General features: G+C 62.8%; 644 protein-coding genes, 8 tRNA genes, 2 rRNA genes, 10 pseudogenes and 2 riboswitches (2 of these 666 running past the window's edge). Of the genes and pseudogenes, 321 read left to right on the plus strand and 343 right to left on the minus strand.

Annotation, left to right across the window (positions count from 1 at the left end):
• The 3 genes from BLW25_RS10395 to BLW25_RS10405 all read right to left on the minus strand — a co-directional run.
• Nucleotides 1–424 carry the 5' portion of a carbohydrate ABC transporter permease gene (locus BLW25_RS10395; RefSeq protein ID WP_092898798.1) on the minus strand. 443 nt of this gene lie to the left of the window's left edge, so 424 of the gene's 867 nt are visible here — the first part of the coding sequence; the start codon lies at nt 422–424; the stop codon falls past the left edge of the window.
• 1 nt (nt 425) lies between these two features.
• Nucleotides 426–1,322, minus strand: coding sequence for a carbohydrate ABC transporter permease (locus BLW25_RS10400; RefSeq protein WP_092898800.1), 897 nt, complete (start codon nt 1,320–1,322; stop codon nt 426–428).
• Nucleotides 1,323–1,410: 88 nt separating this feature from the next.
• Nucleotides 1,411–2,721 carry an ABC transporter substrate-binding protein gene (locus BLW25_RS10405; protein ID WP_092898802.1) on the minus strand — a complete coding sequence of 437 codons (1,311 nt, stop codon included), beginning with the start codon at nt 2,719–2,721 and terminating at the stop codon, nt 1,411–1,413.
• Nucleotides 2,722–2,907: 186 nt separating this feature from the next.
• Here BLW25_RS10405 and BLW25_RS10410 point away from each other — a divergent pair, with 186 nt between their 5' ends.
• Both BLW25_RS10410 and BLW25_RS10415 read left to right on the plus strand, forming a co-directional pair.
• Nucleotides 2,908–3,750, plus strand: coding sequence for an amidohydrolase family protein (locus BLW25_RS10410; RefSeq protein ID WP_092898804.1), 843 nt, complete (start codon nt 2,908–2,910; stop codon nt 3,748–3,750).
• A 184-nt stretch (nt 3,751–3,934) separates the two neighbouring features.
• Nucleotides 3,935–4,480 (plus strand): GNAT family N-acetyltransferase, encoded by a 546-nt coding sequence (locus tag BLW25_RS10415; RefSeq protein WP_092901866.1) that lies wholly within the window; start codon nt 3,935–3,937, stop codon nt 4,478–4,480.
• A gap of 118 nt (nt 4,481–4,598) precedes the next feature.
• On the opposite strand, the gene dhbA is transcribed toward BLW25_RS10415, so the two are convergent.
• The 5 genes from dhbA to BLW25_RS10445 all read right to left on the minus strand — a co-directional run bounded on the left by dhbA (nt 4,599) and on the right by BLW25_RS10445 (nt 10,113).
• On the minus strand, nt 4,599–5,360 hold the full coding sequence (gene dhbA, locus BLW25_RS10420; RefSeq protein WP_092898806.1) for a 2,3-dihydro-2,3-dihydroxybenzoate dehydrogenase: 762 nt from the start codon (nt 5,358–5,360) through the stop codon (nt 4,599–4,601).
• 1 nt (nt 5,361) lies between these two features.
• Nucleotides 5,362–6,015, minus strand: a complete 654-nt coding sequence (locus BLW25_RS10425; protein WP_092898808.1) for an isochorismatase family protein — start codon at nt 6,013–6,015, stop codon at nt 5,362–5,364.
• A gap of 3 nt (nt 6,016–6,018) precedes the next feature.
• Nucleotides 6,019–7,203 (minus strand): isochorismate synthase, encoded by a 1,185-nt coding sequence (locus BLW25_RS10430; RefSeq protein ID WP_216279350.1) that lies wholly within the window; start codon nt 7,201–7,203, stop codon nt 6,019–6,021.
• A gap of 193 nt (nt 7,204–7,396) precedes the next feature.
• Nucleotides 7,397–8,962: a DHA2 family efflux MFS transporter permease subunit gene (locus BLW25_RS10440; RefSeq protein WP_092898812.1), complete on the minus strand. Its 1,566-nt coding sequence runs from the start codon at nt 8,960–8,962 to the stop codon at nt 7,397–7,399.
• The gene (locus BLW25_RS10445) at nt 8,962–10,113 is read right to left on the minus strand and encodes an HlyD family secretion protein (RefSeq protein WP_092898814.1); all 1,152 of its coding nucleotides are present in this window, start codon (nt 10,111–10,113) and stop codon (nt 8,962–8,964) included. Before BLW25_RS10445 ends, BLW25_RS10440 begins: the two co-directional genes overlap by 1 nt.
• 116 nt (nt 10,114–10,229) lie before the next feature.
• Between BLW25_RS10445 and BLW25_RS10450 the strand changes: the two genes are divergently transcribed.
• The 3 genes from BLW25_RS10450 to BLW25_RS10460 all read left to right on the plus strand — a co-directional run bounded on the left by BLW25_RS10450 (nt 10,230) and on the right by BLW25_RS10460 (nt 13,557).
• A complete protein-coding gene (locus BLW25_RS10450) occupies nt 10,230–10,931 on the plus strand; it encodes a TetR/AcrR family transcriptional regulator (protein ID WP_092898816.1) in 702 nt (233 codons plus the stop codon).
• Between the two features lie 211 nt (nt 10,932–11,142).
• Nucleotides 11,143–12,660: an aldehyde dehydrogenase (NADP(+)) gene (locus BLW25_RS10455; protein WP_092898818.1), complete on the plus strand. Its 1,518-nt coding sequence runs from the start codon at nt 11,143–11,145 to the stop codon at nt 12,658–12,660.
• A gap of 207 nt (nt 12,661–12,867) precedes the next feature.
• Nucleotides 12,868–13,557 (plus strand): class I SAM-dependent methyltransferase, encoded by a 690-nt coding sequence (locus tag BLW25_RS10460; RefSeq protein WP_253188356.1) that lies wholly within the window; start codon nt 12,868–12,870, stop codon nt 13,555–13,557.
• Nucleotides 13,558–13,564: 7 nt separating this feature from the next.
• On the opposite strand, the gene BLW25_RS10465 is transcribed toward BLW25_RS10460, so the two are convergent.
• On the minus strand, nt 13,565–14,686 hold the full coding sequence (locus BLW25_RS10465; RefSeq protein ID WP_092901875.1) for an NADH:flavin oxidoreductase: 1,122 nt from the start codon (nt 14,684–14,686) through the stop codon (nt 13,565–13,567).
• Nucleotides 14,687–14,874: 188 nt separating this feature from the next.
• On the opposite strand from BLW25_RS10465, the gene BLW25_RS10470 reads away from it, so the two are divergent.
• Complete coding sequence (locus tag BLW25_RS10470; protein WP_290438671.1) at nt 14,875–15,417, plus strand: TetR/AcrR family transcriptional regulator; 543 nt, start codon at nt 14,875–14,877, stop codon at nt 15,415–15,417.
• Between the two features lie 6 nt (nt 15,418–15,423).
• On the opposite strand, the gene argE is transcribed toward BLW25_RS10470, so the two are convergent.
• The 17 genes from argE to BLW25_RS10555 form a co-directional block, all read right to left on the minus strand.
• A complete protein-coding gene (gene argE / locus BLW25_RS10475; protein ID WP_092898822.1) occupies nt 15,424–16,599 on the minus strand; it encodes an acetylornithine deacetylase in 1,176 nt (391 codons plus the stop codon).
• A gap of 115 nt (nt 16,600–16,714) precedes the next feature.
• Nucleotides 16,715–17,389, minus strand: a complete 675-nt coding sequence (locus tag BLW25_RS10480; RefSeq protein WP_092898824.1) for a DUF1028 domain-containing protein — start codon at nt 17,387–17,389, stop codon at nt 16,715–16,717.
• A gap of 4 nt (nt 17,390–17,393) precedes the next feature.
• Complete coding sequence (locus BLW25_RS10485) at nt 17,394–17,816, minus strand: RidA family protein (protein ID WP_092898826.1); 423 nt, start codon at nt 17,814–17,816, stop codon at nt 17,394–17,396.
• Between the two features lie 145 nt (nt 17,817–17,961).
• Nucleotides 17,962–19,560: a GMC family oxidoreductase gene (locus BLW25_RS10490; protein WP_092898828.1), complete on the minus strand. Its 1,599-nt coding sequence runs from the start codon at nt 19,558–19,560 to the stop codon at nt 17,962–17,964.
• Complete coding sequence (locus tag BLW25_RS10495; RefSeq protein WP_092898830.1) at nt 19,560–21,203, minus strand: amidohydrolase; 1,644 nt, start codon at nt 21,201–21,203, stop codon at nt 19,560–19,562. Before BLW25_RS10495 ends, BLW25_RS10490 begins: the two co-directional genes overlap by 1 nt.
• A gap of 62 nt (nt 21,204–21,265) precedes the next feature.
• Complete coding sequence (locus tag BLW25_RS10500) at nt 21,266–22,282, minus strand: extracellular solute-binding protein (RefSeq protein WP_092898832.1); 1,017 nt, start codon at nt 22,280–22,282, stop codon at nt 21,266–21,268.
• 29 nt (nt 22,283–22,311) lie between these two features.
• Nucleotides 22,312–23,112, minus strand: coding sequence for an ABC transporter permease (locus BLW25_RS10505; RefSeq protein WP_092898834.1), 801 nt, complete (start codon nt 23,110–23,112; stop codon nt 22,312–22,314).
• A complete protein-coding gene (locus BLW25_RS10510) occupies nt 23,109–24,002 on the minus strand; it encodes an ABC transporter permease (protein WP_092898836.1) in 894 nt (297 codons plus the stop codon). Before BLW25_RS10510 ends, BLW25_RS10505 begins: the two co-directional genes overlap by 4 nt.
• On the minus strand, nt 23,999–25,084 hold the full coding sequence (locus tag BLW25_RS10515) for an ABC transporter ATP-binding protein (RefSeq protein WP_290438672.1): 1,086 nt from the start codon (nt 25,082–25,084) through the stop codon (nt 23,999–24,001). The genes BLW25_RS10510 and BLW25_RS10515 overlap by 4 nt, the downstream gene beginning before the upstream one ends.
• Before the next feature lie 10 nt (nt 25,085–25,094).
• Nucleotides 25,095–27,176, minus strand: coding sequence for an oxidoreductase (locus BLW25_RS10520; RefSeq protein WP_253188362.1), 2,082 nt, complete (start codon nt 27,174–27,176; stop codon nt 25,095–25,097).
• Nucleotides 27,177–27,500: 324 nt separating this feature from the next.
• Entirely contained in the window at nt 27,501–28,991 is a 1,491-nt protein-coding gene (locus BLW25_RS10525; protein WP_092898842.1) for an aldehyde dehydrogenase, read from the minus strand.
• 13 nt (nt 28,992–29,004) lie between these two features.
• Nucleotides 29,005–29,952, minus strand: a complete 948-nt coding sequence (locus BLW25_RS10530) for a LysR family transcriptional regulator (RefSeq protein ID WP_092898844.1) — start codon at nt 29,950–29,952, stop codon at nt 29,005–29,007.
• A gap of 113 nt (nt 29,953–30,065) precedes the next feature.
• Nucleotides 30,066–31,490 carry an aspartate ammonia-lyase gene (locus BLW25_RS10535; protein ID WP_092898846.1) on the minus strand — a complete coding sequence of 475 codons (1,425 nt, stop codon included), beginning with the start codon at nt 31,488–31,490 and terminating at the stop codon, nt 30,066–30,068.
• A gap of 70 nt (nt 31,491–31,560) precedes the next feature.
• Nucleotides 31,561–32,805: a flavin-containing monooxygenase gene (locus BLW25_RS10540; RefSeq protein WP_092898848.1), complete on the minus strand. Its 1,245-nt coding sequence runs from the start codon at nt 32,803–32,805 to the stop codon at nt 31,561–31,563.
• Between the two features lie 181 nt (nt 32,806–32,986).
• The gene (gene hemC / locus BLW25_RS10545; protein WP_092898850.1) at nt 32,987–33,937 is read right to left on the minus strand and encodes a hydroxymethylbilane synthase; all 951 of its coding nucleotides are present in this window, start codon (nt 33,935–33,937) and stop codon (nt 32,987–32,989) included.
• 130 nt (nt 33,938–34,067) lie between these two features.
• The gene (locus BLW25_RS10550; RefSeq protein WP_092898852.1) at nt 34,068–34,616 is read right to left on the minus strand and encodes a hypothetical protein; all 549 of its coding nucleotides are present in this window, start codon (nt 34,614–34,616) and stop codon (nt 34,068–34,070) included.
• An 84-nt stretch (nt 34,617–34,700) separates the two neighbouring features.
• Nucleotides 34,701–36,056, minus strand: coding sequence for an NAD(P)-dependent oxidoreductase (locus BLW25_RS10555; RefSeq protein WP_092898854.1), 1,356 nt, complete (start codon nt 36,054–36,056; stop codon nt 34,701–34,703).
• A 362-nt stretch (nt 36,057–36,418) separates the two neighbouring features.
• Between BLW25_RS10555 and BLW25_RS10560 the strand changes: the two genes are divergently transcribed.
• The 7 genes from BLW25_RS10560 to BLW25_RS10590 are packed head-to-tail and all read left to right on the plus strand — an operon-like array spanning nt 36,419 to nt 43,146.
• Entirely contained in the window at nt 36,419–36,979 is a 561-nt protein-coding gene (locus BLW25_RS10560) for an NAD(P)H-dependent oxidoreductase (RefSeq protein ID WP_092898856.1), read from the plus strand.
• 55 nt (nt 36,980–37,034) lie between these two features.
• Nucleotides 37,035–38,126 carry a dimethylsulfone monooxygenase SfnG gene (sfnG, locus tag BLW25_RS10565; RefSeq protein ID WP_092898858.1) on the plus strand — a complete coding sequence of 364 codons (1,092 nt, stop codon included), beginning with the start codon at nt 37,035–37,037 and terminating at the stop codon, nt 38,124–38,126.
• A 27-nt stretch (nt 38,127–38,153) separates the two neighbouring features.
• The gene (locus BLW25_RS10570; protein ID WP_092898860.1) at nt 38,154–39,029 is read left to right on the plus strand and encodes an ABC transporter ATP-binding protein; all 876 of its coding nucleotides are present in this window, start codon (nt 38,154–38,156) and stop codon (nt 39,027–39,029) included.
• Nucleotides 39,026–39,925, plus strand: coding sequence for a branched-chain amino acid ABC transporter permease (locus BLW25_RS10575; RefSeq protein ID WP_216279352.1), 900 nt, complete (start codon nt 39,026–39,028; stop codon nt 39,923–39,925). The genes BLW25_RS10570 and BLW25_RS10575 overlap by 4 nt, the downstream gene beginning before the upstream one ends.
• Before the next feature lie 3 nt (nt 39,926–39,928).
• Nucleotides 39,929–40,966, plus strand: a complete 1,038-nt coding sequence (locus BLW25_RS10580) for a branched-chain amino acid ABC transporter permease (RefSeq protein ID WP_092898864.1) — start codon at nt 39,929–39,931, stop codon at nt 40,964–40,966.
• A 35-nt stretch (nt 40,967–41,001) separates the two neighbouring features.
• Nucleotides 41,002–42,339 carry an ABC transporter substrate-binding protein gene (locus BLW25_RS10585; protein ID WP_092898866.1) on the plus strand — a complete coding sequence of 446 codons (1,338 nt, stop codon included), beginning with the start codon at nt 41,002–41,004 and terminating at the stop codon, nt 42,337–42,339.
• A gap of 51 nt (nt 42,340–42,390) precedes the next feature.
• The gene (locus BLW25_RS10590) at nt 42,391–43,146 is read left to right on the plus strand and encodes an ABC transporter ATP-binding protein (protein ID WP_092898868.1); all 756 of its coding nucleotides are present in this window, start codon (nt 42,391–42,393) and stop codon (nt 43,144–43,146) included.
• Nucleotides 43,147–43,378: 232 nt separating this feature from the next.
• Here the strand turns inward: BLW25_RS10590 and BLW25_RS10595 are convergent, their stop codons facing one another.
• Nucleotides 43,379–46,168 (minus strand): bifunctional aconitate hydratase 2/2-methylisocitrate dehydratase, encoded by a 2,790-nt coding sequence (locus BLW25_RS10595; RefSeq protein WP_092898870.1) that lies wholly within the window; start codon nt 46,166–46,168, stop codon nt 43,379–43,381.
• 300 nt (nt 46,169–46,468) lie between these two features.
• Between BLW25_RS10595 and BLW25_RS10600 the strand changes: the two genes are divergently transcribed.
• From BLW25_RS10600 to BLW25_RS10635, 8 genes are all read left to right on the plus strand, one after another.
• Nucleotides 46,469–47,761 (plus strand): 3-deoxy-D-manno-octulosonic acid transferase, encoded by a 1,293-nt coding sequence (locus BLW25_RS10600; protein ID WP_092898871.1) that lies wholly within the window; start codon nt 46,469–46,471, stop codon nt 47,759–47,761.
• Nucleotides 47,758–49,122: a 3-deoxy-D-manno-octulosonic acid transferase gene (locus BLW25_RS10605; protein ID WP_092898873.1), complete on the plus strand. Its 1,365-nt coding sequence runs from the start codon at nt 47,758–47,760 to the stop codon at nt 49,120–49,122. Before BLW25_RS10600 ends, BLW25_RS10605 begins: the two co-directional genes overlap by 4 nt.
• 170 nt (nt 49,123–49,292) lie before the next feature.
• Nucleotides 49,293–49,628: a c-type cytochrome gene (locus tag BLW25_RS10610; RefSeq protein ID WP_216279353.1), complete on the plus strand. Its 336-nt coding sequence runs from the start codon at nt 49,293–49,295 to the stop codon at nt 49,626–49,628.
• A complete protein-coding gene (locus BLW25_RS10615) occupies nt 49,625–50,905 on the plus strand; it encodes an NAD(P)/FAD-dependent oxidoreductase (RefSeq protein WP_092898876.1) in 1,281 nt (426 codons plus the stop codon). The genes BLW25_RS10610 and BLW25_RS10615 overlap by 4 nt, the downstream gene beginning before the upstream one ends.
• A gap of 27 nt (nt 50,906–50,932) precedes the next feature.
• The gene (locus tag BLW25_RS10620) at nt 50,933–51,967 is read left to right on the plus strand and encodes a YeeE/YedE family protein (RefSeq protein ID WP_092898878.1); all 1,035 of its coding nucleotides are present in this window, start codon (nt 50,933–50,935) and stop codon (nt 51,965–51,967) included.
• Nucleotides 51,964–53,310: an FAD-dependent oxidoreductase gene (locus BLW25_RS10625; RefSeq protein WP_253188364.1), complete on the plus strand. Its 1,347-nt coding sequence runs from the start codon at nt 51,964–51,966 to the stop codon at nt 53,308–53,310. The genes BLW25_RS10620 and BLW25_RS10625 overlap by 4 nt, the downstream gene beginning before the upstream one ends.
• A complete protein-coding gene (locus tag BLW25_RS10630; protein ID WP_216279354.1) occupies nt 53,294–53,779 on the plus strand; it encodes a thiosulfate oxidation carrier protein SoxY in 486 nt (161 codons plus the stop codon). Before BLW25_RS10625 ends, BLW25_RS10630 begins: the two co-directional genes overlap by 17 nt.
• A gap of 13 nt (nt 53,780–53,792) precedes the next feature.
• Nucleotides 53,793–54,119: a thiosulfate oxidation carrier complex protein SoxZ gene (locus tag BLW25_RS10635; protein ID WP_092898880.1), complete on the plus strand. Its 327-nt coding sequence runs from the start codon at nt 53,793–53,795 to the stop codon at nt 54,117–54,119.
• Between the two features lie 84 nt (nt 54,120–54,203).
• Here the strand turns inward: BLW25_RS10635 and BLW25_RS10640 are convergent, their stop codons facing one another.
• Nucleotides 54,204–54,575 carry an HIT domain-containing protein gene (locus tag BLW25_RS10640; RefSeq protein ID WP_092898882.1) on the minus strand — a complete coding sequence of 124 codons (372 nt, stop codon included), beginning with the start codon at nt 54,573–54,575 and terminating at the stop codon, nt 54,204–54,206.
• A 33-nt stretch (nt 54,576–54,608) separates the two neighbouring features.
• On the minus strand, nt 54,609–56,186 hold the full coding sequence (locus BLW25_RS10645; RefSeq protein WP_092898884.1) for a DUF5928 domain-containing protein: 1,578 nt from the start codon (nt 56,184–56,186) through the stop codon (nt 54,609–54,611).
• Between the two features lie 225 nt (nt 56,187–56,411).
• Here BLW25_RS10645 and BLW25_RS10650 point away from each other — a divergent pair, with 225 nt between their 5' ends.
• A complete protein-coding gene (locus tag BLW25_RS10650; protein WP_092898886.1) occupies nt 56,412–57,230 on the plus strand; it encodes a sulfotransferase family protein in 819 nt (272 codons plus the stop codon).
• A gap of 279 nt (nt 57,231–57,509) precedes the next feature.
• On the opposite strand, the gene BLW25_RS10655 is transcribed toward BLW25_RS10650, so the two are convergent.
• A complete protein-coding gene (locus tag BLW25_RS10655) occupies nt 57,510–58,745 on the minus strand; it encodes a urate hydroxylase PuuD (protein WP_092898888.1) in 1,236 nt (411 codons plus the stop codon).
• Between the two features lie 136 nt (nt 58,746–58,881).
• On the opposite strand from BLW25_RS10655, the gene BLW25_RS10660 reads away from it, so the two are divergent.
• A complete protein-coding gene (locus BLW25_RS10660) occupies nt 58,882–59,817 on the plus strand; it encodes a LysR family transcriptional regulator (protein ID WP_092898890.1) in 936 nt (311 codons plus the stop codon).
• Nucleotides 59,818–59,901: 84 nt separating this feature from the next.
• On the opposite strand, the gene BLW25_RS10665 is transcribed toward BLW25_RS10660, so the two are convergent.
• A complete protein-coding gene (locus BLW25_RS10665; protein WP_092898892.1) occupies nt 59,902–61,416 on the minus strand; it encodes a DUF2125 domain-containing protein in 1,515 nt (504 codons plus the stop codon).
• A gap of 159 nt (nt 61,417–61,575) precedes the next feature.
• A complete protein-coding gene (gene uraH, locus BLW25_RS10670) occupies nt 61,576–61,932 on the minus strand; it encodes a hydroxyisourate hydrolase (protein ID WP_092898894.1) in 357 nt (118 codons plus the stop codon).
• Between the two features lie 172 nt (nt 61,933–62,104).
• Between uraH and puuE the strand changes: the two genes are divergently transcribed.
• The 3 genes from puuE (at nt 62,105) to BLW25_RS10685 (ending at nt 64,973) form a co-directional block, all read left to right on the plus strand.
• Nucleotides 62,105–63,520, plus strand: coding sequence for an allantoinase PuuE (puuE, locus tag BLW25_RS10675; RefSeq protein WP_092898896.1), 1,416 nt, complete (start codon nt 62,105–62,107; stop codon nt 63,518–63,520).
• A complete protein-coding gene (locus tag BLW25_RS10680) occupies nt 63,517–64,371 on the plus strand; it encodes a bifunctional allantoicase/(S)-ureidoglycine aminohydrolase (RefSeq protein ID WP_092898898.1) in 855 nt (284 codons plus the stop codon). The genes puuE and BLW25_RS10680 overlap by 4 nt, the downstream gene beginning before the upstream one ends.
• Nucleotides 64,372–64,460: 89 nt before the next feature.
• Nucleotides 64,461–64,973 carry an ureidoglycolate lyase gene (locus BLW25_RS10685; RefSeq protein WP_092898900.1) on the plus strand — a complete coding sequence of 171 codons (513 nt, stop codon included), beginning with the start codon at nt 64,461–64,463 and terminating at the stop codon, nt 64,971–64,973.
• Nucleotides 64,974–64,986: 13 nt separating this feature from the next.
• Here the strand turns inward: BLW25_RS10685 and hisG are convergent, their stop codons facing one another.
• Genes hisG through hisS form a run of 3 tightly spaced genes read right to left on the minus strand, consistent with a single transcriptional unit; the run spans nt 64,987 to nt 68,281 of the window.
• Nucleotides 64,987–65,694 (minus strand): ATP phosphoribosyltransferase, encoded by a 708-nt coding sequence (gene hisG / locus BLW25_RS10690; RefSeq protein WP_092898902.1) that lies wholly within the window; start codon nt 65,692–65,694, stop codon nt 64,987–64,989.
• Nucleotides 65,691–66,800: an ATP phosphoribosyltransferase regulatory subunit gene (locus tag BLW25_RS10695; protein WP_253188366.1), complete on the minus strand. Its 1,110-nt coding sequence runs from the start codon at nt 66,798–66,800 to the stop codon at nt 65,691–65,693. Before BLW25_RS10695 ends, hisG begins: the two co-directional genes overlap by 4 nt.
• Nucleotides 66,797–68,281, minus strand: a complete 1,485-nt coding sequence (gene hisS / locus BLW25_RS10700) for a histidine--tRNA ligase (protein ID WP_092898904.1) — start codon at nt 68,279–68,281, stop codon at nt 66,797–66,799. The genes BLW25_RS10695 and hisS overlap by 4 nt, the downstream gene beginning before the upstream one ends.
• Before the next feature lie 104 nt (nt 68,282–68,385).
• On the opposite strand from hisS, the gene BLW25_RS10705 reads away from it, so the two are divergent.
• Complete coding sequence (locus tag BLW25_RS10705; RefSeq protein ID WP_092898906.1) at nt 68,386–68,601, plus strand: SlyX family protein; 216 nt, start codon at nt 68,386–68,388, stop codon at nt 68,599–68,601.
• Nucleotides 68,602–68,698: 97 nt separating this feature from the next.
• Here BLW25_RS10705 and dnaE read toward each other — a convergent pair whose 3' ends face one another.
• Nucleotides 68,699–72,187 carry a DNA polymerase III subunit alpha gene (gene dnaE, locus BLW25_RS10710; protein WP_092898908.1) on the minus strand — a complete coding sequence of 1,163 codons (3,489 nt, stop codon included), beginning with the start codon at nt 72,185–72,187 and terminating at the stop codon, nt 68,699–68,701.
• 256 nt (nt 72,188–72,443) lie between these two features.
• Between dnaE and xdhA the strand changes: the two genes are divergently transcribed.
• The 10 genes and pseudogenes from xdhA (at nt 72,444) to BLW25_RS10760 (ending at nt 85,215) form a co-directional block, all read left to right on the plus strand.
• Nucleotides 72,444–73,850, plus strand: a complete 1,407-nt coding sequence (gene xdhA / locus BLW25_RS10715; RefSeq protein WP_092898910.1) for a xanthine dehydrogenase small subunit — start codon at nt 72,444–72,446, stop codon at nt 73,848–73,850.
• Nucleotides 73,847–76,225: a xanthine dehydrogenase molybdopterin binding subunit gene (gene xdhB, locus BLW25_RS10720; RefSeq protein ID WP_092898912.1), complete on the plus strand. Its 2,379-nt coding sequence runs from the start codon at nt 73,847–73,849 to the stop codon at nt 76,223–76,225. Before xdhA ends, xdhB begins: the two co-directional genes overlap by 4 nt.
• Entirely contained in the window at nt 76,218–77,207 is a 990-nt protein-coding gene (gene xdhC, locus BLW25_RS10725) for a xanthine dehydrogenase accessory protein XdhC (protein ID WP_092898914.1), read from the plus strand. Before xdhB ends, xdhC begins: the two co-directional genes overlap by 8 nt.
• The gene (locus BLW25_RS10730; protein ID WP_092898916.1) at nt 77,188–78,720 is read left to right on the plus strand and encodes an ABC transporter ATP-binding protein; all 1,533 of its coding nucleotides are present in this window, start codon (nt 77,188–77,190) and stop codon (nt 78,718–78,720) included. The genes xdhC and BLW25_RS10730 overlap by 20 nt, the downstream gene beginning before the upstream one ends.
• A gap of 96 nt (nt 78,721–78,816) precedes the next feature.
• Nucleotides 78,817–79,911, plus strand: a complete 1,095-nt coding sequence (locus tag BLW25_RS10735) for an ABC transporter permease (RefSeq protein WP_092898918.1) — start codon at nt 78,817–78,819, stop codon at nt 79,909–79,911.
• Complete coding sequence (locus BLW25_RS10740) at nt 79,908–80,837, plus strand: ABC transporter permease (protein ID WP_092898920.1); 930 nt, start codon at nt 79,908–79,910, stop codon at nt 80,835–80,837. The genes BLW25_RS10735 and BLW25_RS10740 overlap by 4 nt, the downstream gene beginning before the upstream one ends.
• Nucleotides 80,838–80,887: 50 nt before the next feature.
• A complete protein-coding gene (locus tag BLW25_RS10745) occupies nt 80,888–81,985 on the plus strand; it encodes a BMP family ABC transporter substrate-binding protein (protein WP_092898922.1) in 1,098 nt (365 codons plus the stop codon).
• A 165-nt stretch (nt 81,986–82,150) separates the two neighbouring features.
• Nucleotides 82,151–83,931, plus strand: a pseudogene (gene aspS / locus BLW25_RS10750) (aspartate--tRNA ligase).
• Nucleotides 83,931–84,383, plus strand: a complete 453-nt coding sequence (locus BLW25_RS10755; RefSeq protein WP_171909525.1) for a DUF1993 family protein — start codon at nt 83,931–83,933, stop codon at nt 84,381–84,383. Before aspS ends, BLW25_RS10755 begins: the two are co-directional and overlap by 1 nt.
• A gap of 100 nt (nt 84,384–84,483) precedes the next feature.
• On the plus strand, nt 84,484–85,215 hold the full coding sequence (locus tag BLW25_RS10760; protein WP_092898926.1) for a GNAT family N-acetyltransferase: 732 nt from the start codon (nt 84,484–84,486) through the stop codon (nt 85,213–85,215).
• 359 nt (nt 85,216–85,574) lie between these two features.
• Here the strand turns inward: BLW25_RS10760 and BLW25_RS10765 are convergent, their stop codons facing one another.
• Nucleotides 85,575–86,327: a response regulator gene (locus BLW25_RS10765; protein WP_092898928.1), complete on the minus strand. Its 753-nt coding sequence runs from the start codon at nt 86,325–86,327 to the stop codon at nt 85,575–85,577.
• Between the two features lie 159 nt (nt 86,328–86,486).
• Here BLW25_RS10765 and mce point away from each other — a divergent pair, with 159 nt between their 5' ends.
• Together mce and BLW25_RS10775 are read left to right on the plus strand one after the other, a co-directional pair.
• Nucleotides 86,487–86,891 carry a methylmalonyl-CoA epimerase gene (mce, locus tag BLW25_RS10770; protein WP_092901888.1) on the plus strand — a complete coding sequence of 135 codons (405 nt, stop codon included), beginning with the start codon at nt 86,487–86,489 and terminating at the stop codon, nt 86,889–86,891.
• Nucleotides 86,888–87,184 (plus strand): DUF1467 family protein, encoded by a 297-nt coding sequence (locus BLW25_RS10775; RefSeq protein WP_092898930.1) that lies wholly within the window; start codon nt 86,888–86,890, stop codon nt 87,182–87,184. Before mce ends, BLW25_RS10775 begins: the two co-directional genes overlap by 4 nt.
• A gap of 123 nt (nt 87,185–87,307) precedes the next feature.
• Here the strand turns inward: BLW25_RS10775 and BLW25_RS10780 are convergent, their stop codons facing one another.
• The 8 genes from BLW25_RS10780 to BLW25_RS10815 form a co-directional block, all read right to left on the minus strand.
• Entirely contained in the window at nt 87,308–87,892 is a 585-nt protein-coding gene (locus tag BLW25_RS10780) for a nitroreductase family protein (protein WP_092901891.1), read from the minus strand.
• A gap of 120 nt (nt 87,893–88,012) precedes the next feature.
• Nucleotides 88,013–88,582, minus strand: coding sequence for a methylated-DNA--[protein]-cysteine S-methyltransferase (locus BLW25_RS10785; RefSeq protein ID WP_092898932.1), 570 nt, complete (start codon nt 88,580–88,582; stop codon nt 88,013–88,015).
• Nucleotides 88,569–89,330 (minus strand): 2OG-Fe(II) oxygenase, encoded by a 762-nt coding sequence (locus BLW25_RS10790; RefSeq protein ID WP_216279355.1) that lies wholly within the window; start codon nt 89,328–89,330, stop codon nt 88,569–88,571. Before BLW25_RS10790 ends, BLW25_RS10785 begins: the two co-directional genes overlap by 14 nt.
• On the minus strand, nt 89,327–90,412 hold the full coding sequence (ada, locus tag BLW25_RS10795) for a bifunctional DNA-binding transcriptional regulator/O6-methylguanine-DNA methyltransferase Ada (RefSeq protein ID WP_290438673.1): 1,086 nt from the start codon (nt 90,410–90,412) through the stop codon (nt 89,327–89,329). Before ada ends, BLW25_RS10790 begins: the two co-directional genes overlap by 4 nt.
• Nucleotides 90,413–90,904: 492 nt before the next feature.
• Nucleotides 90,905–90,981: transfer RNA gene (locus tag BLW25_RS10800), tRNA-Arg, on the minus strand.
• 92 nt (nt 90,982–91,073) lie between these two features.
• On the minus strand, nt 91,074–93,083 hold the full coding sequence (locus BLW25_RS10805) for a M3 family metallopeptidase (RefSeq protein ID WP_092898936.1): 2,010 nt from the start codon (nt 93,081–93,083) through the stop codon (nt 91,074–91,076).
• Between the two features lie 107 nt (nt 93,084–93,190).
• Nucleotides 93,191–94,015 (minus strand): amino acid ABC transporter permease, encoded by an 825-nt coding sequence (locus tag BLW25_RS10810; protein ID WP_092898938.1) that lies wholly within the window; start codon nt 94,013–94,015, stop codon nt 93,191–93,193.
• Nucleotides 94,016–94,035: 20 nt separating this feature from the next.
• Nucleotides 94,036–94,842 (minus strand): transporter substrate-binding domain-containing protein, encoded by an 807-nt coding sequence (locus BLW25_RS10815; protein WP_394328432.1) that lies wholly within the window; start codon nt 94,840–94,842, stop codon nt 94,036–94,038.
• Nucleotides 94,843–95,021: 179 nt separating this feature from the next.
• On the opposite strand from BLW25_RS10815, the gene BLW25_RS10820 reads away from it, so the two are divergent.
• Nucleotides 95,022–95,615: a 5-formyltetrahydrofolate cyclo-ligase gene (locus BLW25_RS10820; RefSeq protein ID WP_092901896.1), complete on the plus strand. Its 594-nt coding sequence runs from the start codon at nt 95,022–95,024 to the stop codon at nt 95,613–95,615.
• Nucleotides 95,616–95,621: 6 nt separating this feature from the next.
• On the opposite strand, the gene BLW25_RS10825 is transcribed toward BLW25_RS10820, so the two are convergent.
• Nucleotides 95,622–96,653: a HesA/MoeB/ThiF family protein gene (locus BLW25_RS10825; protein WP_092898942.1), complete on the minus strand. Its 1,032-nt coding sequence runs from the start codon at nt 96,651–96,653 to the stop codon at nt 95,622–95,624.
• A gap of 58 nt (nt 96,654–96,711) precedes the next feature.
• The gene (gene dut, locus BLW25_RS10830) at nt 96,712–97,200 is read right to left on the minus strand and encodes a dUTP diphosphatase (RefSeq protein WP_092898944.1); all 489 of its coding nucleotides are present in this window, start codon (nt 97,198–97,200) and stop codon (nt 96,712–96,714) included.
• Between the two features lie 99 nt (nt 97,201–97,299).
• Here dut and BLW25_RS10835 point away from each other — a divergent pair, with 99 nt between their 5' ends.
• Nucleotides 97,300–98,169, plus strand: coding sequence for an oxygenase MpaB family protein (locus BLW25_RS10835; protein ID WP_216279356.1), 870 nt, complete (start codon nt 97,300–97,302; stop codon nt 98,167–98,169).
• 21 nt (nt 98,170–98,190) lie between these two features.
• Here BLW25_RS10835 and ychF read toward each other — a convergent pair whose 3' ends face one another.
• Entirely contained in the window at nt 98,191–99,288 is a 1,098-nt protein-coding gene (gene ychF / locus BLW25_RS10840; protein WP_092898946.1) for a redox-regulated ATPase YchF, read from the minus strand.
• A gap of 213 nt (nt 99,289–99,501) precedes the next feature.
• On the opposite strand from ychF, the gene trpA reads away from it, so the two are divergent.
• On the plus strand, nt 99,502–100,293 hold the full coding sequence (trpA, locus tag BLW25_RS10845) for a tryptophan synthase subunit alpha (RefSeq protein ID WP_092901902.1): 792 nt from the start codon (nt 99,502–99,504) through the stop codon (nt 100,291–100,293).
• Nucleotides 100,294–100,626: 333 nt separating this feature from the next.
• On the opposite strand, the gene BLW25_RS10850 is transcribed toward trpA, so the two are convergent.
• The gene (locus BLW25_RS10850; protein WP_092898948.1) at nt 100,627–101,559 is read right to left on the minus strand and encodes a DMT family transporter; all 933 of its coding nucleotides are present in this window, start codon (nt 101,557–101,559) and stop codon (nt 100,627–100,629) included.
• A 124-nt stretch (nt 101,560–101,683) separates the two neighbouring features.
• On the opposite strand from BLW25_RS10850, the gene ade reads away from it, so the two are divergent.
• The 7 genes from ade (at nt 101,684) to BLW25_RS10885 (ending at nt 109,268) form a co-directional block, all read left to right on the plus strand.
• The gene (ade, locus tag BLW25_RS10855; RefSeq protein WP_092898950.1) at nt 101,684–103,396 is read left to right on the plus strand and encodes an adenine deaminase; all 1,713 of its coding nucleotides are present in this window, start codon (nt 101,684–101,686) and stop codon (nt 103,394–103,396) included.
• On the plus strand, nt 103,393–103,827 hold the full coding sequence (gene arsC / locus BLW25_RS10860; protein ID WP_092898952.1) for an arsenate reductase (glutaredoxin): 435 nt from the start codon (nt 103,393–103,395) through the stop codon (nt 103,825–103,827). Before ade ends, arsC begins: the two co-directional genes overlap by 4 nt.
• Nucleotides 103,824–104,462: a GDSL-type esterase/lipase family protein gene (locus BLW25_RS10865; RefSeq protein WP_092898954.1), complete on the plus strand. Its 639-nt coding sequence runs from the start codon at nt 103,824–103,826 to the stop codon at nt 104,460–104,462. The genes arsC and BLW25_RS10865 overlap by 4 nt, the downstream gene beginning before the upstream one ends.
• Nucleotides 104,463–104,534: 72 nt before the next feature.
• Nucleotides 104,535–105,221, plus strand: a complete 687-nt coding sequence (locus BLW25_RS10870) for a CbiX/SirB N-terminal domain-containing protein (RefSeq protein ID WP_092901905.1) — start codon at nt 104,535–104,537, stop codon at nt 105,219–105,221.
• An 11-nt stretch (nt 105,222–105,232) separates the two neighbouring features.
• Complete coding sequence (locus tag BLW25_RS10875; RefSeq protein ID WP_092898956.1) at nt 105,233–106,396, plus strand: alpha-hydroxy acid oxidase; 1,164 nt, start codon at nt 105,233–105,235, stop codon at nt 106,394–106,396.
• A 70-nt stretch (nt 106,397–106,466) separates the two neighbouring features.
• Nucleotides 106,467–107,867, plus strand: coding sequence for an aspartate aminotransferase family protein (locus BLW25_RS10880; protein WP_092898958.1), 1,401 nt, complete (start codon nt 106,467–106,469; stop codon nt 107,865–107,867).
• Nucleotides 107,868–107,879: 12 nt separating this feature from the next.
• A complete protein-coding gene (locus BLW25_RS10885; protein WP_092898960.1) occupies nt 107,880–109,268 on the plus strand; it encodes a glutamine synthetase family protein in 1,389 nt (462 codons plus the stop codon).
• A 167-nt stretch (nt 109,269–109,435) separates the two neighbouring features.
• On the opposite strand, the gene BLW25_RS10890 is transcribed toward BLW25_RS10885, so the two are convergent.
• Together BLW25_RS10890 and BLW25_RS10895 are read right to left on the minus strand one after the other, a co-directional pair.
• Nucleotides 109,436–109,759 (minus strand): YnfA family protein, encoded by a 324-nt coding sequence (locus BLW25_RS10890; protein WP_092898962.1) that lies wholly within the window; start codon nt 109,757–109,759, stop codon nt 109,436–109,438.
• The gene (locus BLW25_RS10895) at nt 109,756–111,420 is read right to left on the minus strand and encodes an NAD+ synthase (protein ID WP_092901907.1); all 1,665 of its coding nucleotides are present in this window, start codon (nt 111,418–111,420) and stop codon (nt 109,756–109,758) included. Before BLW25_RS10895 ends, BLW25_RS10890 begins: the two co-directional genes overlap by 4 nt.
• Nucleotides 111,421–111,571: 151 nt before the next feature.
• Here BLW25_RS10895 and BLW25_RS10900 point away from each other — a divergent pair, with 151 nt between their 5' ends.
• The 10 genes from BLW25_RS10900 to BLW25_RS10945 all read left to right on the plus strand — a co-directional run bounded on the left by BLW25_RS10900 (nt 111,572) and on the right by BLW25_RS10945 (nt 125,101).
• Nucleotides 111,572–113,011, plus strand: a complete 1,440-nt coding sequence (locus BLW25_RS10900; RefSeq protein ID WP_092898964.1) for a 2-isopropylmalate synthase — start codon at nt 111,572–111,574, stop codon at nt 113,009–113,011.
• A gap of 434 nt (nt 113,012–113,445) precedes the next feature.
• The gene (locus tag BLW25_RS10905; protein ID WP_092898966.1) at nt 113,446–115,035 is read left to right on the plus strand and encodes a 2-isopropylmalate synthase; all 1,590 of its coding nucleotides are present in this window, start codon (nt 113,446–113,448) and stop codon (nt 115,033–115,035) included.
• 432 nt (nt 115,036–115,467) lie between these two features.
• Nucleotides 115,468–116,505 (plus strand): rod shape-determining protein, encoded by a 1,038-nt coding sequence (locus BLW25_RS10910; RefSeq protein ID WP_092898968.1) that lies wholly within the window; start codon nt 115,468–115,470, stop codon nt 116,503–116,505.
• Nucleotides 116,506–116,588: 83 nt separating this feature from the next.
• Entirely contained in the window at nt 116,589–117,587 is a 999-nt protein-coding gene (mreC, locus tag BLW25_RS10915; RefSeq protein ID WP_092898970.1) for a rod shape-determining protein MreC, read from the plus strand.
• Nucleotides 117,588–117,595: 8 nt separating this feature from the next.
• Nucleotides 117,596–118,123 (plus strand): hypothetical protein, encoded by a 528-nt coding sequence (locus tag BLW25_RS10920; RefSeq protein WP_249498315.1) that lies wholly within the window; start codon nt 117,596–117,598, stop codon nt 118,121–118,123.
• Between the two features lie 12 nt (nt 118,124–118,135).
• Nucleotides 118,136–120,082: a penicillin-binding protein 2 gene (gene mrdA, locus BLW25_RS10925; RefSeq protein WP_092898974.1), complete on the plus strand. Its 1,947-nt coding sequence runs from the start codon at nt 118,136–118,138 to the stop codon at nt 120,080–120,082.
• Nucleotides 120,083–120,086: 4 nt separating this feature from the next.
• Nucleotides 120,087–121,226, plus strand: coding sequence for a rod shape-determining protein RodA (gene rodA, locus BLW25_RS10930; protein WP_092898976.1), 1,140 nt, complete (start codon nt 120,087–120,089; stop codon nt 121,224–121,226).
• Nucleotides 121,227–121,368: 142 nt separating this feature from the next.
• Nucleotides 121,369–122,295, plus strand: a complete 927-nt coding sequence (locus BLW25_RS10935) for a 2-hydroxyacid dehydrogenase (protein ID WP_092898978.1) — start codon at nt 121,369–121,371, stop codon at nt 122,293–122,295.
• A gap of 56 nt (nt 122,296–122,351) precedes the next feature.
• Nucleotides 122,352–122,765 (plus strand): CopD family protein, encoded by a 414-nt coding sequence (locus BLW25_RS10940; RefSeq protein WP_092898980.1) that lies wholly within the window; start codon nt 122,352–122,354, stop codon nt 122,763–122,765.
• Nucleotides 122,766–123,546: 781 nt separating this feature from the next.
• Nucleotides 123,547–123,759: riboswitch (cobalamin riboswitch) on the plus strand.
• 103 nt (nt 123,760–123,862) lie between these two features.
• Nucleotides 123,863–125,101 (plus strand): aromatic ring-hydroxylating oxygenase subunit alpha, encoded by a 1,239-nt coding sequence (locus BLW25_RS10945; RefSeq protein WP_216279357.1) that lies wholly within the window; start codon nt 123,863–123,865, stop codon nt 125,099–125,101.
• Between the two features lie 115 nt (nt 125,102–125,216).
• Here BLW25_RS10945 and BLW25_RS10950 read toward each other — a convergent pair whose 3' ends face one another.
• From BLW25_RS10950 to BLW25_RS10965, 4 genes are read right to left on the minus strand one after another with little or no spacing between them, the layout of a single operon-like run.
• Complete coding sequence (locus BLW25_RS10950; RefSeq protein WP_092901913.1) at nt 125,217–127,331, minus strand: hypothetical protein; 2,115 nt, start codon at nt 127,329–127,331, stop codon at nt 125,217–125,219.
• An 8-nt stretch (nt 127,332–127,339) separates the two neighbouring features.
• A complete protein-coding gene (locus tag BLW25_RS10955) occupies nt 127,340–130,183 on the minus strand; it encodes a DUF4159 domain-containing protein (protein ID WP_092898982.1) in 2,844 nt (947 codons plus the stop codon).
• Entirely contained in the window at nt 130,183–131,064 is an 882-nt protein-coding gene (locus BLW25_RS10960; protein ID WP_253188373.1) for a DUF58 domain-containing protein, read from the minus strand. The genes BLW25_RS10955 and BLW25_RS10960 overlap by 1 nt, the downstream gene beginning before the upstream one ends.
• Nucleotides 131,061–132,077: an AAA family ATPase gene (locus BLW25_RS10965; RefSeq protein WP_092898984.1), complete on the minus strand. Its 1,017-nt coding sequence runs from the start codon at nt 132,075–132,077 to the stop codon at nt 131,061–131,063. The genes BLW25_RS10960 and BLW25_RS10965 overlap by 4 nt, the downstream gene beginning before the upstream one ends.
• Before the next feature lie 612 nt (nt 132,078–132,689).
• Here BLW25_RS10965 and BLW25_RS10970 point away from each other — a divergent pair.
• Nucleotides 132,690–134,381, plus strand: coding sequence for a hypothetical protein (locus tag BLW25_RS10970; RefSeq protein WP_092898986.1), 1,692 nt, complete (start codon nt 132,690–132,692; stop codon nt 134,379–134,381).
• A 209-nt stretch (nt 134,382–134,590) separates the two neighbouring features.
• Here BLW25_RS10970 and BLW25_RS10980 read toward each other — a convergent pair whose 3' ends face one another.
• Nucleotides 134,591–135,685, minus strand: coding sequence for a DUF6538 domain-containing protein (locus tag BLW25_RS10980; RefSeq protein WP_092898990.1), 1,095 nt, complete (start codon nt 135,683–135,685; stop codon nt 134,591–134,593).
• A 227-nt stretch (nt 135,686–135,912) separates the two neighbouring features.
• Between BLW25_RS10980 and BLW25_RS10985 the strand changes: the two genes are divergently transcribed.
• Together BLW25_RS10985 and BLW25_RS10990 are read left to right on the plus strand one after the other, a co-directional pair.
• On the plus strand, nt 135,913–136,515 hold the full coding sequence (locus BLW25_RS10985; RefSeq protein ID WP_092898992.1) for a DUF1285 domain-containing protein: 603 nt from the start codon (nt 135,913–135,915) through the stop codon (nt 136,513–136,515).
• A 9-nt stretch (nt 136,516–136,524) separates the two neighbouring features.
• Entirely contained in the window at nt 136,525–137,298 is a 774-nt protein-coding gene (locus BLW25_RS10990; protein WP_092898994.1) for a hydroxypyruvate isomerase family protein, read from the plus strand.
• Nucleotides 137,299–137,340: 42 nt separating this feature from the next.
• Here the strand turns inward: BLW25_RS10990 and irrA are convergent, their stop codons facing one another.
• On the minus strand, nt 137,341–137,796 hold the full coding sequence (gene irrA / locus BLW25_RS10995) for an iron response transcriptional regulator IrrA (RefSeq protein WP_092901920.1): 456 nt from the start codon (nt 137,794–137,796) through the stop codon (nt 137,341–137,343).
• 280 nt (nt 137,797–138,076) lie between these two features.
• Between irrA and fabA the strand changes: the two genes are divergently transcribed.
• From fabA to BLW25_RS11030, 6 genes are all read left to right on the plus strand, one after another.
• Entirely contained in the window at nt 138,077–138,586 is a 510-nt protein-coding gene (gene fabA, locus BLW25_RS11000; RefSeq protein WP_092898996.1) for a bifunctional 3-hydroxydecanoyl-ACP dehydratase/trans-2-decenoyl-ACP isomerase, read from the plus strand.
• Between the two features lie 24 nt (nt 138,587–138,610).
• Nucleotides 138,611–139,840, plus strand: coding sequence for a beta-ketoacyl-ACP synthase I (gene fabB / locus BLW25_RS11005; RefSeq protein ID WP_092898998.1), 1,230 nt, complete (start codon nt 138,611–138,613; stop codon nt 139,838–139,840).
• A 23-nt stretch (nt 139,841–139,863) separates the two neighbouring features.
• Complete coding sequence (locus BLW25_RS11010; RefSeq protein ID WP_092899000.1) at nt 139,864–140,652, plus strand: enoyl-ACP reductase FabI; 789 nt, start codon at nt 139,864–139,866, stop codon at nt 140,650–140,652.
• 596 nt (nt 140,653–141,248) lie between these two features.
• Nucleotides 141,249–141,446 (plus strand): hypothetical protein, encoded by a 198-nt coding sequence (locus BLW25_RS11020; RefSeq protein ID WP_092899004.1) that lies wholly within the window; start codon nt 141,249–141,251, stop codon nt 141,444–141,446.
• A gap of 158 nt (nt 141,447–141,604) precedes the next feature.
• Nucleotides 141,605–142,798 (plus strand): Fic family protein, encoded by a 1,194-nt coding sequence (locus tag BLW25_RS11025; RefSeq protein ID WP_253188383.1) that lies wholly within the window; start codon nt 141,605–141,607, stop codon nt 142,796–142,798.
• Between the two features lie 172 nt (nt 142,799–142,970).
• Complete coding sequence (locus BLW25_RS11030; RefSeq protein ID WP_092899006.1) at nt 142,971–146,273, plus strand: DEAD/DEAH box helicase; 3,303 nt, start codon at nt 142,971–142,973, stop codon at nt 146,271–146,273.
• A 67-nt stretch (nt 146,274–146,340) separates the two neighbouring features.
• Here the strand turns inward: BLW25_RS11030 and istB (BLW25_RS11035) are convergent, their stop codons facing one another.
• Nucleotides 146,341–147,135 carry an IS21-like element helper ATPase IstB gene (istB, locus tag BLW25_RS11035; protein WP_092899009.1) on the minus strand — a complete coding sequence of 265 codons (795 nt, stop codon included), beginning with the start codon at nt 147,133–147,135 and terminating at the stop codon, nt 146,341–146,343.
• Entirely contained in the window at nt 147,125–148,645 is a 1,521-nt protein-coding gene (istA, locus tag BLW25_RS11040) for an IS21 family transposase (RefSeq protein WP_143040494.1), read from the minus strand. The genes istB (BLW25_RS11035) and istA (BLW25_RS11040) overlap by 11 nt, the downstream gene beginning before the upstream one ends.
• Nucleotides 148,646–148,697: 52 nt before the next feature.
• Between istA (BLW25_RS11040) and BLW25_RS11045 the strand changes: the two genes are divergently transcribed.
• From BLW25_RS11045 to BLW25_RS11065, 5 genes and pseudogenes are all read left to right on the plus strand, one after another.
• Entirely contained in the window at nt 148,698–149,735 is a 1,038-nt protein-coding gene (locus tag BLW25_RS11045; protein ID WP_143040495.1) for a hypothetical protein, read from the plus strand.
• A complete protein-coding gene (locus BLW25_RS11050) occupies nt 149,732–150,502 on the plus strand; it encodes an HNH endonuclease (RefSeq protein ID WP_092899015.1) in 771 nt (256 codons plus the stop codon). Before BLW25_RS11045 ends, BLW25_RS11050 begins: the two co-directional genes overlap by 4 nt.
• Before the next feature lie 213 nt (nt 150,503–150,715).
• Nucleotides 150,716–150,937 carry a TniQ family protein gene (locus BLW25_RS25330; RefSeq protein ID WP_366268278.1) on the plus strand — a complete coding sequence of 74 codons (222 nt, stop codon included), beginning with the start codon at nt 150,716–150,718 and terminating at the stop codon, nt 150,935–150,937.
• A 77-nt stretch (nt 150,938–151,014) separates the two neighbouring features.
• A pseudogene (locus tag BLW25_RS11060) lies at nt 151,015–152,162 on the plus strand (IS3 family transposase).
• A gap of 129 nt (nt 152,163–152,291) precedes the next feature.
• Nucleotides 152,292–153,347, plus strand: a complete 1,056-nt coding sequence (locus BLW25_RS11065; protein ID WP_092899019.1) for a hypothetical protein — start codon at nt 152,292–152,294, stop codon at nt 153,345–153,347.
• Nucleotides 153,348–153,498: 151 nt separating this feature from the next.
• Here BLW25_RS11065 and BLW25_RS11070 read toward each other — a convergent pair.
• A tRNA-Arg gene (locus tag BLW25_RS11070) sits at nt 153,499–153,575 on the minus strand.
• 367 nt (nt 153,576–153,942) lie between these two features.
• A pseudogene (locus tag BLW25_RS11075) lies at nt 153,943–154,554 on the minus strand (IS3 family transposase); the annotation flags it as partial.
• Between the two features lie 553 nt (nt 154,555–155,107).
• Here BLW25_RS11075 and BLW25_RS11080 point away from each other — a divergent pair.
• The 12 genes from BLW25_RS11080 to BLW25_RS11135 all read left to right on the plus strand — a co-directional run bounded on the left by BLW25_RS11080 (nt 155,108) and on the right by BLW25_RS11135 (nt 162,269).
• Nucleotides 155,108–155,806 carry an ArsR/SmtB family transcription factor gene (locus BLW25_RS11080; protein ID WP_092899021.1) on the plus strand — a complete coding sequence of 233 codons (699 nt, stop codon included), beginning with the start codon at nt 155,108–155,110 and terminating at the stop codon, nt 155,804–155,806.
• Nucleotides 155,803–156,237 (plus strand): PaaI family thioesterase, encoded by a 435-nt coding sequence (locus BLW25_RS11085; RefSeq protein ID WP_092899023.1) that lies wholly within the window; start codon nt 155,803–155,805, stop codon nt 156,235–156,237. Before BLW25_RS11080 ends, BLW25_RS11085 begins: the two co-directional genes overlap by 4 nt.
• Nucleotides 156,238–156,314: 77 nt before the next feature.
• Nucleotides 156,315–156,611 (plus strand): transposase, encoded by a 297-nt coding sequence (locus tag BLW25_RS11090; protein WP_092895859.1) that lies wholly within the window; start codon nt 156,315–156,317, stop codon nt 156,609–156,611.
• Nucleotides 156,612–156,619: 8 nt separating this feature from the next.
• The gene (locus BLW25_RS11095; RefSeq protein ID WP_092899025.1) at nt 156,620–157,288 is read left to right on the plus strand and encodes a DDE-type integrase/transposase/recombinase; all 669 of its coding nucleotides are present in this window, start codon (nt 156,620–156,622) and stop codon (nt 157,286–157,288) included.
• 122 nt (nt 157,289–157,410) lie between these two features.
• Nucleotides 157,411–157,734: a hypothetical protein gene (locus tag BLW25_RS11100; RefSeq protein ID WP_143040496.1), complete on the plus strand. Its 324-nt coding sequence runs from the start codon at nt 157,411–157,413 to the stop codon at nt 157,732–157,734.
• A gap of 79 nt (nt 157,735–157,813) precedes the next feature.
• Nucleotides 157,814–158,401 carry a hypothetical protein gene (locus BLW25_RS11105; protein WP_092899029.1) on the plus strand — a complete coding sequence of 196 codons (588 nt, stop codon included), beginning with the start codon at nt 157,814–157,816 and terminating at the stop codon, nt 158,399–158,401.
• Nucleotides 158,402–158,405: 4 nt separating this feature from the next.
• Nucleotides 158,406–158,624, plus strand: coding sequence for a hypothetical protein (locus tag BLW25_RS11110; protein ID WP_092899031.1), 219 nt, complete (start codon nt 158,406–158,408; stop codon nt 158,622–158,624).
• Between the two features lie 2 nt (nt 158,625–158,626).
• Nucleotides 158,627–159,244: a head maturation protease, ClpP-related gene (locus tag BLW25_RS11115; protein ID WP_092899033.1), complete on the plus strand. Its 618-nt coding sequence runs from the start codon at nt 158,627–158,629 to the stop codon at nt 159,242–159,244.
• Nucleotides 159,234–160,706: a phage major capsid protein gene (locus tag BLW25_RS11120; protein ID WP_092899035.1), complete on the plus strand. Its 1,473-nt coding sequence runs from the start codon at nt 159,234–159,236 to the stop codon at nt 160,704–160,706. Before BLW25_RS11115 ends, BLW25_RS11120 begins: the two co-directional genes overlap by 11 nt.
• Nucleotides 160,707–160,901: 195 nt before the next feature.
• The gene (locus tag BLW25_RS11125; RefSeq protein WP_092899037.1) at nt 160,902–161,108 is read left to right on the plus strand and encodes a hypothetical protein; all 207 of its coding nucleotides are present in this window, start codon (nt 160,902–160,904) and stop codon (nt 161,106–161,108) included.
• Nucleotides 161,102–162,106: a tyrosine-type recombinase/integrase gene (locus BLW25_RS11130; protein WP_092899039.1), complete on the plus strand. Its 1,005-nt coding sequence runs from the start codon at nt 161,102–161,104 to the stop codon at nt 162,104–162,106. Before BLW25_RS11125 ends, BLW25_RS11130 begins: the two co-directional genes overlap by 7 nt.
• Nucleotides 162,107–162,193: 87 nt before the next feature.
• Nucleotides 162,194–162,269: transfer RNA gene (locus tag BLW25_RS11135), tRNA-Trp, on the plus strand.
• Nucleotides 162,270–162,582: 313 nt separating this feature from the next.
• Here the strand turns inward: BLW25_RS11135 and BLW25_RS11140 are convergent.
• The gene (locus BLW25_RS11140; RefSeq protein ID WP_143040497.1) at nt 162,583–162,918 is read right to left on the minus strand and encodes a hypothetical protein; all 336 of its coding nucleotides are present in this window, start codon (nt 162,916–162,918) and stop codon (nt 162,583–162,585) included.
• Between the two features lie 770 nt (nt 162,919–163,688).
• Nucleotides 163,689–164,063, minus strand: a complete 375-nt coding sequence (locus tag BLW25_RS11150) for a hypothetical protein (protein ID WP_092899044.1) — start codon at nt 164,061–164,063, stop codon at nt 163,689–163,691.
• A 380-nt stretch (nt 164,064–164,443) separates the two neighbouring features.
• Between BLW25_RS11150 and BLW25_RS11155 the strand changes: the two genes are divergently transcribed.
• Nucleotides 164,444–165,508: a hypothetical protein gene (locus BLW25_RS11155; RefSeq protein ID WP_253188384.1), complete on the plus strand. Its 1,065-nt coding sequence runs from the start codon at nt 164,444–164,446 to the stop codon at nt 165,506–165,508.
• Nucleotides 165,509–165,672: 164 nt separating this feature from the next.
• Nucleotides 165,673–167,721: a catalase gene (locus BLW25_RS11160; RefSeq protein WP_092899046.1), complete on the plus strand. Its 2,049-nt coding sequence runs from the start codon at nt 165,673–165,675 to the stop codon at nt 167,719–167,721.
• A gap of 78 nt (nt 167,722–167,799) precedes the next feature.
• Here the strand turns inward: BLW25_RS11160 and BLW25_RS11165 are convergent, their stop codons facing one another.
• A complete protein-coding gene (locus BLW25_RS11165) occupies nt 167,800–168,090 on the minus strand; it encodes a hypothetical protein (protein ID WP_092899048.1) in 291 nt (96 codons plus the stop codon).
• A 149-nt stretch (nt 168,091–168,239) separates the two neighbouring features.
• Here BLW25_RS11165 and BLW25_RS11170 point away from each other — a divergent pair, with 149 nt between their 5' ends.
• Together BLW25_RS11170 and BLW25_RS11175 are read left to right on the plus strand one after the other, a co-directional pair.
• Entirely contained in the window at nt 168,240–169,469 is a 1,230-nt protein-coding gene (locus BLW25_RS11170) for an NAD(P)/FAD-dependent oxidoreductase (RefSeq protein WP_092899050.1), read from the plus strand.
• Between the two features lie 201 nt (nt 169,470–169,670).
• Nucleotides 169,671–169,922 carry a GlsB/YeaQ/YmgE family stress response membrane protein gene (locus BLW25_RS11175; RefSeq protein WP_092899052.1) on the plus strand — a complete coding sequence of 84 codons (252 nt, stop codon included), beginning with the start codon at nt 169,671–169,673 and terminating at the stop codon, nt 169,920–169,922.
• A gap of 45 nt (nt 169,923–169,967) precedes the next feature.
• Here the strand turns inward: BLW25_RS11175 and BLW25_RS11180 are convergent, their stop codons facing one another.
• Nucleotides 169,968–170,456 carry a ferritin-like domain-containing protein gene (locus tag BLW25_RS11180; RefSeq protein WP_092899054.1) on the minus strand — a complete coding sequence of 163 codons (489 nt, stop codon included), beginning with the start codon at nt 170,454–170,456 and terminating at the stop codon, nt 169,968–169,970.
• 62 nt (nt 170,457–170,518) lie between these two features.
• On the minus strand, nt 170,519–170,815 hold the full coding sequence (locus tag BLW25_RS11185) for a PRC-barrel domain-containing protein (protein ID WP_092899056.1): 297 nt from the start codon (nt 170,813–170,815) through the stop codon (nt 170,519–170,521).
• 182 nt (nt 170,816–170,997) lie between these two features.
• Here BLW25_RS11185 and BLW25_RS11190 point away from each other — a divergent pair, with 182 nt between their 5' ends.
• Together BLW25_RS11190 and BLW25_RS25515 are read left to right on the plus strand one after the other, a co-directional pair.
• Nucleotides 170,998–171,825 carry a transglutaminase-like domain-containing protein gene (locus BLW25_RS11190; RefSeq protein WP_394328433.1) on the plus strand — a complete coding sequence of 276 codons (828 nt, stop codon included), beginning with the start codon at nt 170,998–171,000 and terminating at the stop codon, nt 171,823–171,825.
• 90 nt (nt 171,826–171,915) lie between these two features.
• On the plus strand, nt 171,916–172,194 hold the full coding sequence (locus tag BLW25_RS25515; protein ID WP_092899058.1) for a hypothetical protein: 279 nt from the start codon (nt 171,916–171,918) through the stop codon (nt 172,192–172,194).
• 78 nt (nt 172,195–172,272) lie between these two features.
• Here BLW25_RS25515 and BLW25_RS11200 read toward each other — a convergent pair whose 3' ends face one another.
• From BLW25_RS11200 to BLW25_RS11235, 10 genes are all read right to left on the minus strand, one after another.
• On the minus strand, nt 172,273–174,723 hold the full coding sequence (locus BLW25_RS11200; RefSeq protein WP_092899060.1) for a GcvT family protein: 2,451 nt from the start codon (nt 174,721–174,723) through the stop codon (nt 172,273–172,275).
• Nucleotides 174,724–174,731: 8 nt separating this feature from the next.
• The gene (locus BLW25_RS11205) at nt 174,732–175,733 is read right to left on the minus strand and encodes an arginase family protein (RefSeq protein WP_092899062.1); all 1,002 of its coding nucleotides are present in this window, start codon (nt 175,731–175,733) and stop codon (nt 174,732–174,734) included.
• A gap of 64 nt (nt 175,734–175,797) precedes the next feature.
• Nucleotides 175,798–176,520 (minus strand): amino acid ABC transporter ATP-binding protein, encoded by a 723-nt coding sequence (locus tag BLW25_RS11210; RefSeq protein WP_092899064.1) that lies wholly within the window; start codon nt 176,518–176,520, stop codon nt 175,798–175,800.
• A 3-nt stretch (nt 176,521–176,523) separates the two neighbouring features.
• Complete coding sequence (locus BLW25_RS24660) at nt 176,524–177,249, minus strand: amino acid ABC transporter permease (protein WP_216279358.1); 726 nt, start codon at nt 177,247–177,249, stop codon at nt 176,524–176,526.
• Nucleotides 177,250–177,267: 18 nt separating this feature from the next.
• Complete coding sequence (locus tag BLW25_RS24665) at nt 177,268–178,101, minus strand: transporter substrate-binding domain-containing protein (RefSeq protein WP_216279359.1); 834 nt, start codon at nt 178,099–178,101, stop codon at nt 177,268–177,270.
• A 108-nt stretch (nt 178,102–178,209) separates the two neighbouring features.
• Nucleotides 178,210–178,821, minus strand: a complete 612-nt coding sequence (locus BLW25_RS11220) for a cupin domain-containing protein (protein WP_092899066.1) — start codon at nt 178,819–178,821, stop codon at nt 178,210–178,212.
• A 350-nt stretch (nt 178,822–179,171) separates the two neighbouring features.
• Nucleotides 179,172–180,458: a type II restriction endonuclease gene (locus tag BLW25_RS11225; RefSeq protein WP_092899068.1), complete on the minus strand. Its 1,287-nt coding sequence runs from the start codon at nt 180,456–180,458 to the stop codon at nt 179,172–179,174.
• Nucleotides 180,398–180,781: a PDDEXK family nuclease gene (locus BLW25_RS25335; RefSeq protein ID WP_366268280.1), complete on the minus strand. Its 384-nt coding sequence runs from the start codon at nt 180,779–180,781 to the stop codon at nt 180,398–180,400. Before BLW25_RS25335 ends, BLW25_RS11225 begins: the two co-directional genes overlap by 61 nt.
• Nucleotides 180,669–181,022, minus strand: coding sequence for a hypothetical protein (locus tag BLW25_RS24945; RefSeq protein ID WP_253188386.1), 354 nt, complete (start codon nt 181,020–181,022; stop codon nt 180,669–180,671). The genes BLW25_RS25335 and BLW25_RS24945 overlap by 113 nt, the downstream gene beginning before the upstream one ends.
• 116 nt (nt 181,023–181,138) lie before the next feature.
• A tRNA-Gly gene (locus tag BLW25_RS11235) sits at nt 181,139–181,212 on the minus strand.
• Between the two features lie 168 nt (nt 181,213–181,380).
• On the opposite strand from BLW25_RS11235, the gene BLW25_RS11240 reads away from it, so the two are divergent.
• Both BLW25_RS11240 and BLW25_RS11245 read left to right on the plus strand, forming a co-directional pair.
• Complete coding sequence (locus BLW25_RS11240) at nt 181,381–181,719, plus strand: DUF952 domain-containing protein (RefSeq protein WP_092899072.1); 339 nt, start codon at nt 181,381–181,383, stop codon at nt 181,717–181,719.
• 10 nt (nt 181,720–181,729) lie between these two features.
• Nucleotides 181,730–182,791 (plus strand): quinone-dependent dihydroorotate dehydrogenase, encoded by a 1,062-nt coding sequence (locus BLW25_RS11245; RefSeq protein WP_092899075.1) that lies wholly within the window; start codon nt 181,730–181,732, stop codon nt 182,789–182,791.
• Between the two features lie 77 nt (nt 182,792–182,868).
• On the opposite strand, the gene BLW25_RS11250 is transcribed toward BLW25_RS11245, so the two are convergent.
• Together BLW25_RS11250 and BLW25_RS11255 are read right to left on the minus strand one after the other, a co-directional pair.
• The gene (locus BLW25_RS11250) at nt 182,869–183,654 is read right to left on the minus strand and encodes a YdcF family protein (RefSeq protein ID WP_092899077.1); all 786 of its coding nucleotides are present in this window, start codon (nt 183,652–183,654) and stop codon (nt 182,869–182,871) included.
• 38 nt (nt 183,655–183,692) lie between these two features.
• Nucleotides 183,693–184,331, minus strand: a complete 639-nt coding sequence (locus BLW25_RS11255; protein ID WP_092899079.1) for a TetR/AcrR family transcriptional regulator — start codon at nt 184,329–184,331, stop codon at nt 183,693–183,695.
• A gap of 122 nt (nt 184,332–184,453) precedes the next feature.
• On the opposite strand from BLW25_RS11255, the gene hpbA reads away from it, so the two are divergent.
• Nucleotides 184,454–186,490 (plus strand): N-methyl-L-proline N-demethylase HpbA, encoded by a 2,037-nt coding sequence (gene hpbA, locus BLW25_RS11260; RefSeq protein ID WP_092899081.1) that lies wholly within the window; start codon nt 184,454–184,456, stop codon nt 186,488–186,490.
• A gap of 576 nt (nt 186,491–187,066) precedes the next feature.
• Here hpbA and BLW25_RS11265 read toward each other — a convergent pair.
• From BLW25_RS11265 to rlmB, 5 genes are all read right to left on the minus strand, one after another.
• Nucleotides 187,067–187,303: an Lrp/AsnC ligand binding domain-containing protein gene (locus BLW25_RS11265; protein WP_092899083.1), complete on the minus strand. Its 237-nt coding sequence runs from the start codon at nt 187,301–187,303 to the stop codon at nt 187,067–187,069.
• 130 nt (nt 187,304–187,433) lie between these two features.
• Nucleotides 187,434–188,975, minus strand: coding sequence for an ATP-dependent DNA helicase (locus BLW25_RS11270; protein ID WP_092899085.1), 1,542 nt, complete (start codon nt 188,973–188,975; stop codon nt 187,434–187,436).
• Nucleotides 188,976–189,098: 123 nt separating this feature from the next.
• Complete coding sequence (locus BLW25_RS24360) at nt 189,099–189,275, minus strand: hypothetical protein (RefSeq protein ID WP_171909529.1); 177 nt, start codon at nt 189,273–189,275, stop codon at nt 189,099–189,101.
• A 179-nt stretch (nt 189,276–189,454) separates the two neighbouring features.
• Nucleotides 189,455–190,747 (minus strand): crotonyl-CoA carboxylase/reductase, encoded by a 1,293-nt coding sequence (ccrA, locus tag BLW25_RS11275; protein WP_092899087.1) that lies wholly within the window; start codon nt 190,745–190,747, stop codon nt 189,455–189,457.
• Between the two features lie 415 nt (nt 190,748–191,162).
• Nucleotides 191,163–191,939, minus strand: coding sequence for a 23S rRNA (guanosine(2251)-2'-O)-methyltransferase RlmB (gene rlmB / locus BLW25_RS11280; RefSeq protein ID WP_092901932.1), 777 nt, complete (start codon nt 191,937–191,939; stop codon nt 191,163–191,165).
• Nucleotides 191,940–192,129: 190 nt separating this feature from the next.
• Here rlmB and BLW25_RS11285 point away from each other — a divergent pair.
• The 4 genes from BLW25_RS11285 to istB (BLW25_RS11300) all read left to right on the plus strand — a co-directional run bounded on the left by BLW25_RS11285 (nt 192,130) and on the right by istB (BLW25_RS11300) (nt 195,047).
• Nucleotides 192,130–192,213 (plus strand) — tRNA-Tyr (locus tag BLW25_RS11285).
• A 136-nt stretch (nt 192,214–192,349) separates the two neighbouring features.
• Nucleotides 192,350–192,634 carry a DUF6538 domain-containing protein gene (locus BLW25_RS11290; RefSeq protein WP_092899089.1) on the plus strand — a complete coding sequence of 95 codons (285 nt, stop codon included), beginning with the start codon at nt 192,350–192,352 and terminating at the stop codon, nt 192,632–192,634.
• Between the two features lie 108 nt (nt 192,635–192,742).
• Nucleotides 192,743–194,263, plus strand: a complete 1,521-nt coding sequence (gene istA / locus BLW25_RS11295; protein ID WP_143040494.1) for an IS21 family transposase — start codon at nt 192,743–192,745, stop codon at nt 194,261–194,263.
• Nucleotides 194,253–195,047, plus strand: coding sequence for an IS21-like element helper ATPase IstB (istB, locus tag BLW25_RS11300; protein WP_092899009.1), 795 nt, complete (start codon nt 194,253–194,255; stop codon nt 195,045–195,047). Before istA (BLW25_RS11295) ends, istB (BLW25_RS11300) begins: the two co-directional genes overlap by 11 nt.
• 50 nt (nt 195,048–195,097) lie before the next feature.
• On the opposite strand, the gene BLW25_RS11305 is transcribed toward istB (BLW25_RS11300), so the two are convergent.
• Complete coding sequence (locus BLW25_RS11305; protein ID WP_092899091.1) at nt 195,098–195,367, minus strand: ParA family protein; 270 nt, start codon at nt 195,365–195,367, stop codon at nt 195,098–195,100.
• 412 nt (nt 195,368–195,779) lie between these two features.
• Here BLW25_RS11305 and BLW25_RS24365 point away from each other — a divergent pair, with 412 nt between their 5' ends.
• Nucleotides 195,780–196,082, plus strand: coding sequence for a hypothetical protein (locus BLW25_RS24365; protein ID WP_171909530.1), 303 nt, complete (start codon nt 195,780–195,782; stop codon nt 196,080–196,082).
• A gap of 70 nt (nt 196,083–196,152) precedes the next feature.
• Here the strand turns inward: BLW25_RS24365 and fsa are convergent, their stop codons facing one another.
• Nucleotides 196,153–196,806: a fructose-6-phosphate aldolase gene (gene fsa, locus BLW25_RS11315; RefSeq protein WP_092899093.1), complete on the minus strand. Its 654-nt coding sequence runs from the start codon at nt 196,804–196,806 to the stop codon at nt 196,153–196,155.
• A gap of 122 nt (nt 196,807–196,928) precedes the next feature.
• Here fsa and BLW25_RS11320 point away from each other — a divergent pair, with 122 nt between their 5' ends.
• The 4 genes from BLW25_RS11320 to BLW25_RS11335 all read left to right on the plus strand — a co-directional run bounded on the left by BLW25_RS11320 (nt 196,929) and on the right by BLW25_RS11335 (nt 201,705).
• A complete protein-coding gene (locus BLW25_RS11320; protein ID WP_092901936.1) occupies nt 196,929–199,118 on the plus strand; it encodes a primosomal protein N' in 2,190 nt (729 codons plus the stop codon).
• Nucleotides 199,119–199,284: 166 nt separating this feature from the next.
• Nucleotides 199,285–199,995, plus strand: a complete 711-nt coding sequence (locus BLW25_RS11325; protein ID WP_092901939.1) for a DUF484 family protein — start codon at nt 199,285–199,287, stop codon at nt 199,993–199,995.
• Entirely contained in the window at nt 199,992–200,954 is a 963-nt protein-coding gene (locus BLW25_RS11330; protein ID WP_092899095.1) for a tyrosine recombinase XerC, read from the plus strand. Before BLW25_RS11325 ends, BLW25_RS11330 begins: the two co-directional genes overlap by 4 nt.
• 46 nt (nt 200,955–201,000) lie before the next feature.
• The gene (locus BLW25_RS11335) at nt 201,001–201,705 is read left to right on the plus strand and encodes a CDP-alcohol phosphatidyltransferase family protein (protein ID WP_171909531.1); all 705 of its coding nucleotides are present in this window, start codon (nt 201,001–201,003) and stop codon (nt 201,703–201,705) included.
• 145 nt (nt 201,706–201,850) lie between these two features.
• Here the strand turns inward: BLW25_RS11335 and BLW25_RS11340 are convergent, their stop codons facing one another.
• From BLW25_RS11340 to BLW25_RS11355, 4 genes are all read right to left on the minus strand, one after another.
• Complete coding sequence (locus BLW25_RS11340; RefSeq protein WP_092899097.1) at nt 201,851–202,687, minus strand: DMT family transporter; 837 nt, start codon at nt 202,685–202,687, stop codon at nt 201,851–201,853.
• A 67-nt stretch (nt 202,688–202,754) separates the two neighbouring features.
• On the minus strand, nt 202,755–203,201 hold the full coding sequence (locus tag BLW25_RS11345; protein WP_092899099.1) for a methylated-DNA--[protein]-cysteine S-methyltransferase: 447 nt from the start codon (nt 203,199–203,201) through the stop codon (nt 202,755–202,757).
• Complete coding sequence (locus tag BLW25_RS11350) at nt 203,198–203,803, minus strand: DUF1176 domain-containing protein (protein ID WP_092899101.1); 606 nt, start codon at nt 203,801–203,803, stop codon at nt 203,198–203,200. The genes BLW25_RS11345 and BLW25_RS11350 overlap by 4 nt, the downstream gene beginning before the upstream one ends.
• A gap of 87 nt (nt 203,804–203,890) precedes the next feature.
• Nucleotides 203,891–204,820, minus strand: coding sequence for a LysR family transcriptional regulator (locus BLW25_RS11355; RefSeq protein WP_092899103.1), 930 nt, complete (start codon nt 204,818–204,820; stop codon nt 203,891–203,893).
• Between the two features lie 102 nt (nt 204,821–204,922).
• Between BLW25_RS11355 and BLW25_RS11360 the strand changes: the two genes are divergently transcribed.
• Nucleotides 204,923–205,126, plus strand: a complete 204-nt coding sequence (locus tag BLW25_RS11360; RefSeq protein WP_171909532.1) for a YjiS-like domain-containing protein — start codon at nt 204,923–204,925, stop codon at nt 205,124–205,126.
• A 115-nt stretch (nt 205,127–205,241) separates the two neighbouring features.
• Here the strand turns inward: BLW25_RS11360 and BLW25_RS11365 are convergent, their stop codons facing one another.
• Nucleotides 205,242–205,829 (minus strand): hypothetical protein, encoded by a 588-nt coding sequence (locus BLW25_RS11365; protein WP_092899107.1) that lies wholly within the window; start codon nt 205,827–205,829, stop codon nt 205,242–205,244.
• A gap of 359 nt (nt 205,830–206,188) precedes the next feature.
• The gene (ileS, locus tag BLW25_RS11370; protein WP_092899109.1) at nt 206,189–209,128 is read right to left on the minus strand and encodes an isoleucine--tRNA ligase; all 2,940 of its coding nucleotides are present in this window, start codon (nt 209,126–209,128) and stop codon (nt 206,189–206,191) included.
• Between the two features lie 217 nt (nt 209,129–209,345).
• Here ileS and BLW25_RS11375 point away from each other — a divergent pair, with 217 nt between their 5' ends.
• From BLW25_RS11375 to BLW25_RS11385, 3 genes are all read left to right on the plus strand, one after another.
• Entirely contained in the window at nt 209,346–210,560 is a 1,215-nt protein-coding gene (locus BLW25_RS11375) for an FAD-dependent oxidoreductase (protein WP_092901945.1), read from the plus strand.
• Nucleotides 210,561–210,622: 62 nt separating this feature from the next.
• Nucleotides 210,623–211,000 (plus strand): DUF2237 family protein, encoded by a 378-nt coding sequence (locus tag BLW25_RS11380; protein WP_092901948.1) that lies wholly within the window; start codon nt 210,623–210,625, stop codon nt 210,998–211,000.
• 42 nt (nt 211,001–211,042) lie between these two features.
• Nucleotides 211,043–211,432: a group III truncated hemoglobin gene (locus tag BLW25_RS11385; RefSeq protein ID WP_092899111.1), complete on the plus strand. Its 390-nt coding sequence runs from the start codon at nt 211,043–211,045 to the stop codon at nt 211,430–211,432.
• A 9-nt stretch (nt 211,433–211,441) separates the two neighbouring features.
• Here the strand turns inward: BLW25_RS11385 and BLW25_RS11390 are convergent, their stop codons facing one another.
• Together BLW25_RS11390 and trpB are read right to left on the minus strand one after the other, a co-directional pair.
• A complete protein-coding gene (locus tag BLW25_RS11390; RefSeq protein ID WP_092899113.1) occupies nt 211,442–211,777 on the minus strand; it encodes a lysozyme inhibitor LprI family protein in 336 nt (111 codons plus the stop codon).
• Nucleotides 211,774–213,006 (minus strand): tryptophan synthase subunit beta, encoded by a 1,233-nt coding sequence (gene trpB / locus BLW25_RS11395; protein WP_092899115.1) that lies wholly within the window; start codon nt 213,004–213,006, stop codon nt 211,774–211,776. Before trpB ends, BLW25_RS11390 begins: the two co-directional genes overlap by 4 nt.
• A gap of 135 nt (nt 213,007–213,141) precedes the next feature.
• Between trpB and BLW25_RS11400 the strand changes: the two genes are divergently transcribed.
• The 6 genes from BLW25_RS11400 (at nt 213,142) to BLW25_RS11420 (ending at nt 218,656) form a co-directional block, all read left to right on the plus strand.
• Nucleotides 213,142–213,756, plus strand: coding sequence for a (d)CMP kinase (locus tag BLW25_RS11400; protein ID WP_092899117.1), 615 nt, complete (start codon nt 213,142–213,144; stop codon nt 213,754–213,756).
• Nucleotides 213,757–214,069: 313 nt separating this feature from the next.
• A complete protein-coding gene (locus BLW25_RS24370) occupies nt 214,070–214,222 on the plus strand; it encodes a hypothetical protein (RefSeq protein ID WP_171909533.1) in 153 nt (50 codons plus the stop codon).
• 978 nt (nt 214,223–215,200) lie between these two features.
• Nucleotides 215,201–216,901 carry a 30S ribosomal protein S1 gene (gene rpsA, locus BLW25_RS11405; RefSeq protein ID WP_290438707.1) on the plus strand — a complete coding sequence of 567 codons (1,701 nt, stop codon included), beginning with the start codon at nt 215,201–215,203 and terminating at the stop codon, nt 216,899–216,901.
• Nucleotides 216,902–217,241: 340 nt separating this feature from the next.
• Nucleotides 217,242–217,523 carry an integration host factor subunit beta gene (gene ihfB, locus BLW25_RS11410; RefSeq protein ID WP_092899121.1) on the plus strand — a complete coding sequence of 94 codons (282 nt, stop codon included), beginning with the start codon at nt 217,242–217,244 and terminating at the stop codon, nt 217,521–217,523.
• A 99-nt stretch (nt 217,524–217,622) separates the two neighbouring features.
• Nucleotides 217,623–217,985 (plus strand): lipopolysaccharide assembly protein LapA domain-containing protein, encoded by a 363-nt coding sequence (locus BLW25_RS11415; protein ID WP_092899123.1) that lies wholly within the window; start codon nt 217,623–217,625, stop codon nt 217,983–217,985.
• Nucleotides 217,982–218,656, plus strand: a complete 675-nt coding sequence (locus BLW25_RS11420) for a phosphoribosylanthranilate isomerase (RefSeq protein ID WP_092899125.1) — start codon at nt 217,982–217,984, stop codon at nt 218,654–218,656. Before BLW25_RS11415 ends, BLW25_RS11420 begins: the two co-directional genes overlap by 4 nt.
• Nucleotides 218,657–218,736: 80 nt before the next feature.
• Here the strand turns inward: BLW25_RS11420 and BLW25_RS11425 are convergent, their stop codons facing one another.
• The 5 genes from BLW25_RS11425 to BLW25_RS11445 form a co-directional block, all read right to left on the minus strand.
• On the minus strand, nt 218,737–219,297 hold the full coding sequence (locus BLW25_RS11425) for a F0F1 ATP synthase subunit B (protein WP_092899126.1): 561 nt from the start codon (nt 219,295–219,297) through the stop codon (nt 218,737–218,739).
• Nucleotides 219,298–219,301: 4 nt separating this feature from the next.
• Nucleotides 219,302–219,853 carry a F0F1 ATP synthase subunit B' gene (locus tag BLW25_RS11430; RefSeq protein ID WP_092899128.1) on the minus strand — a complete coding sequence of 184 codons (552 nt, stop codon included), beginning with the start codon at nt 219,851–219,853 and terminating at the stop codon, nt 219,302–219,304.
• An 86-nt stretch (nt 219,854–219,939) separates the two neighbouring features.
• Nucleotides 219,940–220,176: a F0F1 ATP synthase subunit C gene (locus tag BLW25_RS11435; protein ID WP_092899130.1), complete on the minus strand. Its 237-nt coding sequence runs from the start codon at nt 220,174–220,176 to the stop codon at nt 219,940–219,942.
• Nucleotides 220,177–220,237: 61 nt separating this feature from the next.
• On the minus strand, nt 220,238–220,948 hold the full coding sequence (locus BLW25_RS11440; RefSeq protein WP_092901952.1) for a F0F1 ATP synthase subunit A: 711 nt from the start codon (nt 220,946–220,948) through the stop codon (nt 220,238–220,240).
• A gap of 53 nt (nt 220,949–221,001) precedes the next feature.
• Complete coding sequence (locus tag BLW25_RS11445; RefSeq protein WP_092899132.1) at nt 221,002–221,370, minus strand: AtpZ/AtpI family protein; 369 nt, start codon at nt 221,368–221,370, stop codon at nt 221,002–221,004.
• A 239-nt stretch (nt 221,371–221,609) separates the two neighbouring features.
• On the opposite strand from BLW25_RS11445, the gene BLW25_RS11450 reads away from it, so the two are divergent.
• Both BLW25_RS11450 and BLW25_RS24375 read left to right on the plus strand, forming a co-directional pair.
• Nucleotides 221,610–221,990, plus strand: a complete 381-nt coding sequence (locus tag BLW25_RS11450) for an ArsR/SmtB family transcription factor (protein ID WP_092899134.1) — start codon at nt 221,610–221,612, stop codon at nt 221,988–221,990.
• A 556-nt stretch (nt 221,991–222,546) separates the two neighbouring features.
• Nucleotides 222,547–222,714: a hypothetical protein gene (locus BLW25_RS24375; protein ID WP_171909534.1), complete on the plus strand. Its 168-nt coding sequence runs from the start codon at nt 222,547–222,549 to the stop codon at nt 222,712–222,714.
• On the opposite strand, the gene BLW25_RS11455 is transcribed toward BLW25_RS24375, so the two are convergent.
• Nucleotides 222,683–223,492 carry a division plane positioning ATPase MipZ gene (locus BLW25_RS11455; protein WP_092899136.1) on the minus strand — a complete coding sequence of 270 codons (810 nt, stop codon included), beginning with the start codon at nt 223,490–223,492 and terminating at the stop codon, nt 222,683–222,685. The two genes, BLW25_RS24375 and BLW25_RS11455, sit on opposite strands and share 32 nt — an antisense overlap.
• 354 nt (nt 223,493–223,846) lie before the next feature.
• On the opposite strand from BLW25_RS11455, the gene BLW25_RS11460 reads away from it, so the two are divergent.
• Entirely contained in the window at nt 223,847–224,026 is a 180-nt protein-coding gene (locus BLW25_RS11460; RefSeq protein WP_092899138.1) for a hypothetical protein, read from the plus strand.
• 7 nt (nt 224,027–224,033) lie between these two features.
• On the opposite strand, the gene rpmE is transcribed toward BLW25_RS11460, so the two are convergent.
• The 15 genes from rpmE to argB all read right to left on the minus strand — a co-directional run bounded on the left by rpmE (nt 224,034) and on the right by argB (nt 235,220).
• A complete protein-coding gene (gene rpmE, locus BLW25_RS11465) occupies nt 224,034–224,255 on the minus strand; it encodes a 50S ribosomal protein L31 (protein WP_092899140.1) in 222 nt (73 codons plus the stop codon).
• Nucleotides 224,256–224,266: 11 nt separating this feature from the next.
• The gene (gene rplS, locus BLW25_RS11470; protein WP_092899142.1) at nt 224,267–224,641 is read right to left on the minus strand and encodes a 50S ribosomal protein L19; all 375 of its coding nucleotides are present in this window, start codon (nt 224,639–224,641) and stop codon (nt 224,267–224,269) included.
• Nucleotides 224,642–225,049: 408 nt separating this feature from the next.
• On the minus strand, nt 225,050–225,916 hold the full coding sequence (gene trmD / locus BLW25_RS11475; protein WP_092899144.1) for a tRNA (guanosine(37)-N1)-methyltransferase TrmD: 867 nt from the start codon (nt 225,914–225,916) through the stop codon (nt 225,050–225,052).
• Nucleotides 225,917–226,039: 123 nt separating this feature from the next.
• Nucleotides 226,040–227,047 (minus strand): hypothetical protein, encoded by a 1,008-nt coding sequence (locus BLW25_RS11480; RefSeq protein WP_143040499.1) that lies wholly within the window; start codon nt 227,045–227,047, stop codon nt 226,040–226,042.
• 392 nt (nt 227,048–227,439) lie between these two features.
• Complete coding sequence (gene rimM, locus BLW25_RS11485) at nt 227,440–227,946, minus strand: ribosome maturation factor RimM (protein ID WP_092899148.1); 507 nt, start codon at nt 227,944–227,946, stop codon at nt 227,440–227,442.
• A 56-nt stretch (nt 227,947–228,002) separates the two neighbouring features.
• Nucleotides 228,003–228,362, minus strand: coding sequence for a 30S ribosomal protein S16 (gene rpsP / locus BLW25_RS11490; protein WP_092899150.1), 360 nt, complete (start codon nt 228,360–228,362; stop codon nt 228,003–228,005).
• A 43-nt stretch (nt 228,363–228,405) separates the two neighbouring features.
• Nucleotides 228,406–228,702, minus strand: coding sequence for a chorismate mutase (locus tag BLW25_RS11495; protein WP_092899152.1), 297 nt, complete (start codon nt 228,700–228,702; stop codon nt 228,406–228,408).
• A complete protein-coding gene (locus BLW25_RS11500; RefSeq protein ID WP_092899154.1) occupies nt 228,695–229,234 on the minus strand; it encodes a GNAT family N-acetyltransferase in 540 nt (179 codons plus the stop codon). The genes BLW25_RS11495 and BLW25_RS11500 overlap by 8 nt, the downstream gene beginning before the upstream one ends.
• The gene (locus BLW25_RS11505; RefSeq protein ID WP_092899156.1) at nt 229,231–229,749 is read right to left on the minus strand and encodes a GNAT family N-acetyltransferase; all 519 of its coding nucleotides are present in this window, start codon (nt 229,747–229,749) and stop codon (nt 229,231–229,233) included. The genes BLW25_RS11500 and BLW25_RS11505 overlap by 4 nt, the downstream gene beginning before the upstream one ends.
• Nucleotides 229,746–230,285, minus strand: coding sequence for a GNAT family N-acetyltransferase (locus BLW25_RS11510; protein WP_253188388.1), 540 nt, complete (start codon nt 230,283–230,285; stop codon nt 229,746–229,748). The genes BLW25_RS11505 and BLW25_RS11510 overlap by 4 nt, the downstream gene beginning before the upstream one ends.
• The gene (gene ffh, locus BLW25_RS11515) at nt 230,282–231,805 is read right to left on the minus strand and encodes a signal recognition particle protein (RefSeq protein ID WP_092899158.1); all 1,524 of its coding nucleotides are present in this window, start codon (nt 231,803–231,805) and stop codon (nt 230,282–230,284) included. Before ffh ends, BLW25_RS11510 begins: the two co-directional genes overlap by 4 nt.
• A 208-nt stretch (nt 231,806–232,013) precedes the next feature.
• The gene (locus tag BLW25_RS11520) at nt 232,014–232,964 is read right to left on the minus strand and encodes an aldo/keto reductase (protein WP_092899160.1); all 951 of its coding nucleotides are present in this window, start codon (nt 232,962–232,964) and stop codon (nt 232,014–232,016) included.
• 87 nt (nt 232,965–233,051) lie between these two features.
• A complete protein-coding gene (locus BLW25_RS11525; protein ID WP_092899162.1) occupies nt 233,052–233,555 on the minus strand; it encodes a SixA phosphatase family protein in 504 nt (167 codons plus the stop codon).
• Nucleotides 233,552–234,214: a ferredoxin gene (locus BLW25_RS11530; RefSeq protein ID WP_092899164.1), complete on the minus strand. Its 663-nt coding sequence runs from the start codon at nt 234,212–234,214 to the stop codon at nt 233,552–233,554. The genes BLW25_RS11525 and BLW25_RS11530 overlap by 4 nt, the downstream gene beginning before the upstream one ends.
• A 124-nt stretch (nt 234,215–234,338) precedes the next feature.
• Nucleotides 234,339–235,220 carry an acetylglutamate kinase gene (argB, locus tag BLW25_RS11535; RefSeq protein ID WP_092901958.1) on the minus strand — a complete coding sequence of 294 codons (882 nt, stop codon included), beginning with the start codon at nt 235,218–235,220 and terminating at the stop codon, nt 234,339–234,341.
• A 189-nt stretch (nt 235,221–235,409) separates the two neighbouring features.
• On the opposite strand from argB, the gene BLW25_RS11540 reads away from it, so the two are divergent.
• On the plus strand, nt 235,410–236,039 hold the full coding sequence (locus BLW25_RS11540; protein ID WP_092899166.1) for a TetR/AcrR family transcriptional regulator: 630 nt from the start codon (nt 235,410–235,412) through the stop codon (nt 236,037–236,039).
• Nucleotides 236,040–236,053: 14 nt separating this feature from the next.
• Here the strand turns inward: BLW25_RS11540 and BLW25_RS11545 are convergent, their stop codons facing one another.
• From BLW25_RS11545 to rplO, 20 genes are all read right to left on the minus strand, one after another.
• Nucleotides 236,054–236,830 carry an ABC transporter permease gene (locus BLW25_RS11545; protein ID WP_092899168.1) on the minus strand — a complete coding sequence of 259 codons (777 nt, stop codon included), beginning with the start codon at nt 236,828–236,830 and terminating at the stop codon, nt 236,054–236,056.
• A complete protein-coding gene (locus BLW25_RS11550) occupies nt 236,830–237,555 on the minus strand; it encodes an ABC transporter permease (protein WP_092899170.1) in 726 nt (241 codons plus the stop codon). The genes BLW25_RS11545 and BLW25_RS11550 overlap by 1 nt, the downstream gene beginning before the upstream one ends.
• A 25-nt stretch (nt 237,556–237,580) precedes the next feature.
• The gene (locus tag BLW25_RS11555) at nt 237,581–238,357 is read right to left on the minus strand and encodes a transporter substrate-binding domain-containing protein (RefSeq protein WP_092899172.1); all 777 of its coding nucleotides are present in this window, start codon (nt 238,355–238,357) and stop codon (nt 237,581–237,583) included.
• Between the two features lie 25 nt (nt 238,358–238,382).
• Nucleotides 238,383–239,144 carry an ABC transporter ATP-binding protein gene (locus BLW25_RS11560; protein ID WP_092899174.1) on the minus strand — a complete coding sequence of 254 codons (762 nt, stop codon included), beginning with the start codon at nt 239,142–239,144 and terminating at the stop codon, nt 238,383–238,385.
• A gap of 56 nt (nt 239,145–239,200) precedes the next feature.
• Nucleotides 239,201–239,983 carry an alpha/beta fold hydrolase gene (locus tag BLW25_RS11565; RefSeq protein WP_092899176.1) on the minus strand — a complete coding sequence of 261 codons (783 nt, stop codon included), beginning with the start codon at nt 239,981–239,983 and terminating at the stop codon, nt 239,201–239,203.
• Nucleotides 239,984–239,986: 3 nt separating this feature from the next.
• On the minus strand, nt 239,987–240,205 hold the full coding sequence (locus tag BLW25_RS11570) for a 4-oxalocrotonate tautomerase (RefSeq protein ID WP_290438708.1): 219 nt from the start codon (nt 240,203–240,205) through the stop codon (nt 239,987–239,989).
• On the minus strand, nt 240,202–241,230 hold the full coding sequence (locus BLW25_RS11575; RefSeq protein ID WP_092899181.1) for an LLM class flavin-dependent oxidoreductase: 1,029 nt from the start codon (nt 241,228–241,230) through the stop codon (nt 240,202–240,204). The genes BLW25_RS11570 and BLW25_RS11575 overlap by 4 nt, the downstream gene beginning before the upstream one ends.
• Nucleotides 241,231–241,416: 186 nt before the next feature.
• On the minus strand, nt 241,417–242,067 hold the full coding sequence (gene yihA, locus BLW25_RS11580) for a ribosome biogenesis GTP-binding protein YihA/YsxC (RefSeq protein ID WP_092899183.1): 651 nt from the start codon (nt 242,065–242,067) through the stop codon (nt 241,417–241,419).
• Nucleotides 242,064–242,825, minus strand: coding sequence for an MOSC domain-containing protein (locus tag BLW25_RS11585; protein ID WP_092899185.1), 762 nt, complete (start codon nt 242,823–242,825; stop codon nt 242,064–242,066). The genes yihA and BLW25_RS11585 overlap by 4 nt, the downstream gene beginning before the upstream one ends.
• Nucleotides 242,822–244,702 carry a membrane protein insertase YidC gene (gene yidC, locus BLW25_RS11590; protein WP_092901961.1) on the minus strand — a complete coding sequence of 627 codons (1,881 nt, stop codon included), beginning with the start codon at nt 244,700–244,702 and terminating at the stop codon, nt 242,822–242,824. Before yidC ends, BLW25_RS11585 begins: the two co-directional genes overlap by 4 nt.
• A gap of 160 nt (nt 244,703–244,862) precedes the next feature.
• On the minus strand, nt 244,863–246,401 hold the full coding sequence (locus tag BLW25_RS11595; RefSeq protein WP_092901964.1) for a putative bifunctional diguanylate cyclase/phosphodiesterase: 1,539 nt from the start codon (nt 246,399–246,401) through the stop codon (nt 244,863–244,865).
• 69 nt (nt 246,402–246,470) lie between these two features.
• On the minus strand, nt 246,471–247,343 hold the full coding sequence (ttcA, locus tag BLW25_RS11600; protein ID WP_092899187.1) for a tRNA 2-thiocytidine(32) synthetase TtcA: 873 nt from the start codon (nt 247,341–247,343) through the stop codon (nt 246,471–246,473).
• A gap of 400 nt (nt 247,344–247,743) precedes the next feature.
• Complete coding sequence (locus BLW25_RS11605; RefSeq protein WP_092899189.1) at nt 247,744–249,060, minus strand: replication-associated recombination protein A; 1,317 nt, start codon at nt 249,058–249,060, stop codon at nt 247,744–247,746.
• Nucleotides 249,061–249,422: 362 nt separating this feature from the next.
• Complete coding sequence (rplQ, locus tag BLW25_RS11610) at nt 249,423–249,833, minus strand: 50S ribosomal protein L17 (RefSeq protein ID WP_092899191.1); 411 nt, start codon at nt 249,831–249,833, stop codon at nt 249,423–249,425.
• Nucleotides 249,834–250,003: 170 nt separating this feature from the next.
• The gene (locus BLW25_RS11615; protein ID WP_092899193.1) at nt 250,004–251,020 is read right to left on the minus strand and encodes a DNA-directed RNA polymerase subunit alpha; all 1,017 of its coding nucleotides are present in this window, start codon (nt 251,018–251,020) and stop codon (nt 250,004–250,006) included.
• Between the two features lie 144 nt (nt 251,021–251,164).
• Nucleotides 251,165–251,563, minus strand: coding sequence for a 30S ribosomal protein S11 (gene rpsK, locus BLW25_RS11620; RefSeq protein WP_092899195.1), 399 nt, complete (start codon nt 251,561–251,563; stop codon nt 251,165–251,167).
• A gap of 15 nt (nt 251,564–251,578) precedes the next feature.
• On the minus strand, nt 251,579–251,947 hold the full coding sequence (gene rpsM, locus BLW25_RS11625; RefSeq protein ID WP_092899197.1) for a 30S ribosomal protein S13: 369 nt from the start codon (nt 251,945–251,947) through the stop codon (nt 251,579–251,581).
• 179 nt (nt 251,948–252,126) lie between these two features.
• A complete protein-coding gene (locus tag BLW25_RS11630) occupies nt 252,127–252,714 on the minus strand; it encodes an adenylate kinase (protein WP_092899199.1) in 588 nt (195 codons plus the stop codon).
• Between the two features lie 62 nt (nt 252,715–252,776).
• The gene (gene secY, locus BLW25_RS11635; RefSeq protein ID WP_092899201.1) at nt 252,777–254,135 is read right to left on the minus strand and encodes a preprotein translocase subunit SecY; all 1,359 of its coding nucleotides are present in this window, start codon (nt 254,133–254,135) and stop codon (nt 252,777–252,779) included.
• A gap of 115 nt (nt 254,136–254,250) precedes the next feature.
• Nucleotides 254,251–254,724 carry a 50S ribosomal protein L15 gene (gene rplO / locus BLW25_RS11640; protein ID WP_092899203.1) on the minus strand — a complete coding sequence of 158 codons (474 nt, stop codon included), beginning with the start codon at nt 254,722–254,724 and terminating at the stop codon, nt 254,251–254,253.
• A 223-nt stretch (nt 254,725–254,947) separates the two neighbouring features.
• Here rplO and BLW25_RS11645 point away from each other — a divergent pair, with 223 nt between their 5' ends.
• The gene (locus BLW25_RS11645; protein WP_092899205.1) at nt 254,948–255,439 is read left to right on the plus strand and encodes an energy transducer TonB; all 492 of its coding nucleotides are present in this window, start codon (nt 254,948–254,950) and stop codon (nt 255,437–255,439) included.
• 1 nt (nt 255,440) lies between these two features.
• On the opposite strand, the gene BLW25_RS11650 is transcribed toward BLW25_RS11645, so the two are convergent.
• The 12 genes from BLW25_RS11650 to rpmC form a co-directional block, all read right to left on the minus strand.
• Nucleotides 255,441–256,421 carry a glycosyltransferase family protein gene (locus tag BLW25_RS11650; RefSeq protein ID WP_092899207.1) on the minus strand — a complete coding sequence of 327 codons (981 nt, stop codon included), beginning with the start codon at nt 256,419–256,421 and terminating at the stop codon, nt 255,441–255,443.
• Between the two features lie 101 nt (nt 256,422–256,522).
• Nucleotides 256,523–256,714: a 50S ribosomal protein L30 gene (gene rpmD, locus BLW25_RS11655; RefSeq protein WP_092899209.1), complete on the minus strand. Its 192-nt coding sequence runs from the start codon at nt 256,712–256,714 to the stop codon at nt 256,523–256,525.
• A 5-nt stretch (nt 256,715–256,719) separates the two neighbouring features.
• A complete protein-coding gene (gene rpsE / locus BLW25_RS11660) occupies nt 256,720–257,280 on the minus strand; it encodes a 30S ribosomal protein S5 (protein ID WP_092899211.1) in 561 nt (186 codons plus the stop codon).
• Nucleotides 257,281–257,436: 156 nt separating this feature from the next.
• Nucleotides 257,437–257,796: a 50S ribosomal protein L18 gene (rplR, locus tag BLW25_RS11665; protein WP_092899213.1), complete on the minus strand. Its 360-nt coding sequence runs from the start codon at nt 257,794–257,796 to the stop codon at nt 257,437–257,439.
• Between the two features lie 11 nt (nt 257,797–257,807).
• Complete coding sequence (gene rplF, locus BLW25_RS11670) at nt 257,808–258,341, minus strand: 50S ribosomal protein L6 (RefSeq protein WP_092899215.1); 534 nt, start codon at nt 258,339–258,341, stop codon at nt 257,808–257,810.
• A gap of 10 nt (nt 258,342–258,351) precedes the next feature.
• Complete coding sequence (gene rpsH / locus BLW25_RS11675) at nt 258,352–258,750, minus strand: 30S ribosomal protein S8 (RefSeq protein WP_092899217.1); 399 nt, start codon at nt 258,748–258,750, stop codon at nt 258,352–258,354.
• 12 nt (nt 258,751–258,762) lie between these two features.
• Complete coding sequence (gene rpsN, locus BLW25_RS11680) at nt 258,763–259,068, minus strand: 30S ribosomal protein S14 (protein ID WP_092899219.1); 306 nt, start codon at nt 259,066–259,068, stop codon at nt 258,763–258,765.
• 18 nt (nt 259,069–259,086) lie between these two features.
• Nucleotides 259,087–259,647, minus strand: a complete 561-nt coding sequence (gene rplE, locus BLW25_RS11685) for a 50S ribosomal protein L5 (protein ID WP_092899221.1) — start codon at nt 259,645–259,647, stop codon at nt 259,087–259,089.
• Nucleotides 259,647–259,952 carry a 50S ribosomal protein L24 gene (gene rplX / locus BLW25_RS11690; protein WP_092899223.1) on the minus strand — a complete coding sequence of 102 codons (306 nt, stop codon included), beginning with the start codon at nt 259,950–259,952 and terminating at the stop codon, nt 259,647–259,649. Before rplX ends, rplE begins: the two co-directional genes overlap by 1 nt.
• 1 nt (nt 259,953) lies before the next feature.
• Entirely contained in the window at nt 259,954–260,322 is a 369-nt protein-coding gene (gene rplN / locus BLW25_RS11695) for a 50S ribosomal protein L14 (protein WP_013066055.1), read from the minus strand.
• Between the two features lie 88 nt (nt 260,323–260,410).
• Complete coding sequence (rpsQ, locus tag BLW25_RS11700) at nt 260,411–260,644, minus strand: 30S ribosomal protein S17 (RefSeq protein WP_092899225.1); 234 nt, start codon at nt 260,642–260,644, stop codon at nt 260,411–260,413.
• Between the two features lie 11 nt (nt 260,645–260,655).
• Entirely contained in the window at nt 260,656–260,856 is a 201-nt protein-coding gene (gene rpmC / locus BLW25_RS11705) for a 50S ribosomal protein L29 (RefSeq protein ID WP_092899227.1), read from the minus strand.
• Nucleotides 260,857–261,205: 349 nt separating this feature from the next.
• Here rpmC and BLW25_RS11710 point away from each other — a divergent pair, with 349 nt between their 5' ends.
• Complete coding sequence (locus tag BLW25_RS11710; RefSeq protein WP_092899230.1) at nt 261,206–261,550, plus strand: COG4315 family predicted lipoprotein; 345 nt, start codon at nt 261,206–261,208, stop codon at nt 261,548–261,550.
• A gap of 97 nt (nt 261,551–261,647) precedes the next feature.
• Here the strand turns inward: BLW25_RS11710 and rplP are convergent, their stop codons facing one another.
• The 13 genes from rplP to BLW25_RS11775 all read right to left on the minus strand — a co-directional run bounded on the left by rplP (nt 261,648) and on the right by BLW25_RS11775 (nt 272,080).
• Nucleotides 261,648–262,061, minus strand: a complete 414-nt coding sequence (gene rplP / locus BLW25_RS11715; RefSeq protein ID WP_092899232.1) for a 50S ribosomal protein L16 — start codon at nt 262,059–262,061, stop codon at nt 261,648–261,650.
• Nucleotides 262,062–262,074: 13 nt separating this feature from the next.
• Nucleotides 262,075–262,800 carry a 30S ribosomal protein S3 gene (gene rpsC / locus BLW25_RS11720; RefSeq protein ID WP_092899234.1) on the minus strand — a complete coding sequence of 242 codons (726 nt, stop codon included), beginning with the start codon at nt 262,798–262,800 and terminating at the stop codon, nt 262,075–262,077.
• Nucleotides 262,800–263,180: a 50S ribosomal protein L22 gene (gene rplV, locus BLW25_RS11725; RefSeq protein ID WP_092899236.1), complete on the minus strand. Its 381-nt coding sequence runs from the start codon at nt 263,178–263,180 to the stop codon at nt 262,800–262,802. Before rplV ends, rpsC begins: the two co-directional genes overlap by 1 nt.
• Nucleotides 263,181–263,183: 3 nt before the next feature.
• Nucleotides 263,184–263,462, minus strand: coding sequence for a 30S ribosomal protein S19 (rpsS, locus tag BLW25_RS11730; protein ID WP_092899238.1), 279 nt, complete (start codon nt 263,460–263,462; stop codon nt 263,184–263,186).
• A gap of 3 nt (nt 263,463–263,465) precedes the next feature.
• The gene (rplB, locus tag BLW25_RS11735) at nt 263,466–264,305 is read right to left on the minus strand and encodes a 50S ribosomal protein L2 (RefSeq protein ID WP_092899240.1); all 840 of its coding nucleotides are present in this window, start codon (nt 264,303–264,305) and stop codon (nt 263,466–263,468) included.
• A 252-nt stretch (nt 264,306–264,557) separates the two neighbouring features.
• A complete protein-coding gene (locus BLW25_RS11740) occupies nt 264,558–265,070 on the minus strand; it encodes a hypothetical protein (protein ID WP_092899242.1) in 513 nt (170 codons plus the stop codon).
• A gap of 279 nt (nt 265,071–265,349) precedes the next feature.
• A complete protein-coding gene (locus BLW25_RS11745) occupies nt 265,350–265,646 on the minus strand; it encodes a 50S ribosomal protein L23 (protein WP_092899244.1) in 297 nt (98 codons plus the stop codon).
• Nucleotides 265,643–266,263, minus strand: coding sequence for a 50S ribosomal protein L4 (rplD, locus tag BLW25_RS11750; RefSeq protein ID WP_092899246.1), 621 nt, complete (start codon nt 266,261–266,263; stop codon nt 265,643–265,645). The genes BLW25_RS11745 and rplD overlap by 4 nt, the downstream gene beginning before the upstream one ends.
• Nucleotides 266,260–266,985, minus strand: a complete 726-nt coding sequence (gene rplC, locus BLW25_RS11755) for a 50S ribosomal protein L3 (protein WP_092899248.1) — start codon at nt 266,983–266,985, stop codon at nt 266,260–266,262. Before rplC ends, rplD begins: the two co-directional genes overlap by 4 nt.
• Nucleotides 266,986–266,995: 10 nt before the next feature.
• Nucleotides 266,996–267,304, minus strand: a complete 309-nt coding sequence (rpsJ, locus tag BLW25_RS11760) for a 30S ribosomal protein S10 (protein ID WP_092899250.1) — start codon at nt 267,302–267,304, stop codon at nt 266,996–266,998.
• Between the two features lie 332 nt (nt 267,305–267,636).
• The gene (tuf, locus tag BLW25_RS11765; protein WP_092899252.1) at nt 267,637–268,812 is read right to left on the minus strand and encodes an elongation factor Tu; all 1,176 of its coding nucleotides are present in this window, start codon (nt 268,810–268,812) and stop codon (nt 267,637–267,639) included.
• 117 nt (nt 268,813–268,929) lie between these two features.
• Complete coding sequence (locus tag BLW25_RS11770; RefSeq protein WP_253188394.1) at nt 268,930–269,634, minus strand: hypothetical protein; 705 nt, start codon at nt 269,632–269,634, stop codon at nt 268,930–268,932.
• Between the two features lie 139 nt (nt 269,635–269,773).
• A complete protein-coding gene (locus tag BLW25_RS11775; RefSeq protein ID WP_092899254.1) occupies nt 269,774–272,080 on the minus strand; it encodes a DNA topoisomerase IV subunit A in 2,307 nt (768 codons plus the stop codon).
• A gap of 152 nt (nt 272,081–272,232) precedes the next feature.
• Between BLW25_RS11775 and BLW25_RS11780 the strand changes: the two genes are divergently transcribed.
• The 7 genes from BLW25_RS11780 to BLW25_RS11810 all read left to right on the plus strand — a co-directional run bounded on the left by BLW25_RS11780 (nt 272,233) and on the right by BLW25_RS11810 (nt 277,651).
• Complete coding sequence (locus tag BLW25_RS11780) at nt 272,233–272,937, plus strand: SH3 domain-containing protein (RefSeq protein WP_171909536.1); 705 nt, start codon at nt 272,233–272,235, stop codon at nt 272,935–272,937.
• Nucleotides 272,938–273,037: 100 nt separating this feature from the next.
• The gene (locus BLW25_RS11785) at nt 273,038–273,865 is read left to right on the plus strand and encodes an SDR family NAD(P)-dependent oxidoreductase (RefSeq protein WP_092899258.1); all 828 of its coding nucleotides are present in this window, start codon (nt 273,038–273,040) and stop codon (nt 273,863–273,865) included.
• Nucleotides 273,866–273,958: 93 nt separating this feature from the next.
• Entirely contained in the window at nt 273,959–274,165 is a 207-nt protein-coding gene (locus tag BLW25_RS11790; RefSeq protein WP_092899260.1) for a twin transmembrane helix small protein, read from the plus strand.
• 33 nt (nt 274,166–274,198) lie between these two features.
• Complete coding sequence (locus BLW25_RS11795) at nt 274,199–274,801, plus strand: cob(I)yrinic acid a,c-diamide adenosyltransferase (protein WP_092899262.1); 603 nt, start codon at nt 274,199–274,201, stop codon at nt 274,799–274,801.
• Nucleotides 274,802–274,964: 163 nt separating this feature from the next.
• Complete coding sequence (locus BLW25_RS11800; protein ID WP_092901969.1) at nt 274,965–275,726, plus strand: electron transfer flavoprotein subunit beta/FixA family protein; 762 nt, start codon at nt 274,965–274,967, stop codon at nt 275,724–275,726.
• A complete protein-coding gene (locus BLW25_RS11805; RefSeq protein WP_092899264.1) occupies nt 275,726–276,637 on the plus strand; it encodes an electron transfer flavoprotein subunit alpha/FixB family protein in 912 nt (303 codons plus the stop codon). The genes BLW25_RS11800 and BLW25_RS11805 overlap by 1 nt, the downstream gene beginning before the upstream one ends.
• A gap of 138 nt (nt 276,638–276,775) precedes the next feature.
• Nucleotides 276,776–277,651 carry a 3-hydroxybutyryl-CoA dehydrogenase gene (locus tag BLW25_RS11810; protein WP_092899266.1) on the plus strand — a complete coding sequence of 292 codons (876 nt, stop codon included), beginning with the start codon at nt 276,776–276,778 and terminating at the stop codon, nt 277,649–277,651.
• 19 nt (nt 277,652–277,670) lie between these two features.
• Here the strand turns inward: BLW25_RS11810 and BLW25_RS11815 are convergent, their stop codons facing one another.
• From BLW25_RS11815 to BLW25_RS11880, 14 genes are all read right to left on the minus strand, one after another.
• Nucleotides 277,671–279,128: a mannitol dehydrogenase family protein gene (locus BLW25_RS11815; protein ID WP_092899268.1), complete on the minus strand. Its 1,458-nt coding sequence runs from the start codon at nt 279,126–279,128 to the stop codon at nt 277,671–277,673.
• A complete protein-coding gene (locus tag BLW25_RS11820) occupies nt 279,128–280,123 on the minus strand; it encodes an ABC transporter ATP-binding protein (RefSeq protein WP_092899270.1) in 996 nt (331 codons plus the stop codon). The genes BLW25_RS11815 and BLW25_RS11820 overlap by 1 nt, the downstream gene beginning before the upstream one ends.
• 8 nt (nt 280,124–280,131) lie before the next feature.
• Entirely contained in the window at nt 280,132–280,962 is an 831-nt protein-coding gene (locus BLW25_RS11825) for a carbohydrate ABC transporter permease (RefSeq protein ID WP_092899272.1), read from the minus strand.
• A 3-nt stretch (nt 280,963–280,965) separates the two neighbouring features.
• Nucleotides 280,966–281,838 carry a carbohydrate ABC transporter permease gene (locus BLW25_RS11830; RefSeq protein ID WP_092899274.1) on the minus strand — a complete coding sequence of 291 codons (873 nt, stop codon included), beginning with the start codon at nt 281,836–281,838 and terminating at the stop codon, nt 280,966–280,968.
• 81 nt (nt 281,839–281,919) lie between these two features.
• Nucleotides 281,920–283,233: an ABC transporter substrate-binding protein gene (locus BLW25_RS11835; RefSeq protein ID WP_092899276.1), complete on the minus strand. Its 1,314-nt coding sequence runs from the start codon at nt 283,231–283,233 to the stop codon at nt 281,920–281,922.
• 130 nt (nt 283,234–283,363) lie between these two features.
• Nucleotides 283,364–284,320, minus strand: a complete 957-nt coding sequence (locus BLW25_RS11840) for a sugar-binding transcriptional regulator (protein WP_092899278.1) — start codon at nt 284,318–284,320, stop codon at nt 283,364–283,366.
• A 10-nt stretch (nt 284,321–284,330) separates the two neighbouring features.
• Nucleotides 284,331–285,008 (minus strand): HAD family hydrolase, encoded by a 678-nt coding sequence (locus tag BLW25_RS11845; RefSeq protein ID WP_092901972.1) that lies wholly within the window; start codon nt 285,006–285,008, stop codon nt 284,331–284,333.
• A 78-nt stretch (nt 285,009–285,086) separates the two neighbouring features.
• The gene (locus BLW25_RS11850; RefSeq protein ID WP_253188396.1) at nt 285,087–285,965 is read right to left on the minus strand and encodes a lysophospholipid acyltransferase family protein; all 879 of its coding nucleotides are present in this window, start codon (nt 285,963–285,965) and stop codon (nt 285,087–285,089) included.
• Between the two features lie 74 nt (nt 285,966–286,039).
• Nucleotides 286,040–286,303 carry an HPr family phosphocarrier protein gene (locus tag BLW25_RS11855; RefSeq protein WP_249499169.1) on the minus strand — a complete coding sequence of 88 codons (264 nt, stop codon included), beginning with the start codon at nt 286,301–286,303 and terminating at the stop codon, nt 286,040–286,042.
• A 27-nt stretch (nt 286,304–286,330) separates the two neighbouring features.
• Nucleotides 286,331–286,726, minus strand: coding sequence for a PTS sugar transporter subunit IIA (locus BLW25_RS11860; RefSeq protein ID WP_092899282.1), 396 nt, complete (start codon nt 286,724–286,726; stop codon nt 286,331–286,333).
• A complete protein-coding gene (rapZ, locus tag BLW25_RS11865) occupies nt 286,723–287,661 on the minus strand; it encodes an RNase adapter RapZ (protein ID WP_092899284.1) in 939 nt (312 codons plus the stop codon). Before rapZ ends, BLW25_RS11860 begins: the two co-directional genes overlap by 4 nt.
• Nucleotides 287,662–287,664: 3 nt before the next feature.
• The gene (locus BLW25_RS11870) at nt 287,665–288,090 is read right to left on the minus strand and encodes an HPr kinase/phosphorylase (protein WP_253188398.1); all 426 of its coding nucleotides are present in this window, start codon (nt 288,088–288,090) and stop codon (nt 287,665–287,667) included.
• A gap of 4 nt (nt 288,091–288,094) precedes the next feature.
• The gene (locus BLW25_RS11875; RefSeq protein WP_092899288.1) at nt 288,095–289,837 is read right to left on the minus strand and encodes a sensor histidine kinase; all 1,743 of its coding nucleotides are present in this window, start codon (nt 289,835–289,837) and stop codon (nt 288,095–288,097) included.
• The gene (locus tag BLW25_RS11880) at nt 289,834–290,535 is read right to left on the minus strand and encodes a response regulator transcription factor (RefSeq protein WP_092899290.1); all 702 of its coding nucleotides are present in this window, start codon (nt 290,533–290,535) and stop codon (nt 289,834–289,836) included. The genes BLW25_RS11875 and BLW25_RS11880 overlap by 4 nt, the downstream gene beginning before the upstream one ends.
• Nucleotides 290,536–290,882: 347 nt before the next feature.
• Between BLW25_RS11880 and BLW25_RS11885 the strand changes: the two genes are divergently transcribed.
• Entirely contained in the window at nt 290,883–292,478 is a 1,596-nt protein-coding gene (locus BLW25_RS11885) for a phosphoenolpyruvate carboxykinase (RefSeq protein WP_092899292.1), read from the plus strand.
• 64 nt (nt 292,479–292,542) lie between these two features.
• On the opposite strand, the gene BLW25_RS11890 is transcribed toward BLW25_RS11885, so the two are convergent.
• The 6 genes from BLW25_RS11890 to BLW25_RS11915 form a co-directional block, all read right to left on the minus strand.
• Nucleotides 292,543–294,144, minus strand: coding sequence for a 5-guanidino-2-oxopentanoate decarboxylase (locus BLW25_RS11890; protein ID WP_253188399.1), 1,602 nt, complete (start codon nt 294,142–294,144; stop codon nt 292,543–292,545).
• A gap of 10 nt (nt 294,145–294,154) precedes the next feature.
• Nucleotides 294,155–294,964 carry an ABC transporter permease gene (locus tag BLW25_RS11895; protein ID WP_092899294.1) on the minus strand — a complete coding sequence of 270 codons (810 nt, stop codon included), beginning with the start codon at nt 294,962–294,964 and terminating at the stop codon, nt 294,155–294,157.
• Complete coding sequence (locus tag BLW25_RS11900; protein ID WP_092899295.1) at nt 294,961–295,773, minus strand: ABC transporter permease; 813 nt, start codon at nt 295,771–295,773, stop codon at nt 294,961–294,963. Before BLW25_RS11900 ends, BLW25_RS11895 begins: the two co-directional genes overlap by 4 nt.
• Before the next feature lie 69 nt (nt 295,774–295,842).
• Nucleotides 295,843–296,955, minus strand: a complete 1,113-nt coding sequence (locus BLW25_RS11905) for an ABC transporter substrate-binding protein (RefSeq protein WP_092899297.1) — start codon at nt 296,953–296,955, stop codon at nt 295,843–295,845.
• A 75-nt stretch (nt 296,956–297,030) separates the two neighbouring features.
• Nucleotides 297,031–298,059, minus strand: coding sequence for an ABC transporter ATP-binding protein (locus BLW25_RS11910; protein WP_249499176.1), 1,029 nt, complete (start codon nt 298,057–298,059; stop codon nt 297,031–297,033).
• A gap of 172 nt (nt 298,060–298,231) precedes the next feature.
• Nucleotides 298,232–299,116, minus strand: a complete 885-nt coding sequence (locus BLW25_RS11915) for a LysR substrate-binding domain-containing protein (RefSeq protein WP_092901980.1) — start codon at nt 299,114–299,116, stop codon at nt 298,232–298,234.
• 181 nt (nt 299,117–299,297) lie between these two features.
• On the opposite strand from BLW25_RS11915, the gene BLW25_RS11920 reads away from it, so the two are divergent.
• Nucleotides 299,298–300,881 carry a zinc-binding metallopeptidase family protein gene (locus BLW25_RS11920; RefSeq protein WP_092899300.1) on the plus strand — a complete coding sequence of 528 codons (1,584 nt, stop codon included), beginning with the start codon at nt 299,298–299,300 and terminating at the stop codon, nt 300,879–300,881.
• A gap of 17 nt (nt 300,882–300,898) precedes the next feature.
• Nucleotides 300,899–301,822 (plus strand): dimethylarginine dimethylaminohydrolase family protein, encoded by a 924-nt coding sequence (locus BLW25_RS11925; protein ID WP_092899302.1) that lies wholly within the window; start codon nt 300,899–300,901, stop codon nt 301,820–301,822.
• Between the two features lie 174 nt (nt 301,823–301,996).
• On the opposite strand, the gene moaB is transcribed toward BLW25_RS11925, so the two are convergent.
• The 4 genes from moaB to BLW25_RS11945 are packed head-to-tail and all read right to left on the minus strand — an operon-like array spanning nt 301,997 to nt 304,493.
• Complete coding sequence (gene moaB / locus BLW25_RS11930; protein ID WP_092899304.1) at nt 301,997–302,527, minus strand: molybdenum cofactor biosynthesis protein B; 531 nt, start codon at nt 302,525–302,527, stop codon at nt 301,997–301,999.
• Complete coding sequence (locus BLW25_RS11935; RefSeq protein ID WP_092899306.1) at nt 302,524–303,153, minus strand: LysE family translocator; 630 nt, start codon at nt 303,151–303,153, stop codon at nt 302,524–302,526. The genes moaB and BLW25_RS11935 overlap by 4 nt, the downstream gene beginning before the upstream one ends.
• 45 nt (nt 303,154–303,198) lie before the next feature.
• Complete coding sequence (locus BLW25_RS11940) at nt 303,199–303,561, minus strand: hypothetical protein (RefSeq protein WP_143040500.1); 363 nt, start codon at nt 303,559–303,561, stop codon at nt 303,199–303,201.
• Nucleotides 303,558–304,493 carry a uracil-DNA glycosylase gene (locus tag BLW25_RS11945; RefSeq protein ID WP_253188401.1) on the minus strand — a complete coding sequence of 312 codons (936 nt, stop codon included), beginning with the start codon at nt 304,491–304,493 and terminating at the stop codon, nt 303,558–303,560. The genes BLW25_RS11940 and BLW25_RS11945 overlap by 4 nt, the downstream gene beginning before the upstream one ends.
• A gap of 92 nt (nt 304,494–304,585) precedes the next feature.
• Here BLW25_RS11945 and BLW25_RS11950 point away from each other — a divergent pair, with 92 nt between their 5' ends.
• The 8 genes from BLW25_RS11950 (at nt 304,586) to BLW25_RS11980 (ending at nt 309,728) form a co-directional block, all read left to right on the plus strand.
• Nucleotides 304,586–305,548: an aspartate carbamoyltransferase catalytic subunit gene (locus tag BLW25_RS11950; RefSeq protein ID WP_092899310.1), complete on the plus strand. Its 963-nt coding sequence runs from the start codon at nt 304,586–304,588 to the stop codon at nt 305,546–305,548.
• Nucleotides 305,549–305,557: 9 nt separating this feature from the next.
• Nucleotides 305,558–306,103 carry a hypothetical protein gene (locus BLW25_RS11955; RefSeq protein ID WP_092899312.1) on the plus strand — a complete coding sequence of 182 codons (546 nt, stop codon included), beginning with the start codon at nt 305,558–305,560 and terminating at the stop codon, nt 306,101–306,103.
• Nucleotides 306,100–306,225 carry a hypothetical protein gene (locus BLW25_RS25240; protein ID WP_283176111.1) on the plus strand — a complete coding sequence of 42 codons (126 nt, stop codon included), beginning with the start codon at nt 306,100–306,102 and terminating at the stop codon, nt 306,223–306,225. Before BLW25_RS11955 ends, BLW25_RS25240 begins: the two co-directional genes overlap by 4 nt.
• A gap of 3 nt (nt 306,226–306,228) precedes the next feature.
• On the plus strand, nt 306,229–306,843 hold the full coding sequence (locus tag BLW25_RS11960) for a hypothetical protein (RefSeq protein WP_092899314.1): 615 nt from the start codon (nt 306,229–306,231) through the stop codon (nt 306,841–306,843).
• The gene (locus BLW25_RS11965) at nt 306,840–307,202 is read left to right on the plus strand and encodes a hypothetical protein (protein WP_092899316.1); all 363 of its coding nucleotides are present in this window, start codon (nt 306,840–306,842) and stop codon (nt 307,200–307,202) included. The genes BLW25_RS11960 and BLW25_RS11965 overlap by 4 nt, the downstream gene beginning before the upstream one ends.
• Nucleotides 307,199–308,476: a dihydroorotase gene (pyrC, locus tag BLW25_RS11970; protein WP_092899318.1), complete on the plus strand. Its 1,278-nt coding sequence runs from the start codon at nt 307,199–307,201 to the stop codon at nt 308,474–308,476. Before BLW25_RS11965 ends, pyrC begins: the two co-directional genes overlap by 4 nt.
• 64 nt (nt 308,477–308,540) lie before the next feature.
• Entirely contained in the window at nt 308,541–309,191 is a 651-nt protein-coding gene (plsY, locus tag BLW25_RS11975) for a glycerol-3-phosphate 1-O-acyltransferase PlsY (protein ID WP_092899320.1), read from the plus strand.
• Nucleotides 309,192–309,197: 6 nt separating this feature from the next.
• Nucleotides 309,198–309,728 (plus strand): NYN domain-containing protein, encoded by a 531-nt coding sequence (locus BLW25_RS11980; protein ID WP_092899322.1) that lies wholly within the window; start codon nt 309,198–309,200, stop codon nt 309,726–309,728.
• A 12-nt stretch (nt 309,729–309,740) separates the two neighbouring features.
• Here BLW25_RS11980 and BLW25_RS11985 read toward each other — a convergent pair whose 3' ends face one another.
• The 3 genes from BLW25_RS11985 to BLW25_RS11995 form a co-directional block, all read right to left on the minus strand.
• Nucleotides 309,741–311,087, minus strand: coding sequence for a glutamate--cysteine ligase (locus BLW25_RS11985; protein ID WP_092899323.1), 1,347 nt, complete (start codon nt 311,085–311,087; stop codon nt 309,741–309,743).
• 143 nt (nt 311,088–311,230) lie between these two features.
• Entirely contained in the window at nt 311,231–311,776 is a 546-nt protein-coding gene (locus BLW25_RS11990) for a hypothetical protein (RefSeq protein ID WP_092899325.1), read from the minus strand.
• Nucleotides 311,773–312,498 (minus strand): 16S rRNA (uracil(1498)-N(3))-methyltransferase, encoded by a 726-nt coding sequence (locus BLW25_RS11995; RefSeq protein WP_092899327.1) that lies wholly within the window; start codon nt 312,496–312,498, stop codon nt 311,773–311,775. Before BLW25_RS11995 ends, BLW25_RS11990 begins: the two co-directional genes overlap by 4 nt.
• A 141-nt stretch (nt 312,499–312,639) precedes the next feature.
• Between BLW25_RS11995 and ubiA the strand changes: the two genes are divergently transcribed.
• The 5 genes from ubiA (at nt 312,640) to BLW25_RS12020 (ending at nt 318,820) form a co-directional block, all read left to right on the plus strand.
• A complete protein-coding gene (gene ubiA, locus BLW25_RS12000; RefSeq protein WP_394328447.1) occupies nt 312,640–313,569 on the plus strand; it encodes a 4-hydroxybenzoate octaprenyltransferase in 930 nt (309 codons plus the stop codon).
• 102 nt (nt 313,570–313,671) lie between these two features.
• Nucleotides 313,672–315,888, plus strand: a complete 2,217-nt coding sequence (locus BLW25_RS12005) for an OmpA family protein (RefSeq protein WP_253188403.1) — start codon at nt 313,672–313,674, stop codon at nt 315,886–315,888.
• A gap of 72 nt (nt 315,889–315,960) precedes the next feature.
• Nucleotides 315,961–316,290 carry a hypothetical protein gene (locus tag BLW25_RS12010; RefSeq protein ID WP_092899331.1) on the plus strand — a complete coding sequence of 110 codons (330 nt, stop codon included), beginning with the start codon at nt 315,961–315,963 and terminating at the stop codon, nt 316,288–316,290.
• 230 nt (nt 316,291–316,520) lie between these two features.
• On the plus strand, nt 316,521–317,999 hold the full coding sequence (locus tag BLW25_RS12015) for an NAD-dependent succinate-semialdehyde dehydrogenase (RefSeq protein WP_092899333.1): 1,479 nt from the start codon (nt 316,521–316,523) through the stop codon (nt 317,997–317,999).
• A gap of 272 nt (nt 318,000–318,271) precedes the next feature.
• On the plus strand, nt 318,272–318,820 hold the full coding sequence (locus tag BLW25_RS12020) for a peptidoglycan-binding domain-containing protein (protein ID WP_092899335.1): 549 nt from the start codon (nt 318,272–318,274) through the stop codon (nt 318,818–318,820).
• 418 nt (nt 318,821–319,238) lie between these two features.
• On the opposite strand, the gene BLW25_RS12025 is transcribed toward BLW25_RS12020, so the two are convergent.
• Nucleotides 319,239–319,655 carry a hypothetical protein gene (locus BLW25_RS12025; RefSeq protein ID WP_171909537.1) on the minus strand — a complete coding sequence of 139 codons (417 nt, stop codon included), beginning with the start codon at nt 319,653–319,655 and terminating at the stop codon, nt 319,239–319,241.
• Nucleotides 319,621–320,511 carry a hypothetical protein gene (locus tag BLW25_RS12030; protein WP_092899339.1) on the minus strand — a complete coding sequence of 297 codons (891 nt, stop codon included), beginning with the start codon at nt 320,509–320,511 and terminating at the stop codon, nt 319,621–319,623. The genes BLW25_RS12025 and BLW25_RS12030 overlap by 35 nt, the downstream gene beginning before the upstream one ends.
• Before the next feature lie 204 nt (nt 320,512–320,715).
• Here BLW25_RS12030 and BLW25_RS12035 point away from each other — a divergent pair, with 204 nt between their 5' ends.
• Entirely contained in the window at nt 320,716–321,255 is a 540-nt protein-coding gene (locus tag BLW25_RS12035; RefSeq protein WP_092901990.1) for an RNA polymerase sigma factor, read from the plus strand.
• Nucleotides 321,252–323,381 carry a vWA domain-containing protein gene (locus BLW25_RS12040; RefSeq protein ID WP_092899341.1) on the plus strand — a complete coding sequence of 710 codons (2,130 nt, stop codon included), beginning with the start codon at nt 321,252–321,254 and terminating at the stop codon, nt 323,379–323,381. The genes BLW25_RS12035 and BLW25_RS12040 overlap by 4 nt, the downstream gene beginning before the upstream one ends.
• A 72-nt stretch (nt 323,382–323,453) precedes the next feature.
• On the opposite strand, the gene dacB is transcribed toward BLW25_RS12040, so the two are convergent.
• On the minus strand, nt 323,454–324,944 hold the full coding sequence (dacB, locus tag BLW25_RS12045; protein WP_253188410.1) for a D-alanyl-D-alanine carboxypeptidase/D-alanyl-D-alanine endopeptidase: 1,491 nt from the start codon (nt 324,942–324,944) through the stop codon (nt 323,454–323,456).
• A gap of 128 nt (nt 324,945–325,072) precedes the next feature.
• Nucleotides 325,073–326,578, minus strand: a complete 1,506-nt coding sequence (gene betC / locus BLW25_RS12050; RefSeq protein WP_092901993.1) for a choline-sulfatase — start codon at nt 326,576–326,578, stop codon at nt 325,073–325,075.
• A 666-nt stretch (nt 326,579–327,244) separates the two neighbouring features.
• Here betC and BLW25_RS12055 point away from each other — a divergent pair.
• The 4 genes from BLW25_RS12055 to BLW25_RS12070 are packed head-to-tail and all read left to right on the plus strand — an operon-like array spanning nt 327,245 to nt 332,271.
• Nucleotides 327,245–328,831, plus strand: a complete 1,587-nt coding sequence (locus tag BLW25_RS12055) for an ABC transporter substrate-binding protein (RefSeq protein ID WP_092899346.1) — start codon at nt 327,245–327,247, stop codon at nt 328,829–328,831.
• A 10-nt stretch (nt 328,832–328,841) separates the two neighbouring features.
• Nucleotides 328,842–329,798 carry an ABC transporter permease gene (locus BLW25_RS12060; RefSeq protein WP_092899348.1) on the plus strand — a complete coding sequence of 319 codons (957 nt, stop codon included), beginning with the start codon at nt 328,842–328,844 and terminating at the stop codon, nt 329,796–329,798.
• Entirely contained in the window at nt 329,795–330,607 is an 813-nt protein-coding gene (locus tag BLW25_RS12065) for an ABC transporter permease (RefSeq protein ID WP_092899350.1), read from the plus strand. Before BLW25_RS12060 ends, BLW25_RS12065 begins: the two co-directional genes overlap by 4 nt.
• Complete coding sequence (locus tag BLW25_RS12070; protein WP_092899352.1) at nt 330,604–332,271, plus strand: ABC transporter ATP-binding protein; 1,668 nt, start codon at nt 330,604–330,606, stop codon at nt 332,269–332,271. The genes BLW25_RS12065 and BLW25_RS12070 overlap by 4 nt, the downstream gene beginning before the upstream one ends.
• 48 nt (nt 332,272–332,319) lie before the next feature.
• Here BLW25_RS12070 and BLW25_RS12075 read toward each other — a convergent pair whose 3' ends face one another.
• Nucleotides 332,320–333,066: a class II aldolase and adducin N-terminal domain-containing protein gene (locus BLW25_RS12075; RefSeq protein ID WP_092899354.1), complete on the minus strand. Its 747-nt coding sequence runs from the start codon at nt 333,064–333,066 to the stop codon at nt 332,320–332,322.
• A gap of 198 nt (nt 333,067–333,264) precedes the next feature.
• Between BLW25_RS12075 and BLW25_RS12080 the strand changes: the two genes are divergently transcribed.
• On the plus strand, nt 333,265–333,696 hold the full coding sequence (locus BLW25_RS12080; RefSeq protein ID WP_092899356.1) for a hypothetical protein: 432 nt from the start codon (nt 333,265–333,267) through the stop codon (nt 333,694–333,696).
• 101 nt (nt 333,697–333,797) lie between these two features.
• Here BLW25_RS12080 and BLW25_RS12085 read toward each other — a convergent pair whose 3' ends face one another.
• Both BLW25_RS12085 and BLW25_RS12090 read right to left on the minus strand, forming a co-directional pair.
• On the minus strand, nt 333,798–334,004 hold the full coding sequence (locus BLW25_RS12085; RefSeq protein WP_092899358.1) for a cold-shock protein: 207 nt from the start codon (nt 334,002–334,004) through the stop codon (nt 333,798–333,800).
• Nucleotides 334,005–334,804: 800 nt separating this feature from the next.
• Nucleotides 334,805–335,830 (minus strand): alpha/beta hydrolase, encoded by a 1,026-nt coding sequence (locus tag BLW25_RS12090; RefSeq protein ID WP_092899360.1) that lies wholly within the window; start codon nt 335,828–335,830, stop codon nt 334,805–334,807.
• Between the two features lie 290 nt (nt 335,831–336,120).
• On the opposite strand from BLW25_RS12090, the gene ettA reads away from it, so the two are divergent.
• Both ettA and BLW25_RS12105 read left to right on the plus strand, forming a co-directional pair.
• The gene (ettA, locus tag BLW25_RS12095) at nt 336,121–337,779 is read left to right on the plus strand and encodes an energy-dependent translational throttle protein EttA (RefSeq protein ID WP_092899362.1); all 1,659 of its coding nucleotides are present in this window, start codon (nt 336,121–336,123) and stop codon (nt 337,777–337,779) included.
• A gap of 690 nt (nt 337,780–338,469) precedes the next feature.
• A tRNA-Ala gene (locus BLW25_RS12105) sits at nt 338,470–338,545 on the plus strand.
• A gap of 859 nt (nt 338,546–339,404) precedes the next feature.
• Here the strand turns inward: BLW25_RS12105 and BLW25_RS12115 are convergent.
• Nucleotides 339,405–340,451 (minus strand): YaaC family protein, encoded by a 1,047-nt coding sequence (locus BLW25_RS12115; protein WP_092899368.1) that lies wholly within the window; start codon nt 340,449–340,451, stop codon nt 339,405–339,407.
• A 126-nt stretch (nt 340,452–340,577) separates the two neighbouring features.
• Nucleotides 340,578–341,939: a P-loop NTPase fold protein gene (locus BLW25_RS12120; protein ID WP_092899370.1), complete on the minus strand. Its 1,362-nt coding sequence runs from the start codon at nt 341,937–341,939 to the stop codon at nt 340,578–340,580.
• A gap of 203 nt (nt 341,940–342,142) precedes the next feature.
• Between BLW25_RS12120 and BLW25_RS25340 the strand changes: the two genes are divergently transcribed.
• A complete protein-coding gene (locus tag BLW25_RS25340) occupies nt 342,143–342,751 on the plus strand; it encodes a PrpF domain-containing protein (protein WP_092899372.1) in 609 nt (202 codons plus the stop codon).
• Between the two features lie 95 nt (nt 342,752–342,846).
• Here BLW25_RS25340 and BLW25_RS24385 read toward each other — a convergent pair whose 3' ends face one another.
• Both BLW25_RS24385 and BLW25_RS23970 read right to left on the minus strand, forming a co-directional pair.
• Nucleotides 342,847–343,017 carry a hypothetical protein gene (locus BLW25_RS24385; protein ID WP_171909539.1) on the minus strand — a complete coding sequence of 57 codons (171 nt, stop codon included), beginning with the start codon at nt 343,015–343,017 and terminating at the stop codon, nt 342,847–342,849.
• 273 nt (nt 343,018–343,290) lie between these two features.
• A complete protein-coding gene (locus BLW25_RS23970; RefSeq protein ID WP_143040501.1) occupies nt 343,291–344,286 on the minus strand; it encodes a hypothetical protein in 996 nt (331 codons plus the stop codon).
• A gap of 247 nt (nt 344,287–344,533) precedes the next feature.
• Here BLW25_RS23970 and BLW25_RS12130 point away from each other — a divergent pair.
• The 5 genes and pseudogenes from BLW25_RS12130 to BLW25_RS12150 all read left to right on the plus strand — a co-directional run bounded on the left by BLW25_RS12130 (nt 344,534) and on the right by BLW25_RS12150 (nt 350,381).
• Nucleotides 344,534–345,303, plus strand: a pseudogene (locus tag BLW25_RS12130) (IS5 family transposase).
• 511 nt (nt 345,304–345,814) lie between these two features.
• On the plus strand, nt 345,815–347,026 hold the full coding sequence (locus BLW25_RS12135) for a nucleotidyltransferase domain-containing protein (RefSeq protein WP_092899374.1): 1,212 nt from the start codon (nt 345,815–345,817) through the stop codon (nt 347,024–347,026).
• Nucleotides 347,023–348,741: a ThiF family adenylyltransferase gene (locus tag BLW25_RS12140; RefSeq protein WP_092899376.1), complete on the plus strand. Its 1,719-nt coding sequence runs from the start codon at nt 347,023–347,025 to the stop codon at nt 348,739–348,741. The genes BLW25_RS12135 and BLW25_RS12140 overlap by 4 nt, the downstream gene beginning before the upstream one ends.
• Nucleotides 348,722–349,213 (plus strand): M67 family metallopeptidase, encoded by a 492-nt coding sequence (locus BLW25_RS12145; RefSeq protein ID WP_092899378.1) that lies wholly within the window; start codon nt 348,722–348,724, stop codon nt 349,211–349,213. Before BLW25_RS12140 ends, BLW25_RS12145 begins: the two co-directional genes overlap by 20 nt.
• A gap of 37 nt (nt 349,214–349,250) precedes the next feature.
• Complete coding sequence (locus tag BLW25_RS12150; protein ID WP_092899380.1) at nt 349,251–350,381, plus strand: SAVED domain-containing protein; 1,131 nt, start codon at nt 349,251–349,253, stop codon at nt 350,379–350,381.
• A gap of 418 nt (nt 350,382–350,799) precedes the next feature.
• On the opposite strand, the gene BLW25_RS23975 is transcribed toward BLW25_RS12150, so the two are convergent.
• The 3 genes from BLW25_RS23975 to BLW25_RS12170 are packed head-to-tail and all read right to left on the minus strand — an operon-like array spanning nt 350,800 to nt 354,014.
• Nucleotides 350,800–351,714 (minus strand): hypothetical protein, encoded by a 915-nt coding sequence (locus BLW25_RS23975; RefSeq protein ID WP_143040502.1) that lies wholly within the window; start codon nt 351,712–351,714, stop codon nt 350,800–350,802.
• Between the two features lies 1 nt (nt 351,715).
• Nucleotides 351,716–352,834, minus strand: a complete 1,119-nt coding sequence (locus BLW25_RS12165) for a DUF3696 domain-containing protein (RefSeq protein WP_092899386.1) — start codon at nt 352,832–352,834, stop codon at nt 351,716–351,718.
• The gene (locus BLW25_RS12170; RefSeq protein WP_092899388.1) at nt 352,827–354,014 is read right to left on the minus strand and encodes a DUF262 domain-containing protein; all 1,188 of its coding nucleotides are present in this window, start codon (nt 354,012–354,014) and stop codon (nt 352,827–352,829) included. The genes BLW25_RS12165 and BLW25_RS12170 overlap by 8 nt, the downstream gene beginning before the upstream one ends.
• Nucleotides 354,015–354,362: 348 nt before the next feature.
• Between BLW25_RS12170 and BLW25_RS24675 the strand changes: the two genes are divergently transcribed.
• Nucleotides 354,363–354,893 (plus strand): hypothetical protein, encoded by a 531-nt coding sequence (locus BLW25_RS24675; RefSeq protein ID WP_143040503.1) that lies wholly within the window; start codon nt 354,363–354,365, stop codon nt 354,891–354,893.
• A 102-nt stretch (nt 354,894–354,995) separates the two neighbouring features.
• On the opposite strand, the gene BLW25_RS12180 is transcribed toward BLW25_RS24675, so the two are convergent.
• Nucleotides 354,996–355,409, minus strand: a complete 414-nt coding sequence (locus BLW25_RS12180; RefSeq protein WP_143040504.1) for a hypothetical protein — start codon at nt 355,407–355,409, stop codon at nt 354,996–354,998.
• 276 nt (nt 355,410–355,685) lie between these two features.
• Here BLW25_RS12180 and BLW25_RS12185 point away from each other — a divergent pair, with 276 nt between their 5' ends.
• From BLW25_RS12185 to BLW25_RS12205, 5 genes are all read left to right on the plus strand, one after another.
• A complete protein-coding gene (locus tag BLW25_RS12185; protein ID WP_092899394.1) occupies nt 355,686–355,922 on the plus strand; it encodes a helix-turn-helix domain-containing protein in 237 nt (78 codons plus the stop codon).
• Nucleotides 355,923–356,141: 219 nt separating this feature from the next.
• Nucleotides 356,142–356,642, plus strand: a complete 501-nt coding sequence (locus tag BLW25_RS12190; protein WP_253188412.1) for a Tn7 transposase TnsA N-terminal domain-containing protein — start codon at nt 356,142–356,144, stop codon at nt 356,640–356,642.
• A complete protein-coding gene (locus BLW25_RS12195; protein ID WP_092899396.1) occupies nt 356,639–358,789 on the plus strand; it encodes a Mu transposase C-terminal domain-containing protein in 2,151 nt (716 codons plus the stop codon). Before BLW25_RS12190 ends, BLW25_RS12195 begins: the two co-directional genes overlap by 4 nt.
• Before the next feature lie 2 nt (nt 358,790–358,791).
• Entirely contained in the window at nt 358,792–359,739 is a 948-nt protein-coding gene (locus BLW25_RS12200; RefSeq protein ID WP_092899398.1) for a TniB family NTP-binding protein, read from the plus strand.
• Nucleotides 359,739–361,520, plus strand: coding sequence for a TniQ family protein (locus tag BLW25_RS12205; protein WP_171909540.1), 1,782 nt, complete (start codon nt 359,739–359,741; stop codon nt 361,518–361,520). The genes BLW25_RS12200 and BLW25_RS12205 overlap by 1 nt, the downstream gene beginning before the upstream one ends.
• Nucleotides 361,521–362,293: 773 nt before the next feature.
• Here BLW25_RS12205 and BLW25_RS12210 read toward each other — a convergent pair.
• The 3 genes and pseudogenes from BLW25_RS12210 to BLW25_RS24395 all read right to left on the minus strand — a co-directional run.
• Nucleotides 362,294–362,696, minus strand: a pseudogene (locus BLW25_RS12210) (transposase); the annotation flags it as partial.
• A complete protein-coding gene (locus BLW25_RS12215; RefSeq protein ID WP_092899402.1) occupies nt 362,681–362,995 on the minus strand; it encodes a restriction endonuclease in 315 nt (104 codons plus the stop codon). The pseudogene BLW25_RS12210 and the gene BLW25_RS12215, both read right to left, overlap by 16 nt.
• Complete coding sequence (locus BLW25_RS24395) at nt 362,992–363,129, minus strand: hypothetical protein (RefSeq protein WP_171909541.1); 138 nt, start codon at nt 363,127–363,129, stop codon at nt 362,992–362,994. Before BLW25_RS24395 ends, BLW25_RS12215 begins: the two co-directional genes overlap by 4 nt.
• Nucleotides 363,130–363,377: 248 nt before the next feature.
• Between BLW25_RS24395 and BLW25_RS25345 the strand changes: the two genes are divergently transcribed.
• A complete protein-coding gene (locus BLW25_RS25345; protein ID WP_366268283.1) occupies nt 363,378–363,722 on the plus strand; it encodes a Mu transposase C-terminal domain-containing protein in 345 nt (114 codons plus the stop codon).
• Here the strand turns inward: BLW25_RS25345 and BLW25_RS12230 are convergent.
• The 6 genes from BLW25_RS12230 to BLW25_RS12255 all read right to left on the minus strand — a co-directional run bounded on the left by BLW25_RS12230 (nt 363,613) and on the right by BLW25_RS12255 (nt 370,673).
• The gene (locus BLW25_RS12230) at nt 363,613–364,416 is read right to left on the minus strand and encodes a carnitinyl-CoA dehydratase (RefSeq protein WP_171909542.1); all 804 of its coding nucleotides are present in this window, start codon (nt 364,414–364,416) and stop codon (nt 363,613–363,615) included. The two genes, BLW25_RS25345 and BLW25_RS12230, sit on opposite strands and share 110 nt — an antisense overlap.
• Nucleotides 364,416–366,407, minus strand: coding sequence for an acetate--CoA ligase family protein (locus BLW25_RS12235; RefSeq protein ID WP_092899408.1), 1,992 nt, complete (start codon nt 366,405–366,407; stop codon nt 364,416–364,418). The genes BLW25_RS12230 and BLW25_RS12235 overlap by 1 nt, the downstream gene beginning before the upstream one ends.
• 294 nt (nt 366,408–366,701) lie before the next feature.
• The gene (locus BLW25_RS12240; RefSeq protein WP_092899410.1) at nt 366,702–367,016 is read right to left on the minus strand and encodes an Rdx family protein; all 315 of its coding nucleotides are present in this window, start codon (nt 367,014–367,016) and stop codon (nt 366,702–366,704) included.
• A complete protein-coding gene (locus BLW25_RS12245; RefSeq protein ID WP_092899412.1) occupies nt 367,017–368,180 on the minus strand; it encodes an acyl-CoA dehydrogenase family protein in 1,164 nt (387 codons plus the stop codon). It lies immediately after the preceding gene.
• Nucleotides 368,181–368,184: 4 nt separating this feature from the next.
• Nucleotides 368,185–369,651: a carnitine 3-dehydrogenase gene (locus BLW25_RS12250; protein WP_092899414.1), complete on the minus strand. Its 1,467-nt coding sequence runs from the start codon at nt 369,649–369,651 to the stop codon at nt 368,185–368,187.
• Between the two features lie 107 nt (nt 369,652–369,758).
• Nucleotides 369,759–370,673: a 3-dehydrocarnitine:acetyl-CoA trimethylamine transferase BcoG gene (locus BLW25_RS12255; protein WP_092899416.1), complete on the minus strand. Its 915-nt coding sequence runs from the start codon at nt 370,671–370,673 to the stop codon at nt 369,759–369,761.
• A 20-nt stretch (nt 370,674–370,693) separates the two neighbouring features.
• Between BLW25_RS12255 and BLW25_RS12260 the strand changes: the two genes are divergently transcribed.
• From BLW25_RS12260 to serA, 3 genes are all read left to right on the plus strand, one after another.
• A complete protein-coding gene (locus tag BLW25_RS12260) occupies nt 370,694–371,740 on the plus strand; it encodes a GlxA family transcriptional regulator (RefSeq protein WP_249497480.1) in 1,047 nt (348 codons plus the stop codon).
• Nucleotides 371,741–371,853: 113 nt separating this feature from the next.
• The gene (locus BLW25_RS12265; protein WP_092899418.1) at nt 371,854–373,008 is read left to right on the plus strand and encodes a phosphoserine transaminase; all 1,155 of its coding nucleotides are present in this window, start codon (nt 371,854–371,856) and stop codon (nt 373,006–373,008) included.
• 76 nt (nt 373,009–373,084) lie between these two features.
• Nucleotides 373,085–374,680, plus strand: coding sequence for a phosphoglycerate dehydrogenase (serA, locus tag BLW25_RS12270; RefSeq protein ID WP_092899420.1), 1,596 nt, complete (start codon nt 373,085–373,087; stop codon nt 374,678–374,680).
• Between the two features lie 139 nt (nt 374,681–374,819).
• On the opposite strand, the gene gndA is transcribed toward serA, so the two are convergent.
• Nucleotides 374,820–376,229 (minus strand): NADP-dependent phosphogluconate dehydrogenase, encoded by a 1,410-nt coding sequence (gene gndA / locus BLW25_RS12275; protein ID WP_092899422.1) that lies wholly within the window; start codon nt 376,227–376,229, stop codon nt 374,820–374,822.
• A 185-nt stretch (nt 376,230–376,414) separates the two neighbouring features.
• On the opposite strand from gndA, the gene BLW25_RS12280 reads away from it, so the two are divergent.
• Nucleotides 376,415–377,152, plus strand: a complete 738-nt coding sequence (locus tag BLW25_RS12280; RefSeq protein ID WP_092899424.1) for a metallophosphoesterase — start codon at nt 376,415–376,417, stop codon at nt 377,150–377,152.
• Nucleotides 377,153–377,317: 165 nt separating this feature from the next.
• On the opposite strand, the gene pbpC is transcribed toward BLW25_RS12280, so the two are convergent.
• The gene (gene pbpC / locus BLW25_RS12285) at nt 377,318–379,372 is read right to left on the minus strand and encodes a penicillin-binding protein 1C (RefSeq protein WP_092899426.1); all 2,055 of its coding nucleotides are present in this window, start codon (nt 379,370–379,372) and stop codon (nt 377,318–377,320) included.
• A gap of 14 nt (nt 379,373–379,386) precedes the next feature.
• Nucleotides 379,387–384,849 carry an alpha-2-macroglobulin family protein gene (locus tag BLW25_RS12290; protein ID WP_092899429.1) on the minus strand — a complete coding sequence of 1,821 codons (5,463 nt, stop codon included), beginning with the start codon at nt 384,847–384,849 and terminating at the stop codon, nt 379,387–379,389.
• Nucleotides 384,850–385,729: 880 nt separating this feature from the next.
• Here BLW25_RS12290 and BLW25_RS12295 point away from each other — a divergent pair.
• The 5 genes and pseudogenes from BLW25_RS12295 to BLW25_RS24955 form a co-directional block, all read left to right on the plus strand.
• Nucleotides 385,730–387,610 (plus strand): response regulator, encoded by a 1,881-nt coding sequence (locus BLW25_RS12295; RefSeq protein WP_092899431.1) that lies wholly within the window; start codon nt 385,730–385,732, stop codon nt 387,608–387,610.
• A 346-nt stretch (nt 387,611–387,956) separates the two neighbouring features.
• The gene (locus tag BLW25_RS12300; protein WP_092899433.1) at nt 387,957–388,382 is read left to right on the plus strand and encodes a MerR family transcriptional regulator; all 426 of its coding nucleotides are present in this window, start codon (nt 387,957–387,959) and stop codon (nt 388,380–388,382) included.
• A 50-nt stretch (nt 388,383–388,432) separates the two neighbouring features.
• Nucleotides 388,433–390,208, plus strand: coding sequence for an acyl-CoA dehydrogenase C-terminal domain-containing protein (locus BLW25_RS12305; RefSeq protein ID WP_092899435.1), 1,776 nt, complete (start codon nt 388,433–388,435; stop codon nt 390,206–390,208).
• Nucleotides 390,209–390,237: 29 nt separating this feature from the next.
• The gene (locus BLW25_RS12310; protein ID WP_092899437.1) at nt 390,238–390,450 is read left to right on the plus strand and encodes a hypothetical protein; all 213 of its coding nucleotides are present in this window, start codon (nt 390,238–390,240) and stop codon (nt 390,448–390,450) included.
• Nucleotides 390,451–390,734: 284 nt separating this feature from the next.
• Nucleotides 390,735–390,842: pseudogene (locus tag BLW25_RS24955) on the plus strand (IS5/IS1182 family transposase); the annotation flags it as partial.
• Nucleotides 390,843–390,851: 9 nt separating this feature from the next.
• Here the strand turns inward: BLW25_RS24955 and BLW25_RS12315 are convergent.
• Nucleotides 390,852–391,742: a LysR family transcriptional regulator gene (locus BLW25_RS12315; protein WP_092899439.1), complete on the minus strand. Its 891-nt coding sequence runs from the start codon at nt 391,740–391,742 to the stop codon at nt 390,852–390,854.
• 166 nt (nt 391,743–391,908) lie between these two features.
• Here BLW25_RS12315 and BLW25_RS12320 point away from each other — a divergent pair, with 166 nt between their 5' ends.
• From BLW25_RS12320 to pnp, 5 genes and pseudogenes are all read left to right on the plus strand, one after another.
• Complete coding sequence (locus BLW25_RS12320) at nt 391,909–392,805, plus strand: DMT family transporter (protein WP_092899441.1); 897 nt, start codon at nt 391,909–391,911, stop codon at nt 392,803–392,805.
• Nucleotides 392,806–393,338: 533 nt separating this feature from the next.
• Complete coding sequence (locus BLW25_RS24400) at nt 393,339–393,509, plus strand: hypothetical protein (RefSeq protein WP_171909543.1); 171 nt, start codon at nt 393,339–393,341, stop codon at nt 393,507–393,509.
• A gap of 1,353 nt (nt 393,510–394,862) precedes the next feature.
• Nucleotides 394,863–395,312, plus strand: a pseudogene (locus tag BLW25_RS12325) (formylglycine-generating enzyme family protein); the annotation flags it as partial.
• A 112-nt stretch (nt 395,313–395,424) separates the two neighbouring features.
• A complete protein-coding gene (locus BLW25_RS12330) occupies nt 395,425–396,441 on the plus strand; it encodes a hypothetical protein (protein WP_092899445.1) in 1,017 nt (338 codons plus the stop codon).
• A 180-nt stretch (nt 396,442–396,621) separates the two neighbouring features.
• Nucleotides 396,622–398,760: a polyribonucleotide nucleotidyltransferase gene (gene pnp, locus BLW25_RS12335; protein WP_092899447.1), complete on the plus strand. Its 2,139-nt coding sequence runs from the start codon at nt 396,622–396,624 to the stop codon at nt 398,758–398,760.
• A gap of 62 nt (nt 398,761–398,822) precedes the next feature.
• On the opposite strand, the gene BLW25_RS12340 is transcribed toward pnp, so the two are convergent.
• From BLW25_RS12340 to rpsO, 9 genes are all read right to left on the minus strand, one after another.
• The gene (locus BLW25_RS12340) at nt 398,823–399,476 is read right to left on the minus strand and encodes a hypothetical protein (protein WP_092899449.1); all 654 of its coding nucleotides are present in this window, start codon (nt 399,474–399,476) and stop codon (nt 398,823–398,825) included.
• Between the two features lie 112 nt (nt 399,477–399,588).
• Nucleotides 399,589–399,888, minus strand: coding sequence for a monovalent cation/H(+) antiporter subunit G (mnhG, locus tag BLW25_RS12345; RefSeq protein WP_092899451.1), 300 nt, complete (start codon nt 399,886–399,888; stop codon nt 399,589–399,591).
• Nucleotides 399,881–400,165 carry an MrpF/PhaF family protein gene (locus BLW25_RS12350; RefSeq protein ID WP_253188419.1) on the minus strand — a complete coding sequence of 95 codons (285 nt, stop codon included), beginning with the start codon at nt 400,163–400,165 and terminating at the stop codon, nt 399,881–399,883. The genes mnhG (BLW25_RS12345) and BLW25_RS12350 overlap by 8 nt, the downstream gene beginning before the upstream one ends.
• An 8-nt stretch (nt 400,166–400,173) precedes the next feature.
• Complete coding sequence (locus tag BLW25_RS12355; RefSeq protein ID WP_092899455.1) at nt 400,174–400,524, minus strand: Na+/H+ antiporter subunit E; 351 nt, start codon at nt 400,522–400,524, stop codon at nt 400,174–400,176.
• A complete protein-coding gene (locus BLW25_RS12360; protein WP_092899457.1) occupies nt 400,521–402,020 on the minus strand; it encodes a Na+/H+ antiporter subunit D in 1,500 nt (499 codons plus the stop codon). Before BLW25_RS12360 ends, BLW25_RS12355 begins: the two co-directional genes overlap by 4 nt.
• A complete protein-coding gene (locus tag BLW25_RS12365; protein WP_092899459.1) occupies nt 402,017–402,385 on the minus strand; it encodes a Na+/H+ antiporter subunit C in 369 nt (122 codons plus the stop codon). The genes BLW25_RS12360 and BLW25_RS12365 overlap by 4 nt, the downstream gene beginning before the upstream one ends.
• On the minus strand, nt 402,385–402,798 hold the full coding sequence (locus BLW25_RS12370) for an MnhB domain-containing protein (RefSeq protein WP_092899461.1): 414 nt from the start codon (nt 402,796–402,798) through the stop codon (nt 402,385–402,387). Before BLW25_RS12370 ends, BLW25_RS12365 begins: the two co-directional genes overlap by 1 nt.
• The gene (mbhE, locus tag BLW25_RS12375) at nt 402,795–405,014 is read right to left on the minus strand and encodes a hydrogen gas-evolving membrane-bound hydrogenase subunit E (RefSeq protein ID WP_092899463.1); all 2,220 of its coding nucleotides are present in this window, start codon (nt 405,012–405,014) and stop codon (nt 402,795–402,797) included. The genes BLW25_RS12370 and mbhE overlap by 4 nt, the downstream gene beginning before the upstream one ends.
• A gap of 202 nt (nt 405,015–405,216) precedes the next feature.
• On the minus strand, nt 405,217–405,486 hold the full coding sequence (gene rpsO, locus BLW25_RS12380) for a 30S ribosomal protein S15 (RefSeq protein WP_092899465.1): 270 nt from the start codon (nt 405,484–405,486) through the stop codon (nt 405,217–405,219).
• Between the two features lie 378 nt (nt 405,487–405,864).
• Here rpsO and BLW25_RS12385 point away from each other — a divergent pair, with 378 nt between their 5' ends.
• On the plus strand, nt 405,865–407,112 hold the full coding sequence (locus BLW25_RS12385) for a calcium-binding protein (RefSeq protein WP_092899467.1): 1,248 nt from the start codon (nt 405,865–405,867) through the stop codon (nt 407,110–407,112).
• A 113-nt stretch (nt 407,113–407,225) separates the two neighbouring features.
• On the opposite strand, the gene truB is transcribed toward BLW25_RS12385, so the two are convergent.
• Genes truB through rbfA form a run of 3 tightly spaced genes read right to left on the minus strand, consistent with a single transcriptional unit; the run spans nt 407,226 to nt 409,306 of the window.
• Nucleotides 407,226–408,128 (minus strand): tRNA pseudouridine(55) synthase TruB, encoded by a 903-nt coding sequence (truB, locus tag BLW25_RS12390; RefSeq protein ID WP_092899469.1) that lies wholly within the window; start codon nt 408,126–408,128, stop codon nt 407,226–407,228.
• 3 nt (nt 408,129–408,131) lie between these two features.
• On the minus strand, nt 408,132–408,878 hold the full coding sequence (locus BLW25_RS12395) for a phosphodiester glycosidase family protein (RefSeq protein WP_253188426.1): 747 nt from the start codon (nt 408,876–408,878) through the stop codon (nt 408,132–408,134).
• Nucleotides 408,875–409,306, minus strand: a complete 432-nt coding sequence (gene rbfA, locus BLW25_RS12400; protein ID WP_249497459.1) for a 30S ribosome-binding factor RbfA — start codon at nt 409,304–409,306, stop codon at nt 408,875–408,877. The genes BLW25_RS12395 and rbfA overlap by 4 nt, the downstream gene beginning before the upstream one ends.
• A gap of 99 nt (nt 409,307–409,405) precedes the next feature.
• On the opposite strand from rbfA, the gene dapB reads away from it, so the two are divergent.
• A complete protein-coding gene (gene dapB / locus BLW25_RS12405; RefSeq protein WP_092899473.1) occupies nt 409,406–410,215 on the plus strand; it encodes a 4-hydroxy-tetrahydrodipicolinate reductase in 810 nt (269 codons plus the stop codon).
• Between the two features lie 121 nt (nt 410,216–410,336).
• Here the strand turns inward: dapB and BLW25_RS12410 are convergent, their stop codons facing one another.
• Nucleotides 410,337–410,525 (minus strand): DUF1674 domain-containing protein, encoded by a 189-nt coding sequence (locus tag BLW25_RS12410; RefSeq protein WP_092899475.1) that lies wholly within the window; start codon nt 410,523–410,525, stop codon nt 410,337–410,339.
• A 67-nt stretch (nt 410,526–410,592) separates the two neighbouring features.
• On the opposite strand from BLW25_RS12410, the gene BLW25_RS12415 reads away from it, so the two are divergent.
• Nucleotides 410,593–411,825 carry an RsmB/NOP family class I SAM-dependent RNA methyltransferase gene (locus BLW25_RS12415; protein ID WP_092899477.1) on the plus strand — a complete coding sequence of 411 codons (1,233 nt, stop codon included), beginning with the start codon at nt 410,593–410,595 and terminating at the stop codon, nt 411,823–411,825.
• Nucleotides 411,826–411,910: 85 nt separating this feature from the next.
• On the opposite strand, the gene BLW25_RS12420 is transcribed toward BLW25_RS12415, so the two are convergent.
• From BLW25_RS12420 to BLW25_RS12435, 4 genes are all read right to left on the minus strand, one after another.
• Nucleotides 411,911–412,114 (minus strand): Trm112 family protein, encoded by a 204-nt coding sequence (locus tag BLW25_RS12420; protein ID WP_092899478.1) that lies wholly within the window; start codon nt 412,112–412,114, stop codon nt 411,911–411,913.
• Nucleotides 412,111–412,752, minus strand: a complete 642-nt coding sequence (locus BLW25_RS12425; RefSeq protein ID WP_092899480.1) for an LON peptidase substrate-binding domain-containing protein — start codon at nt 412,750–412,752, stop codon at nt 412,111–412,113. Before BLW25_RS12425 ends, BLW25_RS12420 begins: the two co-directional genes overlap by 4 nt.
• Before the next feature lies 1 nt (nt 412,753).
• Entirely contained in the window at nt 412,754–413,671 is a 918-nt protein-coding gene (locus BLW25_RS12430; protein ID WP_092899482.1) for a thioredoxin family protein, read from the minus strand.
• 95 nt (nt 413,672–413,766) lie between these two features.
• Entirely contained in the window at nt 413,767–414,348 is a 582-nt protein-coding gene (locus BLW25_RS12435) for a DNA-3-methyladenine glycosylase I (protein ID WP_092899484.1), read from the minus strand.
• Between the two features lie 104 nt (nt 414,349–414,452).
• Between BLW25_RS12435 and BLW25_RS12440 the strand changes: the two genes are divergently transcribed.
• From BLW25_RS12440 to BLW25_RS12455, 4 genes are all read left to right on the plus strand, one after another.
• On the plus strand, nt 414,453–415,310 hold the full coding sequence (locus tag BLW25_RS12440; protein ID WP_092899486.1) for an EAL domain-containing protein: 858 nt from the start codon (nt 414,453–414,455) through the stop codon (nt 415,308–415,310).
• Between the two features lie 133 nt (nt 415,311–415,443).
• Nucleotides 415,444–416,619, plus strand: coding sequence for an acetyl-CoA C-acetyltransferase (locus BLW25_RS12445; RefSeq protein ID WP_092899488.1), 1,176 nt, complete (start codon nt 415,444–415,446; stop codon nt 416,617–416,619).
• Nucleotides 416,620–416,815: 196 nt separating this feature from the next.
• Nucleotides 416,816–417,541 (plus strand): beta-ketoacyl-ACP reductase, encoded by a 726-nt coding sequence (locus tag BLW25_RS12450; protein ID WP_092899490.1) that lies wholly within the window; start codon nt 416,816–416,818, stop codon nt 417,539–417,541.
• A 141-nt stretch (nt 417,542–417,682) separates the two neighbouring features.
• Complete coding sequence (locus tag BLW25_RS12455; RefSeq protein WP_092899492.1) at nt 417,683–418,534, plus strand: aromatic amino acid exporter YddG; 852 nt, start codon at nt 417,683–417,685, stop codon at nt 418,532–418,534.
• Nucleotides 418,535–418,580: 46 nt separating this feature from the next.
• On the opposite strand, the gene BLW25_RS12460 is transcribed toward BLW25_RS12455, so the two are convergent.
• The 3 genes from BLW25_RS12460 to BLW25_RS12470 form a co-directional block, all read right to left on the minus strand.
• Nucleotides 418,581–418,751 carry a YdcH family protein gene (locus BLW25_RS12460; protein WP_092899494.1) on the minus strand — a complete coding sequence of 57 codons (171 nt, stop codon included), beginning with the start codon at nt 418,749–418,751 and terminating at the stop codon, nt 418,581–418,583.
• A 108-nt stretch (nt 418,752–418,859) separates the two neighbouring features.
• A complete protein-coding gene (locus tag BLW25_RS12465; RefSeq protein ID WP_092899496.1) occupies nt 418,860–419,630 on the minus strand; it encodes a tRNA1(Val) (adenine(37)-N6)-methyltransferase in 771 nt (256 codons plus the stop codon).
• A complete protein-coding gene (locus BLW25_RS12470; RefSeq protein ID WP_092899498.1) occupies nt 419,627–419,842 on the minus strand; it encodes a putative signal transducing protein in 216 nt (71 codons plus the stop codon). Before BLW25_RS12470 ends, BLW25_RS12465 begins: the two co-directional genes overlap by 4 nt.
• A gap of 81 nt (nt 419,843–419,923) precedes the next feature.
• On the opposite strand from BLW25_RS12470, the gene BLW25_RS12475 reads away from it, so the two are divergent.
• On the plus strand, nt 419,924–420,943 hold the full coding sequence (locus tag BLW25_RS12475) for a polyprenyl synthetase family protein (RefSeq protein ID WP_092902009.1): 1,020 nt from the start codon (nt 419,924–419,926) through the stop codon (nt 420,941–420,943).
• Nucleotides 420,944–421,020: 77 nt separating this feature from the next.
• Nucleotides 421,021–422,109 (plus strand): helix-turn-helix transcriptional regulator, encoded by a 1,089-nt coding sequence (locus BLW25_RS12480; protein ID WP_092899500.1) that lies wholly within the window; start codon nt 421,021–421,023, stop codon nt 422,107–422,109.
• A 214-nt stretch (nt 422,110–422,323) separates the two neighbouring features.
• On the opposite strand, the gene modC is transcribed toward BLW25_RS12480, so the two are convergent.
• The 5 genes from modC to BLW25_RS12505 form a co-directional block, all read right to left on the minus strand.
• Nucleotides 422,324–423,418, minus strand: a complete 1,095-nt coding sequence (gene modC / locus BLW25_RS12485; protein ID WP_092899502.1) for a molybdenum ABC transporter ATP-binding protein — start codon at nt 423,416–423,418, stop codon at nt 422,324–422,326.
• Nucleotides 423,415–424,113 (minus strand): molybdate ABC transporter permease subunit, encoded by a 699-nt coding sequence (modB, locus tag BLW25_RS12490; protein ID WP_092899504.1) that lies wholly within the window; start codon nt 424,111–424,113, stop codon nt 423,415–423,417. The genes modC and modB overlap by 4 nt, the downstream gene beginning before the upstream one ends.
• A gap of 24 nt (nt 424,114–424,137) precedes the next feature.
• Complete coding sequence (gene modA, locus BLW25_RS12495; RefSeq protein WP_092899506.1) at nt 424,138–424,920, minus strand: molybdate ABC transporter substrate-binding protein; 783 nt, start codon at nt 424,918–424,920, stop codon at nt 424,138–424,140.
• A 101-nt stretch (nt 424,921–425,021) separates the two neighbouring features.
• The gene (locus BLW25_RS12500; protein ID WP_253188428.1) at nt 425,022–425,366 is read right to left on the minus strand and encodes a winged helix-turn-helix domain-containing protein; all 345 of its coding nucleotides are present in this window, start codon (nt 425,364–425,366) and stop codon (nt 425,022–425,024) included.
• A gap of 40 nt (nt 425,367–425,406) precedes the next feature.
• The gene (locus BLW25_RS12505) at nt 425,407–426,291 is read right to left on the minus strand and encodes a bestrophin family protein (protein WP_092899508.1); all 885 of its coding nucleotides are present in this window, start codon (nt 426,289–426,291) and stop codon (nt 425,407–425,409) included.
• Nucleotides 426,292–426,596: 305 nt separating this feature from the next.
• Here BLW25_RS12505 and BLW25_RS12510 point away from each other — a divergent pair, with 305 nt between their 5' ends.
• Nucleotides 426,597–427,559: a GAF domain-containing protein gene (locus BLW25_RS12510; protein ID WP_092899510.1), complete on the plus strand. Its 963-nt coding sequence runs from the start codon at nt 426,597–426,599 to the stop codon at nt 427,557–427,559.
• A gap of 194 nt (nt 427,560–427,753) precedes the next feature.
• Nucleotides 427,754–429,271 (plus strand): acetaldehyde dehydrogenase ExaC, encoded by a 1,518-nt coding sequence (locus BLW25_RS12515; protein WP_092899512.1) that lies wholly within the window; start codon nt 427,754–427,756, stop codon nt 429,269–429,271.
• 163 nt (nt 429,272–429,434) lie between these two features.
• Here the strand turns inward: BLW25_RS12515 and BLW25_RS12520 are convergent, their stop codons facing one another.
• Nucleotides 429,435–430,853, minus strand: a complete 1,419-nt coding sequence (locus BLW25_RS12520) for an amidase (protein ID WP_092899514.1) — start codon at nt 430,851–430,853, stop codon at nt 429,435–429,437.
• A gap of 155 nt (nt 430,854–431,008) precedes the next feature.
• On the opposite strand from BLW25_RS12520, the gene dapF reads away from it, so the two are divergent.
• The 3 genes from dapF to BLW25_RS12535 all read left to right on the plus strand — a co-directional run bounded on the left by dapF (nt 431,009) and on the right by BLW25_RS12535 (nt 434,383).
• The gene (gene dapF, locus BLW25_RS12525) at nt 431,009–431,863 is read left to right on the plus strand and encodes a diaminopimelate epimerase (protein WP_092902015.1); all 855 of its coding nucleotides are present in this window, start codon (nt 431,009–431,011) and stop codon (nt 431,861–431,863) included.
• Nucleotides 431,860–433,134: a tRNA (N(6)-L-threonylcarbamoyladenosine(37)-C(2))-methylthiotransferase MtaB gene (gene mtaB, locus BLW25_RS12530; RefSeq protein ID WP_092899516.1), complete on the plus strand. Its 1,275-nt coding sequence runs from the start codon at nt 431,860–431,862 to the stop codon at nt 433,132–433,134. The genes dapF and mtaB overlap by 4 nt, the downstream gene beginning before the upstream one ends.
• Before the next feature lie 151 nt (nt 433,135–433,285).
• Nucleotides 433,286–434,383, plus strand: coding sequence for a hypothetical protein (locus BLW25_RS12535; protein WP_092899519.1), 1,098 nt, complete (start codon nt 433,286–433,288; stop codon nt 434,381–434,383).
• 152 nt (nt 434,384–434,535) lie between these two features.
• Here BLW25_RS12535 and BLW25_RS12540 read toward each other — a convergent pair whose 3' ends face one another.
• Nucleotides 434,536–435,573: a LacI family DNA-binding transcriptional regulator gene (locus BLW25_RS12540; RefSeq protein ID WP_290438683.1), complete on the minus strand. Its 1,038-nt coding sequence runs from the start codon at nt 435,571–435,573 to the stop codon at nt 434,536–434,538.
• A 275-nt stretch (nt 435,574–435,848) separates the two neighbouring features.
• On the minus strand, nt 435,849–436,448 hold the full coding sequence (locus BLW25_RS12545; RefSeq protein WP_092899523.1) for a helix-turn-helix domain-containing protein: 600 nt from the start codon (nt 436,446–436,448) through the stop codon (nt 435,849–435,851).
• A 99-nt stretch (nt 436,449–436,547) separates the two neighbouring features.
• On the opposite strand from BLW25_RS12545, the gene BLW25_RS12550 reads away from it, so the two are divergent.
• Nucleotides 436,548–438,506: an oxidoreductase gene (locus BLW25_RS12550; RefSeq protein WP_092899525.1), complete on the plus strand. Its 1,959-nt coding sequence runs from the start codon at nt 436,548–436,550 to the stop codon at nt 438,504–438,506.
• Between the two features lie 49 nt (nt 438,507–438,555).
• On the opposite strand, the gene eutH is transcribed toward BLW25_RS12550, so the two are convergent.
• From eutH to BLW25_RS12565, 3 genes are all read right to left on the minus strand, one after another.
• The gene (gene eutH, locus BLW25_RS12555; protein WP_092899527.1) at nt 438,556–439,752 is read right to left on the minus strand and encodes an ethanolamine utilization protein EutH; all 1,197 of its coding nucleotides are present in this window, start codon (nt 439,750–439,752) and stop codon (nt 438,556–438,558) included.
• Between the two features lie 72 nt (nt 439,753–439,824).
• Nucleotides 439,825–442,281, minus strand: a complete 2,457-nt coding sequence (locus BLW25_RS12560; RefSeq protein WP_092899529.1) for a GcvT family protein — start codon at nt 442,279–442,281, stop codon at nt 439,825–439,827.
• The gene (locus BLW25_RS12565; RefSeq protein WP_092899531.1) at nt 442,281–443,189 is read right to left on the minus strand and encodes a phosphotransferase family protein; all 909 of its coding nucleotides are present in this window, start codon (nt 443,187–443,189) and stop codon (nt 442,281–442,283) included. Before BLW25_RS12565 ends, BLW25_RS12560 begins: the two co-directional genes overlap by 1 nt.
• Nucleotides 443,190–443,353: 164 nt before the next feature.
• On the opposite strand from BLW25_RS12565, the gene BLW25_RS12570 reads away from it, so the two are divergent.
• Complete coding sequence (locus BLW25_RS12570) at nt 443,354–444,115, plus strand: DeoR/GlpR family DNA-binding transcription regulator (RefSeq protein WP_092899533.1); 762 nt, start codon at nt 443,354–443,356, stop codon at nt 444,113–444,115.
• Between the two features lie 15 nt (nt 444,116–444,130).
• Here BLW25_RS12570 and BLW25_RS12575 read toward each other — a convergent pair whose 3' ends face one another.
• Both BLW25_RS12575 and BLW25_RS12580 read right to left on the minus strand, forming a co-directional pair.
• Nucleotides 444,131–445,318, minus strand: a complete 1,188-nt coding sequence (locus BLW25_RS12575; RefSeq protein WP_092899534.1) for an ABC transporter substrate-binding protein — start codon at nt 445,316–445,318, stop codon at nt 444,131–444,133.
• On the minus strand, nt 445,315–446,364 hold the full coding sequence (locus BLW25_RS12580; RefSeq protein ID WP_171909544.1) for a GntR family transcriptional regulator: 1,050 nt from the start codon (nt 446,362–446,364) through the stop codon (nt 445,315–445,317). The genes BLW25_RS12575 and BLW25_RS12580 overlap by 4 nt, the downstream gene beginning before the upstream one ends.
• 267 nt (nt 446,365–446,631) lie before the next feature.
• Between BLW25_RS12580 and BLW25_RS12585 the strand changes: the two genes are divergently transcribed.
• The 7 genes from BLW25_RS12585 (at nt 446,632) to BLW25_RS12615 (ending at nt 453,039) form a co-directional block, all read left to right on the plus strand.
• Nucleotides 446,632–447,921 carry an ABC transporter substrate-binding protein gene (locus BLW25_RS12585; protein WP_394328434.1) on the plus strand — a complete coding sequence of 430 codons (1,290 nt, stop codon included), beginning with the start codon at nt 446,632–446,634 and terminating at the stop codon, nt 447,919–447,921.
• A gap of 51 nt (nt 447,922–447,972) precedes the next feature.
• Complete coding sequence (locus tag BLW25_RS12590) at nt 447,973–448,845, plus strand: ABC transporter permease (protein WP_092899540.1); 873 nt, start codon at nt 447,973–447,975, stop codon at nt 448,843–448,845.
• Between the two features lie 7 nt (nt 448,846–448,852).
• Nucleotides 448,853–449,680: an ABC transporter permease gene (locus BLW25_RS12595; RefSeq protein ID WP_092899542.1), complete on the plus strand. Its 828-nt coding sequence runs from the start codon at nt 448,853–448,855 to the stop codon at nt 449,678–449,680.
• Between the two features lie 11 nt (nt 449,681–449,691).
• Nucleotides 449,692–450,807 (plus strand): ABC transporter ATP-binding protein, encoded by a 1,116-nt coding sequence (locus BLW25_RS12600; RefSeq protein ID WP_092899544.1) that lies wholly within the window; start codon nt 449,692–449,694, stop codon nt 450,805–450,807.
• A gap of 26 nt (nt 450,808–450,833) precedes the next feature.
• A complete protein-coding gene (locus BLW25_RS12605; RefSeq protein ID WP_092899546.1) occupies nt 450,834–451,736 on the plus strand; it encodes a polysaccharide deacetylase family protein in 903 nt (300 codons plus the stop codon).
• Nucleotides 451,737–451,823: 87 nt separating this feature from the next.
• Nucleotides 451,824–452,042, plus strand: coding sequence for a hypothetical protein (locus BLW25_RS12610; protein ID WP_253188429.1), 219 nt, complete (start codon nt 451,824–451,826; stop codon nt 452,040–452,042).
• On the plus strand, nt 452,035–453,039 hold the full coding sequence (locus tag BLW25_RS12615; protein ID WP_092899550.1) for a CobW family GTP-binding protein: 1,005 nt from the start codon (nt 452,035–452,037) through the stop codon (nt 453,037–453,039). The genes BLW25_RS12610 and BLW25_RS12615 overlap by 8 nt, the downstream gene beginning before the upstream one ends.
• Here BLW25_RS12615 and BLW25_RS12620 read toward each other — a convergent pair.
• From BLW25_RS12620 to proS, 5 genes are all read right to left on the minus strand, one after another.
• The gene (locus tag BLW25_RS12620; protein ID WP_216279363.1) at nt 453,016–454,011 is read right to left on the minus strand and encodes a lysylphosphatidylglycerol synthase domain-containing protein; all 996 of its coding nucleotides are present in this window, start codon (nt 454,009–454,011) and stop codon (nt 453,016–453,018) included. The genes BLW25_RS12615 and BLW25_RS12620 overlap by 24 nt on opposite strands.
• A gap of 287 nt (nt 454,012–454,298) precedes the next feature.
• Nucleotides 454,299–454,973 (minus strand): ABC transporter ATP-binding protein, encoded by a 675-nt coding sequence (locus BLW25_RS12625; RefSeq protein ID WP_092899554.1) that lies wholly within the window; start codon nt 454,971–454,973, stop codon nt 454,299–454,301.
• Complete coding sequence (locus tag BLW25_RS12630) at nt 454,966–456,252, minus strand: lipoprotein-releasing ABC transporter permease subunit (protein WP_092902018.1); 1,287 nt, start codon at nt 456,250–456,252, stop codon at nt 454,966–454,968. The genes BLW25_RS12625 and BLW25_RS12630 overlap by 8 nt, the downstream gene beginning before the upstream one ends.
• A gap of 87 nt (nt 456,253–456,339) precedes the next feature.
• Nucleotides 456,340–457,614, minus strand: a complete 1,275-nt coding sequence (locus tag BLW25_RS12635) for a glycosyltransferase (RefSeq protein ID WP_092899556.1) — start codon at nt 457,612–457,614, stop codon at nt 456,340–456,342.
• A gap of 66 nt (nt 457,615–457,680) precedes the next feature.
• Nucleotides 457,681–459,021: a proline--tRNA ligase gene (gene proS / locus BLW25_RS12640; RefSeq protein ID WP_092899558.1), complete on the minus strand. Its 1,341-nt coding sequence runs from the start codon at nt 459,019–459,021 to the stop codon at nt 457,681–457,683.
• 914 nt (nt 459,022–459,935) lie between these two features.
• Between proS and BLW25_RS12650 the strand changes: the two genes are divergently transcribed.
• From BLW25_RS12650 to BLW25_RS12720, 15 genes are all read left to right on the plus strand, one after another.
• The gene (locus BLW25_RS12650) at nt 459,936–461,075 is read left to right on the plus strand and encodes an AI-2E family transporter (protein ID WP_092899562.1); all 1,140 of its coding nucleotides are present in this window, start codon (nt 459,936–459,938) and stop codon (nt 461,073–461,075) included.
• Nucleotides 461,072–461,761: a P-loop NTPase family protein gene (locus BLW25_RS12655; RefSeq protein ID WP_092899564.1), complete on the plus strand. Its 690-nt coding sequence runs from the start codon at nt 461,072–461,074 to the stop codon at nt 461,759–461,761. Before BLW25_RS12650 ends, BLW25_RS12655 begins: the two co-directional genes overlap by 4 nt.
• 95 nt (nt 461,762–461,856) lie before the next feature.
• Nucleotides 461,857–464,067, plus strand: a complete 2,211-nt coding sequence (locus tag BLW25_RS12660; protein ID WP_092899566.1) for an RNA degradosome polyphosphate kinase — start codon at nt 461,857–461,859, stop codon at nt 464,065–464,067.
• An 87-nt stretch (nt 464,068–464,154) separates the two neighbouring features.
• Nucleotides 464,155–465,723, plus strand: coding sequence for a Ppx/GppA family phosphatase (locus tag BLW25_RS12665; protein WP_092899568.1), 1,569 nt, complete (start codon nt 464,155–464,157; stop codon nt 465,721–465,723).
• A 3-nt stretch (nt 465,724–465,726) separates the two neighbouring features.
• Complete coding sequence (locus BLW25_RS12670) at nt 465,727–466,254, plus strand: GNAT family N-acetyltransferase (RefSeq protein ID WP_092899570.1); 528 nt, start codon at nt 465,727–465,729, stop codon at nt 466,252–466,254.
• Between the two features lie 100 nt (nt 466,255–466,354).
• Nucleotides 466,355–467,068: a molecular chaperone DjiA gene (locus tag BLW25_RS12675; RefSeq protein ID WP_092899572.1), complete on the plus strand. Its 714-nt coding sequence runs from the start codon at nt 466,355–466,357 to the stop codon at nt 467,066–467,068.
• Between the two features lie 3 nt (nt 467,069–467,071).
• Nucleotides 467,072–468,154, plus strand: coding sequence for an endonuclease/exonuclease/phosphatase family protein (locus BLW25_RS12680; RefSeq protein WP_092899574.1), 1,083 nt, complete (start codon nt 467,072–467,074; stop codon nt 468,152–468,154).
• A 105-nt stretch (nt 468,155–468,259) separates the two neighbouring features.
• Nucleotides 468,260–468,814, plus strand: a complete 555-nt coding sequence (locus BLW25_RS12685; protein WP_092899576.1) for a hypothetical protein — start codon at nt 468,260–468,262, stop codon at nt 468,812–468,814.
• 45 nt (nt 468,815–468,859) lie between these two features.
• Entirely contained in the window at nt 468,860–469,447 is a 588-nt protein-coding gene (locus BLW25_RS23985) for a hypothetical protein (protein WP_143040506.1), read from the plus strand.
• Between the two features lie 27 nt (nt 469,448–469,474).
• The gene (locus BLW25_RS25245; protein ID WP_092899580.1) at nt 469,475–473,047 is read left to right on the plus strand and encodes a M10 family metallopeptidase C-terminal domain-containing protein; all 3,573 of its coding nucleotides are present in this window, start codon (nt 469,475–469,477) and stop codon (nt 473,045–473,047) included.
• Between the two features lie 366 nt (nt 473,048–473,413).
• Nucleotides 473,414–474,721 carry a nucleotide sugar dehydrogenase gene (locus BLW25_RS12700; protein WP_092899582.1) on the plus strand — a complete coding sequence of 436 codons (1,308 nt, stop codon included), beginning with the start codon at nt 473,414–473,416 and terminating at the stop codon, nt 474,719–474,721.
• A gap of 10 nt (nt 474,722–474,731) precedes the next feature.
• On the plus strand, nt 474,732–475,703 hold the full coding sequence (locus BLW25_RS12705) for a Gfo/Idh/MocA family protein (RefSeq protein ID WP_092899584.1): 972 nt from the start codon (nt 474,732–474,734) through the stop codon (nt 475,701–475,703).
• A 1-nt stretch (nt 475,704) separates the two neighbouring features.
• Complete coding sequence (locus BLW25_RS12710) at nt 475,705–476,610, plus strand: DapH/DapD/GlmU-related protein (RefSeq protein ID WP_092899586.1); 906 nt, start codon at nt 475,705–475,707, stop codon at nt 476,608–476,610.
• A gap of 13 nt (nt 476,611–476,623) precedes the next feature.
• On the plus strand, nt 476,624–477,742 hold the full coding sequence (locus BLW25_RS12715) for a DegT/DnrJ/EryC1/StrS family aminotransferase (protein WP_092899588.1): 1,119 nt from the start codon (nt 476,624–476,626) through the stop codon (nt 477,740–477,742).
• Between the two features lie 43 nt (nt 477,743–477,785).
• Nucleotides 477,786–480,938 (plus strand): FkbM family methyltransferase, encoded by a 3,153-nt coding sequence (locus tag BLW25_RS12720; RefSeq protein ID WP_171909545.1) that lies wholly within the window; start codon nt 477,786–477,788, stop codon nt 480,936–480,938.
• Between the two features lie 505 nt (nt 480,939–481,443).
• On the opposite strand, the gene BLW25_RS12725 is transcribed toward BLW25_RS12720, so the two are convergent.
• The 3 genes from BLW25_RS12725 to BLW25_RS12735 form a co-directional block, all read right to left on the minus strand.
• Entirely contained in the window at nt 481,444–482,349 is a 906-nt protein-coding gene (locus BLW25_RS12725) for a glycosyltransferase family 2 protein (protein WP_171909546.1), read from the minus strand.
• A 68-nt stretch (nt 482,350–482,417) separates the two neighbouring features.
• Nucleotides 482,418–483,086, minus strand: coding sequence for an ABC transporter ATP-binding protein (locus tag BLW25_RS12730; protein ID WP_092899593.1), 669 nt, complete (start codon nt 483,084–483,086; stop codon nt 482,418–482,420).
• Nucleotides 483,083–484,390 carry a sugar transporter gene (locus tag BLW25_RS12735; protein WP_171909547.1) on the minus strand — a complete coding sequence of 436 codons (1,308 nt, stop codon included), beginning with the start codon at nt 484,388–484,390 and terminating at the stop codon, nt 483,083–483,085. Before BLW25_RS12735 ends, BLW25_RS12730 begins: the two co-directional genes overlap by 4 nt.
• A 120-nt stretch (nt 484,391–484,510) precedes the next feature.
• Here BLW25_RS12735 and BLW25_RS12740 point away from each other — a divergent pair, with 120 nt between their 5' ends.
• The 3 genes from BLW25_RS12740 to BLW25_RS12750 all read left to right on the plus strand — a co-directional run bounded on the left by BLW25_RS12740 (nt 484,511) and on the right by BLW25_RS12750 (nt 487,620).
• Nucleotides 484,511–485,350 (plus strand): ABC transporter permease, encoded by an 840-nt coding sequence (locus BLW25_RS12740; protein WP_171909548.1) that lies wholly within the window; start codon nt 484,511–484,513, stop codon nt 485,348–485,350.
• Between the two features lie 407 nt (nt 485,351–485,757).
• Nucleotides 485,758–486,801 carry a glycosyltransferase family 4 protein gene (locus BLW25_RS12745; protein WP_366268099.1) on the plus strand — a complete coding sequence of 348 codons (1,044 nt, stop codon included), beginning with the start codon at nt 485,758–485,760 and terminating at the stop codon, nt 486,799–486,801.
• Nucleotides 486,802–486,888: 87 nt separating this feature from the next.
• Nucleotides 486,889–487,620, plus strand: a complete 732-nt coding sequence (locus BLW25_RS12750; RefSeq protein ID WP_092899601.1) for a DUF6270 domain-containing protein — start codon at nt 486,889–486,891, stop codon at nt 487,618–487,620.
• Nucleotides 487,621–487,631: 11 nt separating this feature from the next.
• Here the strand turns inward: BLW25_RS12750 and BLW25_RS24985 are convergent, their stop codons facing one another.
• The gene (locus BLW25_RS24985; protein WP_092899603.1) at nt 487,632–491,312 is read right to left on the minus strand and encodes a calcium-binding protein; all 3,681 of its coding nucleotides are present in this window, start codon (nt 491,310–491,312) and stop codon (nt 487,632–487,634) included.
• 251 nt (nt 491,313–491,563) lie between these two features.
• Between BLW25_RS24985 and BLW25_RS12760 the strand changes: the two genes are divergently transcribed.
• Nucleotides 491,564–492,496: a glycosyltransferase gene (locus tag BLW25_RS12760; RefSeq protein ID WP_092899605.1), complete on the plus strand. Its 933-nt coding sequence runs from the start codon at nt 491,564–491,566 to the stop codon at nt 492,494–492,496.
• Here the strand turns inward: BLW25_RS12760 and BLW25_RS12765 are convergent.
• The 3 genes from BLW25_RS12765 to BLW25_RS12775 all read right to left on the minus strand — a co-directional run bounded on the left by BLW25_RS12765 (nt 492,493) and on the right by BLW25_RS12775 (nt 495,247).
• Nucleotides 492,493–493,542, minus strand: coding sequence for a DUF2793 domain-containing protein (locus BLW25_RS12765; RefSeq protein ID WP_171909549.1), 1,050 nt, complete (start codon nt 493,540–493,542; stop codon nt 492,493–492,495). The two genes, BLW25_RS12760 and BLW25_RS12765, sit on opposite strands and share 4 nt — an antisense overlap.
• 166 nt (nt 493,543–493,708) lie before the next feature.
• A complete protein-coding gene (locus BLW25_RS12770; protein ID WP_253188430.1) occupies nt 493,709–494,623 on the minus strand; it encodes a DMT family transporter in 915 nt (304 codons plus the stop codon).
• A gap of 21 nt (nt 494,624–494,644) precedes the next feature.
• A complete protein-coding gene (locus tag BLW25_RS12775; protein WP_092899609.1) occupies nt 494,645–495,247 on the minus strand; it encodes a LysE/ArgO family amino acid transporter in 603 nt (200 codons plus the stop codon).
• A 95-nt stretch (nt 495,248–495,342) separates the two neighbouring features.
• On the opposite strand from BLW25_RS12775, the gene BLW25_RS12780 reads away from it, so the two are divergent.
• On the plus strand, nt 495,343–496,230 hold the full coding sequence (locus BLW25_RS12780) for a LysR family transcriptional regulator ArgP (protein ID WP_092899611.1): 888 nt from the start codon (nt 495,343–495,345) through the stop codon (nt 496,228–496,230).
• A gap of 7 nt (nt 496,231–496,237) precedes the next feature.
• On the opposite strand, the gene BLW25_RS12785 is transcribed toward BLW25_RS12780, so the two are convergent.
• The 4 genes from BLW25_RS12785 to BLW25_RS12800 all read right to left on the minus strand — a co-directional run bounded on the left by BLW25_RS12785 (nt 496,238) and on the right by BLW25_RS12800 (nt 501,037).
• The gene (locus BLW25_RS12785; protein ID WP_092899613.1) at nt 496,238–497,197 is read right to left on the minus strand and encodes a lysophospholipid acyltransferase family protein; all 960 of its coding nucleotides are present in this window, start codon (nt 497,195–497,197) and stop codon (nt 496,238–496,240) included.
• Between the two features lie 162 nt (nt 497,198–497,359).
• Nucleotides 497,360–498,100, minus strand: a complete 741-nt coding sequence (locus BLW25_RS12790) for a YebC/PmpR family DNA-binding transcriptional regulator (RefSeq protein ID WP_092899615.1) — start codon at nt 498,098–498,100, stop codon at nt 497,360–497,362.
• A gap of 128 nt (nt 498,101–498,228) precedes the next feature.
• Nucleotides 498,229–500,007 (minus strand): SLC13 family permease, encoded by a 1,779-nt coding sequence (locus BLW25_RS12795; protein WP_092902025.1) that lies wholly within the window; start codon nt 500,005–500,007, stop codon nt 498,229–498,231.
• Between the two features lie 217 nt (nt 500,008–500,224).
• Complete coding sequence (locus tag BLW25_RS12800; protein WP_092899617.1) at nt 500,225–501,037, minus strand: TIGR00282 family metallophosphoesterase; 813 nt, start codon at nt 501,035–501,037, stop codon at nt 500,225–500,227.
• 138 nt (nt 501,038–501,175) lie between these two features.
• Here BLW25_RS12800 and BLW25_RS12805 point away from each other — a divergent pair, with 138 nt between their 5' ends.
• From BLW25_RS12805 to BLW25_RS12870, 14 genes are all read left to right on the plus strand, one after another.
• Nucleotides 501,176–501,823, plus strand: a complete 648-nt coding sequence (locus BLW25_RS12805; RefSeq protein WP_092899619.1) for a hypothetical protein — start codon at nt 501,176–501,178, stop codon at nt 501,821–501,823.
• Entirely contained in the window at nt 501,816–502,214 is a 399-nt protein-coding gene (gene ybgC, locus BLW25_RS12810) for a tol-pal system-associated acyl-CoA thioesterase (protein ID WP_092899621.1), read from the plus strand. Before BLW25_RS12805 ends, ybgC begins: the two co-directional genes overlap by 8 nt.
• Before the next feature lie 136 nt (nt 502,215–502,350).
• Nucleotides 502,351–503,049: a protein TolQ gene (gene tolQ, locus BLW25_RS12815; protein ID WP_092899623.1), complete on the plus strand. Its 699-nt coding sequence runs from the start codon at nt 502,351–502,353 to the stop codon at nt 503,047–503,049.
• Between the two features lie 3 nt (nt 503,050–503,052).
• Nucleotides 503,053–503,529 (plus strand): ExbD/TolR family protein, encoded by a 477-nt coding sequence (locus BLW25_RS12820; protein ID WP_092899625.1) that lies wholly within the window; start codon nt 503,053–503,055, stop codon nt 503,527–503,529.
• A gap of 14 nt (nt 503,530–503,543) precedes the next feature.
• Nucleotides 503,544–504,824 carry a hypothetical protein gene (locus BLW25_RS12825; protein ID WP_092899627.1) on the plus strand — a complete coding sequence of 427 codons (1,281 nt, stop codon included), beginning with the start codon at nt 503,544–503,546 and terminating at the stop codon, nt 504,822–504,824.
• Complete coding sequence (locus tag BLW25_RS12830; protein ID WP_092899629.1) at nt 504,824–505,315, plus strand: hypothetical protein; 492 nt, start codon at nt 504,824–504,826, stop codon at nt 505,313–505,315. The genes BLW25_RS12825 and BLW25_RS12830 overlap by 1 nt, the downstream gene beginning before the upstream one ends.
• A gap of 130 nt (nt 505,316–505,445) precedes the next feature.
• Nucleotides 505,446–506,777, plus strand: coding sequence for a Tol-Pal system beta propeller repeat protein TolB (gene tolB, locus BLW25_RS12835; protein WP_092899631.1), 1,332 nt, complete (start codon nt 505,446–505,448; stop codon nt 506,775–506,777).
• Nucleotides 506,778–506,896: 119 nt separating this feature from the next.
• Nucleotides 506,897–507,433 carry a peptidoglycan-associated lipoprotein Pal gene (pal, locus tag BLW25_RS12840; RefSeq protein WP_092899633.1) on the plus strand — a complete coding sequence of 179 codons (537 nt, stop codon included), beginning with the start codon at nt 506,897–506,899 and terminating at the stop codon, nt 507,431–507,433.
• Nucleotide 507,434: 1 nt separating this feature from the next.
• Nucleotides 507,435–508,259, plus strand: a complete 825-nt coding sequence (gene ybgF / locus BLW25_RS12845) for a tol-pal system protein YbgF (protein WP_253188432.1) — start codon at nt 507,435–507,437, stop codon at nt 508,257–508,259.
• Nucleotides 508,250–509,542 carry a tRNA lysidine(34) synthetase TilS gene (gene tilS, locus BLW25_RS12850; RefSeq protein WP_171909550.1) on the plus strand — a complete coding sequence of 431 codons (1,293 nt, stop codon included), beginning with the start codon at nt 508,250–508,252 and terminating at the stop codon, nt 509,540–509,542. Before ybgF ends, tilS begins: the two co-directional genes overlap by 10 nt.
• 81 nt (nt 509,543–509,623) lie before the next feature.
• Entirely contained in the window at nt 509,624–511,531 is a 1,908-nt protein-coding gene (gene ftsH, locus BLW25_RS12855) for an ATP-dependent zinc metalloprotease FtsH (RefSeq protein ID WP_092902031.1), read from the plus strand.
• A 160-nt stretch (nt 511,532–511,691) separates the two neighbouring features.
• Complete coding sequence (locus tag BLW25_RS12860) at nt 511,692–513,983, plus strand: NADP-dependent malic enzyme (protein ID WP_092899637.1); 2,292 nt, start codon at nt 511,692–511,694, stop codon at nt 513,981–513,983.
• Between the two features lie 251 nt (nt 513,984–514,234).
• A complete protein-coding gene (locus BLW25_RS12865) occupies nt 514,235–516,124 on the plus strand; it encodes a propionyl-CoA synthetase (RefSeq protein ID WP_092899639.1) in 1,890 nt (629 codons plus the stop codon).
• A 264-nt stretch (nt 516,125–516,388) separates the two neighbouring features.
• Entirely contained in the window at nt 516,389–517,852 is a 1,464-nt protein-coding gene (locus BLW25_RS12870; RefSeq protein WP_092899641.1) for a sigma-54-dependent transcriptional regulator, read from the plus strand.
• Nucleotides 517,853–517,874: 22 nt separating this feature from the next.
• Here the strand turns inward: BLW25_RS12870 and BLW25_RS12875 are convergent, their stop codons facing one another.
• On the minus strand, nt 517,875–518,639 hold the full coding sequence (locus BLW25_RS12875) for an NAD kinase (RefSeq protein ID WP_092899643.1): 765 nt from the start codon (nt 518,637–518,639) through the stop codon (nt 517,875–517,877).
• A 296-nt stretch (nt 518,640–518,935) separates the two neighbouring features.
• Here BLW25_RS12875 and glyA point away from each other — a divergent pair, with 296 nt between their 5' ends.
• Nucleotides 518,936–520,231 carry a serine hydroxymethyltransferase gene (glyA, locus tag BLW25_RS12880; RefSeq protein WP_092899645.1) on the plus strand — a complete coding sequence of 432 codons (1,296 nt, stop codon included), beginning with the start codon at nt 518,936–518,938 and terminating at the stop codon, nt 520,229–520,231.
• Nucleotides 520,232–520,303: 72 nt separating this feature from the next.
• Here glyA and BLW25_RS24440 read toward each other — a convergent pair whose 3' ends face one another.
• From BLW25_RS24440 to BLW25_RS12900, 4 genes are all read right to left on the minus strand, one after another.
• Nucleotides 520,304–520,453 carry a hypothetical protein gene (locus tag BLW25_RS24440; RefSeq protein ID WP_092899647.1) on the minus strand — a complete coding sequence of 50 codons (150 nt, stop codon included), beginning with the start codon at nt 520,451–520,453 and terminating at the stop codon, nt 520,304–520,306.
• 122 nt (nt 520,454–520,575) lie between these two features.
• Complete coding sequence (locus BLW25_RS12890; protein WP_092899649.1) at nt 520,576–520,974, minus strand: (deoxy)nucleoside triphosphate pyrophosphohydrolase; 399 nt, start codon at nt 520,972–520,974, stop codon at nt 520,576–520,578.
• Nucleotides 520,975–521,045: 71 nt separating this feature from the next.
• Nucleotides 521,046–522,416 carry a bifunctional glutamate N-acetyltransferase/amino-acid acetyltransferase ArgJ gene (argJ, locus tag BLW25_RS12895; protein ID WP_092899651.1) on the minus strand — a complete coding sequence of 457 codons (1,371 nt, stop codon included), beginning with the start codon at nt 522,414–522,416 and terminating at the stop codon, nt 521,046–521,048.
• Between the two features lie 16 nt (nt 522,417–522,432).
• Nucleotides 522,433–523,290 carry a peptidylprolyl isomerase gene (locus BLW25_RS12900; protein ID WP_092899653.1) on the minus strand — a complete coding sequence of 286 codons (858 nt, stop codon included), beginning with the start codon at nt 523,288–523,290 and terminating at the stop codon, nt 522,433–522,435.
• Nucleotides 523,291–523,475: 185 nt separating this feature from the next.
• Here BLW25_RS12900 and secA point away from each other — a divergent pair, with 185 nt between their 5' ends.
• On the plus strand, nt 523,476–526,202 hold the full coding sequence (secA, locus tag BLW25_RS12905) for a preprotein translocase subunit SecA (protein WP_092899655.1): 2,727 nt from the start codon (nt 523,476–523,478) through the stop codon (nt 526,200–526,202).
• A 627-nt stretch (nt 526,203–526,829) separates the two neighbouring features.
• Nucleotides 526,830–528,362 (plus strand): phosphate ABC transporter substrate-binding/OmpA family protein, encoded by a 1,533-nt coding sequence (locus BLW25_RS12915; RefSeq protein WP_092899659.1) that lies wholly within the window; start codon nt 526,830–526,832, stop codon nt 528,360–528,362.
• Here the strand turns inward: BLW25_RS12915 and radC are convergent, their stop codons facing one another.
• The 5 genes and pseudogenes from radC to BLW25_RS12940 all read right to left on the minus strand — a co-directional run bounded on the left by radC (nt 528,363) and on the right by BLW25_RS12940 (nt 534,136).
• Entirely contained in the window at nt 528,363–529,139 is a 777-nt protein-coding gene (radC, locus tag BLW25_RS12920) for a RadC family protein (protein ID WP_092899661.1), read from the minus strand.
• Nucleotides 529,140–529,277: 138 nt separating this feature from the next.
• Entirely contained in the window at nt 529,278–530,435 is a 1,158-nt protein-coding gene (gene dnaJ, locus BLW25_RS12925) for a molecular chaperone DnaJ (RefSeq protein ID WP_092899663.1), read from the minus strand.
• Nucleotides 530,436–530,504: 69 nt separating this feature from the next.
• Nucleotides 530,505–532,421: pseudogene (gene dnaK, locus BLW25_RS12930) on the minus strand (molecular chaperone DnaK); the annotation flags it as partial.
• A gap of 213 nt (nt 532,422–532,634) precedes the next feature.
• Complete coding sequence (locus BLW25_RS12935; protein WP_092899666.1) at nt 532,635–533,315, minus strand: SH3 domain-containing protein; 681 nt, start codon at nt 533,313–533,315, stop codon at nt 532,635–532,637.
• A complete protein-coding gene (locus tag BLW25_RS12940; RefSeq protein ID WP_092899668.1) occupies nt 533,312–534,136 on the minus strand; it encodes an ABC transporter permease in 825 nt (274 codons plus the stop codon). The genes BLW25_RS12935 and BLW25_RS12940 overlap by 4 nt, the downstream gene beginning before the upstream one ends.
• Before the next feature lie 231 nt (nt 534,137–534,367).
• Between BLW25_RS12940 and cysQ the strand changes: the two genes are divergently transcribed.
• The 23 genes from cysQ (at nt 534,368) to BLW25_RS13065 (ending at nt 559,435) form a co-directional block, all read left to right on the plus strand.
• On the plus strand, nt 534,368–535,171 hold the full coding sequence (gene cysQ / locus BLW25_RS12945; protein WP_092899670.1) for a 3'(2'),5'-bisphosphate nucleotidase CysQ: 804 nt from the start codon (nt 534,368–534,370) through the stop codon (nt 535,169–535,171).
• Nucleotides 535,172–535,350: 179 nt separating this feature from the next.
• Nucleotides 535,351–536,250, plus strand: a complete 900-nt coding sequence (gene galU / locus BLW25_RS12950) for a UTP--glucose-1-phosphate uridylyltransferase GalU (RefSeq protein ID WP_092899672.1) — start codon at nt 535,351–535,353, stop codon at nt 536,248–536,250.
• 4 nt (nt 536,251–536,254) lie between these two features.
• Nucleotides 536,255–537,334, plus strand: coding sequence for a glycosyltransferase family 2 protein (locus BLW25_RS12955; protein ID WP_092899674.1), 1,080 nt, complete (start codon nt 536,255–536,257; stop codon nt 537,332–537,334).
• A gap of 229 nt (nt 537,335–537,563) precedes the next feature.
• A complete protein-coding gene (locus BLW25_RS12960) occupies nt 537,564–538,574 on the plus strand; it encodes a glycosyltransferase family 2 protein (RefSeq protein ID WP_092899676.1) in 1,011 nt (336 codons plus the stop codon).
• A 59-nt stretch (nt 538,575–538,633) separates the two neighbouring features.
• Nucleotides 538,634–540,313, plus strand: coding sequence for a DUF5927 domain-containing protein (locus BLW25_RS12965; RefSeq protein WP_092902034.1), 1,680 nt, complete (start codon nt 538,634–538,636; stop codon nt 540,311–540,313).
• Between the two features lie 6 nt (nt 540,314–540,319).
• A complete protein-coding gene (locus BLW25_RS12970; protein ID WP_092899678.1) occupies nt 540,320–541,735 on the plus strand; it encodes a sulfotransferase family 2 domain-containing protein in 1,416 nt (471 codons plus the stop codon).
• 122 nt (nt 541,736–541,857) lie between these two features.
• Nucleotides 541,858–542,472, plus strand: a complete 615-nt coding sequence (locus BLW25_RS12975) for a ribonuclease D (protein WP_092902037.1) — start codon at nt 541,858–541,860, stop codon at nt 542,470–542,472.
• Nucleotides 542,453–543,436 carry a KpsF/GutQ family sugar-phosphate isomerase gene (locus BLW25_RS12980; protein ID WP_092899680.1) on the plus strand — a complete coding sequence of 328 codons (984 nt, stop codon included), beginning with the start codon at nt 542,453–542,455 and terminating at the stop codon, nt 543,434–543,436. Before BLW25_RS12975 ends, BLW25_RS12980 begins: the two co-directional genes overlap by 20 nt.
• Nucleotides 543,437–543,449: 13 nt before the next feature.
• Nucleotides 543,450–544,082 (plus strand): LPS export ABC transporter periplasmic protein LptC, encoded by a 633-nt coding sequence (gene lptC, locus BLW25_RS12985; protein WP_092899682.1) that lies wholly within the window; start codon nt 543,450–543,452, stop codon nt 544,080–544,082.
• Nucleotides 544,079–544,594, plus strand: coding sequence for an LptA/OstA family protein (locus BLW25_RS12990; RefSeq protein ID WP_092899684.1), 516 nt, complete (start codon nt 544,079–544,081; stop codon nt 544,592–544,594). Before lptC ends, BLW25_RS12990 begins: the two co-directional genes overlap by 4 nt.
• Nucleotides 544,594–545,370, plus strand: coding sequence for an LPS export ABC transporter ATP-binding protein (gene lptB / locus BLW25_RS12995; RefSeq protein WP_092899686.1), 777 nt, complete (start codon nt 544,594–544,596; stop codon nt 545,368–545,370). The genes BLW25_RS12990 and lptB overlap by 1 nt, the downstream gene beginning before the upstream one ends.
• 255 nt (nt 545,371–545,625) lie before the next feature.
• Nucleotides 545,626–546,201, plus strand: coding sequence for a ribosome hibernation-promoting factor, HPF/YfiA family (gene hpf, locus BLW25_RS13000; protein WP_092899688.1), 576 nt, complete (start codon nt 545,626–545,628; stop codon nt 546,199–546,201).
• Nucleotides 546,202–546,247: 46 nt separating this feature from the next.
• Nucleotides 546,248–546,712: a PTS sugar transporter subunit IIA gene (locus tag BLW25_RS13005; RefSeq protein WP_092899690.1), complete on the plus strand. Its 465-nt coding sequence runs from the start codon at nt 546,248–546,250 to the stop codon at nt 546,710–546,712.
• Nucleotides 546,713–548,610: 1,898 nt separating this feature from the next.
• Nucleotides 548,611–551,514 carry a monovalent cation/H+ antiporter subunit A gene (locus BLW25_RS13020; RefSeq protein WP_092899696.1) on the plus strand — a complete coding sequence of 968 codons (2,904 nt, stop codon included), beginning with the start codon at nt 548,611–548,613 and terminating at the stop codon, nt 551,512–551,514.
• On the plus strand, nt 551,514–551,873 hold the full coding sequence (locus BLW25_RS13025; RefSeq protein WP_092899698.1) for a Na+/H+ antiporter subunit C: 360 nt from the start codon (nt 551,514–551,516) through the stop codon (nt 551,871–551,873). Before BLW25_RS13020 ends, BLW25_RS13025 begins: the two co-directional genes overlap by 1 nt.
• Nucleotides 551,870–553,498, plus strand: a complete 1,629-nt coding sequence (locus BLW25_RS13030) for a monovalent cation/H+ antiporter subunit D (RefSeq protein ID WP_092899700.1) — start codon at nt 551,870–551,872, stop codon at nt 553,496–553,498. Before BLW25_RS13025 ends, BLW25_RS13030 begins: the two co-directional genes overlap by 4 nt.
• A complete protein-coding gene (locus BLW25_RS13035) occupies nt 553,495–553,986 on the plus strand; it encodes a Na+/H+ antiporter subunit E (protein ID WP_092899702.1) in 492 nt (163 codons plus the stop codon). The genes BLW25_RS13030 and BLW25_RS13035 overlap by 4 nt, the downstream gene beginning before the upstream one ends.
• Nucleotides 553,983–554,264: a K+/H+ antiporter subunit F gene (locus tag BLW25_RS13040; protein ID WP_092899704.1), complete on the plus strand. Its 282-nt coding sequence runs from the start codon at nt 553,983–553,985 to the stop codon at nt 554,262–554,264. Before BLW25_RS13035 ends, BLW25_RS13040 begins: the two co-directional genes overlap by 4 nt.
• Nucleotides 554,261–554,692, plus strand: coding sequence for a monovalent cation/H(+) antiporter subunit G (gene mnhG / locus BLW25_RS13045; protein ID WP_092899706.1), 432 nt, complete (start codon nt 554,261–554,263; stop codon nt 554,690–554,692). Before BLW25_RS13040 ends, mnhG (BLW25_RS13045) begins: the two co-directional genes overlap by 4 nt.
• A gap of 736 nt (nt 554,693–555,428) precedes the next feature.
• The gene (locus tag BLW25_RS13050) at nt 555,429–556,547 is read left to right on the plus strand and encodes an extracellular solute-binding protein (RefSeq protein WP_092899708.1); all 1,119 of its coding nucleotides are present in this window, start codon (nt 555,429–555,431) and stop codon (nt 556,545–556,547) included.
• Between the two features lie 79 nt (nt 556,548–556,626).
• Nucleotides 556,627–557,709 (plus strand): ABC transporter ATP-binding protein, encoded by a 1,083-nt coding sequence (locus BLW25_RS13055; RefSeq protein ID WP_092899710.1) that lies wholly within the window; start codon nt 556,627–556,629, stop codon nt 557,707–557,709.
• Entirely contained in the window at nt 557,706–558,587 is an 882-nt protein-coding gene (locus BLW25_RS13060) for an ABC transporter permease (RefSeq protein ID WP_092899712.1), read from the plus strand. Before BLW25_RS13055 ends, BLW25_RS13060 begins: the two co-directional genes overlap by 4 nt.
• The gene (locus BLW25_RS13065; RefSeq protein ID WP_253188434.1) at nt 558,584–559,435 is read left to right on the plus strand and encodes an ABC transporter permease; all 852 of its coding nucleotides are present in this window, start codon (nt 558,584–558,586) and stop codon (nt 559,433–559,435) included. Before BLW25_RS13060 ends, BLW25_RS13065 begins: the two co-directional genes overlap by 4 nt.
• Nucleotides 559,436–559,860: 425 nt before the next feature.
• Here the strand turns inward: BLW25_RS13065 and coaBC are convergent, their stop codons facing one another.
• Nucleotides 559,861–561,054 carry a bifunctional phosphopantothenoylcysteine decarboxylase/phosphopantothenate--cysteine ligase CoaBC gene (gene coaBC / locus BLW25_RS13070; protein WP_092899714.1) on the minus strand — a complete coding sequence of 398 codons (1,194 nt, stop codon included), beginning with the start codon at nt 561,052–561,054 and terminating at the stop codon, nt 559,861–559,863.
• A 99-nt stretch (nt 561,055–561,153) separates the two neighbouring features.
• Here coaBC and cobU point away from each other — a divergent pair, with 99 nt between their 5' ends.
• The 4 genes from cobU (at nt 561,154) to BLW25_RS13090 (ending at nt 564,805) form a co-directional block, all read left to right on the plus strand.
• Nucleotides 561,154–561,693, plus strand: a complete 540-nt coding sequence (gene cobU, locus BLW25_RS13075) for a bifunctional adenosylcobinamide kinase/adenosylcobinamide-phosphate guanylyltransferase (protein WP_092902043.1) — start codon at nt 561,154–561,156, stop codon at nt 561,691–561,693.
• Nucleotides 561,690–562,250 (plus strand): histidine phosphatase family protein, encoded by a 561-nt coding sequence (locus BLW25_RS13080; RefSeq protein WP_092899716.1) that lies wholly within the window; start codon nt 561,690–561,692, stop codon nt 562,248–562,250. The genes cobU and BLW25_RS13080 overlap by 4 nt, the downstream gene beginning before the upstream one ends.
• 72 nt (nt 562,251–562,322) lie before the next feature.
• Nucleotides 562,323–563,204 carry a glutathione S-transferase gene (locus BLW25_RS13085; RefSeq protein ID WP_092899718.1) on the plus strand — a complete coding sequence of 294 codons (882 nt, stop codon included), beginning with the start codon at nt 562,323–562,325 and terminating at the stop codon, nt 563,202–563,204.
• A gap of 92 nt (nt 563,205–563,296) precedes the next feature.
• Nucleotides 563,297–564,805 carry a YifB family Mg chelatase-like AAA ATPase gene (locus BLW25_RS13090; RefSeq protein WP_092899720.1) on the plus strand — a complete coding sequence of 503 codons (1,509 nt, stop codon included), beginning with the start codon at nt 563,297–563,299 and terminating at the stop codon, nt 564,803–564,805.
• Between the two features lie 2 nt (nt 564,806–564,807).
• Here BLW25_RS13090 and gshB read toward each other — a convergent pair whose 3' ends face one another.
• The 3 genes from gshB to rsmI all read right to left on the minus strand — a co-directional run bounded on the left by gshB (nt 564,808) and on the right by rsmI (nt 567,091).
• Nucleotides 564,808–565,752, minus strand: a complete 945-nt coding sequence (gene gshB / locus BLW25_RS13095; RefSeq protein ID WP_092899722.1) for a glutathione synthase — start codon at nt 565,750–565,752, stop codon at nt 564,808–564,810.
• An 84-nt stretch (nt 565,753–565,836) separates the two neighbouring features.
• Nucleotides 565,837–566,253: a YraN family protein gene (locus BLW25_RS13100; RefSeq protein WP_092899724.1), complete on the minus strand. Its 417-nt coding sequence runs from the start codon at nt 566,251–566,253 to the stop codon at nt 565,837–565,839.
• A 13-nt stretch (nt 566,254–566,266) separates the two neighbouring features.
• Nucleotides 566,267–567,091 (minus strand): 16S rRNA (cytidine(1402)-2'-O)-methyltransferase, encoded by an 825-nt coding sequence (gene rsmI, locus BLW25_RS13105; protein ID WP_253188554.1) that lies wholly within the window; start codon nt 567,089–567,091, stop codon nt 566,267–566,269.
• 168 nt (nt 567,092–567,259) lie between these two features.
• Here rsmI and BLW25_RS13110 point away from each other — a divergent pair, with 168 nt between their 5' ends.
• Genes BLW25_RS13110 through murJ form a run of 3 tightly spaced genes read left to right on the plus strand, consistent with a single transcriptional unit; the run spans nt 567,260 to nt 572,853 of the window.
• Nucleotides 567,260–568,432, plus strand: a complete 1,173-nt coding sequence (locus BLW25_RS13110; RefSeq protein WP_092899728.1) for a penicillin-binding protein activator — start codon at nt 567,260–567,262, stop codon at nt 568,430–568,432.
• Nucleotides 568,392–571,265: a [protein-PII] uridylyltransferase gene (locus tag BLW25_RS13115; RefSeq protein WP_092899730.1), complete on the plus strand. Its 2,874-nt coding sequence runs from the start codon at nt 568,392–568,394 to the stop codon at nt 571,263–571,265. Before BLW25_RS13110 ends, BLW25_RS13115 begins: the two co-directional genes overlap by 41 nt.
• Nucleotides 571,266–571,302: 37 nt before the next feature.
• Nucleotides 571,303–572,853, plus strand: coding sequence for a murein biosynthesis integral membrane protein MurJ (gene murJ / locus BLW25_RS13120; protein WP_092899732.1), 1,551 nt, complete (start codon nt 571,303–571,305; stop codon nt 572,851–572,853).
• Nucleotides 572,854–572,856: 3 nt separating this feature from the next.
• Here murJ and BLW25_RS13125 read toward each other — a convergent pair whose 3' ends face one another.
• Both BLW25_RS13125 and BLW25_RS13130 read right to left on the minus strand, forming a co-directional pair.
• Nucleotides 572,857–573,702, minus strand: coding sequence for an EamA family transporter (locus BLW25_RS13125; protein ID WP_092899734.1), 846 nt, complete (start codon nt 573,700–573,702; stop codon nt 572,857–572,859).
• A gap of 106 nt (nt 573,703–573,808) precedes the next feature.
• Nucleotides 573,809–574,498: a rhomboid family intramembrane serine protease gene (locus BLW25_RS13130; protein ID WP_092899736.1), complete on the minus strand. Its 690-nt coding sequence runs from the start codon at nt 574,496–574,498 to the stop codon at nt 573,809–573,811.
• A gap of 89 nt (nt 574,499–574,587) precedes the next feature.
• Here BLW25_RS13130 and trpS point away from each other — a divergent pair, with 89 nt between their 5' ends.
• The 6 genes from trpS to BLW25_RS13160 all read left to right on the plus strand — a co-directional run bounded on the left by trpS (nt 574,588) and on the right by BLW25_RS13160 (nt 580,505).
• Complete coding sequence (trpS, locus tag BLW25_RS13135; protein WP_092899738.1) at nt 574,588–575,649, plus strand: tryptophan--tRNA ligase; 1,062 nt, start codon at nt 574,588–574,590, stop codon at nt 575,647–575,649.
• Between the two features lie 359 nt (nt 575,650–576,008).
• Entirely contained in the window at nt 576,009–576,272 is a 264-nt protein-coding gene (locus tag BLW25_RS13140; RefSeq protein WP_143040511.1) for a hypothetical protein, read from the plus strand.
• 215 nt (nt 576,273–576,487) lie between these two features.
• A complete protein-coding gene (locus BLW25_RS13145; RefSeq protein ID WP_092899742.1) occupies nt 576,488–576,991 on the plus strand; it encodes a type III secretion system chaperone family protein in 504 nt (167 codons plus the stop codon).
• Nucleotides 576,992–577,024: 33 nt separating this feature from the next.
• The gene (gene proC, locus BLW25_RS13150; RefSeq protein WP_092899744.1) at nt 577,025–577,837 is read left to right on the plus strand and encodes a pyrroline-5-carboxylate reductase; all 813 of its coding nucleotides are present in this window, start codon (nt 577,025–577,027) and stop codon (nt 577,835–577,837) included.
• A gap of 8 nt (nt 577,838–577,845) precedes the next feature.
• Nucleotides 577,846–578,187: a tRNA-binding protein gene (locus BLW25_RS13155; RefSeq protein ID WP_092899746.1), complete on the plus strand. Its 342-nt coding sequence runs from the start codon at nt 577,846–577,848 to the stop codon at nt 578,185–578,187.
• 98 nt (nt 578,188–578,285) lie between these two features.
• Entirely contained in the window at nt 578,286–580,505 is a 2,220-nt protein-coding gene (locus BLW25_RS13160; RefSeq protein WP_092899748.1) for a heavy metal translocating P-type ATPase, read from the plus strand.
• 192 nt (nt 580,506–580,697) lie between these two features.
• On the opposite strand, the gene BLW25_RS13165 is transcribed toward BLW25_RS13160, so the two are convergent.
• Nucleotides 580,698–581,717 carry a phosphotransferase enzyme family protein gene (locus tag BLW25_RS13165; protein WP_216279365.1) on the minus strand — a complete coding sequence of 340 codons (1,020 nt, stop codon included), beginning with the start codon at nt 581,715–581,717 and terminating at the stop codon, nt 580,698–580,700.
• Between the two features lie 129 nt (nt 581,718–581,846).
• On the opposite strand from BLW25_RS13165, the pseudogene BLW25_RS13170 reads away from it, so the two are divergent.
• A pseudogene (locus BLW25_RS13170) lies at nt 581,847–582,528 on the plus strand (transposase).
• A gap of 105 nt (nt 582,529–582,633) precedes the next feature.
• Here BLW25_RS13170 and BLW25_RS13175 read toward each other — a convergent pair.
• Together BLW25_RS13175 and BLW25_RS23990 are read right to left on the minus strand one after the other, a co-directional pair.
• Nucleotides 582,634–583,509 carry an MBL fold metallo-hydrolase gene (locus BLW25_RS13175; protein WP_171909551.1) on the minus strand — a complete coding sequence of 292 codons (876 nt, stop codon included), beginning with the start codon at nt 583,507–583,509 and terminating at the stop codon, nt 582,634–582,636.
• A gap of 446 nt (nt 583,510–583,955) precedes the next feature.
• Nucleotides 583,956–584,198 (minus strand): beta/alpha barrel domain-containing protein, encoded by a 243-nt coding sequence (locus BLW25_RS23990; protein ID WP_171909552.1) that lies wholly within the window; start codon nt 584,196–584,198, stop codon nt 583,956–583,958.
• 318 nt (nt 584,199–584,516) lie between these two features.
• Between BLW25_RS23990 and BLW25_RS13190 the strand changes: the two genes are divergently transcribed.
• Nucleotides 584,517–585,980: a hypothetical protein gene (locus tag BLW25_RS13190; protein ID WP_092899756.1), complete on the plus strand. Its 1,464-nt coding sequence runs from the start codon at nt 584,517–584,519 to the stop codon at nt 585,978–585,980.
• Nucleotides 585,981–586,057: 77 nt separating this feature from the next.
• Here BLW25_RS13190 and BLW25_RS13195 read toward each other — a convergent pair whose 3' ends face one another.
• On the minus strand, nt 586,058–586,552 hold the full coding sequence (locus BLW25_RS13195) for a hypothetical protein (protein ID WP_092899758.1): 495 nt from the start codon (nt 586,550–586,552) through the stop codon (nt 586,058–586,060).
• Between the two features lie 207 nt (nt 586,553–586,759).
• Between BLW25_RS13195 and mtgA the strand changes: the two genes are divergently transcribed.
• The 6 genes from mtgA (at nt 586,760) to BLW25_RS13225 (ending at nt 590,846) form a co-directional block, all read left to right on the plus strand.
• Nucleotides 586,760–587,536: a monofunctional biosynthetic peptidoglycan transglycosylase gene (mtgA, locus tag BLW25_RS13200; protein ID WP_092899760.1), complete on the plus strand. Its 777-nt coding sequence runs from the start codon at nt 586,760–586,762 to the stop codon at nt 587,534–587,536.
• A gap of 86 nt (nt 587,537–587,622) precedes the next feature.
• Nucleotides 587,623–588,288, plus strand: a complete 666-nt coding sequence (locus BLW25_RS13205) for an FtsZ-binding protein FzlA (RefSeq protein WP_092899762.1) — start codon at nt 587,623–587,625, stop codon at nt 588,286–588,288.
• Nucleotides 588,289–588,339: 51 nt separating this feature from the next.
• Complete coding sequence (gene queG, locus BLW25_RS13210) at nt 588,340–589,398, plus strand: tRNA epoxyqueuosine(34) reductase QueG (protein ID WP_092899764.1); 1,059 nt, start codon at nt 588,340–588,342, stop codon at nt 589,396–589,398.
• Between the two features lie 120 nt (nt 589,399–589,518).
• A complete protein-coding gene (locus tag BLW25_RS13215; protein ID WP_092899766.1) occupies nt 589,519–589,698 on the plus strand; it encodes a hypothetical protein in 180 nt (59 codons plus the stop codon).
• A 66-nt stretch (nt 589,699–589,764) separates the two neighbouring features.
• Nucleotides 589,765–590,193 (plus strand): organic hydroperoxide resistance protein, encoded by a 429-nt coding sequence (locus BLW25_RS13220; protein ID WP_092899768.1) that lies wholly within the window; start codon nt 589,765–589,767, stop codon nt 590,191–590,193.
• A gap of 212 nt (nt 590,194–590,405) precedes the next feature.
• Nucleotides 590,406–590,846: a glyoxalase superfamily protein gene (locus BLW25_RS13225; RefSeq protein WP_092899770.1), complete on the plus strand. Its 441-nt coding sequence runs from the start codon at nt 590,406–590,408 to the stop codon at nt 590,844–590,846.
• A gap of 223 nt (nt 590,847–591,069) precedes the next feature.
• Here the strand turns inward: BLW25_RS13225 and BLW25_RS13230 are convergent, their stop codons facing one another.
• Nucleotides 591,070–591,936, minus strand: coding sequence for a branched-chain amino acid aminotransferase (locus BLW25_RS13230; protein ID WP_092902049.1), 867 nt, complete (start codon nt 591,934–591,936; stop codon nt 591,070–591,072).
• Between the two features lie 144 nt (nt 591,937–592,080).
• Between BLW25_RS13230 and BLW25_RS13235 the strand changes: the two genes are divergently transcribed.
• From BLW25_RS13235 to dxs, 6 genes are read left to right on the plus strand one after another with little or no spacing between them, the layout of a single operon-like run.
• Nucleotides 592,081–592,608: a MarR family winged helix-turn-helix transcriptional regulator gene (locus BLW25_RS13235; RefSeq protein WP_092899772.1), complete on the plus strand. Its 528-nt coding sequence runs from the start codon at nt 592,081–592,083 to the stop codon at nt 592,606–592,608.
• Between the two features lie 24 nt (nt 592,609–592,632).
• Nucleotides 592,633–593,346 (plus strand): response regulator, encoded by a 714-nt coding sequence (locus BLW25_RS13240; RefSeq protein ID WP_092899774.1) that lies wholly within the window; start codon nt 592,633–592,635, stop codon nt 593,344–593,346.
• Nucleotides 593,347–593,405: 59 nt separating this feature from the next.
• Nucleotides 593,406–594,320, plus strand: coding sequence for a histone deacetylase family protein (locus BLW25_RS13245; RefSeq protein WP_092899776.1), 915 nt, complete (start codon nt 593,406–593,408; stop codon nt 594,318–594,320).
• Nucleotides 594,317–594,556 (plus strand): exodeoxyribonuclease VII small subunit, encoded by a 240-nt coding sequence (locus BLW25_RS13250; RefSeq protein WP_092899778.1) that lies wholly within the window; start codon nt 594,317–594,319, stop codon nt 594,554–594,556. Before BLW25_RS13245 ends, BLW25_RS13250 begins: the two co-directional genes overlap by 4 nt.
• The gene (locus BLW25_RS13255) at nt 594,553–595,422 is read left to right on the plus strand and encodes a polyprenyl synthetase family protein (protein WP_253188436.1); all 870 of its coding nucleotides are present in this window, start codon (nt 594,553–594,555) and stop codon (nt 595,420–595,422) included. The genes BLW25_RS13250 and BLW25_RS13255 overlap by 4 nt, the downstream gene beginning before the upstream one ends.
• Nucleotides 595,423–595,457: 35 nt before the next feature.
• Nucleotides 595,458–597,365 (plus strand): 1-deoxy-D-xylulose-5-phosphate synthase, encoded by a 1,908-nt coding sequence (gene dxs / locus BLW25_RS13260; RefSeq protein ID WP_092899780.1) that lies wholly within the window; start codon nt 595,458–595,460, stop codon nt 597,363–597,365.
• A gap of 84 nt (nt 597,366–597,449) precedes the next feature.
• On the opposite strand, the gene lpxK is transcribed toward dxs, so the two are convergent.
• Genes lpxK through BLW25_RS13275 form a run of 3 tightly spaced genes read right to left on the minus strand, consistent with a single transcriptional unit; the run spans nt 597,450 to nt 599,893 of the window.
• Nucleotides 597,450–598,445: a tetraacyldisaccharide 4'-kinase gene (gene lpxK / locus BLW25_RS13265; RefSeq protein WP_092899782.1), complete on the minus strand. Its 996-nt coding sequence runs from the start codon at nt 598,443–598,445 to the stop codon at nt 597,450–597,452.
• Nucleotides 598,445–599,650, minus strand: coding sequence for a 3-deoxy-D-manno-octulosonic acid transferase (locus BLW25_RS13270; protein WP_092899783.1), 1,206 nt, complete (start codon nt 599,648–599,650; stop codon nt 598,445–598,447). The genes lpxK and BLW25_RS13270 overlap by 1 nt, the downstream gene beginning before the upstream one ends.
• A gap of 3 nt (nt 599,651–599,653) precedes the next feature.
• On the minus strand, nt 599,654–599,893 hold the full coding sequence (locus BLW25_RS13275; RefSeq protein WP_092899785.1) for a DUF4170 domain-containing protein: 240 nt from the start codon (nt 599,891–599,893) through the stop codon (nt 599,654–599,656).
• A gap of 216 nt (nt 599,894–600,109) precedes the next feature.
• Here BLW25_RS13275 and BLW25_RS13280 point away from each other — a divergent pair, with 216 nt between their 5' ends.
• From BLW25_RS13280 to BLW25_RS13290, 3 genes are read left to right on the plus strand one after another with little or no spacing between them, the layout of a single operon-like run.
• Entirely contained in the window at nt 600,110–600,988 is an 879-nt protein-coding gene (locus BLW25_RS13280; protein WP_092899787.1) for an SPFH domain-containing protein, read from the plus strand.
• Nucleotides 600,988–601,266: an NfeD family protein gene (locus tag BLW25_RS13285; RefSeq protein ID WP_092899789.1), complete on the plus strand. Its 279-nt coding sequence runs from the start codon at nt 600,988–600,990 to the stop codon at nt 601,264–601,266. Before BLW25_RS13280 ends, BLW25_RS13285 begins: the two co-directional genes overlap by 1 nt.
• 7 nt (nt 601,267–601,273) lie before the next feature.
• Entirely contained in the window at nt 601,274–601,711 is a 438-nt protein-coding gene (locus BLW25_RS13290) for an NUDIX domain-containing protein (RefSeq protein ID WP_092899791.1), read from the plus strand.
• A 20-nt stretch (nt 601,712–601,731) separates the two neighbouring features.
• On the opposite strand, the gene BLW25_RS13295 is transcribed toward BLW25_RS13290, so the two are convergent.
• The 4 genes from BLW25_RS13295 to BLW25_RS13310 form a co-directional block, all read right to left on the minus strand.
• Nucleotides 601,732–602,532 carry a 3'(2'),5'-bisphosphate nucleotidase CysQ gene (locus tag BLW25_RS13295; RefSeq protein ID WP_092899793.1) on the minus strand — a complete coding sequence of 267 codons (801 nt, stop codon included), beginning with the start codon at nt 602,530–602,532 and terminating at the stop codon, nt 601,732–601,734.
• Nucleotide 602,533: 1 nt separating this feature from the next.
• On the minus strand, nt 602,534–603,880 hold the full coding sequence (locus BLW25_RS13300; RefSeq protein WP_092899795.1) for a TldD/PmbA family protein: 1,347 nt from the start codon (nt 603,878–603,880) through the stop codon (nt 602,534–602,536).
• A gap of 95 nt (nt 603,881–603,975) precedes the next feature.
• Entirely contained in the window at nt 603,976–605,577 is a 1,602-nt protein-coding gene (locus tag BLW25_RS13305) for a DUF2125 domain-containing protein (RefSeq protein WP_092899797.1), read from the minus strand.
• A gap of 64 nt (nt 605,578–605,641) precedes the next feature.
• Nucleotides 605,642–607,180 carry a DUF2125 domain-containing protein gene (locus BLW25_RS13310; protein ID WP_171909555.1) on the minus strand — a complete coding sequence of 513 codons (1,539 nt, stop codon included), beginning with the start codon at nt 607,178–607,180 and terminating at the stop codon, nt 605,642–605,644.
• Nucleotides 607,181–607,319: 139 nt separating this feature from the next.
• On the opposite strand from BLW25_RS13310, the gene BLW25_RS13315 reads away from it, so the two are divergent.
• Entirely contained in the window at nt 607,320–607,934 is a 615-nt protein-coding gene (locus BLW25_RS13315; protein ID WP_092899801.1) for an enoyl-CoA hydratase/isomerase family protein, read from the plus strand.
• Nucleotides 607,935–607,941: 7 nt separating this feature from the next.
• Here BLW25_RS13315 and BLW25_RS13320 read toward each other — a convergent pair whose 3' ends face one another.
• On the minus strand, nt 607,942–608,631 hold the full coding sequence (locus tag BLW25_RS13320) for a TetR/AcrR family transcriptional regulator (protein WP_092899803.1): 690 nt from the start codon (nt 608,629–608,631) through the stop codon (nt 607,942–607,944).
• 201 nt (nt 608,632–608,832) lie between these two features.
• On the opposite strand from BLW25_RS13320, the gene BLW25_RS13325 reads away from it, so the two are divergent.
• The 7 genes from BLW25_RS13325 (at nt 608,833) to BLW25_RS13355 (ending at nt 617,164) form a co-directional block, all read left to right on the plus strand.
• Entirely contained in the window at nt 608,833–611,088 is a 2,256-nt protein-coding gene (locus BLW25_RS13325) for a TonB-dependent receptor (protein ID WP_092899805.1), read from the plus strand.
• 87 nt (nt 611,089–611,175) lie between these two features.
• Nucleotides 611,176–612,120 (plus strand): ABC transporter permease, encoded by a 945-nt coding sequence (locus tag BLW25_RS13330; RefSeq protein ID WP_092899807.1) that lies wholly within the window; start codon nt 611,176–611,178, stop codon nt 612,118–612,120.
• Nucleotides 612,117–613,058, plus strand: coding sequence for an iron chelate uptake ABC transporter family permease subunit (locus BLW25_RS13335; RefSeq protein WP_092899809.1), 942 nt, complete (start codon nt 612,117–612,119; stop codon nt 613,056–613,058). Before BLW25_RS13330 ends, BLW25_RS13335 begins: the two co-directional genes overlap by 4 nt.
• Nucleotides 613,055–613,849, plus strand: coding sequence for an iron ABC transporter ATP-binding protein (locus BLW25_RS13340; protein WP_290438689.1), 795 nt, complete (start codon nt 613,055–613,057; stop codon nt 613,847–613,849). Before BLW25_RS13335 ends, BLW25_RS13340 begins: the two co-directional genes overlap by 4 nt.
• Nucleotides 613,846–614,802, plus strand: coding sequence for a siderophore ABC transporter substrate-binding protein (locus BLW25_RS13345; protein WP_092899811.1), 957 nt, complete (start codon nt 613,846–613,848; stop codon nt 614,800–614,802). The genes BLW25_RS13340 and BLW25_RS13345 overlap by 4 nt, the downstream gene beginning before the upstream one ends.
• A gap of 107 nt (nt 614,803–614,909) precedes the next feature.
• The gene (locus tag BLW25_RS13350) at nt 614,910–615,932 is read left to right on the plus strand and encodes a YncE family protein (RefSeq protein ID WP_092899813.1); all 1,023 of its coding nucleotides are present in this window, start codon (nt 614,910–614,912) and stop codon (nt 615,930–615,932) included.
• A gap of 80 nt (nt 615,933–616,012) precedes the next feature.
• Nucleotides 616,013–617,164 carry a TIGR03862 family flavoprotein gene (locus BLW25_RS13355; RefSeq protein WP_092899815.1) on the plus strand — a complete coding sequence of 384 codons (1,152 nt, stop codon included), beginning with the start codon at nt 616,013–616,015 and terminating at the stop codon, nt 617,162–617,164.
• A gap of 169 nt (nt 617,165–617,333) precedes the next feature.
• Here the strand turns inward: BLW25_RS13355 and pheS are convergent, their stop codons facing one another.
• The 6 genes from pheS to pyk form a co-directional block, all read right to left on the minus strand.
• Nucleotides 617,334–618,413, minus strand: coding sequence for a phenylalanine--tRNA ligase subunit alpha (gene pheS, locus BLW25_RS13360; protein ID WP_092899817.1), 1,080 nt, complete (start codon nt 618,411–618,413; stop codon nt 617,334–617,336).
• A 116-nt stretch (nt 618,414–618,529) separates the two neighbouring features.
• Nucleotides 618,530–618,928 (minus strand): hypothetical protein, encoded by a 399-nt coding sequence (locus BLW25_RS13365; protein WP_092899819.1) that lies wholly within the window; start codon nt 618,926–618,928, stop codon nt 618,530–618,532.
• Between the two features lie 161 nt (nt 618,929–619,089).
• Nucleotides 619,090–619,452: a 50S ribosomal protein L20 gene (gene rplT / locus BLW25_RS13370; RefSeq protein WP_092899821.1), complete on the minus strand. Its 363-nt coding sequence runs from the start codon at nt 619,450–619,452 to the stop codon at nt 619,090–619,092.
• 12 nt (nt 619,453–619,464) lie between these two features.
• Entirely contained in the window at nt 619,465–619,665 is a 201-nt protein-coding gene (rpmI, locus tag BLW25_RS13375) for a 50S ribosomal protein L35 (RefSeq protein WP_092899823.1), read from the minus strand.
• Nucleotides 619,666–619,810: 145 nt separating this feature from the next.
• Complete coding sequence (locus BLW25_RS13380; RefSeq protein WP_092899825.1) at nt 619,811–620,035, minus strand: hypothetical protein; 225 nt, start codon at nt 620,033–620,035, stop codon at nt 619,811–619,813.
• A 36-nt stretch (nt 620,036–620,071) separates the two neighbouring features.
• Entirely contained in the window at nt 620,072–621,520 is a 1,449-nt protein-coding gene (gene pyk / locus BLW25_RS13385) for a pyruvate kinase (protein ID WP_092899827.1), read from the minus strand.
• 189 nt (nt 621,521–621,709) lie between these two features.
• Between pyk and BLW25_RS13390 the strand changes: the two genes are divergently transcribed.
• The 3 genes from BLW25_RS13390 to BLW25_RS13400 all read left to right on the plus strand — a co-directional run bounded on the left by BLW25_RS13390 (nt 621,710) and on the right by BLW25_RS13400 (nt 623,969).
• On the plus strand, nt 621,710–622,477 hold the full coding sequence (locus BLW25_RS13390) for an N-formylglutamate amidohydrolase (protein ID WP_092899829.1): 768 nt from the start codon (nt 621,710–621,712) through the stop codon (nt 622,475–622,477).
• The gene (locus BLW25_RS13395; protein ID WP_092899831.1) at nt 622,470–622,802 is read left to right on the plus strand and encodes a DUF1244 domain-containing protein; all 333 of its coding nucleotides are present in this window, start codon (nt 622,470–622,472) and stop codon (nt 622,800–622,802) included. The genes BLW25_RS13390 and BLW25_RS13395 overlap by 8 nt, the downstream gene beginning before the upstream one ends.
• A gap of 162 nt (nt 622,803–622,964) precedes the next feature.
• Nucleotides 622,965–623,969: a calcium-binding protein gene (locus BLW25_RS13400; protein ID WP_092899833.1), complete on the plus strand. Its 1,005-nt coding sequence runs from the start codon at nt 622,965–622,967 to the stop codon at nt 623,967–623,969.
• A gap of 94 nt (nt 623,970–624,063) precedes the next feature.
• Here BLW25_RS13400 and BLW25_RS13405 read toward each other — a convergent pair whose 3' ends face one another.
• Together BLW25_RS13405 and dgcA are read right to left on the minus strand one after the other, a co-directional pair.
• A complete protein-coding gene (locus BLW25_RS13405) occupies nt 624,064–624,921 on the minus strand; it encodes a D-amino-acid transaminase (RefSeq protein ID WP_092899835.1) in 858 nt (285 codons plus the stop codon).
• 4 nt (nt 624,922–624,925) lie between these two features.
• Nucleotides 624,926–625,888 carry an N-acetyl-D-Glu racemase DgcA gene (gene dgcA / locus BLW25_RS13410; RefSeq protein ID WP_092899837.1) on the minus strand — a complete coding sequence of 321 codons (963 nt, stop codon included), beginning with the start codon at nt 625,886–625,888 and terminating at the stop codon, nt 624,926–624,928.
• A 176-nt stretch (nt 625,889–626,064) separates the two neighbouring features.
• Here dgcA and BLW25_RS13415 point away from each other — a divergent pair, with 176 nt between their 5' ends.
• From BLW25_RS13415 to BLW25_RS13425, 3 genes are all read left to right on the plus strand, one after another.
• Entirely contained in the window at nt 626,065–627,024 is a 960-nt protein-coding gene (locus BLW25_RS13415; protein ID WP_092899839.1) for an L-malyl-CoA/beta-methylmalyl-CoA lyase, read from the plus strand.
• A gap of 430 nt (nt 627,025–627,454) precedes the next feature.
• Complete coding sequence (locus BLW25_RS13420; protein WP_092899841.1) at nt 627,455–628,414, plus strand: acetyl-CoA carboxylase carboxyltransferase subunit alpha; 960 nt, start codon at nt 627,455–627,457, stop codon at nt 628,412–628,414.
• A 162-nt stretch (nt 628,415–628,576) separates the two neighbouring features.
• Complete coding sequence (locus tag BLW25_RS13425) at nt 628,577–629,599, plus strand: Hint domain-containing protein (RefSeq protein WP_092899843.1); 1,023 nt, start codon at nt 628,577–628,579, stop codon at nt 629,597–629,599.
• An 18-nt stretch (nt 629,600–629,617) separates the two neighbouring features.
• On the opposite strand, the gene BLW25_RS13430 is transcribed toward BLW25_RS13425, so the two are convergent.
• From BLW25_RS13430 to BLW25_RS13440, 3 genes are read right to left on the minus strand one after another with little or no spacing between them, the layout of a single operon-like run.
• Nucleotides 629,618–630,367 carry a lysophospholipid acyltransferase family protein gene (locus BLW25_RS13430; RefSeq protein WP_092899845.1) on the minus strand — a complete coding sequence of 250 codons (750 nt, stop codon included), beginning with the start codon at nt 630,365–630,367 and terminating at the stop codon, nt 629,618–629,620.
• Nucleotides 630,364–631,236 (minus strand): cell division protein FtsX, encoded by an 873-nt coding sequence (locus tag BLW25_RS13435; protein WP_092902058.1) that lies wholly within the window; start codon nt 631,234–631,236, stop codon nt 630,364–630,366. Before BLW25_RS13435 ends, BLW25_RS13430 begins: the two co-directional genes overlap by 4 nt.
• A gap of 35 nt (nt 631,237–631,271) precedes the next feature.
• Complete coding sequence (locus BLW25_RS13440) at nt 631,272–631,943, minus strand: cell division ATP-binding protein FtsE (protein ID WP_092899847.1); 672 nt, start codon at nt 631,941–631,943, stop codon at nt 631,272–631,274.
• 199 nt (nt 631,944–632,142) lie between these two features.
• Here BLW25_RS13440 and BLW25_RS25350 point away from each other — a divergent pair.
• Both BLW25_RS25350 and BLW25_RS13445 read left to right on the plus strand, forming a co-directional pair.
• A pseudogene (locus BLW25_RS25350) lies at nt 632,143–632,238 on the plus strand (zinc-ribbon domain-containing protein); the annotation flags it as partial.
• A gap of 243 nt (nt 632,239–632,481) precedes the next feature.
• Nucleotides 632,482–633,138 (plus strand): hypothetical protein, encoded by a 657-nt coding sequence (locus BLW25_RS13445; protein ID WP_253188438.1) that lies wholly within the window; start codon nt 632,482–632,484, stop codon nt 633,136–633,138.
• 95 nt (nt 633,139–633,233) lie between these two features.
• Here BLW25_RS13445 and BLW25_RS13450 read toward each other — a convergent pair whose 3' ends face one another.
• The 5 genes from BLW25_RS13450 to argH form a co-directional block, all read right to left on the minus strand.
• Nucleotides 633,234–635,750, minus strand: coding sequence for a DUF4175 domain-containing protein (locus BLW25_RS13450; protein ID WP_092899851.1), 2,517 nt, complete (start codon nt 635,748–635,750; stop codon nt 633,234–633,236).
• Nucleotides 635,751–635,792: 42 nt separating this feature from the next.
• Nucleotides 635,793–637,067 (minus strand): diaminopimelate decarboxylase, encoded by a 1,275-nt coding sequence (lysA, locus tag BLW25_RS13455; protein ID WP_092902061.1) that lies wholly within the window; start codon nt 637,065–637,067, stop codon nt 635,793–635,795.
• Between the two features lie 87 nt (nt 637,068–637,154).
• Nucleotides 637,155–637,391 (minus strand): hypothetical protein, encoded by a 237-nt coding sequence (locus tag BLW25_RS13460; protein ID WP_092899853.1) that lies wholly within the window; start codon nt 637,389–637,391, stop codon nt 637,155–637,157.
• A gap of 1 nt (nt 637,392) precedes the next feature.
• Nucleotides 637,393–637,524: a porin gene (locus BLW25_RS23995; RefSeq protein ID WP_143040514.1), complete on the minus strand. Its 132-nt coding sequence runs from the start codon at nt 637,522–637,524 to the stop codon at nt 637,393–637,395.
• A 27-nt stretch (nt 637,525–637,551) separates the two neighbouring features.
• The gene (gene argH / locus BLW25_RS13465) at nt 637,552–638,955 is read right to left on the minus strand and encodes an argininosuccinate lyase (RefSeq protein WP_092899855.1); all 1,404 of its coding nucleotides are present in this window, start codon (nt 638,953–638,955) and stop codon (nt 637,552–637,554) included.
• Nucleotides 638,956–638,980: 25 nt separating this feature from the next.
• Here argH and BLW25_RS13470 point away from each other — a divergent pair, with 25 nt between their 5' ends.
• Complete coding sequence (locus tag BLW25_RS13470; protein ID WP_092902064.1) at nt 638,981–639,550, plus strand: TlpA family protein disulfide reductase; 570 nt, start codon at nt 638,981–638,983, stop codon at nt 639,548–639,550.
• Between the two features lie 94 nt (nt 639,551–639,644).
• On the opposite strand, the gene BLW25_RS13475 is transcribed toward BLW25_RS13470, so the two are convergent.
• Nucleotides 639,645–640,433, minus strand: coding sequence for an exodeoxyribonuclease III (locus BLW25_RS13475; protein WP_092899857.1), 789 nt, complete (start codon nt 640,431–640,433; stop codon nt 639,645–639,647).
• 476 nt (nt 640,434–640,909) lie between these two features.
• The gene (locus BLW25_RS13480) at nt 640,910–641,596 is read right to left on the minus strand and encodes a response regulator transcription factor (RefSeq protein ID WP_092899859.1); all 687 of its coding nucleotides are present in this window, start codon (nt 641,594–641,596) and stop codon (nt 640,910–640,912) included.
• A 155-nt stretch (nt 641,597–641,751) separates the two neighbouring features.
• Here BLW25_RS13480 and ribA point away from each other — a divergent pair, with 155 nt between their 5' ends.
• Together ribA and BLW25_RS13490 are read left to right on the plus strand one after the other, a co-directional pair.
• Nucleotides 641,752–642,864 (plus strand): GTP cyclohydrolase II, encoded by a 1,113-nt coding sequence (ribA, locus tag BLW25_RS13485; protein ID WP_092899861.1) that lies wholly within the window; start codon nt 641,752–641,754, stop codon nt 642,862–642,864.
• 29 nt (nt 642,865–642,893) lie between these two features.
• Nucleotides 642,894–643,385, plus strand: coding sequence for a L,D-transpeptidase family protein (locus BLW25_RS13490; RefSeq protein ID WP_253188440.1), 492 nt, complete (start codon nt 642,894–642,896; stop codon nt 643,383–643,385).
• Here the strand turns inward: BLW25_RS13490 and BLW25_RS13495 are convergent.
• Both BLW25_RS13495 and BLW25_RS13500 read right to left on the minus strand, forming a co-directional pair.
• The gene (locus BLW25_RS13495; RefSeq protein ID WP_092899863.1) at nt 643,373–644,029 is read right to left on the minus strand and encodes a YggS family pyridoxal phosphate-dependent enzyme; all 657 of its coding nucleotides are present in this window, start codon (nt 644,027–644,029) and stop codon (nt 643,373–643,375) included. The two genes, BLW25_RS13490 and BLW25_RS13495, sit on opposite strands and share 13 nt — an antisense overlap.
• 122 nt (nt 644,030–644,151) lie before the next feature.
• Complete coding sequence (locus BLW25_RS13500) at nt 644,152–645,147, minus strand: porin (RefSeq protein WP_092899865.1); 996 nt, start codon at nt 645,145–645,147, stop codon at nt 644,152–644,154.
• 350 nt (nt 645,148–645,497) lie between these two features.
• Here BLW25_RS13500 and BLW25_RS13505 point away from each other — a divergent pair, with 350 nt between their 5' ends.
• On the plus strand, nt 645,498–646,016 hold the full coding sequence (locus tag BLW25_RS13505; RefSeq protein WP_092899867.1) for a DUF3576 domain-containing protein: 519 nt from the start codon (nt 645,498–645,500) through the stop codon (nt 646,014–646,016).
• A gap of 94 nt (nt 646,017–646,110) precedes the next feature.
• Here the strand turns inward: BLW25_RS13505 and holA are convergent, their stop codons facing one another.
• From holA to hslV, 9 genes are all read right to left on the minus strand, one after another.
• Nucleotides 646,111–647,127 (minus strand): DNA polymerase III subunit delta, encoded by a 1,017-nt coding sequence (gene holA, locus BLW25_RS13510; protein WP_092899869.1) that lies wholly within the window; start codon nt 647,125–647,127, stop codon nt 646,111–646,113.
• A complete protein-coding gene (lptE, locus tag BLW25_RS13515; RefSeq protein ID WP_253188442.1) occupies nt 647,127–647,648 on the minus strand; it encodes an LPS assembly lipoprotein LptE in 522 nt (173 codons plus the stop codon). The genes holA and lptE overlap by 1 nt, the downstream gene beginning before the upstream one ends.
• Nucleotides 647,649–647,669: 21 nt before the next feature.
• Nucleotides 647,670–650,228 carry a leucine--tRNA ligase gene (gene leuS / locus BLW25_RS13520; protein ID WP_092899871.1) on the minus strand — a complete coding sequence of 853 codons (2,559 nt, stop codon included), beginning with the start codon at nt 650,226–650,228 and terminating at the stop codon, nt 647,670–647,672.
• Between the two features lie 61 nt (nt 650,229–650,289).
• Entirely contained in the window at nt 650,290–650,703 is a 414-nt protein-coding gene (locus BLW25_RS13525) for a GNAT family N-acetyltransferase (RefSeq protein WP_092902073.1), read from the minus strand.
• Nucleotides 650,703–651,857, minus strand: a complete 1,155-nt coding sequence (dapE, locus tag BLW25_RS13530; RefSeq protein ID WP_092899873.1) for a succinyl-diaminopimelate desuccinylase — start codon at nt 651,855–651,857, stop codon at nt 650,703–650,705. The genes BLW25_RS13525 and dapE overlap by 1 nt, the downstream gene beginning before the upstream one ends.
• 64 nt (nt 651,858–651,921) lie before the next feature.
• Complete coding sequence (locus tag BLW25_RS13535; RefSeq protein ID WP_092899875.1) at nt 651,922–653,061, minus strand: alpha/beta hydrolase; 1,140 nt, start codon at nt 653,059–653,061, stop codon at nt 651,922–651,924.
• A 142-nt stretch (nt 653,062–653,203) separates the two neighbouring features.
• The gene (gene hslU, locus BLW25_RS13540) at nt 653,204–654,502 is read right to left on the minus strand and encodes an ATP-dependent protease ATPase subunit HslU (RefSeq protein ID WP_092899877.1); all 1,299 of its coding nucleotides are present in this window, start codon (nt 654,500–654,502) and stop codon (nt 653,204–653,206) included.
• Nucleotides 654,499–655,572, minus strand: coding sequence for a hypothetical protein (locus BLW25_RS13545; RefSeq protein WP_092899879.1), 1,074 nt, complete (start codon nt 655,570–655,572; stop codon nt 654,499–654,501). Before BLW25_RS13545 ends, hslU begins: the two co-directional genes overlap by 4 nt.
• A complete protein-coding gene (hslV, locus tag BLW25_RS13550) occupies nt 655,569–656,126 on the minus strand; it encodes an ATP-dependent protease subunit HslV (protein WP_092899881.1) in 558 nt (185 codons plus the stop codon). Before hslV ends, BLW25_RS13545 begins: the two co-directional genes overlap by 4 nt.
• A gap of 325 nt (nt 656,127–656,451) precedes the next feature.
• On the opposite strand from hslV, the gene BLW25_RS13555 reads away from it, so the two are divergent.
• Nucleotides 656,452–657,150, plus strand: coding sequence for a spermidine synthase (locus tag BLW25_RS13555; RefSeq protein WP_092902076.1), 699 nt, complete (start codon nt 656,452–656,454; stop codon nt 657,148–657,150).
• A gap of 49 nt (nt 657,151–657,199) precedes the next feature.
• Here BLW25_RS13555 and trxA read toward each other — a convergent pair whose 3' ends face one another.
• The 7 genes from trxA to aroC form a co-directional block, all read right to left on the minus strand.
• Nucleotides 657,200–657,526 carry a thioredoxin gene (gene trxA / locus BLW25_RS13560; protein WP_092899883.1) on the minus strand — a complete coding sequence of 109 codons (327 nt, stop codon included), beginning with the start codon at nt 657,524–657,526 and terminating at the stop codon, nt 657,200–657,202.
• Nucleotides 657,527–657,602: 76 nt separating this feature from the next.
• Complete coding sequence (gene addA / locus BLW25_RS13565) at nt 657,603–660,914, minus strand: double-strand break repair helicase AddA (RefSeq protein WP_092899885.1); 3,312 nt, start codon at nt 660,912–660,914, stop codon at nt 657,603–657,605.
• Nucleotides 660,911–663,820 (minus strand): double-strand break repair protein AddB, encoded by a 2,910-nt coding sequence (addB, locus tag BLW25_RS13570; RefSeq protein ID WP_253188444.1) that lies wholly within the window; start codon nt 663,818–663,820, stop codon nt 660,911–660,913. Before addB ends, addA begins: the two co-directional genes overlap by 4 nt.
• Nucleotides 663,821–663,843: 23 nt before the next feature.
• The gene (locus tag BLW25_RS13575) at nt 663,844–664,557 is read right to left on the minus strand and encodes a nucleotidyltransferase family protein (protein WP_092899889.1); all 714 of its coding nucleotides are present in this window, start codon (nt 664,555–664,557) and stop codon (nt 663,844–663,846) included.
• A complete protein-coding gene (locus BLW25_RS13580; protein WP_092899891.1) occupies nt 664,536–665,534 on the minus strand; it encodes an aminoglycoside phosphotransferase family protein in 999 nt (332 codons plus the stop codon). Before BLW25_RS13580 ends, BLW25_RS13575 begins: the two co-directional genes overlap by 22 nt.
• Entirely contained in the window at nt 665,531–665,983 is a 453-nt protein-coding gene (gene tsaE / locus BLW25_RS13585; protein WP_253188449.1) for a tRNA (adenosine(37)-N6)-threonylcarbamoyltransferase complex ATPase subunit type 1 TsaE, read from the minus strand. The genes BLW25_RS13580 and tsaE overlap by 4 nt, the downstream gene beginning before the upstream one ends.
• A 41-nt stretch (nt 665,984–666,024) precedes the next feature.
• Nucleotides 666,025–667,125, minus strand: a complete 1,101-nt coding sequence (gene aroC / locus BLW25_RS13590; RefSeq protein WP_092899895.1) for a chorismate synthase — start codon at nt 667,123–667,125, stop codon at nt 666,025–666,027.
• Between the two features lie 307 nt (nt 667,126–667,432).
• Between aroC and BLW25_RS13595 the strand changes: the two genes are divergently transcribed.
• The 4 genes from BLW25_RS13595 (at nt 667,433) to BLW25_RS13610 (ending at nt 671,900) form a co-directional block, all read left to right on the plus strand.
• Entirely contained in the window at nt 667,433–668,455 is a 1,023-nt protein-coding gene (locus BLW25_RS13595; RefSeq protein WP_092899897.1) for a TerC family protein, read from the plus strand.
• Nucleotides 668,456–668,591: 136 nt separating this feature from the next.
• A riboswitch (TPP riboswitch) is annotated at nt 668,592–668,692 on the plus strand.
• Between the two features lie 46 nt (nt 668,693–668,738).
• The gene (gene thiB, locus BLW25_RS13600) at nt 668,739–669,713 is read left to right on the plus strand and encodes a thiamine ABC transporter substrate binding subunit (RefSeq protein WP_092902078.1); all 975 of its coding nucleotides are present in this window, start codon (nt 668,739–668,741) and stop codon (nt 669,711–669,713) included.
• Nucleotides 669,689–671,215, plus strand: a complete 1,527-nt coding sequence (locus BLW25_RS13605) for a thiamine/thiamine pyrophosphate ABC transporter permease ThiP (RefSeq protein ID WP_092899899.1) — start codon at nt 669,689–669,691, stop codon at nt 671,213–671,215. Before thiB ends, BLW25_RS13605 begins: the two co-directional genes overlap by 25 nt.
• Nucleotides 671,199–671,900, plus strand: a complete 702-nt coding sequence (locus BLW25_RS13610; RefSeq protein WP_092899901.1) for a thiamine ABC transporter ATP-binding protein — start codon at nt 671,199–671,201, stop codon at nt 671,898–671,900. Before BLW25_RS13605 ends, BLW25_RS13610 begins: the two co-directional genes overlap by 17 nt.
• 63 nt (nt 671,901–671,963) lie before the next feature.
• Here BLW25_RS13610 and BLW25_RS13615 read toward each other — a convergent pair whose 3' ends face one another.
• The 7 genes from BLW25_RS13615 to BLW25_RS13645 form a co-directional block, all read right to left on the minus strand.
• Complete coding sequence (locus BLW25_RS13615; RefSeq protein ID WP_092899903.1) at nt 671,964–672,755, minus strand: cytochrome c1; 792 nt, start codon at nt 672,753–672,755, stop codon at nt 671,964–671,966.
• Nucleotides 672,756–672,775: 20 nt separating this feature from the next.
• Nucleotides 672,776–674,089, minus strand: a complete 1,314-nt coding sequence (gene petB, locus BLW25_RS13620; protein WP_092899905.1) for a cytochrome b — start codon at nt 674,087–674,089, stop codon at nt 672,776–672,778.
• Nucleotides 674,090–674,099: 10 nt separating this feature from the next.
• On the minus strand, nt 674,100–674,666 hold the full coding sequence (petA, locus tag BLW25_RS13625) for a ubiquinol-cytochrome c reductase iron-sulfur subunit (RefSeq protein WP_092899907.1): 567 nt from the start codon (nt 674,664–674,666) through the stop codon (nt 674,100–674,102).
• 193 nt (nt 674,667–674,859) lie between these two features.
• Nucleotides 674,860–675,513 (minus strand): glutathione S-transferase family protein, encoded by a 654-nt coding sequence (locus BLW25_RS13630; RefSeq protein ID WP_394328435.1) that lies wholly within the window; start codon nt 675,511–675,513, stop codon nt 674,860–674,862.
• Nucleotides 675,510–675,812 carry a hypothetical protein gene (locus BLW25_RS13635; RefSeq protein ID WP_092902081.1) on the minus strand — a complete coding sequence of 101 codons (303 nt, stop codon included), beginning with the start codon at nt 675,810–675,812 and terminating at the stop codon, nt 675,510–675,512. The genes BLW25_RS13630 and BLW25_RS13635 overlap by 4 nt, the downstream gene beginning before the upstream one ends.
• Nucleotides 675,813–675,973: 161 nt before the next feature.
• Entirely contained in the window at nt 675,974–676,099 is a 126-nt protein-coding gene (ykgO, locus tag BLW25_RS13640; protein WP_092899911.1) for a type B 50S ribosomal protein L36, read from the minus strand.
• Nucleotides 676,100–676,176: 77 nt separating this feature from the next.
• Nucleotides 676,177–676,251: transfer RNA gene (locus BLW25_RS13645), tRNA-Val, on the minus strand.
• A gap of 229 nt (nt 676,252–676,480) precedes the next feature.
• On the opposite strand from BLW25_RS13645, the gene BLW25_RS13650 reads away from it, so the two are divergent.
• Nucleotides 676,481–677,377: an N-formylglutamate amidohydrolase gene (locus tag BLW25_RS13650; RefSeq protein ID WP_394328436.1), complete on the plus strand. Its 897-nt coding sequence runs from the start codon at nt 676,481–676,483 to the stop codon at nt 677,375–677,377.
• A 115-nt stretch (nt 677,378–677,492) separates the two neighbouring features.
• Here BLW25_RS13650 and BLW25_RS13655 read toward each other — a convergent pair whose 3' ends face one another.
• The 3 genes from BLW25_RS13655 to BLW25_RS13665 form a co-directional block, all read right to left on the minus strand.
• Nucleotides 677,493–677,810 carry an H-NS histone family protein gene (locus tag BLW25_RS13655; RefSeq protein ID WP_092899913.1) on the minus strand — a complete coding sequence of 106 codons (318 nt, stop codon included), beginning with the start codon at nt 677,808–677,810 and terminating at the stop codon, nt 677,493–677,495.
• A 67-nt stretch (nt 677,811–677,877) separates the two neighbouring features.
• Nucleotides 677,878–678,432 carry an ActR/PrrA/RegA family redox response regulator transcription factor gene (locus BLW25_RS13660; protein ID WP_092899915.1) on the minus strand — a complete coding sequence of 185 codons (555 nt, stop codon included), beginning with the start codon at nt 678,430–678,432 and terminating at the stop codon, nt 677,878–677,880.
• Nucleotides 678,433–678,529: 97 nt separating this feature from the next.
• Nucleotides 678,530–679,153, minus strand: a complete 624-nt coding sequence (locus BLW25_RS13665) for an SCO family protein (RefSeq protein ID WP_092902087.1) — start codon at nt 679,151–679,153, stop codon at nt 678,530–678,532.
• A gap of 127 nt (nt 679,154–679,280) precedes the next feature.
• Here BLW25_RS13665 and regB point away from each other — a divergent pair, with 127 nt between their 5' ends.
• Nucleotides 679,281–680,669: a sensor histidine kinase RegB gene (gene regB / locus BLW25_RS13670; RefSeq protein ID WP_092899917.1), complete on the plus strand. Its 1,389-nt coding sequence runs from the start codon at nt 679,281–679,283 to the stop codon at nt 680,667–680,669.
• An 84-nt stretch (nt 680,670–680,753) separates the two neighbouring features.
• On the plus strand, nt 680,754–682,394 hold the full coding sequence (locus BLW25_RS13675; RefSeq protein ID WP_253188457.1) for a PAS domain-containing protein: 1,641 nt from the start codon (nt 680,754–680,756) through the stop codon (nt 682,392–682,394).
• 607 nt (nt 682,395–683,001) lie between these two features.
• Here BLW25_RS13675 and BLW25_RS13680 read toward each other — a convergent pair.
• Both BLW25_RS13680 and BLW25_RS13685 read right to left on the minus strand, forming a co-directional pair.
• Nucleotides 683,002–683,874 (minus strand): DUF481 domain-containing protein, encoded by an 873-nt coding sequence (locus BLW25_RS13680; protein ID WP_092899921.1) that lies wholly within the window; start codon nt 683,872–683,874, stop codon nt 683,002–683,004.
• A 212-nt stretch (nt 683,875–684,086) separates the two neighbouring features.
• Complete coding sequence (locus BLW25_RS13685; protein WP_349306278.1) at nt 684,087–685,025, minus strand: LysR family transcriptional regulator; 939 nt, start codon at nt 685,023–685,025, stop codon at nt 684,087–684,089.
• A gap of 190 nt (nt 685,026–685,215) precedes the next feature.
• Here BLW25_RS13685 and BLW25_RS13690 point away from each other — a divergent pair, with 190 nt between their 5' ends.
• Together BLW25_RS13690 and BLW25_RS13695 are read left to right on the plus strand one after the other, a co-directional pair.
• The gene (locus tag BLW25_RS13690) at nt 685,216–685,542 is read left to right on the plus strand and encodes a hypothetical protein (protein WP_092899925.1); all 327 of its coding nucleotides are present in this window, start codon (nt 685,216–685,218) and stop codon (nt 685,540–685,542) included.
• A 68-nt stretch (nt 685,543–685,610) separates the two neighbouring features.
• Nucleotides 685,611–685,910, plus strand: a complete 300-nt coding sequence (locus BLW25_RS13695; protein ID WP_092899927.1) for an SH3 domain-containing protein — start codon at nt 685,611–685,613, stop codon at nt 685,908–685,910.
• Between the two features lie 324 nt (nt 685,911–686,234).
• Here BLW25_RS13695 and BLW25_RS13700 read toward each other — a convergent pair.
• From BLW25_RS13700 to BLW25_RS13710, 3 genes are all read right to left on the minus strand, one after another.
• A tRNA-Met gene (locus BLW25_RS13700) sits at nt 686,235–686,311 on the minus strand.
• An 81-nt stretch (nt 686,312–686,392) separates the two neighbouring features.
• Nucleotides 686,393–686,507: ribosomal RNA gene (rrf, locus tag BLW25_RS13705) — 5S ribosomal RNA — on the minus strand.
• A 126-nt stretch (nt 686,508–686,633) separates the two neighbouring features.
• Nucleotides 686,634–688,673 (minus strand): 23S ribosomal RNA (locus BLW25_RS13710) (it continues 797 nt past the right edge of the window).

Below are 688,673 nucleotides of genomic sequence, written 5' to 3' on the forward strand. Positions count from 1 at the left end.
CGAAGATGATGAACACCGGCAGCGACAGCGCCACGCCCGGCACCGCGCGGGTGGCCATCAGCATGACAAAAGTCATGCCCTTGCCTTTGAACTTATAGCGGGCAAAGGCGTAGCCCCCCGCCATCCCCACCAGGAGCGCGATCACGGTCGAGGTGACCGAGATGATCAGCGAGTTCGTAAAATAGGTCCAGACCGGGATGCCACCCTGCCCCGCGCCGCCGAACATGGCGCGGTAATGATCAAGGTTCAGCTCATTCGGGATCCAGACCGGCGGCTTCGCCATGATCTCGACCGTCGGGCGGAAAGAGTTGAGCACCACCCAGAGGCCGGGAATGCAGATCACGCACATCGCAAGGAAGAGGCCGATGAAATGGCCGGTCTTCAACAGACGTTTGCGCAGACGGTGTTGCGAGGCGGATGCCATATCAGTCCCCCATGCCCAGCTCACGCCGCGCGCGTTGCAGCTTGAGGAAGAAGTAAACGGTGAAGGCAATCGAGAGCAGGATCGCGATATAGCCCATCGCATTCGCATACCCCATGCGGGCATCGACATAGCCGGTGCGCCCGATCATGGTCCATAACAGCTCGGTCCGTTTGGCCGGGCCGCCGCCGGTCATCACCTGCACGATGTCATAGGCGCGGGCGACGTCGAGCGAGCGGATCGCCATGGCGATATAGATGAAGGGCATCAGGAAGGGCAAAGTCACATAGCGAAAGCTCTGCCAGGGTGTGCAGCCATCGACTTTCGCGGCTTCCAGCGGATCCTGCGGCAGGGCGAAAAGGCCCGCAAGGATCAGGATCGCGAAGACAGAGGTGCTCATCCAGACTTCGGCACAGATGATCGCGAAGAGCGCCAGGTTGCCATCAACCAGCCAGGGGATCGCGGTCGAGGCAAGCCCCATGGATTGCAGCGCGTTGTTCACGAGGCCAACGTTGTCGTTGAAGATGAACTTGAACATGAAGCCCACCAGAATGGGCGAGAACATCATCGGGAACATCATCATGGTGCGCAAAGTGCGCTGGCCACGCCGCACCTTCGCCACCATCAGCGCAAGGCCAAGGCCCAGGAGCATCTCAAGGTTCAGCGCGATGGTCAGCAAAAGGACCGTGCGCCCGAAGGCCTTCCAGAACCCCGGATCGGTCAGCGCCTTCTCATAGTTGAAGGGGAAGTTGATCTTCCACAGCGTCTCGGGACGGGTCAGGTGATAGGGCGTGAAACTGGAATACAGAGACAGCAAAAGCGGCACCAGCACCACCGCCGCCAGGATCAGGAAGGCGGGCATGAGCAGGAGAAGCCAGGGTGGAAGCTTGGCGCGGGTCATGGTTTTTCCGGGCTGAGCGTCCCATCGCGGGGACTGTTATAAAATGCGGGCGGCACCCCTCAGGCGCCGCCCGCAAGGAGAGTTCGGATCAGTAGACGCCGTTTTCCTGCATCAGCTCGTCAACCGCATTCGAGGCATCTTCCAGCGCCTGGTCCACTGTCTTGTCGCCAAGGATCGCGGCCTGCAGTTCCGGGAAGATCAGGTTGCCGGATTCGATCCAGTAAGGCGTCGGTGGCACCGGGAAAGCGGTCAGCGCCGTTTCCTGGAAGGCGGCAAGAACCTCGGACTTGTAGGGATCGTCCTTGGCCTGCTCGATGATGTAATCCCAGACCGCGGTGCGCGACGGCAGCGGGCCGGGCGCGGATTCCAGCTTCTGGCTGTCTTCATTGGTCAGGAAATCGACCAGCGAGGCTGCGGCCTCTTTATTGGCGCAGGTTTCGGTGACCGAGAAGCCGTGGAAGCCGGACCAGCCGGTCCGCACCCCTGCCGAGCCTTTCGGGGCCGGAGCAACTCCGACATTGCCCGCGACTTTCGAGGCCGCAGGATCATTGAAAAAGCCCGACCAGCCCGGCCAGTCGAGATTCAGCGCGATGGTGCCCGAAGCAAACCCGTTTCCGAGATCGTCCCAGAGATAGTTGGTGGTGCCCGGAGGAACCGCACCGGCCTTGTAGAGATCGACGAACCATTGCAGCGATTCTTTGCCTGCATCCGAGTTGAAGGCGGGCGACCAGTCATCATTGAATATCTTACCGCCATTGGCGACGATCAGCTCATAGAAACGGCCATTGATCGCCTCATCCTTGCCCGCATATTGCGTGCCATAGAAATTCGGCGGATCGGCAAAGAATTCGGCCTGTTCGCGGAACTGATCCCAGGTTTCGGGCGGGGCAAGATCATAGCCGTATTTCGCCTTGAAGGCCTCGGCTTTGGCCGGATCGGCATAGAGCGATTTCTGGTAATAAAGCGCCGAGACATCGAATTGCGCCCGCGGCAGCATCACCAGTTTGCCCCCGATGGTGGCGGCGGTGATATTGGCCGGCACGAAGCCTGCGATCGCATCTGCGGCGATCAGCGGCGTCAGATCAGTGAACAGGTTCGGATATTGCGAGGCAAAGGACGAATGGTTCGACCCCACGCACCAGCCGGTGGTCCCGGCGGCGATATCGGCCTTGTATTCTTTATCCAGCTCGAAATGGTTTTTCTGACTGATGATTTTGACCGTGGCCCCGGTCGCTTTTTCCCAGTCGGCAATGCGGCTGTAAAGCGCCTCATATTGCTGGCCTCCGATCAGCTTGGCCTCGACCGTGACGCCGGCGAATTCGCCCTCGGCCATGGCAGCCGGTGCGAAACCGAAGCCTGCGAGCAGTGCCAGTACAGAACCGGCCCCGAATCCCTTCATGGTATCTCCTCCCGTTATGATGTCCCCGGGCCGCCTCCAGCAGCCATACGATTTCATATTCAGAACATCTTTTCATAGTTAAACGTGACATGCCAGAGTGAGTCAAGTAACACTGTCGCACTTGCGCCGGATTCCGTCGCATGAAGACCCCGGGCGCCGCCGCGCGACGCGGAAGAGGAGGAAACGATGATCTTCGACACCCATCTTCACCTGCTGGACCGCAGCCGGCTCTGCTATCCCTGGCTCACGGGGGCACCGGCGCTGGACCGCGACTGGAGCTATTCCGATTATGAGACCGTGGCGCGGCGCAGCGGCATCACCGATGTGCTGCATATGGAAGTCGATGTGGCCGAGGATCAGATCGGGGCCGAAACCGCTTTCGTCGCGGATCTGATGGCGCGGCCCGACAGCCTGATCCGGGGCGCGATCTCTTCGGCACGGCCCGAGGCTGCGGGCTTCGCCGCCTGGCTTGACGCCCGGGACCGGCGGGTGGTCAGGGGGATCCGCCGCGTGTTGCATGTGATGCCCGATGATCTGTCTGAGCAAAGCCTCTTTCGCGAGAATATCCGTCGTCTTGGCCCCGCCGGCCTGCCCTTTGATCTGTGCCTTCTGGCGCGGCAATTGCCGCTGGGCGCGCACCTCGCAGATGCGGCGCCGGAAACCATATTCGTGCTCGACCATTGCGGCGTTCCCGATATCGCGGGCGGCGCCTTTGCCCCTTGGGCGGCGGCGATCACCGATCTGGCCCGGCGGCCGAATGTGATGATCAAACTCTCGGGCATCACGGCCTATGGCCCGCCAGACTGGAGCCTCGCGACCCTCACCCCCTGGGTCGATCATGTGCTGGAAACCTTCGGCCCGGCGCGGATGGTCTGGGGGTCGGACAGCCCGGTCTGCACACTGCAATCGGGGCTGGCGGAATGGGTTGCGGCAAGCCAGGCCCTGCTTGCTGGGCTGAGCGGGGCAGAACGCCACGCGATCCTTGCCGGCAATGCGCGGCAGATCTGGATGTCAGACAGCGGCAAATAAGACCCCGCTTTCGGGAACCCTGCTGCCCTTCCATTCTGCCTTCCTCCCCTCAGCAACGATCCGCCCCGACAATCCAGATCGCGGCCTGAACCGGAGTGGAACACAGTGCATCTGATTTTGCCCGGTGGCCGTGATCATGTCATTCGGCTATGCCACTGGCAGGACCTTAAAGAGCGATGAGCAAATGACTTCCGGCCTTGCCACCAGGACATTCGACACAAAGCGTTTCACGATGCGGGCGCTTGTGCGCTCCGATACGGCCGCTCTTTACGGGACGCTTTCTGACGAAGCCCAGTGCCGATACATGTCGCAGCCGCATTTCACCTCTCCGGAGGCCCTGGCCGACTGGCTGACAGACAGCGAATGGCCCGGACGGACATGGGTGGCCATAGACAAGACAGATGGCACGCTCGCTGGTCGCTTTGTCGCCTTCCCGGGGCGCGACGCGGGGGTGCTTGAGCTGGGCTATATCACTATAGCAGAGCGTCAGGGGCATGGTGTCGCGACAGAATGCGTGACGGCGCTGGTGGATCACCTCTTCTCCGAGGGGGACTATCGCCGCCTCTATGCGGAAATTGACGCCGAAAACGAAGCCTCGGTGCGGCTCATTGAACGTCTCGGCTTCACCCGCGAAGCTTACCTGCGTCAGCACGAAGTCACGCATAAAGGCCTGTGCGACCTGGTGATATACGGGCTTTTGCGCGATGAATGGACCGGCGCGGTAAAATAAGCCGCGACCAGCCATGGCCCGACCGGGCTTTCGCGCAGCACGGGGTCAAAGCGCCCATATTCAGGCTTTGCCCCCGGAACAGAGTGTTGCGCGAAAGTCAGTGATCCGGCCGCAGGCGTCAGGCCTGTTGTGTGGCGCCGCCATCCACATAGAGATCGGCCATGGTGACGTGACCTGCCTGATCTGACAGCAGGAACATCACCGCATTGGCGACATCATCGGGCTCGGCGATCTTGCCAAGCGGGATGCCGGGTTTGAACTGCTCCTGGATGCCCGCAATCACCCGGGCCTCGCCGCTGGCATCGGCCCACATGCCGGTCTGCATCGGCGTGCGGGTCGAACCCGGCGCGACGATATTGCAGCGGATGCCGAGCGGCGCGAGCTCCATCCCGAGCGTGCGCATATACATCGTCGCGGCCGCCTTTGACGCGGCATAGGCCGCCATGCCATAGCGCGGCACCCCGGCGGCGTTTGACGAGACCGCGACCAGCGCGCCCTCGCCCCTTGGCCCCATCACCCGCGCCAGCGCGCGCGTGAGGTGGAACACGCCGTCAGTATTCACGGAAAACACCCGCCGCCAGTCGGCATCGGAGGTCTCGGTCACGAGGCCGGTCGCCAGCACCCCGGCAACCGAAATCCCGAACCGCACCGGGCCGTGCCGGGCTTCGGTTTCGGCGACCAGCCGTCCGACGGCGGTGGCATCCGCGACATCAAGCGAAAGGCAGCTGAGCCCCGGCTGCGCCGGCAGATCGGGCGCCGCAAGATCCGTCGCCACCACCCGCGCCCCGGCATCAAGCAAAAGCTGCACCACCGCGCGGCCAATGCCGCCGCCCGCGCCCGTCACCAGCGCAAGCGCGCCCTCAAACCCCGTGAGCCGCATCCTATGCCCCTTTTCCCGAGGTGATCGCCGCAATCAGCGTTTCGGTGTCCTGCACCACGCCACAGCGCCCCGCCACCCATTTCAGGGCCATGTCATGGTCCTCGCGGCTGAAATCCGCAAGCGCATCGGCAGCCATGAAGGGTTCGATATCACGCTGGAAGGCTTCGCCTGCGGTCATCATACAGCCGATATGGGCATAGACGCCGCAGATGATCAGCTGGTCCCGCCCCCGGACCCGCATCAGCTGCTCAAGGTTCGAACGCTGAAAGGCCGAATAGCGGTGTTTGACCAGCACGAAATCCCGGTCTTCGGGCGCAAGTTCCGGGATGATCGCCTGATGGTCGGGCTCTGCCGACATGCCAGGCCCCCAGAGATCGGCCTGAAGGCCACGGTCGCGGCGGTCCTGATTGCCGTGCTGCGCAGTATAGAAAACCGGAAGACCGGCGGCACGGGCGGCGGTGGCGAGTTTTGCTATATTGGCGATGGCGGGCGCAATCGGGCTCTCCCCCGGCGCATAGGGACGCAGGAAATAGCGCTGCATGTCATGGATCAGAAGCGCCGCACGGGCGGGCACCAGCTGCCAGGGCCCGCGCGAGGGCGGGATCTCCGCGCCATACGGCAGCGGATAGGGTGCAATCTGCGGCAGGCCGGCCATGGTTCAGTCCCCGATGATGATCTCGCCGTCCTGCCCGAAAGCAGCCAGCATTGCCAGAAATTTGGCATGGGTTTCGGCCTCTTCGGCCTGAGGATCAGAGCCGCGCACGATGCCCGCGCCGGCGTAAAGCCGCGCCTCGTTGCCTTCGATCCCGGCGCAGCGCAGCGCAAGATACCAGCACCCGTCGCCACCCGCCTCAAGCCAGCCGACCGCGCCAGCATAAAAGCCCCGCGCATAGCCCTCAAGTCCGGGGATCGCCGCGTCGGCCGCGTCGCGCGGCAGGCCGCAAACGGCGGGCGTCGGATGCAGCGCGGCCAGAAGCGTTGCGCAAGGGGTGGAGGCGTCGCGCAGTACACCCTCGATCCGGGTGCCCAGATGCCACATCCGCGCGGTCGCGCTGAGCGTCACACCCTCGGGGGCGGCAAGGCGCGCACAGAATGGCGCCAGCGTATCCAGCACCATTTCCGCCGCCATCGCATGTTCGCGCAGGTCTTTGTCGGATCGCAAAAGCGCCTCGCCCGCCGCACGGTCGCGCGCCGGGTCTGCCGCGCGCCGCGCCGATCCCGCCAGCGGATGCGAGGCCACAAGGCCCCCGCGTTTTTCCACAAGCAATTCCGGCGTGGCCCCGATCAGCCGATGCGGCACCCCGGCCTGACGTGGGGGCAGCGGAACAGAGAACAGCGTCGCCAACCCGTCCTGGCGCAGCATCTGCAACAAAAGCCCGGGGTCATGCGGACGCTCTGACGTCAGCACCAGGCTGCGCGAGAGCACGATTTTCGAGAATTCCCCTTCGGAAATGCGCCTGACCGCCGCCGCGACCGCCTCGCGGTACTGACGCGGAGAAGGCTCGGCCCGGATCCGCATCCCGGCCTGCGGCGCGACCATCGCGACCGGCGCCGCCGGCATGTCGAGCACCGAACCGGGCTGGAACAGGCAATCCGTCGCCTCGCGATCATAGGGCAGCGCTCCGGCCAGCAGCTTCGGCCCGTCATGACCGGCGGCAAAAAACGCCTCAGACCGCGCAGGCAGGCTCACCAGCGGCCCTGGCGGCAGATGGCGCCGCGCGGGGCCAAGCGCCATTGTATGGCGCGGGCCGGAAATCAGGAAATCAGCCGTATCTCCGGCGGGCGTCGCACCAGCGGGGCTGGTTGCGTCACGAATGGCAGCAGTACGGGCGGTGACAGTCATCAGGCGATCTCGCATCAGCTTGGCCGCGACAGGGCGGCGATCCGGATCGCTTGGGCAGCATTTCCGGAGAAAAGCTGCACCTGGCTGACGTCTCTTACGTGTTCCGGCCCGCCTTCCGTCGCGCCAAAGCCACAAAATGTCAAGTTTTCGCGCGAGGCGGCCTGCGGGGCTCGCCCAAAGGTGAAGGCGGCGGTCAATGCCCGCCCCCGCCTCCCCCTCCGGCCCGGGCCGGAGGCCGCATCGCCAGCGCCATGACGGCAAGCCCCATAAATAGGAAGGTCAGCAGCGTGAAAATGTCGATGAAGGACATGATCGCCGCCTGGCCCGCCACTTTCCCCGCCATCTGCGCCAGCGCGCCATCCGGGTTCAGCCCATTGGCGACAAGGTTCTGACGCATCATCTCAAGCTGGCGCAGCGCCTCGGGATTGGCCCAGTTCACCGCCTCGTCAAGCCGCGCCGTGTGCAGCGCGCGCCGGTCGGTCAGGATGGTGTTGATCATCGCAAGACCCACGGCGCCGCCGAGGTTGCGCATCAGGTTGTAAAGCCCCGAGGCGGATTTCATCTTGGCCGGCGGCAGCGTGCCAAGTGCCAGGTTGTTGATCGGCACCATGCAGATCATCAGCGAGATCCCCCGCAGCACCTGCGGCCAGAAAAGCTCGTTGAAATCCCAGTCGGCGGTCATATGGGTCAGCATCCAGGACGAGGTGCCAAAGCCGATAAAGCCCAGAAGCAGCATGACCCGCAGGTCGATCTTTGATCCCAGAAACCCCGCCAGCGGCGCGGTCATGAACATCGCAAGGCCAGACACAAATACTGTCTCGCCGATCATCAGACTGTCATAGCCCCGGACCGAAGACAGGTAGAGCGGGTAGAGATAGGTCATGCCGTAAAGGCCGATCCCCATCACAAAGGAAAACACCGACCCAACCGCGAAATTCGTGTTGGTAAAGGCCGAGAAATCGACCACCGGCTCGTCGCGGGTAAAAGCCCGCCAGAAGGTGGTGATACCGCCCACGACCATCACCACGAAAAGGATCGCGACCGCCTCGTCCTGGAACCAGTCATTGTTCGGGCCTTCCTCCAGCACATATTCCATCGCACCGAGGAACGCGGCCAGCGCCACCAGCCCGGTCCAGTCGAATTTCTGGAACAAAGACCAGTCGGGCTCGTCGAAATCCACGAGCGCAAGCACGCCAAGCGTCACCGCGATCCCGGCGGGGACATTGACGAGGAACAGCCAGTGCCAGGACAGCGCATGGCTCAGATAGCCGCCCACGGTCGGGCCGACGGTCGGCGCAAGCGTCGCTACAAGCCCGATCATCGGCGAAACGATATTGCGTTTCGAGGGCGGGAAAATGGTGAAAGCCGCCGCGAAGACCGATGGGATCATGCCGCCACCCAGGAAGCCCTGCACGCCACGCCACAGGATCATTTCATTGATCGAGCCTGATGTCGCACAAAGGAACGATGCGGCCGTGAACCCCGCCGCCGACAAAGCAAACAGATAACGTGTCGACATCATCCGCCCGAGGAACCCGGACAGCGGGATCATGATCACTTCGGCGATCAGATAAGAGGTCTGCACCCAGGAGATTTCATCCGACGAGGCCCCGAGCCCGGCCTGGATCTCGGGCAGCGAGGCCGAGACGATCTGGATGTCGAGGATGGCCATGAACATCCCGAAGACCATGACCAGAAACGCCGCGACCCGGCGCGGCGTCATCTCCGGCTCTGCCGGGATTGCGATGGGGGCGGACATCACTCGGCTCCGGCGACTGCGGTTTCCTGCGGCCCGGTGCGGGTGTCGATCGCGATCTCAACCGAAAGCCCGGCGCGCAGGCCCGGGGTGCCTTCGGGCAGTTCGATCCGGACCGGCACGCGCTGCACGATCTTGGTGAAATTACCGGTGGCATTATTGGCCGGCAGCAGCGAGAAAACCGCCCCCGTGGCAGGCGCGAGCGAGACCACGCGGCCCTCGACCTCATGCCCGTCCAGCGCGTCGATGCCCACCTTCACGCTCTGGCCAACGCGGATCCCGGCCAGTTGGGTTTCCTTCAGATTGGCTTCGACATAAAGCCCGTGATCAGGGATCACCGCCGCCAGTTTTGCTCCGGCGCTGACCAGCTCACCCTGTTTGATCGCGATATTCGCCACTGTGCCGTCAAAGGGCGCGCGCATCAAGGTGAAATCCAGATCGCGCTGCACCTGGGCCACGCCCAGTTCCAGCTCGCGCCGGGTCGAGGCGGTCTCGGTCCGCTGCGCTTTCAGCACCTCGACCTGGGCTTTCGCACCGGCAATCGCGGCGACGGCAGAGGTACGGCTGGCCTCAGCCGTTGCCAGCGCCTCATTCGCCTTGTCGAGATCGGCCTGGCTGCTGACCCGGCGTTCCGCGAGGCCGCGCACCCGTTCGGCATTGCTTTTCGCCGCCGTCAGCACGGCGTCAGAGGCCACGCGCTGCGCCTCGGCCTGGGTGACAGTGCTTTCGGCCGCCTCGATCTGCGCGTCGATCCGGGCAAGCGTCGCGGTCAGCTCGGTCAGCCGGACCTCGGATTGCTCCAGCGAGATGCGGTAATCGCCATCATCGATACGGAACAGCACATCGCCCATTTTCACATGCTGATTGGATGCGACTGCAATCTCCGAGACGTAACCGGTGATCTTGGACGAAATCAGCGAGAGATCGGCCTGGACATAGGCGTCATCGGTCGTGACCATAAATCGCCCGTTGGTCCACCAGGACCAGCCCTCATAGCCGCCGGCGAGCAATGCGATCAGCGCCAGCCCGCCCAGCACATATTTCTTGCGCCCGCCCTTTGGCGCTGCGGCAGGAGGCGTCACAGGAAGAACCGGCGAGGGCGCAACAGGCGCAATTTCCGGCTGATTGGTTTCGGGACGTTCGTGACGGGACATGATCGACTCACCCGGCTGAATTTCATTGAACCCAACGGTTCGATGCGCTCAGATAATCCTGTCTTTCGCAAATTTCAATATTCCATCGAACCGCACGGTTCGATTATATTGCCGCCATGAGCAGCCCCACGCCCCCCTCGCCCGCTTCCCCGCCGCCGCGCGCAAAACGCCATGCCGCCGGGACCGATCCGCGCAAACGCGACCAGATCCTCGCAGGCGCCTGGGAAGAATTCCGCGCCCATGGCTTTGACGCCACCACGATGAATGGCATCTGCCGCGCGGCTGCGGTCTCGAAGGGCACGCTCTATGTCTATTTCCAGGGCAAAGAGGATCTTTTCGTTGCCCTTGTCGAACAGCAGCGCGACCGGCTGACGGGCCAGCTTGGCTTTGCGCTTTCCGGCCCCGGGGATGTCGCAAGCCGCCTTACCGCCTATGCGGTGGCGCTGGTGCAGGTGCTGACTTCGGATGAGATGCTGCGCGCCCAGCGGATTGTTGTTGCCGTGGCCGAGCGGATGCCCGATCTGGCCCAGCGGTTCTACGATGCGGGCGGGCGGCATGTGCTGGGGCGGCTCGGGCGCTGGCTGGCCGAGGCCTCTGCCGCCGGGGTGCTGGCCATCCCCGACCCGCCCCGCGCCGCGCAGCAGTTCAGCGAGCTTGCCATGGCCGGGGTCTGGCGCCAGCGCCTGTTCGGTGTGCTGCGCGAACAGCCGGAGCAAAGCGTGATCGACGCCCTCGCCGCCGATGCGGTGCGGGTCTTCCTGGCCGCCTATGCCGGAACGGCACCGCATGACAGCTGGGACGGCGCGCCTGGCTTCTGAGCCGTGCTCCGACCATCCCGCAAGTGGCGCCGCAGCCCAAAGCGTACCAGCCGCCGGTCACCGGTGCACGGGCCAGAGCGGGCCCAGAGCGGGGCCTGTCATTCTGACGTCAGCTTCTGTATACATACTGTCGGCAAATAGCGGCGCGACCTGCTCCGGCCCTGGCCGGGGCCAATCCGGGCGCTCCGCTGCGATCTGGAGAGAGGCTTAAATGACGTATACCCCACATGGCAAACATCTGATCGCTGGCGAATGGGTCTCGGGTTCCGGCACCTTCCGTTCGGAACCGGCATATGGCCCGGCCTTCGATTTCGCACTTGGCACTGTGGCGCTGGTGGACCGCGCGGCCCAGGCCGCCGAAGAGGCCTTCTGGTCCTATGGCTGGTCCTCGCGCGAAAGCCGTGCGGTGTTTCTTGAAACCATCGCCGATGAGATCGAGGCCCGCGCCGAAGCCATCACCGAAATCGGCTCGTCTGAAACCGGCCTGCCGACGGCCCGCCTCCAGGGGGAACGTGGCCGCACCACCGGCCAGCTGCGGCTTTTCGCAAACCATATCCGCCAAGGCGACTATCTCGACCGCCGCCATGATGTGGCTTTGCCCGAGCGTCAGCCGCTGCCGCGCCCCGATCTGCGGCTGATCGAGCGGCCGATCGGGCCGGTCGCGGTCTTCGGCGCCTCGAATTTCCCGCTGGCCTTCTCGACCGCCGGCGGCGACACGGCTGCGGCGCTTGCCGCGGGTTGCCCGGTCGTGGTGAAGGGCCATTCCGCCCATCCCGGCACCGGCGAGATCATCGCCGAAGCTGTTCATGCCGCCATCGCGAAATGCGGTGTGCATCCCGGCGTGTTCAGCCTGATCCAGGGCGGCAATCGCGAGGTTGGCGCGGCGGTTGTGCAGCATCCGCTGATAAGGGCGGTCGGCTTCACCGGCAGCCTCGCAGGGGGGCGCGCGCTGTTTGACCTTTGCGCCCAACGCCCCGAGCCGATCCCCTTCTTCGGCGAGCTGGGCTCGGTGAACCCGATGTTCGTGCTGCCCGAAGCTGCGAAAGCCCGCGCCGAAGCGCTCGGCACCGCCTGGGCGGGATCGCTCACCATGGGCGCGGGGCAGTTCTGCACCAATCCCGGCATTGCCGTGGTGATCGACGGGCCGGATGCCGACCGCCTTGTCGGCGCGATGAAAGAGGCGCTGGCGAAAACCGGTCCGCAGACCATGCTGACCCCCGGCATCGCGAAAGCTTACCGCGATGGCCAGGCCCGGCTCCGGAGCCGCAACACCGTCAAGCCGGTCTATGAAACCGTGTCCGAGGGCCGCGAAGCCTCGCCCAATCTTTACGAGACGCGCGGCGAGCAGTTCCTCGCCGATCACGCGCTGTCGGAAGAAGTCTTCGGCCCGCTGGGTCTGGTGGTGCGGGTCGCCTCGTTTGAGGAAATGCGGCGCCTCGCGCGTGGCTTCGAGGGCCAGCTGACCGCGACCATCCACATGGATGCGGGCGATACCGAAGCGGCGCGCAGCCTGCTTCCGGTACTGGAGCGCAAGGCGGGCCGCGTGCTGTTCAACGGCTTCCCGACCGGGGTCGAAGTGGCCGATGCCATGGTTCATGGCGGGCCCTACCCGGCCTCGACCAATTTCGGAGCCACTTCTGTCGGCACCCTGTCGATCCGCCGCTTCCTGCGCCCTGTCTCCTGGCAGAACCTTCCCGAAGCGCTGCTGCCTGACGATCTCGGGGCCTGAAAACGCGCCTGGGCCACAGCTGGCCCAGGCTGATATCCGATCCCGGTCCGCCAGCGCGGGCCGGGATTTTTCACGCTGCCACCCGCGACAGGCCTGTGAACCCGCTGCGGTTGCCTGCCTGGCCCCGGATCCGAGCGACAGACCAGGGTGCCGCTTGACGCCGATCACCGTCGGACTACGCTGCCCTGACCTTAAGGGGAAACCACCGTGACCAAAGCCGCAAATGATGCCCCCTTCCGGGATCCGGGCCTGACCCGCTCTTACGCAGAAACCACGCCGGGCCGGGTGCCGGGATTTCACGATCTGCACCGGATGGCACTGATCCTTCTGTCGCAATCAGCGCCGGCCGAGGCGCGTATGCTGATCCTCGGCGCCGGGGGCGGGCTGGAGCTGCTGGCCTTTGCCCGTGCGCGCCCGCGCTGGTCCTTTCTGGGCCTTGACCCGTCCGAACCGATGCTGACCGAAGCCGCCGCACTTCTCGGCCCATTGGCGGCACAGGTCGACCTGCAACAGGGCGTCATCACCGACGCGCCCGCCGGTCCCTATGACGGGGCCACATGCCTGCTGGTGCTGCATTTCCTGGACCGGGCAGCGCGGCTTGCCACCCTGACCGCGCTGCGCCAGCGGCTGAAACCCGGCGCCGCCCTGATCATCGCGCATCACAGCCACCCCGAAGGCGAGGCGGAGGACTGGCTGACCCGCTCGGCTCTGTTCGCGCAGGGGGATGCTGCAGATCCTGCCCAGGCCGCCGCTTCGGCCCGGGTCATGGCGGAACGGCTGACGCTTCTCACCCGGGCCGAAGAGGAGGCGCTGCTTTGCGAGGCCGGTTTCACCGCCCCCGCCCTGTTTTATGCCGGACTGTCCTTCCGGGGCTGGGTCGCCCGCGCCCCGGAGTAACGCCGCCTCAGACCAGTTCCTTCATCGCTTCGCCCGAGAAGCCCCGAAGATCGTCAAAACGACCGGCCTCGACCTTGGCCGCCCAGTCCGGATCAGCCAGCAGCACCCGGCCCACGGCGACCAGGTCGAACTCGTCCCGCGCCATCCGCTCCAGAAGATTGCTGATCGGTGCCGCAGCCGAGCCCTGCCCCCGGAACGCACCGAAGAATTCCGTATCGAGGCCCACGGAGCCGACCGAAATTGTCGCCGCCCCGGTCAGCTTTTTCGCCCAGCCGGCAAAGTTCAGCCCGTTATCGCCATCAAGTTCGGGGAATTCCGGCACCCAGACCCGGCGCTGCGAGCAATGGAGGATATCCACCCCTGCCTCGACCAGCGGCGCAAGCCAGGCGGTCATCTCATCGGGTGTCGTGGCGAGGCGCGCATCGTAATTTTGCTGTTTCCACTGACTGACGCGCAGGATCAGCGGGAAGTCGGGGCCGACCGCCGCACGTACCGCACGCACCGCCTCCGCCGCAAAGCGCGAGCGCTCTGCGATGGTCGCGCCGCCATAGCCATCCTCGCGCTTATTGGTGCCGTCCCAGAAGAACTGGTCGATCAGATAGCCATGTGCGCCATGCAGCTCGACCGAGTCAAAGCCCAGCCGTTTCGCATCCGCCGCCGCGCGGGCAAAGGCCGCGACCGTATCGGCGATGTCTTCCTCGGTCATCACCACACCGCGCGGCTCCTCCGGCCCGACAAGACCCGAGGGGCTTTCAACCGGCGCCTCCGGCTCCCATTTGCCGGCGCGGGTCGATCCGGTATGCCAGATCTGCGGGGCGATCCTGCCGCCCGCGCCATGAACCGCATCCGCCACGCCCTTCCAGCCCGCCAGTGCCGCCTCGCCATGGAAGAACGGGATGCCGTAATGATTGCGCGAGGCCGGGCGGTCGATCACCGTACCCTCGGTCAGGATCAGCCCGACATCCCCCGCCGCGCGCCTGCGGTAATATTCGGCATTGGCCGGGCCGGGAATGCCCTCGGGTGCCATGCAGCGCGTCATCGGCGCCATCACGATGCGGTTCTTCAGCGTCAGCGTTTTCAGTGAAAAGGGGCGAAACAGCGCTTCGGTCGATTGCGGTTCAGTGGTCATCATCGGGTTCCGGATCTGGGGTGCCGCGCCCTGAAAGGGGACCGGCGAAAGGTTGGGCAGGTTGTCATGGCCGCGTAAGCGGAATATAAACATGACAGCCATCATGTTTGATTATTCATGATGACGGTCATGTATTTTGTCAACCAGGAAACCGACAAGGGGCGCCAATGAAGGTCAGTCGTGCGCAAATGGCTGAAAACAGGTCCAGAATCCTGGACGCGGCCTGCCGCATGTTTCAGCAAAAGGGCTTTGACGGCGTGACACTGGCCGAAGTGATGAAAGCCGCCGGCCTGACCCATGGCGCGTTTTACGGCCATTTCCGGTCAAAAGAGGATCTGATCGCGCAGATCCTGCAGCACCGTTGCGAGAAGATGCGCGAAACGCGGCCCAGCCTCGAAAGCTTTCTCGACAGCTATCTGTCGCCCGGGGCCTGCACCGACCCGGCGCGCGGCTGCCATATCCCGGCGCTCGCCCCGGCGCTTGGGCCGGATATGGTGCATCACTCGCCCGAAGCGCGCGCGGCGCTGACGGAAAGCATCCGCGTTCAGATCGACCGGCTGGGCGCCGCCTTCCCCGAAACTGCCCCAGGCGAGCAACGCCGCGCCGCGATCAGGACATGGGCTGCGATGGTGGGCGCGCTGTTGCTGGCAAAGGCCAGTGACGACCCCGATCTTGCGACCGAGATCCTGAGTGAGGTGCGGGGGGGGATCGTCTCCGGCAGCACGATCTGAAACGGGTCAGAGACCGCCCTGCCGCAGCCGCAGGACCAGTGATTCCAGCATCGCGTCACAGGCGGCAAGCTGGTCCCGGCTGACATATTCATCGGGCTTGTGGCCCTGGTCCATCGAGCCCGGGCCACAGATCAGCACCGGCAGACCCAGCGCCTGATCGAAAAGCCCGCCTTCGGTGCCAAACGCCACTTTGATCAGCCCGGCCCCGGGCTCCAACAGCCTCCGGAGCCAGGCCACCGCCGGACTGTCTTGCGGGGTATCAAGGCCGGGATAGCCCGAGACCTCGTCAATCGCGATCCGCGCGGTGGGAAAGCGGTTGCCGTGGCGGGCCGCGATCTGGTCGGCAGCGCGGCGGATATCGGCGAGAATCAGGTCGGGGTCATCGGCGGCTATATTGCGGATCTCGAAATCGATCTCACAGAGGTTCGGCACGATGTTCAGCGCGGTGCCCCCCTGCATCACACCGGCATGGATGGTCGAATAGGGAATGTCGTAATCCGGGTCCTGCGCGCCGGTCTCACGCAGCTGCGCCTGGGCCGCGTCAAGCGCCAGGATGAACTCCGCCCCCAGATGCAGCGCGTTCAGCGCCTTTGGCGCCAGCGCCGAATGGCCCTCGACTCCGTGGCAACAGGCTTTCAGCCCGCGTTTGCCCTTATGGCCGGTGGCGATCTGCATCGAAGTCGGCTCGCCGATGATGCACAGCGCCGCCCGGTCCGCGCGCCCCGCCAGCGCGTCGATCAGCGAGCGCACACCGATACAGCCGATTTCCTCGTCATAAGACAGCGCCAGGTGCAGCGGCACCGCAAGGGGGCCGCGCGCCGCGAGCAGGGCCGCGCGGATCGCGCTTGCGACAAAGCCTTTCATATCGGCTGTGCCGCGCCCGTAAAGCCGGCCCTCAGCCTCGGTCAGTGTAAACGGGTCCATCGTCCAGGCCTGGCCCGCAACCGGGACCACATCAGTATGGCCCGAAAGAATAACGCCCCCCGGCCCCTCCGGCCCGATCGTTGCCCAGAGATTGGCGCGGCTGCCATCGGGGGCGGCAAAACGTTCGATCCGCGCGCCGGCGGGCGCCAGCAGCGCCTCGACATAATCCAGCAGCGCGAGGTTCGGCTGGCGTGACAGTGTCGGCTCGGCAATCAGCCGGGCGAGAATATCAGTGGTTTCGGGGATCACATCAGACATCTGGCAGGGTCCGGCAAGGGCAGAAGCAGCGGTCGGGGAAGCGGGAGCCATTGTCCCCGACCGCCCTCAGAGAAAGCAGGGCGCCTCCCCGAAAGCAAGTATCCCGGATCTCCCGTCACGGGTCTCCGGGCACGCCGTAACCGGGCGCGGCCGAAGGGTTCAGCGCACGGGTGACATAGGCCTCCATCTCGGGTTGCCAGCGCGCCCATAGCGCGGCGCATTCGGCAATCGGGTCGCCCTCGGTCCAGTCGATGCGCAGATCCGCGACATTCCAGGACACTTTATCGACCATGACAAGGCCCATCGAATGTACCGGGCCTTCCTCGCCTCCGGCCTCCATCGCAGCGCGCATGGCGCCGAGCAGCCGGTCGCCGAGATGCCCCTTTGCCGCGGTGAAAGCCGCAACCATCGTGGCGGGAATGCTGTCAGAAGACAGCATATTGCCCGCAGCCACCACACCCTCACCCCGCGCCGAAGCGTGACGTCCAAGGGTACGTGCACCGGAATGGCTGGCAGTGCCGCCGGTCCGGTCAACCAGCGCGAGCTGGCGGTAGTCGATATGCGGCGCCTCTGCCATAAGTTGCGCCAGCGCCTCTGCGGCTGAAAGACCGGCGGCCATCAGGTCCAACCCTTTCGGCCCCAGTGACGGGTCGGTGATGTTCTGGGTCGAAACCGCCCCCACCCCGGCCCGGACATGGGCGCAGCGCGCCGCGACCGAAGGCGAGGACGAACTGACCGCGATCCCGAACATGCCGGTATCAGCGCAGCGGGCCGAGATGGAGAAGGTCATGGGATTATGCCTCGTCCGGGATAACGGCAGTGGCCTCGATCTCGACCAGCCATTCCGGGCGGGCCAGGGCCGAAACCACGAGACCGGTCGAGACCGGGAAGACCCCCTTCAGATATTCCCCCATCACATTATAGACCGCCTCGCGGTAGCGGATATCGATCAGATAGATCACCACGCGGCAGATATGGGTCAGATCCGAGCCGGATTCCTCCAGCAGCATCTTGATGTTTTCCATCGCCTTGCGCGCCTGGCCGGCCACATCACCGATGCAGACGCTTTCGCGGGTGTCGAGGTCCTGGCCGATCTGGCCGCGCACGAACACGGTCGCCCCGCGCGCCACAACGGCCTGGCAGAGGTCGTTGTTCAGCTTTTGCTCGGGATAGGTTTCTTTGGTGTTGAAGGGGCGGATCCGCGTGTGGACGGGCATGTCATGCTCCTGAAGGGTAAAGCCTTGGCCAAGATGTAGCGCGCTTGCCCCGGCCAGGGGATGAATATTTGTTGACCCTGTGTTTCAGCGAAACCTATGCCGCAGGCGTCCCCCGCCGCACCGGCGGCAGGGGCCCCGCGACGTGCTATGCGGCAAGGATCGCTCTTGCTGCCTTTTCGCCGATCATCTGGCTGGGCGCATTGGTATTGCCGCCGATCAGCGTCGGCATGACCGAGGCATCGGCGACGCGCAGCCCCTCGATCCCATGCACCTTCATCGAGACCGGATCGACCACCGCCATCGCATCCACCCCCATCTTCGCAGTGCCGACCGGGTGATAGACGGTCAGCGCCTCGGCGCGAAGGTAGGCGAGGATCTCGTCATCGGTGACGACGCCTGGCCCGGGCAGGATCTCGCGGCCCTGAAGGCTTGCCATCGGGGCGGCGCCAAAGATCCGGCGCGAGAGTTTGATCCCTTCGACCAGCACGCGCGCATCACGGAAATCGCTGAAGAAGCGGTGATCGATCTCATGCGTGATCTCATCGCCCTGGCGGCGCAGCCGGATCTCGCCGACCGAACGCGGGCGCAGGACGCAGGTGTGAACGGCGAAACCATGGCCCCATTCGACCAGCCGGCCGCGATGGCTGCGATAGCCGGGGACGAAATGGAACTGCACATCCGGCAGGTCATCCTCGGCCAGAGGCGTGCGGCCAAAGCCGCCTGCGACCACGTAATTCGTGGACAGCATCCCCTTGCGGTTTGCGGCGAAGCGGAAGGGCGCGGCCAGCAGTTTCAACGAGTTGCGCAGTGAAAAGCCCAGCGTCCTGGTCGAATCTGATCGCACCGTGATCATGCCGTCGACATGGTCTCGCAGGTTCTGACCTACACCGGCCAGGTCATGGACCACGTCCACCCCCTGCCCCTGCAAGGCGGCGCCGGGCCCGATCCCCGATGCCATCAGCGCCATCGGTGTGCCAATCGCTCCGGTCGAGAGCACGACCTCCCCCCGGCAATGGATGATCTCGCGGGAACCGCCACGCGTGACCTCGACCCCGGTGACGCGGCGGTCCTGCAGGATCAGGCGCTTCAGATCGGTGCCGGTCATGATGGTGAGGTTCGGGCGGCTCCGTACCGGCTCAAGATAGGCATTATAGGCGGAAAACCGGATGCCGTTCTTCTGCGTCACATCATAGATGCCAAGGCCGAGCTGGCTGTCACCGTTGAAATCCTGGTTGCGCGGCAGGCCGATCGTCTCGCCCGCGCGGATGTAATCCTCGCAAACCGGGTTCGGATCTTTCGGGCGGGCCACGATCAGCTCGCCTTTGGTGCCATGCAGACGCGGATCCTGGCCGACCTGGTTCTGCTCGAGATGTTTAAACAGCGGCAGAACATCCGACCAGGACCAGCCCTGACAGCCAAGCGCCGCCCATTCATCGTAATCCGCAGCAGCGCCCCGGATATAAAGCATCGAATTCAGCGAAGAGGATCCGCCCAGCATCCGCCCCCGGTTGACCGGAATATTGCGGTTGTTCAGCTCGGGCTGCTTCACGCCGGTATAGCCGTAGTCAAAGCGCTTGCGGCCATACATCGCAAGGATTCCGGCCGGCACTTTCACGCGGATATCGCGATCGGAGCCGCCGGATTCGATCACCAGCACCGAGGTTTTCGGATTGGCAGAAAGCCGGTTCGCCAGCACACAGCCCGCCGCCCCGGCCCCGATGACGATATAGTCGAAAGCATCCATCAAAGGGCTCCATATGTGATTTTGCCGGCGCAGATCGTCAGCGCGACAGAGGCTGCGGTCTCGCTGTCGGCGAGGCCTTCCAGGCTGCCATCGATCAGCACCAGATCGGCGTCAAAGCCGGGAACCAGCCGCCCGGCGCGGTTTTCCGCGAAATCGGCATGCGCGCCGCCGGTCGTGTAGGCGGCGAGGCAGTCGTCAAGGCTGACGCGCTGATCGGGCAGATCCGCGCGCCAGGGCTTACGCGTCAGCGCGCAATGGATCGCGTAAAGCGGCGAGAGCGGCGAGACCGGCCAGTCCGTGCCAAAGGCCAGAGGCACATCGCGGGCAAGAACCATCGCCCAGGGAAAGGCGGTGGGCCAGCGCGCCGCGCCCATAATGGTGATCGTGGGCTCCAGCGGCAGGCCCGCCGAACCCGGCGGATGCACCGGCTGCATCGAGGCGGTGATGCCCAGCGGGCCGAGCCGGTCAAGGTCTGCAGGCGTGATCGTGTCGATATGTTCGATCCGGTGACGCGCGTCGCGCGGGCCATTGGCGGCGCGCGCCGCCTCATAGCCATCGATCACAGCGCGCACCGCGCCATCGCCCACCGCATGGGTGGTGATCTGCAGCCCCCTCCGGTCAGCCTCGACACAGATCGCGTTGAACTGATCCAGCGGGATCAGCGGCTCGGATCGGAAGCCGGGACGGTCGGGATAATCGGTAACCGTCAGCGCGGTCCAGGTATCAAACACCCCGTCCATGAACAGCTTTATGCGGGCAAATGACAGCCACCCCGGCACTTCCGGTCCGAATTCATCCAGCAGGTCAATACCCCCGACCCCGTCTTTCGCCTCGAGCATCAAAGGCAGGCTGACCCTGACCGGCATCTCGCCCGCCAGCGCCAGATCGCGCATCAGACCGGCCTGCCAGGCATTGCCATCCATATTCACCGCGCGCGTGATGCCATGGCAGGCGCAGTAATCGCCTGCCGCGCGGATCACCGCCCGGTCATGGTCGCGCGCGCCCTCGCCTTCGGCGCCGGTCATGCGGTAATCCATCGCATCGCGCCCTTGCAGGCGAGAGAGCATCTTCACCCGGTTCATCGCAGCAAATTCGCGCAATTCACCACTGGCCAGCCCGTCTGCGCCCATCACCACCTCGGATCCCGGTCCGAGATCGGCGCCATTGAGGATCCCTGCCAGTTCCAGCGCCTTTGTATTGGCCCAGGCACAATGCAGATCGGTCGCAATCAGGCAGAGCGGACGGTCACTGACAATCCGGTCGAGGATATGGCGATCAGGCCTTTCTTCGCCAAAAATCACATAATTCACCGCATAGCCGAACAGGATGTCATTCCCGGGCTGGCGGGTCGCGAAGTCCAGAAGCGCATCCCGTACCGGATCGAACCCGAAAAGCTCGCCCATATTCAGCATCGAAAGCGAGGCGCCACCCATCATCAGATGCAGATGGCTTTCGATGAAGCCGGGCATCAGTTCGCGCCCGGCGGCGTCGATCACCCGGGTCGCCGGGCCGATATACGCGCGGATCGCGCTGTCATCCCCAAGCGCCAGGATCACACCATCCGCCACCGCAATCGCGGTGGTGCCGGGGACGGCAAAAAGCGGGCGCAGGCGCGCGTTCAGGATCACCAGATCGGCGGTCATCGGTCTCTCCGGCAGAATGGGAAAAAGGGGCCGGGATTGCGCCCGGCCCTCGTCTGAGCAGCTTATTGCAGCAGCTGGGTCCAGACCCGGTTCACCAGATCCTGCGCCGCGGGCGAGCAGGTGCGCGAGAATTCAACCGGCACTTCCGGGTAAAGTTCGGGCGCTTTTTCCTTGGTATAGACGACCTTATCCGCGACCAGCGTCATCGGCGAGGAATGGGCGTAGAAGTTCATCTGCTCGGTCGCATTTTCCGGCTCTGACATGAATTCGATGAACTTGATCGCATTCTCGCGGTTCGGGGCGCCATTCGGGATCACCATCGAGTCAATCCAGCCCACCAGGCCCTCTTTCGGCAGCGCATAGGCGAAAGGCGCGCCATTGACGCGGGCCTTCAGCTCTTCGCCATCCCACCAGAAATGCGCCGCAACCTCGCCCGAGGCCAGACGGCTTGCGATATTATCCGAGGAATAGGCCGCGACCGAGGGCTTTTGCGCCGCCAGCAGATCATAGACCTTCTTCATCTCATCAGCATTTTCCGAGCAGAACGGCACACCGAGGTAAAGCTGTGCCGCACCGACCACCTCATCGGGATAGGATAGCATGGCGATTTTGCCGGCCAGCGGCGCTTCAGGCTCAAAGAAATAGCTCAGACTGTCGAGCGGGCCGGTATATTCATTGGTGTTGACCGCGAAGCCGGCTGTGCCATAGGCGACCGGGATCGAATAGGCCTGGGTCTCGTCCCACCACTGGTTCTTCCAGCGCGGGTCGATCAGCTCATAGGCTTTCAGCGTGTTCGCGCCGTAATCCTGGATCAGCCCCTCATCGATCATGATGCGCAGGAAATGCTGCGAGGGGGTCGAAACGTCATAGCCCGAAGACCCGGCCTGAAGCTTTGTCAGCAGATCCTCGTTCGAGGTATAGCCGTCGACATTGACTTTGACGTCATATTCTTTCGCGAATTTTTCAATCAGCTCAGGGGAAAAGCTTTCCGACCAGACATAAAGGTTCAGCTGGCCTGCGGCATTGGCAGCAGTCGCGGCGCAAAGCGCGATGACAGAGGCAGTGACGAGTTTTTTCATTGTAATTTCCCTTGTTGGTTTGTCTTTTTTCAGGTGTTTTTTGTGCCCCGCCCGGCGACGAGCAGCGCAATTGTGGCAAGGATCAGAGAGGCCAGGATCATCAGCGTGCCGATGGCGTTCAGCTCGGGCGAGGTGCCGGCGCGGATCAGCGAGAAGATATAGACCGGCAAAGTGGTGGTGCCGCCCGAGGCCAGCATGTTCGAGGTGATGAAATCATCCATTGAGATCAGGAAGGCGAGCATCGCGCCGGAAAACACCCCCGGAAAGATCAGCGGCAGCGTCACCCGGCGAAAGGTGGTCCAGCGGCTGGCATAGAGATCCGCGCTGGCCTCTTCGAAATCCAGCGACATGCCCTGAAGCCGCGCCCGTATCGGCAGAAAGGCAAAGGGCGTGCAAAAGGCCGAATGGGCGAGGATCAGTTTCAGAAGCCCGTTTTGCAGCCCGACCAGCGAGAACAGGATCAGGCTCGCCACAGCCAGCACGATTTCGGGCAGCAAAAGCGGCAGGTTCACCACCGTCTCGGACAGGCGCCGGAACCGCACATTCTTGCCCCGGATGATCGCGAGCGCCGCCATCAGCGCCACGGTTGTTGCGACCGCCGTCGCAATCAGCGCCACCAGAACCGAGGTTTTCAGCGCATTCATCAAGGGGCCGTTGTTCAGCGCGGCCACATACCAGTCGAGCGAAAATCCGGTCCAGACACCGGCGATCCGGTTGGCGTTGAAGGAATAGATCACCACGACCAGAAGCGGCAGATAGAGCCAGACGAAGAAGACAATCGTCAGAAGACCAAAGCCCGGATAGCGTTTGACATCATGATGGCGGCTCATGCGCGTGCCTCCATCCCGGCGGTCCGGCCTGCGGCGCGAAGCGCGGTGAAGATCAGGAACAGCATCACCAGACCCATCAGCACCATCGCGATCGCAGCACCAAACGGCCAGTTGCGCCCTCCCCCGAATTGCAGCTGGATCAATGATCCCATCATCATCTGCTTGCCACCGCCCATCAATGTGGGTTCCAGCACCGCGCCAAGCGCAGGCACAAAGACAAGGATCGCGCCCGAGACAATGCCCGGGGCCGTCAGCGGCAGGATCACGCGGCGGAAGGTGGTCAGGCGGTTCCCGTGCAGATCATGCGAGGCCTCGATCAGCGTCAGGTCGAGTTTCTCGATCGAGGCATAGATCGGCAGCACCATCAGCGGCATACAGGTATAGACCATCGCCACCAGCGTCGCGGTATCGTTGAACATGAAACTGGTCCCGGGGGCGAGACCGAAGGTTTCAAGGAACCGCGGCAGCGGACCGTCTTTTCCCAGAATGATCATCCAGGCATAGACCCGCAGGATCATCGAAACCCAGAAGGGCAGCGTCACCAGATAGACCAGCAGCGCACGCATCCCCGGCGTCTGGCGCGAGATATACCAGGCGACCGGCAGCGCGAAAACCAGACAGATCAGCGTCGTAAGCCCCGCAAGCAGATAGGTCCGCCCGATGATCAGAAGGTATTGCGGCGTGAATTCCAGTTCGCCCGACCAGCCCTCGTTAAAGAGGATCTGGCTGTAGCCCGACAGGTTGAAATCCCAGGTGAACCCGCCATGCGAGCCGCGTGTCGCCACCGAGACGGCGGCGATGATCAGGATCGGCAGGATCAGCGCGAAGCCCATCAGCGCCCAGGCCGGCAAAAGCCCCCAGAAAGGCAGATTATTGGCAAGCCGCCTCATGATGCCAGCACCCGCACGGAGGCCGGCAGGAAGCCGATGGTGACATCGTCCCCTGTCCCGACCAGATCGCCCTGGCGCGACGCATTGCGGCGCGAGGCGCGCAAGGACACGCCCCCGGCCTCAAGCGTGTAATGGGTGAAGCCGCCCATGTAATTCTGGCTGATAACCTTTGCCGGAAGGGTGATCCCCTGCGCCTGGTCGCCAAGATTGATCTTTTCGGGCCGGATCGACAGCGTCGCGCGGCCGGCCTGCAGCCGGGCGGTCGCCGGTGCCTCGAAAATGCCAAGCGGTGACCGGACAGTCGCCAGGCCCTCGCGCGTCTCCAGCACATCGACATCAAGGAAATTGGTTTCGCCCACGAAATCCGCCACAAAGCGGTTCACCGGCTCTTCATAAATCGCGGTGGGCGTGCCGATCTGCTGCACCTCGCCCGCGCCAAGGACCGCGATCCGGTCCGACATATCGAGCGCCTCTTCCTGGTCATGGGTGACAAAGACAAAGGTGATGCCGGTATCGCGCTGCAGATTGCGCAGCTCATCGCGCATCGCCTGGCGCAGTTTCAGATCCAGCGCGGACAAGGGCTCGTCCAGCAACAGGATCTCCGGCTCGGGCGCCAGCGCCCGGGCCAGGGCCACACGCTGCCGCTGCCCGCCGGACAGCTGGCCGGGCTTGCGGCCCGCCATTGCCGACATATGGACGCGTTCCAGCATCTCGCCCGCGCGCGCGCGGATCTTAGCCCGTGCCCAGCCAAGGTTTTCAAGGCCGTAGGCGACGTTCTGCTCCAGCGTCATATGCGGGAACAGGGCGTAAGACTGGAACACCGTATTCACCCGGCGCTTATGCGGCGGGATCTGCGTCACCTCGCGCCCATGCAGCAGGATCGCGCCCTGATCGGGGCTTTCAAACCCTGCAAGCATCCGCAAAAGCGTGGTCTTGCCGCAGCCCGACGGCCCGAGCATGGTGAAAAACTCGTTCTCGCCAATGTCGAAACTGACCGATTTCAGCGCCTGGTAGGTGCCGAAATGCTTCGAGACGCCCCGAACCTCAACGGCCTTGTCCGAAACGGCCTTATCCTTGTGCATCACCATTCCTTCAGAGCGGTTCGAGTTCGGTAACTTCGCGGCGGAACGGCAGCGCGTCGCCGATATCGGAGGTGTCGAGCTCGCGGGCATAGCGGTGGCCGGCATAGGTCGCCCAGGCGATAGGCGCGGGCGCCGCCGCATCGCCGATCAGTTTGACCGACCGGATACCGGCATCGGCCCATTCGGCCTCGCGCGCGATAAGGTCGTTGTAAAGCGCATCATCGCCAAGGCGCGAGGCGACCATCACAACGGCATCGGCCGCGAGCTCGCGGCGATGGTCGGTATAGCTGCAATTGACCTCGACCGCGCCGGCGCGCACCGCCGTCATGCCGGTGTTCAGCCGGATCTCAACACCGAGCTCCACCAGCCGCAGATGGATCGCCCCCTGTTCCAGCGTGTTGCGCGTCCAGTCCGACACATAGGCCGAGGGCGTGACCAGGATCACCTTCGCGCCCGCTTTCGCCATCACCTCGGCCATGACGCCGCCCATGTAATAATGATCATCATCATAAACGACGACCGTCCTGCCGCTCAGATCGGCGGGATGTTTCCCCGCCATCACATCATCAGGTGTCCAGACGGGCATGGCCGCATCAATCGCCATCGGCACCACATGCTGACGCGCGACACCATCGGCCCGCCAATGTGCCCCGGTCGCGATACAGATGTTCTGGAAGCCGAATTCAAGGATCTCGGCCGCGCCCAGACGGCTGTCGAAATAGGTCTCGACATTCGGGCGCTGGCTGATCTGGTATTGCCGGTAATCGACCACGCGGCCCCAGGCAGAAAGCCCCGGCAGCAGGCGTTCGCGCGCGACACGGCCGCCAAGGGTCGTGGTCGCCTCGGCCATGGCGACGTCATAGCCCCGCAGGGACAGCGCGCGGGCGGCCTCCAGCCCGGCAGGGCCGGAGCCGACGATCAGCACGGTCGAGCTGTCGCCTTTGGCGTTCATCTTCTCGGGATGCCAGCCCTTGCGCCATTCTTCCATAAAGGTCGGGTTCTGGGTGCAGCGCGAGATCGACATCGTCATATCGCCGGTGATGCAGATATTGCAGCCGATACATTCGCGGATATCCTCGACCCGCCCCTCGTCAATCTTTTTCGGGATGAACGGATCGGCAATCGAGGGCCGCGCGCAGCCGATGAAATCAAGAACGCCCTGGCGGATCATCCGCGCCATCACATCCGGCGAGGTGAAGCGGCCCACGCCGACCACGGGTTTCGAGGACAGCTCGCGGATGCCGGAGACCAGCACCTCCTGCGCGGCTTCCTCTTTGAAGCGCGAAGGGCCAGAACAATCCTCCCATGCCCCCTGAGCCAGATCCCAGAGATCGGGAAGATCGCCGTTCAGTTCGACGAATTCGCGCACCTCGGCATTGGAAAAGCCAAGATTTCCAATCTGTTCGTCAAGGCTGACGCGCATGGTGATCGCCATCGTGTCACCCACGGCATCGCGGATATCCGCGACCACTTCGCGGGCAAAGCGCGAGCGGTTTTCCAGGCTGCCGCCATATTCATCGCTGCGCTGATTGGTGGCACGCGACAGGAAATGCTGGAAAATGCCGAAGCCATGCGCGCCGTAAAGGCAGATCAGGTCAAAGCCGGCAAGTTTCGAACGTTTCGCGGCATTGACGAACCAGCGCCTGAGATCGGTGATGTCGGATTTCGACAGCGCGCGCGCCGAGACCGGGTCATTCGTGAAGGTGCGGATCGGCATGGCCGAGGGCGCCAGAGGCACCTCTTTGGTGTAGAAATTCGGGCCATTGATCCCGGAATAGGCCAGCTGGATCCCCGCCAGCGCGCCATGGGTTTTCATCGCATCCGACATCCGGCGAAGCCCCGGAATGTCTTTGTCTTCCCAAAGCCTTAACTCGATGAAAGGGGTGATTTCCGAACTGTGATGCATCTCGGTCTGTTCGGTGAAAATGACCCCCCAGCCGCCTTCAGCCTTAATGCCACGCATGGCCGCAGCAGCAGATGGATCGCGGTAGCCGCCCCCATTGCAATGTGGCACCTGGTAAAAGCGGTTCTTCGCCACAAGAGGGCCAATGGCCAGCGGCTCGAACAGGATATCATATTTCGGGTCGCGCATCTGGGGACATCCTTGATGCAGGGTCAGGGGGAAAAGCGGGATCTGCCCCATAGGATTGCCGGGGCCTGGCCTGGTAAATGATGGGTTTCGGAAGCCTTGCTTAGACTGCGCCTAATCAGCACCTCACCGGGGCGGGATGCCTGGGCATAGCGCGGTTCCAGACAGCGGAAAACAATACCAATCATAAGAAAACAAACAAGAATTCGCAGGATTGCGACGTTTCAGGCTCGCAAGCGGTTCGGCCCCGCCGCAAGAGGGGATGCGACGGGGGAACGGGCCGGAACCAGGCCGCCCGGCCTGCGCCCGAAAAAGAGGCTTAGCTGCTTAGTATTTGATCCAGATTGTTTTCAGCGCCGAATATTTGTCAAAGCTGTGCAAGGACAGATCCCGGCCGAATCCCGATTGTTTCATACCGCCAAAGGGCGTCATCGCGGAAAGCGCATCCACCGTATTGACTGATACCGTCCCCGCATGGAGGCCATCCGACACTGACAGGGCCCGGCTCAGATCCCGGGTCCAGACCGAGGCCGCGAGGCCATATTCGCTGTCATTGGCGATCTTCAGCGCCTCTTCCTCGCTGTCAAACGGTGTCACGGCCAGGACCGGGCCGAAGACCTCTTCCTTCGCGATCCGGGCGTCAGGCGAAACATCGGCAAAGATCGTGGCGCCGATATAGCAATCCGATCCGTCACGGGTCTCGCGGTCCCCGCCATGCACCAACCGCGCCTCGGCCTTGCCGATCTCGATATATTGCGCGACCTTGTCGGCATGGGCTTTTTCCACCAGCGGCCCCATGCGGGTGGCCAGATCCAGCGGGTCGCCCAGCGGCCAGGCGGCTGTGGCCGCGATCAGCTTTTCGGTGAATTCCTCCTGCACCGAGCGCGCGACGAGGATGCGGGAATTGGCAGAACAGACCTCGCCCGAATTGAACAGGATCCCGAAGGCCGCCATCGTCGCGGCCTGGTCCAGATCGGCATCGGCGAAGATCAGGTTCGGCGATTTGCCTCCGGTCTCCAGCCAGACCTGTTTCATATTGCTTTGGGCGGCATAGTTCATGAACCGCTTGCCGGTCGCGGTCGATCCGGTGAAGACCAGCGCATCGACATCGCCGTGCAGGCCAAGCGCCTGGCCTGCCTCGACGCCGTAACCCGGAACCACATTCAGCACCCCGTCAGGCAGCCCGGCCTCAGAAGCAAGTTCGGCAAGGAACAAAGCCGACAAAGGCGATTGTTCGGCCGGTTTCAGCACCACGGAGTTCCCCATGGCCAGTGCGGGTGCGAGTTTCCAGGTCGCCATATCGAGCGGGAAGTTCCACGGCACCACCGCCCCGATCACGCCCAGGGGCGCGCGCCGGATCAGAGCCAGATCGCGGCCTCCCGTGGGCGCGACCTCGTCATAAAGCTTGTCGATGGCCTCGGCATGCCACTGGAAGAAATGCGCCGATCCGGGAACGTCGATGGTCGAGCTGTCACCGATGGGCTTGCCCATATCCAGCGTTTCCAGCAGCGCCAGTTCCGCGACATTCTCGCGGATCAGGCCTGCGAGCTTCAGCAGCACCTCTTTGCGTGCCGAAGGCGTCTGACGCGACCAGCGCCCGTCGTCAAAGGCCCGCCGTGCCGCCGTCACCGCAAGGTCAATATCCGCCGCCATGCCGCGCGACACTTCGGTCAGCACGGTGCCATTCGCAGGGTTCACCGTGGCAAACCGCCCGCCCGCCTGTGCATCCCGGAACGCCCCGTCAATATAAAGCTGGTTGCGAAAGCGAAGCGCGCCGGCACGGGCGCGCCATTCGGCGGAGGTGGCGGGAAGGGTCATGGTCTTGCTCCTGTCAGGTCTCGGGCGGCACCGAGAGGCGGCGAATTCCGGGATGCACCCCGTCTTTCAGCTTCTCGCTGCAAAATTCGATGAAACGGCGCACGGTCAGCGATTTCGCCGCGTCGCGCATGGTGATGATCCCGAGCCGCATCGGGCGCGGATTGCCGCTCAGCGGGATGTCGATCAGCCGCCCGCCATCCAGCGCCAGATCAATCGCGGGCCGGATATTGGCGATGGAATAGCCGAAGCGATTGGCCACCAGGGCCCGCATCACCCAGATGTCACGGGTCCGCTCGACGATATTGGGGCTGCACCCGGCCTCGCGGAACAGCGAGATGAAATAGCTGGCACTATAGGGCAGATCGAGGAGGATCATCGGGTGTTCAGCCAGATCCTCAAGGCTGACACTGTCACGATCCGCCAGCGGATGGCCCTCGTGCAGGACCGCATGAGGCGGCAGCGCGCCCAGCTCGTGGAACTCCATATCCGACGGGATATCAAGGTCATAGCTCAGCGCGAGGTCAAAGCGCGCCAGCCGCAGGCCTTCGATGATACCCGCATGATCCAGCTCGTTCTGGGCGAATTCCACCTCGGGATAGCTTTCGCAGAAGGTGCGACGCAACGCGGGGATCACGACCTGCGCAAAGGTCATCAGGCAGGCGACATGCAAGGGCCCGCGCACCTGCCCCGTCACCTCATTTGAAAGCGCGTTGAGCGCGGCCGCCTCGGTCAGGATGCGGCGCGCCTGTTCGACAAAGCTGCGCCCGGCCTGGGTCAGCGACAGCCCATGCGCGTGGCGGCGCACGAAAAGCGTGATGCGGAATTCGCGCTCCAGCTGCGAGATGGCCGCCGAAACCGAGGGCGCCGAGACATTCACCCGCTCTGCCGCCTCGGTGACCGAGCCATAATCCCCCACCGCCACCAGATATTCCAGCTGTCTGAGCGTGAACCTGAGCGCCATCCCTGCCCCTTTCCGATCCCCTGTTGCCGGCGGAGCATAGACCAGACAGGGGCCCGACCGCGAGACTTGCGCGGGCCCGGTGGCTGAAACTTTGACGGGGCGCGCGCCAGAGCTCATCCCCCCCTCACCTGCGGTGAGATCAGGGGCCGAGAGGGCCGGGTCAGGTGTTCCGGGCTGAGGATCGTGGCCAACAGCGCCTCGGGCAAGAGCCCGCGCTCCAGCGCAAGCTCGCAGACGCCCCGGCCCGAGGCAAAGGCCTCGCGCGCCAGCTCGGTCGCGTTTTCATAGCCAATATAGGGGTTCAGCGCAGTGACGATGCCGATGGATTGCGTCACCGACTGCGCCAGCGCCGCGCGATTGGCGGTGATGCCCGTGATGCAATGCGCGCGCAGGGTCTCACATCCCGCCGTCAGATGGCGGATCGAGCGCGAGATGGTACAGGCGATCACCGGCTCAAAGGCATTCAGCTGCAACTGCCCGGCCTCGGCCGCCATGGTGATCGTGATGTCATTGCCGATCACCCCGAACGCGATCTGATTCACCACTTCGGGAATCACCGGATTGACCTTGCCGGGCATGATCGACGACCCGGCCTGGCGGGCGGGAAGGTTGATTTCATTTAACCCCGCACGGGGGCCAGAGGATAAAAGCCTGAGATCGTTGCAGGTTTTAGACAGCTTCACCGCCACCCGCTTCAACACGCCCGAGACCTGAACAAAGACGCCGCAATCCTGGGTCGCCTCGATCAGGTCGGGCGCGTTGATCAGCGGAATGCCGGTCAGCGCCTCAAGACGGGCGCGGGCCCGTGCGGCATAATCGGGATGGGCGGTCAGGCCCGTGCCGACGGCTGTCGCGCCAAGGTTGATCTCACATAACAGCGCGCGGGCCTCGCAAAGCCGCGCCTCGTCTTCGGCCAGCATGGTGGCGAAGGCGCCGAATTCCTGACCCAGGGTCATCGGGACCGCTTCCTGAAGCTGGGTGCGGCCCATCTTGAGGATATCGCTGAACTCCGCTGCTTTGGCCGCGAAAGCCTGCCGCAGATCCGCCATCGCGGTCAGAAGCCGGCCAATCGCCGTCCAGGTCGCCAGCCGCAGCGCGGTCGGATAGACGTCATTGGTACTTTGGCCCAGATTGACATGCTCATTCGGGTGCAGATGCGCGTAATCGCCTTTCGTCCGGCCCATCAGTTCCAGCGCGCGATTGGCGATGACCTCATTCGCGTTCATATTGGTCGAGGTACCGGCCCCGCCCTGCATCTGATCGACCAGGAACTGATCGCGCAGCGCGCCCGCCATGATCTCACGGCAGGCGGCGATGATCGCGGCGGCATGGGGCCCCTGCAGCAGGCCAAGATCGCGATTGGCCTCGGCCGCGGCCAGTTTGATCGCGGCCAGCGCATGGATCAGATCGCCCTCTTCGCCGATCACCCGGCCCGAGATCGCGAAATTCTCACGCGCCCGCAGGGTATGGATGCCCCAATAGGCCGCACCCGGCACCTCGCGCGGGCCAAGCAGATCCTGTTCGATGCGGACGGTCATTGCGGCTCCGGCAAGCGGGGTCAGTCCCGGGCGACGACCCGCCCGGGGGGATGTTACGGCAAGGCCTAGATCAGGCCGGAACCGCCTGCTCTGCCGCGATATGACCGGCAAGCCGGTCAGCATCATGCCAGACCCCCCAGATGAAAGAGGAGCCGCGCATCGACAGCCAGGGCAGACCGAGGAAGTAAAGCCCCGGCACCGCCGAGACGCCGCCTGAATGCGCCGGGCGACCGCGTTCATCGAAGATGTCGGCCTTGATCCAGCTGAAATCCAGCGCATAGCCAGTGGCCCAGAGGATCGTGGTGATACCCTCTTTCGCCAGATCCAGCGCCAGCACGGGATCGGTGAGGCAGGCAGGATCCGCGCCGATCAGATGCGCCTCGGGTTCCTCGGGCAAATCGAGGCCCTGGCTTGCCACATGGGCATCGGCCTGCTGCAAAAGGCCGAGGTAATTCGCATCGCCCTGCGCCACATTCTTCGCCAGATCGGGCGCGAAATGCATCACGCCATTCTCATAGCGCGCGGTCATCCCGACAAGCCCCATGCCTTCATTCGCAAGGCGGCGGAAATCGACGGTCTGCCCCCCCCGCGCGCCGCTGACCGCGATGGTCACATGTTCGGTGCCGGGTGTGGGCGTGGTCGTGTCCCAGATACCAAGTGCGCCCAGCCACCAGACGAAATCCTTGCCGCGATAGCGCCGCGGCGGGCGGTCATGCGCCCCGACCGAGAGCCAGACTTTGCGGCCCGCGCGCCGCAGCTCATCGGCGATCTGCACCCCCGAAGACCCGGCACCGACCACAAGCACGCCGCCTTCGGGCAGCTGATCGGGGTTCTTATAGCCATGCGAATGCAGCTGATGCAGACCGGCACTCGCGGGCACCACCGGCGGGATCACCGGTTTCTGGAACGCGCCGGTGGCCGCCACAACATTCTGCGCCTCGATCACGCCTTCGGAGGTCTCGACCCGGAAACCCGTCTCAAGCGGCTGAACAGAAGTGACCGTCACGCCGCAGCGCACCGGCGAGTTGTTTTGCGCGACGCAGGCCTCGAAATAGGCCGCAACCCGGTCGTGATGGGCAAAAGCGTCGGGGTCGAGCTCCTCGAAGGTCAGCGTCGGGAAACGGTCATGCCAGACCGGGCCATTGGCCACCAGCGAATCCCACCGCGCCGTGCGCCAGCTTTCCGCGATGCGGTTCTTTTCCACCACCAGATGCGACAGGCCGCGCCGGCCCAGATGCTCGCTCATCGCGACACCGGCCTGGCCGGCCCCGATCACGAGAGTATCGACTTTTTCGACAGACGTTTCGGCGGACATTTCGGCTTCCTCACGCGGAAAGTGACAGAGGGTGACCGCCGGATCGGCCGGTCGCCTGAGGAAATGATGCCGCTGAAAAACCTGATTTGCCTATGAGCGTTTCTTGCAGCCCTGATTAGGGCGGCGCTAAGCCGCATCTTCGCGGCCGGTCACAGGAGGATGTCCGGAAGAGAGGGCGGCCTCAGCCGCAGGGGCGTTTCCAGTCGAAAAAGCCCGGACCAGCGCGGCCCAGCAGATCACGCGCAAGCCGCGCGCCAAGCGCTGCGGCCTCTGCGGCGGGGCAGCTGCCCTCGACCGAGATGCGCTCGGCGCCATTGGTGCGCAGGATCTCGCCGCGGAAATGGAGCACATCATCGCTCAGCCGTGCGAGGCCCGCGATCGGGGTCTGGCAGCTCCCTTCCAGCGTCCCGAGAAAGCTGCGTTCGCAGGCCATTTCACGTTCACAGACCGGATCATGCAGCGGCATCAGCAGATCGCGCACCCAGAGATCGCCCTTGCGGCGCTGGACCGACAGCGCGCCCTGACCGATGGCGGGCAGCATCTCTTCCGTCCCGATCACCGTCCAGTCCTGCGCGGAGATCCCAAGCCGGTTCAGTCCCGCCAATGCGAGGAAGGTGCAATCCGCAAGGCCCTGCTCAAGTTTGGAAAGCCGCGACTGCACATTGCCCCGGAAATTCACGATGCGCAGATCGGGGCGCACGAACAATGTCTGCGCGCCACGCCGCATGCTGGATGTGCCGACCGAGGCACCCTGAGGCAATTCCGCAAGGCTGCGATACTTATGCGACACCAGCACATCACGCGGGTCTTCGCGCGGCAGGAAGATATCCGAGACCAGCCCCTCAGGCTCGGCCACCGCCATATCCTTCACACAATGGACCGCAAGGTCGATGCGGCCATCCAGCAGCGCCTCTTCCAGTTCCTTGGTGAAAAGACCTTTGCCGCCGATCTCTTTCAGCAACTTGTCGAGCACCCGGTCAGCCGTGGTTTTGATCACCACGATCTCGAAGGCCTCGACCGGCAGACCATGCTCTGCGCGCAGCCAGTCCCGGGTCTGGAATGCCTGTGCCAGCGCCAGCGGCGATCCGCGCGTGCCGATACGAAGGGGAGTGCTGGCGTCAGGCTGTCTCATGGGGCTTCCGATAGGCTGGCAAAGCTGCGCTGGCAACTGGAATCAGTCTCAGACGGCCAGATTGACGCGACGCGATTTGTCGCAGCTGGCGGCGGTTTCTGCGGGGCTCAGGACGATGGTCCCGGCGGGATCAGTGCGGGGTCGGGGCGGCCGCGCGCATGCGGCCCGCTTCGCTGTCATGGTCGATCAGATTGCGCATCAGCATGACGCCCCCCATGAACTCGACTCCGCCGGCCATGGAATCCATGATCACCTTGACCGTCTCATCGGCGCCGATCGCATTGCCGTCCAACGCGATTTCCGACGGCAGTTCCACCACGCCAAGCGTGGTCATCGTCTTATAGGCCTGGCTCAGATGCGGACAGGACCATTCCATATGCATGGTCAGCGGGCATTTGATGAAAAGGCCGGGCTTTGTGTGCCAGAGCTTCAGCTCGTTGCGGTCCTCCAGCGCGAAGGACAGTTCCACCGCGCTGTTAAGGCGGAATTCCTGCTGGAAGATGCGCCGCGCCACCTGTTCACAGCCCGCAAGCAGCGCGTCGAAATCGGTGGCGTCAAGCGGCTGCACCACGTCACCGCTGCCATTGCCGGTATAATGGACCCGCAATTCCCGTCCGCCATCGGCCGCCGTCACGATCTTCGCCGAGGTGATCGAAAGGTTGTAAGACTGGACTGACATGGCGGAATCCCTGATATGCGTGCGCTCAATATAGGCTGTGACGCGGCGTCTCACAACGGTTTCTCCAGGGATTTACCCGCGCCCTCAGCCTTTCCAGGGGCCGGCCAGACCCTCCTCACGCATCAGCCTGGCAAGCCTGTTCGCGGCCAGCATCAGAGCCTCGCCCGACAGCGCACCGGCTTCCGCCCCTGCAAGGGCATCGGCCAGTTCCCGCGCCGCAGCCGGAAGCCCGCCTTTCGCAAACCGCGCCAGATCCTGCGGTGTTACGCCCCCCAGCCCCGCAGGGGTCAGCGGGCCGCCATCGCTGTAGCCTTCGGGCAGATCGCCCTTCAGATTGCGCACCACCCCGGTCGAAATCGCATCAAGCAGCTGATCCGCCGCCTGGATCGCACCCACAACCCGGGTCGGGTGGTCGGTATCCGCCGCCGCATGCGGCAAGAGCGAAAGCTTTGCGCCATGCCGCTCCACAAGACCCAGATAGGGCGCCATCGGGCCCGAAAGCACGCCCGCCGCATCGACGAAGAGATCCGCATCAATCGCCGCGAACCCGACCTGCCCGGCGCTCAGCGCGCTCTCCAGCGCCGCGATATCGACCAGCTCGCCCCGGTCATAGTTCAGAAGCACCGCCCCCGGCGCCAGCGCCGCCAGCACCGCCTCATTGATCAGCCCCGCATTCGCGAACCCGTCAGGCCCCTTCGGCCCAAGGCCGAGATGGACCGACAGAGCATCCGCCCCGTGCGCGGCCTCTTGCGGGGTGGCGGCATAGTGAAAGCCCTCGCTTTCGATCCAGATCCGGTGGCGCGGGCGAGCATGGATCACCACCTCCATCCCGAAGGCGCGGGCCAGCAGCGCCACTTCACGCCCGATATTGCCATAGCCGATCACCGCGAGGCGCTGGCCCTCGAGTTTGCGCGTCGGGTAGCGCAGGAGGTCGCGCCCGGTATCGAAACGGCCCGCCACCACAAGGTCATGCAAGGCCCCGACCGGCAGATCGGGGCGCTGGCCGAGCAGCGCTTTCATCACCATCTGCGCCGTGGCGCGGGCATTGATCCCGGGCGTATTCATCAAAGGCGCAACGCCGCCCAGCCCGTCGCCGCCACCCCAGCTTGCCGACCCCATATTGCCGGTTCCGGTGCCGATCCTGACGCCACCAAGGTCAAAGCGCGTCTCGGCCGGCAGGAAGGTCGCCGCGGCGATCACCGCATCATAAAGCCCGTCACCGGCCTCGGCGATCAGTTCCTCCCGGGTCGAGAGATGCGGCAGGTAGAAAAAGGTCGCCCGCCCCTCATCGGGCTGCACTCCGCGTGCCGAACCGATGTGAAACCGCCCGCCCCGGCTTTCGACATGGGCGCGAAACCCTGACGCATCGGGCGCTCCGGCCGCATCAAACGCCAGGCCGACGAGGTCGGCCACGAGGATTTTCGGGCTGTTGCGGTCCATCGGTCAGTCCTTCGTACAGGAGGGGCGTCTTGTTTTTGCGGTCTCGGCCCATGACAGAGCCGGGTCAGGGCATGGCTGCAAGCGTTTTTTTCACCCCTGCGCTGCGCCAGCGGCGAATAAAAATCCCCGCCGAAGCGCAATATGTTTTCCCCCCGCGGTCGGAGCAGCAGAGCAGAACAACCTCCCCTTCCTGCCAGGGCGAGGAATGAACCGGCTGTTTTTGACCATATGGTCTGAATTCCGGAGTAATGCCCTTGGCTCCTGGCGAAAGAAACCCACTGCGGTTTGGCCGAATTTGGAATGGCACAGGGCGGTATTCGGGCCTTATCACGACGGTACTTGTCGGGATTGAGGAAAGCTGTATGTCCGAACTTCATATCGTGGGTCTTGCGGGGAATATCACCGCGCCGTCGAAAACGCGTGCGCTGGTCGGGCAGGCGCTGGATCTGGCCGGGGCCGGGCTGCAGGCGCGCACAACCCTGTTCGAGATCGCCGATTTCGGCGAGGATCTGGGCCGGGCGCGGCGCGCCGATGACCTCAGCCCGCAGGCGCGGCACAATCTCGATACGCTTTTGCAGGCCGATGCGCTGATCGTTGCGACCCCGATCTACAAGGGCTCTTATCCCGGCCTTTTCAAACATCTGATCGACCTGATCGACCCGGCCGCGCTGCTCCGCAAGCCGGTGCTGATCGCCGCGACCGGCGGGGGCGAGAAACATGCGCTGGCGGTGGAACATCAGCTGCGGCCGTTATTTGCCTTTTTCGAGGCCCGCGTGCTCTCGACCGCCGTGCATGTCTCGGACCGCGATTTCAGCGAGGGGCGGCTGGTATCGGACCCGGCGCTGAACCGGCTCGCCCGCGCCATTGACGAATTCAGCACGATTTTCCCCGGCGCCGCGCGGATCCGCGCCGCCGCCGAATAACCCGTCTCGCCGGATAACCCGTTTCACAGGACAACCCGTTTCACAGGGGCTGCATATGACCTCCGATCCCGTCAAATTCGCCTATTGGGTGCCCAATGTATCGGGCGGCCTCGTGATCTCGGATATCGAACAGCGCACCAGCTGGACGCCGGAATATAACCGCAGACTGGCGCAGATCGCCGAAGCGGCAGGCTTTGACTATGCGCTGAGCCAGATCCGCTTTACCGCAGGATATGGCGCTGAAAATCAACATGAATCCGTCTCGTTCAGCCAGGATCTTCTGGCCCGTACCGAACGGCTGAAGGTGATCGCGGCGCTGCTTCCCGGCCCCTGGAACCCGGCGCTGGCGGCAAAGCAAATCGCCACGATCAGCCATCTCTCGGGCGGGCGGATCGCGGTCAATGTGGTCTCGGGCTGGTTCCGGGGCGAATTCGCGGCGATCGGCGAGCCCTGGCTGGATCATGATGAGCGCTACCGGAGATCCGAGGAATTCATCCGGGCGCTGCGCGGTATCTGGAGCGAGGAGAGCTTTACCTTCCGGGGCGATTTCTACCGCTTCAGCGACTATAGCCTGAAGCCCAAACCCGTTGATCCGCAACCGGAAATCTTCCAGGGCGGTTCGTCACGCGCGGCGCGGGATATGGCGGCACGGGTCTCGGACTGGTATTTCACCAATGGCAATACGCCAGAGGGGCTGCGTACCCAGGTCGAGGATATCCGCACGAAAGCGGCGGCGAACGGGCATAAGGTGAAGGTCGGCATCAACGCCTTCGCCATCGTGCGCGAGACCGAAGCCGAGGCGCAGGCAGTGCTGCAGGAGATCATCGCGAAGGCCAATCCCGAAGCCGTCAGGGGCTTTGCCGGACAGGTGGTGAATGCCGGCCGCGCCAGCCCCGAGGGCGAGGGCAACTGGGCGAAATCCTCCTTCGAGGATCTCGTACAATATAATGACGGCTTCCGCTCGAACCTGATCGGCACGCCCGACCAGGTCGCCGAACGCATCGTCGGCCTGAAAGAGGCCGGCGCAGACCTCATCCTTCTCGGCTTCCTGCATTTCCAGGAGGAGGTCGACTATTTCGGAAAACACGTCCTCCCCCGCGTGCGCGACATCGAAGCCCGCAAAAAACAAACCTTCGCTGCCGAATAAAGCAGCGCCTGCCCTCCGGAGACAGATATGACAGGCCTTGCCCTGAGCGAGCCGGCCCTGCAGCCGGAGCGGCGCAGCTTTGCGTCCCGGATCGCGCCCTCGGGGCCGGTCACGGCCAGCACCACGCCGGCCCTGCAGCTGAGCGGCATCTCGCTGGCCTTTGGCGGTATCCGCGCGCTGAAAGACGTGTCCTTCGATGTGCGCCCCGGCGAGATCCGGGCGGTGATCGGGCCGAATGGAGCGGGAAAATCCTCGCTGGTCAATGTCATCAGCGGGCTGTACCGCGCCGATAACGGCCGGATCGGGATCGGCGGCGAAAGCTTTGCCCATGTTCCGCCGGGGCGGTTGCCGGGCCTTGAGGTGGCGCGGAGCTTTCAGAATCTTGCACTGTTTCCGGGGCTGAGCGTGGCCGAAAACATCGCCTCCGGCCTTGTTTTCCGCAGGCGCGCCTTTGCCTGGCTGCCCTTCTTTCCGGCCTCACGGCGCGAGGGTCGGGAGACTGCGGCCCGGGTGCGTGAAATCGCGGCCTTCCTGGGCCTTGAGGCGCATCTGCCGCGCCTGGTTTCAACCCTGCCCTTCGGCTTGCAAAAACAGGTGGAACTGGCCCGCGCCATGATCGCAGATCCGCGGCTTTTGCTGCTGGATGAGCCGATGGCCGGGCTGACCGGCACCGAGAAAGCCGCGATGGCCGCCCATATCCGCGCCATCCGCGACCGGCTTGGTCTGTCTGTGATCCTGATCGAACATGATATCGCCGTCGTGATGGGGCTTTCCGACCGTATCGTCGTGCTCGACCATGGCGAGGTGATCGCCGATGGCAGCCCCGATGAGGTGCGCCGCGACCCCGAGGTGATCCGGGCCTATCTCGGCAGCGATGCCGCGCCGCTGGCGGGGGCGGCATGATGGACTGGTATGAATTTCTCTTCGTGATCGAGGTTGCGGTGGGCGGCCTGTTGTCTGGGGTGATGTACAGCCTTGTCGCCATCGGTTTCGTGCTGATTTACAAAACCTCGGGCGTGCTGAATTTCGCGCAAGGGGCGATGGTGCTGTTCGCGGCACTGACCTTCGTGAGCCTGGTCGAGCGCGGGGTGCCCTTTGCCTTTGCCCTTGTGATCACGCTTTTGATCATGGGGCTGCTGGGGCTGGCGATTGAGCGCGCGGTGCTGCGCCCGCTGGCCAATCGCCCGCCAATGACCCTGTTCATGGCGACGCTGGGGCTGGCCTGGGTGATCGAAGGGGGCGCGCAACTGATCTGGGGCACCCAGGTCCATGCACTGGATCTTGGCATCTCGAATGCGCCCTTCGAGATCGGCGGCATCTTCATCTCGAATTTCGACCTGGTGGCGGCGGCTATTGCGCTGGCGCTGGTCGTGGCGCTGACGAGCTTTTTCCGCTTCACCCGCACCGGGCTGTCTTTCCGCGCCGTGGCCGATGACACTTTCGCCGCCATCGCCATCGGGCTGAAACTGAACCGTATCCAGGCGGCGGTCTGGACCGCAGCCGGCGTGGTCGCGCTGGTCGCCGGCCTTCTCTGGGGCGCGCGGCTCGGGGTGCAGTTCTCGCTGTCGCTCGTCGTGCTGAAAGCGCTGCCGGTGCTGGTGCTGGGCGGGTTCGACTCGGTCCCCGGCGCGATTGTCGCCGGGCTGATCATCGGCGCTTCCGAGAAACTGGCCGAGGTCTATCTTGGCCCCTATGTCGGAGGTGGGATCGAGGGCTGGTTCGCCTATGTCGTGGCGCTTGCGGTGCTGCTGATCCGGCCACAGGGCCTGTTCGGCCGCAAGATCACCGAGAGGTTCTGACCCATGTCCCTCGCGGTTACGGCGCCCGCGCGCGCCCTTTTCACCGGACAGAGACTGTCGGTCCTGGCCCTTTTGGCCCTGGCTTTCCTTGGCGTGCCGGCCTTCGCCTCGCCCTGGACGATCGAAGCGATCCTGCTGCCGTTTCTGGCGCTCTCGCTGGCGGGTCTGGGGCTAAATCTGCTCACGGGCTATGCGGGTCAGGTCTCGCTGGGGTCAGCTGCCTTCATGGCGGTCGGTGCCTATGCCGCGTTCAACATCCAGCTGCGGCTTGGCCTGCCTTTGCCACTGACCTTCCTGTTCGCCGCGACCACGGCGGCGGCGGTGGGGGTGATCTTCGGCCTGCCATCCCTGCGGCTCAGGGGCTTTTACCTCGCCGTCTCGACCCTGGCGGCACAGTTCTTCATCCAGTGGCTCTTCAACAAATTCGGCTGGTTTTCGAATTACAGCGCCTCGGGCGTGATCTCGGCCCCCGTTCTCAGCTTCGCCGGCATCACCTTTGATACCCGCGAGAGCCGCTACCTGCTGGCGCTGACCACCGTCACCCTCATCACCATCCTTGTTCATCGCCTGGTGAACGGCCCGGCCCGCATCAACCTGATTGCCGTGCGCGACAATGAGACCGCCGCGAAGGTGATCGGCGTCCCGGTTCTGCGCACCAAACTCGCCGCCTTCGCGCTGTCATCCGCGATTATCGGCGTCGCGGGGGTTCTCTGGTCCTTCACCTATCTGCGGACCATCGAGCCCGAGGGCTTCAACCTCGACCGGTCCTTCCAGATCCTCTTCATCGCGATCATCGGCGGGCTGGCGACCATTCGCGGCGCTTTCCTTGGCGCCGGACTGATCGTGGTCTTTCCGCTGCTGCTCTCACGCGGCTCGGCCTGGATCTTTGACGGCGGGCTGGATGCCGGCTCGGTCCAGCTGACGCAGCGCATCCTCCTTGGTGCAACGATCATCACCTTCCTGATCCTCGAGCCAAACGGCCTCTCCTCCATTCTCGACCGGGTCACCACCCGGATCAGAAGCCTCATGGGCCGCACCTGAGCCGCGCGCCCTTCCCCTTTCAAACCGGAGCAATCATGTCCTTTTTCCGTCGCCTCGCGCCTGCCCTTCTGGCCGCAACCATCCTGACGGGTGCTATTGCCCCCGCCCATGCCGATGAGCAGTTCTTCCCGCTGCAATCCTACCGCGTCGGCCCCTATGCCGCCGGCGGCACCGGGTTTTTCGGCGGCTTCATCGACTATCTGACGCTGATCAATGACCGCGACGGCGGCGTGAATGGTGTGAAACTGACCTGGGCCGAGGGCGAGACCGAATATGAGGTCGAAAAAGGCGTCGAGGTCTATCAGCGCCTGAAATCCACCCCCGGCATCGCCGCCTGGAACCCGCTTTCGGTCGGCATCGCCTATGCGATGATCGACGGCGTGACCGAAGACAAGGTGCCGCTTCTGACCATCAACCATGGCCGCACCGATACAACCGATGGCCGGGTCTTTCCTTATGTCTTCCCGCTTCTGCTGAACCCCTATTCGGAAAGCTCGGGGATCATCAATTACATCGCCGCGAAGGAAGGCGGGGCAGAGGCACTGAAGGGCAAGAAGATCGTCGTCCTTTATCACGGCTCGCCCTATGGCAAGGAAACCATCCCGATCTATGAGCTGCTGGCCGAGAAATACGGCTTTCAGCTGATCCAGATCGAAGTGCCGCATCCGGGATCGGAGCAACAGGCGCAATGGCTGCAGATCCGCCGCGAACGCCCGGATTACGTGGTGCTGCGCGGCTGGGGTGTGATGAACCCGGTGGCGCTGACCACCGCACAGCGCAACGGTTTCCCGGCTGACAGGATCATCGGCAATGTCTGGTCGAATTCCGAAGAAGACGTGCTTCCGGCGGGTGAGGCCGCGATTGGCTATACCGCCATCACCACCCAGGCCTCGGGCCAGGAATATCCGGTGCTGAAAGAGGTGATCGCCGGGGTCTATGACAAAGGCCAGGGCAACCTGTCAGACAAGGCGCGCATCGGTTCGGTCTACCACAATCTCGGCATCGTCAACGGCATCCTGAATGTCGAGGCGATCCGCATCGCCCAGGCCAAATTCGGCAACCGCACCCTGACCGGCGACGAGGTCCGCTGGGGGTTTGAACATCTCCGACTGTCCCCCGAACGCGTGAAGGAACTTGGCGCCGAAGGGCTGTTCCATTCGATCAACGTCACCTGGGACAATCACGAGGGCGAAGGCTACGTCACCTTCCAGCAATGGAATGGCAAGAAATGGAACGTGGTCTCTGACTGGATCGCGCCGGACTGGGCCTTGCTGCGCCCGATCATCGAGGCATCTTCCGAAGCCTATGCCAAAGAGAAGGGTCTGACGATCCGCACCGAGGCCGATGTCGACACGGTTATCGGCCCGAACTGACCCCATGGCGGCCCCGGAAAGCCGGGGCCGCCTTTCCTGAAAGGTGCCGCCATGTCTGACGTTATCCTCCAATTCGACGATGTGTCGGTGCGCTATTGCGGTTCGATCACCGCGCTGAGCGGGGTCAGCCTGACGGTCCGCCAGGGTGAGATAGCGGCGCTTCTGGGCGCGAATGGCGCGGGCAAGACAACGCTGTTGAAAGCGGCATCGAACCTTTTGCCGGCCGAACGCGGCCGCATCACCGGCGGGCGTATCACCTTCCGGGGCGAGGATGTGACCCGCAAAAGCCCCGATGACCATATCCGCAAGGGCCTCGTTCCGGTGCTGGAGGGGCGGCGGCTCTTCAAATCGCTGACCATCGAGGAAAACCTGATCACCGGCGGCATCGGCGCCGGTCTGCGCCAGCCTGCGATCCGCCAGGGTCTTGATCAGGTCTATGACTTCTTCCCGCGCCTGAAAGAGCGCCGGCTTTCCCGCGCCGGCCTCACCTCGGGCGGCGAGCAGCAGATGGCCGCCATCGGACGCGGGCTGATGGCGCGCCCGACGGTTTTCCTGCTTGATGAGCCTTCGATGGGGCTTGCGCCGCTGATGGTGGCCGAGATTTTCGCGACGCTGGCGCGGCTGAACCGCGAGACCGGGCTGACGATCCTCGTGGCGGAACAAAACTCCTCGGTCGCATTGAAACACGCGCTGCATGCGGTGGTGATCGAGAACGGGCGTTCGACCATCTCCGGCCTTGCTGCCGATCTGGCCAGCCGCGATGAGATCCGCGAGGCCTATCTCGGCGGCGCGGCCCGCGCCTCCTGACCACCGCGGCGCATCCTGCTGCGGCCTGACAACGGGCGGTCCTGGAAATTCTCCAGGTCACAGGCCCGGCACAATTTCGGATCACAGCGGCCAGTTAGCCTCTCATCTCGCCAGATCGGGCACATGGGAGACCGGGATCCCGATGCGCCCTGCCCCGGAGCAAGGCCAAAGAAAAAGGGCAGCACCGGCGACCGGCACTGCCCTTCCCTGTCTCAGCTGACCGGATTTCCGGTCAGAAATGAACCGACCGTGCCAGGCCCGGCTTTTCCAGCGGCGGTGCGAAACGGGTCAGGTCGATGCCCTCGACCGCTTCCTTATATTCCTCGGCCGAAGGCGTGCGCCCGAGGATCGCGGCCAGCACCACAACCGGGGTCGAGGCCAGCAGGCTCTCGCCCTTTTTCTCGGCGCTGTCTTCGACCACACGCCCCTGGAAGAGGCGGGTCGAGGTCGCGAGGACAGTATCGCCCTTCTCGGCCTTTTCCTGGTTCCCCATGCAGAGGTTGCAGCCCGGGCGTTCGAGATAGAGGATATTCTCATACTCGGTGCGGTTTTTCGTCTTGGGCAGCAGGTCGTCGAATTCAAAGCCGGAATAGCGCTGGAGGATCTCCCAGTCGCCCTCGGCCTTCAGCTCGTCGATGATGTTATAGGTGGGGGCCGCGACGACCAGAGGCGCTTTGAACTCCACCTTACCCTTTGCTTTCTCGACGTTTTTCAGCATCTGAGCGACGATCTTCATATCGCCCTTATGCACCATGCACGAGCCCACAAAGCCCAGATCCACCTTCTTCGTGCCGCCATAGTAAGAGACCGGGCGGATGGTGTCATGGGTGTAGCGGCGCGAGACATCGGCATTGTTCACATCGGGGTCGGCGATCATCGGCTCGTCGATGATATCCAGATCCACCAGCACTTCGGCGAAGTATTTCGCGTTTTCATCCGGGGTCAGCGCGGGCTTCTCGCCCGAACGGATCTCGAAGATCCGCGCATCGGCCCTGGCGATCAGACCGGCCAGCACCTGCGCCGCATTGTCCATGCCCTTGTCGATCATGATCTGGATGCGCGATTTCGCGATCTCCAGGCTTTCGATCAGGGTCTCGTCTTCCGAGATACAGATCGAGGCCTTGGCCTTCATCTCGGCCGTCCAGTCGGTGAAGGTGAAAGCCTGGTCCGCCAGAAGCGTCCCGATATGAACCTCGATGATACGGCCCTGGAAGACGTTGTCGCCATGCTGTTTCAGCATCTGGGCCTGGGTCGCATGGACCACATCGCGGAAGTCCATCCAGGGCTTCATCTTGCCCCGGAAGGTGACTTTCACCGATTGCGGGATCGGCATGGTCGCCTCGCCCGTGGCCAGAGCCAGCGCCACGGTGCCACTATCCGCGCCAAAAGCCACGCCTTTCGACATGCGGGTATGACTGTCGCCACCGATGATGATCGCCCAGTCATCCACGGTGATGTCGTTCAGTACCTTATGGATCACGTCGGTCATCGCGTGATAGACGCCTTTAGGGTCGCGCGCGGTGATCACCCCGAAGTTGTTCATGAATTTCATGAGCTTGGGGATATTCTCCTGGGCCTTTTTATCCCAGACCGATGCAGTATGGCAGCCCGACTGATAGGCGCCATCGACCAGCGGCGAAATGACGGTCGCCGCCATCGCCTCCAGCTCCTGCGCGGTCATGAGACCGGTTGTATCCTGGGAGCCGACGATATTCACCTTCACCCGCACGTCAGATCCGGCATGCAGGATCTTGCCCGGCGTCACGCCGACCGCATTGCGGTTGAAGATCTTTTCGACGGCGGTCAGGCCCTGGCCCTCAACGCTGATCTCTTTGTTCGGCGCGAAGACCGGCACCGCCTCGACGCCGAGGGTCTGGGCGGCGAATGTCTGCAGTTTCTTGCCGAAGACGATAGCGTAGGAAGACCCCGCCTTCATGAATTCCATCTTTTGCGGCGTGAAAGACCCTGCCACATCGACCAGCTCATCGCCCGAAGCCGATTTCAGTTTACGGTTCTTCACATCAATGTTCAGAACCGTACCGGTCTCGACCGAATATTTCTGTTCGAGGATCGGGTTGCCGTCATTGTTCAGGATCGGCTTGCCATTCTCATCGGTCTTTTTGACCCAGTTCTTCAGGTTGATCCCGATGCCGCCGGTCACATCGACCGTGGTTGCGAAAATCGGCGAGATCCCGTTGGTTCCGGCCACGACGGGTGCGAAATTGACGAAGGGCACATAGGGACTCGACTGTTTACCGGTCCAGAGCGCCACATTGTTCACCCCCGACATCCGGGAAGACCCCACGCCCATGGTGCCTTTTTCCGCGATCATCATCACGCGGGCATCGGGATGCGCCTTTTGCAGCGCGACGATCTCGGCCTGGGCGGCCGGCGTGATCATGCACTGACCATGCAATTCGCGGTCGGAACGCGAATGCGCCTGGTTGCCCGGGGACAAGAGGTCAGTCGAAATATCGCCTTCGGCGGCGATGAAGGTCACAACCTTGATATCATCTTCGACCGGCGGCAGCTTGGTGAAGAATTCGGCCTTCGCATAGCTTTCCAGCACCGATTTCGCGACCGGATTACCCGCCTTATAGGCGTCGCGCAGGCGGAACATATCGGCGTCATAGAGGAAGACCTGGGTCTTCAGCACCTCGCCCGCTTTCGCGGCAATGGCGGTATCGGTCCCGAGCGCCACATCCAGCAGCACCTCGACCGAGGGTCCGCCCTTCATATGCGACAACAGCTCCAATGCAAAATCGGGGCTGATCTCGGGAACGACCGTCGCACCGGTCACGATCTTCTTCAGGAAGGCCGCTTTGACGCCTGCAGCACTCGTGGTGCCGGGAAGCGTGTTATAGATGAAAAATTGCAGGGAATCGGCCCGATATGCATTGCCCGGCGCTTCGATCTGGGTGATCAGCTCGGCCACAAGTGCACCATCATCGATGGGCTTGGGGTGCAGCCCCTGGGTCTTACGGGTTTCGATCTCGGTTAGGTAGTCTGTGTACAAGCTCATGACGATCCCTGCGATTCCATGGTGCGACAAGCTGGAACACCGGTCTCTCAGAAGTTCTCGCAGAAACTCTGGCAGGCGGCGGCGAGCTCATTGTATGCAATTGTATGCCGAACATGGTCCGGTTTCAAGCGCTGTTATTCTGCCAGTGCGAAAGACCTTTCCGCAAGAGCAGTATGGGGCCTTTGGCATGGATGCTGCGGATTGCTGGCACTGGCGGTGGTGTTATGCCAAACCTGTGGGCCAGACATGAACCAACGCCTGTCCCCGACCTGTACCTGACCTGAACCCGGACCCCGCCAGATGCCCTTCGCAAATGACCAGAGCCCAAAGGCTGACGGCTGGCAACTCCGGCTCTGGCTCTGGCTCAGGCCGCTTTTGCAGCCCATGATGCGCCGGATCCTGCGCAGGCGCCTGGCGCAGGGACGCGAGGATCCGCAGCGGATGGGCGAGAAGCTTGGCCAGGCCACCCTGCCCCGCCCGCCGGGGCGCCTCGTCTGGCTGCATGCGGTCGGGCTAGGCGAGGTGATGGCGCTGCGCCCGCTGATCGCGCAGATGCAGGCCGATGCCCCGGATCTGCGGTTCCTGATCACTTCGACCGCGCGGTCTTCGGCGGGGGTGATCGGGCAGAACCTTCCCGAAGGCGCGGTGCATCAGTTCCTGCCGCTGGACGGGCCGGAGTTCGGCGCGCGGTTTCTGGATCACTGGCAGCCGTCGCTCTCGGTCTGGTCGGAACAGGATCTCTGGCCTGGCCTTATCTGTGACACCGCCCGGCGTGGCATTCCGCTGGCCTGGGTCAATGCGCGGATGAATGATGCGAGCCTGAAAAAACGCCGCCGCATGCGCGGGCTTTACCGCGATGTCATGGCGCGTTTCGCACTGGTCGAGGCCCAGGATGCCCGCAGCGCCGCGAACCTGCGCAAGCTGGGCGCGGCTTTCCCGCGCGAAGGCCAGTCGCTGAAACCCGCCGCGGAACCGCTTGGTGTCGACAAGGCCGCGCTGACCACGCTGCAGGCCGCGCTCGCGGGGCGCAGCATCATCATCGCCGCCTCCACCCATCCCGCCGATGAGGCCGTGCTGTTCCCCGCCTTCCGCGAAATCGCCGCGCGGGATCCTGCGGCGCTGCTGATCCTCGCCCCGCGCCTGCCCGCACGCGCGAATGAAATCGCCGCCGCGCTTGACGCGGCTGGCCTCAGCCATGCGTGGCGCAGCCTGGGCGCGACGCCCACGCCCGCCACCCGGGTCTGGCTTGCCGACACTTTCGGCGAGCTGGGCCTCTGGTATCGCCTCGCGGAGCGCGCCTTTATCGGCGGGGCGATGGGCGAGACCGGCGGTCATAATCCATGGGAGGCGGTCTGCCTTGGCCTGCCCGTGATCCATGGGCCGAATGTGGCGAATTTCGCCCGCGACTATGCCGAACTTCACGCCGCTGGCCTTGCCACCGAAGTACCGCCCGATCCGGTTGCCCTGAGTGCCGCCCTGGCCGCGCCCCTGACGGACGCCAGCGCAAAGGCCGAAACCCTTGTCAGCGAGGCCCGCGCCGCGCTGCAGCCTCTCGCCGCCGATCTGGTCGCGCTGATCGGAGACCGCACATGATCCTGCATCTCTTCCTGATCCTCTGGCGGCTTTTGTGGATTCCGCTTTTGCCGCTTTTGCTGGTCTATCTCTGGCGGCGCGGGCGCCGCGATCCGGATTACACCCGCCATCTGGCCGAGCGTTTCGGCATCTATTCCCGCCCGCTGCCGAAGGGCGCGATCTGGTTTCATGCGGTCAGCCTTGGCGAGACGCGCTCGGCCACCGCGCTGATCCGCCTGTGTCTTGCGCGAGGCGATCAGGTCGTGTTGACCCATTTCACCCCCGCCGGGCGCCGCGAATCCGCCCGGCTTTTCGCACCCGAGATCGCCTCGGGCCAGCTCGCGGCGGTCTGGGTGCCGCTGGATATGTTCTGGTGCTGGCGGCGGTTTTTCCGGGCCTGCCGCCCCCGGATCGGGCTGCCCCTGGAGATCGAGATCTGGCCCGCGATGATCTTCGCCGCGAGGCGCGCGGGCGTGCCTTTGTTCATGTGCAATGCGCAATATCCCTCGCCCTCGCTCGCGCGGGACAGCAAGGGGCTCAGGCTGCGCCAGCGGGTGATCCGGGGACTTGCCGGCGCCTTCGTGAAATCCGATCTGCAAAAGGCGAGGTTCGAAAGCATCGGCCTGACAAATATTACCGTCACCGGTGAATTGCGGTTCGACCAGCCACTCCCCCCCGGGCTGGACGCGGTGGCGGCCTCGTTCCGCCACTGGCTGGCGCCCGAGGGCCAGATTATCACCATCGCCAGTGGTGTCGAAGTTGAAGAGCCGATCTATGCACATGTGATCAGCGAAATGCGCGACGCCGCCCGGGCAAAGGGCCTGCCGCCCCCGCTTTTCATCTATGTGCCCCGCGCGCCGGAACGGTTCGATGCGGTATATGAGGGGCTTGTGGCCGAGGGGCTGAGCGTGTTGCGCCGCAGCACTGCCCTGCCACCGGGCGTTGCCGGTTTCACCCATCCCCCCGCCGGTCACGCTTTGGGCGATGTGGATGTCTTTCTCGCTGACAGCCTCGGCGAGATGTTCTTTTGCCTCGCCCCGGCGGATCGGGTTGTCGTTGGCGGTGGTTTCAACCCACGCGGCGCGCATAATATTTCCGAGGCGCTGATGCTGATGAAGCCGGTGGTCACCGGCCCCTGGACCTGGACCATCGAATTCCCGTTCGAAGAGGCCGCCCTTGCCGGGGTCGCGGTCAGTCTGGGCGACCAGACCGACCCGCCTTCCGCACTTGCGGACAGGCTGGCCGCCGCGCTGTCGCAGCCCGACCAGACCGATCCGGCACAGATCCGGGCCTTCCTCGACCAGCAGCAGGGCGCCAGCGCGCGCACCCTTGCGGCGATTGACCGGGTGCTGGCCACCGGCACAGCGCGTCAGGCCGGATAAATCCTCTTTCCCCCTGCTGCGGGAGTAAATTTCACCTGTCCGCCCCCCGCGAAGCGCCTGGGATATTTTCTTGCGCGGCGGGGGCATGGCCGCAAGAATGGCGCGTCGCGCGGCGTGAGGCCCGCATCAGCCGATACCCAAGCCAGATGGCCAGGAAAGAGGATCCGACCATGCTTCCGCCCCCCCAGCCCCCCACCCTGAGGGCGCTGTTTGCCGCCCTGACCTTCGCCACAATCGCCGCCCCTGGTCTTGTGCTTGCACAGGGCACGGTATCCGAGGCCCAGATCCTCGCCGGTCCCTGTGCCAGCTGCCATGGCCCTGCCGGCCAGTCGCCGGGCGCCATTCCCTCGATCGCCGGTCTGCCCGAGGCCGAACTGACGGCGAAACTGACCGCGTTTCGCGACAGCCCGCCCGCCGGTACCACCGTCATGACCCGCCATATGAAAGGGTATGATGACGACCAGATCGCCGCCCTGGCGAAGTTTTTCGCGGAGGTAGAAGGATGAATACGACCCGCAGAACCCTGCTTGCAGGCCTTGGCGCAGGCGCCGCCAGTTTCGCGCTTCCTGGTCTGATCCGGGCGCAGAACGCCTCGGCTCATGTCGTCGTCGTGGGCGGTGGCTTTGGTGGCGCCACTGCAGCCCGCTACCTGCGCCGCTACAGCCCCGATCTGAAAATCACCCTGATCGAGCCCTCGGAAACATTTGTAACCTGCCCGTTCTCGAACCTCTATCTCGGCGGGCTCCGGACCTGGGACAGCATCACCCACAGCTACGCTGCCCATACCGCCGAGGGGATCGATGTCATCCATGCCTCTGCCGAACAGATCGACGGCGCGGCGCGCAGGGTGACGCTCTCGGATGGGACGGTGCTGGATTATGACCGGCTTGTCCTGTCGCCGGGCATCGATATCAAATGGGGCGCGCTGGAGGGCTATGACGAAGCCGCGTCAGACCGCGCGCCGCATGCCTGGAAGGCCGGGCCACAGACGCAGCTGCTGAAATCGCAGCTCGAAGCGATGGAGGATGGCGGCACATTCGTGATGTCGATCACCGATGGCGCTTTCCGCTGCCCGCCGGGGCCCTATGAGCGTGCCTCGCTGGTGGCGCATTACCTGAAAACCAATAAGCCGAAATCCAAGATCCTGCTTCTGGACAGTAAAGAGACCTTCTCGAAACAGGGCCTGTTCAAACAGGGATGGGAGGCGCTTTACGGCGATATGATCGAATGGATCAGCGCCGATAGTGACGGCAAGGTCGCAAAGGTCGATGCCGGCGCCCTGACGGTCGAAACCGCATTTGGTGTGACGCATAAGGCAGATGTGCTGAATGTGGTGCCGCCGCAGAAAGCGGGCTGGATCGCGGACCGCGCCGGGGTCACCAATGACACCGGCTGGGTGCCGGTGAATGGCAACACGTTCGAATCCGCGCAGGTGCCGGGGATCTATGTGGTGGGCGACGCGACCATTGCCGCCCCCATGCCGAAATCGGGCTTCTGTGCCAATGCCCAGGGCAAGGTCGCGGCCGCCGCGATCATCGCCGATCTGGCGGGCGCCGAGCCGGCACCAGCGAGCTTCGTGAACACCTGCTACAGCCTCGTGGGCCCGGAATGGGGGATCTCGGTCGCCGGGGTCTATTATTTCGACGGCGAGAAGATCGCAGAGCGCGAAGGGTCCGGCGGGGTCAGCCCGCTGGAGGCGGATGCCAGCTTCCGCCAGGCCGAAGCGGTTTACGGCGCGGGCTGGTATGCCTCGATCAGTGCCGATACCTGGGGTACGGTATGAGGGCATAAACAGGTTAAGGGCAGCTCAATGGATGCGGTAACTCTCGGTCTTGGTCTTGGCTTTGTGTTCGGGGCCGCGGCCAGAGCCGGGAAGTTCTGCCTCCTGCGGGGAATGAAAGGCCTGATGGGCGGGGGGGATCTCTCGCCCCTTCGCGCATTCGCCCTGGCGCTGGCGGTGGCGATTGCCGGCACCCAGGCGCTGAATTTCCTGGGGCTGACCGATCTGTCGCGCGCGCTGCCGTTGCGGGGGTCGTTTGCAGCAGGCGGGCTGTTCATCGGCGGCGCGATTTTCGGGCTGGGCATGGTGCTGGCCAATGCCTGTGGTGCGCGCTCGCTGGTTTTGCTCGCGGGGGGCAATCTGCGGTCGCTTCTGGTGCTGTTATGCCTTGGGCTGGCGGCTCAGGCCAGCCTGACCGGCGTATTGGCTCCCTGGCGCCAGGCGCTGCAACTGGGTCAGATCAGCCCTGAAGCGCTGAGCCTGACCGGTCTCCTGCGCGGGTTTGGCCTCTCGCCGATAATCGCGCTCGTGCTGGCGGCGGGTCTGCCGGTGCTGATCCTGATCTGGTTCGCCCGGCCGGTCTTCAAACGGCCTGCAGAGGCATTTTCCGCCCTGTTGATCGGGCTTTGCGTGGTCGCGGGCTGGTGGATCAGCTTTACGACCGATGACCCGTTCGACCCGAAAACCCTGTCTTCCATCAGCTTTGTCGCGCCCGTGGGCGAAGGTCTTTTGTGGCTGATGTTGTCTTCGGGCCGCGCAGTCGCCTTCGGCCTTGCCGTGGTCGGAGGCACTCTTGCGGGGGCCTTCCTCATCGCGCTTATCACCCGCAGCTTCACCCTGGAAAGCTTCACCTCGGGAAGCCATTCCCTGATTGCCGCCCTTGGAGGAATTTTGATGGGCTTTGGCGGCGTTCTTGCAATGGGTTGTTCTATCGGGCAAGCTTTGACCGGTGTCTCGACACTTTCGCTGGCCAGTCTGGTCGCAAGCGCCGGTATTCTCGCGGGGATTGTGGCTGGTCTGGCTGTGATGCGCCAGACAACTCTCGGGAGGAGTTCCAGCCAATGATGAAAGCCCCGCATTTCACCCGCCGCAAGCTGCTCACCGCCGCGCCGTCGCTGGCGCTTCTGACCGGGATCGGAGGGACCGCCCTGGCCGCGCCCGAAGGTCTTACCTCCGAGACGCTTCTGATGTCGCGCCAGGGCAAGGGCCCGCGGATCGTCATTTGCGGCGGTGGCTGGGGCGGGCTTTCCGCCGCGCGCCATCTGCGCGAAGAGCTTCCCGAGGCCGAGATCATTGTTCTGGAGAGGAACCCGATCTTCTGGTCCTGCCCGATGTCGAACAAATGGCTGATCGACGTGGTCGATACCGCCTTCCTGACCCATGATCTGCTGCGCCCGGCGCAGAAATGGGGCTATTCCCTCGTGCAATGCGAGGTGACGAATATCGACCGGGCGGCAAAGACCGTCCATACCTCAAAGGGCAAGGTCGATTACGATTTCCTGATCCTCGCCGGGGGGATCCGTAACGCTTATGAAGCCTGGTTCGGCGAGGATCAAAAGGCTGCCGAATATACCCGCCAGAATTTCGGATCGGCCTATATCCCGAATGCCGAGCACCTGGCGCTGAAGAACAAGATCCACAATTTCAAAGGCGGCACCATCGTGATGACGCTGCCACCGCCACCGCATCGCTGCCCGCCCTCGCCCTATGAACGCGCCTGCGTCATGGCCTGGCATTTCAAGGTCAATAACATCCCGGCAAAGATCATCATCCTTGATCCGAAACCGAAAATCGCCCCGATCGGCGCGGGCTATCAGGCGGCGTTTGATGAACTTTACCCCGATATCATCACCCATGTACCGAATGCGAAGGTGAAAGAGGTCGATCCGTATAACAAGCGGATCATGACCGAGGCCGGGGATTTCGACTTTGACGATGCGATCTTCATGCCGCCGCATCAGGCATCGGACATGGTCTGGTATGCGGATCTGATCGGCAAGGGCGAAGATGGCAGGCCGACCGGCTGGGCCGATATGGACCCACGTTTCTTCACCGCGCGGGGCGATGACAGCGTCTATATCATCGGGGATTCCATGGGCGCGATTTCCCCGCATTTCGGCCATTACCCGAAATCCGGTCATGTCGCGAATTACATCGGACGGATCGTGGCCCGCAATATCGGCCAGCGGGTGCGTGACGAGGATGTGGTGGCAGAGTTGCCCGATAACCTCTGCTATATGCTGGTGAATGGCGACCCGCAGGAGGCGATTTCGGTCGAGTTCACCTATGCGGTCGGTCAGGACGGTCTGGTGCATCAGACGCAGTTCGATATCGACGTGCGCACGCCTGATCTGATGGCCGAAGACCTTGTCTGGGTGGATGGGATGTTCAATGACTTTCTGCGCTGAGATGAATCGCCGTCAGGTGATGATCATGGGGGCGGCGCTTGGCGCCTCCCCTTTGCTTGCTAATGCTGCGGGGGCGCAAAGCTCCACCGCAGCCGCGCGGGTCGATACCGCTGAATCTGATCGTATCGCGGCGGAGTTCATCGGCGCATCTGAAGCGGTGAGCGAGGGCCTCGCGCTTGATCTGCCGGCACTTGGCGACAACCCTTCGGCGGTGCCGGTCCGGGTGCATGTGACGGAAGCAATCACCGATGACAGCTGGTGTGAGGAACTGATCGTGCTGGCCGAACTGAACCCGATGCCGCTGGCCTGCCGGTTCCGCTTTTCACAGGCCAGTGGCGCGGCGGATGTGGCGGTGCGGCTGCGGCTGATCGAGACGATGCATGTGCGGGCGCTGGCGCGGATGAATGACGGGCGGGTGTTTGACACGCGTGGCCAGATCACCGTCGCCGCCGGCGGCTGCGGCCTTTAAGGAGGGCAAAAGGATGGCAAATCCCCCCCGGATCTGGCTGAGCAATGAGACACCTGCAAAAGACGAGATCGTCCGCGTCCGAGCCCAGGTCGTGCATATCATGGAAAGCGGCTTGCGCCTTGATGCGGCAGGCGCCCCGATCCCTCGCGACACGCTGATGCGGTTCGAGGCCTGGCTCGGAGAAGCCCTGGTGCTGGACTGGCTGCCGGAAACGGCAATCTCGCAAAACCCCTATATCGAGTTCACCTTCAAAGCGCGCGAAAGCGCTGTTCTGAAAATGACCTGGACCGATCAGAATGGCATCCTGGCAGAGGTCGAACGCCAGATCACCACATCCTGACGCCGCGCCCTGCGCCAGACCGGTTTCTGCACAGAAACCGGTCCCGGAATTTTACTTAAAATTCCGCTCGCGCGGGTGACGCGGTCACGCTTTTTCGACAAGCCGGCCGAGGACGCGACCGCCAAGGATATGCAGGTGGTAATGCGGCACTTCCTGCATCCCAGAGCTGCCGGCATTGGTGATCGCCCGGTAGCCTTCCGGCCCGGAAAGCCCCAGATCGGCGATCACTTTCGCGACCGTGCGGTGGAAATCGATGATCTCGGCCTCTGACGCCTCAGCGGCGAAATGGTCGAAATTGACGTAGGCGCCTTTCGGGATCGCCAGCACATGCACCGGCGCATGCGGCGCGATGTCATGGAAGACCAGCGTATGCGCACTTTCGACCACGGTCTTGTTCGGGATCTCACCGCGCAGGATGCGGGCGAAGATGTTCTGCGGATCGTAATTCCAGCTCATGGGCAGGCTCCGGTTTGGGAAAATTGCGGATCTTCAGTCCACAAAGAGATAGGATGTGCCGGCGATTTCTTCGGCCTCGCTCAGCGGGATGCCGAAGAAATCCTGCAGGGCCCGGGCATTCTCTGCCGCCGTGCCGCGCTGACGGATGCGGTGGAAGTCGGGGAAGTCACTCTCGCGGAGACGGTCGCTCTCGAATTTCACATCATAGCGGATGGTCGGCAGCAGGCGTTCCAGCGTCCCGCGCGGCGAGCCGGTTCCTGCCAGCCCCACCCGTTTCGCATGTCCGATCAGATAGTCATCGGTGAAATCGCAGTCGATCTCGAGAAGCTTGACCCGCGCCGTGTCATTGTAGAAATCCTGCATCAGTTCAACCGAGGCCGGATCGATGCAGAAGACCAGCCGGTCGGTCTGCCAGTAGTCATAGAGCATCCGGACGAGCGCACGCCGGTGCCGCGTGCGTTTCTCCAGCGTCGACTGGATGCCCCCCAGATCAGGCAGGGGCGTGCCGTCTTCGTTGAAGAGGTAATCCACCGCCCGGAGGCTGCTGACATTCCGCGCGCGTTCAACCAGGCGTTTCGCCACATGCCATTTCTTGCAGGTGACCATCATCAGCGTGCGTTCACGCCCGAGGCTGGACTCGGCTTCCCAGAACCGCTGGGCATAGCGCCGCCCTACCCTGCCGCGCGCGCTCAGAAAGCGAAAAAGACTGCGCCCCTCATCCGAAATCTGAAAGGTTTTGCCTTTTTGCGCATAAAGATCGCCAAGCCGCGCCCTCAGATCGGTGGCTTCCGGGCTGACCTTGCGCGCGAAGAGATAATCCTGGCTTAAGAGCAGGTCATAATGGTCGTTATAGAAGACCACCGGCATCCCGTAATCGGTGAACAGAAGGAAGGTCAGTGTCCGGGTGCGGATCTCGTTTTCCGGCACGATATGATGCACGAGGGTCTGGAAGAAGGTCTCATCCGGGATCCAGGTCGTGCGGAAAAACCGCATCACATCCCGGCGCCTGCGAATGAATTCCAGCAAGGCCTCGACGGTGCGGCGGCGCAGGCACCACCATTGGCTGCCGATCTGCATCACCAGATCAGCGGGGATCTTGCGTTCCAGCCCAAGCCGCTTTTGCCAGGCCAGCGACCGGTAGAACCAGGTCTTGCTGCTGCGTTCATTGAACCAGTGGCGATAGATCAGCCGCTCTTCCCTGATGCCGGTCTTGATCCAGTCCGAGCGGAAAAAATCGAAGCTCTCGATATAATCCACATCCTCGCGGCCGAGGACATCATGGGCATATTCCGCCGTCTTGACCGGCATGCAATCGCCCGAGAGCATGTAGAAATGCGTGGCTCTGGGGAATGCCTCAACCGCCGCACGCAAGGCAAGCAGCGTGGCCTCAACAAGGCTCCATTCGCCCCAGCCGCAACGGATGCGCCGTTTCGCGAAAACCACCAGCGGATTGCCGGCAAGCGCCGTGCGCAGCTGATTGAAATCGGCCTGAGGCGAGCGCGCGTCGAAATGAATGGCGATGCAATCCCCCGCGGCCGTCAGCCGCTCTGCCTGGGCGATGATCCCGGCAGGATCCTTGTGACATAACAGGATATAGGCAATCGTCGCCATGGGTCTCGTCTTACTGTGCCGCCGGCTTTGCGGGCCGGCGCTACGCTCTTACCAGACTATCTGATAAAGGGCTTCATACTTCCTTGAAAAGGTCGGATTTCTTTGCTTTTTCCAGACGACGCTCTTGTGGTACACCCCGGCGCCTGGCACGCATGCCTGCAGGGGGTATATGTGTTGGGGCCGGAACAGGGCATCGCGCTGCCGTTCGGAAAAAGGATGATGTGAATGGGCTTTCCAGGCACCTGGATGACCGAAAGTGAAAGCGTGGTTTACCGCGTGGTGCCGAAATGCGCCTGCTCGACCATTGGTCAGATCATGTTCTATTCCGATCATGGCCGCTTTTTTGACGGCGATATCCATGATGCCACCGCCGATATGCATAAATGGGCGATGGAGGCGAGCCAGCCTAAGATCGAGGCCAATGTGAAGGCGCATAAAAGCTATGCCTTCACCTGTGTCAGAAACCCTTATACCCGGATCCTCTCGTCGTTTTTCGACAAGATCTGCGGCATTCAGCGCAATGGCCGCCGCTACCGGGGCAATCTGGTGCCGCTTCTGATCCAGAAATACGGGATCGAGGTTGGCGGCGAGGACGGCAAGCAGGAGTTCGACCAGATCAGGAGCTTCCGCCGCTTTCTTCTGTTCGCGCGCGACACCATCCGCTGGAAAAAACCGATGGAGCCGGATATTCACTGGTCGGCCATGTCCGGCCATGTCTCGACCTTTATCGTGAATGGCGGGCGCTATGACCGCATCTTCTTTACCGAGAAATTCAACGAAGGCATGCAGGACGTTCTCGACAGGATCGAGGTGGCGCATCCGATTGATCTGAAAACAATCCCGCGCTTCAACGAATCAGAGGGTCACGGGCCCAAGCGCCTGCACCCCGTCGAGGATTATTTCGACGATCTCTCGATGCATCTGATCTGGGAGATCTACAAACGCGACTTCCAGCTCTTCCGCTATGATTTCGAAAATCCCGGCAACAAGATGCCAAAGGGCGAGGTCGATCTCGACGAGGTTCACGCCAGGCTGGGTAACTGAGGCACGGCGGTCCCGGTGAGGGCCGTCCTGTGACCGCAATCCGGAATGTAAGGCGAGGACGGTAGCTGATTTCCGCATCCTGACTCGCCTGAGCCGGTTCGCGGCTGCCATCGCGAAGCTGCGGATGACTGTGATACTCTCCCTCCGAGAGCGCCCGATTGCTCTGTGCTGCTGCCCGCATAAACGCCGCTCTGGCTATCTGGCTCCCGTGCCCGTCCGGTACGATCCGCGATCCTGACCGCCAGCAGGCAAGGCCCATGCCCCCCCTGCGCCAAAGGGTCAGACCGGATCGGGCAACCTGGCTGCGGCCCGGTACCAGTCGATGATCCGGTGGCGCTCTGCCTCCTCCATATAGCTCAGATTGCCCGGCGGCATCGCATGGGTGACACCGGATTGCAGATAGATCCGCCGGGCCTCATGCGCGATCTGTGCCTCGCTTTCCAATACGACTGCTTTCGGGGGCCAGAGCATCCCCTCCCAGGCGGGTTCCGCAGCGTGACACATCGAGCAGCGCCCCTGCACGATCGAAACCACATCCCCGAAGCCGGGCGCGCTCGCATAGCGCAGCGCCTCGCCTTCCAGCGCGGCCTCTTCAGGCTGCAGCCGCAAGGGCGCGGTCGAAAGCCAGGCGATGATCAGAAACAGAACCACCGTCACGCCCCAGGTCCAGTGCGGATTGCCGCGCCCGGCATGGCGGGTGTTGAACCAGTGACGGATGGTGACGCCCATCAGAAAGACAAGGCTCGCAATGATCCAGTTATATTCGGTCGCGAAGGCCAGCGGGTAGTGGTTTGCCAGCATCAGGAACAGCACCGGCAGCGTCAGGTAATTGTTATGCGTGCTGCGCTGCTTGGCGATACGGCCATATTTCGGATCGGGCGTGCGGCCCGCCTTCAGATCCGCCACCACGATCTTCTGATTGGGGATGATCACCAGGAAGACATTGGCGGACATGATCGTCGCGGTGAAGGCGCCAAGATGCAAAAGCGCCGCCCGGCCAGAAAAGACCGAGGCGTAGAAATACGACATCGCCACCAGAACGCCGAACAAAGCCAGCATGACAAGGCTTTGATTGGATTTCACAAAGACCCGGCAGATCGTGTCATAGGCCAGCCATCCGAAGGCGAGCGATCCGACCGAGATCGCCACTGCCTGCCAGACCTGCAGCTCCATCACCCGGGGGTCGATCAGGAAAAGCTCGGCGCCCAGGTAATAGACCAGCACCAGCATCAGGAAACCCGAAAGCCATGTGGCGTAGCTTTCCCATTTGAACCAGACCAGGTGTTCGGGCAGGCGTTCGGGCGCGACGAGGTATTTCTGGATATGGTAAAAGCCACCACCATGAACCTGCCATTCCTCGCCATAGGCACCGGGCGGCAGGTCGGGGGATTTCCTGAGGCCCAGATCCAGCGCCACGAAGTAAAAGCTCGATCCGATCCAGGCGATGGCTGTGATCACATGCAGCCAGCGCGCCGCCAGTTGCATCCAGTCCCAGAGTACTGTGAAATCATACATAGCCGCCGCCTCTTCTGCCTGAATCCCAGGCTATACCGAAGCCGGCTTTCCTGTTAACCGGGATAATCTCTCGGCACTTTCAAACAGGGCCGAACAATCAAATGCTGACCGCTTCTGCGCCAATCCGGGTTTCAGGATGAGCTATGTCAACAATCTGAGGATGTTCGTCAGGGTCTATGACCTTGGCTCGATGTCGGCGGCAGCGCGGGATCAGCGCTGTTCGCCCGCCGTCGCCTCGTCCAGGATCTCCGAGCTGGAAAAGCATCTTGGCACCCGGCTTTTCAACCGCACCACGCGCTCGCTGCAACCGACCTCGAACGGGCGGCTGTTTTACGACGGCGCGCTTACGGTGCTTGAAGCGATTGCAGAGGCCGAAGCGGCACTGATGACCGCGACACAGAACCCGCGTGGCACCATTGTCATCTCGGCGCCGCTTGGGGTCGGGCGCCGGCTGATCGCGCCACATGTGCCCGCCTTCAAGGATCTCTGGCCGCAAATCGAGCTGCGGCTGCGGCTTTCGGACCGGCCGGTGGATATCCTGGCTGAGGGGATCGACCTCGCCTTCCATCTTGGCATGCCCGAGGATTCCTCGCTGAAAATGCGGCTGATCTCAGGGGCGCCGCGGGTGCTTTGTGCCGCGCCGGACTATATCGCGCGGCGCGGAATGCCGGCGGATGGCGCGGCGCTGATCAGAGACGGGCATGACTGCCTGATCCTGCGCTATCCGGGCGTGCGCGAATATCGCTGGACGCTGGAAACCCCTGACGGGCCGCAGCAATTCGCGGTCAGCGGCCCGTTTGAAAGTGATGACGGCGATGTGCTGACCGGCTGGGCGCTGGACGGGCGGGGCATTGTGCTCAAACCGCTGTTTGAGGTGGCGGCGCATCTGCGCGAAGGCCGGCTGGTGCCGGTGGCGGTGGCCACGCCGCCGCTCGACACGCAGCTCGCGATCCTGATGCAGCACCGGCGGCTGAAAGACCCCAAGCTGCAGCTCTTTGCCGATTACATCGTGACGCATATCCGCGAGGCGATCCGGCGCGAGACCGATGGCCCCGCGGCCGCCCTTCTGTAAACCGCGTTCCCGCAACTGCATCCCCCAAATGCAGAACGCGGCCCCGAAGGGCCGCGTTCCGGTTTGTCAGCCTATGGCCGCAGCTTATTGCAGCTGCTGGCCATTTGCGAAAATGCTGAAGCCTTCTTTGAACTCGATTTTCGAGGTCAGGCTGTCGGGCTCCGAGCCCGGGACCATGAACATGCCCATCATCATCCGCGCGCCCATTGCATCCTGTTCCGCGAGGACACCGATGGAGATCAGGCCGTTGATCAGCTGCTCTGCCCCGGTGAGGTTCACATTCACTTCGCCCAGCGGAGCCGGGAAGCCGATGCTGTTGTCGAAGGTCAGCGCGCCGGTTGCGTTAAGGGCGGCACCGGCCAGTTTCAGCGCGGCCTGGGTGATGTTCAGCGATTCCGGCTCCGGGATCACCGGCTCACCGCCGGTTTCATCTGCAACCGCCATCGCGATCCAGTCGACTTTCGCCTTGCCGCTGAGATCAAGCGCCAGATCGATCGGATCACGCTTCAGCGCGGCATTCGGGTCAAAGAGGCCCCAGCTTTCGTCATTCAGCGTCAGCTGACCAAGGATCAGCTTCAGGCCGTAATCGGCAGCGGTTTCCCCCGACATGACCGGCGAAAGCAGGTTCATCTCGACATCGGCGATGGTGATCTTTGCCGGAGCCGGCAGACCATCAGAGGTCACGACGATCTCCATGCCGTCATTGCCTTTCGAGGCAAGGCTGAAGACATCCTTGTTGAACAGCACATCTGCCGTGGCCGGGCCGGCCTTCATATCCATGTCAAACGACATGAACATCGACTTCTCACTGGATTTGCCCGTGGAGGCGCCGTTGGTGGTGTTCAGCTTAAGCTGGAGACCCTGTTGCAGCGCGGTGCCGAAATCAGCCGGCGACTGGATCTCGCCAAGGGTGATGGTGCTCGGCAGGGTGAATTCAGCGGCCAGCGCAAGATTGACGGATTCGCTGTTCGAGGTGCTTTTGCTGTCGAATGACGGCTGGTCGGAATTGATCGCATAGATCAGCTTCGCCGTCTCAAGCGCCACCGAGAACACGCGGTTGGTGCCCGGGATATCGCTGTAGCTGCCCTTCAGCCCTTCAAAGGTGAAATTGCCATTATCCTTGCCCGGCTCCGGGGTTTCATCTTCGCCGTAAGCAAAGCCCGGGGTGGTGAAATCATAGGCAATATCGAGCTTTTTCGCCGAATAGTCATAGATGATGCCACCATTATCGCCTTCGCGGGCGATGATGGACAGGCCGTCATGGGTCAGTTTCGCCGTGCCACCCTCTTCGGCGGTGCCGGTCTGGAAACCGATCGCGTCGCCTGGGGTGATGGTGACGGTGCCATCGCTGTTTTCGGTCAGGGTCAGTGCCGAAACGGTCAGCGGATCGGGCGCGTCTTCCGGAGCGATGCTCAATCCGTTGAGGGTCAGAGTGCCGCCCGAATTTGCTTCGGTCGCGACATTAATGGTCAGCCCGATCAGGCCGGCGCCGTCCTTCCAGGACTGCCAGACCTGATCAGCGGTCAGCGCCGCATGGGCGCTTCCACTCATCAGAACGACCATTGCGGGAACGGCAAAGCCATGCCTCAGAAACGCCATGTGATCTCTCCGGAACAATGCAATTACGCGAGTGACATGCCAAGGTTAGCGGCAGACTGCAAGTCAGCCTTTCCCGACCGGCGGAATTCTACGTAATTCGTCGGGCCCTGCAAAACTAGCATCCGCAGGCGGTGCAATCCAGGGAAAAAGGCCCGGCGTTCAGCTGCCCCGATAGGTGGAATAGGCAAAGGGGCTCAGGAGCAGCGGCACGTGATAATGCTGGTCCGGATGCCCAATTCCAAAGCGGATCGGGATCTGGTCAAGAAACAGCCCCTCGCCCTGCGCCTGGCCGCTCTGGCGCAGATAATCGCCCGCTTCAAAGACCAGCTCATATTCCCCGGCCCGCATCGCCTCCCCCGCCAGCAGCGGCGCATCGCAGCGGCCATCCGCATTGGTCACCACCCGGGCAAGCAGCGCGCGCGCGTTCCCTTCGATGCGCCACAGGCTGATCGCAAGCCCCGCCGCCGGCTGGCCCCGCGCGGTATCCAGCACATGTGTCGTCAGCCTGCCGCCCATCTGCCGCCCCTCTCCTGATCAGTGCCGCCAGCAAAGCATGACAGCGCTGTGCAGGCGAGTCTCCTGCAACAAGGCCCGCAAGACCAGGAAGGAGTTTCGCGCAAAACAGAAAAGCCTTGTCGCTTGCCACGCGCTATTCTGCCCCGTGACAGCACTGCCGGAGCCCGTATCCATGACCCGCTACCCCCGCGATTTCCGAGGCCATGGCCCCAATCCCCCCGATGCGGCCTGGCCCGGAGGCGCGAAGATCGCCATCTCGCTGGTGCTGAATTACGAAGAGGGCGGCGAGAACAATATCCTGCATGGTGATGCCGGGTCAGAAGCCTTCCTCTCGGACATCGCGGGCGCGCAGCCCTGGCCTGGCCTGCGCCACTGGAATATGGAATCGCTTTACGATTACGGCGCGCGGGCGGGGTTCTGGCGGCTCCACCGCCTGTTCACCCGGCGGGGGATCCCGGTCACGATCTACGGCGTCGCGACCGCATTGGCGCGCAACCCCGAACAGGTGGCCGCGATGCAGGAGGCGGGATGGGAAATCGCCAGCCACGGGCTGAAATGGGTCGAGCATCGCGATATGCCCGAGGCCGACGAGGCCGCAGCGATTGCCGAAGCCTTCCGCCTGCATGAAGAGGTCACCGGGGCGCCGCCTTCGGGCTGGTATACCGGACGCTGCTCGATGAACACGGTGCGGCTTACCGCAGAGACAGGGCGCCTCGCCTGGATTTCCGACACTTATGACGACGATCTGCCCTGGTGGCTGAAGACCGGCGACCATGATCAGCTGGTGATCCCCTATACGCTCGAAGCAAATGACATGCGCTTTGCCACTGCGCCGGGCTATATCACCGGCGAGCAGTTCTTCACCTATCTGAAAGACAGCTTTGATGTGCTTTACGCCGAAGGCGTCGCGGGTCACGCCAAGATGTTTTCCATAGGCCTGCATAACCGGCTGATCGGGCGGCCCGGAAAATTTGCGGGCCTGCAGAAGTTTCTTGATTACGCGCAAAGCCATGAGGGGGTCTGGTTTCCCCGCCGCATCGACATTGCCGATCACTGGCGGCGCACCCATCCACCGGTTGCGCAGGAACGCCCCTCACAAATGTCGCGCGCGGCATTTGTCGCCCGGTTCGGCGGCATTTACGAACATTCGCCCTGGATCGCGGATCAGGCATGGGAGCTGGAGCTTGGCCCCGCCCATGACAGCGCTGTCGGGCTGGCCTCGGCACTGGCCCGCGCCTTCCGCCGTGCCTCGCCCGAGGCCCGGCTTCAGGTGCTGCGCGCCCATCCCGATCTCGCCGGCAAACTGGCCGCCGCGAAACGGCTGACGGCGTCAAGCACATCTGAGCAGGCCTCGGCAGCGCTGGACGCCCTGACCGATGCCGAGCGCGCCACCTTTCAGCGCCTCAATACCGCTTACACCGCGCGTCACGGCTTTCCGTTCATCATCGCGGTCCGTGACAATACCAGGGCCTCGATCCTCGCTGCGTTCGAGGCCCGCCTCGCCAATGACAGCGAGACCGAATTCAAGACCGCCTGCACCCAGGTGGAACGCATTGCCACCCTTCGCCTGAAAGACCTCCTGCCATGACGACACGCAGCTATTACGCTCCCGAAGGCGGCCTGCCCCCCCAGACCCGGCTGATGACCGGGCGGGCCGTGTTCACCGATGCCTATGCGGTGATCCCGAAGGGCTGTTTCTCCGACATCCTCACCAGTTTTCTGCCGGGATGGGATAAAACCAGGCTCTGGCTGATCGCCCGCCCGATGTCGGGCTTTGCGGAAACCTTCAGCCAATATGTGATGGAGGTCGCGCCCGGCGGTGGTTCCACGACCCCCGAACCCGATGCCGGCGCCGAGGGCTGGCTCTTTTTCACCGGAGGCCTCGCCACCCTGACGCTGAACGGCGTGGGATATGAGATGGAGGCAGGCTCCTACGCCTATATCCCGCCCGGCGCCTCCTGGACGCTTTTAGCCGAAGGCCGCAGCCCTGCGCGTTTCCACTGGATCCGCAAATTGTGGGAGCCCGCCGCCGGCCTGACGCCCCCCGACCCTGTCGTGATCAATGAGCGCGATATCGCACCGACGCCGATGCCCGACACGGGCGGCGTCTGGGCCACCACCCGTTTCGTCGCGCCCGACGATCTGCGCCATGACGGCCATGTCACCGTCGTCACCTTCCAGCCCGGCGGCCTGATCCCGTTCGAAGAGACCCATGTCATGGAACATGGTCTCTATGTGCTCGAAGGCAAGGCGGTCTATAAACTCAACCAGGACTGGGTCGAGGTCGAGGCGGGCGATTTCATGTGGCTGCGCGCCTATTGCCCCCAGGCCTGCTATGCCGGCGGCCCGGGCCCGTTCCGTTACCTGCTTTACAAAGATGTCAACCGTCACGCCAAACTGCGCGGCCCCGGCGCCTTCGGCAACCCGTCCGGGCGCTGAAACCCGCCCCTTTTCATCTGTCTGAAAATATCCTCGGGGGTCCGGGGGGCCGAGGCCCCCCGGCGCTCACCACAAGCGTAAAGGCTGCCATGCAGATCCACCCAGAACCCCTGACACCCGAGGCCTTCGCCCCCTTCGGCGACGTTCTTGCGGCAACCGGCCCCCATCGCCTGATCAATGACGGTCTCTGCCAGCGCCATCATGACCTTGCCCGCCTCGATTTCGGCGAAGACAGCTCTCCGCCCGGCCGCGCCGGCATCTCGGTTTTCAAGGCCGCACCCCGCGCCCTGCCCTATGAATTCGACCTGATCGAGCGCCACCCGGATGGCTCACAGGCCTTCATCCCGATGTCGGATCAGCCCTTCCTGGTGATCGTCGCCACAGGCCCGGACATGACCCCCCGCGCCTTTCTGACCAATGGTGCGCAAGGCGTGAACCTGCATCGTGGCACCTGGCATGGGGTGCTGACGCCGCTCGGCGCGCCGGGGCTGTTTGCGGTCGTGGACCGGATCGGTGAAAGCCGCAATCTCGAGGAATACCGCTATCCGCACCCCTGGCTGGTGGTGGAGGCGGGGCTCGCCCCCGCAGCCCGGGGCATTTAGGCCAGGAGGAAGATCAGAGCCCCGGCATCGGGAGGCCCAGCCTCGCCGCAAGCGCCGCGAGGGTCGCGGTCTGATCAGGCGCCCAATCCGCGTTGCGGGCCAGGAACAGGGTTGCCTGGCTTTGATGGATCAGCCCCTCCGGGAGGATCTTCAGGTGGTTGGCGCGCAGCGTCTCGCCCGACGAGGTGATATCGGCAATCGCCTCGGCGGTAAGGTTCTTCACCGTGCCCTCGGTCGCGCCCTGGCTGTCCACCAGCGCGTAATCGGCAACACCATTGGCGGTCAGGAAATCACGCACCAGGCGGTGATATTTCGTCGCGATCCTGAGGCGAAACCCGTGTTGCGCCCGGAAGGCGCTTGCGGCGGCATCCAGATCATCCAGCGTATCGACATCGACCCAGGCCTGGGGCACCGCGATCACCAGATCGGCATGGCCAAAGCCAAGCGGCTGCCAGTCGGCCACCTGGGCGTGCCACGCCGCCAGCTTGTCACGCACCAGATCCGATCCGGTCACGCCCAGATGGATGCGGCCCGCTGCCAGCTCGCGCGGGATTTCGCCGGCGGAAAGCATCACCAGTTCCACCCCGTCGATCCCGTCGATCCGGCCGGAATATTCCCGTTCATTGCCGGTTTTCGCCATCGCGAGGCCGCGCGCGCCGAACCAGTCGAAGGTCTTTTCCATCAGCCGGCCCTTGGACGGCACCCCGATCTTGAGCATCAGATTGCCCCTTTCAGTCGCGCCACCAGTTCGGGGCGGATGATGCCCCCCACGGCGGGGATCGAGCCACCCTGGCCCAGATGCGCCGTCAGCGCGTCATAGCGCCCGCCCGACGCCACCGCCGGCAGGGCCGGATCAGCGGCCGCCAGGGTGAAGACGAAACCGTCGTAATATTCCAGCGTGGTGCGGCCATGGCTTGCCTCGAAAGGCAGGGTTTCGACATTGACGCCGCGCGCCTTCAGCGCTTCGAGCCGCGCCGCAAATCGTTCAATCGCCGGGGTGATCGCGGGCAGCATGGGCGCAATCCCGCGCAGATGGGCGAGCGCCGCCAGCGAGGGCGCCTGAAGCGTCAGCAGATCATAAAGCAGCGCGGCTTCGGTCGCAGCGATGGGCGGCGTGGCCGCATCTTCGATCAGCGCGGCTGCGCGTCCGGCGATATCTTCGGCCGAGCGCAGACCGACAAGCGGGCCTGCGGCCTCGATCAGCGCCTCTGGCGCATCGGATTTCAGCCGCTCGAGCAGCGCGGCCCGGGCCGGAGACGGCGCGGCACGCCCCGCGAAACGGTCAAGCAGCGCACGAAACCGCTTCGGGCGCCAGATATGGCGCAAGAGCGCGGCCTTGCGCCGGTCCGAGGTCGACAGCCCCCTCACAGCGGCCATCAGAATCCCAATATCGCCGGTGGCCGGGCGCAGGTTCAGGGGCGCCAACAGGTCGGAGAACAGTGCGAAAACCTCGGCATCGGCCTCGGAGGCGGCACGGTCAAAAACCTCAAAGCCAACCTGGAGATATTCGCGGGCGCGGGCGTCAGGGTCTTCCTGACGGCGAAAGACCTCGCCCATATAGGCATAACGCGCGGGCTCGGCACCGTCCCGCATATGGGCCTCGACCACCGGCACGGTGAAATCGGGGCGCAGCATCATTTCGCCAAGGGTCGGATCGGCGGTCACATAGGCGCGGGCACGGATATCCTCGCCGTAAAGGTCCAGAAGCGGGCCGGCAGGCTGCAGGATCTCGGTCTCTACCGCCACGGCACCGGCGGCGAGAAGCTGCCCGTAAAGCTCATCGGCAACTGCGCGGATCGCGGCCCTGTCACTGGCGGAAAGCATCATTGCCCCAGCATCTTGCGCACAGAGGCCACCAGATCGCCGCGCGCGGTTTCGACCTGGGCGGGGCGGTCTTTCCATTCCTCAAGCGTGGCGTTTTCCGCGATTTTCGCGCCAAGGATCAGGTCTTTCAGCACCACAACACCGCGCGCCGCCTCGTCCGAACCCTGGATCACCGCAACCGGGCTTTGCCGTTTATCCGCATATTTCAGCTGGTTGCCGAAGTTCTTCGGATTGCCGAGATAGACCTCGGCACGGATGCCGGCATTTCTGAGATCCGCGACCATCGACATGTAATCGGCCATACGGTCACGGTCCATCACGGTCACCACGACCGGGCCGGTCGTATCCGCCGCCACGCGACCTTTCGCATGCAGCGCCGCAAGGAGCCGGTCGACCCCGATCGACACCCCGGTCGCAGGCACCGCCTGGCCGGTGAAGCGTTTCACCAGATCGTCATAGCGCCCGCCGCCCGCGACCGAGCCGAACTGGCGCTTGCGGCCCTTTTCGTCGAGGATTTCAAAGGTCAGTTCCGCCTCGAACACCGGTCCGGTATAATAGCCAAGGCCGCGCACAACGCCCGGGTCCAGCACGATCCGGTCAGGCCCATAGCCCTGGGCATCCAGCAGCGCCGCGATGGTTTCCAGCTCATTGACGCCTTCGGCGCCAAGGGTCGAGGCGCCGACCAGTTCGCGCAACCGGGCAACCGTCTCCGCGCCACTGTCGCGTTTCGCCGAAACAAAGCCCATCACGACCTCGGCCTGTTCCGAGGAGAGGCCCGCGCCTTTGGTGAAATCACCGGACTCGTCCTTGCGGCCCTCGCCCAGCAGCGCGCGCACGCCCGCATCGCCCAGCCGGTCGATCTTGTCGATGGCGCGCAGAACGATGCCACGCTCGGCCTCGAACCTGGTGGCATCCGAGGGATCAAGGACGCCCGCGACCTCCATCACCCCGTTCAGCACTTTTCGGTTGTTCACCTTGACCACGTAATCGCCGCGCTGGATGCCGACCACTTCAAGCGCATCCGAGAGCATGGCGCAGATTTCGGCATCCGCCGCCACCGACCCCGTGCCGACCGTATCGGCGTCGCATTGGTAGAACTGGCGGAAGCGGCCCGGGCCCGGCTTTTCATTCCGCCAGACCGGCCCCATCGCATAGCGGCGATAGGGTGAGGGCAGATCATTGCGATATTGCGCCGCGACCCGCGCCAGCGGCGCCGTCAGGTCATAGCGCAATGCCATCCAGGCCTCATCCTCATCCTGCCAGGCAAAAACACCCTCATTCGGGCGATCAACATCGGGAAGGAATTTGCCAAGCGCCTCGACGGTTTCCACCGCCGATGTCTCCAGCGCCTCGAACCCATAGCGATGATAGACCCCGGCAATGGCGTCCAGCATGGCTTTACGTTCGGTGACCTCGGCCCCGAAATAATCGCGAAATCCCTTGGGGGTCTCGGCCCGGGGGCGGCGGATCTTGCCTTCGGACATGGGTCTTGCCTTCGGATAGAGGAGCGTTTGCCGGTGATTGCGGCCCGGCGGCAGTTGCTGCATCCTCTAGCGGATGGGGCAAGAGGCGACAAGCGGCGGATAAGATGACGACTGAGAGAAGCGACCGGGATGCAGCCCTGGAAGAACGGATCGCGCATCTGATCCGGGCAATGGATGATCTGTCGGATGTGGTGGCGCGCCAGGATCGCGAGATCACCCAGCTGAACCGCCGGGTGCATATGCTGATGGAGCGCGAGGCCGAACGCGAGCAGATGGCGGGCGAAGCCCCGGCTGCGAACCAGCCGCCGCCGCATTGGTGACGGCTGATTGGCGCAGCTGCTGATGCGTTTCCCGACCCGGTCGGCGTGAAGCCCCGAAGGCATGATCCCGGTGCCAGGTGGCGCCGGGGGAGCAGTGTCAGACCTCTTCGACCATCACCACGCCCTGCATCGCCTTGATAGCGCCCCGGATCTGCGGGCTGACCGGATAGGGGTCGGGCAAGAGAAGGTCGATCTCGCGCCCCTCTTCGTCGGGAACACAAAGCGTGATGCGACCGCGCATCCGGCCCTCGGATTTGCCGAGAAGCATGGCGATCGAGGTGACCGCTTCGGGCCGGTCAATATGGATGCGGATGTCAGCCGCCTCGGATTTCGCCGCCACGCGGTCGATGGGTTCGACGCCATTGGCCAGAAGCTTCACGCCCTCGCCATCCGGGTCGACCTTGACCGTCAGCACCACATTGCTGCCCGGCTCCAGAAATTCGCGGCAGGCTTCCAGCACATCCGAGAAACAGGTGACCTCATAAAGCCCGGTCGGGTCCGAGAGCGAGACAAAGGCGAATCGATTGCCCTTGGCCGATTTCCGCTCCTGCCGCGCCGAAACCGAGCCCGCGATCTTTGCGATATAAGGGCCTTTGGCCAGTGCCTTCCTGGTGATCTCGGCCAGGGTCTCGACCTTCTGGCGTTTCAGCGCCGGCATGTAATCATCGAGCGGATGGCCCGAGAGATAAAAGCCCACGGCCTGATGTTCATGCCCCAGCCGTTCGACCGGCAGCCAATCATCGCGGAAGGGGATACGCGGCTCGGGGATATCCGAGCCCGAAGACCCGAAGAGCGAGACCTGGGCGGAGACCGCCGCCTCATGCACCGCCGCCGAATAGGCGACCAGCCCGTCCAGTGCCTCGAACATGCGGGCGCGGTTGGGATCAAGCTGGTCAAAGGCCCCGGCGCGGGCCAGCATCTCCATCGGGCGTTTGCCGATCTTTTTCAGATCCACCCGGCGCGCGAAATCGAAGATCGTCGCGAAAGGCCTGTCACCACGCGCATCGACGATAGACCGCATCGCCTCGACACCGACATTTTTCAGCGCGCCGAGGCCGTAGACCAGTTGCTGATCTTTGACCGAAAACACCGCGAGCGAGCGGTTGACGCAAGGCGGCACGACCTTGACCTCCATCCGGTCCAGCTCGCGCTTATAGACGGCGAGCTTGTCGGTCAGATGGATATCGCAATTCATCACACCGGACATGAATTCGACCGGGTGGTTCGCCTTCATCCAGCCGGTCTGGTAGCTCACGACCGCATAGGCCGCAGCGTGCGATTTGTTGAAGCCGTAATTCGCGAATTTCTCCAGCAGGTCAAAGACCTCGCCGGATTTTTTGGTGTCGATCTGGTGGGTGGCGGTGCAGCCCTCGATAAATTTGGGCCGCTCTTTCGCCATTTCCTCGGCGATCTTTTTCCCCATCGCGCGGCGCAACAGGTCGGCGCCACCAAGTGAATAGCCCGCCATGACCTGGGCGATCTGCATCACCTGCTCCTGGTAGACGATGATGCCCTGCGTCTCTTTCAGGATGTGATCGATGGTCGGGTGGATACTTTCCAGCGCGCGGGTGCCGTTTTTCACCTCGCAATAAGTCGGGATATTCTCCATCGGGCCGGGGCGATACAGCGCCACCAATGCGACGATATCCTCGATACAGGTCGGCTTCATGCGCCGGAGCGCATCCATCATGCCAGAGCTTTCCACCTGGAAGACAGCAACCGTGCGCGCGGCGGAATAAAGGTCATAGGTCGCTTTGTCATCAAGCGGGATATGCCCGATGTCGTTCTCAGCACCCTTCGGTGGCTCGTAAAGCTGCGTCCCGTCCGGGCCGATATGCAAAGGCCGCCCGGCTTCCAGCACCTGGCGGATCGCATCCTTGATCACGGTCAGGGTCTTCAGCCCGAGGAAGTCGAACTTTACCAGCCCCGCCGCCTCGACCCATTTCATATTGAACTGGGTGGCGGGCGTGTCCGAGCGCGGATCCTGATAGAGCGGCACCAGCTCATCCAGCGGCCGGTCGCCGATCACCACACCGGCGGCATGGGTGCCGGCAGAGCGGTAAAGCCCCTCGACCTGTTCGGCATATTTCAGCAGCCGCGCGACAACTTCTTCTTTCGCCGCCTCGCGCAGACGCGGCTCATCCGCCAGTGCCTTGGTGATCGAGACCGGCTTGACGCCTTCGACCGGGATCATCTTCGCCAGCCGGTCCACCTGACCATAAGACATCTGCAGCACACGCCCGACATCGCGCACCGCCATCTTTGAAAGCAGCGCGCCGAAGGTGATGATCTGCGCCACTTTGTCATGGCCGTATTTGTCCTGCACATAGCGGATCACCTCCTCGCGGCGATCCATGCAGAAGTCGATGTCGAAGTCGGGCATTGAGACCCGCTCGGGATTCAAAAACCGCTCGAACAGCAGCGCATAGCGCAAAGGATCAAGGTCGGTGATCAGCAGGACATAGGCGACAAGCGAGCCCGCCCCCGAACCCCGCCCCGGCCCGACCGGAATATCGTGGTCCTTGGCCCATTTGATGAAATCGGACACGATCAGGAAATAGCCGGGGAAACCCATGCGCTCGATGATCGAGAGCTCGAATTTCAGCCGTTCCTCATATTCTTCGCGCGGCGCGGCGAGCGGAATCACGGCGAGGCGTTTCTCCAGGCCGTCCCAGGCCTGGCGCCGCAGTTCCTCGACCTCATCTTCTGCGAAAACCGGCAGGATAGGTTTGCGCTTATAGGCCATGAAGGCACAGCGGCGCGCGATCTCGACGGTGTTTTCCAGCGCCTCCGGCAGATCGGCAAACAGCGCGCACATCTCGGATTCGGATTTCAGATAATGCTGTGGCGTCAGACGTCTGCGCGGCTCCAGCTGGTCGACATAGGCGCCTTCCGCGATGCAGATCAGCGCGTCATGCGCCTCATACATGTCGGATTTCGGGAAATAGACGTCATTCGTCGCAACCAGAGGCAGGTTCAGATCATAGGCCAGCTCGATATGGCCGCGCTCGGACAGCGCTTCGGCCTGCGGCAGTCGCCCGCCCTCGCCCGGATGGCGCTGCAATTCGATGTAAAGCCGATCGGGATAAATCGCCGCCAGCCGTTCGGTCAGGGCCCGGGCCTTCGGCATCTGCCCGCCCTGCAACAGCCGCCCCAAAGGCCCGTCCGGCCCGCCGCTCAGACAGATCAGCCCGGCGCTGTGCGCCGCCAGCTGATCCACCGTCACCTGCACCAGCTGCCCCGCCTTGCCCAGATAGAGGCAGGAGTTCAGCTTCATCAGATTCTCATATCCCGCCTCGGTCTGCGCCAGGAGCACAAGCGAGGCCGGCAGGCGCGGCTTTTCTCCCGGCGCCGCCGGATCATATTCCAGCGCCACCTGGCAGCCGACGATGGGCTGGACCCCGGCATCCTTGCAATGGCTGGAAAATTCCAGCGCGCAGAACATATTGTTGGAATCGGTGACCGCGATGGCCGGCATCTCGGCGCCCGCCGCCAGTTTCACAAGCTTCTTGACCGGTATCGCGCCTTCCAGCAGCGAATGTTCGGTATGGGTGCGAAGATGGATGAATTTGGGGGCGCGTGACATGGTGCCAGTCTAACCCCGCCCCGCTGCGCAAGGAAGGGTCGAAAGACAGGCGCGGCGGCCCGCGCAGAAAACCGGCAGCCGCTTTCGCGTCTCGAGATAAACTCTTTCTATCATCCGATTAATAATTTTTCTTGCCAGCCCATCCGCAGCCCGGCTTGATGAGGGTATAAGCAAAGGGGCGCACCGCCCGGCCCTACGCCGCATCGGGCCGGCAGGCACAGACCCCGCCACAGGGAGTATCGCGGCGGATTGAAGAATGACCGGTATCAGTTTCTGGCTGAACGGACTTGAAACCCACATCCCGGAGGCCGAAAGCCCCACCCGGACGCTGCTCGACTGGCTGCGCGACACAGGCGGCCTGAAAGGCACAAAAGAGGGCTGCAACGAAGGCGATTGCGGCGCCTGCACCGTCATCCTGCGTGACGAGACCGGCGCCCGCGCGGTCAATGCCTGCATTCTCTTCCTGCCGCAGCTCAAAGGCAAAGCCATCCGCACCGTCGAAGGCATCACCGGCCCCAAAGGCGAGATGCACCCGGTCCAAGCGGCGATGATCACCCATCACGGCAGCCAATGCGGCTTTTGCACGCCGGGCTTCATCGCTTCGATGGCCGCGGCCCATCTGAACGGCGACCGGAGCCACGATGACAGCCTCGCCGGCAATCTCTGCCGCTGCACCGGCTACGCGCCGATCCTCCGCGCCGCCCGGGCTGCCGAGACCGCCCCCATCCCCGACTGGCTTGAAAAAGATGCCGGTTTCATCTGTCCGGAAATATCCTCGGGGGGTGAGGCCAAAGGCCGAGGGGGGCAGACAGCCCCCCTGACCCCGACCACCACAGATGCCCTCGCAGCCCTTTATGCCGCGACGCCCGAGGCCACGCTGATCGCCGGTGCCACCGATATCGGTCTCTGGGTCACAAAACAGCTGCGCTCCCTCTCACCGGTCATATTCCTCAACCAGATCAAAGACCTGCAAAGCATCACCGATACCTCCGAAGGCCTGCGCATCGGCGCCATGGTCACCATCGCCCGGCTGCGCGCGGCGGTGAAAACCAGCCATCCCGGCCTTGCCGAGCTCCTGCGCCGCTTCGCCTCGGCCCAGATCCGCAACGCGGCCACAATCGGCGGCAATATCGCCAATGGCTCGCCCATCGGCGACGGCCCGCCCGCGCTGATCGCCGCCGGCGCCAGGCTGCATCTGCGCCAGGGCGACACCCGCCGCAGCCTCGCGCTTGAGGATTTTTTCCTCGATTACCGCAAACAAGACCGCCTGCCCGGCGAATTTGTCGAGGCGATCACCCTGCCCGCCGCCCCGGATCTGAGCTGCTACAAGGTCTCGAAACGCTTCGACCAGGATATTTCCGCGCTTTGCGGCTGTTTCAATATCACGCATAGCGAGGGCCGCATCACCTCCGCCCGCATCGCCTTTGGCGGCATGGCGGCGATCCCGAAACGCGCGCGCGGCGCAGAGGCGGCGCTTATCGGTCAGGACTGGAGCGAGACGACGATCCGCCATGCGATGCGCGCCATGGCGGAAGATTACCAGCCGCTTTCCGATATGCGCGCCTCGGCCGGCTACCGGCTTGCTGTCGCGCAAAATCTCTTGCTGCGCTACTTTCTGGAACGCTCCGGCGTTGAAACCTCCGTGCTGAAGGTGGCGCCATGAGCATCGGGAAACCCCTCCCCCACGATTCCGCGCCTTTGCATGTGGCGGGAACGGCGCGCTATCTGGATGACACTCCCCTGCCCCAGGGCGCGCTGCATCTGGCTTTTGGCCTGGCCGGCATAGCGCGCGGGAGGGTCGAGAGCATCGACCTAGCGCCCGTGCTGGCCGCGCCCGGTGTCGTGCGGGTGATTACGGCGGATGATCTGTTCGCCGCTTTCGGCGCTATGCCCGATTGTTCCCCTTCGACCCATGACGAGCCGCTGCTGAGCCCGGATGCCATTCATTTCCACGGCCAGCCGCTGTTTATCGTGCTGGCGGAAAGCCATCTCGCGGCGCGGCGGGCAGCGCGGCTGGCCCGGATCGACTACCACGAAGAAACCCCGATCCTGACCATCGAAGAGGCGCTGGAAGCAGACAGCCGCTTTGAACAGGGGCCGGTGATCTGGGCGCGGGGCGATGCGGCGGCGGCGATTGCAGCTGCGCCGCAGCGGATCGCGGGCCGCTTCCCGGTTGGCGGGCAGGAACATTTCTACCTTGAGGGCCAGATCGCAGCGGCGCTGCCGCAGGAAGACGGGATGCATATCCTGTCCTCGACCCAGCATCCAAGCGAGATCCAGCACAAGGTCGCCCATGCCCTGCATCTGCCGATGGCCGCAGTCCGGGTCGAGACGCGGCGGATGGGGGGCGGTTTCGGTGGCAAGGAAAGTCAGGGCAATGCACTGGCAATCGCCTGCGCGGTGGCGGCGCGCCTGACCGGCCAGGCCTGCAAGATGCGCTATGACCGCGATGATGATATAGTCATCACCGGCAAGCGCCACGATCTCGAGATCCGCTACGAGGCGGGGTTCGATGAAGAAGGCCGGGTGCTCGGGATAGCGGTCACGCATCTTTTCCGCTGCGGCTGGAGCCAGGATCTGTCTTTGCCGGTGGCGGACCGGGCGATGCTGCATGCGGACAATTGTTATTTCCTGAAGGACATCCGCATCGAGAGCCATCGGCTGAAAACCAATACAGCATCCGCCACCGCCTTCCGGGGCTTTGGCGGGCCGCAGGGGATGATCGGGATCGAGCGGGTGATGGATCATATCGCATTCGCCCTCGGACGCGAGCCGCTGGAGGTGCGGCGGATCAATTTCTACGAGCCGACCATTGCAGCAGAGGAACCGGGTGGCCAGCCCCCCGGCGCGTCACGGAGTATTCCGGGCAGGAGAAAGGGCGCTGTTCAGACCACGCCCTATCAGATGCCGGTCGAAGATTTTGTCGGGCAGGAGCTTGTGGCGCGACTGGTGCAAAGCTCGGATTACCTGGCGCGAAAGGCAGAGATTGCGTCCTGGAATGCGCGATCACAGGTGCTCAAGCGCGGCATCGCACTGACGCCGGTGAAATTCGGGATTTCCTTCACCCTGACATGGCTGAACCAGGCGGGGGCGCTGGTGCATGTCTACCAGGACGGCTCGGTGCATCTCAATCACGGTGGCACCGAGATGGGTCAGGGGCTGAACCTCAAGGTGGCCCAGGTGGTGGCAGAAGTCTTTGGCCTTGAGGCAGGCGATATCCGCATCACCGCGACTGACACGGCGAAAGTGCCCAATACCTCGGCGACGGCGGCCTCGTCAGGGTCGGATCTGAACGGGATGGCATCGCGCGAGGCGGCTTTGGTGATCCGGGGGCGGCTTGCCGGATTTCTGGCCGAAAAGCATCAGGTGGCGGTGGAGGCGGTGCGGTTCCAGGACGGGATGGTGCGGGTGGCGGGCGAGGCCTATCCCTTTGCCAGGGTTGCGGCCTGGGCCTATCAGGCGCGGATCTCGCTGTCTTCGACCGGCTTCTACGCCACGCCGAAAATCACCTGGGACCGGATCAGGGGTCAGGGCCGGCCGTTTTTGTATTTCGCCTATGGCGCGGCGGTAAGCGAGGTGGTGATCGATTGCCTGACCGGCGAGAACCGCATTTTGCGCACCGACATCCTGCATGACACCGGATCGCCGCTGAACCCCGCGATTGATATCGGCCAGATCGAGGGCGCCTATGTTCAGGGCGCAGGATGGCTGACCACCGAAGAACTGGTCTGGGACCGCAAGGGCCGGCTGATGACCCATGCGCCCTCGACCTATAAGATCCCGGCCTGTTCCGACCGGCCGCGTATTTTCAATGTGGAACTGTGGAACCGGCCAAATCGCGAAGCGACGGTTGGGCGCTCGAAAGCGGTGGGCGAGCCGCCTTTCATGCTGGGGATCTCGGTCCATGCCGCTTTGTCGGCGGCGGTCGCCGCCTGTGGCGCAGATTGTGGGGATGGGCGGGTCTGGCCTGATCTGGTGGCGCCCGCAACGCCGGAGGCGGTGCTGGCAGCGGTGGAAAGGGTCAGGCGCGATGTTTGACGCAGAAGCCCTGCGGGCGACACTTTCGGAACATGGGCCGGTGATCCGGGTGGTGATCGCCGGACATCAGGGGTCTTCCCCGCGCGAGGACGGGGCGGCGATGCTGGTCTGGGAGAACGGCCAGAAGGGCACGATCGGCGGCGGCGCGCTGGAATATCTCGCCGTGACGGGCGCGCGCAAGATGCTGGCAGGCGCCGGGAATGGCGGGCTGACACGCCATGCGCTTGGCCCGGGCCTTGGGCAATGCTGCGGCGGCTTGGTCGATCTGGTCAGCGAACACTGGGATCAGGCGCGGCTTGCCGGGCTGAGCGGCCCGGTCGTTGCGCGACCTGTCAGCCCGGAGGCGGGCGCGATGCCGTTCCGGATCCGGCGTGCACTGGCGCGGGCCCGCAATGGCCGGGCCTGGGAAGGCGGCCCGCTTTGCACCGGCGGCTGGCTGGCGGAGCCCCTGAGCGCGGCGGCCAGCCCGCTCTGGATCTGGGGGGCGGGCCATGTCGGACGGGCCCTGGTCGCGGTCCTCGGCCCGCTGCCGGATTTCGCGCTGACCTGGATCGACACGGCGCGCGCCCGCTTTCCTGACACCCTGCCCGAAGGCGTCGACGCGCTCTGGGCGGCGGACCCCGCGCAGCTGGTGCGACATGCGCCTGCGGGCGCCGGGCATCTGATCGTCACCTTCTCACATGCGCTGGATCTGGAGCTTTGCCACCTCCTGCTGGGGCAGGAGACGGCGGGAATCGGGCTGATCGGATCGGCCACTAAATGGGCCCGGTTTCGCAGCCGGCTCCTCGCTCTGGGGCATCCGGGGGGTGAAATATCGCGCATCACCTCGCCGATTGGTGATATGAGCCTTGGCAAACACCCACAGGCCATTGCGATTGGGGTGGCGGTGCAACTATTGAAACGGAAACGGGAATCCGGATTGGCCTCCGGGTCAGCAGCGGTGGAAAGAGCGGGGATCACGGATGACAGCCGGTTCGGATGAGCTTCTGCGGCTGGAGGGTCTGACAAGGGCCTATCCGGGTGTCATCGCCAACAGCGATGTGTCTTTCACCATCCGGGCGGGCGAGATCCACGCGCTTCTGGGCGAAAACGGCGCCGGGAAATCGACGCTGGTCAAGATGATCTACGGCCTGGTGCGGCCCGATCAGGGACGGATGACCCTGCGGGGCCAGCCCTATGCGCCAGCGCGCCCCGCCGAGGCGCGGCGTCTGGGTGTCGCGATGGTGTTTCAGCATTTCAGCCTGTTCGAGGCGCTGAATGTCGCCGAGAATGTCGCCCTCGGGATGGAGGATCCGCCGCCGATGCGCGCCCTTTCCGCGCGGATCCGCGAGGTTTCCGAAGCTTATGGCCTGCCGCTTGATCCGGGCCGCAACGTGGGTGATCTTTCTGCCGGGGAACGGCAACGGGTCGAGATCATCCGCTGCCTGCTTCAGGATCCGAAACTGCTGATCATGGATGAACCGACCTCGGTGCTGACGCCGCAGGAGGTGGAGATCCTGTTTCGCACGCTGCGGCAGCTGGCGGCGGCGGGGACCTCGATCCTTTATATCAGCCATAAGCTGGAAGAGATCCGGGCGCTCTGTGATGAGGCAACCATCCTCAGGCGTGGCCGGGTGGTGGCAACCTGTACGCCGCGCGAACGATCGGCACGCGAGATGGCGGAGCTGATGGTCGGCGCATCGCTGGCGGTGCCGGCACGTCGCAAAGGTCAGAAGGGCGATATCGCGCTGGAGGTGAACGGGCTGTCACTGGCCTCGCCGATCCCCTTTGGCACCGCCCTCAAAGACGTGGGCTTCAGCGTGAGAAAGGGCGAGGTTCTGGGGATCGCCGGTGTTGCGGGCAATGGCCAGGACGAGCTTTTGCTGGCGCTGTCGGGGGAAATGCCGGCCCCGGCAGATGCGATCCGGCTCGGCAGCACCGGGATCGGCACGCTCGGCCCGGCCGGGCGGCGTGCGGCAGGGCTGGTGGCCGCGCCCGAGGACCGCTACGGCCATGCGGCGGCACCGGATATGAGCCTGGTCGACAATGCCTGGCTGACCGCATCGGTGCGAATGAACCTCTCGGATCGCGGCTTTATCCGCCGCGCGAGAACGCGCGACTTCGCCGAAGAGGTGATCCGCGATTATGATGTGCGGACACCGGGGCCGGATGTGGCGGCGCGGGCGCTTTCGGGGGGGAATTTGCAGAAATTCCTGATGGGGCGCGAGCTGAAACAGGGGGCCGATGTCATCGTCATCAACCAGCCGACCTGGGGGGTGGATGCCGCGGCCGCAAGCGCGATCCGGCAGAAGATCCTCGATTGCGCGGGCCAGGGTGCGGCCGTCGTGGTGATCAGCCAGGATCTCGACGAGCTGATGGAAATCGCCGACAGCTTTGCAGTGCTGAATGAAGGCCGTCTTTCGGTGCCGCGCCCGGTTGAAGGGCTGAGCACCGAAGAGATCGGCCTGATGATGGGCGGGGCCCATGGGATGGAGGAGGCGCATCATGCGACCTGAAGCGCCGGCATCGGCCAGAGGACCGATTTCTGTACAGAAATCGTGCCAATTCCTGTGCAGGAATTGGTCGGCGCGGCAGGCGGGCGGAGGCGTCCCATGCTGAGGCTCGAGCGGCGCGCCACTCCGTCGCAGTTCTGGCTGTGGTTCACGCCGGTTCTGGCCGTTTTCCTGACCATGGTGGCGGGGGGGCTTTTATTTGCAGCGCTCGGCTCAAACCCCTTTACCGTGATCCGGACCATTTTCTGGGAGCCGCTCGCGGGGGCCAATGCCTCCTATTTCCGCGCCCAGCTTTTCATCAAGGCCGCCCCCCTGATCCTGATCGCGGTCGGCCTTGCCATGGGCTTTCGTGCCGGCATCTGGAATATCGGCGCCGAGGGCCAGTATATCATGGGCGCAATCATCGGCGCCTCGGTCGGCCTTGCCTTCTACCCGACGGAAAACCGGCTGATTTTTCCTGTCATGATCGCGGCCGGCGCCTTTGGCGGCTGGGCCTGGGCCATGATACCCGCCATCCTGAAGACGAAGTTCAACACCAATGAGATCCTCGTCTCGCTGATGCTCGTCTATGTCGCCCAGGCAATCCTCGCCAAGGCAGCGTTCAGCTTTCTGAGAAACCCGGACGGCATGGGCTTTCCCGGCAGCCGCAATTTCTCGGGCTATCCCGCCGCGCGCAATGTCGATCTGATCGAGCGCAGCGGATTCCACTGGGGTGCGGTCGCGGCACTTGGCGTGGCGGTGGCGGCCTATGTGCTGCTGACGCGCCACGGCATCGGCTTTCGCATCCGCCTTGCCGGTCAGGCACCGCGCGCAGCCCGGTTCCATGGTGTAAGCCCTGCCCGGCTGGTGATCTTCTGCCTCGGCCTCGCCGGCGCATTGGCCGGACTGGCCGGGATCTTCGAGGTCAGCGGCCCCTCTGGCCAGATCACCGATAAATTCGCGACCGGCTACGGGTTCACCGCCATCATCGTGGCCTTCCTTGGCCGGCTGAACCCGCTGGGGATCATCCTTGCAGGGCTTCTGATGGCGCTGACCTATGTGGGGGGCAGCCTGGCCGAATCGCGGCTCAACCTGCCTGCCGCCTCGATCCAGGTCTTCCAGGGGATGCTGCTCTTCTTCCTGCTGGGTGTCGATATGCTGACCAATTACCGCATCCGCATCGGCCGGAGCCTTGGGACAGGAGCAGGCGCATGATCATCGGTGGCCTTGATGTGGCGATCCTCCTCGCCTCGCTGATGGTGGGCGCGGTGCCGATCCTGCTCGCAGCCCTTGGCGAGACGGTGGTGGAGCGCTCGGGTGTGCTGAACCTCGGCGTCGAGGGAATGATGATCATCGGCGCGGTCAGCGGCTTTATCGCCGCCGTCACCTTGCAAAGCCCGGTCGCGGGCTTTGCCATCGGTGCCGCCTCTGGCGCGGCCTTCTCGCTGATCTTCGCGCTTTTGACACTGGTGTTCCAGGCCAATCAGGTTGCCACCGGCCTTGCGCTGACCCTTTTCGGGATCGGGGTCTCGTCGCTGGCGGGCCAGGGCTATAACGGCATCAAGCCGCCGGTCACCACGCCTGTGGACCTCGGGCCCCTGCGCGATATTCCCTTTCTCGGGCCGATGCTGTTCCGCCACGACTGGGTGGTTTATTTCTCGCTGCTGATGGTGCTGGTCACCTGGGTGCTGCTGAACCGGACCCGCGCCGGGCTGATCATCCGCGCCGTGGGCGAGAGCCATGAGGCGGCCCATGCGCTTGGCTATAAGGTCAACCGGATCCGGCTTCTGTGCATCCTGTTCGGAGGCGCCATGGCCGGGATGGGCGGCGCCTATGTCAGCCTGGTGCGGGTGCCGCAATGGACCGACCGGATGACCAATGGCGTCGGCTGGATCGCCCTGGCGATTGTGGTCTTCGCCTCATGGCGGCCCGGGCGCGTGCTGTTTGGTGCCTGGCTTTTCGGCGGGCTGATGGTGCTGGGGCCGAACCTCCAGGCCGCCGGCTATGCCATTCCGGTCGAATATCTTGCGATGGCGCCTTACGTCATCACGATCATCGTACTTGTCATCATGTCCTCGGGTCGCGGTCGCAGCTTTGGCGCGCCGGCCTCTCTGGGGCAGAATTTCCACGCCTCACGCTGAGGCATCTATTGCCGGGGCCTGCCGCCCCGGCCCGAACGGGGAGACTACCCATGCAACGCAGAAACCTGCTGGCAACTGCCGCCATCACCCTCGGCCTCGCGCTGTCAGGCGGCGCCGCCATGGCCCAGGGCCTGGAAAAGGTGAAGGCCTGCTTCATCTATGTCGGCCCGATCGGCGATGGCGGCTGGACCTATCAGCACCATCAGGGCGCACTGGCCCTGGTCGAGGAATATGGCGACAAGGTCGAGATCGCCTGGCAGGAATCGGTCCCCGAAGGCGCTGATGCCGAACGCGCGATCACCCAGTTCGCGCTGGATGGCTGCAATATCATCTTCACCACCTCTTTCGGCTTCATGGATGCGACCCAGGCCGTCGCGGCCCAGTTTCCCGATATCAAATTCGAACATGCCACCGGCTTCAAACGCGACCAGCCGAATGTCTCGACCTATGACGCACGCTTCTATGAAGGTCGCGCCGTCATGGGCACCATCGCCGGCCATATGACCAAGTCGAACAAGATCGGCTATATCGGATCCTTCCCGATCCCCGAAGTCATCCAGGGCATCAATGCCTCATTCATCCACGCCAAGAAGGTGAACCCCGATGTCAACATGTCGATCGTCTGGGCCTATACTTGGTTCGATCCGGCAAAAGAGGCCGATGCCGCCAAGGCGCTGATCGACCAGGGCGTCGATGTGATCCTGCAGCACACCGATTCCACCGCACCGCTGGCAGAAGCCGCCAAGGTTCCGGGCGTGATCGGCTTTGGTCAGGCCTCGGATATGTCGGCCTACAAGCCCTCGCCCCGCGTCTCGGCGATCATCGACAACTGGGCGCCCTATTACATCAAGCGCGTCGGCGCTCTGATGGATGGCACCTATGAGCAATCGGCGGCCTGGGAAGGCATCGCGGGCGGCGAAGTCGAGATCGGCGAGATCACCGAAGCCGTCCCGGCCGAGGTGAAAGCCGCTGCCGAAAAGGTTCGTGACGAAATCGCCGCCGGCACCTGGCACCCCTTCACCGGCCCGCTGAACAAGCAGGATGGCTCGGCCTGGCTGGCAGAAGGCGAAGTCGCTGATGACGGCGTGCTCGCCACGATGAACTTCTATGTCGAAGGCATCACCGGCGACATCCCGAACCAGAACTGATCGGGCTCACCCCTGAGGCCCGCCGCACTGGCGGGCCTTTTCATTTGCCCGCCGGCTGGCGCTGCGGTTTGTGCAGCGGGCAACATGGCGGGGCCGGGCTTGACTTCTTCTCATGAGGCGCGTTTTACCGGGGCCTGGAAAAACACCTCGGAAAGGGGACTGATGATGCACGCCTATCGCAGCCATACCTGTGCGGGCCTCGCACGCGCCAATGTCGGCGAAAATGTGCGTCTCTCGGGCTGGGTGCACCGGGTGCGCGATCATGGCGGCGTGTTGTTCATCGACCTGCGCGACCATTACGGTATCACCCAGGTGCTGGCCGACAGCGACAGCCCGGCCTTTGCCGAGCTGAACAAGGTGCGCTCGGAATGGGTGATCCGCATCGACGGCCGTGTGAAAGCGCGAGACGAAAGCCTTGTGAACGCAAAGATCCCGACCGGCGAGATCGAGGTCTATGCGACCGGCGTCGAGGTGCTCGGCCCGGTTGACGGCGACCTGCCGCTGCCGGTTTTCGGCGAAACCGAATACCCTGAGGAAACCCGCCTCACCTACCGCTTCCTCGATCTGCGTCGCGAGACGATGCATAAGAACATGATCCTGCGCTCGAATGTCGTGCGCTGGCTGCGCAATTCCATGTGGGATCAGGGGTTCAACGAATTCCAGACCCCGATCATCACGGCATCCAGCCCCGAAGGCGCGCGCGACTTCCTCGTGCCCTCGCGCCTGCATCCCGGCAAGTTCTATGCGCTCCCCCAGGCACCGCAGCAGTTCAAACAGCTGATCCAGGTCGCAGGCTTTGACCGCTATTTCCAGATCGCGCCCTGCTTCCGTGATGAAGACCCGCGCGCCGACCGCTCGCCCACCGATTTCTACCAGCTCGATATCGAGATGTCTTTCGTCACCCAGGAAGACGTTTTCGCGACCGTCCAGCCGGTGCTGCAGGGCCTGTTCGAAGAGTTCGGGGGGGCCGCAAGGTCTATGCCGACTGGCCGCTGATTTCCTATCGCGACAGCCTGAAATGGTATGGTTCGGACAAGCCGGATCTGCGCAACCCGATCAGAATGGTCGATGTGTCCGAGCATTTCCGGGGTTCGGGCTTCGCGATCTTCGCGAACCTCCTGGAGAATGAGGGCACCGAGATCCGCGCCATTCCCGCGCCGACCGGCGGCTCGCGCAAATTCGCCGATCGCATGAATGCGTTTGCCCAGAAAGAGGGCCTGCCGGGCATGGGCTATATCTTCTGGCGCAAGGCCGAAGATGGCTCGACCGAGGCTGCCGGCCCCATCGCCAAAGCCATCGGTGCAGAGCGGACCGAAGCCATCCGCAACTCACTGGGTCTCGATGTCGGCGACGCCGTCTTCTTCCTCGGCGGCAAGCCCGATGTGTTTGAATCGGTCGCAGGCCGCGCCAGGAACGAGATCGGCCGCGAGCTGAAGCTGACCGAAGAAAACAGCTTCCGCTTTGCCTGGATCGTCGATTTCCCGATGTATGAGAAGACCGACGAGGGCAAGATCGACTTCTCCCACAACCCCTTCTCGATGCCGCAGGGCGGGCTTGAGGCGCTGTCGGGCGATCCGCTGAATGTCTATGCCTATCAGTATGATCTGGCCTGCAATGGCTATGAGATCATCTCGGGCGGCATCCGCAACCATAAGCCGGAAATCATGTATAAGGCGTTTGAACTCGCTGGTTACCCGAATTCCGAGGTCGACAAGCGGTTCGGCGGCATGGTCAAGGCGTTCAAATATGGCGCGCCGCCCCATGGTGGCTGTGCGGCAGGGATCGACCGGCTGGTGATGCTGCTGGCCGATACCACCAATATCCGCGAGGTTATCATGTTCCCGATGAACCAGCGCGCCGAAGACCTGCTGATGAACGCGCCTTCTGATCCGACGAATGATCAGCTGCGCGAATTGCGCCTCAGGGTGATCCCGAAGGACGCATGATGTATCAGACCACGGTCCCCGTCTTTCGCCATTCCCTTTCGCGCATTGCGGATATGGTGGCGATTGCGGGGCCCGAGGCGCTGGATCAGCCCTTCCAGGACATGACGGCCCGCCAGCGATTTTCCATCGCGGCGGGCCTTTCCATTGAGATCTGCTTCCCATTGGCAGGGCGAGAGCTGCCGGATTTGCCAGAGGCGCTCGGGCCGCGTCTTGCAGTGGCGCGGGCCTTGCTGGGCGGCATGAAGCCAACCGAGTTTGACCCCGACCCGTCTCGCAGGATCCGGCGGCAGATCAACGGGATTCCCCTGGATCTTTCCGCCGGAAACTTCCTGCACCTCTTTGGCATGCCCTCGTTTTACTTCCAGATGGCGCTTGGCTATGCCGGGCTGCGGGCGGCGGGTGTCACCCTGAGCGAGGCGGATTTCAACGGGTTCGGCGCTCCATCACCCTAAGGCCAGTCATGCTCTGAAAATCAGTCCAGATCCCGTGACTTCTTGCCCGCGGCAAGGACGCTGCCTAGCCTCGCTCCGGACAGTCAGCGGAGGGCGGGCAATGCAGAATGATCAGACCAAACCGGGGCCGGTCTGGGGCGAAGCCCTGCCCGACTGGACGCCGCCGCCATCGCCTGCGAGTCTCGCACTCGAAGGGCGCAATGTGCGGCTCGAGCCGCTTTCGGCCTGGCAACATGCGGCCGAGCTTCATGACAGTTTCGCCGGCCATGACCGGCTCTGGGACTATATGGGCTACGGGCCTTTCGCCACGGCTGCGGATTATCACCGCTGGACCGAAGCCTCTGAGGGCGACAGGGATCCGTATTTCCTTGTGCTGCGCGATCTGGAAACCGGGCGGGCCAGTGGGGTCGCCTCTTTCCTGCGGATCGCACCGGATAGCGGGTCGGTCGAGGTGGGCCATATCTGCATTTCACCCGTTTTGCAGCGCAAGGTGGCGGTGACCGAAGCGATGCATCTGATGATGGGCTGGGCCTTTGCCGCCGGGTATCGTCGCTATGAGTGGAAATGTAACGCGCTGAACCTGCCCTCGCGCAGCGCGGCGCAGCGGCTGGGCTTCAGCTTTGAAGGGGTCTTCCGCCAGCATATGATTGTAAAGGGTCACAGCCGCGATACGGCCTGGTTCTCAGTAATCGACAAGGAATGGCCAGCGCTGGAGGCAGCGCATAAGGCCTGGCTTGATCCGTCAAATTTCGACATCGAAGACCGGCAGAAGACCCGCCTCTCGGATCTGACACGCCCTTTGCTGGCGGTCCGGGATCCCGGGCTTTTGTGAACCGGGACGGATCTGAACGAGGGAACGAAACGCAAGAGCGGGTATCGGAAGGGCCCGAGCCCGGACCGGCCTGAGCCTTTGCCAATGCCAGGTCGCATGCGCGTTTGCGCCTGGTGCTTTCCTGCGGACGGTTATAACACTCGCTCGTCTTTTAAGCGGCTGCCCTGTGGTAGAAGTCTTGCACGGACCGGCGTAACCCATTGCAAAATATTCGTTTTCTAAGAACATCAGCGTCAATCTCATGTAACCGGTGCCCTCCCTCATCTCCATGCGATTTTTGCAGCCGCCTTCCCGGGCCAGCAGCCGGAGAAACCATCCACCCGGCTCTCGCGGAAGACGGCCCCTCATGCCCGGCCCCCTCAGACCCAGCCCTGCCGCGTGCTGCCGGAGCTTTTACCAGGTGGCAGGAAAGCCGGCATCTGCCGGATCTTTTCGCTGAGGATCGCCCGGATAGGACCGGGATCGCCATTGCGGCTGACCGCTTCGGCCGCGGATTTCAGCGCCTCATCGCCACTTTGCAGCGCGAGGCCGGCCAGAAATCCGCGCAGCCAGTCGCGGGTGGCCTGTGCTGTGGGGGCATGCTGCAATCTGGCCTCGGCAAGCCGCAGATCATCGCGCAGCGCCATCGGATCGGGTTCCACAGCAGCGGGGTCGCCCCCACCGCCAGGCGCGCCGCGCAGATGCCGGTCGCACAGATGCGCCAGAACTGCCGCCTGAAACCCGGCAAGATCGGGCAGCGGCTTGCCGAGATAGCCCGCGGCCCCCGCCCGCATCGCCCGCGTCATCCCGTCGCTGTCGGCGCTGGTTCCCAGCACCACCGGCCCGCCTGTCCCGCTCAGGCCGCTGATCAGATCTTCGCCCCGCCCATCGGGCAGACCCAGATCGACAATCATCAGATCCGGCCGGTAGATCCCCAGATGTGAGGCCGCAGCCGCCAGGCTTTCCGCCCGCCTGAGACGCGCGCCCGAGCGCTGGTACATCAGCCGCAACGCCTCGCTGGCAAAGCGGCTGTCTTCCACCGCAAGCACCGTCAGCCCCCGCAGGGGCAGCGACAGGGCGACAGGCAGAAGACCGGGCAATACAACCGGACTGGCGGGAAGACGGCTGGCCATAGGGCTGATCCTTTCGCGGCGGCGGTCGGGGTGATTCTCTCCCTCCAGCCTCGCAGATCTCTGATGAAGCCTGCGTTAACAGAGGCCTCTCTCCCCCTTGCCCCGCCCTGCCCCGGCGCGCATAAGTCCAGGAGACCCTACATGAAGCAGGAGAAGCCGATGATCGGACGTCTGAACCATGTCGCCATTGCCGTGCCCGATCTTGAAGCCGCCGCGCGCCAGTATCGCGACACGCTTGGCGCAAAAGTCGGCGCCCCTCAGGATGAACCCGATCATGGCGTGACGGTGATCTTCATCGAATTGCCGAATACCAAGATCGAACTGCTGTATCCGCTGGGCGAAAACTCTCCGATCAATGGCTTTCTGGAAAAGAACCCTTCGGGCGGCATTCACCATATCTGCTATGAGGTCGAGGATATAATCGCGGCCCGTGACCGGCTGAAGGCGCAGGGTGCGCGGGTGCTGGGCAATGGCGAGCCGAAGATTGGCGCCCATGGCAAACCCGTCCTTTTCCTGCATCCCAAGGATTTCAACGGCTGTCTTGTGGAGCTTGAACAGGTATGAACCTCACCTCTGGCGTCGTCCTCTTCGCGGTCACCTGGTTTCTGACCTTCTACATCGTGCTGATGCTGCGCACCCGCACCCAGGCCGAGGCGGGCGATATCGTTCCGGGCACCCCCGCCGGGGCGCCGGCCGAAGAAAATATCGGCCGCTCGGCCCTGATCGCCACGGGCTTTGCACTGGTGATCTGGGGGGCGATGGCGGCGGTGATCCTCTGGGGCGGCATCACCATCGAAGACCTTGATTTCCGGGGTATTCTGGAGCCGAAAGACAGCGTGCAAACGCCGGCATCCTGACAGGCCCACACCGCGCCCAAGCGGTGGAAAGCAGAAGTGTTCCAGGCCATTCCCATGAAGGGCGCGGCCTGGATCAGCGCAGACAGGACAAAAATCAGCGCGGCCGGCAGCGCCTGAGGGGGATCAGGCCGGCCCGAGCCCCCATTGCACCACCCGCGCAGGATCCGGGCGCGGCCGGTCGGGAAACGCATGCGCGGCTGTGCCGATATGGATGATGCCCGCCACGGTCTCGGCGCCCTGGCAGCCAAAGGCCCGCGCCCGGAACACCGCATCATGTGCCGGCCAGCCGCTGAGCCAGTTCGCCCCCCAGCCCGAGGCCGTCGCCACCGACAAAAGCGACATGCACAGCGCGCCCGCAGACAGCACCTGCTCTTCCACAGGGATCTTATCCGAGGCTTTCGGCGCGGAAATCACCACCACCGCCAGATGGCCGCGATCATACTGGCCGCGCCCCTTTTCAAGTTTTTCCGCATCCGCTCCCATCTCTTTCGCCCGTGCCTCGGCCAGATCGGCGAGGCGGGTGAAATCGGGTTTTTCCAGCACGATCAGGCGCCAGGGCTCCAGCTTGCCATGATCGGGCACCCGGAGCGCCAGCTGCAGCATCGCGGTCAGCTCGTCCCGCGACGGCACCGGCGGGTTAAACATCCTGGCCGGCTGCGACAGGCGGGTGGCCAGGAAATCCAGCGCGGCGGTGTTTTTGTTGGTCATCATGCTCTCCTTTGCGGTGCAGCCCCCTGTCACGGCCAGCCGGAAAGCGCGGACGGTCGGGGGAATCTGACCGGCGGACCTTGCCGTCATTTGCCGATGAGGTGAAGCCTTGCTGTGACATCACCCCGGCGCGGCAAAGCGCGCCTCGTGATCGAGCAGCCATCGCTTGCGTTCCAGCCCGCCAGCATAGCCCGTCAATGCGCCATCCGCACCGACAAGCCGGTGGCAGGGCAGGATCAGGTTGAACGGGTTGCTGCCATTCGCACGCCCCACTGCCCGCGCCGCGCCCGGCCTGCCGATCCGGAGCGCCTGTTCGCCATAGGTCACCGGTCTGCCGGGCGGGATGCGGCGCAAGGCCGCCCAGGCGAGGTTCTGGAACGGGCTGCCCGTCAGACAGACCGCGATCCCGTCTGTCGCCGCCAGATCGCCCGCGAAATAGGCCTCCACCGCCGCAGCCACCCGGCGCGGGATCGCCCCGGGTCGCAGATTGACCGGCCCGATGCGGCGCGAGAGCAGCCGGTGCAGCCGGTCCTCATGGTCCGCATATTCCGATGCCATCAGCCCGCCCGTCGCATCTGTGACCATGATCAGCGCACCCAGCGGGGTCGCGATGCTGCCGATGGTCAGCGCAGCGGCAGACTTACCGGTCAGGTCAGTGGTCGGATCTCCGGTCTGATCATCGGGCGTCATGGAAGATGATCCCAAGTGTATGCCTTTGCCCGGAGCGAATGCGGCTGACGCCATGACGAAGGTTGACACGGTAGCTGCCTCTTGTGCCCTCGACCGGCCGGTTATGCACCGCAAATGCGACCGCGTCACCCTGCGCCAGTGGCACCACCTCGGCCCGGCTCTGCATCCGGGGGCGTTGCTCGGTCAGCACAAACTCGCCGCCGGTAAAATCGCGCCCCGGCTCGGACAGAAGGAAGGCCACCTGGATCGGGAAGGCCAGATCGCCATAGAGATCCTGATGCAGGCAATTGAAATCGCCCGGCCCATATTGCAGGAGGAGCGGTGTCGGACGTGTCTGGCCGGCCTCATGGCAGTCGCGCAGGAAATCCTGATGGCGATCCGGATAGACCCGCCCTGCCCCCAGACGCGCGCTCCAGTCATTCGCAAGCCCGGCGAGATGCGGATAAAGCGCGCTCCGCAGCCCCGCGATCAGATCCGGCAGCGGATAGCGGTAATACTTGTATTCGCCCCGGCCAAAGCCATGCCGTGCCATGTGGATATGGCTGCGAAACGGCGCCTCTGCACCATAATCCCCGGCAAGATCCGCGCATTCCCCGGGTGAAAGAAGCCCTGGCAGAACCGCGCAGCCAAAACTGTCCATCCCGGCGGCAAAGGCGGCCCAGTCATATTGGCGCAGCCTGTCCACAGCGCCGGATGCGACATCAGGCGCGGGAACGGGCGAAGTGCTGACCTCAGACAGACCGCTCACAATCCACCCTCCTTTTCCAGCAGCGCGCGTTTGCGGGCAATGCCCCAGCGATAGCCCGACAGCGCGCCATCATTGCGGATCACGCGATGACAGGGGATAGCGAGCGCGATCCGGTTGGCGCCGCAGGCCTGGGCGACCGCACGCACCGCTTTTGGCGCGCCGATGCGGCGGGCGATATCGGCGTAAGAGGCGGTCTCTCCCGGCGGGATCTGCCGCAACGCCTGCCAGACCCGTTCCTGAAACGCGGTGCCCCGAATATCGAGAGGCAGATCAAACCCGGTCTGCGGCGCCTCAACCAGGCCCGCAACCCGGGCCACCAGCGCCTCGAATTCCGGGTCATCACCGATCAGCCTGGCGCGGGGAAAGCTGTCCTGCAGATCCCGGACCAGCGCCTCGGGGTCATCGCCCAGGGTAATGGCGCAGATGCCCCGGTCACTTTGCGCAACCAGGATCGCGCCAAGGCTGCTCGCCCCGACCGCAAACCGGATCTCGGCATCCTTGCCGCCATTGCGAAAAGCCGTCGGGGTCATGCCAAGCGCCGCGTCCGAGCCTTCGTAAAACCGGCTGCCAGAGCCAAAGCCCGCGCCATAGATCGCGCCGGTCACGCTGCTGCCCTTGTCGGCCAGCTCGGCCCGGACCTTGCGCCGGCGATGCGCGCTGGCCCATTGCGCCGGGGTCAGCCCGGTCACTGCCCGGAACTGCCGGTGGAACCACCAGGGGCTCATGCCGATCTTTGCTGCCAGATCCTGCAGCTTCGGCACCTCTTCGGAGGCCTCGATCAGCCGGCAGGCGGCGGCGACCAGCGCGGCATTCGCCTCGGTCACCGAGGGCCCACGCGGCGCGCAGCGCTGACAGGGGCGGTAGCCCGCCGCCTCCGCCTCATCCGGAAGATCGAAAAAGCGCACATTTTGCGGCTTCGCCCTGCGCGAGGGGCAAGAGGGGCGGCAATAGACGCCCGTGGTCTTTACCGCATAGACAAAGCGGCCATCAGCCGCCGCCTCGCGTGCCACCACGCTCTGCCAGCGCGGATCCTGTTCGGTCGCAGACGTGGTTGCGACAGCTGAATTACGGGTCGTCATCATGATGCCCCTCATGGTCCTGCTCATTACAGGATCAGATTAACCCCGTCATCCGGCATCCCCACTCCGATCCTTGCGGTCAAATTCGCGAGGTCTGACCCGGTCGGAAAATGCGAAGGATGCTGGCCTCAGAGCATAGCACAGGATCCGAACCGGAATGTACCTCCGGATCTGTGTCGCAGCCCGTATTGCGGTCTTCACCCTTGCCCGCTGCAGCGGTCAGGGGCTGACTGGCCGGAAGAGGCCGTGCGGCTGGCGCGGATCGCGGGATCCCGGCAAGGGCCGCTGGTGGTGGCCGGAGATGAGGTGTGGTCAGGGTTTCGGGCGGATCAGGTCGCTGACCTCAGGTAGCTGGCAGAACGAATCCCGTACATCGTGCAAGAGATTTGTACGAGCGCTTCGCAAATACGGTCATTTCGGTCGCGTAGTTTCCTGCATCGTCCGGCATCATCTCTTTGACGCAAAATGCCAAGATGCTGATATACAGGTATAAAATGGTGATCCCGACAGGACTTGAACCTGTAACCTGCCCCTTAGGAGGGGGCTGCTCTATCCAGTTGAGCCACGGGACCGTCCGCGCCTTCAATGCACAAAATCCCACGTCATGGCAACCTCCCGGGCTGACCAGGACGTGGGTTTTCTGCGGCAATGTGCCTTTGAGGGGTCAGACCGGCTCGAGAAGCCCTCTGCCCTTCAAAAGCGCCTCCACCCCCGGCATGGCGCCGCGGAACTTCAGATAAAGCTGTTCCGGGTCTTCCGAGCCACCGGCCGAGAGGATGTAGCGTTCAAGCTTTGCCGCCATTTCCGGATCAAAGGCATTGCCGGTCTCTTCAAAGGCAGCAAAGGCATCGGCATCCATCACTTCCGACCACATATAGCTGTAATACCCCGAGGAATATCCATCGCCGGAAAACACATGTGCAAATTGCGGCGTGGCATGGCGCATCGGGATCGCATGGGGCAAGCCGATTGCGGCAAGCACCTCGGCCTGTTTCTGCATCGGATCCTGGGGCGCGGGGCCGGAATGGAATTCCAGATCGACCAGAGCCGAGGCGAGGAACTCGACCGTGGCAAAGCCCTGATCCCAGGTCGAGGCCCCTAACAGCCGGTCGCGCAGATCTGCGGGCATCGCTTCGCCGGTCTGGTAATGGCGGGCATATTCCTCCAGCACTTCCGGCACTTCCAGCCAATGCTCGTAAAGCTGGCTCGGCAGTTCGACGAAATCGCGCGCCACGCTGGTCCCCGAGATGAAGCCATAGGTCACATCCGACAGCATCTGGTGCAGCGCATGGCCGAATTCATGGAACAGGGTCCGCGCATCGTCATAAGACAAGAGGCACGGATCTCCCTTGGCAAAGTTGCAGACATTGACCACGACGGGGCGCTGATCACCGCCAAGCCTGCGCTGCGACCGGATCGCCGAACACCAGGCCCCCGACCGTTTCGAACCCCGCGCGAAGTAATCGCCAAGGAAAACCGCGATATGGCGGCCGTCACGGGTCACTTCCCAGCCGCGCACATCCGGGTGGTAGAACGGCCCGGAGATCTCGCGGAATTCCAGACCGAAAAGCCGGGTGGCACAGCCGAACATCGCCGCCAGCATCGCATCAAGCGAGAGATAGGGCTTGATCACCGCCTCATCGAGATCATGTTCCGCAAGGCGCCGCTTCTCGGAGTAATAGCGCCAGTCCCAGGGTTCCAGCGGCCCGTCAATGCCATCCGCATGCAGCATCGCCTCCAGTATCTGGCCATCCGCCAGCGCCTTTTTGCGCGCAGGCGCCCAGACCCGCATCAACAGATCCCTGACTGCCTCGGGCGTTTTCGCCATTTCCGGTTCCAGCTTGAAATGCGCGAAATCCGGATAGCCGAGCAGCTTTGCCCGTTCTTCGCGCAAGGCGAGCGTCTCGGCGGCAATGCCACGGTTGTCGGTCGCCCCGCCATTGGCGCCGCGTTGCCCCCAGGCCTCCCATGCCTTTTGCCGCAGGGCGCGCCGGGGCGAGAATTGCAAAAACGGCACGATCAGCGAACGGGAAAGCGTCACCACCGGGCCAAGCCCGCGCTCCGCCCCCGCCGCGCGCGCGGCTTCGACAACAAAACCCGGCAGGCCTTCGAGGTCATCTTCGGCCAGCTCCATGAACCAGCTGCGCTCATCGGCCAGCAGATTCTGGCTGAAGCTGGTGCCAAGGCTCGCCAGCCGCGACTTCACGGCGGTCAGACGTTCCGCCGCCGCGCCATCAAGCCCCGCGCCCGATCTGACAAACATCTGCCGGTAGAGGTCCAGCACCCGCAGTTGCTCTGCGGTCAGTCCCAGATCCGCGCGCGCCTGCCAAAGCGCTTCGATCTTCGCAAACAGGCCCTTGTTATTGGTCACTTCCGAAGAAAATGCGCTCAGCTTCGGCGCCAGATCGCGCTGCAAGGCCTCGCGCGCCTCGTTGGAATCCGCACCGGCGAGATTGTAGAACACCCCCGCCACCTGATCGAGCTCACGCTCTGCCAGTTCCAGCGCCTCGATCACGCCGGCAAAATCCTGCGCCTCGCCGGCGCTGATCGCGCCAATACGGTCCCGCGCCGCCGCCAGTGCCGCATCGAAAGCCGGCGCGAAATCCTCATCCCGGATCTGTTCAAAGGGCGGCAGCCCGAAAGGGGTGTCCCATTTCTCAAGGAGAACATTCATCGCGACACCTCTTTCTTCAGATCCATTCTCTGTCTTTAAATATCCCGCGACAGGCGCCCCGCAAGGGGGGCCGGGGGCGGAGCCCTCTTTCCGGCGGATCCCCCTTTTCACCTGCGGCTGGCAGAGCCCCCCGGCTCAGGCCGCACTGCCAGCCGACGCTCGATCCAGCGCAGCACCAGCGACAGGCCCAGCGTCATCACCAGATACAGCATCGCCGCCACATTATAGGTTTCCATATAGCGGAAATTGGTCGAGGAGGCGACCTTGGCCAATTGCGCGATATCGGTCACCCCCAGCACCGCCACCAGCGAGCTGTCCTTGACCATCGCAATGAAATCATTGCCCAAAGGTGGCAGGATCAGCCGGAAGGCCTGGGGGAAGACCACCAGGCGAAAGCGTTGCCAGCGGCTCAGGCCAAGTGCATCGGCGGCCTCGACCTGGCCCTGATTGACGGCACCGATGCCGGCGCGGAAAATCTCGGCCAGAAAGGCGCTGTAGGCCAGCACCAGCGCAAGGACCGCACGCCACAAAAGCGGGAAGTCACGGGTGGTCAGGGGGTCGGCTCCGAAGAGGCCACCCACGCGGTTCACACCCAGGATCAGCAAAGGCGCCAGCGCGAAGGCCACATATAAAAGCAGGACCATCATCGGAATGCCGCGCATCAGCTCGACATAGAACCTTGCGATCTGCCTGAGCCAGATCCGCTGCGACAGGGCCATCATCGCCAGCACGAGGCCCAGAAGACAGGCACCCGCAAAAGCGGTCAGCGAGACCAGAACGGTGATCCGGATGCCTTCGGACAGCATCACCAGCGCGGCGCGGTAATGTTCATCCGAGAGGATTTCCGCGAAAAGCCACAACAAAAGCCCGCCAAGCGCCAGCAGCCACCAGGGAAAATCCGGCCCGGCTTCCTGCCTGCGACGCCCGCTCACCGGGCCTGGTCCGGCCGCTCTCAGCCGCCATCCCTGGTGTCAAAGAACCATTTGCGGTTCAGCGCCTCAAGGCTGCCATCCGCCTCCATCGCGCTGATCGCCGCATCGAAGGGCTGAACCAGATCCGAGCCTTTCGGAAAGATGAACCCGAATTCCTCTGCCCCCAGCGGCGCACCGATGATCTTCAGCGCCCCGCCCGAGGTATCGACATAGCCATGCGCTGCGGTGCTGTCCGAGAGAACCAGATCGACATCGCCGGCCTGCAGCGCCTGAAGGCCCGCGCCGAAGGTCTCGAATTTCACGATACGCGGGTTTTTCTCGTCGCCATCCAGCACGTCATAGACGCCCACATAAAAGGGCGTCGTGCCGGGCTGCGCCGCCATCAGCAAATCGCTGTCCGCTGCGAATGATGCCGCATCGGTAAAGCGGCTTTCATCGCCCCGGACAACCATCAGCATCTGCGACAGCATATAGGGCTGAGAGAAATCAACCGCTTCCAGCCGTTCCTCCTTGATGGTGATACCGTTCATCGCGACATCATACTGGCCCGCCGAAATCGCCGGGATCATCGCATCCCAGCTCGTATTCTCGTATTTCACCGTCAGGTTCAGCCGTCTGGCGATCTCGGTGACCGCATCATATTCCCAGCCGACAGGTTTGCCCTCGGGCCCGATATATTGCAGCGGCGGATAGGTGTTCTCGGTCGCAACCACGACCTCGCGACCGGCAAGATCCGGCAGCGTCTCGGCCATGGCCATCGGCGCCAGCGCCATCCCGGTCAGAAAAAAAGCAGCGCTTGCCATTCTGAATGTCTGGGAGGGGGTCATGACTCATCTCCTGCAGCTGGTTTGCGGGACTATGACGACGGGGCTGCGCGCTGACAAGCCCGGGCCAGCGGCGAAAAATGGCGCAAAGGCGTGTAAAAGCCGCGCAAATGGCACGCAGATCCGGTCAGGATCCGGCATGCTGGACCTGGCACCAGGTGACCTGGCCGTGGGGGAATGCGATGACAGAGATCCGGCCCGAAGACGACCTGCCCGCCTGGCGGCGGCAAAAGCGCGCAGAGCGGCTTGCGGCCCGCGACCTGATGTCTGCGGCGGAGCGCCGGGAGGTGGCGGCGGCGCTGGCGGTCCATCTCGACCGCCAGCTGGTGGAACGTGGCCTGCTCAGGCCTGGCATGATCCTCTCGGGCTATTGGCCGATAAGGGCCGAGCCTGACCTGCGGCCCTGGATGCTGTCGCTTGAGGCCCATGGATTGAACCTTGCACTGCCGGTGGTCGAGACCCGAGCCGCGCCGCTGGCCTTCCGGCGCTGGACACAGGGTGCCGCGATGGAGCGCGGGCACTGGAACATCCTCGTCCCCGCTGCGCCCGAACATGTCCGGCCCGATATCAGCCTCGCGCCGTTGGTCGGCTGGGACCGGAAGGGCTACCGGCTCGGCTATGGCGGGGGCTATTTCGACCGCACGCTCGCGGCGCTGACCCCGCGTCCCTTCACGATCGGCGTGGGTTTTCACGGCGCGGAACTGGCGAGCATCTTCCCGCAGCCGCATGATATCGGCCTTGACGCCATCATCACCGAAAAGGGCCTTCAGGTCTGAGCCGTCTCAGGCGCTGCAGCCGGCACAGCCCTTGCGCTTTTTCACCCGGATCATCCGGGTCTCGGCATAAAGCGCATCATGGATCATCAGCCGCCCCTTCAGCCCCTCACCCGCGCCGGTGATGTGTTTCACCGCCTCCAGCGCCATCATCGCGCCGATCACACCCGGCAGCGGCGCCACCACCCCCGCCTCGGCACAGGAGGCGACCATTCCTGGCGCCGGCCGTTCGGGAAAGACGCATTCAAAACACGGGCCGCCCTGCGCCGGATCCCAGAGCGAGAGCTGCCCCTCCCATTGCGTCATCGCGCCGGTGATCAGCGGTTTTCCCAGCCGCGCGCAGGTCTGGTTCACAAGGTAGCGCGTGTCGAAATTATCGGTGCCGTCCAGCACCAGGTCGTAATCGGCGATCAGCGCCTCGGCCACGGCGGCATCAAGCCGGCGGTGATAGGGCCTCACCTCAATAAACGGGTTCAGCGCCTTCATCGCGGCTTCTGCGGAAAACACTTTGGGCATTCCGATCCGCGCGTCAGAATGGATGATCTGGCGTTGCAGATTGCTGAGTTCGACGACATCATCATCGATCACCGCGATCTCGCCCACCCCTGCCCCGGCAAGGTACAGGAGCACCGGCGCGCCAAGCCCGCCTGCCCCCACAACCAGAACTTTCGCGGCTTTCAGGCGCTGCTGCCCCTGGCCGCCGATCTCCCGCAGAAAGATGTGGCGGGCATAACGGCTGACCTCGGTGGGCGTGAACGGCCCTTCTTCGCGAGGCGGCTCCTGCGGGGCGGTCTTGCCCGCCTCGTTGCGCAAATACCGCAGGAGGTGGCGATAGCACTGCACCAGCACCACCACCGATCCCAGCACGAGGAAATAGCGGCTGTCCCAGCCAAGCTGGATATTGACGCGCTCGACCCCGTACCAGCCGATCCCGGGCTGGAGCGCGGCCCAGAACAGGGCAATCCCGATGGTCGCGCCCCGCCCGAGCCCGGTCCCGAGCAGAATGGCCAGAAGCAAGAACACCGTCGGATTGTCGAACATCTGCTGCCTCCAGGGCCTGAACTGCGCCTAGGCCTCAGGGGCCTCAGCCTCGGATGCCTCAGCCTCCGGTGGAGCCAAACCCGCCGGCACCGCGCGCGGTCTCGTTTGAAAATGCCTCGACCACCCGGAAATCAGGGCGCAGAACGGGCACGAAGATCATCTGCGCGATGCGTTCGCCGGGGGTGATCTCAATCGGGTCCGAACCCGCCGGATTGCGGTTCCAGACCGAGACCATGATCTCGCCGGTATAATCGGGGTCGATCAGCCCGGTGCCATTGCCCATGACAAGGCCCTTCTTATGCCCCAGCCCCGAACGCGGCAGCACCAGAGCCGCCAGCGACATATCACCGAAATTCAGCGCGATCCCCGATTTGACCAGCACCGCCGGCGCCTGGGGCGCGATCAGGAGCGGCTCATCGATACAGGCCATCAGATCGACCGCAGCGGCACCTGCGCTCTGATAGCGGGGCAGGCCCCAGTCATTCAGGCGGGGATCGAGAATCCTGACTTCCACTTCCGGGCTCCTTTGCGGGGGATGTTCCCTCATAGCAATCGCTCCAGGGGCATACAACATCGGGAAAGCGGGCTTGCCTGCGGCCCCGGGGCGGGCCAGGTTGCGGGGGAAGCAACCCCGACCGGAAGCATGATGGCGCTGGAACCCCTGCGAAAACTGATCGCCGGCAATATCTTACGGATGACCGGCAGCGGTCAGATCCGGTTTGACGCACCTTTGGGGGATCCCGGGCTCTTCGGGCCGGAAGCGGTCTGCTGGCGGGTCCATGCCGATTTCGTGCCGATGGTGGTGGGCGGCGTCTCGGCGCTGATGCTGCAAATGCTGCACCCCCTCGCGATTGCCGGTGTCTGGGACCATTCGAATTTCCGCGATGATGTTCTGGGGCGGCTGGCGCGCACGTCCCAGTTCATCGCCGGCACCACCTATGCCGCGCGCGCCGAGGCCGAGGCGCTGATCGCGCGCGTCCGCCGCATCCATGAACGGGTCGCGGGCCAGGATGCCTCGGGCCGCCCCTATCGCGCCTCGGATCCGGATCTGCTGACCTGGGTGCATGTGGCGGAAGTGTCGGGCTTCCTCGCCGCACATCTGCGCTTTACCGAGCCGGATATGCCCGTGGCCGACCAGGATCGCTATTTCTCGGAAATGGCGCTGGTGGCGCGGATGCTGGGCGCGCGCGATGTGCCGGTGACGGCGACCTCGGTGCAGGACTATCTGACCGGCATGGTGCCTCAGCTGCGGTTTGACGACCGCGTGGCCGAGGTTTTGCAGGTGATCTCGACCGCGCCGGTCAGACCTGCCGTGCTGGGGCTGTTTCGCAAAATGGTGACACGGTCGGGCTTCGGGATCCTGCCCGCTTCCATTCAGGCGCTTTACCCTGCCGCGGCACGGCCGCGGTTTCCGGCGGCGCCGCAGCTCATTGGCATGGCGGCCCCGGTGGGCCGCTGGGCTATGCAGGGCGGCGTCGCCCGCCGTTCGCGGATCAGAGCAGCAGCGGCAGGCTGAGCCCGCCGCTCCGGCACAGGATCAGGCGTTGAAGAGGAAGTGGAGCACGTCGCCGTCCTTCACCTCATAGGTCTTGCCCTCGACGCGGAACTTGCCGGCCTCTTTCGCACCCGCCTCGCCCTTGCCGGCGATATAATCATCGTAGCCGACCGTTTCCGCCCGGATGAAGCCCTTCTCGAAATCTCCATGGATCACACCGGCGGCCTGGGGTGCCAGCATGCCTTTGGTGATCGTCCAGGCGCGGGCCTCTTTCGGGCCGACGGTGAAATAGGTCTGCAGACCCAGAAGCGCATAACCCGCGCGGATCAGCCGGTCGAGGCCGGCCTCTTCCAGGCCCATCTCGGCAAGGAAGATACCCGCATCCTCTTCGGGAAGCTGCGCCAGCTCTTCCTCGATCCGGGCCGAGATCACCACCGTGCCCGCACCCTGCGCCTTCGCCATCTCTGCCACACGGGCCGACTGGCTGTTGCCGGCGCCTGCCGAAGCCTCTTCGACATTGCAGACGTAAAGCACCGGTTTCGCGGTCAGAAGCTGCAAAAGCTTCCACTGTTTCTGGTCATCCTCATGCACTTTGACCGTGCGCGCGGGCTGCCCCGCCTCCAGCGCGGCCTGGGCCTGGGCCAGCAGGCGATCCTGATCTGCGGCCTCTTTGTCGCCGGATTTGATCTTGCGGGCGAGATTCGCGCGGCGGCGCTCGAGGCTTTCAAGATCGGCGAGCATCAGCTCGGTCTCGATGGTCTCGGCATCGGCGACCGGGTCAATGCGGCCTTCGACATGGGTGATGTCGCCATCTTCAAAGCAGCGCAGCACATGGGCAATGGCATCGCATTCGCGGATATTGGCGAGGAACTGGTTGCCAAGACCTTCGCCTTTCGACGCGCCGCGCACGAGGCCCGCGATATCGACAAAGGTCATCCGCGCCGGGATGATCTGTTTCGAGCCGGCAATCGCCGCCAGTTTGTCGATCCGCGCATCCGGCACCGCGACCTCGCCGACATTCGGCTCGATGGTGCAGAAGGGGAAATTCGCGGCCTGGGCCGCAGCGGTTCTGGTCAGCGCGTTGAAGAGGGTCGACTTCCCCACATTCGGCAGGCCGACAATACCCATCTTAAAGCCCATTTCCGGCCCTCCATAGCTGATGGGGCCAGTTAGACGAGAGCGGGCGCGGGATCAAGGAAGATGCGGGTGAAATCGCCGCGAGAGCCGCCGGCCCGGGCATCTGCGCGCGCAGAACGCCTGAAAACCTGCGGTGAAGCATTGCCTTTCTGCCGGGCTTTCGGCAAATCATGGCCAAAAGCCCGGGCTTCGGGCCCGGTTTCGGGAGAGCTGCAGATGACCAGGATCGACGACACATTCGCCAGGCTGCGCGCTGAGGGCAAAAAGGCATTCGTCTCCTATATCATGGCAGGCGATCCCGATGAGGCGACCTCGCTTGCGCTCTTGCGCGGCCTGCCGGGCGCCGGGGTCGACATCATCGAACTTGGCATGCCCTTTACCGATCCGATGGCCGACGGGCCGACCATCCAGGCCGCCGGCCAGCGCGCGCTGGAAGCCGGGATGACCCTGACGAAAGTGCTGGATATGGTGCGCGCCTTCCGCGAGGGCGACACGACCACGCCCGTCGTGATGATGGGCTATTACAACCCGATCTATTCGCATGGCGTCGACCGTTTTGTCGCCGAGGCGAAGGCGGCCGGGATCGACGGGCTGATCGTGGTCGATCTGCCGCCGGAAGAGGATGAGGAACTCTGCCTGCCCGCCCAGGCGGCCGGGATCAATTTCATCCGCCTCGCCACACCGACCACCGATGCGAAACGGCTGCCGAAAGTGCTGCAAAACACCTCGGGCTTTGTCTATTACGTCTCGATCACCGGGATCACCGGATCGGCCGTGCCGCAGGCCAGCGACATCGCGCCGGATATCGCGCGGATCAAGGCGTCGACCGATCTGCCGGTGGTGGTGGGCTTTGGCATCAATACGCCCGAGATGGCGAAATCCATGGCGGCGATCGCCGATGGCAGCGTTGTCGGCTCGGCGATTGTGAAAAGCGTGGGCGAGAAACGCCCGGTAGCGGATATCCTCGCCCAGGTCGCGGCGCTGGCCGCAGGCGCTCATTCCGCCTGAGGGCGGTCAGGGGGGCAGCCAATCGCATCTCCGGCCCGTCGGGCCGGGGCTGGCCAGGGCGCAGGCCGTCGATCAGAAGGCCCGGGATAAGCCCCGCAAGCGCAGTCAGCCCCACAAGCAGAGCAGGCATCAGCAAAAACGCCATCGCCCTGGTCGCGCCCTGCCCCTCCGGCCAGAAGACGAGCGCCAGCAACTCCGGGTCTGGCTGGTAAAGAGAAGGTAAGACACAGGCGCAGAGATCGCGCGACTGTTACCGGCAAAAACGGACCTTTCAGGATCTGTCCGCAACTGCCCTTTTGTCTTGCGAAATTTGGGCCCTCCCGGCGCCCCGGCTCAGCCCTGTGGCGTCATCGCCTTGCGCTGGCGGGCGCGCTCCAGTCCCAGGCGACGCTCGCGCCAGATAATCATGATCCCGGCCACGATGATCAGCACCGCCCCGGTCAGCATGGTCGAGGTCGGCATTTCCTGGAATACGAACCAGCCGATCGCCAGCGCGAAGATCATCGAGGCATAGTCGAAAGGGGCGACCAGCGAGGCATCGGCCTCGCGGTAAGCCGAGGTCAGAAGGATCTGCCCGACCCCTCCCATCAGGCCGGCGGCGATCAGGGTGATGGCCTCGCGCGGGGTCGGCCAGACCCAGCCGAAGGGGATGGTAAACAGGGACAGGCAGGTTGCGGTAACCGAGAACCAGAAGACGATGGTCGCGGTCTTTTCGGTCGCGACCAGCTTGCGGATGAAAACCTGGGCCAGGGCGGCAAAAACCGCGCCGGTCAGCACGATGACCGCGCCGAAAGCCTCGGCATGGCTGCCCTCACCGGGCACGCCGCCTTGCAGGATGGTCAGACGCGGCCAGATGACGATCAGGACGCCCACAAGCCCCATCAGCACCATCGAGATCCGGAACAGCCGCACATTCTCGCCCAGAAACATCGCGGCAAAGACCACTGTCAGCAGGGGCGCCGCATAGCCGATGGCGGTCACTTCGGGAAACGGCAGATAGGCAAGACCGGCAAAGCCCAGCCCCATCGCCATCGTACCGGCAAAGCCGCGCCAGACATGGCCCATCGGATTGGCGGTGTAGAACCCGGTCCGTAATTCGCCCCGCAGCGCCAGCCAGGCCACGATCACCGGGATCGCAAAGAAGGACCGGAAGAAGACCGCCTCGCCGCCTGGCACCCTGTCGGAAGTGGTTTTCACCAGCGCCGACATCAGAATGAAAATCAGGACCGATCCCAGTTTAAAGGCGATACCGCGCAACGGGCGCATGGGCTTTCCTCTCGCTACACCATGTTCTGACCATGGCATGACGCGGGAGGCAAGTCCGAAGGCCGCCCGGGCGCTCTGGACCTTGGGCCCGGGATCGGCTTTCCTGCGCGCCGGAGGTGCCGTCATGTCAGAAGTTAAGACCGGTCATCGGACAGAAGACAGGATCGACCAGGGGCGCGGGCTTGTGCCAGCCGATCTGGTGCTGAAGGGCGCACGGTTCTTTGACCTGATCACCGGCGATCTGGTGGAAAGCGATGTGGCGATCTGCGGCGATACCATCGTGGGCACGTTCGGCACCTATCATGGAAGACGCGAGATTGATCTTGCCGGCCAGATCCTCGTGCCGGGGTTTATCGACACTCATCTCCATATCGAAAGCTCTCTGGTCACGCCGTCTGAATTCGACCGCTGTGTCGGCCCGCATGGGGTGACAACCGCGATCTGCGACCCGCATGAGATCGCCAATGTCTGCGGCATCGAAGGCATCCGCTATTTCCTTGATGCGTCAGCGCAAACCCTGATGGATATTCGCGTGCAGCTTTCCTCCTGCGTGCCCTCGACCCATATGGAGACGGCAGGCGCGAAGCTTGAGGCAAAAGACCTGATCCCGCTGATGGATCATCCGCGCGTGATCGGGCTGGCGGAATTCATGAATTTCCCCGGCGTGCTGATGAAAGAGCCGGGCTGTATGGCCAAGCTGAAGGCCTTCCAGGGCCGCCATATCGACGGCCATGCGCCATTGTTGCGCGGCAATGACCTGAACGGCTATATCGCCGCCGGCATCCGCACCGAACATGAGGCGACCACGGCGGAAGAGGCGCTGGAGAAGCTGCGCAAGGGGATGCGGGTGCTGATCCGCGAGGGTTCGGTATCAAAGGATCTTCATGCGCTGGCAGAGATCCTGACCGAGCGGCATTCGCCTTATCTGTGTCTCTGCACCGATGACCGCAACCCGCTGGATATCGCCGAACATGGTCATCTGGATTACCTGATCCGTACCGCGATCAGCCTTGGCTGCCCGCCGCTTGCGGTCTACCGCGCGGCGAGCCTCTCGGCAGCGGAAGCCTTCGGGCTGAAGGATCGCGGACTGATCGCGCCCGGCAAACGCGCCGATATCGCGGTGATCGACGGGCTCGAGACCTGCCGCGTCGCCCGGGTCTTCGCCGGCGGGGTGGAATTGTCAGAGGCGGCCTTTGCCGCGAGGGAGACCACGCCCCCGGTCGCGCGCCATTCGGTCAAGGCGCCACGCGTCTCACCCGCCGATTTCCGCTGTTCGGGAAACCGGGTCGAGACCCCGGTGATCGGCATTCTGCCCGGCAAGATCATCACCGAATTCCTGAAATACGATATCGCCCCGGAAGATGGCGACAAGCGCCCCGATCTCAGCCGCGACCTGATCCGCATCGCGGTGATCGAACGCCATGGCAGGAACGGCAACCGCGCCACCGGCTTTGTCAAAGGCTTTGGATTGCAACGCGGCGCGATTGCCTCGACCGTCTGTCATGACCATCACAATATCGCGGTGGTCGGCGCCGATTACGCCGATATGGCCCTGGCGGCGAACCGGCTGTCTGAGATCGAGGGCGGGTTCGTGGTGGTCGAGGGCGGCCAGGTTCTGGCCGAGCTGGCGCTGCCGGTCGCGGGGCTGATGAGCCTTGAGCCTTTCGAGGTGGTGCGCGACGCGCTGGTGCGGCTGCGCGCGGCGGCGAAAAGCCTCGGCGTGGTGCTGGAAGAGCCGTTTTTGCAGCTCGCGTTCCTCGCGCTGCCGGTGATCCCGCATCTGAAAATCACCGATCACGGTATGATCGATGTCGACCGGTTCGAGGTGATCCCGTGAAAAGCCCCGTCAGCACGATTTACCACAACCCCGCCTGCGGCACCTCGCGCAATGTGCTCGCGATCCTGCGCGCGGCGGGAGAAGAGCCGGAAGTCGTTGAATACCTGAAAACCGGCTGGACAGAGTCACAGTTGCGCAGGCTTTTCACGGCCGCCGGGATCAGCGCGCGCGAGGCCTTGCGCGACAAGGGCACGCCTGCTTCCGATCTGGGACTGACCGCGCCGGATGTCAGTGAAGACGCTGTAATCGCCGCGATGATCGCAGATCCGGTCCTTGTGAACCGCCCCTTCGTGGTCACATCAAAGGGCACCAGGCTCTGCCGCCCGTCGGTTGCAGTGGCCGCGATTCTGCTGCGCCTGCCTGCGGCGCCGGTGGTTGCGGCGGATGGCAGGGTGATATTCGATCCTGCAAATACAGAGGTGAGCGAATGACAAAGACCCTGCTGCTTTACGGCGATTCGAACACCCATGGCACAATGCCGATGCCGGAGCCGGGCGCGATGGGGCGTTTCGCGCATCGCCATCGCTGGACGAGCCTGCTCGCCGCGGATCTGGACGGCTGGGAGGTGATCCCCGAGGGCCATCCGGGGCGCACCACGCTGCATGACGACCCGATTGAGGGCGCGCATCGCAACGGGCTGACGGTGCTGCCGTCGATCCTCGAAAGCCACAGGCCAATTGATGTCGTGCTGCTGATGCTCGGGACCAATGATCTGAAACAGCGGTTTTCGGTCAATGCCGGCGATATCGCGCTGTCGCTGGAGCGGCTGGTGCGGGTGATCCGCGCGAGCGGCGCCGGGCCGATGGGCGGTGCGCCTGGCGTGGTGCTGGTCGCGCCACCGCCCATTCGCGAGACCGGTGCGCTGGCGCAGATCTTTGCCGGGGGCGAGGCGAAATCGCAGCATCTGGGCCGCGAAATCGGGGCTGTCGCGGCACGAAACGGGCTGCCATTCGTTGATCTGGCGGGCAAGATCGAGGTCTCTGCCGTGGATGGAATCCATTACGAGGCCGAGGCGGCGTCCGTGATCGCGAAGCTGTTCGCGGATGTGATCCGGGCGCATTTCTGAGAGGGTCTGCCTGTGGCTGGCGCCGAAATCGAGGATTTGGATCAAGGGAAAAGGGGCAGCGCCCGCTCTCTGATGATCCTTGCGCATGGTCAGCCCTCTGATCCTTTGCCGGCAGCGGCAGAGGTCGGGGCGCTGGCAGCCCGTGTGGCGGCGCATCTGCCGGGCTGGCGGGTTTCGGCGGCAACGCTTGCAGAGCCGGGCGCATTGGAGCGGCTGACAGGGGAGGTTCCGGGGCTGGTCTTTCCGCTTTTCATGGCGGCGGGCTGGTTCACGAAAGTCGCGGTGCCCGCGCGCCTTGAGGCCGCCGGAGTGTCCGGCTGGCAGCAGATGGCGCCAATGGGAACGATGCCGGACGTGCAGGATCTCGCGGTCCGGATCGCGGCGGAAAGCGGCGCGACAGAGGTTCTGGTGGCGGCGCATGGCTCGGGGCGTTCCCCCGCACCGGCGGAGGTGGCGCGCCAGGTGGCAGCACGGATCGCGGGGATAAGCGGCGCGCGGCGGGTGGAATGCGGCTTTATCGAAGAGGCGCCCTTTCTGCGCGATGTCACGGGCTGGAGCGCAGAGGCCATCTGCCTGCCGTTTTTCGCGATGGCGGGCGGCCATGTCGTGCATGATCTGCCCGGGGCACTGGCGCAGGCGGGCTTTCCCGGACAGATTTTGCCGGCGCTTGGTCTGCATGCGGAAATCCCGGCCCTGATCGCCCGCGCCGCGATTGAGGCGGCAGAACCGGCCACGTCAGGCCAGACCATAATGCGATGAAGGAACCCGCCATGCCGGTCATCACCTGTATCGAGGATCTCAGACGCCTGCATCAGGCCCGGGTGCCGCGCATGTTCTGGGAGTATTGCGAAAGCGGCAGTTATACCGAGCAGACCTTCCACGACAATTCCGCCGATTTCGCGCAGATCCGGCTCAGACAACGGGTGGCGCGCGATCTGTCCGACCGCCGGCTGGGCGGCGAGATGATCGGGCAGCAGGTGTCGATGCCTCTGGCGATTTCCCCCACCGGATCGGCCGGGATGCAATGGGCGGATGGCGAGATTCTGGGTGCGCGCGCGGCGCAGCGCTTCGGGGTGCCATTCACGCTGTCGACCATGTCGATCTGTTCCATCGAAGACCTCAGCGAGGCGGGTGTGGGGCCGTTCTGGTTCCAGCTTTACGTCATGCGCGATGAGGATTTCGTGGATGGCATCATCGAACGGGCCAGGGTGGCCGGGTGCCCCGCCCTGGTGGTCACGCTGGATCTGCAGGTCATCGGGCAGCGCCACAAAGATCTGAAAAACGGGCTGACCGCCCCGCCCCGGCTGACTTTGCCCAATATTCTGAATATGATGACCCGCCCGGCCTGGTGCCTGGCGATGGCACGCACAAAGCGCCGCACCTTCCGTAACATCATGGGCCATGTGAAAGGCGTCGATGATCTCGCCAACCTCAACGCCTGGACCTGGGAACAGTTCGAGCCGCGGCTCGACTGGTCGATGGTGCAGCGGATCCGTGACCAGTGGCAGGGGAAGTTTATCCTCAAGGGCATTCTCGACGCCGAGGATGCCCGGATGGCGGTGGATGTGGGCGCGGATGCGATCGTGGTCTCGAACCATGGCGGGCGGCAGCTGGACGGCGCGCTGTCTTCGATCCGGATGCTGCCTTCGATTGTGCGGGCGGTCGGGGATCGCTGCGAGGTCTGGATCGATTCCGGCATCCGTTCGGGCCAGGATCTGCTGAAAGCGCTGGCATTGGGGGCGACCGGCGGCATGATCGGGCGGCCCTGGCTTTACGGGCTGGGCGCGATGGGCGAAGCGGGCGTGACAAAAGCGCTTGAGGTGATCCGGGACGAGCTGGATATCACCATGGCGCTTTGTGGCGAGCGGGATGTGGCGGATCTGGGCCGTCACAACTTGCTGGTGCCCGAGGATTTCGAAGGCGCCTGGGGCTGAGCCCGCGCGGCCCTCTTGCTTTTTGATCAAATTCCGCGTGATAACGGAACCGGATCAGGAGTGCGCCGATATGCCGAAAACCAAAGCCGATGCGGGACAGATTGCCGGGGTCGATGCCGGGATTTTGAAACGCTTTGCCACCCGTGAGGCGAAGGCTTACGCAAAGGCGCATCCGAAGTCGAAGGCGCGAATGGGGGCTGCGGCAAGGCATTATCTTTCCGGCGTGCCGATGCATTGGATGACCGACTGGCCGATGCCGCATCTCGCGGTGATCGCGAAAGCCAGCGGCGCGCAGATCATCGATATCGACGGGCATCAGATTGACGATTTCTGCCTGGGCGATACCGGCTCGATGTTTGGCCACTCCCCTGCCCCGGTGGCGCGTGCGATCCGCGCCCAGGCCACGCGCGGGCTGACCTATATGCTGCCCTCGGATGCCGTGGCCGAGGCGGGGCGCCTGCTCTCGGACCGCTTTGGCGAGATGCAGTGGCAGATCGCGACAACCGCGACCGATGCCAATCGGTTTGCCATCAAAGTGGCGCGGGCGGTGACCGGGCGGCCGAAGATCCTTGTGTTCAACGGTTGTTACCATGGCACCGTTGATGATGTCATGGTTGAGCTGGTCAATGGGGTCACGCAAAACCGCCAGGGGCTTCTGGGCCAGATCGCCGATCTGACGCCTGGTGCGATAGCGGTCGAATTCAACGATCTGGCAGCCGTCGAGGCGGCGCTGGCGCAAGGTGATGTCGCGGCCATCCTGACCGAGCCGGTGATGACCAATTCCTGCATGGTGCTGCCCGCGCCGGGCTTTCACGACGGGCTGCGCCGGCTGGCCTCGCAATATGACGCGCTTCTGATGATCGACGAGACGCATACGCTCTCTTCGGGTCTGGGCGGCTATACCGGCGTGCACGGGCTGTCGCCCGATATGTTCATTGTCGGAAAATGCGTGGCGGGGGGGATGCCGACGGCGGTCTGGGGCATGAGCGACCAGGTCGCGAAACGCTACGCCACCGCCAATGCCGCCCGCGCGCCCGGCCATTCCGGCATGGGAACAACGCTTTCGGCCAATCCGATGCAATTCGCCTGTCTGGTGGCGACCCTTTCAGAGGTGATGACGGCCAAAGCCTATGCCAGGATGGAAAAAGGCGCGGCGCGGCTGGCTAAGGGGCTGACCAAGGCGATCCGCAAGGCGCAGGCCCCCTGGCATGTCGCGCGTGTCGGCGCCCGGGTCGAATTCATCTGCGCGCCCGAACCCCTGAAAAACGGCACCGAGGCCGGTCTCGCCCATCACCATGCCGTCGAGGCAGCGGTACATCTGGGCCTTCTGAACCGGGGCAGCCTGATCGCCCCCTTCCACAATATGATGCTCGTGAGCCCGGTGACGACGAAAGGGCAGATCGATCGCCTGATCGCGCATTTCGCCGCCGTCCTGGCCGAGCTTTTCCCTGCCCCCAGAAAACCGGCGTGAAAGAAAACTGAGATGACCGAGACCAGCCCCTCCGGCTCCACCCTGGCCGAGGCCGAAACCTTCCTCGCCGCCCATCCCGAAATCGAGGCCTTTGACATCATCCTGCATGACGCCAATGGCATCGGGCGGGGCAAGATCATCCGGCGACACGAGCTGGAGGGTCTGTACAAATCCGGCCGCCATCTGCCGATCTCGATCCTCGGCCTCGATATCTGCGGCGAGGATGTGCATGAGACCGGGCTGATCTGGGATCAGGGCGATGGCGATCTGCGCGCCTGGCCGATCCCCGGCACGCTGGTGGCCCTGCACGGGACCACCCCGCCCCGCGGCGAGGTCTTCATGTCGATGTATACGCTGGACGGCGCGCCGATGACCTCCGACCCGCGCCATGCGCTGGCAGCCCAGGTCGGGGCGCTTGCCGCAGAGGGTCTTTACCCCGCCGGAGCCTTCGAGCTGGAATTCTTCCTGCTCGAGAACACGCGCGACCAATATGGCAAGATGCAGCCCGCCCGCGATGTGCTGGACGGTCGCGCATCGCGGAAGACCGAGGTCTATTCCGTCGACCACCTCCATGGTATGCTGCCTCTGTTTTCCGATATTTACGCAGGCGCGAAGGCGGCAGGGATCAATGCCGAGACGATGATCTCGGAATATGCGCCCGGCCAATATGAGCTGACGCTGCATTACCGCGAGAATGTCATGCAGGCGGCCGATGACGTGGTGCGGCTGAAGCGGATCGTGCGCGCCCAGGCCCGCGCCCATGGCGTGACCGCCTGCTTCATGGCCAAACCGAACGAGAATTACGCCGGGTCGGGGATGCATTTCCACGTCTCGATGCAGGACGCCTCGGGCAAGAATATCTTCCGTGAAGAGGTCGAGGGCCAGTGGAATGAGGCCATCCGCCACGCGCTTGGCGGGCTGAAAGAAACGATGGCGGAATCGATGCTGGTCTTCGCGCCACATGCCAATTCCTGGCGCCGCTTTGCCTCGCAATCTTATGCGCCGGTCTCGCCGACCTGGGGAGTGAACAACCGTTCGGTCGCGCTCCGGATCCCGGCAGGTGACATCCGTGCGCGCCGGATCGAGCATCGCCCCTCTGGCGTTGACGCGAGCCCCTATCTGGTCGGCGCCACCGTGCTGGCGGGGATCCGGCACGGGATGAAAAATCAGATCGACCCAGGCCCGGAAACCACCGGAAATGGCTATGAAGAGGCTGGCACCAGCGCGATCCCCTCTGACTGGAAATCGGCCATCGATGCGGCGAAGCAGTCGGACTTCCTGAAGGAGGCACTCGGGGAAGACATGCACCGCACCTTTACCGCGATCAAGGCGGCGGAATATGGCCGGGTGATGCGGACGGTCTCCGAAGTCGATTTCGATCTCTATCTGCATACGGTGTGACGGCCGCATCCGGGCAAGGGGGCGCTGCCCCCGTCCCGTTCCGGGCCTCCCCCGGGATATTTTGAGACAGATGAAATCAGCCGAGGTTTTCATCTGTCCTTAAATATCCCCGCCGGAGGCTCCCGCAATCAGCCAGAGACGCAGTGGCGGAACAGGGGAGTTGGTCCTCAGACCGGCCGCGCGCCCCAGAGGATGACTGCGGCACCGGCCAAAGCAAGGGCGGCTCCAATCAGGTCGGTCGCGCGTGGCGCCTCGCCCTCGGCGAACCAGAGCCAGGCGAGCGAGGCACAGATATAGATGCCGCCATAGGCTGCGTAAGAGCGGCCCGCATGTTCGGGCGGTGTCAGGGCCAGAAACCAGGCGAAACCAATCAGCGCCAGCGTGCCTGGGATCAGCCAGAGCACTGCCGCGCCCTGTTTCCACCAGGCCCAGAAGGCAAAGCAGCCGGCGATTTCAGCGATTGCTGCCCCGATGTAAAGCGCGCCTGTCATGCGCCGGAGCTGTCGCGCCAGCGGTTCACCATCGGATAGCGGCGGTCGAGCCAGAAGGCTTTCTGGGTCAACCGCACGCCGGGCGCTGCCTGGAACCGCTTCCACTCAGAGATGCAGACGAGGTGTTCGACCCGCTTCACCGTCTCGCGTGCGAAGCCTTTCGCGACCAGATCTGCGACCGAAAGGTCATTCTCGATCAGCCCTTCGAGGATCGCATCCAGCACCTCATAAGGCGGCAGGCTGTCATCATCGCGCTGATCGGGGCGCAGCTCGGCGGATGGCGGTTTCGTGATCACACGTTCCGGCATGACCGGGCCGGACGGGCCTTTCATCCAGGGCCGGTGGTTCTCATTCCTCCACCGCGCCGTCAGGAAGACCCGCGTCTTATACATGTCCTTGATCGGGTTATAGCCGCCATTCATATCGCCATAAATGGTGCAATAGCCGACCGCGACTTCGGATTTATTCCCTGTGGTCAGCAGCATCGCGCCGAATTTGTTCGATATTCCCATCAGCATCAGCCCGCGCAGGCGGGACTGGATGTTTTCCTCGGTCACGTCCGGCCCGGTGCCAGCAAAGACATGCGCCAATGCCTCTCCCACCGCTCCGCGCGCGCCCACGATGGACACGGTGTCGAGTTTCGCCCCCAAAAGCCGCGCGACCTCAGCCGCGTCCTCCAGCGAATGCGCGCTGGTATATTCCGAAGGCAGCATCACGCAATGCACGTTTGCAGGCCCGAGCGCATCGGCGGCAATCGCCGCAACAATTGCGGAATCGATACCACCCGACAGGCCCAGCACCGCTTTGGAAAAGCCGGATTTGCGCATGTAATCGCCAAGACCCATGACGCAGGCGCGGTAATCGGCCTCACCGATCGGGGGAATGCTGGCGATCTCGCCCGGATCGGCCTCCCAGCCTTCCGCGCCACGGCGGAAGGTCACCAGCGTGCTGACCTCGTCGAATTGCGGCATCTGCACCGCGAGCCGCCCGCCCCGGTTGAGAACCATCGACGAGCCGTCAAACACCTGATCATCCTGGCCGCCAACCATATTCAGATAGATCAGCGGCAGCCCGGTCTCGACCACGCGCTCGACCATGAGATTGAGCCGCAGATTGGGCTTGCCGCGATGATAAGGCGAGCCATTCGGGATCAGCAGGATCTCGGCCCCGGTCTCGGCCAGCGTCTCGGCGACATCGGGGTGCCAGGCATCTTCGCAGATCGGCGTACCGATACGGACGCCTTTCACCACATAGGGGCCAGTGACATCGGCGGCGGAAAACAGCCGCTTCTCATCGAAAACCGCGTCATTCGGCAGATGGTGCTTGAGCACCCGGGCAGAGATTTTACCGCCTTCAAGGATGTAATAGCCGTTGAAAAGCTGACCATTCGCCAGAACCGGCCCGCCTATCCCAAGCGCGGGGCCGTCGGCGCAGTCGCCTGCCAGCGCCTCGATGGCGCGGATGGCGTCCTGGTGAAAGGCTGGCTTCAGGATCAGATCCTGGGTCTGATAGCCAGTGATGAACATTTCGGTCAGCGCAACCAGATCGGCGCCGGCGGCCTTGCCCTCCTCCCAGAAAGCGCGGGCCTTTGCGGCATTGCCGGCGATATCGCCTAAGACCGGATTGGCCTGCACCAGGAGGAACCGGAATGTATCGGTCATCATCATGTCCTTATCGCGCCTCTCGCCCCACCGCTTCTAGCAGATCGGGACGGGCAGGAAAGCCTCACGCAGATGCGCGGCCTGATGTCTGGACATGGGCGGCTTCCCCTGCTTAGGCTGCGGGCGCAAACGACACCGGAGACATCCTGCAATGCGCAAATTCACGGCATCCCTTTACGCCGCCACACTTGCCGCGCCGCTCGCCACCTGTCTGGCCCTGTCCTCCGGCCCTGCCCTCGCCCAGTCTGATGGCGAGGTCATTACCAAGCAATATGACAACGGATCGGTTTATGAAGGCACCTTCAGAAACGGCCGTCAGCATGGCAAGGGAACCTACCGCCTCCCCAACGGATATGAATATTCCGGCGACTGGGTCGATGGCGAGATCAGGGGCCAGGGCCGGGCACGCTATCCGAACGGATCGGTCTATGAGGGCGCCTTTGAGAAAGGCCAGCCTCAGGGGCGCGGCAAGATCACCTTTGCCGATGGCGGCACCTATGACGGTGACTGGATTGAAGGCAAGATGACCGGCGAGGGCACGGCCACATATCCCAATAACGCGACCTATACCGGCGCTTTCCTGAACGGGCAGCGAAACGGCAAGGGCATTTTGCAAAATGAGGGCGGCTACCGCTATGAGGGCGACTGGGTGAATGGCGTCAAGGAGGGGAGCGGCAAGCTCACCTATTCCGACGGCACCGTTTACGAGGGCGCGATGCGGGCGGATGAGCGCTCGGGCCTGGGCACGCTGACCATGCCGAACGGGCTGGTCTATGCCGGTGGCTGGGCGCAGGGCCAGATCAATGGCGAAGGCAAGCTGACCCAGCCCAATGGCGATGTCTATGAGGGCGCCTTCGTCAACGGCAAACGCGAAGGAAAAGGCATAGCCACCCATAAGGCGGGCGATGTCTATGAGGGCGATTTCAAAGCTGACAAGCGCGATGGCCAGGGCAAATTCTCGACGCCTGACGGCTTCCGCTATGAGGGATCCTGGGTCGCCGGCAAGATGGAGGGGACCGGCTCGGTCACCTATCCCGATGGCTCGGTCTATGTCGGCGCAATGAAGGCGGATCAGTCGCATGGTGAAGGCGCGATCACCTATCCCGACAAATCCACCTATCAGGGCGACTGGGTGAATGGGGTGATCGCGGGCAAGGGCCGCGCGGCTTACGCCAATGGCCAGGTCTATGAAGGCAATTTCGTCAAGGCCCGCCCCGATGGCCAGGGCGTGATGACCCGCCCCGATGGCTACCGCTATGAAGGATCGTGGAAAGCGGGCCTGCGCGATGGAAACGGCACCGCGACCTTCGCCAATGGCACCGTCTACAAGGGTGACTTCAAAGCCGATAAGCGCGATGGCAAGGGCGAGCTCTCCACAACCGAGGGCTACCGCTATATCGGTGACTGGGTGAACAACCAGAGCGAAGGCGAGGGTGTCGCCACCTATGCCACCGGTGATGTCTATGAGGGCGCCTTCAAAGCCGACAAGCGGCATGGACAGGGTAAGATGACCTATAAAACCGGCCAGATCGCGGAAGGCATCTGGCAGGATGGCATCCTGACAGATCCCGCACCTGCCGCCGCGCCCTGAACTGGGCCGGGCAGAGGGGGCGCTGCCCCCTCACCGCTGCGCGGCTCACCCCCGGGATATTTAGAGACAGATGAAATCAGCGAAGGTTCTTCATCTGTCCTTAAATATCCCCGCCGGAGGCTTCCGCAATCAGCCAGAGACCCGACGAAAAATTGAGGCGCGGGTCAGAAAAATGCGCTCTGGCCCTTTTCAGGACGCGTATCTTGCGTATAGTCCCGAACCATGGACACGGGATCGCATCAGATACTCCTGCCGCAGCCGGGCTCCTGCCCGCTCCTGCCGCATGGAACAGCCCCCGGTCTCCTTCTTCTCAGCCTCGTCTGAGCGGGCCTCCGGGCGCGACCGCTCGGATGTGACCAAGCGCCCGGCCTGAGAACCGGCCCGATCCTGCATTTCGGGCCATGGCTGAGACGACAAGACCAAGGACTACCCCCATGGCACAGACTGCTGACACATCCGCCCAACAACCCCGCGTCATGATTTTCGACACCACATTGCGGGATGGCGAGCAATCGCCCGGCGCCACCATGACCCATGCCGAAAAGCTGGAGATTGCGACCCTGCTCGACGAGATGGGCGTCGATATCATCGAGGCGGGTTTCCCGATTGCCTCGGAGGGCGATTTCGCCGCGGTTTCCGAGATCGCGAAAAATGCGAAGACCTCGACCATCTGCGGCCTCGCCCGCGCCAATTTCAAAGATATCGACCGCGCCTGGGAGGCGGTGAAACACGCGAAATCGCCGCGCATTCACACCTTTATCGGCACCTCGCCGCTGCACCGCGCCATTCCCAATCTGGATATGGACCAGATGGCAGAGCGCATCCACCAGACCGTGACCCATGCGCGCAATCTGTGCGACAATATCCAGTGGTCACCGATGGATGCGACCCGGACCGAGGCAGATTATCTCTGCCGCGTGGTCGAAATCGCGATCAAAGCCGGGGCAACCACGATCAATATTCCCGACACCGTCGGCTATACCTATCCGATGGAATCGGCCAAGATCATCCGGATGCTGCTGGAACGTGTGCCCGGCGCCGATGAGATCATTTTCGCGACCCATTGCCATAATGATCTGGGCATGGCGACCGCGAACTCTCTCGCCGCAGTCGAGGCCGGCGCGCGCCAGATCGAATGCACGATCAATGGCCTGGGCGAGCGTGCCGGCAATACCGCGCTGGAAGAGGTGGTGATGGCACTCCGGGTCCGGAACGACATCCTGCCCTACCGGACCGCGATCGACACCACGAAGATCATGCATCTGTCGCGCCGCGTCGCCACCGTTTCGGGCTTTGTGGTGCAGCCGAACAAGGCCATCGTCGGCAAAAACGCTTTCCTGCATGAAAGCGGCATCCACCAGGACGGCGTGCTGAAAAACGTCGAGACCTTCGAGATCATGCGCCCCGAGGATATCGGGCTGAATGCCAAGAACATCGTCATGGGCAAGCATTCGGGCCGCGCCGCTTTGCGCTCGAAACTGGCGGAACTGGGCTATGATCTGGCCGACAACCAGCTGAATGATGTCTTTGTGCGGTTCAAGGCGCTGGCCGACCGCAAGAAAGAGGTCTTTGACGAGGATATCCTGGCCCTGGTCGCCGATGAGCAGACCCTGGACGCGCATGATACGCTGGTTCTGAAGAAGCTGCGGGTGGTCTGCGGCACCGACGGGCCGCAAGAGGCGGATATGGTGCTCTCGGTCGATGGGGTGGATCACCATGTCGATGCGACCGGCGATGGCCCGGTCGATGCGGCCTTTAACTGTGTGAAACAGCTCTTTCCGCATAAGGCGCGGCTGCAGGTCTATCAGGTGGCGGCCGTGACGGCGGGCACCGATGCCCAGGCCACGGTTTCGGTCAGGCTGGAAGAAGACGGGCGGATCGTCACCGGCATGTCGGCCGATACCGACACCATCGTCGCCAGCGTGAAGGCCTATATCAATGCGCTGAACCGTCTGATCGTACGCCGCACCAAATCGGCGCCGAATGACGATCTGAAATCGGTCTCCTACAGCGACGCGCCGTAACGGTTCCGAACCGGACAGGGGCAGGGCAAGGTGGCACATCCCACCTTGCCCTGCCCGCTTCCCCTGCCTCATCCATATTCCCGCTGCCCGATTCCCGAAAGCGGCTTCCGGGCACCATTGCCGGTGGCTGCCGTAACCGCGCGCCCGGCCCTTTAGCCGGAGTCGGGGTGCGTCTCTGGCCGAATGTCGTAAAATGTAAAATTTACTGGCAGAATTTACCTGTTTTGACGTGTAGAATATCGCAAAACTGCAAGCCGGTTTTATGCACGCAGATGTGTGCCGGAACCGTCCCCACGGGCTTTCACAAAACTCTGTGTCTCTTTATATGTAGGCGCCCGCCGGAGTTCTCTGAGTCGCGGGTGCAACAGGTCGTTTTCCCGCCATCTGCCCGGCGCGGGACGCGATCCACAGGACACGAAGGACGCTGCCCGCATGGCGCTTATCCCCGGAATCTTCTCGTCGGACATGGCGATCGACCTCGGCACGGCGAACACGCTTGTCTATATCCGTGGCAAGGGCATCGTCCTGAACGAGCCATCAGTGGTAGCCTATCACACCAAGGACGGCAAAAAGCAGGTCCTCGCGGTCGGCGAAGATGCGAAACTGATGCTGGGCCGGACGCCAGGCTCCATCGAGGCGATCCGCCCGATGCGCGACGGCGTTATCGCCGATTTCGAAGCCGCCGAAGAGATGATCAAGCATTTCATCCGCAAAGTCATTCGTCGTGGCACCTGGACCCGGCTGAAAATCATCGTCTGTGTGCCGCATGGCGCAACCCCCGTGGAAAAACGCGCCATCCGCCAGTCGGTGATCTCGGCAGGTGCGAAACGCGCGGGGCTTTTGTCGGAACCGATTGCCGCGGCCATCGGCGCCGGCATGCCGATCACCGAACCCACCGGCAATATGGTGGTCGATATCGGCGGCGGCACCACCGAGGTCGCGGTGCTTTCGCTGGGCGATATCGTCTATGCGCGTTCGGTCCGTGTCGGCGGTGATCGCATGGATGATGCCATCGTCTCTTACCTGCGCCGCCACCAGAATCTGCTGATCGGCGATTCGACGGCCGAGCGTATCAAGACGTCGATCGGCACGGCCCGGATGCCCGATGACGGGCGCGGCGCGGTCATGCAGATCCGGGGCCGTGACCTCCTGAACGGTGTGCCGAAGGAAACCGAGATCAGCCAGGCTCAGGTCGCCGAGGCGCTGGCCGAACCGGTGCAGCAGATCTGTGACGCGGTGATGCAGGCGCTGGAGGCAACGCCGCCGGACCTGGCCGCTGATATCGTTGACCGTGGCGTCATGCTGACCGGCGGCGGCGCGCTTCTGGGAGATCTCGATCTGGCGCTGCGCGAACAGACCGGGCTGTCGATCTCGGTCGCGAATGAATCGCTGAATTGTGTTGCTCTTGGCACCGGCAAAGCGCTGGAATATGAAAAGCAACTCCGGCATGTGATCGAATACGATATCTGAGCCGGCCCAGTTGAATCAGCCCGGGGTCATCCAGGCCCCGTTTCCACTGGCAAACCCATTTCAAGCACCACCGGGGCGCGCGCGTGTCGAGAAGCCGTAGCGGATCAGAAGAGTTTTCCCGCCCCGTGCGGCGGCTGCTGGTCGGGCTGCTGGTGGCGGCACTTCTGGGGATCTTTATCCTCTGGCGCATCGACAGCCCGAGGGTGGAGCGCTTCCGCGCGGCGCTGGTCGATGCGGTGATCCCCAATATGGAATGGGCACTGGCGCCGGTGACACGCGCCATGACCATGATCGAGGACTTTCAGTCCTACACCCGCATCTATGAACAAAACCAGGAACTGAAGCGCGAATTGCAGCAGATGAAGGCGTGGAAGGAGGCCGCCCTTCAGCTGGAGCAGAAGAATGCGCGGCTTCTGGATCTGAACCATGTGCGGCTCGACCCGAAACTGACGCATGTGACCGGTGTGGTGCTGGCGGACAGTGGCAGCCCGTTTCGCCAGTCGGTGTTGCTGAATGTCGGCGAGCGCGATGGCATCCGCGACGGCTGGGCCACGATGGATGGCATCGGCCTGGTTGGCCGCATCTCGGGCGTTGGCGCCCGCACGAGCCGGGTGATCCTGATCACCGACACCTCAAGCCGCATTCCGGTGACCATTCAGCCTTCGGGACAAAAGGCGCTTTTGTCGGGCGATAACAGCCCCCTGCCGCTTCTCGATTTCATCGAGACCACCGATGAGGTCCGTCCGGGCGACCGGGTCGTGACCTCCGGGGATGGTGGTGTCTTTCCCGCCGGCCTGCTGGTCGGCCAGGTGGCGATGGGCTCGGACCGCCGGCTGCGGGTGGTGCTCGCCGCCGATTACCAGCGTCTTGAGTTCCTGCGCGTGCTTCGCAGCCATGAACTGGAGCCGATCCTTGATCCGGGCCAGCTGATCGCGCCGCCGCTGCCCTCTGTCCCCGTGGCCACGGTTGATGGCGAACGCGAGGCCGCCGCCCAGCCCGCCACGGGCACTGGTGAAATCGGCGAAACCGGATCCGGCTATGCCGAGGGCGGCGATGCAGCTGTCCGGGGGGCTGCCGAATGATCGGCCGGATGCAGATGGATCCCTGGGGATACCGGCTGCTTTTCCTGGCGCTGGCGGGGCTGTTTCTCTTTGTGCGGCTTTTGCCGCTCAGCACGGCAGTGGGCCGGTTTCCCGGGCCGGATCTGCTGTTATGCCTGATCATTGCCTGGATGATGCGCCGTCCCGATTTCCTGCCGGTCTGGCTGATCGCGCCGGTCCTGCTGATCGAGGATCTGTTGCTGCTGCGCCCGCCGGGGCTCTGGACGGCGCTGGTCGTGCTCGCGTCAGAATTCCTGCGCGGCCGCCATGCGCTGACGCGTGAGATGAATTTCGCCGTCGAATGGCTGCTGGCCTCGGGGCTGATGATCGCGATGTTGCTGGCGCAGCGGCTGGCGCTTACGCTGACCCTTGTTGATCTGCCGCCTTTCGGATTCGCCGTGGTCCAGGTGCTGTGGTCGATCCTCGCCTATCCGCTGGTGGTGGGCCTGTCGCGCCTGGCTTTTGATCTGAGAAAACCCGCCACCGGTGAGGTGGATGATTTCGGCAGACGGTTGTGAACGGGTGACCTGATGAGACGCACGCAAAAAGACGCGGAAGACAGCGCCCGCAGCATCACGCGGCGGGGCCTTTTGCTGGGCGGCGGCATGACGGCGATGGTTGCAGCGCTTGGCGTGCGGATGCGCTATCTCCAGGTCGACCAGGCCGAGGAATTCAAGCTTCTGGCCGAAGAAAACCGCATCTCGATCGAACTGATCCCGCCGGGGCGCGGCCTGATCCAGGACCGCAATGGCAAGCTGATCGCCGGGAATGAACAGAATTACCGCGTGGTGATCACGCGCGAGGATGCGGGCGATGTGGATCGGGTGATGCACCGCCTTGCCGGGCTGATCCCCATGACCTCCGAAGAGCTGGACCAGACGCTGGCCGATGTGAAGAAGAACGCGGCGCATGTGAAGGTCGTGGTGAAAGACCGGCTCGACTGGGATGATTTCTCGAAAGTTGCGATCAATGCGCCGGCGCTGCCGGGGGTGATCCCCGAGGTCGGCCTGTCGCGGATCTATCCGCGCGGCTATGATTTCGCCCATGTCGTCGGCTATGTCGGCGCGGTGTCGCAAAAGGATCTCGACGAGCAGGAGGATCCCGACCCGATCCTCAGACTGCCGAAGTTCCAGATCGGCAAGATCGGGACCGAGCGCTGGATGGAGAAGGTGCTGCGCGGTCGTGCCGGCACCCGCCAGGTGGAAAAGAACGCCTTTGGCCGGGTGATGCGCGAGCTGGGCCGCGAGGAAGGTGTCGCCGGCGGCGATATCCGCCTGACCATCGACGCCGATCTGCAGAACTTCGCCCAGGCCCGCCTCGGCAGTGAAAGCGCCGCCGTGGTGGTGATGGACGTCCGGAACGGTGATCTCTTGTGCTGTGCCTCGGCGCCCTCGTTCAACCCGAACCTTTTTGTGCGCGGCATCAGCCATACCGATTATGCCAGCCTGACCGAAAACGACCACCGGCCATTGGCGAATAAGGCGGTCTCGGGCGCCTATCCGCCCGGATCGACCTTCAAGATGGTCACCGCGCTGGCGGCGCTTGATTCAGGTGCGATTGAGCTGGGCCATAAGGTGCGCTGCCCGGGTTATCTGGAATTCGGCGGCCGCCGCTTCCACTGCTGGAGCCGGGGCGGCCATGGCACCCTGTCTCTGACCCAGAGCCTGCAGAAAAGCTGCGACGTCTATTATTACGACATCGCGCAAAAGGTCGGCATCGATAAGATGGCCGAAATGGGTCGCCGTCTCGGGCTTGGCAACCGCCATGACCTGCCGATGTCGGCGATTGTGCCGGGCACCATGCCCGACCGCGCCTGGAAACAGGAAAGCTACGGCCAGGACTGGCGGATCGGCGACACGATCAACGCTTCGATCGGTCAGGGCTATGTGCTGGCCTCGCCTTTGCAACTGGCGGTGATGACGGCGCGGATCGCCTCGGGCCGCGCGGTAGAGCCGCGCCTGGTGCGGATGATCGACGGGAAAGAGATTGCCGCGCCTGAACCGGCCTCGCTCGGGATTGAAGAACGCCACCTTGCGGCGATGCGCCAGGGGATGTGGGATGTGGTCAACAGCCAGGCGGGCACCGCACGCTCGGCCCGGATCGTCGACCCGACCATGATCCTTGCCGGCAAAACCGGCACCAGCCAGGTCCGGAACATCAGCGCGGCCGAACGCAGCCAGGGTGTGATCCGCAACGAACAACTGCCCTGGCGGCGGCGCGACCATGCGCTTTACGTGGGCTATGCGCCCTATGACAATCCGCGCTATGCGGTGGCGGTGATCATCGAACATGGCGGCGGTGGCTCGACCGTCGCGGCGCCGGTTGCGCGCGATGTGATCCTTTCGGCCCTTGCCGGAGGCCGCCCTCCCCTCGCCGCCTACCCTTCCGACCAGCGCGGCCGGATCGAATCGATGCTGAAAGACCTGCCGCTGCGCGACCCCGAGACCGGCGCCCTCACCACTTCCGATCAGGCCTGAGCCAATGGCATTTTTCGAGAACCGCCTGAAACAGGCCCCGACCGGCATCCGCAAGGTGCTTTACCTGAACTGGCAGGTGATCGTGCTGGTCTCCGCGGTCTCGGCGGTGGGTATCCTCATGCTCTGGTCGGTGGCGGGCGGAGATTTCAATCTCTGGGCCCGGCGTCAGGCCCAGGTGTTCGCCGTGGGCATGGTATTGATGTTCATGGTCGCCATGGTGCCGGTCTGGTTCTGGCGCTCGATGGCGGGGATCGCCTATCTGACCTCTTTCGTGCTTTTGATCATCGTCGATCTTTACGGCGTGATCGGGATGGGTGCGCAACGCTGGATCGATATCGGGCCGTTGCGGCTCCAGCCCTCCGAGATGATGAAGTTCAGCCTCGTTCTGATGCTGGCGGCCTATTATGACTGGCTCGATATCCGCAAAGTGTCCCGGCCGCTCTGGGTGCTGTTCCCCGTGCTGCTGACCTGCGCGCCGACGGTGCTGGTGCTGATGCAGCCAAACCTTGGCACCTCGCTGATGCTTCTGATGGCGGGGGCGGCGGTGATGTTCGCGGCAGGCGTCAGCTACTGGTATTTCGCCGCCGTGATCGCGATGGTCGTCGGTGCAGTGGCCGCGATCTTCCAGAGCCGCGGCACCGACTGGCAACTCCTGCATGATTATCAGTTCCGCCGGATCGACACTTTCCTCGACCCTTCCGCCGATCCGCTGGGAGCGGGCTATAATATCATGCAGGCCAAGATCTCGCTGGGCTCCGGTGGCTGGTCGGGCAAAGGGTTCATGCAGGGAACCCAGTCGCGGCTGAACTACCTGCCCGAAAAGCAGACCGACTTCATCTTCGCGCCGCTGGCCGAAGAATTCGGCTTTGTCGGGGCCTTCTCGCTCCTGGTGCTTTATGCGCTGATCATCGGGTTCTGCATGATCTCGGCGCTGCAAAACCGCGACCGGTTCTCGTCCTTGCTGATCATCGGGGTCGCCGCCAACTTCTTCTTCTATATCGCGGTGAATCTGTCGATGGTGATGGGAATGGCGCCGGTGGTCGGCGTGCCGCTGCCGCTGATGTCCTATGGCGGCTCGGCCATGCTGGTGATCCTTGTGGGCTTTGGGTTGATGCAAAGCGCCCATGTCCACCGGCCGCGCTGAAGGGCAGCCAGACCTCAGGTATCCGGATCAGGGAGAAACCGGCTTTTCCCTGACGTGAATACGCGCCGCGCGGCACGCGCAAAGCGCCCCGAAGGGGCGCCCCCTCTGGACAAATCGGGCAGCGCGACGCAGGCTCGCGGCCATGACACAGATCTTCTTTTCCGCTCCCGGCTGGGATGAATATGAACCCTTCCTGCCCGCAGCACTTGAGGCGGCCGGTATCAGCGCCGATATCGTCACCGAGGCGCCCGCCCCTGCAGCGATCGACTATATCCTTTATGCGCCCACCTCGCCTTTGCAGGATTTCGCGCCCTTCACCCGCGCTAAAGCGGTCATGTCGCTCTGGGCCGGGGTCGAGCGCATCGTGGGCAATCAAAGTCTCACACAGCCGCTGACCCGGATGGTCGATCCGGGCCTGACCGAGAGCATGGTGGAATATGTCACCGGCCATGTGTTGCGTCATCATCTCGGCATGGACCGACATATCATCAATCCCGGCCATATCTGGGATCACGCCTGCCCGCCCATCGCCCGCCAGCGCCCGGTCACCTTCCTTGGCCTGGGCGAACTGGGCCTTGCATGTGCCCGCGCGCTTCAGGCGCTGAATTTCCCGGTCAAAGGCTGGAGCCGCAGCCCGAAATCCATCCCGGGCCTCGCAACCTTTCATGGTGAGGCCGGCTTGCAGGAGGCGTTGCGCGATGCGCAGATCGTCATCACCCTGCTGCCCAACACGCCGGACACGCAGAATATCCTCAATGCAGACACGCTTGCGATGACGGCCCCGGGCGCCGTGGTGATCAATCCCGGCCGTGGCCCGCTGATTGACGATGCCGCGCTGATCGCGGCGCTTGATGGCGGCCAGATCTCGCATGCCACGCTGGATGTCTTCCGGATCGAACCCCTGCCGCAGGACCACCCGTTCTGGGCGCATCCAAAGGTCACCATCACCCCTCATGTCGCCGCCGATACGCGCGCGGTGACCGCCTCACAGGTGATTGCCGAAAACATCCGCCGCGCGGAAACGGGCGAGCCCCTCCTCCATCTGGTGGACCGAACCCGGGGCTACTGAGGCCCTGCGACAGTTTCTCCCTTGAACAAAGAGGGGGAAATCTGCCACCTGAGCCGATGGACTGGATCAAAATCATTCACATTCTGGCCGTGATGGGCTGGATGACCTCGATCTTCGCGGTGCCGCGCGCATTGATCTACTGGAAGCGCGAATGGGCCAGCCTTGGCGCTTTCGGACCGCTCGGGGATCTGACCCTGCGGCTCTATCGGTTTTCGGCCGGGCTGATGGTGATCGCCATTGCGACCGGGCTCTGGCTGGCTTTCGGCTGGTGGGGGTTTGACCCCTGGCTGCATCTGAAGCTGAGCCTCGTCGCGCTTCTGGTGATCCATTACATCTGGACCGGCCGCATGGTCTGGCGCGCGCGGCGCGGCGAATTCCGCGAGAGCGACCTGTTCCTGCGGATCTTTAACGAAATCAGCGTCTTTGCCGTAATCGCCATCCTCTGGGCCGTGGTGGTAAAGCCCTTCTGACCCAGGGCCCATTGGCCCATGTCACGCCGGCCAGGGGAAATGGCAGGGAACAGGACAGCCAGCGCGTCCGCAACAGGCGGAAGAGGCCGCTCTGAGACCCGCCAATCCCGGTCATAGGAAAGACCGGCCCCGCAAGGCAGGGAACTGTCGCTGCTTTCCGGCTCAACTGTCGGGTTTGACGGGTCAGAGGATGAATGGACAATATCGCACCACCGGCGACCTCTGGCTGCGCGGATACCCTTGCCCCCGATGCCCCTGGTGGCGCCCTGCCCGATCCTGCCTTTGATCTCGGCGTCACCACGCAGTGACGGGCCAACGGCCCAGGCGCCTCGTCCATGCGCTGGCCGCCCAGGCGGGGGCGGCGGTCCATGTCGCGCTCCCCTGTCCGGGCCGCAGTCCTGCCCTTCGCGTCTGCTTTGCCTTTACAAACGTTCGGCTGTTTCCCGGTCTGACGGCGGCGCAAAACGTCGCGCTGGTGCTGCCCGGGCGCGCGCGACGCCACCCGACCGCCTGCAGCCGGGTCCGCCCGCCTCGGGGCCCGAAGAGAAAGGCAGAGGCCTCGTCACAGCACTGATCGCAGGGCAGCGCGCCAGGACCCGCTTTGCCCTGGTTGTGATCAGCCATGAGCGGAAGCACTTTTTGCCCTAGTTTCGCGCACAGTCCCGCCCTCAGCCGGGCGACGGAGCGCGGGCCGCAGCCTGAAACGCATCACATTCCGGGCCCCCGATCAATTTCGACATAATTTGCCGCAGACAGGACAGTTTTTCACATAGCGCCTGCTCTGATCGCCTCAGATCAGGGTGCCACCATATCGGGAGGTATGAAGGAGAATTGGGAAGCCGGGCCGATGCCGGCGCTGCCCCCGCAACGGGTGCGGCGCTTCGCTGCATGACGGGACCCACTGGCTGGAGGAGCAGCCGGGAAGGTGCCATTTCTGTTCGCGAAAGGGGACAGGCCTGATGTCCGGAAACCAGCCCTGAGGCGGAAATCAGCGTGGCTGCGGCGGGCAGTCAGGAGCGCTTTGGCAGGTCCGCACCGGACCGGAGCCCGGCGTCTCCGGTCACCCGGGGCAGCAAACAAACCAGCAGGAGGCCAGATTGGGCGCGCTTCACGACGATAGTTTTTCCACCCCGGACCAAAGGCCCGACGCCATTTCGCGGCTGATCGCGGATCACCGCCCGGGCCATGGCCTCGTGCGGGATTTCTACATGGATCCGACTGTCTTTGCCCGCGATATGGAGCGGGTGTTCCGCCGCCACTGGCACTGCCTGGCCCATGAAAGCGTGATCCCGAATCCCGGCGATTTCGAGCTGTTCCGACTTGGCGATGAACAGGTCATCCTGACACGCGACATGCAGGGCGAGGTGCATGGGCTCCTGAATTCCTGCCGCCATCGCGGCGCCGAGGTCTGCACCAAAGACAAGGGCAATGCGAAGATGTTCGTCTGCCCCTATCACGCCTGGACCTATACGCTGGACGGCGCGTTGCGCGCGGCCCGGCTGATGCCGAAGGATTTCGACCGCGCCGCCCATGCGCTGAAAAAAGTGCATGTGAAGGTGGTCGAGGGGCTGGTCTTCATCTCCTTCGCGAAAGACCCGCTGGATTTCACGCAAGTGGAGCAATCCCTGCACGCCAGTATCGGCCAATATGGCTGGGGCGCGGCAAAGGTCGCCCATCGCGAGACCTATCCGATTGCCGCGAACTGGAAGCTCGCGGTCGAGAATTATGTCGAATGCTATCACTGCGGCCCGGCGCATCCGGAATATTCGCAGACCCATGCGCTGGAACAGCCGCCCGAAGTGATCGCCGGTCTCAATGCCGCGATGGAGGAAAAGAGCTGTGCACTCGGGCTCTCCGTACTGTCGGGCAATCATTGGCAGAATTCATCCCGGGGTGGCGAAGCGGTCGATGTCTTCCGCTATGCGCTTTACGAGGGCGCCTCGACCGGGTCCGAGGATGGCTCCCCCCTCGCACCTTTGATGGGGCGTTTCACCGATTATGATGGCGGCGTGACCTCGATCCATCTCGGCGGCACAACTTTCCTCGTCTGCTATCCCGATCACGGCATGATCTACCGCTTCATCCCCAAAACGCATGACAGCTGCGAGATGGAGCTGATCTGGCTGGTGAAGGAAGGCGCCGAGGAAGGCGTCGATTACGATCTGGATCGCCTCACCTGGCTGTGGAAAGTCACCACCGAGGAAGACAAGAAGATCATCGAACACACTGCGCGCGGCGTGAAATCGCATTATTTCGAGCCTGGTCCCATCGCACCGATGGAATATAACGAACTGCGCTATATCACCTGGTATCTCGACGAGATCAGCCGCGCCTGACACCTGACAAAACGAGGCCCCGGCTCTGCTTGGGCCTCGTTCTGCTTGCCAGAAACGGGCCACCGCCTCCCCGGCAGCAAACAGGGGGAAAGGGTATCCAGCAGCCCGCCCCCCCTCAGCGTTTCGCGCCCCGGCGGCCCTCGATGAGCCAGGCAGCGATGGCCAGCCCGGCGGTCAGCACAAGCCAGGCCCAGCCCGGCAGCAAGACCGCCAGCCGCACCTCATTGGTCATCCAGGCCTCGCGCGGGGTGATACCGATCCAGCCGCGCCCCGTCACCGGCCGCCCCTCGGCCACCTGACGCAGGTCCGGCAGTCCGGGTTCCAGCCGGGTCACCGATCCATAGGCCGCCGCGCCGGAGACCTTCGGTGCAACCACCGCATCGCCCGAGGCAATGGTCTCGACGAATTCACGCGGGCTGGCCGGGCCGACGCCGATCACCCGTGTCAGATCGCCCTGTTCCAGCCGGTAAAGCCCGGCCTCGGGCGCCTGCCAGACCACCTGATACTTGCCCGGTGCCACCCGGATCATATCGAGGAGCACCGGATTCGCGGCCTCTCCCTCCTCTGCGCTGTCCTGCGCGGTGACAATCAGCGGCCCTGGCGGATCCTCGGACACCGTGCGCCGCGTGATGGTCAGTTCATTGCCTTTGGCGGTCGCCGTCAGCGCCTCTTCTTCAAGATCCGGCTCTTTCAGCATCCAATGCGCCAGCCGGCGCAACAGTTCCAGCTGCGGCCCGCCGCCCTCATAACCGCGGCCCCAGAGCCAGGCATGATCCGAGGTCAGGACCGCGATCCGCCCATCACCCACCCGGTCCAGCACCAGCAAAGGCGCGCCATCCGGCCCCTCCATCACGGTCTGGCCGGAAAGCTTCTCGACCTCCATCACCCGGAACCAGCGGCCCCAGCCCGGCTCGCCATTTTCTCCCTCAGGCGCAAAACGGTCGAGCCCTTCGGTCACCGGATGACGCTGCCCGAGTTCGGTGATTTTCGGGCGGAACCCGCCTTCGATAACCTGAGCAGTCGGCGCCACCGGCAGCACTTCGGCCAGGGGCGAGCGGTACAGGCTGTCGACCGCACCGAATTCCGGCCCCGAGGCCACCAGCACCGTGCCGCCCTCGCGGATATAACGGACGACATTGTCGATGTAGGACATCGGAAGAATGCCGCGCATCCGGTAGCGGTCAAAGATGATCAGGTCAAATTCATCAATCTTTTCAATAAACAACTCGCGCGTCGGAAAGGCGATCAGCGAAAGCTCATCCACCGGAACGCCATCCTGTTTCTCTGGCGGGCGCAGAATGGTGAAATGAACGAGATCGACGCTCGCATCCGATTTCAGCAAATTGCGCCAGACGCGTTCCCCGGCATGTGGCTCGCCCGAAACAAGCAATACGCGCAGCCGGTCGCGCACGCCATTGATCTGCACCACGGCGGTATTGTTGCGCTCGGTCAGCTCGCCCGGAGTCGGGTCGATGGCGAATTGCAGCACATTCAGCCCGCCATGCGGCAGCACCACCGGCAGTTCCAGATCTTCGCCCACCGGCACCGAATAGGTCTGCGGCGCATCGGCATCGACCGCGATGGTCAGATCGGCGAATTGCGGCACATCCGGCGGCACAAGACCCTGATCCTCGACCCTGAGCTTCAGCTTGAATTCCTCGCCGATGATCGCGAAGGCCGGCGCATTCTGCACCACAAGGCGGCGGTCCCAGTCAGCCGCTTCGCCGGTCAGCAGCAGATGGAACGGTGCGGGCAGATCTGGGCGCATCTCAAGGTCATGCACGCGCCCGTCCGAGATCAGGATCACCGCCGCCACCCGGGCGCGGGGTTCCTCGGCCAGAGCGGCCGACATAGCGGTCATCGCCAGGGTCCCGGTATTGTCGGCGCCATCGGTGATGTGTTTCACCCGCAGCTCGGTATTGTCCAGCGCCGCGACCTGGGCCTCCACCCGCGTCAGCGCGCGCCGCGTCTGATCGGCCCGCGCCCCAAGGCTCTGGCTCGCGCTGTCATCGACCAGAACGATCACGATATCGGAAAGGTTCTGCCGGTCCTCGCTTTGCAGCCCCGGCCCGGCCAGCGCCGCCAGAAGCGCAGCCAGCCCAAGCCCGCGCAGGAACCAGCCCGGAAGCCCGCGCCAGAGCGCCAGCGCCAGCATCAGAAGCGTCACCCCCCCGAGCGCCCACAGAAGCGGCCAGGGCACCAGCGGATCGAATACCAGATGCGCCGTCATCGCGCCGTTCATTGGCCCAGCCTTTCAAGAAGCGCAGGCACATGGACCTGGTCGGATTTATAATTGCCGGTCAGCACATGCATGATCAGATTGACGCCGAACCGCCAGGCCAGCTCGCGCTGTTGTTCGCCCGCCGCCCCCCGGCCCACCGGCAAAAGCGGCACGCCGTTTTCATCGGTGGCCCAGGCGGCCGCCCAGTCATTGCCGCCGATCACCACCGGCGTCACCCCGTCATTGAGGTTGCGAAACGGCACGCCCTCTTCCTGACCGGCGTCAGCGGGGGCCGCCTCGACCCAGATCGTGCCCTCGGCCCAGCGACCGGGAAAGCTTTGCAACAGATAGAATGTGCGGGTCAGAACATGGTCTTCCGGCACGGGCTCCAGCGCCGGGATATCCAGACCGGCCGCGATCCGTTGCAGCGCCTGGCCCTCCGGTGTGCCGCCACCAAAGGCCGCGATATTGGCGTCGCGCGTGTCGAAAAGGATCATGCCACCGGTGCGCAGAAACTGGTTCAGTTTCGCATAGGCCGCGTCCGACGGCGTCGGCGCATTTGCGGTGACCGGCCAGTAAAGGAAGGGGAAGAACGCAAGCTCATCAGCCTCAAGATCAATCCCGGTCGGATATTCCGGCTCGATCGAGGTGCGTTCCCACAGCCGGTCGCCAAGCCCGACAAGGCCGAATTCCGAGGTCTCATCGATCTGAGAATCGCCGGTCTTCACATAGGCCAGAGAGACGCCCGACGTGGAGCGGATCGCGAAGTCATCGCCGGGCTGCGGCATATCAGGCAGCGCGCTATCGGCAGACTGCGCGACCTCGGGCGGCGCAGGCGGCGTCTCGCCGTTGTTCTGAGCCTGGGCCTGTGGCGCGCTCAGCCCGGCCAAAAGCGCCACCGCGAGAACTGCAACCCCGCGCCGCAAGCCGCCTAGCCGCCCCCCCAGCCAGAGCGAGGCAAGGATATCGGCCAGCAGCACCACCAGCCCCGCCGACAAAAGCCAGCCCTTGAGCGATTGTTCGGGCGGGGTCGCAAGACCTTCGACCCGCGCCGAAGCCGGCCAGTCCGCCGCCACCAGCCTCGTCTCCGGGCTGACGACATTCAGCGCGACGCGGCGGTCGGCACCGGCGTAAAGCCCGGGCGGATGAGCGGGGCCAGGGCCTGCCACCATCGCAACCGCCAGATCCTCTCCGGCCACACCTGCGACCTCGCCCGCGTCACGTTCCTCGCCCCAGGCGTTCAGCATCACCTCGGGCACCCAGATCTGCCCGGCGAGTTCGCGCGCGCCCGGCAAAGACGGGCGGGTCGAGATCGCCAGCCGCTCAAGCATCTGCACGAAAAGCCCGGACAGCGGCAAAGTCGACCATTCCGCATTGGCGGTGACATGCACCAGCACGACCTGGCCGTCGCCCAGGAATTTGCGCGTGACCAGCGGCGTGCCATCATCCAGTGCGGCGATGGTGCGTTCGGCCAGTTCGGGATCGGGCTGGGCCAGAACCTGTTCGGCCACCTGGACATCGCCGGGCAATGCGAGGCCGAAAAAGGGGCTGCCCTCGGGGAAAGGCGCCAGTTCTTTCGCATCGCCCCAGCTCATCGCGCCGCCAAGCGAGCGGCCCCCTTCGCGCAACCGCACCGGCATCAGCGGGTCTTCCTCAAAACGGCTCACATCTGATGCCGCAAGGCGCGGGCCGGCAAAGCGCAACAACAACCCGCCCTTTTCGACCCATTCCACCAGCGCCGCCTCCTCACCTGCCGTCAGTCGCGCCACATCGGCAAGGATCACGGCATCGGGGTTGGCGGGCAGCGCCGTCGTCACAGGCGCCTCGATCAGATCAGCCACCGGCGCCAGCGCCTGGCGCAGGTAATGCAAGGGCGACAAAAGCTGCAGCCCCTCGGCCTGGGGGCCAGCGGTAATCAGCGCCACCTTGCGCCGCTTGAGACTGTCATCGGTCAGGCTCACCGCACCGGCAGACCGGACGCCCGCGATCTCGAAGCGCGTGACGCGGTTTCTGAGTTCGGGCGGCAGGTCAAGTTTCACCTCGGCCCGGGGCTCACCGGCGGCAAAGCTGATCGTGGCCCGCGCCAGTTCGCGCTCTACCCCCGAAGGGTCCGGGCCGCGCCCGGTAACCTCGATCTCGGCCGCGCCGCCCGCATCAAGCCGCGAGGCGGAAAGCAGCACCGCCCCTTCGGCAAAGCCCGCCGGATGCAGCGCCAGAACCGGGCCATCGCCGGTCAGCACCGTCAGCTGCCCCTTATCGGCGAACAATCCCGCCAGCATGGCGCGCCCTTCGTGATCCAGCCCGTCCGAAAGCCACAATGTGTCGAAACTTCCGGCCGGGAAATGGCTGATCCAGGCGTCCGGATCCTGCGGCAGCCAGGGCGAGGGTTCCATCACCGCAAGCCGGCCCTTCCAGTCGTCAGCAGTGCGGAAGGTCACCTCCTGCGGCGCATCGGTCAGGCGGATCACCGCGACCGTGCGGCCGTCGCGACCGGCCTCGTCCAGCACAAGCCCTGCGCGTTCGATCCGGCGCGCCCAGTCGCGCGCCTCGGCCCAGCCGCCATCGAACACCACCAGCAATGGCGCCGTACCGCTTTGTTTTTGTTCAGGGTTCAGGACCGGCCCGGCAAAGCCGATGATTGCCGCCGCCACTGCCAGCATCCTGAGAAGAAGCAGCCACCAGGGCGTGCGATCGGTCTCGGCATCCTCATCCTGCAACCCCAGAAGCAGCGCGACACCCGGAAACCGGCGACGGATCGGAGCCGGCGGCACCGCACGCAGCAAAAACCACAACACCGGAAGTGCTGCGAGCCCCCAGAGAATCCAGGGCGTCAGAAACCCGACCGGACCAATCATGAACATCAGCGCCCGCCCTCCAGCGCGCGATAGAGCCACAAAAGCGCGGATTGCGCCGGGGCTCCGGTATGGAATGTGGAAAACTGCCAGCCAACCGCGCGGGCAAGCTCGCTCAACCGGTCCTTGCGCTCGGCCAGGCGGGCAAGATAGCGGCTGCGCAATTCGCCGGCCTGCTGCGTTTCATGACGCATGGATCCCGACATCGATTCGAAAATCACGCGGCCATCAAAAGGGAATTCTTCCTCTGCCGGATCGAGGATCTGGCACAGCGCGCCGCGCACCCCGCGATCTGCCGCGCGGGAAAGCGCCGCCTCGACCGGCTCGATGGGCCCGAGGAAATCCGAGACGAACACCGCGCGACCATGGCCGACCATGCCTGCCGTTTCAGGCGCGCCGTAATCCCCGGCTTCGGGTTCGCCAGCCAGCCGCGCCGCGAGCCGCACAATCTGGCTGCGACCCGAACGCGGCTGCGCCAGCCCCGCCAGCCCGACCCGTTCGCCGCCGCGCAGCAATAGCACAGCCAGCGCCAGCGCCAGCAGACGCGCGCGATCGCCCTTTGGGGGGCGCTCCCTGCCCCCGGAAAAGGCCATGCTTTTGGCCGGATCGACCCAGAGCGTCACCGATTGCGCCGCCTGCCATTCACGTTCGCGGATGAAATGCCCGTCAGACCGCGCCGAGCGCCGCCAGTCGATGGCCCGCGCCGGGTCGCCCTGATGCGCGGCACGATATTGCCAGAACTCATCGCCGGATCCGGCGCGCCTGCGGCCATGCTCGCCCAGCATCAGGGTGGCGGCCAGCATCTCGGCCTCAGCCAGCAGCGGCGGCAGCGACTGGCCCAGCGCCTCCGCCCGGCTCTGAAGGGCCTCGTTCTGCAGCGTCGGGCTCACGCAGCCGCCTCAAGCCCGAGGATACGGGTGGTGGTGCGAGAGATCACCGCAGGCAGGGTCTCGCCCCGCGCGCGGGCAGCGAAGGACAAAGCCATCCGATGCGTCAGCGTGGCCTGGGCCAGAGCCGCCACATCGTCAATCGACGGCGCGAGCCGGCCATTCAGAAGCGCCCGCGCCCGCACGGTCAGCATCAAAGCCTGCGCCGCACGCGGCCCCGGCCCCCAGGCAAGACTGTCTTTCAGATCGCGCCCCTCGGGCTCCCCGGGACGGCAGCCACGCACGAGGTCAAGGATTGCCTCGACCACCTTATCCCCGACCGGCATGCGGCGAATGACCGATTGCGCCCGGATCAGCTGATCGGTGTCGAAAACCTGTGTGGCATCGGCCTCGCTCGCACCGGTGGTGGCCAGAAGAATCTCACGCTCGACAGCCCGGGTCGGGTAATCGACATCGACCTGGACAAGGAAGCGGTCCAGCTGCGCCTCGGGGAGCGGATAGGTCCCCTCCTGTTCAATCGGGTTCTGGGTCGCGAGCACATGGAACGGCCGGCCGAGCGGGCGGTGCTGACCGGCGATGGTGACCTCTTTCTCCTGCATCGCCTGCAAGAGCGCGGATTGCGTTCTCGGGCTGGCGCGGTTGATCTCATCAGCAAGCAGAAGCTGGCAGAAGACCGGCCCTTCGAGAAAGCGGAAGGCGCGGCTGCCATCGGTCGCGGTCTCGAGCACTTCGGAGCCGAGAATATCCGCCGGCATCAGGTCGGGCGTGAACTGGATGCGGTTGGCGTTCAGCCCCATGACGGTGCCGAGCGTGTCGACCAGGCGGGTCTTCCCGAGCCCCGGCAGCCCGACCAGCAAGGCATGACCGCCGCAGAGCATGGCCGAAAGGACCAGCTCCACCACCTTTTCCTGTCCGATAAAGCGGCGCTCGATCGAAGCACGTGCCTCGCCGAGCTTTGCACCCAGAGCCTCGATCTCGGTCACCAGCGCGACATCTCCTGCGGGGGCTGCGGTCATTCAGAGGCTCCATCTGTGTTGCTCGTCGGTCTCAGCGGAGACATTAGACCGAAATCGCCGCCGGACCACAAATGCCAAAAGGCGACTTGACACAAATGATCGTGACAGACGCGCGATGTTTCGCCTGTGACGGCTGTCGCCGGGGGCGCTGCCCCCACGCGCTGCGCGCTCCCCCGGGATATTTAAGGACAGATGAAAAGGAGAAGGTGATTTCATCTGTCCTTAAATATCCCCGCCGGAGGCTATCTGCATGCGATATTAAGGCATTGAAATCATTGCATCTTGATGGCGCGACAAATACCTGCTGTGCTACAGCTTTGTGTTACAAGTGATACACACGGATTCTGCCTCATGGAAAAAGGTTTGCCAAGGTCCTGCCGAGGACATTTCCAAAGATGAGTTGAGGCTGAACGGCGACATCAAACGCCGCGCTGAATTCGCCACAGCGTCCCCCAGTGGCCGTCATCCGCGTGGTCCGCGGGCTGCCCCTCGAACAGAACGGTGAATGGGCTGCTTCGCGTGCCCGTGTATACGGCGCTGGGAGACATCGCTCCGGTGGGAAGTGATGCAGTGACCAGCTGACCCGTCGTGGTATGCCAGACGGATCACGCTATGGCGTGGATCGGCACGGTCGGCGTCGGCAAGACCACGGCGCTGTCTAACCTCACCAACCTGATGATTCCCGGAAAGAACGGCATCCCGCAGCCGGTCTTTCCAGCGACCGGAGGCCGCACCACGACCAGCGAGGTCGTCATTCGGATCGCTCCTGCCTACGGTATCGCGGTCGAACCGAAGAACGAGGATGAAATACGTCTGCTCGTGGCGGAGATGGTGCGCGCGACTGCCGAGAATAAGGGCGGTATCTCGACCGAGCTCGATCGCGCGGTCCGCAAAATGGCAGACCTCAAGAAAAAGAAGAATCCGGAAGACATCCGCAACCAGATCGATCCGATCAGCGCGATGATCGCATTGGCCGGCGGCACTCAGGATGATGTCGTCGAAGAGATCATCAATCGCATGCGGCTCGACGAGCGCACCGAGACCCAGTTGATCCTGTCGGAGACCAACGAGGACGGCCTGAACTGGCTGTCCAAGAACATTACCGCGATCAATTATGGGCAGGATTCTCGTTTCTCAGTTCCTCAGCGCGTCACCGTCTTCGTGCCCGAATCGGCAGTTCGACGCTCGCCGTATGAACTCAGCATCATCGACACCAAGGGCATGCACGTAACGACCGAGCGTTCTGATCTTCAGGCGCTCATGAACGACCAGCGCACGCTCACTGTGCTGTGCTGCGGGTTCAATGATGCCCCCGGCGCCGATCCGATGAAGCTCATGAAGCAAATCTCGGAACTGGGTTCGGACGCAATCGAGCGCCGGCGAGTGGTCCTGCTGGTGCTACCGCAAGGCGATCAGGCGATGAAAATCATCGACGATTCCGGGGACCCGCCGGAATCGGTGGAGCATGGTTACGCTATCCGCGCGGCGCAGGTCGAGGATAGTCTGGTTGAGGCGGGCATCGGCCGGCTGCCGGTTCTGTTCTTCAATGCCATTGAGGATTCTGCGCCCAAGGTCTGGGACCAGCTCAACGATCATGTCGGCATCATTAGGCAGTATCAGGTCGAGCGACTCGCGCGTTTCGTCGGCTTGTCCGAGGATTTGGTCACCAATGCAGACGCCGCGCGCATCCAGCAGGCGCGAGCGGCGATCGCGGCAGAGGCGCTGGCGATGGCGAAGGCCTATGGCCCTTTGCCGAGTAGCGCGCGTCCGGCGCACCAGACTTTGATCAACGAGATCAAGTCGGGCCATGCGAGCTCGATCGCGGCATCGATCGCGCGACGCGGTGCCTGGGATAATTTCGAAATCTTCCACATGATCGGCACGGGAGTGCGAACCGATGCCAATCGGCGCAGCAACGATCACATGCTCAAGATCACTGGCCGCCTCGAGGCGCTGGAGGAAAAATTCTCCGCGCTTCCCGAGGTGAAGGGCCTGATCGAGACGCTGCAGGAGGATATTGCCGACTGGCGGCAGGAGTTCCTCTCGCGCGCGCTCAGTGTCGGGCGCAACACGTTCAAGCCCTATCTCGACGGCTCGATCGAATTCTGGTCGGATCTGCGTGCCCGTTACGGCGGCGGTGGCGGTTATCGCGACGATATCGCCGATATGGTGGCGACCTGGTTCGAGGAAACCCCTGCCCTAGATGAGGCACGCAAGCGCGTCGATGTGCGCCTCGGCGATGCTTGGAACGAGTTGGTTATAGACCGGCTGATCGAGGCAACCGAACTTGGCGAGGAAGGCTGAGATGGACCGGTTCGCAATGGCTGAGGTGCTGGTTTCACGCGCGTGCAAAGATGCCGCCTTGGAGGCTCGTTGTCAGCGGCGCGCGAACGTTGCGAGTCCAAACGCCGACTTTACGACACCCGAATTTCTGCGTCACATGTCGAACGACCGTTATAGGGAACGCTGCCGCGCAGCACTTTCACTCGGCGAACGGCAACTCAGGGCCGACTTCACCTAGCTTGGGGTGGGTCCGCTGCGCGGGCCGAAGCAGTTGTGCTGCGTCGCGGCATGTTGATCGGAGCACATTGCTGCCGTTGCCCGGGCCGAACCTGCCGCAGGTCATGAATGCCTGTGATCTGACGGAACAGCCGTGCGGTGGCGAGGCGTGATTTCTCCATGTCATTGGCCACAGGTTCCGGCGTGCCATCGGCCAGCACCTTGTGTTTGCGCTCCTGCCGCCGCTGTTCATACCGCGCGAGATTCAACCGCTCGGTGGTCGCCATGATCGATGGATCGAAGTCCGGCATCGGAGCAGCGCGGGGCGCTGTCGGCGGAATGACTTCGCCTATGGCATCCAGAGCGGGCGGCTCGCCAACCGCACCGACAAGAGCAGGCGCAGTCAGAGACGCGGGACACAGTGGAGCCTCCAAACCTGCCACGATCTGCGCGGCGAGGTCATCGGCTGTCCGGGTTTCAATTCCCCGCGCCGCATCCCCCTGCCGATGCGCGGCCGCGCACCCCTCGATCAGCAGGCGGCGCAACTCCAGCAGTTCGAGAGCGCTCAAGGTCTGGCTCTGGCCGGTCACCGCCTGGAAACCAGAACGGATCCGGTTCATGCGCGGCTCGGAAACCATATCCCGTGCCAGCATCGAAAGCGTGAGTTCCAGGACAGAGAGATCCGCGTCATCTGCCCCGGCGGCCCGCAACCGCGCAGTCACATCCTGTGAGAGTTCCGCGCGCGGCCCGAATTCCGCCATCAGCTTCCATGCCGTAGCCGTCGCCCAATCCGCGCGGGCATCCGAGGCGGCATCCCGTTGCGGGTCCATCTTCGTGACCAGTTGCACCCGACGGATGCGGGCCAGTTCCTCGGTGATGACATGCGACATCCAACGCCGCATGTCGTCGGACGAGATAAGATTACGGGTCAGGTCATCGAACATGCGATCACTCTCGGAGGTCAGTTTCCGAGAGATGATATAGGCTTCCGAACGAACCTCGGTGCGCAAAGACAGCTGGATGCTGTCGAATTCGGTGGAAAACCCCGGTATCCGCCGCCGCCAGTAGTAAATCCGTCCGCGCTGGAACAGATGAAGTTGCTTTCCCATTTCGCCCCCGGTCAGGAGCAGGTAAAGGTCACGCCCGGATCATGTGTGACACATCTGTGGATCACCTCGCGGCGATTCGGTGGGTCAACATGCTGATACCAAAAACTAAAACCTCGCCACAGCCTCCAAATATCCCCGCCGGAGGCATCCTGAATCAGCCATTTGCGGCATGGTCTTGTGATCCGGGCCCGGGCAACCGACATTGGAGGGGCAACCCGGTGAGGACCATGCAGGATCAGAATAACAACCAGCCCTCGGCCGATGGCCTGGCGGCTGCGGCCACAGCGGCCACAAAGAAGGGCGGATTGCCGCCGGTTCATCTGTGGAACCCGCCCTTTTGCGGCGATCTCGACATGCGGATCGCGCGGGATGGCACATGGTTCTATCTGGGCACCCCCATCGGGCGCGAGGCTCTGGTGCGATTGTTCTCGTCGATACTGAAGCGCGAGGACGGCAGATATTACCTTGTCACGCCGGTCGAGAAGGTCGGGATCACTGTCGAAGATGCGCCGCTTTTCGCCGTTGATATCGAGGCGGAAGGCGCCGGGCGCGACCAGGTGCTGCGCTTTACCACGAAGACCGGGGACCTGGCCCTGGCCTCCTGCACCCATCCGCTGAAGGTCAGACGCGATTCCGTTTCCGGCGAACCCTCTCCCTATATCCTGATCCGGGGTGAGGGTGAGGCGGCGCTCTGGGCGCGGATTGACCGGAAAAGCTTTCTCCGGATGGTGGATTTCGGTTGCCATGAGACTTATGACGGGGATAGCTGGTTTGGCCTCTGGTCTTCGGGGGAGTTCTTTCCCGTCATCAGATCCTCAGAACTGGCCTGATACCGCTACATGTCCCGATTTGCCGCCAATCTGACTTATCTCTTCACCGAGGTTCCCATGCTGGACCGTCCCGACTGGGCGCGGCGCACCGGCTTTGACGGGGTCGAGGTGCTGTTCCCCTATGATCACCCGGTCGCTGAATGGGAGCGCGCGCTTGGCGACATCCCACTCGTGCTGATCAACACCCCCCCTGGCGACTGGGCCTCGGGAGATCGCGGCTTTGCCGCAAGGCCCGGCGATGAGCAGACCTTTCGCGACGGGTTCCTCCATGCTGCCGATTACGCAACGCGGCTGAATGTGCCTGCGGTGCATGTTATGGCCGGTGTCGCGCGCGGGCCGCAGGCCGAGGCGGTGTTTACCGCCAATCTCTCCTGGGCCGCCGAACAGGCGCCGGATCTGACGCTCGTGATGGAGCCCCTGAACCCCGACGACATGCCAGGCTACTTTCTCAATGATTTCGACCAGGCGGCGCGGATCATCGATGATATCGCCAATCCGAAAATCGGGCTGCAATTCGACATCTGGCATGCGGCAAAGCTGCATGGCGATGCGGCCAGCGTCTGGGCCGATCATCGCGACCGGATCCGCCATGTGCAGATCGCGGGCTTTCCCGCCCGCAATGAGCCGGGCGGCGGCGGCTTTTCGCTGCCTGATCTCTGCGATGCGGTGGCAGAGCTGGAAAATGTCTGGATCAGCGCGGAATACCGGCCGGCACGCGGCACGGCCCAGGGCTTGTTCTGGCTGAATGCGCTGAAGTCGCGTGGCGCGCTGATCGGCGGCTGACCGGCGCCCACTTCCGCAGCCGCCCGGGGCGCGCAGATGCCGTTACTTGCGACGCAGGCGGATCACCACGTCGACACGGCTGATTTCGGTGCCGGCGGGCGGTTCGGGGATACGGGCAAGCTCGAGCTCTTCCTTCGGCGCATCGGTCAGGATTGCGCTGTCTTCCCAGTAGAAATGCGGGTGATCGTCGATCCGCGTGTCGAAATAGCTGCGGGCGCCATCGACCACGATCTCATTCACGAGGCCGGCATCGCAAAACGCACGCAGGGTGTTGTAGACGGTCGCAAGACTGACTTTCTCCTGCGCGCAGCCAGCCATCTCGAAGAGGCTTTCGGCCGTGACATGGCGGTCCTCGCCATCGCCGACCAGCAGGCTGGCCAGGGCAAGGCGTTGCCGCGTCGGGCGCAGGCCCCCGCGTTGCAGCCAGTCAGAGGCCCTTTCCTGAGCCCTGATCTCTGCCTGAGCCCTTACATCGTGAGCTTCGCTCGCCTGTGCCATATCCATCCTGCTCCTGCCCTTTTGCCGCAGCATCACGGCATCGCGTTCCGTCTCCGGGCCGTTCGCTCCTGTAAAATGCAGGGAGGCAGCACCGGCCGGACGCGACACCGCCGGCTGTCATACGGGCGTTGCTGGAAGGATTATAAGGTGTTGCGGCCCGGGGATTCAATTGAAAACCGCCAAAATGCCCTGCGGCCCCTCGCAAGCGCTGCACCCTTGCCCTATGTTTGTCGCCTCTGTTAGAGGAAAGTTGTGAAACTAAAGACAGAACGGGGAGATTATGGGGCGTTATCCGAACAAATTCGACCGGGATGACCTGCTCGCCTGCGCAAGGGGTGAGCTGTTTGGCCCCGGCAACGCCCAGCTGCCCGAGCCGCCGATGCTGATGATGGACCGCATCACCGAGATCTCGGAAGATGGTGGCGAACATGGCAAGGGCCATGTCGTTGCCGAATTCGACATCACGCCGGACCTGTGGTTCTTCGCCTGCCATTTCCCCGGCAATCCGATCATGCCGGGCTGTCTTGGCCTTGACGGGCTCTGGCAGCTGACTGGCTTTAACCTCGGCTGGCGGGGCTGGGAAGGCCGCGGCTATGCGCTTGGCGTGGGCGAGGTCAAACTCACCGGCATGGTGCGCCCCGAGCGTAAGATGCTGCGCTATTTCGTCGATTTCACCAAGGCCGTGCAGACCCGCCGCCTGACCATGGGTGTGGCAGACGGGCGCGTGGAAGCGGATGGCGAGACCATCTACCTCGTGAAAGATATGAAGGTGGCCCTCTCGGCCTCCTGACCTCAAGGCAAGGACTGTACCCCTATGCGTCGCGTCGTCATCACCGGTCTCGGCATCGTCTCTCCCATCGGCAATGATGTGGCCGAGGTCGAAGCCAGCCTGCGCGCCGGGAAATCCGGCATCGTTTTCGCCTCTGACTATGCCGAGCGCGGCTTCCGCTCGCGCGTGCATGGCCAGCCGAACATCACCTTTGAGGACCATATCGACAAGCGCGACCTGCGCTTCATGGGTGATGGTGCGGCCTATAATTTCATCGCCATGCAACAGGCGATCAAAGATTCGGGCCTTGAGGAAAGCGATATCTCGAATGAGCGCACCGGCATCATCGTCGGATCGGGCGGCCCTTCGACCAAATCGTTCTTCAAGGCGCATAACATCGTCGCGGAAACGGGCTCGCCCAAGCGGATCGGCCCGTTCGGCGTGACCAAGGGCATGTCCTCGACGACCTCGGCCTGCCTTGCGACGCCCTTTAAAATCAAGGGTGTGAACTATTCGATCACCTCGGCCTGCTCGACCTCGGCACATTGCATCGGCAATGGCGCCGAACTGATCCAGATGGGCAAGCAGGATATCGTCTTCGCCGGCGGCGGCGAGGAACTCGACTGGACGCTTTCCTGCCTCTTCGACGCGATGGGCGCGATGTCGTCGAAATACAATGACACGCCGGAACGCGCCTCGCGCACCTATGACGCGAACCGCGATGGATTCGTGATCGCAGGCGGCGGCGGTCTTGTTGTGCTGGAAGAGCTGAACCATGCGCTGGCGCGTGGCGCAAAGATCTATGGCGAAGTCACCGGCTACGGCGCCACCTCGGACGGCTATGACATGGTCGCGCCCTCGGGTGAAGGCGGCGAGCGGTCGATGAAACTGGCGCTGTCCACCCTGCCCCAGGGCCGCCGGATCGACTATCTCAACAGCCACGGCACCTCGACCGGCGTGGGCGACATCACCGAGATCAAGGCGATCCGCCGGGTCTTTGGCGAGGGGAAAACCCCGCCGGTGGCCTCGACCAAATCTCTGACCGGCCACTCGCTCGGCGCGACCGGGGTGCATGAGGCAATCTATTCGCTGATCATGATGAACAAGGGGTTCATCGCGGCTTCGGCCAATGTCGAAACCCCCGACCCGGAACTGCTGCCGGGCGAGATCGTGACCAGCCTTCGCGAGAATGTCGAAATTGACGGTGTATTGTCGAACAGTTTCGGGTTCGGCGGCACCAATGCCACTTTGGTTATGAGTAAATATCTCGGGTAAGAATAAAGCGGGGGAACCGGGCAATGGCCGGACTGATGCAGGGTAAACGCGGCCTCGTCATGGGGGTTGCGAATGACCGTTCCATTGCCTGGGGCATTGCCTCGGCGCTGGCGGCCGAAGGGGCAGAGCTGGCTTTCTCCTATCAGGGCGAGGCATTTGGCAAGCGGTTGCAGCCGCTTGCCGCTTCGGTCGGATCGGATATCCTTGTTGATGTCGATGTGACCAACGAGGCCTCGCTGGACACCTGTTTCGCGACGCTGAAAGACCGTTGGGGCAGCCTGGATTTCGTGGTCCATGCCATCGCCTATTCCGACAAGACTGAGCTGACCGGGCGCTTTACCAATACGAGCCGCGCGAATTTTCTCAATTCGATGAATATCTCGTGTTTCAGCTTTATCGACGTGGCCCGCCGCGCTGCCGAACTGATGCCGGACGGTGGCAGTCTTGTCACCCTGACCTTCCAGGGTTCGACCAGAATCGCGCCGAATTACAATGTGATGGGGGTGGCCAAGGCCGCGCTCGAATCAGCGACGCGCTATCTGGCAAATGACCTCGGACCGCAGGGCGTGCGGGTGAATGCGATCTCACCCGGGCCGATGAAGACGCTGGCCGGCTCGGCGATCGGCGGCGCACGGGCGACCTTCCGCCACACCGAAGAAAACGCGCCCTTGCGGGCGAATGCCACGCTGGAAACCATCGGCGGCACCGCGGTCTGGCTGTGCTCGGATTACGGCCGCGCCACGACGGGCGAGACGATCCATGTCGATGGCGGCTTCCATATCCTCGGTTTCCCGCAATCCGAAAACCTCTGAACGGCACCGGAATGCGGGGGTAACTGCCCCCTCGTTCCGGCTCATCAAAGCATGTCAGGCGGGCTGAGCCAGCCCGTCGCCCATCGGTGGCCCAGGTCATCGAGCGTTGCCGTGGCGCCGCCGCAACCAGGCTGGCCGATCATCCGACCCCGCCAGCAGATCCAGCGCCAATGCCGCCGCAGGGTCAAGCCCCGAGGGTCGATCAACAAAACACCCGGCCGCATCGCAAGCGCGCATGCCATCGCGAAGGCCAGCTGTCCGGCGGCATCAAGCCCGGCCTAAATCCTGATCTACCAGCGCAAGCGGGCCCATTTTCGCCAGCGCCAGCGAGATATCCTGCCTGGGGCGTGGCCCCGGCGTCGCACGCCTCCGCACTTTTACGCAGTATGCGGTCGCAGGTGGAGGCATGCCCAGCGTTCTGATCCCAGAGATTGATCCGCACCGGAACCCCGCGGCGATCGTCAACGCCGAGAACTACGAGGAAGGCCGCGCGATGCGCGGCACCGGTTTCTTTGGCCGGGAGGCGCGGTCATCACCATTTTCAATGTCTCGAAGATCAGCTCAACCGCAGCCCCGGATCAAGCGCCTGCAGGAATATGTCGGCGAAAGCCATTCCCGACTATCTCGGGATCGACGCGATCGAGACGGAACTTGGGGGGCAGCCCGACGATGTGGTCGATGCGGTCCGCCGCCGGATGACCGATCTACATGAGAGATGCCGCAGATGGTCTGACGGTCAGGCCACAGACATCCTCAGCCGGATCGCCGTGGTGTTCGACAGCAGGCCCGCCTGAATGCGGGTTCCGAACCGGAACCTGATGCGGAATGTGTGATTGAATTTCAGACAGAAATCCTCATATAGTGCAAAGAAATAAAGGAAATTATTGACTAGCCATGCCATCAGGAATGCGGCACATAAAGCGGAACTTTGTCCGGAACGGAAGATGCTGACGTGACACCGATACGTGACGATCACGAGACCCCCGATCAGATGGAGCCCCTCATCCCTGAGGAGGCCTCGCGTCACCGGCCGGAACTCAACGATCTGGCGCTGGAACTGGCCACAGCATCCACCGAACTGACCGCTTCGCTGCCCGAAGCGGTGCGGACACCGCTGGCTGGCCTCGTGCGTTCGATGAATTGCTATTACTCGAACCTTATCGAGGGGCATGACACGCATCCGATCGATATCGAACGGGCCATGCGTCATGACTTCAGCGCCGACCCGGTTCAGCGCAATCTGCAGCTTGAGGCCGTGGCGCATATCGAGGTCCAGAAATGGATCGATGGGGGTGGACTGACCGGCCATTCGCTGGATCCAGACAATCTGCGCGAGATCCATCGCCGGTTCTGTCATGGTCTGCCCGAGGCGCTTTTGATCCAGAAGGGCCCGGATGGGGAGGAGGTCCGGGTTCTGCCCGGCGCGTTCCGCCAAGGGTATGTCAAGGTCGGCGCCCATGTGCCGCCCAGCCCGGGCGCGGTGCCACGCCTGCTCGCCCATATGCACAGGATGTATCGGATGCAGGGTCGGATCGGCAGCGTGGTCGCCGTTGGCTGCGCCCATCACCGGCTGGTCTGGGTCCACCCCTTCGCCGACATGAATGGCCGCGTGTCGCGGATGGTGGCGCATGCCATGCTGCGCGATACCGTGAAATCCGAAGGCCTGTGGTCGGCCTCGCGAGGCCTTGCCCGAAACGTCGAGGACTACAAGGCCCGCCTTGCCGCCGCCGATGCGAGGCGTCCCGGCGGTGCGGACGGTCGTGGTGCGCTGTCGGAAGCGCGGCTGGCCGAGTTCGCGCGGTTCTTCCTGCGATGCTGCATCGATCAGGTTTCCTTCATGTCAGGCCTGATGCGCCCAGCCGATCTGCGCGGCCGGATCATCGACTGGGCGCAGCGCGAGGAAAAGCGCGGGAACGTCATCAAGGGCAGCGACAGGGTGATGCGCGCGATCCTGACGGAAGGTGAGGTCGAGCGGGGTGCCATCCCGGAAATGCTCGGCGTCAGTGACCGCCAGGCCCGGAAGGTCACGGCGAGGTTGCTGGAATTAGAAGCCTTGTCCTCGGCGAGCCCGAAGGCGCCGCTCCGCCTGCATTTTCCCGCAACGCTGGCAGCAGTCTGGATGCCGAACCTCTTCCCGGACCAATGAAGGGGGTAGTCAAGGCAACGTCGCAACTGGGGTGAGCATACCTCTCATGCCGGCACAACCATGAGAATGCCCGATTTTTCCCACAAGATGGCCCAGCAAGGCCTAACTTTGTTGCTGAACACAAGCTGAGCGGGCTATCCCTGTCGCAAGAGCAGATCCGAGGATACATTTCATGAAGGCCTTTGAATTCGATCAGGATCTGATTGACAGCTATTCGCGGTTCTCGCGTTCTTTCATTTCCATTCGGGCTTCTGACCTTCGTGAGAAGGTGGAGGCAGAGTATGAAGCTGGCCGCTTTTGGCCGGAAAGCCTACTGTCGCTGAACCCACGCTACCGGCAGGGTCGTACCGTTGACGAGTTGGTGTCCTCCGGTGATCTTGATCCAGCTACGGGACAGATCTTCCGCATTGACGGCAAGCCAATCCGGCTCCACAGGCATCAAGCGCAATCGATCTCGAAAGCGCAAATGGAGCAGAGTTTCGTCGTCACGACCGGGACAGGTTCGGGGAAATCACTGTGCTTCTTTGTTCCCGTGGTCGATGCAATTGTGCGGGCGCTGAAGTCTGGCCAGCCACGGCGCACGCGTGCGATCATCGTCTATCCAATGAACGCCCTTGCAAATAGCCAGATCAAGGAGATCGAGAAGTTCATCTCGCAGTCTGGATTGCCTGAAGCCCACAGGCCAATTGTGAAGCGCTATACCGGACAGGAAAGCCGCGAGGAACGCCAACGCATCGCCGACAATCCCCCGGATATCTTACTGACCAACTTCATGATGGCGGAACTGCTGCTGACTCGTCAGGAGGAGTTGGACGCCAGGGTTGTCGGGAATGCATCTGGCCTGGAGTTTATCGTCCTTGACGAACTTCACACCTACCGTGGAAGGCAAGGGGCGGATGTGGCGATTCTTGTTCGGCGCCTACGGAACCGCTGCGCGCCTCTGAAAGCGCCGATTTGTATAGGCACTTCGGCGACAATGGCGAGCGAAGGCTCGGGCGAAAGCCGCGCTCAAGCCGTAGCGGCAGTTGCGACAAGGCTGTTCGGCGCGACGATCGGTCCGGACGCCGTCATAGATGAAACACTGCAGAGGGCAACAGATGATGGGCTGACCCTCGATATGGTGCGCCCACGCCTCGCATCCGTTTTGACCGCGCCGCTACCAGACGTTCTGACAGATAACGATCTGCGGTCGAATCCCCTCGCCGTTTGGGCCGAGCTCGAAATCGGACTGGAAGATGGCCAGGAACTTACCCGAAAAAAACCCACACCGTTTGGCGCTGCGGTGGCCAAATTGTCAGAGGCCAGCGGTGTTTCGCCAGAGGTTTGTCGGGATGCGTTTTCGACATTCCTGACACGGGTGAGCCTCCCCGAGGCTGACCGTGGCGGGGCAGCATCAGGCGCTTTCCTGGCATTCAAGCTTCATCGGTTCATTTCTGGCGCGGGGGAGATTCACACCACGCTGACCGAGGCTCATCGAACTGTCATGTTCGAGGGACAACTCGAGGACCCGGATGCTCCAGGAAATCGCCTGTATCCAACCAGGTTCTGCCGCGATTGCGGACACGAGGTCCATGTCGTCACCAAATCCGAAGATGCTGAAGGGCTTCGGTTCCTCGCTAGAAACATCGATGACACACCGATCGAGACAGACGATGGCGATATCGCAGGCTATCTGACACCTGTTTCGAGCTCCGATGGCGACTACGTTTTCACCGGGGACATCGAAACCTATCCCGAAGACTGGCGCGAAGAGAAGAATGGCATCGAGCGGCTAAAGGGACCTTATAAGAAGCGTATGCCCGAAAGAGTCTCTCTCTCTCCGGATGGGCGCTACAGTGCGGATGGCGAGAGCTACTGGTTCATTCCTGGGAAATTTGGCTTTTGTCCCGCATGCCAATCGTTGCCGCAACCGCGTATGCGTGAACGTGGAAAACTTCCTGGTCTTTCTGGCGAGGGGCGTAGCTCGGCGACAACTATTCTCGTTTCTACCGCTCTCCAGTGGATGAACAGAGATGGTAGCGGTGTGCCGGTTGAAAAGCGCAAGCTTCTGGGCTTCACCGATAACCGGCAGGACGCGGCGCTCCAGGCCGGGCACTTCAATGACTTCCTCTTCGTGGGGCTTTTGCGCGGTGCAATCCTGCGGGCTGCTATCGATGCCGGCAATGATGGCCTTGCAGAAGATGATTTCGGCTTGAAGGTGGTAAAGGCACTGGGCTTCATCGCCGCCAACAAGGAGGCTCGGGTCCACTGGATGCTAGAGCCCGAGGCTGGTGGCGTCGTGCGCGAAGATGCGCAACGTGCCCTTGCAAAAGTCCTGTCTCACAGGGTTTGGACCGATCTCCGGCGTGGCTGGCGCTATACCAATCCCAGTCTCGCAGAGCTTGGCCTCGTTACCGCCGAGTTTGTCGGTCTCGATGATATTTTGGATGATACTGCGGCTCTTTCAGCGATTTTACCCACCCTTGCCGATCTGGAGCGCGATCAGCGACGTGAGTTTTTCTACGACCTGTTGCGCTTCTTCCTTGAAGGGCTTGCCATTCATACCGAGGCACTCGATCGGACCGAACTTGACGGGGTCAGCCTGAAATCGAGGAACCTCTTGCGCTCGCCCTGGGCCATGGATCCGAAGGAGCCGCTGCGCGGTAGAACAACACTTTTGCTGCAGGCGCCAGGCAAGGACAAGGTCGGGCTGCGAGAGGAACAAACCATCTTGCGCGCCGGAGCAACCTCTCGGCTGGGGCGGCAAATCAACCGAATCTCGAAAATCGGGGTAAAGCTCAAGCGCGACGAATATCTCCCGGCGATGACCGGGGTGATGGAGCTTCTCGCACGCGAAGGCCTGGTGGTGCCTGTCGAGGTCGAGGCCGACCTGCATGGGTGGAGGCTCTCGCCCTCAGCCGTCCGGATCAAAGCCGGCCCTGCGGCACTGGGGCAGACGGCAAAGGGAAATCGGTATTTCCTCGATCTATACACTTCAATTTCCGAGGACCTGAAAGATGGGCACAGCAGCTATTGGGGACTTGAGGGGCGTGAACACACCGCTCAGGTTTCGCAGAAACAGCGCGAATGGCGCGAATGGCGGTTCCGCTTTGAAGCTGATGACCGTCAGCTCCTGAAGGAAAATGCCTCAGATCTGAAGCAGGTCGGCGAGGGCGATCAATTCCTGCCCGCAATGTTTTGCTCCCCAACTATGGAGCTGGGCGTCGATATCTCGGCGCTTAACGCCGTATACCTGCGGAATGTGCCTCCGACCCCCGCCAACTACGCACAACGTGCCGGACGCGCCGGCAGGTCGGGCCAAGCTGCAGTTATCGTCACATATTGCGCAGCCCAATCCCCACATGACCAATATTTCTTCAATCGCCGTAATGAGATGGTGTCGGGTCAGGTTCGCCCGCCTGCGCTTGACATCACAAATGAGGAGTTGGTTCGCTCTCATATGCATGCTGTTTGGCTCGCAGAGGCAAAGTGTTGATTTGCACTCGGAACTGACCCGGGTTTTCCATCGAGAAGTGACCCACCTCTCAGTTATGCGAACCAGGTTATTGCTGGGTCAAGGCATGTGCGATTTCCTTCTTCTTTCGGGTTGCGGCAGCGGTGCTGGCTTTGAAGCGGAAGCTATCGTTTCCGGTCTCCAGAATGTGGCATCGGTGGGTAAGGCGATCGAGCAGCGCAGTGGTCATCTTGGCATCACCGAAGACGCTGGCCCATTCGCTGAAGCTGAGGTTGGTGGTGATCACAACGCTGGTGCGTTCGTAGAGCTTACTCAGCAGATGGAAGAGCAGCGCACCGCCTGAAGAGCTGAACGGCAGGTAGCCCAACTCGTCCAGTATCACGAGGTCGAGGCGTGCGAGGTTTTCGGCCGTCTGCCCGGCCTTGCCCTTGGCTTTCTCCTGTTCGAGCGTATTGACGAGTTCGATGGTGGAGAAGAAGCGGACCTTGCGGCGATGATGCTCGACGGCCTGTGTGCCGATGGCGGTCGCGACATGGGTCTTGCCAGTGCCCGGCCCGCCGATCATCACGACATTCTGCGCACCATCGATGAACTCGCAGCGATGCAGCTGGCGCACGGTGGCTTCGTTCATCTCGCTGGCCGCGAAGTCGAAGCCCGTCAGATCCTTATAGGCCGGGAAGCGTGCCGACTTCATATGATAGGCGATGGAGCGCACCTCTCGCTCCGCAACCTCTGCCTTCAGCAGCTGGGTCAGGATCGGCACAGCTGCATCGAAGGCGGGCGCGCCCTGTTCGATCAGGTCCGTCACGGCCTGGGCCATGCCATACATCTTGAGGCTTCGCAGCATGATGACGATGGCCCCACTGGCGGGATCATGACGCATGGCGGCCTCCGGTGCTGCGGGCGCGCAGATTGTCATAGCGTCCGACATCGGCCTTGGGTTCGTGGCGCAGGAGCAGCGCCTGCGGGGCGTCGACGGTCGGGCCGTTGATCGCCTTGCCATCGATCAGCCGGTGCAGGGTGTTGAGAACATGGGTCTTGGTGGCGATGCCCTCCGACAAAGCAAGCTCGACTGCGGTCAGCACCACCTGCTCATCGTGATGCAGGACGAGGGCGAGGATATCGACCATCTCCCGGTCCCCGCCGGGGCGCTTCAGCATCTGCTCCTGCAACTGCCGGAAGGCGGGCGGCAGCTCGACGAATGGTGCGCCGTTGCGCAGCGCCCCGGGTTTGCGCTGGATCACCGTCAGGTAGTGGCGCCAGTCATAGATCGTGCGCGGCGGCAGATGATGGGACCGATCAATCCGCCGCACATGTTCGCACAGGATCTGCCCCTCGGCGACGACCACGAGCCGCTCCGGATAGACGCGCAGGCTCACCCGACGGTTCGCAAAAGATGCAGGGACGCTGTAGCGGTTGCGCTCGAAGTTGATCAGGCAGGTCGGGGAGACCCTATTGCTCTGTTCGACGAAGCCATCGAAGGGAGCCGGCACGGGCATCAGCGCGTGCTGCTCGTCGCTCCAGACATCGGCGACGCTGCCGACCAGATGGCCGTGCGGGATCTCGCGCCATTGCTCGACACATCGCTGCTCCAGCCAGGCGTTGAGGGCGGCCAGATCGGGGAAGTTCGGTATCGGTTGCCAGAACCGTGGCCGGGCATCCTGCACGTTCTTCTCGACCTGACCCTTCTCCCAACCCGCAGCCGGATTGCAGAAGTCAGGTTCGAAGACGTAGTGGTTGGCCATGGCGAGGAAGCGCAGATTGACCTGCCGTTCCTTGCCACGGCCAATCTGACCGACCGCAGTCTTCATGTTGTCGTAGATCCCCCGCTCAGGCACGCCGCCAAAGACGCGGAAGGCATGCCAGTGGGCGTCGAACAGCATCTCATGGGTCTGGAGCAGATACGCGCGCACCACGAAAGCGCGGCTGTGCGACAGCTTCGTATGCGCCACCTGCAGCTTGGTCCGCTCACCGCCAAGCACGGCAAAGTCTTCGCTCCAATCGAACTGGAAGGCCTCGCCGGGGCGGAAGGCCAGAGGCACGAAGGTGCCCCGATCAGCCGTTTGCCGCGCCGTGCGCCATTCCCGCGCGAAGGCCGCGACCCGGTTGTAGGAGCCTGTAAACCCCAGTGCGACAAGATCGGTATGCAATCGCGTCAGCGGCCGGCGCTGCTTGCGCGACTTCGTGCTGTCGGTCTTCAGCCAGGCCGACAGCTTGTCCGCGAATGGATCGAGCTTGCTCGGTCGCTCTGGCACCGAGAACTTCGGCTCGATCGCGCCCGACTTCAGATACTTCTTGATCGTGTTCCGAGAGAGCCCAGTCCGCCGCGCGATCTCACGGATCGGCAGCTTCTCTCGCAGCGCAAGACGACGAATGACGTTCAAAAGTCCCATGTGGATCACTCCAATGCCCCCCGTCGCTCACAGTGCTCAGGGGAAGGGTCACATGGGTCAAATCACGGTGGAAGTTATACGCCTGCCCGGGTCAGTTCCGAGTGCAAATCAACAGCGAAGCAAGCATTCCACAATTTATGCTACAAAAATAGTGGAAGCTGGACACCTCAAAGCTGAGGCTGAAGTTGCCGTTTTAAATGCCGAGAATCAGCATGTGATGTGCCCAATGTGCCGCGTTCCAATCAACGAGATCAAGGCTAAAGGGTGCGGCATATCTGTCAATCCATGCAATATGGAAGAGATTGAGAAACAGAACGCCAAGAAGATAGTCGAAGCGAAGGAACTGGAGAAACAGGCCAATATATCCTCCCAGGAAGTCAAAGCGATCAACGCAAAAATAGATCAGCTCGATGACGTTATTCGCAGCCTGACGAAGCAGATACGAGCAGCAAGTAAAATCGCCACAGACAACGCCGAGATGGCCCGAGAAATTCAGGAAGGGGTTCTTGAGAAGCGAATGTTGCTCGATACGGCTCGCAAGCTATCCAAAAAACGATCAGACATCACGAACTCCGGCGTTGCTCAGAACCGGCTCGATGAAGAACGAGAGAAAATGAGATCTGGCAGGCAAAGATCTCTCCCAAAAATTGGTCAGATCTCAGATGTTTATCGTGGGATACTCAGCACCTGTTTTCCAGGTGGCATGGACGGCTCCATAGAGCTGGATGGGAATGGCCTGAAAGTCGACGCGTATTTCTCAGGTCGCAGTGATGTCTCGACCGCAGCACTAGAATCTCTGAAAATCGTCGCCTTCGATCTTTCTGCGATGCATCGAGCCTCCGAAGGCAAAACGGATTTGCCGGCATTCTTGCTCCATGATAGTCCACGAGAGGCTGATTTGGATAGCGCGCTATATGCGGCGATATTCACTCTCGCGGCGGAATGGGAGTTTGGTTCAGGGGTGTGCAGTTTTCAATATATTGTTACCACAACAACAGCGCCCCCCGAACGTCTTCAAGGCGATGAGTTCGTTAAACTGAAAATGAGCTCAACTCCGCCCAACGACAGATTGTTCAGGACCGACCTGTGAAAGTAGTATCCCCCCAAACATTCGTTATTCGGGAGGAATGCGAGAAAGCCGCTTTCCAGCACGGCTTTCGCCGCTCCATAGGCGAGAAGAATGGGTGGGCTTGCTATCGCTCCACAACTGCTCAGGGCAATATATGGTTGGCGGCGGAAGGAAGCTCTGGCCCTTGGTATTTGGCGCTGGATCACGCCGGCGTGGCCGAAGAGTTGAATATTCCGACCGTAAGCATAAACGGACCCGGAGTTGCTTGCTATGCTTTCCGCAGTCTTAGCTCCCTCTATGAAGCTCTTCCACGGCTGTATGAATTGGCGGTCAGCCTGCCAGATGCTCCGCTAACAATGTTCGAGGCAGAAACCGCTGGTTTGCCACGGAACACCGAGGCCGAGCGACTGGTCGTTCAACGTATCGGTCAAAATGTCTTCCGTAGTGGTCTCTTGGAATATTGGCGAGGAAGATGCCCGTTGACCGGCATTTCCGAACCTGCGCTGCTGCGAGCATCACACATCACCCCGTGGGCTGATTGCGAGAGTGATGCGGAGCGATTGGATGTCCGTAATGGGCTTCTATTGTCGGCCCTATGGGATGCCGCCTTCGACCGAGCACTGGTGAGCTTTGCGGATGATGGGATTCCGCTGATCTCGCCGAAACTTGGGCACGAGGCGCGCGCAGCTTTGATGTGGTCAGAACCGCTCGCCCTTACTCCGCAACACCTCATCAGGATTAAACTGCACCGGGAACGTTTCTACATATTGGCTGAGATGAAGTCGTGATGAATGAATAGTCCGCATGCTTTTCTTGGGTGTAGCCTCCTGACAAAGCAGTTTCCCGTATCTGGCATTGCACCACCCGAAACTGTGGTCGGGCTGTTCGCGATTTTCTTGAACTCGTGCCGACCCAGTATTTACAGGCGGAACCCTTGATCGCGAAACCACCAAGAACGAAGATCTGGATCTGAATTGACCTACCCCCTCCCGTTGCGCCCCTTGCCAGTTCCCCGCGAGACGCTGCCCTCATTTTTGTCGCGTTTCGCGGCTATGAACGGATCAACGCTTGCGAACTTCTCGAGCGACCTGGGATATGATCATAGGCGCTTTTTGAATTTCGACGGCGAACCTATTGACATGCTCATGAAAGCCGCTGGCTTATCGTTAAGCCAAGTAGAAGACATGATTTCTTGGACAGGAAGGGCGGTCGGGGATGTCTGAGCTACTCCCCGGAAATCGGACAGTGACGGAAGCTACGATCTGACGTTTGCTGGTCTCCACGGACGAGGAGATCAGGCATGCGAAAACGCAGGAACCATGACGCGGGCTTCAAGGCGCGCGTGGCACTTGAGGCCATCAAGGGCGAGCGCACTGTGTCGGAGTTGGCGGCCGAATACGGCGTGCATCCGACGATGATCCATCAATGGAAGAAATCGCTGCTCGACGGGGCTGCGGACATCTTCGAGCGCGGCGGCAAGAAGCCCGCGACGGAGGTGGATGAAGAGACGGTCCGGTCATTGCACGCCAAGATCGGGGAGCTGGCTGTCGCCAACGATTTTTTGTCACGAAAGCTCAAGCCGTGGAGCGGAAAGTGAGGCGTGGGATGATCGAACGGGACCACCCTGCACTGTCGATCGGGGCGCAGTGCCGCCTGCTGTCGATCTCGCGCTCGTCGTTCTGCCACGAGCCGGCTGGAGAGACTGATCAGAACCTCGGCCTGATGCAGCTGATCGACCGGCAGTTCATGGATACGCCCTTCTACGGCGTCCGGCAGATGACCTGGCATCTGCAAAACGAGGGGCACGGCGTGAACCAGAAGCGCATCCGGCGGCTGATGCGGCTCATGCGTTTGATGCCGATTTACCAGAAGCCCAACACCAGCAAGCCGAGAAAGGGCCACAAGACCTATCCCTACCTGCTGGGCGGGCTGCGGGTCGATCGCCCCGGTCAGGTCTGGTGCGCCGACATTACCTATCTCCCGATGCGGCGGGGGTTTCTGTATCTGGTCGCCATCATGGACTGGTTCACGCGCAAAGTTCTGGCCTGGCGCATATCGAACACCCTGGAAGCGGACTTCTGCGTCGAGGCGTTGAACGAGGCCATCCACCGGTTCGGCGCGCCCACAATCATGAACACTGACCAAGGCAGCCAGTTCACGTCCTTCGCTTGGACAGATCGGCTGAAACGCGTCGGAACCCGCATCTCGATGGACGGCAAGGGGCGGTGCATCGACAATGTCTTCATCGAGCGCCTGTGGCGGTCCCTGAAATACGAATGCGTCTATCTGCATGCCTGGGAGACCGGGTCTCAGGCAAAGGCCGCAATCGGATCCTGGGTCAGCTTCTATAACCATCGGCGGCCACACACTGCCCATGGCGGGTTGCCCCCCGCCGTGGTCTACTTCAACAGCATCGAAACCGACCGGCAGGCACAGGCGGTAGCTTAAACATCCTCGAAAACTGTCCAAGCATCGGGGAGTAGCTCAGCCTTCCGTGCTTGCCTTGACGATCTCGCCCTTCGGGCTGAGGGCGCACTTGCAGAACCACTGCGTGCGTTTGGCCGTCTCTATGCAAGAATGGCTCACGAGTTTCGTGCCGATCCCGACTTCACCGAATTCCGATCGGAGCTTCGCGAGTGCATTCTGTCAAATTGGCCCTATGCGGCAGGTGAGGTGTTGCTTGGGGAGCCGGTGACCGAGCGCCGAGTCTATTCTGTTTTAGAGGCCGCACATGACATCGGCATGGCGGCCAAAACGCTGGACGGCATCCTCATTGATGCTGCGGCATTCGCTCCAGCTGATCCTCGTCCGCATAGCCGCAAGATCTTCTGCGCGGTAACCTTCGCTCCTCTTCTCGCTGAAATCCCGACCTGGGTAGGACCCGGCGAAATGATGGAAGCGATAGGGGTCACGAAGCGCACACTGGCCATTCTGCAAGAAGACGGCATTCTCGCCCCACGCACACGAGCGCCAAAGGTGATTGCCCGCTGGAGCTTGTCTGATGGGCTGGCTCTGATTGAGGAGCTGGCCTCCCTGGCAACGGAGCTGGACATCTCCGCGAGAGGTTGGCTGGGGTTGCAAGAGGCTAAGAAGAGAAAGGGCGTCGCGGTCCGGGATATGATCAACCAGGTCCGGGCCGGTAAGATGCGGCTCAGACGATCGAGGGAAATCCCAGGATACAACGCGTTCCAGGTCTCCGTGGCCGAGGTTAACGCCCTGGCTGCCCTCCTTGATCAATCTCGGCCACAGGACCCGGCGTTCACGGGGACCGTATCCGCTGCGGCCTTTGGGCGTAAGGTGGGCATGCGGGATGGTGGCCACTTCATCGCGCTGATCCAGGCTGGCCATGTAACCGCACAGGCTGTCTTAAACCCAAAGACTCATTTGACCCAGTTCCGGATGTCGGATGAGGACATCGCCGCGTTTCACAAGAAATTCCTGACGACCACGACGATCGAGGAGGAGTTCGGCCTGCATCGCAACAGGATTCTCGCCATCCTAAGATCCGCAGGTGCTCGACAGTTCATGTTGGAGGAGCGGTCAATCGGCCCCATCTGGCTACGCACCAACGTCGAGGGCATCTTGGTCGCAAACGATGGAAGACGCACACTGCCAACTTCGGGCGGTCACTGATTTCGATCGACCTTTAAGAAATTCTCTTATTTTACAGAATTATACACCCCAGCTGAATTCACATCACATGATTTCCCTTGACAGGGGTGTGCATGGCCAAGCCCAAAACGTGCAGACTTATGCCTCATCGGCAAGCATAAAAGGTAATAAATGGCGACCCCGGGAGGAATCGAACCCCCAACCCCAGACTTAGAAGGTCCGTGCTCTATCCAGTTGAGCTACGGGGCCGACAAGACTTGATACTTGTTCCTGAGTTGGTTCGCAACGGTTTGACTGAGACCGGAAGCAGCTGATTTTGTTGCTTCTTCCATGGGCCTGCCGGGTCGCGTGATCTGGGCAGGCGCCGCGCTTACCTCAGAACTCGCGGCGCCTGCCCGGATCACACGCATTTGCATCCACTGAAGTTTAGAACAAAGTAGTTTAAACAATGAGATATCTCACATGAATCTGTATCTGTATCTGGTTCTGTATCTGGTTCTGGTTCTGGTTCTGATAGGGTTCGCATCCAGCCACGCGCTCCGTCAGCGCCGAATCATTCAGATCGGCCAAGCCGGCTTCGCCTGGAATACCCCCACTGAGTGGTCCGGTTTGAATGTTAGTGCATTGTCGGCCTGTGGTCCATTTGCACGAAGGTCTCTGGGGCCGGTGGCCGGTAGTTCAGAGCGCTGTGGGGCCTGACGGTGTTGTAGTGCCGTCGCCACCTTTCGATCAGGATCTGTGCCTCGTGCAGGGTGTGGAAGACTTCGCCGTTGAGCATTTCGTCCCGGAACCGGGCGTTGAAACTCTCGCAGTAGCCGTTCTCCCACGGTGATCCTGGCGCAATGAATGCCGTTTTGGCACCCACCGCCCCGATCCATGCCTGCACCTTTTTGGCAATGAATTCGGCGCCATTGTCGGACCTTATGAACTCGGGCGGGCCGCGCAGGATGAACAGATCAGTCAGGGCGTCGACAACGTCGGTCGAGTTTAGCTTGCGCTTGACGCGGATCACCAGTGCTTCCTTCGTGAACTCGTCGATGATGTTGAGCGTGCGGAAGATCCGCCCATCCCGGGTCCGGTCCTGGACGAAATCACAGGACCAGACGTGATTGGGGCGCTCCGGCCTCAGCCGAACGCAAGAGCCATCGTTCAGCCAAAGCCGCCCCTTCCTGGCCTGCTTTTGCGGGACTTTCAGCCCTTCCCGCCGCCAGATCCGTTCGACCCGTTTACGCTCGCCATCGGCGGCGGACAGGATCTCGCACGTATCAGCCAGCCCCTCGGACAGCCGGTCGATCCAGATGCGCCCGTCTGAGTTCAGCATGACCTCGATGACGGACGGGTCTTGCAGCAGGGTTGAGATGGCAGGCCCGAGCGCCGTTCGGAGCATACGCGCGCCACGGTCCACCGCTGCCTGTTTGTGGTTGAAGCCTGCCATCTCGTCCCCGTTCCACCGGGGAAGCGAGATATGGTCCCCGGATGGGGATGACTACAAGAGACCCGAAACGGGTCGTTTCAACAAGTTTCGTCCGTCGTAGTAGTATGGCGTGCAAATACAGGAGAACGGCGGTGGCAATATCTCGTGCGTAGCGTGAACAAGAGGTGGATGAGTGATCACAGAGTGATTCGGCCCAATGGTGGCCTACTCAGGGAGCGCCTCAGCGCTGGCTGCAACTGGTCAGAATAGCCCCGCCGGGACTTCGCTGTTTGAATGCCCCCAAGATTGCGACCGTCCACTGTGATTGGTAAGGTCATTCAATCGCCTTGATGAATGACGACCCAAGATGACCCAAGACAGCTGCGCGACCCCGAAGCAAGATATTTTCCTGAGCCTAGCCGAGCTTGCGCAGGCGATCGGGCATGTGAACCGGCTGGAACTGCTGGAGCATCTGGCACAGGGGCCGCGCTCGGTCGAGGAACTGAGCACACGGTCGGGCATGGCCTTCGCGAATACCTCGCGCCATCTGCAAGTCCTGCGGCGGGCGGGGATCGCCAGGACGGAGCGGCAGGGCAAGAAGGTGGTCTACAGCCTGACCGGCCCGACCGAGGTGGTGCTGCTGATCAAGGCCCTCGGCCAAATGGGCGAGGTGCATGTCGCCACGGTCGGACAGCGCTTGAACGCCTCGTATCGCATCCACGACAACATGCCCCCGGTCACCCGGGACGAACTGGCCGTGCAACTCGGCTTGGAAACAGTGCTGGTCGTGGATGTGCGGGCCGAGGATGAGTTCGAGCTGGGCCATATCCCGAGCTCGGTCAACATCCCGATGCTCGATCTGCACCAGAACCTCGCCAGACTCCCAAAGGATCGCATGATCGTCGTCTATTGCCGGGGGCCGTATTGCGTCCAGGCATACGAGGCGGCGGGCCTCCTGCGCTCGCAGGGGCTCAAGGCGCGACGACTCGAGGACGGCTTTCCCGAATGGCGGGCGCTCGGCTTTCCTATCGAAATCTCCAACGTCAGCGACGCGGTGGAACCATGAAGGCGATCCAGGACCACTATCTGGCGGAGTTCGCGCATTGCTACGGCTGCGGCCCGGCGAACCCGCATGGCTTGCATCTGAAAAGCCACCTCGACGGCGAGGGAACCGTCGCCCGGATCACGCCCGATCCGATGTTCAGCGGCGGGGTGCCGGGCAATCTCTACGGCGGGATGATCGCCTCGCTGCTGGATTGCCACGGCACCGCCTCGGCGGCGGCCTTCGCCTGGCGGGAGCGTGGCCACGCGATGGGTGACGGCGGCGATCCGATCCGCTTCGTCACCGCCTCGCTGAAGGTCGATTACCTCCGCCCGACGCCGATCGGCGTCGAGCTGGCGATCCGGGGCGAACTACTGACGCTGAGAGGCCGCAAGGCGATCATCGCCCTGACCCTGCACGCCGGCGACGATCTCTGTGCGACTGGCGAAATGTGAGCTACTCCCTGGAAATCGGACAGTGACGGAAGCTACGATCTGACGTTTGCTGGTCTCCACGGACGAGGAGATCAGGCATGCGAAAACGCAGGAACCATGACGCGGGCTTCAAGGCGCGCGTGGCACTTGAGGCCATCAAGGGCGAGCGCACTGTGTCGGAGTTGGCGGCCGAATACGGCGTGCATCCGACGATGATCCATCAATGGAAGAAATCGCTGCTCGACGGGGCTGCGGACATCTTCGAGCGCGGCGGCAAGAAGCCCGCGACGGAGGTGGATGAAGAGACGGTCCGGTCATTGCACGCCAAGATCGGGGAGCTGGCTGTCGCCAACGATTTTTTGTCACGAAAGCTCAAGCCGTGGAGCGGAAAGTGAGGCGTGGGATGATCGAACGGGACCACCCTGCACTGTCGATCGGGGCGCAGTGCCGCCTGCTGTCGATCTCGCGCTCGTCGTTCTGCCACGAGCCGGCTGGAGAGACTGATCAGAACCTCGGCCTGATGCAGCTGATCGACCGGCAGTTCATGGATACGCCCTTCTACGGCGTCCGGCAGATGACCTGGCATCTGCAAAACGAGGGGCACGGCGTGAACCAGAAGCGCATCCGGCGGCTGATGCGGCTCATGCGTTTGATGCCGATTTACCAGAAGCCCAACACCAGCAAGCCGAGAAAGGGCCACAAGACCTATCCCTACCTGCTGGGCGGGCTGCGGGTCGATCGCCCCGGTCAGGTCTGGTGCGCCGACATTACCTATCTCCCGATGCGGCGGGGGTTTCTGTATCTGGTCGCCATCATGGACTGGTTCACGCGCAAAGTTCTGGCCTGGCGCATATCGAACACCCTGGAAGCGGACTTCTGCGTCGAGGCGTTGAACGAGGCCATCCACCGGTTCGGCGCGCCCACAATGCGATGTGGCAGGAGTGGAGTCCTCAGTGGCCGCTCGCTCCGGAGCCTTGCACCGAGAGGGGGCTGGGATGGGAAGAGAGTTGCGAGCGGGACCTTGCCGGTGTGGCGATTGTCCGACCGGGTCAGGACAGGGCGCTTTGCGTGATGTCCTTGAGCCATATGGAATGGCGCAGAGATAATCTGCTCAGGCTGATGGCAAAGGATGCTGGCCGAAAGCGGAAATCATCCCTCAAGACGGTGTCGCACTGGCAGGCCGAGGTGAGGCGGATGGAACTCGGTATCGAGCTGCTGCCCGGCTATCTCGCGGAATGTGACCGCGTGAAGCGCGGCTCAAACTATAGGGCGGTCAACGCTGCCCGCACGCGCGCCGCAGATCGGATGTTCGAGTTTGCCAGAGAGGTCCTGGCGGCGCCTTCGGTCACGCTGGACGGTGTCGCGATCAAGGCGCGGGCGGTGGCCGCTCTGAGGCTTCTGCGGTCCTACGAGCGCAGGTGGTCGAACATTGCTGACATCGGGCTGCACGAGCAGAACATGGCCGCGCTGCTCGGGCAGGCGCTGGTTGACGTGCTGACAACAAAGCACCTCGATTGAGGTGCAATATTGACCACGAGATCAGGCTGGGATAACTTCACTTCAATCGAAGTGTAAATCTCAGATTTGGCGGAACCCCATGAAGCGCAAAGACCTGCTCAAAATCACCGGCTGCGACGCGAAGCGGTTCGAAAACTACCACTGGCGCGATCAGCTTCCCTTCGTTGCTGCTCCGGAAGCGGGGATCGAAAAGGACCCGGATTACCAGATCGAGCACCGCCGCGCGGAATACTCGATCAGCGATGCGTTCCAGCTGCGTGTCTTCATGGATGCATCGGAAAACAACGGTCTTTCCATTGAGGCCGCGAAATACATTGCTGGAAACTGCATCCGCCATCTGCAGAATGCGGAAGAAACGGTCGCCCCGGACGCAGGCGATATGTGGATCTTCTACGCTCAGGGATATCGGCAGGTTTTCCCTGATACCGGTGAGGGCTGGACACCCCGCTACCTGAAGGCGGGATGCCTGCAAGATCTTTCTACCTTTATCGGACAAGAGGTTGCGGGTGAGGAAGTTCAGTTCGTCGCGTTGATCAATGCGACTTCGGCTTCCGCACGGGTGCTCGCGGCGGCGTTTGAGCGGAAGGTTATTATTCCTGATGCTGAGCCGCTTAAGCATATCTGGCAGCGCGAATACCATACCGTTGGCACCGGCAACGGGGGCTGAAGTGATGTGGCATCAGAAATACGCCGCGCCCGCTCCCTTCCATCAGATCGAGCTGTTCTCGCTGGTGGAGCCTGTTGCCGAAAGCGAGGGCGAAATCACCTTCGCACATCGCCTGTATATGGTCGCCCCTTTCGCGGAGAGCGGACGGCTGCTGCTGCGCCAGCTTCCGGCCCACACGTTGCAAAAGGCGCTATTGCTGGCCGGGCCCGGAAAGGTGGCCTGATCATGTCGGCGCGGTTCCAATTATCAGGTGACATCGAAAGCGGCGTCTCTGACCGCCTCGCGGCGTTTCTCTCGGCCAATTCAGGGAATGTGACCCTGTTCATCAATTCCCCGGGCGGTGATGCTCTGGAAGGGGCTGCGATGATGGCCGAGGTTGAGCGGCACGGGGCGGTGTCGGTTCATGTTCAGGGTATTGCTGCGTCGGCGGCCACTCTGCCGATGGTCGCCGCCCGCGAGGTGATCATGCACCCGGCTGCAATGGTCATGACCCACGAGCCATCTGCCTGGGGCGGCGGCACGGCGGATGAGCTGCGCGACACTGCGGCGGCTCTCGACAAGATGACCGCGACATATGCGGAAGCCTATGCCCGACACACTGGTCACCCGGTTGCACGGATTGCTGCCTGGATGAAGGCCGAAACCTGGCTGACCGCCGACGAGGCCGTCGAGCTGCGTTTTGCCGACCGGGTCGAACGGGCGCAACCGCCCCAAATGGTTGCGGCTTACGAGTACTCGAAATTCCGCCAGCCGCCCGAGGGGCTAATCCGGCTGGCGCAGAAAAACGGCTGGGTGACCGGATCGCCCGATCCCACATCACAGGAGAATAAGAATGCCGCTTGATTTCAGAATGAAACACGAGGGCGAACCGCCTGCTCGCCTGATTGCGCAGCTCCGCTTGCGCCTGAAAGAGGCGAACCATCCGCCGATGCTCGCCGAGATCCTCGCGCCCTTGATGGAATCCGAGGATGAACTCGATCAGGAGGTCATGAACCAGATCACCGCATTGGTGAACGTGCTGGAAAACAACAAGGTGCCTGGCGCGGAGGCGATGGCCGCAATCCGCGAAGTGGTCGACGAGTTGATCGCCGCTTCGGATGCTGAAGGTGAAGACGACGAAGATTTTGCGGCGTTCTATAAGAACAAACCCGTTGCAAAGAAGCCGAACCTGACCGCGCTTGTGTATAGCAAGATCAAGGGAAATCGCCCGAAGGTCCGCATCGACGGGCGCGGTCCCGGCTCCGGCACGGCGCAGAACACGAGCCGTGCGGCCTTGTCGGACGCTTTGCTTGCGCGCATGGACCGGCGCCACACTCCGACGATCGGGCGTGAGTTCGTCGGCCTCTCTCTGGGTGAAATGGCAATGCATGTTGTCCGCGCCAGCGGCCATCGCCCCATGGGCATGCGCGAAGCCATCAGGATGGCGACCCATAGCACGAGCGATTTCCCGTTGGTGCTCGAGGACGCACTGAACAAGTCCATCGGTCGCCAGATGGAGCAGATCACGCCTGCATTGGCTCGCGCCGCGCATGAAATCTCGGCCGAGGATTATCGTCCTGGCAACCTGCTTTCGCTCTCTGCGTCCGGGATGCCGGGGGAAATCGCCGAGGGCGGCGAAATCAATCATGTCACGATCCACGAGGGCGGGGAGCGCAAGCCCGCGCCGCGGGATTTCGGCGCGCTGTTCAGCCTGTCCAACAAGGCGATCTATAACGACGATCTGGCCATGTTTGATGAGATCGGCCGGAAGATGGTTGCGGGCGCGACCGAGCGCTTCCGGCAGGTCCTGCTGGAACCTTTGCTCGCGAACGCCGGTCTGGGCCACAATATGCGCGATGGCAAGGCGGTGTTCCATGCGGACCACAAGAACCTCGCGGCGGCCGGCGCCGCTCTGAACGTGACCAGCCTTTCAGAAGCGCGGCTCGCATTGCGCAGCCAGCGCGGCCAGTCGGGCGAGTATTACGCCATTGAGCCCTGGGCGCTTGTGGTGCCGCCGCAGCTCGAAACCGTGGCACAGCAGGTTCTGGCCGAGATCAATGCGACCAAAACGGCGGATGTGAACCCGTTCTCCGGCGCACTGGAGCTGATCGTGGAAGTTGGTCTGACCAGCCCGACGGCGTGGTATCTGATCGGTAATCCCGCCAGCAGTGACGGTCTCGCCTATTCCTATCTCGATGGTCAGGCCGGGCCGCGCGTCGAATCCAAGCCCGGCTGGGAAACCCTCGGAACCGAGTTCCGGCTGGTCTGGGCGCTGGACGCCCGCTTCGTCTCTTACGCATCGTGGTTCAGGAACCCCGGCGCGTAATCGTTAGGGGGTGGGTTTGTTTCCTCCTTTCCCACCCTTGGGGCTCCGGGAAGCCCATAAGCGCCAGCTCAGCTTCGGGACGGGCTGGCGCGTCCCTCTTTCAAAACATGTGGATAACCGGTTGGCAAACTTCCGATCCGCCGTAAATCGCAATCAGACACGATCTTCTCACCGACGCTAACCAGGCCGAACCAGATGACCAAATTTACACCTCTTTTCGCGAAGGCGCGCACTGCCGCGCAGCTCTTCGACATGAGTGAAGATGAGTTTGTTCGCTTGGTGGAGAATGGCCACTTGCCGCCTGCGGCCGATATTGGCGGCGGGATCAGGCGGTGGGATGTCGACCGGCTGCGGAAGATCGCGGTGGGTGAGGCGGCAGATGAAGGGCCGATGGAATGGTGAAGAAGAAATACCTTTTCTCTCCGAAGCCGGGCTTTCTCTATGTCCGCAAGGGCGGGCGCTACCTTGGCCGAATTACGGCGGATGAGGGCACCGAAGAGTTTGATCGCCAATATTGGCAGATCCTCACGGGCAAGGTCTTCGCGGCGAAGCGGTCGTGGAAGGCGCTGATTGCAAGCTACCGTCGCTCGGATCGCTGGGTAAATCTGAAGTCCACGACCCGCGCCTTCTATGAGCCTGTTATGACCTATGTCCTCGAGAAGAACGGGGATAAGGATATGACGAAAATGCAGCGCAAGGATGTGCTGGCAGCGATGCAGGCCAATACCCACCGCGCGCGGTTCGCCAATGCAATCCCTTCGGTCCTTTCTGTTATCTGCGAGCATGCGATTGATCTGGGCTGGATCAAGGAAAACCCCGCGAAGGGTATTCGCAAGATCAAGATCCCGAAGGAGAAGCAGCGTCCGCATATCGTTCCGACCGATGCGGATGTGAAGGCTTTCCGGGCGCGGGCCTCAGAGCGTGCGCTCCTGATCTTTGAAATCGGGGTTGGCACGGTGCAGCGCCCGGGCGACTGGGTCGGGTTCACCTGGGGCGACTATGATGGCTCGACCCTGAAGCTGCGCCAGAACAAGACCGATGTCCCCCTGAAGCTGCCCTGCACCCCGCTTCTCAAAGCAGCGCTGGACAGGGCAAAAGCATCGCTCGGGGCCGAACCCCATCCCGCACGGACCATTCTGACAACGGTCAGGGGCGAGCGTCTGACCTACAACGGCCTGTTGCAGATCATGCGGAAGGAGCGCGCCCGCCTCGGCATGGCCAAGGCCTTCGACCAGCATGGCCTGCGCTATCGCGGCGTCATGGAACTGGCCTGGGCTGGTTGTGATGATGACGAGATCGCCAGCTTCAGCGGGCACACCACCAAGGCGATGATCATCAAATATGCCGGTGAGGCTCGGCAGATCATGCGGGCCATACAGGCGGCGAGTAAGCGGCAGTGAACAGAACGGGACCAGAACAGGAAACTGATAACATGAGTGATAACCGCTTGACGCCCCCCGGCAAAAAACCTAATGAAACCGCATCAAAGGGGTATAGCTCAGCTGGTAGAGCGACGGTCTCCAAAACCGTAGGTCGCGGGTTCGAACCCTGCTGCCCCTGCCAATAGAACCAAAGAGTTAGTGGTTCGACTCGCCGACATCCATGACCACTTGGTAGTTTAGTCGGGAACACTTGCCGCGAATCCCCCACGTAAAAGCCACCGGCCTTAGACCGAGGACTTCGCAATCCAGACGCCTGCGGTGATCAGTCTGCTCAGAGCCTGGAACGGACAGAGCGCAGCCCGGGGATGGCGCGGATCATGTCGCCCATCCAAAGCTCCGGACCAGCGCACAGGCCCCTTCGGTTATGGCCCCGATCAGGATGGCGAGATCCGGTTCAGGCGCCCGGGCGTCGCGCTGCTCGAGCAACCCATAGATCACCAGTGCCCGGGCGAGATAGCGCGCGATAACCCGAGCGCGCGATCTGCGCGCTGATAGTTCTCGCGCCAGATGAGCTGGAAACAGCCCCGGCCATAGCCCGCCTTGCCGGCTTGGTCGACTGTGCCGTATTTCCTGCACTTGCCGCGCCCATATTCCCGGATCGGCTGCGCGGTCTGCGCCGTGTCGTGGTAAGCCGTCGCGAGAATACAGACGCGGAAGCTGCGCGGCAGGGTCTTGGCGGCGGCAAGGACCGCGTTCACGCCATCCACCTGCGCCTGTTTCAGGCTGCCGCCAAACAGCGGTCGGATCGCGACAAAGAGTGCCTCGGTCATGGCGATCTCCATGATGGGAAAAGCCCGGCGCGGCGGTCGGCGGGATACAGGCAAAATTACCTACGCAATCTCGCCGTCTATCGTCGCGGCGGCGTTGCAGCTATCAAGGCCACATAGTGAGTAACCGATTGTAATCTTGTTGTTTAATCAGTTGGCGGCATTACCCGCACGTTGCGTAAATAGTTGTGTCATTGAGATTTTACGAGTTAAGCGGAATTAACCGCTGAAGCCCGTCGGTGCGAGAGCCCGTCGGGCTTTCGTATTTTTGCCGTGCGGACGCGCCCGCCATGCAGAAACGGCCACACAGGTTCCGGATCCAAACTTCCGGTTTTCGCCATGTTTTTCGGTGCACCCGTTACCTTTACCTTTCGCTGTCAATGCCCTGCCAGCGATCACGGCTCACCCCGCCCCCACCAGAGCGGGGGTGGGATATCACGGTCTCGGCTGCAATTTCTCCAGCTGCGCCCGCTGATCACCCGTTCCGGCTGGCCCATGTCCGCGCCGAGCGCATTCCCCGCGATGGCCATGCCAACAGCGGTCGGGATTTCCCAGATCAGGTCACAGGGCCTGATCGGCCGGCGCCGGGCCCGGACTTTGCCCGCGTGATACATCGCGCGACCGGAGAACGCGGCCAGCAGCGCGGTCGCAGCCCCGCCGATGAATTGGTTGATGGTTGCAATCAGGCCGGGACCGGGCGGAGATCGCGCAGCGGGATGTCGTTCAAAAGCGCCTCCTGCGCGTCAGAGCATTGCGGCGATCACGGTCGCCCGTCAGCGCGATATCCGGTGATGAGGGTCACCACCAGGTTCTCTGGCGAGTGATATCCCGCATATTCCTGACTGTTCTGGGGCCCTACGAGCGGAAATCCTGTTCCCGAGCAGCCGGAAGTCGGTCCGAAACGTGGCGCAAATGAACATGACACCGCCGATTTCCAGCACTCTCTTCTGCGCCCGGTTCTTCCCTGCATCTTCAACCAGTCCGCAAAGCACATCGTCGCCATCGATGCGGAAGTGATAATAGTCATGAATGTCGGGGAGAACGTAAACCATTTCAGATACGATCAAATTCGAAATCCGCGAGAGCAGATCAGGCCAACGCAGTTGTCGGTTGTTGGCGAGGCCGCCGGCAAGGATCAGCGCATCCACGGCTTCCGACGCCCGCCCAGGAGACGGTCATTTTTCCATGTTGCGCGGCTCATGCACTGGCGGGCCCCGGTCTCCCTGCGGTTCCGCTCAAAAATCGGGCGCGGGCGGGTGACCTGAGCCAGGACGAAAACCGCAGGCCTGGCGGATTGACGCCGCTTTGTCCCGGCCACCCCCGGCAAAGACGGAACCGGACTACATCTTTCACGTTCCTCTCAGGATGCGGCACCCGATCCCCTGCCGCCTCATCAGCTTGTATTCAATCGCCTGCACAGGCGCTTTCGGGAGGGACGTTGATGAACAGCATCATCTATCTGGTAGGCCTTGTGGTCGTGGTTCTGGCGATCTTGTCTTTTCTTGGCCTGCGCTGAGGAGGGGCCGGAATGGAACGTACAGAAACCATGACATCCGCTGCGGCACCGCGCCGCGACGTCACAGGCTCCTACATAGACTGGGCTGCCATTCTCGGCGGCACGGTGGTTGCAGCCGCGATCGGCGGGCTTTTCACCACCTTTGGCGCTGCTTTGGGTCTGTCAACGATCTCGGCCGAGCCCGGCGAAGGATCTCTCAATCTCTGGCTGGTCGTCACAGCCATCTGGCTCGTGATCTCGCTGGTCGTAAGCTATCTGGCCGGCGGCTATATCGCGGGCCGGATGCGGCGGCGGGTCGATGACGCAACCGCCGATGAGGTGTCGGCACGCGACGGCATCAATGGCCTCGTCGTCTGGGGTCTGGGAATGCTGGTCACGACCTGGATTGCCGCAGGTGCCATCAGCGGCGCCGCTTCGGGGGTCGGGACGGCTGCGACGGCTGCCGGATCGGCAGTGGGCGGTGTGGTCCAGGGCGCAGGAGCGGTTGCAGGAGGCGCGATCCAGGGCGTCACCCAGGCTGTGGGCGCAACTTTGCCCGACGATGCCGATGAAGGGCTGATGGATTACATAAACAGCACCCTTATGCGCCCCGGGGTCGACGGCATTCGTCAGGGCGTGCAGCAGGCCGACGGCACCACCTCGTCCGGAACGCCATCGATGGATGACGCGGAACTCGCACGGCAAAGCGGCGTGGTTCTGGGCAATGTGATGCGGACGGGCGCGATTTCCGACGGTGATCGTGCCTTCCTGATCGCCGCCGTCGCGCGTCGTACCGGACAAACCGAGGCCGAGGTTGAGGCCCGCGTGGATCAGGCCGTAACGGCGGTCCAGGAGGCACGCTCGAAAGCAGAGGCCGCCGTCGCGGAGGCGCGCGCCGAGGCCGGGCGTCTGGCCAAAGAGGCGGAAGAGACCGCCATCGCCGCAGCCGAGACCGCACGTAAAAGCGCGATCCTGACCGCCTTCCTGCTGACCGCCGCCGCATTGGTGGCCGGTGCCGCCGCCGTCGCCGGCGCGGTACGCGGGGGCCGTCATCGCGACGAGAACCGCATCTGGGGCGGGTTCAGCTACCGGATCTGATCGGCATAAGACAGACCCGGGGCGCGTCTGAATGGCGTGCCCCGATAAACCGCAGAGGAACGACGCGGTAATGAGGCGCCCCACCCAGGTGAAAGAGACGGCGCCACGGGCCTCTGACGTCACTGCCCGGCGCCACACTTTCCCACCTTTGAAAGGCAGGACAGATGGCACGCAAATCCTATGACACAGCCACCGGAAATTCCGGAGAGACACAGCAGCGCGGCGGCGAGGCTCTCACGACGAATCATGGCATTCCGGTTTCTGACAACCAGAACTCGCTGCGCGCGGGTGCCCGGGGGCCGACGCTTCTCGAAGATTTCCTGCTGCGCGAGAAGATCTTCCATTTCGACCATGAACGCATCCCCGAGCGTATCGTTCATGCCCGTGGCTCGGCCGCGCATGGGGTGTTCACCTGCACCGATCCGATCCCGGACCTCAGCCGCGCCAGCCTGTTTGCAGAGAAAGGCAAGGAAACGCCGGTCTTCGCACGGTTCTCCACGGTCGCGGGCGGGGCCGGATCGGTCGATACGCCGCGCGATGTGCGGGGCTTTGCGGTCAAATTCTATACCGATCAGGGCAACTGGGATCTGGTCGGCAACAATATCCCGGTCTTCTTCATACAGGACGCGATCAAGTTTCCGGACCTGATCCATTCGGTGAAGATGGAGGCCGACAAGGGCTATCCGCAGGCGGCTTCGGCGCATGATACCTTCTGGGATTTCATCTCGCTGATGCCCGAAAGCCTGCATACGGTGATCTGGGCGATGTCTGACCGCGCCATTCCGCGCAGCCTGCGGATGATGGAGGGCTTCGGCGTTCACACCTTCAAACTGGTGAATGCCCAAAGCGAGGTGCGTTTCGTCAAGTTCCACTGGCGCCCGGTTCTGGGCACTCAGTCGCTGATCTGGGACGAAAGCGCGAAACTCCAGGGCGCCGACAATGACTATCACCGCCGCGACCTCTATGAGGCGATTGCGGCAGGCGATTTCCCCGAATGGGATTTCGCGGTGCAGGTCTTCGATCAGACCCTGGCTGACAGCCTGCCCTATGACGTGCTCGACCCCACAAAGATCATCCCCGAAGAGGTGGTGCCGCTGCGCGTGATCGGCCGCATGACCCTGAACCGCAACCCCGACAACCATTTCGCCGAGACAGAACAGGCGGCCTTCCTGCCTTCGAACATCGTGCCGGGGATCGATTTCAGCGATGATCCGCTGCTGCAGGGGCGGCTGTTCTCTTATCTCGACACGCAGAAATCGCGGCTGGGCACGACGAATTTTCACCAGATCCCGGTGAATGCGCCGAAATGCCCCTATGCCAATATGATGCGCGACGGGCTGATGCAGACCGCCGTGCCGCAGGGCCGTGCGAATTACGAGCCGAACAGCCTCGATCAGGCCGGCGAGAACCCAGGTCCGCGCGCCGGCACTGCGGGTTTTGTCACCGCCCCGCAGGAGGTTGCGGGTGAAAAGCTACGGATCCGCGCCGAGAGCTTTGGTGATCATTACAGCCAGCCGCGGATGTATTGGCGCTCGATGACGGAAAATGAACAGGCGCATATCGCCTCGGCCTTCGTCTTCGAACTGTCGAAGGTGGGGCTTGGCCATGTACGCGCGCGGATTCTGTCGCATCTGCGGGTGATCGACGAAGATCTCGGCACGCGCGTGGCGGACGGGCTGGGGATCGGGCTGCCAGAGCCTGCCAGACCCTTCCGCGCGCCGCTGGATCTTGATCCTTCGGACGCGCTGTCGATCCAGAAAAACTGGAACGAGACGCTGAAGGGCCGCAAGATCGGCCTTCTGATCGCCGAAGGGTCGGACAAGGAGGGCATCGACAAACTGACCAGGGCCATCGAGGCCGAAGGCGGCACGGTCTTTACCGTCGCGCCGAAGGTCGGCCCGCTGAAGCTCAAAGGCGGCAGCATCACCCCGGACGGCCAGCTTGCAGGCAGCCCATCGGTGCTGTTCGATGCCATCGCCATGATCCTGATGCCCGATCAGGCAGAAAAGCTGGCGAAAGACAGCGCTGCCATCGGCTTTGTGATGGATGCTTTCGCCCATCTCAAAGCCATCGGCCATTGCAAGGGTTCGGCGGTGATCCTGACCCGCGCCGGGATCAAGGACGGCGCGGGCATCGGCCCGTGGGAGGATCTGCCCGACACCGCAAAGCGCCGTTACTGGGCGCGCGAGGCGGGGCTGCGTGATCTTGCATGACTGGCAGGGCCATGACGCCGAGGGCGGAGGAGATCGTCTGTCCCACCGATGCGGGTCTTTATTGCGCGCCGGGGATTTCTACATCGCCCCCTCCGCCCAGCGCCGCGCGCGCTGGTGACCCATGGCCATTCCGACCCTGCAAGGCGCCACCATGATCCGGACCACTTCCTGTTGCAGGTCACGCGGGACGAGGCCTGGCGCGGGCGCATCGGTGACATGCTGGCGCGCAATCCCCATATCGAGCTGCGCGCGCTGCCTCGCGTCGCGCCAATGGCGGCGCCCCTGTTGCCGGAGATGGGCAGCCTCCGGTGCCCCGCCGCGCGAGGGTGCGGTCAGCCTGCGCCATATGGCAGCCGGCGGGCGCGACATTGCCGATCCGGCCTATGAACCACTGGCAGCGGGCGGTATCGAGCTTGCCTGTTCGGCGAGGATCTTCGCGCTGCCCGTTCCGGGGCGTGGCAGGCGGGACCGGTGAAAGACGCGGTACATCCGGGGCAACAGCTGAAGGACGGCGCATCATGGCAAAGCACAAGGCGAAGACCCGCAAGGATGATCTGCGGACCGGCACGCCCTTCTGGGTGAAGACGCCGCATTCGACGGTTGCGGCACAGGCGGACCTGACCCGTGACCGTTTCGACGTGATTGTGGTCGGGGCGGGCATCTCGGGCGCGCTGGTTGCCGAGGCGCTGACAAAAGCCGGGAAATCGGTGCTGATCCTGGACCGGCGGCCACCGGTGCGCGGCTCCACCCCGGCCTCCACGGCGATGATCCAGCATGAAATCGACGTGCCGCTGACGCGGCTGCGCAAGAAGATCGGCAAAGATCATGCCGACCGGGCCTGGCTGCGGTCGGTCCGCGCGGTTGCCGATCTGGTCACGCTGGCCGGAGAGCTGAAGCTTGACTGCCAGATGCGCGCCAAGCCCGCGCTTTATCTGGCGGGCAATGATCTGGGCGCAAGAGCGCTGTCGAATGAGGCAAAGGCACGCGCAGAGATCGGCATCCGCGCCGAATACCTCAGACGCGCCGATCTGATGGAGCGCTATGGCATCGACCGCCCTGCGGCGATCTGGTCCGATGCCTCGGCCTCGGCCAATCCGGCCCAGCTGACGGCGGGGCTTTTGCAGGTGACCCTGTCGCGCAAGGCCCAGATCGTCTCGCCGGTCGAGATCACCGATATTGCGGAACTGCCCGGCGGTATCGCGCTGGCAACACGGGCGGGCGAGGTTCTGGTGGCCGGCCATGCGGTGTTCTGCACCGGCTATGAATACCTGCCGCAGATGAAGACGAAATCGCATCATGTCACCTCGACCTGGGCACTGGCCTCTGCGCCGCTCAGCTCCCTGCCCGGCTGGATGCGCGACACCATCGTCTGGGAGGCCGCCGAGCCGTATCTCTATTTCCGCACCGATGAGGCCGGGCGCGTGATCGCGGGCGGCGAGGATGAAGATGCATGCGACGCCAATGCCGATCCGAAGAAGCTGGCGAAAAAGGCAAAGATCATCGCGAAGAAGCTGCGCGATCTGACCGGGGTGAAGATCGGCAGGCCGGCCTGTACCTGGTCGGCGCCGTTCAGTGTCACCGAGGACGGGCTGCCGATCATCGACCGGGTGCCGGGGTTCGAGCGCGCCTTTGCGGTTATGGGGTTTGGCGGCAATGGCATCACTTTTTCGGTCATCGGAGCGCAGATCATCGCCGCCGCTATTGCCGGCACGCTCGATCCCGATGCCGGGATCTTCCGCTATCGCTGATCCAGCCTAAGGCGGCGAATGCGGCTTTGCAGCCGCTCTTGCCCCTTGAAAATGCCACCAATGGCGGATCGCCCGGGGATTTCGCGAGGCAAGCCGATACCTCTGGGAACCCGACGGGCGCCAATGCGTTTCCGGAAAAGCCGCCCTGTCTGGAACACCCCCCCCCTGGGCGTCGCGGCACCAGTCCAACAGGAGAGACGAATGGACAATGAAAGCATCGGCTGGATCGCAGCCATCATCATCGGTGGCCTCGCCGGCTGGATCGCATCGGGTTTCATGAAATCCGATACCGGGATTTTCGCAAATGTGCTGCTCGGCATCGTCGGGGCCGCAATCGCAAGGTTCCTCTTTGGCCTGCTGGGCGTCTCTTTCGGGGGCTGGCTTGGCTATCTGGTTGCCGGCGCCGTGGGGGCCTGCATTCTGATCTGGGGCTCGCGCGCGGTCCGGCGCTGACCGGAAAAGGCCGGCCCGGATATGACCGGGCCGCCCTGCGCAGGATCACTTCTGCTTCTTGCCCGCCTCGTTCACGGCCATCACCGCAAGCGCGTTGAGACGTGCATTGGCGGCCTTTTCCTCATCGAGGATGGAACTGAGCAGGGTATGGGCCTCGTCATGGCCCAGCACTTTCGCCCATTCCCGCAAGGTCCCGTAGCGGGCAATCTCGTAATGCTCGACGGCCTGGGCCGCACCGATCAGCGCCACATCCAGCGCATGGCCCCCGGCCTCTGCGATCAGCCCGTCTGTCTCTTTCAACAGCCCGGCCATGGCATCGCATTTCTCGCCGGCGGCCTTTTGCCCGATGGATTTGAACACCTTGTCCAGCGTGGCAATATGGCCTTTCGTGTCGGCAAGGTGATCGTCGAAGGCGCGCTTCAACTCGGCATTGTTCACCGATTTTGCAACTTTCGGCAGCGCCTTGAGCAAAGCGGTCTCGGCCCAGTAGATATCCTGCAACGTATGCTCAAAGGCTTCCTGAAGCGTTTTCATGGGGTTCTCCCTATGTGAAGCCGCCCGCCCTGCCCGGGCGGACGGCAGCCATTTCCAGGCGATCAGTGGCGATGCTCCGGCAGGGCCTTCAGCTCGTCCTTGGTCCAGCGGGTCACTGCATGGACGGCATTGCTCTCGTCACGCATGAAATCGAGGTCACGCGCCGGAACAGCGACCGGCTTGGCGCCGATACCAAGGAAGCCGCCGACATCGACGATGATCTGCGCCCCGGCACCCTGGCCATGCACTTCAGAAACATGGCCGATCTTCTCGTCGCCGGGGCCATAGATGGTAGCCCCGTTCAGCACGGCCTCTGTCAGTTCCGTGTCGTTCAGGCGGATATGTCTGGTATGGTCCATGGTATTCTCTCCTTTTACGCAAAACACTCGTGCAGAGGTAACATCTCCTCCGGATCAAGGTTCCGGACAGGTCACTGGCAACGGCGGGTCTTTGCCACGGATGATCAGAATGCCCCTGTCGCGGCTCTGCCTGTCGGAACCTGTCTCGCCCGCAGGCGTTCATCCTGCCTCAAGTGAGGAGTATGAATGTGCTTATCCGGTTGGGTTACGAGATCGAGATCACCTGCGATCAGCCGACAGAGGTGATCGCGCTGCTGGATCCACATCCGGATTTCGCCGGGAGCATCATCAGAACCAGCGGGCTGCAGGTTTCACGCTCTGTCCCCAACCGGACCTATGCCGACCCCTATGGCAATTCCTGTCTGCGACTGACAGCACCCGCCGGTGCCATGCGCCTGTCACGCGACAGCCTGGTCGAGGTGGACGGCCGGCCGGACCACTGGGATGAGACGGCACGGGAATGCCCGCTCAGCGCCTTGCCAGACGAGGTGCTTGGTCATCTCCTGGCCAGCCGCTACTGTGAGACAGATCTCATGATGGCACAGGCCTGGGAGTTGTTCGGCAATGTGGCGCCGGGCTGGACGCGGGTGCGGGCGATCTTTGACCATGTGAACCGGCACCTCACTTTCGGATATGAGCATGCGCGCGCCACCCGCACCGCCTCGGAGGCCTGGCAGGAACGGGTCGGTGTCTGCCGTGATTTTGCGCATCTCGCCATCACGCTCTGCCGCTGCATGAATATCCCGGCACGCTACGCCAATGGCTATCTCGGCGATATCGGTGTGCCGGACAATCCGGCGCCGATGGATTTCAACGCCTGGTGCGAGGTCTGGCTGGAGGATCGCTGGTTCACCCTCGACGCCCGCCATAACGAACCCCGCATCGGACGGGTGGTGATTGCGCGCGGCCGGGACGCGACCGATATCCCGCTGATCCATTCTTTCGGCCCGCATCTGCTGACCAGGTTCAGGGTCTGGACCGAAGAAGCACAGGAAACGGTAGCCCGATAGCCCCAGGAGTTGCAGACACCTTGCCCGGAAATTTCGGAAGCAAGGCGGACAGGATCCCGGGAGCGGGATTCACAGACGAGTTCAGGCGCGATGAGGCGCAAGGCTGACGGTCATGCTGCCGCGACCGGCGCGACTTTCTGCCTGACCATCAGGGCCGGCCTGATCTTGCACCGCATCTGGGAGACCCGCCGTCAGCCCGATACCACCATCTTCCGGGTCACCAATGGCTGCTTTACCCCACGCCGCCAGCCTTCGGCCCTGACAGGCAAAAGCCCCCTGGCGTTCAGACGCCAGGGGGCCCAATTCAGCGACAGGCCGGAACACTTACGTGACAGCTCCGGCACCGCCGGGATCGAAAGCGTGGCATGACCCCAAATGAGAAAGGGGAACATCAGGCTAATGCCCGTCTGATGCGGCCATTTTTTACCGCCTGCGCGGTGTGGTCGCTCAGCTTTTGATTTTCGCACCGCCGGGATCATACCAGGGACCGAACTGTACCCGTGCCGGATAGCGCTTCATTGCCACCTCGACCTCCCAGGTGCCTGTCTCAAGCCATTCCCGTTTGACGCCCTCGGGATGCGACACATAGGCGAGGCCAAGCGAGGCGCCGACACGGTGACCGTAAGCCCCCGACATCACCGATCCGACCAGTTCCCCGTCGCGGGTCAACGGCTCGTAATGGAAGAGCATCGGCGCATCGGCACCGCCTTCCAGCTGAACCTGTACGAGGCGACGGCGTACGGTGCCTTCGGCCTTTTGCGCCAGCAGCGCATCGCGGCCGATAAAGCCACCTTCCTTCTCCAGCGCCACAGCAAAGCCGAGACCGCCGTTATAGGGCGTGTCTTCTTCACCGATGTCATGGCCCCAGTGCCGGTAGCCCTTTTCCATCCTGAGCGAGTTCAGCGCGAAGTAGCCGGCGGGTTTCAGCCCGAGATCCTTGCCGGCTTCCGCCAGCACCTCCCAGACATGGCCTGCGAATTCCGCATCGATCAGCAGTTCAAAGCCAAGTTCACCAACAAAGGTCAGGCGGCTTGCGCGCACCCTTGCATAGCCAAGATCGATCTCGCGCGAGGTGCCGAAGGGGAAACCTTCGTTCGAGAAGTCATCGGGCGAGATCCGCGTGAGCAACTCGCGCGATTTCGGTCCCATCACTGCCAGCATCGGCGTGGCCGAGGTAATGTCGCTGATATGGACGCGTGCACCTTCGGGCAGATTGCGGCGGAACCAGCTGATGTCGCGGCGCTGCGAGACTGCCACCGTGATCACAAGGAACTCGGTTTCAGAGACACGGATCACCGTAACATCGGCCTCGATCCCGCCCCGCGGGTTCAGCCATTGGGTATAGACGATCTTGCCGGCCTCGACATCGCAGTTTCCGGCGCAGATCTGGTTCAGCGCTGACAGCGCATCCGGCCCTTCGACACGGTATTTCACGAAGCAGCTATAGTCGAAGACCGAGACATTCTCGGCTGTATTGCGGCATTCTGCGGCGACATTCGGGAACCAGCTGGGCTGGTGGTAGGAATAGTCGATATTCGCGAGTTCCTCAGGCGTGCCGAAGAAGCCGGGCCGTTCCCAACCTGCCAGCTCGGTCATGAAGGCGCCCGCCTCCAGCATCCGGTCATGGAAGGGAGAGCGCCGCACGCCCCGCGCGGTTTCAAACTGCTTGCCCGGCCAGTGCATGTCGAAAAGCGTGCCGATGGTCTCGACAGAGCGGTCTTCGAGATATTTGCGGTTGCGCTGGAATTTCTGCGTCCGGCGCACATCGACATCGATCAGCTCAACCGGCGGATGGCCATCGGCGATCCAGGAGGCCATCGATTTGCCGACCCCGCCCGAGGACAGAATGCCGATCGAGTTGAAGCCGGTGGCCGAAAACAGCCCGCTGATCTCGGCGGTCTCGCCGAGGTGATAGCGGTTGTCGGGCGTAAAGGCTTCCGGGCCGTTGAAGAACAGCTGGATCCCGGTCTTTTGCAGCACCGGCACCCGTTCCATCGCCATTTCAAGATAGGGCGAGATATGTTCGATATCTTCGGGGATCGCATCGAAGCAGAAGCTTTCCGCGATGCCTTTCTGACCCCAGGGTTTGGCGCCCGGCTCGAAAAAGCCGACCAGCAGCTTGCCGGCGTCTTCTTTGTAATAGCTCCACTCATCAGCCATGAACATGACCGGCAGATCGCGCTTGAGCTCGGGGATTGCCTCGGTCACGACATAGAAATGCTCGGCCGCATGCAATGGCAGGGTGACACCGATATCTGCGGCCAGATCGCGCGACCACATACCGCCGGTAATCACCACCTTCGAGGCGGCGATCGGGCCGAATTCGGTCATCACGCCAGAGGCGCGGCCATTCTCCTGCAGAATTCTGGTGACGGTGACCCCTTCAAGGATCTTGGCGCCGCCCATCCTTGCACCTTTGGCATAGGCCATGGTCACATCGGCGGGGTTCACCTGGCCGTCATCGGGGAACCAGAAGCCGCCGACCAGACCTTCGGTCGAGATCGGGTCCCAGCGTTCCTTTACGGCTTCGGGTGTCAGCGCCTCGACCGGCAGGCCGAAGTTGCGTCCCATCGAAGCGCCGCGCGCCAGCTCTTCATAGCGCGCATGGGTTTTTGCCAGACGCAGCGACCCATTGCGCTTGAATCCGGTGGCCTGACCGGTTTCTTCTTCCAGCCGGCCAAACAGCTCGCCGGTATATTGCGCCAGCTCGGTCATCCGCTGCGACGCGCGCAGCTGCGTCACCAGCCCGGCAGCATGCCAGGTGGTGCCGCAGGTCAGCTGTTTGCGCTCGAGCAACACCACGTCGGTGATGCCAAGCTTCGTCAGGTGATAAGCGATTGAACAGCCGGCAATACCGCCGCCAATGATGACGACCTCTGCCTTCGATGGGATATGCATGCCAGGTCTCAGCGGTTGGTGTGGATATAGTCGGCCATCAGCGAGAGCATCTCGAACATGACGACCATGGCATTCTGCGCGGTGATCTTGTTCGGGTTGTCCTTGGTCGGGATCAGGCAGACCACGTCACCACCGACCACATTCAGACCGCGGAGGCCCTGGAGCATACGGACGGCCTCGCCGATGCGGATGCCGGGATAGCCCGGCTCCAGGTTCGAGGCCCCGGGCGCGTCGCAGGGGTCGAGGCTATCCAGATCGAAGGTGATGTAAACCGGGGTATCGCCGATCCGCTCACGCAGGATCTCGACCACGCCTTTCCAGCCGATTTCCTCAACCTCATCCATGCCGACGATCCGGTAGCCCAGTTCGTCCGAAGTGTTCAGCGAGCCGGCGGTTCCGACATTCGCGCGGATGCCGATCTGGGTCGATTTGGAGGCGTCGACATGGCCTTCCTCGACCAGATAAGCGCCCCAATGCGCCGCCGAGCGCTTATTGCCCAGCCAGTGCGGCAGATGCATCAGCGTGTCGGTATGGCTGTCAAAATGCACCAGCGCGACCTTTTGCCCCCCGGTCAGCGAGGAATGCGCGCCGGCGCAGGCCTTGACCAGCGGTCCGGTGATCGAGTGATCGCCACCCATGGCGACAACGCGGGTGCCGGCTTTCTCGAACTGCGCGGCATAGGCCTCGATATGCTCAACCGAGACGTCATTGTTCATCGCTTCGGGCAGCGGCGTGTCACCGGCATCATTGATGGTGACGAGATCCCAGGGCGTGATCCCAAAGCGGCCATGGCTGCGGCGATAAAGGGCCGAGATATTCCTGACCGCGCGCGGCCCAAGATGCTGGTCACGCTCGGTCGAGCCATTGCCGGAACTGTGCGGCACGCCGATCAGGGCGATATCGGCCGCAGCGGGATCTTCGTTCCAGTCGCAGCGGAAGAAGGTCGGGATACCATGCCAGTACCAGCGGCCCACATCCTTTTTGGCCTGTTCGATGTCGAAATCAGCCATGTCATTCTCCTTGGGGTATTAAGCATTGCCGGGAGCGCGCGGCCCCTGCCAGTCAATCTGACGGTCAATGCGAGATCTGTGAGAGGAAGGCGCGCGCGCGATCCGATTTCGGCGTGGCGAAGAACTCTTCGGGCGGGGCCACTTCGATGATGCGTCCGGCATCCATGAAGACAACGCGGTCCGCGACCTTGCGGGCAAATGCCATCTCATGGGTGACGCAGATCATGGTCATGCCTTCGGCCGCCAGCTCGCCCATCACATCCAGCACTTCGCCGACCATTTCCGGGTCAAGCGCCGATGTCGGCTCGTCAAACAGCATGACCTTCGGCTTCATGCAAAGCGCCCGCGCGATGGCGACCCGCTGCTGCTGGCCGCCCGAGAGCTGGATCGGATATTTCCAGGCCTGATCCAGGATATGGACCCGGGCGAGGTATTCCTCTGCCATCTTCCGCGCCTCGCGGTCGCTCACCCCGCTGGCGAGCTTTGGTGCGAGGATGCAGTTTTCCAGCACGGTGAGATGCGGGAAAAGATTGAAATTCTGGAACACCATGCCCGCAGTCCGCCGGACCTTCAGCACATCTTTTGGTGCCCCCACCTCCAGCCCATCAAGCCGGATTTCGCCGCTGTCATGCGGTTCAAGATGGTTCACGCAACGGATCAGCGTGGATTTCCCTGACCCCGACGGGCCGCAGATCACCACCTTCTCACCCTGGGCGATATCAAGGCTGACATCTTTCAGCGCATGGAAGGCGCCGTAGTTCTTATTGACGTTTTTCAGGCTGATCATTTCTTACCACCCCCTGCTGCGGCGGGTTTCGGCCAGCACGGCGGCCTCGGTGCGGCTTGACCAGCGGAAGCGGCGCTCGACCAGTTTCTGCAGCCCCATCAGGCAATAGACCATGACCAGATACCAGGTCAGCGCCACAGCGTAATATTCCGAGAACTGGAAGGTCCGGGCGACATTGATCTGGGTGACGGTCATCAGCTCCTGGAGCGAGATGATCGAGGCCAGCGAGGTCAGCTTCAGCAGCGTGATGAATTCGTTCATCGTCGGCGGCAGTGCCACCCGCAGCGCCTGAGGCATCATGATATAGCGGTAGATATGCGATTTCTTCAGGCCGATGGCCTGGCCCGCCGCCATCTGCCCGTTATCCACTGCCGAAAGCGCAGATCGGTTGATCTCGACCTGATAGGCCGATTCATTCAGCGAAAGCGCAATCCATGCCGCAAGGAAAGGCGTGAACCATTCCTCACGAAAAATCGGGAAGATCTGCGGCAGGGCGTTCCAGACGAACAGCAACTGCAGCAGTGTCGGAACTGCCCGGAAAAAACCGACATAGGCCGTGATCAGTTTGCGCAGGATTGAGGGTGGTCCGTTAAGGACCACCGCCAGGGGCAGCGCGATCAGGATCGCGGTCATATGCGCAGCAACCGTCAACCCGAGGGTCAGCAACGCGCCGCGCAGGAAGGGCCATGAAAACAGGGCCTCCCAAAAGGTTGAAACATCAAAACTCATGGTAGCCCTGTCAGTATATTACTCGCCGATGCCGTTGAGCTGCGAGGGCGAGAGGTTCCACTTTTCGACGATCTTCAGCAGCTCGCCATTCTCAACCAGAGCCTTCACCGCCTCACCGGTTTTCGCCGTTTCGGCGTCATCCTTGCGCAGATAGACCGAGAAAGGCTCGAAAACGGCGGCGGGCATGGTGAAGACCACATCGAACTTGCCGGGATCTTCCAGCTCGCGGAAGGCGATCTCGGTATCCTGGGTCACGACATAGGCGGCACGCCCGACCAGCAGCTGCTGGATCGCATCGCTTTGTTTGGGATATTGCTGGATTTTGGTCGGAGCGAGGCCCGCAGCTTCCAGCTCGGCATTCAGCGCTTCCACCCGGCCGGGATATGAGGTTCCCGATTGCACCGCGACGGTTTTGCCCGCCAGTTCGGCAATATCAGAGACGGCAGGCGCCCCTTTGCCGGCGATCAGCACGGTGGATGTGTCAAGATAGGGCACGGCGTTGAAGGTCTTCAGGCGATCCTCGCGCAGCACAGTGCCGGAAATCACCGCGTCGCAGCGCCCTGCCTCGAGGCTGGGCAGGAGGCCCGCGAAATCCATGCTGACAAAGCTGACGGCAACGCCCCAATGCGCAGCCAGCGCACGCGCAACATCAATATCAACGCCGCTCGGCTCTTTGTCGGCAGCATTCGCCATGTATTCCATTGGCGGGAACGTCGGGTCAACGCAGACCGAGAAGCCGTCTGCCGCAAAATCCGGCACGCTCTGGGCGGCAAGGGGCGACGCGGCGGCGACGATCACCGCTGCCAGTGTCGCTTTGCCCGGAATCATACATCTGCTGAGGCGGGTATTCATGAAATTGCTCCCTGTACTGTTTTTACAGAACGTGAAGCTGTTCGGCGATCTCGTCAATAACAATTTCGCAAATACCGAACTTTGTTCTTCATAAGCGTAAAAAAATGATCAGGCCGGGGGCGGAGTCATGATGAATACGGCAATCGTGGGCAGCAAAGACGAGGGGTTACGAAAGCTGTGCAGGCGCCGGGGATCAAAGCTGATCGAATCTCCGGGGTGAAGAATCGTCTCCTCACCCTCGATGTTCAGGGCAAGATCGCCACTTATGACCAGAACCAGCTCCTCCTCGGAACGCAGCGCATAAAGTTGATCACCTGCGGTTCCCCCCGGTGCGATTTCCGACCAGATCGCTTGCATCTTTACCCCGTGGCTGGGGGTGAGAAGATGATCGGACACACCGATTCCGCCGAATTTGATCGGCTGGCGCGCCTCGGCCCGCACCAGAACATTCGGCGAAGGCGCAAAAAGATCACCTACCGGCAGGCTCAGCGCATCGCAAAGGCTGACAAGCGAAGCAACCGAGGGCGAAGTCTTGTCGCGCTCGATGTCGCTGAGAAACCCTTTGGCGAGACCGGTCTTTTGCGAAACGTCGTTCAGGGTGAGATCCAGCGCCCGTCGACGGGCGCGCAGGATCGCGCCGAACTGATGTGCATCCCGCCGGGCAGAGCTCTCCGTATCGTCCGATTCGGCTTCTTCTCGCACAATGGGATCTCTGGCCATAGGGGAGACGCTCCTTGGGAATTTCGCTGACAACGAACAGGTGTCGACCCAAATTCCCGCAACTGCAAGCCCTGCCGGTCAGGAAAAACGACGGGAAGCACCATCTTCCCTCCCGGGCGACGGGGCGTCAGTTCCGCTTCACCGGCCTCCAGCCGCAAGAAGCATGATGCCCATCAGGCCGGCCATCAGATCGATCAGCCACCTGCAAGCTTCTTTTGTCTTGCATAGAAGAAGGTGTACCCTGGTCGGGTGGTGCGGGGCGCCCATGTCTTATCTGCCGCATCCTGGCACTCGAATGGCCCGAAGAATCCAGTTTCCGAACTTTCAGTGTTTCTCGAAATCTGCAGTCATCAGGCCCTCAGCAGTCGCATGTCGCGGATGAAGGATTCCAGCGTTTGCAGGTGAGGCTGAACTGATCCGGGGAACTTCTCGATTATCGGCTTGGGCACGACAAGCGTTACCTTTGCTTCAACCATCTCTTTGAACTGGGCTTCTGAGATCCCTTCCTGCAATGTCAGCAGGTGCTTGTGTTCCACACGATTGGCCTCATTCAGAATCTGGCGCCAACGGTCTTTCATCGTGGTCTTCACCGCCAGCATCCGCAGCTTCTCCGCCGGAAAATGAGTATCTTTGTAGGCCGCTTCTGACGGGAACAGAAAATCCGGTGACTTCCCCGGTTCAGATTCGGGCTGGTGCGAGAAGTCGATCCCCTCAACGAGCTTCTCTTCTAAAAAGATCTCACGGGCATGGAGTTCGAGTGACCGGCCGGCGCGCGACTTCCGGCGCTGGAGAATGGTCTGCGCGCGGGAAACGAACCCGTCAATATCCGTGAAGCCCTTTTTGATAAGCGGCAGCTCAACAGCTTCCTCAACGCTGCGGAATATTTCATACTCACAGGCACGCCGTTTCATGAGGCGCAGATCGGGCATCAGGCTGCCATGGGACTGAAGCCCGGCCGCCCTGGCGATGATCTCGGTTCCGCTGGGGAATTTCGAAAGCCATGCAGCAGGAATCTCGGCTGGCGTCAGCCAGCAACTGGCACGGACGGAGGCACTTGTCGAGAAAAGGTCGCCCTGGATCACGCCGCCTACCGGTTGGATGAATGCTTTGCCAGGCTCGACGGGACCGATGCGATCCTCGACCAGATATTCCTCAGGTTCATGGCGGCATACCCAGATGTGACAATTTGGCCCCGCTTCCTGACCAAGGGCAAATGCGAATATGGTCAGCGCGCCGGTATTTTCAGGGTCGAGCAGTGCAGATTCAGAGCCGCCCCAATTCGTAAGCCGGGTTTCGTCGCGCCCGTTCCTCTGCTGCTTGTACCGTTTTGAATTGTAGTAGAATGCGCGGATCTGGCGGTAGTCGGCATGGCTGTCGATGTAGACGTCGAACCAGGCGGTCGGATTTTCGACGTCAACCCGACCGAGCGCGGGCAAGACGTCGAACAGTAAGTTCTTGGGAATATAGGGACCGGCCTGATGCGTTTTGTTGGCAAGCGTGTCATTGCCGCTCAGTCGTTTGACATACCATGTGTAATTCGGCCCACTGTATTCGTTGAGCCAGTCTCCCAGGTCCATCATCTGCCGCGCCCCCCGCATCTCGCACCTGACCGCTGCTCCGCGGAGCCACGCAGCCATCCGCCCCCGGGTCTCTTCCGGTCCAACGCGCCCCGGTGCCCGAAACGCGCATTCCCAGATCTCCGGACGACATACACCAGCCTCGGCGCGCAAAACACTGACACGTACATCTCTTGTCCAATGCGTGGCGATTTTGACTTCCTGGAAATCCTGCATGGCGCTGGCATCTTGGTAAGAGAGCAGTCATGCCCGCACCAGAAACAACCATGACTAAAATTGGCAGCGCGGTATCTTGGAAGGCACGGATCGGGCTTGCCCGATATTTCCTTTTGACGCAGCCAGCAGCGCAAGCAGAGCGCCTGAAGACCTGATCGTACAGCTATTTGATTCTTGGTATTTTTGCCTCTGATTCCGGACATCATCCGGTGACGGGTTCCAGTCCCAGACGCCGGCATCGGCATCGGCATCGGCATCGGATGCGCCGAAGGCCGTTTCCATCGCATCGCGCAAGGTGAGGAAATAGCCCGGCACGAAATGCACGCCTGCTTCCTCGTACCCAGACTTGCGCCCGGCATCGACCGGTTCGAAGGCCGGATCTGGAAACTTGCTGTCGGGATGTGGCACAAAATGAGGCACCAAAAGATCACGTCTGGCCGATCCTGATGGCAGGAATTGCCGCCAAAATACCTCACAAGCCATTGATGCATGTGCGTATCTTGTGTTGTTGGATCAATGGAAACTGGAGCGGGCGGCGGGAATCGAACCCGCGTCTCCTGCTTGGAAGGCAGGGGTCTTACCATTACACAACGCCCGCATCTGCTGCCTCACCCTTACGGGGCGGCGACAGTTTTCTTCAGATAGCGGGCTTCGCGCGCTTGTGCAAGCGCGGCAAGGTGGTTTCTGCACATCCTTGGCCCTGAACCCCGGTTTTTTTGCCGGTTTTCATTTGACGCAGCCGCCCTTCGGGTGCAGGAAGCGCGCCATGCTCATCCTCAAGATATTCCGCCGCCCCGAATGGGATGCTTTCCGTGCCGCCGGCGAAACCGCCGGTGCGCCGGTTGATCTCGCCGATGGCTATATCCATTTCTCGACGCCCTCGCAGGCGGCGGAAACAGCGGCGAAGCATTTCAGCGAGGAAAGCGACCTTGTGCTGGTGGCCTGCAATGCCGAGCGCCTTGCCCCCGATCTGAAATGGGAGGAATCGCGGGGCGGCGCGCTCTTCCCACATCTCTACCGCAATTTGCGGCTGGCAGATGTGGTCTGGGACAAATCGCTGCCCCTGGGTGCGACCGGCCATATCTTCCCCGAAGGCCTGATCTGAGGAAAACACCATGAGCATGATCGAACGCGCCGGTCTTTGCCTTTTGCACCGGTTCGATCCCGAACGCGCCCATGGGCTGTCGCTTTCGGCGCTGCGTGCCGGGCTGGCCCCATTGCCCGGACTGGTGACCTCGGCGCGGCTCTCGACCGATCTGGCGGGGCTTATGCTGTCCAATCCGATTGGCCTCGCGGCAGGCTATGACAAGAACGCAGTGGCGATCCAGGCGCTCTCGCGGGCGGGGTTCGGCTTTGTCGAAGTCGGCGCCGCAACGCCGCGCCCGCAGATGGGCAACCCGCAGCCGCGCCTCTTTCGCCTGACCGAAGACCGTGCCGCGATCAACCGTTTCGGGTTCAACAATGAGGGGATGGAGGCGATTGCCGCCCGGCTGAAGGCGCGCCGCCCCGGGCCGGTGCCGGTGGGGCTGAACCTTGGCGCCAATAAGGATTCCGCCGATCGCGCGCAGGATTTCGCGAAAGTCCTGGCGACCTGCGGGCCTTTCGTCGATTTCGCCACCGTCAATGTCTCGTCGCCCAACACCGAAAAGCTGCGCGATCTGCAGGGGCCGGCAGCGCTGCGGGCCCTGCTCGCAGGCGTGATGGAGACCCGCGCCGCCCTGCCCCGCCCGATCCCGGTCTTTCTGAAAATCGCCCCCGATCTGACCGGCGAAGACCTCGCCGCGATTGCCGAAGTGGCGGTGAGCTCGGGCCTGTCGGGGATCATCGCGACCAATACCACGCTGTCGCGCGACGGGCTTGTAAGCGCCCATAAGACCGAGACCGGCGGATTGTCGGGCGCGCCTTTGTTCGAGCGCTCCACCCGGGTTCTGGCGCAACTGTCGCAGCTGACCGATGGCCGGATCCCGCTGGTCGGGGTCGGCGGTGTCGGCTCGGCCGAACAGGCCTGGGAGAAGATCCGCGCCGGCGCCTCGGCGGTGCAGGTCTATACGGCGATGGTCTATGACGGGATCTCGCTGATCGGCCGGATCGCGACCGGGCTTGATGCGATCCTTGCACGTGAGGGCTTTGCCTCGGTCAAGGATGCGGTCGGCAGCGGTCGGGGAAGCTGGCTCTAGGCCTGCAGCGCGCCCGCCGCTGAAACGCCCGTCACTGATGCCTGCGTCATTACCGCACGGCCATCAGCGTCCGGGCATCAGCGTCCGGTCAGGCTGTAGGCCAGCAGCCCGACATATTCCTTTGCCGCGACAGACAGCTGCCGGAGGTTATAGGCGAAATTCCAGCCGACACCCCAGCGGAAGGGCCGCGCCCGGAAATCCACCGGCCAGGGCAGGATTTCCGTCCAGCCTGCGGCGCGGAACGTGCGGACCGAACGTTCCATATGGAAGGCCGAGGTCACGAGGATCCAGGTCTCGCCAGGGCGCGGCTGCATTGTCTCATAGCTGAGACGGGCATTTTCCGCTGTATTGCGCGATGCCGATTCGATCACCAGCTGCGCCGGCGGAATGCCCTGTTCCAGAAAGAAGACGCTCGCGGTGGTCCGCTCCGGCGGCACCCGGATCGCCTCAATATTGCCGATCGAGCCCATCCCGCCCGTAAAGAGAAGCTTTGCCTCGGGGTAAAGTTTCGCAAGTCGCAGTCCTTCGGTGAACCGTTCGGCGGCGTCGTTAAAACGCACCTGCGGCCCCTGGACGGTCCAGGTCCCGTCCTCTGCACCGCCGAGCACGATAATTCCGGTGACCTCAGGCGGCAGGTCCGGGATCGGGTAGCGTTCTTCCAGCGGCCGCAGCGCCATATCGCCGACCGGCAGAATCGCGACGCTCAGGGCAAAACCCAGCGTCAGGCCCAGAGACCAGCCCGCCAGGCGGCGCCTGCCGAAGAGAAGGCCGAATACGGCCAGAACCAGCCCGATGAAAAACCAGCTCTCGGGGCCGATCAGACCCCAAATGAGTTTCGAAGCGACGAAGAAAAGTGTATCCATAGATGTCTTCTGCCCCGGCAAGGGGGCATGGGCAAGCCTCAGCCGGGCGGCGAGAACCCGTGACGGGCATGAAACCGCGCCAGTTCCTGCGGATCGGGGCGCGGACCGCCAGAGAAGATCGCGACATAATCGGGAATGCGCAGCATCCTTTCGGCAAGGCTCTCGCTGACCTGCATCGAGATATATCCGATCTGCGTCAGATAGATGGCACGGGCGCGCACGTCGGCCTCATGGGGCGCGTGGCCCCAGCGGATCAGCATGGCGCAAAGCGCATCGAGGCGTTGCTGATCGGCCTCGCGGATGCGCCCGGCGATATCGGAATCCTGCAACCCCCAGCCCCGCACCGCGAATTCCAGCCGGTCATCAAACACCGCGCGGTCAAGAAAAAGCGAGATCACATTCAGATGCGCCTCGGCCTCCGACGCTGCGTAAGCATCACAGGCCGCCAGCAGCGGACCGGTGGTGCGCGCCTCCCAGCGCTTTGCCAGGGCGGTCAGCAGCGCCTGGCGATCCTTGAAATGCCAGTAGAAGCTGGTCCGCGCGAGGCCCAGCTGCACTGCCAGCGGCAGGATTCTGACCTGATCAATGCCGCCCTCGATCAGCGCCGCATAGGCCGCTTCGAGCCAGATTTCCGGCGAGCCGCGCCAGCCGGTTTCGGGAATATCGCCTGTCTCCATGGCCAGATCCTAGCCGTTGCGCCCCTCTGGCGCAACGCAATGTTCACCCATGCCCTTAAACTTGACACGTGTGAACATTTCTTTCATCCTCGCCATCAACAGGTCCAGCAGGTTTGCCCGATATGTCGAATGACCCCCTCCTCCAGCCCTTTCAGCTGAAACATCTGACCCTGAGAAACCGGATCATGATCACCAGCCATGAACCGGCCTATCCCGAGGACGGGATGCCGAAAGGCCGCTACCGCGCCTATCATGTCGAACGCGCCAAAGCGGGGGTCGCGCTGACGATGACCGCAGGTTCGGCCAGTGTCGCGCGCGACAGCCCGCCGGTGTTCAACAATATCCTCGCCTGGAAAGATGAGGTGGTCGGCTGGATGAAGCAGATGGTCGATGAATGTCACGACCATGGCGCAGCGGTGATGATCCAGCTGACGCATCTCGGCCGTCGCACCCGCTGGGACAAGGGCGACTGGCTGCCGGTTCTGGCGCCCTCGCATGAACGCGAGGCCGCGCATCGCGCCTTCCCCAAGCGCATGGAAGACTGGGACATCGCCCGCGTGATCCGTGATTTCACCGACGCGGCCGAGCGGATGAAGGCGGCGGGCGTCGACGGGATCGAACTGGAAGCTTACGGCCATTTGCTGGAACAGTTCTGGTCGCCCCTGACCAACGATCTCGACGCGCCCTGGGGCGGCGATCTCGACAACCGGCTGCGCTTCACCTTTGACGTGCTGCGCGCCATTCGCGACCGCTGCGGGCCGGATTTCATCGTCGGACTGCGCTATACCGGCGACCAGGATCTGAAAGGCGGCATGGGGCCGGCCGAGGGGATGGAGGTCTCGCGGCGCCTGCGCGACAGCGGGCTGGTCGATTTCCTGAATGTGGTGAAGGGTCATATCGACACCGATCCGGGCCTTACCGATCTGATCCCGGTCCAGGGCATGCCCTCGGCCCCGCATCTTGATTTTGCGGGCGAGATCCGGGCCGCAACCGGGTTTCCGACCTTCCACGCCGCCCGCATCCCCGACATCCCGACCGCCCGCCATGCAATTGCCTCTGGCAAGCTGGATATGGTCGGCATGACCCGCGCGCATCTCGCCGACCCGCATCTGGTCAGGAAGCTGCGCGAAGGGCGCGAGGACGATATCCGCCCCTGTGTCGGCGCGAATTACTGTCTTGATCGCATCTATCAGGGCGGCATGGCGTTCTGCCTGCACAATGCCGCCTCGGGCCGCGAAGAAACGATGCCGCATGACATCCCCGCCGCACCGGCGCAAAAACGGGTGACGATCATAGGTGCCGGCCCCGGGGGGATGGAGGCAGCACGGGTGGCTGCTGCCCGCGGTCATGCCGTCACAGTGCTTGAGGCTGCAGACCGCGCCGGTGGCCAGATCCGCCTGACTGCACAGGATGCCCGGCGGCGCGAGATGATCTCGATCATCGACTGGCGCATGGCGCAATGCGAGGCGAAGGGGGTAACGTTCCGCTTTAACACTTTTGCCGATCCGGAAACGGTGCTGACGACCCGGCCCGATGAGGTGATCATCGCCACCGGCGGCCTGCCCCACACCGAAGTGCTGGAGGCCGGGAATGACCTGGTGGTCTCGACCTGGGATATACTCGCGGGCGATGTGAAGCCGGAGGCGAGCGCGCTGGTCTATGACGATGCCGGCGACCATGCGGCACTGCAGGCCGCAGATCTGATCTCGGCCACCGGGGCAAGCGTCGAGATCGTGACACCGGATCGCAGCTTCTCGCCCGAGGTTATGGCGATGAATCTCGTGCCCTATATGCGCAATCTGCAAAAGCGTGACACGACCTTTACCGTGACCTGGCGCCTGATGTCGGTCGCACGCGAAGGCAACCGGCTGCGTGCTGTTTTAGGCAGTGATTACGGCGACTTCCGGCGCGAACGCCTGGTGGATCAGGTGGTGGTGAACCATGGCACAAGGCCGCTTGACGATCTTTATTTCGCGCTGAAACCGCTGTCCTCGAACCTGGGCGAGGTGGATTACGAGGCGCTCTCGACCGGCGGGTTTCAGACGTTGCGGCCGAACCCGGAAAGCGCCTTCCGCCTGTTCCGGATCGGCGATGCGGTGGCCGCGCGCAACACCCATGCGGCGATTTATGACGCGCTCAGACTGGTTAAGGATCTGTAACCGCTGCCATGACTTCAGCGGTCAGACAGACCCGGAATCGCGTCAGCGACGGATAGTCGGGCGAGGCCGCCGGTCGTATGATGCGGCGGCATGCTCCTGCCCTTCGCCTGTTCTTCTGAGGATCCGATCTCGGAGGGCCGGCATAAGGAGCCTGGATCGCGCGCGCTTTCATTCCGCCGCAGACCTCGACCATCGCAAACCATCTGCCAAAGGCAATGGGGGCAGCCTGACTGCCGAAAGCCAAGGTTGGGACCGAGGAGGTGAATGACCGATTGTTGCATTCTGTACGGTTGCGGTTGGCATCGGGCGCAGCAATATCGGTAGAATTGTTGGATATCTGTACCTATTTCGTGACTTAGGTCACGGCAATGGCGCAGAAGGCGATCACCCGTCCACATCTTTTAACCACCGACGATGTCATGGCGGCGGTGCCCCCCTGCGCAACTGCCGATCAGTCTCGGGGACGGCAGCGATCTGAAGGCGATGGCAGAACCCCGGATCATGTCGCCTCTGATCGGCGTGGCGCTTTCAGACCTGACGCTGGAACATGACCGCGGCCCGGAAGGTGCTGGTACGCTAGAACGCGCGGAAGGTCATGGTTGTCAGGGTGCGCTGGATGCCGGGAATGTCGAAAAGCTTTGACGACAGGTAATGGCCGGTATCTTCCCCTTCGGGGATGTAGACCTTGGCGATAATGTCAAAATCGCCGCTGGTTGAGTAAAGCTCGCTGACGACTTCCCGGTCCCAGATTGCATCTGCGACCTCGTAAGTGCGGCCCGGTGTGCAGCGTATCTGAACGAAAACCAGTGACATGGGAGCACCCTCTCTTTTTTCGCCGCAGCCTAGCGCCGCGCTGGCCAAAGGGAAATCCCCCCGCAACCGCGAAACGATTTCTTACAAGAAATCGTGCCGGAGTTTTTGAAAAAACTCCGGGCCGCCCGCGTCATGCGCCTGCGTCGGCCCTGTCGTCTTCGGATTTCAGTTCCAGCTTTGGCGCCGCCTTCAGGTCGGAGATTCCCAATATCTGTTTTGGCCGCGCGAGCCGGTTTCTGACCACCCAGTGCAACCGCGTCTCGGCCCGCGTGATCGCCACATAGGCGAGGCGCTTCCACAAGGGTACGCCCGCTTCTGTCCGGTTCGCCCAGGCTGCCGCCGCGAGATCGGGCGCAAACACCTGCACTTCGGGCCATTGCGAGCCCTGCGCCTTATGGATCGTGACCGCCGCCCCATGCAAGAACGCCGCCCCCATCGTATGGGCATGGGGAATAAAGGGTTCCTCCTCCTCCGGCCGTTCGATCTTGATGATCGAGGCGACCGAAAGCTGCGGATCTTCCGCCCCCAGCACATGCAGTTTCGCAAAGCCCGAGCGGTTGCCCGGCCCCAGATAGATCACCTGCGCGCCCTTGATCAGACCGCGCGCCTCCAGATCCACCCGTTTCTTGCGGTGTTTGAGCGGCAACTCAATGCCGTCGCAGATCAGCGGCTCGCCGGGCATCAGATCATCGGCGGGGGCGTCATGGCCGAGGCGAAAGGCGGTGATCAGTTTCACCCGTGTGGCATTGCGCCACACCAGAACCGGCGAGCGCGCCATCAGATCCGCATCGACCCGTTCCGACCACATGACACGGTCATCCTGGCCCGCCTTTTCGCGCACCAGCCGCTCAAAGTCGTCAAAGCCGATGCTGTCATCGGCCAGCGCATGGGCGAGATCGAGGATCGGATTGTCCTGGGTCTGACGGTGGATCCGGTGCAGATTCAGCCGCTGTTTCGGCTCCAGCCCCTCGAACACCATCTTGCCTGACTGCCCCACCGGCGCCAGCTGCGCCGGATCGCCGAACAGCACGAGACGCGGGAAAATCTCCTGCAAATCGTTGAACTGGCGTTCATCCAGCATCGAGGCCTCATCAACAAAGCCGATATCCAGCGGATCTTCCCGCCGTTTCCAGCCTTGGATGAAATCAGACCCTTTCAGCCCCGCTGCCGCAAGCGCGCCGGGGATCGACGCAACCTGTTGATAAAAAGCATGGGCGCGGTCCAGCGCTTCTTCGGTCAGCCCCTCGACCTTTGGCCGTTCTGCCTGGCCCGCGAGCCATTCGGCGATCCGCTCATATTGCGGATCATAGAGCGGCGTATACAAAATGCGGTGGATAGTGGTTGCCGGCACGCCGCGCTGGCGCAGAACCGAGGCCGCCTTATTGGTTGGCGCAAGGATCGCGAGGCTGCGGCGCTCCTTGCGGCGCTTGCCTTCCCAGTCGCCTGAGACGATCTCGACCCCGACGCCTTTCAGCGCCTTGTAGAGTTCGGCAAGCAGGAGCGTTTTCCCCGACCCCGCCTTGCCGATCACCGCCATGACAGAGGCACGCCCCTCGCCCGGCGGCAGCAATATGCCATTGTCGATATCAACCCCCTGAGATTTCAATCCGGAGGAAATACGGTCCCAGGCCTCGGCCTGATCGTCGGAAAAAGTGGGGGCCAGTGCCTGCATGGCGCGCAGACTATCCTTTGCCGCAAGCAAGCGCCAGCGGCGCCAGGCTCTTCAAAGGTGCAGCGCGGACCAGATCGCGATGCACTGAAACCTCATGCACAAGAACAGCCGGCATCGCTAAGATCAGTGTGGCAGCCCTTTGGGTTTCGGGCGCTTGCCGTCCTTCGCCCCAGGCGTTCCGATCTCCATCTCTGCGGCGCGCAAAGCCTCTTCGACCTTCTGCGCCAGCGCCGGAAGGTCGTTCGTCAGCGCATAAGCCCGCAAGTCCTTCAGGACATCGAAAACCCAGTCGTGCCCCATACTGTCACCTGAAACAGGGAAACCCGAACATTCCTAACATTCCTCCCAGGGATGAGAGTACCCGCCACTTCCTGAACAAACTGTTGCCATAACCATAAATCCCGCAACCAAAGATGAACAGCGCCGCATCCTCTGCGGATACGGCGCTGTTCATCTGGTCTGATCGGTGACAAGCCTGATCAGCGATTGCGGCTGGCTTCCAGCGTATCCTCAAAAGTCCTGAGCCCGGTACGCGGCGCCTGGACCAGCACGGCCATATTGCCGGGCTTATGCTGGTTCTTCCACATCAGCGTATGCGCGCGCGGAATCTCGGCCCAGGGAAAGACCTCGGACATGCAGGGATCAAGGCGCCGCTCGCACATCAGCTTATTGGCGGCAGAAGCCTGTTTCAGATGCGCGAAATGGCTGCCCTGAAGACGCTTTTGATGCATCCACATGTAACGGACGTCAAAGGTGCAGTTGAAGCCGGAGGTGCCGGCGCAGATCACCACCATACCGCCTTTTTTACACACCAGCGACGAGACCGGGAAAGTCTGCTCGCCCGGATGTTCGAACACGATATCCGGGCTGACGCCTTTGCCGAAAATGTCCCAGATCGCCTTGCCGAATTTGCGCGCCTCTTTCAGCCAGACATTGTATTCGTCCGAGTTCACCTTCGGCAGCTGCCCCCAGCATTTGAACTCATTGCGGTTGATCACGCCTTTCGCACCCAGTGACATGACGAAATCGCGCTTGCTCTCATCCGAGATCACGCCGATCGCATTGGCACCCGCCGTATTTGCCAGCTGGATCGCGTAGGATCCGAGGCCACCGCTCGCCCCCCAGACCAGCACATTCTGCCCCGGTTTCAGGTCATGCGGCGCGTGGCCGAAGAGCATCCGGTAAGCGGTCGCCAGCGTCAGCGTGTAGCAGGCGGCTTCTTCCCAGGTCAGGTGCTTCGGGCGCTCCATCAGCTGCTGCGCCTGAACCTTGGTGAATTGCGAGAATGAGCCGTCATGGGTCTCATATCCCCAGATCCGCTGGGTCGGCGAGAACATCGGGTCGCCGCCGTTGCATTCCTCGTCGTCGCCATCATCCTGGTTGCAATGGATCACAACCTCATCGCCGACCTTCCAGCGCTTCACCTTGTCACCCACCGCCCAGACGATGCCCGAAGCATCCGAACCCGCGATGTGATAGGGTTGTTTATGCACGTCAAACGGTGAGATCGGCACGCCAAGACCGGCCCAGACGCCATTATAGTTCACCCCGGCCGCCATCACGAGCACCAGCACCTCATTGCTGTCGAGCTTCCAGGTGTCGACCACCTCAAGCTGCATCGCGCTTTCCGGCTCGCCATGACGCTCGCGGCGGATCGCCCAGGCATACATCTTCTCAGGAACATGACCGAGCGGCGGCATCTCGCCAATCTCGTAGAGATCTTTCTTGGGGGCATCATAGGTCATGATCGGTGCCTGCCTGTCCAGTGCCATGGGCGAACTCCTGATTTCGTGCCGCGCTGCAGAATCAGCGGGCCGTTGTCAGGAGGTTTAAAATCCACGACGCAACAATGCAACCTCATTTGGATATTTTGGGTAATTTTATGTCCGCCGCGTTGCGGCGCCATTTGCAGACTGGCCAGGGCAGCGCCGCTGCCCGTCCCGCAGTCACCCCGGCGCAGAAAAAAGCGCGCCCACAATCCGGGACGATGCAGAGAAAGCAGCGAAAAAGAAAAAGGCGCCCTGCGCATATCGCGCGGGCGCCAGGTGCGGAACGAGGGACAGTGCAAACAAGGTACGGGGGTTCCAGATCCCGTGCCTCATGACTGTGACTTAGAAACATTACTGCTGCATTAAAGAGGCGTTCGCATCTTTGTGATCAAACCGCACCTCCGCAGATGCCTCTCCCTTAACGGATCGAGGCCGCGTAAAGCGCCACCGCCGCCGCATTCGAGACATTGAGACTGCCAAAGCCGCCCGCCGCCGGAATACGTGCAATCAGATCACAGGTTTCGCGGGTTTTTTCACGCAGGCCGGGGCCTTCAGCGCCCATCACCAGCCCGACCGGCCGCGTTCCGGCCTGGCTCAGCGCATCCGACAGCGTCAGATCGGCCTCGCCGGCAAGGCCAATCAGCAAAAAGCCCATATCGCGCAGTTCATTCATCGCATCGGCAAGATTGGTGACTCTGAGATAGGGCTGCCGCTCCAGCGAGCCAGAGGCGGTTTTCGCCAGCGCCCCGGTCTCCGGCGCCGAATGATGGCGCGGCGCGATCACGGCACGCGCTCCGAACACCTCGGCCGAACGCAGCACCGCACCGGCATTATGCGGATCGGTCACCCGGTCCAGCAGCACCACGAGCGGCGCGCCCTCGCCCGAGACCGCGACCTCCTCAAGGCTGCCCCAGTTGAGTGGCTTCACCTCCATCGCGGCGCCCTGATGCACAGAACCCGGATCAATCGGCACATCAAAAGACCGCGCGTCAACCAGTTCCGGCTCAAGCCTCGAGGCGAGGATCGCATCTTCCAGCTTGTCGAATGCGTTCTTGGTCACCACGAGGCGCAGTTTCTCACGTTTCGGGTTCAACAGCGCGTCACGCACGGCATGCAGACCGAAGAGCCAGACGGTCTCTTTCGCCTCTGCCCGCTTTGCACGTTCCTTATCGACCACCCAGGCTGGTTTTTTCATCGCATTATCCCCGTCTGGCTCCAGATCACGCATCATAGATTTCCGGGGACAAAAGGCCGAATCCAGCGAAAAGCGCAAGGCAAAAGCGGATCATCTGCCAGGCCTTGCACCGGTCGTGCGAAAGATCGTCACAAAAGCGGTGATAGGGCATTGACGGGGCAGAGAGGAGAATCTAGTAAGCCCGCACTGTGGGCGACGTGCTGCAAGGTGCGGCAGCGGACTGTAACTCCGCCGAGGCGACTCATGCCTGGTTCGATTCCAGGGTCGCCCACCATAACAAAATCAATAACTTACGAGATTTTGTTATGGTGGGTCCACTGGGGTAGCCCAAAATCTGCTAACCTTTTTGCTAATCTTTCTGCTAACCCGTCACTTCCCCCGAATCTTGGTTCCAGGGGGTGTTCGGAGGCATGAAGATGATTCCCCTGATGTTCCGCGCCGGCAGCTTCGTCATGGTGCGCAAGGTTCCAAAACGCTACGCAGCCGTCGAGCCGCGTAAACAAATTTGGCTGTCCTTGGGCACAGATGTTCACGTCGAAGCGGTCACTAAGGCGACAGCCGCCTGGGATGCCCTAATCGCATCATGGGAACTCAGGCTGGCAGGTGAGTCAGATGAGGCAATGAAGCGTTACGATGCGGTACGCGAGATCGCAGCACGCAAGAACATCACATACATTCCCCAATCCGAATGTTGATTTGCACTCGGAACTGACCCGGGCAGGCGTATAACTTCCACCGTGATTTGACCCATGTGACCCTTCCCCTGAGCACTGTGAGCGACGGGGGGCATTGGAGTGATCCACATGGGACTTTTGAACGTCATTCGTCGTCTTGCGCTGCGAGAGAAGCTGCCGATCCGTGAGATCGCGCGGCGGACTGGGCTCTCTCGGAACACGATCAAGAAGTATCTGAAGTCGGGCGCGATCGAGCCGAAGTTCTCGGTGCCAGAGCGACCGAGCAAGCTCGATCCATTCGCGGACAAGCTGTCGGCCTGGCTGAAGACCGACAGCACGAAGTCGCGCAAGCAGCGCCGGCCGCTGACGCGATTGCATACCGATCTTGTCGCACTGGGGTTTACAGGCTCCTACAACCGGGTCGCGGCCTTCGCGCGGGAATGGCGCACGGCGCGGCAAACGGCTGATCGGGGCACCTTCGTGCCTCTGGCCTTCCGCCCCGGCGAGGCCTTCCAGTTCGATTGGAGCGAAGACTTTGCCGTGCTTGGCGGTGAGCGGACCAAGCTGCAGGTGGCGCATACGAAGCTGTCGCACAGCCGCGCTTTCGTGGTGCGCGCGTATCTGCTCCAGACCCATGAGATGCTGTTCGACGCCCACTGGCATGCCTTCCGCGTCTTTGGCGGCGTGCCTGAGCGGGGGATCTACGACAACATGAAGACTGCGGTCGGTCAGATTGGCCGTGGCAAGGAACGGCAGGTCAATCTGCGCTTCCTCGCCATGGCCAACCACTACGTCTTCGAACCTGACTTCTGCAATCCGGCTGCGGGTTGGGAGAAGGGTCAGGTCGAGAAGAACGTGCAGGATGCCCGGCCACGGTTCTGGCAACCGATACCGAACTTCCCCGATCTGGCCGCCCTCAACGCCTGGCTGGAGCAGCGATGTGTCGAGCAATGGCGCGAGATCCCGCACGGCCATCTGGTCGGCAGCGTCGCCGATGTCTGGAGCGACGAGCAGCACGCGCTGATGCCCGTGCCGGCTCCCTTCGATGGCTTCGTCGAACAGAGCAATAGGGTCTCCCCGACCTGCCTGATCAACTTCGAGCGCAACCGCTACAGCGTCCCTGCATCTTTTGCGAACCGTCGGGTGAGCCTGCGCGTCTATCCGGAGCGGCTCGTGGTCGTCGCCGAGGGGCAGATCCTGTGCGAACATGTGCGGCGGATTGATCGGTCCCATCATCTGCCGCCGCGCACGATCTATGACTGGCGCCACTACCTGACGGTGATCCAGCGCAAACCCGGGGCGCTGCGCAACGGCGCACCATTCGTCGAGCTGCCGCCCGCCTTCCGGCAGTTGCAGGAGCAGATGCTGAAGCGCCCCGGCGGGGACCGGGAGATGGTCGATATCCTCGCCCTCGTCCTGCATCACGATGAGCAGGTGGTGCTGACCGCAGTCGAGCTTGCTTTGTCGGAGGGCATCGCCACCAAGACCCATGTTCTCAACACCCTGCACCGGCTGATCGATGGCAAGGCGATCAACGGCCCGACCGTCGACGCCCCGCAGGCGCTGCTCCTGCGCCACGAACCCAAGGCCGATGTCGGACGCTATGACAATCTGCGCGCCCGCAGCACCGGAGGCCGCCATGCGTCATGATCCCGCCAGTGGGGCCATCGTCATCATGCTGCGAAGCCTCAAGATGTATGGCATGGCCCAGGCCGTGACGGACCTGATCGAACAGGGCGCGCCCGCCTTCGATGCAGCTGTGCCGATCCTGACCCAGCTGCTGAAGGCAGAGGTTGCGGAGCGAGAGGTGCGCTCCATCGCCTATCATATGAAGTCGGCACGCTTCCCGGCCTATAAGGATCTGACGGGCTTCGACTTCGCGGCCAGCGAGATGAACGAAGCCACCGTGCGCCAGCTGCATCGCTGCGAGTTCATCGATGGTGCGCAGAATGTCGTGATGATCGGCGGGCCGGGCACTGGCAAGACCCATGTCGCGACCGCCATCGGCACACAGGCCGTCGAGCATCATCGCCGCAAGGTCCGCTTCTTCTCCACCATCGAACTCGTCAATACGCTCGAACAGGAGAAAGCCAAGGGCAAGGCCGGGCAGACGGCCGAAAACCTCGCACGCCTCGACCTCGTGATACTGGACGAGTTGGGCTACCTGCCGTTCAGCTCTTCAGGCGGTGCGCTGCTCTTCCATCTGCTGAGTAAGCTCTACGAACGCACCAGCGTTGTGATCACCACCAACCTCAGCTTCAGCGAATGGGCCAGCGTCTTCGGTGATGCCAAGATGACCACTGCGCTGCTCGATCGCCTTACCCACCGATGCCACATTCTGGAGACCGGAAACGATAGCTTCCGCTTCAAAGCCAGCACCGCTGCCGCAACCCGAAAGAAGAAGGAAATCGCACATGCCTTGACCCAGCAATAACCTGGTTCGCATAACTGAGAGGTGGGTCACTTCTCGATGGAAAACCCGGGTCAGTTCCGAGTGCAAATCAACACATATGCCTTGGACAGCCCTGAAATAGCTGCTGGCAGATCAGACGGATCGATTGCTTGCTCTACAATAGAGAGCGTTTCGCCTTCAATATCTGGCCTGGCACTATGCCATTGCTTGAGAGTTCCCTGCGGATCGTAATCAATCAGAGCGACTCTACGGCCTTCTTTTGCCGCCGCTACTGCCAAGTTTAATGCAGTAGTAGACTTACCGCTTCCACCTTTCGAGTTGCTAATAACCAGTGTCTCCATGCTGTTTCCCCTTGTTGCCGGATACCTAGCATATGTTATCTGATTATTAAAGAATGATTTAAGTTTGTAAGTATTTAAGTTTGTACGTGACTACTTATTTACTTAGAAAATCCGGCCTTCTAAGCCAGCTTGCTGCGAACAAGATAAGTTACGAAACATGTTGACATGGAACTATGTTTCCGGGCTTGTAGGTATAGTTACTCCGCCGAAATGGCTAAATCTTGTATACCATTTTGTATGCCAAATCGTGAGCCATCGTCCGCACGGAATATCGAAAAATGATGCAATATCATGAACTTATACTGACAAAGAAAACCGATATACGGACTGCAACTCCGCCGAGGAGACTCATGCCTGGTTCGATTCCAGGGTCGCCCACCACTTCAAAATCAATGGCTTACATGATTTTGAGGTGTTGGAGCCACTTGGGAAGACGAAAAAACGTCTGTCCTTTTATCTGTACACGCCCCCTTGCCGGATCAACGAACAGCGCCTCAAGCAGGTTCTTGAAGACAAGTTCAAACTTTTCACCAGGATTGACGGCAGCCGCCTGCCTCAAGGCTGCATCAGAGATCGCTGCTTCTACAATCTGGTCAAAGAAGAGCTGATCCGCCTGATTGAACTCTGTGCCGAACCTGTCTTGACGACGTCGATCATCCGCCAGGCCCCTTGCGGCCCATCGGCGTCGCACAATCGACCGGGAACACCGGCCTGAGCCAGCCGGCAGAAGTCGATGAAGCGCGCCGGGGAGGCAGAGCCCCCTCCGGCGCGGCCCGAGAGCAGGATCAGAGGATTTTCTGGCCGGTTTTGGCCCAGTCTTTCGCAAACTGCTCCAGGCCCTTATCGGTCAGGACATGGTTCGCCATCGCCTTGATCACCGAAGGCGGCGCGGTGATCACGTCAGCCCCGATCAGTGCGCAGTCTTTCGCGTGGTTCACGGTGCGGACCGAGGCCGCGAGGATCTGGGTCTCAAACCCGTAATTGTCATAGATGGTGCGGATATCCTGGATCAGATCCAGCCCGTCGAGGTTGATATCATCCAGACGGCCAACGAAGGGCGAGATGAAGGTCGCACCGGCTTTCGCCGCCAGCAGCGCCTGGTTGGCCGAGAAGCACAGCGTCACATTGACCATCCTGCCCTCATCCGTCAGCACTTTACAGGCTTTCAGACCATCCCAGGTCAGCGGCACTTTGACGGTGATGTTCGACGCAATCTCGGCCAGTTTGCGGCCCTCGGCGATCATGTCATCGGCCTTCTCGGCGACGACCTCGGCCGAAACCGGGCCAGCGACGATCGAGCAGATCTCTTTGGTGACTTCCAGGATGTCACGTCCGGATTTCAGGATGATCGAAGGGTTGGTGGTCACACCATCCACCATCCCGAAATCGTTCAGCTCACGGATGGCATCCACATCAGCGGTATCGACAAAGAATTTCATGGCGTCATGCTCCCATTGGGCGGCCAGGTGGGTGGAGAAAGGGGGTCGGGAGAGCTATTACCGCAAAGCGGCCCTGGACGAAAGAGGGTCCGGCCCCGGAAATGTGAGCGCTAACGGAAATGATGGCAGAACGGGTTTTCGAGGCGGGCGAGACGGTGACGGTGCTGACCACCGAGCCGCTCGGGCCGTTTCTGGATTACCGCGCGCCGGAGGGCGGCTGCGGCACCGGCGATTTCGTCGAGGTGCCGCTGGGCCCACGCCGGGTGCTGGGCGTGGTCTGGGGGCCGGGGCTTGGCGATTTCGACCGCGCCAAGCTGCGCGATATCCGGCAGGTTCTTGATGTGCCGCCAATGCGGGCCGAACTGCGCCAGTTCCTGACACGATCCGCCGACTATACCATGACCTGGCTGCCCTCGATGCTCAGGCTTGCGACGCGCGCGCCGGGGCTGACGGACCCGCCCTCGATGCGCAAGGTGTTGCGGTTGAGCGGGCCGGTGCCGAACCAGCTGACCGATGCGCGCCACCGCGTGATCGAAGCGCTGCGCCAGTTCGGCGGCGCCTCGGTTCTGCCAGGCGAGCTGGCAGAAGCCGCCTCGGTCTCGGCCTCGGTCGTCAAGGGGCTGGTGAAGCTCGGGGTGATTTCCGAGGAAGAGGCACCGCGCGATCTGCCCTATCCGAAGCTGGATGCGCTGCGGCCCGGGCGGCTTTCAGGCGACCAGATCGCCGCCGGCGAGGCGCTGCGCGAGATGGTCGGCAAGGATGATTTCCAGCCGGTCCTGCTGAAAGGCGTCACCGGGTCCGGCAAAACCGAAGTCTATCTCGAAGCCGTGGCCGAGGCCTTGCGCCGGGGCCGCCAGGCGCTGGTTCTTCTCCCCGAAATTGCGCTGACCGCCGATTTTCTGGCCCGCGTCGAGGCCCGTTTCGGCGCCCGCCCCGGAGAATGGCATTCCGGCGTGACGCAAACCGAGCGCCGCCGCCTGTGGAAAATGGCCGGCACCGGCGATGTCGGGCTGGTGGTGGGCGCGCGCTCGGCGCTGTTCCTGCCCTTTCAGGATCTGGCGCTGATCGTGGTCGATGAAGAACATGACAGTTCCTACAAACAGGAAGAGGGCGCGCTATATAATGCCCGCGACATGGCGGTTCTCAGGGCCTCGATCACCCATTGCCCGGTGGTGCTGGCCTCTGCGACGCCCTCGCTCGAAAGCTGGGTCAATGCCGACCAGGGCCGCTACCTGCGGCTGGATCTGACCTCGCGCTTCGGGGCGGCCGAGATGCCCGCGATGCGCGCCATCGACATGCGAAGCGAGAAACTGCCGGCGGATCGCTGGATGTCGGAGGCGCTGGCAAAGGGTGTCGAGGCGCGGGTCAAGGCGGGCGAACAGGCGCTCTTATTCATCAACCGGCGGGGATTTGCGCCGGTGACGCTCTGCCGCGCCTGTGGCCAGCAGGTCGGCTGCGACCAGTGTGACGCGCGAATGGTCGAGCACCGTTTCCTCAAACGCCTCGTCTGCCATCAATGCGGCGCGACCAGACCGGTGCCGGAAAGTTGCCCGTCCTGCGGCGTCGAAGGCCGGATGGCGGCAATAGGCCCCGGTGTAGAGAGGCTGGCCGAAGAGGTCATCGCGCGCTTCTCCGAAGCACGGGTGGCGGTCTTGTCTTCGGACCTTTTCGGCTCGGCCCGGGCGCTGAAGGCTCAGATCGAAGAGATCGCGGCGGGCGGCGCCGATATCATCATCGGCACGCAGATCGTGGCAAAGGGGCATAATTTCCCGCATCTGACGCTTGTTGGGGTGATCGACGCCGATCTCGGGCTGCAAGGGTCCGATCTGCGCGCGGCCGAACGCACTTTCCAGCTGATGCGCCAGGTGGCGGGGCGCGCGGGACGCGCCGAGAAACCGGGTGAGGCCTGGCTGCAGACCCATCAGCCCGAACATCCGGTGATCCGCGCCATTCTCGGCGGCGATGAAGAATCCTTCTGGCGGGCCGAGGCCGATGAGCGCCGTCAGGCAAACGCGCCGCCCTTCGGCCGCTTTGCCGGCATCATCCTCTCCGGCCCCGATCTGCAGCCGCTCTTTGATTTCGGTGCCGATCTCGCCCGCGCCGACGGCCCGATCCGCCAGGTGGGGGGCGAAGTGCTCGGCCCGGCCCCCGCCCCCATTGCCCGCGTCCGCGGCCGCCACCGTGTCCGCCTGCTGATCCGCGCCCCGAAAAGCGCAGCGCTGCAAAATGCGATTGCGGCCTGGCTCAGACAGACCCGGCAGCCGAAGGGCATCCGCCTCGCCATCGACATCGACCCGCAGAGCTTTCTGTAACCCTGCGAAGGCGGCGCTGTTCAAACTGCTTCGAGGGGGATTGCCGGAGGCAGATATGCCACGCGCAGGGCGGTATGCGCCGGGGTGAAAGGAAATACTTCCTCAGCCTTTCCCTTTTTTGCTATATTTGGCCCCGAACAACGAAAAAAACACCGAGCAGCTTTCAATGATCGAACCTGACTTGCGCGACCGCATCCTTGCGGAGCCGGAAAATCTGCTGGATGACCGCGACCTCATGAATGCCCTGGTCGCGGCAAATGAGCGGGCGATGGGCTCCAATGTTATTGACCTGCGCGGCATTGCCATGCAGCGTCTGGAGACAAGGCTGGAGCGGCTGGAAGACACCCATCGCTCAGTGATTTCCGCCGCGTATGAGAACCTTGCCGGCACCAATCAGATCCACCGCGCCATTCTGCAGATGCTCGATCCGCCGGATTTCGCCGGGTTTCTCGCCGGTCTCTCGGGGGAGGTCGCGGCGACTTTGCGCGTCGACCGGGTGCGGCTGGTGCTGGAAAGTGCAGGCGGCGGCGAACAGGCCGAAGATCAGGCACTGTCCCGGCTGGAAAATGTGCTGCTGATTGCCGAGCCCGGCTTTACCGGCGGCTATATCGCCGCAGGCCGCAAGACCGCCTCGCGCAGTGTGACGCTGCGCCCCGTGTCCGCCCAGGTACAGGCCGGGTGCGACCGCATCTATGGCGGCCACGGCTTTATCCGTTCCGAGGCGCTCTTGCAGCTCGATTTCGGCCAGGGCCGGCTGCCGGGGATGCTGGCGCTTGGCGCAGAAGACCCGCATCAGTTCCGCCCGACCCAGGGCACCGATCTCCTGGCCTTCTTCGCGGGGGTTTTCGAGCGCTCCATGCGCCGGTTCCTGTCATGAACGATCTCACCGCGCTGACACCACAGATGCGGGCAGCGCTGAGCGACTGGCTGGCCGGGCTCTCGGCACTGGGCAATGCCTCCGGTCACACGATCATCGCCTATCGCCATGATGTGGTGAACTGGATGGGCTTTCTCGCCGCGCATCACGGCGAGCCGGCCGGGCCGGCAACCATTGCCGGCATGAGCCAGTCCGACCTGAGGGCCTGGATGGCCCATGAGCGCGGACGCGGGCTCTCGGCGCGCTCGCTGGCGCGGGCACTGTCTTCGGTGCGCAGCTTCGCGCGCTGGCTGACCGAACGACAGGAGGGGCTGGGCGAGGCAACCGTGATCCTCTCGGCGCGGGGCCCGAAATTCCGCCGCCGCCTGCCGAGACCGCTCAGCGAGGCCCAGGCGCTCGGGATGATCGAAACCGTCTCGTTACAGGCGCGGACCGACTGGCAACAGGCCCGCGATATGGCGGTGGTGACGCTGCTTTACGGCTGCGGCCTCAGGATTTCCGAAGCATTGTCGCTGACAGGCGCCGACCAGCCGCTGCCCGATATGCTCAGGATCACCGGCAAGGGCGGCAAAACGCGGCTTGTGCCGGTGCTTCCGGCAGCGCGGGCGGCGGTGGCCGAATATGTCCGGCTCTGTCCCTTTCAGATCACCGGGGCAGACGCGCTTTTCCGGGGCGCCCGCGGTGGTGCGCTGAACCCGCGGCTGATCCAGAAAGCGATGGAACAGACGCGGCTGCAGCTTGGCCTTCCCGCAACCGCCACGCCCCACGCTATGCGCCACAGCTTCGCCACTCACCTCCTTTCGGCGGGTGGAGACCTGCGTTCGATCCAGGAATTGCTGGGCCATGCCTCGCTTTCGACCACCGAAGCCTATACGGCGGTTGACGCCGCGCGGCTGATGGATGTCTATGCAGCCGCGCATCCCCGTGCGCATTCTTCGCCGCAACGGGGGGTTTCCTGACCCGCCGGAGATTGCATTTTCGGTGCTATTGCTTCATGAGTTTGTGATGTCAGACCGCTATAAAGCCCTTTCCGTTCATCTGCTGACCGCCTCTGGCGCGGTGCTGTCAATGCTGGCAATGCTGGCTGCGGTCGAGGCCAAATGGAGCCTGATGTTCCTCTGGCTCGTCGTCGCTTTGATTGTCGACGGGATCGACGGGCCGCTGGCGCGCAAATTCGATGTGCAGAAAAACTGGCCGACCTATGACGGCGTCCTGATGGATCTGATCGTCGATTATCTGACCTATGTGTTCATCCCGGCCTATGCCCTGTTCAAATCGGGGCTGCTGACCGGCTGGACGGGCTGGATCGCGATCATCGTGATCGTCTTCGGCTCGGTGGTCTATTTCGCCGATACAAGGATGAAGACCCGCGACAAAAGCTTTGCGGGCTTTCCCGCCTGCTGGAATATGGTCGTGCTGGTGCTGTTTGCGGTCGCGCCCTCGCAAGGGGTGATCCTGGCCCTCGTGATCGCGCTGACGGTGACCATGTTCACCAATCTGAAATTCATCCACCCGACCCGGACCAAACGCTGGCGCAATGTCTCGCTGCCGGTCTCGGTCGCGTGGATCGTCTTTGCCGCCTGGGCGGCCTGGATGGATTTCGCGGAAGGCAGCCTCGCCCATTGGGGGCTGATCGTGACCTCGCTCTATCTCGCCCTTGCAGGTATCCTGCAGCAGATCATTCCCGAGGGAATTCGCCGCGTCAGATAGACCGGTCTCTCTCTGGCCTGGCGGTGGGAGCCTCCGGCGGGGATATTTAGAGACAGATGAAATCTGCTTTTCTGATTATTTCATCTGTCCATAAATATCCCGGGGGTAAGGCCCTGCAAGGGCCGGAGGGGGCTGGCCCCCTCCCTTACACCCTTGTCAGGATCACGCCGGCCACAATTACAAGCGCCGCCGCAGCCTTTTCCCGGCTCATCCGCTCGCCAAAGACCAGCCAGCCGATCAGCACCGCGAACAGGATCGAGGTTTCGCGCAGCGCCGCCACCAGCGCGATGGGGGCAATGGTCATGGCCCAGACCGCAATCGCATAGGCGCCGAAGCTCGCGGCGGCACCGATCGTTCCCATCTTCCAGGCCTGAAAGCCCAACGGCACCACTTTGCGGCCGCGCATGGCCAGCATTCCCAGCGAGAAAATCAGCCCATCCGCCACGAAAACCCAGGCGATATAGGACACGGCATTGCCCGAAATCCTCGCGCCCTGGCCGTCGATCAGCGTATAGCAGGCCGTCGCCAGTGCAGAGCCGAGCGCGAAGGGCACAAGCTTGCGGTTCTCGTCGCTTGCGAACACGCCCCGCGCCATCATCAGGATCCCCGCCGCCAGCACCGCAATGGCGAGATACTGACGCGAGCTCATCACATCGGTCAGCAGGAATACCCCCGCCACCGTCACCAGCATCGGCGCCGCGCCGCGCGCAATCGGGTAGACCCGGCTCAGATCCCCGCGCTCATAGGCATAGCTGAGAAAGTACTTATAGGCGAAATGCGTGATCCCCGCAGCGATCACCCAGGGGATTGCCGCCGGGTTGATCGGCCCCATGAAAAAGGCAACGCCAAGGCCGATCGGCACTTCCATCACCGACAGAACCACCATCGCACCGATCTTTGAGGTGCCCAGCTTGATCAGCGCATTCCACAGCGCATGGAGGAAGGCCGCTGCCATGACAGCGAGAAAGACGCCAAAGGTCACGATAAAAAACCGTTACAGTTCCGTTACGCCGATCTCTGGCACGCGGCGGCGGCGGCGGCAAGCGGGCTCATATCAGAAGCCCTGCCGCTCCCTCGAACCGCAACAGTGCCACCTTGGTCTCGACACCGCCCGGGGCGGAAAAGCCTCCCAGCGTCTTTGCGCCCAGCACCCGGTGGCAGGGGATGATGATCGGGATCGGATTGGCGCCGCAGGCCTGGCCCACAGCCTGTGCGGGCGCGCCTGTGAGCTTCGCGATCTCGCCATAGGTGCGGGTCTCGCCCTGCGGGATCGCCACCATCGCGCGGCGGACCTTTTCATGCAGCCCCCTGCCCCAGTCAAGCGGCAGGTCAAACCGCACCAGCCGGCGTTCGAACCAGGCCGAGAGCTGCGCGATCCCCTCGCGTTGCAGCGCGCTTGCCCCGGCCTCGCCCTCGCCCCAGACCAATGCGGTGATCTGCTGGCCATCATCGCGCAAGGAGACCGGCCCAAAGGGAGTTAGGCAAATATTCTTCATTCGAAATTCACCAGGGTGACGGGATTGCTCTCGCCATCATAGCTGGCATCCACCTCATAGCGCACCAGCCGGAAGGCGGCATCCTGCAGCCGCCAGATCCCGGCATCCGAGGCATCCCCGATCCCGCGCCAGAAGGTATGGGAGGAAATCTGCAGCGTTTGAGGATCGAAACCGGCATTGATCGCCAGCAGATCCGCACTCCAGCCATTGATTTCCAAAAGGCTCACCACGCTATCCGCCTCGCCGGGCGCCGCGGCCTCCTCGTCATATTCGATCTTCAGTGTTGGCCGGGTCAGGCCCACTGGAATCGCTCCGCCCTGATCGGAGGAGATCATGAAGACCTGCGAGATATTATAGGCGTAGATATCGCATTGAAACTCCCAGACCACCCTCGGGATCGGATCGCCCCAGCTGCCGGGGCTTTCGACCTCGAACCGCTTCGGGGGCTTGAGCAGCCGGCCATCTTCGGAAAACGCCCCGGTGCATTCTTCGGCGAAGGTCACTGAAAAAGCCGCAATGGCGATGGCATCCTCCGGCAGCGCCGCCTGGGAGAAGGCCGGGCTGGCCGTCGCCAGCAGCAGCGGAAACAGGATCTTTCGCATCAGAGGGTCTCCTTCACATGCGAGACTGGCACGTCGGCCCCCCGCTGCCAAGCGCCGCGCGCTGCCCGATCCGGAGGACGGCTTGGATCAGCAGCGGGGCGCCAGCACGCTGCGCTCCGGCGCGATCTTTTCTTCGGTGCCCGGGGCGCGCGCCATGGCGAGGGGCCGGAACGCCTCGCGCAGGACCGCCGCCATGCCTTCGATCGCCGCCGAGCCGCCCCGTGGATTGCGCCGCAGCAGCACCCGCGCCGAATCAATCGCCGGGAACCCCTCTTCCACCGTCAGTTCGCGGCATCCGACCGGGATCGTCGACCGCGACAGCGGCGAGATCGCCATGCCATTCGTCACCGCATTGCGCATGCCGCTGGCCACATCGCAATACCAGGCCCGCCGCCAGCGCAGCCCCTGGTGGTTCAGCGCCGCTTCGGCAAATTCGCGACACCAGGAGCTTTCGATATAGACCGAGACCGGCAGCGGGCTTCTGAGGTGCTGCATATGGGTCATCGAGGTCACCCAGACCGTCGGGTCGATTGCCAGAAGCTCGCCTTCCTGGAAATAACTGGTGTCATGGATCACCGCGATGTCCAGCCGGTCCTCCTCCAGCGCCTCCAGCTGCTTTTCGGAATGGTCGCACAGGACCGAGACCTGCAGCCCCTCATGGCGTTCGTCAAAGGCGGCAAGCGCGCGCGGCAGGATGGTGCCGGAATATTCATCCGGAATGCCCACCCGGACCGGCCCGGTCAGCGGTTTTTCCCGCAATGCCAGCGTTGCCTCATCCAGCAATGCCACCACACGCTGCGCATAGGGCAAGAGCTGTTCGCCCCGCGCCGTCAGACTGACGCCGCGCGCAAGCCGCTGGAACAAGGGCTGGCCAAGATTGTCCTCCAGCCGCCGGATCAACAGGCTGACGGCCGATTGCGTCCGGCCCAGCCGCGCCGCCGCAAGCGTCACCGAGCCGGCCTCGGCCACGGCGAGAAAGCCGCGCATCAGATCACTTTCAAGATGAGGGTGCGGCATCGCCAGACCTATAAATGAAAATCATGAAACCCATTAAATCTATTCGTTTGTGAAATGTCAAAACCGGAGCGATACAGGTGGGGTAATTCCAAGGAGGCTGAAATGTTCACCCGTCTGAAATCGCAGATGCAGATGCGCCGCTCTACCGCGTTCCTGCTTAATCGCGCGGATGACCGGCTGCTGGACGATATCGGCCTGACCCGTGGCGATCTGATGGCCATGCATGAGGGCCTGGCGCCCGATACCGGCGCCGCCAATGCGCAGGTTCTCCTGCCGCTCTGGCTTGGTGCGAAACGCGCCGCCTGAGTTTTGACCGCAAGCTTTCTGATCGTCTCCTGTCGGTGACGAAAACTCTGACGCCAGCGATTGCCGCTGGCGTCTTTTTCATTCCCTTCCGGCGCTGCGGGAAAGGGGGTGCCGATCAGATATAGCCGGCTTCCGCCGCATTCTGATGCAGCTCTTCCCGGCTGAGGTCGATCATTGTCTCGCCCGCACGGGTCACAGTGGCGCGGTTGCGGTCGATCCGGAACAGATCCTCACCGATCTGAAATTCGATCTCGGGCGACATGGCGAGGAAACCGCGCTTTGCGGTCAGCGTGTAAAGTGAATCGCGCATCCCCTCGACCTGGTCGCGGTAAAACAATGCAATCAGCTGCGGCAGCTGCATGCGGATGGCCTGGGCACCGGCCTTCCTCGCATCCGGCAACGGCACTTTGAACATCCGCGACGGCCCGGTGGCCATCTTAAAGGTGACATCATCGCCGAAGATCTCGCCCTTCACCTTCTGCGTGCTGCGTCTTTGCTGCGGCCTTGAGGGCACTTCCTGATATTCGGCACTGAAGCTTTCGCGCGCGCGGATCGGCTGGCGGTCGGTGACGGATACCACGCGCATCCGGGGCGACTGTTGCCCGGCAATCAGGGCGAGCCCGACCAGCAGCACATCGCCAAAGAACAGCCGCGAAAGGTCGAGAGACTGACGCCCGGCAATATCGCTGACCTGCATATTCATGGGCCTTGCCCCTCTGGCTGTGGAACTGATCCGTTCACAGACACCCTGATCCTGGCCGAAATCGGAACAAACTAAGGTAATCCCGCGACCAAAGACGTCAGGTCGCCCGTCGCGCCCCGGGTTCTTTTTGCTCCTGAACGTTCTGTAGCGGCTGTTCCGACGCCTGTTACCGGACGGGCTGATGGATTTACACTGAGCCGGGCAACTGGCCTTCTTCAGGGATCTGGCCGGATTGTCGGCGGCCACGGCTTTTGCCACCTGGCTCGCCCCATTCCGCTGATCTGCATGGGTGGGGGCCGCCCGAAACAGAGAAAGGCCGCATCCTGCGATGCGGCCTTTCTGGTGCCCGGGGGCTTATGTCAGCCCAGGACGCTGTTACAGCGCGCGCAGGTCTCGGGATGTTTGTGGCTTCCGACATCGGGCAGGATCTGCCAGCAGCGCTGGCATTTCGCGCCTTCCGCCGGGGCAAAGACCACTTTCACCGCCGGTGCATCGGCCAGGGTGAAAGCCCCGTCCGGCGCGGCGGCATCGGTCACGTGGATGCCACTGGTGATGCAGATATCAGCAAAGGCGACCGAATTCAGCGCCGCCAGCATCGCCGTATCCGCGACATGGACCACCGGCTTCGCCTCAAGGCTGGCACCGATCACCTTGGCGGTACGCTCCACTTCCAGCGCACCCGTCACGACGCGGCGGGCAGCGCGGATCCCATCCCATTTCGCGGCGAGGGCATCGTTTTTCCAGCCTGCCGGTGTCTCGAAGAAATCCTCGAGATGGACAGAGCTGTCCTCGCCCGGATGGCGCGCGAGCCAGACATCTTCCATCGTGAAGGGCAGGATCGGCGCGAGCCACGTCGTCAGGCGCTGGAACAAAAGATCCAGCACCGTGCGCGCGGCCCGGCGGCGGATACTGTCGGGCGCGTCGCAATAAAGCGCATCCTTGCGGATGTCGAAATAGAAGGCCGAAAGGTCGACGGTCGCAAAGTTGAAGAGCGTCTGGAACACGCCCGCAAAGTTGAAGGCACGGTATTCGCGCCGCACTTCTGCATCAAGTTCGGCGAGGCGGTGCAGCACCCATTGCTCCAGCTCGGGCATTTCCGCCGCGTCGAGGCGCTCGGTCTCCTGGAAGCCGGACAATGCGCCCAGCATGAAACGCAGGGTATTCCTCAGCCGGCGATAGCTGTCGGCGGTGCCTTTGATGATCTTCGGCCCGATCCGCTGATCCAGCGTGTAATCGGTCTGCGCCACCCAGAGCCGCAGGATATCGGCGCCATATTCGGCGATGATCTCTTGCGGCGCGACCGTGTTGCCGATGGATTTGGACATTTTCATGCCCTTCTCATCCAGCGTGAAGCCATGCGTCACCACATTGCGGTAAGGCGCGCGACCACGCGTGGCCGAGGCCTGCAACAAAGACGAATGGAACCAGCCGCGATGCTGGTCGGTGCCTTCCATATAGACATCGGCGATGCCGTCATCGGTGCCGTCGGCGCGGTCACGCAACACGAAAGCATGGGTCGAGCCAGAATCGAACCAGACATCGAGCACATCAAAGACCTGGTCATAATCCGCCGGATTGACCACGCCTTCGAGGGCTTTTTCTTTGAACCCTTCCACATACCAGACATCGGCGCCGTCTTTCTCAAAGGCGTCGAAGATGCGGCTGTTGACGGTTTCATTGCGCAACAGGAAATCCGGATCGGTCGGTTTCGCGCCTTTCTTGGTGAAACAGGTCAGCGGCACACCCCAGGCGCGCTGACGCGACAGCACCCAGTCCGGACGGTGCTCGATCATCGAATGCAGGCGGTTCTTGCCCGAAACCGGGGTGAACTCCACCAGATCCTCGATCGAGGTCAGGGCGCGTTTGCGGATCGTATCGCCGAACTCGCCAAAGCCGTCATTCAGCTTTTCGTCGATGGCGGCGAACCATTGCGGCGTGTTGCGGAAGATCACCGGCGCTTTGGAGCGCCAGGAATGCGGGTAGGAATGCTTGACCTTGCCCTTGGCCAGCAGCGCGCCCGCATAGGCCATCTGCTTGATATTCGAGACATTGGCCGGGCCTTCCTTGCCATCGGCAAGAATGATGTGCTGGCCCGCGAACAGCGGCAGATCGGCGCGATACGAGCTGTCTTCGGTGACGTTATAGGTCATCGGCAGCCTGAACCTGACGCCCATCTGATAGTCGTCATCGCCATGGCTCGGCGCAGTATGGACAAAGCCGGTGCCCGCATCATCGGTGACATGGTCGCCCGGCAGCATGGGAACGTCATAATCCCATTCGCCATTCGCGCCCTCAACCCCGTGATAGGGGTGGCGCAGGATCACGCCTTCGAATTCCGACGCTTTCACATCGCGCAGACGGGTCCAGGCCTCGACCTTTGCCGCAGCCTTAACGCCTTCGGCCAGCGCATCGGCCAGCACCAGGGTCTCTCCGACCACGGCCGTCGACTTCTCATCTGCGGCATCGACACGGTAAAGCCCGTAAGCGATCTCCGGCCCGTAAGCGACTGCGCGGTTTTGCGGGATCGTCCAGGGCGTGGTGGTCCAGATCACCACCGAGGCATTCAGCAGCTCGGTATTGATGCAGCCATCCAGCTCCGGGAAGCTTGCTGCGGATGCAGGGCGGAACCGCACCCAGACCGTGTGGCTCGTATGGTCGTGATATTCGATCTCAGCCTCGGCCAGAGCGGTTTTCTCGACCGGCGACCACATGACGGGCTTTGACCCCTGATAGAGCGAGCCGTTCATCAAAAGCTTCATGAAATCCTGGGCGATCACCGCCTCGGCATGATAAGCCATTGTAAGATAGGGATCTTCCCAGTTGCCATAGACACCGAGCCGCTTGAATTCCTCGCGCTGGACATCAACCCAGCCCTCGGCAAAGCGGCGGCATTCCTGGCGGAAATCGACGGTGCTCACATCGTCCTTGTTCAGCCCTTTGGCGCGGTATTGCTCTTCGATTTTCCATTCAATCGGCAGACCGTGGCAATCCCAGCCCGGCACATAGCGCGCGTCATGGCCCATCATCTGATGCGAGCGCGTGATGATGTCCTTGATGGTCTTGTTCAGCGCATGGCCGATATGAAGATGGCCATTCGCATAGGGCGGGCCGTCATGCAGCACAAAAGACGGGCGGCCCGGTTTCGCGCGCAGGCGGTTATAGACATCAAGCCGCGCCCAGCGGGCCAGCCATTCGGGCTCGCGCTTCGGCAGGTCGCCGCGCATCGGGAAATCGGTCTCGGGAAGGAATACGGTGTCGCGGTAGTCGACACCCGTTTCAGCGGTGGTTTCGGCGCACATCGGATGCGGTCCTCTGGAATGTTGGCTTTGGGGCGCCCCTTGCCTGCGCGTCACGCAGCAGGATTGGTCCGCGCGAAATCTCCCGGCGTGCTGGTGTTCAGCGCGCCGGGCCGCTAATTCGGACACCCGGGGTCCGGGCGAGGATCGCAAAAGAATACGACATGGGGTCGGCTTATAGTCGCGGGCCGGGACCTGGTCCAGAGCCTGGGTGAGGATGATGACGGGGAAAAGCACGGCAAAAGCGCTTGAGATCGCGGTGGTGGGCGCCGGCATGGGCGGGCTGGCGGCGGCAAGCCTGCTTGCGCGCGACGGCCACCGGGTCACGCTGGTCGAGCGGTTTGCGACGCCACGCCCGCTGGGCTCGGGGCTGGTAGTGCAGCCGGTGGGCCTGGCCGTGCTGGATGAGCTGGGTCAGGGCAATGCGGCCCGAGCCCTCGGGGCGCCGCTCCGGCGGATGCGGGGCTGGTCAGTCGACCAGCTTTCAGGCGCCACGCGCAGCCGCGTCGCGCTTGATGTGCATTACCCGGCGACAGATCCGGCCTGTGCGATGCATCGCGCAAGCCTCTTCCATGTGCTCTGGCAGGCGATGGAGGTCTCTCCTGTCACACTGATCACCGGCGAGACGGTGCGAGAGGCACCGCTGCGCCAGGGCCGGCGGATGCTGGTCTCGGATAGCGGCGAGATCGGCGGTTTTGACCTGGTGATCGATGCCTCCGGCGCGGGTTCGGCGCTGTCGCCTTTAAAGGCGGGGGAGCTTGGCTATGGCGCAATCTGGACGCATGTGCCCTGGCCCGAAGGATCTGATCAGGGCCAGGATCAGCTGCGCCAGCGTTACTTTCGCGCAAGCCGCATGGCCGGTCTGATGCCCATCGGCCGCCTGCCCCGCGAGGCGGGCGCCCGCGCCGCTGTCTTCTGGTCGATGCCGCGTGCGGATCTGGCGGGCTGGGGTGAGGCACGTTTCCAAGCCTGGAAGGCCGAGGCCAGCGCCTTCTGGCCCGAGATGCAGCCCTTCCTGACTGGCCTGGATCATGCCGGCCAGATGACGACAGCGCTCTACAGCCATGGCACGCTGAGCCGGCCTTATGCGCCGGGGCTGGTCTTTATCGGCGACAGTGCGCATCGCGCCAGCCCGCAGCTTGGCCAGGGAGCGAATATGGCGCTGCTCGATGCTCTGGCCCTGCGCGAGGCGCTGCGCGGTGATCTCGATGATGCGCCCGCCGCCTATGCCAGGATGCGGCGCTGGCATGTGCGGATCTACCAGCTGTTCAGCCTGTTCCTGACACCAGCCTATCAGTCGGACAGCCGGCTGCTGCCTCAGATCCGGGACCTGTTTCTGGCCCGGATCTCGCTGGTGCCACCGGTGCCGCAGATATTGACGCGGCTGGTGGCTGGGCATCTCGTACCGCCTCTGGCCTCGAAACGCTGGCCCTGATCTGCCTCCCCTTGACCCGGCCGGGCGCTTTCAGCAGGCTGGGCCGCGAAAGGGAGCATGTGATGAAATACCCGTCGATCAATGTGCTGGGCGGCCCGCTGGAAGTCTGTTCGACCCGCCCGCTCACCGGTTTCTTCCGCGATGGCTGCTGCAATTCCGGGCCGGGCGATCAGGGGCGGCACACGGTCTGCGCCGAGATGACGGCAGAATTCCTTGCTTTGTCGAAATATCTCGGCAATGACCTCTCGACACCCCGCCCGGAATTCGGCTTTCAGGGTTTGAAGCCGGGGGATCAGTGGTGCCTCTGTGCCAGCCGCTTTGCCCAGGCACATGACGAGGGCGCGGCGCCGAAGCTGCGCCTCAAGGCGACGCATCATGCGACACTCGACCTGGTTCCGCTGGAGGTTCTGAAGCTGTATGCGAGTGATGGGGAAGCCTGAGCGCTTTCACTTATCGAACATTTCAGCCCGAAAGCCTGCTCTATGACCCTCGCCCGCTTTCCTATTTCCGACATTGAGCTGCGTGGCGTGGTTCATGACTTCTACCGGGAGGTCCGGGCGCATCCGGTGCTTGGTCCGGTCTTCGGTGCCCATGTAAAAGACTGGCCGGAGCATGAGGAAAAGATCGTCGCCTTCTGGCGCAATGCGATCCTGATGGAGCGGGGCTATGATGGCAATCCGATGGCCGTCCATAAAGCAGCGGGCAATGTCCGTGCCGGCATGTTCATCCCCTGGCTGAAGCTTTTTGACGAGGTACTCGCCCGGCGCCTGCCACAGGAAACCGCCCGCGCCTGGTCGGCGCTTGCGCATCGGATCGGGAGGGGGCTCAGCCTCGGCCTGCAGGAACATGGCGGCATCCCAAAACTGAAATAGAGCGCACGTTCAGAGCGGTCGGTCGATCCCGTCATAGATCGCCTGCAACGCCCCGATGCGTTTGGCATAAGCGGCACGGATACAGGTGATATCGGCCTCACAGGCCATGCGCTGCCGCAACCAGGCCGCCTGATCATCGAGGATCTCGCCCCGATACCCCATGGCAAAAAGCCCGGTCAGAAATTTCAGCAGCGTCGCCATTTCCACATCGGCGTCATTCAGGTCACGATTGTCGCAGATCGCGCGCTCATTCGGGCTGAGTCCTGCGAGGCTACAATCGAAACTGGCCGCCGCCGCCGGGAGCGGCAGCGACAGCAGAATGGCAAGCGACAGCGCGCGCCTCACCCCTGGATCTCGACACCGAGATGGCGGGCGACGGTGAAGATGTCCTTGTCGCCGCGCCCCGAGAGATTGACCACGATGATATGGTCCTTCGGCAGGCCAGGCGCGTATTTCGTCACATGGGCCAGGGCATGGCTGGGCTCGAGCGCCGGGATGATGCCTTCGGTCTGGCACAGAAGCTGGAACGCCGCGAGCGCCTCGTCATCGGTGACCGAGACATATTCGGCGCGACCGACATCGTGGAGCCAGGAATGTTCCGGCCCGATACCGGGATAATCGAGGCCGGCCGAGATCGAGAACCCTTCGAGGATCTGACCGTCCTCATCCTGCAACAGATAGGTGCGGTTGCCATGCAGCACGCCGGGGCGGCCGCCGGTAAGGCTGGCGCAATGCTGCATCCGCTCATCCACGCCCTTGCCGCCGGCTTCGACGCCGATGATCTTCACCGACGGATCGTCGAGGAAAGGATGGAAGAGGCCCATCGCGTTCGAGCCGCCGCCGATGGCCGCGATGACGGTGTCGGGCAGGCGGCCCTCGCCTTCCTGTTCCTGCAACTGCTCGCGGGTTTCTTTGCCGATGATCGACTGGAAATCGCGGACCATGGCCGGATAGGGATGCGGGCCGGCAACCGTGCCGATGCAGTAGAAGGTGTCGCGCACATTGGTGACCCAGTCGCGCAGGGCGTCATTCATCGCGTCTTTCAGCGTGCCGCGACCGGACGTGACCGGGACGACCTCGGCCCCCAGAAGCCGCATGCGGAAGACGTTCGGGGCCTGGCGTTCGACATCATGGGCGCCCATATAGACCACGCATTTCAGGCCGAACCGCGCGCAGACGGTCGCGGTCGCCACGCCATGCTGGCCGGCGCCGGTCTCGGCGATGATGCGCTTTTTGCCCATGCGCCGCGCAAGCAGGATCTGGCCCAGCACATTGTTGATCTTATGCGAGCCGGTATGGTTCAGCTCTTCGCGCTTGAGATAGATTTTCGCGCCGCCGAGATGCTCGGTAAGGCGCGGCGCGTAATAAAGCGGGCTCGGGCGACCGACATAGTATTTCCACAGATCGGCCATCTCGTCCCAGAAGCTCTGGTCGGTTCTCGCGCGTTCATATTCGGCTTCGAGATCGAGGATCAGCGGCATCAAGGTTTCCGAAACGAAACGCCCGCCATGGATGCCGAAGCGGCCGCGCTCGTCCGGGCCGGTCATGAAGCTGTTGATACCGTCATCGGCCATGGTGTTCCCCTCGTGCTGTCTTTGCTGGTGTAGCGCCCTTGGCGCGCGGGGAAAAGGGGGCCCTGCCCCCTCGCCGCGTTGCGGCTCACCCCCGGGATATTTATAGACAGATGAAATTGGCTTCAGGAGCGTCTGGTGATCTTTACAGTGGCAATTGACGGGCCGGCGGCGGCGGGCAAGGGCACGATCAGCCGGGCGGTGGCGGAGCGGTTCGGCTTTGCGCATCTGGATACCGGGGCGCTGTACCGGGCGGTGGGCCTCAGAGGCGGCGATCCGGTGGCGGCGGCGCGGGGGCTGAGCGCGGCGGATCTGGCGCGCGATGATCTGCGCAGCCTTGAAGCGGGTCAGGCGGCGAGTCGGGTCGCAGTTATCCCCGAAGTGCGCGCGGCGCTTCTGGAGTTTCAGCGCGATTTTGCCCGGCGCGAGGGTGGTGCGGTGCTGGACGGGCGCGATATTGGCACGGTGATCTGCCCGGGGGCCGAGGTGAAGCTTTTTGTGACCGCCAGCGCGCAAATCCGGGCGCGGCGGCGCTGGCTTGAGATCGGCGGCGAGGCGGCGGCGAAGAGCCTTGCTGCGGTGCTGGCTGAGGTCGAGGAGCGTGACCTGCGCGACCGGGACCGCGCCGAGGCCCCTTTGCGGCCGGCGGCAGATGCGGTGTTGCTCGATACCGGTTCGCTGACGGTTGACGAGGCCGTGGCCGCGGCGAGCGATCTTGTGGCGGCAGCCCTGACAGTGCGCGGCCTCGGGTAAAAGGGGAGCGGCTGAAAGGCAGGGCAGCTGACCGGCAAGGCGCGTGCGGATCATGCTCCCTGGCAGCCCCTGGATTTCTCCGGATGGGGGAAGATGATTTCCAGAACCGATGCCCCTGTTCCAGAGATCTTCAGGCCGCAATGCCTTTTGTTGTGCGATATTTCCCGGATTCGCGGGCAGAGGTTCGGCATCGCCTTTGGCGGCGAGGCCGCGACTTTGCCGGTTAAATCGGGGCCCGATCTTTAAAGCGATCCCGCCGGGAATCGATACGCGCGGTCATCTCCCGCAATGGGCAGCGACAGAACTGATCGGCATGCGCGATTTCTTCGCCTCGGACCAGGGCGTATTCGGGCGGGTTGCGGAGTATATCAGGCTTTTCGCGATGAAGCTGCCTGAAGAGCGGATGGCCATGATCTCCGGTACCGAAGGCGGTGATGCCCCTCTGTCGGAGCGACGCGATGTGTAAGCGCCTGCTGTCGTTCGGGGACCGGGGATCCTGACCGACATTCTGCCCTTTCCGGTGCTTCTTTCCGACGCGCAGGAGGCAGTGGTGATGACCGCGCTTTTCCGGACCGGCACCCGATCGGCTTGCAATCAGAATCCTGGCCGGAATCGGGGTTAGCGATGCCCGTGGCGCGACCGGGTTGAGCCATATCGGCTCTGGCAACCCGGTTTTCGCCCCCGGCGCTGCCAGCCCGGAGCAATCAGGTCTTGCGCGCCACGCCGTCCGGTCTGACGCTGCTGACCGGCTTTGACGCGCGCGGCCTCGCTTTAGCCCCTTGCCGAAGACGTAAGGGGGACCGACCCCGATATAGAGCATTTCGCGAGCTGGCTGTGACCGGCAGCGATCACAGCCAGCCTGTCAGCGCCAGGAGCGCGCTTGCACGGTCCGCGGCACCCGGCATTCACTGCCGCCGGGGGTCTTTTCCGGTCCGGCGGCCCAGCCTCAATGCGGCACTGGTCATCCTCGCCGCCTGCAGGAACGTCGTGCGCCAACACTATGAGCGCGACGGGGTGGCCGGGCTCAGGGTGACCGATCTGCGTGCAAAGGCGCTAAGGGCATTGGCGATCATTGTCAGGTCAGAAACCGGGTCGCCACCGGGATGATCGCCGCGATGATGCGGCACTGTCCTTTCATGGAAAGCCCCGCCCGGGGCCCTGCACCAGCCCATGCCCGTCAGCCTCACCCGCGGTCACGCGCGGGCCGATCCTTCCCGGTGGGCAATGCTTTCGCGGGCCGGCCTGCGCCGACCGGCTGAAACACGCGGATTTCACGGGGACCTGTCGGGGATTCAGGGCGCTTTTCCTTGCCCCGGCCGCCTATTCCGGCTATAGGGCCGCATCCCGTGAGAAAGTCGTATCGTCCCGGTTTCACCCGGACAGCTGCGCTTTTCCCCACAGGGCCACCAAAGACCGGCGGAGCCAACCGCATGGCCAGAAAACCATCAAAAGGAAACAACAACTTATGTGCGCTAAAAACGCTATGGACGAATTCGAAGCCCTTCTTGCGGAAAGCTTCGAAATTGACACCCCCGACGAGGGTACTGTCGTCAAAGGCAAGGTCATCGCAATCGAAGCGGGCCAGGCCATCATCGATGTCGGCTATAAAATGGAAGGCCGCGTCGATCTGAAAGAATTCGCCAATCCCGGCGAAGCTCCGTCGATCAATGTTGGCGACACCGTCGAAGTCTATCTGGACCGCGTCGAGAATGCCCGTGGCGAAGCTGTCATCTCGCGCGAGAAAGCCCGCCGCGAAGAAGCCTGGGATCGTCTTGAGAAAGCCTATGCTGACGAGATCCGCGTCGAAGGCGCGATCTTCGGTCGCGTCAAAGGCGGCTTCACCGTGGACCTGGGCGGCGCTGTTGCCTTCCTTCCGGGTTCGCAGGTCGACGTGCGCCCGGTGCGCGATGCCGGCCCGCTGATGGGTATGAAGCAGCCGTTCCAGATCCTGAAAATGGATCGTCGTCGTGGCAATATCGTGGTGTCGCGTCGTGCGATCCTCGAAGAGAGCCGTGCCGAACAGCGCGCAGAAGTCATCGGCAACCTGCATGAAGGTCAGGTTGTGGACGGCGTGGTCAAGAACATCACCGAATATGGTGCCTTCGTTGACCTCGGCGGCGTTGACGGCCTGCTGCACGTCACCGACATGGCATGGCGCCGTGTGAACCACCCGTCGGAGATCCTGTCGATCGGCGAGACCATCAAGGTCCAGGTCATCAAGATCAACAAAGAAACCCACCGTATCAGCCTGGGCATGAAGCAGCTCCAGAACGATCCGTGGGATGCGGTGGAAAAAGCCTATCCGATCTCGTCGGTCCACAAAGGCCGCGTCACCAACATCACCGATTACGGCGCCTTCGTGGAGCTGGAAGCCGGTGTCGAGGGTCTCGTTCACGTCTCGGAAATGTCCTGGACCAAAAAGAACGTGCATCCCGGCAAGATCGTTTCGACCTCGCAGGAAGTCGAAGTCATGGTTCTCGAGATCGACTCGGCCAAGCGTCGCGTTTCCCTCGGCCTCAAGCAGACCATGCGCAATCCGTGGGAAGTGTTTGCTGAGACCCACCCGGTTGGCTCGACCATCGAAGGCGAAGTCAAGAACATCACCGAATTCGGTCTGTTCGTTGGCCTCGACAACGACATCGACGGCATGGTTCACCTCTCCGACCTGTCCTGGGACAAGCGCGGCGAAGAGGCTATCCAGGAATACCGCAAGGGCGACATCGTCAAGGCAGCGGTTTCCGAAGTCGACATCGACAAAGAGCGTATCTCGCTCTCGATCAAGGCTCTGGGCGAAGACACCTTCTCGGAAGCTGTTGACGGCGTGAAGCGCGGTTCGATCATCACCGTGACCATCACCGCCATCGAAGAAGGCGGCGTCGAGGTCGATTACAACGGCATGAAGAACTTCATCCGTCGTTCGGACCTTGCACGTGACCGCGCCGACCAGCGCCCCGAGCGCTTCTCGGTGGGCGACAAGGTCGATGTGCGCGTGACCAATGTCGATTCGAAGACCCGCAAGCTGGGCCTGTCGATCAAGGCACGCGAGATCGCCGAAGAGCAGGAAGCTGTTCAGCAATACGGTTCCTCGGATTCGGGCGCTTCGCTCGGCGACATCCTCGGCGCCGCGCTGAAGGGCGACCGCTGAGCCAAAGGTTGAAGCGCCGCCAGAACCAATTGGCGGCGTCACAGCCCTGGACAGAGTAAGACAGGAAAGGCCGGGGAAATCCTCCCCGGCCTTTTTCTTTTGCGCGCCCCTGATTCGCAGGTCAGCGCTGCCACAGACCGGATCCGGGTGCTGCCACGGGTCGACAAAGGGCTCAATCAGACCGTCAAGCGGCTTTTCAGCACCGGGTCACCGGATCTCATCGCGGCCAGGTGCTTGTTTTCATTTGCCTCATCCGGATTTTCTGCTTTTATGATCACAGACGCGCCGGGGCAGACTGCCACATCCTGGCCGAAACAATGTCGCGAAGGGGAGTGACCGGATGATCCGCTCGGAACTGATCCAGAAGATCGCAGACGAGAACCCGCATCTGACCCAACGCCATGTTGAGCGGATCGTGAATACGGTTTTCGAAGAGATCATCGAAGCGCTGTCGCGCGGAGACCGGGTCGAATTGCGCGGCTTCGGTGCCTTCTCGGTCAAAGAGCGGGACGCCCGCACCGGCCGCAACCCGCGCACCGGCGAGGCCGTTGAAGTCGAGGACAAACGCGTCCCCTTCTTCAAGACCGGCAAATTGCTGCGCGACCGGCTCAACGGCCGCTGATCGGCGCAAGCCGGGTTGAACAGCGCTGCGTTAAGCCCGATATTCCGGCCCGAGGGGCAGGTTTTGCCTGCCCGGTTCCTGACTGACGGATAGCGGATCATGCTGCGTTACCTGCGCTTTATCTTCATCGGTTTCACCGGCCTCGTGCTGCTGACGCTTGCCCTGGCCAATCGCGGACAGGTGCAGCTGCGGCTCCTGCCCGAAGGCATCGGCAATATGCTCGGCACCGCGGGCGGCTGGTCGATGCCGCTCTTTGTCGTGATCCTCGGATCGGTGGCCATCGGCATCCTGGTCGGCTTCATCTGGGAATGGATGCGCGAGATGCGGCTGCGCCAGGCGGCAAAGGTCCAGACCAAAACCGTGGCGCGGCTTGAGAAGGAACTCGCCGTCCTGAAAGACAGCAATTCCGTGCCCCCCCGGGACGAGGTTCTTGCAATTCTTGCCGGGGACGGCCGGAAGTGAGCTCTCCCATCAGGGTCAAGATCTGCGGCCTGCGCCATGCAGCCGAGGTCACAGCCGCCGCCGCCGCCGGAGCTGCCTATGTGGGCTTTGTTTTCTTTCCCAGATCGCCGCGCCATGTCTCGCTGGCAGAGGCCCGTGAGGCCGCGCTGAGCGCACCTGAGGGCCTTTGCAAGGTCGCTTTGGTGGTCGATGCCGATGACAGCCTGCTCGACAGCATCCTCGCGGAGGTGCCGCTGGATATGCTGCAGCTCCATGGCAGCGAAACGCCCGAGCGTGTGGCCGAGATCCGGTCGCGGTTCGGCCTGCCGGTGATGAAGGCGGTGGGCGTGGCAGATGAGAGCGATCTGGCCCCGCTGATGGATTATGCGCTGGTGGCCGATCAGTTGCTGATCGATGCCAAGCCCCCGAAAGGTACCGCCCTGCCCGGCGGCAACGGGCTGAGCTTTGACTGGCGGCTGGTGGCGCAGCGGCGCTGGCTGAAGCCCTGGATGCTGGCCGGCGGCCTGACGCCGGAGAATGTCTCCGAGGCGATCCGCCTGACCAATGCGCGCCAGGTCGATGTATCTTCCGGTGTCGAAAGCGCGCCAGGCGTCAAGGATCTCGACAGGATCCGCGCCTTTGCCCGCGCGGCCCTTGGCCCGGCAGAGCCCGCGATCCCGAAACTGCGCTGACCGCCGGCCTGTGGGGCGTTCAGGCAATGAAAAAGCCCCGGAGCTGACGCGCCGGGGCTTTTTCAATTCTGTGTCGCTGATCAGTGCAGCTTGGCGTCAACCTGGGCAATCGCGTCCTCAATCGACGCTGCCGCCCATTCTTCGCTGCTGTTCTTCGCCAGCAGGTCGCCTGCCGCCGCAACCGCAACTGCCACAGCGCGCTCACGCACCTGACGAACAGCGGTCTGCTCTGCCAGAGCGATCTGCTCTTCGGCGGCCTTCAGCCTGCGCTCGATCGAGATGGCCAGATCCGCACGCGCCTTGTCGGCTGCGGCCCGGGCCTCATCCCTGGCCGAAGCCACGATGCGGTCCGACTGTTCGATCACTTCCTTTTGCTTGCGCTCATAGGAAGCGAGGATCGACTTGGCCTCTTCGCGCAGCGCCCTGGCCTCGTCCAGCTCGGCCTTGATCGCGACCGCACGCTTATCGAGAAGCCGCCCGAGCAATCCCGGAACACCTGCATAGATCAGGATGCCGACGAAGATCAGGAAGGCGATCAGGACGATGAAGTCCGTATTGCCCAGCGAGAAGAACGGGCCCGACGCCGCAAGTGCGGGCGTGGCGCTTACAAGGGCTGCGGCAGTGATGAGAAGTTTTTTCATCGCCTTACCCTTTCAGCCGGGCAGCAATCGCCGCCGTTACCGAACGCGCATCGGCGGTACCGCCAAGCGCTGCAACCAGTTCCTTCGCGGTGTCTTTCGCGACGGCCTGAACCGCCTCTTCCGCACCGGCCCGGATCTCTGCAATCTTCGCCTCGGACTCTGCTGCCCGTGCGGTGATCTCGACATCGGCTTTCGCGGTCGCCGCATCCAGGTCTTTCTGGATTTCGGCCTTCGCCGCCGCGACGATCTTTCCAGCCTCGGTGCGGGCCGTTGCCAGCGCCTCGTTATAGGCTTTCTCGGCCTCGATCGCCTTGAGCTTCAGCTCTTCGGCCGCGGCGAGATCATTGGTGATCGTTCCCTTGCGCTCGGCCAGCACCGCGCCGATGCGCGGCAGGGCAATGCGCGAGAGGATCACGAACAACACCACCAGGGCGACCGCAAGCCAGAAGATCTGGTTGGGCATCCAGTCGGTGCAGAGCTGCGGCATCCCTTTGGCGCCGCCCGCGTCATAAAGGCATTCTGCATGCCAGTTAACGCCGTGGGTTTCCGTTGCCATTCTGCTCTCCGTCGATCCCTTCTGAACAGGAAGGGCGCCAGCCGTCTCCGACCCGCGCCGCTTCCCACTTTTACGTCAGAAGCAGATCAGACTGCGAACATCAGCAGCAGAGCGATCAGGAACGAGAAGATCCCGAGAGCTTCTGCGAAAGCGATACCAACGAAGAGGTTGGCGGTCTGGCCCGGAGCGGCCGAGGGGTTGCGCAGAGCGCCGGCGAGGAAGTTGCCAACGATGTTACCCACACCGATGCCAGCACCGCCGAGACCGAAAGCCGCGAGGCCAGCGCCGATGTATTTGCCGAGAGCTGCGATTTCGCCTTCCATGGTCGAATACTCCTGTATTTGGATTTGGCTGAGTTGAGGTTCGGACCGTCAGGGGTGACGCTTAGTGATGCGCGTCGCCCACAGCGTCTTTCAGATAGACGCAGGTCAGAATGGTGAAGACATAGGCCTGAACGAAGGCCACGAGCACCTCGAGCGCATAGATGCCGACAGCACCTGCGATCGCGAGCGGCGAGATGATCGCCATCGAGGCAAAGCCCGCGAAAACTTTGAGAACGGCGTGACCTGCCAGCAGGTTACCTGCAAGACGGATCGAGTGGGACACCGGGCGCATGATGTAGGAGATGATCTCGATCACGGCGAGAACCGGGCGCAGCGCGAGCGGCGCCGAGGAAACCCAGAACATCGAGAAGAAGCCCAGACCCTTGCGTGCGATCCCGATCAGGGTGACGCCGAAGAACACCAGCAGCGCGAGCGTCGCGGTCACGGCGACATGCGAGGTGGTGGTGAAGCTCATCGGCAGGAGGCCAAGGAGGTTCGAAAGCAGGATGAAGAGGAAGAGCGTCATAACATAGGGGAAATACTTCACCCCGTCATGGCCAGCGACTTCTTCAACCATGTTATGGATAAAGCCGTAGAACACTTCGGCGACTGATTGCAGACGGGTCGGGATGATGCCGCGATGACGGGTCGCCAGCACGAACAGCGCGAAGATGCACAGAAGTGCGATCCCCATCCACAGCGTCACATTGGTGACGGTGAACGTGCCCACGGGGCCATCGCCCCAGAGGGGTTTCACAATGAACTGATCCATCGGATGGATCGAAAAACCGCTTCCGCCCTCAGCCGTGCCTTCTGCCGCCACGATCAGTTCCCTTCACCCGATGCGGCGCCGGCCTCTGCCCTTGCCGCCTTGTCATCCCTTGCGGCCTCAGCCGCACGTTTCTCCGCCACTTCCCGCGCGGTGCCCATCATGGTGCGCACCCCCGCAGCGAACCCCAGAAGCGAGAAGATCACCAGGAGGAACGGAAGCGTGCCGAACAGCTTGTCCAACCCATAACCGATCCCGGTCCCGACCATAATGCCGGTTGCAAGTTCGATCACCATTCTCCAGGCAAGCTCGCCATGCGAGAGGCCCTTCGCCACAGAGGTCTTGTCCGACTTCGGCCTGCCCCGCAAATCACCAAGCCGCTTTTCCAGCGCCCTGAGCCTGTCGGGATCGGGTTCCGAAGCCATTTTCGCCACCCCATGACATTTGCGAGGGTTCTATGCGGCGGGGAGAAGGGTGTCAACCTTGCGTGATCGCGGGACAACCATCTGCAACCATTTGAAATTCCAGAAATATGTGATTCGTGTCTTTTCTTTTTTCCGGCCTCCGCCGGCCCGGAATCGCGATTTGCGCCCCATGCCAATATTCAACGAAACGGTTGATTATCGCCGGTTGCGCCCGCCCGCCCTGCCCGCGATACTGCGGCATGCTTTCCGCCTCCGCTCAGCTGGACCTCGTCTTCGCCGCGCTCGCCGATCCGACGCGGCGCGCGATCCTCGCGATGCTGCTCGAAGATGATATGGCGGTGACCGATGTGGCGCATCCGTTCGAGATCAGCCTTGCAGCCGTATCTAAACATCTCGGGGTGCTCGCGGATGCCGGTCTGATCACGCGCGAGCGGCGCGGAAGGGTGATCTGGTGCAAGCTCGAGCCCGACGCCCTGCGCGGCGCCTCGGTCTGGATGCAGGCCTTTGGCCAGTTCGAGCCCCTCGACCTGGATCAGTTCGAACGTTTTCTGGAAAACGAACTCGCCGGAGCTGAAACCGAGCCCCTTCCCCCGGAGGAAGCCTCCGGCGGGGATATCTAAGGACAGAAGTGTCTCAGTGGAGTCGCCGCAGCCGACGGGGGCAGCCCCCCCCCCTGCCCCGGCAGTCAGACGCGCAACCATTCGTTGCAGGCGTCACCATCAGGTCCTTTTGCGCTTGGCCCATGGCGTTGCGCGGCAATCCATCCTCCACCAGGTCAGCTTTTGACTGCCTGCCCCCGGCCACCTGCCCCGAAGGGCCGGAAAGTAACGCGGCTGCAACCGGTTCCGCACCGAGGCACAGCGCCTGCACGGCGAAAGCCGCTTCGCCAGAATAACGATGGGGCAGGCCGATCGGCACCGCCGTCAGTGTGGTCGCCTGCGACAGTATGGATGCTGCCAGTGGCGTCAGCCGCGTCCGGAGCTCACACCGGGCATCAGAGGATTCCTTTGCAACCGGAAACAGTCTGTCCAAAACACCACGGCCAAGGCCCATGTTTCAACCGGAGGCTGCCACAAACCTGCCCCGGTTCGCGGCGATCCTTGGGCTCAGGAAAACGAATGGGCCCATTGCCAGCCGCAAAGCTGGCAGCGGGCCCGGAACTGAAGGAACGCCCTCATGACCAAGGCACTTGAATTTCTGCGCGGCCTGACCGCGAAACGTGCCATCGAGCCCGATGTCGATGCCGCTTTCGACGCCCGGCTGCAAAGGCTCGACGCGGTGCGCCAGGTGTCGGTCTCGCGCGCGGTGCTGTTCAGAACGCAGCCGTCACAGCAGGAAGCCTGAGCGCGTTGATCAGGTCGCGCAGTTCCTGCCGCGCGGCCACGTTGGAGAGGTTCATCTGCTCGACCCCGGTATCCTTAAGGTCAAGCAACGTAAGCCCTCGCGGAAACAATTCGCGAAAGATCACGCGTTCGGAAAATCCGGGCGCCACACGAAAGCCGATGCGGCGGGAGAGATCCTCCAGCGCGGCACCGACTTTCTTCTTGTTATGCATTGCCTGGGCGCCCAGACGGTTGCGCAAAACGATCCAGTCGATCGGCTTCAGCCCGGCCTGCGCCCGCAACTGCCGCGCGCCCCAGACCATCTCGGCATAGATCGAAGGGCCTTTCACCTTACCGGACTCCGGATCGATCCGGGCCAGAAGGTCGAAATCAACGAAAGAATCGTTCAGCGGCGTGATCAGCGTATCGGCCAGCGAATGCGCCACCTGGCTCAGCCGGGTATGGCTTCCGGGGCAGTCGATCACGATGAAATCCTTGACCGGGTCCAGCGCCGAGACCGCCGCCGTCAGACGCTGATCGAACGGGTTTTCCCCATCGACAAGGCTTGGCTCATCGACGTCGGGCAATTCACGGTAATCCGGCGAGGGCAGATCCAGCCCGGCTTTCGCAAGAAAGGCCCGGCGGTTCTCGACATAGCGGCCAAAGCTGCGCTGGCGCAGATCGAGATCCATCGCGCCCACCCGATGCCCCATCCGCGCAAGTGCCGTCGCCACATGCATCGAGGTGGTCGATTTCCCCGAGCCGCCCTTTTCATTTCCGACAACGATAATATGTGCCATGGCAGTGGCTCTCCGCGCTGTTCAGCCTGTCTATTGGCAAGGACGCGCCAAAAGGGAAAGATCTTTTTTCCGATTTTCCGCGTAATCGGGACAGCTCAATTGCCAGTGGCCGGGACACATGGCCGGAAATGCAGAGAGGACAGCTCGCTCTCACCAGGTCGGGAATCGCCAGAGCAGAGATGGCCTTCTTCCGTCAGGCAGAGCCGTATCTGTATAGTGGGTCCTGGTGGTAGTGCTGGAAGCAGGTTGCTGTCGAAAATCAGTCTGTCGCGTTCAAATACCCCATATAGCGAATGATGCGGGATCACCTCGCCCGCCGCCCCCACGCAGCTGCCTGCCTGACGATTTCAGAAAATGCTGCTCTGGCTTCACCAGGAAAGAGGCAGCTTTGCGCAGGCACTGGTCGCGCGTTTCGCCATGCTGGCACCAGATGCCGGCACAGAAGGGCGGCTAATTCACCTGAGCCTGCCAGGCAGCGCTGAGCGCGATGAAAAGCAAAAGGGCGCATCCGGAGATGCGCCCTTTCTTCTGTGATCCGGGCTCAGAAACCAAGGCCGGCATATTTGTTTTTGAACTTCGACACGCGGCCGCCGGTATCCATCAGCTTGGCCGACTGGCCGGTCCAGGCCGGATGCGCCAGCGGGTCGATGTCGAGCGACATGGTGTCGCCCTCTTTGCCCCAGGTCGAACGGGTCTGATAGGTCGAGCCGTCGGTCATTTTCACTTCGATGAAGTGATATTCGGGGTGAATGCCCTCTTTCATCTCGGCTCTCCTTATTCCGATTTGGCTTTATAGGTGCTGTCTTCGGCGATACGGGCCGATTTGCCGCGGCGCGCGCGCAGGTAATACAGCTTGGCGCGACGGACTTTACCGCGGCGGACCACATCGATCGAATCGATATTGGTCGAGTAAAGCGGGAACACACGTTCCACACCTTCGCCGAAGGAAATCTTGCGGACGGTGAACGAGGCCGCGAGGGTCGCGCCGCCTTTGCGGGCGATGCAGACGCCTTCATAGGCCTGCACGCGCGAACGGGTGCCTTCGGTCACTTTATAGCCGACGCGAATGGTATCGCCGGCCTTGAAATCAGGGATCTTTTTATCGAGGGCGGCAATCTGCTCCGCCTCGATCTGAGCGATCAGGTTCATCGCATTTCTCCATATGCCTGCGGTTTTCGTCCGCAGAGGTGATCCTGGCCGAGAGCTCCTGGTCTTCTTTCGGGTCCCTGCATCGCGCGTAACGCGACCGGCCCGCCGGAGATCGGTTCGGTTTACTTTGCTTTTCAGCGTACCGCGCCCTGCCTGCCCCCGCCGAAGAAGACGGTTCGATCAGACATAAGGAATCGGGTCCGACAGGCTTTCACCCCGGACCCGCTGGCTATAGGGCCGGACACTGGTCCGGTCAAGCGTCTCACAGAGAGAAGACCGTTTCCCGGCATCCTGCCGGGAATGCCTCCGGCGGGGATATTTAGAGACAGATGAAAACCCTTCTCCGCATTTCATCTGTCTTTAAATATCCCGGGGGTGAGCGCGGCACGCGCGAGGGGGCTGGCCCCCTTACCGCCCCTTCCGCGCGCGAAACGCATCCCAGAGATCGGGCCGCCGCGCCGCAGTGATTTCCTCAGATTGCGCCTGACGCCATTTGGCGATTTCACGGTGATTGCCCGACATCAGAACCGGCGGGATGACCCGGCCTTCCCACTCTGCCGGTCTGGTATATTGCGGATGTTCCAACAGACCGTCGGAGAAACTCTCCTCCACGGCCGATTCTGCATTGCCCAGCACGCCGGGCAGAAGCCGCAGTGTCGCATCCAGCACCGCCTGGGCCGCAATCTCGCCCCCGGTCATTACGAAATCGCCGAGGCTGACCTCCTCGATCTGCCAATGGTCCAGCAGACGCTGATCGACCCCTTCGAAGCGGCCACAAAGCAGCGTCATCCCCTCACCCGCTGCAAACCTGCGCGCCATTGACTGATCGAACGGCCGGCCTCGCGGCGAGAGGTAGATCAGCGGCCAGGTGGCACGGCTGGCGCGCACGCCATCCATCGCTGCAGACAGCGCACGATGCGTCACATCCGCCCGCAGCACCATCCCCGCGCCACCTCCCGCCGGTGTATCATCGACATTGCGATGCCTGCCTTCGCCAAACTGGCGCAGATCAAAGGTTTGCAGTCGCCAGCGCCCCATCTCCAGCGCTTTGCCGGTCAGCGAGAGACCGAGCGTGCCGGGGAAGGCGTCGGGGAACAGGGTGACGATCCGGGTTTCAAACGCCCCGTGCAGGATACGCGGCTCCTGCATCAGATCACGCGGCTTCAGGGAAGCGCTGATCTTCAGTTTGCCATGGCTGCGGTCGGGGGCAGCCCCGTTCCCCGGACCCTCGGGCCCTCCGCCAGTCGCTTGCTGTTTACCGGGTTCTTCGCTCATGGCCCCGCTCTAGCGCGAAACCTGTCGTCACGAAAGGGTCCTGGGTGAAATCACCAGGGCGGAGCGGCGTTCCGATCCGCCCGCCGCAACTGAGGCAGGGCCTCGCGTCAGGGGCCCCGCGTTTCAGGCCTGCCGGGCACCGGCAACCGTCTGCACAAAGCCAGGGGTGACCGGTCGCGCGGCGGCGGGCCTGCTCCGCGCCGTTTCGCTTGCCTGACCCGATGACTGCGCTGGCGCTCCGGCCGCTGCCAGTGCCGCCGCAAGGTCACGCAAAGCGCGCGCCGCAGCGCTGCCTTCGCAGCCCCCGGCGAGATCCCGGACTACGCCTGCCGGTGGAAAGTAAGGGGCCATCGCCGGGATCCTGTGCAAAAGCGCCCGGCCACGCAACGACAGGAGCGACAGAAGTTCCTCCGAGCATCCGGCCGCGGCAAAGATCATCCGCATCTCACCCGGCACCGTATAATCCGCATCCGGGAAAGGCTCTGTCGCTTTCACGATGACCGCCGTTCTGAGGGCCAGATGCTGGTTCGCGGGGCCGTCATTCAGTGCCGCCGTAAGTGCTGCAAGCCGCGACCAGATATCACCGGTATCGAGGAAATGTTCGAGCTGTTCCAGCATGACCCCGACCTCGGTTTCGCCATCCTCGGCCAGGGCAAACAGGTCAGAGAGCGCAGCCTCGGCCGAAGCCGGAACCGGGCGCGGTGGCCCGGCATCTGCCTCATCGGTCCAGAGCAGCTGATCGATGGTTTTGCCAGTCACCAGTGCCAGTTCTGGCCCCCAAGCCAACCGCAGCAGCGGCAGTGCCACAAGCGACAGCGCCACGGGCAGCAAAGGGTTGAACAGCGGCACAAAGCCAAGCACGCCACCGATGCCGCGCCCGACCCCGAACAGTAAGGCCACGAAAAGGGTCTGCGAACACAGGAGCGTCAGCGCCGCCAGCCCCGCCCCGAGGGTCAGCCACTCGCCAAAGCGTTGCGGCCATTTATGCGGTCGGAGCATCACCAGACAGAGCATGAAGAAGGCCACGAAGGGCGGCAGATAGGCCGCCCCGAGACCGGCCAGTCCGGCCAGCAGCGGCCCCATGTAAAGGAGAACAGTTGTCGCCTGTATCAGCCGCTTCCGATCCGTCACGACGCGTCCCTTTCGCCGATGCGGATTGCGATCCGCCCTGTTGCCATCACGACCCTGCCGCTGATGAGGCATGAGCCGGCCCTGCAGATCACGACCCGCAGCGGACGATTTCAACGAGAGAGACCAGCCAAGGCAAAAACAAGGCCGCACCGTGGCGGGCCCTGGAAAATCCGGGAGGTTTGAGAAAAGCTTCTGCCGGAGACGGTAACAACAGAGGCGCACTGACCGCCGTGTTTCCGGAACCACGGCAGAAGCTGTGGCAGGTCAGAAACTGCCTAAACGCCTGTGGCGCTGGCATGGTTCACAAAAGACAGGAGACAAAAGGCGGGGCCTGATGGCCGGCACATTCTGCCGCGCATAACAGACCTGCTGGCAGGCAGTCAGATCCGGCGTCAGTCCAGACCTTCCGGCAGATCGACGATCAGCACTCCGCGTGCAAGATCAACCGTCGGCACGGTTGCCTGTGTGAAGGGGAGAAGCAGCGGCGCGGCTTTTTCGGCGAGCCGGATCTCGATCAGATCCCCCGCCCCGTGATTATGGACCGCGATCACCGTCCCGAGACTCGCGCCGCCGGTGTCTTTCACCGCAAGCCCGATCAGATCGGTGTGATAGAATTCATCATCCGGCAGGCCAGGCAGACGGTCACGCGCGACATAAAGCTCGGTCCCGCGCAGGGCATCGGCCTCTTCCTTGGTCGAGATACCAGACAGCCGCGCCCCGATGGCCCCTGCGACCGGCCTGGTCAGGGTGACTGCAAAGCTGCGATTGCCGTCTTTGGTGAAAAGCGGGCCATAGGAGGCGATATCGGTCGGCTCAGCACAAAAGCTTTTCAGCCGCACCTCGCCCCGGACCCCCCAGGCACCCGCGATGGAACCGACACAAATCCGGTCGTCAGACATAGCCCGCTCCAGTCCTGGAACGGATGGCCCCGGTGAAAGGGCCATCCGTAGTATGATCACGCTTCGGCAGCAGCCGGAGCTTCCGAACGGGCGGCTTTCTTGGCAGCGCGCTCGGCCATTGCTTTGCCCGGGACAGCCGATTTCGGGTTCGAACGGACGGCTTTCTCTTTCAGGCCAGCCGATTCCAGGAAGCGGGCCACGCGGTCGGTCGCCTGGGCGCCCTGGCTCAGCCAGTACTGGATGCGCTCGACATTCAGCACGACGCGGGCTTCGTTGTCTTTTGCCAGCAGCGGGTTATAGGTGCCCAGCTTTTCGATGAAACGGCCGTCGCGCGGCATGCGCGAATCGGTCGCAACGATTGCGTAGAACGGGCGCTTTTTCGAGCCGCCACGGGCGAGACGGATTTTCATAGACATGGGTATCTCCTTCAGATGTCTGTTTCGCGGGGGTCAAACCCGCTTATTTTTGCAGTTTCTCGTGATGCCTGATGACTTCGGATATGATGAAGGTCAGGAATTTCTTGGCGAATTCCGGGTCGAGACGGGCCTCATCGGCCAGCTTTTCCAGACGTTCGATCTGACGCGCCTCGCGGGCGGGGTCGGATGGGGGAAGGTCATGCGCGGCCTTCAGCCGGCCAACCGATTGCGTATGCTTGAACCTTTCGGCCAGCGTATAGACGAGAATCGCGTCCAGCCGGTCAATCGACTCGCGATGTTCTTTCAGCAGCTCAGCGGCGCGGGCGACGGGATCACTCATCTTGTTTCTCCGGTTGCGGCGCGCGCGGGTGCCGCCAGATCGTCATCGGCTTGCCAAAAATCTCGTCATCCCGCTCGGGAGCCGCACCGAGGCGGCGGGCCAGGGCCATCGAGCGGTGATTGTCGCGCGCGATCATGCTGATCGCCGTGTTCCAGCCAAGCGCGCCGAAAGCGTGGTCACGAATGGCGAAGGCTGCTTCGCTGGCATAGCCATAACCCTCATGCGCCGGATCCCAGAGATTCCAGGCCAGTTCCGGCTCGGGCCAGGCGGGCGGGTTCAGATGGCCGGCAAGGCCGATCGCCTCACCGGTTTCCGTAAGCGTCACGGCAAACAGCCCATAGCCGCGCAGGACCCAATGGCCGATCACGGTCGCGAATGTCTGGAACGCACCCGAAGCCGTGGCCGGGCCGCCGGTGAATACCGCACGGGGGCTTGCCATATAGGCGATGAAGCCCGGCAGATCGCGCTCTTCGGGCGCACGAAGCGTCAGGCGCAGGGTATTCAGCACGGGCGCACCGGAAAGCAGGATCATGCGGTCGCCTCCGCCGTCAGCGGGAAATGCCAGATGCTCGCATCAGCGATATGCGGCGAGGGCTGGTCGGTGGGCGTGCCGCCGATCTTGCGGGCAATCGCCATTGAAGCGTGGTTGTCGCGGTGGATCGAGGTCACCGCCCTGGTGAAACGCGGATCCGCGACCATCCAGGTCTGCACCAGCCGTGCGGCCTCTGAGGCGATGCCCTGCCCTTCGGCCTCGGCGCTCCAGAGCGACCAGGTCAGATCGACCGGCGTGGCGGGGTCGAAATGCAGCGGCCCGGCATGGCCAAGCGCCGCCCCGCTGGCGCGATCGGTGATGGTGAACCGGCCATAGCCGCGCAGATGCCACTGCCCGATCATACCGGCGAATTTTTCGAACGCCTGAGCGGCGGTCTTCGCGCCACCGACAAACCGCGCCCGCGCCGAAGTCGCGAAGGCGACAAAGCGGGCCACATCACCGGCTTCGGGCGCGCGCAGCGCCAGGCGGTCCGAGGTGAGGATCGGAAAGCTCATGCTGCCACCCTCAGATCATGGCGGATCACGACATCACCCGGGTCGATCCCCGGCAATGTCGCATCAATCACGCCGCCGATCCGCAGCCCGAGCGCGATGGAGCGCTGATTGCCCGGATCGATGATATTGGTGATGAAAGGCCAGTCGGTGGCCCCTGCCAGCCAGTCCAGCACTGCCCGCGCGGCCCGGGCCGCAACGCCCCGGCCTTCGGCCTTCGGCACCACGAACCAGCCAAGCTCCGGCGCCGGATATTCGGCAGGGTGATAGATCCCGACCTCGCCCAGATAGGCGCCGCTGTCCCGGTCTTCGACCGTGAAGGGGCCATAGCCCATCAGCGGCCATTGCCCGACCTCAGACGCCCAGAGACGCCAGGCCGCGTTACGCGACAAAGGCCCGCCCTCCCAGACCGAACGGTCCGAGGCATAGAAAGCCGCGCGATATTCAAAATCCGACAATTTCGGCATGCGCAGCCGCAAATCGCCTGTCTCCAGAACAGGCGCTTGCAGATTTGCAACATTTGCCGAAAGAGCGGTCATTTCTTGCGCATCATCCCCGAAAGCCCGGCCGGCAGGGTCACGCCGCGCGGCATCCCCGGGATCGAGCCGCCGCCCAGCCCCGGCAGGCCACCCATGCCGCCCGCGCCCTGCTGCACACCTTTTGCCAGTTCGGCCAGTTGCTCGGGCGACATTTTCGACGGGTCCGGCATGCCACCGCCCTTGCCAAGGAATTGCTTGATCATGTTTTTCATCATGCCCCCCTTGCCCATCTTCTTCATCATATCGGCCATCTGCTTATGCTGTTTCAGCAGACGGTTCAGGTCCTGCACCTCAAGCCCGGCGCCCGATGCGATCCGCTTCTTGCGGCTCGCCTGGAGCATATCGGGATTGGCGCGTTCCTTTTTGGTCATCGAATTGATCAGCGCGATCTGACGCTTCAGCATGGAATCGTTCAGCCCGGCCTCGGCCGCCGCCGCCTGGTGCTTGCCCATCCCGGGCAGCATCCCCATCAGCCCCTGCATGCCGCCCATCTTCAGCATCTGATCAAGCTGCATCTTCAGGTCGTTCATATTGAACATACCCTTGGAGAAGCGCCTCGCCATCCGCTCCGCCTGTTCGGCTTCAAAGGTCTCCTGCGCGCGTTCCACCAGGGCGACAATATCGCCCATGCCAAGGATACGGCCCGCGACACGCTCGGCGTCGAAGGTCTCGATGGCATCCATCTTCTCGCCAAGGCCGACGAAACGGATCGGCTTGCCGGTCACGGCGCGCATCGAAAGTGCTGCGCCGCCGCGCCCGTCGCCATCCATCCGGGTCAGAACAACGCCCGAGATCCCGACCTTGCCGTCAAACTCGGTCGCAACATTGACCGCGTCCTGTCCGGTCAGGCCGTCAACCACCAGCAGCACTTCGCGCGGTTGCGCGATGTCGCGGACCGACTGGACCTCATCCATCAAGACTTCGTCGATATGCAGGCGGCCTGCGGTATCGAGGAAGAGCACATCATAGCCGCCAAGGCTCGCCTGGGTCTTCGCGCGTTTCGCGATCTGAACCGCGCTCTCGCCCTTGACGATTGGCAGGCTGTCGACGCCGATCTGAGTGCCGAGAATTGCCAGCTGTTCCATTGCGGCCGGGCGCTGCGTGTCCAGAGACGCCAGCAGCACGCGCTTGCCATTGCGGTCTTTCAGCCGTTTCGCCAGTTTCGCGGTGGTCGTGGTTTTACCCGAACCCTGCAGACCCACCATCAGGATGGTTGCGGGCGAATTGTCGATCTTCAGCGCATCCGCCGGCCCATCGCCCTGGAGCGTCCGTACCAGTTCGTCATGCACGAATTTGACGACCATCTGGCCGGGGGTAATCGACTTGGTGACCGCCGATCCTGTCGCCTTTTCCTGCACCCGCTTGATGAAGTCGCGGGCAACCGGCAGCGAGACATCCGCCTCAAGCAGCGCGATCCGCACCTCGCGCATCGCCGAGATGACATCGCCCTCAGTCAGCGCGCCCTGTTTCGTCAGGCGATCAAAGACGCCGCCAAGGCGTTCTGAAAGGCTCTCAAACATGCGCGGCTCCTCGCGTGACAGATTTTCCCCGATATGGGGCGGCGACCGGGATGGGACAAAGCGGTTTCGCACCCGTGGGCGCAAACGCGCTGACGGATGGCGATCCCGGGCAATGCCCAAGGGACCGGAAGCTCTTGCCTCCGGGGAATTACCCCCGCGATTAAGCAAAGCGGGGGCGAGAGTCAAGTACAGGCGGGTTGCGCTGCCGTCAGTCGCCCGCTGCGGTCAGCTCAGCAAGCTCGTCAGACGAGAGGCTGAGATCGGCCGCACGGGCGAAACTTGCCACCTGATCAACCGAGGTGGCCGAGGCAATCGGCGCGGTGATGCCGGGCTGCGCCATGACCCAGGCCAGCGCCACTTCGGCCGGTTTCGCGTTATGGGCAGATGCCACATCATCCAGCGCCTCAAGGATCCGCAGCCCCTTTGCGTCAAGATATTTCTCGACCGCATCACCCCGCGCCGATTTGTCGAGATCGGCTTTCGAGCGGTACTTGCCCGACAGGAACCCGGAGGCGAGACTGAAATAGGTCACGACCCCAATGCCTTCGGCCAGGCAAAGATTGCGCAGCGGGCCTTCGAATTCGCCCCGGTCATAGAGATTATATTCCGGCTGGATCACCTGATAGCGCGGCAGCGAACTGCCCGCCGCCTTCAGCGCCGCGCCCAGCAAGGCCGCATCGTAATTCGAGGCGCCGATGGCTTTGATCTTGCCCCCCTTCAGCAGCCTGTCATAGGCGCCAAGCGTATCTTCATGACGCGCCTCTGCATCGGGCCAATGCGAGAAATAGAGATCGATGCTCTCGACCCCGAGCCGCCTGAGCGAGTTTTCGGCCGCCTCGGCGATCCAGCCCGAAGAAAGCCCTTTCTGCCCCGGCTGCCCCAGATCGGAGCCCACCTTGGTAAAGATCTTCACCCGCTGCCGCATCCCGGGCCGTGCTTTCAGCCAGGCGCCGATGATCGTCTCTGATTCGCCACCCTTATTGCCTGGCTTCCACGAGGAATAGACATCCGCCGTGTCGATGGCGTCAAAGCCATGATCGACAAAGGCATCGAGCACCCGGAAGGATTGCGCCTCGTCGATGGTCCAGCCAAAGACATTGCCGCCAAAAACCAGCGGCATGAAGCTCAGCCCGCTTTTGCCTGCATCGCGCCGTTCCATGGCTCTCTCCGTCCTGGTCAGAAATCTGTGACGACCCTGCCCGCCGGCCCGCCCGCATGCAAGCCCCCGGCGGTCACGGATATGCCGTCAGGCCCCGATTTCGCGCGGCACGATGAAATCGACCGTGATACCCTGGCCAAAGCCGACCTCGCCCCAGCTGGCTGCGTCGAAATCAACCACAAGGGTGGCGCCGGTCGGATAGCGGGTGAATTGCGAGGAAATCGGCGTTTTCGACACCAGGCGATGGGCGAATTCGGCAATGCCGGGGTTATGTCCCAGCATCATGACACAGTCAGTCTGCGCCTTGCGCAGCACGGTCAGCATCACATCCGGACCCGCGTGATAAAGCGCCGGTTTCAGCTCCAGCTGCGGTCCTTCGGGCAGTTCTCTGGCAAGGCCCGACCAGGTCTCCCAGGTGCGCAGCGCGTCTGAACAGAGCACCTGCCCCGGAACATAGCCGCGCGAGGCAAGCCATTGTCCGAGATCCGTTGCCGCCACTTTGCCGCGATCATTGAGAGGGCGGTCGTGATCCGCCATGGTCGGTTCGTCCCAGCTGGATTTTGCGTGGCGGATCAGGATCAGGCGCTTCATGTGTGGAACTGTCTCATATGATAGGCTGAATGTTCCGCCAGTCTTGCATAGCGAGAGGACACCGGGCAAGCGCGTCGCGTGATGCAGCCGGAACTGAGACAATCGGCGCCGGCAGGCTGATCCAGAAAGGCGTGGCAGGCGGGAACGTCATAGCCCTGGCCCCCGAGCGCTCCGGCCGGGCAGGCTATCAGGCAAGGGGCGGGACAATCCTCGCAGGGCTTTACACCCGGGCTGAGTTCCAGCCGCTGTTTCAGCGCCAGCGCGCCGCGGAAACTGACCATCAGACCCTGGTCCTGATGGACAAGCAGCCGGACCGGACTGTCCCAAACCCGCCCCGACCGCAAGGCCCAGGCATAGAACGGATGCCAGGGAGGACCGCCGAAGGGAAACAGCGCTTTCGCGCCAATGGCACAGGCCAGGCGCCCGATCACCCGGCGCGACCAGCGATCCACCGGATCGGGCCGCCCGTCCCATTCCGGCTGTGCGGTGAGATGCGGCCAAAACCCCGGCTCCTTCGGCCCGAGGAGCAACAGCGTCTTTGTCCCTTTGGGAAACCCCGCTTCCTGCGGATCAGGGCTGAACCCTCCGAGCAGCGTCAGGAAATGCGGCGCGAGCAGCGCTTCCAGATCCTCAGGATTGTTCAGCGGCGCCACTGCCATGCCGGACCTCTCGCAGGCGGGGCCAGCCCCCGCCCCCCGGGGTATTTATGTCAGGAAGAAACTGGCTTCCTCCTGACTTAAATACGCCCGCCGGAAGCTTCCGCACTTTGCCAGAAGCGACCGCTCAGCCGCGTTTCACGCGCGGTTTCACCCGGGGTTCGGTCGAGCGGATCTGGCTGCCTGCCCCGTGATCGGTAAAGAGTTCCAGGAGCGCCGCATTCGGAATGCGGCCATCGAGGATGGTCACCGCCCGCACCCCTTCTTCGATCGCCTTCAGCGCGGTCTCGGTTTTCGGGATCATGCCGCCTGCGATCACGCCGTCGCTGGTCAGCTGGCGGATCTCTTGCGGGGAAAGCGAGGTCATGACCTCGCCATCCGCCCCTTTCACCCCGGCCACATCGGTCAGAAGAAGCAGCCGGTCGGCCTGCAGCGCGCCGGCAATTGCACCGGCCGCGGTGTCGCCATTCACATTGAAGGTCTCATTGTCATTCATGCCGGTCGCCACCGGCGCCACAACGGGGATGATCCCGGCGAGGTAAAGGTCGCGCAGCACCTGAACATTCATCTCGACCGGGCGGCCGACAAAGCCCAGTTCAGGATCATCGGCCTCGCAGACCATAAGATCGTCATCCTTGCCGGAAATCCCGACCGCGCGCCCGCCTGCATCCATGATCGCCTGCACGATGCGCTTGTTCACAAGGCCCGAGAGGATCATCTCGACCACCTCGACCGTCGCCTTGTCGGTCACCCGTTTGCCGCGCACGAATTCCGATTTGATGCCCAGTTTCGACAGCATCTCATTGATCATCGGCCCGCCGCCATGCACCACGACCGGATGCAGGCCGACCTGCTTCATCAACACGATATCGCGCGCGAATTCGGCCATCGCCCCGTCATCGCCCATCGCATTGCCGCCGAATTTCACGACGACCACCGCATCCTCATATCGCTGCAGATAGGGCAGTGCTTCCGAGAGCATTTTCGCGGTGTTCTGGGCGTCTTGCATGGTCAGGGTCTGCTGCTTCATGATGGCCTCCGGGTTGCCTTTGCCCCATAGGACTTTCACGCCCCCTTGCCAAGCACCGCACAGCCGGCCCGGATGGTTTTGCGCAGGGATCCGGGCGCGGTTTTGACTCAGGGTTCCGCAAAGGCTATGCCCTCCGGCATTGATAAGGTGATTTAAGCGAGCGAAGTCTTGAGTGCAGAAGACAAATCCCGCGCAGCAAAGGCGCCCCGCAAACTGAGCGAGGCGAATATCAACCGTCGCGAAGAGATCCTCGACGCGACCGAGCGGGTGCTGCGCCGGGACGGATATTCCGGCCTTACCGCCCGCAAGGTTGCGGCTGAAGCCGGTTTCTCACTGGGGCATATTACATATAATTTCAGTGGGATGGACGAAGTCCTCTCGGAAACCTATCGCCGCCTTTCGGGGCGCCTGCGCGATAGCACCGCCAATGCCGGTTGCGCAGATGCGCCGCCTCTGGCCCGGCTTGCCGGATTTCTCGACGCGGCTTTCACACCTGAATTTCTTGACGCCGGTCACCTGCGGCTCCGGATTGATCTCTGGTCGGCTGCGCTGACATCCGGGGTGATTGCTGCGACCGAATCCGAACTTTACGGGCATTATCGCAGCGATCTTGAGGGGCTTTTGCTGGCGGTCGCAGGCGACGATCCCGCGCGCCGGGCGCAGGTGCCTTTGCTGACCGACACGCTGATGGCCACGCTGGACGGGCTCTGGCTGGACTGGATGCGCCGGCGTGATGATGCAGGGATCCGCCACGGGCTTAAGGGGTGTATGGCGCTGGTCCACGCGCTTTTGCCCTGATCCGGATCGCACCCTCAGGCGGTACGGCGCGGACGCCGGCTTTCGAGCCAGCCAAAGCCCAGCACGATCACCCCGGCCAGCGCCAGATAGACCGCTGCGACAAAGAACAGCGGCTCATAGGTGATTAACAGATCCTGGCGGACCCGGCTGGAAGCGGCATAGATCTCCAGCACCGTGATCGTCGCGACCAGTGGCGTGGCTTTCAGCTGAAGCACAGTTTCCCCGCCGAGGGTCGGCAAGACGCTTTGCAGCGCCTGGGGGAAGGAAATCCGCGTCAGGATCTTGTGGCGCGGCATCCCCATGGCACGGGCGGCCTCGATCTGGCCACGGGGCACCGAAGCAAAGGCCCCGCGCATCACCTCGCCCTCATAACCCGCGTAAGACAGCGACAAGGCCAGCAGCGCATAGGGCCAAGCCTGGCGCAAAACCGGCCAAAGCTCACTTTCGCGGATCCAGGGGATACCAGGGAAAAGCGAGCCCAGCCCGTAATATAAAAGCCAGATCTGCAACAAAAGCGGCGTACCGCGGATCACGGTACAGAAGGCGCGGGCCGGCATCGCCAGATACCATGGCCCCGAGGCCTGGGCGAGGCCAAGCGGCACCGCAAGAGTGAACCCGATCAGCACTGAAAGCGCCATCAGCCAGATCGTGCGCCAGATGCCCTGCAGGATCAGGGTCTGGTATTTCGGCTCTCCCAGCCAGTCCCAGCGGCCGACAAGGCAGATCCACAGCACGAGACCTGCGGCGATCAGCATCATGATGATGCGATGCGGTTGCAGCAGCGCCTTCATCAGCGACCTCCTGTCTGGCGGGGCGGGTCACCGCGCCGTGCCCAGCGTTCCAGGCGCGCGAAGCCCCAGGTCGAAATCAGAGTAATCACAAGGTAAATCAGACCCGCTGCGATGAAAAAGGTGAAGAAGGCCTTGGTGGTGCTTGCCGCCTGGCGGGTCGCAAGGGTCAGCTCGTTAAAGCCCACAATCGCCATCAATGCCGTGTCCTTGGTCGCGATCAGCCAGAGGTTAGACAGGCCCGGCAGCGCCAGGCCCAGCATGGTCGGCAAGGTGATGCGGCTGGCCACTTTGCGCGCCGGCATCCCCATCGCTTTCGCGGCCTCGATCTGGCCGGGCGGCACCGCAAGAATGGCGCCGCGCAGGATCTCGGTCGCATAGGCGCCCTGCACCACGCCCAGCACGATGATCCCGGCGACAACGCCGGAAATCTGGATCCGGCCGAAATCCAGCGCCATCAGGGCACGGTTCAGCAGATCGGTCAGCCCGAAATACAACAGAAGGATCAGGATCAGCTCGGGCAAAGCCCGCACCATTGTCGTGTAAACGCTGAGGCAATCGCGCAGGACCGGCCCGCCATAGATCTTGCCATAGGCGCCTGCGAGGCCGATCACCAGACCGATGCCAAAGGCGCCGACCGCGATCCGGATTGACGCCCAGAGCGCGATCAGCAGCGTGCCCCCCCATCCGGGAGGGCTGAGGGCCAAAAGGCCGAGTGTGCTTTCCACGGCGTATCGCTCCGGCGATCAGCGCTTATTCGCCATAGATCGACGAGGTGAAATATTTCGCGGTGATGGTGTCATAGCTGCCATCGGCCCGAACCGCCGCGATGCCCTTGTTGAAAGCTTCTTTCAGCTTTTCATCGCCCTTGCGGATCCCGACGCCGACGCCAAGCCCCAGCACCGCCGGATCATCGGCGACAGCGCCCATCGATTCACAGCAGGCCTGACCATCGGGCGAGGCGAGGAAGGCATCAAGGGCGGTCGAATCCGCCTGGATCGCATCGACGCGGCCCGCGACCAGGTCCTGGTTCGCCTCGTCCTGGGTCTGATAGGCTTTGATCTCGGAGGCCACGCCTGCGAAATGCTTCTCGGCATAGGCCTGATGGATGGTCGCAACCTGAACGCCGAGGATCTTACCCGTCAATCCGGCGGGATCCGGCGTGATGCCCGCGCCTTTCGCGGCGACGATCATCGAGGGTGTGTTGTAGTATTTATTCGAAAAATCAATAACTTTCAGACGTTCATCATTGATCGACATCGAATTCATGATCGCATCAATCTGACCTGCGGTCAAAGCGGGGATAATGCCGTCCCAGGCGGTGGGGGTGATGACACAGTCAAGCGCTGCCGCCTTGCAGACCGCCTCCATCATCTCGATTTCCCAGCCGGTCCAGTTCCCAGAGGCATCGACGCTGGCAAAGGGCGGATAGGGTTCAGGCGCCATGCCGACGCGAACGGTCTCGGCAGCGGCCATACCGGTAAAGCCGATGGCAAAAGCGGCGGCGAGTGCGATTCTTTTCATAGTCATCTCCCTGTTTTGTTGGCTGGTCTTCTTACGAGACCGATTTAAGAAACTGTTTAAGCCGGGCCGATTGCGGAGCACCGAAGAGCTGGTCAGGCGGCCCTTCCTCCTCGATCAACCCGTTATAAAGATAGACAATATGGTCTGATACTTCGCGGGCGAATTTCATCTCATGCGTTACCAGCAGCATGGTGCGCCCTTCATCTGCCAGGCTGCGGATGACGGCGAGAACCTCACCGACCAGTTCCGGGTCAAGCGCCGAGGTCGGCTCGTCAAACAACATGGCGCGCGGCTCCATGCACAGCGCACGCGCGATGGCAGCGCGTTGCTGCTGACCGCCCGAGAGAAAGGCAGGATAGGCATCTTCCTTGGCCGAAAGGCCGACCCGGTCCAGCAGTTTACGGGCGGTCACAATGGCCTCGTCCTTTGGCTTTTTCAGCACATGGACCGGCACTTCGATCAGATTCTCCAGCACCGTCTTATGGGTCCAGAGATTGAACTGCTGGAACACCATGCCAAGGCTTTGGCGGATCCGCTCGATCTGGTGGCGGTCGGCCGGGGTGCCGTCGCCGCGGCAGCGCACCTCTTCCCCGCCGATCAGAATCCGCCCCGATGAGGGCGTCTCAAGAAAGTTCACGCAGCGCAAAAGCGTGGATTTCCCCGAGCCGGATCCACCGATCAGCGTGACCACATCGCCCTCTTTTGCCGAGATCGAGACCCCCTTGAGCACCTCATGCGGACCGAAGCTCTTATGCAGATCCTCGACCCGGATTGCCTCGGCTCTGGCTGCGATGCTGGCGGGGGGGCAGTGGTCGCGATGCTCATCAGGTCCGGTTGCCCCTTTTGTTGTTACTCCGCCTGCTCCCGGGCAAGCAGGAACCGGCGCACATGCGGCAGCACCTGTTCGGTCGCCTCAATGAAAATCGCATGTTTCAACTCCGGAAGGATCACCAGTTCCGCCCCGGGCATTGCCCCGGCGATCAGCCCATTGAGACGAGGATTGCAGCCGCCGTCAAGCGCGCCGGTCAGAACCTGGGCAGATGTATGAATTTTATGCAGCCAGGGCGCCATTTCGGTTTCCGCATAAATATCAAACACATTCAGAAAGACTTCCGCCGGGGTATCGACCACCTGCTGCTTGCGCCAGGCGATCACATCCGGGCGGGCGGCCACGAAAGCATCGGTGAACCAGCGCGCGGTCAGCGTATCCAGCACCGGGCCGATGCCCTTTTCGCGCATCGCCTGTACCACCGCCCTGACCTTCGCGCTGTCTTCCTCGCTGCGGAAGGCGGCGGTCGACCAGAGGCCCAGCGAGCGCACCCGATCAGGGTAACGCCGCGTATAGGCCGGGCCGATCATCCCGCCCAGCGAATGGCCGGCGAAATGGGCGCGCTCGATGCCAAGCTTTGCCCGCAACGCCTCGAGATCATCAACAAGGTCATCAAGGCCAAAGCGGCCGGCGGGCTGCGGGCTTTCACCATGGCCCCGCAGATCATAGCTGATACAGGTGAAGCGGTCTTGCAGCCCTTCGACCAGCCGGGCAAAGGTGGCACGGCGCGCACCGATCCCGTGGATGAGGAAAAGCGGCGGGCCCTCGCCCGCCACCGAATAAGCGCAATCGATCGCGGCCATGGCTCACTCCGGTTTCGGGTCGGACCCGAGCCGCCCGCCAAAAGCCCAGTCGTGTTTCGCAACATCTGTAAAGACGATCTGAAGCGCTTCCGGCGTGCCACCGCAGGTTTCGACAAAGGCCTGGGTGAGGGCTTTGGCACAGGCACGCTTTTGTTCGACAGTGCGGCCTTCGAACATTTCGATACGGATCATTGGCATTTTCTGGTCCTTGTTTTCACTTATGCAACTTTTTGGCGCATGGGCCGGATGGAGGGCATGACCTCTGCCGCAAAGCGGCTCATCATCTCCAGCGTGGCCTCCTGGGGCTGGCCGAAATTCGACGAGGCGATCACCTCATCGATCCCAAGTTCAGCATACCCTGCCAGCCTGTCGATCATCTCGGCCCGCGTACAGATGAGCACGTTCTGGCGTAACTCCTCAACCGTCTGACGCCGTGGCAGCGGGCGGATCATGCCATGATCAACCAGGCCCGGTCCGCCAAACACATTGTCAAAGCTCTGGTAATAGTGATGCGCCCGGGCGGTCATCTGCTCCGCCTCTGCCTCATCACACGCAAGCCATAATGTGCGTTGCAGCGAAAGCCGCTGACGATCCGGTCGGCCTGCCCGGGCGCGGCCGGAGTGGAATGCATCCACCTGACTGCGCAGGATCTCATGACTGGCCCCCAGCGGTGTGGTCTGGACAGAATAGCCCGTAGCTGCAGCCGCCTCGATCCCCGGCGGCGCCATGATCGCCAGCGCGAGCGGGACCGGATCTTCGGGGCGCGGCATGACTGTAAGCGCGTCAAAGCGATAGCGTGCCCCCTCCCATGCGACTTCTTCGCGTGTCAGAAGCGCCTCGAGAACGGCAAGGCTTTCTTCAAAAATGGCCCTGGTGTCTTCCATCGGAACGCCGATCCGGCCGGTTTCAAAGCCGAATGCCCCCTTGCCGACCCCAAGCACAAGTCGCCCGTCACAAAGCGCCTGGGCCTGCACGACCTCACCGGCGAAGACACGCATATCTCTGATCGGCAGCTGACAGATCGAGGTCGCAATTTCGAGCTCCCTGGTCACAGACGCGATTCTGACCGCAAGCTGCAGCGGCGAAGGGACCAGCAAAATGTTGATCAGATGGTGTTCCGGAATTGCGACACCGCGATAGCCACAGGTTTCGGCATGAATCGCCTGGTCGGTCATCTCACGGTAGAGCTGCTTGCCCCCGGCCTCCCGGCTCAGGAGATGACTGCTGAGAAAATGTGAAAAATCCAATCGCCGCCCCTCCAATCTGCACGAACGTACAATTGTACATCCGAACAAACCTGTCAACAGGGAAGAACAGTCTGGGAAAACATCCCCAGCCAGTTACAAAACCGAACGAATGGAGGGAAGCCGGCAGCCAGGTGCGTCGGAGTTTTAAGAAAAACTCCGGTCCGGTTTCTGTTCAGAAACCGGCTCCTATTCCAGCGTTGCGATCACGGCGCGCAGGGTCTCGACGCCCTCGCCCTTTTCTGAACTGGTCACGATGATCTCGGGATAAGCGGCCGGATGCTTTTGCAAAGCCTGTTTCACCTGCTCGATATTGGCCTCGCGGGTGGCGAGATTGACCTTATCCGACTTGGTCATCACAACCTGGAAGGTCACCGCCGACCGGTCGAGCAGGCCCATGATCTCGTCATCTACCGCTTTCACGCCATGCCGCGTGTCGATCAGAACAAAAGCACGCCGCAAGGTCTGACGCCCGGCAAGATAGGATTTGAGCAATTCCTGCCATTTGCGCACGATAGCCACCGGGGCTTCGGCGAAACCATAGCCGGGAAGGTCAACCAGATAGCGGCTGTCGCCGAGGGTAAAAAAGTTGATCTCCTGCGTCCGACCCGGGGTATTGGACGCGCGCGCGAGGCTTTTGCGCGTGGTCAGCGCATTGATCAGGCTGGATTTTCCGACATTGGAGCGACCGGCAAAGCAGACCTCCACACGATCAGCCGGTGGCAGCGCCGCCATGGTGGTCACGCCCTTCACGAAATCGACTGGTCCCGCAAAAAGCAGCCGCCCGGTTTCGCGCGCCGCGTCCTCCGGTTCTGCAGCAAGGGTAAACGCCATCGTCATGCCAGTACCTCGACCCTGTCTTGCGGGCGGATCTCACCGCCCTCCAGCACGGTGCCGAACACACCGAAATCCTGCACGCCGACGGTTTCCATCAGCGCATCCAATGTATCCGCATCAACCTGGCCGGTTTCCGGATTCGACATAGTGGCACGGCAGCGCCCCACTCTTTCGCGAATCTCAAGCACGGTGGCGCCAATCCGCAACCGCCGTCCTACCCAGTTCATCTCTTCCCAGGGCGCGAAACCATCAACCCAAAGATTGCCGCGCCAGCGATGGATTGAGAGGTCGCGCTTCATCTTCTGCCCGAGTGCGGCATTTGAGGCGAGGTTTTTGATCGAAACGCTGGCATAGGCCGTGTCTGTCATTGCGCGATCCGGCGCGTGCACCAGCGCGACCGGGCGAAACCGCAGCTGTGGGCTGATCGGCAGCACCCAGTCGATCAGCTTTTCGCCTTCGCTCTCGGGAAAGAAGACCAGGGGCGGCAGTTCCGGATGGGTGAGCCGCATCTCGCCCGACACCTCATCGAACTGTGCCTCGATGGCCATCAGCGTCGGGCTGCGCGCCGCGCGCTGAAAGTTGATGCAGGGCTTCCAGGACGGCGCCGCGGGATCGAATTTCGACAGATCATGCGCGACGGCCCAGTGGCGATCCCAGGGCATCGCCTCGCCTTCCGACAGCCGAACGGACGCGAGTTGCTCGCGTCCGTGGGCCTTAATCGGGTGACGGAAGATTTGCGCGAGGCGCCCTTCACTGGTCATTTCTTTTTCGCACTGCCTTTATCCGCGACCTTGCCGGCGGGCGCTTTATTGGCATTGGCCGCCGCTTCCTTCTTGCGAAAGCCCGAACGGATATTGCCGAAGATATCCGGCTTGTGCCCGTGGCTGCGCATGATGATGAACTGCTGCGAGAAGGTGATGACGTTGTTGGTGATCCAGTAAACCACCAGGCCCGAAGCAAAACCACCAAGCATGAACATGAACACCCAGGGCATCCAGGCGAAGATCGAGGCCTGGACGGGATCGGTGGGCGCCGGGTTCAGCTTTTGCTGCAGCCACATGCTGATGCCGAGGAGGATCGGCAGCACGCCGATAAAGACCAGATGCAGGATCGAGCCGGTCGCCGGTGCATCCCAGGGCAGCGCGCCGAACAGGTTGAAGAGCGATGACGGATCGGGCGCCGAGAGGTCCTGCAGCCAGCCAAAGAAAGGCGCATGCCGCAATTCGATGGTGACGAAGATCACCTTGTAAAGCGAGAAGAAGATCGGAATCTGGATCAGGATTGGCAGGCAGCCTGCCGCCGGATTGACCTTTTTGTCGCGGTAAAGCTGCAGCATTTCCTTTTGCAGGCGCTGCTTGTCTTCGCCGGCCCGTTCCTTGAGCGCCTCCATCTCGGGCTGCAGCTCTTTCATCCGCGCCATCGAGACATAGGATTTATAAGCCAATGGCAGCACGATCAGCTTCAGCACGAAGGTCAGTGCGATGATCGCAAGGCCCATATTGCCGATCAGACCATGGATCCAGTGCAGCAGCGCGAAGATCGGCTTGGTCAGGAAGTAGAACCAGCCCCAGTCAATCGAATCGATGAACCCGGGGATCGGTGCGCGAGCCTCATCGACCTTGGCACCGAACAGTTTTGACACGAAGCCTGGCTCGTTCTGATAGTCGCGGATCGCTTCCCATTCCTTGGCACCGACGAAGAAGCGGGTCGAGGTGGTGAGGCTTTGGCCCGGGGGCACGATCACGGTCGGCTGACGCGCCTCGGTCAGGTAGAGGTCATGCGAGGCCACATATTTCGTAACCTGGGTGATCGGCTTGCCCTGTTCAGGCACCAGAAGCGACATCCAATAGTGATCGGTAAAGCCGATCCAGCCGCCATCCGAGGCTTCGACGACACTGGCCGGGGCGGCCTCGCGTTCAACCGGGTCGAGGGCGACGATGTTTTTATAGGTGGTTTCGGTCAGCTTGCCATCGGCGCGGGCAATGGCGCCTTCATGCAGGATGAAGAAGCTCTTCATATTTGCGGGCAGGCCATAGCGCTGGATCTGACCGTAATAGAACATCGAGGCATCGCCGGTGCCGCTGTTCGCAACCGTCTCATTGACGGTGAACATGAACTCTTCATCCACCGAGATCTCGCGGGTGAAGGTCAGGCCCTTGCCATTGTCCCAGGTCAGTTTCGCAGGATTGCCCGGCGACAGCGCGCCGGTGGTCACCGGCGTCCATTCGGTTTGCGCCCCGGGCACATCGCCCTCGGTCAGCGAACCGGCGGGGCGCCAGCCGAAGAGCGCGAACCAGGCGCCCTGCTCGCCTTGCGGCGTCAGCAGACGGACAATCGGCGAGTCATCTTCGATGGTCTCGTGGTAATTTTTCAGACGCAGATCGTCGATACGGCCACCGCGCAGCGAGATCGACCCTTCCAGCTGAGGCGTTTCCACCCGCAGACGCGGCGCTTCGGGAACGGGCTCCGAACCTGCGACAACGCCCGCCTCAGGCAAAGCGGCACCGGGTTGTTCCGTGGTGGCGGTCTCAACCGGAGCCGTCGTTTCCGGCGGAGGGAAGAGCCAGAACCACACCAGGATGACCAGAGCGCTGAGCACCATGGCGAGAATGAGGTTCTTGTTGTTTTTCTCGTCCATATTCTGAACCGCTGCCGCATGTAAGGAAGGATCAGCGGTCTTCAACAGAAGGGGGGGCGAAAGGTCAAGCGGTTTCGCCGGAAAAGCCGGCGAACCGGGCCGGTATCCGGCAGAACAGCGCATTCCGCCTGCAAGGGCACGGTGTTCGAAGGCGCGGGTTTCAGCCGCCCCGCGCGCCAATCCGTGGGATGCGGTCGGGACGGTTCTGGTGTTTGCGGATCCATTCCAGCGTGTCTTCGGGGTTCAGCGGCCGTTCGATTCCATAGCCCTGCACAAAGCGGCACCCAAGCTGCGATAACATGGAATGCTCGTTTGCGGTCTCCACACCTTCGGCCAGCGTCTCCAGCCCAAGCCGATCCGCCAGCGAGATGATCGCCGACACCATGCGCTGCTGATCGCGATCCTGGTCCACCCGGGTGACAAAGCTGCGATCGATCTTCAGCCGGCGCACGGTAAAGCGCCGGATGGTCGAGATCGAAGCATGGCCTGTGCCGAAATCGTCGAGATCGATGCCGCAACCCATCGCGGCAAGTTGCGCGATATTCGACACGATCACGTCATTCTCGGCCTGGGCCACCACGGTTTCAAGGATCTCGACCGTGAGTCGGGCCGGTTTCAGATCGAACCTCTCCAGCTCCCAGCGGATACGGTCTGGCAGGCGCGGATTGCGCAGTTCCGCCGCCGAGAAATTGACCGAGACCGTGGGAACCTGCAACCCCGCCTTATCCCAGTCTTTCAGAGCGACCAGCGCATGGGACAGCATGGTCTCGCTCAGGCGATCACTCAGATCGCTGCTTTCGACCAGCGGCAGGAACTCCGCCGGAGAAAGCACGCCGCGCAGCGGGTGATGCCAGCGTGCCAGCGCCTCGAGGCCGGAAATTTCGCCGGTATCGGTGGAAATCTGCGGCTGAAACCAGGCCCGGATCTCTCCCTTATCGAGCGCCTCTTCGAGATCATCGCGCAATGCAGCGCGCACGACACTGCGTTCGGCCATATCCCGCGAGAAGGCCCGGATCGCGCCCGGCCCATGGCCAAGCGCCTCGTCTGCCGCCGCCTGGGCCGCATCGAGCAGCGACCGCCCCGTCGCCTCGGGTGAGTAGCCCCCGATACAAAAACCGATGGAGCAAGTGATATATAGTCGCGAACCGCCGAGCGAAATCGGTTCCGCCACCGCGTCCTGGAGCCGCGCACAAAGCTGAACCATGCTCTCCAGATCCAGCCGCCTCACCGGCGAGAGCACCACAGCCGCCGAAGCGCCAAGCGGATTGGTCACAAGATCCCCTGCCCTCAGCGCGCCCCGAATGCGGTCTGTCGCGCGTTCCAGCACTTCGGTATGGGCGGCGCGGCCGTGGCGTTCCAGCGTATTGGTCAGGTTGTCGAATTGCACGATCAGACAGGCCGTATTGCGCCCGTTATCCGTGACCAGCGGCAACATCCGGTCCATCGCCCCAATGGCCCGTTGCAGCGATGTCCCTTCGTCCTTGTCCCCCAATGGCATCGGCGCCCGCAAGGGATCCGGCCCGGCGATGGCGATCACCAGCGGCAGGCCAAGCGCGAGAAAGATCAGCGCCCGCTCTCCGCCCAGCCAGAACCCCGCAAGCGTGATCGCGGGCAGGAACAGAAGAAATTCCGGCCGCCGGAAACAGCCCAGGGCTTTCAGATACCTGCGGGTGCGGGCTGTGCTGGGAAGAGCCGACATACTGGAACCCTCTCTGATATGGCGCAGGGCCATCGCAGAGCAGGATTGGCGAAACCAGTATGGGCTTTCTTAATCCGGGAGACGAAGATGTTTCACATTTTCCTCAACTTCTCCGGGTTCTCCGGTCATCAGCCCGAGGAAATCGAAGATGCCGGGGTCGGCAAGATGCGAGGGGCGCACATTCATCAGCGACCGGAACATCACCTGACGGCGGCCCGGCGTGCGCGTTTCCCACTCATCAAGCAGCTTTTTCACCTGGGCCCGTTGCAGCCCTTCCTGGCTGCCACAGAGATCACAGGGGATGATCGGATAATCCATCGCGCGGGCAAAACGGTCGCAATCCGCCTCGGCCACAAAGGCCAAAGGCCGGTAAAGGAACAGATCGCCCTCTTCATTCACGAGCTTCGGCGGCATGCTTGCAAGCCGCCCCCCATGAAAGAGGTTCATGAAAAAAGTCTCGAGAATGTCATCGCGGTGATGCCCGAGCACCACGGCCGAACACCCCTCTTCCCGCGCAATCCGGTAAAGATTTCCACGCCTTAGCCGCGAACAGAGCGAACACATCGTTGCGCCTGGCTTGATCTTAGCGGTCACCACCGAATAAGTGTCCTGATATTCGACCCGGTGCTCGACCCCCATCTTCGCCAGAAATTCCGGCAGCACGGTCGAAGGGAACCCCGGCTGCCCCTGATCGAGATTGCAGGCCAAGAGATCGACCGGCAAAAGCCCGCGCCATTTCAGCTCATGCAAGATGGCAAGCAGCGTGTAGCTGTCCTTGCCGCCCGAAAGGCAGACAAGCCAGCGCGCCCCCGGCTGGATCATGCCATAGGTGTCGATTGCCTCGCGCACCTGGCTCACGAGGCGTTTCCTCAGCTTGCGGAATTCGGTCGATTTCGGAGCGCCATAAAACAGCGGATGAATATCGTCGGCCTCGTCCAGCATCGGTGCACCTTCATGTGTTCCTGCGGCCAGATGGCCGTTCAGCGTTAACAGGTCAAGCCCCTCACCCGCGCATCAGCCATCCCGACCTCACTGCCACAGCCGGGCAAAGCAATCGATTCGCTTTTCAGCATGCGCCAACCCTCAGGCGGGCCGTAAATGCCGGGACCTTCAGACCACCGGGCAAACCGGCCCTGCCCAGCGGGAACGTCGTCGGGGCATGGCTGTCGTAATAGCCTGTGCCATATGAATGTCGCCTGCGCGGATTTCAACGCTGGTTACCAGCCTGAACCAGGCCAGGCTGGTAGTATATCATGCCCAAAGCGCCGCCGCACGGTGCCATGTCAGCATGAACTGCGCAGGCGCCCGATGGGTTTGTGGAAAGGTCGCGCCTCGGGTGACATCACTCAGACGTTGACGAGGGTGTTCTCTGCACGGTGGGAAGACCTGTGACACGTTCCCAATACTCGGCCGCTCTTGCCTCGAATGTGACGCCTCTGCCGTCAGACTGGTAGAGAGATCCCCTGGCCAGCCCTGCCGCGTAATTCTGCTCGACCCAGCCACGCGGGTCATTATGCGGAAACCTGTAGCCGACGTGACCGAGTTTGGCGGCCCCGGCGTAATGAGAATCACGCAGATGCAGGGGAACCGGTTTTGGCGCCTCTGAGGTTACCATCTTCATGGCCAGCCCGATGCCACGGCAGGCTGAATTCGACTTCGGCGCGAGGGCGATATGCAGCGCCGCATGGGCCAGGATGATCTGGGCCTCAGGATAGCCGATCTTCTCCACTGCATGCAGGGCGGCGACCGCAGTCTGCAGCGCGGTATTATCGGCAAGGCCCACATCTTCCGAAGCATGGATCATCAGCCGTCGCGCGATGTAGCGGGGATCTTCACCGGCATGGATGAGCCGGGCCAGCCAATAGAGCGTGGCATCCGGATCCGATCCCCTCGCCGCCTTGATCATGGCAGAGACGACATCGTAATGCATATCGCCGCTGCGATCGTGGTTCACCGGCGCCGAGGCATAGACCTCCTCGATCATCTCGCCGGTAATGACCACCCGTGCCTGGTCATGCCCCACCGCAAGGCTTTCGAGCGTCGTGAGCGCCCGCCGCGCGTCGCCGCCGGACCGCCCTGCCAAGAGACGCATCTGCGCCGGCTCCAGCACCACTTCGATGCCTTCCTCTTTCAGATGGGCAAGGCCGCGCAAAAGGACACGTTCCATGTCTTCTATGGTCAGCGGTTCAAGCTTCAGAATATGCGAGCGGGAAATCAGCGCGGGCGGCAACACGTGGTAGGGATTGCCGGTCGTCGCGCCGATGAAGTCGGCCGTGCCCTCCTCACAGATCGACAGGAGGTCGTCGCATTGCGTTGCGCTGAAGCGGTGAACCTCATCCACAAAGATCAGCAATGGCCGGATCCGGGCCTCGTCCGCCAGTTCACGCAAGTCCTTTACGCCGGCACGGGTTGCATGCAGAGGGCGGAATTCCTTGCCAAGCATATTGCCGACCGCTCTGGCAATCGAGGTCTTCCCGATGCCGGGAGGGCCGTACAGGATCAGGCTGCCCAACCTGCCCGCAGCGATCCGGCGGCGCAGCACCGAGCCCGGCTTGACGATATCGGGCTGGCCGAACACGTCATCAAGCGTCTGCGGGCGCAGCACTGCGGCCAGCGGCTGTTTCGTCTGCCTGGGGGCGCTGTCGAAAAGGTCGGACATTGGGGTACCGGGTTTGGAAGGATCTATCTCGAAGCCAGATTGCGACACCAGGCCACCAGCCTCGCGCCGGGCGGGCCCTCAGAAGCCAGGGCCTGCCCCGCCCTCTCACCTCTGTAAGGCTGTTCGGCCACATCCGGCCGGCAGAGGGGCGCACCGCGCCCGCACCTGCGAGCTTCGGATCAGCGCGGCCTCTGAGGGAATCGAAGAGATCGGTCATGGGCGCAGCTTCGCATGAAGCGATCAGAGCCGGAAGCACCGAGGCAAAAGCATAGCACCCGAACAGATAAGGCCCGCCCCTGACGATCAGAGGCGGGCCTTTTATTCATGCCGATCCCGGACAGGCGGGGATCAGTCGCGCGAGATCACTCTTCAGCGGCTTCGAGACGGGCGCGGTCAGCTGCGCCTTTGGCCGAAGTGTCACGGTCAACGAATTCGATGATCGCCATCGGGGCCATGTCGCCATACCGGAAACCGGCTTTCAGAACGCGCACGTAGCCGCCCTGACGATCTTTGTAACGCGGGCCGAGAATCGCGAAGAGCTTCTCGACGTCTTTGTCTTCTTTCAGCTGGGCGGCAGCCTGACGACGGGCGTGCAGGTCGCCGCGCTTTGCCAGCGTGATCAGCTTCTCGATGATCGGACGCAGTTCCTTCGCCTTCGGAAGGGTGGTCTTGATCTGCTCATGCTCGATCAGCGAGCCGGACATATTCGAGAAAAGCGCCTTACGGTGCTCATGGGTGCGGTTGAGGCGACGATAGCCGCGGGCGTGACGCATGGGTCTCTCCTATAGCGTTTTTACTTTGTGTTGCCGGTCTGCGTTGGACCGACGTCGTTGGGGCAGGATTGCCCGGATCTTCATCGCGCTCCCTCACACACAAAAACGGGAGACGGGGGGTCCGGGGGGCCTTAGCCCCCCGGCCTTGTTCAGTCAACCGGCGATGCGGCTCAGAACTGATCCTCAAACCGCTTAGCCAGATCTTCGATATTTTCGGGCGGCCAGTCTTCGACTTCCATCCCGAGATGCAGACCCATGCCCGAAAGCACTTCCTTGATCTCGTTCAGCGATTTGCGGCCGAAGTTCGGGGTGCGCAGCATCTCGGCTTCAGTCTTCTGGATCAGGTCGCCGATATAGACGATATTGTCGTTCTTCAGGCAGTTTGCCGAACGGACCGACAGTTCCAGCTCGTCGACTTTCTTCAGCAGCAGCGGGTTGAATTCGAGACCCGAATCCACTTCGCCACCACGTGCCGCTTCCGGCTCGTCGAAGTTCACGAACACCGCCAGCTGGTCCTGCAGGATGCGCGCAGCATAGGCCACGGCGTCATCCGGCGTCAGCGAGCCGTCGGTTTCGATCTTCATGGTCAGCTTGTCATAGTCGAGCACCTGGCCCTCACGGGTCGGCTGCACTTCGTAGGACACGCGCTTGACCGGCGAATAGATCGCATCGATCGGAATCAGGCCGATCGGCGCATCTTCCGGGCGGTTCTTGTCGGCCGAGACATAGCCCTTGCCGGTGCTCACGGTCAGTTCCATGAACACGTCTGCCCCGTCGTCGAGGTGGCAGATCACGTGATCCTTGTTCAGCACTTCGATGCCGTTGGTCTCGGAGATCGCGCTCGCGGTGACAACACCGGGGCCACGGGCCGAGATCGAAAGACGCTTCGGCCCTTCGACATCCATCTTCAGCGAAACGCCTTTGAGGTTCAGAACGATATCGGTGACGTCCTCGCGGACGCCCGGCACCGAGGAGAACTCGTGCAGGACATTGTCGATCTGGACGCTGGTGATCGCGGCGCCCTGCAGCGACGACAGCAGAACGCGGCGCAGCGCGTTGCCGAGCGTGAGGCCGAAGCCCCGCTCCAGCGGCTCTGCGATGACCGTGGCAACGCGGCCTGCGTCACTCCCCGGCTTCACGACCAGCTGGGTCGGTTTGATCAGTTCCTGCCAGTTCTTGTGGATCATGCTTATGCCTCCATACCTGCCATCGCTTCCATGTTCCGGGTGAAGCGCGGCGCCCGAGGGTCTTTAACGAAGTCTGAGAACCAGACCGTCAAACAGGAACGCCCGGGCCATGCACCAGCACGGCCCGGGCTTGATCTTGAAAGATCAGACGCGGCGACGCTTCGGCGGGCGGCAACCATTATGCGCCAGCGGGGTCACGTCGCGGATCGAAGTGATGGTCAGACCAATAGCCGAGAGCGCGCGGAGCGCCGATTCACGACCCGAACCCGGGCCCTGAACTTCGACTTCCAGCGTTTTCACGCCATGTTCCTGCGCCTTGCGGCCGGCGTCTTCAGCAGCCATCTGGGCAGCGTAAGGCGTCGATTTGCGCGACCCCTTGAAGCCCATGGTCCCGGCCGAAGACCAGGAAATGGCATTGCCCTGAACGTCCGAGATCAGGATTTTGGTATTGTTGAACGACGAGTTCACATGAGCAACGCCGGCGGCGATGTTCTTGCGCTCTTTACGCTTGCCACCACGGGCGGCTTTCGGATCACGTGCCATGTGTCAGGCCTCCCCTTACTTCTTCTTGCCAGCGATGGCCTTTGCGGGGCCTTTGCGGGTACGAGCGTTGGTGTGGGTCCGCTGACCACGCACCGGGAGACCGCGACGATGACGCAGGCCGCGATAGCAGCCGAGATCCATCAGGCGCTTGATGTTCATCGAGGTTTCGCGACGCAGGTCGCCCTCGACGGTGAAGTTCGCGTCGATATATTCGCGGATCGACAGCACTTCTGCATCCGAGAGATCATTCACGCGGCGTGCCGGGTCAATGCTCAGCGCGGTGACGATCTGCTGCGCGATATGCGGGCCGATGCCGGTGATGTACTGAAGCGCAATCGGAACGCGCTTATTGGTGGGGATGTTGACGCCAGCAATACGTGCCACGCGTAATTTCCTTTCGTTGCGGTTCCGTAGCTCCAGAACCTTTTTTCACAACCGGCCAGCAAAACTGTTCCGGCCGATTCGATCTTCCCGAAACGGGAAACCCCGGAGCGGTGATTCCACCCCGGGACGCTGTGCAATATGGTCAAATGCTTTGCGGGTCAAGGCCCCGCGCGGGATTTTCATGCCTTGTCAAGAACTTTCGCGATCCCGGCGGCAACGCTCTCCATCGCGGCCATGCCGTCAACCTGGGTCAGACCGCCCTTGGCATAGTAATAGCCCAGCAGGGGCGCGGTCTGTTTGTAATATTCCCGCAGACGTTTGGCGAAGACCTCAGGATTGTCATCCGGACGCACCGGCTCGCCGGCACTGGCGGCGTCTTCGGCGCGCTTCACGATGCGGCCAACCAGGGCCTCATCATCCACCACCAGCTCGATCACTGCGTCCAGTCTTGTGCCTTTGGCAGCGAGCAATGCGCCCAGGGCATCGGCCTGGGCCAGGGTGCGCGGGAAGCCATCAAAGATGAAACCACCAGCTGCGCCACGGTCCAGTTGCTCGGCGATCAGGCCGATCACGATCTCATCGGTCACCAGCTGGCCGGCATCCATGATCGCAGCAACCTTCTTCCCCATTTCGGTGCCCGAGCTTTTGGCCGCGCGCAACATGTCGCCGGTCGAAAGCTGAACCATGCCGCGCTCGGTTTCGAGCCGCTTGGCCTGGGTGCCTTTGCCGGCCCCGGGGGGGCCAAGCAGGATGATGTTCTTCGCCAAAGCGTTGTCCTTTCCCTCAGGCCCGCACGCTTTCGCGTGCCGGCTCTCCCTTAACCTCGGGCTTAGCGGCGGGCTGGCGCGCGCGGGCCCGTCTTGCGCTTGCCGCGCAACTGCGACTTTTCGATCAGGCTCTCATACTGATGTGCCAGCAGATGCGACTGAACCTGGTTGATCGTATCCATCGTCACCGACACCACGATCAGAACCGACGTGCCGCCAAAGTAGAAAGGCAGGCCGATATTGGCGATCAGGAATTCCGGCAGAAGGCAGACGGCAGCCAGATAGGCAGACCCCAGAACAAGCACGCGATTGGTCACATAGGTGAGGTAATCTTCGGTCTTCTTGCCAGGACGGATGCCCGGGATAAACCCGTTCTGCGTCTTCAGATTCTCGGCCACTTCATCAACTTTGAAGCTGACGTTATGGGTGTAGAAATAGCTGAAGAACACAATCAGCAGACCCAGTGCCAGGGCGTGCAGCGGCGTGCCATAGCCAAGATACAGTGCGATCCAGCTGATCACCGGGTTCGTCGTATTGCCCGAGAAGGTTCCGATGGTGGTCGGCAGCAAAAGGATCGACGAGGCGAAGATCGCGGGGATAACGCCGGCCGGGTTGACCTTGATCGGCAGATGCGACGAGCCGCCGTCATAGACCTTCATGCCCACCTGGCGGCGCGGATACTGAATATGGATCTTGCGCAAAGCGCGTTCCATGAACACGACGAAGGCGATGACGAGGATCACCATCACGATCACGCCAAGGATCACCGGGGTCGAGATCGCACCCGAACGGCCCTGTGCGAGGAAGTTCATCAGCGCAGCCGGGATCTCGGCGACGATACCGACGAAAATGATCAGCGAGATGCCGTTGCCGATGCCGCGGGCGGTGATCTGCTCGCCCAGCCACATCAGGAACATGGTGCCGCCGACCAGGGTGATCACGACGCCCGCGACGAAATACCAGCCCGGATTATGCGCAAGGTCACCGGCCTGCAGCGAGGCTGCGATCCCGTAAGCCTGGAAGACCGCCAGCAGCACGGTGCCATAGCGGGTATACTGGTTCAGCTTCTTGCGACCCAGTTCGCCCTCTTTCTTGAGGTTCTTCCAGGGCTCATACATCGTGCCCAGCAGCTGGACGATGATCGAGGCCGAGATATAGGGCATGATGCCAAGGGCGAAGATGCCCATCCGGCTCATGGCGCCGCCGGTAAACAGGTTCAGCATCCCGCCGATCCCCTGCCCCACCTCCTGCCATGTGCGGCGAAGGGCTTCGCCTTCGATCCCCGGCACCGGAATATAGGTGCCAAGCCGATAGATGATCAGCAGGCCGATGGTAAAGAAGATGCGTTGGCGAAGATCGGTCGCCTTGGCCAAAGCCCCCCAGGAGAGGTTGGCGGCCATTTGCTCTGCGGCAGATGCCATTTCCGGTCTCTTTCATGGACAGCGCCGCCGGACCGTTTTATCCGGGTCCGGCGGCGCAGGAAAACGTGAGTGAGATGTAAGCGACGATGACGCCGCTCACAACCGCTTTGTTGGCTTATTCAGCCGCAGCGTCAGCCTTTACCGTGATCGAGCCGCCAGCAGCCTTGATGGCCTCGACAGCAGCGGCCGAAGCGCCGGTCACGTTCAGTTTGACAGCCGATTTGATCTCGCCCTTGTTCAGGATGCGGATACCATCACGCTTGTTCGAGGTCAGGCCGGCTGCAACCAGCGCGTCCTCGTTGATCTCGGCCTTGATGTCGAGCTTGCCCATGTCGATGAATTTCTCGATCAGACCCAGGTTGACGACTGCATATTCTTTGGCGTTCGGCTTGTTGAAGCCGCGCTTGGGCAGACGGCGATAGAGCGGCATCTGGCCACCCTCATATCCGCCGATAGCCACACCCGAACGGGATTTCTGGCCCTTGATACCGTGCCCTGCGGTTTTACCTTTGCCCGAACCCGGGCCGCGTGCTACGCGCTTTTTCTTACGGGCGGCGCCAGCGTTGTCGTGAAGTTCATTCAGTTTCATGTCGCATACTCCTGGCCGGAACGACCCCGCCTGCGACGGATGGGGCCAACACGGCATTTCTTGGTTGTGAGTCGCAGCCCGCTGGGCCACGCTGGCGCCTATAGACCACCACCCAGCCCCTGGCAAGCCCGGCGTCGCCGCTGGTGCCCGAACCCTGAGCGCGGCACGGTCAGACATCACCCCTGGCCGGGGCACGAACCCGGCCATTTGCTCAGGATCTGCTATGACCGCCTACGTTTCCGCCGCCCGCCTCACTGCTCTTTTCGCGGCCCTCAGCCTGTCACTCTCTCCGCTTGCCGCTGTTGCGCAAGAGCCGGCTGCGCCCGGCGAGGCAGCCCTGCCCGAAGCAGCGAGCGCAGCCGAGGCCCCCGCCACGACCGAAGATTATGTGGCCGCAGTGATCGCACGGATCAACAGCGTCAGGCTGAACACCGCGACACTGCGCGACGCCGGAATAACCGGTGACTTCACGACACGCGTCGCTTTTACCACCGGCGCCGATGGCCGCCTCGTTTCCAGTGCGGTCGCGGAAAGCTCGGGGCAACCGATGTTCGACAATATCGCCATGGCCCAGATCCGCTCTGCCGAGCCTTTCCCGCTTTTCGCACCGGATATGGGGGATGCCGATCGCAGCTTCTCGATTCTCGTCACCGGCAATATTCCCGCCCAGCCGGAGGCCCCCGCCGAAGAGGGAGCAGAGCCCCCGGCAGAGTAACTCAGAGCCTGGCCAGCCAGTCGCACCAGACCGAGGGCGCGCTGCGGTCACGGGCGATGTCCTGGGCACGCAGCGCCATTTCCCGGATCCCGGCCCCGCCGGTCGCAAGACGCTCCATCGCGGTGGCCAGCGCCTCCGGGCTGGCGGGCGGCAGCAACAGCGCGGTGGCCGGGTCGACATAATCCCGCACCCCGAGCGAATCGGTGATCGCCAGCGGCACGCCCAGCAACTGCGCGCCAACCAGCGTGATATGGCCGTTGGGCGTGCGGCCTTCGCGCAGCGGCAACAGCATCCCCGCAGCCCCGCCGACCAGCCCCCAGGCCGAGGCCGCCGGCAAATTGGCGAAGGCCTTTACATTGGGCGGCAGCTCCAGCCCCGCAAGGTTATAGGGCCGCGCGATCACCACCAGCCGCAGATCAGGGCGCAGCCGCGCAGCCTGCATCAGCGTCGCATAGTCCCGCCCCTCGCCGCCAAGCGCGACCAGCCAGGGCTGATCGAAGGGTGCCTCCACCTCACCCGTGCGGGGCACCTCCATCGCCCAGGGGAGGTAGGTGAAACGTTCCGGTGGCAGGCCGAAATGGCGCGCATAAAGGTCGCGCTCAAAATTCGAGAAGATGACGAATTCATCGACGCGGGACAGCGCGGCACGATAGGCGCGCAACTTCCGCCCCTGCGGCAGATCGGTAAAATTGAAGGCAAATGCGATATGCCTTATCCCTGCCCCGCAGCGTGATCCTGGCCCTGCCAGCGCGGCCACACGCAATGTCGCGCCCGGCAAATGGCTGACCAGCACTGCATCTGACCGCTCCCGCGCAGCCCTGACCGCGCGCCGCGCTGCAGCCCATGAATTCAGCCGCAGCCCCCAGGAGCGGCTGCCCGGCGCGATGACATGGCATTCCGAACTCAGCCCCGGAATCTGGCAGAAAGGATCCGGGAAACGCCAGTCAGGCCCCATCAGTTCGGAAAAGTTCACCAGATGCACGCGCGGCCCTTTCGTAATGCGGCACCATCCTGGCGGCAGTGGCGCAAAAAGAAAACGCCCCGGTCGCGGGGACCGGGGCGTTTTCAGAACTCTTGCGAGGCTCAGCCGCGCTCTTCGATGATCTTCACAAGATGCGGGATCTTGTTGACCATGCCGCGCACTGCCGGGGTATCTTCCAGCTCGCGGGTGCGGTTGATTTTGTTCAGGCCAAGACCGATGAGGGTTTGGGTCTGGATCGCCGGGCGGCGTGCAGCCGAGGCGTATTGCTGGACGACGATGGTTTTCTTAGCCATTTCGATCAGCCCTCCGCCGCTTCGGTTTCCGGCTTACGCAGGATCTCGGCGACTTTCTTGCCACGACGTGCCGCAACCGAACGCGGCGAGTTCTCTTTCGAGAGACCCTCAAACGTGGCGCGGATCATGTTATAGGGGTTCTGCGAGCCGAGCGACTTCGCAACAACGTCCTGCACACCGAGCATTTCGAAGACAGCGCGCATCGGGCCGCCGGCGATGATACCGGTACCTGCAACAGCGGTCCGCATCACGACTTTACCAGCGCCGTGACGGCCCTCGATGTCGTGGTGAAGCGTGCGGGCGTCTTTCAGCTGCACACGGATCATCTGACGCTTGGCCTGCTCGGTGGCTTTACGAACAGCCTCCGGCACTTCTTTCGCCTTGCCCTTGCCGAAACCGACGCGGCCGCGCTGGTCGCCGACGACGACGAGAGCTGCGAAGCCAAAGCGCTTACCGCCCTTGACGGTTTTCGACACGCGGTTGATCGCGACGAGGCGATCTGCGAATTCCGGGGTCTCTTCGCGACGGTCGTCACGACGCTCCCGGCGGTTATCACGTTCTGCCATGTGACAGAGTCCTTTCCGTGAGTGGCACGGGCGAGCCGCGCCTGATTTGGTTCAATCCTGGTGAGATGCTGCCAGGCCCGGTTTCCCGAATGTGCAGCGCTCCCGGATCATCGGGGTGGCGCGGGGTAAGTAAAAACCCATCGCCACCCGCAGGGATCAGAACTTCAGACCGCCTTCACGAGCAGCATCGGCCAGAGCCTTGATTTTGCCGTGGAAGAGGAAACCACCGCGGTCGAAGTAAACTTCTTCCACACCAGCTGCTTTGGCGCGTTCTGCAATCGCTGCACCCACTTTCGCGGCTGCTTCGACGTTGTTCTTGCCAACGACGCCCAGTTCTTTTTCCAGCGACGAGGCAGCTGCCAGGGTCACGCCCTTCACATCGTCGATCAGCTGAACGCTGATGTTCTTCGACGAGCGGTGAACGGAGAGACGCAGACGACCTGCATTCGCCGATTTGATTTTGTTCCGTACGCGCAAGCGGCGCTTCAGGAACAGCTCTCGTTTGTTCAAAGCCATTTTTGCGCCCCTTACTTCTTCTTGCCTTCCTTGCGGAAGACGAACTCGCCCTTGTAGCGGATCCCTTTGCCCTTATAGGGCTCGGGACGCTTCCAGTTGCGGATGTTCGCTGCCACCTGGCCGACTTCCTGCTGATCGATGCCCTCGACGGTGATCTCGGTGGGCTTCGGGGTCGTAACGGTGATCCCCTTCGGCACTTCGAAATTCACTTCATGCGAGAAGCCCAGAGACAGTTTCAGAACATTGCCAGCCATCGCCGCGCGATAACCAACGCCCTGGATTTCCATCTCTTTCTTGAAGCCGGTGGTCACACCGGTCACAAGATTTTCGATCATCGAACGCGACATGCCCCATTGCTGACGAGCAATTTTGGAAAGGCCACGCGGGGTGACTTTCACTTCATTGCCCTCAACAGTGACCGACACATTGTCGCCAGCGGTGAAGGAACGGGTGCCTTTCGGCCCCTTGACTTCGATGGTCTGGCCGGAGACGGACGCGGTAACGCCCTTCGCCAGCTCTACGGGTTTTTTGCCGATACGAGACATTAAACCCTCCTCAGAACACGGTGCAAAGCACTTCGCCGCCAACATTGGCTGCGCGTGCATTTGCATCCGACAGAACGCCCTTCGGGGTCGAGACGATCGCGACGCCAAGGCCATTGCGGACCGAGGGAAGCTGCTCAACGCCCATATACACGCGACGGCCCGGCTTGGAGACCCGCTTCAATTCGCGGATGACCGGCTCGCCTTCGTAGTATTTCAGGCTGATGGTGAATTCGCCCTGACCATTCGAGGTCTCGGCTTTTTCATAACCGCGGATGTAACCTTCTGCGAGCAGCACGTCGAGGACGCGGGCGCGCAGGGTCGAAGCCGGGGTCGAAACCGTGGACTTGCCGCGCAGCGACGAGTTACGGATACGGGTCAGCATATCGCCGATGGGATCATTAACAGGCATCTGCTCTCTCCCTTACCAGCTCGACTTGACCATGCCCGGGATCTGGCCGAACGAGGCCAGGTCACGCAGCTTGATCCGCGACAGTTTCAGCTTACGGTAGTAAGCATGCGGACGACCCGTCAGCTGGCAACGGTTATGCATGCGCACGGCCGAGGAGTTGCGGGGCATCTCAGCCAGTTTCAGAGTCGCCGCAAAGCGCTCTTCAATCGGCTTCTCTTGATCATTGATCACCGCCTTGAGTGCAGCGCGCTTGGTGGCGTGTTGTGCCACCAGCTTTTCGCGCTTCACTTCGCGGTTCACCATGGATTTCTTAGCCATGTTTCAGGTTCCTCGCGATCAGGCCGTGAACGGCATGTTGAAATGCTTCAGCAGGGATTTTGCTTCGGCATCCGACTTGGCGTTCGTGCAGATGATGATGTCCATACCCAGAACTTCATCGACTTTGTCGAATTCGATTTCCGGGAAAACGATGTGCTCTTTCAGGCCCATGGCATAGTTGCCATTGCCGTCAAACGAGGTGCCTTTCACGCCGCGGAAGTCGCGGACGCGCGGCAGAGCCACGTTGATCAGACGATCAAGGAATTCATACATCTTGTCGCCGCGCAGCGTGACTTTGGTGCCGAGCGGCATCTCTTCACGAACGCGGAAGCCTGCGATGGATTTCTTGGCTTTGGTGATGACGGCCTTCTGGCCGGCGATCTGCGAAAGCTCCTCGGAGGCCTGCTTGACCTTCTTAGTGTCTTTCACCGCTTCACCAACGCCCATGTTCAGGACGATCTTTTCCAGACGCGGGATCTGCATGTCGTTCTTATAGGAGAATTCCTCCTTAAGAGCGGCGCGGATCTTGGTCTTGAACTCGGCCTTCAGACGCGGGGTATAGGTTGCTTTATCCGACATCAGATAGCCTCCCCGGTGGTCTTGGCGAAGCGGATCTTCTTGCCGTCTTCCTCACGGAAGCCAACGCGGGTCGCTTTGCCGTTTTTGTCGAGCAGCGCGAGGTTCGACAGGTCGATCGGCATCGCTTTCGGGATGCGGCCGCCCTGGCTGCCTGCGGATTGCTTGGTGTGACGGATCGCGATGTTCACGCCATCAACCACAGCTTTGCCGGCTTTCGGCGAAACAGACGAGATCTCGCCTTGCTTGCCCTTGTCCTTGCCGGTCAGAACGACGACGGTGTCGCCTTTTTTCAGCTTAGCAGCCATATCACAGCACCTCCGGCGCCAGCGAGATGATCTTCATGAAGTTCTTCGCGCGCAGCTCACGAACCACCGGCCCGAAGATACGGGTACCGACCGGCTCGCCCTGGTTGTTCAGGATGACGGCAGCGTTGCGGTCGAAACGGATGGCGGTGCCATCTTCACGACGAACTTCTTTCGCGGTGCGAACGACGACGGCTTTACGCACGTCACCTTTCTTAACGCGACCCTTAGGAATCGCCTCCTTGACCGACACCACGATGATGTCGCCCACGGATGCGTAGCGGCGGTGCGAGCCGCCCAGAACCTTGATGCACTGAACCCGGCGGGCGCCGGAGTTATCAGCTACATCCAGATTGGTCTGCATCTGGATCATTTGGTTTCTCCCGACCTTCGGGGACAGCGATCAACCGCCCCGGGGTATCGCTCAGTTGTAGCTGAACGGTATGGAGAGGACTGATTGCTCAGGCCTCGACCACCACCGTCCAACGCTTCGTCTTCGAAATCGGCGCGCACTCTTCGATACGAACAGTGTCACCCACTTTGAATTTGTTTTCCGCGTCATGGGCGCGGTATTTCTTCGACTTACGGACCGTTTTCTGCAGCAGCGGGTGCTTGAAACGACGCTCGACCGAGACAGTGATGGTCTGCTCGTTCTTGTCGGAGGTCACGGTGCCAGTCAGGATGCGCTTCGGCATGGGTCTGATCCTTACTTCGCAGCTTCAGCGGCTTTTTGGCCGAGAACGGTTTTGATACGGGCCACTTCGCGGCGCACGGTGCGCATGCGGGCGGTGTTCTCAAGCTGGTTGGTCGCTTGCTGGAAGCGCAGATTGAAGGCTTCCTTCTTGAGCGCAACAAGGCTGTCACGCAGCTGGTCCGGGGTTTTCCCGGTCAGTTCTTTGGCGGTCATTCGCCTTTTCCTTTTACATTCACCAGATGGCCCCGACATGTGGCCGGGTGACCTTTGACCTGGTGGATCAATGAAATATCAACGAATCCGAGTCGCCCCGGATCCGTGGATGGGGCCTGATACAGGAGCACCACCCAAAGGGCAAGAAAGAACTTCCGGCGGGCCCTTTGCCACCCCACTGGTGCGGATCCTCCCACGGATCGGCCAGAGATGGCCGTTCTCTCCCGCCGTCTCGGAAAGGTGAATACGCATCCGGGCCAACCGGGCGCATCCTTTGCGCACCGCAGGCTGCACCTGACTGCAGGTCGCCTGTCCGGCCGGTCGAATTCCTCTTTCGGGAGCCCTGATCATGAAACCTTCACGCGTGACACTCGCCCTCGCCTGCCTACTGCTCAGCTCAGCGGGTATGGTGCGGGCCGAGACCGGAATGACGAAGATGACGCTCTATACCTATGACAATGACAAAGGCGCAGAAAGCAGCTGCTATGACGACTGCGCCACCAACTGGCCGCCCTATCTCGCCAAAACCGGCGAAACCCTGGGCGAAGGCTGGACCATGACGGCGCGCAAAGATGGCGCCATGCAATGGGCCTATGACGGCAAGCCGGCCTATTTCTATATCGGAGATAAAAAGGCAGGTGATGTGACCGGAGACGGCAAGGGTGGCGTCTGGCATGTCATCAGCACGGAATAGCGCCCGGTCAGACCACCGTTAAGCCATATCACACGGAAAAGGCCCCCGGCGATCTCCCGCCGGGGGCCTTCTGTTTCTGTCACGAAGATCTGGCAGATTACCAGTCTTCGCGCGCCACGATGCGCGAGGTGACCGGCAGTTTCATCGCGCCGAGACGCAGGGCTTCACGAGCGATTTCCTCGTTCACACCGTCGATCTCGAACATGATGCGGCCGGGCTTCACCTTGCAGGCCCAGTAATCGACCGAGCCCTTACCGGAACCCATCCGGACCTCGGTCGGCTTTGCCGAAACCGGGGTATCCGGGAAGATACGGATCCAGACACGGCCCTGACGCTTCATGTGGCGGGTGATCGCGCGGCGGGCCGCTTCGATCTGCCGCGCTGTGACGCGCTCGGGTTCGGTCGATTTCAGAGCAAACGAGCCGAAGTTCAGGGTGGAGCCGCCTTTGGCTTCTCCCTTGATGCGGCCCTTGTGCATCTTGCGGAATTTAGTGCGCTTTGGTTGCAGCATTGTTCAATACTCCTCAGGCGCGCTCACGGTCGCCACGCTCACGGCGCGGACCGCGGGGTGCCGGAGCATCCGCTGCCTCTGCCAGGCGACGATCATGGGCTTGCGGATCATGCTCAAGGATTTCGCCTTTGAAGATCCAGACTTTGACGCCGATGATCCCATAGGGGGTTTCGGCCTCGCTCAGCGCATAGTCGATATCCGCGCGCAGGGTGTGCAGCGGCACACGGCCTTCACGGTACCATTCGGTACGCGCGATTTCCGCACCACCAAGACGACCAGCCACGTTCACACGGATGCCGAGGGCGCCCATGCGCATCGCGTTCTGCACGCCACGCTTCATCGCACGACGGAACGACACACGACGCTCCATCTGTTGTGCGATCGACTCGGCCACCAGCTGGGCATCGACTTCGGGCTTGCGCACTTCGACGATGTTCAGATGCAGGTCCGAGGCAGTGAACGCCGCGACCTTCTTGCGAAGCGTCTCGATGTCAGCGCCTTTTTTGCCGATGATCACACCCGGACGCGCCGAGTAGATGGTCACGCGGCACTTGCGGTGCGGACGCTCGATGACGACTTTCGAGATGCCGGCCTGTTTGGCTTCCTTGTGGATGAACTCACGGATGCGGAGATCTTCCAGAAGCAGGTTGCCGAAATCTTTCGACTCAGCGAACCAGCGGCTGTCCCAGGTACGGTTGACCTGAAGGCGCATGCCGATCGGATTGACCTTCTGACCCATTATGCCGACTCCCCGGACTGACGAACCTTGATGGTGATTTCGCTGAACGGCTTCATGATTTTGCCGAAGCGACCACGAGCCCGCGGACGGCCCCGCTTCATCACCAGGTTCTTGCCGCACCAGGCTTCCGCCACGATCAGGTTGTCAACGTCGAGACCATGGTTGTTCTCGGCATTGGCAATCGCGGATTGCAGGACTTTCTTCACTTCGCCAGCGATACGACGCTTGGAGAAGGTCAGATCGGCCAGAGCCTTGTCGACTTTCTTGCCGCGGATCAGGCCCGCAACCAGATTCAGTTTCTGGGGCGAGGTGCGCAGCATACGTGCCACGGCCATCGCCTCATTATCCGCCACGCGGCGCGGATTCTTTTCCTTACCCATGGCTTACTTCCTCTTGGCTTTTTTGTCGGCAGCATGCCCGTAATAGGTACGGGTCGGCGAATATTCACCGAATTTCTGGCCGATCATGTCCTCGGTCACCGCGACCGGAACGTGTTTTTTGCCGTTATAGACGCCGAAGGTAAGTCCGACGAATTGCGGCAGGATGGTGGAACGGCGCGACCAGATCTTGATCACTTCGTTCTTGCCCGACGCGCGCGACGCTTCTGCCTTTTTCAGGACATAGCCATCGACAAACGGGCCTTTCCAGATGGAACGTGCCATGGATCAGCGCCCTTTCTTCTTGGCGTGACGCGAGCGGACAATGTATTTGTCCGTCGTCGAGTTGGTGCGCGTACGGGCGCCCTTGGTGGGTTTGCCCCAGGGCGTGACCGGGTGACGACCACCGGAGGTCCGGCCTTCACCACCACCGTGCGGGTGGTCGATCGGGTTCATCGAGACGCCGCGGACAGTCGGGCGCACGCCCTTGTGGCGCATACGACCGGCTTTACCGAAGTTCTGGTTCGAGTTGTCGGGGTTCGACACGGCACCGATGGTTGCCATGCATTCCTGACGGACCAGACGCAGTTCGCCCGACGAGAGGCGGATCTGCGCATAGGAGCCGTCACGACCGACGAATTGTGCATAGGTGCCTGCGGCGCGTGCCAGCTGACCACCTTTGCCGGCTTTCAGTTCCACGTTGTGCACGATGGTACCGATCGGCATGCCCGAGAAAGGCATAGCATTGCCGGGCTTCACGTCGACTTTGGCGCCGGCGACAACCTGGTCACCAACAGCCAGACGCTGCGGCGCGAGGATATAGGCCTGCTCGCCGTCAGCATAGCGCACCAGCGCGATGAATGCGGTGCGGTTGGGGTCGTATTCGATCCGTTCAACGGTCGCCGCGACATCCCATTTTGCGCGTTTGAAATCCACGATGCGGTAGAGGCGCTTTGCCCCGCCGCCCTGGTGGCGCACAGTAATCCGTCCGGTATTGTTCCGACCACCATGTTTACGCAGACCTTCGGTCAGCGCTTTAACAGGGCGGCCCTTCCACAGCTCCGAACGGTCGATCAGAACCAGCCCGCGCTGGCCTGGCGTCGTAGGTTTATAAGACCTGAGTGCCATGTTCTCTGTCTTCCGTTTGCTTCATGGGCCATAAGTGCCGCCCGCTGATCTTGCGATCTGAAGGTGGCTTTTCGGCCCGGGGTTAAGGGCTCCGAAGATCCCCGGCTGAGTTGCCTTGCCCCTTCTGGTGAAAGAGTTCGGCAAAACCAAAGACCCCCGGACGAATCCGGGGGCTTTGGGATGGAGGGCTGGTAACAGAAAGAAGTTGGGGCGGCAACAGCTCTGTGCGCTTTTTCCGCGCCCCTGCCCTGCCTAGCGCTGCGCGGTAACGTAGAGTTCTTCGGTCGCCGCGTCATAAGCGATATATCCCACGGTGTCGGGCTGCACCGCACCGCTGCCGATCTCGATCACGGTGCCGTCAACGGGGCGGATATGGCCGATCAGCAGCTGATCGGCGACGCCCTCTTCGATCAGCGCAACAAAGGCGTCGTCTTTCCAGACCGCGATCCTGCCGTCGAAGAACTCGCAGCCCCCACCATCTCTGGGCGTGGCGATGGCGGCAAAGCTGACCAGTTCAAAATCATAGAACGACACCTCGCTGGTCACCACCCAGTCGCCATCGGCAAGGATCCTGCCGGGGGCCGAGAGATCGTCACTGGCGGGATAGCACTGGTTCTCCGCCTGGATCCCGACCGGATTGCCGGTCACGGCTTCGCCGCCCCTGACGAGGAAATCCGCCGATTCGCTGGAAACCGTAAAGGCATGTCCTGCGAGAGGCAGGAGGGAAAGGCTGAGTGCCGCAATGGCGGTTTTCGACAGCGACATGTTCACTCCGGTTTTATGACGCGGCTCCGGGCCTCACAGTGTTGCGGCTCCGGCCGGGTGCCTTTGTGCCTCCCCCTGTGCCTGGTCTCAACGCAGGTATCCCCTGGTTGACAAATGACCGCAACACCCCGCCTGCCCGCCGGCACGCCCGCCCTGGCCGGTCCGGCAGCGGGCAGAAACCTCAGGCACCGTTTTCGGGCCGGAGTGGCGCAGCGTCATACCCCACAACGAAAAAAGCCCCCGCTTTCGCAGGGGCTTTCAATTTCACCGATCAGATGATCAGAGGCCGGTCGACACGTCGATCGTGTTGCCCTCTTCGAGGGTCACATAGGCCTTTTTCACGTCCGAACGCTCACCGGCGCGGCCGCGGAAACGCTTGGCCTTGCCTTTGGTGATGGTGGTGTTGACGGCTTTGACCTTGACGCCAAAGACGGCCTCAACGGCCTCTTTGATCTGCGGCTTGGTCGATGCCATCGCAACCTGGAACACAACCGCGCCATTTTCCGAGGCCATGGTGGCTTTCTCGGTGATGACCGGCTTGCGGATCACATCGTAATGTTCTGCTTTCGCGCTCATTTCAGGCGAGCCTCCAGAGCTTCGATACCTGCTTTGGTGATCACCAGGGTGTCACGCTTCAGGATATCATAGACATTGGCGCCGATGGTCGGGAGCACGTCCACGCCTTCGATGTTGCGGGCAGCCAGTGCGAAATTCGCATCAACCGTTGCACCATCGATGACCAGAACGCGTTTCCAGCCACGCTCGCCCAGGGTTTTGGCCAGAAGACCGGTTTTCGCATCGGCCAGCGCGAGGCTGTCGAGGATCACCAGTTCGCCGGCTTTGGCCTTGGCCGAAAGCGCGTGACGCAGACCGAGCGCACGGAACTTCTTCGGCAGGTCATGGGCGTGGCTGCGGGGCTGCGGGCCCTTATAGACACCACCGTGACGGAAGATCGGAGCTTTCTTGGACCCGTGACGTGCGCCACCGGTGCCTTTTTGCTTGTAGATCTTCTTGGTCGAATAGCTCACATCCGATTTACCCAGCGTCGAATGGGTACCGGCCTGTGCTTTCGCACGCTGCCAGCGGACCACACGGTGCAGAATGTCGGCGCGCGGCTCAAGGCCGAACAGCGCTTCGTTCAGGTCAACCGAACCGGCTTTGTCGCCGTCGAGTTTGATCACATCAAGTTTCATGCTTCACCCCCTTCGACTGCTTCCACAGCCGGAGCAGCAGCACCCGCGAGCGCCTTGACGGCAGCCGGACGCGGAGCGTCAGCATGCGGAGCCTTTTTCACGGCATCCTTGACAGTGACCCAGCCACCGGCCGAACCGGGGACAGCGCCCTTGACGAGGATCAGGCCACGCTCTGCATCGGTCTTGACGACCTGCAGGTTCTGGGTGGTCACGCGAACGGCCCCCATATGGCCAGCCATTTTCTTGCCCTTGAACACCTTGCCGGGGTCCTGGCACTGGCCGGTCGAACCGTGCGAACGGTGCGAAACCGACACACCGTGCGACGCGCGAAGACCGCCGAAGTTGTGACGCTTCATCGCACCGGCAAAGCCTTTACCGATCGAGGTGCCTGCGACATCGACGAACTGGCCCGAAACATAGTGTTCGGCCGAGATTTCGGCGCCCACTTCGATCAGGTTGTCAGGCGAGACGCGGAACTCGACCAGCTTGCGCTTGGGGGCGACATTCGCTTTCGCGAAATGGCCACGCTGCGCGGCAGTGGTGCGCGAAACTTTGGCAGTGCCGGCGCCGAGCTGAACAGCGGTATAGCCGTCAACGTCGTCGGTGCGGTTTGCCACGACCTGAAGGGCGTCAAGCTGCAGCACCGTGACCGGGATCTGCTTGCCGTCTTCCAGGAACAGCCGGGTCATGCCCAGCTTCTTTGCGATAATACCGGAACGCATCTTTGCCCCCTTACACCTTGATCTCGACATCCACGCCAGCGGCGAGGTCGAGCTTCATCAGCGCGTCCACGGTCTGGGGGGTCGGATTGACGATGTCGAGAAGACGCTTATGGGTACGAATCTCCCACTGGTCGCGCGACTTCTTGTCGATATGCGGACCACGCAGAACCGTGAATTTCTCGATTTTGTTCGGCAGCGGGATCGGCCCGCGGACTTCTGCACCGGTGCGCTTGGCCGTGGAAACGATTTCCTGGGTGCTGGCATCCAGCACACGGTAATCGAAGGCCTTGAGGCGGATGCGAATGGTCTGACCTTGCATTGCTTCTTCCTTCGGAACGTCATGATGAGGCCAGGATGGCCGCATCCGATAGGTTCACATGTTGACGGTCTTTTTCTCTGAACGGGCGGAACAAACTACCCACCCGAAGAATCAGGCAAACGGCACTTGTCAGCGCCGCGCGCCCCTTTTGCACCAAAGCCTGAGGAAATCAAGGCCCCTGCCCTGCGAATCGCCGAAAACACCTGCAAAGGGTATGGCATCTTCCTTCACCTTGGCCTCATGCACCTGCGGGCTCCCCCCGCCCGGGGCTTGCAATGAAAAAGGCCGCCCCGAAGGGCGGCCTCTGGATCACAAAGCCCGAAGGCTTCAGATCACTTGATGATTTTCGCAACGACGCCTGCACCAACGGTGCGGCCGCCTTCGCGGATTGCGAAGCGCAGTTTTTCTTCCATAGCGATCGGCGCGATCAGTTCGACTTCGAACTTCAGGTTGTCGCCCGGCATCACCATCTCGGTGCCTTCCGGAAGCTTGACCATGCCGGTCACGTCCGTGGTGCGGAAGTAGAATTGCGGACGGTAGTTCGCGAAGAACGGCGTGTGGCGACCACCTTCTTCCTTGGTGAGGATATAGGCCTCAGCTTCGAAAGTGGTGTGCGGCAGAACCGATTTCGGCTTGCACAGAACCTGACCACGCTCAACGCCGTCACGGTCGACGCCGCGCAGCAGCGCGCCGATATTGTCGCCGGCTTCACCGCGGTCGAGCAGTTTGCGGAACATCTCGACACCGGTGCAGGTCGATTTCGAGGTCGGGCGGATGCCGACGATCTCGACTTCGTCACCGACATTGATCACGCCGCGCTCGATACGACCGGTCACAACGGTACCACGGCCCGAGATCGAGAACACGTCTTCGATCGGCATCAGGAAGGGCTGGTCAACAGCGCGTTCCGGGGTCGGGATATAGGCGTCGACAGCCGCGATCAGCTCGCGGATCGAGTTCTCGCCGATTTCCGGGTTGGTGCCGTTCATCGCAGCCAGAGCCGAGCCTTTGATGATCGGAATATCGTCGCCCGGGTATTCGTAGGACGACAGAAGCTCGCGGATTTCCATCTCGACGAGTTCCAGCAGTTCCGGGTCATCGACCTGGTCGACCTTGTTCATATAGACGACCATGTAGGGGATACCCACCTGGCGGCCGAGCAGGATGTGCTCGCGGGTCTGCGGCATCGGGCCGTCAGCGGCGTTCACAACGAGGATCGCGCCGTCCATCTGGGCAGCACCGGTGATCATGTTTTTGACGTAGTCGGCGTGGCCGGGGCAGTCAACGTGAGCGTAGTGACGCGATTCCGACTCATACTCAACGTGAGCGGTCGAGATCGTGATGCCGCGGGCGCGCTCTTCCGGAGCACCGTCGATCTGGTCATAGGCTTTGAAGTCACCGAAATATTTGGTGATCGCGGCCGTCAGGGTCGTCTTGCCGTGGTCAACGTGGCCGATCGTGCCGATGTTGACGTGCGGTTTGTTCCGTTCAAACTTTGCCTTTGCCATCCTGGCCGCCCTTGCTCTGCGGAGCCCCCCTCACGGGAAACCCCTGGTTCACTCGGGCGGCGACTTAACGATGGTAACGGGGAAAATCAAGTGTCCGTTGGTGTCGCGCCCATCGCGTCACCCCTTCGGAGCACCCTTGCCAGCGGCCTTACCCTTGCCGGCGGGCAAAGCGGCTGCGGTCGCGGCGGCGGCCGGATCCGGGGCATCATCCTCGGCGGGCTTCGCCTCTGCGGCTTCGATCTCGGCATCACGGGCGGCAAGCAATTCTTTTTGTTCGTCTTTTGTCAGGCCAAACCAGTCGGGATGTTCCAGAAGCCAGGCTTCGATCTTCTGAACGGCATTATAGCTCAGCGCTTCCATCTGCTGGGCCTTGGTGCGGGTCAGACCTGTGCCGATCACACTCTCGCCCGAAAGCCCCTCGAAAATGGTGAATTTTTTGCCCTCGTCATTGAGCTTTTTCGCCTTGGCGTCGTCCCAGATATTGGCGGTGATGGCGAGCACGGATTTCGGAGCGGCAACGACCGGGATTCCCGGAGGGGCGAGCGCATAGCCATCGACAGAGATACCGATATTGTAGATCCGGCTGCCCTGATAACGCTTTTGCCCGAAGCGGTCATCGACCGCCTTCTGCATCACCTTCTGCCATTCCTCGGGCGTCGCATCGCGCGAAATCGGCACTTTCTGCACATTGTCAGCCACGATGATATTATGGCCCAGCACAAAATCGCCGAAGGGCATCGGAGGCTCGTTCAGATCTGCCTTGCCGCCACAGGCAGCCAGCGAGCAAACAAGGGCGAAAGAGGCAAATCCGCGCAAATACAAAGCAGAACTCCGTTTGAGACGCCCAACCGATAGCCGAGCCAGAGGCAACAGGCAAACCCGCACGCGACCGGCCCGCCAGAAGGCAAATTCCTTGCAAAGGAATTTGGCCGGAATTTTACAATAAAATTCCGGTTGCGCTTCAGTTGAACCGGTTGTCGCGGGGGAAGCCGCGCGGGGCCATCTTGCCGGTCCCGGCGCGGGCGCCGATCCATTCGCTCAGATCGGTCTCGAGCCGGGTGCGGCCAGCCGGGTCTTTCCAGCTCAGACCATCGGCCAGGGTAAAGGTGATCGCATCCGACAGACCGCCATCCTTGTATTTCTGCAGTCTGACGCCCTTGCCTTTGACCATCTCGGGAAGCTGTACCAGCGGGAAGACCAGCAGCTTGCGGTTCTCCCCCACCACAGCGACATGATCGCCACTCACCTTGCGGCACATCGCGGATTTCACCCCGTCCTTCACCGTCAGCACCTGTTTGCCCGCCTTGGTCTGTGCCAGCAGCTCTTCGGCGGGTACCACGAAGCCGTCGCCCGCCGTCGAGGCGAGCATGTATTTCTCGCCCGGACGATAGAGGATCAGATCGGTGATATCGGTGTCATTCGCCAGATCGACCATCAGGCGCACGGGTTCACCCATACCGCGCCCGCCAGGCAGATTGGCCCCGATCAGCGTAAAGAAGCGGCCATTCTCGGCCACCAGCAGGATCTTGTCAGTCGTCTCGGCATGGAAGGCGAAACGCGGCCCGTCGCCATCCTTGAATTTCTGTTCCGCCGCCAGATCGACATGGCCCTTCATCGCGCGGATCCAGCCCAGTCTGGAACAGATCACTGTGATCGGCTCGCGCTCGATCATCGCCTCGAACGGCACTTCCTCGACGGAACCGACATCAGCAAAGGCAGTACGGCGGGCGCCATGCACCCAGTCCTTGCCGAATTTCCGCCGGATCTCTTCCAGCTCTTCCCCAATCCGCGTCCACTGCTTCGCATCCGAGGCCAGCAGATCCGCAAGCCCCGCGCGCTCCAGGATCAGCGCATCGCGTTCGGCGCGCAGCTCCATCTCTTCGAGACGGCGCAAAGACCGCAGCCGCATATTGAGGATCGCCTCGGCCTGGACCTCGGTCAGATCGCCGGGGCTGCGCGGCTTTGGCGCCTTATAGTCCTTTTCCGACAGCGCGCGCGGATAGGTTCCGCCCCAGAGCTCGGCCATCAGCGCGGCTTTCGGGTCGCTGTCATAGCGGATGATGTCGATCACCCGATCAAGGTTCAGATAGGCGATGATAAAGCCTTCGAGCACCTCGAGCCGGTGGTCGATCTTTTCGATCCGATGGGTCGAGCGCCGGCGCAGCACCTCGCGGCGGTGATCAAGAAACGCCCGCAGCACCTCTTTGAGCGAACAGACGCGGGGCACGCGGCCATCGATCAGCACGTTCATGTTCAGGCTGAACCGCGTCTCGAGATCGGAATTGCGATAGAGCATCCCCATCAGCATCTCGGGGTCGACATTGCGGGCGCGGGGTTCCAGCACCACGCGGACATCCTCGGCGGATTCGTCGCGCACATCGGCCAGAAGCGGCACCTTTTTCAGGTGGATCACCTCGGCCAGCTTTTCAATCAGCTTCGACTTCTGCACCTGATAGGGGATCTCGGTCACGACGATCTGCCAGGCGCCCCGGCCCAGATCCTCGATCTCCCATTTCGCCCGGATGCGGAAGGCGCCGCGCCCGGTGGTATAGGCCTCGCGCATCGACTCTTTCGGCTCGACGATCACACCGCCAGTCGGGAAGTCGGGGCCGGGGATATGCTCCATCAGCCCGTCAATGCTGATCTCCGGGTCTTTGAGCATCGCATGGCAGCCGCGGATCAGCTCATCCAGGTTATGCGGCGCGATATTCGTGGCCATGCCGACCGCGATACCGGAAGATCCGTTCGCAAGCAGATTCGGGAAGGCCGCCGGCATCACGACGGGTTCTTCCAGCGTGCCGTCGTAATTCGGGCGGAAATCCACCGCGTTCTCGGCCAGCCCTTCCATAAGGGTTTCGGCCAGTGCGGTCAGACGCGCCTCGGTGTAACGCGACGCCGCCGGGCTGTCGCCGTCGATATTGCCGAAATTGCCCTGGCCGTCGACCAGCGGGTAGCGGACGTTGAAATCCTGCGCCAGACGCGCCATCGCATCATAGATCGCGCCATCGCCATGCGGGTGATAATTGCCCATCACATCGCCGACGATCTTGGCGGATTTGCGGAACCCCCCGGTCGCCGAGAGCTTCAGCTCGCGCATCGCATAAAGGATTCGCCGGTGAACCGGCTTCAGCCCATCCCGCGCATCGGGCAGCGCCCGGTGCATGATGGTGGACAGCGCATAGGTCAGATACCGTTCGCCAATCGCCCGCGAAAGCGGCTCGACTTCGGTTGCACCCAGGGAATTGTGATCGTCATCTTCGTCGGACATGCATCTTGTCTAGGCTGCGGCCCGGTTCTGGTCCAGTCGGTTTTCGCGCGACAACGCGCGGCCTGCGCCCGGCATTTGGATTTTGCTGCTGATTTTTCACCCTGATCTGTGCTAGAATGTGGGTTCTGCTGCCAAATTCCGAAAGTCTGCCAATGTTGCGCTACGTGTTGCCGCTTTCTGCGGCTATCTTCGTTACCCTGCTGGTCGCCGGCGAGGATAAGGGCCAGATGCGCCCTGGTCTCGCCCGTGCGGTCGCGACCGGGGAAGAGATCGTGCTGGTCACCCGCACCTTCTCGCCCACGGTCACCGTCGCGCCCGAGGCTGAGCGCGTCCAGCTCTCCGCCACAGATCTGCCGCCGCCGGTCGAGCTGGCTGCAGCCCCTGCCATCGCGAGCGTGCCGAAGGCCGAGCCCGCAGCGCCGGCACCAAAGCCCGTTTTCACCCTGTCTTCATTGCCTGATCCCAGCGGCGACATGGCGACACTTGATGCTACGGGCACCGGATCCGCAGAGATGTCGGCCCCGGCTGCGCCCGCCATGGCGGAACCCTCGCTCTATGCCGATCCGACCGATGGCGGCGCGCTTTCCCCCGATCCGTCCGCCGCCTATGACAGCCCTTCTTTTGACGGCCTTTCCAATGACTGGGCGGCGATGAACGGGGAGATACGCACCGTTTCAGCCAGCTCGGTCAATGTGCGGCTTGGCCCTTCGACCGATTCTTCGGTGGTCGGCCGCCTTTCCGAGGGCGAAGCCGTCCGCGTGATCGGCGCGGTCGATTCGGAATGGGTCGAGGTGGCGATCGAAGGCGACGGCATCTCTGGCTATGTCGCCTCGCGCTTCCTGACCGACGCCTATTGATCGCCGGCAGGGCCTGCGCCTGCTTGACCCTCTGCCCGATCTTCATTTGACGCTGCCCGGTCTTTGCCCCTAAGGCTTTGGAAAAAAGACGGGCAGAGCAATGGACAGATCGATTCTCATCACCGGATGTTCTTCTGGCATCGGGCTGGATGCGGCGCAGGGTATGAAGGCCCGCGGCTGGCGCGTCTTCGCTACCTGCCGCCAGGAGGCCGATTGTGAAAGGCTGCGCGAACAGGGGTTCGAGAGCTTCCGCCTGGACTATGCCGATGAGCCCAGCATCCTGGCCGCCATCGACGAGATCCACGAACGCAATGGCGGCCGGCTTGGCGCTTTGTTCAATAATGGCGCCTTCGCCTGCCCCGGCGCGATCGAAGACCTGCCGCGCGGCGCCCTGCGCGAGATCTTCGAGGTCAATCTCTTTGGCTATCATGACCTGACGCGCCGGGTGATCCCCCTGATGCGGGCCGCCGGTGCCGGGCGGATCGTCAATTGCTCCTCGGTGCTGGGGCTGGTGCCGATGAAATGGCGCGGCGCCTATGTGGCAACGAAATTCGCGATGGAGGGAATGACCGATGTGTTGCGCCTTGAGATGCGCGGCACCGGAATTGACGTCGTGCTGATCGAGCCCGGCCCGGTCACCTCGCGCATCCGCGAAAACTCGATCCCCCATTTCGAGAAATGGGTTGATTGGGAGAATTCAGCGCGTTCCGACGAATATCGCACCCTTTTGCACCGGCTTTACGAGGCGAAAAATGCGCCTGACCGCTTTGAACTGCCACCCTCGGCGGTGACGGCGGCGCTGGTGAAAGCAGTGGAAAAGCCGCGCCCCAGGGCCAGGTATTACGTGACCAAAGCCACCTGGCTGATGGCCTTCGCGCGCTGGCTGTTGCCGCGCCCCATGCTGGACTGGCTGATCGCGAAAGGCTGAAACGGCAGTTTCACCCTTCGCATTCCGCCCATTGCACTTTAGGCTTTCCCCCGTGGCACTGTTGTGCCGCCGGGCGCACAGAAAGAGCACACCATGTTGAGAGATCCCCTTTTCCTCCTCGCGGCCTTCGCTGCGCTTGTCGTCGCCGCGATCCTCATCTTCGGTATCGGCACCTTCGCCAAAGGTGGTGATTTCAACCGGCGCAACGCGAATAAGATCATGCGTTGGCGCCTTATCGCTCAGTTCATCGCCGTCATCCTGCTGGTCGCCTTTGCCTGGTACCGGCATTCAGGCAGCTGAGGCGGCGGGCGCGCGCAAGGTCAGGGAGGAAACATGGTCGTTCTGTCAAAAATCTACACGCGCACCGGTGATAAGGGCGAAACAGCCCTGTCGAATGGCGCGCGGGTGCCCAAACATGCAACCCGCGTCTCGGCCTATGGCACGGTAGATGAGACCAATGCGACCGTCGGTCTTGCCCGGCTGCATGCGACAGGCGAAGTGGCGCTGGCGCTGGCCCGGATCTCGAACGACCTCTTTGATCTTGGCGCCGATCTTGCGACGCCGGACAGGCATCTGGACGAGACCCTCTCTTATACGCCGCTGCGGATGATTGCGGCCCAGGTGGACAGGCTGGAGCGCGAGATCGACGCGATGAACACCCGGCTGACGCCCTTACGCAGTTTCATCCTGCCCGGAGGATCGGCGCTCGCGGCCCAGTTGCATCTGTGCCGCACGGTCTGCCGCCGCGCTGAGCGGCTGGCAGTAGAGCTTGCCGGCGAAGAGGATGTGAACCCCGATGCAGTACGATATCTGAATCGTCTGTCGGACTGGTTTTTCGTCGCCGGCCGCATTGCCAATGATGATGGTCGGTCGGATGTGCTCTGGGTGCCTGGCCTGACACGTGGCGATGCCGGGCCGGATGGCGCGGCGGGCTGATCGCCCCCTCCCCCCATCTGATCGAAAAGACGCATCAGTAACGCGACGCAGTGCGTCCGGGACGTGTCGCTTTTTGCTGTAGAATCGTTTCCCCCTGCGATAACACTCCTGGCGGGAGCTTGTGAGGGGCGTGCGAACGCCCCCAGAAATGGAGATTTACCGCATGAAGGTCCTCGTGCCTGTCAAACGGGTGATTGACTACAACGTGAAGGTCCGTGTGAAGGCGGATGGTTCGGGTGTCGATCTTGCCAATGTGAAGATGTCGATGAACCCCTTTGACGAGATCGCGGTGGAAGAAGCGATCCGCCTGAAGGAAAAGGGCATCGCAACCGAGGTCGTGGTCGTCTCGATCGGCGTCAAACAGGCGCAGGAGACCCTGCGCAACGCGCTGGCGATGGGCGCGGACCGGGCGATCCTGATCGAAGCCGCGTCTGACGTGCATACCGATATCGAGCCGCTCGCCGTGGCGAAACTTCTGGCGGCCGTGGTGAAGGAAGAGGCCCCCGGCCTGGTCCTGGCCGGCAAGCAGGCGATTGACAACGACATGAACGCGACCGGCCAGATGCTGGCGGCGCTGCTTGGCCAGGCCCAGGCGACCTTTGCTTCGGAACTGGTGATCGAGGGCGACAAGGCCCGCGTCACCCGCGAGGTCGACGGTGGTCTCCAGGTCATCGAGGTCAGCCTGCCGGCGGTCGTCACCGTCGATTTGCGCCTCAATGAGCCGCGTTACGCAAGCCTGCCGAACATCATGAAGGCCAAAGCGAAGCCGCTGGCGGTGAAGACTCCGGCTGACTATGGCGTCGATGTGACCCCGCGCCTGACGGTCGTGAAAACCACGGAACCGGCCGGCCGCAAGGCGGGTGTGCGCGTCGCCTCGGTCGATGAGCTGGTGGCGAAACTCAAAGATGAAGCGGGGATGATCTGATGGCTGTTCTCCTGATTGCAGATGTGAACGAAGGCCAGCTTGCCACCGATTCGGTTGCCAAAACGTTGACGGCCGTAAAATCTCTGGGCGAAGTGCATCTTCTGGTCGCAGGCCCGGCAGAGGCTGCGGCGGCTGCAGCAAAGCTCGAAGGCGTCAGCAAGGTTCTGAATGCCAGCGATAACAATGGCCTGGCCGAACCGATGGCCGATCTGGTGGTCAGCCTCGCGGGCGCGTACAGCCATATCGCCGGCGCCGCGACCGCCTATAACAAGAACGTTCTGCCGCGTGTTGCTGCGCTGCTCGACGTGATGGTGATCTCGGATGTGACCGCCGTTATCGATTCTGAAACCTTTGAGCGGCCAATCTATGCCGGCAATGCGATTCAGACGGTGAAATCTTCGGACGCGAAAAAGGTCTTTTCGGTACGCACGGCGGCTTTTGCAGCGGCAGGCGAAGGTGGTTCGGCTGCGGTCGAGGCTGCGGCAGATGCGGCTGCAACCGGCCTGTCGAGCTTTGTCGAAAACCGGGTGGCGGCTTCGGATCGTCCTGAACTGACCTCGGCGAAAATCGTCGTGTCGGGCGGGCGCGGTGTCGGTTCGAAAGAAAGCTTCGCGGTGATCGAAAAGCTCGCGGACAAGCTGAACGCAGCCGTCGGCGCAAGCCGCGCGGCGGTCGACAGCGGCTACGCGCCAAATGACTGGCAGGTCGGCCAGACCGGCAAGGTCGTGGCGCCTGATCTTTATGTCGCGGTCGGCATCTCGGGCGCGATCCAGCATCTCGCCGGGATGAAGGACTCGAAGGTCATCGTCGCGATCAACAAGGACGAAGAAGCCCCGATCTTCCAGGTCGCGGATTACGGCCTTGTCGGAGACCTCTTCACCATCCTCCCCGAGCTCACAGAAAAGCTCTGATCTGCAAAACGCAGAAAAGGTACAAAGGGCGCCCATGGGCGCCCTTTTCCATTGCAGAACCGGCCAGCGCCCGCAGCGGGGATTGCCCCCGCAAGCCCCCGCGCCTAATCTCACAGCCGCAACAGGAAGAGGCTCATCATGGATATCCGTTCGGTCGGCATCGTAGGCGCGGGGCAGATGGGCAACGGCATCGCGCATGTTTTCGCGCTTGCCGGATATGACGTGCTGCTGAACGACGTGAATGAAGACTCGCTGCAAAAGGCTGTCGCCATCATCGACCGCAATCTGGAACGCCAGGTGTCGCGGGGGAAGGTCTCGGCCAAAGACAGGCAGGCCGCGATGGGCCGGATCAGGACCACCATGACCCTGGCCGATCTGGGCCCCTCGGATCTGGTGATCGAGGCCGCGACCGAACGTGAAACGGTGAAACAGGCCATTTTCGACGCGCTGCTGCCCCATCTGAAACCCGAGACGATCCTGACCTCGAACACCTCTTCGATCTCGATCACACGGCTCGCCTCGCGCACCGACCGGCCCGAGAAATTCATGGGGTTCCACTTCATGAACCCCGTCCCCGTGATGCAGCTGGTCGAGCTGATCCGGGGTATCGCCACCGATCAGGCGACCTATAGCGCGCTGCATGCCGTGGTGGAAAAACTTGGAAAAACGGCAGCTTCTGCAGAAGATTTCCCTGCCTTCATCGTGAACCGCATCCTGATCCCGATGATCAATGAGGCGGTCTATACGCTTTATGAAGGCGTCGGAAATGTGCGCTCCATCGACGAGGCGCTCAAGCTTGGCGCCAATCACCCGATGGGACCGCTGGAGCTTGCGGATTTCATCGGGCTCGACACCTGCCTTGCGATCATGAACGTGCTTTATGACGGCCTGGCCGATACCAAATACCGGCCCTGCCCGCTTTTGACGAAATATGTCGAGGCCGGCTGGCTGGGCCGCAAATCGCAGCGCGGCTTTTACGATTACCGCGGTGAGGTGCCGGTTCCGACCCGCTGATCCCGGGTCCGGCCTAGGCTTACCGCGCCAGATAGGCACTAAGAACCGCCCGCGTGCCTTCAGCCCAAAGGCGCGTCAGATGGCGTGCAAAAGCCGCGCGAAAACGCGCGTCCTCACCGATCTCACCATAGATCGCTTTTTGTGCCAGCCACAGGTCGGGCTGATCCCTTGCCTGCTGCGCCAGTGCCGTCAGCCGATCCCAGTCCGGATCATTCGCCGCAATCACGGCGCCGCTGTCAGTCACCCCGGCGCAATAGCGACACCAGAGCGCCGAGACCAGCGCCAGCCCCTCCACCGACCCGCCCGCCGCCAGCGCGTCGCGCAGCGAGGGAATGATGAATTTCGGCTGCCGGTTCGACCCGTCAAGGCAGAGCCGCCGCGTGGTATCTGCCACTTCGGGGTTGGAAAACCGCTGCCGGATCACCTCGTAATACCCGGCAATCACCGTCTCCGGGACCGGTGGTACATAGGGCACCACCTCCTCCGTCTCGACCCGGTCAAGGAAGCCCGCGATCAGCGGATCGGCCATCGCCTCATGGACAAATTCGAGATCCATCAGTCCGGCCGGATAGGCGATGATCGCATGGCCACCGTTAAGGATACGGATCTTCATCATCTCATAGGCATGGACCTCGCGGCTGAAGGTCACGCCGACGCGCTCCAGCGGCGGGCGCCCGGCGGGGAAATGATCCTCGATCACCCATTGACGGAAGGGCTCGCAGGTCACCGGCACCGGATCGTCGAGGCCGAACGCCGCCGCCATCGCGCGTTCGCGCGGGCCGGTCGCGGGGGTGATGCGGTCAACCATAGCATTCGGGAAGGCGACCGTGGCGTCGATCCAGGCGCTCAGATCCGGGTCAGACAGGTGGGCAAGGCCCACGACCGCATTGCGGGTAACATCGCCATTTCCGGGCAGGTTGTCGCAGCACATCACGGTGAAGGGCGCGATCCCGCCAGCGCGGCGCGCCTTCAGCGCGGCCACAATCGCGCCGAAGGCCGTACCCGGCGCGCCGGGATTGGCCGCATCGGCAACAATAGCCGGCGCAGCCGGATCAAAAGCGCCCGAAGCCGGGTCGATGAAATAGCCGCCCTCGGTCACTGTGAGCGAGACGATGCGGATCTCTGGCCGCGACATTGCCGCGATCAGGCTGGCATTGCCGGGCTCGACCGGCAGGAAATCAATCATCGCGCCGATGCGGCGACAGCTGCGGCCCTGCGGATCCAGCTCGATCACGGTCGAAAGGCAATTCTGGGCCAGCAGGGCATCGCGCATCGCCGCATCCGCAGGGCGCACACCGGCGCCGATTATGGCCCAGTCATGCGCCAGGCCGAGCCGGAACAGGTCATCAAGATAGACCGCCATATGGGCACGGTGGAAATTCCCCAGCCCTATATGAACGATGCCGGGGGTCAGCGCCTTACGGTCATAGCCGGGCATTTGCACCGACAGATCAGGCACCGTTTCTGAACCCCGCATCACAGCGCCCTTCCCTCATGGTCGAAGCGGTAAAGCTTGCCCTCCTGCGGGTGGAGGCTGACGCGGTCGCCGTGATGCAGGGCCATCTCGCCGGAGACACGGACGGTCAGCTCGCCCGCCTCGGCGGTCTGAACCTTGAGAAAGGTGTCCGAGCCGAGATGTTCTGCAAGGCCCACCACGCCGGTCCAGCGCCCGTCCTGCGTCACCGCGATATGTTCCGGGCGGATCCCCAGCGTCGTGCAGCCCTCATGCGCGGCTTCGGCCCCGGTGATGAAATTCATCTTCGGGCTGCCGATAAAGCCCGCGACAAAGAGGTTCTTCGGCTGGCGATACAGCTCAAGCGGCGATCCGACCTGTTCGATCCGCCCCGCATTCAGCACCACGATCTTGTCGGCCATGGTCATCGCCTCGACCTGATCATGGGTCACATAGATCATCGTGGTCTTAAGCGACTGGTGCAGCTCGGAAATCTCTTGCCGCATGGTCACGCGCAGGGCCGCATCAAGGTTGGACAGCGGCTCGTCGAACAAAAACGCCGCCGGTTCGCGCACGATGGCCCGGCCAATGGCGACGCGCTGGCGCTGACCCCCCGAAAGCTGGCCCGGACGGCGGTCGAGATAGTTCGTCAGGTTCAGCACCTTCGCGGCCTGTTCGACCTTTGCGTTCTGCTGATCGGGGCTGAGACCCGCCATTTTCAGCGGGAATGCGATGTTCTTGCGAACCGTCATATGCGGATAAAGCGCATAGGACTGGAACACCATCGCGAGCCCCCGGCTTCCCGGCGCGGTGTCGGTCGCGTCCTTGCCATCGATCACGACCTGGCCCGAGGAAATATCCTCAAGCCCCGCGATCAGCCTGAGCAGGGTCGATTTGCCGCAACCCGACGGCCCCACGAAAACAACGAATTCGCCGTCATTGATGGTCAGGTCAAGCGGCGGAATGACATTCACTTCGCCAAAGCTTTTCGTGACTGCGGAAAGGGTAATCTGTCCCATTCTTTACCTCACTTCACCGCGCCAAAGGTCAGGCCGCGGACGAGTTGTTTCTGGCTGAACCAGCCAAGGATCAGGATCGGCGCGATCGCCATGGTCGAGGCCGCCGAGAGTTTCGCGTAGAAAAGGCCCTCGGGGCTGGAATAGCTGGCGATGAACTGCGTCAGGGGGGCCGCGTTCCTGGTGGTCAGCTGCAATGTCCAGAAGGCCTCATTCCAGGCCAGGATGATGTTCAGAAGCATGGTCGAGGCGATCCCCGGCACCGCCATAGGGGTCAGGACATAGAGGATCTCGCGGCTCAGACTGGCGCCGTCCATCCGCGCGGCTTCGAGGATCTCGCCCGGGATCTCGCGGAAATAGGTGTAGAGCATCCAGATCACGATCGGCAGGTTGATCAGGGTCAGCACGCCAACCAGGCCGATGCGGCTGTCCAGCAGGCCGAAATCGCGGAACAACAGGTAAAGCGGCACCAGCACGCCGACCGCCGGCATCATCTTGGTAGAAAGCATCCACATCAGCAGGTCTTTGGTGCGTTTGCCGGGGACAAAGGCCATCGACCAGGCCGCCGGGATCGCGATGACCAGCGCCAGCACGGTCGATCCGAGCGAGATGATCACCGAATTCATGAAATGCAGGAAGTAGTTCGAGCGTTCCTGGACGACATGATAGCTCTCCATCGTCCAGGGCGCGGTCAGGACCTCAAGCGGCGCTTTGATAGCGTCGCCCTCGGTCCGGAAGGACAGGATGAAGATCCACAGGATCGGGAAGAAGATCAGGAAACCGATCGTCCAGGCCGCGATGGTGACGGCCCATGTCCGGGCGGGGCTTGTGCTGCGCGCCATGGCTCAGACCTCCAGATTCTTGCCGATCATCCGCATCAGGAAGACCGCAACGATATTGGCGAGGATGACCGCGATGATGCCTCCGGCCGCACCGCCGCCGACGTCAAAGGACAAAAGTGATTGCGAATAGACGAGGAAAGGCAGGTTCGTCGACGCCGTGCCCGGCCCGCCATTGGTGGTGACGAGGATCTCGGCAAAGACGGAAAGCAGGAAAATCGTCTGGATCAGGATCACGACCGTGATGGGCCGCGTCAGATGCGGCAGGGTCAGGTGCCAGAAGCGGCTGCGCCAGCCGGCGCCATCCATCTCGGCGGCCTCCATCTGCTCGCGGTCAAGGCTTTGCAACGCGGTCAGAAGGATCAGCGTCGCAAAAGGCAGCCAGGACCAGGCGACGATCAGAATGATCGAGGCCAGCGGCGCATGGCTCAGGAAATCAAAGGGTTGCAGCCCCACGGCTTTGAAGAGATGCGCAAACATCCCGTTCACGGGGTTCATGAACATGTTCTTCCAGACCAGCGCGGCCACGGTCGGCATGACAAAGAAGGGCGCAATCACCATGACCCGCACCACGCCCTGGCCCCTGAATGGCTGATCCAGCAACAGGGCAAGTGCGATGCCTCCGACCACCGTGATCGCCAGCACGCCCAGCACGAGAAGCAGCGTATTGGTCAGGGCTGGCCAGAAGGCGGGCTGGGTGATGAAATAGTAATAATTGTCGAACCCGGTCCAGCTCTCCATCCCCGGCATCAGGAGGTTGTAGCGCAGGAATGAGAAGTAAAGCGTCATGCCCAACGGCACGATCATCCACAAAAACAACAGGATAACCGCCGGAGAGACCATAAGACGCGCAGCCGTCCTGGACTGTTCGGTCGCCATGATGTGGTCCTGAAATACGGGGAAGAAGGTGGCGGGGCTGCGTAAAGAAGGCAGCCCCGCCGGGAGGAACCTTTTAACCGATCACTTGATATAGCCCGCCCGGGTCATCTCGGTCGTGGTAAAGGCCTGCGCCTTGGCCAGCGCGCCCTCGGCGGTATCAGACCCCGCAAGAGCCGCCGAGAACATCTGCCCGACCGCCGTGCCAAGCCCCTGGAATTCCGGGATCGCCACGAATTGCACCCCGACATAGGGCACCGGATCCACCGCCGGATTGTTCGGATCGGCCGCATTGATCGATTCAAGCGTCATCTTCGCAAAGGGCAGTTTCTGATATTCCGGATTGTCGTAAAGCGACTGGCGGGTGCCCGGGGGGACATTGGCCCAGCCCTCTTTTTCCGCCACCAGCGCGAGATAGTCCTTGCTGGTTGCCCAGGCGACGAAGGTCCTGGCGGCCTCTTCCTTCTGCGTGCCCGCAGGGATTGCAAGGTTCCAGGCCCAGAGCCAGTTGCCACGCTTGCCCAGCCCGTTATCGGGCGCCAACGCGAAGCCGGCCTTATCGGCCACGGTCGATTCCGCCGGATTGGTCACGAAACTCGCCGCCACGGTCGCGTCGATCCACATGCCGCATTTGCCCTGCTGGAACAGCGAGAGGTTTTCGTTGAACCCATTATTCGCCGCCCCCGGAGGGCCATAATTGCCCATCAGATCAAGGTAGAAATCCAGCGTATCCTTCCAGGGCTTCTGGTCGAATTGCGGCTTCCAGTCCATGTCGAACCACTTCGCACCGAAGCTGTTCCCCATGGCCGAGAGGAAGGCCATATTCTCGCCCCAGCCCGCCTTGCCACGCAGGCAGATGCCGTAGACCTCATTCGATTTGTCGGTCATCGCGGCGGCGGCTTCTTTGATAAAGGCCCAGCTCGGCGCGTCCGGCATGGTCAGCCCGGCCTTTTCCATCAGGTCGGTGCGATACATCACCATCGAGCTTTCGCCATAGAATGGCGCAGCGATGAGATTGCCGTCGACGGTCAACCCGCCCCGGATCGCCGGCAGCAGGTCATCCACATCATAATCGGCGGGCAGATCATTCAGCGGCACCAGCCAGCCCTGCTTGCCCCAGATCGGGGCCTCATAGGTGCCGATGGTCATGACGTCGAACTGGCCGCCTTTGGTCGCCACATCTGTGGTGACGCGCTGGCGCAGGACGTTCTCCTCAAGCGTCACCCAATCGACCCTGATGTCGGGATGTTTCGCGTAGAACCCATCCATCAGCCCCTGCATCCGGATCATGTCACCATTGTTCACAGTGGCGACGGTGATGGTGGTTTCGGCCATCGCCGCCCCGGAAAGGGCGAGAGCAACCGTCGCGCCAAACATGGCGCGGTGCGACAATTTCATTGGTAATCCTCCCTGGCTGCGTCTGAAGCGCCTTAAATGAGCAATTCATCGCATTGTGATCAATTGCTCATATTCAGGGGTGTTTCGTCAATCCCTTTCCTCCGCCGCAGCTGCGAGGGTGACAGGCGGCTCAGCCGCGCGACAACAGGGCTTCGGCAGTTGGGGAATCGGTGACGAGACCATTGATTATGCGGGACTTCAGCGCGGCATGGATGCCCGGCACCTTGGATGCACCCGCAGCAATGCCGATGGCAGGGCGGGAGAGGCCTGGATCTACCCTCAGGCCACCGGTGCGTGTGTTGATCCCGAAATCGAGGTAATGGCCATCCGAATCAAAGACCCAGCCCGCGACCTCGCCTGCGGCGCCCGCCGCCTGCATCTCGCGCAATTCGGCATCGCTGACAAATCCGTCCCGGTGCAATGGCGCGTCATCCGACATCTGGCCGACGCCGACAAAGACCACATCCGCTCCGCGCGCGAGTTCAAGTACCCGCCTGACGGGGCCAAGCGCATGGAATTCGGCACGTTCCTCGGCGGTCGAAGACACCACAGGCACCAGCATCGGGTAATGCGGCGCCTGGACCCGGTCGGCGAGCCGCATCACCACATCGAAAAAGCTCGCCGATCCGTCGGGGGCGATATTGCCGATCAGCGAGACCAGACGGTGTTGCGGCGCGGCCATCGGCTCCAGCGCCTCGACAAGGGCGCGCAGCGCGCGGCCGGTGCCAAAGCCGATGGTCAGAGGATCCTCCATCCGCAGGACCCGCTCCAGTTCGGCTGCCGCCGCACCGGCGATCCCTGCGGCAGGGTCAGCGCCCGGCCCGAGCCCCGGCACCACGCGGCAGGTCGCCAGCCCGAAACGATCCTTCAGACGCGCCGCAAGATCCATCGAGGCGCCGATCGGATGATTGAGCCGCACCTGGATCAGCCCTTCGGCCATGGCGCGGCTGACCAGACGCTGGGCGCGCTGACGCGAGATACCCAACTCGCCCGCGATCTGGTCCTGGGTCATGCCACCGACATAATAGAGCCAGCCGGCACGGGCGGCATCGTCAAGCAGGCTGGGTTCTGTATCGGCGCGGCTCATTGTGGTTTCCTCATTGCGGTCTCCTCAATGCAGGCACGCTGTCGAAAAACCGGGAAAAATCGTCAAAACGGCGGGTCGGGCGGGCGTCTTCGGGCTCTTCCGGCGTATCAGAGCCCATATGACTGCCCCCGGTAAAGCGCCAGACCTCCATGCCCGCCGCCTTAGCCGCGCGCAAACCCGTCAGGCTGTCCTCGATCACGAGACATGCCGCAGGCGCCACCCCCATCCGCGCTGCGGCATGAAGGAACAGATCAGGCGCAGGTTTACCGCGCGCCACCTCGCTTGCGGTAAAGGTCACCGCGCCGAGCCGGTCCCACAGGCCCACAAGCCCGAGCGAGGTCTCAACCCGGCGCGGGCTGGACGAGGTGGCGACACAGACCGGCACCGCCAGCAGGTCCAGCATCGCCGCCACGCCAGGCATGATGCGCAGATCGCGCCTGAACGCGGCCAGCAGCGCCTCGCGGTAGCCCGTTTCGAATTCAGGCGGCAGATCGAGGCCGAAATCAGCACGGATCGTCGCCATCACCGTCGGATAGCTGCGCCCCAGAAAATGGCGGGCGACATATGCGAGGTCGATCTCGACGCCCAGCTGCGCCAGCTCCGCCACCAGCATCTGCGCGCTGATGATCTCGCTGTCGATAAGCACGCCATCGCAATCGAGGATCAGCAGCTCAGGTGAAACAGTCATCATGCCCCGCACTATGCCCCGAAGCGAAGCCGGCGCATATCTTACCCATTCCGGCGCGGGCCGAAAGCCCGGGTTGCGTCAGCGCGCCTTGCCCAAAGCCAGCGTATGCGCGCGCAGCCAGGCGAGGAAGCCGCGCGGATTGCCTTCCCATTTCTTCAGCTCATCCGCCGGAATCGGCTCGCCGATATGGGGTCTCTGCGGTTTGAAGAGCGCGCGCTTGATCTCGCGCAGCAAAAGGCCCTGGCGCAACGTATCCGACAGCTTGTTCGCGATCAGGAAGCTGCGGCTGTTCTGACCGGGGAAATAGATCGGCAGGATGGTGGCGCCGGTGGATTTCACGATCTTATGGGTGAAGACATTCCATTCCGCCTCGATCGCCGGGCCGAACCAGGTCTCGGACATCGCGACCTTGCCGGCGGGGAAGAGAATGATCACGCCGCCCTTTTTCAGCTGCGCGAGGGTCTCGTTGCGCATCTTCAGACCTTCTTCGCGCGCATTGTCTTCATGCGGGAAGGGCACCGGGATCATGAATTCCTCAACCTCGGGGATGCCGGTCAGAAGCGAACGGGTGAGGATTTTGAAATCGGGCCGCACCCGGGTGATCATCTCGGCCATGATCATGCCATCGACCAGACCCGAGGGGTGGTTCGCCACCACGACGACCGGACCGGTTTTCGGGATGCGGGCGATTTCCTCGGGTGGCGTGTCGATGCGGATGCCCATATGGCGGATCGCCTTGGGCCAGAAGGGGGCGCCAAAAGGGGCACCTGATTTCTCGAAGCTGCGGATCAGCGACAAAAGCCGGATCTTCGCCGTAAACCATTCAATCGTGCGAATCGTATTCGCCTTGAACGGGTTGCGGAAGGTTCCGGCATAAGACAGCCGGCGCATATCATAGGGTCTGTCCACCGGAGCCGGCGCTGCGGGTTTGGCGGTGGGCGGGCTTTGCTCGGTCACGAAGCGACGATCCTCAGCGTGTATTCCCCGGAACAGGCCCGAAAACCGGACCCCTCATTCCACGAAGACAGCCCTCAATAGTCTTCTCCGAAGCGCCCGGCAACCAGGGCCTCCAATGCATCGGCAAGTTTCTCCGCATCGGCGCCCGACGTCGTCACGTCGATTGAGGTCCCGCGCGAGGCGGCAAGCATCAGAAGACCCATAATCGAATCCCCAGAAACCTCCATCCCGTCCTTGGAGACAAGCGCGCGGGCGTCATGCGCCTCGACCGTCTCGACGAATTTCGCCGAGGCGCGGGCATGAAGCCCCTTCTCATTGACGATTCTGAAAGTCCTCAAGAGCAATCCCCAGGTCGAAACTCCGCCTCAGATCCCGCCGCCGAGGTCAAGGCTGTTGATATATTTGCGCCCGGCATCCAGCGCGGCCGCAACCGCCTCTGGCACAGGAATATCGCGCGATTTCGCCAGCTTAATCAGCATTGGCAGGTTCGCGCCATAAAGAATGCGACGTCCCGAAGCCGTACAGGCCGGCAAAGACAGATTCGAGGGCGATCCCCCGAACATATCCGTCACCACAACGACCCCCTCACCGCTGTCAACCGAATTGGCGGCGGCGATGATTTCGGCCTGTTTTGCGTTGCGGTCATGGTCATCTTCAATCGCAATGGCGATCATGCCGTCCTGTTTGCCGACAACATGCTCCACAGCGGAAAGATATTCCCGCGCCAGCCCTCCATGAGCGACGATTACAATCCCGATCAAGCCACAGACACCTTGTCAGCTGGGCCAGGCATCTCGCCGGCCTTGCGTTCCAGTTCCCTGTGCCGTTTTGACACCGGCCAGCCGGCCTGCGCAAGGGCACTGCCCATCAATTCTGCTATAGCAACCGATCTGTGTTGCCCGCCGGTGCAGCCAAACCCGATTGCAAGATGCGCCTTGCCCTCACCCACCTGAGCCGGGAGCAGAAATTCAACCAGATCCCGTACCCGGTCAAGAAAGGGGGCGAAATTCGGATCCTGCGCCAGAAACGCCTGCACGGCCGGGTCCCGCCCGTCCAAAGCGCGGAGCGCGGGGTTCCAGTGCGGGTTCTTCAGAAAGCGACAATCAAAGACCATATCCACCCCGCGCGGCAAACCGCGGCGGTAGCTGAAGCTTTGCAGCGACACCGCGAGGCGACCGGATATGTCCGGCTCGAACCAGCGCTTGATCTCGGCTTTCAGGTCGTGGGGCGACAGCTCGGTCGTGTCGATCAGCAGATCGGCCCTGACCCGGATCGGGGTCAGCAGATCCAGCTCGCGCGCGATACCTTCGGCCGGGGTCTCATCGGGGGCCAGCGGGTGGCGCCGCCGGGTCTCGGAATAGCGGCGGATCAGTTCGGGCGAGGCGCAGTCCAGGTAAACCACCATCGGCGAGACCCCGGGGTCACGCACCATCCCATCGATCAGCTCGATCAGCGCGGTGGCGTTGAAATCGCGGTTCCGGACATCAAGCCCCAGGGCCACGGGCCGGTCAGGGGCAGTCCCCTCCAGCAGACGCGGGATCAGGCTCAGGGGAATATTGTCGATCGTCTCATAGCCGATATCTTCCAGAACCCGGATGGCAGTGGTCCGCCCGGCGCCTGACGGCCCGGTCACAAGGACCAGTCTGAATTCCCCGGGCACCGCGTCCCGGGATTGGGCCGCCGAAGAGGCATCCATAGCTCACTCCTGTCGCCCGCCCGTCATCAGGGCAAGCAATCCTTCGGCAAGATGGTCATTTTGCGCCCGCAGCACAAGCGGCAGTTCATATCCAAGTATAGATGTGTGGCGCCGGGGTGGCAGTCGCTCGGTCTCGGCCTGCCCCAGATCGACCACCAGAGCAAGCGGCACCGGGCCCGAGGGCGTGACCCGCAGGATGCCGACCCCCCGCGCCTCGATCAGCCCGCTTATCGCCTGCGCGGGGCAGGAGATCTCTACCCCAATGCCCGACACGGTCAGCGCGGTCCGGTCATCCGCGACCAGCGCCGCGCCATAAGCCATGAGTTTCAGCGCCAGCGCCGATTTCCCCGCCCCCGAAGGGCCGAGGATCAGCACCCCCCGCCCCCCGATGGCAACCGAACTGGCATGCAGGATCTGCGTTTCCGTCACATCGTCAGACCGGCAGACCGACCACGAAACGCGCGCCCAGCGGCTCGGAATTGGGGTCGGCATTCGGGTGGCGGATGTTCTCGGCCCAGATCACCCCGCCATGCGCCTCGACGATCTGTTTCGAGATCGACAGGCCAAGGCCGGAATTATTGCCGAAATGCGTCTCGGGCCGGTCGGAATAAAAGCGCTTGAACACTTTGGTCAGCGCCTGTTCCGGAATACCCGGACCGGTATCTTCCACCACGATCAGCACGCGGTTCTCGCGCTGACGCGCCCAGACCCGCACGGCGTCGCTGGCCTCGCAAAAGGAGATCGCATTGGTGATCAGATTGACGAAAACCTGGGCCAGCCGCGCCTCAAGGCCACGGATCATGATCTTGCCCGCAGGCAGGTCAGTCAGGAAATCGACCTCCGCCTCCGCCGCCTGTTCGCCCAGATATTGCGTCAGATTGGTCAGGGTATGGACGAGGTCGAATTCCTCCTCCTCCTCCTTCACCAATTCGGAATCGAGCCGCGAGGCGTTCGAAATATCCGAGACCAGACGGTCGAGGCGCCGCACATCATGTTCGATCACATCGAGAAGTTTCTCGCGATGCTCTTCCTTTTTCACAAAGCGCAGTGAGCCGACCGCCGAGCGCAGCGAGGCGAGCGGGTTCTTGATCTCATGCGCCACATCGGCGGCAAATTGTTCATTGGCATCAATACGATCATAAAGCGCCGCCACCATGCCGCGCATCGCGACCGAGAGGCGCCCGATCTCATCGGGACGCGCTGCGAGATCCGGGATCCGCACCCGCCCCGGCGAAACCTTACCGCCGTCTCCGCCGCGCCCGATCTCGGCCGCCGCCGCCAGATCCGAAAGCGGATTGGCGATGGTCGAGGCCAGCACCAGCGAAAGCCCGACCGAGACCAGCAGCGCCACGATGAAGACCTGGAGGACCTGCTCCCGCTCATAGCGTACCAGCCGGTCGATCTCGCCCGCCGCCGAAGACAGCACAAGGACCGAACGTACCTCGCCCCCGACCGCCACCGGGGTCGCGACCGAAAACACCTTGCCGCCATCCGGGCCCAGGCCGGTCGAAGAGGCGGTCTGCCCCGCCATCGCATTCGGCAAAAGCCGGCGCGCCAGCGTCGCGCTGTCCTCGCCTTCCAGCTGGGTGCGGCCCAGTGACAGCACCACAGAAACCCCGTCCCAGACCGAGTTCAGAAAATCGGTGATCACCGTCGGACGACGGGCCACCAGATCGCTTTCGGGGCCGGTGCGGGTCGCAAGAATCGCGCCCTCGGCGTCGAAGATGAAGGCCACCACGCCCGGCGCCAGATCGACACGACGCAGCGCGGCGGAATAGTCATAAAGCGCCGCCGGGATGGCCTGCCCCTCCGGGTTGGCCTGACCCGGCGCGGTGGCCGGGCCAGTCTGGCTGGCCTCGAACACGCCGGAAATCAGCCGCGCCTCGCGAACAAGTCCCGCCTCGCGGCTCAGGACCAGGCTGTCGCGGAACGGATTGAGGAACAGCACCCCCGCCACAAGGATGATCAGCGCCATCAGGTTGAATATGACGATCTTACGCGCCAGCGGGCTGCGGTTCAGCGCGACAAGCCCGCCCAATGGGCGGGCGCCGCGCTGTTCATCGGGAATGCTCTCTGGCGAGACCCAGTCTTCGCCCAGCAGAACTTGCCCCCCGCGCCGGCCAGTTCCGGTACGGGAGTTGTGATTGTCAGGCCCAAGGCGCGGCGAGGCTGTCATTCTTCGTTGTAGCGATAACCAATGCCGTAAAGCGTTTCGATGGCCGAGAATTCCTCATCGACGGTCCGCATCTTCTTGCGCAGCCGTTTGATATGGCTGTCGATGGTCCGGTCATCGACATAGACCTGATCATCGTAAGCCACATCCATCAGCTGGTCACGCGACTTCACAAAACCCGGGCGCTGCGCCAGGGCCTGCAACAGCAGGAATTCCGTGACCGTCAGCGAGACATCGCGGCCTTTCCATGACACCGCATGACGCAGCGGATCCATCCTGAGCTCGCCGCGCTCGATCACCTTATTCTCTTCGGAAACCGGTGCATCCGTCGCCACGCCGGCATCCTGACGCCGCAACAGCGCGCGGATCCGTTCGACCAGCAACCGCTGCGAGAAGGGCTTTTTGACATAGTCATCCGCGCCCATGCGCAGACCGAGCACTTCGTCGATCTCGTCATCTTTCGAGGTGAGGAAGATCACCGGCATCGCGGTCTTCTGACGAAGCCGCTGCAAAAGGTCCATCCCGTCCATGCGGGGCATTTTAATATCAAGAACCGCCATGTCGGGCATGCGGCGATTAAAGGCATCCAGGGCCGACTGGCCGTCAGTATAGGTTTCGACTTCGAACCCCTCGGCTTCGAGGGTCATCGAGACGGACGTCAGAATGTTCCTGTCGTCGTCCACCAGGGCGATGCGCGACATAATATATCCTGCTCTGTTTCTTATCGGGATATAATCCTCAATGCGCGGGCAGGAATCAACAAGAAACGAATCACCCACCCGTTCCGGCAGGAAAAGCGTCACGAAAATACGGCAGCATGGCGAATATGCCTCACTGTGGGCAGGCTGCCGCCGGTGGTTGCGCTAACCTTGGAATGGTTGCGCTAACTCCCTGAAAGGTTGCTGTTTTCCTTTCGCAACCGCGTGTTATAGGCGCGAAGAGGGCAGTACAAACGGATAGGGTTTGCCCTTGCGCCCAAGGCCCGGGCGCAGTTTCAACCAAGGCCGCGCCAGGCGCGCGGCGACCGGAGCTTGGCACGGATATGACTATGAACGGACGCGTGAACCCGAAACGCACTCTGGACCACCAGGGGATCAGCGGCGCTGGCACTGTTCATTACAACTATCGCGAACCTGGACTTGTCGAAGCTGCGGTTGCCCGCGGCGAGGGCCATATCGGCAAAGGCGGCGCTTTTCTCTGCACGACGGGGAAATTTACCGGCCGTTCGCCGAAGGACAAATTCGTGGTGCGCTCGGCTTCGACCGAAAACACCATCTGGTGGGAAAACAACGCAGCGATGACCGAGGGTGCCTGGGCTTTGCTCAAGGCCGATATGCTCGATCACCTGAAGGGGCGCGAGGTTTTCGTCCAGGATCTCTATGCCGGCGCCGATGCCGCGCACCGTGTCGATGTGCGGGTGATCAGCGGGCTTGCCTGGCATAATCTGTTCATCCGCCACCTTCTGCGGCGCCCTGAGGCGGCTGAACTTGACGTTTTCGAACCTGAATGGACGATCATCAACCTGCCGTCCTTCAAGGCTGACCCCGAACGTCACGGCTGCCGCACTGATACCGTCATCGCGCTGAACTTTGACGAAAAGACCGTGCTCATCGCCAATACCGAATATGGTGGCGAGAACAAGAAATCGGTCTTCACCATCCTGAACTACCTGCTGCCCGAAAAGGGCGTGATGCCGATGCATTGCTCGGCCAATCATGCGATCGGCAACCCCGATGACACGGCCGTCTTCTTTGGTCTTTCCGGCACCGGCAAGACCACGCTTTCGGCTGACCCCTCGCGCATCCTGATCGGCGATGATGAACATGGCTGGTCGGATACGGGCACTTTCAACTTTGAGGGCGGCTGCTACGCCAAGACGATCAATCTCTCGGCCGAGGCCGAACCGGAGATCTATGGCACCACCCATCGTTTCGCGACCGTGGTCGAAAACATGGTCTGGGATCCCGAGACCTTTGAGCTTGATTTCGAAGACAATTCGCTCACCGACAATATGCGCTGCGCCTATCCGCTGGATTATATTTCCAACGCCTCACCCACCGGTCTGGGTGGGATGCCGAAGAATGTGGTGATGCTGACCTGTGACGCTTTCGGAGTGCTGCCGCCGATCTCGCGGCTGACGCCGGCCCAGGCGATGTATCACTTCCTCTCGGGCTTCACCTCGAAAACCCCGGGGACCGAGCGCGGCGTGACCGAGCCGACGCCGACCTTCTCGACCTGTTTCGGCGCCCCCTTCATGCCGCGCCGGCCCGAAGTTTATGGCAAGCTCTTGCAAGAGAAGATCGCAAAGCACGGCGCTTCCTGCTGGCTGGTGAACACCGGCTGGACCGGCGGCAAGCACGGCACCGGACGTCGGATGCCGATCAGGGCGACCCGCGCGCTGCTGACGGCGGCGCTGGATGGCTCGCTTGCCCGGGTGCAGTTCCGCAAAGATCCGAATTTCGGCTTTGAAGTTCCGGTCGATGTGCCCGGCGTGGATCCGGTGCTTCTGAACCCGCGCGAGACCTGGGCGGATAAGGCAGCCTATGACGCACAGGCCCAGGTTCTGGTCGGCATGTTCTCGAAAAACTTCGGACAATATGTCGAACATATCGACGCAGATGTCCGCGCCGCCGCGATTGGCTGAAATGTTCGATAAGTGAAATCAGAGCCGCCCGGAAACCTGTGTTTCCGGGCGGTTTTGTTTGATTTTAGAGCGATACCTGGGCGCGCAGATCATCACCGAAGATCAGCATTGTCGGCCCTTTGCGTGCAGCCCCCTCGCGCAGAAAGCCCGGCAGGGTCTCAAGTTCCGAGACGCGTTCGACATGCCAGCCCGAGGCCGCAGCGATCGCTGCAAGATCGGGCGTATAGATATCGACCCCAAGCGTCGGGATGTTCTTCGCCACCATATAGGATTTGATCTCGCCATAACCGCTGTTGTCATGAACGAGCAGGATCACCGGCACTTCTGCCTCGGTGGCAGATGCCAGTTCCGAGAGCGAGAATTGCAGCCCGCCATCGCCCGAGATCCCCACCACAGGGCGGTCATCCGCAAGCTTCGCACCGATCGCTGCAGGCAGACCATAGCCCAAAGTGCCGTAGCCCGTAGCCGAATTGAACCAGGTACCGGGCGAGGCCGCTTCATATGCCATATTCCCGGCATAGGTCAGCTGGGTCGAATCGCCCACCATCCGCACGCCTGGCAGCGTATCACGCACGATATTGAGCAGCGCCAGGTCGCGCAGATAGGCATCCGAGAGAGCGGCACGCCCCTCGCGCGCCCCTGCCGCCCGCGCCGCACCATCCTTCTTTGCGGCCGGGGGCGGGTCGGCCAGCACCGCCGCCACAAATTCCGCCGCATCCGAAGTGATCGCGAGCGAAGGGGTGATCCCCCGTGCCATATGCACCGGGTCGAGATCGACGCGGATCAGGGTGCCCGGCAGTGCGAAACCGCCATCCTCATACATGTCGTAATCGGTCAGACCCAGTTCGGTCCCGATAGCCAGGACGACATCGGCGCCCGCGATCAGCGCGCGCGTGCTGGCGACCGATGCCGAAACAGGCACCGCCAGCGCATGATCCGGCGGCAGCAGCCCCCTCGCATTGGTCGTCATCACCAGCGGCGCGTCGAACAGCTCGGCCAGCCGTCCGACTTCGGCCCGCTGTGCACCGCCACCGGCGAGGATCACCGGGCGTTCTGCGCCTTCCAGGGCCTGGATCGCCTCGCGCAGGGCTGCGGGCGCGGGTGCGGGCAGCGACAGCATCATTGGCTTTGGCAAAGGCAGATGGCCGGCATCCGCGAGCATCACATTGATCGGCAGTTCGATATGCACCGGGCGCGGCCGCGCGCCGTAGAATACCGCAAAGGCCTGGGCCAGTGCGCCCGCCAGTTCCTCGGGCCGGTTCACCGTGCGCGAGAACGCAGCCACGCCCGAAACCAGCGCCTGCTGATTGGGCAGCTCATGCAGCCAGCCCTCGCCAGAGCCCATCCGCCCATGCGCGTTGACGGTCGAAATCACCAGCATCGGGATCGAATCGCCATAGGCCTGGCCCATTGCGGTCACGATATTGGTCATGCCGGGGCCGGTGATGATGAAACAAACACCGGGCTTGCCGCTGGCACGCGCATATCCATCGGCCATAAAACCCGCGCCCTGCTCATGGCGCGGTGTCACATGGCGCACGCCGGAACCGGCGAGGCCGCGATACAGCTCTACCGTGTGAACGCCGGGGATGCCGAACACCACCTCGACGCCATAGCTGCGCAGAAGGTGGGTCAGATAAACCCCGGTTGAGATATTCGCAGTCACGTCTTCATCCCTATCTTTGCTGGCCCTGCCGCAATTGCACGACGGTTTTGATCAATACGACCGCGACCACAATCGCAATCAGCACCACCGAAATCGCGGCAATTGCCGGGTCAATATTATCCCGCAAGCCCATCCACATCAGGCGCGGCAATGTCACCGCATTGACCGAGGTAATGAACAATGTCACGCCGATTTCCTCCCAGGACAGCACAAAGCTCAGGAAAAATGCGGCAATCAGGCCAAAGCGGATATTCGGCATGATGATGCGGAACACCCGCGTCATCAGCCCTGCCCCCATCGAGCGCGCGGCAAGGTCGATGCGGCGGTCCACCTGGCTCAGTGCGACCGTGATCAGCACGACGGCGAAGGGCGCGACCATGACCGAATGCGCCAGCGCCACGCCAAAGAACGTGTCATAGCCGACGACCCCGTTCCACTGGCTGAGCGAGGTCAGGAAGAAGTAAAGCGTCAGCGCCGAGACGACCGGCGGCGCCACCATCGGCAGCATCGCGATCCCCATGTAAAGCCCGGCAAATCGCGGCTGCAGCATCCAGATGCCAAGCGCGAAAGCGGTGGCGAGAGCGGTGGAAAACAGGCTCGCGACCAGCCCGATGCGAATCGAAAGCCAGACCCCCTGCCCCCAGGCCGGGTTCTCGATCAGCGCCCGGTAATGGCGCAATGACCATTCATCCCCGGCCATCGACAGGTTGCGCCCGGGCGTGAAGCTGACCGGCACCACCGCAATCAGCGGCATCAGCAGAAACACCGCGACCATAGCCGCAAGGATCGTCGCAAGGAGACCCGGCTTGAGCGTGATCATCGGCCCGGCCCTTTCGCATATTTCATCGTCAGCATCAGCAAAATGCCGATGGAGACCATCATGATCACCGAGATCGCGGCGCCAAGGCCCCAGTCCGGGCTTTGGAAGATCCTCAGCCAGATGAGTTCCGCGACCAGCACCGAGCGACCGCCGCCAAGCAGCGCAGGCGTGACAAAGAAGCCAAGCGCGAAGACGAAGACCAGCAAAAGCGCACCGAATATGCCGGTCCTGGTCATGGGCACAAAGACCTGCCAGAAGACGCGCGCCCGCGATGCCCCCATGCCGCGCGCAGCCAGAAGCACACGTTCATCCACCGCGCGCATGGCAGAGGCCAACGGGAAGACCGCGAAGGGGATGAGGAAATGCACCATCCCCAGCACGACGCCGAATTCATTGCGGACCAGCGTCAGCGGCTCTGCCAGCAGCCCGAGATCCTGGCCCCAGGTGTTGATGATGCCCCGGTTTGAGAGCAGCGCCAGCCAGCCAAAGGCCCGTGTCAGAACGGAAATCCAGAAAGGGATCAGGATGCAGAGCTCGACGAAAAGCCGCATCACCGGCCCGCCCCGCACCCAGAGCAGCGTGATGATATAGGCCATTGCGACCGCCAGCACCGTGACCAGCGCGCAGATCCTGACCGTGCGCCAGATCACGCTCAGAACCAGCGGATCGGTCAGCGCGGTCTTGTACTGGTCAAGCCCGGGCTCGGGGAGGGTCACGCTCCAGCGCATGACGCCGAGGAACGGGATCAGATAAGCCAGCGCCAGGAAAATCAGCAGCGGAGCCAGCAGAAACAGGCGGGATCGGAGCATGGGCACCCCCTCGGGCAAGAGACCCCGGGCCGGAATGGCCAGGGGTCAGGGGTTCAGGTCGGGTTCAGGTCAGGCCGAGATGATCTTCAGATATTCATCCAGCGCCGGGCCGTAATTGGTCTCATACCAGGCCATATCGATCGGCATTTGCTGGGCATAGTTATCAGCGGCCACCGGGTTGTATCTGGCATCTTCGGCCGGCAGCAGCGCATCTGCGGCCGGGTTCGCCGGCCCCTGACCCAGCATCTCGAACATGATCAGCTGTTTCTTGGGATCCTGCACCGAGGCGAGGAACTGCATCGCGGTTTCGGCACCGCCGGGATTGCCCTTCACCACGCCAAGCGCGCCGGGCGAGACGAAGCCATCCTTCCAGATGAATTTCACGTCGCCGCCCGAATCCTGTTCGATCAGGCGCGCGCGGGTCGACCAGACAATGGCCATCGAGGCCTCGCCATCCAGCAGCAGCGACTGGCTTTCCGCCCCGCCACCCCAGAAGGCCACGACATTGTCCCGGAAGGCCGCAAGCTTCTTATGCGCGCGCTCGATATCCAGCGGATAAAGATCTGCCGGTGCCACACCATCGGCCAGCAAAGCCGCCTCCCAGACACCAACGCCCCATTTATAAAGCGCGCGTTTGCCGGGAAATTTTTCCACATCGAAGAAATCTGCGATGCCGGTCGGCGGGTTGTCCCCGAATTTCTTCGCATCATAGGCAATGACGTAAGAGAAGAAATAGGTCGAGGCGGCATAGTCCCAGCCAAAACCCTCGCGGAATTTCGACTTGTCGACCACTGTGTAGTCGATGGGCTCCATCATACCCTTTTTGCCAAGTGCTTCGGCCGAGAACGGATCGACATCCACGAGGTCCCAGGTCGGTTTGCCGCTTTCCACCTGGGCCTGGATCGCGCCCTCGGTCGGGCCCGATCCGTCCTGGCGCACGGTGATGCCCGTCTCCTCAAGGAAGGGCTTGCCATAGGCCGCATCATAGGCGGTACCGGCATCGCCGCCCCAATTCACCAGTACCAGTTCTTTGGTCTGCGCATCGGCGCGGCTTCCCAGCCCGACCGCAGATGTTCCCAGCAAAAGCGCAAGACCCGTGTTGAAATTCCGCCGCGAAATCTGACCCTTGCGGGCTTTCATCGCGAGGATTTCCAACTGATCACGCTGGAAAGGTCCGTTCATAATCCATCTCCCTGTTGAGGATTTTCTGTCTCCCGGCGCCCGCATCTGATGGCGGATCTGTCCCGGATCGTTCGCTTAAAGCATGAAACCGCGGCTCGCCTCCCAGCTGGTCCAGACCGCAGCACCCGGGGCAAGACCCTCCGGGAGTTTCGCAGTCGGCATATGGAGGGTAACCGGCACGCCGCCTTTGGTCGCCAGCGCAAGGCGGGTTTCGGCGCCAAGATAGGTCAGGTCGCGCAATTCGACCGGCAGCGCATTGCCGCAGGTGGGCTCGGTCAGCGAGAGGCCCATATTCTCCGGCCTGATCGCCAGGTTGTCGCCCGTCCCATCCGGCAGGTGAATGGCGCGGCCTTCGATCTGCGAGGCTGTCACCGGCAGAATATTGATATCGCCCAGGAATTCCGCAACGAACCGATTCGAGGGCCGTTCATAGACCTCGCGCGGCGGCGCGATCTGCTGCAACTGACCCTTCTCGAAAATCGCAATCCTGGAGGAAAGAGCCAGGGCTTCTTCCTGGTCATGGGTCACGAAAACAAAGGTGGTGCCGGTTTCCTGGTGGATCCGGCGCATCTCATCCTGCATCTGCCCGCGCAGGTTCTTATCCAACGCTGAAAACGGCTCGTCCAGCAGCAGAACCGGCGGTGAATAGGCCAGCGCGCGGGCCAGAGCGACCCGCTGCTGCTGCCCTCCCGACAGGCCCGCAGGCCGTTTATGGCCATGCCCGCCAAGGCCGACCATCTCGACCATGTCTTTGACACGTCTGGAAATATCCGCCGCTGAACGCCCCTGCACCTTCAGCGGAAAGGCGATGTTTTCCTCGACCGTCATATGCGGGAACAGCGCATAGCCCTGAAACACCATGCCAAAACCGCGCGCCTCGGGCGGCGTTTCGGTCATCTCGCGCCCGTCCAGTGTCAGCTGCCCCGAGGTGGGGGCCTCGAAACCTGAAAGGATCATCAGGAACGTGGTTTTCCCCGATCCCGAAGGCCCGAGAAGCGTCACAAACTCGCCGCGCCCGACGGTCATGGAAATGTCCTTCAGCGCGGTGAAGCGCCCGAACATCTTGCCGATCCCTGATGCTCCGATTTCTGCTGCCTGCGTCACTTGGTATCCCTTGCCAGAGTTCCGGGTGCCGGCGCCGGCCGCAGGTTGCGGCGGGAACCGGGCAGAATATCCACCTGAGCCTGAGATGCGGGGCTCTGAAAAACAATAGAAAGTTTTTCACCCATTCGGGAAACAGAATTTGCCGAACCTCCTCCTGCCGATCAAAAAGGCATCAATCTCCGATCAGCTCGCCCAGAAGCCAGTCCCGAAAGGCCCCGACCGTCGGGTTGCCCGCCTTTTCCGGTGGTACGACCATGAAATAGGATCGGACCGAACGTACCGAAAGGTCAAAGGGCCTGACCAGATGGCCGGCGCGGATCGCATCCTGGCAGATGAACTCATCGCCCATCGCGATGCCCTGGGCGCCAAGCGCTGCCGCGTAAACCAGGTTCATATCGGCAAAACGGATGCCATTCTGCGCCGCTTCGACCGGCATACCGGCAAGGCGGAACCAGCTTTCCCAATCCTCGTAATCGCCCAGATGCAGCAAAGTGGCGCCCAGAAGCGCGCCGGTATCCGCCATCGATTCAAAGCGGTTCAGCCAGGCCGGGCTGCAAAGCGGCGTGAAATCCACCTCCTTCAACAGCTCGACATCCATCCCGGGCTGGTTGCCTTCGCCAAAGGTGATGAAAATATCGACATCGGGGTTCGCAACTTCATCCAGCCGGCGCGGCGTCTGCACCGAAAGCGTAACATCCGGAAAATCCGCAACAAACCCGCCGATCTTGCCGCAAAGCCAGCTGGAGGCAAAGCCCGGCGGACAGCTGACCGACAGCGTTCCGGTCACGCCCCGCGCCGCATTGCGCGTGGCCGATCCCGCAATCATCGACAGCGCGCGGCGGATATCTGTGGCATAGGCCTGGCCCTGCGGCGTCAGTTCGACCCTTGTGCCGATGCGGCTGGTCAGGCGAAAGCCGAGATCGCGCTCCAGCAGCCGCAGCTGATGGCTGACCGCACTGCGGGTCAGGTTCAGCTCATCCGCCGCCTGCCAGACCGTGCCATGGCGGGCAAAGCTCTCCAGCGCGCGCAACGCCTGGGTCGAGGGGATACGGGCCATGCTCACCTCGCTGGCTTTGCGCCAGTCTGCGGCTTTCCCCGCCCGGCACAAGCAAAAGGTGAATTTTCTTTGCCGAACCTGGGAAAAGGTTTCACTTTCGCGCAACCGCGACGCGCTGTTAGCCCTGAAAGAAGAATGGCGGCCCCTTCCGCCCCCTTGCCCCAGAACCGGAGCCCGGGTCATGTCTCAGCTTTCCGCCGCCCAGTCCACCGCCCTTGCCAGCGTCACAGCCCGTGCAGCCGAGCATTCGGACTGGTGCGCCACGATCTTTTCCTATGGCGAAACCGCCTGGCGCGAATACCGTTCCTGCGCCTGGTATGTCGAAAAGCTGCGTGCCGAAGGGTTCGACGTCGAAGAGGGATCGGCGGGGATGCCGACCGCCTTTTGTGCCACCTGGTCGAACGGGCCCGAATCTGCGGGTGCCCCGGTGATCGGCATGTATGCGGAATATGACGCCGTTCCGGGCAATTGCCAGGCAGCCTCCACCCGGCGCGAGCCGCGCGAAGGCCTGGGCTATCAGGCCGGCGGCCATACCGATCCGCATTCGGGCCTCGGGATTGCCGGGCTCGCGGGGCTTCTGGCCACCAAAGCCGCGATGGAGAAACACGGCATTAAAGGCGGGCTGCGCTTTACCGGCGAGCCGGCGGAAAAGGTGCGTGGCTCAAAGCCGATCCATGCCGCAAAAGGCTATTATGACGGGCTGGCGGCGATCCTCTCGTTCCACCCATTCTACATGCTGCCGATGTGCAATACGGTGCGCTGGAACACGCATTGTGGCGCGGCCTATGCGATGATCTACCGTTTTATCTGCGATGAGCCGCAAAACTGGGGCGCGCATGACGGCGCGCCCATCCCGCAATCGCATTCGGCGGTACGTGCGCCCGGCGCCAATGACGCGCTGAACCTGATGTTCCTGACGTCAAAATCCCTGCGCGATTCGATGTTGCCGCATCAGGGCGGCTGGTCAATTTCCGAGGCGATCCTGACGGCTGGCCAGGCCACCGCTGACAACCTTCCCGCAGGTCTCGCCGAAATCCAGTATATGATGCGGGTGCCGACCCTTGCCATGGCCGAGGCGGTGACCGCCGCACTGGATCGCAACGCCGAACATGCAGCGGCGATGACAGGCTGCCGCGTGGAACGGCACTGGGTCTGCAAATCGCGCCCCGGTCTTGCGAACCACGCCATCGCAAATGTGGTCTGGGAAGCGATGCAGGCCACCGGCGCCCCCGCATGGGGCGAGGCCGCGAAAGACATCGCCCGCGAGATCCAGTCGGGTCTCGGCCTCTCGCCCATGGCAGAGCCCTTCATCCCCGAGATGACACGGCTGATAACGCCGCAGGAGGCCGAACGGATCCTGCGCGAAGATCTGCCACCCTCGCAGGCCAATTCCACCTCGGATGATTACACCGACATGACCTGGCACGCGCCCACCGCGCGGTTCTACATCGCGCGGCCTGCGCTGAGCGCCCCTAAGGGCTATGTCTACCCGTCCTGGGTGATGAACGCGCTTGGCGGCATCCCCGAGACCATCGACCCTATGGTGCAGACCGCCGCCGGGGTGCTGGCGCTCTCGGCGCTGCGCATCCTCGAAGATGCGGAGACCCGCGCCGCGATGTGGGCCGAATTCGAGACCCGCCGCGCCGCTGCGCCGATCCCGCCTCTTTGCGATTACGACCCGCCCATCCATTTCCGCTGGCCGGAATATGTCACCACCCCACGCGGGCGCGACTGGTGGATTCCCTCCACCATGCCAGGCGCCTGACCCAACAGGAGAGAAAAATGAACGTGCAAACGAAGCCTGAACCCTTTTCCCTCCAGCGCCGCAAGGCAGGTGGCGGCACCGCGCCGCTGGCGAATTGGGGCTTTGCGAATGAGACCGACCGTCTGACCGATGTGCTTTTGGGCGATCCGGCCTATCTGCGTCATATGGCAACCTCGTCGCTGTCGCGCAAACATCTGCGCGAAAACCCCTGCAACATCCAGGAGGCCCAGGCGCAGCATAAAGAGCTGAAAGCGGCCTATGAGAGCTTTGGCGTTCGCGTACATACCGTGCCGCCCGAGGCGGAACTCCCGATGCAGGTCTATACCCGCGATTCGTCCGTGATGACCCCATACGGCGCCGTGATCACCGCCATGAGCCAGCCCTGGCGGCGCGGCGAGAACTATGCCGCCATCCGCCATTACGAAAGCCTCGGCATCCCGATCTATGACATGGTCACCGCCGGCACCTTCGAGGGCGGCGATTTCAACGTGATCGAAGAAGGCGTGCTGCTGGTCGGCTGTGGCGGCGCGCGCACAAATGAAGACGGCGCGCGCCAGGTGGCGGGCTGGTTCGAGGATGAGGGCTGGGAGGTCCGCCTTGCCTTTATCGACGAATATTACGTCCATATCGACCTGATGGTGGTGCCGATCGCACCGAAACTGACCGCCGTCTGCCTTGCATGTACGGAACCCGCGATTGTCGACTGGCTGAAGGCGAAAGGCCATGAAATCATCGATGTGCCTTTCCAGGACACGATGGCGCTCGGCTGCAATTTCATGAGCCTTGGCGGGGATCGCATCATCGCGCCCCAGGCCTCACAAACCCTGATCGGCCAGCTGAGAGCCCGCGGTTTTGACGTGGCCGTGGTCGATACCGCGGAAATCTCGAAAACCGGCGGCGGCATCCATTGCATGGCCCAGGCGCTGAAACGCCAGGGCTGATTCTGATCTGCTGGTCAGTCGCGCGCGGGCTTTGCCTCGCCTGGCTGACCACCTTTTCAGCGCCGTCAGCATCACCTCAGATCTCAGGCGTATGAGATCCGGGTCCGCAAGACCCCGTCCTTCTCCCACCCTCCATTCCCGGGCTTCACCCGGGTCAGGCCCGGGCGCCAGGGCTCACTTCCGCCGCTTGTGTTCTTCAAGCCTCGGGAAGATTTCCACGAAATTGCAGGGACCATGCCGGTAATCGAGCTGCTTGACGAGGATCTCGTCCCAGGCATCCTTGCAGGCGCCGGTGGAGCCCGGCAGCGCGAAGAGATAGGTGCCGCCCGCGACGCCGGCGCAGGCGCGGCTTTGCACGGCGGAAGTGCCGATCTTTTGCATCGAGACAATGGTAAAGACGGTGGAAAAGGCGGTGATTTCCTTTTCATAGACGTCCTGATGTGCCTCGACCGTTACGTCCCGCCCGGTCAGCCCGGTGCCGCCGGTCGAGATCACCACATCGACGCCGGGGTCGGCAATCCAGCTGCGCAGCTGATCCGCGATCAGCGCGCGGTCATCGGTGATAATGGCACGGGCGGCGAGGATATGCCCCGCCCCTTCCAGGCGTGCCACCAGCGTGTCGCCGGAGCGGTCCTCGGCCAGGCTGCGGGTGTCAGACACGGTCAGCACGGCGATGCGGGTGGGAATGAACTCTCTTTCGGTCATGCGGCACGCTCCATCACGGCAAGGCGCAGGGCAAGCGCTGCAAAAATGCCGCCGGTTGCGCGGTTCATGCCCCGCGCCAGCCGGTCCGATCCGAGCAGCGCCCGCCCGAGGCGCCCGGCAAATATCCCGACCGCGCCGTTGATCACCAGCCCCCCGGCGCAGATGATCAGCCCAAGGGCCAGGAATTGCGGCAGAACCGGCTTTGATGCCGTCACGAATTGCGGCAGGAAGGCAAGAATGAACAGCGCCACTTTCGGGTTCAGCAGATTGACCACCAGCGCCTCGCGAAACACCCTGGCTGCGGGCGCGCGGGCGACAGATGCGATCTCGGGTCGCCCGGCATTCCAGGATTTGACCGCCAGCCACAAGAGATAGCCGACACCGCCCCAGCGGATCACTTCAAAGGCCATGGGATGCGCTTTCAAGAGCGCCGCGAGCCCCAGCCCGGCGATCAGGACATGCACGAAACAGCCAAGCGCGATGCCGAGATTGGCCGCCATGCCCGCACGCGCGCCGCCTTTCAGCCCCTGGGCCAGCACGAACATCATATCCGCCCCTGGCGTCAGGTTCAGCGCCAGCGCGGCCGGCAGGAAGGCCAGCAATGTCACGGCATCAATGGGAAACATCAAAAGCCACCCGATTTTTAAGGGCTAAGGTTTGCAGGCGATGGGTTACAGACATGGGGTCATCACCGGCAGGCGCGGTCTTTCCGGCATTTCATCCATCGCGGTCAGGAATTCGTCGCGCGGGATATATGAGAGCGTCCCGGCCAGATCATCATAGGACCCCGGTTGCAACCGCTTGCCATATGAAAGGCGAGCGCCCCCTCCGTCTGCCGCCCGGGCGGCGATGGCGATTTCAGACAGGGTTGGCGCAAAACCGGCCACACTCGCGGTATTTCCCCCGATGAACCGCCCCATCGGGTCAAAAGCGGTCTTCAGCCGCGTCTTTCGCGCCGGTTGGTGCCCCCCCGGGGAATTTGAAGTCAGCGGCTTCAGCGCCAGTATGTGAATGGCGGCAGGACGCATGATCATGCCTTGTCGAGAAAGGCCCTGAGCGCGAGCAGATCGGCCCAGGCCTCGCGTTTGGCGGCGGGGGTGCGCAAAAGGTAAGCCGGATGCGTCATCGGCAAAAGCGGCTTGTCCAGCGCCCGGGTCCAGGTGCCGCGCTGGCGCAGGATGCCGCGATTGCCGGTCAGCGCGACAAGCGGCGTATTGCCCATCACAACGATCACATCCGGGTTGGCCAGCGCGATATGGCGTTCGACAAAGGGGCGCAGCATGGCGATCTCGGCCGGGCTGGGGTCGCGATTGCCTTCGGGGCGCCAGGGCATGACATTGGTGATGTAGAAAGACGCGGCCGGATCGGGGCTCTGGCGGGTCAGACCGATGGCCCCGAACATCCGGTCCAGAAGCTGCCCGGCCTCGCCCACAAAGGGGCGGCCCTCGATATCCTCTTCGCGGCCCGGCGCCTCGCCCAGAATCAGAACCCGTGCCTTCGGATTGCCATCGGCAAAGACCGTGTTGCGGGCACCGCGTTTCAGATCGCACAGATCGAAGCCGCGAATGGCTGTTTCCAGCGCTTCCAGCGTGGTGGCCGAGGCGGCTGTGGCGCTGGCGACCGCGACCGGATCAATCTGCGGCTCGGGCGATGGGTCGTAATTCTGAGAGACAGCGTTCTGGCGGGTCGGGTTCTGACCGCGCGCCGTGGCCGCGGGGGGGGCCGCGCGGACCGGCTTTTCGATCACGACCTCATAGCGGTTGACGGGTGCCTCGCCGATCACCTCGTCGATGCCGCAGTCAAGCTGCCAGTCCAGCGCGGCGTAAGAGGCATTCCAGTCAGCGGCCACGGCTGCGGCAAATGCCGCCGGGTCCGGCCCTGCGCCATCCGGTTCCGCCGCCCCTGCCATGATCCCGGTTTCGATTCCCATAGCGCGCAGGCTAATGCCCGCAGCGTCGCGCCACAAGCCAGCCGCCGCCAAAGCGGCACCGTCAGCGGCGCTTGCCCCTTTTCCCCCGCTTTGCGATAAGAGATCACGCACATTACAGGGATCACGCCATGGCTTTCCATGCCCGCCACCTTCTCGGGATCGAGCCGCTCTCGCCCATGGAGATCACCACCATCCTCGATCTCGCCGACCGCTATGTCGATCTGAACCGCCGCACGGTGAAACAGTCCGACACCCTGGCGGGGATGACGCAGATCAACATGTTTTTCGAGAACTCGACCCGTACGCAGTCGAGCTTCGAGATCGCGGGCAAGCGCCTTGGTGCCGATGTGATGAACATGAATATGGCGACCTCTTCGGTGAAAAAGGGCGAGACGCTGATCGACACCGCGATGACGCTGAACGCGATGCATCCAGATCTGCTGGTGGTGCGGCACGGGGCCTCGGGCGCGGTCAACCTTCTGGCGTCCAAAGTGAATTGCGCGGTGCTGAATGCCGGCGACGGGCGCCACGAGCACCCGACCCAGGCGCTTCTTGATGCGCTGACCATCCGGCGGGCCAAGGGGCGGATCGACCGGCTCACCATCGCGATCTGCGGCGATGTCGCCCATAGCCGCGTTGCGCGCTCGAACCTGATCCTTCTGGGCAAGATGGGCAATAACCTGCGCCTGATCGGGCCACCGACGCTGATGCCTTCGGGCTTTGCGGAACTGGGCGCGACCATCATCGAGGATATGCGCGAGGGGCTGAAAGGCGCCGATGTGGTGATGATGCTGCGGCTTCAGAAAGAGCGGATGGATGGCGGGTTCATTCCGTCGATGCGGGAATATTACCACCGCTACGGGCTGGATGCCGAGAAACTGGCCTATGCCAAACCCGATGCCATCGTGATGCATCCCGGCCCGATGAACCGGGGCGTCGAGATCGATGGCGAGATCGCCGATGATATCAACCGCTCGGTGATCCAGGACCAGGTCGAGATGGGGGTCGCGGTGCGGATGGCCTGTATGGATCTGCTGGCGCGCAATCTGCGCAGCGAGCGCGGCCGCCGGATCGCCGAGAGCTATGTCTGAGGCGACCGGATGACCGCGAACCGGGGGCAGACCGGGGCACAGGATCAGGCCATGACGCGGGAACAGGCCGGAGCTGGCGCCGCGCCTGCACCTGTGATCCTGTGGCAGGCCCGGCCGGATATGCGCATCTATGCCCTGATCGCGGTCATCGGCTCTGTGATGGGCTTTTACCCCGTCCTGCGCCTTGCCACTGCACTAGCCGGAACCGGCGAACCGCTGCCGCCGGTCGAAATCGCCTTCGCGCTGATCGCGGCCGCAATCTTCGTTTTCGCGGTCTTCATGCTGGTCGTCATCCTGGCTGGCGGGCTCGTGATCGAATATCGGCTGGAGCAGGGGACCTTCTTTGTTGAGCGCCGGCTTTTTGGCAGGCTCCGCCGCCGCGCCTATTCTGTATCCGGGATCCGCTTTTTTCGCATCCGCAGGTTTTCCTGCCTGGTCCAGGCCGGAAAACCCGACCCTGACGGCAGCTGGCCTGCCAGCTCCACCATAACCCTGTTCAGTGCCGCACAGCGAGACAGCCTGCGCCGCGCGCTGCCGGAAGGAACCTTCCCGTGACCACGCCCGACCCCAATCGCAAACCCACAAAGGCCGAGATGCGCCAGGGCGGCATGGTCGCCACAGCGGTCCTGCTGATCCTCGTCGTGCTGACCGTGGTTTTTGTCTGGGTCGGAGGCTGACCCATGGCCTCCGCCCTCCCGCCAGGCTGGGAAGACATTCTCGACCCGGGCGAGGAGATTCTGTGGCAGGGGCGCCCGGAGGCACGGTTCGACTGGGCTGACCTGATCCATTTCAGGCTGCTGATGGGCGCGCCTTGTGTGGTTTTTGCGCTGTTCTGGATGAGCCTCGCCTCAGGTTTCGCCGCCGGGCCGCCTTTCCCGATCAATATCCTCTTTCTGCTTTTTGGCCTGCCGGTCCTCCTGATGGGGCTGACCCTGTGTTTTGGCGCGCCGGTCGGTCGCTGGCTGCGGCTCAGGGGCAGTTTCTACACCCTGACCGACCGCAATGCCTTTATCGCGACCGAGATCCTCGGCCGCCGCAGGCTTGCGCGGTATGCGCTGCATTCCGGTCTGCATCCGGCGCTGGAAGAGGGGCTGCCGGGCTCGGTCTGGTTCGCAACCCGGGCCTGGGATGCGGCCAGCCTGACGCGTGGCAGCCTGATCGGCTTTGTCCACAGCACCGGCATCTTCGGCGAAAGGATCGGATTCGAGGATATCCCCGAAGCGCGGCGTGTATTCACCCTGATGCTTGAGGCCATGCGCCGGCCAGCCCCAATGACCGGCGGCGGTGCATCATGAGACAGGCAGGTGCGTCACGGAACCTGCTGTCAGGACAGCGTATCCCGAGCGGGGAAAGCCGTCCGGCCAACCCGGCTGGAGCCGCGATCTCGCGCCCGGAGCATGGCTCTTATGGACCGCGCGCCCGGCGCCGGGGTGACCTCGGGAGGACCAGCGATCCGCGTCATGGCACCCACTCCCTGCATCTGGCGATGCGCGTCACAGTGGACAGCGAGGGAGACAAGTCCTACACCCGCACCGGGTTTGAACGTCTGACCGATGCAGAACATGTAATGCAGCTGGTCCCCGACATTCAGGCCAAAGCATCTCTGGCCAAAGCACTGCCGGCCAGGTCACAGCCCGACACGGATCCCGGATGACCATCCTTCATTTCACCAATGCCCGCCTGATCGACCCCGAAACGCTGAGCGATGCACCGGGCAGCCTGACCGTGGTGGATGGCGTGATCGCCGAGCCCGCGAAAAAGCTGCCGAAAGGCGCGGTCAGCATTGATTGCGGCGGCAAATGCCTCGCCCCCGGAATCGTCGACTGGGGCGTCAAGATCGGCGAGCCGGGCGAGCGCCATCGTGAAAGCTTCCGCTCGGCCGGGCTTGCAGCAGCGGCGGGGGGCGTGACCACGGTGATCGCGCGGCCCGACACATCGCCCGCGATCGACACGCCCGAAGTGCTGGAATTCGTCACGCGCCGCGCCGCCGAGGCCGCGCCGGTCCGCATCCGCCATATGGCGGCGCTGACCAAGGGGCGTCTTGGTCATGAGATGACCGAGATCGGCTTTTTGCTGGATGCGGGCGCGCTGGCCTTCACCGATGGTTTCCATGTCTCCACCGACACCAAGGCGCTGTCGCGCGCCTTCACCTATGCGCGCTCGCTCGGGGCGCTGGTCGTGTGCCATCCGCAGGAGCCGGAGCTGTCCAAAGGCGGCGCCGCGACCTCCGGCAAATTCGCGAGCTTCCGCGGCATTCCGGCGGTCTCGCCGATTGCCGAGCGGATGGGGCTGGAGCGTGACCTCGCGCTGGTCGAGATGACCCGCGCCCGCTATCATGCCGATCAGATCACCACGGCACATGCGCTGCCGGCGCTCTCGCGCGCCAAGGCTGCCGGGCTGGATGTCACCGCCGGCACCTCGATCCACCATCTGACCCTGAATGAGCTGGATCTGGGCGATTACCGCACCTTCTTTAAACTGACGCCGCCCTTGCGGTCGGAAGAGGACCGGCAGGCGATCATCGCGGCGCTGGCGGATGGGCTGATCGACGTGATCGCGTCCTTCCACACGCCCGCCGATGAGGAATCGAAACGTCTGCCCTTTGAAGAGGCGGCCCCCGGCGCGGTGGCTCTTGAGACGATCCTGCCGGCCGCGATGCGGCTTTACCATGCCGGCCATCTGAGCCTGCCGCAGATCTTCCGCGCCATGGCACTGAACCCGGCGAACCGGCTTGGCCTGCCGCAGGGCCGGCTCTCGGTCTCGGCCCCGGCGGATCTGGTGCTTTTTGACCCGGATGCGCCTTTCCTGATGAACCGCTTTACGCTGCAATCGAAATCGAAGAATACGCCCTTTGACGGGGCGCGGATGGAGGGGCGCGTGCTGGCCAGCTGGGTCGGCGGGCGCGAGGTGTTCCGCTCGGCCATCTGAAACGCCGCCTGGGTTAAACGCCGCCACCGGGCCCGGGCCCTGTGAGCGCAGGGAGAGACAATAAATGCCGGATTTTGTAACCGGGCGTGAGACGCTGATCCTGGTGGCCATCCTGGCCTATCTGCTGGGATCGGTGCCGTTTGGGGTGCTGATCACCCGCGTAATGGGCCTTGGCGACCTGCGTCAGATCGGATCAGGGAATATCGGCGCGACCAATGTTCTCAGAACCGGGAATAAGGCGGCAGCGCTGGCGACATTGCTGCTCGATGGCGGCAAGGGCGCACTTGCGGTTATCCTGGCGCGCTGCTGGGCCGGCGCGGAAGACGCCGCCCAGATCGCGGCACTTGCGGCCTTTCTCGGCCATCTCTTTCCGATCTGGAGCGGCTTTCGCGGCGGCAAAGGGGTTGCGACCTTCCTTGGGATCCTGCTGGCACTGGCGCCGCCGGTCGGCATTCTGACCTGTCTGACCTGGCTGATCGGCGCGATTGCGACCCGGATGTCCTCGGCGGCGGCCCTGATCGCGGCGGCCCTGACACCACTTTGGGTGCTGATCGCCGGGATGAAAGATATGCCGGCCTGGATTGCCTCACCCGGTGCGGGGCGAATGCTGATCCTCGTCGTACTGCTGACAGTGCTGATCTATATCCGCCACGCCGCCAATCTGAAGCGGATCAAATCCGGGACCGAGCCGAAGATCGGTGGGAAAAAGACCTGATCTGCGATGATTGAACTCGGTCTCGCAATCCTGCTTCCGCTTGCGCTGATCGCCTGGCTGCTGGCACTTGCCGGGGGCTTGCGGCGGCGGTGGCGCGCGCGGGCAAAGGCGCGCAGACCGCTTGCAGTGCTCGATGGCTCCAATGTGATGCATTGGCGTGACGGCAAGCCCCAGCTCGCCACCCTGAAGGAGGTGCTGCGCCGGCTTGATCAGATGGGCTATGGCTGCGGCGTGGTTTTTGATGCCAATGCCGGCTACCGGCTGACCGGGAACTATATGAATGACCGGCAATTCTGCCGGTTGCTCGGGCTGGAGCAGGACCATGTTCTGGTGGTGCCCCGGGGCGCGCAGGCCGATCCCTTCCTGCTGGATTTCGCAAATCAGAGCGAGGCGGTGATCATCAGCAATGACCGCTTTCGCGACCGGATCGCCGGCTACCCTGACCTCGCCCGCCCCGGCCGTCTGGTTCGGGGCGGCTATCGCGACAATGCGCTGTGGCTGGATCTTGCTCCGGCACGGCAAGCGGCCGGCAAATAAAAATTCCGCAAATCAGTAGCTTGACGCGTCATAGATCGGCGCAAGGCTGCCGGCCCAGTCGCCATGATACAGTTCGAGCCAGCGATCGGCCTGGACCTTTCCGGCCTTGACCGAGGTGACCAGCGGCGCAAGCCAGATCTCTTCGCCATGACCGCGCTCTGCCAGGCCGGTATGGGCAAGCGAAAGCGCCGCATGGGCCAGATCGGCCAGCTTCACCCCATTCGCCTCGCCCTGCAGTGCTGAAACCGAAGCCGCGACGCGCAGCCCCTCGCGGGTCTCGCTGTCGATATTGCGGACCAGTTCCCATGCGGCGTCCAGCGCGGCATCATCATAGGTCAGCCCGGTCCAGAAGGCCGGCAGCGCGATCAGATGCGCGCGGTCGCCGCAATCCGCGCCGCGCATCTCGATATATTTCTTGACCCGCGCCTCGGGGAAAACCGTGGTCAGATGGTCGGCCCAGTCGGACAAAGTCGGCTTCTCGCCCGGCAGAGCCGGAAGCTTGCCATCGAGGAAATCGCGGAAGCTCTGCCCGAGCGCATCGATATATTTGCCGTCGCGATAGACGAAATACATCGGCACATCGAGCACCCAGTCCACATAGGCCTGAAAGCCCATGCCTTCGTCGAAGGCGAAAGGCAGCATCCCGGTGCGGCTGTCATCAAGGCCACGCCAGATCCTGGAGCGCCAGGACTTATGGCCGTTCAGCTTGCCGTCAAAAAACGGGGATGATGCGAACAGGGCTGTCGCCACCGGCTGCAGCGCCAGCGCCACGCGCAGCTTTTTCACCATGTCTGCTTCTGACGCGTAGTCGAGATTAACCTGCACCGTCGAGGTGCGGTACATCATCTGCGTGCCATGGGTGCCCACGCGGCCCATGTAATCGGTCATCAGCCGGTAGCGGCCCTTGGGCATCACCGGCATCTGGTCATGCGACCATTCCGGTGCCGCCCCGATTCCCATGAACCGGACCCCCATGCCCTCGGTCACCGCCGCAACCTCGGCGAGGTGATTGTCAAGTTCGGCCGCGGTCTCGTTGATGGTCAGGACCGGCGCGCCGGAAAGCTCGAACTGGCCGCCGGGCTCAAGGCTGATATTTGCGCCGTTGCGGGTAAGGCCGATGACGTTCTCACCTTCAAGCACCGGCTCCCAGCCAAAACGCGCCTCAAGCCCTGCGAAAATCGCGGAAATCGAGCGCGAGCCGTCATAGGGCAGCGGCTGTCTGGTATCGGTAAGCCAGCCGAACTTCTCGTGCTCGGTCCCGATGCGCCAGTCTTCCTTCGGTTTACAACCGCTCTCCAGCAAGGCCGCGAGCTGGTCAAGGCTCTCGATCGGGCCGCCTCCGGATTGTGGTATCGACATGGGCTGGCTCCGGCTTCGCTGTCAACTGGTCTCAGGCGACTGACCTGTCCTGTCCAGGGGGATATTGTCAAGCCCGCCAGATGCACAGATCCTGTGAGCCGGCGTTCCGGATGGGCCGGCCGGGCGGCCAGTCAGACGCCCGCTCACACGGGCCGGATGCCGCTGCCGGGCCGCGTCCAGACCAGATGTTCGCGCGCGCCGGTCGAGGGCAGCATGCTGCCTTGGGGCGCTACATCGGCATCAAGCGCCGCCACGAGGTTTGCGGCCGTCAGCCCTGGCAGGCTGGTCAGCGCATCGGCCAGATCCCCCGCCCCGGCGGATTCGAGTGGCACGATCAGCCGCGCCCCCGAAAGGTCGCGCATCTGCCAGAGCCTGCGTCCCCGGAGCGTGACCAGCTTCAGTTCTGCAAGGTCATTCAGGCTGACCTCGCCTCCCATCACCGGATGCAGAAACCGGATGCGGCCCTCGTCCACCTCGATCAGCCCCGGCGCCGAAGGGTCGGCCTGAAAGCGCATACGCCGCCAGCCATTGACCGCCCAGCCAATCCCGAGCGCCATCACCGCCAGGCCCGGCAGCTGCCAGACCAGGGTGCCGCCGGCGAAGATCCACATGCCGAACAGAAGGAAAGCCGCACCTTCTATCACGCCCTGCCAGCGCCGTGCGCGGGCAACAAGCTCGGGGCGGATCATGCCCAATCCCCGAAAGACCGCTGCCAGAGCGTCACCGCCGCCAGTGCCGCCGTTTCGGCGCGCAGGATCCGGGGGCCAAGGGCGACGGGGCTGACAAAATCGAGACTGTCGAGTTTCGCGCGTTCCTCGGGCGTGAAGCCGCCTTCCGGCCCGATCAGGATCGCCGCAGGCGCGCCCGGCGCGCCCGGCCAGGTCCCATCCGACCCCGCCCGGATCTCATCGGCCCAATAGATCCGCCGCGCCGGATCCCAGCTCGCCAGAAGCCGGTCGAGCGGTTGCAGATCGCTGATCCCCGGCACAAAGGTCGCGCCGCATTGCTCGGCCGCCTCAATGGCATGGGCCTGCTGCTTGTCGAGCCGGAGCCGTTCGGCATTCATGCGCCGGGTCGAGATGGGCATCAGACGCGCAACCCCCAGCTCTACCGCCTTCTCAACAATGAAATTCGTGCGTTCCTTTTTGACCGGCGTGAACAAAAGCCACAGATCCGGCGGGAAGTCCTGCCGCCGCATCTGCGCCTCGCAGACCAGAACGCCGCGCCGTTTATTCGCCTCGGCCACGCGCGCGCGCCATTCGCCGTCACGCCCGTTGAACAAAAGCACCTCGGCGCCTGTTCCCAGCCGCATCACGGCAAAAAGATAGTTCGCCGCACCCTCAAGGACTGCGACGGCTTGCCCCTCACCAAGGGGCTGATCTACATGAAGTCTGACTTTCGGCCCGGACATGGAGGCGAAACTATGGCGCCCACAGACAGAACGCCAGAGGGAAGCGGCCAGCCCGAAGGGGATGATCTGCTGTCGCCGGTCGAGGCGGCACGGCTTGCCGATCAGCTGGAGGCCACGGCGGCGAAGATCAACACCGGCCAGGTGGCGGATGCGCCGCGCGGCAATTGGGTGGATCACCTCGCCCCGCCGGTGACGCGGCCCTTCCTGCGGCTGTCACGGGCAGACCGGCCGATCGGGACCTGGCTTTTATGGCTTCCCTGTCTCTGGGCGCTGGCACTGGCGGCGAATGATGGGTCTGGTTTTTCCTGGTGGGATCTGTGGCTGGTGGCCTCTTCCGGGGCTGGCGCCTTTCTGATGCGTGGCGCGGGCTGCACCTGGAATGACATCACCGACCGCGACTTCGATGCCTCGGTCGCACGGACCCGCTCGCGTCCGCTGCCTTCGGGCCAGGTCACGGTGAAAGGCGCGGTGATCTGGATGGCGGCCCAGGCGCTGATTGCGGCGCTGATCCTGTTCAGCTATAACCGGCTGGCGATCACACTTGGCATAGGCTCGCTGGCGCTGGTGATGATCTATCCTTTCGCGAAACGCTTCACCTGGTGGCCGCAGGTCTTTCTTGGCTTCGCCTTCAACTGGGGGGCGCTGCTGCTCTGGGCCGCGCATTCCGAAGATCTGCCGGTTGCGGCAGTGATCCTGTGGCTGGCGGGTATCGCCTGGACGCTGTTTTACGACACGATCTATGCCCATCAGGACAAGGAAGATGACGCGCTGATCGGGGTGAAATCCACCGCGCGGCTGTTTGCCGACCGGACCGGTCAATGGCTTGCGGGCTTTCTTGTACTTTCGGTGCTGCTGTTTGCGGCGGCGGTGATCCTCACCATCCCCGCAAGCCGGGGCATCCTGCCTGTGCTGATGGCGCTTTGTGGCATCTGGGCTTTCGGACTGCACCTTTTCTGGCAGTTGCGGCAGCTGGATGCGGATGATCCGGCCATCTGCCTCAGGCTTTTCAAATCGAACCGCGATGCTGGTCTGATCCCTGTGCTGTTTCTTGCCGTCGCAATCTTCCTCTGATTGATCCCTGCCGCCCAAGCGCCTAGGTAGAGGGACGATCCCGGCGGCCCGGTTCCCGTGGCCTGCGGGACTCCTACGGTTCCGCAAATCCCGGGTCTTCCTTTGCCGCAACGTCTGCTCACCCTGCCCCGTGCCGCTCTCGGTGCCCTTGCTTTCGCAATTGCCGGACTTTTGATGATCGGCATCGCCTTTTGCACGGTGCTGGTGATCGAAGACCGCACCCGGGACGTGCTGGGACAGCGCCTGACCGAAGCGCGGATGGACTGGGTCGGGGTGACGACCGACGGGATGCAGGTGGGACTGAGCGGCACCGCCCCGAACGAGGCGGCGCGGTTTCGGGCACTGAACCTTGTCGGCAGCCTCGTTGACAGCTCGCGGATCCGCGACGGGCTCGAGGTCGCCCCCACCACCGCCATCGAGGCGCCGCGTTTCTCGGTCGAGATGCTCAGAAATGATGACGGGATCCAGCTGATCGGCCTGATCCCGGCGATCCTCAATGAGGGCGAGCTGGATTCCGAAGGCCTTGCGGCAGCAGCCAATGGCTTTACCGCCGAAGACAGCGCCCCCGCCAATATGCTGCAGACCGCGAACTGGCCGGCCCCCGAGGGCTGGGACGCCTCGCTGCGCTTCGGGCTTGAGGCTTTGTCTTTGCTGAAACGCTCGAAGATCTCGGTCTCGGCCGGTGAGGTTCGGGTGACCGCCATCGCCGAAAGCCCGGCGGAAAAGCGGCGTTTTGAAACGGAGCTTGGCAAGCGCAAACCGGCCTCGGTCAGGCTGGATGCCGCGATTTCCGCGCCGCGCCCGGTGATCACGCCCTTCACACTGCGCTTTGTCGTTGATGGCAGCGGCGCGCGGTTTGACGCCTGTTCGGCTGATACCGAACGCGCCCGCAGCCTGATTCTGGCGGCCGCAAGCGCCACCGGGATGGAGGGGCCGGCAATCTGCACCGTGGGTCTTGGCACCCCGACGCCGCGCTGGTCGGAAGCGGCAGTACTGGCGATCCGCAAGCTTGGCGCCATGGGCCAGGGCAGCGTCACCTTCTCAGACGCGGATATCACCTTTGAAGCCGGCGAGGGCGTGACGCAGGAGGCCTTTGACACCGCGCTTGGCGATCTGCGCGCCGGCCTGCCGGATGTGTTCTCGCTGCAACCGGTGCCGCCCTCGACCGAAGCCGTGATCCGTGGCCCCGAGGAATTCACCGCCCGCCTTGTGACGGGGGGACGGGTCGAACTGCGTGGCCGCCTTGTCGATGAGGTGCAGCAGGCGGCGGTTGATGCCTATGCAAGGGCCTCATTCGGCGCGTCAAATGTCTATGTGGCGACGCTGCTGGACCCGGCCTTGCCCGATGGCTGGCCGTCAAGGGTGCTGGCGGGGCTCGAATCGCTTTCGATGCTGAGCGAGGGCACGCTTGTGGTGCGCGCCGACACAGTCGAACTGCGCGGCATCACCGGCAGCCAGGAGGCCCGTGGCCGTATCACCCAGATCCTGTCGTCGAAACTGGGCCAGGGCCGCAATTTCCGCGTCGAAGTCACCTATGACAAAAAGCTCGACCCGCTGGCCGCACTGCCGACACCTGCAGAATGCGCCGCTGACGTGGCCGCGATCATGGCGAAATCGAAAATCGCCTTCACGCCGGGATCGGCCGAGATCGCCTCGGAGGCCGGACCGCTGATCAATGAAATCGCTGAAGTGCTGAAGCGCTGCCCGGCGATTCCGATGGAAATCGCAGGTCATACCGATTCGCAGGGTTCGGAAAGCGGCAATGCGGCGCTGAGCCAGGCCCGGGCCGAGGCGGTGCTGATGGCCTTGCAGGGCCGTCGCGTCGATGTGTCGAATATGACGGCCCTCGGCTATGGCGAAAGCACCCCCATCGCGGATAACGCCACCGAGGCCGGGCGCGAGGCCAATCGTCGCATCGAATTCAGCCTGAAAGGCGCCGCCGCCCCCGAAACGCCGGCAAAAGCGGCACCTGCCGAAGAGACAGCCCCCACCGGTGACGAAATCGCCACCGCCCCGGAGGATGAGGATCTCGAAGACCTGGTGCTTGGCTCTTCGGACCCCGATGATCCGGCAACTCCGGCTGATGAAGCGGGCGAGCACGATGTCCAGGTGCCTGCCGCGCAAGGGACTGCTCAGCCGAAGACCGAATCGCCCCCCTCCCCCGCATCGCCTGCAACAGCCGGCCCTGCCCAGGCGGAGTCGGAGGCGCCGTCTGAGCCAGGCCCGGAAATCGTCTATACCTATAGCGGCCCCTCGCTGGCCCCTGCAGAGCAGACCATCCGCCCGAAAACCCGCCCTGCCAGCGCCGGCCAGGACTGAGCCGCGCGCCCGATTGATAACCCCGGATGCGTCGCCCGGATGGCGCCAGCGGGACCAGGAAAGTAAATTTGCATGAACCGGACAGAATTCATCATTGCCACCTCGGTCATCCTGTTGCTGGCCTTTGCACTTGGCTGGTTCAGCCACTGGCTGCTGCACCGGTTCTCGCGCAATGCCGGCAATGACCTGACCGAGCTGGAACGCCTGGCGCAATCGCTGCATGAGACCGAAGAAATGCGCGATCAGGCCATTGTCTGGCTCGAATCCCGCGAAGCGGAACTGGGCAATCAGATCAGCCAGACCGAGGCGGAACTGCGCGCCGCGATGGAAGGCCTGCGCGAGGCCCGCCAGGAAGCCGAAGAGATGCGCGCCTATATTGAACGGATGCACGCGAACAGCTGAGGCCTTCGCGCCTTTCCTTTGGCGGATACCTTCGGCGGGAATATCTGGATCAGCAGGAAAGCGGCAATTCCGCTGACCTGAATACGCCCCGCCGCGCGTCCCGATCTGCCTTGTATTATGCCGCCAGCCCTCGCCGGATTTGCACTGTAACTGGACTGATCGCGCGCCCGACAGTAGACAAGTGGCCTTACGGATGCCACCTGAGGAAAAACCCTTCAGCGGAGGCCTCCATGCCTGATTCCGTCACCAATCTGCGTTCGCTTCTGAAAGACCCCTCGCTTCTGGTCGAAAAGGCTTATGTCGCCGGCGCCTGGATCGATGCCGATGACGGCTCGACCTTCGAAGTGATCAACCCGGCACGCGGCGATGTGATTGCCCGCGTCCCCAATCTGAGCCGTGCCGAGACGGCCCGCGCCATCGCGGCGGCGGAAAAGGGACAAAAGGCCTGGGCCGCGCGTACCGGGAAAGAGCGCAGCCAGATCCTGAGGAAATGGTTCGATCTGATGATGGCGAATCAGGATGATCTCGGCACCATCCTGACCGCTGAAATGGGCAAGCCGCTGGCAGAAGCCAAAGGCGAGATCGCTTATGGCGCCAGCTTTATCGAATGGTTCGCCGAAGAGGCAAAACGGGTTTATGGCGAGACCATCCCCGGACATCAGCCCGACAAACGCATCACGGTGATCAAACAGCCGATCGGCGTTGTCGCCTCGATCACGCCCTGGAATTTCCCCAATGCGATGATCACCCGCAAATGTGGCCCGGCGCTGGCCGTTGGCTGCGCCTTTGTTGCCCGCCCCGCCGCTGAGACGCCGCTTTCCGCTCTGGCGATTGCAGTCCTGGCCGAGCGTGCCGGCATCCCGGGCGAGGTCTTCTCGGTCATCACCTCGAAACGGTCCTCGGATATCGGCAAGGAGTTCTGCGAGAACCCCATCGTGCGCAAGCTGACCTTTACCGGATCGACCGAAGTCGGACGGATCCTGCTGCGTCAGGCGGCGGATCAGGTGATGAAATGTTCGATGGAACTTGGCGGCAATGCGCCCTTCATCGTGTTTGACGACGCCGATCTCGACCGCGCTGTCGAAGGCGCGATGCTGTCGAAGTTCCGCAATAACGGCCAGACCTGCGTCTGCGCGAACCGGATCTATGTCCAGGCCGGCGTCTATGATGCCTTTGCCGAAAAGCTCGCCGAGGCCGTCGCGAAGACCAAAGTCGGCGACGGGCTTTCCGAACCGGTACAGTTCGGTCCCCTGGTCAATGAAGCCGCCGTTGAAAAGATCGAAGAGCACATCGCCGATGCGACCGCCAAGGGCGCGGTGGTGGCGCTTGGCGGCAAGCGTCACAAGCTTGGCGGCTCGTTCTTCCAGCCGACGATCCTGACCAATGTCACCTCGAAAATGCTGGTCACCACTGAAGAGACCTTTGGCCCGCTGGCGCCGCTCTTCCGGTTCGAGACCGAGGAAGAGGTGGTCGCGATGGCCAATGACACGATCTTCGGCCTCGCCTCCTATTTCTACTCGCGCGATATCGGCCGCATCACCCGCGTCCAGGAAGCGCTGGAATATGGCATTGTGGGCGTCAATACCGGGCTGGTCTCGACCGCAGAAGCGCCGTTCGGCGGCGTCAAACAATCGGGTCTCGGCCGCGAAGGCAGCCATCACGGCACCGAGGACTATCTTGAAATGAAGTATATCTGCCTCAGCGTCTGAGACCGGTTATCGGGGGCTGTCCGCCCCCGTACATCTCAGGACGCATCCGCCGGGGGTATCCGGAGGGCGAATGGATCATAAAGTTACAGGGGGCGCGCAGGCGCCCCTTTTTCTTTGCCGGCAAGCCACTGATTTTAAGGCTGTTATCTGATATCAACGCGGCGTTTTTGCCTGTCAGACGTCTCTTGCCCAGATTTGACCCATCGCGTCCCGATCCGGTTCTCTGCACGACCGGGGAGGAGAGCGCAGGCCAATCCAGGAAAGGACATGCCATGCTGCCTGTTACCAGCTCCGATAAACACCACACCGTTAAAAGCGGGGCCGCCAGAAACCATAGCGGTAAATTCCGGGCCGGTGTTGTCGCCGCCCTTGCCGCCGCTTCGGTCGCGCTGACCTCGATGCCCGCGCTTGCCTGGGGGAAAAAGGAACAGGGTTTCGTCGCCGGTGTTGCCACAGCGATCATCGTTGACCAGCTGATCCAGAACGGTCAGCACCGCCGGGATCACCAGCCCCGCTATGTGGAACAGCCGCGCTATTATGAGCCCACGCCGGTCTACCGCGAGCCGCCCCGCAGCACCAGGAGCTACAGCTCGGTCTATTCGACCCCGGCGGGCCAGGCCTTCAACACCTATAGCCCTGGCGAGCGCAAAGCGATCCAGCGCCAGCTGCGTCGTGCCGGATATTATAATGGCGGCATCGACGGCGTGTTCGGCACCGGCACCTATAACGCCGTTTCGGCCTGGGCACGTGATACAGGCGCCTCGGGCAATCTGCGCACCACTGGCGGCGCCTTTGCCGTCTATGACGGGCTGCTGTTCTGAACCCGGCCTGATCTCAGGTACCGTTACAGCGGGATTACTGCGGGTGGGCACAGGTGGCCCGCCCGCTAAAACGCGCAGTGGCGGATGAGACCCGGGCCGGCCTCTGGCCGGCAATTCCCCAGGCCGGCCAGAGGACAAGCCCCCAGAGGGCGGGCACCCGAGTACGATGACCTGAGATCCGGGGCCGGACGCCCCCTGCATCCGTCCCGATGGAGGGGGCCTTCCGATCAGACCTGCCCTTCCCCTAGTCCAGATCGTAACTGAACCAGGCGTCTCATGGACGGTCCGGGCGTCGTCCAGCACTTCGGGCAGATCGCGCAGCGCGATATCGGTCGGCATGGCGGTGAAATCCCATTGCAGCACTAGCTGGCCCGGCCCTGGCACCGCCCCCTCAAGCCTGTAGCTGAAAGCCGGATTCTCAAGCTGCACCGCCTGCGGAGGCAGCAGCATGCCGAAACGGCCCCGGAGCTCGGCCCGATGCCGGGAATTGCGCTGTGAAATCCTCGGCTGTCAGCGGAAAGCCCGTCATTACCCCCTCATCCCGGATCACCGAAGCCGGCAGGAAATAGCGTTCATGCGTCCCCACGCTGTTGTTTTCCGCGTCATCGGTGAAATCGGGCTCCCGGATCATGGCAATCTGAGGAAAAACGATCTGGTAATAGCCGAGCAGTTCGACGGAAATGTCCCCGATCCCAGGCTCGGTATAGCGGTAGCGCAGATCATCCGCGGCCGAGCCGCGATGCTCCGATGTCACGTCGAGAAACAGGCCCGCCGGGGTGAAACGCCAGGTTTCCTGCACATCACTGGTCCAGATCGCGGCGGGTTTCACCTCCATCACCACCGGCCGCATAATGCCCCGCCAATATGGTCGCGATCCGTCCCCAGTCACGATCGCCACTCACCCGTAACACGGTGCGTTGATCGACCCATGAAGGCGCAAGTTCCTCACCCGCGGGCGTGATGAGATCGAAAAGCTGATAGTCATGGCGCGTGCCCCAGCCCGCAACCGGCCCGGTTGCCTGCGTCACCTCGTCGGGCAGGGCCGGGGCGAAAATCTCTTTCCCCGTCGGCCAGTTCACCACGGCCCGTGCAAGCGTGACGCGGTTGTCAAATTTCAGCGGCGCCACCGCCTCCTGGTCAGGCCCGCACTCCGAATCCGACAGATCGGGATGCGAGCGGCGCAGGAAAGACAGATCGGGACTGTCGCCGGCGCGCAGCCTGGGGAAGGTCATCATGACGAAATACTGCGGATTGAGCGGGCTGGCCTCATAGCTGGCGCTGAACAGCTCGACCGCCATTTGCGGTGTATCCCAGAGCTCGATCTCCTCGCCATCGCGCCAGAGTGAGGCGCCCGTCAGCGTAAAATCTTCAAGCGCGCTGTTATAGTCGAAGATCTGTGTACCGGCTTCGGTGGCGGCCCCGTCGGTCGCCATCTCGATCAGCTGGCGTTCCCAGATCTGGCGACTGCCGCCCTCCCAGGTGAATTGCATTTCCCTCAGCAGATAGCGCGGGCGGTCGATCTCGTCGCCTCCGATACCAGAAAGCGCTGCGATATCAGGAAGATAATCTACCCAACCCGGAACAGGAACCCGTTTGAGCCCCGCCTCTTCGGCAAAGCCGGGATGGTGGCCAGAAAAGCCGTTAGCATGGCAGCGCCCGGCAACAAAACGGCCTGAACAAGTGCGAAACACACAACGCGGACCATATCATCGCTCCCTGGGGCGGCGGGGTGGTCTGCCAAAAGCTGCGGCGCGGTTCCGCGCGGGCAAGCCTGCTGCAAAGCCGCCGGTGCGACAAGGCGGCAAAACCAGAGGACCAGATGGCCGCTGCGGAAAAAAAATGCGCCGCGCCTCCAGGGATTGCCAGCCGGGCTGCGTCTGATTAGCACCATGCTGATGGATACGCCCGACGAAACCCTTGCCAGCGCCGCGGCCGAAGGCGACCGCGCAGCCTTTGCGACCCTTGTTGCACGGCATTACGACCGCATTTTCGGCCTGGCCTGGCGGCTGAGCGGCAACCGCTCCGACGCCGAGGATCTGGCGCAGGATATCTGCGCCGCACTGCCGGTGAAACTCAGGAACTGGCGCTCTGAGGCGCGGTTCACCACCTGGCTTTACCGCGTTGTGGTCAATGCCGCCCATGATCAGCGCCGCCGCCAGGCGACGCGCTCAAAGGCAGCCGAGGGCTGGGGCGACTGGGAACTCGCGCGCCAGGACGAGATCGAAACCGGGCGCGAGGCCGAGATCTGGCTGCATCAGGCCATGGCGCAGCTGTCTTCTGAACTCAGGGACACGGTGGCGCTGGTCCTGGGCGAGGAAATGACCCAGGCCCAGGCAGGAGAGGTCCTTGGCGTAACCGAGGGAACCATCAGCTGGCGGATGTCAGAGGTCAAAAAACGCCTGCGGGTGATCGCGGCAAGAGAGGTCGGAAAATGACCGATGAGCTGAATGATCTGCGTGCCGCGCTGAAACGCGCGCCGGCTTCGGACCCCGAGGCCCGCACCCGTGCTCTGACCCTGGCGATGGAAAATTTCGACCGGCTCCAGGGATCGGGGGAAGCGTCGCGTCACAAGGAAGACCGCCCGGGGGCAGATGCGCCCCGGCAGGCGGGCTTCTTTGGTGGAGTGCGACAGATGATGAAATTTCTCACCGCAAAGCCGGCCTTGCTGGCAACGACTTCGGCGGCGGCCCTGGTGGTCGGCGTGGCGATTTTCCTGCCTTTGGGCAATATTCCCGGGATCGGCGGCGGCACGACGGGCGTCACCGGAGCTGTAAGCCCGGGCAGCAATATCCCCGCCCAGAAGGCGCCTGCCCCCGAACCGGCGCTTACCGCATCCTCCCTGGACGTAACAGCCGGGGAGGCGCCGGTCGTCACGGAACCAGCCGCCGCACCGCAGGCCGCAGCCAAAATTGCCGCAGATGAGGTGGCTGCTCTGGGGGGCTCCCCAAAACCAGCGCCCCAGCCAGAAAATCCGCAACCGGGGGCCGCAGCACGGACTACAGCAGAAGCCGTTCCTGTCGACCAGGCTGAATATGCGGCTGCCGCCTCCTCTGCAGTCGAGATGCTGGCGGAGGCGCCCTCGCAGCCGATGAATGACGCACGCCTGCGCATGTCGAACAGCATCATGCCCGCAGGAGACATGGCCTATCTGCCCGCCCCTGCCCCTTCGACCGAGATCTATGCCAATGCAGTGGCCAATCCGGTCAAAGTCACCGTGGACGAACCGGTCTCGACCTTTTCGACCGATATCGACACGGCGTCCTGGTCGGTGATCCGCTCGACCCTGAACGCAGGCATCCTGCCCGCGCCGGAACAGGTGCGGGTCGAGGAAATGGTGAACTATTTCCCCTATGCTTACGCCGCACCCGAGGGGGATGAGGCTTTCGCCACCACGGTCGCGGTCATGCCGACGCCCTGGAACCCGGAGACGCGGCTGGTGACCATCGGCCTCCAGGGCGCGCTGCCCGAGATCGCCGCCCGGCCACCGCTGAACCTTGTATTCCTGGTCGATACTTCGGGATCGATGCAGGACATGAACAAGCTGCCGCTGCTGAAACAGTCGCTCGCGCTGATGCTGCCTGAATTGCGGCCCAAGGATCAGGTTGCCATCGTCGCCTATGCCGGATCCGCCGGCACCGTGCTGGAGCCGACCCCGGCCGGCGAGCGCGACAAGATCCTGAACGCGCTCGACAGTCTGTCGGCGGACGGCTCGACCGCCGGGGCAGAAGGGCTGGAGCTGGCCTATCAGCTGGCCGCGAAGATGGCGGGCGAAGGTGAGGTCAGCCGTATCCTGCTGGCGACCGATGGCGATTTCAATGTCGGTGTGTCGGACCCCGGGGGGCTTGAGGCCTATGTCGCGAAGAAGCGCGCGGGCGGCACCTATCTGTCGGTGCTGGGCTTTGGACGCGGCAATCTGGATGACGCGGTGATGCAGGCGCTGGCGCAGAACGGCAACGGCACGGCGTCTTATATCGACAGCCTGTCAGAAGCGCGAAAAGTGCTGGTTGACCAGCTGACAGGGGCACTTTTCCCCATTGCAGATGATGTAAAAGTGCAAGTCGAGTGGAACCCAGCCCAAGTCGCGGAATACCGGCTGATCGGCTACGAGACCCGGGCGCTGGCGCGGGAAGACTTTAACAATGACAAGGTGGATGCCGGTGAGATCGGCGCGGGCCTGCAGGTCACGGCGATCTATGAGGTGACGGCACCGGGTTCGGCGGGCCTGAAAAACGACCCGCTGCGCTATGGCTCCTCCGGAGCGGTGAGCGGCGGCGGCAGTGATGAGATGGGCTTTCTGCGGCTGCGCTGGAAAGAGCCGGGGGAAAGCATCTCGCAGCTGAAGGAAACCCCGATCACCGGGCTGGAACCAGCCTCTGACGAGACCCGTTTTGCGGCCGCGATTGCCGGCTTTGGCCAGCTTTTGCAGGGTTCTGCCTATACCGGCGACTGGGGCTATGACGATGCGATCAAACTTGCGCTGGCAGCGCGGGGTGCGGATGAATTCGGCTACCGGATCGAAGCGGTGACCCTGATGCGGCTGGCGCAGAGCCTCGCGAAATAGGGGTCGCCTCGCGAAACTGACGAGGGTCGTCAGGCAAAACCGGGCGCGGGGCTTCCTCCCGCGCCCTTGATGTCAGGCGTAGAGCGAGGCCCAGCGGCTGATCAGCTGTCCCTGGAGCTTGCGCGAGCGGCTGATCCAGGCTTCGGATCCGGGCGGGTTCTCGCGCGCGGCGACCGGCACCGCATCGCGTCGCGCAGGGTCTCCGGTAAAGATCGCAAAGATCATCTCGCGTCCGCCGGGGGGGGTAATATAGCCCGCCAGAGCCGAGACAAAATTCAGCGTGCCGGATTTCGCCATGACCTTGACCGGATGGCCTTTGATCACCTTGCCCTGCGCGTCTTTCATGCCGACATCGCGGAGGATGGGCTTCAGGCCGCGCCCGTCACGGGCTGCGCGGAGCAGGATCTGCGCCATATCCTGCGCCGAGATCCGCGAAGCGCCACCGAGGCCCGAATGGTCGGCAAAGCTCGCACCGACGGCAAAGCTCTGCCGCACCCAGGCCGTCATGGCCTGGCCCGAGGCGGCGATACTCCCGGCGCCCGAAGCGCTCAGCCCCGAACATTCGGCGGTGATATTCGTGGACCAGCGCAGCATACCGCGCAGCACTTCGGGAAGCGCCTCGCTCTCGACCCGCGCAAGCTCGTCGCTGCGCGGAAGGGCCTGAACCGCCTGACCTTCCGGCAGGGTCACGCCCTGGGCTTTCGCAAGGGTGCGGAAGACCTCGGCGGTGTAAAGCCCGGTCAGCCGCACCGGCAACCAGCGCGAGCCCCCCTTGCCAAGCGCGCCAGAGGCAACCGTCCAGTCCTCGCGAGAAGCGCCGCCTTTATAGGTATAAAGCGGCGTCTCGCGACTGGCGACCTTCATCCCGACCATCGAAACCTGGGGGATAAACCGCTCGCCCCGGGCATCCATCGCGACCGACCAGTCTGCGCCGGCCTTTTTCCATTCAAAATGCACGCGGTTGAAATTCAGGTTCAGCCCGGACAGCGCCGGGTTATAGCCAACCTGGTCCGGCTGATCAGCGGCGATATGCGCGGCATAGGGCAGCGCGCCCTCCCAATACAGCAGCCGCCCCGAGACGCCCTTAACGCCGCGCTTGGCCAGCCGTGCCGCCAGATCGCCCAGCTGATCGGTCTGCAGCGTGGCATCGCCGCCGCCCGCCAGCACCAGATCGCCCTGGATCACGCCGCCCTGGATCGGGCCCGTGGCCAGAAGACGCGTGACAAAACGCCGACCTGACCCGAGCTTTTCCAGCGCATAAAGCGCGGTGACTGCCTTGGTCACCGAGGCCGGCGGCAGAGCGGTCCCCGCTTCGCGCCCTTCCAGCACCGCACCGGTCTTCGCATCCATCAGCACGAAACCGACCGTTCCCGTAAGTTTTGCCGCCTGGACAAGCGCCTCGGCATCGGTGGTCACAGCGGATTTCTGCCCCGGCGCCGCTTTGCCGGCACCCCGGTCATCGCCCCTGAGTTTCGGACGCGGCGAAGAAGTCATCACCTCGCCGCAAGCCGGCAGCGCCGCGCTGGCGAGCATCGCCGCAAGCAATCCACGTCTTGAAATCACTGACCGATTCCCCCGGTTACGCCGCATGTGTTTACCTTATCCGGCGCGGATCGCACAGCCGCCGGAACGGGATCACCTGATAACAGCATTGTGAACATTTGCCGAAAACACGGCTGCCGGGCGAGGGATCATTCGCCGCGCGGGAACCGTTTGGAATCCTCCAGCACATTGAGATCCATGTGGTTTCGCATGTAGCGTTCAGACGCGGCGCGGAGCGGCTGGTGATCCCAGGGGAACCAGGCCCCGTTTCTCAGCGCCTCATAGACCACCCAGCGCCGGGCCTGGCTTTCGCGCACCTCGGCGTCATAAGCCGCCAGATCCCAGCGCTGATCGGCCTCGGCCCGGAACCAGGCCAGCACCTCCGCCGCGCGAGGGTCGTCGGCCAGATTCTGGCGCTCCAGCGGGTCATGGGCGAGGTCATAAAGCTGATCGGGATCCGCGGCGCAGCGGATATATTTCCAGGCCCCCTCACGCAGGCAGACCAGTGGCGAGATCGAGCCCTCGGCCGCATATTCCATCGCGACCGGGCCGCGCGCCGCCCCGGCGGCGACCGGCAAAAGATCAACTCCTGCAGTCCAGGGCATCACCTCTGACATGTCGATCCCCGCCAGCGCGCAAAGCGTCGGCGTCACGTCGATGGTCGAGACCGGCGTTTCCACGAGGCCAGGCGCAAGGCCAGGCGCCGCGATCATCAGCGGAACCCGCGCCGAGCCCTCGAAGAAGTTCATTTTGAACCAAAGGCCCCGGTCGCCCAGCATATCGCCGTGATCCGAGACGAAAAACACTACCGCCTCCTGGCGCGTGGCCTCAAGCACATCGAGGATCTCGCCAATCTTGTCGTCGATATAGGAGATATTGGCGAAATAGCCCTGCCGGGCGCGGCGGATATGGTCAGGCGTGATGTCAAAGGCCTGGAAATCGCAGGCTTCCATCAAACGCTGCGAATGAGGATCCATCCGGTCGAAAGGGATGGTCCCGGGCGGCTCGCATTCCGGGGCGCCTTCATAAAGATCCCAGTATTTGCGGCGCGCGACATAGGGGTCATGCGGATGGGTGAAAGAGACGGTCAGCGCCCAGGGCCGCGCATCCCCCCCGCGCGAAAGATCATAGAGCTTCTGGACCGCCTGGAAGGCGACATCGTCATCATATTCCAGCTGATTGGTGATCTCGGCCACACCCGCGCCGGTGACCGAGCCAAGATTGTGATACCACCAGTCGATCCGCTCGCCGGGTTTGCGATAGTCGGGCGTCCAGCCGAAATCAGCGGGGTAGATATCGGTGGTGAGGCGTTCTTCGAACCCGTGCAGCTGATCGGGGCCAACGAAATGCATCTTGCCCGAGAGCGCGGTCTGATAGCCGGCGCGGCGCAAATGATGGGCATAGGTTGGGATATCCGAGGTGAATTCGGCGGCATTGTCATAGACGCGGGTACGGCGCGGCAGCTGGCCTGACATGAACGAAGCCCGCCCCGGCGCACAAAGCGGGCTGCCGGTATAGCTGTTTGCGAATCTCACCGACCGGGCCGCCAGCTTCCTGAGATTGGGCGCATGGAGGAAGGCGGCCGGGCCGTCGGGAAACAGCGTTCCGTTCAGCTGATCGACCATCAGGATCAGAATATTCGGACGCGCATTCATCTTCATTCCCCTGCAGACGGTATTGATTTCGCAATTTGGTGGCGCGTGTTCCGGCGCGGCGCAAGATCATTTCCGGCTCGCCCCGGGTGCGAGGGCGTTCTCAGACAAAGACCTGCCGCTTTCAGGCTACTTTTCGGAAGGATCGTGGATTTACTCGGGCTTACGCGCTCCCTTCTGAAAGGCAGCCATGTCGCATTCCTGGCAAGACAGCATCACCGAGGCAAAACGGGCCATATCGCCCGCAAGGGTGCCATGCCGGCAGCAGCCGGATCGGTCCGGCGCTTACGGTGCTGACGAAAACCGCGCCAGGAAGGTCTTTTCTGCCAATGGGTTGCATTCCTGGAAGGCGCGCGTTTATGTTTGCCGCGATATGGTTGAAGACAGACGGGCCTGGCCCGGGGGCAGCTTTGCCCCGCCTCATCTTTCACACCATCGCGGTTGTGCCGGAACCGGTGTGGCCAGCATGGACAACCAGAGACTGATATATTCCGGGGCATCTGCCTCTGTCTGGTCTCGACGGACAACCGCAGGGTTTGTCCGCAACGAAAACATTTGCCCGATGCCCCGCTTCGCGCTTTTATTGACTCAATAATCAAAAACAGAATCCGGTGATGCCAAAAGGCGGACCGGAGAAAAACCGACAGAAAACCGACAGGGAGAAAATGAATGTCCGAGAAACTCGACTGGATGGTCGCCCGTGCCCGCGCCGGCAAAATGAACCGCCGCGAATTCATCGGCCGGACCACCGCGATGGGGGTCTCTGCCGCGCTGGCCTCGGCGCTGTTCACCAAAGCGGCCCAGGCCGAGGCGAAGAAAGGCGGCACCATCCGTGTGGGCCTTGCGGGCGGCGAAAGCACCAATACGCTCGATCCGGCGCTGGCCGCTTCGGTCGTGCCGCAGGTCGGCAATGCGCAATGGGGCGAGCAGCTCGTTGACATGAACCCGGACGGGACCATTGATTTCCGGATCGGCGAAGAGGCTTCTTCGAGCCCGGATTCGAAGGTCTGGACCTTCAAGATCCGCCAGGGGCTGACCTTCTCGAACGGGGCGCCGGTCACCACCGAAGACGTGCTGGCGACCTTTAAGCGCCATACCGACGAACAGGCGCAATCGGGCGCGCTCGGGATCGTCAAGGGCATCACCGATATGAAGGCGGAAGGCGACAAGCTGACGCTGACACTTGATGCGGGTTCGGCCGACCTTCCTTACCTGCTGACCGATTACCACCTGATCATCCAGCCCGGCGGCGGTTACGACAACCCCAATGCCGGCATCGGCGCCGGCCCCTATATCCTCGAGACCTTCGAGCCCGGCGTCCGCTACGTTTTGCAAAAGAACCCGAATTACTGGGACCCGAATATGGGTCACGCCGATACGGTCGAGATTCTCTCGATCAATGACAACACCGCCCGCACCGCCGCGCTGCAATCGGGCCAGGTTCATATGATGAACCGGATCGACCCGAAAATCGCGCAGCTTCTGGCCGGCGCCCCCGGTGTCGAGGTGCGGCGCGCAATCGGGCGTGGCCATTACGTCTTCATCATGCATGTCGACACGGCGCCCTTTGACAATAACGATCTGCGGACCGCGCTGAAGCTTGCGGTCAAGCGCGACGAGATGGTGGAAAAGGTGCTGGGCGGGCTTGGCTCTGTGGGCAATGACTTCCCGATCAATGCGGCCTATCCGTTGTTCGACGACAGCATTCCCCAGCGCGAATATGACGCGGCGGCGGCCAAAGCGGCCTATGACAAATCCGGCCATGACGGCAGCCCGATCATCCTGCGCACCGCGCCGGGCGCCTTCCCCGGCGCGGTTGACGCGGCGAACCTCTTTGCCGCTTCGGCCCAGGCCGCCGGCATTCCGCTGCAGATCCAGCTTGAGCCCGATGACGGCTACTGGACCAATGTCTGGAATGTGCAGCCCTTCTGCGCCAGCTACTGGGGGGGCCGTCCGGTCCAGGACCAGATGTATTCCACCGCTTACCTGTCCACAGCGGAATGGAATGACACCAGGTTCAAGAACGCCAAATTTGACGAGCTGCTGCTGGCGGCCCGGGCAGAGCTGGACGAGACCAAGCGCAAGGCCGATTACTCGGAAATGGCGCATATTGTGCGGGACGAGGGCGGGTTGATCCTGCCGATGTTCAACGAATTCGTGGCAGGTATCCGGTCGAATGAAATCGGCGGCTGGGTGGACGATCCGAATGCCGAGATGATGAACTACCGCGCTCCGTCCAAGTGCTGGCTGGTCTGAGGACGCATCGGTGCATCCAATCCTGAAACTTCTGGTCCAGCGCATCGCGCTGGGCCTCTTGCTGCTGTTGGCGGTTTCGGCAGTGATCTTCCTCGGCGTCGAGGCCCTGCCCGGTGATACGGCGCAGGCCATTCTCGGCCAGTCCGCGACGCCCCAGGCGCTGGAGAACCTGCGCGCGCAGATGGGGCTCGATCAGCCCGCGCTGACGCGTTACTTTAACTGGCTCGGCGGGGTGATGACCGGCGATCTGGGCAAGGCCCTCACCAATGGTGTCGATATCGCGCAGGCCATCGGGCAACGCCTGGGGAATACGCTGTTTCTGGCCGGATGCGCCGCCATGATCGCGGTGCCGCTGGCGCTGATCCTTGGCGCGGTGGCTGCCCGCTATGCCGGCCGCTGGCCCGATAAGGTGATCTCGGCGGTCACGCTGACCACGATCAGTCTGCCGGAATTCGTCGCCGCCTATTTCGTGATTTACCTGCTCACGATCGTCTTCCCGGTCTTCCAGCCGGTCGCCATTGTCTTTCCCGGGATGAGCTTCTGGGCGAAATTGCAGGCCGTGGCTTTGCCGGTCATCGTCCTCGTGATGGTGGTGCTCGCGCATATGATGCGGATGACCCGCGCCGCGATCCTCAATGTCATGCAATCGGCCTATATCGAGACGGCCGAATTGAAGGGCCTCTCGCCCATGACGATCATCTGGAAGCACGCTTTCCCCAATGCCATCGCGCCGGTGATCTCGGTGGTGGCGATCAACCTCGCCTATCTGGTGGTCGGCGTTGTCGTGGTCGAAGTGGTGTTCTCCTATAACGCACTCGGCCAGTATCTGGTCGACCATGTGACCAAACGCGACCTGCCGGTGGTGCAGGCCGTCGGGCTGATCTTTGCCGCCGTCTATATCGGGCTGAACATCATCGCCGATGTGACCTCGATCATCGCCAACCCGAGACTGAGGCATCCGAAATGAGAATACCGCCCTCAGCCCTTATCGGCCTTATCCTCACCGGCGTCTTTGTGTTTTCAGCGATCTTCGCCGATCTGATCATGCCCTATGCCTATGACCTTCCCGTCGGAGGCCAGTGGGAAAGCCCCTCTGCCACACATTGGTTCGGCACCGACACAATTGGCCGCGACATCCTTTCGCGGCTGATCAAAGGCGGCCAGATCACGATATTTGTCGCCCTGGCGGCTTCGATCATCTCTTTCTCGATGGGGTCGTTCTTTGGCTTCATGGCGGCAGTTCAGGGCGGCTGGACCGACCAGATCCTGTCGCGGATCTGCGATCTGATGATGGCGATCCCCTCGCTGATCGTGGCGCTGGTTCTCTTGTCGGTGCTGCCGCTGAACCTGACGGTCCTGATCCTTGTGATGGGGGTGCTCGATTCCACCCGCGTCTTCCGTCTCGCCCGCGCGGTCGCGATGGATATTGCAGTGATGGAATATGTCGAAGCGGCGCGGCTGCGCGGTGAAAAAGGCACCTGGGTGATCTTTCGCGAGATCCTCCCCAATGCGCTGTCGCCACTGGTCGCTGAGTTTGGCCTGCGGTTCATCTTCGCGGTACTCTTCATCTCGACGCTTTCCTTCCTTGGTCTTGGCGTGCAGCCGCCGCTGGCGGATTGGGGCGGCATGGTGAAGGAAAACAAGGACGGACTGACCTACGGGATCTCGGCGGCGATGGTGCCGGCGCTGGCGATTGCCGCGCTCGCGATCTCGGTCAACCTGGTGGCCGACTGGGTGCTGTCGCGCACCTCCAGCCTGAAAGGAGGCCGCGGATGACTGACAGACCAGGACATAACGGGCCGCTTCTGGAAATCCGTGGTCTCGTGATCGAGGCCACGTCTTACCCGCCGGGCGAGCCGCCAAAGAACGTGACCCTGGTGCATGGCGTCGATGTGACGCTGCAAAAGGGCAAGGTTCTGGGGCTGATCGGCGAATCCGGCGCGGGGAAATCGACCATCGGGCTTTCATCCATGTCTTACGGGCGTGGTGGCGTGCGGCTGACCGGAGGCGAGATCCTTCTGAACGGGCGCGAGATCCGTACGGCCTCCGCTGCGACCCTGCGCAAGATCAGGGGGAAAGAGGTCACTTACGTTTCGCAATCGGCGGCGGCCTCGTTCAACCCGTCGAAACGGCTGATGGATCAGGTGATCGAGACCTGCCTGTCGCACGGCCTCATGTCGAAATCCGAGGCCCAGGCGCGGGCGATCACCCTGTTTCGCAAGCTCGGCCTGCCCTCGCCGGAAACCATCGGCAACCGCTATCCTCATCAGGTCTCGGGCGGGCAGCTGCAGCGGGTCATGACGGCGATGGCGCTTTGCCCCAAGCCCGATCTGGTGGTGTTTGACGAGCCCACCACTGCGCTGGATGTGACCACCCAGATCGACGTTCTAGCCGCGATCAAAGAGGCGATCCGCGACACCGGCGTCGCCGCGCTTTATATCACGCATGATCTGGCCGTGGTGGCCCAGGTCGCCGATGAGATCATGGTGCTGCGCCAAGGTCGCAAGGTCGAACTCGGTTCCACCGATCAGATCATCAACCGCCCCACCGAGGATTACACCAAAGCGCTGGTTTCTGTCCGCAGCATCGAGCATGCGGAAAAGCCCGAAGACGCGCCGCTTCTGAAGATCGACTGCGTCACGGCACGTTATGCCGGGACCAATTTCGATGTCCTGAAGAATATCACGATTGATCTGCCGCCTGGGCAGACGCTCGCAGTGGTTGGCGAAAGCGGCTCGGGCAAATCAACGCTGGCGCGGGCGATCACCGGCCTCTTGCCGCCGTCAAAGGGCCGGATCAGTTTTGACGGGCGCCAGCTGTCGCAGGCCTTTGCCGGGCGCACGCGCGACGATCTGCGTCAGATCCAGATGATCTACCAGATGGCCGATACCGCGATGAACCCGCGCCAGACGGTCGGAACCATCATCGGCAGGCCGCTGGAGTTCTATTTCGGCCTGAAAGGCAGCGCGCGCGACAAGCGGGTGCAGGAGCTTCTCGACCAGATCGAGATGGGCAAAGGCTTTGCCGACCGCTACCCGGCGGAACTGTCGGGCGGTCAGAAACAGCGTGTCTGCATCGCGCGGGCGCTGGCGGCAAAACCGAAGCTGATCATCTGCGACGAGGTCACATCGGCGCTGGATCCGCTGGTGGCGGATGGCATCCTGAAACTGCTGCTGGAACTTCAGGCCGAAACGCAGATGGCCTATCTCTTCATCACCCATGATCTGGCAACCGTGCGCGCCATCGCCGACAAGATCGCAGTGATGTATAAGGGCGAAGTGCGGCGTTACGGGCAGAAGAGCGATGTACTGGCACCGCCCTTCGACGATTACACCGACCTGCTGCTGTCCTCGGTGCCAGAGATGGAACTGGGCTGGCTGGAGGGCGTGCTGGAACACCGTCGCCAGACCGGGATCGGCAAAGCCGGCGCCGGCAACTGATCCGGCCAGAAGATACGGCCCGCCTGTCACCAGGCGGGCCGTTTCATCTCAGCCGGCGTAATCGGGTTCCTCGCGGTCGAGGATCGCGCGGATCTCGGACAGATGGGCGTTCGCAAAACCGGGATAGGCCTCCCATTCTGCAGCGGTCTTTTCCGCCACCGCATCCGACATCAGCCGCAGGGGCCGTCCGGTCGACAGGGCACGGATATAGGTCTCGGCAGCGCGCTCAAAGTAATAGAGACGGTTGAAGGCCTCGGCGACCGAGCGGCCGATCACCAGCACACCGTGATTGCCCATGATCAGCGTGTGGATCTTCGGATCGGCGAGCAGTTCGGCGCAGCGGGCGCCCTCCTCCTCGAATGCCATTCCGCCATAATGGCCATCAACCACCTGGCGGCCATGGAACATCGCGGAATTCTGGTCGATGGCGGGCAGATGCGAGTCTTCAAGCGCCGCCAGCACCGTCGCATGGACCGAATGGACATGCATCACACAGACCGCATGCGGACAGGCCCGGTGAATGGCGCCATGCAGCCCCCAGGCGGTCGGGTCCGGCGCATCGGGGCGCTGCATCGTATCGGGGTCTTCCGCGTCGATCTCGACCAGCGAGGTGGCGGTGATGCGCGAGAAATGCCGCCCGTTCGGGTTGATCAGAAACCGGGTTCCGCCCGGGTTTATCGCCAGCGAAAAATGGTTCGCCACCGCCTCATGCATATTAAGCCGCACCGTCCAGCGGAAGGCCGCTGCAAGGTCACAGCGCTGGATTTCATGGGTCAGATTACTGTGCTGGTTCATTTACGCCTCCCTGCCGTTATTTATGCGGCCAGCCTGCACGGAGCCGTCCTCACAATCAAGATGGCAGCATCAAGGCAGCTCTGACGCGGAAATTCCTGAATCCAACCCTGAAATAAGCCCAATCAGACCGCAAGATAACAGCCAGGCCGAGAGCCCTCCCGGCCTCTGCGCATATCCCCCTATCCCCGGAACACCGCGATGCAGGCTGATCATTCCTTTGACCTAGGCGGCGCAGTCAGGATCGGTAATGGGTTTCGCGCGCTCTGTGTCACCAGCACCGAAACCGCGCCACTCGCCGGGCGGCTGGCGGCTCTGGGGGGACGGATCGAAACCGAAACCGAACTTTACACTGCACTCTCGGTCGTGATCGACGATCCGCGCGACTGCGATATCCTGGTGCTCGACTGCGACAGCCTCGGTGCCGGTGATGTGGCGCAGGTGGTCACACGCACCCTCACGGCGGTCCGGTCGCGGCTGCCGGTGGTGCTGATCAGCGCCGGCTTCCCGACCCATGTCTTCCCTGATGCCCGTGAAGAGCCGATCCGGCTGCGGGCACCGGTTTCGGATCTGAGCCTTCGGATCGGCTGCGAACATGCGCTGCGCGATCTGACCCGCTGGGCGACCGCCTGAGGCCCCCGGCCCGAGCGGCATCCATACAGCAACCGCTGGATCGCAAATGAAAAAAGGCGGCCACGGGGCCGCCCTTTCTGTTTCAGCTGGCGCCTGAAGGCTTATGCCAGTGCGATATTGATCGCGGATTCGCGACCGTCACGGCCGGCTTCGATGTCGAAGGTCACAGCCTGGCCGTCTTTCAGACCGCGCAGACCGGCGCGCTCCAGCGCGGTGATGTGAACGAAGACGTCTTTCTTGCCACCCTCGGGGGCGATGAAGCCGAAGCCCTTGGTTTCATTGAACCATTTCACGGTGCCGTTGGCCATCGTGAGATCTCCTGATCGTATCTCCGCCCACGTTATGTGGCGGACTGGCGCAGTCAGCTTTTTGGTCGATGGCTGTAGGCCGTATGGCGGAGACAGGTCGAAAGAAGATAACGTCGCACCTGTCCTATGCCCCGAAATGCAGGAAAGGGCAAGTGAAAGCTGGGCTTTGCGCGGTTTACCGGCGGATCACGGCGGTCAGCCACCGCCCCCTCGTCGCCCTGAAATCTGCCACAAGTTGCCCTCGGTCGGTTCCTCTGGGTGAAAGCCGGGGCTTCCCGCAAAAGGGCGCAGGGTGCGAGAGCGGCCGGAAAACCTGAACCAGGGACCGGCGCGCCAAGGCCACTCGGGAAGCGCATCACTCCACCAGGAAACAACGTCACGATTGCCATGGTCTGGCGCAGCTGTCTGCCTGAACGCCCCGCAATCCCTGCGCTTCCCGCAAACAATGGGCGGACTGTTTGGAAGTTAGTGGCGCGGGGATTTCCAGGGCGGTGAGGTGATCATCACGCGGCGGATCCACCGTCGCTTTGCACCATGTTTCCCCAGAGGGCTGGCCTGCATTGTCTGGCAGGCCAGCTCTGGTCAGGGAAGCCTTAGGTCAGAGAAACCTGAGGTCAGGCTCTGGCCTTACCCGGATCAGAATACGTCAAAAAGATAGAGAATAATGATGATCGGGATCGGGATACCCAGCAACCAGGCGCCAATTCCTTTCATGATGATCTCCTTTCGCATTGGTTCCAGGACAGAGATCCAACGCATTCAACCGCCGGGGGTTCCCGACGCCGGTGAGGCCCCGGCGTTCAGCGGCATTCCTCTGCCTGCCAGGTGCCGCGCAGGAAGGCCCCGATCCGCCCGACGATACGCGGATGGGTGACCAGCATCAGATGACCGCCGCCGGGCACAACGCAGAGGGTGGCATCCAGCCGTCTCGCCAGCCGCGCCACCCCGCCCGGGGAAAACACCGGATCGACACTGCCATGCAGGAAAAGGACTGTGGCCCCCGACCGGACAGCCTCGGGCGACAGGGTCCAGCCCAGAAGATCGCCGGTATGTGCCCGGCCAAGACCCTTCACCGGCAGGATCAGGTGATCGCGGTCGCGTGCCGCCCGTCTTTCGGCCAGGCGCCTTATCGTCGGATCCTTGCGCCAGCCATAGCCGTAAAGCAGCACCTTGTAATACTCGCCCCAGACCGCGCGCGGCGCCAGCGAGCCCGCCGTCAGCGCCGACGCCCCGACCGCCAGCATGCCCCGCGCCCCGGATTCGTAGGCGCCGGGGAAAGGTGTCACCCCAGACAGGACCACGACGCGAACGGAGCGCTGCGGCCCGATCCTGCCAGCCGCCTCGATGGCAATGGCGCCGCCGGTGGAAAAGCCAAGGATCTCGATCCGGGCGCCGGGATAATGCGCTGCATGGCGCGCGATGGCAGCCGCGACCTCTGCCACGCGCATCGGCGGGTCGAGCGGCTGGCCCTCGAGCCCCGGAAAGCGGTATTCCATCACCAGATGGCCCGGCCCCGAAGGCCGACGCAGCGTCCCGAAAATATGCGCGGTCGAAAGCGCGCCGGGGATGAGATAGGTGATCCGCTCTGGCCGTCCCTTCCCCCGTGCGACCTCGTGGATCAGCGCCGCAGGCCCCGGAACGGCCTTGGTCGTGTTGAGCGCACCGCGCTCCGGCTGCGGCGTCACCTCGGCGGGCTGGCGCGCCGGGCCGCAACCGGCCAGAAAAAGCCCCATGACCGCGGCAAGACAAACCAGATGCCACCGCCAGGACTGCCTGCCGGGCAGCCCGGCACCCTGCCTGTCATGAACCACATCGCCGCGCCGCATCACCAGGACCGTCCAGCTTCAACCGGTTGTGATCCTGCCGGGGCCATCGCCGCGACGCAACCGCGCATCTTCGGCCTCCCGCCGGTCGTTGCCACACAATCCTGCGAGGCTGCCGCCTTGTGCTGCAGCCGCCCCGCCTCACCCCGGGAAATTCCCCGGCACATGCCGGTTCCGGCGCGTGTCTGATCGGCGTATCGCGGCGCGCGCGCCTTGCCCCCGCGCGTCCGGATCGCTACATGAGGGCCAATCCTGCCCAATTCCTGCACGGAAATCCCATTCGGAGCGACCTCATGGCCAGCTATCAATATGTCTATCACATGGACGGCGTCTCGAAGACCTATCCCGGCGGGAAGAAGGTTTTCGAAAACATCCATCTGAACTTTCTGCCCGGCGTCAAAATCGGTGTCGTCGGTGTCAACGGCGCCGGTAAATCGACGCTGCTGAAGGTCATGGCCGGCCTCGACAAGGATTTCCAGGGCGAGGCCTGGGCCGCCAAGGGCGCCAAAGTCGGCTATCTGCCGCAGGAGCCGCAGCTCGATGAGACGCTGAATGTGCGTGAAAACGTCAAACTGGGCGTCGCCGAGAAACAGGCGAAACTCGACCGCTATAACGAAGTGGCGATGAACTATTCCGACGAGACCGCCGAGGAAATGGCGCGTCTCCAGGATGAGATCGACGCCGAGAACCTCTGGGATCTCGACAGCAAGATCGACATCGCGATGGAAGCGCTGCGTTGCCCGCCCGATGATGCCGATGTCTCGACCCTTTCGGGCGGCGAGCGTCGTCGGGTGGCACTTTGCAAGCTGCTCCTTGAAGAGCCGGATATGCTGCTCCTTGACGAGCCGACCAACCACCTTGACGCCGAGACCATCGCCTGGCTGCAAAAACACCTGATCGAGTATAAGGGCACCATCCTGACGGTTACCCATGACCGTTACTTCCTTGACGATATCACGACCTGGATTCTCGAGCTGGAACGCGGCCGTGGCCTGCCGCATGAGGGAAATTACTCCTCCTGGCTGGAAGCCAAGGCCAAGCGCATGGCGCAAGAGGCCCGTGAGGATAAGGCCAAGCAAAAGGTCATGGAGAAGGAGCTTGAGTGGATCCGGCAGGGTGCGAAAGCCCGCCAGACCAAATCGAAAGCCCGTATCCAGGCCTATGACAAGCTGGTCGATGAGGCATCGCTTAAAGACCGCGTGGGCAAGGCTCAGATCGTCATCCCGAATGGCCCGCGCCTTGGCGGCAAGGTGATTGAGGTCGAGGGTCTGAAAAAAGCGATGGGCGACAAGCTTCTGATCGAGGATCTGAGCTTCACCCTGCCGCCGGGCGGTATCATCGGTGTGATCGGGCCGAACGGCGCCGGGAAATCGACCCTTTTCAAGATGCTGGTTGGCCTTGAACAGCCAGATGAAGGCACCGTGAAGCTGGGCGATACGGTCAAGCTGTCTTATGTCGATCAGTCGCGCGATGCGCTCGATTCCGACAAGAACGTCTGGGAAGAAATCTCGGGCGGGGCAGAGATCATCCATCTCGGCGATGCACAGCTCTCGTCGCGCAACTATGTCGGTGCCTTCAACTTCAAGGGCACTGATCAGCAGAAAAAGGTCGGCCTTTTGTCGGGGGGCGAACGCAACCGCGTCCACCTCGCGAAGCTCTTGAAATCCGGTGGCAACCTGCTGCTGCTCGATGAGCCGACCAACGATCTCGACGTCGAAACGCTCCAGGCGCTTGAAGCGGCGATCGAGGATTTCGCGGGCTGCGCGGTGATCATCAGCCACGACCGCTTCTTCCTCGACCGGCTCTGTACCCATATTCTGGCATTCGAGGGCGACGCGCATGTCGAGTTCTTCGAGGGCAACTTCGATGACTACGAGAAAGACAAGATCCGCCGCCTCGGCGTCGATGCCGCAGCGCCGAAACGGGTGAAATACAAGAAATTCACCCGCTGATACAGGCAACCTGCAAAAAAGCCACTCCCGATCCGGCCGGATTGGGAGCGGCTTTTTTGGTTATAAACGACCGGGGCATCGCAGCCCTACCCCGCCCTGCGATACCCTGTTTCTGCTGCAAAGCGTGATCCCCGGGAGGGAGAGGCCCACGTCGCCTCCTCCCCGAACCACAGCATCCATCGACAAAATCCGTCGCGCAGCTCAGGCGCAGGGGGCACAGCCCGTGAACTCAGGCCGCTGCTCGCAAACCGATCATCCCCCTCGCGCCTGAAACTCCCGGAACGCCTCGGCCTCGCGCAGGCCTTTGACACGCCTCTCCGGCTCAGAATTGCAGGCATGGCTCTCCACAAGGTCGCGAAAGGATCCGATCACCACGCCCATCTGCAAGACGGGTTGCCCGGTCACTGGATCCTGGCACTTGCGGCACAATGCCAGCTTCACCCCCCATCGCCCCCCCCTTCCCCTCGCGACGGGCGCGACTGGGACTGTTTTTCGGGACCCGCTGACCGCGTCGGATCCTCGCAACAGGCACGCCGGCAGACGCCAGCAGATCAACGGCTTACCCGAGGAAGCCCCGCTGACCCGATCCATCATTTCGTGACGCTGGGCGCTTTTTTCCTCTTGCACCTCCCCCAAGCCCAGACTAAATAACGCCGCATCGCAGGCGTGAAGTCAGCGATACCTCAAGGTGGGGCCATAGCTCAGCTGGGAGAGCGCTTGAATGGCATTCAAGAGGTCAGGAGTTCGATCCTCCTTGGCTCCACCAATTAAAACATGGCAAGTGCCAGATAGATCTTCCATTAATGACAGTGGATTGTCCATTTTATTGGAAATCTGCGTCTATAGGAGAGTGTGAAGCCGGTAGAGGTAGCTCTGCTGGCTTTTTTGTTGCCCTAGGATAAGTTCACGTCTCATCATGGCGCGCTATTCGGCCAGGTCCGAGGCGATGAGCAAGTAGAGCCAGAATATTCCCCTGTCGAACCCGACGACCACCTACGTAGCGGAGTTTTTCAACGTTCCCTGAAGTCGCAAACAATCAGCTTGGGCTCGCGCTTATGAATCTGCAGATTCATGGCTGCATCGGGGTGGAGGACGCGAAGCGGCTATGTGACCTTGGCATGGCCATACCAGAGCGCGTGCTAAGGTCCGATGCGCGTGGCGAGCCGCGTACGTTTGAGGCCATTGAATTAGGGCTGCAGGCGATAATCGAAATAGGACGAATCGAGATTGCCAGAGCTGTGAAGCATCCGTTTGTTGCAGCGGCGTTTACGCGGATGGATGTCGACCAGTTTGCTGAAGACGATCATGTGGTCTTCAGCGTTTCTTACCTTGAACGCGCTGAGGTGGCAGAGATCAAGACGGCCTGGCTCCGGTCAGCCGTACAATGGCACCCTTAGGCTGCGCGACCACCTTGTCATGTTCGGCCCAAAGCCGCCGGTCGACACCGACTTATGCTGCTTTGCCGCATTCCCGGAAGCGGCCGTTCGTCCTGCTCCGCAGCAAAGACTTATCACACGGGCTAGAATGGCGGTGCATGGAGCAAAGCTGCCGCTTTCGTGCACCAGCAGCCACGGCAGGTTTCGGCGGCACCAGACGTGCACCCGGCTGCGCCGCCTATCCCTGCATTAGCTAAGCGCCTCAACAATTTGCCTCGGGAAATCGTCTGCGAGTGCCCGCGAAACCGCTTTCAGGCATGGTTGCGCTGCGTCGCCCTTCTCGTTGCGCAGCAATGCGACCCAGCGTGACGGATGGTAGCGGACGAGCATGCCGAGCATGTACGACAGGAGGAAAGATCGAAGCAGTTCAGACAAGCGATCTCCGCTGGGGAATGCCTCGACGATAAACATGCCGTCATTTCCCGAGAACTGCACGAGAGGCAATTCGCTTTTCAGAACGTTCAGGTCAGGCCCATCGACGAGGAAGTGCGCGCCGGGTATCGAGAGACGGCGGCCCAGTGCCACATTCACAGCACGGTTCGCCGGCTGCCCGAACCGATTCCGGATGTCGTCTTCGGTGCTAGAAAGCCCGTAAAGTGTGACATCGACGCCGCGCCCCTTGGTGGCGACGAGCTCCCCGATATGGACCTTGGCCGTGCGTTTGGTGGTCTGCGGATAGAGTGAGAGGAGCCGGTGGTCTCGCGAGATGAGGTCGTCGAGCGTGAGTTCATAAGCTCCATCGGCGAATGCCGGTCGGGGGAATGCCGCGTAGTAAGAGCCCTCCCTCATGCCTGGCGATGACCACCAAGTCGTATTCTGGACATTGCCTACCGACTCGACGAGTTCGCCGAAGGTCCCGTTAGTGGCTCTGATGCGGACGTTGAGGAGCTTGTCGATACCGCCTGACAGGGTGCCGCCCCAATCGACTGCCTCAAGCCCATGGCTTTGGCGGAGGCTTTCCTCCTTCTTGCTTGGGTTGCGCAGCATGATCAGACCGCGACACGTCGATAGCACGCCGTAATATAGGAGTAGGGGGCGGACGCTGGTCGCGGCTACGGCTGCGGCGTCAAAGTACTCCCGCCCTTGAATGAAGCAGGTGTTGATGGATTGGGCACCGCGCGCGTTTAACTGCCTACCATGGCGGTTATGGAACCAAGCCTCAACATAGTCGCGGCTTTCGAACATCGAAAGCGTTTCCCAGTATATATGGTTGTTCCGGTCGCCTCGAATGCTCATTGGTGTAACTCCGTATCCTAGAAAGTAAGCGTGTATCGACGCCACTCCGCGCGCAAGCTGATCAGCGCATTTGGGAATCTGTGATGAAAGGGAAAATCTCCCCGCAAGGCTACACAGCCTGAAGATCTAAATCTTGAAAAGATCTAGCCAGAGACCAGAAATCTTTTTTGGAATTTCGGCGGGGCGATCAATGTCTCCCCAGTCATCGAAAAATTTGATGACGTGAGGCTTTGTTCGCTCTGGGATCGAGTTAGTCGCGCCACAAAGATGTTGCCACATCCAGAGCCTGATTGCGCGCTTGTGGTCGTAAAGCTGATTTCGGCCCGTTTCGCCCTGCTCTTCCGTTACCAGAACCGGAGCGCCGAAATAGTCCCTGAGATCGGCTTCGCTGGCTGTAGCATCGAGAAACTTTCGATACATAGATGGCTTGATCATCTTCGCGACTGCTAAAGAAATTGCTGCCTCTCTCCAGCCATAGAGTGTCCGCTGTTCGTCCCAGACCACATCGGGAAATATTGAGATCTGAGACATGACGCGACCGACATCACGGACGGAAATGGTATTGGTCTTTTCAACGATCTTCAGGTGATCTGTTACGTAGTCGGCGGCTTTCTGTGTGAGACCCATCTTCCTCGCGAGGTGGCTGGCGTAAAAGGGTATTGCTCTCTTCGAGTCGTAATCTCCTACGGTGTCTGGAAGAGAAAATGTGAGGTTGATGAATTTCCTGAGGTATGCTTCAGCGTCGATTTCCGATCCATATCTGGCCTTAACGCTGTTCTCGAGCGCCGAGAGATTTACCCCAAGAATGAAATGCACCTTCGAAACTGCGAAGAAGTGCTTTATGACTTCGAGGACATCGAGAGCATAGTCGGGTCGGCACCGGTCAAGTTCGTCAACAACTATGACCAAAGGCCTCACGTCACCATCCGCCCCTTCCGACTTTTGTAGTGCAACGATTGCGGCGCGGAACTCCTCCATCGCCGCCCTGCGTCCCTCTTCGGCCTTCCAGAAGCTGTCGACTGCCGTTTCGGCGTCTTTACTCAAGGAACCTACAACCGCGTCACCCAGATCGCTGAGTGCTTCCGTCGCGCCGAAGGTCGCAAGCGCCAAAGCAGCTCGGGCAGCCGGGCGAACGACCTTTGCGGCCGCTACACGAATGCCCTTCATCTTCGTCTGCGCTTTCGGAAGGCGTTCCCCCAATGCGGCCACCAGCCCGACGAGAGGGTCGCCGAAACAGTCATTGGCAAAGGCATCGAAGTAGACCGTAATCGCCTTGCCGTCATTCTCCGTCTTGTGGGCCCCGACCCATCGCTTGAGGAAGAACGACTTCCCTGCGCCCCACTGGCCGTCGAGTGCTATGACCAACGGATCCTCTATCCGGTCAACTAGCTCGGAAAGTGACTTCCCAATCTTGGCGCGGTCTAGGACGTCGTCTTCGAAACCCTGTTCGTAGAGGGTGATGTCATCGTTGGGTGGGAGAAACTTCATAAGGCAACTGCACTCTGCTCATCGACCGCAGATTTGTATATGGCGGCAGTCGAAATTATTGTTCTCTGCCATTATGACCATGTCATTGCTCGGGAAAAGGGGCTTCGTCGTGCCCCCGGTTGCCGTGCTCTGGATGACTGTAGCTATCGATCCAGCGCGCCGATGATTGACCTATTAGTTCGTGGTCCTGTCGAGCGTCATCTATGCCACAAGTGACTGGCCCACGTTCTGATGTCGCGGAGAGGAACGCACGCTATGTGACACGGCCGGGTCCTGTCCGGGGCAAGCTGCACCATGCCAAGACCGGAGCCGGCGCGGTCGCCATTGCGGTGGCTGCAGCCATTCCTGGTACGATCGTCAGCAACCTGCTGCCCCGGCCGATGACGATGCTGACCTTCGGGCACCCGTCCGGTCGCCTCAAAATCGGCGCGGAAGCAGCCGAAACCGATGGCAGGAGGCAGGAGGCAGGAGGCAGGAGGCAGGAGGCAGGAGGCAGGAGGCAGGAGGCAGGAGGCAGGAGGCAGGTCACAAAAGCCGTCATGAGCCGAAGAGCAAGGCGGTTGCTGGTCGGGCAGGTGTTTACGCCATCGCTGCAGGATGGTTCAGTTCATGTAGTCCGTGGGTGCCCGGGCAAGGACCAGACTGAACTTCCTCCTCTAAACTTCGAGCAGCATGCTGCAGCACAGCAACCGATAGATTCGACGGGCTTAGCCGATCCCGGCCACAGTCTTGCCAACCCGGCCCTTACCCGCCGTTCGGTCGTCACTGATGCTGCTCTGCGGCGCTCACGAAAGACGTCGTTCGAAGCGTAATGCAGCAAATCAGCCGCTCCTTCGCCCCTAAGCTCGGTTATTCGGCCTCGCGGCAGCTGCCGACTGGGCCGCGACGGTGCCGCGGCCCAGCCCTTTCAGGCCGTGACCATTGCCGGAGTACGAACGCCGAGCGCAATCAGAACCCCGGCGATCAGCAGCACCGCGCTGCCATAGACATTGACGCCGCTAGCGCCCGCGTCTTCGTGTAGGATCTCGCCCGGTGCTGCGCCAAGCGCGATGGCGAACTGGATCGCAGCGACGTTCAAGCAACAGTCGCTTTCCGCCTAGTCAAGGGCGACAGGGTGTTCCAGGTCAAGCAAGCGTCCGGAATACCGCCAAAGGCCATACCCTCGAGCGCTACGAGAACAAGGCTGAGGATCGACGCGGTGCTCATCTGCCTCGACATCCGGTAGTCCGCTCTGGCGCACCAACTCGGCGAAATGCGACAGCGATGCCTCCAAAGCATGAACCATGTTCTCCGCGAGTTGGAATCCCTGAGATCTAGGAGTCGCGGCAGTAGGGCGGGGAACCTTCACTCCCTAGCCTTTAGCTTTTTTTGAATTCATCCAGCGTTCCCAACTCGGGCCCACTCGTACAAAATGCCCATCTGGTGCAACGCCTTCCTTCTGGTCTGCTCCCTCGCTGAGGCGAGCGATCAGTGATGCAGGAAATTGAACACCGTCTTCTCGACCACGTCGTTTGATCTGCGCTTCCATGTCGATGTTTGAACCAAACTCCAGCGCATTGTACACATCTTGGCGCAGGCCAAATTCCAAGTCAGCCGCCTCTAATTTTACTATTTTGTACTTAACACGATGGATTACTTCATCATGGATAATGTTCTCATGGAAAAGTTGCTGAGTTAATCTAAATGGCTCTTTAAGATCAGCGTTCGTAGTTTCCATATTGAATGACTCTTTGTGGGATCCAGTTGGATCAACAACATCAACAGTCATTTGCCTGTTTCCAAAACTTGTTATACACGCCACCCTGCAGATTGGATCTGTACCATTTATTTTATTAATCATAGTCGTCTGCTCCTTTGCCGATATTCTCAGCGGATCATGCGACTGATGAGTGCGGCCTTTCGACTCAAATACTCCATAGAGCAGCCCTGAATTTGGACCGATGAAGTCTGGCCTGCGTGTCGCATTGGCTAGCATGGATACTTGTGGTAGATTTGGCCCAATGAAATTTGAGTAGTGGTGCAGCGTGTCCAGATGATATAAAACCGGTATTCCAAATAGCTCTGCAACAATCTTTGTCATTGTTCCGGCAATGAAGAATGTCGCTGCCCCCTTCTCTGACGGATCTAAGCAGTTGAATGCATCAGACGATTGAAAAATAAAATCACCGTTTGCGCCCTCGGAAATCGCTATATTCGACATTATCATTGCGGCTCGCCATGTGCACTCCATTGTTGAATAGCTTCCATGCTGTAGAACAGCTGACCAGCTAGGACGTCCGACTGTAAGCGCTGCAGCAAGTAGCCGCGGCAGCGAAATATTGGCTTCAAAAGTGTTGAGAAGCGCCATTTGGTGAGTGGCAGTGGGAGCATAGAACCGGAATATTATATTTGGCATTAATTTACATTTTCATTGAGGCATCCAGGAGTGCCCATAGTGCATAGAAAACAGATCAACTCGCAATACGAAATCATATGTCGTGCGGGCCATCGCGGGGAACATCTCCACGATGACTGAAGACTGCCATTAAGCTAGGGTCAGGACCCATTGATCTTGTGCTTTCAGCATGATTCAGGCTCGTCAAGGAGATCGATGGATGAGCAACCTATTTTGGCTGACTGAGGCGCAGATGGCGCGTCTGGCGCCCTTCTTCCCCAAGAGCCACGGGAAGCCTCGTGTTGATGACCGGCGTGTTTTGAGTGGAATTATATTCATCAATCGCAATGGCTTGCGGTGGAGAGATGCCCCTAAGGAATATGGTCCTGCGAAGACCCTCTACAATCGTTGGAAGCGCTGGAGTGACAGGGGTATCTTCGCCTGCATGATGCACGGCCTGGCGGCAGAGGCGGCTGTTCCGAAGACGGTGATGATCGATGCCACATATTTGAAGGCGCATCGCACGGCATCCAGCCTGCGGATAAAAAAGGGGGGGCAGACGACAGACGGGGGCGGGCAATCGGTCGAACCAAAGGCGGGATGAACACCAAACTGCACGCCGTGACCGACACCGCAGGACGCCCCATCCGGTTCTTCATGACCGCAGGCCAGGTCAGTGATTACACTGGGGCCGCCGCGTTATTGAGCGGCCTGCCATCGGCAGACTGGCTGCTTGCAGACCGTGGATACGATGCCGACTGGTTCAGAGAAGCCTTGAAAGACAAGGGGATAAAGCCGTGCATCCCGGGCAGGAAGTCTCGGAGCAAGCCCGTCAAATATGACAGGCGCCGCTACAAGCGCCGAAATCGGATCGAGATCATGTTCGGCAGACTGAAAGACTGGCGGCGGGTCGCAACGCGATACGACAGGTGCCCGAGGGTGTTCCTCTCAGCAATCGCGCTCGCCGCAACCGTCATCTTCTGGCTGTAAAACAATAACGAGTCCTGACCCTAGGTTTCATAGACATTGCCTGCATCAGGCTATGGATCCGCCATTTGTCAACATGACCTAGCCATGAAGCTGAAGGAAGATGATCTTCTCTGACTTCGTGGTAAGGAAAACACGCAGCGCGCGTCGGAACTGGAAATCCGAGGATGTTAAAAGGGCGGTAAAGGACAAATGCCCTAAAAATAAAACAACCTTCTGCAAGATTGGATGTCACGCCCAAGACAACTTCATTGTCGGCTATCAATGTCGCCGGCATGGGGTTTCTGATTCTTGAAAATCGTCGAACAATTTTGACTTGATCAGATTTCTTCACCAACTTAACTATGGTTTATAGGCGATCGAAAGCTCCGGAGCGCTATCATTCTGCTCCGTCTGTCGCGACGCTCCCTATACGGCTACGGTGCATAGACGATCCGGGCTGGCGGGCGAGATGGCCCTCCGGTGCAAGCGATGCTGGTCGCGATCATATCTGGGTCGGCAGAAGGAGGGCGCGATGATTACGATTACCAAAGAAGCCGAGGGCTACCTCGAAGCGCTGGCGGACGAGCTCACAATCTCGCCCACCAGATATGACCAGGCGGTCGCCCGGTACGAGTCGCTTGGCAAGTGGCTACATCGCGACGCATCGAAGGTGAAACAGTATGACCCGCAGGTCTACTCGCAGGGTTCATTCCGCTTGGGAACGGTCATCAAGCCCGAGGACGAAAACGGCCAGTATGATATCGACTCGGTTTGCGAGTTGGCAGCCCTGAAGAAGGACCAACTGACCCAGTACGCACTTAAGGAACTGCTTCGGGTCGAGATCGAGGCGTATCGAACGGCACAAGCAATGGTGAAGCCGCTCGGCGAAGGCCGTCGTTGCTGGACGCTCGAATATGCTGATGGCGCCCAGTTCCACATGGATATCGTGCCGGCGCTCCCGAATGGCACATCCACGCGGTTGTTGCTGGAGTCTCGCGGCCTGGATGCACGGTGGGCCAGCACCGCGATCGCCATCACGGACAACAAGCACGCCCTCTTCTATCAGCCCGCCACCGACTGGCCCCGATCCAACCCGAAGGGTTATGCCAACTGGTTCCGTTCGCGCATGGCCGTAGCTTTCTCGCGTCGGCGCCGAAAGCTTGCCGAAGCGGCCCAGGCGAGTGTCGAGAGCATTCCCGAATACCGGGTGGTCACGCCGCTGCAACAGGCGATCATGATCCTGAAACGTCATCGCGATCAGATGTTCTCGGATCGCAAGGATGTCAAACCGATCTCGGTCATCCTCACCACCCTGTCGGCCCACGCATATGAGAGCGAGGAAACAATCGGCCAAGCCTTGGTTTCAATCTTGACCAAGATGGACCGATTCATTGGGGTCGATGGCATAAGGTACTATATCCCCAACCCGTCTGACCCGCTCGAGAACTTCGCTGACAAATGGGCTGAGCATCCCGAGCGCCGCGCCGCATTCTACGAATGGCTGGAAGCAGCCCGGCGGGATTTCTTCTATGCCGCACAGGTAACCAGCCGTCAGGTGATCACCGACTCCGTTGCTCCCCGCATCGGTCGTGACCTTGCCGAAAGGGCCAGGGATCGTGCTGCGCCGAAGTCGGCTTCGTCGCTCCTGCGTCCCGCCACTGCGGCATCCGCCGCAGCTGCTGCACCGACCTTCCCTGCGGAGGCGCGCGTTCCGGGCAAACCGGCAGGATTCGGCAGCAGATGATCTGGTGGGTTTCGGATCCAAATCGAGGTCTGTCGGAGCGACTTGAGATCGCGCGCCTCGAGCAGACCACTGACTGGCTTCAAAAAGTGCGGTGGCGTCTTGACGGCCTGAAGTTGCTCCTGGATTTCGAGATTGTAGAGGCCGCATCCAGATGGCGGCTCGTAATGCATTATCCGGACTTCTTCCCTTCCATCCCGCCGCAGGTGTTCAACGCGGACGGCGAGCGCCTATCCGGACATCAATATGGTCTGTCAGGCGAGCTTTGCCTGGAGTTTCGGCCAGACAACTGGGAGCTCAGCTGGACGGGCGCGATGATGATTGAGAGCGCCCGTAGACTCCTCGTCGGAGAGTGCGCCGAGTTGGCGGGTCACGGGGTTCCGTCTGCTCACGCGGTATCCGAAGGCCAGCGCCTTCGCTGGACATATCTCAGACTGGCCATACCCGAGGAACCATTGCGGCTAATCCGGGCCATGGATGATGGTCACGTGGAGCCGATCGAGATCGACGAACACTATTATGGCGAGGCCGCGGTGGCACATTTGACCGCCTTGGGTCCGGATGATTGTCGGATCTGGAAGCAGGGCAAGCCGGTCCTGACGGCATCCAACTACAAAGGAACCGGGATCCGTGCCCCTAGGGGGACGAAGTTCACGGGACCGGTCACCGAAAAGTCCCTCGAAGCTGTCCTAAAGTCTGTAGGTATCACGCCTGAATATCCGGCATGGCCGCCTGCCACCTACCTGCTTGTAGATGACGCAACCGCGTGGCTGGCGATGGTATACCGCAAGGCGGACGGCGGCATTCAAATTGATGGCTACGCTACGTTTGTAATCGGCGCCGACCAACAGCGACTGCCCCCCGCGAATGCGGCGCTGGCCGACAAGCGGATCGCGCTGATCGGATGTGGGTCACTCGGATCGAGAACAGCGGCAATGCTAGCACGATCGGGTGCCTGTAAGTTCGAACTGTTTGACGACGACATTCTTTCACCCGGTAACCTGGTGAGGAACGAGCTGGATTGGCGTGGTGTCGGGGCCCACAAGGCCAAGGCGCTGCGGGCGCGGCTACTCGAGATATCCCCCGAGGCGAAGGTCACGGTGCAGATCGTGAACCTTGGTGGCCAAGAAAGTTCCGAGTGGACCGCCACCGCGCTGGAGACGCTCGCCAACTGTGATCTGATCATCGACGCTACGGCGGACGCTACCGTATTCGGCCTCGCCTCGGCAGCGGCAAGATTCAAGCTTCGACCGATGGTATGGGGCGAGGTCTTCGGCGGGGGGATTGGCGGAATAGTTGCGCGGTCCCGCCCCGGCCACGATCCGTCTCCCGATGTGGCGCGCCGCCAAATCTTGGCGTGGTGCGACGATAAGGGTGTCGAGTGGGAGATGCCCTCTCGACAGGTGGAGTACGGTGTCCTTCGGGCGGATCAGCCGCCGTTGATCGCAGACGATGCCGACGTTTCCGTCATTGCCGGTCACCTAGCGCGCCTGGCGATTGACACGCTTCGAGGCGGTGGGAGCCAGTTCCCCGCTCCGGCGTATGCAATCGGCCTGGGTGAAGGTTGGATATTCACAGCTCCGTTCGATACTCACCCCATTAGCTATACCGGCACGGAAGGCTGGGATGCGGGATCGTCCCCCGACGAGGTTAAGCTCAAAGAGCTTGTGACCCTTCTCTTCCCCGTGCAGGCCCAAGATGCAGATCGCCCTGCCTAGTTCTGTCCGCAAGAAAATTTGCCGGCAACTGTCTATATCCGGACGCCGGGAAACTGGGGGGCTACTGCTCGCGGAGCAATTGGACGATGAAGGCCGATTTCGGGTCGTGGACGTCACGGTGGACCCGATGGGAGGCGAGCGCGCGTACTTCGAGCGCCGCCCGGAACTGCACGCCCAGGCACTGGAAGCCTTCTTCGAGAAGAATGGCAACGACTTCGGTCGTTTCAACTACTTGGGGGAATGGCATTCCCATCCAAGCTTTCCGGTGAGCCCAAGCACGACCGACATCAGGACGATGCAGGCGATGGTCGAGGATGTCGGCAATATCGACTTTTCAGTTTTGATGATTGTTCGACTGCGGATGTTCGTAATGTTGCAGGTGGGAACATACCTATTCATGCGCGGCCAGCCCCCGCAACGCGTCGAGATGGTTGACGAGCCGGTGTCGCGATCGAAGAGAACATTCATTTGAAAGGCGGCGCCTCCAGCGCGGCAATTGAAAGGTCCACATGTCCAAGACTGCTATTCCATCAAAAGTTGCAAACGCGCTTTGGGCTAGGGCTGCGGGTCGCTGTCAATTTCGTGGATGCAACAAACTGCTGATCGGTGACCTGATCTCTGGCAAGCGCACGGGCAAGTTCGGATACATCGCCCACATCGTCGCCGACGAGGCAGGCGGTCCCAGAGGTGACGCCGTTAGATCGCCGCAGCTTGCCCAGGACATCGACAACCTGATGCTGATGTGCCCCGTCCACCATAAGGCGATCGACGTAGACTATCTGGCCGACTATCCCGAGGATGTCTTGTTGGCCATGAAGGCCGAACATGAAGACCGGATCGAGATCGTCACCGACATGGATGTCGATCGCGTCTCCCATGTGGTCAGGTTCGCGGCGACCATCGGCCAGCGCGACACCTTAGTGACAACTCGTTCGATCTTCAGCGCTATGCCCCCGGATCACCACCCCGCAGAGGGCCGGACAATCGACATTGAGTTGATCGGTTCGGAGCGTAAGGATCACGAAGAAGCCTACTGGACCGAGCAGAACGAGAATCTGGAGCGCCTTTTTGCACGCAAGATCAAGGAGCGCATCGAGCAGCGGGAAGTCCGCCAACTCAGTGTTTTCGCGTTGGCTCCTCAGCCGCTGCTTATCCGCTTGGGGACGCTTCTCGGCGACATTGTCCCGGTGTCGGTGCATCAGAAGCACCGCGAACCAGAAACTTGGAAATGGCTACCTGACCAGCCGCGCATCGCTTACAAGGTCAAAGAGTATAGTGGACGAAAGGACGTGCCCGTCGCGCTGAAGCTGGCCCTGAGTGCCACCGTTAACGACGAGCGTATTACCTCGGTATTGGGTGAGGATGCCGCTATCTGGTCGATTACCTGCGAACAACCTGGCAACGACATCATGCGGAGGAGGGACGACCTCGGCGCATACAAGAGGTTGGTGCGCGACCTATTCGACCGCATCAAGGCCTATCACGGGGAAGGCGTGCTTCTGCATGTTTTCCCAGTAGTCCCGGCTTCTGCAGCAGTGGAAACGGGACGAGTTTGGATGCCTAAAGCGGATCTCGCGATGAGGCTCTACGACCAGAACCGCACTGCGCAGGCTTTCGTCCCGACGATTTCAATCGGCTAGCACAAGGCGGCAAGGTGATCTGGCAAGGCGCAATCTGAAGCTAACTACTGCTTTCGGTAGTTGATGGTCACACAGCGGAAAATTCTCTGGCGGCCTTATGCTTGGCGATTGGAGTGGAAGTGCCCGACGGTCCACGCCGAGAGGCACATGAATTTATCGCTTTTTGATTCAATAGTCTTTGGAACCTAACTGTGGACCTCAGTCGGATATATCTGGTTTCTCGTCAAGATTTCTGACGCAATCAGCACCGAGGCCAAGATGAGTTCATCGACACTTTGATCCCAATCGCCAACACTCAGGCTGACGACAGCGAGGCGGACCGCTCCCTTTTGAAGCATACTACGCACGGTCTGTGCGCCGCCTGAGCCCCGTAGGCTGTCGCGCGGCACTCACAAAACGGCCTCGGCGTATGCCGCAATCAGTTCGCCACTTTTTCGCCGACATGGGCGATCGTCAGTCGGCCCGACGAACGGTCACACCAGAAGTGAACCCTGCCGGCACCGGGTGTGTAGCGGGAATGCCAGTCGAAGCAGCGCTGGACACCCGACAAATCTTTAAAGTTGAACAGGTTGCTCCGCGTTTCCCCTTCTGGTGAGGTTTTGGTCAGGAAAGTCGGCATCGCCGCGTCATTGGTATTCCAGCGCGCCGCGGCGATCTCAAGGTCCATCAGTGCGTGCTGTGCACTCGCCAGCCGAATTTCACCAGCTTTGAAAGCACGTAGATGCGGTTCCGTGCGCGGGAGGAAGAGCAAATGCGGGAATATCTCGGCGCGCCGAGTCCAAAGCTCTTCGCCGTCACGCACCTGCTCTCCGACCATCCGCCGCAGCCACTCTTCATGACCTTTGACATGGGACGGAGTGGAGGCGTGATTGACCTCAACGACCTGCTCTTCGCACTCACCGCTATCATCGAGCGAAATGCGATGGAGCGCCACGGTAGCGACCAGCCAGGGCTCGGCGGCAAAGCTGACGCCGAGCGTGCCGACGGTGTGGCTCAAGCCCAAACCGTCGGCACGAACGTCATTGTGACGATACTCCGCTTCGAGGCCAAATGCTTCACCCAACTTGACACGGAAAGGCGCACGGTTCTCAAAGCCGCGCAAAAACCGCCATTCGTCGCGATTGCGTCCCTTTGCCATAATTTGGCCGAGCCACTGCTCACCGCCGAGCGGAATCGACGCCAGCGGCACGGAGGAGTGGAGCGCTGCGCTCGAATGGATCCGGCGCAAAGACTGCAGCGTCTTGGTCAGACCCATGACGGCAGCTTCTGCGCCTTCCTCATCAACGGCACCTATTGGAAAGGAAAGTTCATTTAAGAAAGCAATGAAGGTCATTTTAACTCAAAAGCTGATCGAGCGACTTGTCCCACTGGTCAAAAAAACCATCGGGCCAGTCAGTTAGCCTACCTTCCGGAGTGACGCCCGGGTTGATACGCTCAGTTTGGCTGGCACCGGACGGTCGTCGGAAGAAATTGAGACCGACGTCCCGGGCGGGAATCTCGCCGCTTTTCACCGCGAGGCGGATGCCATTGAGGAAATGATCGCTATGGCTTTCTACCACGATCCTTGTACCAATCGCGGCGGATCGCGCCATCAATTGCCCCATCGCCGCCTGACCTTGAGGATGAAGGTGCGCTTCCGGGTTCTCGATCAGAAGCCAGCTGTCAGGCGGTGATGCCAAGCACGCAACGAGGATTGGTAGGACGTACGTCAACCCGAAACCGACATTGGTGGAGCGATAGAGATTGGATCCACTGATTCCGGCACTTCCGCCATAGAAGTAATCGAGGCGTACGGAATCGGTGCGAGGGATGTCCTCGACAGCGAGACCGACGCCGGGGCTGAACTCTTTCAGCCAAGCATTGACTTGCGAGAGTAGCCCAGGAGCTGTCTCGTTGTGATGTCGAAGTTTCGGATTAACCTCCTCATCACCGAATAGGCTTAGGAAATGCGCGGTATACTGACCGCGGCTCCCAAGAAAACGGCGCTCATTGACGAGGTGATAGGCTTTTGGAAAGCTCACCTCGGGTCCGGCGCGATCAGCGCGCAGATATTGAAACGAATTGCCGAACAGGCCGCGTTTGTGCTCCAATCCAGAGTAAAAGCCGAAGTCGGGCTTGACGGAAAAGTGCAGCAAATCGCCCCGCGGATCATAAGCGACACGATACGCGAAGTCCCGCTCATTGGGGCCATGGAGCGTGATGCCGATTTCTTCGTCATCATGCTGATCGTTGAGCACATCAACGCCAGTACCGAGCTCGATGAGATCGCCATTCAGTAGAAATCCCCGACTCGAAAGGAAGCCAGTATCCCATGATTGCCGGAGCAGGGCCAACGCTTGCAAGGTGGTGCTCTTCCCAGAACCGTTCAGACCAGACAGCAAGGTCAACGGCTTAATAGGGATATGGATATCACGGAAGGCTTTGAAGTTATGTAAGGTGAGTGCATCAAACATCGGCGATATCCTTGAAGATTTTTGACACCGTCTCGAATCTTTTGCGCACTTTGTTGATACCGCCAGTACCCTGGGAAATGGCAGAGTCGAATTCACGGTCCTGCATCACCTCCATCATCCGGCGGCGAACCTCGTCTTGGTGTGAGATGCATCGCTCGCGCTCACTGTCAGTGAGGTTTGCGAGCGATACCGCAATGGTCTCGAACAATGCCTTGTTGATCGGAAAGCGCGCATCGGTCTCGCGATAGCGTTTACGGAACGCATCCTGACCGAAAATTTCCGACGCACTATTCATCGCCTGAATGAAGCTATGCTCGAGCCTATCTAGGTCGGTAACGTGGAGAAGATTAATCTCGCGCATCGCGTCTCCGAGGAAACGGTCAAAATCATAGGCGCGGAATTCTTCGGGCCGGGTCATGCTGAAGGCGAGGAACCGCAAGACCATCTCTCGATCAGCCATTCGTTCGTCGCGAATGCTGTAGTTGGTAGCCTGCTTGAACGCCTCAAGCCCAGCCAGTCGGCCGAGAAAAACTCGCGCCTTGCCCGGGATCAGTGCATGACGCAGTTCCTGCGCCGAAAGCGGCATGCCGCCGGTGTTGATCCGCGCGAAGATGTTAAACTTCACTTCCGGCGGGGTGCCGTGCCGGATGACGTGAACGACGAGCTCGGTCTCGCGCAGGCGGCGCTTCAACCGCGCGGGAAGATCGTCAAAAAATATGCCGTTGAAGGATCCGCCGAGATATTCTAACCCGGTCAGCCTGAGCGGGGGTTCTTTGATCGCTTCTGGATCGATGAACCGCGTTATCGTCGTCAACCGCTGTATACCATCGACTATTGCCCAATTCTCTTCTTCGTCTTCAGCGGCATAGAGCGTAGGCAACGGAATGCGGAGGAGCAGCGACTCGATCAACCGGCTTTGCTGGCGTTCGCTCCAAATCCCGCGACGCCGCTGGAAGTCGGGCTCAAGATCGATCGCCTTGCTGCGGATCCGCGACAGGAGCAGATCAATAGTCATCGAGCGTGTCGCGACATCGATATCGTCTGGATTGAACGGTTCGGCAATCTGCAGTTCGCTAGCAGACTCGCTCGGTAGCTCGTGCTCAATGCCACTCGGCGTCCCGAACGAGGTCCCCTCTTCGGTCATGCGTTGCGGGTCAATGATGATCGTTTGCGTTGTCATGGTTGGAAGCCTAGCAAATCGCCACATCCAGTTCCAGCAACTGCTCGTCCGCAAAGTAATCGAACAGCTTCATGAGAAACGCGATGAGTTGGCCCCCAAACCAGACGTTTTATGGGCGGGCAACGAGTAACCACTTCCCCCAAACTGAAAGTCAGCACGCGGCCACCTTGCTGCGTACTGTAGGCCGACCGCTTTCTCGGGTTTGCTGTGGGTACCACGCCGCGCTGCCATCCGTCAACTTCCCGCCCTCAGGGCTGATCCGACGGCGATGTTGCTGCATTAGCCGTGCCGCACCGCCGTCAGGCCGCTTCCCGCCCGTCAGGGGCGGTAGGGCAAAGCAATCGCTGCATGATGAACGAACGACCGCTTTCCCAGGTCTGCCGCGGGCGCGATGCCGCACCGCCAACAGACCGCTTTCCGCCCGTTGTGGGTGGCGGGGACGCGCCATGGATGAACGGCTGCTTTCCCCACGCTCGCTGCAGTAGCGATGCCGCAGCGCTGTCTGTCAGTCCCTGTGCCACTCGTCTGTGTGTCACGGCATCGATTGGTTACATATGCCAACGACGGCTGATCTGCATCAGCGTCGATTTTCTCGGCTGCATCATCTATACTTCGCGAAAGGAGTTCAAGATGAGCGACGAGTGCTACGATCATACGATCCGGCTTCTGCGAGAATTTCGGAAGGAGATGCAGGAGATGTGTGAAGACCTGAACAGCAGGCTCGATATCATCATTCGCATCGGGAGCTCTCTCACGGAGAGCCATGCAGCTCATGGGCGGGGAAGTATTGCGGCACTTCAGCAGCGGGTTCGTCAGGACGGGTTCAAGCATCTCCAAGACGAAAAGGCCTTTCTGGATGACTTGTCTGGAAACATCTAGAAATTCATCCTGTAGCCGTGAACCCCTCAACAATCGGCCGGCAGGCAAGGATGTTTCCCAGGGGGCACGCGGAATTCGAGTGTTCACGCCACGGGCGAGCGATCACGATAGTCCCAACTCCTGAAGCCGCTTCTGCGCCGTTTTCCAATGCACATTATAGGCATTTGCGACGTGGTTGATCGAGCGCGTAGCGATCCAGAGCTGGCGAACCTGATCTTCCGGCATATCTGGGATCTTGCGACCTGAGCTCACTTTTGTCCCGGCATCACGCAGCCAGCGTGACAGCGTCGCCTCTCCGACTGAATGACGCTCCCGGAGGTCCGCTAACGTAGCGCCTTCCTGAAACTCTTTGCTGATATAGGCGCGGAAGGGAATGCCATAGAGTTCCAGAACCTTCAGGGCCTTTCTTGAGCCAAGCCCGTAGTGCTTCATGAAACTTGCCATCGTGCCGTCGCGCATGAACACAGCGCGAATTTCCTCAGCTGGGACGGGTTCGTCCTTGCGGCGTGATTCCATTACAAATCTTCGCCCGGTTTCGATAACGTCGCGCCGATACCAGCAGCGCTTCCGCATATCGAAGTCACTTCCAACCACGCGTATCAGCAGCATTCTGCCTGATTTTGACGATACCGTAGTTGGCATATTTGGTAGGACCTTCTCACATTACCTCAGGTTTGCAGGTGGGTATGGTGAAGAAACGACACGAGCAAACCGCAAGAGAGTTGACGCTACGAATCGCCGGTGAATCTATGTGCCGGGACAGTGGCCCAAGAAGTTTGCCTGAGGTTTTCCATGTCTGTCGATCTGCAACGTCACGAGCTGATAAAGTTTCGCCTGAGATCCGGCGGAAGTTCGTTTGCGCAGGTTGCGAGGACCGAAGGCGTTCTGCCGTCCAGTGTCACCGTGGTGAGCCAGGGCTATCGGCGCTCCCATCGCATACAAGCAGCAATAGCCAGGGCGCTTGGCACCACCGCGCAGGAACTCTTTCCCGAACGGTATCCAGCAAAGGAGGACGACATGCAAAAGTAAAAGGGCTCCGACTGCGCTAACAGAAAGAGCCCCATTAGCCCCAGATGAGGCGTCGATTGATACCCGACCCCTCTTTCATCCACCGAGACGCAGAAAAAGTCAACCCGCCGGAATGGTTCCGGCGGGCCCAGTCCCTGCATTTCCTGAAAGGAGGCGGAAGCGCTTCTTCCCTCCGCGCCAAACGGCAGCGGCCCGGAACAACTGCGCTCCGAACACTACATGAGTCAGAATAAGATCTATCGCGGGCCGGATTCGAGCCGCTCGATCCGCAACGTCGTGGGCCGGTCAAAGGGTAGCCTTCGCGGCAGCATGATCGCCATGCTGTCCAATTTTACGCGGCCCCGCGTCATCCAGTTCGAAAGCATGCTGGAATATCGCTTTCTGTGCCTGATGTTGGTGCGGGATGATCTCGTCGATATCGTCGAGCAGCCGCCCGCGCTTGCCTACCAGAAGCAGGATGGCACCCGAGCGCACCATACCTTCGATTTCCTGCTCCGTATGGCGGACGGTGAACGGATTGCGGTGGCAATAAAGCCTGCCGAGCGCGTCATCAGTCGCGATTTTGTGACGGACCTTCGCCATGTCGCCGCCGCGATGCCGAAGCATTTCGCGCATCGCATCAAGCTTGTGACGGATGAACATATGGACAAACGGGCGGCGGCAGATGCCGCGCGCCAGCTCATGCGGACCCGCCCGGCATTGACGGAGGTGGCGGCATGAACATGCGGCTTCGTCTTTCACATTCAGATCTGCTGAGCCTTTCTGGGATCCCTTACCGTCCGGTGGACGTGCAGCACGATTTTATCATCCTCGAACAGGCCGACAGGCCGGGTATCACCCAGAGCTTTACGCATGAAGAGGTAGCCGCCCTCCTTGGGGCACCGGATACGCGCTTTACGCCGGGATATTACACGGCGGCACGGGCCCGGCTGCGCCAAACATGCCCGGTTGACCTGTTCTCAGAACTGGATGGCGATGTGCGGTCGGTCCTGCTGTGGCAAAAAGCGGCTTGCGACGCCTTCTTGCTCCTGGAGCAGCAGGGGAAGGTCAAACGAACCTACCGCGCGGTCAAAGCAGCGCTCCCGATATTGGAGCATGAGGCAAAAAAGCTTGATGGGCAGAAACTCAAGGACCGTGAAGCTGGGAGGGCGGGAGCACTGATTGTTTCCCGCAAGTTCCCTTGCGCGAAGTCAATATTGCGATGGGTCCGCTTGTACGAGAAAGGAGGTCTTGATGCCCTCGCTCTGCTTCCACGCTGGCATCGCTGTGGCAACCGGGGATTACGCTGGTGCCATGCCTCAGAAGCCTTCGCCTATCAGATCATCGATATCTATGCATCGGCGCAGCGGCCAACCAAAGATCAGGCCATTGCCGAGACACTGAACCGCTTCAAAGTGGAAAACTTGCGGCGGCTTGAGGCGGGACTGCCTCCGCTGACTGTTCCATCCTCACGCAGCCTGCACCGTCGCCTGCAGGGGGTGGATCAGTACTATCTATACGCCAAACGCTACGGGATCGATGCCGCGAACCGCAAGTACCGGCTCATTGAGACCGGCGTCGAGGTGCTGGTGCCAGGTGAGCGTGTCGAAATGGACGAGCATCGCCTTGATGTCATTAGCTTTCTGGCCCCCACAGGTGTTCTGGCACATCTGCCTGCAGATCAGGTGGAACGGCTGAAGGGGCGGCGCTGGCTTTATCTGGCGATAGATTGCGCCACGAAATGTATTCTGGCGATCCGCCTCGCGGAAACCCCGAATGCACAGGATGCAATCCGCACTTTGCGGGACATCTTTGTCGACCGGACGCCCTATGCCCGAGCTGCCGGTTGTGAGAGTGCCTGGGACCAGAGAAGCGGGATTGGCGCGTTGGTCACCGATCAGGGATCTGCCTTCATGTCGGCAGATTTCCGGGCCACGGCGACGTCACTTGGCCTGACCATGCACTTTCCGCCCGCAGGCATGCCGCATCTGCGCGGAACCATCGAAACCATGTTCCGTACGATCGGGTACAGACTGATGCCCCTTCTTTCCGGGCGGACTTTCTTCAACCCGGTCGACAGGGGCGACTACCCCTCAGAGCAGTTGGCCTGCCTTGATGATGACGACCTGATCCGTGTCCTTCTGACCTACTTCATTGATATCTATCACAACGAGCCCCAACGGGGGCTGCGCGGCGAGACCCCCGCTGATTGCTGGAAACGGCTCTCGGCGGCGCAAGGCCTCCTGCCCATTCCAGATGGTCTGACCCTGAGGAAGGTCTTTGGTCGCCCTCTCATCCGGAAAATCCGGGGTGATGGCGTGCTGTTTGCGGGCCTCTCCTACAACTGCGCGGCCCTGCGCGAGATGTTCCTGCACGCCCCTGAGCGCGATGTGGAAATCCGCGCCGATCTTTTCGATCTTGGATGGATCGCCGTGAAGGTCGGAGATGGGTGGCATGCCGCCATCTGTAATCACCGGGGCTTTGATGGCGTCAGATATACGGACTGGCAGGAAGCTTGCCGCGCCCTGCGGATAAAGCATCAGCGAGCGGCTACGCTTTCGGAAGAAGTGGTGCACCGGGCCATTGCCCGCATCTCCGATACCAATCGCGCTGCCGCGCTGCGGATGCAGTTGACTCCGTTCCAGGTCACCGACGCCGAGGTCGCCCGGAATGAAAAGGCCCTGCATTACTCTCTGACCACTTCGGCAGGGCATGTCGGTGACGGGACGCGCACCGGCGATCCGCTGGCCGATGGCATCGATATCACCCCGATCGATCTTCCTGCGCCCAGTGGAACAACTGCAATGCCGCCGCCTGCGCCAAGGCCATCTGAGCAACCAGTCACACCCCGAAAATCCTGGACCTTCGACGATGAAGCGGAGCTTTGACCATGAATGATATCATCCGTAGCACTGCCTGGCAGATCGCGAAACTGCGTGGGCATTACATTCAGCATGAGCGGTATGACCCCCTGAAAGTTCGTTTCAAGCTTCTGATTGAGAAGCGGCTTGCTGATATCGCGAGTGGGCGGAAAACCGAAGTGCATGGGATTGCCCTCTCGGGGGCATCTGGAACTGGCAAGAGCAGCGCTGTCGCGCAACTCATCGCGAGTTCCCGCGAGGATCTTGCGCAATCATCTCTGCCGTCTGCCGCAATCATCAGCCTGAGAGTGCCCTCTCCCGCCACCCTGAAGTTCGTCGGCCAAACAATCCTGCGCGCGCTCGGCTATCATCTCTCTTCTGAGCGGCAAGCCTGGTACATATGGGATCTGGTGCGTCATCAGCTGCGTGAACGTGAAGTTCTGTTCCTTCATCTCGACGAAGCACAGGATCTGAGCAGCCGGGGCACCCGGCAGGAACTTGATGCTGTAGCCTCGATGCTGAAGACCTTGATGACGGACGAGGAATGGCCTGTCGGGATTCTGCTGTCGGGAACGCAGGAGCTGGAGAACATCCTGAACCATGATCCGCAACTTGCACACCGCATGGACACTATCCATTTTGCCTCGCTTTCGCCGGTCAATCACGCACCGGATGTGGCGGGCCTGATCGAAGGTTATGCGCGGCGCGCGGAATTGGGTCTGGCACCCGATGCATTGGAAATCGCGCTGTCGGAGCGCCTGATTCACGCCGCAGCGTACCAGTTCGGCCTGGTCATAGAGATTATCATCGGCGCGATAGAAATAGCACTTCTGGAGTCTGGCGATCATCTGGAGTGGCGGCATTTCAAACTGGCATATGAGGTGCGCAGCTCCTGCGCGGACGCATTCAACCCCTTCGTTGTCGATGACTATCACCGCATCGACACCCGTCAGGTCTTCAAGCGGGGAGACGAATGATGTTTTCGGCATTGCAATCCTTGCCCCTGTCGGTACCCCGCGTCGCAGGCGAAAGTGCGACCTCGCTGGCCGCGAGGCTCGCACGGCGCAACGGTGCGCCGAGGCTGATCACGTTCTGCTCAGATATGGGGCTGGACCATCGCGGCCTGACAAATGGCAGCGATACCGAAATATTCCGCCTCGCTGCCCTGGCCGGTTGCGCGCCCGACCTGCTACGCGACTGGACACCGCGCCTCACCGCCGACAGCTGGTTCCGCCTCGGGCAGGAGCGGATCAAGTTCACGGCCTTTGCACGGACCAGAATCCGGGCGTGCCCCACCTGCCTCGCCGATGGTGAGAACGCGCATCAGGCAATCTGGCAGCTCAGTTCAATACGCCGCTGCGGCGCGCATGGCTGCCTGCTGATCGAACTGCCCGCCTCGCCCGGCAACAAGGAGGTGTTTGATTTCGCATTCCACGCCACGCGCGTGCGGGCGGGAAGCTTTGATACGATCACAGCGAATGAAAGCCAGCTGGAAAACTACCTGCTCGCCCGTATTCAGGATGGTGCAGGGGACGAATGGATCGACAGGCTGCCTTTCCATGTCGCAGCCCAAACCTCTGAAAACCTCGGGGCGTTGATCCTGCTCGGCCCGGATGCACCCCGCGATCTGATTACCGAAGCGGAATGGCATCGGGCGGGCAGTATCGGCTTTTCGATCCTGAAAAATGGTCCTGAAGGTCTTTGCAACGCGCTGAAGGAGCTGCAGCGCGCGGTCCCGCTCGATGCCGCGCTGTACCGGACCCGGTATCGCCTGTTCTTCGACTGGCTGCGGTATCGCGATGATGATCGGGATTTCGACATTATCCGCGATCTGGTCCGGGAATTCATTTTCCAGAACTACCCAGTTGCAGAAGGCGCCGTTGTCCTGGGCAAACCTTGCCCGCGCCAGCTGGTGCATTCGATCTCAACCGCGAGCCGCGCCTATGGCGTGACCCGCTGGCAACTCGGCCGGCGCCTCACAGCACTTGGCCTGGCGCAGCGCAGCGCGGATGATCGGGATTTCCGGCTGACCGATTATGTCCCGACCGAAATGATGGACCAGATTGCGGGTGATTTCGCGGCGCTCATGAATGCAGGCGATGCCGCGAAGTGGCTGGGCATCGCCCGGTTTCTGCTGACCAAACTGACCGATGGCGGCGTGGTGCAGAAGTTTTTTACAGAAAAACACGCATCACCACTCTACCACCCGCGCGATCTGGAGGACTTTATCAGCGACCTGGACCGGCTGGCGGAAGGCGGTCAGACCAACCAGGACTGGCTCGATATCCCAACGGCAGCGCATCGTCTGCACTGCCCAACCGACCGGGTCACGGCTGTGATCCTGAAACTTCATATCCCCCTGCGCAGCGATATCGGCTGCGACAGCAGATTCCGGGCATTCCGGGTACACCTGCCCACTCTGCACGAGGCGATCTCCTGTCCTGTCGATGGGGCGTTGCCGCCGGGAACGGCGGCTCGAATGATCGGCGTCGGCATCCGGACACTGCGCGCCCTGATCGATGGGGGATATGTGGAAAGCGTTATGGCGATCGAACCCCAGAGTGGGCGGCTTCGCCGGTATATTTCAGAAAACAGCCTGGAAGAGTTTCGGCGAACCCACATCACCGTGACGCAGCTGGCCGCGCGAACCCGTCGCAACCCTGGCGCTGAAGCCATCATCCAGGCCGACTGCGGCATTGCGCCCCTGCCGCTGCCCGAGCGATGTCAGACCATCTACCGCTGCGCCGATATCGGCTGATCGAAAACAGAGGGCCGGTGTTCACCGGCCCTTTTGCTTTGCCGGGCCGGGACAAGCTATGTGGCGAAAATGGACAGGCGAGTGCGTCGTTCAGAAATTGAGCATCTGATTTCATTGGTTTTTTCGGTGCGCCAATGGAACATCTACTTGGCACTTTTCAAAACATGGCAAGTGCCAGATAGATCTTCCATTAATGTCAGTGGATTGTCCATTTTGTTGGAAATCTGCGTCCGTGAAGTGATCCGAAGCCGGTAGAGGTCACTCTGCTGGCTTTTTTCTGCGCCAAGTGAGGTCGAGACCCGGCGAAGTCGCCTCCCTCCCACCGCAAGCCCACAAGGCATAAGTGCGCGCCCATGCGACTCACGGCCCGTAGCCGCTGGTCGCTCAGACAGTATGTTGCTTTGCCGCATTCCCGGAAGCTGCCGTTCGTCTTGCTCCGCAGCAAACAGCTTTCAAGGATGGTAGCGATGCGGGACAATGCTGCTGCTTGCGGCTCCGGCATCTTGCCGCCTTCACTCGGGACATGAAACCAACAAGCAGAGAAAACCGAACTTCGAGTGCCGCCGCAGGACGGCCCTTGGCAACAGCGGCAAAGCGATCTCTCAATCAGCGCAAGGCAAAGCGGGACAGAGGCTGCGGAGTGGTGTCGTAAAGTGGCAAAGGTCTTTGTCACGAAACCTCTATTCGAGATACTGCCCGTGAGCATGCCGGGCCAGGAGGGTAGCAACAGCCGCAACATTCCCGCAATGATCTGGCAGCAATGGAGGCTGAGAGGTATAGATGGTCATGTCGACAGCCTTGCGCACCTTGCGGTTCTTTCGCATGGGGATCATGGGCAGGGCGTTGCGGCTCTCGATGTCTTCCCGAATTTTATCAGAGTCATAGCCCCTGTCGGCGACCAGAACGGCGGGCTGTGGCAGATTGTCGGCCATCACCAGATCGTAGCCGGTGTAGTCGGAATCCTGCCCTGGCGTGATCTCGGTCCTCATCGGGAGGCCTGCGCCGTTGACCCGCAGGTGGATCTTGGTCGAGAAGCCACCTCTCGAACGGCCAAGAGCCTCTTGTCAGCAGTCCCCCTTTTGCGCCCGCCGCATGATGATGGGCGCGGATCACAGTGCTATCAACCATCTGGAGCTTGTCTGGCGCGATCCCAGCGTGGTTCAGCGCGTCCAGGATACGTAGATTTGCTTCAAAGGCAGCAATGTTCGATATCGCGGTGACAGCCGAGAGTAGTTTTCGAGGACAAGCTCGACAAACTGCTCGCCGTCGATTTGCCGCAGCTTGGGTCGGTTGCGCTCTAGCTCCATTGACTGCCGACTGAAGGACCCCAGTCCGATAAAAAGCCCATACTCCCCTTCGCCCAAAGTGCCGAGCAACTGGTCGACTTCCGGGCGCGGAACTTGGTCGGTCTTACGTTTGCACTGGACCTTCAAGATCGGCGGTTCAAACCCCAGCTTGTCGCGATGCGCGATCACATCGACCCCGCCATCGCCTGGCTGCCGAAATCCTCGTCATGCCGCCATAGCGGATGAACGATCACGAAGGTGTCGCCACCTTTGCGTTTCTCCCTCAGTGCTGGGAGCTTCGAGGGTCCGTGGATCTCAGCCACCAGCGAACCTGGGCGCATCCCGGCGACGGCTTTCGCGAGTGCGAACGCGCTATCGTGCCAGCCCCTCGTCTTTGGAATCCGGCCCATAGCCGCCGGACGGAGGCATAGGATGCTCGTGGCCGTATCCTCCAAAGCGGCCGTTCGTGGCGCGAAGCAGAAAACCCAAAAGTAGCTGTGGCCTGAACTGAGTGGGCGAGCTTCTGCCCATGCCAGATGGCCTGACACTGAGGAGGGTCTTTGGCCGCCCCATGAGTCGGAGAATCCGGGGTGATGGTGTGCTGTTTGCGGGGCTGTCCTACAACTGCCCGGCCCTGCGGGAGATGTTCCTGCACGCCCCTGAGCGTGAGGTCGAAATCCGCACCGATCTTTTCGACCTGGGATGGATCGCCGTGAAAATCGGGGATGGATGGCATGCCGCGATCTGTAATCACCAGGGATTTGTGGGCGTCAGGTATACGGATTGCCAGGAAGCCTGCCCCGCCCTCAGCGTCCCTTCCAGACCGGGTCGCGTTTTTCGGCGAAGGCTTTCGCGCCTTCCAGCTGGTCTTCCGAAGAATAAAGCCGGTCCACCGTCGGCATCAGCCGTTTGGTGATGCGGTTCAGCGCATCCTGAAAGCGCATGTTTTCCGCTTCGCGCACCACTTCTTTGATCGCGGCATAGACCAGCGGCGGGCCGGATTCCAAAAGTCGCGCGAGCTCCCAGGCTTTCGGCAGCAGCTCGTCCGGCTCGCAGATCTCCTTGATCAGGCCCCAGCGCAACGCCTCTTCGGCGTCGAACCAGCGGCCCGTGAGCAGCAGATCCATCGCCACATGATAGGGGATGCGTTTGGGCAGCTTGATCGAGGCCGCATCTGCGACCGTGCCCGAACGGATTTCCGGCAGCGCGAAGGTCGCAGTCTTTGACGCGAGGATCAGATCCCCCGAAAGCGCGAGTTCCAGCCCGCCACCGCAACAGATACCCTGAACCGCGACGATCACGGGCTTGTTGAGATTGGGCAATTCCTGCAACCCGCCAAAGCCGCCAACGCCGTAATCGCCGTCTACGGCGTCGCCCTCGGCGGCGGCTTTCAGATCCCAGCCGGGGCAGAAGAATTTCTCGCCGGTCGAGCGCAGGATACAGATGCGCAGGCTGTCATCATCGCGGAAATCGCGGAAGACAAGGCCCATGACGCGGCTCGTCTTCAGGCTGATCGCATTGGCCTTAGGCGCGTCGAGCGTCACTTCAAGAATGGCGCCCTCGCGCCGGGTTTTTACCGGTCCTTCGACCCGCATCTGCATCTCGGCCATCAGTCTCTCCGTATCAGGGCATCCACCGCCACTGCGCCCATTTCGCGCAAAAGCACCGGATTGATTTCAATTTCTTCCAGACTGTCATCGCCTGCCATCAGATGGCCCAGCCGGACGGCAATCGTGGCAAATGCCGCAACATCCGCCTTTGACCGGCCGCGATAGCCGTCAAGCAGCGGCCAGAGCCGCAGGTGCCGCATCGCAGAGAGGATCTGCGCCTCATCCGCCGGCCAGACCAGGGTGACGGTATCCGCCAGCACTTCCGCCGTGACGCCCCCCATGCCGATAGTCAGGGTCAGGCCGTAAACCGGATCGCGGCCAATCCCGAGAAGCATCTCGGCGATGATCCCTGTCACCATTTCCTCGGCAAGATAGCCGGTGGCACCGGGCATCTCTGCCTCGCCCTCCAGAGAGGCAAGGCCAAGCCGCACCGCGCCCGCCTCGGTCTTATGCGCGAAACCGAGGCCCTTGAGCGCGATGGGTGCCGTCAGACCCGTCGCCTGCGCCTGCACCTCGGCAAGCGTGACGCCGGTCACTGCCCGCGGCACCGGGATACCGGCTGCCGCCAGCAGCGCCTTGCCCTCGGCCTCGGTCAAAAGCCGCGTCTCGCGCGGGGCAAGGGCTTTGACCGGCTCCCAGCCGGGGGCGCCTTCGGGCGTCTGCGCCGCGCGGATCGCCGCCAGCGCGGTCTCAAAGCCCAGCAGCGTGCAGACCCCCTGCTCCATCAGCCCCTGTACCCGTGCCTCGCCGAAATTCTCTGAGATCGAGACCACGGGGAAGGCCGGTTTTCCGGTCGCCTTCTGCGCCGCGACAATGGAGTCGAGCGCCGGGAAATAGCTCGACGGGTCGCAGCGGTCGTCCCTCGGCATGTCGATCACATAGAGCCCGGCGTCATAGGGCTCCAGCATGGCGCTGAAAACCTCGGTGGTCTTTTCCAGATCACCCCAGATGAAAGTGTTGTAATCCAGCGGGTTAGCAATGGTGACAATTGGCCCGAGCGTCTCGGAAAGCCGCGCGCGACTGGCCTCGGGCACCGGCGGGAAGCTGAGCCCGAAAGGTGCGGCCAGATCCGCGGCCATACCGGCCTCGCCCCCCGAACAGGACAAAGAGCAGAGCTTTGTCCCAAGGCGCGGCCCGTGAAGATGGAAGATCTTGAGTGTCTCGATCAGCTCGGAGGGGCTGTTGACCTCGGCAATCCCCAGCTGCGCGAGGAAGGCCGAAGAGGCCGCACCGCCCCCCGCCAGCGAGGCCGTATGCGAGGCGGCAGCCACGCGTGAGGCCTCGGTCTTGCCGGATTTAATCGCGACCACGCCCTTGCCCATCTCTGCCGCCCGATGTGCCAGACGGGCAAAGGCGGGCGCGTCATCGATTCCCTCGATATACATCCCGATGGCGGTGACGCGCGGGTCGTCAAGCAATGCACCCGCCAGTTCGGCCAGCCCGACTACAGCGGCATTCCCCAGACAGGCGACATAGGCGATCGGCAATCCGCGCTGCTGCATGGCAATATTGACCACGACATTCGAGGATTGACTGAGCAGCGCCACCCCCTTTTCAACGCGCACGCCGCCATGCTGATCCGGCCAGAGCAGCGCCCCATCGAGATAATTGATCACGCCGTAACAATTCGGCCCGAGGATCGGCATATCACCTGCGGCCGCGACAAGGCTCTGCTGCAGCTCCGGCTCGCCGGCCTCTGTCCAGCCAGCCGCGAAACAGATGGCACCACCGGCGCCACGTTCCGCAAGCTCGCGGGTGACCTCTACAGTCGCGAAACGGTTCACCCCGATAAAGGTGGCATCCGGCGCCTCTGGAAGATCCGCGACAGATGCATAGGCCTTAAGCCCGCCGATCTCGGGCTTACTGGGATGGATCGGCCAGACCGGCCCGTCAAACCCCATCTTGCGGGTCTGTTCAATTACGTTAAGCGCCCAGCCCGCACCAAGAACGGCGATATGCCGGGGGCGCAGCAATCTGTCGAGCCGGTTCATGCGCAGCCCCCCCGCGCGTGCCCGATCCCGGATCCGCCGAGGGGGGCTGTCTGCCCCCCACGGCGCCGCAAAGCGGCGCCTCCCCCCGAGGATATTTTCGGACAGATGAATTCCAGAACCAGTTCCCCTGCCCCGACGAAGCGGGGCAGGGTTTCACCTGTCGCGGCCATCGGCGTCCCCGCCTGTACCGCCAAACCAGTGTCGTGGGATTTACTTAACATTTGGTTTTCAGCTGTCTCTAAATATCCTCGGGGGTCCGGGGGCAGACAGCCCCCGGCACGGTTGGCAACCGGCTCAGCCATGGGAAGCTACGGCGCTGTCCACATGGCCCAGATCGCGCTCCGGCCAGACATGATCCCGGATCAGCTTCTTCAGCTGTTTCGAATCCGGAAAGCCGCCCTGTTCCTTGCGATCCCAGATCACGGCGCCATCCAGCTCGATTCGAAACACGCCGCCCGTTGCCGGCACCAGCGTCACCTCATGCAGGTCCTGGCCAAAGGTCTGCAGCAATTCCTGCGCCATCCATGCCGTGCGCAGCATCCAGTTGCATTGCGTGCAATAAGTGAAGCGGATTTTCGGGCCCGCAGCCTTTTCGACCGGATCCGCCATTCAGCCCCCCACCGCGCGCAAAAGCTCGCGGGAGATGATGTGGCGCTGGATCTCTGAGGTGCCCTCCCAGATCCGTTCCACCCGCGCGTCACGCCAGATCCTTTCCAGCGGCAGTTCATCCATCAGCCCCATGCCGCCATGGATCTGGATCGCCTCATCCGCCACCATCGCCAGCACTTCGGTCGCCTTCAGCTTTGCCATCGACATATCGGCTTCGGTGACCGTGCCCTGGTCATATTTCCAGGCAGCCTCCCGCGTCAGCAGCTCCGCCGCTTTCAGCTCCATCGCCATATCGGCGAGCTTGAAGCTGACGCCCTGGAATTTGCCGATCTGGCTCCCGAATTGTTTGCGTTCCGCCGAATAGGAGATCGCGTGGTCCAGCGCCCGCTCTGCCCGGCCGAGGCAGGTCGAAGCGACCTGCAGCCGTGTCGCGCCCAGCCAGGAATTCGCGACCTCAAAGCCCTTATGCGGCTCGCCAAGCACCTGCCGTTTGTTCACCCGGCAATCGTCGAATTCCAGCACGGCATTGGTGTAACCGCGGTGGCTGACATTGCGGTAGCCTTCCCGCACAGTGAACCCCGGCGTGCCTTTATCGACGAAAAACGCCGTGATCCGCTTTTTCGGGCCGCGTGGCGTGTCCTCTTCGCCTGTCGCCATGAAGACGATGGTGAAGCCCGCCAGATCAGCATGGCTGATGAAATGCTTGGTTCCGTTCAGGATCCAGTCGTCGCCATCTTCGCGCGCCGTGGCCTTCATGCCGCGCAGATCAGACCCCGCCCCCGGCTCGGTCATCGCAAGGCAATCCCAGGTCTCGCCCCGAATGCACGGCATGAGATATTGCTCGCGCTGCTCGGCATTGCCCGCCAGGAGGATGTTCGAAGGACGCGCGACGCAGGTCCAGTGCAGCGCATAATTGGCGCGCCCCAGCTCTTTCTCATACAAAAGCCAGGACAGGGTATCGAGGCCCGCACCGCCGACCTCGGCCGGCATATTCGCGGCATAAAGCCCGGCCCCGATGGCTTTTTTCTGGATCTCGCGGATCAGATCCAGCTCCAGCACGCCCGAGCGCTCCACCTCCGCCTCATGTGGGTAAAGCTCGTTCTCGACGAAAGCGCGCGTCGTCTCGACGATCATCTTCTGTTCTTCGTTCAGGCCAAAATCCATAACGTCAGTCCTTCTTCTGGCCAACGGCGCGGCCCGCGCCCTCGGGCAGCGGCAACCCGGCCTGGGCCTCCGCCACCGCCTTCAGCTTCGCCCAGACTTCCGGCGCGGCCCGTACGGTTTTTCCCGCCTTCGTATCGACATGCAGGCAAAGCTGCTCAATCGTCGCGACCACCTCGTCGCCTTTCAGGATCCGCACAAATGACCGGAACCGTTTCTCATCGGCCGAGATGATCTGCAGCGTGCCGGTGAGCCTGTCACCGAGCTTCGCCTCGCCGAGATGGCGGATATGGGTCTCGGCAGAGTAATAGCTGTGCCCCGCCTCCACATAGTCCATCCCGGCCCCGATCAGCCGCAGGAAGGCATCCGCCACTTCCGAGTTGCAGAAATAATAGCGGCTCTCGGTCATATGGCCGTTATAGTCGATCCAGCCCGGCAGCACCTGCATATGGGCCATGACCAGCGGCGCGGCCTTCGGCCCCTGATCGGTGTCGGCATGGAAGATTGCCGCGCGGCGCGCGTCATGTTCGCGCAAAACCTTGCCCGCCCCCCAGTTGCGTTCTTTCAGCGCCCGCAGGAAGCCCACGAGGTTCTGATCACGGATCCGCTCCAGCTCGCGAATGCCATACATCCCCGATTGCGCATCAGACTGGGAAGACACCAGCTCGACCAGCTCGTCATTGAACTCCGGCACATCCATCAGCTTGGTCCAGGGCCATTTCAGCGCCGGGCCGAACTGCGCCATGAAATGCTTCATGCCCGCTTCACCGCCCGCGATGCGATAGGTCTCGAAAAGCCCCATCTGCCCCCAGCGAAGGCCAAAGCCCATGCGGATCGCCTCGTCGATCTCCTCGGTGGTGGCGACCCCGTCTTTGAGCATCCACAAAGCCTCGCGCCAGACCGCTTCGAGGAAACGGTTGCCAAGAAAGGCGTCGATCTCCTTGCGGATCACCAGCGGGAACATCCCGATGTCTTTCATGATCTGCACGGTCTTCTCGACCGTCCCGGGCGTATTCTTCTCCGACCCCGAGATCTCCGACAAAGGCAGCAGATAGACCGGGTTGAACGGATGGGCGACGATGATGTTCTCGGGCGCCGGCGACCCCGTCTGCAGATCAGACGCCTTGAACCCGCTCGTCGAAGACCCGATCAGCACGCCGGGATTGGCCTGCTGCAGCTGCGCATAGACCTTGTGCTTCAGCTCGATCCGCTCGGACACAGACTCCTGTACATATTCCGCGCCCTCGACCGCCTCGGCCATGGTGTCCGCAAAACTCAGCTTCCCCTCCGGCGGCATCGGCACATCCGACAAAGCCGGCAAAGCCAGCCGCGCATTCGAGAGCACCGCATTGATCTTGCGCTCTGCCTCCGGATCGGGGTCGAACACCGCCACATCCCAGCCATTCAGCAGAAACCGCGCCGTCCAGCCTCCGCCAATGACGCCGCCACCGATAATCGCCGCCTTACGCGCCATAGCACGCGCTCCCTTCCCTGACCCCGGCCCTCCATTGCTGCGGGAGAGCCTTTTCATCTGTCTCTAAATATCCCCGCCGGAGGCATCCGCACCCGGCCAGAGGCGCCTCACTTCGGCAAAGGCGCCCGCTTCTCCAGCTTCAGCCGCGCCCGCACCTCAGCCGGCGTGATCACCCGCGCGCCGAGGTTCTCGATGATCGTCACCGCGCGCTCCACGAGCTGCGCATTGGTCGCAAGTACGCCCTTGTCGAGCCAGAGATTATCCTCAAGCCCGACCCGCACATTGCCGCCCGCGATCACGCTCGCCGCCACATAGGCCATCTGGTTGCGCCCAAGCGCAAAAGCCGACCAGTGCCAGGATTTCGGCACATTGTTCACCATCGCCAGGAAAGTGTTCAGGTCATCCGGCGCGCCCCACGGCACCCCCATGCACAGCTGCACCAGCACCGGATCGGGGATGATCCCCTCATCAGCCAGCGCTTTCGCGAGCCAGAGATGCCCTGTGTCAAAGGCCTCGATCTCGATCCTCGTGCCGGAGGCCACCATGCGCTTCGCCATATCCCGGAGCATCCCGGGCGTATTGACCATCACATAATCGGCCTCGTTGAAATTCATCGTGCCGCAGTCAAGCGTGCAGATCTCGGGGCGGCATTCGACCACATGCGCCACCCGCTCGGCAGCGCCCGCCATATCGGAATTCGCCGCCATGCGGTTCATGGTCTCGGTGCCGTCAAACAGCATATCGCCGCCCATGCCGGCGGTCAGGTTCAGCACCACATCGGTGCCCGAATCGCGGATGCGTTCGGTCACTTCACGATAGAGCGCCGGATCACGCGCCGGTTTGCCGGTCTCCGGATCACGGACATGGCAATGCACCACTGCCGCACCGGCCTTGGCGGCATCAATCGCCGAAGCTGCGATCTGTTCCGGCGAGCGCGGCACATGCGGGCTGCGATCCTGCGTCCCCCCCGACCCGGTCACGGCACAGGTGATGAAAACCTCGCGGTTCATGGTCAGCGGCATGGGAGACTCTTTCCTGTAGCATGGGGCCTGTTGCGCCCGAGATTATCCGGCTTGCCCGCGCACGCTTTGCGATTTACGAATTTTTCATGACGGAAAACGCTATCTTCTCATCGGCACGCGGCCCGCTGACCATTGCGCTCCTTGTGCTGCCCCAGGCCTCGATTCTCGAGGTCGCCTCGGCGCTTGATCCGCTTCGCAACGCCAACCGCCAGCTCGGGCGTGAGCTGTTTCGCTGGCGCGTGGTCTCGCCGGATGGCCAGCCTGTGCCCCTGACCTGCGGCTTGTCGCTGCCCTCTGACGGCCCACCCGGCCATGCGGTCGGTGCCGATGCGCTGATCGTGATCTCGGGCTACCGGCTTGACGAGGTTGCAACCCGCCCCCTGATCCGCGAACTGACCCGTATCGCGCCCCGGTTCCAGCTGGTCGGCGGGGTTGACAGCGCCCCCTGGGTGCTCGCCCGCGCGGGTCTGCTGAACGGCTACCGCGCCACCGTTCATTGGGAAGATCTGGAAGATCTCGCCGCCCGCCATCCGCAGATCGAGGTCGTGCCGGACCGCTTCGTGATCGACCGCAACCGCGTGACGATCGGGGGCGCGGCACCGGCGCAGGATTTCATGCTGCATCTGATCCGCGCCCGCCATGGCGCAGGCCTCGCGCGCCAGGTCGCGAACAGCTTTCTGACCGGCGTCCGCCCTGGCCATGAGCCACAAATCGCGCCTTTGCGCCGCGACCCTGCGCTCGACCCGCGCGTCACCGCAGCCGTGCGGCGGATGGAGGAGCGGATCGACCAGCCCGAATCCGCCGCCGCGACCGCCCGCGCCGTCGGTCTTTCGCCACGCCGGCTGGAGATCCTGTTTCGCGACTCTCTGGGCACCACCCCTGCGGCCTGGTGCCTGACGCTTCGGCTCCAGGCCGCACGGAGGATGCTGACGGACACACAGCACCCCCTGGCGGAAGTGGCTCTGCGCACAGGGTTTTCCGGCCCCTCCACCCTGTCCCGCGCCTTCCGCAATGCCTGGGGCGAGGCCCCGGGCGCGCTGAGAAAGCCCCCCAAAGCGAAGTCGTAAAAGTCTGAAACCGGCATTTCAAATTCCTCTTGCGTCACCCCCGCGAGAGGCGTAATCCCGGCGGTGGGACACCTCTCCCCAACGAGAGGCATTTATCTGCAAGGATACCAGATATGGCACTCACCGCCCCGGCCGCGCGCCCGGTTAATCCGCGTTTTTCTTCGGGCCCCTGCGCGAAGATCCCCGGCTTTTCCCTCGATATGCTTGCTGATGCGCCTTTGGGCCGCTCGCACCGTGCCGCTGCCGGCAAGGCAAAGCTGAAAGAAGCCATCGACCTTACCCGTGACATTCTTGGCGTTCCCGCGGATTACCGCATCGGGATCGTCCCCGCTTCCGATACCGGCGCTGTCGAAATGGCGCTCTGGTCGCTGCTTGGTGCGCGAGCCGTCGAGATGCTCGCCTGGGAGTCGTTTGGCGAAGGCTGGGTCACCGATGTCGTCAAACAGCTGAAGCTCGACGCCACCGTGCGCAAGGCGCCTTACGGTGAAATCGTTGATTTTGCTCAGGTCGATTTCAATAGGGACGTGGTTTTCACCTGGAACGGCACCACTTCGGGCGTGCGTTTGCCCAATGCCGATGTGATCCCGGCGGACCGTGAGGGCCTCACCATTTGCGACGCCACCTCGGCGGCTTTCGCGATGGATCTGGACTGGGCGAAGCTTGATGTGACCACCTTCTCCTGGCAGAAAGTGCTGGGTGGGGAGGGTGGCCATGGCGTCCTGATCCTGTCGCCGCGCGCGGTGGAACGGCTGGAGACCTATACCCCGGCCTGGCCGCTGCCGAAGATTTTCCGGCTGACCTCGAAAGGCAAGATCTCGGAAGGGATCTTTGTTGGCGAGACCATCAACACGCCGTCCATGCTCTGTGTGGAAGATTACCTCGTCGCGCTGAAATGGGCGAAAACCATCGGCGGGCTGAAAGGTCTGATCGGCCGGTCGGAAGCCAATGCGGATGAGGTCAAAACCTTCATCGCAGACAAAGACTGGATCGCCAATCTGGCGGTGGATCCGGCAACGGCCTCCTGCACCAGCGTATGTGTGAAATTCACAGATCTGCGCATCACGGATGGCGCTGCATTCGCCAAAAATGTTGCAAAAAGGCTGGAGGCTGAAGGCGTGGCGCTGGATGCCGGAGCCTATCGGGATGCCCCTCCGGGTCTGCGCATCTGGTGTGGCGCAACGGTCGAGCAGGCCGATGTGCGCGCGCTGATGCCCTGGATCGAATACGCCTTCAACGCCGAGATTGCGGCGCTGACTGTCGCGGCCTGATCGGTTTTCGGGGGCGTCCGCGCCCCCGCCCCTCACAATTCTCTCCCCCTGAGACCCCCATTCAAGGAGCCCCGCAATGGCCCCCCGCGTTCTTGTATCCGACGAATTGAGTGAAACCGCCGTTCAGATCTTCCGCGACCGTGGCGTCGAGGTCGATTATCTGCCGAAGCTTGGCAAGGACAAAGAAAAGCTGGCCGAGATCATCGGTCAATATGACGGGCTGGCGATCCGCTCGGCCACCAAAGTGACCGAGAAGCTGCTGGCTTTGGCCACCCGGCTGAAAGTGGTGGGCCGCGCCGGGATCGGTGTCGACAATGTCGATATTCCGGCGGCATCGAAAAAGGGCGTGATCGTGATGAACACGCCGTTCGGCAATTCGGTCACCACCGCCGAACATGCGATTGCGATGATGTTTGCGGTGGCGCGGCAGCTGCCCGAGGCGAGCGTTTCGACCCATGCCGGCAAATGGGAAAAGTCGAAATTCATGGGGGTTGAGCTGTTCAACAAGACCCTCGGCGTGATCGGAGCCGGCAATATCGGCGGCATCGTCTGTGATCGCGCGGTGGGTCTGAAGATGAAGGTCGTGGCCTTTGACCCCTTCCTGTCGGAAGAGCGCGCGAAACAGCTGGGTGTGACCAAGGTCGAGCTGGACGAATTGCTGGCGCGGGCCGATTTCATCACGCTGCATGTGCCGCTGACCGACAAGACCCGGGGCATTCTGAACGCCGAGACCATCGCGAAAACCAGGCCGGGCGTCAGGATCATCAACTGCGCTCGGGGCGGTCTGGTCGATGAGGCAGCGCTGGCTGAAGCTCTGAAATCGGGCCATGTCGCGGGCGCGGCCTTTGACGTGTTTGAAACCGAGCCGGCGACCGAAAGCCCGCTGTTCAACCTGCCGAATGTGGTTGTGACCCCGCATCTTGGGGCCTCGACCACCGAGGCACAGGAAAATGTCGCACTGCAGGTCGCCGAGCAGATGTCGGATTACCTGTTGACCGGTGCGGTGCAAAACGCGCTGAACATGCCGAATGTGACCGCCGAAGAGGCCACTGTGATGGGCCCCTGGATCCGGCTTGCGTCCCATATCGGGTCGTTCATCGGGCAGATGACCGATGAGCCGGTGAAGGCGGTGAACATCCTCTATGACGGTCGCGTGGCGGAGATGAACCTGCCGGCGCTGAACCAGGCGGTGATTGCGGGTGTGCTGAAGGCGCATAATCCGGATGTGAACCTCGTCTCGGCGCCGAGCGTGGCAAAGGACAAGGGGATCCAGATCTCGACCACGCGTCAGGACAAGTCGGGTTCGTTTGACGCCTATATCAAGGTCACGATGGTGACCGACAAGCGCGAGCGCTCGGCCGCAGGCACGGTATTCTCGGATGGGAAGCCGCGGTTCATCCAGATCAAGGGCATCAATATCGACGCCGAGATCGGGGCGCATATGCTCTACACCACCAATGACGACGTGCCGGGGATCATCGGTCTTCTCGGCATGACCATGGGCAAGAACAACGTCAATATCGCGAACTTCACCCTCGGCCGGTCGGCAGTGGGCGAGGATGCGATTGCGCTTCTGTATCTTGACGGGCCGATTGACGCGAAAGTGGTTGATACGCTGGAGGCGACGGGCATGTTCCAGCAGGTCAAACCGCTGGTGTTCGACGTCGCCTGAACTGGCTGGCTTGCAGGGGTTTCACACCCCCCGCAAGCTGCCGGTGCCTTGAACCGGTGGCGTCTCCGTCGGCTTGCCCGTGGGAAATTTGAGGACAGATGAAATAAAAAAGGGAGCCGTTCCGGCTCCCTTTTCCTTTTCAGGCGTGGTTGCCCCAGGGACCATGATGGATCGGCTTTCCGTCGAGCCGGTCAAAGCCATGGGCACCGAAGAAGTCGCGCTGACCTTGCAGCATATTGGCGGTGCCGCGGGCGGTGCGCATGAGGTCGAACCAGGCGAGCCCGGCCGAAAGTGCGGGCAGGCTGTGGCCTTTGAGCGCGGCGGTCGCGACGACGCGGCGCAGCGCCTCGTGATGCTGTTTCAGGAGCGCGGTGAAGGTCGGTGCGAGGATCAGATTGCGCGCGGGGTCTTCGCTCAGGGCCTGAGCCATCTGGTCAAGCATCGCCGAACGGATGATGCAGCCTTCGCGCCAGACCTTGGCGCATTCCGGCAGCGGCACGCCCCAGTTCCAGGTTTTCGAAGCCGCATCCAGCATGGTGAAGCCCTGGGCATAGCACAGGATCTTGCCCGCGATCAGCGCGCCTTCGAGGTCTTTCAGGCTGAGCCCGCCGCCGAGCGGCTGCGGCCCGGCACCGAAGACCGCCTCGCCCGCCTGGCGTTCGTCCCGCCGCGCCGAGACATTGCGCGCCATCACGGCGGCCTCGATCACCGGGACCGGTGCGCTGAGATGCTGCGCCTCGATCGCGGTCCAGCGCCCGGTGCCTTTCTGGCCGGCGGCGTCGCGGATCACATCAAGCATGGCGGCACCGGTTTCCGGATCGGTCGCGCGGGCGACCTTGCCCGAGATCTCGATCAGGTAAGAGCGCAGCGCGCCTTCATTCCAGGCCTCGAACACCGCGGCGATGCCGGGGGCGGCCATATCCATACCGTCGCGCATAAGGCCGTAAACTTCAGCAATCATTTGCATATCGGCATATTCGATGCCGTTATGGACGGTTTTCACGAAATGCCCGGCCCCGCCCGGCCCCATCCAGGTGGCGCAGGGCGTGCCGTCATGTTTCGCCGAAATTGCCTCCATGATCGGGGCGACGCGGTCCCAGGCGGCGCGCGGTCCCCCGCCCATGATCGCCGGACCGTGACGGGCGCCCTCTTCGCCGCCCGAGACCCCCATGCCGATAAAGGGCACACCCTGCGCGACCGCCTCGGCGGCGCGGCGTTCGGTGTCGTGGAAATTGGCATTGCCGGCGTCGATGATCAGATCATCGGGCCCCAGCAGCGGCCGCAGCGCCGCGATCATCTGATCGACCGCATCGCCCGCGGGCACCATCAGGATGATCGCACGCGGCACGGCAATCGCCGCCACCAGATCTTCCAGCGTCTCGGCCGGGGTGAGACGCGCGGCCAGATCCCCGGCCTCTGCATGGAATTTCTGCGTCACATCATGGCTGCGGTTCCAGACCGCGATCCGATGTCCCTTTTCCGCGATATTGAGAGCGAGGGCCGCGCCCATCACCCCGAGCCCGACCAGACCGATTTCTGCAAGCGCCATCTGAGTCTCCTGAACTGATTTGCCCCCGTTTAGCTGCCGCACCGTGTTAGCGCAAACACTCCCTGCGGATCTTTGTCGGTACAGGTCAGGATTGGCTTGCGGCGAGAGGGCTGTCGGCCTAAGCCTTGCCCGATCTCGCGGCCCGCGGCAATGCCGGGCATGCGGAACGGATGCAGGAGCCCCCTATGCGCAGCTATGCAATCGGCGATATTCATGGCCATCTCGACCTTCTGAAACGCGCACATGAGCGGATCGCGAAGGATATCGCGCAGCACGGTCCGGCGCCGGTGGTGCATCTGGGCGATCTTGAGGATCGCGGGCCGGACAGCCGCGGCGTGATCGACTGGCTGAAGACCGGCATGGAGCGGGGTGAGGACTGGGTGGTGCTCAAGGGCAATCACGACCGGCTCTTCACACAGTTCATCCATGACCCGTGGTGGGCAGATCCCGCGCTGTCAAACCCCTATAACTGGTTGCATCCGGCGGTTGGCGGGGCCGAGACGCTGCGCTCTTACGGCATCCGCGCCGCCGGGGATCGCCCCATCGATCCGGTACATCGCGAGGCAGTCGACAGGGTAGACCCGGCGCATCTGGCCTTTCTGGAAAGCCGCCCGACCTCGCTTCGCCGTGGGGATGTGTTCTTTGTGCATGCCGGCATCCGGCCCGGGATTGCGCTGGAGGACCAGGCCGAGGATGATCTCGTCTGGATCCGCAAGGGCTTTCTCGACGACAATCGCGATCACGGGCCGCTGATCGTCCATGGTCATACTGCGCTTGATCAGGCCAGACATTACGGCAACCGGGTGAATATCGACAGTTCTGCCGCCTATGGCGGGCCGCTCACCGCCATTGCGATTGACGGGCGCGAGGTGTTTTTGCTGACCGATCTGGGCCGCGTACCGCTGCGGCCAGAAAGCGCCTGAAGCCGGTCGGGCAAAGGTCGATCCCGCAGGTTTGCCTGGTCATCAGATGGGCGAGAGCGATGTGCTGATCACCAGGCGCACTGGCGGTGGATCAAGTGCGACGCCCGGTTTCCGATCCGGAAAGCGGCCCGGAATTTTTAGAAATTCCGACGCGGGCGGGGCGGGTCACCAGAGCCGCACCCTTGAACGGGCGGAGCGGCCCTCGGCGTCAATGACACTCAGTGTCACGAATCCGGCGCCGGAGAGCGCGAGGATGATTTCGCGATCCGGCGACCCGACTGCCATCGGCGCGCCGTCGATCAGCCAGGTGAAGGGCGCGGTGCCGCCTGAGACTTTCACCTTCAGGCCCGGGCGATCCTCGCTCGTGCGCAAAAGCTCCACCTCGGCCCCATCGGGCGGGAAATCGACTTTCGGCGCGTTCACTTCGGCAAAGGCCGCATTGCGGGGGCGGAAACGTTGCAGGGGCGGCGGCAGCTGGCGGTTCGCGACCAGCAATGTCGCAGCAGGCGCGGGCGGTTGCGGGGTCAGCGCCTGTTTCAGCCGGGAAAAGGCCTGAAACAACACCGGAGCAGCCACATCGGCACCAAACGCCCCCGGCACCGGCGTGCCATCGGCGCGCCCCATCCAGACCCCGATCACATGTTGCCCGTCATAGCCGATCGCCCAGGCATCACGATGGCCGTAGGAGGTACCGGTCTTATAGGCCAGCCGGTTCGCCGGCGCGCCGGGCGGCGGCGCAAGGCCTGCGAGGATATCCCCCACCTGCCAGGCCGCAACGGCCGAGACCACGCGGGCGCCCCCGGCACGTTCACCGTCAAGGCGCCAGACCAGCGGCAGCGCCACGCCGCCGCGCGCCAGCGCGGCATAAAGCTGCACCAGATCCTGAAGGCTCACCCCCACGCCACCAAGGCTCACCGCGAGCCCGGGCTGATTGCCGGGAATGCGGTACTTCATCCCGGCCTTGCCCATCGCCGAAATCAGCTTTGCCGGTCCGAGCGCATCGGTCAGCGCCACCACCGGAATGTTCAGAGAAAGCTGCAACGCCTCGCGCAGCCGCACCTCGCCGCGATATTGCCGGTCGAAATTCTGCGGCGCATAGGTGCCGAAACTCATTGGTTTGTCATCGATCACCGTCTCGGGATGGGCGAGGCCCTCGTCAAAGGCCAGCGCATAGACCAGCGGCTTCAGCGTCGATCCCGGAGAGCGCAGCGCCTGGGTCATATCGACAAAGCCCTGGCGTTTTTCATCCTGAAAGCCCGAAGAACCGACCGAGGCAAGGATCTCGCCGGAACGGTGATCGGCGACCACGATCGCGATCTGCATCTGGCTGCCGCGCGCGCGGACAGTTTCCGCCGCAAGGGTCTCAAGCCGCTTTTGCAGATCCCTGTCGATGGTCAGGATATGTTCGCCCAGCGTCGGATCGGCGGTCCGGGCCCGGTCTGCAAGATGCGGGGCGAAGGCCGGGAAAGGCTTGCGGATCCCCGGCACGGGTTCGGTCAGGGCGGCCCGGGCTTCTTCACCCTCGATCAGCCCGAAACGCACCGCACGGTCCAGTACCCGGTCGCGCGCCGCCTCGGCGCGGTCGGCTGCACGGTCGGGGCGGCGGCTTTCCGGGCTTTGCGGGATCGCAACCAGCAAGGCCGCCTCGGCCGGGGTCAGGCGGGTCGGCTCCTTGCCAAAATAAGACAGCGATGCCGCCCGCACCCCTTCGAGATTGCCCCCGAAAGGCGCAAGCAGCAGATAGAGCGAGAGGATCTCATCCTTGGAAAGTTCGCGTTCCAGTTTCAGCGCGACCCGCATCTGGCGCAGCTTGCCGCCGACCTGGCCCGTGGTGCCCTCTTCCAGAAGCCGCGCCACCTGCATCGTCAGGGTCGAGCCACCCGAGACAACGCGACCAGACCGCGCGGCCTGTAAAACCGCCCGTGCCAGCGCCTGGAGATCGACGCCGGCATGATCGCGGAAGCGCCGGTCCTCGTAATTCAGCAGCATGTCGATATAGCGCGGATCCACGGAGGCCAGATCGACCCTGAGCCGCCAGCGCCCATCCGACACGGTATAGGCCCTGAGCAAATCGCCATCGCGGTCCTTGACCTCGACCGATGTGGCCAGCGCCAGCGGCGGCAGCACGGTCGCATCGATCCAGCCGTCAAAGGCATCGCGGGACCCTGCGGCGAGCCAGAGGCCCGCCGCAAGCGCAAAGATCCAGCGCGCGCGCATGATCTTACCCCGCCATCTTACTCGGCGTTGACCGTCAGCCGTCCGCTGTCGGTGCGGGCGCGGAAGTCAGGCCGGTACATATCTTCGACCGAGGCCGCCGGGTGGTGGTAATTGCCAGGGCTGATCGCCCGCACAATATAGGCCACACGGAAAGCATCGCGCGACGACCAGTCCACCTGGGTGATGAAACGGTCCTGGCGGAATTCGGAATGCGCAGTCTGCCCCAGCACATTCAGCCACCCGAGTTGCGAGGTATCGCCGCCCGAGATCAGGTTCGGGTTGTCGATCTCAAACCCTGCGGGCAGCGGATCGGCAAGGATCAGGCGGCCATCCGAATAATCCCAGGGCGTCACTTCCAGTTCGACCACATAGCGGTTGCCGGTGACGACCTTGTCCAGCTCCACCGCTTCGCCATCAAGCGTGTAGTAGCTGCGGGTGATCGTATAGCCATTGCCGCCGGCGGGTTCGGGCTCTGACGGCACGCCAAAAGTGGTGACGGTCAGATAGGTGTCACGCCCTTCATTCTTGACCACGACAGGCGCGGCGCCGTCCTGGATCACCCTGACCAGCGGCCCTTCGGCCGGTTTGCCGTCCAGCGTGACGCCCGAGACATCCGGCGCGTCGATCAGCGCATTCGTCGCCATCAAGGCCCAGGTCGCTTCCTGGGTCGAAAGATAGCGCGGTGCGATGGCGATACGGTTGACCAGTTCCTCGCGGTCAATCGCCGTGCTGCCAGCTTCGACCGCGAGGGTCAGGATCGCAGCCGTGTCCCGGTATCTGGTACCGTAATCGGCGCGCAGTACCTGGGTGTCCGTATCCGAGGGCAACGCGAGGATCTGCGCGCCGGCCTTGCGGAACATCGCATCGGCCCGGGTCTGGTCGCCATAAGAGGCCAGAGCCGCACCAAGCTGCGCCTGCGCCAGCGGAGTGGCGAAATCATCGCCCTTCACATCGGCATAGTAACGCAGATCCCCGATCGCCGCGGCCCCTTCGCGCGCCAGAACCATCAGCGCATAAGCCAGATCCGTGCCGCCGCCCTGGGTATTGGCGTCGAAATTCGACGCGTAATTGACGCGATTGCGAAGATTGGTCAGCGCATTGCGGAAGGCCAGATCCGGCACCGCATAGCCCTGGGCCCGTGCCCGGCTGAGGAAGTCGGTGACGTAGCTGTCAAGCCACAGATCCCCCGAGGACGGTCCCCAGAGACCGAAGCCGCCGCCGGAGCCCTGATTCATCAGGATCTCGGACACCGCCTCGTCGATCCGTTTCTGGATATCTGCGGCATGTTTCAGATCCATCACCCGTGCCACCTGATCAAAGTAGATCAGTGGCATGGCGCGGGAGGTCATCTGCTCGGTGCAGCCGTAAGGGTAGCGGTCCAGCGATGCCAAAAGCCCCGGCGCATTCAGCCGTGCAAGCGGGCCGATGGCCATGACCGATTTGCCAGTGCCGCGCACCATATCGGTAAAGACCGCCTCGTCGAAGGTGAAGGTCTCGCCCGCTTTCAGATCAAAGCGCGAGATTTTCGCGATTTCCGGGTCATTGACCTGGATCGGCAGTTTCAGATCCTTGATCAGCTCCTTGCCATCCGGCGTGGTCAGCGCCACGCGGATCTCGGACAGGCCAACCCCGCCTGCGATCACACCGACGCTGAATTCCGCCTTGCCTTTATCGGCAAGGGTCAGGCTCGCCGGCACGTCTCCAAGCGTCAGATCCTCCGAGGTCACCGCAAGCTTCATCTCACCCGAAGGGCCGCTTGCATGGACGATCTCCAGCAAGAGCCGGCTCTGATCGCCAGGTGCCATGAAGCGCGGCACCGAGGCGGTCACCACCACCGGGTCGCGCACCAGGACATTCTTGTCGGCCTGACCGACGCCGGTCTTCGACCAGGCCACGGCCATCACCTTCACCGAGCCGTTGAAGGAGGGCAGGTTAAAGGTCGTGCGGGCATAGCCATCGGCCCCCACTTCGACCGGGCCGGTGAAATAGGCCACCAGCTCTTCGGTCGGAGGCGGGGTTTGCAGCCGCGCCTGGGCCCCTGCGTCCCCACCCGAGCGCACCTCGCCTTCGGCCCCGTTCAGCCCGTCGATCAGACGGCCATAAACATCACGAATGCCGATGCCGAGCTTGCGCTGGCCGAAATAATAGCCCTGCGGATCCGGCGCCTTGAAACCGGTGAGGTTCAGAATGCCCTCATCCACAGCCGCGATGGTGACATAAGCGGTCTCGCCGGGCTCAACACCCTCGACCCTGACCGCGACATCCATCGGGCCGCGCGGATCGACTTCATCGGCCATTTCCACCATGGTCGTCAGGGCGCGTTTGCCCGGATCGACCTTTGCATAAGACAGACCAAGCGCACGCGAGGGCACCCGTCCTGCCGCCACATCCATCGGACGCAGGACCGAAGCCGTCACATAGACGCCGGCGCCCCATTCATCGGTGACAGTCAGCGGGATCAGGTTCTCGCCTTCCTTCACCTCGACCGCTTCCATATGCACAAGGCGGTTCGAAAGCACCGTGATAAGCGCGGTGCCTGCAGCACGTGGCACGATCCTCAGCTGCGCGGTCTCGCCCGATTTATAGGCCGGCTTATCCAGCGACAGTTCCAGCGTGTCGGGCGTCGATGACACATCGGCCGGCGCATACCAGCCCGACCAGAAGCTGGTGGAGGTCACAGCGGTCTCGCCGTCGATCCGTTCCACCTTCAGCTCATACTCGCCCCAGTTCACCGGGATCGAGATCGCCACCGGATCACTGCCGCCCAGCGTCGCGGAGCCTTCCGAGACATGGCTGCGCGTGCTCACCGGCTCCCAATACCAGCTGCCATAGCTTTGGTACCACTGCCAGTCATTCTCCAGTCGCGTGAGGGTCCATTTGACCTCCATCGGGGCCGGTTTCTGATCAGGGCCAATGCCTTGCAGGAGGAAGCGCGCCTCAGAGCCCTGCCCCACCACACCGTCGAATTCCGGCTTGATGCCGATCATCGCGCTGGCAGGCGTCACGTTCTTTTCGACGCGGCGCTCCACCGGGCGGCCCGAGCCTTCGGCAACCCGCACCACGGCGGTCGCGGTCAGCGGGCGGTCGGCTTCCAGACCATCCGCGCCGGGCAATGCGAGGTCGAGCTGCGCCTTGCCCTCATCATCGGTGGTGCCGCTCTGGTAGCTGTCCATCCGCGAGTCGAAGGGCTGGTCATGGCGGCCAAAGACATAGCCCGGCCAGGATTTCAGCCCCTGGGCCGCACGCAGATAGATCTCGCCCTCGATCTCCATCCCCGAGGCAGGCGCCCCGAAGAGATACTTCGCGGTGAGGTCAATATTCATCCAGGGATCCGCCAGCGACAGATCGGTCTCACCGGCGTCGAGGGTGAAATCGATGCGTTCGGGCAGGAAATCCTCGACGAGGAAGGTTTTCGACACCAGCGCTTCTGCTTTGGTATCGGCAAAGATCGCCAGCGACCAGGTGCCGCGCGGCGCAGTGCCCGCAACCGGAAGCTGGAAGACATAGCCGCCCGCGCCCTGATCCGAGATCAGGCTGCGGGAATATTCGACCCCATCGGGACGGGTCAGGATCGCGGTCAGCGGCAGGCCGGTCACGGCCTCGGCTTTCGGGTCGCGCGCGATGGCGGTGGCATAGACGGTTTCGCCCGCGCGGTAGGCGCCGCGGTCGGTGGTCAGGAAGACATCAACCGGCGGCGCGGCCTCACGGCCCTCGACGCCACGATCCGACAGGTCGAATTCCGGATCGGTGAGCGAGAGGAAGGAGATATCCTTCTCGCCTTCCGTCACCACAAGCAAAGCCGGAGCCGCGCTGCCGGTGCCACGCATCAGGCCCGGCTCGAAAATGGCATAGCCCTGAGCATCGGTCACGGTCTCGGCCAGCGGGCTGTTCGCCCGGTTCAGAAGCTGTACCTTCACGCCTTCTTTGGCGCCGGCGGTTCCGAGGCTGCGCACGAAGACATGCAGCCCGTCGACGCCGGTCATGCTGGTAATCCCCAGATCCGAGACCACAAACCATTGCCAGGCCGGCGGGAAATCATAGGCATCCTTGCCCGGCATCGCGGCGCGCAGCGCATAGATCCCGGCCTCGCGGCCCTGCAGCGCCTCGACCATCGGCAGACGGGTGGTGACATCCTTATTCACCTCGATCTTCATCGAGGCGGTGCCTTCCCAGACCATCTCACCGATCTCATCGGTGAAGGACCATTCCGAATAGTAATTGATCGGCGTGCCGAAATAGTCGTTCTGGATGGCGCGCAGCATATTGCGGTCGCTGACGCGGTAGAGCTGCAGTTCCAGCGTGTCGAGATTGACGGTTTCGACCGGCAGCGCCGCATCGCCCGATTTCGGCAGCACATAGCCGCGTCCGGGGAAGCGCACGGCCGCCGTGCGGTCGCCGACATAGGCATTGATCTCGATATCCTTGGCCAGCGTCTGACCGTCAGCCGCCGGGAGACCCTCGCGGAAGGTCAGCGTATAGCGTTCGCCATGGGTCAGACCGGTGACGCAAAGCCGGCGCTGATCGGCCAGCTCCACCGCAGTGCCGCCGGCGGGCAGGCGCACATAATCGCCGTAATCGACATCGACAGGTTTCAGGTCTTCGGTAAAGACGGCGCAGATGCGCGGACGGGCCAGATCGGATTCAACCTGATGCTCCTCGATCCGGAAACCATATTTGCTGATCGCCTCGTCAAGCATTGCAGCAGTGTCATCCCGCGACTGGAGCGATTGTGCGAGGCGCAGCGCCTGCACCATTTCGCGCCCATTGCCGCGTTCTTCCATCAGCTGCGCCGCAAAGACGAGGATCGAATGGCGCTGCGCCTTGCTTTCGGCGCGCAGATAGGCGTTCAGCGCGCCGTAAAAGGCCTGGGATCTGTACCAGCCCCGGTCGCTCGTATTCTGCTGATCCGCCGCGGCTTTGGCGCGACGGGCATATTCCGCCCAGGTGTCGGCATCATCGATGATGGCAAGCGCCGCGCCGGTCCTGTCAACTGCTGCGGTAAAGCTGGACCGGGCCTCGTCTCCTGCTGCCTCGCGCAGCAGATCATCGGCGCTCTGGTCGCCGGTCGGATGGGTGCTGCCAATCGAGCTGGCACGATTGAACGCGGCGGTGAATTCGTCATCGGGCAGGAAGCTCAGCTCGGCACGCCGCTCTTTTGCACGGGCCTGCGCGCCTGGCGCTGCTGCGACCACCCAGGCCGATTGCGCACCGATAAAGCTTTCGGGCCCACCGGGATCGGATTTAAGGAAACAGCTGCCATTGCGGCTGTTGAAGGTCCAGGCGTCACATTGGGTATTGGTGACACAGGCGCGTTCACAGGCCTGGACGGTCGTGTCGAAGACCGAGGCGATATCGCCGCCCACAAGATCCGAATCCAGCATCACGACCGAGCGCCGTTCGGGGATCAGATCCTGGGCCAAAGCCATTCCGGGCAGGGCGATCGTGGCCGCCATCAAAAGACTTCTGACGAAATTACGCATCACAATACTCCCGTTCCGCCTGCCATGACGTCTCTTTCAGCTTCGCACGCGTCCGCCCCCCGGGGCAAGTGCCGGGAAGGTCAGGCGGGCGCGAATAAACATGCGGGAGAAAGGAACTTCTCCCCTGTTAACTCCTGCTTCATTTTGAAGGGAGAAGGTGGTCCGGAATACCGGACTTCTGGACAGAATTTCAGATCCGGCACAGCGAAACCGGGTTCCTGGATCATGACGGCGATGGATCTGTCAGAACGACTGACCATGGAAAGGCGAGCGAGGCTGGCAGCAGAACGTCTGCTGGCCTGGCGTGTCTGCGAACTCGCCACCGCCGAAGAGCGGCTGGCGCGCCAGAACCGCAGCATCGTCCGGCCCCAGCGCCTGGCCTCACCCAATGTGGCAAAACCCGAACGAGCAGCCCTTGCCGCTGCCGCCGGCGCATCCTCTGAGATGTCTGTCACTCAGGCCGGGCCCTCTGATCCCCTCTCAACCGTGGCACCACCATCCAGAGCCCCCCTATGCCCAGCCGTCGCTCCGCCTGGAACGCCGGTCACTCTGGTCACGGCCGCAAATGCGGACCCGTTGCTGCCCCCCCTGACCCGGACAATGCCTGCCGCGCCCCATGATCCACCTTTCGCCACCATATCAGCGCAAGAGGCCCTGGCCGCGGATACAAAGCATTACTCAGCGCAGCCCCGCAATCACACGCAGAACGCAGTGCCTGCACCGACACCTCCTGTAATATCCGCCCGGCAATTGACCGACCCGGAAGTGCCGGACCTGCCCCCGGCCAGGCCCCTCCCCCGCCCGGCTACGATTCACGCCACTGGCCGGCCCTGGATGTGCTGCCGGATGGGTTCGTACTTTTCGAAGCGAGGACAGAATCGTGACCTGCAACCAGAGCCACCGCGATATTTACAAGACCTCGGCCCCGATGATGACCCCGGGCCTGTCTTTCAAGGAAATCCTGCGCCACGGCCTCGCTCCGGGCGAGCATCCCAAGGCGCGCGGGCGCGAAGAGGAACTGGTCAATGCCAGGATATCGGAACATCGCGGCCCTGCGACCGAAGGGCAGCATCAGCTGAAAGACGGGCGCTGGCTGCGCTCCATCGATAAGGAGACCCCGGATGGTGGCCGTGTCGGCCTTCGTGTCAACATCACGCAATTGCGCGAAAAGGCGGTGGCGCTCGAATCCGCGCGCCTCGCCGTTAAGGCCACCAGCAGGGCGAAATCGGCCTTCCTCGCCAATATGAGCGATGAGATCCGCGCGGCGATAAATGGCGTCGGCGGCATGGAGGAACTGTCATACGACACCGCGCTGTCGGATGAGCCGCGCCTCTTTTCCGGGACCATCCGGCCCTCGGGCGAGGCGCTGCAGATGATCATCAACGAAATCCTCGACGATTCCAAAATCAAAGCCGGGCAGCTGACGCTGCGCCCCGAGCCTTTCGATTTCGAACGTCTCATCAACGAGGTGGTGATGCTCCTGCAGCCGCGCGCGCGGGAAAAGGGCATCGATCTGATGATCGATTACGATGTTTTCCTGCCCACCCGTTTCACCGGGGATCCGGAGCGGCTCTGGCAGGTGCTCACCAAACTGATTGGCAATGCGGTCAGATGCACCACCAAAGGCCATGTGCTCACCCGCGTCATCGGCATAAAGGCCGAAGGCGGGCGCCACCAGCTGCATGTCACGGTCGAAGATACCGGGATCGGCATTCCGGACGGGTTGCTCGACCATATTTTCGCAGACTTCTGTCAGTTCGATAATGAACGGAACCGCAGAAACGAAAGCACCGGGCCTGGCCCCGCGATCACCCGGCGCCTGATCGAGCGGGCGGAGGGCGCGGTCTGGATCGACAGCGATTATGGCAAGGGTACAGTCTTCGGCTTCCGGCTTACCCTGCCGCTGGCGGAAGATCGCGGGGCCGCGCGGCTGCCTGTCCTGATCGGAAAAGCGCTGGTGGTCGATGACCGGTTCATCACCCGCGCCATCCTCGAACGCAAGCTCTCCGCCTTTGGGGCAGAGGTGTGGCTCTGCCGTTCGGGTCAGGACGCGCTGGACCTTGTCGCTGGCGGGATGGTCCCGGATGTCGTGCTTGCCGATCACGACATGCCGGGCATGGACGGAGCGGTTCTTGCCAAAAAGCTGCGAGAGGCCGGTTATGACAAGCCGCTGGTCCTCCTCTCGTCCAGTCCGCTTGCCGCGCGGGAGGCGGGTGGCGAGGCCGTCGATGCAATCTTGCAAAAGCCGGTTCTGCGGGCTGAGCTTTATCGGCTTCTGAACCATCTGACGCTGCCGGTTGCGCCGGAATCCGCCTTGCCCGAGGCCCCACTCCCTGCCGCGCAGCGCATGCGGGCCATGCGCATCCTTGCCGCCGAAGACAACAGGACCAATCAGCTGGTCATGCAGAAAATGCTGCGCCCGCTTGATGTCGAGCTGCGCTTTGCCGGAAATGGCCATGAAGCGCTGGCGGAATGGGAAAGCTACAGGCCCGATCTGATCTTCATGGACATCTCGATGCCTGGGATGGACGGGCACGAAGCCACACGGGCGATCCGCGAAAGCGAGGCCGCGCGCGGGCTGAGGCCGGTTCCGATCATCGCGCTGACCGCGCCTGCGATGGAGGGCGACGAAGAGGGAATTCTTGCCTCGGGCATGGACAGCTATCTGACGAAACCGCTGCGCAGATCCGAGATCAGCGCTGCCGTTCTGGCCTTTGGCCCCGAAGCGTGCCGCCCGCCCGAGAGCGGCGGACAGGGCTGAGCCTGGTTCCGGGAATGCGCGTTCCCCGATGGCTGCCCAAGACCGAGAAGGACCACATATGGCCCGCTCCGCCTTCCCATCTGCGCCGGGTCACAGGCCTTTCAGCCTGGCTTTGCCCATGTCGGCCAATCGCAAAACCGTCTCGACCTCCGCTGTGGCTTTGCCGTCCTGCTCTGCCTCTCTGCCTCTCTGCAGCGCAGCAGCGGCAGCACTCTGCCGATACCGCAGGCGTGACGCGACGTTATCTTGACGTTTACGTAAGCCCAATTGCATCACCGAAGATCAAAGCACATGTCTTAACCAGCCACCGGTCCGCGCCCGGGGGTACTATTCAGGAAAGAGGACAATGCCCAACGACGAGCAGATGACGATCCGCGAGATGTGCGACACCTTTGATGTCACCCCGAGAACGCTGCGCTTTTACGAGGCGAAAGAGCTGCTTGCGCCGATCCGCATCGGGTCGCAACGGCTCTACACCAGGCGCGAGCGGGCACGGTTGACCATCATCCTGCGGGGCAAACGTTTTGGCTTTTCGCTGGAAGACATCCGTCAGGTCCTGAACCTCTACGCCCGCGATGGCTCGAACCTCGCGCAGATGGAACGCACCTGGGATCTGGCCCAGGACAGGCTGCGCGCGATGGAGCAGCAGCGCGATGAACTGACGGTTGCGATAGGCGATCTGAAGGCAGAGCTGGAGACCGGTGCCGGCCTGATCGCCGCCGCCCGGAGCCAGAATGCCCGCAGCCAGAATGCCGCCCCGCCAGGCAAATGACCACTGCCGGGCCAGGAGGTCCGGCGGCACAGAACCGAAGGGAGAGAGCGATGACCGGCTATACCGCCCCGGTGAAGGATATGCAGTTCATTATGCATGATGTTTTCGGGATCTCCGGGTCTGACATTCCCGGCTACGCGGATCTCGACCGTGCCTTCACCGGTGCCGTGCTGGAAGAGGCCGGCAAGGTTGCCTCGGCCGTGCTCGCCCCTCTGAATGCAAGTGGTGACCGCCAGGGATGTGTGCTGGAAAATGACGTAGTGCACACGCCCGATGGGTTCAAAGCCGCGTTTGAAACGATGAAGCAGGGCGGCTGGACCGCGCTGGACTGCGATCCGGAATATGGCGGCCAGGGTCTGCCCTATCTGATCAATTGCGCCGTGGGCGAGATCTTCGTCTCGGCCAATATGGCCTTCAATATGTATCAGGGCCTGACGCATGGCGCGGTTTCGGCGATCCATACGCATGGCACCGAGGCGCAAAAGGCGCAATATCTCCCGAAGATGATCGCCTGCGACTGGACCGGCACCATGAACCTGACCGAGCCGCATTGCGGCACCGATCTGGGTCTTCTGCGCACCAGGGCCGAACCGCAGGAGGATGGCTCTTATCTGATCACAGGTCAGAAGATCTTCATTTCGGCGGGCGACCATGATCTGGCCGAGAACATCATCCATCTGGTGCTGGCCCGCGCGCCAGGTGGCGGCGAAGGCACAAAAGGCATCTCGCTTTTTATCGTGCCGAAGTTTCTGGTGAACGATGATGGCTCTGTCGGGGCAAGAAACGGTATCTCGACCGGCAAGATCGAAGAGAAGATGGGCATTCACGGCAACGCGACCTGTGTGCTGAATTATGATGGCGCGCAGGGCTGGCTGCTGGGCGATCTCCACAAGGGGATGCGGGCCATGTTCACCATGATGAACGAGGCGCGGCTGGGGGTCGGTCTTCAGGGCTATGCCCTGGCCGCGGCAGCGTATCAGAACGCGGTCACCTATGCGAAAGACCGCCTCCAGGGCCGTGCCGTGACCGGGGCGGAGAACCCGCAAGGCGCCGCCGACCCTCTGATCGTGCATCCCGATATCCGCCGCATGCTGATGGATCAGAAGAGCTTTGTCGAAGGCGCAAGGGCGCTGACCTTCTGGGGCGCCTCGCTGATCGACCGCGCGCATCGCAATGCCGATGCCGAGGCCGACGGGCTGATCGGTTTGCTGACGCCGGTCATAAAGGGGTTCCAGACCGATAAGGGTTTTGAATCGACGGTCGGGGCGCAGCAGGTTTTCGGCGGCCACGGCTATATCGAAGAACAGGGCATGAGCCAGTTCGTCCGCGATGCCAGGATCGCGATGATCTATGAGGGCGCGAATGGCGTGCAGGCGCTGGACCTTGTCGGGCGTAAACTCGCGGCGGATGGCGGCAGGCATGTGATGGCGTTTTTCGACCTGGTGAAGTCCGAATGCCGCGCCCATGACGGTGATGAGCGGATGAAGCCCTTCGCTGACGCGCTGACAACCGCCTCGAAACAACTGCAGGCTGCGGCCATGTATTTCATGCAGAACGGCGCGAAAAATCCGAATGCGGCGCTGGCGGGATCCTCCGATTTTCTGCATCTGGCCGGCCATGTCTGCCTTGGCCTGATGTGGACGAAAATGGCCGGTGCCGCCTTTGCCGCTCTTGATGCCGGCGCGGCGGACCAGGACTATCTTGACGCCAAGATCGCCACCGGCCGCTATTACATGGCCCGCCAGCTGCCCGCCTGTGCAACGCATCTGGCCCGGATAGAGAGTGGTGCGGATCCGGTCATGGCTTTGGCCGCAGAGGCGTTCTAGACTGACGCAAGCCCGCTCTGGAGAGACTGATGCCGAAACGTTTCCGACTGACCCGCCGCTTTCCCGTCGCCATGACCGAAGACGGCTATCGCCGGCTGAAGCGCTTCGCCTTCGATGCAGGCCTCGATGAAGGAGAAGCCCTGTCCTTCCTCTTCGAAAATTTCGACTCGGTCATCGACAGTGAAAAACTCACCCATCGGCTGCGGCTGTTCAATTCCGAGCTCGACGCGCGCAAACGGTAACCGCCGGCGGGCGTCAGCCAATGAACGCCGCCTGAGGGGAGGGTATGTGGATCGAGAGGAAAGCCTCATCAAAGGCTGCCCGCCCCGAACCCTTAGCAAGTCTCTGAACAATTCCGGCCCCGACGCCCCTCCATCGTGCCTGAACGGCAGATCCGGGCGAATGGCCATGCCGAACGCCGCGCTGCCACCGATATGCTTCACCGCCACTCGCCCGGAACTCCCGGCCCTCCGCCATCGACGGCAGATCTGACCGGCAGCCCGGATAGGCCAGGCCACGGCGTCGCCGGAAGAGGATCGAAGTAAAGATGCGGTGCGGCCATGCCTTCGGTGAACGCATCTTATCGCGCGATCCGGACCGCCAGGCAGTCGAAGCCCAGACCCGCAGCGCGCTTACCTGCAGTTCAGGCGGCGAGCGTCAGGCCGCCATTGCGACTGATTTCGGTGGTCACTTCGGTGATCAGGCTGTCCAGCGCCGGATTTCTGGCCTTCCGAGCACGCCGGATGACATAGGCAAGCGCCGGCGGTCTGGGCAATCGGTCCGCGAGCACCTCCATCTCAGCGCGCAGATACCGGTCGCTCAGCAGCGCCACCCCGAGGCCGGCATTGACCGCTGCGGTAATCCCCGCCGCGCTTGAACATTCGAAGACGGTTTCCAGCATCGCACCGCCATCCTGGCCGATATCCAGCGCCCATTGACGATAGAAACACTCATCATCAAAAGACAGAAACGGTACCGGTCCATCTGGCGCAAGTGCAAGTTCGCGGGATTTCACCCAGTGCAGCGCCTCGCGGAACAGCACGACATCGGCGGGCCGGATTTCATGGGCAAAGACCTGAATGATGGCGGCATCGAGCTCGCCACGATCCAGCATGGCGCGCAAGACGAGGCTCATGCGGACCCGGGTGCGCACCGACACCTGCGGGTGCAGGCGATGAAAGCGCCCAAGGATCCGCGCGAGGTCCGAGCAGGTGGTGTCTTCGGTCAGGCCCAGCAGGATCCGGCCGCTGAGATCGTTTTTCGTGAGGCTCAGCAGCGCTTCGTCATGCAGGCTGAGGATCCGGTCGGCATAGGACAGCAGTTCTTCTCCCTGCTTTGTGAAAACCGCCATGCCGGGCCTGCGGCAGAGGATTTCGCAATCCAGGCTGGTCTCCAGCCGCTTTATCTTGTGGCTGACTGCGGATTGCGTCAGCCCGAGTGCCGCGGCCGCGCGCGTGACACCTCCGTGCTGACGGATGGCCCTGACAGCGCGCAAAGCGTCGATATCGAGGCGTCGCGATAGAAGTTCGGTCATGATAATGCCTCACCGGTGACCCCATGATCATGACCAGGTGGCAATGTTCAGGCAAGCATTCATTACATTTGCGATGATCTTGTCATTTGAATATCGAAATTTGTCATGTGCTCCGACGCCTGAAACCCCGTAGCCAATGGCAATCCTGTCCAAACCGGAACACAGAATGTCCAACCTCGCCACTGCTCTGCCGGCCCGCGCCCGGCCCTGGTTTCTCTGGCCTGCCATGGCGCTCATGCTGGTGGTCGGATGGAGCTCCGGCTTCGTCGGCATCCGATACGCGAATGATGAGGCGGATATTGCCCTCCTGCTGTTCTGGCGGACGCTGATTTCGGGCCTGATCCTTTTGCCCTTTGCGATTTTGTTCGGGCCTCGCCTGTCGCTGAAGGCAATTCTGGCGCAGATGGGCTTTGGGGTGATGGCGGTTTTTATTTACCTTGGGGGGTTTGCGCTGGCCATCGGCGAACGTGTCCCGACGGGCCTGGTCGCGCTGATCTCTGATCTGCTTCCGCTTGCCATTGCCGCCATGTCGCAACCTTTGCTGGGTGAACGCCTTACCCCACGCCAATGGCTGGGAACCGGGATCGCCCTGGCCGGGGTCTTGCTTGTGACCTTTGACAGCCTGAGTCTGGGAACTGCCCCCCTCTGGGCCTATGGGCTGACAGTGGTGTCGATGCTGGTCTTTGCCCTTGCCTCTATTCTGCACCGCAGACAGCCCCTGCTGCGCATCCCTGTGTATCAGAGCCTGTGCATTCACACCCTTACCAGTTCTGTCCTGTTCGCAGCCTGCGCCTGGATGAGCGAAGGAAGTCTGGCCCCGCCGCTGACGCAGAAATTCGCACTCGGCATGGCCTGGCTGGTGCTGATCGCGACCTTCGCGACCTACTCGGTCTATTACACGGCGCTCAGGATGTTTCCTGCGGCGAAAGTCAGCGCCGCCATTTATCTGAGCCCCCCCGTCACGATGGTATGGGCATGGGCGCTGTTCTCCGAACCTCTGACCATGGCAATGTTTGCGGGTCTTGCGGTCACGATGCTGGGGGTCTGGCTGACCTCGCGCTAGAACCGGCGCTTCGCACCTGAAAGACCGCGCCGCTTCGCGTGACTGCAGGCGCCGGACGAACAGCAGGGCCAGGCCGGCCCAGCCAATCGCGAGCCGCTGGCGGCCTTTCCCGGGGCAGATGCGATTCATTGACCCCGGGCCTCCCTTCTCGGACTGACCATGAGCTTTCGCATATTCCCTCCCCACCCGGATCATCGCCTCGCGGGACAGGTTGCGGATCGAGAAAAACACCTGAAGGCGATCAGCACTGAGGCTTCAGCGCCGTGACGCGCGGGGGAAATCCGGCCAGCCGCGAGGCCGATGCAGGCGGCTCTGGGATGACCAGGAGCCGCCTTTGCTTTGGCCAGGGCAACTGAAGGTGCACGACAGAGCGGGCAGGAGCGCAATTCGGCGGGCCTCAGCCTGGTACCGCCCATGAATCCGGCTGGATTTCGCGCGTGATATTGCGTGATGGAGCCTGCATGCGGCCCTGACGTTTTAGAGCTGTCGCCGCAATGAAGCGCGACAAACCTGTCGTAAATGGAGGACTAGCAATGGCAGACCCCAGAGACCCGACCCGCGAGCAGCCGCGCGATCCGAAGCAACCTCAGGTGAAGGATCCGCACCGCAAATCTGACAGTGATCCCGGACGCCAGCAGGAACAGCAGATGCCCGGCCAGAAACAGCCCGGTAACGATCAGCCGCGTCAGCCCCAGCGGCGCTGACCCGTCGGCGGCGGGGAAAACCCCGCCGCCTTCGCTATGGGAGGTGTCGGGGTTACTGGGAGGAAGCGGATCGTGACGTCAGAAAAGACCAGTTCAGTGCCGTTCGGGCCCTCCGTGCCATGGCCGCATGTCCAGCCAGAAGAGACGGAGGAGAGAACGTCGTTCAACCCATCGCGGCATGACCGTGGGCCGGCGGATCATCAGGCAGATTGCCAGAGACCGAAGGAGCAGGCCTGTTGAAAAAGAGCGCGATCATGAGCCCGGCCGGAACGGGCTGGGCCGAAAACAGCGCTCTTGGGTCATGTTGCAAAATGGCGGGACCATAGCCTGACAAAGGCGGCGTCGGCAAAGGCGCGGATACTGCCTGCGATATTGTCGCAGCCGTTGGCCAGTCAACAGCTTTTCGGTTTGTTGAAGAGGGTCATCTAGACAGCCTTGCGCATCTCTCGGTTCTTGCGCATCGGGATCATCGGCGCCGCGCCGCGGCTTTCTATATCCTCGTGACGTCTATCCGAGCGACAGCCCCGGTGCCACAGGCATAACAGCATCCGGGGGCGGCCAGAACGGCTCTCATCGGGACGTCAGCGCCGTTGGCCAAGGCGGTTGGACCCTGGTCCTGGAACTGGCCCCGCAAACGAACCAGGGATCGTTCTTCCACCGGACCTCTCGAACAGCAGAGAGCCTTTTATCAGCAGTCCCCCTGTTGCTTCCGCTGAATGGTGATGGGCGCGGATCACAGTGCTGTCGATGAACTGAAGGCCGCTCATCGTTGGCTATCAGATCGCGCGCCAGAATTGGCTCCCACGCAGAGATGACCCTGAAACACATGGCATCGAGAACGGAAATCCATTTTCTTAACATGATCTGCGGACCGTGCTGCCCCGCTATCCCTCGGCGCCCGCATGATAAACGGATTGGCTCCAAAAATCGATTCCGGAACAAGCTGCGGCCTGATTCCACCGGAGTTTTCGGTGCATGACAAGGCAACCTTATGACGCGCAGAAACATTCCTCTGGTCCGCTTTGACGATGCCGTGGCGCCCAGGCGCCATAAATCGGTGTTCGGTGTGCCTTTACAGTTCCCGGTTCCTGACGAATTCTGCGCGGGATCGACGGCTTCCACACAGGTCATTGCCAGGCTCCGGTCTGCGAACCGGCGCGGGCAAGGATGATGATGACCCTGATGCCGCATGAGGCGCAGATCATCGACATCGCGAACTGACCTGCGCTCCGGTCGCCCCTCGTCCATAACGAGAGCCCCTGCGGTGACAGTTGTCGATATCGCCGCGCCAAAGCGACAAAACCGGCAAGCGCTCTTGCCGCTTGTCAGAGGCGAGCGGTCTCCGGATCCGGTGGTCCCGTCCTTCTGCAAGGGGCACATGACGCCAGGGCTTTTGCAGCGTTTACCGGCCCCCGCCTGCCCTCCAAAGCGCAATGGGAGTATGCCGCGCGCGGCGGGCTTACGCGGGTGAAATTCCCTTTGGGGAAGGATCGGACCCCGGCTGGCTGGCATGGGCATATTATGTGGCAAGCCCGCTTTCCCGATCGGAACAGCGCAGAGGAGGGCGCGGCAGCCGCCGCTCCGGTCAGGGCCTTTGCGCCGAACGGCTATGGGCAGCTTGATATGACTGACACTGTCTGGGAATGGACGGCGGGTGGCAGCAAGGTGAGGCGCGGCGGATCGCATCTGTGTCATGACAGCTATTGCGCCAACCATTTCGTACAGTCGCGCAGCCATAATACGGCGGAAAGCCCGACCGGTCCTACTTGCTTTCGGCTGATCTGGGCTGAACCCGGCCCCTGACAGAGGCCGCCCCCCTGAAATCGCACCAACCCATTCCGCCTTCACGGAATTTCTGCTATCTCTGCGCGGGATATGGCCGCAGGCCCCCTGTCAGTTGCCGGAGGCCGATACCATGACCCATGCTGCGACAAGGCTGTTCTGTTTCGCAAACCAGGATGCTGGCTGGATGCCGGTCAATCATCTGATCAGCCTGATGGCGCGGCTCCTTGAGGCCGGGAGTTACGACCTTGGCCCCTGCAGGCTGTCCCTGCCCCGGCGGCTTGGCGCGACGCTGTTTCCTCCGTCGCGCGGCGGCACGGGCGGTGATATCTTTGTGCTGCGCTCACCTTCCGAACTGATGCGGGCGCTGGCCCATCCGCTCTGGCGCGAGAAACGGGCGTTCCGCGCGCTCTGGGTGATCGACAGTTTCTGGACCGGGACCTGGCCGCGCCCCGCCAGGCGCCTGCTGTCGCATTTTGATTTGGTGGCCTATACCCGCGAGGGTGATGCGCCGGATTACGAAGCGCTGGCGCCGGGCCGCGCGATCTATCTCGGCTGGGGGGCCGATGTGCTGGATCTGGGCAGCAATGCGTCAGAGCGCCCGATTGATCTCTTGCGGATCGGCCGTCAGCCCGAGGCCTGGGATGATGACGCGCGCACCGCCGCCGCCTGCGCGGCGCGGGGGTTGCAGTTCCAGGGCCGCCCCCCCTTCCCCGCCAGCCCGGAAACACAGCAGACCGAACTGATGCGCGACTGGTATGCGCGGTCGAAATTCATCATCGCGCATTCGAATATCGCGGCGCCCGCCCCCTATACCCACCCGACACGCGCCTATGTCACCGCGCGCTGGACCGATGCGCTGGCCTGTGGTGCCAGCGTTGCCGGGCGCCAGCCCGAGGGCGATTTGCGTCTGGTCAGCTGGCCCGGCGCGGTGCTGGAAACCGGCGGGATTGATCTTGAGCGCAACCTTGATCTGATTGCCGAAGCCGTCCGGGCCTGGACTCCGGAGGTTGCGCGCCGCAACCATCACGAGGCACTGGCGCGCCTTGACTGGCGGATCCGGATCGCGGCCCTCGCCACCAGACTCGGGCTGAGCACACCCGCCCTTACCGCCGATATGCAAAGGCTGCAGGCGGCGATCAAAGGCTGATGCAGAAGGGGGCCGACCGGATCGGGCTTCCCAAACAGGCCATTTTCCTGTATGGCCCGCGCCATCTGAGACGTGACGCCCCTGGCCCCGGGCACATGCATGAGGATTGGGGCGGCGACAATGGGGTCGCCATATATCGGGAGACCGGCAGGGGCCGGAGCGCTCCCAAGAGGAAAATGCATGTTCAAAATTTCGAAAAAATCTATCCAGTGGGGCGATGAGACGCTGACCCTGGAAACCGGCAAGGTTGCGCGCCAGGCCGATGGTTCGGTCATCGCGACGCTGGGCGAAACCCAGGTTATGGCCAACGTGACCTTCGCCAAGACGGCCAAGGAAGGCCAGGATTTCTTCCCGCTGACCGTTCATTATCAGGAAAAATACTATGCCGCCGGCAAAGTGCCCGGCGGCTTTTTCAAGCGTGAGGCGCGCCCGTCGGAAAAAGAGACGCTGACCTCGCGTCTGATCGACCGTCCCTGCCGCCCGCTCTTCGTCGAAGGCTTCAAGAACGAAGTCCTCGTTATGGCGACCGTGCTGTCGTGTGACCTCGTGAATGACCCCGATGTGGTCGCGATGATCGCCGTTTCGGCCGCGCTGACCATCTCGGGCGTGCCGTTCATGGGCCCGATCGGGGCTGCACGTGTTGGCTTTACCAATGGCCAATATGTTCTGAACCCGGCCATGGACGACATGACCCAGCTGAAGAACAACCCGGACCAGCGTCTGGATCTCGTCATCGCCGGCACCAAAGACGCCGTTATGATGGTGGAATCCGAGGCTTACGAGCTGACCGAAGAAGAAATGCTTGGCGCGGTCAAGTTCGGCCATGCCGCGATGCAGCCGGTGATCGACCTGATCATCGACCTCGCCGAAGAAGCCGCCAATGAGCCCTTCGACTTCCAGGCTCCGGATTATTCCGAGCTTTACACCCGTGTTGCAGCCGCTGGCGAAACCCAGATGCGCGCCGCTTTCGCGATCCGCGACAAGCAGGAGCGCACCAATGCGATCTCGGCTGCGGTGAAAGCGATCAAGGCTTCGCTGTCGGAAGAAGATCTTGCCGACAAGAATCTCGGCTCGGCGATCAAAAAGCTGGAATCGGGCATTCTGCGCGGTGACATCATCAATGGTGGCGCCCGGATCGACGGCCGCGACAACAAAACCGTCCGCCCGATCTTCTGCGAAAACGGCATCCTGCCGCGCGCGCATGGCTCGGCACTGTTCACCCGCGGTGAAACCCAGGGCCTCGTGGTCACCACGCTCGGAACCGGCGAGGACGAGCAGATCATCGACGCGCTGAACGGCAATTACCGTTCGAACTTCCTGCTGCATTACAACTTCCCTCCCTATTCGGTGGGCGAGGTTGGCCGCGTGGGTTCGCCCGGCCGCCGTGAGATCGGCCATGGCAAACTGGCATGGCGCGCGCTGCAGGCGGTTCTGCCGGCCGCAACCGATTTCCCCTACACGATCCGCGTCGTGTCCGAGATCACCGAATCGAACGGCTCTTCGTCGATGGCTTCGGTCTGCGGCGGTTCGCTGTCGATGATGGATGCGGGCGTGCCGCTGAAATCGCCGGTCGCGGGTGTGGCCATGGGTCTGATCCTGGAAGATGATGGCCGCTGGGCCGTTCTGACCGACATCCTCGGCGACGAGGATCACCTCGGCGACATGGATTTCAAGGTTGCAGGCACCGCCAACGGCATCACCACGATGCAGATGGACATCAAGGTCGCAGGCATCACGCCCGAGATCATGGAGCAGGCTCTGGCCCAGGCCAAAGACGGCCGTCTCCATATCCTCGGCGAGATGAATGCCGCACTGTCCGCGCCGCAGGGCTTCTCGGCTTACGCTCCGAAGATCGAAACCATGTCGATCCCGACCGATAAGATCCGCGAAGTAATCGGCTCGGGCGGCAAGGTGATCCGCGAGATCGTCGAAGTGTCGGGCGCCAAGGTCGACATCAATGATGATGGCATGATCAAGATCGCCTCGAACGACGCCAATGCCATCAAGAAGGCCTATGACATGATCTGGTCGATCGTGGCAGAGCCGGAAGACGGCAAGATCTACACCGGCAAGGTCGTCAAACTGGTCGATTTCGGCGCGTTTGTGAACTTCTTCGGCAAGCGGGACGGTCTGGTCCACGTGTCGCAGATCGCGAACAAGCGTCTGAACCACCCGAATGAGATCCTGAAAGAAGGTCAGGAAGTTAAGGTGAAACTCCTTGGCTTTGATGATCGCGGCAAGGTCCGCCTCGGCATGAAGATGGTTGACCAGGAAACCGGTCTGGAAATCACCGAGAAGAAAGAAGAAGCCGAGGGCTGAACCCTGCTTCAGAATCAAGAAAGGCCCCGGAGCGATCCGGGGCCTTTTCTCTTTCGCTCAGGTCATTTCTGTTCGACTTTGGGGATGCCACCCTCGAACTGCATCAGCATCCCGAGGCTCTTGTTGAAGCCCCAGCGGCGATACTTCAGCTCGCCATTGACGAAGTACAGCTCGGCCACGGGATATTGTTTTCGCACGCCGCTGCCGGTGTCCCAGATCTCGACCACAGCGCCCTTCTTGCGCGCGGGGCCCAGCTGCAGCTGAAAGAAATCCCGGTCGGCGGTTTCGGCCACAGCGGCCAGCACAGCCAGAACTTCATAATAATCGGTGAGACGTTCGGCTTTGAAATGGCAGACGCCCTCCAGCCCGACAATGCCAAGCGCTGCCGCCCCCGCTGCAACACCAAGTGCCGACGAGGTCAGCACGGTGCTCCCCGCCCCAAGCGCGGCCTCGGCGCCGCCAAGGGCTTTGGCGGCATTGGCTCCGGCCACGACGGCCCCTACGGCGGAAAAGCCGGTGCTGCTGTCGACCAGGGTCAGGAAATCCGGCGCAGTGGGGTCAAAACGTCCTACGACGGCTGCATCTGCCGCCGCTGCCGCGAGTTTCGGGGCGCGCAGCGCGATCATCTCGCTGAGGCGATAATTGCAGACATCGGCCGCTGCGGCACCGGCGCCGAGGGCCAGGACCAGAAAGGCACTGGAAAGGATACGGGACATTCTGTCTCTCGCGGATGACGGATGGGGCTGCTCTCGGGCCAAGCATAAGCCATACCGCGCCAAAGCGCAAAAGCGGGCGCTGCCGTCCCGGATCACAATCCGTCCAGCGCGATCAGCGCCGCCCGCGCGGCAGCCCCCCGCTGCGCCAGGCGCTGGCGCGGCCGATCAGGTGTGCGGCGATGGGGGCGGTGACAAAAAGAAACAGGATCGCCACCAGCGCCTTCACCGCCGCCCCGGTGGTGCCAAAACCAATCGCCGCCGCCAGAAGCGCGAGGCTTCCGGCAAAGGCTCCGACCTTTGACGCCGCATGCATGCGCGTCAGCACATCGGGAAAGCGCAGGACGCCAAGCGCCGCAATCACCGCAAACACTCCTGCCGCAAGCGCCAGAACCCCTGTGATCACCTCAGTCATCGGTCCCCTCCCGCCGCGCCAGCCGCTCGGCATAGCGTGCCAGTGCGACCACCGGCACGAAACTCACCAGCGCCACCGCCACCGCGATGTCGAGATAGGCCCCGATCCCGGCCTTCAGCGCAAACAGCGCGCAAAAGCCGATGACCGCCGCCGACATCATATCAAGCGCCACCACCCGGTCGCCGAGCGTCGGCCCTTTCCACAGCCGCAGCAGCCCCAGCAACACCGCCAGCGCCATCAGCGCCATGGCCCCGGTCAGACACAGGTCCAGAAACACTGCTGACCTCATCTGAACACCCCCCTGACGCGGCGCGCCATACCATCCTGCAATTCCTGAACCAGGGCCTCAGGATCGCTGCCATGCAGGCAATGGATCATGAGGCAACTGCGATCTCCGGCCACATCCAGTGTCAGTGTGCCCGGTGTCAGGGTGATCAGGCCCGACAGAAGAAAGATCTCGGCATCCGTGATGTCGGGGCGCAGCGGCAAGCGGATGATCGCCGGAGACAGCGTCAGGCGCGGCCGGATGCAGTCGAGCGCGACCTGGAGACAGGATTTCACCAGCTCTTTCAGAAACCAGGGCACGAGGCTGACACCGGCGACGATGCGGGGAAAAATATGGGCGGCAAGGCTCATGGGCGCGCTCCCAGCACGGTCCGGATATAGGCGTCAGGCTCAAGGAGTTGCTGGCCGGCGGTGGTGGCAAAGGTCACGAAGGGCTGTGGCATCATCCCGATCAGCACCGTCATTGCCGCCAGCACCGCCATCGGCGTCAGCATCAGCACCCGCGCGCGCGGGGAAAGTTGCGCCAGCCTGGGCTCACAGCCGCCCGGATGCGGCTTCCAGAAGGCACCGGCCCAGATCTTGGTCATCGAGTAGATGGTCAGAAGACCCACCATAAGCGCGATCCCTGCAACCAGCAGGGCCCCTTCCTCCAGCGCGGCCCGCACCAGCAGATATTTCGCCCAGAACCCCGAAAGCGGCGGAAAGCCCGCAAGCGAAAAGGCCGGGATCAGGAACAGGACCGCGAGGACGGGCGCCGAGCGGTAAAGCCCGCCGATCTGCGCCAGATCAGACGCGCCGGTCAGGCGGCGTGAGACCCCGGCCACAAGAAAGAGGTTCGCCTTCACGATAATATGGTGCAGCAGGTAAAACACCGCCCCCACCAGCGCGAGCGGCGTCATCAGCGCAAGGCCCAGCACCATATAGCCAATCTGGCTGACGATGTGGAACGACAGGATCTTGCGGAAATCGCTCTGCGCCGCCGCACCAAGCACGCCTGTCACCATGGTCAGACAGGCACACCACAGAAGGATTTCATGCGTCCAGCCCTGATCTCCGGTGAAAATCAGCGTGAACACCCGGATCAGCGCATAGACGCCAACTTTGGTCAGAAGCCCGGCAAAAAGGGCGGATACCGCATAATGTGGCGTGTGATACGAGGCTGGCAGCCAGAAAAACAACGGGAAGACTGCCGCTTTCATCCCGAAGGCCAGCATGAACAGCATGGCGATCACCGTCATCAGCCCCTGATCGGGGTGCGCCGCCACCCTGCCATGCAGATCGGCCATGTTCAGCGTGCCGGTCGCGCCATAGGTCAGCCCGGCGGCGCAGAGAAACAGCGCCGTCGCAATCAGGTTCAGCGTGACATATTTCACTGCACCATCCGTCGCGCTGCGGCTGCCTCCGATTGCCAGCAGGCCAAAGGACGAGATCAGCAGCACCTCGAACCAGACATAGAGGTTGAAAAGATCGCCCGTCAGAAACGCGCCGGTCACGCCGCCCAGCAATGTCTGGAACAAGGTGAACCAGCCGAGCCGCGCCGAGGTCGGGCCGATTTCCGCCATGGCCCAGAGGGCGGTCGCCAGCCCGATGATCGCCGTGATCAGCACCATCGCGGCCGAGAGATGATCGGCCACCAGCGTGATCCCGAAAGGCGCGGGCCAGGCGCTCACCTGACCGGCGATCACGCCATGGTCGATCACCGTGACCAGAAGCCGGACCGCGAGCCCCAGCGAGACCAGCGCCGTCAGGACAGAAATCCAGCCCGAGCCTTTTCGATTGCGCAGGAACAGGCAGGCGGCGGCCCCGATAAACGGGGTCAGGATCGGGGCGGCGAGGATCCAGCTCATGCTTCCCCCCGCGGCGCTTCCGGTTCAGCAAGACGCATGCGGTCAACCTCAAGATGGCCAAAGCTGCGATACGCGCGGATCGTCAGCGCCAATGCAAAAGCGAAGAGACCGAAGCCAATCACGATGGCGGTCAGCAACAGCGCCTGTGGCAGCGCATTGGCCATCTCGCCGACAGGCCGCGCGCCGCCGGATTCCAGCAGGGGCGGTCGGCCTTCGGTCAGGCGACCGGCGGCGAAAATCGCCAGATTGACCGCATTCGAAAGCAGCATCAGCCCGAACAAAAAGCGCAGCAGATTGCCTGAAAGCATCAGCCAGAGCCCGGCAGTAACCAGCGCTCCGGCCAGTATCGCGAGAATGGTTTCCATCAGCCGCCCTCTTTTCCACTGTCTTCCAGCGCGAAGATCAGCGCGAGGACGCCGCCGATCACGGCCAGGAATACGCCGATGTCAAAAAGGAGCACTGTGGACAGGGGCAGGACCGGCAGATCGAGCCAGATCCCCTGGAATGGTGCTCCCCCGCTCAACGCGGCCGCGAGCCCCGCGATCAGGGCGCAAACCAGCCCGATGCCGCCCAGATTGCGCGGATCGATCCACAGCATCCGGCGCGCGGCCTCCGGCCCGTCGGCGAAGATCACAATCGCAAAGCCAAGCGCCGCGATCAGCCCGGCGATAAAGCCGCCCCCCGGCGCATTATGACCGCGCAGGAGGATATAAAGCGCAAACCCCAGGAAAAGCGGCAGTAAAAGCCGCGCCCCGGTGGCGAGGATCGGGGATCTCATCCGCGTGCCCTCCCGATGCGGCGCCTCAGAAGCGCCCAGGCGCCGATACCGGCCAGAAGAACCACGGTGAGCTCGCCAAAGGTGTCAAAGGCCCGGAAATCCACGAGAATCACATTCACGATGTTCAGACCATGCGCGAGGCTGTAGCTGTTTTCCTCGAAGTAATCGGCAAGCTGCCGGTCCGGCGGATGCGCAGTGATCGCCAGCAGAATCAGCGTGACCGAAAGGCCCACAAGGCCCGCGATCCCCCAATGCAGCGCGCGGCGGCGGGGGCTGCGGCGCTCGGTTATCCCGGGCAGGCGCAACAATGCGATGCCGAACAAGACGGCAGAGAGGCTCTCAACCATGAGCTGCGTCACCGCCACATCCGGCGCGCCGAAGATCAGGAAGATCAGCGCGACCCCGATCCCGACCGTGCCGATCCCGGCGATATTGGCGATACGCGAATGCGGCGTCAGCGCAAGCGCCGCCCCGCCAAGCATGAAACCCGCGATCACCCAAAGCGGCAGCGGCGCGGTGAAATCCACCGCCAGAGCCGGGCGCTTTGCGGCCAGCGTGGCCCCAAGCACGAGGCCAAGCGTCAGAAAGCTCAGCGTGAGGTAGCGGCTCAGCCTGCCGGACTGGATCAGTCGGGTCAGGCAGGCTGCGAAACTGGCAAAGCCCACAAGCAACCGGTCCCAGCAGCGATCAGCAAAGGAAAGCCCGGTCCCGCGCGCCAGAAAACGCGGCGCGGCCAGGAACAGCACCCCCCCCAGCCCGAACGTCGCAAGGCTGAGCGCCAGCGGCAGATTGACCCCGGCCCAGAGATGCAGTTCCGCCGCCGGGGCCGCGCCAAATCCCATGACCGCCGCATCCAGCAGCGGCTGCAAGAGGCCCGGCATCAGCCCGAAGACGAGACCTGCCCCCCCAAGCACGACCGGCCCGGCCAGCATTTGCCAGCCTGCCTCATGCGGTACTCGCGGCAAGGGCCCGGGCGCCGCCCCCCAGAAAGGTCGCAGCACCACCACGCCCGCCACCGCAAAGATCAGCGCGTTCGAGGCCAGCAGCGGCAGAACGAGCCAGGGCGTGACGCCGGCATAAAGCAGCTCTTTCCCGATCCAGCCAAGGAAGGGCGGCAGGCCCGCCATCGAAACCGCAGCCAGAAGCGCCGAAACCGCGGTCAGCGGCATTGCCCGCCGCAAGCCGCGCAAGGCAGTCACATCGCGGCTGCCGGTGCCGTGATCCACCGCGCCCACCACCATGAACAGCGCCGCCTTGTAAAGCGCATGCACGATCAGGAAGGTCAGCGCCGCCGTCAGGGCCACGCCCGTGCCCTGCGCCAGAAACAGCACCAGCACGCCCAGTGCCATCAGCGTCGTCCAGGCCAGCGCCAGTTTCAGATCACGCTGACGAATCGCCATGACCGAAGCAAAAAGCGCCGTCGCCCCGCCGGCCAGGGTCAGCGTGATCTCCCATGCGCCAGTGCCCGAAAGCACCGGATGCAGCCGCGCCAGCAAATAGACCCCCGCCTTCACCATGGTCGCGGAATGGAGGTAGGCCGAAACCGGGGTCGGTGCCGCCATCGCATTGGGCAGCCAGAAATGGAACGGGATCTGCGCCGATTTGGTAAAGGCCCCCATGAGCACCAGCGTCAGGATCGCGCCGTAAAGCGGGCTCTGCTGCAATCCCCCGCCTTGCAGGATCTCAGCAAGATCATAGCTGCCGCCCGCAAAACCGATCAGGATGAAGCCGGCCAGCAGCGCCAGCCCGCCACTTGCCGTGACCAGCATCGCCTGGAGCGCATTGCGGCGCGCCTTCGGATCGTCATGGCTGAAGCCGATCAGCAGGTAAGAGGTGAGCGAGGTCAGCTCCCAGAACACAAAAAGCGTGATCAGGTCGCGCGCCAGCACCAGCCCCAGCATCGAAAGCATGAAGAGAAACAGGAAGAGCACAAAGCGCCCGAATTGCGGGTGATCGCCCATATAGCCGGTGGCATAGACAAAGATCAGCCCGCCGATCCCGGTGATCAGCGCGGCAAAGATCAGCGCCAGAGGATCCAGCATGAAAGACAGACCGATCCCGAGCGAGGGCACCCAGGCCATATCGAACAGGACCGCGCCGGTGGCGATGACCGCTCCTGCCCGGGCAATGAGCGCCGCAAACAGCGCGAAAGCGACAGCTGCGGCCAGATAGCCCGCCGCGCGCGACAGGGAGAAACCGCTTTCGTCTTGCGCCATGGCCTCCCCTTTCGGCTGCGTCCTTCCGGTTGCTCAGTCGATACAGGCAGACAATCGAAGACAGAAATAGAAATCTGCGGCCGCCCTTATAGTTCAAAACTATAAGAAAAGGGCAATATCAAAGCAAAATGCCCGCACCTCCCGGCGCGGGCATTTTGCTGATACAGGGTCGACCCGGTGAAACCGGGCGCGACGGCAAACCTCAGCGACGCAGGCCGAGACGTGCGATCAGCGAGCCGTAACGGGCTTCGTCTTTGGCTTTCAGATAGTCCAGCAGCTTGCGGCGCTGCGCGACCAGCATAAGCAGACCACGACGCGAGTGGTTGTCTTTCTTATGCGATTTGAAGTGCTCGGTCAGGGTCGCGATGCGCGAGGACAGGATAGCAACCTGTACTTCGGGCGAACCGGTATCACCGGCTTTGGTCGCGTATTCCTTGATCAGACGGGCTTTTTCTTCAACGGTGATCGACATCGGATGCTCCTTTCGGTGTTGCGAGAGACGGCACAAGCCGGGATGTCGTCCAGCAGGGCCCTTAGACCCCGGCAGGGAAAACCACTGCAGGGGATGCGCGCCTATACGGGGATTCGGCGCAAAAGGAAAGCCCCTGGCGTTGTCATCGGCAAGGCGTATCGGATCTGGTCTGGTCCTGGCCCGCGCCGGACGAACCCTTCCGGTCAGAGCGGATCCGGAAACGGATCGCATCGGATTTTTCACAACTTAACCAAAACATTTCCTATGAGGATACACCTCTGCGTGGTATGAATTGATCAGGAAGTTTTCATATGTATCAGATGGTTAACGTGAAAAATGGTTAATGCCCCCATGGGGTCAGCCATGTGAGGTGAGACAATGCTCGGCCTTTTGGGATTATTGGGGGCGGTGTTCGCCGGTGCTTTGATCGAGGGCATTTCTGCCCGCAGCACAGACGAAGAGGATGAGTCCGAAAACCAGGACAGCCAGGGCGACCCTCAGACCGGTCACGGCAATCTTCTCGATGATGCGGATGACGCCACCCAGATCGACCCCTTCCACGGCCTGAACCCTTTCCGAACGGGCGGCACCCATGGCGGCGGCTGGACAGGAGGCATCCCTGCACCGGAGGGCGGCAGCGCAACGGACGCCCCCACGGGTACCGGTTCCGATGAAACCGGCACCGGCTTTGAAGATGGCCTTATACCAGAGGATGGCCGCCCTGTCGCCGATCCCCCGATCGCGGACCCCTTGCCGGACAATGCTGACGACACCGGCGATGACACGGGCCCGGACGGTTCCGGCACCGGGTCAGGCCCGGTCTCGCCGCCGCCTGTGCCGGTCACCGGCACCTCCGGAGACGACCTGCTGGACGGCAGCGACAGTGATGACCTGATATTGGGCAATGATGGCAATGATCAGATCAATGCCCGCGATGGCGATGACACGGTCTATGGCGGCAATGGCAATGACATCGTCAATGCCGGGGCCGGCAATGATCTTGTCCTTGGCGGCGCCGGAAACGACGAGCTGCATGGTGATGCGGGCGATGACACGCTGGACGGCGGCGATGGCGATGACCAGCTGATGGGGCATGAAGGCGACGACCTGCTTCAGGGCGGCGCCGGCAATGACACGCTGCTGGGCGGTCAGGGCAATGACAGCCTTTATGGCGAGGAGGGGGATGACTGGCTCTGGGGCGGTGAGGGCGACGATCAGATGGTCGGCGGGGCGGGCTCGGATACGCTGGATGGCGGCGCCGGAAATGATACGCTCTGGGGCGCCTTCCCCGAGGGTGACGATGGCGAAGTCGACTTCCTCAATGGTGGTAACGGCGATGATGTGATCCATCTTGGCGTGGGTGATTATGGCCATGGGGGCGCGGGCTCTGACAGCTTCGTCCTGACGCAATGGCTGGGTGAAGGCGGCTTCGCGACCATCACCGATTACGACCCGCAAGATGATGAGATCGTGCTGGTCTATGATCCGGCCGCCCATGTCTCGCCCGCAGTCTCGGTGACGCAGAGCGCGACCGGTGGTTCATCCCTGATCAGCATCGACGGCTTTGTCGTGGCCGAGGTGAATGGCCAGGTCGACCCGTCCGAAATCAGGCTGCTCGCTGCCTGATCCGGCACGGCGCTGCAGGAACCAGGGATGCCAGAGGCAAAAAACCAAAGGGCGGCCAGATCGGCCGCCCTCCTCAGTGTCGCAGCCGTGCCGCGAAAATCAGGGCCAGCACGTCAAAGATTGAATACGCGCGACGGGTGCAGTTCGCCGCCCATATAGCGGCCAAGCGCCAGCGCCTTGCCGTCAAAGCTCGCCCAGGCCTCGTCGCCATAGTCGATATGGCCAAGCACCTGCCCCGGATTGCCGTTCTTCAGCCGCACCGCCCCTTCCGCAGTCGCCTTCAGCTCTGGCAGATCCGCCAGCGCGAGCTCGAGCGGTGCCAGCAGGGCATCGATCCCGTCCTGCCGCGCCAGCTCTTCGATCTGCGCCATCGTGACCCCTTCAGCCGCTTCGAACGGGCCCGACCATTCCCGCCTGAGCCAGGCCACATGGCCCAGACAGCCAAGCGCCCGGCCAAGATCGCGTGCAATGGCGCGTACATAGCCGCCCTTGCCACAGACCATTTCCAGATCGGCGTGATCGGCATCGGGTCGCCCCAGCAGCACAAGACTGTCGACCCAGAGCGGCCGCGCCGCGAGATCCATCTCGATCCCTTCGCGGGCAAGGTCATAGGCGCGCTCGCCATCGACCTTGACCGCAGAAACCTGCGGCGGCACCTGCAGGATCTCGCCACGAAACGCGGCCAGCGCCGCCTCGATTTCATCATCCGCAGGCCGCAGGGGCGAGGTCGCGATCACCGCGCCACTTGCGTCATCGGTCGAGGTCGCGGCCCCGAACACCACCCGGAACCGGTAGCATTTCAGCGCATCCGCAACCACCGGCACGCATTTGGTGGCCTCGCCCAGAGCAACCGCCAGCACCCCCGTCGCATCCGGATCCAGCGTGCCCGCATGGCCCGCCTTTTGCGCCTGAAAGGCCCATTTCACCTTGTTCACCACATCGGTCGAGCCAATGCCCGCAGGCTTGTCGACGATCACCCAGCCGGAAACCGGGCGACCTTTGCGCGTTTTCGCCATTGATTAGTCCTGTGCCTGACCCGAATCGATGACGGTGCCGACAATCGGCCCCATCGCGAAACCGCCGTCATGGCGCCCAAGCTCGGGCGCGTAAAGCCGCGAAATATTGCCGTCGAAATAAAGCGCATCCCTCAGCCCGAGATGGTCGCGGAAAAACCGCGCGAACTGGTGGAAATTGACCGCGCGGTCGCTCATCACGAACACCGCCTTCGTCCCCGCGGCATCGACGCCGACGCCATTGCGGATATAGGTCGAATCGCTGTTTTCCAGAAAGCGGGGATGCAGTTCACCCTTGATCACCAGCATCGGCCCGGATTGCGTCGCATAGCGGCAATTGCCCCGCAGGGGCTCGAACTGACGGCTGTCGCTGATGTTGAAACTGCCATCCGCCCAGCAAAACACCCCATTTGGCAGCAGGCCGAAATTCCCCGGCCCCTCGGCGGTGACGATGGCGTGTTTCTCTTCGCCGCCCTCGATATAAAGCCCGACGGGCGAGCGGTCGCGGTGATACATACCGGCATTCATCGCGAAACCAAGCGTCTTGCCCTCGGCCGCCAAAGCCTGGTCCACCGCGCGGAACGAGCCGAGATTGCCCCTGGGGCCATCGAGAAACAGCCGCAGATCATCCGCAGCCGTCACTTCGCAAAGACTGAAGGGCACGCCCTCAAACATATCCTGCCGACAGGCCGAGGCCGATGCGGCACCCGCACCCGATATCAGCACCACCAGGGCTGCGAGGAGGCGGATCACGCCTCGTCCTCCCCGGCCCCTTCCTCATCTTTGCTCTCGATATCGCGCTGCACCCTCGGATCCGCGAAGAGCCGCCGCGTCTCGTCAAGCCGGTCATAGGTCTCGTCCGGGCGGAACCGCAGATCCGGCGCGTATTTCAGCGTCAGCCCGGCCGCGACCCGGTGGCGCAGCTCGCCCCGGTGCTTTGCCAGCAGCTTCACTGCCTCATCAACCGGCGCCGTGCCCAGCAGGGGCATGACATAAACCGTCGCCACCTTGAGATCGGTAGAAAGCGCGACTTCACCGACCGTGATCGGCATAGCATTCAGGTCCGGGTCGTGGATCTCGCCCCGGTTCAGAACATCGGAAAGGGTACGTCGGATCAGTTCGCCAACCCGCAGCTGACGCTGGGACGGCCCCTGACCGGAGGATGTGCGTTTTGTGGCCATGACCCGCATTTAAGCGCTTTCGGCCCGCCCCGCAACGGGCAGGGTTTCAACCAGGCGCTCTCGGCGTTAAACCACGGCAGGAAAGCGCTGGAGGAAGTCATGAGCGATCTGCCGGGTATTGTCGTCACAGGTGTGTCGGGCCGCATGGGGCAGATGCTGGTGAAAACCATTCAGGCCAGCGGCAAGGCGCGTCTGGTCGCCGGGGTGGAACGCGAAGGCAGCCCCTGGATCGGCCGCGATCTTGGCGAATGCATGGGCGGCCAGCCGAATGGCATCATCGTGACCGATGACCCGGTCGGAGCCTTCGCCAAAGCCCAGGGCGTGATAGATTTCACCTCGCCCGCGGCCACGGTGGAATTTGCCGGCCTCGCCGCCCAGGCCCGCGCGGTGCATGTGATCGGCACCACCGGCCTCAGCGATGCGGATATCGCGAAACTCGGCGCGGCGGCGCGCCATGCGGTGATCATCCGCGCCGGCAATATGAGCCTTGGCGTCAATCTTCTGACCGGGCTTGCGCGCAAGGTCGCGGCGGCGCTGGATGAGGACTGGGATATCGAAGTGGTCGAAGCGCATCACCGCCACAAGGTCGACGCGCCGTCCGGCACGGCGCTGATGCTGGGCGAGGCCGCCGCAGAAGGGCGTGGCAAAAGCCTGGCCGAGCTGCGCACTCCCGCCCGCGAAGGCATTACCGGCGCGCGCAGCCGTGGCACGATCGGTTTTTCGGCGATCCGGGGCGGCGATGTCGTGGGCGAACATGATGTGATCTTTGCCGCCGACGGCGAACGCATCGTGCTGCGCCACCTTGCCACGGACCGCTCGATCTTCGCCCGGGGCGCCTTGCGCGCCGTCCTCTGGGGTCAGGGCAAAAAGCCCGGCCATTATGACATGGCGGATGTCCTCGGCCTCTGACGCAGGCGCAGCCATCTCGATCCGGACGGCCGGCCTGTTCCAGGCCTGAATATATACGCGCGGGGCGCTTGCGCAGTCAGGCTCAGGCGCTCCGTCAGCCCGTCAACAGGTGCTCCGTCGATCAGAAATCGACCGCGAGCCCCTTCTTCTCCCAATCGCCATAGCGAACCGGCTCCAGCCCGTCGCGTCCGCCATATTCTTTTGGCACCGCCTGATCGCCCAAAGCCTTGCGCCGCGCCTCGGCTTCGGCAAGCGCCCGCAGCGCCTCGGGCGGCAGATCGCGTTTTTCTTCCGGTTGGCAATCGGTCATGGCAGCGGTTCCTCTCCGGTCCTTGTCTGTGATACAGCGCCGGACGGCAGGTGCAAAGGGGCGCAGAATGGCTGAAGGTATAGCGGCACGGGCAGCGGCGGTGGCAGCACTGAATGCGGTCCTGGGCGAGGGCAGGATGCTCGCAGAGCTCGCCGAACCAGATCTCGCGCCGCAGGACCGTGCCCGTGCGGCTCGTCTGACAGAAGAAGTGCTGCGTAGGCTGGACCCAGCCGACCGCATCCTTGCGCCAAAGCTGCGCAAATCGCCGCCGCTCGCCCTGATGAATATTCTCCGGCTCGGGCTGGTGGAAATGGCACTGGGCGCCGCCCCCTATGGCGTGGTGAATGCCTGCGTCGCCATCGCGCAGCAGGACCGTAAAACCCGGCATATGTCCGGCCTCGTCAATGCCGTGCTGCGCGGGATCGACCCGGCCGCCCTCGCAGAGCAGCCGGTGCAGAAACTGCCACGCTGGCTGCGCCAGCCGCTGGTGCAGAAATGGGGCCGCGATGCGGTCCAGCAGATGGAAACCGTGTTCGCTGCCCCACCGCCGCTTGATCTGACGCTGCGCCCGGAAGGCCCGCATCCCGAGGGCGAGATGATGCCAACCGGCAGTCTGCGCCTTTCCGATCCGGGCCGGATCACCGCCCTTCCCGGCTATGCCGAAGGCGGCTGGTGGGTGCAGGATATGGCCGCCGCAATACCGGCGCGGCTCTTGCAGGCGCAGGCCGGAGAGCGGGTGCTTGATCTCTGCGCGGCGCCTGGCGGCAAGACGATGCAGCTGGCAGCCACCGGCGCCGCGGTCACTGCGCTTGATATTTCGGCGGCGCGGCTGCGGCGGGTTGAGGAAAACCTGGCACGCACCGGTCTGCAGGCGCAACTGATCGCCGCCGACGCCCTGCATTGGGAGCCGGATGGCCTCTTTGACGCGATCCTGCTGGATGCGCCCTGTTCGGCCAGCGGCACCATCCGCCGTCATCCCGATCTGCCCTTCATCAAGGATGGCAGCGAGATCAGAGGCCTGGCCGAATTGCAATCGCAGCTGATCGACAGGGCGCTGTCCTGGCTGAAACCTGGCGGGAGACTGGTATTCGCCACCTGCTCGCTCCTGCCGGAAGAGGGCGAGCTCCAGCTGGATGCCGCCCTGGCCCGGCATCCCGGGCTGAAAACCACCCGCCTTGAGCTTGACGGCATCAGTTCCGACTGGTGGACAGAAAGCGGCGGGCTGCGGTTGCGCCCGGATTACCTCGCGTCGCAGGGCGGTATGGACGGGTTTTTCATGATGCGCCTCCATCGTCCCTGAGGCGCCCCTGAGGGCCGCAAATTTCTTAAGTAAGAAATTTGGCCTGAATTTTTCTGAAAATTCCGCGCCCGCCGCTGGCGGGCGGTCAATCCAGCTCGCGGGCTTCCGACACAAGCATGACCGGAACACCGCCCCGCACCGGGAAGGCCAGTTTCGCTGATTTCGAAACCAGTTCCTGCTTCTCACTGTCCCAGATCAGCGCCCCATGCGTGACCGGGCAGATCAGGGCCTCGAGCATCCGCCGGTCGAAAGCGTTCGGTTTCTGGTCGTCATTGCCGGTCTCGCTCATTGCAGCACCTCATCGCCATTGCCGCCCCTGAGGGCGAATTCCACCAAAGTCACCAATGTCTCACGCCGTGTTGCAAGATCCGGGGTTTCCAGCAGGGCCTGGCGGTCCTCGGGCGACAGCGGAACCAGCATGGAGAGGGAATTGATGAGAATCTCATCCGGAGCTGCCTCCAGCCCCTTCCAGTCAGCGCTCAGATCCCGGCCCGCCAGATAGCGCGAGATCAGCGAGAACAGCGCCGGCCGGTCGAGGCCTCTATCCTCTTCGGGTCCGCCCAGATCACGCTCAAAGGGTGACCAGTCCACATTGAAACGGCGATAGGGGGTAAAGCCCTCTACCTCGTCGCCCATGCGGAACCGCGCGAGACCCGCAAGCGTGATCATATAGCGGCGGTCATCGGTTTCACCAAGTTGCACCAGACGACCGGCGCAGCCGATGGTCGAAAGCCGGTCCTCGCCCAGCGGGCAGACCATACCGATCAGCCGGTGCGGATGTTTCAGGCAATCGTCGATCATCGCGAGATAGCGCGGCTCGAATATATGCAAAGGCAGCCGCGCCCGGGGCAAGAGCAATGCACCGGGCAACGGGAAGACCGGGAGCGTCCCCGGCAGATCTGCCAGCGAGGGCCGCAGCGGAAACATCTCAGGCAAAGATCATCGAAGAGAGCTTACGGCGCCCTTTCAGTACGATCGGGTCCTGTGGCTTCAGCGCGTCGAAAATGGTGAAGAGCTGCGCGCGCGCAGCGCCGTCATTCCATTCGCGGTCGCGCCGGAACAATTCCAGCAACTGGTCCACCGCCTCATCGATCTTTCCGCTGGCATTGAGTGCCACGGCAAGATCAAACCGCGCCTGGTGATTTGCCGGGTCCGCGTCGACGGCGGCCTGCAGCTCGGCCTCGGGGCCGGCATTGGCAGCCTGCCGCGCCAGTTCCAGCTGCGCGCGGGCGGCCTCGACCTCCTGCGCGCCGGCAATTGCGGCCGGAACCGTCTGCAAAAGTGCCTCGGCGGCGTCAAAATCGCCGGCGCCGATATGGCTGCGGGCGAGACCACCAAAAGCGGCCGCATTTTCAGGTTCTTCACCAAGGATGGCCGCGAATGTCTCGACCGCATCGGCATAGTCGCCGTTTGTCAGCATCTCTTCGGCGGCCGCCAAGGCATCGCCCAGGCCCCCGTCATCACCGCCAAGCGCCACCAGTTTCTCGACGAATTTCTTGATTTCCGAGCCGGGAAGCGCGCCCTGGAAGCCATCAACCGGCTGGCCCTGCCAGAAGGCATAGACCGTCGGGATCGACTGCACGCGCAGCTGACCGGCGACCATCTGGTTCTGATCCACATCGATCTTGACCAGCCGCACCTTGCCTTTCGTCGCCGTGACCGCAGCCTCCAGCGCCGGCCCGAGCTGCTTGCACGGCCCGCACCAGGTCGCCCAGAAATCAACGATCACCGGCACCTCGCGCGAGGCGTCGATCACATCGGCCATGAATGTCGCATCAGATCCGTCTTTGATCAGATCGCCAGGCTGGCTGGCGGCGGGCTTTTGTGTCTCATCAAGACCGAGCATGCTGTCCTCACTTTCGCGGCTTTGCCCCTATATGCGCGCTGATGTCGCAGTCGCCAAGGGGGCGCGCGCCCCTTCCTGCCTGATCGCTTCCCCGATCAGGCGAGCGCGGCACATTCCCCATGTTGCGGGCAACTGGTCAGATGGTCATTCACCATCCCCGCCGCCTGCATGAAGGCATAGGTGATCGCCGGGCCGCAAAAATTGAAACCCCGTTTTTTCAGGGCTTTGGACATGGCGGTGCTCTCAGGAGTGGACGCCACGGCCTCTGCCATCGACCCGAGCCGGTTCTGCAACACCCCGCCGCCGGTGAAAGACCAGATCCAGGGCGAGAACCCCTCGGCTGCCTCGATCTCGAGAAACGCGCGGGCCGAGCGGATTGTGCTCTCGATCTTGCCGCGATGGCGCACGATGCCGGGGTCAAGAAGCAGGCGCTCTACCTCGGCCGCGCCCCAGGAGGCGATGGTTTCCGGCTGAAAGCCCTGAAAGGCTGCGCGGAAATTCTCCCTTTTTTTCAATATCGTGTACCAGGAGAGGCCAGCCTGGAAGCCTTCGAGGATCAGCATTTCCCACAGCGCGCGCGGGTCGCGCTCAGGCCGGCCCCATTCCTCATCGTGATAGGCGACATAAAGCGGGTCTGTGCCGCACCAGGGACAGCGTTGCGTGGAATCGGCAGTCATATTGGCCTCCCGGAATAGGCAAAATTTGAAACAAACGCAGAACGTTCAGCCTCGGTTTACCCATCTTCGCGCAGAGTGTCACCCGAACAATAAGGACAGCGGGGATGAGCTTCGAACAGGCGCGGCGCAAGAAAGTCGATCTCGAAGGCCAGGAAGCCTCTCCTTTTGCCATCGCGGTTTCCTCGGCAGAACGCGCGGTGCTGCACATGGTGCGCGAGGCGTTGCAGCACAAGCGGATGCGCCTGGCCTTCCAGCCCGCCGTTTATGCCGCCGCCCCTGATATTATCGGCTTTTATGAAGGCTATATCCGGCTGCTGGATGAAAAGCAGATGACGATTCCGGCGCGCGACTTCATGTCGGTTGCCGAAACCCGCGAGCTTGGGCGCGAAATCGACGTGGCGGCGTTGCGGCTGGGGCTGACGACGCTGCGGCGCAATCCCGGGGTACGAATCGCGGTCAATATGTCGGCGAGATCGGTGGGCTATAAACCCTGGACGCAGCTTTTGCGCCGCGTGCTGGGCGAAAACCCCGGCATCGGCAAAGGGCTGATCTTAGAAATCAGCGAGGCCTCGGCGATGCAGATGCCCGATGTGCTGATCCCCTTCATGGACGAGTTGCGGGGATATGGCATCACCTTCACCCTGGATGATTTCGGCGACAGCGTCACCTCGCTGAGCCTGCTTCATGAATTCGGCTTCGACATCGCCAAGCTCGACGGCCGCTTTATCCGCAACTGCAACAGGGATCCGGAAAACCAGCCGATCCTGCGCGCAGCCATCGCCATGGCGCAGGAATTTGGCATGTTCCTCGTGGCCGAAGCGGTCGAAAGCAACGAAGAAGCGAACTGGCTGCGGGAGCAGGGCGTCGGGTGTCTGCAGGGCTATCTGTTCGGCCGGCCGGAACTCGATCCCGATTTCAGCCTGTATCTCCGCGCCAGGCATGCGGCGGCAACCGCAGGCTGAGGTCAAAAACTGTCGCGCAATATTCTTGCGTATTTCTTCTGATTGTGTCCCTCTTCGCCAAAGAAGACCCTGCGGGCCGCCCGATCCCCTCGCGGATCTCTGCCCGACGTTACTGCCTGAGGAGAGGCTTCAGATGACAAATATCGTAATCGTTTCGGCCGCACGGACCGCCGTGGGCTCGTTCAATGGGGCTTTCGCCAATACACCGGCGCATGAACTGGGAGCGAGTGTGATCGAGGCCGTTATCGCCCGGGCCGGGATCGACAAATCCGACATCGATGAAACCATTCTGGGCCAGGTGCTCACCGCAGGTCAGGGCCAGAACCCGGCCCGTCAGGCGCATATCCTCGCCGGCCTTCGCAAGGAAAGCCCGGCCTGGTCGATCAACCAGGTCTGCGGTTCGGGCCTGCGCACGGTCGCACTTGGCGCCCAGCAGATCCAGACCGGCGCGGCCGGGATCGTCATCGCCGGCGGTCAGGAAAGCATGAGTCTCTCGCCCCATGTCGCGCATCTGCGCGCCGGCACCAAAATGGGCGACATGAAGATGATCGACTCGATGATCAAAGATGGCCTCTGGGATGCGTTCAACAACTATCACATGGGCCAGACCGCCGAGAATGTCGCTGCCCAGTGGCAGATCTCGCGCGAACAGCAAGATGAATTCGCCGTCGCCAGCCAGAACAAGGCCGAAGCAGCGCAGAAAGCCGGCAAGTTCAAAGACGAGATCGCGCCCTTCACGGTGAAGACCCGCAAAGGCGATATTCTGGTCGACAGCGACGAATATATCCGTCACGGCGCCACGATCGAGGCGATGCAAAAGCTGAAACCCGCCTTCACCAAAGACGGAACCGTGACCGCCGCCAATGCGTCCGGCCTCAATGACGGCGCGGCCGCCGTATTGCTGATGACCGAAGAGGAAGCCGCGAAGCGCGGGCTGAAAGTCCTCGCCCGGATTGCCTCTCATGCGACGGCTGGTCTTGATCCGTCGATCATGGGTGTCGGCCCGATCTATGCGTCGCGCAAAGCGCTGGACAAGGCCGGCTGGAAGGCCGCTGACCTTGACCTCGTTGAGGCGAACGAGGCCTTTGCCGCTCAGGCCTGCGCGGTGAACAAGGACATGGGCTGGGATCCGGCAAAGGTGAACGTCAATGGGGGCGCGATCGCTATCGGTCACCCGATCGGCGCTTCGGGCGCGCGGATCCTCAATACGCTGATCTTCGAGATGAACCGGTCGGGTGCGAAGAAAGGCCTCGCCACGCTTTGCATCGGCGGCGGCATGGGTGTCGCGATGTGCCTTGAGCGCGAGTGACATCAAATATTTGTAATATAAAACTAAATTCAGGGGCACCGGCGCGATCCGGTGCCCTTTTCCATAGCAGGGCTGCCTTAAAAACATACAACCACGATGAAACTATGATGCGCAGGAAAAATAATAATTGAAACAATGTTGCGCACCCGTGTAACTGCCGTTAGCTTCACGGGAACAGCTTATCTGAGGAGGAATCATGTCCAGAGTTGCACTCGTCACCGGCGGTTCTCGCGGCATCGGCGCGGCTATTTCAATCGCGCTGAAAGCGGCTGGCTATAAGGTTGCAGCAAATTATGCCGGCAATGACGATGCGGCCAGGGCCTTTACCGCGGAAACCGGCATTCCGGCCTATAAATGGTCAGTTGCAGATTACGATGCCTGCGTTGAAGGCATCAAAAAGGTCGAGGCCGATCTGGGACCGGTCGATGTGCTGGTGAACAATGCCGGCATCACCCGCGATGCCATGTTCCACAAAATGACCCCCGGCCAGTGGAAAGAAGTCATCGACACCAATCTGACCGGCCTGTTTAATATGACCCACCCGCTCTGGTCGGGTATGCGGGATCGCAAATTCGGCCGCGTGATCAATATTTCTTCGATCAACGGGCAAAAAGGTCAGGCGGGCCAGGCGAATTACTCGGCGGCCAAATCCGGAGATCTCGGCTTTACCAAGTCTCTGGCCCAGGAGGGGGCGCGGGCCGGCATCACGGTAAATGCGATCTGCCCCGGCTATATTGGCACCGAGATGGTGCGTGCCATCGACGAGAAAGTCCTCGCCGAACGCATCATCCCGCAAATCCCGGTCGGCCGCCTCGGCGAGCCGGAAGAGATCGCGCGCTGCGTGGCCTTCCTTGCCTCGGATGATGCCGGGTTCATCACCGGATCGACCATCTCTGCAAACGGCGGCCAGTTCGTCGTCTGACGGATCCCGGCACGCCACAGGAAAGGCCCGCCCCGGCGGGTCTTTCTCTTTATGCGGTGCCGGATTACAAGGGCGCCGGAGTTTTTACAGAAAACTCCGGGCCGTTTCCTTACTTAAGGAAACGCGGGCAGGAGAGCTGAAATGTCGCAAAACAAGGCTACGGCCATCGGATTCAGCGCAGTCCTGATGTGGGCCTTGCTGGCCCTTCTGACCATCGGATCAGATCCCGTACCGCCCTTCCTGCTCAACGCGATCTGTTTTGCCATTGGCGGTGGCATCGGGCTGGTCTGGACGGCGCGAAACGGGTTCCATCTGTTGAAGACCGTCTCCTGGAAAGTCTATGCTTTTGGAACGATTGGTCTTTTCGGATATCATTTTCTTTACTTCACCGCTTTCCGCGTGTCACCCACCGCAGAAACCGGGCTGATCGCCTATCTCTGGCCGCTGTTCCTCGTTCTTTTTTCCGGCCTTTTGCCGGGAGAGAAACTGCGCATGCCGCAACTGCTCGGGGCAGCTGTCGCCTTTACGGGTGCTGCGCTGATCATCCTTGGCGGCGGCAAAGAAAGCGGTTTCAACACGACCGGCATGATCCTGGCCTTTGGCTGCGCCCTCACCTGGTCGGCCTATTCGGTCATCTCGCGCCGTCTCGGCAATGTGCCGACAGAAAGCGTCACCATCTTCTGTCTCGCCTCCGCGGCCTTGTCGCTGGTCGCACATCTGGCGCTGGAGGAGACCCTGTGGCCCACCGGCACTGCCGGCTGGCTCTCGGTGCTTCTGCTTGGGATTGGCCCGGTGGGCGCAGCGTTCTTCACCTGGGATATCGGCATGAAAAGAGGCGACATCCAGCTGCTGGGTGTCGCCTCTTATGCTGCCCCTTTGCTGTCGACGCTTGCCCTGATCATCGCGGGCAAAGCCGAAGCCAGCTGGGCGATTCTTGCGGCGGCGATCCTGATCACCGGCGGTGCGCTGATCGCCTCACGCAAGGCGTCCTGATCCACCTGCTCCCGGGCTTTTCCGGGCGGGCCTCAGGAGAATTCACTCAGTGGGATGCGCTGAGGCGGCCAATTTCCTCTTTCAGCCGGAGCTTCTGGCGCTTCCATTCTGCGATCTGGGTTGCATCCGTCGCGGGGCTGCGTTGCCCTTTCTCGACTTTATCAGAGAGCACCTCGTGCTTCTTGCGAAGTTCTGCCAGATGCGAAGAAATGGTCATTTCGTCCTCCTGTATGGTTCGCGTAAGGAGGATTGCAGCACGGAACGCGAGTCGTGTCATCTCTCTTTCATTTGATCGCAACAAATACTGCCGGTAATTCTCTTTTAATCAGCCGAAACGCGCCGGCAGGGCTGCACCGTCACGCAAAATTGCATTTGCTTCCGCAGTATAGCTTTCGCGGTCACCGTCATGCGCCAGGCCTTCATGGATCACCAGCGGCGGGAACAGACGAAAAGCAGCACGTCCCCCTTTCTTTGCCCGCAAAATCACCCGGAGCGCTTCACGCCCCTCACGTGCCGCCAGCGGCAGGATCGAGGCCGAGCCGAGCTTGGGCGCAAGTGCCGCCAGAAGCTCGGGCACCGAATCCGCGCCTGCGATCAGTGTCAGCCAGCCGCCGGGCGCGAGGCGCCTCGTGGCCGCCGCGACCCATTCCGACACCGGCAGGACCACCTGCATCGCTTTCGCCCGGATATCCACCGGCGAGGCGCTGCCCCCGGCCGGATACCAGGGCGGATTGGCGACCACATGGTCGAAATCATGGCGAAGGGCCAGCGGCATCCGGCTCAGATCGCCCTCATGCACCTCCATCGCGATGCCATTGCGCTCTGCATTCCTGCGCGCAAGGGCTGCGTAAAGCGGCTGCACTTCCAGCCCCGCGAGCCGCAGACCCGGCACCCTGGCGGCAAGACACAGCGAGACCGCCCCTGCCCCGCAGCCCAGATCCAGCACCTGCTGGCCCGGCTTTGCGCCACAGGCCGCCGCAAGCAGCACCGCATCCGTCGCCGCCCGGTATCCTCTGAGCGGCTGCCAGAGCCTGAGCCTGCCGCACAGGAATTTGTCATCCGACAAATCCCCATCGGCAAACTGCTCCGTGCTCATGGCGAAACCTCCAGGCCGTTATCCGTCACAATCGCCCGCGCCATAAAGAGGTCGCGGTCTGCAACCATCAGGCGGCGCGGCAAAATTCCGAGTGAACCATCGAGTACACTCATGTGGACGTCCAGATCGAAGGCTGTTATTCCCTCGCCCTCAAGAAGGGCCGTCGCAAAGGCGATCACCGTCGGGTCGGTCGTGCGCAAAAGCTCTTTCATAGGTTTTGGGTAACCGCAGCGGGCCGTCAGGGCAAGAGGCGCCTGCCCGCCAGGAGTTGACCTGAGTGTTTGGGGATGAAGATGGACGGCAGTGACAACGCGCATCGCGGTCCGCAGGATCGGCTGGCGGAGGCTCTGGCCCCGGATATGGCCGCCGTCAACGCGATCATCCGTGCGCGGATGGCCAGTGAACATGCGCCCCGCATCCCCGAAGTCACCGCCCATCTGATCGAGGCCGGCGGCAAACGGATCCGCCCGATGCTGGTGCTCGCCGCGGCGCATATCTGCGGCTATCCGGCCAGAAATCCGGGCGGTGAAGACCACCAGAAGCTCGCCGCCACGGTTGAGTTCATCCATACCGCCACGCTTTTGCATGATGATGTCGTCGATGAAAGCGCGCAGCGCCGCGGCCGGCCGACCGCCAATCTGTTATGGGACAACAAGTCCTCGGTGCTGGTCGGTGACTATCTTTTCGCCCGCGCCTTCCAGTTGATGGTCGAACCGGGCAGCCTGCGCGTGCTCGACATTCTCGCCAATGCCTCGGCGACGATTGCCGAAGGCGAGGTGCTGCAACTCACCGCCGCCCGGGATCTGGCCACCACAGAGGACACCTATATCCGGGTGGTGCGCGGCAAGACGGCAGCATTGTTTTCAGCGGCAACGGAATCCGGTGCCGAGATTGCCGGAGCGACGCCCGATCAGGTCCGGGCGCTCTATACTTATGGCGACGCGCTTGGCATCGCCTTCCAGATTGCCGATGACCTGCTGGATTACGGTGGCACCTCGGCCGTGATCGGCAAGAACACCGGCGATGATTTCCGCGAACGCAAGCTGACCCTGCCGCTGATCAAGGCGGTCGCCAAAGCCGATACGGAAGAACAGGCCTTCTGGACCCGCGTCATCGCCAAAGGCGATCAGCACGACGGCGATCTGGAGCTTGCGATTTCGCTGATGGAACGCCACGGCGCCCTGACCGCCGCCCGCGCCGATGCGCTCGCCTGGGCCGCGACCGCGCGCGCCGCGCTGGCGCCGCTCCCCGATCATCCGCTCAAGGCGATCCTGGGCGATCTTGCGGATTTCGTGGTTTCGCGCATCGCGTAACCGCGGCCACCGCCGGTACAGCTGACTTTCTTTCCGCGAGCGCCTGTGCTTTCCTTGCGGGAAGGAAGGGGTGTTGCTTGCCTGATCTTCATGCCGACCTGACCGAGGCGCTTTATTCAATTCTGCTCGGGGAAGCGGACTGGTCGCGGTTTCTGAGCCTGTTGGCATCCGATCGCATAAATGGCGGCGCGCTGTTCCTGCTGCAAAATGACCATATGAGTGGCGGTGTCGGACGGCTGGAACTGACCTCAGGCATCGGTGCAAAGCAAATCTCGGATTACGCCGCATATTACTGCCAGCATAACCCCTGGCTGCCCGATCACATCCTGCGCCTCTCCAATGATGTGATCGTCGATCATGAGGTGACCTCGCGCGACTCGCTGAAGCGAACCGAATTTTACAGCGATTTCCTGCGCCCCGCCGGATTTATCGGCTCGGCCGGCGTGACTCTCGGGCGTCGGGGCGGCGAACATATGCTGCTGACCATGATTTTCGGCGACAGTGATCCTGAAATCGCCACGATGATGGGCCATCGGCTTGAGGCCCTGAGGCCGCATCTTCAGCGGGTGATGCGCCATTTCTCTAATCCTGGCAGAGAGACCATGGCCGGCAATTTCGCCGCCGAGGCGCTTGGCGTACTCGGCACCGGGCTTTGCGTGATCGGCGATGATCTGAAACCGGTATCAATTTCGCCGGCGGCTGAAGAGGCGGCACGGCGCGCGGATCTCTTTTCCCTGACCCCGACTGGCCGCATTCACCTTGCAGATGAGGCCGCGCGTCAGTTTCTGGGGCAAATCCTGGCGCGGGGCTATGACGGGCCCACAGAGCACGTCTGGCATCAGAATGGCTACCGACTGACCCTGTTCCGTGCCGCCCGCGCGCCGATATCCGAATTCCTGTGTGGTCCGGCCGGCGGATTGATCATCGAAGAGGCTCAGCTGAGGTCCGAACCGCTGCGAATTGCGCATTTCCAGCAGCGCTATGCCCTGAGTGCGGCCGAAACACGGGTGCTGACGGCGATCACGCAGGGGCTCTCGATCCGGGCGATCGCCGACGCCCACAGCCGCTCGGTCGAAACGATCCGCAGCCAGGTGAAGAGCCTGCTTCACAAGACGGGTTCCGAAAGCCAGCTGGCCCTGATGCGACGCCTGAGCGGGCGAGGCTGAACACTCTCCCTGATCCACTCCTGAACGTGGCCCTGATGCCTGTCCGTATCAGGGCTGAAATCCGGGGGAGGTCACGTTCTGACGGCGCCTCCCCCGGCGAATACGAATGAAAGGGCTTGCTTCAATAGACCATGGATACCCGCGACTTCCGGGGCGACCCATCACCCGGCAGGGTGAAAATGCAGCAGTAATTGTAACGAAGCGCGATCCGCACCTACACCACTGTTCCCGCCCCTGCTGTCCCCGGGGCCACCGCCACCGACTTGACCACCGCGAAGACCCGCATCCCCGGTTCAAGTTCGAGGAGCCTGGCCGAACGCAGGGTAACCTGCGCCAGCAGCGCCGCCTCACCCACGGAAAGGCGCACCAGCACCTCGCCGTCTTTCTCCGAGATTTCCTGCACCGTGCCGTCAAGAATATTCAGTGCCGAAATCGCTTCCGGCTGCTGTCGCGCCAGCATGACATCGCGCGCAAGGATCCGCAGGCGCAGCGTCGTCCCCTCGGCCACGCCCGGCAAAGACAGCCAGAGCGCGCCGCCACCGGTCTCAAGCCGCGTCAGCCCATCGGCATCGGTCGCGCCGACGCGCAGCTTCAGGACCGCCCCCGCCTCGCGCGGTCCAAAGCCGCGCGCGGAAACCGGGTCGGCCAGCACCTCGGCCGCAGGGCCGGCACGGCTCACCTGCCCGGCCTCAAGCATCACCACCGTCGTCGCCAGCCGCGCCACTTCGGCGGGTGAATGGCTGACATAAAGGATCGGCAGCGCCACTGTGTCCCGCAGCCGTTCCAGATAGGGCAGGATTTCGGACTTCCGCGCCTCGTCCAGCGCAGCAAGCGGCTCGTCCATCAACAAAAGATCGGGGTCGGACAAAAGCGCCCGACCAAGCGCCACCCGGCTTTTCTCGCCGCCAGACAGGCGACCGGGGCGGCGGTCCAGCAAGGGGGCGATGCCCAGCAGCTCGACCACCTGATCAAAGGCAGCACCCGCACGGCCCTTTGGCGCGAACCAGCGGCCATAAAGCAGGTTCTGACGCACCGTCAGATGCGGGAAAAGACGTGCATCCTGAAAGACATAGCCGATACGGCGTTTATGTGGCGGCAGGAAGTTTGCGCGCGCGGTATCAAGCAAAACGCGGTCGCCAAGCGTGATCCGGCCCTGATCGGGACGCAAGAGCCCGGCCACCGCATTGACCACCGTGGACTTGCCCGACCCCGAGCGGCCAAAGAGCGCCGTCACCCCCTGGGGCGCGTCGAACCGTACATCCAGCGTGATGCCGGGAAAACGGTGCTGCAGGGAAATCGACAGCGTCATTGCCCTGAAATCCTGCGCGCAACCACCCGCGAGACCCATTCCGACAGCAGGAGCGCCGCCATGGCAATGGCGATGGCGACCCAGACAAGGCGCGCAGCCTGTGCCTCGCCGCCCGGCACCTGCATGAAACTGTAGATTGCCGATGGCAGGGTGCGGGTCTGGCCGGGGATGTTCGATACAAAGGTAATCGTGGCGCCGAATTCCCCCATCGCTTTGGCGAAGGCAAGGATGCAGCCCGCGATCACGCCTGGCAGGATCATCGGCAGCGTCACCGTCAGCCAGACCCAGGGTTTTGATGCCCCCAGCGTGGCGCTCGCCTGTTCCAGTTTCGGATCCACCGCCTCGATGGCAAGCCGCATGGCGCGCACCATCAGCGGGAAGGCCATGACGGCCGCGGCCATCGCGGCCCCGGTCCAGCGAAAGGCAAAGACGATCCCGAACCACTGGTCGAGATATTGCCCCACCGTGCCTTTGCGCCCGAAAGTGATCAGCAGCAGATAGCCGGTGACGACCGGCGGCAGGATCAGCGGCAGATGCACGATGCCATTGAGCACCTGCTTGCCGGGAAACTCCCACCGGGCAAGGGCATGGGCGATGAAAAGGCCGAAAGGCAGGCTGACCAGCACCGCCCAGAACGACACCCGCAGCGAAAGCATCACCGCGTTCCATTCGTCAGGAGACAGCCAGTCCGTCACGCCTCTCAGGCCCTTTCAACAGTCTCAGTTCAGGATCGAAAAGCCTTCTGCGGCGAAGATCCTGTGGGCCTCATCCCCCGAAAGCGCCTCGTAAAAGGCGCGGTCCGCCGCATCTGCCGCGCCGGTCAGCAGGGCGGCAGGGTAGACGATCGGTTTGTGGCTGTCAGCGGGGAAGGTGCCGACCACGGTGACATTATCCTCGGCCACGGCGTCGGTCGCATAGACGATGCCGTAAGGCGCCTCGCCCTGGGCTACCAGCGCCAGCGTCGCGCGGACATTGTCGGCCTGAGCGACCGATCCCTCAACCGCACCCCATTGACCCAGATGTTCCAGCGCAGCCTTGCCATACTGGCCGGCGGGCACGGAATCGATCAAGGCCATGGCAAGCTTCTCATCGCCCAAAAGCGCCTTCAGATCAAAGCCCTCGCCAATCTCGACCGGTGCGGCATCCTTGCCATGTGCGACCAGGACCAGCGTATTGCCCAAAAGATCTTCACGCGCGCCTTCGACAACCAGACCGGCCTTTTCGACCTCATCCATCCAGTTGACGGCGGCCGAGATAAAGATGTCGGCGGGCGCACCCTCGATGATCTGTTTTGCCAGCGCATTCGAGCCGGCATAGGAAATCACCACCGTATTGCCGGTTTCCTCCTGGAATTTCGCCGCGACCTCATCCAGCGCGTTCTTCATCGATGCGGCGGCAAAGACCACAACCTCTTCGGCCTGGGCCATGGCGGGCAGCGCAAGGCTGAAAGCGGTCGCAAACAGTGCAGCGCGGCGGGCGAATTTACGGCTGGCGAAAGACATGGGATTCCTCCGGTTCGATATATCTTTACGGATATAAAGACCGCCAGGACGAACAGGTGCAAGGGTTATTTCCCGACCACCACAACGCCCATAGCCGCAGATCAGGGCTGAGCCGGGGCCAGCATTGTCTCGAGCACCGCGATCTCTTCGGCGCCTGCCTCGCGCGATTTGCGCTCGATCTCGCGGAAAAGCGCCAGCACCTGTTCACCCTCGGGCGTCAGATGCGCGCCGCCCCCGCCCGAGCCGCCGCGCGCGCTGGCGACGAGCGGACTGGCAAAGGCCGCGTTCAGCTCTTCCACCAGCATCCAGGCGCGTTTGTAACTCATCCCCATGGCACGACCGGCCGCCGAGATGGAGCCGGTCTCGCGGATATGTTCCAGCAATTCGGCCTTGCCGGGGCCGACCATCGCATTGTCAAAGTAAAGGCGCAGGAAAAAGCGTTTCATCACACCAGTTTCCCCCTCCTGCGCCCGGCTGGCAAGAGGTCTAGCTGAGATAATGCTCGACCGGACCCAGCGGTTTCGGCGGCTCTTCCCCCAGATGCGGCGCAAGGCTGATCTCGCAGGCGCGGCAGATCGCATCCAGCGCGAGGCCATTTGGGCTGGTGCCGAAGGGATGGCTCAGCTCCTCGGTCACTTCCGCCAGACCAAGGAACATATAGGCCACGATGGCGGTGAATAAAGGCGAAAGCCAGCCGGTGGTTTCCGCCAGTGCCAGTGGCAGCAGCAGGCAATATAGCCAGGTCGTGCGGTAGATCAGCAGCGAATAGACATAGGGCAACGGGCTGTTGGCGATGCGCTCGGCCCCCGCCTGAAGCAGGGCGAGATTGGCCATGCGGGTCGTCAGCGCGCGCGCGCCGAAGCCGTCGATCTCGCCCGACCGGCAGCCCGCGCTCAGCTCCTCGGTGATCGCATCCAGGGCAGCACAGGGCGGATGGGGTGCCGCGCGGAACTGCGCCCCGGGCCCGGTCTCGGGCGGCACCAGCTTGCGCAGGTTGATCCGGTGGGCATGGATGAATTCCAGCGACAGCCGCAGCATCCGCTCGCGCCGCTGCGGGTCGGGCACGAAAGTTCCGACCTCCCGGGCATAGCTGCGCAGATCGGCCAGCAGCCCGCCCCAGAGCTTTCTCGCCTCCCACCAGCGATCATAGGCGGCGGCATTGCGAAACCCGAGGAAAAGCGACAGCCCGATCCCGAACACCGTATAGGCAGCCGCATTCAGATGCGGCACCCAGGGCGTCAGATGATCCAGCAGGACCACCACAAGCGCGAAACAGGCAACAAAGAGCACCGGCGACGCGACCTGGAAGATGATCGAGCCGCGCGTGGCGGTCAGCAGTTGCAGCGGGGTGGGTTTGTCACGGACGATCATCCTGGACCACGACCTTTTCAAATTGGCGATGCGGCACTCGTTGCACAGGCTCGTGACGGCACCACAAGATTTCTTGCCCCCGAAAGCAGAACATGCGTTACTCTGTCGCATCCGGAGTGATGCAGTTCTGCGGGCAATGCCCATATAGCTGGCAGCGGCAGATCGGCGTCACCAACCGGCGACCCTGCAGCCCTGGCTCAGAGAGTAGCAGAAAAGCCGGGCGCCGGGGGAAAGAACTGCTGTTTCCAAGATGCAATTCCGGCCGGGATCCGGGTCCCGGACGGCGGAGGGGGGAAGGCCGATCCATGCCAGGCAATATCACCACCAGCCGCACCATCCGCGACCATGTGGCCCATGTTTCCGCCGCGCTGGAAACGGGTCAGGCAGCGCGGTCTTCGATTGTCGCCTCCTGGGCGCGTTCGGCCCGCCATGGGCTGGCACCATCGGCCCTTGCGCCACGCGATCAGCGGCTGGACGGGATGGGCCTGACCCGGCTGCGCGAGAGGATGGAGCCGGTGACCCGCGCCGCCCGCCCGACGCTGGAGCGGCTGTTTCAGGTGGTCGGCGGTTTTGGCGCCAGCGTGATCCTCGCAAGCGAGGACGGCATTCCCTTTGAACGCCTGGTGAAGCAATCGGAAGACCGCGATTTCCAGGATGCCGGCCTCAGCGCCGGCTCGGACTGGAGCGAAGCGGCGGCCGGCACCAATGGGATCGGCACCTGCCTTGCCGAAGGGCGACCGGTGGTGATCCATCGTGACCAGCATTACCTTGCCGCAAATACCGCGCTGACCTGCGCTTCGGCGCCGATCTGGGATCCTTCGGGAGATCTGGTGGCGGTGCTGGATGTCTCGACCGTGCGCGCCGATATTGCCGAAGGGTTTTCAGGCCTTTTGAGCCATTCGGTGCATGAGGCCGCGCGCCGGATCGAGGCCGATCTTTTCCAGGCGCGCTACAGCGGCGCGCGGATGGTGCTGGTTCCCGGTGCGGATCGCGGCACCGGCGCGCTTCTGGCGGTCGATGCCGATGAACTGGTGATCGGTGCCACGCGCATGGCGCGCCAGCATCTGGGCCTGACCGGTGACCTGGCCAGAAACCCGGTTCCTGCCGCCGATCTGCTGGGCGTCAGCAGCCATCTGCGCCCCGAGGATGGCGAGCGCGCGGTGATCCACCGCGCCATCGCGCGCACCGGCGGCAATATCTCGGCCGCAGCACGGGCGCTTGGGATCAGCCGCGCGACCCTGCATCGCAAAATGGGCCGTCCCGACTGAGTGCGGCCCGACTGACTGCTGCCAGACGGACCGCCGCACTCCCATCGCCCTGACGGGCAGTCGGCAGGACAGACTGTCTCAGAACTGCGACAGCTTTCGCAGTTGCGGCATATTCCCGGGGGTGACCCGCGCGAAATCAGACGCCAGCTTGGTGTCATCAGCCGCAAGGGAGAGCGGCCAATGGAGGAGCTACCATGACCAAGCACGAAGAATTCGGCCTGAGCACTGCGCCCTATAAAACCCGCTATGAAAACTTCATCGGCGGCCAGTGGGTCGCGCCGAAAGCCGGGCGCTATATGGAGAATGTCTCGCCGGTGACCGGCGGTGTGATCTGTGAGGTTCCGCGTTCGGACGCTTCCGATATCGAAGCGGCGCTGGATGCCGCCCATGCCGCCCGTCGTGGCTGGGCACAGACTTCGGCGACGACGCGTTCAAACATCCTGCTGCAGATCGCCGCACGGATCGAAGAGAACCTCGAAGCCATCGCGATTGCCGAAACCTGGGATAACGGCAAGCCCCTGCGCGAGACCATGGCGGCCGATATCCCGTTGGCAGTGGACCATTTCCGCTATTTTGCCGGCGCGATCCGGGCACAGGAGGGCTCGATCGGGCAGATCGATGATGACACCGTCGCCTATCACTTCCACGAACCGCTGGGCGTTGTGGGCCAGATCATCCCCTGGAACTTCCCGATCCTGATGGCGGCCTGGAAACTGGCACCGGCACTCGCGGCGGGGAATTGTGTCGTATTGAAACCGGCGGAACAGACCCCGGCCTCGATCCTGTTCCTGCTTTCATTCATCGAAGACCTGCTGCCGCCAGGCGTGCTGAACATCGTCAACGGCACCGGAACCGAAGCCGGTGCGGCGCTGGCAGCCTCGCCCCGGATTGCCAAGATCGCCTTCACGGGCTCGACCCCTGTGGGCAAGTCGATCATGCGGGCTGCAGCGGATAATCTGACCAATATCACCCTGGAGCTGGGCGGCAAATCGCCGAACATCTTCTTTGAAGACGTGATGGATGAAGATGACGATTACTTCGATAAGGCGCTGGAAGGCTTCACCCTTTTCGCGCTGAACCAGGGCGAGGTCTGCACCTGTCCGTCGCGGGCCCTGATCCAGGAATCGATCTATGACCGGTTCATGGAACGGGCGCTGAAACGGGTCGAAGCCATCGTGGCAGGCGACCCGCGTCAGGCGAATACGATGATCGGCGCCCAGGCTTCGAAACAGCAATTCGACAAGATCTCATCCTATCTCGAACTCGGGCCGAAGGAAGGCGCGAAAGTTCTGACCGGCGGCCAGGCGAACCATTTCAACGGCGACATCTCGAAAGGCTTCTATATCCAGCCGACCGTCTTCGAGGGCACCAACAAGATGCGGGTCTTCCAGGAAGAGATCTTCGGGCCGGTCGTGTCGGTGACCACCTTCAAGACCCAGGACGAGGCAATCGAGATTGCCAATGACACCGTCTTCGGTCTGGGCGCCGGGGTCTGGTCGCGCAATGCAAACACCGCCTACCGCGCCGGTCGTGCGATCGAAGCAGGCCGGGTCTGGACCAATTGCTACCATCTCTATCCCGCCGGCGCGGCCTTTGGCGGGTACAAACAGTCCGGGATCGGGCGCGAGAACCATAAGATGATGCTCGACCATTATCAGGAAACCAAGAACCTGCTGGTCTCCTACAATCCGAAGAAACTCGGTTTCTTCTGAGCCCCACCGATCCGGGGCAAAGCCGGGGGAGAGTACTCTCCCCCGGCCCCCCTCTTGCTCTCCCTGTCGGAGGATGCATCGGGTTCCGGCCCGGGCAACCTCTGGCCCTCCGGCCCGCCCTGGCCCGAGGCCCGCCCTTTCCGGTTTTCCGGGGGGCAGGGCCTCAGATCCGGGGCGGGTTCTTTTCCGGCCAGCGCGTCGCGCGGTGCCAGGCCTCGCCCATCGCGAGAATCGCGGCATCGGATCCGTGGCGGCCCGCAATCTGGATACCCGTCGGCAGGCCGTTCGCGCCGAATCCAACCGGAACCGCCAAGGAGGGCAGGCCGATCAGTGAGACCGGCACCACCACCTCCATCCAGCGGTGATAGGTGTCCATCCTTTGGCCATCGATGCTTTCGGGATAGCGCCAGTCGGCCGGGAAGGGCCAGACCTGCGCCACCGGCATCACCAGCGCATCGTAATCCGCCAGCAGCTGATGCGCGTGCGCATACCAGGCGGAGCGGATTTTCGACGCCTGGTAGAGCGCCTCTGCCGTCACCCCTGCGCCGGTCTCGACCTCCCATTGCGTTTCGGGTTTGAGTTGCGCCCAGCGGGCAGGCGTATGGCGCTCAGCCCCTTTGCCCCCGAAATTCAGGAAGCTGCGGATCGTGACCCAGGCGTGCCAGAGATCGGCCATCGGCAGAGGGAACTGCACCGGCACCACTTCGGCGCCGAGGCTTTCAAAGGTCTTCAGCCCGGCTTCACAGGCGGCAATGATGCCGGATTCAAACGGGATCTGACCGTTGAAATCGCCAAACCAGGCAATGCGTTTCCCGCTGAGGTCATCCGGTGCGGCCCGGACCGCACCAAGGTAATCCTGGGCGGGCTGACCGAAGGGGGTCAGCGGATTGGGCCCGGCCTGAACGCCCAGGAGCAGCGCAAGATCGGCGATATCGCGGGCCATCGGGCCTTCCGTCGCCATCGTGTCAAGGAAGGTCTCGGCCCCGGCATCGGTCGGAACAAGCCCCCAGCTCGGACGAAACCCGTAGACATTACAAAAGGCTGCGGGGTTTCTGAGGCTGCCCATCATATCCGAACCATCCGCCAGCGGCACCATCCGTGCGGCCAGCGCCGCCGCCGCGCCCCCCGATGACCCGCCCGCGCTGCGTGTCAGATCATAGGGATTGCGCGTCACGCCATGCACCGGGTTAAAGCTGTGACTGCCATGCCCCCATTCCGGCGTATTGGTCTTGCCGATCACGACCGCCCCCGCCGCCCGCATCCGCGCAACGATCAGATCATCGGCCTCGGGTATATGATCGGCGTAAAGCGGCGAGCCATAGGTTGTCCGGATGCCTTTGGTGTTCAGCAGATCCTTCACCGCCAGCGGCAGGCCAAACAGCGCGCCCGCAGGTGCCACATCGTCCAGCGCCCGCGCCTCTGCCATGATCTGGTCGGGATCGCGCAGCGAGATCACCGCATTCACCTGCGGGTTCACCAAAGCGATGCGGGCCAGATGTGCCTCCATCACCTCAGACGGTTTAACCTCGCGGCGGGCGATCAGCTGCGAGAGATCGAGAGCGGAGCAAGCGGTAAGATCCATGGCAGTCCCGTGACAATGCGTTCACCCGAAGGCTAGCAGAGGCGGCGCCCCGGGTTAAAGACCCTCAGGGCGGGAAAGCACCCCGTGCAAAACCGGCGCACGGACATGCATTTTGCGCTCTGGATTGCGGGACGGCGCAGGCGTATATGGGGCGCATGACACAGGGCCCTGACCCCAGCGGCCTGCCCTTCATCAAGATGCATGGGGCGGGCAATGATTTCGTGGTGATCGACTCGCGGGCTCGCGGCGAGGCGGTGGTGACGGCTGCGTTGGCGCGCGCGCTTGGCGACCGCAACCGGGGCGTGGGCTTTGATCAGCTGGCCGAGATCCGTCCGGCGCCCGAAGGTCAGGGCGGCGTGGATTTCACGCTGGATTTCTGGAACACCGATGGCAGCCGCGCCGGGGCCTGCGGCAATGCCACACGCTGCGTCTCGGATTACGTGATGCGCGATCTGGGCAAAGATGCGGTGACGCTGGTCACCCAACGCGGAACGCTTCGGGCCGAGCGGCTGAAGGATGGCCGGGTCAATGTGAATATGGGCCAGCCGCAGCTGGACTGGGCCGAGGTGCCTCTGTCACATCCGGTCGATACCGCGCAGCTGCCGCTCGACGGTGCGCCGGTGGCGGTTGGCATGGGCAACCCGCATTGCGTGTTCTTTGTGCCTGATGCGGATACGGCGGATGTCGCTGGCCTTGGCCCGCGGATCGAACATGACCCGCTGTTCCCCGAGCGCACCAATGTCGAATTCGCCAGCCTGACCGGCCCTGACCGGCTGCGCATGCGGGTCTGGGAGCGCGGTGCCGGCATCACGCTCGCCTGCGGCTCGGGCGCCTGTGCGACGGCAGTGGCGGCGCATCTGCGCGGGCTGACCGGGCGACGCGTGACGCTTGATCTCGATGGCGGCGTGCTGGAAATCGACTGGCGCGAGGATGGCGTCTGGATGGCCGGGCCGGTGGCTCTGGTCTTCGAGGGCCGTATCCCGCCCGCCTTCCTGGGCGCGCTGACATGAACGCCCCCGTTTTCGCCACGCTGGGCTGTCGCCTGAACGCCTATGAGACCGAGGCGATGAAAGAACTCGCGGCGGCGGCCGGGGTGAATGGCGCAGTGGTCGTGAACACCTGCGCTGTCACCGCCGAGGCCGTCAGAAAGGCCAAACAGGAAATCCGCCGTCTGGCGCGGGAAAACCCCGGCGCCCCGGTCATCGTCACCGGCTGCGCGGCTCAGACCGAACCCGAGACCTTTGCAGCGATGCCCGAGGTGACGAAAGTCATCGGCAATCACGAGAAAATGCAGGCCGAGACCTGGACAGGGCTGCGCGCGCCCCTCCTGGCCCCGGACCTGATCGGCGTGACCGAAAAAACGCTGGTTAATGACATCATGTCGGTGAAAGAAACCGCCGGCCATCTGATCGACGGCTTTGGTCGCCATCGCGCCTATGTCCAGGTGCAGAATGGCTGCGACCATCGCTGCACCTTCTGTATCATCCCTTATGGGCGTGGCAATTCGCGCTCTGTCCCTGCCGGCGTGGTGATCGAACAGATCAAGCGCCTGGTGGATAAGGGATTTCAGGAAGTTGTCCTGACCGGTGTCGACCTCACCTCCTGGGGGGCCGATCTGCCCGCAACGCCGCGCCTTGGCGATCTGGTGATGCGGATCCTGCGGCTGGTGCCGGATCTGGCACGGCTCAGGATCTCGTCGATTGACAGCATCGAGGCCGATGAGAACCTGATGCAGGCCATCGCGACCGAGCGCCGGCTGATGCCGCATCTGCATCTCAGCCTGCAGGCAGGCGATGACATGATCCTGAAACGGATGAAGCGCCGCCATCTGCGCGATGACGCGATCCGGTTCTGCGAAGAGGCGCGCAGCCTGCGCCCTGATCTGATCTTCGGCGCCGATATCATTGCGGGTTTCCCGACCGAGACCGACGAGATGTTTGAAAACAGCCTGAAGCTGGTCTCGGATTGCGACCTGACCTTCCTGCATGTCTTCCCCTATTCGCCCCGCAAAGGCACGCCTGCCGCGCGGATGCCACAGGTGAAAGGCCCGCTGATCCGTGACCGCGCCGCCCGGCTTCGCGCCGCGGGGGAAAGTGCGCTCATCCGCCATCTGGAAAGCCAGCAGGGCGCTTTGCATCAGGTCCTGACCGAAGGCCCGCATAATGGCCGCACCGGCCAGTTCACTGAAGTGAGCTTTGCCGCGCCCCAGCCCGAGGGCCGCATCATCCCGGCCCGGATCACCGGCCAGGACGGCGCGCGCCTGATCGCCACCCCGGTCTGATTTCCCCGATCATCCTCACCGCGAAATTCCCGCACCGGCTCCAGGGCCGGCGGGCGCCAGGGTCTGGTTTTCCTGAACAAATCACTTTTGATCTGGGTCTCATCACCTGTCTGTGACAGCTTGCTCAAAATCACACAGAGTTATGAGTTCGATGTCATACACCAACCTGACCCTCCCCGATCGCCCGCTGAAACTCACCCCCGGCAGTATCTCGCCACCGGGTGCTGCCCTGTTCATGGTTCTTGTGCTGCTGGTGATCGGCGGCTTCCTGGCCTGGTGGCAGGGGCCGGATATCTGGCGCGACTGGCAAATCAGCCAGAACCCGGTGACGGTTGAGGACAGTGATGTCCGGAACGGCCAATGCACCACTCGCAAGGCCTTCTTCACCGATTGCGAGGCTCATGTCGCCTATAATTACGAGGGCCGGCATTACGAATCCGATATCAAGCTGATGTTCGTCGATATCCACAGCGGCGATTACTGGGTCGATGTGGTGATCTCGGCCGATAAGCCGCATCTCGCGACACTGAGCCTTGGCGTCGAAAAGATCTGGAACCGGATCTTTATGCTGGCGGCCTTCGCCTTGCTGTTCTTCGGCGGCGCGGCGGCGATCCTCTGGCAGCAGCTCCGGGCAGGCAAGGCGTCGCGCGCGCTCGCGCAGCCCTCACGCCTGACGCTGCTGCCGCTTGTGATCACCAATATGCAGCAATTGCGCGGCAAAACGCAGATCAGCTATCATGACAAGTACCAGCCCAAACCCGTGCTGACCACGACCCTGCGCAAGGGCGACGATCCGCTGATGGTCTGGGATGATCAGGGCAATGGCTATGGCCTGGGGGTAAGGGGCACCGGCTCACGGCTGCCGGCCTTGCTTGACCGCGCCCTGACGCGGATCGACCTGACAGATCAGGAACGTCGTGAGGCGCTGGCGCTGCTCGACCGCGAGGAGGCCGAAAAATTCGGCCAGGCGCAGCACAGCGAGGCCCCGGCAAAGAAACGCGGCGGCGGAGCCCTTCGCAATCTGCTGGCCGGGCTGGGGGTGATCCTCTTCTTCGTTCTGGCGGCGCTTGGCTGGTGGCTCTGGTATGTGACCGGCAGCTCGGATTCGCATGATCCGATCGGCATGGAGATCAATGCGATGATGCCGGAACCGGTCAATCTCTGGGCCTGCGGCAAGCTCGAACAGCGCTTCGGGGATCGGAACGCGCCCTATGGCTGCACCATGGATGACCATGTCAGCTGGAAATGACCAGCGCCCGCCGGTGGCATCTTCGGAAGCCTCCGGCGGGGATATTTAAGGACAGATGAAATCAGGCATCGGGATTTCATCTGTCCTTAAATATCCCCGGGGGAGGCTCCGCAAGGAGACGGGGGCAGAGCCCCCTGCCCGCATTCCGCCCATCAAAGCTTGCGGATGGTATCGCCCGGCTGCAGCTTCGGCTCGAACTCGATCACCTCGCCGCCGATCACCCCGCTCGACCGTTTGCCGGCAATAATCTCGGCCGCAGCGACTCCGGTTTCCAGCCGGCAGGCATCCATCGTCGCCAGCCGGCGGGGCAGACCGTCGAGCAGTTCGACCCCGTTGAACCCGGCAAGGCCGATCCGGCCCGGCACATCCAACCCCTGTTCAAGGCACCACAACAGCCCGCCTGCGCCGATCATATCATTGGAATAATACAGGAAATCGACATCCGGGCGACGTTTCAGAAGGGCCTCTGTCATCTCGCGCCCCTTGGCAAGCGCCGAGCCGCCGGAATAGAATTCGCGGTCCACCAGCGAGAGGCCCGCAGCGGCCAGCGCCTCTTCAAACCCTTCCAGCCGCTTCCTCGCACGGTGGTCATTCGTCGGCATATGGGTGCCAAGAAAGGCAATCTTGCGATAGCCCGCCGCAATGATCGCCTCGGCCATCTTGCGCCCGGCACGGCGATGCGAGATCCCCACCATACTGTCGACCGCTGTGCCGTCGATATCCATGATCTCGACAATCGGGATACCGGCCTGCGCCAGCATCGCCTTTGACGCGGCGGAATGTTCCAGCCCCGCCACGATCAGCCCCGAGGGCCGCCAGGACAGCATCTCATAGATGACCTGTTCCTCGCGATCGATCTGATAATTCGAGACGCCCACCACCGGCTGCAAACCGGTATCTTCCAGCGTCTTCGAAATCCCGGTCATCACCTCGGGAAAGACCATATTCGACAAAGACGGAATCACCACGCCGACCAGATTGACCCGCTGGCTCGCCAGCGCGCCCGCGATTTTATTGGGCACATAGCCCAGACGGCGCGCCGCCTCGAGCACCCTGGCCCGCGTCGTCTCTGACACATCTCCGCGATTGCGCAACACCCGGCTGACCGTCATTTCGCTGACCCCGGAGGCCTCTGACACATCGCGAAGGGTCAGGGCGCGATGGGGTTCGGGCGGCGTTGGTTTGGTCAATGGGTGGTCCTCTGGCGGGATCTGAAAAGAGGCGGGCAGATCGGGGCGGGTCATGAAACAGCGCTTTCCTGATTGTTAGCGCCTCATGAGGGGCTTGAACAGGCAGTAATCCCCTGCTAATGATAGCGCTAACAGTGAAAGCTGTGATCCGGATGCTCTGTGCAAGCTCTCTTTTGGAGCCTCCGGACCCCTGAGGGGGGGTGGTGGGCCAAATTCACCCCCCTTCACATCCTCTCCCCTTTTCGCCGCCTCTCCGCCCGCCTATCCCATAAACATCAGTAGGTTGGCGGGCTTATCGCCCAGATCACCTCGGTCTCTGCCGGGCCCGGATTGCGATAGCGATGCGGCTCACTTGAGGCGAAGGAAAAGCTGTCCCCCGCCTTCAGCCGGAAATGACGGTCGCCGACCCAGAGCTCCAGCTGCCCCGAAAGCACCAGACCCACCTCGTCACCGTCGTGACTATAGGCGTCCTGCACCTCAGCGCCGGGCGGCAGGCGCGAGCGGATCATCTCCAGCGCCATCGACAGGCGCGGCGTCAGCAATTCATCAACCGCACCGCCCTGATAGGCGACCTGGAGGCGGTTGGCCTGGCGGATGACATAGCCCTGTTCGGCTTCGGGCACCGGTTGCTCGTCGCCGGCGAAAAACCATTGCACCGTGACACCCAGATGCTGCGCAATGGAAACCAGCGCGTTGATAGAAGGTTCGGCCAGATCCCGTTCGATCTGGCTCAGATAGCCGATAGAAAGCCCAGCCCCATCCGCCAGCTGCGCCAGGGTTTGTTTGCGCCGCTTGCGCAGCTCACGCAGCCTTTCGCCCAGGATGCGACCCTCGGCGGCAGGCGCAGCCTTCAGACGCGGCTCATCCGGCTTCATCCTGCATCCCCTCTCCTTCCGTCAGTAAAAAATACTATTGATTTTTTTACTTGCCCTGTCAAACCTGCCGCATCCGCCACCCAGGGAGCCCGGGCAGCCATGACCGACGCGATGTTTCCGCACCTGTTCCGCCCATTGACCATCCGTGGGCGCGAGATCCGCAACCGCATCGTCTCAACCGGGCATGACACCTGCCTGCCGGAACATGGGCTCGTGAACGAGGCCTATATCGCCTATCAGGAAGCCCGCGCAAAAGGTGGCGCCGGGCTGATCGTGACCCAGGTGGCGGGCGTGCATGAGACAGCGCGCTATACTTCGCATCTGATCATGGCCACGACAGATGACTGTATCCCGGGCTATGCCGAACTGGCACGGCGCTGCCACAGGCATGGTGCGCGGGTGGTTTCGCAACTGTTCCATCCCGGGCGCGAGATCATGGAAAGCGCGAATGGGATGCTGGCGGTGGCGTATTCCGCATCCGGCACCCCGAATGAGCGGTTCCGCAATATGCCGCGCGAGATGGATGCCGCGATGATCGCCGAAATCACGCAAGGCTATGCCGATGCGGCGCAGCGGATGTACAGGGCCGGCCTTGACGGCGTCGAACTGGTCGCCTCGCATGGCTATCTTCCGGCGCAGTTCCTGAATCCGCGCGTCAACCGGCGTCAGGATGAATATGGCGGGTCAGATGACAACCGTCTGAAATTCATGGCAGATGTGCTGGAGGCCATGCGCGCGGCGACGGGCGATGATTTCATCATCGGGCTCAGGATCTCGGCCAGTGAGAAAGACGAGGCCGGGCTGACCAATGCCGAGACGCTGGCGGCGGCGAAAGGGCTTGGCGCGCGGATCGATTATCTTTCCGTCACCATCGGTACCTCGGCGACCATCGGTGGCGCGGTCCATATCGCGCCGCCGATGAATTTCCAGGCCGCCTATACCGCGCCGGAGGCCCGCGCATTCAAGACGGCACTTCAGGTGCCGGTGTTCATCACCGGCCGCATCAACCAGCCGCAAGAGGCCGAACTGGTGATCGCGCGCGGCGAGGCCGATGGCTGCGGCATGACCCGCGCGCTGATCTGTGACCCCGAAATGCCGGTCAAGGCGGATCAGGGGCGGTTCGACGATATCCGCGCCTGTATCGGCTGCAACCAGGCCTGTATTCATCACTTCCATCGCGGATTGCCGATTTCCTGCATCCAGCATCCCGAAACCGGGCGCGAGACTGTGTTCGGCAGTCATCCTGTAACCACGCATCCCCGCAAGATCATGGTGATCGGCGGCGGCCCGGCCGGGCTGAAAGCGGCGGCGGTGGCGGCAGAGCGCGGCCATCACGTGACGCTTTTCGAGGCGGAACCCCGCCTGGGTGGCCAGGCATTGCTGGCGCAGCTTTTGCCGCATCGCGCGGAATTCGGCGGCATCGTGACCAATCTGACCCGCGAATGCGCGCTTGCGGGCGTTACGATCCGCAAGAATACCCGCGTCGATGCAAGCCTGTTGCACGAATTCGCCCCGGATGCGGTGGTGCTTGCGACCGGGGCCACGCCTTACCTGCCGCCCTTCGAGACGGATGGCGAGATCCGGGTGGCCACCGCCTGGCAGATCCTGCGGCGCGAGGTGAAACCCGGTGCGCGGGTGGTGGTGGCCGACTGGCGCGCCGACTGGATCGGGCCGGGCGTGGCCGAGGCACTGGCGCGCGACGGCGCCGGGGTCGATCTGGCGGTGAACGGGCTTTATATGGGCGAGGCGATGCCCTTCTACGTTCGCGATGCGACGGCGGCCTCGCTGCACCGGCTTGGTGTGCGGGTCACGCCCTATGCGCGACTGATCGGCACCTTTGGCGATACGGTCTTCCTGCAGCATACCGCATCAGAGCTGCCGATTGAAATCGAAGGCGTGGATATGCTGGTCCTGTCGAGCGGACATCTGCCCTTTGACGGGCTCAGGTCTGAGATCACGGCCCTGGGCATCGAATATCATGGCATCGGCGATTGCGAGACACCCCGCACGGCGGAAGAGGCGGTCTATGAGGGGATGCTGGCCGGTCGCGCCCTCTGACCTTCGCGTCAAGTCCCGCCCGGGCCTGCGCCCGGGCGGCAAGGAAGGATCAGCGCTCTGCCGCTGCCAGGGCCTCAGCTTTCGGCACAGACAGCCAGACCGCGAGGATAAAGCCCGCCACACCGCCGAGGAGCTTGCCCAGGATCAGCGGCGCAATCAGCGTCGGCTGGAAATTCGCGGTGAAGGCAAGGTGATCGCCGAAGGTAAAGGCCGCGCAAACCGCAAAGGCAATCGCCACCACCTTGTCACGCGGACGCATCTTTTCGACCAGGCGGAACATGGCAAGGATATTGGCGCAGGCCGCGAGCAGCCCCGCCGCGCCTTCGGGCGCCACGCCGATCTTCGCGCCCAGCACCTCCATCGGTTTCGCAAGATATTTCGTCAGCAGGTAGACCATCGGGAAAGCGCCCGCGAGCATGATGCCGATATAGCCCGCCACTTCCAGCGCGCGGAACTGGTCCGCCTCATCCGCGATGATCGGATCAAAGCCCCAATGGCCAAAGACATTGGTAAAGAACCCGGTGAAATATTCGACGATCGAGGCCACCAGCACCAGCGTGATGCCCGCATACATAATCTTTCCGAACCACAGGAAGCCGGTGATCATGGCATCCGGCGCGAAACGCAGGCCGAGCGCAATTGCCACGCAGAAGATGATCAGCGGCAGGAGATTGCGGAATATCTCGCCAAAGCCGAGCGTCAGGGCGAAATTCGCATCAGACGCGGTCGAGACCTCCGGGCGGATATCCAGCCCCGAAAGTGCGATCACCGTGCAGGAGATCAGCACCCCGACCGGCACCGAGAGAATGCCGGACATGATGCCCAGCGCCATATATTTATGATCAGCCTTCTTCAGCATGGCGAGGCCGACCGGGATCGAGAAGATGATCGTCGCGCCCGACATGAAACCGACCACGGTCGCAATCGCCCATGCCTCGCGGGTCTGGGCGATTTTGTCGGCCAGCTGGTAGCCCCCCATATCGCCCGCAATCACCGTGGTCGCGGCAATCGAGGGGTCAGCACCCACAAGGGCGAAAAGCGGCCCGGCCGCGAATTCGATAAAATGCGAGAGATAAGGAATCGCGGCCATGATCCCGGCCACAGGAATGAAAATCGGACCGATGGAATGCAGACCCTCGGTGAACTCTTTACCAAGCCCCTTTTCAGGGTCACGGATCGCGGCAATCGCACCCAGAACGGCGCAAACCATGATCAGCCAGATAATATAGGTTCCAATGGAAGCCATTGCTGTCCCTCCTGTTGATTATTGTTTTCATTGATAAAAGGCCGGGCCATTTCGGGCCCGGCCTGCAGTCACTTATGCTTTCACCCGCAGCGAGCCCGGATCGTAAAGAGGATCGAGATGCAGTTTCGCGGGCCGGATCTCATTGGCGACGACCAGCTCATAGCGGCCCGATTGCAGGAAAGCGTCGCTGACGCCCGCCTCATTGCGCACATAGCCAAAGCCGATCGGGCTTTGCAGGCTGTAGCCGTAACCGCCGCTGGTCAGATAGCCGACCGGCTCACCATCCCTGAGGACCGTTTCACGCCCCAGCAGCACCACATCGGCATCATCGGTGGTGAACCCGGCAAGCCGTTTGGTCAGGGCGGCGCCAGCCGCCGCCTCGCAGGCTTTGCGGCCGATAAAGTCAGTGCCGCGTTTCAGCTTGACCGCCCAGCCAAGGCCCGCCTCGAACGGGGTGTCATTCGCAGTGATGTCGGATCCCCAGGCGCGGTAACCTTTTTCCAGGCGCAGGCTTTCAATCGCGCGGTAGCCGGTCGGGCGAATGCCATGCGGCGCCCCCGCCACCATCAGCGCGTCAAACACATCGCCGGTGCCGGAAAGGGGTACATGCAACTCCCATCCGAGTTCGCCGACATAGGTGACCCGCAGCGCACGGACCTGATGGCCGGCGATCTCCAGCTCGCGAACCGCCCCGAAGGGGAAGGCCTCATTCGAGACATCCGCCTTTGTGACCGAAGTCAGCACCTCGCGCGCCTTCGGCCCCATCAGGGACAGCGTGCCATAGTCCTCGGTCACGTCGCTGATCGCCACATCGCCCGATGGCAGATGGTCGGAAATCCAGGCAAGATCATGGGTGCGCGACCCCGTTCCGGTCACGAGATAAAAACGGTCATCGGCCAGCCGCGCAACGGTCAGATCACATTCAATGCCGCCGCGCGAATTCAGGATCTGGGTATAGGTCAGGCGGCCCGGCGCCTTCGCGACATGGTTCGCACAGATCAGTTCCAGCGCATCGGCCGCCCCTGCCCCCGCCACCTCATATTTCGCGAAGGACGACTGGTCGAAAACGCCTACCCCTTCGCGGACGAGCCGGTGTTCCCGGCCCACCGCATCAAACCAGTTCTGGCGGCCCATCGAATAGATATCGCGCGGCTCTTCGCCCGGGCCGGCAAACCAGTTTGGCCGTTCCCATCCAAGTTTCGATCCGAACACCGCGCCATGGTCTTTCAGCCGCGTATAAAGCGGCGAGGTGATGCGCGGGCGCCCGCTTTCATATTCCTCATGCGGGAAGCCGATGGTGTAATGCTTGCCGTAAGCCTCAAGCGTGCGTTCCTCGACCCAGACGCGGTCACGATGCAGCCCCGAAAAGCGGCGGATATCAACCGACCAGAGATCCAGCGGCGCCTCGCCCCGCATGACCCATTCCGCCAGCGCCCAGCCCGCGCCGCCGCCCGAGGCGATGCCAAAGGCGTTGAACCCGGCGCCCACGAACATATTTGCGCATTCCGGCGCGAGGCCGAGGATGAAATTCCCGTCCGGTGTGAAACTCTCCGGCCCGTTGATCATCTGCTTGAGGCCGGTTTCCGCGAGCTTTGGCACCCGGGCGATGGCCTCTTTCATATGCTGCTCGAAATGGTCGAAATCATCATCGAACAGCTGGAATTCCCACTGGTCGGGCACATCGCCGCCAGGTAGCCCCGTGCGCCAGCTCTGCGGGTTCGGCTCATAGCCCCCCATCACGAGGCCACCCACCTCTTCCTTGAAATAGGTGCGCCGGTCGGGGTCGCGCAAAGTCGGCGCATCAGACGCGAGGCCCTCGATCTTTTCCGTCACGATATATTGGTGCTTCACCGGTTGCAGCGGCACGTTCACACCCGCTTTCGCCCCCACCTGCCGCGCCCATTGCCCGCCGCAATTCACCACCTTCTCGCAGGCAATCACGCCCTGATCGGTCTCGACCGCTGTGATACGGTTCCCATCCATCTGAAACCCGGTGACGCGCACGTTCTCCACCAGCTTCGCACCGTGCATCCGCGCGCCTTTGGCCAGCGACTGCGTGATATCCGATGGGCTCGCCTGCCCGTCCGTCGGCAACCAGGAGGCGCCGACCAGATCCGAGACATCCATCAGCGGCCACATGCGTTTGACCTCTTCGGGCGAGACAAGATGCATCTCCATTCCGAAGCTTCTCGCGGTGGTCGCCAGGCGGCGATATTCGGTCCAGCGGTCCTGGTTGGTCGCCAGCCGCAGACAGCCGGTCATCTTCCAGCCGGTCTCAAGCCCGGTCTCGGCGGCGAGATTTTTGTACAGGTCAACCGAGTATTTCAGAACCTTGGTGATCGAGGCCGAAGATCGCAACTGCCCCACCAGCCCCGCCGCATGCCAGGTCGACCCCGATGTGATCTTGCCCTGTTCCAGCAGGATCACATCCGCCTTGTGATCGCGCGCCAGGTGATAGGCGGTCGAGCAGCCGATAATTCCGCCCCCGATCACCACGATCTGGGCATGTGCGGGCAGGGTCTGCGACATCAGGTTTTCTTTCCGTAAACTGAGCGGTAATGGTCGAGCGCGATCTCAAACCGCGCGAGGTTTTCTTCGGTATAAGCCGGGTAATCGGTGCCGGGCGCGTTCAGATACAGCTCGGACGCCATGCTCCACATCGCCTCACGCAAAAGGCTGGCGCATTGCATCGCGGCCATAGCGCGCAGCAACTCGCGCGACGGCGTCTCGCCGAAATAGGCGCGCAGCAGCGTGTTCGTCTCTGTCGCCGAAAAGCCCGCATTCGACGACACGCCGGCAAGGTCGAACATCGCGGTCGAGAACCCGGCATATTCGAAATCAATCAGCCAGAGCCGGTTGCCATCATCGAGGAAATTCGCCGGAAGCAGGTCATTATGGCTGAAAATGATCGGCAGCGGGATCTGCGCTTCCTCCAGCTCATCGGCCAAAGCGAGGTAACGCGGCAGATCGGCCAGTTTGCGACTGCCGCCCGTCCGCAAGGTACGGGCATAATCGCGGATCACATGGAAGGGCCAGAAGATGAATCCCGGCCCTGAGACATGGCGCCCCATCTCACGATGGAAATCGCGGATCAGCCGCGCCACGCCGTCGATATTGCCGCGCACGTCACCCGCGTTGAACGTATGCGCGCTCAGGTGGCGGCTGACCATGACCCCCGGCCCGGCGAATTCTACCGCCGGAGCGAAACCGGCGGCTTCGGCGGCGCGGGCGGTCATGATCTCGCGCTCGCGGATCACGTGGTGGAACGGATAATCCTTGCCAAAGCGCACCACATGGCCGCCCTGCGCATCGCGCACCAGCCAGCTTTCATTGCTGATGCCGCCCAGAAGCGGCGCGATGCTGATTTCCCCCTGCCAGAGCGGCAGCGCTCCGATGATCGCCGCCTTCTCTGGCGGAACTCTTGTCTCTCCGGTCATATGCCCCCCTGCAGTCTGTCGCCGCATCTTGGTGTAAGACTGGCGGTGGCTTCGGGATTGCGTCAACAAAAATGTGGATTTATGACCGACTATGGCCGATATCTGTGGAAACGGTCATAAATTCGCGCGCCAGATGCGCAAACGGTCACGAGGTCAGGGCTTTCATGGATCACTCTCCGCGTCACGGCCAGATCCTCGCGATGCTGTCGGACCAGGGAACGGTTGGAATCAACGAACTTGCAGCGCGGCTGCGTGTCTCGGCCGAGACCATTCGTCGCGACGTGAAGAGCCTGGCCGCGCAGGGCGAAATCGTGCGGATGCATGGGATGGTCGGGCTGGCCTCGACGCTGCGCGAGGCCCCCTTCGAGCGCCGGATGCGCGAAAACCGCGCGGCGAAAGACATCATCGTGCGCCGTGCCGCCGCCACGATCCGCGACGGGGATTCGGTGATGCTTGATACCGGCACGACGACGAGCCTGCTGGCACGCGCGCTTTTGCAGCATCATCAGCTGGTGGTGGTGACGAATTCTTCAGACATTGCCCGCACACTGGCCACGGTGAATGGCAACCAGGTCTATATGGCGGGCGGCAGGCTGCGGAGCGACAGTGGTGCGTCCTTCGGGGTCTCGGCGATAGATTTTGTCAGCCGGTTCAGCGTTGATCATGCGGTGATTTCGGCCGGGGCGATGGATGCCCTGACCGGGGTGATGGATTACGATCTGGAGGAGGCGGAATTCGCCCTCGCCATGCTGCGCTGCGGCCGCAGACGGGTGGTGGTGACGGATGCGACGAAATTCGGAGTGCAGGGCCTGGTCCAGGTCTGCGGCTTTGACGCGATTGACGAGGTGATCTGCGACCTGCCACCGCCCCCGGACCTCGAGGCCGCGCTGCAGGCCGAAGGCGTGCTGATCCGCGCCAGCGACTGAACCGGCGCAGCACCCTCAGTCTCCCAGGAACTCGCGCCAGCGCCGGATCAGGTAATTATGTTCAGGCATGATGGTCGACCAGACGGCGATACGGGCAACACGGCCCTGATAGCTGCCGCCTTCACGCCGCTCGCCGCGCCGGACCACGATCTGCCCGTCACTGCCCGCGAGATCTTCGCAGGCAGGCTCGCCTGCATACCAGAAGGCCCATTCGGCCGGCGTCAGCGTGTCGCGCAGCGGCTGGACCACCGACATGTAATAGCCCTGCCGCGCCATGATCGCCCCGGGAACACCGTCGAGCCACCAGTTCAGCCATGCATATGCCATGTCGAGCCGTTCGCCCGACAGCGCCGCCGAAAGGCAAAGTCCGGAATGCCAGCCGCGATAGCCCTCGACCGGCGCCGCATAATGCAGATCGCGCCCCATGGCCCGCATCGCGTAATAGGCCGGCGACCACAAAGCCGAAATCACCGGCCCGCCACCACTGCCCTGAGGCGTCATCAGCCGCACCGCATCATCGGATGTCGCCCAGAAGCGCGTAAAATGTCCCGACCGGCGCAGGGGCATTAGCACAGCGAAAAGAGCGTCGATCTCTTCGATGGTCAGATCGCCCGGATCGGCAATGTCGACCAGCCCCGCCGCCCGCGCAGCCAGCGCAAGTTCTACCACACTTGCGGCCGGATCGGCGGCGAGGGCTGCGCGCCCATGCCAGCGCCCATCGAGAAGCCAGGCCCAGCTTTCCGGTTCTCCCGCGTGGCGAAGCGCCGGCATTTCCGGTGTCCAGACAAAGCTGTCGACGTTGTAAGTTGTTGGCAACATGGATATTTGCGGCGCAGCTCCCGGCTGCGGCGTCGCGGCAAGGCTGCGATCAGATTGCGCATAAAGAAGGCTTCCGGGCCAAGTCCCGGGTTGGCGCCCATCGGCGCCGGGGCGCGTTCCTGCAATGGTCACCTCATCCCACCGCGCGAGCCGCGTCGTGTCGATCGGGCGGATCGAAGCCGCCGTCCATAAAAGATCCAGCGAATGGAACCACTGGTCATAAACATCGAAGCTTTCGGGCGCCATCACGCCGCGGCGCTGACAATCGAGCCCGTCCAGCACCTCGAACTGAATGCCGAACGGCAAATCTGCCGCCGCCCGCGCGCACAGTTCAGGCGTCAGGGTAGCAGGTGTTCCGATCACGCGCAGCACGGTGTCCGTCATATTCCCCCCTGATGTGCCGGAATCAGCCAGGCCACCCGGCGCGGCGGCGGCAGGAGCGACAGCACGCGGAGCCGCGCAAGGGTAAGCCGCCCGATCCGCAACAAATGGCTGCGCATCAGGACCTGCGCCGCCTCGGCTTCGTCCCGGCCCAGATGATGCAGGATCCGCGCGTAATCAAGCAATGCGGCCAGGTCATCGGTCAGCGGGAAGTGGTGACGGAAAAGATGCGGCACCACCAGCGAGATCTGATTGCGTCGGATCGAGGCCAGCAGTCGCGAATTCCGCAGCCCGGCAAACATCTCCTGAAACATCGCCTGGTCGATCTGATCCAGCGCCTGGGGGTCCACCTGCGGGAAGACGCGGATCAGTGCCGCGACCTGCGTCTCGAGCCCCGCGAGCCAGGCCCGGTCAAGGCCCGGCAACACCTGGACCAGCGCCGCCGGCTCCATCAGCGCCCGCATTTCCAACGTTTCGCGCAGGTCGCGCGCGGTCATCTGGCCGACGATCCAATGCGACTTGCTGTCCTTGTCGACCAGGCGCCGGTCCATCAGCCGCCAGAGCACCTCGCGCGCGACGGTCCGGCTGACATTGAAATGGTCGCCAAGCGCCGCCTCCTGAATACGCCAGGAGCCGAAAGGCATGGCGGCGGTGATTTCCTCGCGCACCTCGTCGAAAATCCGCTCCCAGGAAGGCGAGCGGTCGATTTCCTCCGGCTCGCCGGTGAGAATCTGGTGGAGCTGGCGCAGCGGCAGCTGCACCGGCTCCGCCTGGCCAACCTTAAACCCCTGACCGCCGGCCTCAAAGATCAGCCCGGCCTCGGCCAGGAGCGCCAGCGCACGGCGCACCGGAGCCCGGCTGACCCCGAGCTGCCCGGCAACTGGCGCTTCTTTCAGCACCGTCCCGGGCGGCAGCTCGCCGCTGCTGATTTTGCGGAACAGAAGGTCGCGAATCGAGACATAGAGAAAGGCCGGACGTGACCCCGCCGCCGCCATCGACATCGCCGGGCGGTCGATCAGCTGGGCAGATTCGGTGATGTTCTGGCTCATCCGTCCGATCTTTCTGTCCATCGCATACAAAGGCCGCACATATCCCGACAAACACTGGGAAACCTGCCCGAAAAACCGGCAGTTCGGGCGCCTGACCGGAAGTATGCGGCCACGCCTAACATCTTTCCAGATAAAAATTGTGCATTGCATCCTAAGAACACTTTGCTAGCGTACTTGTCAGAGTGATATCCGCTCCGGATAGTTCGCATCAGCGCCTGACCGGTCAGAAGACCCGGCAGGCCACCTCCAGCAACAGGGAGAATGACCATGACGACCAGCAAGAAACCGGGCCTCAGCCGCCGGGGCTTTATGAAAGCCTCAGCCGCCGGAGCCGGCGCGGCAGTAGGTTCGGGGATTCTCGGCGCGCCGATGATCTGGGCCCAGACAATCAAAGACATCACGCTCAACCAGGTGGGCCCCTCTTATTCGGTGATCGCCGATATCTGCGAAAAGGCCTCGGCCGATCTCGGGTTCAAAATCGTGCCGCAAACCGCTGACAGCACCTCACTGATGGCCAAGGTGGTGAACCAACCCGAGACCATCGACATTGCCGATCTGGAATTCTGGGCGATGCAGAAGGTCTGGCGCTCGGGCCAGCTGCAGCCGGTCGAAGTGGCGAAGATCGCGAAATGGGGCGACATCACGCCGGTGATGAAGGACGGCAAGAATTTCGACGGATCCGCCCAGTCGATGCAGGGCACCACGCCGGTCAAGGTGATGTATACCGGCGGCCCGGGCGACACCGCCTTTTCTGCCAGCCCGACCGAGTTCGCCACCACGATGCCGACCATCTTCAATGCCGACACGGTCGGCATCCGGCCAGACCTGATCGGGCGCCCGGTGGAAAGCTGGGGCGAGCTGTTCAACCCGGAATTCAAGGGCAAGACCGCGCTGGTGAACATCCCGCAGATCGGCATCATGGACGCCGCCATGGCGATGGAGGCTCTGGGCGAGCTGACCTATGGCGACAAGGGCAACATGACGAAGGAAGAGATCGACACCACGATCAACCGCCTGATCGAGCTGAAGAAAGCCGGTCAGTTCCGGGCCTTCTGGTCGACCTTTGACGAATCCGTCAACCTGATGGCGGGTGGCGAGGTGGTGATCCAGTCGATGTGGTCGCCCGCCGTGACGGCGGTGAAATCGCGCGGCACTGCCTGCGTCTATCAGGGGCTGAAAGAGGGCTATCGCGGCTGGGGCCTCGGCATGGGGCTGATGAACCACCTCGAAGGCATCAAACTTGAAGCCGCCTATGAATATCTGAACTGGTATCTCTCGGGCTGGCAGGGCGCGTTCATCGCGCGGCAGGGCTATTATTCCTCGGTGCCGACCACGGCAAAGGAACAGCTGACCGAGAATGAATGGGGCTATTGGTATGAAGGCCAGGCCGCGAAAGAGGACATCCTCGATCCTTACGGCGCGGTGATGGACAAGGCGGGCGCTGTGCGTGATGGCGGCTCGTTCGAGGCCCGCATGGGCAATGTCGCCTGCTGGAACACTGTGATGGATGAAGAGCGCTACATGGTGCAGCGCTGGAACGAATTCGTCTCGGCCTGATCCAATTTCCGGCGGGGTCGCGCCCCGCCGGCACTCTCACGAGGTTAATCAATGTCGCGTTCTTCCGGGCGGTCTTCGCCGCTGACGCCCTATCTCCAGGTCGCGCCGCTGGCGCTGATCATGCTGGCGATGGTGGGCATTCCGCTGATCACCGTGTTGCTTTTAAGCTTCTGGCAAACCGATGGCATCACGATCTACCCGGAATTCACCTGGGACAACTACGCGCAGGTGCTGACCTCGCCGGTCACGCTGACACTGTTTCTGAACACGCTGAAATACGCCGCGCTGACCCTGATCGCGACCATGCTGATCGGCTTCACCTGTTCGTATTTTCTGGTGTTCCATGTGCGGAACCTGAAATGGCAGATCGGGCTGTTTTTGCTCTGCACCATTCCGTTCTGGACATCGAACGTCATCCGCATGGTGTCCTGGATCCCGTTTCTGGGCCGCGAGGGCGTCTTCAACCAGGCGCTGATATCAGCCGGGGTGATCGATCAACCGCTTGATATCCTGCTTTATTCCGACTTCGCGGTGGTCCTGACCTATATCCATCTCTTCACCCTTTTCATGATCGTGCCGATCTTCAACTCGATGGCCAAGATCAACCCGAACCTGATCGAAGCCGCCCGCGATGCCGGCGCCTCGGGCTGGCAGATCCTCTGGACGGTGATCGTGCCGCTGTCTCGCACCGGGATCGCACTTGGCTCGATCTTTGTCGTCACGCTGGTGATGGGCGATTTCTTCGTCGTCCGTGTCATGAGCGGCGGGCAAAGCGCATCGGTCGTCTCGGCGATGAAGAACCAGATCGACCAGTTGTTCTACCCGGAAGCTGCCGCGATGGCGGTTCTGCTGATCGTGGTCGTGTTGCTGATGGTCTCGGCGATCCTGAGGATCGTCGATATCCGCTCTGAACTGGCGAAGTGAGGGTGTAATGTCACAGGCAACCCAAAAACGCGGGCTCGGATTTTACCTGCTGGCGGCGTTTTTCGCGCTTTTCGTAATCTTTCTTTACGGCCCGATGCTGGTGATCTTCATCCTCAGCTTCCAAGGGCCAACGGGCGGGCTGACCTTCCCGTTGCGCGGCGTCTCGACCCATTGGTTCAACGACCTCTGGACCTCAACGCGCTATGGCGATCTTGGCGGCGCCTTCCGGCGGTCGATGGTTCTGGGCGCGATGTCTCTGGCCATTACCGCAATCGTCTGCCTTTTCGCCGGGCTCGCCTTTCGCAAGCGCTTCATCGGTGCAGGGCCGCTGTTTTACCTGGCGATCACCAGCCTCGTGGTGCCGGGGATCCTGCTCGGCCTCGGGATTTCGCAACTGTTCCAGCTGCTTGGCTTTAGGTTGAACTGGTGGCTTTCGGGCCTAGGCGCGCATCTGAGCTGGACGCTGCCTTTTGGCCTTTTGATCATGTTCGCGGTTCTGAACCGGTTTGACGGCTCCTGGGAAGAGGCCGCCCGCGATGCCGGCGCTACCCCCTGGCAGACGCTGCGCTATGTGACCGTGCCGATCCTGTTCCCCGGTCTGATCGCCGTGGCACTGTTCGGCTTTACCCTGTCTTACGATGAAATGCCGCGCTCACTGTTGACGGTAGGCGGCAGGAATACCCTGCCCATCGAGATCTCAAATATGACGACGAATGTGACCACACCCGCGCTTTACGCGATCGGCACCGTGACTTCGGTGCTCAGCTTCGCCGTCATCGCACTGGCCTTCGCCGGCATCGCCCTAATCCAGAAACGCCGTGCCCGCGCGAAGTGAGGAAACTGACTATGTCTGATGTAAGCCGTATTGATATCAAGGGCGTAACCAAGCTTTACGGGTCGGTGAAGGCGGTCAACAACGTCGATCTGGTGATCGAGGGCGGGTCTTACTGCTGCATGATCGGCCCCTCTGGCTGTGGCAAGACCACACTTTTGCGGATGATTGCCGGGCACGAGACCCCCTCCTCCGGCAATATTTCTATCGGCGGGCAGGACGTCACCCATGCGAAAACCGGCAGCCGCGGCACGGCGCTGATGTTCCAGAATTACGCCCTCTTCCCGCATCTTTCGCTGACCGACAACGTCGCCTTCTCGCTGCGCGTGAAAGGCGAGGCAACCGAAGCCCGTCGCCTCAAGGCGCGTGAGATGCTGGACCGCGTACAACTGGGCCACCTCGCGGACCGCCTGCCCTCGGAACTGTCTGGCGGACAGCAACAGCGGGTGGCACTGGCGCGCGCCCTGATCACCAATCCAAAGGTCCTCCTGCTGGATGAGCCGCTGTCTGCACTTGACGAATTCCTGCGCCTGCGGATGCGGGTTGAACTGAAGCGCCTGCAAAACGAGCTTGGGATCACCTTCATCCATGTCACCCATACCCAGCCAGAAGCCATCGCGCTGGCCGATCAGGTCGTCGTCATGGATCACGGGCTGATCGAACAGGCCGCCTCACCGCGCGACATCTATAACCGCCCGCACAGCCCCTATGTGGCCCGGTTTATGGGCGGCCAGAATGTGCTGGCAGGCAAGGTCGAAAGCACCTCAGGCGATTCGGCAAGCGTCATCACCGCGGATGGGCACCGCTATGACCTGCCCTCCGCGCCCGGAGTGACCCCGGGCGCAGAAATTCGTTTCTCAGTCCGCCGCGACCGTATTCACCTCTCGCCCGATACCCCCGCAAGAAACGGGCTTACCGGCAAGGTCATCAACACCGAATACCAGGGCACTTTCGTCAAAGTCGCCCTCGATACGGGATCGCGCGAAGAATTCATCATCTACCTGCCCGATGAAGCCTGGTTCGCACGGCCCATCACGGTCGGCGAGACCATCCATGCCAGTTGGGAGCCCACCGCAAGCCACCATCTGAAAGGCACGAACAATTCCGCCGGAGCGCCTCTGGAAGACTGAGGCAAATCCGTTAACAGGAGGATAACATGGCCAAGAAAATCTACTGCGCCTTCGGCACCGATATTGATTCGGTCGCTGGCTGGATCGGGTCTTATGGCGGCGGCGACAGCCCGTCAGATATCCAGCGCGGCATCTTCGCGACAGAGGTCGGCATCCCCCGGCTGCTGCGTCTGTTCAAAAAATACGATCTCCAGACCAGTTTTTTTATCCCCGGCCACTCGCTGGAAACCTTTCCGAAAGAAATGCGGATGATCGTGGATGCAGGCCATGAGGTCGGCGCCCATGGCTACCTGCATGAAAACCCGATCGCGATGACGCCACAACAGGAGGAGGATGTTCTCGTCAAATCCATCGAACTGATCGACAAGCTGACAGGCCGCCCGCCGCGCGGCTATGTGGCGCCCTGGTGGGAAATGTCGAACTCAACGGCAGCTTTGTTGCAGAAATACAATTTCAGCTATGATCACAGCCAGGGCTATCGGGATTTTCAGCCCTTCTATGCGCGTGTCGGCGATGAATGGAATGTCATCGATTATACGAAACAGGCCAAAGACTGGATGCATCCGCTGAAACACGGGCGCGAGATCGATCTCGTCGATATCGCAGCCAACTGGTATGTCGACGATCTTCCGCCGATGATGTTCATGAAGAAGTCGCCCAACAGCCACGGCTTCGTCAATCCGCGCGATATCGAAGAGCTGTGGCGCGACCAGTTCGACTGGGTCTACCGCGAAATGGATTATGCGGTCTTTGCCTTCACCATCCACCCGGATGTGGCCGGGCGCCCGCAGGTTCTGCTGATGCTGGAACGGCTTATCGAATACATTAATGGCCATGATGGCGTCGAATGGGCGACGTTTGAACAGATCACCGATGACTTCCGCAAACGCTATCCGTTTGAAAGCGGTAAGCGGCCAGAGGTGATCTGAAACGGGGGCGATATGTGTTCCGCCTGTGGGTTTCCAAGCCGGCCCGGGCATTGGACTGATGCCGGGGGCTCTACCCCCGGCGACAGGTTGCGACTGCGCTTCATCCGGGTGGCCGCGATCAACCGGCTGCTCGCGCCCTGGGGGTTAAAGGCCTATGATGACGGTGTGACGCCCGGGTTGCAGCTCTTTGCACCCGGTGGCGCAAGGGAACTTGTGGCCGATCTCGACAACCTCTGGGCGGTGGCTTCCCGCATGGCCGGATCACCGGTAGACCCGCTTTCGCTGACCGTGCTCAACAATGACTGAGGCTTCCATCCAGGGGCAGAACGCCAAAGGCGATGGCCTTTTGCCACTGACCATCCTTGGCGGTTTTCTCGGGGCCGGGAAAAGCAGCTGGCTGCGCCATCAGCTGCATCAGGGATTGCTCCGCGATCAGCATATTATCGTCAACGAGGCTGCGGGAACGCCGGTAGACAATCTGCTCCTGGGCAAGGCTACGCGACTTACGGTCCTCGCCGGGGGCTGCGCCTGTTGCGAAGGCCTGACGACACTGATTGCGACGCTGCGCGACATCTGCGATCAGGCCAGCGGTCAGGACGCAGGAAAAACGACCGGCATCCTGCTCGAGACCAGTGGCCTCGCCGATCCGGGCGTCATCGCGAGTGCCATTGCCGCAGACCCCATCCTCGCCCGCCGGCTCCGGCTGTCAGAAATAATCGTGCTCGCCGATGCGCAGCACGGGACTTCGCAGCTTATGGAAGAGCCGCTGGCGCGTGCCCAGGCTGAGACAGCCGACCGCATTATAATGACCAAAACCGCATCGGCCCCGCCGGATCAGACCGCCCGCCTGCTGGCGACGCTGCGACTGCTGAACCCCGGTGCCCGGATCGAAGCTGCAGAGCTCGGGATCCCCCGTGATCTGCCCGAGCCGGGTCAGCCCTATGCGCTGCCAGCCGCCAGGGCTGACACACCGGACGCACCGATCCGGCCTTTCCGGCTGACGATCGGAGGAGCCTCGCGCGATGATGATGTCCTCGGCTGGGTGGCGCTTTCGACCTGGCTTTCCGCGCTCCTCTTCGCGCGGGGCAAAGATGTCATCCGCGTCAAGGGTGTGGTGCGGACGCCGGCGGGGCGGCTCCTGCTGCAATCCGTGCGCCATGTGATGCAGCCGCCCGAGATCCTGCCAGAGATCATGCCCGAGACCTTCGCCGGGCCGCAGCCCGAGGAAGGTGTCATCGTGCTGATAGGGCGCAATTTTGATGCCGGTCTTATCGCGCAGTCATGGGCCCGCTTTGGCGGCTGACCCGCCGGCTTTTTCCAGGGCGCGTTTCGCTTTCAGCTGACCGGATTCGAACAGCGCGACCAGCACGAGGCCCAGAACCAGCGGCAACATCAGATAGAAAAGCCGGAACACCAACAGCGCCGCCAGCACCGTCTCGGGTGGAAATTCCGGCAGGCCGGTGATCACCGCCAGCTCGAACACCCCGATCCCACCTGGCGCATGCGACAGCAGCGCCAGTGAGAAGCCGACCACGAACACCCCCATGACCACCATATATCCAGGGTTATTCGCCTCAGGCAGCGCGAAATAGAGGATGCCGGCGGCAAAAAGCAGCTCCACCGGTGCAATCGTCACCTGCTTCAGCGCGATGGAAAACCGCGGGTAAGAAATGCGGAAATTACGGATCTTCAGATCCGGCAGACCAAGCGCCGAAGAGGCCAGATAGGCCACCACAATTGCCAGCGTAACCAGCGCCGCCCATTGCACCACATGCGGCGAGATATGGGTGGATACGCGCTCGCCCAGACCCGGCGTCAGGAGAAAGGCAAAACCCAGAACGATCATCACGGCAAGGCTGAAGGTCAGCGAGCAGAAAGTGACCAGCACCCCTACTTCGGGCCCCGAAAGCCCCCTGGTCGTATAGGCGCGGTAGCGGATCACGGCGCCGGAAAAGGCAGAGGCACCAATGGTATGGGCAAGCGAATAGGTGGTCAGGGCACAGCCGACAACAAAGGGAAAGCTCACCTTTTTGCGCAGATGCTGCAGCGCGATCACGTCATAAAAGGCAAGATTGATATAGCAGGCGAGCGTGCAGAGCACGATCAGCAGCCAGTGCCAGGAATTGATTGCCCCGAAGCCGGCCCAGAGCGCCTCCCAGGACATATCTTTCAGCTCATGCGTCAGAAACCAGAAGGAAATCCCGATTGCCAACAGGCCGATCACCGGCCAGATGAATTTCTTCCACTTCGCGCCGCCTGACGTCGTACCTGCCACGTGCCATTGTCCTGTTGTTTTTGGCCCCGCCGGCAACAAAATAATCCCCGGCAAGTTGCCACTATTGGAACCGCATTCCATGACAAGGGCAATTCCGGTGCCCGGGAAAAATGCAGAAAATCACGAAATTCTGTTTGGCTGTCACAGCATCGCGGGCCCCGGCCAGGCGGGCGCGGCCCGAACCTGCCGCCAGGGTTGCGTGGCTTGCCACCATTGCGCGCGCAGAGCCAGGTCAGCCGGTGGTTTCCGGGCGCCAGCGAGATGTATTGCGGTGGCCAGAGGCCCGCTCAGCCCATCCTGCCCTGGTTCAGACGCACCACACGGTCCATACGCGCGGCCAGCTCAAGGTTATGCGTCGCGATCAGCGCCCCCATCCCGGTCGAGCGCACCAGATCCATCAACGCGCCGAAGACCTGATCCGAGGTTCCGGGGTCAAGGTTGCCGGTCGGCTCGTCGGCCAGCAAAAGCCCCGGCCCATTGGCCAGCGCGCGGCAAAAGGCGACCCGCTGCTGCTCGCCCCCCGAAAGCGCTGCAGGGCGGTGATCCGCTCTCGCTGACAGGCCGACCTTCTCAAGCAGATTGAGCGCCCGCGCGGATGCCTCCGATTTCGACACGCCATTCGCCAGCTGCGGGATCACAACATTTTCCAGCGCGGTGAATTCGGGCAGCAGATGGTGGAACTGGTAGATGAAGCCGACATCGCCGCGCCGCGCCTCGGTCCGGAGCCTGTCAGACAGGCCGCCCATCTCGCGCCCGCCCATCACGACCCGGCCCTGATCCGGCGTATCAAGCAGGCCCGCAATATGCAAAAGCGTCGATTTCCCCGCCCCCGAAGGTGCGACCAGCGCCACGACCTCGCCTTTCGCAATCGACAGATCGACGCCGCGCAACACCTGGACTTCCGAGGGTTTCCCCTTGTTATATCCCTTGGTGATCCCCTCGAGAACCAATGCCTCACTCATTGCGCAATGCCTCCACCGGGTCCATGCGGGCGGCGCGACGCGCCGGAAGAACAGTCACGCTGAACGACAGGCCCAGGGCAAGCGCCACCGCCGAAATCACGTCATCTGCCTGTAACTTCGCGGGCAGCGAATAAATACCCCGGACCGAGGCATCCCAGACCGGGCTGCCATTGATCCAGGCGATCCCCGCCATGACCTGGTCGACATTCAGCGCCACAAGGCAGCCAAGCGCCAGGCCTGCGAGGGTGCCGATCACGCCGGTCACCGCGCCGCAGATGAAAAACACCCGCAGGATAGAGCCCTGGCTCAGCCCCATGGTGCGCAGGATGCCGATATCGCGCCCCTTGTTTTTCACCAGCATGATCAGCCCCGATACGATGTTCAGAGAGGCAATCAGCACCAGGATCGACAGGATCAGGAACATCACATTGTCTTCGATATCCAGCGCCCTGAGGAAGGACCCGGCTGAATCGCGCCAGGTCCAGGGGTTGGCCTCCGGCCCCGCAGCATTCAGGATCGGCAGCACATAGTCGTCAACCTTTTCCGGATCCTGCACGATGATCTCGATCTCATCGGCAAAGCCCTCGCGGTTCAGAAAGCTCTGCGCCTCGGTAAAGGGCATATACATCCGCACCTTGTCGATATCGTAGCGCCCGGCGGTGAAGATATAGACGACCTCATAGGCCTTGGTGCGCGGGCTGACCCCCATCGCCGTTTTCGGGCCGTTCAGCGTGATCACCCGCACCCGGTCGCCGACGACCACGCCCAGATCGCGCGCCAGCACCGAGCCAAGCGCGATACCTTCGGGAAACTGGTCAATATCGCCAATGGAGTCGGAGCCGACCCCGATCCGGGGGATCTTTGCCAGCTCCTCGGGCGAGATGCCGTAAAGATCGGCGCCGACGCTGCGCTCTCCATCCGAGACCATCACCTGACCCCGGATCAGCGGCGCCGCACGCTCCACCCCTGGCACTTCGGCCACGCGGGCGGCGAGCGCCTCATAATCCGCAAACCCCCGGATCTTCACGCCGGCCTCATCGGTCCGCTCTGAAGACCAGAGCGTCACATGCGCATTGGCGCCAAGGATCGTATCGACGAATTCCTCACGGAACCCCGCACGAACGGCGAGGGTCACGATCAGCGCCGCAACCGCAAGCGTGATACCGATCAGCGAGATCCAGGTCATCACCGAGACCCCGCCCTCGGCACGGCGCGCGCGCAGATAGCGCCAGGCGATCAGCCACTCAAAAGCGGCGAAAGGTGCGGTCTTTTCAGCCATATGCCCGGTCCTCATGCCCGTTTCTTCGGTCTTGCCGGGCCGGTGCCCGTTCATCGGCGCGGAAAGTGACCTTTGAGGCGCGAAAGGTCAAGAAAGCCTCTCGTGATCGGCTGTTACAGTCGTGTCAGCGCCAAACAGATCCGCCAGCGCCCCGGCCCGTCTTCTGTGCATCGTGGCATGGGTATAGGCCCGCGCCGTCTGCAGCGCGGCTGGTGCCATACCGGCCAGCGCCGCAGCATCCTGCGCAAGATCAGCCAGAGCCCCGACCAGCGCTCCGGCCTGACCGGGTACACAAAGGCGGCCATTCACGCCGTCCTGCACCACCTCACGATTGCCGGTCGTCGCTGTCGCCACCACCGGCACGCCTTGCGAAAATGCGTCAAACAGGATGCGCGGCTGTTCATCGCCGGTCGTCGGCACCACCACTGCATGATAGCCGCGCAACAGCGCCATAAAGGGCGCGCCATACTCCACCGGATCCAGCAGCCCGAGCCGGACATGCCGCGCCTGCGCCGCAAAAGCCCCAAGATCCGCGCGCATCGGCCCTTCGCCGATCACGTCAACCGCCAGGGCAATGCCCCGCATTTCCAGCTGCTCCAGCGCCGCCAGAAACAGCCCGATCCCCTTTTCCGCCACCAGCCGCGAGGCCATCAGAAAGCGCGGGACATCGCTTTTTGCGGCCCAGGCGGCCTGCATCTCAGCTTCGCTCAGGATCATCTCCTCCGAGATCCAGCTTGCCGGCAGCACCAGTGCCCTGCCCTGCGGGCCAACGGGCAGGCTCTCGCGATATGCTTCACTGGTATAGACCCCAAGCCGGGCGCGGCGCATCGACCATCGCGCGAAGCTTTCCGTCAGACGGGCGCGCAGCCGCGCCTTGCGCCCCGCGCGGGCCGGGTCCGGCAGCCGCCAGAAGGCGCTTTCGATCACCATCACAAGCGGGCGCCGGCGGATCACCGCAACCGGGTTAAGCACCAGACCAGACGGCAGAGGCCATCCCGCTACACCGGAATGCACGATCTCTGCCGCGCCCACCGCGCGCCAGGCCGCCAGCGCCATGCCTGGCAGGGCGAAAACCGCACGCAGCGCGCGCCCTTCTGCCCGCCCGAAAGGGCAAAACCGCAACCGGCGTCCCGGTGGCACCGCCACCCGTACCATATCCGGCCCCGGCGCGGTGATCCGCACCTCCGGCGCCAGCACGGCCAGATCGGCAATATAATCAAGATGCGCGCGCAGATCATGCGCCCAGAGACGGCCGAGCCAGACCTCCCCCTGCGGGTCGCGGTAGAACGGGATCAGGACCGAGAGCAGATAGCGCTGCGAGATCAGCGGCAGCGCCGGCAGATCGGGGGAATCTTCGGTCATGATCTCCCCCTTTTCTCTGTGTCAGATCGCAACGGCCCGGGCCAGAGACCCGGGCCGCGCGCGCCCTCAGCGATGGGGGGCGTAGATTTCTTCGATTCGGGCGACGGCGGCCTCCGGCGTCAGCTCTTCGCTCTCGCCCGTGCGGCGCGAGGTGAGTTCGACCACGCCATTCGCCAGACCGCGCGGGCCGACGGTGATCCGCCAGGGCAGACCGATCATATCCATCGTGGCGAATTTTGCACCCGCCCGATCGTCACGATCGTCGTAAAGCGGCTCCAGCCCCTTCGCGAGCAGCGCCTTTTCAAGGCTGGCGCAGGCTGCATCCGCCGCCGCATCGCCTTGCTTGAGATTCACGATCCCGACCGGGAAAGGCGTCACGCCTTCGGGCCAGATGATGCCTTTGTCATCATGGCTGGCCTCGATGATCGCGCCCAGAAGACGCGAAACGCCGATCCCGTGCGAGCCCATTTCGACCGGCACTTTCGTCCCGTCCTTGGTCACGACGGTCGCGCCCATCGCTTCGGAATATTTGGTGCCGAAATAGAAGATCTGGCCAACCTCGATACCGCGCCCGACCTTGCGGTGCTCTTCCGGGATCTGGTCGAAAAGCCCCGCATCATGGGTCTCATCGGTGCGGGCGTAAAGCGTGGTGAACTCTTTGCAGACGCCATCGACCTCTTCGCGATTGTCGTAATCGACCTCGCGGTTCCCGAGTTTCAGCCCGGTCACGCGGTCATCATAAAAGACTTCGCTCTCGCCGGTATTCGCCAGCACGAGGAATTCATGCGTATTGTCGCCGCCGATCGGGCCAGAATCGGCGCGCATCGGGATCGCGGTCAGGCCCATACGTTCATAGGTGCGCAGATAGCTGACCATATGGCGTTTATAGGCATGCAGCGCCGAGTCCTTGTCGACGTCGAAATTATAGCCGTCTTTCATATAGAATTCGCGGCCGCGCATGACGCCGAAACGCGGGCGGACCTCGTCGCGGAACTTCCACTGGATCTGGTACAGCGTCAGCGGCAGGTCTTTGTAGCTGTTCACATGGGCGCGGAAGATATCGGTGATCATCTCTTCATTGGTGGGCCCATAGAGCATATCGCGCTCATGGCGGTCTTTGATGCGCAGCATCTCGGCGCCATAAGCGTCATAGCGACCGCTTTCGCGCCAGAGATCGGCGGGCTGCATCGTCGGCATCAGCACCGGAATATGCCCTGCGCGCACCTGTTCCTCATTCACGATCTGCGCGATGCGGTTCAGAACGCGCAACCCCAGCGGCAGCCAGGAATAGATGCCGGCGGCCTGCTGCTTGATCATGCCCGCGCGCAGCATATAGCGGTGCGAGACGATCTGGGCCTCTTTGGGATCTTCTTTCAGAACGGGCAGAAAGTAGCGCGACAGACGCATGGCGGCCTCTTTGGCTCAGATGTGGCGGCGGGTATTCGCCCCCGTTCCTAGCGGCTGGCCCCCCTGCGGGCAAGAGAGCGCAGAACCTGCATATCGACGCATTCTCCGCAGTGCCGAGCCATGGAAGCCGGTGATTGCATCACCAGGATCCTTTTCACCCTCTCTCTCACCCGGAAAATGCTGCTCCTGCTGTCCGTGATTAAGGCCCTTAGCCTCCTGCTGTCGCAAGGTGTTCCCCCGCCGCCCTTTCTCGCCTGTTCACCGAGCGCATCGGCAAAGCGGTCGATCAACCCGGTGTCGAAAAATCAGTGAAAACCGGCACTGGCGAAGATGGCAAAACCCTCCTGCACCTGAACCTGTCCGCCCATAAAATCCAAAACGCCCCGACTGGATTTGCGAATCGCACCAGATGTTCCGTGCCGTCGAAACCCCTCACAAGCTGAAGGGGAAGCAAAACAGAAGTATCGCCTCGCCCGCGCTCGGTGGACCTCGACGGCCTGTTTCTGACGGGCGGAAATTTCTCCGGCGCGCACATGCAGGGGGAGCGGTTCGAGGCAGCGGAGTTTTACCCGCCCGACCTGACCGGCGCCCGAATGTCCCGATGCCAGCCGGATCTTGCCAATCCGAGCGCGACAGTACTGCATGGTACCCGACCCGATGGCGCACAACACTCCCTGGGGGCGAATTCGCGGTTTCGGCACTGTCGTCACACCATCACTTACTCTCCGGGCTGCTGACATGCGCGGTGTGCGAATTAGGGATTGCAATGCCATGATCTTCTGAACCCCTGGCGGAGGCACTATAAGCTCTCCGACTGGCCCCATTAGGGCTGACCCCGCCCATCCCTGCCCTTCCCCTTGCGCCCGCAGCGTTCCACGGCAATATCTCTCCCCGTAACGAGGGAAAGGTCTGCCATGTCACTGCCGATCCAGACACAGGCGAAATACTGGGCGATCGCCGGGCTGGTGCTGATCGTGCTCCTCTGGCTGCTTGGCGATGTGCTTTTGCCTTTCGTCCTCGGGGCGGCGCTGGCCTATTTCCTCGATCCGGTTGCCGACCGGCTGGAGCGGCTGGGGCTGAGCCGCGTGGTGGCGACTTCGGTGATCGCGCTGGTCGCGGTGCTGATCTTCGTACTTCTTGTTCTGTCGATCATCCCGACCCTGATCCAGCAGTTGATGGCGCTGATCGAATCCGCGCCCGAGATATCCAAAAAGCTGCAGGGCTTCCTCGTGGATCGTTTCCCCGAACTGGCCGACCGCACCTCGACCCTGCGCCAGACGCTTGCCGAACTTGGCGAGACGGTGAAGGCCCAGGGCGGCAAGGTCGTGGGGGGGCTGATCCAGACCGCATTCGGCGCGGTGTCGATCGTTCTTGTCCTGCTGGTGGCGCCGGTCGTGACCTTTTATCTGCTGCTGGACTGGGACCGGATGATCGCCCGCACCGATGCGCTGCTGCCGCGCCAGCATATCGACAGCATCCGCCAGATCGCCTCTGAAATCGACGTGACGCTGGCAGGGTTCCTGCGCGGACAGGTCATGGTCTGCCTGATCCTTGGCGCTTTCTACGCCATCGCGCTGATGGCGGCAGGGCTGCAATATGGGCTGATCGTCGGCGCGCTGGCCGGGGCGATCACCTTCATCCCTTATATCGGCGCGCTGTTTGGCGGCGTCCTCGCCATCGGCCTTGCGCTGTTCCAGTTCTGGGGCGACTGGTTTTCCATCGGCATCATTGTGGCGATTTTCGCGGTGGGCCAGTTTGCCGAGGGCAATATCCTGTCGCCCAAGCTGGTGGGGCAATCGGTCGGGCTGCACCCGGTCTGGCTTTTGCTGGCGCTTTCGGCCTTTGGCTCGCTCTTTGGCTTTGTGGGTATGCTGGTGGCCGTTCCGGTTGCGGCGGTGATCGGGGTGTTGGTGCGCTTTGGCGTCGCTCAGTATCAGAACAGCCCGCTTTTCATCGGAGAACAGTCCGTAAATCCACTTCCGACACAACCAGCGCGCAGCCGCAGATCGCCCCTTAAAGACGCGGACCGCGCAGAAAGCGGAGATGAGGCGTGAGCAGACAACTCGCCTTTCACCTGCCGCCCCAGGAGAATCTCGGGCGCGAGGATTACATCGTCACCCCCGCGACCGCATTGGCGCTTTGCGCGATTGACCGCTGGCGCGACTGGCCGGGCGGCAAAATGCTGCTGATCGGGCCCGAGGGGTCGGGAAAGTCGCATCTCGCCGCGATCTGGGCCGGATCGACCGCCGCGCCGCGCATAGCCGCGCGGGATCTGGCGCAGCTGCAATCCGATCAGGATCTGCCCGAACTCGCCGCGTCCGGCGTGGTCGCGATCGAGGACGCGGACCAGATCGCCGGCGACCGCGCGGCCGAGACGGCGCTGTTCCATCTGCATAACCTGCTTTTGCCGCAGGGAAGGCTGCTGGTGACCGGCAAGACCCCGCCGCGCGACTGGGGCCTGACATTGCCGGACCTGCTCTCGCGCCTCCAGGCTGCGGCGTTGACGCGGATCGAGGCGCCTGATGATGCGCTGCTGAACGGGGTCTTGGTAAAGCTCTTTGCCGACCGGCAGCTGCAGCCGCCGGCGAACCTGATCCCCTGGGCCATAGCGCGGATGCCGCGCTCGATCCGGGCGGCGCGCGTGCTGGTCAGCCGGATGGACGAGCTGGCGCTGGAGCGGGGCTGCGCCCCGGGCCTGCGGCTTGCGGCCGAGATCCTGGGCGAAACGCTGCCGGAATAATCCCCTGCCCTGTAGCCGGATGACATTATTCGGTTACATATAAGTTTCATAAACTTCACAACCCTTCCCGGAAGCGCCGACATATAAGCCGCGAAATGACACAGGCAGATTTTCTCAAAACGACCGCCCCCGCGATTGTCACCCTCCCGGATGACGAGGTTCATGGGCCGAAACGCTTTTTCAACCGAGAGCTCAGCTGGCTTGCATTCAACTGGCGCGTCCTGGAAGAGGCGGCAAACCCTGCCGTGCCGCTGTTGGAACGGCTGCGGTTTCTGTCGATCTCGGCGACCAATCTTGATGAATTCTACACCGTCCGCGTGGCGGGTCTGCGGGCCCTGAAACGCACGGGCAATAACGTCTTTTCCGAAGATGGCCGCACTCCAGCCGAACAGCTGGAACTGATCAGCGCTGATGCGCGGCGCCTGATGCAGGTGCAACAGACCACCTTCAAGAAACTGCGCGCCGAGATGGAAGAGGTCGGGATCATCCTGCTGACCCGGTCCAAGCTGAATGTGCGCGATCTGAAATTCCTTGAGGAATACTTTCTCTCGAATGTTTTTCCGGTGCTGTCGCCGCTGGCCATCGACCCGGCGCACCCTTTCCCCTTCATCCCCAATACCGGCTTTTCGCTGGCGCTGGAGCTGGAGCGCACCTCGGACCGGCGCCGGCTGAATGCGCTGCTTCCGATCCCGCAACAGGTCTCGCGCTTTGTCCAGCTGCCGGGCAATCCCGGCCAGGACCGGTTCCTGCCGCTGGAAGAGCTGCTGCTCCTGCATCTCGACATGCTGTTCCCCGGCTTTTCGGATCGCGGGCATTGCACCTTCCGCGTGCTGAGGGACAGTGACCTTGAGGTCGAGGAAGAGGCCGAAGACCTTGTCCGCGAATTCGAGACCGCGCTGAAACGCCGCCGTCGCGGCGAGGTGATCCGGCTGAAAATGTCGGCGGGCGCACCGCCCGAACTGCGGCAGCTGATCATGCAGGAGATCGACGCCGACGAGGATGAGGTGATCGAGGTGCGTGGCCTGATCGGCATCGCCGATCTGAAAGCGCTGGTGCTGAATTCGCGCCCCGATCTCTTGTGGCCGCCCTTCAGCCCGCGCGTGCCGGAACGGGTGCGCGACCATGAGGGCAATATTTTCGCCGCGATCAAGCAAAAGGATATGCTGCTGCATCATCCTTACGAAACCTTCGACACCGTGATCCGCTTTCTGGAACAGGCGGCGCGCGACCCCAATGTGGTGGCGATCAAACAGACGCTGTATCGCACCTCCTGGGACAGCCCCATCGTCTCGGCTTTGTGCGAGGCGGCCGAGGCAGGCAAATCGGTCACGGCGCTGGTCGAGCTGAAAGCGCGCTTTGACGAGGCCGCGAATATCCGCCAGTCACGTCGGCTGGAACGGTCGGGTGCCCATGTGGTTTACGGGTTCATGAACCTGAAAACCCACGCGAAGATCTCGACCGTGGTGCGGCGCGAAGGCGACAGCCTCGTCACCTATACCCATTACGGCACCGGCAATTACCACCCGATCACCGCCAAGATCTATACCGATCTCTCGCTGTTCACCTGCGATGCGGCGCTCGGGCGCGATGCGACCAAGGTGTTCAACTACCTTTCGGGCTATGTGCAGCCCCAGGGGCTGGAAAACCTCTCGATCTCGCCGATCTCGCTGAAACCCCGTTTGATCGAGCTGATCGCAGCCGAGGCCGATCACGCCCGCGCGGGCCGTCCTGCCGGGATCTGGGCCAAGATGAATTCGGTGATCGACGCCGATGTGATCGACGCGCTTTATGCCGCCTCCCAGGCGGGGGTGAAGATCAGCCTCGTGATCCGCGGCATCTGCGGGCTCCGGCCGGGCGTCAAAGGCCTGTCGGAAAACATCCGGGTGAAATCAATCGTCGGGCGTTTTCTCGAACATTCGCGCATCGTCTGTTTCGGCAATGGCTTTGGCCTGCCATCGCAAAAGGCGCGGGTCTTTATCTCTTCCGCCGACTGGATGGGCCGGAACCTCACCCGCCGCGTCGAGACCCTGGTCGAAGCGATCAACCCGACGGTCAAAAGCCAGATCCTGTCGCAGATCATGGCGGCAAACCTTGCGGATGAGGCACAAAGCTGGGTCCTCTCCGCTGATGGGCGCTACCGCCGCGACCTGGGGGCGGCGGACGGATCCCTCTTCAATTGCCACCGCTTCTTCATGGAGAACCCGTCGCTTTCGGGCCGGGGCACCGCCGGGGCCAAGGATGCGCCGCGTATCCTTTGCGGGCGCGATGAGGAGACGGGGGCTGCCGCGAAAACCGGGTCCGGCTGAAGCCTGATCCGGGGGTTGCGGCAGACTGACGGTTGACCTGGCCCCGCTGAGGCGCAAAACAGAAGACCTGATGATCCGTGAGATGCGATGAGCCCTGACACCCAGCCCCGCCCCGCCGCCGCACAGCATGAGGAAGAATGGGCCCCCTTTGGCCGCCCGCTCTTTCTGGACGACGGCGCGCGGGCGCTGTCCAGGGTCGGCGTGGTGGATGTGGGGTCGAACTCGGTCCGGATGGTGGTCTTTGATGGTGCGGCCCGCAGCCCGGCCTATTTCTACAATGAAAAGATCATGTGCGGGCTTGGCAAAGGCCTTGTTCAGACCGGCTATCTGAACCCCGAAGGCCGGGTCCGGGCATTGAAGGCGCTCAAACGCTTTGCGCTTCTGGCCAAAGGGATGGAGATCGGCCCCCTGACCGTGGTCGCAACCGCTGCCACCCGCGAGGCGAAAGACGGGCCTGAATTTCAGGCCGATGTGCTGCGCGAAACCGGGCTGAAGCTGCATGTGGTCGACGGACCCGAGGAGGCGCGGCTTTCAGCCCAGGGGGTGCTTTTGGGCTGGCCCGATGCCAAGGGTCTTGTCTGCGATATCGGCGGCAATTCGATGGAACTGGCGCGGATTGGCGATGGGAAGGTCGGCAAGCGCGTCTCGACCCAGCTTGGCCCGTTCCGCCTGTTGCAGCTTGAGGGCGGCGTGAAAAAGCGCGAGGCGCATATCGACCGCGTGCTGAAAGACGTGCAGGCGCAGGTAAAATCCGAAGGTGAGCGGATCTATCTCGTCGGCGGCTCCTGGCGCGTGATCGCACGCCTCGATATGGAGCGGCGGAACTATCCGCTTCTGGTGCTGCATGAATACCGCATGACACCGGAAAGCCTTCTGGACACGCTGGACTGGATCGCGGCTTCGGATCTGGCGGTGTTGCGCGCCCGCACCGGCACCTCGGTCGAACGGATGGAACTGGTGCCGATCGCCTGCGAGGTGCTGCGCGAGCTGATCAAAGTGCTGAAGCCGCGCGAGATCGACATTTCCGCCTATGGCATCCGCGAGGGGCTATTATATGAGCAGATGCCCGAACGGCTGCGCGAACGGGATCCGCTGATCGAGGCGGCACGGCTGACCGAACGCAGCCAGGCCCGCATTCCGGGGCTGGGCAAAAAGCTTTACGAATTCCTGCTGCCGCTGTTCAAAGGCGAAAGTGCCGAGCGGATGCGGCTGATCAAGGCGGCCTGTCTGCTGCATGACACCACCTGGCGCGCGCATCCCGATTACCGCGCCGAGGCCTGTTTCGACAATGCGACCCGCGCCAATCTCGGCGGCCTCGACCATCCGGGCCGCGTCTTCCTCGGCCTGTCGCTCTTGCATCGCTACAAGAACAGCCGCGCCGGCAACCGGATGGAGGCGTTGTTCCGGCTCCTGAATGACGAGGAACTGCGCCTCGCCGAGGTGCTGGGCAAGGCTTTGCGCTTTGGGGCGATGTTTGCGGCGGATGATCCCGCCCAGGCCGGACGCCTGACCTGGTCGCCGAAAAAGCGGCTGCTCGGGCTGGAACTGACGCAGGACGGCGAGGATCTCTTTGGCGAAGTGGCCCAGGCCCGGTTTGCCTCGCTGACCACGGCGCTGAAGGCAAAATCAAAGGTCACCCCGGCCGTCAGGGACTGAGCGATGCCGGAAACCGCGCCGGATGCAGCCCCCGCAGATCTGCGCATCCTGGCGGCCGTGCCCGAAGACAGCGCCGCGGTTGCCGCACTCTGGGCGCCCTGGATCCGCGATACCGCGATCACCTTTGCCCCTACGCCGCGCAGCGCCTCCGAGGTCGCGGCCCTGATCCGCGACCGCAACGCCGCCGGACACGGCTTTTTTGTCGCCCGTGACAGCGGCGGTGATCTGCTTGGATTTGCAAGCTACAGCCAGTTTCGCGCCGGGGCCGGCTATGCCCGCAGCATGGAACACACCGTGATCCTCGCCCCCGAAGCCCGCGGGCGCGGGGCGGGGCGCGCCCTGATGGCTGCGGTGGAAACCCATGCGAAAGCGCGGGGGGCACATCTGATGGTCGCGGCGGTCTCGGGCGAGAACCCTTCGGCGCGGCTCTTCCACGAGGCACTCGGTTACCGCCATTGCGGCACCATCCCCGGAGCGGGGTTCAAATTCGGCCGCTATCTCGACCTGATCCTGCTGGCCAAGGAATTGTAAACCTCTGGTCCGTAAGCTTTGTCTGTCCGCGATATGAGAATGTCGTGATGGCGCATTATTCTGACCGGACATTCTCTTTTCCCCGCGATATCGTGATTGCATGTCAATCTGGACCCGCATTGCCGAAGCCCTTGCCGCCCTTGTCCGGGGCGAGCCACTTTCCGTGGTTTTTGAACGCCTGCGCGGCGAAACCAGCCCCGAGAAATCCATCGGGTTCACCATCGCGGTGATCGCCCTTGGCGCCAAAATGGCCAAGGCCGATGGCGAAGTCTCGCGCGAAGAGGTCACTGCCTTCCGCCGCATCTTCACGGTTCCCGATGGGGAAGAGGCCCATGCCGCCCGCGTCTTCAACCTCGCGCGCGAGGATATCGCGGGCTTTGACGCTTACGCCCGCAAAATCGCGTATCTCTTCAACCCCGAAGAGCGCCGGCTCTGCGCCGATGACCACCATGTGCTGCTTGATGTGCTTGAGGCACTGTTCCAGATCGCGCTGGCCGATGGCAATTACCACCCGGGCGAAGATGATTTCCTGCGCCATGTCGCTGGCATTTTCGGGCTGGATGACGGCTGTTTCAACGCGGTCCGCGCGCGTCTGGTCGAAGGCGCGCCGCGCGATCCGCATGATGTGCTGGGCATCCCGCATGGCGCCAGTATCGACATGGCCCGCACCGCCTGGAAACGGCTGGTCCGCGACACCCATCCCGATGTGATGACCGCGCGCGGCGTGCCACCCGAAGCGGTGCATCTGGCCGAACGCCGGCTTATCGCCATCAATGCCGCCTGGGAGGAACTTTCCGGGCGCGAAGCGGCCTGAGCGATGCCAGCCGCTGCCCCCCTCCCTGCCAGGCGTCCGGGACTGCGCATCGCCACCTGGAATGTCGAATGGTTCGACCGGCTCTTCGACGATTCCGGGCGCGGCTATGAGGATCACCAGCCCTCGGCCCGCTATGGAATCAGCCGCGGTGCGCAGCTGGGCGCGCTCGGGCTCGTGTTCACCGCGCTGGATGCCGACGGGATCATGATCATCGAGGGGCCGGACACCACGTCGAAACGGTCGACCGTGCGCGCACTGGAATGGTTCGCGCAAAAGTACGGGCTCCGGGCGCGCCGCGTGGTGCATGGGTTTTCATCGGAAACCGAACAGGAAATCGCCTTTCTCTATGACCCCGACCGAATGCAGGCGCATCATGACCCGATCGGCGAGCCAACCGGCAAACGCGGGCCCGCGGGCGAGACCACCGAAGCGCCGCGCTTTGACGGCACTTTCCGCTATGATCTCGACACCGATCATACGCCCGACACCATCCGCTTTGCCAAACCGCCGCTGGAGCTGGTGCTGACCCTTCCCACCGGGCGCAGCCTGCGGCTGATCGGTGTCCATGCGAAATCGAAAAACCCGCATGGTGCGACGAATGAGGCCTCGCGCATCCGCATCTCTATCGAAAACCGCCGCAAGCAGCTGGCACAATGTATCTGGATCCGCGAACGCGTCACCGAACATCTGACGCGGGGCGAGGACATCATCGTATTGGGCGATTTCAACGATGGCCCGGGGCTCGATGAATTTGAAAAGCTCTTTGGCCGCAGCGGGGTCGAGATCGTGCTGGGTCAGGATCGCGATCCGGCGCAGCGGCTCTTTGACCCCAATGCCGATATGGCGCTGTGTTCGCGTTTTGGCTTTTGCCCGACCACGGCACGGTTTTACCTCGCGCCGCAAAAGCGCTGGTTCGAGGCGCTGCTGGATTTCGTCATGGTCTCTCCGGGGCTGATGGTCCCGGAACCGGAATGGCGGATCTGGCACCCGTTCCAGGATCCCCGCATCATGGCCCTGCCAGAGCTGCGCGAGGCGCTGCTTCAGGCCTCGGATCATTTTCCTGTCACAGTTGATCTGGCCCTCTGAGCAGGCGACAGCCCGCCGCCGCAGCGAGTTGTGAATTGCGCGACCGGCAAGGCGCGCGCGATACTTATCCTGCCCCTGTTCGCGTCCCTCAGGAAAGGACCCCAAATGGCCAGCATTTTCAGGCGCATCTTCGTCCGGCGCGGGGCGGGCAGTATCGGGCTGAGAGCCGTCGGGCTGCGCAATATCGGTCTCGCGCTCTTCCTGCTGGCCATGGCGCCACTGCCTTTGCCGCATCTGCGCCCGGCTCATGCCGAGGCCGAAACCGGAACCGGCCCGCGCGAGGCGGAAACCGAAAAGGGCTTTTCGCTGATCGAAGAAGGGGCAAAGCTCCTTTTCCGCGGGCTGATGAGCGAGATGGAGCCCTCCATCACCGAGCTTGAAGGCGCTGTCCGCGAGATCATGCCGGAGCTTGAGGCGCAGATCGGTGCGCTCGGCCCGCAGCTGCGCGAGCTGGCGCGGCTGATGAAGGACGTACAGAATTACGAGATGCCGGTGATGCTCGACAACGGCGATATCCTGATACGCCGGAAGGATCCGCTGCCCCCTGGCCGGCGCGACGACACCCGGCCCGAAGTCACACCGCCGGAGACGCCCAAAGATGCACCAAAGCCGCGCAACTGGCCGCCATTGCCCGGCCCGAATGGCGAGGTGGAGCTCTGAGACAGCAGCAGATGGCGCAACCACCATCCGGTCAGAATTCTGCCGTTGATCGAATCACCGAAAGAAATAACTATCCCGGTGCTTCGTGCCGCTGTTGAGCAAGGTGCCAAACGGATGCGTCCCGCCTGTTGCCTATCAAAACAAGCCCGCCCCCACCGTTGGTCAGCCCTGAAAGACGGCGCCAGACTTGCTGTAATATTCGGACTGGCAATTCCGCTTTCAGCTTTTTCAGTTGGCGCCCAGACCGGGGACCTGGTCATAAACAATATGGTGCACAAGGTGGCGGCGGATTCCATGACCACGACGACCTCAGTTTACTGCACCATCGCGGGGCGGACAGATGGAGATGCAGGCCGTATCGCCTGCTCAGAGCTGCTGGCCCTGCTGCAGACCTCGCATCCGCAATATGGCTTTACCCTTGCGGACGGCGCCAGCGCTCCGCCCGCACTCGAGATCCGGATCCTGCTTGCGACGGACAATAATCTCAGTCTGGTCCTCAGCCTGACCGGCGCGGATGGCACGAGACTGGAAACAGAAAATTTCTCCGTTTCCGCCATGGATCGCAAACTGACGCCACAATTGAGAAACAACGTCTACCGCCGTGCCATCGCAGATATTGTGCCGGCAGGCTGACACAGTTCATTTATTTCGGAGATCAGAATGTGCTTTTTGTGCTCCACCCAGTCCGACACTCCGGCAGACCTGCTATCCATCCTTGATACTCATACCGGCGGATCTGCCGGCGGCACACTGCCGGCTCTTCCCGCCGGCAATGGCAGTTCGGCGCCCTATACACTTGACCAGATCGCCGGCTATCTGACCGACGGATACTGGGGCTTTAACGGCGGATCCTGGCGCGCTTTCGATATCAGCGCCGCGCGCATTCTCACCTATAGCACATCGATGCTCTCGCCGCTGGCGGCGGCAATTGTCGAATATTCGCTGGATGTCTGGAGCGCAGCGACCGGTATCAGTTTCGTGAATGTTGGCGTGGTGCCGTCGAGTTTCACCGAGACCACCGATGTGGGCGGCAGCACCGGGACTGCCACCGCAATCGGCACCAATACTGTCATTCAGGGAACCATCGGCTCAGTAAACGATAACGATTTCTATCGGGTTACGCTTGTCGCCGGGCAGACCTACATGATCTCGCTGTCGCGATCCGGCGGGTCCACGATTGATCCCTATCTGGAACTTCGCAACGGCACCGGCGCTCTGATCAGCAGTGCCGACGATCCCTCTTCCGCCGCGGCAGGCGAATATATCACCTTCACCGCGCCCACCACCGGCACCTATTATCTTGTGGCCCGGGATTATAGCACGCGCACCGGTTCATATGAGCTGACGGTTCAGGTGGCCGCCGACCTGACCTTTAACGATGCCGATGTCAGCGGTGCCTATGCCTGGTCCGATATGACAGGCAACAGGATCATCAATTCCTTTATCAACGTCCATGACAGCTGGGATACTCTGAACCTCAACGGATATATGGTGCAGACCTATATCCACGAGATCGGCCATGCGCTCGGCCTCGGACATGCCGGGCCCTATAACGGGACAGCAGTCTGGGGCACTAACAACCTTTACGATAACGACAGCTGGTCGGCCACGATCATGTCCTATTTCAATCAGGAAAATAACCCGAATGATCCGGCGGCATACGCCTATCTCGCGACGATCATGCCTGCTGATATCATCGCAATCCAGAATCTCTATGGCGCGGGATCGCTGGGCTATCAACCGGGCAACACGATCTGGGGGCCGGGCGGCAATATTGGCGGTTACTTCCAGCAATTGCTGAACATGTGGGGCGGCCTGACGGCGGCAGACCCCCTCATCTATGCGGGCAACGACTTTGCCTTCACCGTTTATGACACTGGCGGGAATGATACGCTTAATTTCTCTGTATTCGACCAGAACCAGTTTATCTCTCTCGTCGCGCTTCAATATTCGAATATTGGCGGCGGCACCGGCAATGTGGTGATCGCGCGCGGCACTGTGATCGAAAACGCTATTGGCGGCAGCGGAAATGATACCATCATCGGGAATGCAGAAGCCAACCGGCTTGAAGGCGGATCGGGCAACGACCTCCTGAACGCGGGGGCTGGAAATGATACGATCATCGGCGGCGCGGGCACCGATACAGCGGTGATGGGCGTGGCCTCAGGCTCGATCACTGTCACCGGCAATGCGTCCCAGGTGGTGATCACCTCCAGTATGGGGGTCGACACTTTTATCGGCGTCGAGAATTTTCAGTTCACGAACGTAACCCTGACCCTGGCACAGATTCTGGCACTTATCGAAAGTGGCGGGCCCAACACACCCACGGCGGGGAATGACACACTGACCGGCACAGCCGGCAATGACACGATCAATGGTCTTGCCGGAAATGACATCATTTACGGGCTCGGCGGAGCAGATGTGCTCTACGGCAATCTCGGTAATGACAGCCTCTACGGTGGTGACGGCGACGACTGGCTTTACGGCGGCGCGGGCGCTGACCACCTTTACGGCGGCGCGGGCCGTGACCGCGCCCATTACGGCGAAGCGACTGCGGCGGTGCGGGCCGATCTGCAGGTGCCGACAAACAACAGCGGCGCTGCGGCCGGCGACCAGTATTTCAGCATCGAGGATTTGGCCGGCACCGCCTATAACGACACGCTGCTGGGCGATGCATCCGGCAATATGATCCTGGGCGCAGCAGGCGTCGACGTGATCTATGGCCGCGCAGGCAATGACACGCTTTATGGCGGCGATGGCGATGACTGGCTTTATGGCGGCGATGGTGCCGACTGGCTCTATGGTGGCGCGGGCCGTGACCGGGCGCATTATGGCGACGCGACTGCAGCCGTTCGGGTCGATCTGCAATCGCCGGGCAGCAATACCGGCTTTGCTGCCGGAGACCGCTTCTTCGAGATCGAGGATCTTGTCGGGTCGGCCTATAACGACACGCTCCTGGGGGATGCCGGCAACAACATGATCCAGGGCGCAGGCGGCATTGATGCGATCTATGGCCGCGCAGGCAATGACACGCTTTACGGCGGCGATGGCGATGACTGGCTCTATGGCGGCGATGGTGCCGACTGGCTCTATGGTGGCGCAGGTCGTGACCGGGCGCATTATGGCGACGCGATTGCAGCCGTTCGGGTCGATCTGCAATCACCGGGCAACAACACCGGCATTGCCGCCGGAGACCGCTTCTTCGAGATCGAGGATCTTGCCGGATCGGCTTATAACGACACGCTCATGGGGGATGCCGGCAACAACATGATCCAGGGCGCAGGCGGCATTGATGTTATCTATGGCCGCGCGGGCAATGACACGCTTTACGGTGGCGACGGAGATGACTGGCTTTATGGCGGCGATGGAGCCGACTGGCTCTATGGTGGTGCCGGCCGCGACCGGGCGCTTTATGGCGACGCGACTGCAGCCGTTCGGGCCGATCTGCAATCGCAGGGTCTGAACAGCGGTTTTGCTGCCGGAGACCGCTTCTTCGAGATCGAGGATCTTGTCGGGTCGGCCTATAACGACACGCTGCTGGGGGATGCCGGCAACAACATGATCCAGGGCGCCGGCGGCATTGATGCGATCTACGGCCGCGATGGCAATGACACGCTTTACGGAGGCGACGGAGATGACTGGCTCTATGGCGGCGCCGGGGCAGACTTGCTCTATGGCGGCGCGGGCCGTGACCGGGCACATTACGGTGACGCGACCGCCGCCGTTCGGGCCGATCTGCAATCACCGGGCAGCAATACCGGCTTTGCTGCCGGAGACCGCTATTTCGAGATCGAGGATCTCGTCGGATCGGCCTATAATGACGTGCTTCTGGGCGATGCCGGGAACAACATGATCTCTGGCGGGGCTGGGAATGACACGCTCTATGGTCGTGAGGGCAATGACACCCTCATCGGCGGCGCGGGAAGGGATGTGTTCGTGTTCAACACGGCACCGGGCGTGGCAAATGCCGATCTCATCAGTGACTTCAGCATTGCCGATGACATCATCCATCTCGACGACGCGATCTATTTCAGCCTGACTGTCGGCGCACTGGACGCGTCGCGCTTTGCGGTTGGAGCGGCAGCCACGACTGCGGCCCATCGCATCGTCTACAATCAGAGTTCCGGCGCGATCTTTTACGATGCGGATGGCTCTGGCGCGGGTGAAATGGTGCTGATCGCAACGGTGACGGCAAACACTGCTCTCACTGCCGGTCACTTCCTGATCACCTGATCCACAGGCAGCGCGCGTCCCGATGGTCACATTTCCAGCCCGACCATCGGGACCCGGCAAACCCGAATTCCTTTCTGACAGCACCTCCTGACCAAACCGGGCAGTTAGCACTTTCAACACTGCGCATTTCCCCGGGCGACAGGTGCAGTGTAGAAGCATTGCGCGACGTCGTTGTTGCGAAAATGTCGGGGCCACAAGCAAAGCTTTGCTCAGGTCAAAATCCCCAGGGTGGCAGAGACAGCGCAGAGAGTATATTGCCCGGAAAGGCAGCTTTTCGGCTCCATACTGCTCCTGCGCAGCCGCTCCGGATCTTACGGAATGGGGATCAGGTGTTCTGGCAGCAGGGCCACCGACAGGTAGAGTTTTATGATCAAGAAACTAGTAGATAGTATCGCGAACCATCGGGCGAAAATCGGCATCCTCGGCCTCGGCTATGTTGGGATACCACTCGCGCAGCGCATCAATGAAGTCGGCTTTCCGGTATTGGGTCTTGATGTTTCAGCCGAGCGGATAGAGCAGCTGAATAGCGGCCAGAGCCCGATAAAGCATATCCCGCACCAGGCAATTGCCGCCATGCGCGAAAGCGGCTTCGAAGCGACAGCTGACTTTTCCCGCGCCGCCGAATGCGATGCGCTGCTCATCTGCGTCCCGACCCCGCTCAACAAATTCCGCGAGCCGGATCTGAGCTTCGTGACAGCCACCATGGACAGTATCGCGCCGTATCTGCGGGCGGGCCAGCTTCTCTCGCTCGAAAGCACCACCTGGCCCGGCACGACCGACGAAGTGCTGCTGCCTTATGTCACCGATGCCGGCCTGATCCCGGGCGATGATTTCTTCCTGGTCTATTCGCCCGAGCGCGAAGATCCCGGCAATCCCAACTTCCACACAAGGACCATCCCGAAAGTGGTCGGCGGCCATACGCGGGCCTGTCTTGATGTCGGCAGTGCTCTTTACGGCGCCTTCATCGACCGCGTCGTGCCGGTCAGCTCGACCCGCGCCGCCGAGATGGTCAAGCTGCTGGAAAATATCCACCGCTCGGTCAATATCGGGCTTGCCAATGAGATGAAGCTCGTCGCCGAACGGATGGGGCTCGATATTTTCGAGGTCGTCGACGCGGCGGCGACCAAGCCCTTCGGCTTCACCCCCTTCTATCCCGGGCCCGGCATCGGCGGTCACTGCATCCCGATCGACCCTTTCTACCTGACCTGGAAGGCGCGGGAATACGGGCTGCATACCCGCTTCATCGAGCTGGCCGGCGAAATCAATGCCGCGATGCCCGACTATGTCATCTCGCGGCTGGTTTCGGCGCTGAACGCGCGGCAGAAATCGCTGGCAGGGGCAAAGGTGCTGGCGCTTGGCATCGCCTATAAGCGCGACGTGGATGACATGCGTGAAAGCCCTTCGGTTTTCGTGATGGAACGGCTGCGCGAATGGGGGGCTCTGGTCGATTATTCAGACAGTAATGTGCCGGTCTTTCCCAGGATGCGGGAACATCAGTTCGATCTGAAATCTGTGTCACTGAGCCCGGAGGTGATCGCCTCATATGACGCGGTCGTGCTGCTGACCGATCACAGCGATTTCGATTATGAGATGATCCGCGAAAATGCGCGCCTTCTGATTGATACCAGGGGCAAATATCGTGGTCAGGTCGCCGAGAATATAAGCCGCGCGTAAGGGGACTTCGATGTCGGATGTGAAAATAGCGCAGATCGGCTGCGGCTACTGGGGCAAGAACCTTGCCCGGAACTTCGCCGAAATCGGCGCGCTCGGCGCAATCGTCGATGACCACCCTGCCACGGCAACGGCGATCTCGGCCCAGCACGGCGTGCCCGCGAGAACGCTGGACGAGGTTCTGGCCGATCCGGAAACCCAGGGCCTTTCCTTCGCCACCCCGGCCGAAACTCATGCCGGCCTTGCCGCAAGGGCACTGGCGGCCGGTAAGCATGTCTATGTCGAAAAGCCGATGGCCCTGACGGCTGCGGAATGCCGGCAGATGATTGGCGCGGCAGCGCAGGCGGACCGCGTGCTGATGGTCGGTCACCTGCTGCAATACCACCCGATCTTCGTGGCGCTGCGCGACCGCGTGCATTCCGGGGATCTGGGTGAACTGCGCTATATCTATTCGAACCGGCTCTCGCTTGGGAAGTTCCGCGTCGAAGAGGATGTCCTCTGGTCCTTTGCGCCGCATGATATCTCGATGATCCTTGCGCTGGCGAACCGGCCGGTCGCGCAGGTCTCGGCTCAGGCGGCGGCTTTCGTCAGCCCCGGAATTGCTGATATGGCCACCTGCCAGATCGGTTTCGGCGATGGGCTGCGTGCGCATGTCTTCACCTCCTGGAGCCATCCTTTCAAGGAACAGCGCCTGGTGGTCGTTGGCAGCACCGGCATGGCGGTGTTTGAGGACAGCCAGCCCGACTGGGACCGTAAGCTCGCGCTCTACCGCCACCAGATCGACACCAGCGGCCCGGTGCCGATCCCTGAATCGGTTCCGGCGGAATATGTCGCAGTGCCGAGGGGCGAGCCACTTAAGGATGAATGCCGCGAATTTGTCGCGGCCATCGCGCAGGGCCGCGCCGCTCGCACCGACGGGGCCGAGGGCCTCGCAGTGATCGACGTGCTGGAGCGCGCCTCGCAAGCGATCAAAGCCGGTCACTGAGATGTTTACCGGCAATCGCATCAGGCTTTCGCGCATCGCTGCGGATCTGGGGCTTACTCTCTGGCGTGACGGCGAAATCGCCTGTGTCGGCAAAGTGCCGACGCGGCTCGACGCCCGGCTGGTGCCAGCAGGCAAAGCCGTCCATCTGACAGATGCCGCCAGAGAAAACGGCATCGCAGCCTATGTCGTGCCCGAAGATCTCGCCGCTTCTGTGCCGCAGGCAGCCGGGGTTATCCTCTCGGGTCAGCCTGTTGCCACCGCGATGGCTGTGCATGAATATCTCTGCGATCTGCCCGGCTTTCTCTGGACCGACTTTCCCAGCGAAATCGACCCGGCCGCCATCATCATGCCCGGAGCCTTCGTCGCGCCAAAGAATGTGCGGATCGGCGCAGGAACAGTCATCGGCCCGAATGCCGTCATTCTGGAGCGCAGCCTGATCGGCGCAAACTGCCAGATCGGTGCGACCGTGGTGATCGGGATGGAGGCCTTTGAGCAAAAAGTGGGCGTCAGCCCGAAAGCGCTTTTGCGCCAGGCGGGCGGCGTCAGGATCGGCGACAATGTAAGCCTTCTGCCCGGCTGCACCATCGCGCGTTCGACTTTTGGCGGCTTTAACCACATCGGGGCCGAAACCAAGATCGACGCCCAGACCTATATCGCGCATGACTGTGTTATCGGCGAGCGGGTGACGATCTGCGCCTGTTGCGATATTTCGGGCCGGGTCGAAATCGGCGATGACGCCTATCTTGGGCCGAACTGCACCATATCCAACGGCTTGCGCATCGGCCGCAAGGCAACAATCAGCCTTGGCGCTGTGGTCACCCGCGATGTCGAAGACGGCACCAGGGTCACCGGAAACTTCGCCATGCCGCATGACAACTGGCTGAAACTCATTCGCGATTACAGATAGACAGGGGCTCACCATGCAGTTCATCGACCTCGCCGCGCAGCAGGCACGGATCAAGGACAGGATCGACAGCCGGATCCAGGCTGTGCTGGCGCATGGCGGCTATATCATGGGCCCGGAAGTGAAAGAACTGGAGTCGCAGCTCGCCGCCTTTTCGGGGGTCAGACACGCGCTTGGCTGCGCCAATGGGACCGATGCGCTGCAACTGGCCCTGATGGCGCTTGGGGCTTCGGCCGGGGACGCGGTCTTCTGCCCGACATTCACCTTCGCCGCCACCGCCGAGATCGTGCCGCTTTTCGGGGCCAAGCCGGTCTTTGTCGATGTGCTGGAAACCAGCTTCAACATGGACCCCGCCAGCCTCGAACGCGCCATCGCCGAAGCAAAGCGTCAGGGTCTGCGCCCCGCCGGCATCATTCCGGTCGACCTTTTCGGCCTGCCCGCCGATTACGACGCGATCGAGGCGATTGCCGAACGCGAAGGCATCTGGATCGTGGCCGACAGCGCCCAGGGCTATGGCGGTCTTTATAAGGGGCGCCGCACCGGCTCCATCGGAACCATCGCCACCACCTCTTTCTTCCCGGCGAAACCGCTGGGCTGCTATGGCGATGGCGGTGCGGTGTTCACCAATGACGATGAGCTCGCGAAGCTGCTCGACTCGCTCCGGGTTCATGGCAAAGGCAGTGACAAATATGACAATGTGCGCATCGGCCTGAACTCGCGGCTCGACACGCTGCAGGCTGCGATTCTGCTGGAAAAGCTGGCGATCTATAAGGATGAGATCGAAAGCCGGCAGCGGGTGGCACAGCGCTATAATAATGCACTGGCCAATCACTTTGCGGTTCCGGTGGTGCCAGAGGGCATGGTCTCGGTCTGGGCCCAATATACGCTGCTGGCAAAAGACACAGCCGAACGCGATGCGGCGCTTGCAGCGCTCAAGGCGGCCGGCATTCCCGGCATGGTTTACTATCCCCGCCCTCTGCACACCCAGACGGCCTATCAGGATTTTCCGAAAGACCCAAAGGGCCTGCCGGTCGCCGAAAGCCTTGCCGGCCGCGTTTTCAGCCTTCCCATGCATCCCTATCTGACCGAAGCTGATCAGGATCGCGTCATTAACGCGCTTCGCGAGGCGTCATAATCTGGCGCCGGCGGTCCGGCAGGGAATGGGAAAGGGGATACGGATGGCAGATGATGTCTTCACCATTTCGGACGGTGATACGACTTACAAGCATTACCTGCCGGATCATGAACTTGACTACGTGCAGAAGTTTGTGCGCCAGAACGCAACCCCATATGAGCTGGACATGCTCCGGGATATGGCAACAAGGCTGCATCCCGGAGATATTGTCTTCGATATCGGCGCGAATGTCGGCAATCACACGCTGTATCTGGCGAGCCGGGTTGGCTGTCATGTTGTGGCATTCGAACCGAATACCCATCTGGCCGAGGCCATCAGCCAAAGCGCCAGGCTGAACAACCTTTCCGAGCTGATCACTGTCAAAAATGTCGGTGTCGGCGACCGGCGCGGCAATGCGCATTTCGTAAAGGAAATTCCCGAAAATCTCGGCGGTCAGAGCATTGAGATGGGGGCCGGGACGATCTCGGTGATCCCGCTCGACTCACTGAAAAAGCCCGCGCCAGTGCGTATGCTGAAGATTGATGTCGAAGGGTTCGAGATCCCGGTTTTGCGCGGCGCGAAAAAGCTGATTGCCCGTGATCGGCCGGTTATCTACGCCGAATGTCAGAATGAGGCGCAGTTCCGTGAAGTATCGGCGCTGCTTCTCGACATGGAATACCTCGTGCATTCGCAATTCAACGCCACGCCGACTCATCTCTTCATTCCGGCCGAGCAAACCAGCCTGACCGCCTATTCGCGTGAGGTTGTAACTGAAAAGACAGGCGAGATTTACAGGTTGAACGAGCGCTACACGGAAACGCGGGGCTCACTCGTCGCGGCCAGCAACAAGTATTACAATCTGGGCCTGCGCATGAATGAGGCCACCGAAGCCGCGACGCAAAAAGATGCGCAGTTCAGAGAGACCCTTGCTGAGCGCGATGCGAAGATCGTGAAGGTGGAGCAGGAGATCGTTGCTCTTGGCAAAATTGCAAGCGAGCGCGACCTGAAAATTGCCAGCCTCGCGCAGGACTCCGACAAGCTGGCGGACCAGCTGAAAGTGGCGGCGAAAGAGGCAGGCGAGACGCGGCAACTGCTGCAGATCGCCGAGGCGGCGAAGCTTTCGACCGAGCAGAAACTCGAAGCTGAGCGGAGCATTGCGTTGACGGAACGCAGCGCTGCCCTTGCCGAGCGCAATGCGGCGGCGGCGGAGCGCAATGCGGCCATAGCAGAGGGCATCGTCGCGCTGGAGCGGCAGAACGCCCTTCAAAGAAAGCTGGAGACCGCCGAGGCGGCTTATGCAGCTGCCCAGTCCCGCCTCTCCGCGCTCGGATCCGAGCGCGATGCGGCGCGGGCGCAAGCGGATGCATTCCGGCAGGAGCGTGATGCCGCGCAGGCCGAAATCGACATCCTGGCAAAGAAAAGCGAGGCTCAGAGTGACGCGCTGCGCAAGCTCGAAGACCGTCTGACAACCGTGCAGGCGCAAGCCGCTGAAGACCTCAGCGCGGCCCGCGCCTATGCCCTGAAGCGCGAAAATGTTGCACTCGGAGCGAAGCGCCGCATGGAGCTGGAGCTCCAGGCCGCACATGCCATAACCCGCAAAGAGCTTAACGGCGCCCGCAGGGACCTGGAAAAGCGGCAGACGGCGCTTGTCGGTTCCCAGAAAGCCCTGGCTTCAACCCGCAAGGCACTCTCGGAACGCGCATCGCTGCGGCGCCACTTCAGGCTTGTGCTGCGCAAGCGTCTTGGTCTCGGCAGCGAAAAACCCGCACCGACTACGGGCGGCAGCGCTTTCGCAGAAGGGGTGCTCAGATTTCACGACACACGTGTCATGCGCGCGCTCTCGGACACTCTTGCCCCCCGCGGATTGCGCCGCAAATTCGGGAACTGGCTGCGCCGCAGGGCAAAGCCGCACCCGCCGACGCTGCACAGACCGATCGCGCATCAGCCCCCTCCGGCCAGTCTGCCGGGCAGCGTGGTCCCGGCCCCCGCGTCCGTTCTGGCCATGACGGCCTCCGAGGCAGCCACGCCGGATCTTGCTCTGCCCTCCGCGAAGCAACAGTCGGGCGCGCTTGGCGAAGCGCTGGCGAAAGCGGATTTCATCGTGCTGGTTAACGCCTATCCCGCAGGAGATGGCGCTTATGGCGGAGAATTCATCCGGACCCGTGTCGATGCCTATGCCGAAGCGGGGCTGCTTGGATGTGTGATAGAGTTGAACGCGCGCAACCGCGACCTGCAGCAGGATCCGACCGGAACGGTTCCGGTTTTCCGGATGCCCGCTCATGAGGCAGAAGCGCTTGCCCGCAGGCTGAGCACGGTCAGGGGCACAGTCCTGGTTCATTCGCCATCGCCCCAGATGCAGCAGCTGCTGCCACAGCATATTGATGGCAAGCGGTTGGTCTACTGGTTCCACGGTTTTGAGCTGCGCGATATCCGCCGGCTGTCTTACAACTTCACCACCGAGGAACGTGAGACGCGGCGCGCAAGCCTTGATCTGACCAACCGGCAACGCTGGGAGGCGGCGCGCGCGACCTTTGCCAATCCCGATATACGGGTGATCTTCGTATCAGATTACCTGCGTGGCATCGCCGGTCGCGATGTCGGCAGTCTGCCCACGCGCTCCTCCGTGATCCACAATTTCATCGATGGGGATTATTACAGTTTCGTACCGGCCGCCCAGCGCGGCAGCGGCAGGATCCTGCTCCTGCGCCCGTTCAAGCAGCGCAATTATGCCGGCGACATTGCGACCCGAGCCGTGAAACTTCTGTCTGATCGCCCTGGATTCGAGCGCCTCAGCTTCACCATTCGCGGCTTTGGTCCGCTTTACGCCGAGAATACCGAATTCCTTCGCGGCATGAGCAATGTCACCTTACAAGAGCAATACAGCAGCCGCGACGAAATGAAGGCGCTTTACGCGAGCCACGATATTGCTCTCTGCCCGACGCGGCATGACACCCAGGGCGTGAGCCTCGGAGAGGCGATGGCCAGGGGCATGGCCTGTATCTCGAACGATGTCACAGGTATTCCGGAATTTGCCGGTCAGGGAGCCGCTGTTCTGGTGCGCCCGGACGATGTGCGCGGCTATGCGGATGCGATCTGGGATCTGGCACATGACAAGCAGCGGATCGGCAGAATTGGCGCTGCCGGCGCGGAGCGTGTTCGCAGGCAATGCGGCCTGGATGCCACTATCCGCCGTGAAATCGCATTGCTCAGGGAATGACGTGAAGATCAGTATGACCTGGTCATCCCCTGAGACAGACCGGGCCACCACGTCAGGTGCCGGTTTCTGGCGGCTCTTGTTCTGGTGGATCATACAGTTTCCAGAAGCCTGCCATTTGCAGGCCCGGCGCAGATCCCGCGCTTCAAGACCAGGCTGAGCGTTGCGATTTGCAGTATCCGGCTGCCATCCGAGCTCTTCGAGATGGGTAAGGTCATCCGTGACAGAAAGCTGGCCGAATGGCAGCCGATCCTCGACTGGCTTGCAGGGATTGCGGGGTCGTTCTCATCCATGACAACGACTGCGACACGCCGACGAAACTATTCGATGACATGGCTTATGGCAGGATCTGCTGATCCTGAGCGATGGCGAACAGGGTGCCGGCGCGGCCGATCCGCTGGTCAAAGGTGTCGAGCGGGTGTTCTGGGCAAATAACACGCCCGAGGCGATTGCCGCATTTCTCGGGGATTATCGGCCCTCGTCAGAGCGGCGGGCCCCGCGCACATCATCAGACCCTGCGGCGGATCCAGTGGCGCAGCTTTGGCAACAGGCGTGTCTTGAGCGCGTAAAGCCAGGGTGTGGAATTGGCCAGCATCATTGCCCTGTCGATCCGGCTCAGCCCGCCGATGAAAAGAAGCGCCAGCCACCTTCCGCGGCTGCGGAGTTCTTCGGCGCGGATGATGGCCTCAAGCCGGCGTCGCCCGGACGCGGTGATCTCGCGGTCAAAGCGTTCCAGCGCCAGCGCATAGGCGGCATTCCTCTCGCGCAGATTGCGGTCGGCTTCGGCAAAGCTGCGCAGCGGACCCACGGAATTTCCGGCGTGAATGCGGTAATGCAGCCCGAGGCAATCCAGCGGAACCACCTGCAGATCCAGCGCTATCGCCAATGCCCGCAGCCAGCTGTCCTCGTTCGGCAGCTGTTCTGGAATCGGGAAGTAGCGCCCGGCAAAGGCCCGGTTGAAACTGACCGCGCCGCCTGCGATGTGATCCTCCATTCCCGGTCGCGGAAAGAGGATACCGGCCAGCCCGGGATGTGTGTCTGAAAAGCTGCGGTAGCGACATTGCGCGACACAGGGGGATCGCGCTGTCATGCCGGCTGTCACGGCCGCCAGACGGGCCGGCAGGGCGCTGCCGACAAGCAGGTCATCGCCGGCGAAGAAAATGAAGGCGTCCCCCCTGGCGGCGAGAAATGCCAGATTGAGCGCCCCCGCCTTCCCCCGGTGGCCATTGCGGATCACCTGCATCGGAATCGCCGACCCGGCTGCGAAATCAGCCGCTATCGCCGCGCTCTCATCCTCGGAGCCGTCATCGACCAGCACGATCTCACATAACAGCCCCGATGGGGGTTCTATTGACGCGAGACAGGATTTCAGAAAGGCAGCCTCATTGCGCACCGGCATGAGTATCGTAAGCACTGGCTCATCTTCGGAAGAGGAGTGCTGAGCTGCCGTCGTCATTGGTGCTATGTCCAACTGCACCCGGATCAGACGACCGGACGCGCCTGCATGTTACGATTGTGATGCGCGATCGCGTCATCCACATCATCGTAATAGGTCAGGATACCGCGTTCCAGCACGGCACCGGCGCTGCACATGCTGCGCAACATCGTATCGTTGTGAGAGACTACGATGGCCCCGGCATTGCTCAGCCGATCTTCCATCACTTCGTTGCATTTCGCCCGGAAGGAGGCGTCACCGACGGATGTGACCTCGTCGATCAGGTAGTAGCTGAAGGGGATGCTCATCGAGACGCCAAAAGCGAAACGGGCACGCATCCCCGAACTGTAAGTCCGGAATGGCATGTCGAAACTGTCGCCAAGCTCGGCGAAATCCGCGACGCTGCGCGCCAGACTGTCGCTGTCGACCCCATAGATCCGGGCAATGAAGCGGGTATTCTGTGTCCCGGTCAGATCCGGGTGAAAACTGCCGGCAAAGCCGATCTGCCAGGAAATCCGGCCGCTGCTCATAACCTTGCCGCTGTCGGGCCGCATGGTGCCGCCAATGACTTTGAGCAATGTGGATTTTCCGGCACCGTTGCGGCCCAGGAGCGCAACCGAAGTGCGCGAGGGGAAGACAGCATTGATGTTGCGGGCCACGTAATTCAGCCTGTGTCCGCGACGAAATGCTTTGGTCACCCCTTTGAGAACGATCATCCCCGGTCCCGCAGAGAATAGCCGATCATCACCAGCAGCGCCCATCCCAGCAGACAGATCGCGGCAAAAATCCCGGTGATCATCGCCCGACGCGGATACAGAGGACTGTCGGCCAAAGTCGGCTCGATATGGACGGCAACATAGCGGCTGCGGCGTTCGGCTTCGGCGCGCGCGATATCATAGGCCGCAGTGGCAGAGAGAAACGCCTTCTCGGCGAATTCCCGCTCTACGGTCAACGCCTCGAAGGTTCCCACGATCTGCACAAGGCTTGAAGTGTCGCCATCGCTTACCGAGTTGCGCTCTTCGTCGATCCGCTTGCGAATGGCCGCGATACGGGAATCTGACTGGCCGATCCGCGGATCGCTCTCTGGCGGATTGTTGGAAAGCAGCATGTCCTTGGCCAGCAGGGCCTCTACCAGCTGCTGCTGCAAGATGCCCATGACGCCGCCATTGCTCGCGAGATCCAGCGTCGGGTCAATGATATTGGTGGTTGCGCGGAAGGTGCTCAGATTACCGCGTGCCGCTTTCAGGCGCTCCCGTGACTCTTCGAGGTCGACCTCGGCATAGCGCAGGGCATCTTCACGGGCAATCAGGCTCAGCCGGTCGGTCAGTGCCTGGGTTTCGCGCAGAATGGCGCCATTGATGGCCTGGGCCTCCTGGGGCGTGAATGCGAGGCTTTCGATGCGCAGGACACCGCTGCCCTTTTCCAGCCGCACAGAGATCATACGCTTCCAGTAATCGCGCATCTCTTCGATGCTGGCCCCGTCAGGAAGGGTGAAATACCTGTCTCCCCGATCACGGCCAAAAATCGCCCGAAGGTCCAGGTCTTTATTGATATCTTCAACGATTTTCTGGCTGCTGAGATATTCGTGAACGATCTCAGAGTCGGAAGAAGAGCCGGTCGCGATCTGCCCCAGACCGCTGAGCGCCTCAAGCGGGTTCACGTGCTGTTCGGAGCGCAGCGAGAAAGACATTTGGGAGGAATACTGATCCGCCGCGATCAGATAGAGATACCCAGCAACGAGTGTCACCGGCAGCAGAACAATCGCGAAAAAGGCGACAAGAACTGCCAGATGCCGCCGCCGCAGCCGGGCGGGCTGTGCCGTCGCCATGACTTTTGGCTTTTTCACCACTGTGGGCGACGGGCCTGGCGTGGGAGACTGGCCCGGCCCGGGCACCACGGCCGGGATCGGCCTGACAGCGCGAATAACCGGGTCATTGACCGGAGCATGAACCGGCGCCGGGAGAGCGGGATTTTCCGTAAGCACCCGAAGGGGGGCACGGATAACAGGTTCAGCAGCCACAGCTGTCCCTTCCTCAATACCATCCGCGGGGCGTTGACTGCACCCACTTGCCTGATCTACGCTTGTAAACGTTGCAGGGGCCTGTTAGCAAGTCTGGACATCAGGATCGAGAAAATCGAGATGACCGACCAGCCGAATCCGGGCATGGTTCCGCTTACCAAAACTCCAGAACTTCACGAAAGTGGCGACTTTCGCCTCAGATTTCAGAGTCTGCGTGTAATTCTGGCTTTGCTCGTCCGGGAAATGATCACGACGTTCGGGAGATCTAGGCTCGGTTACCTCTGGGCCGTGCTGGAGCCGGTCGGCGGTATCGTCGTGCTGACGCTTGGTTTTTCAATTCTGTTCAAACAGCCGCCTGTCGGTACCAGTTTCTCTTTGTTTTACGCGACAGGGTTCATTCCCTTTGCGTGTTACACAAACAGTTATGCCCAGATAGCGACGGCGCTGAAAGCAAACCGGATGCTGCTTTTCTATCCGGCGGTCACTTTCATGGATGTGATCTTCGCCCGTCTCATCCTGCTGATCATGACCCAGTTTACCGTGGCTTTCCTCGTCTTCACCGGCATCGTGCTGCTTGAGGATACCGGAAGCCAGATTAATTTCGGCAGGGCCGTGGGCTCCCTCCTGATGGCGGTGGGGATCGGCACGGGGATCGGCCTGATCAACGCGGTTCTGTTCGAGATGGCCCCCTCCTGGCAAAACCTGTGGAGTATCCTGAACCGTCCGATTTTCTTCCTGTCCTGCGTTTTTTACTCTTTCGATGCGATGCCCGAACAGGTGCAGGTATTTCTCTGGTGGAATCCGCTGGTTCATGTGGTGGGTGAGATGAGGATGGCGTTCTACCCCGAATACCAGGGTGACTATCTCTCTCCGCTCTATGTCGTCTGCCTGATGATGCTGCTCATTACTATTGGCCTTCTGAACATGCGCGCTATGCGCAAGTTCATCATGAATAACTAGATGATACGCATGAGCGATAAAGACGTCCGGATTTCACCCTTGCCCTGCGCCTGCGATCGCACCCTGAACCGGTTGGATTGAATCAGGGCATGCGCGTCTCGATGATCGTCCCCAACCCCTGCGCGCCGGATTTTCGCGTGATGAAAGAGGCCGAAAGTCTCGCGGCGGCGGGACATGAGGTATGTGTTTTCTGTGTTGCCATGCCCGGACTGCCTCAGGACGAAGTGAGGGCCGGCGTGCGCTATCAGCGCCTCGAATGGAAAGGCGCATCACCGAGGCAGGCGCTTGAACAGCTTTTCCGGCGGCGCATTCAAGCCCCCGCTGCGACACAGCCCGGGGCGCCGACCTCAGCGCCGTCTGTCGCCCCTCCAAACCCCACGCCCAATTCCGGCAGGCTCGCAAAAATTTTGGGCGCGGAACGTGCGGCAGTCATTCGCGCCTGGCTGCGCGACCAAAGCCAGACATTGCATCAGCCCTGGCTCGCGGCCAGTTTCGGTCGGTCTTTCGAGGCGGCGCTGACCGCCTCGCGGGCCGATGTGATCCATGCGCATGATCTGCCCGCCTTGCCGGTTGCCTCCCGGGTGGCGATGAATACCGGCGCGGCCTTCATCTTCGACAGCCATGAGCTGGAAACCCATCGCAATCCCCCGCTCAGTCCGGCGCGCAGACGGCAGGTGGAGCGTCTGGAGGCGCGGCTGCTGCCCAGGGCCGCCGCCGTGATCACGGTCGGGGACAGCATCGCCGACCACCTTGCGACGCACTATGGCATCCCCCGCCCGCTGGTGCTTTACAACACCCCGCGGGCAGCTGATCAAAGCCCTCGTTCCGACCAGGATCCCGGGTTGCGGATGCGGGCAGGCCTGCCGGAGGACAGCTTCCTTCTGGTTTACACCGGAAATGTTGCGATCAATCGCGGGCTGGAAACCGTTGTCGCTGCGCTTGGCCAGTTGCGGCAAAACGCGCCGGAGCACGGTTTCGGGCGCCCGGTCTGCCTTGTCACGGTTGGACGCAGCCCGCCATCGGTGGCCGCCCGCCTCTCCCGCCTCGCGCAAGAGGCCGGTGTCCTTGACAGGCTGGCAATGCTGCCCCCGGTCCCGCCGGAAGACGTCTCCCGCGTGATAGCCTCCGCTGATGCCGCGATCATTCCGATCATCCCGGTGGCTTTGTCCTATCAATACGCCATGCCGAACAAATTGTTCGAGGCGCTGATGGCCGGCCTGCCGGTAATTGGCTCCGATCTCGCCGAAATGGGGCCTTTTCTGCGGGACCGGCAGCTTGGCCTGACCTTCCCTGCGGGAGACGCATCCGCGCTGGCGGAGACAATACTGACAATGGCCCGGGCGACGCCTGGCACCTTCCGGAAGCTCGCAGCCGAAAGCATCGGCTGGGAAGCACAGGCAGAGCGTCTGGTTGAGTTCTATCACCAGCTCGGCCAGGAACGGTGCGATTAAGCCCCTGCCTGCGCGATATGGCCCCCTCCACGCTTGACCGGAATGTCAAAAGGGTGAAGCAATGGGCGCAATTGCAGGAGATGCAGCATGGCACAAGATCCGAGCGTTTTCATCCTGGGCTCATGCGTCACTCGCGATGCTTTTGAGCTGGTGCCACATGGCTACAAGCTTGCAGGCTACATTTGCCGCACCTCTTTCGGCAGCGGCTTTGCGGCAAAACCTTTCAGCCTCTCTCTGGAAGAAATCGATCCCGCAAATGAAATGATCAGCCAGTTCCAGCGCACGATGGTGCACACGGATCTGACCAAGGCGTTGACACAAATGCTCTGCGATCTGCCTGCGGATACCACGATCATCGTCGACCTGATCGACGAGAGATTTCAGTTGCTGGAACGCGACGGAACCATCGCAACCAATTCAGTCGAGATGCAGCGTCCAAAGCCTTTGGCGCGCTACCCCGATATCAGGGTGATCAAGGCAAATACAGATGAGCATTTCGCCCTGTGGTCAAAGGGGGCGGACGAGTTCGCCGCGCTGGTGGCCGAACAGAAGCTCCGCGTTGTTCTCAACAAGGTCCACTGGTCGGCAGGCGATACGGGGGGCGGACGCTTCGATGCCACCCATGTGCAGACCCACAATGCCCATCTTGACCGGATGTATGCCTATCTTGAAAGCCGGATGGCTGTTGCTTCCGTCTCTTACCCCATATCCTTTGTGTCCGATCATGAGCATAAATGGGGCCTCTCTCCCTTCCACTATTCCCGCGACATTTATGAGCACCTGATCGGAGAGCTGAACCGGATCACGCTTGCTGGCTGACACCTCCCGGTTCAGATGATCAGAAAGTGATCGGCGGTGAGCAGCGTTCCGGGCGTGACGCTTGCAAAAATCAACATCCCGGCTGCCCCGCTGCCATCCGGGTCATAGTAAATCTGCCCACTTGCCTGATTATAGACAATCCGGTGCGCGTCTGTGGTCGCGCTTTCACCGATGGTGAAGCGCGTGGCCCCGAGAACTCCCAGGTTCAGAGCTGTGAAGACCGCATCATCGAGCAGGATCATATCCTCCGCCGGGTTGAAATCGGCGATCCGGTCGGCATTTGCGGCGCCTGGCGCAGAGAGAAACAGAAAGACATCGCGCCCGGGGCCGCCATGCAGCCAGTCGTTGCCGTCGCCGCCATACAACCAGTCATTGCCATCGCCGCCATAAAGCGTGTCATTGCCGTCGCGGCCATAGAGCACGTCATTGCCGCCCGCGCCCTGGATCTCATTGCCCGATGCATCGCCCAGCAATATGTCGTTGAAGGCCGATCCGACGAGATCCTCGATCCCGAAGAAACGGTCGCCGGCGGCGATACCGGTATTGGTCCCGGGCGCTTGCAGATCCGCCCGCATCCCGGCAGGCGCATCCCCATAATGCGCGCGGTCGCGCCCCGCGCCGCCATAGAGCCAATCCGCCCCTGCGCCGCCATAGAGCGTGTCGTCGCCATCGCCGCCATACAGCGTGTCATTGCCGTCGCGACCATAGAGCACGTCATTGCCGCCCGCGCCCTGGATCTCGTTGCCCGATGCATCGCCCAGCAACATGTCGTTGAAGGCCGATCCGACGAGATCCTCGATCCCGAAGAAACGGTCGCCGGCGGCGATACCGGTATTGGTCCCGGGCGCTTGCAGATCCGCCCGCATCCCGGCAGGCGCATCCCCATAATGCGCGCGGTCGCGCCCCGCGCCGCCATAGAGCCAATCCGCCCCTGCGCCGCCATAGAGTGTGTCGTCGCCATCGCCGCCGTACAGCGTGTCATTGCCGTCGCGGCCATAGAGCACGTCATTGCCGCCTGCGCCCTGGATCTCATTGCCCGATGCATCGCCCAGCAGCATGTCGTTGAAGGCCGATCCGACGAGATCCTCGATCCCGAAGAAACGGTCGCCGGCGGCGATACCGGTATTGGTCCCGGGCGCTTGCAGATCCGCCCGCACCCCGGCCGGCGCATCGCCATAATGCGCGCGGTCGCGCCCCGCGCCGCCATAGAGCCAATCCGCCCCTGCGCCGCCATAGAGTGTATCGTCGCCATCGCCGCCGTACAGCGTGTCATTGCCGTCGCGGCCATAGAGCACGTCATTGCCGCCTGCGCCCTGGATCTCATTGCCCGATGCATCGCCCAGCAGCATATCGTTGAAGGCCGATCCGACGAGATCCTCGATCCCGAAGAAACGGTCGCCGGCGGCGATACCGGTATTGGTCCCGGGCGCTTGCAGATCCGCCCGCACCCCGGCCGGCGCATCGCCGTAATGCGCGCGGTCGCGCCCCGCGCCGCCATAGAGCCAATCCGCCCCTGCGCCGCCATAGAGTGTATCGTCGCCATCGCCGCCGTACAGCGTGTCATTGCCGTCGCGGCCATAGAGCACGTCATTGCCGCCTGCGCCCTGGATCTCATTGCCCGATGCATCGCCCAGCAGCATATCGTTGAAGGCCGATCCGACGAGATCCTCGATCCCGAAGAAACGGTCGCCGGCGGCGATACCGGTATTGGTCCCGGGCGCTTGCAGATCCGCCCGCACCCCGGCCGGCGCATCGCCGTAATGCGCGCGGTCGCGCCCCGCGCCGCCATAGAGCCAATCCGCCCCCTCGCCGCCGTAAAGCCAGTCATCGCCATCGCCGCCATACAGCGTGTCATTGCCGCCGCGACCATAGAGCACGTCATTGCCGCCCGCGCCCTGGATCACATTGCCCGATGCATCGCCCAGCAGCGTGTCGTTATAGGCCGTTCCGGTCATCGCCTCGATGGACAGATAGACCTGCCCCTGCACCGGCCCGGCAATGCCGGCGCGCATCTGGAGATCGACCCGGATCGCGGCATTGATTTCGGAAAAATCAATGTGATCGAAACCATTACCGCCCTGGATCGTGTCCTGGCCAGTACTTGCGAGGAACAGATCATCTCCATCCGTCCCGACCAGATAATCCGCACCGGGAGTGCCTGCGATCATGCCATCCGGTGTGAGCATTGTGTAATCACCATGCCAGAGGTCGAACAGCCCGGCGCTTGCAAAGCTGGCAGCCGTCAGGGGAAGACCATTGGCGGAATAGACGATCAGCTCTTCTTTGCCGTAGCGGATCCTGGCGCCACCTGCGAGCGACGTTATGGTCAGCTCGCTCAGACCGTAGAACCTGCCCCATGCGCTCAGATCGAGCCGGTCGATACCGGGCTGGTAGTCGTGAATGTAATCCAGCGCCCCATCGGACGAAAGCACGAAGAGATCCGCGCCGGCGCCGCCATAAAGGCGGTCGACGCCCGCCCCGTCAATCAGGATGTCATCGCCGGCGCCACCATAAAGAACATCATCGCCAGCCCCACCCGAAATCAGATCATGCCCCGCGCCGCCGGTGAGCGTGTCGGCCGCGCCCGTCCCCATCAGGGGGGCCGGAAGCGCGCCGGTCTCGACATAGAGCCGGGTGACGCCTGTGCCTTCGCCGGCCACATAGATCCAGAAGCCGGTCGCCCCTGGCTGCAAGGCCAGCGCTGTGATGTTTTGCAATGCCAGCCCGTCCTGCTGCAACATGGTGGCGGCGATGACGAACCGCCCCCCCGGCAGGATCTCGAAAACATGCAGACCGCCATCGCCGCCGCCGGCAACCAGAAAGCTCCGCCCTTTGATGTTGATGGTCTCAAGGGTCACCACGGCCCGGAACCGCGTATCAAGCGTATCTATGATCTGATCCGCTACCGTCATCGTTCCTCCTGGCGAGAGCGCCAGCAGCGTGATCGACGAACTGCTGCCTGAGGCGACCGCCAGATAAGGGCTGCCATGCACTTCACAAAAGCGCACCGCCGAGGGGGCGCTGATGCCCAGCCCGTCGCTGGCACCAATGCTCCCCGCTGCGGTCGGCAAGCCGTTTGCCGCAAGGCGCAATATGTCGATCCGGTCTGCAGACTGCGATGTCACCGCGACGAATTGAGTAGAGCCGATGCCGAACACGGCCATGCCCGATATATTGATGCCGGCAAGATCCGGCCCCAGCTGCAATGCCCCGAGCCGCGTCATCACGCCATTGGTGGCCGCGACTGAATAGGTCGTGATCAGCCCGCTGCCGGTGGTGGCGGCATAGAGCAGGGTCTGATTGCCCGATGTGACAAGGGCCTGGGCCGAAATGATCCCTGCCGGCCCACCGGCGGGGCGCGACGATCCGCGCAGCGTCCCGTCCGCATTCAGCCTGAACGAGACAAGCGTGCTGTCCTCGAGCCCCGAATAGATCAGATGCTGGGTCGAGCCGAGCTGATAGAGATCGAGCGTCGGCGGAGCAGAGAGCGTCCCGCGCGCGGCGATCTGGCCCTGACTGGTCAGCAGCATCCCGCCCGCGCCGATCTCGAAGCTGAGCAGCCCGCCCCCCGCCCGTGTCGTTGTGTAAAGCATCAGGCGCGATCCGACCGTCGCCAGCAACATATCTCCGATGCCCGAAATCAGATTCAATGGCGCATCGACAAAGGTTTGCAGTGCTCTCACCTGAAACATAGACACATACCCGTTCTTCCCCGGGCACCATCTTCACCTGGCGGGCTTGCTGCTTCCTTTTGACATTCGGGCGATATCAGGGCTTTGGTGAATGGTTTTAGCCAAACTTTATCAACACGCCAGGATCAGATCTGCGGGACCGCGCCGGGAACCGAGGCCGGCATTGCCTCCGATGCCTCTTTCGGCGAAAGTTAGCGAAAGGCAGACGCGTTGCAGACCGGGGCCGCGCATCTCCTGCCACCGGGAAGACGATGCGCCAGAAAGACGATCATGTGACCATCGTGATGGCCACCCGCAACGGGGCGGCCTGGCTGGCTGAACAGCTGAACAGTTTCGTCACGCAAAGCCATGGCAGCTGGTCGCTTTTCGTCTCCGATGACGGATCAACCGATGGCACCCGAGAGATTCTCACTGCTTTCGGCCGCAAATATCCGCTGACCCTGGTGGAGGGGCCGCGCAAAGGGGCGGCGGCGAATTTCCTCTCAGCGCTTTGCCACCCGGATCTGCCGCAGGGGATCATCGCACTGGCTGACCAGGACGATGTCTGGCTAAAGGGAAAGCTCGCGCGCGGGCTGCGCCGGATCGCAGCGGCAGAGGGTCTGATGGGCGGGGCGGGGCCAGTGCTTTATGCGGGCGAGAGCATGCTTGCCGACGGGGCGCTGAACACGCTCAGCCAGTCGCGGTCAGGACGAACCAGACCGGGTTTTGCGCCGTCACTCGTGCAGAACCTTTTTGCCGGCCATTCGATCATGCTCACGCCAGAGGCGCTGGCGCTGGTGCGCGAGGCGGGGGTTCCCGACAGCGTCAGCTGGCATGACTGGTGGCTTTACCAGCTGATCGCGGGATGCGGCGGCGGCCTGGCGCTCGACCCGACGCCGGTGGTGATCTACCGCCAGCATGGTGAGAACGCGCTTGGGGGCGCGCGGGGCACGGCGGCCGGCAAACGTCGGCTGGCAATGCTGCTGAATGGCGAATGGGGCCGGATGATGCAGGGCCAGGCGGTCGCGCTGAGGGCGCGCGAGGCCATGCTGACAGCCGATGCGCGCGCCACGCTGGACGGATTTCTCCACGCGCCGGCTTTTGGTCCAGGGCGCGCGCTTGCCTTTCGCCGCCTCGGCATTCATCGCAGCTCGCGTTCCGGCGATGCGGCGATGGCGATGGCGGCGATGCTCGGCCGGCTTTAGAACCAGCGCCCGACGGCCATCGCCCTGACGCCGATTGCGCCGCTCTTCGGGACCATGGTCAGCACCCGGAGCGAAACCGAGCCCTCCACCGGTGCCGCAGCCACAAGCCAGGCGTCCACCGCATCCGCCATGCCCGTGACCACGGGGGTCGATCCGACAAGGAAAGTTTGCGGAAAGACCCAGGGCAGCGCCGCTGAGGTAAAGCCCGAGCCGAGCGCGGTGGAGGCATTGGTTACAGTGAGGTCATTCTTCCAGCAGATCTGGGTGCCATCGGCATAGCGGATAAAATAGCCATTCGCATTCGATCCGCGCTCGATGACCGCGCCCGTCGGAACGCCGCCGGTCTGGCTGACGGTGCCCAGAATATTGCTGCGCGCAAAGACCTGCGAGCCGGCGCGGGTCAGCCCCTGAGGAAAATCGGGCACACCGGTTGCCGCCGCAACCTGCAACCCGGTGAACCAGGTGGATCCATTGGCGCTGACCTTGACCGAGAAGTCGCTGCCGCCCGCCGTCCCCATCTCGGCCCGCCCCGACCAGGCGGTCTGGAAGAGAAGGCTCGCGGTATCCCCCACTGCCGCCTTGTTCAGCTTGAGCTGCATTCCCGCGCCCTGATGGGTCATCAAAACCGCCTCGGAGGCCACCGCGAGCCGGTTCACCGCATCGGGCGTCGTGCTGACGCCCAGCCGGGCAAAGCCTCCCTCGCCCTCATTCGGGGTCTTCCAGATCAGGCCGTCATAGACCGCTTCGCGCGCCTCACCCAGCACCCAGGCCCGCCAGCCGGGCTGCGGCGCATGGAACTGCCAGCCGGTCCCGGTCAGGACCGCAATCCGCCCCTCCTGCCCGACCCAGAGGCCGGTCGCAGTGCCCGCCACAAGATGCCGGTCGCCGGGGGTCGCCGTCACCGGAGGCGCGGTGCGGTTGCGGTCCAGCACGGCAAGCTGCACCACCGCATCCAGTGCCAGCAGCGCTTCGTTATGGGTCACGTGTTTCTGCGCCTGGGCAGGCAGGATCAGCGGCAGGCCAAGAATATCGGTGGTATCGGACATATTTGCCTCCATGCGGGGTCAGCGCCGCAGTTAACCGCGAGGCATGTCGCGCACCCGCGGGGCAGAGGCTAGGAAGACAGGGTTTAACGCGCCCTGGCCCGGCGCGCGCCAAGTCTGCGCCGCGCGCAACAGCGCGGGTTGCAGGATCCGGGCCGGAAGGTTCAGCTCAGGTCGCGGGGCCGCTGGTGCCGGCACCATCGGCCGCCCGGATCACCCGGCGCGCATGGGCCTCGGCGCGGATGTTGAAGCTGATCGCCCCGATGATCACCGCACCGCCCAGGATCACAAACGGGTCGATCCCCTCATGGAAAAAGACCGCCCCCATCAGCGCCGCCCAGATGATCTGCAGAAAGCTGACCGGTTGCGTCACCGCCAGCGGCGCCGCGGCAAAGGCCCGCGTCATCGCATAATGCCCCAGCGTCGCAAACCCCGCCCCAAGCGCCAGCGCCGCGATCTGCCACAGCGCGACCGGCTGCCAGTCAATCAGCGCCAGCGGCAGGAGCCCGATCGCCGATGTATAGGTCATCATCGCCACAATAACCCCCGCCGGGGCAAGCGCGCTCAGCCGTTTCGCAATGACATAGCCGCCCGCGAACAGGAATGCCGCCCCCAGCTGCGCCCAATGACCCATAGCAATCTCGCGCAGCCCGGGGCGCAGCACGATCAGCGCCCCCGCAAAGGCAACCAGCGCCACAAGGATGCGCCGCAGGCTCAGCCCCTCGCCCAGCAGCAGCCCGCCAACGATCAGCACGATCACCGGGTTGAGAAAGCCGATGGCTGAAACTTCGGCCACGGGGATCCTCGCCATGGCATAGAACCACAGGATCACCGCGCCGACATGGAAGATGCCGCGATAGCCGAACAGCTGCCAGACCCGTGCCGGATAGCCCGCGCGCAGGATTGCGGGCAGCATCGGCAGGAAGAACACCAGCCCGACGGCAAAGCGCAGAAAGGCCGATTGCGTCGCCGGCAGCGAGGTGCCGACATATTTCACTGCTCCGTTCACGCCAACCATGGCAATGCCCGAAATCAGCATCCAGATGATCCCCGCAACCGGGCGGTCGGCCTGTCTGTTCCACATCCCTCCCGGTTGCGCCGGTTTTCAGGAAAAGGCAAGGGAGAGCGCGATGGCCCACATCACAAGGCCCACGCTGATCTCCAGCAAGACCCAGGCGCGGGGCTCTGCGAAGACCGGCGCAAGAAAGCGCGCGCCAAAGCCAAGCGCCGAGAAAAAGCTGAAGGATCCCGCCGCCGCCGCGATCCCGAAGGCAAGTCGGTGACCGTCATGCTGCGCCGAAACCGAGCCGAGCAGCAGCACCGTATCAAGATAGACATGCGGATTTGCCCAGGTCAGCAAAAGGATCGTTGTCACCACCTTGCCGCGCGAGACCCTGGCCGCTGCCGAGGGCACCAGAGCCTCGCCGCCCTGCATCGCGGCGCGAAATCTCAGTGCGCCATAAACCACCAGAAAGGCCACACCTCCCCATTTCATCACCGGCAGCGCCCAGGGTGCGGCGCGGCTCATCGCGCCGAAACCGACCACACCCAATGTGATCAGCAGCGCATCCGAGATCGCACAGATCGCCACTACAAGGCCGACATATTCCTGCCGGAGCCCCTGGCGCAGCACAAAAGCATTCTGCGCCCCGATGGCGAGGATCAGGCTCAGCGCCGTGAAATAGCCTGATATCAGCGCCTCGAACATCTTCGTCCTCCCGGGTTACACCGGCTTCGCTACCGCTTGCAGGCGACATAATTCCAGTTAATGTTTCTTTGCCTGATTAAGCGTGGCTTATCCCGATGCTCGACCCCGGCTGGCTTGCCGCCCTCTCTGCCATTCACCGGCGCGGCGCTTTTGACCTCGCGGCGGCGGAGCTTTCCGTGACGCCCCCGGCGATCTCGCAACGTATCCGGGCGCTGGAGGAACGGGTCGGCATGCGGCTGATCCGGCGCGGCCAACCCTGCGAGGCGACGCCGGAAGGCCTGCGGCTGATCCGCCATTTCGATGAGATCAGCCTGCTGGAACGGCAACTGGCCAGGGACCTGCCGGCCCTGTCCTCCGGGCCGGCGCCGCTCAGGATAGCCGTCAACGCCGACAGCCTGGCGACCTGGGTACTGCCGGCGCTGCGCGCCTGCGAGGGCGATTTTCTCTTCGATCTCGTAATCGACGACCAGGATGTCAGCCAGGACTGGCTCAGACGCGGCGAGGTGATGGCGGCGGTGACATCCCATCCGGGCCCCCTGCAGGGCTGTGACACGGTGGCGCTCGGGTCGCTGCGCTACCTGGCCACCGCGAGCCCGGATTTCATGGCGCGCTGGTTTGCAGGCGGCATCACGGCAGCGGCGCTCGCCCGCGCGCCCTCGCTGATCTATTCCGGCAAGGACCGGCTGCAACAGACCTGGGCCGCGCGGATTGTCGGGCCGGTGACGCTGCCCTGCCACCGGATCGGCGCGAGCCAGGCCTTTGTCGATGCCGCGCTGCTGGGGCTGGGCTGGGCGATGAACCCGGAAACCCTGGCGCGTGCCCATATCAACGCCGGCAGGTTGCAGGAGGTGGTGGCGGATTCGGCGCTGGATGTGGCGCTTTACTGGCAGTTCCCGCGTCTGGTTGCCCCGGCCCTTGCACCACTGACCCGCGCGATCCGGCAGGCAGCGGCGGAAGTCCTCGTGCCCTCCTCTGCCGCCTGAGGTGCCCTTACCATTTGATACGCGACGGGAAGACGAACTCTTCCTCGGGCTTTGGCCCCTTCACCCCTGCCAGGCCGAAGGTGAGCCGCCTGAGTTCGCCGGTGGCTGCCGATTTCAGCCCCGGATCCAGTTTGACCGGCGCGCCGATGGCGATGCGCAACGGCTTTTTCGCGCGCCTCAAAGTCTCGCGGAAGATCAGCGCCACGCGGAGCGGGTAGGAATAATGGCTCGCGATCTGGAAGAGCCGGGAATTCTGACCATGAAACCAGATCGGCAGCACCCGGACCCCGGGCCGCGTCGCAAGGCGCGAGACGAAAGGATGCCAGGCCGGGTCAGCCGCGCGGCGCGAGAGCGGCTTTGGCGCGGTCGAGACGCCCCCCGCCGGGAAGATCACCAGCACATGCCCCGCCTCGAGCCAGTCGCTCGCCGCGCGGCGCGTCTCGGCCGAACTGCGCCGCGCCTCCGGACCATGGCTGAAATCGACAGGCAGCACGAGGTCCTTCGCTTCGGGCGCATGGGCCAGCGCGGCATGAACCATCAGCTTCACATCCGGGCGGATCCGGGTGATCAGATCGCCGATCGCCAGCCCGTCCGCGATGCCGAAAGGATGGTTCGCCACCACCAGCAGCCCGCCGGTTTTCGGGATCAGCCCCTCATCCCCGGCGGTATATTCGGTGCGCAGGCCCAGGACACGCATCGCCTCGGCGAAAACCGGCGCCTGAGCATCCCGGCCCGGATCGGTGCGCCAGTCGCGGTAGAGGCGCTCGATCCGGGTCTGGCCCGAAAGGCGCTCGACCGCGCGGATCAGCCGGCGGCGCAGCGGGCTTTGATCGGGATGCGAATAGGTGAAGACCGGGCCCGCAGGGAGTGCGCCGGGAAACCTGTTTTGCAGATCATCACAGGCCCCGCCGGAGGGGTGCATTGGCAAGGCCGTAAAGCTGTCATCCCCATGCACCATCTGCCCCATGCGTTTTTCCCGTCTTGCACCGGACGCGGGAAGCGCGCCCTTCTGGCACCGCAAATTACAACCGCGAGGTGACACCGAGGTGACGGTGGCGCCCCTCGGAACGCAGGCAAGAAAAAACCCCGGCACGATGGCCGGGGTTCTGATCGTCGGAAAAGACAGATTTCAGAGCTGTGCGGCGACGTCGTCGGGCACATCGAAATTATGGGTGACGGTCTGGACGTCGTCATCCTCTTCCAGAAGATCCACCAGCTTCATCAGCTTTTGTGCGGTGTCGAGATCGACCTCGGTGCGTGATTGCGGGCGCCAGACGAGTTTGGCCTCGGTCGATTCGCCAAGCGTGGCCTCCAGCGCGTCCGAGACTGAGGAGAGGTCTTCGACCTTACAATAGATCCAGTGGCTCTCGTCATCGGTCTCGACATCTTCGGCGCCGGCCTCGATTGCGGCCATCATCACCGAATCGGCATCGCCGGCCGAAAGCGGGTAAGAGATCTCGCCCAGACGGTCAAAGCTGTGCGAGACCGACCCGGTCTGGCCCATATTGCCGCCCGCCTTGGTGAAATAGCTGCGCACATTCGAGGCGGTGCGATTGAGATTGTCGGTCAGAGCCTCGACGATGATGGCGATACCGCCGGCACCGTAGCCTTCATAGCGGATCTCGGTATAATCCGCCGCATCGCCCATCTGCGATTTCTTGATGGCGCGGTCGATCACATCTTTCGGCATCGAGACCGCCTTGGCGGCTTTCACCGCGAGACGCAGACGCGGGTTCTTATCAGGATCCGCATCGCCCATCTTCGCGGCGACGGTGATCTCTTTCGAGAGCTTCGAGAACATTTTTGAGCGGATGCCATCCTGCTTGCCCTTGCGGTGCTGGATGTTCGCCCATTTCGAATGGCCTGCCATAGGGGCCTCATTCCTTCGATTTCGCTGGTGGGGTTCTTTACACCGGCCCTCGGGGATGCGGCAAGAGCAGGGGGACCAGTCCCCCGGCCCGCCTGGGATATTTTTGGACAGAAAATGAAGAAAACGGCTCAGAGCGGCCAGAAAACGGGGATCAGGGCAGAGCAAAGGAACATCAGGATGATGTTGAGCGGCAGGCCGACGCGCATGTAATCGGAGAACCGGTAGCCGCCGGGACCGTAGACCATCATATTGGTCTGGTAGCCAACGGGCGTGGCGAAGGCGAGCGTGGCCGAGAACATCACCGCGACCACCAGCGGGCGCGGATCAATGCCGAGATTTCTGGCAAGCTCGATGGCGACGGGGGTATAGATCACCGCGACCGCGTTGTTCGACAGAAACTCGGTCAGCACGAGGCCGAGAAAATAGACCGCAAGGATCAGGAAGAAAGGCGAGAGCCCCTGGAGCCAGGGCGCGGCGGCATTGACGATCATTTCGACCGCGCCGGAACGGTCCAGCCCCTCGCCCACCGCCAGCATGGCGAAGATCATCGCAAGCAGCCGCCCATCGACAAAGCTGAAAGCCTCGTCGCTGTCGACGCAGCGTGAGACAAGGATCACCGCCACGGCGAGGAAGGCCAACAGCTGGATCGGCGCCACATCAAAGGCCGAGAGGATGACGATGAAAGCAAGTGCTCCGACCGCGATGGGGGCTTTCGCGCGGCGATAGGGCTTTTCACGCGGGCGGGTGATATCGACGAGGTCCATATCCGCGGCAAGGCGCTGGATGTCTTCGATCGCGCCTTCCAGCAGCAAGGTATCGCCGACCCGCACGATCAGATCATCCAGCTGGCGGCCGATATTCTGGTTGCGACGATGCGCGGCCAGCACATAGACGCCATAGCGGCGGCGCAGGCGCAGATCGCCCAGACGCTGCCCCTCCATCCGGCAGCCGGGGCCGATCAGCACCTCGACCGTCTCGGTTTTGACCGAGGAGAGCTTATCGACCAGATGCACCTCGCGGCGGCGGTCGAATTCCATCAGATCGGCCAGTTCGGCGCGCAGCACAACGCGGTCTCCGGGTTCCAGCCGCACCGGCGCGAGGTCACGGCGCAGTGAGGCGTCGCCACGCAGAACGTCGATCAGCCGCACGCCGTTCCGGCGAAACAGATCAACCTCCAGCGGCGCCTGGCCAACCAGCGGGCTGTCTTCCGGGATCGCAACTTCGGTGAAATATTTCATCTTGCGCCGGTCGGTCAGCAGCATCCCCATCGACTGGCGCACAGGCAAAAGCCGGTTGGCAAAGAGACCAAGGAAGATCGCGCCCACAACCGTCACCGCAAGCCCCAAAGGCAGGATCTCAAAGAGCGTGAAATGCGCCATCCCGGCCTTGACCGCCACCCCGTCCACCAGCAGGTTGGTCGAGGTTCCGATCAGCGTCATCATCCCCGCCATAACTGTCATATAAGACAGCGGGATCAACAGCTTGGACGGGGCTGTGCCCATTTTCAGCGCCAGTTGCATGACCACGGGGATCATCACCGCCACCAGAGGCGTGTTGTTCATGAAAGCCGAGGCCACCGCGATGAATGAAAACAGCGCGATGATGGTCAGACGCGGATTGCCCTCGACCGATTTTTCGGCGGCATGGATCACCTGCTCGATGGCGCCGGTGCGCACCAGACCGCCCATCACCAGAAACATCAGCGCAATCGTCCAGGGCGCCGGGTTCGACAGCACCGATTGCGCCTCGGACAGGGGCAGGAAGCCAAGCACCATCATCACCGCTGCGGCAGCAATGGCGGTGACCTCGACCGGGATGATCTCTGAGACGAAGAGGCCGAACATCACGACAAGGATGGTCAGCGCCACCCAGGGCTGCGCGGCGGCGGAGATTTCAAACCAGAGCATCATGACCTTCAACTGAACTGGCGGCTTTATAGGATGCGCCCCCTGTTCGGGGAAGAAAATTCTACAAAGCCGGTCGTCTTTGGATCTGATCTGGTGTCGCCCCGGCCCGGACAGGGCCCGAGACGCTCAGAACGGGGCAGATGCCGCGCCTGTCGGAAACAGCCAGGCAGGCGTCCCGCCACTGCCTCCGGCAATGGCAGAGGACAGGGTTACGCGATCAGGGGCCGGATTGCTGCAAGCGGCCGCCCTGACGGACCATCACCACCCGGGTGGCAAGACCGGTCCGGTCATCGGTCTCGACATAGACCCCGGAAAGCGTCGCCTCGCCCGCAGCCGGCTCGAACCGGGTCTTCGACATGCCGGTGACGAAACGGCGCATCGGCTCCAGCTTTTCCATGCCGATCACCGAATCGTAATCACCGCACATCCCGGCATCGGACAGATAGGCGGTGCCGCCCTTCAGGATCTGCGCATCACCGGTGGGCACATGGGTATGGGTGCCCACAACAAGGCTCGCCTGACCATCACACCAATGCCCGAGCCCCATCTTCTCGGAAGTCGCCTCGGCATGGACATCAATGATCGCCGCCTGGACCGTGACGCCCAGCCGATGCGCCTTCAGCACCGGATCCACGGCGGAAAACGGATCGTCGAAAGGTTGCTTCATGAACACGCGGCCCAGCACCTGCGCCACCAGCACCTTGCGCCCGCCGGCTGCGTCAAACACCCGCGCGCCCCGTCCTGGTGCAATCCTGGAATAGTTCAGCGGCCGGATCACCCGCGGCTCAACCTCAAGGAACTGCGCCATATCCTTCTGGTCAAAGGCGTGATCCCCCAGCGTGACCACATCGGCCCCCGCCGCCAGGATCCCCTTCGCATGGTCAGCCGAAAGCCCCATGCCGCCGGTCGCGTTCTCGCCGTTCACCACGACAAAATCGAGACCCCAATCCGCGCGCATCTTTGGCAGGCCGGCCGTTATTGCCGCCCGCCCGCTGCGCCCCATCACATCGCCAAGAAAAAGCAGTTTCATGACAATCCGCCTTATGCCTCTGCCCCCCTTCCTGCAAGCCCCCTTGCTCCTGACTTCAATACTCTCCCGCCAGAGCTAACCGCAGCCAGTCAGCAGCACCCTGTTGAGCCCCGGAGCGGAACCCGCTAACCAAAGGCCATGTCGCCAGATCAGATCCAGACGCTCTTCACCCGCCGCGATGGCAGCTTCCTCTGCGCCCGCTGGGGCCGCCCCATCGTGCCGGTGATCTTCGGCACCGATGATGCGACGCTTGCGACCGTCAAGGGGGCCATCGAGGCAATCGTCGCCCTTGCCGGCCACAGCATGGCGGAAACCGACCCCGAACTCGGCGCCAATCTGATGGTGTTTTTCTTCCGCGACTGGGCGGAACTGCCGCAGGTGCCCAAGCTCGACCATATGATCCCCGGTCTCGGACCGCTTTGCGAGCGGCTCAGCGCCGAGGGTGCCAATCGCTACCGCACCTTCCGGTTCGATGAGACCGGAGCGATCAAGGCGGTATTCCTGTTTCTCAGGATGGATGAGCATCTCTCGGACATGCCCGCCCAGGACCTCGCGCTGGCCCAGGGAGCAGAGGCGATGCTTTCCTTCGCCGATGGCGCCTTCAGCCAGATTTCCCCGCTGGCCCGCAGCGAGGGCAAAGTGATCCTGCATCCCGATCTCGCGCTCCTGATCCGCGCCGCCTATCACCCGATCCTTCCCGCGGTTGCCCGCGACCCCGGCCATGCGCTGCGGCTGATGGCAAGGATGCTCCCCACACCCGACAGTATTGCAGCCCCCGATGCATGAATTCAGCCTCCGCGTCTGGTATGAAGACACCGACCTTGCCGGCATCGTCTATTACGCCAATTACCTGAAATTCATCGAGCGCGGCCGCAGTGACTGGGTCACCGCCTGCGGCATCGACCAGATCGCTTTGCGCGACCAGCAGGACATCGTCTTCGCCGTCCGCCGGGTCGAGGCCGATTACCTGCGCCCTGCGAAATTCCAGGACGCCCTGACCGTCACCACCACCCTCACCTCGGTCACCGGTGCGCGCATCGTGCTGGACCAGGAGGTCCGGCGCCAGGACGAGACGCTGTTTCGCGCCACTGTCACGCTGGTCTGCCTGACCGGCGCCGGCCAGGCCAGCCGCATCCCGGCAGAAATCCGCGCGCGGCTCGCCCCTTCGCTGCACTGACCCGCTGCAAAGCCGCAACTGGCGCCCTGCTCACGCCACATTCGCTAAGATGTGTTGGCATTCCCCTTGTAACGCTGCTAGAATCAGGTCTAACGACCGGCGAATACTGACCGGCGATCTTAAACGAGCAGGCGCAATGGACCCCACAACCCTCGCGACAGCCGCGCAGGAGATTGACTTCTCGCTGCTGGCCCTCTTTGCCCGTGCGACCTTTACGGTCAAACTGGTGATGATCCTTCTGATCGGCATGTCTTTCTGGGCATGGGCAATCATCATCCAAAAACACATCCTGTTCCGCAAATCCCGCGCCGAAGCCGCAGCCTTTGACCAGGCCTTCTGGTCGGGCGAGCCGCTGGACGAGCTTTACGAGCGGATCGGGCCGGAACCCCAGGGCGCATCTGAGCGGGTCTTTGCAGCGGGGATGCTGGAATGGCGCCGCAGCCACAAGCAGGATGGTGCACTGATCGCCGGTGCCCAGGCCCGGATCGACCGCGCCATGGATGTCGCCATTGCCCGCGAAAGCGAAAAGCTGAACAAAGGCCTTTCCTTCCTCGCGACCACCGGATCGACCGCGCCCTTTATCGGGCTTTTCGGCACGATCTGGGGGATCAAGCACTCGTTCGAGGAAATCGCGATCTCGCAGAACACCTCGCTCGCCGTCGTGGCCCCCGGCATCGCCGAGGCTCTGCTGGCGACCGGCATCGGCCTGATCGCCGCTATTCCGGCGGTGGTGTTCTACAACAAACTGAACGCAGACAGCGAACATATCCAGGGCAACTGGGAAAGCTTCGCCGATGAATTCGCGACCATCCTGTCGCGCCAGCTGGATTCCTGATCCATGGGCGCCGGGGTGATGAAAAAATCCGGGGGCGGTGGCCGGCGCGGTCGCCGTCGCGGATCTTCCGCCGCGATGAGCGAGATCAACGTCACGCCCTTTGTCGACGTGATGCTGGTTTTGCTGATCATCTTCATGGTCGCAGCTCCGCTGATGACGGTGGGTGTGCCGATCAAACTTCCGGAAACCGCCGCCCGGGCAATGGCCGAAGAAAAGGAAGAGCCGCTTTCGATCACCCTGACCGCTGATGGCCTGGTGATGATCATGACCAGCGAAGTCGACCCGAACGAGCTGATCCCCCGCCTCAAGGCGATCGCGGCGGAGCGGAGCTCGAACAAGGTCTATCTGCGCGCGGATGGCAATCTGGCTTATGAGCGTGTGGCCCAGGTGATGGGCGCGCTGAATGCCGGCGGTTTCAATGATATCGGTCTGGTGACCGACAGCCAGGGCCCGAGCTTCGGCGCCGGCGCGGCCAACTGAGACGGATCGACAGCATGGAAGGGCGCTTCAAATCAGGCACCATCCTCTCAGGGGCAGGCCATGCCGGTCTGATCCTCTGGGTGATGATCGGCGACTGGTTCTTTTCGCCTTCTCCACCGGCCGAGCCGATGTCGATGTCGGTCTCGACCATCAGCTCGATTGATTTCGCAGCACTTGAGGCCGCCGCGCCGAAACCCAGTGATGACACGGCAGAGCCGGGCGAGACCATCGCGACCCCGGATCCGGTGGAGCCGTCGGTTGACGAGCCGGTATCCGAACCGACAGCGGAACCGCAGCCCCAACCTGAACCTCAGCCAGAGCCGACACCGGCGCCGCGGCCTGACCCCACGCCCGAACCGACCCCCCAGCCCATCCCCGAGCCGGTGATCTCAAATCCCGCGCCGCCCGATGCCATTTTCGCGCCCGAAGAGCAGCCGATCCCGACCATGAGCACCTCGCCCCGGCCGAAACCCCGGCCGGCAGAGCGCGTCGCCCCGAACCCGGTGGTCGCGCCCGAGGACACCCTGACCGCAGAACGGCCGCAGGACCAGGTCACCACCTCGGAGGAGCCGACCCCCGAGCCCCCGCGTGAGGACCAGCAGGCGACCACCGAGGTAAACAGCGGCGATGTGCTGATCACCGAGGCCAACCAGCAGGACCGCGACGCGGAGCCGCTGGGCCCGAGCACCTCGCCCCGGCCGAAGCCGCGGCCGAATCGCACCACACCGACGCCCGAGCCTGCCCGGGAGCCCACGCCGGAACCTGCAGGCGAGACCCAGGACCAGCGCGATGCCCGCATCGCGGCTGAGGTCGCCGCAGCCGACCGCGCACAGGCAGAGGCCGAAGCCAAAGCGCGCCGCGAGGCCGCCGCCCGCGAAAAGGCCGCCGCCGATGCCGAGGCGGCAGCTATCGCAGCCGCTGTCGCCGCAGCCAATACCGGCTCGGGCGGCCAGGGCCAGGCGGCCAGCGGCCCGCCGCTGAGTGGCGGTGAGATGGGCGATATCGCAGCCGCAATCGGGTCGAAATGGAATGTCGGAACGCTGAGTGCGGATGCGATGGATGCCGTGGTCGTGCTGCGCGTGACCTTTGACGAAAGCGGCAGGCCCGGCAGCGATATGCCGCTGATCGAATCTCGCGGGCCCAGCCAGCAGGCGATCCAGGCCGCCTATAACGCGGCCCGCAGTGCGATTGCCCGCGCCTATCAGTCGGGGGGCATTCCGCTGCCGCCGGGCAAATACGAGACCTGGAAAGTTCTCGAATTCGAGTTCGATGGCAGCGGGATGAGGCTGCGGTGATGGGCATTGCCGCAGCCCCCCAGACGCGCCCGGCCCTGCTGGGCCCGGCGGCTCTTTTCGCGCTGGCGACTTTGTCCGGCGGCCCGGCCCTGGCTGATCGCGCCCCCCGCAACAATGCGGTGGTCGAAATCTTTACCTGTGCCAATCTGCTGCCCGACAACGACATCAGCCCCGAAGCGATGCATCAGATCGGCCGCGCTGTGGCACTGGTCCATAACAGGGGCACGCTGCCTCCGGGGTCTGAACGCGCCCGCGTCGTGTTGCGGCTTTGTTTTAACAAAAGTCTCGGGCAGCCGATCATCGAAGTGGCGGATTATTCCGGCCCGGTCGGAGAAGTGGCCGATGCCACGCAAAAGGCCGCGATGCGCAGTCTGGAGCGGGCCCTCGCAGCCGGCACCCTGACAAAAGCGCTTGGCGCGCTGGCCGGGGGAAGACCCGAGGCTGCGGTGGTCGATCTTGTCTTTGGTCCGGCTCAGGCGGAAAATCAATGACAGATGGCCCTATGACACAGATGTCAGATGACACAGGAACCCTTTTACGCCGTGATGAGTTTACGGCGGATGTTTTAACCATGAGCCGCAAACCCGGCACCAGACCGGACGAGATCGGAGCGAGAGGCAGATGACCTTCACCAGAAGAAGCTTTGCGACCACCCTGCTGGCCGGGGCCGTGATGGTCCCCGCCATGGTGCGCGCCCAGAACAGTCCGACCCGGATCAGGATCGGCACCGGCGTGATAGAGCCGATGCCCATCGCAGTACCCGCCTTCGTCGATGAAGGCGGCGCCGGGGATCTCGCGCGCAATCTCGCGCAGGTAGTGACATCGGATCTGGACGGCACCGGCCTCTTTCGCACCATCAACCGGGATGCCTATATCTCGCGTATCCAGAGCTTTGACGGCGCGATCGCCTATGAAGACTGGCGCGTGATCAAATCGGAAGTCCTGGTCGTTGGCGCGGTCTCGGCAGCCGGAGACCGGATCACCGTCAAGGTCCGCGCCTATGACATCGCGAATGGCCAGCAGTTCGAAGGCGCCGCGATGCAATTCGCCGGTACCAAAGCCGGCTGGCGCCGCATGGCGCATAAGGTTGCCGACCTCGTCTATTCGACCCTGACCGGCGAAGGCCCCTATTTCGACAGCCGTGTGGTCTATGTCGCTGAATCCGGTCCGAAAAACGCCCGTCTCAAGCGTCTTGCGGTGATGGATTACGACGGCGCCAATGTGCAGTATCTGACCGACAGCTCATCCATCGTGCTGGCGCCGCGCTTCTCGCCCTCGGGCGACCGGCTGCTTTACACCAGCTATGAGACCGGCTTTCCGCGCATCACGCTTCTGAACCTCGCCAATCTCAAACGCCAGACGCTGGCGGAACAGCCCGGCACCATGACCTTCGCGCCGCGCTTTTCGCCCGATGGTGGCTCGGTCGTGTTCAGCCTGGAACGCGGCGGCAATACCGATATCTACAAGATGAACCTGTCCTCGGGGCAGACCCAGCAGCTGACCAATGCGCCCTCGATCGAAACCGCGCCCTCCTATTCCCCGGATGGCACTAAGATCTGTTTCGAAAGCGACCGCACCGGCGGCAGCCAGATCTATGTCATGAATGCGAGCGGTGGCGAGGGGCAGCGGATCTCGGGCGGCGCGGGCCGCAACAGCACACCGGTCTGGAGCCCGCGCGGCGACCTGATCGCCTTTACCAAGCAAAATGCCGGCCGGTTCCACATCGGTGTCATGCGCACTGACGGATCGGAAGAGCGCCTGCTGACCGCATCCTTCCTCGATGAGGGCCCGACCTGGTCGCCCAATGGCCGCGTGATCATGTTCACCCGCGAGACCGAGGGCGGCGGCGGTCAGGCCTCGCTCTGGTCGGTCGATACTTTCGGCAGAAACCTGAAACAGATCCCGACCGAAGGCGCGGCGTCCGACCCGGCCTGGTCACCCCTGTTGCCGTAAACCGCCATTTTCGGGCCTGGGCGATCCTGCCGGATTCCCCAGCCCCCCGGAACCTGCTAACCTGGGCGGCGAAACACTGATCCGCGCTGGCCCGAAAGCCGAATTATAAGGACGAAACGATGAGCTTTACCCCGAAAGCCCTTCTTCTTGTGGCCGCGCTTGGCCTTGCAGCCTGTCAGAACCCGGACCGTTACGGTGCGGGTGGCCCAGGTGGTACGGGCGGCACCGGTGGCACCGGCGGGTCGGGCTATATCGACACGAACGGGCTCGGCGATCCGAATGATCCGCGCTCCATCGCCTATTTCAACCAGACCGTCGGCGACCGCGTGCTCTTTGCGGTTGACCAGTCCACCGTCTCGGATCAGGGCCGCCAGATTCTGAACGGCCAGGCCAACTGGCTGAACCAGAACCCGGGCTATGCGATCATCGTCGAAGGCCATGCCGACGAACAGGGCACCCGCGAATACAACCTCGCTCTTGGCGCGCGCCGCGCGGCATCGGTGCAGCAATACCTGCTGTCGCAAGGCGTTGCAGGTTCGCGGATGCGCACGATCTCTTACGGCAAGGAACGCCCGATCGAGGTTTGCTCGACCGAGAGCTGCTATTCCAAGAACCGCCGCTCTGTGACGGTTCTCTCGGTCGGCGCCGGGTCGTGATATGATGCGGGCGAGGTTCCTTCTTCCCCTGCTGGCCCTTGGTCTCGCCACACCGGCGGCGGCGGAAAGCCTCGCCGATGTGCGGGCCGAGCTGGGCCAGCTCGCCGCTGAATTCAACTCGCTCAAGAGCGAGCTCACCACCACCGGCGCTTCGGCGCGGGTGGGCGGTGTCGATGCCCTGGCGCGGATGGACAGGCTTGAGGCCGAGCTGATGCGTCTGACCTCGCGCACCGAAGAAGTCGAGCTGCGGCTGAACCGTGTCGTCCAGGACGGCACCAACCGCATTGGCGATATCGAATTCCGCATTTGCGACGCGGATCCGTCCTGTGATCCGATGAATATGGGCGCGACCGCGCCTCTTGGCGGTGGCAGCTCTGCCGCAGCCGCCCCCGTTGCGCCCGCTGCCCCGTCTCAGGGCAGCACCTCCTCCGCACCAGCGCTTGCCGTCGCAGAACAGGCAGATTTTGACCGGGCCAAGGGGGTGCTCGGTCAGGGTGACTTTCATGGTGCTGCGGCGCTCTTTGAGACCTATGCCAAATCCTATCCTGGCGGGCCGCTGATCCCCGAAGCGCATTACCTGCGCGGCGAGGCCCTTCGTCAGGCCGGCCAGACTGCACCGTCCGCACGCGCCTATCTGACCGCCTATAACACGGCGCCGGATGGGGCGATTGCCCCGGATGCGCTGCTGAAACTCGGCGAGGCTTTCGGCCAGCTGGGCGAGCGTGATCAGGCCTGCGTCACCTTGCAACAGGTGCCGCTGAACTTCCCGACCAGCCAGGCTTCGGCCCAGGCCACCATCGCCATGCAGGGGCTCGGTTGCCCCTGAGCCCAGAGTATCGCTGGCTTGAACAGCATGAGCCGGCCGACCGCGGCCTGCTCAGATCATGTCTGCCCTTTGAATTCCGGCATCACGCCGGTGCTTCGAAAATCGGGGTCGCAGTCTCAGGCGGCGGCGATTCAGTAGCGCTTTTGCACCTGGTCGCCCGGGCCGCGCCGCATTGGGGCCTGAGCGCCGAAGCTGCGACCGTCAATCACCACCTGCGCCCTGAAGCCGCTGATGAGGCCGATTTCGTATCGCAGGTGGCGGCGGGCCTTGGGCTGGCGCATCAGACACTTGACTGGAGCTGTCATCCTGCCACCGGCAATCTGATGCAGGCTGCCGGGCAAGCGCGGCTTGATCTGCTGGCAGCCTGGGCGAAATCACGGGGGATCGCGCATATCCTCCTCGGCCATACCGCCGATGATCAGGCCGAAACCTTTGTCATGGGCCTCGGCCGCGCTGCAGGCCTCGACGGGCTGACCGGGATGCGCGCGCGCTTTGATCACAATGCTGTCAGCTTCTGGCGGCCCCTCTTGGGCTGGTCACGGGCCGAGCTGCGCGCCTTCCTGAACCGTCATGGCTTTGCCTGGTGCGATGACCCGACAAATGAAGATGACCACTATACCCGTGCGCGTATCCGCAAGGCGTTGCCCGGGCTGGCGCCGCTTGGTCTGACGCTTTCCAGCTTCAGCGAGACCATCAGCAATCTGGCCGATGTGCAGGATCTGCTCCGCCATACCACCGCTGACGCCTTCGCCCGCTTTGGCCGCGAAGAGGCCGGGGCGCTGCATTTCGCCCATCGCCCCTTCACCGACAGCCCCTTCGAGCTGCAGCGCCGCCTGATCATCGCCGCGATCCGCTGGATTTCCGGCACCCGCCACCCGCCCCGTGCCGATTCCGTGCATCAGGTGCTCAGCGAACTCTGGCGTCATCGTGGCAGCACACTGGGCGGCTGCCTGATCCGTGTAGGCCCGCAGGAAATCCGTGTGACCCGCGAACCGCGGGCCGTTGCGGGTCCGCTCGCCTGGCATCCCGGCGCGACCTGGGATCATCGCTGGCAGGTAACCGGCCCGTCCCTGCCCGATGCAACCCTGCGCGCGCTTGGCACAGATGGGCTTGCGCAGATGCCGGACTGGCGCAGATCCGGCATCCGGCGGGATGCGGCCCTTGTCTCGCCCTCACTCTGGCAGGGCGACCGGCTGGTTTCCGCCCCCCTTTTCCCGCAATTTGCCGCCAAATGGCAGGCCAGCCTTTACCCAACCTTTGGAAGTTTCATCTTATCGCATTGAACCCAGGGCCTGGATTGCTAAATTAGTACAAAATGCGGCCCTGCCCCTTTGGCTCAGCTGGCCGCCTGTCGGGAGAAATACGTGAACAACGCGCGCAACATCGCATTCTGGGTGGTCCTGCTCTTGCTGGTCCTGGCGCTTTTCCAGGTCTTCTCTGGCGGCCAGTCAAATATGGGCGCCCGTTCGCTGAGCTGGTCTGAGTTCATCACCCAGGTGGATCAGGGCCGGGTTGCCTCGGTGACCCTTGACGGCGAGCGGGTGACGGTACGCACCAAGGATGGCGGCGCCTTCTCGACCATCAAGCCCGGTGACGAACAGGTGACTGACAAGCTGATCGCGAAAGGGGTCGAGGTTCAGGCCAGCCCGCAGCAACAGGGCTTCCTGTCGTCGCTGCTGGTGACCTTCCTGCCCTTCATCCTGCTGATCGGCATCTGGATCTTCTTCATGAACCGGATGCAGGGCGGCGGTAAAGGCGGCGCGATGGGCTTTGGCAAATCGCGGGCAAAACTGCTGACCGAAAAGCAGGGACGCGTCACCTTTGACGATGTGGCCGGCATCGACGAGGCCAAGGAAGAGCTGGAAGAGATCGTCGAATTCCTGCGCAACCCGCAGAAATTCTCTCGCCTTGGCGGCAAGATCCCGAAAGGCGCGCTGCTGGTCGGCCCGCCCGGCACCGGTAAGACGCTGCTCGCCCGTGCCATTGCAGGCGAAGCAGGCGTGCCCTTCTTCACCATCTCAGGCTCGGATTTCGTCGAGATGTTCGTGGGTGTCGGCGCGTCGCGCGTGCGTGACATGTTCGAACAGGCGAAGAAAAACGCTCCCTGTATCGTCTTTATCGATGAAATCGACGCTGTCGGCCGCGCCCGTGGCGTCGGTATGGGCGGTGGCAATGATGAACGCGAACAGACGCTGAACCAGCTTCTGGTCGAGATGGACGGGTTCGAGGCCAATGAAGGCGTGATCATCGTCGCGGCCACGAACCGCAAGGATGTGCTTGACCCCGCGCTGTTGCGTCCGGGCCGCTTTGACCGCCAGATCAATGTCTCGAACCCCGATATCAAGGGCCGCGAAAAGATCCTCAACGTGCATGCCCGTAAGATCCCGCTGGGTGCCGATGTCGATCTGCGCACGATCGCGCGCGGCTCGCCCGGCTTCTCGGGGGCTGACCTTGCGAACCTCGTGAACGAGGCCGCGCTGACAGCCGCCCGCGTGGGCCGCCGTTTTGTCACCATGGCCGATTTCGAACATGCGAAAGACAAGGTCATGATGGGGCCGGAACGCCGCTCGATGGTGATGTCGCAGGAAGATAAGGAAATGACCGCCTATCACGAGGCCGGTCACGCGATTGTCGGGATCAAACTGCCGAAATGCGACCCGGTCTATAAGGCGACGATCATGCCGCGCGGCGGTGCGCTTGGCATGGTAATGAGCCTGCCCGAGATGGACCGCAATTCCTGGCACAAGGACCAGATGAAGGACCGGATCGCCATGGGCATGGCCGGCAAGGCCGCCGAGATCAAGAAATGGGGCGAAGACCGCGTTTCCTCGGGTGCCTCGGGCGATATCCAGAACGTCTCGGCCGTGGCGCGTGCCATGGTCATGCGGTGGGGCATGTCGGACAAGATCGGCAATATCGACTATTCCGAAGCGCATGAGGGCTATAACGGCAATACCGGCGGCTTCTCGGTTTCGGCCGAAACCAAACGGCTGATCGAGGATGAGGTGAAAGCCATCGTCGATGAAGGCTATGCCCGCGCGATGCAGATCCTCACCGAGAATGAGGAAGAGTTCGAGCGCCTGGCCCAGGGCCTGCTGGAATATGAGACCCTGACCGGCGACGAGATCCGCAAGGTTCTCGCGGGCCAGAAACCCGGCGATGATGACGGTGCAGAAGACGTCGGCGAAGCTGCGGCTTCGGTGCTGGCGATCCCGAAAACCCGCACCTCGCGGGGGCCAAAGCCCGGAGATGCCGAACCCTCGCCGACCTGATCCTGTGGATCTGTTTTTCATCAGCCGGGAAGCGCCGACCGCGCCTCCCGGCTTTTGCATACCTGCTTTACGGCAGGTGAAGGTGCCTTTGGCTCAAGAGATGATTGGAAATGACATATCACTCGTTTAAGGGTGAACCATTCTGGTGGGGAGGATAGCCATGTCGAGCGGAATGCAGGATGAAGCAGCCCAGGCAGCGCGTCAGGCGGCGCTGAATTACCACGAATTCCCCAAGCCGGGTAAGCTGGAGATCCGCGCGACCAAGCCGCTTGCCACCGGCCGCGACCTGTCGCGCGCCTATTCGCCCGGCGTGGCCGAGGCCTGTCTCGAAATCAAGGCCGACCCCTCCACCGCCTCGCGCTACACCGCGCGCGCCAACCTGGTTGCCGTGATTACCAACGGTACAGCGGTGCTGGGGCTGGGAAATATCGGCGCTCTGGCGTCAAAACCCGTGATGGAAGGTAAGGCCGTCCTCTTCAAAAAATTCGCTAATATCGACTGTTTTGACATTGAGGTGAACGAAAGCGACCCGGTCAAGCTGGCCGAAATTGTCTGCGCGCTGGAGCCATCCTTCGGCGCGATCAACCTTGAAGACATCAAGGCACCAGATTGTTTCATCGTTGAACAAATTTGCCGCGAACGGATGAACATCCCCGTTTTCCACGACGACCAGCATGGAACAGCCATCGTCGTCGGTGCGGCCGCGACCAATGCGATGATCGTCGCCGGCAAGAAATTCGAAGATATCAAACTGGTATCCACCGGTGGCGGCGCGGCAGGAATCGCCTGCCTCGAAATGCTGGTGAAACTCGGGGTCAAACGCGAGAATATCTGGCTTTGTGACCTTGAAGGCCTCGTCTACCAGGGCCGCGAGACGCAGATGACGCCGCAAAAGGCGGCTTTCGCACAGGGCAGCACCCCGGCGACGCTCGCCGAGGTCATCAGGGGCGCCGATATGTTCCTCGGCCTTTCCGGCCCCGGCGTGCTGACAGCGGAAATGGTCGCCACAATGACCGCAAAGCCGGTGATCTTCGCGCTGGCAAACCCCACGCCCGAGATCCTGCCCGCCGAGGCCCGCGCCGTCGCCCCGGACGCGATCATCGCCACCGGGCGGTCGGATTTCCCCAACCAGGTCAATAACGTCCTGTGCTTCCCCTTCATCTTTCGGGGCGCGCTGGATGTCGGCGCCACCACCATCAATGACGAGATGGAGCTCGCCTGTATCGAAGGCATCGCCGCGCTGGCACGCCAGACCACCTCGGCCGAGGCCGCTGCCGCCTATCAGGGTGAACAGCTGACCTTTGGCCCGGACTATCTGATTCCCAAACCCTTCGATCCACGTCTGATCGGCGTTGTTGCCTCGGCCGTGGCCTGTGCGGCGACCAGTTCCGGCGTGGCGGCCCGGCCGCTGACCGACCCCGATGCCTATAAGCGCAAGCTCGACGGCTCGGTCTTCCGCTCGGCACTTCTGATGCGCCCGGTTTTCGAGGCGGCCCGCACCGTCACCCGCCGCATCGTCTTTGCTGAAGGCGAAGATGAGCGCGTGTTGCGCGCCGCGAATGCGATGCTTGAGGAAACCACCGACGTTCCGATCCTGATTGGCCGCCCCGAAGTGATCGAGTCACGCTGCGAACGCTATGGCCTCGCCATCCGGCCGGGCCGCGATTTCCATCTCGTTAACCCCGAGAATGACCCGCGCTACCGCGACTATTGGGGCACCTATCACGAGCTGATGGCGCGGCGCGGCGTCTCGCCCGACATCGCGCGCGCGGTGATGCGCACCAATACAACCGCCATCGCCGCCGTCATGGTGCATCGCGACGAGGCCGACAGCCTGATCTGCGGCACCTTCGGGCAATATCACTGGCATCTCAACTATATACGCCAGGTTCTCGCCCGCGACGGACGTCACGCGGTGGCGGCACTTTCGATGATGATCCTCGAAGATGGCCCGCTTTTTGTCGCCGATACCCATGTGAATGCCGAGCCCACCGCGCAGCAGATCATGGAAACCGCGATGGGTGCCGCCCGCCATCTGCGCCGCTTCGGTATCACGCCGAAAATTGCCTTCTGCTCGCAAAGCCAGTTCGGCAATATGGACAACCGCTCGGGCCGGGTGATGCGCGAGGCGCTGGAACTGCTCGACGCGCGCGAACCCGATTTCGCCTATGAGGGCGAGATGAATGTAGACACCGCGCTCGACCAGGAGCTGCGTGAGCGGTTGCTGCCGGGCGCTCGGTTCGAAGGCGCCGCGAATGTGCTGCTGTTCGCCTCGGCAGATACGGCGTCGGGGGTGCGCAACATCCTCAAGATGCGCGCCGGCGGCCTGGAGGTCGGGCCGATCCTGATCGGGATGGGCAATAAGGCGCATGTGGTGACGCCGGCGATCACCGCGCGGGGCCTGCTGAACATGTCGGCCATCGCCGGCACGCCGGTTTCGCATTACGGCTGAGCCTGCGCTGACACTGGCAGCGGGGAGAGAATCACCTCTCCGCTGCAAGGCGCATCGTGCTGCGGGGATTTGCAAACTTCCCTTGATTTCGCGCTGCGCACGCAGTCAAACATGATTTTGCAAATATTTCGCAACCCATTATCGCGAATTCTGCAAACCAATGCGATTCCGGCAGCACTGTTGCCGGTAACAAAGTTGCGCCCTTCGATACCCTGGCATAACAAACGCTTAAGTCAGGAGGAGGAGCAGGGATGGGGTATCGCGACGTCTACGCGCAATGGAAATCCGACCCGGACGGGTTCTGGATGGAGCAGGCCCAGGGCATCGACTGGGCAAAACAGCCCTCCCGCGCGCTGAATGCCGACCACGCACCGAATTACGAATGGTTCGCTGACGGGCTGGTGAATACCTGCTGGAACGCAGTTGACCGGCATGTCGAAGCCGGGCGCGGCGAACAGCTGGCGATCATCCATGACAGCCCGGTCACCCATCTGAAAAAGGGCATCACCTACCGCGAATTACAAAAACGCGTGGCCAGCCTCGCAGGTGCGCTGCGGGCCAAAGGCGTGACCAAGGGCGACCGGGTCATCATCTATATGCCGATGATCCCCGAGGCGCTGGAAGCGATGCTGGCCTGCGGCCGGCTCGGCGCGATCCACTCGGTCGTCTTCGGCGGGTTTGCAGCCAATGAACTGGCGGTGCGCATCAATGACTGCACCCCCAAGGCGATCATCGCAGCATCCTGCGGCATCGAACCCTCGCGCATCGTACATTACAAACCACTGCTGGATGCCGCCATCGACCAGGCCGTCCACAAGCCTGACTTCTGTGTTATTTTTCAGCGTGAACAAGAGGTTGCCCAACTGATCGAGGGCCGCGATGTCGCCTGGCACAGTTTTCAGTATGGCGTTGAGCCCGCCGAATGCCTGCCCGTCGAAGGCAATCACCCGGCCTATATCCTTTACACCTCCGGCACCACCGGCGCGCCGAAGGGCGTGATCCGCGCGACCGGCGGCCATCTCGTCGCGCTGAACTGGACCATGAAGGCGATCTACGACATGGACCCCGGCGAGGTCTTCTGGGCCGCGTCAGACGTGGGCTGGGTCGTTGGTCACAGCTATATCTGCTACGCGCCGCTGATCAGAGGCTGCACCACCATCGTATTCGAGGGGAAACCCGTCGGCACGCCGGATGCCGGCACCTTCTGGCGGGTGATCGCGGAAAACAAGGTGAAGAGCTTCTTTACCGCACCGACCGCGCTCCGGGCCATAAAGCGCGACGACCCTGCCGGGGAATTCGTCAAAGATTACAATATGAAGCATCTGAAATACTGCTTCCTCGCCGGCGAGCGCGCTGATCCCGACACCATCGCCTGGGCGGCGCGGCATCTGAATGTGCCGGTAATCGACCATTGGTGGCAGACCGAGACCGGCTGGGCCATTGCCGCCAATCCGATGGGTATTGAAGCGCTGCCCATCAAACCCGGCAGCCCTTCGGTGCCGATGCCCGGATATGATATCCAGGTGCTGGATGAAGGCGGGCATCCGGTGGCCTCCGGCACGCTTGGCGCAATTGCGGTGAAACTGCCATTGCCTCCCGGCAACCTGCCCGGGCTGTGGAATGCCGAAGACCGTTTCAAAAAGAGCTATCTCTCTCATTTCCCTGGCTTTTACGAGACAGGAGATGCCGGTTATATCGACGAAGACGGCTATCTCTACATCATGGCCCGCACCGATGATGTGATCAATGTGGCAGGCCACCGGCTTTCGACCGGCGCGATGGAAGAGGTGCTGGCCTCGCATCCGGATGTCGCCGAATGTGCGGTGATCGGGGTGGCCGACACGCTGAAAGGCCAATCACCCCTGGGCTTTTTGTGCCTGAACAAGGGCACCAGCCGCCCATATGACGATGTGGTGAAGGAATGCGTGAAACTGATGCGCGACCGCATCGGCCCGGTCGCTGATTTCAAACGCGCGCTGGTGATCGACCGCCTGCCGAAGACCCGATCGGGCAAGATCCTGCGCGGCACCATGGTGAAAATCGCCGATGGCACCGAATGGAAAATGCCCGCAACAATCGACGACCCCGTGATCCTCGACGAGATCACAATTGCGCTGAAATCCATCGGCCTCGCCGGCTGATTCCGGCGGATTTGCGAGTTGCGGCGCTGTGTCCTGACCGGCACGGCGCCCTTCTCACATCGGAACCAGGCGGGAATCCGTCCTTGACGCCGGGTCCGACTGCCTGAATGACGCGAGGCACTGGACCTGACACTCTGGTCGTGCCAGCTTACGCCATTGTGGAAGAAAGAAATTTCATTCCATGAATATTATTTCCCTGGCCTGTTTGATGGCTGAATTGATGTGCTCCCTGCCAGATTGGCAGACAGTCCGGGTGTGAGTCAGATGCGGATACCTGTTCTGCTGGTTGAAGATACGCCATCGTTGCAATTTGTTTACCGTTCCGTCCTGACTGCTGCCGGAATGAATGTGCATCCCGCCGGCAGCGCGTCAGAGGCGCTGCAGCTGCTGCATCAGGTGAAACCCGGGGTGGTCATTCTCGATCTCATGTTGCCCGATCGCGATGGTCTGGCGCTGATGTCCGAAATGCTGGCCATCAACCCTGACCTTTGTGTTGTGGTCATGTCGGCGCAGGGATCGGTCGACCGGGCCGTGGCGGCGATGCGGGCGGGGGCTTTTGACTTCCTGCTTAAACCCTTCGAAGAAAACCGGTTTCTCGCGGCAGTCCGTGCCGCGGTTCTGGCCGCCGAGGAAACCGCCCCCGGCCAGCCGGCGCCGAAACGACGGGCGGAGACCGCCGCCAGCAGCGATCCTGCCGCCAGCATCGGCTCCTCCGAGGCGATGAAACAGGTGCATCGGGTGATTTCATCGGTTGCGGGCTCCATCGCCACTGTTTTCATCACCGGCGAAAGCGGCACCGGCAAAGAGCTTGCAGCCATCGCCCTGCACACCCAATCGCCGCGCGCGCGCGGCCCGTTTATTGCTCTGAACTGCGGCGCAATCCCGCATGACCTGCTGGAATCCGAGGTATTCGGCCATCTGAAAGGCAGTTTCACCGGCGCCATCGCCGATAAGCCCGGTGCAGCAATGGCGGCGGATGGTGGGACGCTGTTTCTTGACGAGGTCTGCGAGATGGCACCGGCGCTGCAGACCAAGCTTCTGCGCTTCCTGCAGACCTCGATGGTGCAGCCGCTCGGCGCAACCCGACCGCAAAAGGTTGATGTCCGGATCATCTGCGCCACCAATCAGGACCCGCTCGATGCGGTGCGGCGCGGGCAGTTCCGCGAAGACCTCTATTACCGCCTGCATGTGGTGCCTCTGCATATGCCACCTTTGCGGGATCGCGGCCGCGACGCCGCCGAAATCGCCGAGGTCGCGCTGCGCCGCTTTGGCGGTGAGGAGGGTAAGAGCTTCGCAGGAGTCGCGCCCGAGACACAGCGGATCCTGTTGCGCTACCGCTGGCCGGGCAATGTGCGTCAGCTTTTGAATGTTATGCGCAATATCGCGGTGATGCAGCCGGGCGGCCTTGTGACGCCGGATATGCTGCCCGTCGAAATGCTGCGCGACGACCCTGGTCAGCATCGGGGGGCCTCACCTCCAGACGCGCCCCTCGAGACCGCGGGTGGGACCACCAGGTCCCGGGCGGCCGGCTTTACGCCAGTCGCTGCGCGTCTTGACGACGCCGAGCCCGTTTTCGCAGGAAAAACCCTTGCCGAGATCGAACGCATGGCCATCGAAGCGGCACTTGCGCGTCATCAGGGCTCGGTTCCAAAAGCGGCCCATGATCTCGATATCTCGGTCTCGACACTGTACCGCCGGATCGAATCCTGGAAGTCAGGCCAGAGCTGACGGCGCGCAACCCAACGAAATATCAGACAAACTGCTCTCGGATCAGCCGTTCCTCAAGGCCATGCCCGGGGTCGAACAACAGGCGATAGCTGATTTCGGAATTTGAACGGACCACGACCGAGATCACATCGCGGACCGAATTGCGGCTGTCGGCATCGGCCATGACCGGGCGCTTATCCGAATCGAGAACATCAAAGCGCACTTCGGCTGTCTTCGGCAAAAGCGCCCCACGCCAGCGGCGCGGGCGGAAAGCCGACATCGCCGTCAGGGCCAGAACATCGGCGCCGATCGGCAGAATCGCCCCATGCGCCGAGTAGTTATAGGCGGTCGACCCGGCCGGGGTCGCCACCAGCGCCCCGTCACAGACCAGCTCCGCCATCCGTTCACGACCGTCAATCGAAACCCGCAAACGCGCCGCCTGCGGTCCCTGCCGCAGGAGCGACACTTCATTGACCGCAAGCGCGTTGGTGACCTTGCCGCGCACGTTTTCGGCCTGCATCGAGAGCGGATTGAGCAGCGCCTCTTCGGCCAGTTGCAGCCGTTCGGGCAGCCCGTCATCGATATAGGCATTCATCAGAAAGCCGATGGTGCCGCAATTCATGCCATAGACCGGCAGATCGCGCCCCGATTGCGCATGCAGCGTCTCAAGCATGAACCCGTCACCACCCAGGGCGACCACAACCGAGGCACGACGCAGGTCGGTCTGCCCATAGCGGGCCGTCAGCCGCGCCAGTGCCGATTGCGCCGCCGGGGCCTTCGAGGCCGTAAACCTGATTTTTGGCTGCATCCCACCTCTCCGTCAGGTCGCAACCCTGACCCCGGCGGGGCGGAAACTCAAGGGCTGGCGCACCCTGTCTTTCACCCGGGCAGTGTCCCGGCCCCCCCCTGGCCTCATTGTTCCCGCCAGGAAGTTTCCGGGGCAGGCAGCAGGCACCTGGGAACAGCCGCCATCCCGGGCGCAACCAGCCCTGATTTCGTCACCATATCGCAACGGGTCGCTTTCCGGCCTTTCCCTGGCGGGGTACGTGTTCTAAACAACCGGCAACCAAAAATACCATCCCGCATGGCCCAACGGAGACGAGTATGACCGCCCAGACCCGCGATTCCGGCTTTTTCACCGAATCTCTTTCCTCGCGCGACCCCGAACTTTTCGGAGCGGTGCGCTCTGAACTTGGCCGTCAGCGCGATGAGATCGAGCTGATCGCGAGCGAGAACATCGTCTCCCTCGCGGTTCTTGAGGCCCAGGGCTCGGTGCTCACGAACAAATATGCCGAGGGCTATCCGGGCAAGCGCTATTACGGCGGCTGCCAGTATGTGGACATCGCCGAAACTCTCGCGATCGAGCGCGCGAAAGAGCTTTTTGGCTGCAAATTCGCGAATGTGCAGCCGAATTCCGGCAGTCAGATGAACCAGGCGGTCTTTCTCGCGCTTTTGCAGCCGGGCGACACCTTTATGGGGCTCGATCTGAATTCGGGCGGACACCTCACCCATGGCTCGCCGGTCAATATGTCCGGTAAATGGTTCAAGGTTGTCTCTTATGGTGTGCGCCAGCAAGACCAGCGCCTCGACATGGACGAGGTGCGCAAGAAAGCCCTCGAGCACAGGCCGAAGCTGATCCTGGCGGGGGGCACCGCCTATAGCCGTGAATGGGACTGGGCCGCCTTCCGGGCGATTGCTGATGAGATCGGTGCTTACCTCCATGTTGATATGGCGCATATCGCGGGCCTCGTGGCTGGCGGCGTGCATGCCTCGCCCCTGCCCCATGCCCATGTGGTGACCACCACGACCCATAAGAGCCTGCGCGGCCCGCGTGGGGGTATGGTGCTCACAAATGATGAAGACATCGCTAAGAAAATCAATTCGGCGGTCTTCCCCGGCCTGCAGGGCGGCCCGCTGATGCATGTGATCGCCGCCAAAGCGGTCGCATTCGGCGAAGCGCTGCGTCCGGAGTTCAAGGCCTATGCCGCCCAGGTGAAAACCAATGCGGCAGCGATGGCGGATGAGCTGATGAAGGGCGGGATCGATATCGTCTCGGGCGGCACCGACAACCATCTCTGCCTCGCCGATCTGCGGCCCAAGAAGGTGACCGGCAAGGCGGCCGAGGCCGCGCTTGGCCGCGCCCATATCACCTGCAACAAGAACGGCGTGCCGTTTGACCCGGAAAAGCCGTTCGTGACCTCGGGCATCCGTCTGGGCGCGCCGGCAGGCACCACGCGCGGGTTCGGCGAGGCCGAATTCCGCCAGATCTCGCGCTGGATCGTCGAAGTGGTTGATGGGCTCGCCGCCAATGGCGAAGACGGCAACGGCGAGGTCGAGGCCAAAGTGAAGGCCGAGGTTCAGGCGCTCTGCGACAGGTTCCCGCTTTACCCGACCCTCTGACCAGATCCGAAAATCAAAAAAGCGCCGGGTTTCCCGGCGCTTTTTTTATCGTGTTATGAGGTCTAACTGAGGTCAGGCGCGACCGACTTGCAGGTTCGCCGCAACCGGGCGTCCGGTATAGGTTCGGTCATCCACCCGGATCACTACGGTGCCATCCGCGTTCTGGCTGACCATCAAACCCTGCACCGAAATGCAGCTGCCGATTGAGATTGTGCGCAACATTCCTAACCTTCTCCCCCACAGGAATTTAATTAAGTTTCACTCAACATGCTCATTTTTGAAACAGAAAAGTTAAAGAAACGGAAACAAAAACGGCAGAAAAATGACGATTGCTGCGTAACCGCTCACAACCAGTCGCGCAAAATCGGGATCAGGGGCAGATCAGCAGGCGGCATCGGGTAGTCACGCAGCCTGTCAGGCGCAACCCAGGCGAGAACCTGGCCCTCGCGCGCTACCGGAATGCCGTCCCATTTGCGGCAGGCAAAAAGCGGCATCAACAGGTGGAAATCATCATAGCTGTGGCTGGCGAAGGTCAGCGGGGCCAGGCAGCTTTTCCAGGTATCAATGCCGATTTCCTCTTTCAGCTCGCGGATCAGGCAGGCCTCCGGGGTCTCCCCCGGTTCGACCTTGCCGCCGGGAAATTCCCACAACCCGGCAAGGCTTTTGCCTGGCGGGCGCTGTGCAAGCAGGATGCGGCCATCGGCGTCAATCAGGGCGACGGCGGAAACGAGAAGGGTTTTCATGCAGGTCTCGGTCTGGCCGGAGCCGGGGGCGCTGCCCCCGGACCCCCGGGATATTTACGGACAGAAAATGGTCAGGAACGATAATCGGCGTTGATCGCGACATAGCGGTCGGTCAGATCGCAGGTCCAGACCGTGCGCCTCGCGCGGCCCATGCCGAGGCCGACATCGATCACCAGCTCCTGGCCCTTCATATAGCTTGCGCCGGCGTCTTCGCTGTAGCCCGGTGATTTCCAGCCTTTTTCCGCCACAAGGATATCTCCGAAACGGATGGTAAGCCGGTCACGCTCGGCCTGGGCGCCGGATTTACCGACCGCCATCACGATGCGGCCCCAGTTAGGATCCTCGCCGGCGACCGCAGTTTTCACCAGCGGCGAATTTGCGATGGCGAAGGCCACCTTTGCCGCATCCGCATCAGTCGCGGCGCCCGAGACCCGCACCTCGATCAGCTTGGTCGCGCCCTCGCCGTCGCGCACGACCTGAAGCGCGAGATCCTGCATCACCTGCGCCAGCGCAGCCTCGAATGCCTTGAGCACTGCGCCTTTCAGCGGTGCAGCCTCTGACTGGCCGGTCGCGGCGACCAGAAGCGTGTCAGAGGTCGAGGTATCACTGTCGACGGTGATCGAGTTGAAACTGCCATCGACATGGCGCGAGACCAGTTTCTGCAGGCTCGTCTGGCTGATTTTCGCATCGGTAAAGATATAGACCAGCATCGTCGCCATATCGGGCGCGATCATACCCGAGCCCTTGGCGATGCCAGCGATATGGATCGGGCCGCCTTCGCCTTCGATCGTCGCGGTGGCACCTTTGGGGAAGGTGTCGGTGGTCATGATCGCCTGGGCGGCGCCTTCAATCGCGGCCTCGGTCAGCCCCCCGGTGAGGTCACCGATCACGGCGGTGATCTTTTCCGCCGGCAGCGGCTCGCCGATCACGCCGGTCGAGGAAGAGAACACGCGCGTGGCCGGGATGCCGAGCGCTTTCGCGACAGCCCCGGTCACATCCGCCACCGCCTTATCGCCGATCTTGCCGGTGAAAGCGTTGGAATTGCCCGAATTCACGATGATCGCCGCACCGGTGCCGGGCGCCGCCTTCAGGGCCAGTTTCGCCTCGCAATCCCGCACACAGCCCGAACGGGTGGTCGAACGGGTGAAGGCCCCGGCCATAACCGTGCCCGGGGCAAGCCGTACCAGCATCACATCCTTGCGATTGCGATATTTGATCCCGGCCCCGACCGAGGCAAATTCCGCCCCCCGGATCACCGGCAGTGCCGGGAAACTGGCCGGAGCCAGCGGCGACACCGGATGCGCGGCCTTATGGACCACCGCCGCGACCTCGTTCAGCGCGCCCGAGGCCGCGCCGGACACCGCTTCGGTCACGCGGTCTTTCAGCTTACGCACCTTCTTCTTCAGGTTCTTCGCTTCGGCTTTCCAGTCAGTCTTTGCCATTTTATCCCCCCGCCGCTCAGTCAATCAGAGCGTTGTTCTTCAAAAGAGCCGGATCAATGCCCTCACCCGGCTTTGTGATCGTCGCCGCGCCGGTCAGCTCGGTGATCTTTGCCGCGATGGCACGTTCCTCGACTTCGCCCGCGAGCACGTCGCGCACCTCATCCAGCGTCGGCGCCGGGCGGTCGCGGCTTTCATGGACCAGGATCAGGTGCCAGCCGAAATCGCTCTGCACCGGATCGGTCACTTTGCCGGGGGTAGCAGCCGCCACCCCATCCGCGAAGGGCTTCACCATGCGGTTCAGCGTGAACCAGCCCAGCTCGCCCCCCTGCTCTCCCGACCCCGGATCATTCGATGCTTCCTTCGCGAGGGCCGCGAAATCCGCACCGCCATCCAGTTCGGCCTTCAGCTCCTTCGCCTCGGCCTCGGTCTCAACCAGGATATGCGCCGCACTGTATTCTTTTTGTGGCACGTAATCTGCGTATTTCTCATCCCAGGCCTTTTGCAGGGCCGCATCGGTCACCGCTGCACTGGCCACATCCGAAATCACAAGACCCGAGAAATAGCCGCGCTCGGTATTGATGGTCACCGCCTTATCGCGCGGACTTTTCTGGCTATGGGCCTGGGCCAGGGCCTCCTGCTGGATCAGTTGTTCCAGAATACCATTGAAGAGAACGTCATCGGCAAGGCTCAGATACTGGTCAGGCAGGCTTTCCCGCAGGGCGATCATCTGGCCAAGGGTGATCTCGGTACCGTTCACGGTTGCGACCACGGTCGCGGCGGTTTCCCGCTCTGCCAGAGCCGGCCCGGTCGCGAGCCCGGCGAAAGCGGCGGCCACCCAGAAAACGGCAGCCCCCAGACGCTTTTCTATGGCCATTTCAGCTTCTCCCGATCTGCCGCAGAGCCTGCGAACGTTGACTATGATCCTTGCAGCCCTTACATCGCGACAGTCGCGTGATCGGGGCACAAATACGGACCTACCCGGCTTTTCTATGGAAGGCGTTAAGGGCGGGCAAGTCACAGCCTCACGAGATCACGCAGGAACGACCGCACGGAGAGATCATGCTGGGTCTGGGAACGCTCGCGAAAAAGGTCTTTGGCACCGCCAATGACCGCAAGGTCAGGGCCACTCGGTCGCTGGTCGCCAAAATCAACGCGCTCGAGCCGGAATTTGCCGCGCTGAGCGATGAGGGCCTTGTCGCGAAGACCCGGGAATTTCAAAAGCGCGTGCAGGACGGCGGCGAAAGCCTCGACGACATCCTGCCCGAAGCTTTCGCGAATTGCCGCGAAGGGGCGAAACGTTCGCTGGGGCTGCGCGCTTTTGATGTGCAGCTGATGGGCGGGATCTTCCTGCATCAGGGCAATATCGCCGAGATGCGGACCGGTGAAGGCAAGACGCTTGTCGCGGCTTTCCCGGCCTATCTCAATGCCCTGACTGGCAAGGGCGTGCATGTCGTGACCGTGAACGACTATCTCGCGAAACGCGACGCTGACACTATCGGCAAGGTTCATGCCAAACTCGGCCTGACGACCGGCGTGATTTACCCCTGGCAGCCCGACCCGGAAAAGCGCGCCGCCTATGCCGCCGATGTCACCTATGCAACCAATAACGAACTCGGCTTCGACTACCTTCGCGACAATATGAAGGGCTCGATTGAAGAGATGATGCAGCGCGGCCATAATTTCGCGATTGTGGACGAGGTCGACTCGATCCTGATCGACGAAGCCCGCACGCCGCTGATCATCTCGGGGCCGAGCCAGGATCGCAGCGACCTTTATCTCTCGGTCGACCGGCTGATCCCTTCGCTGGTCGAGGAGGATTTCACCCTCGACGAAAAAGCCCGCAACGTCACCTATACCGAAGCCGGCAACGACCATATCGAGGAACTTTTGCGTGAAGCGGGCGTGTTGCCGGAAGGCCAGCACCTTTTCGCACCGGAATCGACCTCGATCGTTCACCATATGAACCAGGCGCTGCGCGCCCATAAGATGTTCCACCGCGACCAGCAATATATCGTCCGTGACGATGAAATCGTGCTGATCGACGAATTCACCGGCCGCATGATGAAGGGCCGCCGGTTGTCGGACGGCCTGCATCAGTCCATCGAGGCGAAAGAGGGCGTGACGATCCAGCCCGAAAACGTGACCCTCGCCTCGGTGACGTTCCAGAATTATTTCCGCCTTTACAACAAGCTGGCCGGCATGACCGGCACCGCCGCGACCGAGGCCGAAGAATTCATGCAGATCTACGGGCTGGGCGTGGTCGAAGTGCCCACAAACCGCCCCGTGGCGCGCAAGGACGAACACGATCAGGTCTACCGCACCGCGCGCGAAAAGTTCCTCGGCATTGTCGAGACCATCCGCGAGGCGCATGAGATCGGTCAGCCGCTGCTGGTCGGCACGACGTCAATCGAGAAATCCGAAGAGCTTTCGGCCATGCTGAAAGCCGAAGGCATCGCACATAACGTGCTGAACGCGCGCCAGCATGAGCAGGAGGCGAAGATCGTCGCCGATGCCGGCCGTCTGGGTGCGGTGACGATTGCGACCAATATGGCCGGGCGCGGCACCGATATTCAGCTTGGCGGCAATGTCGAGATGAAGGTGATCGAAGAGCTCGATGCCAATCCGGATGCGGATCCGGTGGCGCTGCGCGCCAGGATCGAAGCAGAACATGCCGATGAAAAGGCCAAGGTGCTCGACGCCGGTGGTCTCTTTGTTCTCGCCACCGAACGCCATGAATCGCGCCGGATCGACAACCAGCTGCGCGGCCGTTCGGGCCGTCAGGGCGACCCGGGGCGCTCGTCGTTCTTCCTGTCGCTGGAAGATGACCTGATGCGGATCTTCGGGTCCGAACGGCTCGACAAGATCCTCTCGACGCTGGGGATGAAGGAAGGCGAGGCGATTGTTCACCCTTGGGTCAATAAATCGCTGGAAAAAGCCCAGGCGAAAGTCGAAGGCCGCAATTTTGACGTGCGCAAGTCGCTCCTGCGGTTTGACGACGTGATGAATGACCAGCGCAAGGCCGTGTTCAGCCAGCGCCAGGACATCCTCAGGGCCGAACATGTCTCGGAAATCGCCGAGGATATGCGCCATCACGTGATCGACGACATGGTCGACGAATTCATGCCGCCGAAAACCTATCCCGACGCCTGGAACCTTGAGGGCCTGCGCGAGGCCGGCCGCCAGCGGCTGAACATGGATATGCCCATCGAGACATGGGCCGCCGAAGAAGGTGTCGATCAGGCCGCGATGGCCGAGCGCATCATCGAACATTCCGACCGCTATATGGCGGAAAAGCTTGAGGCTTTTGGCGCCACAACCATGGTGCAGATCGAAAAGCAGGTGCTGTTGCAGGCAATCGACGGGAAATGGCGCGATCATCTCCTGCGGCTGGAACATCTGCGGTCGGTGATTCATTTCCGCCAATATGCGCAGCGCGACCCGCTGAATGAGTATAAGACCGAAGCCTTCCAGCTGTTCGAGACGATGCTCGGCAGCCTGCGTCTGCAAGTGACGGAACAGCTGTCGCGCATCCGCCCGCTCTCGAAAGAAGAGCAGGAGTCGATGATGGCGCAATTGCTGGCGCAGCAACAGGCCGCCGCCGGGATCGAGGTCGGGCCGGCCACTGCGCCTGCAGACCCCGCGCCCGCCGAACCTGCGCCGGCAGTGCCGCTTGCGTCAGGCTTTGACGAATCGGACCCCTCCAGCTGGGGCAATCCGGGCCGCAATGATCCCTGCCCCTGTGGCTCGGGCGAGAAATTCAAACATTGCCACGGCAAACTGGTCTGAAAATCCGGAGAAAATAGTATGTAAGGGGCGGCATTAACCGCCCCTTTTCAATTCGGTGTTTCCCTGATGGGAAACATTCCACAGGCTCGCCACGGGATTGCCGCGATCTCTTGCGATACTGGCACCAATGCGGGCGATTCCGGGTATGCTGACTATGGGTACGAAACGCACTATACTGCGCGTGACGATGGTTCTGTTCCTTGCTCTGGGGGCGGGGCATCTTGTGCAGAGCATGCATAAGAACCAGCCCGGGGAGATGGCAAAGTCCGGCGCGCTTGGCGGGCTGCAACAAGTCGTCGCCGGGGCAGAGCACAGGGCCCGACCGAAATCAGGGGCCGGGGCGCGCGCTGCTGAGACAGTAATCCATCCGCCGCTAATCCAGGATGAACCCCTCGCTGTTCCGGCCCGACCTGAGCGCCGCGATGATCAGTCCGCGCTGCCCCCTGGCAAAGACAGATTTGCAGATATTGCCCCCCGCGCGCTCTGAGCGCTGTCACACCTGCTGGCATCTGACATATCTAGGCGCTTGGCCTGACTCGCCTATGGCCGGTTCTCGCCATTAAGGTGTTGAAGAATCCGGTAGCGCAGCGGAAAATGGCGCTGCTGAACTAATCCCGGTGGGAAAAGATGCTAACGCGGCCAGGCGCGGCGATTTTCTTCGCTTTGCTGTTTTTCCTGTCTCAGTCGCCTGTCGTGCAGCCCGCCCAGGCGCAGGATATCACGCTGATCTCGCGTGAGGGGAATATTGTGCTGCCCGGCAGCCTGCAGGGCTATGACGGCGAATTTTACCGGATCGAAACCGCCTGGGGGCTGCTGACCGTCGATGGCCAGGGCGTGATCTGCGAGGGTCCGGCCTGTCCGGATCTGACCACGCCACATGCCGATATCCGCGTCGTCGGCGCCCCGGATGCCGGGGCACGGCTGTTGCCTGGCCTTTTCAGCAGCTTTGCCGCCGTGCGCGGTTTGGCCTTTCGCGAAGTGACACCGCAGAATGGTGCCTCCTGGGCGGCACAGATCTACAAGGCACAGGATGATACTGTCCTTGCTGATGTCTCTTTCTCGCCGATGCTGCCGGGCCCGGCCCAGGCAGCGCTGGCAAGTGGCGCCGCTGAAATGGAGCTCTCCGCCTCGCCCTCGCGTGCTTCGGGCGCGAGACCGATTGCACTGGACGCCCTTGTCCCGGTGATGGCGCCGGGCAATCCGACGCCGAAGATCTCGACCGTAAATCTCGCGAAGGTTCTCGCCGGTCAGCTGAAGAACTGGCGCGACCTCGGCGGGCCGGACATGCCGATCGTCCTTCATGCATTGGCGCCGGATACAGACATGACGCGCGCCTTGTCGGAACGGCTCGGTGCGCCGATAAAGGCCGATATAGTTCACCCCGATATGCAGCACCTCGCCGAGGCGGTCGCAAAAGATCCCTGGGCGCTGGCAATCACCGGACGTGCCGAGATGGCCCCGGCGATTCCCGCACCGCTTGTTGACAGCTGTGGCTTTCCCCTGCTGCCATTGCCGATTTCTGTCAAAGCCGAGGACTATCCCCTGGCCTTGCCGCAATTCCTGATCCCCGCCCCACGTCGCATTCCGGTCTTCGCGCGCGAGTTTCTGGAGTTCACCGCCACCCCCCGCGCCGGCCATGTTGTGTCTGCGGCCGGCTTTATCGACCGCTCTGTCGAAGCCGCACCGATGACCCAGGACGGTCTGCGGCTGATCAATGCGATCCTTGGCGCCGGCGATGACGTGACGCTTGGTGATCTGAAACGGCTGGCCGAAGTGATGAATGGTGCAGACCGGCTGTCGCTGACCTTCCGCTTTGAAGAAAACACCTCCATTCTGGATGCGACCAGCCAGGAGAACCTGGCCCAGCTGGCGCGGATGATCGCGTCAGAGAGCTTCCCTTCCAAAACGCTGATTCTTGCCGGCTTTTCTGACGGCAAGGGCGAAGCGAGTGCCAATAAAGCACTTTCGGCAGAACGTGCCGAACGGGTGGCTCAGGATCTGGCCGATCTCGCACCGGATCTTCGGGCCGATCAGATCCCGGTGACCGAGGGCTTTGGCGAGGCGATGCCGATGGCCTGCGACGAGACCGTTATTGGCCGCCGGCTGAACCGCCGTGTCGAAGTGTGGATCGTGCCGAATTTCACGCCAGAACCGCTCTGATCAGAGATAGCCCTGCGAGCGGAAGCTCATTTCCCTTCCCTTGCCGATTACGAGGTGGTCGTGAAGCGTGATGTTCAGCGTGCGACAGGCATCCTGAACCTGAAGTGTCATGGTCACATCGGAATCCGAAGGCGTCGGATCGCCCGACGGGTGGTTGTGTACCAGGATCAGCGCCGAGGCGTTCAGTTCCAGCGCCCGTTTCACAACCTCGCGTGGATAGACAGGGACGTGATCGACTGTGCCCCGCGCCTGTTCCTCATCTGCGATCAGCACATTCTTGCGGTCGAGAAACAGGATGCGGAACTGTTCGGTCTCGCGATGCGCCATGACCGTATGACAATAATCCAGCAGCGCATCCCAGGAAGAGAGCACTGGCTGGTTGATCACCCGCGCGCGCATCATCCTCTGCGCCGCCGCACCGACGATATGCAGGTCCAGCGCCACCGCCTCGCCAACGCCCTTCACCTGCATCAGCCGGACCAGCGGCGCGCTCACCACCCGGTTAAAATCACCAAATGTCTCAAGCAGCAGGCGCGCCAGTGGCTTTACATCCTGGCGGGGAATCGCCCGGAACAAGAGCAGCTCCAGCAATTCATAATCCGGCATCGCCGCCGCCCCGCCTTCGAGAAAACGGGTGCGCAACCTTCGGCGGTGGTCCTGGATATAGCTCGGAAGCCGCCCGCCAGGCGCAATTGCCACAGGCGTCGCAAGGGCCTCATCCCCGAAGGGGAGGAAGGGCGGCAAGGGTGATTCTGCGAAGGAATGATGCTGAGCCATGCCAGCAGATTGCGCCCGACTGGTTTAGAAAGACTTAATACCACAGTTAAACACAGAAATGTCCACAGCCGCATGCGGGCAACAAAAAGGCCGGCCCCGCATGCGGAACCGGCCCCAATATAGCCAGGACTGAACAGGTCAGCCCTTCATCCCATCCCAGAAGCCTTTGACTTTCGAGAAGAAATTTGACCCCTCCGGGTTATTTTCTTCTGATAGCTTCTCGAATTCGGTCAGCAGTTCTTTCTGGCGCGAGGTCAGATTGACCGGCGTTTCGACCCGCAGCTCGATCACCATATCGCCGACCCCGCCACCGCGCAGCGCCGGCATGCCCTTGCCCCGCAGCCGCATCTGTTTCCCGGATTGCGCCCCGGCGGGCACCTTCACCCGGCTCCGTCCGCCATCGATGGTCGGCACTTCGACCTCGCCGCCAAGCGCGGCGCGGGCCATGGAAATCGGCACCGGGAAGAAAAGATGCACGCTGTCGCGCTGGAAGAGTGCGTGTTCTTTCACCTCGATAAAGATGTAGAGATCACCCGACGGCCCGCCACGCAGCCCCGCCTCGCCCTCTCCGGCGAGCCGGATACGGGTGCCGGTTTCGACGCCTGCCGGGATATTCACCGAAAGCTGGCGGTCTTTCTCAAGCCGCCCTGCCCCGTGGCAGTTCTTGCAGGGGTTCTTGATGATCTGACCGGTGCCCGAGCAGTTCGGACAGGTGCGCTCGACGGTGAAAAAGCCCTGCTGCGCCCGTACCTTGCCCATGCCCGAGCAGGTCGGGCAGGTCTGCGGCTCGGCGCCGCCTTCGGCCCCCGACCCATGACAGATATCGCATTGCACCGAGCCCGGCACCGAGATCGTCTTATGGACGCCCTTCCAGGCCTCCTCCAGCGACACCCGCAGGTTGTAGCGCAGATCCGAGCCGCGCTGCGCCCGTTGCCGGCCGCCACCGCCGCCGCCCTGGCCGCGCCCGCCCATGAAATCGCCAAAGAGATCCTCGAACACATCCGAGAACGCGCTCGCGAAATCGCCCTGCTGGTTAAAGCCGCCGCGCTGGCCGCCGCCACCCATGCCGCCCTCGAACGCCGCATGACCAAAGCGGTCATAGGCGGCCTTCTTTTCGGCATCCTTCAGCACGTCATAGGCCTCGTTCGCCTCTTTGAACTGAGCCTCGGCCTCGGGATTGTCAGAGTTGCGGTCGGGATGAAGCTCTTTCGCCTTCTGGCGATAGGCTTTCTTCAACTCATCGGCGCTGGCCCCGCGGGATACCCCGAGAACCTCGTAGTAGTCGCGTTTTGCCATAGCAAAAGCCCTCTCCTGACCGGCGAAGGGCGACCCATTGGGCCGCCCCCGTTTCCGGTCAAATCGGAATTACTTCCGCTTGTTGTCGCCAAGATCCTCGAAGTCGGCATCGACGATGGTGTCATCGTCAACCGGCCGCGCCGCATCTCCGTCATCGTCGCTGGCCTCGCCGGCCTGCGCCTTATAGATCGCTTCGCCAAGCCGCATCGCGGCCTCGGTGAGGTTCTGGATCCCGGATTTGATCTTGCCGGCATCTTCGCCTTTCAGCGCCTCTTCCAGCGGGACCATAGCGAATTCAATCGCCTCAACCGTCGAAGGATCGACCTTCTCGCCGTGATCCTTCAGCGATTTCTTCGTGGAATCGAGCAAGCTTTCACCCTGATTCTTCGCTTCGACCAGTTCACGCCGTGCCTTATCGGCATCGGCATTGGCCTCGGCGTCGCGGACCATTTTCTCGATATCCTCATCCGACAGACCGCCCGAGGCCTGGATGGTGATCTTGTGCTCGCGATTGGTGCCCTTGTCTTTCGCCGAGACCGACACGATGCCGTTGGCGTCGATGTCAAAGGTCACCTCGATCTGCGGCACGCCGCGCGGTGCGGGCGGGATCTGTTCCAGGTTGAACTGGCCGAGGATCTTGTTATCCGCAGCCATTTCACGCTCGCCCTGGAAGACGCGGATCGTCACGGCCGACTGGTTGTCCTCAGCGGTCGAGAAGACCTGCGATTTCTTGGTCGGGATCGTGGTGTTGCGGTCGATCAGGCGGGTGAATACACCGCCCAGCGTCTCGATACCCAGCGAAAGCGGGGTCACGTCGAGCAGAACCACGTCTTTCACGTCGCCCTGCAACACGCCGGCCTGAACGGCTGCGCCCATAGCCACGACTTCGTCCGGGTTCACGCCTTTATGCGGCTCTTTGCCGAAGAACTTGGTGACCTCTTCGATCACGCGCGGCATCCGGGTCATACCGCCGACGAGAACCACCTCGTCGATATCGTCCTTGGAGAGACCGGCATCTTTCAGCGCGGCCGCACAGGGCTTCATCGACTTGACGATCAGATCGCCGACAAGGCTTTCCAGTTTCGCGCGGGTCAGCTTGACCACCAGGTGGAGCGGCTGGCCGGTGTTCTTGTCCATCGAGATGAACGGCTGGTTGATCTCGGTCTGGCTTGCGCTCGACAGCTCGATCTTGGCCTTTTCAGCCGCCTCTTTCAGGCGCTGCAGAGCCATTTTGTCCAGCGTCAGATCGACGCCGTTGTCCTTTTTGAACTCATCGGCCAGATACTGGACGATGCGCATGTCGAAATCTTCGCCACCGAGGAAGGTGTCGCCATTGGTCGATTTAACCTCGAAGAGGCCGTCATCAATTTCCAGAATGGTGATATCGAAGGTACCGCCGCCAAGGTCATAGACCGCGATGGTCTTGGTCTCTTTCTTGTCGAGACCATAAGCCAGCGCCGCAGCGGTCGGCTCGTTGATGATGCGCAGCACTTCGAGGCCAGCGATCTTGCCGGCGTCCTTGGTGGCCTGACGCTGAGCGTCGTTGAAATAGGCGGGAACCGTGATCACGGCCTGGGTGACGGCTTCACCGAGGTAGGATTCAGCGGTTTCCTTCATCTTCTGCAGGATGAAGGCAGAGATCTGCGAGGGCGAATATTTCTCGCCGCGCACTTCGACCCAAGCGTCGCCATTGCCGCTGTCGACAATATCATAGGAGACGAGCTTCTTGTCTTTTTCGACTTCGGCATCGCCGATGCGGCGGCCGATCAGACGCTTCACCGCGAAAACGGTGTTCGAGGCATTGGTCACAGCCTGGCGCTTGGCGGCCTGGCCGACCAGACGCTCGGTCTCGGTGAAGCCGACGATGGACGGGGTGGTGCGGGCGCCTTCCGCGTTTTCGATGACGCGCGGTTGCGAGCCATCCATGATGGCGACGCAGGAGTTGGTGGTGCCGAGGTCGATACCGATGACTTTGGCCATATTTGTATCCCTTTCTTCAGGCGATCTCCCCTGTCGCTGCCCGGAAACTTCGGCACAGGATCAGGGTTATGGATTGGAATGGGTGACGCATCACCCTTTGACTGGCCGTATATAGGCAGGGGCAATTCCGCCTGCAACGGGACATGGGCGGAGTCGGCCGCGATTTTTCACAATCCTGTGCCTGATCTGCACGCAATCGGGCGCCTCGCAGGGCAAGGTTCAGCGCATGTCAAGGGTGCAGCAGCCCTGAAAGGCCCGCCCCTCGCCCTTCGTTTGCCGCGCGACAAAGGCTTCGAAGCCGTAAACCCGGTCGGACATACCGTCGGAACAGGTGCCGCGCGTGACGGTCAGGCTGAAGATTTCGGCCGCCCCGCTCGCGGCTCTTCCGGCAAGGGTCACGAACCAGACCATCTCTCCTGAAGGCGTGGCAAAACGGGGCTCGGACAGATCCAGCGCAGACAGCACCACAAGGGATTGCGGCCTCTCCTCCGGTGCAGCCCATGCGCCGCTTTGCGTGCCGGTCCCGGCGCCACTGTTCAGGCTCCAGAACGGTTCCGTGCCGTGACAGAGGAAGGGGCGCGGCGCGCTGCCGGTCGCCACCGGAAGCGGGCGCAGATAGCGCATCGCAACCCAGCCATTGCCCTCAGCGGTGCCGACCTGGCCCCAGGCACCGCTCTCACTCAGCCGGATCACCTCGACCCCTTCGGTGTCGGGCGCGATGGTGCCGAGGATCGCCGCCCCTGCCTCGGGCGCGGCCCGGATATTCAGCTCATCATCAGCGGCCACACCCTCAACAGAATAGAGCGCGGGAAGGGTCTCGGCCTGCAAAACCGCACCCGGAGCCAGCGCAATAATGGCCAGGACGGCAACGGCGAGACCCGTGAGACAGCGTCGGATCACCGGCGTTTCCCCCAGCTGGCCGAGGCATATTTGCGGGTGAAGAACTGGCCCATCAGCCCGATCATCAGACAGACCATCACCGCCCAGATCGGATATTCGATATTGGTATAGCGAGGTTGATAATTCAGGAAAATATCGCCACGCGCCTGGTCAATCGTGTGATAGAGCGGGTTCCAGTCGAACTTGCTGCGCAGCCAGGCCGAGGCCTGATTGGCCACGAACATCTTGCCCGAGGCGATCATATTCGCGCGCTGATAGATCGTCGACAGGATGCCCACCAGATCCGGCTGCCAGGGCTTTGCGGCATAAAAGATCAGACCAATCGCCGCACCCGAGGCCCAGGACAGGATGAACATCCCCATAGTGCCGATCGGGTCGAAGATTGTGATCGGCTGCATCACCGCATGATAGACGAACAGGATGACCCCGGCCGCGAATGTCTGCTTATACAGCGCGGCCAGCGCGGCCGAGACCACTGCGATGATCGGGTTCATCGGCGCATGCATCATCATCGCCGAGGCCGGGCTGTCTGCCGCTGCCACGGCGCCAAGCGCTTTCACATGGGTCAGGAACATGAAAACGCCCGACATCACGTAAAGGATGAAATCGCCGCGCAGCGCCAGCCGCCGCATCCCCAGCAGATCGAACATCACCACGAACAACACCAGCACCAGCACCGCCTGCAGCACATTCATCACCAAAGCGACCACCGCATTGGAATGCGAGCCGCGCAGCTGGCGCACGGTGGCGTGGTAGATCACCTCGATAAGCTCGAAGCCGGTCCGCATATGCGAGATCCGTTGCGCCTCTGGTCGGAACATGGATGATGCCCTTGCTGCCTCTGGCCGTCGCGCCGTGTCTCGGTACCGAACCACGGGCAGCGCCCCCTGCGGTCGGCCGACTATCCCCTGGAAAAGCGTCTGAATCGGGGCAGTTCCTGGAATTCTGGCAGCGATTGCTTGCCGATCCCTTTCCGCGCGAAGATAAAGGGCTGCAAACCCTGTGGCAACAGGCGCCATTTCGCGCCCCATCAGACCCGACCGGAGCATTTCATGGACTTTGACCGCCTCGTCACCGTCATCCGCCGCCTCGCGCTCGAGGCCGGGGACCGGATCATGGAAGTCTATAACGGCCCGGATTTCGAGGTTAAGGCCAAGGGCGATTCGAGCCCGGTGACCGAGGCAGACGAGGCCGCCGATGCACTGATCTCGGCCGGGTTGCGCGCGGAGTTTCCGGACCTGGTGCTGATCACCGAGGAACAGGCCGCGAGCCATGCCCTGACTGCCTCGACCTTCCTGATCGTCGATCCGCTGGACGGAACCAAGGAATTCGTGCAGCGCCGCGGGGATTTCACCGTCAATATCGCTTATGTCGAGAATGGCGTGCCGCGCCATGGTGTCGTCTATGCGCCTGCAAAGGAACGGCTTTTCTATACTCTGGCCGATGGCACCGCCGTCGAGGAGGCCGGGCCCTTCGACAAAACCCGGCCCGGCGCGCTGACGCCACTGCGGGTCAATGCGGCGCCGGATAACGGCGCGCTGATGGTTGTCGCCTCGAAATCGCACCGCGATGCGGCAACGGATGCTTACATCGGCCGCTATGCGGTCAGAGATTCGAAAAGCGCCGGTTCCAGCCTGAAATTCTGTCTGGTCGCCACGGGCGAGGCCGATCTTTATCCGCGCCTCGGCCGTACCATGGAATGGGACACTGCCGCAGGGGATGCCGTGCTGCGCGGGGCCGGCGGCGAGGTGCTGCATTTCGACAGCCACGCCCCCCTGACCTATGGCAAACCCGGCTGGGACAATCCTTTCTTCATTGCCCGCGCGCCCGGGGTCTCTCTGAAATTTCCGGACTGACCCGCATTGCCTGAGATTTGCGCAATTCAACCTGAGGCAGAATTCTCCACACGCTTTCGCGCTGTACTTTAGCAGAATCTCGCCTAGAAACACGTTGGCGCCAAATTCAGGACAAATTGTTCTGGGAAGAGCTCAAATTGAGGTGCAAATGCTGCGCCGGAATAAACACGAGTGCGATCATGAAGCCCCAAAAAGTCACTAAAGCCGTCTTCCCTGTCGCTGGCCTCGGTACCCGTTTCCTGCCTGCCACCAAGTCGGTGCCAAAAGAGATTATGACCCTCGTCGACCGCCCGCTGATCCAATATGCGATCGACGAAGCGCGGGCCGCAGGGATTACAGAGTTCATTTTCGTGACCTCGCGCGGGAAATCCGCGCTTGAGGATTATTTCGACCGCGCCCCCGAGCTTGAGAGCGAGCTGAACCGCAAGGGCAAGACCGAGCTGCTGAAGGTGCTGGAAGACACCAATATGGATTCCGGCGCCATCGCCTATGTCCGCCAGAACCGCCCGCTTGGCCTTGGTCACGCCGTCTGGTGTGCCCGCCGCCTGATCGGCGATGAGCCTTTCGCCGTGCTTCTGCCCGATGACGTGATCGCGGCAGAGCAATCCTGCCTCGCGCAGATGGTTGAGGCCTATCAGGAAACCGGCGGCAATATGGTTGCGGCGATGGAAGTCCCGCCGGAGAAAGCATCGTCCTATGGCATGCTCGATATTGCCGAAGACCGTGGCTCTATCGTGCGGGCGAAGGGGATGGTCGAGAAGCCGAAGGCCGAGGATGCACCCTCGAACCTCGCGGTGATCGGACGTTACATCCTTGACCCGAAAGTGCTGCACAACCTGCATGAAACCAAGCTTGGCACCGGCGGCGAGATCCAGCTGACCGATGCCATCGCGGAAGAGGCGGGCTGGGGCGGTACCGGGGTTTACGGCTACCGCTTCCGGGGCATGCGCTATGACTGCGGCTCGAAAGCGGGCTTCCTGCAGGCAACCGTGGCTTTCGGCATGTCGCGCCCCGATCTGCGCGATGAGTTCACCGCCTACCTCAATGACATGCTGGTGCAGCTGAAAGCGGCTGAGTAACCTCATGACGGCGGGCGCAGCCCCCCGCCTGACATATGCGATCGGCGAATTGCCGGCCGCTGAAGACAGCCGCCAGAGCCTTATCGGGGCCTGGCGGTTGCGCAACCGGCGCCGGATATTGCTGGCGCGTGCGCTGCGCAAAAGGCGCGAACTGACCCGCCTGGCCGACCGCACCGGTGCGATCTGGAAAGGCGCCATCCTCTGTGCGATGGTGGTCAGGAACGAGGTGGCGCGACTGCCCTGGTTTCTGGCGCATCACCGCCGGCTCGGCGTGGATCATTTCCTGATCATAGACAATGCCAGCACGGATGGCAGCGAAGCCCTGCTGCGCGACCAGCCGGATGTCTCGCTCTGGTCCACCGCCGGCTCTTACCGCAAATCGCGCTTTGGGCTGGACTGGCTGAACTGGGTGCTGATGCGGCACGGGAACGGCCATTGGTGCCTCGTGCTCGATGCCGATGAGCTGCTGGTCTACCCCTGGCACGAGACCCGGCCTCTGCCCGCGCTGACCGCCTGGCTTGAAGGCAAGGGCCACCGGTCGATGCCCGCGATGATGCTGGATCTCTACCCCGAAGACCGGTTGGGAGAGCGGCCCTATACCCCCGGCACCGACCCGCTTGACCTGCTGCAATGGTTTGATTCCGGCAATTACAGCCTCCAGGTGCAACAGCCGCTGCGCAGCCTCTGGATCCAGGGGGGCCCCCGCGCGCGGACGTTCTTTGCCGATGACCCCCGCCGTGCGCCAACCCTGAACAAGATCCCGCTGGTGAAATGGTCCTGGCGCTATGCCTGGCATAACTCGACCCATTCACTGCTGCCGGCGCCCCTTAATCATGTCTTCGACGAAACCGGAGGCGAGATGACCTCGGGCGTATTGCTCCACACCAAATTCCTGCCTGAAATCATTGAAAAATCTGGTGAGGAGAAAGAGCGCCGCCAGCATTTCGCCGATCCCACCCGCTTTGGCAGCTATTATGACGGGCTGATCGCCGCGCCACTGCTGAAGACCGCGCAATCGCGGCGCTATACCGGCTGGCGGCAGTTGGAGGCGCTTGGCCTCATGTCACGCGGGGGCTGGGTATGAACCATTGCCCGCGACCATCTTTCAGCCTGGTGAAATGTTTACTTTGTGACGGCATTTCTCTAGCTATCAACACAGCAATTTCCATAATGGAAACAATGCCAGAAGACAAAAGCAAGGCTATGGTGCCGGTTCATGTAAAACGCAGCCCGGGCCGTCAAGGTGCGGGACGAATACAGGCCCGACGCCCGGCGTTCGGGGGCAGCCCTGCCCGCTGCGACCGGAGGCCCGCATGAGCCTGACCGGATCCTACCGTCTGCGCCTGCGCCGCAAGCGGCTGATCGGCCGCGCGATGTTGCGAGGCCGCGAGCTGCGCCCGATCGCGCTGCGCACGGATGCGGTCCGCGGCGGTGCCGTCCTGCTTTTCTGCACGCTGAGAAACGAGCGGGTCCGTCTGCCCTGGTTTCTGAGCTACTACCGCGATCTCGGCGTCAGCCATTTCTTTTTCGTGGATAATGACAGCGACGATGGCAGCCGCGACTATCTCGCGAGCCAGCCGGATGTCTCGCTCTGGACCACGAAGGCAAGCTATAAGAACAGCCGTTTCGGCATGGACTGGATCACCGCGCTGCTGCGGCGCTACGGTCATGGCCACTGGTGTCTGACCGTCGATGTCGATGAATTCCTGATCTACCCGTTTTGCGAGACGCGGCCTCTGCGCGCGCTGACCGACTGGCTCGACACCAGCGGTATCCGCGCCTTTTCGGCGATGCTGCTGGATATGTATCCCAAAGGCCCGGTCCAGGATCAGCCCTACCGCGAGGGCCAGAACCCGTTCGAGATCGCGGAATGGTTCGATTCCGGCAATTATACGATCAGCCGCAACTGGGGCTATGGCAATCTCTGGATCCAGGGCGGCCCGCGGGCGCGCACCTTCTTTGCCGGCAATCCGCGCGCTGCACCCGCGCTGAACAAGGTGCCGCTGGTGCGCTGGCACAAAAGCTATGCCTATATCAGCTCGACCCATATGCTGCTGCCGCGCGGGCTGAACCTCGCTTTTGACGAATGGGGAGGGGAAAAGGCCTCCGGCTGCCTTCTTCACGCCAAGTTCCTGGATACATTTGCAGCCAAGGCGCAGGAAGAGATGGCGCGCGGCGAACATTATGCCGACAGTCGTGAATACAAGGCCTATCTGGAGGGGCTGAAGGATCAGCCCGATTTCTGGTGCAAATGGAGCGAGAAATACATCAACTGGCGCCAGCTGGAGATTCTGGGCCTCATGTCCAAGGGGAACTGGGCATGAGCACCGGGAAAAGCAGCACGGGGAAAAGCAGCACGGGGCAGAACAGTCTGGGCTTTGTTATGCTCTGCCATACCGCGCTGCACCGCGCGGCCCAGGTGGCGCGCTACTGGGCGGAACGCGGCTGCCCGGTGGTGATCCATGTCGACCGCTCGACCCCGGATACCAAATTCGACTTCCTGCGCGATGCGCTTAAAGATCTGGAGAACATCCGCTTTTCGCCGCGCCATATCTGCGAATGGGGCACCTGGGGGATTGTGGCCGCCACGCAGGAGGCCAGCGAGCTGATGCTGAAGGATTTCCCCGAGGTGCGCCATGTCTGCCTCGTGTCGGGATCCTGCCTGCCGCTGCGCCCGATCGAAGAACTGCGCGACTATCTCGACGCCCGCCCGCGCACCGATTTTATCGAAAGCGTCACCACCGCGGATGTCGGCTGGACGGTCGGCGGCCTGAATGCCGAACGGTTCACGCTGCGCTTTCCGTTCTCCTGGCGCAAGAATCGCTGGCTTTTTGACACCTATGTCGAGCTGCAGCGCCGGCTGAAAGTACGGCGCAGAATGCCGCTGAACCTTGTGCCGCATCTGGGCAGCCAATGGTGGTGCCTGACCCGCCAGACGCTTTCGGCAATCCTGGAAAGCCCCGACCGCGCCAGCTATGACACCTATTTCCGCCGCGTCTGGATCCCGGATGAAAGCTATTTCCAGTCGCTGGTGCGGCTGTTCTCCACCAGCGTCGAAAGCCGCTCGCTGACCCTGTCGAAATTCGATTTCCAGGGCAAACCGCATGTTTTCTATGATGATCACCTGCAGCTCCTGCGCCGCTCGGATTGCTTTATCGCGCGCAAGATCTGGCCACAGGCAAACCGGCTCTATAACACATTCCTGCATCCCGACGCCGCCAGCCAGCCCCGGGCCGAACCCAATCCCGGCAAGATCGACCGGCTTTTCGCCAAAGCGGTCGAGCGCCGCACCATGGGCCGCGCCGGGCTTTACATGCAGTCGCGCTTTCCCAATCGCGAACAGTCAAACGGCCGCACCGCCGCCGCCTATTCGGTGTTTGAGGGCTTTTCCGAACTGTTCGAGGATTTCGACACCTGGCTTTCCCGGGTCTCGGGCACCAGGGTCCATGGCCATCTCTTCGCCCCTGAAGGCGTCGAGTTCGCTGGCGGCGAGGTGATCTATAACGGTTCGCTGAGCAATTCCGCGCGGCTGCGCGACTACAACCCGCGCAGTTTTCTGACCAGCCTGATCTGGAACACCAGGGGCGAACGCCAATGTTTCCAGTTCAGCCCGCGTGACAGCCAGAAGATCATCCCTTTTATCGCCGGCGATCCCCATGCGCAGATTTCGGTCGTCTCCGGCGCGTTCTCGGTTCCCCTGTTCCACTCCAATCTGAATTTCAGCGAGATCAGGGCCGAAGCGGCGCGGCTTCAGCGCATCGAGGCCGAACTGCTGACCCTGTTGCGCGCGCCCGATGTGAAGGCGCGCGTCCGGGTCTGGAACCTCGCGGAATTCGTCGAGAACCCGATGGAGCCGCTGCAGATGATCGTTGATGAAATCAGCCCGCGTTCGCTCCGGCGCCTGACCGAGGTGCCACGCCTCAGGGATCTGACCGGCTTTGGCCGGTTCCTGCAAAACCTGCGCAACCAGGGGATGAAGCCCGAACTGATGGGCGACTTCCCCGCCGGCGGCGAGATCCCCGGCCCCGGCAACCGCCGTCCGCGCCCCTATCTGGTGAAGTGACCGTCCATGTCTGACACAGCAGCGGCGGTGCCGCGCTTTACCTCATTCGTCATGCTGGCCGAAATGCGGACCGGCTCGAATTTCCTCGAGGCCAATCTGAACGCGCTCGACGGCGTCACCTGCCTCGGCGAGATGTTCAACCCGCGCTTCATCGGCGGCTCAAAGCGGCAAGAGGGCTTTGGCTATGATATGGAGGCGCGCGAGAAAGATCCGCTGGGCCTGTTGCATGCCATGCGTGACCAGACCCCGGGGCTTTCGGGCTTTCGCTATTTCCACGATCACGACCAGCGCATCCTGCCCGCCGTGATGGAAGATCCGGCCTGCGCCAAGATCATCCTGACCCGCAACCCGCTGGAAAGCTACATTTCCTGGCAGATTGCCCGCGCGACCGAGCAATGGCGGCTGACCAATGTGAAGAACCTGAAAACCGCCCGTGCCGAATTTGATCCAGCCGGGTTTGAGGCCCATCTGGAAAATGTGCAGGATTTCCAGATCCGGCTGATGCATATGCTGCAGGTTTCGGGTCAGACGGCGTTTTATATCGATTATGAGGATATCCAGGATCTTGATGTCCTGAACGGTCTGGCGGCCTGGCTGGGCGTCAGCGCCCGGCTTGAGGCGGTTGACGCATCGCTGGTCAAACAAAATCCCGGCGCGCTGTCCGACAAGGTGACCAATCCGCAGGTGATGGAAGAGGCACTGTCGCGGCTGGACCGTTTCAACCTCGCGCGGACGCCGAATTTCGAACCCCGCCGCAGCGCAGCCGTCCCGTCTTACATCGCGTCTGACCAGGGCCGCCTGCTTTACATGCCGGTCAAGGGCGGGCCGGTTGCCGAAGTGACGGCCTGGCTTGCGGCACTTGGCGATGTGACAGGTGAATTCACCCGCAAATCACTGCGCGACTGGGAATTGGCGCATCCCGGAAATCTCAGCTTTACGGTGCTGCGCCATCCGCTGCTGCGCGCCCATACCGCTTTTACCGACCTTATCGTCTCGGGCCGTCTGAAAGAACACCGCAATGCGCTGGTCCGTGCCCATCATGCCGAACTGCCGCCCAGGGGCCAGGATTTCGCCGATACTGACAGCCACCGCGCGGCCTTCCTGGCGTTTCTGCGTTATGCGAAACTCTCGCTGAGCGGCCAGACCAGCCAGCGCGTCGATCCGCACTGGGCGAGCCAGACCGCTATTTTGCAGGGCTTTGCCGCTATTCGCAGCCCCGATCTGGTGATCCGCGAAGAGCGGCTCTCTGCCGGCCTCGCGCATCTCGGGGCGGAACTAGGGTTCAGATCGCCCCCCGTTGCCATCGCCCCCGAACCCACAGGTGCACTCGAAAACATCTGGTGCGAAGAGCTGGAAACCGCCGCGCAAGACGCCTGGCCAAGGGATTATTCCGCATTTGGCTTCGGCCGCTGGAAGGTCTGAGGCTTCAGCATCTGACACCGCCGGATGATGTGCCTGAGATGCCGGCGCAAAAGGATTGCCGCAGTTGACCGGGACCGGGTGGAGGATTAGTTCCATCTGGCATCCGTGTGAAAGTGACCCAATTGGCTATTCATCTGCATCAGAACGACCTGCCCGACGGGCTCGACCTTGGCGCGGTCGTCGCTATCGACACCGAAACCATGGGGCTTGATCCGCGCCGCGACCGGCTGTGCGTGGTGCAGCTTTCGGATGGCAAGGGGGACGCGCATCTGGTGCAGATCGCGCGCGGCCAGACTTCGGCCCCCAATCTGGAACGGTTGCTGACCGATCCGGCGGTGCTCAAGCTCTTTCATTTTGGCCGGTTCGACATTGCCGCCATGAAGCGCGCTTTTGGCGTCACCACCGCGCCGGTCTGGTGCACCAAGATCGCCTCCAAGCTGATCCGCACCTATACCGACCGGCACGGGCTGAAATACCTGCTTGCCGATCTGGTTGGTGTCGATGTGTCGAAACAACAGCAGACCTCGGACTGGGGCTCGGAGCAGCTGACCGAGGCGCAAAAGGAATATGCGGCGTCGGATGTGCTTTACCTGCACCGGTTGAAAGCAGCGCTGGAAGAGAAGCTGATCCGCGAGGACCGTCTGGCGCTGGCGGAAAAGCTCTTTGCCTTCCTGCCGGTGCGGGCTGAAATGGATCTGCTGGGCTGGGATGATCTGAATGACATCTTCCATCATTGATCCGGGCATCATTGATCCGGCCGCCCTGCTGGCCACCGGCCAGCGGGTGATCCGGCGCGAGGCCGGAGCGCTTGACACTCTGGCCACGTCGCTTGGCCAGAGCTTTACTGATGCGGTCGCGCTGATCCTGAAAGCGCGCGGGCGCGTTGTCGTCTCGGGCATGGGGAAATCGGGCCATATCGGCAAGAAGCTGGCGGCGACCTTTGCCTCGACCGGCACGCCGGCACAATTCGTGCATCCGGCCGAGGCCAGCCATGGCGATCTTGGCATGATTGCAGAAGGCGACGTTCTTCTGATGCTGTCGAATTCCGGCGAGACGCCGGAGCTTGCCGATATGCTGGCCCATGCGCGCCGTTTTGGCATTCCGCTGATCGGCATTGCGGGCCGCGAGGGTTCGACGCTGCTGCGCGAGGCCGATGTGGCGATCCTGTTGCCCACTGTGCCTGAGGCCTGTGAGACCGGCATCGTTCCGACCACCTCGACCACGATGACGCTGGCACTTGGCGATGCGCTGGCGATTGCGCTGATGGAACACCGCCGGTTCACCCCCGAACATTTCCGCACCTTTCACCCGGGCGGCAAGCTGGGGGCGCGCCTGCTCAGGGTGCGTGATCTGATGCATCGCGACCCGCCGCTGATCGCGCCCGACACGCCGATGTCTGACGCGCTGATTTCCATGACCCGCGCCGGCTTTGGCGTGGTCGGCGTGGCCGGTGCCGACCGGCATCTGCAGGGCATCATCACCGATGGCGACCTTCGGCGGCATATGGACGGGCTTTTGAGCCTCAGCGCCGGTGAGGTGATGACCGCCCGCCCGCTGACCATCGCGCCCGAAACCCTGGCGGTCGAGGCGCTTGGCCTGATGAATGAGCGCAAAATCACCTGTCTGATGGTGACCGACCCGACCGGGCTGGCAGAAGGGACCCTGCATATCCATGATTGCCTGCGCGCAGGCGTGGCCTGAAACCGGAGGACGGATGCCAAGGCTCGACCGACATTCCCGGCTGGTCGGCTGGCTGAAAGTGGCGCTGCCGCTTTCGGCGCTGGCGCTCTTGTCGACGCTGTTCCTGCTGGCCGACCGCATCGATCCGACCGCCGCGATCCGCTATGCCGAAGTTGATGTCGAAGATCTCGTGCGCGACCCCCGGATGACTGCGCCGACCTATGCCGGCACCACCTCGGATGGCAGCGCCATCACCATGACCGCCAGCGCGGCGCGACCCGCCAATGGCACCCGCACCGCCGGGGCCAGCGATGTGGTGGTGCGCCTTGATATGCCGGGCGGCGGCAGCACCGATATCCGTGCCAAAGACGCCGAACTCGACACCGGCACCGATCAGCTGCGGCTTTCGGGCGGGGTCACGATCGACACATCCTCGGGCTTTCATATCGTTACCGAGCGGCTGACAACCGCGCTTGACCGGTCCGGCGCCGCAAGCGACAGCGCGGTCACCGCGAGCGGCCCGCAGGTCACCATTGACGCCGACAACTTCACCCTGACACAGCAAAGTGACACCGGGGCTGCCTCCCCCTATCTTCTGGTTTTCTCAGGCTCGGTAAAGCTGGTATATGAGCCAGGCGCACCAGGACGCGAAACGGATACGCCATGACACCGATTGCCCGCCTTTTGCTTTCGCCGCTGACGCTCATTCTGGCGCTGGCCGTATCGCCCGTCTTTGTGCAGCCCGTTTTGGCGCAGGGAGCGACGATCTCCTTCGGCCCGATGACCCAGGACACCAGCCTGCCGGTCGAGATCAAGGCCGATACGCTTTCGGTGAACAATGCCGATGGGTCGGCGGTGTTTTCCGGCAATGTGCTTGTGGGCCAGGGCGAAATGCGCCTGACTGCGGCCGAGGTGCGGGTCGAATATGCCGCCGACAGCCGGGCGATCAGGCGCCTGCGCGCCACCGGCGGTGTGACTATTGCCAGCGCGCAGGATGCCGCCGAATCACGCGAAGCGGTCTATGAGATCGACAGCGGCCTTGTCGTCATGACCGGTGATGTGCTGCTGACCCAGGGCGCCAGCGCCCTTTCCGGGCAAAAACTGACGATACGGATGAAATCCGGCACCGGCCTGATGGAGGGCGGCGTTTCGACCACCTTCCTGCCCGGAGCCAACTGATGGTTCTTGCCGATAATGTGCAGCCGCCGGCCGCCCGGACCGCGACCGAATCCGCCGGGCTGCAGATCCGCAACCTCAGGAAAAGCTACAAGAAACGCCCGGTTATCCGTGATGTGACCATGGATCTGCGGCGGGGCGAAGTGGTGGCGCTTCTGGGCCCCAATGGCTCGGGCAAGACCACGTGTTTCTATTCCATCGCCGGCCTTGTGACGCCCGAGGGCGGCCAGGTGCTGATTGACGGGCGTGATGTGACGCCTTTGCCGATGTATCGCCGCGCGCGGCTTGGCATCGGCTATCTGCCGCAGGAGGTCTCAATCTTTCGCGGCCTTTCGGTCGAGGACAATATCCTCGCCGTCCTGGAAATCGCCCATGCCGACCGCCACAAACGGCGCGAGCGGCTCGAAGAGCTGCTGTCGGAATTCTCGATCACCCATCTGCGCCAGGCTCCGGCACTGGCATTGTCGGGCGGCGAGCGCCGGCGTGTCGAGATCGCGCGCTGCCTTGCCGCCGATCCGAAATATCTCCTGCTTGATGAACCCTTCGCCGGGGTCGATCCGATTGCGGTGAATGAAATCCGGCATCTGGTCCAGGACCTGAAATCGCGCGGCATCGGCGTGCTGATCACCGACCATAACGTGCGTGAAACGCTGGGCATCGTCGACCGCGCCTATATCCTGCATGACGGCAAAGTGCTGATGTCGGGAACCACGGATGAAATCATCCGCGACGAGACCGTCCGCCGCGTCTATCTGGGCGAAAATTTTCGTATGGCCTGAGCCATTTGCGCGATCTCGTGCAGAGGTCAGACGATTCTGTTGACAGGCCGCGCGCGCTGTCACCAAATGGTCATATGAGCGCAAGCATTGCCCACCGCAACCAAGGTCAGGGCGGCCGTAAATGGCCCCGCCGCCTTGCGGTCTTCCCCGCCAGCCCCCAGATCAGAAAGACGACCCGACAGACGAAATGTCTTTGAAGACCCGGGTTCGTGACAGCATGTTCACAGACCCGGCCCTGAAAGCAGAGGAGTTATCATGCGCTACCAGATCAGCGGCAAACAAATCGACATCGGTGAGGCCCTGACCACTCATGTCAAAGCCGAAATTGGCGAGTTGATCGAGAAATACGCGCAGCGTGCCACCGATTGCCTGGTGGTCTTCTCGCGCGCGGCGCATGAATCCGTCTGCGAGACGACGATCCACCTGGCCACCGGTCTGAATGTCTCGGCCAAAGGCAATGCAACGGAAATCTATGCCGCTTTCGAGAGCTGCCGCGAACGTCTGGACAAGCAGGTGCGCCGCTACAAGCGCCGGTTGCGCAGTCACCATGTCGATCGCAAGGGGCCAGTTGAATTCGGCGCCGCCTCGTCCTATATCCTCGCCCCATCCGAGGAACACGAGGATGCCGAGCCAGAAACCCTTGCTCCGGTCGTAGTTGCAGAGATGGAGACGAAGATTCCTTCGATCACCGTCGGCGAGGCCGTGATGCAAATGGAGCTGGCTGGGCAGAAAATGCTCGTGTTTCGCAATGAAGGCCATGGGGGCGTGAACGTGGTGTATCGTCGAGACGACGGCAACATCGGCTGGATTGACCCTCGCAACAGCGGGTGAAGGGCCGGTGCCCTTCCCTGCCTGACCACAGGATTTCTGCTTTCTCATGGAACTTTCCAGTCTTCTCGTCCCCTCTGCCGTCCGCGTGGTCGGCCAGTTCACTTCGAAGAAACGCCTCTTCCAGGAGTTGGGGGATATCGCGCAATCGGCCTGGGGCATCCCGGCCGATCCCGCAGTAGACGGGTTGCAGGAACGTGAGACGCTGGGTCCGACCGGCGTGGGGCATGGCATCGCCCTGCCCCATGCCCGGATCGAAGAACTCGACCGTATCGCCGGTATTTTCATCCGGCTGGAAAAGCCGCTGGATTATGATTCAGTCGACCGCCAGCCGGTCGATCTGATCTTCTGTCTGCTGGCGCCAAAGGATTCCGGCGTCGACCACCTGAAAGCACTGGCCCTGGTCAGCCGCACCATGCGCGACCAGGGCGTGGTCTCGAAACTGCGCTCCAATACCGATCCCGCAAAGCTGCATGCGATCCTCGTAGAGGCCCGCAGCACTCAGGAAGCGTAATTTCGCGCAACCGAACGGGCGGCAGCCGGGGGGTTCCCCCCGGCCCCCAGAGTATTTTCTTCATGAGGAAGCAGGCCGTCTTCCTCATGACCTTCTGTCTCAGGCACCTGCTGAGCTGAGGCTTCCTTCTTCGGGGAAAGGGGCGACGGGGTCCGCGACGTCTGCTCCTTGTGGCCTGACCAAGCTTCTTAGCCTGTTTGCACTACTCCTCTTCATCCTCCCGGACTGGCGATTGCGCGCACTCAAGACCGCGCACCAGAAGGAAGTGAGGCTGCACAATCTGTCACATGGCAGCGGTATCGGCACAGCTGTCAGCCGCGATTGGCCTCGCGTTCATTGCCTCCCGTAAGGATATCTCTGCAAAACTCCAAATGCCCCGGCAGATCATGCTGAGGTGGCAGCTCAGGATGGTTCCTGAGACAGAAGCTGTTGTCGCCCGCCAGCTGTACCCGGTTCAGGTGAGGGCTTTTGCGCAAAACCGCGGCGCTGGCGTCAGAATCGACCAAGTCGATGCCGGAGTTACTGTCCGCTTCTTCGCCGTCCGGCCCGAAGCAGGCCACAGTCCTCCTGCGTAAAAGATACGCTTTCTCAGCGCTTTGACGACCAGGAGCGCGCAAACGGCTTCTGACCCAAATCCGTGCACGTCAGAAGCCCGGCACCTGCGATATTCCAAGATGTAAATACCGGGTTGAAGCACCGGATCGACAGGCCGATCAAAGAAGCGGAAGACTGCATCACCCTGGCCAGTGCGCGGGGGGAACACCTGTCAGAAACTACCGGTCTTCTCTGCTCTGTCCCAGGGAGAGGCCCTGGTCGCGGCGCGTCCCGGCCCGAGCCCGAGCCCGAAATCCTTCGCAGATCGCCAGCGCAAATCCGGAAAACCGCTCAAGGTCATCCCCCTTGCCCTGGACCCAGAATGACAGCTCCAGTGAAAAAGCCGCGCAGAGACCCGCCACGAAGATGATCCCCCAGCCAGCCTCAGCGGGCGCGCAATGACGCGGACGGTAGCGCGGGCGGTGGCGCCGTGACCTCTGGTGATCATCTTTACCGCGATGCCTGCGCAGCGGCATCCCGCCATGGACGTTTCCGCCCCACCGCACAGCGCCAGCCGTGTCGCGGCAGGACGGCGCGCGCCGCCTCCGGCGCCATGCGGGTCTTCAGCGCGAGTGTCAGCAGCGTGCTATCGGCGCCCAGAGCCACCACAGCCCCAACTCGTTGCGGGTCAGCGTGCCGTTCTTTCACAACAGATTACCGGGGCCCCGGCGGCACTGCGGCCAGGGCGGTTGCGGTGGATTTCCCGCTGCTGACTGATTCTTTCGTCAGGATCACCTCGTCCAGGGTCAGATGGACGGGCAGAGGCGCGCCCGCGTCATCACATCACCGAATTGCGGGCGGAAACGGGCGATCCTGCCCTGGCGCCGCCCTTCGGGAAGCGCGCTCCGCCCGGGACGGCGCAGCCGGCGGCGCGTATAGCAACCAAGACGCGAATGTGATGCCGGCCTTTTATCCTGATCAGACCCCGAGCCGCCCGGGCACGCGGAGAGGGTGTCGCCCAAAGGAGGCGGCCTTTGTGATCACAACTGGGTACAATCCCCGGTCCGCAGAGGCTCTTTGATCATCACAATCTCGCGCTGACGCTGCGAAACCATGGAAAAGCCGACATTTTCCTGCCGGTTTCGTCTGTTATGGGGTTGTAATCCAGGGCCAGTATCTTCCATTTTGGAAACAACTTCCCCCCCGGTTTTCCCCGGAAACCTTTCGCGCCTTGTCTGTCATGACAAGCGAACCGCCGCAGCCGATCCCTCCGGGGCATGGATAGCGGTGTGTCAGAGCGTGGTTTCAGGCGCGCGCGGGGCCTTGGATATGACACGCGACAAAACAGGAGTGACGGCCACAGAATGATCGAGCAGAACCTGATCCTCATTCTCGTGTTGCTGCCGTTTCTGGCAGCGATTGCCGCAGCCACGCTTCCGGTGAATTCGCATGGCGCGGCCGCCTGGGTCTCGGGCCTTTCGCTTGCCGGCGGCCTTGTGATCCTGATCACGCTTTACCCGCAGGTCTCGGAAGATGAGGTGGTGCGCAGCCTGGTGCGCTGGTTGCCGATCCTGTCGATCAACCTGAATTTCCGGATGGATGGTTTCGCCTGGATGTTCACCTTCATCGTGCTGTCGATCGGCATTCTGGTGGTGATCTATGCGCGGTTCTATCTGGCAAAAACCGATCCGGTGCCAAGGTTTTACAGCTTTCTGATGGCGTTCACCGGCGCGATGATCGGGATGCTCCTTTCCGGCAATATCCTGATGCTGGTCGTGTTCTGGGAACTGACCTCGATCATGTCCTTCCTCCTGATCGGCTACTGGCATCAGAGCCAGTCGGCCCGCGACGGTGCCCGCATGGCGCTGATCGTGACGGCAGGGGGCGGCGTTGCGCTGACGGTTGCGATGCTGGTTCTGGGCCAGATCGTCGGCGGCTATGATCTTGATCTGGTGCTGCGCTCGGGCGCGATCATCACGGCGCATCCGCTCTATCCGGTGGTGCTGGTGCTGTTCCTGATCGGAGCTTTCACCAAATCGGCGCAGTTCCCGTTCCATTTCTGGCTGCCCGGTGCCATGGCCGCGCCGACGCCGGTTTCGGCCTATCTGCATTCCGCGACCATGGTGAAGATGGGGGTCTTCCTGCTGATCCGCTTCCAGCCCTCGCTCGGCGGCACCGATCTGTGGTTCTGGCTGGTGTGCGGTATCGGGATGCTGACCTTCACGCTGGGTGCCGTGATCGCGCTGTTCCGACATGACCTGAAAGGGTTGCTGGCCTATTCCACCATTTCGCATCTTGGCCTGATCACCGCGCTTGCGGGCATGGGGACCGAGGGCGCGATCATCGCCGCCATCTTCCACATCTGCAATCATGCCGCCTTCAAGGCATCTTTGTTCATGACCGCAGGGATCATCGACCACGAGACCGGGACCCGCGATCTGCGCAAGCTTTCAGGCCTGCGAAAGGCGCTGCCGGTGACCTGCGTGCTGGCGGTGATCGCCTCGGCCGCAATGGCAGGTGTGCCGCTTCTGAACGGGTTTCTCTCGAAAGAGATGTTCCTGACCGAGACCATGGCCTCGCATGGCGGAAGCTGGCTGGACAATGCTTTGCCCTGGATCGCAGCCTTCGCCTCGATCTTCTCGGTCGCCTATTCGCTGCGTCTCGTGATGGAGGTGTTCTTTGGCCCCGAGGCAAAGAATCTGCCCAATGAGCATGTGCATGAGCCGAAACACTGGATGCGCTTCCCGGTCGAGCTGCTGGTCGCGGTCTGTGTGGTGGTTGGCCTCCTGCCATGGCTCGCCGATCCGATCCTGAATGTCGCGGGCCGCGCGGTTCTGGGACCGGATATGCATGACGCGCATGTTGCGATCTGGCACGGGTTCAACACGCCGCTGATGATCAGCATTTTCGCGCTCGCCGCAGGCGCGGCACTTTGGGTCACGGCACGGGGCCGGATCAATGCCGGACCCGAGGGTCCGCCGGTCTTGTACCGGATCCGGGCACAGAAGATTTACGAATGGCTGCTGCTCAGGCTCACCTGGGTCTGGCCACGCGCGCTGCACCGGCTCTTCGGCACCGAGCGGCTGCAGACGCAGCTCAGGTTGCTGGTGGTGCTGGGGATCTGTGCTGCTGCGGTGGCGGTCTGGGGCAACCTCGCCCCGGCGCAAAAACGGATCGGCAATGACCTGAACCCGGCCTTCGCGATCATGTGGCTGGTCGGTGGCGCCTGCGCCATCGGTGCGGCCTGGCAGGCGAAATACCACCGCTTCGCGGCGCTGGTGCTGCTGGGCGGCGCCGGGCTGATCACCTGTGTCACCTTCGCCTGGTTCTCGGCGCCGGATCTGGCCGTGACCCAGCTGGTGGTCGAGATCGTGACGACGGTTCTTCTGCTCCTCGGGCTGCGCTGGCTGCCGAAACGGCGCGAAGAGATCGCGGGTGATGACCTTCTGATCTCAAAGGCGCGGCGCGGGCGCGATCTCATCATCGCAGCCATTGGCGGCGGCGGGCTTGCCGCCCTGGCCTGGGTTGTGATGACCCGACCGCTGGTCCCGAATATCGGCGACTGGTTCCTCAGGAACGCCTATTACGAAGGCGGCGGCACCAATACGGTCAATGTAATACTCGTCGATTTCCGCGCCTTTGACACTTACGGCGAAATCACGGTTCTGGCGATTGTGGGCCTGACGGTCTATGCGCTGCTGCGCCGCTTCCGCCCCGGATCCGAAAGCATTGGCGCGCCCGAGCAGCAACAGGGCTATGCCGCCGACCGGCTTGAGAATTTCATGCTGATCCCTTCGGTGATCATGCGCTGGATGTTCCCGGTCACCCTGGTGATCGCGGCCTATCTGTTCTTCCGCGGCCATGACCTGCCCGGCGGGGGCTTCTCGGCCGGTGTTACGGTCGCGATTGGCCTTCTCCTGCAATATATCGCGTCGAATGTGCGCTGGATCGAGGCGCGGATCATCATCCTGCCGATCCGCTGGATGGGATTTGGCCTGCTGATCGCCACCGCAACCGGTATCGGGGCCTGGCTTTTCGGCTATCCGTTCCTGACCGCCCATGCGCGCTATCTTGATGTGCCGCTGATCGGCAAGGTGCCGATGGCGACCGCGATGGCCTTTGACCTTGGCGTCTTCCTTGCGGTGGTTGGTGCGACCGTGCTGATGCTGATCGCGATTGCTCACCAGAGCCTGCGCGCCGCGCGTCTGCGCGAGCTGGAAGAGGAAAAGGCCGAAGAGAAAGCCGCGAAACAGAAGGGAGCCGCCTGATGGAAATCGTGCTTTCCGCCGCCATCGGGGTGTTCGCCGCATCGGGCATCTGGCTTTTGCTGCGCCCGCGCACCTTTCAGGTGATCATCGGCCTGTGCCTTTTGTCTTACGCGGTCAATATCTTCATCTTCTCGATGGGGCGCCTGACCATCGGCAAGCCCGCGATCATGCCAAAAGGCGGCTGGATCAATGCCGCCGAATATGCCGACCCGCTGCCCCAGGCGCTGGTGCTGACCGCCATCGTCATCAGCTTTGCCACCACAGCGCTGTTTCTGGTGGTGATGATCGCCTCGAAAGGGCTGACCGGCACCGACCATGTCGATGGCCGCGAACCCGACCGCAGCGGTGAGACCAAATGATGCTTGCGACTGAACACCTGATCATTGCCCCGATCCTGATCCCGCTGATCGCGGGTGCCCTGATGCTGCTTTACGATGAGAGCCAGCGGAAGGCGAAGCTGGGGATCTCGATCGGCTCGACCATCGCGCTTTTGTTTGTCGCGATCGAACTGCTGAACCGCTCCAAAGGCTCGCCTTTGTCGGGCGGCAATGAGATCAGCTTTTACCTGCTGGGCGACTGGGCGGTGCCCTTTGGCATCATCCTGGTGCTGGACCGGCTGTCGGCTCTGATGCTGCTTCTGGTCGCGCTGCTGGCGATCCCGACGATGATCTATGCCGGCGCCAACTGGCACAAGCAGGGCCAGCATTTCAATTCGATGTTCCAGTTCCTTCTGATGGGACTGAACGGCGCGTTTCTGACCGGCGACATCTTTAACCTCTTCGTGTTTTTCGAGGTTCTGCTGGCGGCATCCTACGGGCTGTTGCTGCATGGATCGGGCCAGGTGAAGGTGCGCGCCGGCATCCATTACATCGCGATGAACCTGGCGGGGTCTTTGTTCTTCCTGATCGGTGTTGCGCTGATCTATGGCGTCACCGGCACGCTTTCGATGGCGCATCTGTCGCAGATGGTGGTCAATATCCCCGCGAGCGAGCGGCCCCTGTTCCATGCAGGGGCAGCGATCATGGGGGTCGCGTTTCTGGTGAAGGCCGGTCTCTGGCCTTTGTCCTTCTGGCTGCCGATCACCTATATGGCCTCGGCCGCGCCGGTCGCAGCGATGTTTTCTGTGATGACCAAGGTGGGCGTCTATGTGATCCTGCGCCTTTCCATGCTGTTTTTCGGTCTCGGCGCAGGGGCCTCGGCCGGTTTTGGCGCCGAAGTGCTGATCTGGGGTGGCATGGCCACGATGGTCTTCGGGATGCTGGGCGTCCTGAGCAGTCAGAGCCTTGGCCGCATGGCCGCACATCTGGTGCTGATCTCCTCGGGGACCGTGCTGGCAGTGATCGGCCTCGCGCTTTCGGGGGGCGGCAGTTCGATGCTGTCGGGGGCGCTTTACTATATGGTGTCTTCGACGCTGGCGACCGCGACGCTGTTCCTGCTGCTGGAACCGATGAGCCGCGAAGAAGGCGGTATCGCCGCCATGCTGGCCCTGACCGCTGACGCTTACGGGCTGGAAAAAGACGAGGATGAGGATGAGGAGGTCGGTCTGGCGATTCCCGGCACCATGACCATTCTCGGGCTGAGCTTTGGCGTCTGCCTGCTGGTGCTGGCGGGGCTGCCGCCTTTGTCGGGCTTTATCGGCAAAGTGGCGATCCTGTCGGGGATGCTCGGGGTCGGAGGCGTGCCCGCCTATCTGACCTGGACTTTCCTCGCGGTGCTGATGATCTCGGGCTTTGCCACCATCCTTGGCCTCGTGCGGATCGGGATTCAAACCTTCTGGGCCTCGGATTCGAAACCACCCAAGGTGCTGGCGATGGAATTCGCGCCGGTGATCCTGCTGGTCGCGATGATGCTCGCCATCACGGTGCGCGGTGATTCCGTGCTGCGCTATACCGATGCCACTTCGCGCGCACTGCATGACCCGCTGGTCTACTCCGACGGGGTGTTTTCGACCAGGCGGACCGTGGGCGCGGAGGACCAGGAATGACCAGGCTCTTCCCGCATCCCCTTCTGACCCTGGCGCTGATGCTTTTGTGGCTTTTGCTGACCAGCTTCTCGCTGGGCAATCTGGTTCTGGGCTTTGGCGTGGCCGCACTGGCCTCGCGCGCCTTTGCGGCCATCGAGCCGGATCGGGTGAAATTGCGCGCACCCATGGCCCTGCTGAGGCTCTTCTTCATCGTCGGGCTCGACATCATGCGGTCGAATTACGCGGTGGCCCGGCTGATCCTTTCGGGTGGCCGGCATGGCAAACGCCATTCCGGCTTTATCGAAATCCCGCTGCAGCTGCGCGACCCGGCGCCGCTGGCGCTTTTGGCGATGATCATCACCGCCACGCCGGGCACCGCCTGGGTGGAATATGACGAAGAGACCAGCACGCTTTTGCTGCATGTCTTCGATATGATCGAAACCGATGACTGGGTGGAACTGATCGGCACCCGCTATGAGTCCCTGCTGCTGGAGGCCTTTCCCGCATGAGCGCCCTCATCATGTCCCTGGCCCTGGGTTATGCCCAGATCGCCCTCGCACTGGCCGCCTGTCTTGGCGGCTACCGGCTGCTTTACGGGCCGCGCGCCCAGGACCGGGTGCTGGGGCTTGATACGTTTTACGTCACCGCGATGCTTTTGTTTGTCGTGACCGGGATCCGGGTCGGATCGCCCTTTTTCTTTGAGGCCGCGATGGTGATCGGCGTGCTGGGCTTTGTCGCCACTGTCTCGCTTGCGAAATTCCTGATCCGGGGCGAGGTGATCGAATGACCTATCTCGAAACGCTTCCAGCCTGGATCGCGCTGCCGGTGGCTTTCTTCCTGGTGCTTGGCTCTACGCTGACGCTTTTGGGCACCATCGGCCTTGCGCGGTTGCACAGCTTTTACGACCGGCTGCATGCCCCGACGCTCGGCACCTCCTGGGGGGCGGCGGGGATCCTGCTCGCCTCGATGATTCTGGTCAGCTGGACCGAAGGCCGCGCAGTTCTGCACGAGCTGGTGATCGGAATTTTCCTGATGATCACCACGCCGGTCACGCTGATGTTCCTTGGCCGTGCCGCCCTGCACCGCGACCGGATCGAGGGCACTCCCGGCATCCCCGGGGCCGTCGCGCGCTCGGATGTGCCGATCGGGCCGGTGTCGCCGCCCGAGGGAGAAGCCGCCTTTGCCGATCCTGCGGATGCGCCGGGTGAAGACTGAGAGTAAGATCTGAGGCGGCGTCTCACATCTGCCGGAAATGACAAAGGGCAGCCCCCGAACGGCTGCCCTTCTGCATTGTGATCTGCGACTTTCAGAATCGTCAGGAATCCCAGGACTGTCTGGCTCTGGCTTCGTGGCGCGGGGGCGAGTGGCTGCCTGCTGCGAAGCTTGCGGGATGGTTGGCTGCCTGGCTGGCCGGACCACCAGAGGCGGTCCTTCGCGTGCAGGGAGGCGAGGAGTCCTGTCTGTCCGACTGGCGGGATGATCATGGGGGCTGGCCTGGGTGGCTTCGAGCTGCCGGGCTTGCTGCCGTCATCTTGCTGGCGGGAATTTTGTCGAGAGCTGGCTGACCCTGGCGCTTTGGCTAACGGCTGGCTTGCTGTCGTTGAGAATCGTTCTAAACCGGAAAATCGCATCCGTCAAGAAAAAAGCGAATGGATTCAAATAGTTGACTATTTTACTTGGGTGTTTGGCAAAAAGCGAAACACTCGGAAATCTGCCGAATCGAGTCTCCACTGCGCCCCTGCCCCGATACAGGCACCCATCCTAAGAACCTGGGCCTGACAGCTAGGCAGACCAACAAGCACCGGTTAAGGTGAGCCAGACAAAACCTGTTACACATCCGTTACATCGTGGTTATGTCCCCGATACATACCGGCTCTAGGCAGGCGGCGTCAGACATTCAATCCGGCCCCGGCCAATCCCGGCCAGGGCAGGTAAAGCGGAGATCATAACAGTGACCCTCATCAACCGCCGTTCATTTGTCCGGGGCGCCGCTGTCGCCTCGCTCGCCGCCCCCCTCGTGTCGCGTGGCGCATTGGCGCAGGGCTCGTCGGGCTCGGTCAATGTCTTTGCCTGGGCCGGCTATATTTCCGACGACCTGCTGGCCGCCTTTGAAAAGGCCACCGGCATCAAGGCGACCTATACGCCCTATGGCACCAATGACGAGCTTCTGAACCAGATGCGCGCCTCGAATGGCACCGGCTATGACATCATCTGGCCGGCAGTCGACCGCGTGCCGAACTATGTCGAATTCGGCCTCCTGAAAGAGATCGACGATTCGAAAGTCGAATGGGACAAGTGCCTTCCTTCGGCTGCGAAATCCTCGGAAGTGCTGGGCGCCGTGGTTGACGGCAAGCGCTACCAGGTTCCGACCGACTGGGGCACCGAAGCCCTGGCCTTCGACAAGAACGATAACCCGCTGGAATATGGCACTGCATCCTACGGCGATATCTGGAAGCCGGAATCGGCTGGCAAGGCCACCGTGCGCGGCCATTCCGGCCTTGTCGGCCTGGCGCTGTGGATGGAATCGGAAGGCAAACTGCCGCACCCCTTCCTCGACAGCTTCAAAGACGAAGCCATCATGAAGGCCAATTACGACGTCGTGCTGGCCGAAGCGATTGCCCGCAAGGGAAATATCATCCAGTTCTGGTCGAATGAGAACGAGGCCCAGGGCGCGTTCCGCACCAATGGCGCCAAGATCGGCCAGACCTGGGACAGCTCGGCGGCAACTCTTGCGAAGGAAGGCCTGCCGGTTGGCTTCATCGCCCCGAAAGAAGGTGCCCTTGCCTGGATGGAAGGGATCTCGATCCCGACCGGCGCGCAGAATGTCGATCAGGCCTATGCCTTCCTGAACTTCATGCTGACGCCCGAGGCCGGCGCGCTTTATGCCAATCACACCTCGATCAACTCGACCGCCGTCGGCGCCGAGGCCCATCTGTCGGAAGCCTCGCGCACCTTCTTCACCGGCGCCTATCCGGGCGATGCGCTGGAGAAGCTGTGGTGGTGGCCGGTGCAGGAAAACTGGTTTGTTGCCCTGCGCAACGAATACCAGGACAAGTTCCTTTCGGCCTGATCTGTCGACCTCAAGACCCGCTGCGGCGCGCTTCATCGCGCCGCAGCCTTTCCATTAAGCAACTGGTGAGAGAACCCGCATGTCGCATTCGGTCGAACTGATCGACGTTGAACAGGCTTTTGGCGATGTGAAGGCGGTTCACCACTTCTCTGCCCATATTGCGGGGGGGGAATTCTTTTCGATCCTGGGCCCTTCGGGATGCGGCAAGACGACACTGTTGCGCCTGATCGCGGGCTTTACCGAGCCAACCGCGGGCCGCGTGCTGATCGGCGACAAGGATATGGCCGGCATTCCGGCGGACCGGCGCCCGACCGCGATGATTTTCCAGTCGCTCGCCCTGTTCCCATTGATGCCGGTCTGGGAAAACATCGCCTTCGGGCTCGAGGCGCGCGGCGTTCCGAAAGCGCAGCGCCGCAAGCGCGCCGAAGAACTGCTCGAACTGATCGCGCTCCCGGGTTATGGGACGCGCATGGTGCATGAGCTTTCCGGCGGTCAGCGCCAGCGGGTCGCCATCGCCCGCGCGCTGGCGGTAGAGCCGCAGGTCCTGCTGCTGGACGAGCCGCTTTCCGCGCTGGATCTGAAACTGCGCCAGCATATGCGGGCGGAACTGCGCGCCTTGCAGAAACGCACCGGCGTCACCTTCATCTACATCACCCATGACCAGTCCGAAGCGCTGGCCATGTCTGACCGTGTGGCGGTCATGAATGCGGGCGTGTTGCAACAGATTGCAACCCCGCAAGAGCTTTACGCCAATCCCGCGACCCCCTTCACCGCGCGGTTTGTGGGCGAAACCAATGGTATCGTCGGCACGGTACGCGGGCTTGAGGGCGGCCTTGCCACCCTTACCACCGCCGAGGGCCGTTTCACCGGCCGTGCCGGCGCGGGTCTGGAAGATGGCGAGAAGGCCAGCATCTTCATCCGCCCCGAAGCCATGGCAGTGAGCCGCATCGCGCTGCCGAACAGCCTGAGCGCGCGCGCCGTTTCGCTGGAATATGAAGGGGCAAGCGCCATGCTGCGCGCCGTCTCGGAACATGGCCAGGAATTGCTGGCCACCGTCCCGAACCGCCAGCTTGGCGAGGCACCGCAAGCGGGCGAACAGGTCTGGCTGAGCTTCCGGCCCGAAGAGGCGCTGATCCTTTCGGAAAAGGCGGGCGCCGCATGAATGAGATGATCAAACGGTTCGGGCCGGGCCTGGGCGGGTTTTTCATCGCCCTGGTCGCGCTCTGGATCATCGGCATGGTGCTGGCGCCCAATCTGATGATGCTGAATTTCTCGCTGAAACCGATGCTGTTCCCCAATGACATCGGCGGGCCGAAGGATGTTTATACGGTCGACAATTACACCGCGCTGTTTGGCGACAAGGTCCATCGCGCGATCTTTCTGAAAACCGTCTGGGGCTCGGGCCTCGTCATGATTGCGACGCTGGCGATCACCTATCCGCTGGCCTTCTGGATGGCGAAGGTCGCCACCATCCGCGGCGCACGCGCCATGCTGATCGCGCTGATCATTCCCTTCTGGATCAATGAGGTGCTGCGGACGCTGGCCTGGTTCATCATTCTTTCCTTCAACGGGCCGCTGAACGCTTTCCTGCTGTCGATCGGGTTGATCGACGCGCCGGTGCGCTGGCAGGGCGACTTCGGCGTGCTGGCCGGAATGGTTTACGCCTATATCCTCTTCATGCTCTTCCCGATCTACAACTCGATCTCGACGCTGGAGACCGCACAGCTTGAGGCCGCCAAAAACCTCGGCGCCTCGACCTGGCGGATCCACTGGCGGATCGTGATCCCGCATGCCAAAGCCGGGATCGCGACCGGCTGCGTCTTTACCTTCATGCTGGCGGCCGGGTCCTATGTGGCACCCGCGCTGCTCGGATCGCCCGGCTCGCGCTGGTTCACCGAGATCATCTATAACTGGTTCTTTGAAGGCGGAAACTGGAACCGCGGCGCGGCCTATGCGCTGGTGCTGCTGGTCCTGTGTATGGCGGTGGTGATGGTCACGCTGAAGATCTTCCGCGTCAATCTGGCGGATGTTGCGAAATGACCATGGCAAGCTCCTCCCCCGCCCGCCCTGTCACGGCCCTTGACCGGCTGTCGCGCGCTTTGCCGAAACTGCTGTTCATTGCCTATCTGACGCTGTTTCTGGCCTATCTCTTCCTGCCGCTGATCATCATGTCGGCGGCAACCTTCAACACCTCGAAATTCCCGACGGTCACGCCCTGGCTTGGCACCACGCTGGGCTGGTTCCAGGAGCTGTGGAACGACAGGGCCATGTGGAAGGCGCTCTGGCTCTCCCTCGGGATCGGCCTTGCCGTGGTTGCTTTCGCTTTGCCGGTCGGCACAGCAGCCGCCTTGTTCCTCACGAGCCTCGACGCGCGCGCAAGGGGGATTTTCTACGCGATCATGGTATCGCCCCTGCTGACGCCCGGCGTCGCCATCGGGATCGCCACGCTGATCCTGTGGCGCCAGGCCGGGATTGGCGGCGGCACCTTCCTGATCGTGCTGGCCCAGGCGACATTCATCACCGCCTATGTCATGCTGATGGTGGTGGCGCGGCTGCAGCGGTTCGACCGCACCCAGGAAGAGGCCGCGCTTGGCCTCGGCGCGTCGAAATGGATGATCTTCCGCCGGGTTCTGCTGCCGTTCCTGAAGCCAGCACTGATTGCGGCAGCATTCATCGCCTTTCTGCAATCCTTCGAGAACTACAATACCACGCTGTTTGTCCGTGGCACCGACACGCCGCTGACCGTCTATATCGCGACCAAGGTCCGCACCGGGCTGACGCCAGCCGTCAACGCCCTTGCCCTGATCCTGATCGCGCTGACGATTGTCACAGCCTTGGTGATGGAGCTGAACCGCCGACGGAAAGAGGGTGCGCGCAAGGAGGTCTAGCATCTGTCTTTTTCAGGCTGCTGAAGAGGTCCGGCTCTGGTGGCTCTGACAGAGCGCATTTGCGAAGGATTTCAGGCTCGACCCCTGACGCGCCGCGACCAGGGCCAATCGCTGGCGCAGAGCGGAGAAAACCGGCGGTCTCCGACAGGCGTTCACCCCGCGCCCTGGCCGGGGTGATGCGGGCTTCTGATGCGCAAGGATTTGGGCCAGAAACTGTTTGCGCGCTCCTCGGCGTCAAGGTTCAGAGATGCGTTGAAAGACAAGGGCATAAGAGCCAGCTACCCGGGCGGGAAACCCCCGCAAGAACACAGTCCGATACCACAGGCGCCGCAAGAAACGCCGAAACCGCATCGGGGTCATAATCGCAAGGTCAAGGACCGGAGGCGCCTCTCCCCTTATGGCTGTGAGGGTCAGTGAGCCGGAGCCTATGTCAGTGCGGCGGCAATGCGCTCTGCTAGCTGCCGCGCGACCTGCTCTTTTAGCATCCGGGGCCAGGTCTCGGCGCCCTGATCCGTGATCAGCACCACGGCGTTTTCCGTCCCGCCCATGATCCCGGTGGCGGGCGAGACATCATTCGCGACGATCCAGTCGCAGCCTTTCCTGAGCCGTTTCGCCGTCGCGTGTTCCACCACATCGGTGGTCTCGGCCGCAAAACCAACCACCAGGCGCGGGCGCGGGCTGCCTTTGGACACGCCCGCCAGAATATCTTCATTCTCGGCAAATTGCAGCGCGGGCAGGTTCCCGGTGCCATCCTTCTTGATCTTCTGCGCGCCCTGATTGTCCACGCGCCAATCGGCCACCGCCGCCGCCATCACCGCCGCATCCGCCGGGAGCGCAGCCTTCACCGCACACGCCATCTCTGCCGCCGTCTCGACCGCGACCACATCCACCCCCTGCGGCGGCGGCACGCTTGCCGGGCCGGTGACAAAGGTCACCCTTGCCCCCAGATCCCGCAGCGCGCCCGCGATCGCCGTGCCCTGTGCGCCGGAAGAACGGTTCGCAATATAGCGCACCGGGTCAATCGGCTCATGCGTCGGGCCGGAGGTCACCAGCACATGTTTGCCACGCAAGGGCTTTGGCCCGAAAGCGGCCTCAATCGCCGCAAGGATCTGCGCGGGTTCTGCCAGCCGCCCGGCGCCGAACTCGCCACAGGCCATCTCGCCCTGATCCGGGCCAACCACCAGCACACCGTCGTCTTGCAAGGTCGCGAGATTGCGCTGCGTCGCCGGGTGGTGCCACATCCGCACATTCATCGCCGGTGCGATCATGACCCGCTTGTCGGTCGCCAGAAGCAGGGTCGAGGCCAGGTCATCCGCCCGGCCGGTCGCCATCTTCGCCATGAGATCAGCGGTCGCGGGCACGACGACCAGCAGATCCGCCGCCCGCGACAGCTGGATATGGCCCATCTCGGCCTCATCCATCAGATCGAACAGCTCCTGGTAATGCCGTTCCCCCGCCAGCGCCGACAGCGACAGAGGGGTTACGAATTCCGCCCCGGCTTTTGTCAGGACCGGGGTCACCGACGCGCCCGCCTTGCGCAGCAGCCGCACCAGCTCCAGCGCCTTATAGGCCGCGATGCCGCCACCCACGATCAGAAGAATGCGTTTACCGGCAAGCATTACTGGCCCTCCATTGCGAAAGGGAACTTAGGTTGCATGCGGCGGGAACTCAATCGTCACGCCGCTGGCACATCGCCGCGCCCGCGCTATAGTCGCGCCATGACCCTGCTCCCTCCCTTCACCCTGATCACCGGCGGCGCCCGTTCCGGAAAATCCGCCTGTGCCGAACGCCTTGCCTTCGGGTCGGGGCTGAAGCGGCGCTATATCGCCACCGCCCAGGCCTTTGACACCGAGATGGCCGAGCGTATCCGCCAGCATCGCGAAGACCGGGGTCCGGATTGGGAGACCTTCGAGACCCCGTTCGACGCCGCCCCTGCCGTCGCCGCCGCGCCCAGGGGCAGTGTGACGCTGTTTGACTGCGCCACGCTCTGGCTGACCAATCATCTGCTGGCGGAAAATGACATTGGCAATGAGACCGAGGTGCTCCTGATCGCACTGGCCGCCGCACGCGGTCCGGTGATCATGGTCACGAATGAGGTCGGTCAGGGCATTGTTCCCGGCGACGCGCTGTCCAGGCGGTTTCGCGACGAACAGGGGCGGCTGAACCAGCGCCTGGCGCAGCAGGCCGGGCTGGTCGTCGCGGTGATGTGCGGCCTGCCGCTGGCCCTGAAAGGCACGCTCCCGGAGATGGCGCCATGAGCCGCTTCTGGCTGGTGCGCCATGGCCCGACCCATGCGAAAGCGATGGTGGGCTGGACCGATATTCCCGCCGATCTGTCGGATCATGCGCAGATCGCGCGGCTGAACGCTTATCTGCCGGATGTCCCGGTGGTGTCCTCGGACCTGTCGCGCGCGATCTGCACCGCCGACTGTCTCGCGCCCCGATTGCGCCTGGCCCATGACCCGGGCCTGCGCGAGATCAATTTCGGCGCCTGGGAGATGAAGACCTATGCCGAGGCCGAAGTCTCCGACCCTATCCTGATCCGCGCCTTCTGGGACCAGGCTGGTACCCCACGCGCGCCGGGCGGAGAAAGCTGGGACGATCTGACCGCCCGGATCGGAACCGCGCTGAACCGCCTGGCCGAACAGGCCGATGAGCTGATCATCGTCGCCCATTTCGGCGCGATCCTTGCAGCGGTGCAGCTGGCAGCCGGTCTCACCACGGCTGAGGTACTGTCGCATAAAATCGACAACCTCTCGGTGACCTCGATCGGTTTCCGCCCGGGCCAGCTGCATCGCATCAATCACATTCCGTGATGGATCCGCACACAAAACAGCATTTCCCTTCCCGGTGCCGCCACCCCAGGCTGCGCGCTAAAGGAGACAGGGATGACTTACGATCTGGTGATCGGCGACCGCGCCTATTCCAGCTGGTCACTGCGTGGCTGGCTGCTGTTTGATGCATTTCGAATTCCGGTGCGGGTGCACACGGCCCGGCTCTATTCAGACGAATTGCCGCGCCTGCTTGCCAGTTATGCACCCTCGCGCACCGCGCCGACCGCACGGATGCCCGAAGGCACCGTGGTCTCGGAAAGCCTCGCCATCGCCGAGGAGCTGGCCAGCCGCCACCCTGAGGCCGGTCACTGGCCGACAGATCCCGCGCACCGCGCCACGGCGCGGATGCTGGCCTCCGAAATGCATGCCGGTTTCGAGGCGCTGCGCAATTATTGCCCGATGAACCTGAGGGTGTCTTATCAGGGATCACAGCCACCCGAGGCAGTTCTGAAAGACCTCGCCCGCCTTGACGTGATCTGGGATCACGCGCGCCGGGTTTGCGGCGGGCGCGGCCCCTGGCTTTGCGGCGACTATTCGGCAGCGGATGTGTTTTTCGCGCCGGTTGCGGCCCGGATCGCGGGCTACAACCTGCCGGTCGGTGCGGCGGCCAGCGCTTATGTGAACGCGCATCTCGCGCATCCCTCATTCCGGCGCTGGCGCGCAATGGGGCTGGTGGATGGCCCTGATCAGACGGTTTACCGCCGCGACTGGCCGCGCCGCGACTGGCCCGGCCCGGTGCCCTTGCCCGCGAAGGCCGTCACGGGAACCGAAGCCGAGAACGTGGCCTGCCCCTATTCCGGCAAGCCGGTGACGCATGTTCTGGAACTGGCCGGGCGCCGGCTCGGGTTTTGCAATGCGTTTTGCCGCGACAAGACCGCGGCCGATCCTGAAGCCTGGCCCGCCTTCATGCCGCTGCTCCGGGGTGTTGCGGCGTGACAGGTCCGCGCCGTTTCGGAACGTGATGTCGTTAACCCTTCGCTAACCAGTCTTCGCGCAAGCTGACCCCCTTCGGGCAAGGGGAAGCGCGCATGATCGCCAGCGCCTATAGCGTGGCTTTTGAAGGGGTTGAGGCGCGGCTGGTCGAGGTGCAATGCGCGGTCCAGGGCGGGGCTGCGGCCTTCACGCTTGTCGGTATGGCCGACAAGGCGGTGAGCGAATCCCGTGAAAGGGTGCGCAGCGCGCTGCAATCTTTGTCCATCGCGCTGCCGAACCGGCGCATCACCATCAACCTCGCACCGGCGGATCTGCCGAAAGAGGGCAGCCATTTCGACCTGCCGATTGCGCTGGCGTTGCTGGCGGCGATCGACATCCTGCCCCGCGATGAGGTCGCGAGGGTCCTCGCCCTGGGAGAGCTGTCGCTGGATGGCCGCCTGCTGCCGGTCGCTGGCGCCCTGCCTGCGGCGCTCGCCGCTGCAGAAGAGGAATGCGCCCTGCTCTGCCCCAGTGCCTCCGGTGCGGAAGCGGCCTGGGTTGGCGCGACCGAGGTCATCGCCGCTGCGTCACTGGCCGAGGTAGTACGACATTTCACCGGTCAGGCGGTGCTGACGCCACCGCGCCCGGGAGAGATCCGGCCTTGCACCGCCGCGCCTGACCTGCGTGGGGTCAAAGGCCAGGAACGCGCCAAGCGCGCGCTTGAAATTGCGGCCGCCGGGCGCCACCACCTCATGATGACCGGCACGCCAGGATCGGGGAAAAGCATGCTCGCCGCGCGCCTCCCCGGGCTTTTGCCCGGGATGAGCCCGGCCGAGGCACTGGAAACCTCGATGATTCATTCCCTCGCGGGGCTGCTGACCGGCGGTGGGATTTCGCGCAGCCGCCCGTTTCGTACGCCGCATCACACCGCATCGATGGCGGCAATGTCAGGCGGCGGGCGTGGCGCGAAACCGGGCGAGATCAGTCTTGCGCATAATGGTGTCCTGTTTCTTGATGAATTGCCCGAATTTTCCCGTCAGGTGCTGGAAGTGCTCCGCCAACCGATCGAGACCGGCGAAGTGACTGTCGCGCGCGCAAATGCGCATATCCGCTATCCCAGCCGTTTCCAGCTGGTTGCCGCCGCCAATCCCTGCCGCTGTGGCTATCTGACCGACCCTTCCCGCGCCTGCGCCCGGGTGCCGGTCTGCGGGGCGGAATACCTGGGGCGGATCTCTGGCCCGCTGATGGACCGGATCGACCTGCGAATCGAAATGCCGCCGGTCGCTTTCACGGATCTTGACCTGCCGGCGAATGGCGAAAGCTCGGCCGTGGTCGCAGCCCGGGTGAAGGCCGCGCGCGATGTTCAGGCGGAACGGCTCGGGGCAGAGGGACAGACCAATGCCGATCTCTCCTGCGAATCGCTGGAGAGATTTGCCAGCCCCGATGCCGGGGGCCGTGCGCTGATCGGTGTGCTGGCCGACCGCATGGGATTGTCCGCGCGTGGCTATCACCGGCTGTTGCGGGTCGCCCGGTCAATCGCGGATCTCGAAGGCAGTGACGCGCTGCGCCGCAACCATATAGCCGAAGCCGCCTCTTACCGGCTTTCGCCCGGCGCCCTCGGATAGGGTCAGCCGGCGCGCTTCGCTTCGATCACCTGCCAGATTTTCTCGGCCGCATTGGTGCCATCAAACCGCTCCAGCTCCTGGATGCCGGTGGGCGAGGTCACGTTGATCTCGGTCAGCCAGTCTCCGATCACGTCAATACCGACGAAGATCTGGCCATGTTCGCGCAACGTCGGGCCGATGCGGCGGCAGATCTCCATATCGCGGTCGCTGAGCCCGATCTTCTCGGGTCGCCCGCCCACATGCATATTAGAACGCGTCTCTCCCGCCTGCGGCACCCGGTTGATCGCACCGACCGGTTCACCATCAACCAGAATAACCCGCTTGTCGCCCCTGGCCACGGCAGGAAGGAACTTCTGGACGATCATCGGTTCACGCGACATCGAGGTGAACAGCTCGTAAAGCGACGAAAGGTTGCGATCATTCTCATCCAGCCGGAACACGCCGGCGCCGCCATTGCCATAAAGCGGTTTGAGAATGATGTCGCCATGCCGGGCTTTGAAGGCGCGAATCGTTTCAAGATCGCGGGCAATGGCCGTCGGGGGGGTGAGGTCGGGGAACCGCAGCACGAGCAGCTTTTCCGGGAAGTTCCGGACCCAGAACGGGTCATTGACCACCAGCGTTTTCGGCTGGATCAGGTCGAGCAGATGGGTTGTGGTGATATAGCCCATGTCGAAAGGCGGGTCCTGGCGCAGCCAGACAACATCGAAATCTGCAAGATCGACCTCGGTTTCTGCGCCGAAACTGACGTGATTGCCCTGTTCACGGCGCAGTTCGATCCATTGGCCACGTGCGAGGACCCGCCCCTCGACAAAAGCCAGCCGGTCGGGAGTATAGAAAAACAGCCTGTGCCCTCGGATCTGGGCCTCCAGCGCGATGCGGAAAGTGGAATCGGCGTCGATATTGACCGACCCGATCGGGTCCATCTGAAAGGCGACCTTGAGTGCCATAACATGCTCCGGCTGTTCTGCCCCTTTGATGCCGCAAGGACGCAGCCGATGCAAACCCGTCTGTGCCTTTTGCTGACCTTTGGGTCAGAGAAAAAAGGCGGCCTCGGCGATGTCGACGCGCCCCAAGCCATCAACCAATGCCAGATCGAATCGCATATCCACGATTGTCATAGGATCGCGGCCGCTCAGATGGATTTCCCGGAGATATTCCTCGGCGCAGGCGCCAAGCCGGATCTGCTGCGCGCGCCCGAAATACCCGGCTGCGATATCATGATTGCGCGCGCTTTTGACTTCGACAATCGCAAGATCATCGCCTTTGCCGGCAATAATATCGACCTCGCCACCCGCCCCGCGCCAGCGCCTTGCGAGGATCTTATAGCCCTGCGCCTGATATTTGCGGGCAACCGCCTCTTCGGCCGCGAGGCCGGTCAGATGGCTGCGCAACCCGCGTCTCGCCCGGGCGGAGGGGACAGGATCATCCTGAACGAAATCAAGGCGCATGGCAGGTCCTGCGTCATTGCGGTTTCTGACTGCGCGCAAGGGCCATCTGATAGACCTCACGGCGCGGCACATTCAGAGTTTGCGCGACAAATGCTGCTGCTTCCTTAACGCGCATCGTTGCAAGGGCCTGATCCAGAGCGACAGCGATGGTTTCCGGCCCGGCCTGTTCGGGCGGGCCGCGATCAACAACCAGCACGATCTCGCCCTTCGGATCCTGGTCTCCAAGCTGTGCCAGCACTTCGGCCAGCGAACCGCGCAGGATTTCTTCGTGCCTTTTGGTCAGCTCGCGGCACACGGCGACCGGCCGGTCCGGCCCGCAGATCGCGATCAGTTCCGCAAGTGTCTTGCGGATTCGGCGGGGCGATTCGTACAGAACGAGGGTCGCGTCACCCCGCGTGGCCCCGGTGAGAAACCGCTGCCTTTCGCCTGCGGCGGCCGGCGGAAAGCCCGCAAAAAGGAAGCGGTCTGTCGGCAAACCTGCCACCGCCAGAGCGGCCAGCAGCGCCGAGGCTCCGGGGGCGGCCAGCACCTTTGCGCCCGCCTCCACCGCCGCCCGCGCCAAGCCGAAGCCCGGATCAGAAATCAGCGGTGTCCCCGCTTCCGAAGCATAGGCCACCGATTTCCCCTCGGCGAGCAGACCGGTGATCCGCGACGCGATGCCTTTCTCGTTATGGTCATGCACCGCGATCAGCGGCCGCCCTTCCAGCGCGATGCCGTGGATCTCCATCAGATGCCGGAGCGTCCTGGTGTCCTCGGCCGCCAGCACATCGGCCCCGGCCAGGATATCCAGTGCCCGCAGCGTGATGTCGCGTGCCGCCCCGATCGGCGTGGCGACCATATGCAGACCAGGCTCAACCCGACCGGCGGAGGCCCGCCAGCGGGGAGAATTTTCCGAACTTCCCACCATCTCATCCCTCTGCGCGCGTTTACTTCGATCCCGGAAACAACTAACCTTCGCGCTGTCGTCGCGCCCTTGTTCAGGGCGGTTCCCGCGTGAGGAGACCTGATGTTGTCCGCATTCCCGATGGCCCGCAAGTCCCTGGGCCGGTTCCTTTTTGTCTTCTTCGCGCTCTTTGCCGCCGCCTGCGTTCCGCAAGACGGCGGCGGCGGCACGCCCGGCAAATCCGACCGTTCAAAGCCGGTACAGGTTGCATTGCTGGTGCCGGGCGGGTCGGGCCAGGCCAGTGATCAGGTCCTGGCCAACAGCCTGACCAATGCCGCGCGCCTTGCCGCAGCCGATCTCTCGGGCGTCAAAATCGACCTTCGCATCTATCAGACCGGCGGCAACCCGTCCCAGGCCTCGGCGGCTGCAATCCAGGCCGTGGCCGAAGGCGCCGAGATCATCCTTGGCCCGGTTTTCGCGCAGGAGGCCAATGCCGCAGGCGTCGCCATGGCCGGCAAGGGCATCAATGTTCTCGCCTTCTCGAACAATGTCGATATCGCCGGCGGCAATGTCTTTGTGCTGGGCCCGACCTTCGACAATGCGGCCCGCCGCATGGCGTCTTATGCGGTCAGACAGGGCCGCAACCGCATCATGATCGTGCATGAAAAGAACAGCGCAGGCGAGGCCGGCAAACGCGCCATCCAGCGTGGTGTCTCGGCCGCAGGCGGCACTGTCGTAGGTGTCTCCGGATATGATTTCAGCCAGCAAGGCGTGTCGGCTGCTGCACCGGGCATCGTTTCCACCGTGCGTGACACCGGGGCATCGGCCGTATTCCTGACTGCGGATACCGCGGGCGCGCTGCCGCTTTTGAGCCAGCTGTTGCTGGACAATGGGCTTGACCGCAATGCGGCGAAGTTCCTTGGTCTGACCCGCTGGGATGTGCCTGCACAGACGCTGGGCCTGCCGGGCGTCCAGGGCGGCTGGTTCACCCTGCCCGACCCCAATCTTTATGCACAGTTCCAAAATCGCTACCAGGCCTCTTACGGCGCGGCGCCGCATCCGATTGCCGGCCTCGCCTATGACGGGATCGCTGCCATCGGCGCGCTGGCGCGGCAGGGCAACGACCTTTCCACAGGCTCGCTGACGCAGAATGCCGGTTTCGTAGGCGTCTCCGGCATCTTCCGGCTGCGCAGCAATGGCACCAATGAACGCGGCCTCGCCGTCGCCGAAATCCGCAACAATCAGGTGGTCGTGATTGACCCTGCGCCCCGCAGCTTCTCCGGCGCCGGGCTCTGATCCCGCCCCGCGCAAGCGGGCAGGACAGGGCGCCTCCGGAACCGGCCCTGAACCGGACGACAAGGCAGCCGGATTTGTTCCGGCTGCCGTCCCGCTTTTGCTGCCCGAAGACGCGATCATCGACACAGAGGCCGTGACGGCAGCGATCCTTGCCGATCTTGCGCCCGGGCTTGACGGAAAGGCCTTGCGCGCCGTTGCGGTCGCGCATCTGGCTGCGGCAAAAACCCGCGCCAATGCCGCCCTGGCCGAGGCATTCCGCGACCATCCGGCCGAGGCAAGACCGCTGATCTCGGCCCAGGCCTGGCTGACGGATCAACTGGTGATCATCGCCTTCACCATCGCGCAAAAGCTGCATCCGGTGGCGCTCCCGACCGATGCCGAACGGCTCGCGATACTCGCGGTCGGCGGCTACGGCCGCGCCGAGATGGCGCCGCATTCCGATATCGACCTTCTGTTCCTGACCCCGATGAAAACCACGCCATGGGCGGAATGCGTGGTTGAATCAATGCTTTACATGCTCTGGGATCTGAAGCTGAAGGTGGGCCATGCGGTCCGGACCATCCGCGATTGCCTCCGCCTTGCGCGCGAAGACATCACGATCCGCACCGCGATGCTCGAGAAACGCTTTATCACCGGTGACAAGGCGCTGGCCGGGGAACTGGCGGAAAAGCTCTGGAATGAGGTCTTCCGCAAAACCGGCCCTGAATTCATCGAGGCAAAACTCGCGGAGCGGGCAGAGCGCCACCGCCGCCAGGGCGGCCAGCGCTATGTGCTGGAACCCAATGTCAAAGAGGGCAAGGGGGGGCTGCGCGACCTCCAGACGCTGTACTGGATCGGCAAATATCTGCACAGGGTGCCGAAAGCGGCGGGCCTGGTGAATGCCGGTCTCTTCACCCGCGAGGAATATGAGGCCTTCCGCGCCGCTGAGGATTTCCTCTGGGTGGTGCGCAGCCATCTGCATTACATCACCGGCCGTCCGACCGATCAGCTGACCTTCGATCTCCAGCCCGAGGTGGCTTTGCGCATGGGCTATAAGGATGCCCGTGGCCGGCGCGCGGTCGAGATCTTCATGCAGGATTACTTCCGCCACGCCACCCGCGTCGGCGAGCTGACCCGCATCTTCCTGACCGGGCTCGAGGCACGGCATGCCAAGCGCGAGGCCTCGCTGATGGGGCTGTTCAAGCTGACCAAACGCGTCCGTCCGGGCTATCGCCTGGTTCAGGGCCGGATCGACGTGGTGAACCCGGCAGAGTTCCTGAAAGACAAACTGAATCTGTTGCGGGTTTTTGAGGAAGGGCTGCGGACCGGCTATCTGCTGCACCCGAATGTCATGCGTCTGGTCACCGCGAACCTCGCGCTGATCGATGACGAGATGCGCGAAGACCCCGAAGCGGCGCGGATCTTCCTCGATCTGTTGCTGAAACATGGCAACCCGGAACGCAGCCTGAGGCGGATGAACGAGCTGGGCGTGCTTGCCGCATTCATCCCTGAATTCGAACCCATCGTCGCGATGATGCAGTTCAACGTCTACCATTCCTACACGGTGGATGAACACACGATCCAATGCATCTCGACCCTGGCGCAGATCGAGCGCGAAGAGCTGATCGAAGAGCTGCCCTTGTCGTCGGAAATTCTCAAGACCGGCGTGAGCCGCAAGGTGCTTTATGTCGCGCTTTTGCTGCATGATATCGGCAAGGGCCGGCCCGAGGATCATTCGATTCTCGGCGCCCAGATCGCCCGGCGGGTGACGCCGCGCCTCGGGCTGAGTGATGAAGAATGCGAGACAGTCGAATGGCTGGTGCGCTGGCATCTTCTGATGTCCGACATGGCGCAGAAACGCGATATCGGCGATCCACGCACGGTCAGGGATTTTGCCAAAGCGGTAAAGACCCGCAAACGCCTTGACCTGCTGACGGTGCTGACGGTCTGCGATATCCGGGGCGTCGGGCCGAACACCTGGAACAACTGGAAAGCGATGCTGCTGCGTCAACTCCACCAGGTCACCGCCGAGGCGCTGGAGGCGGGGCTGGAAACCGTCAACCGCGAGAACCGTGCCGATGAGGCCAGGCGGGCCCTGCGCGAGGCCCTGCCCGACTGGGACGCCAAAGACCTGCGCGCCGAGACGCAGCGCCATTATCCGCAATACTGGCAGGGGCTGGAAACCTCGACCCAGGCCGTTTTCGCGCGGCTGCTGCTCGGGATCGGCGATGATGAGATCCGCATCGATCTGGAACCGGATCTCTCGCGCGATGCCACCCGCGCCTGTTTCGCGCTGGCCGATCACCCCGGTATTTTCTCGCGGCTCGCGGGCGCACTGGCGCTGGTGGGCGCGAATGTGGTCGATGCCCGCACCTATACGTCAAAAGACGGCTATGCCACGGCAGTGTTCTGGGTTCAGGATGCCGAGGGCCACCCTTATGAGATCTCCCGCCTGCCCCGGCTGCGCGGCATGATCGAAAAGACACTGCGTGGTCAGGTTGTGGCGCGCGAGGCCCTGAAAGATCGCGACAAGGTGAAACGGCGCGAGCGGGAATTCCGCTTCCCGACCCATATCACCATCGATAACGAAGGCTCGGATATCTACACGATCATCGAGGTCGATACCCGCGACCGCCCGGGTCTGCTTTATGACCTGACCCGGACGCTGGCGAATAACAACATCTCGATCGTTTCCGCGGTGATCGCGACTTACGGTGCCCAGGTGGTCGACACATTCTATGTGAAAGACACGTTCGGGCTGAAACTGCACGAAAAACGGCGCCAGGAAGCGCTGGAAAAAAAGCTGCGCCAGGCGATAAGCGATGGTGCGGAACGGGCGCAGGCCCAGGGCTGAACGAAACAGATCGCAGACGCGAGGAGCAGATCCCGAAATGAAACCGATCCGGCTGGTGGCGGGGTTCCTCACCGTAGGCTTCTGGACGCTGATTTCACGCGTCGCGGGCCTCGTGCGAGATATGTTCATGGCGGCCTATCTTGGCGACGGGCCGGTCAGCCAGGCGCTGGTCGCGGCGCAATCCCTGCCGAATATGTTCCGCAGGCTCTTTGCCGAGGGCGCCTTCAACATGGCATTCGTGCCAATGTATGCCAAAAAGCTTGAGGCAGGCGAGGATGCCAATGGCTTTGCCCGCGATGCGTTCTGGACAATGGCGGCCTTTCTCGCGGTCTTTTCGGCGGTCTGTATCGTGGCCATGCCGGTGCTGGTCTGGATCCTCGCAGCCGGCTTCGAGGTGGATACCCGCTTTGATCTGGCGATCACCTATGGCCGGATCGCATTCCCCTATATCCTCTTCATCTCGCTGACCGCGCTCTTGTCAGGGGTGCTGAACTCGATGGGACGCTTCCTTGCGACCTCGGCAGTCACCGCGCTTTTGTCGCTGACGATGATCGCCGGCATGATCTTTGCGCGCCGGTTCGACTGGGATATGGGCATCACATTGGCCTGGGCAATCTCGATCTCGGGCGTGTTGCAGCTTTTGGCCGTGTGGTTCGCGCTGAAGCGGCTCGGGTTTTCGCTGCCCTTCCAGCTGCCGAAATGGACGCCCGAGCTGAAGCGCCTTGCCATCATCGCCGCGCCGGCAGCACTTGCTGGGGGCGTGGTCCAGGTCAATCTCGTCGTGGGCCGCCGGGTGGCAAGCTATACTGATGGCGCTATGACCTGGCTTTACAATGCCGACCGGCTTTATCAGCTGCCGCTGGGGGTGGTGGGGATCGCGATTGGCGTGGTCCTGCTGCCGGAACTGGCGCGGCGGCTGCGGGCCTCGGATGCCGAAGGCGCGCGGTTCAGCTTTTCGCGCGGGGCGGAATTTGCGCTTTTGCTGACCCTGCCGGCAGCGGTCGCGCTGATCGTGATCGCGCGGCCCATCATCGGTGTGATCTTCGAGCGTGGCGCCTATAGCGCCCATGCCGCCGACAATACCGCCCTGGCATTGGCGATCTACGGCGCGGGCCTGCCGGCCTTCGTGCTGCACAAGGTTCTGCAACCGCAGTTTTACGCCCGCCATGACACGCGGCGCCCGTTCAATTATGCGGTGGTCGCGATGGTGGTGAACCTGGTTGTTGCCGTCGCGCTGATGCCCCTGATCGGCTTTCTCGCGGCGGCGATTGCGACCACGGTTTCGGCCTGGATCATGGTGGTTCAGCTCTGGCTTGGCTCGCGCAGCATGGGGATCTCGGCCACGATGGATGACCGGTTCCGCCAGCGGCTGCCCCGGATCATCCTGTCTTCGCTGCTGATGGGCGCGGTGCTGCTCGGGCTGGTCTGGATCATGGGCGATGCCGTGACCGAAAAAGGCACCCGGACGCCTTTGCTTCTGGCCCTGGTTCTGGCGGGAATGGTGAGTTACTTCCTCGCCGCGACGCTTACCGGTGCCATGAACCTCGCCGATCTTAAATCCTCGCTCAGGCGCGGAAAGCGGGCGTGAACCTCAGCGCGCCACCATGGCGCGCTGATTGATCAGAAGTGATGCGATCACCACCACAACCCCGGCGATTTGCAGCGCCGAGGGCATGATCTGCAACAAGGCCGCATCCAGCACCAGCGCCGTCACCGGCGTCAGCAGGATCAGCGGCATGATCGCGACCGCCCCAACAGCCTCGATCCCCCGGAACCACAACAGGAACGGGATCCCGGTCAGCACGATGGCAAGGATCACAAAGGCCACGATGTTCAGCCCGGTCAGCGGGCCCTGGAAATCGCCGATCAGAAGCGCGACCAGCGTCAGCTCGATACCGCCGATCAGAAGTTGCCAGGCGGTGAAAGAGGTGATGCTGATCCCCGGGCTGCCCCAGCGGCTGAGCAGCACGCCCCCGAGCGAGATCGACAGCACACAGCCCAGCATCGCGGCGACGCCGATCCCGTCAATCGCAGCTCCGTCCTTGAGTACCACCATCGCCACGCCCAAAAGACCCAGAAGCACCGCAAAGAATTGCAGCCCCGTCGGTCTTCGGTGCAGGATCCCCCAGGCCATCAGCAGCACGAGCACGGGCCCAAGCGCCTGAAACACCGCCGCGACACCGCCCTGGAGCCGCATCGCGCCGATGAAAAACAGCCCGAAGAAAAACCCGACATTCAGCGTGCCGAGGACGATCATCCGACCCCACCAGCCCGGCAGGGGCAGTTCGCGGCTCAGAAGAAACAGAAAGCCCGCACCGCCCACCGCCCGCACCGCGCCGGCCATTTCCGGATGCGGCGGCAGCCAGCGCCCGGCCAGCATATAGGTAAAGCCCCAGAGAATGGTGCAGATGGCGGCTCCGGTTTTTGGTCCGATCATGGGTCTTCCTGCGGCGTCAGTGATGCGCCCTTCTGTCACCCATCGCCGCGACAGGCGCAACCGACCGCCGCGCGCAGCCAGAATGCCCGGGCCGCACCAAGCGCGCTCAGCGGTTGCGCAGCCGCGCGCGAACCCGACCCCAGCCGCCGGGGCTGACAAGGAAGGACAGCGCAAAACCGGCGGCGAAACCGGCCACTTCGGCGATCCATTCAAAGCCGCCGCCGAACAGCACGCCGAACAGAAGCTGCACAAACAGAAGCATCCCGATCAGCGTGAAGGCGCGATAGCCATTCGAGCCGGTCCCGATCAGCTGCACCCACAAAAGGAAGGTAAAGGCGCCGATCAGCCCGTAAACCCCGGAATAGGCCCCGATCAGCGGGTAATTTTCATAGGGCACCAGGGCGATAAAGGCGAAGGCCCCGGCCCAGCTTGCCCCGTAGAACACGCCGAGGACAGCCCACCAGCGGAAAACCTCACCGACCATCTTGCCAAGCGCCAGCAACAGGACCACCGCAAACAGCGCGCTGGTCGTGGTCTGATGCACGAAGGGGAAGGCGACAAAGCGCAGAGCCAATTCGTCCCAGACCCGGTTGGCCCAGAAATACTCAACGACATTGCGCGCCACCGCGTAATCCATCAGGGCGCTCTGGCGCCAGCCGATGCCGCCCGGCCCTCCGATCACCCCGGCCTCGGCGAGACCCAGCACGATCTCGGCCGCAATCATCGGCAGCGCCAATGCCCAGACAACCCAGGGCAGCTGGTTGATCGGGCTGGCATTCGGATCGGTATCATACATGCGGCACGCATCCCCTTCGGGCGCGATGTTGACGCCCCTCCTGCGAAGCCTTACGCCGTGCAGGTCAGTTTTTCCAGACGGAGAGCATCATGTCCTCGCAAGACATCCAGGGTCAGGGCGGCTCCAATCCAGGTTTCACGCCGCGGATCTTTTCCGGCATCCAGCCCTCGGGCGGGATGACGCTGGGGAATTACCTCGGCGCGCTGAAGCGCTTTGCCGAAAAGCAGGATCAGGGGATCGAGACGATCTATTGCGTCGTCGATCTGCATGCGATCACCGTCTGGCAGGATCCCGAAAAACTGCGCCACCAGACACGCGAGATCACGGCGGCCTATCTGGCCAGCGGCATCGACCCGGCGCGCTCGATCATCTTCAACCAGAGCCAGGTGACGGGACATGCCGAGCTGGCCTGGATCTTCAACTGCGTCGCCCGCATCGGCTGGATGTACCGGATGACCCAGTTCAAGGACAAAACAGCCGGCAAGAATGCCGAGAATTCCTCGCTGGGCCTGCTGGCCTATCCCTCCCTGATGGCGGCGGATATCCTGCTTTATCACACGACCGGCGTGCCGGTGGGCGAAGATCAGAAACAGCATCTCGAACTGACCCGCGACATCGCGGCCAAGTTCAACCATGATTACGGTGTCAATTTCTTCCCGATCACCGAGCCGCTGATCGAGGGCACCGCGACCCGCGTGATGTCCCTGCGCGATGGCACGAAGAAAATGTCGAAATCCGACCCGTCAGATGCCAGTCGGATCAATCTCACCGATGATGCCGATACGATCGCGAAGAAGATCCGCAAGGCCACCACCGATCCGAACCCGCTGCCCGAGACCGTGGAGGGGCTGAAGGACCGCCCCGAGGCAAAGAACCTCGTGAATATCTACGCGGCCCTGGCCGGGATCAGCGCCGAAGCGGTGATCCGGGAGTTCGCCGGCGCGCAATTCGGCACCTTCAAGCCGCGTCTCGCCGATCTGGCGGTGGCAAAGCTTTCGCCGATCACCGAGGCAATGAACCGCTATATGCAGGACCCGGCCGAGATCGACCGCATCCTTGGCGAAGGCGCTGGCCGCGCCGATGCCATTGCCAGCCCGATCCTTGCGAAGACTAAAGAGATTGTCGGCATGATCGGCTCGCGCGGCAGGTGATCGCGGCAGGCTATCGGGCACAGGCCCGGAAAGCCCCATTGTCATAAGCCTGAATCGAGGCGCTGGCAGGATCGGAGTCGCTTCGGGAGGTCCTGTCCCCCCTTTGCCGATGGGTCATCCCCTGCCCCTCCGGCACCACCCGATGACCTGGCCCCCGTGCAATCTGTACGGGGGTCACTTTCTGCCTGCGGGTACCTTTTCCATTTACACCGCCCCGGGCGGAAGCCATGATGAGCACGTTGTAACAACAGGCCGCGCCTCAGCGGCTATCTCCCATGAAAATGACAGGTTTTGACCGGCTGGCACGCGAAGTCTGTGCCAAATACGGTTTCTGCGGCTCTGGCCATACCGGGATCTTCGTGCATTTTACCGATTTTCTTCCGGAAACCGGTCCGGTCACAGCCGAAGACTTCACCAACTGGCTGCTGATCGCCGATGGTTACGATCCCGAAAGGCAGGCAGAGGTCTTTGAAGAGTTCAGAGCCATCTTCCGTCCCATATTCATAAAGCATATGGGCGCCGACTGCGTGGATGCCGGCTTGCTTTATTATTCTCCGGGCAGCAGCGACGGCCCCTTTCATCCACGCCGCTGGGCCAGACCAGGATCCGGGCCGAAACGCTGACCCGGATTGCGGCCCGCCCCGCAAGAATCGCAATTACCTGTGGAAACCCCGGTTTTCCACAGGATCCTCCACAACAAACTGCTTTACATGATTCGCGGAACGAATCAGGATAAATCAATATCTGGTGGGGGCTGTGGATAAATCCGCATAACCTTGCAGGTTCCCCAGCTTCTGGTGGTTATCCACAGGGCAGAAGCGTCATGATGAGGCCGGGCATGTCACTTTCCGAAGATTATCTGCTCTCGGATGAGATCCATCCCATCGACATCGTCGAGACGCTGGCCGCCAGCAATGCCTGGGAATTCGACCGCGTCACCGATGATCAGATCGCCATGGCGGTCGAAGGCCTGTGGCGCACCTATTCGCTGACCCTTGCCTGGTCCGACCAGGACGAGACATTGCGCCTGATCTGCACCTTCGAGATGGAGCCCCCCGAGGGCCGCATGGCCGAGCTTTACGAGCTGATCAACCGCTGCAATGACACGGTCTGGACCGGCGGTTTCACCTGGTGGGATGACCAGAAACTGATGGTCTGGCGTTATGGGCTCTGCCTTGCCGGCGGCCAGACGGCCGGGCCGGAACAGATCGACAAACTGATTTCCTCGGCGGTGCTGGCGGCCGAGCGCTTTTACCCGGCCTTCCAGCTGACCCTTTGGGGTGGCCGCGCGCCGGTGGATGCGATGAAAGTCGCCATTGCAGAGGCTTACGGCCGCGCCTAACCTCGCCGCCCGAACGGGCGGAAAGGCAGGACCATGTCAGCTGATATCAAAATCGAACACGGGCTTTTGCTGCTTGGCTGCGGCAAAATGGGATCGGCGCTGCTCAGGGGCTGGCTGGATTTCGGCGTGCCTGCCAGCAATGTCTGGGTGATCGAGCCGCATCCCTCGGACTGGCTGCAAGCAACCGGGGTACATCTGAATAAAGGCGTGCCGGACCGCGCGGAAATCGCCATTCTTGCCGTGAAACCGCAGATGATGGGTGCCGCGTTGCCGGGGCTGACCGCGCTTGGGAATGACGAAACGCTGTTCATCTCAATCGCCGCCGGGACGACGATTGCCACGCTGGAACAGGTGCTTGGGGCCAGGACACCGATCGTCCGGGTGATGCCGAACACCCCGGCGATGGTCGGGCGTGGCATTTCGGGCCTTGTCGGCAATGCCCATGCCTCTGCCGCGCAGATCGCGCAATCGCGGCTGCTGATGCAGGCCGTGGGCGAGGTGGTCGAGCTGGAGAACGAGACCCAGATCGATGCGGTGACAGCCGTATCCGGCTCTGGCCCGGCCTATGTCTTCCATCTGATCGAAGCGCTGGCTGCCGCCGGTGAAGCCGAGGGCCTTTCCCCCGAGATCGCGATGAAACTGGCGCGGGCGACCGTCACCGGATCGGGCGAGCTGGCCTATCGCTCGGAAGACAGCGCTGAACAGTTGCGGATCAATGTGACCTCGCCCGGTGGCACCACCGCCGCCGCCCTTGCAGTGCTGATGGAGACGGAGACCGGTTTTCCGGCGCTTCTGAAACGGGCGGTGAAAGCAGCGGCGGACCGCGGCCGGGAATTGGGCAAGTGAGCACGGAAATGACAGATCAGATCAGCTATGACGACTTCGCAAAGGTCGATATCCGGGTGGGCCGGATCATCGAGGCCGAACCTTTCCCCGAGGCCCGCAAGCCCGCTTTCAAGCTGCGCATCGATTTCGGGCCCGAGATCGGCGTGAAACGCTCTTCGGCCCAGATCACCAGGCATTACACGATTGAAGGGTTGATCGGTCGCCAGGTGCTGGCGGTGGTGAACTTCCCGCCGCGCCAGATCGGGCCGGTGCGCTCCGAGGTGCTGGTGCTGGGTGTGCCGGATGAGGCGGGCGAGGTTGTGCTGCTGAGCCCCGGCCATGAGGTGCCCCTGGCCGGGAAGATGTTCTGACAAACCGCTTGCCCCTCTAGTGACTAGAGGGATTAGAACTGATTCGATGATAAAAGGCCGCTGCCGGTTCCCACCGGGCAGTGGCCGGAGGATCGGTGATGCAAGAGACGAACAGACGTGAATGGCAGGTGGGGGGCATGGATTGCGCCTCCTGCACGGTGAAGGTGACGAAGGCGGTCGAAAAACTGCCCGGCGTCGGCGATGTACGCGTTGCACTGATGAGCGAGCGGCTTTCGGCAACGCTGAGCGAGGGCGGTGCCGGCCCCGAAGAGGTCGAAGCGGTGGTACGCCGGCTTGGCTATGAGATCAGCGCCGGCAAGGGCGGCCCGGCAACGCCACGGCCTGATCAGGATCACGGTAAGGCGGAAGACGATCCCGGTCATGGCGCCCCGGGCCATGTTCATTCGCATGACGATCCGGCAGATCGCGGCAAGGCCTGGTATGCGACGGGCAAAGGGCGGCTGGTGATCTTCACCGGCATCCTCCTGGCTCTGGCCTGGATTTTCGAGCTGCTGACCAATGCCGAATATGGCTATTGGGCCTTCCTGGCCGCCTGTGTGATCGGCGTCGCCCCGGTCGCGAAACGCGCTTTCGAAGCGTTGCGGATGGGTCAGCCCTTCACGATTGAAAGCCTGATGACCATTGCCGCCATCGGCGCGCTGTTCATCGGCGCGGCGGAAGAGGCGGCGCTGGTTGTCTTCCTCTTCGCGGTGGGCGAGGTGCTCGAAGGCGTTGCCTCGAACAAGGCACGTGACGGCATCCGCGCGCTGGCAAATCTCGTGCCGAAAACCGCATTGCTGGAAGAGGGCGGCACGACGCGTGTGGTGCAGGTCTCAGACCTTGCCATCGGGCAGACGGTCCTTGTGCGCCCCGGCGACCGGATCCCGGCGGATGGCACGATCCTTGAAGGGTCCAGTGGCATTGATGAAAGCCCGGTCACCGGCGAGAGCATCCCTGTCACCAAAGGCCCTGAAGATGCCGTTTTCGCAGGCTCGATCAATACCGAAGCCGTGCTGCGCATCGCCGTCAGCCGCGAGGCCTCGGACAATACCATCGCCCGCATCATCCGCCTCGTCGAAGACGCGGAAGAGGCCCGCGCGCCCACCGAGCGCTTCATCGACCGCTTCTCGCGGTTTTACATGCCGGCCATTGTCGGGCTTTCAGCACTGGTGATCCTGATACCACCGCTTGTGGGTGGCGGCGACTGGGACACCTGGATCTATCGTGGTCTTGCGCTTTTGCTGATCGGCTGCCCCTGCGCTCTGGTGATTTCGGTGCCGGCCTCTATCGCCTCGTCGCTCTCTGCGGGCGCGAAAAAGGGGCTGCTGCTGAAAGGCGGTGCGGTAATCGAAGCTGCGGCCACCGTGCGCCGCATCGCCTTTGACAAAACCGGTACACTGACGCATGGCAAGCCTGTCGTGACCGATCTGGTGGCGGCGCCAGGGGCAGGCGAGGCCGAACTTCTCGCGGTTGCAGGCGCGGTCGAGACCGGCTCGTCCCACCCGCTGGCCCGCGCGGTGCTGGACCGCATTGCAGCTGCGGGCATCACCGCTCTGCCCGCACGTGAAGCGCGGGCAATCATCGGCAAGGGCGTGGAGGCGATGATCACAACGCCCAAGGGCGAGGTCAGAGCCTGGGTCTCATCCCCCCACCATGCACATGCGAGTGGTGGCATCGACACCGCATTGAACGACCGCGCCGGCACGCTCGAATCCGAAGGAAAGACCGTGGTTGCGGTCTATGACGAGACGAGGGCCTTCGGCCTGATCGCCATGCGCGATGAACCCCGCAGCGACGCCGCCGATGCGATGCGGCAATTGCAGGCGATGGGGATCGGTGCAACCATTCTCACCGGCGACAATCCCCGCACCGCTGCCGCCATTGCAGGCGGTCTCGGAATGGAGTTCCGCGCCCAGATGATGCCTGAAGACAAGCTTGCGGTGATCCGCGAGATGGGGGCGGAAGGCGGTGTCATGATGATCGGTGACGGCATCAATGACGCACCGGCGCTGAAACAGGCGGGCGTGGGCGTCGCGATGGGCTCGGGCACCGATGTGGCGCTGGAGACTGCGGATGCCGCGATCCTGCGCGACCGGGTCTCGGATGTACCCGCGCTGATCCGGCTGTCGCGCGCGACCATGGCGAATATCCGGCAGAACATCGCCCTGGCCCTCGGGCTGAAGGCGGTGTTCCTGGTGACCTCGGTGCTGGGGATCACCGGGCTCTGGATCGCCATTCTCGCCGATACCGGCGCAACCGTGCTGGTGACGCTGAACGCGCTGCGGCTGCTGGCCTATGATCCGGGGCGCGAAGGCTGAGTTGGCGAGGCGCCCGGCCTGACGTTTCGCCCTGCAGATGATGCGCCTGCCAGCCCTCGCCAGGTTTGCCGCACTCTTCGCCTGCGTCTCCTTCCTGCTCAAAGGCGGCCCTGGCGCGGCCCGGGCCGTCTGCAGCGCGACGCGGGGGGTCCGGGGGGTCTTAACCCCCCGACCTTGCCAGAGAAATCCCCATCACCCGCGTGCAAGCCGCGCAAGCCAGGCCCGGCCAAGACGTGCGGTTCCTTCGGCGAAATGCGGGGCCATGGCCTGCGGCTCCGGCGCCTCGATATGACTGCCGATCCAGGCCAGAAGCGCCATCCGCCGCAGCATGACAAATGTGTCGATCTCGCGCTCCTCCTCCTCGGACAGGGGCGCGATGTCGCGATAGCCGGCCACCCAGGCCGCGCGCAAAGCCGGAACCTGGGGGTGATCTTCCATAAAGCTCACCGCCGCCGCAAAGTCGTAAAGATACCAGCCGAGCCCGGAATCATCGAAATCAATCAAAACGGTACGTGACCCGTCGATCAGCAGATTGGTCAGCCGCATATCGCCATGGATCAGCCCATAGCGCGCCTGCCCCTTGCCCCAGGCCGCCAGCCGCAGGCGGATCATCTGCTCTGCTTTCTCCAGCACTTCGCGGATCTCAGGCGTCACATTCGGGCCAGCGCGCCAGTCGCCCCAGGTCGCGCCGGGCCCAAACACGGCCGCCTCATCCCAGACCAGCCGCTCCAGCGGTTCCGCCGATTGCCAGCCCCGTGCATGGATATGGGTTCTGGCTGCAATTGCCCCAAGGCTGCGAAACGGCGCCACCAGATCATCATCCGGCCCCGGCTGCCGGCCCGGCGCGAATTCGAACATCACCATGTAGCGCCCGGCATCGCGGCCCGCTTCAACTCCGGGCACCGGCGCCTCCTGTACCAGCGCGCCATTCACCCCGGCGATCACGGCAGGCGTATCAATCCCGGCATCGCGTGCCAGCGCCTGGCTCCAGGCCAGTTCCTGGCCGATGCCGGTCCGCGTGTGATAGCCCGGCCGATGCACCCGCAGCACCGCGCGAAACGCCCCCGCCTCCACCAGCCAGGTCATGTTTTCGGCAATGTTCAGAAGGCTCACTTCTGCCCCCGCCGGCACCGGCCAGAGCGGCAAGGCCGCTTCCACCATCTGGCGGATCATAACCAGCTCGTCTTCCAGCGCCATATCGGTCTTTGCCAAAACCCGGATCTCCCTGCGCGGTCCTGCCGTCTCATGCGACTTTCACGGATCACAGATTTCGCCGCATGGGCCGCGCCCTTCAAGCAGGAATGCCGGGATGCATGTGGTTTTTAACCGCGCGCGCCCTGCCTGACCCCGCTTTGCGCGCCTCCGGGTCGCGATCACCGCCATCGGACGCCGAGCGGGAAAAGCTATAACGACACGCTGTAGCGGTGCGGTTCCCTGCAGTTCTGGCCGGAGATGGACATAGTGTGGGTCGTGCCGAAGGTCGGAACCAGCCCCCGGTGTTCAGCGATGCGGCTGTCCGGGTTTGTCTGATGGTGACAGCTCTGATCGGCCAGCCGCTTCGACAAACGACCAGAATTGTGACAAGCGGTCTCCCGATGGCCGGCCCTGACGGGCCGGTGCCGGGCTTTTCCGCCCTGCTCCGGGTCCGCTGAACCTGGCGGTGGGGTCTTCGACACAGGGCGATGCCATCGCACGATCCTTGAGCGCGGCGGTATCGCGGTCACACCTATCTGCAGAAATGAACGAAGATGGCACGAGGACTGCCCTTGCCGCGAACGCCTGTGACGACTTCGTCGGACTTACGCGGCACCTATGCCGCCCCTGTTCCTCCTCAACCTGGAAACCCTGGTCCGGATATCAGGTCCGGACCAGGATCAAGGCAAAGATAAAGTACCTCAAGGCCTTCGGGGAACGCATCGCGTCACGCGATCCGGATCGCCAGACTGCAGACGCCCAGTTCCGCGTGACCCGCGTCACCTGCTTCACTGCTCCCGGCGCCACCGGGATCGAACGCCTGGCCTGAGCTCAGCGGGGAAAGGGCCAGGTCCGGCTGGTACCTGACTTCTGCAACAACGCCCAAAGGGCAAATCCGGGCATGCCGGCCTGCCGTCTTTGTCGTGCCTGGCGATCACTCCCAGACGGTTCTGAACAGATCGAGCGGTATTTTCAGATAGCGCGTGCCATTGGCCTCACGCTCCGGCAGGCGGCCGGCATTGGTGTTCACCTGCAGCGCATGAAGGATCAGTTTTGGCATCGGCAGGGTCGCATCGCGCGCCTCGCGGACCGCGACGAAAGCGGCCTCACCCGGATGTTTCGAGAGATGGATATTGGTTGCCCGCTGTTCGGCGACGGTGGATTCCCAGGCCGCCGCACGCCCGCCCTGGCGGTAATCATGACCGGTGAAAAGCCGCGTCGCATCGGGAAGTGCCAGGATCTCCTGGATCGACTGCCACAGCATCCTGGCGCTGCCGCCGGGGAAATCGGCCCGTGCCGTGCCGGTATCGGGCATGAAAATCGTGTCATGGATGAAAGCCGCATCACCGATCACATAGCTGACCGACGCCATGGTGTGACCGGGCGAGAACATCACCCTGGCCGGGATTTCCCCGACCATGAATGTGTCGCCCTCATCATAGAGCCTGTCCCATTGCGATCCGTCTGCGGCCATATCGCGGTTGTAAAACCCGTTCCACAGCGCCTGAACCTTTGTCACCTTCGCCCCGATCGCAATGGGCGCTCCGGTCTGCCGTTTCAGGTAATCTGCGGCCGAGAAATGGTCGGCATGGGGATGGGTGTCGAGGATCTGATCAAGCCGGTATCCACGCTCTGCGACAAAGGCCAGCAGGCGGTCAGCCTCGATTGTGGCGGTCGCGCCTGACTTCTCGTCATAATCCAGCACCGGGTCGATAATGACACAGGCCTTTGTGGCGGGGTCTGCCACCACATATTGAACCGATCCGGTGCGGGCCTCATAAAAGCCGGTGACCTCAGGACGGGGTATCATAGGTGCCTCTTTATTCCGGACAAGTACAGGCAGCCTGTCGGCTCAGGTAGAAACATGTGTTTTTCCGAAGATACGACATCAAAGAAGGGAACAATGTTCTACCCGATCAGCCTCTACAGGGCGCTCTTCCTTTCAGATACAGAAAACCCGGGATCAGATCACGCAATCATTGCCGCCTTCGACAGAAATCTGTGCACCGGTGGGTCGGGCAAAGCTATCATCCGCCAGCGCAGAGATCGCGCGCCTCGCCTTTGCACAAGCTATTTCCGCCCCCTGCAGCACGTCGCCCGGATTCTGCCCGATCAGGCGCGACGGGTAAGCCCTGAGTGCCAGCCCGGTGAGGCCGGATCCGCGGCCTCATCGCAGTGGATCCGCATCACAAACCTTCTCCGGACATGATCCGGCCGGCGGGCCACAGGATCGCCCGTGATTAAACTGCATTTGGTTTACCCGCAGGCGGTCAGGTGTCGGACTGTTTGGCGCTCTGCCAGATCGCAGTACATCTTATAGACTGCAGCGCCGCTCCGGCCCTCTTGCACCAGGATAGCCAGCGCTCTGAGCGTCGCAACCGGGCCTGAGACCTGGAACAGCTTGCGGGCCATATCTGCCCCCGCCGCACCCTGGCCGATGGCGCGGTAAGCCATCTCCATTGCCTCGGACTCCGGCAGCTTTTTGTCACCCGTGATCACGACAGGCACCGGGCACATCATCAGCGCCAGATGGAACCCAGTATTTTCGACCCCGCGCCATCTCTCTCCAAAGCGGAACGCCGGCGTGAATAGATCCTCCGGATCCTGATACCGGGCTCCACCACGCTGAATGATGTGGCTGATCTGACCGAGTTCGACCTGATCCTGCCGGCGCGACCCGTGGCAAAGGCCTGCCTTCAGCGCATGCGCGGCGGCAGGGCAAATGTCGAGCTGGTCTGACAGGCTTTCTGCCCGCCAAAGCGCTTGATCCCGAAGCACTTGCCAGGTGTTATTGCGCTGTCCGGAACGGAGAGCGCGATGCATGACGAACTGATCCCGACTCATTTGCCTGCCGCCCTGCTAAGCGGCCTCCTCCTGTCAGCGCCCCTCGCGACCCATGCAGCCGAGATCTCGCTCATCGACCCCGCCTTGCGCGATGCGGCAGGACTGGTATCGGGCAGCTGCAGCCTTCGCCTGAAAGGCGGGATCGAACCAGGGGATGCCGGCCGGCTTGAGGCCATGCTGGAAGATGACAGCATCGAGCACGGACGCCCGACCAGTCTGATGTCCGGGACCGGCGCCGAGGGTCAGGTGCTTTGCCTCAACAGCGCCGGAGGTGATGCCCCTGAGGCGCTGGCGCTGGCAAAGGTGATCCGCGACAACGCGCTTGCGACCGTGGTGCCGGATGGCGCGGACTGTTTCGGCGCCTGTGCGGTGGCGTTCATGGCCGGGTCAGCCGCCTCCTCGAATTCGGGGGGCGGTGCGCGGATGCCGATGCGGGCGCTCCATACCGGGGGAAGGCTGGGCTTTCTGGCACCTGATTTGCCCGATGGCGATGCAGTGCTGGATTACATCGCCGGGCTGACCGACCTGTTTTCCGGCATCGACAGCTATACGCCCACCGCCCGGTTCCATCCGCAACTCCTGGTCGGGATGCTTTCGCATCGTGATCCGGCCCAGCCCTATATGATCGACACCACCGGCAAGGCCGGCCTCTATGATATCCGCCTTGCCGGCGTGCCGCCCATCGAGACTGATGAGGCCACCTGGATGCGCGCCTGCAACAATCTCTCGCTGCAGGCCAGGGGCTGGCAGGGTGCGACCGATCCGGATCTGAGTTCCTGGGCCTGGCAGGTCAATCTGCCCGAAGAGGGATATGAACCCGAAGCCCGCTTGCCGCCCGCAAACTGGAACCTGCTGGCCGGGGGCACGGATGAGACAGCGCCGCCCTTTTTCCGCGAAGTTCTGTCGCGACATCACCAATGCCTGTTCTACCATGATGCCCAGGCCACGCCGGCCTATACCGCCTGGTTTGAACGGGTGAGCGAAGATTCGGTGCCGCAGCACCGGCTGTTCGATCTCTGGCAGACACTGCCGCATTACACGCCGCTGGCCGAATTACGCGCCATGGCACGGGTGGAACCCGCCGATTTCCGCACGCTTTACGCCAATCCGCCGGTGGACGCGCCCCATCCTGACCTGCCCGCTGTCCAGGCCTTCGCGCCCGGGCACTCGGTGCTGCTGGAAAGCAAAGAGGGAAGTATCGCCTATTGGCTTGGCGAGAATGGCGCCGGCAGGGCCTATGCCTCCGGCGCGCCCGCCGCCAGTTTCCGCTACCGGATCGAGGCGGATCAGCTTTGTATGACCCGCGAGGCGGGGGCCGAAACCTGTGGCCGGATCGTCAGCGCCGGGGATGGCGGGGCGCTGCTGAGAACCGAAACAGAGGATCTTACGATCCTCTGGATGCGGCCCGGCGATATCGGCCCGCTGCCGGCAAACTGACAGCCAGGCGCCCCGCATCTCGCGGCCATTGCAGATTCGGGGAAGAATCCGGGGGCAATCACGCCCCCGGGGCAGGATTACGGAGCCGGTGCGTCGACCGGCGGCGCCTCTGCCGGAGCATCCGGTGCCGCAGCGGGCCTGTCATGCCCCTGGCCGGATTTGTCATGTCTGAACACGGCCCCGCCTTTTTCGCGATCCTTGCCGCGATCCTTGCCATGGGCTTTATGGTGCTCCCCGCCCCGGCCCTTTGCATGGTCGCGGTCTTTGCCGGGGCCTGCAGCCGGGGTCGCGGCCAGCTTTTCGGCCAGCGGCGTGATCGCCTCGACACAGGCGGCAATTGCGGTCTCGCCGCATTGCACGCTGATGGTCCGCCCGGCCCCGAAATCAAGCCGGATCATCGGGGACCGCGCAAAGCGCGCGCCCGCGCCGTGACCATGACCCGTCCCGGGGCCGGCCCCCTGGTCTGCATTTTGCCCCGGGGACGGCGCTGCGGTCTCCTGGGAAAACGCGCTCAGCGGCATCAGGGCAAGGGCGGCGGCCAGCGCGGCCGGAAGAAGCTTAAGTCCTGCCATGGGAGATACTCCTTTTCATGGTCTGTTCGTCCTGGATCACGACTGTTCCACGCCGCGCCCCGGGGTTTCCGTCGGCAAGGCGCCCCCGGCACGGGAAGCGCCAGGCGGCGATCCGCCGGGCTCCGACAGCAACGCCCCGATCTGCACCACAGGCGTGGCGCGCCGCGCGACTTGACGCATGGCCTCTGACCAGGTCATTGCAGGATCATGTCGGACGAGATCGTTGAGCAGCCCGAGGAAAAGAAGCCGGTGGTCCGAAAACCACGGAAAAAACCCGCAGCGGGCGCGACGGGCGCTAAAAGCACGCGGCGTCGCGGTGCGTTTGCGCAGCTCCGGCGTTGGGCGCTCCGGGCGGTTCTTGGCGTCGTGGGCTTCTTCCTTGTGCTGATCCTTCTGTTCAGCTTCCTGCCGCCCCCGATCAATATCTATCAGATGCAGGAAAAATGGCGGCTTGGCGCAATTGACCGGAAATGGGTGTCCTGGGACGAGATCGCACCGGTGATGGGCCGCGCGGCCGTGGCGGCAGAAGATGCGAATTTCTGCAACCACTGGGGATTTGACATGACCGCGATCCGGGACGCGATCAATTCGGGATCGAACCGGGGGGCGTCCACCATCACGCAGCAGGTGGCGAAGAATGTCTTCCTCTGGCATGACCGCTCTTACGCCCGCAAAGCCGCCGAAGCCGCTCTCACCCCGGTGATCGAGCTTTTCTGGTCGAAAGAGCGTATCCTCGAAGTCTATCTGAACGTTGCAGAATTCGACGAGGGCGTGTTCGGGGTTCAGGCGGCGGCGCGGCATTATTTCGGGGTCGATGCGAAAAACCTGTCGGCCCTGCAGGCGGCGCGGCTCGCGGCGGTGCTGCCCGATCCGAAACGCCGCTCGGCCTCGAAACCCTCGGCTTTCGTGCGCAAACGGACCGCCTCGATCATGTCAGGCGCCGATACGATCCGCGCCGATGGCCGCGCCGGCTGTTTTCAGTAGCACGCTTTTGCCGCTCTGACCGGCGCCGGGATTGATCGCCAGGCCCGCAGGGTCTAGGACAGGGGAAGTTTGCGGGCAGTAACCAGATGAACCGTCTTTATCACGTCCCCCTTTCCCCCTTTTGTCGCAAGGTGCGGCTGACCTTGGCCGAGAAGAAAATCGAGGTCGAGCTGGTCGAGGAGCGCTATTGGGAACAGGGCCAGGATTTCCTGCGGCGCAATCCGGCGGGGAAAGTGCCGATTCTGCGGCTGAACGGGCGACTTCTGAGCGAAAGCCAGGCGATTTGCGAATATATCGACGAAACGGTTCTGGTGCCGCCGCTGGTGCCGAGGGATCCCGAACTGCGCTATGAGATGCGCCGCCTCTGCACCTGGTTTGACGACAAGTTCCATCACGAAGTGACGTCCAAGCTGCTTTACGAGCGGGTGAACAAGAAGCTGACGAAAGAAGGCTACCCGGATTCGAAAAATGTGAAATCCGGGTCGAGCAAGATCAAGTATCACCTTGATTATATGGCCTGGCTGCTGGACCGGCGGTCCTGGCTGGCCGGAGATGTGATGACGCTGGCGGATCTGACGGCGGCGGCGCATCTGTCGAGCCTTGATTATATCTCGGATGTCGACTGGCACCGGCATGAGGTGGTCAAGGACTGGTACGCCAAGATCAAGTCGCGCCCGTCTTTCCGGACGCTGCTGGCGGATCAGGTGCCGGGTTTCCCGCCGCCCCGGCAATATACCGATCTGGATTTCTGAAACTGGCCGGGTGGGGGCCAGCCCCCACACCCCCGGAGTATTTGAGCCAGGATGAAAAGCAACCATCCCCTCCCGTTGAAGGAGCGGCTGCGGGAGCAGGCGCTGGCAGAGGGATTCTCGAAAATGGGGATCTGCGCGCCGGATGCGGTGCCGGGAACGGCGGCGCGGCTGAGGGAATTTCTGGAAGCCGGGCGACATGGGTCCATGGGCTGGATGGCAGAGCGCGAGCACTGGCGGGGCGCACCGGGGGCGCTCTGGCCAGAGGCGCGGTCGGTGATCATGCTGGCAGAGGTTTACACGCCCGAAGAAGATCCGCGCGCGGTGCTGGAACAGCGCGACCGGGCGGCGGTCTCGGTCTATGCCCAGGGCAAGGATTACCATGATCTGGTCAAGCGGCGGCTGAAACGGCTGGGGCGCTGGCTGCTGGACCAGACGGCGGGCGAGGAGATCAAGGTTTTCGTCGATACCGCGCCGGTGATGGAGAAGCCACTGGCCGAGGCGGCGGGTCTGGGCTGGCAAGGGAAACATACGAACCTGCTCAGCCGCGATCTGGGGAACTGGTTCTTTCTCGGCTCGATCTTCACCACGCTTGATCTGCCGAAAGATGCGGCAGAGGTCTCGCATTGTGGCTCCTGCCGGTCCTGCCTGACCGCCTGCCCTACCGATGCCTTTCCCGCGCCCTATCAGCTGGATGCGCGGCGCTGCATTTCCTATCTGACCATCGAGCATAAGGGGCCGGTGGACGAAGACCTGCGCGCCCGGATGGGCAACCGGATCTATGGCTGCGATGATTGTCTTGCCGCCTGCCCCTGGAACAAATTCGCGCAGCAGGCCAAAGAGATCGGCTATCAGCCGAAGGTCGGGGCACCAGAACTCGCCGAGCTTGCCACGCTGGATGATGCCGCATTTCGCGCGCGCTTTGCCGGCAGCCCGATCAAGCGGATCGGACGCGATCGTTTCATCCGCAACGTGCTTTACGCCATCGGCAATTCGGCAGACCCTGGCCTCGCCAGCGCCGCCGGGGCGCTGTGTGCGGACCCGGATCCGGTCGTTGCCGATGCAGCAAGATGGGCTCTGAGCCGGCTGACCAATGCCGGGCCCGGCCGCTGACCAGGCCGGATCCGGCCGGACGGGGTGGGGCTCGCGGAAAACTCCTGATTGCAGGCTTGGGATATAAGACGGCCTGTGCCAGACTGCCTGCAGTGACGCAGCACATGTGAGGAGGACGTTATGAGCAGGCATCTTGCCGACAAACGCACAGCCACCACCGGCGCGAGGGTCAAAGCCTTTCTGAACATCGCCCGCAGCAAGGGCGAGACCGGGCGCGACACATTCCACAAGCCGCGCGAAGGCGCCGGTCCCGCCCGGATGCAGCAATTCTTGCGGATCGCACGCGGCCGCACGGTCTGAGGCCCATCCGGGTGACCGGATGCCCCGGCCCGGCGAAAAGATCCGGGCCATTTCAAAGGAGTGACCATGTCTGTCGACGTGAAATACAAGACTTCTGCCAAAGCCACGGGCAGCGGCCGCAACGGGGTGGCCGGGCTCGACAATGGCCAGCTCACCGTGACCATGGCCAGCCCGAAAGAACTGGGTGGATCGGGCCTCGGGCATAATCCCGAAGAGCTGTTCGCCACCGGCTATGCCGCCTGCTATCTGGGTGCGATGCGCTTTGCCGCCGGGTCCGAAAAGCTGGGCACGGTGCCGGATGCGGCAACCGTCAGGGCAGAGGTCGGGATTGGCCCGCGTTCGGATGGGGGATTTGGCCTGAAGGTAACGCTGACGGTCAGCCTGCCGGGCCTGGAGCGCGACGTGGCCGAAAAGATTGTCGAGCGCGGGCATTTCATCTGCCCCTATTCCAACGCAACCAAGGGCAATATCGAGGTCGAAACCGTTCTGGCCTGAGCGGGTCGGAACGGATCGGGCCGGCTCCGGCTTGACCTGGACGGCATTTGCGCCTATCTGGGCGGCAGGGTTCCGGTCCCTGCCGCCTGCTGGCGTATCGCCATGGTGAAACCGGAAAGACCGATCCGCCGCTTCTGTTTCAGGCCGGGTTCGATGGCAATGCAGGCTCCATCCCAGATCTCCCGGCGCTCTGAATAAGGATGCCAAGGCAGATGGAACACAGAATTTCTGCAATACCGCGCCTCGAAGAGGCAAAGACCCAGGCGAAAGCCCTGCGCAGTGAACTGGCCCGCCAGGGTCAGGAGATCAGCCATTCCGCCGCGCTGGAACTGGTGGCAAAGGCGCATGGCTTTCACGACTGGAACACGCTTCATGCAAGGGCCGGCAACCGGCCGCAGCCCCCGGTGCGACTGGGAGACATCACTGCCGGGCGCTATCTGGGTCAGGACTTCCTCGCCGAGGTGATCGGTGTGACGGCGCTGTCCGAGGGCCGTTATGAGGTCGAATTGCAACTGGATCAGGCGGTGGATGTGGTGACATTCGACAGTTTCTCGAATTTCCGCAGCCGGATCCGCAAAGTGGTCGATGCCTCGGGGCGGTCGTTTGACCGCACGTCGGACGGGGCGCCGCATCTCGTCCTGCGCGCGCCATAAGCACGACGGCTTCGGGTTGCAGAGCGCATCTCGGGGCGCCAGCTTCACGCGCCCTGAGATGCTGTCGCCCCTATGAGTGCCTCTGTATCTGAGATCCCCCGGTGAACCGCTGACCTTTCAGCCCAAAGCGTTCCCGAGCCCGAGGGAAAGGGTATGCTGCGGCTGAACAAACAAAAACGGCGGAGCAAATGCTCCGCCGTTTCTGATTTCATGATTCCGCAGCTTACGCGCGGACGTGGCGCTCATAGGTTTCCGCGATGTCGCGGGCGATAGCACCGACTTCGAATTTAAAGCCACCAATCTCACCGACCGGGGTGACCTCGGCGGCGGTGCCGGTCAGCCAGCATTGTTCGAAATCAGCAAGCTCGGTCGGCATGATATGGCGCTCATGCACGGTGAGGCCTTTTTCTTTCAGCAGGCCGATTACCGTCTGGCGGGTGATGCCGTTCAGGAAGCAGTCGGGCAGCGGCGTATGCACTTCGCCGTCTTTGACGAAGAAGATATTCGCGCCGGTCGCCTCGGCGACATAGCCGCGGTAATCCATCATCAGCGCGTCGGAACACCCTTTGGCCTGGGCCGCGTGTTTCGACATGGTGCAGATCATATAAAGACCGGCAGCCTTGGCGGCGGAGGGGATCGTCGCCGGATCCGGGCGGCGCCATTTCGAGATGTCGAGCTTGGCGCCCTTCATCTTGGCGTCGCCGTAATAGGCGCCCCATTCCCAGCCTGCGATCACCAGACGCACCGGGTTGCCAACGGCCGAAACACCCATCTCATCGCCCGCACCCCGGAAGGCAATCGCGCGCACATAGGCATCGGTCCAGCCGTTTGCCTTCAGCATCTCATATTTGGCGGCCTCGATTTCCTGCACGGAATAGGGGATATCCATGTCAAGGAGTTCGGCCGATTTGCGCAGCCGCATCGAATGCTCGACGCCCTTGAAAATCTTGCCATTATAGCAGCGCTCGCCCTCGAAGACCGAGGATGCGTAATGGAGCGCATGGGTCAGGACGTGGACATTCGCCTCACGCCAGGGGACGAGCTTTCCGTCCATCCAGATCCAGCCATCACGATCGTCATATGCCGCCATATCCCGGCCCTCCATTTTTACGAAAGTTGCGCGACACTCATGCTGCACATGCATTATCTTGCGCCAACCTGTCGACTCGCTACGCTTCATGACTTGGAAAGTCAACAAGGCTGACGTAAGTTGTCCTGAAATAGGAGGCTGACCATGTCTCAATTTTCTGGGTCTCAACTTTCTGGCACCGCTCCGGGTGGCGGCGGCGAGAACCTGCTCTTCCTGACCGATGAGCAGCTGCGCAAAGGGATCGAAGCGATGTTCTTCGCCTATCGCGGCTTTACCGCCGATCCGGACCGGATTCTGGAGACGATGGATTATGGCCGCGCCCATCACCGGGCGGTGCATTTCATCCATCGCAGCCCGGGGACGACGGTGTCGAACCTGCTGGGGATCCTTGGCGTGACCAAGCAAAGCCTGAACCGGGTGCTGCGCAGCCTGATCGATGATGGTCATGTCCGCAGCGAAAAGGGCCGGCGCGACGGGCGCGAGCGGCATCTTTTCCTGACCGAAAAGGGCGAGGCGATGGAGAAAAGCCTGTCGGATGCGCAGCGTGCGCGGATGCGGGCAGCTTACCGTGCCGCCGGGCCGGTGGCGGTACAGGGTTTCCGGCAGGTGCTTGAGGCAATGATGGACCCGGGCCTGCGCGACTATTACAACCGTCTGAGAGATGGCGCCTGAGGCGTTGCAAAGGGAGAGCGACGCATGACAGGTACCGCACAGCATCTGGCGGATATCCATCTTCTCGTGGTCGATGACGACGAGCGGATCCGGGTTCTGTTGCAGAAATTCCTCGTGCGCAGCGGCTATATGGTCACTGTGGCGAAGGATGCCGCCCAGGCCCGGCGGCTGCTTGCCGGGCTTGAGTTCGACATGCTGATCCTTGATGTGATGATGCCCGATGAGGACGGTATCGCGCTTACCCGCGATCTGCGCAAAAAGACCTCGGTGCCGATCCTCCTTCTGACGGCGCGGGGCGAGACGGCGAACCGGATCGAGGGGCTGGAGGCGGGGGCGGATGATTACCTCGCCAAGCCCTTCGAGCCGAAGGAGTTGCTGCTGCGGGTGGCCGCGATCCTGCGCCGGGTGCCACAGGTGAGCGAGGCCGATCAGCCGCCGAAGATGCTTCACATGGGCCAGGTGCGCTATGATATGGACCGGGGCGAGCTGTGGCGCGGGCCCGAGCTGGTGCGACTGACTGCGACTGAGGCCGCTTTGATGCGGCTCTTTGCGGCAAGCGCGAATGAGCCGATCTCGCGCGAGCGGCTGGTCCTCGATATGGGCCGCGAGGAAGAGGCGCAGGAACGCGCGGTCGATGTGCAGATCACCCGGCTCAGGCGCAAGATCGAGGATGATCCCAAGGTGCCGCGCTATCTGCAGACGGTGCGGGGCGAGGGCTATATGCTGGCCCCCGACTGAGGTGGCCGAACGCGGGGGGCCAGCCCCCGGAGTATTTAAGTCAGGAGGAAGGAGCATTGATGCTGGTTTTCTCAGATGGTGCTTTCGCGCGGCATCTGGTGCCTGAGGGGCATCCGGAACGGCCGGAACGGATGGCCGCAGTCGCGCGGGGCCTCGCCGGGCTTGAACTGGAAACACGGCCCGCACCTTTGGCATCAGAGGCAGAGCTCTTGCGCTGTCACCCGGCGGATTATGTCGCCCGGGTCAAGGCAGCCGTGCCTGCAGCTGGCCTCAGAGCAATCGATGGCGATACATGGCTGTCTCCGGGGTCATGGGAGGCCGGGCTTTGTGCCGTGGGTGGCGCCTGTGCAGCAGTCGATGCGGTGCTTGGCGGCGAGGCACGGGCGGCTTTTGTGGCCGCGCGCCCGCCGGGCCATCATGCGGAAGCGGCGGTCGCGATGGGGTTCTGCCTTTTCGGCACCGTGGCGATTGCGGCGAAGCGGGCGCTGGATCATCACCGGCTGACCCGCGTCGCGGTGCTGGATTTCGACGTGCATCACGGCAACGGGACGCAGGATCTGCTATGGGATGAGGCGCGGGTGCGCTTTGTCTCTTCGCAGCAGATGCCGCTTTTTCCCGGCACGGGATATGCGGATGAGCGCGGCGCGCATGGGCAGATCACCAATCTGCCGCTTAACGCCGGATCGGACGGGCGGGCGATGTGGGCGGCCTGGGCGCCGGAGCTGGAGCGGCTGCGGGCCTGGAAACCAGAGCTGATCCTGATCAGCGCCGGGTTTGACGCGCATATCGAAGATCCGCTGGGGGGCCTTGGCTGGACGACGGCGGATTTCGTCCGACTGACGCGCGCGATTGCCGATCTCGCAGCGGGATGCGGCGCGGGGGTCGTATCCTGCCTCGAAGGGGGCTATGATCCGGGCGCGCTGGAAGATACTGTCCGCGCGCATGTGAGCGAGCTGAGCAGGACCCTCCGATGAGCCAGAAACCCGTTGCGGAAATGAGTTTTGAAGAAGCGATGGCGGCGCTGGAATCGGTTGTCGGCCAGCTGGAGCGCGGCGATGTCGCGCTGGAACAATCGATCAGCCTTTACGAATTCGGCGACAGCCTGAAAAAGCACTGTGCCGCGAAACTCGCCGAGGCCGAGGCGCGCGTCGAGATGATCCGAGTCCAGGAAGGTCGCGCCACCGGCACCGCTCCGGCGGAGGGGCTGTGAGCTTTCCCGAACTGTTGAAGGCCGATGCCAGCCGGGTGCAGCTCTGGCTGCGCGATATGCTGGCGGGGCGCGCCGATCTGCCGGTGATTGCGGCGATGCGCTATGCGCTCACGGGCGGCAAAGGTTTGCGCGGCTTTCTGGTGCTGGAATCGGCGCGGCTTTTCGGGGTCGACCCGAAAGCAGCGCTGCCCGTCGCGGCCGCGGTCGAGGCCCTGCATGCCTATAGTCTGGTCCATGACGATCTGCCGGCGATGGATGATGATGACCTGCGGCGCGGCCTGCCGACCGTACATGTGAAATGGGACGAGGCCACCGCGATCCTTGCCGGTGATGCCTTGCAGACCCTGGCGTTTGAGGCGCTGACCGACCCGGTGATCGGCGCGGCAGAGCGGCGGATCGCGCTCGTTGCCGCCCTTGCAAAGGCCTCGGGCGCCGAAGGGATGGTTCTGGGCCAGGCGCTGGATATCGCCGCCGAGACTGCCGGTCGCCCCCTGTCTCTTGCAGAGATCACATCCCTCCAGGCTGGCAAGACCGGTGCGCTGATCGGTTTTTCGGCCAGTGCCGGAGCGCTGATTGCCGGCGAAGACCCGGCACCTTTGCGGGCCTATGCGGCGGCGCTTGGCCTCGCGTTCCAGATCCATGACGATGTCCTTGATGTCACGGGCGATGCCGGCATCACCGGCAAGCGCACCGGCAAGGATGAGGGGCGCGGCAAGGCCACTTTCGTCTCGCTTCTGGGCCTTGAACCGGCCCGTGACCGCGCCTCCGGGCTGATCCGCGAGGCCGAAGCCGCGCTTTCCCCCTATGGGGCGCGGGCCGAAAATCTTGTCGCCGCCGCCCGTTTCACCATATCCAGACAGGCCTGACCCCACAGGCCGCGCCGCTTCCCAGGAGCCTCCCCATGGCAGCATCCTCCACCATTCTCGACCGGGTGCATTTCCCGTCCGATATGAAGGCGCTTTCCGATGCCGAATTGCGCCAGCTGGCCGATGAGGTGCGGGCCGAGACGGTTGCGGCGGTCTCGGTGACCGGCGGCCATCTGGGCGCGGGGCTTGGCGTGGTCGAGCTGACCGTGGCGCTGCATGCCGTGTTCGACACGCCGAAGGACAAGCTGATCTGGGATGTCGGCCATCAATGTTACCCGCATAAGATCCTGACCGGGCGGCGCGACCGGATCCGCACGCTCCGGATGGAGGGCGGGCTTTCGGGTTTCACCAAACGTTCCGAGAGCCCCTATGACCCGTTCGGCGCGGCGCATAGCTCGACCTCGATCTCGGCGGCGCTAGGCTTTGCGATGGCGGCGGATCTGGGCGGTGACGCCGGCGATGCGATTGCGGTGATCGGTGACGGCTCGATGTCGGCGGGCATGGCATTCGAGGCGATGAACAATGCGGGCGCGCTGAAAAAGCGGCTTTTCGTGGTGCTGAACGACAATGAGATGTCGATTGCGCCGCCGGTCGGCGCGCTCTCGGCCTATCTCAGCAAGCTTTACGCTGAAGCCCCGATGCAGGATCTGAAAGAGGTTGCAAAGGGCTTTGTCTCGCTGCTCCCGGGCCCGCTGCAGGAAGGCGCGAAACGCGCGAAAGAGATGCTCAAGGGCATGGCGGTGGGTGGCACGCTGTTTGAAGCGCTTGGCTTTACCTATGTCGGGCCGATTGATGGCCATGACCTCGACCAGCTTCTGCCGGTCCTCAGGACGCTGAAGGCGCGCTCGCATGGGCCGGTCCTGCTGCATGTGCTTACGAAAAAGGGCAAAGGCTACGGCCCGGCCGAGAATTCACCGGATCGGGGTCATGCCCGGGCGAAATTCGACCTGGTGACCGGCGAGCAGAAAAAAACGCCCTCCAACGCGCCGTCCTATACGAAAGTCTTCGCAGAAAGCCTGATCCAGGAGGCCGAACGCGACGACAAGATCGTCGGCGTCACAGCCGCGATGCCGGACGGGACGGGGCTGGATCTGTTCGGGGCGCGTTTCCCGCGCCGGCTGTTCGATGTGGGGATCGCAGAACAACATGCGGTGACATTCGCCGCCGGGCTGGCGGCGGGGGGGATGAAACCCTTCTGCGCGATCTATTCGACCTTCCTGCAACGCGGCTACGACCAGGTGGTGCATGATGTCGCGATCCAGCGTCTGCCGGTGCGCTTTGCGATTGATCGCGCAGGGCTGGTCGGCGCCGATGGCGCGACCCATGCGGGCTCGTTCGACGTGGCCTTCCTTGCAAACCTGCCGGGGATGGTGGTGATGGCGGCGGCGGATGAGGCTGAGCTGAAACATATGGTCGCAACGGCGGCGGCCTGGGATGAAAGCCCGATTGCCTTTCGCTATCCACGGGGCGAGGGCATGGGCGTCGAAATGCCGGCGCGGGGCGAGATGCTCGAGATTGGCCGCGCCCGGCTGCTGCAAGAGGGCAACCGGGTGGCGATCCTTTCCTTCGGGACGCGGCTTGCCGAGGTGCTGAAAGCCGCTGAAGCGCTGAGCGCGCGGGGCCTCGCGCCAACCGTTGTCGATGCGCGCTTTGCCAAGCCGCTGGACCGCGATCTGATCCTGCGGCTCACGCGCCACCATGAGGCGCTGATCACGGTCGAAGAAGGCGCGGTAGGCGGTTTCGGCAGCCATGTAGCGCAGCTGCTGGCAGATGAGGGCGTGTTCGACGGGGGGCTGAAATTCCGCTCGATGGTGCTGCCCGATATCTTCATCGACCAGGCCAGCCCCGAGGCAATGTACCGCGTCGCCGGTATGGATGCCGCCCGGATTGAGGCGAAAGTGCTCGATGTGCTGGGCATTGCCAGCGCCAGAAACCGGGCCTGACCACTGTGCCCAACCCCGTTTCCTTACAAGGAAACGGGCAAATTCCTGCAGAGGAATTTTGCCGAAATCTTAAAAGATTTCGGGTCACAGGCCCAGAGGTTTCAGCAAGGCGTCAAACGGCGTCCAATCGTCAATCTCCAGCCGCACCACCAGGGTCAGCACTTTCAGGCGGAACGCCGGGGGCAGCCGCGCCGCATCCTTCTCGGTCGTGACCAGCTGCGCGCCGAGCAGCATCGCCTCTGCCTCCAGCCGCGCGATCAGCGCGGGCGAGAGCTTCTGGTGATCATCCAGTGCCTCGGCCCTGACCAGCTCGGCCCCTTCGGCCCTGAGCGTCGCGAAGAACTTCTCCGGATTGCCGATGCCGGCAAAGGCGAGCACCCGCTCCTGCCGCCAGTCCATCCCCATTTGCAGCGGCACGAGCCGGCCCGACAGCCTTGGGATGCCACCCAGGTCCCGCCCCCAGATCAGATCGAACCGCGTCTGAGCCACCGTGTCACCGATCGCAAGCACCGCATCCGCCCGCGCCAGCCCCGCCGCCACCGGCTCGCGCAAAGGCCCTGCCGGGATGCAGAGCCCATTGCCGAAGCCCTGGCCCGCATCCACCACCACCAGCGACAGATCCTTCACGACTGACGGGTTCTGGTGACCATCATCGAGCAGGATCACCCCGGCCCCATCCGCCACCGCCGCCTTCACCCCTTCGGCCCGGTCCTTTGCCACCCAGACCGGTGCGAAAGGCGCGATCAGCAGCGGCTCGTCCCCCGTCAGATCGGCGGCGTGCCGGGTCGTATCGACGCGCAAAGGGCCATTGGCTGATCCGCCATAGCCGCGCGTGACCACCTGGACCTGATGCCCCCGCGCAGTCAGATGCGCAATCAGGGCCATGACGGTCGGGGTCTTGCCGACGCCGCCCGCGTTCAGATTGCCGACGCAGATCACCGGCACCGGCGCGCGATAGCCGCCCGCCTGCCGCAGCCGCCGCGCGGTTGCCGCCGCATAAATTCCGCCCAAAGGCTGCAGGAGCCGCGCCTTCAGCCCCGGCGCGTCCGGCGGATTGTCCCAGAACCCCGGTGCACGCATCAGACCCGCCCCCGCGCTGTTGCGGCCGCCAGCGCTCTGCGCAGATCGGCGAGCACGGCCTCGGTCACCTCGGCCCCGTCCGAGACCACCCCCCAGGCTGCCTGGGCCAGACGTGCCGTACGATCGGGCGCCAGCAGATCGCCAAGCGCCTCGCTCAGATCCCGGATCGAGGCCACCGCCCGCGCCGCCCGCGCCGCGCCGAGCCGCCCGATCTGCGGGCCAAACCCCCCTGGTCGCGGCCCGTGCAGGATCGCCGAGCCAAGCGCCGCAGGCTCCAGCGGACTGGTCAGAAGCCCGGTGCCCGACAGACCGCCGCCCAGATAGCTGACCGGCGCCAGCCTGTACCACAGGCCAAGCTCGGCGGCATCATTTACGATATAGATCGCGGTCTCGGTCTCGGGCTCTTCTTCGTCACTGCGCGAGGCGGTGATCCAGCCCTGATCGGCGAGTTCCCGTGCCAGCGGCGCGGCCCGGGCGGGATCTTCCGGCATCACGATCAGCAACAGCCGGTGCGCCAGCTGCATCGCATATTGCTGCGCCGCCAGCACCGCGCCTTCCTCCGAGCGCGGCACCCGCGCGCCAAACCAGACCGGCCGCGTCATCATCGCCGCCGCCAGATATTCCCGCTCTGCCTCGAGACAGGGAAGCGCGAGCGAACTTTCCTCCATCCGTCCCGAGCTGACCACCCGTGCAGGCGCGATGCCCGCACGCCTCCAGGCCCGCATCGCCGCCTGGTCAATCGCATAGACCTGCGACAAGGCCGAAACCGAGCGCCGCATCGCGCCCGGGATCCAGCTTTCATGCCCGCGCAGAAACCAGGGATCGCTGGCATCCGCCATGATCAGCATCAACTGCCGCTCGGCACATTCATGCAAAAGCGCCGGCCGGATCTCGCCTTCGGAAAACACGACCGCATCGGGGCGCCAATGGTCGAGAAAGTCGCGCACCGTCTGCGCGCCATCTTCCGGGGCCTGGTCAAAGATCACGCCCTTCGCCCGCGCGCCGCCGCCTTCGCCGGTCATCAGCACGGCGACGCCATCCTCTTCGATCAACCGCCGCGCCAGCTCGCGCATGGCCGAAAGCGACGCCTGGCCCGGCACATGCAGCCAGATCAGCCCGCCCAGAGGGCGGGCCGGACGCTCTGCATGGCTGTGTCTCCGGCGACCCGTTGCCGGCCACCAGCCTCTCGACGGCGCAGTCGCCATGGGTCAGCCGGCCTGAGCCGCCGGCGCGGTCAGCTCTTCGTCCCGCAGACGATGAAGATGCGCGATGAAATATCGGGTATGGGCATCATCGACCGTGCGCTGCGCCTCGGCCTTCCAGGCGACATAGGCGCTGTCATAATCGGGGAACATGCCGACAATATGGATTTTGTCCGCATCGCGGAACTGGGTCGAGTCCGGCGAGACCAGCTCGCCGCCAAACACCAGATGAAGTCTCTGCGCCATGGTATTCCTTCCCGTCAGCGGGCCCGTCAGCGGGGCGGTCCTTCAGCAGCGCCGGACCGCAGTCACCGGCCGGATGCCGGGCGCAGTCTACAGTGCCACGACTGCGGGGAAAAGACGGCGGGCGGGCCTGTGGAAACTCTTACCTTGATATGAACGCCTTCCCCGATCACAATACGCGCAAATACCGGTAATCGGGCCGTTCCAGGAGAATTAATGATGGATCTTAGTAACATTTCAGGCTCAAACGCCGTCCTGGTGGCGATTGCCGTCTTTGTCATTCTCTGTATTTTTCTGGGCGTCCGCATCGTTCCGCAATCGGAAAAACATGTGGTCGAACGCTTTGGCCGGCTGAAATCCGTATTGGGGCCGGGGATCAACTTTGTCGTGCCCTTTCTTGACCGCATCGCCCATCGCGTTTCGGTGCTGGAGCGTCAGTTGCCCACCGCCAGCCAGGACGCCATCACCGCCGATAACGTGCTGGTCAAGGTCGAAACCTCGGTCTTCTACCGCGTGACCGAGCCGGAAAAGACCGTCTACCGGATCCGGGATATTGACGGCGCCATCGCCACCACCGTCGCCGGTATCGTGCGCTCGGAAATCGGCAAGCTGGAACTGGACCAGGTGCAATCGAACCGCAGCCAGCTGATCGAGCGGGTGCGCGAACAGGTTGCCGCCATGGTCGATGACTGGGGCGTCGAAGTGACCCGGGCCGAGATCCTTGATGTCAATCTTGATGACGCGACGCGCTCGGCCATGCTGCAACAGCTGAACGCAGAACGCGCGCGGCGCGCACAGGTGACCGAGGCCGAGGGCAAGAAGCGCGCAGTCGAATTGCAGGCCGATGCCGAACTTTACCAGGCGGAACAACAGGCGAAAGCCAAGCGCGTCACCGCCGAGGCCGAGGCATTCGCCACCTCAGTGATCGCCGCCGCCATCGCCGAGAACGGCATCTCTGCGGCGCAGTATCAGGTGGCGCTGAAACAGGTCGAGGCGCTGGAAGCCGTGGCCAAAGGTCAGGGCAAACAGACCATCCTGATCCCAGCCCAGGCGCTTGAGGCCTTCGGGAATGCGTTCAACATGCTGAAAGGCAAGTGATGGATCAGATCTGGAGCACCTGGTGGAGCTGGATCGTGCTGGGCCTGGCGCTCGGTATGGTCGAGGTGATCGTGCCGGGCTATATTTTCGTAGGCTTCGCGGTCGGCGCGGCGCTGACCGGGCTGGTCGTGCTGGTCGGGATCCCTGCCGGGCTGCCGATGCTCCTTGCGATCTTTGCGGTGCTGTCGCTGATTTCCTGGCTGGTGATCCGCCGGCTGCTGGGCACCCGCGACGGCCAGGTCAAGATCTGGGACCGCGACATCAACGACAATCCGTAAGCCGGTCATGGCCGGATTCAACGGCGCAAAAGCCGCGTTTTTCCACCTGGACGGTGGTGAAGCGCGGCTTTTGACTTATCTGCGCGACGACTTCCCGCACCTGCCCTGGCCGGGCCACTGGGACCTGCCCGGCGGCGGGCGCGAAGGCGACGAGACCGCCGAGGCCTGCCTGCTGCGCGAGTTCCGGGAGGAATTCGGCCTCACCCTTCCCGCCGCGCGGCTGCTGTACCGGGCGGAATTTCCGCCCATGGCCGGTGGCGACCTGCCGGGGATCTTTTTCGCCGCGGAAATCACCATATCTGAAATCGCCGCGATCCGCTTCGGCAGCGAAGGCCAGTGCTGGGAGATGATGCGGGTCACCGATTACTTCGGCCACCCCCGCGCCATCCCGGCCCTGATCACGCGGCTGCGTCATGTCGCACCGCTGTTTGGAATCAGGCTTTAAACGGCCCCCTGGTCACCGCGTCAGACGCCAAGCCCGCGCATGAAGCCCTGATGCAGGGCGGGCGGCGCGGCGACAACGCCGTCGCTTTGCGGCACTGCGCGATTGAACACCAGATCCGCACCATGGCGGTCGGTGACCCTGCAGCCCGCCGCCGCCGCGATCAGGCTTCCCGCTGCCGCGTCCCATTCCCAGGTCCTGCGCAGCGTCAGCATGGCATCCGCCCGCCCTTCGGCCGCCAGACAGAGCCGGTAGGCCAGAGACGAGCGAAACACCCGTTTCACATCGGGGATGCCGCCTGGCCATTGCGCCGGGTCGAGATTGACCCGGTTGGTCATCACACTGGCCCCGGTCAGCTCCGCGCGCGATGAGGCACGGATCTCGCGGTCGTTGCAAAATGCCCGCCCGCCAAGCCGGGCGCTATAGGTCAGATCGCGGGCGGGCAGATGCACCACCCCCGCCACCACGACCCCGCCGCGCACCAGCGCCAGCGACAGCGCGAATTCCTTCTCTCCGGCGAGAAAAGCACGGGTGCCATCGATCGGATCAACGATAAACACATCCTCATGCCCCAGCCGGGCCAGGTCATCCGGGGTCTCCTCAGAAAGCCAGCCGTAAGAGGGCCGCGCCGCCATCAGCGTCTCGCGCAGGCTGCGGTCGACCGCGAGATCGGCTTCGGAAACCGGGCCGGCATCATCGGGCTTTTCCCAGGCCTCCGGCGCGCGCCGCCAGTAGATCAGCGCAAGCGGCCCCGCGGCCCGTGCGGCGCGTTCCAGCAGATCGAGATCTTCGGCATCCCGGTCAGGCCTCGATTCACGCCCCAAATCACACCCCGGCAATGGTCATTCCGTCGATCAGGATCGAGGGCACCCGGATCGCCAGATGCTGCCGCGCATCATTGGCCTGAACGATTCGCCGCAGCATGTCGCGCAGATTGCCCGCGATGGTGCATTCATGGACCGGATGCGAGAGGCGGCCCTTCTCGACCCACCAGCCCGACGCCCCGCGCGAATAATCGCCCGTGGTCGGGTTGATGGTCGAGCCGATCAGCGAGGTGACCAGCAGCCCCGTCCCCATCTGCGCGATCAGGTCGTCGCGGCTGGCGGTGCCCGGCGTCAGTTCCAGATTGGTCGTGCCCGGCGAGGGCGGCGCCGAAGGCCCGCGCATCGCATTGGCGGTCGGGCGCAGTTTCAGCCGCCGCGCAGTGGCGAGGTCGAGCACCCAGCTTGTCAGCACCCCATCCGCCACGAAATCCTTTGCCGAGGTCGCCAGCCCTTCGGCGTCAAAAATCCGCGAGGAAGACCCGCGTTTGCGCAGCGGGTCTTCGCGCAGGCTGACCCCCGCCGGCAGCACCGGCTGATCCAGCAGATCGCGCGCCCAGGAGGCGCCGCGCGCTACGGCCTCGCCATTGATCGCGCCCAGCAGATGGCCGATCAGCGAAGAGGCGATCCTCTCATCATACAGAACCGGGAAAGTGCCGGTCGGCGGTTTGACCGCGCCGAGCCGTTGCAGCGCCCGTTCTGCCGCGAGCCTGCCGATCCCGGCGCCATCGGGCAGGTCAGTGGCCCAGGGCCGCGCCTCTCCGGCGTAATCGCGCTCCATCGCGGTGCCAGAGCCGCAAAAGGCCACAACCGACCGGCTGTGACCGCTGCGGCCATAGCCGCCGGCAAAGCCATTCGACTGCGCAAGATGCAGGGCGCGGCGCGAAAAGGTGGCCGAGGCTTCGGCCTGGGTGATGCCCTCTGCTTCAAGCGCGGCCGCTTCGAGCCCGCGCGCTGCAGCCTCCAGCGCCGCCGCATCCGGGTCGGCACCGCCATCTTCCAGCTCGAGCCCCGAGGAATCGCGCAGCGCGGCCAGGTCACCAGGATCCGCAAGCCCTGTCGCCGCATCCTCCGGGGCCTCACGCGCCATGGCAACGGCGCGTTCCGCCAGTGCTGCAATCGTCACTGCGGAAATATCAGAGGCCGAGACACAGGCCTGGCGCTGGCCGATCAGCACCCGAAGCCCGATATCGGTGCCTTCGGCGCGTTCGGCCTGTTCCAGCTGGCCCTGACGGATATCGACCGAAAGCGCCGTGCCGCGCACTGCAAGCGCATCGGCCTGGTCGGCCCCGGCGGCGCGGGCGGCTTTCAGAAGTTCATGGGTCAGTTCGGCAAGATCGGGCGCGGACATGCGTTATCCTTTGTGGGGCAAGGCAGAGGTAATCTGCCCCGCCCCCTGGCGCAAGGGCTGGCCCCGGCGCGGCGGCAGGGCAAACCCCGGCGGTTTCAGCGGATTTTGACCCCGTTGAGGAACAGGCCCTTCTCGCGGAAATCGACCTCGGTATTCAGCGTATCCGGCGCTTCACCGGCGCGCCCCACCATCATAAGTGCTGCCCGCGCGCCCTGGACATCTTCGGCGCTGATCTGACCGGCCTTCGCCATCAGGTCGATCAGCCCATAAGCGCCCGTGGTCAGGATCGAGACACGGCCCGAGGGCAGCGGCAATCCGTCAAACGTAGCCAGATCCGAGAAATCAAAGCCCAGCCCGCCCTGGCCGGTCGACAGAACCCCAAGGCCCGCGAGTTTCATCTCGTTGATCTTAAAGCTGAACTCGGTAAAGGGCTGACCGGCGTCGACCGGATTCCAGCCGGGTTTCAGCATCTCTGGCTGCACGCCGTAACGGCCACCCAGATCCAGCGCGAGGGTCAGCGGCTCATGCGGCAGCTCGGTGCCATTGCTGATCAGATGCCACATCTCATCCGACATGGTGATGTCACGCATCACATAGGCCGCCGACCAGTCCTGCGGTTTGGTCAGCCCGTTCAGCCCTGCCTCAAGGCCGATCCGGTATTCGCCTATTCCGTAGCTCATGCTGTCCGCCGGAAAATCGGGAATATCGCCGGTCAGCAGGAACCGCGTTCCCTTCAGCACCGTGGAATAGCCGATCTTCGTCGCATCAATCCCGAGCGCGAGATCCAGCGTGGCAAAGCCGATATCCCAGGTCGTCGGCGTGGTCGCGGTTCCGGCGGTGATTTCGGTCACGTCACCGGTGAATTCCGCATCCCCCAGCGAAAGGCTGACCTTGCCGCGCATCCCGGCATCGAGCAGCGCAAGCCAGGCCGCAACCGGGAAATCGCCGCGCGCCATCGCCGCCTCGGCCTCCTGAACCGCCGGCGAATTGACCGGCATCGCGCCGGAAAAGCCCGCCGAGGATTTGCCCAGCCGGGCCACCATCTCGGCACTGCCCGAGGCGTTTTTGCCCACCGCGGCCCGCGCATTCAGCGTGTCAAAAGACACCGCCGCATCAATCAGCGGCACATCCGTCGCGAGATCCTGCAGATAGCGCAGGACAAAGCTGTCCAGCACGACACTGGCGGTCACCACGCCCTTTTCGGGCGGGATCGCCGGCACGAAGCGGTCAAGTGTCAGCGTCATCGTCGGCGCCGCCGCCTGGAATTCGGCACGCTCGCCCAGCCCCTGCACCACAAGGCTCAGATCCGGCGCATCGACGGTGATGAACACCTTTTCTGGCCCGGGCTCCGCCCCGGTTTCATCGGCAGGCGCGTCGGGCAGTTCGAACATCAGCGGAAACCGGTCGGGCAGGATCACCGCCACCGAACCATCGGCCTGGTTGACCAGCTTCATCACTTCGAGCTGGAGCATCCCCGCCTCGTCGCCCATGTCGAGCCGCAGATCCTGGAGCACAAGCTGGTTGCCCTCGCGGTTTTCACTGGCGCTGAGGCTGCCGCCCGCCAGGGCAACGCCATCCTGCCAGGCCGCCCAGAGTTCCTGAGCGGTCACGCCCTGGGCCCAGGCCGCCGGCGGAAGAGCGGTCATCACGACCAGGGAACCGGCAAGGACGGCAGAGTTGCGCAACAAAGAAGACATGTCAGGAGTTTCCAAAGGACGAAGAGAGTGTTCCGGAAGGCGGGCTCCCGGGCGGCGTAAGAGGTTACAAAAGTTGCTGGCCGTTGACGAAGAGGCCCTTGTTGCGGAACACGATTTCAGTGGTCAGCTGATCGGGCCCGGCGCCTGGGCGGGTGAACATGGCCATCGCCATGCGGATGCCGTTCAGGTCATTGGCGCTGACAATCCCCAGGGCCACGAGTTTGTCGAGAAGCGCCGACAGCCCCGCCAGGCTGACCGTGATCCTGCCATCGGGCGCCGGGAAGCCCTGGAAGGTCGTGGTGTCGCTATTGTCAAAACTCAGCGCGCCACTGGCATCAAGTTGCGCGCCAAACAGCTTTGCAAACCCCTGCTTCAGGTCGATCTGATCGATGCGGGCCAGCGGCACGCTGGCGGAAGGGTCCTGCTTCGGCCCCGGCACCAGGAAATCCTGCAACCAGGCGCCCTTGCCGGTCAGGTCCACGATCAGCGTCGCCGGGTCTCGCGACAGTTGCGTGCCCGGGTCCGCAAGGCCCCAGACATAATCCGAGACCGTCACATCAACGAGGCGGCTCAGAAAGCTGAAATCCTGCGAAACCCCGTCATTGGCGAGCGGCATTCCCATCCGCAGCGTCACTTCGGTAAAAGCCCCGCCCAGATCGGTCAGCCCGGAAGACGGCAGCTCCGCCCGGACATCGCCCCCCAAAAGTGAGAGCCCGTAATCAAAGCGGGCGGCATCAAAGAGCAGCCCCAGATCCCCGCCATCGAGTTTCGCGGTAAAGCTTCCTTTGGCCGCGCCGGTATTGTCGGTCTCGTTGAACTGCGCCGTCACCGCCCCGAATTCAAGCTTGCTGTCAAAGGCCAGCCCCTCGGCCAAAGCCGTTCGGATATCGACCAGCCTGTCAGCCGGCAGAACCGCACCGCTGAAAGTTGATTTCGCGCTCGCAAGGGTCATGGTTCCCGAAAAGCCCGCCGCCCTCTCTTCCGCCGGGCCTGTCTTTTTCCCCGAGACGGTCAGCACCATCGGCCCCAGGGCCATTTCGGACTGAACCCTGACCGCCCCGCCGGGCTGCCGCATCTGCAGGCACGTGCCGGACAGCTGTTCGCCGGTCAGCACCCCCTGCACGTCATGCAGCTCAACGGCCTCATTGCGCAATTCGATCAGCTTCGCCTCGAAGCCGGCGATGGTGTAATCATAGGTGATCGCATCCACCGTGCCCGACGCAATGGTTTCGGCCCCGGTCTGGCGGATCTCGACCCTGAAGCCGCGGGCGTCATCCGAATTGAGTTGCGCCCTGTAATCAACGCGGAACATATCTGACATGGTCATCGCGACCGTACCGTCACTGCGGCCGGTCAGGGTCAGCCGGTCAATCTGCATCTGCACATTTGCAGTGCCATCAAGGTCACCCGAAAGCGTGCCGATCCCGCTGATCACCAGCGCATCGCCCTCGCGGGTCTCGGATCTGGTGGTGACCGATCCACCGCTCGCGGTCACGCCGGCCTTCCAGCTGTCCCAGACCTCTTCCGGGGTCAGCGCCCAGGCCGCCTGAGACGGAAGAACAAGCGCCAGCACTGTTGCCGCAGAAATAGTCCAGCGCTTCATCCTCAACCCCGACGCGGAAATCACTGCCATATCGTCGGCCCTGGCCCGGGGCGCGTCAAGTGGAGGTTGACATAGCTTGACTGCGATTCGATTGACATTTTCGACAGTCGCGCAAAGCAGACAGCCAGGGAGGAACGTGATGATTGCAACCGAAGACCAGGGCGCGCTGCGGATCATCCGCCTGAGCCGCGCCGACAAGGCTAATGCGCTGACCCGCGAGATGCTGGATGCCGTGGCGCTGGCAGCAGAAACCGCCTGGGAGGCGGGCGTGAAAGCCCTGGTCCTGACCGGCGAGGGGCGCGTCTTTTCCGCCGGTGCCGATCTTGAGGCGATGGGCCAGGGGCTGGGCCGTGATCCGGCCTGGGAGCGGGCGTCGGGCGCGATTGCCAATTTCCCCGGCCTGTCGGTTGCGGCGCTGAACGGCACGCTGGCGGGCGGCGCCTTTGGCATCGCGCTGGCCTGTGATCTGCGCATTGCCGTTCCCGGGGCGAATTTCTTCTACCCGGTGATGCGGCTTGGCCATCTGCCGCAGCCCTCGGACCCCGGACGGCTGATCGCGCTGATCGGCCCGGCGCGGGCGCGGATGATCCTGATGGCCGGCGCGAAGATCGGCGCGGAAGAGGCGCTGTCCTGGGGGCTGATCGACCGCATCAGCCCGGCGGAACACCTGATGGAGACCGCCACCGAGCTTGCGAAAGATGCGCTTGCCGCACCAGCCGGTCATCTTGAGACCATCGCCCGTATGACGCGCTGAAAAGCGCTCAGCGCCCCCCGGCCCGATCGGTCACCTCCGAAGGATAGGGCACGCTGGTGATCTCTCCGATGATCGCCAGCGCCCCGGTGATCAGTGCCCGGATACCGTCGCGGTGTTCGGGATCGATCCCCTCCGCGCCCTCGCCCCCGGATCCGCCAGTTTGCAGCCGGTCAGACTGAAGGCGGCCAGACTGAAGGCGCCCGGCCGGAGAGCCCCTCGCGGGCAGAACGGTATCTGCCACCGCCACGCAGTGAAAGGCGATGGTCAGCATCAGCCAGCGCGCCTGGGCAAAGCTCAGGCCGCGCGTCCCGGCCAGCTCCTCCTGATGCGCCACGATCTTTTCTGTCATTTCGCGCGTGATCATGTCGCCCCGCAAAAGCCAGGGTGCAATGCCGGGATGGGCCTCGACCAGGCGCCAGATCGAAGTCGCGAAATCCCAGAGCCATGTAGCCAGCGGCACCTCGGGGCCAGGGCGCGGGAACTCCCATCGCAGGAAGGCGGCCTCGGCCACAAGGCTGCGCAGGTCCGCAAGGCCCCGCACATGTTTATACAACCCCATATGGCTGACCCCGAGCCGGGCCGCGACCCCCACGATTGTCAGATCATTCAGCCCGATGGCGATGCCCGCATCGGCGATCCTGTCGCGGGTGATGGTTGCCGGTCGGCCCCTGGCGGGCGGGGATGGGCTGAGACTCATGGCTTTCCCTTTTGCGGCGGCTCCGGCTTCCGGCACTGCCGAAGCTTTGGGAGCGTAACGCATAATCATAATTTATCCAATATATTCTATAGCTTGTCGCAAGCTGTCGCGAGAAGTTGACGGTTTTGGTCAATTAGCTTATAGGGCTGCAACTAAATTTAGTTTAGCATCATGCAACTAAATTCCGCAGGGACAATGACCATGAACCAGCCTGACCCGCATTCTGACGTGCTTTCCCGGCCCATCGGGCGCATCGCTCCCTTTTCGCCCCGACACCGCCGGGGCAGCAGAACGCTGCTGCTGACGTCGATGCTGACCGGGTTCGCGCTTTTGCCGATGTTTGGCCTGCCCGCCTCCGCCCAGGCCGTGACCCAGGACGAAGAGTCCGCAAAGCAAGACGGCGCAGTCGCGCTTGGCACCATCATCCTGCAAGGCGGCGGCACGCCCGCGCCCTATGCCGGAGGTCAGGTTGCGACGGGCAGCGCGGTGGGCCTTCTGGGCAATAAGGACGTGCTCGATACGCCATACAGCACCATCGCCTATACCGAAGACTTTGTGCAGAACCGCGAGGCCCAGGATGTCGGCGCGGTGATTGGCGCGACCGACCCTTCGGTCTATGTGCCCAACAAACGTAATATTTTCGAGACCTATACGATCCGGGGCTTTTCCGGATCGGCCGATGATCTGACCTTCGGCGGGCTGATCGGCATGGCGCCGAATATGCGCGGCACGACCGAGATGGCCGAGCGGGTGGAAGTCCTGAAAGGCCCTTCGACCTTTCTTTACGGCATGCCCCCGGGCGGCAGTGTCGGCGGTGCGGTGGCGTTGCAACCCAAACGCGCGGGCGATGCACCCCTGACCCGCCTCACCTCGACCTACAGCTCTGACAGCCTTTACGGAGTTCATGCCGATATCGGCCGCCGCTTTGGCGCGAATAAGGAATGGGGCATCCGGGTCAATGCGGTCTCGCGCGATGGCGACACGGCGGTCGATGGCGAGAAGCACGGGATGAATATGGGCGCGCTCGCGCTGGACTGGCGTGGCGACCGCGCCCGGGTCTCGCTGGATTATTACAATATCCGCGAGAAGATGCGCGGCATCAACTATTTCGGCGTCTCGGCCGGGGCGGCCGTCACCGTGCTGCCCGCGCCACGCGACGGGTCGAACACCCTCGCCGCGCCCTGGGCGTTCAACACCAATTCGACCGAGACCGTCCTCCTGCGCACCGAGATCGATCTGACGGACAGCATCACTGCCTGGGCGGCTTATGGCCATAAATCGGGCGGCTATGACGCGCTGATCACCTCGAGCCAGATCACCAGCAATGCCGGCGCGCTTTCGGTCAGCGGTGTGCGGTCGCAACGCCAGGGCAGCCAGGACTCCGGCGAGGCCGGGATCCGCGGCAGCTTTTTCACCGGATCGGTCGGCCATGACTGGGTCGTGACCGCAACCAGCTACGATTCCTCCAACACCTTCAAGGACCGCCGTTTCGCGGTCGGCTCGGTCACCAGTATCGACAATCCCGACTGGGGTAACGCGCCGGATCTGACCGCCTATAATGCCAGCGGCCCGACCTCGATCATGGATCTGAAACTGACCAGCCTCGGCCTGTCGGATACGCTGAAATTCATGGATGACCGGCTGCAGGTGACGCTGGGTCTGCGCTATCAGACGGTGAAAAGCGCGAGCACCGCGATCAGCGCCACGGGCGTCCATACTCCGGGTGCACGCTACGATTCCAGCAAGACCTCGCCCGCCATCGCCTTGGTCTGGAAGGCCAGCGATCAGCTGTCCTTCTACGGCAATTACATCGAGGGGCTGAGCGCCGGTCAGGCCGCGCCTGCCACCGCCATGAATGCGGGCGAGGTGCTGCCACCCTATCAGACCAAACAGGTTGAGATCGGCGCGAAATGGGATCTGGGCCGCCTGACCACCACAGTCGCACTGTTCCAGATCGAAAAGCCCAGCGCCTATCTTGATCCGGTGACGCTGATCTATGGCACCTTTGGCGAGCAGCGCAATCGCGGGATCGAGCTGAATGCGTTCGGCGAGGTCCAGAACGGGCTGCGGCTCATCGGAGGGGTATCTTACACCGACGCCAAGGTGACGAAAGCCAGCACCACGGCCACCACCGGCAAGACTGCGGCAGGCACGCCTGCGGTCATGGCCAAGCTTGGGGTGGAATATGACCTGCCCTCGCTTCCCGGCCTGACGCTGAACGCCAATGTGAACCATACCGGCAAGCGGTATGCCAATAATACAAACACGCTGTCGCTGCCTTCGTTCACCGTGCTCGATATCGGCGCGCGCTATGAGACCGAATTGCAGGGCAACCCGCTGACGCTGCGCGCCACGGTGCAAAACGTCACAAACGAGGCCTATTGGGCCGGCGGCAGCCTCGCGGGCGGCTATGGCGCCCCGCGCACGGTGCTGTTGTCGGCCTCGGTCGATTTCTGACCGGAGCTGTGCTGACCCATCCGCCCCCGCAACCGCCTCCGGGCAGTGCGGGGGGCTTTCCTCCCGTTCCCCCATCGGCCTGACCAGATGACGCGCCTTGCGCTGCCCCTGATATTCCTTGCGCTCTGCCTCGCCTCCGTTCTGACCGGGGTGAGCCGCATGAGCCTCGCTTCCCTCTGGACCTTCGAGGCCGGGGCCTGGCTCACCCTGACCGCAAGCCGGCTGCCGCGTCTTGCGGCGGTGGTGCTCAGCGGCGCCGGGCTGGCGGTTTGTGGTATCATCCTTCAGCAGATCCTCAGAAACCGATTTGTCGAACCCGCCACCACCGGCGGGCTGGAAGCCGCGAAACTCGGGATCCTTGTCGCGATCACTCTGGTGCCGGGCCCTGGCCAGGTCAGTCGCATGGCACTGGCGATGGTGTTCTGCCTGGCCGCGAGCCTGATCTTCGTCGCAATCATCAGCCGCATCCGGTTCCGTGACACGGTTTTCGTGCCGGTTGCCGGCCTGATCTACGGCGCAGTGCTTGGGGCCATCGCCGAATTCTACGCCTGGTCGCATAACATCCTGCAAGACATGCAGGGCTGGATGCTGGGCGACTTCTCGCGGATCGTGCAGGGAAATTACGAGATCATCTGGCTGATCCTGCCGGTCGTCCTGGTGACCTATGCCTTTGTCCGCCGCTTCACCCTTCTGGGGATGGGCGAGGAAACGGCGACCAGCCTCGGCCTGAGCTATGGCGCGATGGTGGCGCTTGGCCTCGTACTGGTTTCGGCCACAGTGGCGGCGACAGTGATCGCTGCCGGAACCATTCCTTTTGTCGGGCTTGTGATCCCGAACCTCGTGCGGCTGACCCATGGCGACAATCTCGCACGGACCCTGCCGCTGGTTGCAACCGGCGGCGCCACATTGCTGCTGGCCTGCGACCTGATCGGGCGCGTGGTGATCTGGCCCTATGAAGTGCCGGTCGGACTGACCGTCGGCGGGATCGGCGGGCTGATCTTTCTCGCTTTGATCCTTCGGAGGGGAAAATGATCCGCCCCCTTGCGATCACCGCAGCGCTGATTGCTCTGGCGGCGCTTTATGTGGCTTTGGGGACGGGCCCTGATTTCGGCTATGTCATCCCGCGCCGCCTGATCAAACTGGCCGCAATGGTGACCGGCGGCGTCGCGGTTGCCCTGGCCTCGATCACCTTCCAGACCCTTGCCGGCAATCGCATCCTGACCCCCGCCGTCATGGGCTATGAGGCGGTCTGTCTGATGATGCAGGCGCTGCTGGTTCTGATCCTCGGCACCGGGAGCCTGGTGCTCTGGGGGGGGCAGGGATCGATCCTGATCACGCTGGCGGCCATGCTGGCCTGGTCTTTCCTGCTGCATCACTGGCTGTTTCGCCGCGCGGGGGGCGATGTCTGGTTCCTGATGCTGGTGGGGATCGTGCTGACCATGGTGATTTCCACCTTCACCCAGTTCATCCAGCTGCGTATCAGCCCGGGCGAATTTGCGGTTTTTCAGGGGTTTGCCCAGGTCTCTTTCGAACGGGTGGATACCACGCGTCTGATCGTCTCCACCGGTGCCGTGACCCTTGTCGCGATGCTGATCTGGCGCCGGGTTCCGGTGCTGGATGTGATGGCTCTGGGCCGCGATCAGGCGATGTCTCTGGGCGTCGCCCACGCGCGCGAGACCCGCCATCTTCTGGCGCTGATCGCGGTTCTGGTGGCGATATCCGTCAGCCTGATCGGCCCCACCGCGTTCATGGGGATCTTCGTTGCCAATGCCGCCCGCGCGATGGCGTCCGGTCCCGGCCACCGCCAGACGCTGCCGGTTGGTGCGGCTGTGGCCATCGGGCTTTTCCTGATGGCCGAGCTGGCAGCAGCGCAGGTCTTCGACCACCGCACCACAGTCGGCATCCTGATCAACCTCACCTGCGGCGCCTGGTTCCTGCTTTTGATGCTGCGCCGCCGGAGCTTTGCATGAGCCCGGACACCGCCATGATCACCACCACTGACCTCTCGATGAAACATGGCAACCGCCTTGTGCTGTCAGGCCTGACGACAGCGTTCCCCCAGGGAAGGCTGAGTGCGATCATCGGCCCGAACGGCGCCGGGAAGTCGACGCTTCTGATGCTGATGGCCCGCCTCGCAAGTCCTTCCGGCGGCAGGGTCACCGTCGCGGGGCAGGATATCGCCACGATCCCACCTGCAGCATTCGCCCGCCAGGTTGCGACCCTGCGCCAGTCGCCCGGCGTCGATCTGCGCCTGACGGTCGGGGATCTGGTCGCCTTTGGCCGCTTCCCCTATAGCCGGGGCCGCCTGGATGCCGCCGACCGCCGCGCGATTGACGACGCCATTGCGCGGCTCGCGCTCGACCCATTGCGCGACACGCTGATCGACGAACTGAGCGGCGGCCAGCGCCAGATGGCTTTTCTCGCCATGACAATCGCCCAGGACACACCCTGCCTTTTGCTCGACGAGCCGCTGAACAATCTCGATATCCGCCATGCCGCCGGCATCATGCGCGCGCTGCGTGACCTTTGCGCGGATCGTGGCCGCAGCGTGATCGCGGTGGTCCATGACATCAATTTCGCCGCCAACAGCGCCGACCATATCCTCGCCTTGAAATCCGGGCGGCTGCATTCCGCAGGCCCGGTCGATCAGGTCATCACCGAGCCCAATCTGCAAGACCTCTACGGTCTCGATTTCCGGATCCTGCCACGACCACAGGGACGGATCTGCGACTATTTCACCCCGAAAGGAGAACCGGCATGACCCGTTCCAATCCTCTCAGCCGCTGGCTTGTTCTGTTGGCTGCCAGCTGCCTGCTTGCGCCCTCCGCCGCACCCGCCGAAACGAAACCGCAAGTGGACTTGCCGGTAACGATCGAGCACGCGCTCGGGACCACCGTGATTGACAGCCGCCCGGACCGCGTTGTGGCCCTGGATATGAACGAGCTGGATTTCCTCGACCGGCTTGGCGTACCGGTGATTGGCACCGCCAAGGATTTCGTGCCGCATTTCCTTGCGAAGTACCGCGATGATCCTGCGGTGGCCGATATTGGCATGATCGTGCAGCCCAATGTCGAGAAGGTCCATGCCCTGCACCCCGATCTGATCCTGATGACCTCGCTCCAGGCCGCGCATTACCCCGAGATGAGCAGCTTTGCCCCGGTGATCCATTACGATGTCGATTACCGCGACAGCAGTTCGGGTCATATCCAGGTGGTCGGGGACCATTTCCTGACGCTGGCGCGGATCTTTGGCAAAGAGGATCTGGCAAAGGCTGAGATTGCCGCGCTGGAGGATAAGATCACCACGCTCCGCAGCCTGACCGAAGGCCGCCCGGAGCGCGCGCTGCTGGTCTTGCATAACAATGGCGGCTTTTCGGCCTTCGGAATGAAATCGCGTTATGGCTTTGTTTTTGATGCCTTTGGGGTGAAGGCGGCAAATGAGGCGACCGAGACCGGGCTGCATGGCCAGCCCGTCACCAGCGAATTCATTCAGGCCACCAACCCCGATATTATCTATGTCATCGACCGCACCGCTGTGATGGAACACCGCCCGGTGCTGGATGCCGCCACCATCGAAAACCCGCTTTTGCGCGAGACCACGGCCTGGAAGGCGGGCAAGGTGATCTTTGTCGACCCCGAGGCCTGGTACACCACCGCTGCCAGCATCACCCCGCTTGAGATCATCATCGACGATATCCGCAAGGGCTATGAGTAACGGCCTGCCCCGCGCAGCCTGCGACCGGATGCATGTGGCCCTTGCCATGCGTTCCCCGGGCTGCAAAATCCCTGATGTCGCTTTCCCTGCGAAAAGGAACCGGTTCGATGCTGCAAAAACCCGTCGCACAGGGCCTGTACGAAATCGTCCACTCCGCCCGCCAGGGCGCGGTATTTGTCGCCTCGGCCGGGGGGCGTGGCGAGGGCGGTCCGCCGGCGCAGATCCTGAAACTCGACCCAAACTCGCTGGAGCCACTGGTCCGGATCGCTCTGCCGGGCAAAGGCTTTGGCCTTGCGCTCGATGATACGTCGGACCGGCTTTACATCACAGACGCGACCGATGCCTCGGTCACCGTGGTCGATACCGCGACGGGCGCGGTGACGGGCCAGGTGCGGCTGGCAGAGAAGACAACCGATGACGAGGGGCGCGCAGGCTTTCCCTTCCATTGCCGTGAACTGGCACTGGATACGATCGCGGGCAGGCTTTACGCGCCCTGTCATTCGATGCAGGACAGCGTACTTTGCGTGATCGACACGGCCCGGCTTGAGGTCGAAACCCGGCTGACCGGTTTCGGCTTTGTCGCGACCGGCATCGCGACTGACCCGTCGCGCCAGCGGCTCTTCATCTCGAATGCCGAGGGCCAGGTGATCACTGTCGCGACCGACTTGCCGCAGATCACCAGGACTGTGGCGACGCCGGGGGATCAGCTGATGAACATCGCGCTGGATCCGGTGGGGGGCAGGATTTTCGCGACCGATCAGGGGCATGAGTTCTTTGAAACCCTCTGGGCGCGGCACCTGCCGGGCTACAGCCGCAAGGGTTCTGGAAACCAGCTTCTGGTTCTCGACGCCGCGAGCGGCGCGGCGATCCGGCGGATCCCGACCGGCCCAGGCCCGCTTGCAGTGCTTTATGACCCGCGCCGGCAGCTGATCTGCGTCACCGAACGCAGCGGTGCGGCGGTCAGCCTGTTCGACAGCGAAAGCTATGCGCTGAAAGACCGGATCACGCTTGAGGGGCACCCGAACAGCCTCGCCCTCGATGACCGGAACGGCATTCTTTATGTGACTGCCAAACAGGGCGATACCGGTACAGCGGGTGCCCCCGACCTGGTGGCGCGCATCGCGCTGTAATTCCCCCTGCCCTTGCCCGCCCGGGTCTTCGCAGGCAAGAAAGGGCAAGGTTGCATGGGTTGGACAAGATGGAACACGACATGGACGCCCTGGTGATCGGGGCCGGCCCCGCCGGGCTGATGGCGGCGGAGGAGCTGGCGCGGGCCGGGCGACGCGTGGTGATCTGCGAGGCCAGACCCAGCCCCGCGCGCAAATTCCTGATGGCGGGGAAATCCGGGCTGAACCTGACCAAGGACGAGCCGCTGGCCGCGTTCACCGCGCATTACAGCCCGCCCGACTGGCTGGCGCCGATGCTTGCCGCGTTCGGGCCGGACGAGGTGATGGAGTTCGCCCGCGGCCTTGGCCAGGAGGTGTTTACCGGCTCATCCGGCCGGGTGTTTCCGGTGGTGATGAAAGGATCGCCATTGCTGCGCGCATGGCTTGCACGGCTGGCATCCCTCGGGGCAGAGCTGAGCACCCGCTGGCGCTGGAGCGGGTTTGAGGGGGCCGCCTTTCGCTTTGACACATCAGGGGGCTGCCAGCTGCTGAGGCCCCGGGTGACGGTGCTGGCTTTGGGCGGCGCGAGCTGGGCGCGGCTTGGGTCTGACGGCGCATGGACGCCCTGGCTGGCTGGCCGGGGTGTAGAGATTGCGCCCTGGCAGCCCGCGAATATGGGGCTTTCGGTCGCCTGGTCGGCCCATATGGAAAGTCATTTCGGGCAGCCGGTCAAAGGCGTGACACTGAGCGCCGGAGACCTGACCAGCCGGGGCGAATTCGTGGTCTCGGCGCGGGGCCTCGAAGGCGGCGGTCTCTATGCGCTGTCGCGCCCCTTGCGGGACGGCGCAGATCTTGTGCTGGACCTGCTGCCCGCGCTGTCAGAGGCTGAGATTGCGGCGCGGCTGGCAAAGATGCGGGCCGGCGAAACCCTGGTGAACCGGTTGCGCAAGCTGGGCCTTGCGCCGGTACTGGTGGCACTGGTGATGGAATTCGCGCGCGGGGCGCCGCTTGCCGCGCTGAAACGGCTGGTGATCCGCCATGACGGCCCGCGCCCGCTGGATGAGGCGATCTCGGTCGCGGGCGGCATCACACGATCCGCGTTGAGCCCGGATCTGGAACTGACCGCCCTGCCCGGCATCTTTGCCTGTGGCGAGATGCTGGACTGGGAGGCGCCGACCGGGGGCTATCTGCTGACCGGCTGTCTGGCGAGCGGCAGATGGGCCGGGCGGGCTGCGTCTCAGTTCGACGGCCGATAGCGGGCCAGCGCGACCTCATTCGCGAAATCATTGATCTCGCTCGCCCTGACCTCCGCAATGCAGGATGCGGAGGACAGAGAAACAAACCGGTCAGAGGGCCTCAATCTGTGATTGTGCGGCGCTTTGCGGACACAATTCCGTGATCTGCCCCAAAGGGCAGACCAGACTGTCAGCGCGACAGGCCGCCCGGCAGGTTCGGCAGGTCAAGCGCGCCAAAGCCGTAATGTTTCAGCCAGCGCAGGTCGGATTCAAAGAAGGCGCGCAGGTCGGGGATGCCGTATTTCAGCATCGCGATGCGGTCGATTCCCATGCCGAAGGCAAAGCCCTGCCATTTATCGGGGTCAATACCACCTGCCGCCAGCACTTTCGGGTGCATCATGCCGGAGCCGAGAATCTCCATCCATTTGTCGCCCTCGCCGATGCGGAGCTGACCGCCGACATTGGAATAGCGGATATCGACTTCGGCCGAAGGCTCGGTGAAGGGGAAATGCGAGGCGCGGAACCGCAGTTCCACCTTGTCCACCTCGAAAAAGGCGCGGCAGAATTCCTCGAGCACCCATTTCAGGTTGGCCATCGAGATGTCACGGTCGATGGCCATGCCCTCGACCTGGTGGAACATCGGCGTATGGGTCTGGTCCATATCCATGCGGTAGACGCGGCCCGGAGCGATGACGCGGATCGGCGCGCCCTGGTCAAGTGCTGCCCGGATCTGCACGGGGCTGGTATGGGTGCGCAGCACATGCGGCGGGCGGTTGTCGCCTTCCGCGCGGTGCATGAAGAACGTGTCATGCTCCTGGCGCGCGGGGTGCTCCGGCGGGATGTTCAGCGCATCAAAATTATACCAGTCGCTTTCGACCTGCGGGCCTTCGGCGACCGAGAATCCCATATCGGCGAAAATCGCGGTCAGCTCGTCCATGACCTGGGAGACCGGGTGGATGGTGCCCTGACGGCGCGGGCGGCCCGGCAGCGTGACGTCAAGCCATTCGGATTTCAGCCGCTCATCCAGCGCCGCATCGGACAGCGCGGATTTGCGGGCGCGAAGGGCGGTGTCGATCTCGGTCTTCAGCTCGTTCAGATGCGCGCCGGCGGCCTTGCGTTCCTCCGGGTCCATCTTGCCAAGACCCGCCATCAGCGCGGAAATCTCGCCCTTCTTGCCAAGCGCGGCAAGGCGCACCTCTTCCAGTGCGGCCTCGTCGGCGGCACCGGCCACGGCTCCGATATATTTGCCACGGATGTCGGTCAGATCCATCGGAGCCCCCGGGTTGAGATAAGGCTGAATTGCGGCTCTGGGACTAGCCGGGCGGGGCCGCGATTGCAAGGGTCGCAGGGGCCGGGATTTGACGCCCAAAAGGTGTTGCGACGCGCTCAGTCACCATAGGGTGGCGGCAGTTCGGAGGACGGGCAGAAGCTGTAGTCCAGATCCATCAGCCCGTCGAAGATATGAAACGCCTGCTGGTCGCGGATCTCGATCACGCCTTCATTCAGGCTTTCAAGGCCGGTCTCCGCCTCGGCGCAGGTCACGGCATAGCTGTAGCGTGCATCGCCCTCAGAGGTGAGGCCTTCGAAACTGCACATCCCATAGCGATTGTTGAAACCGCCCGCATGAAGGTAGATCAGCGTCGCGTCATTGCCGCTGCCACATTCTTCTCCGGCCTCGACATAATAGCCCTCCTGCAGCGGCAGCCCCTCCGCAGCCAGGGCAGGGATAGCCAGAAGCGGGCCGAGCAATGCGGCGGCGATGGCTGGGACAAAGCGGTGAGTCATCTGTTCTTCCTTCGAAAACTGTCGCTCCATCCCTGGCTATGGAAGGGTACAAAGACAAATGACATTGCCCGTCATGGAGCATCAGCGGCAGGAAACGGCGCAAAAGAAAACCCGCGCAAAAGCGCGGGTTTCCGGATCGTTTCGCGTGTCGTCAGGCCGGATCAGGCCAGAGCAGCGCGGGCCTTGTCGGCGATGGCGTTGAACGCCTCCGGCTCATGCACGGCGAGATCGGCGAGGACTTTGCGGTCCACTTCGATACCGGCTTTCGCGAGTCCGTCGATCAGGCGCGAATAGGTGAAGGCCGGGTCGAACAGGCGGACAGCAGCGTTGATACGCTGGATCCAGAGCGCGCGGAACTGCCGCTTGCGGACCTTACGGTCGCGGGTGGCGTATTGCTGCGCCTTGTCAACGGCTTGCGTTGCAGTGCGGAAATTCGTCGAACGGGCGGCGTAGTAGCCCGAAGCCGCCTTGATCACCTTGCGGTGGCGGGCGTGGGTCACCTTACCGGATTTAACGCGGGACATCTGTGTCTCTCCTTACCGGTTATAGGGCATGTATTTTTTGACGATCTTCGCGTCCGAATCGTCCAGGATCATGGTCCCGGTCGCCTGACGGATGAAGGTCGTCGAACGTTTGATCATGCCGTGGCGCTTACCGGCCACACCGGCCTTCACGCGCCCCGAGGCGGTGAAGGAGAACCGCTTTTTAGCAGCGGATTTCGTCTTCATTTTGGGCATTTTACACTCCAGTGTTTTCACGCGCGACGCGGCATGCCACTTCCGCCGGTCTCGCGGTTCTTCCGAAGCCGTCCCTATAGGGGGTTCCGTCTCACGGGGCAAGGGCCAATCGGCCCCGCCCGTCAGGGCATATGCCCCTCGCCTGTCAGGGCAAATAGCGGGCGGCAACGCTGAGCATGACGCCGGGAATATCCGCCGGCCGGTAGCCGCCGGGCTTTTGTGTCCAGGCCACAATCAAAAGCGCCGCCGAAAGGACCACCATAAGTGTTCCCATCCGCGGCGCCCTTCCGTCGACCCAGCCTGCAAGCATCGTGGGGATGGTAAGAACCGCGATCACGATTCCCACCGTCAGCAACAGATCCGAATCCACGTTGCCCCCGCCCGAAAGCCTTTGTTCGGGTTCAGGTTAGCCGGGATCGACGCGCGAAATCAATCTTTCATCACAGGGCGCAACCCGCAGAATATTGGTCGAACCGGGCACGTTGAACGGCACGCCCGCCGTGACCACGATCTGATCTTTCTCATCGGCGAAGCCAGCCGAGCGCGCGGCGCGGATCGCGGAAAGAACCGCACCTTTGAAGCGCTCCTGCTCCGGTACGATCACGCAATGCACCCCCCAGGTCAGCGCAAGACGGCGCGCGGTCGAGACCAGCGGCGTCAGCGCGATGACCGGCACATGCGGCCGTTCGCGCGCCACAAGACCTACGGTCTGGCCGGACTGGCTGAAACAGGTGATGGCCTTGATGTCGGTCGCCTCGGCGATTTCACGCGCTGCGGCAACGATGCCATCGGCCACGGTCTCACGCTTCACCACACGGCTCGCGTCGATGATGTTGAGATAGGTCGGATCAGCCTCGACCGAACGCGCCACATTGTCCATCGTGGCGACGGCCTCGATGGGGAACTTGCCGGCAGCCGATTCCGCCGAGAGCATCACCGCGTCGGCGCCCTCATAGATCGCGGTCGCCACATCCGAAACTTCGGCGCGGGTCGGCATCGGGTTCTCGATCATCGATTCGAGCATCTGGGTCGCGACGATCACCGGCTTGGCCGCCGCGCGAGCCTTGCGGACAAGGCGCTTCTGGATCGGCGGCACCGAATAGACCGGCAGTTCGACGCCAAGATCGCCGCGCGCCACCATGATCCCGTCAGAAACCGCGAGGATTTCCTCATAGGCCTTCACCGCAGCCGGCTTTTCGATCTTCGACAGGATCGCGGCGCGGCCTTTGGCAAGGGCACGGGCTTCAAGCACGTCTTCGGCGCGCTGCACGAAGGAAAGCGCCAGCCAGTCGACACCCAGCTCGCAGACGAATTCCAGATCCTTGCGGTCTTTTTCGGACAGAGCCGCCAGCGGCAGCACCACATCCGGCACGTTCACGCCTTTGCGGTTCGAAATCACGCCGCCGACCTCGACCACGCAATCGGCGAAATCCTTGCCGCATTCGGCGACTTTCAGGCGGATCTTGCCGTCATTGACCAGCAGTGACGCGCCTGGTTCCAGGGCTGCAAAAATCTCGGGATGCGGCAGCTGCACACGGGTCGCATCGCCCGGCGCCGCATCAAGATCGAGGCGGAATTTCGCGCCATCGGCGAGGTCATAGCCGCCATCCGTGGCAAATGCGCCAACCCGCAGCTTCGGCCCCTGAAGATCGGCCAGAATGCCGATCGGGCGGCCAAGATCATGTTCGACCTGGCGGATGATGATATGACGTTCACGGATGTCGTCATGGGTGCCATGGCTCATATTCAGGCGGAACACATCGGCTCCGGCGGTGAACAGCTGGCAGATCATGTCATAAGTGCTGGAAGCAGGGCCCAGCGTTGCCACAATCTTCACGTTACGGTGACGGCGCATATGCCATCCTCCTGTCTCGGGTTTCGCGTTACGATGTGGGCCAACCGCGTTATGGCGCAGAATGTTAGCGCCCGCAACAGAACGATTTGTGACGCGGGCCCTTTCCTTCCCCTGGCGTTCGACCGGCGCGCGGGGTTAGGGTAGCCCGGTGAAACATCTGGCAGATTAACAGGCGGGATCAGCAGACCAATGCAGCATGAGGCGTTCCGGATCGAGGGCGAGGGCCGCCCCGGCCCCTGGCTGGTGACCTGTGACCATGCGACAAACCGGGTGCCGGAGTGGGTCGCGGGCGGCAGTCTCGGCCTTCCTGCCGCTGACATGGCGCGCCATATCGCCTTTGACCCCGGCGCACTTGGCCTGTCGCGCGCTCTGGGCGCGGCATTGGACAGCCCGGTGATTTACTCGGATTTCTCGCGGCTGGTGATCGACCCGAACCGGGGCGAGGATGATCCGACGCTGGTGATGCGGCTTTATGACGGATCGGTCGTTCCCGCGAACCGCCGTATCGGACAGGACGGGATCACCGAACGGCTCGACCGGCTTTACCGCCCCTATCACGGCGCGCTGGAGCGGCTGGCGGCGGCGCCCTCACCCTCCGGTCCGCGCGCGATCGTCGCGATCCATTCCTTCACACCCTGCCTGCGCGGGCGCCCGCCCCGGCCCTGGCATATCGGCGTGCTACATTCCCATCTCGACAGCCGGCTCTCGTCCGCGCTGCTGGCAGAGCTGGCCTTTGAGACCGATCTCTGCATTGGTGACAACGAACCCTATTCCGGCCATCTGCCCGGAGATTCCATCGACCGCCACGCGCTTGACCACGGGCGCCACAATACTTTGATCGAATTGCGCAACGACCTGATCGAAACGCAGTCGCAACAGGCGGCATGGGCCGCAAGGCTCGCCCCGATCCTGTCCCGCGCCCTGACCCGCACCCAAACGGAGACCAGCCATGTCTGACACCCCGACCTTCGACGACCAGACCCGGACAGAGCTGGAGGCCGCCACTTTCCGCGCCCTGATGCATCACCTGCTCGACGCGAGGCCCGATGTGCAGAATATCGACCTGATGACGCTGGCAGGATTTTGCCGCAACTGCCTGAGCCGCTGGTATCAGGATGCCGCCGCTGAAAAGGGCATCACCCTGACAAAAGATGCAGCGCGCGAACAGGTTTACGGGATGCCCTATGCCGATTGGGTGGCCGCGAATCAGACAGAAGCCGGGCCAGAGAAGCAGGCCGCCTTCCGCGACGCCTTTGCGCAGAACGTCGCCGGCAAGAGCTGAGCTTCGCCCCCGCCGGCGTTGCAACAATCGCACTCTGGGCGGGCTGCCGTTTCCATTCAAAGAACAGTCAGACAACCATTAGCTGATCCGCTTGACTTGCGGTAACGCTCTGCGCATCGCTTTTCAAATTATGTCATTTTTTGGGCAGTGGGGGCTGTTGTTATGGAATTGCTGTTTCTTCTTCCGGTTCTTTTGGTTGGCGGGATCATTGTCGCGCTGGATGACAATGACGATGATGATCGCGACGCGCCGGAACATCCGCATGTCCAGGAGGGTACCGAAGGGAATGATACCCTGACCGGCAGCGGCGAAAATGACATCCTGCGCGGCCATGGCGGCATGGATTTGCTTTATGGTGGTGGCGGCGCTGACCGGCTTGAGGGCGGCGAGGACGATGACACGCTATATGGCGGCACCGGCAATGACACATTGCTGGGCGGGGACGGCAATGACCGGCTGTTCGGCGAGCTTGGCGACGACATCATCTATGGTGGCGAGGGCGATGATTACGCCGAAATCCTGGCCGGAGGAGGCAATGATCACTTCTTTGGCGGCGCGGGCAGCGATACGCTGAACGCCTCGCAGTCGGATGGGGATATCTTTGCCCGTGGCGGCGCCGGGCGCGACATCATGCATACCGGCAGCGGCGACGACACGCTTTACGGCGATGCCGGCAATGATGCGCTGCGCTCGCTGGCCGGATCAGATGTCTTCTATGGCGGCGTGGGCAATGACTATATCCGCTCGGTCGATCTGAACCCGGATTTCATCGGCAATGACCAGCTTTTCGGCGGTGACGGCAATGACCGGCTGACCGCTGATGGCGGCGACACGCTGACCGGCGGCGCGGGCCGGGATATCTTTGAGCTTGATCATCGCGGGCTGGGTGAAGGCGTGATGACCGTGACCGATTACGATCCTGCCGAAGACCAGCTGCATATCCATGTTCTGGCAGGGCCGGAACTGCCGGAAGTCTCGCTGCGCGCCAGCGATTCGGGCACCGGCACAATCGTGACCGTGAACGGCGTGGATGAAGTGCTGCTGGAAAACATCGCACCTGCTGATGTGAACAGCGATGATTTCTACATAACCCGTCACGACATGCCGGTTCCGGTCGCGGGTCAGGGCCCGATTGGTGCCGGTGCGCCACTGATTGCGGTCAACTGACCATCAGATCATCAGGCTCCGGCATATCAAAGGGCCGCCCCGTCACCAGGGCGGCCCTTTTCAGTACAGCGTTTTTCCGGCGCGCTGCAGTCCCTCAGACCGCCGCCCTGTTCATCTCATCGAGATAGATCTCACGCATCCGCGCCGCGACCTTGCCGGGCTTGCCCCCGCCGATCGCCGCGCCATCGAGCTCGACCACGGGCATCACAAAGGCCGAAGCTGAGGTGATGAAAGCCTCATCCGCCGCCTGCGCCTCTTCGACGGTGAAGAGCCGCTCTTCGATCTCGAACTGCGCTTCTTTGGCGAACCGCAGCACCGCCGCGCGGGTGATCCCATGCAGGATATCCGAGGAAAGCGGCCGGGTGATGATCTTATTCCCCTTGACGATATAGGCGTTGTTCGAGGTGCCCTCGGTCACATGACCATCCTCGGTGAACCAGGCATCATCGACACCGGCTTTCTTCGCCATCATCTTGCCCATCGACGGGTACAAAAGCTGCACCGTCTTGATGTCGCGCCGGCCCCAGCGGATATCGGGGATCGAAATAACCTTCAGCCCGGTTTTCGCCTGCGGGTTGTCGGCAAGGCCCGTCTTCGACTGGGTAAACAGCACCACGGTCGGCGCCACCCCCGGCCCCCATGCAAAATCGCGATCCCCGGGATTGCCGCGCGTGACCTGCAGGTAAACCATCCCTTCGGTGATGTTATTGACGCGCACCAGCTCGCGATGCACCGCCAGCCAGTCATCGGCAGACAGCGGATTGTCCATCTCCAGCTCGTCCAGCGAACGCTGGAGCCGCGCAATATGGCCGCCGAAATCGATCAGCTTGCCGCCCAGCACCGAGGTCACCTCGTAAACCCCGTCCGCCATCAGGAAACCACGGTCGAAAATGGAAACCGTGGCCTCGGTTTCGGGCAGATACTGGCCATTCACATAGACGGTGCGGGTCATGAGACTATCCCCAGAGTTGGCGTTCGGGCGGATGAAGCTGCGACAGATCGTAACGCAGCGGGTGGGGCCGGTCTTCTGCCAGCAAAAGCGGCCCGTCAAGGTCTACATAGCCCGCGCCCTGCGCCAGCAGAACCGCAGGCGCCATCGCAAGCGAGGATCCGACCATACACCCAACCATGATACCAAAGCCCTGCGCCTGCGCCGCTTCGCGCAAAGCCAGCGCCTCGGTCAGCCCGCCGGTCTTGTCGAGCTTGATATTGATCACATCATAGCGGCCTCGCAGCGCGGCGAGGCTTTCGCGGTCATGACAGCTTTCATCGGCACAGACCGGCAGCGGGCGCGCCATTTCTGCCAGCGCCTCATCCTGCCCCGCCGGAAGCGGCTGTTCGACCAGCACCACCCCCATCTCCACCAGACGCGGCGCGAGGTCCTTATAAACCTCCGGCGTCCAGCCCTCATTCGCGTCGATGATCAGCCGCGCTTTAGGCGCACCACGCCGCACCGCCTCAAGCCGGGGCATGTCATCGGGCGTGCCGAGCTTGATTTTCAGGACCGGCCGGTCTGATGCCGCCCGTGCCGCCGCCTCCATCGCGGCAGGCTCGCCAAGCGAGAGGGTGAAAGCCGTCGTCACCGGCGCGGGCGCCGCAAGCCCGGCCAGGTCCCATGCCCGGCGGCCTGAGATCTTCGCCTCCAGATCCCAGAGCGCGCAGTCAACCGCATTCCGCGCCGCTCCCGCAGGCAGCGCCGTTTGCAGCCCGGTCCGTGTGATCCCCCGCGTAAGGCCAGCAATCTCAGCCAGCACCGAGTCGAGGCTTTCGCCATAGCGTGCATAGGGCACGCATTCGCCATGCCCGGTCATGCCACTGCGCGCCACCTGCACCGTTACCACCTGCGCCTCGGTTTTCGAGCCACGGCTGATGGTGAAAACCTGCGCGAGGCGAAAACGGGCAGTTGTGGCAGTTATCATCGGGAGGTCTCCTGTTCCCGCGCCAGTTTCCGCGCGTCCGGGGTGAGGGCAAGCGAAAACAGCGCCGCTTTGCGGCATGGATTTTCTGCGCACGCAAATTCCTCTTGCAAGCGCAAAAGCAACAATCTAACCAAATCACCAACAGTATAGAAATATGATTACCAAAGGATGCGCTCATGAGCTTTCGCCTCCAGCCCCCTGCCCCTGCCCGCCCCAATCGCTGCCAGCTGTTTGGCCCGGGCTCACGGCCGGCGCTGTTTGAAAAGATGGCGGCCTCGGCGGCGGATGTGATCAACCTTGACCTGGAAGATTCCGTGGCGCCCCAGGACAAGGATCAGGCGCGGCAGAATATCATCGAGGCCGTGAATAGCATCGACTGGGGAAAAAAGACGCTCTCGGTCAGAATCAACGGGCTGGACACCCCCTGGTGGTATCGCGACGTGGTCGACCTGCTGGAACAAGCCGGTGAGCGGCTTGATCAGATCATGATCCCCAAAGTCGGTTGCGCCGCCGATGTCTATGCCGTGGACGCGCTGGTCACAGCCATTGAGCGCGCAAAGGGCCGCACCAGACCGATCAGCTTTGAGGTCATCATCGAAACTGCCGCCGGCATCGCCCATGTCGAAGAAATCGCCGCCTCCAGCCCCCGCCTGCAGGCCGTGAGCCTCGGCGCCGCCGATTTCGCGGCCTCGATGGGGATGCAGACCACCGGCATCGGCGGCACCCAGGAAAACTATTACATGCACCGGGAAGGCCAGAAATACTGGTCCGACCCCTGGCACTGGGCCCAGGCCGCCATCGTCGCCGCCTGCCGCACCCATGGCGTGCTGCCGGTCGACGGCCCCTTCGGCGACTTCTCGGATGATGAGGGCTTCCGCGCCCAGGCTCTGCGTTCGGCCACTCTGGGCATGGTCGGAAAATGGGCAATCCACCCAAAACAGGTGGCGCTGGCCAATGAGGTCTTCACCCCGTCGGAAAGCGCCGTAACCGAGGCCCGGGAGATCCTCAGCGCGATGGAGGCGGCCAAAGCCGCAGGCCAGGGTGCCGCCACATACAAGGGCCGGCTGATCGACATCGCCTCGATGCGCCAGGCCGAAGTGATCGTCCGCCAGGCCGAGATCATTGCCGGGCGGTGAAGAGAATCCGTTGACACACTGCTTTTACAATGTGCAACATCGTCGCAACCAGGCCCGCCCCTGAGGCGGATTTGAAAAGGACACCCGCGCCGCGACCACAGGGAGAGGAGGCCCTGCGCGGCAAATGGGAGGAAGCACACCCCGTGGCGAAAGCTGCGGGGTGCTGCCATTTCCGGTGCCCAGTTTTGGCGCCCCGTTTTGGCGCCACGCCTCTGGCAGGCTGCGGAAGCCTCCGGCGGGGATATTTAAGGACAGATGAAATCGGCATGCTCTCTTCGGCTTTTCATCTGTCCTTAAATATCCCGGGGGTGAGCGGCACAGCCGCGAGGGGGCTGGCCCCCTCTGCTTCTCTGCCTGCCACGTGCGGCGTCAGTTGCACTTTGCGCCCGCCCCCTCCATATAGGAGGCGATCAGAATAAGGGTCCAGCGCATGATCTATCTCGATTTCGAAAAGCCCCTGGCCGAGATCGAAGGCAAAGCCGAGGAATTGAGGGCGCTTGCCCGTAAGGATTCGGCGATGGATGTCACGCGGGAAGCCGAAGCGCTTGACCGCAAGGCCGAGACCGCTTTGCGCGATCTCTACAAGAATCTCTCTGCCTGGCAAAAATGCCAGGTGGCGCGTCACCCGGACCGGCCGCATTGCCAGTCCTATATCGACGCGCTCTTTACCGAATATACGCCGCTTGCCGGTGATCGGGCCTTTGCCGATGACCATGCGGTCATGGGTGGCATCGCCCGGTTCAATGATCGCCCGGTCATGGTGATCGGCCATGAAAAGGGCCATGATACCAAAACCCGGATCGAACATAATTTCGGCATGGCCCGCCCCGAAGGCTATCGCAAGGCGATCCGGCTGATGGATCTTGCCGACCGCTTCGGCCTGCCGGTGATCACGCTCGTCGACACGCCCGGCGCCTATCCGGGCAAGGGCGCGGAAGAGCGCGGCCAGTCTGAGGCCATTGCGCGCTCGACCGAGAAATGCCTGTCGCTCGGCGTACCGCTGATCTCGGTGATCATCGGCGAGGGTGGCTCGGGCGGTGCGGTGGCCTTTGCGACCGCTAATCGCGTCGCGATGCTTGAGCATTCGGTCTATTCGGTCATCTCGCCGGAAGGCTGCGCCTCGATCCTGTGGAAGGATGCCGAGAAGATGCGCGAAGCGGCCGAGGCGCTGCGCCTGACCGCCCAGGATCTGCAAAAGCTCGGGATTGCGGACCGCATCATCAAAGAGCCGGTCGGCGGTGCGCAGCGCGCGCCTTCGGAGGCGGTCGATGCTGTAGGCAAGGCGATTGCCGTGATGCTGGCAGAACTGACCGACAAGAAACCGGCAGCCCTGCGCAAAGACCGCCGGCAGAAATTCCTCGACATGGGATCGCGCGGGCTGGCGGCCTGATCGCTGGCGCTGCGGCGCCCCTTGACGACAAAACAGCACCTGCTGATCAGTAGCACCCTGGTCGACCGGCTTTGCCAGCGACCAAGTTTTGCCACATCTGACCCATATTAAGACCTCACTCTTCCGGCAGCTTCGATCAGAACGCATTGGAGGGGTCTGATCGTGCCTGTTACGAATCTCATTGTTAACGGAAGTTTCGATCAGGGCAGCACGGGCTGGTCCGGCACCGATCTGGAAACCAGCTATGACGAGGGCACCTATCTCGGGAATGGGTCGCCGAATCGTGTTGCCGAAATGGATGGCGCCAGCAACAAGATCACCGTGATGTATCAGGTGGTCCATATCGACCATGCCGGTTCGGTTCCGCTGGAATTCCGCACAGCGCTGCGCCAGGGGCAGCCGCTCGCCAATAAAGAAGGCTTCCGCGTCGACATCATAGACTCGAACGGCAAGGTCATCTTTACCAAGTCGATCTATCCTCAGGGGCAGACCTGGGAACATCACAGCCTCGCCATCGACTTCCCGAGCGCCGGCGATTACCGCGTCAGCTTTACCGAGCTGGGGGTGAACAACAGCTATGGCGCGATCATTGATGATATCTCGATGCTGGTCTGCTTTGTGGCCGGCACGCTGATCGAGACGCCCGATGGCCAACGCCCGGTCGAGGATCTCCGCCCCGGCGATCTGGTCTTCAATGCCGAGGGCGAGGCTCTGCCGGTGATCTGGACGGGCGCGCGCCGGGTCCCGATGGAAGACCAGATTATCGATGAAAGCCTGCGTCCGGTCGTGTTCGAGCCCGGCTCGCTTGGCAAGGGCCTGCCTGCGCGGCGCCTCGCGGTTTCCCCGCAGCACCGGATGCTGGTCTCGGGCTGGAAGGCCGAGCTCTGGTTCGCGGAATCGGAAGTGCTGGTGCCGGCGATCTCACTGGTGAATGGCGATACCATCCGCCAGGCCACAGCTGATGAGGATGTGACCTATGTGCATTTCCTCTTTGAGGGTCATGAGATCGTCCTCGCCGAAGGGTGCCCGAGCGAGAGTTTCCACCCTGGGGACCATTCGCTGAATGGGCTGGACCGCGACGCGCGCAACGAAGTCCTCGCACTTTTCCCTGAGCTGAATACCACGCCGGTCATCGCCGCGCGTCAGGTCATTCGTCGCAAATTGGCCTCGGTTCTGGTGAACTGACCGGGGGCGCTTGCCGCGTCAGCCCCGCGATGCCGGGGCCGGCGTCAGGATGAAACCGGCCTCGGCCATCAGCCTGTTGGAATTGCTTTCAATCTTGTCCTCGATAAGTGCGAGGAATTCGGGCAAGGGGAGACCCGGCTCGATGCGCGGCAGGAATTCGATCACGGCCAGACCCGGTTTGCGCAGGATGCTGCGCTTTGGCCAGAAGACCCCCACATTGGTTGCCACCGGCACACAGGGCTGATCAAGCTGCTGATAAAGCAAGCCGGATCCGGCTTTATACGGCTTTATCACCCCTGGCGCGACCCGGGTGCCCTGCGGGTAGATCACCAGCTGCCCCGGATCCGTGCGTCCCTTCGCCACATCTGCTTTCATCTTCGCGATCGCGGCGCCGCGCCGGCCCCGATCAACCGGGATACAGCCGATCCTGAGAGCATATTGCCCAAGGAAAGGCGTGTAAATCAGCTCGCGTTTCATGATGAATTTCGGGCGCGGCAAGGTGCCGAAAATCACCAGAATGTCAAAAAAGCTCTGATGTTTTGCGGCGACGATCACCTCATCCTGCGGCACCTCGCCACGGATCTCGGTACGCAGGCCGCAAAGGATCCGAACCGAGGCGATCACCCAGCGGGCGTAGAGATGGCAGGCGGCAAAGGCTCCGTTGCGCGATATCAGCGCCCAGGGTGCGAAGACCACCGCGAACACGGCCAGCATGACATACATCTGGATCACGAAAATCAGCGACAACAGCCAGCGAAACACGATCATCTGAATTCCCTCAGCTTGCGCAGGGCGGCGTAGCGGGTCGAGAAAAAGGCCACGAGCCCGACCAGCGGCGGCAGGATAAAGGGCAACAGCCAGCCCAATCCGGTAAAGCCAAGACCGGTCAGGAAGGCGCCGGCAGTGTCGGCCCCCGGCAGGAACAACATGCCGACGATCCCGGCCACCGCACCGACACAGGCACCGGCAAAGGCCCGCAGCGTGAAACGCCGCACGAAAGCGCGGGCGATATACTGGTCGCGGGCGCCCACCAGCCGCAACACACGTACGACCTGGGCATTGGCCTCCAACGAGGCACTTGCCGCCAGTGTCACCATTGCGGCCATAGCAGTGCCGATCAGCACGATCGACAAGAGGCCCAGCAGCCGCAGCTTCGAGGCAGCCTCGGCCAGCGGACGGCGCCAGCGGGTATGATCATCGAGCACCGCACCGGGCGCCTCGGCGCTGAGCCTCTGGCGCAGACCCTCGGCATCATACCCGGGATCGGCCTCGGTCACTTCGATCAGACGCGGCAGGGGCAGCTCCTCGACCGGCAGTTCGGCGCCGAACCAGGGCTCAAGCAAAGCGCGGTTTTCCGCATCGGTGAGGGCGCGGGCGGCCTCGACCCCCGGCGTCGCGGCCAACAGCGTCAGAATCGCCGCCGTCTGCTGCTCCATCTGCGCGGGTGGCGCCGAAAGGCGGATCGTCGAGGTCCGCGCCAGCGCATCCGACCAGCGCCCGGCCAGCCGGCCCGAAGCCAACGACAGCGCCATCGCGAAAACGCAGAGAAAGGTCATCGCGGCGGCGGTGAACGAGGTCAGCCAGGCGGTGTGACCCGAAGGCGGCACCACACGGTCGGATCGCGCATCCGGCGACATCAGGGCAAGGGCGCGGGCAATCGGTCTGGGCAGTTTCACAGATCCGCCCCCGCCAGCTGAATCCGCCGCTTTGAGATACGCAGCACCCGGGTCGGGATCTGGTTCTTGGCCTGGCGGATCAGGTTCAGATCATGCGTCGCGATCAGGATCGTCTTGCCCATCCGGTTCAGTTCGACCAGCAGCGTCAGCAGCCTGAGCGACATTTCCCAGTCGACATTGCCCGTGGGCTCATCGGCGAGAATGATATCGGGCCCCATGATGATTGCACGTGCCAGGGCCGCGCGTTGCCGTTCGCCCCCGGAAAGCGAGGGCGGCAGTGCATCGGCGAGATGCGACAGTCCGACCCATTTCAACAGCTCGTCCAGATCGCCGCTTTCGCCCCGCCGCCCGGCGACGGTCAGTGGCAATTGCACATTGGCGGCAAGCGGCAGATGGTCGAGAAACTGCACATCCTGATGCACCACCCCGATCCGCCGGCGCAGGTTCGCCACATCGTCACGCGGCAGCGACTTCACCTCGCGGTCAAACAGGGTGACATGGCCGGACGTGGGCAGAAGCTCGGCATAGGCGAGCTTGAGGAATGTCGTCTTGCCCGACCCCGAGGGGCCGGTCAGAAAGTGAAACGACCCCGGCGCCAGCTTCAGCGTCACATCCGACAGAAGCTCGCCACCGCCGTAGTTATAGGCTGCACTTTCAAAGGCAATCACTGCCCGATCCCCCTGCGATGCCTCCGCGACACCCCTGCGATACCATTGCGCGCCCGAGTTTTATGCGCGCTCACTCTGACAAACCATGACTTAATTCGCACGGCTCTCAGGGATTGTTCAAGTCCGGGACACATAGTCTTGGACGATTGCAGGATTATTGTTAGAAGAGAAAAGGGCTTAGCTTGGGGCGGGGTTTTTCATGTTACTGGCATGTCCAAATTGTGACGCCAGATACGATGTGCCGGATAGTGCGATCCCGGAGGCCGGGCGCGACGTTCAGTGCTCGAATTGCGGCCATGCCTGGTTCCAACTGCCGGCTGAGTCGGTCTCAGACGGTCTGGCTGGTGCCTTTGCGGAAGATCGGACGGGTGCTGATTTCGCCGAGACTTCCGGAGGCGAAGGCAATACTGCTGAAAGATCAGCAAAAAAATACGAAGGTGCCGCGGCTTCCAGAGAACCCGACGTCGTCGCGGGCATCGCAGATGTGGCAGAGGCTGAGGCGGCACCCGCGCACAGTGCCGACCTGACTGGCCCCAACATGACTGGCACCGATGCGCTGAAAGCCGCTCTGGCCGGCAAGGCTGCAGCCGCGCCGGTCGCACCCCCGGCCCCTGCAGCGGAGCCGGTACGCCGTGACCTGGACGAGGCCGTGCTGGAAATCCTGCGCGAAGAAGCCGAACGCGAGGCCAGCGCCCGCAAAGCCGAAGCGCAGCGCAATACAAATCGCAGGGCCGAGGCCGATACCGGGCTGCAATCGCAGCCCGAGCTGTCAATACCCGCGCCCACGCCGGAAATGACCGCCCAGCAAAAGCGCCTGGCCATGCTGCGCGGCGAAGATCTCGACGAGCCGGAGCCCGCCCGCCCGACGGCGCGGCGCGATCTCTTGCCCGACGTCGAGGAAATCAATTCCACATTGCAGCCCGATGACAACCGCTTCGATCCCGAAGCCGAGGTGGATTCGCTGCCGGATCTGACCCGGGGCAGTTTCCGCACCGGCTTCCTTCTGGCGATTCTGGTGCTGGTGATCGCAGCGCTGCTCTATGTTTTTTCCGACCGTATCGTCGCGGCGGTACCGGCGCTGGAAGGCGCATTGCAGGCCTATGTTCTCTTTGTCGACAACCTGCGCAACTGGCTCAATTCGCTGATGGATGATGCGACTCAGGCGCTGACAGGCGATCCGCAGACCGGCGGCTGAGGCCCGGGCCCGTCTCCGAAAGGCCAATACCCTGAAAAAAAACCGCGCCGCTGCATCCGGCGCGGTTTTTCTTTTCAGGTTTTCGCCGCTGGACGTCAGAACAGATCAAGCAGGCGCTTGAGATAGTCGAGTTCGGCATCCGGGCGCCCCGCCTCGCCCGAGCGGCGGCGGATCTCGTCCAGGAGTTCCTGCGCGCGCTGATCAGGGTTGTTCTGCACCATATTGCGGTCAGACCCGATCCGCGCCGAATCGCCCGGCTCGCGCCCGAGCGGATCGACCGCATTCGGGTCGACCCGACGGGCGTCGCGCGGCTCCTGGTTGCCGCCTTCGGCCCCGGGTTCGCGTTCCAGATCCGCCAATGCGTCGCCGAAATCGCGCATACCCTGACGCAGCCGCTCCATCGCTTCGGCCTGTTTGTCGAGCGCACCGGCAAGATCACCCTGACGCAGCGCCTCTTCGGCCTCGCGCATCGCGCGTTCGGCCTCGCCCAGCCGCTCGCGCCCTTCTTCGCCCTTTGCCGAACCATCGCCCGGCAGCTTGCCGTTCTGCATCTCATTGAGCTTGTCGCGCAATTCGCGCTGACGATCCGCCAGATCGCCCGGATCGGTGCCCTGCTGACCATTCCGGCCACGCTGCATGTCGCGATAGGCATCATCCGAGAGACCCTGCTGGTCTTTCAGCGTCTCGCCCAGGTCTTTCATCGTGCCCTGGCCCTGGCCTTCACCGCCCTGCCCCTGGCCCTGACCCTGCTGCACCTGGAGGTTTTCCATCAGCTGGCGCAACTCTTCCATCAGCGCCATCGCTTCGGCGGTCTTACCCTCTTTCATCAGCCGCTCGATCTCGTCGAGCATCTGCTGCAGCTGGTCCTGGGTGATGGTCTGGCCGCCCTGCTGGGCCCCCTCGCCATCCTGGCGGTCGCCGTTCTGCTGCGCCTGCTGGCCCAGTTCCTTGAGATATTCGCGCATCGCCTGCTGCATCTCTTTCATCAGCTGGTCGATTTCCTCGGGTGACGCGCTATTGCGCATCGCCTCTTCCAGCCGGTCCTGGGCGCGCTGCAGCCGCTCGAACGCATTCCCCAGGTCACCCTCTTCGAACATGAAGGCGATATCCCAGAGTTCTTTGACCACCTCGTCACGCTGCCCATCGGTCAGCGGCAGGGTCATCGCATCGGCCTGGCGCACCAGCACCCTCAGCCGTTTCGCGGCATTCTGCGAACGCGTCAGTTCCTCGGGCCGGTTGCCAATAGCTTTCAAGAGCTCCAGCGCGCGCGGCAGGTTTTCGCGGTTCCACAGAATATCGCGCCGCATCTCGATCACCGCATTGGCCATCGGATCGAAAAAGCGCTTGCCGGGCAGCGTCACCTCATAGGGCGCGGCGCTGCCCTCGTTCCCGGCAGCATCAAGTGCGGTGAATACCATGCTGACCGGCATATTCGAGAAGACATGTTCCGAAAGATCATCGACCAGCGTCTGGGTGATCTCGGTCCGGTTGCCCTTCATCGGCATCGGCAGGTCGAGCGTGACCGGCGCGAAAGGCTCCGGCTCGATCTCCAGCCCGTAGCGGCGGGTGACTTTCTCGGGTTGCAGGCTGATCGTCACGCGGCCGGCGGTGACACCGTAATCGTCGCTTGCCTTGAATTCCTGTTTGAACCGGCCATCCGCTTCGCGGCCCATCTCGCCCGAAACGGCGATGGTGGGCGCGGTGTCGGGCGTGGCGATGACCTGCCAGTCGCGCCCGCCCGGGCCGCCGATGGCAAGGCGGCCAGACTGGCTGACCACCAGCTCTGTCAGGCCTTTCAGCCCTTCCGGGATCGCGCTCGCGGCCTCGCCTTCCGGGGCGGGGGGCGCAACCCGCGCAATGGTCTGCTCGATCTGCGCATCCGCGCTGTCGCCATAGACGCGGATCTGGATACGGCTGCCAACCGGCACCTCGAATTCGCCCGCCGTGATGTCATTGAGGTAAAGTACCGGCTTGCCGGTATAGGCCGGGGGTCGTGCCCAGCCTTCCCAGACCGGGCCGGAGGGAATCGCCTGGGCGGGGCCGGGACCGATGGCCACAACCTCGGCCGCGCGCCAGAACGATCCGAACAAAGCCGCCATCACCGCTGCCGTCAGTGCGACATAGCGCAAAGACCAGCGGTCGCGCGACGCGAGTTGCAGATCCGGCGGCACCGCACGGGCCGCGCGGGCCTTTTCCGCCATCCGCGCCAGGTGCACCCGCCAGACCGCCGATGATTGCGCATCATCGGCCCCGATCGCCTGGCTGTCCCGCAAAGTCGCAATAGGGCGCCCGGGCAGTGACGCATCAAGCCGGATCAGCGCCTCGTCCGCGGTGGGGCGGCGGAATTTGCGTGCCCCCCAGATCAGCGAGGCCAGCACCAGAAGCGCCACGACCCCCAGCCCGATCTGCACCTGCAAGAGCGTTCCGACCTCATGCAGCCCGAAAGCCGCCGCCGAAAACGCCAGCAAAAGCACGGTCCAGAGCGGCCAGAAGGCGCGTGAAAGACGCTCGACCCACAGCCCTGCCAGCGTCAGGCGACGCGGCCATTTCAGGGCCTGAAGCGCCGCGATGGTCGCGCTGTCACTGCTCGGGGCGGGCTGTCGCGCTGCCATCCGTTCTCCCTTCGCCGCCAGGGCCTTTCGGCCGCGCGGAGGTTACTGATCCTTCATCCACGCGGGCAGTCTATCGCGCGCGAGGATTTCGTCAAAGGTAGGGCGTTCCCGAATGACAGCGAATTGATGCCCATTGACAAGAACTTCGGGAATCAGCGGGCGGGTGTTGTATTCGCTGGCCATCACCGCGCCATAGGCCCCCGCCGACCGGAAGGCGACCAGATCGCCGTCGCTCAGCAGCGGCAGATCGCGCGCTTTCGCGAAAGTGTCGCCGGTCTCGCAGACCGGGCCGACCACATCGAAAGGTTGCGTCGGATCACCGGGCGCACCCTCGGTCACCGGCACAATATCGTGCCAGGCATCATACATCGACGGGCGCACCAGATCATTCATCGCAGCGTCGAGGATCAGGAAATCCCGTCCCTCGCCGTTTTTCACATAGATGACCTCTGAGACCAGGATACCGGAATTGCCGGAAATCAGCCGCCCCGGCTCGATCTCGATCTCGCAGCCGAGATGGCCGAGCTTGCGCCGGATCATCTGGCCATATTCGACCGGCAGAGGCGGCGCCTCGTTCGAGCGCGTGTAAGGAATGCCCAGCCCGCCGCCAAGGTCGAGCCGGGTGATCTCATGCCCGTCAGCACGCAGCACTTCGGTCAGTTCGGCCACCTTGTCGAAAGCGGCCTCGAACGGCGCGAGTTCGGTCAGCTGGCTGCCGATATGCACGTCGATGCCGATGACTTTCAGGCCCGGCAGTTTCGCGGCCTCGGCATAGACCTCGCGGGCGCGGGCGATGGGGATGCCGAATTTGTTCTCGGATTTGCCGGTCGCGATCTTGGCATGGGTTTTCGCGTCGACATCCGGGTTCACGCGAACGGTGATCGGGGCCACCTTGCCCAGTTCGGTCGCGATTTCAGAAATCGCCCGCAGCTCGGGCTCGGATTCCACATTGAACTGGCGGATGCCGCCTTCCAGCGCGGTGCGGATCTCGTCACGGGTCTTGCCAACGCCTGAGAAAACAATGCGTTCGCCCGGCACGCCTGCGGCTTTCGCGCGCAGATATTCGCCTTTTGACACCACATCCATGCCGGCGCCCAGATCGCCCAGCACCTTGAGCACCGCGACATTCGACAACGATTTGATCGCGAAACACACCAGATGCGGCAGCGGTGACAGCGCCTCGGAAAACAGGCTGAAATGGCGGGTCAGGGTCGCGGTGGAATAGACGTAAAACGGCGTGCCGACCCCGGCCGCGATCTCGGGGATCGCCACATCCTCGGCATGAAGAATGCCGCCCTGGTAAAGGAAATGATCCATGCCCTGCCCTTTCGCATCCCGCATCCGCGCCTTGCTATAGCAGAGCGCCGGAAGAGCGCAATTCGGCGATGCCCCGGAGGGGGCGGCTCAGAACCCGGTGCTGAGGCGGATCGGCCCGAATCTTGTGCCGACATATCCGCCGCCGGTACTGGCGCCGACCGTCACCCCCGCCACATTGGCCGAAGCGGACGGAATGACGGTTCCGGTCCGCGACACATGCAGCCCTAACGTCGGGTCATAGACCACCTGACCCTCCGCCAGCGGGTCGCGTCTGGGCGCGCAACCCGCCAGAATGATGCAAAGGATCAGGCCCGCCCGGATCATCTCAGAAACTATGGCTCGCGCCGAGCCTCAGGCTGCCCGAAAAGCTGACCTTTTCTTCAGGATGCTTCGGCTCGCCCGCGACACCGCAGGCGGCCAGAAGAACAGTCACTGCGAGAGACGCAATCAGACGCATCGGAGACTCCCTTTTCCGGATCGTGGCTCAGGCGAGCTGCGCTTTCCAGCGCGCGATCTGTTCGCGCACCCTGACCGGCGCGGTTCCGCCATAAGAGACGCGCGAATTGACCGAGTTTTCCACACCCAGCACGGTGAAGACCTCATCCGTGATGCCGGGGTGAACGGATTGCATCTGGTCAAGGCTCAGATCCGGCAGGTCGATCCCCGCCTTTTCCGCCATGCCGACCAGGGTGCCGGTGACGTGATGCGCCTCACGGAAGGGCAGGTTGAGCCGGCGGACCAGCCAGTCCGCCAGATCGGTCGCCGTCGAGAAGCCGGAGGCCGCCGCGAGCGTCAGGCTGTCGCGGTTCGCCGCCATATCCGTGACCATGCCGGTCATGGCCGCGAGACCCAGCATAAGGTTGTCAGCCGCGTCAAAGACCTGCTCTTTGTCTTCCTGCATATCCTTGGAATAGGTCAGGGCAAGGCCCTTCATGATGGTGAACAAAGCCACGGTCGCGCCGAGAATACGCCCGAGTTTAGCGCGCAGAAGCTCTGCCGCATCAGGGTTCTTCTTTTGCGGCATGATCGACGAGCCGGTCGTCCATTTGTCGGAAAGCCGCACGAAACGGAACTGCGCCGAGGACCAGATCACCAGCTCTTCGGCGAAACGCGACAGATGCATCGCGGTAATCGAGGCGGCGGACAGGAATTCCAGCGCGAAATCGCGATCTGACACCGAATCAAGGCTGTTCGCGGTCGGGCGGTCGAAACCAAGCGCCTCGGCGGTCATATGACGGTCAATCGGAAAGCTGGTCCCGGCCAGTGCAGCGGCCCCCAGCGGGCTTTCATTCATGCGTTTGCGCGCATCTTCAAACCGCGAGCGGTCGCGGGCAAACATCTCGACATAGGCCATCATGTGATGGCCCCAGGTCACAGGCTGCGCGGTTTGCAGATGGGTAAAGCCCGGCATGACCCAGTCAGCCCCCTGTTCCGCCTGGGCGACAAAGGCACGCATCAGGGCGCTCAGACCGGAAATCGCCGCGTCGCACTGATCGCGCACCCAAAGGCGGAAATCGACCGCTACCTGGTCATTTCTCGACCGCCCGGTATGCAGACGCTTGCCCGCCTCGCCCACGATCTCGGTCAGGCGGCTTTCGACATTGAGGTGAATATCCTCCAGCTCGACCCGGAACGGGAAATTACCGGCCTCGATTTCTGACAAGACGGTGAGGAGGCCTTCCCGGATCACCCCGGCATCGCTATCGGTAAGGATGCCCTGGGCCGCCAACATCGCGGCATGGGCGCGCGAGCCAGCAATGTCCTGGGCATAAAGCCGCTTGTCGAATCCGATCGAGGCGTTGATCGCCTGCATGATCGCATCCGGCCCTTCGGCAAAACGCCCGCCCCACATCTGGTTTGCGGCTTTGGACTGGTCCTCAGTAGACATGCGGGCCCTCGGAGAGATGGAGTTGGTGATGCGGCTGTTTCTGGCGGCTCTTTATACCGCGCTGGCGCTTGGTGCAAATGCAGCCCTGGCCGAGGGTGCAGGCGGAGATGCCGTCAGCGATGCGGCGAGCCTGCGCGAGGGCGATATGAAAAAGCTCCAGCTGCATGAGACCCCGAAGGATCTGCCAGCGGCAGAGCTGGTCATGCTCGACGATACGCCCGCCTCGCTGGAGGATTACCGCGGCAAATGGGTGGTTCTGAATTTCTGGGCCACCTGGTGCGCGCCCTGCCGGGCCGAAATGCCATCTCTGAACCGGCTGCAGCTCGCGATGCCCGACATCGCCGTCGTGCCGGTCGCGACTGGCCGGAACGAGCCCGCCGCGATCAGCCGCTTTTACACCGAGGCCGGGATCACCAGCCTGCCGATCCTGCGTGACCCGAAATCTGCGCTCTCGAGCCGGATGGGGGTGATGGCCCTGCCGGTAACCGTGATCCTGAACCCCGAAGGCCAGGAGGTAGCCCGGCTGATCGGCGATGCGGAATGGGACAGCGCGAATGCGCAATCCGTGCTTTCAGCGCTGGTGGCTGGCCACTAGGGCACGGCGACAAGAGAGAGCCCGTCAGCCTGACCCGGCCGTCATCGTTTTGTGCAACAAAACGGGCCGATTTCTTGAAAGAAATCGGCTCCGCTTACAGATCGAATGTCGCGAAGACCGGGACATGATCGGAAGGTTGCTCCCAGCCCCGCGCCGCGCGCAGGATCTTTGAACCGTGGCCGGCATTCGAGATATCGGGCGTCGCCCAGATATGATCCAGACGTCGCCCCTTATCGGCCCCGTCCCAGTCCGCAGCGCGGTAGCTCCACCAGGAATAGAGTTTGCCTTCGGTGATGTCCTGACGGGTGATATCGACCCAGTTCCCTGCATCCTGCGCCGCGCCGAGATGCTCGACCTCGATGGGCGTATGACTGACGATCTTCAGCAGTTGTTTATGGCTCCAGACATCATCCTCGCGCGGCGCAATATTCAGATCGCCGACCAGGATCGCCTTCTCCGGCCGGTCAGCATGGAAGGCATCCCGCATCTCGGTCAGGAAATCGAGCTTCTGGCCAAATTTCACATTCTGCGCCCGGTCGGGAATATCCCCTCCCGCCGGCACATAGAAATTATGGATGGTCACGCCATTTTCCAGCTTTGCCGCCACGTGCCGCGCATGGCCGAGCGCCGCATAATCGCGATCCCCCGCATCTTCGAGCGGCAGTTTCGACAGGATCGCGACACCGTTATACCCTTTCTGCCCGCGCGCCACCAAATAGCGATAGCCGAGCGCCGCAAAGCCTTCGGTCGGGAATTTGTCGATCGGTGTCTTGATCTCCTGCAGGCAAAGTACATCCGGCGCGTCTTCCGAAAGAAGCTTTGACACCAGCCCCTCGCGCAGACGCACGGAATTGATGTTCCAGGTGGCGAGGGTAAAGCTCATCTCTCTCTCCGGCAGTCATGATCCGAAGCGGACACTAGGCCGATGGCTGCGCAAAAGAAAGCCCGGCACCGCAGATGAGAAACGCGAGATACCGGGCAAGGTCCAACAGGGAGGTCCGGAGAATCTAGCACCAAACAGGCCCGGCACGAAGCATGAGGCAAGACTGGCCCGCTCAGACGGCAAGAATTATTGCAAGAACGCAACACCCGCGCCGGGCATTGCCATGCCAACCGACCCGGTCGAAACAGATGGCAAAAAAAGGCCGGGCAAAAGCCCGGCCAGTCCAACAGGGAGGTTGTCGTGTCATAACCCCGACACGACAAGGGGAACTCTTTCACGAAACGCCATCAGGTCGTACCGGCGTCACCCTGCCATAATGGGCAGCAATCCATTAAGGCGCGGTGAATCAAGCGACATTATGTCGAATTGTTGCGACTTTTATCGGGACGGCGGCACAGTGGCTTTACAGTGACAGCTCAGGCAACAAGCCTGTACCCGCCGCTTTCGGTCACCAGCAGCCGCGCATTCGAGGGATCGGGCTCGATCTTCTGCCGCAGCCGGTAGATATGCGTCTCAAGTGTATGGGTCGTGACCCCGGCATTATAGCCCCAGACCTCATGCAACAGCACATCCCGCGCCACCACACCCGATTGGGCGCGGTACAGGAATTTCAGGATATTGGTCTCTTTCTCGGTGAGACGGATCTTCTTGTCCTTCTCATCCACCAGGAGCTTTTGGGCCGGACGGAAGCTGTAGGGCCCAAGCTGGAAGACTGCGTCTTCCGACTGTTCATGGGTGCGCAGCTGCGCCCGGATCCGCGCCAGCAGCACCGGAAACTTGAACGGCTTGGTCACGTAATCATTCGCGCCGGAATCAAGTCCCAGAATGGTATCGGCATCGGTATCATGGCCGGTCAGCATCATGATCGGGCATTTCACCCCCGATTTGCGCATCCGGCGGCACAGCTCGCGCCCATCGGTATCGGGCAGCCCGACATCGAGAATCACCAGGTCATAGATCGCCGCCTTGGCCTTCTCCATCCCTTCGGCGCCAGTGCGGCCCTCGAAGACATCGAAATCCTCGGTCATCACCAATTGTTCGGACAATGCCTCCCGCAGGTCGTCATCGTCATCCACCAGAAGAATTTTGCGAAGCTGGGCCATGATACGGTCCTTTCGTTTGCTTGGGAAACAAATGCGCCGCGTTCACATTTCCCGCAAGATTTGCGACAAGGGAGTCACGGCCTCGTGTCGCAGGAGCAGGAAATATTTCAATTCTGTCATCCTGCGCCCAGATAAACGGGGTCAGGAGACGCGTCATGACTGCAGCTGCCGGTGCCTTTTCTTCTCTCGGACCCGATATCACCGAGCGCCTTTCGCGCGCGCGCGGCGATCTGCGGATGGGTGTGCCGGTGGTGCTGGCAGGCGAGGGCGAGGCCGCACTTGCTATCGCCATCGAGCCGCTGGAGCCACCGCGCCTGAGCGCATTGCGCAGCTTTGGCGAGCCGGAACTGGCACTGACCGCCTGGCGGGCCGAGACGCTGAAAGCCTTTGCCTGTGACGGCGATATCGCCCGGATCGCAGTGCCACCGGGCGCCGATACTGCCTGGCTCAAGGCCATCGCCGATCCGCAGGATGATCTGCGCGTGCCGCTCAAGGGGCCGGTGCGGGGGCTTTATGGCGGCTCGGGCGCGCTGCACCGGGCGGCGGTGTTGCTGGCGAAATCGGCACATCTTTTACCGGCGGCGCTGCTCGTGCGGGTCGAAAACCCGCTGCTGTTGGCCGCCGATCACGGGCTGACCTTCCTCAGGATCGACGAGGCACTGCCGGCCCTCTCGCGGCTGGCACCGCTTGCCGACGTGGTCTCGGCGCGGCTGCCAATGGCACTGGCCGGTGCGGGGCGGCTCCATATCTTCCGCCCCGATGACGGCGGCGACGAACATTATGCGATCGAAGTCGGCCAGCCCGCGCGCGACCGCCCGGTGCTGGCGCGGCTTCATTCCGCCTGTTTCACCGGAGACGTTCTGGGCTCGCTGAAATGCGATTGCGGCCCGCAGCTTCACGCTGCGCTTGCCCAGATGGGCGACGAGGGCGCGGGCGTCCTGCTCTATCTGAACCAGGAGGGTCGTGGCATTGGCCTTGCGAATAAAATGCGCGCCTATTCGCTGCAGGATCAGGGCTTTGATACGGTCGATGCCAATCACCGGCTGGGGTTTGAAGATGATGAGCGCGATTTCCGCATCGGGGCCGAACTCCTGCGCGGTCTCGGATTTCGCGAGGTGCGGCTTTTGACCAACAACCCGCGCAAAGTGGCAATGCTGGACAGCTGCGGGCTGAAAGTGGTCGAGCGTGTGCCGCTGAAGGTCGGAAAGACCCGCGAAAACGCGGCCTATCTGGCCACCAAGGCCGCCAGATCGGGGCATTTGCTGTGATCCACCCGGGACAGACCGCTGAGGACCTTGTGCTGAGCCCTACAGGGCTTTTGTTCCGGGGTCGCCGTTTCGCCTGCACCATCGGGCGTGGCGGCATCTCGCGCGATAAACGTGAGGGCGATGGAGCGACGCCTTTCGGGCTGCATCATATCGTTGGCGGCTTCTACCGCCCCGACCGGCTGGCCCGGGCCGATGTGCCGGCCTGGGCAGAACCGCTGATCCCGGGCGATCTGTGGTCAGATGACAGCCGTGACCCGGCCTATAATTCCCATGTCCGGGCGCCGCATGGTTTCTCGCATGAGGATCTGCGCCGCTCTGACCCGCAATATGATCTGGTTCTGGTCACCGACTGGAACTGGCCCGATGCGACACCCTGCCGGGGATCCGCGATCTTCCTGCATTCCTGGCGTCGCCCGGGCTGGCCCACCGCCGGCTGCGTCGCCTTTGCACAGCCCGATCTTTTGTGGATCGCGCGGCGCATCCGCCACGGGACAAGGCTGATCGTGCCCTATTTCGCGTAGGCACGATCCCCGAAAATCGCCGAGCCGACGCGGATATGGGTTGCCCCATGCGCCACGGCGAGCTCGAAATCCGAACTCATCCCCATCGAGAGCCCCTCGACCCCGTTTCGCGCCGCGATCCCGGCCAGCATTTTAAAATGCTGCACCGGGTCTTCGCCATCTGGCGGAATGCACATCAGCCCGACGACCGGCAGATACATCGCGCGGCAGGCCGAGATGAAATCATCGGCCTGGCCCGGCAGGATACCGGCCTTTTGCGGCTCTTCGCCGGTGTTGATCTGGATGAAAATATCGGGACTGGCGCCACGCGCATTGGCAAGGGTCGCCAGCCGCTCGGCCAGCGAGGGGCGGTCAACCGAATGGATCGCATCGAAAAGATCGACCGCGACCTTTGCCTTATTGCTTTGCAAGGGCCCGATCATATGCAGCTTTACGCCGGGGTATTTCGCCTTCCAGATGGGCCATTTGAACGCGGCCTCCTGGACGTAATTCTCGCCGAAGACGCGCTGGCCTTCATCCAGCACCGCCTCGACCCGCGGGCCGGGCTGTACTTTCGAAACCGCAATCAGCGTAACAGAGCCCGCTTCGCGGCCCGCGGCCAGTTCGGCGGCGCGCAGCCTTGCGGTGATCCCGGTAAGTGACATTGCCCGCACCTTTGCTGCCTCAGAACGCGCCCTGATTACAACGCCCGGGCACAGAAGGGAAACGCCGGAAATGAAAAGAGCGGGCAATGCCCGCTCTTTCCAAAGATATTGATCCGTTAAGATCAGAAGTCGAAGCGAACGCCGAGATCAGCTTTGGTGCCGTTGTTGGCGCCAGCTGCATCGCCGAAGCCCGACTGGATCGAACCCGAGATACGAGCGCCTTCGCCGAGCGAGTAGTCAGCGCCGATACCGTAAGCGGTGTCGTAGCCGGCACGATCCCAATCCGACACATATGCTTTCAGCGTGGTCGCGCCGAAGGTGTAGTTGCCGTAAAGGGTCACTTGCGTCGAGTCCGAAACACCACCAGCAGCGGTGTTGTAGTCGTAGTAGTTCAGGCCGACATTGCCGTCGCCGAAGTTGTAGGCCGCACCGATGAAGTAGTCATCGTTGTCTTTGATGCCTTGCGACGACAGGTTGATGCCGGCAGCGACCGAGATCTGGCCGTTCGACCAGTCAGCAGCCAGGCCGATTTCTTCGTCATTAGCGAGGAGACCAGGAACGATGCTGAGGTCTTTAGCAGTTTGATCCGGGTCGACGTACGAGAAGTACAGATTGACATCGGCGATCGAATAGAACGCAGCAACGCCGGCGTAGTTGCTGTTCTGGTTCGAATCTGCGCCTTTCGAGTTATAGGCGAAGAAGCCGTTCTGCGCATCGCCGAACGAGCTGTCATCGAAGCCCATTTCCGAATCATAGGTCAGGCGAACCGAGTCCCATGCGGTGTCGACGTTGCCGACCTGAACGGTCAGACCTTCGTAGCCGACCGAGAAGCGGGCCTTGTTACCGACGGTGGTGTCGTTGCCCAGGTCGTTCTGCAGACGCAGACGCGCGCCGAAGGTCACGCCGACATCGGTCTCGGTGGTAGCGTCGATATTCAGACGCAGACGACCAGCGATCTGGGTTTCTTCTTCGGTCCCAGCGATGCCCGAACCCGGGGTAACACCACGATCTTCGATATACTGCAGACCGAAACGGCCGTAGCCCGAGATGGTCACATCAGCAGCGGCGGCCGAAGCGCCAGCAACCAGTGCGGTGGTTGCGATAAGAAGCTTTTTCATCGTATTCCCTCGATTGACTTCCAAGGATGGCCCAACTCAGGGGAATCCGAATTGGGTATGGATCGTATTTCTGCTTCTCGGGGCCTGATTGCAACGATGATGCCGCGCCGCGCCCGGAAACGCCTCGCCTGTGGTGCAGCAAAGTCACAGTGCGTTTTTGGCCCCTGACAGCGGCCCATCCGGAGCGTACTGCCGCAACTCCCTCGCCCGGAACGCGGCCTCTGCTATTGCCCCATTAAAGCGGCAATACAGGCATGGCGCCGCCGCCGCCGGGGTCTTGCAGGCCAAAAAGCCTTGTTCCACACAGGTGGCTAAGCTAGACAGCCGTTTAAGTTAAACGGGAGTTTCCGATGGCTCTGGCGAAATCCGCGCGCAGCCTGCTTTGTGGCGGCCTGCTTGTTACCCTTGCGGCCTGCGGCGGCAATACTGGTGGAACCGCAGACGACGCCCGCACCGGGGCGACCGCCGGCAAGCAGGGCACGGCAGAACTGGGCAATTCGCGCGAAAGATCAAACCGCGCCGGCGGCACGATCTGGAATCTCTTCGGCAATGGCGCAGATCCGAACACCACTGTCGAGGTGAACAAATATATCTGGCAGGCCTCGCTTGAAGTGCTGAATTTCCTGCCGATCGAAAGCATTGACCCCTTTACCGGCGTAATCGTCACCGGCTATGGCCGCCCGCCGGGTGGGGGGCGTGCCTACCGCGCTACGATCTATGTTCAGGATCCGGCGCTCGAGGCACGCAGCCTGAAGCTCTCGCTTCAAAGCCAGGGCGGCGGCGCAGTGGCGCCCGAGACCGTTCGCGCGGTGGAGGATGCGATTCTCACCCGGGCGCGGCAGCTCCGGGTCCGGGACACCAAGCTCTGACCACAGCCAGAACCGAGACGACCAGAGGCGGCTTCGGCCGCCTTTTTCATGTCACAGAAGAATATGCCTTGCAGCAAGGCGGCGCAGGCAGGGATCAGCGCCCCGCCCGCGCGGCGATCCGCAGAAAGACCCGCTCGACCAGCGCAAGCCCTGGCACTTTCATCGTCGAGCGCAGCGTCAGATCAGCCTCGACCAGATCGGCGATGGCGGGTTCCAGGCTGCGCATCCCCCATTTCCTGAGCTGTCCCTGCATCCGATCCCGGCGCGGCCCGAAGACCCGTGCCTTTTGCAAGCCATTGCCTGCACCGCCCGGATCACTTGCCGCAATATGCAGTGTGCGGAAATACCGCAGCGCCTGGATGCAGAGGGTTACCGGCAACACGCCCTGCCCTCCCAGCCGCAGCATCAACATGCCGACCTGACGGCTCTGCCCCTCGGCCACGGCATTCAGGAGCTCATCCACCTCGGCGTCAATCGTTGCCGGTGCCAGCGCCGCGACCTCATCCGGTGTCAAAGGCGTCGGATCCTGCCATTTATACAGCGCGATCTTCTCAAGCGTCTGCCGGAAGTCACCCGGATCCAGCGCCCGCGCAAGTTGCGTCAGATCATCCATCACCGCTGGCGGGATCTGCGCGAGACCGGCTCTGGCCAGTTCGGATTCGATCTCTTCGCGCGTCGGCGGATCGTCATAAAGCCCGATGCAAACCGTATGGGGGAGCTTTTCAAACAGTGACTTAAGCGTCGATTTGCCCTTCAGATCGCCCGCCGTGGCTATGATCACCGCATCACCCGGCTTCCAGTCCTTCAGCGCTGCGGTAAAGGTCGCGGTCAGCCCGTCGGTTGCATCCTCGACAAAGGCCACACGCGGGCCCGGGAAGAAACCGACCGCCCTGACCGCATCCGACAGTGCCGCCTGGTCCTTGCGCAGATCCGCGCCCGACATGCGCGCAAGCCGCATCTCGGCCTCGCCTTCGGGCCCGATCAGCGCGAGAATCGCCGCCTGGCGTTTCAGCGCGACCCGCATCGTATCGGCACCAAAGATCAGAAGCCCCGCGCGGGCGGGGTCAGGCTTTGCCATGTAACGATTGGCCTCGGCGCCGCGCAGCAGCATCAGCCGGCCGACGGACCAGAGGCGCGCGCGCTGTTGCGCCTTTGCAGCGCCGCCATTTCTGCGATCAGCCGCGCCACGACCTGATCGGCCAGGATCGACATCAGCCGGCTTTGCGCATCTTCCTCTGCCGCCAGCATCGCCACGGTCGAGCCGGTCGCGTTGAACGCGGTGAAGCTTTGCGCCCGCCCGCTTGCGAGCACGGCGCCGCTGAGCGTATCCGAGATCCGGAAGGTCACGACCCCCGAGATATTGTAGCGCGTGGTGCGGTTGTCTGCGGTGACGCCGACACCATCCGTTTTGGTCGTGATGGCGTAGTCGAGGTCATAGAGATGGCGCTCGGGCCGCCCGAGACGCTCCTCGATTCGCTGCACAAAGGCAAAAGCCTCTTTGGTATCGGGGTCCGCCGCGCGCACCTGGCCCAGCAGGGCCTCGGCCGGTCCGCCCTTCTGATAGGCGGGAGTAAAGCCGCAGGCGGCAAGCGCCAGCGGCATCAGCAGGAAGGTCCGGCGGTCAGTCCCCACGGGTTCAGCCCCTTGATGCCGTCACGCGACGACGTTGATGATGCGCCCCGGCACCACGATGATCTTCTTCACCGCATTGCCACCGAGGAATTTCACCACATCCTCATGGGCCAGCGCCAGCTTTTCAACCTCGGAAGAGGCAAGATCCTTCGGCACGCTGATTTCCGCACGTTTCTTGCCATTGATCTGGATCGGCAGCGTGATCACATCATCGACCAGCAGCGCCGGATCGGCTTTCGGCCAGCCAGCCTGAGCACAAAGCCCTTCGCCGCCCTGCATGGCCCAGATTTCCTCGGCCAGATGCGGCGTCATCGGCTGCATCAGCTGCGCCAGAACCCGCATCCCATCGCGCGCCACCAGCGCCGAAGCATCGGCTTTCGCCAGTGTATTGGTCAGCCCGTAAAGCACGGCAATCGCCTTGTTGAAGGCAAAGCCTTCAATCGACTTCGTGACCTCGACCACCGCCCGCGCCACTGCCTTTTGCAGCTCAAGGTCAGCCGTGCCGGCGTAATCCGATGGCATCGAGGCGACCCGGTCCGACAGCGTCCAGACGCGGGTCAGGTGTTTGCTGGTGGCATCGGCACCAGAGGCCGTCCATTCGATATCCCGCTCGGGCGGGCTGTCCGACATCACGAACCAGCGTGCGGTATCTGCGCCGTAAGACGCGATGATGCTCATCGGATCGACGACGTTCTTCTTTGATTTCGACATCTTGGCCGAAGGGATCACCTCGACCGCAGTGCCATCCGCCAGCGTCACGCCCGCATCGGAACGCAGGACATCCTCCGGCAGATGGTAAACCGGGCGGCCCTTGTCATCGATGGTCTTGTAGATCTCATGCGTGACCATGCCCTGGGTAAACAGCGCGTCAAACGGCTCGCGCGATTTGGCGGGCAGATGGCCGGTCACGTTCATCGCACGGGCAAAGTAGCGCGAATACAGAAGATGCAGGATCGCGTGTTCGATGCCGCCGATATACTGGTCGACATTCATCCAGTATTCCGCATCCTCCATCACCGTCGGCGTGGTCGCGCGCGGCGCGGTGAAGCGGGTGAAATACCAGGACGAATCGACGAACGTATCCATCGTATCCGTCTCGCGCTTTGCCGCCTGGCCGCATTTCGGACAAGGGACATCGCGCCAGGTCGGGTGACGGTCGAGCGGATTGCCCGGCTTGTCGAAGCTTACATCATAGGGCAGCTCGACGGGGAGGTTCTCTTTCTTCTCGGGCACCACGCCGCAGGTCGGGCAATGGACGACCGGGATCGGGCAACCCCAATAGCGCTGGCGCGACAGGCCCCAGTCGCGCAGGCGAAACTTGGTCACGCCCTCGCCGAAGCCCTTTTCCTCGGCCAGAGCGATGGCGTCCAGGATGCCCTGTTCGCCGGTTTTGACCTCGGCCCCCGCGACATTGCGGATATAGGTGACGCGCTCGGATTTCGCCGGGACGAAGGGTTCCGTGAGCGCCGTCTCGGCCTCGCCTTCCGGGACGAAGACCGGGATGATCGGCAGGCTGTATTTGGTCGCGAATTCGAAATCGCGCTGGTCATGGCCCGGGCAGCCGAAGATCGCGCCGGTGCCGTAATCCATCAGGATGAAATTCGCGATCCAAACCGGCAGTTCAATGGAAGGGTCCAGCGGATGACGCACGCGCACGCCGGTATCGAAGCCGATCTTTTCAGCGGTCTCGATCTCTTCGGCGGTGGTGCCGCCCTTGCGGCATTCGGCGGCAAAGGCCGCAATGGCCTCGTTTTTCTCGGCCAGCGCCTTTGCCAGCGGATGATCGGCCGAGATCCCGGCAAAGCTGGCGCCGCCCAGCGTGTCGGGGCGGGTGGTGTAAACTTCCAGCCGGTCAAAGCCTTCCGGCGCATTCACCGTCTCGAACGCGAATTGCAACCCCTGGGATTTGCCGATCCAGTTCGCCTGCATCAGGCGTACCTTTTCAGGCCATTTCTCCAGCCCGTCGAGCGAGCTCAGCAGATCATCCGCCATAGCCGAGATCTTAAAGAACCATTGCGTCAGCTCTTTGCGCTCCACCAGCGCACCCGAACGCCAGCCGCGCCCGTTCTCGACCTGCTCATTGGCGAGCACGGTCATATCGACCGGGTCCCAGTTCACCACGGCGGCCTTGCGGTAAACCAGCCCCGCCTCAAGCATGTCGAGGAACATCGACTGTTGCTGGCCGTAATATTCCGGGTCGCAGGTGGCGAATTCGCGGCTCCAGTCGATCGACAGGCCCAGCGGCTTCATCTGGTCCTTCATCACGGCGATATTGCCATAGGTCCAGTCTTTCGGGTGGCCGCCCCGCTCCATCGCCGCGTTTTCCGCCGGCATCCCGAAAGCATCCCAGCCCATCGGGTGCAGCACCGAGAATCCGCAGGACGACTTATAGCGCGCGACCACATCGCCCATGGTGTAATTGCGCACATGGCCCATATGGATGCGCCCCGACGGATAGGGGAACATCTCAAGCACGTAATATTTCGGCTTTGACGGGTCGGCCTTCGCGGTGAAAACCCCGGCCTCATCCCAGGCGGATTGCCATTTCTTCTCGATCTGACCGGGTTCGTAGCGCGACATGGGTTGAGCCTCTGTATCTGACAGAGAGGGAATTACCCCTCCCGGCGTCAGAGGTAAAGGATCACAGCATCAGCTCCATATCGCGATGGGCAATTCCCGCATCCAGGTATTCCGGCCCGAAGGCCCGAAAGCCGAGCGCCTCGTAAAAGCCTAGCGCATGGATCTGTGCCCCCAGTTTCGCGCGGGTGACACCGGGCTGCGTGCGCAAAACCGCGACCGCCTCGCGCATCAGCGCCTGGCCGATGCCCTGCCCGCGCGCTTGCGCGAGCACGCAGACCCGGCCGATCTTGCCAGTCGCACCCTCGATCAGGATCCGCGCGGTCCCGAGCGGCTGATCGTCTGTGGCCAGCAGATGCAGCGCCTCGCCATCGCGCCCGTCGAGCTCATCGCCCTCGGAAACCGCCTGTTCCTCGATGAAAACGCGGCGCCGCAGTGCCTGGCAGGCGGCCAGATCATCCGTCAATGCAACCCGGATCACGCGAAATAATCCCTGAGAATACGGCTGTAGATCGCTTTCAGCTGGTGGATCTGCGCGATCTCCACCCGTTCATCGACCTGGTGCATGGTCTTGCCGACCAGGCCGAATTCGACCACGGGGCAGTGATCCTTGATGAAGCGCGCATCCGAGGTGCCGCCACTCGTGGAATAATCCGGGCTGACGCCGGTCTCTGCCTGGACCGCCTCGCGGATCATCGCGGAAAATTCGCCCGGCACGGTTAGAAAACTGTCGCCGGAATTGCTGGTCTTCACCGTGATCCGCACCCCGGTTTCCGCCGCAACCACTGCGGCATGGCTTTGCAGCCAGGTCGCAATGCTCTCTCCGGTATGGAGGTCATTATAGCGGATATTGACGATGGCCGTCCCCCTGGCCGGGATCACATTGGTGGCCTTATTGCCGCAATCAATCGTGGTGATCGCGAGGGTCGAGGCGTCGAAATGATCTGATCCCTCGTCCAGCGGCTCCGCCTCCAGCCGCGCCATCAGCTTCACCAGCGCTGACATCGGGTTCTTCGCGCGATGCGGATAGGCGGAATGGCCCTGCACCCCTTCGGCGGTGAACCAGGCGGTCAGGCTGCCACGCCGGCCGATCTTCATCATCTGGCCCATCACATCGGGGCAGGTCGGCTCGCCGACCAGGCAATGCGTCATCCGCTCGCCCTGCTCCGCCATCCAGTCCAGCAGCGCCACGGTGCCATGTTCGGCGACATCTTCCTCATCGCCGGTGATCGCAAGGATCACCGCGCCATCGGGCGGGGTCTCGCGCACGAAATCCACCGCAGCGGCGGCGAAGGCCGCCACCCCGGATTTCATATCGGTGGCGCCGCGCCCATACATCCAGCCATCGACCACGACCGCGCCGAACGGGTCCTGGGTCCAGGCCGCAGCATCTCCCACCGGCACCACATCGGTATGACCGTTAAAGCCGAAGGACCGGTTCGCCCCCCGTATGCCCCAGCGGGCATAGAGATTGGCGATCCCACCACGATCCACCCGGGTACAGGCAAACCCGGCCTCGCTCAGCAACGCCTCCAGCAAGACGAGCGCGCCCCCCTCTGCCGGCGTTACCGAGTTGCAGCGAATCAGCCGAGCGGTCAGCTCAGCCGGATCAACCGGGGTGAAATCGGTCATGGGGGTCTCCTTCAGGCGATTGCAACAGCCATAGTCCCGGCTGCCGCGCGGGGCAACCGGGGCCTCAGTCTGCCAGACCGGTATTCCCCGCCGCAACCGCTTCAACCGGCGAAAGCACAATCGCCGTCGCATTCTTCACCGTCAGCACCACGCCCGGCAACAGCCCGACCCGCGTCCGCGCCTCGGCCCGGAAGGCCGCGTCGATATTGGCGATGCCGCCCAGCACCTGCAACAGGGCCGGCGAGGTTCCGAGGTTGTTATGCCCCGCCCCCTGATTATAGGCGGCGGTGTCGTAATAGGTGACCTCGAGATCAGAGATCGGCCGCAGATCCGTCAGATTGCCCAACCGGTCAGGCGCACCTGCGATGCGCGACGAGATGTTCAGAATAGTGTCGCGGGTGCTGCCAAAGATCAGGAAGGGCTGCGGCAGTTTTCCCATGGCATGGGCCTGGGCGCGGAACAGATCAACATCGAGATCGGGTGAAATCAGGATCACCCCCGCCATGCGGTCCATCACTTTGCGATCCCCACGGATCGAGGCCTGACGCAGCGTCTCCATCGTCAGGGCGCCGCCCATCGAATGGGCCACGATGATGATCCGTTCGGCTCCGGCTCCGGCAATCTCACGGAGCAACGCCTCAAGTCCGTCGCGTCCGAACAAAGCGGAATCGCGGTCATAGACATAGCCAAGCGCCGACCCGCGCGAGGGCCAGGCATAATGCACCGCCACGCCCGGCACTTTCAGATCGTAATGCATCTGCGCGACGCGATAGATGCTTTCGGCCATGGTATTGTTGAAGCCATGCACATAGACGGTCACGTCACGACTGCCACGCTGCCCCAGATTCTTCGCCAGTTCCTTGCGGAAATCGCCCGCCGTCGCGAATTGCTGATCGGCGAGCGTCAGGAAATCCTTGGTCGGATCCGCCCGCTTCACCGATTTCGGCCAGGTGACCTCGCCCACCTTATGCTCACGTGGCATCAGGATGTCATAGCGCATGAAAGTCGCGAAATCCGACCGCGCGAACCCGAATTCACCATTCTCTTCGCGCCGCGACGTGCCGACATAGATCGGCACCCGGATCGACACCTCTTCGGCCAGCGCGATCTTTTCTGGCGTCAGCTCTTCAAGCATCACGAAGTTCCCGCGCGGCGCGCAGGAGGCGAACAGGACAAACGCCAAAAGGGCAACAAAAATTCTCATGCCTCTTTCCTGACCGGCCTGCCGCAACCGGTCAAGCCCCGCCGCTTCACCAGATGTTTCAATCCGGTCAGGAACTGCCCTTCCCCGTCATGAAAATACTCAGGAGCAGGCGGGGTGCGGGGGCCGGCCCCCGCACGGGCCGTCACAACACGTAGCGCGATATATCCGCCGAGCGCGCCAGCCCGCCGACATTCTTTTCGACAAAGGCCTCATCCACCACCACCGCCTCGCCCGGGCGGTCCGGCGCGGTGAAGGAAAGCTCTTCGAACACCCGCTCCATCACCGTGTAAAGCCTGCGCGCCCCGATATTCTCGACCGAGCGGTTCACCTCGGCCGCGAGAGCCGCAATCGTCGCGATCCCGTCTTCGGTGAACCGGACCGCCACCTCTTCGGTCGCCATCAGCCCGGTATATTGCCGGGTCAGTGCATTGTCGGTCTCGGTCAGGATCCGGACGAAATCGCCCTCGGTCAGCGCCTCAAGCTCGACCCGGATCGGCAGACGGCCCTGCAACTCGGGCAAAAGGTCCGAGGGTTTGGCGATATGGAAGGCACCGGAGGCGATGAACAGGATATGATCGGTCTTCACCGGCCCGTATTTGGTCGAAACGGTCGTCCCTTCGATCAGCGGCAGCAGATCACGCTGCACCCCCTCGCGTGAGACATCGGCGCCCCGCGCCTCGGATTTCGCACAGATCTTGTCGATCTCGTCGAGGAAGACGATGCCATCCGCCTGCACCACCTGCAGCGCGCGCGCCTTCACCGCCTCGTCATCCAGCAGCTTGTCGGCCTCCTGGCCCAGCAGCAGATCATAGCTGTCCGCCACCGTGACCCGCTTCTTCGTCGAGCGCTGAAACGCCTTGCCGAACATTTCCTGCAGGCCCTGGAGCTGCATCTCCATCCCCTGGCCACCTGCCATCATCGGCATCGCGGGCAAAGGGTCCTGCACTTCGATCTCGATCATCGTGTCATCAAGCTCGCCCGCGCGCAGTTTCTTGCGAAACATCTCGCGGGTCTGTTCGCGCGCATCCTTGCCGGCAATCGCCTCGATCACCCGCTCCTCGGCAGCACGTTTCGCCTTTTCGCGCACTTCATCGCGCATCATCGCGCGGGTATCGACGATGGCGACATCCATCAGATCACGGATGATGCTTTCGACATCGCGGCCGACATAGCCGACTTCGGTGAATTTGGTCGCCTCGACCTTGAGGAACGGCGCTTTCGCGAGCTTTGCCAGCCGGCGCGAGATCTCGGTCTTGCCGACGCCGGTCGGCCCGATCATCAGGATGTTCTTCGGATAAACCTCGTCAATCAGATCGGCGGGCAGACGGTTCCGGCGCCAGCGATTGCGCAAAGCCACAGCCACGGCGCGCTTGGCCTCTTTCTGACCGATGATGAAACGGTCCAGCTCCGAGACGATCTCGCGGGGGGTCAGGTCGGTCATACTTCAGGCCTCGAATAGGGGGGCAGCCGGTCTTTGCCGGGGAAATCGGGAAGGGCGCGCATCAGCCAGCCGCGCAACTGCACCCACCAGGTGCCGATTGCGGTGATCAGCGCGCCCAGAAGCAGCAGCGCAAAGGCCCAGGAGCCGAAATCGCCTCCCCCCGTCGCCCAGACGATCACGAAAGCCATATAGCCAATCGCAGCCGAGACAAATGAACGCCGGTCGATCACCAGTGCCAGCCCGGTGATGATCAGCAGCGCGATCAGCAAAAGCACCATCCCGCCCGATCCGTAAAGCGTCACCGCCACGGTATTCACCAGTGCGAAAGCCGCCAGCAGATGCAGCCAGAAGGCAGTTGCGGCATTCCTGCCCAGCCGGTGCGGGTCGCGCATGTCGAACCACATCCCCGCAAGGAAAGCCACGATGCCGAAGCCCAGCGTCGCGAAAGCAAAAGCCGGGCTTTCGCGCAGATCAAAGAGCCCGTTCATGCCTCCGGAACGCGTTCCGATGGCCAGCCCGATCAGTGCTTCGGTCGAGGTGGTCAGCGCATAAAGCGTCAAAAGCGCAAAGCCGCCCAGCACGAACATCGAGAATGGCAGCCGGAACCGGCGATACCAGGCCGCCATGCCCAAAGTCGCCACCAGCGGCGGCAACATCAGAATAAAGCGCGACGGCTGGCCTGCGCTTTGTAACACAAGCGTTGTCACCGCGATCAGCAGGCCGCCGCCAAAGACCAGCGCCAGCACCATCGACGGCAGGTTCATCCGCCGCCTGAGCGTGAAATATTCTGCCCACCACCAGGCGATCCCGGCGGCGATCAGCGGCAGGACAATGGCAATGGTCGCGCCACCGGCCCAGGCAATCAGCGAAAGCGAACCCGACAAAAGGATGATCAGGCCGATCGAGATGAAGATCTCGGAAAAGCCTTTGAAGAACTCGAAAGGCTCGTCTTCCGCCGGCATCGCCGCGCGCTGTCCGGCGCGGGCGGTGATCAGCGTCGACAGGGACGCGGCCTGAGCCTCGGTCAGGATACCGGCCTGAACGCCGGCGCGAAGGTCATCAGAGATCATTTGCGGATCGTCTCCACCGTCAGATTTCCATTGGTGTAGACGCAGATCGACGCCGCAATCGCCATGGCTTTGCGCGCCACGTCCTCGGCCGGCAGATCGGTCTCCATCAGCCCGCGTGCGGCGGCGAGCGCGAAATTGCCGCCCGAGCCGATGGCCGCGACATCATGTTCCGGCTCCAGCACATCACCCGCGCCGGTCAGCACGTAAAGCTGGTCCCCATCGGTGACGATCAGCATCGCCTCGAGATTGCGCAGATATTTATCCATCCGCCAGTCTTTCGCGAGATCGACACAGGCCCGTGCGAGCTGTCCGGGTGCCGCTTCGAGCTTTTTCTCAAGCCGCTCAAGCAACGTGAACGCATCCGCCGTCGAACCGGCAAAGCCCACCACCACATCATGTCCACCAGGGGAAAGCCTGCGCACCTTGCGCGCCGTGCCCTTGATCACCGTCTGGCCCAGGCTGACCTGGCCATCCCCCGCCACCACAACCTCGCCCCCCCGCCGCACGGCGAGGATCGTGGTCCCGTGCCAGCCGGGGAATTTGTCGTCAGCCATGGGAATGCCCTTCGCATTGTTCCGTGCCCCTATATGGAGCGCCGGCCGGACTGGCACAAGTCAGCGGCGTAAGGCTGGACTTCCGGGGTACAGGCGGCCATGATCACCTGTCTTTCATGACCCCGACCCAGGCGAGCCCGATGTCCAGCCCGATTTCCAGCCGGAACCTACCGAACATCACGGCCCTGTTCCCGGTGCTGATCGGAACCTGCGCCCGCAATGGCTTCGGGTTGCCGCGCCGCTGAGCCGGCGGGCAACCCCCTCCTTCTGAACCTGCTTGATTTTGACAGACCGCGCCTCGCGCGGCTTCAGCTATGGGACAGCCATGACAGTCTGGAACGATCTGGCCCGCGCCACCAATGCGGCGGGCGATGAAATCCTTTTGCGCCAGCGGGATAGCCTTTATGAGATCCGCTATAACGGCATCGAGCTGATGTCGAACCTCAACCATCAGTCCGAAGCGGTGCTGGCGACGCGCGCGCTGCGTCTGCTTGGCCGTGCGCCGCGCGATGTGCTGATCGCCGGGCTTGGCATGGGCTACACCTTGCGCGCCGCGCTGGATCTGGTGGGACCAGGTGCGCAGGTGACGGTATGCGAACTGGTGCCGGAAATCGTCGCCTGGAATCACGGGCGGCTCTCGCATCTCGCCGGTCATCCGCTGAGCGACCCGCGCGTGAACGTTGAAATCGCCGATGTGACGGCGGTTCTGGCGCGCAATCCTGGCCGGTTCGACGTGATCCTGATGGATACCGATAACGGGCCGGACACGCTGGTGCGGGAAACCAATGGCGCGATCTATACCGAAAGCGGGCTGAGCCGCAGCCGGGATGCGCTGGCCAAGGGCGGCATTGCCGCTTTCTGGTCAGCCGAGATCGCCCCCGGTTTCGAACAGCGTCTGACCCGGCAGGGCTGGCCCTGGCGGCGGGATGATATCGCGCTGGTTCCGGGGCGGGTCGATGCGATGCATCACATCTATTTCGCCGCTGATGATGCGGCGGCTCTGGGTCTGAAAAAGGCCGCCTGAAACGAAAACGGCCCCGGGTTTCCCGGGGCCGTTTGTATCTTTGCGACGATCAGATTGCCGCCTTGATCCAGTTGTCGAGCGCGGCTTTCGGCGCGGCACCTACCTTGTTGGACACGACCTGGCCATCCTTGAACAGGAACAAAGCCGGGATACCCCGCACGCCGAGCGCCGCCGGGCTTTCCGGGTTCTCGTCGACATTGACCTTCACGATCTTGACCTTGCCGGCATATTCGGTCGCCAGCTCTTCCAGAGCCGGGCCGATCATCCGGCACGGGCCGCACCATTCGGCCCAGAAATCCACCACCACCGGCACGTCCGACTGGCGGACTTCGGCGTCGAAAGTGGCATCGGTAACAGCGACAGTTGCAGCGCCCATGGCGGTCTCTCCTGAGAATTGGGTTATATGGAAGCTAGGTTTGCCCCTGGCGAACGTCAAGGACCGGTCCGGCTGATCAGGCCTGCGCGCGCTGCAAGGCGGCCTGGACCCTGGCGGGATCCACCGGCATCAGCCGGGGCACCCTGGTCCAGAGGATCGCAGTCGCAATCTCGCGCCCGGGGTAAATCAGCGCCGCCGCATGGGCATAGGCGCCAAGCTGGCGCAGATAGGGCTCGGGGATGCCGTCCTCCGTGTCGGGCACCACCGCGTTCGATTTGAAATCGACCACAGTGATGCGCTCGGGCGTGATCACCAGCCGGTCGACCGAACCGGCCAGCCAGCCGTCATTCCAGGGCGCCGAAAGCTCGGCCTCGGCAAGGCTTCCCGGCCCGAACATCCAGGCCAGATCCGGCGCGGTCAGAATCGCGCGCGCCTCATCCAGAAGCACTTCGCCCGCGCCCAGCCGGGCCGCGAGCTCGGGCCAGGCCGCAACCGGCGCCTCTGCCAGATGCTGCAGCAAAAGATGCAGCCTGGTGCCGCGTTCCAGCGGGTCATCTTCCTCGAAATCCAGCACGAGATGGAAGCGTCCGCCTTCGACCTTCGCCTCGCCGCCGCCGAGGCCCGAGGGCGACCAGATCCGCGGCGGCGCCACTGCGCCCGGCAGCGGCGCGAGGCTGAGCGCATGCGGCACCTCTGGCGCGGCTGCCGCCGCAGGGGCATCCCCCGGCCAGTCACCAAACCCAAGACGGATGCGCCCGTCCTTGCCCGGCACGGCGCCCAGGACCCCGGCCCCCGTCAGCACCGAATGGTGCCATGACCCCGGCCCTGCCTCGCCCGCCGCCGCAACGATCAGCCAGTGCTTCGCCCGCGTCATCGCCACGTAAAGCAAGCGCAGGTTTTCCGCCTCACGCGCCGCCGCGCGGGCGACTTTGGTTTCGGCCACGAGGCCGGTATCTTCCGCCTTGCGCCCCGACCAGGTCACCATGCCCTCGCCGATCGCGAGGATCATATCCTTATCGGTCAGCCGCCGGTCGCCGGTATCGGGCAGGATCACCACCGGCGCCTCAAGCCCCTTTGATCCATGCACCGTCATGACGCGGATCAGCCGCCCCTCGCCCTCGGCCTGGCGTTTGACCTCGACCTCGCCGGCATCCATCCAGACAAGGAACCCGGTCAGACTGGGCACTTCGCCGCGCTCATAGGCCAGCGCCTGCTGGCTCAGCTCGTCAATCGCATCCGCCGCCTCATCGCCCATCCGGCCCAGGAGCTTTGCGCGCCCCTGGTGCCGCGTCAGCACCCGGTCCAGCAGATCATAGGGCCGCATATATTCGGCAAGCTTGCGCAGATCATCCAGCACGGAGAGCGTCCCGGGCTCGTCCAGATGCCGCAGACGCTCCCAGAGATAACCCTTGCGGCCATGCGCCAGCGCGTAAAGCCGCGCCTCGGACCAGCCGAACAGTGGCGAGCGCAGCACCTGAGCCAGCGCCAGATCATCCTCGGGCGTGTTGAGGAAGGAAAGCAGCGCCAGCAGGTCACGCACCGCCAGCTCGCCGGTCAAAGTCAGCCGGTCCGGCCCGGCAATCGGCAGGCCCGCGGTCTTGCAGGCGCGGATCACCGCATTGAAGATCGGCCCGCGCCGCTGCACGAGGATCAGGAAATCCCCGGCATGAACCGGACGGAACCCGCCAGGCGCGCGGTGATCCGGGATCTGTCGGCCCTGCGCAATCATCTCCCCGATCTCAGCCGCAATCTGGCGGGCCAGCACCTCGGTCGCGTCTTCCTCGCCGACCTGGTCGATGGGGTCGAACCATTCGCCCGGCTCCGGGTCCTCGGGTTTCGGCACGACCGGCCAGATTTCCACCCGCCCGGGGAGCGCCTCATGGAAGGGGCGGTGGCGGAAGGCGCCGCCAAGCGCCGCCTCGGCCTCGCCGGGGAAGGACTGGTCGACAAGATCCAGCAGCGCGCGCGACGAGCGGAAGGAATATTCCAGCGCCTGTTCGGTGACCGGCACACCCGCCGCCGCAAAACCTTGCGCGAAACGGGTTTTCACCGCATCAAACCCCGCCACATCGGCGCCCTGAAAGGAATAGATCGACTGTTTCTTGTCACCGACCACGAAAAGTGACCGCTCGGTGTCGCGCGCACCTTCGCCCGCCATGAACTCTTCGGTCAGCGCCGCGATGATCTTCCATTGCGCGGGGGATGTGTCCTGGGCCTCATCGACCAGCACATGGTCGATGGAACCATCCAGCCGGTAAAGCACCCAGGGCGCAACGCTCGGGTCGGTCAGCAGCGCCGTCGCGCGGGTGATGAAATCATCGAAATCGAGCCAGCCATGCATGGCTTTCGCGCCCTCATAGCGGCGCAGGAAATCGGCGGCGAACCGGTGCAGCGCCAGTGCTTTGCGAAACGCGGAAAGGCCAAGCCGCAGCGCCCGCCCGCCTTCGACCCGGCGCATCAGCGATTGCAGCCCGTCGAGATGCGTGCCCAGCGTCAGACGGCAGTCTTTGGTCGGGAAAGTATCCAGCTTTGCCCCGAACGGTGCTTTCGCCGTGGCGCCGAACAGGAACAGCCCCTCCAGCACCGGCAGTGCCGCGATCCCCAGCGCGGGCAAAGCCGCCAGCACAGCCCCTGCCTTCTGGTCGGTCACCTTTGACGAGGCCATCAGCACCGGCGCCACCGCCGCCAGCATGGCCTGATCGCCTGGCCCGAAGACCTCTTCCTCCAGCGCCGCCTCATCAAGGCCAGGCGGCAGCCCGAAGGCCACCCGCAGCGCGGCCTCTTCCGGCACCTGCATCAGCTCGGCCCGCATCCCCGTGAGTTTTGCGAGGAAAGGATCGATCCGCTCGCCCACTTCGGGCAGGATCGCCTCGAACAGCCCGCGCGCCTCGCCTTCGGCCATTTCCTCAAGGATCTGGTTGCGCAGAAGTTCAGCCGACCGGTCATCAAGCTCGCTGAAAGACGGGCTGACCCCGGCCTCCAGCGGAAAGCGGCGCAAGAGACCGGCGCAGAACGAGTGAATGGTCTGAATGCGAATACCGCCCGGCGTCTCGATGGCGCGGGCAAAAAGCTGGCGGGCGCGTTTCAGCGCGGCTTCCGACAGATCGCGACCTTCGCCCAGATCGCCAAGGTTCCGGCGCAGCCCCGCATCCGGCGCCATTGCCCATTCCCCCAGCCGGCGGAAGAGACGGTTCTGCATCTCGGCGGCGGCGGCCTTGGTATAGGTCAGGCAGAGGATATTCTGCGGGTCGGTCCCGCGCAGCAACAGCCGCGCCACCCGGTCAGTCAGCACCTTGGTCTTGCCCGAGCCCGCGTTGGCCACCAGCCAGACATTGACCGAAGGATCTGCCGCCGCGATCTGCGCCAGCGATGCCGGATGCTGGGTCATGTCCTGTCCTCCGGCATATCTTCTGGCATCGCCTGTTCGGTGATGTCCCATTCGCCAAAGCGCGCGAGGTCGTCATAATCGCTGCGCTCCCGCGCTCCGAGCATGGCCTGGCGCGCGGTATAACCCCGGTCCGGGTCTTCCCAGGCGCGGACCAACTTGCGGAATTCCTCAAGCAGGCGGTGCAGGTCATCGGGGCCAAGGACGGCGGAAATCGTCTTCAGATCGGCGCTCAGGCGGATATAGGCAATCTCGACCTCATCGGGGAAACCTGCCTCGGGAAAGCCTCCCAGGCTTGCCATCACCGCCGCCAGATGCAGCTGTTTCGCGAATGCCGCCTGTTGCTTTTCGGTGGGCGGCGCACCGGTCTTGTAATCGACGATCCTCAGCCTGCCATCCGCCGTCACATCCAGCCGGTCGGGCTTGCCCACGAGCACGAAATCCGGATCCTTCAGCTCGACCCGGTATTTCTGTTCCAGCGAGACCACCTCGCCGCCCTCGGCCAGCAGCCCCTGGACGAAGGGCAGCGCCAGCTCGGCCATCCGCGCCCGCCAGATCGCACGCATCGCGGGCCAGGCCACGTCTTCTTCCAGCACGCGGTCGGTGATCCGCATCAGCGCGGCTGCGGCCTCGGTTGCAGTCGGCGGCAGGCCTTCGCGCAACAGCGCCTCGGGCACCTTGTGCAGGATCTCCCCCCTCAGCCGCGCATCCGCCATCGGGCGCAAGGGCATCAGCGGGCGCAGCCGCAAGAGATGGCGCGCATAGATCGCATAAGGGTCGCGGATCAGCTTTTCGATTTCGGTCAGCGAAAGGGATTTCGGGCGGTCCGAGACTTTCGGGCGCGGCGAGGGCCGGCGCGCGCGCGCAGACAGGATCGGCGCTGCCACAAGTCCCGCATCCGCGATCAGCCGGTTGCCGCGCGCCTTCATCGCGGCCAGCGCCGACCGCCCGCCCTGATCCGGCAGACCGTCGAGCAGGTTCATCAGCCGGTTCAGCCAGCGCGACGGCACGGTTTCGGCCTCGGCATTCCTGTGCGCATGGCTCAGCACCACTTCGGGCGCCGCGACCGCCATCTGGAAATCATGCGCCGACAGGCCGATGCGGCGTTCCGGCAGCAAAAGCCCCAGCTCCATCCGCATCTTGCGGTTCAGCCAGGGGTCGGGGTCGGGCTGCGCCGGCCAGACGCCCTCGGTCAGGCCGGCGAGCACCACAAGATCCGCGCCCTGGACCCGCGCTTCCTGTGCGCCAAGGATCACGATCCGCTCATCCGCCGGGATCAGGCTGCGCACCTGGGCGCGGTTGATCACCCCATCCGCCAGCGCGGCATAATCGCCGAGGCCGAGATGCAGCGCGCCGGGCGCCTCGGCGGCGAGGTCTTCGATCACCCGCAGCGCCGCTTCGCCCGCCGCATCCTGCCAGAGCCGCCCGGTGCCCGCATCGGTGCCGCGCGCGAAAGCCTCGGCCAGCGCCCGGTGGCGGGAGATAAGATCGGGGAGCGGCGCCGGGGCGCAGGCCTCCAGCTCTGCCAGCACCGCCCCAAGCCAATCGGCCCAGGGGGCCGCGAAAGGGTCGCGCTGTTCTGCCGCCCAGGCCTGCAACGCCGCAAGATCGGGATAGGCCGGGCCACGGGCGCGCAGCCGCAGTTCCAGTTCATGCACCAGCCGCAGATGCGGACCGCGCTGTTCGGTCGAGAAACACAGCGGGTGCTTGAGGAGTGTCAGCACCTCGTCCGCCATCAGCCGCCTGCCCATGCCGCGCGCGACCAGCCGCAGCATACGCCCTGCCGGGCTGTGGATCAGAGGCGAACCTGCGGAATCGTCCGGCACCAGCCGCCAGCGGTCCAGCGCCGCCGTCACCCGCCGAGAGAGGTAACGGTCAGGGGTCAGAAGCGCCGCGCGCTTTCCCGCCGCCACCGCCTCGCGCAGACAAAGGGCAATCGCCTGGGCCTCGTCACGCGGGCTCGTGGCCTCGATCAGGGTCATGCGCGCGGTTGCAGCCTGCAAATCACCCAGATCCGGTCCCTGCGCGATCCATTGATCGGTGACCGGCGCCGGGCGAAGCGCCAGCGAAATCAGCCGGTTTCGCCCGGAATCTGTGCTGCCCTGGCTGTCCCAGCGCCGCACGCCATCCGGGCCAAGGCCCAGCAACTGCATCAGCCGGTGATAACGATATTGCGGGTGATCTTCCTGGCCGGTCCCGTCATCAAGGCTGGCCCAGACCGCATCCGGCTGGTCGAAATCATAGCCAGGCACCAGAATCGCGCCCTGCGGCAGCCGCGCCACCGCCTGCATCAGCAAAGCCGAAGTCCCGCGCGACCCGGTCGATCCGGCGACAATCACCGGATCGGGGGTTGGTGCCGCCTCCCAGGCGCTGATCTGCGCCAGAAGTGCCAGCCGCAGCCGCGCCTCGCTGTCGGGCGCGGCGCCTTCGGTGAAGAACTGCGCGATCAGCGAGACGAAACGGCGGGTGCGCGACCAATGCGCGGCATGTCCCTCGATATCGAGGAGGTCGAGCGCGCCCGGATCGACCTCTTCCGCCCGCATCTCATCCATCAGCCCTGCGAGGCTGTCGGCAAGGTCGTAAAGCGCGTGACGCGGCGCGAGGTCGGGCTCTGCCGCCAGAAGCCGGTCGATCAGCACCGCCAGTTCCAGCCGTCGCCCCAAAGGCGAGGCGGCCTCCACCTGGCCGGTCAGAAGCGGGTCACTCCCCGGCTCTGACACAAGTTTCAGCCGTGGCAGAAACCCGGCCCCCTGGGCCAGCAGCGTCTCGCGCAGCCGGCGGCGCATCCGCTGGCTGTTGAGATAGATCGTCACCCGCGCCATGGCTTCGGGCGGCTGGCCCGCAAGCCGCGCGCGCAGACCTGCCGCCAGCCTTGCGGGAAAATCCACGCCCGGGGGCAGGCCAAACAACCGGGGTCCTGGTTCAGGGAACATCATTGTGCCAGCAAAGCCTCAGCCTCGGCGAGGCCCTCGGGGCTGCCGACATCGCACCAGCCGCCCTCCCAGACCAGACCACAGGCGCGGCCATTCCGGATCATTTCATCCCAGGCAAGGTTCAGCGAAAACACCCGCTCCGGATGGCGAGACAGCCAGTCCGTGCCCAGGATCTGCGCGCCGAGATAGACCATGCCATTCGGGTCCAGATCCTCGCCCGTTTCACTGTCGCGGCGCATCCGGGACAGGCAGCCATCCCCGCCCAGCGTGAAATCCGCGCCGCCTTTGCGGCCCGGCAGACCGTCGCGCGGTCTGACCAGCAAGAGCGCATCCATCTTCACCGGATCCCAGGCCTGCGCCAGCGCGCTGAGCGGGTTGCCCCCCGTCCAGACCACATCCGGGTTCAGCGTCATCACCGCGCCATGGCCAAGTGCCGGCAGGGCCGCCTTCAGCCCGCCACCGGTCTCGAGGATCTCGGGCTCATGACTGATGCGGACGGGGCGGCCCCTCAGGTGATCCGCGATCTGCTGCGACAGGTAATGCGTATTGACCACCATCGGGTCACAGCCTGCCCCGGCCCCCAGATCCAGCGCGCGGTCGAGCAGGCTGCGCCCGGCGACCCCGATCAGGGGTTTCGGGCGGTTCAGGGTCAGTTCGCGCATGCGGGTTCCGAAACCCGCGGCAAAGACCATCAGGGGGAAGGTTGGCTGCATGACCTGATCCTCTCGATGATGGCGGGGGTGGGGTCTGGCAGGATGTTCAGAACTTCGCCGCGCAGATCCTTCAGCGCCGGATGGGCGAGATTGCGCATCAGCTGGCCCCAGACCCGGGGCAGAAACGCAAGATAGCGGTCCTTGCCCGCCACCATGGTCAGCCGTGCGAAAATCCCGATGATCCGGAGCGCCCGGAGCGCCCCCAGCACCGCATAGGCCGCCGTGATATCGCCCCGCCCGGTCTCTTGCGCGAAATGCGCAATCATCGCGGCCTCGACCCCGGGCGAGACGTCGCGGCGCGCATCCTGCAACAAAGACACCAGGTCATATTCCGGCTGGCCAAGCTGGCCGAGCTGGAAATCCAGCATCCCGACCCGCGCCGCGCCCTGGCGGTCAGGCAGCCAGAGCAGGTTCTCTGCATGATAATCGCGCAGGATCAGCACGCGAGGCCCGTCGGCATGGGCGCGGATCGCAGCCTCAAGCGCCTTGAGGAACGGCGCCGCGTCAGGGCGGGTGCCGAGGGCGGCAAAGGCGTAAAACTCCGGCGCCAGTGCGGCTGATGCCGCCCAGTCTGCTGCGCTGAGATCCGGCAGGGAGGCGGGGGGCGCGGCACCCTGCAGGCGGATCAGCACATCCACCGCCGCCGTGTAGAGGGGCATTTCCGGCGCGGCACCCGCCTCAAGCAGCCGCGCATAAACGCCGTCGCCCAGATCCTCGATCAGCATGAGGCCGAGCGCCTCATCCATTGCCAGGGTCACCGGAGGCGAGAGGCCAAGCCCCGCCAGATGCGCCCCGATCCGGTGGAAATCACCGATATCATCGCCACAGCCGGGCGGCGCATCCATCAGAACCGCACCGCGATCGCCCATCACCAGTCGCTCATATGACCTGGCCGAGGCATCCCCCGCAAGATGGCTGCGCCGGGCCGCATCCCAGCCCGCCCTGGCCAGGAACTCTGTCTTTTCAGCCTCTCTCATGGCTTACCCGCAAGGCAGGCGAGAAAACCCTCCGGCCCGGTCAGCCCAAGCCGCCGGCCCTCACCCTCATAAGACAGGGTGACGCGGATCGCATCGGCAGGCGCATAGAGCCCCAGCCTGTCGGGCCATTCGATCAGAAGGATATCGCGCCCGATGGCTTCGGCGAGGCCCAGTTCCTCGATCTCGCCAATATGGCTCAGCCGGTAAAGATCGGCATGCCAGACCTCGCCGGCTTCGGTCTCATAGCTTTGCACCAGGGTGAAACTGGGCGAAGGCACGTCGATTTCAGCCCCCGCCATGGCGCGGATCGCCGCCCGGGCGAGATGCGATTTCCCGGCGCCGACCGGGCCCTCAAACAGCACCGTCATCCCGGGCCGCAGGCACAGCCCGAAGCGCGCTCCGAACAGGCGGGCCGCCTCTTCATCGGGCAGGAAAAGATCCAAGGACATCATGGCGCAACTGTCGGCTTTTGCCCGGTCAGGCGCAAGCCTCAGCCGATCTGGCCGCGCCGCCCGGCGGTCTGTCCGCGATCCAGCAGAATGTGATCAAGGATCACGCAGGCCATCATCGCCTCACCAACCGGCACCGCGCGGATACCAACGCATGGGTCATGGCGCCCCTTGGTCACAAGATCGACCTCCTGGCCGAACTGGTTCACGGTGCGGCGCGGCGTCAGGATCGACGAGGTCGGCTTGACCGCGAACCGGCACACAACCGGCTGACCGGTGGAAATGCCGCCAAGGATCCCGCCCGCATGGTTCGACAGGAACTCGACCCCGTCCTGGCCCATCCGCATCTCATCGGCGTTCTCGACCCCGGTCAGCGCGGCCGAGGCCATGCCATCGCCGATCTCGACGCCTTTGACCGCATTGATCGACATCATCGCGCTGGCCAGGTCAGAATCCAGCTTGCCGTAAAGCGGCGCGCCAAGGCCCGGAGGCACGCCCTCGGCCACCACCTCGATCACCGCGCCCACCGAATTATGCGACCTGCGCAGATCATCAAGATAGACCGCCCAGTCCTGCGCCGCGACGATATCGGGGCAGAAGAACGGGTTCTCGCGGATCTGGCCCGCATCAAACCGCAGCCGGTCGATCTTGTGTTCTCCCATCTGCACCATATAGCCAGTAATCGTCACCCCGGGCGCGATCATGTCGAGCACCGCGCGTGCAACCCCCCCCGCCGCGACCCTGGCCGCCGTTTCGCGGGCCGAAGACCGCCCGCCGCCACGATAGTCGCGCAGCCCGTATTTCAGGTGATAGGCGACATCGGCGTGACCGGGGCGGAAAGCTTGAGCAATCTCGCCATAATCCTTGCTGCGCTGGTCGGTATTTTCGATCATCAGCTGGATCGGCGTTCCGGTCGTCACCCCCTCGAACACCCCCGAAAGGATCTTCACCTCATCGGCCTCACGCCGCTGCGTGGTGAATTTCGACGTGCCGGGCTTCCGCAGATCCAGCCAGGGCTGGATATCACCCTCGGTCAGCCGCACGCCCGGAGGACAGCCATCCACCGTGCAGCCAAGCGCCGGGCCGTGGCTCTCGCCCCAGGTGGTGACGCGGAAGAGATGGCCGAAGGTGTTAAGGCTCATGACGGTGCTCCGTGCTGACAGGGCGGGCTGACACAGGCGGCATAGCGCCCGGCCGTCGCAGGTTACAACCTCATTCCACAAAAAAGTGAAGCACGGGGTTGAAATCGCATCGCCTGCCCCCATTTCACGACTGCGGGCCGGGCCCCTCTGGCGCTCAGGGCCAGTTTCTTTCGGGAAACGCCTGGCGTGATGTCGGACCGCATCGGGAAAACGCGCCCGATGGATTGCCCGGCTTTTTCCCGATCCGTTTCCACGGCTCAGATGACGGTCATTCCTTCCGGCGCCTTGTGTAAAGGGCTACAGTCGGATGGAGATCCTGCTGACACTATTTCTGGGCAAGCCGCTCTGGCTCTGGCTCACCTTCCTCGCAATCGTCTTCGTGCTGCTGGTTCTCGACCTTGGCATCCTGAACAAGGGCGACGCGGAAATCGGCGTCGCGAAAAGCCTGAAACTCTCGGCCTTTTACGTCACACTCGGCGTCCTTTTCGCGGGCTTCGTCTGGTGGCAGATCGGGCCCGAGGCCGCAGGCCTCTACCTCACCGCCTTTGTCGTCGAGAAATCGCTGGCGATGGACAATGTTTTCGTCATCGCGATGATCTTCGGCTTCTTCGCGATCCCCCGCAAATACCAGCACCGGGCGCTGTTCTGGGGCATCCTCGGCGTGATCGTGCTGCGCGGGCTGATGATCGGGTTTGGTGCGGCTCTGGTGCAGAACTACCACTGGGTGCTCTATATCTTTGCGGCTTTCCTGATCTTCACCGGCTTCAGAATGCTGCTGGCCAAAGATGACCACGACCCGGATATTGCCAATAACCCGCTGCTGAAATTCCTGCGCCGCCGCCTCAACGTCACCGATCAGCTCCACGGTCATGCCTTTACCGTGCGCCAACCCGACCCGAAAACCGGCAAGCTGAAACTCTTTGCCACGCCGCTCCTGCTGGCGCTGATCATGGTGGAAATCGCCGATGTGGTCTTCGCGGTCGATTCGGTCCCGGCGGTCTTCGCGATCACCTCTGACCCCTATATCGTCTTCACCTCGAATATCTTCGCGATCCTCGGGCTGCGCGCCCTCTACTTCGCCCTCGCCGCCATCCTGCACCGCTTCGCCTATCTGAAATATGCGCTGGCGATCCTTCTGATCTTCATCGGCTCCAAGGTCTTTGTCGCGGATCTCCTCGATCTCGAGAAATTCCCGGCCTCGGTCTCGCTCGGCGTCACCTTCGCGATCCTCGCCACCGGCGTGATCGTCTCGCTGTGGAAGACCCGCGGCCAGCCCGCTCATGTCACCCTCCCGGGCGAGCCGGGCGACGACCACCCTGCCCGCCACTGACCTCTGAAAGGGGCGCTCACCCCGCCCCTTTCATCTGTCCTTAAATATCCCGGGGGGAGAGGCGCTTTTGCGCCTCCGGGGGGCTGGCCCCCCGCCCCCGCCACCCCTTGCGCCGCACCGGCAATCCCCTATGCTCCACCCTACCTCGGGGTGCCCGTCACGGGCTGAGATGCGTCATGCGGACCCGTTGAACCTGAACCGGCTCATACCGGCGGAGGGAAGGTGCATCGGATCCCCCCTTGCGCATCGCCCCCGTCGCAACAGGAGGACCTCCATGCGCCCGATGCGCCCCTTCCTTGCGGCATGTCTCGCTTCCCTGCCCCTGGCAGCAGCGGCCGAGACGCCCGTGCTCACCGTCATGACCTATGACAGTTTCACTACCGAATGGGGCCCCGGCCCGGCGGTGGAAAAAGCGTTTGAAGAAGTCTGCGGCTGCGATCTGCGCTTTATCACCGGCGGCGACGGTGCGGCCCTGCTGGCCCGCCTCCAGCTTGAGGGCGCCGCCACCGAGGCGGATGTGGTCCTTGGTCTTGACAACAACCTGACCGCCCAGGCGCGCGCGACCGGACTTTTCGCCCCGCATGGAGAGACGGCCCCGAGCGGCCTGCCGGTCGCGTTTGAGGATGATCTTTTCCTGCCCTGGGACTGGGGCTGGTTCGCCTTTGTCTATGACCGCACGAAAACCGCGATGCCGCCTGAGGACTTTCGCGCCCTTGGCGACAGCGATCTGAAGATCGTGATCCAGGATCCGCGCTCCTCTACCCCGGGCCTTGGCCTGCTGATGTGGGTCAAGGCAGCATATGGTGACCGCGCTCCCGAGATCTGGGCCGGCCTTTCCGACAATATCCTGACCGTGACACCCGGCTGGTCCGAGGCTTACGGCCTCTTCCTCGAGGGCGAGGCAGATATGGTTCTCTCCTATACCACATCGCCCGCCTATCACCGTCTGGCCGAAAAAGATGACAGCAAGGACTGGGCCGAATTTGCCGAGGGCCATTATCTGCAGATCGAGGTTGCGGGCATTCTCGCCGCATCGAAACAGCCGGAACTTGCAAAGGATTTCATCGCCTTCACCCAGTCGCCGGCCTTCCAGTCGGTGATCCCCGAGACAAACTGGATGTATCCTGCGACCGAGATCGCGCTGCCCGAAGGGTTCGAGACCCATCGTCCGGCGAAATCGCTGCTGCTGACGGCCGATGAGGCGCTGGAGGCGCGGAGCCCCGCGCTGGCGGAATGGCAATCCTCGCTCGGGCAGTAATCCTTACCGCCGCGCTCCTGGTCACCGCGCCTCTGGCGGCGGTGGCCTTCAGGGCGGGCGGCCTGCGGCTCAGCATGCCCGACCTTGCGGCGCTGCGTTTTACCCTGTTGCAGGCCGGGCTTTCAGCGCTGATCTCGGTCGCGCTGGCGGTGCCGGTGGCCCGCGCACTGGCGCGGCGGCGCTTTCCCTTGCGGGGCCTTCTGATCACCCTGATGGGGGCGCCGTTCCTTCTGCCGGTGATCGTCGCGGTGATCGGTCTGATCACGGTTTTTGGCCGCTCGGGCTGGGTCAATAGCGGACTTGCCGCGCTCGGCCTGCCCGGGTTCAGCATTTACGGGTTGCATGGCGTGGTCATCGCGCATGTCTTCCTGAACCTGCCGCTGGCGGTGCGGATGATCCTTCAGTCCTGGCTTTCCGTGCCATCCGAGCGCTTCCGACTGGCGGCCTCGCTGGGCTTTGGCCCGCGCGACATCGCGCGACATATCGAGCGCCCGATGCTGATCTCGGTGCTGCCCGGTGCGCTGGCGACCGTTTTTGCGATCTGCCTGACCTCTTTCGCCGTGGCGCTGACGCTGGGCGGTGGCCCGCGGGCAACCACGCTCGAGCTGGCGATCTACCAGGCGATCCGGTTCGAATTCGATCTTGGCCATGCGGCGGGATTGTCGCTGATCCAGACCGGAATCGGCGCGCTGGCCGCCCTGCTGGCCTGGCGGCTTGCATCCGCGCCAGGTTTCGGCGCGGGCCTTGACCGGGCGCTGCCGCTGCTGGCCCCACCGGGCTGGCGGCGCCTTGCAGATGCGGTCTGGCTTTTGCTGGCGGCGGCTTTCCTCCTTCTGCCACTTCTCGCGCTGATCCTTCGCGGGCTGCCGGGGCTGGCGGAACTGCCGCCCAGCCTCTGGGGGGCCTCGCTGCGCTCGGTTCTGGTTGCCCTGATCTCAACCCTGGTGACGGTGGCGGCGGGGCTGGTCCTTGCGCTGGCGGTGGCCCGGAGCGGCGCGCGGGGGATGGAGCTGACCGCCGTGCTGCCGCTGGCGGCCTCGGGGCTGGTGCTCGGGACCGGGCTGTTCCTGATCGCACGGCCCTTTGCCTCGCCCGGGCAGCTGGCGCTGCCGGTGACGGTGCTGGTCAATGCGCTGATGGCGCTGCCCTTCGTCTACCGGCTGCTGATCACCGATGCCCGCGCGCTGGAGGCGGATTACGGCCGCCTTGCCGCCTCGCTGGATCTGAGCGGGCTGGCGCGGCTGCGTTATCTGACTTTGCCCCGGCTGGCGCGCCCGCTGGGCTTTGCTGCCGGGGTGGCGGCGGCTTTGTCGATGGGCGATCTGGGCGTGATCGCGCTTTTCGCCAGTGGCCAGGAGGCGACATTGCCGCTTCTGGTGCAGCAGCTGATGGGCGCCTACCGGACCGAGGCGGCGGCAGCGGCGGCGCTGGTGCTGATCACGCTCAGCTTCGGGCTGTTCTGGATTTTCGATGCGGGAGGGCGGCATGTTCAGGCTCGATAACCTGGTTCTGGAGCAGGACGGTTTCCGGCTGTCTGCGGACTGGCAGGCAGAGCCGGGGGCGAAGATCGCAGTGATCGGGCCTTCGGGGGCAGGGAAAAGCTCGCTTCTGGCGGCGATTGCCGGCTTCTATGCGCCGGCCTCGGGCCGGATCTGGCTCGATGGGCGCGATCTGACCGGACTGCCGCCGGGGGAGCGGCCGCTCTCGATCCTGTTTCAGGATCAGAACCTGTTTCCGCATCTGAGCGTGGCGCAAAATCTCGGACTCGGGATCCGGCCGGATCTGCGTCTGGCTCCACCGGATCACGCACGGGTGGCGGAGGCGCTGGAACGGGTCGGACTGGCGGGGCTTGGCGCGCGCAAACCGGCGCAGCTATCGGGCGGTCAGGCGAGCCGGGCGGCGCTGGCGCGGGTGCTTCTTCGCGCGCGACCGCTTTTGCTGCTGGACGAGCCCTTTGCCGCGCTTGGACCGGCTTTGAAGAGCGAGATGCTGGCTTTGCTGACCGAGGTTGCCGGAGAGACCGGTGCCACCGTGCTGATGGTGACGCATGAGCCCCGCGACGCCTTGGATTTTGCCGGGCAGACGGTGCTGGTGGCAAATGGCACAGCGGCGCCGCCGGTTGCGACGGGGCCCTTGCTGGCCGATCCGCCACCCGCCCTGGCGGCCTATCTTGGGCTGAAGAGCTAAAAGGAAAAGCCCCGCCTGAGGGGCGGGGCTTTAAACCTGTTCTTTTCGGAACCTCCCCTGCCCTCAGGCAGTGAATTCCTTGCCTTTGACGCGCGCCCAGATCTTCTTGTTGGTCAGATAGAGGAGCGCCGAAAGAAGGATCAGGAAGGTCACCGCGACGAAGCCCGCTTTCTTGCGGTCCATCATCTTGGGCTCTGCCGACCACATCAGATAGGCCGAAACATCCATCGACATCGCGTCGATGCTTGCGGGGCTGCCATCTTCAAAAGTGATCTGATCTTCGGTCAGCGGCGGCGGCATGGCGATCCAGCCGCCGGGGAAGGCGTGGTTTTCGTAGAAGGTCGTGCCGGCTTCTTCCTTGGTCTCGCCGGTATAGCCGGTGAGGATCGCATGGATATATTCCGGGCCGCCGATACCGCGCAGGAGCTGGTTGATCCCGGTGCCTTCCGGCCCGTGGAACCCCGCGCGGGCCTTGGCCATCAGCGAGAGATCCGGACCCATACCTTCGCCCGAACGCGCCGGGAAGTTGTCGGTCCATTCGCGCGGACGGGTGGTGCCATCGGGCAGGTCGATCTCTTCGAGGCCCGCGGCATAGGCGCGGACCTGATCAGCCGGGAGATGCGGGCCGCCATCATCTGCAAGGCTGCGGATCGGAACGAATTTCGCCCCGTGGCAGGCCGAGCAGACTTCGGTGAAGACCTGGAGACCGCGCTGCAGCTGCAACTGGTCATAGGTGCCGAACGGGCCTTCAAACGAGAAGTCCACGTCCTCGATATGGCCGGCATCGCCAGCTGCCAGCGCTGCGCCCGTCAGGGCGAGCGAGGTGGCGGCAGAAAGAATGATCTTGCGGAACATTTTGCGTCAGATCCTTTTCTTCACTCAGCCGCGTGCGGGTAGTGGGATTTGAAGTCTTCCTCGATCGTCGCCGGTTGCGGCAGCGGCTTTTCGATGATGCCAAGCAGCGGCAGGATCACGAGGAAATAGGCGAACCAATAGGCCGCACCGATCAGCGAGATCGTGGCATAGGGCTCTTCTGCGGGCATAGCACCGGCCCACATCAGCACCACGAAATCGACAGCAAGCAGCGCGAACCACCATTTGAACATCGGACGATAGCGCCCCGAACGCACCGAAGAGGTGTCGAGCCAGGGAACAATCGCCATGACCGCGATCGCGCCGAACATCGCCAGCACGCCGAAGAACTTGGCGTCGACGATACCGAAGGTCACCCATTCCGCCGCAATCACGATCCAGACATCGGCAGTGAAGGCCCGCAGGATCGCGTAGAAGGGCAGGAAGTACCATTCCGGCACGATATGGGCAGGCGTGGAAAGCGGGTTCGCCTCGACATAGTTGTCGGGGTGGCCAAGGAAGTTCGGCATGAAGCCGACAATCGCGAAGAACACCACCAGGATCACGGCCAGCGCGAAAAGGTCCTTGATGACGTAATAGGGCCAGAAGGGAACCGTGTCTTTCTCGGCATTGGCCTTGCTGTCGCGACGGACCTCAACACCCGTGGGGTTGTTGTTGCCGGTGTGGTGGAAAGCCCAGATGTGAAGGATCACAAGGCCTGCAATCACGAAAGGCAGCAGGTAATGCAGCGAGAAGAAGCGGTTCAGGGTCGGGTTGTCGACCGCCGGGCCGCCAAGAAGCAGCGTCTGGATCGGTTCGCCGATGCCCGGGATCGCGCCGAAGAGGCCGGTGATCACGGTCGCGCCCCAGAAGGACATCTGGCCCCAGGGCAGAACATAGCCCATGAACGCCGTGCCCATCATCATGAGATAGATCAGCATCCCGATGATCCAGGTCACTTCGCGCGGGGCTTTGTAGCTGCCGTAATAGAGGCCGCGGAAGATGTGCAGATAGACGGCGAAGAAGAACAGCGAGGCGCCGTTCGCGTGCAGATAGCGGATCATATGCCCGCCATTCACGTCGCGCATGATGCGCTCGACCGATGAGAAGGCGAGGCTGACATGCGGCGTGTAATGCATCGCAAGGATGATGCCGGTCACGATCTGCAGCGCCAGACAGAATGCGAGGACAATGCCCCAGATCCACATCCAGTTCAGGTTTTTCGGGGTAGGCACCATCAGCGTGTCATAGACCAGGCCAACGATCGGCAGCCGCTTGTGCAGCCACTTCTCGGGGGCGGTCTTCGGTTCGTAATGGTCGTGCGGAATACCGGCCATGTTGCGTTCCTCAGCCCAGCAGGATCGTGGTTTCGTCGGTGAACTGAGCCACCGGCACTTCGAGGTTCCGGGGGGCCGGACCTTTGCGGATACGGCCAGCCGTATCATAGTGAGACCCGTGGCACGGGCAGAACCAGCCGCCGAATTCACCGGCGCCATTGCCCAGAGGCACACAGCCCAGATGGGTGCAGACGCCCATCATCACCAGCCATTCGCCGGCTTCGTCCAGCGAGCGGTTCTGGTCCGAGGCATCGGTACCCGGCTTGTTCTTATTTTCTGAATTGCGGTCAATGAGCGAAGCATCATCGCCGGAAACGGCGCGGGCTGCTTCGATTTCTTCGGCGGTGCGACGACGAATGAAAACCGGCTTACCGCGCCATTTCACCGTCAGCTGCGAGCCAACGGCCACATTCGTCACATCGACATAGATCGAGGCGAGCGCACGCGTATCGGCCGAGGGGTTCATCTGGTTGACGAGCGGCCAAGCGGCGGCTCCGGCCGCAACTGCTCCGGCGCCTGCGGTGGCGTAATACAGGAAGTCGCGGCGGCTGCCTGCGTGATCATCTGCTTGGGACACGAGTTCCTCTCCCTGGCATGGCCGCGCGCGGCCAGATATTTGTGCGGGGGCAGACGGATTCCCGGCTGCCCTGACGGGCGCGGTTGTAAACAAGCCGTGATAGATCGTCCAGCGAACAATCCGACGCAATCGCCATCAAATTCAAGGATAAAGGCGATTGATGCGAACATGCCGCAGGCACTGTGGCCCGCACCTACCCCTTCGGGACGGTTTCCAGCATCGACGGACGCGCCGCAAATCCGGCCTCCCAGGCCGCGAGTCCGGGGCGTCCGGCCCGCCAGTCCCGCGCAGCAAGGCGGAAATCGACATAGCCAAGGGCCACGCCAAGCGCGATCTGTCCCGCCGTCAGCCCGCCCTGCAAATCCGAAAGGCGCGCGGCCTCGACCAGATCCAGCGCCCGGGCGATTTTGAGCCATTGCCCTTCGATCCAGGGGGTAAAACGGCTTTCCTCGGGGCGCAGCCGTGCCTCATAGACCATCAGCAGCGCAGCATCGAGAATGCCATCGGCCAGTGCCTCCAGCGTCAGCACCGGCCAGAGCGCATCACCCTGCGGGTAGAAGCCACTGCCGGCATAAGCATCAAGCCAGCGCGTGATCACCCGGCTGTCAAACAGCGCCTCGCCCGAAGGTGTCACCAGCGCGGGCACCTTGCCCAGCGGGTTGACCGCAGCCACCGCCGGCAAGGCCGATTCCACCGGGGTAGATGACGCCTGAATCATCGCAATCAGCCCCAGCCCGGCCTCGATTGCCATGACCTGCACCTTGCGCACATAGGGCGAGGTCGGTCCGCCATAAAGCAGAAGCCCTTTGCCCGTTTTGCCTTCGGGCCCCGCTTTTCCGCCCGTCACTGCCGTCGCTCCCTGAATCGCAGCCTCGCGATAAGGCCAGCGTCGATTTCCCATTCCCGGCCGCGAAAACCGATGATCCGCTTCAGCCGAAGGCTGGCATTTTGCTGCCGCGCCTCCGGAAAAGCGCCACTCGCCGTCCGGTGCAGAAAAAGCCCTTCGTCAAGATCATCCAGCGCGTCCTCGGCGCGCTGATCGCGCCGCCCTTCCCCGGCCCGCAGACCCGCCCATCTCGCAAAGCCATAGCCTGCCACAGCGGCCAGACCGATTCGCAACGCCAGCGGAACAAAAGGCAGGGGCATGGCAATCTCCACCAGAAGGACAGGTGCCGGGTATCGTCACCGGCCAGACTGGTGCGGGTGATTCGCAGTGTCAACCGCAGCGGCGGTCAGATGCGCCGGAAATGGAAAAGGCCGCTTCGGTTTCCCGAAGCGGCCCTGTATCCGTCAGCTGGAAGCTGCACTCAGCCCTGGCGGGCCTTGTAGCGACGCTGCGTCTTGTTGATCACATAGATCCGGCCCTTGCGGCGCACGACCTGGCAATCGCGGTGACGCGTCTTCAGCGAGCGGAGCGAATTGGCAACCTTCATGGCTGTCTCCTGTCCTTCGCGGCGCATCACGCGCCTGATTAACCCGTGCCCCGGGTATGACCCCAAAAGCGATGAAATGGTGGGCGGTACTGGGATCGAACCAGTGGCCACTACGATGTCAACGTAGTGCTCTACCGCTGAGCTAACCGCCCACTCTGACCTACACTCTGCCCGCGCTCCCTCTGGCAAACCATCAGGGCGCGGCTGACCGCGTCGGCGTGGAGGGGTCTATACTCAACCCATATCCTGGCCGCAAGGGGTTTCGGAACGAAGAATTATGACGTTATATCGCAGGATACCGCCAGGAAGAGGAAATCCCGCCCTGATTTTCAGCCGGGACTTCTGCCGCGCCAGCCTGTCCCTGCTTGTACCGAGGCCATTTTGCAAGGAATCACCTCCTCCGACGCGTATATTCTGCACCGGCCCGGGCAACAGACCTGTCCGGTTGTTTTTTCCTCGCCACATTCGGGGCGCATCTATCCGCCCGATTTTTTGCATGTCAGCGCACTGGACAGCCATGCGATCCGCTCTTCCGAGGATGCGTTCATTGACCAGCTGTTCGGCGCCGCACCGGCGCTTGGCGCGCCCCTGCTTGCCGCCCGGGCACCGCGCGCCTTTGTCGATCTCAACCGGGGCCCGGATGAGCTGGACCCGGCGGTGATCGAAGGGGTGGAGCGGCCGGCACATAATCCGCGCATCTCTTCGGGCCTCGGGGTGATTCCCCGCGTGGTGGCGGGCGGGCGGCATATCTATCGCGGCAAAATGGCCCGCCCCGAGGCCGAGGCGCGGCTGCAGAGCTTCTGGCATCCCTGGCATGATGCGCTGCGCGGGCTGATCGAAGAGACCCGCGAGACCTTTGGCAGGGCGGTGCTGTTTGACTGCCATTCGATGCCGCATGAGGCGGCAGATCTGCAATCGCGGGGCGGCCAGCCCGGGCCACAAATCGTGCTGGGGGATCGCTTCGGCGCCAGTGCAGGCCGGGACGTGGTCGATCAGATCGCCGGCGCCTTCGAGGCCGCTGGCCTGCGCGTCAGCCGCAATATGCCCTTTGCCGGCGCCTATATCACCCAGGCCTATGGCCGGCCCTCGCGCAATGTTCACGCCGTCCAGATCGAGATCGACCGCCAGCTTTACATGGATGAAGCGCGAATCGAGCCGCATGGGGGGTTCGAAGGGTTTCGCCAGCTGATCACCGGGGTCATTGCCGAAGTGACCGGGGCAGATGTCCTCGCCGCCGGGCTGATGACCGGCAGCCGGCCCCCACTCGCGGCGGAATAAACACGAGCGGTGCAGCGGGCAGAGAAGGGCTCAGTCCTCTCCTGCCCGCCATACCTGTCGCGCAGTCAGGCGCTGCCCGTCGCTGAACGGGCAATAGCACCACCGGAAATCCGGCTCAGATCAGCAGGTCAGATTCGGACTTGCCCGAAGCCAGCGCCTCGGCATACCAGCGCGGCTTGCGGCCACGACCGGACCAGGTGTCTGCCGGATTGGCCGGATTGGCATATTTGGCGCCAACCAGCGCCCGCTTGCGCGGAGCCGCCGTCCCGGTCAGTTCCGCCAGCGATGCAAAACCGAGCTCGCGCGCGGTTTCGTCCAGCTTTGCCAGCGCTTCTTTCTTGCGACGATCCTCAAAAGTCGAAATGGCTTTGCCGACTTTCGCCTGCAGCGATTTCAGATCTTTCAGATCAAGGGAATTGAGATCGAGTTCCATTCAGTGCTCCTGATACTCATCATGAGCCTTCCCTATTGCAAATAAATGCGGGCCGCAATTAAAGCCTTCAGCGTGGACTACGTTTTGCAAGAATCCGCTGCAAAGTGCGGCGATGCATGTTCAGCCTGCGTGCCGTTTCGGAAACATTACGGTCACACATTTCATAAACGCGCTGGATATGTTCCCAGCGAACCCGGTCCGCCGACATCGGATTTTCCGGCGGCGGCGGCAAAGCCTCGCCTTTGGCCAGAAGCGCATTTGTGACATCATCCGCATCAGCCGGTTTCGACAGATAGTCCAGCGCGCCGATTTTCACCGCCGCCACCGCCGTTGCAATCGCACCATAGCCGGTCAGCACCACGATCCGGCAATCGGGCCGCTTTTCACGCAGCGTCTCCACCACATCGAGCCCATTGCCATCCTCAAGCCGCAGATCAACCACCGCATAGGCCGGCGGGCGGGTCTGGGCGATCTGGCGGCCCACAGCAACGCTTTCCGCCGTCTCGGGCTGGAAGCCACGCTTTTCCATTGCCCTGGCGAGACGTTTGACGAACAGCTCGTCATCATCGACCAGCAAAAGGGTCCGATCCGGCCCCAGCTCGGCATTCAGATCTCCGGACATTCGCTATCTCTCCTGACGGGTGCCTGACCCGAATGCCAGACCCGGAGAGGCTTCCCCGGTCTGGCAGAATTTACGGTTCTGGACGGCCGGGGTCAATTCAGCCCGTTACATCCAGCATACATCCGACGCCTTTGGCGATCTGTTCTGGTGTCGCATCGCGGCGGTAAAAATCGGCAAAACCGATACCGGGCAACATCAGATAGGTAAAGGCCGAATGGTCAACCATATAGAAATCATCGGTGGCCGGCTGGTGGTTATAATAAACGCGATACGCCTTTGCCGCGGCGTCAATCTGTTCCGGAGTGCCCGTCAGACCAATCGCCGTTTCGCTGAAAGCCTCTGCGTAATCGCCCACAACCTGAGGTGTATCCCGCCCGGGATCGACCGTGACGAAAACCAGCCCGACATCGCGACCCGCATCCTTCAGCAAATCCAGGGCCTCGGCATTACGCGACATATCGAAGGGGCAGACATCGGGGCAGAATGTATAGCCGAAATAAACCAGTGTCGGCCGGGTGATCACCTCTTTATCGGTCACCTCAGTGCCGGTTTTGTCGAGAAGCGTAAACGGCCCGCCAATATCTGCGCCGCCGACATTCCCTTCGCGGCATTGCGCCAGCGGATCGGCGTTGCTTTGGCCGGCAAAGAACAGATAGCCCGCCGTCCCCCCTATCAGGGCGGCCAGCAGCCCCGCCGCTCCGATTGCGTAAATCCTGTTCATCGCCTTCTCCGCTTTTGTCACCAGGAGGGCCCCGCCCGGAGCCTCCTGCGCTATCCAGTTGCCCCATTGATCCCCTGAAGCGCGGGCCGTAACAAGGCATAACGATACGAGTAAAGGCGCATTCACAATGCGACAAATCGCGGGCTTTGGCTTTGTCGCCGGAACAGGTGCGGCAGACCGCGTCTGGCTCAGGACGCTGATCCTCATCCGCTGGCTGGCGATCTGCGGCCAGCTTGCGGCCATCTCGCTTGCCGATCTGTGGTTCGGGATCGCGCTGCCGCTGGGGCTTTGCCTGCTCGCCATCGGGGCCTCGGTCATCGTCAATCTGATCGTGACCTTCATCTTCCCAGGCAACCGAAGGCTGAGCGAAACCGGCGCGCTCCTGTCACTGCTGTTTGACCTCTGCCAGCTGGGGTTTCTGGTCTTTGTCACCGGCGGGCTGACCAATCCTTTCGCCCTTTTGTTCATAGCACCTGTCACCATTTCGGCCTCGGTTCTCGGGATCGGCCCGACGCTGATCCTCGGCACCGCCTCGATTGCGATGGTCTCGGGCCTCGCGGTGGTGAATATGCCGATCACGCTTGCCGGTGGCATCACGCTGACCATCCCGCGGCTTTTCACCTTTGGTTTCTGGGCGGCCATTGTGGTCGGCATCGTCTTTCTCGGCGTCTATGCCCGCCGCGTCGCACGCGAAAGCCGGGCGCTCTCAGATGCGCTGTTGGCCACCCAGATGGCGCTCGCGCGCGAACAGAAGCTGACCGATCTTGGCGGCGTGGTCGCAGCGGCGGCACATGAGCTCGGGACGCCGCTGGCGACGATCAAACTGGTCTCAGCCGAGATGATGGATGAACTCTCGGGCCAGCCCGAGCTGCTGGCGGATGCAAAGCTGATCCGCGAACAGGCCGACCGCTGCCGCGACATCCTGCATGGCATGGGGCGGGCCGGCAAAGATGATCTCCAGCTGCGTCAGGCGCCCCTTTCGACCCTGCTGCGCGAGGCCGCAGAGCCGCATATCAACCGCGGCAAAGAGCTGGTATTCGAACCCGGCCCCGCCAGCGGCGCCCTGCGGGAACCCATGGTGCGCCGCAGCCCGGAAACCATCCACGGGTTGCGCAACCTGATCCAGAATGCGGTTGATTTCGCGGCAGGTCATGTCTGGATCCAGTATGACTGGAGCGGCGACCATATCACATTGCGCATCGTCGATGACGGTCCGGGCTATCCCCCCAATGTGATCAACCGGATCGGCGATCCCTTTGTGCGTTCGCGCCGTAACGAGCAGGATCTGAGCCGGCGCCCGGAATATGAGGGGATGGGTCTTGGCCTGTTCATCGCCAAAACGCTGCTGGAGCGCACCGGCGCAAGCCTGACCTTCGCAAATGCCCATGATCCTTTCCTGCCCGATGCCGACCGCCAGGAACGGTCAGGCGCGCTGGTCGGGGTCCGCTGGCGCAAGGCCGATCTTCTCGCTTCAGACATCGCGCCAGGCGCCGCCAATGCGCAGATCGAAATCTGACGGCGGCACGATTCAGCATTAACCCGCAATTAACGCATCGCAAATTAACCTCTTCACCGGAACGTGAAGCTGTGGGCTGATTGCATGCCGGGTATGGAAGCGGACTGGATATTCGCAAGCGGGCTGGTGATCACTGCAGCCCTGATCGCACTCGCCTGCCTTCTCGTGATGGCGGCAGTGCAGTCGCGCAGCCCGGCCGCAGCCTCGGTCTTTGCATCTGTCCTGCCTGAAACCGTGTTCATTTTTGATGGTGAGGCGCTGGTCGATGCCACCCCGCCGGCCCGCGCCCTGATGGCGACCGGGATCGAATCCGGCGGCCCCTGGTTCCGGGCGCTCTCACGGCTGGAGCCGATGTTCCCCGGGCTCTGGACGCGGCTGGAAGGATTGCAGCGTGAGGGGCGTTTCGTGCTCTGCTCGCGCGAGGATGTCAGCCCGCCGCTGGTGCTGCGCGCCGAATATCTGGGCGGTCTGACACGGCTGACCCTTGTCGATGGCGAGGGCGAGGCCGCCCGACCGGGTTCTGATGGCCTGGCGGAACTTGCGCTGCGCGATGAGCTGGCCGGACTGCATGACACGCTTTCGCGCGCGCCGCTGCCGATCTGGCGCGAAACGGCGGATGGCGAGGTGATCTGGGCCAATGGCCCCTATCTTGCAGCGGCGGCCGAACGGCTGGAACCCGGCAAAGAACTCGCCTGGCCGCTCCCCGCGATCTTTCCGCGCAAACCGGATGACCCTGAAGCCGTATCTGCCAAAGCCAGCACCCTTGCCACGAAGTCACGGGGCTTGCCCGACGCGACCCGGGCCTCGCTGACGCTGGGCGAAACGGTCCGGTGGTATGATGTCCTGTCACGCCCCCTGCCCGGGCGGGGCAGCAATGCGGGGCGTCTGTGCTATGCCCTGCCTGCCGACGGGCTGGTCGCGGCGGAAAACAGCCTGCGTGACTTTACTCAGACCCTCGCCAAGACCTTCGCGCAGCTGCCGATTGGCCTCGCGATTTTCGACAAATCGCGGGTTTTGCAGATGTTCAACCCCGCGATGCTGGATCTGACCGGCCTACCGGTGGAATTCCTGATCGCGCGCCCCAGCCTGCCGGCGCTGCTCGACGCATTGCGCGAACGCTCGATGCTGCCGGAGCCGAAGGATTACCGTTCCTGGCGGCGCCAGATGGCCGAGATGGAGAAAGCCGCCGCTGAAGGTCTGTTCGAGGAAACCTGGGCCCTGCCATCGGGCCGCACCTGGCGGGTCACCGGGCGCCCGCATCCCAATGGCGCGCTGGCCTTCATGCTGGAAGATATCTCGACCGAAATGACCCGCACCCGCCGCTACCGTGCAGATCTGGAACTCGGCCAGGCGGTGATCGACGGGTTGCCGGATGCGGTCGTGGTCTTCGCCCAGGATGGCTCTGTCGCAATGGCCAATTTGGCTGCGGCCCGCCTCTGGGGGCAAAGCCCGCTGGACGGTCCGGATAACAGCAGCGGCGGCAAGGCAATCCATTTCTGGCGCGAAAAAACCGCCCCGACACTCTTGTGGAATGATCTTGAAGAGTTCATCGGCCTGTTCGGCACCCGCGAGCCCTGGGACGGCGATCTGCGCATGACTGACGGCCGCGCCTTTTCCTGCCGCGTCGCACCAATGCCGCATGGCGCAACGCTTGTCACATTCCGCCAGTCAGAACCCGCCGCCACGGGGGAAACCGGTGGCTCCCGCGCCATGCTGATTGCCTGAGCTATCCCTGTGCCGCCCCGGGCAGGACTGGCGGGCGTCACTGATTGCGGAAAGATGCCCCGTCCTTGCCTGAATACTCCCCATCAGGATGGCCGCAATCGCCACGAAGCCTCGATCCGGCCAATCCGACCAGGACCCGACCAGCAGGTGGGGGTGAGCCCATCGTCTCGCCGGAACGTGGACTGACGGCGCCTCCTTCGCGCGGTTCGGTCCGTTTACGAGGGTATCAGGCGACGATTCGCGGTCTGCCCCGACAAAACTCCACCCTGCCTGGACAGCAGAAGCGCCAGGAACCCAAAGCCATCAGTCATATGATGAGTTTTGCGATCCCCGGGGCCAAGGGCGGAGGTGTATGGAAACAGCCTGTCGGTGGAGCAACACCCACGCATTGCTGCAGCCGGGCCGCGCCGCCCTGACGTGCGACGCACAGACAGGATGCCCGCGCTCCCACTGCGAGGCCCGGCGCTCATGTCCCCTTGGCGGCGAGTCTACGCGAGCCCGGGCACAGATGCGCGACAGCGATACCGCCGTGTAAATAAGGCAGCGGCGGCCTTGTTACAGGCCGCCGCCCGGGAGGGGATCGCCCCTCCCATTCCCGTCAAAGGGCTCAGAAACCGAAGACCAGCGACAGGCCGAGTTTGTTATCCGTGCGGATTGCGCGGCTGTCATTGTATTCGGTCAGGTAGCTGACCCGGGTCGAGATCGCGTCAGTTACCTTGAAGTTGATGCCGAGATCGTTGTTCGCCCGCAGTGCGGTGTCCGAATTCAGCACGTCGGTGTCATTGGTGAAGAACACGTTGTCGTTGATCTTGTAGTAGAAGCGCGACGACGCGATGTAGCCGGTCTCGGTGGTCGACTCCCCCAGACCATTCTTCAGATAGCTGACACCGATACCAGCCTGAACGCGCCAGGCCATGTCGGTTTCGTTGATGATCCGGTAACCAGGACCCACGCCAAGGAAAGCGTCCCGTTGGGTCTGGCCACGCAGCTGTTCGGTATCGCTGATCGCGTCTGCGCGCTGTTCATCCGTCAGGCGGTCGGCGAGACCGTCCGACACAACCCGACCCAGCACGAAGCCGTAGAAACGGTCATCGAAGGAATAGGTCGCGTCATAGATACCGAAGACATCACGCTTGGTCGATTTGTTGTCGGCCTCGGAATAGTCGATCACCGCGCCGATGGTCTGGCTGAAGGCACCGGCGCCGTGGCGAAGACGCAGACCGACGGTCAGGTCCTGCGATTCATTGTTACCGGTCTTGCCGGAGTAGCCGATCGAGGCCGAGCCCGAAAAGCCCTGACGGAAATCCGGGCTGCCGAAACGGGCATTATCCTCGGCGCGGGCCATGTCGCGGGCAACATCGCGCTCAACATCCTCGATCTGGTCATCAAGCGATGAAATTCCGACGATGTCAGTCTGAGCGAAGGCAGGCGCCGTCAGTCCGAGCGCCAGGATGGCTGAAGTCAGATAGAGCGATTTCATGGCAATTCCTTTCACGGGTTACGTCCGTCCCAGGTCAGGGGCGGTTGGTAAGAAGGAATTGGCTGTTTTGCCGGGAATCGGAACATTCAGGAAACTTGAGCCATCCCCGAGAATTACTCGTGGAACCAGATCCTTTCTGACGAAACGGCGATGCCCGGGGGGTAAGAGCGATTTTTTGTCCTTTTATCTCAGTCAGATACAATGAACACTGTTCACATCTGGCGCAGCGCGAGCACTTCGGCATTGGTGTCTGACGCCCGGCTGGCGGATTCCAGCAGTGTTTCCTTTGCAACAGCGAGCAGCTTCTCGCCGAGGTCATCGCGCCACAACGACCAGACCGGAAGCTGGAAGACCGGCGCATTTGCCACCACATGCAGCTGCGCGAGGTCAAGAAAACGCTTGGCATGCCGGGCGGGAAGATAGGCCGCAAAGGGCCGTGTCTGGATAAAGAGGGCGGCCAGCGAGCCGAAGGCCAGTTGCAGACGTGTGCCATGCAGCGACGGAAGCGCCTCTTCGTGAAAGCGCATGAACTCGGGCCCCCAATCCACCAGCGCATAGTCTTCGTCCAGATCCGCAACCGTCAGCCCCTGGCGCGAAGAGACCAGCACCAGCTGGTCCTCAAGCAGTTGCTCGGCATGGATCCCGGGCCGGTTTGCGACCGAATAGGACAGGGCGACATCAATCCCCCCCTGCAACAGGTTCTGAGTCAGCGTCTCTGCCCGCGCCATCTCTGCCCGCAAAGCAATTTCGGGCAGGCGGGCGCGCAGCAGATCCAGCCAGCCAAATCCGAGGCGCGGCCAGAGCGAGGGTTCCGAGCCAATCACCAGACGCAGTCCTTCTTCACCAGAGGCCGAGACCCGCAGCCGGGCCTGTTCCCAGTTGCGCAGGATTGCGATGGCAAACCCCCGAAACTCACGACCGGCCGCCGTCAGCGCCACGCCGTCTTTGGACCGGGAGAAAAGCGGGCGGCCCAACTGCTCTTCGAGCCGCTGGATCCGCAGACTGACCGCCGATTGCGTGACAAAAAGACGCTCCGAGGCGGCGGCGAAAGATCCGGTTTCCGCCGTTTCCATAAAGGTTCGGACAAGTTGCAGTTCGATGGCCTGATCCTCCGCGCTGACACGAGACCCACTCGCCCCGCGAGAATTCAGATGTCAACGGACAGGCCGCCAGCACAGGTGCCACCATGCGGGATCTCGCCCGAAAGGCAAGTCGATCATATCCTGACATATCCCCGGGGCGGCGCGATTTCCCCCGCCGGACGGGTGGCGGGCCAGAAGGCCTGGAAGAACGCGGGGTGCTGATCGCCGCCGATAGCGGCAACCCCGGCATGGCGCTCGCGTGTCGATCATGATACCCGTGCCGCTCAACAAGAAGGCGAGCAGTATAGTGCCTCAGGACGAGCAGAGCTTTATCCGGCTGGACGATGATGACATCCGTTACCTCAGCATTCAGCTGCGGGGCGTTAAGCAGGCGCGCGTGCGCTTTCTGACTGCCACGCCCGAGTTTCAGCTTGAGGTGATCGAGGTGCTTCTGGCGCTTGGCGTCTCGGCAACGGCCGAGAGGCTCTCCCAGATCGCGCCCTATCCGAAACGAAGATTCGGGATCCGCTATAAGGGCGATACCGCTATCATCACCGTGGCTCAGGACGCGCTGCTTCTGGGGTGATGCCTTTGGGGCCTGTCGGGGCAGGTCCCGCCGCCACAAGCGGGTCAACACCAGCGCAGGAGAATCAGATGCGCAATACTATCTCACTGATTGCGGCCGCTGTGCTTTTCCCGATCACCCTCATGTCACCGGTGCAGGCCGGTGTTGCCGGAGAGTATGAGGTTGTCGGGGTTGAAGCCGAAGATATGCTGAAAATGCGCACCGGACCTGGGATTGGCTACAACATCATCCTCGGCTTGCCGAATGGCACACTGGTCAGGGTTCACAGCTGCGAGCAGAGCGGCAGCACACGCTGGTGCAAGGTCTCACTCAAGCAAGCCCGCGCGCTGAAGGGCTACGTCTCCGCATCCTACCTGCGGAAACTGTGATCTCGCGCCGTTCTGAGGCCATCGGTTATGTTCTGGCCCCTGAGAACTTAATTGTTTGAAGCTGGATTTTCCTGGCAGGGAGTAGAGCTGAAGCCGATTAAGGTATCGAAGTTCGCTGCGGCGCCAAAGGCGTTCCTCCTGAACTAAGGCTTGCGATCCATCTTCACGGCGCCTTGGCGAGCCTGTTGCGGCTGGCCTGCGCATGAGGTTGTGGACGCGGCAGCTCAAATTCAAAAGGCCCCGCGGAAAGCGGGGCGTGGGGTGTCAAACAGTTCCCATTCAGCGGACGCCAATTTGCAAACCACTGATATCTATCATTATTTTTGGTTGCGGGGACAGGATTTGAACCTGTGACCTTCAGGTTATGAGCCTGACGAGCTACCTGGCTGCTCCACCCCGCGTCTGTTGCCTTTTTGGCGCCCCATCCGGGTTATTTGGAGGGGTTTATTTTCATCGTATTGGAGAGAGAAGTCTCTGATCAGGTTTGGCGGTTACCTACTCTCCCACGTCTTGAGACGCAGTACCATTGGCGTAGAGGCCCTTAACGGCCGAGTTCGGGATGGGATCGGGTGTTTAGCCACCACTATGACCACCAAACCGGAACAGAGACTTGCCAGTATTGACTGGCGAACATCGATGTATTGTTCAGGTCTGTGCGACTTTTGGTGCTTGTATATGGCTGTCTGTCGGTGAGCTAAGGTTTTTGCCTTGCTTTTACCGGATCAAATCAAGCCAATCGGGCAATTAGTACCAGTCAGCTGAATGCGTTACCGCACTTACACCTCTGGCCTATCGACGTGGTGGTCTACCACGGCCCTCAAGGGAGGCCTAGTTTTGAAGGGGGCTTCACGCTTAGATGCCTTCAGCGTTTATCCTGTCCGAACATAGCTACCCTGCACTACCGTTGGCACGATAACAGGTCCACCAGTGGTTCGTTCAACCCGGTCCTCTCGTACTAGGGTCAACTCTTCTCAAGCCTCCTGCACCCACGGCAGATAGGGACCGAACTGTCTCACGACGTTCTAAACCCAGCTCACGTACCTCTTTAAACGGCGAACAGCCGTACCCTTGGGACCTGCTCCGGCCCCAGGATGAGATGAGCCGACATCGAGGTGCCAAACGATGCCGTCGATATGGACTCTTGGGCATCATCAGCCTGTTATCCCCAGAGTACCTTTTATCCGTTGAGCGATGGCCCTCCCACTTGGGACCACCGGATCACTATGGCCGACTTTCGTCTCTGCTCGACTTGTCAGTCTCGCAGTCAGGCTGGCTTCTGCCATTGCACTCAACGACCGATTTCCGACCGGTCTGAGCCAACCTTCGCGCGCCTCCGTTACGATTTGGGAGGCGACCGCCCCAGTCAAACTCCCCACCATGCAGGGTCCCGGACCCGGATAACGGGCCGCGGTTAGACATCAAGAAGGCGAAGGGTGGTATCTCAAGGATGGCTCCACTCAGACTGGCGTCCAAGTTTCAATGCCTACCACCTATCCTGCACATCACATTCCTGATGCCAATGCAAAGCTAGAGTAAAGGTTCATGGGGTCTTTCCGTCTAACCGCGGGTAGTGTGCATCTTGACACACAGTTCAATTTCGCTGAGTCCACGTTTGAGACAGCGGGGAGATCGTTACGCCATTCGTGCAGGTCGGAACTTACCCGACAAGGAATTTCGCTACCTTAGGACCGTTATAGTTACGGCCGCCGTTTACCGGGGCTTCAATTCAGAGCTTGCACCCCTCCTTTTAACCTTCCGGCACCGGGCAGGCGTCAGACCCTATACGTCGTCTTACGACTTCGCAGAGCCCTGTGTTTTAAGTAAACAGTCGCCACCCCCTGGATTGTGCCCCCCGCCCATACTTGCGTACAGACGGGGCTCCCTTCTCGCGAACTTACGGGAGCATTTTGCCGAGTTCCTTAAACGTGGTTCTCTCAAGCGCCTTGGTATACTCTACCTGTCCACCTGTGTCGGTTTAGGGTACGGTCTGATGGAGGGCTATTTCCAGGAACCTCTGAACGGCCTTCCCAATCCGATAAGGGAAGACAATCTTCGAGATCCGTCACATCCTCCTGGCCACGGAATATTAACCGTGTTCCCATCGACTACGCCTTTCGGCCTCGCCTTAGGGGCCGGCTTACCCTGCTCAGATTAGCTTTAAGCAGGAACCCTTGGACTTTCGGCGAGAGGGTCTCTCACCCTCTTTGTCGCTACTCATGTCAACATTCTCACTTCTGATCTCTCCACCGGATGCCTTACAGCCCGGCTTCACAGAAAGAACAGTGTCTCTGCGTTGGTCCCATAAGGATCAACAAGAGACAGCGTTCTATATCACAGAACGCTCCGCTACCACGCACATCGCTGTGCATCCCGAGCTTCGGCTCATGGCTTGAGCCCCGATACATCTTCGCCGCAAGACAGCTTATCTAGACCAGTGAGCTGTTACGCTATCTTTAAAGGATGGCTGCTTCTAAGCCAACCTCCTGGTTGTTTTGGCCGTCTCACATGCTTTCCCACTTAGCCATGAATTAGGGGCCTTAGCTGCAGGTCAGGGTTGTTTCCCTCTTCACGACGGACGTTAGCACCCGCCGTGTGTCTCCCGGATATTACTCATCGGTATTCGGAGTTTGGTTAGGCTCAGTAAGTCTGTGGGACCCCATTGCCCATCCAGTGCTCTACCCCCGATGGTATTCGTCCGAGGCGCTACCTAAATAGCTTTCGCGGAGAACCAGCTATCTCCAGGTTTGATTAGCCTTTCACCCC

This window comes from Rhodobacter sp. 24-YEA-8 (assembly GCF_900105075.1).
Classification (GTDB): domain Bacteria; phylum Pseudomonadota; class Alphaproteobacteria; order Rhodobacterales; family Rhodobacteraceae; genus Pseudogemmobacter.

Bases quoted from the DNA above. Each gene is read 5' to 3' on its own strand.
- BLW25_RS10400 (WP_092898800.1), bottom strand. From the start codon at position 1,322: ATGACCCGCGCCAAGCTTCCACCCTGGCTTCTCCTGCTCATGCCCGCC.
- BLW25_RS10405 (WP_092898802.1), bottom strand. From the start codon at position 2,721: ATGAAGGGATTCGGGGCCGGTTCTGTACTGGCACTGCTCGCAGGCTTC.
- BLW25_RS10410 (WP_092898804.1), top strand. From the start codon at position 2,908: ATGATCTTCGACACCCATCTTCACCTGCTGGACCGCAGCCGGCTCTGC.
- BLW25_RS10415 (WP_092901866.1), top strand. From the start codon at position 3,935: ATGACTTCCGGCCTTGCCACCAGGACATTCGACACAAAGCGTTTCACG.
- dhbA (WP_092898806.1), bottom strand. From the start codon at position 5,360: ATGCGGCTCACGGGGTTTGAGGGCGCGCTTGCGCTGGTGACGGGCGCG.
- BLW25_RS10425 (WP_092898808.1), bottom strand. From the start codon at position 6,015: ATGGCCGGCCTGCCGCAGATTGCACCCTATCCGCTGCCGTATGGCGCG.
- BLW25_RS10430 (WP_216279350.1), bottom strand. From the start codon at position 7,203: ATGACTGTCACCGCCCGTACTGCTGCCATTCGTGACGCAACCAGCCCC.
- BLW25_RS10440 (WP_092898812.1), bottom strand. From the start codon at position 8,962: ATGTCCGCCCCCATCGCAATCCCGGCAGAGCCGGAGATGACGCCGCGC.
- BLW25_RS10445 (WP_092898814.1), bottom strand. From the start codon at position 10,113: ATGTCCCGTCACGAACGTCCCGAAACCAATCAGCCGGAAATTGCGCCT.
- BLW25_RS10450 (WP_092898816.1), top strand. From the start codon at position 10,230: ATGAGCAGCCCCACGCCCCCCTCGCCCGCTTCCCCGCCGCCGCGCGCA.
- BLW25_RS10455 (WP_092898818.1), top strand. From the start codon at position 11,143: ATGACGTATACCCCACATGGCAAACATCTGATCGCTGGCGAATGGGTC.
- BLW25_RS10465 (WP_092901875.1), bottom strand. From the start codon at position 14,686: ATGACCACTGAACCGCAATCGACCGAAGCGCTGTTTCGCCCCTTTTCA.
- BLW25_RS10470 (WP_290438671.1), top strand. From the start codon at position 14,875: ATGGCTGAAAACAGGTCCAGAATCCTGGACGCGGCCTGCCGCATGTTT.
- argE (WP_092898822.1), bottom strand. From the start codon at position 16,599: ATGTCTGATGTGATCCCCGAAACCACTGATATTCTCGCCCGGCTGATT.
- BLW25_RS10480 (WP_092898824.1), bottom strand. From the start codon at position 17,389: ATGACCTTCTCCATCTCGGCCCGCTGCGCTGATACCGGCATGTTCGGG.
- BLW25_RS10485 (WP_092898826.1), bottom strand. From the start codon at position 17,816: ATGCCCGTCCACACGCGGATCCGCCCCTTCAACACCAAAGAAACCTAT.
- BLW25_RS10490 (WP_092898828.1), bottom strand. From the start codon at position 19,560: ATGGATGCTTTCGACTATATCGTCATCGGGGCCGGGGCGGCGGGCTGT.
- BLW25_RS10495 (WP_092898830.1), bottom strand. From the start codon at position 21,203: ATGACCGCCGATCTGGTGATCCTGAACGCGCGCCTGCGCCCGCTTTTT.
- BLW25_RS10500 (WP_092898832.1), bottom strand. From the start codon at position 22,282: ATGAAAAAACTCGTCACTGCCTCTGTCATCGCGCTTTGCGCCGCGACT.
- BLW25_RS10505 (WP_092898834.1), bottom strand. From the start codon at position 23,112: ATGAGCCGCCATCATGATGTCAAACGCTATCCGGGCTTTGGTCTTCTG.
- BLW25_RS10510 (WP_092898836.1), bottom strand. From the start codon at position 24,002: ATGAGGCGGCTTGCCAATAATCTGCCTTTCTGGGGGCTTTTGCCGGCC.
- BLW25_RS10515 (WP_290438672.1), bottom strand. From the start codon at position 25,084: ATGCACAAGGATAAGGCCGTTTCGGACAAGGCCGTTGAGGTTCGGGGC.
- BLW25_RS10520 (WP_253188362.1), bottom strand. From the start codon at position 27,176: ATGCGCGACCCGAAATATGATATCCTGTTCGAGCCGCTGGCCATTGGC.
- BLW25_RS10525 (WP_092898842.1), bottom strand. From the start codon at position 28,991: ATGACCCTTCCCGCCACCTCCGCCGAATGGCGCGCCCGTGCCGGCGCG.
- BLW25_RS10530 (WP_092898844.1), bottom strand. From the start codon at position 29,952: ATGGCGCTCAGGTTCACGCTCAGACAGCTGGAATATCTGGTGGCGGTG.
- BLW25_RS10535 (WP_092898846.1), bottom strand. From the start codon at position 31,490: ATGACCGTCCGCATCGAACAGGATCTGCTTGGCCCGCGCGAGGTGCCG.
- BLW25_RS10540 (WP_092898848.1), bottom strand. From the start codon at position 32,805: ATGTCCGCCGAAACGTCTGTCGAAAAAGTCGATACTCTCGTGATCGGG.
- hemC (WP_092898850.1), bottom strand. From the start codon at position 33,937: ATGAGACAGCCTGACGCCAGCACTCCCCTTCGTATCGGCACGCGCGGA.
- BLW25_RS10550 (WP_092898852.1), bottom strand. From the start codon at position 34,616: ATGTCAGTCCAGTCTTACAACCTTTCGATCACCTCGGCGAAGATCGTG.
- BLW25_RS10555 (WP_092898854.1), bottom strand. From the start codon at position 36,056: ATGGACCGCAACAGCCCGAAAATCCTCGTGGCCGACCTCGTCGGCCTG.
- BLW25_RS10560 (WP_092898856.1), top strand. From the start codon at position 36,419: ATGTCCGAACTTCATATCGTGGGTCTTGCGGGGAATATCACCGCGCCG.
- sfnG (WP_092898858.1), top strand. From the start codon at position 37,035: ATGACCTCCGATCCCGTCAAATTCGCCTATTGGGTGCCCAATGTATCG.
- BLW25_RS10570 (WP_092898860.1), top strand. From the start codon at position 38,154: ATGACAGGCCTTGCCCTGAGCGAGCCGGCCCTGCAGCCGGAGCGGCGC.
- BLW25_RS10575 (WP_216279352.1), top strand. From the start codon at position 39,026: ATGATGGACTGGTATGAATTTCTCTTCGTGATCGAGGTTGCGGTGGGC.
- BLW25_RS10580 (WP_092898864.1), top strand. From the start codon at position 39,929: ATGTCCCTCGCGGTTACGGCGCCCGCGCGCGCCCTTTTCACCGGACAG.
- BLW25_RS10585 (WP_092898866.1), top strand. From the start codon at position 41,002: ATGTCCTTTTTCCGTCGCCTCGCGCCTGCCCTTCTGGCCGCAACCATC.
- BLW25_RS10590 (WP_092898868.1), top strand. From the start codon at position 42,391: ATGTCTGACGTTATCCTCCAATTCGACGATGTGTCGGTGCGCTATTGC.
- BLW25_RS10595 (WP_092898870.1), bottom strand. From the start codon at position 46,168: ATGAGCTTGTACACAGACTACCTAACCGAGATCGAAACCCGTAAGACC.
- BLW25_RS10600 (WP_092898871.1), top strand. From the start codon at position 46,469: ATGCCCTTCGCAAATGACCAGAGCCCAAAGGCTGACGGCTGGCAACTC.
- BLW25_RS10605 (WP_092898873.1), top strand. From the start codon at position 47,758: ATGATCCTGCATCTCTTCCTGATCCTCTGGCGGCTTTTGTGGATTCCG.
- BLW25_RS10610 (WP_216279353.1), top strand. From the start codon at position 49,293: ATGCTTCCGCCCCCCCAGCCCCCCACCCTGAGGGCGCTGTTTGCCGCC.
- BLW25_RS10615 (WP_092898876.1), top strand. From the start codon at position 49,625: ATGAATACGACCCGCAGAACCCTGCTTGCAGGCCTTGGCGCAGGCGCC.
- BLW25_RS10620 (WP_092898878.1), top strand. From the start codon at position 50,933: ATGGATGCGGTAACTCTCGGTCTTGGTCTTGGCTTTGTGTTCGGGGCC.
- BLW25_RS10625 (WP_253188364.1), top strand. From the start codon at position 51,964: ATGATGAAAGCCCCGCATTTCACCCGCCGCAAGCTGCTCACCGCCGCG.
- BLW25_RS10630 (WP_216279354.1), top strand. From the start codon at position 53,294: ATGACTTTCTGCGCTGAGATGAATCGCCGTCAGGTGATGATCATGGGG.
- BLW25_RS10635 (WP_092898880.1), top strand. From the start codon at position 53,793: ATGGCAAATCCCCCCCGGATCTGGCTGAGCAATGAGACACCTGCAAAA.
- BLW25_RS10640 (WP_092898882.1), bottom strand. From the start codon at position 54,575: ATGAGCTGGAATTACGATCCGCAGAACATCTTCGCCCGCATCCTGCGC.
- BLW25_RS10645 (WP_092898884.1), bottom strand. From the start codon at position 56,186: ATGGCGACGATTGCCTATATCCTGTTATGTCACAAGGATCCTGCCGGG.
- BLW25_RS10650 (WP_092898886.1), top strand. From the start codon at position 56,412: ATGGGCTTTCCAGGCACCTGGATGACCGAAAGTGAAAGCGTGGTTTAC.
- BLW25_RS10655 (WP_092898888.1), bottom strand. From the start codon at position 58,745: ATGTATGATTTCACAGTACTCTGGGACTGGATGCAACTGGCGGCGCGC.
- BLW25_RS10660 (WP_092898890.1), top strand. From the start codon at position 58,882: ATGAGCTATGTCAACAATCTGAGGATGTTCGTCAGGGTCTATGACCTT.
- BLW25_RS10665 (WP_092898892.1), bottom strand. From the start codon at position 61,416: ATGGCGTTTCTGAGGCATGGCTTTGCCGTTCCCGCAATGGTCGTTCTG.
- uraH (WP_092898894.1), bottom strand. From the start codon at position 61,932: ATGGGCGGCAGGCTGACGACACATGTGCTGGATACCGCGCGGGGCCAG.
- puuE (WP_092898896.1), top strand. From the start codon at position 62,105: ATGACCCGCTACCCCCGCGATTTCCGAGGCCATGGCCCCAATCCCCCC.
- BLW25_RS10680 (WP_092898898.1), top strand. From the start codon at position 63,517: ATGACGACACGCAGCTATTACGCTCCCGAAGGCGGCCTGCCCCCCCAG.
- BLW25_RS10685 (WP_092898900.1), top strand. From the start codon at position 64,461: ATGCAGATCCACCCAGAACCCCTGACACCCGAGGCCTTCGCCCCCTTC.
- BLW25_RS10695 (WP_253188366.1), bottom strand. From the start codon at position 66,800: ATGATGCTTTCCGCCAGTGACAGGGCCGCGATCCGCGCAGTTGCCGAT.
- hisS (WP_092898904.1), bottom strand. From the start codon at position 68,281: ATGTCCGAAGGCAAGATCCGCCGCCCCCGGGCCGAGACCCCCAAGGGA.
- BLW25_RS10705 (WP_092898906.1), top strand. From the start codon at position 68,386: ATGACGACTGAGAGAAGCGACCGGGATGCAGCCCTGGAAGAACGGATC.
- dnaE (WP_092898908.1), bottom strand. From the start codon at position 72,187: ATGTCACGCGCCCCCAAATTCATCCATCTTCGCACCCATACCGAACAT.
- xdhA (WP_092898910.1), top strand. From the start codon at position 72,444: ATGACCGGTATCAGTTTCTGGCTGAACGGACTTGAAACCCACATCCCG.
- xdhB (WP_092898912.1), top strand. From the start codon at position 73,847: ATGAGCATCGGGAAACCCCTCCCCCACGATTCCGCGCCTTTGCATGTG.
- xdhC (WP_092898914.1), top strand. From the start codon at position 76,218: ATGTTTGACGCAGAAGCCCTGCGGGCGACACTTTCGGAACATGGGCCG.
- BLW25_RS10730 (WP_092898916.1), top strand. From the start codon at position 77,188: ATGACAGCCGGTTCGGATGAGCTTCTGCGGCTGGAGGGTCTGACAAGG.
- BLW25_RS10735 (WP_092898918.1), top strand. From the start codon at position 78,817: ATGCTGAGGCTCGAGCGGCGCGCCACTCCGTCGCAGTTCTGGCTGTGG.
- BLW25_RS10740 (WP_092898920.1), top strand. From the start codon at position 79,908: ATGATCATCGGTGGCCTTGATGTGGCGATCCTCCTCGCCTCGCTGATG.
- BLW25_RS10745 (WP_092898922.1), top strand. From the start codon at position 80,888: ATGCAACGCAGAAACCTGCTGGCAACTGCCGCCATCACCCTCGGCCTC.
- BLW25_RS10755 (WP_171909525.1), top strand. From the start codon at position 83,931: ATGTATCAGACCACGGTCCCCGTCTTTCGCCATTCCCTTTCGCGCATT.
- BLW25_RS10760 (WP_092898926.1), top strand. From the start codon at position 84,484: ATGCAGAATGATCAGACCAAACCGGGGCCGGTCTGGGGCGAAGCCCTG.
- BLW25_RS10765 (WP_092898928.1), bottom strand. From the start codon at position 86,327: ATGGCCAGCCGTCTTCCCGCCAGTCCGGTTGTATTGCCCGGTCTTCTG.
- mce (WP_092901888.1), top strand. From the start codon at position 86,487: ATGATCGGACGTCTGAACCATGTCGCCATTGCCGTGCCCGATCTTGAA.
- BLW25_RS10775 (WP_092898930.1), top strand. From the start codon at position 86,888: ATGAACCTCACCTCTGGCGTCGTCCTCTTCGCGGTCACCTGGTTTCTG.
- BLW25_RS10780 (WP_092901891.1), bottom strand. From the start codon at position 87,892: ATGACCAACAAAAACACCGCCGCGCTGGATTTCCTGGCCACCCGCCTG.
- BLW25_RS10785 (WP_092898932.1), bottom strand. From the start codon at position 88,582: ATGACGCCCGATGATCAGACCGGAGATCCGACCACTGACCTGACCGGT.
- ada (WP_290438673.1), bottom strand. From the start codon at position 90,412: ATGATGACGACCCGTAATTCAGCTGTCGCAACCACGTCTGCGACCGAA.
- BLW25_RS10805 (WP_092898936.1), bottom strand. From the start codon at position 93,083: ATGAATGTTCTCCTTGAGAAATGGGACACCCCTTTCGGGCTGCCGCCC.
- BLW25_RS10815 (WP_394328432.1), bottom strand. From the start codon at position 94,842: ATGACCCCCTCCCAGACATTCAGAATGGCAAGCGCTGCTTTTTTTCTG.
- BLW25_RS10820 (WP_092901896.1), top strand. From the start codon at position 95,022: ATGACAGAGATCCGGCCCGAAGACGACCTGCCCGCCTGGCGGCGGCAA.
- BLW25_RS10825 (WP_092898942.1), bottom strand. From the start codon at position 96,653: ATGTTCGACAATCCGACGGTGTTCTTGCTTCTGGCCATTCTGCTCGGG.
- dut (WP_092898944.1), bottom strand. From the start codon at position 97,200: ATGAGGGAACATCCCCCGCAAAGGAGCCCGGAAGTGGAAGTCAGGATT.
- BLW25_RS10835 (WP_216279356.1), top strand. From the start codon at position 97,300: ATGGCGCTGGAACCCCTGCGAAAACTGATCGCCGGCAATATCTTACGG.
- ychF (WP_092898946.1), bottom strand. From the start codon at position 99,288: ATGGGCTTTAAGATGGGTATTGTCGGCCTGCCGAATGTGGGGAAGTCG.
- trpA (WP_092901902.1), top strand. From the start codon at position 99,502: ATGACCAGGATCGACGACACATTCGCCAGGCTGCGCGCTGAGGGCAAA.
- BLW25_RS10850 (WP_092898948.1), bottom strand. From the start codon at position 101,559: ATGCGCCCGTTGCGCGGTATCGCCTTTAAACTGGGATCGGTCCTGATT.
- ade (WP_092898950.1), top strand. From the start codon at position 101,684: ATGTCAGAAGTTAAGACCGGTCATCGGACAGAAGACAGGATCGACCAG.
- BLW25_RS10865 (WP_092898954.1), top strand. From the start codon at position 103,824: ATGACAAAGACCCTGCTGCTTTACGGCGATTCGAACACCCATGGCACA.
- BLW25_RS10870 (WP_092901905.1), top strand. From the start codon at position 104,535: ATGATCCTTGCGCATGGTCAGCCCTCTGATCCTTTGCCGGCAGCGGCA.
- BLW25_RS10875 (WP_092898956.1), top strand. From the start codon at position 105,233: ATGCCGGTCATCACCTGTATCGAGGATCTCAGACGCCTGCATCAGGCC.
- BLW25_RS10880 (WP_092898958.1), top strand. From the start codon at position 106,467: ATGCCGAAAACCAAAGCCGATGCGGGACAGATTGCCGGGGTCGATGCC.
- BLW25_RS10885 (WP_092898960.1), top strand. From the start codon at position 107,880: ATGACCGAGACCAGCCCCTCCGGCTCCACCCTGGCCGAGGCCGAAACC.
- BLW25_RS10890 (WP_092898962.1), bottom strand. From the start codon at position 109,759: ATGACAGGCGCGCTTTACATCGGGGCAGCAATCGCTGAAATCGCCGGC.
- BLW25_RS10895 (WP_092901907.1), bottom strand. From the start codon at position 111,420: ATGACCGATACATTCCGGTTCCTCCTGGTGCAGGCCAATCCGGTCTTA.
- BLW25_RS10900 (WP_092898964.1), top strand. From the start codon at position 111,572: ATGCGCAAATTCACGGCATCCCTTTACGCCGCCACACTTGCCGCGCCG.
- BLW25_RS10905 (WP_092898966.1), top strand. From the start codon at position 113,446: ATGGCACAGACTGCTGACACATCCGCCCAACAACCCCGCGTCATGATT.
- BLW25_RS10910 (WP_092898968.1), top strand. From the start codon at position 115,468: ATGGCGCTTATCCCCGGAATCTTCTCGTCGGACATGGCGATCGACCTC.
- BLW25_RS10920 (WP_249498315.1), top strand. From the start codon at position 117,596: ATGCAGATGGATCCCTGGGGATACCGGCTGCTTTTCCTGGCGCTGGCG.
- mrdA (WP_092898974.1), top strand. From the start codon at position 118,136: ATGAGACGCACGCAAAAAGACGCGGAAGACAGCGCCCGCAGCATCACG.
- rodA (WP_092898976.1), top strand. From the start codon at position 120,087: ATGGCATTTTTCGAGAACCGCCTGAAACAGGCCCCGACCGGCATCCGC.
- BLW25_RS10935 (WP_092898978.1), top strand. From the start codon at position 121,369: ATGACACAGATCTTCTTTTCCGCTCCCGGCTGGGATGAATATGAACCC.
- BLW25_RS10940 (WP_092898980.1), top strand. From the start codon at position 122,352: ATGGACTGGATCAAAATCATTCACATTCTGGCCGTGATGGGCTGGATG.
- BLW25_RS10950 (WP_092901913.1), bottom strand. From the start codon at position 127,331: ATGACGGCGCATCTGGTATTCGATCCGCTGGTGCCCTGGCCGCTTCTG.
- BLW25_RS10955 (WP_092898982.1), bottom strand. From the start codon at position 130,183: ATGTTCATGATTGGTCCGGTCGGGTTTCTGACGCCCTGGATTCTCTGG.
- BLW25_RS10965 (WP_092898984.1), bottom strand. From the start codon at position 132,077: ATGACCGCAGCCCCCGCAGGAGATGTCGCGCTGGTGACCGAGATCGAG.
- BLW25_RS10970 (WP_092898986.1), top strand. From the start codon at position 132,690: ATGGCGTGGATCGGCACGGTCGGCGTCGGCAAGACCACGGCGCTGTCT.
- BLW25_RS10980 (WP_092898990.1), bottom strand. From the start codon at position 135,685: ATGGGAAAGCAACTTCATCTGTTCCAGCGCGGACGGATTTACTACTGG.
- BLW25_RS10985 (WP_092898992.1), top strand. From the start codon at position 135,913: ATGCAGGATCAGAATAACAACCAGCCCTCGGCCGATGGCCTGGCGGCT.
- BLW25_RS10990 (WP_092898994.1), top strand. From the start codon at position 136,525: ATGTCCCGATTTGCCGCCAATCTGACTTATCTCTTCACCGAGGTTCCC.
- irrA (WP_092901920.1), bottom strand. From the start codon at position 137,796: ATGGCACAGGCGAGCGAAGCTCACGATGTAAGGGCTCAGGCAGAGATC.
- fabA (WP_092898996.1), top strand. From the start codon at position 138,077: ATGGGGCGTTATCCGAACAAATTCGACCGGGATGACCTGCTCGCCTGC.
- fabB (WP_092898998.1), top strand. From the start codon at position 138,611: ATGCGTCGCGTCGTCATCACCGGTCTCGGCATCGTCTCTCCCATCGGC.
- BLW25_RS11010 (WP_092899000.1), top strand. From the start codon at position 139,864: ATGGCCGGACTGATGCAGGGTAAACGCGGCCTCGTCATGGGGGTTGCG.
- BLW25_RS11020 (WP_092899004.1), top strand. From the start codon at position 141,249: ATGTCGGCGAAAGCCATTCCCGACTATCTCGGGATCGACGCGATCGAG.
- BLW25_RS11030 (WP_092899006.1), top strand. From the start codon at position 142,971: ATGAAGGCCTTTGAATTCGATCAGGATCTGATTGACAGCTATTCGCGG.
- istB (WP_092899009.1), bottom strand. From the start codon at position 147,135: ATGCGTCATGATCCCGCCAGTGGGGCCATCGTCATCATGCTGCGAAGC.
- istA (WP_143040494.1), bottom strand. From the start codon at position 148,645: ATGGGACTTTTGAACGTCATTCGTCGTCTTGCGCTGCGAGAGAAGCTG.
- BLW25_RS11045 (WP_143040495.1), top strand. From the start codon at position 148,698: ATGGGTCAAATCACGGTGGAAGTTATACGCCTGCCCGGGTCAGTTCCG.
- BLW25_RS11065 (WP_092899019.1), top strand. From the start codon at position 152,292: ATGGCTCACGAGTTTCGTGCCGATCCCGACTTCACCGAATTCCGATCG.
- BLW25_RS11080 (WP_092899021.1), top strand. From the start codon at position 155,108: ATGACCCAAGACAGCTGCGCGACCCCGAAGCAAGATATTTTCCTGAGC.
- BLW25_RS11085 (WP_092899023.1), top strand. From the start codon at position 155,803: ATGAAGGCGATCCAGGACCACTATCTGGCGGAGTTCGCGCATTGCTAC.
- BLW25_RS11090 (WP_092895859.1), top strand. From the start codon at position 156,315: ATGCGAAAACGCAGGAACCATGACGCGGGCTTCAAGGCGCGCGTGGCA.
- BLW25_RS11095 (WP_092899025.1), top strand. From the start codon at position 156,620: ATGATCGAACGGGACCACCCTGCACTGTCGATCGGGGCGCAGTGCCGC.
- BLW25_RS11100 (WP_143040496.1), top strand. From the start codon at position 157,411: ATGGAACTCGGTATCGAGCTGCTGCCCGGCTATCTCGCGGAATGTGAC.
- BLW25_RS11105 (WP_092899029.1), top strand. From the start codon at position 157,814: ATGAAGCGCAAAGACCTGCTCAAAATCACCGGCTGCGACGCGAAGCGG.
- BLW25_RS11110 (WP_092899031.1), top strand. From the start codon at position 158,406: ATGTGGCATCAGAAATACGCCGCGCCCGCTCCCTTCCATCAGATCGAG.
- BLW25_RS11115 (WP_092899033.1), top strand. From the start codon at position 158,627: ATGTCGGCGCGGTTCCAATTATCAGGTGACATCGAAAGCGGCGTCTCT.
- BLW25_RS11120 (WP_092899035.1), top strand. From the start codon at position 159,234: ATGCCGCTTGATTTCAGAATGAAACACGAGGGCGAACCGCCTGCTCGC.
- BLW25_RS11125 (WP_092899037.1), top strand. From the start codon at position 160,902: ATGACCAAATTTACACCTCTTTTCGCGAAGGCGCGCACTGCCGCGCAG.
- BLW25_RS11130 (WP_092899039.1), top strand. From the start codon at position 161,102: ATGGTGAAGAAGAAATACCTTTTCTCTCCGAAGCCGGGCTTTCTCTAT.
- BLW25_RS11140 (WP_143040497.1), bottom strand. From the start codon at position 162,918: ATGACCGAGGCACTCTTTGTCGCGATCCGACCGCTGTTTGGCGGCAGC.
- BLW25_RS11155 (WP_253188384.1), top strand. From the start codon at position 164,444: ATGGAACGTACAGAAACCATGACATCCGCTGCGGCACCGCGCCGCGAC.
- BLW25_RS11160 (WP_092899046.1), top strand. From the start codon at position 165,673: ATGGCACGCAAATCCTATGACACAGCCACCGGAAATTCCGGAGAGACA.
- BLW25_RS11165 (WP_092899048.1), bottom strand. From the start codon at position 168,090: ATGTCGCGCCCGCCGGCTGCCATATGGCGCAGGCTGACCGCACCCTCG.
- BLW25_RS11170 (WP_092899050.1), top strand. From the start codon at position 168,240: ATGGCAAAGCACAAGGCGAAGACCCGCAAGGATGATCTGCGGACCGGC.
- BLW25_RS11175 (WP_092899052.1), top strand. From the start codon at position 169,671: ATGGACAATGAAAGCATCGGCTGGATCGCAGCCATCATCATCGGTGGC.
- BLW25_RS11180 (WP_092899054.1), bottom strand. From the start codon at position 170,456: ATGAAAACGCTTCAGGAAGCCTTTGAGCATACGTTGCAGGATATCTAC.
- BLW25_RS11185 (WP_092899056.1), bottom strand. From the start codon at position 170,815: ATGGACCATACCAGACATATCCGCCTGAACGACACGGAACTGACAGAG.
- BLW25_RS11190 (WP_394328433.1), top strand. From the start codon at position 170,998: ATGAATGTGCTTATCCGGTTGGGTTACGAGATCGAGATCACCTGCGAT.
- BLW25_RS25515 (WP_092899058.1), top strand. From the start codon at position 171,916: ATGAGGCGCAAGGCTGACGGTCATGCTGCCGCGACCGGCGCGACTTTC.
- BLW25_RS11200 (WP_092899060.1), bottom strand. From the start codon at position 174,723: ATGCATATCCCATCGAAGGCAGAGGTCGTCATCATTGGCGGCGGTATT.
- BLW25_RS11205 (WP_092899062.1), bottom strand. From the start codon at position 175,733: ATGGCTGATTTCGACATCGAACAGGCCAAAAAGGATGTGGGCCGCTGG.
- BLW25_RS11210 (WP_092899064.1), bottom strand. From the start codon at position 176,520: ATGATCAGCCTGAAAAACGTCAATAAGAACTACGGCGCCTTCCATGCG.
- BLW25_RS24660 (WP_216279358.1), bottom strand. From the start codon at position 177,249: ATGAGTTTTGATGTTTCAACCTTTTGGGAGGCCCTGTTTTCATGGCCC.
- BLW25_RS24665 (WP_216279359.1), bottom strand. From the start codon at position 178,101: ATGAATACCCGCCTCAGCAGATGTATGATTCCGGGCAAAGCGACACTG.
- BLW25_RS11220 (WP_092899066.1), bottom strand. From the start codon at position 178,821: ATGGCCAGAGATCCCATTGTGCGAGAAGAAGCCGAATCGGACGATACG.
- BLW25_RS11225 (WP_092899068.1), bottom strand. From the start codon at position 180,458: ATGGCTGCGTGGCTCCGCGGAGCAGCGGTCAGGTGCGAGATGCGGGGG.
- BLW25_RS11240 (WP_092899072.1), top strand. From the start codon at position 181,381: ATGCTCATCCTCAAGATATTCCGCCGCCCCGAATGGGATGCTTTCCGT.
- BLW25_RS11245 (WP_092899075.1), top strand. From the start codon at position 181,730: ATGAGCATGATCGAACGCGCCGGTCTTTGCCTTTTGCACCGGTTCGAT.
- BLW25_RS11250 (WP_092899077.1), bottom strand. From the start codon at position 183,654: ATGGATACACTTTTCTTCGTCGCTTCGAAACTCATTTGGGGTCTGATC.
- BLW25_RS11255 (WP_092899079.1), bottom strand. From the start codon at position 184,331: ATGGAGACAGGCGATATTCCCGAAACCGGCTGGCGCGGCTCGCCGGAA.
- hpbA (WP_092899081.1), top strand. From the start codon at position 184,454: ATGTCGAATGACCCCCTCCTCCAGCCCTTTCAGCTGAAACATCTGACC.
- BLW25_RS11265 (WP_092899083.1), bottom strand. From the start codon at position 187,303: ATGTCACTGGTTTTCGTTCAGATACGCTGCACACCGGGCCGCACTTAC.
- BLW25_RS11270 (WP_092899085.1), bottom strand. From the start codon at position 188,975: ATGCAGGCACTGGCCCCCACTTTTTCCGACGATCAGGCCGAGGCCTGG.
- BLW25_RS24360 (WP_171909529.1), bottom strand. From the start codon at position 189,275: ATGGGGCACGACTGGGTTTTCGATGTCCTGAAGGACTTGCGGGCTTAT.
- ccrA (WP_092899087.1), bottom strand. From the start codon at position 190,747: ATGGCACTGGACAGGCAGGCACCGATCATGACCTATGATGCCCCCAAG.
- rlmB (WP_092901932.1), bottom strand. From the start codon at position 191,939: ATGAAAAAACCAGCCTGGGTGGTCGATAAGGAACGTGCAAAGCGGGCA.
- BLW25_RS11290 (WP_092899089.1), top strand. From the start codon at position 192,350: ATGAAGATGATTCCCCTGATGTTCCGCGCCGGCAGCTTCGTCATGGTG.
- istA (WP_143040494.1), top strand. From the start codon at position 192,743: ATGGGACTTTTGAACGTCATTCGTCGTCTTGCGCTGCGAGAGAAGCTG.
- istB (WP_092899009.1), top strand. From the start codon at position 194,253: ATGCGTCATGATCCCGCCAGTGGGGCCATCGTCATCATGCTGCGAAGC.
- BLW25_RS11305 (WP_092899091.1), bottom strand. From the start codon at position 195,367: ATGGAGACACTGGTTATTAGCAACTCGAAAGGTGGAAGCGGTAAGTCT.
- fsa (WP_092899093.1), bottom strand. From the start codon at position 196,806: ATGAAATTCTTTGTCGATACCGCTGATGTGGATGCCATCCGTGAGCTG.
- BLW25_RS11320 (WP_092901936.1), top strand. From the start codon at position 196,929: ATGGCAGAACGGGTTTTCGAGGCGGGCGAGACGGTGACGGTGCTGACC.
- BLW25_RS11325 (WP_092901939.1), top strand. From the start codon at position 199,285: ATGATCGAACCTGACTTGCGCGACCGCATCCTTGCGGAGCCGGAAAAT.
- BLW25_RS11330 (WP_092899095.1), top strand. From the start codon at position 199,992: ATGAACGATCTCACCGCGCTGACACCACAGATGCGGGCAGCGCTGAGC.
- BLW25_RS11335 (WP_171909531.1), top strand. From the start codon at position 201,001: ATGTCAGACCGCTATAAAGCCCTTTCCGTTCATCTGCTGACCGCCTCT.
- BLW25_RS11345 (WP_092899099.1), bottom strand. From the start codon at position 203,201: ATGAAGAATATTTGCCTAACTCCCTTTGGGCCGGTCTCCTTGCGCGAT.
- BLW25_RS11350 (WP_092899101.1), bottom strand. From the start codon at position 203,803: ATGCGAAAGATCCTGTTTCCGCTGCTGCTGGCGACGGCCAGCCCGGCC.
- BLW25_RS11355 (WP_092899103.1), bottom strand. From the start codon at position 204,820: ATGCCGCACCCTCATCTTGAAAGTGATCTGATGCGCGGCTTTCTCGCC.
- BLW25_RS11360 (WP_171909532.1), top strand. From the start codon at position 204,923: ATGTTCACCCGTCTGAAATCGCAGATGCAGATGCGCCGCTCTACCGCG.
- BLW25_RS11365 (WP_092899107.1), bottom strand. From the start codon at position 205,829: ATGAATATGCAGGTCAGCGATATTGCCGGGCGTCAGTCTCTCGACCTT.
- ileS (WP_092899109.1), bottom strand. From the start codon at position 209,128: ATGTGCGCCGAAACCACCGCTGAAACGGGTGTCGACTACCGCGACACC.
- BLW25_RS11375 (WP_092901945.1), top strand. From the start codon at position 209,346: ATGACGGGGAAAAGCACGGCAAAAGCGCTTGAGATCGCGGTGGTGGGC.
- BLW25_RS11380 (WP_092901948.1), top strand. From the start codon at position 210,623: ATGAAATACCCGTCGATCAATGTGCTGGGCGGCCCGCTGGAAGTCTGT.
- BLW25_RS11385 (WP_092899111.1), top strand. From the start codon at position 211,043: ATGACCCTCGCCCGCTTTCCTATTTCCGACATTGAGCTGCGTGGCGTG.
- trpB (WP_092899115.1), bottom strand. From the start codon at position 213,006: ATGGCCGATGACGGTATCAACAGCTTCATGACCGGCCCGGACGAGCGC.
- BLW25_RS24370 (WP_171909533.1), top strand. From the start codon at position 214,070: ATGCGCGATTTCTTCGCCTCGGACCAGGGCGTATTCGGGCGGGTTGCG.
- ihfB (WP_092899121.1), top strand. From the start codon at position 217,242: ATGATCCGCTCGGAACTGATCCAGAAGATCGCAGACGAGAACCCGCAT.
- BLW25_RS11415 (WP_092899123.1), top strand. From the start codon at position 217,623: ATGCTGCGTTACCTGCGCTTTATCTTCATCGGTTTCACCGGCCTCGTG.
- BLW25_RS11425 (WP_092899126.1), bottom strand. From the start codon at position 219,297: ATGAAAAAACTTCTCATCACTGCCGCAGCCCTTGTAAGCGCCACGCCC.
- BLW25_RS11430 (WP_092899128.1), bottom strand. From the start codon at position 219,853: ATGGCAACGGAAACCCACGGCGTTAACTGGCATGCAGAATGCCTTTAT.
- BLW25_RS11435 (WP_092899130.1), bottom strand. From the start codon at position 220,176: ATGGAAGGCGAAATCGCAGCTCTCGGCAAATACATCGGCGCTGGCCTC.
- BLW25_RS11440 (WP_092901952.1), bottom strand. From the start codon at position 220,948: ATGGATCAGTTCATTGTGAAACCCCTCTGGGGCGATGGCCCCGTGGGC.
- BLW25_RS11445 (WP_092899132.1), bottom strand. From the start codon at position 221,370: ATGGCTTCGGAACCCGATCCCGACAGGCTCAGGGCGCTGGAAAAGCGG.
- BLW25_RS11450 (WP_092899134.1), top strand. From the start codon at position 221,610: ATGCTTTCCGCCTCCGCTCAGCTGGACCTCGTCTTCGCCGCGCTCGCC.
- BLW25_RS24375 (WP_171909534.1), top strand. From the start codon at position 222,547: ATGACCAAGGCACTTGAATTTCTGCGCGGCCTGACCGCGAAACGTGCC.
- BLW25_RS11455 (WP_092899136.1), bottom strand. From the start codon at position 223,492: ATGGCACATATTATCGTTGTCGGAAATGAAAAGGGCGGCTCGGGGAAA.
- BLW25_RS11460 (WP_092899138.1), top strand. From the start codon at position 223,847: ATGCTGCTCTGGCTTCACCAGGAAAGAGGCAGCTTTGCGCAGGCACTG.
- rpmE (WP_092899140.1), bottom strand. From the start codon at position 224,255: ATGAAAGAGGGCATTCACCCCGAATATCACTTCATCGAAGTGAAAATG.
- rplS (WP_092899142.1), bottom strand. From the start codon at position 224,641: ATGAACCTGATCGCTCAGATCGAGGCGGAGCAGATTGCCGCCCTCGAT.
- trmD (WP_092899144.1), bottom strand. From the start codon at position 225,916: ATGAGCGAAGAACCCGGTAAACAGCAAGCGACTGGCGGAGGGCCCGAG.
- rimM (WP_092899148.1), bottom strand. From the start codon at position 227,946: ATGTCTGACGACCGGATTTGTGTCGGTTCCATCGCGGGTGCCTGGGGG.
- rpsP (WP_092899150.1), bottom strand. From the start codon at position 228,362: ATGTCTATGAAAATCCGTCTCGCCCGTGGCGGCTCGAAAAAGCGCCCG.
- BLW25_RS11495 (WP_092899152.1), bottom strand. From the start codon at position 228,702: ATGAGTGATCCCGTCGCCCGCGCCGCTGAGCTGCTGAAAGAACATCGC.
- BLW25_RS11500 (WP_092899154.1), bottom strand. From the start codon at position 229,234: ATGATCCTGCTTTCCGGTGCGCCCGTGCTGAATACCCTGCGCCTGACG.
- BLW25_RS11505 (WP_092899156.1), bottom strand. From the start codon at position 229,749: ATGAGCTTTCCGATCCTCACCTCGGACCGCCTGGCGCTGCGCGCGCCC.
- BLW25_RS11510 (WP_253188388.1), bottom strand. From the start codon at position 230,285: ATGACCGCTCTTTCGGCAAATGTTGCAAATCTGCAAGCGCCTGTTCTG.
- ffh (WP_092899158.1), bottom strand. From the start codon at position 231,805: ATGTTTGAGAGCCTTTCAGAACGCCTTGGCGGCGTCTTTGATCGCCTG.
- BLW25_RS11520 (WP_092899160.1), bottom strand. From the start codon at position 232,964: ATGGAACGGCGCGATGCAGGCAAAAGCGGGCTGAGCTTCATGCCGCTG.
- BLW25_RS11525 (WP_092899162.1), bottom strand. From the start codon at position 233,555: ATGAAGCGCCTGATCCTGATCCGCCACGCAAAATCCAGCTGGGACGAA.
- BLW25_RS11530 (WP_092899164.1), bottom strand. From the start codon at position 234,214: ATGGCAGTGGCGCCGCTGAACAATCCTGAGGATCTGGAAGCGCTGCTC.
- argB (WP_092901958.1), bottom strand. From the start codon at position 235,220: ATGCAAGACGCCCAGAACACCGCGAAAATGCTCTCGGAAGCACTGCCC.
- BLW25_RS11545 (WP_092899168.1), bottom strand. From the start codon at position 236,830: ATGAAGGCGCTGCTGCAACCGCATCGCATCATCATGATGCTGATCGCC.
- BLW25_RS11555 (WP_092899172.1), bottom strand. From the start codon at position 238,357: ATGACTATGAAAAGAATCGCACTCGCCGCCGCTTTTGCCATCGGCTTT.
- BLW25_RS11565 (WP_092899176.1), bottom strand. From the start codon at position 239,983: ATGGCCGCGATCGATTGCGCTTATTCGGTGGCGGGCGAGGGCCCGCCG.
- yihA (WP_092899183.1), bottom strand. From the start codon at position 242,067: ATGACGATGGCGTTTACCCTTGCTGCAGAACCGGAGGACGCGGCGCGC.
- BLW25_RS11585 (WP_092899185.1), bottom strand. From the start codon at position 242,825: ATGACCAGTGAAGGGCGCCTCGCGCAAATCTTCCGTCACCCGATTAAG.
- yidC (WP_092901961.1), bottom strand. From the start codon at position 244,702: ATGGACGAGAAAAACAACAAGAACCTCATTCTCGCCATGGTGCTCAGC.
- BLW25_RS11595 (WP_092901964.1), bottom strand. From the start codon at position 246,401: ATGTCGGCTCTTCCCAGCACAGCCCGCACCCGCAGGTATCTGAAAGCC.
- ttcA (WP_092899187.1), bottom strand. From the start codon at position 247,343: ATGCTGGACGAGGCCGACGATATTCATCCGCTGTTTTATGGCGCTCCG.
- BLW25_RS11605 (WP_092899189.1), bottom strand. From the start codon at position 249,060: ATGTCCGACCTTTTCGACAGCGCCCCCAGGCAGACGAAACAGCCGCTG.
- rplQ (WP_092899191.1), bottom strand. From the start codon at position 249,833: ATGCGTCACGCCCGCGGCTATCGTCGCCTCAACCGCACCCATGAGCAC.
- BLW25_RS11615 (WP_092899193.1), bottom strand. From the start codon at position 251,020: ATGATCCACAAGAACTGGCAGGAACTGATCAAACCGACCCAGCTGGTC.
- rpsK (WP_092899195.1), bottom strand. From the start codon at position 251,563: ATGGCACGTGATCCGAAAGCCGCCCGTGGTGGCAAGCGTAAAGAGCGC.
- secY (WP_092899201.1), bottom strand. From the start codon at position 254,135: ATGGCATCTGCCGCAGAGCAAATGGCCGCCAACCTCTCCTGGGGGGCT.
- rplO (WP_092899203.1), bottom strand. From the start codon at position 254,724: ATGAAACTGAATGAACTTCACGACAACGCTGGCGCCGCCCGTAAGAAA.
- BLW25_RS11645 (WP_092899205.1), top strand. From the start codon at position 254,948: ATGACCGCCTACGTTTCCGCCGCCCGCCTCACTGCTCTTTTCGCGGCC.
- rpmD (WP_092899209.1), bottom strand. From the start codon at position 256,714: ATGGCTAAGAAAACCATCGTCGTCCAGCAATACGCCTCGGCTGCACGC.
- rpsE (WP_092899211.1), bottom strand. From the start codon at position 257,280: ATGGCAGAACGTGATAACCGCCGGGAGCGTCGTGACGACCGTCGCGAA.
- rplR (WP_092899213.1), bottom strand. From the start codon at position 257,796: ATGGCTTTGAACAAACGAGAGCTGTTCCTGAAGCGCCGCTTGCGCGTA.
- rplF (WP_092899215.1), bottom strand. From the start codon at position 258,341: ATGTCTCGTATCGGCAAAAAACCCGTAGAGCTGGCGAAGGGCGTTACC.
- rpsH (WP_092899217.1), bottom strand. From the start codon at position 258,750: ATGCCTGTTAATGATCCCATCGGCGATATGCTGACCCGTATCCGTAAC.
- rpsN (WP_092899219.1), bottom strand. From the start codon at position 259,068: ATGGCTAAGAAATCCATGGTGAACCGCGAAGTGAAGCGCGAAAAGCTG.
- rplE (WP_092899221.1), bottom strand. From the start codon at position 259,647: ATGTCGGATAAAGCAACCTATACCCCGCGTCTGAAGGCCGAGTTCAAG.
- rplX (WP_092899223.1), bottom strand. From the start codon at position 259,952: ATGGCTGCTAAGCTGAAAAAAGGCGACACCGTCGTCGTTCTGACCGGC.
- rplN (WP_013066055.1), bottom strand. From the start codon at position 260,322: ATGATCCAGATGCAGACCAATCTGGATGTAGCTGATAACTCCGGCGCC.
- rpsQ (WP_092899225.1), bottom strand. From the start codon at position 260,644: ATGCCGAAGCGCATCCTGACTGGCACCGTGACCTCCGACAAGAACGAG.
- rpmC (WP_092899227.1), bottom strand. From the start codon at position 260,856: ATGACCGCCAAAGAACTGACCGGGAAAACCCCGGACCAGCTGCGTGAC.
- BLW25_RS11710 (WP_092899230.1), top strand. From the start codon at position 261,206: ATGAAACCTTCACGCGTGACACTCGCCCTCGCCTGCCTACTGCTCAGC.
- rplP (WP_092899232.1), bottom strand. From the start codon at position 262,061: ATGCTGCAACCAAAGCGCACTAAATTCCGCAAGATGCACAAGGGCCGC.
- rpsC (WP_092899234.1), bottom strand. From the start codon at position 262,800: ATGGGTCAGAAGGTCAATCCGATCGGCATGCGCCTTCAGGTCAACCGT.
- rplV (WP_092899236.1), bottom strand. From the start codon at position 263,180: ATGGGTAAGGAAAAGAATCCGCGCCGCGTGGCGGATAATGAGGCGATG.
- rpsS (WP_092899238.1), bottom strand. From the start codon at position 263,462: ATGGCACGTTCCATCTGGAAAGGCCCGTTTGTCGATGGCTATGTCCTG.
- rplB (WP_092899240.1), bottom strand. From the start codon at position 264,305: ATGGCACTCAGGTCTTATAAACCTACGACGCCAGGCCAGCGCGGGCTG.
- BLW25_RS11740 (WP_092899242.1), bottom strand. From the start codon at position 265,070: ATGTCGCTGTCGAAAACCGCCATTGCGGCACTCAGCCTTTCCCTCCTG.
- BLW25_RS11745 (WP_092899244.1), bottom strand. From the start codon at position 265,646: ATGAGCGCGAAAGCAGAACATTACGATGTGATCCGCAAGCCGGTCATC.
- rplD (WP_092899246.1), bottom strand. From the start codon at position 266,263: ATGAAACTTGATGTGATCAAACTCGACGGCGACAAAGCCGGTTCGGTT.
- rplC (WP_092899248.1), bottom strand. From the start codon at position 266,985: ATGCGTTCCGGTATTATCGCAAAGAAGCTGGGCATGACCCGGCTGTTC.
- rpsJ (WP_092899250.1), bottom strand. From the start codon at position 267,304: ATGCAAGGTCAGACCATTCGCATCCGCCTCAAGGCCTTCGATTACCGT.
- tuf (WP_092899252.1), bottom strand. From the start codon at position 268,812: ATGGCAAAGGCAAAGTTTGAACGGAACAAACCGCACGTCAACATCGGC.
- BLW25_RS11775 (WP_092899254.1), bottom strand. From the start codon at position 272,080: ATGTCCGACGAAGATGACGATCACAATTCCCTGGGTGCAACCGAAGTC.
- BLW25_RS11780 (WP_171909536.1), top strand. From the start codon at position 272,233: ATGTTGCGCTACGTGTTGCCGCTTTCTGCGGCTATCTTCGTTACCCTG.
- BLW25_RS11785 (WP_092899258.1), top strand. From the start codon at position 273,038: ATGGACAGATCGATTCTCATCACCGGATGTTCTTCTGGCATCGGGCTG.
- BLW25_RS11790 (WP_092899260.1), top strand. From the start codon at position 273,959: ATGTTGAGAGATCCCCTTTTCCTCCTCGCGGCCTTCGCTGCGCTTGTC.
- BLW25_RS11795 (WP_092899262.1), top strand. From the start codon at position 274,199: ATGGTCGTTCTGTCAAAAATCTACACGCGCACCGGTGATAAGGGCGAA.
- BLW25_RS11800 (WP_092901969.1), top strand. From the start codon at position 274,965: ATGAAGGTCCTCGTGCCTGTCAAACGGGTGATTGACTACAACGTGAAG.
- BLW25_RS11805 (WP_092899264.1), top strand. From the start codon at position 275,726: ATGGCTGTTCTCCTGATTGCAGATGTGAACGAAGGCCAGCTTGCCACC.
- BLW25_RS11810 (WP_092899266.1), top strand. From the start codon at position 276,776: ATGGATATCCGTTCGGTCGGCATCGTAGGCGCGGGGCAGATGGGCAAC.
- BLW25_RS11815 (WP_092899268.1), bottom strand. From the start codon at position 279,128: ATGCGGGGTTCAGAAACGGTGCCTGATCTGTCGGTGCAAATGCCCGGC.
- BLW25_RS11820 (WP_092899270.1), bottom strand. From the start codon at position 280,123: ATGGGACAGATTACCCTTTCCGCAGTCACGAAAAGCTTTGGCGAAGTG.
- BLW25_RS11825 (WP_092899272.1), bottom strand. From the start codon at position 280,962: ATGGCGCGCAGCACAAGCCCCGCCCGGACATGGGCCGTCACCATCGCG.
- BLW25_RS11830 (WP_092899274.1), bottom strand. From the start codon at position 281,838: ATGGCGACCGAACAGTCCAGGACGGCTGCGCGTCTTATGGTCTCTCCG.
- BLW25_RS11835 (WP_092899276.1), bottom strand. From the start codon at position 283,233: ATGAAATTGTCGCACCGCGCCATGTTTGGCGCGACGGTTGCTCTCGCC.
- BLW25_RS11840 (WP_092899278.1), bottom strand. From the start codon at position 284,320: ATGAGCCGCGCCGATACAGAACCCAGCCTGCTTGACGATGCCGCCCGT.
- BLW25_RS11845 (WP_092901972.1), bottom strand. From the start codon at position 285,008: ATGACTGTTTCACCTGAGCTGCTGATCCTCGATTGCGATGGCGTGCTT.
- rapZ (WP_092899284.1), bottom strand. From the start codon at position 287,661: ATGGATGCCTCTTCGGCGGCCCAATCCCGGGACGCGGTGCCCGGGGAA.
- BLW25_RS11875 (WP_092899288.1), bottom strand. From the start codon at position 289,837: ATGACAGCCTCGCCGCGCCTTGGGCCTGACAATCACAACTCCCGTACC.
- BLW25_RS11880 (WP_092899290.1), bottom strand. From the start codon at position 290,535: ATGTCGCGCATCGCCCTGGTGGACGACGACAGGAACATTCTGACGTCC.
- BLW25_RS11885 (WP_092899292.1), top strand. From the start codon at position 290,883: ATGAACGGACGCGTGAACCCGAAACGCACTCTGGACCACCAGGGGATC.
- BLW25_RS11895 (WP_092899294.1), bottom strand. From the start codon at position 294,964: ATGATCACGCTCAAGCCGGGTCTCCTTGCGACGATCCTTGCGGCTATG.
- BLW25_RS11900 (WP_092899295.1), bottom strand. From the start codon at position 295,773: ATGCTCCGATCCCGCCTGTTTCTGCTGGCTCCGCTGCTGATTTTCCTG.
- BLW25_RS11905 (WP_092899297.1), bottom strand. From the start codon at position 296,955: ATGAACGGACCTTTCCAGCGTGATCAGTTGGAAATCCTCGCGATGAAA.
- BLW25_RS11915 (WP_092901980.1), bottom strand. From the start codon at position 299,116: ATGGCCCGTATCCCCTCGACCCAGGCGTTGCGCGCGCTGGAGAGCTTT.
- BLW25_RS11920 (WP_092899300.1), top strand. From the start codon at position 299,298: ATGTCTCAGCTTTCCGCCGCCCAGTCCACCGCCCTTGCCAGCGTCACA.
- BLW25_RS11925 (WP_092899302.1), top strand. From the start codon at position 300,899: ATGAACGTGCAAACGAAGCCTGAACCCTTTTCCCTCCAGCGCCGCAAG.
- moaB (WP_092899304.1), bottom strand. From the start codon at position 302,527: ATGACCGAAAGAGAGTTCATTCCCACCCGCATCGCCGTGCTGACCGTG.
- BLW25_RS11935 (WP_092899306.1), bottom strand. From the start codon at position 303,153: ATGTTTCCCATTGATGCCGTGACATTGCTGGCCTTCCTGCCGGCCGCG.
- BLW25_RS11940 (WP_143040500.1), bottom strand. From the start codon at position 303,561: ATGATCATGCGTCCTGCCGCCATTCACATACTGGCGCTGAAGCCGCTG.
- BLW25_RS11950 (WP_092899310.1), top strand. From the start codon at position 304,586: ATGGCTTTCCATGCCCGCCACCTTCTCGGGATCGAGCCGCTCTCGCCC.
- BLW25_RS11955 (WP_092899312.1), top strand. From the start codon at position 305,558: ATGACCGCGAACCGGGGGCAGACCGGGGCACAGGATCAGGCCATGACG.
- BLW25_RS11960 (WP_092899314.1), top strand. From the start codon at position 306,229: ATGGCCTCCGCCCTCCCGCCAGGCTGGGAAGACATTCTCGACCCGGGC.
- BLW25_RS11965 (WP_092899316.1), top strand. From the start codon at position 306,840: ATGAGACAGGCAGGTGCGTCACGGAACCTGCTGTCAGGACAGCGTATC.
- pyrC (WP_092899318.1), top strand. From the start codon at position 307,199: ATGACCATCCTTCATTTCACCAATGCCCGCCTGATCGACCCCGAAACG.
- plsY (WP_092899320.1), top strand. From the start codon at position 308,541: ATGCCGGATTTTGTAACCGGGCGTGAGACGCTGATCCTGGTGGCCATC.
- BLW25_RS11980 (WP_092899322.1), top strand. From the start codon at position 309,198: ATGATTGAACTCGGTCTCGCAATCCTGCTTCCGCTTGCGCTGATCGCC.
- BLW25_RS11985 (WP_092899323.1), bottom strand. From the start codon at position 311,087: ATGTCGATACCACAATCCGGAGGCGGCCCGATCGAGAGCCTTGACCAG.
- BLW25_RS11990 (WP_092899325.1), bottom strand. From the start codon at position 311,776: ATGATCCGCCCCGAGCTTGTTGCCCGCGCACGGCGCTGGCAGGGCGTG.
- BLW25_RS11995 (WP_092899327.1), bottom strand. From the start codon at position 312,498: ATGTCCGGGCCGAAAGTCAGACTTCATGTAGATCAGCCCCTTGGTGAG.
- BLW25_RS12010 (WP_092899331.1), top strand. From the start codon at position 315,961: ATGAACCGGACAGAATTCATCATTGCCACCTCGGTCATCCTGTTGCTG.
- BLW25_RS12015 (WP_092899333.1), top strand. From the start codon at position 316,521: ATGCCTGATTCCGTCACCAATCTGCGTTCGCTTCTGAAAGACCCCTCG.
- BLW25_RS12020 (WP_092899335.1), top strand. From the start codon at position 318,272: ATGCTGCCTGTTACCAGCTCCGATAAACACCACACCGTTAAAAGCGGG.
- BLW25_RS12025 (WP_171909537.1), bottom strand. From the start codon at position 319,655: ATGGAGGTGAAACCCGCCGCGATCTGGACCAGTGATGTGCAGGAAACC.
- BLW25_RS12035 (WP_092901990.1), top strand. From the start codon at position 320,716: ATGGATACGCCCGACGAAACCCTTGCCAGCGCCGCGGCCGAAGGCGAC.
- BLW25_RS12040 (WP_092899341.1), top strand. From the start codon at position 321,252: ATGACCGATGAGCTGAATGATCTGCGTGCCGCGCTGAAACGCGCGCCG.
- betC (WP_092901993.1), bottom strand. From the start codon at position 326,578: ATGAATGCGCGTCCGAATATTCTGATCCTGATGGTCGATCAGCTGAAC.
- BLW25_RS12055 (WP_092899346.1), top strand. From the start codon at position 327,245: ATGTCCGAGAAACTCGACTGGATGGTCGCCCGTGCCCGCGCCGGCAAA.
- BLW25_RS12065 (WP_092899350.1), top strand. From the start codon at position 329,795: ATGAGAATACCGCCCTCAGCCCTTATCGGCCTTATCCTCACCGGCGTC.
- BLW25_RS12070 (WP_092899352.1), top strand. From the start codon at position 330,604: ATGACTGACAGACCAGGACATAACGGGCCGCTTCTGGAAATCCGTGGT.
- BLW25_RS12075 (WP_092899354.1), bottom strand. From the start codon at position 333,066: ATGAACCAGCACAGTAATCTGACCCATGAAATCCAGCGCTGTGACCTT.
- BLW25_RS12080 (WP_092899356.1), top strand. From the start codon at position 333,265: ATGCAGGCTGATCATTCCTTTGACCTAGGCGGCGCAGTCAGGATCGGT.
- BLW25_RS12085 (WP_092899358.1), bottom strand. From the start codon at position 334,004: ATGGCCAACGGCACCGTGAAATGGTTCAATGAAACCAAGGGCTTCGGC.
- BLW25_RS12090 (WP_092899360.1), bottom strand. From the start codon at position 335,830: ATGCGGCGCGGCGATGTGGTTCATGACAGGCAGGGTGCCGGGCTGCCC.
- ettA (WP_092899362.1), top strand. From the start codon at position 336,121: ATGGCCAGCTATCAATATGTCTATCACATGGACGGCGTCTCGAAGACC.
- BLW25_RS12115 (WP_092899368.1), bottom strand. From the start codon at position 340,451: ATGAGCATTCGAGGCGACCGGAACAACCATATATACTGGGAAACGCTT.
- BLW25_RS12120 (WP_092899370.1), bottom strand. From the start codon at position 341,939: ATGAAGTTTCTCCCACCCAACGATGACATCACCCTCTACGAACAGGGT.
- BLW25_RS25340 (WP_092899372.1), top strand. From the start codon at position 342,143: ATGCCACAAGTGACTGGCCCACGTTCTGATGTCGCGGAGAGGAACGCA.
- BLW25_RS23970 (WP_143040501.1), bottom strand. From the start codon at position 344,286: ATGGCGCTTCTCAACACTTTTGAAGCCAATATTTCGCTGCCGCGGCTA.
- BLW25_RS12135 (WP_092899374.1), top strand. From the start codon at position 345,815: ATGATTACGATTACCAAAGAAGCCGAGGGCTACCTCGAAGCGCTGGCG.
- BLW25_RS12140 (WP_092899376.1), top strand. From the start codon at position 347,023: ATGATCTGGTGGGTTTCGGATCCAAATCGAGGTCTGTCGGAGCGACTT.
- BLW25_RS12145 (WP_092899378.1), top strand. From the start codon at position 348,722: ATGCAGATCGCCCTGCCTAGTTCTGTCCGCAAGAAAATTTGCCGGCAA.
- BLW25_RS12150 (WP_092899380.1), top strand. From the start codon at position 349,251: ATGTCCAAGACTGCTATTCCATCAAAAGTTGCAAACGCGCTTTGGGCT.
- BLW25_RS23975 (WP_143040502.1), bottom strand. From the start codon at position 351,714: ATGACCTTCATTGCTTTCTTAAATGAACTTTCCTTTCCAATAGGTGCC.
- BLW25_RS12165 (WP_092899386.1), bottom strand. From the start codon at position 352,834: ATGTTTGATGCACTCACCTTACATAACTTCAAAGCCTTCCGTGATATC.
- BLW25_RS12170 (WP_092899388.1), bottom strand. From the start codon at position 354,014: ATGACAACGCAAACGATCATCATTGACCCGCAACGCATGACCGAAGAG.
- BLW25_RS24675 (WP_143040503.1), top strand. From the start codon at position 354,363: ATGATGAACGAACGACCGCTTTCCCAGGTCTGCCGCGGGCGCGATGCC.
- BLW25_RS12180 (WP_143040504.1), bottom strand. From the start codon at position 355,409: ATGGAATCACGCCGCAAGGACGAACCCGTCCCAGCTGAGGAAATTCGC.
- BLW25_RS12185 (WP_092899394.1), top strand. From the start codon at position 355,686: ATGTCTGTCGATCTGCAACGTCACGAGCTGATAAAGTTTCGCCTGAGA.
- BLW25_RS12190 (WP_253188412.1), top strand. From the start codon at position 356,142: ATGAGTCAGAATAAGATCTATCGCGGGCCGGATTCGAGCCGCTCGATC.
- BLW25_RS12195 (WP_092899396.1), top strand. From the start codon at position 356,639: ATGAACATGCGGCTTCGTCTTTCACATTCAGATCTGCTGAGCCTTTCT.
- BLW25_RS12200 (WP_092899398.1), top strand. From the start codon at position 358,792: ATGAATGATATCATCCGTAGCACTGCCTGGCAGATCGCGAAACTGCGT.
- BLW25_RS12205 (WP_171909540.1), top strand. From the start codon at position 359,739: ATGTTTTCGGCATTGCAATCCTTGCCCCTGTCGGTACCCCGCGTCGCA.
- BLW25_RS25345 (WP_366268283.1), top strand. From the start codon at position 363,378: ATGAGTCGGAGAATCCGGGGTGATGGTGTGCTGTTTGCGGGGCTGTCC.
- BLW25_RS12230 (WP_171909542.1), bottom strand. From the start codon at position 364,416: ATGGCCGAGATGCAGATGCGGGTCGAAGGACCGGTAAAAACCCGGCGC.
- BLW25_RS12235 (WP_092899408.1), bottom strand. From the start codon at position 366,407: ATGAACCGGCTCGACAGATTGCTGCGCCCCCGGCATATCGCCGTTCTT.
- BLW25_RS12240 (WP_092899410.1), bottom strand. From the start codon at position 367,016: ATGGCGGATCCGGTCGAAAAGGCTGCGGGCCCGAAAATCCGCTTCACT.
- BLW25_RS12245 (WP_092899412.1), bottom strand. From the start codon at position 368,180: ATGGATTTTGGCCTGAACGAAGAACAGAAGATGATCGTCGAGACGACG.
- BLW25_RS12250 (WP_092899414.1), bottom strand. From the start codon at position 369,651: ATGGCGCGTAAGGCGGCGATTATCGGTGGCGGCGTCATTGGCGGAGGC.
- BLW25_RS12255 (WP_092899416.1), bottom strand. From the start codon at position 370,673: ATGCCGCTGACCATGAACCGCGAGGTTTTCATCACCTGTGCCGTGACC.
- BLW25_RS12260 (WP_249497480.1), top strand. From the start codon at position 370,694: ATGGGGCCTGTTGCGCCCGAGATTATCCGGCTTGCCCGCGCACGCTTT.
- BLW25_RS12265 (WP_092899418.1), top strand. From the start codon at position 371,854: ATGGCACTCACCGCCCCGGCCGCGCGCCCGGTTAATCCGCGTTTTTCT.
- serA (WP_092899420.1), top strand. From the start codon at position 373,085: ATGGCCCCCCGCGTTCTTGTATCCGACGAATTGAGTGAAACCGCCGTT.
- gndA (WP_092899422.1), bottom strand. From the start codon at position 376,229: ATGGCGCTTGCAGAAATCGGTCTGGTCGGGCTCGGGGTGATGGGCGCG.
- BLW25_RS12280 (WP_092899424.1), top strand. From the start codon at position 376,415: ATGCGCAGCTATGCAATCGGCGATATTCATGGCCATCTCGACCTTCTG.
- BLW25_RS12290 (WP_092899429.1), bottom strand. From the start codon at position 384,849: ATGCGTAATTTCGTCAGAAGTCTTTTGATGGCGGCCACGATCGCCCTG.
- BLW25_RS12300 (WP_092899433.1), top strand. From the start codon at position 387,957: ATGCCCAACGACGAGCAGATGACGATCCGCGAGATGTGCGACACCTTT.
- BLW25_RS12305 (WP_092899435.1), top strand. From the start codon at position 388,433: ATGACCGGCTATACCGCCCCGGTGAAGGATATGCAGTTCATTATGCAT.
- BLW25_RS12310 (WP_092899437.1), top strand. From the start codon at position 390,238: ATGCCGAAACGTTTCCGACTGACCCGCCGCTTTCCCGTCGCCATGACC.
- BLW25_RS12315 (WP_092899439.1), bottom strand. From the start codon at position 391,742: ATGACCGAACTTCTATCGCGACGCCTCGATATCGACGCTTTGCGCGCT.
- BLW25_RS12320 (WP_092899441.1), top strand. From the start codon at position 391,909: ATGTCCAACCTCGCCACTGCTCTGCCGGCCCGCGCCCGGCCCTGGTTT.
- BLW25_RS24400 (WP_171909543.1), top strand. From the start codon at position 393,339: ATGGCAGACCCCAGAGACCCGACCCGCGAGCAGCCGCGCGATCCGAAG.
- BLW25_RS12330 (WP_092899445.1), top strand. From the start codon at position 395,425: ATGACCCATGCTGCGACAAGGCTGTTCTGTTTCGCAAACCAGGATGCT.
- pnp (WP_092899447.1), top strand. From the start codon at position 396,622: ATGTTCAAAATTTCGAAAAAATCTATCCAGTGGGGCGATGAGACGCTG.
- BLW25_RS12340 (WP_092899449.1), bottom strand. From the start codon at position 399,476: ATGTCCCGTATCCTTTCCAGTGCCTTTCTGGTCCTGGCCCTCGGCGCC.
- mnhG (WP_092899451.1), bottom strand. From the start codon at position 399,888: ATGACTGAGGTGATCACAGGGGTTCTGGCGCTTGCGGCAGGAGTGTTT.
- BLW25_RS12355 (WP_092899455.1), bottom strand. From the start codon at position 400,524: ATGAGCCTTGCCGCCCATATTTTTCCCCGCATCGTCGCCGGTGTCAGC.
- BLW25_RS12360 (WP_092899457.1), bottom strand. From the start codon at position 402,020: ATGAGCTGGATCCTCGCCGCCCCGATCCTGACCCCGTTTATCGGGGCC.
- BLW25_RS12365 (WP_092899459.1), bottom strand. From the start codon at position 402,385: ATGGAAACCATTCTCGCGATACTGGCCGGAGCGCTGGTTACTGCCGGG.
- BLW25_RS12370 (WP_092899461.1), bottom strand. From the start codon at position 402,798: ATGAGATCCCCGATCCTCGCCACCGGGGCGCGGCTTTTACTGCCGCTT.
- mbhE (WP_092899463.1), bottom strand. From the start codon at position 405,014: ATGGCGCAAGACGAAAGCGGTTTCTCCCTGTCGCGCGCGGCGGGCTAT.
- rpsO (WP_092899465.1), bottom strand. From the start codon at position 405,486: ATGTCGATCACCGTTGAAGAAAAAGCCCGTCTGATCAAGGAATACGCG.
- BLW25_RS12385 (WP_092899467.1), top strand. From the start codon at position 405,865: ATGCTCGGCCTTTTGGGATTATTGGGGGCGGTGTTCGCCGGTGCTTTG.
- truB (WP_092899469.1), bottom strand. From the start codon at position 408,128: ATGGCGAAAACGCGCAAAGGTCGCCCGGTTTCCGGCTGGGTGATCGTC.
- rbfA (WP_249497459.1), bottom strand. From the start codon at position 409,306: ATGGCCACAAAACGCACATCCTCCGGTCAGGGGCCGTCCCAGCGTCAG.
- dapB (WP_092899473.1), top strand. From the start codon at position 409,406: ATGAGCGATCTGCCGGGTATTGTCGTCACAGGTGTGTCGGGCCGCATG.
- BLW25_RS12410 (WP_092899475.1), bottom strand. From the start codon at position 410,525: ATGACCGATTGCCAACCGGAAGAAAAACGCGATCTGCCGCCCGAGGCG.
- BLW25_RS12415 (WP_092899477.1), top strand. From the start codon at position 410,593: ATGGCTGAAGGTATAGCGGCACGGGCAGCGGCGGTGGCAGCACTGAAT.
- BLW25_RS12420 (WP_092899478.1), bottom strand. From the start codon at position 412,114: ATGAGCGAGACCGGCAATGACGACCAGAAACCGAACGCTTTCGACCGG.
- BLW25_RS12425 (WP_092899480.1), bottom strand. From the start codon at position 412,752: ATGTTTCCGCTGCGGCCCTCGCTGGCAGATCTGCCGGGGACGCTCCCG.
- BLW25_RS12430 (WP_092899482.1), bottom strand. From the start codon at position 413,671: ATGCTCGGTCTTGATGAGACACAAAAGCCCGCCGCCAGCCAGCCTGGC.
- BLW25_RS12435 (WP_092899484.1), bottom strand. From the start codon at position 414,348: ATGACTGCCGATTCCACGCAACGCTGTCCCTGGTGCGGCACAGACCCG.
- BLW25_RS12440 (WP_092899486.1), top strand. From the start codon at position 414,453: ATGAGCTTCGAACAGGCGCGGCGCAAGAAAGTCGATCTCGAAGGCCAG.
- BLW25_RS12445 (WP_092899488.1), top strand. From the start codon at position 415,444: ATGACAAATATCGTAATCGTTTCGGCCGCACGGACCGCCGTGGGCTCG.
- BLW25_RS12450 (WP_092899490.1), top strand. From the start codon at position 416,816: ATGTCCAGAGTTGCACTCGTCACCGGCGGTTCTCGCGGCATCGGCGCG.
- BLW25_RS12455 (WP_092899492.1), top strand. From the start codon at position 417,683: ATGTCGCAAAACAAGGCTACGGCCATCGGATTCAGCGCAGTCCTGATG.
- BLW25_RS12460 (WP_092899494.1), bottom strand. From the start codon at position 418,751: ATGACCATTTCTTCGCATCTGGCAGAACTTCGCAAGAAGCACGAGGTG.
- BLW25_RS12465 (WP_092899496.1), bottom strand. From the start codon at position 419,630: ATGAGCACGGAGCAGTTTGCCGATGGGGATTTGTCGGATGACAAATTC.
- BLW25_RS12470 (WP_092899498.1), bottom strand. From the start codon at position 419,842: ATGAAAGAGCTTTTGCGCACGACCGACCCGACGGTGATCGCCTTTGCG.
- BLW25_RS12475 (WP_092902009.1), top strand. From the start codon at position 419,924: ATGGACGGCAGTGACAACGCGCATCGCGGTCCGCAGGATCGGCTGGCG.
- modC (WP_092899502.1), bottom strand. From the start codon at position 423,418: ATGACGCTGTCGATTTCCCTGCAGCACCGTTTTCCCGGCATCACGCTG.
- modA (WP_092899506.1), bottom strand. From the start codon at position 424,920: ATGTCTTTCGCCAGCCGTAAATTCGCCCGCCGCGCTGCACTGTTTGCG.
- BLW25_RS12500 (WP_253188428.1), bottom strand. From the start codon at position 425,366: ATGAAACGCTTTTTCCTGCGCCTTTACTTTGACAATGCGATGGTCGGC.
- BLW25_RS12505 (WP_092899508.1), bottom strand. From the start codon at position 426,291: ATGATCGTCCGTGACAAACCCACCCCGCTGCAACTGCTGACCGCCACG.
- BLW25_RS12510 (WP_092899510.1), top strand. From the start codon at position 426,597: ATGCCAGGCAATATCACCACCAGCCGCACCATCCGCGACCATGTGGCC.
- BLW25_RS12515 (WP_092899512.1), top strand. From the start codon at position 427,754: ATGACCAAGCACGAAGAATTCGGCCTGAGCACTGCGCCCTATAAAACC.
- BLW25_RS12520 (WP_092899514.1), bottom strand. From the start codon at position 430,853: ATGGATCTTACCGCTTGCTCCGCTCTCGATCTCTCGCAGCTGATCGCC.
- dapF (WP_092902015.1), top strand. From the start codon at position 431,009: ATGACACAGGGCCCTGACCCCAGCGGCCTGCCCTTCATCAAGATGCAT.
- mtaB (WP_092899516.1), top strand. From the start codon at position 431,860: ATGAACGCCCCCGTTTTCGCCACGCTGGGCTGTCGCCTGAACGCCTAT.
- BLW25_RS12535 (WP_092899519.1), top strand. From the start codon at position 433,286: ATGTCATACACCAACCTGACCCTCCCCGATCGCCCGCTGAAACTCACC.
- BLW25_RS12545 (WP_092899523.1), bottom strand. From the start codon at position 436,448: ATGAAGCCGGATGAGCCGCGTCTGAAGGCTGCGCCTGCCGCCGAGGGT.
- BLW25_RS12550 (WP_092899525.1), top strand. From the start codon at position 436,548: ATGACCGACGCGATGTTTCCGCACCTGTTCCGCCCATTGACCATCCGT.
- eutH (WP_092899527.1), bottom strand. From the start codon at position 439,752: ATGGCTTCCATTGGAACCTATATTATCTGGCTGATCATGGTTTGCGCC.
- BLW25_RS12560 (WP_092899529.1), bottom strand. From the start codon at position 442,281: ATGTCGCAGACCCTGCCCGCACATGCCCAGATCGTGGTGATCGGGGGC.
- BLW25_RS12565 (WP_092899531.1), bottom strand. From the start codon at position 443,189: ATGACCGGAGAGACAAGAGTTCCGCCAGAGAAGGCGGCGATCATCGGA.
- BLW25_RS12570 (WP_092899533.1), top strand. From the start codon at position 443,354: ATGGATCACTCTCCGCGTCACGGCCAGATCCTCGCGATGCTGTCGGAC.
- BLW25_RS12575 (WP_092899534.1), bottom strand. From the start codon at position 445,318: ATGACGGACACCGTGCTGCGCGTGATCGGAACACCTGCTACCCTGACG.
- BLW25_RS12580 (WP_171909544.1), bottom strand. From the start codon at position 446,364: ATGAGCCAGAACATCACCGAATCTGCCCAGCTGATCGACCGCCCGGCG.
- BLW25_RS12585 (WP_394328434.1), top strand. From the start codon at position 446,632: ATGACGACCAGCAAGAAACCGGGCCTCAGCCGCCGGGGCTTTATGAAA.
- BLW25_RS12590 (WP_092899540.1), top strand. From the start codon at position 447,973: ATGTCGCGTTCTTCCGGGCGGTCTTCGCCGCTGACGCCCTATCTCCAG.
- BLW25_RS12595 (WP_092899542.1), top strand. From the start codon at position 448,853: ATGTCACAGGCAACCCAAAAACGCGGGCTCGGATTTTACCTGCTGGCG.
- BLW25_RS12600 (WP_092899544.1), top strand. From the start codon at position 449,692: ATGTCTGATGTAAGCCGTATTGATATCAAGGGCGTAACCAAGCTTTAC.
- BLW25_RS12605 (WP_092899546.1), top strand. From the start codon at position 450,834: ATGGCCAAGAAAATCTACTGCGCCTTCGGCACCGATATTGATTCGGTC.
- BLW25_RS12615 (WP_092899550.1), top strand. From the start codon at position 452,035: ATGACTGAGGCTTCCATCCAGGGGCAGAACGCCAAAGGCGATGGCCTT.
- BLW25_RS12625 (WP_092899554.1), bottom strand. From the start codon at position 454,973: ATGAGTGAGGCATTGGTTCTCGAGGGGATCACCAAGGGATATAACAAG.
- BLW25_RS12630 (WP_092902018.1), bottom strand. From the start codon at position 456,252: ATGGCTGAAAAGACCGCACCTTTCGCCGCTTTTGAGTGGCTGATCGCC.
- BLW25_RS12635 (WP_092899556.1), bottom strand. From the start codon at position 457,614: ATGACCGAAGATTCCCCCGATCTGCCGGCGCTGCCGCTGATCTCGCAG.
- proS (WP_092899558.1), bottom strand. From the start codon at position 459,021: ATGCGTCTGTCGCGCTACTTTCTGCCCGTTCTGAAAGAAGATCCCAAA.
- BLW25_RS12650 (WP_092899562.1), top strand. From the start codon at position 459,936: ATGTCACTGCCGATCCAGACACAGGCGAAATACTGGGCGATCGCCGGG.
- BLW25_RS12660 (WP_092899566.1), top strand. From the start codon at position 461,857: ATGACACAGGCAGATTTTCTCAAAACGACCGCCCCCGCGATTGTCACC.
- BLW25_RS12665 (WP_092899568.1), top strand. From the start codon at position 464,155: ATGAGCCCTGACACCCAGCCCCGCCCCGCCGCCGCACAGCATGAGGAA.
- BLW25_RS12670 (WP_092899570.1), top strand. From the start codon at position 465,727: ATGCCGGAAACCGCGCCGGATGCAGCCCCCGCAGATCTGCGCATCCTG.
- BLW25_RS12675 (WP_092899572.1), top strand. From the start codon at position 466,355: ATGTCAATCTGGACCCGCATTGCCGAAGCCCTTGCCGCCCTTGTCCGG.
- BLW25_RS12680 (WP_092899574.1), top strand. From the start codon at position 467,072: ATGCCAGCCGCTGCCCCCCTCCCTGCCAGGCGTCCGGGACTGCGCATC.
- BLW25_RS12685 (WP_092899576.1), top strand. From the start codon at position 468,260: ATGGCCAGCATTTTCAGGCGCATCTTCGTCCGGCGCGGGGCGGGCAGT.
- BLW25_RS25245 (WP_092899580.1), top strand. From the start codon at position 469,475: ATGTGCTTTTTGTGCTCCACCCAGTCCGACACTCCGGCAGACCTGCTA.
- BLW25_RS12700 (WP_092899582.1), top strand. From the start codon at position 473,414: ATGATCAAGAAACTAGTAGATAGTATCGCGAACCATCGGGCGAAAATC.
- BLW25_RS12705 (WP_092899584.1), top strand. From the start codon at position 474,732: ATGTCGGATGTGAAAATAGCGCAGATCGGCTGCGGCTACTGGGGCAAG.
- BLW25_RS12710 (WP_092899586.1), top strand. From the start codon at position 475,705: ATGTTTACCGGCAATCGCATCAGGCTTTCGCGCATCGCTGCGGATCTG.
- BLW25_RS12715 (WP_092899588.1), top strand. From the start codon at position 476,624: ATGCAGTTCATCGACCTCGCCGCGCAGCAGGCACGGATCAAGGACAGG.
- BLW25_RS12720 (WP_171909545.1), top strand. From the start codon at position 477,786: ATGGCAGATGATGTCTTCACCATTTCGGACGGTGATACGACTTACAAG.
- BLW25_RS12730 (WP_092899593.1), bottom strand. From the start codon at position 483,086: ATGATCGTTCTCAAAGGGGTGACCAAAGCATTTCGTCGCGGACACAGG.
- BLW25_RS12740 (WP_171909548.1), top strand. From the start codon at position 484,511: ATGACCGACCAGCCGAATCCGGGCATGGTTCCGCTTACCAAAACTCCA.
- BLW25_RS12750 (WP_092899601.1), top strand. From the start codon at position 486,889: ATGGCACAAGATCCGAGCGTTTTCATCCTGGGCTCATGCGTCACTCGC.
- BLW25_RS24985 (WP_092899603.1), bottom strand. From the start codon at position 491,312: ATGTTTCAGGTGAGAGCACTGCAAACCTTTGTCGATGCGCCATTGAAT.
- BLW25_RS12760 (WP_092899605.1), top strand. From the start codon at position 491,564: ATGCGCCAGAAAGACGATCATGTGACCATCGTGATGGCCACCCGCAAC.
- BLW25_RS12765 (WP_171909549.1), bottom strand. From the start codon at position 493,542: ATGTCCGATACCACCGATATTCTTGGCCTGCCGCTGATCCTGCCTGCC.
- BLW25_RS12770 (WP_253188430.1), bottom strand. From the start codon at position 494,623: ATGTGGAACAGACAGGCCGACCGCCCGGTTGCGGGGATCATCTGGATG.
- BLW25_RS12775 (WP_092899609.1), bottom strand. From the start codon at position 495,247: ATGTTCGAGGCGCTGATATCAGGCTATTTCACGGCGCTGAGCCTGATC.
- BLW25_RS12780 (WP_092899611.1), top strand. From the start codon at position 495,343: ATGCTCGACCCCGGCTGGCTTGCCGCCCTCTCTGCCATTCACCGGCGC.
- BLW25_RS12785 (WP_092899613.1), bottom strand. From the start codon at position 497,197: ATGGGGCAGATGGTGCATGGGGATGACAGCTTTACGGCCTTGCCAATG.
- BLW25_RS12790 (WP_092899615.1), bottom strand. From the start codon at position 498,100: ATGGCAGGCCATTCGAAATGGGCGAACATCCAGCACCGCAAGGGCAAG.
- BLW25_RS12795 (WP_092902025.1), bottom strand. From the start codon at position 500,007: ATGCTCTGGTTTGAAATCTCCGCCGCCGCGCAGCCCTGGGTGGCGCTG.
- BLW25_RS12800 (WP_092899617.1), bottom strand. From the start codon at position 501,037: ATGAAACTGCTTTTTCTTGGCGATGTGATGGGGCGCAGCGGGCGGGCG.
- BLW25_RS12805 (WP_092899619.1), top strand. From the start codon at position 501,176: ATGTCGCCAGATCAGATCCAGACGCTCTTCACCCGCCGCGATGGCAGC.
- ybgC (WP_092899621.1), top strand. From the start codon at position 501,816: ATGCATGAATTCAGCCTCCGCGTCTGGTATGAAGACACCGACCTTGCC.
- tolQ (WP_092899623.1), top strand. From the start codon at position 502,351: ATGGACCCCACAACCCTCGCGACAGCCGCGCAGGAGATTGACTTCTCG.
- BLW25_RS12820 (WP_092899625.1), top strand. From the start codon at position 503,053: ATGGGCGCCGGGGTGATGAAAAAATCCGGGGGCGGTGGCCGGCGCGGT.
- BLW25_RS12825 (WP_092899627.1), top strand. From the start codon at position 503,544: ATGGAAGGGCGCTTCAAATCAGGCACCATCCTCTCAGGGGCAGGCCAT.
- BLW25_RS12830 (WP_092899629.1), top strand. From the start codon at position 504,824: ATGGGCATTGCCGCAGCCCCCCAGACGCGCCCGGCCCTGCTGGGCCCG.
- tolB (WP_092899631.1), top strand. From the start codon at position 505,446: ATGACCTTCACCAGAAGAAGCTTTGCGACCACCCTGCTGGCCGGGGCC.
- pal (WP_092899633.1), top strand. From the start codon at position 506,897: ATGAGCTTTACCCCGAAAGCCCTTCTTCTTGTGGCCGCGCTTGGCCTT.
- ybgF (WP_253188432.1), top strand. From the start codon at position 507,435: ATGATGCGGGCGAGGTTCCTTCTTCCCCTGCTGGCCCTTGGTCTCGCC.
- BLW25_RS12860 (WP_092899637.1), top strand. From the start codon at position 511,692: ATGTCGAGCGGAATGCAGGATGAAGCAGCCCAGGCAGCGCGTCAGGCG.
- BLW25_RS12865 (WP_092899639.1), top strand. From the start codon at position 514,235: ATGGGGTATCGCGACGTCTACGCGCAATGGAAATCCGACCCGGACGGG.
- BLW25_RS12870 (WP_092899641.1), top strand. From the start codon at position 516,389: ATGCGGATACCTGTTCTGCTGGTTGAAGATACGCCATCGTTGCAATTT.
- BLW25_RS12875 (WP_092899643.1), bottom strand. From the start codon at position 518,639: ATGCAGCCAAAAATCAGGTTTACGGCCTCGAAGGCCCCGGCGGCGCAA.
- glyA (WP_092899645.1), top strand. From the start codon at position 518,936: ATGACCGCCCAGACCCGCGATTCCGGCTTTTTCACCGAATCTCTTTCC.
- BLW25_RS24440 (WP_092899647.1), bottom strand. From the start codon at position 520,453: ATGTTGCGCACAATCTCAATCGGCAGCTGCATTTCGGTGCAGGGTTTG.
- BLW25_RS12890 (WP_092899649.1), bottom strand. From the start codon at position 520,974: ATGAAAACCCTTCTCGTTTCCGCCGTCGCCCTGATTGACGCCGATGGC.
- argJ (WP_092899651.1), bottom strand. From the start codon at position 522,416: ATGGCAAAGACTGACTGGAAAGCCGAAGCGAAGAACCTGAAGAAGAAG.
- BLW25_RS12900 (WP_092899653.1), bottom strand. From the start codon at position 523,290: ATGGCCATAGAAAAGCGTCTGGGGGCTGCCGTTTTCTGGGTGGCCGCC.
- secA (WP_092899655.1), top strand. From the start codon at position 523,476: ATGCTGGGTCTGGGAACGCTCGCGAAAAAGGTCTTTGGCACCGCCAAT.
- BLW25_RS12915 (WP_092899659.1), top strand. From the start codon at position 526,830: ATGCTAACGCGGCCAGGCGCGGCGATTTTCTTCGCTTTGCTGTTTTTC.
- radC (WP_092899661.1), bottom strand. From the start codon at position 529,139: ATGGCTCAGCATCATTCCTTCGCAGAATCACCCTTGCCGCCCTTCCTC.
- dnaJ (WP_092899663.1), bottom strand. From the start codon at position 530,435: ATGGCAAAACGCGACTACTACGAGGTTCTCGGGGTATCCCGCGGGGCC.
- BLW25_RS12940 (WP_092899668.1), bottom strand. From the start codon at position 534,136: ATGTTCCGACCAGAGGCGCAACGGATCTCGCATATGCGGACCGGCTTC.
- cysQ (WP_092899670.1), top strand. From the start codon at position 534,368: ATGGACTTTGACCGCCTCGTCACCGTCATCCGCCGCCTCGCGCTCGAG.
- galU (WP_092899672.1), top strand. From the start codon at position 535,351: ATGAAGCCCCAAAAAGTCACTAAAGCCGTCTTCCCTGTCGCTGGCCTC.
- BLW25_RS12955 (WP_092899674.1), top strand. From the start codon at position 536,255: ATGACGGCGGGCGCAGCCCCCCGCCTGACATATGCGATCGGCGAATTG.
- BLW25_RS12960 (WP_092899676.1), top strand. From the start codon at position 537,564: ATGAGCCTGACCGGATCCTACCGTCTGCGCCTGCGCCGCAAGCGGCTG.
- BLW25_RS12965 (WP_092902034.1), top strand. From the start codon at position 538,634: ATGCTCTGCCATACCGCGCTGCACCGCGCGGCCCAGGTGGCGCGCTAC.
- BLW25_RS12970 (WP_092899678.1), top strand. From the start codon at position 540,320: ATGTCTGACACAGCAGCGGCGGTGCCGCGCTTTACCTCATTCGTCATG.
- BLW25_RS12980 (WP_092899680.1), top strand. From the start codon at position 542,453: ATGACATCTTCCATCATTGATCCGGGCATCATTGATCCGGCCGCCCTG.
- lptC (WP_092899682.1), top strand. From the start codon at position 543,450: ATGCCAAGGCTCGACCGACATTCCCGGCTGGTCGGCTGGCTGAAAGTG.
- BLW25_RS12990 (WP_092899684.1), top strand. From the start codon at position 544,079: ATGACACCGATTGCCCGCCTTTTGCTTTCGCCGCTGACGCTCATTCTG.
- lptB (WP_092899686.1), top strand. From the start codon at position 544,594: ATGGTTCTTGCCGATAATGTGCAGCCGCCGGCCGCCCGGACCGCGACC.
- hpf (WP_092899688.1), top strand. From the start codon at position 545,626: ATGCGCTACCAGATCAGCGGCAAACAAATCGACATCGGTGAGGCCCTG.
- BLW25_RS13005 (WP_092899690.1), top strand. From the start codon at position 546,248: ATGGAACTTTCCAGTCTTCTCGTCCCCTCTGCCGTCCGCGTGGTCGGC.
- BLW25_RS13020 (WP_092899696.1), top strand. From the start codon at position 548,611: ATGATCGAGCAGAACCTGATCCTCATTCTCGTGTTGCTGCCGTTTCTG.
- BLW25_RS13025 (WP_092899698.1), top strand. From the start codon at position 551,514: ATGGAAATCGTGCTTTCCGCCGCCATCGGGGTGTTCGCCGCATCGGGC.
- BLW25_RS13030 (WP_092899700.1), top strand. From the start codon at position 551,870: ATGATGCTTGCGACTGAACACCTGATCATTGCCCCGATCCTGATCCCG.
- BLW25_RS13035 (WP_092899702.1), top strand. From the start codon at position 553,495: ATGACCAGGCTCTTCCCGCATCCCCTTCTGACCCTGGCGCTGATGCTT.
- BLW25_RS13040 (WP_092899704.1), top strand. From the start codon at position 553,983: ATGAGCGCCCTCATCATGTCCCTGGCCCTGGGTTATGCCCAGATCGCC.
- mnhG (WP_092899706.1), top strand. From the start codon at position 554,261: ATGACCTATCTCGAAACGCTTCCAGCCTGGATCGCGCTGCCGGTGGCT.
- BLW25_RS13055 (WP_092899710.1), top strand. From the start codon at position 556,627: ATGTCGCATTCGGTCGAACTGATCGACGTTGAACAGGCTTTTGGCGAT.
- BLW25_RS13060 (WP_092899712.1), top strand. From the start codon at position 557,706: ATGAATGAGATGATCAAACGGTTCGGGCCGGGCCTGGGCGGGTTTTTC.
- BLW25_RS13065 (WP_253188434.1), top strand. From the start codon at position 558,584: ATGACCATGGCAAGCTCCTCCCCCGCCCGCCCTGTCACGGCCCTTGAC.
- coaBC (WP_092899714.1), bottom strand. From the start codon at position 561,054: ATGCTTGCCGGTAAACGCATTCTTCTGATCGTGGGTGGCGGCATCGCG.
- cobU (WP_092902043.1), top strand. From the start codon at position 561,154: ATGACCCTGCTCCCTCCCTTCACCCTGATCACCGGCGGCGCCCGTTCC.
- BLW25_RS13080 (WP_092899716.1), top strand. From the start codon at position 561,690: ATGAGCCGCTTCTGGCTGGTGCGCCATGGCCCGACCCATGCGAAAGCG.
- BLW25_RS13085 (WP_092899718.1), top strand. From the start codon at position 562,323: ATGACTTACGATCTGGTGATCGGCGACCGCGCCTATTCCAGCTGGTCA.
- BLW25_RS13090 (WP_092899720.1), top strand. From the start codon at position 563,297: ATGATCGCCAGCGCCTATAGCGTGGCTTTTGAAGGGGTTGAGGCGCGG.
- gshB (WP_092899722.1), bottom strand. From the start codon at position 565,752: ATGGCACTCAAGGTCGCCTTTCAGATGGACCCGATCGGGTCGGTCAAT.
- BLW25_RS13100 (WP_092899724.1), bottom strand. From the start codon at position 566,253: ATGCGCCTTGATTTCGTTCAGGATGATCCTGTCCCCTCCGCCCGGGCG.
- rsmI (WP_253188554.1), bottom strand. From the start codon at position 567,091: ATGGTCGCCACGCCGATCGGGGCGGCACGCGACATCACGCTGCGGGCA.
- BLW25_RS13110 (WP_092899728.1), top strand. From the start codon at position 567,260: ATGTTGTCCGCATTCCCGATGGCCCGCAAGTCCCTGGGCCGGTTCCTT.
- murJ (WP_092899732.1), top strand. From the start codon at position 571,303: ATGAAACCGATCCGGCTGGTGGCGGGGTTCCTCACCGTAGGCTTCTGG.
- BLW25_RS13125 (WP_092899734.1), bottom strand. From the start codon at position 573,702: ATGATCGGACCAAAAACCGGAGCCGCCATCTGCACCATTCTCTGGGGC.
- BLW25_RS13130 (WP_092899736.1), bottom strand. From the start codon at position 574,498: ATGTATGATACCGATCCGAATGCCAGCCCGATCAACCAGCTGCCCTGG.
- trpS (WP_092899738.1), top strand. From the start codon at position 574,588: ATGTCCTCGCAAGACATCCAGGGTCAGGGCGGCTCCAATCCAGGTTTC.
- BLW25_RS13145 (WP_092899742.1), top strand. From the start codon at position 576,488: ATGTCACTTTCCGAAGATTATCTGCTCTCGGATGAGATCCATCCCATC.
- proC (WP_092899744.1), top strand. From the start codon at position 577,025: ATGTCAGCTGATATCAAAATCGAACACGGGCTTTTGCTGCTTGGCTGC.
- BLW25_RS13155 (WP_092899746.1), top strand. From the start codon at position 577,846: ATGACAGATCAGATCAGCTATGACGACTTCGCAAAGGTCGATATCCGG.
- BLW25_RS13160 (WP_092899748.1), top strand. From the start codon at position 578,286: ATGCAAGAGACGAACAGACGTGAATGGCAGGTGGGGGGCATGGATTGC.
- BLW25_RS13175 (WP_171909551.1), bottom strand. From the start codon at position 583,509: ATGATACCCCGTCCTGAGGTCACCGGCTTTTATGAGGCCCGCACCGGA.
- BLW25_RS13190 (WP_092899756.1), top strand. From the start codon at position 584,517: ATGCATGACGAACTGATCCCGACTCATTTGCCTGCCGCCCTGCTAAGC.
- BLW25_RS13195 (WP_092899758.1), bottom strand. From the start codon at position 586,552: ATGGCAGGACTTAAGCTTCTTCCGGCCGCGCTGGCCGCCGCCCTTGCC.
- mtgA (WP_092899760.1), top strand. From the start codon at position 586,760: ATGTCGGACGAGATCGTTGAGCAGCCCGAGGAAAAGAAGCCGGTGGTC.
- BLW25_RS13205 (WP_092899762.1), top strand. From the start codon at position 587,623: ATGAACCGTCTTTATCACGTCCCCCTTTCCCCCTTTTGTCGCAAGGTG.
- queG (WP_092899764.1), top strand. From the start codon at position 588,340: ATGAAAAGCAACCATCCCCTCCCGTTGAAGGAGCGGCTGCGGGAGCAG.
- BLW25_RS13215 (WP_092899766.1), top strand. From the start codon at position 589,519: ATGAGCAGGCATCTTGCCGACAAACGCACAGCCACCACCGGCGCGAGG.
- BLW25_RS13220 (WP_092899768.1), top strand. From the start codon at position 589,765: ATGTCTGTCGACGTGAAATACAAGACTTCTGCCAAAGCCACGGGCAGC.
- BLW25_RS13225 (WP_092899770.1), top strand. From the start codon at position 590,406: ATGGAACACAGAATTTCTGCAATACCGCGCCTCGAAGAGGCAAAGACC.
- BLW25_RS13230 (WP_092902049.1), bottom strand. From the start codon at position 591,936: ATGGCGGCATATGACGATCGTGATGGCTGGATCTGGATGGACGGAAAG.
- BLW25_RS13235 (WP_092899772.1), top strand. From the start codon at position 592,081: ATGTCTCAATTTTCTGGGTCTCAACTTTCTGGCACCGCTCCGGGTGGC.
- BLW25_RS13240 (WP_092899774.1), top strand. From the start codon at position 592,633: ATGACAGGTACCGCACAGCATCTGGCGGATATCCATCTTCTCGTGGTC.
- BLW25_RS13245 (WP_092899776.1), top strand. From the start codon at position 593,406: ATGCTGGTTTTCTCAGATGGTGCTTTCGCGCGGCATCTGGTGCCTGAG.
- BLW25_RS13250 (WP_092899778.1), top strand. From the start codon at position 594,317: ATGAGCCAGAAACCCGTTGCGGAAATGAGTTTTGAAGAAGCGATGGCG.
- dxs (WP_092899780.1), top strand. From the start codon at position 595,458: ATGGCAGCATCCTCCACCATTCTCGACCGGGTGCATTTCCCGTCCGAT.
- lpxK (WP_092899782.1), bottom strand. From the start codon at position 598,445: ATGCGTGCACCGGGGTTCTGGGACAATCCGCCGGACGCGCCGGGGCTG.
- BLW25_RS13270 (WP_092899783.1), bottom strand. From the start codon at position 599,650: ATGGCGACTGCGCCGTCGAGAGGCTGGTGGCCGGCAACGGGTCGCCGG.
- BLW25_RS13275 (WP_092899785.1), bottom strand. From the start codon at position 599,893: ATGGCGCAGAGACTTCATCTGGTGTTTGGCGGCGAGCTGGTCTCGCCG.
- BLW25_RS13280 (WP_092899787.1), top strand. From the start codon at position 600,110: ATGGATCTTAGTAACATTTCAGGCTCAAACGCCGTCCTGGTGGCGATT.
- BLW25_RS13285 (WP_092899789.1), top strand. From the start codon at position 600,988: ATGGATCAGATCTGGAGCACCTGGTGGAGCTGGATCGTGCTGGGCCTG.
- BLW25_RS13290 (WP_092899791.1), top strand. From the start codon at position 601,274: ATGGCCGGATTCAACGGCGCAAAAGCCGCGTTTTTCCACCTGGACGGT.
- BLW25_RS13300 (WP_092899795.1), bottom strand. From the start codon at position 603,880: ATGTCCGCGCCCGATCTTGCCGAACTGACCCATGAACTTCTGAAAGCC.
- BLW25_RS13305 (WP_092899797.1), bottom strand. From the start codon at position 605,577: ATGTCTTCTTTGTTGCGCAACTCTGCCGTCCTTGCCGGTTCCCTGGTC.
- BLW25_RS13310 (WP_171909555.1), bottom strand. From the start codon at position 607,180: ATGAAGCGCTGGACTATTTCTGCGGCAACAGTGCTGGCGCTTGTTCTT.
- BLW25_RS13315 (WP_092899801.1), top strand. From the start codon at position 607,320: ATGATTGCAACCGAAGACCAGGGCGCGCTGCGGATCATCCGCCTGAGC.
- BLW25_RS13320 (WP_092899803.1), bottom strand. From the start codon at position 608,631: ATGAGTCTCAGCCCATCCCCGCCCGCCAGGGGCCGACCGGCAACCATC.
- BLW25_RS13325 (WP_092899805.1), top strand. From the start codon at position 608,833: ATGAACCAGCCTGACCCGCATTCTGACGTGCTTTCCCGGCCCATCGGG.
- BLW25_RS13330 (WP_092899807.1), top strand. From the start codon at position 611,176: ATGACGCGCCTTGCGCTGCCCCTGATATTCCTTGCGCTCTGCCTCGCC.
- BLW25_RS13335 (WP_092899809.1), top strand. From the start codon at position 612,117: ATGATCCGCCCCCTTGCGATCACCGCAGCGCTGATTGCTCTGGCGGCG.
- BLW25_RS13340 (WP_290438689.1), top strand. From the start codon at position 613,055: ATGAGCCCGGACACCGCCATGATCACCACCACTGACCTCTCGATGAAA.
- BLW25_RS13345 (WP_092899811.1), top strand. From the start codon at position 613,846: ATGACCCGTTCCAATCCTCTCAGCCGCTGGCTTGTTCTGTTGGCTGCC.
- BLW25_RS13350 (WP_092899813.1), top strand. From the start codon at position 614,910: ATGCTGCAAAAACCCGTCGCACAGGGCCTGTACGAAATCGTCCACTCC.
- BLW25_RS13355 (WP_092899815.1), top strand. From the start codon at position 616,013: ATGGACGCCCTGGTGATCGGGGCCGGCCCCGCCGGGCTGATGGCGGCG.
- pheS (WP_092899817.1), bottom strand. From the start codon at position 618,413: ATGGATCTGACCGACATCCGTGGCAAATATATCGGAGCCGTGGCCGGT.
- BLW25_RS13365 (WP_092899819.1), bottom strand. From the start codon at position 618,928: ATGACTCACCGCTTTGTCCCAGCCATCGCCGCCGCATTGCTCGGCCCG.
- rplT (WP_092899821.1), bottom strand. From the start codon at position 619,452: ATGTCCCGCGTTAAATCCGGTAAGGTGACCCACGCCCGCCACCGCAAG.
- rpmI (WP_092899823.1), bottom strand. From the start codon at position 619,665: ATGCCCAAAATGAAGACGAAATCCGCTGCTAAAAAGCGGTTCTCCTTC.
- pyk (WP_092899827.1), bottom strand. From the start codon at position 621,520: ATGCGCCGTCACCGTAACGTGAAGATTGTGGCAACGCTGGGCCCTGCT.
- BLW25_RS13390 (WP_092899829.1), top strand. From the start codon at position 621,710: ATGCAGCATGAGGCGTTCCGGATCGAGGGCGAGGGCCGCCCCGGCCCC.
- BLW25_RS13395 (WP_092899831.1), top strand. From the start codon at position 622,470: ATGTCTGACACCCCGACCTTCGACGACCAGACCCGGACAGAGCTGGAG.
- BLW25_RS13400 (WP_092899833.1), top strand. From the start codon at position 622,965: ATGGAATTGCTGTTTCTTCTTCCGGTTCTTTTGGTTGGCGGGATCATT.
- BLW25_RS13405 (WP_092899835.1), bottom strand. From the start codon at position 624,921: ATGACCCGCACCGTCTATGTGAATGGCCAGTATCTGCCCGAAACCGAG.
- dgcA (WP_092899837.1), bottom strand. From the start codon at position 625,888: ATGATAACTGCCACAACTGCCCGTTTTCGCCTCGCGCAGGTTTTCACC.
- BLW25_RS13415 (WP_092899839.1), top strand. From the start codon at position 626,065: ATGAGCTTTCGCCTCCAGCCCCCTGCCCCTGCCCGCCCCAATCGCTGC.
- BLW25_RS13420 (WP_092899841.1), top strand. From the start codon at position 627,455: ATGATCTATCTCGATTTCGAAAAGCCCCTGGCCGAGATCGAAGGCAAA.
- BLW25_RS13430 (WP_092899845.1), bottom strand. From the start codon at position 630,367: ATGATCGTGTTTCGCTGGCTGTTGTCGCTGATTTTCGTGATCCAGATG.
- BLW25_RS13435 (WP_092902058.1), bottom strand. From the start codon at position 631,236: ATGTCGCCGGATGCGCGATCCGACCGTGTGGTGCCGCCTTCGGGTCAC.
- BLW25_RS13445 (WP_253188438.1), top strand. From the start codon at position 632,482: ATGACTGGCACCGATGCGCTGAAAGCCGCTCTGGCCGGCAAGGCTGCA.
- BLW25_RS13450 (WP_092899851.1), bottom strand. From the start codon at position 635,750: ATGGCAGCGCGACAGCCCGCCCCGAGCAGTGACAGCGCGACCATCGCG.
- lysA (WP_092902061.1), bottom strand. From the start codon at position 637,067: ATGGATCATTTCCTTTACCAGGGCGGCATTCTTCATGCCGAGGATGTG.
- BLW25_RS13460 (WP_092899853.1), bottom strand. From the start codon at position 637,391: ATGATCCGGGCGGGCCTGATCCTTTGCATCATTCTGGCGGGTTGCGCG.
- BLW25_RS23995 (WP_143040514.1), bottom strand. From the start codon at position 637,524: ATGCGTCTGATTGCGTCTCTCGCAGTGACTGTTCTTCTGGCCGCCTGC.
- argH (WP_092899855.1), bottom strand. From the start codon at position 638,955: ATGTCTACTGAGGACCAGTCCAAAGCCGCAAACCAGATGTGGGGCGGG.
- BLW25_RS13475 (WP_092899857.1), bottom strand. From the start codon at position 640,433: ATGAGCTTTACCCTCGCCACCTGGAACATCAATTCCGTGCGTCTGCGC.
- BLW25_RS13480 (WP_092899859.1), bottom strand. From the start codon at position 641,596: ATGGCCCAGCTTCGCAAAATTCTTCTGGTGGATGACGATGACGACCTG.
- ribA (WP_092899861.1), top strand. From the start codon at position 641,752: ATGACTGCAGCTGCCGGTGCCTTTTCTTCTCTCGGACCCGATATCACC.
- BLW25_RS13495 (WP_092899863.1), bottom strand. From the start codon at position 644,029: ATGTCACTTACCGGGATCACCGCAAGGCTGCGCGCCGCCGAACTGGCC.
- BLW25_RS13500 (WP_092899865.1), bottom strand. From the start codon at position 645,147: ATGAAAAAGCTTCTTATCGCAACCACCGCACTGGTTGCTGGCGCTTCG.
- BLW25_RS13505 (WP_092899867.1), top strand. From the start codon at position 645,498: ATGGCTCTGGCGAAATCCGCGCGCAGCCTGCTTTGTGGCGGCCTGCTT.
- holA (WP_092899869.1), bottom strand. From the start codon at position 647,127: ATGCTGCTGCGCGGCGCCGAGGCCAATCGTTACATGGCAAAGCCTGAC.
- leuS (WP_092899871.1), bottom strand. From the start codon at position 650,228: ATGTCGCGCTACGAACCCGGTCAGATCGAGAAGAAATGGCAATCCGCC.
- dapE (WP_092899873.1), bottom strand. From the start codon at position 651,857: ATGACCGATTTCACCCCGGTTGATCCGGCTGAGCTGACCGCTCGGCTG.
- BLW25_RS13535 (WP_092899875.1), bottom strand. From the start codon at position 653,061: ATGAGAATTTTTGTTGCCCTTTTGGCGTTTGTCCTGTTCGCCTCCTGC.
- hslU (WP_092899877.1), bottom strand. From the start codon at position 654,502: ATGACCGACCTGACCCCCCGCGAGATCGTCTCGGAGCTGGACCGTTTC.
- BLW25_RS13545 (WP_092899879.1), bottom strand. From the start codon at position 655,572: ATGATCTCTGATGACCTTCGCGCCGGCGTTCAGGCCGGTATCCTGACC.
- hslV (WP_092899881.1), bottom strand. From the start codon at position 656,126: ATGGCTGACGACAAATTCCCCGGCTGGCACGGGACCACGATCCTCGCC.
- BLW25_RS13555 (WP_092902076.1), top strand. From the start codon at position 656,452: ATGACAGTCTGGAACGATCTGGCCCGCGCCACCAATGCGGCGGGCGAT.
- trxA (WP_092899883.1), bottom strand. From the start codon at position 657,526: ATGGGCGCTGCAACTGTCGCTGTTACCGATGCCACTTTCGACGCCGAA.
- addA (WP_092899885.1), bottom strand. From the start codon at position 660,914: ATGACCCAGCATCCGGCATCGCTGGCGCAGATCGCGGCGGCAGATCCT.
- BLW25_RS13575 (WP_092899889.1), bottom strand. From the start codon at position 664,557: ATGCAGCCAACCTTCCCCCTGATGGTCTTTGCCGCGGGTTTCGGAACC.
- BLW25_RS13580 (WP_092899891.1), bottom strand. From the start codon at position 665,534: ATGAGAGAGGCTGAAAAGACAGAGTTCCTGGCCAGGGCGGGCTGGGAT.
- tsaE (WP_253188449.1), bottom strand. From the start codon at position 665,983: ATGTCCTTGGATCTTTTCCTGCCCGATGAAGAGGCGGCCCGCCTGTTC.
- aroC (WP_092899895.1), bottom strand. From the start codon at position 667,125: ATGAGCCTTAACACCTTCGGCCATCTCTTCCGCGTCACCACCTGGGGC.
- BLW25_RS13595 (WP_092899897.1), top strand. From the start codon at position 667,433: ATGGAGATCCTGCTGACACTATTTCTGGGCAAGCCGCTCTGGCTCTGG.
- thiB (WP_092902078.1), top strand. From the start codon at position 668,739: ATGCGCCCCTTCCTTGCGGCATGTCTCGCTTCCCTGCCCCTGGCAGCA.
- BLW25_RS13605 (WP_092899899.1), top strand. From the start codon at position 669,689: ATGGCAATCCTCGCTCGGGCAGTAATCCTTACCGCCGCGCTCCTGGTC.
- BLW25_RS13610 (WP_092899901.1), top strand. From the start codon at position 671,199: ATGTTCAGGCTCGATAACCTGGTTCTGGAGCAGGACGGTTTCCGGCTG.
- BLW25_RS13615 (WP_092899903.1), bottom strand. From the start codon at position 672,755: ATGTTCCGCAAGATCATTCTTTCTGCCGCCACCTCGCTCGCCCTGACG.
- petB (WP_092899905.1), bottom strand. From the start codon at position 674,089: ATGGCCGGTATTCCGCACGACCATTACGAACCGAAGACCGCCCCCGAG.
- BLW25_RS13635 (WP_092902081.1), bottom strand. From the start codon at position 675,812: ATGCCCCTGCCTTTTGTTCCGCTGGCGTTGCGAATCGGTCTGGCCGCT.
- ykgO (WP_092899911.1), bottom strand. From the start codon at position 676,099: ATGAAGGTTGCCAATTCGCTCCGCTCGCTGAAGACGCGTCACCGCGAT.
- BLW25_RS13655 (WP_092899913.1), bottom strand. From the start codon at position 677,810: ATGGAACTCGATCTCAATTCCCTTGATCTGAAAGATCTGAAATCGCTG.
- BLW25_RS13660 (WP_092899915.1), bottom strand. From the start codon at position 678,432: ATGTCCGGAGATCTGAATGCCGAGCTGGGGCCGGATCGGACCCTTTTG.
- BLW25_RS13665 (WP_092902087.1), bottom strand. From the start codon at position 679,153: ATGAACAGGATTTACGCAATCGGAGCGGCGGGGCTGCTGGCCGCCCTG.
- regB (WP_092899917.1), top strand. From the start codon at position 679,281: ATGCGACAAATCGCGGGCTTTGGCTTTGTCGCCGGAACAGGTGCGGCA.
- BLW25_RS13675 (WP_253188457.1), top strand. From the start codon at position 680,754: ATGCCGGGTATGGAAGCGGACTGGATATTCGCAAGCGGGCTGGTGATC.
- BLW25_RS13680 (WP_092899921.1), bottom strand. From the start codon at position 683,874: ATGAAATCGCTCTATCTGACTTCAGCCATCCTGGCGCTCGGACTGACG.
- BLW25_RS13695 (WP_092899927.1), top strand. From the start codon at position 685,611: ATGCGCAATACTATCTCACTGATTGCGGCCGCTGTGCTTTTCCCGATC.